829 protein-coding genes, 8 tRNA genes, 1 other RNA gene, 5 pseudogenes and 1 CRISPR repeat array (2 of these 844 only partly in view) are annotated in these 819829 nt (G+C 51.0%); of the genes and pseudogenes, 342 read left to right on the forward strand and 501 right to left on the reverse strand.

Going from position 1 to position 819829, the window contains the following annotated elements; translation table 11 throughout:
* From QUD54_RS00265 to glgB, 8 genes are all read left to right on the forward strand, one after another.
* Positions 1-487 carry the 3' portion of a glycoside hydrolase family 57 protein gene (locus QUD54_RS00265; RefSeq protein WP_286336955.1) on the forward strand. The gene continues 1532 nt to the left of window position 1, outside the view, so only the last 487 of its 2019 coding nucleotides appear in the window; its start codon lies off the left edge, out of view; it ends in the stop codon at positions 485-487.
* A 161-nt stretch (positions 488-648) separates the two neighbouring features.
* Positions 649-2691: an alpha-amylase/4-alpha-glucanotransferase domain-containing protein gene (locus QUD54_RS00270; protein ID WP_286336956.1), complete on the forward strand. Its 2043-nt coding sequence runs from the start codon at positions 649-651 to the stop codon at positions 2689-2691.
* Entirely contained in the window at positions 2684-3715 is a 1032-nt protein-coding gene (locus QUD54_RS00275; RefSeq protein WP_286336957.1) for a galactose-1-phosphate uridylyltransferase, read from the forward strand. The genes QUD54_RS00270 and QUD54_RS00275 overlap by 8 nt, the downstream gene beginning before the upstream one ends.
* On the forward strand, positions 3712-5022 hold the full coding sequence (locus tag QUD54_RS00280) for a DUF2130 domain-containing protein (protein ID WP_286336958.1): 1311 nt from the start codon (positions 3712-3714) through the stop codon (positions 5020-5022). Before QUD54_RS00275 ends, QUD54_RS00280 begins: the two co-directional genes overlap by 4 nt.
* A gap of 37 nt (positions 5023-5059) precedes the next feature.
* Positions 5060-6469 (forward strand): glycogen synthase, encoded by a 1410-nt coding sequence (locus QUD54_RS00285; RefSeq protein ID WP_286336959.1) that lies wholly within the window; start codon positions 5060-5062, stop codon positions 6467-6469.
* A complete protein-coding gene (locus QUD54_RS00290; protein WP_286336960.1) occupies positions 6466-7302 on the forward strand; it encodes an ROK family protein in 837 nt (278 codons plus the stop codon). The genes QUD54_RS00285 and QUD54_RS00290 overlap by 4 nt, the downstream gene beginning before the upstream one ends.
* A 91-nt stretch (positions 7303-7393) precedes the next feature.
* Positions 7394-8881 carry a glycogen synthase GlgA gene (gene glgA, locus QUD54_RS00295; RefSeq protein WP_286336961.1) on the forward strand — a complete coding sequence of 496 codons (1488 nt, stop codon included), beginning with the start codon at positions 7394-7396 and terminating at the stop codon, positions 8879-8881.
* Positions 8878-10806 (forward strand): 1,4-alpha-glucan branching protein GlgB, encoded by a 1929-nt coding sequence (gene glgB, locus QUD54_RS00300; RefSeq protein ID WP_286336962.1) that lies wholly within the window; start codon positions 8878-8880, stop codon positions 10804-10806. Before glgA ends, glgB begins: the two co-directional genes overlap by 4 nt.
* Here the strand turns inward: glgB and lipA are convergent.
* Both lipA and QUD54_RS00310 read right to left on the reverse strand, forming a co-directional pair.
* On the reverse strand, positions 10803-11675 hold the full coding sequence (lipA, locus tag QUD54_RS00305; RefSeq protein WP_286336963.1) for a lipoyl synthase: 873 nt from the start codon (positions 11673-11675) through the stop codon (positions 10803-10805). The genes glgB and lipA overlap by 4 nt on opposite strands.
* Entirely contained in the window at positions 11647-12438 is a 792-nt protein-coding gene (locus QUD54_RS00310) for a lipoate--protein ligase family protein (RefSeq protein WP_286336964.1), read from the reverse strand. The genes lipA and QUD54_RS00310 overlap by 29 nt, the downstream gene beginning before the upstream one ends.
* A gap of 115 nt (positions 12439-12553) precedes the next feature.
* On the opposite strand from QUD54_RS00310, the gene acsA reads away from it, so the two are divergent.
* From acsA to QUD54_RS00415, 21 genes are all read left to right on the forward strand, one after another.
* Positions 12554-14305, forward strand: a complete 1752-nt coding sequence (acsA, locus tag QUD54_RS00315) for an acetate--CoA ligase (RefSeq protein WP_286336965.1) — start codon at positions 12554-12556, stop codon at positions 14303-14305.
* Between the two features lie 179 nt (positions 14306-14484).
* Positions 14485-15459, forward strand: a complete 975-nt coding sequence (gene pdhA / locus QUD54_RS00320) for a pyruvate dehydrogenase (acetyl-transferring) E1 component subunit alpha (protein WP_286336966.1) — start codon at positions 14485-14487, stop codon at positions 15457-15459.
* Complete coding sequence (locus tag QUD54_RS00325) at positions 15456-16439, forward strand: alpha-ketoacid dehydrogenase subunit beta (protein WP_286336967.1); 984 nt, start codon at positions 15456-15458, stop codon at positions 16437-16439. The genes pdhA and QUD54_RS00325 overlap by 4 nt, the downstream gene beginning before the upstream one ends.
* Complete coding sequence (locus QUD54_RS00330) at positions 16440-17687, forward strand: dihydrolipoamide acetyltransferase family protein (protein WP_286336968.1); 1248 nt, start codon at positions 16440-16442, stop codon at positions 17685-17687.
* Positions 17684-17929 carry an acyl carrier protein gene (locus QUD54_RS00335; RefSeq protein WP_286336969.1) on the forward strand — a complete coding sequence of 82 codons (246 nt, stop codon included), beginning with the start codon at positions 17684-17686 and terminating at the stop codon, positions 17927-17929. Before QUD54_RS00330 ends, QUD54_RS00335 begins: the two co-directional genes overlap by 4 nt.
* A 16-nt stretch (positions 17930-17945) precedes the next feature.
* Complete coding sequence (locus QUD54_RS00340; RefSeq protein ID WP_286336970.1) at positions 17946-18287, forward strand: carboxymuconolactone decarboxylase family protein; 342 nt, start codon at positions 17946-17948, stop codon at positions 18285-18287.
* A 4-nt stretch (positions 18288-18291) separates the two neighbouring features.
* On the forward strand, positions 18292-19056 hold the full coding sequence (locus QUD54_RS00345; RefSeq protein ID WP_286336971.1) for a 2-oxo acid dehydrogenase subunit E2: 765 nt from the start codon (positions 18292-18294) through the stop codon (positions 19054-19056).
* 43 nt (positions 19057-19099) lie between these two features.
* Complete coding sequence (locus tag QUD54_RS00350; protein WP_286336972.1) at positions 19100-20695, forward strand: oleate hydratase; 1596 nt, start codon at positions 19100-19102, stop codon at positions 20693-20695.
* A gap of 12 nt (positions 20696-20707) precedes the next feature.
* Entirely contained in the window at positions 20708-22036 is a 1329-nt protein-coding gene (locus QUD54_RS00355) for a dihydrolipoyl dehydrogenase family protein (RefSeq protein WP_286336973.1), read from the forward strand.
* A 72-nt stretch (positions 22037-22108) separates the two neighbouring features.
* Positions 22109-23506 carry an MBL fold metallo-hydrolase RNA specificity domain-containing protein gene (locus QUD54_RS00360; RefSeq protein ID WP_286336974.1) on the forward strand — a complete coding sequence of 466 codons (1398 nt, stop codon included), beginning with the start codon at positions 22109-22111 and terminating at the stop codon, positions 23504-23506.
* 53 nt (positions 23507-23559) lie between these two features.
* Positions 23560-26256, forward strand: a complete 2697-nt coding sequence (locus QUD54_RS00365) for a plasma-membrane proton-efflux P-type ATPase (RefSeq protein WP_286336975.1) — start codon at positions 23560-23562, stop codon at positions 26254-26256.
* 79 nt (positions 26257-26335) lie between these two features.
* Positions 26336-27112 (forward strand): polyphosphate kinase 2, encoded by a 777-nt coding sequence (gene ppk2, locus QUD54_RS00370; RefSeq protein ID WP_286336976.1) that lies wholly within the window; start codon positions 26336-26338, stop codon positions 27110-27112.
* The gene (locus QUD54_RS00375) at positions 27109-28365 is read left to right on the forward strand and encodes an MgtC/SapB family protein (protein ID WP_286336977.1); all 1257 of its coding nucleotides are present in this window, start codon (positions 27109-27111) and stop codon (positions 28363-28365) included. Before ppk2 (QUD54_RS00370) ends, QUD54_RS00375 begins: the two co-directional genes overlap by 4 nt.
* Positions 28366-28375: 10 nt before the next feature.
* Positions 28376-29335: an LOG family protein gene (locus QUD54_RS00380; RefSeq protein ID WP_286336978.1), complete on the forward strand. Its 960-nt coding sequence runs from the start codon at positions 28376-28378 to the stop codon at positions 29333-29335.
* Positions 29322-29513: a hypothetical protein gene (locus QUD54_RS00385; RefSeq protein ID WP_286336979.1), complete on the forward strand. Its 192-nt coding sequence runs from the start codon at positions 29322-29324 to the stop codon at positions 29511-29513. Before QUD54_RS00380 ends, QUD54_RS00385 begins: the two co-directional genes overlap by 14 nt.
* Before the next feature lie 17 nt (positions 29514-29530).
* Positions 29531-31948: a phosphoenolpyruvate synthase gene (gene ppsA / locus QUD54_RS00390; RefSeq protein ID WP_286336980.1), complete on the forward strand. Its 2418-nt coding sequence runs from the start codon at positions 29531-29533 to the stop codon at positions 31946-31948.
* Between the two features lies 1 nt (position 31949).
* Positions 31950-32891, forward strand: coding sequence for an NAD(P)-dependent oxidoreductase (locus QUD54_RS00395; protein WP_286336981.1), 942 nt, complete (start codon positions 31950-31952; stop codon positions 32889-32891).
* Positions 32888-33793 (forward strand): beta/alpha barrel domain-containing protein, encoded by a 906-nt coding sequence (locus QUD54_RS00400; RefSeq protein ID WP_286336982.1) that lies wholly within the window; start codon positions 32888-32890, stop codon positions 33791-33793. The genes QUD54_RS00395 and QUD54_RS00400 overlap by 4 nt, the downstream gene beginning before the upstream one ends.
* Positions 33794-33796: 3 nt before the next feature.
* Positions 33797-34348 (forward strand): HdeD family acid-resistance protein, encoded by a 552-nt coding sequence (locus QUD54_RS00405; protein ID WP_286336983.1) that lies wholly within the window; start codon positions 33797-33799, stop codon positions 34346-34348.
* A gap of 189 nt (positions 34349-34537) precedes the next feature.
* Positions 34538-35035: a hypothetical protein gene (locus tag QUD54_RS00410; protein WP_286336984.1), complete on the forward strand. Its 498-nt coding sequence runs from the start codon at positions 34538-34540 to the stop codon at positions 35033-35035.
* Positions 35036-35048: 13 nt separating this feature from the next.
* Positions 35049-35747, forward strand: a complete 699-nt coding sequence (locus QUD54_RS00415) for a Crp/Fnr family transcriptional regulator (RefSeq protein ID WP_286336985.1) — start codon at positions 35049-35051, stop codon at positions 35745-35747.
* A gap of 31 nt (positions 35748-35778) precedes the next feature.
* On the opposite strand, the gene QUD54_RS00420 is transcribed toward QUD54_RS00415, so the two are convergent.
* The 5 genes from QUD54_RS00420 to QUD54_RS00440 form a co-directional block, all read right to left on the reverse strand.
* Entirely contained in the window at positions 35779-36429 is a 651-nt protein-coding gene (locus QUD54_RS00420) for a MarC family protein (protein ID WP_286336986.1), read from the reverse strand.
* Positions 36426-38282, reverse strand: coding sequence for a mechanosensitive ion channel family protein (locus QUD54_RS00425; RefSeq protein ID WP_286336987.1), 1857 nt, complete (start codon positions 38280-38282; stop codon positions 36426-36428). Before QUD54_RS00425 ends, QUD54_RS00420 begins: the two co-directional genes overlap by 4 nt.
* Positions 38279-38851, reverse strand: a complete 573-nt coding sequence (locus QUD54_RS00430) for a DedA family protein (protein ID WP_286336988.1) — start codon at positions 38849-38851, stop codon at positions 38279-38281. Before QUD54_RS00430 ends, QUD54_RS00425 begins: the two co-directional genes overlap by 4 nt.
* Positions 38852-38966: 115 nt before the next feature.
* Positions 38967-40220 (reverse strand): Nramp family divalent metal transporter, encoded by a 1254-nt coding sequence (locus QUD54_RS00435; protein WP_286336989.1) that lies wholly within the window; start codon positions 40218-40220, stop codon positions 38967-38969.
* Positions 40220-42097 carry a TIGR00341 family protein gene (locus tag QUD54_RS00440; RefSeq protein ID WP_286336990.1) on the reverse strand — a complete coding sequence of 626 codons (1878 nt, stop codon included), beginning with the start codon at positions 42095-42097 and terminating at the stop codon, positions 40220-40222. The genes QUD54_RS00435 and QUD54_RS00440 overlap by 1 nt, the downstream gene beginning before the upstream one ends.
* A 193-nt stretch (positions 42098-42290) precedes the next feature.
* Here QUD54_RS00440 and eno point away from each other — a divergent pair, with 193 nt between their 5' ends.
* From eno to QUD54_RS00455, 3 genes are all read left to right on the forward strand, one after another.
* Complete coding sequence (gene eno / locus QUD54_RS00445) at positions 42291-43568, forward strand: phosphopyruvate hydratase (RefSeq protein WP_286336991.1); 1278 nt, start codon at positions 42291-42293, stop codon at positions 43566-43568.
* Positions 43569-43723: 155 nt separating this feature from the next.
* Entirely contained in the window at positions 43724-44419 is a 696-nt protein-coding gene (locus QUD54_RS00450; protein WP_286336992.1) for a glycogen/starch/alpha-glucan phosphorylase, read from the forward strand.
* Positions 44420-44642: 223 nt separating this feature from the next.
* Complete coding sequence (locus QUD54_RS00455; protein WP_286336993.1) at positions 44643-44837, forward strand: hypothetical protein; 195 nt, start codon at positions 44643-44645, stop codon at positions 44835-44837.
* 59 nt (positions 44838-44896) lie between these two features.
* Here the strand turns inward: QUD54_RS00455 and QUD54_RS00460 are convergent, their stop codons facing one another.
* Positions 44897-45739 (reverse strand): M48 family metallopeptidase, encoded by an 843-nt coding sequence (locus QUD54_RS00460; protein WP_286336994.1) that lies wholly within the window; start codon positions 45737-45739, stop codon positions 44897-44899.
* Between the two features lie 58 nt (positions 45740-45797).
* On the opposite strand from QUD54_RS00460, the gene QUD54_RS00465 reads away from it, so the two are divergent.
* From QUD54_RS00465 to QUD54_RS00490, 6 genes are all read left to right on the forward strand, one after another.
* Positions 45798-46265: a tRNA (cytidine(34)-2'-O)-methyltransferase gene (locus QUD54_RS00465; RefSeq protein ID WP_286336995.1), complete on the forward strand. Its 468-nt coding sequence runs from the start codon at positions 45798-45800 to the stop codon at positions 46263-46265.
* Positions 46262-46417 carry a hypothetical protein gene (locus tag QUD54_RS00470; RefSeq protein WP_286336996.1) on the forward strand — a complete coding sequence of 52 codons (156 nt, stop codon included), beginning with the start codon at positions 46262-46264 and terminating at the stop codon, positions 46415-46417. Before QUD54_RS00465 ends, QUD54_RS00470 begins: the two co-directional genes overlap by 4 nt.
* A complete protein-coding gene (dtd, locus tag QUD54_RS00475) occupies positions 46414-46857 on the forward strand; it encodes a D-aminoacyl-tRNA deacylase (RefSeq protein WP_286336997.1) in 444 nt (147 codons plus the stop codon). Before QUD54_RS00470 ends, dtd begins: the two co-directional genes overlap by 4 nt.
* 81 nt (positions 46858-46938) lie before the next feature.
* Positions 46939-47457 carry an ATP/GTP-binding protein gene (locus tag QUD54_RS00480; RefSeq protein WP_286336998.1) on the forward strand — a complete coding sequence of 173 codons (519 nt, stop codon included), beginning with the start codon at positions 46939-46941 and terminating at the stop codon, positions 47455-47457.
* A 61-nt stretch (positions 47458-47518) separates the two neighbouring features.
* On the forward strand, positions 47519-49567 hold the full coding sequence (glyS, locus tag QUD54_RS00485) for a glycine--tRNA ligase subunit beta (protein ID WP_286336999.1): 2049 nt from the start codon (positions 47519-47521) through the stop codon (positions 49565-49567).
* Positions 49568-49587: 20 nt separating this feature from the next.
* Entirely contained in the window at positions 49588-50706 is a 1119-nt protein-coding gene (locus QUD54_RS00490; RefSeq protein WP_286337000.1) for an NAD(P)/FAD-dependent oxidoreductase, read from the forward strand.
* Here the strand turns inward: QUD54_RS00490 and QUD54_RS00495 are convergent.
* Both QUD54_RS00495 and QUD54_RS00500 read right to left on the reverse strand, forming a co-directional pair.
* Positions 50703-53489 carry a translocation/assembly module TamB domain-containing protein gene (locus QUD54_RS00495; RefSeq protein WP_286337001.1) on the reverse strand — a complete coding sequence of 929 codons (2787 nt, stop codon included), beginning with the start codon at positions 53487-53489 and terminating at the stop codon, positions 50703-50705. The two genes, QUD54_RS00490 and QUD54_RS00495, sit on opposite strands and share 4 nt — an antisense overlap.
* Positions 53489-55180: a BamA/TamA family outer membrane protein gene (locus QUD54_RS00500; RefSeq protein WP_286337002.1), complete on the reverse strand. Its 1692-nt coding sequence runs from the start codon at positions 55178-55180 to the stop codon at positions 53489-53491. The genes QUD54_RS00495 and QUD54_RS00500 overlap by 1 nt, the downstream gene beginning before the upstream one ends.
* Positions 55181-55221: 41 nt before the next feature.
* Here QUD54_RS00500 and QUD54_RS00505 point away from each other — a divergent pair, with 41 nt between their 5' ends.
* The 5 genes from QUD54_RS00505 to QUD54_RS00525 all read left to right on the forward strand — a co-directional run bounded on the left by QUD54_RS00505 (position 55222) and on the right by QUD54_RS00525 (position 60317).
* Positions 55222-55857 carry an HAD family hydrolase gene (locus QUD54_RS00505; protein WP_286337003.1) on the forward strand — a complete coding sequence of 212 codons (636 nt, stop codon included), beginning with the start codon at positions 55222-55224 and terminating at the stop codon, positions 55855-55857.
* Positions 55858-55929: 72 nt separating this feature from the next.
* Positions 55930-56832 carry a polyphosphate kinase 2 gene (ppk2, locus tag QUD54_RS00510; protein ID WP_286337004.1) on the forward strand — a complete coding sequence of 301 codons (903 nt, stop codon included), beginning with the start codon at positions 55930-55932 and terminating at the stop codon, positions 56830-56832.
* Positions 56833-56842: 10 nt separating this feature from the next.
* Positions 56843-58735, forward strand: a complete 1893-nt coding sequence (locus QUD54_RS00515) for a TonB-dependent receptor plug domain-containing protein (protein WP_286337005.1) — start codon at positions 56843-56845, stop codon at positions 58733-58735.
* Positions 58732-59163 (forward strand): hypothetical protein, encoded by a 432-nt coding sequence (locus QUD54_RS00520; protein ID WP_286337006.1) that lies wholly within the window; start codon positions 58732-58734, stop codon positions 59161-59163. The genes QUD54_RS00515 and QUD54_RS00520 overlap by 4 nt, the downstream gene beginning before the upstream one ends.
* Positions 59160-60317, forward strand: a complete 1158-nt coding sequence (locus QUD54_RS00525) for a diguanylate cyclase (RefSeq protein ID WP_286337007.1) — start codon at positions 59160-59162, stop codon at positions 60315-60317. Before QUD54_RS00520 ends, QUD54_RS00525 begins: the two co-directional genes overlap by 4 nt.
* Here QUD54_RS00525 and QUD54_RS00530 read toward each other — a convergent pair.
* Complete coding sequence (locus QUD54_RS00530) at positions 60298-60897, reverse strand: class I SAM-dependent DNA methyltransferase (protein ID WP_286337008.1); 600 nt, start codon at positions 60895-60897, stop codon at positions 60298-60300. The two genes, QUD54_RS00525 and QUD54_RS00530, sit on opposite strands and share 20 nt — an antisense overlap.
* A gap of 37 nt (positions 60898-60934) precedes the next feature.
* Here QUD54_RS00530 and QUD54_RS00535 point away from each other — a divergent pair, with 37 nt between their 5' ends.
* The 5 genes from QUD54_RS00535 (at position 60935) to QUD54_RS00555 (ending at position 66507) form a co-directional block, all read left to right on the forward strand.
* Complete coding sequence (locus QUD54_RS00535; RefSeq protein WP_286337009.1) at positions 60935-61525, forward strand: YigZ family protein; 591 nt, start codon at positions 60935-60937, stop codon at positions 61523-61525.
* 24 nt (positions 61526-61549) lie between these two features.
* Positions 61550-62926, forward strand: a complete 1377-nt coding sequence (locus QUD54_RS00540; RefSeq protein ID WP_286337010.1) for a phosphomannomutase/phosphoglucomutase — start codon at positions 61550-61552, stop codon at positions 62924-62926.
* 67 nt (positions 62927-62993) lie between these two features.
* Entirely contained in the window at positions 62994-63605 is a 612-nt protein-coding gene (locus QUD54_RS00545) for a M48 family metallopeptidase (protein WP_286337011.1), read from the forward strand.
* Positions 63602-65866: an SF1B family DNA helicase RecD2 gene (gene recD2, locus QUD54_RS00550; protein WP_286337012.1), complete on the forward strand. Its 2265-nt coding sequence runs from the start codon at positions 63602-63604 to the stop codon at positions 65864-65866. Before QUD54_RS00545 ends, recD2 begins: the two co-directional genes overlap by 4 nt.
* A gap of 50 nt (positions 65867-65916) precedes the next feature.
* Entirely contained in the window at positions 65917-66507 is a 591-nt protein-coding gene (locus QUD54_RS00555) for an acyl-homoserine-lactone synthase (RefSeq protein ID WP_286337013.1), read from the forward strand.
* A 53-nt stretch (positions 66508-66560) separates the two neighbouring features.
* Here QUD54_RS00555 and QUD54_RS00560 read toward each other — a convergent pair.
* A tRNA-Thr gene (locus tag QUD54_RS00560) sits at positions 66561-66637 on the reverse strand.
* A gap of 96 nt (positions 66638-66733) precedes the next feature.
* On the opposite strand from QUD54_RS00560, the gene QUD54_RS00565 reads away from it, so the two are divergent.
* Entirely contained in the window at positions 66734-67942 is a 1209-nt protein-coding gene (locus QUD54_RS00565; RefSeq protein ID WP_286337014.1) for a 2,3,4,5-tetrahydropyridine-2,6-carboxylate N-succinyltransferase, read from the forward strand.
* On the opposite strand, the gene QUD54_RS00570 is transcribed toward QUD54_RS00565, so the two are convergent.
* Complete coding sequence (locus QUD54_RS00570; protein WP_286337015.1) at positions 67943-68242, reverse strand: hypothetical protein; 300 nt, start codon at positions 68240-68242, stop codon at positions 67943-67945.
* A 30-nt stretch (positions 68243-68272) separates the two neighbouring features.
* Here QUD54_RS00570 and arsC point away from each other — a divergent pair, with 30 nt between their 5' ends.
* The 4 genes from arsC (at position 68273) to QUD54_RS00590 (ending at position 71287) form a co-directional block, all read left to right on the forward strand.
* Positions 68273-68629, forward strand: a complete 357-nt coding sequence (gene arsC, locus QUD54_RS00575) for an arsenate reductase (glutaredoxin) (RefSeq protein ID WP_286337016.1) — start codon at positions 68273-68275, stop codon at positions 68627-68629.
* Positions 68630-68636: 7 nt separating this feature from the next.
* Positions 68637-70247 carry an ABC-F family ATP-binding cassette domain-containing protein gene (locus QUD54_RS00580; protein ID WP_286337017.1) on the forward strand — a complete coding sequence of 537 codons (1611 nt, stop codon included), beginning with the start codon at positions 68637-68639 and terminating at the stop codon, positions 70245-70247.
* A complete protein-coding gene (locus QUD54_RS00585) occupies positions 70247-70582 on the forward strand; it encodes a translation initiation factor (protein ID WP_286337018.1) in 336 nt (111 codons plus the stop codon). Before QUD54_RS00580 ends, QUD54_RS00585 begins: the two co-directional genes overlap by 1 nt.
* Before the next feature lie 129 nt (positions 70583-70711).
* Complete coding sequence (locus QUD54_RS00590) at positions 70712-71287, forward strand: hypothetical protein (protein WP_286337019.1); 576 nt, start codon at positions 70712-70714, stop codon at positions 71285-71287.
* A gap of 60 nt (positions 71288-71347) precedes the next feature.
* Here the strand turns inward: QUD54_RS00590 and QUD54_RS00595 are convergent, their stop codons facing one another.
* Genes QUD54_RS00595 through QUD54_RS00605 form a run of 3 tightly spaced genes read right to left on the reverse strand, consistent with a single transcriptional unit; the run spans position 71348 to position 75333 of the window.
* Positions 71348-72655, reverse strand: a complete 1308-nt coding sequence (locus QUD54_RS00595) for a TolC family protein (RefSeq protein ID WP_286337020.1) — start codon at positions 72653-72655, stop codon at positions 71348-71350.
* Positions 72652-74214: a DHA2 family efflux MFS transporter permease subunit gene (locus QUD54_RS00600; protein ID WP_286337021.1), complete on the reverse strand. Its 1563-nt coding sequence runs from the start codon at positions 74212-74214 to the stop codon at positions 72652-72654. The genes QUD54_RS00595 and QUD54_RS00600 overlap by 4 nt, the downstream gene beginning before the upstream one ends.
* A 3-nt stretch (positions 74215-74217) precedes the next feature.
* Positions 74218-75333, reverse strand: coding sequence for an HlyD family secretion protein (locus QUD54_RS00605; RefSeq protein WP_286337022.1), 1116 nt, complete (start codon positions 75331-75333; stop codon positions 74218-74220).
* A gap of 88 nt (positions 75334-75421) precedes the next feature.
* Between QUD54_RS00605 and QUD54_RS00610 the strand changes: the two genes are divergently transcribed.
* From QUD54_RS00610 to QUD54_RS00655, 10 genes are read left to right on the forward strand one after another with little or no spacing between them, the layout of a single operon-like run.
* On the forward strand, positions 75422-76027 hold the full coding sequence (locus QUD54_RS00610; RefSeq protein WP_286337023.1) for a TetR/AcrR family transcriptional regulator: 606 nt from the start codon (positions 75422-75424) through the stop codon (positions 76025-76027).
* Positions 76024-76890 carry a patatin-like phospholipase family protein gene (locus tag QUD54_RS00615; protein ID WP_286337024.1) on the forward strand — a complete coding sequence of 289 codons (867 nt, stop codon included), beginning with the start codon at positions 76024-76026 and terminating at the stop codon, positions 76888-76890. Before QUD54_RS00610 ends, QUD54_RS00615 begins: the two co-directional genes overlap by 4 nt.
* Positions 76878-78035, forward strand: a complete 1158-nt coding sequence (locus QUD54_RS00620; RefSeq protein WP_286337025.1) for an HlyD family secretion protein — start codon at positions 76878-76880, stop codon at positions 78033-78035. Before QUD54_RS00615 ends, QUD54_RS00620 begins: the two co-directional genes overlap by 13 nt.
* Positions 78032-79195, forward strand: coding sequence for an MFS transporter (locus QUD54_RS00625; RefSeq protein ID WP_286337026.1), 1164 nt, complete (start codon positions 78032-78034; stop codon positions 79193-79195). The genes QUD54_RS00620 and QUD54_RS00625 overlap by 4 nt, the downstream gene beginning before the upstream one ends.
* Positions 79185-79823: a phosphatase PAP2 family protein gene (locus QUD54_RS00630; protein ID WP_286337027.1), complete on the forward strand. Its 639-nt coding sequence runs from the start codon at positions 79185-79187 to the stop codon at positions 79821-79823. Before QUD54_RS00625 ends, QUD54_RS00630 begins: the two co-directional genes overlap by 11 nt.
* Positions 79816-81441 carry an ATP-binding cassette domain-containing protein gene (locus QUD54_RS00635; protein WP_286337028.1) on the forward strand — a complete coding sequence of 542 codons (1626 nt, stop codon included), beginning with the start codon at positions 79816-79818 and terminating at the stop codon, positions 81439-81441. The genes QUD54_RS00630 and QUD54_RS00635 overlap by 8 nt, the downstream gene beginning before the upstream one ends.
* Complete coding sequence (locus tag QUD54_RS00640; protein ID WP_286337029.1) at positions 81438-82550, forward strand: ABC transporter permease; 1113 nt, start codon at positions 81438-81440, stop codon at positions 82548-82550. The genes QUD54_RS00635 and QUD54_RS00640 overlap by 4 nt, the downstream gene beginning before the upstream one ends.
* A complete protein-coding gene (locus QUD54_RS00645) occupies positions 82547-83629 on the forward strand; it encodes an ABC transporter permease (RefSeq protein ID WP_286337030.1) in 1083 nt (360 codons plus the stop codon). The genes QUD54_RS00640 and QUD54_RS00645 overlap by 4 nt, the downstream gene beginning before the upstream one ends.
* Positions 83626-83850 carry a hypothetical protein gene (locus QUD54_RS00650; protein WP_286337031.1) on the forward strand — a complete coding sequence of 75 codons (225 nt, stop codon included), beginning with the start codon at positions 83626-83628 and terminating at the stop codon, positions 83848-83850. The genes QUD54_RS00645 and QUD54_RS00650 overlap by 4 nt, the downstream gene beginning before the upstream one ends.
* A gap of 39 nt (positions 83851-83889) precedes the next feature.
* Positions 83890-85479, forward strand: coding sequence for a methyl-accepting chemotaxis protein (locus QUD54_RS00655; protein WP_286337032.1), 1590 nt, complete (start codon positions 83890-83892; stop codon positions 85477-85479).
* Here the strand turns inward: QUD54_RS00655 and QUD54_RS00660 are convergent.
* The 8 genes from QUD54_RS00660 to QUD54_RS00695 all read right to left on the reverse strand — a co-directional run bounded on the left by QUD54_RS00660 (position 85469) and on the right by QUD54_RS00695 (position 90690).
* Positions 85469-85645 carry a hypothetical protein gene (locus tag QUD54_RS00660; RefSeq protein WP_286337033.1) on the reverse strand — a complete coding sequence of 59 codons (177 nt, stop codon included), beginning with the start codon at positions 85643-85645 and terminating at the stop codon, positions 85469-85471. The genes QUD54_RS00655 and QUD54_RS00660 overlap by 11 nt on opposite strands.
* Complete coding sequence (locus QUD54_RS00665) at positions 85645-85866, reverse strand: (2Fe-2S)-binding protein (RefSeq protein ID WP_286337034.1); 222 nt, start codon at positions 85864-85866, stop codon at positions 85645-85647. The genes QUD54_RS00660 and QUD54_RS00665 overlap by 1 nt, the downstream gene beginning before the upstream one ends.
* Positions 85863-86399: a peptide-methionine (S)-S-oxide reductase MsrA gene (gene msrA / locus QUD54_RS00670; RefSeq protein ID WP_286337035.1), complete on the reverse strand. Its 537-nt coding sequence runs from the start codon at positions 86397-86399 to the stop codon at positions 85863-85865. The genes QUD54_RS00665 and msrA overlap by 4 nt, the downstream gene beginning before the upstream one ends.
* 350 nt (positions 86400-86749) lie before the next feature.
* Positions 86750-88210, reverse strand: a complete 1461-nt coding sequence (locus QUD54_RS00675; RefSeq protein ID WP_286337036.1) for an NAD(P)/FAD-dependent oxidoreductase — start codon at positions 88208-88210, stop codon at positions 86750-86752.
* 771 nt (positions 88211-88981) lie between these two features.
* Positions 88982-89452, reverse strand: coding sequence for a hypothetical protein (locus QUD54_RS00680; RefSeq protein WP_286337037.1), 471 nt, complete (start codon positions 89450-89452; stop codon positions 88982-88984).
* A gap of 15 nt (positions 89453-89467) precedes the next feature.
* Positions 89468-89938 carry a hypothetical protein gene (locus QUD54_RS00685; protein ID WP_286337038.1) on the reverse strand — a complete coding sequence of 157 codons (471 nt, stop codon included), beginning with the start codon at positions 89936-89938 and terminating at the stop codon, positions 89468-89470.
* Positions 89939-90527: 589 nt separating this feature from the next.
* Positions 90528-90604: transfer RNA gene (locus QUD54_RS00690), tRNA-Met, on the reverse strand.
* A gap of 11 nt (positions 90605-90615) precedes the next feature.
* Positions 90616-90690 (reverse strand) — tRNA-Gln (locus tag QUD54_RS00695).
* A 172-nt stretch (positions 90691-90862) separates the two neighbouring features.
* Between QUD54_RS00695 and QUD54_RS00700 the strand changes: the two genes are divergently transcribed.
* Positions 90863-91828, forward strand: coding sequence for a bifunctional 3,4-dihydroxy-2-butanone 4-phosphate synthase/GTP cyclohydrolase II (locus QUD54_RS00700; RefSeq protein WP_286337039.1), 966 nt, complete (start codon positions 90863-90865; stop codon positions 91826-91828).
* Positions 91828-92208: a YbgC/FadM family acyl-CoA thioesterase gene (locus tag QUD54_RS00705; protein WP_286337040.1), complete on the forward strand. Its 381-nt coding sequence runs from the start codon at positions 91828-91830 to the stop codon at positions 92206-92208. Before QUD54_RS00700 ends, QUD54_RS00705 begins: the two co-directional genes overlap by 1 nt.
* Here the strand turns inward: QUD54_RS00705 and QUD54_RS00710 are convergent.
* The 9 genes from QUD54_RS00710 to QUD54_RS00750 form a co-directional block, all read right to left on the reverse strand.
* The gene (locus QUD54_RS00710) at positions 92172-93434 is read right to left on the reverse strand and encodes a hypothetical protein (RefSeq protein ID WP_286337041.1); all 1263 of its coding nucleotides are present in this window, start codon (positions 93432-93434) and stop codon (positions 92172-92174) included. The genes QUD54_RS00705 and QUD54_RS00710 overlap by 37 nt on opposite strands.
* The gene (locus QUD54_RS00715) at positions 93422-94087 is read right to left on the reverse strand and encodes a uracil-DNA glycosylase (protein WP_286337042.1); all 666 of its coding nucleotides are present in this window, start codon (positions 94085-94087) and stop codon (positions 93422-93424) included. Before QUD54_RS00715 ends, QUD54_RS00710 begins: the two co-directional genes overlap by 13 nt.
* Positions 94088-94198: 111 nt before the next feature.
* A complete protein-coding gene (locus QUD54_RS00720; protein ID WP_286337043.1) occupies positions 94199-94579 on the reverse strand; it encodes a class II SORL domain-containing protein in 381 nt (126 codons plus the stop codon).
* Positions 94580-94721: 142 nt separating this feature from the next.
* Positions 94722-95681, reverse strand: coding sequence for a CoB--CoM heterodisulfide reductase iron-sulfur subunit B family protein (locus QUD54_RS00725; protein WP_286337044.1), 960 nt, complete (start codon positions 95679-95681; stop codon positions 94722-94724).
* Positions 95682-95692: 11 nt separating this feature from the next.
* The gene (locus tag QUD54_RS00730; RefSeq protein WP_286337045.1) at positions 95693-96676 is read right to left on the reverse strand and encodes a succinate dehydrogenase/fumarate reductase iron-sulfur subunit; all 984 of its coding nucleotides are present in this window, start codon (positions 96674-96676) and stop codon (positions 95693-95695) included.
* Positions 96677-96685: 9 nt separating this feature from the next.
* A complete protein-coding gene (gene sdhA / locus QUD54_RS00735; RefSeq protein ID WP_286337046.1) occupies positions 96686-98404 on the reverse strand; it encodes a succinate dehydrogenase flavoprotein subunit in 1719 nt (572 codons plus the stop codon).
* Positions 98405-98542: 138 nt separating this feature from the next.
* Positions 98543-99286, reverse strand: a complete 744-nt coding sequence (locus QUD54_RS00740) for a fumarate reductase iron-sulfur subunit (RefSeq protein WP_286337047.1) — start codon at positions 99284-99286, stop codon at positions 98543-98545.
* Complete coding sequence (locus QUD54_RS00745; protein WP_286337048.1) at positions 99283-101292, reverse strand: fumarate reductase flavoprotein subunit; 2010 nt, start codon at positions 101290-101292, stop codon at positions 99283-99285. Before QUD54_RS00745 ends, QUD54_RS00740 begins: the two co-directional genes overlap by 4 nt.
* Entirely contained in the window at positions 101289-101993 is a 705-nt protein-coding gene (locus QUD54_RS00750; RefSeq protein ID WP_286337049.1) for a fumarate reductase cytochrome b subunit, read from the reverse strand. The genes QUD54_RS00745 and QUD54_RS00750 overlap by 4 nt, the downstream gene beginning before the upstream one ends.
* Positions 101994-102091: 98 nt before the next feature.
* Between QUD54_RS00750 and QUD54_RS00755 the strand changes: the two genes are divergently transcribed.
* From QUD54_RS00755 to QUD54_RS00775, 5 genes are all read left to right on the forward strand, one after another.
* Positions 102092-102913, forward strand: a complete 822-nt coding sequence (locus QUD54_RS00755; RefSeq protein ID WP_286337050.1) for a thiamine-phosphate kinase — start codon at positions 102092-102094, stop codon at positions 102911-102913.
* Between the two features lie 10 nt (positions 102914-102923).
* Positions 102924-104012: a tRNA pseudouridine(13) synthase TruD gene (gene truD / locus QUD54_RS00760; protein WP_286337051.1), complete on the forward strand. Its 1089-nt coding sequence runs from the start codon at positions 102924-102926 to the stop codon at positions 104010-104012.
* A gap of 222 nt (positions 104013-104234) precedes the next feature.
* Positions 104235-104840 (forward strand): porin family protein, encoded by a 606-nt coding sequence (locus QUD54_RS00765; RefSeq protein WP_286337052.1) that lies wholly within the window; start codon positions 104235-104237, stop codon positions 104838-104840.
* Positions 104841-104855: 15 nt separating this feature from the next.
* Positions 104856-108017 (forward strand): LVIVD repeat-containing protein, encoded by a 3162-nt coding sequence (locus QUD54_RS00770; RefSeq protein ID WP_286337053.1) that lies wholly within the window; start codon positions 104856-104858, stop codon positions 108015-108017.
* A gap of 127 nt (positions 108018-108144) precedes the next feature.
* On the forward strand, positions 108145-110508 hold the full coding sequence (locus QUD54_RS00775; protein ID WP_286337054.1) for an AAA family ATPase: 2364 nt from the start codon (positions 108145-108147) through the stop codon (positions 110506-110508).
* 128 nt (positions 110509-110636) lie between these two features.
* On the opposite strand, the gene QUD54_RS00780 is transcribed toward QUD54_RS00775, so the two are convergent.
* The 4 genes from QUD54_RS00780 to QUD54_RS00795 form a co-directional block, all read right to left on the reverse strand.
* On the reverse strand, positions 110637-111533 hold the full coding sequence (locus QUD54_RS00780) for a restriction endonuclease (protein WP_286337055.1): 897 nt from the start codon (positions 111531-111533) through the stop codon (positions 110637-110639).
* A gap of 284 nt (positions 111534-111817) precedes the next feature.
* Positions 111818-112180 carry a HepT-like ribonuclease domain-containing protein gene (locus QUD54_RS00785; RefSeq protein ID WP_286337056.1) on the reverse strand — a complete coding sequence of 121 codons (363 nt, stop codon included), beginning with the start codon at positions 112178-112180 and terminating at the stop codon, positions 111818-111820.
* A complete protein-coding gene (locus tag QUD54_RS00790; protein WP_286337057.1) occupies positions 112173-112487 on the reverse strand; it encodes a nucleotidyltransferase family protein in 315 nt (104 codons plus the stop codon). The genes QUD54_RS00785 and QUD54_RS00790 overlap by 8 nt, the downstream gene beginning before the upstream one ends.
* Before the next feature lie 87 nt (positions 112488-112574).
* A complete protein-coding gene (locus tag QUD54_RS00795; protein WP_286337058.1) occupies positions 112575-112760 on the reverse strand; it encodes a hypothetical protein in 186 nt (61 codons plus the stop codon).
* A 235-nt stretch (positions 112761-112995) separates the two neighbouring features.
* Here QUD54_RS00795 and QUD54_RS00800 point away from each other — a divergent pair, with 235 nt between their 5' ends.
* Entirely contained in the window at positions 112996-113532 is a 537-nt protein-coding gene (locus QUD54_RS00800) for an iron-sulfur cluster assembly scaffold protein (RefSeq protein WP_286337059.1), read from the forward strand.
* Positions 113533-113545: 13 nt separating this feature from the next.
* Here the strand turns inward: QUD54_RS00800 and QUD54_RS00805 are convergent, their stop codons facing one another.
* Together QUD54_RS00805 and QUD54_RS00810 are read right to left on the reverse strand one after the other, a co-directional pair.
* Positions 113546-113977 (reverse strand): hypothetical protein, encoded by a 432-nt coding sequence (locus QUD54_RS00805; protein WP_286337060.1) that lies wholly within the window; start codon positions 113975-113977, stop codon positions 113546-113548.
* Positions 113974-114555: a hypothetical protein gene (locus tag QUD54_RS00810; protein ID WP_286337061.1), complete on the reverse strand. Its 582-nt coding sequence runs from the start codon at positions 114553-114555 to the stop codon at positions 113974-113976. The genes QUD54_RS00805 and QUD54_RS00810 overlap by 4 nt, the downstream gene beginning before the upstream one ends.
* Before the next feature lie 138 nt (positions 114556-114693).
* Between QUD54_RS00810 and dbpA the strand changes: the two genes are divergently transcribed.
* The 6 genes from dbpA (at position 114694) to QUD54_RS00840 (ending at position 119292) form a co-directional block, all read left to right on the forward strand.
* Entirely contained in the window at positions 114694-116079 is a 1386-nt protein-coding gene (gene dbpA / locus QUD54_RS00815; RefSeq protein WP_286337062.1) for an ATP-dependent RNA helicase DbpA, read from the forward strand.
* Positions 116079-116531 carry a YaiI/YqxD family protein gene (locus tag QUD54_RS00820; protein WP_286337063.1) on the forward strand — a complete coding sequence of 151 codons (453 nt, stop codon included), beginning with the start codon at positions 116079-116081 and terminating at the stop codon, positions 116529-116531. The genes dbpA and QUD54_RS00820 overlap by 1 nt, the downstream gene beginning before the upstream one ends.
* A 59-nt stretch (positions 116532-116590) precedes the next feature.
* Positions 116591-117250, forward strand: coding sequence for a c-type cytochrome (locus tag QUD54_RS00825; protein ID WP_286337064.1), 660 nt, complete (start codon positions 116591-116593; stop codon positions 117248-117250).
* Between the two features lie 55 nt (positions 117251-117305).
* The gene (locus tag QUD54_RS00830; protein WP_286337065.1) at positions 117306-117899 is read left to right on the forward strand and encodes a YajG family lipoprotein; all 594 of its coding nucleotides are present in this window, start codon (positions 117306-117308) and stop codon (positions 117897-117899) included.
* Positions 117900-117902: 3 nt separating this feature from the next.
* Positions 117903-118565 carry a hypothetical protein gene (locus QUD54_RS00835; protein ID WP_286337066.1) on the forward strand — a complete coding sequence of 221 codons (663 nt, stop codon included), beginning with the start codon at positions 117903-117905 and terminating at the stop codon, positions 118563-118565.
* A 67-nt stretch (positions 118566-118632) separates the two neighbouring features.
* Positions 118633-119292: a hypothetical protein gene (locus QUD54_RS00840; protein ID WP_286337067.1), complete on the forward strand. Its 660-nt coding sequence runs from the start codon at positions 118633-118635 to the stop codon at positions 119290-119292.
* Here QUD54_RS00840 and QUD54_RS00845 read toward each other — a convergent pair.
* From QUD54_RS00845 to QUD54_RS00880, 8 genes are read right to left on the reverse strand one after another with little or no spacing between them, the layout of a single operon-like run.
* Positions 119261-119899, reverse strand: coding sequence for a phosphoribosyltransferase (locus QUD54_RS00845; protein WP_286337068.1), 639 nt, complete (start codon positions 119897-119899; stop codon positions 119261-119263). The two genes, QUD54_RS00840 and QUD54_RS00845, sit on opposite strands and share 32 nt — an antisense overlap.
* Before the next feature lie 9 nt (positions 119900-119908).
* On the reverse strand, positions 119909-120586 hold the full coding sequence (locus QUD54_RS00850) for a YggS family pyridoxal phosphate-dependent enzyme (RefSeq protein ID WP_286337069.1): 678 nt from the start codon (positions 120584-120586) through the stop codon (positions 119909-119911).
* Positions 120579-121634 carry an RIP metalloprotease RseP gene (rseP, locus tag QUD54_RS00855; protein WP_286337070.1) on the reverse strand — a complete coding sequence of 352 codons (1056 nt, stop codon included), beginning with the start codon at positions 121632-121634 and terminating at the stop codon, positions 120579-120581. The genes QUD54_RS00850 and rseP overlap by 8 nt, the downstream gene beginning before the upstream one ends.
* Entirely contained in the window at positions 121634-122173 is a 540-nt protein-coding gene (gene pgsA / locus QUD54_RS00860; RefSeq protein WP_286337071.1) for a CDP-diacylglycerol--glycerol-3-phosphate 3-phosphatidyltransferase, read from the reverse strand. The genes rseP and pgsA overlap by 1 nt, the downstream gene beginning before the upstream one ends.
* Positions 122170-122955, reverse strand: coding sequence for an enoyl-ACP reductase (locus QUD54_RS00865; RefSeq protein WP_286337072.1), 786 nt, complete (start codon positions 122953-122955; stop codon positions 122170-122172). The genes pgsA and QUD54_RS00865 overlap by 4 nt, the downstream gene beginning before the upstream one ends.
* A 5-nt stretch (positions 122956-122960) precedes the next feature.
* Positions 122961-123854, reverse strand: coding sequence for a 4-hydroxy-tetrahydrodipicolinate synthase (gene dapA / locus QUD54_RS00870; RefSeq protein ID WP_286337073.1), 894 nt, complete (start codon positions 123852-123854; stop codon positions 122961-122963).
* Positions 123851-125113, reverse strand: coding sequence for a M16 family metallopeptidase (locus tag QUD54_RS00875; protein ID WP_286337074.1), 1263 nt, complete (start codon positions 125111-125113; stop codon positions 123851-123853). The genes dapA and QUD54_RS00875 overlap by 4 nt, the downstream gene beginning before the upstream one ends.
* Before the next feature lie 59 nt (positions 125114-125172).
* Positions 125173-126252, reverse strand: coding sequence for a quinone-dependent dihydroorotate dehydrogenase (locus tag QUD54_RS00880; RefSeq protein ID WP_286337075.1), 1080 nt, complete (start codon positions 126250-126252; stop codon positions 125173-125175).
* Between the two features lie 182 nt (positions 126253-126434).
* Between QUD54_RS00880 and QUD54_RS00885 the strand changes: the two genes are divergently transcribed.
* On the forward strand, positions 126435-128384 hold the full coding sequence (locus tag QUD54_RS00885) for a glycyl radical enzyme family protein (RefSeq protein WP_286337076.1): 1950 nt from the start codon (positions 126435-126437) through the stop codon (positions 128382-128384).
* A 6-nt stretch (positions 128385-128390) separates the two neighbouring features.
* Here the strand turns inward: QUD54_RS00885 and QUD54_RS00890 are convergent, their stop codons facing one another.
* The 4 genes from QUD54_RS00890 to murJ form a co-directional block, all read right to left on the reverse strand.
* Positions 128391-128939 carry a YcbK family protein gene (locus tag QUD54_RS00890; protein ID WP_286337077.1) on the reverse strand — a complete coding sequence of 183 codons (549 nt, stop codon included), beginning with the start codon at positions 128937-128939 and terminating at the stop codon, positions 128391-128393.
* A gap of 68 nt (positions 128940-129007) precedes the next feature.
* On the reverse strand, positions 129008-130258 hold the full coding sequence (locus QUD54_RS00895; RefSeq protein WP_286337078.1) for a L,D-transpeptidase family protein: 1251 nt from the start codon (positions 130256-130258) through the stop codon (positions 129008-129010).
* A gap of 5 nt (positions 130259-130263) precedes the next feature.
* Entirely contained in the window at positions 130264-131667 is a 1404-nt protein-coding gene (gene cysS / locus QUD54_RS00900; protein ID WP_286337079.1) for a cysteine--tRNA ligase, read from the reverse strand.
* Positions 131654-133063 carry a murein biosynthesis integral membrane protein MurJ gene (gene murJ / locus QUD54_RS00905; RefSeq protein ID WP_286337080.1) on the reverse strand — a complete coding sequence of 470 codons (1410 nt, stop codon included), beginning with the start codon at positions 133061-133063 and terminating at the stop codon, positions 131654-131656. The genes cysS and murJ overlap by 14 nt, the downstream gene beginning before the upstream one ends.
* 120 nt (positions 133064-133183) lie before the next feature.
* Here murJ and QUD54_RS00910 point away from each other — a divergent pair, with 120 nt between their 5' ends.
* The 10 genes from QUD54_RS00910 to QUD54_RS00955 are packed head-to-tail and all read left to right on the forward strand — an operon-like array spanning position 133184 to position 143386.
* Positions 133184-135124, forward strand: coding sequence for a flagellar assembly protein A (locus tag QUD54_RS00910; RefSeq protein WP_286337081.1), 1941 nt, complete (start codon positions 133184-133186; stop codon positions 135122-135124).
* Complete coding sequence (ruvA, locus tag QUD54_RS00915) at positions 135121-135684, forward strand: Holliday junction branch migration protein RuvA (RefSeq protein ID WP_286337082.1); 564 nt, start codon at positions 135121-135123, stop codon at positions 135682-135684. Before QUD54_RS00910 ends, ruvA begins: the two co-directional genes overlap by 4 nt.
* Before the next feature lie 11 nt (positions 135685-135695).
* A complete protein-coding gene (locus QUD54_RS00920) occupies positions 135696-136745 on the forward strand; it encodes a D-alanine--D-alanine ligase (protein ID WP_286337083.1) in 1050 nt (349 codons plus the stop codon).
* Positions 136746-136748: 3 nt separating this feature from the next.
* Positions 136749-138461, forward strand: a complete 1713-nt coding sequence (locus QUD54_RS00925) for an ABC transporter ATP-binding protein (protein WP_286337084.1) — start codon at positions 136749-136751, stop codon at positions 138459-138461.
* Complete coding sequence (locus tag QUD54_RS00930) at positions 138458-139144, forward strand: fused DSP-PTPase phosphatase/NAD kinase-like protein (RefSeq protein WP_286337085.1); 687 nt, start codon at positions 138458-138460, stop codon at positions 139142-139144. The genes QUD54_RS00925 and QUD54_RS00930 overlap by 4 nt, the downstream gene beginning before the upstream one ends.
* A 2-nt stretch (positions 139145-139146) precedes the next feature.
* Positions 139147-139872: an alpha/beta fold hydrolase gene (locus tag QUD54_RS00935; RefSeq protein ID WP_286337086.1), complete on the forward strand. Its 726-nt coding sequence runs from the start codon at positions 139147-139149 to the stop codon at positions 139870-139872.
* Positions 139859-140131, forward strand: a complete 273-nt coding sequence (locus QUD54_RS00940) for an acylphosphatase (RefSeq protein ID WP_286337087.1) — start codon at positions 139859-139861, stop codon at positions 140129-140131. The genes QUD54_RS00935 and QUD54_RS00940 overlap by 14 nt, the downstream gene beginning before the upstream one ends.
* Positions 140128-141561, forward strand: coding sequence for a Mur ligase family protein (locus tag QUD54_RS00945; protein WP_286337088.1), 1434 nt, complete (start codon positions 140128-140130; stop codon positions 141559-141561). The genes QUD54_RS00940 and QUD54_RS00945 overlap by 4 nt, the downstream gene beginning before the upstream one ends.
* Before the next feature lie 17 nt (positions 141562-141578).
* Positions 141579-142094, forward strand: coding sequence for a TRAP transporter small permease subunit (locus QUD54_RS00950; RefSeq protein WP_286337089.1), 516 nt, complete (start codon positions 141579-141581; stop codon positions 142092-142094).
* Positions 142091-143386: a TRAP transporter large permease gene (locus QUD54_RS00955; protein WP_286337090.1), complete on the forward strand. Its 1296-nt coding sequence runs from the start codon at positions 142091-142093 to the stop codon at positions 143384-143386. The genes QUD54_RS00950 and QUD54_RS00955 overlap by 4 nt, the downstream gene beginning before the upstream one ends.
* Here the strand turns inward: QUD54_RS00955 and QUD54_RS00960 are convergent.
* Complete coding sequence (locus QUD54_RS00960) at positions 143367-143573, reverse strand: hypothetical protein (RefSeq protein ID WP_286337091.1); 207 nt, start codon at positions 143571-143573, stop codon at positions 143367-143369. The genes QUD54_RS00955 and QUD54_RS00960 overlap by 20 nt on opposite strands.
* 112 nt (positions 143574-143685) lie before the next feature.
* Here QUD54_RS00960 and QUD54_RS00965 point away from each other — a divergent pair, with 112 nt between their 5' ends.
* Positions 143686-144177 carry an HIT family protein gene (locus QUD54_RS00965; RefSeq protein WP_286337092.1) on the forward strand — a complete coding sequence of 164 codons (492 nt, stop codon included), beginning with the start codon at positions 143686-143688 and terminating at the stop codon, positions 144175-144177.
* A 3-nt stretch (positions 144178-144180) separates the two neighbouring features.
* On the opposite strand, the gene QUD54_RS00970 is transcribed toward QUD54_RS00965, so the two are convergent.
* From QUD54_RS00970 to QUD54_RS00980, 3 genes are read right to left on the reverse strand one after another with little or no spacing between them, the layout of a single operon-like run.
* Entirely contained in the window at positions 144181-144450 is a 270-nt protein-coding gene (locus QUD54_RS00970; protein ID WP_286337093.1) for a tetratricopeptide repeat protein, read from the reverse strand.
* Positions 144451-144459: 9 nt separating this feature from the next.
* Positions 144460-144987 (reverse strand): hypothetical protein, encoded by a 528-nt coding sequence (locus QUD54_RS00975; RefSeq protein ID WP_286337094.1) that lies wholly within the window; start codon positions 144985-144987, stop codon positions 144460-144462.
* Positions 144987-145769, reverse strand: coding sequence for an inositol monophosphatase family protein (locus tag QUD54_RS00980; protein ID WP_286337095.1), 783 nt, complete (start codon positions 145767-145769; stop codon positions 144987-144989). The genes QUD54_RS00975 and QUD54_RS00980 overlap by 1 nt, the downstream gene beginning before the upstream one ends.
* A 58-nt stretch (positions 145770-145827) precedes the next feature.
* On the opposite strand from QUD54_RS00980, the gene QUD54_RS00985 reads away from it, so the two are divergent.
* Together QUD54_RS00985 and QUD54_RS00990 are read left to right on the forward strand one after the other, a co-directional pair.
* Positions 145828-146373, forward strand: a complete 546-nt coding sequence (locus QUD54_RS00985; RefSeq protein WP_286337096.1) for an HD domain-containing protein — start codon at positions 145828-145830, stop codon at positions 146371-146373.
* Complete coding sequence (locus QUD54_RS00990) at positions 146370-146735, forward strand: diacylglycerol kinase (protein WP_286337097.1); 366 nt, start codon at positions 146370-146372, stop codon at positions 146733-146735. Before QUD54_RS00985 ends, QUD54_RS00990 begins: the two co-directional genes overlap by 4 nt.
* On the opposite strand, the gene QUD54_RS00995 is transcribed toward QUD54_RS00990, so the two are convergent.
* From QUD54_RS00995 to QUD54_RS01050, 12 genes are read right to left on the reverse strand one after another with little or no spacing between them, the layout of a single operon-like run.
* The gene (locus tag QUD54_RS00995; protein WP_286337098.1) at positions 146723-147487 is read right to left on the reverse strand and encodes a sulfite exporter TauE/SafE family protein; all 765 of its coding nucleotides are present in this window, start codon (positions 147485-147487) and stop codon (positions 146723-146725) included. The genes QUD54_RS00990 and QUD54_RS00995 overlap by 13 nt on opposite strands.
* A gap of 48 nt (positions 147488-147535) precedes the next feature.
* Entirely contained in the window at positions 147536-149101 is a 1566-nt protein-coding gene (locus QUD54_RS01000; protein WP_286337099.1) for an endonuclease/exonuclease/phosphatase family protein, read from the reverse strand.
* 19 nt (positions 149102-149120) lie between these two features.
* Positions 149121-149879 carry a metal ABC transporter permease gene (locus QUD54_RS01005; protein ID WP_286337100.1) on the reverse strand — a complete coding sequence of 253 codons (759 nt, stop codon included), beginning with the start codon at positions 149877-149879 and terminating at the stop codon, positions 149121-149123.
* A complete protein-coding gene (locus tag QUD54_RS01010) occupies positions 149870-150751 on the reverse strand; it encodes a metal ABC transporter substrate-binding protein (RefSeq protein ID WP_286337101.1) in 882 nt (293 codons plus the stop codon). The genes QUD54_RS01005 and QUD54_RS01010 overlap by 10 nt, the downstream gene beginning before the upstream one ends.
* A gap of 8 nt (positions 150752-150759) precedes the next feature.
* Positions 150760-151983, reverse strand: coding sequence for a hypothetical protein (locus QUD54_RS01015; protein WP_286337102.1), 1224 nt, complete (start codon positions 151981-151983; stop codon positions 150760-150762).
* A 47-nt stretch (positions 151984-152030) separates the two neighbouring features.
* Complete coding sequence (locus QUD54_RS01020) at positions 152031-152306, reverse strand: hypothetical protein (protein ID WP_286337103.1); 276 nt, start codon at positions 152304-152306, stop codon at positions 152031-152033.
* 7 nt (positions 152307-152313) lie between these two features.
* On the reverse strand, positions 152314-154911 hold the full coding sequence (locus QUD54_RS01025; RefSeq protein WP_286337104.1) for a cation-translocating P-type ATPase: 2598 nt from the start codon (positions 154909-154911) through the stop codon (positions 152314-152316).
* 40 nt (positions 154912-154951) lie between these two features.
* Positions 154952-155614, reverse strand: coding sequence for a class I SAM-dependent methyltransferase (locus QUD54_RS01030; RefSeq protein ID WP_286337105.1), 663 nt, complete (start codon positions 155612-155614; stop codon positions 154952-154954).
* Complete coding sequence (locus QUD54_RS01035; protein ID WP_286337106.1) at positions 155611-156213, reverse strand: Tll0287-like domain-containing protein; 603 nt, start codon at positions 156211-156213, stop codon at positions 155611-155613. The genes QUD54_RS01030 and QUD54_RS01035 overlap by 4 nt, the downstream gene beginning before the upstream one ends.
* A 59-nt stretch (positions 156214-156272) precedes the next feature.
* Positions 156273-156767 (reverse strand): permease, encoded by a 495-nt coding sequence (locus QUD54_RS01040; RefSeq protein ID WP_286337107.1) that lies wholly within the window; start codon positions 156765-156767, stop codon positions 156273-156275.
* On the reverse strand, positions 156764-157204 hold the full coding sequence (locus QUD54_RS01045; protein WP_286337108.1) for a permease: 441 nt from the start codon (positions 157202-157204) through the stop codon (positions 156764-156766). The genes QUD54_RS01040 and QUD54_RS01045 overlap by 4 nt, the downstream gene beginning before the upstream one ends.
* Positions 157201-157908: an MBL fold metallo-hydrolase gene (locus tag QUD54_RS01050; RefSeq protein WP_286337109.1), complete on the reverse strand. Its 708-nt coding sequence runs from the start codon at positions 157906-157908 to the stop codon at positions 157201-157203. The genes QUD54_RS01045 and QUD54_RS01050 overlap by 4 nt, the downstream gene beginning before the upstream one ends.
* A gap of 198 nt (positions 157909-158106) precedes the next feature.
* Between QUD54_RS01050 and QUD54_RS01055 the strand changes: the two genes are divergently transcribed.
* Complete coding sequence (locus tag QUD54_RS01055; protein ID WP_286337110.1) at positions 158107-158406, forward strand: type II toxin-antitoxin system Phd/YefM family antitoxin; 300 nt, start codon at positions 158107-158109, stop codon at positions 158404-158406.
* The gene (locus tag QUD54_RS01060) at positions 158399-158779 is read left to right on the forward strand and encodes a type II toxin-antitoxin system PemK/MazF family toxin (protein ID WP_286337111.1); all 381 of its coding nucleotides are present in this window, start codon (positions 158399-158401) and stop codon (positions 158777-158779) included. The genes QUD54_RS01055 and QUD54_RS01060 overlap by 8 nt, the downstream gene beginning before the upstream one ends.
* 192 nt (positions 158780-158971) lie before the next feature.
* Here QUD54_RS01060 and QUD54_RS01065 read toward each other — a convergent pair whose 3' ends face one another.
* Entirely contained in the window at positions 158972-159979 is a 1008-nt protein-coding gene (locus tag QUD54_RS01065; protein ID WP_286337112.1) for a helix-turn-helix domain-containing protein, read from the reverse strand.
* Between the two features lie 181 nt (positions 159980-160160).
* Between QUD54_RS01065 and QUD54_RS01070 the strand changes: the two genes are divergently transcribed.
* The 10 genes from QUD54_RS01070 (at position 160161) to QUD54_RS01110 (ending at position 167366) form a co-directional block, all read left to right on the forward strand.
* Positions 160161-161954, forward strand: a complete 1794-nt coding sequence (locus QUD54_RS01070) for an amidohydrolase (RefSeq protein ID WP_286337113.1) — start codon at positions 160161-160163, stop codon at positions 161952-161954.
* Positions 161955-161990: 36 nt separating this feature from the next.
* Complete coding sequence (locus QUD54_RS01075) at positions 161991-163769, forward strand: amidohydrolase (protein WP_286337114.1); 1779 nt, start codon at positions 161991-161993, stop codon at positions 163767-163769.
* A gap of 13 nt (positions 163770-163782) precedes the next feature.
* Positions 163783-164580, forward strand: coding sequence for a hypothetical protein (locus QUD54_RS01080; protein WP_286337115.1), 798 nt, complete (start codon positions 163783-163785; stop codon positions 164578-164580).
* Positions 164581-164588: 8 nt separating this feature from the next.
* On the forward strand, positions 164589-164837 hold the full coding sequence (locus tag QUD54_RS01085) for a hypothetical protein (RefSeq protein WP_286337116.1): 249 nt from the start codon (positions 164589-164591) through the stop codon (positions 164835-164837).
* A gap of 20 nt (positions 164838-164857) precedes the next feature.
* A complete protein-coding gene (locus tag QUD54_RS01090; protein ID WP_286337117.1) occupies positions 164858-166105 on the forward strand; it encodes a porin in 1248 nt (415 codons plus the stop codon).
* Between the two features lie 170 nt (positions 166106-166275).
* Positions 166276-166338, forward strand: a complete 63-nt coding sequence (locus QUD54_RS01095) for a hypothetical protein (RefSeq protein WP_286338052.1) — start codon at positions 166276-166278, stop codon at positions 166336-166338.
* A 60-nt stretch (positions 166339-166398) separates the two neighbouring features.
* A complete protein-coding gene (locus tag QUD54_RS01100; RefSeq protein WP_286337118.1) occupies positions 166399-166680 on the forward strand; it encodes a type II toxin-antitoxin system RelE/ParE family toxin in 282 nt (93 codons plus the stop codon).
* A gap of 12 nt (positions 166681-166692) precedes the next feature.
* Positions 166693-166992 carry a HigA family addiction module antitoxin gene (locus QUD54_RS01105; protein WP_286337119.1) on the forward strand — a complete coding sequence of 100 codons (300 nt, stop codon included), beginning with the start codon at positions 166693-166695 and terminating at the stop codon, positions 166990-166992.
* Between the two features lie 135 nt (positions 166993-167127).
* On the forward strand, positions 167128-167280 hold the full coding sequence (locus tag QUD54_RS12000) for a Fic family protein (protein ID WP_320052011.1): 153 nt from the start codon (positions 167128-167130) through the stop codon (positions 167278-167280).
* The gene (locus QUD54_RS01110) at positions 167208-167366 is read left to right on the forward strand and encodes a hypothetical protein (RefSeq protein ID WP_286337120.1); all 159 of its coding nucleotides are present in this window, start codon (positions 167208-167210) and stop codon (positions 167364-167366) included. Before QUD54_RS12000 ends, QUD54_RS01110 begins: the two co-directional genes overlap by 73 nt.
* Positions 167367-167622: 256 nt before the next feature.
* On the opposite strand, the gene QUD54_RS01115 is transcribed toward QUD54_RS01110, so the two are convergent.
* From QUD54_RS01115 to QUD54_RS01145, 7 genes are all read right to left on the reverse strand, one after another.
* Positions 167623-168315, reverse strand: a complete 693-nt coding sequence (locus QUD54_RS01115) for a M48 family metallopeptidase (RefSeq protein ID WP_286337121.1) — start codon at positions 168313-168315, stop codon at positions 167623-167625.
* On the reverse strand, positions 168316-171258 hold the full coding sequence (locus QUD54_RS01120) for a type I restriction endonuclease subunit R (RefSeq protein WP_286337122.1): 2943 nt from the start codon (positions 171256-171258) through the stop codon (positions 168316-168318).
* Positions 171255-172160, reverse strand: coding sequence for a bacteriophage abortive infection AbiH family protein (locus QUD54_RS01125; RefSeq protein WP_286337123.1), 906 nt, complete (start codon positions 172158-172160; stop codon positions 171255-171257). The genes QUD54_RS01120 and QUD54_RS01125 overlap by 4 nt, the downstream gene beginning before the upstream one ends.
* Positions 172157-173341 carry a restriction endonuclease subunit S gene (locus QUD54_RS01130; protein ID WP_286337124.1) on the reverse strand — a complete coding sequence of 395 codons (1185 nt, stop codon included), beginning with the start codon at positions 173339-173341 and terminating at the stop codon, positions 172157-172159. Before QUD54_RS01130 ends, QUD54_RS01125 begins: the two co-directional genes overlap by 4 nt.
* Before the next feature lie 28 nt (positions 173342-173369).
* Positions 173370-174926, reverse strand: coding sequence for a type I restriction-modification system subunit M (locus QUD54_RS01135; RefSeq protein ID WP_286337125.1), 1557 nt, complete (start codon positions 174924-174926; stop codon positions 173370-173372).
* Between the two features lie 412 nt (positions 174927-175338).
* Entirely contained in the window at positions 175339-175563 is a 225-nt protein-coding gene (gene brnA / locus QUD54_RS01140; protein ID WP_286337126.1) for a type II toxin-antitoxin system BrnA family antitoxin, read from the reverse strand.
* A complete protein-coding gene (locus QUD54_RS01145; RefSeq protein ID WP_286337127.1) occupies positions 175541-175816 on the reverse strand; it encodes a BrnT family toxin in 276 nt (91 codons plus the stop codon). The genes brnA and QUD54_RS01145 overlap by 23 nt, the downstream gene beginning before the upstream one ends.
* Before the next feature lie 420 nt (positions 175817-176236).
* Here QUD54_RS01145 and hrpB point away from each other — a divergent pair, with 420 nt between their 5' ends.
* Both hrpB and katG read left to right on the forward strand, forming a co-directional pair.
* Positions 176237-178690, forward strand: coding sequence for an ATP-dependent helicase HrpB (gene hrpB, locus QUD54_RS01150; protein ID WP_286337128.1), 2454 nt, complete (start codon positions 176237-176239; stop codon positions 178688-178690).
* A 268-nt stretch (positions 178691-178958) separates the two neighbouring features.
* Positions 178959-181184: a catalase/peroxidase HPI gene (gene katG / locus QUD54_RS01155; protein ID WP_286337129.1), complete on the forward strand. Its 2226-nt coding sequence runs from the start codon at positions 178959-178961 to the stop codon at positions 181182-181184.
* A gap of 22 nt (positions 181185-181206) precedes the next feature.
* On the opposite strand, the gene QUD54_RS01160 is transcribed toward katG, so the two are convergent.
* From QUD54_RS01160 to QUD54_RS01170, 3 genes are read right to left on the reverse strand one after another with little or no spacing between them, the layout of a single operon-like run.
* Positions 181207-181902, reverse strand: coding sequence for a DUF434 domain-containing protein (locus QUD54_RS01160; protein WP_286337130.1), 696 nt, complete (start codon positions 181900-181902; stop codon positions 181207-181209).
* Positions 181903-181906: 4 nt separating this feature from the next.
* On the reverse strand, positions 181907-182545 hold the full coding sequence (locus QUD54_RS01165) for a class I SAM-dependent methyltransferase (protein WP_286337131.1): 639 nt from the start codon (positions 182543-182545) through the stop codon (positions 181907-181909).
* A 17-nt stretch (positions 182546-182562) separates the two neighbouring features.
* A complete protein-coding gene (locus QUD54_RS01170) occupies positions 182563-183180 on the reverse strand; it encodes a flavin reductase family protein (protein WP_286337132.1) in 618 nt (205 codons plus the stop codon).
* 155 nt (positions 183181-183335) lie between these two features.
* On the opposite strand from QUD54_RS01170, the gene QUD54_RS01175 reads away from it, so the two are divergent.
* From QUD54_RS01175 to QUD54_RS01220, 10 genes are all read left to right on the forward strand, one after another.
* Positions 183336-184634, forward strand: coding sequence for a ferritin-like domain-containing protein (locus tag QUD54_RS01175; protein ID WP_286337133.1), 1299 nt, complete (start codon positions 183336-183338; stop codon positions 184632-184634).
* An 84-nt stretch (positions 184635-184718) separates the two neighbouring features.
* Positions 184719-185162, forward strand: coding sequence for a heme-binding domain-containing protein (locus QUD54_RS01180; RefSeq protein ID WP_286337134.1), 444 nt, complete (start codon positions 184719-184721; stop codon positions 185160-185162).
* A gap of 164 nt (positions 185163-185326) precedes the next feature.
* Positions 185327-185830: a DUF1104 domain-containing protein gene (locus QUD54_RS01185; RefSeq protein WP_286337135.1), complete on the forward strand. Its 504-nt coding sequence runs from the start codon at positions 185327-185329 to the stop codon at positions 185828-185830.
* Positions 185831-185873: 43 nt separating this feature from the next.
* Positions 185874-187121 (forward strand): TolC family protein, encoded by a 1248-nt coding sequence (locus tag QUD54_RS01190; protein WP_286337136.1) that lies wholly within the window; start codon positions 185874-185876, stop codon positions 187119-187121.
* A 4-nt stretch (positions 187122-187125) separates the two neighbouring features.
* On the forward strand, positions 187126-188244 hold the full coding sequence (locus QUD54_RS01195) for an efflux RND transporter periplasmic adaptor subunit (RefSeq protein ID WP_286337137.1): 1119 nt from the start codon (positions 187126-187128) through the stop codon (positions 188242-188244).
* Complete coding sequence (locus QUD54_RS01200) at positions 188241-189392, forward strand: ABC transporter permease (protein ID WP_286337138.1); 1152 nt, start codon at positions 188241-188243, stop codon at positions 189390-189392. Before QUD54_RS01195 ends, QUD54_RS01200 begins: the two co-directional genes overlap by 4 nt.
* Positions 189393-189440: 48 nt before the next feature.
* A complete protein-coding gene (locus QUD54_RS01205; RefSeq protein WP_286337139.1) occupies positions 189441-190154 on the forward strand; it encodes an ABC transporter ATP-binding protein in 714 nt (237 codons plus the stop codon).
* The gene (locus QUD54_RS01210) at positions 190151-190837 is read left to right on the forward strand and encodes a response regulator transcription factor (protein WP_286337140.1); all 687 of its coding nucleotides are present in this window, start codon (positions 190151-190153) and stop codon (positions 190835-190837) included. Before QUD54_RS01205 ends, QUD54_RS01210 begins: the two co-directional genes overlap by 4 nt.
* Positions 190838-190845: 8 nt before the next feature.
* Positions 190846-192009, forward strand: a complete 1164-nt coding sequence (locus tag QUD54_RS01215; RefSeq protein WP_286337141.1) for a sensor histidine kinase — start codon at positions 190846-190848, stop codon at positions 192007-192009.
* The gene (locus QUD54_RS01220) at positions 191997-192347 is read left to right on the forward strand and encodes a hypothetical protein (protein WP_286337142.1); all 351 of its coding nucleotides are present in this window, start codon (positions 191997-191999) and stop codon (positions 192345-192347) included. Before QUD54_RS01215 ends, QUD54_RS01220 begins: the two co-directional genes overlap by 13 nt.
* Here QUD54_RS01220 and QUD54_RS01225 read toward each other — a convergent pair.
* The 5 genes from QUD54_RS01225 to QUD54_RS01245 all read right to left on the reverse strand — a co-directional run bounded on the left by QUD54_RS01225 (position 192331) and on the right by QUD54_RS01245 (position 194883).
* Positions 192331-193065, reverse strand: a complete 735-nt coding sequence (locus QUD54_RS01225; protein ID WP_286337143.1) for a sulfite exporter TauE/SafE family protein — start codon at positions 193063-193065, stop codon at positions 192331-192333. The two genes, QUD54_RS01220 and QUD54_RS01225, sit on opposite strands and share 17 nt — an antisense overlap.
* A 14-nt stretch (positions 193066-193079) precedes the next feature.
* The gene (locus QUD54_RS01230) at positions 193080-193502 is read right to left on the reverse strand and encodes a c-type cytochrome (protein WP_286337144.1); all 423 of its coding nucleotides are present in this window, start codon (positions 193500-193502) and stop codon (positions 193080-193082) included.
* Positions 193499-194212 carry a c-type cytochrome gene (locus QUD54_RS01235; protein WP_286337145.1) on the reverse strand — a complete coding sequence of 238 codons (714 nt, stop codon included), beginning with the start codon at positions 194210-194212 and terminating at the stop codon, positions 193499-193501. Before QUD54_RS01235 ends, QUD54_RS01230 begins: the two co-directional genes overlap by 4 nt.
* An 87-nt stretch (positions 194213-194299) precedes the next feature.
* Entirely contained in the window at positions 194300-194590 is a 291-nt protein-coding gene (locus tag QUD54_RS01240) for a hypothetical protein (RefSeq protein ID WP_286337146.1), read from the reverse strand.
* Complete coding sequence (locus tag QUD54_RS01245) at positions 194587-194883, reverse strand: DUF134 domain-containing protein (protein ID WP_286337147.1); 297 nt, start codon at positions 194881-194883, stop codon at positions 194587-194589. The genes QUD54_RS01240 and QUD54_RS01245 overlap by 4 nt, the downstream gene beginning before the upstream one ends.
* Positions 194884-195080: 197 nt before the next feature.
* On the opposite strand from QUD54_RS01245, the gene QUD54_RS01250 reads away from it, so the two are divergent.
* The 4 genes from QUD54_RS01250 (at position 195081) to QUD54_RS01265 (ending at position 197400) form a co-directional block, all read left to right on the forward strand.
* Positions 195081-195485: a NifB/NifX family molybdenum-iron cluster-binding protein gene (locus QUD54_RS01250; RefSeq protein WP_286337148.1), complete on the forward strand. Its 405-nt coding sequence runs from the start codon at positions 195081-195083 to the stop codon at positions 195483-195485.
* A 12-nt stretch (positions 195486-195497) separates the two neighbouring features.
* Positions 195498-196271, forward strand: coding sequence for a sulfite exporter TauE/SafE family protein (locus QUD54_RS01255; protein ID WP_286337149.1), 774 nt, complete (start codon positions 195498-195500; stop codon positions 196269-196271).
* Between the two features lie 477 nt (positions 196272-196748).
* The gene (locus tag QUD54_RS01260; RefSeq protein WP_286337150.1) at positions 196749-196880 is read left to right on the forward strand and encodes a hypothetical protein; all 132 of its coding nucleotides are present in this window, start codon (positions 196749-196751) and stop codon (positions 196878-196880) included.
* Entirely contained in the window at positions 196870-197400 is a 531-nt protein-coding gene (locus tag QUD54_RS01265) for a methyltransferase family protein (protein WP_286337151.1), read from the forward strand. Before QUD54_RS01260 ends, QUD54_RS01265 begins: the two co-directional genes overlap by 11 nt.
* Here the strand turns inward: QUD54_RS01265 and metK are convergent.
* The gene (metK, locus tag QUD54_RS01270; protein WP_286337152.1) at positions 197386-198594 is read right to left on the reverse strand and encodes a methionine adenosyltransferase; all 1209 of its coding nucleotides are present in this window, start codon (positions 198592-198594) and stop codon (positions 197386-197388) included. The genes QUD54_RS01265 and metK overlap by 15 nt on opposite strands.
* 172 nt (positions 198595-198766) lie before the next feature.
* Here metK and QUD54_RS01275 point away from each other — a divergent pair, with 172 nt between their 5' ends.
* Both QUD54_RS01275 and QUD54_RS01280 read left to right on the forward strand, forming a co-directional pair.
* Positions 198767-199087, forward strand: coding sequence for a conjugal transfer protein TraR (locus QUD54_RS01275; RefSeq protein ID WP_286337153.1), 321 nt, complete (start codon positions 198767-198769; stop codon positions 199085-199087).
* A 22-nt stretch (positions 199088-199109) separates the two neighbouring features.
* Positions 199110-199562, forward strand: a complete 453-nt coding sequence (locus QUD54_RS01280; protein WP_286337154.1) for a YbhB/YbcL family Raf kinase inhibitor-like protein — start codon at positions 199110-199112, stop codon at positions 199560-199562.
* Here QUD54_RS01280 and pdxA read toward each other — a convergent pair.
* Genes pdxA through tgt form a run of 4 tightly spaced genes read right to left on the reverse strand, consistent with a single transcriptional unit; the run spans position 199550 to position 203082 of the window.
* The gene (gene pdxA, locus QUD54_RS01285; RefSeq protein WP_286337155.1) at positions 199550-200488 is read right to left on the reverse strand and encodes a 4-hydroxythreonine-4-phosphate dehydrogenase; all 939 of its coding nucleotides are present in this window, start codon (positions 200486-200488) and stop codon (positions 199550-199552) included. The two genes, QUD54_RS01280 and pdxA, sit on opposite strands and share 13 nt — an antisense overlap.
* Positions 200485-201264: a pyridoxine 5'-phosphate synthase gene (locus QUD54_RS01290; RefSeq protein WP_286338053.1), complete on the reverse strand. Its 780-nt coding sequence runs from the start codon at positions 201262-201264 to the stop codon at positions 200485-200487. The genes pdxA and QUD54_RS01290 overlap by 4 nt, the downstream gene beginning before the upstream one ends.
* A complete protein-coding gene (locus tag QUD54_RS01295) occupies positions 201264-201920 on the reverse strand; it encodes an arylesterase (protein WP_286337156.1) in 657 nt (218 codons plus the stop codon). Before QUD54_RS01295 ends, QUD54_RS01290 begins: the two co-directional genes overlap by 1 nt.
* Before the next feature lie 43 nt (positions 201921-201963).
* A complete protein-coding gene (gene tgt, locus QUD54_RS01300; RefSeq protein ID WP_286337157.1) occupies positions 201964-203082 on the reverse strand; it encodes a tRNA guanosine(34) transglycosylase Tgt in 1119 nt (372 codons plus the stop codon).
* A 78-nt stretch (positions 203083-203160) separates the two neighbouring features.
* Here tgt and QUD54_RS01305 point away from each other — a divergent pair, with 78 nt between their 5' ends.
* The 6 genes from QUD54_RS01305 (at position 203161) to bioV (ending at position 210742) form a co-directional block, all read left to right on the forward strand.
* Entirely contained in the window at positions 203161-204576 is a 1416-nt protein-coding gene (locus QUD54_RS01305) for a COG3400 family protein (protein ID WP_286337158.1), read from the forward strand.
* An 86-nt stretch (positions 204577-204662) separates the two neighbouring features.
* On the forward strand, positions 204663-205727 hold the full coding sequence (gene aroB, locus QUD54_RS01310; RefSeq protein WP_286337159.1) for a 3-dehydroquinate synthase: 1065 nt from the start codon (positions 204663-204665) through the stop codon (positions 205725-205727).
* Complete coding sequence (locus tag QUD54_RS01315) at positions 205717-207357, forward strand: mechanosensitive ion channel domain-containing protein (RefSeq protein WP_286337160.1); 1641 nt, start codon at positions 205717-205719, stop codon at positions 207355-207357. Before aroB ends, QUD54_RS01315 begins: the two co-directional genes overlap by 11 nt.
* Complete coding sequence (gene mtaB / locus QUD54_RS01320; protein ID WP_286337161.1) at positions 207354-208601, forward strand: tRNA (N(6)-L-threonylcarbamoyladenosine(37)-C(2))-methylthiotransferase MtaB; 1248 nt, start codon at positions 207354-207356, stop codon at positions 208599-208601. The genes QUD54_RS01315 and mtaB overlap by 4 nt, the downstream gene beginning before the upstream one ends.
* Positions 208588-210237 (forward strand): ATP-dependent metallopeptidase FtsH/Yme1/Tma family protein, encoded by a 1650-nt coding sequence (locus QUD54_RS01325; RefSeq protein WP_286337162.1) that lies wholly within the window; start codon positions 208588-208590, stop codon positions 210235-210237. The genes mtaB and QUD54_RS01325 overlap by 14 nt, the downstream gene beginning before the upstream one ends.
* Positions 210224-210742, forward strand: a complete 519-nt coding sequence (gene bioV / locus QUD54_RS01330; protein ID WP_286337163.1) for a pimelyl-ACP methyl ester esterase BioV — start codon at positions 210224-210226, stop codon at positions 210740-210742. Before QUD54_RS01325 ends, bioV begins: the two co-directional genes overlap by 14 nt.
* A gap of 22 nt (positions 210743-210764) precedes the next feature.
* Here the strand turns inward: bioV and QUD54_RS01335 are convergent, their stop codons facing one another.
* Positions 210765-211253 (reverse strand): FHA domain-containing protein, encoded by a 489-nt coding sequence (locus QUD54_RS01335; protein ID WP_286337164.1) that lies wholly within the window; start codon positions 211251-211253, stop codon positions 210765-210767.
* 86 nt (positions 211254-211339) lie between these two features.
* Here QUD54_RS01335 and mog point away from each other — a divergent pair, with 86 nt between their 5' ends.
* The 10 genes from mog (at position 211340) to csx2 (ending at position 223158) form a co-directional block, all read left to right on the forward strand.
* Positions 211340-211873, forward strand: coding sequence for a molybdopterin adenylyltransferase (gene mog, locus QUD54_RS01340; RefSeq protein ID WP_286337165.1), 534 nt, complete (start codon positions 211340-211342; stop codon positions 211871-211873).
* Between the two features lie 107 nt (positions 211874-211980).
* On the forward strand, positions 211981-214773 hold the full coding sequence (locus QUD54_RS01345) for a helicase-related protein (protein WP_286337166.1): 2793 nt from the start codon (positions 211981-211983) through the stop codon (positions 214771-214773).
* A gap of 476 nt (positions 214774-215249) precedes the next feature.
* The gene (locus QUD54_RS01350; RefSeq protein WP_286337167.1) at positions 215250-215387 is read left to right on the forward strand and encodes a hypothetical protein; all 138 of its coding nucleotides are present in this window, start codon (positions 215250-215252) and stop codon (positions 215385-215387) included.
* A gap of 202 nt (positions 215388-215589) precedes the next feature.
* Entirely contained in the window at positions 215590-216429 is an 840-nt protein-coding gene (cas6, locus tag QUD54_RS01355; protein ID WP_286337168.1) for a CRISPR system precrRNA processing endoribonuclease RAMP protein Cas6, read from the forward strand.
* Positions 216426-218693, forward strand: coding sequence for a type III-A CRISPR-associated protein Cas10/Csm1 (cas10, locus tag QUD54_RS01360; RefSeq protein WP_286337169.1), 2268 nt, complete (start codon positions 216426-216428; stop codon positions 218691-218693). The genes cas6 and cas10 overlap by 4 nt, the downstream gene beginning before the upstream one ends.
* Positions 218690-219073 carry a type III-A CRISPR-associated protein Csm2 gene (gene csm2 / locus QUD54_RS01365; protein WP_286337170.1) on the forward strand — a complete coding sequence of 128 codons (384 nt, stop codon included), beginning with the start codon at positions 218690-218692 and terminating at the stop codon, positions 219071-219073. The genes cas10 and csm2 overlap by 4 nt, the downstream gene beginning before the upstream one ends.
* 28 nt (positions 219074-219101) lie before the next feature.
* Positions 219102-219737: a type III-A CRISPR-associated RAMP protein Csm3 gene (csm3, locus tag QUD54_RS01370; protein ID WP_286337171.1), complete on the forward strand. Its 636-nt coding sequence runs from the start codon at positions 219102-219104 to the stop codon at positions 219735-219737.
* 3 nt (positions 219738-219740) lie between these two features.
* Positions 219741-220625, forward strand: coding sequence for a type III-A CRISPR-associated RAMP protein Csm4 (gene csm4, locus QUD54_RS01375; protein ID WP_286337172.1), 885 nt, complete (start codon positions 219741-219743; stop codon positions 220623-220625).
* The gene (gene csm5 / locus QUD54_RS01380) at positions 220622-221923 is read left to right on the forward strand and encodes a type III-A CRISPR-associated RAMP protein Csm5 (RefSeq protein ID WP_286337173.1); all 1302 of its coding nucleotides are present in this window, start codon (positions 220622-220624) and stop codon (positions 221921-221923) included. The genes csm4 and csm5 overlap by 4 nt, the downstream gene beginning before the upstream one ends.
* On the forward strand, positions 221923-223158 hold the full coding sequence (gene csx2 / locus QUD54_RS01385; protein WP_286337174.1) for a TIGR02221 family CRISPR-associated protein: 1236 nt from the start codon (positions 221923-221925) through the stop codon (positions 223156-223158). Before csm5 ends, csx2 begins: the two co-directional genes overlap by 1 nt.
* A gap of 90 nt (positions 223159-223248) precedes the next feature.
* Here the strand turns inward: csx2 and QUD54_RS01390 are convergent, their stop codons facing one another.
* Genes QUD54_RS01390 through QUD54_RS01400 form a run of 3 tightly spaced genes read right to left on the reverse strand, consistent with a single transcriptional unit; the run spans position 223249 to position 223771 of the window.
* The gene (locus tag QUD54_RS01390; RefSeq protein ID WP_286337175.1) at positions 223249-223512 is read right to left on the reverse strand and encodes a Txe/YoeB family addiction module toxin; all 264 of its coding nucleotides are present in this window, start codon (positions 223510-223512) and stop codon (positions 223249-223251) included.
* Positions 223509-223652, reverse strand: a complete 144-nt coding sequence (locus QUD54_RS01395) for a type II toxin-antitoxin system Phd/YefM family antitoxin (protein ID WP_286337176.1) — start codon at positions 223650-223652, stop codon at positions 223509-223511. Before QUD54_RS01395 ends, QUD54_RS01390 begins: the two co-directional genes overlap by 4 nt.
* Entirely contained in the window at positions 223646-223771 is a 126-nt protein-coding gene (locus QUD54_RS01400) for a hypothetical protein (protein WP_286337177.1), read from the reverse strand. Before QUD54_RS01400 ends, QUD54_RS01395 begins: the two co-directional genes overlap by 7 nt.
* Before the next feature lie 156 nt (positions 223772-223927).
* Here QUD54_RS01400 and QUD54_RS01405 point away from each other — a divergent pair, with 156 nt between their 5' ends.
* The 7 genes from QUD54_RS01405 to QUD54_RS01435 all read left to right on the forward strand — a co-directional run bounded on the left by QUD54_RS01405 (position 223928) and on the right by QUD54_RS01435 (position 230566).
* The gene (locus tag QUD54_RS01405; protein WP_286337178.1) at positions 223928-224068 is read left to right on the forward strand and encodes a hypothetical protein; all 141 of its coding nucleotides are present in this window, start codon (positions 223928-223930) and stop codon (positions 224066-224068) included.
* Positions 224058-225953: a DNA recombination protein RmuC gene (gene rmuC / locus QUD54_RS01410; protein WP_286337179.1), complete on the forward strand. Its 1896-nt coding sequence runs from the start codon at positions 224058-224060 to the stop codon at positions 225951-225953. Before QUD54_RS01405 ends, rmuC begins: the two co-directional genes overlap by 11 nt.
* Before the next feature lie 57 nt (positions 225954-226010).
* Positions 226011-226280 (forward strand): CRISPR-associated endonuclease Cas2, encoded by a 270-nt coding sequence (gene cas2 / locus QUD54_RS01415; RefSeq protein ID WP_286337180.1) that lies wholly within the window; start codon positions 226011-226013, stop codon positions 226278-226280.
* Positions 226277-227143, forward strand: coding sequence for a CRISPR-associated endonuclease Cas1 (gene cas1, locus QUD54_RS01420; protein WP_286337181.1), 867 nt, complete (start codon positions 226277-226279; stop codon positions 227141-227143). The genes cas2 (QUD54_RS01415) and cas1 overlap by 4 nt, the downstream gene beginning before the upstream one ends.
* Positions 227140-227379, forward strand: a complete 240-nt coding sequence (locus QUD54_RS01425) for a hypothetical protein (protein ID WP_286337182.1) — start codon at positions 227140-227142, stop codon at positions 227377-227379. Before cas1 ends, QUD54_RS01425 begins: the two co-directional genes overlap by 4 nt.
* On the forward strand, positions 227376-227654 hold the full coding sequence (cas2, locus tag QUD54_RS01430; RefSeq protein WP_286337183.1) for a CRISPR-associated endonuclease Cas2: 279 nt from the start codon (positions 227376-227378) through the stop codon (positions 227652-227654). Before QUD54_RS01425 ends, cas2 (QUD54_RS01430) begins: the two co-directional genes overlap by 4 nt.
* 144 nt (positions 227655-227798) lie before the next feature.
* Positions 227799-230312: a CRISPR direct-repeat array (repeat unit 35 nt; unit sequence ATTACGATCAGACCCGATTTGAAGGGGATTGAAAC).
* A gap of 2 nt (positions 230313-230314) precedes the next feature.
* On the forward strand, positions 230315-230566 hold the full coding sequence (locus tag QUD54_RS01435; protein WP_286337184.1) for a hypothetical protein: 252 nt from the start codon (positions 230315-230317) through the stop codon (positions 230564-230566).
* Here QUD54_RS01435 and QUD54_RS01440 read toward each other — a convergent pair.
* Positions 230560-231765, reverse strand: a complete 1206-nt coding sequence (locus tag QUD54_RS01440) for an ATP-binding protein (protein ID WP_286337185.1) — start codon at positions 231763-231765, stop codon at positions 230560-230562. The two genes, QUD54_RS01435 and QUD54_RS01440, sit on opposite strands and share 7 nt — an antisense overlap.
* A gap of 258 nt (positions 231766-232023) precedes the next feature.
* Between QUD54_RS01440 and QUD54_RS01445 the strand changes: the two genes are divergently transcribed.
* Both QUD54_RS01445 and QUD54_RS01450 read left to right on the forward strand, forming a co-directional pair.
* A complete protein-coding gene (locus QUD54_RS01445) occupies positions 232024-232713 on the forward strand; it encodes a vWA domain-containing protein (protein ID WP_286337186.1) in 690 nt (229 codons plus the stop codon).
* A gap of 128 nt (positions 232714-232841) precedes the next feature.
* Entirely contained in the window at positions 232842-233195 is a 354-nt protein-coding gene (locus tag QUD54_RS01450) for a hypothetical protein (RefSeq protein ID WP_286337187.1), read from the forward strand.
* Between the two features lie 9 nt (positions 233196-233204).
* Here QUD54_RS01450 and QUD54_RS01455 read toward each other — a convergent pair whose 3' ends face one another.
* Positions 233205-234224, reverse strand: a complete 1020-nt coding sequence (locus tag QUD54_RS01455) for a helix-turn-helix transcriptional regulator (protein ID WP_286337188.1) — start codon at positions 234222-234224, stop codon at positions 233205-233207.
* A gap of 13 nt (positions 234225-234237) precedes the next feature.
* Entirely contained in the window at positions 234238-234648 is a 411-nt protein-coding gene (gene csx20, locus QUD54_RS01460; RefSeq protein WP_286337189.1) for a CRISPR-associated protein Csx20, read from the reverse strand.
* 52 nt (positions 234649-234700) lie between these two features.
* Here csx20 and QUD54_RS01465 point away from each other — a divergent pair, with 52 nt between their 5' ends.
* The 5 genes from QUD54_RS01465 (at position 234701) to QUD54_RS01485 (ending at position 239686) form a co-directional block, all read left to right on the forward strand.
* Complete coding sequence (locus QUD54_RS01465) at positions 234701-236056, forward strand: TM1812 family CRISPR-associated protein (protein WP_286337190.1); 1356 nt, start codon at positions 234701-234703, stop codon at positions 236054-236056.
* A gap of 178 nt (positions 236057-236234) precedes the next feature.
* Entirely contained in the window at positions 236235-236819 is a 585-nt protein-coding gene (locus tag QUD54_RS01470; protein WP_286337191.1) for a DarT ssDNA thymidine ADP-ribosyltransferase family protein, read from the forward strand.
* Positions 236816-237502, forward strand: a complete 687-nt coding sequence (locus QUD54_RS01475; protein WP_286337192.1) for a DarT1-associated NADAR antitoxin family protein — start codon at positions 236816-236818, stop codon at positions 237500-237502. Before QUD54_RS01470 ends, QUD54_RS01475 begins: the two co-directional genes overlap by 4 nt.
* 116 nt (positions 237503-237618) lie before the next feature.
* The gene (locus QUD54_RS01480) at positions 237619-238428 is read left to right on the forward strand and encodes a PP2C family serine/threonine-protein phosphatase (RefSeq protein ID WP_286337193.1); all 810 of its coding nucleotides are present in this window, start codon (positions 237619-237621) and stop codon (positions 238426-238428) included.
* A 1-nt stretch (position 238429) separates the two neighbouring features.
* Positions 238430-239686 (forward strand): hypothetical protein, encoded by a 1257-nt coding sequence (locus tag QUD54_RS01485; RefSeq protein ID WP_286337194.1) that lies wholly within the window; start codon positions 238430-238432, stop codon positions 239684-239686.
* Positions 239687-240090: 404 nt separating this feature from the next.
* Here the strand turns inward: QUD54_RS01485 and QUD54_RS01490 are convergent, their stop codons facing one another.
* Both QUD54_RS01490 and ppk2 (QUD54_RS01495) read right to left on the reverse strand, forming a co-directional pair.
* Positions 240091-240738, reverse strand: a complete 648-nt coding sequence (locus QUD54_RS01490) for a hypothetical protein (protein WP_286337195.1) — start codon at positions 240736-240738, stop codon at positions 240091-240093.
* An 84-nt stretch (positions 240739-240822) separates the two neighbouring features.
* A complete protein-coding gene (ppk2, locus tag QUD54_RS01495; protein WP_406600579.1) occupies positions 240823-241662 on the reverse strand; it encodes a polyphosphate kinase 2 in 840 nt (279 codons plus the stop codon).
* Positions 241663-241798: 136 nt separating this feature from the next.
* Here ppk2 (QUD54_RS01495) and QUD54_RS01500 point away from each other — a divergent pair, with 136 nt between their 5' ends.
* A complete protein-coding gene (locus QUD54_RS01500) occupies positions 241799-242014 on the forward strand; it encodes a hypothetical protein (RefSeq protein WP_286337197.1) in 216 nt (71 codons plus the stop codon).
* Positions 242015-242068: 54 nt separating this feature from the next.
* Here the strand turns inward: QUD54_RS01500 and QUD54_RS01505 are convergent, their stop codons facing one another.
* Complete coding sequence (locus QUD54_RS01505) at positions 242069-244699, reverse strand: valine--tRNA ligase (RefSeq protein ID WP_286337198.1); 2631 nt, start codon at positions 244697-244699, stop codon at positions 242069-242071.
* Between the two features lie 176 nt (positions 244700-244875).
* Between QUD54_RS01505 and QUD54_RS01510 the strand changes: the two genes are divergently transcribed.
* Entirely contained in the window at positions 244876-246933 is a 2058-nt protein-coding gene (locus QUD54_RS01510; RefSeq protein ID WP_286337199.1) for an ATP-dependent helicase, read from the forward strand.
* Positions 246934-246938: 5 nt separating this feature from the next.
* On the opposite strand, the gene QUD54_RS01515 is transcribed toward QUD54_RS01510, so the two are convergent.
* The 13 genes from QUD54_RS01515 to rplI form a co-directional block, all read right to left on the reverse strand.
* Positions 246939-248183, reverse strand: a complete 1245-nt coding sequence (locus QUD54_RS01515; protein WP_286337200.1) for a type II secretion system F family protein — start codon at positions 248181-248183, stop codon at positions 246939-246941.
* Positions 248180-249922: a GspE/PulE family protein gene (locus QUD54_RS01520; RefSeq protein ID WP_286337201.1), complete on the reverse strand. Its 1743-nt coding sequence runs from the start codon at positions 249920-249922 to the stop codon at positions 248180-248182. The genes QUD54_RS01515 and QUD54_RS01520 overlap by 4 nt, the downstream gene beginning before the upstream one ends.
* Before the next feature lie 3 nt (positions 249923-249925).
* Positions 249926-250474, reverse strand: coding sequence for a hypothetical protein (locus QUD54_RS01525; RefSeq protein WP_286337202.1), 549 nt, complete (start codon positions 250472-250474; stop codon positions 249926-249928).
* Positions 250471-251322 (reverse strand): CDC27 family protein, encoded by an 852-nt coding sequence (locus QUD54_RS01530; protein WP_286337203.1) that lies wholly within the window; start codon positions 251320-251322, stop codon positions 250471-250473. The genes QUD54_RS01525 and QUD54_RS01530 overlap by 4 nt, the downstream gene beginning before the upstream one ends.
* Positions 251315-252121: an ATP-binding protein gene (locus QUD54_RS01535; RefSeq protein ID WP_286337204.1), complete on the reverse strand. Its 807-nt coding sequence runs from the start codon at positions 252119-252121 to the stop codon at positions 251315-251317. The genes QUD54_RS01530 and QUD54_RS01535 overlap by 8 nt, the downstream gene beginning before the upstream one ends.
* A complete protein-coding gene (gene mshL, locus QUD54_RS01540; protein ID WP_286337205.1) occupies positions 252118-253674 on the reverse strand; it encodes a pilus (MSHA type) biogenesis protein MshL in 1557 nt (518 codons plus the stop codon). Before mshL ends, QUD54_RS01535 begins: the two co-directional genes overlap by 4 nt.
* Positions 253675-253683: 9 nt before the next feature.
* Positions 253684-254088, reverse strand: a complete 405-nt coding sequence (locus tag QUD54_RS01545) for a hypothetical protein (RefSeq protein WP_286337206.1) — start codon at positions 254086-254088, stop codon at positions 253684-253686.
* Positions 254088-254732, reverse strand: a complete 645-nt coding sequence (gene pilO, locus QUD54_RS01550; protein ID WP_286337207.1) for a type 4a pilus biogenesis protein PilO — start codon at positions 254730-254732, stop codon at positions 254088-254090. Before pilO ends, QUD54_RS01545 begins: the two co-directional genes overlap by 1 nt.
* A complete protein-coding gene (locus QUD54_RS01555) occupies positions 254729-256273 on the reverse strand; it encodes a hypothetical protein (protein ID WP_286337208.1) in 1545 nt (514 codons plus the stop codon). The genes pilO and QUD54_RS01555 overlap by 4 nt, the downstream gene beginning before the upstream one ends.
* A gap of 120 nt (positions 256274-256393) precedes the next feature.
* Positions 256394-257302: a GTPase Era gene (gene era / locus QUD54_RS01560; protein ID WP_286337209.1), complete on the reverse strand. Its 909-nt coding sequence runs from the start codon at positions 257300-257302 to the stop codon at positions 256394-256396.
* Positions 257280-258608, reverse strand: a complete 1329-nt coding sequence (gene hslU / locus QUD54_RS01565; RefSeq protein WP_286337210.1) for an HslU--HslV peptidase ATPase subunit — start codon at positions 258606-258608, stop codon at positions 257280-257282. Before hslU ends, era begins: the two co-directional genes overlap by 23 nt.
* Positions 258609-258613: 5 nt before the next feature.
* Positions 258614-259150: an ATP-dependent protease subunit HslV gene (gene hslV / locus QUD54_RS01570; protein WP_286337211.1), complete on the reverse strand. Its 537-nt coding sequence runs from the start codon at positions 259148-259150 to the stop codon at positions 258614-258616.
* 3 nt (positions 259151-259153) lie between these two features.
* Complete coding sequence (gene rplI, locus QUD54_RS01575; protein ID WP_286337212.1) at positions 259154-259597, reverse strand: 50S ribosomal protein L9; 444 nt, start codon at positions 259595-259597, stop codon at positions 259154-259156.
* Between the two features lie 92 nt (positions 259598-259689).
* Between rplI and QUD54_RS01580 the strand changes: the two genes are divergently transcribed.
* Positions 259690-261642 carry a M3 family metallopeptidase gene (locus tag QUD54_RS01580; RefSeq protein ID WP_286337213.1) on the forward strand — a complete coding sequence of 651 codons (1953 nt, stop codon included), beginning with the start codon at positions 259690-259692 and terminating at the stop codon, positions 261640-261642.
* Entirely contained in the window at positions 261639-261944 is a 306-nt protein-coding gene (locus tag QUD54_RS01585; RefSeq protein ID WP_286337214.1) for a hypothetical protein, read from the forward strand. Before QUD54_RS01580 ends, QUD54_RS01585 begins: the two co-directional genes overlap by 4 nt.
* Here QUD54_RS01585 and nhaA read toward each other — a convergent pair.
* From nhaA to QUD54_RS01610, 5 genes are all read right to left on the reverse strand, one after another.
* Positions 261937-263103 (reverse strand): Na+/H+ antiporter NhaA, encoded by a 1167-nt coding sequence (nhaA, locus tag QUD54_RS01590; protein ID WP_286337215.1) that lies wholly within the window; start codon positions 263101-263103, stop codon positions 261937-261939. The two genes, QUD54_RS01585 and nhaA, sit on opposite strands and share 8 nt — an antisense overlap.
* A 316-nt stretch (positions 263104-263419) precedes the next feature.
* Positions 263420-264637, reverse strand: coding sequence for an argininosuccinate synthase (locus tag QUD54_RS01595; protein WP_286337216.1), 1218 nt, complete (start codon positions 264635-264637; stop codon positions 263420-263422).
* Positions 264638-264694: 57 nt separating this feature from the next.
* Positions 264695-264958, reverse strand: coding sequence for a hypothetical protein (locus QUD54_RS01600; RefSeq protein WP_286337217.1), 264 nt, complete (start codon positions 264956-264958; stop codon positions 264695-264697).
* Positions 264955-265326 (reverse strand): flagellar export chaperone FliS, encoded by a 372-nt coding sequence (fliS, locus tag QUD54_RS01605; RefSeq protein ID WP_286337218.1) that lies wholly within the window; start codon positions 265324-265326, stop codon positions 264955-264957. The genes QUD54_RS01600 and fliS overlap by 4 nt, the downstream gene beginning before the upstream one ends.
* A gap of 46 nt (positions 265327-265372) precedes the next feature.
* Entirely contained in the window at positions 265373-265756 is a 384-nt protein-coding gene (locus QUD54_RS01610; RefSeq protein WP_286337219.1) for a FlaG family protein, read from the reverse strand.
* A gap of 175 nt (positions 265757-265931) precedes the next feature.
* Here QUD54_RS01610 and QUD54_RS01615 point away from each other — a divergent pair, with 175 nt between their 5' ends.
* From QUD54_RS01615 to QUD54_RS01650, 8 genes are all read left to right on the forward strand, one after another.
* Positions 265932-266294: a hypothetical protein gene (locus QUD54_RS01615; protein WP_286337220.1), complete on the forward strand. Its 363-nt coding sequence runs from the start codon at positions 265932-265934 to the stop codon at positions 266292-266294.
* A complete protein-coding gene (gene rsmD, locus QUD54_RS01620) occupies positions 266278-266874 on the forward strand; it encodes a 16S rRNA (guanine(966)-N(2))-methyltransferase RsmD (protein WP_286337221.1) in 597 nt (198 codons plus the stop codon). The genes QUD54_RS01615 and rsmD overlap by 17 nt, the downstream gene beginning before the upstream one ends.
* A gap of 68 nt (positions 266875-266942) precedes the next feature.
* Positions 266943-268004, forward strand: a complete 1062-nt coding sequence (locus tag QUD54_RS01625) for a flagellar basal body P-ring protein FlgI (protein ID WP_286337222.1) — start codon at positions 266943-266945, stop codon at positions 268002-268004.
* 17 nt (positions 268005-268021) lie between these two features.
* On the forward strand, positions 268022-268297 hold the full coding sequence (locus tag QUD54_RS01630) for a rod-binding protein (RefSeq protein WP_320051548.1): 276 nt from the start codon (positions 268022-268024) through the stop codon (positions 268295-268297).
* A gap of 63 nt (positions 268298-268360) precedes the next feature.
* Positions 268361-268573, forward strand: coding sequence for a flagellar biosynthesis anti-sigma factor FlgM (locus QUD54_RS01635; protein WP_286337223.1), 213 nt, complete (start codon positions 268361-268363; stop codon positions 268571-268573).
* An 11-nt stretch (positions 268574-268584) separates the two neighbouring features.
* Complete coding sequence (locus tag QUD54_RS01640) at positions 268585-269013, forward strand: hypothetical protein (protein WP_286337224.1); 429 nt, start codon at positions 268585-268587, stop codon at positions 269011-269013.
* Between the two features lie 3 nt (positions 269014-269016).
* Complete coding sequence (gene flgK, locus QUD54_RS01645) at positions 269017-270819, forward strand: flagellar hook-associated protein FlgK (protein WP_286337225.1); 1803 nt, start codon at positions 269017-269019, stop codon at positions 270817-270819.
* Positions 270820-270822: 3 nt separating this feature from the next.
* Complete coding sequence (locus tag QUD54_RS01650; protein ID WP_286337226.1) at positions 270823-271629, forward strand: ABC transporter permease; 807 nt, start codon at positions 270823-270825, stop codon at positions 271627-271629.
* Here QUD54_RS01650 and kdsB read toward each other — a convergent pair.
* On the reverse strand, positions 271623-272336 hold the full coding sequence (gene kdsB, locus QUD54_RS01655; RefSeq protein ID WP_286337227.1) for a 3-deoxy-manno-octulosonate cytidylyltransferase: 714 nt from the start codon (positions 272334-272336) through the stop codon (positions 271623-271625). The two genes, QUD54_RS01650 and kdsB, sit on opposite strands and share 7 nt — an antisense overlap.
* A 47-nt stretch (positions 272337-272383) precedes the next feature.
* On the opposite strand from kdsB, the gene QUD54_RS01660 reads away from it, so the two are divergent.
* The 4 genes from QUD54_RS01660 to trpC are packed head-to-tail and all read left to right on the forward strand — an operon-like array spanning position 272384 to position 275509.
* Complete coding sequence (locus QUD54_RS01660) at positions 272384-273076, forward strand: tRNA1(Val) (adenine(37)-N6)-methyltransferase (protein WP_286337228.1); 693 nt, start codon at positions 272384-272386, stop codon at positions 273074-273076.
* Positions 273064-273450: a YkgJ family cysteine cluster protein gene (locus QUD54_RS01665; protein ID WP_286337229.1), complete on the forward strand. Its 387-nt coding sequence runs from the start codon at positions 273064-273066 to the stop codon at positions 273448-273450. Before QUD54_RS01660 ends, QUD54_RS01665 begins: the two co-directional genes overlap by 13 nt.
* The gene (locus QUD54_RS01670; protein WP_286337230.1) at positions 273423-274721 is read left to right on the forward strand and encodes a tetratricopeptide repeat protein; all 1299 of its coding nucleotides are present in this window, start codon (positions 273423-273425) and stop codon (positions 274719-274721) included. The genes QUD54_RS01665 and QUD54_RS01670 overlap by 28 nt, the downstream gene beginning before the upstream one ends.
* Positions 274718-275509 carry an indole-3-glycerol phosphate synthase TrpC gene (trpC, locus tag QUD54_RS01675; RefSeq protein WP_286337231.1) on the forward strand — a complete coding sequence of 264 codons (792 nt, stop codon included), beginning with the start codon at positions 274718-274720 and terminating at the stop codon, positions 275507-275509. Before QUD54_RS01670 ends, trpC begins: the two co-directional genes overlap by 4 nt.
* Positions 275510-275628: 119 nt before the next feature.
* Here trpC and QUD54_RS01680 read toward each other — a convergent pair whose 3' ends face one another.
* Positions 275629-276276, reverse strand: coding sequence for a phosphoribosyltransferase (locus QUD54_RS01680; RefSeq protein ID WP_286337232.1), 648 nt, complete (start codon positions 276274-276276; stop codon positions 275629-275631).
* A 176-nt stretch (positions 276277-276452) separates the two neighbouring features.
* Positions 276453-276902, reverse strand: coding sequence for a GatB/YqeY domain-containing protein (locus QUD54_RS01685; RefSeq protein WP_286337233.1), 450 nt, complete (start codon positions 276900-276902; stop codon positions 276453-276455).
* 92 nt (positions 276903-276994) lie between these two features.
* On the opposite strand from QUD54_RS01685, the gene flgH reads away from it, so the two are divergent.
* Positions 276995-277699 (forward strand): flagellar basal body L-ring protein FlgH, encoded by a 705-nt coding sequence (flgH, locus tag QUD54_RS01690; protein ID WP_406600580.1) that lies wholly within the window; start codon positions 276995-276997, stop codon positions 277697-277699.
* Here flgH and QUD54_RS01695 read toward each other — a convergent pair.
* Positions 277696-278253: a class I SAM-dependent methyltransferase gene (locus tag QUD54_RS01695; RefSeq protein ID WP_286337234.1), complete on the reverse strand. Its 558-nt coding sequence runs from the start codon at positions 278251-278253 to the stop codon at positions 277696-277698. The two genes, flgH and QUD54_RS01695, sit on opposite strands and share 4 nt — an antisense overlap.
* Positions 278250-279815, reverse strand: coding sequence for an FIST N-terminal domain-containing protein (locus tag QUD54_RS01700; RefSeq protein WP_286337235.1), 1566 nt, complete (start codon positions 279813-279815; stop codon positions 278250-278252). Before QUD54_RS01700 ends, QUD54_RS01695 begins: the two co-directional genes overlap by 4 nt.
* Before the next feature lie 101 nt (positions 279816-279916).
* Between QUD54_RS01700 and QUD54_RS01705 the strand changes: the two genes are divergently transcribed.
* Positions 279917-280201 carry a hypothetical protein gene (locus QUD54_RS01705; RefSeq protein ID WP_286337236.1) on the forward strand — a complete coding sequence of 95 codons (285 nt, stop codon included), beginning with the start codon at positions 279917-279919 and terminating at the stop codon, positions 280199-280201.
* Positions 280202-280204: 3 nt separating this feature from the next.
* Here QUD54_RS01705 and nspC read toward each other — a convergent pair whose 3' ends face one another.
* Positions 280205-281341: a carboxynorspermidine decarboxylase gene (gene nspC, locus QUD54_RS01710; protein ID WP_286337237.1), complete on the reverse strand. Its 1137-nt coding sequence runs from the start codon at positions 281339-281341 to the stop codon at positions 280205-280207.
* Positions 281338-282537, reverse strand: a complete 1200-nt coding sequence (locus tag QUD54_RS01715) for a saccharopine dehydrogenase family protein (protein WP_286337238.1) — start codon at positions 282535-282537, stop codon at positions 281338-281340. Before QUD54_RS01715 ends, nspC begins: the two co-directional genes overlap by 4 nt.
* A gap of 98 nt (positions 282538-282635) precedes the next feature.
* On the opposite strand from QUD54_RS01715, the gene hemH reads away from it, so the two are divergent.
* Positions 282636-283577 carry a ferrochelatase gene (gene hemH / locus QUD54_RS01720; protein WP_286337239.1) on the forward strand — a complete coding sequence of 314 codons (942 nt, stop codon included), beginning with the start codon at positions 282636-282638 and terminating at the stop codon, positions 283575-283577.
* A 112-nt stretch (positions 283578-283689) separates the two neighbouring features.
* Here hemH and QUD54_RS01725 read toward each other — a convergent pair whose 3' ends face one another.
* Positions 283690-284007: a hypothetical protein gene (locus tag QUD54_RS01725; protein WP_286337240.1), complete on the reverse strand. Its 318-nt coding sequence runs from the start codon at positions 284005-284007 to the stop codon at positions 283690-283692.
* Between the two features lie 190 nt (positions 284008-284197).
* On the opposite strand from QUD54_RS01725, the gene QUD54_RS01730 reads away from it, so the two are divergent.
* From QUD54_RS01730 to QUD54_RS01755, 6 genes are all read left to right on the forward strand, one after another.
* Positions 284198-285688, forward strand: coding sequence for an ArnT family glycosyltransferase (locus tag QUD54_RS01730; protein ID WP_286337241.1), 1491 nt, complete (start codon positions 284198-284200; stop codon positions 285686-285688).
* 14 nt (positions 285689-285702) lie between these two features.
* Entirely contained in the window at positions 285703-287034 is a 1332-nt protein-coding gene (locus QUD54_RS01735; protein WP_286337242.1) for a UDP-glucose dehydrogenase family protein, read from the forward strand.
* Complete coding sequence (locus tag QUD54_RS01740) at positions 287031-288608, forward strand: ArnT family glycosyltransferase (protein ID WP_286337243.1); 1578 nt, start codon at positions 287031-287033, stop codon at positions 288606-288608. The genes QUD54_RS01735 and QUD54_RS01740 overlap by 4 nt, the downstream gene beginning before the upstream one ends.
* The gene (locus tag QUD54_RS01745; RefSeq protein ID WP_286337244.1) at positions 288608-289567 is read left to right on the forward strand and encodes a glycosyltransferase family 2 protein; all 960 of its coding nucleotides are present in this window, start codon (positions 288608-288610) and stop codon (positions 289565-289567) included. The genes QUD54_RS01740 and QUD54_RS01745 overlap by 1 nt, the downstream gene beginning before the upstream one ends.
* Positions 289568-289636: 69 nt before the next feature.
* On the forward strand, positions 289637-290506 hold the full coding sequence (locus tag QUD54_RS01750; RefSeq protein ID WP_286337245.1) for a lysylphosphatidylglycerol synthase transmembrane domain-containing protein: 870 nt from the start codon (positions 289637-289639) through the stop codon (positions 290504-290506).
* A gap of 3 nt (positions 290507-290509) precedes the next feature.
* On the forward strand, positions 290510-291574 hold the full coding sequence (locus QUD54_RS01755) for a hypothetical protein (RefSeq protein WP_286337246.1): 1065 nt from the start codon (positions 290510-290512) through the stop codon (positions 291572-291574).
* A gap of 6 nt (positions 291575-291580) precedes the next feature.
* Here the strand turns inward: QUD54_RS01755 and QUD54_RS01760 are convergent, their stop codons facing one another.
* Positions 291581-292333: an Lcl C-terminal domain-containing protein gene (locus tag QUD54_RS01760; RefSeq protein ID WP_286337247.1), complete on the reverse strand. Its 753-nt coding sequence runs from the start codon at positions 292331-292333 to the stop codon at positions 291581-291583.
* An 18-nt stretch (positions 292334-292351) separates the two neighbouring features.
* On the opposite strand from QUD54_RS01760, the gene QUD54_RS01765 reads away from it, so the two are divergent.
* Positions 292352-292804, forward strand: a complete 453-nt coding sequence (locus QUD54_RS01765; RefSeq protein ID WP_286337248.1) for an NUDIX domain-containing protein — start codon at positions 292352-292354, stop codon at positions 292802-292804.
* A 70-nt stretch (positions 292805-292874) separates the two neighbouring features.
* Positions 292875-293399: a hypothetical protein gene (locus QUD54_RS01770; RefSeq protein WP_286337249.1), complete on the forward strand. Its 525-nt coding sequence runs from the start codon at positions 292875-292877 to the stop codon at positions 293397-293399.
* Here the strand turns inward: QUD54_RS01770 and rnz are convergent.
* Positions 293396-294316 (reverse strand): ribonuclease Z, encoded by a 921-nt coding sequence (gene rnz, locus QUD54_RS01775; RefSeq protein ID WP_286337250.1) that lies wholly within the window; start codon positions 294314-294316, stop codon positions 293396-293398. The two genes, QUD54_RS01770 and rnz, sit on opposite strands and share 4 nt — an antisense overlap.
* Positions 294313-295392: a tyrosine-type recombinase/integrase gene (locus QUD54_RS01780; RefSeq protein WP_286337251.1), complete on the reverse strand. Its 1080-nt coding sequence runs from the start codon at positions 295390-295392 to the stop codon at positions 294313-294315. Before QUD54_RS01780 ends, rnz begins: the two co-directional genes overlap by 4 nt.
* 219 nt (positions 295393-295611) lie before the next feature.
* Here QUD54_RS01780 and QUD54_RS01785 point away from each other — a divergent pair, with 219 nt between their 5' ends.
* Entirely contained in the window at positions 295612-296205 is a 594-nt protein-coding gene (locus QUD54_RS01785) for a TetR/AcrR family transcriptional regulator (protein WP_286337252.1), read from the forward strand.
* A 7-nt stretch (positions 296206-296212) separates the two neighbouring features.
* On the opposite strand, the gene QUD54_RS01790 is transcribed toward QUD54_RS01785, so the two are convergent.
* The 3 genes from QUD54_RS01790 to QUD54_RS01800 all read right to left on the reverse strand — a co-directional run bounded on the left by QUD54_RS01790 (position 296213) and on the right by QUD54_RS01800 (position 299247).
* A complete protein-coding gene (locus tag QUD54_RS01790) occupies positions 296213-298105 on the reverse strand; it encodes a bifunctional diguanylate cyclase/phosphodiesterase (protein WP_286337253.1) in 1893 nt (630 codons plus the stop codon).
* A gap of 248 nt (positions 298106-298353) precedes the next feature.
* Entirely contained in the window at positions 298354-298725 is a 372-nt protein-coding gene (locus tag QUD54_RS01795; RefSeq protein WP_286337254.1) for a rhodanese-like domain-containing protein, read from the reverse strand.
* An 87-nt stretch (positions 298726-298812) separates the two neighbouring features.
* The gene (locus QUD54_RS01800; protein WP_286337255.1) at positions 298813-299247 is read right to left on the reverse strand and encodes a hypothetical protein; all 435 of its coding nucleotides are present in this window, start codon (positions 299245-299247) and stop codon (positions 298813-298815) included.
* A 92-nt stretch (positions 299248-299339) separates the two neighbouring features.
* Here QUD54_RS01800 and QUD54_RS01805 point away from each other — a divergent pair, with 92 nt between their 5' ends.
* On the forward strand, positions 299340-299762 hold the full coding sequence (locus tag QUD54_RS01805) for an NUDIX hydrolase (protein ID WP_286337256.1): 423 nt from the start codon (positions 299340-299342) through the stop codon (positions 299760-299762).
* 2 nt (positions 299763-299764) lie between these two features.
* Positions 299765-301027: a UDP-N-acetylglucosamine 1-carboxyvinyltransferase gene (gene murA, locus QUD54_RS01810; RefSeq protein WP_286337257.1), complete on the forward strand. Its 1263-nt coding sequence runs from the start codon at positions 299765-299767 to the stop codon at positions 301025-301027.
* A gap of 3 nt (positions 301028-301030) precedes the next feature.
* Here murA and QUD54_RS01815 read toward each other — a convergent pair whose 3' ends face one another.
* The 4 genes from QUD54_RS01815 to purL all read right to left on the reverse strand — a co-directional run bounded on the left by QUD54_RS01815 (position 301031) and on the right by purL (position 306295).
* Positions 301031-301405 carry a heat shock protein transcriptional repressor HspR gene (locus QUD54_RS01815; RefSeq protein WP_286337988.1) on the reverse strand — a complete coding sequence of 125 codons (375 nt, stop codon included), beginning with the start codon at positions 301403-301405 and terminating at the stop codon, positions 301031-301033.
* The gene (locus QUD54_RS01820) at positions 301405-302307 is read right to left on the reverse strand and encodes a DnaJ C-terminal domain-containing protein (protein ID WP_286337258.1); all 903 of its coding nucleotides are present in this window, start codon (positions 302305-302307) and stop codon (positions 301405-301407) included. Before QUD54_RS01820 ends, QUD54_RS01815 begins: the two co-directional genes overlap by 1 nt.
* A 173-nt stretch (positions 302308-302480) precedes the next feature.
* On the reverse strand, positions 302481-304016 hold the full coding sequence (purH, locus tag QUD54_RS01825) for a bifunctional phosphoribosylaminoimidazolecarboxamide formyltransferase/IMP cyclohydrolase (RefSeq protein WP_286337259.1): 1536 nt from the start codon (positions 304014-304016) through the stop codon (positions 302481-302483).
* Between the two features lie 68 nt (positions 304017-304084).
* Complete coding sequence (purL, locus tag QUD54_RS01830; protein ID WP_286337260.1) at positions 304085-306295, reverse strand: phosphoribosylformylglycinamidine synthase subunit PurL; 2211 nt, start codon at positions 306293-306295, stop codon at positions 304085-304087.
* A 318-nt stretch (positions 306296-306613) separates the two neighbouring features.
* On the opposite strand from purL, the gene QUD54_RS01835 reads away from it, so the two are divergent.
* Positions 306614-306832, forward strand: a complete 219-nt coding sequence (locus tag QUD54_RS01835) for a cold-shock protein (RefSeq protein WP_286337261.1) — start codon at positions 306614-306616, stop codon at positions 306830-306832.
* A 71-nt stretch (positions 306833-306903) separates the two neighbouring features.
* On the opposite strand, the gene QUD54_RS01840 is transcribed toward QUD54_RS01835, so the two are convergent.
* From QUD54_RS01840 to rpmH, 8 genes are all read right to left on the reverse strand, one after another.
* Positions 306904-307575 carry a GGDEF domain-containing protein gene (locus tag QUD54_RS01840; RefSeq protein WP_286337262.1) on the reverse strand — a complete coding sequence of 224 codons (672 nt, stop codon included), beginning with the start codon at positions 307573-307575 and terminating at the stop codon, positions 306904-306906.
* 234 nt (positions 307576-307809) lie between these two features.
* Positions 307810-309609 carry a glutamine--fructose-6-phosphate transaminase (isomerizing) gene (glmS, locus tag QUD54_RS01845; protein WP_286337263.1) on the reverse strand — a complete coding sequence of 600 codons (1800 nt, stop codon included), beginning with the start codon at positions 309607-309609 and terminating at the stop codon, positions 307810-307812.
* A gap of 11 nt (positions 309610-309620) precedes the next feature.
* Positions 309621-310964 carry a tRNA uridine-5-carboxymethylaminomethyl(34) synthesis GTPase MnmE gene (mnmE, locus tag QUD54_RS01850; protein WP_286337264.1) on the reverse strand — a complete coding sequence of 448 codons (1344 nt, stop codon included), beginning with the start codon at positions 310962-310964 and terminating at the stop codon, positions 309621-309623.
* Positions 310961-311833, reverse strand: a complete 873-nt coding sequence (locus QUD54_RS01855) for a Jag N-terminal domain-containing protein (RefSeq protein WP_286337265.1) — start codon at positions 311831-311833, stop codon at positions 310961-310963. The genes mnmE and QUD54_RS01855 overlap by 4 nt, the downstream gene beginning before the upstream one ends.
* Positions 311833-313422: a membrane protein insertase YidC gene (gene yidC, locus QUD54_RS01860; RefSeq protein ID WP_286337989.1), complete on the reverse strand. Its 1590-nt coding sequence runs from the start codon at positions 313420-313422 to the stop codon at positions 311833-311835. Before yidC ends, QUD54_RS01855 begins: the two co-directional genes overlap by 1 nt.
* 8 nt (positions 313423-313430) lie before the next feature.
* The gene (yidD, locus tag QUD54_RS01865; protein ID WP_406600581.1) at positions 313431-313766 is read right to left on the reverse strand and encodes a membrane protein insertion efficiency factor YidD; all 336 of its coding nucleotides are present in this window, start codon (positions 313764-313766) and stop codon (positions 313431-313433) included.
* The gene (rnpA, locus tag QUD54_RS01870) at positions 313766-314113 is read right to left on the reverse strand and encodes a ribonuclease P protein component (protein ID WP_320051971.1); all 348 of its coding nucleotides are present in this window, start codon (positions 314111-314113) and stop codon (positions 313766-313768) included. Before rnpA ends, yidD begins: the two co-directional genes overlap by 1 nt.
* Positions 314101-314235 carry a 50S ribosomal protein L34 gene (gene rpmH / locus QUD54_RS01875; RefSeq protein WP_092911990.1) on the reverse strand — a complete coding sequence of 45 codons (135 nt, stop codon included), beginning with the start codon at positions 314233-314235 and terminating at the stop codon, positions 314101-314103. Before rpmH ends, rnpA begins: the two co-directional genes overlap by 13 nt.
* A gap of 349 nt (positions 314236-314584) precedes the next feature.
* Here rpmH and QUD54_RS01880 point away from each other — a divergent pair, with 349 nt between their 5' ends.
* The 6 genes from QUD54_RS01880 (at position 314585) to QUD54_RS01905 (ending at position 318967) form a co-directional block, all read left to right on the forward strand.
* The gene (locus tag QUD54_RS01880) at positions 314585-315139 is read left to right on the forward strand and encodes an RNA polymerase sigma factor (protein ID WP_286337267.1); all 555 of its coding nucleotides are present in this window, start codon (positions 314585-314587) and stop codon (positions 315137-315139) included.
* Entirely contained in the window at positions 315136-315609 is a 474-nt protein-coding gene (locus tag QUD54_RS01885; RefSeq protein WP_286337268.1) for an anti-sigma factor family protein, read from the forward strand. Before QUD54_RS01880 ends, QUD54_RS01885 begins: the two co-directional genes overlap by 4 nt.
* Complete coding sequence (locus QUD54_RS01890; protein ID WP_286337269.1) at positions 315606-316085, forward strand: Spy/CpxP family protein refolding chaperone; 480 nt, start codon at positions 315606-315608, stop codon at positions 316083-316085. The genes QUD54_RS01885 and QUD54_RS01890 overlap by 4 nt, the downstream gene beginning before the upstream one ends.
* The gene (locus QUD54_RS01895; RefSeq protein ID WP_286337270.1) at positions 316075-317343 is read left to right on the forward strand and encodes a DUF1800 domain-containing protein; all 1269 of its coding nucleotides are present in this window, start codon (positions 316075-316077) and stop codon (positions 317341-317343) included. The genes QUD54_RS01890 and QUD54_RS01895 overlap by 11 nt, the downstream gene beginning before the upstream one ends.
* A 10-nt stretch (positions 317344-317353) precedes the next feature.
* Complete coding sequence (locus tag QUD54_RS01900; RefSeq protein WP_286337271.1) at positions 317354-318520, forward strand: DUF1501 domain-containing protein; 1167 nt, start codon at positions 317354-317356, stop codon at positions 318518-318520.
* A 96-nt stretch (positions 318521-318616) separates the two neighbouring features.
* Entirely contained in the window at positions 318617-318967 is a 351-nt protein-coding gene (locus QUD54_RS01905) for a hypothetical protein (protein WP_286337272.1), read from the forward strand.
* 68 nt (positions 318968-319035) lie between these two features.
* Here the strand turns inward: QUD54_RS01905 and QUD54_RS01910 are convergent, their stop codons facing one another.
* Entirely contained in the window at positions 319036-321612 is a 2577-nt protein-coding gene (locus QUD54_RS01910; protein WP_286337273.1) for an ATP-dependent Clp protease ATP-binding subunit, read from the reverse strand.
* A gap of 313 nt (positions 321613-321925) precedes the next feature.
* Between QUD54_RS01910 and QUD54_RS01915 the strand changes: the two genes are divergently transcribed.
* The 7 genes from QUD54_RS01915 to QUD54_RS01945 are packed head-to-tail and all read left to right on the forward strand — an operon-like array spanning position 321926 to position 326912.
* Positions 321926-323248: a S41 family peptidase gene (locus tag QUD54_RS01915; RefSeq protein WP_286337274.1), complete on the forward strand. Its 1323-nt coding sequence runs from the start codon at positions 321926-321928 to the stop codon at positions 323246-323248.
* Positions 323245-323964, forward strand: a complete 720-nt coding sequence (purC, locus tag QUD54_RS01920) for a phosphoribosylaminoimidazolesuccinocarboxamide synthase (RefSeq protein WP_286337275.1) — start codon at positions 323245-323247, stop codon at positions 323962-323964. Before QUD54_RS01915 ends, purC begins: the two co-directional genes overlap by 4 nt.
* The gene (purS, locus tag QUD54_RS01925) at positions 323961-324203 is read left to right on the forward strand and encodes a phosphoribosylformylglycinamidine synthase subunit PurS (protein WP_286337276.1); all 243 of its coding nucleotides are present in this window, start codon (positions 323961-323963) and stop codon (positions 324201-324203) included. Before purC ends, purS begins: the two co-directional genes overlap by 4 nt.
* Positions 324200-324871: a phosphoribosylformylglycinamidine synthase subunit PurQ gene (gene purQ, locus QUD54_RS01930; protein WP_286337277.1), complete on the forward strand. Its 672-nt coding sequence runs from the start codon at positions 324200-324202 to the stop codon at positions 324869-324871. The genes purS and purQ overlap by 4 nt, the downstream gene beginning before the upstream one ends.
* Positions 324872-326023 (forward strand): SH3 domain-containing protein, encoded by a 1152-nt coding sequence (locus QUD54_RS01935; RefSeq protein WP_286337278.1) that lies wholly within the window; start codon positions 324872-324874, stop codon positions 326021-326023.
* Positions 326001-326708 carry a lysophospholipid acyltransferase family protein gene (locus tag QUD54_RS01940; RefSeq protein WP_286337279.1) on the forward strand — a complete coding sequence of 236 codons (708 nt, stop codon included), beginning with the start codon at positions 326001-326003 and terminating at the stop codon, positions 326706-326708. The genes QUD54_RS01935 and QUD54_RS01940 overlap by 23 nt, the downstream gene beginning before the upstream one ends.
* A gap of 12 nt (positions 326709-326720) precedes the next feature.
* Positions 326721-326912 carry a YwbE family protein gene (locus QUD54_RS01945; protein ID WP_286337280.1) on the forward strand — a complete coding sequence of 64 codons (192 nt, stop codon included), beginning with the start codon at positions 326721-326723 and terminating at the stop codon, positions 326910-326912.
* A gap of 44 nt (positions 326913-326956) precedes the next feature.
* Here the strand turns inward: QUD54_RS01945 and QUD54_RS01950 are convergent, their stop codons facing one another.
* Genes QUD54_RS01950 through QUD54_RS02040 form a run of 19 tightly spaced genes read right to left on the reverse strand, consistent with a single transcriptional unit; the run spans position 326957 to position 343513 of the window.
* Positions 326957-327160, reverse strand: a complete 204-nt coding sequence (locus tag QUD54_RS01950; RefSeq protein ID WP_286337281.1) for a hypothetical protein — start codon at positions 327158-327160, stop codon at positions 326957-326959.
* A 19-nt stretch (positions 327161-327179) separates the two neighbouring features.
* The gene (locus QUD54_RS01955; protein ID WP_286337282.1) at positions 327180-327755 is read right to left on the reverse strand and encodes an ATP-binding cassette domain-containing protein; all 576 of its coding nucleotides are present in this window, start codon (positions 327753-327755) and stop codon (positions 327180-327182) included.
* A 3-nt stretch (positions 327756-327758) separates the two neighbouring features.
* Positions 327759-328991 (reverse strand): glutamate-5-semialdehyde dehydrogenase, encoded by a 1233-nt coding sequence (locus tag QUD54_RS01960; protein ID WP_286337991.1) that lies wholly within the window; start codon positions 328989-328991, stop codon positions 327759-327761.
* Positions 328991-329890 (reverse strand): NAD(P)H-dependent glycerol-3-phosphate dehydrogenase, encoded by a 900-nt coding sequence (locus tag QUD54_RS01965; protein WP_286337283.1) that lies wholly within the window; start codon positions 329888-329890, stop codon positions 328991-328993. The genes QUD54_RS01960 and QUD54_RS01965 overlap by 1 nt, the downstream gene beginning before the upstream one ends.
* Complete coding sequence (locus QUD54_RS01970) at positions 329887-330597, reverse strand: potassium channel family protein (RefSeq protein ID WP_286337284.1); 711 nt, start codon at positions 330595-330597, stop codon at positions 329887-329889. Before QUD54_RS01970 ends, QUD54_RS01965 begins: the two co-directional genes overlap by 4 nt.
* Positions 330569-332164, reverse strand: coding sequence for a potassium channel protein (locus QUD54_RS01975; RefSeq protein ID WP_286337285.1), 1596 nt, complete (start codon positions 332162-332164; stop codon positions 330569-330571). The genes QUD54_RS01970 and QUD54_RS01975 overlap by 29 nt, the downstream gene beginning before the upstream one ends.
* Positions 332161-333591, reverse strand: coding sequence for an Asp-tRNA(Asn)/Glu-tRNA(Gln) amidotransferase subunit GatB (gene gatB / locus QUD54_RS01980; protein WP_286337992.1), 1431 nt, complete (start codon positions 333589-333591; stop codon positions 332161-332163). Before gatB ends, QUD54_RS01975 begins: the two co-directional genes overlap by 4 nt.
* Positions 333592-333626: 35 nt before the next feature.
* Positions 333627-334181, reverse strand: coding sequence for a thiamine phosphate synthase (locus tag QUD54_RS01985; protein ID WP_286337286.1), 555 nt, complete (start codon positions 334179-334181; stop codon positions 333627-333629).
* On the reverse strand, positions 334159-334449 hold the full coding sequence (locus QUD54_RS01990) for a hypothetical protein (RefSeq protein WP_286337287.1): 291 nt from the start codon (positions 334447-334449) through the stop codon (positions 334159-334161). The genes QUD54_RS01985 and QUD54_RS01990 overlap by 23 nt, the downstream gene beginning before the upstream one ends.
* Before the next feature lie 16 nt (positions 334450-334465).
* The gene (locus tag QUD54_RS01995) at positions 334466-335146 is read right to left on the reverse strand and encodes a F0F1 ATP synthase subunit A (protein ID WP_286337288.1); all 681 of its coding nucleotides are present in this window, start codon (positions 335144-335146) and stop codon (positions 334466-334468) included.
* A 46-nt stretch (positions 335147-335192) separates the two neighbouring features.
* On the reverse strand, positions 335193-335978 hold the full coding sequence (locus QUD54_RS02000) for a TIGR02757 family protein (protein WP_286337289.1): 786 nt from the start codon (positions 335976-335978) through the stop codon (positions 335193-335195).
* On the reverse strand, positions 335947-337206 hold the full coding sequence (locus tag QUD54_RS02005; protein WP_286337290.1) for an RNA polymerase factor sigma-54: 1260 nt from the start codon (positions 337204-337206) through the stop codon (positions 335947-335949). The genes QUD54_RS02000 and QUD54_RS02005 overlap by 32 nt, the downstream gene beginning before the upstream one ends.
* 42 nt (positions 337207-337248) lie before the next feature.
* Positions 337249-337971 (reverse strand): LPS export ABC transporter ATP-binding protein, encoded by a 723-nt coding sequence (lptB, locus tag QUD54_RS02010; RefSeq protein WP_286337291.1) that lies wholly within the window; start codon positions 337969-337971, stop codon positions 337249-337251.
* Positions 337964-338383: a tRNA (adenosine(37)-N6)-threonylcarbamoyltransferase complex ATPase subunit type 1 TsaE gene (gene tsaE, locus QUD54_RS02015; RefSeq protein WP_286337292.1), complete on the reverse strand. Its 420-nt coding sequence runs from the start codon at positions 338381-338383 to the stop codon at positions 337964-337966. The genes lptB and tsaE overlap by 8 nt, the downstream gene beginning before the upstream one ends.
* Positions 338380-339363, reverse strand: coding sequence for an anthranilate phosphoribosyltransferase (gene trpD, locus QUD54_RS02020; protein WP_286337293.1), 984 nt, complete (start codon positions 339361-339363; stop codon positions 338380-338382). Before trpD ends, tsaE begins: the two co-directional genes overlap by 4 nt.
* Positions 339360-339608: an RNA-binding S4 domain-containing protein gene (locus QUD54_RS02025; protein WP_286337294.1), complete on the reverse strand. Its 249-nt coding sequence runs from the start codon at positions 339606-339608 to the stop codon at positions 339360-339362. Before QUD54_RS02025 ends, trpD begins: the two co-directional genes overlap by 4 nt.
* Positions 339609-339653: 45 nt before the next feature.
* Positions 339654-342308, reverse strand: coding sequence for an MlaD family protein (locus tag QUD54_RS02030; RefSeq protein WP_286337295.1), 2655 nt, complete (start codon positions 342306-342308; stop codon positions 339654-339656).
* Between the two features lie 16 nt (positions 342309-342324).
* Positions 342325-342933 (reverse strand): paraquat-inducible protein A, encoded by a 609-nt coding sequence (locus tag QUD54_RS02035; RefSeq protein ID WP_286337296.1) that lies wholly within the window; start codon positions 342931-342933, stop codon positions 342325-342327.
* Positions 342917-343513, reverse strand: a complete 597-nt coding sequence (locus QUD54_RS02040) for a paraquat-inducible protein A (RefSeq protein ID WP_286337297.1) — start codon at positions 343511-343513, stop codon at positions 342917-342919. Before QUD54_RS02040 ends, QUD54_RS02035 begins: the two co-directional genes overlap by 17 nt.
* Before the next feature lie 124 nt (positions 343514-343637).
* Here QUD54_RS02040 and QUD54_RS02045 point away from each other — a divergent pair, with 124 nt between their 5' ends.
* The 4 genes from QUD54_RS02045 (at position 343638) to QUD54_RS02060 (ending at position 347230) form a co-directional block, all read left to right on the forward strand.
* Positions 343638-344774, forward strand: coding sequence for an ABC transporter permease (locus QUD54_RS02045; RefSeq protein WP_286337298.1), 1137 nt, complete (start codon positions 343638-343640; stop codon positions 344772-344774).
* A 121-nt stretch (positions 344775-344895) separates the two neighbouring features.
* Positions 344896-345672, forward strand: a complete 777-nt coding sequence (locus QUD54_RS02050) for an ABC transporter ATP-binding protein (protein ID WP_286337299.1) — start codon at positions 344896-344898, stop codon at positions 345670-345672.
* Positions 345672-346640: an MlaD family protein gene (locus QUD54_RS02055; RefSeq protein WP_286337300.1), complete on the forward strand. Its 969-nt coding sequence runs from the start codon at positions 345672-345674 to the stop codon at positions 346638-346640. Before QUD54_RS02050 ends, QUD54_RS02055 begins: the two co-directional genes overlap by 1 nt.
* On the forward strand, positions 346637-347230 hold the full coding sequence (locus QUD54_RS02060; RefSeq protein ID WP_286337301.1) for an ABC-type transport auxiliary lipoprotein family protein: 594 nt from the start codon (positions 346637-346639) through the stop codon (positions 347228-347230). The genes QUD54_RS02055 and QUD54_RS02060 overlap by 4 nt, the downstream gene beginning before the upstream one ends.
* On the opposite strand, the gene QUD54_RS02065 is transcribed toward QUD54_RS02060, so the two are convergent.
* The 18 genes from QUD54_RS02065 to QUD54_RS02150 all read right to left on the reverse strand — a co-directional run bounded on the left by QUD54_RS02065 (position 347231) and on the right by QUD54_RS02150 (position 367715).
* A complete protein-coding gene (locus QUD54_RS02065) occupies positions 347231-349042 on the reverse strand; it encodes a menaquinone biosynthesis decarboxylase (protein WP_286337993.1) in 1812 nt (603 codons plus the stop codon).
* A gap of 9 nt (positions 349043-349051) precedes the next feature.
* Entirely contained in the window at positions 349052-350008 is a 957-nt protein-coding gene (gene hemC / locus QUD54_RS02070; RefSeq protein WP_286337302.1) for a hydroxymethylbilane synthase, read from the reverse strand.
* A gap of 3 nt (positions 350009-350011) precedes the next feature.
* Positions 350012-350854: a thioredoxin domain-containing protein gene (locus tag QUD54_RS02075; RefSeq protein ID WP_286337303.1), complete on the reverse strand. Its 843-nt coding sequence runs from the start codon at positions 350852-350854 to the stop codon at positions 350012-350014.
* Positions 350808-351239, reverse strand: a complete 432-nt coding sequence (locus QUD54_RS02080) for an FxsA family protein (protein WP_286337304.1) — start codon at positions 351237-351239, stop codon at positions 350808-350810. Before QUD54_RS02080 ends, QUD54_RS02075 begins: the two co-directional genes overlap by 47 nt.
* Positions 351236-352999 carry a proline--tRNA ligase gene (locus QUD54_RS02085; RefSeq protein WP_286337305.1) on the reverse strand — a complete coding sequence of 588 codons (1764 nt, stop codon included), beginning with the start codon at positions 352997-352999 and terminating at the stop codon, positions 351236-351238. The genes QUD54_RS02080 and QUD54_RS02085 overlap by 4 nt, the downstream gene beginning before the upstream one ends.
* Before the next feature lie 121 nt (positions 353000-353120).
* Positions 353121-354428, reverse strand: a complete 1308-nt coding sequence (gene hemA / locus QUD54_RS02090) for a glutamyl-tRNA reductase (protein WP_286337306.1) — start codon at positions 354426-354428, stop codon at positions 353121-353123.
* The gene (locus QUD54_RS02095; protein ID WP_286337307.1) at positions 354428-355324 is read right to left on the reverse strand and encodes a polyprenyl synthetase family protein; all 897 of its coding nucleotides are present in this window, start codon (positions 355322-355324) and stop codon (positions 354428-354430) included. The genes hemA and QUD54_RS02095 overlap by 1 nt, the downstream gene beginning before the upstream one ends.
* A 5-nt stretch (positions 355325-355329) precedes the next feature.
* On the reverse strand, positions 355330-355758 hold the full coding sequence (locus QUD54_RS02100; RefSeq protein WP_286337308.1) for a hypothetical protein: 429 nt from the start codon (positions 355756-355758) through the stop codon (positions 355330-355332).
* Complete coding sequence (locus tag QUD54_RS02105) at positions 355751-356032, reverse strand: DUF2018 family protein (protein ID WP_286337309.1); 282 nt, start codon at positions 356030-356032, stop codon at positions 355751-355753. Before QUD54_RS02105 ends, QUD54_RS02100 begins: the two co-directional genes overlap by 8 nt.
* A 135-nt stretch (positions 356033-356167) precedes the next feature.
* A complete protein-coding gene (locus tag QUD54_RS02110; RefSeq protein ID WP_286337310.1) occupies positions 356168-358117 on the reverse strand; it encodes a GGDEF domain-containing phosphodiesterase in 1950 nt (649 codons plus the stop codon).
* Complete coding sequence (locus QUD54_RS02115) at positions 358101-358646, reverse strand: hypothetical protein (RefSeq protein WP_286337311.1); 546 nt, start codon at positions 358644-358646, stop codon at positions 358101-358103. The genes QUD54_RS02110 and QUD54_RS02115 overlap by 17 nt, the downstream gene beginning before the upstream one ends.
* Positions 358646-360667 carry a TonB-dependent receptor plug domain-containing protein gene (locus QUD54_RS02120; RefSeq protein WP_286337312.1) on the reverse strand — a complete coding sequence of 674 codons (2022 nt, stop codon included), beginning with the start codon at positions 360665-360667 and terminating at the stop codon, positions 358646-358648. The genes QUD54_RS02115 and QUD54_RS02120 overlap by 1 nt, the downstream gene beginning before the upstream one ends.
* Positions 360664-361245: a GNAT family N-acyltransferase gene (locus QUD54_RS02125; protein WP_286337313.1), complete on the reverse strand. Its 582-nt coding sequence runs from the start codon at positions 361243-361245 to the stop codon at positions 360664-360666. The genes QUD54_RS02120 and QUD54_RS02125 overlap by 4 nt, the downstream gene beginning before the upstream one ends.
* Before the next feature lie 90 nt (positions 361246-361335).
* Positions 361336-364440, reverse strand: a complete 3105-nt coding sequence (locus QUD54_RS02130; protein WP_286337314.1) for an efflux RND transporter permease subunit — start codon at positions 364438-364440, stop codon at positions 361336-361338.
* Between the two features lie 12 nt (positions 364441-364452).
* Positions 364453-364740 carry a hypothetical protein gene (locus tag QUD54_RS02135; RefSeq protein WP_286337315.1) on the reverse strand — a complete coding sequence of 96 codons (288 nt, stop codon included), beginning with the start codon at positions 364738-364740 and terminating at the stop codon, positions 364453-364455.
* A complete protein-coding gene (gene rsmH / locus QUD54_RS02140; protein WP_286337316.1) occupies positions 364737-365672 on the reverse strand; it encodes a 16S rRNA (cytosine(1402)-N(4))-methyltransferase RsmH in 936 nt (311 codons plus the stop codon). The genes QUD54_RS02135 and rsmH overlap by 4 nt, the downstream gene beginning before the upstream one ends.
* Before the next feature lie 34 nt (positions 365673-365706).
* Positions 365707-366423, reverse strand: a complete 717-nt coding sequence (locus QUD54_RS02145; protein WP_286337317.1) for a DUF72 domain-containing protein — start codon at positions 366421-366423, stop codon at positions 365707-365709.
* On the reverse strand, positions 366420-367715 hold the full coding sequence (locus QUD54_RS02150) for an adenosylmethionine--8-amino-7-oxononanoate transaminase (protein WP_286337318.1): 1296 nt from the start codon (positions 367713-367715) through the stop codon (positions 366420-366422). The genes QUD54_RS02145 and QUD54_RS02150 overlap by 4 nt, the downstream gene beginning before the upstream one ends.
* A 185-nt stretch (positions 367716-367900) precedes the next feature.
* On the opposite strand from QUD54_RS02150, the gene QUD54_RS02155 reads away from it, so the two are divergent.
* Genes QUD54_RS02155 through ftsZ form a run of 3 tightly spaced genes read left to right on the forward strand, consistent with a single transcriptional unit; the run spans position 367901 to position 371921 of the window.
* Positions 367901-369373 (forward strand): peptidylprolyl isomerase, encoded by a 1473-nt coding sequence (locus tag QUD54_RS02155; protein ID WP_286337319.1) that lies wholly within the window; start codon positions 367901-367903, stop codon positions 369371-369373.
* Positions 369370-370737, forward strand: a complete 1368-nt coding sequence (gene ftsA / locus QUD54_RS02160) for a cell division protein FtsA (RefSeq protein WP_286337320.1) — start codon at positions 369370-369372, stop codon at positions 370735-370737. Before QUD54_RS02155 ends, ftsA begins: the two co-directional genes overlap by 4 nt.
* A 26-nt stretch (positions 370738-370763) precedes the next feature.
* A complete protein-coding gene (ftsZ, locus tag QUD54_RS02165; protein ID WP_286337321.1) occupies positions 370764-371921 on the forward strand; it encodes a cell division protein FtsZ in 1158 nt (385 codons plus the stop codon).
* Positions 371922-371997: 76 nt separating this feature from the next.
* On the opposite strand, the gene QUD54_RS02170 is transcribed toward ftsZ, so the two are convergent.
* The 4 genes from QUD54_RS02170 to QUD54_RS02185 form a co-directional block, all read right to left on the reverse strand.
* Complete coding sequence (locus QUD54_RS02170) at positions 371998-372756, reverse strand: ABC transporter ATP-binding protein (protein WP_286337322.1); 759 nt, start codon at positions 372754-372756, stop codon at positions 371998-372000.
* 19 nt (positions 372757-372775) lie between these two features.
* The gene (locus QUD54_RS02175; RefSeq protein ID WP_286337323.1) at positions 372776-373246 is read right to left on the reverse strand and encodes a DUF4149 domain-containing protein; all 471 of its coding nucleotides are present in this window, start codon (positions 373244-373246) and stop codon (positions 372776-372778) included.
* Positions 373247-373369: 123 nt separating this feature from the next.
* Complete coding sequence (gene prmC / locus QUD54_RS02180; RefSeq protein ID WP_286337324.1) at positions 373370-374194, reverse strand: peptide chain release factor N(5)-glutamine methyltransferase; 825 nt, start codon at positions 374192-374194, stop codon at positions 373370-373372.
* Positions 374191-375441, reverse strand: coding sequence for a M48 family metallopeptidase (locus tag QUD54_RS02185; protein WP_286337325.1), 1251 nt, complete (start codon positions 375439-375441; stop codon positions 374191-374193). The genes prmC and QUD54_RS02185 overlap by 4 nt, the downstream gene beginning before the upstream one ends.
* 137 nt (positions 375442-375578) lie before the next feature.
* On the opposite strand from QUD54_RS02185, the gene abc-f reads away from it, so the two are divergent.
* Both abc-f and QUD54_RS02195 read left to right on the forward strand, forming a co-directional pair.
* Positions 375579-377522 carry a ribosomal protection-like ABC-F family protein gene (gene abc-f / locus QUD54_RS02190; protein ID WP_286337326.1) on the forward strand — a complete coding sequence of 648 codons (1944 nt, stop codon included), beginning with the start codon at positions 375579-375581 and terminating at the stop codon, positions 377520-377522.
* A 28-nt stretch (positions 377523-377550) separates the two neighbouring features.
* The gene (locus QUD54_RS02195) at positions 377551-377868 is read left to right on the forward strand and encodes a thioredoxin family protein (protein ID WP_286337327.1); all 318 of its coding nucleotides are present in this window, start codon (positions 377551-377553) and stop codon (positions 377866-377868) included.
* A gap of 10 nt (positions 377869-377878) precedes the next feature.
* Here QUD54_RS02195 and QUD54_RS02200 read toward each other — a convergent pair whose 3' ends face one another.
* Positions 377879-379585, reverse strand: coding sequence for a putative bifunctional diguanylate cyclase/phosphodiesterase (locus QUD54_RS02200; RefSeq protein WP_286337328.1), 1707 nt, complete (start codon positions 379583-379585; stop codon positions 377879-377881).
* A 287-nt stretch (positions 379586-379872) separates the two neighbouring features.
* On the opposite strand from QUD54_RS02200, the gene QUD54_RS02205 reads away from it, so the two are divergent.
* The gene (locus QUD54_RS02205) at positions 379873-380313 is read left to right on the forward strand and encodes a hypothetical protein (RefSeq protein WP_286337329.1); all 441 of its coding nucleotides are present in this window, start codon (positions 379873-379875) and stop codon (positions 380311-380313) included.
* 19 nt (positions 380314-380332) lie between these two features.
* Here the strand turns inward: QUD54_RS02205 and QUD54_RS02210 are convergent, their stop codons facing one another.
* The 10 genes from QUD54_RS02210 to QUD54_RS02255 form a co-directional block, all read right to left on the reverse strand.
* Positions 380333-381550 (reverse strand): BaiN/RdsA family NAD(P)/FAD-dependent oxidoreductase, encoded by a 1218-nt coding sequence (locus tag QUD54_RS02210; RefSeq protein WP_286337330.1) that lies wholly within the window; start codon positions 381548-381550, stop codon positions 380333-380335.
* Complete coding sequence (gene thrC, locus QUD54_RS02215) at positions 381550-383016, reverse strand: threonine synthase (RefSeq protein WP_286337331.1); 1467 nt, start codon at positions 383014-383016, stop codon at positions 381550-381552. The genes QUD54_RS02210 and thrC overlap by 1 nt, the downstream gene beginning before the upstream one ends.
* Before the next feature lie 37 nt (positions 383017-383053).
* Positions 383054-384655, reverse strand: coding sequence for a Na/Pi cotransporter family protein (locus tag QUD54_RS02220; protein ID WP_286337332.1), 1602 nt, complete (start codon positions 384653-384655; stop codon positions 383054-383056).
* Positions 384656-384671: 16 nt separating this feature from the next.
* A complete protein-coding gene (gene cutA, locus QUD54_RS02225) occupies positions 384672-385007 on the reverse strand; it encodes a divalent-cation tolerance protein CutA (protein ID WP_286337333.1) in 336 nt (111 codons plus the stop codon).
* Entirely contained in the window at positions 385000-385368 is a 369-nt protein-coding gene (locus QUD54_RS02230) for a putative quinol monooxygenase (protein ID WP_286337334.1), read from the reverse strand. Before QUD54_RS02230 ends, cutA begins: the two co-directional genes overlap by 8 nt.
* 77 nt (positions 385369-385445) lie before the next feature.
* Positions 385446-386297: an acetylglutamate kinase gene (argB, locus tag QUD54_RS02235; protein ID WP_286337335.1), complete on the reverse strand. Its 852-nt coding sequence runs from the start codon at positions 386295-386297 to the stop codon at positions 385446-385448.
* 38 nt (positions 386298-386335) lie between these two features.
* Positions 386336-387451, reverse strand: a complete 1116-nt coding sequence (locus tag QUD54_RS02240) for an SLC13 family permease (RefSeq protein ID WP_286337336.1) — start codon at positions 387449-387451, stop codon at positions 386336-386338.
* 136 nt (positions 387452-387587) lie between these two features.
* Positions 387588-388520 carry a tetraacyldisaccharide 4'-kinase gene (locus QUD54_RS02245; protein ID WP_286337337.1) on the reverse strand — a complete coding sequence of 311 codons (933 nt, stop codon included), beginning with the start codon at positions 388518-388520 and terminating at the stop codon, positions 387588-387590.
* Positions 388520-389656 (reverse strand): DegT/DnrJ/EryC1/StrS family aminotransferase, encoded by a 1137-nt coding sequence (locus QUD54_RS02250; RefSeq protein WP_286337338.1) that lies wholly within the window; start codon positions 389654-389656, stop codon positions 388520-388522. Before QUD54_RS02250 ends, QUD54_RS02245 begins: the two co-directional genes overlap by 1 nt.
* A gap of 93 nt (positions 389657-389749) precedes the next feature.
* Positions 389750-390493 carry a ferritin-like domain-containing protein gene (locus QUD54_RS02255; protein ID WP_286337339.1) on the reverse strand — a complete coding sequence of 248 codons (744 nt, stop codon included), beginning with the start codon at positions 390491-390493 and terminating at the stop codon, positions 389750-389752.
* Between the two features lie 89 nt (positions 390494-390582).
* Here QUD54_RS02255 and QUD54_RS02260 point away from each other — a divergent pair, with 89 nt between their 5' ends.
* Complete coding sequence (locus tag QUD54_RS02260; RefSeq protein WP_286337340.1) at positions 390583-391176, forward strand: MBL fold metallo-hydrolase; 594 nt, start codon at positions 390583-390585, stop codon at positions 391174-391176.
* Between the two features lie 12 nt (positions 391177-391188).
* Here the strand turns inward: QUD54_RS02260 and QUD54_RS02265 are convergent, their stop codons facing one another.
* The gene (locus tag QUD54_RS02265) at positions 391189-391668 is read right to left on the reverse strand and encodes a hotdog domain-containing protein (RefSeq protein ID WP_286337341.1); all 480 of its coding nucleotides are present in this window, start codon (positions 391666-391668) and stop codon (positions 391189-391191) included.
* Between the two features lie 8 nt (positions 391669-391676).
* Entirely contained in the window at positions 391677-392582 is a 906-nt protein-coding gene (cmoB, locus tag QUD54_RS02270) for a tRNA 5-methoxyuridine(34)/uridine 5-oxyacetic acid(34) synthase CmoB (protein WP_286337342.1), read from the reverse strand.
* Positions 392583-392650: 68 nt separating this feature from the next.
* Between cmoB and QUD54_RS02275 the strand changes: the two genes are divergently transcribed.
* Complete coding sequence (locus QUD54_RS02275) at positions 392651-393553, forward strand: cation diffusion facilitator family transporter (RefSeq protein WP_286337343.1); 903 nt, start codon at positions 392651-392653, stop codon at positions 393551-393553.
* A gap of 2 nt (positions 393554-393555) precedes the next feature.
* Here QUD54_RS02275 and QUD54_RS02280 read toward each other — a convergent pair whose 3' ends face one another.
* Genes QUD54_RS02280 through QUD54_RS02290 form a run of 3 tightly spaced genes read right to left on the reverse strand, consistent with a single transcriptional unit; the run spans position 393556 to position 396032 of the window.
* Positions 393556-393858, reverse strand: a complete 303-nt coding sequence (locus QUD54_RS02280) for a hypothetical protein (RefSeq protein ID WP_286337344.1) — start codon at positions 393856-393858, stop codon at positions 393556-393558.
* 13 nt (positions 393859-393871) lie between these two features.
* On the reverse strand, positions 393872-395440 hold the full coding sequence (rny, locus tag QUD54_RS02285; RefSeq protein ID WP_286337345.1) for a ribonuclease Y: 1569 nt from the start codon (positions 395438-395440) through the stop codon (positions 393872-393874).
* Complete coding sequence (locus QUD54_RS02290; RefSeq protein WP_286337346.1) at positions 395397-396032, reverse strand: 5-formyltetrahydrofolate cyclo-ligase; 636 nt, start codon at positions 396030-396032, stop codon at positions 395397-395399. Before QUD54_RS02290 ends, rny begins: the two co-directional genes overlap by 44 nt.
* Positions 396033-396042: 10 nt before the next feature.
* Here QUD54_RS02290 and QUD54_RS02295 point away from each other — a divergent pair, with 10 nt between their 5' ends.
* The 3 genes and pseudogenes from QUD54_RS02295 to radA all read left to right on the forward strand — a co-directional run bounded on the left by QUD54_RS02295 (position 396043) and on the right by radA (position 399089).
* Complete coding sequence (locus tag QUD54_RS02295; RefSeq protein WP_286337347.1) at positions 396043-396612, forward strand: TlpA family protein disulfide reductase; 570 nt, start codon at positions 396043-396045, stop codon at positions 396610-396612.
* A 1-nt stretch (position 396613) separates the two neighbouring features.
* Positions 396614-397480: pseudogene (ftsY, locus tag QUD54_RS02300) on the forward strand (signal recognition particle-docking protein FtsY); the annotation flags it as partial.
* Between the two features lie 259 nt (positions 397481-397739).
* Positions 397740-399089 (forward strand): DNA repair protein RadA, encoded by a 1350-nt coding sequence (radA, locus tag QUD54_RS02305; protein WP_286337348.1) that lies wholly within the window; start codon positions 397740-397742, stop codon positions 399087-399089.
* Positions 399090-399105: 16 nt separating this feature from the next.
* Here the strand turns inward: radA and QUD54_RS02310 are convergent, their stop codons facing one another.
* Complete coding sequence (locus QUD54_RS02310) at positions 399106-399660, reverse strand: CDP-alcohol phosphatidyltransferase family protein (protein WP_286337349.1); 555 nt, start codon at positions 399658-399660, stop codon at positions 399106-399108.
* 72 nt (positions 399661-399732) lie between these two features.
* On the opposite strand from QUD54_RS02310, the gene QUD54_RS02315 reads away from it, so the two are divergent.
* On the forward strand, positions 399733-400011 hold the full coding sequence (locus tag QUD54_RS02315) for a hypothetical protein (protein ID WP_286337350.1): 279 nt from the start codon (positions 399733-399735) through the stop codon (positions 400009-400011).
* Positions 400012-400018: 7 nt separating this feature from the next.
* Here QUD54_RS02315 and QUD54_RS02320 read toward each other — a convergent pair whose 3' ends face one another.
* The gene (locus tag QUD54_RS02320) at positions 400019-400825 is read right to left on the reverse strand and encodes an MlaE family ABC transporter permease (protein WP_286337351.1); all 807 of its coding nucleotides are present in this window, start codon (positions 400823-400825) and stop codon (positions 400019-400021) included.
* 146 nt (positions 400826-400971) lie between these two features.
* On the opposite strand from QUD54_RS02320, the gene fliL reads away from it, so the two are divergent.
* Positions 400972-401511: a flagellar basal body-associated protein FliL gene (fliL, locus tag QUD54_RS02325; protein WP_286337352.1), complete on the forward strand. Its 540-nt coding sequence runs from the start codon at positions 400972-400974 to the stop codon at positions 401509-401511.
* On the forward strand, positions 401508-401876 hold the full coding sequence (gene acpS, locus QUD54_RS02330) for a holo-ACP synthase (RefSeq protein ID WP_286337353.1): 369 nt from the start codon (positions 401508-401510) through the stop codon (positions 401874-401876). Before fliL ends, acpS begins: the two co-directional genes overlap by 4 nt.
* Here the strand turns inward: acpS and thiS are convergent.
* The 7 genes from thiS to QUD54_RS02365 are packed head-to-tail and all read right to left on the reverse strand — an operon-like array spanning position 401853 to position 408655.
* On the reverse strand, positions 401853-402053 hold the full coding sequence (thiS, locus tag QUD54_RS02335) for a sulfur carrier protein ThiS (RefSeq protein WP_286337354.1): 201 nt from the start codon (positions 402051-402053) through the stop codon (positions 401853-401855). The two genes, acpS and thiS, sit on opposite strands and share 24 nt — an antisense overlap.
* Complete coding sequence (locus QUD54_RS02340; protein WP_286337355.1) at positions 402050-402649, reverse strand: ankyrin repeat domain-containing protein; 600 nt, start codon at positions 402647-402649, stop codon at positions 402050-402052. Before QUD54_RS02340 ends, thiS begins: the two co-directional genes overlap by 4 nt.
* A 9-nt stretch (positions 402650-402658) precedes the next feature.
* Entirely contained in the window at positions 402659-403660 is a 1002-nt protein-coding gene (locus QUD54_RS02345) for an SAM-dependent methyltransferase (protein ID WP_286337356.1), read from the reverse strand.
* A complete protein-coding gene (locus tag QUD54_RS02350) occupies positions 403644-405005 on the reverse strand; it encodes a TolC family protein (RefSeq protein ID WP_286337357.1) in 1362 nt (453 codons plus the stop codon). The genes QUD54_RS02345 and QUD54_RS02350 overlap by 17 nt, the downstream gene beginning before the upstream one ends.
* Positions 404965-406149 carry an aspartate aminotransferase family protein gene (locus QUD54_RS02355; protein ID WP_286337358.1) on the reverse strand — a complete coding sequence of 395 codons (1185 nt, stop codon included), beginning with the start codon at positions 406147-406149 and terminating at the stop codon, positions 404965-404967. Before QUD54_RS02355 ends, QUD54_RS02350 begins: the two co-directional genes overlap by 41 nt.
* Entirely contained in the window at positions 406146-407891 is a 1746-nt protein-coding gene (locus QUD54_RS02360; protein WP_286337359.1) for a molybdopterin-dependent oxidoreductase, read from the reverse strand. Before QUD54_RS02360 ends, QUD54_RS02355 begins: the two co-directional genes overlap by 4 nt.
* Positions 407888-408655: an efflux RND transporter periplasmic adaptor subunit gene (locus QUD54_RS02365; protein ID WP_286337360.1), complete on the reverse strand. Its 768-nt coding sequence runs from the start codon at positions 408653-408655 to the stop codon at positions 407888-407890. The genes QUD54_RS02360 and QUD54_RS02365 overlap by 4 nt, the downstream gene beginning before the upstream one ends.
* Positions 408656-408836: 181 nt before the next feature.
* Here QUD54_RS02365 and QUD54_RS02370 point away from each other — a divergent pair, with 181 nt between their 5' ends.
* The gene (locus tag QUD54_RS02370) at positions 408837-409373 is read left to right on the forward strand and encodes a lipid-binding SYLF domain-containing protein (protein ID WP_286337361.1); all 537 of its coding nucleotides are present in this window, start codon (positions 408837-408839) and stop codon (positions 409371-409373) included.
* 13 nt (positions 409374-409386) lie between these two features.
* Here QUD54_RS02370 and QUD54_RS02375 read toward each other — a convergent pair whose 3' ends face one another.
* From QUD54_RS02375 to mltG, 15 genes are all read right to left on the reverse strand, one after another.
* Complete coding sequence (locus QUD54_RS02375) at positions 409387-409623, reverse strand: hypothetical protein (RefSeq protein ID WP_286337362.1); 237 nt, start codon at positions 409621-409623, stop codon at positions 409387-409389.
* A gap of 3 nt (positions 409624-409626) precedes the next feature.
* The gene (locus tag QUD54_RS02380; RefSeq protein WP_286337363.1) at positions 409627-410376 is read right to left on the reverse strand and encodes a carbonic anhydrase; all 750 of its coding nucleotides are present in this window, start codon (positions 410374-410376) and stop codon (positions 409627-409629) included.
* 96 nt (positions 410377-410472) lie between these two features.
* Positions 410473-410930: RNase P RNA component class A (rnpB, locus tag QUD54_RS02385), an RNA gene on the reverse strand.
* Positions 410931-411014: 84 nt separating this feature from the next.
* Entirely contained in the window at positions 411015-411575 is a 561-nt protein-coding gene (locus QUD54_RS02390; protein ID WP_286337364.1) for a 2-oxoacid:acceptor oxidoreductase family protein, read from the reverse strand.
* A gap of 88 nt (positions 411576-411663) precedes the next feature.
* Positions 411664-412542: a 2-oxoglutarate ferredoxin oxidoreductase subunit beta gene (locus tag QUD54_RS02395; RefSeq protein WP_286337365.1), complete on the reverse strand. Its 879-nt coding sequence runs from the start codon at positions 412540-412542 to the stop codon at positions 411664-411666.
* A 13-nt stretch (positions 412543-412555) separates the two neighbouring features.
* Positions 412556-413686, reverse strand: a complete 1131-nt coding sequence (locus QUD54_RS02400) for a 2-oxoglutarate synthase subunit alpha (protein WP_286337366.1) — start codon at positions 413684-413686, stop codon at positions 412556-412558.
* Between the two features lie 9 nt (positions 413687-413695).
* Entirely contained in the window at positions 413696-414013 is a 318-nt protein-coding gene (locus tag QUD54_RS02405; protein ID WP_286337367.1) for a 4Fe-4S binding protein, read from the reverse strand.
* Positions 414010-414309 carry a heavy-metal-associated domain-containing protein gene (locus QUD54_RS02410; protein ID WP_286337368.1) on the reverse strand — a complete coding sequence of 100 codons (300 nt, stop codon included), beginning with the start codon at positions 414307-414309 and terminating at the stop codon, positions 414010-414012. Before QUD54_RS02410 ends, QUD54_RS02405 begins: the two co-directional genes overlap by 4 nt.
* Before the next feature lie 3 nt (positions 414310-414312).
* Positions 414313-415185: a succinate--CoA ligase subunit alpha gene (sucD, locus tag QUD54_RS02415; protein WP_286337369.1), complete on the reverse strand. Its 873-nt coding sequence runs from the start codon at positions 415183-415185 to the stop codon at positions 414313-414315.
* A 123-nt stretch (positions 415186-415308) separates the two neighbouring features.
* Entirely contained in the window at positions 415309-416472 is a 1164-nt protein-coding gene (gene sucC / locus QUD54_RS02420) for an ADP-forming succinate--CoA ligase subunit beta (RefSeq protein ID WP_286337370.1), read from the reverse strand.
* Positions 416473-416494: 22 nt separating this feature from the next.
* Entirely contained in the window at positions 416495-417055 is a 561-nt protein-coding gene (locus QUD54_RS02425; RefSeq protein ID WP_286337371.1) for a Fe-S-containing hydro-lyase, read from the reverse strand.
* Positions 417056-417064: 9 nt separating this feature from the next.
* Positions 417065-417916 carry a fumarate hydratase gene (locus QUD54_RS02430; protein WP_286337372.1) on the reverse strand — a complete coding sequence of 284 codons (852 nt, stop codon included), beginning with the start codon at positions 417914-417916 and terminating at the stop codon, positions 417065-417067.
* Between the two features lie 2 nt (positions 417917-417918).
* The gene (gene mdh, locus QUD54_RS02435) at positions 417919-418872 is read right to left on the reverse strand and encodes a malate dehydrogenase (RefSeq protein ID WP_286337373.1); all 954 of its coding nucleotides are present in this window, start codon (positions 418870-418872) and stop codon (positions 417919-417921) included.
* 174 nt (positions 418873-419046) lie between these two features.
* Complete coding sequence (locus QUD54_RS02440; protein ID WP_286337374.1) at positions 419047-421272, reverse strand: NADP-dependent isocitrate dehydrogenase; 2226 nt, start codon at positions 421270-421272, stop codon at positions 419047-419049.
* Positions 421273-421375: 103 nt separating this feature from the next.
* Positions 421376-422320, reverse strand: a complete 945-nt coding sequence (gene mltG / locus QUD54_RS02445; RefSeq protein WP_286337375.1) for an endolytic transglycosylase MltG — start codon at positions 422318-422320, stop codon at positions 421376-421378.
* Between the two features lies 1 nt (position 422321).
* Between mltG and QUD54_RS02450 the strand changes: the two genes are divergently transcribed.
* The gene (locus tag QUD54_RS02450) at positions 422322-424850 is read left to right on the forward strand and encodes a YhdP family protein (RefSeq protein ID WP_286337376.1); all 2529 of its coding nucleotides are present in this window, start codon (positions 422322-422324) and stop codon (positions 424848-424850) included.
* A 2-nt stretch (positions 424851-424852) separates the two neighbouring features.
* Here QUD54_RS02450 and QUD54_RS02455 read toward each other — a convergent pair whose 3' ends face one another.
* Together QUD54_RS02455 and secA are read right to left on the reverse strand one after the other, a co-directional pair.
* Positions 424853-426052, reverse strand: a complete 1200-nt coding sequence (locus QUD54_RS02455) for an ABC transporter permease (RefSeq protein ID WP_286337377.1) — start codon at positions 426050-426052, stop codon at positions 424853-424855.
* A gap of 93 nt (positions 426053-426145) precedes the next feature.
* Positions 426146-428722, reverse strand: coding sequence for a preprotein translocase subunit SecA (secA, locus tag QUD54_RS02460; protein WP_286337378.1), 2577 nt, complete (start codon positions 428720-428722; stop codon positions 426146-426148).
* A 136-nt stretch (positions 428723-428858) separates the two neighbouring features.
* On the opposite strand from secA, the gene lolA reads away from it, so the two are divergent.
* A complete protein-coding gene (gene lolA, locus QUD54_RS02465) occupies positions 428859-429383 on the forward strand; it encodes a LolA-like outer membrane lipoprotein chaperone (RefSeq protein WP_286337379.1) in 525 nt (174 codons plus the stop codon).
* Here the strand turns inward: lolA and QUD54_RS02470 are convergent.
* A complete protein-coding gene (locus QUD54_RS02470; protein WP_286337380.1) occupies positions 429364-429744 on the reverse strand; it encodes a hypothetical protein in 381 nt (126 codons plus the stop codon). The genes lolA and QUD54_RS02470 overlap by 20 nt on opposite strands.
* A gap of 50 nt (positions 429745-429794) precedes the next feature.
* Positions 429795-432368, reverse strand: a complete 2574-nt coding sequence (gene acnB, locus QUD54_RS02475; protein ID WP_286337381.1) for a bifunctional aconitate hydratase 2/2-methylisocitrate dehydratase — start codon at positions 432366-432368, stop codon at positions 429795-429797.
* 204 nt (positions 432369-432572) lie between these two features.
* On the opposite strand from acnB, the gene QUD54_RS02480 reads away from it, so the two are divergent.
* Positions 432573-434108 carry a DUF2235 domain-containing protein gene (locus QUD54_RS02480; RefSeq protein WP_286337382.1) on the forward strand — a complete coding sequence of 512 codons (1536 nt, stop codon included), beginning with the start codon at positions 432573-432575 and terminating at the stop codon, positions 434106-434108.
* Here QUD54_RS02480 and QUD54_RS02485 read toward each other — a convergent pair.
* Entirely contained in the window at positions 434105-436309 is a 2205-nt protein-coding gene (locus QUD54_RS02485) for a DNA translocase FtsK (RefSeq protein WP_286337383.1), read from the reverse strand. The two genes, QUD54_RS02480 and QUD54_RS02485, sit on opposite strands and share 4 nt — an antisense overlap.
* Positions 436310-436381: 72 nt before the next feature.
* Complete coding sequence (gene flgL, locus QUD54_RS02490) at positions 436382-438118, reverse strand: flagellar hook-associated protein FlgL (RefSeq protein ID WP_286337384.1); 1737 nt, start codon at positions 438116-438118, stop codon at positions 436382-436384.
* Between the two features lie 179 nt (positions 438119-438297).
* Between flgL and QUD54_RS02495 the strand changes: the two genes are divergently transcribed.
* The 10 genes from QUD54_RS02495 to cysE all read left to right on the forward strand — a co-directional run bounded on the left by QUD54_RS02495 (position 438298) and on the right by cysE (position 445089).
* The gene (locus QUD54_RS02495; RefSeq protein ID WP_286337385.1) at positions 438298-438573 is read left to right on the forward strand and encodes an HU family DNA-binding protein; all 276 of its coding nucleotides are present in this window, start codon (positions 438298-438300) and stop codon (positions 438571-438573) included.
* Between the two features lie 89 nt (positions 438574-438662).
* Positions 438663-438749, forward strand: a tRNA-Leu gene (locus tag QUD54_RS02500).
* Positions 438750-438773: 24 nt separating this feature from the next.
* A tRNA-Gly gene (locus tag QUD54_RS02505) sits at positions 438774-438848 on the forward strand.
* Positions 438849-439087: 239 nt separating this feature from the next.
* Positions 439088-439720, forward strand: coding sequence for a flagellar basal body P-ring formation chaperone FlgA (gene flgA / locus QUD54_RS02510; protein ID WP_286337386.1), 633 nt, complete (start codon positions 439088-439090; stop codon positions 439718-439720).
* Positions 439717-440244: a UbiX family flavin prenyltransferase gene (locus QUD54_RS02515; RefSeq protein WP_286337387.1), complete on the forward strand. Its 528-nt coding sequence runs from the start codon at positions 439717-439719 to the stop codon at positions 440242-440244. The genes flgA and QUD54_RS02515 overlap by 4 nt, the downstream gene beginning before the upstream one ends.
* Complete coding sequence (gene coaD, locus QUD54_RS02520; RefSeq protein ID WP_286337388.1) at positions 440241-440726, forward strand: pantetheine-phosphate adenylyltransferase; 486 nt, start codon at positions 440241-440243, stop codon at positions 440724-440726. The genes QUD54_RS02515 and coaD overlap by 4 nt, the downstream gene beginning before the upstream one ends.
* Positions 440727-440730: 4 nt before the next feature.
* A complete protein-coding gene (gene tmk / locus QUD54_RS02525; RefSeq protein WP_286337389.1) occupies positions 440731-441309 on the forward strand; it encodes a dTMP kinase in 579 nt (192 codons plus the stop codon).
* Between the two features lie 6 nt (positions 441310-441315).
* Complete coding sequence (gene hisS, locus QUD54_RS02530; protein ID WP_286337390.1) at positions 441316-442530, forward strand: histidine--tRNA ligase; 1215 nt, start codon at positions 441316-441318, stop codon at positions 442528-442530.
* Positions 442508-444382, forward strand: a complete 1875-nt coding sequence (gene speA / locus QUD54_RS02535) for a biosynthetic arginine decarboxylase (RefSeq protein ID WP_286337391.1) — start codon at positions 442508-442510, stop codon at positions 444380-444382. Before hisS ends, speA begins: the two co-directional genes overlap by 23 nt.
* Entirely contained in the window at positions 444379-445089 is a 711-nt protein-coding gene (gene cysE, locus QUD54_RS02540; protein ID WP_406600582.1) for a serine O-acetyltransferase, read from the forward strand. Before speA ends, cysE begins: the two co-directional genes overlap by 4 nt.
* Before the next feature lie 3 nt (positions 445090-445092).
* Here the strand turns inward: cysE and QUD54_RS02545 are convergent, their stop codons facing one another.
* A complete protein-coding gene (locus QUD54_RS02545) occupies positions 445093-445554 on the reverse strand; it encodes a nucleoside deaminase (RefSeq protein ID WP_286337393.1) in 462 nt (153 codons plus the stop codon).
* A gap of 57 nt (positions 445555-445611) precedes the next feature.
* Between QUD54_RS02545 and QUD54_RS02550 the strand changes: the two genes are divergently transcribed.
* The gene (locus QUD54_RS02550; protein WP_286337394.1) at positions 445612-446784 is read left to right on the forward strand and encodes a pyridoxal phosphate-dependent aminotransferase; all 1173 of its coding nucleotides are present in this window, start codon (positions 445612-445614) and stop codon (positions 446782-446784) included.
* 74 nt (positions 446785-446858) lie between these two features.
* Positions 446859-448106 carry an EAL and HDOD domain-containing protein gene (locus QUD54_RS02555; RefSeq protein WP_286337395.1) on the forward strand — a complete coding sequence of 416 codons (1248 nt, stop codon included), beginning with the start codon at positions 446859-446861 and terminating at the stop codon, positions 448104-448106.
* Positions 448107-448164: 58 nt separating this feature from the next.
* Here QUD54_RS02555 and metE read toward each other — a convergent pair whose 3' ends face one another.
* The 14 genes from metE to QUD54_RS02625 all read right to left on the reverse strand — a co-directional run bounded on the left by metE (position 448165) and on the right by QUD54_RS02625 (position 463861).
* On the reverse strand, positions 448165-450453 hold the full coding sequence (metE, locus tag QUD54_RS02560) for a 5-methyltetrahydropteroyltriglutamate--homocysteine S-methyltransferase (protein ID WP_286337396.1): 2289 nt from the start codon (positions 450451-450453) through the stop codon (positions 448165-448167).
* A gap of 65 nt (positions 450454-450518) precedes the next feature.
* Complete coding sequence (locus QUD54_RS02565) at positions 450519-450878, reverse strand: hypothetical protein (protein WP_286337397.1); 360 nt, start codon at positions 450876-450878, stop codon at positions 450519-450521.
* On the reverse strand, positions 450878-452773 hold the full coding sequence (locus QUD54_RS02570; protein ID WP_286337398.1) for a TonB-dependent receptor plug domain-containing protein: 1896 nt from the start codon (positions 452771-452773) through the stop codon (positions 450878-450880). Before QUD54_RS02570 ends, QUD54_RS02565 begins: the two co-directional genes overlap by 1 nt.
* Positions 452774-452821: 48 nt before the next feature.
* Positions 452822-453049, reverse strand: a complete 228-nt coding sequence (locus tag QUD54_RS02575) for a hypothetical protein (RefSeq protein WP_286337399.1) — start codon at positions 453047-453049, stop codon at positions 452822-452824.
* Between the two features lie 32 nt (positions 453050-453081).
* Positions 453082-454038 carry a UDP-3-O-(3-hydroxymyristoyl)glucosamine N-acyltransferase gene (gene lpxD / locus QUD54_RS02580; RefSeq protein WP_286337400.1) on the reverse strand — a complete coding sequence of 319 codons (957 nt, stop codon included), beginning with the start codon at positions 454036-454038 and terminating at the stop codon, positions 453082-453084.
* Complete coding sequence (gene ilvN, locus QUD54_RS02585; RefSeq protein WP_406600568.1) at positions 454035-454511, reverse strand: acetolactate synthase small subunit; 477 nt, start codon at positions 454509-454511, stop codon at positions 454035-454037. The genes lpxD and ilvN overlap by 4 nt, the downstream gene beginning before the upstream one ends.
* Complete coding sequence (locus QUD54_RS02590; protein WP_286337401.1) at positions 454511-456202, reverse strand: acetolactate synthase large subunit; 1692 nt, start codon at positions 456200-456202, stop codon at positions 454511-454513. Before QUD54_RS02590 ends, ilvN begins: the two co-directional genes overlap by 1 nt.
* Positions 456203-456251: 49 nt before the next feature.
* Positions 456252-457172, reverse strand: a complete 921-nt coding sequence (locus QUD54_RS02595; RefSeq protein WP_286337402.1) for a Ppx/GppA phosphatase family protein — start codon at positions 457170-457172, stop codon at positions 456252-456254.
* Positions 457169-459271: a WD40 repeat domain-containing protein gene (locus QUD54_RS02600; protein WP_286337403.1), complete on the reverse strand. Its 2103-nt coding sequence runs from the start codon at positions 459269-459271 to the stop codon at positions 457169-457171. The genes QUD54_RS02595 and QUD54_RS02600 overlap by 4 nt, the downstream gene beginning before the upstream one ends.
* 9 nt (positions 459272-459280) lie before the next feature.
* A complete protein-coding gene (gene ilvA / locus QUD54_RS02605; protein WP_286337404.1) occupies positions 459281-460492 on the reverse strand; it encodes a threonine ammonia-lyase in 1212 nt (403 codons plus the stop codon).
* Positions 460489-460917, reverse strand: a complete 429-nt coding sequence (locus QUD54_RS02610; RefSeq protein WP_286337405.1) for a CoA-binding protein — start codon at positions 460915-460917, stop codon at positions 460489-460491. The genes ilvA and QUD54_RS02610 overlap by 4 nt, the downstream gene beginning before the upstream one ends.
* 51 nt (positions 460918-460968) lie before the next feature.
* Positions 460969-461526 carry an archaemetzincin family Zn-dependent metalloprotease gene (locus QUD54_RS02615; RefSeq protein ID WP_286337406.1) on the reverse strand — a complete coding sequence of 186 codons (558 nt, stop codon included), beginning with the start codon at positions 461524-461526 and terminating at the stop codon, positions 460969-460971.
* Positions 461526-463625, reverse strand: a complete 2100-nt coding sequence (feoB, locus tag QUD54_RS02620) for a ferrous iron transport protein B (protein ID WP_286337407.1) — start codon at positions 463623-463625, stop codon at positions 461526-461528. Before feoB (QUD54_RS02620) ends, QUD54_RS02615 begins: the two co-directional genes overlap by 1 nt.
* Positions 463622-463861, reverse strand: a complete 240-nt coding sequence (locus QUD54_RS02625; protein ID WP_286337408.1) for a FeoA family protein — start codon at positions 463859-463861, stop codon at positions 463622-463624. The genes feoB (QUD54_RS02620) and QUD54_RS02625 overlap by 4 nt, the downstream gene beginning before the upstream one ends.
* Before the next feature lie 147 nt (positions 463862-464008).
* Here QUD54_RS02625 and QUD54_RS02630 point away from each other — a divergent pair, with 147 nt between their 5' ends.
* Positions 464009-464527, forward strand: coding sequence for a rhodanese-like domain-containing protein (locus QUD54_RS02630; protein ID WP_286337409.1), 519 nt, complete (start codon positions 464009-464011; stop codon positions 464525-464527).
* Between the two features lie 16 nt (positions 464528-464543).
* Here the strand turns inward: QUD54_RS02630 and trmA are convergent, their stop codons facing one another.
* The 4 genes from trmA to QUD54_RS02650 are packed head-to-tail and all read right to left on the reverse strand — an operon-like array spanning position 464544 to position 468001.
* Positions 464544-465656: a tRNA (uridine(54)-C5)-methyltransferase TrmA gene (gene trmA, locus QUD54_RS02635; protein WP_286337410.1), complete on the reverse strand. Its 1113-nt coding sequence runs from the start codon at positions 465654-465656 to the stop codon at positions 464544-464546.
* The gene (fliP, locus tag QUD54_RS02640; protein ID WP_286337411.1) at positions 465653-466387 is read right to left on the reverse strand and encodes a flagellar type III secretion system pore protein FliP; all 735 of its coding nucleotides are present in this window, start codon (positions 466385-466387) and stop codon (positions 465653-465655) included. Before fliP ends, trmA begins: the two co-directional genes overlap by 4 nt.
* Positions 466387-467226, reverse strand: a complete 840-nt coding sequence (locus QUD54_RS02645) for a flagellar motor protein MotB (protein WP_286337412.1) — start codon at positions 467224-467226, stop codon at positions 466387-466389. Before QUD54_RS02645 ends, fliP begins: the two co-directional genes overlap by 1 nt.
* Positions 467227-467236: 10 nt before the next feature.
* On the reverse strand, positions 467237-468001 hold the full coding sequence (locus tag QUD54_RS02650) for a motility protein A (protein ID WP_286337413.1): 765 nt from the start codon (positions 467999-468001) through the stop codon (positions 467237-467239).
* A 170-nt stretch (positions 468002-468171) separates the two neighbouring features.
* On the opposite strand from QUD54_RS02650, the gene glmU reads away from it, so the two are divergent.
* From glmU to truA, 7 genes are read left to right on the forward strand one after another with little or no spacing between them, the layout of a single operon-like run.
* On the forward strand, positions 468172-469467 hold the full coding sequence (glmU, locus tag QUD54_RS02655; RefSeq protein ID WP_286337414.1) for a bifunctional UDP-N-acetylglucosamine diphosphorylase/glucosamine-1-phosphate N-acetyltransferase GlmU: 1296 nt from the start codon (positions 468172-468174) through the stop codon (positions 469465-469467).
* Positions 469468-470733 carry a bifunctional phosphopantothenoylcysteine decarboxylase/phosphopantothenate--cysteine ligase CoaBC gene (coaBC, locus tag QUD54_RS02660; RefSeq protein WP_286337415.1) on the forward strand — a complete coding sequence of 422 codons (1266 nt, stop codon included), beginning with the start codon at positions 469468-469470 and terminating at the stop codon, positions 470731-470733.
* Positions 470730-471488 carry a hypothetical protein gene (locus QUD54_RS02665; protein ID WP_286337416.1) on the forward strand — a complete coding sequence of 253 codons (759 nt, stop codon included), beginning with the start codon at positions 470730-470732 and terminating at the stop codon, positions 471486-471488. Before coaBC ends, QUD54_RS02665 begins: the two co-directional genes overlap by 4 nt.
* Before the next feature lie 2 nt (positions 471489-471490).
* Positions 471491-472174, forward strand: coding sequence for a di-trans,poly-cis-decaprenylcistransferase (locus tag QUD54_RS02670; protein WP_286337417.1), 684 nt, complete (start codon positions 471491-471493; stop codon positions 472172-472174).
* Entirely contained in the window at positions 472174-472959 is a 786-nt protein-coding gene (locus QUD54_RS02675) for a prepilin peptidase (protein ID WP_286337418.1), read from the forward strand. Before QUD54_RS02670 ends, QUD54_RS02675 begins: the two co-directional genes overlap by 1 nt.
* Entirely contained in the window at positions 472952-473974 is a 1023-nt protein-coding gene (locus QUD54_RS02680; RefSeq protein ID WP_286337419.1) for an LptF/LptG family permease, read from the forward strand. Before QUD54_RS02675 ends, QUD54_RS02680 begins: the two co-directional genes overlap by 8 nt.
* A gap of 3 nt (positions 473975-473977) precedes the next feature.
* A complete protein-coding gene (truA, locus tag QUD54_RS02685) occupies positions 473978-474706 on the forward strand; it encodes a tRNA pseudouridine(38-40) synthase TruA (protein WP_286337420.1) in 729 nt (242 codons plus the stop codon).
* Positions 474707-474727: 21 nt separating this feature from the next.
* On the opposite strand, the gene QUD54_RS02690 is transcribed toward truA, so the two are convergent.
* Positions 474728-475258: a L,D-transpeptidase family protein gene (locus tag QUD54_RS02690; RefSeq protein WP_286337421.1), complete on the reverse strand. Its 531-nt coding sequence runs from the start codon at positions 475256-475258 to the stop codon at positions 474728-474730.
* 86 nt (positions 475259-475344) lie between these two features.
* On the opposite strand from QUD54_RS02690, the gene QUD54_RS02695 reads away from it, so the two are divergent.
* Complete coding sequence (locus tag QUD54_RS02695) at positions 475345-476727, forward strand: Na+/H+ antiporter NhaC family protein (protein WP_286337422.1); 1383 nt, start codon at positions 475345-475347, stop codon at positions 476725-476727.
* Here the strand turns inward: QUD54_RS02695 and QUD54_RS02700 are convergent.
* The 3 genes from QUD54_RS02700 to amrS are packed head-to-tail and all read right to left on the reverse strand — an operon-like array spanning position 476722 to position 479189.
* On the reverse strand, positions 476722-477372 hold the full coding sequence (locus QUD54_RS02700) for a dienelactone hydrolase family protein (protein ID WP_286337423.1): 651 nt from the start codon (positions 477370-477372) through the stop codon (positions 476722-476724). The two genes, QUD54_RS02695 and QUD54_RS02700, sit on opposite strands and share 6 nt — an antisense overlap.
* A 3-nt stretch (positions 477373-477375) precedes the next feature.
* Positions 477376-478179, reverse strand: a complete 804-nt coding sequence (gene amrB / locus QUD54_RS02705) for an AmmeMemoRadiSam system protein B (protein WP_286337424.1) — start codon at positions 478177-478179, stop codon at positions 477376-477378.
* Between the two features lie 17 nt (positions 478180-478196).
* Positions 478197-479189: an AmmeMemoRadiSam system radical SAM enzyme gene (gene amrS, locus QUD54_RS02710; RefSeq protein ID WP_286337425.1), complete on the reverse strand. Its 993-nt coding sequence runs from the start codon at positions 479187-479189 to the stop codon at positions 478197-478199.
* Between the two features lie 115 nt (positions 479190-479304).
* Between amrS and QUD54_RS02715 the strand changes: the two genes are divergently transcribed.
* Complete coding sequence (locus QUD54_RS02715) at positions 479305-480123, forward strand: SIR2 family NAD-dependent protein deacylase (RefSeq protein ID WP_286337426.1); 819 nt, start codon at positions 479305-479307, stop codon at positions 480121-480123.
* Between the two features lie 55 nt (positions 480124-480178).
* Here the strand turns inward: QUD54_RS02715 and QUD54_RS02720 are convergent, their stop codons facing one another.
* Positions 480179-481339, reverse strand: a complete 1161-nt coding sequence (locus QUD54_RS02720; protein ID WP_286337427.1) for a sensor histidine kinase — start codon at positions 481337-481339, stop codon at positions 480179-480181.
* A 95-nt stretch (positions 481340-481434) separates the two neighbouring features.
* On the opposite strand from QUD54_RS02720, the gene QUD54_RS02725 reads away from it, so the two are divergent.
* Positions 481435-482112, forward strand: coding sequence for a response regulator (locus tag QUD54_RS02725; protein WP_286337428.1), 678 nt, complete (start codon positions 481435-481437; stop codon positions 482110-482112).
* A gap of 20 nt (positions 482113-482132) precedes the next feature.
* Here the strand turns inward: QUD54_RS02725 and QUD54_RS02730 are convergent, their stop codons facing one another.
* Positions 482133-483323, reverse strand: coding sequence for an amidohydrolase family protein (locus QUD54_RS02730; RefSeq protein ID WP_286337429.1), 1191 nt, complete (start codon positions 483321-483323; stop codon positions 482133-482135).
* Between the two features lie 60 nt (positions 483324-483383).
* On the opposite strand from QUD54_RS02730, the gene QUD54_RS02735 reads away from it, so the two are divergent.
* Positions 483384-483731 (forward strand): c-type cytochrome, encoded by a 348-nt coding sequence (locus QUD54_RS02735; protein ID WP_286337430.1) that lies wholly within the window; start codon positions 483384-483386, stop codon positions 483729-483731.
* Between the two features lie 19 nt (positions 483732-483750).
* Here the strand turns inward: QUD54_RS02735 and QUD54_RS02740 are convergent, their stop codons facing one another.
* The 5 genes from QUD54_RS02740 to QUD54_RS02760 form a co-directional block, all read right to left on the reverse strand.
* Entirely contained in the window at positions 483751-484155 is a 405-nt protein-coding gene (locus QUD54_RS02740) for a thioredoxin family protein (protein ID WP_286337431.1), read from the reverse strand.
* Entirely contained in the window at positions 484152-485912 is a 1761-nt protein-coding gene (gene dsbD, locus QUD54_RS02745; RefSeq protein WP_286337432.1) for a protein-disulfide reductase DsbD, read from the reverse strand. The genes QUD54_RS02740 and dsbD overlap by 4 nt, the downstream gene beginning before the upstream one ends.
* Before the next feature lie 141 nt (positions 485913-486053).
* The gene (locus tag QUD54_RS02750; protein WP_286337433.1) at positions 486054-486395 is read right to left on the reverse strand and encodes a hypothetical protein; all 342 of its coding nucleotides are present in this window, start codon (positions 486393-486395) and stop codon (positions 486054-486056) included.
* A 1-nt stretch (position 486396) separates the two neighbouring features.
* Positions 486397-486933, reverse strand: a complete 537-nt coding sequence (locus QUD54_RS02755; protein ID WP_286337434.1) for a carboxymuconolactone decarboxylase family protein — start codon at positions 486931-486933, stop codon at positions 486397-486399.
* A 49-nt stretch (positions 486934-486982) separates the two neighbouring features.
* A complete protein-coding gene (locus QUD54_RS02760) occupies positions 486983-487588 on the reverse strand; it encodes a TetR/AcrR family transcriptional regulator (protein ID WP_286337435.1) in 606 nt (201 codons plus the stop codon).
* 157 nt (positions 487589-487745) lie between these two features.
* On the opposite strand from QUD54_RS02760, the gene QUD54_RS02765 reads away from it, so the two are divergent.
* On the forward strand, positions 487746-489674 hold the full coding sequence (locus tag QUD54_RS02765) for a thioredoxin domain-containing protein (RefSeq protein WP_286337436.1): 1929 nt from the start codon (positions 487746-487748) through the stop codon (positions 489672-489674).
* 37 nt (positions 489675-489711) lie between these two features.
* Here QUD54_RS02765 and QUD54_RS02770 read toward each other — a convergent pair whose 3' ends face one another.
* From QUD54_RS02770 to rpsO, 6 genes are all read right to left on the reverse strand, one after another.
* Positions 489712-492105, reverse strand: coding sequence for an HD domain-containing phosphohydrolase (locus QUD54_RS02770; protein ID WP_286337437.1), 2394 nt, complete (start codon positions 492103-492105; stop codon positions 489712-489714).
* Between the two features lie 99 nt (positions 492106-492204).
* Positions 492205-492795: a DNA-deoxyinosine glycosylase gene (locus QUD54_RS02775; RefSeq protein WP_286337438.1), complete on the reverse strand. Its 591-nt coding sequence runs from the start codon at positions 492793-492795 to the stop codon at positions 492205-492207.
* A complete protein-coding gene (gene dnaK, locus QUD54_RS02780; protein ID WP_286337439.1) occupies positions 492716-494608 on the reverse strand; it encodes a molecular chaperone DnaK in 1893 nt (630 codons plus the stop codon). The genes QUD54_RS02775 and dnaK overlap by 80 nt, the downstream gene beginning before the upstream one ends.
* Positions 494609-494747: 139 nt before the next feature.
* Positions 494748-495332 carry a nucleotide exchange factor GrpE gene (grpE, locus tag QUD54_RS02785; protein WP_286337440.1) on the reverse strand — a complete coding sequence of 195 codons (585 nt, stop codon included), beginning with the start codon at positions 495330-495332 and terminating at the stop codon, positions 494748-494750.
* Positions 495329-496114 (reverse strand): hypothetical protein, encoded by a 786-nt coding sequence (locus QUD54_RS02790; protein ID WP_286337441.1) that lies wholly within the window; start codon positions 496112-496114, stop codon positions 495329-495331. Before QUD54_RS02790 ends, grpE begins: the two co-directional genes overlap by 4 nt.
* Before the next feature lie 500 nt (positions 496115-496614).
* Complete coding sequence (gene rpsO, locus QUD54_RS02795; protein ID WP_286337442.1) at positions 496615-496887, reverse strand: 30S ribosomal protein S15; 273 nt, start codon at positions 496885-496887, stop codon at positions 496615-496617.
* Between the two features lie 126 nt (positions 496888-497013).
* On the opposite strand from rpsO, the gene QUD54_RS02800 reads away from it, so the two are divergent.
* The 6 genes and pseudogenes from QUD54_RS02800 (at position 497014) to QUD54_RS02825 (ending at position 502765) form a co-directional block, all read left to right on the forward strand.
* Positions 497014-497418 carry an Rrf2 family transcriptional regulator gene (locus QUD54_RS02800; protein ID WP_286337443.1) on the forward strand — a complete coding sequence of 135 codons (405 nt, stop codon included), beginning with the start codon at positions 497014-497016 and terminating at the stop codon, positions 497416-497418.
* 98 nt (positions 497419-497516) lie between these two features.
* Positions 497517-499592 carry a flagellar biosynthesis protein FlhA gene (gene flhA, locus QUD54_RS02805; RefSeq protein ID WP_406600583.1) on the forward strand — a complete coding sequence of 692 codons (2076 nt, stop codon included), beginning with the start codon at positions 497517-497519 and terminating at the stop codon, positions 499590-499592.
* Positions 499593-499717: 125 nt separating this feature from the next.
* The gene (locus tag QUD54_RS02810) at positions 499718-500776 is read left to right on the forward strand and encodes a DHH family phosphoesterase (protein WP_286337445.1); all 1059 of its coding nucleotides are present in this window, start codon (positions 499718-499720) and stop codon (positions 500774-500776) included.
* A 35-nt stretch (positions 500777-500811) separates the two neighbouring features.
* Complete coding sequence (locus QUD54_RS02815; protein ID WP_286337446.1) at positions 500812-501321, forward strand: PAS domain-containing protein; 510 nt, start codon at positions 500812-500814, stop codon at positions 501319-501321.
* Positions 501322-502027: 706 nt separating this feature from the next.
* A pseudogene (locus QUD54_RS02820) lies at positions 502028-502279 on the forward strand (methyl-accepting chemotaxis protein); the annotation flags it as partial.
* Between the two features lie 51 nt (positions 502280-502330).
* Positions 502331-502765, forward strand: a complete 435-nt coding sequence (locus QUD54_RS02825) for a CZB domain-containing protein (protein ID WP_286337995.1) — start codon at positions 502331-502333, stop codon at positions 502763-502765.
* Between the two features lie 26 nt (positions 502766-502791).
* Here QUD54_RS02825 and cmoA read toward each other — a convergent pair whose 3' ends face one another.
* The 10 genes from cmoA to QUD54_RS02875 form a co-directional block, all read right to left on the reverse strand.
* Positions 502792-503502, reverse strand: a complete 711-nt coding sequence (gene cmoA, locus QUD54_RS02830; RefSeq protein WP_286337447.1) for a carboxy-S-adenosyl-L-methionine synthase CmoA — start codon at positions 503500-503502, stop codon at positions 502792-502794.
* The gene (locus QUD54_RS02835) at positions 503489-504310 is read right to left on the reverse strand and encodes a bifunctional riboflavin kinase/FAD synthetase (protein WP_286337448.1); all 822 of its coding nucleotides are present in this window, start codon (positions 504308-504310) and stop codon (positions 503489-503491) included. Before QUD54_RS02835 ends, cmoA begins: the two co-directional genes overlap by 14 nt.
* On the reverse strand, positions 504279-504989 hold the full coding sequence (gene tlyA, locus QUD54_RS02840; RefSeq protein ID WP_286337449.1) for a 23S rRNA (cytidine-2'-O)-methyltransferase TlyA: 711 nt from the start codon (positions 504987-504989) through the stop codon (positions 504279-504281). The genes QUD54_RS02835 and tlyA overlap by 32 nt, the downstream gene beginning before the upstream one ends.
* Entirely contained in the window at positions 504979-506934 is a 1956-nt protein-coding gene (gene ligA / locus QUD54_RS02845) for an NAD-dependent DNA ligase LigA (protein ID WP_286337450.1), read from the reverse strand. Before ligA ends, tlyA begins: the two co-directional genes overlap by 11 nt.
* Entirely contained in the window at positions 506931-507557 is a 627-nt protein-coding gene (locus QUD54_RS02850) for a hypothetical protein (protein ID WP_286337451.1), read from the reverse strand. Before QUD54_RS02850 ends, ligA begins: the two co-directional genes overlap by 4 nt.
* On the reverse strand, positions 507554-508708 hold the full coding sequence (gene folP / locus QUD54_RS02855; RefSeq protein WP_286337452.1) for a dihydropteroate synthase: 1155 nt from the start codon (positions 508706-508708) through the stop codon (positions 507554-507556). Before folP ends, QUD54_RS02850 begins: the two co-directional genes overlap by 4 nt.
* On the reverse strand, positions 508705-509316 hold the full coding sequence (locus QUD54_RS02860) for a DNA polymerase III subunit delta' (protein ID WP_286337453.1): 612 nt from the start codon (positions 509314-509316) through the stop codon (positions 508705-508707). Before QUD54_RS02860 ends, folP begins: the two co-directional genes overlap by 4 nt.
* Before the next feature lies 1 nt (position 509317).
* Positions 509318-509866: a HobA family DNA replication regulator gene (locus tag QUD54_RS02865; protein ID WP_286337454.1), complete on the reverse strand. Its 549-nt coding sequence runs from the start codon at positions 509864-509866 to the stop codon at positions 509318-509320.
* A 113-nt stretch (positions 509867-509979) separates the two neighbouring features.
* Positions 509980-511185, reverse strand: a complete 1206-nt coding sequence (locus tag QUD54_RS02870; RefSeq protein WP_286337455.1) for an aspartate kinase — start codon at positions 511183-511185, stop codon at positions 509980-509982.
* Positions 511185-511670, reverse strand: a complete 486-nt coding sequence (locus QUD54_RS02875) for an RNA pyrophosphohydrolase (protein WP_286337456.1) — start codon at positions 511668-511670, stop codon at positions 511185-511187. Before QUD54_RS02875 ends, QUD54_RS02870 begins: the two co-directional genes overlap by 1 nt.
* 94 nt (positions 511671-511764) lie before the next feature.
* Between QUD54_RS02875 and hemW the strand changes: the two genes are divergently transcribed.
* From hemW to QUD54_RS02910, 7 genes are all read left to right on the forward strand, one after another.
* Positions 511765-512826, forward strand: a complete 1062-nt coding sequence (hemW, locus tag QUD54_RS02880) for a radical SAM family heme chaperone HemW (RefSeq protein WP_286337457.1) — start codon at positions 511765-511767, stop codon at positions 512824-512826.
* Positions 512827-512882: 56 nt separating this feature from the next.
* Positions 512883-513332 (forward strand): Sec-independent protein translocase protein TatB, encoded by a 450-nt coding sequence (tatB, locus tag QUD54_RS02885; protein WP_286337458.1) that lies wholly within the window; start codon positions 512883-512885, stop codon positions 513330-513332.
* The gene (tatC, locus tag QUD54_RS02890) at positions 513325-514065 is read left to right on the forward strand and encodes a twin-arginine translocase subunit TatC (protein ID WP_286337459.1); all 741 of its coding nucleotides are present in this window, start codon (positions 513325-513327) and stop codon (positions 514063-514065) included. Before tatB ends, tatC begins: the two co-directional genes overlap by 8 nt.
* The gene (gene queA / locus QUD54_RS02895; RefSeq protein ID WP_286337460.1) at positions 514049-515098 is read left to right on the forward strand and encodes a tRNA preQ1(34) S-adenosylmethionine ribosyltransferase-isomerase QueA; all 1050 of its coding nucleotides are present in this window, start codon (positions 514049-514051) and stop codon (positions 515096-515098) included. The genes tatC and queA overlap by 17 nt, the downstream gene beginning before the upstream one ends.
* A gap of 81 nt (positions 515099-515179) precedes the next feature.
* Positions 515180-515329 (forward strand): hypothetical protein, encoded by a 150-nt coding sequence (locus tag QUD54_RS02900; protein ID WP_286337461.1) that lies wholly within the window; start codon positions 515180-515182, stop codon positions 515327-515329.
* A gap of 1 nt (position 515330) precedes the next feature.
* On the forward strand, positions 515331-516119 hold the full coding sequence (locus QUD54_RS02905; RefSeq protein ID WP_286337462.1) for an exodeoxyribonuclease III: 789 nt from the start codon (positions 515331-515333) through the stop codon (positions 516117-516119).
* 52 nt (positions 516120-516171) lie between these two features.
* Positions 516172-518013 carry a sensor domain-containing diguanylate cyclase gene (locus tag QUD54_RS02910; protein ID WP_286337463.1) on the forward strand — a complete coding sequence of 614 codons (1842 nt, stop codon included), beginning with the start codon at positions 516172-516174 and terminating at the stop codon, positions 518011-518013.
* Here QUD54_RS02910 and ruvX read toward each other — a convergent pair.
* Genes ruvX through ilvC form a run of 7 tightly spaced genes read right to left on the reverse strand, consistent with a single transcriptional unit; the run spans position 518007 to position 523548 of the window.
* On the reverse strand, positions 518007-518414 hold the full coding sequence (ruvX, locus tag QUD54_RS02915; protein WP_286337464.1) for a Holliday junction resolvase RuvX: 408 nt from the start codon (positions 518412-518414) through the stop codon (positions 518007-518009). The genes QUD54_RS02910 and ruvX overlap by 7 nt on opposite strands.
* The gene (locus QUD54_RS02920; protein WP_286337465.1) at positions 518415-518732 is read right to left on the reverse strand and encodes a hypothetical protein; all 318 of its coding nucleotides are present in this window, start codon (positions 518730-518732) and stop codon (positions 518415-518417) included.
* A 3-nt stretch (positions 518733-518735) separates the two neighbouring features.
* Positions 518736-519281 carry a YbhB/YbcL family Raf kinase inhibitor-like protein gene (locus QUD54_RS02925; RefSeq protein ID WP_286337466.1) on the reverse strand — a complete coding sequence of 182 codons (546 nt, stop codon included), beginning with the start codon at positions 519279-519281 and terminating at the stop codon, positions 518736-518738.
* A gap of 42 nt (positions 519282-519323) precedes the next feature.
* Positions 519324-520094, reverse strand: coding sequence for a DNA-processing protein DprA (locus tag QUD54_RS02930; protein ID WP_286337467.1), 771 nt, complete (start codon positions 520092-520094; stop codon positions 519324-519326).
* Positions 520095-521429, reverse strand: a complete 1335-nt coding sequence (locus QUD54_RS02935; protein ID WP_286337468.1) for an SLC13 family permease — start codon at positions 521427-521429, stop codon at positions 520095-520097.
* 25 nt (positions 521430-521454) lie between these two features.
* Positions 521455-522486, reverse strand: a complete 1032-nt coding sequence (locus QUD54_RS02940; RefSeq protein WP_286337469.1) for a divergent polysaccharide deacetylase family protein — start codon at positions 522484-522486, stop codon at positions 521455-521457.
* 39 nt (positions 522487-522525) lie between these two features.
* Positions 522526-523548: a ketol-acid reductoisomerase gene (gene ilvC / locus QUD54_RS02945; protein WP_286337470.1), complete on the reverse strand. Its 1023-nt coding sequence runs from the start codon at positions 523546-523548 to the stop codon at positions 522526-522528.
* 178 nt (positions 523549-523726) lie between these two features.
* On the opposite strand from ilvC, the gene QUD54_RS02950 reads away from it, so the two are divergent.
* The 6 genes from QUD54_RS02950 (at position 523727) to rpsR (ending at position 528780) form a co-directional block, all read left to right on the forward strand.
* Positions 523727-524539 carry an HDOD domain-containing protein gene (locus QUD54_RS02950; RefSeq protein WP_286337471.1) on the forward strand — a complete coding sequence of 271 codons (813 nt, stop codon included), beginning with the start codon at positions 523727-523729 and terminating at the stop codon, positions 524537-524539.
* Positions 524536-526500, forward strand: coding sequence for a VacB/RNase II family 3'-5' exoribonuclease (locus QUD54_RS02955; protein WP_286337472.1), 1965 nt, complete (start codon positions 524536-524538; stop codon positions 526498-526500). Before QUD54_RS02950 ends, QUD54_RS02955 begins: the two co-directional genes overlap by 4 nt.
* On the forward strand, positions 526493-527473 hold the full coding sequence (holA, locus tag QUD54_RS02960; RefSeq protein ID WP_286337473.1) for a DNA polymerase III subunit delta: 981 nt from the start codon (positions 526493-526495) through the stop codon (positions 527471-527473). The genes QUD54_RS02955 and holA overlap by 8 nt, the downstream gene beginning before the upstream one ends.
* Before the next feature lie 84 nt (positions 527474-527557).
* Positions 527558-527956, forward strand: a complete 399-nt coding sequence (gene rpsF, locus QUD54_RS02965; RefSeq protein WP_286337474.1) for a 30S ribosomal protein S6 — start codon at positions 527558-527560, stop codon at positions 527954-527956.
* 19 nt (positions 527957-527975) lie between these two features.
* Positions 527976-528485 (forward strand): single-stranded DNA-binding protein, encoded by a 510-nt coding sequence (locus QUD54_RS02970; RefSeq protein ID WP_286337475.1) that lies wholly within the window; start codon positions 527976-527978, stop codon positions 528483-528485.
* A 31-nt stretch (positions 528486-528516) separates the two neighbouring features.
* Entirely contained in the window at positions 528517-528780 is a 264-nt protein-coding gene (rpsR, locus tag QUD54_RS02975; RefSeq protein WP_286337476.1) for a 30S ribosomal protein S18, read from the forward strand.
* Here rpsR and QUD54_RS02980 read toward each other — a convergent pair.
* From QUD54_RS02980 to QUD54_RS03010, 7 genes are read right to left on the reverse strand one after another with little or no spacing between them, the layout of a single operon-like run.
* Positions 528773-529321, reverse strand: a complete 549-nt coding sequence (locus QUD54_RS02980) for an endonuclease V (RefSeq protein WP_286337477.1) — start codon at positions 529319-529321, stop codon at positions 528773-528775. The two genes, rpsR and QUD54_RS02980, sit on opposite strands and share 8 nt — an antisense overlap.
* A complete protein-coding gene (locus QUD54_RS02985) occupies positions 529318-530010 on the reverse strand; it encodes a class I SAM-dependent DNA methyltransferase (protein ID WP_286337478.1) in 693 nt (230 codons plus the stop codon). The genes QUD54_RS02980 and QUD54_RS02985 overlap by 4 nt, the downstream gene beginning before the upstream one ends.
* Positions 530000-530617 (reverse strand): ATP phosphoribosyltransferase, encoded by a 618-nt coding sequence (gene hisG, locus QUD54_RS02990; RefSeq protein WP_286337479.1) that lies wholly within the window; start codon positions 530615-530617, stop codon positions 530000-530002. The genes QUD54_RS02985 and hisG overlap by 11 nt, the downstream gene beginning before the upstream one ends.
* The gene (locus QUD54_RS02995) at positions 530611-531234 is read right to left on the reverse strand and encodes a type III pantothenate kinase (RefSeq protein WP_286337480.1); all 624 of its coding nucleotides are present in this window, start codon (positions 531232-531234) and stop codon (positions 530611-530613) included. The genes hisG and QUD54_RS02995 overlap by 7 nt, the downstream gene beginning before the upstream one ends.
* Entirely contained in the window at positions 531231-531599 is a 369-nt protein-coding gene (locus tag QUD54_RS03000; RefSeq protein WP_286337481.1) for a hypothetical protein, read from the reverse strand. Before QUD54_RS03000 ends, QUD54_RS02995 begins: the two co-directional genes overlap by 4 nt.
* Complete coding sequence (locus QUD54_RS03005; protein WP_286337482.1) at positions 531568-532578, reverse strand: hypothetical protein; 1011 nt, start codon at positions 532576-532578, stop codon at positions 531568-531570. Before QUD54_RS03005 ends, QUD54_RS03000 begins: the two co-directional genes overlap by 32 nt.
* A complete protein-coding gene (locus QUD54_RS03010) occupies positions 532575-533198 on the reverse strand; it encodes a hypothetical protein (protein WP_286337483.1) in 624 nt (207 codons plus the stop codon). Before QUD54_RS03010 ends, QUD54_RS03005 begins: the two co-directional genes overlap by 4 nt.
* Positions 533199-533280: 82 nt before the next feature.
* Here QUD54_RS03010 and gatC point away from each other — a divergent pair, with 82 nt between their 5' ends.
* From gatC to QUD54_RS03075, 13 genes are all read left to right on the forward strand, one after another.
* Positions 533281-533571, forward strand: a complete 291-nt coding sequence (gene gatC / locus QUD54_RS03015) for an Asp-tRNA(Asn)/Glu-tRNA(Gln) amidotransferase subunit GatC (RefSeq protein WP_286337484.1) — start codon at positions 533281-533283, stop codon at positions 533569-533571.
* Between the two features lie 3 nt (positions 533572-533574).
* The gene (locus tag QUD54_RS03020; RefSeq protein WP_286337485.1) at positions 533575-533919 is read left to right on the forward strand and encodes an arsenate reductase family protein; all 345 of its coding nucleotides are present in this window, start codon (positions 533575-533577) and stop codon (positions 533917-533919) included.
* Entirely contained in the window at positions 533916-534989 is a 1074-nt protein-coding gene (locus tag QUD54_RS03025) for a type IV pilus twitching motility protein PilT (protein WP_286337486.1), read from the forward strand. Before QUD54_RS03020 ends, QUD54_RS03025 begins: the two co-directional genes overlap by 4 nt.
* A gap of 136 nt (positions 534990-535125) precedes the next feature.
* Positions 535126-536478 (forward strand): class II 3-deoxy-7-phosphoheptulonate synthase, encoded by a 1353-nt coding sequence (locus tag QUD54_RS03030; protein ID WP_286337487.1) that lies wholly within the window; start codon positions 535126-535128, stop codon positions 536476-536478.
* Between the two features lie 145 nt (positions 536479-536623).
* Positions 536624-537559 carry a GGDEF domain-containing protein gene (locus tag QUD54_RS03035; RefSeq protein ID WP_286337488.1) on the forward strand — a complete coding sequence of 312 codons (936 nt, stop codon included), beginning with the start codon at positions 536624-536626 and terminating at the stop codon, positions 537557-537559.
* On the forward strand, positions 537559-538164 hold the full coding sequence (locus tag QUD54_RS03040; RefSeq protein ID WP_286337489.1) for a CvpA family protein: 606 nt from the start codon (positions 537559-537561) through the stop codon (positions 538162-538164). Before QUD54_RS03035 ends, QUD54_RS03040 begins: the two co-directional genes overlap by 1 nt.
* Positions 538151-538636, forward strand: a complete 486-nt coding sequence (locus QUD54_RS03045; protein WP_286337490.1) for a Fur family transcriptional regulator — start codon at positions 538151-538153, stop codon at positions 538634-538636. The genes QUD54_RS03040 and QUD54_RS03045 overlap by 14 nt, the downstream gene beginning before the upstream one ends.
* A gap of 25 nt (positions 538637-538661) precedes the next feature.
* A complete protein-coding gene (gene lysS, locus QUD54_RS03050) occupies positions 538662-540200 on the forward strand; it encodes a lysine--tRNA ligase (RefSeq protein ID WP_286337491.1) in 1539 nt (512 codons plus the stop codon).
* Positions 540197-541444: a serine hydroxymethyltransferase gene (locus tag QUD54_RS03055; protein WP_286337492.1), complete on the forward strand. Its 1248-nt coding sequence runs from the start codon at positions 540197-540199 to the stop codon at positions 541442-541444. Before lysS ends, QUD54_RS03055 begins: the two co-directional genes overlap by 4 nt.
* 9 nt (positions 541445-541453) lie before the next feature.
* Positions 541454-541996, forward strand: coding sequence for a DUF1882 domain-containing protein (locus QUD54_RS03060; protein WP_286337493.1), 543 nt, complete (start codon positions 541454-541456; stop codon positions 541994-541996).
* A gap of 106 nt (positions 541997-542102) precedes the next feature.
* Complete coding sequence (locus QUD54_RS03065) at positions 542103-542792, forward strand: SPOR domain-containing protein (protein ID WP_286337494.1); 690 nt, start codon at positions 542103-542105, stop codon at positions 542790-542792.
* Positions 542793-542794: 2 nt separating this feature from the next.
* Positions 542795-544204, forward strand: coding sequence for an anthranilate synthase component I family protein (locus QUD54_RS03070; RefSeq protein WP_286337495.1), 1410 nt, complete (start codon positions 542795-542797; stop codon positions 544202-544204).
* A 124-nt stretch (positions 544205-544328) separates the two neighbouring features.
* Positions 544329-545123: a shikimate dehydrogenase gene (locus QUD54_RS03075; protein WP_286337496.1), complete on the forward strand. Its 795-nt coding sequence runs from the start codon at positions 544329-544331 to the stop codon at positions 545121-545123.
* Here the strand turns inward: QUD54_RS03075 and recR are convergent.
* From recR to QUD54_RS03110, 7 genes are all read right to left on the reverse strand, one after another.
* A complete protein-coding gene (gene recR / locus QUD54_RS03080; protein ID WP_286337497.1) occupies positions 545120-545689 on the reverse strand; it encodes a recombination mediator RecR in 570 nt (189 codons plus the stop codon). The genes QUD54_RS03075 and recR overlap by 4 nt on opposite strands.
* A gap of 183 nt (positions 545690-545872) precedes the next feature.
* Positions 545873-546079, reverse strand: coding sequence for a hypothetical protein (locus tag QUD54_RS03085; protein WP_286337498.1), 207 nt, complete (start codon positions 546077-546079; stop codon positions 545873-545875).
* Positions 546072-547268 carry a TolC family protein gene (locus QUD54_RS03090; RefSeq protein WP_286337499.1) on the reverse strand — a complete coding sequence of 399 codons (1197 nt, stop codon included), beginning with the start codon at positions 547266-547268 and terminating at the stop codon, positions 546072-546074. The genes QUD54_RS03085 and QUD54_RS03090 overlap by 8 nt, the downstream gene beginning before the upstream one ends.
* An 82-nt stretch (positions 547269-547350) precedes the next feature.
* A complete protein-coding gene (locus QUD54_RS03095) occupies positions 547351-547560 on the reverse strand; it encodes a hypothetical protein (protein WP_286337500.1) in 210 nt (69 codons plus the stop codon).
* Positions 547560-547880, reverse strand: a complete 321-nt coding sequence (locus QUD54_RS03100; RefSeq protein WP_286337501.1) for a PepSY domain-containing protein — start codon at positions 547878-547880, stop codon at positions 547560-547562. The genes QUD54_RS03095 and QUD54_RS03100 overlap by 1 nt, the downstream gene beginning before the upstream one ends.
* Positions 547881-547978: 98 nt before the next feature.
* Positions 547979-549343, reverse strand: a complete 1365-nt coding sequence (locus QUD54_RS03105; RefSeq protein ID WP_286337502.1) for a sensor histidine kinase — start codon at positions 549341-549343, stop codon at positions 547979-547981.
* Positions 549344-549347: 4 nt separating this feature from the next.
* The gene (locus QUD54_RS03110; RefSeq protein ID WP_286337503.1) at positions 549348-550019 is read right to left on the reverse strand and encodes a response regulator transcription factor; all 672 of its coding nucleotides are present in this window, start codon (positions 550017-550019) and stop codon (positions 549348-549350) included.
* Between the two features lie 105 nt (positions 550020-550124).
* Here QUD54_RS03110 and QUD54_RS03115 point away from each other — a divergent pair, with 105 nt between their 5' ends.
* From QUD54_RS03115 to QUD54_RS12010, 4 genes and pseudogenes are all read left to right on the forward strand, one after another.
* Positions 550125-550856: an ABC transporter ATP-binding protein gene (locus tag QUD54_RS03115; protein ID WP_286337504.1), complete on the forward strand. Its 732-nt coding sequence runs from the start codon at positions 550125-550127 to the stop codon at positions 550854-550856.
* Positions 550853-551752, forward strand: coding sequence for an efflux RND transporter periplasmic adaptor subunit (locus QUD54_RS03120; protein WP_286337505.1), 900 nt, complete (start codon positions 550853-550855; stop codon positions 551750-551752). Before QUD54_RS03115 ends, QUD54_RS03120 begins: the two co-directional genes overlap by 4 nt.
* Entirely contained in the window at positions 551753-552952 is a 1200-nt protein-coding gene (locus QUD54_RS03125) for an FtsX-like permease family protein (RefSeq protein WP_286337506.1), read from the forward strand.
* Between the two features lie 314 nt (positions 552953-553266).
* Positions 553267-553467 (forward strand): annotated as a pseudogene (locus QUD54_RS12010) (hypothetical protein); the annotation flags it as partial.
* 49 nt (positions 553468-553516) lie between these two features.
* Here QUD54_RS12010 and QUD54_RS03135 read toward each other — a convergent pair.
* Both QUD54_RS03135 and QUD54_RS03140 read right to left on the reverse strand, forming a co-directional pair.
* Positions 553517-553714, reverse strand: coding sequence for a hypothetical protein (locus QUD54_RS03135; RefSeq protein ID WP_286337508.1), 198 nt, complete (start codon positions 553712-553714; stop codon positions 553517-553519).
* A 76-nt stretch (positions 553715-553790) separates the two neighbouring features.
* Positions 553791-555491, reverse strand: coding sequence for a nitrite/sulfite reductase (locus tag QUD54_RS03140; RefSeq protein ID WP_286337509.1), 1701 nt, complete (start codon positions 555489-555491; stop codon positions 553791-553793).
* A gap of 134 nt (positions 555492-555625) precedes the next feature.
* On the opposite strand from QUD54_RS03140, the gene dnaJ reads away from it, so the two are divergent.
* Positions 555626-556756, forward strand: a complete 1131-nt coding sequence (gene dnaJ / locus QUD54_RS03145) for a molecular chaperone DnaJ (protein WP_286337510.1) — start codon at positions 555626-555628, stop codon at positions 556754-556756.
* 76 nt (positions 556757-556832) lie between these two features.
* Here the strand turns inward: dnaJ and ccsA are convergent, their stop codons facing one another.
* From ccsA to QUD54_RS03175, 6 genes are all read right to left on the reverse strand, one after another.
* The gene (gene ccsA, locus QUD54_RS03150) at positions 556833-559973 is read right to left on the reverse strand and encodes a cytochrome c biogenesis protein (RefSeq protein WP_286337511.1); all 3141 of its coding nucleotides are present in this window, start codon (positions 559971-559973) and stop codon (positions 556833-556835) included.
* A 121-nt stretch (positions 559974-560094) separates the two neighbouring features.
* On the reverse strand, positions 560095-562800 hold the full coding sequence (gene polA, locus QUD54_RS03155; protein ID WP_286337512.1) for a DNA polymerase I: 2706 nt from the start codon (positions 562798-562800) through the stop codon (positions 560095-560097).
* On the reverse strand, positions 562781-563599 hold the full coding sequence (locus QUD54_RS03160; RefSeq protein ID WP_286337513.1) for an HDOD domain-containing protein: 819 nt from the start codon (positions 563597-563599) through the stop codon (positions 562781-562783). The genes polA and QUD54_RS03160 overlap by 20 nt, the downstream gene beginning before the upstream one ends.
* A 74-nt stretch (positions 563600-563673) precedes the next feature.
* Entirely contained in the window at positions 563674-564084 is a 411-nt protein-coding gene (locus QUD54_RS03165; RefSeq protein WP_286337514.1) for a hypothetical protein, read from the reverse strand.
* Positions 564085-564238: 154 nt separating this feature from the next.
* Entirely contained in the window at positions 564239-567073 is a 2835-nt protein-coding gene (uvrA, locus tag QUD54_RS03170) for an excinuclease ABC subunit UvrA (RefSeq protein WP_406600569.1), read from the reverse strand.
* Between the two features lie 64 nt (positions 567074-567137).
* On the reverse strand, positions 567138-567881 hold the full coding sequence (locus tag QUD54_RS03175; RefSeq protein ID WP_286337516.1) for a sulfite exporter TauE/SafE family protein: 744 nt from the start codon (positions 567879-567881) through the stop codon (positions 567138-567140).
* Between the two features lie 124 nt (positions 567882-568005).
* Here QUD54_RS03175 and QUD54_RS03180 point away from each other — a divergent pair, with 124 nt between their 5' ends.
* The 3 genes from QUD54_RS03180 to QUD54_RS03190 are packed head-to-tail and all read left to right on the forward strand — an operon-like array spanning position 568006 to position 569625.
* Positions 568006-568440 (forward strand): chemotaxis protein CheX, encoded by a 435-nt coding sequence (locus QUD54_RS03180; RefSeq protein WP_286337517.1) that lies wholly within the window; start codon positions 568006-568008, stop codon positions 568438-568440.
* Positions 568433-568747, forward strand: coding sequence for a flagellar motor switch protein FliN (gene fliN, locus QUD54_RS03185; RefSeq protein WP_286337518.1), 315 nt, complete (start codon positions 568433-568435; stop codon positions 568745-568747). Before QUD54_RS03180 ends, fliN begins: the two co-directional genes overlap by 8 nt.
* Positions 568748-568749: 2 nt before the next feature.
* Positions 568750-569625 (forward strand): hypothetical protein, encoded by an 876-nt coding sequence (locus QUD54_RS03190; RefSeq protein WP_286337519.1) that lies wholly within the window; start codon positions 568750-568752, stop codon positions 569623-569625.
* Between the two features lie 33 nt (positions 569626-569658).
* Here the strand turns inward: QUD54_RS03190 and dusB are convergent, their stop codons facing one another.
* The 9 genes from dusB to gltB all read right to left on the reverse strand — a co-directional run bounded on the left by dusB (position 569659) and on the right by gltB (position 580494).
* Entirely contained in the window at positions 569659-570618 is a 960-nt protein-coding gene (gene dusB, locus QUD54_RS03195) for a tRNA dihydrouridine synthase DusB (protein WP_286337520.1), read from the reverse strand.
* Positions 570619-570625: 7 nt separating this feature from the next.
* A complete protein-coding gene (locus QUD54_RS03200; protein ID WP_286337521.1) occupies positions 570626-571642 on the reverse strand; it encodes a hypothetical protein in 1017 nt (338 codons plus the stop codon).
* Between the two features lie 24 nt (positions 571643-571666).
* A complete protein-coding gene (gene dksA / locus QUD54_RS03205) occupies positions 571667-572023 on the reverse strand; it encodes an RNA polymerase-binding protein DksA (protein WP_286337522.1) in 357 nt (118 codons plus the stop codon).
* A 68-nt stretch (positions 572024-572091) separates the two neighbouring features.
* On the reverse strand, positions 572092-572550 hold the full coding sequence (locus tag QUD54_RS03210) for a 23S rRNA (pseudouridine(1915)-N(3))-methyltransferase RlmH (protein WP_286337523.1): 459 nt from the start codon (positions 572548-572550) through the stop codon (positions 572092-572094).
* Positions 572540-573106 (reverse strand): thiamine phosphate synthase, encoded by a 567-nt coding sequence (locus QUD54_RS03215; protein WP_286337524.1) that lies wholly within the window; start codon positions 573104-573106, stop codon positions 572540-572542. Before QUD54_RS03215 ends, QUD54_RS03210 begins: the two co-directional genes overlap by 11 nt.
* Positions 573103-573951: an acetyl-CoA carboxylase, carboxyltransferase subunit beta gene (accD, locus tag QUD54_RS03220; protein WP_286337525.1), complete on the reverse strand. Its 849-nt coding sequence runs from the start codon at positions 573949-573951 to the stop codon at positions 573103-573105. The genes QUD54_RS03215 and accD overlap by 4 nt, the downstream gene beginning before the upstream one ends.
* Entirely contained in the window at positions 573948-574679 is a 732-nt protein-coding gene (locus tag QUD54_RS03225) for an inositol monophosphatase family protein (RefSeq protein WP_286337526.1), read from the reverse strand. The genes accD and QUD54_RS03225 overlap by 4 nt, the downstream gene beginning before the upstream one ends.
* Positions 574679-576064: a glutamate synthase subunit beta gene (locus QUD54_RS03230; RefSeq protein ID WP_286337527.1), complete on the reverse strand. Its 1386-nt coding sequence runs from the start codon at positions 576062-576064 to the stop codon at positions 574679-574681. Before QUD54_RS03230 ends, QUD54_RS03225 begins: the two co-directional genes overlap by 1 nt.
* A gap of 5 nt (positions 576065-576069) precedes the next feature.
* Complete coding sequence (gltB, locus tag QUD54_RS03235; protein ID WP_286337528.1) at positions 576070-580494, reverse strand: glutamate synthase large subunit; 4425 nt, start codon at positions 580492-580494, stop codon at positions 576070-576072.
* A 101-nt stretch (positions 580495-580595) separates the two neighbouring features.
* Here gltB and recO point away from each other — a divergent pair, with 101 nt between their 5' ends.
* A complete protein-coding gene (gene recO / locus QUD54_RS03240; RefSeq protein ID WP_286337529.1) occupies positions 580596-581213 on the forward strand; it encodes a recombination protein RecO in 618 nt (205 codons plus the stop codon).
* Positions 581214-581301: 88 nt separating this feature from the next.
* Here recO and QUD54_RS03245 read toward each other — a convergent pair whose 3' ends face one another.
* From QUD54_RS03245 to QUD54_RS03365, 25 genes are all read right to left on the reverse strand, one after another.
* Entirely contained in the window at positions 581302-582039 is a 738-nt protein-coding gene (locus QUD54_RS03245; protein ID WP_286337530.1) for an NYN domain-containing protein, read from the reverse strand.
* A gap of 134 nt (positions 582040-582173) precedes the next feature.
* Entirely contained in the window at positions 582174-582938 is a 765-nt protein-coding gene (locus QUD54_RS03250) for an ATP-binding protein (protein WP_286337531.1), read from the reverse strand.
* Positions 582919-583614: a 5'-methylthioadenosine/adenosylhomocysteine nucleosidase gene (locus QUD54_RS03255; protein WP_286337532.1), complete on the reverse strand. Its 696-nt coding sequence runs from the start codon at positions 583612-583614 to the stop codon at positions 582919-582921. The genes QUD54_RS03250 and QUD54_RS03255 overlap by 20 nt, the downstream gene beginning before the upstream one ends.
* The gene (gene fabD, locus QUD54_RS03260) at positions 583614-584552 is read right to left on the reverse strand and encodes an ACP S-malonyltransferase (RefSeq protein ID WP_286337533.1); all 939 of its coding nucleotides are present in this window, start codon (positions 584550-584552) and stop codon (positions 583614-583616) included. The genes QUD54_RS03255 and fabD overlap by 1 nt, the downstream gene beginning before the upstream one ends.
* Positions 584549-585370 carry a DNA-binding transcriptional response regulator gene (locus QUD54_RS03265; RefSeq protein ID WP_286337534.1) on the reverse strand — a complete coding sequence of 274 codons (822 nt, stop codon included), beginning with the start codon at positions 585368-585370 and terminating at the stop codon, positions 584549-584551. Before QUD54_RS03265 ends, fabD begins: the two co-directional genes overlap by 4 nt.
* Complete coding sequence (locus QUD54_RS03270) at positions 585294-585806, reverse strand: FKBP-type peptidyl-prolyl cis-trans isomerase (protein ID WP_286337535.1); 513 nt, start codon at positions 585804-585806, stop codon at positions 585294-585296. The genes QUD54_RS03265 and QUD54_RS03270 overlap by 77 nt, the downstream gene beginning before the upstream one ends.
* 72 nt (positions 585807-585878) lie before the next feature.
* The gene (locus QUD54_RS03275; RefSeq protein WP_286337536.1) at positions 585879-586763 is read right to left on the reverse strand and encodes a tetratricopeptide repeat protein; all 885 of its coding nucleotides are present in this window, start codon (positions 586761-586763) and stop codon (positions 585879-585881) included.
* 12 nt (positions 586764-586775) lie between these two features.
* Complete coding sequence (locus QUD54_RS03280; protein ID WP_286337537.1) at positions 586776-587345, reverse strand: OmpA family protein; 570 nt, start codon at positions 587343-587345, stop codon at positions 586776-586778.
* 104 nt (positions 587346-587449) lie between these two features.
* Positions 587450-588700 carry a Tol-Pal system protein TolB gene (gene tolB / locus QUD54_RS03285; RefSeq protein ID WP_286337538.1) on the reverse strand — a complete coding sequence of 417 codons (1251 nt, stop codon included), beginning with the start codon at positions 588698-588700 and terminating at the stop codon, positions 587450-587452.
* A 2-nt stretch (positions 588701-588702) separates the two neighbouring features.
* Positions 588703-589467: a TonB C-terminal domain-containing protein gene (locus QUD54_RS03290; RefSeq protein ID WP_286337539.1), complete on the reverse strand. Its 765-nt coding sequence runs from the start codon at positions 589465-589467 to the stop codon at positions 588703-588705.
* Positions 589460-589852 (reverse strand): biopolymer transporter ExbD, encoded by a 393-nt coding sequence (locus tag QUD54_RS03295; protein WP_286337540.1) that lies wholly within the window; start codon positions 589850-589852, stop codon positions 589460-589462. Before QUD54_RS03295 ends, QUD54_RS03290 begins: the two co-directional genes overlap by 8 nt.
* Before the next feature lies 1 nt (position 589853).
* Positions 589854-590432: a MotA/TolQ/ExbB proton channel family protein gene (locus QUD54_RS03300; protein ID WP_286337541.1), complete on the reverse strand. Its 579-nt coding sequence runs from the start codon at positions 590430-590432 to the stop codon at positions 589854-589856.
* 3 nt (positions 590433-590435) lie between these two features.
* Positions 590436-590828, reverse strand: coding sequence for an ATP synthase F1 subunit epsilon (gene atpC, locus QUD54_RS03305; RefSeq protein WP_286337542.1), 393 nt, complete (start codon positions 590826-590828; stop codon positions 590436-590438).
* Positions 590829-590876: 48 nt separating this feature from the next.
* Positions 590877-592283, reverse strand: a complete 1407-nt coding sequence (gene atpD / locus QUD54_RS03310; RefSeq protein ID WP_286337543.1) for a F0F1 ATP synthase subunit beta — start codon at positions 592281-592283, stop codon at positions 590877-590879.
* A 14-nt stretch (positions 592284-592297) separates the two neighbouring features.
* Positions 592298-593182, reverse strand: a complete 885-nt coding sequence (gene atpG / locus QUD54_RS03315; protein ID WP_286337544.1) for an ATP synthase F1 subunit gamma — start codon at positions 593180-593182, stop codon at positions 592298-592300.
* A gap of 16 nt (positions 593183-593198) precedes the next feature.
* Positions 593199-594710: a F0F1 ATP synthase subunit alpha gene (gene atpA / locus QUD54_RS03320; RefSeq protein ID WP_406600570.1), complete on the reverse strand. Its 1512-nt coding sequence runs from the start codon at positions 594708-594710 to the stop codon at positions 593199-593201.
* 21 nt (positions 594711-594731) lie between these two features.
* Positions 594732-595265, reverse strand: coding sequence for a F0F1 ATP synthase subunit delta (locus QUD54_RS03325; protein ID WP_286337545.1), 534 nt, complete (start codon positions 595263-595265; stop codon positions 594732-594734).
* A 1-nt stretch (position 595266) separates the two neighbouring features.
* Positions 595267-595788, reverse strand: coding sequence for a F0F1 ATP synthase subunit B (locus QUD54_RS03330; RefSeq protein ID WP_286337546.1), 522 nt, complete (start codon positions 595786-595788; stop codon positions 595267-595269).
* A 12-nt stretch (positions 595789-595800) separates the two neighbouring features.
* A complete protein-coding gene (locus QUD54_RS03335) occupies positions 595801-596223 on the reverse strand; it encodes a F0F1 ATP synthase subunit B family protein (protein WP_286337547.1) in 423 nt (140 codons plus the stop codon).
* A gap of 111 nt (positions 596224-596334) precedes the next feature.
* Positions 596335-597213 carry a ParB/RepB/Spo0J family partition protein gene (locus QUD54_RS03340; protein WP_286337548.1) on the reverse strand — a complete coding sequence of 293 codons (879 nt, stop codon included), beginning with the start codon at positions 597211-597213 and terminating at the stop codon, positions 596335-596337.
* Positions 597214-597221: 8 nt separating this feature from the next.
* Positions 597222-598007, reverse strand: coding sequence for a ParA family protein (locus QUD54_RS03345; RefSeq protein WP_286337549.1), 786 nt, complete (start codon positions 598005-598007; stop codon positions 597222-597224).
* Positions 598004-598639 carry a biotin--[acetyl-CoA-carboxylase] ligase gene (locus QUD54_RS03350; protein WP_286337550.1) on the reverse strand — a complete coding sequence of 212 codons (636 nt, stop codon included), beginning with the start codon at positions 598637-598639 and terminating at the stop codon, positions 598004-598006. Before QUD54_RS03350 ends, QUD54_RS03345 begins: the two co-directional genes overlap by 4 nt.
* Entirely contained in the window at positions 598620-599525 is a 906-nt protein-coding gene (gene fmt, locus QUD54_RS03355; RefSeq protein ID WP_286337551.1) for a methionyl-tRNA formyltransferase, read from the reverse strand. The genes QUD54_RS03350 and fmt overlap by 20 nt, the downstream gene beginning before the upstream one ends.
* Entirely contained in the window at positions 599522-599680 is a 159-nt protein-coding gene (locus tag QUD54_RS03360; RefSeq protein WP_286337552.1) for a hypothetical protein, read from the reverse strand. Before QUD54_RS03360 ends, fmt begins: the two co-directional genes overlap by 4 nt.
* Positions 599658-602018, reverse strand: a complete 2361-nt coding sequence (locus QUD54_RS03365; protein WP_286337553.1) for a multiheme c-type cytochrome — start codon at positions 602016-602018, stop codon at positions 599658-599660. Before QUD54_RS03365 ends, QUD54_RS03360 begins: the two co-directional genes overlap by 23 nt.
* Before the next feature lie 167 nt (positions 602019-602185).
* On the opposite strand from QUD54_RS03365, the gene QUD54_RS03370 reads away from it, so the two are divergent.
* Positions 602186-602377, forward strand: coding sequence for a hypothetical protein (locus QUD54_RS03370; protein ID WP_286337554.1), 192 nt, complete (start codon positions 602186-602188; stop codon positions 602375-602377).
* Between the two features lie 7 nt (positions 602378-602384).
* Here QUD54_RS03370 and QUD54_RS03375 read toward each other — a convergent pair whose 3' ends face one another.
* Genes QUD54_RS03375 through QUD54_RS03385 form a run of 3 tightly spaced genes read right to left on the reverse strand, consistent with a single transcriptional unit; the run spans position 602385 to position 604088 of the window.
* The gene (locus tag QUD54_RS03375) at positions 602385-602852 is read right to left on the reverse strand and encodes a tetratricopeptide repeat protein (RefSeq protein ID WP_286337555.1); all 468 of its coding nucleotides are present in this window, start codon (positions 602850-602852) and stop codon (positions 602385-602387) included.
* Positions 602853-602911: 59 nt separating this feature from the next.
* Positions 602912-603637 (reverse strand): SIR2 family NAD-dependent protein deacylase, encoded by a 726-nt coding sequence (locus tag QUD54_RS03380; RefSeq protein ID WP_286337556.1) that lies wholly within the window; start codon positions 603635-603637, stop codon positions 602912-602914.
* Positions 603638-603668: 31 nt separating this feature from the next.
* Complete coding sequence (locus QUD54_RS03385) at positions 603669-604088, reverse strand: hypothetical protein (RefSeq protein WP_286337557.1); 420 nt, start codon at positions 604086-604088, stop codon at positions 603669-603671.
* Positions 604089-604143: 55 nt separating this feature from the next.
* Between QUD54_RS03385 and QUD54_RS03390 the strand changes: the two genes are divergently transcribed.
* Entirely contained in the window at positions 604144-604302 is a 159-nt protein-coding gene (locus QUD54_RS03390) for a hypothetical protein (RefSeq protein WP_286337558.1), read from the forward strand.
* 12 nt (positions 604303-604314) lie between these two features.
* Here QUD54_RS03390 and trpB read toward each other — a convergent pair whose 3' ends face one another.
* The 13 genes from trpB to QUD54_RS03455 all read right to left on the reverse strand — a co-directional run bounded on the left by trpB (position 604315) and on the right by QUD54_RS03455 (position 615332).
* Positions 604315-605532 carry a tryptophan synthase subunit beta gene (gene trpB / locus QUD54_RS03395; protein WP_286337997.1) on the reverse strand — a complete coding sequence of 406 codons (1218 nt, stop codon included), beginning with the start codon at positions 605530-605532 and terminating at the stop codon, positions 604315-604317.
* Positions 605533-605630: 98 nt separating this feature from the next.
* Positions 605631-605840 (reverse strand): hypothetical protein, encoded by a 210-nt coding sequence (locus QUD54_RS03400; protein ID WP_286337559.1) that lies wholly within the window; start codon positions 605838-605840, stop codon positions 605631-605633.
* Positions 605841-605879: 39 nt separating this feature from the next.
* Positions 605880-606218 (reverse strand): c-type cytochrome, encoded by a 339-nt coding sequence (locus tag QUD54_RS03405; protein WP_286337560.1) that lies wholly within the window; start codon positions 606216-606218, stop codon positions 605880-605882.
* Positions 606219-606281: 63 nt separating this feature from the next.
* Positions 606282-608414, reverse strand: a complete 2133-nt coding sequence (feoB, locus tag QUD54_RS03410) for a ferrous iron transport protein B (RefSeq protein ID WP_286337561.1) — start codon at positions 608412-608414, stop codon at positions 606282-606284.
* Positions 608411-608671: a FeoA family protein gene (locus QUD54_RS03415; RefSeq protein ID WP_286337562.1), complete on the reverse strand. Its 261-nt coding sequence runs from the start codon at positions 608669-608671 to the stop codon at positions 608411-608413. Before QUD54_RS03415 ends, feoB (QUD54_RS03410) begins: the two co-directional genes overlap by 4 nt.
* Positions 608672-608743: 72 nt before the next feature.
* A complete protein-coding gene (locus QUD54_RS03420) occupies positions 608744-609787 on the reverse strand; it encodes a glutathione synthetase (RefSeq protein ID WP_286337563.1) in 1044 nt (347 codons plus the stop codon).
* Positions 609784-611691: a flavohemoglobin expression-modulating QEGLA motif protein gene (locus tag QUD54_RS03425; protein WP_286337564.1), complete on the reverse strand. Its 1908-nt coding sequence runs from the start codon at positions 611689-611691 to the stop codon at positions 609784-609786. The genes QUD54_RS03420 and QUD54_RS03425 overlap by 4 nt, the downstream gene beginning before the upstream one ends.
* Positions 611688-612533: an N-formylglutamate amidohydrolase gene (locus QUD54_RS03430; protein ID WP_286337565.1), complete on the reverse strand. Its 846-nt coding sequence runs from the start codon at positions 612531-612533 to the stop codon at positions 611688-611690. Before QUD54_RS03430 ends, QUD54_RS03425 begins: the two co-directional genes overlap by 4 nt.
* Positions 612533-612973, reverse strand: a complete 441-nt coding sequence (locus QUD54_RS03435) for an arsenate reductase ArsC (protein WP_286337566.1) — start codon at positions 612971-612973, stop codon at positions 612533-612535. Before QUD54_RS03435 ends, QUD54_RS03430 begins: the two co-directional genes overlap by 1 nt.
* Before the next feature lie 125 nt (positions 612974-613098).
* Entirely contained in the window at positions 613099-614352 is a 1254-nt protein-coding gene (locus QUD54_RS03440; RefSeq protein ID WP_286337567.1) for an arsenic transporter, read from the reverse strand.
* Between the two features lies 1 nt (position 614353).
* Positions 614354-614611, reverse strand: a complete 258-nt coding sequence (locus tag QUD54_RS03445) for a hypothetical protein (RefSeq protein WP_286337568.1) — start codon at positions 614609-614611, stop codon at positions 614354-614356.
* On the reverse strand, positions 614608-615021 hold the full coding sequence (locus tag QUD54_RS03450) for an arsenate reductase ArsC (protein ID WP_286337569.1): 414 nt from the start codon (positions 615019-615021) through the stop codon (positions 614608-614610). The genes QUD54_RS03445 and QUD54_RS03450 overlap by 4 nt, the downstream gene beginning before the upstream one ends.
* Positions 615018-615332, reverse strand: coding sequence for an ArsR/SmtB family transcription factor (locus tag QUD54_RS03455; protein WP_286337998.1), 315 nt, complete (start codon positions 615330-615332; stop codon positions 615018-615020). Before QUD54_RS03455 ends, QUD54_RS03450 begins: the two co-directional genes overlap by 4 nt.
* Positions 615333-615526: 194 nt before the next feature.
* On the opposite strand from QUD54_RS03455, the gene modD reads away from it, so the two are divergent.
* Complete coding sequence (modD, locus tag QUD54_RS03460) at positions 615527-616360, forward strand: ModD protein (RefSeq protein WP_286337999.1); 834 nt, start codon at positions 615527-615529, stop codon at positions 616358-616360.
* Here the strand turns inward: modD and QUD54_RS03465 are convergent.
* Genes QUD54_RS03465 through QUD54_RS03480 form a run of 4 tightly spaced genes read right to left on the reverse strand, consistent with a single transcriptional unit; the run spans position 616357 to position 622517 of the window.
* A complete protein-coding gene (locus QUD54_RS03465; RefSeq protein WP_286337570.1) occupies positions 616357-619488 on the reverse strand; it encodes an efflux RND transporter permease subunit in 3132 nt (1043 codons plus the stop codon). The genes modD and QUD54_RS03465 overlap by 4 nt on opposite strands.
* A 14-nt stretch (positions 619489-619502) precedes the next feature.
* Positions 619503-620597 (reverse strand): RND family efflux transporter, encoded by a 1095-nt coding sequence (locus QUD54_RS03470; protein ID WP_286337571.1) that lies wholly within the window; start codon positions 620595-620597, stop codon positions 619503-619505.
* Between the two features lie 28 nt (positions 620598-620625).
* The gene (locus tag QUD54_RS03475; RefSeq protein WP_286337572.1) at positions 620626-621897 is read right to left on the reverse strand and encodes a TolC family protein; all 1272 of its coding nucleotides are present in this window, start codon (positions 621895-621897) and stop codon (positions 620626-620628) included.
* Complete coding sequence (locus tag QUD54_RS03480; RefSeq protein WP_286337573.1) at positions 621894-622517, reverse strand: TetR/AcrR family transcriptional regulator; 624 nt, start codon at positions 622515-622517, stop codon at positions 621894-621896. The genes QUD54_RS03475 and QUD54_RS03480 overlap by 4 nt, the downstream gene beginning before the upstream one ends.
* 113 nt (positions 622518-622630) lie before the next feature.
* Here QUD54_RS03480 and QUD54_RS03485 point away from each other — a divergent pair, with 113 nt between their 5' ends.
* The 8 genes from QUD54_RS03485 (at position 622631) to QUD54_RS03520 (ending at position 629614) form a co-directional block, all read left to right on the forward strand.
* A complete protein-coding gene (locus QUD54_RS03485) occupies positions 622631-623131 on the forward strand; it encodes a hypothetical protein (protein WP_286337574.1) in 501 nt (166 codons plus the stop codon).
* Between the two features lie 69 nt (positions 623132-623200).
* Positions 623201-623707 carry a hypothetical protein gene (locus QUD54_RS03490; RefSeq protein WP_286337575.1) on the forward strand — a complete coding sequence of 169 codons (507 nt, stop codon included), beginning with the start codon at positions 623201-623203 and terminating at the stop codon, positions 623705-623707.
* Positions 623694-624404, forward strand: a complete 711-nt coding sequence (locus QUD54_RS03495; protein ID WP_286337576.1) for a sulfite exporter TauE/SafE family protein — start codon at positions 623694-623696, stop codon at positions 624402-624404. Before QUD54_RS03490 ends, QUD54_RS03495 begins: the two co-directional genes overlap by 14 nt.
* 527 nt (positions 624405-624931) lie before the next feature.
* Positions 624932-625876 carry a transporter gene (locus QUD54_RS03500; protein ID WP_286337577.1) on the forward strand — a complete coding sequence of 315 codons (945 nt, stop codon included), beginning with the start codon at positions 624932-624934 and terminating at the stop codon, positions 625874-625876.
* Positions 625877-625903: 27 nt separating this feature from the next.
* A complete protein-coding gene (locus tag QUD54_RS03505; protein ID WP_286337578.1) occupies positions 625904-626878 on the forward strand; it encodes an ABC transporter substrate-binding protein in 975 nt (324 codons plus the stop codon).
* Positions 626878-627660 carry an ABC transporter permease gene (locus QUD54_RS03510; RefSeq protein ID WP_286337579.1) on the forward strand — a complete coding sequence of 261 codons (783 nt, stop codon included), beginning with the start codon at positions 626878-626880 and terminating at the stop codon, positions 627658-627660. The genes QUD54_RS03505 and QUD54_RS03510 overlap by 1 nt, the downstream gene beginning before the upstream one ends.
* Complete coding sequence (locus QUD54_RS03515; protein WP_286337580.1) at positions 627648-628385, forward strand: ABC transporter ATP-binding protein; 738 nt, start codon at positions 627648-627650, stop codon at positions 628383-628385. Before QUD54_RS03510 ends, QUD54_RS03515 begins: the two co-directional genes overlap by 13 nt.
* Positions 628385-629614 carry an NnrS family protein gene (locus tag QUD54_RS03520; RefSeq protein ID WP_286337581.1) on the forward strand — a complete coding sequence of 410 codons (1230 nt, stop codon included), beginning with the start codon at positions 628385-628387 and terminating at the stop codon, positions 629612-629614. Before QUD54_RS03515 ends, QUD54_RS03520 begins: the two co-directional genes overlap by 1 nt.
* 228 nt (positions 629615-629842) lie before the next feature.
* On the opposite strand, the gene QUD54_RS03525 is transcribed toward QUD54_RS03520, so the two are convergent.
* The 4 genes from QUD54_RS03525 to QUD54_RS03540 form a co-directional block, all read right to left on the reverse strand.
* The gene (locus QUD54_RS03525) at positions 629843-630874 is read right to left on the reverse strand and encodes a cytochrome-c peroxidase (protein ID WP_286337582.1); all 1032 of its coding nucleotides are present in this window, start codon (positions 630872-630874) and stop codon (positions 629843-629845) included.
* Between the two features lie 70 nt (positions 630875-630944).
* The gene (locus tag QUD54_RS03530) at positions 630945-631817 is read right to left on the reverse strand and encodes a sulfurtransferase (protein ID WP_286337583.1); all 873 of its coding nucleotides are present in this window, start codon (positions 631815-631817) and stop codon (positions 630945-630947) included.
* 22 nt (positions 631818-631839) lie between these two features.
* Positions 631840-632487: a ferritin family protein gene (locus QUD54_RS03535; protein WP_286337584.1), complete on the reverse strand. Its 648-nt coding sequence runs from the start codon at positions 632485-632487 to the stop codon at positions 631840-631842.
* Entirely contained in the window at positions 632484-632999 is a 516-nt protein-coding gene (locus QUD54_RS03540) for a ferritin-like domain-containing protein (protein WP_286337585.1), read from the reverse strand. Before QUD54_RS03540 ends, QUD54_RS03535 begins: the two co-directional genes overlap by 4 nt.
* Before the next feature lie 179 nt (positions 633000-633178).
* Between QUD54_RS03540 and QUD54_RS03545 the strand changes: the two genes are divergently transcribed.
* Positions 633179-633592, forward strand: a complete 414-nt coding sequence (locus QUD54_RS03545) for a Fur family transcriptional regulator (RefSeq protein ID WP_286337586.1) — start codon at positions 633179-633181, stop codon at positions 633590-633592.
* Between the two features lie 185 nt (positions 633593-633777).
* Here the strand turns inward: QUD54_RS03545 and groL are convergent, their stop codons facing one another.
* Positions 633778-635421, reverse strand: a complete 1644-nt coding sequence (groL, locus tag QUD54_RS03550) for a chaperonin GroEL (protein WP_286337587.1) — start codon at positions 635419-635421, stop codon at positions 633778-633780.
* Positions 635422-635435: 14 nt separating this feature from the next.
* Entirely contained in the window at positions 635436-635705 is a 270-nt protein-coding gene (groES, locus tag QUD54_RS03555; RefSeq protein WP_286337588.1) for a co-chaperone GroES, read from the reverse strand.
* 210 nt (positions 635706-635915) lie between these two features.
* Here groES and QUD54_RS03560 point away from each other — a divergent pair, with 210 nt between their 5' ends.
* Together QUD54_RS03560 and QUD54_RS03565 are read left to right on the forward strand one after the other, a co-directional pair.
* Positions 635916-637418 carry a hypothetical protein gene (locus QUD54_RS03560; RefSeq protein WP_286337589.1) on the forward strand — a complete coding sequence of 501 codons (1503 nt, stop codon included), beginning with the start codon at positions 635916-635918 and terminating at the stop codon, positions 637416-637418.
* A 53-nt stretch (positions 637419-637471) separates the two neighbouring features.
* A tRNA-Met gene (locus QUD54_RS03565) sits at positions 637472-637548 on the forward strand.
* Between the two features lie 204 nt (positions 637549-637752).
* Here the strand turns inward: QUD54_RS03565 and QUD54_RS03570 are convergent.
* On the reverse strand, positions 637753-638289 hold the full coding sequence (locus QUD54_RS03570; protein WP_286337590.1) for an antirestriction protein ArdA: 537 nt from the start codon (positions 638287-638289) through the stop codon (positions 637753-637755).
* Between the two features lie 208 nt (positions 638290-638497).
* Between QUD54_RS03570 and QUD54_RS03575 the strand changes: the two are divergent.
* Positions 638498-638728 (forward strand): annotated as a pseudogene (locus QUD54_RS03575) (transposase); the annotation flags it as partial.
* A 237-nt stretch (positions 638729-638965) separates the two neighbouring features.
* Here the strand turns inward: QUD54_RS03575 and QUD54_RS03580 are convergent.
* The 19 genes and pseudogenes from QUD54_RS03580 to QUD54_RS03660 all read right to left on the reverse strand — a co-directional run bounded on the left by QUD54_RS03580 (position 638966) and on the right by QUD54_RS03660 (position 653904).
* Positions 638966-640048: a hypothetical protein gene (locus QUD54_RS03580; RefSeq protein ID WP_286337591.1), complete on the reverse strand. Its 1083-nt coding sequence runs from the start codon at positions 640046-640048 to the stop codon at positions 638966-638968.
* A gap of 258 nt (positions 640049-640306) precedes the next feature.
* Positions 640307-641158, reverse strand: a complete 852-nt coding sequence (locus QUD54_RS03585) for a hypothetical protein (RefSeq protein WP_286337592.1) — start codon at positions 641156-641158, stop codon at positions 640307-640309.
* A gap of 368 nt (positions 641159-641526) precedes the next feature.
* A complete protein-coding gene (locus QUD54_RS12015; RefSeq protein WP_406600584.1) occupies positions 641527-641778 on the reverse strand; it encodes an SOS response-associated peptidase family protein in 252 nt (83 codons plus the stop codon).
* Positions 641661-642008 (reverse strand): annotated as a pseudogene (locus QUD54_RS12020) (SOS response-associated peptidase family protein); the annotation flags it as partial. The pseudogene QUD54_RS12020 and the gene QUD54_RS12015, both read right to left, overlap by 118 nt.
* Positions 641908-642132 carry an SOS response-associated peptidase family protein gene (locus tag QUD54_RS03590; RefSeq protein ID WP_286337593.1) on the reverse strand — a complete coding sequence of 75 codons (225 nt, stop codon included), beginning with the start codon at positions 642130-642132 and terminating at the stop codon, positions 641908-641910. The gene QUD54_RS03590 and the pseudogene QUD54_RS12020, both read right to left, overlap by 101 nt.
* Before the next feature lie 676 nt (positions 642133-642808).
* Positions 642809-643711 carry an AAA family ATPase gene (locus tag QUD54_RS03595; RefSeq protein WP_286337594.1) on the reverse strand — a complete coding sequence of 301 codons (903 nt, stop codon included), beginning with the start codon at positions 643709-643711 and terminating at the stop codon, positions 642809-642811.
* Positions 643708-644193, reverse strand: a complete 486-nt coding sequence (locus tag QUD54_RS03600) for a hypothetical protein (RefSeq protein ID WP_286337595.1) — start codon at positions 644191-644193, stop codon at positions 643708-643710. The genes QUD54_RS03595 and QUD54_RS03600 overlap by 4 nt, the downstream gene beginning before the upstream one ends.
* Positions 644190-644396: a helix-turn-helix transcriptional regulator gene (locus QUD54_RS03605; RefSeq protein ID WP_286337596.1), complete on the reverse strand. Its 207-nt coding sequence runs from the start codon at positions 644394-644396 to the stop codon at positions 644190-644192. Before QUD54_RS03605 ends, QUD54_RS03600 begins: the two co-directional genes overlap by 4 nt.
* A gap of 116 nt (positions 644397-644512) precedes the next feature.
* Positions 644513-645139 carry a hypothetical protein gene (locus tag QUD54_RS03610; protein WP_286337597.1) on the reverse strand — a complete coding sequence of 209 codons (627 nt, stop codon included), beginning with the start codon at positions 645137-645139 and terminating at the stop codon, positions 644513-644515.
* Positions 645129-646259 (reverse strand): tyrosine-type recombinase/integrase, encoded by a 1131-nt coding sequence (locus QUD54_RS03615; RefSeq protein ID WP_286337598.1) that lies wholly within the window; start codon positions 646257-646259, stop codon positions 645129-645131. Before QUD54_RS03615 ends, QUD54_RS03610 begins: the two co-directional genes overlap by 11 nt.
* Before the next feature lie 333 nt (positions 646260-646592).
* Positions 646593-647699 carry a nucleotidyltransferase domain-containing protein gene (locus tag QUD54_RS03620; protein WP_286337599.1) on the reverse strand — a complete coding sequence of 369 codons (1107 nt, stop codon included), beginning with the start codon at positions 647697-647699 and terminating at the stop codon, positions 646593-646595.
* Complete coding sequence (locus QUD54_RS03625; protein ID WP_286337600.1) at positions 647692-648789, reverse strand: phosphoenolpyruvate carboxykinase (ATP); 1098 nt, start codon at positions 648787-648789, stop codon at positions 647692-647694. The genes QUD54_RS03620 and QUD54_RS03625 overlap by 8 nt, the downstream gene beginning before the upstream one ends.
* Positions 648790-648859: 70 nt before the next feature.
* Positions 648860-649168 (reverse strand): hypothetical protein, encoded by a 309-nt coding sequence (locus QUD54_RS03630; RefSeq protein WP_286337601.1) that lies wholly within the window; start codon positions 649166-649168, stop codon positions 648860-648862.
* A gap of 157 nt (positions 649169-649325) precedes the next feature.
* Positions 649326-650567 carry a hypothetical protein gene (locus QUD54_RS03635; protein WP_286337602.1) on the reverse strand — a complete coding sequence of 414 codons (1242 nt, stop codon included), beginning with the start codon at positions 650565-650567 and terminating at the stop codon, positions 649326-649328.
* Between the two features lie 195 nt (positions 650568-650762).
* The gene (gene proB / locus QUD54_RS03640; protein ID WP_286337603.1) at positions 650763-651560 is read right to left on the reverse strand and encodes a glutamate 5-kinase; all 798 of its coding nucleotides are present in this window, start codon (positions 651558-651560) and stop codon (positions 650763-650765) included.
* Positions 651561-652631 carry a GTPase ObgE gene (obgE, locus tag QUD54_RS03645; protein WP_286337604.1) on the reverse strand — a complete coding sequence of 357 codons (1071 nt, stop codon included), beginning with the start codon at positions 652629-652631 and terminating at the stop codon, positions 651561-651563.
* A 110-nt stretch (positions 652632-652741) separates the two neighbouring features.
* Positions 652742-652996, reverse strand: a complete 255-nt coding sequence (gene rpmA / locus QUD54_RS03650; protein ID WP_286337605.1) for a 50S ribosomal protein L27 — start codon at positions 652994-652996, stop codon at positions 652742-652744.
* A gap of 111 nt (positions 652997-653107) precedes the next feature.
* On the reverse strand, positions 653108-653416 hold the full coding sequence (rplU, locus tag QUD54_RS03655; RefSeq protein ID WP_286337606.1) for a 50S ribosomal protein L21: 309 nt from the start codon (positions 653414-653416) through the stop codon (positions 653108-653110).
* Positions 653417-653514: 98 nt separating this feature from the next.
* A complete protein-coding gene (locus tag QUD54_RS03660; protein ID WP_286338000.1) occupies positions 653515-653904 on the reverse strand; it encodes a RidA family protein in 390 nt (129 codons plus the stop codon).
* A gap of 78 nt (positions 653905-653982) precedes the next feature.
* On the opposite strand from QUD54_RS03660, the gene QUD54_RS03665 reads away from it, so the two are divergent.
* The gene (locus tag QUD54_RS03665) at positions 653983-655179 is read left to right on the forward strand and encodes a M20 metallopeptidase family protein (protein ID WP_286337607.1); all 1197 of its coding nucleotides are present in this window, start codon (positions 653983-653985) and stop codon (positions 655177-655179) included.
* Positions 655180-656625, forward strand: coding sequence for a GNAT family N-acetyltransferase (locus QUD54_RS03670; RefSeq protein WP_286337608.1), 1446 nt, complete (start codon positions 655180-655182; stop codon positions 656623-656625). It abuts the gene before it with no gap.
* On the opposite strand, the gene QUD54_RS03675 is transcribed toward QUD54_RS03670, so the two are convergent.
* Genes QUD54_RS03675 through QUD54_RS03700 form a run of 6 tightly spaced genes read right to left on the reverse strand, consistent with a single transcriptional unit; the run spans position 656600 to position 660258 of the window.
* Entirely contained in the window at positions 656600-657013 is a 414-nt protein-coding gene (locus QUD54_RS03675; RefSeq protein WP_286337609.1) for a thioredoxin family protein, read from the reverse strand. The two genes, QUD54_RS03670 and QUD54_RS03675, sit on opposite strands and share 26 nt — an antisense overlap.
* Positions 657014-657071: 58 nt before the next feature.
* Complete coding sequence (gene dapE / locus QUD54_RS03680) at positions 657072-658175, reverse strand: succinyl-diaminopimelate desuccinylase (protein ID WP_286337610.1); 1104 nt, start codon at positions 658173-658175, stop codon at positions 657072-657074.
* A 12-nt stretch (positions 658176-658187) separates the two neighbouring features.
* Positions 658188-658529: a hypothetical protein gene (locus tag QUD54_RS03685; protein WP_286337611.1), complete on the reverse strand. Its 342-nt coding sequence runs from the start codon at positions 658527-658529 to the stop codon at positions 658188-658190.
* 31 nt (positions 658530-658560) lie between these two features.
* Positions 658561-658947 (reverse strand): ExbD/TolR family protein, encoded by a 387-nt coding sequence (locus tag QUD54_RS03690; protein ID WP_286337612.1) that lies wholly within the window; start codon positions 658945-658947, stop codon positions 658561-658563.
* Positions 658947-659471 carry a MotA/TolQ/ExbB proton channel family protein gene (locus tag QUD54_RS03695; protein WP_286337613.1) on the reverse strand — a complete coding sequence of 175 codons (525 nt, stop codon included), beginning with the start codon at positions 659469-659471 and terminating at the stop codon, positions 658947-658949. Before QUD54_RS03695 ends, QUD54_RS03690 begins: the two co-directional genes overlap by 1 nt.
* Positions 659472-659484: 13 nt before the next feature.
* Entirely contained in the window at positions 659485-660258 is a 774-nt protein-coding gene (locus tag QUD54_RS03700) for an energy transducer TonB (RefSeq protein WP_286337614.1), read from the reverse strand.
* Between the two features lie 161 nt (positions 660259-660419).
* Between QUD54_RS03700 and QUD54_RS03705 the strand changes: the two genes are divergently transcribed.
* Together QUD54_RS03705 and QUD54_RS03710 are read left to right on the forward strand one after the other, a co-directional pair.
* Positions 660420-662438 (forward strand): EAL domain-containing protein, encoded by a 2019-nt coding sequence (locus tag QUD54_RS03705; RefSeq protein WP_286337615.1) that lies wholly within the window; start codon positions 660420-660422, stop codon positions 662436-662438.
* Positions 662439-662486: 48 nt separating this feature from the next.
* Positions 662487-663701: an NnrS family protein gene (locus QUD54_RS03710; RefSeq protein ID WP_286337616.1), complete on the forward strand. Its 1215-nt coding sequence runs from the start codon at positions 662487-662489 to the stop codon at positions 663699-663701.
* Between the two features lie 4 nt (positions 663702-663705).
* On the opposite strand, the gene QUD54_RS03715 is transcribed toward QUD54_RS03710, so the two are convergent.
* The 18 genes from QUD54_RS03715 to nosZ (QUD54_RS03800) form a co-directional block, all read right to left on the reverse strand.
* Entirely contained in the window at positions 663706-663975 is a 270-nt protein-coding gene (locus tag QUD54_RS03715; protein ID WP_286337617.1) for a hypothetical protein, read from the reverse strand.
* Between the two features lie 12 nt (positions 663976-663987).
* Positions 663988-664467, reverse strand: coding sequence for a hypothetical protein (locus QUD54_RS03720; RefSeq protein WP_286337618.1), 480 nt, complete (start codon positions 664465-664467; stop codon positions 663988-663990).
* Entirely contained in the window at positions 664464-665429 is a 966-nt protein-coding gene (locus QUD54_RS03725; protein WP_286337619.1) for a hypothetical protein, read from the reverse strand. The genes QUD54_RS03720 and QUD54_RS03725 overlap by 4 nt, the downstream gene beginning before the upstream one ends.
* On the reverse strand, positions 665426-666094 hold the full coding sequence (locus QUD54_RS03730) for an ABC transporter ATP-binding protein (protein WP_286337620.1): 669 nt from the start codon (positions 666092-666094) through the stop codon (positions 665426-665428). The genes QUD54_RS03725 and QUD54_RS03730 overlap by 4 nt, the downstream gene beginning before the upstream one ends.
* Positions 666095-666107: 13 nt before the next feature.
* Complete coding sequence (locus QUD54_RS03735) at positions 666108-667277, reverse strand: ABC transporter permease (protein ID WP_286337621.1); 1170 nt, start codon at positions 667275-667277, stop codon at positions 666108-666110.
* A complete protein-coding gene (locus QUD54_RS03740) occupies positions 667274-667561 on the reverse strand; it encodes a hypothetical protein (protein ID WP_286337622.1) in 288 nt (95 codons plus the stop codon). The genes QUD54_RS03735 and QUD54_RS03740 overlap by 4 nt, the downstream gene beginning before the upstream one ends.
* A 22-nt stretch (positions 667562-667583) precedes the next feature.
* A complete protein-coding gene (locus QUD54_RS03745; RefSeq protein ID WP_286337623.1) occupies positions 667584-668783 on the reverse strand; it encodes a nitrous oxide reductase accessory protein NosL in 1200 nt (399 codons plus the stop codon).
* A gap of 66 nt (positions 668784-668849) precedes the next feature.
* Positions 668850-669329: a nitrous oxide reductase accessory protein NosL gene (locus QUD54_RS03750; protein WP_286337624.1), complete on the reverse strand. Its 480-nt coding sequence runs from the start codon at positions 669327-669329 to the stop codon at positions 668850-668852.
* Between the two features lie 68 nt (positions 669330-669397).
* A complete protein-coding gene (locus QUD54_RS03755) occupies positions 669398-670225 on the reverse strand; it encodes an ABC transporter permease (RefSeq protein ID WP_286337625.1) in 828 nt (275 codons plus the stop codon).
* 97 nt (positions 670226-670322) lie between these two features.
* The gene (locus QUD54_RS03760; RefSeq protein WP_286337626.1) at positions 670323-670775 is read right to left on the reverse strand and encodes a nitrous oxide reductase accessory protein NosL; all 453 of its coding nucleotides are present in this window, start codon (positions 670773-670775) and stop codon (positions 670323-670325) included.
* The gene (locus QUD54_RS03765) at positions 670762-671409 is read right to left on the reverse strand and encodes an ABC transporter ATP-binding protein (protein WP_320051775.1); all 648 of its coding nucleotides are present in this window, start codon (positions 671407-671409) and stop codon (positions 670762-670764) included. Before QUD54_RS03765 ends, QUD54_RS03760 begins: the two co-directional genes overlap by 14 nt.
* Positions 671409-672320, reverse strand: coding sequence for a NapH/MauN family ferredoxin-type protein (locus QUD54_RS03770; RefSeq protein WP_286337627.1), 912 nt, complete (start codon positions 672318-672320; stop codon positions 671409-671411). Before QUD54_RS03770 ends, QUD54_RS03765 begins: the two co-directional genes overlap by 1 nt.
* 32 nt (positions 672321-672352) lie before the next feature.
* Complete coding sequence (locus QUD54_RS03775) at positions 672353-672871, reverse strand: c-type cytochrome (RefSeq protein WP_286337628.1); 519 nt, start codon at positions 672869-672871, stop codon at positions 672353-672355.
* Entirely contained in the window at positions 672868-673431 is a 564-nt protein-coding gene (locus QUD54_RS03780; protein WP_286337629.1) for a c-type cytochrome, read from the reverse strand. Before QUD54_RS03780 ends, QUD54_RS03775 begins: the two co-directional genes overlap by 4 nt.
* The gene (locus tag QUD54_RS03785) at positions 673424-674224 is read right to left on the reverse strand and encodes a 4Fe-4S dicluster domain-containing protein (protein ID WP_286337630.1); all 801 of its coding nucleotides are present in this window, start codon (positions 674222-674224) and stop codon (positions 673424-673426) included. Before QUD54_RS03785 ends, QUD54_RS03780 begins: the two co-directional genes overlap by 8 nt.
* Entirely contained in the window at positions 674221-675474 is a 1254-nt protein-coding gene (locus QUD54_RS03790; protein ID WP_320051779.1) for a nitrous oxide reductase family maturation protein NosD, read from the reverse strand. The genes QUD54_RS03785 and QUD54_RS03790 overlap by 4 nt, the downstream gene beginning before the upstream one ends.
* A 9-nt stretch (positions 675475-675483) precedes the next feature.
* Positions 675484-676272, reverse strand: a complete 789-nt coding sequence (locus QUD54_RS03795) for a cytochrome C (RefSeq protein WP_286337631.1) — start codon at positions 676270-676272, stop codon at positions 675484-675486.
* 181 nt (positions 676273-676453) lie between these two features.
* The gene (nosZ, locus tag QUD54_RS03800) at positions 676454-679057 is read right to left on the reverse strand and encodes a Sec-dependent nitrous-oxide reductase (RefSeq protein WP_286337632.1); all 2604 of its coding nucleotides are present in this window, start codon (positions 679055-679057) and stop codon (positions 676454-676456) included.
* Between the two features lie 586 nt (positions 679058-679643).
* On the opposite strand from nosZ (QUD54_RS03800), the gene QUD54_RS03805 reads away from it, so the two are divergent.
* A complete protein-coding gene (locus QUD54_RS03805) occupies positions 679644-680336 on the forward strand; it encodes a response regulator transcription factor (protein WP_286337633.1) in 693 nt (230 codons plus the stop codon).
* Here the strand turns inward: QUD54_RS03805 and QUD54_RS03810 are convergent.
* Positions 680333-681988 carry a PAS domain-containing sensor histidine kinase gene (locus QUD54_RS03810; protein WP_286337634.1) on the reverse strand — a complete coding sequence of 552 codons (1656 nt, stop codon included), beginning with the start codon at positions 681986-681988 and terminating at the stop codon, positions 680333-680335. The genes QUD54_RS03805 and QUD54_RS03810 overlap by 4 nt on opposite strands.
* A 191-nt stretch (positions 681989-682179) precedes the next feature.
* Complete coding sequence (gene nosZ, locus QUD54_RS03815) at positions 682180-684783, reverse strand: Sec-dependent nitrous-oxide reductase (protein ID WP_286337632.1); 2604 nt, start codon at positions 684781-684783, stop codon at positions 682180-682182.
* A gap of 182 nt (positions 684784-684965) precedes the next feature.
* Between nosZ (QUD54_RS03815) and QUD54_RS03820 the strand changes: the two genes are divergently transcribed.
* The gene (locus QUD54_RS03820) at positions 684966-685496 is read left to right on the forward strand and encodes a PAS domain-containing protein (protein WP_286337635.1); all 531 of its coding nucleotides are present in this window, start codon (positions 684966-684968) and stop codon (positions 685494-685496) included.
* Here QUD54_RS03820 and QUD54_RS03825 read toward each other — a convergent pair.
* From QUD54_RS03825 to QUD54_RS03835, 3 genes are read right to left on the reverse strand one after another with little or no spacing between them, the layout of a single operon-like run.
* Positions 685493-687679: an IGHMBP2 family helicase gene (locus QUD54_RS03825; RefSeq protein ID WP_286337636.1), complete on the reverse strand. Its 2187-nt coding sequence runs from the start codon at positions 687677-687679 to the stop codon at positions 685493-685495. The two genes, QUD54_RS03820 and QUD54_RS03825, sit on opposite strands and share 4 nt — an antisense overlap.
* The gene (locus tag QUD54_RS03830) at positions 687679-688563 is read right to left on the reverse strand and encodes a DUF2231 domain-containing protein (protein ID WP_286337637.1); all 885 of its coding nucleotides are present in this window, start codon (positions 688561-688563) and stop codon (positions 687679-687681) included. Before QUD54_RS03830 ends, QUD54_RS03825 begins: the two co-directional genes overlap by 1 nt.
* A 35-nt stretch (positions 688564-688598) precedes the next feature.
* On the reverse strand, positions 688599-691553 hold the full coding sequence (locus tag QUD54_RS03835; RefSeq protein ID WP_286337638.1) for a MutS-related protein: 2955 nt from the start codon (positions 691551-691553) through the stop codon (positions 688599-688601).
* Positions 691554-691664: 111 nt separating this feature from the next.
* On the opposite strand from QUD54_RS03835, the gene QUD54_RS03840 reads away from it, so the two are divergent.
* A complete protein-coding gene (locus QUD54_RS03840; RefSeq protein ID WP_286337639.1) occupies positions 691665-692381 on the forward strand; it encodes an OmpA family protein in 717 nt (238 codons plus the stop codon).
* Here QUD54_RS03840 and QUD54_RS03845 read toward each other — a convergent pair.
* The 5 genes from QUD54_RS03845 to QUD54_RS03865 are packed head-to-tail and all read right to left on the reverse strand — an operon-like array spanning position 692362 to position 696416.
* Positions 692362-694131: an FMN-binding glutamate synthase family protein gene (locus tag QUD54_RS03845; RefSeq protein ID WP_286337641.1), complete on the reverse strand. Its 1770-nt coding sequence runs from the start codon at positions 694129-694131 to the stop codon at positions 692362-692364. The two genes, QUD54_RS03840 and QUD54_RS03845, sit on opposite strands and share 20 nt — an antisense overlap.
* Before the next feature lie 23 nt (positions 694132-694154).
* Positions 694155-694598 carry an HvfX family Cu-binding RiPP maturation protein gene (locus tag QUD54_RS03850; RefSeq protein ID WP_320051787.1) on the reverse strand — a complete coding sequence of 148 codons (444 nt, stop codon included), beginning with the start codon at positions 694596-694598 and terminating at the stop codon, positions 694155-694157.
* A gap of 23 nt (positions 694599-694621) precedes the next feature.
* Entirely contained in the window at positions 694622-695299 is a 678-nt protein-coding gene (locus QUD54_RS03855; protein ID WP_286337642.1) for an HvfC/BufC family peptide modification chaperone, read from the reverse strand.
* Positions 695289-696095, reverse strand: a complete 807-nt coding sequence (locus QUD54_RS03860; protein ID WP_286337643.1) for a DUF692 domain-containing protein — start codon at positions 696093-696095, stop codon at positions 695289-695291. The genes QUD54_RS03855 and QUD54_RS03860 overlap by 11 nt, the downstream gene beginning before the upstream one ends.
* Positions 696096-696098: 3 nt before the next feature.
* Complete coding sequence (locus tag QUD54_RS03865) at positions 696099-696416, reverse strand: hypothetical protein (protein WP_286337644.1); 318 nt, start codon at positions 696414-696416, stop codon at positions 696099-696101.
* Between the two features lie 207 nt (positions 696417-696623).
* Here QUD54_RS03865 and QUD54_RS03870 point away from each other — a divergent pair, with 207 nt between their 5' ends.
* Complete coding sequence (locus QUD54_RS03870; protein ID WP_286337645.1) at positions 696624-697028, forward strand: rhodanese-like domain-containing protein; 405 nt, start codon at positions 696624-696626, stop codon at positions 697026-697028.
* 49 nt (positions 697029-697077) lie between these two features.
* Here QUD54_RS03870 and QUD54_RS03875 read toward each other — a convergent pair whose 3' ends face one another.
* The 6 genes from QUD54_RS03875 to pyrC form a co-directional block, all read right to left on the reverse strand.
* Complete coding sequence (locus QUD54_RS03875; protein WP_286337646.1) at positions 697078-697533, reverse strand: hypothetical protein; 456 nt, start codon at positions 697531-697533, stop codon at positions 697078-697080.
* Positions 697534-697558: 25 nt separating this feature from the next.
* Positions 697559-697936: a biopolymer transporter ExbD gene (locus QUD54_RS03880; RefSeq protein WP_286337647.1), complete on the reverse strand. Its 378-nt coding sequence runs from the start codon at positions 697934-697936 to the stop codon at positions 697559-697561.
* 109 nt (positions 697937-698045) lie between these two features.
* The gene (gene exbB, locus QUD54_RS03885) at positions 698046-698486 is read right to left on the reverse strand and encodes a TonB-system energizer ExbB (protein ID WP_286337648.1); all 441 of its coding nucleotides are present in this window, start codon (positions 698484-698486) and stop codon (positions 698046-698048) included.
* Between the two features lie 3 nt (positions 698487-698489).
* A complete protein-coding gene (locus QUD54_RS03890; RefSeq protein ID WP_286337649.1) occupies positions 698490-699374 on the reverse strand; it encodes a sensor histidine kinase in 885 nt (294 codons plus the stop codon).
* Positions 699328-699981 carry a response regulator transcription factor gene (locus QUD54_RS03895; protein WP_286337650.1) on the reverse strand — a complete coding sequence of 218 codons (654 nt, stop codon included), beginning with the start codon at positions 699979-699981 and terminating at the stop codon, positions 699328-699330. Before QUD54_RS03895 ends, QUD54_RS03890 begins: the two co-directional genes overlap by 47 nt.
* Positions 699971-700981, reverse strand: a complete 1011-nt coding sequence (gene pyrC / locus QUD54_RS03900; protein WP_286337651.1) for a dihydroorotase — start codon at positions 700979-700981, stop codon at positions 699971-699973. The genes QUD54_RS03895 and pyrC overlap by 11 nt, the downstream gene beginning before the upstream one ends.
* Before the next feature lie 67 nt (positions 700982-701048).
* Here pyrC and QUD54_RS03905 point away from each other — a divergent pair, with 67 nt between their 5' ends.
* Positions 701049-701687, forward strand: a complete 639-nt coding sequence (locus QUD54_RS03905; protein WP_286337652.1) for a DedA family protein — start codon at positions 701049-701051, stop codon at positions 701685-701687.
* Positions 701688-701765: 78 nt separating this feature from the next.
* On the opposite strand, the gene QUD54_RS03910 is transcribed toward QUD54_RS03905, so the two are convergent.
* From QUD54_RS03910 to QUD54_RS03925, 4 genes are all read right to left on the reverse strand, one after another.
* Positions 701766-702104, reverse strand: coding sequence for a P-II family nitrogen regulator (locus QUD54_RS03910; RefSeq protein ID WP_286337653.1), 339 nt, complete (start codon positions 702102-702104; stop codon positions 701766-701768).
* Positions 702105-702162: 58 nt separating this feature from the next.
* A complete protein-coding gene (locus QUD54_RS03915) occupies positions 702163-703341 on the reverse strand; it encodes an ammonium transporter (RefSeq protein WP_286337654.1) in 1179 nt (392 codons plus the stop codon).
* A gap of 234 nt (positions 703342-703575) precedes the next feature.
* On the reverse strand, positions 703576-703914 hold the full coding sequence (locus QUD54_RS03920) for a P-II family nitrogen regulator (RefSeq protein ID WP_286337655.1): 339 nt from the start codon (positions 703912-703914) through the stop codon (positions 703576-703578).
* A 16-nt stretch (positions 703915-703930) separates the two neighbouring features.
* Entirely contained in the window at positions 703931-705181 is a 1251-nt protein-coding gene (locus QUD54_RS03925) for an ammonium transporter (protein WP_286337656.1), read from the reverse strand.
* A 220-nt stretch (positions 705182-705401) separates the two neighbouring features.
* Here QUD54_RS03925 and gyrA point away from each other — a divergent pair, with 220 nt between their 5' ends.
* The 9 genes from gyrA to QUD54_RS03970 all read left to right on the forward strand — a co-directional run bounded on the left by gyrA (position 705402) and on the right by QUD54_RS03970 (position 713870).
* Entirely contained in the window at positions 705402-707882 is a 2481-nt protein-coding gene (gene gyrA, locus QUD54_RS03930; RefSeq protein WP_286337657.1) for a DNA gyrase subunit A, read from the forward strand.
* A 137-nt stretch (positions 707883-708019) separates the two neighbouring features.
* Entirely contained in the window at positions 708020-708550 is a 531-nt protein-coding gene (locus tag QUD54_RS03935; protein ID WP_286337658.1) for an LPP20 family lipoprotein, read from the forward strand.
* Positions 708526-708915 (forward strand): hypothetical protein, encoded by a 390-nt coding sequence (locus QUD54_RS03940; RefSeq protein WP_286337659.1) that lies wholly within the window; start codon positions 708526-708528, stop codon positions 708913-708915. The genes QUD54_RS03935 and QUD54_RS03940 overlap by 25 nt, the downstream gene beginning before the upstream one ends.
* A 14-nt stretch (positions 708916-708929) precedes the next feature.
* Positions 708930-710075: a sigma-54-dependent transcriptional regulator gene (locus QUD54_RS03945; RefSeq protein ID WP_286337660.1), complete on the forward strand. Its 1146-nt coding sequence runs from the start codon at positions 708930-708932 to the stop codon at positions 710073-710075.
* Positions 710076-710217: 142 nt separating this feature from the next.
* Positions 710218-711246: an aspartate-semialdehyde dehydrogenase gene (locus QUD54_RS03950; protein ID WP_286337661.1), complete on the forward strand. Its 1029-nt coding sequence runs from the start codon at positions 710218-710220 to the stop codon at positions 711244-711246.
* Positions 711243-711761 (forward strand): YqhA family protein, encoded by a 519-nt coding sequence (locus QUD54_RS03955; RefSeq protein WP_286337662.1) that lies wholly within the window; start codon positions 711243-711245, stop codon positions 711759-711761. Before QUD54_RS03950 ends, QUD54_RS03955 begins: the two co-directional genes overlap by 4 nt.
* Complete coding sequence (gene hemE, locus QUD54_RS03960) at positions 711761-712783, forward strand: uroporphyrinogen decarboxylase (protein WP_286337663.1); 1023 nt, start codon at positions 711761-711763, stop codon at positions 712781-712783. The genes QUD54_RS03955 and hemE overlap by 1 nt, the downstream gene beginning before the upstream one ends.
* Positions 712780-713733, forward strand: coding sequence for a radical SAM protein (locus QUD54_RS03965; RefSeq protein WP_286337664.1), 954 nt, complete (start codon positions 712780-712782; stop codon positions 713731-713733). Before hemE ends, QUD54_RS03965 begins: the two co-directional genes overlap by 4 nt.
* A 62-nt stretch (positions 713734-713795) precedes the next feature.
* Positions 713796-713870, forward strand: a tRNA-Asn gene (locus QUD54_RS03970).
* Between the two features lie 55 nt (positions 713871-713925).
* On the opposite strand, the gene QUD54_RS03975 is transcribed toward QUD54_RS03970, so the two are convergent.
* Positions 713926-714114 (reverse strand): tyrosine-type recombinase/integrase, encoded by a 189-nt coding sequence (locus QUD54_RS03975; RefSeq protein WP_286337665.1) that lies wholly within the window; start codon positions 714112-714114, stop codon positions 713926-713928.
* A gap of 364 nt (positions 714115-714478) precedes the next feature.
* Here QUD54_RS03975 and brxC point away from each other — a divergent pair, with 364 nt between their 5' ends.
* The 9 genes from brxC to brxL all read left to right on the forward strand — a co-directional run bounded on the left by brxC (position 714479) and on the right by brxL (position 728930).
* Positions 714479-717970: a BREX system P-loop protein BrxC gene (gene brxC, locus QUD54_RS03980; protein ID WP_286337666.1), complete on the forward strand. Its 3492-nt coding sequence runs from the start codon at positions 714479-714481 to the stop codon at positions 717968-717970.
* 73 nt (positions 717971-718043) lie between these two features.
* On the forward strand, positions 718044-718439 hold the full coding sequence (locus tag QUD54_RS03985) for an ORF6N domain-containing protein (protein WP_286337667.1): 396 nt from the start codon (positions 718044-718046) through the stop codon (positions 718437-718439).
* 5 nt (positions 718440-718444) lie between these two features.
* Positions 718445-719494 (forward strand): hypothetical protein, encoded by a 1050-nt coding sequence (locus QUD54_RS03990; protein WP_286337668.1) that lies wholly within the window; start codon positions 718445-718447, stop codon positions 719492-719494.
* 151 nt (positions 719495-719645) lie between these two features.
* Positions 719646-720140, forward strand: coding sequence for a hypothetical protein (locus QUD54_RS03995; RefSeq protein WP_286337669.1), 495 nt, complete (start codon positions 719646-719648; stop codon positions 720138-720140).
* Between the two features lie 12 nt (positions 720141-720152).
* The gene (gene pglX, locus QUD54_RS04000) at positions 720153-721925 is read left to right on the forward strand and encodes a BREX-1 system adenine-specific DNA-methyltransferase PglX (protein WP_286337670.1); all 1773 of its coding nucleotides are present in this window, start codon (positions 720153-720155) and stop codon (positions 721923-721925) included.
* Between the two features lie 35 nt (positions 721926-721960).
* Positions 721961-722602: an uS10 family ribosomal protein gene (locus QUD54_RS04005; protein WP_286337671.1), complete on the forward strand. Its 642-nt coding sequence runs from the start codon at positions 721961-721963 to the stop codon at positions 722600-722602.
* Between the two features lie 50 nt (positions 722603-722652).
* Positions 722653-724314, forward strand: a complete 1662-nt coding sequence (locus QUD54_RS04010; protein ID WP_286337672.1) for an Eco57I restriction-modification methylase domain-containing protein — start codon at positions 722653-722655, stop codon at positions 724312-724314.
* 99 nt (positions 724315-724413) lie between these two features.
* The gene (pglZ, locus tag QUD54_RS04015; protein ID WP_286337673.1) at positions 724414-726903 is read left to right on the forward strand and encodes a BREX-1 system phosphatase PglZ type A; all 2490 of its coding nucleotides are present in this window, start codon (positions 724414-724416) and stop codon (positions 726901-726903) included.
* Complete coding sequence (gene brxL / locus QUD54_RS04020) at positions 726903-728930, forward strand: protease Lon-related BREX system protein BrxL (protein ID WP_286337674.1); 2028 nt, start codon at positions 726903-726905, stop codon at positions 728928-728930. Before pglZ ends, brxL begins: the two co-directional genes overlap by 1 nt.
* Before the next feature lie 136 nt (positions 728931-729066).
* Here the strand turns inward: brxL and QUD54_RS04025 are convergent, their stop codons facing one another.
* The 9 genes from QUD54_RS04025 to QUD54_RS04065 form a co-directional block, all read right to left on the reverse strand.
* Complete coding sequence (locus tag QUD54_RS04025; RefSeq protein WP_286337675.1) at positions 729067-729654, reverse strand: DUF1788 domain-containing protein; 588 nt, start codon at positions 729652-729654, stop codon at positions 729067-729069.
* The gene (locus tag QUD54_RS04030) at positions 729651-730271 is read right to left on the reverse strand and encodes a DUF1819 family protein (protein ID WP_286337676.1); all 621 of its coding nucleotides are present in this window, start codon (positions 730269-730271) and stop codon (positions 729651-729653) included. The genes QUD54_RS04025 and QUD54_RS04030 overlap by 4 nt, the downstream gene beginning before the upstream one ends.
* A gap of 557 nt (positions 730272-730828) precedes the next feature.
* Positions 730829-731170 (reverse strand): hydrogenase maturation nickel metallochaperone HypA, encoded by a 342-nt coding sequence (gene hypA / locus QUD54_RS04035; protein ID WP_286337677.1) that lies wholly within the window; start codon positions 731168-731170, stop codon positions 730829-730831.
* The gene (locus tag QUD54_RS04040; protein WP_286337678.1) at positions 731163-732821 is read right to left on the reverse strand and encodes an enoyl-CoA hydratase-related protein; all 1659 of its coding nucleotides are present in this window, start codon (positions 732819-732821) and stop codon (positions 731163-731165) included. Before QUD54_RS04040 ends, hypA begins: the two co-directional genes overlap by 8 nt.
* A 4-nt stretch (positions 732822-732825) precedes the next feature.
* A complete protein-coding gene (gene hypE / locus QUD54_RS04045; RefSeq protein ID WP_286337679.1) occupies positions 732826-733821 on the reverse strand; it encodes a hydrogenase expression/formation protein HypE in 996 nt (331 codons plus the stop codon).
* A gap of 24 nt (positions 733822-733845) precedes the next feature.
* On the reverse strand, positions 733846-734988 hold the full coding sequence (gene hypD / locus QUD54_RS04050) for a hydrogenase formation protein HypD (RefSeq protein ID WP_286337680.1): 1143 nt from the start codon (positions 734986-734988) through the stop codon (positions 733846-733848).
* Positions 734985-735287, reverse strand: a complete 303-nt coding sequence (locus tag QUD54_RS04055) for a HypC/HybG/HupF family hydrogenase formation chaperone (RefSeq protein ID WP_286337681.1) — start codon at positions 735285-735287, stop codon at positions 734985-734987. Before QUD54_RS04055 ends, hypD begins: the two co-directional genes overlap by 4 nt.
* Entirely contained in the window at positions 735287-736060 is a 774-nt protein-coding gene (hypB, locus tag QUD54_RS04060) for a hydrogenase nickel incorporation protein HypB (protein WP_286337682.1), read from the reverse strand. The genes QUD54_RS04055 and hypB overlap by 1 nt, the downstream gene beginning before the upstream one ends.
* Positions 736061-736087: 27 nt before the next feature.
* Entirely contained in the window at positions 736088-736735 is a 648-nt protein-coding gene (locus QUD54_RS04065; RefSeq protein ID WP_286337683.1) for a hypothetical protein, read from the reverse strand.
* Positions 736736-736839: 104 nt separating this feature from the next.
* Between QUD54_RS04065 and QUD54_RS04070 the strand changes: the two genes are divergently transcribed.
* On the forward strand, positions 736840-737514 hold the full coding sequence (locus QUD54_RS04070) for a transposase (RefSeq protein ID WP_286337684.1): 675 nt from the start codon (positions 736840-736842) through the stop codon (positions 737512-737514).
* Positions 737515-737576: 62 nt separating this feature from the next.
* On the opposite strand, the gene hypF is transcribed toward QUD54_RS04070, so the two are convergent.
* The 9 genes from hypF to QUD54_RS04115 all read right to left on the reverse strand — a co-directional run bounded on the left by hypF (position 737577) and on the right by QUD54_RS04115 (position 749215).
* Entirely contained in the window at positions 737577-739871 is a 2295-nt protein-coding gene (hypF, locus tag QUD54_RS04075) for a carbamoyltransferase HypF (protein WP_286337685.1), read from the reverse strand.
* A complete protein-coding gene (locus QUD54_RS04080) occupies positions 739843-741771 on the reverse strand; it encodes a carbamoyltransferase HypF (protein WP_286337686.1) in 1929 nt (642 codons plus the stop codon). Before QUD54_RS04080 ends, hypF begins: the two co-directional genes overlap by 29 nt.
* A 107-nt stretch (positions 741772-741878) precedes the next feature.
* Complete coding sequence (locus QUD54_RS04085) at positions 741879-742427, reverse strand: HyaD/HybD family hydrogenase maturation endopeptidase (RefSeq protein WP_286337687.1); 549 nt, start codon at positions 742425-742427, stop codon at positions 741879-741881.
* Between the two features lie 2 nt (positions 742428-742429).
* Entirely contained in the window at positions 742430-743131 is a 702-nt protein-coding gene (locus QUD54_RS04090; RefSeq protein ID WP_286338004.1) for a cytochrome b/b6 domain-containing protein, read from the reverse strand.
* Positions 743132-743241: 110 nt separating this feature from the next.
* Complete coding sequence (locus QUD54_RS04095) at positions 743242-744972, reverse strand: nickel-dependent hydrogenase large subunit (RefSeq protein WP_406600573.1); 1731 nt, start codon at positions 744970-744972, stop codon at positions 743242-743244.
* Positions 744972-746207: a hydrogenase small subunit gene (locus tag QUD54_RS04100; RefSeq protein WP_286337689.1), complete on the reverse strand. Its 1236-nt coding sequence runs from the start codon at positions 746205-746207 to the stop codon at positions 744972-744974. Before QUD54_RS04100 ends, QUD54_RS04095 begins: the two co-directional genes overlap by 1 nt.
* A 234-nt stretch (positions 746208-746441) precedes the next feature.
* Positions 746442-747752, reverse strand: a complete 1311-nt coding sequence (locus QUD54_RS04105; RefSeq protein WP_286337690.1) for a nickel-dependent hydrogenase large subunit — start codon at positions 747750-747752, stop codon at positions 746442-746444.
* Positions 747742-748623, reverse strand: a complete 882-nt coding sequence (locus QUD54_RS04110; protein ID WP_286337691.1) for an NADH-quinone oxidoreductase subunit B family protein — start codon at positions 748621-748623, stop codon at positions 747742-747744. The genes QUD54_RS04105 and QUD54_RS04110 overlap by 11 nt, the downstream gene beginning before the upstream one ends.
* Positions 748613-749215: a TetR/AcrR family transcriptional regulator gene (locus QUD54_RS04115; RefSeq protein ID WP_286337692.1), complete on the reverse strand. Its 603-nt coding sequence runs from the start codon at positions 749213-749215 to the stop codon at positions 748613-748615. The genes QUD54_RS04110 and QUD54_RS04115 overlap by 11 nt, the downstream gene beginning before the upstream one ends.
* 124 nt (positions 749216-749339) lie before the next feature.
* Between QUD54_RS04115 and QUD54_RS04120 the strand changes: the two genes are divergently transcribed.
* The gene (locus QUD54_RS04120; protein ID WP_286337693.1) at positions 749340-749759 is read left to right on the forward strand and encodes a hypothetical protein; all 420 of its coding nucleotides are present in this window, start codon (positions 749340-749342) and stop codon (positions 749757-749759) included.
* A gap of 3 nt (positions 749760-749762) precedes the next feature.
* On the opposite strand, the gene QUD54_RS04125 is transcribed toward QUD54_RS04120, so the two are convergent.
* On the reverse strand, positions 749763-750593 hold the full coding sequence (locus tag QUD54_RS04125) for an SDR family oxidoreductase (protein ID WP_286337694.1): 831 nt from the start codon (positions 750591-750593) through the stop codon (positions 749763-749765).
* A 56-nt stretch (positions 750594-750649) separates the two neighbouring features.
* Complete coding sequence (gene pckA / locus QUD54_RS04130) at positions 750650-752230, reverse strand: phosphoenolpyruvate carboxykinase (ATP) (protein WP_286337695.1); 1581 nt, start codon at positions 752228-752230, stop codon at positions 750650-750652.
* 151 nt (positions 752231-752381) lie between these two features.
* On the opposite strand from pckA, the gene msrB reads away from it, so the two are divergent.
* Positions 752382-752777 carry a peptide-methionine (R)-S-oxide reductase MsrB gene (msrB, locus tag QUD54_RS04135; protein ID WP_286337696.1) on the forward strand — a complete coding sequence of 132 codons (396 nt, stop codon included), beginning with the start codon at positions 752382-752384 and terminating at the stop codon, positions 752775-752777.
* Positions 752778-752961: 184 nt separating this feature from the next.
* Here the strand turns inward: msrB and QUD54_RS04140 are convergent, their stop codons facing one another.
* Together QUD54_RS04140 and QUD54_RS04145 are read right to left on the reverse strand one after the other, a co-directional pair.
* Positions 752962-754911 (reverse strand): methyl-accepting chemotaxis protein, encoded by a 1950-nt coding sequence (locus QUD54_RS04140; protein ID WP_286337697.1) that lies wholly within the window; start codon positions 754909-754911, stop codon positions 752962-752964.
* A gap of 69 nt (positions 754912-754980) precedes the next feature.
* Positions 754981-755538 carry a DedA family protein gene (locus QUD54_RS04145; RefSeq protein WP_286337698.1) on the reverse strand — a complete coding sequence of 186 codons (558 nt, stop codon included), beginning with the start codon at positions 755536-755538 and terminating at the stop codon, positions 754981-754983.
* 69 nt (positions 755539-755607) lie between these two features.
* Between QUD54_RS04145 and ovoA the strand changes: the two genes are divergently transcribed.
* From ovoA to QUD54_RS04160, 3 genes are read left to right on the forward strand one after another with little or no spacing between them, the layout of a single operon-like run.
* A complete protein-coding gene (gene ovoA, locus QUD54_RS04150; RefSeq protein WP_286337699.1) occupies positions 755608-757707 on the forward strand; it encodes a 5-histidylcysteine sulfoxide synthase in 2100 nt (699 codons plus the stop codon).
* Complete coding sequence (locus tag QUD54_RS04155) at positions 757704-758870, forward strand: MalY/PatB family protein (RefSeq protein WP_286337700.1); 1167 nt, start codon at positions 757704-757706, stop codon at positions 758868-758870. Before ovoA ends, QUD54_RS04155 begins: the two co-directional genes overlap by 4 nt.
* Complete coding sequence (locus QUD54_RS04160; RefSeq protein WP_286337701.1) at positions 758863-760131, forward strand: APC family permease; 1269 nt, start codon at positions 758863-758865, stop codon at positions 760129-760131. The genes QUD54_RS04155 and QUD54_RS04160 overlap by 8 nt, the downstream gene beginning before the upstream one ends.
* Positions 760132-760135: 4 nt before the next feature.
* Here QUD54_RS04160 and QUD54_RS04165 read toward each other — a convergent pair whose 3' ends face one another.
* The 5 genes from QUD54_RS04165 to dgt form a co-directional block, all read right to left on the reverse strand.
* Entirely contained in the window at positions 760136-761347 is a 1212-nt protein-coding gene (locus QUD54_RS04165) for an APC family permease (protein WP_286337702.1), read from the reverse strand.
* Between the two features lie 14 nt (positions 761348-761361).
* Positions 761362-762279 carry a ketopantoate reductase family protein gene (locus tag QUD54_RS04170; protein ID WP_286337704.1) on the reverse strand — a complete coding sequence of 306 codons (918 nt, stop codon included), beginning with the start codon at positions 762277-762279 and terminating at the stop codon, positions 761362-761364.
* The gene (locus QUD54_RS04175) at positions 762276-762926 is read right to left on the reverse strand and encodes a carbonic anhydrase (RefSeq protein WP_286337705.1); all 651 of its coding nucleotides are present in this window, start codon (positions 762924-762926) and stop codon (positions 762276-762278) included. The genes QUD54_RS04170 and QUD54_RS04175 overlap by 4 nt, the downstream gene beginning before the upstream one ends.
* Before the next feature lie 12 nt (positions 762927-762938).
* Positions 762939-763148, reverse strand: a complete 210-nt coding sequence (locus QUD54_RS04180) for a hypothetical protein (RefSeq protein ID WP_286337706.1) — start codon at positions 763146-763148, stop codon at positions 762939-762941.
* A gap of 102 nt (positions 763149-763250) precedes the next feature.
* A complete protein-coding gene (gene dgt, locus QUD54_RS04185) occupies positions 763251-764723 on the reverse strand; it encodes a dGTPase (RefSeq protein ID WP_286337707.1) in 1473 nt (490 codons plus the stop codon).
* 42 nt (positions 764724-764765) lie between these two features.
* Between dgt and QUD54_RS04190 the strand changes: the two genes are divergently transcribed.
* Positions 764766-765689 (forward strand): esterase-like activity of phytase family protein, encoded by a 924-nt coding sequence (locus QUD54_RS04190; RefSeq protein WP_286337708.1) that lies wholly within the window; start codon positions 764766-764768, stop codon positions 765687-765689.
* An 11-nt stretch (positions 765690-765700) separates the two neighbouring features.
* On the opposite strand, the gene QUD54_RS04195 is transcribed toward QUD54_RS04190, so the two are convergent.
* The 21 genes from QUD54_RS04195 to aroQ form a co-directional block, all read right to left on the reverse strand.
* Entirely contained in the window at positions 765701-766192 is a 492-nt protein-coding gene (locus tag QUD54_RS04195; protein ID WP_286337709.1) for a DUF2062 domain-containing protein, read from the reverse strand.
* 86 nt (positions 766193-766278) lie between these two features.
* Positions 766279-767547 carry an MgtC/SapB family protein gene (locus tag QUD54_RS04200; RefSeq protein WP_286337710.1) on the reverse strand — a complete coding sequence of 423 codons (1269 nt, stop codon included), beginning with the start codon at positions 767545-767547 and terminating at the stop codon, positions 766279-766281.
* A gap of 63 nt (positions 767548-767610) precedes the next feature.
* Positions 767611-771549, reverse strand: coding sequence for an HAD-IC family P-type ATPase (locus tag QUD54_RS04205; protein ID WP_286337711.1), 3939 nt, complete (start codon positions 771547-771549; stop codon positions 767611-767613).
* Between the two features lie 58 nt (positions 771550-771607).
* Complete coding sequence (locus QUD54_RS04210; protein WP_286337712.1) at positions 771608-772282, reverse strand: gamma-glutamyl-gamma-aminobutyrate hydrolase family protein; 675 nt, start codon at positions 772280-772282, stop codon at positions 771608-771610.
* Complete coding sequence (locus QUD54_RS04215; protein ID WP_286337713.1) at positions 772264-773274, reverse strand: amidoligase family protein; 1011 nt, start codon at positions 773272-773274, stop codon at positions 772264-772266. Before QUD54_RS04215 ends, QUD54_RS04210 begins: the two co-directional genes overlap by 19 nt.
* A gap of 7 nt (positions 773275-773281) precedes the next feature.
* Positions 773282-774415: a BaiN/RdsA family NAD(P)/FAD-dependent oxidoreductase gene (locus QUD54_RS04220; protein WP_286337714.1), complete on the reverse strand. Its 1134-nt coding sequence runs from the start codon at positions 774413-774415 to the stop codon at positions 773282-773284.
* A gap of 6 nt (positions 774416-774421) precedes the next feature.
* A complete protein-coding gene (locus QUD54_RS04225) occupies positions 774422-775909 on the reverse strand; it encodes a DEAD/DEAH box helicase (RefSeq protein WP_286337715.1) in 1488 nt (495 codons plus the stop codon).
* Between the two features lie 266 nt (positions 775910-776175).
* Positions 776176-776742, reverse strand: a complete 567-nt coding sequence (locus QUD54_RS04230; RefSeq protein ID WP_286337716.1) for a ComF family protein — start codon at positions 776740-776742, stop codon at positions 776176-776178.
* Between the two features lie 83 nt (positions 776743-776825).
* Positions 776826-778619, reverse strand: a complete 1794-nt coding sequence (gene lepA, locus QUD54_RS04235) for a translation elongation factor 4 (RefSeq protein WP_286337717.1) — start codon at positions 778617-778619, stop codon at positions 776826-776828.
* Positions 778620-778627: 8 nt separating this feature from the next.
* Entirely contained in the window at positions 778628-779557 is a 930-nt protein-coding gene (locus QUD54_RS04240) for a ribose-phosphate pyrophosphokinase (protein WP_286337718.1), read from the reverse strand.
* A 131-nt stretch (positions 779558-779688) separates the two neighbouring features.
* Positions 779689-779766 (reverse strand) — tRNA-Pro (locus QUD54_RS04245).
* A 45-nt stretch (positions 779767-779811) separates the two neighbouring features.
* A complete protein-coding gene (gene mnmA / locus QUD54_RS04250; RefSeq protein WP_286337719.1) occupies positions 779812-780843 on the reverse strand; it encodes a tRNA 2-thiouridine(34) synthase MnmA in 1032 nt (343 codons plus the stop codon).
* 346 nt (positions 780844-781189) lie between these two features.
* Complete coding sequence (gene fliY, locus QUD54_RS04255) at positions 781190-782059, reverse strand: flagellar motor switch protein FliY (protein ID WP_286337720.1); 870 nt, start codon at positions 782057-782059, stop codon at positions 781190-781192.
* Complete coding sequence (fliM, locus tag QUD54_RS04260; protein WP_286337721.1) at positions 782052-783131, reverse strand: flagellar motor switch protein FliM; 1080 nt, start codon at positions 783129-783131, stop codon at positions 782052-782054. Before fliM ends, fliY begins: the two co-directional genes overlap by 8 nt.
* A 4-nt stretch (positions 783132-783135) precedes the next feature.
* Entirely contained in the window at positions 783136-783819 is a 684-nt protein-coding gene (locus tag QUD54_RS04265) for an RNA polymerase sigma factor FliA (protein WP_286337722.1), read from the reverse strand.
* Positions 783820-784146 (reverse strand): hypothetical protein, encoded by a 327-nt coding sequence (locus tag QUD54_RS04270; RefSeq protein ID WP_286337723.1) that lies wholly within the window; start codon positions 784144-784146, stop codon positions 783820-783822. It lies immediately after the preceding gene.
* A gap of 17 nt (positions 784147-784163) precedes the next feature.
* Positions 784164-785033 carry a MinD/ParA family protein gene (locus QUD54_RS04275; protein WP_286337724.1) on the reverse strand — a complete coding sequence of 290 codons (870 nt, stop codon included), beginning with the start codon at positions 785031-785033 and terminating at the stop codon, positions 784164-784166.
* A complete protein-coding gene (gene flhF, locus QUD54_RS04280; protein ID WP_286337725.1) occupies positions 785030-786355 on the reverse strand; it encodes a flagellar biosynthesis protein FlhF in 1326 nt (441 codons plus the stop codon). The genes QUD54_RS04275 and flhF overlap by 4 nt, the downstream gene beginning before the upstream one ends.
* A complete protein-coding gene (gene folK / locus QUD54_RS04285) occupies positions 786352-786837 on the reverse strand; it encodes a 2-amino-4-hydroxy-6-hydroxymethyldihydropteridine diphosphokinase (protein ID WP_286337726.1) in 486 nt (161 codons plus the stop codon). The genes flhF and folK overlap by 4 nt, the downstream gene beginning before the upstream one ends.
* Entirely contained in the window at positions 786837-787862 is a 1026-nt protein-coding gene (locus QUD54_RS04290) for an aminopeptidase P family protein (RefSeq protein WP_286337727.1), read from the reverse strand. The genes folK and QUD54_RS04290 overlap by 1 nt, the downstream gene beginning before the upstream one ends.
* Entirely contained in the window at positions 787862-788347 is a 486-nt protein-coding gene (gene aroQ, locus QUD54_RS04295) for a type II 3-dehydroquinate dehydratase (protein ID WP_286337728.1), read from the reverse strand. Before aroQ ends, QUD54_RS04290 begins: the two co-directional genes overlap by 1 nt.
* Before the next feature lie 77 nt (positions 788348-788424).
* Between aroQ and mqnF the strand changes: the two genes are divergently transcribed.
* The 3 genes from mqnF (at position 788425) to QUD54_RS04310 (ending at position 791017) form a co-directional block, all read left to right on the forward strand.
* A complete protein-coding gene (mqnF, locus tag QUD54_RS04300) occupies positions 788425-789639 on the forward strand; it encodes an aminofutalosine deaminase family hydrolase (RefSeq protein ID WP_286337729.1) in 1215 nt (404 codons plus the stop codon).
* The gene (gene sppA / locus QUD54_RS04305; RefSeq protein ID WP_286337730.1) at positions 789632-790504 is read left to right on the forward strand and encodes a signal peptide peptidase SppA; all 873 of its coding nucleotides are present in this window, start codon (positions 789632-789634) and stop codon (positions 790502-790504) included. The genes mqnF and sppA overlap by 8 nt, the downstream gene beginning before the upstream one ends.
* Positions 790505-790594: 90 nt before the next feature.
* Positions 790595-791017, forward strand: a complete 423-nt coding sequence (locus tag QUD54_RS04310) for a c-type cytochrome (RefSeq protein ID WP_286337731.1) — start codon at positions 790595-790597, stop codon at positions 791015-791017.
* A gap of 130 nt (positions 791018-791147) precedes the next feature.
* Here QUD54_RS04310 and QUD54_RS04315 read toward each other — a convergent pair whose 3' ends face one another.
* From QUD54_RS04315 to nadA, 16 genes are all read right to left on the reverse strand, one after another.
* On the reverse strand, positions 791148-791426 hold the full coding sequence (locus QUD54_RS04315) for an RNA recognition motif domain-containing protein (RefSeq protein ID WP_286337732.1): 279 nt from the start codon (positions 791424-791426) through the stop codon (positions 791148-791150).
* A gap of 179 nt (positions 791427-791605) precedes the next feature.
* Entirely contained in the window at positions 791606-792865 is a 1260-nt protein-coding gene (xseA, locus tag QUD54_RS04320; RefSeq protein WP_286337733.1) for an exodeoxyribonuclease VII large subunit, read from the reverse strand.
* A 14-nt stretch (positions 792866-792879) separates the two neighbouring features.
* The gene (gene ubiE / locus QUD54_RS04325; protein ID WP_286337734.1) at positions 792880-793596 is read right to left on the reverse strand and encodes a bifunctional demethylmenaquinone methyltransferase/2-methoxy-6-polyprenyl-1,4-benzoquinol methylase UbiE; all 717 of its coding nucleotides are present in this window, start codon (positions 793594-793596) and stop codon (positions 792880-792882) included.
* 29 nt (positions 793597-793625) lie between these two features.
* Positions 793626-794600 carry a bifunctional diaminohydroxyphosphoribosylaminopyrimidine deaminase/5-amino-6-(5-phosphoribosylamino)uracil reductase RibD gene (gene ribD, locus QUD54_RS04330; protein WP_286337735.1) on the reverse strand — a complete coding sequence of 325 codons (975 nt, stop codon included), beginning with the start codon at positions 794598-794600 and terminating at the stop codon, positions 793626-793628.
* 20 nt (positions 794601-794620) lie between these two features.
* Positions 794621-795049 (reverse strand): LSm family protein, encoded by a 429-nt coding sequence (locus QUD54_RS04335; RefSeq protein WP_286337736.1) that lies wholly within the window; start codon positions 795047-795049, stop codon positions 794621-794623.
* Positions 795046-795405, reverse strand: coding sequence for a 30S ribosome-binding factor RbfA (gene rbfA / locus QUD54_RS04340; protein WP_286337737.1), 360 nt, complete (start codon positions 795403-795405; stop codon positions 795046-795048). The genes QUD54_RS04335 and rbfA overlap by 4 nt, the downstream gene beginning before the upstream one ends.
* Entirely contained in the window at positions 795402-798107 is a 2706-nt protein-coding gene (gene infB, locus QUD54_RS04345) for a translation initiation factor IF-2 (protein WP_286337738.1), read from the reverse strand. The genes rbfA and infB overlap by 4 nt, the downstream gene beginning before the upstream one ends.
* A complete protein-coding gene (locus tag QUD54_RS12025; RefSeq protein ID WP_406600574.1) occupies positions 798100-798345 on the reverse strand; it encodes a DUF448 domain-containing protein in 246 nt (81 codons plus the stop codon). Before QUD54_RS12025 ends, infB begins: the two co-directional genes overlap by 8 nt.
* A 21-nt stretch (positions 798346-798366) precedes the next feature.
* The gene (thrB, locus tag QUD54_RS04350) at positions 798367-799248 is read right to left on the reverse strand and encodes a homoserine kinase (protein WP_286337739.1); all 882 of its coding nucleotides are present in this window, start codon (positions 799246-799248) and stop codon (positions 798367-798369) included.
* Between the two features lie 57 nt (positions 799249-799305).
* On the reverse strand, positions 799306-799794 hold the full coding sequence (locus QUD54_RS04355) for a hypothetical protein (RefSeq protein WP_286337740.1): 489 nt from the start codon (positions 799792-799794) through the stop codon (positions 799306-799308).
* Positions 799766-800650, reverse strand: a complete 885-nt coding sequence (gene lpxC / locus QUD54_RS04360; protein ID WP_286338005.1) for a UDP-3-O-acyl-N-acetylglucosamine deacetylase — start codon at positions 800648-800650, stop codon at positions 799766-799768. The genes QUD54_RS04355 and lpxC overlap by 29 nt, the downstream gene beginning before the upstream one ends.
* Positions 800651-800764: 114 nt before the next feature.
* Complete coding sequence (locus tag QUD54_RS04365; RefSeq protein WP_286337741.1) at positions 800765-802144, reverse strand: M23 family metallopeptidase; 1380 nt, start codon at positions 802142-802144, stop codon at positions 800765-800767.
* Positions 802141-803100, reverse strand: a complete 960-nt coding sequence (locus QUD54_RS04370; protein WP_286337742.1) for a DHH family phosphoesterase — start codon at positions 803098-803100, stop codon at positions 802141-802143. Before QUD54_RS04370 ends, QUD54_RS04365 begins: the two co-directional genes overlap by 4 nt.
* Before the next feature lie 24 nt (positions 803101-803124).
* Complete coding sequence (gene flhB / locus QUD54_RS04375) at positions 803125-804180, reverse strand: flagellar biosynthesis protein FlhB (RefSeq protein WP_286337743.1); 1056 nt, start codon at positions 804178-804180, stop codon at positions 803125-803127.
* Between the two features lie 149 nt (positions 804181-804329).
* Entirely contained in the window at positions 804330-805151 is an 822-nt protein-coding gene (gene nadC / locus QUD54_RS04380) for a carboxylating nicotinate-nucleotide diphosphorylase (protein WP_286337744.1), read from the reverse strand.
* A complete protein-coding gene (nadA, locus tag QUD54_RS04385) occupies positions 805148-806140 on the reverse strand; it encodes a quinolinate synthase NadA (RefSeq protein WP_286337745.1) in 993 nt (330 codons plus the stop codon). Before nadA ends, nadC begins: the two co-directional genes overlap by 4 nt.
* Positions 806141-806213: 73 nt before the next feature.
* Between nadA and plsY the strand changes: the two genes are divergently transcribed.
* From plsY to QUD54_RS04415, 6 genes are all read left to right on the forward strand, one after another.
* Positions 806214-806840, forward strand: coding sequence for a glycerol-3-phosphate 1-O-acyltransferase PlsY (plsY, locus tag QUD54_RS04390; protein WP_286337746.1), 627 nt, complete (start codon positions 806214-806216; stop codon positions 806838-806840).
* On the forward strand, positions 806837-807172 hold the full coding sequence (locus QUD54_RS04395; RefSeq protein ID WP_286337747.1) for a dihydroneopterin aldolase: 336 nt from the start codon (positions 806837-806839) through the stop codon (positions 807170-807172). Before plsY ends, QUD54_RS04395 begins: the two co-directional genes overlap by 4 nt.
* Before the next feature lie 81 nt (positions 807173-807253).
* Complete coding sequence (gene hsrA, locus QUD54_RS04400; RefSeq protein WP_286337748.1) at positions 807254-807934, forward strand: homeostatic response regulator transcription factor HsrA; 681 nt, start codon at positions 807254-807256, stop codon at positions 807932-807934.
* A 60-nt stretch (positions 807935-807994) separates the two neighbouring features.
* Positions 807995-809311 carry a sensor histidine kinase gene (locus QUD54_RS04405; protein ID WP_286337749.1) on the forward strand — a complete coding sequence of 439 codons (1317 nt, stop codon included), beginning with the start codon at positions 807995-807997 and terminating at the stop codon, positions 809309-809311.
* Between the two features lie 75 nt (positions 809312-809386).
* Entirely contained in the window at positions 809387-809638 is a 252-nt protein-coding gene (locus tag QUD54_RS04410; RefSeq protein ID WP_286337750.1) for a YfhL family 4Fe-4S dicluster ferredoxin, read from the forward strand.
* On the forward strand, positions 809638-811101 hold the full coding sequence (locus QUD54_RS04415) for a Ppx/GppA phosphatase family protein (protein WP_286337751.1): 1464 nt from the start codon (positions 809638-809640) through the stop codon (positions 811099-811101). Before QUD54_RS04410 ends, QUD54_RS04415 begins: the two co-directional genes overlap by 1 nt.
* Before the next feature lie 124 nt (positions 811102-811225).
* On the opposite strand, the gene bamA is transcribed toward QUD54_RS04415, so the two are convergent.
* Positions 811226-813442 (reverse strand): outer membrane protein assembly factor BamA, encoded by a 2217-nt coding sequence (gene bamA / locus QUD54_RS04420; RefSeq protein WP_286337752.1) that lies wholly within the window; start codon positions 813440-813442, stop codon positions 811226-811228.
* A 129-nt stretch (positions 813443-813571) separates the two neighbouring features.
* Between bamA and QUD54_RS04425 the strand changes: the two genes are divergently transcribed.
* On the forward strand, positions 813572-814399 hold the full coding sequence (locus tag QUD54_RS04425; protein ID WP_286337753.1) for a prephenate dehydrogenase: 828 nt from the start codon (positions 813572-813574) through the stop codon (positions 814397-814399).
* 54 nt (positions 814400-814453) lie between these two features.
* Here the strand turns inward: QUD54_RS04425 and QUD54_RS04430 are convergent, their stop codons facing one another.
* From QUD54_RS04430 to QUD54_RS04455, 6 genes are all read right to left on the reverse strand, one after another.
* The gene (locus tag QUD54_RS04430; RefSeq protein WP_286337754.1) at positions 814454-815905 is read right to left on the reverse strand and encodes a BatD family protein; all 1452 of its coding nucleotides are present in this window, start codon (positions 815903-815905) and stop codon (positions 814454-814456) included.
* Complete coding sequence (locus QUD54_RS04435) at positions 815889-817526, reverse strand: vWA domain-containing protein (protein WP_286337755.1); 1638 nt, start codon at positions 817524-817526, stop codon at positions 815889-815891. The genes QUD54_RS04430 and QUD54_RS04435 overlap by 17 nt, the downstream gene beginning before the upstream one ends.
* Positions 817523-818341 carry a VWA domain-containing protein gene (locus QUD54_RS04440; protein WP_286337756.1) on the reverse strand — a complete coding sequence of 273 codons (819 nt, stop codon included), beginning with the start codon at positions 818339-818341 and terminating at the stop codon, positions 817523-817525. The genes QUD54_RS04435 and QUD54_RS04440 overlap by 4 nt, the downstream gene beginning before the upstream one ends.
* Positions 818342-818411: 70 nt before the next feature.
* Positions 818412-818813, reverse strand: coding sequence for a hypothetical protein (locus tag QUD54_RS04445; RefSeq protein WP_286337757.1), 402 nt, complete (start codon positions 818811-818813; stop codon positions 818412-818414).
* On the reverse strand, positions 818810-819646 hold the full coding sequence (locus QUD54_RS04450; RefSeq protein ID WP_286337758.1) for a DUF58 domain-containing protein: 837 nt from the start codon (positions 819644-819646) through the stop codon (positions 818810-818812). The genes QUD54_RS04445 and QUD54_RS04450 overlap by 4 nt, the downstream gene beginning before the upstream one ends.
* A 9-nt stretch (positions 819647-819655) precedes the next feature.
* Positions 819656-819829, reverse strand: the 3' portion of a protein-coding gene (locus tag QUD54_RS04455; RefSeq protein WP_286337759.1) for an AAA family ATPase. Its footprint extends 774 nt past the window's final position; only the last 174 of its 948 coding nucleotides appear in the window; its start codon lies off the right edge, out of view; its stop codon occupies positions 819656-819658.

Consider the following 819829-nt stretch of genomic DNA (forward strand, 5'->3'; position numbering starts at 1 on the left):
AGACTTGCATGCACTGATGAGCGAACCGAAATTTCCGATCCATCCGACGATCGACGGCCGGATCAGCTCCTTTTTCGAATGGCTGGGCAGTGGCATGATGGATGAAGGCCGCCTCTTCTCGACAATGGACAAAGTGCGAGGCCCCATCGAAACCATCTACTGGGGCGAAAACGGCGGTGCCGTCTATCTACGTCTCGACGGCGATATGGAAAAACTGAAAAGATCGGGCGTTTTGCATATCTATATCGATGAGCTCGACACTCCGATCGACCTGGCGGCGGCAGACGCTCCTTTGCATGGCGATATCTCGTTTGCGGTGGGCGATATTGTGGAGATTGCACTCTCCAAACGGATCTTCCGCGGAATGAACAAGATTCATCTGCGTATCGAAGTGGAACTTGATGGCCAGGTCGTCCAGACGCTTCCGGGAGTGTCGGAACTGGGCATCGACCTGCAGGATGATTTTTCCGAAAACTGGTTTGTATAGGAGACTGGCATGAAGCGTTCATGAGGGTTGCCGATGTCGTTCGGGCACCATACCGCCAAGAATGGATGAAAATCTGAATGTTTCATTTACGCCGCAAGGCGAAGATTCGGTAAGAGGAGTTTTTACCGGGAAGCCTTGCTTCAGAAAAAGGAGATTTACACGTGAAAGATGAAAAGACGGCGCTGCTCTTTGGCGTCCATATGCACCAGCCGGTGGACAATTTCGACGAGGCGATCGAACGGGCGGTCGAAAGCTGCTATGCCCCTTTTTTCCGTACGATGAGAAAATATCCGGCATTCAAATTCAGCGTTCACTGCAGTGGTTGGCTTCTCGAGAAGATCCGCCGCTGTTATCCCGATGTTTTCGAAGATATGAAGAGGTTGAGCGAATGTGGATCGATCGAGTTTTTGACGGCGGGGTATTTCGAACCTATCCTCAGCGCCATCCCTTCTCGCGACCGGATCGGCCAGATCGAGAAACTCTCCCGTACGATCGAAAAAAACTTCGCCCAGACTCCTACCGGACTCTGGCTGACCGAAAGGGTGTGGGAATCGGGGCTCATTCCCGACCTCACGCGTGCAGGTGTCAGGTATGCGCTTGTCGATGACTACCATTTCATCGCGGCAGGTTTTGAAAAAGAGCAGCTTGGCGGATACTACCACAGCGAAGATAGCGGCGAGAAAATCGCACTCTTTCCGATATCCCAGGCGCTTCGCTACGCTCTGCCGTTCAAACCTGTCGAAACGGCCATCGGGGCGATCAAAGCGTGCCGGCGCGATCCGGGAGATGCCGCCATCATCTTCGACGATGCGGAAAAATTCGGTATGTGGCCGGGAACGCACCACTGGGTCTATGAAAAAGGGTGGCTCGAAGCCTTCGTCGAAGCCGTGCTGAATGACGAGGTGATCGAGACGATGCACTACAAAACCTATCTTTCGCAAAACCGTGCGAAAGGTATCGCCTACCTTCCAAATGTCTCCTATTACGAAATGGGAGAGTGGAGTCTGAAAGCCGACGACGCACTGGCGCTGGAGCGGTTCAAAACGGAGATGGGAGAGGCGCGTTTCGAAAGAGAAGGGAAAAAGTTCCTCAAAGGCGGTATCTGGAAAAATTTCTTCGTCAAGTATGAAGAGTCCAACCGCCTTCACAAACGGATGATCGAATGTTCCAAGGCAGATCTCGGCAAACCGGAATATCTCGAAAAACTCTATGCCCTGCAGACCAACGATGTCTTCTGGCACGGCGTTTTTGGCGGCCTCTACCTGCCCAACCTCCGCGACAACGCCTATCGCTACCTCATCGCGTGCGAAAACATGCGGTACGGAAAAAGGAGGGTCGTCGAAACAGCCGACATCAATATGAACGGGTATGAAGAGGTCAAGTATGTCGGAGAAAATGTCATCATGCGTTTCGACAGCAGATTCGGCGGCCAGATGGTGGAGTTCGACGACAGGAAGAGCCATTTCAATTTCCAAAACGTTTTGACCCGGCGAAAAGAGGCATACCACGAAAAGCTGTTGCAGGAGCAGGCGTCGCGAAAAGCCGAAGAGAGCGGCTCGGAAGAGGGTATCAGCACCATTCACACCGCTTCGCACGTGATCGACGAAGAGGTCAGAACGGCGCTCGTCTACGACTGGTATCTAAAAAACTCTTTCGTCGACCATATCAGTGATCATTCGCTGGATCTCGAGAGTTTCAGGCAGTGCAGCTTCCGTGAATTTTCCGATTTCGCCAATCAACCTTTCGATATGAAAGCCGACAAGAAAGGGGTGACATTTGTCCGTAGCGGTGGTATCTACGATGAGACGGCCTGTCCGGCACGTCTGCAGAAGCGGTTTGACTTCCTCCCTGACGGGACCGAATTTTCAATCGATCTCAAGAGCGACAATAGCCACATTTACGAGTATGGAATGGAGTTCAACTTCCATTTCGCAAACCTTTCGGACGTCTTTCTCAACGGTGAACGTTTCGGCCCTGGGGCGCATCACGAACTCAAGAGTTTCTCGCTTGAGGATCCCTATACCCGAAGATGCCTCATTTTTGAACTTGACCATTTCTTTACGCTTCTGGCCACACCGCTTCAGACCGTTTCCCAAAGTGAACAGGGGTTCGACCTGATGACGCAGGGTGTGAGCCTTATGGCGGTACTACCATTTTCCGGAAAGATGCGGGTGAGTGGTTCACTGAAGGTGCGCAATGTCTGAAATCCGTTACGATCTGATCCATGACGACTACACACTGATCGCACCGGAACGGCTCCATCGTCCCGACTGTTCGAAGCCGCACAATGTGCCGATGGAAACACCGAAAACCTGTCCGTTCTGCGAAGGGCACGAGGCGATGACACCGCCGGAGATCTTCGCCTTGCGCCAGAACGAACCCAATACGCCCGGATGGAAAACCCGCGTCGTTCCGAACCTCTACAAAGCGGTGCAGATCGAAGCACCCTGGAGAAGCGAAGAGGTTGGTATATTTGAAAAATGGGAAGGTTTCGGGGCACACGAAGTGATCGTCGATACCCCGCGCCATCTGCTTCGGATGGATGCATGGAGCGAAGAAGAGTTTTTCAACTGGTTCTACACGATGCGGGTTCGCCTCAACGATCTGAAAAACGATCTGCGGCTCGTCTATTTTTCGCTCTTTAAAAACCACGGCCATTACGGTGCCGCGACCCAGCCGCATCCGCATACCCAGCTTATCGCTCTGCCCGTCGTTCCAAAGCGGGAACTTCAGATGCTGCATCACGCCTACGATTTCTACCGGATGCACGGCCATTCACTTTTCGAGAGTCTTCTCGCGCAGGAGCGCAGAAGCGGCGAACGTATTGTCGTCGAAAACGACACCTTCATCGCACTCTGTCCCTATGCATCCGCTTTCGCATTCGAAGTGGCGATCTTTTCGAAAGAGCCCAGGCCCGCGCTCAGCGACCTCGACGACATGCATCTGATGGAACTTGGAAAAGTGTTGAGAAATGTTATGGAAGCCCTTTACGACCAACTGGACGATTTCGATTTCAATATCACCATCAACACACCGCCGATGCAGAAAAACAGCGTCACGGAAGATTTTTTCGATGATATTCCGAAGATGTGGCGTTTCGGTCTGCGTATCATCCCCCGCCTCTTCAGACTCGGCGGTTTCGAACTCGGAAGCGGTATGAAAATCAACCCGGTCGCACCGGAAGAGGCGGCATCGCTGCTTCGCGGAAGTCTTAAGGAGAATCGATGAGAAAGTCCATGTTTGATGATATGGGAGAGAGCATGCCGTCACAAACCACCGTCACCTGCCCCAACTGCGGCACTGAAATCGACATCAGCCAGAGCCTTTACGTCAAACTCGAACAGCAGGCGAAAGCGAAACTGCAAAAAGAGGTGGCTGAGCATCGCGCCAAATACAAACAGGCGATGGACGAACTCAAAGCCAAAGAGGAGGCCATCGAGGCGCAGGAGGCGAAGTTTCAAAAGGAGCTGGAAAAGGCGACACAAGCGCGTGTCGAAGCGAAGTTGAAAACCGAACGGCGGAAACTCGAAGTGGAGTTGAAAGCCAAGATCGCCGCCGAACAGAGTGAACAACTGGAAATGATGCGCAAAGAGCTGGCCGAAAAGTCCGAACAGGTCAAGGAACTCAACCGAAGCAAAGCGCAGATCGAAAAGCTCAAACGCGAAAAGGCAGAAGTGGAAGAGAGGGCGAAACTGGAAGCCGAAAAGGCGCTTAACGAACAGCTTGAGATCGAGCGCGAAAAGATCCAGAAGAGTTTGACAGAGCGGAGTGAATTGAAGCTGAGAGAAAAAGAGCAGCAGCTCGAGCAGCTTCGCCGCCAACTCGAAGAGGCCAAGCGCAAAGCGGAGCAGGGGAGCCAGCAGATGCAGGGCGAAGTGCAGGAGCTGGCTATCGAAGAGTGGCTGAACACACACTTTCCGTTCGATACGGTGGAAGAGATCAAGAAAGGGGCCAGAGGTGCCGATTGCCTGCAGGTCGTCAACACCCGCGAGATGCAAAACTGTGGCACCATCTACTACGAATCCAAACGCACCAAAGAGTTTCAGAAGAACTGGATCGAAAAGTTCAAAGCCGACATTCGGGAGAAGGGGGCCGACATCGGTGTACTGGTGACGGAGGTACTGCCCAAAGATATGGAGCGCATGGGGCTGGTCGATGGGGTATGGGTCTGCACGTACGAAGAGTTCAAAGCCCTCTCGTCGGTCCTGCGCGAGCAGATCGTGAGGCTGGCGCACGTGACGCAGTCTCAGGAGAACAGAAGCGACAAGATGAGTCTGCTCTACAACTACCTCACCTCCAACGAGTTCCGCATGCAGATCGAAGCGATCGTCGAAGGCTTCACCCAGATGCAAGCCGACCTCGATGCCGAAAAACGCGCCATGGCCCGTATCTGGAAACAGCGCGAAAAGCAGATTGCAAAAGTCCTCGACAACACGACTGCACTTTACGGCTCCATACGGGGCATAGCCGGCAACGCAATCGGGCATATTCAGGCACTGGAGCTTCCCTATTTCGAGAAAGAAACAGAGGAATAGCGCTTTTGAACGTATGGACAGATCGAAAGGATGGAGAATGAAATTGCTATTTGCCGCAGCGGAGATGTTTCCTTTCGCCAAGAGCGGTGGGCTGGCCGATATCGCTTATGCGCTTCCAAAGGCCTTGAGAGATGGTGCCGATGTAACGACGGTCATGCCGCTTTACGCTTTTATCGACAAAACACGCTTCGGTATCCGGCCGACAGGGGAGCATTTTGTGCTCACTTTCGGGAACGCATCCTACGATGTCGAACTTTTTTCGGCGGAGTACCGTGGGTTGAAGGTGCTCTTTGTCTATAACGAACTGCTCTGTGACCGGGAAAACCTTTATGGCCCTCCCGGAGAGGGGTATCAAGACAACGATCTACGTTTCGCGATCTTTTCCCATGCAATCCTCGAGATCGTCAAACGTTACCGTTTCGATCTTCTCCATCTCAACGACTGGCATACAGCCCTTGCCGCACTGCTGGTACACGATGCGGGGGTGCCCGTCAAGATCGTCTATACGATACACAATCTTGCCTATCAGGGAACGTTCCCTCCCGATTCGATGGTGCGGTGCGGAATCGACTCCCGCCACTTTTCGATGGAATCGCTCGAATTTTACGGGCAGGTCAACTGGATGAAGGCGGGGATCACCCATGCCGATGCGGTAACGACGGTGAGCCCCAGCTACGCCATCGAAATTCAAGAACCCGAGTTCGGCTTCGGATTGGACGGTTTTTTACGAAAACACAGGAAGAAACTGACGGGTATCCTCAACGGTATCGATACCGAGCTCTACGATCCGCAGAAAGATCCTGCCATTCCGGCGCACTTTGGCCAAAACGCTTTAAGAGGTAAGCAGCGATGCAAAAAAGGTTATCTCGAAGGGATTGATATGGATAAATATGAATGGCCGCTTTTCATCTTTATCGGACGATTGGTCGAGCAGAAGGGAGTCGATCTGATTGTCGAAACGCTGGGAGAACTGGCACAAAAGCCGCTGATATTGGCGATACTCGGAGAGGGTGAAGAGAGGTTTCACACAGCGCTGGAAACGGCGGCTGGCAAGTATGCGAACATCCATCTTCGTTTCGGCTATGACGAAGCGCTCTCGCACAGGATGTACGCCGCGGCCGACTTTCTGCTGATGCCTTCACGTTTCGAACCGTGCGGTCTCAACCAGATGATCGCGATGCGCTATGGGACCGTTCCAGTGGTCCATCGTGTGGGAGGTCTGTGCGATTCGGTCCATCCGATCGTCAGGGGAAAGCGCATATGCGGCCTGGGTGTTCCGTTCGATGCGATGCATGCCGACGCCCTTGTCGAAGCGGTTGACAAAGCGTTGGCACTCTACGGCTCCAGAGAAAAACTGAACCGGATCCGGAAATTTGATATGGGATGCGACTTTTCGATCGAGCGGTGTGCACAGAGATATCTGAGCCTTTACGAGGAGTTGGTATGAGCCGTTTGGCCATCGATGCCGGCGGGACGTGGCTGCGCTACGAACTGGTCGGAAAGGAGGAGGTGTGCGGAAAATTTCCAAGTCGTGAACGGGAACTGAGCAATTTCATCGAATCGATGATCGAAAAACATCCCGATATCGATGCGATCGCCGTTTCGTTCGCGGGACAGGTGCACGAGGGTGTCATTCTTTCGGCGCCCAATATCGAGGTCGAAGAGCCCGAGATCGAAACCTTTGTCGAAACACGCCTGGGCATACCGCTCCGTATCGAAAACGACCTCAACTGTGCCGCACTCGCCGAATCGGTCTACTGGAACGAAAAAGAGCTTGCCGCACTCTACTCCGGTACGGGATTGGGCGGCGGCATCGTTACCGGCGGCGAAATATTGCACGGATGGCGGAGCCTTGCCGGTGAGGTTGGCCATCTACCCTACAAGGAAGCCCCCTTCCGCTGCGGATGTGGGAAAAACAACTGTCTCGAACTCTACGCCTCCGGCAGTGGTATAAAAAAATGGATGGATCGTTTCGGATGCGGAGAGAACCCCGACCTACAGCGCCTCCGCCTATCGGAGAATGAAAACTGCAGAGGCATCGCCGAAACCTATACCGAAGCGCTTCTTTACGCAGCGGCGGCGATGGTGACGCTTCTCAATCCGAAAATTTTGGTTCTTGGCGGCGGTGTCGTCACACACAATCCAGATCTGGTGGATACGGTTCGCGAGCGAATCGGAAACTACGCACTTGCGGCGAGCTGCGTTGGTTTGAGGGTGGAGATGACGCACATCGAAAACGCTTCGTTGGAGGGTGCAAAGCTTCTGTTGGATACAATGTAGTGTGGTCATTGGTCACTGGTCATTGGAGTTTTGATTTGTTTTCCCAATGACAAGTGACCAGTGACCAATGACTCTATCCGAAGGATTTGATATGAACCGACCTCTGAACATTCTCTTTACCGCTTCGGAAGTGGTGCCGTTCGCCAAGACGGGCGGCTTGGCCGATGTCGCAGGTGCGCTTCCCAAAGTGTTGGCGAAGCTCGGGCATAACGTCATCGTCGTAATGCCACGTTACTACAGCATCGATAAATCGAAACTCGAACATATCGTGGGGCCGCTCGGTGTGCCGATGGGACCGATGGGCGAACTCTGGGCCGGTGTCTACAAAGATACCCTGCCGGGAAGCGATGTACCTGTCTACTTTATCGACTACGAGAAATTTTATGGCCGGTCGGGACTTTATGCCGACGAGAACGGATTCAGCTATCCCGACAACGATCTCCGTTTTATCTTTTTGAGCAAAGCGGCCTTTCAGCTTGCCAAAAAACTGGCGTTCAGACCCGACATCATCCATGCGCACGACTGGCATACGGCCGCGCAGCCCGCGCTTCTTCGTACACGCTACGCTTTCGACGAGCAATTCGAAGATGCCGCATCTGTACTGACGATCCACAATCTCCAGCATCAGGGCCACTTCTTCAAAGGGATTATGGATGTGATGGAGGTGGGTTGGGAGCACTTCAATCCCTATGAGTTTGAAGCGATGGACGGTGTCAACATGCTCAAAGGCGGAATCGCCCATGCCGATGCGGTGACGACGGTGAGCCGAAAATATGCCCATGAGATCCAGACCCCCGAATTCGGTTTTGGGCTCGACGGGCACATCCGCGCCCACAGTGACAAACTCTACGGCATCCTCAACGGAATCGATTACGACGAGTGGAGCCCCGCGATCGACCCATTCATCAAGAAGCGTTACGATATCGACGATATGTCGGGCAAGGCGCTCTGCAAAAGGGATCTTCAGGAGCGCTTCGGCCTACCGGTCTGGGATGACGTGCCTCTTATCGGCTTCGTTGGACGTTTCGCCGAACAGAAGGGCATAGGCCTCATCGCCGGGGCGATCGAGGGTTTGATGCACCTGAACATTCAGATCGTGATGCTCGGCACCGGGGAGAAGTGGGCCGAGGGATTTTTCAGCGAGATCGCCCGCCGCTACCCGGAAAAGTTTGCCTGCCATGTCGGGTATTCCAACGAACTGGCGCATATCATCGAGGCGGGAAGCGATCTTTTTCTGATGCCGTCGCTTTTCGAACCGTGTGGATTGAACCAGATCTACTCGCTGCGTTACGGTACGCTTCCGATCGTTCGTGCCACCGGAGGCCTCGACGATACGATCCACAACTACGACCCTGGAACCAAAAAGGGCAACGGCTTCAAATTTTACGATGCCACGACGGATGCTCTGTATCATACCGTCAAATGGGCGACAGATATCTGCCGCTATGAACCGGAAGCTTTCCGTCTGATGCAGAAACAGGCGATGGAGGCACGGTTCGACTGGGAAAAGTCTGCCGAGGCCTACGAGGACCTCTATTATCACTCGCTCTATGCCAAGCGGGTAAGTAACTACAAGTGAGAGAAACCATGAATCCGATCCATTACGACGTCACACGTTTCAGCGACATGGATATCTATCTTTTCAAAGAGGGCACCCATGTCAAACTCTACGACAAGATGGGTTCCCATCTTATGGAGCGCAAAGGTAGAGGAGGTGTCTACTTCGCCGTCTGGGCTCCCAATGCCGCGATGGTTAGTGTTGTCGCCGATTTCAACGGCTACGATGCGGCGGCCCATCCGTTGAAACTGAGAGAGGACGGTTCGGGCATCTGGGAAGGGTTTGTGGAGGGTGCCGAAATCGGACAGACCTACAAATACCATATCGTCTCCAAAATGGACGGCCGCACCTTCGAAAAGGCCGATCCTTATGCCAAATATGCCGAAAAGCCGCCCCATTCCGCCTCACGGATCTGGAAGATCGACGATTACCGGTGGAACGACGAGGTATGGATGGATCTACGAAAGGATCACAACGCCCACGACAAACCGATCAGTATCTATGAATTGCATCTTGGGTCGTGGCGCAGAAAGGTGGAAGAGGAAAACCGTCCACTCACCTATGTCGAGGCGGCCAACGAGCTGGCGACGTATCTGATACAGATGAATTACACCCACGTCGAGATAATGCCGATTACGGAATATCCGTTTGAAGGATCGTGGGGTTACCAGGTGACGGGCTACTTCGCCCCAACCGCCCGCTACGGCACACCGCAGGAGTTCATGCAGTTTGTCGATATCATGCATGCACACGAGATCGGGGTCATTATGGACTGGGTACCGTCGCACTTCGTGACCGACGGCCATGGGCTCATCAATTTCGACGGTACCTGCCTCTACGAGCATGAAGACCCGCGCCTTGGGTATCACCCGGAATGGAGCAGCGCCATCTTCAACTACGGAAGAAACGAGGTGCGCGCCTTTTTGATCTCGAGTGCAATGTATTGGCTCGAAAAGTACCACATCGATGGCATTCGCGTCGATGCGGTCGCGTCGATGCTCTACCTCAACTATGCCCGGAAAGATGGTGAGTGGCTTCCAAACAAGTATGGCGGTAACGAAAATCTCGATGCGATCGACTTTTTGAAACAGCTCAACGAGACGGTCTATGGGGCGTACCAGGATATCGTGATGATCGCGGAGGAGTCAACGGCATATCCGATGGTGACACGCCCTGTCTATCTTGGAGGCCTGGGGTTCGGTTTCAAATGGAACATGGGATGGATGCACGATACGCTCAAATATTTCAAGCTCGACCCGATTCACCGACAGCACCATCATCACCAGATCACCTTCAGCATGTGGTATGCCTTCGACGAAAACTTCGTGCTGCCGCTCAGCCACGACGAGGTGGTCCATATGAAAGGCTCGCTCATCAACAAGATGCCAGGCGACGAAAATCAGAAATTCGCCAACCTTCGCGCACTCTTCGCCTACATGACGGCACATCCGGGTAAAAAACTGCTCTTTATGGGTGGGGAGTTCGGCCAATGGCGTGAATGGAACTACAAGGAGAGCCTCGACTGGCATCTTCTGGAAAAACCGTGCCATCGAGGGCTTCAGAAGCTCGTCAGCGACCTCAATGGCCTCTATAGGAGCGAGCGGGCGCTTCATCTCTACGACGAGAAACATGCCGGATTCGAGTGGATCGACGCCAACGACTACCAGCACAATGTCCTCAGCTTCATCCGAAAAAGCGATATCGATGAAGAGACGATTCTGGTCGTTTGCAACTTTGCAGATACGGTCTACGAGAACTACCGTGTCGGTGTGCCCTTTTCCGGTCTTTGGAAGGAGATCTTCAACTCGCAGTACAAAACCTACGAGGGATGGGATATCACCAATCCCGAACCGATACATACGGATCCGATCGAAGCCCATGGAAGAGAGCATTCACTGAGTCTGCGCCTTCCGGCGCTTGGGGTCTCTTATTTCAAACTGATTTAATATGAAAAGGTTTGGGAGGTCTGCAGATATTCGTGCGCCATATAGCTGCTGCGGGTGTAGGGCGAACTCTTGATGTAGCGGTAGCCCATGGCCATGCCTGCCTGGCGGTAGAAGTCGAAGAGGGCGGGTTCCACAAATTCCACGACGGGTGTGTGGCGGCGGCTCGGTGCCAGATACTGGCCGATACTCAGCAGTCTACATCCCGTCTTCAGAATATCCTCCATCGTTTCCAGAACCTCCTCTTTTCTCTCCCCCAGTCCCAGCATGATCCCGCTTTTGGTGGCGATATCGGGATTTGCCGAGGAGAGATTTTTTAAAACACGCAGTGACCGTTCATAGTCGGCCCCTTTGCGAATATGGTAGAGGCGGGGGATCGTTTCGATGTTGTGCCCGACGATCTCCGCGCCGCTGCGGGCGGCCGTTTCGATCGCCTTTTCGTCTTCATGGAAGTCGGGAACGAGAATTTCGACGACGATCGTTGGGTCGAGGGTTTTGATGGCTTTTACCGTTTGGCCGAAATGGCCGGCGCCTCCGTCGGGCAGGTCGTCACGGGTGGGACTGGTGACGACGACATGCCTTAGTCCCATCTGTCCTACGGTTTCGGCCACCCGTTGCGGTTCGTCGGGATCGGGTGGAAGAGGCCTCTTTTTCGTTACGTTGCAGAAGGTGCAGCCACGGGTGCAGAGGTGGCCCAGGATCAGAAAGGTCGCCACTCTTTTCGAAAAGCACTCCGCGATATTGGGACAGAGCGCCTCCTGGCAGATCGTGTGAAGGCCGCTGCCGGCGATCATGGTTTCGACCTCTCTCATCATACTGGGAGTGATCTTTTTTTGGAGCCATTCAGGCTTTTTCTGAAGGTTCTTTTCCATCGATGTTCCATTCTGCGGTTTTGTATTTTGTTTCGAAGAGACGGTCGGCGAGATCCTCTTCCTCTCTTTGCATCGTATCTTCGAAGAGGTCGGCATCCATCGCTTTGCCGAAAGCTTCGATCAGGAGAGGCGTCAGATCTTCGTCGCACCTCACGACCCCGAGAGTTTCGAGCGATAGACTCTCTCCGAAACCGGAAGCCTCCGCGAAGAGAGTTTCGAAACGCTCTTTGTCGTACCGAAGAGGGATGGAGCCGTGCTGGAGCATGGCGGTGCGGGTGTGGCGCTGGGCATTGCCCCCGATCTTTCTCTCCCCGACGACGATGTCGTACGCCTCCCTTCCGGCGAGGCAGATCGGAGACCGGCGCTCCGGTAGCCCTTCCTGGGCGGCGAAACCGGCGGGCAGCCCCAGTTTTTCGTAAAAACGGATCAGAAACTGGCAGAGGAGGCGATAGCTCTCTTTGACACCGTGTCGCTTCGCGAAGGCCGCGGGGAGAACGATGCTGTAGGAGATGTCGCCCCCGTGGACCAGTATGCCGCCTCCCGTGATGCGCCGGACCCCCTCGACGCCGTACTTTTTCATGGAGTCGAGATCGAGAGCTTCGGCAGGTTTGGAGTAGCGCCCGAAGGTGAGAGCGGGATTCCAGCGATAGAGTCGGAAAATGGGTGCGTCGCCATGTCGGTAACTGCGCAGCAACGCTTCATCGACCGCCATGTTCCATCCGCCGAAAGACTCCTCTTCCACGATCACTCTCCATTTTTGCAACTTTAAAAATCCTTTTAATCCGAATTTTAACTTTCGTTAACCGTTTTGTATTATACTACGAAAGAGTGAATGAAAGTTGCCTCGTCGGTGAAATCGATGAGAAGGAGGAGAGACGATGGAAGAGAATTGGATAGAGAAAGATATCGAAAAGTTGCCCGTGCGGCCCAATCTGGTGGACTATGAAGAGACCTGCAGAACTTTCTCGTGGGACGAGGTAGGAAAAAAGTTCGATGGACTTCCCTCCGGCGGGCTCAACATCGCCCACGAGGCGATCGATCGCCACGCCGACGGCCCGCTGAAAGAGAAAACGGCGCTGATCTGGCACGGCAAGAGCGGCGAGAGAAAAACCTACACTTACGCCGACCTGAAAAAAAAGACCAACCGCTTCGCCAACGTCCTCAAAAAGCTCGATTTCGAAAAGGGCGAGCGGGTTTTCATCCTCTCCCCGAGGGTGCCCGAGCTCTACATCGCGGTGATGGGGATTTTGAAAAACCGCAGCGTCATGTGCCCACTCTTCGCGCAGTTCGGTCCCGAGCCGATCTTCCAGCGGATGGAGGGGGGTGATGCGAAGGGACTGATGACGACCGAGCGGCTCTACGACAAGAAGGTGGCCCAGATCGCCGACAGACTACCCGCTTTGAAATATGTCCTGTTGATCGATGCCGAGACCCACAGAGACGAGAGGGTCCTTTCGCTGCCCCGGCTGATGGAAGAGGCGTCCGAGGATTTTAAAATCGGCCCCACCGACGAGGAGGATATGGCGCTGCTGCACTTCACCAGCGGCACGACGGGAAAACCCAAAGGGGTCATCCACGTCCACAAGGCGATCTACACCCACTGGGTGACCGGCTACTACGTGCTCGACTTCCACCCCGACGATATCTTCTGGTGCACAGCCGACCCGGGATGGGTCACCGGTACCTCCTACGGCATCATCGCCCCGTGGCTGCACGGCATCACCAATATCGTCGACGAGGCGGAGTTCAATGCCGAGCGGTGGTTCAAAATCCTCCAAGACGAGAAGGTCAACGTCTGGTACACCGCCCCCACGGCGATCCGACGGCTGATGCGCCTGGATGTCGAACCGCTGAAAGCGTACGATCTGTCGAATCTGCGCCTCATCCAGAGTGTCGGTGAACCTCTCAATCCCGAAGCGGTTCGCTGGGGGATGGAAAAACTCAAACTGCCGATCCACGACAACTGGTGGCAGACGGAGACGGGCGGCATCATGATCGCCAACTACATTTCCCAGACGATCCGACCCGGCTCGATGGGGCGGCCGCTGCCGGGGATCGAGGCGGCGATCGTGCGGCGAAACGACGATGGCACCGCCACCGTCGTCACCGAACCGGGCAAAGAGGGGGATCTGGCGCTTAGGCCCGGATGGCCTTCGATGTTCAGAGGCTACCTGCACAACGAAGAGAAGTACAGAAAATCGTTCGTGGGTGGCTGGTACATCTCGGGCGATCTGGCCTACCGGGATGAAGATGGCTACTTCTGGTTCGTGGGCCGGGCCGACGACATCATCAAAACCTCGGGCCACATGGTGGGCCCCTTCGAAGTCGAAAGCGCCCTGATGGAGCATCCGGCCGTCGCGGAGGTGGGGGTCATCGGGAAACCCGATCCGGTGATCGGACAGCTGGTGAAAGCTTTCGTCTCTTTGAAAAAGGGGTACGAGCCCAGCGAAGAGCTGAAACGTGAGCTACTCGCCTTCGGGCGCAAGAAGCTGGGGGTCGCCGTTGCGCCCAAGGAGATCGAATTCATGGAGAACCTTCCCAAAACGCGCAGCGGAAAGATCATGCGGCGTCTGCTCAAGGCGATGGAGCTGGGGCTCCCCCTGGGTGACACGTCGACGCTGGAAAAGTAAAGCCGACGTTACGCAAAAACTTCGTTTTGGCTGAACGTCATCTCGAAAACGAATGTTTTCGAAACTTCAGGGGGCAGGCTCGGAACCGTAGGTGATGTGTGAAACACCACCGCAGGCAGTCCCCGCCAAAATATGAGCTTCGCTCATGATTTGCATGACATTAGTAGAAAGGATCGAAGATGAGTCTGACGATAAAAGAGGCGAAAAAGCTCTACCGCGACATGCTGCTGATCCGGCGTTTCGAGGAGAAGGCGGCGGAGCTCTACACCGAAGAGAAGATCCGCGGATTTTTGCATCTATATATCGGCGAGGAGGCGGTCGCTACGGGGATCATGGCTACACTGAAGCCCGAAGACGGCGTCGTCGCCACCTACCGCGAACACGGCCACGCCCTCGTCAAGGGGATCGAACCGCAAAAGGTGATGGCCGAACTCTACGGCAAAATCGACGGCTGCTCCCGGGGGCGGGGCGGGTCGATGCACCTTTTCGACAAGGAGAAGAACTTCTACGGCGGTTACGCCATCGTCGGCGGCGGACTGCCTCTGGCGGTGGGGATCGCCCTGGCGGACAAGCGGCTGGGCCGCGAGCGGGTGACGGTCTGCTTCTTCGGCGACGGCGCCGTGGCCGAGGGGGAGTTTCACGAATCCCTCAACCTCGCGGCGCTGTGGAATCTGCCTGTGCTTTTCGTCTGCGAAAACAACCTTTACGGGATGGGAACGCGGCTGGAGCTGGCGGAATCGGAGCCCGACATCGCCAAGAAGGCCGAAAGCTACCGGATCGAATCGCACAGAGTCGACGGGATGGATGTGCTGAAGGTTCACGAGGCGGCCCGCAAAGCCCTCTCCCATGTCCGATCCGGCAAGGGGCCCGTCTTTCTGGAGTGCCAGACCTACCGTTTCCGTGCCCACTCGATGTTCGACGCCGAGCTCTACCGGAGCAAGGAGGAGGTGGAGGAGTGGAAGAAGAAAGACCCGCTGCTGGTGTTCAGGAAACGGAGCGAGGAGCTGGAGATATGGGAGAAGATCGGTGCCGACGCGATCGAAAAAGAGGTGGAGAAGATCATCGCCGACGCCGTCGATTTCGCCGAGAAGAGCGGATGGGAGCCGGTGGATGAGCTGACGAAGTATGTCTATAGCGAGGAGGTGCCGTCATGAAAAAGGAGATCACCTACCGCGAAGCGGTGCGCATCGCGATCGATACCGCGATGGAGAAGGACGAGCGGGTCTTTCTGGCCGGCGAAGATGTGGGGCGCTACGGCGGAAGCTACGCCGTGAGCATGGGGCTGCTGGAAAAGTACGGCTCCGAGAGGATCGTCGACACCCCCCTGTGCGAATCGGGATTCACCGGCATGGGAATCGGGGCGGCGATGAACGGGATGCGTCCGATCGTCGAGATCATGACCTGCAATTTCAGCCTTCTGGCGCTCGATCAGATCGTGAACAACGCCGCCCACCTGCTGCATATGTCGGGCGGCCAGTTCAACGTGCCCCTGGTGATCCGCATGGCCACGGGCGCGGGCAAGCAGCTGGCGGCCCAGCACTCCCACTCCTTCGAGGGGTGGTACGCCCACATCCCCGGCATCAAGGTGCTGACCCCCGCGACGGTGCAGGATGCCCACGACATGGTGGGTCTGGCCCTCGACGATCCCGATCCGGTGCTGATCTTCGAAAACGCGCTGCTCTACAACCGAAAGGGGCCCTTTGACTCCGCGGCGAAGCCGCTGCCGATCGGGAAGGCGAAAGTGATGCGCGAGGGGAACAATCTGAGCATCTTCGCCTACGGCATCAACCTCTTCAAAGCCCTCGACGCCGCCGAGGAGCTGGCCAAAGAGGGGATCGAAGCGGAGGTGGTCGATCTGCGCTCGCTCAGGCCGCTGGACGACGAGACGATCGTCGCCTCGGTGGCGAAGACCCACCGGGTGCTGATCGTCGACGAAGGATGGCGCAGCGGCAGTATTTCGGCCGAAATCATGGCACGAATCAACGAAAAGGCCTTCTACGAGCTCGACGCCCCGATGGCGCGGGTCTGCACCGAAGAGGTGCCGATCCCTTATCCGAGGCACTTGGAGGAGGCGGCGATCCCCAGCGCCGAGAAGGTGGCCGCCGCGGTCCGAACTTTGATGAAGGAGGCGTAGATGATCTACAAGATGCCGAGTCTGGGCGCGGACATGGAGTCGGGGATTCTCGCCGAGTGGAAAGTCAAAGAGGGCGACCGCCTCAAAAAAGGCGACGTCATCGCCGACATCGAAACGAGCAAGGGGATCATAGAAGCCGAAATCTACGAGGACGGCACGGTCGAAAAGATCGTGGGAAAAGAGGGGACGGAGTATCCCGTCGGCACGCCGCTGGCGGTCGTGCGGACCGAAAAGGACGACGACGAAACGATCCGAAAGGAGTTGGCGGAGGTCGAAGCCGCGGCGGGCGGGGAGGCTCCGAAAGAGGAGGGGGCGGCCGAAACGGTGTTTCCCTCTTCGGAAAAAGAGGAGCAGACGGCATCCGCGCCCAAAAGCGCCGCGGAGGAGATTTTCGGGGCGATCGCCGAAACGAAGGACGAAGCGGTGCAGGAGGTCGGCCGCATCCGTGCGACGCCGCTGGCAAGAAAACGGGCCAGAGAGCTCGGGATCGATCTGAAGGAGCTCGCGAAGCGTGTGCGGGGCAAGATCAGCGCCCGCGACGTGGAAGAGGTGGCCAGACAACTCTTTAAACCGGGTGCGGCGAAACCCGACGCGATGCGGATGGCGATCGCCGCGGCGATGAGCCGCTCCAATGCCGAAATTCCTCACTACTATCTTTCGACGCCGATCGACATGACCTCTGCGCTTTCGTGGCTCAGGGATCTCAACGCGAAGCGGTCGATCAAAGATCGCATCCTCCCTGCCGCCCTGATGATCCGCGCCGTGGTCGAAGCGCTGAAAGAGGTCCCGGAGCTCAACGGATTCTGGAAAGAGGGGCCGGTGCCCAGCGAAGCGATCCATCCGGGTATCGCCATCGCAAGGCGGGAGGGAGGGCTCATCACGCCGGCGATGATCGACGCCCACAAAATGAACCTGGACGAGACGATGCAGGCGCTGAGCGACTTGATCACCCGAACCCGCGGCGGTAAGCTGACGAGTTCCCAGATGACGGAACAAACTGTCACGATCACCAATCTCGGCGATCTGGGCGTCGAAAAGGTTTTCGGCGTCATCTACCCGCCGCAGGTGGCACTGATCGGGTTTGGACGCATCATGGAGAGGCCCTGGGCGGTGGGTGACGCCATCGCCGTCAGGAAGGTGGTGGAAGCTTCGATCGCCGGCGACCATCGGGCCACCGACGGAAGAACCGGCGCTCTGTTTCTCGCCAAACTCGACAAAATATTGCAAAATCCGGAGGAACTGCTATGACGAAAGAGGAGATCAAAAAAACGATCGTCGAGGCGATTTATGAAATCGCACCTGAACACGAAGGCGAGGAGATTCCTGAAAAAGAGAATCTTCAGGAATCTCTGGAGATCGATTCCTACGATTTTCTGAACCTGCTGACGGCGCTGGCGGAGAAACTGGGTGTGGAAGTGCCGGAAGAGGATTACGGAAAGGTCGATACCCTCGAACATATGGTCGACTATTTCTCGAATCATATGAAATAATATTAAGGAGGAGAAGATGGGAACCTATACGGATAAACTGCAAGAGATCAAGGCGCTGGTGGAGCGGCTTCAGAAAGAGGCGCCCGAACAGATGGAAGCGTTTCACAAGTTCATGTTCGCCGTCGAAAAGCCGGGAGCGCTCGATACGAAGGCCAAAGAGCTGGTCAACGTGGGGCTGGCGGTGGCGGCGCAGTGCGAGTGGTGCATCTCGCTCCATGTCAAAGGCGCGCTGGATGCGGGAGCGAAGAGGGAGGAGATCATCGACGCGGCGATGCAGGCGGTGCTGATGCACGGCGGACCCGCGCTGATGTATATGATACCTGTGGAAAAAGCGCTCGACGAATTCACGGCGAAATAGTGCGATGAGCGACGCAGCAGCTTATCCGCAGAGCGAGAAGTTCACACCCGAAGCGTGGGATTTGCTTATCCGCTACCAACTCTCACCGGATCTGTTCGCAACGATCAAGAGGGTGGGGGAGGCGGATGTCCGCGACTATATTCAAAGCCACGGTGTGCCCCTTCCGAAACCTTTGACTCCCATTCGGCGGGCGATCATCGAACATGTCGTCGAAGCGGCGAAGAAACCGGTCTTTCACATCTACGACGGTATTGACGCCACGTTGATCCGGGCCTACGAGACGAAGGAGCTGACGGTCACCGTCTGGATCCTCAAACTCGTCGCCGAAGCGATGATGAAACATCCCGAGACCCGAACGACTCTTGGCGCCGACACGTTCCAGGTGTGGCCCAACGCTTCCATCGCATTGGCGATGGCCCACGGCGAAGCCCTCTATATGCCGGTCTTCAGGGATGTCGATACCAAGAGCGTCCAGCAGATCGCCGACGAGCTGGCGAATTACAAAGAGCGGGTACGCAGGGGGAGGGTGCTGGCCTCCCACCTGGTGGGTTCGACCTTCGGTATATCGAACCTGGGGATGACGGGAATCGATCGGTTTGATGCGTTGATCAACAAAAACGATACGGGCATCGCCGCCATCGGCGGCGAAACGCAGGGACGAATCAGTGTCACACTGACGATCGACCACCGCTTCATCAACGGCTGGCAGGCAGCGGAATTCATGCAGACGCTCAAAAAACTGGCGGAAGATCCGACGTTGTTCAAATGATCATACCGCTTTCGTCCGCAAGACGAAACAGAAAGGATTTTAGATGAAAGCCAAAGCTGACGAAACGACGCGTGTTTATCTGATAGGAAGCGGAATCGCGAATCTGGCGGCCGCTTTCTATCTCATCGAAGATGCAGGAGTGGACCCGCAGCGTATCACGATCTACGAACAGTGGGACATCGCTGGAGGCGCGCTGGACGGATCGGGGGATCCCGAACATGGCTATCTGATACGCGGTGGGCGGATGCACGAAAAGCACTACCACTGCTACTGGGACCTGCTTTCTCACATTCCCTCCTACGACGATCCCGACGTAACCGTCTACGAAGAGACGATAGAGTTCAACGAGCGGTATGTCTCCGACAATCATGCGAGACTTCTGAAAGAGGGAAAACGGGTCGATCTGAGAAGCTACAGGCTCAGTCTTCAGGATCAGTTCGACATGACGAAACTTCTCTTCACCCCCGAGAGCGAATTGCAGCGGCTGCGGATCGAGGATTGGTTCAGTGGGGAGTTTTTTCAGACGAACTACTGGCTGATCTTCACCAGCATGTTCGCTTTCCAGAAATGGAGCTCCTTGATGGAAGCGCGTCGCTATATGCTGCGATTCATGCATCTCATGCCCGGAATGAAGCGGTTGCAGGGGATTCTGCGGACCAAGTACAACCAGTACCACTCCGTGGTGGTTCCCCTGCAGCAGTGGCTCGGCGACAAAGGTGTACGGTTCGAATTAAAAACGAGGGTCGTCGATATCGATTTTGATCTGGGCGATGGGAAAAAACGGGCGACACATCTGCATCTGGTCACGAACGGGGAGAGCCGCACACTGGAAGTGGGAGAGAAGGATTACTGTTTCCTCATCAACGGTTCCATCGTTGACGCCCCCGACGAAGGGGATCTGAAAACCCCAGCCAGACTCAAAGGGGTGGAGGATTCTGGTTCGTGGAGTCTGTGGAAGAAGATCGCGGCCAAAGATCCCGATTTCGGAAACCCGGATGTTTTCTGCGGCGATATCGACCGCTCCAAATGGTACTCCTATACCGTGACCCTGCGTGACCGCACGTTCCATGACTATATGGAGGATTTCACGGGCAATCTCAACGGTACCGGCGGACTGATCACGCTGACCGATTCCAACTGGCTCATGTCCATCGTTATCGCCAGGCAGCCCCATTTCCCGGACCAGCCAAACGACGTCAAGGTCTTCTGGGGCTACGGGCTCTATGTGGACCGCGTCGGCAACAAGGTCAAAAAACCGATGAGTGAATGTACCGGCGAAGAGATTCTGCGGGAGCTCTGGTACCATCTGAAGATCGAGGAGATGATGGAGCCGATCATGCAGTCGGAGAGACTGGTCAACTGCATTCCGGTGGCGATGCCTTTCATCGACAGCCTCTTCATGCCGAGAGCCTTCGGCGACCGCCCCGCGGTGTTGCCGGAAGGGACGGAGAATTTCGCTTTTCTCGGGCAGTTCACGGAGGTGAAAGATGATTGCGTCTTTACCGTGGAGTATTCGGTGCGTACGGCCCAAATGGCGGTCTTTGGTCTCTTCGACTGTGGCAAGGAGCCTCTGCCGGTCTACGTGGGTGCCCACAATCCCATCGCGATGATGAAAGCGGCGGCGGCGATCGCGGAATAGGAGAGAATCGAGATGGAGTACGATTACGATATCGTTTTTTTGGGCGGCGGCCTCAACTATGCGGGTGCCGTCGTGGCCTCGAAGGCGAGGCTGAAGTGTGCACTGGTGGAGAAAAACCCGGCGCATCTTGGTGGGACATGTCTGCACAACGGCTGTATCCCTTCCAAAATGTACCTGGCGGCCGCCGATACGGTGCGGGCGTCGAAAAAAGCGCATTTCAGTGGGTCGCTTTCGCTCGATATGGCGAAACTGGACGAAGAGAAGGAAGCGCTTCTGGCGCGGGCGACGAAAGCGATCATGAAGCAGTGCGAAAATGTGGAGATCGTCGAGGGGGAGGGCGTCCTGACGGCGCCGCACACCATAGAAGCAGACGGTAAAACCGTCACGGGAAGGTATGTGATCATCGGAACCGGTTCGCGCCCTTTCATTCCGGAGGGGATCGTTTACGACAGCCATTCGGTCATCACCAGCGACGAAGTTCTCAATATGCGGGAGTTTCCGGAAAGGATCGCCATCTACGGAGATGGTGCCATCGGGTTGGAAATGGCGAGCTTTTTCGCTTCCGTCGGTGTGGAGACGGAGCTAATCTGGCGCCACGACACGCTGCTGCGAAAAGCGCACCCGAAGATTTCGGAAAACGCCATGAAACAGATGGAGGCACTCGGCGTGACGCTGCTGCCCGACCACTCCATCGAAACGGCCAAAAAGGCGAAAAAGGGCGTGCACATCCGTTTTTCCGACGGATCGGAACACCATGTACCCAAACTCCTGGTCGCCACGGGACGCCGCCCCAACGTGGAAGCGGTTCGTAACGATGCCGTCGCTGTGGACAAACGCGGCATCGTTACCGACGAACATTTCGAAACGACCTGCAAAGACCATTATGCCGTCGGAGATTGCAACGGCAAACTTCAGCTCGCCCATGCGGCGAGGGCGGAAGTGCTCTATGTCGTCAGGCAGATTCTGGGCGAAAAACCGGAGCCTCTGAATCTGAATCATGTCGTGAAGTTCATCCATACCCTCCCATGCTCCTACGCGGTCGTGGGGGAAACCCGAAGCGAACTGGAAAAACGGGGCGTGGAGTACAAAGAGAGTGTCGTACCGTTGTCGGGGCTACCGTTTCCTCACACCCACGACGGAGACCTGGGCGTCATGGTGGTCTACGCCGACGAAGATAGGTTCATCATGGGCGGAGAGGTTTTCTGCCCGGGTGCCGAAGAGATCATTGCCGTCGTTTCGATGGCTCTGGCTGGGGAGATGGACGTAAAGCTGGCCAGGCGCACCATTCTCGCCCATCCGACTTTTTCCGAATCTCTCGAAAGGGCATTCGATCGGCTATGATATGAAATGGATGGAGGTTCGTCTCGTATTTTGTCTACAACATGGAAAAATGATTTGATATAAGGATTTGAAATGGCGATTTTGCAATCGTTCGGAGCGGCCGAAGTGGTAACGGGCTCTTGTCATTTGCTCCGTATGGAGAAGGGACCGACGATTCTCGTGGATTGCGGTATGTTTCAAGGCACTGTTGAGGAGAGAAACTTCGAACCCTTCGGATTCGATCCAAAAAAGGTGGACATTCTACTAGTTACCCACGCGCACCTTGACCATGTAGGACGGATTCCGAAATTGGTGAAAGAGGGGTTCCAGGGGCGCATCGTGACACTTAAATCGACGATGGAACTCGCGGAAGTTGTGATGCTCGATAGCGCCCATCTGATGCTCGAAGAGTATGAAACTCGTTATCGCAAAGCTCAGCGACGGGGTGCGGAAGCGAGTGTACGACAACCGCTCTATACACCCGATGACGTTCAGTTGGTGTATGATCTGCCAATGGTGTTCGTGGAGTACGATAAACCGATGGAGATCGCAAAAGGTATCGTGGCTACTTTCCGAAATGCGGGGCACATTCTCGATTCGGCCACGATCGAACTGGATATCTATGAGAACGGTATGGAGAAAAAAGTCGTTTTCAGTGGCGATCTAGGCAACCATAACGATATGGTGATGCGAAATCCCGAATATGTCGAAAAAGCCGATACCCTTTTTATCGAGTCGACCTACGGTGATCGTAACCACAAAGGGATCGCAGAGAGTGTTGAAGAGTTTAAAAAAATCGTCGTCGATACACTGTTGAATCAGGGGAATGTGCTCATTCCCTCTTTCGCCATCGAAAGGACCCAGGAGATTCTCTGTCTATTGAAACGGATGTATGATGAGAAAAAGCTTCCGCAGTGCCGTATCTTTCTCGATTCTCCGATGGCCATTCGCGCTACAAGACTCTATGACGAATATCATGAGGAGTTGAGCCGGGAGTGCAACGACTATCTCAAACGCGACGGCACGATTTTCGAGTTTCCCTGGGTCGAATATACTTCCAAACCAGAAGAGTCCAAGAAGATCAACGAGATCGAGAGCGGATGCATCATCATCGCCGGAAGTGGTATGTGTACAGGCGGACGGATTCTCCACCATTTCAAACACCGTCTCTGGAACGAAAAGAACGCTCTTCTTTTTGTTGGATATCAAGCCGAAGGAACCCTGGGACGGCGCATCGTGAATGGTGAAAGACATCTTCGTATTTACCATGAAGAGGTAGTGGTACGTGCGAGTATACATACAATCAACGGATTTTCGGCTCATGCCGACCAGAGCGAGCTGATCGATTGGATGCGGAGATTCGAACGGCTAGACAAGATTTTCCTGATCCACGGCGAATACGATAAACAGAAGATTTTTAAAAGTGCGATCGCCGAAAAACTCGCCAAAAAGGCGCATATCGTCGAACCCGAAGAAAAAATATACGTGTAGGAGAGAAAATGTCACATAGACGAAGAAGATCAAACCGTCGCAAGAATTCTGCAATGGAGGAAATGGCGGCATCTTCCAAGGCAAAAGAGCAATCTACGGAAGCGGAGGCACTGCCTCCGGAATTGTCGGGGGTAGGGGGACTGAGTTCCGAAGAGGCTGCCGAACGTCTCGATAAATATGGCTACAACGAGATCGAAGAGAAGACCGAGAGCTGGTGGCATCGACTCTTCAGGCGCTTTTGGGGACCGATTCCGTGGATGATCGAGATTGCCGGTGTACTTTCAGCTTTGGTGCATCACTGGGAGGAGTTCTATATCATCCTCGCGATGCTTCTCGTCAACGCCTTCGTCGATTTTTATCAGGAGTCCAAAGCCCTCAACGCCATCGCCGTACTCAAGAAAAAGCTGGCGCGCAACGCCATCGTTTTCCGTGATGGCCGATGGCAGAAGATTCCGGCGAGGGAGGTGGTACCTGGTGATATCATCAAAGTCAAAATTGGTGATATCGTTCCCGCCGATGCCAAACTGCTGGGTGGTGGAGAATTTCTGCTCGTGGATCAGTCCGCACTTACAGGAGAGTCGCTGCCCGTTCATAAAGAGGTGGGAGACGAGCTTTATGCCAACGCCATTATCAAACAGGGGGAGATGATCGCCGAAGTGACGGCGACAGGCGTGAACACCTATTTCGGAAAGACGGTGGGGCTCGTGGCCAAGGCGGAGCGTGAGCAAAAAAGCCATTTCCAGAAGATGGTGATCAGAGTGGGAGACTTTTTGATTGCCGTGACGATTATCATGATTCTGATCATCATTTTCGTGGGTATTCATCGGCATGAAAATCCGTTGGAACTGCTGGTTTTTTCCCTGATTTTGACTGTCTCCGCGATACCCGTGGCGTTGCCCGCGGTGTTGACTGTGACGATGGCCGTGGGTGCCATGAGTCTGGCGAGAAAACAGGCGATCGTCAGTCGTCTGGCGGCCATCGAGGAGATGGCAGGAATGGATATTCTCTGCTCGGATAAAACGGGAACTCTGACCCAGAACAGGATGACGCTTGCCGATCCCTTCGTCGCCGACGGGCACGATTCGGACGAACTAATGCTTTACGCTGCTTTGGCGAGCAAGGAGGAGAATCACGATCCCATCGAAAAACCGATTTTCGAATATATCGACGTCCACGGCCTGCGTGACAAACTGGAGGGCTACAAAAAACATCTGACCAAATTTCTTCCCTTCGATCCGGTCCACAAACGGACCGAAGGGCTCTACGATGCCAACAACTGCTTTGTCGTGACCAAAGGGGCACCCCAGGTGATCATCGAACAGTGTCACGAAGATGAATTCGATAAAAAGGCGGCCTACCAGGCGGTCGACGACTTCGCCGAAAAGGGATTTCGTACCCTTGGAGTCGCTTACCGCGCCTGCGAAGAGGACTACTACCACTTCCTGGGACTCATTCCGCTCTTCGATCCTCCGAGAGAAGATTCTATGGAAGCGATCGCCGAAGCCAATGCCAAAGGCGTGAAGGTCAAAATGGTGACGGGTGACAATATCGCCGTTGCCAGATATATCGCCAGAATCCTGGGTATCGGTGAAAAGATCAAAGATATCCGAGAGCTCAAAGGTGAGTCGATCGAAGAGTATATCTATCTCTCGCAAGTGCTTACGAAGGCCTTTACCATGCAGTTTCATCCCGACGCTTCTGCGGAAGAGATCGAGAGGATCGTTAAAAAAATCATGAAACAGGTCAAGCGGGAACTCTACAATATGCCGATTCCCAAAGGAAGCGTTAAAAAACACGAAAGCGAAATCATTGCGGCCATCGAAGAGGCCGACGGGTTCGCACAGGTCTTTCCCGAAGACAAATACTTCATCGTCGACGAGCTTCAGAAAGCCGACCACATCGTGGGTATGACGGGTGATGGAGTCAACGATGCGCCCGCACTCAAAAAAGCCGACTGCGGCATTGCCGTCAGTGGTGCAACCGACGCGGCGCGGGCGGCGGCAGACATCGTTCTGATGGCACCGGGACTTCGCGTCATCGTCGATGCGATCAAGCAGGCGCGCATCACTTTCGAAAGAATGAAGAGCTACACGATTTTCCGCATTGCCGAGACGATTCGCATCATCATCTTCATGACCCTGGCAATTGTGGTGTTCAACTTCTATCCCTTGACCGCGGTTATGATTATCGTTCTGGCGCTGCTCAACGATATCCCGATTCTGGCAATCGCCTACGACAATACGAAAGTCAGGAAACAACCGGTCCGCTGGGATATGCGGGAGATGTTGGTGCTCTCTTCGTGGCTGGGTGTCGCCGGAGTCCTCAGTTCATTTTTGATATTCTATCTGGTGATGATCTATCTCAAGGCCCATCCTGAGAGTCTGGGATGGCTTCCCCATATCCCGCAATGGGTCGATTACGAAGATACGAAGGGATTCGAAGCGTTCGTCCAGTCGATCTTTTTCGCCAAGATGGTCATCGCCGGTCACGGTACCATCTACAATACCCGCATCGACGACTGGTTCTTTAAAAGACCGTGGCCGAGCTGGATCCTTTTTGGCGCCACCTTCTCGACCCGTGTGATCGGTACGATCATCGCCGTTTACGGTTTTGGACTGATGACACCGATTGGATGGGAGTGGGCGATCTTCATGTGGATCTATGCGCTGACGTGGTTCGTCTTCAACGACGTGGTCAAAGTGGCGGTGCTGCGCTACTACCGGAAGAAACTGGGCATCGACGTTATATGACGCCTCCTGCGCGGAGGCGGGTTATTAGCCATTGGTCATTAGTCATTGGAGAAAGGGTGAAAGAGAAGGAGAGAGAGCGATGAACGGGAGGAAAAAGATGGACAAGAAAACCTACAACAAAGAGCTCTATCGACTTCAGGTGGAGCTGGTGAAGTTCCAGCGCCACGTGATCGACAACGATCTCAAAGTCTGTGTCGTTTTCGAAGGGCGCGACGCCGCAGGCAAAGATGGCACGATCAAACGTTTCACCGAACACCTCAGTCCCAGAGAGGCCCGAAGCGTGGCGCTGGGCAAACCGAGCGATAGGGAGCGAAAATCTTGGTATTTCCAGCGCTTCGTTCCCCATCTGCCCAGCGGCGGAGAGATCGTCTTTTTCAACCGCAGCTGGTACAATCGCGCAGGGGTCGAGAAGGTGATGGGGTTCTGTACCAAAAAGGAGCACAAGCTCTTCATGAAAGAGGTGGGAAGTTTCGAGCAGATGCTGACCCATTCGGAGATGCTCTTTTTCAAATACTATCTCGACATCTCCAAAAATGAGCAGAAGCGGCGGCTGGAAGCCAGACGAAAGGATCCCCTCAAGCAGTGGAAACTGAGCCCCATCGACGCCCAGGCGCAGAAACTCTGGAAAGCCTACTCCAAGGCCCGTGACGAGATGTTCTCCAAGACCTCCTTCGTCTTCGCACCCTGGTATGTGGTCCACAGCGACGACAAGAAAACGGCGCGCATCAATGTCATGAAACATTTTCTTTCCCATGTCGACTATCCCGAGAAGGAAGAGAGATACCTTCTTTACGACAACGATGTCGTCTGTGAATTCGATCCCGTCTGCTACGAGAAAGGGCTGATCGCGCCATGAATCCGGATCTGGTCCACTTCATCGTCACCGTCGCCTTCAGTTTCCTGACGGGTCTGGAGGTCAAAACCTACCGTCAACGGTTCCATCCCAACAGACCCCAGGACTTTTTCGGAACCGCACGCACCTACACTTTCGTGGGGATACTGGGTTTCGTCTTCTACAAGCTCGATCCGACGCATCTGAGCGCCTATGTGGCGGTGCTTGTCGGTCTGACGCTGCTCTACGCACTCTTTTACCACCAGAAGCTGATCGATCACAGGCAGAGCATCCTGCTCTATCTCGTGATGCTTTGTGTCTACGCTTTCGGACCGCTGACTCTCACGACGCCCCTTTGGATGCCTTCGCTTCTTTTCGTTCTGATCGTTTTCATCCTCAACGCCCGCCGGGCGATACACCGCTTCGCCCTGGGGATCAACCCCTACGAATTCGAAACCCTCGGTAAGATGATACTGCTTTCGGCCGTCATCCTCCCGCTGCTTCCCGACGAGAAGATCGTCGCATTCATACCCCTTTCGCCTTTCAAGATATGGTTGGCGGTGGTGGTCATTTCAGCGATCAGCTACGGCGGCTACATCGTGCAGAAATACTTCTTTCCCCAGAAGGGGTACTTTCTGACCGCGGTCGTCGGCGGGACCTACTCCTCAACGGCGACGACGGTGGTGCTGGCCAGAAAGGCGAAGCAGGCTGGATGCCGTCCCCTCGTCGACGCCTCGATCATCGCGGCCACGGCGGTGATGTATCTGCGCCTTTTGGTGGTGGCGCTCGTGTTCAATCTGCAGATCGCCGAAACGCTGGCTCTGCCGTTCGTCGTCATGGCGATTTTGGGGTTTCTCTTCGCCGCCTTTTTTCTCAAGCGGGCTAGACAGGAGGGTGAAACGGCCGAATTCGTCGACAAAAACCCTTTGGAACTGGGGACGGCTCTCATTTTCGCCACCCTTTTCGTTATGATGATGGTTCTGACGCAGTATGTGACGAAAGAGTACGGTTCCGGCGGTTTGGAGATTTTCTCGTTCGTCGTCGGTTTCACCGACATCGATCCCTTCGTCCTCTCGCTGCTGACGGGAAAATACGACGTCACGACGCCGCAGATCGCCGCGGCCGTCATGATCGCGGCGGGAAGTAACGATCTGCTCAAAGCGGCCTACGCCCTCTGGTTCGGCGGATGGAAAAGGTGCTACCGTTCCGCCTTTTTCGTGACACTGCTCGGCGCGGGAACGATACTCTGGGCGTTTCGGCTCGAACATATCATTTAGGAGAGGAACCATGCGAAAAAAGACGAAACACAAATGGCACGAGCTGCCGTGGCAGCACCCCAAACCGAAATCGGAAGATCCCAAAGCCGAAAGATTGGTCAGAGAGCTGATGGAGTCCCCCACCTACCGATTGGCCGAGGAGGACAGGGAGTTTCTGCAAAGTCACGAGACAAGGGGTGTGCGGCTCGAACTGGATTACATGAAAGCCGAACTGATCATGACCGAACTCGACGTGCAGCATACGATCGTCGTCTTCGGAAGTGCGAGGATCAAAGAGCGCAAAACGGCGCTGGCAACATTCAAAGAGGTCGAAAAAAAATTGGTAGCCGACTCGGATAACGTCAAACTGCTGGCCCAGCTACGCGAAGCGGAGCGGATGGTGGAGATGAGTACCTACTACGACGACGCCAGAAAGTTCGGCCGTCTGGTGGGCAACAGCGGCACGGGACCCGAAGACAACCGGGTCATCCTGATGACAGGCGGCGGCCCGGGCATCATGGAGGCGGCCAATCGGGGAGCCTATGACGTGGGGGCCAAATCGATCGGGCTCAACATCAATCTCCCCCACGAGCAGTATCCCAACCCCTACATCTCGCCCGAGCTCTGTTTCCAGTTCCACTACTTCGCCATCCGCAAGCTCCACTTCATGCTCAGGGCCCAGGCGCTGGTGGCCTATCCGGGCGGCTTCGGTACCCTCGACGAACTCTTCGAAATCCTGACGCTGGTGCAGACCCGCAAGACGCCGGAGATTCCGGTGGTTCTGGTGGGAAAACGGTACTGGGAGCGCATCGTCAATTTCGAGATCCTGGCGGAGGAGGGGATGATATCCCCCGACGATCTCGAGATTTTCACGATGGTCGAAAATGCCGACGAGGCGTGGCGGCATATCATCGGATGGCATACGGACCGCCGAACCCATCTGTACCGAGTCTATACGGAAGGAGAGAAACCGCAACATGGAAAAGTGTGACAATAGAGTGATCGTTTCGGGACTGGATATCCCGTTCTGGGATCTGGTCTGGTTCATGGTGAAGTTGGCGCTGGCGTCGATTCCGGCACTTTTCATCATCTATCTCATCTTCGCGTTTCTGGGGATGATCTTCGGCGGCTTTTTCCACATGATCGCGATGCCGCCGCCGTTGCCGTAACGAAAAAAGGAGTGAAGATGTCTGCATATGTGAAATGGTTCGAAGAGATAGGGATCAAGGATGTACCGGAAGTGGGGGGCAAAAACGCCTCCCTGGGAGAGATGTACAGCAACCTCACGGAAGAGGGGGTGAGGGTACCCAACGGCTTCGCGGTCACCGCGTCGGCCTACCGCTACGTTCTGGAAACCAACGGGGCGTGGGAGAAGCTCCACGCATGGCTCGACGGGCTGGATTACGACAACGTGGAGGCACTGCAAAAAGCGGGAGCCGCATGCCGGAAGATCGTCTACGAGTGCGAGATTCCCGACGATCTGAAGCGAGAGATACTCGAAGGGTACGCGAAGCTGAGGGAGGAGTACGGGGAAGATCTCTCACTGGCGGTGCGATCCTCGGCGACGGCGGAAGACTCTCCCACCGCCTCCTTCGCGGGCCAGAACGAGACCTATCTCAATGTCCGGGACGACGAAGCGCTACTGGATGCCTACCGGCGGTGTCTGGCCAGCAACTTCACCGACAGGAGCCTCCACTACAAGCACGACAACGGTTTCGACTGGAAGAGGGTCTATCTGAGTGTGGTGGTGATGAAGATGGTGCGCTCTGACATCGGCGCCAGCGGCGTCATGTTCAGTATCGACACCGAAACCGGCTTCAAGGATGTCGTCTTCATCAACGGCGCCTACGGCCTGGGCGAGAACGTCGTGCAGGGCACCATCGACCCCGACAGCTTCTACGTCCACAAACCCACCTTCGACAAGGGCTACCGGGCCGTGCTCAAGCGGCGCCTGGGGCGAAAAGAGCTCAAAATGGTCTTCTCCGACACCCTCGGTTCGGCCAATTTGGCGGAGGAGTACACCAAAAACGTCGAAACGAGTGAAGAGGAGCGCCGGCACTTTTGCATCACCGACGGCGACGTGATGACGCTCGCCTACTACGCCATCAAGGTCGAAAACCACTACTCGAAAAAGGCGGGACACCGCAAGCCGATGGATATGGAGTGGGCAAAGGACGGCACGGACGGACATCTGTACATGGTGCAGGCGCGTCCCGAGACCGTGGCATCGCAGAAAAAGGGGACGGTGCTGGAGACCTACCGGCTCAAAGAGCGCGGCAAGGTGCTGGTCACGGGCCGGGCGGTCGGCACGAAGATCGGGCAGGGCAGGGTCCGCTACATTCCCGACGTGGAGCATCTGAGCGAATTTCGGGACGGCGAGGTGCTGGTGGCCGATACGACCAGTCCCGACTGGGAGCCGGTCATGAAGATCGCCTCGGCGGTGGTGACCAACAAAGGAGGACGCACCTGTCACGCCGCCATCGTCAGCCGTGAGCTGGGCATCCCCGCCATCGTTGGAGCCGAAGGGGCCACCGAGATCCTCGAAAACGGCATGGAGGTGACCGTCAGCTGTGCCGAGGGGGAGACGGGATATGTCTACGAGGGGATGCTCCCGTTCGAAGTGGAGGAGGTGGATTTGAGCGCGCTTCCTAAACCGAAAACCGAGATCATGATGAACCTGGGAAATCCGGACCAGGCCTTTTCGCTCGCTTCCCTGCCGGTGGAGGGTATTGGTCTGGCGCGGATGGAGTTTATCATCAACGAATACATCAAAGCCCATCCGATGGCCCTCAAGCATCCCGAAAAGGTGGACGATGCGACGCGAAAAGCGCTCGAAAGCCTGGCGTACGCCTACGAAAGCTTGACGGAGTTTTTCGTCAAAACCCTCAGTGAAGGGGTCGCCACGATTGCGGCGTCGGTCTACCCCAAACCCTGTGTCGTTCGGATGAGCGACTTCAAGACCAACGAGTACGCCACGCTGCTGGGCGGCAGGTTCTTCGAGCCCGAAGAGGACAACCCGATGATCGGATTTCGGGGTGCGGCGCGCTACGCCCATCCTGCGTACGAAGAAGGCTTCGCCCTCGAGTGTGCCGCGATGAAGCGTGCCAGAGATGTGATCGGCATGGAGAACATCGTCCTGATGATCCCATTCTGCCGCCGTGTCGACGAGGGGAAAAAGGTACTCGAGACGATGGCCAAATACGGCCTGAAAAGAGGCGAAAACGGCCTGAAGATCTACGTCATGTGCGAAATCCCCAACAACGTGATCCAGATCGACGCCTTCGCGGAGATTTTCGACGGCTTCTCCATCGGCAGCAACGATCTGACACAGTTGACGCTCGGGGTCGACAGGGACAGCCAGATCGTCGCTTTCGACTACGACGAGAGGGATCCGGGCGTGATGAAGATGATTGAACTCGCTGTCGAAGGGGCCAAGCGGAGCCATCGCCACAGCGGTATCTGCGGCCAGGCCCCCAGCGACTACCCCGAGGTGGCGGAGTTTCTGGTGAAACTGGGGATCGACAGCATGAGTCTCAATCCCGACAGTGTTCTAAAAACGATCCGCGACGTGGTGGAGCTGGAGAAACAGCTGGGAAGGATATGAAATGAAGATCGCATTTTTCGAGACGAAGCCCGAAGAGAGGGCCTTTTTTACCGAACGCCTAAAGGGCCACGAGATCCTCTTTTTCAGCGGTCCGATTCAGGAGGAGTTGACCAAGGAAGCCGATTACGAGGCCGTATCGGTCTTCGTGCATTCGAAGATCACCGACGATGTTTTGCGAAAGCTTCCGAAACTGCGCTATCTGCAGACGCGCTCCACCGGATACGACCATATCAAGTGCAACACTCTCTACAAACGGGGCATTTTGGTTTCCAACGTGGCCGGTTATGGCGGCCCTGCGGTGGCGGAATTCGCTTTTTCGCTGCTTCTCGAGGCGACCCGGCATACATGGAAAGCCCTGCGGCGGGCCAAAGAGGGAATCTTCGAATACCAGGATCTCAAGGGGATCGAACTTTTCGGCAGACGCCTCGGCATCCTGGGTCTCGGGACCATCGGGTCGAGGATGGCCCATATCGGCAAAGGGTTTGGGATGGAGATTTCGGTCTGGAGCCGCACGAGAAAACCGATCGTCGACGAACTGGGGCTCGATTTCACGTCGCTGGAGAGGGTGCTCGAAACGAGCGATGTCCTCATGATCGCCCTGCCCCTGACGCCTGCGACGAGAGAGTTGATAGACATAGAGCGGGCGAAGCTTCTCAAAGAGGATGCGATCGTGGTCAATGTCGCCCGGGGGGAGATTCTCCAAAAAGAGCTCTACACGACGCTTCCCAACGTGCTCTGTCTCGACGTCACCTCCGACCTCTCCTGCGTCGCGCGGCCCAATGTCCTCTACACGCCCCACATGGCCTACTACACCAAAGAGGCGCTGCGGCGGATCATGGAGATTTCGTGTGAGAATATCGAAGCCTACATCGCAGGCAGGTCGTTGCCCAACTGTCTGAAGCTCTCCTGTGAAAAAGAGTATGGAAAAAAGGATGCATCATGATACCTTCATGGCTTCCCGCCGACGTACCCAAAGAGCATGAAGGCCGGTTTCTGGAAAATTTCGAAAAGAGTACGGGAGGAAGTGGCCGTCTGATGCTTTTCGCCGGCGATCAGAAGGTGGAGCATCTCAACGACGATTTTTTCGGTCCCGACATCCCCGCCGAGGACAACGATCCCGAGCATCTTTTCAAGATCGCCTCGGCGGCAGATATCGGCGTTTTCGCTACCCAGTTCGGTCTGATCAGCCGGTGTGGCCGCGATTACCGTGACATCCCCTACCTGATCAAACTCAACTCAAAAACCCATCTCGTTCCCTACCGTGAAAAGGACCCCTACAGCCGACAGTGGCTAGGAGTGGAAGATGCGGTGCATCTGAGAGAGAGTGCGGGGCTGGATATCCGAGGAGTGGGCTATACAGTCTATCTGGGAGGAGCGTACGAACACGCCATGCTGCGCGAAGCGGCGCGTATCGTTCATGAAGCCCATGGGCACGGGATGCTGGCGGTGCTGTGGATCTATCCCAAAGGCCCCTACGTCAAGGACGAGCACGACGCCCATCTCATCGCCGGAGCGGCGGGCGTGGGAGCCTGCCTGGGGGCCGATTTCGTCAAACTGAAGGTTCCCTATCTCAACGGAAGATTCGATCCTTCGCTGCTGAGGGAGGCGACACAGGCGGGGGGACGCACCGGCGTACTCTGTGAAGGGGGAGAAAGAATCGACGAAACGGAGTTTCTGGCGCAGCTGCACGAGCAGATCCATATTGGAAGAAGCCGTGGCAACGGTACCGGCAGAAATATCCACCAGCATCCGCTCGAAGAGGCGATCAGGATGGCCGGTGCCATCTACGCGATCACTTGTAAAAACGCCACCGTCGAAGAGGCGGTGAAGATTCTGAAAGGATAAAACATGTGGAAAATCTGGCTCGAAATGGATCCGGAAACGAAAGAAAAGGTAGCGAAAAATGCCAAAATCGCAGGCATCGTGATGATTCTCATCGGATTGGCGGGCATCGTCTTTCCCGGTCTCATGTCGGTGGCGGTCGTCTTTTTCGTGGCGTGGATGATGCTTTTCGGCGGCCTGATGACCGGCTATTTCACCTATATGAGCGACCGTGGAGACTGGATGGGGTGGCTCAAGACCTTTGTGCTCATCGTCACCGCGTTGCTGCTGATTTTCAAGCCCCTGCCCGGTGTGGCAGCTGTGGGATTGCTGCTGGCGGTCTATTTTCTCTTCGATGCCTTCGGCAACTTTGCGCTCGCCTTCACGATGAAGCCGGCGAAGGGGTGGTGGATGTGGCTTCTCAACGGTCTCTTCTCCATCGTCCTGGCGGCGATCTTTCTCGTAGGGTGGCCTTTCAGTTCCCTCTATCTCGTCGGACTTTTCGTCGGAATCAGCCTCTTTTTCGACGGCATCGTTCTCGTAACGCTCGGAAGTTATCTGAAAAAAGGGGAAGAGTGAGCGCCCTTGAGGGATCATGAAATTTTGAAAACGGAGATATACAGCCCTCGATGCTTCGAAATTTCGGTTCCGGACCTTCGTTAAACGAAGAAAGGGCACGGGATAGGATGAAATGTCAGTCAGCTGACATTGATGGGACTCTCTCTTCGATATACTGGTCTCCTATTTTTCAGTGGATAGAGGCTTATCATGAGGGTTCCGAACGAAATTTTGGCACAGAGTATGGAGAGGTTTCAAATCTCTTTTTCTCGGCAGATGGAGATGAGAGATTCCATGGAGGGAATCTGCTATGCTTGCCTGGAAAGTCTGGACAATTCGCTGAACGTTTCCAATCCGCTCAAAAAAGGGATGCTGAACGATTTCGCCTTTTTCATCATGGATCACGTTCAGAACCGTTTTAGATACATTCTTCGGGAAAATTTTCAGAAAGCAGAGGGTTTGAAGGTCGTGGAGAACGGAGGTGCGGCGACGTTCGACCGGGAAAACGAATGGTATGGGGAGTGCTTTGGGAGGATTCTCCAAGAGATGGAGCGTTTCAACGCCGGGCATCCCCTCAAACCCCTTACGAATCAGATACTCGAAGAGTGTAGGGAGCGTTTCGCGCATTTCGAAATTTTGCGCCGCCTCTATCTCGAGCTTGTCGATATCGGGCACGACCGGGAACGTGTTGGGCGGGATAACGAATAAAGGAAGGTGGATCATGACACGGCATGAAATATGTGAAGAGTTGGAAGATACGGACCTTTTCGCAGGGCTGAAGCATTCGGAGCTGTGCGAAATCGTCTCCGAGTGCAGATTGAAGCGGTGGGAGAAATCGGAGGCAATCGACAATGACGAAGGGATTGAATATTTCAATATCGTCGTCAAAGGAAGCGTCAAGCTGATGCACACCGATCCCCATTCCGGGCGCAGTATCGTCCTCTTCCTATTGAAAAGGGGGGATGTTTTCGACATTCTGTCGCTGCTCGACGGCGAAGCGCATGTATCCAATCCTATCGCGGTGGAAACGGTCGATATCCTGCGCGCTCCCATGGCGACGGCCAGGAGGTGGCTGGAGCGCTATCCCGAATTCAACGAGCGTTTTCTTCCCTATATCGGGAAACAGATGCGCATCCTCGAAAATTTTGCCGAATCCGTAGTTTTCGACGATACGGCGACACGTCTCGCGAAGCTCATTCTCAAGCATGCCGATACGAAAAATCGTCACGATGAGGAAGAGTATCCGGTCAAAATCATCAACAACCTTTCCCATGAACTTCTCGCCGAAATGATCGGTTCGGTCCGGTCGGTCGTCACGACTCAGCTTCAGAAGTTGAAAAAGGATGAAATCATCCTGCAAAAGCGCGGATATCTAGCGGTAAAAAAACTGGAAGAATTGAAACGTCGCTACAATCTCTGAATCGAGGTTTATGGGCGAAAAGTAAATGCCCTCAACCCGCCTCCATCCAGAGCCCTTTGATGCCTCCGATGAGAAACTGCGCGGCGATGGCACCCACGACAAGCCCCATGATACGGGTGAGAATTTTCATTCCCGTCACTCCGAGAAGACGGTTGATGAACCCCGCATAGCGAAGGGAAAGATAGACGCTCACGATCGAAAGGAGTATGGAGAGAGTGACCAGTATGTAACTCCATGTGCTTCCGTACGTCTGTGCATTGGTATTGTTGAGGACGATGATCGTGGCGATGACGCCGGGTCCGAAGAGGATGGGAATGCCAAGAGGGATGACAGAGATATCCTCCTTCTCTTCCGCTTCGTCCCGCTCTTCGGGGGTGTGTCTGGCCTTGCTCGCCTGGCCGTAGGCCATATTGATCGCGATCATCATCAGAATGACACCGCCAATCACTTTGATCGAAAGGACATTGATACTGAAGAGTTTGAAAATGAGCTCGCCGGCGAAGAGCGTAACCAGTGATGCGATAAGCACGGTCAGGGTAGCCCTCCATGCGACCGGCCGAATCATAACGGGTGTGACGGGAGAGACCATCGAAATCATGATACTGGCCGCCGCAAGGGGGTTGAGTATCGTGATGAGCGCGATCGTGTCGTGAAGCAATGTCGATACGTATGTGGATATCATAGACTTTCTCCTTTTTGAATATCATCGTACCGTGGAGCGTTATCGTCATCTTCTCTATCGAGCCGAAGAGGTATCTTTTCGTCGACCGAACGGATGTGGATATCACGTTGCGGGAAGGGGATTTCGATGCCCGCCTCGTAGAGCGCGTCGTAGATGAGTATCAGAAAGCGCGATTCGGTCCTGCGCGGATAGAGGATCTCGCCACCTCTGATCCAGACAAAGAGCTGAAAATCGACGCTGCTGTCGTTCATGCCGGTCATGATGACGCGGGTATGGCGCTGGCCATCGTTGTAGATGTCGCCGAATCCGCTCTTTTTGACCGCATCCTTGATGACACCGACCACTTTGTGGACATCGGTACCGTAGGCGACACCGAAAGGGATGCGGAAGCGCCGGATCTGGTCGTTCATGGTCCAGTTGATGACACGGTTTTGAATCAGATCCTGGTTGGGGACGATAACGTCGATGTTGTCGTTGGTCGTGATCGTCGTCGAGCGCATTCTTATGTCGGAGACGTGGCCCCGCAGGTTTTCGTCGAATTCGATGTAGTCCCCGATCTTGATGCTCCTCTCGAACATCAGGATGATGCCGGAGACGAAATTGGAGACGATATTCTGAAGTCCGAAACCGATACCCACCGAGAGGGCACCGGCGACCAGAGCGATGGAAGAGAGATTGATCCCCACGACATTGAGGGCAATGAAGAAGGCGATGATGATGATCGTGTAGTAACCGAGATTGGCCAGAAGGGTCCGCGTGGAAGAGGTGAGGGTGCGGGTTTTGAAGGTGAGGCGTTTGATGCTGTTTTTATAGAATCCTCCGATTACGATGCCGATGACGAATATAAAGAGAGCCATGAAGAGTTTGAAGGCGCTGATGGGCGTTTCGTTGATGACGAAGAGCGGGGCGTTGGCCTTTTCCCAGAAGAGCGAGACGGCGTTCTTGATCTCTTCGAGGGTCGCCCCCTTGATCGTTTCGGCCCTTCCCAGAACCGTCGTTTCCATCTTGTCGAAAAGTGCGCGCATGTCGTCCTGCACCTCTTCGGGATAGGATCTTTCAATGATCTTCATGATCCGTTTCTGCAGGGCGAAGGCTTCGGTACTCTTTTTGTCGTGCAGTGCCGAGGAGAAGAGGATGAAAAGTTCGACCAGCTTTTCGTTGAGGAGGTTTCTCTTTTTGGCCTGAAGCCGATCGATCCGGCTGCCGATTCGCTTGACCGCACCGCTTTTGCCCAGCAGGTTGAGACGCTCCCTCTCTACGTCGAGCCTTTGTATCTCTTTCTCGAGTTTCTCAAGGGAAGTGTCGATCTGTCCGATTCTCTTTTTCACCGTGTCCGTATCGAAGCTGATGCGTTGCAAACCTTCCACGAAATAGGACGGTGCCTGCCCGATCGCCTCTTTGTAATGTTCGAGTTTTCGGATGTAGAGATTTTTCCCTTTGGTGTAGAAGGCGTATTGAAGCTGCAGTGTCAGTAGATTGCTTGCGTTGGATTCGCTGCTTTTCAACTGATCGGCCACCACACCGAGCCTCTCTTCCAGCGAGGCGATATCTTTTGCGGCTTCGGCTTTGGAGAGGGCCCAGTTTCCGAACCGGACGATAAGCTCCCGGTACGCCTTTTCGTTGTCGGGACGTTCGATGACGATCTTTTCGACGGGCGGATTTTTCGAAAGGTTGATGAGCTTGTAGAGCAGAGCCTCCTGCAGTGCCGTATCGTCGTTTTTTTGTTCCGTTTTTTTTAAGGTCGCCAGCAGCGATTCGTAGGTCTGTGTCGTACCACGTACGAGCGAGTCGTTGATATCCGCACCATGGAGGAAGAGTGCGAGAAAGAGGAGATATAAGAGGGTTTTTCTCATCGGTTGTCTCCGTTTTGCGAAAAGAGTATCAGTGCGAACAGCGAAACGAAAAAGAGAACCACGAAAACGTTTTTCTGCGCGAAGAGAATCAGGTCGATTGCGCCGTGGCCGAAATAGTATCCGACGGAAACGAAAGTGAACGCCCAGAGTACGATACCCAGGATGTCGAAAAAGAGAAATTTGAGAAAACTGTAACCGGACATGCCGATTGTCAGCAGAACGGGAATGTGGGTACCGTAGACAAACCGTTCGAAGACGATGACGAAAGGGCCCCATTTTTTGAGCCATTTCATGGCCATTCTCTTTTTTTCGGGATAGGCCTCCAGCCAGGCGACGGCGCGTTTTTCGAAGAGCCTTCCCGACAAAAAGAGAAGAAGATCGCCGATGGCAGCACCCGCCATTGCGACCGCGACGACCCCGGAATAGGTGAAGACCCTGTGTTCCGATGCGAGCCATCCGGCCAGCATCAGCCCGATCTCTCCCTCCAGTACGCTCCAGACGAACAGTGCCGCATAGCCGTGTGTCAGGAGAAGATGAACCGGATAGGAGAAGAGATTGAACACCATCATGCCACCCTCTTTACAAACCCGAAAAGTCGCTCGTTGGACTCGCGGTCACGTATTTGACAAATTTCGCAATCCATTGTACCACTTTGCCGCTTTCCCCACGGGGAAGTTGCTACGATCATTGCATCCATTGCCAGACCATGACGAGTGTGAGTGCCGAGGTGACCAGCAGGGCGAAGATGGAGAAGATGTTTTGAAACCGTGTGCCGGTATACTCTCCCATGATCGCCCTGTTGTTGGTGATCAGCAGGGCGATGCCGATGAGCAGGGGAATGAGCATGCCGTCGAGGATCTGGGAGTAGTAGAGGGCGTCGACGACGCTGACGCCCGGAAGCATATCTACGAGGTCCCCCACCACCAGGGCTCCCACGAAGACGATATAGAACCCCTTCGCGTCGCTGATTTTGTAGTCCATTCCCTCACGCCATCCGAACGTATCGGCGACGGCGTAGGCTGTGGAGCCGGCCAGAACCGGGATCGCAAGAAACCCCGAGACGACGACGCCAAAAGAGAAGAGGGCGAAGGCGTATTCGCCGGCTGCCGGTTTCAGGCTCAGTGCCAGGCTCTGCATGTCGGGGATGTCCGTTCCCGTACCGTAGAGCATGACCGCACCGGTGACGATCATGCAGTAGGCCAGTAGGTTGGACCAGACCATGCCCACGATCGTATCGAAACCCACTTCGTCGGCCTGGACCACACTCTTTTTCTCCTCCTTTTCTTCCGCCGCCTGCCAGAAGAGCATGTATGGGGAGATCGTGGTGCCCAGCATCCCGAGCGCCGCCATGATCCATGCGGAATGCATCTGGATGTGGGGGATGAAGGTGTTCTTCAGCACGTCGAGAAGGTGGGGTTTGGCCATCACCGCCGAGACGATGTAGACCCCCAAAATGGCGGTCAGCGAAATGAGGACCCCTTTGATGGTCCTGTACTTTCCGAACGTGATGAGATATCCGATGAACGCGGTGATGGGAATGAGAAAATAGATGGTCGGGTAACCGCTGACGATATGGAGAATGGCCGCGATGGCGTTGAGGTCTGCCCCGATGGTCAGGATATTTGCCACCGCCAGCACCAGGATCATCAGGATCGTGAGCTTTCTGGAGTAGTAGGCCGTCGTGATCTCAGGCAGGCTCTTGCCCGTGACGATGGCGATGCGCGCGACCGTGTTCTGGATGGCGATCATCATCGGCGTGGAGAGAAGCAGAAGCCACAGCTGCGAAAATCCTGTGGTCGCCCCCACGACCGTGTAGGTGACGATGCCGGCGGGATCGTCTCCCGCTCCGCCGGTAATGAGACCGGGACCGAGCTTTTTGACCCGTTCGCGGTTCTTTTCAATGTCCGCCCGTATTTTCGCTTTGAGATTCAACGTCATCAGAACATCTCCCTGTATTCCATGACGAGTTTGATCTTCTTGCCTATTTTTTTACGTAGGATATCGGCTATCTCACGTTTTTCTTCTTCGTTCAAGGTGCCCAGCGTCGTCACCGTGACGTGTATTTGCAGGCCGGTGGGACGATACTGCACTTTCGTCAGATGGATCTGAACGGGTCTGCCTCCGACAGGCAGGTTCTGATACTCCGCGACTTCACGGTAGATTCGCTGTTCAAGGATCAAAGAGCGGGTCGAGAGCCAGAGAGGCAGGATTATGAGACAGAGCATCAGGAGTTTCAGCATGAAAGCTGCGGAGATGTATTTGCGGGATGCGTAACCCATGAGATAGAAGGTCGTTCCGGCCGCGAAGAGAATGCCGATGATGTTGGTCAGATAGAGCAAAAAGGCGTTGGCGAAGATGTGCCACGATCCCCAGCCGATGCCGATACCCGAGACGCACAGCGGCGGGACCAGGGCCACGGCGATCGCCACGCCGGCCAGACTCTCCCCCACTTTGGTGTTGATGTATCCGTAAGCCGCCGCGACGCCTGCAAAGATGGCCACGGCGAGATCGAGCAGCGTCGGATGGGTGCGCAGGTCCATCTGTTCCGTCAGATGAGAGAAAGGCAGCGAACCCGCGACGAACGCGGAGGCCCCCAGCGCGATGAGCGTAGAGAGCAGAATGGTCTTCGCGCTTCTATTCAGAAGGGTTTCGTCGAAACGGATGGCGCCCATCGAGAACGCGACGATCGGAGCCATCAGAGGCGCCAGGATCATCGCACCGATGATGGTTGGCGAGGAGTTTTGAAAGAGACCCGTCGTCGCCATCAAAACACTGATGATAAGTAGAAGGAGATAGGCGTTTTTCATCCGGGCGGAGTCTCTCAGTTTCGTAAAGAGTTCAGCGAAGGCACTCTCGGCGGCGATCGGTATGAAGGGAAGGCTCTTTTTGGTGAAAAAACCTATGAGATCCTCTTCGGCGGGAAGGTTCTGGATGCGCAGGCTCTCTTTCTCCTCGCCGCTGACACACCCTTTCCAGCCCGTCACGATACGTGCTTTCGTCGGAACACTCACTATCGTGACCTCCGAAACTTCTCTTTTTACGTCATTGAACACGACAGGTATCGGCCGGCTCTCCGGTGTCGTGATTTTCAGAGATTTGGATTTGACGGTCCCGATACCCGGTGGCAGATTTTCGCCGGGATTTCGCTTTTTTCTCGTCAGCAGGAGACGGAGCCTCATCGTTTCGACGATGCTCTGGGGTGCGTAGACGATTGCGGCGACGCGTTGGCACTGGTTGTCGCTCTCCTTGAAATAGTAGGTGCGTTCCCGGGTCATCTCCGATTCGCCGGAAATCTCAAGAAGCAGTGCGGCAGTTTTGACGGTCTGTCCCTTTTGCGTCGTGATGTCGTAAGGGTGCAGCCGAAGAGAAAAGAGGCTTCCGACTCTGGACCAGAGCGGCTTTTCGTCCCGTACTTTCACCCACTCGCTCTCCCCGACGGTGATGCATCCCAAGACGGCATCGCCCTGGCAGCGAAGCATTCTCGATGTGCGGTGATTCTTTTCGTCCATGCCGAGTTCCAGCGCCTCTTCCACGCTGTCCGGTATCTCGTAAACCTTTCGCTGAAGCGGATTCGCTTCGTATGGCAACGGTACGATCGTGACATCTTTTTCCGCGATGTGGGAGAGCCATTCGACGAACTCCTCGTCACGAACGGCGACGAAAAGCATGGTGCCCTCCGAAAAAGCCGTTTTCCGTTTTTTGAAGATATGGCGTTCCGCCGGCTCTCGACAAAAGGTTTCGATCTTGGCGAGCATCTCCTCCACCCGCTCCTTCTCCATCGTATGGTCATGCAGGAACAGTATCGGACCGGACATCTCTCTCCTTTTTTTTGGGGGCGTCGATTGCCGTTGTTAACCATCTTTGTCGTATTATATAGTAATCGGAATGAAGAGCGACTGTGCCGCGTGCGAAAGGGGTGGGAGTCCGATTCCCAATAGATCGAGACCCATGCGCCTCTGTACCGATCTTTTTGTCCGAATAGACCATTTCAAATTCAAAGGAGCCGACATGGCGGAATCGATCATAGAACAAATCAGGGCGTTGGAGGTCCTTGATTCGCGGGGAAATCCGACGGTGAGGGTTTTCGTGACGCTCGAAGACGGGACGAAAGCGAGCGCCTCCGTCCCATCGGGTGCGAGTACGGGCGAACACGAAGCGGTGGAGCTGCGTGACGGCGATGCGAGCCGCTACGGCGGCAAAGGGGTACGCAAAGCGTGCGCCAACGTCAACGATATCATCGCGCCCGAGCTCGTCGGACTCGACGCCTCCGAACAGGCGATGATCGACAGGCTGATGATCGAACTGGACGCTACCGACAACAAAAGCCGGCTCGGCGCCAACGCGATACTGGGTGTTTCGATGGCGGTTGCCAAAGCGGCGGCGCAGAGCCGTTGCGACGACCTCTACCGCTATGTCGGCGGATCGGAAGCGCGGCGCATTCCGGTGCCGTGCATGAATATCCTCAACGGCGGAGAGCATGCGGACAACAGTGTCGACATTCAGGAGTTCATGGCGGTGCCTCTCGGCGCTCCCGCTTTTTCGGAAGGGCTTCGATACGTCGCCGAAACGTTCCATACACTCAAGAAGATTCTCGAAAAGCGGGGCTTGGCGACGTCGGTCGGAGACGAAGGGGGATTCGCGCCCGATCTCGGTAGTAACGAAGAGGCGATCGAACTGATCCTCGAAGCGATCGAAAAGAGTGGATACGAACCGGGTGTCGACATCGCCATCGCCCTCGACAGCGCCGCCACCTCCTTCGCTACGGATACGATCGGTCTCTACGATCTCAAATGGTCGGGTGCGGGTCGAATGCGCAGCGACGATCTGATCGAGATGGCGGAACGCTGGGTCGAAAAGTATCCGATCGTACTGTGGGAGGACCCCCTGGGCGAAGAGGATTGGGAGGGTTTCGTCAAATTCACGAAAGCCCTGGGCGAGAAGATTGAAGTGGTCGGCGACGACCTGTTCGTCACCAACACGAAATTCATTCGCAGAGGCATCGAAACCGGTGCGGCCAACGCCTCCTTGATCAAACTCAATCAGATCGGTACGGTGACGGAGACGGTCGATGCCGTGCGTCTTTGTATCGAAAACGGATGGCGCGCCTTTCTCTCGCACCGGTCAGGCGAAACCTGCGACACCTTTTTGGCCGATTTCGCCGTGGCGATGGGCAGCGGCCACCTCAAAACCGGGTCGGCATCCCGCAGCGAAAGGCTTGCCAAATACAACCGCCTCCTTGAAATCGAGGATGCGCTGGACGGCAACGCCCTCTACTACTGGAAATAGGAGACCCTCCGCCCCCTCCGTCAATATCGTTCTGCCGAGCCTCCCGAAAGAGATCGCCCTCAAGCTCTGGTGGACATGTAATCCTTCCGGGAAAAATCTCTTCCGGCGCATCAATCCCTACCTCTGGAAAGAGATCGGAGGAGGAGCTCTTTCCCGTGGCCTATTTCTGCACCGAGTTCGGTCTGCACCACACCCTTCCGATCTATTCGGGCGGGTTCGGTTTTCTGGCCGGAGACATCCTCAAAGAGACGAGCGACATGGGACTGCCGATGGTCGGCGTGGGATTCATGTATCCGCAGGGATACGTCAGGCAGGTGATCGGCAGCGACGGCTGGCAGCAGGGAGCCAACGAGACGATCGACAAAGATTGCGCGCCGATCGAACGGAACGATCCGTGGGATCGCCAGATCTCCTCCCACCTCTACACCCCCGACATGAACCAGGGGCTGAGGCAGCAGATCGTGCTGGGCATCGGAGGGTATCGGATGCTGGAGGAGATCGGAATCGAATATTCGATCCTCCATCTCAACGAAGGGCATCCCACCTGCGTCCTCTTCGAACGGGTGCGCGTTTTCATAGAAGATGGAGGCCTCTCCCTCGACGAAGCAATCGAAAAGGTGAAAAGAACCTCCATCTTCACGACCCATACCCCGCTTCAGGCCGCCACGGAGGTCTACAGCTTCAACATGATGAGCAACTATTTCGAAGATTACCGGAAACGGCTGGGTCATCGGTGGCGAGACGTCAAACGATACGACAGACGCCGGTGCGCTCTACGATACGATAGAGCGTCTGACGCCTGCCGAGATCGTCAAGGTCGAAATTCCCACAGGCGAACCGATTCTCTATGAATTCGACGAAACGCTGCATCTTCAGCGAAAAACGAACCTCGCGAGTGTCAGCTGAGAGACAGACGCAAGGTAGAGTTATAGGCTATAATGAATAATCGGCAGGGAAACCGCGACGACCGAGTGAAAGTCGTCTCCATACACCTTTCCGTGCCGAAGAAGAGATCCCCGTTTCGGCGGTTGGATGGAACAGCTCTGCTCGGAACGGAAAAAAAGGAGGAGAACGATGGAGGTTTTGGGTTACGAATGCTATGCGAATGGCACCGTCAAATCGAAGATCATGCGCTTCAAAGAGGTCAAGCGCAGAAGCAGACCGCCGGAGGAGCAGTTCTACGGATGCGAAACGATGCGCACGAGAGCTTCGAAAGCGCCGCGAACGGAAAGGAAGCAGGAGGCGGAGAGGAGATCTTTCCGTCACTGACTGGCGCCGTGACGGCGCAGGGGTTTTAAAATGGAAGGCTCTCTTTTGAGAGATCTCTCTCAATCGACTCGTTCCCCTAGTGTCGATGAGGCGGCGTAGGGCTCTCCGCTCTTCACCGGTGTGAGCCTGGAACGGTCGCACGTTTTGTAGATCTCCATGGCTCGGGGCATCAACCTTTTCAATTGCTCGATTCTTTGCTTTGTCGCCGGGTGGGTGCTGAAATAGACGATCGGCTCTTCTCCACCATTGGCTTTGGCGAACTTTTCCCAAAACTTCAGCGCTTCGCGGGGATCGTAGCAGGCTTCGGCCATCAGGATCAGGCCGATGTGGTCCGCTTCGCTCTCCTGCATTCTGGAGTAGGGAAGCATGACGCCGACTTGCGAGCCGATGCCCAGCGCCGCTTCGTAGAGTTGCTGATATTCGTTCGCACTGGAGTGTATCGCTTCGGCCGCTATAGCGGTGGCGATGCCCGTCAATTGGGCGACGCTGATACGCTCTGCGACATGGTGGGCGATGGCGTGCGCGATTTCGTGTGCCATGACCGTAGCAAGCTGCGCATCGTTGTCGATATATTTGAAAAGGCCGGTATAGACGAATACATGGCCGTTGGCGAGGCAGAAAGCGTTGGGGACCTTGTCGTTTTCGATGACGTAAAATTTCCAGTCGAGATCGAGGCCGGTCGCTTTGGCGATACGGTGTCCGACACGCTGTACCGGTTCGACGAAGCGCGGGTCGTTCGTCACTTTTTCGCTTTCGAAAATCTCCCGTTCCGCCTGAAACCCCAGTGCCATCTCCTGCTGGGGCGAGAGCATGATGAGTTGCGTTCGACCTGTGACGGGCGCTTTCGCACAGCCGGTGATAAGCAAAATCGGAATCAAAAGTGCCAAAAAAATCCGTTTCATTCTATCCAGCCTCTTTTTTGGTTACAATTTTACCACTTTATTCTGGAGCAATCGTGAAATGGTAAACATTGTACTCGTCGAACCGAAAATCGCCCCGAACACCGGAACGATCGGCCGGCTCTGCGTCAATATGGGAGCATCTTTGCATCTGATCGAGCCGCTTGGGTTCGTCATCGAAGACAAACGCCTCAAACGGGCGGGGCTCGACTACTGGCACAAGCTCGACCCGGCCATCTGGCCCTCACTCGACGCCTTTTTGCAAGCGCACGGCGACAAACGGATGTGGTTTGCGACGACAAAGACCGACCGTCCCTATTTCGAAGCCGACTTTCAGCCGGGTGATTTTCTGTTGTTCGGGAGCGAAACGACGGGATTGCCCAAAGAACTGCTCGAGGCGAACAAAGAGAAGTGTATCACGATACCCATGACGCCGGAGGGACGGAGTCTCAATATCTCTATCAGCGTCGGTATCGTCGCCTACGAAGCGGTGAGGCAAAATTTCGAAACCTTTAAAGGATTGATGTGAAAGGTATTATGGATGTCATCATGACGATCGGCTTCGTCCTCTTTATGGTCTGGATTATCAAAGGCTACCACGCCAACAAATACGAAGAGCGCTACGGCGAAAACGGAACGGAAGTGAAGAAAAAGGATGAACCGCAGCAGGGTGGGGAGTGATCGCCCTGTTGCAGCGTGTCAGCCGCTCATCCGTCACGATCGATGGAGAAAAAGTGGCGGAAATCGGACACGGTTTCAATATCCTGCTCGGTGTTTTCAAGGGCGATAGCGAAGCCGATATCGAAAAACTCGTTCCGAAAATCGTCAATCTGCGCATTTTCGCTGACGAAAACGGCAAAATGAACCGGAGTATTCTCGATATCGGTGGCGAAGCGCTGGTCGTGAGCCAGTTTACACTCGCCGGAAACGTTAAAAAGGGGCGCCGCCCCAGCTTCGATAACGCGATGCCACCAGAGGATGCGAAACGGCTCTATGAGAAGTTTTGCGAGACATTACGGGCCCACGTGCCGGTCAAAACGGGAGAGTTCGGTGCGATGATGGAGGTCGAGATCGTCAACGACGGCCCGGTCACGTTCATCGTCGACTCGAAGGCGCTGTAGATGGTGAAAGTCGTGCGGATCACTGAAACAGAGATGAAAAATGTCGATATTCCATTCACAAGAAGACCATAGGAGAAACGTATGATTCGGATCGATACACTCAATGCCTCTTCCAACGGTTTCGGCTTTGATCTGACGACGAGTTCCGGCGACAGGATTTCGCTTTCGATGTATGACAATAAAAGTGTTTCTCTGCATGCCAGTGATGGGAAGGGCGAACGCTCCTTTTCGATGAGCCTTCGGCACGAATACGGCTATCGCTTCTCCTATAAAGGCGATGGCATCGACGCGCAGGATCGAAAAGAGATCGAAGAGGCGATGAAGATCATCAAGCCGATGTTTCAGCAGTTTCTCGAAAATGTCGAGAAGAGCGACGAAATTCCGGGTTTCAAAGAGATCACCAATTTCTCCCAGATGATGCGGCAGGAGCTTCCTGCAACCGATACTCCGGATATGCAGAATATGCTCAAAGACGAAACCGTCGGTACGATGGACGACGTTCTCGCACTTTTTGAGCAGAACGAAAAACTCCTCGAGAGTACGAAACGGCTTTTCGACCGGCTATTCGAACAGATCGACGGCTTCGACTTTTACGTGTAATCGCACTTAAAGCCCCTTTTTGATAAAATCGGGTCAATTTTCCAAAGAGAATGGAGACGTTATGACCCAACCCCTTCTTATCGAAATCGGTGTGGAAGAGCTTCCCGCCGTTCCCCTTCTCAAAATACTCGATGATATCGAAAAATCGTGGGCGAAGATTCTCGAGGCCAATCGCCTGATGGCCGAGTTCGAGTTCTCCTACACGCCGCGCCGTCTCGTACTGTGGCATCCCGAGTTTTTGAAAAAGCAGCCCGACAGCGAAGATGAGATGTTCGGACCGCCGGTGCAGATCGCTTTCAAAGATGGTCAGCCGACCCGTGCGGCGGAGAGTTTCGCGCAGAAGTGTGGTGTGCCGCTCAGTGAGATCGGCCGTGGAGAAAAGGGCGGAAAAGAGGTACTTTACTACAAAAAGACCATTGTCGGAGAGCCGAGCGAGGCGCTGCTGGACGAGATGGTCAAAACCTGGATCGGTTCGATGCGCTTTGGGAAGATGATGCGCTGGGGCGATCGCAAAGAGGAGTTCATCCGCCCGGTGCGCTGGGTACTGGCGCTCTTTGGCAGCAGTGTCCCGGCCATCGAGCTCTTCGACGTCAAGAGCTCCAACACCACACGTGTGCATCGGCAGGTGACGTTCGAGCCGATTCCGGTCGATTCGCCGAAAGCCTATTTCGAAGCACTCGAAAACGGAGGTGTCGAACTCTTTCCCGACAGGCGGCGTGAGACGATTCAAGAAGGCTTCGAAACGATCGAAAAAGAGTATGGCGTCAACGTGGGACATGACGAGGAGCTGATGAATGAGATCGTCGCGATCACCGAGTATCCGACGCCGCTGCTCGGACGTTTCGACGAGAGCTTTCTAAAACTGCCACCGGAAGTGATCATGACCAGTATGAAGGAGCATCAGCGCTACTTTCCTCTCTTCAAAGAGGGGGTGCTAAACAACAGCTTCGTCGTCGTCTCCAACGCCAAAACCGATGACTTTTCGCAAGTGATCGCAGGGAACGAACGGGTCCTCAAACCGCGTTTGAGCGATGCGATGTTCTTTTATGAAAACGACCTGAAAAACGGCCTGAACCCGGAAGGGCTCAAAAGCATCGTCTTCATGGACGGCCTCGGGACGATGTATGACAAGAGTGTGCGCGAGAGTCTCATTACGACGACACTGGCGGAAGTCTATGCCGAACCGCTCGAAAAAGAGACCTCCAAAGATGTGGGTGAGCTCAAAGCGCTGGCCGAACGCGCCGCGATGCTGGCAAAAGCGGACCTTCTGACCGAAATGGTCTACGAGTTTACCGAGTTGCAGGGGATCATGGGGTACTACTACGCGAAAGCGTTGGGCGAGGACGACCTGGTCGCCGTCGCCATACGTGACCAGTATCTCCCAAGCGGCGAAGAGAGCGACCTGCCCGAAAACCTTTTTGCCGCACTTCTGGCCATCGCCTACAAGTTCGACAACCTGATGGCGCTCTTCTCGGTCGGCAAGATCCCGACCGGTTCGCGCGACCCGTTCGCCTTGCGCCGGGCAGCGGCCGGCATCATCCGCATCGTGACGCATTTCGATATTCCATTCAACATTTCTGAGATGATCGACTACTTCAAAAAAGAGTATGCGGAGTTTGACACCAAAGAGCTCGAGAAGTTTTTCGACGAACGATTCTACAAAGCACTCGACGCCAACCCGTCGATCATCACGGCGGTACTCGCCAGCGGTGAGCGTGACGTGGGCGAGATCGTCAAGAAGGTGAACGCACTCAAAAACATTACCGAAAGCGACGAGTTCAAAGAGATATTCACCACTTTCAAACGCGTTGCCAACATCAGCAAAGATATCGACCTCGAAAGCGAACTGACGGTCGATCCGGCACTTTTCGAAAAAGAGGAGGAAAAAAGACTTTACGAAGCCTTCGAGGCAATCGTCTCTAAGGAGTACGACGATTACGAAATGCAGCTCGATGCGCTCTTCTCTCTCAAGCCTCAGCTCGACCGCTTTTTCGACAATGTCATGGTCAATGCCGAGGACGAGAAACTCCGTACCAACCGAAGAAACCTTGTCGGATCGATCTACAAAGCGTTCAAAATCGTCGCAGATATCAAAGAGATAAGCATTTAACGAGAAGCAAGAAGTGAGAAGTGAGAAGTGAGAAGCGGTACGACGCTATTGTCGTTGGTGCCGGGATTGCGGGTATCAGTACCGCTTACTGGTTGAAGGAGGCTGGGCAGAAGGTTCTGCTCGTGGACAAAAAGGGATTGCTCGCCGGTGCCAGCGGTGCAGCGGGGGCTTTTCTTTCGCCGCGCCTGGGCAAAGGCGGCGACTTACAGAAAATCACCAACGAAGCCTACCTTTTCGCACTCGGCTTTTACGCCAAAGCCGTACCCGAAGGCTTCTTTCAAAAAGGGCTCGTACGAATCCCAAAAGACGAAGGGGATGCCGAAAAGTTCGCAACCTACAAAAAGCATCTCGATCTTCCCTACAGATGGTGCGAAGCCGAAGATCTACCTTTCATCGCTCCCGATTTTATGCGGTACGGGGCTTTCTGTTTCGATCACAGCGCCTTCGTCGATCCGATGACGGTGGCGAAAAAGCTGATATCGGGAATCGATACGGTATGGGGCGTCGATGCGAAGCCTGAACGAAGGGGAGGGCACTGGTATATCGGAAACTGTTCGGCAAAAAATATCGTCCTCGCTACCGGAGCCGATAAACTTCCCGTCGAGATCCCCTACATCACGATTGGCGGTCTCTGGGGCGAGCGTGTCGACGTTGAAAGTTCGGCGGAGATTCCCGTCACACTCCATCAGAAACTCTCCGTCTCCGCGAATATCGACGGCATCGTCCGTATCGGCGCCACCCATGTCCGAAACGACCCGAGAAGCGAGATCGAACGTGTCAACCGGCTCATCGTCGATGCCATCGCCCTCGTCCCCGACCTCCGGGATCAGCGGATCGTACGCATCTACGCCGGCCACCGCTCCTCCGTCAGCGACCACTTCCCGATCGTCGGTGCCGTTGCGGATACAGAGGCGGCAAAAGTACAACTCAAAACTCCGCCCAAGAGCCTCAAACCCGAATCGGATGCCATTCCGTACCTACCGGGATGCTACATCGTTGGAGGGTTCGGGGGAAGGGGGTTCGTGTTCGGCCCGCTCATGGGGCGGATGGCTGCCGAAAAGATCGTGAATGGCGCGGATGTGGATATTCGTCTCTCCTCCGACCGGTATCTGTTGCGATATCTTAGAAATCGACGTTAAGGAAATCCTCGGATATCTTTTACGTAGAGTACATTGATTCCCTGTCCCGTATCTTTGACATCGACATCGATACGAACACTTCGTGAAGCCTTGTACTGGATGATGAAACTCGAAACGGAGTCGTTCCGGTAGATGATGCGTATGCGGCGGCTGAGCCGTTTGCCCACTTCGATACCGAACCCTCCTTCGGGAGTGTTGAGGATGTTGAGCGTATCGAAGCGTATGCCTGTCGCGGAGCCGATGGCGGTTTTGAGCCCGGCACCCAGCAGCATGGTACCGATGGTGCTTTCGGACGAGCCGTTCTGTTTGAAAGATTCGTCGGCCGGCTCCCCGAAAAGAATGTAGCTCATGATATCGTTCTGGCTCATCGGAGGCTCGGATGAAAAGAGAAATACGGGATTTGAAAGAGAGTGGCTCACATAGATATGGAATTTGTTGAAGTCGACTTCATAGAGAATGTGAAGGTCGAGCCAGGGATTGATAGGATGTGCGCCAGAAAAGTAGATCTCCGACGGCTCGATGTCGAAATATTTTTCTGCGACGTTGAGAGAACCTTCCACGACCTTCACCATGCCAAGCAGAACCGCAGGTTTTTCAGCTTCCTTCCATATCGTGACATCCGGGATGAAGTAGACGTCGACCATCGGTATCCTGTAGTGGAGCGCCTTTTTCGAAAAGATATGAATATTCAGGCTCTTTTTGGTGTGGCTTGGCTCTTTGATATCCTGAATGATGACGATATCTTCATCGTTGACGGTGTACTCTTTGGGAGGCTTGTAGACGATGAGCGCATCGAGAATCCCGATTTCACCTTCGGCACTTAACGATGCCGGAGAGAGGGAAGCGGTTATCTGCAAATCCGCCGTGACATTTCCCTCCGGCCCGTTATAATGGACGCCTCTTCCTTCAAGTGCGATCGAGCCTTCACCCTTTCGGAGATCGAAGTACCCTTTCGCCATCCCTTTGTCCAGAAAAGCGAGCTTGTCGATGAAAAGCGTCAGATTTTCATCGAAGTGAAAATATGAGCTTCTGTTCTGTTCCAGACGATGGTCCATTATCGCTACGCTATAGCGGTCGATACGCACCTCTTCGCCGTCGATTCCCCCTTCCAGGAGCGAGTCGAGTCCATAGTAGAGTGTCTGGGAATCGGGTTCGACAAGATACCATGGGATCTCGGTTTTGTAGGTAAGCTGTAGACGCTCCGCAAGGGAGACACTGAAATGGCTGGTCAATTCCGCATCGATCATGACGTCGGATTTCAGATCGAACTCCTCCATCAGTTCGTGGAGCGACTCGATATGGGTGATGAAGTCGAGATTCGTCGTTCCGTCCGGCTCCACCTCCCCCTTTGCATCCAGTGTCAAAGAACCGATATTCGCCCACCCTTCGATCTTCCCTCTCTTCTCGAAAAGGGTCAGGTAGCTTTTGGTGGTCGAGATGTTGAACATCTTCTTCTCTTTCGAGAGGAAAAGGAAACTCTCGATCTCTCCAATCAGTGGGGGTGGCAGCTCCTCCCATATACCGCCACCGCTCTTTTTTGGAGTGACACTCGAGTGGACGAGCATCATATCCGGTTTCATCTCGATGAAACTTTTTGTCGTAGAGTAGTTTCCATCGAGCGCGACAACACCTTCGACAGTGGGTTCCGGTTCGAGCACGGCGGTTGCATTCGCCTCCATTCCGATGCTCTGACGAAGCAGAATCTGTGGTAGATGTTGGATGTAGGAGGGTGAATGCGGTTTTGCGACGAGATGCAGTGCATACTTTTTATAGTCGGTGCTGTAGGCATTCAGCGAAAAGGGCCCGATGTAAAAATCGGATGTAAGAGTGTCGGTGTCTCCGGCTGCATCCGCTTCGAATCGGTCGGCAGGCAATGGGTATCGCGATGAAGATATTCTCCCCTCCATTCTCGCCGCATAGGCGAGCGAGGGCGTAAAAAGAAGACTCTGGTCGATGTCGGCCGTCACGAATGAGTGTTCGAGCCGATAGTTCGATTTGGCGGTAAAGTAGTTCCCTTTAAACAGATAGTTGAAACGCAGCGTGAAATTTTGTATTGACAGGTTGGTATCTTTGAGTGCGATCTTTTCGTCGATCCTGGTTGCCGCTTCCAACCGCTGCATGGTTGCATTCAGTTTCACCGGAAAGCTTTTCGGAAAGTTTTCCAGATATGTTTCGGCAAGTTCTTCATATCTTTTCCCGGGTGAGACCGAACCTTCAGCCTTCACGGTTCCATTGTGGATCGATCCGGAAACTTCGCCGAAGGCGTAGGACGACTCTATTTTTGTGTTGAATCGTTCGATTTCTGCAGCTTCCTTGTCAAGAAGGAGGTTTTTGATCTTTAAATCGAATTCGATCGCCTCGTCTTCGGGGAGAAACGTGATACAGTGTTCGATGTCGACCTGCTCGAAAAGAATGGGAGGCAGAACGATACCGCTGTCGTTTACTCCACTTTTCGACGTTTTCTCGGGGAATCGGAGAGGGTGGATCTTGACATCGGCAAGCGTGACACTTTCGATGGCCGGCCGCGGTGAAAAGAGCGAGAAGAGGGTGTAATGGATACCCAACTGCCTGGCCGAAAAAGCTTTTTTGTAGGAAAGATCGTAAAGATCGAATCCATTAAAGAGCGACCCTTCGATCCGCCGGTATCCGATGCCGTTGGAAGTCAGTACTTTTTTTGCAATGTAATCGGTCGTCTTTGGATGGAGCGTAATGAAGAGAAAGAGTCCCGAGACGATGAGCGTCGCTTGCAGAAAGAGTGCGAAGTGGACATACAAACGACCCATCAGAAAAGTTCCCCGATATGAAAATGAATCGCGAATCGACTGAGGTCGTCGATATCGAATCCGGCATCCAGCGCGATCGGGCCAATGGGTGTTTTGTAACGTATTCCCGGGCCCACCGCTATGTAAGGCTTCCCATAATCGGGCAGGGTCGTCTGTCCGAGATAGGTGATGTCACTGAAAACCACCGTTTTGAAACTGCTGCCCATCGGGATACGAAGTTCGACCGTTCCTTCGGTGATACTGTAGGCGCCGATCGGATCGCCATAGCCGTTTTTCGGGCCCAACTGACGATAACTGTAGGCACGGTTGGAATTCATCCCGCCTGCGTAGAAACGGTAGGATGGTGGAACTTTGCCCTGAAGCACCTTGATGGCACCGTATTTGAGACGGACGGAGGATACACCCCATGGAAAAGGGCGGTGGTAGGCACCTGTGAGCAGAACTTTGTAATAGGTGGCATCCGAAAATTCCGATTTGTACGAGCCCATCCCTTCGGCTTGGAGTTTGTACCCTTTCGTCGGCTCCAGTACCGAGTCGCGTTTGTCGATCTCCCAACTTCCGAGGGGAGAGAGGATTCTCAATTTGCCGTTGGGAAAGTTTTCCGGATCGTTGCTGTCGGATGTGGTCGTATCGTCATAGATGAGGCTCTCTTGGAAAAAATGGGGGTAACGTGACTGTTTGAGGTTGATTCTTGCGAGCAGCGATCTTTCATGGTATCCGTCATAGATCTCCCGCTTCGCTCCGATGTCCGCACTGGCTCTGTTGTGGTTTGGCAAGGGCGTATCGGCACTTGCCCGAACGAAGGCTTTCACCTGGGAGTAGCGTGCTTCCAGGCCAAGTGTTTTGAGATTTCCGAAGAAGTTTCGGTGTTTGATTCCGGCTTGGAGGTTGATGCCTTCGTCACTGCTGAAGCCGGCACCTGTCGTGATATGTACGGGTTTGGGATAGACCGATACCGTAATGTTTACAGGGACCTTGTTTCCATCGTGTTTTCCATCATCGATAACGACGCGTTCGATTCCCTCGTTGGCGTAGATCTCTCTGTAGCTGCGGCGGATAACCTCTGCCGAATAAGGATCACCCTCTCTGAAATGAAGAAGCGATGCGATGATTTTCGGTTCGACGCTTTCGGGGGCGTGTATGGAGATTTTCCCGAATACGCATGGATCGTTGGGTGTGACGTCGTAGACGATATAAGCCCTGTTTTTTTCGATATCGACAAAGGCTTTCGTGTTGAGTTTTACATTGCAATATTGGTGATTGGCGTAAAATTTCTGAATTCTTTTCTTGCTTTCGATAAATTTTTCGGGATCGAAACGGTCCCCTTTTTCGAAGGGGATGAGTGTATCGATGGGTAGGGGCGAGATTGTCGATACATTCTCTACACGAATCGGTTCGTTCTCTTCGACTTCAATGACGATCCGGTTTTTGCGAATACTGCTTTTGGCTTTGGCATGATAGAAACCATGGGATTTGTAGTAATTTTCGATCAGTGTCAAAAGCGGGTTGACCTTCTTCGGCTCGAGCTTCGGCGCACTTTTCCAAAATTCGAAAAAATATGGCTTTTTCAGACCGATGACCTCATAAAGTTCACGGTCGTCGATGGTATGGTTGCCCGAAAATTTTATCGGAAGAGCCGCAGCTATCAGAAATTGAGACAAAATCAAAAAAACGATCGATAATCTGACCACCCGTTGCCCCGTTTTTGGTACCATTATAGCAAAGGAACAGCATGAAAACCGTGATTTTCGATCTCGATGGCACACTTGTCGATACCCATACCAATATCACCGCTTCGATCAATCACGTACGTAAAACGATATATGGACTGGAGCCGATGGACGCTGCGGAAGTTGCTCGTCTCATGAATCTTCCCGGCCTCAACCTCGCTTATGAATTTTACGGCGTGAAGCGATACGAGGAAGAGGCGAAAGAGCTCTTCGAATCGCACTACACCATCCAGTGCCTTCAAAATGCCGTGACCTTTGAAGGCATCGTCGAGATGCTGGAACTGCTGCTTTCGCATGAATGTGAACTTTTCGTCGCCACGAACGCTCCGAGCAGTACGTCGCGCCTGATTTTGAAAAAGAATGGTATCGACAGATGTTTCAGAGATATCGTAGGCGCCGATCGTGTAAAATATCCGAAACCGCATCCCGAGATGATTCGGATGATAAGTGAAATTTCGAAATTCGAAGAGGTGTGGATGGTAGGTGACAGTCCGAAAGATATGGTTGCTGCGGAACAGGCGGAGGTCACACCTCTTTTTGTGGAATGGGGCTATTCCAAAAGACTCTCCGAAGGACTTTTGCATATACGCACGGTTTCCGAGCCTTCCAAAATAGTGGATACTCTCTTCGCTTTTTAACGCTAAATTAATAAGCGAACCAATAATATATACAAGCACATGTACGCATTGAATATAACAGAGAGGACTGGAATGCTTTACGAAGACCTTGAAGATTTGAAGAAAAAGACGAACAGCAAAAAGTTGAAAAAAAAGATCGATGCCATACAAGAAGCGTTGAACGATTTATGTAGCAAAAGTGGCCTTTGTCTTTTGGCCAAAGGCAAAAATGTGGAAAAAGCGCTCAAAACCGTTAGATACGAAGAGGATCTTGTCAAACTTCAGGTCGAGCTCATCAAACTTCAAAACTGGGTGTTCGAAAACAAAAAGAGAGTACTCGTCATTTTCGAAGGGCGGGATGCCGCAGGGAAGGGCGGGGCGATCAAACGTTTCACCGAAAGGCTCAATCCCAGGCGTTACCGGGTCGTTGCACTGCCCAAGCCTACGGAAGTGGAAGCGGGACAGTTCTATTTCCAGCGTTACTTCGCACATCTGCCGAACCCGGGGGAAATCGTTTTTTTCGACAGAAGCTGGTACAATCGTGCCATCGTCGAGCCGGCATTCGGATTCTGTACGGAAGAGCAGTATGACAAATTCATGCAAGAGGTTCCGGAGATCGAACACGCACTGATCGATGATGGCATCATCATGATAAAGTTCTGGTTCTCCATTTCGAAAAAAGAGCAGCAGAAGCGTTTCAAGGAGAGACAACTCAACCCCCTGAAGCAGTGGAAACTGAGCCCTGTGGATATGAAAGCGCAAAAGATGTGGGACAAGATCACCTTTTACAAAGAGGAGATGTTCAGCCGTACACACACCACATTTTCGCCCTGGATCATCGTCAAGAGCAACGATAAGAAATCCGCCAGACTGGAGTCGATCCGATACGTGCTCTCCCATATTCCCTACGAAGGGAAAGAAGATGCGGGAACCACGCTTCACCCCGATCCGGAAATTGTGCAGCGCTATCACAGAAAAAGTAAACAGATTGATTAGGAATGGCTCGATGGGACGATCAATTATAGCGGCGATGAGTGCGTTACTGGCGTTGCAGACGGTTTATGCGGACGAATCGATCGATACACTTCTGAAACAGTATAGAAAAGAGGCCGATCTTTCGAAACAGACAAAGAAGGAGAGTGCCGGGTATCTTGTGGTCTATACGCGGGACGACCTGGAGCGTATGCAGGTCTATCGGTTGTCGGACCTGATAAAATCGATTCGTTTTATCCGTTACGATATCAACAATTACGGCATGACGGATCCTCTTCAACTCAACCCCTTGCTCTATTCGAGCGATATGATCAAAGTTTTCGTCAACAATCATGAAATAAGTGACGGATTTTTCGGCAGCGGATTGGCGCTTTATGGCAATATCGACATGGGGATGTTCGACCATGTCGAAATCTATACGGGAGCACCCGTACTCGATGTCACGACAGAACCCGCGGCCGCCGTCATAAAACTCTATACGAAGATTCCGGAAAGAGAAAACGGTGGCACCTTTTCGATGCGTCTCGGAGAGAGAGGAACGCAGGAACTTACACTTTCCCATGCCCAGGTTATGGATGAATGGTCCTATTTTGCCTATGCAGAGGGTGCCGTCAACAATTTCAAACATGAACAAAATATCGGATACGATATCTCCAGAGATTACAAGCAGTTCCATCTCTATGGCGATATCCATCTGAAAAATCATCGTATCGAGGTTGAGGCGCTCGATCAGAAACACGATCTCTTCACCGGACAAAGCGTTATGATCACTCCGACGGACGGGGAGTGGCAGGCACCGCTTTACCGTTTGTCCTATAGCGGAGAGTGGTGGGATGGAGTGGTGAAATCCGATTTCAGTTACATCTCTTCCGTGCTCGATTTCGACAATGAATCGGCATCGCCATTTTGGATGCAGTTACCGCTTGCCATTCCGTTTGACTCGAACGACAACCACTTTCTCTATCGTTCGCGTAACGATATGGCTACGGTAAAACTTTTTCATGACGAAGTAGTACGAAACCATACATTAAAAGGAGGTGTCGAGTATCGATACAAAGGTGTGAGTTACAACTATTTCGAAATAAACGATTACGATGTAACGCCCTCTAGCGACGCCACATACAATACCTTTTCCATCTTCTTGGAGGACCATTACAAATTGAATGGGCATGCGATGTTCGTCGGCTCTTTGAAACTCAATCGGATATTTTTCGATCAAAGACCGAATAACGACAGGCTCGATACGTGGCAGGGGCGCATCGGATACATTTCCCTTCAGGACAACTGGTCTTTCAAAGGCTTTCTGACACATACGGAAACCCCGCCGGAATATTACAATTTGCTCATACACCATGCCGAACTCGTATCCGAAAAGTACGATACCGCATCTCTCGAGGTAAAGAGAACGACCGATAGGAGTGAAGTACGTCTCCTCGGGCTCTTTACACGGGCACGGGACTCTTTCGTCATCAGAAACAGCGATACCGACAAGACGGATTTTTTCAATCTCGCATTCGATGTCATCTTCCATCTCAATGAAAATCACCGGATAGATTTCGATATCTATCTCGACCACTTCAACGAAACATCCATACGCTCTTTTAAAAACTATGTGGGCGGATATGTAAGACTCCTCGATACATTCGATCAATGGGACATTTTTAATGAAGTGATATTCAAGCAAGGAACCGATCACGTCAAGGCCGGATACGATTACAGTGCAGGTATAAAATATCATGTCGAAAAAGATTTGACATTCGCACTGAAAGGTACGAATATTTTCAACAAAGCGAAAAACAGTTATTACAGAACTTTGGATTTGACGCAGAACCCGCCGGTGGAAGGAGGTGTCATACTTCCCGTTGCAGACAGACAGATCTTCTTCACGATGGAGTGGCTCTTTTGAAAAAACTGCTCTTTATTCTGTTGGTACCATTGCTACTGCTATTCGCGGCTTCATCCGACCATGAAGTCAATGCCAGGATATGGCACCGAATCATTTTCGACCTGTCACTGCCTGAGTACCGTATCTATACCCCCGACAAGCAGTTGAGAAAAGTGTTGGAGAAAATTCCCAATATCCATTTGGAAGATCGTTGTGAGTATGCTACACTTATCATCGAAACGAGAAATGCACCAGTACCTGTTACCAAGTGCCCTTCCATTCCGAGACTGTCGAACGACTATCGTCTTTTTCTTCGTCACAAGAACGATATCGGGGCATTTTTTTGGATGAAAGGGCGACCGACGATCATTTTTTCACGCCCAAGGATCGAAGCGTTCGGGCTGAAAATCGATAAAGAGATGAATGACTATATGGAAAATATCCCATGAAAGTGACACGACAGTTCGACCTGGTATTGAATATCGGTATTTTTCTGCTATCTCTTCTTACGATTGCGATGATATATCTCTATCTACAGGTTGACAAAGTACTTCTCTCCACACGCCAGGATATGATAAACACGATCGTGGAAAGATATGTGATGGAGTTTCAAAATGCGGCACGTCTCGTGGTGGAGGAAACAGGCTCGCCGCTGTTCGAAAAGCTCTCCAGGGATCGATCGGTCAGGGAACATCTGCAAATGGATCTCTCCTATTTCAGAACGCCTGAAGTGGAACATCTGTTCGTGGTTTTCAAAGACGAACACGGCAGATACCGATATCTGCTCGATACCGAGGAGGATCCGAACGAGCAGGCTATGTTCATGCAGCGTTTCGAACCCGTATCGTCCATATGGGACGATGTTTACACCCGGAAGAAAAGTGAAGTTTACAAGCATGAGAAAGAGGGGTATCTGTGGGTCACTCTCGCCACCCCTATCATTGAAAACGGCCATGTCGTCGCCATACTCGGAAGCGACCTTTCCGCAGCGATACGCTCCGACGTGGAACAGCGTTTCGTCCAGATCAAATCGATCATGCTCGGCATCGCCATCGGTATCGCCGTTTTACTGGTTTTCGGGTATGCCCAGGTCTATTATTACTACAAAGGAAGAAAGATCAGTTTTATCGATCCTTTAACGGGTGCCTACAACAGGAAATTTCTTTATGAAGTGCTTTCGAATACGGACTATTCGAAATACAAGATTATCATGTACGATGTCGACTATTTCAAGCAGGTCAACGACACATACGGGCATGAAGTTGGAGATAGAGTCTTGCAGCATCTGACCAAACGGATACAAAAACAGTTGCGGCACGAAGACTATCTTATCCGCTTTGGAGGAGAGGAGTTCATCGTTTTTCTCAATACGCCGGACGAGTTCGAAACCATCTATGTGGCAAAGCGGCTCAAACAGTCGATCGAATCATCCCCCTTCGTCAGCGATGAAAAAATCATTCATATCACAATCTCTTTGGGAATCAATACCGATCTTTCATCCGCATCCAATCTCGACGATGCGATCGAAATCGCCGACCGGCAGCTCTATTGTGCGAAGCATGCAGGCCGAAACAGAATCTGTATCAATGGTGAAGTGGTTTGATGGCATATAGAAGAAAGATGTCGTATGTGCGGCCGCCCTCTTTGGAAACGGTGTGGACGATACGGCAGGTAGGCTGGATGAATCCCGCTTTTTCCGATAACAGCAAAAGTGTTTTTTCATCGAACCCGAAATGGTGAACACCTTCGTTCCCGTGGTCGTGAAAGCTCCCGTCTTCCGGTGCCAGATCGGCGAGCGCGATGAAGCCGCCGGGCTTTAAAAGCCCATGGAGGTGCCGGAAGAGCCCCTCTGTATTCTCGATGTGGTGCAGGGTCATCGAACTTACGATTCCGTCGAACGAAGACTCGGGCCGATAGGCCATAATGTCGATTTCGACCGTATCGACAGGGCCTTCGATTTTTCTCAGCTCTTCAAGCATGCCGGCCGACGTGTCGACTCCCGTGACCCTGCTGACATAGGGCATCAGCCGTCTCGTCAAAAGCCCAGTACCCGCTCCGATATCGAGCAGATGCATCGACTTTTCGAGGGAAGTTTGTGTTCTGATTGCATTGGAGACCGCTTCTGCAAGTGCCTGTCTTCTATCCGAAGCATCCCATGTTTTGGCCCGTTGATCGAAGCCCATCGCAGCTCCTGTAAGTTTTTGGATAAAATTCTACCATATGAAAACAGTTCAGCAATGCTTCGAAAGTGAAACAGAGGCAAAACGTTCGAAATTTTTTGCACATCTCGTACCGATCGGAAGTTTCGAAGAGATGCGTTCGCAGCTTCGGCGGAAACATCCGAAAGCGAGCCATATCGTCTGGGCCGCGAGATTCGTCAACCCACATGGGCAGATCGTCGAGGAGAGCAGTGACGATGGAGAACCGAAAGGGTGTGCGGGACGCCCGGTGCTTCATGTGATGCAGGGAAAGGAGCTTATGCAGTGTGCGGTTTTGGTCGTTCGCTATTTCGGTGGTATCAAGCTTGGGACGGGTGGTATGGCAAGAGCCTACAGTGCGGCTGCGCAGGCCGTTGCTGCCGCCGCCGAACTCAAAGTCTTTGAAAGAAGGGCGGCGATCCATTTTTTCACGGCTTTTGGCGTGATGAGGCGGTGGGAACATTTTCTCGAATCGGTCGGGGATCTGAAGGTCGATCGAACGTTCCGTTCCGACGGGACAGCGTGGTCTCTCGAGGGAGGCGAGACGGCCGTTAAAAGAGTCGAAAAGGCGTTAAAAGAGGCACGAATCGACTTTTCGGTAGAATATCACTAAATTTTTTGAAGAAAGAGAATATCAATGCAGCATATCTTTAGAGAGTATGACATTCGCGGGGTTTTCGGAGAGGATTTGACTGAACAGAGGGTCAAACTCATCGGCTATTTTCTCGGAAAGAAGATCAAAGAGCATGGTGATTATGCCGTCGTCACGTACGATGCGAGAACCCACTCTCCGCAATTGAGTGATTGGCTCGTCAGCGGCCTGAATGCAGCAAACGTTGTCGTGTTGCACGGCGGTCTCGTCCCGACGCCCGTCAACTATTTCTGTAACTTCAACAGCTTCCAGGTCGGCGGCAAGGCGGTAATGCCCGCAGGAGGCATCCAGATTACCGGATCGCACAACCCACCCGAATACAACGGTTTCAAAATCACGATCGACCAAAAACCTTTTTTCGGTGAATATATCTATGCCCTTGGGCGTGAAATCGAAAAAGCCGATATCGCGATCCCGACGGAAACCGATGCCATAAAGATTCCGGCACTCGATAGCTATGTCGACTACCTGGCGAAAGATTTTTCTTCACTCGAGGGATTCGATCCGCATATGGCCATCGACTGCGGCAACGGTGCGGCGGGTGTGGCGATCGAGCCGCTGCTCGAAAAACTGAAAATTCCTGCACAGAAGCTCTACTTCGACCCCGACGGCACCTTCCCCAACCACCACCCCGACCCGAGCGAAGAGGAAAACCTCGAAGATCTCAAAAAAGCGCTCGAAAAGGGGGCCGATTACGGTTTCGCGTTCGATGGCGACGGAGACCGCATCGCTTTTTTGAGCCAAAAGTACAACTTCAAAGGGGATGTACTGGCTCTCTTTTTCGCCAAAACGATGGAGAACCCCACCGTCATTGGAGAGGTGAAGTGCTCGCAGATCATGTATGACGAGATCAACAAGATCGGAAAGGCGATCATGTACAAAACCGGCCACTCCAATCTCAAAGTCAAACTCAAGGAGACCGGTGCCGATCTGGCGGCCGAGGTGAGCGGACACATCTTTTTCAACGACCGCTATTTCGGCTACGACGACGCGATCTATGCGATGATGCGTATTCTGGAGATGCTCAAAAACGGTTTCGATTTCGATAAGGAGTACGAAAAACTGCCAAAACTCTACAGTACCGATGAAATCAAGGTCAAAACCACCGATCAGAAGAAGTTCGCCATCATCGATGCGCTCAAAAAGATACTTGAAAAACGTTACACCGAACTGAAGATCCGCGATATCGTGACGATCGACGGTGTGCGCGTCATTTTCGAAGACGGGTGGGGCCTGGTGCGTGCGAGCAACACGACACCGATTCTGGTGACCCGTTTCGAAGCCCAAACGCCCGAAGCACTCGAGCGTATTCAAAAACTGTTGAACGAACTGATCGAAGAGGCGAAAAACACTGTCGGCTGAAACCCACTTCAGCTACCGCTGCGCCGACGGCACGGTCTTCACGTGCCGCCACCGGCGCAAACGGGGCGTGAAAAATCTCTACCTTCGTATTCGAGACGACGGTTCTGTCGGCATTACGACACCGTGGCGCTTCTCGAAAAAGGAGGCATTGGCGTTCGTCGCGCAAAAGGAGCGCTGGATTGTTGACCGGCTCACTTACAGAGGCTACCATGCACGGCAGAACCCGAAGCGTTTCGACCCTTCGAGCCATATTTGGTTTCTGGGTGTCTCCTATCCCGTAACATGCGAACCTGCAGTGAGAAACCGCATCGACTTCAAAGGCGACCGTTTCCTTTTCAAAAAGGCTGATGCGGTGAAATTCCCCGAAGCACTGGAACGTTTCTATCTGCGAAGCGCCAAAGAGATCCTCGCCGAACGGACGGCCTACTGGTCGCAAAAGATGGCACTGGTTCCAAAAGCGCTCAAGTTCCGCCGCTACAAAAGCCGCTGGGGCTGCTGCAGTGCAGACAATGTCATTACGCTCAATACGGCGTTGTTGCGCTACGAGATGCGCCTCATCGACTATGTCGTCATCCACGAACTGGCCCATATACGCCACAAACACCACCAGAAGGCATTCTGGGAACTTGTGGCACACTATGAGCCGGAATGGAAAATTTTGAGAAAAAGACTCGTATGAAATTGACGATCAGCGGAAAGATCGAACGCATTCTCTTTCAGAAAGAGAGCTTTCTGATCGCCAAGCTCGAAAGCGGCGCCAAGATCTCGGGCAACTGCCTCATCACCGACATCGACGCGCTGGAAGGGCAGGAGGTGGAGCTAAGCGGCAACTGGGAGGAGCATCCGAAGTTCGGGCCGCAGTTCGTCTTCGAAGAACTCAACATCAAAGGAAGCGAACTCTACTTCTACCTGACCAAGGTCGTCAAAGGGGTGGGTCAGAAGCTGGTCAAACGGCTCATCGCCCATTACGGCGAAGAGGAGCTGCTCCGAATTCTCGACGAAGAGCCCCAGAAACTGCTAACGTTCAAAGGGATCAAAGAGAAGAAACTTTCACAGATCACCCAAAGCTGGCAGCGATACAAAGAGATGCGCGAACTCGCGATGTTTCTGGCCCCCTACAGGATCGGTCAGTCGATCGTCGTCGAAATCTACCGGACTTTCAGCGGCAAAGAGAATCTGATCGACGCGATCCGCGAAAATCCCTACATCGTCACACAGGTCAAGGGGGTCGGCTTCAAACGTGCCGACGAAATGGCCCGCTCGATGGGAATCGACGCCCGTTCGCCTTTCAGGATCGAGGCGGCTGTCACCTATCTGATGCGTGAAATCAGCGAACAGCAGGGCAACAGTGCCGTCGAACGGAGCCATTTCGTTCAACTGCTGCAAGAAGAGCTCGACTTCGAAGACGAGGCACCGCTGGTCGAAGAGGTGATCGACCGTCTCGTCGAACGCGAAGTACTTCATCTTATCGATGGCCATTTGGCACACACCTTCTATTACCGGGCGGAAAAGGGAATATTCGATTTTCTGAATGCACGCAGAGAGAACCCGGGCGAGCCGATTTTGCCCGATATCGATCGATTCATCGAAAAAGAGGAAGAGGCGATCGGTTTCCGGCTCGGGGAGGAGCAGCGCGAAGCGGTCAGGCTTCTCAACCGCGGCACGCGGGTCATGGCGCTTGTCGGGTATGCCGGAACGGGAAAAAGCACGAGCGCGAAGATGATGCTGAAGCTCCTGGAAGAGCGTTACGGGTACGATGCCATCGTCACGACCGCCCTCAGCGGCATCGCCGCCCAACGCATCCACGATACCACCGGCTACCGCTCCGCGACGATCCAAAGCCTTCTGGTGGCCCATAAAGAGAAGGAGGCACTTCCTTACGACGTCGTGCTTCTCGATGAAGCGTCGATGGTCAACTCCCAAATTTTCTTTCAGCTTATCTCCAAACTGAAAGAGGATGCCGTTTTTCTCGTCATCGGCGACGATGGCCAGCTTCCACCGATCGGGGCGGGGAACGTCCTTTCCGATATTATAAAATATGAACTCGTGCCCGTCGTCAAACTGACCAAAATCTACCGCCAGAGCGAAGAGCAGGCGATCACCCTGATCGCCGACGCGATCCGGCGCGCAGAACTGCCCGAGTATCGAAAGCCCTACATCGATTTCAAATTCGTCGACATGAGCATTCCCGACTACTACGCCATACGCAACGGCATGAACGAAAGTGAAAAAAAGCGGCTGCGCGAAGAACACAATCTTCGAATCCTCGAATCCATCAGGCATGAAGCCGTTCCATATATTCTGGAGGCGCGCAAAAAACTCGAGACGAAAGATATCAGAGGATACCTGACCCATATCCAGGTCATCACGCCCATGCGAGCCGGCCCGCTGGGTGTCGAAAACCTGAATCTGCAATTGCAGAAACTCTTCAACCCCGATGCCAGGCACGCCGTCGAAAAGGGACTCTATACCTACAAACTCTACGACAAGGTGGTCCACATCAAAAACGAAAACATGCCCTCCTACTCCCCGGAAGGTTTTAAACGGGGCGACGACGCCGTCGACCAGCGTATCTTCAACGGGATGATCGGTCTTATCTTCAAATTCGACCCCGAAGAGGAGGAGTGTTTCGTCTTCTATCCGAACGAGCAGGTCGTCGTCCGCTACGGTTTCGACACACTTTCGGACTATCTTCAGCTCGCCTATGCCCTGACGATCCACAAGACCCAGGGGATGGAGTACGACACCATCATCATTCCGATGAGTTTCAGCCACTACGTCATGCACAACACCAAACTGCTCTACACCGCCGTGACACGGGCGAAGAAGATGTGCATCATCGTCGGCGAAGAGGCGGCGTTCAAAGGGGCGTGCCGGCGGATCGACACGACGAAACGGACCACAATACTTCAGCTATTGGCCAAAAAAGGAAAAATATAAGTTTTTTTTGAGATAATTGTTTCGAATTTATACTCAAAGAGTGAAACGAAATGTTCAAACTGGTGAAAGCAGAGGATGAAAATCTACTGGAAGAGATTTACAGACTCCGTTATCATGTCTTGTGCGAAGAGATCAAAACCCTCGACAAAAAAGATTATCCGGAAGGGTTGGAATATGACGAATATGACCGTTTCGCCGACCAGTACGCGATTTTGGACAAAGAGGGGAAAGTTGCCGGATGCCTTCGACTCGTGCACCACTCTCCTATCGGATTCCCGACATTGAATGTCATGCATATGACCGATTTTTTGCAAAAAATCGATGGCGAACGTCTCGGGGAGATCTCCCGGATTACGATTCATCCGAAATACAGAAAACTTTCATTGACAAAAAAAATCTTCAATTTGATCATCTACAATGGCTGCCCGGAAATGAAAAATCTTGGACTGGATTATGCATTGTGTGCCGTGGAGGAGCCGCTGTTCAGACTGCTCAGAATGTTCAGTATTCCTTTCGAAAAGATCGGAGAAGCACACGAATATCTTCTGCGTTACCGCTATCCGGCCCTTTTGGAGATGAAAGAGCTGGCAAAGGCCCATCCAAAGTTGTGCAGATTTAAAGAAAACGCCGCCTCTGAATAGATGGTATCGGCCTTAAAGCTTGGAGTATCGTGGATGTGTGATTCGCGTGAGAGTGGAGCTGATGGCGGGACTCGAACCCGCGACCTCTTGATTACGAATCAAGTGCTCTAGCCGGCTGAGCTACATCAGCGCTTTCAGGGTTGCAATTTTACATCAATACTATAAAAAATTCAATACAAAATCAGATTATTTTAAGTATAATCGCGTAAATTTTACAGGAGTGATCATGGCGATTGAAAAAGTTGAAACCAAAGAGGCATTTAAGAGTTTTATCGAAAGCGTGGAAGCGCAGGAGGGGTATCGCAAACCGGTGGCGTTTGGTATCTGCCGTGTCGACCGCGGACAGAAAAACCGCGACAAGATTCTTCAGGCTGTCTTTCCTCTCATCAATTGGAACGAGAACTTCGGTTCGGCGGTGGTTCTGATCGCGGCTTTGCAAGAGAGTGGTGAAACGGTCGACTTCACGACAACCGAGCAAGTTTTCGACGTATCCGACGCAGTGGTCATCAACGCATTGGCCGCTTTTTCTCCCTATCTCGCCGAGGCAAAGGGAGATGCGCATAAAAACGTTCAGGTCATCGCTACGTTGGCCGGAATCGCGGAAGCCGAATTGCTCGACGACAACTTTCGTATCGTTTTTCTGTTCGAAGATGCCGCGCCGCAGAGCGTCGAGGCGGTCTACATCAAGCTCTACGCCCTTTCGCTCGGCAAAGCGGCACTTCGCAGCGTGAATCTGAACGGCGCGTTCGGTATTCTGCAGAATGTCGCATGGTTCGGCAACGAACCCTTCGAACTCGACTGGTTGCGTGAAAACGAGATCGAATTGAAACTCAACGGTGCCTACCCCGAAATCGAGAGTGTCGACAAATTCCCGCGCTATCTGCAACACATTATCCCTGCGGACAACACGCGCATCCTCGACAGTGCGAAAGTACGCATGGGCGCGCAGCTGCATCCGGGAACGACCGTCATGCCGGGTGCGAGCTACGTCAACTTCAATGCCGGCACCACCGGTGCCGTCATGGTCGAAGGGCGAATCTCCAGTTCCGCGATCGTCGGGCCTGGTTCGGATGTCGGTGGCGGCGCGTCGATTCTCGGAGTTCTCAGCGGAACGAACGGCAACCCCGTCACGATCGGAGAAAACGTGCTTCTCGGTGCCAACAGCGTTACGGGGATACCACTGGGTGACGGCTGCATCGTCGATGCAGGTATCGCGATTCTGGAAGGGACGAAAGTGGCGATCGGCCGTTCGGAGCTCGAGAAGATCAAAGAGGTCAATCCGTTCTGGGATGTCAAGGTCGAAGATGAAAACATTCTCAAAGGAGTCGAACTCGCCGGCAAAAATGGCATCCATTTCCGCCAAAACAGTATGACCGGCCAAATCATCGCGATGCGCAGCAGAAGAGAAGTCAAACTCAACGCAGAGCTACATTAATTAATCGCAAATCCGCTTCGTCACGTACCATTTGAGTATGGCGGTGGCGGAGTGGGAAAGTTCGTGTTGGTTGAAGGGAATGTAGGCGATTTTCAGTTTACTGAGGATTATCATTCCTGCAAAGACAGCAGCCAGCCAGACAAGAAGGCCATAGAGCCAGCCGAATTCGAGCCATGCCCAGATACCAAGAAATATCGGTACGAGAGTGAATGCCGCACGTAAAAGTACGACGATCATTTGGCACTTTTTATTCAGCGGCGGCAGCAATTCGACGATCGGTTTCTCTTCTTGTTCATTCATACCAAGAACTTTATCATAAAGGATTCAACAATGGCAAACGAGGTGATCATCTGGCACAATCCGCGCTGTTCGAAGTCGCGCGAAGCACTGAAACTTCTCAAAGAAAAGGGGATCGAACCCAAAATTTACAAATATCTCGACGAGCATCCGAGCAAAGAGCAGATTGAAGAGGTTTTGAAGATGCTTGGTGTTTCGCCGCGCGACATTATGCGTACCAAAGAGGCGATCTACAAAGAGTTGGGACTGGGGGACGTAGAGGATGATGAAAAATTGATCGAAGCGATGGTGGAACATCCGCGTCTTATCGAACGTCCCATCGTCATAAAAGAGGGCAAAGCGGTTCTCGGACGGCCGCCACAAAAAGTTATTGAATTGATAAAGGAATAAAAGAGATATGCTTCATACAAAAGATTTGACCAAACGTTTCGGCGGACGGGTCCTTTTCGAAAATGTCAACATCAAACTGGATGCGGGCAAGCGTTACGGTCTTATCGGCGCCAATGGAGCCGGCAAGAGTACCTTCCTTAAAATCGTCGCAGGCGAAGAGGATGCCTCCGGCGGCGAGATCATCATTGGCAGCGGTCTGAAACTCGGTGTCCTCGGGCAGAACCAGTATGCCTTCGAAGAGTTCACGATCGCCGATGCGGTGCTTTACGGGAACAAACGCCTCTACGATGCGATCAAAGAGAAAGAGCGTCTCTATATGGAGGGCAATTTCGACGATGACAAGGTCAACGAACGACTGGGCGAGTTGGAGATGGTTTGCGTCGAAGAGGATCCGATGTACGAGTACGACGTGCGTATCAAGAAGATTCTCGAAGAGCTCGGCTTTCCGGAAGAGCAGCATACGGAACTGATGAGTTCGCTCCCGAGTGCGGACAAGTTCAAAGTGCTGTTGGCACAGGTGCTTTTTCCCAAACCCGATATTCTCTTCCTCGACGAGCCGACCAACAACCTCGACATCCATGCCATCGCATGGCTCGAAGAGCAGCTCAAGCGCCATGAAGGGACGATGATCGTCATTTCCCACGACCGCCACTTCCTCAACAGCGTCGTCACGCATATACTGGACCTCGATTTCAAGACGATCAGAGAGTTTACCGGTAACTACGACGACTGGTACATCGCCAGCAATCTGCTGCAGAAACAGCGGGAGATGGATCGTGCGAAGAAACTCAAAGAGAAAGAGCAGCTCGAAAATTTTATCAGAAGGTTCAGTGCCAACGCATCCAAGGCAAAACAGGCGACAAGCCGTCAGAAACAGTTGGACAAACTCGATCTGAGCGCTCTTCAAACCTCCGCCCGACGCGACCCGAGCATCGTTTTTCGCAAAAAGCGTGAAATCGGGAAAGAGGCGCTGGAACTTCAAAACGTCAACAAAAAATTCGACGACCATGTCGTTTTCGAAAACCTGAACCTCAAGTTCAATCCGGGCGATAAAGTGGCGCTCATCGGCCCCAACGGCGTCGGTAAGACGACGCTATGCAAAATGATCATGGACGACGACCTGAAACCGGACGGCGGCGAGATCCGTTGGGGTGCGACGGTTGAGCCGAGCTACTTCCCTCAGGATACGACCGATCGCATCAAGGGTACCGAAACTCTCTACGAGTGGCTCAGAAGCCACGACCGCGAAGCGGACATCTCAGAAATCCGTAACTGTCTGGGGCGTATGCTCTTTAGCGGTGAGGAGCAGGAGAAGAGCATAGAGAAGATCAGCGGAGGGGAGAAGCACCGCATGATGCTGAGCAAAATGATGCTGGAGCAGGGCAATTTCCTGGTCCTCGACGAACCGACCAACCACCTCGACCTCGAAGCGATCATCGCGCTCGGCGAAGCGCTCTACACTTTCGACGGCAATGTCATCTGCGTCACCCACGACCGCGAACTCATCGATGCCTTCGCCAATCGCATCATCGAGATCAAGCCGGACGGTGAGATCATCGATTTCAAAGGCAACTACGAAGAGTACGCCGAATATATCGGGGAGACGGCGACCGCCTGATGGGACGCGGAACGAAAATAGAGATCGAATTCGGCAGTTTCGGTGGCGGTTGGGAGGCCGACAACAAAGCCGGCCCGGCCCAAGCCGACAAAGAGGTATTGCCACCCGAAAAACACAGCCTCGTCTTCAGGCGCGAAAAGCGCCGCGGCAAACCCGTCACGCTCGTCGGTGAATTCTTTCTGGACAAATCGAAGCAGAAAGCCCTCCTGAAGCGCATCAAAACCAGACTCGGCAGCGGTGGCACCTTCAAAAACGGCTGGATGGAACTGCAGGGCGAAAAAACCGATCTCGTCCGCCCGCTTCTGGAAATGGAAAACTTCCGCTTCAAACGATAAACCATAACCTAGCATTATCTCATCCAGAATTTTAATTTATAATAAAATTTTATTCTTGATTTTTGTCAAGCTATTAATAATTTTCATATAGTATCATTTTTTTGAAAAGTTTTTGAAAAGGATGAAAAGATGAAAAAAAGTTTGATGGGTATGGCCGTGGCGGCACTTTTGGCATCCTCTCTTTCGGCGGAGATGAGACCGGTGGAAGCCTATAAATACATGACGGAAGTTCTCAAAGGAGAGTGGACGATGTCTCCGAAAGAGAAGCAGACAGGCACCACCGGTGCACACGAACATCCCGCGGTCAAACGCCTGCTCGGTACCGACAAGACGGGGGTTGCCTACAAAATCATCGGGCGTGGAGCCACACTGCAAGAAGACCTGCTTCCCAATACGATGAAACAGATGGTGACGATGTACTACTGTGACGACTATGTCGACTGCAACGAGCTTCAAGCGACGCACTACTGCGCCAAGCAGAACCATCCGGCGTTCGTTTTCAACGCCAAAGAGAGCACACCCACCAAGCTGGTCTTCGACTGTGATATGGAGCGCTCGGAAGTGTGCGACTCCGACGAATCACACGTCCATCACATCATCCTCGAACTCTCCAACAACAAAAACCACCTGAAGTCTTCCTATCTCGTATGGAAGGACGGCGAGTTGGCCACAAAGCACTCAATCTACCATTTCGACAGAAGATAGTCTTTAAAGATAGGGCGTTTCCGCTCTATCTTTATCGGAACCTCCAGGCAAAAAAGGGATCTATTTTCTCGTGTCGTTTGGGAGAAAAGTCTTTTCGAAGACCTGCACTCCCGCCATCAGCCAGATCGTTGCCTGCTGGGTGAATATTTGGCTCTCTATAGCCGAGGCTTTGGCACGAGCGGCGGAGAGGTCGGCAATGGCGCGGCTCAGTTCGTCGGCGCTGGCAAGCTGGTTTTCGAAGCGTCCTTTCGTGAGCTTATAATACTCCTTCTGCGCTTTGACCTCCATTTTTGCACTCAGCAGCTTCGACTGCAGGGCGGCCAGCTCCAAAAATGCGTTTTCCAGTTCGGTTTTGACACGATTTTTGTAGTCGTTCAGTGCGGTGGTCTGCGCCAGGGTTTTGTAACGGGCCGCTTCGTAACTTTTTTTGTCGGCGAAACCGTTGAAGAGGTTCCACGAAAGGGCCGCACCGACATAGCTCTGGTCGGGGTTGGTGAAGCCGTCGCCGTTCAGTTCGGGAGTGTCGCCTCTGCGCTTGAGTTCCGCCGCCAGGCCGACGGTAGGGTAGTAGCGGCTTTTGGCAAGGGTTTCGACACTTTTGTCGATCTTCAATGCGCGCTGCAGGGCTGCGATATCCTCCCGGTTCCGCAAAGCGGCAGTAAGAATCTCGTGTCTGTCGAATTTTTCTGATCTGTTTGAAGAAAATTCAACCGATTCGACGGGATGGTCGAGGAGATAAGAGAGCTGGTTGAGGAGCTGATCTTTTCGGCTTTCGGCTCCGATGATCTCGGCCTCGATGGCATAGCGTTTCGCTTCGATGTTGTAGAGGTCGGCCGGCGGAAGCATGCCGTTGTCATAGAGCCCTTTTGCCTTGTTGTAGGCATCGTCGATCGCCTTTTTCGCCTCTTTTTTGGCATTGAATACCTCTTCGGCGGCGTGTACTGCACCGAAAAGCCGCGTCGCCTGCAGATAGAGGTTGCGCTTGAGATCGAGCACTTCGAGCGTCGCTTTTTCATACTCGAACTTTGCTTTGTCGATGGATGCGGTGACGGCATAACCGGTGAAGAGAGGGTAGGAGAGTTTCAGCGATCCCGTGAAGTTTCGTTTGGTCGCCATCGGTGCGGTCAGCGACGGGTTGCCCGGTATATGAAACGTCACCGTCGGCGTATCTTTTAGCCATGCGGCGCTGAATTGCGCATCGAGAGCCGGCAGATTTTTTCCTTTCGCCGCTTCTGCCATCGACTTTGCGGCTTCCTGGAGCTGCCGGGCACTTTTGAGTGCGAGCGCGTTGTCCACATCGTGAATGATCTCCTGATAGGTTTGTGCATAGATCAGCGCAGGCAACAGCAGTAAAGAAAAGCGTCTCATTTTTTCTCCTTCGCAGGTTTTATTTTAACAAAGAGAAGCAATACGAAAACGGAACCGAGAATGCCCCAGTATCCAGCGTGCATGAATGTATTGTAAAAACCGTAGTTGTAACTCATGAAAGTCTCATAGTTAATGAAGATCGCCTTGATCTGATCCATCGAAATCCCCAGCTGTTCCTGTATCGATGTCAGATAATGCCTGAGATATTCGATATTTTGCAGCTCCTCCATCCGAAGAAAGTGGAGGTTTTTGAAGTATTCCATGTTGTTCGTCGCGAGTGCGGTACCGAAACTTCCGCCAACGAATCGGAAGTAGTCCATCAGTACGATCGCGAGCTCCCCTTTGTGCGCCGGGGCGTTTTGGAGTACCATCACCGTCACGGGAGCGAAAAAGAGGCCCATTCCGATACCGAAGGGGATCGTCAGAAGCATCGCCTGCGAAAGCGGCGTATAGTAGTTGAGCGACGGCAGAAAGGTGATGGAGGTGACGACGTAGAAGATCGAAGCGATAAAGACCGTGCGCTTCGCCCCGATCTTGTCAGACAATATACCTGCGAGTGGGGAGAAGAGGCCGATGAAGATGGCGAACGCGAAGACGGCGATACCTGCATCGAGTGTCGGCAGCATCTTGATATGTTCGTAGTAGACGGGCAGAAGGTAGAAGTATTGGTACATCGAAAAACCGAGGATGAAGAAGTAGATCATCATGCCGTTGGCGAACGCGGAGTTTTTGAAAAGCGAAAAATCGATGAGTTTGTACTTCGACCAGAGTTCGCTGAGCGCATAAAGAAGAAATCCGATGATGCTGAAAAGCAGCAACAAACCGATCAGCGAACTGTTGAACCACCCCATCTGCTGGCCGCGGCTGAGCATGATCAGCAGCGAGACTGTCGCGAACGACAAAAGCAGGAAACTGATGAAGTTGAACTTCAGTTTTTGGAAAAAACTCTCTTTCGGAAGGTAGACGATCCCCGAAATTACGAGCAACAGTCCTACGGGTACGTTGATGAAAAAGACCATCCGCCAGTTGTAGTACTCGGTCAGATAGCCGCCGATGGTTGGGCCAAGGGCAGGTGCGAAACTGACGCCCAGACCGTAGAGGCCCATCGCCAAGCCTTGCTTTTCAGGCGGGAAGTAGCTGAAGATCATGATATGGCTGGTGACCATGATGAGCGCTTCTCCGACTCCTTGGATGACGCGGAAAATGATGATCTCCTCCAGTGTCGAAGAGAGGCCGCACATCAGTGACGCCGCTGTAAAGAGTGCGATACCCGAAAGAAAAACCGCTTTCGCCCCAAAGCGTTTGATCAGATATTCGGTAATGAGCAGCGCAATGGCTGCGGCTACCATATAGCTGGTGATGATCCACTGTACGCCGTACATGTCGCTTGCCAGGGGACCGGTCAGCTTGGGAACGATCACATCCACGACGGTTGTGTCCAAAATCGCCATGAATGCGCCTGCCATGACGATGATGCTGAAGATGGCACGCTCTTTCGACGTAATCTCCCAAGGTTTTTTGCCTTCGGGTGTCGTGACGTCTCCAGCAGCCATTGCCATCACTCAATTCCTCTCGATAGCAACGGTGGCTCCCATGCCTGCGCGCAATCCCTCGATCGTATCCAGTGTGATACGTACGACGAAGCGCTGGTCGAGTTTGGTGAATTCTCCGCTGGCGATATCGCGTGGGACAAGACTGAAGGTCGAAGCGGATGTCGGGGCGATCGACTCCACTTTGCCGTGATACTCTTTACCTTTAACCGCATCCACTTTGATCGTCACATCGTTGCCCGGTTCGACGCCATGTAGTTTTTTCTCGGAAAGAAGCACTTCACAATAAAGTGTCTTCAAATCGGCAATGGCATAGACAGGAGAACCTTTTTCGACAACGTGTGGCGCGTCGAACAGCTTCTTCGCGACGATGCCGTCGAAAGGGGCATAAAGTTTTGTATAACCGATCTTGTTTTCGATGGCTTCGAGCGATTTTGTCTGGGCTTTGAGCTGTTCCACCTGCGCTTCGATCTGCTTTTCGATCTCTTTGATCCGGTGAATATCGACGATGGAGAGTTGGTAGGCCTTTTGAACTTTCGACCGGTTGGCACTCAAAACCTCATACTTTTTTTCCATCGCTTCGATCTCGTCGGCGAGTGCGTCACGGTTCGTTTTGACACTCTCGTAATCGGTCGAAGCGATAAGCTTCTGCTCCAGCATCTTTTCGAAACGTTCGACATCCTTGTCCAGTTTTTTCAGCCGGGTTTTGGCAGCTTCGATGGTGTAACGAAGAGAGGCTTTCTCTTTATTTAGTATCTCGATGTCGGTTCCTGCGATCTGGCGTCGAAGCTCGAGGCTCTTTTCCAGTCTGATTTTTTTGAGGCGCATCGCTTCGATCGACTTTTCCAGGCTTTTGATCGAGTGGATCAGTTTCTCTTTCGTCGTAATGAAATCGACAGGATCGATAAGGGCGAGAAGTTCACCTTTTCGTACCGCTTCGTTCTCGTTCTTTTTCATCTCGATCACTTTGCCTCCCACTTTGAAGCCTACCATCGAGATGTTGTCGCTTTTGATAAATGCCGCATCGCTGACGGCATTTTTCGAGCGGTAATGGAGATAATCGTATCCCATATAGGTAAAAAGGAGAATCAGGCCCAGAATGATGAAGCTACCGAGACGTTTTGACATTCCCATCCTTCAGAAGTGAATCAAATTCACAAAAATATTAACTAATTCCAGATTAAGAGTTTCTGATATAAAATCTAAATCGATATCGATGGATGGAGCAGTCGTGAAAGAGATTATCAAACAGAAAGTCCTGGAGACCAAAAAAAATCTGGTACTCGAAGAGATTTCCAAAATATTCGAGAGTGAAGGGTTCTCTTCAGTCAAAATGCAGGAGATCGCCAATAGGCTGGGAATATCGGTAGGCGCGCTCTACAAACTTTTCTCATCGAAAGAGGAGATGTACTATGCCTATATCGAATACCAGATCCATCGGTTCCATACGCTTCTGCTCCAGAAATGCTCTACATCATCGGATCCGAAAACATGTTTACAGCGTTACGTCGAGTTGAAGTTCGAAGTGTTCGCATCCAAACGCAAGGCTCTCGAAGACCCTGTTGTCGGAGACCCGCTCTTCTTCGTCAAGATGAACACCCAAAAAAACGACCCCGCCAAGCCGATCTTCGGATTTCTCGCCGATCTTTTTCAGCGGCTCGACAGCGTCGAACCACTCAAAGAGAAAAACTACATGAAACTCGCCTATCTGTTCAATGCCTTCACGATGGGATATGTCGAATACTGGATCCATTACGGTGAAAAGCTCGACGAGAATGCGGCAAGGGTACTCGAAGCGTTTCTGGAGGGGATGAAAGCATGAAAAAAATTTCACTGGTGCTCGGCAGCGGCGGCGCACGCGGATATGCCCATATCGGGGTCATCGAAGAGCTCGAAAAGCATGGATACGAAATCGTCTCGATCAGCGGCGCATCGATGGGTGCGCTGATAGGGGGGCTCTATGCCTGCGGGAAGTTGAATGCGTATAAAGCGTGGGTACTCGAACTCGACGCACTCGATGTCGCTTCGCTACTGGATATCTCTTTCTCCCGCGGCGGGATCATCGAAGGGGAGAAAGTGTTCGGCAAACTCTCCAAGATCATCGGCCGGCAGCGTATCGAGGAACTACCTTTGAAATTTACCGCGGTTGCGACCGATATCGTGAAGCAGAAGGAGGTATGGTTTCAGCAAGGCGATCTGCTCGAGGCGATTCGTGCTTCCATCGCCATTCCTTCCGTCTTCACACCGGTCAAGATGGGAAAAATGGTTCTCGTCGACGGTGGTGCCCTGAACCCACTCCCCGTCGCGCCGACCCAGTCGGACCTGACCGATCTGACGATCGCGGTCAATCTGTACGGAGAGATTCCCAAACCGAAGCTGAAAACGGAAGCGACGGAGACAGCACGTAAAAACAAGATCGAGCGGGTCGTAAAAGATCTTTTTACAAAAGCGAAAGAAGATAAAAAATTTACGATGTTCGACGTTTTGGATAAGACGTTCGATACAATGCAGGATGCCTTGACGAGATACCGCATCGGTGGATATCCCCCCGACATCATGATCGACATCTCGATGCATGTGTGCAACACCTTCGATTTCCACAAAGCGGCCGAAGTGATCGAAGCGGGTCGTTTGGCGACGAGAGAGAGACTCAAAACAGTGAAGGAGAGTCGATGGAACGGCTGAAGAAGTATTGGCTCGGGATCGTAGCGGTACTGCTGCTTGGCGTGGCAGCCGTGATGATCTACGAAAAACTGAATCCCAAACAAGTGCCTTCGAATCTGGTAGAGGGTGTCGGCCGCATCGACGGCGATCTTGTCGACCTCAATGTAAAATACCCCGGGCGGCTCGAGCAAGTAGCCGTCGAAGACGGCATGCCCATCAAAAAGGGCGATATTGTCGCCAGACTCAAAAGCTTGGAGTATGAAGCGAAGCTGGCACAGGTGACGGCACAGCTTCGGGCGAAGCAAAAGGAACTGAATGCGAAAAAGACGGAACTGAACATCGCGAAAAAGACGATTCCTCTCGCACTCAGACGGGCCGATTCGGCACGAAAAACCCGCAGAGCGCAGCTCCAAGAGCTCGAAAAGAGTATCGAAGCACAAAAAAGAGTCGTAGAGCAGGATGATCGCGACTACGAGCGAACGAAAAATCTCTATGAAAAACGACTGATCCAAAAAGAGCTTCTCGAGAAAGCGGCATTGAAAAGGGATACCGACAGAGACAGACTCGCCGCACTCGGGCATAAAAGAGAACAGCTCCGTGCCGCCATCGAAATCGCCGAAGCGGACTTTGCGGAAGCGAAGGCCGCACAGCGAAAGATCGACGCACTCGAAGAGGGGATAGAAGCGCTGAGGGAGGGGGTACAGGCGATGAAAGATGCACGCGGCGAAGTCGAAGCCGTGCTCGAGGAGATGACGATTCGCTCTCCGATCGACGGTTTTGTCGTAGAGAAGATCGCCAATGCAGGTGAAGTGCTCGGCGCCGGCATGCCTGTCGCATCGCTGATCGATCCCCACTCTCTCTATCTCAAAATCTTTGTCGATACGATTCAAAACGGCAAGATAAAAATCGGAGACAAAGCGGTCATTTTCCTCGATTCCTGGCCCGACCGGCCGATCGAAGCGAAGGTGGTACGCATCGCACAGAATGCCGAGTTCACCCCCAAAGAGGTGAGTGTACGCAGCGACCGCATTCAGCGTGTTTATGCCCTCCATCTCAAACCTTTGAAGGTCGATCCACTTCTGAAACTCGGCCTTCCCGCCATCGGAGTCGTTTCACTCGACGGCAAGGGCCTGCCAAAATCACTCCGTGAGCTGCCGCCCCTATGAAAAAGATCGATAAAAATGTGGTGATGCTCGGATGGGTCAGCTTCTTCACCGATATGGCGTCGGCGATGATCAACCCCATTCTGCCCATTTTTGTCGTCACGATTCTGCACGAAGGGATGGACAAGCTCGGTATCATCGTCGCCGTCGCCACGTTTGTCTCCTATTCGCTGCGGTTGATTTCGGGCTATATCAGCGACAGGTACGGCATCGTCAAGCCGCTTGTCGTCGGAGGGTATGCGCTTTCGGCTTTCAGCAAGCCGCTTATCGGATTGACCCACAGTTACAAAGGGGTCGCGGCACTCAAGGCATTCGAGCGTTTCGGCAAGGGGCTGCGTTCCGCCCCCAAAGACCTGATGATCGCCCACTACAGCGAAAAGAGGGCGTCGGGCCGTACGTTCGGATTCCATAAAACACTCGACATCGCCGGTGAACTCAGCGGCATACTGATTTTGCTGGGCCTTCTCTACACGCTGGGGCAGGGCGAAGCGGTCATGCGCAATATCTTCTTTGCCACACTCGTTCCCGGCGTGATCAGTCTCTTTATCGTCCTCTTTTTCGTTCGCGACATCCCAAAACCTTCCAAAAGAGAGGGCAAATCGCGTTTCAAATTCACCGCAAACGACAAAGCGGCCATCCGCTCGCTTCTGTTTTACTTCCTGTTTCTGCTCTTTGTCTTCAATGAAGCATTCTTCACGATGCAGGCAAAAGGTATCGGGATCGCGACAGTGATGATACCGCTTCTATTTGTCGTATCGACCGGTATGCAGACCCTCACAAGCTACATCTTCGGTGTATGGATCGACCGCTACGGTGTCAACCGCATTATGGCGATCGCCTATACATGCGGCGCAGCGGCACAACTGTTGCTATGGGTTCAAACCCCTCTTTTGACCTGGGTCGCCTACGGCTTCCTGGGCCTCTTTACCGTCGCTTCGCTCAATGCCAACCGGGCACTCATCGCGAAAAAAGCCGACAATCGCGGCTCTGTCTACGGTATTTTCTACGCTTCCGTAGCACTCTTCGGGGCACTCGGCGCCTACATCTGCGGAATGATATGGGAACACTTCGGTATGGATACGGCACTGATCTATGCTATGAGCGGAACCGGGGTCATGACACTTCTTTTTTTGATGATAAAAGGGTGGCGGCATGCAGAGTGAGATCCATCGCAAAAAAGTATTGCTGTTTTTGAATCTTACCGGTCTGGCGCTTTTCCTCTCCATGGCTTCCACTGCACTGCAGGGAAAAGTTCCCTCTTTCGACAAGGTGGCCGCTGCATCTTTCGCATCTTTACATACCCCTTTTCTGGATAGATTTTTCGTCGTGACAACACATCTCAACGGTATGCTCGCCGTTTTACTCGTTTCGATTGCCGTTTCCATGCTGTTGATCGGAAAGAGACGATGGAAAGCACTGAAGCTCTATCTCTTTACCATCATAACGGCAGCGATGGTTGCATCGCTGTTGAAGCTCTTCATCTGCAGAGAGCGTCCGAAAGAGGGTTTGCTGGATCTTTCGAGCTACGCATTTCCGTCATGGCACGCTACACTCTCCGCAACACTTGCATTGATCGTATACACCCTTTTCGTGTCGAAAATCAGAAATGGTGCAGCAAGGATCTTCTTTGGTCTATTTCTTCTTTTTTGGCCCATGCTCATAGGATTCTCGAGGATCTATCTGAATCTTCATTGGAGTTCCGACGTTCTTGGCGGATGGGGATTGGGGCTTTTCATCGCTACGGGCTCGGTACTTCTTTTCGACATCTCCGGAGACAATGGCGATGGCTGACCTGGATGTCAGGAACGTTACGGTCCGGCACAAAAAGGTCACGGCAATCGAGAATGCCTCCCTTTCGGCAGATCGGGGCGAAATTCTTGGATTCATCGGAGCTGACGGGGCGGGTAAGAGTTCCTTGATGCACGCCATCGCCGGTGTAGGACGGTTCGAAGGTGAGATCACATTCGAAGGGACCGTCTACCATACACCCGATGAAGCGGAACCCCTGAAGTCCATGATCGGACTGATGCCGCAGGGAATCGGCCTGGTTCTTTACAAAAACCTGACTGTCGCCGAACACCTCGAATTTTTTGCAAGAATCAGGAATATCAGAGAGGATGAGGCGCATACAAGATACAGACGGAAGCTTTTGGAAATGGCAGGCCTCGAACCGTTCAGCGAGCGGCAGGCAGGCAATCTCAGCGGCGGAATGATGCAGAAGCTTTCGCTTATATGTACGCTTCTGCACCGTCCGAAACTGCTGATTCTCGATGAACCGACTACGGGTGTCGATCCGCTCAGCCGGCTCGAGTTGTGGGAGATTCTGGAGGAGATACGTCACACGGAAGGAACCATCGCACTCGTCAGTACGGCCTATATGCAAGAAGCTGCGAAAATGGACAGGGTCTACCTTTTCGACGAGGGAAGAATCATTGCGTCCGGAACGGGTGATGCACTTATCGATACCGTACGCGACTATACCTACGAACCGGCCGCCTGCCACAATGAACGATGTATCGGAACAGGCCACTACACCTATTCTCTCGATCCCCTCGATGTTCCGAAAAAGAGACCGAATCTCGAAGCGCTCTTCTTCGTCAACGCCTTGAAGCAGGGCAGAACACTTCCGCCGATCGTAGTGAGCGAACGTGAGAGTGAAGAGCCGATTCCTCCGGTCGTGATGGAAGCGAAAGGACTCACCAAGCGGTTCGGCAGTTTCATCGCGAACGACCATATCGACATGGAGCTTCGAAGCGGAGAGATCCTGGGTCTTTTGGGCGCCAACGGTGCGGGAAAGACCACCTTTATCAAGATGCTTCTCGGCCTCTATCCGATCGATGAGGGGGAGTTGACACTTCTGGGCCGGCCGATACGCAGCGCGAAAGACCGCCGTGACCTCAAAGCGAAAATCGGGTATGTCAGCCAGCACTTTGCACTCTACAAAGATATGACGGTAAGAGAGAATCTTCTCTATTTTGCGAGTATGCACCAGATTCCGGCCGACAAGGCGATTCGCCGAATCGAACGCTATGCCGAAGAACTCGGTTTCAAATCTTTTATGGATATGCTTCCGACGGAGCTTCCACTTGGGATCAACCAGCGCTTTTCGGTGGCGGCGGCATTGCTGCACGAACCGGTCGTTCTCTTTCTGGACGAACCCACCTCGGGGGTCGACACGATCGCAAGAAGCCAATTCTGGCAGATGCTGAGGCTTCTGAAAGAGCGGTGGGGCATTGCGATCCTCATTACAACCCACTATATGAGCGAAGCGGAGTTCTGTGACCGTGTGGTACTGCTGAAACAGGGCAGGAAAGTGGCCGACGACACTGTCGAAAACCTCTACAAAACCCATCCGGAAGCGAAGAGTTTCGAAGAGATTTTCCTCCACTATTACAAGGAGAGGGAATGAACATCGGTGTCGTTAAAGCCTATATGCTCAAAGAGTTCAAAGAGCTGATCCGATCGAAAATGATCATGATGGTGTATGTCATGCCGACGATGATCATCATTCTTTTCGGATATGGCATCAGAATGGAGGTGACACATGCGAGGACGCTCATTATCGACAACGACCGGAGCAAAATATCGCACGACCTGACGGCCCGTTTCGAGCACTCCAAATATTTCGATACGACCGTTGGGTGGATGAACGAGGATGCGGCGATGAACCGCATCAAAGCGGCGAAAACGGATATCGTGATCATCATTCCCGAAAGTTTCGAAAAGCGCCTTCTCCACCGTCAGCCGACGGAGATCGCCGTCTTTATCGACGGCGCTTTTCCTGTGCGTGCGGCAACGATGGAGAACTACGTCAAAGGGGTTGTATTCAATGCCGCCACACAACTGGTACCGCAGATCCCCCGAAAGCTCATCACCATAGAGAACCGTAACCTTTTCAACCAGGCGATGCGGGACGAAAATGCAATCGTACCGGGATTGATCGGGCTCATTCTCCTCGTCGCGCCTGCCATACTTTCGGCACTGCTCATCGTCAAAGAGAAGGAGGAGGGGACCATCTTCAGCTTTTTCTCCTCACCCGTCAAAAAGAGCGAATTCATCATCGCCAAACTGGTGCCTGCACTTCTTCTTCATTCGGTTAACATCTTCATCCTGTTTCTGTGGGCGACCTGGCTTTTCGAGGTCCCGTTTCGCGGCAGTTTCACCCTCTACTGGTTCGCGAGCGAACTCTATGTGCTCATCAGCCTGGGGGTAGGTATGATGGTCTCCATCATCACCCGGACGCAGATCGTCGCAATCGTGCTGACGATCATCATTACGATCATTCCGGGGTTTCTCTACTCGGGAATGCTGATGCCGATCTCTTCGATGAGCGGTGAATCGAAGATCGAGGCACATATCTACCCTGTGATGTATTACAACCACCTCGTCTACGACACCTTTTTGATCGGGCAGGGGCTCGATTCGCCCAAAAACCAGCTTTATCTTGCAATATTGGTAGGGTATGCCCTTTTTATCACGCTTCTTGGGTCCTGGCTCATGAAAAAGGAGATACGATGATCCGTACCTTTTCGGCACTCGTAGCCAAGGAACTCATCGGTTTTTTCCGTTCCTGGGGCCTCGTGGCCGTCGTGCTCTACAGTTTCACACTCGATATCTATATCGCGGGGAAGGGGATCGAGATGCAGGCGAAAAATATCGCTGTCGGATATGTCGACCGAAGTGGCGGCGGGATGAGTCGGAAAATTCTGAGCCGTCTGCATATGCCCGAATTCCAAAAACCGATCCCTTTCCCTTCACAGGAGGCGCTGAGCCGTGCCATCTTCAATCGTGAAATCATGGTAGGGCTCATTTTCGGATCCGATTTTGAAAAAGATCTTAAAAAAAGAGGGCACGCAAAGCTCGATCTTCTTCTCGACTCGGTGGCGGCGACACAGAGTTTTCAAGCCCTTCAGTATCTACAAAACATTGTACTCGAATATGCGGACCTGCAGATGCCTGTGGTACTGAAAATTCATAAACTCTTCAATCAAAACGCGGAGACGGCATGGTTTATGGCGCTAGCCGAGATGCTTTCGGTCATCACGCTTCTGGGGGTTATCCTCACCGCAGCCGTGTTCGTGCGCGAAAAGGAGAACGGAACATGGGATATCATGCTGTTGACACCGATCGACCCGAAACTGATCATACTGGCAAAAAGTTTTTCACAAGTGCTCATCATCGTGGCAGGTGTCGTCATCGCGACAGGTATCGTTCTGTTCGGGTCATTCGACATCCCAATCAATGGCTCGATATGGTCTTTTTTCCTTCTTTCGTTTTTCTATGCTTTTACGAGTGCGGGTATCGGCCTTTTCGTGGCTGCAATTTCGAAAAACATGCTTCAGGTCGCCCAATTCTCCATTCTTATCATGATGCCGCTTATCTTTCTCAGTGGAGCATGGACACCTATTCATGCAATGGATCCCGTTTTGCAGAATCTTTCGCTCATCTCGCCCTTACGCTACTATATCGAGGGGAGTGAAAGCATTTTTTTCCGGGGTACGCCGTTTGACGGGCTCGGTAGCTATTTCGCCGGTGTCATTGGGCTTGGAAGTGTGTTATACTTTTACGGATTTCAAAAAATAGGAAAAGTGTTTTGATAACCGAAGAGAAAGTGATACTGTTGGCGCTGTTGAAAAAAGAGGAAGGTGAAAACCTTCGCGACATTCTTGCGATGCTCGAAAACAACCGTGTCTTTACGATGAAAGAGGGCAAACGGTTTGTGAAAATCCTGAAAAATGAAGGATACATCGAAGAAAACGAACTGACCCTCAAAGGCACGACTGCGGCACAGCATGCGGAAGCGGAATTTAAATTATAAAATAATATAATAATACATCAAATGGCAAAAGGATTGACGATGCCAAGAACGATCCGTGGCAAATTTACAGTAATGCTTCTTACGACGCTCATTTCTGGCTCACTGCTTCTTACTGTTTACCTCTTCAATACCTTCAACAAGGTGGTGAGTGAATCGTCCCGCGATGCAATCAATACATTGAGCGATTCCATTTTTGTCGCGATCCGTACCAGTATGAATTTCGGTGATCCCGCCATCGTCGAAGATACCCTCCATACAGTCAAAAAAATCGAAGGCATCGAAAATATCCATATCGCGAAATCGAAAGAGGTGATCGAAGCGTTCGGCCTGAAGGCTTCGTTTACCGACGATCCCAATATTCGGAAAGTGTTTGCTTCCAGAAAAATAGAAGTCCTCGAAGACGATGGAGAATCCGGCCACAGAATGCGGCTTTTGAAACCGCTGCTTGCGACGAAAGAGTGTCTCTCCTGCCATACCAATGTGAAGGAGAACGATGCTTTGGGTGTTATGGATCTGGAGGTTTCTCTCGAAAAGAGCGATGCCCAGATTCGTACGATGGAGATCGTCATCGTATCGGCTTTGATGATCGCTACGGTTGTCGCCATCGCCATGTTTCTTCTCTTTTTCAAGAAAAACGTTTTCAAACCTCTGGATATACTGAAAAAACGTGTAAAGGATATCGCAAGTGGCGAAGGCGACCTGACGAAACGCCTCCATTTTGTCAAAAATGATGAAATCGCCGATGTCGGTTACTGGGTCGATGCTTTTATCGAGAAGATGCAGAGTGCCATTGCGAACGCGAAAGAGTCGAGTCACACCAATCTGGCCATTGCCAAAGAGCTGCACACGGAATCCGAACGTGTCGATGCCCGTTCACATCAGGGCATACACATCGTCGAAAATGCCGTGAAAACCGGTGAAATGATCCAAAAAGATCTCGAAAAAAATATACAGAGTGCACAACAGAGCTCACACGATGTGAAAGAGGCAAAAACACTCGTCTCGAACATTCAGAACGAAATCACCCATCTACTGAAGCAAATCGAAGTACAGGCGGAATCGGGCATCGAAATGGCCTCGCGTCTCAGCGAACTGACAAGCAATGCCGATGCGGCCAAAAACGTTCTGCAGTCGATCTCCGAAATCGCCGATCAGACCAACCTTCTCGCACTCAATGCCGCCATCGAAGCGGCACGTGCAGGAGAACATGGGCGCGGATTCGCCGTCGTCGCGGACGAGGTGAGGAAACTGGCCGAACAGACACAAAAAAGCCTTGGGGAGATAGATGCAACGATAGGTGTCATCGTTCAAGAGATCGCACACGCGAGTGACGCGATGAATAAAAATGCCAAACAGGTCGAAGCCTTGACCGATGCAGCCGGCCATACGGATAAAAGCATTCTCGAAGCGGTAAACTTTATGGACAGGGTCGACGATGTCAGCAGAAGCGCACTGGAGACATCGAGAGAACTCGGTACCAAAGTGAATCTGATACTCGAGGAGATCAAAGAGATCAAAAACTCTTCGGAAGAGAATATCGGGAGTGTCGAAAAGATTCGCCGTCTGAGCGACCGGCTAAATCAGCTGGCCGAAGAACTAAACGAAGCGCTCGAGAGATTCAAGACGTAGAAGTACACTTCTGTGCCTTCTCCTTCGCTTTGCGTTCAATTTCCCGAAGCGCCAGACCACGCATCCATTCGGAAAAATTGACATTCTGTTCCCGACAGAATTCGCCAATCTTTTTCATCTCTTCCATTGTTACCTTTACCTCCAGATCGATCGTTTTTTCAGCCATCACAGCCTCCTTTGTTTTACAAGCGACAAAACCATCGCCAATGAATAACCATCGTTTTCATATCCTTCTTCGAGACACGCTTCGCATTTATCACCCAATGGAATATCGACTTGATCGACCAGTTCCGTGAGCGTTTCGATACTGTTGGTTTTGATCAGTTCCACGATATCTCCTACCGTTTTGTCGTTACAGTAGCAGATGACTCTATCTCTGTCGATCATGGCTTGACCCACTCCTTGAAATGGTGTTTGAATTTTTCCACTTTCGGCGCGACGACCGCCTGGCAGTAGCCATGGTAGGGGTTGTTCCTGAAGTAATCCTGGTGGTATGCCTCGGCAGGCCAGAACTTTGTCTGTGTAACGATCTCCGTAACGATCGGAGCGGAAAAATGTTTTTGCACCTCTTGCCTGCTCGCTTCGGCAATTCGCTTCTGTCCGTCATCATGATAGAAAATAGCGGAGCGGTATTGCGTACCAGTATCGGCTCCCTGTCTGTTCAGCGTCGTCGGATCGTGAATCTTCCAGAAGATATCGAGAAGCTCTCTGTAGCTAACGACATTCGGATCATACGTGATCTGCACGACTTCCGCATGTCTGGTCGATCCGGAACAGACCGCTTCATAGCTTGGATTGTCGATATGGCCACCGGTATACCCGCTTACTACATCTTCAACACCTTTGACATTTTCGAAAACTGCTTCCAGACACCAGAAGCAGCCCCCTCCAAAAGTCGCTTTTTCATAATTTTCAGACATTGTACATTCCTCTTTTGTATAGGCTGGGCTCCCAAAAAGAGCCATCAAAGTGATGATAACGGCAGTGATATTTTTCATACAATGATTGTAGTGATAAAAAGATAAAAGAGATGTTGTCCAAAGATATTAAAAAAGAACGCAAAGGCGCCGAGGCGCCTCTGGTAGATAGGTCAGTGGTGAGATTTTAGAATGAGTTTCGTCATTCTTATATTGATAACGATGAAACGTATAATCTGCCATAGAACGCAGGTTCTCAGGAACTTTACCAATCCACCTGGAATCATCGTTCCAGACTGCGGGCTATAGGGGTTGATATGTTTTACGTGTTCGTGTGCCATTTTTATCCTTTCTTATTCTGGGATGATTTTCCAGCCCGGCTTGAGCTGTGCTTTCCACATGAATGCGTAGTGGAGGAAATATTTGATCCAGTGTCCTGCGAGGCCGATCTCTCCCGTTGTATAGTCGAGATCACGTCCTACACCCGGGTATTTCTCATAATCGGGAACGACTGGATAGACCGTCATCGATACCGCTTTTCCGTTAAGCATACTGCTTCCTGCAGATGCGACGCACGCTGCACCCATTTCCGCCATACTTGCCGTATGGGTCGGTTCTTTCGCACCACTCAAGATCATGTCTTTGAGTGTTTGGGCGACCGCTTTTCCCATCATCGCCGACGGCATACCGGTTCTCGGAGGTGTCGGGTTGATCGGCGTACCGTTTGGATTTTTCATCGGTTTCGACATCAGGTGAGGGGGTGCGAACGCGATTCCCACGGCGAACATGTTTTTGTAATCCGGATTCTGCAGAGTTTTCGGCCAGTCGCTGGCTTTCCACTCTTCGTATGGCTTCGGCGTATAATCGGCATCCACCTTCATAAATCCGTTCGGTGCAAATACCTTATCGGTGATGTCGCCACCCTCTTTGTCGTAGGCTTTGAGGCCGACGCCGCCGAATGGAGGGATGAGCATGGAGAAGTCGAACTCCTGAACGTCCGTATCCCCGTCGAGGGTTTCATAATGGATCTTTCCCTCTTCGACTTTCGTAACATGTGTGCCGAGTATCCATTCCATATCGTGCTCGGCGAAGAGCGATTCGGCAAACACTTTGCTCGATGCGATGTAACCGCCACGCCTGATATGCATCCCGCCCATTCCAAAGTCACCAAGGAAGGATTCGTTGGTGAGCCAGATCAATTCCGCTTTGTCGCGTACACCAGCTGCGCGCAGTTCGTAATCGATGTTGAAGATATATTCGAACGCCGCACCCTGGCATGTACACATGCCATGCCCCGTACCGATAACGAGTGTCTGTTTCTCTCCGGCTTTCATCTTCGCGATACACTTTTGAAGCTCTTCATTCGCATGAATGGCATGGTCGGCCGTACATACTGAAACCGTGTGTCCGCCGTGCGGCCCCAGTCCTTCCGTAGCACCGAAATTGAGTTTCGGGCCTGTCGCATTGATAAGGTAATCGTAGGTTATCTCTTCCTTCTCTCCCTCTTTATCCTGTCCCGTATATTCTATCGTGACATAAGGAGATTCACTCTCCTTGCTGCCTTCCGGATGAATGGAAAGGGCTTTGGCCTGTCGATAGTCGATACCGGCTTTTTTGTAAACCGGCCCAAGATCGAAAACAACATCGTCTTTTTTCATTTTACCGACACCCACCCATATATTGGATGGAATCCAGTTCCATTTACTGTTTGGTGTAACGACGACCACTTCATGATTGCTTCCTAGCCAATCTTTCAGAAATGTAGCCGCAGTATGTCCGGATACACCGCCGCCTAAAACAACTACTCTTGCCATATTTTGTCTCCTTAAAACTGGTAGTTCATTTGATTATAATCCTTACTAATTAAATGATAACTTAAAAGCTGAAAAAAGACTCAATTTTACTTCTTAAAATGGTTTTTTTTAATAAATAATATAAATTACTGAATAGAAACTGCAAGTAAATTGATAAAGTTGATTAAAAAAAGATAGAACACACAACGGAAGCAATATCTTTGGAATTGGAATATGAAGAAAATCGTTGGAGTACAACGCTATATAGGGTATTCGGAAAGTTTCCGGAAGAGTATTTTGCAATAGTAACAATATATCAGCCGAAAGGAATAATTGAAATTGAAATAGGAGATTGTAAGATTGAACTATAATTTTGTGGTTAAATGGTTGGCGTTTTAAAAAAGTCTGAATTAATGGTTCATAAAGGATTGGTTGCGGTCAACATAAGAAAAAATGCATTGATTTAAATGAACTTAAAGAATTCTTAGAAGTTACTTTTAATCAAGATATTGACTTTAGTGATTTTGACGCTATCTTCCAAGACACCTCTGAACAAATAGTACCAATTCCAGATTAAGAGAAGGCTCTTTTTTAAGAGCTTTTCCTTTCATTAAACTAATCACCATAAATTTATTTTTAAGACATTTATTAAAAAAGGAACTAAGAACAGTTTCAATTTAGAGGGAAAAATATATTATTTTTAACTATAAACTATGTAGATTTTCCTTACTATATTTAAAATAAAAATATTATAAAATGAATGGGCAAGAAAAAGGGTTTATGCCCTCTTTCTTATATCTTCCAAAGAAACATACCAGGAATACTAGACTTGAAGTAAGAAACCTTCAAATTTAAAGCACCATTTTTAATAATAGCGTCTCGTCCGGAACCCTGAATTGCTTTAGGATTATAGTTTTTTGTTTTATAAAGGGACAAATATTTTTTCATGCTTCTACTATCATTGATAGGGAACCCCGAAAGGTTATTTGTTCCTTCATTCACAATAGCCATATATTTATAACCATTTGCTTTTCCATATCTCTTTGCAAAATCAATTGCCCTCATTGCAACAGAAACTCGCTCAGAAGGTTTCCATTTATGCAATTCAGAAGTCCTAATATTGTAAACTCTGTTTCCTTTATCAATAACCTTAAATTCACTTCCAAGATTAGAAGGAACTTTTACTCTTGTACCTGAAGCAGCACAACCTATAAAACTAATTGCAGCAAATGCAACCATTACCAACATAGTAATTTTTTTCATTTTTATATCTCCTTTTTATTTATTTCTCAAAATTGAATGGATTTGCTCAGCAGAAAGACTAGGGTGCTTATCTCCAACAAAGAATACAGCCCTCAAAGCTTTTCTTCCTTCTCCAAGATCAACACTCTTAACAAGAATATACTCTTGATCTGCATACATATCCATTACAATAGGATCAAGCAAAGCAATACCGATACCGATAGCTGCACCTGCACCTACGTACTTAAGTCCCTCACCATAGAATCCTCTGGCAAGTGCTTGAGCACCTGTACTCATTCCATTAATTGCACCAATTGTTCCATGTTCCGCAATATTTTTTGCGATCTCAGTTTGAGCTTCAGAATAGTCAGCAAGTGTTCCAAAGAAAATCTCTTTTTCTGAACCTTCAGTATAAGGAATACTCTTTGTTACAAATACCGTATAGTCAGCCATAAGTGCAGTAACAGACAGAATCATTGATACCGTTAGTATTTTTAATGTGTTCATTTTTGTTCTCCTTTTTTGATTTTTATTTGTTTGAACAACATATTGTTGAAGAATGAAATTTTATCTTTTATAAACATAAAATTTCCTTATTTTTATTGTTTTTTTTAGATATTTTAAATACAAAAAGTATTAATATAAAAATCATAAAACAATTAAACTTCAGTATAGATGATTAGTTCAAATCCAAGAAACAATAACGACGGTTTTTTTGGTGTCAGGACCTTGTTATTACAGATCTGACCCCAAATTTGAAGCTATTGCTCTTGTCATTTCTTCGAACGAAAACCATGCCAAAAATTTTGATTATTTTGCTTTATACAAAGAGGAATTTTATTATCCCATTTTTCACCGAAAAGTACTTGAGGACACTTAGAACCGTAGGATTCAAGCAAATCATATAGAAGATTTTTATATCGTCTTTGTGCTTTTTATATCGCCCAATTAAGTTTAAAGTGCAACAAAATCAAAGGAGAATAACTGACGATCGATCGAGACATCGATTTAACGTATGATCCATATACCCAGGGTACACAAAGAAAAACTTAAGTTTTTTAAAGTGCTTTGAAGTTCGAATTTTAGGGGGTTTAATTGGTTGCGGGAGAAGGATTTGAACCTCCGACCTTCGGGTTATGAGCCCGACGAGCTACCAAACTGCTCTATCCCGCGACAGAAGAAAGTGGATGGGGTGGAGGGATTCGAACCCCCGAATGACTGGACCAAAACCAGTTGCCTTACCACTTGGCGACACCCCATTCAAGGAGAGGCTATTGCCTGTTTGTGGGCAGAATTATAATGCAAAAACGCACCGTTGTCAAGAGTTTTTCGCTATAATTTTTCAAAATTTAAAAAAGAGGACGACAAGCGATGCCGATTCAACGTGTTCAACGGGCAATAGAAGATATCAAACATGGGAAAATGGTCGTAATGATAGACGATGAAGACCGGGAAAACGAAGGCGATCTGGTCTATGCCGCGACATTTTCGACACCGGAGAAAGTCAACTTTATGGCGACGGAAGCAAAGGGGCTCATCTGCGTCGCTATCTCGAAAGAGATCGCCGATAGGCTTCATCTTCAACCGATGGTACAGCACAACGACTCTCAGCATGAGACGGCATTTACCGTTTCTGTCGATGCGAAAGACGCCACGACAGGTATTTCCGCCTTTGAGAGAGACATGACCATCAAACTCCTGGCAAGTCCCATCAGTACACCCCAGGATCTGGTTCGCCCAGGACACATCTTTCCTCTCATAGCGAAAGAGGGCGGTGTTCTCGTACGCACCGGACATACGGAAGGTTCCGTCGATATCTGCAAACTGGCCGGCGTGGCTCCGAGTGCGGTCATCTGTGAAATCATGCGTGAAGATGGACAGATGGCACGACGGGACGACCTGGAGCTTTTCGCGAAAAAGCACGATCTCAATATCGTCTATATCTCCGATATCGTGGAATACCGCCTTCGCAATGAAAGGCTGGTTCACCTCGCCGAGGAGGAGGAGATCGAATTTTTCGATACGAAAGTCGAGAAGAAACTCTTTATCGATCACCAGGGGAAGAGACATTACGCCATAGTCTTTTACAGACTTCATGAAACGGAAAATGTAAAATTCCATAATATAGGCAGGGATGTCGATCTTCTTTTAAATCAACACCGTTACGGCCAGCTCATAAAATCGATCGATTATCTCAAACACAATGGAGGTGTCATCGTTTTTCTCGATGCTGAAGATGCCACGGGTGGCGATACGATGAAAGAGTATGGTATCGGTGCTCAAATCCTCTCCGAACTTGGCATCAAAAATATCAAACTGCTCGTTTCGAGCAAAGGCAAGGAGTTCGTCGGGCTCGGAGGTTTCGGTCTCGATATCGTCGAGGAGATCGAAATCTGATGGAGTTCCGTGTCTATTACGAGGATACCGATGCGGCCGGCATCGTCTACTATGCCAACTATCTGAAATTCTGCGAAAGGGCCCGCAGCGAGCTCTTCTTTTCAAACGGTCTCTCTCCTCAAAGCGAGGAGGGATACTTTGTCGTGAAGAGTATCGAGGCATCGTACGAAAAACCAGCCAAACTGGGGGACATCGTCGTTGTAAATACGCGGATGATCGAGAAAAAAGCGGTTTCGATCACTCTTTTGCAAACAGTCTCTAGAGATTCCGATACACTTTTTACAATGCGTGTACGCCTCGCTTACCTGATCCATGACAAACCGGCCAGGATTCCGGTGCAAATCTACTCACTCATCTCATCCTGGGAGTCCGGAGAGTAGAACTGCTCTTCGATTGTCTCGATCCGCTCCTCTGCGGGATAGGGAACCTCTTTGGGTACGAAACGGTAGAGTCCCGCTTCATAGAGGTAGACATTGTATTCGAGCGATCCATCCACGAACACTTCGTTCGCCAGTCTCTCTTCCGATGTCGATATGGAAAATTCATTGTCGATTCCTGCAATGGTCGCATAGTTGAGCCAATTGAATCGGATATCCTGATTGATAAGGGCGATATTCTCCGTCAAAGTCGAATCCATCGGACCGATCGAGCTTGCAAGCACCATATTTTCTCTGTCATGGTACTGTGTCAATGTCAGCAGCAGGGGAGAGTAGTTGATCTGCGTACTGAGAACCTGCTGCGGTTTGTAGTCGGCCAGGGTCAGCTGGGAAAGAAAAAGGCTGCTTTTGACGACGGGAGTGTTCAGAAAGATTGTCGACTGATTGAGGTCTTCATGTTTCAAAATAAGGTCTTTGTAATACCCACTCTGGCCAAGAACGATGGTGTCGTCGACATCGACGATATTGTAAACGGTCTGTGAAAGCATTCGTGAGATGGCGGAGTTGTCCGAAACGGTGACGGTCGTGGCATTGGATTCGACCAGATAGGAGAGTGTTTCGATCTGTCCGGTATAGTCGATTCCTCCAAAGTAGACCTTCTCATTATCACACTCAATCCTGTTTTTATGCAGCGTGGGTATAAAAATTTTCGTCAAACCGTTTTGGCTACAGAGGTAACTGGCACCTTTTTGGGTCACTGGGGCGACGACCAGATCGAATCTCTTCTCATCGATGGTATCGAGAGCGCTTTGCAACGATGTGTTCTCTTCGTCGTCGATGGCGAAAAGTTCCATTTCGAAAGGAATACCGCGATTGAGAAGATAACCGAGGGCTGTATTGGATGTGGAGTAGGCATATTTCCCAATGACTTTATAAGGCACGATGAAAGCGAGCCTGAATGCCGATGTCGTATAAATCCTGTGTGTCAGGGAAAAGAGTGTCATATAACTCTGGCGCAACGATGAAAGTTCAGGGTTTTTTGTATGTTTCGATTTTGCGATAAATGTAAATACCTTCCCATTTGCCAGCGCAGTTTCAAGCATGGCATCGTCATACGGTTCGGGATCCAGATCGATAATGACTGTCGAGGGCACCGGAATGGGAGAGAGCAGCTGGCTCTGGGCCAAAAGTACAACATACAAAAGTGTCAACGGTATCAATTTTCGCATAGCAACCTCTTGATTTTCAGAAGATCCTGATAAACTTCTTTTTTGGCAGATGGATTTCTTAAAAGATAACTGGGATGATAGGTCGGTACCAACTTGAAGCCGTCCATCTCTATCACTTCGCCCCGTACCTTCGAGATTCCGGTCTTGTCGCCAGTCAGATAGTGGTAGGCGGTCGCACCCAGTGCAACAATGATACGCGGGCTTACCAATTCGATCTGCTTCTGTAGATAGGGAAGGCAGGTGTAGGCCTCTTCAGGTGTCGGGACACGATTGTTCGGAGGACGGCATTTGACGATATTGGTGATATAAACCTCGCTCCTCGGTATTTCGATCGCATTTTCAATCATTTTCGTCAATAACTCTCCGGCTCTTCCGACAAAAGGACGCCCGGAGGTATCTTCCTGCGCACCGGGTCCCTCACCGACGAACATCAGCTCTGCATTCGGGTTGCCTTCGCCAAAGACCGTTTTCGTCCGTGTTTTGCTCAACGAACAGAGTTGACACTGTGAAACGATCTGCTCCAACGCTTTGAGGTCAGAAGGAAGGGATCTTTGTACGGATGCTCTTTTTTCCACGAGCGGTACATATTGAACCCCGAGTTGTTTAAGCTGATAAAGGCGTTTGAGCTGTAATGCGTTATAGAGGCGATTCATGGGAGATAGTTTAGGTCAAAAGGGGTTAAAAAGAGGTTAGGGCATCCGAAAATGCCCCTCTGTGCAAATTTATTAGAGAGTTACTAAGTCAAAGAAGCGGAGCTTCTTTGATTATTCTACTACGACTTTGACCGGATCGCTTTCCCACAGGCCGTGCTTGGTGCAGTAGCTCATGGCAGTCAATGTCAGGTTTTTCTGAGGAATGATATAGAAATCTACTTCGACCTGGCTCTTCTCGTTGCCAAGTGTTCCCGGTGTAAATGTCGCCTGTCCGAGCAGTGTTTCACCGTTCCAAAGCTGCACGTATGCGATGTAATGATCGAAATCATCCGGGTGAGCGTACTCTTCACCGACTTTCACTTTCACTTTGAACTTTTCACCTTTTTTGGCACTGCTTTCGCAATGAACGAACGGCGAATGGCGATCGATATAATCTTTTTTCGCTTCTCTTTCTACGGTATCGATGTCAACATATCGGTTAATCTTAGGCATGTTGGCCTCCTTTTCTTAATTTTGTTAAAGCTATTCTATCATAGTGTTGTTAAAGAAGATAAATTTTGTCTGATTTGCTGATTTGGTTAAGAAAATAGTAAGAAAAGTCACCAAGGACGGGGCAGGCCCCGCGCTCTTGTGACTATACGAAGTTGACTTCTGCGACGTTGTGCTTCAGTCCGAGCTCTTTGGGGTCGATGCCGAGTGCGAGACCGATGAGCTGAGGAAGATGGAGAACGGGCAGACTGATGTCTCGCCCCATCTCTTTGGCGACCGTATGCTGTTTGACGTCCATATTCAGATGGCAAAGCGGGCAGGGTGTGACCATCATGTCCGCATCGTTGTCGATCGCGTCGAGTAGTGCCGTCCCGGTGAGACGGTTGGCCGTTTTCGGAGACTGAAGGTCGGCATGGAAGCCGCAACATTTGTTCTTGCTTTCGTAATCGACACTTTTGCCCTGAAGCGCTTCAATGAGGCGGTCGAGTGATGTCGGATTGTAGGGGTTTTCATTGTCGTTGTATCTGGCGAGCAGTTCCGTTGTGTCGAACGCCTGCTCTCCGCCGCCTTCTCCGACATCCTTTTCGATGACTTTTGCGTTATGGACATGGTGGATATGGCTTGGGCGAATGTTGTGACATCCGTAAAATGCTGCGACGTTGAAGTCGTTGAGCGGTTTCACCACTTGCTCGGCCAGTTTGTCGAGCCCGTAATCATCGATGATTGCATAGAGAAAATGTCGGACGGAACTCGTCCCTTTATATTCCAGGCCCACTTCGGCAAGTTTTTCATTCACTTGGGATTTGAGATTTTCGTCACTGTCGAGACGCTCTTTTGTCATGACGGTATTGAGCTGACATGTGTTACATATCGTCAGCATCGGCAGTTCCTGCTTTTCTGCATAACAGATATTGCGAGCGTTGAGTACGAGAGACAAAAAATCGTCGAAATCCTGCAGGTGGCTCGCACCACAACAGCTCGCCTCGTCCAGAAGGATCAGTTCGATACCCAGCTTTTTCGCGACTGCCATCGTCGACATCAACAGTTCGGGGGTCGATTCTCGTGCCGTACATCCCGTGTAGAGTGCATATTTTAATTCTGCCATAGTCGTTCCCCTTAAAATTTAACTTTCGATGATGTTTTGATGAGTGTTTTGATCTCATCGAGATTTTTGGATTTCGGCATATTCCACGGCATGACGATTTTGCCTTTTTTGAACATGGCAATCGCTTCCGGAAGGTGTTTCATGACACCGATATTGCCTTCGGAGTATCGGACCAATTCGCCCTCGTCCAGAAGTCCATGTTTTTTGATGGAGTGTTTGAATCCAACCGCATGACGTGTCGCGACATTGTCCTGTGCCAGCCCCTCTTCGAAAAGCTGGTTGTGTAGCTTGGTGATTTTTCCGATCGGATCGACATCTTTCGGACACGCTTCGGCACACTCGAAACATTTGACACAATCCCAGATTCCCGGTCCCATCTCGCGAACGGTTTCGAGACGTTCACGTTTGGCGGTGTCACGAACATCGGCATTGAATCGGAATGCCTTGGCGAACTGTGCCGGTCCGAAAAACTCTTCATTCACTTCGACGGCCGGGCATGCATAGTAACAGTTCCCGCACTGAATGCAGTAGTCGGCCTCGAGAAGTGCTTCCGCTTCTTCCGGGGAGACACGGATCTCCGCTTCCGGATGCTCGTCGATCTCCGCTTCGAGCCAAGGCTTGACCGCTTTGTGCTTGTCCCAGAAATCTTTCTTGTCGATAATCATATCTTTGACGACACGTTTTTTGCTCTGAGGTTCCAGCAGCAACGTATCGGTGCCGAAAATCTCCACCAACTCCCAGACATTCTGTTTGCACGAAAGAACCGGTTTTCCATTCACCTTGATCGAACAGCTTCCGCAGATACCGTGACGGCAGCTTCGGCGATAGCTGAAACTTCCGTCGAATTCCCATTTGATGCGGTTGAGGATATCCAGAACCAGTTCATCCTTGCCCACTTCCATCTCATAGGTTTTGAAATAGGGCAGAAAATCGGTCTCCGCATTGAAGCGGAAAGTTTTAAAAGTCAGTTTTTTTGTAATGCGTTCAGTACTCATACCCAATCCTTAATATGTTCGCTCTTGCGGCTCAAATTTTCCGAGTGTTACATCACCGTATTCGAGGTTGATGTTCCCCCCTTCATCCATCGTTGCGAAGGTGTGTTTGAGGAAATTTTCGTCGTCGCGCGTCGGGTAGTCTTCACGGTAATGCGCACCACGGCTCTCTTTTCGTGCAATGGCACCTTCAACGATAAACGTAGCGTAATCGAGCATATGACCAAGCTCGATGGCTTCCTGCAAATCGGTGTTGAAAATTTTACTCTTGTCGTCGATACGAATGTTTTTATAGCGTTCACGAAGCTCTACAAGAATCGCCCGTTGTTTGAGCAGTGTCTCTTCTGTACGGAAAACACCTGCATTTTCGGTCATCGTCTGCTGCAGTTCGCTGCGAAGTTTCGGTACCGACTCGGTGCCGTTGTTGTTCATGCAGAACTTGATCTCCTCGAGCATGCGGTCGGCATCGGCCGCGTTCACCCCATGGCACTCGAGTCTGTCGCTTTCGAGATCTTCGATGATATGCTGTCCGACGTGGCGGCCGAAGAAGAGGGCTTCGAGCAGCGAGTTCGCACCCAGTCGGTTGGCACCATGGACGCTGACACAAGCACACTCGCCCGCCGCGTAGAAACCGCGAACGATCTCGTTCGGGTTTTTCTTGACGTGACCGTCGATGTCGACGGGAATGCCACCCATCGAGTAGTGCGCCGTCGCAGCGATATGAATCGGCTCTTTGATCATGTCCTGCCCGAGGAATGTGAGCGCGAGGTCGCGAAGTTCAGGAAGGCGCTCCATGATGATCTCTTCACCGAGATGGGTCAGGTCGATGGCGACGGCGTCTTTGTTCGGTCCGACACCGCGTCCTTCGAGGATCTCTTTGGTAATCGCACGGCTGACGACGTCACGCGGAGCGAGCTCCATCTTTTCGGGAGCGTATTTTTCCATAAAGCGTTCGCCGAGGCTGTTGTAGAGACGTCCACCTTCTCCGCGGGCCGCTTCGGAGATAAGGATACCGCTTCCGGCGAGGCCGGTCGGATGGAACTGGACGAACTCCATATCTTCGAGTGGAAGGCCGTGGCGTGCGACGATCGAGAGGCCATCACCCGTATTGGCGTGCGCGTTGGAGCTGATTTTGAAGGCGCGGGCGTAACCACCCGTAGCGAACATAACCGCTCTGGCATTGAAAATGGCCGGTTCGAGATCGCGAATATTGTAGGCGACGACACCTTTTACAAGCCCATCTTCATAGACGATATCGGCAACGTACCACTCGTCGAAAAAGGTAACGTTTTCCCGGTCGGCCTGCTCGTAAATCGTTTGCAGGAGCGTCAGGCCGGTTCGGTCTTTGGCGTAGCAGGCGCGGGGCTTGGACTGGCCTCCGAACGGCCGCTGGGCGATCGTACCATCCTCTTTGCGGCTGAATGCGGCACCGGAGTTGGCGATCCAGCGGATCGTTTCCGGGGCTTTGGAACACATCAGCTCGACCGCATCCTGGTCTGCGAGATAGTCACTTCCCTTGACGGTATCGAACATATGCAGTTCGATATCGTCGTCTTCACTCAGTGCGGCGTTGACCCCACCCTGCGCGGCACCGGAATGGCTTCGCAGCGGGTGAAGTTTGGTCAACACGGCCACTTTCTTGCCGGCACGCTGCAGTTCGCGCGCGGCGGCCAGGCCCGCAAGTCCGGCACCGACAATCACAACATCGTATTTATGTATCTGTACACTCATTGAGACGCATCCTTTTGTTAATAGCATAGGAATATAGGCCAATTATACATACTTAGTCTATAAAATAGTTTAATTCTCCGAAGGGGTTTGGCGCAGAGGTTTCAAAATGTTACGGATGGATGCAAAGCACTGCCAAACCTACTTCTTCATTCCGATCTTCACCATCTGGCGCCTCAGATAGGCGATTTTGGATTGCAACGGCAGCTTTTTGGGGCAGACATCTTCGCAACCCAGAAGCGTCATGCATCCGAATACGCCATTTTCGTCACCTACCAGTTCGTAGTAGTCGGCATCGTCGCGCTTGTCTCTCGGATCGAGGGCGTAGCGGGCGATTTTGTTCATGCCGACCGCCCCGACGAAGTTTTCGTTCATCTGGATCGTCCCGCACCCGGCGATGCAGCATCCGCACTCGATACAGCGGTCGAGTTCGTAGATCTCTTCCGCAAGCTCCGGTTCCATCGGCTTCTCGAGACGGTGGATATCCCGGATCTCATCCTCTTTGTTATGGATCCACGTTTCGAGCCGTTCGTTCATCCCACGCATCCACTTGCCGGTAAAGACCGAAAGGTCGCCGATCAGTTCGAAAACGGGTAGCGGGGCGAGATTGATCTCCTCGGGCAATTTGGAGGTTAGGGTGCTGCAGGCGAGTCCCGGTTTGCCGTTGATGATCATCCCGCAGCTTCCGCAGATGCCGGCACGGCAGACGAAGTCGAACTTGAGCGATGCATCGTAGTGTTCGCGGATATCGTTCAGAACGATAAAGAGTGTCATGCCCGGCGCCTCTTCGATCTCGAACGTTTCGATATGGGGGGTGTCGCCTTTTTGATGCGGATCGTATCGGAAAATATTGATTTTCAGTCTTCGTGGTTTTGTCTCATTCATTGTTTTGCCTTCTCATCGTCGAATCGCTCGTAGAGTCGTTCGTTGCGCCCCCTGTATTTTTCGGGCAACAGATGCTCGTAGGGCATCAAAGCGTTCTGGATTTCGAACCGGTCGGCGCCGTGTTTGAGCAGCTCGTTCCGGATCGCGTCGATTTTCGCCTGCTGAATGGCGCTCTGCCGATTTTCGATAATATTTTTCTTTCCGTATCCGCGGAAACCCGGCGGCAGCTCCATATGGGAGATTTCGATCGGCTCGTAGGTAACCGTCGGGAGGGTCCGCTCCGGGTCCGGCCACGAGGTGATCGTACGTTTGAGCCAGTTGACATCGTCACGCATCGGGTAGTCTTCCCGAGCGTGAGCACCCCGGCTTTCGGTGCGAAGCAGTGCGCCGTAGGCGACGGTGAGTGCCACTTTGATCATCTTCTGCGTCCGGTAGGCGATCACCAGTGCCGGATTGGCGGCATAGGATTTGGAACGCGAAACCGTGATATTCCTACTACGGACGAGTAGCCGCTCGAGCCGCTCGACCGCTTCTTGCAGATCGTTGCCGTTACGGAAAATACCCACCTTCTCCATCATGATGCTCTCCATCTCCCTTCGCAACACGTAGGCGTCTTCACCCCCTTCGTGTGTCAACAGTCGATGAATCTTCTCCTTTTCGGCCCGAATGAACGCTTCGACAACCGCCGTCGAGATATCGATGCTGCTCTGCGGCGAGTCGCAGAAGTCGGAAATGTATTCTGCGACGAGCATTCCGGAAACGACCGTTTCACTCACCGAGTTGCCTCCTAAACGGTTGAAGCCGTGCAGGTCCCAGCAAGCCGCTTCGCCGCAGGCGTAGAGTCCTTTCATCGTCTGCGATTCACCCGTATGTTTGGTACGGATGCCACCCATCGAATAGTGCTGGGTCGGGCGTACCGGGATCCACTCTTCGGCCGGGTCGATGCCGAGAAAGTTTTCACAGATATCTTTGACTTCCCGCAGATTCTTTTCGATGTGTTCACGCCCCAGAATCGTTATGTCGAGCCAGAGGTGGTCACCGTAGCGGGAGGGAACCCCTTTGCCTTTTCGGATATGCTCGATCATACGGCGGGAGACGACGTCGCGCGATGCAAGCTCCTTCTTTTCCGGTTCGTAGTCGGGCATAAAGCGGTAGCCGTCGACATCACGCAGCACCCCGCCGTCGCCCCGGCACCCCTCTGTCGTCAAAATGCCGACCGGTACGATCGCTGTCGGGTGAAACTGTACCGCTTCCATGTTTCCAAGCGTCGCGACGCCGCTCTCGAGTGCCAGGGCCTGTCCGGTTCCCTGGCAGATGATGGCATTGGTCGTGACGGCGTAGATGCGGCCGTATCCGCCTGTGGCGATAGTCGTCGCTTTGGCGACATAGGCGACGATCTCGCCGTCCATCAGGTTTCGTGCGACGACCCCGTAGCAGCGGCCGTCTTTGTGGATGAGCGCCATCGCCTCCATCCGTTCATGGATCATCACCCGGTCTTCGTGCGCTTTGTTGTCCATGGCGTAGAGCATACTGTGCCCGGTCCCGTCGGAAGTGTAGCAGGTACGCCACTTCTTTGTGCCGCCGAAATCTCGTGCAGTGATGAGACCGTGCGCCTCGTCCCGCTCTTCGATGAGCACTTTTTGCGCATTGATGATCGCTTCGTGTTTCCCTTTGCGTACTCTGTTCCACGGCACACCGTAATGCGTAAGCTCCCGAATCGCCTTCGGAGCCGTGTTGACGAACATCCGAACGACCTGCTGGTCCGCACCCCAGTCACTCCCTTTGACCGTATCTTCGAAGTGAATATCTTCGTTGTCGCCCCATCCCATCGCACAGTTGCCGAGCGATGCTTGCATGCCGCCTTGGGCCGCCGCCGAATGGGAACGTTTGGGCGGGACCAGCGAAAGGACGATCGTGCGGTGCCCGCGCTCCTGTACGCCCGTAGCCACGCGAAGCCCAGCCAGTCCGCCGCCGACAACCAGTACATCGGTATAGATGATCTTCATGGTTCAACCTTTACGGAGCCGTTCTTGATGTCGAGGCCGATCGAGACATAGGCCGAAAGCGATGCGAGACCGATCACGATATACAAAACGATGGAAGCCCGAAGAATCTGTTTCATCGCTTTTCTGCTTTTTCTATAGTTTCTCCCCTCGAACCATCCCCATTTGAGCGCGAGTCGGTAGAGTCCCACGAATGCGTGCAGTACGACACAGAAGAGCAGTACCAGATAGAGCGGCCACATCCAGCCCTCGACGACACGCTGGGCGGAGAGATAAGGGCCGATTTTGGAGGGGTTCGCCATCATCATATAGATATGCACGGGGGCCAGAAAGAACATCGCGAATCCCGTCATCACCTGGACCATCCATAAAGAGGTATCTTCATGCCTGAATCGCTTCATATGGTTCCGAAAAGTCCGATACTGCCGCCATGTCGACGGAATCTTTCTCACAGCCAGTGCCGCATGGACGACAAAGAGTGTAAAGATGATCGCCGCCAGTATCGTGACAATCGCCGGATGCCTCTCCCCGAACAGGTAGTAGCCTTCGAAAAAGAGTGTCATACGCTCCATCGCATCGGGCCCGAAAAGGATGGAAGCTTCAAAGAGAATATGCCCTACGATAAAGAGTGCCAGAAGAAGACCTGTGAATCCCTGGAGAAAGTCGAGATAGGCCGGTGCACGGCTACGGTGAGTTGTCAACATAAACAGTTCCTTGCAAAGAGAAAACGGAATTATCTCATAATGAAGTTTTCATTTCCTTGATATCCGATGAAATGGCGAGATTGGATATAATCGCATCCATGAACAAAGAAGACTACTTTATCGGCTGTTTTGCCGAAACTCCTTTCATCGGCGACGATGCGGCCATATTGAACGATATGTGCATCAGTCAGGACGCCTTTTTCGAAAATGTCCATTTCAAACGCGAATGGATGAGCCTCTACGAGATCGCCAGAAAAGCGATGCTCGTCAACATCTCCGACGCAATCGTGATGAACGGCAGGCCGAAATATGCGCTTCTTACGGTCGCCATTCCCAAACACTACACCCGCAAAGAGCTCAAAGAGCTCGCCCGCGGCTTTCAGGAAACGGCGGACGCTTTTGGGATCACGATCATCGGTGGCGACACGATTGCCAACATCAAGCTCGACATCTCGATTACAATCATGGCCGAATGCAGCCGACCGATTCTGCGAAGCGGCATGAAAGAGGGTGATCTTCTCGCTTACACCGGCAGACTGGGAGAGAGCCGGCGCGATCTGCAGAGGTTGCTGCGCGGCGCCTCGGTCAACCCCGGCTCGCGATTCGTCCATCCCGTTCTTCGGGACCGGTTTTTCTACAAAGCGGCGCCCTTTATCCGCAGTGCGATGGACATCTCCGACGGGCTCTTCCACGATCTGGAAAAACTGCACCGCGCCAACCGGCTGGGTTTCGACTTTTTCGTTCCCATTCCCAAACCTGTCGGATGCAGCGGTGAAGAGTTCGAAGTGCTTTTTGCCTTTGATCCGCGCCATGAAAAGAGGATCCGGCATATTGCCCGACTTACACGCACACCATTGACCGTTTTTGCCAGGGCGGTGCGAAAACCCTATCACAATCTTTGCAGACCAAACCACTTTTAGGAACCAAACGATGAAATTAGACAGACTCTATCCACTATCGCATGCACCGGTCCATTTTCATTTCAGACAGACACCGGCCGATTTCGTCGTCACCGAGATCCCGCTTTACGAATTCAGCGGTGAGGGAGAACACCTGATCCTAAGAGTCCGCAAAAAGGCGCTGACGACATGGCAGATGTTGGAGATACTCAGCAGCCATCTGGGAATTCGCGTCCGCGACTTCGGATACGCGGGACTCAAAGACAAAGATGCGATGACGATCCAGTACATCTCCGTGCACAAAAAGCACGAGGAGGCGCTGAAGAACTTCTCGCACGATCAGATCAAAATTCTCGAAACGACCTACCATAATAACAAGCTCCGGATCGGTCATCTCAAAGGAAACCGTTTCTTCATCCGTCTCAAAAAAGTGAGCCCGACCGATGCGACGAAGATCGGTTCGCTCCTTAAGTGGATTGCCGAAAACGGAATGCCCAACTATTTCGGCTGGCAGCGTTTCGGCCGAGAGGGCGACAACTACGAAACGGCGCGCGAGATCATCGAAGGAAAGCGAAAGATGCGTGACAGGAAAAAGCGCGATTTTTTGATGAGCGCCTACCAGTCACATCTTTTCAACCTATGGCTGAGCAAACGCATCGAAATTTCGCGCCTCTTCGACGGACTGAAGCCCAAAGAGCTCAAAGATGTCTTTGTCTGGAACGATGAAATCATCCAGGCCGTCCACAAAGAACCGCATTTTTTCAAACTGCTGCCCGGTGACGTGCTTCAGCATTACCCCCACGGCAAACTCTTCATTGCCGAGGAGTTGCACGAAGATGCCGGACGCTTCAAACATCGCGATGTCAGCCCGACGGGTCTTCTGAGCGGGCAGAAGGCGAAGCACGCCACGGGCCTTGCATGGGAAATCGAAAAGGAGTTCGTGGAAGAGGTTCCGGCCCAGGGCGGCCGTCGCTACGCCTGGATCTGGCCCGAAGGGATCGAGGGCCACTACAAAAAAGAGGAGTGGCACTACGAACTTCACTTCACGCTCCCCAAAGGAAGCTACGCGACCGTCATGCTCGAAATGATCGCCAACCGGGAGGTAAGGGGAAGAGGGTAATGACGAACCTGCTTCTCTTTTCCGATCGAAAAACCCTCTCCTCTCCATGATACGGAGGCTTCATCCCTGATCGTCCAGCCCATCTCCCTGTCGGTCTCGTTGAAAAAACGATAGAGGCCGTTGCACTTTCTCCCTTCCTCTTTTTTAACCAAAACCCAAAGACACAGAATGCAACAAATATGCAACATTTGGATTTTATAATGTTGAAAAAAGGAGGAATGCATGAAAAAATCGACACTTGCCTTCTCTATGCTTTGTATCTTGTCCACTGTGGCAAATGCGGGAGATGGGAATGTAGAACGGGAAGAGACGATGAGTGCACGGACCGCCCAAACGCGTCCGTTTTATGTAGGTATCGGAGTGGGGCAGGGATTCGTCTACGACGATACGACCGATGAGGAGATGAAGAGCCGTACGTTGTTGCTTCAAGCAGGCTACCAGTACAACCGTTATTTCGCTCTCGAAGGGAGATATACATACGGTTTCACCATGTCATACGACCCGGGTCGCACGAACAACAGTTCCAGCGATTACGACGGGGATTTCTGGAGCTGGGGGATCTATCTGAAACCTTCGTATCCAATCGACAGATTCAGTCTCTACGCACTACTGGGCTACGGTGGCGTCATGCTCGAGAGCCTGGAGGGTGGAGACGCTTATGAAAGCGGTTTTCAATGGGGTGTAGGCGCCGCATATTCCATCTCGGAGAATCTCTCTTTTTTCGCGGATTATGTGCGTCTTTACGACGATACCGGGTTCGACTACAGAGCGAAACTCGATGATGTGAAATCCGATACGTGGGCTGTGGGCCTTTCGTATAAATTTTGATGGTAAGGAAAGAAAATGGGACAGTTTAATTTCAAAACGCTTATAACGGTTTTTTCGGTCTCTGCAACGATATTGATCGGCGGGTGCGGCTCCACCGGCACGAAATCGGATCACCAGCTCGTGGGTGGCGACAATCCATCGGTACCAACCATGTATACGATTGGCGGAACCTCCACCAATGTAAAAGGAGATGTCGTACTTCAGAACAACGGTGGGGACGACCTCACGGTCCATGCGGGTGACAACTCTTTCACGTTCGCCACACCGATGAGGGAGGGGAGCGGTTACAATGTCACCATCCTCTCCGCTCCCACGGATCAGGACTGTACACTCTCCAACGCCAGTGGAACGGTTGCAAATTCCGATGTCACGGACATCACGCTTACCTGTGTCGACAAGAGCTATACGGTCGGTGGAACACTCGCCGGCCTCGACAGCGGCAATGATGTCGTACTGCAAAACAACGGTGGGGACAACCTCTCCCTGCACGCCGATGGCACTTTCACCTTCGCTACGGCACTCCATACGGGGGAGCGTTACAACGTCACGGTCCAGACGCAGCCTGTGGGACAGGAGTGCAGCGTCGAAAACGGCAGCGGTACGATCGTATCTTCCAACGTCACCGATATCAAAGTGACTTGTAACGACCTGACCAGTGTCGCACAGCTCGGTTATCTGGCTGGAGCCGAAGTCAAAATCTACGAAGTCGCAAGTGATGGAACGAAAACGCTCCTCTTCACCGAAACGACAAGCGAAGGGGATATTTCCACGAGCGGGCGGTTCGACGGCCATGCGGCGGATCTGGAAGATGGAAAGTGGTATCTCTACGAAGTGAGCGGCGGCAACGATATCGATGCCGACGACGACGGTTCGCTCGACACTACACCCACGATCAACCGTGGAGTCGTCCACCTCTTCGCGAAAGGGAGCGACATTCGTGAGCACGGTTATGTACGCGTTACGATGGTGTCGGACGTTCTTTATCAGAAATTCTGGCACGAAATCGCCACCAACCCCTATGCCATCGCCGAATCGGAATGGCAAGAGACTTTCGCGAAAATCATCGGCGAAGATCTCGACGGAGACGGGGCCGTCGGGTGGAGCGACGTGCTGGGTTTCGACCCCGTCTCGCACAAAAAGAAAATGCGTTACGCCTACCGATTGCGGCAGGCGGAGATCCTCGGCGAGATCCACGCCGGCAACGGGTTTTACGAAGTGGGGGGACTCTTCTCTCTGGGCAGTCTCGGGGCGATCGATATGGTCAGTGAGATCGGCAACAACCATGACATCCGGTTTGGCCGCGACGGCAGCCGACTCTATCTGACAGGGTATCAGGGAAATGAGAGGGGATTTTACATTCTCGATCTCGAACCCGATGCCTCCCACGCGGCGACCATGGCCGAAAAGGTGATCATCGACGAAGCCCGGGGGTTCGCCCTTTCATCCGACGAAAAGATCGCCTACGTAGCGGCGGGTGACGGCGGTGTCAAACGGGTGGACCTCTCCGTTTCGCCCGCTGCCGTCGGCGATTTGAACACGACCCTGGGTAACGCCCGGATCGTCGCCGTTTCTCCCGACGGAACCGCCCTCTATGTCGCCACCAAGGAGAAAATCTTCCTGCTCGACGCCGCCACGGGTGCCTCGCTGGGTTCGGCGCCTCTGGACGAAAACGTCAAGCAGCTGGTGCCGGATGCAGAGACGAAACGGCTTCTCGCCCTTTCGGGGTACGCCTCCTCCAGGCTGCAGGTCTACGACCTCTCCGATCCGGCCAATCCGGCGCGAAGTTACACGCCGCTGGGCTTGGAGACCCACCGGTTCGCCTACTGCCGCGACGGTGCCAAAGCCTACATCGCGCTGGCCGGAGTACGGGAGAGCCATGCCGCCATCGAAATTGTGGATTTGACCGACCCGGCCGATCCCCAACCCCTCGGATCGTTCGCCAGCAGCGAAATGATCGGGAGCACCCAGCCCTTCTTCAGCGGCATCGCCTTCGCACCCGGCTGCAACAGGCTCTACACCTCGGGCCCGGGGGACTACATCGCACGCAACCTGACGGCGTTCGACGTCACGGACAAAAGCGCCCCGAAGGTGTTGGCGACATACACCCGTAGGAACATTAGCTACGATCATATCGTCCTCTCGCCCGACGGAAGCCTGATCGCCGGAATCAACGACTATCACCAACCTTCCGTCGTCGCGATCGAGGATCTGAACAAAAGCCGCATTCTCGGCACCAATGTCATTAGAGGGGGGATCATCGCCCTCAAGAAGGATGAAAGCCACCTCTACCTGGCCAATTACAACAACTTTTTCGTCTACGACACAAGCCGCCGACCTGCCATCGACGGCAACGAAACGATCCTCGCGACGCTATCTTATGGCGGCGCATACCCCGGGGCCATTGCCCTTTCAGACGACGAGAGCCGTGCCTACGTCACCACCCGCGACAATGGCCTGGTGATCGTCGACCTGAACGAAACGAACCTGCATGTGGTCGCCCAGACCGGCAAGACGGCACTCGGGGGCGAAGCGAAGGCACTTGCTCTCTCCGAAGATGGCAAATATGCCTATGTTGGCACCTGGAACCACCTGCTCAAGGTCGTGAAGATCGATGACGAATCGAACGTGACGGTGGTCGGTTCGCTCGATCTGGAAAACGGCCAGTGCCTCGACATGGCTTTCGACGACACGCGAAAGATACTTCATGTGGCCTGCGCGGGCGGAGGGGTCTATGTGGTCGACCTCTCGTCACCGGCAGATCCCGTCAAACGGTCGGAGTATACCGAGGGAGCATCCAACCTCAAAAACGTGGCACTCTCGCCCGACGGCAAAACACTCTATGTAGCCTACAACCGATCCACAGACGCCCTGGTCGTACTGGATACGAGCGATCCCGACGCTCCCGCCGTCGTGGCCCGGTCTGGCACCGATTTCGAGCTCAAGCCCCAAGAGACGCTTCTCTCTCCCGACGGGCGGCGCCTCTATGTCGCCGACCAGGGCTACTACAGCGGCTACGAAGCCAAGATTGTCGATGTGGAAGATCGCGAACACCCCCGGCTGATCGGACGGCTGCCCCACACCAACCGAAGCAGCAACGGGCTCGCCCTCGGCGGCGACGGCTCGCGGCTCTACGTGGGCGGTGGAAGCGGCGTGCTGCTGCTCGACGTTCGGGAGTGAGCGCAACCTTTTCCGGTCCAGGACCGGAAAAAGGGTTACCCGTATGTTCACCTGTGGGTAGGAGAGTCTTTTTGGCTTTTTCTCATGCCGACATGCTAAAATATGGCATCAGCAACAGGTGGAAACAATGCAAAATTTCGAAACGTTCGCGAAACAAGAGATGATCGGGCAGGAGAGAGCCTTGGGGTTTCTCTCTCCTGTCGTCGAAAGGGTGGGGCGGCTTAGGCTGTTCGATGGTGTCGAAGGGCTCATCACACTGGCCGGGCCGCCGGCATGTGGCAAAAATTTCGCGGCGAAACTCATCGGACGCTACCTCCAGCGCGAGATACTCGTACTTCATATGGGAGAATACGCTTTTTCGGACGATATCGGCCGTCTTGTCGGAAAAGAGGGGGTTCTGGAAAAGTGGATCGCGGAACATCCCAACGGTGTCGTGATCTGTGAAGATATCGACAAGGCGGACCATTCGATCCAACGGACACTCGCCAGCATCGTCGCAGACGGTGCACCCGACGATGTCAGACGCTACCGGCAATCACTCTTTCTCTTCACTTTTACGCTCGGCGATCCCGCATGGTATGAAAAAAAGTTCGTCGACAGCTATTATGAAAACCCGCTTTTGAGGCAGGGGAAGTTTTTCGAAGAGATCGCCAAGGTCGCATCACACGATGAAGATGGAAACCTCATATCCCTCTTCGACGCACAGATTCTCACGGTACTGAGTGAAGGTGACCTCGCACTCTTCTATGCTCTGGATATCAAAGCACTTTGGCAGATAAGCGAGCGCATACTGCAACGGACCGTCAGCCGGCTCAATGCCGTCACCCTGACCCAAATCGAAATAAAATCGCCCGAAACTCTGGCACTCGGGCTTCTGCTCGGTTTCTCCCCCTACCTCAATGCCAAGCGTATCGCTCACAAGCTTCCCGCACTTCTTGCCGACAGACTCTTGTTAAGCTGTGAAGGTGCCGAAACGTGTCGATTCAACGTCTCGGCAAAAGCCGAAAAATGGATGCGGAGCTTTTTCGATCTCTCGTTCGATCTGAAATATTTCGTCAAATTCGAACGCCGTTTCGAACTCACATGGAAAGTGCAGAAGAGAAAGAACAGTGTCAGCGTAACGCTCGATTCGCTCCGTGAAGTCGAAACGCAAAAGCCGGACCAGAGAACCGCCTATGCCGACAGGCTCGCCATCAAGGCGTCCCATATAGGATTCAAGGATGTAGCGGGGCAGGTTAGAGTCAAAAAGGAGCTCAAGTCGATTATCGAAGTCCTTCAAAACGAAAAAGGGTTGAGACATTTTCATATCTCTCTTCCCAAAGGACTGCTCCTCTACGGCCCGGAAGGAGTTGGCAAGACGATGCTCGTCAAAGCTTTCGCGAAAGAAGCGGGGTTGCCTTATATCTATCTGCGCAACATCGATCTTTTCGACGAATTGTTGATTCAGGAAGTGTATGCCAGGGCACGTATCGCGGCACCCGTCATCGTCGTGCTCGAAGGCGTCGACACAAAAGGTGTCGTCGATGGAAACTACACCCATATCCCCACGGGTGTCCTGTGCGAGATGATCGACCATGTGCCGTCCGAGCCCGACAACTATATTTTTACCGTCGCGACAGCCAGAGAGATCGAAGAGGTCCCGGAAGACCTGACCCATCCGGGACGTATCGACCAGAGTGTCGAGGTCCCGGAACTCGATCGTGAAGCGCGTCGCTTCTTCGCGAAGAAGATACTCGAAAAACCGCATGAAGAGGGGATCGACATCGACCGTATCACCCGTTACATGACGGGAATGAACGGCTACGAGCTTGGACGCATCGCCAAAGAGGCGGCACTCGACGCCTTGAGAGCGGGCAAAGAGAAGCTGACCGAAGCCATCATCATCGACCGAATCAACACGATCAAATATGGCCACAAACTCGAAAAGAAGCGGTTTAAGAACTTCGAAGAGGACTTGAAAAAGAGTGCCTGGCACGAAGCGGCGCATGCCGTCACCTCGCTACGGCTGCTTCCCGATGTGGAGATCGAGCAGGTCACAGTGATCCCGAGAAGCGAAGCCCTCGGCTTGGTCTCCTACATGCAAGACGCCATCGAGACCAACATGAGCAAAGAGGACATCGAAGGCAACATCGCCGTTCTGCTGGCGGGACGCCTGGCGACGATCAAAAAATTCGGCAAAGAGAAGGGACTCGAAACCGGTGCCTACAACGATTTGCAAGAGGCATCGCTCTATGCTTACAGTGCCGTGGCACAGTTCGGCATGGATGAGGAGCTTTTGAATATCAGTATCGAACTACTGCTTCAAAACATCAACAACAATCTTTTTAAAGAGAAGATCGAATCACGTATCGCCCACTGGATCGAAAAGGGGACGAAGCGTGCCGAAGCGGTCATCGAAAAAGAGTGGAAAACAATCGAAAAGATCGCCAAAAAGCTGCTGAAAGAGGAGGTCATCGAAGGCAGCGAGCTGAAGGAGATGGTGAAGGGATGAGGGTGTGATTTTTATAAAGAACATTTTTTAATAAGGTGATCGGGAAAATATACAGAATTCAAAATTCAAGCCCTCATTTGACTTTGACCCCATTTGACTTCGACTCGAAACGAAGCGTGTTTTGAGCTCTACTCATTCTCAAAATAATCCGAATCGAGTTTTTTGATCTCATATATCCCGACAGTAGTTACTCCGACATTATGTTCGACCATGAGTTTCGCCAGGCGCTCGCCATCAATGAGAATTATTTTCGATTCAATACGCGAGACATATTTTATCGCTTCTTTTGTAAATGATGACGTCGTGATAAATACACCCTTTTTAGCACGCTGGCCCTGCAAAGCTCCTGCAAATTTCTGAATTTCAGGGCGGCCAACTGTACCCTCACTCCAGCGCTTTGCTTGAATATAAATGACATCCAATCCAAGCCGGTCTTCATTGATGATGCCGTCAATGCCGCCATCCCCGCTTTTCCCGAGTGCCTTTCCGGCATCTTGGCGGCTTCCTCCATATCCCATTTTTACAAGTAAATCGACAACCAAACGTTCAAAAAACGAAGGGGATGCCTCTTTGACAACATTGATCACTTCTGATTCAAGAGCTGATCGAAGCAATTTATACGCTTCTGCAAGAGAATCTTCCGGGGTTAAGTCGGAATCTTGTCCTGTAGATATTTCTATTTGGGCATCGTTTTCGCTTTTTGTCTTTTTTCGCTTTTTGAACTCAATAAACTCGGGATACTGTTCAAGGACAGATACATCTATTTTGACTGGATTTGTGCTGAGCAATTCCAGTCCTTTTGGAGTAATGGTGAAAAAGCCTCTTCTTGGCGATTCGAGCAGACCTGCTTGTTTGAGATATGAACGTGCCCAGCCAACACGATTGTTAAAAACAGGTTGACTTCCGCTAGGAAGAAGCTCGTTTCTTTCTTCAGCCGTTAAATTGAATTCATTCGCCAATTCTTCCACTGCTTGACTGAATTTGTGTTCCTTGCCGTCTGAGGCCAATTTTAGAAGTGGTAACATAATTGTTTGATAATTTGGTATAGCCACAGTTCTAAATATCCCTTTTAATCTATAGATAATTTTTTTAAATCCAATATTACTCAATAAAAACTTAAATAAGTGAGTAAGGGAGAGGGTAAAAGAGAACTATAGGGGTCAGGGGTTGAATTTCGACTTTTGAAACTTTGATATGTCGCATCGGGAGTCCAATTTTCGAATGAGTTGCTTACAGGCTCTGGCTTTCGAAGCCGAATAGGTCGATAGGGTGGGCGAATGCTTGTGAAGTATTTCCGGTTTCGGAGAAATTATCCACAAGCTTCCAACGCTTTTTTTGCCGACTTTTCGATGATCGGCAGGCGTGACGTTATGACATCCTCCACGATGTAGAGATCCACACCTTCGTAATCATGGGCGATGAAATTGCGAAGATCGTAACTGCCTTTGATATCCTGTTTGTCGAAATAGGCGAGTAGCTCGACTTCGCCGTTATGCAGGAGTTTGTCAAACTGCTCGGCGATGCTCGTGAGGTGCATCAAAATCGCTGCGCGACTTTCGGCTTCGTCTGCCAGGGCGTTTTCGATCGAACCGTGTTTTTGGATGATGGTATCGATAAAACCGATCTTTTTAAGTATCGTTTCGATCCGGTGCAGCGCTTTGGGGTCACACATCGATCAGCTCACGTTGGATGCGTTTACGTAGAGGACTTTGGCTGTCCAGGTCGAAAAGGTCGACGGGGCGATGCAGCCGTTTTTGTAGAGTGTCACGGAGGAATCGAAGCGTGTCGAAGTAGTCGTATCCGCTGAAATGTTTTCGATAGTCGGCTCTTTTGCCGAAGGCGATATCGATGTCGCTGTAGACATTTTGCCTGCCGGTGGCGTAACTGCCGAAGAGTCCTATCTTTTCGATCCCTCGGGCTGCCAGAGAGGCTTTGATCTCTGTGAGCACTTCCAAAATCTCGTTTCGTGTCGGTTTCATGGAACAATTATATCATAGGCACAAAAGTGTGGGAATGGGAGGAAGGCTAGGATTCGCAGTGGCTTGGACGAAGGGCGGGGTGGGCGGTTACCCCAGCTCTTCCACCACCTTTTCGACGAGCGCTTCCATCTTCGGCAGGAGGTCTTTGCGGAAATCTTCACTGTAGCGCGCTTTGATGATGCGGATGTCTTCGACGAACTGGTCGAACTCTTCGTCTTCGTACATTTCGGTCGTTTCGAAATGGATCTCGATCTCCTCCTGCAAATCGTCCATGATTTCTTTGAAAAAATAAAAGGGTCAGGGATTAACTTATTAACTTTTGAAATTTGTTTGAAAATTTTGAAAAAAAAGACATAGATTACCAAAATTCAGAGATGGCCACTCATTTGTCGAAGTACCTGGCCTACGGAAAGCTTTCAAAGTTATATTTCAAATATCTTCTAAAGTGAATGTAAAGAAATTCAAGGCTATTATTTCCGGTGCAAGGTTTGTTTTTAAAGGATGAGCTGTGGATTTAAAGATGAAAGAGGTCAATGACGAAATACTTAGACATTTCGCGAATCCCCGAAACTACGGGGAAATGAAGGATGCAGACGGTGTGGGGACGGGAGTCGACAACGCCACCAAAAACTATGCTACCATCTATCTGAAAATCGACAACGGTACCATTGAGAAAGCCACATATGTCGCTCACGGGTCGGAAGATACGCTCATTCTGGGCTCCGTACTGACCGAAATGATAGAAGGCGATACATTGCGAAATGCGATGGAAAGGGTCAGCGCCCTTGAGGGTGAGGTGGCGGAAGCCTATAATCAGATTGAACCACCAAAAATCGATCTCTCAAAGCCGGAGGGGGAGCAAGTATCTCCCGTTTCAACGGAATCACAGGACAGTGCCAATATCGTCTTGACCGCTTTCAGGGCCGCAGTACGTCATATGGAGCGTAAAAAAGAGGGGATTATCGAAGAGTATTTCACTATGAATATCGCCAAGCGCTGCCCATATTCAAATACGGACTGCGCTTTCGTCGCCAAAGCGCCCTGACCCTGACTTTGTATTATGCCAGGTCGTCCAAAACGGTTTTCACAAAATCGTTCATCTTCTCTTTGTACTCGTTTTCGAAAATTTCACCGTAACGGGCTTTGATGATCCTCATATCTTCGACGAACTGGTCGAACTCTTCGTCTTCGTACATCTCGGTTACTTCGAAAAATAGCTCGATCTCCTCCTGCAGGTCCTTCATGAACGCTTCGAAAAAGGAAAAGGCTTCGGGGTAGCGCCGAATGAGAAGATCGGCCTGTTCCTTCAGGGGAAGAGAGACCTCTCCGAAATAGGGATCGAGATCGATTATCTGCATAAAACCGTTTTTTTCGATCTCTTTCAAAATCGCATCGAGGGCGACGAGCGGGGAAAATTTCTCATCCTCCGGGTTTTCGGCAGCTTTTTTCAGAACTTTTTCCAGCCTCTCTCTCATTTGCGGTTCTATCACTTTTCGTCTCCTTCAAAATCTATTTTGCATCCGTAGTCGTTGTCCAAAAAAAGCTTCACTTTTCTCTCCGAGCCGTCGAACGCGCGTATCGTCACATCCGTCACCCCTTTTGCCAGAAGCTCTTTGGCTTTTGTTTTACTCAGCATTTTACCGCCGAAACGCTTAATCGAATTTTTGAAAATAGCGAAGTCGCACCCTTCCTCCCATCGGGAACAGCCAAAACAGAGCGGACTCTCCACGACGTCGGCCCCGCAGAGCGGGCATGCGCCAAGAACCTCCAGTTCGCCGCCCGCCTCGAAATCGATCCACGGACGCCATTTGCCATCGACTTTCTTGAGTTCTACATCGAAGATACGTTCCACGCCGCTGGAGGTCTTGAATATCATGCGTGCGTGACCCTTGAGAAGTTTGCGCATCTGTTTCGGGCTGATACAGTAATGACCAAGTTCCGCCAACGCATGGACCGAGACGGTAAAATCGCATCCTTCACGAAAGCCTTCGCATCCGTAAAAATCGCCCCGGTTGACAATGTCGCTGCCGCATTCGGGACACGTTCCAAGTTTTCCTGCTGCTTTCATACGAAAAATCTCCTTTCTTCACGAACGATTCCGTAAAGAAATTTCCATCATTGAAGTTTTCACCCGAGGGCGAGAACAGTGTTCGGATTTTATCTTATTTTTGGATATAATCGGCGTATATCACTTCAAAGAAATCAATTGCAATCCAACCTATCCTTTTCCACCCTCCCGCTTTCGAAAGAGATCCTGAAAAATCTCGCTTCGCTGGGCTACAGCTCCATGACACAGATACAGGCGCGGAGTCTGCCCCATATCCTTAAAAACAGGGACGTCATCGCCAAAGCCAAAACCGGCAGCGGCAAGACGGCGGCATTCGGCATCGGCCTGCTCGACAAGCTGGATGTCAAAGCGTTCCGTATCCAGGAGATCGTACTCTGCCCGACCCGTGAACTTGCAGACCAGGTGGCCAAAGAGCTTCGCCGTCTGGCACGCTTTACGCACAATGTCAAGATTCTGACACTTTGCGGAGGCATGCCCTTCGGCCCTCAACGCCGCTCCCTCGAACATGGTGCCCACATTATCGTCGGTACGCCCGGACGCATTCAGGATCATCTGGGCAAAGGGACACTGCTGCTGGACAATGTCCATACGCTCGTGCTCGACGAAGCCGACCGCATGCTCGATATGGGATTTCACGATGCGATCTTGAAGATCGTTTCCAACATACCAAAACTGCGCCAGACACTCCTTTTTTCGGCGACATTCCCAAAAAATATCGAGGCAATGAGCAAAAAAGTACAAAACGACGCTGTCACCGTCATACCCGATGAGGCGGCTTATGAAAACAAAATCGCGCAATACAGCGTTCGAACGCGAAGAGAGGACAAAACGGAGTGCGTCCTGCATCTTCTCAGCGACTACCGCCCCAAATCGGCCATGCTTTTTTGCAACACCAAGCTCGACGTTCAGGAAGTGGCCCGCACACTGCAAAATGGCGGTATTCATGCCAAAGCCCTTCACGGGGACCTCGAACAGCTCGAACGCACCGAGGTACTGGTACAGTTTTCGAACGGGAGCACGCCCGTGCTGGTCGCGACGGATGTGGCGGCGCGCGGATTGGACATCGCGAATCTCGATATGGTCATCAATTACGACCTTCCGCACGACCCGGAAGTCTATCTGCACCGTATCGGACGGACGGGACGTGCCGGAAACGAGGGTATGGCCATCAGTCTGAGGGCTCCTTACGATGAAAAAAAGCTGAAAACGATCGAGGGGTATCAGAAAAAAACGCTTGAAGAGATCGCGATGCCGGAGCGCGAAACCAAAAAAGAACCCCTACCGCTGCCGCAGATGCAGACACTCTGCATTTTCGGTGGGAAAAAAGAGAAGTTGCGGCCGGGCGACATTCTGGGGGCTTTGGCGAAAGATGCAGGGATCGAGGGGCGAAATATCGGGAAAATCGATATTTTCGACGTTTACAGCTATGTCGCCGTAGTACGCTCGGAGATCGAACGTGCAGTCAAGCACTTCGAAAACGGCAAAATCAAGGGACGGGCATTCAAAACCAAGGTGTGTGACTGATGCATATTTTCGTCGACGGCGATGCCTTTCCCAACCTTTTGAAACCTATTGTCGTACGGGCGGTAGAGCGGCTGGAGCTTCCGGTCGTGCTTGTCTCCAACAAAAAGGTGAGTCTTGGAAAATCGAAGCGGGTCACGGCACACATCGTGGAAGCGGGTGCGGACAAAGCGGATGACCTGATCGTACAGATGGCCGAACCCGGCGACCTTGTCATCACGGCCGACATTCCCCTTGCCGACCGGGTCCTTGAAAAGGGTGCCCATGCCATCGACCACAGAGGCGAACGTTACACCAAAGAGAATATCAAACAGTACCTTACCATGCGCAATCTGATGGAGGAACTTCGTGACGGCGGTGTCGTCACCGGCGGGCCTGCCGCATTCACGAAAAAAGATGTCCATGCATTCGCCAATACATTGAACGCCTTTTTTACAAAACATTTGAAAAAATGATACTTTTTACTTTGATATATATCAATTGAAATTATCGTTATTTTCATTACACTGTGGGTATGAAAAAGTTGGTTTCGACACTTCTATGCATATTTATGGCAGCTTTTCCACTTTTTGCAAAAGAGGGATTCAGCTTGGAAGACGAAAAGAGGTATCTGAAAACGCTCGAGTCCATCATGAAAAAGATCGACAAAAAACACCTTACCGAGATGGGCAGAGCGCTCTACATTCGAAAGTGCGCCTTCTGTCACGGCAAAGATGGCAGAGGCCGCAACGGATTCGCCGCCGACCTCACGCGAAGAATCTCGCAAGAGAGCGCCAAATACACAATCCAAAACGGCGGGCACAACTTCAAAAAGAGTTTTCCCGGAAGCATGCCGCCGATGGTTCCGGAACCCTCACGCGCGGAGGTCATCGCCGACTATGTAGCCAAAGGTTTTCCAAACGGACATCCCGGCAAAACGATTTTCGTCAAGGCCTACTGTGCCAGATGCCACGGTACCGATGGCCGTGGAATACGATTTCGTGCGCCGAATATCCGGCATTTCGACACATCTACCATTGCCGCCGTTTTGAGAAACGGTAAAAAAGGGGTCATCGGCAGGATGCCTGCTTACACGCACTTTTCCGCCTCCCAGGTTACGATGCTCTCTTACTTCATCATGACCCTTTCCGAGCGACCGGCTGTAAAAATCCGAAAAATAACGACGGATCGTTAGCGACGATTTAACACTGTGATGCTATCATTATGCATCAACACAAAAAGGCTCTACCATGAAAAAGCGATATTCGACTCTGCTTGTTTTGATACTCTCGCTCATGTTCGGATTGACAGGATGTGCGCAAAAACCCAAAGTGAGTATCTCTTTCGATCCGTTTACACCCAATCCCGCCGTCCTTCAAAAAAGCGGAACGATCTATCTCGCCAGAGTGACCGATGCGAGAAAAAACAAAAATGTGGTCGGGAAAATCATCCAGAGCGGCAAACCCGTCACGACGATCCTCACCGACGATTCGATCGACAGATGGTTCGCCGATGCGCTTGTCAAGGCACTCGATGTGGAAGGATGCAAAGTCGTCAGGAAGCCTGTCAACAACTCCAAAGTGGCACAGGTCAAAATCCGCATCGACGAACTCGAAGCTCTCCTTGATCGAAGCGAACTGACCAAAGAGAACCTGACGGCAACGGCGAAGGTGACGCTTTTTATCAAACAGGGCAATGTCCAAATCACCAAGCATGTCGGACTGACACAGAAAAAATGGGTTCCCCCGTTTTCGGGAGAAGGCACCGTCAAATCCTACCTCCAGGAGACACTCGAGCAGCTGGTCGAAAGCGTGCGCGAACATATCGACGAATATCGCTTTTAATCGATGCGTTTATACAGTAGACTCTTTTGGCTGGCGCTCTGGGGTATCTCTTTTGCCTACATCGAAAGTTCGGTTGTCGTCTATCTAAGAAAAATCTACTATCCCCAAGGGTTCTCTTTTCCGCTCGTTCCGATAGAGTCTCATATCCTTTCGACCGAAACGATCCGTGAAGCGATGACGCTCATCATCATGTGGGCGACTGTAACGCTGACCTTCGAACGGCTTCAAAGTAAAATTGCCGCCTACCTCATTCTTTTCGGAGTATGGGACATCTTTTACTACATTTTTTTGAAACTGCTGCTCGACTGGCCTGCCTCGGTCACGACATGGGATATACTTTTTCTCATTCCCTCACCATGGGTTGGGCCTGTTTGGGCTCCCGTCGTCGTTTCTATGGCCCTCATCTTTGCGGGAGTCGTGCTGTTGAAAAGGGCGGAAGAGAAGCGTTTCCTGCGTTTCGGCCTGAAATTTTTCATAGGAGAGCTGCTCGCCGGAGCGCTCATCATTCTCTCTTTTCTGATTCCAGGAGCCGATGTTTTGAAAGAGGGTGTCCCATCACATTTCCCCGCATCGATTTTTTGGTCCGGTTTTTCATTGGGAACAGCGATATTTCTCTATACCGTCTTTGGGGATGATCTATTTCACAAACAGAAGGCTACAACGTAGAAAGAATGGTGTATAATGCGTGCAAAATCATCATGCATACTATCGTTCAGTGAAAGGCTTTTTCCAAATGCAACATACGATCAAATATGTCGGTCCGAAACCGATCTGTTCCCAGCATGGCGTCGAATTCGACCATGCAAAAGAGGATCGATTCATCTTCATCGAAACCATCATCCAGCTCATCGAGGCACTCGACAGGGAAACGCACGAAGATGCAACGCTCCACTTCAGTATCAAATACCATACACTGGATTCCAATCTCATCATGGAGAAGGTCAGAAAGTATCATCCCGATATCGATAAACGCATCGAAAAGGAGATCGCCGAAAAAGAGAGAGAGCTCTCGGATGAGATGAAGTATGTCGAAGAAAACCCTTTCCTCTCGGAGCGAGAGAGGGAAGCGTGGATGAAAAACATCCGTATCATGCACGACTACGTCATCCAGCGTCTAATCAACAAGACCGTTTATCATACGCTTATCTCGACCCTTGCCGAAGAGCTGCTCAAAGATCGCATTCGCTACATCGTTCTTCCTATGCACGGAAATTTCCATCATGTGGCGAAAACGCTTTCCTATGCACTCGAACACAGATCCCCTCCGGTCTCGTCTCATGCGGAGATCGTCGAAACGAAAGAGGGGCTCGCTTTGCGATTCAACGTCTCCGCAGGGGTGGAAGCTTCCACCCCGTACTTTGTCATGCCCGCTCCCGTTCCCACCTCTTCATAATCTCGAGAACCTCTTCGTCGCTGACATCGTACCAGTTTTCGTATGCGTCGGCGACCGCCCGGAAATAGGGTGGAGTGGAGAGAATGACGACATCGTCGACGATCTGCTCGAGCTCTTCTTTGATGGAAGGGCTCCCTACAGGTGCCGCAACGACGATCTTGGCGGCATGTTGGTGTTTGCTGAAAGCGATGGCGGCATGCATCGTCGAACCCATCGCGATGCCGTCATCGACGAGTATGACCGTTCGTCCGGCGAGCGGAGTGATGGACCTGCCGCCACGCAGACGTACGATACGGCGGCGAATTTCCTCCTGCTGGCGGGCGATGATCGATTCGATCAAAACAGGATCGAGCATCTTGGCATAGGCAGGAATCAGGTAGAGCGATCCATCTTCGGCGAGTGCGCCGAAACCGGATTCGGGATTGTCGGGAAACGGAAGTTTGCGGGCGATGAGAATATCGAAGTCGGCATTGAGTGCTTTGGCCACTTCAAAGCCAACCTCGGTCCCACCACGGGGAATCGCAAGAACGAGAGGATGCTCCGCCTTGTAGTGCAGCAGGGCACGTGCCAGGTGCCGCCCTGCATCCTGCCTGTCTCTGAAAACCATCTTCCGCGACTACTTGAACAGAAGTGACCCGATACGGATCATATTCGAGCCGCACTCGATGGCGAGTTCGAAGTCATGGCTCATACCCATCGAACAGATCTCGGCTCCTTCACCTTTGAGTCTATCGAAGATCGCATAGGTCGTTTCGAAACTCTTTCTGATCATCGCTTCGTCCTCGACATGCGCGCCGATCGTCATCACACCACGCAGGTCGATGTTGGGACACTTCTCCTTGATCATCAGGTAGATCTCTTCCGCTTCTTCGGGCATCACACCGGCTTTTGTCTCCTCTTTGGCGCTGTTGATCTGCATCAAACACTCCATCGTGACATCCTGTTCCGCCAGACGTTTCTGCATCGCGGCCGCCAGTTCGAGCGAATCGAGCGACTGCATCATGAAAGGGTTGGCACGAATCAGATGGTTGATCTTGTTTTTCTGTAGACGGCCTATGAAATGCCACTCGATCGGCAGGTCCTCGAGCAGATCGACACGCTCCTGAAGCATCTGCACCTTGTTTTCGCCGAATGCCCGCTGCCCAAGATCGTAGAGCATACGAATCTGTGCCTCGTCGGCGTACTTGCTCACTGCGACCATTTTGACGATGTGGTGCTCACTTCGCCTGATCCGCGCCTCTTCGACTCTCCAGATAAGACGGTCGAGTCTCTCTTGCATCTGTGCTCTATCCATTTGTAATCCTTGTGATGTCGTTGTAAATGGTAAAGGCCATCAGCGTCAGCAGAAGCGCCCACCCTCCAAGCGTAAGTCTGTAGACGACCTCTTCGTTGAGCGGCCTTCGGAAAATCATCTCGTACAGCGTAAAGATGATGTGTCCTCCGTCGAGTGCCGGAATCGGAAGAAGATTCAAAACACCGAGGTTGACGGAGATGAGTGCCGTCAGTGCCAACAGTGCGACGAGGCCATGCTGACTCGCCTCCGCCGTCACTTGAACGATGGCGATGACGCCTCCCATATCTTTGGCCGGCACCACCCCTTCGATCAGTTTTTCGACACTGACGACGATCAGCTTGCTCGCTTCGACCGTCCTCTCCCATGCATACGTCAGTGCATGGAATGGGTCGTAATGAATGGTGACGATATCTCCGCTTGGAGCGATACCGACCATACGCCGTCTGACACTCTCACCGAACATATTCTTCGCCTCGAGAACGCGCGGTACGACCGTCAAAGAGAGAATGGTTCCATTTCGATCCACCAACATTCCGATCGGGCCATCCGACGCCTTGATCGTTTCGCTCAGGTCGTCCCATATTTCGATGGGATGATTGTTGATCTCGACGATTCTATCCCCTTTTTTCAAACCGACCTCGGCTGCGGGAGAGTCGGGCTGTACCATGCCTACCACGGGTTTCAGGGCATTGGCTCCAAGCAGGGCGATGGCATAGTAGAGAACGAAGGCGAGCAGAAAGTTGAAAAAGGGGCCGCCGAGCAGAATGAGGATACGCTGCCACGGCGGCTTGACGTTGTAGCTGTCGGGATCGTAGCTGATCTTTGTCGGATCGGCGTCATCCTGGCCTTTCATCTTGACATAACCGCCGAGCGGAATCGCACTCAACGCATATTCGGTACCGTTGACGACTTTGGAAAAGACCACCTTACCGAATCCGATGGAGAAGCGCTCCACATGGACCCCGAAAAAGCGAGCTGCCAGAAAGTGGCCCAGTTCGTGAAAAAAGATCAGAAAAGAAAGGACCAGAAGGGAAACGAGCATACCCATTATCTGTTCCTTGCATAGTCGCGGATATATTCGTACCCACTGTAGAGAGTAATCGCCACAGCGAGCCAGAGCAACGCCGTACCGCCTGGCCAGTCCATCGTCAAAAAGCCGATGGCGAACATCTGCGAAACCGTTTTGACCTTGCCCATCCAAGATGCCGCGACATCCCGGCCTTCACTGACGATCATCACCCGCAGGCCCGTGATGAAAAATTCACGGCTGAGAATGAGAAAGATCGCGAAAACATCGGCGCGTTCCAGCACGACAAGTCCAAGAAAGGCAGCGAGCGTAAGCATCTTGTCCGCCAACGGGTCGATGATCTTCCCGAGTGTCGTAATCTGATCGCACATGCGGGCGATATAGCCATCGAAAAAGTCGGTGACACTCGCCAGAACGAAGACCAGTGCCGCAAAATAGTCGAGCCAGCTGGTATGGATTCCCTGCAGCGGTGCCGTGTCACGATAGGCGAGCAGCCAAAGAAGCAGCGGTGCCATCAGAAGGCGTGAAAAAGCGAGGATGTTCGGAAGGTTGAGGGTCATTGAAAGCTTGTGCCTCCGTCGATGACGATGGTCTGTCCAGTCAGCCACGAACATTCGTCGGTACACAGAAACCAGCACATACCGGCGAGATCTTCCGCTTCTCCCATGCGATTCAGTGGAGAACGTGCGACGACTTCGGCCTTCACCTCTTCGTAGTTGGGGAATTTTTTCAGTGCGTCGGTATCGATCGGGCCGCCACTGACGGCGTTGACCCGGATACCCTTTTCACCGAGTTCGGCCGCGGCATATTTGACCATCGTCTCGACCGCCGCTTTGTTGCTGCCATGGCCCGCATAGTTGGGTGTGTAAACGAGGTTGCCCGTGGAGCTGAGAGAAATGATACTTCCGCCACCCACTTTTTCCATACGTTTTGCCGCCTCCTGCGCACCGACGACGAACGCCGTAACGGTTGCGGTATAGATGTTGCACAGCCCTTTGGGTTTCAGGCGCATAAAGGGTCCGAAGCCTCCGACGACGGAACGGCCGGAGATGATGGCGTTGGAGATGAAGAAATCGATCCGCGAAAAATCTTCGTCGATCTGTTTGAAAAGATCTTTGTAGGTTTCCGGTTCGAGGATATTGAGCTGATAGGGAATGGCACGAACGCCAAACTTCTCTTTGACATCCTGTGCGATCTTTTCGGCCTCTTCGGCATTGGAATTGTAGGTAAAGGCGATGTCCGCCCCCGCCTTGGCGAAACGGTAGAGAATCGCTTTACCGATGCCACGTGTCGCACCGCTGATAACGAGGGTTTTTCCCTTCATACTTTCACATTGACTCATAATGGCTATACTCCTGGAATTTCATATTGTTTGATGACCATTTCGATCTGGCGCATATGTTCGGCGGTCGGCGGGGTCAAAGGCAGACGGTACTCGAGGGTATCGATGAGTCCCGCGATATACATCGCCGCTTTGATCGGGATCGGGTTGCTCTCGACGAAAAGAACCTTGTTGATGTCGTAGAGATGGTCGCTTATCGCTTTGGCAGAGGCGAAATCGTTCTCCTGTGCCGAGTGGATCAAGTCGGCAATCATATTGGGCAGCAAATTCGAAGTGACAGAGATGCATCCGTTGCCGCCGGTCGCCATGATCGGATAATTGATCGCATCGTCACCGCTGATGACGGCGAGAAGCGGACGTTTCGCTTTGAGGTGCAGCGTACGCTCCATCGAACCGGTCGCCTCTTTGATAGCGTAGATGTTCGCCACTTCGTCGAAGAGGCGGAAGACGGTATCGGGTGCGATATCGAGCGCCGTTCTTCCCGGGACATTGTAGAGCATCACCGGAATCTCCACACTCTCTGCAATCGCCTTGTAGTGCTGAAAAATTCCTTCCTGTGTCGGCTTGTTGTAGTAAGGGCAGACCGACAGGATCGCGTCGGCACCCGCTTTTTGCGCGAACTTGGCCAGGTCGATCGCTTCGAGCGTGCTGTTGCTTCCCGCACCGGCGACCACTTTGACGTTGGTACCCTTGCAGACATCGACGGCCGTTTCGATACACGCTTTGTGCTCGTCATGGCTGAGTGTAGCGCTCTCACCGGTCGTACCCACGGGAACGACGGCATCGATGCCGTTTCCGATCTGACGTTCGATCAACTTCGCGAACTGTTCATGATCCACCTGGCCGTTTTTAAAAGGGGTTACAAGCGCCGTCATCGCGCCGATAATTATTTCACTCATTTCGTCTCACCTTTCCGTAGAATGACTGTCACAGATTTCTCCTTGTCGAGGTAGCGTTCAGCGACCTTTTCGATCATCGCGGGCTCGAGCTTTTCGATATTCTCTTCATAGTGCAGCAACGGTTCGATATCGCCGCGTGCGAGATAGCTTCCAAACAGGTCGGCGACGTTGCTGGAGTTTTCCATACTGAAAATGAAGTCCGCCCGCGTGTTGACTTTCACTTTTTTCAGTTCCTCCTCGCTGACACCCTCTTTCTTGATGCGTTCGATCTGCTTCCAGATCTCCTTTTCGACATCTTCGGCTTTGACACCGGGATTGCAGACGGCGAGGAAAAGGAAGATGCCCGGGTCTTTGAGCTCCATGTTGTAGGCGTAGAGTTGGTTGACCATCTTCTTTTTGTCGACGAGCTCTTCGATCAGGCGGCTGCTCTTTCCGTGGCTGAGCAGTTCGCTGAGTGCGGAGAGTGCCGGCTGATCCTCATGCTGAAAGTTGGGGATCGGAAAAGCGATCGCGACGATTTCGACTTCACTCTCTTTGTAGAGGACAACACGTTTTGGCCCGTCGGGGTCCGGCTCGACCTGATGCACTTTCGGAATATCGCAGCAGTTTTCGATGTTTCCGAATCGTTTTTTGGCGGCTTCGAAAACCGCTTCGGGCTCCACGTCACCGGCAACGACAATGATGGAATTCTGCGGCTGGTAGAAGGTCTTGTGAAACTCGCGGATATCCTCGATCGACCAGTTGAGGATATCGTTCATGAACCCGATTGGCGTCCAGTGGTAGGGATGGTAGATGTAGGCGTTGTTGAAAAGCCGGAAATAGAGGTAACCGACAGGATTGTTGTCGGTACGCCAACGGCGCTCTTCGGCGACCACTTTGCGTTCGGGCTGGAACTCTTCGTCTTTGAGGCTCAGGTTCGCCATCATATCGGCGAATAGAGAAAGCGATTTGTCCAGATTTTTACTCGAGCTTTTGATGAAGTAGTGGGTGTAGTCGAACCCCGTCGAAGCGTTGTCGATGCCGCCGAAACGCTTGACGATCTTGTCGAACTCGCCCGCTTTCATATTTTCGGTCGACTTGAAATTCATGTGCTCGAGCATATGGGCGATACCGCTCTTGCCCATCGTCTCGTTGCGGCTTCCGACTCTGTAGAAAATGTCGGTCGTAATGACACCGCTTTCGTTTTTCAGCGGAATGACGACCACTTCAAGGCCATTTTTCAAAGTTTTGGTGTAATAGTTGGGCAGACTGCTTGCCATCAGGGCTCCTGTTGTTAATGTGAGAAGTAGAAAGTGAAAAGCGAGACGTTTCATTATCTTCATTTTCTGTCGGCTCCGATCGCGTCTTTAATGCTGGCGAAGCCGTCTTTTTCCAGAAGTTTGAGCAGCGTACGGTTGATGTTTCCTGCCAGCTCGGGGCCTTTGAAAATGAGGCCTGTGAGAACCTGGACGAGACTGGCGCCAGCCCGGATGCGGCGATAGGCTTCATAGCCGCTGTCGATGCCGCCGACGCTGATCAGAACCGTTTTTCCGAAAAGTTCGTCCGCGACGGCGTCGAAGATCTCGAAACTCTTTTCGCGAATGACGCGTCCGCTGATGCCGCCCACCTCTTTGGGCTCTTTGACCAGCGAATAGTCGATACTGGTGTTGGTGGCGATGATACCGTCCGCACCCGCTTCGACCGCTCTGGCACAGAGTGCGACAGCCTCTTCTTTGGCCATATCGGGAGCGATCTTGAGCAGGATCGGCTTGTCGGTCAGCGATTTGCCCATATCGAACAATGCGTCGATAAAGGCTTCGTTCTGAAGGTCGCGAAGGCCGGGCGTATTGGGGGAGGAGATGTTGATGACCAGATAGTCGCATAACTCCCTGAACGCTTTGATGCCGTGCTCGTAATCTTTCAGCGCATCCTTTTCGGGTGTCACTTTGTTTTTTCCGATATTGACACCGATCGGCGTGACGTAGGGGTAACGCTTTTCGAGCTTTATCTGCATATGGTAGCTTCCCTTGTTGTTGAAGCCCATCGCGTTTTGCAGCGCCTCTTCCTGGATATGGCGCCACAGACGCGGTTTCGGGTTGCCGGGCTGCGGCTTGGGCGTGACGGTGCCGACCTCCGTAAAACCGAAACCCATCGCCGTCATCGACCGGATCAGTTCCGCATCTTTGTCGAAACCGGCGGCGAGGCCGACGGGATTGAGGAATGTCCGCCCGAAAAGTTCCTGATGGAGCCGCGCATCGTCGACGAAATTTCTCTTCACCCACGGGTTGAAAAGCTGAGGAACAGCCTCGCCGATCTGAAGCGCTCCGGTCACGAGATGATGGGCGTCTTCCGGATCGAGACGGAAAAAAAGAGGTTTAATTTTTTCATAATCCATGGTCGTAATCGTCCGTTCTATCATAAAATTGGTGTTGATTATACTAAAAAAGTGCCAAACGGAGCTTTAAGCCGAAGGAGAAGCCTCCTAACGAAAACAAATTATTGATAGATGGGCACCTCTGAAAACCATAGATTGCCCATATGCCATATCAGCAGTGGCGCGATTTTTGATACAATGAGTCGAAAGAAGTATAAGGATTTCGGATGAGAGTCACAGAACGGTTCACTCTGGATGAAACATTCAAAAAAAAGCTCTATAGCAGCAGACCGCATTTTGGCTTCAACGGTTTTGGCGAAGTGATCTACTACCGTACCTACAGCCGGAAAAAAGCGGACGGATCGCAGGAGCGGTGGGCCGATACCGTGATCCGTGTCGTCGAAGGGATCCTTTCGATCCGAAAAAACCACTACAAAGAGCAAGGCCTCGCCTGGGACGACGGGAGATGGAAGCCTTTCGCGGAACGGATGGCGGAGAGCTGTTTTTCGATGCACTGGCTTCCGCCGGGACGCGGCCTTTGGATCATGGGGACCGACTATATCTACGAGCGTGGCAGTGCGGCACTCTACAACTGCGGTGCGGTCGACACGAGCGACCTCGTCGATTCCGCCGACTGGGCGATGGATATGCTGATGAGCGGGGTAGGAGTCGGCTTCAACACGGCATGGAGCGGCGACGCTTCGATACCCGACAAAAGCGTTCCGAAATGCTACGTCATCGAAGACAGTAAAGAGGGATGGGTCAAATCGGTCCGGCTGATACTGGAGAGTTACTGCCGCAGCGGCCCCTTCTACCGCTTCGACTACTCCCACATCCGGCCTGCCGGATCGCCGATTCACGGTTTCGGCGGCACGGCATCGGGCCCGGAGCCTTTGAAAGCGCTGCATCGGCGCCTTGAAACCATCATGGATCGATACTGCAGGCACGAGATCGACAAGACGCGCTGCGTTGCCGACGTTTTCAACGCCATCGGTGTATGTGTCGTCGCAGGAAACGTACGAAGGTCCGCCGAAATCGCGTTGGGATCGCCTCATGACGAAACCTTCCTTCATCTCAAAGATTACGAACGTTTTCCCGACAGAAAGGAGATCGGATGGATGTCCAACAACTCGGTCCTGCTCGAGACACACGAAGATTTCGAAAAGCTTCCTGAAATCGCGGAACTGATCCGCCATAACGGCGAACCCGGCATTTTGAATCTGGTCAATGTCCAAAAATACGGCCGCTTCGGAAAAGAGATCCCCGACCGCGCATGGCTGACCAACCCCTGTGGCGAGATCGCCCTCGAGAGTTTCGAGCTCTGCAACCTGGCCGAAATCTTTCCTACGCGATGCCGGAACGAAGAGGATTTCAAGGCAGCTGTGGAGTTCGCAACGTTCTACGCCGTCACCGTCTCGTTGCTGCCGACGCATCGAAGCGAAACCAATGCCGTTATCGCACGCAACCGCCGGACAGGGGTGAGCATCTCCGGCATCACCGACTGGATCGAGAAGATCGGCGTGACCCGCATGACGCGTATCCTGCGCGACACCTACAAAGCCGTTAGACGAACCAACGAAAGACTCGCCAAAGCGTCGGGGATCCCCGTCTCTTTGAAAGTGACGGCGATCAAACCGTCGGGTACCATCAGCCTGCTCGCGGGGGTGAGCCCCGGAATGCACTATCCCGTCAGCCGCTACGCGATCCGCAGGCTCCGCATCGGAAACCGTTCCAAAATCACGCAGTTTCTAAAAGAGGCGGGCGTACCGAATATGCCCGATCTCTACAGCCGAAACACAACCGTCTTTGAATTTCCGATCCGTTACGACAACAGCCGGTCCGTCGAAGACGTTTCGGCGTGGGAGCAGTTTTCCCTGCTCGCCATGCTGCAGCGTGAATGGTCCGACAACATGGTCTCCTGCACGATCAGTTTCGATGAAGAGATCGAGGGAGAACAGATCGAACATATGTTGGCGATGTTCGCCCCGGTGATCAAATCGGCGTCGATGCTTCCGCGAAAAGAGAAAGAGCCCTATATGCAGATGCCGATCGAACCGATTTCGCAAGACGAATATGAAAAGAGAGTGAAAGAGATGCCGAAGATCGATTGGAGCGCTTTCGAGGGAAGCGACGGAGCGGGAGAGGGGTACTGTTCCATTCTGGCATGTAACGTATAGGAGAAATTACCAGTAGCGCACGCGGCCAGTATCGACATGGATGAAGCCCGATTTCGGGTAGTATCCGACGCCCCCGCGTTTCAGATGGCGGGCGGCAAGCCTCAGGTCGTTCAGATGCGCACCCGGAAGATTGATATCGATCGCCTTTCCCTGCATGTGAAGACTCCGTTTGGCGACGCCGTTCGTACGTCTTCGAAGTGTTTCGTTGGTTTTCGCGGAGCGGTATCCCGAGATGACATGAAAAGGTTTTCGGCAATGGTCGAACCGGCAGCTGAGATCATAAAGAAGATCGAAGAGGGCAAGGTCCATGGCATGCGTCTCTCCGGTGCGGAAATCACGCAGCAGCCGGTTGAGCGATTCGATCTCTTCGGCGATGTATCGCCCATCCGCCCAGTAGGTCGCCTTTGCCAGCTCTCCCGTGTGAATGTTGTAGAGCGTCACCTTTTTCTCGAGTTTTTTGGTTGCACCGTTAGCCAAAATGATATTTGGAAAAGCACAGAGTGCCAGTGCACCTGCACTTTTTTTCAGAAAATCCCTGCGTGTCGTTTTCTTCATCGTTTCGCTCTCAAAGTGTCGTTATTTAAAACTATTTTACCCAAAAAAGTTCCATTTCGCCACTTCGCTTAATCTCCGTTCATATATTCGACCATTCGACGGTCATACCCGTAGATATCTTTTACGAAGTGAATCTCGCCCGCTTCATCCACGAAAGCCGTCATGTAGAGGATATATATCGGCAACGGTCGTGGCAATCCGACGAGTTTCTCCTCTTTTTTCAGAAGTTCTTCGACGATCCTCTTGTAACGCCATACGCCCGTACCATTCTCGTAAAGTGCGTGAAAGAGCTCTATCGGTTTTTCTACGCGAATGCATCCCGAGCTTTTCGCCCGGTTGTCGTATCGGAAAAGATAGTCGTCCGGCGTATCGTGGATATAGACGTCGAATTCGTTGGGGAACATGAACTTGACGAATCCCAGATAGTTTTTCTCTCCCGGTTTCTGCAAAAAGATATAGGGGATATCCGCGTTATCGTAACGATGCCAGTCGATACTTCTCATATCGATCGAGTCGTTGCCGTCGGCACGCTGGGTCACGACGATACCGATACTCTCCAAATAGTCGAACCGGCCCGCTTTCAGCTTGGGAAGAATATCTTCCGCGACAATGGTTTTCGGTGCTCGCCAGTATGGGTTGAGCACCGCATAGGTCAGCGTATCCGAAATCATCGGGGTGGCCCTCTCTTTCCGTCCGACCACCGTTTTCATCGAAAGCACACACCTGTTATCACGATAGAGCGCCAGTGTAAAGGTTGGAATGTTCGCAGCGATGAAGTCATGGCTGCCAGTCGTCAGCCAGCGAAGCCGAACGATATTGATTTTGATCGTTTCGACTCTTTTTTGTACCGGGACATTCATGGCTTCGAGGGTATCGGGCCCGACGATCCCGTCGGCTTTGAGAGCGTGGCGGAGCTGAAAACGGCGCACTGCATCGGCAAGTTCCCTGTCGAAGGTTCGGTTCGCATCAAGCGAACAGTTATAGTCGCCGGTGACACAGAGGCGCGATCTTATGGCAGGGACCGCATCGTGCAGGTCGCCCGTTTTCAGGATCGGAAAATTGTCGGGAATGACGGGCCAGCCACCATCGAATGCGATATTTTCATACTTCGAAAGGGCATTTTCAAGACGCTGAAGCAGAATGTTCTCTCCATTCGAAGAGAGATTGGCTTCACGTTTGTCGATGCCGATCTGTCCAGGGTAGACGGCATATGGGTCGAGTTTTTCGTAACCTTCGCCGATCCATTTCGATCCGCTCCCGGCAAACAGGCAGATGCCACCTAAAAGAAGCAAAGAGGCAAGCGTTCGGCAAAGGGACATGCCGGCTACTCTCTCTTCTCCCAGACAGTCCCCTGCGGCGTATCCATCAGCTCGATCCCCATCTGTGCCAACTCTTCGCGAATGGCATCGGCCGTGGCGAAATCTTTCTCCTTTTTCGCCGCTTTACGCGCTTCGATAAGCCTGTTGATATGCATAATCTCCTTTTCGCTCATACCGAGCTGAAACCAGGCGTAGGCATCTTTCCCACCGATGCCGAGAAGTTTATGGAGCCATGCGATATTGGCGGCGATACACTGTTTGATGCCTCTGTTTTTTGGATCGGCATCGAGCTGTTCGTTTGCATTGGCAACCATTTCATCGACGACAGCGAGTGCTTTTGAGATATTCAGATCATCACCGAGTGCATCGAGAACCTCTTTTTGGAACGCTTTGTCGGGCGTACCGGTTTTGACGCCATAGAGCCGCTTTTTGAGGCGGTAGATCTTGTCGAGACGTTTTTTCGAGGCGAGCAGATCCTCTTCGTTGAAGTTGAAATTGGCCCGGTAGTGGGTGCTCAGAAGATAGAAGCGAAGAATCTCGCCATCGTAGACTGCAAGGGCGTCTTTGACGAAGAAACTGTTGCCAAGGCTCTTGCTCATCTTTTCTCCGGCGATCGTCACGAATCCGTTGTGCATCCAGTACTTGGCCAGCTTCTGGTGTGTCGCGCATCTGGTCTGTGCCGCTTCGTTCTCGTGATGCGGAAAGAAAAGATCGGCCCCGCCACCATGGATGTCGATGGCGTACTCTTCGTCTTTATACGCCAGATAGCGATCGATCATCGCCGAACATTCGATATGCCATCCTGGACGTCCGCGTCCGAAGGGCGAGTCGTAGCAGACATCGTTTTCCTTGCACGCTTTCCAGAGCGCGAAATCTCTCGGATGACGTTTGCCCTCCTCATGCTCGATGCGTGCTTGTGCCTCATCCTCGTCGCCGCAACGATGCGAAAGGGAGCAGTACTCGGTGTCTTTGGAGGTATCGAACCAGATGGTTCCATCTTCGCTTCGGTAGGCACATTCATTCTCGATAAGTTTCGAAATCATTTCGACGATGGCGTCCAGTGAGGTCGTGGCACGCGGAGAGATGTCGGCATCGAGGACGCCGAGCGCATGCATGTCGCGAAGGTAGTGTTCGGTATAGCGCTTCGTGATCGATTCGATCGGTTCACCCGTTTCGATCGACTTTTTGATGATCTTGTCGTCGATATCGGTAAAGTTTCTGGCAAAGGTAACACGGTAACCGAGTGCCGTCAACGTCCGGCGGAGCAGGTCGAACGCGATGGCACTGCGTGCGTGACCGAGATGGGCGTCGTCGTAGACTGTCGGGCCGCAGACATAGATGCGCACCTGTTTGTCGTGAAGCGGTTCGAAAGAGACTTTCCGCTTTTTTACCGAATCATAGATAATCATGTATCGCTACCTTCAAACCCCATGAAAGAAGTGTTGCAGCTCCGATAAAAAGAAGCGCATAAGGGGCATATTTTGATCGCATTATATCCAAAAAGATGCCGTGTCCGACCGCTTTGAGCGTCAGAGCCAGAAGCACCCATCCACTGATACTGCTCGCCAATGCGAGTCCGGGTGCGGCCATCGGAGAGATAAGCAGAAGCGAAAAGAGGATATTGACCCCCAGTGACTTGGCTGCGATTTTGGCGGCATCGCCCTGGCGATGGGTCGCATAGAGCCACAGGGAAAAGAGCTTGGCGATACCGAACGGCAGCAATCCGGCGATATACATCCGAAGCACCATCGCCGTATCTTTTGTATCCTCGGCGTTAAATGCACCACGTTCGAAGAGAAGCTCCACCATCTCTTCGGACAGGATCAGGGCGATGGCGGAAGCACCTCCCAGCATCGCGACGAGCAGCCAGAACACCCGTCTGGTCTGCGCTTTGGCATCGTCGAACCTCTCCTGCTTGAGCAGTTTGCTGATAGTCGGAAAGAGGGCCGTGGAAGCGGCGGTGGCGAAGAGTGCCAGCGGCAGCTGAAAAAGACGGTTGGCATAGAAGAGATAACTGATGGATCCGCTGACCAGAAACGACGCCAGCCATGTATCGATAAACGATGATATCTGAGCCGTGGAATTGCCCAGTACCGAGGGAAAGAAAGCACGGCTGAAACGATCGATGTCCTCTTTGACGGCATCCTTCTTCCGTTTCAGGTATTTGAACCCGCCCACGAGCAGCTTGTCGAGCCCTTTTCGACGAATCATCCACAGATGCAGCAGCAGTTGAAGCGCTCCGCCGGCCAACACGGCGAAACTGAGTGCATAGACGATCGTTTCGGGATCGTCGTGGCGAAAGAGTACGAGCGCCGTGATCATCGAAATATTGAGCAGCGTCGTGCCGAAAGCCGTCGTCGCGAAATGCTCTTTGTACTGTAGCAATGCAGAAAGAAACGTCACCAGAAAGATGAAGTCGAGATAGTAAAAATTTATGGCGACAAGCGGTGCGGCGGCACGAACCGCCTCTTTGCTGAAACCGATGGCGATCAGCCGCGTCACAATTTCGGAAAAGAGCGTCACGAACAGCGATGCGATAAGCAAAAAGAGGAAAAACCGTATCAAAATGGCGACGGCGAACACGCTTCGATGGCGCGATAGGATAAATGTCGGCATGAAACTCTGGACGAACGCACCTTCGGCAAAGATCCGTCGAAAGAGGTTGGGAAGTTTGAACGCAACGAAAAAGATATCGGAAAAGATATTGGCTCCGAGAATCGAAGCCATGAGTAGATCGCGTATAAAACCGAAAATCCGGGAGGTCAAAATACCTGCACTGGTGGTGAAAATGGAGCGAAAACGCATAAATATCGAGCCTTTGGTACGGTACATTGGAGACTTGATGAGATTTTAACGATAAATAGATTAAAATATAGTCATTTTAAAACCTGACTTACTTGTGGGTATCCAAACGAAAGTAGATGCATGGGACTTTTTGACAAAGTTTTTAAAAGCGACAAGAAAAAAAGCCGAAAAAAGGCGGAAGAGAAGAGGCCCGGATTTACGCCGGTTGTCGTAACGACCGACGATGTGGCGAAAACTCTGCAAGAGACCGCGGTCAAGCACAACATAAGTTCCAACCTTCTCGATATCCGGCTCATCGACTATCGATCCTTGATCAAAATGGATACCAAAGACAAAGATTGGATCGAAATGGAAGAGGATGACTGGGTGAAACTGAACAAACCGGAAATCCTGCTCAATCCCAATTTCGAAGTCAAACAGACCTATGAAATCGAAATATTGAGATACAAAGAAGAGCCATGGATGAGCGACCTTCTGCTCCATATGGGTTCGAACAAAGAGAGAAACAGAGTCGTCTGTACCATCAAGGCGGGCTCCATCGTCCGGTATGTAGACGAGCTCGAGAAGAAAATAAAGCTTCTGATACAAAAAAAGATGCTCCGGTCACATCTTCTCATCAACCTCTGGGACGTCGATTATAGAAACGTACTCGATGAAATCGTCGCGAAAGCCCGGGTGCAGGACCAGTATATCGTCCCTGAAGACATCACGTTCGACGTGGCGGTCTGTTATGCTTCCCAACCTTCCGTAGACGATGAACTGATTTTCCATTACAAAAAGAAGTTGGAAGTTCCGGATGAAAAAGACCGTATGGACTATTCGAAGCGCGGATTCATCCAGGCAGTCGAAAAAGGCGAAGTGATCATAGAATATATCAAACCGCAGCAAGGCAAACCGGGACGCAACTGCCAGGGCAAATACATTCCCATCGAAGAACCGAACGAGACCAACAAACCCGACTTCAAAACCAGTGAAAACATTGAAGTCGAAGAGACGGATAAACATATTCTGTATCGCGCGAAACGGGGCGGCTATGTCGTATTTCACGACAACACCTACGACATCAAAGAGGAGATGGAACTCGAAGAGGTGAGTTTCAAAAAGACCGGTTCGATCGATGCCGGCGTCGAGACCGAGGTAAAACTCCATATCAATGAGCGCGATATTATGAAAGACGCCATCGGGACAGGTGTGGAAGTGGAGGCGACGGAGGTAAGAGTCGAAGGCAATGTCGGCTCTTCCGCCGTCGTAAAAGCCGAAGAGGTCGTCATCGGGGGACAGACGCACCAGACAAGCAAAATTTTTGCCGAAACGGCAAAAGTCAACGTGCTTCGCGGTTATCTGAAGACGCAAGAGCTCGCGAAGATAACCCGTCTCGAAGGCGGTGTCGTGGAAGCGAAAACAGCGGAGGTCGCTCAGATGATCGGCGGAGAGATCAAGGCGATGCGGGTCGATGTCGGGCTTCTCGCATCCAATGCGAAGATCTTCGCAGTCAGTGAAATCGTCATCGACAAGATGGTTGGAGAGAACAACAAACTCGTTATCGATGCCTCGAAAATCGATGCCTACCATAATGAAATAGTCTCCCTCGAGGAGGAAGCGGAAGTTTTGAAAAAAGAGATCGAAAAACTCGAAGAGGATCTGGCCCGAAAAGTCGAACTGAAACAGAAAAGCGAGCCTACCATCGCCACCTTGAAACAGAAAATCCTCCAGGAGACGAAAAAAGGCATCAAACCGAAACCCGCGTTCATCGCAAAGATCAAGCAGTTCCAAAAACTCATAGAGGCGATCGAAGCGGTTCGCAAAAAGAGAGACGAGAGAAAAGGGCAGCTGCACAACATAAAACAAAAGCTTTTGACTTTCCAGGAAATGGTCGTCAACGCGAAAATCGTGAATCATGGGGAATGGAAAGATTACACCAGCGTAGAGTTCCACCTGCTCTATCCTCAGATCACGCTCGAGTACACGCCGGTACCGGGTGCCAAAAACCAGCAGATCTATCTGAGAAAGGCCGGTGAAGAGGATGGTTACGAAATCGCCGTCAAGGAGGCGGATGCATGATCGCAGGGATCACGGGAAAAGTGGAGAAAAAAGATCCCACCCATCTGCATATTTTGACCGCCGGCGGACTGATTTACGAGGTCTTCGTTTCACTTCACTGCAGTGCCGCCGTCAAAAGCGGCGAGGTAAAGCTTCATACGACCCACATCATCCGCGAAGATGCACAGCTGCTCTACGGATTCCTGGATCTGAACGAAAAACGGATGTTCGATACCCTGATCAAGATCAACGGCGTGGGACCGAAGGTGGCGATGGCGATCTGTTCCACCTTCACCCCCCGATCGTTTGCCCAAATCGTGGAAGCCAAGGATGTGGGGATGCTCAAGCGGGTTCCCGGCATCGGTCCCAAAAGCGCGAGCCGTATTCTTGTGGAGCTGGGCGGCTTTTCGCTCGAGCTGGCACAAGAGAGCAGCCCGGCGAGCCAGGCACACAACGAAGCGGCGATGGCGCTCGAGAGCCTCGGCTTCAAAAAAGAGCATATCACCAAAGTGCTGGCGCAGTGCAGCGGCGGCGATACAGAAAGCCTCATCAAAGAGGCATTGAAAAAATTGAGCAAATAGGATTTTAAAAGATGAAACCGGCCATACTCTTCGGCGGAGCGAGCTACGAACATGAGATCAGCATCGTCAGTGCGATTGCTTTGAAAAAGGTTTTGAACGTTCCCCTGACATTCATTTTTCTCGATACGGAGGGAACTTTCTATCACATTCCCGCGGAAAAGATGAAGTCGAACCACTTCAGCTCGGGGAGTTACAAAAAAGACGATACCCTGCGGCTGGTACGCGGCGGTTTTGAAAAGCAGGGCCTTTTCAAGGCCAGAGCGCTCGAAGGGTTCGACGTCGTCTTGAACCTCGTACACGGCGGGCAGGGAGAAGACGGCACGGTTGCGGCACTTTTCGACTTTTACGCCATCCCCTACATCGGACCGCGCAAAGAGGCATCGGTTCTGAGCTTCAACAAGTGGCTCACAAAACTCTATGCGCAGGGGCTCGGTATAGAGACGATCGACTTCCAACTGCTGCGTATCGACAGTGAGAGAAGAGTCGATTTTGACTATCCCGTCATCGTCAAACCGCTCAGACTCGGCAGTTCGATCGGCGTGAGTATCGTCAAATCGGCGGACGAGCTCGACTTCGCACTCGACGTGGCGTTCGAGTTCGATGACGAAGTACTTGTCGAACCCTTCATAGAAGGGATCGAAGAGTACAATGTGGCCGGTTGCAGAGCAGGTGACAAGTGGATTCTCAGCCGTATCGAAGCACCGCAAAAGAAGGAGTTTCTCGACTTCGATCAGAAATATCTCGACTTTTCGAGAACCGAAAGCGTCAGCGAAGCGAAAATCTCCGCCGAGCTGGAAGAGCGACTGAAAGAGGCCTTCAAAATCGTCTACGGCGCGCTTTTTGAAGGCGCAGTGATCCGTTGCGACTTCTTCGTCCAAGATGGACGCGTCATCCTCAATGAGATCAACCCGATCCCGGGATCGATGGCGAATTACCTCTTCGACGACTTCACGGAGGTGGTTTCATCGCTGGTGTCGCATCTGCCCAAAAGCAGAACGATCAAGCCCGACTACGCCTACATCGACAAAGTACAATCGGCCAAAGGGCCGAAAATCGGGTAATCCATGAAAAAATTTTTAGCCACCTATCTGCCTTACTATCGTGATTACAGCGGCAAGATCGCTATGGCGATCGTCGGGATGTTCCTCGCCTCCGCCGCTACTGCGGCGATCGCCTATATGGTCAAGCCGTTGATGGACAGGATATTCGTCGAACACGACGTGCAGATGCTCTACATCCTTCCCGCTTTCATCATTCTCGCATTCGTCGGAAAGGGTCTCGGAACCTTTATGCAGTCCTATGCCCTGAGCTTCATCGGGCAGGATATCATCCGCAAGCTTCGCAACCGGATGCTGAACCACATGATGCACCTGGACATGGATTTTCACTTCCGCTTTCACAGTGGCGAGTTGATCAGCCGTATCAGCAACGACATCCTCCGCGTACAGAACGCCATCTCATCCGATATCGCTATTTTGCTTCGGGAATTCGTCACGGTTGTCGCACTTTTGGCTGTCGTGATCTACCAAAGTCCCATGCTCGCGCTCTACTCGCTTATCATCATTCCCCTTGCGGTCTATCCGGTCGAAGTGATTTCGAGAAAGATCAAGAAGCTCTCCCATCAGTCGCAGGAGCAGAACTCCGATCTGCTCTCCTCGCTGTCGGAAATTTTCGCCAACTACGAGATGATCAAATCCTACAATGCTCAAGAATATGAGCTGGGAACGTTCAAAGAACGCAATCTACGCTTCTTCAAGACCAACATCAAGACCGTCAAAGTTCAGTTGATGCTGGTACCCATTCTGGAGCTCGTCGCCGCCGTCGCCATTACGGCCGTCATCATCATCGGTGGACGGGAAGTACTCATTGCCAAAACGCTGACGACCGGCGAATTCTTCTCGTTTCTGACCGCATTGTCGCTCCTGATCGATCCGCTGCGCCGCATCTCGACAGCGTACAGCCATCTACAGGACGCCGTGGCGGCCAATGAACGGATCGAACAGGTTTTACACTACAAACCGATGATCGTAAGCGGAACCAAACAGCTCGACCATGTCGATACCATCGAGTTCGAAAACGTCACGCTGCGATACGGAGATACCGTCGCACTCGAAAACATTTCGCTTCGTGCCCAAAAAGGAGAGGTGATCGGCCTCGTCGGCGACAGCGGAGGCGGCAAGAGTTCGATGGTCAACCTGATTCTGCGCTTCTACGACCCGGCCGAGGGTGTCGTCAAAATCAACGATATCGACGCGCGCGAGATCGACGTCAAGTCGCTCAGAGACCGCATCGCCATCGTCACGCAGCGTATCTACATCAGCAACGACACGATCGCCGCCAACATTGCCTACGGCGTCGAACCGGATGAAGAGAAAGTGATCGAAGCGCTGAAAAAAGCGAATCTCTGGGACTTCGTCGCTTCCCTTCCCGAGGGGATCCATACGGTGCTGAGCGAAGGAGGCACCAACCTATCCGGCGGCCAGCGGCAGCGCATCGCGATCGCACGGGCCCTCTACAAAAATCCCGACATTCTGATCCTGGACGAAGCGACCAGCGCGCTCGACAACAAGAGCGAAGCGGCCATCATCGAGACGATTTACGCACTCAAAAAGGATCTCATCGTCTTCATGATCGCCCATCGCCTCACGACAATCGAACGGGCCGACAAGATTCTGGTTTTCGAGCATGGACACATCGTCTGCCAGGGCAGCAAAGAAACGCTTTCCAAAGAGTGCGAAACATTCAAGAAACTTTACCACATAGCGAGCGATGTATGAGCAAAAAAACGCCCGTCAAGTACGAAACGCTCTGGGACAAGATCAAGGCGTGGTTCACATCGATGATCATCGAGCACAACTTCACCAACATTTTCCGCCTCAATCTCCACAAGGTGAACGACGACCTCTACCGCTCCAGCCAGCCCACGCCGTGGCAGCTCAAAAAGATCGTCAAAGAGAAGGGGATCAAATCCGTCATCAACCTACGTGGTACGCAGCCCCACAGCCCCGTTTATATGCTGGAAAAAAAGACGTGTGAAGAGATCGGTGTGAAGATGATCGATGTCGAGATCTATTCGCGGGCGATCCCCGACAGAGAGCGGCTCGAAAAACTGGCCAAAGCCTTCGAAGAGGCGGAGTATCCCGTGCTGATGCACTGCAAGGCGGGAGCCGACCGCACCGGTCTCGCCGCGACGTTCTACCTCTATTGGAAAGAAGGAATGCCGCTGGAGAAGATCGACCAGCTCAAGTTCATCCCCTATGGCCATATCAAGAGCTCCGACGCAGGGATCATCGATTACTACTTCGAAGAGTTCGCCAAATACAAGAAAAGCCACCCCGAAGCCGACATCTTCGAGTGGACCGAACAACTTCCGCGCGAAGAGATGAAGAGACGTTTCAAAGAACAGAAAGAGAGCTATCTCTCCGATTTTCTCAACAACGTCATCCTCAGAAGAGAGTAGCCATGGCCATCAAACCGATCGTTTACAAAAATGAGAGATTCAAGCTCTCCTACGACATGCTCAATCCGTCGAAAGAGAAGACACTGCTCTTTCTTCACGGCTGGGGAAGCAACAAGGAGCTGATGAAGCAGGCGTTCGGCGGCTCTTTTCCCGACTACCGCCACCTCTACCTCGATCTTCCGGGCTTTGGAAAGAGTGAGAACGAAGCGGTACTTACGACGCATGACTACGCTGCGATCGTAAGCGAATTTCTCGAAACCGTCAAGGTTCGGGCCGATGTCGCGATCGGCCACTCCTTTGGCGGGAAAGTGGCGACACTGCTGCAGCCTGAGCGCCTGATTTTACTATCGAGTGCCGGAATCGTCATGCCCAAACCGCTGAAAGTCCGCGCGAAAATCGTGCTTTTCAAGCTGCTCAAACCATTTGGCGGCGATACGCTGAGAGAGCTTTTCGTTTCGAGCGACGCCTCGGGGATGCCCAGAAACATGTACGAAACCTTCAAAAAGGTGGTCGACGAAGATTTCAGCGGTACCTTCGCCGCCTTCAGGTCGCCGGCACTGCTTTGCTGGGGGAGGGAGGACAGCGCCACACCACCGGAAGCGGGCCGAAAGATCGCGGGACTGATAGAGGGGAGCCGGCTCGAGTTTTTCGACGGCGACCACTACTTCTTTTTGCGGCAGAAAGATGCCGTCGTCAAAGCGATGGAGAAGTTTCTTGAAACGGTATAGATGTATCGTCAGCGGAAAAGTGCAAGGGGTCTGGTACAGAAAGTTCGTCTCCGAAGCGGCGCGTGCGGCCGGCTTCCGCGGCTATGTCAGAAACCTTTCCGACGGCACCGTCGAAGCGGTCGTCGATACCCCCGAAAGCGGCTTGGAGGCTTTCAAATCGATACTTAAAAAAGGATCCCCGATGTCTGATGTTCAAGAGATTGTATGTAAAGAGATTCCATTGGATGCGCCGTTTGGCGATTTTGGGGTGATACGATGATCTGGTTTCAGCTCTTCTCCCATATCCTGCTGGTTATGGCACTGGGGTGGTACCTCGCGACCAATCTCCAGTGGTACAGTTACAAGATCGAACGTGTGATCCTGCACCACACCAGGTATGTATGGCATCTCATCTATTTTCTGATTCCGCTCTTCGCCTACTACTTTACCGGCATCTATTTCTGGATCTATTTCTACTTCGCCTATCTTCCGACTCTCTGGCTCTGGCACAGAAAACTCGACAAGAAACTGGTCCTCACCGGGCGTATCAAGCGCTTTTTCGCACTCCTTGCGATGCTCACGCTCTTTCAGGACCTTCTATGTCTGGCGAAAGAGGCGTGCGAGGTTTTCGGTGTAATTTTACCGCTGACGATGGCGGTCATAGGTTCGATGATGATCGAGAAGGTGCTTTTCCACGGCTTCAAACTCCAGGCAAAACGGAAACTCGAAAGTATGCCCGATCTCATCGTAATCGGTGTGACGGCGAGCTACGGAAAGACCAGTATCAAAAACTTCATCGCCCAGATCGTCGGGCATGAGAAGAGAGTCTACGCCACACCAAGAAGCGTCAATACGCTTGGTGGCGTCATGAAAGATATCAACGACGATCTGCCCGAAGAGACGGAAGTCTACATCGTCGAGATGGGCGCGCGCGGCCCGGGCGACATCGCCGAAATCACCGAGTTCGTCCAGCCCCACTTCGCCGTCGTCGGTGTCATCGGGCCGCAGCATATCGAGTACTTCAAAACGCTCGAGCGCATCCGCAACACGAAGATGGAGATCCTTGCGAGCAAACGTCTCGAGCATGCATGGGTCCACACATCCGCCCATGTCGAACCCGACGATCGGGTCACCCTGTTTGGCGACGAAATCGAACATCTCGAAGCGACCCTCGAAGGCGTCGACTTCGACCTCGATCTGCCACAGGGAAAGGTCCATGTACACATCCCTGTTCTGGGTGCCTTCAATGCCGTCAACGTCACTGCCGCACTACATGTCGCGAACGCATTGGGAATCCCCTACGAAAAAGGGGCCGAATACGCCAAAAGCCTCGAACCGGTCGAACACCGCCTCCAGCGTATCGATGCCGGCGGCAAGATCATTCTCGACGATAGCTTCAACGGCAATGTCGACGGAATGCTTGCCTCCTTCGAGCTTGTGTCGCAGTATCCGGGGCGTAAAGTACTCGTCACGCCGGGCCTGGTCGAGAGCGACATCGAATCGAACGAGAAGATCGCAAAACGGGCCGACGAGATTTTCGACCTCGTCATCGTGACGGGAAAGATCAACCAGCCGATCTTCAAAAGATTCGTGGATGGGAAGAAACTTCATCGACTGGACGACAAGTCGAAAATGCAGGAGATGCTGGGAGCGTTGACACGGCCGGGAGACCTGATTCTTTTTGCCAACGACGCACCAAATTTCATGTAATCATCGGGAGAAGATAGATGCTGAAAATTTCTTACTGGATCGATGCACTGAGCAGATGGGCAGGGGCACTTGGGGCGTCGGCTTCGATCGCGCTGGCGCTTCTGATCGTCTACGACGCATCGATGCGCTACATCTTTCACGAAGGCTCCGTCGCGCTGCAGGAGCTGGAGTGGCATCTGTTCGACATCCTCTTTCTGCTGGGGCTCTCCTACGCGCTCAAACACGACAAGCACGTGCGGGTCGACATCCTCTATACCCGCTTTTCACCGCGTCTCAAAGAGATCGTACGAATCGTTTCGATGCTCTTTTTCGTTATACCGCTGGGGCTGCTGGTGGTCTGGTTCAGCTGGGACTTTGTGGCACAGAGCTTCGCACAGCATGAAATGAGCCCCGATCCGGGTGGACTCTGCTGCCGCTACATCATCAAATCGTTCGTCATCGCGGCGTTTGTACTGCTCGTTTTGCAGGCGGTAAGTGAATCTATCAAAGCCTTTTACCGTCTGGGAGAGTTGAAAAAGGAGAGCGGAAAATGATCGGCATGCTGATGTTTCTGACCGCGCTCGTCTTTCTGCTTTTCGGCATCCCTGTCGCATTTGCGTTCGGGGGCGTGGCGATTCTGTTCGCACTCCTTTTTCCGTGGGATGTGGGCCTGCAAGTCTTCGAACTGCTGCCGTTTCGTATCTACGGCATCATGCAGAACTTCACACTGATGGCGGTACCGCTCTTCATCTTCATGGGACTGATACTCGAAAAGTCGAAGATGGCGGAAGAGTTGCTGGAGTCGATGGGCAAGCTCTTCGGTCCCGTGCGCGGGGGACTCGCCATTTCGACGGTCCTTGTCGGGGCGATCCTGGCGGCCAGCACCGGCATTGTCGGGGCGAGTGTGGTGATGATGGGGCTCATCACGCTGCCGATCATGCTCAAACACCGTTACGATCCGAAACTTGCCTCCGGCACGATCGTCGCCAGCGGAACACTGGGGCAGATCATCCCTCCATCGGTCGTTCTGATCGTCCTGGGTGACGTGATGTACGTCAGTGTCGGCGACCTTTTCAAAGCGGCTGTCATGCCGGGGATCGTGTTGACATCGCTCTATATCCTCTATATCCTGATTTTGGCGTGGCTCAAACCCTCCGTCGCACCGGCGATGGAGCGCGAACCGATCCCCTACGCAAAGCTTCTGCTGAAGGCACTCAAGGCGATTCTGCCGCCACTGCTGCTCATCGTCGCCGTTCTGGGCTCCATCTTCGCCGGTATCGCCAGCCCCACCGAATCGGCCGCAGTGGGTGTCGTGGGTGCAATTTTTCTGAGTATTTTAAAGCGTACTTTTTCGCTCGAGACACTTCGTTACGCTTCGCTCGAGACGGTCAAGCTGAGTGCGATGATTTTCATGATCCTCATCGGTGCCACAGCCTTCAGTCTCGTCTTCAACGCTTTCGACGGCGGTGACTTCGTCCATCGATTCTTCACCGAAGAGCTCGGCAGCAAATGGACCTTCATCCTCGTCACGATGGCCGTCATCTTCGTACTCGGTTTCTTCGTCGACTTTATCGAAATCTCCTTCATCGTCGTACCGATTCTCGTGCCCATCGCCGCCAGCTTCGGAATCGATCCAGTCTGGTTCGCGATCCTCATCGCGATGAACCTTCAGGCGTCGTTCCTGACGCCACCCTTCGGTTTCGCTCTCTTCTATCTCAAAGGGGCCGCCGGGGACAAAGTGACGACGGGAGAGATCTACAAGGGTGTCGTTCCCTTCATTTTTCTGCAGATGACGGCACTGACGATCGTGATGCTATGGCCAAAAATCATCTACTGGCTGGGGTAGTTCCCGTTTCCAGTTTTTGAAATTTCTTCAACTCTTTCGCCCCTTTCTGGGGTGTATCGCAGGTTCTGTAGCATGATCGTCCTTTGCTTACATTGTTGATGACCCACGCCGTCGTCACGATCATGAAGATCACGAATCCTCCGAGAATGACCGATACGAGTGCGATATTTTTATATTCTCCAAACATGGCATCCTCCTTTTGAAGGCCTTTCTATATTATTAATCTTTCTTATTTAAAAACTGCTTTGCCGGAAAATTAGTGTATAATTTTTTATTTATGAAAGATTGGAGAAGCGAAAATGGAGCATCTCTATGCGCCCTGGCGGACGGAGTATATCAGGGGGGAGAAGATCGAGGGATGTGTCTTCTGTCATATCAGCCAACACCCCGATTTGGATGAAAAACACCATCTGCTCTTCCGGGACGAGCGCTGTTTCGTCGTAATGAACAAATACCCCTACACCCCGGGGCATTTCATGATCATCCCCCATATACATACGGAGAGGCTCGAAACACTCGATCCTCGAGTATGGCTAAGAATGAGCGAACTCACACAGCGGGGTGTGGCGATGCTCAAAGAGGGTTTTGGAGCCGAAGGCGTCAATATGGGAATGAACCTCGGAGCCGCTGCCGGTGCGGGCATCGCAGAACATATCCACTTGCATCTGGTACCGAGATTTTCACGCGATACCAACTTCATCACGACGATCGGCCATACACGTGTTTACAGCACCGACTTTCAAAAAGTGTATGAAAAACTGAAAGGGTTGGTTCCGAAATACTTCGTTTAGGCATTACGCTTTGCAGCAGCTGGTCGTATTTCCTTGGCAGCAAAGCAGCATATACTCCCCGTCCAGGCTTCCTTGACGGGAAGCCTTTTTGAACCACTGCTTCGCCGTTTCGATATCTTTTTCCACACCGAACCCTTCGTAGTACATCATTCCCAGATAGTACTGCGCCTCCGCATTTTTTCTGTGCTGTTTCAACGCGACCAGTGCCTCGTCGTACTTGTCGTTCTCGTAAAAACCGATCGCTTCTTCGAGTGTATAACTTTTCTCTTCCATCGTTTCCTCCTAAAATCCTACCGAGTAGGCTCCCCAGCCGTGCATCTTTTTGGCCGTAACGACATCGTAATCATCGAAAATATCGATGTGGTTGATCGCTACGAAGTAGCTCTCTTCCAGTTTTTTGTCTATCTCTTCTTGCATCGGAGTACCTTTTTCGACAAGTATCGCTACCGTCGCGGCGTTTTTCATGATGCGGAAAAACTTCTTGAACATCGTTTCCGGGTCCGACTCGAGAATTGCGGGGGCCAACGTGACGAAAATATTCTCATACTTCTTTGCATGTTTATTATACTGTCTTGCAGCCAGATCGAGCGGTTCCAGATGAAAACCGGGATGATCTTCACTTTGCCATTCATCGAGATCGCTCGCAACCGTCCGCAGATCGTACTCGAAGCCTTTGGCTTTCGTGAAGTCGTAGAGTGCTTTGTGAAGATCGTTGCTTCCGTCGGTCAAATGCAAAATCTGCTGATTTGGATAGTGTGTCGAAATGATCTGCATCAGCTGAGCAGTCTGTTCGCGTTTAAGTTTTTTCATTATGCCTCCTCGTAATCGGCCAGTTTTTCGACAAGTGCCTCGTGATTCCGGCCATTGGTCGCTACGATGACCGGATCGCCGAGCCGGTAGGGTTCGCCCCTGTGGTTGCTCACTTTCCCGCCGGCCTCTTCAACGAGCAAAATGCCCGCAGCGACATCCCATGGCTTGAGATTGCACTCATAGAACCCGTCGAAAATTCCGTTGGCGACGTAACTGAGATCGATCGAAGCGGCACCGAGACGGCGGATATCCTGTGTATGGGGCAGAAGATTCTCCATCGTTTCGAGTACCCAGCGAAAATCACGCCCCATCTCGACTTTCGTATAGGGAAAACCGGTAGCCAAAAGCGACTGCTGCAAGTCGGCCGTTTCCGAAACCACGATTTTTTTGCCGTTGCAAAAAGCTCCTTCTCCCCGTCCGGCACTGAAAAGTTCGTTCAAAACGGGATTGTAAACGATACCCGCAACCGGTACGCCATCTTCCCATACGCCGATCGAGATGGCACATAACGGGATTTTATGGATAAAATTGGTCGTTCCGTCGATCGGATCGATGTAGATCGCTCTGTCGGCGCGCTGATGTTCATCCGAACTCTCCTCGCCGATGATCGTAAACGCGGGCAGAGCATCCGCGATTCTCTCCTTCAGAAGATTTTCGACGGCGACATCGAACTGCGTAACCAGATCGACGGTCCCTTTGTGATGCACCTCTTTGACCGCATTGAACCCCTCTTCGAAGAGTTTTCCCGCTTCGAGCACAATCTCTATAAGTTTATTTAACAAAATATTCCCTTTTTTGGTAAACTTCCAGATCCAATTTTTTCTATACCAAAGTTTTCGAATGATACCAAATACAGATCTGTTTCACAAAGCCCTCCGTCTTGCGGCATGGGCACATTACGGCCAGATCACCAAATTCGGTGATCCCTATGTTACGCATCCGATGGCGGCTGCCTATGAGGTGGCGGCTGCCGTCATGGCGGGCGAAAAAGCGAATATCGACGTTGCGGCGATTACGGCTTTATTACACGATGTCGTCGAAAAGAGCGATGTCACCATCGGTTCGATCAAAAAAGATTTCGGAAAAACGATAGCGGACGGTGTCTTCGCGATGACCAAAAACCAGGAATTGCCGAAAGAGGAGCAGCTCAGAGATTCTCTCGTACGAATTCTCGAGCAACCCAAAGAGATCGCGATGGCCAAACTTGGCGACCGCATCAGCAGTATGCTCCCACCGCCACCCGAATGGAGTGTCGAAAAACTCGAGACCATTACCGGCAACGCCAGGATGATCTTGCAAATGTTGGGAGAAGCGAGTCCTTTTTTGCAAAAACGTCTCGAAAAAAAGATAAAATTCTATGAAACCGTTATGGAAAAGAGACAATGAGGAACCAACCGAAATACCATCTATGGAAAAATGCCGGCTACGCGGTCGAAGGCTTTTTTGAAGTCTTCAAACACGAAACTTCCTTCAAAATCGAAGTCTACCTCTCCCTTGCCGTCTGGATCGGCCTTCTTTTCGTTCCGATGCCGCTGATCGCGAAAGCGATACTGGGGCTTTCGATGCTCTTTGTCCTGATCGCCGAGTTGGCCAACAGTGCCATCGAGCGAACCGTCGACCTCGTAACCAAAGAGCAGCATACACTGGCCAAACACGCCAAAGACGCAGGTGCGACGATGGTGCTCTTTACCGTCATCTTTACGGCTATCGTCTGGATCGTTACACTCTACAGCGTCTATTTTGCATGATGCCTCGCCGCATCGTGCGGCAGAATCTTCAACTCTTCATGCAACTTTTGCATCTTCTTCTCGATCATCTCCGGATAAAAGATCATCATATACCCTTTATAACTCGTATAAAGTCCAAAAAGCATGACGATGACGGCTGCGATTTTGATAACGAGCTGTCGATAGGACGAACCTTTGATAAGCGAAGAGAAAATGCCGACCCCAAGCATCGCCGGAATCGTCGCAACGCCGAAAACGCCCATCACGATGGCACCTTTCAGTGCCGATCCGGCGACGATGGCGGCCGTTGCGAAAAAGTAGACCAGCCCACAGGGGATGAACCCGTTGAGCATCCCCATGAAATAGAAGCTGGGCAGGCTTTTGGAGTGGATGACCATTCGAAAGAGTTTGCCGAACCACGAACTCTGCGCGATGGAGGATTCGATGGAGTTGAGAAATTTGATCTTGCCGATCAACGAGAGCCCGATAAAGAGCATCAAAACGCCAACGGCGATAAAAAGCGTCCCCTTGGCCGTCATGTCGAAGCTAACCTTCTGTCCCACATAGCCGAAAATCGCGCCGATCGTCATATAGCTCGTCACACGGCCGAGCGAATAGAGTAAATGGGCGATCATCTGGTGGGTTTTGGACCATTCGGCATCCACCTTCGCCGCCGTGTAGGCCAGCACGAAGCCGCCGCACATACCGATGCAGTGGCCGAACGATCCAAGCAGTGCCACCAGAAAGATCGTACTGAGCTCAACGCTTCCCATCGTCACTCCTATGTTGTTAACTGTTTTATGATTCTATCCAATTCCCGGTTAATCGACGACAAGCTCCGGCCGGTTGCGGTAGAGAGCGACGCGTACACGTTTCAGTGTGACATTTTCACCGCTTTTGGGCCGGGCCTTCCTCTTTCGATAGTAGAGTTTGATCTTTTTGCCGTTGCCGTAGTAGAGATAGCCTCGCTTGTAGGTACCGGAAATTTCACGTACCACTTCGTTGACGTAATCGGGACGGTTCAGATCGTCGAAATCGTCGAGCAGCAGAGGTTCTACATCCGTTTTTCCGAAATCTTTCAACAGATCGAGTTTCGTCACTTCGCGCAAACCGCGGTAGTCGTAAAGTTTGCGTACGGCGACCTTGCAACGGTGCCCTTTTTTGAGCCTTCGGGTATCTTTATAGACCAGTATCGCCCGTCCGCCGGGCTCTTTGAGTATGGCGACGCCACCTTTTTTGTAGATGACGGCCGCATCGGGAATAACGGCGTTGGTCCATCCCAACGGCATCGTGTAGAGGTCGGCGATATGGACGGTTCTGGGCGCGATGTCGCCCGATCGTTCCATCGTCTCTGCTTTCTTTCGCTTTTTGAGAAAAACGAACGGTTCGGTCGTAAAGTGCGCATAGATCGGCAGATGGTCCGAGTAGCCGGCATTCAGATGCTTGCCGTGCCGTTTTTTCGCAATTTGCCAGCGGAATACCGCCCCCTTTTCGGTAAAGAGGTAGTTGGGCTTGAAGACTTTGAAGGAGCGGTCTTTGTAGTTGATCCCTTTTGTGTCGAACATCCCTGCCGGCAGGATCATATGGTCGAGCGCGCTTTTGAGGCCGTAGAAGTTGTGCGACCACCGGCGTTGCGGCGGAAGTTCCAGCCAAAGATCGTAGTGGTAGGGCCAGCCGATGTCGTACTTGCTGACCGGTTTGTCGTTTTTGATGGTTTTCAGGATGTGGTTGATGCCCGTGATGCCATCCGTGTCGTTGAGGCGGGGTGATCGTTTAATCGTACGCCACTCGTTCCAATCGCTGTTGAAGTCCCCCAACAGAATGTAGTCGGCATCTTTGGAAAGCTTCATCAGCCGCCGCATCAGTGCCTTTGCACTGACGATTCGGCGGCTCTCGGCCCCGCTGCGCGATTTCCAGTGGTTGACGAAGATCCGGACCCTTTTCCCATCGACATCGAGGAGAACTTCGAGAATGTTTCGGGTGCTCAGCGTGCCGTCCGGATCGATTTCGCGTTTTTGCAAAATCGGATATTTCGAAAGCAGAGCGGTTTTGACCGTCGTCGCCTTCTCGTCGGCGATCGCGCGGTATGCCATCGGCCAGCCGCACCGTTTCACCCCGGCCTGCAGCGCCTCGAGCGCCTCATCGCTCTCGATCTCCTGCAGCCCGATGATCTCCAGTTTCAGATCGCAGATGACACGGGCGATGTTGTCCACTTTGATCGTGAAGGCTTTTTTGTTCCATCCGTATCCCGTGTTGGGGATGTACTCGGTATACTCCGATCCGCTTTTTTGCAGATCGAAGAGATTTTCGACATTGTAGCTCGCCACCCTGAACTCTTTGGAAAAGAGGAACAGGGGAAGCAAGAGGAGGAGAATCAGCGTTTTCATGCCGCAATTGTACACCATTTCATGAAGCGACGGGCGGACGTTTCGATTTTGATAGCACGAAAACCGATGCCGCGCCGACGACACAGAAGATGATGGTATAGCCCGTCGGAAGATCGTAAAGATAGGAGATCCCAAGCGCGACGATCATCGAGACCGAGCCGAAGCCCCATGCGAAAAGCAGAGGTTCGAAACGACGCTGCACGAGCGCCGCGTACGCCGGTGCGACGAGGAGGGCGAAAACAACCAGGACACCGGCACTTTGAACGGAAGAGGTGACGGTAAGAGCCAGGGCGGTGAAGAAAAGTATTTCTTTAACGAGCCCCGATGTTTTAGGATAGAGTAAAAACATCACCGCGGCAATGGTACCATAGGCCGCCGACGCCAAAAAGAGATCTTCGGGCATCGTAAAGAGAATGTCAGCCGCACTGAGGCGGTTGAAAAGCTCCATCCCTTCGCTGCTTTGGGCGAGGATGAGCATGATCGACGAGATGCCCAGTGCGTAAAGCAGGCCGATGAAGGCTTCGATGTGGGCGACCCTTCGGCTCGATATCGCAATCACAATAGCCGCAAGCAATGCGAAAAGGAGTGTCAGCGGCGTCTGGTACATCCCGTCGAAAAACGCCACGCTGATCGCCATCCCGACCGCGGCGATCTGCCCGATCGCAAGGTCGGTGAAGATCACGCCGCGTCTGATGATTTCAAGCCCGAAAATGGCATGAATGAAGACAAGCAAAATGCCCAGCGCGAAAGCCGGCCACAATATCTCGATCAGCGACATAAACGTTTCGCGATCGTTTCATAAAAGGTCTGAAGCGTATCCGCCCCGTTCACGGCACCCACATCGTGAGGAAGGAGGACGACCTCTGCACCTGTCTTGGAGACGATAAAGCGTGCCGTTTTCCTCTCATGGTAGAGATCCTGCAAGATCTTCCCAATCCCCTCTTTTTGGATCAGACGGATCAGTTCGATCGTATGTTTCGAACTCGGAGCGATCCCGGGCAGCGGCTCGATCGTTCCGACGGAAACGATACCGTAACGCTTAAGAAGATAGTTGTAGAGTTCGTGATACTGCACCACTTTCATTCCTTTGCATCGGTGCATTTTCATATCGAAATCTTTCAAAAAATCGTTCCATCGCTCCAAGAATTTTTCGAGATTGGCTTCATAGGTACTCCGATGTGCCGGATCGATCGTTTCAAGTTTGTAGGCAACCAGTTTCGCGATGCGAACGATGTTATGCGGGTCGAGCGCATAGTGCGGATTGCCTTCCGGATGAACGTCGCCGTAAGCTCTCGAAACGGCGGCCGGCTTATCCAGCAGATCGATCACTTGCGAGGCATCGACGAAGCCGATGCTTCCCGGCTGGATTTTCGGGTTGTGTGCCCGTTTCAGCAAAGGAGGCAGCCAGCCTATTTCCAGGCCCGCCCCGTTCATGACAAGCATGTCGGCTCGGCTCAACAGAGGGATCAACGAAGGTTTCGGCACGATGAAGTGCGGGTCCATTCTGGCCGAGGCAAGCGCCTTGACACGTACGAGGTTTCCTCCGACAGCTTTGACGGTTTCGGCCAAATAGGGGTAGGTGGTGACAACGTTCACCTTTGCGGACAAGAGTGTCGTAAATGCAAAAAGTGCTATGAAGATCTTTTTCATCGTTTCTCCTAAAACGCGTGTGCGCCATGCGCACCCGCTTCGATAGTGAGGCCGAGGAGGATTTCGTGAATATCCCTGCGCTCGCCTTCGATCCATTTCGATCGGTCGTAAGTGTACTGGAGCCTCAGTTTCGAAAATTCGAACGGTTTGTACTGCATCATCACTGTATAACGATCGAGGTCGTTTGGAAGATCATCGGTATTTTCAAAGAGGGTATCGTACCGGATCCCGGCGGCCCAGTTCTGATCGTAATCGTAGATCAGTTCGCTGTAAAGCCCCGCCTGTTTTCCCGTACCATCTTTGTCTCGCCAGAGTAGCTCGTTCTGCCATGTCAGGGCGCTGTAGCTTCCGAAAAAACTTTTGAGTGTCAGGTCGGCACCGAAAATATCGGTGTGCCCGTCCGGGTTTTTTCCATGCATGAAGGTGACGCCCGCGAGGATGGAACTCGTTTCCGTTATATCGGCACTACTTTTAAGGTAACCGATCGTGAGATTGTTGGTATCGGTATTGCCGAAACTTCTTCCATTGCCTCCTTGCATCGCTTCGAAACCGGCCATCCAATAGGTCTCGGTCGGGAGGTTCCACTGTATCTGAACCCCCTCGTCACTCAAACCACCGGGACCGAAAAACGTTTCAAAGACCAGAGGAATGGATGAAAAGTTCCAGGCATGCTGATGCTTTGGATTGATTCGTCCAAATTCACTCTTGAATTTTCCCGCCTTGATGCGAAGGTTGTAGGGAAGCGCACGCGTCGTGACGAAAAGCTCGCCGATATGCAACCCCTCTTGTTCGATATGCAGTGCCGCCGCAACATCGAAATAGGGATCGACGGTCGAGCTGATCTCCAGTTCGGCATAGTTGAGGTTGAATCCGCGCTTGGGATTGAAGGGGATCTCCCCCGGATTGTCGAAAAATCCGGGAATTCGATAGTTCGCATAGGCGTCGTTTCCGATATTCCGGCCGACGGCAGCCATATTGGCTATCAGCGCGATATCCGGCAAGAACGCCTGTTGGCTGAACGAGGCCGAACCGCTTCCACTCTTCTCGATCCTGGCATCGAGCTCACGCTCCTGTGCTTTTTTATTTCTGTTTTCCAACTCATCGACGCGTTTTAGCAGTTTCTCGATCGTTTCCTGCTGTTGACGCATCTGTGATTTCAGCTGCTCCATTTCATCGCTGCCGGCAAAGAGCGCGGCTGCGGCAAAAAGAGAGCAGACAACACTTTTTTTCATAGTACTCTCCTGAATGAATGTTGATATGATTTAATATGATCGGTTTTTCAGAAGAAAAGAGGCGGTGAACGGGCCGAAAGCCTGGTCGGTTTGCTGGAGAGTTTTAACGTTTCGAAGGATGATGTAATGGGAACGAAAAGATTTTCGATCTGTGCGACATCGAATGTTTCGGGCAAATCCCCGCTCGAGATATTGGACTGAAATGTACAAATCGGGCAGTTATGATGGGTCTTTAGATCGTGGTGGTGGTGGAATGCACCCAGCAGCGTCGCAACGAGAAGAATACCGCTGAAGAATTTTTTGACTGACCCGGCCGTTTTCATGTCGCTATTATACCCGGTTGTTTCCAATCCTGTTGCGAATCCACTTTTCCGTCTCCATGACCACGATGAGTCCAAGTGCGAGCAGCAGCAGTTCATCCCACACTTTCACGGGAACCGGTTCGACCGAGAGAAGCTTCTGTGTCAGCGGAATGTGCAGCGCCGCAACGTGGACCGCCTGTGCCGCGATCACCGAAAGTATCAGCAGGGGATTTTGCAGATGGTTGATTCTGAAAACCGGCAGATGTTCGCTGCGGCTGTTGAAGACATGGACATTTTCGAAAAGGACCATCAGCATCAGTGTCAGGTTTCGTGCCGAATCGGCATCGTAACCACCGGTGTTCAAGAGGTAATAGAAGAGTCCAAAAGCCAACAAGCCCATATAAAATCCACCCACGGCGATACGGCTGATCATGACACCGTTGAAGATCGGTTCGTTGGGGCGACGGGGCGGACGCTCGAGAATGTCGGGTTCCGCCTTCTCGAGCCCCAATGCCACATCCTGGATACCGTTGGTGACGAGGTTGAGCCAGAGCAGGTGGATTGGCAGCAGCGGGACCGGCGTAGCGAAAATGAGCGAGAGCAGAACCAGAACGATTTCGGCAAATCCGGTCGATATGAGCAGGTGAACCACTTTTCGGATATTGTCGTAGGCACGGCGTCCCTCTTCGATGCCACTCACGATCGAGGGAAAGGCGTCGTCGGTGAGGATCAGGTCGGCACTCTCTTTGGCCACATCGGTCCCGGAGAGCCCCATCGCGATGCCGATATTGGCGAATTTGAGCGCGGGAGCGTCGTTGACTCCGTCGCCGGTGACCGCCACATAGTGGCCAAGCTTTTGAAATGCCTGGACGATCTGCAGCTTCTGCGCCGGCGCCACGCGTGCGAAGACGCGTTTATCCTCGATCTCTTTGGGGTCGCTTCCGTTCTCCGCCCATCGATTCAGCGCTTCGGCATCCATCACCTCTTCGGGACTCATCGCGATCTCGAGCTCCTTCGCGATATGGTAAGCGGTGGATGGGTGGTCGCCCGTCACCATCGCGACGGCGATTCCGGCTTTCTGACACCGCTTCACAGCCTCTTTGACACCCTCTCTGAGCGGATCGGCAATCGCAGCGAAACCGACCCACTCGAACCGCATCTTCTGCAGCAACGGCTCGATCTTCGGCGTATTGGCCACCGCTTTCGCGACGGCGATAATACGAAAACCGTCGGCTGCCCACTCTTCGACCGCTTCCATCAGCTCACGCTTTTGACGATGGTCCAGGTGAAGGTGGCGTAAAATCACCTCCGGCGAGCCTTTGATGACATGCAGGTAGCGCCCATCGTCCTTTATGGCGGCACCTGCCATCTTCTTCGCCGATTCGTAGGGCATCACGTCGGCTCTGGGCGCTTCGAGAAATTCGGCAAGTGCCGGATCTTTTTGCAATGCGAACATGGCGAACGCCACATCCACCTGATCGCCCTCGAGCGAGGAGGGATCTTCCGGTTTTGCCAAATGCGCCTCGTTTGCGACTAGAATGGTTTTGGCGAGTTCCCGCGAGGTTTTATCCGGCGAATCGACCACATCTTTCGGCGTCACGAAGGCTTGAATCTGAAGTCTGTTTTGCGTCAGTGTACCCGTTTTGTCGGTTGCGATCATCGTACAGGACCCCAACCCTTCGATCGCCGCCAGTTTCCGGACAATGACGTTTCGCCTGCTCATCGCGACCGCAGCCGCAGCCAGCGCCACCGTAATGGCCACCGGCAGGCCTTCGGGAACGGCAGAGACGAAGAGGGCGAGAATCAAGAAGAAGATCTGCGTGATCTCCATATGTTGGTAGAGCGCGATGAAAAAGAGAAAGACGGAAGCCACCGTCACGGCAATGGCGATATTTTTCGAAAAGAGTTCGAGCCGTTCGATCAGAGGGATCTTCGCCTCGCTCTTTTGGGCCAGCATCTCGGCAATCCGTCCAATCTGCGTCTGCAGGCCGACCGCCACGACGACCCCCATACCGCGTCCCGAGGTTACATAAGTGCCGGCAAAGAGCATATTGGCCTGGTCCGCGACGGGCAGTTCCGGGTCATCGTAAATTTTGGAAGCGTTTTTCTCCACCGCGACAGATTCTCCGGTCAGCAGCGACTCGTCGACCATCAGATCGCGGCTTTCGACAAGGCGGATATCCGCCGGCACCTTGTCGCCACTCTCGAGCATTACGATATCGCCGATCGTCAGATCTATCGCTTCGATACGCCGCACCCGGCCATCGCGCAGAACGTTGGCATACGTCTTGACGCTCGACTTCAATGCATGTGCCTTCTGCGCGGCGGAGTGCTCGAGGTAGGTTCCGATGACCGCGTTGATCGACAAAACGGCCAGAATGAACCAGGCATCGAGCGTCTCGCCGATAGCGAAACTGAGGATCGCCGCGATAAGAAGTATGAGGATGATGGGGCTTTTGAACTGCTCAAAAAAGGTGAGAAGCAGAGGTTTTGGTTTCGACTCGGGAAGGGCGTTGGGCCCGTAGTGCGCCCAACGTTTTTTGGCCTCCGCCTCGGTAAGGCCCTTGGGAGAGCTCTCTGTCAGCTCGAGACTCTTCTCGACACTCAGGGTATGAAACGCCTCCATAAACAACCTCCCTTTCGTTGGTTGAATCTATTGTAACAAATCAGGAAGGTTTGTAAGCTTTGAGCAGCCTCAGGTAGTTTTTGAAGTAAAAACGCTCTTCGAAACGATCGAAACCGAAAGGCCTCAGCATCGCTTGCGTATCGCGGTCGATGAAATCTTCCGCAAGCGGGCACTCGACCTTGCGGATGGCGTACCTGACGTACCAGGCCGCTTCGTCGACATTGAAATTGTTGTAGTCCAGAATCGCGAAACGCCCGCCGGGCTTGAGGGCTCTGACAGCGTTTTGGATGATTCGGCCGCGAAGCTCCTGGACGAATCCGTGCAGGACAAACGAGATGAAGACGACATCGTATTCATTTTCATACGGCAGCGGTCCGTCGATGCGCCGGTCGACCAGTTCGATGTTGGGGTAGGGCGCCGTGTTCTTTTTAAACTGCGCCTGCATCTCGGGACCGATCTCCAGCGCCGTAATCTTGCCGCTGTCGCCGATATGCTCGTGCATCAAAAGCGCGTTTCTACCCGTGCCGGCACCGAAATCGAGCACACATTCGCCCGGCTTCAGTCCGATATCGGCAATCGCTTTTCGGATGAATTTCGGATACCATCCAAGGGTGATGATATCCATCAGGCGGTCGTAATAGCGCGCCTCGAAGCCTTTGACTTCGACCTTGGAGTCCTCTTGTCTGAATTCTTTTTCGCTCATTTTTTGATCGTGACGACAATGGCACCGCGCAGGTCGCCCATCTTGTAGCCTGTCGCCTTGTCGGTCGGATAATTTTTCGCGATCGTCGCCTCGAGCTTCGGATCGATATTCACGCCGTGGCACTTCAGGCACACTTTTTTGCCGATCTTGAGCGGTTTGTAGTATTTATACCCATCTTTGGTCTTTTGGACAAGGTGCCGCGGCAGACGCACATGGTTTTTGTTAAGCGTCTCGAGCGCTTCGAGTACCTCTTTTTCATCGCCTTCCGCTGCATTCGCAGGGTTGCGCGGTTTGAGGGTAATACGCTTGATGCTGACATTTTTGCCCAGATCTTTGTCGACCTTCGCCGTAAGATCGGCGGCATTCATTGCACAGAAGTTCAGTGCATCGGCGGGGCCGCCTTTTTTCATATGCTGTTTGAGCTGCCCACCGAGCGTCTTGAGAAGAAGCTGGCTCGCTTCGTTACCGGTTTTGACCACCTGAGCGATTTCACCATTCCCTTTTTTTGCCTTTTTGGCGTTCGCTTTCGGTTCGCCTTGCGAAGCGAAAAGCATCGCTGAAGCCATCAATCCGATAAGAGTCAATCGTCCAAGTTTCATTCTTCTCTCCTCTTTTTTTGAGTCAATTATAATCAACTTAATTATATTCCGATTTAATTTCAATCATTACATTTCCTGCACAACCAATCGATCAGCAATCCCTGAATGACGGATGCGGCCAGAATGTAAAAGGTCAAAATGGCCGTAAAGGCGAAACCGAAATAGTCGATCATGATCGGCAGCAGGGGAATTTTGACGGAGCGTGCATAGAAAAATGCGGCGATCAGGCCGTTTTTGAGCCCATGCTGTTTGAGATCTTCGAGCATCGGGTACCATGCATACATCGGCCCATGGCTTATGATGCCCGCAGTCAGCGCGATCGCCCACCCTTTGACTCCGCTCTCCTCACCAAGATGGGATGCGATCTCTTTGGGTTTTAAAAGATAGTTGATCAAAGCCGTAAAGCCAATGACGAGCAGAAAAATCGGAAGGATTTTCACAAGCACCGCACCGCTTTTGTAGAGTGCCAGCACGGTTTTGTCCGCATTGAAAAGATAGAAGAGCAGATAGGCCACACCGACTGCGGCAAGCAGGCGCAAACCTCTGAATTTCATCCAAAAACTCCCAGCGTCCACACGGTCGCGATGGAGACAAGCAGCGTCGAAACGAACGCCAGAATGTTTCGGTACACGGTAAACCGCACGCCAAGCACCTCCGCTTCCGCCGGAAGCTGAACGACCCCCAATGTCACCCACGCCAGAATAAACGCCGTCACCGCATACATCGAGATCCCCTGTTCGAGCAGTTCGCCACCCAGAATGTAGCTGATGAGTGCCTGCCCCACGGCGATGCCGCCTGCCACCGTCCCGATGAACGTGTCTTTCACCGGATCGCCAGTAAAGAGCGACGCGAGCATCTCTTCGGTCACGAACGCCTGGAAAAGCCCCACCAGGCCGATGACCGCCAAAATCATCGGCATCATCGAAACAAGCCCCATCGATGCCTGTTTCAACGCTTTTTTAAAGGAGCGGCCACCATCTTTTCGTTTCATACTTCGATGACTCTCCCGATACCACCCTGGATATACCGCTCACCGAAACGCTCTTTGAACATTTCGATCGCCAGATCGCCGCTGCAGTGGGTCGGGCAGACGTTTTGGACACCCAGACGCTGAAGCGTTTCGATCACGGATGCGATATGCATCCTGTCGGAGTACATCAGGTGAAAACCGCCCATCAGAAGCCAAATCGATTTGCCCAGCATCTCCACCGCCCGTACCGCGATATTTTCGATACCCGGATGCGCACATCCCGTAATGACGACAAGCCCTTTGTCGGTGTCGATCACCACCGCCTGTTCTCCGATCTCACCCATCACCCCGGTCGACCAGACCGAAGGCAAAATCTTCCGCGGCTCTTTGTCGATGACCGTCACCCCCAGACTCAAACTGTTCAAATCCTGAACCAGATGTTTTGAAAGTGAACTGGGAACGAAGAGGCGCATCTGAGGATGAACTTCAAGCACCGAATCGACCCCGCCGATATGATCCCAGTGCGGATGCGAAAGCACCAATGCCTCCGCCCTCTGCAGATCGATTCCGAGACGCTCCATATTTTGCAAAAGCATGCGCCCGTTGCTGCCCGTGTCGAAAAGGAACGTCGTTTCGTCCGTTTCGACGAAACAGGAGAAACCCCAGAGTGTTGGGAAACCTTCGAGATAAGCGTAATTGTCGAATACGATCGTGAGTTTTGTCATGGTTTTTCCAAAATATTGTGATAATGCAATTATACCGTCCATAAATCAGAATACAACGTCAAACATTAAAACTATCGGCGCGATGTAATAAGGCTGCGCTATGGCCCAGCCGCTGCTTCGCTTCAATTATATTACACCCCATCTTGACGACCTCAATCAAAAAGGATAAAATGTATAAAATAGACAAAAGGCTCATTTATGAAAATAACTGCGACACAGATCAAGCAAAACAGCGCCATTTTACAAGAGGCTCTTAAAGAGGATATCGTCGTCACCCGCCACGAAAAACCCTTCGTTGTCATCGTGGGGTACGAGAAGTACCGGGAAATGGAGAGCTTGGCACAGCGCTACAAAGAGGAGAAAAAAGCCCGCTCCATGCAGTCATTGTGGCTAAACAGCGCCAAAGAGAGCGAAAAAAGCCTGAATGAAGAAGATGAGGAACTTTTCGACGACATCAACGACCAGGCCGCAAAAATATTGGACAGAAACGATGCTTGAAAGAGGCGGCATCTATCTCGTCGATTTCGGCAAACGCTACCACAGCAACCTCGGCAAACGCCGCCCCGCCGTCATACTTTCATCCCAAAGCTATCTCGATATCGTCTCTCAACTCGAATTCCCATCTATCCTTGTTCTGCCGCTGACCACCCGATGCGTCGATAATCCCGGCAACCTTCTAAGAGTCTACCTCCCACCCCGCGACCACCTGGAAAAACCGTCGGAGATTATCGTCAATTGGAGTTGCAGCGTGGATGCGAAAAACCTCGATATGAAAACCGGAAAATTGACCGTTTTGTCACGGGAAGAGCTCAAAGAGTTGGAAGAAAAGTTTGCATTGTATTGTGGTATATCCGGTGAGACACGGTCATGAAACACATCGATCAACATATTACCTACCATATCAAACGTGGTCCCCAATCATGAGCAACGTAAAGAGCGATTTATGAAGTTATCAGTTATCACCTGACCTATGATGACTTAACCCATAGGATCGTTTTACCGACCGACAATACAAAAACAATCAAACGATCGGTAAAACGATCCTACAGCTTTCATGAAGGTCTTACCCTTCAGGTGCATCATTTGGGCTGAACAGTATTTTAATGATCTGCTCGGTTAGCAATACATCTTTTATGGTCCCGCTATAGGCGATGAGATCATCTTCTTTGGCAACTTTTTTCAAACCAAAGTTAGTCGCTATTTCTACAGCATCTTCTTCGGAAACCAAGGCACCAATATGAGTGATTGTTTTTTGATTTAAAATAAGATAGGCATAAAATCGTATAAACATTAAGGCGAGGGCTTTCTCGTTCATCGCAAACAGGCTTACAGACAGATAAGAGCCATCCTCTCCATCCAATGCCAGATCCGTTGTGGATATGTCCAAATAATCCATTTGAAAAGTCATAATTTTATGATAAGCCTCGGTTTTGAGACAGATGAAAAAACAGTGCCCAAAATATTGTTTTTTATACTCGCAAACCAGGAAGAGTGAACGTGGTGATAGTGAAAATTCTTTGAGCATCTTTTCGGTATTACACATATCTGGTCCATACATATCTTCACAGATATTGATGGTTGTTGAAAAGGCTATATTCATATTGGAAGACTCATGTGCCAATGTGATAGTGAAATTTTTGTTCTCCGCTCGTTTGGTTGGGAAACTCATGACAATCTGCTTATGTTTTCCCAAAAGTTTTTTTATCTTTTTTGTTGAAAATTGCTTTTCTATGGTTGGTATGCTATCCATTTCCAAAAAAGGGAAATAATAATCAAGTTTTTCGAAAAAATATTCAAGGATTTTTACTTGTCTGGAGATGGAAGGCTTTGTAATCGCCCTTTCCCATCGACCCAATGCGTTGACATCGAGTCCTCTAAATGCCGCATCGAAATTATAGAGTTCGGATACAAGATCTTTCTGCGTGAAGTGAAGATTCTGTCGGCATAACTTCAGATATGTGCTGAAATTCAACTTTTCACTTTCATAAATTTTTGCATTTATTATACCGAATACAACGAAAAAAGTGTACGGCAAATTGAAAATATTAATTTTTGAATATGCTCTTTTCATTGATTACAGATGATTATATAATGAAAAAACAAATGACAGAAGAAAAAAATAAGTAAGAATTATGTTCTGTATTTGCGACTGTTTACAAAATGATCACAATAATCGCACTGAAGTCGTCAACAGTGTGATTTATGAAAACCGAAATGAATAACTCTAAAAATTAAATCAAAGGAGAAAGACAATGAGATCATTGAAATATAAGTTCGGCGCATTTGCGATTGCAAGCACCATGTTTGCAGGGAGTTCTGTCATGGCATCCACGGAAATCGACATGATTTATACCAATGGAAAAGTTTATACTGTCGATGCCTCGCACCCTTGGGCAGAAGCATTTGCCATCAAAGGTGATAGGTTTTACGCTGTTGGTAAAACAGAAGATATGCTGAAACTCAAAACGAAAAATACCAAAGTTGTGGATCTGAAGGGAAATTTTGTCATGCCAGGAATGGTGGAAGATCATATTCACCCCGATATGGCTGCTGAGAATATTATGAATATAAATATTCCGACTCCGGATATGACTTATGAGGCGTTTGGTGCAGAGATTACAAAATATCTCAAAGAACATCCCGATACCAAATGGATTTTTGGTGGGCCTATGAATTGGCTCAAAGACCATGAAGGAAATATCGATGGCTGGAATCTGCCGTCAAATCATACAGTACTTGACAAATGGGTCAACGACCGTCCATCTTTCTTTTGGGATTTGGGAGGGCATGCCGCTTTACTTAATAAATTTGCTATGGAAAAATATGGTATCAATAAAGACAACAAACCGCCAAAAGGTGGGTCATGGGATTATGATAAAGATGGCAATCCGACAGGTGTTATCAGGGAAGTCGCTGCAAATATGATCTGGGAAGAGTTTCTAAAAGAGAGACCATCTCCGGAGGAACAGGCAAAACGAGGTTTCCTCCCCGTATTTCACGAGTTGAACAGTTATGGATTTACCTCTATTACCGATATTTGGGCAAGACCCTGGAATGTTGAAAACTATCAAGCTCTTGAAAAAATGGACAGCTTGACTACAAGAGTCACCATCTATGTTACCGATCCTGTAGATTGGCATGGGGAGTGGATCAAAAAAATGACAGCAGACCTCATCAGTAAAGGCCCGCATAAATATTCTGACAAGATTAACCTGATAGGGATCAAATTTGTACTGGATGGCTCAGCAGGTGGACAAACCGCTGTAATGAAAGAGCCTTTTGTAGGAACTACCAACCGAGGCTTTTGGCGTAATGATCCTGAATATTACAAAAAGAAAGTGGTTGAGTATGACAAGATGGGGTATGTAGTCAGAGCACATGCAGTAGGGGATAGAGCTATCAGTACGGTTATCGATGCCATAGAGCAGACTAGAAAATACGGAAGCAAACTTCGTCACGGAATAGCACACACAGTATTTGTCGACCCTGCAGATTATGACCGTATTAAAGCCAATGATGTACTTTGTGATATGTCACCATACTTTTGGATGCCGGATCCAGCCGTTGAGACCATAAAAGCAGATGTTGGCGAGAAACGCTTGAAACTGATATTTCCTTTTCGACCGCTCTTGGATCGTGGTGTCCACCTTTCTGTCGGTTCAGATTTGACTGTATCGCCAATCAATCCCTGGAAACCGATGGAAGGTATGATCACAAGACAGTTGCCCGGAGGTGCGGGAACACCTATGAATGCAAAAGATATGGCTATCACTATAGAAGAGGCTATCTATATCTACACTATGGGTGGTGCTTATAGTGAACAAAAAGAGAAAGAGATTGGTTCAATAACCCCCGGTAAATTTGCCGACTTTATTGTGTTGGATCAAAATTTAATTGAGATTAAACCGACAGATATTCATAAAACTAAAGTACTAAGTACATTTCTGGGTGGCAGACAGGTTTACCGCGAAAGTGATGAGGTCCCTCATATTACCTATGAAGAGAGAAAGAATGCACCATTTATGGGTTCTCCGACACATCAATAGTGTAACGAAAAGAACAAGGCCTAAAGGGGTGTGATTATGCAAAAAGGTAAGGTGTCGGACGAGAGACGAAAAATCATAAAAACAGGCGCAAAAACATTTATGGTTGCTGCCGCTATGACACAATTTGGCGGACTTATGGGAACATTAGATGCTGCAATCCCTTCTTCAGAAGAGAAAGCCGATCTTATCTATATTAATGGAAAAGTCTATACTGTTGATGATAAAAAGGCATGGGCAGAAGCTTTTGCTGTCAAGAATAGAAGGTTTATTGCTGTCGGAACCAACAAAGAGATGGAAAAACTCAGAGGCAAAAAGACAAAGATGATCGATCTCAAAGATCATTTTGTGATGCCGGGGCTGATCGATGATCATATTCACCCGGATATGGGTGCCGATAACTACCTGAATGTATTTATCAAGACAACCGATAATTGGGAAACCATCATCCAAAAAATCAAAGATTACAGGAAAAACAATCCCAATAAGAAATGGATATTTGGCAGCAGTATCGATTGGCTTTTGGATGATAATGGCATCATAAAAAACTATAATCTGCCATCCAACAAAAGTATTTTGGACAAAATTGTAGATGACCGTCCTGTCGCATTGTGGGATCAAGGTGCGCATGCTATGCTCTTGAATACCAAGGCACTCGAAGCGTTGAACATTACAGAAAAAACTCCAAACCCGGCAGGAGGTATGCTGATAAAAGATAAAAGCGGCAAACTTACAGGGGTCATTCGCGAAACGGCTACAACACTGGTCATCAATGCCCTTGATAACTTCTCATTGGCAGATTGGACCAAAAAAGGGATGCAGCCATTTTTGAATGAACTCAACTCTTATGGAATCACTGCGCTCAGTGATGCCTATGTTGTTGAGAGAAATGCCCAGTCTTTTGCGAGTCTTGAAAAAACAGGTACATTAAACTTGTGGATCAATCTCTATATGGCAACACCATTAGAATTCAACAGAGAAGATAAAAAGAAGGCACAATATGACTTCATTGTCAACAGTGCAAAATATAAAACAGAGCAAATCTCTCCAGCCGGTGTAAAATACCTTTTGGATGGTGCAGCAGCCGGAAAGACAGCGGCGATGCTCAAGCCGTTTGAGGGGACTGATATTCTTGCTCCGCTTCGTTATCCCAAAGAGAAGATAGAAACAGAGATGAAAAAATTTGCAAAGATGGGGTATGCTATGAAATCCCATGCCATAGGCGACAGAGCCATCAGAATACTTCTGGATATCTATCAAGAGTTACCCAAAAGAGAGAAAGAGCTTGCGATGAACAGCATTGCCCATTCTGTTTTCCCGGACCCTTCGGATATAGCAAGATACGAGGCTACCAATACAGTCTACGAAGCATCCCCTGCCATATGGTTTCCTACCAATGCCATCCCCATCATTGAAGCAGATATTGGAAAGGAACGTCTAAGCCATGCCTGGCCAATAAAGAAAATGATAGAAAACAACACTATAGTCTCCTACGGATCAGACTGGGTCGTTTCCCAAACACCAAATCCATGGCCAGGGATCGAAGGAATGATCACACGTCAAGTGCCCGGTGGGAGCAAAGATGCTTTTGTGCCTGATGCCGCTGTCGATCTGCCAACTGCATTGAAAATAGTTACTCTCAATGGGGCGATATCTATGGGGATTTCCGACAAGACAGGCTCAATAGAAAAAAATAAATCAGCTGATTTTATCGTACTCGATAAAAATCCATTTGATATAGATACCTATCAAATTCATAATATCAAAGTGCTCTCTACTGTTTTCCGTGGTAGTGAAATTTACACTCTAAAGAGATAAAAGATCGCAGCTTATGAAAGATAAAAAGATATTATATATTTTGATTACAATTCTAACCCTCTCTGGCAATGTATATGCAGAAGAAGCCATTGATGCTTCTGATCCGACGAGAGTTTATACCTATGCTGGTGCCGGTATAAAATACACGGATTATACCAATGATGAAACTATGATAGAGATGAGAGCGATAGGAAACATCGGTCTCTCACCAAATGATATGCTTCTTTTTGAAGTTGGCTATGGCTGGCATGATGGTGATAGAGTAGAGGGAGGCAACAGTGATATGACCAATGGACGCCTTCGATGGTTTCACCTTTTTGAGATGGATTACTCTATCACAAGTGGCTACCGCGGATGGGCAACACAGGTCGACTTGCAGATAGCCGGTGCAATGAAAGGTACGGATGGGCAGAATGTACTTTCAGTCGGTGCTTTGCCTGCATTCGGCATCAACGAGTCATGGAGTTTCTTCCTTCCGATGAATGTGGTAAACAGCTGGGATAAAGAGTTCGCGAATTACAACGGGATCGGTCTCAATATCTCACCTCTGCTTGTCTATACCCCACACTGGTGGAGTGGATCTTATGTGCAAATATGGCCGGGGTATACCTATTTTGTCAGTGGCGAACTCAAAAAAGAAGGTTCGGGCAATCTCGATCTCACCACAGGCGGAACCATTACCGATACTGTCTGGTGGGCATTGACCTATCAGAAAAACTTCGATGTCAACCTCATGTCGTTTAGACGTGGGGCAGAGACAGGATTGAAGAATGATCAGAATATTTTTCTGAACTTCACTACATATTTTTAGGAGTGAATATGAAAATGATATCTTTGGCGCTATTGGTAGTGCCAACTGCATCAATGGCTTCCATGACAGGATATGCCAGCAGAGCAGTCGAAGGTGCTTTGATAGGTACCGGTACATGTGCATTTTTCAGTTCTCTATTCGGCGGTAGGAAAGATGGTGCGATAGGCGGTATATCTGGTGCGGTAATTGGCGCAAACGAAGATGAACGATCCATAAGAAGTTACTATGACTACGGAAATAGATATTACAATGGATAATCTCAAGATTTTGCAATTTTATGATGGCATTCAAGAGCTGCAAAATTGATGCCATAACAGCCAGGAGGAGCCATCGAATAATTGTCTGCCTCCTTATACTGCATCTTCAGGCAGGAGCTGCCTGTACAAAAGGGGACGCAAACGTAGATGAATGCAAAAAACAGAACTTGATATCCGGTGAAGATCCGCTGGTCAAACAACAAGATAACGTCTCTGATAATGCATCGTTCGATATGGAGTTGTACGGCAGTATCCGGATCCGTTATCGTCATGTAGTCCATGATACATCGGAATTTGAAGATAGCGGATCCCGTATCGGTTTGAACAGCTGGTATGAATTCGCCCCTTCTTCCAGGGTGTTCGCTCGCTATGAACTGGGCTTCAATTTATTGCAAGAGCTCGGATTCGATGATGTTCCCTATCATCACGATCAGGAATTCAACAGTACGCTTTTTACCCGCTTGGGCTACGTGGGTGTTCAGTTTGATAAGGATATTGTCACCTTCGGAAAAAATTGGTCTACCTACTATCAGGTAGCAGGATTTACCGACCATTTTGACTCGTTTGGAGGAGAGGCCAGCGGTGCATACAATGTTATGACAGATGGCGGCTCTTCCGGTACCGGAAGAGCCGACTCGGTACTTCAGGTACGTTTGAATTATGACCTGAAAAATTTTCTTGACCGTTTCGAAAAGCTGGAGATCAATATGCAGCTTCAACCGCCTCGACCCATTCCGGGCATGCAAGATTTCGATTACAACTATGGATTTGGAATCAGCACCATTCTCACGACATCGAATTATTTCAGCCTTGGTGTTGCCTTCAACTTTTCATCTGTCGATACAGAAGAGATACCAGCGCAAAAGCGTATCGGACTCAATGGAAATATGTCGGCTCTGCTCCTGGGAATGCGATGGTATAACGATGTCTGGTATCTCGCACTTACTCTTTCCAAAAGCAGCAATCTCCAAGCCTCGGACAATCTTGAATATTTCGATGGAAAGGGCATGGAACTGTATGCCCGGTATCGATTCTATCCCAAATTCTATTGGGTTGGCGGGATAAACTATTTGCGGCCGGACTCAGGCCAGAAACAGGCTGGAGGGTATCTGTTGAACTACTACATTGTTGGAGTGAGATACTCGATCAAAAACTTGTCAAGAATATTGTATATAGAGAGCCGTATCGATAATGGCAGGACATATAACAATGATTACAGAAGAGGCCACCAGATCACTGCCGGTGTACGATGGGATTTTGATTTTTAGAGCCGCTCTATCGCTATTTTTCAAGCATCTCTCTGCAGTCATTGAATGGTTTTTTGGCATTGCAAATCGAAAGTTATCATCTGGACTTTTTTCTTTCGGCAGATTAAAAGTAGCCTGCCCCCTATTATCGGCGTATCAAGGAGGCATCGCAAATCATGGGTATCGAACTGATGGACCATGTGATCGTCACGAAAGAGGGGTGGTTCAGTTTCGCGGAAGAGGGGGCGCTTTGATATGAGATGGGTTCCAGGTAAATCACTTGAAAAATATAACACTATATGTTATAGTATCTCATGATAAAAAGTTTTGCGGATAGAGAAACGAAAAAGTTCTTCCAGACCGGTAAAAGTCGAAAGGTCCCCGACACGATCCACAAAGCCGCATTGCGCAAACTGGATTATCTGAATGCCGCCGCTTCGCTGGATGATCTGCGCGTACCGCCGGGCAATATGCTCGAAGCACTCACCGGTGATCTGAAAGGCAAATACTCCATCCGCATCAACCAACAATATCGCATCGTCTTCGCTTTTGAAAAGGGCGATGCGTACGATGTGTCGATCATGGATTATCATTGAAAAGGAACGACTATGAACGAGTTGCAAAGAGAACCTACCCATCCGGGTGAAATCCTTCTCGAAGAGTTTCTCAAACCCTTAGGTCTAACTCAAAGTGCATTGGCCAAAGACCTGCACACCTCCTTTCGCGCCGTCAACGAACTGGTCAACGGCAAACGGGGCATCACCACCGAAATGGCCCTGAAACTGGCCCGCTATTTCGGCACCACCCCGCAGCTTTGGCTAAACCTTCAAAACAGCTACGATCTTTACCGCGTCGGCAGGAAAAAGGCCGACGAGATCGAAGCGGTCAAACGATGTGAAGTGGCGTGAAAGTTGTAGACAAGGGAGGAAAGGGGACATGGGAAAATCTATTTATGAAGTTATCAGTTATCACCTGACCCCATTATCGACCAATCCTTCGGCGGGGTCGATCTGCTCCCCTCCGTCGAACAAAAAGCCGCGCACCTGCTCTACTACATCGTCAAAGGGCACCCCTTCAGCGACGGCAACAAACGCATTGGCGCCTACCTCTTTGTGTACTCTTTTTGCACAAAAACGGTGTGCTCTACCGCGACAGTGGCGAAGCGCGTATCAACGACAACGCCTTGGCGGCACTGACGCTGCTTGTGGCCACTTCCGCACCGGCACAAAAAGAGATTATCATCCGGCTCATCATGAATATGTTGGTGGAGGGAGAGTTGTAAAAGAGAAAAATGCTACACTTTTGAAAAGGATCTGACCCATAAACATGAAATAGGATGCAAAGAGAACCGGCCCATCCCGGAGAGATCTTTTTTGGAAGAATTTCTCAAACGTCTAAGGAGAAAAGAAGAAAGGGATATTGTTGACTTTTTGCAAAACTCCTGTTTCGAAAGCCCACTTTATCCAAATACAAAGATCGATTTATGAAGTTATCAGTTATCACTTGGCCCTTGATGTAAAATCATTTCTTGCAGTTGATCACATCTTTTCAAAAATTTTGATTCTTTCGATTCTTTTCCGATAATCGGGCATACATTTTTCTACGAAACTCCAGAATTCCCGGGAATGGTTTTTATAGCGGATATGGGCAAGCTCGTGGACGACGACATACTCTATCAGGTTAACGGGTAGTTTGATTACATGATAATTGAAAGACAACCGGTCGGTGTTGGAGCAGGACCCCCACCGTTTTTGCGCTTTTCTGAAGGATACATGGGCGGGTACCACGCCCATTTTCTTCTGCCATTTCCTGACGAGCGGCACGATTTTTTCTTTGGCTTTGGTTCTGTAGAACGCCTCGATCGCATTCTCGATTGTCGAGGGGACGGCATCGAAAGGGGTTTTGACGATGAATTTGGAGTAGATAAACCGGACTTCCACCTCCCGCCTCTCTTCTTTGACGACTCTGACATAGTAGCTCTTTCCGAGATAGTACAGTCGTGAACCGGTTCGTATCTCCTTCTCTTCCGGATCCCTTCGATACGCTTTCAGATGTTTCAGAATCCAACGGGACTTTTTCAGCACCATTGCTTCGATCTCCCTCTCCGGCGTTGCGGTATGGGTCTTGACCAGTACCCCTTTCCCGTCGACCTGGATATAGGTGTGTTTCAGTGTCGGTTTGCGCTCGATTTTGTATGCGATGGTATGATCGCCGTAGATCACGCTTCCCATCTACCCCTCCACCAGTTTCTGCACGATCGCTTTGGCGAGCGCCCGTTCCGCGCCGTACTTTTTCAGTATCGGTTTGATGCGGTTGCGCATCTCCTTTTGAGCGGTGCTTTGGCGCATGACGGCGGGATTGGCGAGAAACTCGTCCAGTGCCTCGTAGACGGCGAGAGTGAGCGCCGTCGGGTCGTCGCTGGCCTTTTTGACCAGATCGTAGACGATCAGCTGGTTTTCGTTTTCCAGCCCCGCGTGACGATGGCGCGCTTTGTGCCGTTCGATGATCTCCTCCATACGGCTGAAGAGGTCGGCGACCGCCTGTTTGCGGTCGTGTTTTCGCTCCCGGAGTATCTGCTCCAGCAGCTCCGAGAGTGCCAGCGCCAGTTCGGGATGCTCTTTTTCGTTGGCTTTGATGATGGCTTTGGCTTTCTCCAGCGGCGTATGGCTCCCTTCCTTCTCCAGCTCCCTGCGGAACTCTTTGTAGTCGGAGATGTCGATGGGCTCCCGCAGCAGGTATTCGATGCCCCGGCTTCGTAGATGCTCGTCGATGATCGTCTGGAGTTTCCCGCTCTCCTCTCTGGTGATCTTTTCCCGTTCGTCCCTGACCATCAGCCTGATTTCGTTGAAAAGGGCGAAATCATCCTCGAACCGGGTGGCGAAGGGATCGGGCAGGACGATATCCATCGACTTGTTGAAATCCCGCAGAAGCTCTTTGAACCTCTCTCTGACATCCTCGGCCTGCAGATACTCCACCGCTTTGAGGATGAAGTCGTCCCGCTTTTCGCGTCGGTCGTAGCGGATTTTGGAGAAGAAGTTGACCAGCTTCGTATGGCGGTTCTCCAGCACGGTCTTTTCGCTCTCGATGTCCCGCATCACGTCGCCGGGTTCCAGATCGCCGGAGAAGATTTCCAGCGCCTCGACCAGATGCCGGGTGATACCCACATAGTCGACGATATAGCCCGCGTGTTTGCCTTTGCGTGTGCGGTTGACCCGTGCAATGGCCTGCAGCAGGTTGTGCTCTTTGAGTACCTTGTCGAGGTAGAGCACCTGCAGGATGGGCGCGTCGTAACCGGTGAGCAGCATGTCGCTGACGATGAGAAAGGCGGTGTTGTCGTACTGCTTCCTTCCCCCTCTGGTTTTGTCGCTTTCATCGCCGAAGGGAAGCTTGAAATCCTCGATGACCTGTTTGATCTTCTCTTCGGGAGTCGCCAGCTCGAAGTACTCTTTCGCGTCTTTTTTGGTATCGAAGCTCATCACCACTCTGGAAGCATAAGGGTTGAGGCCCTGTTTTTTGAGCTTTAGCAGCGCCTTCTGGTAGGCGATGGCCTGTTTGCAGTTGTGGCAGACGATCATCGCCTTGAATCCGTTGGGATGGATTTTACTGCCGTAATGCTCGACGATATGCCGAGCGATGGTGTCGACCCTCCGCTCGGCAAGCAGCACGACATCCAGCGAAGTCGATTTCTTCTTGAGATAGCCCCGTTTCTCTTCGCTCACACCTTCGAAAACCTTGCCGAAAACCTCATCCATCTGCTCCTTTTCGATGAAGAGTTTCGGCAATCCCGTTTCGTAGAGGATGGGCAAGGTGTTGCCGTCGGCGACGGACTGTTTGATGGTGTATTTGTCGATGTAGTCGCCGCCGTAGAACTCCCGCAGGGTCGATCGGCTCTCTTTGTCGATGGGCGTCCCCGTAAAGGCAATGAATTTGGCGTTGGGGAGCGACCGGCGCATATAGGCCGCCGTCAGCCCGTACTGGCTTCTGTGGGCTTCGTCGATGAGCACGAAGATATTCTCTTTCTCGCTGAGCACTTCGACCTCGGGCTCCTGCATATACTTCTTCGCTTTCGCCGCCGCTTCCGCCCGCTCCTGAAACTTGTGGATAGTGGTCATCAGAGTCTTGCCGTAGCTGTCTTTGAGCAGGGTTTTGAGATGGGAGATGGAAGCGGCCTGGATGGGGTTGGGAAAGCCCGTGCGCCGGAAGGTGGAGCTGATCTGGTTGTCCAGGTCGATGCGGTCGGTGACGACCAGGATGGTCGGGTTGTCGAAGCCGCTGTTCTGCGCCCGGAGTTTCGTGGCGAGGTAGACCATCGTGATCGATTTGCCCGACCCCTGGGTATGCCAGACGACCCCGCCCTTGTTCTCGGTTTTGAGCCGGCGGATGATTTTGTTGACGGCTCTGAGCTGCTGGTAGCGGGGGAGCTTTTTGACGGTCCTGCCCTCGGTCACCTCGTAGATGACGAAGTATTTGACGATATCGAGAAAGCGCTCTTTCTTGAAGAGGTTGTAGAGCATCAGATCCTGCGGGGTGATTTCTCTGTCGCCTATCAGCGCTCTCAGCTCGTCGTCGGGCGTTTTGTTGTACTTCGAGTAAAACGCCATCGGGCTCTCGATGGTGCCGTAGAGAGCGTTGACGCGGTTGATGGCGGCGCAGATCTGGTTGGTGTGGAAAAGTTTCGGCGAGTTCTCCTGATAGTAGAGCAGGTCCGGGATGTCCGTGATGTCCACCGTCTGGTTCTTCGCCTCGATGACCGCCAGCGGCAGGCCGTTGACAAAGAGCACGATGTCGGGGATGGAGTTGGCGCGGCTCCCTTTGAACTTCATCTGGTTGACGACGAGGAAGTCGTTGGCCTCGATGTTTTCGAAATCGATGAATTTGACGGGTATGGGATGCTCGTCGGGCGTGGGTTTGAGCGTCAGGGCGTCGGGGCGTGTGAGCAGGCGGTGGGCCTCGGCGTTTATCTCCATCAGGGAGCTTCCATGGATCGAAGTGATTTTGCGCAGGGCTTTTTGGAGGTTGTTTTCGTTCAGCCACGGGTTGAGGCGTTTGAGAGCCGCATCGAGGCGGTCGGCGAGAATGGCGTCGTGCATCTCGCCTTTGGCGTCGATATGTTCGTAGCCGAGCTTTTGGAAGAGTTCGACGGCGGGGCGTTCGGATTGAGTGTATTCGCTCATCGATTTTTCTTTCTCTTTAGTTTTGAGAGTTTGATAAGTTTGATATTGGATCTTGGAATACCTATACTTTGGAGCTGCTTTTTATGTTTTTGCTTCTCATTAGGATTATGATAACTTACAATCCATTGAGTCTTTCTCAACTTGATATGCATTACAATGGCATGAAAATATGCGATATCAACATTGGAAATTGAATGTCCAAGTACATATATCATTCGGACATCCTTTAGGTTCTTGAAAAACTTTCGATGCTTTTTAATGATTTTATCGGTCGGCTTAAATGTTCGTAAAAAATAGTCTTCAAGGATAGTGTTGCCTTCAAGAATCCTCACATCAACTTCTGAAGGCTCAAATGGGTCTTCGACATATTGATTATCTTTCGGTTTCCATCCATGTCCAAGTATGATATTTTTCGGTTGTTTTAGAGAACCGTGAATGTGTAAAATATTTTGATTTGAAATTTTGTAAGTGTTCTGTAGCGTATTGGTATAATTAAACGTGAGATATTGTGCTTTCTTCTTAAACTTGAGTGATTTTTTATGGGGAATTTTGAGTTGTTTTAGCCACGCTATGAAGTGTTGTTTAAGTGTAGTTGAGAGTTCTGATACTACTCGGTCAATCTCAAATTGATAATCGTGATGAGCGGAATCACGCCAATCATCTGCACCATACGACTTGAGAAACATACTCGCATAATCTATCAAAGAATCTACATCAATAGAAGCAAGTGCCTCTTCAAAATCTGACCAATCATCTTTAATTTGAAGATATTCCTCCACAAGGTTATACAGTGTGCTATCTGTCTGTTGAACATATTCCATAAAATTTTGATAGGATGAAGATATATGATGGTGTAGGTCAAAACCATTTCCCATGATGTAAAGAGTTTTTGTACTTTTCACACTTTTACTCTCACTTCCCCCATAAGGAGTTTTTGCATCAGTCCCTTCTTGAGCGTCTCATATCGTATCTTTCTCTCTCTAAGGGCGTCGAGTTTGTTGTCCGTGGAAGAAAGGATGGTAGCAATTTTCTGCTGCTCTTCTATAGGTGGAACTGGACACTTATACTTTGCAATAGCCTTCCCCGTTAATTGTGGTATTCCACTACTTTCTGAAAAAATTCTTATTTTATAATTGATATACTCAGTAAGGAAATGAGGGTATATTTTCTTTGTAGGGAAGAGTACTATTAATCTACCTATGGCACCATATCCACCATTTTTTGTAAATGCAGTACCCACTCCAATTCCTCTACCTACAACGGTTAAGCTCTGCCCTTCAAACTCTTTGAAGTCGTAGTATCCATATAGTCCTTGATTATCAACAGTATTGGAGAATACAGGATATATATGCGTAGCAGTTTTCTTTTTAGAAAAGTGCTCTTCTTGTAAATCTCTCCCGATTGATATGACTACAACTTCTCCAATGGTACTTACTTCCCACTCCTTCGGTATCCTCCCAATCTCACTCTCCTTGAACTCCGTATGCCCGATGCCCTCGCTCAGGAGCTTCTGCATCAGCCCCTTTTTGAGCTCTTCAGTCTTGGCTATCTGCTCGTCGATGACCTCGATCTTCTTATCGACGCTGGTGAGGATGGCGGCGATTTTTTGTTGTTCTGGGAGGGATGGAAGAGGAATGTATAAATTTTCTATCTGTCTTGAACTTATATTAGGCTGTGCCCCTCCAATAGCATTAACAAGGAGTTTTTCTATAAATCTGCTGTCGGTGACATTATAGTAAAGATATTGGCTATAGAGGCGAGAAGGATTTGTAATATCAAATTTACCCACCCGTTGATTTAAGTATAATGGCAAATGTTCTTTTTTTATTTTCCCAATTTTCCCAGTTGTTGCTCCAGACATCGCAATAACTATATCTTGTTCATTTAATAAGTATAAATTATATTTTTTATCTTCTTTTACTTTAACACAATTTGACAAATCTATATTTCCGCTGGATAATATGTTCGAGATTTTTAAGACAGGTATACCTATTTTTTGAAAGTCTTTACTTTTAAAAGCATTCCCACCCTTAAGTTTTAAGAAATCTCCTAATTTCACAACCTCCCACTCCTCAGGAATCATCCCAATCTCCGTCTGCTTATACCTCTCCCTAACCGACATAGCCCAGTTCCTTCAGGTAGCCGCCCAGCTCTTCGTCGATCGCCTTCTCTTTGACTTCAAGCTCGGCGATCTCTTGTAGCACCGTTTCGATGTCGACGATCTCTTCGGGCTCGGAAGTGTCGATGTAGCGGGCGATGTTCAGGTTGTAGTCGTTTTCGCGTATCTTCTCCATATCGACGATGCGCATGAATTTGTCGATATCGTTCAATCCGTCGTAAGCGTCGATGATCTTTTCGATATTTTCCTGAGTGAGGGTGTTCTGGTTTTTCCCCTCTTTGTATTCGTTGCTGGCGTCGATGAAGATGACCTTGTTTTTGAGGTTTTCGGCCTTGTGCTTGTTGATGACGACGATGGCGGCGGGGATGCCGGTGTTGTAAAAGAGCTTTTCGGGCAGTCCGACGATGCCTTCCACGAGGTCGTCTTCGAGGATGCCTTTGCGGATCCTGCCTTCCGCTCCGCCGCGAAAGAGAATGCCGTGGGGCAGCACCACGCCCATTCTGCCGCTTTGTTTGAGGACGGCGATCATGTGCTGCACGAAAGCCAGGTCACCGTATCCCCGGGGCGGGATGCCGTATTTGAAGCGGCCATACTCGTCGGTGACGGCATCGTTGTATCTGGGCGCGATCTCCTTGCCCTTCTCGTCGGTTTTGACATCCACTTCGGCGGGCGCCCACCACTTCTTGAGCGAAAAGGGAGGATTGGCGATGACCCGGTCGAAGGTCATCAGCTCGCCGTTTGCGGTATGCTGCGGATGGGCGAGGGTGTCGCCTTTGCGGATGTCGGCGTCGATGAAGCCGTGGACGATCATGTTGATCTTGGCGATGGCCCAGGTGCCGAGGTTCTTCTCCTGGCCGTAGAGCGAGGCGTTGACGTACCTGCCGTCGACCACTCCTCCCCGCTCTTTGATGTAGTGGGCCGACTCGATGAGCATCCCGCCAGAGCCGCAGGTGGGGTCGTAGACGCTGTCGCCCGCTTCGGGTTTGATCAGCCCGACCGCCAGCCGCACCACCTCTTTGGGCGTGTAGAATTCGCCGCCCTTTTTCCCCGCGTCGTCCGCGAACATCCGGATGAGATACTCGTAGGCGTTGCCCAGGATGTCGGGGTTCTCCAGGTCGGCGTTGGCGAGGGAGTATTTGTTGAAATGCTGCAGCAGGCGCTGAAGAAGCGTATCGGGCAGCTTCTCGCTGTCGCCGAAATGGACGGCGGTCATCACCCCTTCGAGCTGGGGGTTGTGCTCCTCGATGGCTGCGAAGGCTTTGTCGAGCGCCTGACCGATGTTTTCGGTCTTTTTGGCCAGTTCGCTCCAATAGGCCTCCCGGGGAATGAAAAACTGGTGATAATCCTCGTCCTCCAGCGCCTCTTCGAGGGTGATGTCCTCCTCATCGACGGCGGCGTGCGCCTCTTCGAAAAACTGGTCGTTGGCGCGCTTGAGAAAGAGCAGCCCGAAAATGTAGTTTTTGAAATCGCTGCTGTCGATGTGGCCCCGCATCAGGTCGGCGGAGTCCCAGAGCCAGCGTTCGAGCGTTTCGAGAGTCAGTTTCATCATCAAACCTCTTCCAAGTGGAAATAATGCATATTATAACCCTTATCCCACAAATATAAAAGAGCATTTTGGCCCAAATTTTTTTTGAAAAACGCCCATGTTATTTAGAATTTGATATCTTATGGGTTCAATTGTACCGATTTCGGCATACTCTCCCCATGCAGACACCCAAACCGAAACCATCGATACGCACCATTGCCGAAAAACTCTCGAGCCTACTTTACATGGATTCGACCAGCTGGAAAGAAAGGGGATAGGCTACTTTATACTTCACCTGACCCATTTTCGTTGCAATAGAGTCAGGATTTGCTTTTTGCATCCTGCTCCTCCCAAAACTGTAACAAAAAGCAGTCTTGATCCATTGGGCTGAAAAAAGAGGAAGATGAGGAGTGTTAAAAACGTATTACAGCAAAATTCACGCCGCTCCGAGCCTCTCGGCCAACCACATTTTGATGATCGCCTGACGGCTGACACCCAGATGTCGGGCTTCACGGTCGAGCCGATCGACCATCCATTTGGGGAAGTCGATATTGATCCGTTTGGGCTCTTCGTTGGGTTTTGTCATCTTTTCGGTATCGAACCACTCCAATATATCTTCCTGGCCTTCGTCAAAGATTTTATCGAGTTCTTTGGCTTTCATAAAGCATCCTTTCTTTTTGGCGGGATCGTCTTACCGATATGATCCGAATAGCATTATTTCGATAGGTGATTATGGCGGTATAGTGCTTCTTTTCGATACAGGCAACAATCAACCATCTAGGCTCATCAAGTGACTGCCGGGATGGTAGCTGTATCAAATCTTCATCCTCCCATAACTTCTGCGCCTCTTCGAAATTAATACCATGCTTTTGCATGTTGATTTCACTTTTTTTCGGATCGTATTCGAATCTCATATAAAAATTATATTGTTAATATACATTTTTGTCAATTTATACTGTATATTTCAATAGACCATGTGAGAAAAATAAAGATTTTGAAGCGACCTTTTCACGTCCAGAATATTCCGTGGCCCAGATAGGGGGATTGCCCAACGACTTGAGATACTGGATCAGGTAGGTCGTCTTGCCCACTTCTTTAGCACCAACGATGCCGACCAGCTTTTTATCGAGATCTCTTTCATCGAAAAAAGTAGCGTCTGTAGGCAATGGTGTTTTTGGGTGTTTTTGGCAAAGATTTTTCTTTGATACTCTTTTAATTCGTTCAAATTAAATATGGAAGTAAGAAGTTTTCCATATATTTAGACTTTCATATCGAAAAAAGATTTCCCGCTTCAAAATTTTGACACATTTGCATCGAGACGCTACCATTACACCATGCATCGATATTTACCCATCCACACCATCCTTGGCGAGCTGAAATCGGCCCTTCGTGTTCATCCCTCACTCATCTTGCAAGCCGATCCCGGGGCGGGGAAGACCACCGTCGTGCCGCTGGCGCTACTTGACGAACCGTGGTTGAAAGGCCAAAAGATCGTCATGCTCGAACCCCGCAGGCTGGCGGCGAGGGCGGCGGCGCTTCGCATGGCCGAGACGCTGGGTGAAAGGGTGGGCGAGACGGTAGGCTACCGGATGAAAGGCGAGACGAAGGTGACATCCAAAACCCGCATCGAGGTGGTGACCGAAGGGGTACTCACGCGGATGCTGCAAAGCGACCCGGAGCTACATGGCATGGGGCTGGTGATCTTCGACGAGTTTCACGAGCGCTCTTTGCAGGGCGATCTGGGGCTGGCGCTGACGCTTCAGGCGCAGGAGATATTTCGGGAGGATCTGAAGATTCTTGTGATGTCGGCGACGCTGGAAGGGGTCGATCTGGCGCGGGTGATGCCAGAGGCTCCCACCGTGCGGAGCGAGGGGCGGAGCTTTCCGGTCGAGGTGCGTTACCTGGAACCGACACAAACACCACCCACACCCAAAACCCTGCCGGATGCCGTGGTGAAAGCGGTGCTCGATGCGCTAAGGGATGAAGAGGGGAGTCTGCTGGCCTTTTTGCCGGGTGCCAGGGAGATCCGGCGGGTCGAAGAGGCGCTCAAAAGCAAAATTTCCGATCCCGGCATCCTCATCGCGCCGCTGTATGGTGCGATGGATCAAAAGGCGCAACGTCTGGCCATCGAGCCGGCACCCGAAGGCCACCGCAAAGTGGTGCTGGCCACCAATATCGCCGAAACGAGCCTCACGATCGAGGGGGTGCGCGTCGTCGTCGACGGAGGGTTCGCGCGGCGGGTGCGTTTTGATGAGCGAAGCGGCATGGACCATTACGAGACGTTGCCTGTGAGCCGAAACGCCGCCACCCAGCGCGCGGGCAGGGCGGGGCGGACGGCGCCGGGGGTCTGCTACCGTCTGTGGCACGAAAACAGAGCGCTGGTGCCCTCCTATCCGCCCGACATCCTCACCTCCGACCTGTCACCGATGCTGCTGGATCTGGCGGCGTGGGGCGCGGCGCCGGAAGATCTGGCATGGATCGACACTCCGCCCGAATATGCTGTAAAAAACGCCAAAAGCACGTTGATATCACTTAATATGATGAAGGAATCGGGTGTTTTGACGGAGCTCGGCAAGGCCGCTTTGAAACTGGGGCTCCATCCGCGGCTGGCGCATATGTTGCTTGTTGGCAAAGAGAAAGGGGCAGGGTACGAAGCGGCGCTGCTGGCGGCATCGCTGAGTGAAGGGACCCTGCGGGGCGGCCTGATAGAATCCGTCGAAGCGCTGCATCGCCGAAACGTACCCGACAGGCTCGCCAAAAACCTGCAGAACCTTTTGAACAAGATGGGTATCGCCGCCAAAAAACGGATCGACCCGAACGTGATAGGCCCGCTGGCGGGGTTGGCCTATCCGGAGCGCATCGCCAGGCGCCGTGGGCAGGGGCCCGGCTACCAGACAGTGGGCGGCAGAGGGCTCAAAGCCCGTCTGGACGATGCGCTTGCGGCCCACGAGTGGCTGGCTGCGGCTTACGTGGGCGGAGAAGGGAGCGAAGCGACGATTTTCGCCGCGGCACCGCTTGAAAAGTCGCAGATCGAGGCGTGGTTCGGCGATCGGATCGAAACCGTCGAAAAGGTGGCGTGGAACGAGAACACCGGACGGGTCGAAGCCCGCCGGCTGCGAAAGCTTGGAAACATCACCCTCTCGTCCGAACCGCTGCCGAACCCGGACGGCGGCCTCATCGCCAAAGCGCTGCTCGAGACGGTGCGAAAGAGGGGGCTGGTGATCCTGCCTTGGAGCGAAAAAGCCCGGAGACTTCGAAACCGGGCGCTGTGCGTGAATTTCACGATGCCCGGCACACTGCCCGACCCCGATGACGAAACACTGATGAGCACGCTGGAAAAGTGGCTGCTGCCGTGGCTGGAGGGCGCACAAAGCCTCAAAGAGCTGCAAAAACTCGATCTTTACGGGATATTGGCCGTGTACCTGGGATACGAAGGTGTGCAGAAACTCGACCGCCTTGCCCCCGAGCGCCTGGAAGTGCCCAGCGGCTCGAAGATCGCCGTCGACTACGGCGATCCCTCCGCTCCCGTGTTGGCGGCACGCCTGCAGGAGCTTTTCGGATGGATGGATACCCCCAGGATCTGCGAAGGGAGGGTATGGCTGACGGTGCACCTGCTCTCACCAGCCCGGCGCCCTCTGGCAGTCACGACCGATCTGAAAAGCTTTTGGACAAACGTATATCCCGAGGTGAAAAAAGAGATGCACGGACGCTACCCCAAACACTACTGGCCCGAAAACCCTTTCGAAGCGGTCGCCACCAACAGAACGAAAAAACATATAAAACGCTGAGGGAAGAGGCATCTTCCCGAGTTCCTACAAAGAAACGCACTTTCTACCATCGCTCTCCCTACTTGCTTTCTGAGGAAAATAATTTTCCTTTAAGAGTATTTCGCCATAATTGTCTATGGAAAATAATTTTCCAATAAAAAAATGATAGCCAAAAAGAGACAGGTGGCGATGCGAAGGATGGTTTTGTACGCAACGCTTCATTTCTATATTTCTATCCTCTTCCGGAATTTCGGAAGAAGAGACGAGTATACATATCAAAGGAACGACGATGAAAAAAAGAGACGACAGCTGCCCGGTATCGGAGGAGAATTTCCGACAGACGACACAGGGCGGCGATATGCTGAAAAAGTGGTGGCCCGAGCAGCTCAACCTGAAGATCCTTCAGCAAAACCCGCCTTCATTGAATCCTCTCGGCGAGACGTTCGATTATGCCGAAGCATTCTCGAAACTCGATTACGATGCGTTGAAGAGGGATCTGGCGGAGGTTATGACGAACTCTGTGGAGTGGTGGCCCGCCGACTGGGGCCACTACGGGCCGTTTTTCATCCGGATGGCGTGGCACAGTGCGGGGACCTATCGTATCATGGACGGACGGGGTGGCGGCAGTGGCGGAGCCCAGCGCTTCGCACCGCTCAACAGCTGGCCCGACAACGTCAACCTGGACAAGGCCAGGCGTCTGCTCTGGCCCGTCAAGCGAAAATATGGCAACAAGATCTCCTGGGCCGATCTGATGCTGCTTGCGGGCAACGTGGCGATGGAGTCGATGGGCTTCGCAACCTACGGATTCGGCTGCGGCCGGGAGGATGTCTGGGAACCGATGGCAGACGTCTACTGGGGCCCGGAATCCCAGTGGCTCGGTGACGAGCGGCACGGGGACGACCGCAAACTGGCCAACCCCCTGGCGGCGGTGCAGATGGGGCTGATCTACGTCAACCCCGAAGGGCCCGACGGAGAGCCCAACGTCCTGGCGGCGGCGGGGGATATCCGCGAGAGTTTCGCCCGGATGGGAATGAACGACGAAGAGACGGTGGCGCTGATCGCCGGCGGGCATACCTTTGGGAAGAACCACGGCGCGGCGGACCCCTCCAAATACCTTGGCCCCGAACCCGAAGCGGCGCCCATGGAAGAGCAGGGGCTGGGATGGAAAAACCGCTACGGCAGCGGAAAGGGAGCCGACACGATCACCAGCGGCCTGGAGGGCGCCTGGACGCCCACACCCACCCGATGGGACAACAGCTTTTTCGAGCTGCTCTTCAAGTACGACTGGAATCTGGTCAAGAGCCCGGCGGGGGCGTGGCAGTGGGAGGCGGTAAATCCGGATGGGGAGGATCTGGTCGAAGATGCCCATATCCCGGGGAAAAAGCACAAAACGGTGATGCTGACGACAGACCTGGCACTGAGGATGGATCCCGCCTACGGCCCTATCTCCCGGCGTTTCAGGGACGATCCGAAAGCTTTCGCCGACGCGTTTGCCAGAGCCTGGTTCAAGCTGCTGCACCGGGACATGGGACCCAGGAGCCGCTACCTCGGGCCCGAAGTGCCCCGGGAGGATCTGATCTGGCAAGATCCCGTTCCTCCGATCGATCATCCGCTCATCGACGCGGAAGATGTCGCCCTGCTGAAACGCCGGATTCTTCAGAGTGGCATCGCGCCATCCAGACTCGTCTATACCGCTTTCTCCAGCGCCTCGACCTACCGTCACTCCGACAAACGCGGAGGGGCCAACGGGGCGCGTATCGCTCTGGCGCCCCAAAAGGATTGGGAGGCCAACGAGCCCGACGAACTGGAAAAGGTGCTGAAGGCGCTCGAAGATATAAAAAGGGAGTTCGACGACACCCAAAATGATGGCAAAAGGGTCTCTCTGGCCGATCTCGTCGTTCTTGGCGGCACGGCGGCGGTGGAGGCGATGGCGAAGGAGGGCGGATGCGAAATCGAAGTCCGTTTCACACCGGGACGAAGCGATACGACGCAGGAGCTGACCGACGTCGACTCCTTTGGGTATCTTCGGCCTGCCGCCGACGCTTTCCGCAACTATCTCGACCCGGCGTGTGAACTGCCCGAAGAGCAGGCGCTCGTGGACAAGGCCCAACAGTTGCGGTTGAGCGTGCCGGAGATGACGGTACTTCTGGGCGGAATGCGGGCACTCGGCGCGGTCTATGGATCTTCCGGCCTCGGGGTGCTGACGGAGCGCCCCGGTGTGCTGGGCAACGACTTTTTCGTCAACCTGCTCGATATGGAGATCGAGTGGCGGGCCAAAAAAGAGGGCCGTCGAACGATCTTCGAAGGGGTCGATCGCCGAAGCGGCGAAGTGCGTTGGCGTGCCGGACGGGCCGACCTGGTTTTCGGGTCCAACTCACAGCTCAGAGCCCAGGCGGAGTTCTACGCCCAGGAGGACAACCGCGAGCGCTTCGTGCGCGATTTCGCAAGCGTCTGGAGCAAGGTGATGGAGCTTGACCGCTTCGATGGTGCGTATCGGGAAAACTTCGTGAAGTGAGGGAAAACGATGGGAGAGAGATCTACCCCAAATCGACGATTTTCGCTTCGGGAATTTTATGTGTCACGATCCATGTCGCCAGGTCGAACCATGCGACACCGCTGTCGAGAATCACCGCATCGGCGGTGACGACGACACCTTCGCACTCCTTCAGCAGCACATCGACCCGGTCGGCCGCCATGGCTCTCATGGGAACGTTCAGCCTCCACGCCGTTTCGTCGACGAGCTGCGCGATGCGCCCGCTGTTGGAGACGGGACGGTCGAAAAACCAGAGCGCCTCTTTTATGCCGAGCTCTTCGATCGATTCGGCGGCCAGTTCGACCGCTTTTTCCGTCTCTTTGCGAAAGCTGTAACTGCCGTGGACGTTGGCGATGTCGCGGATGCAGCCATCGACGCCGCGGATCAGGATGCCGCCGCCCAGGGCGGTTTCGAGGGTGATGAGGAGATTGAAGCCGTCGATGCAGACGCGTTTTCCCCGCAGTGCGTCGGGTGCGAGGGGCGGGCGGCGTTTTTCATGCCCCCACGCCGCATGGATCAGCGCATGGCGCTCTCGTCGAGTGAGCTGGTAGCGGTTGCCCACCAGCTCCGTCGCCGCTTTCTGACTGTAGCCGCGTTGTAGCAGCCAACTCAGATCGGTCACCGCCTCTTTGAGTCTGGCGAGATTCTCCTTGTCGAAGAAACGGCTGTCCTCCGGCGCCAGCCCCCGTGACTTTCTCATCCCGTCACGCCTCCTGGGGTTTTTTACAGCGTATCGCGACGAATGCCCCTTCGCCGTACCCTTCTTTCAGACCGCCTCGCATATGTGCGAGATCGGGGCCGAAAAGTGTCTGAACCGCTTCGCAATCCGTGAAACCGGCTTGTTGCAGCAGACTCATCACTTCATCGCCACTGAAAAAGTGTGCCGTTTTGTAGAAGCGGCTTTTCTCTTTGTTCTTTTGATAAAGCCGTCCCAGCGGCGTCTCTTTGTCGACGAAACCGACAATGACGAAACCGCCCGGTTTTAGTATCCGCCAAATCTCCTGCAGCGCCTTTTTGGCGTCATCGACGAAACAGATGGTCGTGACCATCAGAACGAAGTCGTAGGAGGCGTCGGGCAGCGGCATCGCTTCCGCCTGGCCCGGGATCACTTCGATGCCGCGGGTTTTGGCGATCTGTGCCATTTTCCGGGAGGGTTCGAGGCCCGTTTTAATACCGAGCGGCGCGGCGAAGCGTCCCGTACCTACACCGATCTCGATCCCTTTTTCAAACGGAGGCAGCAGTGCCTCGATCGCCTTCAGTTCTTCGGCATACACCCCGCTGTGCTCTTCGAACCAGTTGTCATAGTGGTCGGTCAGTTTTTCGAAGGGTTCGATATTCGGCATCACTGCTCCTTTGGTTTTCAGGGGATCTTGGGCGGTACGATCTCTTCACCGAGAAGGGCGTAGCTCTTGCCCACGCGTGCCACAGGTTCGAACTCGATCGTCAGTCTCTCTTTGTCGGTGATGCAGGCATCATCGACAAATTGATGCTTGATCTCGACGATCAGCGGGATCGTTTTGCTTCCTTTTAGCTCGATTTCCTGATAGAGTTCGCAGAAAAAGGCGACGGGCGAGCCCTCGACCATCGGGGGAAAACCGTCGACGAGCCGCTTCACGGGGATATCGAAACGCTCCGCTTCGCTTGCACCGTGTGCCATCTCCTTGGAGCTGAAGTGCATCCATTCGAGATGTTCCGGTTTGACCATGCAGATCGTGCATTTGCCGGTTTTACGGATATTCGCCAATGTATCTTTGGGTGTACCGTCACTTTTGTGGCCGACCGACACGATCATCGTGGGCGGATTGGACGAAAGCCCGGTAAAGTAGCTGAAGGGTGCGACGTTGACGACGCCATCATCTTCCGTCACGACCCAGGCGATGGGGCGGGGGATGATAGTCTGGCTCATCAGTTTGTAGTTCTCGATCGATTCGGTATCGGCATAATCGAAAATCATCTCGGCCTCTCTTTTTTCGACCATTATATTCCAACAGCCATCAAACCCTTCTGATTTATCCATATTTCGTTCACCTTGTATCTATAAAATTCAAATATTAACACTAACTTAACACACGGCTAACGCTGAGCTAACGATCTTTCTTTACAATGCGTTCAATGCCAAAAAGGAGGAAAACGATGAAGAAGAAAAGTTATGTTGGAATAGGGGCGTCTCTTGGAGCTTTGTTGCTGGTGGGATGCGGTGGCGGCTCTTCAGATACGGCATCGGAGCTCACCGGCTATGATCTAACGGTCGAAAGAGGGCCGGTATTGCACGCCTTCGTCATCGATAGCAGAGGAAAACAGGCGGTCGAGATAGGTAACGGCCATTATCTATTTGCCGAAAATCCAGAATATCCCGTTTCGGTGTTTGGAGGTTTTATCGACCTGAACCGTGACGGAACCGTATCGGCTGGTGATATCAACAACTCTTTGATACTGAAAGCTTCCGCAGGGAACGCTGCGACACTTGTCAACACGATCGCTCTCAGGGAGGAAATTCGATCATGGTTGAAAGAGAGTTTCGGTCTGGATGACGAGACAATCGACAGTGCGACACCTTCGACCGATAGAAGTATCGCGGCGATCAGCGACGAACTCTTCGCGTATTGCATAGAACAGCAAATCAGTGATCCTTCTGCCTTGACATTGCAGGAGTTGGAAGCACTGCGCGACCGGATTCAAAGTCGGATAGAGAGCTATCTGGATACGACGGAATCGACTGCGGACCTCGAAATCGAGCTTGTCGAAGGGCTGGATCTTCCCCTGCTTACGGAAGAAGAGAGTGCAAGCGTCGATATTGTAGCCCAAACCGGTTACGGACATACCGATCTGAAGACAATCATCGACCAACTACCGGTCTTCGATCTGAATGACGAGCAGAAGTATGCACTGGCCTACATGTGGAACGAAGAGAAGCTGGCGAAAGATATCTATCTGGCATTGAATGATTTGAACCCACACCAAACCCTCTACAATATCGCGACACGATCTGAAACGGAGCATGAAGCTGCCGTCGAGGCACTTGTGCAGAAATATGACATCAATATCACGAATCTCGAAAATTATGAAATCAACTACTCCGAAGAGGAGTTGAGAGCGCTTGCTGCCGGAGAGTTTGCCATTCCGGAGGTTCAAGAACTCTACAATGCGCTTTATGAAAAAGGAACCAAATCGCTTCAGGATGCGCTTAAAGTGGGATGTATGGTGGAAGTGACCGATGTCGCAGATCTGGACAAATATATCGAGACCGCAGATGGTGCCGAAGATCTTGTTCAAATCTTTACATACCTTCGCAGCGGCAGCTACAACCACTACTGGGCATTCGACAGCGCATTGAAAAGTCTGGGCGTAACGGATGGGTGCTGTTCTTTGGGTGAAACATACTGCAAAACGGAAGTTGAGTTTCCGATGAACAACAACGGTAGAGGCCACTGAAATTTATCACTCTTCATCTCTATCGTACCGTTCATGTTCCGTTCATGTTGAAACGCTAAAGTAAACATAGAAAGGGGGTGCGACATGGGATGGAGAAAAAAAACACTCATTTCTCTTGTGGCACTTGGATTGGCCATACAATTCGTGCCATATGGAAAAGACCATACAAATCCGGCTGTTTTAAGCGAACCCAGGTGGGATTCGCTCAAGACGCGTGAGTTATTTATGCTATCGTGTGGTGACTGCCATTCGCATGAGACAAAATGGCCATGGTACAGCAACATCGCACCGATATCCTGGATCGTGATGCATGATGTGGAAGAGGGACGTGAACACTTTAATGCCTCGATGTGGGGGCATCAAAAGAAAAACGAAGGGGATGAAGCGGCTAAAGAAGTCCGTAAAGGAGAAATGCCGCTTTGGCCCTATCTACTCATGCATCCAGAGGCCCGACTGAACGATAACGAGAAAAAGATATTGATCGAAGGGCTCGTACGGACATTCGGGGAGAAACAAGAGCACGATTAGAACCTATCTCAAAAATACCTATGGCCGAAAACTTTACACAGATGTTCATTAGACGATGCAAGAGCATCGTGGAGGAGCTTAAGTACAGAGAATGGGATCTAGTTCATATTGTGTTCATATTGGATCGATAGAGTTATCTATATCCATTCCAAAAGGAGGAAACGATGAAACGATTATTGGTATTGGCACTGGTTACAGGTGCTCTTTGGGCAACCGACTTTTCGAGTATGAGTACCGAAGAGTTGATGAATATGCGCGGAACCATTCCGGCCGAAGATCGTGCGATGTTCCAGCAGGAGATGCAAAAACGGATGCAAAGCATGACGCCGCAGGAACGGCAAACATACATGAAGAAACAAAAAGCCAGGAAGCAAGCACAGGCGCCCGGATTCACCGCGTTCGATCTCGACCGTGACGGAAGGGTCAGTCGTCAGGAATTCGAAGAGACTCGAACGAAACGGATGACCGAACGTGCCGAAGAGGGAAAAATGATGAAGCATGCGGGCGATGCTCCGGCATTTGGTGACATCGATGCAAATGGGGACGGTTATATCGACCGCAACGAATTTCAGACCCACCAACGCAATCGTATGCAGACAAAAAAACCGGGCTATGGCAATGGCATGGGACGCGGCCGGGGCATGGGAAGAGGTCGCGGCGGTTTTTAACAGTGTTCATGTTGCGTTCACCCCAAAAAGGTAGAATAGCGACATGAAAAAAATAACGATTCTACTTACCGTAGGGCTCGTCGGTCTGCATGCGGAGCTTTTGACGCTTGGCTCATGCATCGACAAAGCCCTGCAAACACATCCCGATGTCCGCGCTTTTATGCTCAAAGTCAAAGAACAACACGAAGGTGTAAAAGTGCAAAAAGGGGCATGGCGGCCACAGGTTTCGGCTTACGCCGAATATGATCCGCAACGCACCTATGTCATGCCCCAGAACGGGCAGTTCCATACGATCGATGATGACGGATGGACCGCCGGTATCTCCGTAACGCAGAAGATTTACGATTTCTCCAAAACCTCCCACACCATCGAATCTTCGAAAATAAAACATGAGATTTCTACGCTTTCATTCGAAGAGGCCAAGGCGCTGATGCGTTACCGTATCCGTATCGCCTACGCACAGCTATTGGTGCAAAAAGCGGCACTGACGGCTCGTGAAAAAGACCTCGATGCGAAAAGAGCACTCTATGAACAGGCCAAAGCGCTCGTCGAACAAGGCTTGAAAACCCGGGCTGACGAGAGCCGTTTCCTCTCCGCCGTCCGTCAGGCCGAAGATGCATTGGCAGTGGCGCGTGCGGCTTACAAGAAGGCGAAAATCTCACTCGAACAGTACATCGGCGAACCGATAGCGGAGAATACGACGTTTGAAGAGGGGATTTTGAGCGAAAAAACGGTTCCGGCCATCGTGACGGACGAGGAGACAGTGCTCGAGAACAACCTGCAGCTACAGATCGCGAAAAAGAGCGAAGATGCTTCCCGTGAACTCTACAAGTCAAAACTGGCCGAGCACTACGGATCGCTCGATGTCGTCGCGGAGGCGAGTCACTTCGATACACTCTCGCGCTACGACACCACACTGTTTGGCATCCGCTATGCCGTACCGATTTACAGCGGCGGAAGACTGAGTGCCCAGGCACAGCAGACCAAAATTTCCAAAATGATCGCCGCCGAAGAGAAGGAGTCGAAGCGGCGTGCCATCCTCGAAGAGATCAAAGCGCTTCTGGCCGATCTCGAAGAGGCCGAGAAGCGCATCGAGGCCAGACGCTCCCAGACGGTTTCGGCCGAAGAAACCAAAGTCTTGATTGAAGCGCGCTACGAAGAAGGGCTTTCGACCTATATGGAGGTACTCGACGCCGAAGCGGTCTGGCTCGACGCCAAGCTGGGGCTGCTCGATGCCTTCTACACACGTCTCAACCGACTTTATCGACTGGAGTATCTCAATGCGAAATAATTTTATGAAATGGGCCGTTATCTTTGCAGTTCTTATCGGCGGTGCCGTGATTTTTTACAACAAAGTTTATCTCCCGAAAGCGACCTATGCCTATGTAACGGCGAAAAAGGGCGATCTGAAACTGACGGTCTTCGGCATCGGTACCGTCAGCGCAAAAAACATCTACCCTGTCGGTTCCAACAGCGGCGGTAAGCTGCTGAAAGTATTCAAAGACCAGGGTGAGTGGGTTGAAAAAGGGGAAATCATCGCCACGCTTGATCCGGTCGATCTACCCGACCAGCTGGCACAGGCGGAAGCACTGCTCAAAAAAGCACGCTACGAAACCCTGGCGGCTCAAAAGGAACTTGAAGGGCTCTACGCGCAGCATGAGCTTGCGGCATTGACATTCAAACGCTACGACACGCTTTACCGAAAAGGATATGCGGCGCAGGCGGAGTACGACAAAGCACGCACAGACCTGATATCGGTCGAAGCCCAGATAGAAGCTTCCAAAGCCCGTATCGCATCGAGCAAAGCGGAGTGTGAGCGTGCACAAAAGAGTATCGATGCACTGAAACAGAAGATCGACCGCCTTGCAATCGTTTCGCCGGTCGACGGTTACATCATCAGCAAAGATGCTGAAGCGGCTCAGACTATCGCCGCGCAACAACCGGTCGTGACGATCGTCGACACCAAAAATCTCTGGGTAAAAGCCAATGTCGACGAACGTATCAGCGGCGTGATCAAAAAGGGACAAAGGGCCGATATCGTACTGCGGTCTCAGGATGGTACCCCACTGGCAGGACGCGTGGAACGCATCGAGGCCAAAAGCGACCCTGTCACCGAAGAGCGCATCGTCGACGTGGCGTTCGACAAAGTGCCGTTCCCGTTCCATATCAACGAACAGGCGGAGGTCTCTATCGAAACCGGCCGTCTGCATAATGTGGTACTCGTTCCTCTGCATCTCATCCAACGTGGCGGTGTCTGGGTCTACAATGACGGTGAAGCTCACTTCAAAAAGGTTGAAATCCTCGGTAAAAACGACAAAGAAGCGGCCGTCGATGGGCTCACTACAAATGAGAAGATCCTCGTTCCGGACAGTCATAAAAAACCGCTTTTTGACGGGGTAGACATACACATATGATCAATCTTGCCTATAAAGATATCACCCATTCGTTTGTCAAATTCATCGTCACGGCGATGGGTGTCGGAATGCTGCTTGGCATCGTGCTTATTATGATGGGGGTCTACCGTGGTATGGTAACCGATGCCCAGGTGATGCTGGATGATATCGGTGCCGATTTGTGGATCGTACAGGAAGATACGCTTGGACCCTTTGCAGAGAGCTCCCGTATCCATGAAGATCTTAAAAACACGCTGCGCGTAAATCCCGACATCGACAAAAGTGCGGCACTCGCCTTTTTGAATCTTCAAGTCAAAACCCCCGAAGGTGTGATGAGACGGGTCTACAGCGTCGGTTACGATCCGCACGGCGATATTTCTGCTATCAACCCCAAACGGCTCGTCGACGGCAGGGCGCTCGAGAAGAGCCACTACGAAATCGTCGTCTCCAAAAAGCTCGGCTTTTCATTGAATGACAAGATCAAACTGGGTCGGAACATCTACACGGTGGTCGGCATCACCGAAGGAGCCGTCTCTTCCGGCGGCGACCCCGTCATCTACGTCAGTCTGAAGGATGCGCAGGAGCTGCAGTTTCTCTACTCCAACGCACGCATCCGAAACGACCGGGCGAGGGGTATGAAGGTCGATGCCGACAACCACCTCGTCAATGCCGTCGTCGCGACGCTAAAAGGCGGAAGCGATCCTGACGATGTGGCAAAAACGATCCGCCGATGGAAACATCTGAGCGTCTATACGGCCGAGCAGCAGCGCAATATTCTGACCAAAAACGTCATCGAGACAGCAAGCAAACAGATCGGCATGTTTACCGTCATTCTCGTCGGCGTCTCGAGCATCATCATCGCCCTGATCATCTATACGATGACGCTGGAGAAGATCAAGGAAATCTCCATTATGAAACTGGTCGGACTGCCCAATTTCATGATTACGAAGATGATTATGCAAGAGACTCTAACGCTGGGTGTGCTCGCCTTTATCTTCGGCAACCTCTTCGCGCATGCCATCTGGGACAAATTCCCAAAGCGGGTCGTGCTGCAGATTCCGGATGCGTGGGCACTCTTCGGCATCATTATCGTCGCTTCGATTCTGGCGAGCCTCTTTGGGGTCTACAAAGCGATCAAAGCCGATCCACGCGCGGCGATAGGAGGGTAGTCGAGTGAATAGTGAAAAATTAAAAGTTAAAAATTATTGGATGTTCAGATGAGTGACGTAGGTATCAAAGTCGAAAACCTGACCAAAAATTTCGGATCGGGCGACAGCGAAGTCAGGGTGCTTGAAAATGCGTCGCTCGAAGTGAAGAAAGGGGAATTCGCTGCACTGGTCGCTCCCAGTGGTGCAGGCAAAACGACACTGCTGATGATGCTCGGCTGCGTCACGAAACCAACATCGGGAAAGATCTGGCTGGGTGATGAACTGGTCTGGGACGAGAACCACTGGAGTATTCCCGATACCAGGCGCATCCGTCGTGAAAAGATCGGCTTTATCTTTCAGGCCCACTACCTTATCCCTTTTTTGAATGTCATCGAGAATGTCAAGCTGATTCCGCTTACCAACGGCTGGCCCGCCGAAAAGGCGGAGAAGAAGGCGATGGAACTGCTGGATTATTTCGATGTGGCGGACAAACGTGACGCCATGCCGTCGCAGCTCTCCGGCGGCCAGAATCAGCGGGTGGCGATCGCCCGGGCACTTTCGAACGAACCGGAGATCATCCTCGCCGACGAACCGACGGCGGCTCTGGATATGCAGCGCGCCGTCAGTGTCGTCAAGATGCTGCGCGAAATCGCCCTCGAGCGGAATGTCGCCATCATCATGGTCACCCACGACGAACGGCTGCTTCCTTATTGCGATAAAATACTTTCGATAGAGAACCGGAAAGTGGTCACGACAACCCAGGATGCCAAGAAGATTATATGAAACCGAAAATATTCCTGCTTGAAGACGATATCGAATTGAACGACACGGTCGCACAATTTCTTCGCCATAACGATTTCGAAATCGTGCAAAGTTTCGATGCAGAAGATGCGAAAGTAAAAATCTTCGAAACACACTTCGATCTCTGGCTAATGGATGTGAAAGTACCGTTTCAAAGCGGTATCGGCCTCCTGAGCGAACTGCGCCGTAGCGGGAACGATACACCTGCCATTATCATCACATCGCTTCATGGTGTCGATGACGCCACACGCGGTTTCGATGCCGGATGCGACGACTATATCCGAAAACCGTTCGCGCTGAAAGAGCTGCTCGCACGTATCGAAGCGGTGATCAAACGCCGCTACAAAAGCAGCGACAATTTGATCAAGATCGATGAAAACCGTATATTCGACGCTTTGAATTTCAGACTTACAGTCGATGGAGAGAAGGTGGCTCTTAAACCGAAAGAGGCCAAACTTCTGGCTCTTTTTCTCCAAAACCCTAACAAAACAGTGACGAAAGAGGAGATTTTCGATCACCTTTGGGATTACGGTGAAACACCCAACGAAGGAAGTTTGCGTACTTTCGTCAAAGTCTTGCGTAAACATCTTGGAAAAGATCGTATCGAGACTGTCAAAGAGGTGGGTTATCGATTCAATGACCGAAATATGGGGGAGTTTCTTTGAGATACCCAATGTTTGAAAGTGAAAAAAAGAGTCTTTCCCGGTTTCTCGTCATTTATATCGTCTCCACGCTGCTTCTCATCGCCGTCGGATCGGTCATCTTTTATCGGTACTCTTTTCACCGTATCATCGACCATCAAAATGAAACCCTTAAAATCAAAACTGCGCTCATCCGATCAAAACTGCATGATCTGCACACTTCCACGGAAACGAAACTGCTCTATCCTGTCATCGAGGGGATCCATACCGCACTCTACGACGTCGATCGCAACTATCTGATCGGAGATTTCAAACCGGAAAAAATCGAATGGCATAACGATTTTTGGCAGACGGGTGACAAGCTCTACCACCGTTTCGAGATGCATCCTTACTATCTCGGTACGGCGACAGTCGTATCGGCGGCGCCGATCGATGAAGCACCGATTCATGCACTACAGACCAAAATGGCGATCGCTTTCGTTCTCGCTACGCTTTTTGTAGCACTCATCGCCAGGTGGCTGGGACGCCTCTTTCTGGCACCTGTCCATCAGTCCATGCAGCTGCTCGATCGTTTCATCAAAGATACCACCCACGAACTCAACACCCCCATCAGCACCATTTTGACCAATATCGAACTCTTCAAAAGTCTCCATCCCCAGCTGCAGAAAAGTGAAGAACTTCGGCGGATCGAGATCGCTTCGGGACGTCTGAGTCGAATCTACGACGATCTGGCCTATCTGCAACTCAACCACCAACGCCACCGGCGTATCGAACCGATCGACTTCTCCGCTCTTTTAAAAGAGCGTCTTGCCTACTTCGCACCGATGATGGAACGAAGAGGGCTGCAACTCGAAAGCGAGCTTGTGGATCATCTCGTTCGGCAAATGGATAGGGAGGATGCCGCAAAACTCATCGACAACCTTCTCTCCAATGCCGTCAAATATACACAGCCGGGCGGTAGTATTCGTGTAAAACTCGACATAAAAGAGCTGTCGATCGAAGATAGCGGTATCGGAATGGACGAGAAGGTCAAATCACGGGTAACCGACCGTTTTTTCAGAGCCGATCGGAGTGAGGGAGGGTTCGGTCTGGGACTCAATATCGTCAAAGAGATCGTCGATTTCTACGGGTTGCGACTCGACATCGAAAGTAAAAAAGGGGTGGGTACGAAAGTGAGGGTTTCATGGGAAAAGTAGTTCTGATTTTTCTGTTGGGGTTTCAATGTATCGCAGCCGAAGGCGATGCCATGAAAACGTGCGCCGGCTGCCACGAAACGACTGCACCACCTTTTTCACTCGTTTACCGCCGATACCTGATGCTCTACAGCTCCAAAGCACACATCGAAAAGCGGATGGTCGACTTTTTAACGGCACCCTCGAAGAAGAAAAGCTCGATGCCGGAGGGGATGAAAAACCGTTTCAATCCCCAAAAACATCCCTCCTACGATCCCACCGAGGCCAAAGAGGCTGTCGGCATGCTCGTTCGACAGGAAGATATCATCCCAAAGATCGTCGTTCCTAAGTCAGCAGATTGAAGGCCATTCTGGCCGCCAGAATGTAGAGAATGACGGCGATCACTCTTTTGATCTGCTGCTGCGAAAGTTTGAAGTACATCATGTAGTTGCCGATGTATCCGCCTGTCACGGCACCCAGTGCGCAAATCCCAAGCAGTGCCCAATCCATCTGAACGAAACTGGCATAACTCAGAAACGATGTGAAGGCGGAGAAGGGAACGACGAAACTGACGGTCACCGCCACCTTTTTGGGCTCGAACCCCAACAGGATCAGTACCGGCAACAGCATGTTTCCTCCGCCGACGCCCAAAAGACCTGCGATCAATCCGACAACCATTCCGAGAAATGCCATAATCCAAGGACTCTGGACATGTGCTTTTGCCTCTTTTTTGAAAAACATCATCATGGTTGCGCTGAAAAGCAGAAACATCACGAAGAGCCATTTGACCACTGTTTCGTTCGTGAAGCGTGACAACTGTGCGCCGATGGGTGCGAAAACAAGTAGCGTGGCAGCCAGTGGAAGTGCAAAGCGGATATCGAGAACTTTGCGCCTGAAGTTCATGACCGTTGAAGTGAAAGTCGTGGTAAAACCGACGAAAAGGCCCACCGCTTTGGCAAGGTTGAAAGGGATACCGAGCATATGCAGTACAGGAATCAGCGCAATGCCGGAACCCGCACCGCCCATCGCGAAGAGTGTCGAAAGAAATGCCGTTATGAAAAAGTAGAGTGCATAGTCCAAAACCGTTTTCCCATCTACCTCTGCATGCCGCGGTGCCTGAACCCTTTAGGCGGAAAGTTTCTGTAGATATAACGGGCAATCGCTTCAAGCTCTTTTTCCGTCACGTTCCCCTGTTGCGAAGGCATCAGACCGAACCGTTCGATCCCCTGCGCTTCGCAAAGCGCTTTTTCTTTGGAGGGGTGAAGGACGTAGTCGGTGATGAATTTTACAGCTTCATTTTCATCCAGACCGTGATCTTTGATATGGTGCATCACCCCCATAATCGGTGGAGCGACAAGGCTCTTTTTCATCTCCGGGGTCGGACGCCTCGTGATGTGGCACATTGCACATTTCCGCTCAAAAAGCGTTTTGGCGTCCAACGCGCTCTTTTGGGCTCCATTCGAAACCGACGCAAGTGTGACAACCCCCAGAAAAGTCATCTTTAGAAGTCGTTTCATTCTTTTTCTCCCAGTGTCAAGATCCATTCGGTGACGGCTTTGATCTCTTCATCACCCAAATCTTTGAAAGGCGGCATCGAGAGCTTGAAGTTTTTCCATTTGCCCCGGCTGCCGTTTTTGATACTCTCCATGATTTCGCCGCTTCGGTCGCTGCCGTACCGTTCGGCAATGTGTTTGAAAGAGGGGGCGAGTTTCTCTTTGTCGATGCTGTGGCAACTCAGGCAGTTTTTCTGCTCCATCACCCGTTTGTAAGGGGGAAGGGCGGCGAGCCGGGCCTGTTCCTGCATCAATTTCATGAATTTTTCTGGATCGTAGTGATCGTACATATAGGCTGCGATCGCTTCGAGCTCCTCCGGCGTCACTTTCCCTTTTTGTGACGGCATCAGGCCGTAATCTTCCAGGCTCTTCTTGTCGCAGAATGACTTGTCGGCCGATGGATCGAGCGCATAATCGACAACGAAATCGATAAATCTCTGCCGCTTTTCGGAAGGATTTTCGACTTTCATGAAGTCACGAACATGAAACGTCACCGCCATCATCGGAGGCGCTTTTTCATCCGGAAATGTTTGTGGCGGCATGTCGAGATTGTGACAGCTCGCACACTTCTGTTCTAGCAGTGCCTGACCGTCGTAGTGATGTTTCGGTTTGGAATCGCTGCACCCGACGAAGAGCAGTGCCGCACAAATGAGCAGAATAGTTTTGTAGTGCATCGGATCTCTTTTCATCAATATTCTAACGTCAGTTAAACGTGATTATACCACCTCCTCCGGGGATTGAAGGAGGCAATCGATTACGGATTACGCTTTAAGATGGCAAAATCCGGCACGCCGGCCATATCCGTAACCGCGTCCCATGCCGCGTCCACCGACGTTTCGCCCGGAACCGAAACCCTGTCCAGGTTGTACGGCTCGTTCTCTGTTTTCCAAATGTTCGTATTCGAGCGCTGCTGTTTCTCCTCTCACTCCTGCACCGAAACCGCGTCCCGTACCTCTGCTGTCCAGTCGGGCGAATCGTCCTCTGCCGCTTCCTGCGCCTCTGCCAAATCCTCCTTCGCATCCGAAACCGCGTCTTTGTCTAAATCCTCTCATTGTTCTATCTCCTTGATCATAATGATTTTGCCGTGCAAAAGTGCATCGGCAACTTTTTTTCGGGCCTCCGTGATGATACGGGAAAAGGTCGAGCGGGAGATGCCCATTTTCTGCGCCGCATCTTCTTGATAGAGGCCTTCATAATCCCCCAGGCGCAGCGCTTCCATTTCATCGTGTCCGAGTACCACACGTTCGAGAGAGTAACCACGTTTGCCACAGGGTTTGTAGCAGATGGTCTCCGGCTCGAAATCGACGCGTCTCGGTCCGCTCCTTCGTCCCCGTTTTTTCATCATCGTTGACTCCTTTATGAGAATATGCGCATATTCATTTTGAATTATATTGCACATATGTTCAATTGTCAACCCTTGACATCGCTTTGGATAGTGCGCTAATATTCGCCTATGCCATAGGCTTCGAAGGCCTAAATAGACGTTTTATAGAAGAGTTTCTACGCCATCGATTAAATAAATTAAAAGAAACAGGAGTTGCCATGAAAATCGCCGTACCGGTCCATGACGAAGGTTTACAGGTCTATACACGTGTCGGACGCGCACCCTTTTTCGCTATCTTCAACGATAGATCGTTCGAGGGTTTACGTGTCAACCTCCATGCCGCATCTGGCACACATGAAGAGGAGGGCAGTCGCGCCCATCACGGCGGCCACGGTAAAAAAAAGAGGGAACGGACGATGGAGCCCTACTCGAAAGAAGAGGTGGAACATCATCGAAAAGATTTGCACAATCTGCAGGATATCGACGTCATGTTAGTGCGTGCCGTCGGTCCCAACATGAAAGAAGCACTCGAACTAAGCGGCATCAAAGTGGTCAAAACCCGCAAAAAAGATGGGGAAAGGGCCGATGAGTTGGTGAAAAATTTCCTAGATAAAAATATTTGAAAGTAACGCATCATGAATGGAATCGACTTAGGGACCATCTTTCTGGTCGCTTTTTTGGGAAGTATCGGACACTGTATCGGCATGTGCGGTGGTTTTATCATGGCCTACAGCGCTGCCAAAATCGATCGGGAGTGGAGCAAAACGCATCAGAGTATCGCCCATCTTCTCTACAATATCGGACGGGTCGCCTCCTACATGATCATCGGAGCGATTTTCGGACTGCTTGGGAAAGTCTTCTCTTTCTCGATGGCGAGTAAAGGGGTACTTTTCCTTTTTATCGGAATTCTGATGGTTTTGATGGGACTCTCTTTGATGGGCAGACTCAAATTTATCACCTACATCGAAAGCTCCGGGGCCAACAGCAATATTTTCAGAACGATCTTCAAAATGCTGATCCACTCCAGATCACTGCCCAGTTTCTTTTTTCTCGGGATGCTCAACGGGTTCATCCCCTGCGGATTCGTCTATTTTTTCGCCGCCTTCGCCGCGGCAACAGCCTCGCCGATTTGGGGCGCGATCGTCATGCTGGTCTTCGGTCTGGCCACGGTTCCCGTACTTTTTACCCTGGGATTCTTTTCCGGTCTGATGCAGAAAATGCGCTTTCGGGAATTGGCGGTCAAAGCCGCCGGCATCCTTGTGATTCTCTATGGAATCTTTACGGGATACAAGGGCTATATACTCATCGCACATCCCGAAACGATCAAGACAAAAATGATGCATATGAAACAGGAACTGGGAGAAGAGCTCAAAGAGCGTAGAAAAGAAAAAAATCTGATGAAATTTTAACGTATCTTCCACCAGCATTCACGGCAGGGACAAGGAAGCCCCCATCCGCATGCCACTTTTTCTCCGAGTCGGAAATATCAAGGACTTTCACGCCCTCGTAACTGGCGATGTAGGAAATCTTCTCGTCTGGGGTTCTCCCCATCCTAATCGTATGCGATCAATGGAAATCATATCAATATTCTTCCTCTTCATTATCGTTGGTTTATTACAATATAAAGAAACCGTAGAATATGGAATAAATTTTTTAAATTTCTATATATGATTGATATTATTTTCTATATTCCATCGAAGAGATTTATCCCGAAAGGCAAAAGTATCTACACAGTTCCTGACAACTCTCGCTACCCTCGGCCATTTCACAAAAGGCATTCATTGGGTATAATCATACCGCCTACTATCCGTCTCTCAGTGATCTTCAAAGCTCACTGACGATCGAAAAGGTCGAAAGCGACCCGCATCACTACTAAGGAGAGAATTATGGAAGCGATTATCTGGTATGCCGTCTGGCCCGTAGTCATCTATGTTTCATGGAAATTCGTCATGCGCAACATAGACCATTCCACAAAAATGGAGCGCCTCGAAGCGCTCGAAAAGCGATATGGCGCTTAAAACCACACCCTCGGTCGTCGTCCGCATCCTGCTCTGGGCCATTATGCTCATAGGCGGGAGTGCAGGCGGTATCTGGCTCGATCTTCATCACTTCAGGGAGCTCTTTTTCAATCCTCTTTTTCACCTGCTCACCCTGATCGTCGGTCTCGTTTTGATGCGTTTCGCGTTTCGCGCCGCAGCCGCCGGCGGGAAGGAGCTGGCCAGACATGGCAAGTCGGGCAACGACGTGCCGCGCCTCGAAACCGACAGGCTCGTGACAAGCGGCATCTACGCCCACATGCGCCACCCGATGCTTTTCGGCCTCACCCTCGTGCCGCTGGCCCTGGCGTTTCTCATCGGCTCGCCGTCGTACATAATGTTCATCGCACCGCTTGAGATGCTCTTCATCGTCATCATGGTGATGACCTTCGAAGAGAGAGAGTGCCGCATGAAATTCGGCAGCGACTACGAAGCCTACGCCAAGAAGGTGCCTGCCGTCTGCTTCAAGCCCAAGTGTCTAAAAATGCTATTCAGCCGTTGAGAGAAGGGCTTTGAACCACTCCAGCATTTCGAGGCGCTCCCACGGATAGTCGTCATATCCCACCTGTCCTTTCGCCGCGATATCCGCATAGAGAAATGTCGAGGGTGAAGGTGTGTCGAGGCCGAATGTCTCGGTAATCCACTGCGGCGTAAGAGGAAACTTTTCGGCGATTTTCTCCGAAAGAACTTCATCTTTCAATTCCTCTCGGCCGGTACCGAGCGTATCGACCGTCACGCTGAGCGGTTTGGCATGGCCAATGACATAGGCGATCTCGACAATCGCCTTTCTCGCCAGCCCCGCCGCGACGATATGTTTGGCGATCCAGCGTGCGGCGTAGAGGCCCGAGCGGTCCACCTTGGTATAGTCTTTGGAGCTCTGTGAGCCTCCGCCGATCGGGGCGTATCCACCGTAGGTGTCGGCCATCGTTTTGCGTCCGGTGGTTCCGCTGTCGGCCAGAGGGCTGTGGTTGACGTAGCGGCCCGTGCCGTTGATGAAAAATTCGCACGCCTCTTCATCGAAGAGCGGATCCTCTTTCAACGTTTTCACGATCACGGAGCGCACACGCCGACGCACCGTCTCGATATCCAGATGTGCGGCATGGGGGACCGCTGCGACGATCTTGGCGATTTTGACAGGCCTGTTGGCGTCGAAATTCTCTTTCGTTTCATAATCGATCGTCACCTGCGTCTTGATATCGACACCGAAATCGTCGGGATGATTCCGTACATAATCGTAAAGAGCATCGCGCAACCTTCGGCTGTAATAGAGGGCGGCCGGAAGAAAGCTCTCCGTCTCGTCCGTCGCGAAACCGATCATCATCCCCTGATCTCCCGCACCGATCTCTCCACTCGCTTTGTCGACGCCGATACTGATATCGGGCGACTGGCGCGAAACGAGCACCTGAATCTCCGCCGTCTCCGGGTAGAGTGTCTGCGACTCGTCGAAGCCGCTCTCGGGATATCCGATTTCGCTCAGGGCATCAAGCGCGCAGAGACGGTAGAAATCTTCACTGACGGGGGCGTTCGTCTTCACCTCTCCTCCGATGATGATGTGCTTTCCGCTGATAAAGACCTCCGTCGCAACCCGTGCTTCACGATCGAGCTTGAGCAGCCGGTCGACGATCGTATCCGCGATGATATCGGCACATTTGTCCGGATGTCCGGCAGAAACCGATTCGGAAGTGTAAAGATACATGTGGCGCTCCTTCGAAATTTTCTTTTTCAAAGCGTACTCCAATCAAGCTAAAAGTGGTATAATTTTTAACTGATATCGTCACTATACGGCCTCGCAATCCTACGACGTGGGGTTGCGGAGGATAGCGCCGTATATGTGTCTGATCGATTATCAAAAAAGAGGAGTGAAATGTATGACTTATCTGAATTTGGAGTTTTTTAAAAAGAGACTGGTGGAAGAAAAAGAGCGTATTTTGAAAAATATCGGCGAGTTGAGCGACGAGCTCGCGACGATTTCGGCGGAAGACGAAATCGACGATATCGAAGATATGGCGGAACTGAAGATCGAAAACGATCGCGACAAAGAGATTTTGAAGATTTTGATGCAGGAACTCAAAGATGTCAACGACGCGTTGAAAAAGATCGAAGCCGGAAAATACGGAATCGATGAAAAAACAGGTAAACAGATCCCGCTGAACCGCTTGCTGGCAAACCCCGCAGCGAGGACAGCATAATCACCGAAAAAGAGGGTTCATCATGAAAATCACGAGTCCAGTATTCGAACACGGCGGGTTCATTCCCGCCAAATACACATGTGACGGAGCCGATATCTCCGTTCCTCTGACATTCGAGGATGTTCCAGCCGAGGCACGAAGCCTGGCGCTCATCATGGACGATCCCGATGCTCCCATGGGCATCTTCGTCCACTGGGTCATCTACGATATGCCGGCATCCCTACCGGGATTGCCCGAAGGTGTACCGAACGAGCCCAATCTGGCCGAGGGGATCCGTCAGGGTATCAACAGCTTCGGCAACATCGGCTACGGCGGTCCTTGCCCGCCAGACGGAGCCCACCGTTACATGTTCAAACTCTACGCGCTCGACACGCTTTTGAAAGCCGATGCAGGGTTGAGCAAGCACGATCTTTTGGCACGGATGAACGGACATGTCCTCGCCGGAGCCGAATTGATGGGGATCTACGAACGCTGATCGCGGCGCCGCTTCATGGCGATCGCGGCTTTGACCGCTTCGATATAGCTCTGCAGGTTCACAGAACGGCCCTGAAGATAGGCGATATCGAATGCCGTGCCATGGTCGACGGATGTTCTCACGATCGGAAGGTTCAAACTGACATTGATACTCTCGTCGAAGTAGAGCGCTTTGAGGGGTGCCAGCCCCTGATCGTGATACATCGCCACATAGTAAGTGAACGATTCGCGCATCTTCGGACTGAAGGCGATATCCGGGACGAGGGGGCCGTGGAAGAGCGGGAATCGAGAATTCGCCTCGCCGACCGCTTCGGTTATGATCTCTTCTTCATTTCCCAAAACACCGTTGTCTCCGGCGTGGGGATTGAGGCCGAGTACCCCTATTTTTTCGGCGCCTGTTTCCCGTTGAAAATCGAGCAGAAACCTTACGAGTTTCTCTTTTTCGATGCTTTTTGGCACCTCTTTTAGAGGGATATGCTCGGTAAAGAGGGCAACGTAGAGCTTTTCGCAGCCGAGCATCATGATCGCCTCTTTTTTGAAAAAGTCGCGCAGCGCATCGGTATGGCCTTTGTAGTCGATGCCGGCTTTCATCCACGCCTCTTTGTTGATAGGAAGCGTCACAACGGCATCGCATGCGCCATTTTCAACCGCCTCGACCGCTTTTTTGAATGAAGAGAAGCTGTAGGCACCCGCTTCGGCTGTCGTCATGCCCGGTCGAATGGAACACGAGGGGGAGGGGGAGGTATGATCGAACGGTTCAGGAATCTGCAGCTCCAGCTTTTCGGCCGCCTCTTTCAGAAGATCGTATCCGACAAAATAGAGGGGCCGGCATAGATGCCGGATCGTTTCATGCGCACGCAGGGCGATTTCGAGCCCGATACCGTTGGGGTCGCCAACGCTGACGGCGATACGTGGTTTCTCGTTCATCCAAGCAGTGCTTTCATCTCTCGAACCGCCGCTTCGAGTCCCGAAAAGAGGCTTCGCGCAATAATGCTCTGTCCAATGTTGAGCTCTTCGATCGCATCGATTTCGACAATCTCTTTGACGTTTTGGTAGTTGAGGCCGTGGCCCGCAGCCACTTTGAGTCCCAGGGAGCGGGCATGGTCCGCCGCTCCTTTGAGTCCTTCGAGACTCTCCGCGAGTTTGGTCTGCAGTGTATGTCGCGGAAGTTCGAGATCCTCGATGCTGTGGTGTGTATGGAGGAGGTTGGAGTGTAGCATTGCATAGATGTTGGCATAGGTTCCCGTATGCAGTTCGATCCACTCCGCACCCAACGCGTCGGCACGCGTGATCGTCTCAAGATCGGGATCGATAAAGAGTGAAACTTCTATTTCATGGGCATGGAGTTTCTCGATGGCTGCCGAAACACGATCTTCATATGACATAATATCAAGTCCGCCTTCCGTCGTTACCTCTTCACGTCTCTCCGGAACGAGCGTCGCCCGATGAGGCTTCAATCGGCAGATGATATCGATAATCTCTTCATCGGTCGAACACTCGAGATTGACGGGAAGAGCGCTCATCTGAACGATACGTTCCGCATCTTCGTCGTGGATATGCCGACGATCTTCCCGCAGGTGGATCGTAATCTGCTCACCCCCTGCACGCTTGACGATTCCGAGTGCTTCCACCGGATCCGGGTCATTGATTTTCCTTGCTTCCCTCAATACAGCTATATGGTCGATATTGACACCGAGTTTTATCATTCCAGTAACTCCCTGATCGCTTGATTCAATTTTTTAGCCACCGCTTTATAGCCTTCGCCGTTGGGATGGAGATAATCGCTTTTAAGCGTATCTTCCGCCAAAACGTCGGCAAAAAGGTCTTCGACATATGTCACGCCCGTCTGCTGTGCTACCTCTTCGTAGAAACCGGCATCGTCCATCAACAGCGCATTGATGTCGGGCATGCCTATCAGCAGCACTTTCGCACCGCTGCGCTTGATCGATTCGATCATTTTTCTGAGATTTTCCCTGATCGTCGAATACCGTTTCCCACGAAGCATATCGTTGGCGCCTTCCGACAAAATGACGATTGTGGGACGATAACGCTTCAAAACGGAGGGAAGACGTTTCAAACCTTCGGACGTCGTCTCTCCCGGGACACCGGCATTGATCACTTCCACACCCAGCATTTTGGACAACCATGCCGGATAGCTCTTCTCTCTCGAAGCCCCGGATCCGTAGGTCAAACTGTTCCCAAACGCCACGATGACAGGAGGATTTTCTTCATCGAAATAAAGAGGTATCTCCATCATCTCCTCCAACTGTTCACTCTCCACCATCTGCTGATTGTAAAAATGCAAACCCAAAAAGATCGCGATGACGACAGCGAAAAATTCGAGCTTGCTTATGTGCATCGATGAAGGCCTTGGAGATGAGATAGTGTAAGTTTATCGTAAATCATCCTCTTTTGGCATAGAAATCTCGTTTGAAATCAGCGAACTCTCCTTTGAGGATAGCCCTTCTCGCCGCTTTCACCAACTGGAGATAGTAGTGAAGATTATGCAGTGAGGCGAGCCTGAAATAGGTGAGCTCCCTGGCACGGTACAGATGGTTCAGGTAGGCACGGCTGTAACGCTTGCATGTATAGCAGCTGCATTCGGGATCGACCGGCGTATCGTCGAGCTTGAAACGTGCCGATTTGATGTTTATTTTGCCAAAAGATGTAAAGAGCGTACCGTTTCTGGCATTGCGCGTCGGCATGACACAGTCGAACATATCGATACCCCGTTCGATATTCTCTACCAGATCTTCAGGTGTTCCGACCCCCATGAGATAGCGTGGTTTATCTTTCGGCATGAAAGGTGTCGTGAACTCGACCGTGTCGTACATCGCCTGATTCGCTTCACCGACGCTGAGCCCGCCAATGGCGAAACCGTCGAAATCCATCGCGCAGAGCGCTTCTGCGGAGATTTTCCGAAATTCCGGGTCGGTTCCACCCTGAATGATGGCGAAGATGTTCTGATCGGTTCCGATCCCCCGTGACTGTTTGAAGCGATGGTAGGTGATCGACTCGTGCGCCCAACGCGTCGTCCGGTCGATCGAAAGCGCCAGGCGCTCTTTGGTCGCCGGCAGTGCCACCAGATCGTCGAGGATCATCATGATATCGCTGCCGAGATTGTACTGGATGTCGAGGACTTTGGAAGGAGTGAAATAGTGCTTGCTTCCGTCGATGTGGCTGCGAAAGAGAATCCCCTCGTCGTCGGCTTTGCTGATGTCGCTGAGGCTGAAAGCCTGAAAACCGCCGCTGTCGGTCAAAAAGCTTCGGTCATATTTCGTGAAACCATGCAGTTTGCCGAGTTTCGCCACTGTCTCGTCTCCCGGACGAAGATAGAGATGGTAAGTGTTGGCCAGTATGATCTGGGTATCGAGAATATGACACATATCTTCCGTATCGAGCGCTTTGACGACGGCACTCGTACCGACCGGCATGAAGATAGGAGTCTGAATGGTACTGTGAGCCGTTTGGATGGTACAGGCACGTGCCGCACCGTCGACGGCATCGACATTGAATTTCATATTGATTATCCTATTTCGCTATAATTGCCTACTTTATCGCTGACCTCACGTCAGTTTCTCAAAGGTAGTAGTCGGCTCATGAAAAAAATATTGATCCTTGCTGATGGAATTGTAGCAAAACATTTCCTACAGCGTATCAGCGAAACTTTTATCAGTACCAACGAATATACGATCGTCACGATCGACCGGTCGATTCTCACGGAAAAACAGCCGTCCAACTTCATCGCCTACCAATTCGACCCAACCAGTTACATCAAACTTTCGAAACTCCTCAAACGGGACTACGACGATATCTTCGTGATAATGAAAAACCGTATCGATGCGGAAGGCGCCTACCAAAACATCCGGCGCGACCGCCCCTTTGCAAGGATCACCTTTTTCAACCGATGGGATATCGAATTCAAAGATGACAACCTCATCAACATCAACGCCAACGAACTGCTCGCCAACCGCCTTTACGACTTTCTTCCCAATGTTCCGGTAATCGCTCAGAACGTGGGCCTGGGGCAGGGTGAGATCATGGAGGTGCTGGTTCCGTTCGGCAGTGCCTACGTCTACCGGCATATCGGAACGATCATTCAAAATCAGTGGCGAATCGTCGGGCTCTACCGCGGCAATCAGCTTATCCTGCCCAAACCGTCGCTGATGATCAAACCCAACGATGTCCTGCTCCTAATCGGCAAACCCTCCGTTTTGGAATCGGTCTTCAAAGCGATCAAACAGGAGCTTGGCCAGTTTCCCGCGCCGTTCGGCGAAAACATCTATCTCTATATCGATATGGAGAAGGAGAGTCCTCGCTGCATCCGCAATTGCATCGAACAGGCGACCTATCTGCATAAACGTATCAAAGGGCGCAAACTCATCATTCGTGTCAGCGGCCCTACCGATATCCGGCTGCTCGAGACGATCAAGGCTCTCGATAGTCACAATGTGGAGTGTATCGTCGACTACAGGGGGATCGACCCCTCCACACTCATCAAAGAAGATGTGGAAACCTACAATATCGGTCTTGTCGTATGCGGACGGGATATATTCGACGACAAAGATTATAAAAAGATATTCTATAGTTTGAGAAAACCCGTTTTGCAAATCAGCGATTCCCCACTGATGCATCTGAAAAAGCTGGTCGTCATCCTCTCGGAAGAGAAGAGTATGGAAGTCATATCCGCAACCGTTTTCGACGTGGCATCCCAGCTGAACCTCAACATAGAGCTTCTCGATTACGAACCGGACGGTGACTTCGAAAAAAAGAGTTTCATCCTCAACCACTACGAGAACCTCTCAAATATCTTCTCGAAGAATATGAACGTACGTCAGGAAAAACGCAATCCCATCCGAGAACTCGTACATGATGAAGCCTTCTTGCAGGTCCTCCCTTTTACTGGCAAAATTCTGCAGAACCGTTTTTTTGCCTACTTCAGTGCCGATGTGGAGAAACTCTACTTCAAACTCTCCCGAAACCCCCAGCTTTTCGTTCCGGTCGATATCGAATAGAGACGGAGAAGGGATTCTTCAAAGCACTTTTTAAGTAAATTTTAAGTAAAATTAAAGAAATTCAACAAGAGCAGGTTGCATTGCGTATGAAAGTATCCATTACCCTTCCGACACCGCCAAGCCGTGATTACGAAATCACGATCGATACGCTTCCGAAGATCACGATCGACGGGAAAGCCGCCATCGTCACCAATCCAAAAGTCGCCGGCCTTCACCTCCATAGGCTTTTGGCCGCGGTCGATGCCAAAGAACTCTATATCGTCACGATTCCCGACGGCGAAAACTACAAAACGATGGAGATGATCGAATTCATTCTCGACAGACTCTTCGACCACAGGCTCGACCGAAAATCGACGCTGATCGCATTCGGCGGCGGCGTCATTGGAGACATGACCGGTTTTGCGGCCAGCATCTTTCAGCGTGGAATCGACTTCATCCAGGTCCCAACCACGCTACTTTCGCAAGTCGATGCCAGCGTCGGAGGAAAAACCGGTATCAACAACCGCTTCGGAAAAAACCTCGTCGGCGCATTTCATCAACCGCGTGCCGTCTATATCGATACCTTCTGGCTGAAGACGCTTCCCGAACGGGAATTTGCAGCAGGCGTGGCCGAAATCGTCAAAATGGCCGTTATGTTCGACGCCGACTTTTTTCAATGGCTCGAGAGCCACGACCTGCACGAAGAAGAGAACCTGAAAGAGGCGATCCGACGCTCCGTGGAACTCAAAGCGCGGGTTGTCAACGAAGATGAAAAAGAGAAAGGTATCCGTGCCGTTCTCAACTACGGTCACACTTTTGCCCACGTTATCGAGAACTTCAGCGGTTACGGTACCTACCTGCACGGTGAAGCGGTCGCAGCGGGCATGGTCATGGCCAACGCACTGGCCATCGAATATGGACTCTTCAGTATGGAGGAGGCCGAACGCGTCAAATCGCTTCTGGAGAAATACGGTCTTCCCACCGAATATGCCATAGAAGATCCCGAATCCTTCTACGATCAATTTTTCCTCGACAAAAAGAGTCACGACAACAAGATCACCTTTATCGTACCCAAAGCGATCGGAGTATGGAAAATGCTCGTCAATCCCGAAAAAACGAGAATCATAAAAGTTCTGGAAGCTTTCAAAAAGGAAACGGCTGTTGAAAGCTAAAATTTTTCTGCTCATCCTTCTTGTCTCGCTTGCGTTTTCGCAGAGCGCAGAAGAGAACGTCAGCCTCCCTTCCAGCACCGACGCCAACAAGACGATGGCCGACCATCGCGCCCGGATCGCACGCCTTACCTTCCAGCTTGAAGCAATCGACAAAGAGCTGAATGAAGAGAGTGTCTGGCAAAAGATCTATGCCAACCATCTCACCTTTACCGGGATTGCGGCGAAGATTAATGAAATCGAGAAGAAGATAGAGCGTTACAGAAAAAAAGGAACCAGACGCTACAGAACGAAAATCATGGAACTCGAATCGAAAAAGGCACAGCTCCAGGAGCAACTCGACCTTCTGAAAGATTACGAACACAATCCGTTCAAGACATTGATCAAGCCAAAAGAGATCAAAAAGATCCCTACCGTCACGAATCCAATCGCCATCATCAACGCTTTTTCATATATCAAACAACTCAACGAGCATCTGATGCGTTTCGAACACGAAATCGACATGCTCAAAGCGTTTACCGATATGCTCGAACGCAAAATCGCGATTCTCAGGGAGTTGAGCGAACTCGAGCCCAACGACAAAACCCTTTACCGACAACTCGATCAGACGACGAGGGAGCTCGAAGATGCACGCGAAGCCCTCGATCTGCATCAAACGGCACTCATCGTCTACAAGAAAAAGGTCGACGAAATCAAACTCCGATTGACCGATCAGATCAAAGAGCAGGCGAAAAAAGCCGGAAGTATCGGGATATCGATCTTCGTCATCCTCCTTTTCGTCATCCTCTTCAAATGGCTGGTAAAGAGAACCATCACCGACAACGAACGCTTCTACATGGCGAACAAGATCATCAACTTCTCGTTCGTCTTCATCGTCATCATGATCCTGCTCTTCGCCTATATCGAAAATGTCTCCTACCTCGTCACGGTACTCGGTTTCGCCTCGGCGGGTATCGCGATCGCGATGAAAGACTGGTTCATGAGTATGCTCGGCTGGCTGGTCATCGTACTTGGCGGATCCATTCATGTCGGAGACAGAATCCGTGTCGACAAAGACGGGATGAAATATGTCGGTGACGTGCTCGACATATCGCTTCTTCGAATCACCATCCTCGAAGATATCACGCTGACCACCTATCTGCACAACCGAAGGGCAGGGCGCATCATCTTCGTGCCGAACAACTACATTTTTACCGACATGATCGCCAACTACTCCCATGCGACCCTCAAGACGGTATGGGACGGCATCGATTTCACGATCACCTTCAACTCCAACCACAAAAAAGCGCAGCATATCGCGAAAGAGACAGCGAAGAAGTATGCCAAAGGGTATACCGACATCACCAGAAAACAGCTCAACAAACTGCGATCGCGCTACAGTCTGAAAAATACCAATGTCGAACCGAGGGTCTACTCTTTTATCGAAGAAAATGGTATAAGGATAAGTGTCTGGTATCTCACGAACGCCTACGCGACGCTCACGCTGCGAAGTACCATTTCGACCGAGATACTCGACCTCATCAAAGAAGAGGAGGATATCATCATAGCTTATCCGTCACAACATATCTATATCGATCAGGCAAAAGGAAAACCGACATTGCCGGATCTCTCCGAAGGTTCCATCACCATATGAAAAAAGTCTATTTCAAAACGTTCGGATGCCGGACCAACCAGTTCGATACCCAGGTGATGATGTCGCGTCTTGGCGAATACGAACTCGCCAGGAACGAAGAGGAGGCCGATGTCATCGTCGTCAACTCCTGCACCGTCACCAACGGTGCCGACAGCGGTGTACGCGGCTACATCAACCAGGTTGGCCGTATCAACGGCGAAGCGAAAGTGCTTCTGACGGGTTGCGGGGCCCATACGAAAGGGGAGTCGCTCTTCGAAAGCGGGAAGGTCCACGGTGTCTTCGGCCACAGCGAAAAAGAAAAAATCACGAAATTTCTGGAAAAGAGTGACCGCTTCTACGAAATCGGCGATCTCGAGCATGTCGACACGACCGTGGTCGAGCAGTTCGTCGGAAAGTCCCGTGCCTTCATAAAGATTCAGGAAGGATGCGACTTTCGCTGCAGCTACTGCATCATTCCCTACGTTCGCGGCGATGCGAGAAGCCTCGACGAAACACTGATACTCGAACAGATCAGGCGCCTTGCGGCCAATGGCTTCGGCGAATTTATCCTAACAGGAACCAATGTCGGAAGCTATGGCAAAGAGCGGGGCAGTTCCATCGCGAAGCTTTTGAAGCGCATGAGCCAGATTCGCGGTGTCAGGCGGATCCGAATCGGTTCGCTCGAGCCGATACAGATTACCGATGAGTTCAAAGAACTGCTCGACGAACCGTGGATGGCGAAGCACCTGCATATCGCGTTGCAGCACACTTCCGACGAAATGCTGAAGCTGATGAACCGAAGAAACGATTTTATGAGCGACCTGAAACTCTTCGAAGAGCTTGCATCCCACGGCTATGCGCTGGGAACCGATTTTATCGTAGGACATCCCGGTGAAGGAGAGGACCAATGGCAGGAGGCGATTGAACGTGTCAAAATGCTTCCTCTGACGCATATACACGCTTTCAGCTATTCGAAACGCGACGGAACACCGAGTGCCGTCATGAAGCCACAGGTCCCCGGCAATATCGCCAAAATCCGCCACAGGGAACTCACACAGATCGTCAAAGCGAAGAATTTCGCGTTCAGACGTTCGCTGAACGAGCCGCTCGAAATCCTCATCGAAAGTAAAAAAGATGGCCGATATTTTGGCCTCGACCAATATTTCAACAAAATTTCCATAGAAAGCGGCCGCGATCTCAAAGGCGAATGGTTGTACCTCGAGAAATTCGAAGCGGCAGAGGAGATGAACCGTGGAAGTTTCTAAAAAAAACCGCATCATCCTCATCGTTTCGGCACTCCTCGTCGTCGTGATCCTCGCCGTCGCCTATCTGCGCGACCGGTCCAAAACGATCGATGCACAGACAGCCGAGAATCTCATCAGAAACAGCCTCGTCACCGATGCCGTCATCGATGGCCCTTACCTCTATTTCAAAAGCGGAGGCACGCTTTATAAAGTCCCAAAAGATGCTGTGAATCTCAAAGAGCTCTACAACACGACAGCCGTAACGATCAAAGAACCCAACCCCTACATCGTCGACCTCGTTACGATCGGCGTACTGGTACTCCTGGTCCTCTATCTGCTCAGATGGGCCAGAAAGAACCGGGAGCTCAAAGAGCAGCAGCTCAGCGAACAGATCCAGTTCGCCAACGAGCTGCAAAAACCCGCCGACATCCAGCCGATCATCTCGAATATCACCTTCGATGACGTTGCCGGTATCGACGATGTCAAGGAGGAGCTCGAGGAGATCATCGACTTTCTGAAACATCCGCAAAAATATAGGAACTTCGGCATTCGAATGCCGCGTGGCGTTCTCCTGGTAGGGCCTCCCGGTGTCGGAAAGACACTCATCGCCAAAGCGGTCGCCGGCGAAGCGGGTGTCCCTTTTTTCTATCAAAGCGGAGCCTCGTTTGTCCAGATCTATGTCGGAATGGGTGCCAAGCGGGTGCGGGAGCTCTTCAAACGGGCAAAAGCGATGGCCCCCGCCATTGTCTTCATCGACGAGATCGACGCCGTGGGAAAAGCCCGCGGCGGCATGCGCAACGACGAACGCGAAGCCACGCTCAACCAGCTGCTGACGGAGATGGACGGCTTCGAGGATAGCAGTGGTATCATCGTCATTGCCGCGACCAACAAGATCGAGATGCTCGACGACGCACTGCTGCGTCCGGGGCGCTTCGACCGGCGTGTCTTCGTTTCACTGCCGAACAAAGAGGAACGCAAATCGATTCTGAAGATCTATCTCGCCAACAAGCCCCACTACCTCGATCTCGACGAAATCGCCCAGATGACGGTCGGTTTCAGCGGTGCGGCACTCTCTTCGCTCGTCAACGAGGCGGCGATCCATGCACTCAAAAACGGAAAGAAGATCATCGAAACGGAAGACTTTCTCGCCGTCAAAGACAAAGTGCTCCTCGGGAAACGAAAGATTCTCACCTACAGTGACGAGGAGAAGAAGATTCAGGCGGCGTACCAGGCTGCCAAAGCCGTCACGGCTTACTGGCTCGACGTCGATTTCGACAAGATCGGACTGTTGAGCGACCATTTTCAAAACTCCGAAAAGGAGATCGTCTCGAAAACCGAAATTCTCAACCGCATCAAAGTCTACCTTTCCGGCGACACGATGATGCACCTGCATTTCCATGAGCATTTCACCAACGCTGCCAACGACCTCAAAGAGGCACGGCTCCTCGCACAGGACATGGTGGAACTGTATGGGATGGGAGAGCGGTTCAATGCCGACATCACCGATATCGAAAAAATCCTCGAAGATGCGAGGCTGGATGTCGACGGTTTTGTGGCGAGAATGGAGGAAGGGATCTTACGGCTGGCCGACGAAATACTGAGACGGGAAATGGTCACGAAAGAGGATGTAAAAGAGATTCTGCATGATCTTTTTTAGCGGATTTTCCCTTCGAAACGAGCAGGAGCTCTTTGTCGAGTATTTGGACAGATATCATGACAACCCCTACGTGATCGCCGGTTTCAGTTACGGTGCCATCAAAGCGCTCGAATATACACTTCAGACAGGCCGGCGCATCGACAAACTGATACTTCTCTCTCCCGCCTGGTTCAAAAACAAGAGCAGGGCATTCGTCAAAACCCAGCTGATCCACTACAAAAAAGAGCCCGACAGATACGTTGAAACCTTTTTGAAAAATGCCTCCGACCCATCCCCTCTCGGACTCGAACCATACAAAGGCCCATCGAAGATCGAAGAGCTGGAAGAGCTTTTAACGTATCCGTGGCCTGAAGAGAAACTTCAAATCGTTGTAGATAAAAAAATCGATATCGAGACCTATCTCGGCGGTCGAGACCGCATCATCGATGCAGCCGCAGCACACGACTTTTTCAAAAATTTTTCGACCAGCTATCTCTTCAAACCTTTCGGCCATCTTCTGCGATAGGCCGTTGTTTCCAATTCCCGTTTTAGAGTACCACGAAGGTATAACGGTAAGGTGATGCGGATGTTCCAAGGATAATCGTATCCCCATCTTCGAGTTCCGCACGCTCCTTTTGGGAATCGTTTCCGATGCGCTCGTCATTGACGGCCGATCCGCATTTGCTCCCCCGGTCTATCAGGTAATATCGGCCATCCTCTTCATCGATTCGAAGATGCTCTCTGGAAATTTGAAGTCTCTCACCGAAGTCAATCAGATAGATGTCGTTGCTCCTTTCGCCGATTACGCCGTGCTTATATCGCTCCTTGACGAGAATATGCCCATCCTCGTCGATCTCGACACGGGATTCGCGCCCGATACGAAATGGGAATTTCCATATGGGGATCATTTCGTCATGCCTGCTTTTGACCGGTATCGCAGCCGATGCCTCATTGGTCTGTGCCACCAGCACCGCTTTGGGAAGAAACGCCTTTCTAATTTCATCTTTCTCGATAGAGACGGTCATGATAAACTCCAATTTTTAATCAATTTTACCAAGTTGTTTCTTAGAAATAGGCTACAATGAAATTAGGGTAAAATACGCTTAAAAACGAAGGACCGAATATGGATAGGATCAAAGTGGGTGTCGTCACGGCGAGCGACCGTGCAAGCGCAGGAATCTATGAAGATATTTCGGGTGTCGCAATCATGGATACATTGAAGGAGTACCTCCAGAATGAACTGGAGTTTGTCTACCGATGTATCCCCGATGAGCGGAGCGAAATCGAAAAAGCACTCAAAGAGCTGGCTTACGACGAAGCATGCGACCTGATCGTCACGACCGGAGGGACCGGGCCCGCCCCGCGCGACGTGACGCCCGAAGCGACCGAAGCGGTCTGTCAGAAGATGATGCCGGGATTCGGCGAACTGATGCGTCAAGTGAGCCTGCAGTATGTCCCGACGGCGATACTGAGCCGGCAAACGGCTGGCATCTGCCACAAAAGCCTCATCATCAACCTGCCGGGAAAACCGAAATCGATCCGCGAGTGCCTCGACGCCGTCTTCCCTGCCGTGCCCTATTGCATCGACCTGATCGGTGGGCATTATATGGTGACGGACGAGAGTGTCATCAAAGCATTTAGACCGAAAGGAAAATGAGCAGAGAAGGTTAGAAGATGAGAAAGATCGTACGTTGCACTCTCTCCCACCTTCTCGCCTGCAAACCGGCGCGAAGTGCGGCCTAACCTTCCAACCTCCAAAAGAACATGGCGAAAAAAAAGAAAAAACTCATAAAATACAACCAGACGATTCGTAAAATCTTCGGAGGCGAAGGGTTCGACGAGGGGATCACCCGTGTCCCGCTCGATAATTTGATCGAGATGGCAATGATCCTCTCGCTCAAAGAGCAGCATTTGACCAAAGCCGATCTCGTACGCGCATTCAGGCGTTTGTGGTCCAACGGTGATACGGCCGACCGGGCACTCATCACCGAGTACCTCAAGTCTCTCGATACCACCTTCAAAGCGGACAAGACGGTTACAAGCAACGAAGCGAGGCTCGAAAAGATTGACGAGATTCTTGCCCAAATCGAGCATACACCGGGCGAGGAAGTCGCAATCAAAGAGCAGTTTGAAGAGGTCAAACTCAAAAAGATCACGCCCCAGCGCATTGCGAGGGCACTGATGAGGCTTCGCAACGCCCAAAAACGCGGAACGCTCGAAGAGAGGTTCGACGGGGCGTTCGATGATGACGGAAATTTCGTTTTTTTCCACTCCTTTGCCTTTGAAATCTTCGAAGAGCAGTTTCATAAAATTCTGCAGCTCTCCTGCCGGCCGTTCGAAGATGAAGAGATTCTGAAGCTGAGCGAGGATGCCCTCGGCAGGAAACTCGAGAAATGCAAAGAGGAAGCGATTCAGAAAAAGCGTGAAGAGATCGGCCATTTTCTGGAAATCGCATCGAAACCCAACCGCTATCTGGACAAAGAGAAGATCATCCATGCACTCAAGCGGATTCCCGAGCAGTGTGATTTCGCCTTCGTTCCCGTCCCGGAGGAATATCTTCGGGAAATTCTTTTGGAAATGTTCAAAATCTCCGATATCGAATTTCTCTCCGATGCATTGAGGCTGTTCGAAAAAAAGGAGAAGATCCTCTTCGGAAATCCGGAGTGGAAGGTCTCCTACCGATTGATGCTCGAAGTGGAAAAACGATGGATATATCAAGCGGTCTGGGAAAACGAACCACTGCCTATCGACGAAGATTTCGAGACCCGGCGTGTTGAAGTCGAAGCACAGTTCGATGCCGAACTGACAGCACTCAAAGATGCACTTCTGCACGAAGCGGAAGGGCTCGAAATGAGAGCGGAAGAGATCGAAACGATCATCGCCCATGCCGTGATCGACGCAATCGCACAAAAAGAGATTTTGGAAATCCCCTACAAGACACTCAAAACGATCAACCGCCACTTCGCCCGCCAGATCGAAGGACTCAAACTCAAAAAGCAGCGTGAAGAGCTTCTGGCGCGCACGATCCGCGACTTCAAAAACCTCTTTCCGCTTGCACGCGAAATGGACCGCAAACTTATCTTCCATCTCGGCCCCACCAACAGCGGAAAGACCTATGCCGCAATGCAGAAGCTCAAAGAAGCCGACACGGGCTACTACCTGGCCCCCCTGCGCCTTCTGGCACTCGAGGGGTATGAAACCCTCAAAAACGCGGGCCTTCAGGCCTCGCTCGTGACGGGTGAAGAGCAGCTCATCGACGAAGAGGCGGCGCATATCAGCTCGACGATCGAAATGGCCAATTTTCAGGTCGATGTCGACGTCTGCGTCATCGACGAGGTCCAGATGATCGCCGACCCCGACCGAGGGTGGGCATGGGCCAACGCCATTATCGGCATTCCAGCACATACCGTCATCATGACCGGAAGCGAAGATGCGCTCGAAGCGGTGCAGGAATTGGCGGATTGGCTGGACGAGGAACTCGAGGTGGTCCGTTTCGAGCGCAAAGCGCCACTCATTCTCAACCACCACCCCACATCGCTCAAGAAGCTCGAACCCTCCACCGCCATCGTCGCCTTTTCCAGACGCGACGTCCTTGCACTCAAGGAGCAACTGAGCGGCCGCTACGACGTTTCGGTCGTCTACGGCAATCTGAGCCCTGAAGTCCGTCGCGAAGAGGCACGCCGCTTCAGGGAAGGGGAGTCGCAGATTCTGGTCGCCACCGACGCCATCGCGATGGGACTCAACCTTCCGATTCAAACGATCCTCTTCGCACGCGACTCCAAATTCGACGGTCAGAGCCGGCGTCTTCTGACCCCTTCGGAAATCCGCCAGATCGCAGGAAGGGCAGGGCGCTACGGCTTGCACGAGGAGGGGTATGTCGGCGCATTGACAGGGCCGGTGCTAAATACGGTCACGGAGCTGATCGACGAACCCTCACCCCCCATACACGGTCCCTACCGCGTGATGGCGAACTTCGAGCATATCGACCTGATCGCCAAGATCGTCGAAACCGAAAGCCTCTCGGAGATCCTGGGCTTTTTCGTCAAACATATGCAGTTCGACGGCCCCTTTGTCGCGGCCAATATCGAAAATATGCTTGAAATCGCCAAGATGGTCGATCTCTATAATCTCGATCTCAAAACCAAATACCACCTCGCATGCGCGCCGCTCAGCATCGGATCACCCTATCTCGAAAGCGTCTTCCATCGCTACCTCATCGCACTCGAGCGGCAGGAGCCGATTCCTTTCCAGCTGCCGGATCAATTGCCGCCGGTAGCACAAACCTCCGACATGCTCTTCGAAGCGGAAGAGATGGTCAAAGAGGTATCCCTCTATCTCTGGCTCTCCTACCGTTTTCCCGAGAGTTTCGTCGACACCGAAAACGCGCTAAGAGCACGCGAAATCCTCAACGCCTTCATCGAGCGCTCCCTGCGAAAAGGGGTTTTCGCCCGGGCCTGTAAACGGTGCGGAAAACCGCTGCCGCCCAACTTCCGCTTCGGCATCTGTCAGGAGTGTTTCAGAGGAGGGCGCCAGATCCGCCGCTATGCGAAAAAGTGAGTTTCTCTTCGTTTACGCAGCGCCGGTGCGCCCATTTCGAGCCAACTTCTACTTTGGGAAGCGTGGGGAAAAACAAGAAACCGTATAACCCACATTTTCAGTAATTGATGAGTGTATGATGCAAAAAGTCATCGGAACGTTCACGTCGTAAAGCAAGCCATTTTGTTCGGTCGACAAACCCACTAATCCAGATCCTTTATCATACTTTCTTTATCGTAATCATAGAGGCACCCGACTTGAACTCCAACGAATACTCCAGGGAAAATATCAACAGGCTCCTTGTGTAAAAAATTCTGAAGAGGAAATACTTGATCGCCTCCTATCGGAAAATCGAGAAAAAAAATCCATGTAAAGGGGAACTCGATGAACGGATAAAAAACGGGGCAAAAAAATATCGATGTCTATACTGCAGGCTTCAGTGACACGTTTTGTCTTTTCGGAGCTTTATACTTCCAAAAAAGAACGAAGGAGCCAATATGAAAAAAATCCGTATCAAAAAGCGTGTCACCTGGGGTTTCAATCCAGTCTCCCGTATCGTTCCGTCGAAAAAACGGTACGACAGGAAGCGAGAGAGGCGGAAGGTGCAAAAAACGGATGAATATGCCGACGCGTAAAACGCGATATGTATCGAATATGGTATGTATCGAAATGCTGAGCATGTCACAGACGGCAAATTCATAAATCTTAACCACAATGAAAGGTTGTCAAGTATAAAGTGTATTTCAAAAAACATGATTTGTCGAAAAACGACATACATTATTGTCAAAAAATTGTCAAAAAAATGGAAAGAACGTAAAAACCATGAAAAGGGGTGAAATGCAATTAAAATGGCACAAAATCGATGTCGTGGCAGAGACGGGGTACAAACCGCCGTTTTTCGCCGGCTCCATGCTTCGGGGTGCTTTGGGTGTGGCGCTCAAGCAGGTGGTCTGCATCAATCCGGCATATCGGTGCGAAGGCTGTTTCGCAGCAGAAAAATGCGTCTATTACGACTTTTACGAAAAGAAAAACGCGTTTCATTCCTATCGCATCGTCTCGTCCCTGGGGTCGGACCGGCTGAGGTTCGGTATCTATCTTTTCGAAGAAGCTGCGGACCGTCTTCCCTACGTTCTTTCGGCGATAAAAAAGGCGTTCGAAGAGAGTGGGCTCGGTAGGGAAAAAGAGCGTGTGAAGATCGCGTCGATCCGCATCGGCAACCGTCTCGTGTACGATGGCGAATCCTTCGCCTCCCTCGCCCACATCGAGCCGAGCGGACTGGATATCGGCACGCTCTCTTCCAAAGCCCATCTGACATTCAACCTGCCGCTTCGCATGAAATCGGAAAACAGACTGGCCAGGGAGGTTTCGCTGCCGACACTCATATCGGGCATACACGCCAGGTACCGCGCCATCAAAGGACTATCTCCCCAAAAACTCGGCTATAAGATACGCGGCGAGATCACGAGCCAACGAATGCGCCATCTCGATCTCTACCGCTATTCCAACCGCCAGAGAACGCGGATGAAGCTCGGGGGCCTCATCGGCGAGATGACGCTGGAGGGCCTCGACAAACAGACGGCGGCGTATCTCAAGATCGGCGAGATCATCGGTGCGGGAAAGCAGACGGTGTTCGGGTTGGGGGATTATAGATTAAACGTTATGGAGGGAAACAGATGAGACAAGTCGACGAAATAGCGCTCGCCGGGCTTTTGCACGATATCGGAAAGTTCGGGCAGAGGGCGGAGAGTTACGCTTTGCGGGAAGATGCTTACAGAAAAAACGATTACAAATATACGCATGCCGCATATACGGCCCAGATTCTCCATGAGCTCGCATTCAACCTCGGGGAGGAGATGAGCGATACAGCGGCGATGCATCACAACCCGAACAACGATCTGCAATGGATCATCGCCGCCGCGGACAGAATGGCAAGCGGATTCGAGCGGGAAGCTTTCGACGAGTACAACGAGAACACGCCGAACGAAGATTTTCGTTCGCAGCGCCTTTGGTATCTGTTCGACGACTCGAAACGTTATAGGATAGACACTCTCAATGTCGACAATATCTTTCCCCAGGAAGGCGAGGCCCAAAAAGGCGAATACGACGCGTTATGGGGAAAGTTCGTCGACGATATGAGGGAGATCAGGGAAAAAGGGAGCGCTTCGAGCGACGCTTTTACCATAGACTACCTGCTCAAGCTCCATACGAGTTTCATTCCTTCCTCCACGACCTTCAAAACGGCGGGTTACACGCCGGTCAAGGCCAACATTCCTCTCTACGACCACAGCAGGGCCACCGCCATTTTCTCCGCCGCGCTGTACAAACTGTTGAACGACGAGAACGATCGGAATATTCTCGACTACTACCAAAACCGTCCCGCTGACATCGAACGACAGGATCTACTCTATATCAGCGGAGACTTTTTTGGTATTCAAAACTTCATATTTTCCGATCTGCCTACGGCCAAAGCCGCGAAACTGCTGCGCGCCAAATCGGCCTATATCCAGCTGTTGACCGTCGTCGTCGCGCTGAATATCGTCGAGCGTCTGGGTCTGAGCTATCAAAGTATCGTCTCGACTCATGCGGGCAAATTCGAGATATTGGGCATCCATACCCCGAAAACCATCGAAACACTCTCCGAAATCCAGAAAGAGCTGGACGACTTTTTCATAGAAAACTATTTCGGTACGACCGGTATCGGCATCAGCCATGTGCCGTGTGCTTTGGCGGACTTCATCGAAAAAGGGCGCTATCGGAACGATTTGAGAAAACGAATCGCCTCGGCGGTGGAAGAGCGAAAGTACAGAAAATTCGATCTTGCCGAAAGAGACCCCCTTCTTTCGATCGACAAAGACCTGAACAATGCGAATCTGTGCCAGCTCTGCGGCAAAAAACGGGGCGAAAAACGTACGGGAGACTATATCGCGTGCGAACAGTGCGAAGTCTTCGTGCGTATCGGCCGGGAGTTGACGACGAAAGATTATTTGACGATTTCGAAAGGCTCGGGTCAGATACCGATCTTCGGAGCCTACCATCTCAACTTTTCCGATGAACCGAAACGTTTCGACAACGCCGTGGCGATCTACGACATCTCCAACGATGAAGAGTTCCGGGGATTCGCCAAATGGGAGCTTCGATCGTATGTGAAGTTTTCCGAATATGAACAGCGCATCGAAGAATTGGGAGAGTTGGCGATGGAGAGCTGCGGCGGTGGAGATGTAGGTGTCGAAGCCCTGATGGCCCTCAAGGGTGACGTGGACAGCATGGGAAAATATATCCGAGAATCCGACGTGACGCTCTCTTTCGCACGCTACAACTTCTTCGCGCGGATGACGGACTATTTTTTCAGCCTCTATGCCTCGCATCTGATGGAGACGAAGTATCCCGACCTCTATACGGTTTTCGCGGGAGGGGACGATATTTTCGTCCTGGGTGCGTGGGACGAAACCATAGCTTTCGCGAAGAGGCTGAGAGAGGATTTCATGCGATTCGCCGATGGCAGCCCATTGACCTTTTCGGTGGGCATGGTGATGACCAAATCGAACAAGCCGGTCAATTTCATCGCCCGGTACGCCGAGCACGAATTGGAAAAAGCGAAGGAGTGTGATGGCAAAAACGCCATATCGCTTTTCGACGAAACGGTCAAATGGGAAGACTACCTCGACGATATGGGACTGCATGAAGAACTCGACAAAATCGAAGAGATCAATACGGCCTTTTTGTATCGCCTGATGGAGTTCGTGGCGATGAGCAGACTTGTGAAAGAGAAAAATTCGATCGAGGATACGATCTGGAAATCGAAATTTGCCTACACCGTGCGGCGCAATATGGAAAACATGCCACAAGAGTTGTTCGTTGCACTCGATCGGATGATCGAACAGTATCCCAAGGAGAGTAAAATGATTTTGAGCGAATACATCTACAAAAGGAGAAAACGATGAAACAGATTATTCTCGATTACAAGAAGGACCCGGAACTCTTCAACGAAACAGCAAGAGAATGGGCAACCAAAATATGCGGTCGAAACGATAAGTGTGAAGTCAAATCGACACAGCTTAGAAACTTCTACGATAAAGTTTTGGAGCTATACGATCGAAGTGAAATAAAAAAAGAGCCTTTCGAAGAAGTGCTGCCTTTCGTCAAGATGCTCAATTCCAAGGTAGAGTATGCATCGCATCGTAAAAGCGAGGGGAAACCACTCATCAACAAAGCTTTTGCGGAGATGATGGGACAATGTATTTCTCAGGTGGATTCACCCGAAAAACTGAGAGTTTTCAAACTCTTTTTCGAAGCGGTTATCGGTTTTTACAAAGGCAAGTGAAAAAATAATTTATGGAAAGGAAATCATCATGAACATCGTATCTTACAAGGGACAAATCGAAGTATTAAGCGGTCTTCACATCGGTGGCGGAGACGATACAATGAAAATCGGGGGTATCGACAACAGTGTAATCAAAAATGTCAACACCGACGAGCCATACATTCCTGGAAGCAGTTTGAAGGGCAAAATGCGCTCACTTTTGGAATGGGATCTAAAACTGGTAGGTAATGGCGACGGGGGACCGTTCAGCTCGAAATTTCTCGACAACATCCTCAATTCCGATGATAAAGAGATGGCAAAAAATCTTCTGAAACTTTTTGGCGATCCTGAACCGGAAAGTCCTTACGGCATTACTCGTATCAGCGTCGGAGACTGCCCATTGAACGAAAAATCCAAAGTTATCAAATACAGTGAGGCCAAATTCGAAAATTCGATCGACCGTAAAAAAGGCACGGCAAAAAACCCTCGCCAAACAGAACGTGTGCCTGCTGGCGTGAAATTCGACTTCGATATTCGTGTAAAAATACTCGAGGAAGATGACGAAGGGGCATTGCTGGCACTTCTTGAAAGAGGTATGCAGCTTGTAGAGCAAGACTATCTTGGCGGAAGCGGAAGCCGGGGTTATGGCCGAATAGCTTTCGTAGATGTACAAAAAGAGGCTTAAATCATGCAACTTTACAAAGCCAAAATCGATCCCGTATCGACCCTGGCTACATCACTGAGGGGAGATACCCTCTTTGGACAGATATGTTGGGCAATCCATCAGCTTTTCGGAAAAGAGAGACTCGAAAAGCTACTGGAGGATTACGACGAAAATCCATTTATGGTGGTAAGTGATGCGATGGCGGTCGGGCATTTGCCAAAACCCCATATGCCATCCTCTTTTTTGGGCGAAGATCCCGAGGAGAAAAAGTCCAACCGCAAAAAAAGATGGCTTACGCGCGAAGATCTTCTAAAGGGCAATTATAGCGCTGCTAAAAACGATGAAGAAGCCGGTTTTTTGCAATATGATATTTCGACGATGCACAACTCCCTCAACTACAAAACGTTTCGAACGGGAAAAGAAAGATTCGCTCCATTTGGCGTGATCGAAACGGTTGTGGGAGAAAGAGAAGTTTATCTTCTTTTAGACGAGAACAGAATAGGGGAAGAGGAAGCCCTACAGACTCTTGTATGGGTAGGCCATTATGGTTTCGGCAAAGATGCGTCGACGGGAAAAGGACGCTTTGAGGTGAGTGGTTTTTCATCAGTGAATTTCGATAGTAAATCGAAAATCTATATGACGCTCGCTCCCATAGTCCTGGAGGGAATCGAGAGCCACAAAATCTATTACGAGCCTTTTACCCGTTTTGGAAAGCACGGTTTTACAAGATCCAAAGGTAATGTTTTCAAAAAACCTGTTCTTATGGCCGATACAGGGTGCGTTCTTTTTTTCGATACAGACGAACCCAAAAGCTATACTGGTCGCGGGATACGAGGTGTTTCTACCCGATATACCGATACGGTTCATCAAGGATACGCTATCGTCGTTCCGATCAAGGAGGTACTATGAAACCGACGAAAAATCGCTATGCCATCAGATTGAGAACATTGAGCCCATTGCATATCGGTTCGGGAACGGATTTTATGCCCGGCAGTTACATCATTGATGGAAAAATGCTGTACGAGTTCGACACGGTAGACTTTTACCATGAGCTTAGCCCACAATTGCAACGAGCATTTTCAATGAAAGCCACGACCGCGTATACTTTAAAAAATTTTTTGGACGAGCACAAAGAGACGGTGAAAAAAGTTTCGATGCGCTCTTTGCATGTGACGAGTGAGATTGCCCGGACATATGAAAAACAGTACAACAAAGATGGCACTCCCAACAAAAACCGACTTCAAATTGCAAAAACGGCAACAACGGAGTCTATCAAAATTCCCTATGTGCCAGGAAGTTCTTTCAAGGGTGTTATCGATACTGCACTCGAAATCTTTACACCAAAAGCTGGCAATGAGGTACGGCAAAACCTCCTGGTGTCCGACCTGGTATCCATCGACGCAAAAAGTTTTTGTGGCATTGCATATCGTCGGCATAAAACTGGTGAGCGAGAAGGCAAGGGTATACCATTGATGGTGGAGGCATTGGAACCGGAAAGCGTTTTTGCTGGCGTGATAGAAAGTGATCGCCGTGGTGAAAGCGAGAAAATTTTCTCATGGAAAGAGATCGCTCAGTCACTTGAAAATTTTGCACGACAAGCCGATGAAAAAAGTTTTTTGTCTTATAAGAAGATAGCGCCAAAAGGGAGTATCGTATTTCGCATGGGACGATTTAGCGGACAGGAATTCACTGCTATCGGACTTACAAAAAAACCGGTAACTCATTCCCTGATGAAAATGAATAACGGCACATTGCTTCCTTTCGGCTGGGTTGCGCTCGAGTATATCGAGGGAAAAGAACTCGAAACTCTTATGGAAACTTATAAAGAATATGTTGAACAGAAAACGAAAAAGATTGTTGAGCGACGCTCGTCATTGGTCGACGAGCGGAAAAGACGAGAGCAAGAGGAGGAGGAGCGTAAACGAAAACTTGAAACAGAACGACAGGAAGAAGAAAAGAAAAAAGCGGCCGAAGTGGCCAGACTTGCTTCTCTCTCCCCCGTCGATCGTCTTCTCGAAGAACACGATATCCCGACACTTATCCGCATGATGCAAAACAGTGAAATCGAAGATTACGAAAAGATCAAAATCGAACTCGCTCAAAAAATCAAGAAAGAACTCAAGAAAACCCCGAAAACCTGGGAAAAGGCCAAACAAAAAGCGCTCAAGCGAAAAGAGTTTATTCAAAAAATTCTGGGAGAATACTGATGACAAAAGTTCTTATCAGTCTTCTGGGCACAGGCAAACAGGCGAAAGGGGATTTTTCGAAAAACGAATACCTGACCACCGACTATGTCGTTAAAGGAAAAACGTACCCCCAAAAGAAATTCTCTGCCGCCGCGCTGATAGAGCACTTCGGGATCGAGCGCGTCCATTTCGTAGGCACCGCCTCATCCATGTGGGATGCATTGGCGGAGAGGTTCGGTGACGACGATGAATACACTCTCGAATTGATAGAGAAAAAAGAGAAAGAGGCCATCACACAAAAGGATCTCGGAAATCTCGAAGCGATGATAGACGCCACGTTGGAGTCGTCCGGCTCACGCTGTCATATCGTGCAGGAGGGTGAAAACGACGAAGAGCTCTGGACGATCGCCGAGAAATTCATTTCGATTATGAAGTCGCTCCATCCCAGCGATGAAGTCTATCTCGATATCACCCACCTGTTCCGCTCCGTCGCCGTAATGAGTGTGGTAATGGCGGAGCTTGGGAAAGTGCTCCATGATCTGCGATTCGTCGGTATCTATTACGCGATGCTCAAACATGGAGAGCCTTCGACGATCGTTGATTTGACGCTCTTTTTCGAACTGCTCGACTGGGCGCGGGCGATTCGATCGCTCAAACACTACGGCAACGCCTACGAAATTCTCGATCTCGTAGAACGAACCGAAGAGTCCAAAGAAATCAAAAACACTTTTGCCGATTTCGCCAATGCATTGGGCATGTCGAACATGGCGGCTCTGCAAAGAAGCGTCAAGGTCCTAAAAGGCAAACTGGCACTCTTTGAACAAAGCAGCCACCGACTGGTACCATTTGTGGCGAAAGAGCTGCGAGATTTCGTCGAATACTTCCACATAGAAGACTTGGCGGTTTTTCAGTTCGAACTGGCACGTTGGTATGCCGAAAACCGAAACTATGCGATGGCCTATATCACGCTTGCGGAAGCGGCCGTGACGGCACTTTGTGAACGGGAAGGGATCGATCCGGTGGGAAAGGAAAACCGCGAAAGAGCGAAAGCTTTATTCTACGAAATGGGAGACTGGAAAACAAGCGACAAGTCGAGCCAAAAAATCGCAAAAACTTTTCACATGGTCAATGCTATTCGCAACGGCATCGCCCATAAACTTCCTCCCGAAGCGATGAAGAAAAACTCCTCTCCCAAAGACAGCGTGGCAAATATCGCAAACTATATTGATACTTTGTCGAAACTATTGAAAAAATGAACTCCGTTTCATTCCATAAAAATGTTCGTACCATAGAAAAACATACCGTCTCCGAACGACAAATGGAGGAGTTCACCACCCAAATCATTTTTACATATAATGAAACCGGCACTGCGCGACGATGAGATAATCTCCGTCAATTTTATAAACCAGCCGATGCTCGTCGGTGATGCGCCTGGAAAAGTAACCGCTCAGATTGCCTTTTAGCATTAAAGGCTTGCCGAGGCCGTTCACGTCGTCGGGATTGCGGACGATATCTTTGATGAGTGTGTTGATCCGTTTGAGCACGCGTTTGTAGGTGCACTGCCAGTAGAGATAATCCTCCCATCCGATGGAGGAGAAGGCGACGATCATTCTTCTATCAGCTCTTTGGGGTCGAATCGTCCCGTTTCGATCTCTTCGATCCATTGAAGCAGTCTCTCCCGGTTGGCGGGTGTGGAAAGCAGATAGAGCGTCTCTTTCATCGATCGGTATTCGTCGACCGATATCAGCATCGCCTTGGCGTCGTTTTTGGTGACGATGAGATACTCTTCAAAGTTTTGGTGTTTTGGTCGACATCTTCGATCAGCGATTTGAGATGGTTTCTGGCGTGAGAGTAGTTGACGGCCTGCATCTCTCTCCTTTCTGACAAGATATTGTCAACTATATCGATAGAAAAGCGGCATCATCCTCTCCTTTTACTCCTGCCTCAAAAAATCGCCAGTGATATATGACATGTTCTGTCATTTTCGAGTGTTATCATGCGACCATTCCAATCCAAAGGACCCGCATGAGAGACTTCCTCTTTGATATCTCGACCTTCACCATCTCCTGCGAATATCGCCGTCAAAACGGCGAATCCGCCATATCGAAAGATTTCCACGAAAACGGAAAGTATCAATACACCGAAGGAGCAGAGCGTGTCGCCTGAAATCATCATCGCTGCGGCGCTGTTTTCGATCGTCGTCATGGGTGCGGCGCTATGGCTGAAAAAGAGCATCTCATCCGGTACCGACGCCTCTTTGATGGAGGAGCTCAGAGAGAAACGGGAGAAATCCGCGCAGGTGCCTCTGCTGCAGGAGAGCGTACGAAAACTCGATACCGAAAAAAATGCCCTCTTGGAAAAAATAGAGGAATTGAGCAATTCACTTGCCGCGCGGGATATCGTGATTGCCAGAAAATCGGAGGAGGAGAAGAACCGTATCGCCGAAATCGGGAAGAGTCGAGAAAAGATCGCGGTACTTCGTGAAAATGTCGAGACGCTGACGAAGCGGACGGAACGCCAAAAAGAGATGCTGGCCGAACTCGAAGGTGAGAACAAACAGTGCCGGGATTCCTTGGCCCATCTGGAAAAAGCCCATGCTGCGGAAAAGGGGCTGATCGAAGAACGTCTCGCCGAATTGCGGGAAAATCTCGAGGATGCGAGTCGGCAGATACACGCGTTGGAAGCCTCGAAAGAGGTGGTTCGACAGGAGAGTCAGGAAAAATCGGAAGAGATCGCCAGGTACGAAGCCGATCTTTCGGCGATGGAAAAGAATCTCGAAGAGCTGCGCGCTCAGGTGAAAAAGGCGGAAGAAAAGATCGGCACACTGAACGCGTCGCTCGACAATCTCATCGAAGAGAACACCCGCCTCAAAGAGGAGCGCTCCTCCATGGCGGCACAGCTCGCCGCTCAGCGTGAGAACAACGAAAAACTGCAAAAAGAGTTCCAAGCCCAGAGCGAACAGCTCGAACTCAAACTCGGCGAAATCATGCAAAAACATCTCGAAGCGAAGATGAAAAGATTCGACGAAGCTTCCTTGAAATCTATCGATAGCGTTCTCAAGCCTTTCAGGGAAAACCTCGAAACATTCAGAAAACGGGTGGAGGAGTCCCAGGAGGAGAGCACGAAAAAATTTGCCGCCCTGTCACACGAAATCGAGCGTCTGGCGCAGGCGGGCATGAACATCGGCAAGGAGGCCGAAAACCTCACCAACGCGCTGAAGGGCAAAAAGCAGACCCAAGGCAGCTGGGGTGAGATGATCTTGGAGAGCGTGCTCGAATACTCCGGTCTCGTGAAAGGGGAGCATTACGATACCCAGCACAGTTACCGCGACGACGAGGGGGAACTCAAAAGGCCCGATGTCATCGTCCGACTTCCGCAAAACAGGGCGATCGTCATCGATTCGAAAGTCTCCCTCAACGACTACGATCGCTATATTCGAGCGGAGACCGACGAAGAGCGAACCGTCGCCGCCAAAAACGTCGTCAGATCCTTTCGCGGCCACATCGACAATCTCGTCTCCAAGGACTACGCGCATTATTGCAGCGGGACGCTTCAGTACGTCTTCATGTTCATCCCCATCGAAGGGGCTTTCGCTCTGGCTGTGCGGGAAGATCCGAATCTGTATGAATATGCGCTCAAAAAGCACATCGTCATGGTCAACCCCTCCACGCTCATCGTCACGCTGCGCACGATCTATCTCTACTGGCAGAGCGAGCAGTCGAGCGGACTAGCGGCGAAGATGTTCGAGGAGGCGGGAAAACTCTACGACAAAATGGCGGGATTCGTCGATACCTTCAACCGCGTCGGAAAACAGATCGACAGCGCCGCCGCCTCATTCAACAAGGCGAAATCCCAGCTGACGGACGGAAGGGGCAACGTCCTGGGGCGCATCGAACACCTGAAGCGTCTCGGGGCCAAAACCACTAAAACGATCGCAGCGACGAAAACGGAGTTTCAGTCCTACAATCCCGACGAACCAGAGGTCGAAGTCGTCGAAAAGGAAGCCCTCTGCGCATCGGCGTCGAACATCGCGGAGTCGAAACGAAAATGACAGGATTCGACACCGCGATCTTCTACAATGAAACAAATCCTAAAACAGGAGGCTCCCATGGCACGGTTTCTCGTAGCATATGACATCAAAGACGATAAACGGCGTACCAGAACTGCGAAAGTGGTCTACGCCTACGCGATGGGAGGCCAGAAAAGCGCGCTAGAAACGGTACTCGAACCCCGTGAACTCTCCCAAATCCTCCGGGAGGTCCGTCGGGAAATCGACGCGGAAGAGGACCGCGTACACCTGATAAAGGTGATGCCCAAAGCCATTCTTTTCGGCCGTGCCAAACAACTCGATTTCGAGGAGGGGGTCATTGTCATATGAAAACCGTCATCGTCGACCGCCGGGAGGTGGCACTGGAGATCAGAAAGAGCGGTATCGTCGTCGACGGCCAACACATCCCGTTTCGGTTAGTCGATCTTTTGGTGCTCTGCGGCGATATATCCTTGAGCACGAAAACGCTGATCGCCCTTTCCAGGGAACGAATTCCTCTAATCGCCGTCTCGAAGAATAATCGGGACTTTTCTCTTACACTGCCGATGGAGGCGAAAAACTCGGAACTCAGGATGCGGCAGTACGACACCGCTTCGCGCCGGCGCATCGAGTATGCCAGGTACTACCTGGAGCGCAAAATAAAGACCCATGTCGAGCATCTGGCGAGCACCGGCACGGCACTCGATTTCGCGATATGGAAATCGAAAATAGACAATGCCGAGACCGTCCCGGAGCTGCTTGGGGTGGAGGGGAGCTTTTCCAGACTCTACTTCAATCACTTTTTCAAGCTTTTGCCTTCGCATCTGCATAAAGGCAAGCGTTCCAAGCGCCCTCCGCTCGATCCGGTCAACGCCATCCTCTCCTATCTCTACACCTTCGGCTACCACCTGATCGCCTCCCGGCTCGTCATGTACGGGTTCGACGCATCGATCGGGTATCTGCACGAATCGTTTCGATCCCATTTCGCATTGGCGTCGGATATGATGGAGTGTTTCAGGGCGGATACCAACAAAAAGACGGTCGAATTGTTCGATGACGGGCTTCTTACGGCGGACGACTTTAGTAAAAAAGGGGCCGTCTATTTGCGAAGCGAAAGCAGAAAACGCTTTTGGAAAGAGATCAAACCCTTCATCGACGAACTGACGCACGATGTCGATGACGAGATCGCGCTGTTGAGAATGGCCATATCGTGAAACGCACGCTTGTCGTCAAAGAGCCCAAAGCGAAACTGATCGTCAAGGAGTCGTCGATCGAGATTTTGACTTTCTACGAGCGCCAATATGTCGGTTTCGAACAGATCAGGGCCTTTTATCTGCACCAGGATATCGATGTGGGGATCAAGGATGTTTTGACTCTATCGAAGATGTTTCCTGTCTATTTCATCGACAAACGGGGCTATATCCTCGCAAAGATCTGTAGAAAACGATGAGCACCCATACCGCCGATTACGTCATCAGCTACGACATCTCCGACAGCAAGCGCCTCGGCAGGTTGGCAAGGCGTCTCGAAAAGCTCGCCATCCGCATCCAATACTCCGTTTTTTACGCCCCGTCAGTGACACAGGATGGACTTTTCGATATAATGGAAACCATAAACGACATCATCGAACCCGAAGAGGACGACGTGAGAATCTACACGGTCGTCGATGTGGGAAAGACGCTCGGCCAGGCGATAAAACTGGACGAAGCGACGCTTTTGACATGAAAGTTTCGTTTAAGGTGATGTCCGACCGAATTTTGGGGGTTTTGAAGGTGTGTAAAGCCCGTTTTGGAACGTCAAAGAATGAATTAAGTTCACGACATTTTCGCAAAAGCCCTGAAATACGATATTTCACAACCCGATGTTGCTATTACGATCAGACCCGATTTGAAGGGGATTGAAACTTCAAGCGGTATGTTGTTGCGCCCTGTTTAATTACGATCAGACCCGATTTGAAGGGGATTGAAACAATTACTGGTTTATCATGATGGTAAACCGTGTAAGATTACGATCAGACCCGATTTGAAGGGGATTGAAACGTAATATGGAGCTTCTCGCCTTTGGCGGGCTCTACAATTACGATCAGACCCGATTTGAAGGGGATTGAAACTTAGTACAAGATTTCTATTATCGTCTCTCCAAATAGATTACGATCAGACCCGATTTGAAGGGGATTGAAACGTTACCTTTTTCCCCGAAGGTGTAATAACAACTTCTAATTACGATCAGACCCGATTTGAAGGGGATTGAAACAAAGCCCAAAGACCCTATAGGAGAGCGATAGGATTACGATCAGACCCGATTTGAAGGGGATTGAAACCGACATCAGCAGTTTTCTCGACAGCCCCAAGAGATTACGATCAGACCCGATTTGAAGGGGATTGAAACTTAGTTTCATACGCCCTAACAGCTCGATACGATTACGATCAGACCCGATTTGAAGGGGATTGAAACGTTGATAATCGTACGGCAGCGTGACAGATGAACCGTATTACGATCAGACCCGATTTGAAGGGGATTGAAACCTACAACGTGGAGTTGGTTTCTATGTCGGTCAAGTATTACGATCAGACCCGATTTGAAGGGGATTGAAACTTATATTACCATTATCATCAGCCCACAAATCCCATTACGATCAGACCCGATTTGAAGGGGATTGAAACAAATTACATCCAACTTTTTTTCGCCATATGAATGATTACGATCAGACCCGATTTGAAGGGGATTGAAACTCCTTAGAATGGTATATCATCATCGAAGTCACTTATTACGATCAGACCCGATTTGAAGGGGATTGAAACACACATACAAAATTCTTTCTTATTGATTTGAAATTACGATCAGACCCGATTTGAAGGGGATTGAAACAGGAAACGGGGTATGACTTTTCGGTAGAAATAGGATTACGATCAGACCCGATTTGAAGGGGATTGAAACCCATGTAATCGCTTCCATGTTCAAAATGATATTACGATCAGACCCGATTTGAAGGGGATTGAAACGTTATAACTACGATTATGAAGTCAATCATTTTTATTACGATCAGACCCGATTTGAAGGGGATTGAAACTTATTTCTATAAGCTTCTTTGAATCGGTTGAATTACGATCAGACCCGATTTGAAGGGGATTGAAACTGAGAGTCCACCAATGCTATGGTTCGTTTATAGATTACGATCAGACCCGATTTGAAGGGGATTGAAACTTACAACGATATTATTCGTCTCTTCATGGTAGTATATTACGATCAGACCCGATTTGAAGGGGATTGAAACTTCTTTTCAGCTATGTTTTTTATCTCATATGCTTTATTACGATCAGACCCGATTTGAAGGGGATTGAAACTGCGTGTGACGTGCGGTTGTGTTAGCTGTAACTTCCATTACGATCAGACCCGATTTGAAGGGGATTGAAACGCTCGTACCTCTGTCTTTTTCATTGTGCTTCCCTATTACGATCAGACCCGATTTGAAGGGGATTGAAACGGTATATCCGCTTCGGTCTATCATACTCACTTAAATTACGATCAGACCCGATTTGAAGGGGATTGAAACTTTCATCTGAGCCCCTTGAAGTGAAATGTGAATTACGATCAGACCCGATTTGAAGGGGATTGAAACAAATTACCCGCTACCATAGCAAGGTTATTGATTACGATCAGACCCGATTTGAAGGGGATTGAAACTTACGTATTACGTTACGGCATTTACGTTGAGATTTAAATTACGATCAGACCCGATTTGAAGGGGATTGAAACCCGATAGTTATTTCGGCTATAACTACGATTATGAATTACGATCAGACCCGATTTGAAGGGGATTGAAACATAGTTAAAGCCTGAATGTATTACGTAGGAAGAGAATTACGATCAGACCCGATTTGAAGGGGATTGAAACCGATAGACTGAAGCTTGTTAAGTACATCAAGGGCATTACGATCAGACCCGATTTGAAGGGGATTGAAACGAATACATTCTTCCTCGTTTATCGAATTTCCAGACAAAGATTACGATCAGACCCGATTTGAAGGGGATTGAAACGGTTCTTCATACCCCTGTGGCATGAGATTGTCAATTACGATCAGACCCGATTTGAAGGGGATTGAAACCCCGTTGAATTTATGATTACGTATCACGTTACGATTACGATCAGACCCGATTTGAAGGGGATTGAAACCGACATACGTTCGATATCGTCACGCTCCTCATACATTACGATCAGACCCGATTTGAAGGGGATTGAAACTTTCATCTGAATCCCTTTGAAGTGAAATGTGATTGTTATTACGATCAGACCCGATTTGAAGGGGATTGAAACCTTTAGGGCTTGTACGCGTAATTAGAACCTCGAATTACGATCAGACCCGATTTGAAGGGGATTGGTAAAGATGTGGCAAGAGAAATCCGGGCGTCTCCGATGTTCGCTTCGCTCACATATCCGGATCGCCGTGCGGAGCTACGAAAGCCGAGCAGTTGGCTTTCGCTTCACGCTACTCTTCGAAAATCCCGAGCCCAGACTTCCTGCCACATTGATGCCGGATGTGAATGGTTCGATGATAGGAAAGCCGACTGGACGTGCCGATGAAATGCTGCAGAGAATCAAATCGCAGAAAAACACACAGATCGTGACGAATCAATAGAGAAAACCGAAAAGCCAAAGAGGCAGCCGGTTGCCGAAACCGATCTCGATGTCGTCGGATACAACATAACTCTTTTCGATGCCTTTGATCTGATCGAACCCTTTGTTTTTCCCGCCTATTTCGAAAGTGTATCGCTCATCCACGACAAAATCCCCCCGATCGGCATAGTCGATTCGATGCCTTTTGTAGAGCATGCTGATGAAAAAGGTCTCTTTGAGGGTACCGATACTGCTTTCCAGGCACAACGCGCCAAAGAGGTTGGTGTTGTTGAGATAGAGTTTGTCGGGCTTTCTCAGGTTTTTGAACCGTTTCGCGATCGAAGTGATGTGATGGAGCAGTTCGGCCCGGCTCAGGTAGTCGATATATTTATAGAGGGTCGGTTTTGTGATTCCGACGCTTTTTGCAAGCTTCTCGATCGATATCTCCAGCGGTTCGGCGCTGCAGATGACAAGCAGCAGTTTTTTCAGCGATGCGATTTTCGCGGCGTCTATGGTCGTGACGTTGACCAGGTCGGTATAGAGGATCGTATCGATATTTTCACTCAGTCGATCGAGATACTTTTTCTCGTCTTCGAAATAGTAGGGGTAGACGCCGACGGTGAGAAATTTCCTGAAATACTTCAAGACTTTTCTCTGTTCAAGCCGATCGATAATTCGATGAGCGACATTCTGATGATTTGACAAAATCTCTTCGATGCCATAGCTATCCAAGCGCACACCAAGTTCGAGCTCCAGAAACTCCCTCAAAGAGAGAATCGGAAGATGGTACATCGAATATCGCCGGCTGAAATCGGCGTTGGTGATCTCCACAGCACTGCTGCCGCTGAAGTAGAGTTTGATATCCAGAAAATCGTAGATCAGTTTGATCTGGGTCTGGAAATCTTTGATTTTATGAATTTCGTCAATAACGATCGCTTTGCCACCATACTTGGCGAACGCCTCCACGAAATCGAAAAGCGGTATTTCGTAAAACATAGGGTGGTCGCAGGTGATGTAGAGTTTTTCGTCCTCTTCATACTCCAGCATCCGCAACACCTGGAGCAAAAGTGTGGTCTTGCCCACCCCGCGGCTGCCGTAGAGTCCCGTGATTTTCGCCTTCGACGTGGCAATGTCGTCGTAGAGGAATCTTTTGTATTCAGGAAGATCCTGGCTGAGTTTGAGGCGATAGAGTCCGATCGCGGTTTTTAGAGCATTTTCCATTTTACTGCTTTTTGATAATTTAGTTAATTTCATTTTACTATAATTCAATAAAAGATGTCTTAAATCCCTCTATGCCGCATGGTTGGCCAGCATGTTCGAAAAAGCTCTTCACACGCTGCGCACTTTTCAATACATGGGGGCCCCAAAATCTCATTCTCTGAACAATGGGAAAAGGGTACGTCAATTCGTCTCACAATTTGACATGAATTGACCCCAGTACCCTTTACAATGTGATCATCTTTCCCGAAAGGAGCCCACATGTCCACACGATACGACCAGAGCCTCGACGACTTCGTCCTCTCGCAGGAGGAGCTTTTCGAGAACCCCGATCCTAGGCTGCCCGTAGCGCTGGTGCTGGATGTAAGCGGGTCGATGATGGGCGCGCCGATCGCCGAGCTGCAAAAAGGGGTGGAGACTTTCTTCGAAGCGATACTCTGCGACGAGGTGGCACGGAGCAGTGCCGAAATCGCCATTGTCACATTCGGAGGCACGGTTTCCGCACCGCTCGATTTCCGCTCGATCGAGAACCAGAAGATTCCCCTTCTCAAGGCGGGCGGCATGACGCCGATGGGCCAGGCGGTCGAGACGGCACTCGATCTGCTGGAGGCGCGCAAAGAGGAGTACCGTAACGCCGGGGTGGACTACTACCAGCCATGGATGGTGCTGATGACCGATGGTGTGCCGACCGACGACATATCCGGTGCCGAAAACCGTATAGTCGAACTGGTCGAAGGGCGGCATCTGACGGTTTTTCCCATCGCAATCGGCGATGCCGATACGGAAGAGCTGTCGAGACTGGGAGGCGGGCGCAGGCCACTGCGGCTGCAGGGGCTGAAGTTCGGCGAGTTTTTCGCATGGTTGAGCCGATCGGTGGCGAAAGTGTCGCAGTCCATTCCGGGCGAGCGCGTGCAGCTTCCCGAAGGGCTGGAGACATGGGCGCAACTGTGACTATGATCTTGATCGAGAGGAGGCGGGGCGGTCCGTATATGCAATGCCCGCTTTCTCGAGAGACGCTCCGATACGAAAACGACTGCATTCACGGGATTCGCCGAACCGAAGATTCGCGGAGTTGAGCCATGAACACCGACAGACCGGGCTGGGCCGAAGAGATTTTAAGAAAAATCGAATCCATTGAACGGCGGATGGAAGAGCGAAAGTGTTCACCATGGGATTTTTACGACTTCATCAACGCATTTCGAAAAAAGATGTATCCCGATCCCGACAACGATCGCTATCCGGAAATCATCGTCAAAAAGCGGCGTATCGGCGTGACTTTTCAGGGCTTGCTCTACAACAAGGAGACGAGCGACATTTTAAGCAGAGCGGACGCTTTCGAGACTTACAAAGAGCTTTACAGACGCTTCAAAAAGTACGAAGCGATGCGAAAACCTTCTCGCGAAAAACCGGACGCCTCTCCCCGAAACGAGTAAATACGCCCCTCACGCAAGACGCTTCAGCCCTTCTTCCAAATCTTTTTTCAGGGCCTCGCGCAGACTTTCAGGTTCACGTATCGTCAGATCGGGCATCCACCGTTTGACGAAAGGGAGTATCTCCATCGGCTGGGTGTACTCGAGGGTGAACTCCACGCTCCCGTCGGGAAGCTTTCCGACGAACCTCTGCGTCGGAAAGAAAGGTTTCATCCCCTCGTCGAAATAGAAGGCGACCCTGGGCGACGCGACGATCACGGCCCGCTCGAACGGACCGAAAAGCGTCATGGGATTTTGGACTTTCTTGAAAAAGTCCTCGTACTTTTCCAATACCTGCCGACGGTATCCGACCTTTTTTTTGTTCGCATATTGTATGTCCTCGATGAAAGCCAGGCGCAGAAAACGGAACGACCCGTCGTTCATTTCGCAGGCAAGGTACCAGTTGTCGCTCATGTGGAAGAGCTTGAGGCACTTGATATCTTCGAGTGTTTCGGAACGGCCGCCCTTTTTGTAGACGACGGTTCGATACTCCCGGTTTTTCACCGCATTTTTGAGCCTGGAAAAGATATCTTTCAGGTGCACGTCGTCCAGATTCTCGAAAGGGGAGCCGACGAAACGGAACACCCTTTCCTGGTCTTTGAGAATCGACTCCATGTGCCGTCTGCTCTCTTTGGCGTACCCTTTGAGCAGGGATGGGTCGTTTTCGTGCACCAGCTGCAAAAGCCAGGAAAGATCGTCGGAGGATTCGATGAAGAAACGGAAGATTTCGGAAACATCTCTCTCCCTGTCGGCGACGCGATAGACGGTAACCCGGCGTCCGCCACGGTCGACTTTTTTCTTTTCGGTCACGACGATATGGGAATATTTGGGATATATCTCTTCCTCCAAATAGCGCCGGAGCGTTCTCTCGTCCACTCCCAGCTCTTCCTGAATTCTGACGTTTTGCGGATAAAGCTCTTCTCCCCGTGCCAGTTTGTCCATCAAAGCATAGAGATTTTCGACCTTTTTTTGGACGGCGTTGCTCTTTCCCACGATCTGCTCCTTTTTATTCGATGGTTTCGTACACTCTGAAGCGAACATGTTCGAAAACGCGCGTCGTCGTGACGCGGTCGCCCTCGACCTTTTCGATCGCGCGCCTTTTCGTCGTCGCGTAGACGGGAACGAGCCCCCGGGAAGAGGCCCATCGCGCCATCGCGCAGGTGGCACCGAAGTCGCCCTGAACGAACAGAATGTCGCCGGGCATCCCCTCTTCAAGGATACGGGTGCGCAAAGGCATGAGAAGATTTCGTATCGATTCCGTTTCCGGCGGGATCCGCGACCATGTCTCGTCGACGATATTTACGAATCGCGTTACGCCCCATCGCTTTCTGGCTTCGGTCTTCTGTATTTCCGTAATCGGGTGGGAAATGAGGATGAACATGGTTCTTGTCGAGTTGTCGTCATTCAGCTGTTTCATGGCACAATAGTATAGTACAACTTTGACAAATCCTGACAAAAAGGCTTCAACAATGACTATCGTGACGTTTTTGGGAATGATCGGGGTCAAACAAAACGGGGAAGGGGAGATGGCCATACCGGAAACGTTCAAGGCGGCTTCCTACCGCTTTTCACCGGCATTGACCCATGCGCTTGGTGCATCCGGGGAGCCGATGTCGTATGCCAATATGCTACCTCTTTTGTTGGAGCGTTTCCCCAAGGCGCGGGTGATCGCAGTGGGGACCGAAACTTCCCATGCCGCGCAGGCGCATCTTTTGGTGAAAAAATATCCGCATCTGGCCGAGAGGCGCTACGACAAAGTGGTACTCGAAGACGCTCACGACTATCATGCCATTTTCAGAAAAATGGGAGATGTGTTGGAGGAGGACGAAGCGCTCGTCGTCGACATAAGCCACAGTTTTCGCCATCTTCCCTCATTGATGATGGTCGACATGGTCATCGAAAATGTGAAAAACCCCGGACGCATCCGTCACATTCTCTTCGCCAAGGAGCTCGAACCAGGCAAACGTTACGTCATCGTCGACTTACGCGAATACCTGACGCTGGCCAATGTCTCCTACGCCTTGGCGAGTTTCACGAAAAACTATACGGTCGCCATCTCCGTGCGGACGGTCGAAGAGGTGTATCAGGCGCTTCTGAACGAACTCTCCGTTTTTAGCGAGCATATGCTTGCCAACTCGTTCGAAGCCCTTTTGCGTGACGGTGAAAAATATTCGGTAACTCGTAGAATACTCGAAACACTCGAACTCGTAAAGCGGCACGAACGGACCAAGGACCTGATCCACCCGCTCGTACCCTATCTCGAGAAAATTTCGGCACACATGAAGGAGATCCTCTCCCATGCCAGCGACCCCGCCGACGAGAGATTGTATTTTTTCGCCAATCTGATGTTCGACAAAGGCTACCTGCTTAACGCCCTGACGCTGCTCGACGAGGCGGCTGCCGCCTACTGTGTCGAAGGATTTCGAAAAAAACCCGCCGTAAAAGAGAGTCTCGAAACCTTCGAGCGGGCCATAGAAAACAGAGACAACGAAAAGATCTACAACCGCTATGAGCTGACCAGCATGGCCAAGAACATCGTCAAGCTGGGGAGAAATTTCAAAAAGTACTACAATGGAAAACTCGCATCCGACGCGAAGATTGCCGAAACTTTCATCGATCGTGCACGATCGTATGTCAACGAACACTATTGGCGCATGAAATCCCTCAGAGATTTCCTCTACGACTGCGACACGACCCGCAACAACCTCGCCCACGCCAACAGCGACAAACGCCTGGACGAAGTGAAAAAGGATATTCGAGATCTCCTCACCCGTTATGAAAAGGTGTGCCAGGTCGAAGATCCGCTGGGGCGATATTCGACCTGATCCATTTTGGAGATGGGGATATTTTCAAACCCCAAACCTTTCCCCTCAACTCTCACAATGCGGCAACAACGAGCGTATCGGTGTCGAAACACCCGGTAAGCCACCAAAAACCCATTCCTGATTGACATGTTTTGACATTATCATGATTTAAACTTGCACCATCTCAACCAAAGGAGCGATGGTGCGAAGAACAACCAACAGAAGCATGATGCATGCGGGCCGTATTTCGCCGTGCAAACCTTCCGACTTGCTCCGTCGCTACGACATCGACCGCCTCTACCATTTTACGCATGTCGGCAACCTCCCTTCCATTCTACGGTCCGGAGGCCTGCTTTCGCATGCGAAACTCGAAAACCGATCGGTCGATGTACGATACGCGTCGGACACCCTTTCGCGCAATCTGGACAGGGCAAAAAACCTGGACGATTACGTGAGGCTCAGTTTCGTCACGAACCTGCCCATGTATTGGAAATCGGTCTATCGGCACGGAGAGGGGACTTTCGTTTGGCTCGAAATCGATGCGAACGTCATCGACCGGCCGCAAACACTCGTTTCTACCCTCAACGCCACGGACAATTTTGCGCTGATCGGCGAAGCGTGCGATATCGTTTCCAAGATTCCCTTGGGGCTGCTGGCCAAAGACATAGGGCTGGCCGATCTGAACGACCATCAAAAAAGGGTCGTTCAGGCGGAAGTGCTCGTCAAAGAGTTCGTACCATTGGAGATGATCATGAATTTCGATGCCGTTACAGGAGGAAAATGATGGCCAGACGCCCCCTATTTATCGCGACGAAAGATCCCGACATGCCGGTGAAAGTCGTGGATGTCGAGTTTGAATGGTTCGCTGGGATGAACGTGAAGCGAAAGCGCCTCTGTATCGCATCGCTTCACGAGGCAGCGGCGCAGCTGTACGGAGTTCCGAACGGGCGGATTCTGGAGATTTCCAGCAAATCGGAAAATCATCTGGGCGCGGCGATGAGCGCTTTCAACCTCTCCGTCGATGCCGGAAACGGCGCAAGCGTCAGCGTGGAGTCGATTTTTCAGGGCAGTAAAGTTTTCGAACGCGGCGGTCCCTATACCGAGATATACGGCATGAGCGCCAGGCAGGCGAAAAAATATGAAAAGCTCTACGACTCCGGAAACCTTCTATATTTTCTTCGAAAAGGAGAACGGTGGGATCTCGAGCCCAGAACAGCCTTTTACGACTGGGTCTATCTGAACGCCCTGGTACGAAATCCAAAGCTCGCCGAGGCAGTAATGGCGTACGAAGCGTTCACCGATATCGAATTCAACCCGAAAAAATCGATCAACTGCCAGGCCGCATCTGCGGCGCTGTTCGTTTCACTTGTGAGTCTCGGGGTGATCGTAGAGGCGCTGTCGGGAAAGGAATCCTTTCTCGAAATGACGAGGGGGCACGCTCCGAGAGAGAAGGGGCGGTTGCTTTGATGCTTGTGTCGAGGGACACATCCTTTTGTCACAGTGACAGGCGAACGGAACGAAAATGACACGAACTGACCGTTAAATCCTCTACAATGAAAGAAATCCAACCGCAAGGAGCCGCCATGAGCAAGCGCCGCGACCAGAATACCTCCGAGCGCATAATCGCAAAAAAATGCGAGGATACGGGCGAGGCCGCAACCATGATCAGTGCCGCCAGAGTGCGGGGACGGAGCCATACGAAATGCGACGACCGATTTTTCTGGCGCAGATCCGGAGGATGGCATGTCGTCGCGTTGGCCGATGGCGCAGGTTCGTGCATGCTCTCTTCAGAGGGTGCGAAAATCGTCACCGAAAAGGCGTGCCGTATCCTTCCTTCGATGCTGGGAAATCCCGGAAATCTTGACGGTTTACAGGTTTCGCAAAGTCTGTCGGCCCTACCTGTGAGATTGCGTCTTGCCGTGGCGATGCGCTATCTGCCAGCCCTTGATATCGTCGATATAGGCGATTTCGCTTCGACGCTGTTGGTGTGTGCCCATCATGTCGCTTCCGGGTATTGGGTGATCGCGCATATCGGCGACGGCGTGATCGCCGCGACCGACGGGACGGGAAAGGTGCGAACGCTGACACATCCGGACAATGGGGAGTTCGCCAACACTACCCGCTTCTATACCGACGCCGATGCGCACAGTACCATGCGTGTCCTCGTGAAAAAAGATATCCACGGTGTGATATTAATGAGCGATGGGGTATCCCATTCGCTCTATCGCAAAAGCGACGGTGCGGTCTCTTCTTCGGTCGCCGGTTTTTTCGCATGCCAAAGGATATTTGGCGAAAAGGCGTGTTCGACGGTGTTGCGCCGCAGTATCGAGCGGGCGATCGCCATGAAGAGCGACGACGACTGCTCGATCGTGATTTTCCAACGAAAGGATTGACATGGGATTTTTCGCGAGCCTGTTCGAAGAGAGCGTATCCGACTTGCGGGCCGGTGCGGAATGCGACGCAAGTGTGGCGCCTGAAAAACTCGTCTCGGCGTCTGTTCGGTATTACACCCAAAGGTCAAAAACGCCCGTCGAGCTGGAAAAGAAGCTTGGCGAAGGCGGAGAGGGCAGCGTCTATGCGGTCGAAGACCACCCAAAAGTCGTCGCGAAAATCTACGCTCCCAGCCAGCGGACCGATGCCCGTTTGAAAAAGCTCGAGAGAATCCTGTCGAAGAGAATTACGATCGAGGAGATCAAACAGTGCCATATCGCCATGCCGCTCGAGATTCTCGTGGACAAAGAGGGTGGGTTCGTCGGGTACCTGATGCCCAAAGTCGATGGGATCGCCCTGAAAAACGCCTATTTCTCGAGGCAGCGTATCGAACGCCGTTTTCCGGATGCAAATCGGTTGACGCTGGTGATCTTCTGCATCCACTTCCTCCGCCAGGCAGAGTTTCTTCATAGTAGAGGGATGCTGATAGGCGATGTCAATCCGCTCAACATCATGGTCGACCCGGCCCGTCCGAAAAAAGGATGGCTCGTGGACACCGACTCGTTCCAGGTCGACGAACTCCCCTGTCCGGTCGGTACCGATATCTTTACGCCTCCTTCACTGCAAAACCGTGATTTCAAAACGACACTGCGCTCAAGAGAGGACGAATATTTTTCCATCGCCATCATGATCTTCATGATTTTGATGCTTGGAAAGCATCCTTATTCGCGCAAGGGAGGAGGGAATCCATCGGATAATATAAAAAAGCACCTCTTTCCCTACCGTTCCATGGGAAGGCTAGACGATGTACCGGCCGGTATTTGGGGATTTGTCTGGAGCCATTTTCCAAGAAGGCTGAAAGAGACGTTCGAACGGGTGTTCAGGGACGAGGAACGAATCGATCTGCAGGAGTGGCGCTCCATATTGATCCAATACGCCAGTTTTATCGAGATGGGTTATTTTACACAAGAGATCGTACCCCTTTCGTTTCGTTCCAGGGATGCCGAGCCGGTACGATGCAGGGATTGCGGACGAAGCTTTCTGATCGACAGAGGATTTCTAAAAAAATTGACTATCCAAGGGAAAGCACCTGTATGCTCTTTATGCCGACAGAAAATACAGGCGACGATAATGACCCGAAAAAACGGCAAAAAAGTTTCGGATGCTGTCAAACAGGCACGATTCAATGCGAAATCGACACACTACAAGGAAATACGCTAAAAGCCTTAAAATAAGGGATATTTAATAACCAAAAAATACTAATTACGACAAAATCCGATTTCAAAAGGATTAAATTCGCAAATTTCAATTTGCTCTACAATAGCCATCAAAAAAACCGCATAATATAATTACGTTTTAATATGAAGAATTTCGAAGTGAACAGAATATACGATAGTCAGGTAATTGCCACCATCCCACGTAAAGTCTCAGGGGACGGAAGGTGGTCTGCCCTTATGGAAGAGAAGAATTCGACTTCATTAAAATCGAAGCTTCGGTTGAGGAGATCGCGTGCCACTTTCACAGACCGAGAGGTATGTCCCTGGCCGTCAAAGTGACGGTCTTGTTACGGCAAAACGGGGGAGACTCTCACACTTGAATCCCAAATCTTTGTCCGCTACGATCGGTTAGAGGAGTTTGAAAAACCTAAGCGCCTCTTCTTCGTCCTCTTCGAGATCTTCGAGATCGATCTCGCCGCTTTCGATCCGTTGTTTCAGCGTCTCTTTGATGAAATCGAACGCTTTGGCTCTCGCATCTTCGAGACTATCGACATAGGTGCAGCCGTTGAAGTGGTAGGGGTTTTCGTTTTCGATGCAGACGACCGTACCGTCGACGCTCTTTTCCAAAAACTCCGCCACTTCACGGTAGTTGATACCGAACTCACAGCTGTACCAGATAAGATCGTCGAGTTTGTCGTCGGTAAACTCGGTGATGCCGTCGCTCGTGGTATCCTGGTAGAGGTAGAAGGGTTCGTTCGCCATCAGCACCTCCTGCCAGGCACGTCCGGCATAGATGGATATTTTGTCACCTTCATCCTTCACTTCGTAGTTGTCACCTAGGATCTTGGCCAGCGGCGTCGGCTTCGTCAACCCCGAACCCACAAGCGACTTCGGCTTTCCGACAAAGATGTAAGGCTGTATCGGCAGACTCTCCTTTTCACCTTCGACAATTTTTCCGTCAAGGGTGATAGCCATCGGCTTTTGGGCGTTGATCGCATTCAAAAAAGTGGGTTTCTCGGTCTCGATTTTGTAGTTTAAAAGGTTGTAGAATTTCATACATTGACTCCGTTTTTTCGCATCATCATATCAACCCTTTCGACCATCTTGCCTAACGTTTCATCTTTAGTTTTTCGTTTTAACTTAACCGATGAATTTACCGCTTCGCAAACGCTGCGCTTCCATCAGTTCGATCTCTCTGGCCCCGGAAACGACGATATTGCTGTCGGGAACGTAGTCGAGCATCTCGTCACGCCCTTCGTAGTGGATGGAGTTGAGGATGACACGCATCACGTTGAGGCGGGCGAGGTGTTTGTTGTCGGAACGGATGATGGTCCAGGGTGCGATGGTCGTATGGGTATGCTTGAGCATCTCATACTTCATATTGGTAAAGTCGTCCCAACGCTCCTGCGCCTGCAGGTCGACTTCACTCAGTTTCCACTGGCGAAGAGGATCGGTTTTGCGGCGCTCGAAGCGGCGGCGCTGCTCCTCTTTGGTAACGCTGAAGTAGAGTTTGATGAGAATGATGCCGTTTCGAACGAGCGCTTTTTCAAAGCTCGGTGTATCTTCGATGAAGGTGTGGTACTCTTCGGGCGTGCAGAAACCGAAAACCGGCTCGACCATGGCGCGGTTGTACCAGCTGCGGTCGAAGAGAACGATCTCGCCGCCGCGGGGAAACTGTTCGACATAGCGCTGAAAGTACCACTGGGTGCGCTGCTCTTCGGTCGGCTTACCGAGCGCCACGACGCGATAGTGCTTTTCGTTCATGTAGCGTGTGACACGGCGGATCGTTCCCCCTTTTCCTGCAGCATCGCGTCCTTCGAAGAGGATGATCATCTTCAGCTTGTTGATCTCGAGATGTTTTTGCAGTTTGATCAGCTCCGCCTGATAGGGTTTGAGCTCTTCGGCTTCCAGAAATTTCCGAATCGCTTTCTTCTTTTTCAGCAAGACCGGCAGGGGATCGGAATTGCTGCAGACTTCGATATCTCCAAGCGTTTTCAACTCTACGAGGCTCTTCTCTTCTTTGCCCAAGATCACATCCTTCTTCTTTTTTTTATTGTATCATTTTACCACTCAATGAGAGGTGAGATGATGGATACAATAAAAAGAGGGGAAAAAAGTGAATATTAAAGCGTGTCTGAACGATTATATAAAAGAGCTGGAAGCTGAAGCCATGAAGATCATCGGCAATCCAAGTACCGATAAACGGACCAAAAACCTGGCGATGAAACCGCTCACAAGCAAGAAACAGATCATTCGAAACACGATCGATGCGCTCGATCTGGTCGACCGGGTACATCAAGAGGAGATGGATAAAGCGAAAACCGGAAAGTGAGAAGTAGGGGAGTGAGAAGTTTCCGGATGGGCTTGCACCCATCCTCTATCCATTCTAAATCTGTGTAAGCTGAAGCAATTCGGCCTCGACTTTTTTAAGTTTTCCCTGTGCCTCTTCGAGCGCCTTTTTGTTCTCTTCGACGACGTGCGCCGGTGCATTTGCAACGAACTTCTCGTTATTGAGCATGCTCGAGAGTTTGACCACCTCTTTTGTCAGCTTCGCCTGCTGCTTTTCGAGGCGTTCGAGAATCGGCTTCAGATCGATGCCCGTCAGCGGCAGGTAGACCTCCATATGGTCGCTTACATCGGTGATGGCGTTTTCCACTTTGTTTTCGACAAATTCCACATTTTCCGTTTTTGCCAACAGTTTGATGAAAGGAGATGCCAGTTCGGCATCCATCGGGGTGTCGGGCTTGATGTAAGCGATCTCGATCTTTTTGCCCGGCATATCGACCGTCGCTTTGGCACGGCGGATCGAGACAATCGCTTCGGTAATGAGCGAAAATTCGTTCTCGATCGACTCGTCGCGCGGCAGGCCGGCGGGATAGGGCTGCACCATGATGGAACCGTCGTTTTCGATGGTAGTCCCCGAAAGCTGATGCCACAGATATTCGGTGATGAACGGCATAAAGGGGTGCAGCAGTTTCATCGCCTCTTTGAAGATGGCACCAAGCTCGGCGACACTCTCCTTGCTCGCTTTGCTCAGCTCGATGCCCCAGTCGCAGAACTCACCCCAGAGGAAGCGGTATAGCGTCGTCGCCGCATCGTTGAAGCGGTACTGGTCGATGAAGCTGCGCGTCTCTTCAGCGGCCAGCGCGAAGCGTGAGAGCATGTAGCGGCCCAGCGGCGTTTTGACCTCGATATTTTCGAGGTTGTCGAAGGTTTCGACATTCATCTGCAGGTACTTCGCCGCATTGTAGAGCTTGTTGGTGAAGTTGCGGCTCAGCTCCAGTTTGTCGTTGCTGAGTTTGATATCGCGCCCCTGCACGGCCAGTACCGCAAGCGTGAAGCGCAGCGCGTCGGCGCTATACTGCTCGATCGTGTCGAGCGGGTCGATGACGTTGCCGCGCGATTTGGACATTTTGTTGCCGTGCTCGTCGCGCACGAGGGCATGGAGGTAGATGTCTCTAAACGGAAGTTCGCCCATGAAGTGTTCACCCATCATGATCATACGTGCGACCCAGAAGAAGAGGATGTCGAATCCCGTAATCAGCAGGTCGTTGGGGTAGAAACTTTTCAGGTCGCCTTCGAACCATTTGACGTTCTTGAGAGCTTCGCCGTTGCCCCATCCGAGCGTCGAGAAAGGCCAGAGTGCCGAGCTGAACCAGGTATCGAGGACATCCGGATCCTGCTTGATGTGGGTACTGCCGCATTTTGGGCACTTATCGGGGTTCTCTTCGTGGGTCGCCCATTCGTGGCCGCAGTCGTCGCAATAGAAAACAGGGATGCGGTGGCCCCACCAGAGCTGGCGGCTGATACACCAGTCGCGCAGATCGTTCATCCAAGCGTTGTAGCTGTTGATCCAGTGCGATGGGAAGAATTTCGCTTCGCCGGCATTGACTTTCTCGATGGCACGCGTGGCGATCTCTTTTTTGACAAACCACTGCTTGGAGATGTAGGGTTCGACGACATTGTGGCAGCGGTAGCAGTGGCCGACCTGGTGGGTGTGCTCTTCAATCTTCTCGATAAATCCCTCTTCGTCCAGACGTGCAACGATCTTCTCGCGTGCATCGAGACGCTCGTGTCCTTCGAATTCGCCGGCGAATTTGTTCAAAATCCCCTTTTCGTCGAAGACTGTGATGAAGTCGAGGTTGTGGCGCTTGCCCACTTCGTAGTCGTTGGGGTCGTGGGCCGGGGTGACCTTGACCACACCGGTACCGAACTCCATATCGACATGCTCGTCGGCGATGACGGAAATCTCACGGTCGATCAGCGGCAGGCGCACTTTCTTGCCGATGAGATGCTTGTAGCGTTCGTCATCGGGGTGGACCATGACGGCGGTATCGCCGAAATAGGTCTCCGGACGCGTCGTCGCAACGACGACGTACCCCTCTTCATCCGCGAGCGGATAGCGGATGTGGTAGAGCTTGCCGTTGTGCTCTTCATACTCCACTTCGATGTCGCTGAGTGCACCGTCATGGGTACACCAGTTGACCATGTAGTTGCCCTTGACGATAAGGCCTTCATCGTAGAGCTGCACGAAAGCTTTCTTGACGGCGTTTTTAAGCCCCTCGTCCATCGTGAAGCGTTCGCGGCTCCAGGCCGGGGAGACGCCGAGTTTTCGCATCTGGTGGACGATCATTCCGCCGCTGTGCTCTTTCCACTTCCAGACACGCTCCAGAAACGCTTCGCGCCCCAGCTCCTCTTTGGTCTTGCCTTCTGCAAGCAGCTGCTTTTCGACGACATTCTGCGTCGCGATGCCGGCATGGTCGGTCCCCGGTTGCCAGAGGGTTTTGAAACCGTCCATCCGCTTGTAGCGAACCATGATGTCCTGTAGCGTAAAAGTCAACGCATGGCCGATATGCAGGCTTCCGGTGACGTTCGGCGGGGGCATCATGATGCAAAAGTTTTTGCCCTCCTTTTGAATGGCTTCGTTGCCGTCCGGTTCGAAATAGCCGCGTTCTTCCCAGATTTTGTAAAATTTCTCTTCGAATTCGTGGGGGTTGTACCCTTTTTTCTCGCTCATCGATTGACCTCAAGTTTTCAAAATTAATCGCGATTATATCGAAGAAGGGGTAAGATTCTGGTTAAAATCGAGAGATATGGAATCCGTATGAAAATGAAGCGACTTTACTACACGATATTCAACATAGACGTCAATTTATTCAAAGTTCAAAATTCAAAATTCAAAATTATCCTGTAATGCCGTTATCGCGTCTCAATCCCGAACAGCTTCAGGCGGCCAAAGCGCCGTTTGGCCACAACCTCATCATCGCTTCCGCCGGTACCGGTAAAACGTCAACGATCGTCGGACGTATCGGCTACCTGCTCTCACAAGGCGTAAACCCGGAAGAGATTTTGCTGCTGACATTCACCAACAAAGCGGCGGCGGAAATGGTTGAGCGGGTGGCCGGGTACTTCAGCCGAGACGTTGCCAAACGAATCGAAGCGGGGACATTTCATGCGGTCAGCTATCGCTGGCTCAAGAAATTGAAGCGTCCCATCATCCTCAAGCAGCCGGGTGAGCTGAAGACCCTTTTTCGCAGCATCTACGAAAAACGTCAGTTTCACCATATCGGTGCCGAGGCACAGCCGCTTTCGGCCAACTTTCTGCACGATGTATACTCACTCTATCAAAACGCGACGCTGGAAGATTTTTCTGAGTGGCTTCCAAAGCGGCACGAAGGGCAGGAGCCTTTCATCGACATCTATCTCGACATCGTCCGGGAGTTCGAAGAGACCAAAAAGGAGTTTGGATTCGTCAACTTCAACGACTTGCTGATTTTGATGCGCGATGAGGCGAAACGGACGAAACTTCCTTTCAAAGAGGTGTTGATCGACGAGTATCAGGATACCAACGAGCTGCAGGGCTCGTTGATCGACGCGATGGATCCCCCTTCGCTCTTTTGCGTGGGCGACTACGACCAAAGTATCTACGCTTTCAACGGCGCCAACATCCATATCATCGGAAGTTTTACCAAAAAATTCCTCGACGCGCGGGTTTTTACACTGACCAAAAACTACCGTTCCACCGCCCCTATCCTCTCGCTTGCCAACCGGGTCATCGAGTACAATGAACGCATCTACCCCAAACAGCTCGAAGTCGTACGGCAGGGAAGCAGACAGATGCCAAAACTCCTTATTTTCGACAACCTGCTGCAGCAGTACGAGACGATCGCACAGATGATCCGCCGAAGCACAACGCCGCACCCTCAGATCGCCGTTATCTTCCGCAACAACGCCTCGGCCGACGGGATCGAAGCAATGCTCAGAGAACAGAATATCCCTTGCAAGCGAAAAGGAGGACGCAGCTTCTTCGACGCCAAAGAGGTCAAAGCCGCACTCGATATCGCGACGCTGATGGCGAACCCCAAAGATATGATGGCTTTCATCCACATCTTCGAGTATGCCAAGGGAATCGGCAGCGCTACGGCGAAAGAGCTCTTCGAGGGTCTGGTGGCACTGGGGGAGGGGAGTATGCTTCAAGGGATCTTCCGCCCAAAAGCGATGACCAACCCTTTCAAGGCGCGTACCACCAACTATCAATTGGGGCTTTTCGACCATCCGACGCAGATCGGTTCGGTTTCGCGTTTTGCACATCTTGGGTTCGACGAGCAGTTCATAGCGCATCCCATTTTGAAGCATCCGGCACTGAATTCCGACGGCGTCCGTTTCATTCACGACTTCTTCAAACTGGCCGCATCACTGAAACAGAAGAAGCAGCCGCAGGCGATCGTCCGCTCGATCCTATCGTCCACTACCTACGGTTATATCATCGAGCAGCTGGCGATCAAGCGTGCTACACTTAAAAACGGCGAGGTCGACGAATTGAAAAAAGAGGAGGCGATGGAGAGGATCAAGCGCAAAGGGGTGCTTCTAATACAGCTTGCCAGCGCTTACAACACGCTCGAAAAGTTCATCAACGCAATGGTGCTGGGTGGCGGGGAGCTGAGCGAAGGGGAGGGAGTCAACCTACTGACGGTGCATGCGAGCAAGGGGCTGGAGTTCGACGAGGTCTATGTCATCGACCTGATGGACGGCCGCTTTCCAAATCGGAAGCTCGCCAGCCAGGCAGGCCTCATAGAGGAGGAGAGACGCCTCTTTTACGTGGCCGTCACTCGGGCGAAAAATCTTCTCTATCTTTCCTATGCGAAGTATGACAGTTTTAAAGATATCACCTTCTTTCCATCACAGTTTCTCTATGAAGCCGCTCTTTTGAAAAAAGACCAGACTTACGAAAAACTCAAAACGCTCTGCTAACCGGCTTAATGCGCCTTGACGGCACGTGCCATATCCCACATCGGCAGGAAGATTCCAAGTGCAAGCAGCAGAACCAGTCCGGCGATAATCGCCAGCATAATCGGTTCGATATAAGAGGACATATTGTCCAGAATGTAGTTGAAGCGCATGCGGTAATAGTCGGTGACTTTGCGCATCATACTGTCGAGCTGTCCGCTGCTCTCGCCGGCAGAGATCATCTGGATGATCATATTTTCGAAAACTCCCGTATCTTTGAAAGCTTCGGTTAGACTGACACCCCTTGATACTGAGACCTTAACCGCTTCAAGCTTCTCTTTCAACACGGCGTTATCGATCATACTCGTAGCGGTATCGAGCGCGTCGGCGATCGGGATTCCCGCATGTACCAGTTCGGTAAAGACGATCGAAAAACGGTTGAGTGTCGCGAAAAAGATAATATCTTTGATCAAATAGGTCTTCAGCATGAGCTTGTCGGCTTTGTACTTGAAGTTTTCGTTGTTCCTATACAGATATAGAATGAGCATGATGAAAAAGACCAGTCCGACCAAGACAATCAGACCGTAATTGCTCATGACATGTTCGATGCCCAGCAGGATCTTGGTCGGAAGCGGAAGTTCTGCATGAAATTTTTCAAAAATCGCTTTGAACTTGGGGACGACCACCATGATGAGGATGGTAAATGCGATCGCCATCGCGCCCATCGTAATCATCGGATAGCGCATCGCTTTTTTGAATTTCTGGACATTTTCCTGAATCTCTTCGAGAATGTCGGCCAGGCTTGCAAGAGCGTCGGCCATGTTACCGGTCTGCTCACCCAGTTCGATCATGGCGAGTGTAATTCCTCCGACATCGTATCTGTATCGTTTGAATGTCTCCGAAAGGCTCAGTCCGGAGTTGATGTTTTCAGATGCCTGCGTCAGAATCTCTTTGAGCTTCGCGTCGTTTGTCGCACCGGCAATTTCATTGAGCGCATCGTGGACGGAAATGCCGGCATTGGTCATGACAGCCAGCTGGCGAATCGCGGCGATGAGATTTTTCGGCTGTACCTTTTTGTTGGCGACGGTCGTCCTGAATTGCGAGAAGAACTCTTTGATGGTCGCGTCGATCGGAGCGGAGATCTCTTTGATGCGGATAAGCGTTCCCTGATAATCTTTCTTTGCCTTGCTGATCGCATCGGCCCTGTCGTTGGCCTTGAGAATGATATTTCGCCGGTTCCCCCGCACCAATAGTGTAACTTGATAATATTTCATGATAACCTCGCAACTCTGAGTACTTCTTCGATTGTCGTCTTGCCTTCAATCGCCTTGTTGACACCATCCTGGATCATCGTGACAAAACCCTGCTTGAACGCTTCCTGGGTCAGCTCGGCTTTGGATGCTTCCCTTGCGATCATGCTCGTAAGCGTTTCGTTGACACGAAGTACCTCGCTGATCATTTCACGGCCTCTGTAACCGGTACCCTGACACTCCTTGCAGCCCGTTCCTTTGTAAAACTGGTATGTCTCGGGAATATATTCATGCAATTCGTTAATGATATGATCGGGAATTTCAACCGCTTTTTTACAGTAGGGGCAGATTTTTCTTACCAGACGCTGCGCTTCGATCGCGATCAACGAACCGCTGATAAGATAGGGCTCGATCCCCATATCGGCCATACGGGTTATCGCACTGATCGCATCGTTTGTATGCAGTGTCGAAAGGACGAGGTGCCCTGTCAGCGCTGCCTGGACCGCGATGCGAAGTGTCTCCTGGTCACGAATCTCACCGATCATGATGATATCCGGATCCTGACGCAAAATCGATCGCAACGCACTGGCGAATGTGAGCCCGACTTTGGCGTTGACCTGTACCTGTTGTACCAGGTTCATCTGGTATTCGACCGGATCCTCGACGGTGATCAGTTTTTTGTCGACACTTTTGAGGTTGTTGAGTGCACCATAGAGTGTCGTGGTTTTACCGCTTCCCGTCGGTCCCGTAACGAGCACGATACCGTAAGGAACCTTCAAGGCATCGTTGAATATATTGAAATTATGTGAACTCATACCCGCATCTTCGAGCCGGATCATCACTTTCGATTTGTCCAAAATACGCATGACGATCGATTCACCGTTCATGATCGGAAGCGTCGAAACACGAAAATCGAACTCCCTGCTCATAATGGTTGCCGAAAAACGGCCGTCTTGAGGCTTCCGCCTCTCCGCTATATCGAGGTTGGAGAGAAGTTTGAGACGTGAAGAGAGTGGTGGATAGATATCTTTATCGAAACGGAAACTTTCGGTGAGCATCCCGTCGATACGGCTTCGTACAATACAACTGTTTTCGGTCGGTTCGATATGAATGTCGCTCGCACGGGCGATGATCGCGGATTTGAGAATCACTTCGATAAGCTTCAAAATCGCAGAGGACTCGCTCGCTTCCGTGGCAGATGCGCTTTCGGAAATCTCTTCTCTGATCTCGTTGATAAGACCTTTGATACTCTCCGACATCTCGAGACGATTGAGATGATAGTCGATCTGGCTCGGCCGTGCAATCGCTGCGACAACCGGTTTCTTCGGAAAAACCCGCTGAATCGTCTCCTGGGCGCTGAAGTCGAAAGGATCTTTGAAAACGACGATGACATTCAGATCGGACTCTTTAATCGGAAGGGCGCCGATCTTTTCGAGTTTCTGCATCGGAAGCTTCGAAATGAGACGCAGGTCGATATCGACTTCGTCGAGGTTCACATACTCCATCTTCATCAATTCGGCAAGATGCTTGAGAACCATATCGATATTGATGGCGCTGCCTTCTTGTTCAAGCATCTCGAGCGTAAGGTTGCCTTTTCTCACTTCATCCGCAATCAGCCGATATGCCTGGTTGGGTTGAACGATTTTATGGTCGATCAGAGCTTTGAGTGTGATCTTTTTCTCTTTTTTGCTTCGCAGCAGATCCGCGATCTGCTCTTTCGTCACCAGACCCGACGCGATCAATAATTCGATTATCTTGCCCATACGTCACCAATACCTGTGAATTTTGATAATATTGCCGTCCAGCCTCTCTTCTACAACCATTTTATGTACTTTGCCGTTCGATTCCACATAGAGAACGTACAGCATTCCCGACTCCTGTTCGGGTGTCAGATAATATTTGTCGTCGATTTTTCTGTATGCTTTTTTCACATAAAGATCGAAAACTTTCGAAAGGATATAATCGGTTTTCGGAAGCTTCAGATCGGATATATCGACATGGTCGAGCAGTGCATGATAAAGGAGTTTCTTCTGAAGAAGAATCGTCGCGAAATAACTCGCGTTCGCACGCTCCGTTTTCGTCGCACGCAAACCGGTCAGCGGTACGGCGAGCCTGTCGATATAGTCCGCCTTGAGACAGGAAAAACCATAAAGCATCAAAAACTTCGAATTCTTTTTATGCTTTCCGAACATTCGAAGACCCAGTTGACACGCTTTTTTGTACTGTTTCTGGGCATAGAAGCCGTAAAGTCTTTCAAGATCGGCTCCCTGGAGCGAAACGATTGCAAAAATGGAAAGAATCAGCAATTTTTTCATAAGCTGTGCTCCAGTGAATGCAGGTAGGACTTCACTTTCCGGGAAGAGTATTGATTCAGGTAGATACGAAGTGCATTGATCGCATCCTCTTTTTTGCCCAACTTCACTTTCGCCCTCGCATACAACAGCCAGCTCTCTTCGTTCGAAGGCTCCAGCGAGTTGGCCATGATACTCCATTTGACCGCTTCATTGTAATTTTTCTTCTTGTAGAAGCTTTGTGCGATATAGGTGGCCAGTTTTGGATCTCTTTTTACATTGAAACGCTTGATCAGATAGTCCAGTGTATTGTTGGAGGTCTTCGTCTGAATAGAGAGTGACGATTTGGCTATGGAAGTTCCCGATATCGGTGCCGTGTTCTGCAGCTTTACAACCGTTTTCGGCTCCCGTTTTTCGAGATTGGAGGAGGGGTGGATCGTCTCTTCTTTCACAGGCCTTGCGTAACGGCGCTTTTTTGGTTCATCCCAATCCGCATCACGTGAGAAGGAAGACAAAAATGCCGTATCCGGATTGAGCAGAACAGCTCTTTTCTCTTTTCGTTCTTCTCTTTGAGCGCTTGCAGTGGAGCGCTCAGCCACGGAAGGAAGTTGTGTTGTTACAGGAAGCGTTGAAGCGGGAGGCTTCCGGAGAACCTCTTTTTTGTCGACAAGCGGCCGTTCCAACGACTTTCCGCCCCTCGTATCACGAGAGGCCGTCGAACTCTTTTTCATGCCTTCCATGCCTGAAACCGCAGGCCATGCCAAAAACAGGCCGTACGATATCGCGGCTGCCAACCCGAGAATCGCCCAGGGCCTCAAGCGTTTGATTTTGTAGACGCGCCACTCTTTTTCGAGCTTTTCGATCTCAAGCATGAATATACCCCAACTTCAATGCACCCATCTCGATGAATTTTTTCTTGATATGCCTACCTGAGATTTTGGAAGGCTTGTTGCTCTCGTAATAATCATAGATCTCGAAGAGAGTGAACATCAGTTTGTTGATCTCCCTATAGTTACCGCCGGTGAAACGGTGAATCAATTTTACATTGCTTTTATTGAACATATTCGCTATTTCAAAATAGTTCTGCTGAACCAATTTTTTCTGAATATACATACCGGTATCGTGAATCGTACCGTTTTTAAGTTCGATCGTCTCCCAGATACGTGATTGAAAATGCTCTTTGGCGATGAGATCTTCTTTTTCCGTTTTGTGGAGCGAAACGACGAATTTGATCGTTCTGGTGTCGGAGATGAGCCGGATTTTTTCCAGCATGGAAGGGGAATAGAGCTGCGCTTCGTCCAAAAGAACCGTGATATGCCGCTGATCTCTCATCGCATTGCATATATCGATAAATCGGTTGTAGGTGAGATTTTCCGGAACCGTCTGGTTGGGAACCAGGAAACTGTAGAGGGTACGGATGAATTCATCCTCGTTCTGGATCGGCGTTGCGATAAGATGGACGTTCTGATCCGATTTCGCATCATGGTATATCTTGTTGATCAAAACACTCTTGCCGGTGCCCGGTTTGCCATAAAGGAGGATCATTTTAAGAGGCTTGGCGATACTTTCCTGAAGCTTGTTGTAAAAGAGTATCGACGTGTCGAGGCCGATGTATTGACTCACCTCGATCCTGTCGATGAAAATCTTCTGGAGTTCTCTGTATTTGCTCATCGCATACGGGTCATGTTGCTATCTGAAAGACGGTCGTACCCGAGGTCTTTTAACGTCATGGAGTTTTTCGCTTTTACCAGATGCGGAGTGACGATGATAACCAGTTCGATCTTCTCGTCCGTCAACTCGTCATACTTGAATGCGTATCCAAGAATCGGTATATCCCCAAGCAGCGGGACTTTATGTGTCGAATTGTTGACGCGATCGGTAATCAAACCGCCCAGAATGACATGGGAGCCGTCTTTGACGGTAACGACAGAAGCCATTTGACGGCGCTCGAGGTCAGGCGGCATCGTTCGGTTTTCGTTCTCGTTGGTGACAGGATTGATCGTATCGCTTACGGAAGGGTTGATCTTCAACGTTATCGTACCGTCCGCAGCGATTTCGGGCGTGATATCGAGAAGAATACCGGCAAAAACGGAATCGATGATTTCGTTTTGAGCGACGGTACTGCCTCCTGTATTGCTCGTTGTCGTACTGTTCTTGATTTTGTAGAAATACTGTTTTCCAACAGTGATCATCGCTGCCTGGTTGTTGAGTGTCAGGACTTTCGGATTGGAAACGGAGTGCACATCACCCTGTGATTGCAGAAATTTAATGATGGTACCGATCTGTGCATTCATGACGATATCGGTGAAAGTAGCGATTTTACCAGGTACGAATTTACTGATATAGGGGGTGTCGCCCGCTCCCGGAAACGTTATTTCTCCAACGTTTTCATTGGCTTGAAGGCGTTCACCGCTTATCGTGAAATTCTGAAGATTGTAAAGTTGTCGCCAGTCGATACCGGTCTCTTTGCCCTTACTCAGTACGACGGCATACATCTTCACATCGATGAGGACCTGTTTGTGAAGCCGTTCTATAAGGTTGTCGAGATATCCTTCGACACGGTCGAGCTGCTTTTTGGTTCCCGTGATCGTCACGAGCCCGGACTCTTTGTCGATGACCGGGTCTCCCGCTTTGTATTCATCTTCAGGGCGGTTGAGAATATCGCGGATCTGCTCTTGCAATTTTGCCCAAAAGACAAATTTGTCGTTGGAGGTGACATCGATTCCGCTTTCCGACTCCCCCGAACTCATGTTGCTTGTTGAAACCGTACCGCTTCCGCTCGTTGTCGTCTGCTGCTGATTGGCGACACCGCTGGCGAGCATGACACGGGTTTTGCTGCTGCTTTCGCGATCGGTGCTGATATAGTCGACATGGTAGGTTTTCGTCAGCAAATAGGAGATTTTGAGGATATTCCCATCGAGTGAATAGTTGAGATTGTGTTCATTCAGAGCGACCTGTAACACTTCCGGCAGTGTGACATCTTTGAGCGAGAAGCGGTTTAAGCGTGTGCGTAGCCGTTTTGCCGCCTCTTTGTCTTTGACGATAAGCGTCAGATCGCACTGCTCCGCGAGTTGGTCGATAAGTTCGGATATGCGGGTTCCCTGATTCGCTTTGATATTGAAAAGGTTGTCTTCACACGCTGCCTGCAGGCTGGATGTCAGGCCAAACGAAGCAGTGACAACCGCTGCAAGAAGTGATAGTTTTATTTTTTTCATACATTTCATTCCCGATCCTTACTTCACTAATAATTTTATTTTTTTGCTTTTCTGCCGCTTCAGAAAGACACGCGTACGCTCGCCGTTTCGAGTAAGCAGTACATAATTTTTCCCTACCTTGCTGACGGTAAAACCATTGACTTTGGAATTCAAAGAGTACCATCTTCGATTGATCTTCACATGGTTGTTTACGATTGCCGTCAAGACAAATCTGTAACGTCTTTTCTTCGAACGGTTTCCATGCAGTGCTTTCGCGTATTTTCCATTCGGATAGATGAACGGGTCTTTCGCATTCACAATCTCTTTATCGGTGAGTCCGACACGTTCTTGCTTGATATCGTTGACAAGCTTGTCGATATCGTTGATCGTTATTTCAGCATGAAGTATTGTCGCTGCGAAGAGGGCGATACCCACACTTTTCATCAATAGTTGATTCCCCATACCGATACCTTAAAGTTTGCTTTTATATTTTCGTCACTTTCCAGTTGTATATTGTAAATATCGACAACCAGCTCACTTTCTTCAATCTCGTTCATAAACCTGATCATGTTTCTATAGTTGCCTTCACAATCGACACCGATTTCGAGCACATGTCCGAAACTGTCTTCGTTGTTCACGAATTTATTGGAGATAAGCGAGATATCGATATTGTTTTTCTTGGCTTTCAACGCAATCGAGTCGAGAAACTTCGCCCAGTTTTTTTCGTTGAAGAGCAGCTCCGAAAGTGTCTGGATCTGGTAATCGGAGTATTCGTTGATCTCTTTGAGATCGCTGTAACGGATTTTCAGTTTCGCAATCTCATTTTGAAGTTTTTTGATTCGGTACCGCTGATCACCGTTGACTGTGACCGAAGAGAGGTAACTCTTTTCGCCACGGATTTTTTTCTCCAGCTTTTTCTGCTGTTTCAAATCTTTCTTCAGCTGTTTCTCGGTAATCGGAATGAGATAGGAGTACGATATCAAACCAAAGACGGCAACAACCGCCAAGACCATAAGATAAAATTCACTCTCTTTTTTCTCTTCGAAGTAATTGTCCAGCTTTTCAAGCAGATCTTCCAATATTTTCATAATACAGTCACCTTTAAGTCACCATGATAGATACCGCTCTTCTCATCTTTGTAGATCTTGTCGATATCGGTATGGATCTTTCTTTCATATTTGTCGGTCAAATACTTGATGAATTGTGTAATCTTTTTTTCACTTCTTGAAAAGAGAGAAAGGGTAAAGGTATTGTCTTCATCGAAAACCTTGGTTACCTTGACATCGAATTTGCTCATATCGTTGCCGAAACTGACAATGGTTTTGGCTTTCATCGGATAGTTTACTTTCTTGTCGTAGATCGCGGCCAAAATCTTTTTCTTCGTCTCGAAGAGGTCATTTTCATCTTTGATTTTTGAGAGGATCTCGCTTTTCTGTTTTTTCAATGTTCCTATCTCTTTTTTGATGGAGCTTACGAGTGTATTGAGGCGTTTCTCCTCTTTTTTGAGTTTGTCATTGGTTATTTTCACATAGGTGTCGTAGGTGTAGTTGTAGACAGGAAGCGAAAGCGCCAAAACGACTGTCGCGGCAGTCGTGATGATGAATTGTCCGCTTCTTCGTGCGACAAATGGGGGAGGGCGGAAAAAGAGTGTGAAGTTGGGACTCTCTTCTCCCTCGATATCCTTGATCGCTTCGAGCACACCGAGGTAATGGAACTGGTCGACGTACCACTCTCCCTTTTCCATCTCGTAATCGAAATCGAAATCACTCGATTCGATCCCCAGATAGGTATGTGCATATTCGTTCAATCCCAGGACCGGCCCCGTTTCGGAACCGGTGTAGAACATGTCGATCTTCTCGATTTCAAATGCCCGTTTCGCATAGATGAGAATATCGTTGACATAGAGGAATATCTCGCTGAAAAGCTTCATCAAATGATCTTGATAGTCGAAATTCGAAGTTTTCAGCCCCTCGTTCTGAAGCATATCGTAGAATGCTTCCTCGTCGACTCGTTCACCGTGCAGTTCGCAGAAGCGTTCGTAAATGTTTTCAAATGAATATTTCAGAGATTTCGAGTAGAGATACTCTCCATCCCTGAAAAGGGCGAGAAAAGCGTCCTCTTTTTGAAAATAGAGATATCCGTGAACGCCGTAAGATTCGAGGATGTTCCGTTCGTAGATATTTTGTATCAGATAGGGTTTCGGATAGATATAATCGATATATTTAACCTGTTGCCTGATGGGGTCGAAAACATCCTGGACAACCTCGGGTTCCGCGACGAAGACATGAAAAGAGCGCATCTTTTCGGTTTTCTGGCCCGGGATCTCGATATATCGGATAATATATTCAACGGCTTGGTCGAGACCGAGGTCATCGTAGGCTTTCAGTTCGATCGCATCCTGAAGATCCTCAGGCGGAATATTCACACTGATTTCGATAATGGACGAGATGAAGTCTTTGGAATCGAGTGTCGATATGACAAAATTTCTTTTGTCATACTGCAATTTGTCAATCTTTTGCAATGCATTGTTTACAAACTGATAGTAGACATTCTGGTATGCATTGATCGAAACTATTTTCTGAAAACCTATGTTTTCATTCTCCAATGTTTCCCTTGATGCTTTAAACATAAACAAAGCCTCTTATTACTTTTTATTTTGTAAATCGACCAACGACGATTCTAACCTAGTAAAACTTAAACATAAGTTCAAATTTAACAAGTTCTGGTTCAAATTGCCGTCGTACGGTACTTAGTCGAAATCGTAGCCCAACTCGGAAAGCATCTTTTTGTTCTTCGACCAGCCGCTTTTGACCGAAACAAAAAGTTCGAGATAGATCTTCTTTCCTGAAAACTGTTCCATTTTCAGGCGGGCATCTCTTCCGATTCGTTTGATCGTCGATCCGCCTTTTCCGACCAGAATCATCTTTTGACTCTTTTTCTCGGCCACGATCGTCGCCTGGACACGATCAAGGCCGGGCCGCTCGTCGATCTTTTCAATGATCACGTCGGTTTCGTATGGAATCTCGTCACTCAGATTGTCGAAAATCGATTCCCGAATCATCTCTTTATAGATCTCCCGGATATTCGTCGTCGTCATCAACTCCGAATCGTACAACCATGGAGAGCAGGGCAGATCTTTCACGATCTCGTCCAACAGCTGATCCTTTCCGATCCCTTTCGTTACCGAAACGGGAATCAACGCCTCGAATCGATCCTGAAACGCCTGGTATTGCGCAATCTTCGAGAGCAGTGCTTCGTTACTCAACTCGTCGATTTTCGTGAGGACGACGATATGGGGACGCCTGCCTGCATTGAGTTCCAGAAACTTTTTGTAATGGTCGAGCCTGTCATTCGCAGGTGCAAGAAAAAGTACGAGATCACAGTCACCGATCGCCTTGATCGCTTCCGAGAGCATGAACTGGTTGAGTAGACGCTCTTTTTCATGGATTCCCGGTGTATCGACGAAGATGATCTGCGCATTTTCATGCATCACGATAATGTTCATACGCTTTCTTGTCGCCTGGGCTTTCTTGCTCACCATCGCGAGTTTTTCGCCGACAAGCCAGTTGAGAAGCGTACTCTTTCCGGCATTCGGACGACCGACAACGGCTACGAAACCCGCTTTCGTCGGGCAATTAGAGGATATATCGGGCGACATCTTCATCCTCTACGATCGTATCGAGCTTACCATGAACATAATCGGCAGTAATCGTAAATGTTTTACCTCTGTACTCATCCGCATCGTAACTGATATCTTCAAGTACCTTCTCGATGACGGTATGCAAGCGCCTTGCTCCGATATCTTCGGTACGTTCGTTCGCCTGGAAACTGAGCTTGGCAATGGCACGAAGCGCATCCTCTTCAAAGAGAAGCTCCATCCCCTCGACACCCAGAAGCGCCTGGTACTGTTTGATCAATGAATTTTTCGGTTTCGTCAGAATTTCGTAGAGAGCCTCTTCAGTCAGACTGTCCAATTCCACGCGAAGGGGGAAACGTCCCTGAAGTTCGGGGATCAAATCGCTTGGCTTGCTGACGTGAAACGCACCGGCGGCGATGAAAAGGATATGATCCGTATCGACCGGCCCATACTTCGTATTGACGGTGCTTCCCTCCACGATCGGCAGGAGATCGCGCTGTACGCCCTCTTTGCTCGGGTCCTGCCGGCCGCTGTTTTGGCTTGAGACGGCGATCTTGTCGATCTCGTCGAGAAAGATAATGCCGCCTTCTTGTGCCCGACGCAGGGCTTCTTGCTTGATCTGCTCGTCATCGAGCAGACGTTCGCTCGCGGCCTGACGCAAAATGTTTCTCGCCTCTTTCACCGTAACCTCTTTTTTGTTCTCACGGCCGAGCGAACCGAAAACTTTGGCCAGGGATTCTTGTACCTTGCTCATCTCCGGGGGAAGATTGCTGTCACCCATCTCGATCTTCGGTGCCGGCATCTCCACTTCGATCTTCAGCTTGTCGAGCTCGCCTTTTTTCAGCTTCTCGCGCATACGTTCGAAACTCTTCGCATACTCCTGCTGCTTCGCTTCCGTCGCCCCTTTGGGAAGTGGCGGCAGCAGTTTCTCGATTATCATCTTTTCGACATAGTCATCGATCTCACCCGCTTTGAGCTCTTTTTGTTCCTGTGTCACGAGGCTCACCGAAGTCGCGACCAGATCGCGAATCATCGACTCCACGTCACGTCCGACGAAGCCGACTTCGGTATATTTGCTCGCTTCCACTTTGACGAAGGGATAACCCATCATCTTCGCGAGACGGCGTGCAATCTCCGTTTTGCCCACGCCGGTCGAACCGATCATCAGAATGTTTTTCGGCATAATCTCATCCTGAATCTCCTGTGGCAACCGCATACGCCTGAAGCGGTTGCGCAGTGCGACGGCAATCGTTTTTTTGGCATTGTGTTGACCAATGACGTAATTGTCGAGATATTCGACGATCTCTTTGGGTGTCATACTTTCCATTCGACTCATTTTTTAAGTTCCAGTGTTTTGATATTGTGGTTAGTGTAGATACAGAGGTCCGCGGCGATATGAAGGCTCTCTTCGACCAGTCTCTTGGGGTCCATATCGGCATGTTTGGCCAGCGCACGCGCCGCGGAAATGGCGAAATTCCCCCCGCTTCCGATGGCGGCGATTTTTCCGTCTTCGGGCTCCACGACGTCACCGTTGCCGCTGAGGATGAAAATATGCTCGTTGTTGAGAACGATCATCATCGCTTCCAATCGTCTTAAAACCTTGTCTTTCCTCCACGCTTTGGAGAATTCGATAACCGCTTTGAGCAGATCCCCCTTGCGGCTTTGCAGAAACCCTTCGAACATATCGAAAAGGTTGAAGGCGTCAGCCGTGCTTCCGGCGAAGCCCGCCAGTACCTGTCCGTTGTGGAGCGTTCGGATTTTCGTGGCATTGCCTTTGAGCACGGCGTTGCCGAACGTCACCTGTCCGTCACCACCGATAACGGCATAGTCGTCCGATTTGTAAGCCAGTATGGTAGTCGCTTCGAACATCCGTTACTCTCCGACCACTTCGAACTTCAGCTTCGCATGGATGCCGTGGCCCAGTTTGACGTCCGCTTCATAGACGCCTGTCGCTTTGATGGCGCCATCGAGATGAATGAGCTTCTTGTCGATTTCGATACCTTCTGCCTTGAGGGCGTCGGCCACATCGTGGTTCGTGATGGCACCGAAGAGCGATCCGTTGGCGCCAAGCTTTTTCGCAATGACGAGTGTGATGTTTTCGAGCTTTTTCTTCAATGCTTCGAGGCGTGCGATCTCGGCCGCTTCCTCTTCAGCTTTGCGTTTCTGATCTGCCTGCCACTCGGCGACCACATCGTCGGTCGCGACTTTGGCGAACCCCTTGGCGACCAGAAAATTTTTGCCGTAACCGTCTTTCACCTCTTTGATTTCACCCGCTTTTCCGAGCCCTTTGACATCTTTGATAAGTAAAACTTTCATAAAATATTCTCCTTCGTTCAATTTATGGTGATTATATCGAAAATAGCGTAAATTGGGCTATAATTCCAAAAAAACCGTGAATGGACTGTAAGATGTTTGTACCCTTTACTTCGCCTGATTTCGACAAATTTCCCGACGCACTCAAAGCGCTGCTCGAAGAGAACGAATCGTCGATAAAATCACTGCTTCAGGAAAAAAAGAGAGATTACCGCTCGTTCGTACGCCCCTATATGGAGACGTTCGAAAAAGTCGATCTTTTCTTTACGCCGCTTGCGCACCTCAACAGCGTCGAAAATTCGAAAAGAACACAACAGGCATACGAAGCTTCGCTTCCGCTGCTTTCGCACTATCACACAAAACTCTCCCAAAACCGGGAACTTTTCGAAGCCTTCTCCCAGATAACGGGCGAAGATCGTGCCCAGCAGGAAGTGGTTCGCCAGGAGCTTCGCGACTTCAGACTCTCCGGCGTGGATCTGCCCGAGAAAAAGAAGAAGCGTCTTGAAACGATCGATCTTAGACTGAGCGAGCTCAACAACCACTTTTCGCAAAACCTGCTCGATGCCACCAATGCCTACGAGCTGATCATCGAGGATCCAAAAGATGTCGAAGGAGTGCCCGAAAGCGATTTGGAGCTGGCCAAAACCGAAAAAGAGGGCAAAACGGTTTGGAAGTTCACCCTGCAGATTCCCAGCTACATGGCCTACATGACCTACGGCCCCAACCGTAGCCTACGTGAAGAGCTCTACAGAGCCTACGTAACGCGTGCACCAAAGAACCAGGCCATCATCGACGAAATCCTCCGGTTGCGGGACGAAAAAGCGAAAATCCTCGGTTTCGACCACTTCAGCGAACTCTCGCTGGCCACCAAAATGGCGCCGAAGGATGAGGCCGTTATCGGCTTTTTGAACGAATTGGCCGATGCGGCATTGCCGCATGCCGAAAAAGAGGTCGAAAAACTTCAGGCACTCGCAAAAGAGGATGGCATCGAAGAGCTCGAGAGCTACGATGTCGCCTACTACAGCGAAAAACTGAAAAAACGCGATCTCGATTTCGACGACGAGATGACACGCCCATATTTCGAGCAGGGCAGGGTACTTCAGGGCCTTCTGGACTTCGTGAGCGAACTCTTCGGCATCTCTTTCGAACCCGTGGATGTACCCGTCTGGAACGAAAAAGTCAAAGTTTTCGACCTGCAGGAGAGGGGTGAAACATTCGCCCGCATCTACTTCGATCTGGAGGCGAGAAAGAACAAGCGCGGCGGGGCATGGATGAATGACTGGCAAACGCATCACGAGGATGAAAAGGGAGCAGAACATCCCGCATCGGCTTTTGTGGTCTGTAACTTTCAGCCATCGACACAGGCAACACCCTCACTGCTTCGGCACGACGACGTGGTGACACTTTTTCATGAAATGGGACATGCCATCCACCATCTTTTCAGCAAAGTCAAAGAGCGTTTCGTCAGCGGTATCCACGGTGTGGAGTGGGACGCAGTGGAGTTTCCCTCTCAGTTTCTCGAGAACTTCGCATACGAACGCAGCGTACTTGAGCGGTTTGCACGGCATCACGAAACCGGCAGGCCGATGCCGGAGACATTGATGCGGAAAATCAAACAGAGCAAAAATTTCCTGGCCGCCATGGGGATACTGCGCCAGATCGAATTTGCACTCTTCGATTTCATGCTTCACCAAAAGCTCTATCAAGGAGATGAAATCCAGGCACTGCTCGACACACTCAGAGCGCGTCTGGCGCTCATCAAACCGCCGAGCTACAACCGTTTCCAGTGGGGATTCGCCCATATCTTCGCCGGCGGATACGCAGCGGGCTACTACAGCTACAAATGGGCGGAAGTTCTGAGTGCCGACGCCTTCTTCGCCTGCTTCGATAGCGGCAGGATCAGAACCGACAGGATGGACGGTTATAAACACTACATTCTCGAGCGCGGTGCCAGCGAACCGATGCAGGAACTCTACCGTGAATGGCTGGGGCGCGGCCCCGACCCCAAAGCGCTGATGAAACTCTACGATCTGGTCGATGCACGATGAGTGATTTGGAATTTTGGGGCTACGTTCTGGTGATCGGTTCGATTCTAACCTATATCTGCTGGGGGTTCGTCTTCGCCATTCAGGGCCTTCTGCTTCTGCACGGCCGGCCCGAAGCGGTGGCGTGGCTCAGAAAACGTTATCGTATCAGAGGTTTTATGCGTGAGTTGGTGGCATTCGCACCGATGCTCTTCATCTTTCACTTTCTGCTCGAAGTGATACCGAAATTTATAGGACTCGACGATGCCGTCATCAAGTTCAGTATCTCCGATCTGATCGAACGTGCCGAAGATGCTCTCAGTTAGAATGCCTCGAAACGAAGCGGAAGAACAGGTACCCAGCCAAACCTGAGAAAAGGGAGCCGATCAGAATGCCCATCCGTTCATCCACTTGTTGCAGGCATCCTTCTCCGCTACACTCGAACGCCAGCGAACCGATGAAAAGACTCATCGTAAAGCCGATACCTCCAAGCATCGCCGCACCATAGATGTGGCGCCATGCGACCCCTTCCGGCAGGGAACCGAGTTTCAAAGCCACCGCAAGGTAACTGAAAAGGAAGATTCCGATCTGCTTTCCGAAAAAGAGCCCAAATGCGATTCCCAGCGTGATGGAGTCGGTAAAATCGCTCACCTTCACGCCGGAAAAATCGATGCCTGTATTGACAAACGCGAAAAGAGGCAAGATGATATGGTTGACCGGCCTGTAAAGCGAATGTTCCAAATGATAAAAACTCGCTTTGTTGTTTCTGATCGGAATGAAGAGTCCAAGCATGACACCGGCGAGGGTGGCATGCACTCCCGATTTGAGCAGGGCGGTCCAAAGGACGATTCCGACGAGAATATACATGGTATTGTTGACGACACCGTAACGATTCATCGAAAAAAGAAGTGCAAGCATCGCCGCCGCAATCCCAAGGGCGAGCATCGAGAGTTGTGATGTATAAAAAAAAGCGATAATGACGATCGCACCGAGATCGTCGATAATGGCAAGGGTCAAAAGAAAGAGTTTGAGCCCTACAGGAACGCGTTTCCCCAAAAGAGAGAGAATCCCCAACGCAAATGCGATATCTGTCGCAGCGGGGATTGCCCACCCTTTCATCGCGGCCGGATCGGACCAGTTGAAGAGGGCGTAGATGAGCGCAGGCGCTGCCATTCCGCCAACGGCCGCAAAAGCCGGAAGTGCGATTTTACCCGGCTTGCCAAGCTCGCCTTCGAACATTTCACGCTTTATTTCGAGCCCCACCATGAAAAAGAAGAGTGCCATCAAGCCGTCGTTGATCCATAGAAGAAGCGGTTTTGCGATCGTCAATTCCCCAAAGCTGATGACAACCGGAATCTCCGTGAAAAGTTCATAATAAGATTTGAGTGGAGAGTTGGCTGCCGTCATTGCGATCAAGGTCGCCAACATCAGCAAAATACCGGTCGAAGACTCTTTTTTGAAAAAATTGAAGAGGGTATCTTTCATTCTGCACCGAACCTTTTCACAATCTTTTCGAAAAGTTTAGCACAGATTCGACACTCGTTCATCCTTCATCACGGTTTTGAAGACTTTTTTGGTAAAGAAGCGAAATGAATACGACGACGGCGACGACGAAAAAAACGGAGAAAATTTCCCAAAGCATATCAGACAGATTCATCGACCACCCCGGAAATTGGATGCGGTCCGCTCAGGGCCGCTGTTTTGAAGGAAAGCTTTTCATCGCTTTTTGGCAAGCCGGGCTTCCCGGATGCGCGAGCGCATGCCGTTTCGCCCGTACCGCTCGCACAGTGGGATACGCGTGTCACTGTTTTTTCCGAGCGTGCCCCTCGATAATGAAACGGAGCGCATTGAGGCGGATGAACCCTTCTGCATCTTTCTGGTTATAGACGGTATCCTCTTCAAAAGTACAGAACTCCGGATTGAAGAGCGAATTGGGTGATTGTCGTCCCACAACGGTTACATTGCCTTTGTAGAGCTTCAAACGTACGTCGCCGTTGACATTGCCCTGCGTACTGTCGATCGCGGCCTGCAACATTTCCCGCTCCGGTGCGAACCAGAAGCCATTGTAGATGAGTTTCGCATAACGCGGCATCAACTCATCTTTGAGATGTGCCTCTTCGCGGTCGAGTGTGATCGATTCGATGGCACGGTGTGCTTTGAGCATGATCGTCCCACCCGGTGTCTCGTAGCAACCTCGGCTCTTCATGCCAACATAGCGGTTTTCGACGATGTCAAGACGTCCGATGCCATGCTTCTTCCCATATTCGTTGAGCTGCGTCAACATTTCCGCCGGTGTCAACGTTTTTCCGTCGATCGCGACCGGATCTCCGTTTTTGTAGGTGATCGTAATATACTCGGGGGTATCGGGAGCGTTTTCCGGACTCACCGTCCATCGCCACATATCCTCCTCGGGTTCGTTCATCGGATCTTCGAGAATTCCGCCTTCATAAGAGATATGAAGCAGATTCGCATCCATCGAATAGGGTGACTTTTTTCCGTGCTTTTCGATCGGAATACCGTGGGTTTCGGCAAACTTCAAAAGCTTTTCGCGACTGTTGAGATCCCACTCTCTCCAGGGGGCGATAATCGTGATATCCGGGTTGAGCGCCAGGTATCCCAGTTCGAAACGCACCTGGTCGTTCCCTTTGCCGGTCGCACCGTGGCTGACGGCGTCGGCACCGGTCAATTTGGCGATTTCGATCTGGCGTTTCGCGATCAGCGGGCGTGCGATCGACGTTCCCAGGAGGTATTCCCCTTCATAGATCGCATTGGCGCGAAACATCGGAAAAACATAGTCGCGAACGAACTCTTCACGCAAATCCTCGATGAAGATATTTTCCGGTTTTATGCCGAGTTTAAGCGCTTTTTCCCGTGCCGGTTCGACCTCTTCACCCTGTCCGATATCGGCTGTAAACGTGACAACTTCGCAGTTGTACTCATCCTGAAGCCATTTGAGGATAATACTGGTATCGAGTCCGCCGGAGTAGGCGAGAACGACTTTTTTGACCTCTTTTTTCATACGTTTTTACCTCTGAGAGAAATTTGGGTTGATTTTATCCAAAAAGAGTTGAAAAGATTATGAGTGAACGTCCAGTTTTTTTTCGGAAAAGGTCTCTTCCGAGTTAGTCAGAAATTTTTTTGCGGTTCGGACTTTTTTCATCTCGTCCAGAAGCTGCTTTTTTTTTATTTCGAAAAGTTGTTTCGCTTCCGCTATCAAAGCGAGTGCCGACTCCATTTCATCGAGATGTTCAAATTTCGGCATCTTCTCGAGCAAAGAGACGAGCTCTCGCTCATTCTCTTCGATCAGAGCGATTTTGAACGCCTCATGCCAACGAATCATTTTCCGGTGACTTCACGCCACGCTTCGAGCAATTCACGCGTCACATGCAAAACGATATCGATTTTTTCCGTACTGTTTTCCAAATTGCTCTCATTCAAAAATTTGATCTGCTGGTTATACAGCCCCTCCAGATAGATTGCGACCTCACCCCCTTTTTTGGCGTCCAGAGAGTTGATGAGCTCGATAAAGACGGCAACCGCACGGTTGGTCCAGTAGACGCGTTTTTCGATATCACCGAGTTCGATCGATTTTTTGGCCAGAGAGCAGAAACGAATAATGCCCTCATATAACATTTCGATCAGCTTTTCAGGAGACTCAATCTGAATATTGTTTTGTGTATATGTGCTATATGCAGCAGCTGCAGTCATTTCAAATCCTTTTTCATCTATTTTTTGCATCCTTGCAAAAAGTTTTTTAACCTTTTTTGTCGAAAATCATCCCGACAAGCTCACGCATTTTGGCCGCCAGGCGCATCGCCTCTTCCGAAGGGATTTTGCGTATCTCCTGATCCGTACTTGTGTCGATGACCGAAACGTACATCTCTTCGACTTTGTCGTTGAAACCGAATCGTATACTGGTATTGAGCGGATTCATCTCTTTGTTGAGCTGGTCGGTGATCTCCTGCAGCTGCTTTTTCAATTTTTGCGTATCGGCTTTCCGTTCGCTCTGTTGCACCTCTTCCCGTGCCATCTGCTGAGACGATTTTTGTGTCTGCGACACCGTTTTATGAGCGTTCCCGACGCCATGAGACGTTGTCGGCTGCGGCTGTTGGGAGCGCATAGTATTAAATATTTCCATCGTTGAATCCTTCAAATGATGCTCTGTAGAAGTATCGGATGCATTCAAAATTTGTTTAGGGCATTTCGATTATAATGTCGTATCTACTGGCGGCGGGGCATTCCCCGCCACAGGGCGAAGTGTCAGTGAAAGGAATTTTTGCTGACGCTTGTTTTGGAAAAAAGGAGAGTTTCAGGTGAAAATAGCCTTGCAGTGCCACTCCATACTGATCGAAAAAAGTTTGAGAAAATTTCTCAAAAATTTTCTCGTCCCCGAACATCAGGCACAAATCATAGTTTCCGACCATCCCGTACACACCAAACTCCCTGTTCTGCGTATCGGGCTCGATGCCGATGCGGACCTGAAAAAACCTTTTTCAAGATCACAACTCATGATCAGATTGGAAGAGAAGCTTCACAATTATCGAAACAAAGAAGCGCTTCGGGCTTTCACGATCGAAGAGGATCCCTCCCTTGAGGAGAAGATCGAAGTGGCCACACGCAGTTTCGTACAGGAACTGACATCCCTTATCAAAGAGCATTATGAAAAGAGACGATAAAACATTGACGACGAAGATTATCGGAGGGAAATACCGTGGAAAGAAAATTTCTCTGCCCGCAAAGACGGTTACGAGAAGTTCGAAAGCCCGTCTCAAAGAGTCGCTTTTCAACACCCTGCAATTCGATCTGATCGACCGTAACTTTATCGAGATGTTCGGCGGCAGTGGATCTGTAGGGCTGGAAGCGATTAGCAGAGGTGCCAAACGGGCATGGTTTGTCGAGTTGGACCGTGATGCGGTGAAAACCCTTCGCAACAACTGTGAAAGTATCGACAAAGAACGGTGTGATATCCGTTTCGGCGATGCCTTTGAGATAGTGCCAACCATTTTGTATGACCTCGAAAGAAGCGGCGAAAAAACGTATCTCTATATCGACCCGCCTTTTTCGATACGAGAAGGGCATGAAGATATCTACAGCAAAGTCATCGAGTTGATGAGATCGATCGACCCAAAAGTCATCCATATGATCATCGTTGAGCATATGACGAAAGTACCGTTTCCCGAGACAGTCGGTGCTTTTGAAAAAGTGAAATTCAAGAAATTCGGGAAAAGCTCACTCAGTTACTACTCGCCAAAATAGTGGAACGCTATTTGCTTTGTTGACGATAACCGATCTAACCGGTTACAAAACAGAGCGAAAGGTTTCCATTGAGACGAACGCTATTTTTTCTGCTACTGCTTTTTCCACTGCTTGGTCATGCCGTCAAGATCAAAGAGATCAGCAATATCATTGGCGTACGGGACAACCAGCTTATCGGATATGGACTTATCGTAGGCCTCAACAAAACCGGTGACGGTACCACCTCCAAATTCACCCTTCAGACAATCGCCAACATGCTTCAGAGCATGAATGTCAAACTCGATCCGAAAGACATCAAATCGAAAAACGTCGCAGCCGTCATGGTAACGGCGACACTTCCACCTTTTGCGAGACAGGGAGACAAAATCGATGTCGTCGTCTCGTCAATCGGCGATGCCAAATCGATCGAAGGGGGTACACTGCTGATGACACCTCTCAAAGGTGTCGACGGACGGATCTATGCGTTGGCACAGGGATCGGTGACGATAGGCGGCCGCAACGGCAGAGGGACAGGAACGCTCAACCACGCCACGGCCGGGCGTATACCTGCCGGTGCACTTGTGGAACAGGAAGTGGCGTTCGACCTCTATTCACAGAGACAGGCGACACTGAGCCTCAAAGAAGCCAATTTCAAAAATGCCGTCGCCATTCAAAACATTCTCAACCGGTTTTACAAAGAGCATGTCGCCATAGCCGTCGATGCCAGAACCATTCGTCTAAAAAAACCGCAGCGAATGAGCATGATCGAATTCCTCGCGACAGTCGGCGACCTCTCTATCGACTATAGTAACAGGCAGCGTATCGTCATCGACGAACGTACCGGAACGATCGTATCCGGTGTCGATATCGAAGTCGAACCGGTCATGATCACACATGGAGACATTACGATACAGATTGAAGAACAGCGTACTCTCCCATCTTTGAAAAAAGGGAGCAATGGCGTCAATATCGGAAACGATCTGCAGCTCCAACCGGACAACAACAAGATCGTGACAAAAAATGGAGCGACGACAGTCGCAAATATCGCACGCTCCCTGAAGAAGCTGGGTGCTTCTCCAAAAGATATCATCTCCATCCTGGAAGCGATGAAAAACGCCGGTGCCATCCACGCCGACCTACAGATCATATAAAATAAGGAGGAGGAACGATGAATCAACTTCATATCAACGAATATCAACGACCTCTCCCCAATACCGGAGGGAGTGAAAAAGCGGTGCTGAAGGAGCAGACGGACGCTTTTGAAGCGATCGTTCTCAAAATGCTTCTGGACAAAGCGATGCAGACGGATGACCATCTGCTACCCAAAGACCCGGGCAGAGATATCTACAGATCGATGATGAACGACGAAAGAAGCAAACAGCTCAGTGGCAACTTTGGATACAGCGAGCTTTTGTTTAATTATCTAGTAGAAAAAAATTCTTAACAAAGACGAAATTTTGCCGATAGTATAATTAAGAAGATTCTATCAACGGCAAAAGGATGCAGAATGATACGAAATATCGGTTCCCAGAACAGTGGAACGATCATTAACAACGATACGCAAAAAAATGATGTGCAGAACGCAAAAAACATCGAAAAACAGGCGCTTGAGCAGCAAAACCGCGTCGACGGACTGAAAAAGCAGATCGAAAACGGAGAATACTCCATCGATCTGGATGCCACGGCAACCAGAATGGCACAGGAGCTCAAGCCCGAATAAAAAGGGAAATCATGCTGAAACACTACCTGGACAAGGCACTGGAAGATCTCGATACCTTGATCAATCTGACACAGATGGATATTGACGATATCAAGGCGGCAAGACACGACGAGATGTTCGACCGCATCAAAACGAAGGAGCATACGCTTCTGACGTTCGAAAACAGAAAATCCTTGATCGACAACGAGATCACCAATATCGTCAAAACGAATCCGGATAGTGAGTTGGAAGAGCTGCTTGGAGAAGATATTCGCCGGCAGCTCGAAGAACTTCGCACGAAACTCGAAGAGCTGCAGGAGATCAATCGCTATTATGCACGCTTCGTCATAACCGTCGGAGAGTTCTACAATGCGCTCTATGAAGAGATGCTTCCGATAGAGAAAGATGGATACACCGGCAAAAATGCCAAGGCAGCTTCACTTATCGAAGTAAGGGCATAAACGATGGCCTCCATCTTCAACGCTCTCAATATCGGCTACAGCGGCCTTAAAACTTCACAAATCGCGATCGATACGACCGGCCACAATATCGCCAATGCACAAAACCCCGACTACACGCGCCAGCGTGTGGTCATCGAACCGAACACACCGCTCAATACAACTCCCGGCGATATCGGCCTGGGTGCGAAAATCACGGAAATCGTCCGGGTTCACGATGAATTCGTCTACAAACGCCTCAAAAACTCGTCTACCAGCAATGAGTACAATCAACTGCGCCAGGAGACAATGGACGAAATATCCAGCTATTTTCCGGAAATCGACAAAAACGGCATCTATAACGGTATGCAGGATTACTTCGATGCCTGGAACGATTTTTCCAAAAACACCGACGACAGTGCATTGAAAACCAATCTCGCGCAGCAGACGAGAACCTTTACCGCCACCATCCGCGATACACGGGCACAGATCGCCTCGGTCCAGACTAGGCTGGACGACCAGCTAAAAACCTCCATCGATGAAATCAACAGACTCGGAAAACAGATCGCGGAACTCAATGTCCGCATCAACACGGACGAAGCCGGAGGGGACAATGCCAACGATCTGCGTGACCAGCGGGACAAACTCGAGCTGGCACTGAGCAAACTGGTCGACATCGCCGTTTCGAAAGGTGAAATGAAGCCGGACATGACGACAGACAGGCATCTCATCGAATCTGGAGGCGAATATCACCTGAGCATCGGGGGCTCCTCCTTCGTGGATGGGAACACGTTTCACCCTCTGGTCCTCGACAGGCCCGAAGGCAGCGGATTCAGCGACGTCTACTACCAACGGCAGGATTATGTCAAATTCGATATCACCGACTATATTCATGGTGGAAAAGTCGGAGCCATACTTTCGCTTCGGGATGGCGACATTCAGCAAATTCTGGATGAACTCGACAGCTTTGCATCGAGTCTGATTTTCAATACAAACAACCTCTATGCCGCACACGCGACGACCCAGATGAGCGGCAGTACCGAAATTGCACCGAATCAGACCATTCCGGAATCGGAACTCCCGATCGAAGAAGGGTCCTTTTTCGTCAAAATATACGATATCGACGGCAATGAAGTCGCAAAAAGAGAGATCGTTCTCACCCCGGAGATGACCTACGGGGAGATCGCCGCACGGATCGAAGATGCGGATATCGACGACAATGGAGACAATCTGAAGGGCAACGATGTCGACAATTATCTCACGGCATCGGCCGACGGAACATTTCAAATCTCCATGGACTCCACCAAAGCCAGAGAGGGGTATACCTTTGCGATCGAGGAGGCCGATCCGGAAAATCCGACGCTCTTTGCAGGCGTATTGGGGCTCGAACGTTTTTTTGACGGCAGTGATGCAAAAAATATCACGCTCAACAAATCGCTCGACGGCAATCCGACCAGGATAGGAGGAAACGCTGCGCCGATTTCCGGAGACAACCGTATGGCCAACAGTATGATCGAACTGCAGTATAAAAAGATCGACTTTTACAAACCTGCAGATTCAAACACCCATTTCGCGAAAGAGACACTAAGCGGATTTTTCAGAATGAGTGTCACAAACGTTGCGAATACGACTGCGGCGGTCCATTCGGCCGCCGAGACATCCCAGTCACTTCTCAACGCTGTCGTCAACGAATTCGACAGTATCAGCAAAGTCGATCTCGACGAAGAGCTGACCAATCTCATGAAGTATCAGACCGGCTATGGCGCAAGTGCGAAAGTCATTACGACCATCGATCAGATGATTCAGACACTGCTGGGAATCAAACAGTAGACGATGCGATGCCCTTGTATCAGCCTGGGACTGCTTGTCGCCCTTTTTCTGTTCTCTTTTATGGGACCGCTACTCTACACCGTCAGTCCCTTTGACCTGCACCCTGAAACACTTCTTCTTCCCCCGTCGGCCGAGCATCCGTTAGGAACGGATCGCCTGGGCCGCGATCTGCTCGCACGTTTGATGCAAGGGGGTAGAGTCTCTTTGATTATCGGTATAGGAAGTGCTCTCATCGCTTCGATGCTCGGACTGATCATCGGCATCACAGCGGGGTTTTTCAGAGGGGCGGTCGACAAAAGTTTCGTCATACTTGTCGACCTCTTTTTGACGTTTCCGACATTCTTTCTGCTACTGGCGCTCGTCAGCTATGTCGAAGCGTCGGTCTGGGTTCTCATTTTCGTTATTTCGGTAACAGGATGGATGACAATGGCGAGAATGATCCGGGCAGAAAGTTTTTCCATTGGAGAAAAACCCTTTATCAAGATTCTCAAAATCGCCCGGATACCTGCGACCAAAATCATTCTTAAATATTTCGCCCCTCTGCTGGCCCCTATCTTTTTCGTCAGTTTCACTTTCGGTGTGGGAGGTGCGATTTTGAGTGAGAGTGCACTCAGCTTCCTCGGTCTCGGTATTACGCCTCCGCAGATGAGCTGGGGGAGTCTGATAAGTGAAGGGAAAGAGGTGATGGAGATTGCATGGTGGATCAGTTTCTTTCCGGGCCTGATGATCTTTCTTGTCACTTTCTCGCTGATGCAGATTTCGGATTATCTGCAAAGCAGGACGAATCAAAAAGAGGTGATCGGTCAGTAACGACCGAGCGCACGCTCCAGATCTTCTTTTGTATCGATGCCGAAACTCTTCGTTTCCACTTCCGTCATCGCGATCGCATAGCCGTGCGAAAGTGCACGCAACTGTTCCAGCTTTTCGATATGTTCAAGCGGGGCGTGCGGCAGACTGCAAAAACGTCCGAGCATCTTTCTCGTATAGCCATAAAGACCCAGATGCCCTTTATATCCGTCAAATCCACCATCTCTGTCGTAGGGAATGATGCTTCTTGAAAAGTAGAGGGCGAATCCACTCTCATCCGTCACCACTTTGACGAGATTCGGATCGATCGCATCCTCTTTTGCGATCGCTTTGTAAACGGAGCAGATCATAACGCGGCTGTCGTTTTGGTAGGCGTGGACCAGCTTTTTCAGTTTTTCGACAACATCCGCTTCGATGAAAGGTTCATCTCCCTGCACGTTGATGACGATTTCACTCTCGTCAAGTCCCAAACGAGCCGCCGCTTCGTTGATGCGATCCGTACCGCTTTGATGTTCGCTGCTCGTCATGACCGCTTTGACACCGTGCGCTTTACACACTTCGAGAACCTCTTCCGCATCGGTTGCCACCGCGACATCGTCGACCGATGCGACTGCACGAGCCGTGGCCACAACCATAGGAACACCACCTATCTCCGCCAATACTTTCTTCGGAAAACGTGTCGAGCCCAAACGTGCAGGGATAATAATCATCGGTCCAACCTTTTTTGCTATAATTTTATCAAAAAAAGGCGCTACATTTGCTTTTCTACCAACCGCAGGACGGCTACTGTTTCAACAGCGACTCCATTTTTCTCTATGATTTCGCCGCATCTTTTTCGCCCAAAGGAAGAGTGCTCGACGTAGGGAGCGGTGTCGGAGTCATCGGCCTGCTGTTAGCACGTGACTTTCCCATCGAACTCACGATGATAGAGAAGCAGGAGAAGATGGCTTCACTTGCGGAAAAAAATCTTGAAACCAACAAGATTACAGCCAACCTTCTCCGAAGCGATTTTCTCGAATACCAAGGAGGCGAACCTTTCGACTTCATCGTCTCCAATCCCCCTTTTTACCATGGAGATGTCGTCCAGAGCCGGAACAGCCATATCAATGCCTGCCGTTATAACACGCACCTTCCGATCGAACCTTTTTTCAAAAAGGTGGCTTCGCTGTTACTGCCTCGGGGACACTTCATCTTCTGCTACGATGCATCGCAGCTCCCCGAACTTCTGGTGACGCTCGAAAAAGTCGCCCTTCGGGCCGAGGATATTCGCTTCGTTCATCCGAAAGCCGACCGTCCCGCCAAGCTGGTGATGATCCATGCGAGAAGAGGTTCGAGATCCAAAAGCAGGGTTCTGCCGCCTTTTATCGTCTTCGAGGGGGATCGCTACATGCCGGAAGCGCAGGAGATTTTCAAAAGAGCGGGGACACATACGATAAAATGTCAGATTTGATTGAAAAAGAGGGCTTCGGTTACGCTTTCGACCCGAAAGCGTGTGAAACATGTGCAGGCAACTGCTGTATAGGCGAAAGCGGCCATATCTGGGTACCGGTCCAGAAGATTCCCGAGATGGCGGCCTTTTTAAAAATGGGCAGCGACGAATTCATTAAGCGCTACTTGGAAAAAGTAGGGTATCGTTTCAGTATCAAAGAAAAGGTGGTTGTCGAAGGTGAGTACGACTGCATTTTCTACGACCGGGAAAAACGGCGCTGTACCATCTATCCTGTCCGCCCCCTGCAGTGCAGGACTTTTCCGTTTTGGGACTATTTTAAAGAAAACGAAGAGGAATTGAAAAAAGAATGTCCAGGTATCTGTCCACACTCCTGATTGCACTGTTTCTGTTGACCGGATGTTCCTCAAAAACGGTGAATCCTCCGGCAGAGGAGGGCAATCCAAAAAGCCATGTCAAACCATTCGAATATGAGTATGACTACATCATCCATGCCCTTTACTACAAAGACCACGGCAAATATGCCAACGCCTATGTTCTGTTTGAAGAGCTTTACAAAAAGACCGAAAATCTCGAATACAAAATCGAAGCGCTCAAACTGCTCATCGGCATGCAGCAATACGAAGAGGCGTACAGACAACTCACCACCCTGCTGAAGAGATACCCGAAGAATGCCGAACTCTACCGCCTCCTCGCAGTGACGGACCTGAAGCTGAAAAAAGTCGACGAAGCACTCGAAAGTGCGAAAAAAGCCCTTGCACTCGAACCGGACAATATTCAGGATATCGATCTGGTCGCATCGATCTATCTTCTAAACGGCGCATTTCAAAAAGCCTACGATACCTATAACAGCTACTATATCCGTCACCACGATGACGAGAGTGTCGTCAAAATGGCATCCATCCTGTACCATAAACTCAAGAATCCCCAAAAAACGATCCAGCTGCTGGAAACACACAGCAAGATGATCGGATGTGGCGAGCGGGTATGCGTTTTTCTGGCTGAACTATACCGGCGAAACAACGACCTGGAGAGTCTTGCATCGGTCTATGCACGTCTCTACGACTCGACGGGAGCGACGGAATATGCCCAGAAAGCGGCGGAAATCTACGCCTATCAGAAACAGTTCGGCAAAGCTGTGAAGCTGTTGGAATCTTCCGGTGCCGACGACAATCTTCTTCTGGCAATCTACAAACAGACAAAAACGTTCGACAAGGCCGCGAAACTGGCAAAACGCCTCTACGACGAGACGCTCGACCCGGTGTGGCTGGCGGAGTACGGAATCCTGCTCTACGAAGCCGCCCCAAAGAAAGATGATCCGAAACTCTTGGCGAAAGTGATTCGAAATCTTTCGAAAGCGTTCAAAGAGGGTGTGAGCGATCCACTCTATTACAACTATCTGGGCTATCTGCTCATCGATCATGACATCGATGTCCAGTGGGGGATAGAACTCGTGAAAAAAGCGCTGAAACTCGAACCTGACTCCGCTTTCTATATAGACTCGCTGGCATGGGGGCACTACAAGCTCGGTGAGTGCAAAAAAGCGTATAGCGAAATGGAAAAGGTCATAAAGAAACTCGGTCTCGAAGATGAAGAGATCAAGAGCCACTGGAACAAAATTCAAAAATGCAGGAGTAGAAAAAAGTGATTCTCGATGAAATAATCGCCCGTACAAAAGTCGATCTGGAACGTAAAAAAAAGGAGTTTCCGCTCGAATGGCTCGGACGTTCGCTTGCCTACAACCCTTTTCCACCAAGAGATGTCCATAAAGTATTGAAGTCGACGAAAGAAAATCCCTATCGCATTATCGCCGAAATCAAAAAAGCGAGCCCATCGAAAGGGGTGATCCGCGAAGATTTCGACCCGCTGACGATCGCCAAAGCGTATGAAGAGGGCGGAGCGGATGCGCTCTCGATATTGACCGAACCCCACTACTTCAAAGGGGATATCGAATACCTGACACAGATCCGCCGCTACGTCCCGATGCCGCTTCTGCGGAAAGATTTTATCATCGACAAATATCAACTCGTCGAAGCACTCGTCTACGGTGCCGACTTCGTCCTGCTCATCGCGAAAGCGCTCACGCGCAAACAGCTAAAAGAGCTACTCGAATATACGTGGCATCTGGGCATGGAGGCTTTGGTGGAGATACACGACAAAAAGGACCTCATCAAAGCGATCTTTGCCGGCGCCAATATTATCGGCATCAATCACCGCAACCTCGAAACTTTCGAAATGGATATGAGCCTCAGCGAACGGCTTATTCCCCTCATTCCCAATAGCAAGATCATCGTTGCCGAAAGCGGCATCTATGAACATGAGCAGGTCAAACACCTTCACGACGTTGGAGCTGACGCTTTTTTGGTGGGTGAACACTTTATGCGCCAGGACGATATCGCCAGTGCATTGAAAAAGCTCAAGGGCGAAACGGTATAGAGGGTTTCACCCGAAAGTATCTTCACTCTTCATGAACGAGTCCGCGAAGAAATCTCCTCTTGCTCGGGGACCTTTCTTCGGGTGAAGCATTCGAAACTATCATCTTTAGTCGAAAACGATCATGAATGCCTCGCCTTTTCCAGCAATTCGATCACCTCTTCATCGCTCGTCTGGTCGAACCGTTCGTAGTGTGCACCGACAGCCCAGAAAGGCTCTGGTGTCTGCAGAACGACAACACGGTCCGCCAGGCGCTCCATCTCCGGAAGCGTATCCGACGGTGCCACGGGAACGGCTACGACGATGGAAGCCGGGTTTTGCTCTCTTATCGCCGCCAGCGCGGCTTTCATCGTATACCCCGTTGCGATGCCGTCGTCGATCAGTATGACGGTTTTTCCGGCAAGATTTTCAAGCGGATTCTGAGAACCCCGATAACGCTGCTGCCTTCGATGCAGCTCTTCACGCTCTTTCGCGACGACTTCGTCCAGATACGACTTTCCGATACCGAGCCGGTAGACCGCATCTTCGTTCAAAACGACACGCTCCGGTTCTCCCTCGACCAATGCCCCTATCGCGAACTCCTCATTGAACGGCGCGCCAAGTTTCCGTACGATGATGACATCGAGCGGCGCATGGAGCCGTTTTGCCACTTCATACGCCACCGGCACGCCACCGCGGGGAAGTGCCAGAACGATCGGGTTTTCAAACGGCCCTATCGTTTCGAGTGCATCGGCCAGCTTTTGTCCGGCCTCTATTCTGTCTTTAAACATACTATTCCTTTCAATGAATAATCTTCACTTAAGATATAGCATATTTTAAGAAAAATTTCAACTATTTGGAGAGCGGTTTGCACGGTCATGGTTCGGACGCGCGAGCCCATTTTTGAATGCGCTTGGCGCCGAAAGTAGTTCAGTGGTCTTACGCACCATACAGTGCGCAGAGTCGATTATCTGTTCAAGAGCTCTTTGGCGATCTGGTTGATCACTTTGCCTTCGGCACGGCTTCCGATTTTCGCTTTCGCGGCACTCATCACTTTTCCCATATCTTTCATCCCTTCCGCACCCGTTTCGGCAATGATCTCTTTTAGAATCTCACGGACTTCATCCTCGCTCATCGGTTCAGGGAGGTAGCTTCGCAGAATCTCCAGCTCCTTTTCATTCTGTTCGACGAGATCTTCGCGTCCACCCTCCCGAAACTGTTCTATCGCATCGTTGCGCTGCTTGATCTGCTTGACGATAATCGCTTCGATATCGGCATCGGTCAACTCTTTGCGTTCATCCACTTCGATCTGTTTGATCGCACTCATCACAAAACGGATGACACCCCGTTTGAAGCTGTCTTTCTCTTTCATCGCCGTTTTGAGATCGGCCTGCAGTCTCTCTTTCAGTTGACTCATGGAGCTATCCTTTTGGTTGGAACAGTTTTTGCTATGACTGTTGGTAAATTGGTCCTGAATTATACCAAAAACGAGGAAGTAGAATGCGAAAAGTGGAGAGTTTGGCGATATTGTCGCTTTTAATGCTCTATAACGGATGCAGTACCCACCAAACAGACGCAAAAATCGACTTTCAACCGCCGAAATATGTAGAACAGACACCCCCTTTGGAGCCCAGAAGCGCACTATACAACCCGGGAAGTCTCTTCGGAAGAGGAGACAGCCCCGTCTTCTCCGATAAAAAAGCGATGAATGTCAACGATATCGTCACTGTCGTCATAAACGAAAACATACTCTCCTCTTCCAGCGGTACAAAAAAACTTTCAAAAACGACAGGAGACAAACTCGGCGGAGGCGTTGTGACAGCCGGTGGAGGCGGTTTGCTCGCAAATGTGGCGAACCAGGCGAACAAGCTGACGAATATCGGGATGCAAATCGACTCTTCGACAAGCTTCAACGGAACGGGAACACATCAACGTACCGAAAAATTCACAACAACCGTATCGGCCCGAATCATCAAAATTTTGGATAACGGCAACTACTTCATCGACGGAAGACGGGAGATGCTGCTCGACGGCCAAAAACAGATACTTCACATAAGCGGTGTCATACGTCCGAACGACATCACCCAAACCAACCAGATCGACTCGAAATATATTGCAGATGCGAAGATTCTCTACGAAACGCAGGGCGATATCAAAGAGTCGACGGAGAGAAACTGGGGAACCAAGGCGGTTGAATCGATCTGGCCTTTCTAATGTAGTTTTTGTGCGGCCATGGAAGCCATCAGCGCCTTCTGCCCATTCGGTTTGCGGATATACGACTCTTTGTATTCGATGATATAGAGGGAGCAGAAAACATGCAGAAGTTCGTTCTTCTCCAGCAAAAAAAAGGGATTCCCCGGCGCTCCCTCGTTGGCATCGTCCTGGACAAACGTCTCAAAAAGCAGTAATCCCCCCGGTTTCAGATGTGTCAGCATCAGAGGGTAGAGGTTTCGGTTGAGATAGTTGAAACAGAGAATCGCATCGTATCTCTTTTTCAGACCGCATGCCTCTTCCAAATCCATTTCGATGGCACTGACTCCCGGAATTTTTTCCAAAGCCTCCAGTGCCAGATCACTCCATTCGATCGCGTCCACATGACAGCCCTGCGCGGCAAGGGGTTTTGCATGCCGCCCCATCCCGGCAGCGATATCCAAAACCTCTCCTCTGCCGATCCGCTCCAGATACGCGAGCAAAAGAGGGCTCGGTTTTTGTGCAGGAGGAGCACTTTTGTATTTATCGTTCCACTTTATCTTGTCTTCGATCATCATCCATCCTTCTGTACGATCGCCATCGCTCCACAAACTCTTCCCTCGCTCACGATTCCTACCGTACTGATGCGAAGGGTTATATCTTCCCCTGCCAATGGATCGAAAAGACGCCCCACCTTTATGAGTTTTTCACTCTTCAAACCATCCTGAAAAAGTGAGACGATCCATCTATCCAACAGAGTGAGATCACGGCTGCCGCCAAGTTTGAGCTCGATACCGAGCAGCCTCTCCGCCATGGCATTGCAGTGCTGAAGCTGCAAATCTTCGTCATAGAGGAGAATGCCGTAGGGGACTTCATTCATCAAGACCCGTAACGCTTCTTCCTTGACCTGCATCTGTTCAAGCATCTGAGAGGTCAGGTGTGCCAAACCTTTACGAAGAAGTGTCTCCTCTTCAAGAATCGGCAGTTGGCACGGCATGCATCGCTCAGTCATTCCATCTTCGAACTTCTCACTCTCTTTTTCCCCAAAAGCGACGACGACCATAGCCTGGTTCAGCAGCCTGTAGCGGCTCTCTTTGCCGATGATCTCCCCATATCCGCAAACACCTATCACTTCCGCCTCTTTGCAGAAATGCTCGATCTGCCGGCGCAACAGGTTGCCCGTCACTCTTCGGCGGGCCGAATCCGCAAAAACCTGAATCGTTTCGATCTTCGAATCCGATGGAAATTCTGGCAAGCAACAGGAGGAGAGCGCCAACTGATCGGAATCGAGATATCCAAAACGGCACAAAGAACCCTCCGGCACGTCACCCGTATAGCGTATCGAGCCATCTTCGTACAAAGCGGTGGCCTGTCTCGCCGAGTATTCCGATCCCTCTTCGACGACCAGTGAAATATCGGTGCCCGAGCGGGGAAGCCGGCGCACGAACTCTTCTCCGAGGTAGTTTCGATAAAGTGTTGCTGCGGGGATTCCCTCGATCCTCTCGACCACATTTCCCGAAGCCTTTGTCACCCTCATTTTCGGCCCCACCATCTCCAACTCTTCGAAAAGCTCTATCGCCACTTCCAGCTCCTTTCCGCTAAAAGCGACAGCGACGGCACCGCTTCTCAATATCCGATCGTCGTGCAGCACGAAAGTTTCGAAAAACTTTCCGTTGTCGGCAGCGATCAGGCCGCAAAAGGGAAGATCGCGAGATTCGCGAGAGAAGCCTCGTGAAAGTGTGTCGGCATTGAACTTCAACCCATCCGTATAGAGCAGAAGAAATTTCGTATCGCGCCTCGCCACTTTTTTCGCCAAAAGTTCACCTGCCTGGCATGCGGTCTCCTCCGATATGTTTTCTATGGCGAAAGAGGTGATTTTGCTCTTTTGGAACGTGGTGATCGTAATGAGTGTCTTATAGGTCGAAACCGCTTCGTTTTTTATCTCTCCATCGGTGGTGACACCCACCACAACGGCTTTTGGAAAAAAGATTTTTATCTCCCGCAACACTTTCTCCAGCATCGTTTCAGATATTTGGCCGCTGAAGAGCTGAATAAAGAGAGATTTGGCACTGTTTATCTCATCTGTCGGTAAAAGGTGAAAGGTCAAAGCCGATTCGTAATAGATGGAGTATGTTTGCATAAGACCCTTTTAATATCCGAACCCGCTGGACGGGTAGAATGTGTATCAAATTACCTTATAATCGGTATTTAAAGCAATTTGGTTTAGTATAACAGACCAAAGTGGAGGAAAATGTGACGCTGAAGATACAAAACGAAACAATCGAACTCGAAAAGGTGAGTCAACTCTATCCAGCTGCCATCATCAGATATGCCGACGGAACCGTCACACCGATCTCTCTGGAGTGGTTCGACGAAATGGCGAACAGCGATGTCGATCTACTGCACTATGCCATCTGTGTCCATTATAAGGACAAAGAGAAAAAACCTTCGATATTTCCCTACGAAACCCGGGAAAAACTGGAAGAGGGGATCGGAGAAATCGCCAGGCAGGTCAATCCGGCCTGACCATCACGACAATCTGTTTTTGAAATCCTCATAGCCGAACGTCCGAACGATCTTCAATTCGTCCTCTTTCGTCCAAATCGCGATGGATGGATGCTGCACGCCGTTGAATGTCGTGCTTTTGACCATCGTGTAGTGGATCTGGTCTTCGAAGATGACCTTGTCGCCGATTTTGAGCAGTTCGTCGAAGCTGTAGTCGCCCATGATATCACCGGCCAGGCAGGTGTTGCCGCCCAAACGGTAGGTGTAGGGCTTTTCTCCCGCCTCGCCTGCGCCGCGCACTTCGGCCCGATAGGGCATCGCCAGCGTGTCAGGCATGTGTGCTTCGGCCGAAACGTCAAGGATGGCGATATCCATACCGTTGTGGACAATATCGAGCACCGAAGCGACCAGCGGCCCCGTCTGCCACCCGACAGCTTCGCCGGGTTCCAAATAAACCGTTACATCGTTATGGCGTGTTTTGAAACCGCGAATCACTTCGATGAGGCGGTCGACGTCGTAATCTTTACGGGTGATGTGATGGCCGCCGCCAAAGTTGATCCATTTCATCTTGGGGATATAGTCGCCGAATCTCTCTTCGAACACCGCCAATACCCCTTCGAGAGCATCGACATTCTGTTCGCAGAGCGCATGGAAATGCAGGCCGTCGAGATCCTCCAGAATCGCCGGGTCGAAGTTGGCAATCGTCGTTCCCAGGCGACTGTAGAGCCCACAGGGGTTGTAGAGGTCGACGGGGGCGGAGGAGAACTCCGGGTTGACGCGGATACCGCAGGAGATGTCGGGATTTGCCGCTTTGGCCTTTTTCAAAAACCTTCGCACCTGCTGCGGCGAGTTGAAGACGAGGTGGTCGCTGACTCTTGCAATCTCCTCGATCTCTTCTTCTTTGAAAGCAGGGGAGTAGGTGTGTACCTCTTTGTTCATCTCCTCACGTCCGAGTTTCGCTTCATGCAGGCCGCTGGCGCTGGTACCGCAGAGATATTTCCCGACCAGATCGAAGGTACTCCACATCGCAAAGCCTTTGAGAGCGAGCAATATCTTCGCACCGCTCTCTTTCTGAACACGGTCGAGGATCTTGAGATTTCTCTCAAGAAGCACCTCTTCACAAACGTAACAGGGAGTTGGAACTGTGCTGAAGTCGATCACTTTCCGGGATCCATCTCGATGACATGCCAAGGAAGGCCCTGCCTATTCAGTTCGTCCATGAAAGGGTCGGGATCCATCTGCTCCATATTGATCGTACCGGGTTTCATCCAAACACCTTCACACATCAGTTTCGCCCCGATCATCGCCGGTACGCCGGTCGTATAACTCACACACTGGGCGCAGACCTCTTTGTATGCCTCCTGGTGGTCGCAGATGTTGTAGATGTAAATTTTGCGTTTCTTGCCATCTTTGACCCCCTCGCAGACGACGCCGATGTTGGTTTTGCCTTTCGTACGGGGGCCGAGAGTGGCAGGATCGGGCAGCAACGCTTTGACGACATGCAATGGAATCACTTTGCAGCCGTCCACTTCGATAGGATCGATGCGGGTAAGACCGATATTGTCAAGAACTTTGAGGTGCATGAGGTAACTTTCGCCAAAGGTCATAAAGAAGCGAATGCGTTTAAGCCCCTTGATATTCCTGACCAGCGACTCTTCCTCTTCGTGATAGAGAAGATAACTCTCTTTTGGACCGATTTCGGGGTAGTCCCAGACCATCTTGATCTCCATCGGCTCCGTTTCGATCCACTGGCCATTCTCCCAGTAACGCCCCTTGGAGTTGACTTCGCGGATGTTGATCTCGGGGTTAAAGTTGGTGGCGAAGGGATAGCCGTGGTCGCCCGCGTTACAGTCGAGAATGTCGATGGTGTGGATTTCGTCGAAGTAGTGTTTCTGGGCGTAGGCGCAGAATACGTTGGTCACACCCGGATCGAACCCGCTGCCAAGAAGCGCCATCAGGCCATGGGCTTTGAAATCGGGATCTTTGGCCCACTGCTCCTTGTACTCGAACTTCGCCGTGTCGGGGTGCTCATAGTTGGCCGTGTCGAGGTAGTGGACATCCGTCAGCAGACAGGCATCCATAATGGTGAGGTCCTGGTAGGGGAGGGCGACATTGATGACGACATAGGGTTTTACCTCTTTTATAAGCTGCACGAGGGCTTCGACGTCGTCGGCGTCGACCTGCGCCACATCGATCTCCTTGCCCTCTTTCTCTCTGATCTCGTCGCGGATCTGCTCACACTTGCTCAATGTTCGGCTGGCAAGCGTTATATGCTCGAAGATATCGCTGTTTTTCGCACACTTGTGGGCCACCACGCGCCCGACGCCGCCGGCACCGATAATCAACACTCTGCTCATGAAAATCCTTTTGTGTGGAGGTAAAAATAGATTGACATCATTATAGCATTTAGACTACTATACACGATTGAAAATGGCGATAAAAAAGGGAAGAACGGGTGAAAAAAGCAGTCATATTAATGAATATGGGTGGGGCCTCCAATCAGGCTGAGATCGAAGTGTTTATGAAAAATATGTTCAACGACCGACGCATCATCGGAGCACCGCCCTTTGTCCGCAAAAATCTCGCCGACTACATCACTGCCACACGCTTGGGAGAGGTCAAAGAGAATTACGAGAAGATCGGCGGCGGATCGCCACTCCTTGCCATCACCGAACGCCTGAAAGAGAAGTTACAGGCCCGCATCGACGATGCGAAGGTAGAGATCATCATGCGGTATACACCTCCGTTCGCACAGGATATTCTGAGACGTCTTAAAGCAGAAGGAGTCGAAAAGCTCTACCTTATCCCGATGTACCCGCAGTTTTCGACCACCACGACAGCATCGTCGATCGAAGATATCCGTACTGCGGCGAAAAAGATCGGCTACCACCCTACGATGGTAAGTACACTTCACTATTACGATTTCGAACCCTACCTCGAGAGTGTGGAAGAGAAAATCATCGAAACACTCGGGGGCGAAGATCCGAAGTCGCTCAACCTCGTCTTTTCGGCCCATGGCCTGCCGGTACGTGTCATCAAACGTGGTGATCCGTATAAAAAGCAGGTGGAAGCCGAAGTGAAAAAACATGTGGAGAGGCTGCGCGAAAAGGGGATCGTCTTCAACCAGGTACATCTGGCCTATCAGTCGAAAGTGGGGCCGCTCAAATGGCTGACACCGTCACTCGAGAGAATGCTTGAAGAGATCAAGAACAAAAGGGTGCTGATCTATCCGATTTCGTTTACGATCGACAACTCCGAAACGCTGTTCGAACTCGATATCGAGTATAAAGAGGTGGCGGATAAACTGAAGTTTGAAACATACAAGGTGTGTCGCTGCCCGAATGACTCGGAAACGTTTGTCCGAGCGCTTGAGCTGCTATATCGTCGAATGGTATAGGAATCGGTGCAGCACGGTCTGGCTGCATGCAAACCTAACAGTGAGAAGAAGAGAGTGTTGGCGTAGCCGAATGGGCTCCATTCATTTGGTGGTTTGGTAGCGCTTGGGCACCTCAACCTGCGGAGAGTTCAAGATATTCGGTCGCAACCCGCTGCAGATAATCACAGAGTACGTGGCGTTTGTGTTCGAGTACGGGAATCTCTTTGATCTCATCCTCTTTTTCATGATAGAGTTCGATTCCCCGTTCTATCATTTCCGTGAGAAGTTCATCCGAGACCTCATCGGACGTCATATGCATATCATCGAGCAGACATTTCACGACACCCATACCTACGATTTTCGTATAAGGATGATTGCGTATCATCGTTCTGAGGCGCGGATATTTCGTGCCGATGATCTTGACGACTCTTGCATTGAGTTCATGCATCATTAACGTTTTCCTCCTTTCATTTCAATTCAATGGTATCTATTTTTCATTCTACCCGATTCCGGTTACGGTTCAATAACAAAGTAGAGAGTGGAAGTGCAGAAGAGTTTATATTTTATCTAAATTAAACTAATAGATCAAGCCCTGATTTTTTTGCTAAAATAGCATCATCATTTAACGCTTCAGGACCATAATGCCAAAAACAGCACGCTACGATACACTTTCAAACCTTCTCATTCTGCTTTTTCTTTTGACGGCCTACCGAATCTTCATGCTGACACAGGCCGCGTCGAGTATCGATCTTTACGCCGATGAAGCCTACTATTGGGGGTGGGCGCAGCATTTCGACTTCGGGTACTACTCCAAACCGCCGATGGTGGCATGGCTCATCATGCTCGCCACCTCCATCTGCGGTGACGGCTTCGTCTGTATCAAGATCGCATCGCCCATCGTCTACATCTTTACCACGCTAAACATCTACTTCCTCGCCAAAGAGCTTTTCGACGAGAAAGTGGCTTTTTACAGTGCCGTCGCTTTCATCACGCTGCCAGCGGTCTGGCTCTCGTCTCTCATCATCTCAACCGACGTGCCGTTTCTCTTCTTCTGGTCGTTGGGTATGCTCTTTTTCGTCAAAGCCCTCAAGAGCGACAGCTGGCGCGACTGGCTCGTCACCGCCTTGGCGGGAGGCGGAGGACTGCTCAGCAAATATACGATGATCATCTTCGTCGTTTCGGCCTTCGCATACCTCGTCACCTCGAAAACCCACCGGCACCATCTGAAAAATCCTAAACTTTATGTGACGATGGGATTGGCGGCACTCATCTATCTACCCAACCTCTACTGGAACTATACCCACGAGTTCGTCAGTTTCAAACATACCGAAGACAATGCCCACCTCGAAGGAGAACTTTTCCATCCCGGGCGGATGTTCGAGTTTCTCGGCGCACAGTTCGGCGTTTTCGGCCCCATACTTTTTGGGTGGCTCCTTGCCCTTCTGCCGCGCTACAAAACGCTGAAACAGAACGAAAGCTATACGCTGCTATGGTGGTTCGTCCTCCCGTTTTTCGCCCTGATTCTCACGATAAGCCTCCTTTCGCGTGCCCATGCCAACTGGTCGGCGCCGATGTATGTCGCTTCGACGCTCCTCGTCGTTTCGTGGCTGGTACTGCATGGCCGAAAGCGCTGGCTCGCCGCCGCTATCGGCATCAACGTGCTGTTGGGCGTGGTTTTTTACCACTACCACGACATCACCGAAACGCTGCAGATCGAACTGACACGAAAAACCGACCCTTACAAGCGGGTACGGGGCTGGAAAGAGCTCGGCAGAGAAGTCGAAGCCATACTGAAAGAGCATCCGGAGGCGAAACTTCTCTCCGACGACCGCAAAACGATGGCGGAGCTCATCTACTATATCCATCCGCATCCGTTCGATGCCGTCAAATGGAACCCGAAACATACGCTTCTGGACCATTATGAACTTACAACGTCGCTTCAAAAACAGCTGGGGGAAGAGTTCGTCTATGTCACGGACCGCGAAGAGATTTCAGACGTGAAAAAAGCGTTCGAAGAGGTCGAAAAGATCAAGACAATCGTGATTCCGCTCTATAAAGATTATAAAATGGTCTATCATGTATACTATCTGAAACATTTCAAAGGCTACTCACCAGCCGGCACATCAAAGTAGAGGGTATACAAACTATGAAATTGAGTATGGTAGGAACGGGCTACGTAGGCCTCGTCACGGGCACCTGCTTCGCCGAGATGGGCAACAGCGTCATCTGCGTCGATATCGATGAAAACAAAATCGAAAACCTCAAAAACGGAATCATCCCTATTTATGAACCGGGCCTCGAGGCGATGGTCAAAGAGAACCACGCCAAAGGCACACTCACGTTCACGACCGACATCAAAGAGGCGCTGGAGGCAACCGACGTCATATTCATCGCCGTCGGCACCCCGCAGGGCGAAGACGGCAGTGCCGATCTGCAGTATGTTTTGAAAGTGGCGGAAGAGATCGGAAAGCATATGACGCATGAGATGATCGTCGTCGACAAGTCGACCGTTCCCGTAGGAACCGCCGACAAGGTCAAAGAGACGATCCAAAAAGAGCTCGATAAACGAGGGGTCAACATCCCTTTTCATGTCATCAGCAACCCCGAGTTCCTGAAAGAGGGTTCGGCCATCGAAGATTTCATGAAACCGGACCGCGTCGTCATCGGGGCCGAGAGCGAGAAGGCGATGGAGGTGATGAAAGATCTCTACGCCCCCTTCACCCACAACCACGAACGTTTCATCGCGATGGATGTGCGCAGTGCCGAAATGACCAAATATACCGCCAACGCCATTCTCGCCACCAAGATCAGCTTCATGAACGAGATCGCCAACATCTGCGAGCGTGTGGGTGCGGACGTCAACAAGGTACGCATCGGGATCGGAAGCGACAGCCGCATCGGCTACAGCTTCATCTACCCCGGCTGCGGCTACGGCGGAAGCTGCTTCCCCAAAGATGTGCAGGCACTCAACAAGATCGCACAGGATGCGGGTTACGAACCCCGCATCATCCAGGCGGTCGAAGCGGTCAACAAAGACCAGAAAAAGGTCCTGGCCGACAAGGTGGTCAAACGATTCGGCGAAGACCTCACGGGCAAGAGATTCGCCATATGGGGGCTTAGTTTCAAACCCGAAACCGACGACATGCGCGAAGCGAGCTCCATCACGATCATCGACGAACTGACGAAACGGGGGGCGAAGATACGCGCCTACGACCCCAAAGCGATGGAGGAGGCGAAGCGCCACTACCTCAAAGACAACCCGAATGTCGAATACACCAAGAGCAAATACGACGCCCTCGACGGAGCCGACGCGATGCTGCTGGTGACGGAGTGGAAAGAGTTCAGAAGCCCCGATTTCGACGAGATGAAACAGCGTCTCGGGCAGCCGATCATCTTCGACGGGCGCAATCAGTACAATATGGAGAAGTTAAAGAAAAAAGGGTTCGAGTATCATCAGATCGGGGTGCCGGAAGTTTGAACCGTATAACCGCCGCCGATTTCGACAGAAACCTGGAACGTTACGGACATTTCGCGCTCGCCATCGTTGTCTATCTCAGCTTTTTTTTCAATCTCGGAAGCGTTCCCCTTTTCGATCTCGACGAAGGGGCTTTCAGCGAAGCGACACGGGAGATGCTGGCTTCGGGCAACTACATCACCACATATCTCGGCGGTGAACTCCGTTTCGACAAGCCTATCCTGATCTACTGGTTGCAAGCAGCCAGTGTCAAGCTTTTTGGACTGAACGAATTTGCCCTCCGCCTGCCGTCAGCCCTTGCCGCTACGGCCTGGACCCTGCTGCTCTACGCCTTTTCCAAGCATCTTTACGGGCGAAAAACCGCACTTCTCAGTGCCGTTTTCATGGCTTCGGCACTCCAAATCAGCGTCATCGCCAAAGCGGCCATCGCCGATTCCCTTTTGAATCTTTGGATCGCGGGAAGTATGTTCGCCATTTTCCTCTACATCCAGAATCGCGAAAAAAAGTGGCTATACCTCACCTTTGCGGCGATCGCTCTGGGTGTTCTGACCAAAGGTCCGGTCGCGGTCATGGTTCCGTTCGTCGTCACGTTTCTCTACTTCGCGATCAAGCGCGATCTGCTCTTTTGGGCCAAATCGGTTTTCAATCCGGTCGGTATCCTGATCTTTCTGCTGATCGCCGGGCCGTGGTACTGGCTGGAGTACCGGGAGCAGGGGATGAAATTTATCGAAGGTTTTTTCCTCAAACACAACCTGTCGCGTTTCGAAAACTCTTTCGAGGGGCACAGCGGCTCGCTTCTTTACTATATCCCGGTTCTTCTCGTCGGCACGATGCCCCATACCGGTATCCTGCTCGTCGCTTTTGCTCAAATCAAAACCTGGTTCAGGGATGAGCGCATCCTCTTTCTGACGCTCTGGTTTGGCTTTGTCTTCATCTTTTTCTCCTTTTCCGGAACGAAGCTTCCGCACTATGTCATCTACGGCTATACACCGCTATTCATCCTGATGGCGCTGGGGTTTGAAAAGGTTCGCTCGTCTCTTTGGATCGTCCTTCCGCTTGGAATTTTGATGACGGTTCTTCTCTTCTTGCCGGAGATTGCGCAGGCATTGTTGCCGACGATCAAAGATGAATTCGCCAAAGCTTTGATCCTCGAGGGAAAGGGGCTCTTCGGTTGGCGTTACAAGATGGAGATCGCCATACTTTTCATGGCGTTGCTGATCGTATGGAAGATGCGCTACGGAAACTTCACCAAGGCGGTTCTCACCTCCGCCATCTCGCTTCTTCTCGTGAACGGAACGATTCTTCCCACCTATGCCGCACTTGCCCAGCAGCCTGTCAAAGAGGCAGCGCAATTTGCCAAAAAACATCATCTTGATGTCGTGATGTGGGGCATCAATATGCCCAGTTTTATGGTATACTCCGAGAAAATCGTCCCCAGACGCGCCCCCAAAGCGGGTGAACTCGTATTGACGAAAGTAACGAAACTACAAGAGCTCGAGAGCTATCAGCCCATCTTTAAAAAGTACGGCATCGTCATCGTACGTGCCGGCAAACCAAAAAGAGATAAAGGAATTTGATGAAACTTTCGGTTGTCATTCCCGTGATGAACGAAGAGGATAACATTGCACCGCTTTTCGATGCGGTCAGAAAAGCCCTCATAGGCATCGACTACGAGCTGATTATGGTCGACGACGGCTCCACGGACCGCACGGTCGAACGGATGAAAGAGCTGGCCGACGAACGCACCAAAATCATCGTCTTCAACCGCAATTTCGGCCAGACAACGGCAATGGCAGCGGGCATCGAAGAGGCGCAGGGCGACCTCATCGCCACACTCGACGGCGATCTGCAGAATGACCCGGCCGATATACCTATGATGATCGCCAAACTTGAAACAGGAGGCTGGGATCTGGTCGCCGGACGCCGTGCCAAGCGTAAAGACGGTATGTTTCTACGCAAGATCCCCAGCAAGATCGCCAACGCCATCATCCGAAAAACAACCGGCGTCTACCTGCACGATTATGGTTGCACGCTCAAAGTCTTCAAACGCGATGTCGCAAAAAACCTCGGCCTCTATGGAGAGCTGCACCGTTTTATCCCGGTACTGGCCAAGATGTACGGTGCAAAGATCACCGAAGTCGATGTCCGCCACCATCCACGCATTCACGGGGAGAGCAAATACGGTATCGGCCGCACTTTCCGCGTCATCAGCGATCTGCTGCTGATGCTTTTCATGCAGAAGTACCGCACAAAACCGATGCATCTGTTCGGCACACTCGGTGTGCCGATGCTCAGCATCGGTCTTTTGATTGACGCCTATATGTTTGTTCTCAAACTTTTTGGCGAAAGCATCGGCCAGCGTCCTCTGCTGACACTCGGTGTTTTGCTCACACTCGGCGGTATCCAGCTCATCACGACCGGTTTTGTCGCGGAGCTGATCATGCGAACCTATTTCGAGTCGCAGAACAAAAAACCCTACACGATCAAAGAGATCTACGTCGGCAAAGCGAACACCGAGGACACCTCCTCTTCTTGAGAGGAGTCTCGCCCTCGGTGAGAGGAATCCCTTCACGGAGTCGTTCGTGAAGAGAGGGAATATCCCATTATGAAAAAGTTCAAACTTCTTCTCAAAATTTCTCTGACCATCGCGGCACTCTGGTTCGTGCTGCGAAAGGTCGATATCGGCCAACTCAAATTTTCACTGCAAAGTGCCGACGCTTTCTGGCTCTTCGCGGCCTTCATCCTCTTCAACCTCTCCAAAATCGCCAGTGCTTTCCGGCTCAATATCTACTTCGAAGCGGCCGGCCTGAAACTGTCACAGGGCTACAACCTCATCCTCTACTACGTCGGGATGTTCTACAACCTCTTTCTGCCGGGCGGTATCGGCGGTGACGGCTACAAAATCTACCTGCTTAACCGTCACTACAAACATGGGGTCAAACCACTTTTCCAGGCGGTCCTGCTCGACAGGCTGAGCGGCCTCGCGGCATTGGCGTTCTACGCCTCTCTGCTCTTCGCTTTCAGTGACTATGCGAATCTTCTGGGTTCATGGACGGCATGGATATCGCTCGGTCTGGCCGTTACCGTTTTTCCCATCGCTTATATCGCGACAAAATGGCTCTTTGGCATTTTTTTGAAGGTTTTCAACACCACGATGCTCTGGGGGCTGGGTGTCCAGCTGCTGCAGCTTCTATGCGCCTGGGCCATTGTAAAGAGCCTCGCGATCGACCATGCCATGCTGGAGTATTTGACGCTCTTCCTCGTTTCGAGCGTCGTCGCCGTCCTGCCGCTCACCATCGGCGGGGTAGGGGTACGGGAGCTCACATTTCTCTATGGCCTCGGATATATCGGTGAAGAACCGAGCCTCGGCGTCACCTTCTCCTTTCTCTTTTTCATGATAACGGCACTCTCATCGTTGATGGGTCTCTTTCTGCTCAATCGGGTGACACAAACTCCAAACAAAGAGGTCCCGTAAACTATGCACGCACTACAGTTCATCGCCCTGGACGAAGCCGCTTTACAAGCCATCGAAATGGCGAATCTGAGCAAGCACACGAAAGTTGTCGCACCGACACCCGAACGTACCATGAAAACAGCCGACACCGGCCGGCTTCCCGTCTTCGTCGTCTCCTCGCTGGACGATCGGATGGAAAAAGCCATCCGCTCTTTTCAGGGCCGAGGCCTCCTGCTCTTTCCCGAACCGGAGCGCACGGGACCGATGACGGAAAACGTTTTGAAAAGCGGCCTCGTTCCGATACCGGTGAAACTGGAGTCGCTGGCGACACTCTCCTTTTCTCACGCCGTCAAAAGTGTCGAAACGCTCTTCCTGGAAGCGACGCCAGAAGATTTTATGCTGGGAGCCGAAGATCATTTCGACGTTCTAAAACCCCATACCTTCAATCGATTCTATCATGCAGAAGGCAGACATCTACGCGAAGCGGTCCTGCGCATGGCACACAGAGCGAGAACGCTTCGCCGGATCGAGGGTATCGCCTACACGCTCCAACTGCCGGCCGATACGCCGCTCTTTGCACTCGACGAGGCGCTCGACGTACTGGAGATTGCCGTACCCCCCGAAACACCCCTGCTGTTCGCCATACGGTTCGATAAGGATACCGCGTCTCACGTCAAGATCAGCGCCTGTATCGGTAGTCAGACACACATGACATCCGACATCCAGACACGAATCGATGCGCAGCCGACTTATCTTGGCAAAACCGCCGTCGTCGTGGAGAGTTTTGCCGCCAACGAAATCGATGAAAAACTTCTCGAAGCTCTCTGCCGCGACAACGGCATCGAGCCGGAAGATGCCGACAGGCTTTACGACATCCTCTACCTTCGCACCGACGAGACAGCCTCTTTGATGCGGCATCTTCGCGAGAGCCGAAACACCGAAGAGCGCATCGACGCCATCGCCAAAGCACTGACCGACGGATTTATCGACGTAAAGATTCTGGAGGAACTGGCCATACTCTACCGGCTTCCGCCCGATGAGATCATCGCACGGGCCAATGGGTTGAAACCCGCCGGAAGCCCATCGTAAAGTTGTTCATTCCATATCTTCGACACACCGGAAATAGCTCCTATGCTCCTGTTCGCTCGTCGCGACGGAGCCGACGCTGAAACCCACCACATAGGCTTCGTTATCACCGAATTCGTCGTCACTCCAATAGTACTTCAAATGCATCGGTCCGAAAATCGACTTGTTGACGGCCGGTTTGACATAGTTGTAGTTGACGATGGCATAGAGCTCGTCGAGGGTGGGAAGACGCATCTTCCTCTCTTCGCAATAGGCCTGTGCTCCTTCGAAGGGAAGCTTGAGGTTACGTCTGGTTTTCTTCTCTATCGATTCCCAGATAATCCCATTGCGGCGATCCACCACCCGTCCGTCGGGAAGTTTTTCGAAACCCTCGTCCGACTGCATCACCTTTGCCTGGTTCGTACAGATGAGATGCGCTTTGACCCATTTTGGCGTCGGCGTAATGTCTCCGTCCTGCAGATAGAAGGCAAAGGCCGGAATATCCTTGTTGTTGACGAAATACTCGTTTTCATGCCGGATCATCTTCACGATCCGTGCCTCACCCAACGTGTTGCCGCTCCAGTAGCGCTTATCTTTTCCAAATTTTTCCGTCTCTCCACGAAGCGGAAAAAGTTCCCATATCTCCGGTACACGCCATCCATTGCCGAGTTTCTGCCCGCACACATTGCGTGCCTGGAAATAGTCGTAGGTTCCATCTACTTCCCTGAACTCGCCGGCAAAGAGCAATAGTGCCGACACCATCGTTATCAAGACAGATCGCATTGCAGTATAATCCTTTATATGAAACTGAGTGCAGGTATTTTACCATTTAAACAAGATCCCGACGGAATAAAAGTCTACCTCGTCCATATGGGCGGCCCTTTCTGGAAAAAGAAGAAGCGGTCGTGGAGTATCGTCAAAGGGGAAGTGGAAGAGGGAGAAGATCTTCTGCAGGCGGCAACACGGGAGTTTTTCGAAGAGACAGGGCAGAGGATCGATGGAGATTTTTTTCCGCTTGGCGACGTCAAGAGCTCGAACAAACGAATTCATGCCTGGGCTGTGGAGGTGGAGCCTTCGACCGAGATACGATCCAATACATTCGAGCTTGAATGGCCACCGAAGTCGGGGAGGGTGATGCAGTTCCCGGAAGTGGACAGGGCGGCATGGTTCGGCCTCGAAGAAGCGAAAGAGGTGATTGTCGCTTCCCAGATTCCATTTCTCGAGCGGTTGGCTGAGCTTCTTCGAAAAAACTAACGCGACTGCAAAAGTATTTTACAGCTTGCATTTGACTATAATGCACGAAAATTTACAGAAGGAAATGTGTATGAAAATCAAACTGTTGGCGGCACTCTTCGCCTCGGCGCTTCTCATGAGCGGCTGTAACAACAAAGTGGAAGAGAAACCTCTTATCGAGGTGAAAGAGGGGAGAGTCGCACCTGCAATCGAAGTGGGAAAACCGTTCGAGTCGGGAACGTTGAAGGATCAGTTCGGGAAAGAGGGCAGTGTTACACCCGATACCGAAAAAGTGATTATCGTATTCGGTAAGGCGACAGGCCATCTGGTCAAAGAGTACCTCAATACCAAACCCAACGATTTCCTGGCGAAAGAACATGTCGTCTTCATCGCGGATGTAAGCGGTATGCCTTCGATGATCCTCAAATATGTCGCACTTCCGGACCTGCAGAAGCACAAATACCCGATCTATCTGATTCTCGATGAAAAAATTTCCGAGAAGTTCAGGAACGAAAAATATAAAGATTACATTATGGTGGTAGACCTCGACCACGCTATCGTCGAAAAGGTGGATTTCGTCACGAGCGACAAAGACCTCGAAAACGCCATAGACTAAATCTCTATCTGCATAAAATCATACGCCACTTCGACGTTACCGTCGAAATGGCGCTTCGCTTCCTCCACCAACTCCGAAACTCTTCCTTTTTTATCGTATCTTGGGCTGATATGATTTAATATGAGCCATTCCACCCCCATTTTCTGTGCCGCTTCGGCCAACTGCTTCGCCGTGGTGTGTTTGAATTTTCTGGGCAGATGGTCGAAATCGTACTGTGTGTAGGTCGCTTCATGGATCATGAGGTCGTACGGCGCGAAAGGTGAAAATAGAAGGGGGTCGTCGTTGTCCCCACCGATGGCGATGCGTCTGCCCTTTTTCGGCACACCGACAAGATCTCTGCCGTCGATCGAACGCCCGTCGGGCAGCTTCACCGTTTCGCCCCTTTTCAGTTTCGAATAGAGTGGCCCTTCCGGAATCCCGAGAGCCTTGGCCTTTTCGATATCGAACCGTCCGGGCGTATCGTCGAAAATGACGACAAAGCCATACGATGTGATTGAATGAGAGAGCTCGACGACAACGATACGCATTCCCTCGAAACGCATTGTCGTATCTTTCGAAATCTCGAAGATTTTCAGATCGAAGGGAAGGTTGAGCTGTGAAAATTTCATGACCGTTTCGAGCATCTCCTTGATGCCGGGCGGGCCGTAGATCTCCAGCGGCATTTCGGCTCTTTGCATCCCTTTGGATGCCAAAAGCCCGCAGAGCCCGTAGACATGGTCACCGTGTAGATGCGTGATGAAGATACGGGAGAGGTTGTAGGCACTGAGACTCGTTTTGAGAAGCTGATGCTGTGTCCCTTCACCGCAATCGAAAAGCATCCAGGCTTTGGAGTTTTCAGGCTGAAGGGCGAGGGCGGAGACATTTCTGTTTCGTGTCGGGACGCCGGCCGAGGTTCCCAGAAATATGATCTTGTTCATTTGCTGCCCCCTCCTGCGATATCGTCCATGACGCTAGCCGCCTCTTTGAGCCGTTCCTTGTCGAAATGGGTATAGATTCGCGACGTATCGAGACTGGCGTGTCCCAGCGCCTCCTGCACCAATACGAGGTCTCTCTTTTTAAGGTAGAGCATCGTTGCGAAAGTGTGGCGCAGCATGTGGGCACCGTTCTTCTCTTTCCGTATACCTGCTTGCATCAATATCTTCTCAACGATGCGGCTGACATAGGCCTGGGTGAGGGGAGTACCCTTTTTGTTGCAGAAGAGCCAATCGCTTTCGCATTGGCGCAGTTGCATCCATTCGGATAGATATTCATTAATATGAGAAGCTTTGATCATGACGACACGCGCCTTGTTCCCCTTGCCGGTGATGCGGATGAGATAGATGTCGCCTTCGGGAATCAGATCTTTGGTTTTGAGCTGGAGCGCTTCGCCGACGCGGATGCCGGTAAAGAGGATCAGTTTGATCAAAAGACGGTTTCTGGCCGCCACGGCCGTCTGAAAGGGATGGGTTTCGATCGCTTCGAGAAAGCGTTCGACTTCGGCTTCTTGCATGTAAGAGGGGAGTTTGGTACCGCTTTTACCGGACAAACCGCCCCAGTTTTTCAGCTCGATACCGTAATGGTGAGCTTTCGAGTCCATATCGCCGTTTTGTTTGTCGATATAGCCGAAAAAGTTGATCATCGCGATACGGTAGTTCTTTTTGGTCGCATCCGAAAGAGTCGCGGTCGCCGAAGCCAGAAAGTCGCTGATGAGCTCTTCGTCGATCTCTTTCATCGAAGCGAGCCCGAGATCGGTCAGATAGATGTAAAGTTTTTCCAGAGGCTTGTAGTAGGTATTGATGCCGATCAGCCCTGCATTTCGCGCCTCTTTGGCAAGACGTGAGAGTGTCTCTATACCATCGACACCGGTACGCAGCTGCGCGATGATACGCGCGAGCATTTGCGGGTCGTTGACCTGGCGGTTGGAGAGCGAATTGAGCTTGGAGTGCATGTAGCGGCCCATCCAGAAAAGCAGTGTTTTGTCGAAGCGGTTTTCGAAATCGAGCGGGTATCGCATAGTCAGAATCCTGTGTCATGGAAATAGATTCAAAAGTATTGAAAACTATAATTTTCAAACTATATTTTATCGCCATCATCTTTAAAATCAGCTTCACAACCTGCATGATCAAATGTTCACTTGGCGATTAATATATTATTAACGATTGTTCATCTATAATAGCGTCGTCAAAGAACAGTCGTTCATCCACCAAAAACCAATATATGGGGATTTCACAGAATGCCGAAACAGAAAAACACAAAGCAGAAAATCATCGATGCGGCGATCGAATTGATCGCTAAGCAGGGGTACAGAGGTGCATCGGTGCGAAAAATCGCCGCTGCCGTAGGAATTAGAGAAAGTGCCATTTACAACCATTTCAGAAACAAAGAAGAGATACTCAAACAGATCATTTCAGAGATTTTCGTCACCCCTTTCGAGTTCAAAGACCTGGAAGAGAAAGCGAAAAAAGGAAAGTCGTTTCTGCATCAGTTCGTTGTAGCCTATAAACTGATATCGTTCGACAAAAAGAAAGAGAAACTCTTCAGAGTGTTGATGATCGAGCTTTTTCAAAACAAGGGGTTGAGGGAAAGTTTTCTGCAGGAGTTTCACCAAAAGGATATTCAGCAGCTATCCAAGGCACTCTTTATCATGATGCAGGAGGGGTTGATACGTTCAGGAGACCCGATGTTCATGGCGCAGGAGTTTCTCGCTCCCCTCTTCTACATCAGGCTCCAGGTGTCGCTGCTACGCATCGATTCCAAATCGACGGCACCCATTGCGACACAGTTTGAAAAACATGCCGATTTTTTCTGGGAGAGTGTAGCGCTTTGAGCCAGCGTTACGCGAACATGACGTAGCGAATCGATGCCGACATCAGATGGGGTATCTCCTCTTTGCTGACACCGGTGATGATCAGCTGGATATCAAGGCTGGCAAGAAGTGTAAGCAAAGCGTTCTGTGAAGCGGTATCCAGGTCAAGATAGAGAGATGTATGCATTTTGATATATGCCGGAGCCGTATATTTCAAATAGCTGTAATCTCCGTTTTCAGCGCTGAAATGGTTGATTCCGAAACGAATTCCGCTTCGCCGGAGAGCAGCGGATATACGCTCCACGACAATCGGATCGAGAGAGAGCAGATCGTACTCCGATATTTCGACAAACAGACGTCCGCGAATATTTTTCGAAATCTCTTTCACCGACTTTTCGAAATGAAAAAACTTATCGCTCTCCTCCAGCATGTCCGCGATCAGCTCGAAAGAGATCGTTTGCTGCGAAAAATGGTGCTGTTTCATATATTCGATCTCGAAATTCATAAGATCGTACTCCATACCCAGCTCTATGACAACGGGCACATAATCACCATATTTCAATATTTTCGATTCGTATGCAATGTTGAACGAGAGTGTATATGAGACCTCTTTGTTCGTTTTTAGGTCGACGATCGGATCGAAATGGGGCTGGAGCCGTCCCTCTTTCAGTGATTTACTGATGATCTGGCGCCACTGCATCTTTCCCGCCACAACGGCAGGCCTGTCACTGCCATCGAAAGCGACGATACGGTTCTCATGATAGAGTGACGCTTGCGAAAGTGCTGCATCCGCACAGCTCAACAACTCGCTCACATGTGATTTTCGCACATATTCGCATATTCCGATACTCAGATAAAGAACTTCTCTCAAACCACTTCTGTCACTCAAAACCAGAAAATCTTTAATGATATTTTCCGCCAGGTCTTTTGCCGTAATCGCATTGTAAACCGGCAGTACCAATCCAAACTCTGTACCGTTGATACGGCATATGATGGGTTCATGGACCATTTCACACGATTTTTGCAAGATCGATGTGAATCGCATAAAAATATCGTCCACTCTCTTGTGCCCTACTCTTTTATTGGCATACGGAATCCCGTTGATTCGAATCAAAACCAGTACACCACGCGACCGGCTGTCGTTTGCCAGCAGGTATTCAGGCAGTTTAACCTGAAAATAGCGCCGGTTGAAAAGGCCGGTAAGATAGTCGTAATAGAGTGTATCCTGACATTTTTTCATCGCTTCGGAACTTCTTTCATAGAGCTCTTTGACCCGTTTCACCATCGAATTCATCGTGATAACCACATTTTTCAGCTCCGGAGAAGTTGGAAGCTCTTTTTGGATTATAAAACGGTTATGGCTGATTCCCTCAGCCTGATTTCGGATATTTTCCAAAGAACGTAACAGAATACCGAGAACGAAATGAAGAATCACGAGCCCCAAAACGCCGAAAAAGATGAAAAGATAGAGTGTATATTTGAAAAGTTCGAAGAGCTGTGTATATGCGTCTGCTTTGTCCGCCCGTACGAGAACGACACCGAAGGATCTATTCTTCCCATCTACAAAGTTTTCGGCAATCATTGTATGAATGCCGACAAAATCGGCGAACCAGAAAGGTACATTACCGATATCCGGTTCTTTCGTTTTGCGATAGACAGGAAGTCTCTCCATACTTTCAAACTCTATCAGCGAATAAGCCCCACTCTCGAAAAGCGTATCGATGATCTCCCGAACTTTCTCTTTCTCTCCATTGACCGCTCCGATGGAAAGACTCAACGCAAAAGCCGTATTTTTCGCTTGAACGTTGAGCTGTTCTTCGATATAACTTTTCGTTTTGAAAAAATTGATACCCAATACACCACCGAGAAGCAACAAGAGAAGCACGGAGACATAAATTCCGATTTGCTTATAGAGTGTCAAATTAAAACCTTGTATCTATAGGATACATTCTCCTTCGAAGGCTGTGCCAAGCAAAGTTTCAAGAGATACCCTATTTGTGGATTTCAACAATTGTATATAAAATTTGATTATCTAAATCTTAAGGAAAGTGTGCCGACAGACGCGTATTCATCGGTATCACATTGAAGATTTACATTGGAAGTATAAAAGCCAACCTGCCGGCATCTCTTCGGATGCAACTCATTGCCGGCAGGAAATTACATGGAATTTCAGTTATCAGGTGTATAGGGGACCAGTTCGAAACCGATGGTGTTGAGGTAAAAGACACCGCCATCGAGATTCACGGCATTGTAGCCATTCTGACGGAGAAAGTTCGTGACCATGCGGGTACGGCTTCCCGTACGGCAGATAAGCCCTACCAGCGTCTCTTTGTCCGCAATTTCATGATACGCTTCGAGAAATTTGTCTACATCGTAATTTCCGAAATCGTCGAAAAACGTAATACATTTCGCGCCAGGAACTATTCCGGTCTGCCGCCACTCCATCTCGGTACGGATATCGATAATCTTCATCGTTCCGTTTTCCAGCATCTCTTTGGTCGGACGGATGTGGACCGCCTTGCTGATCTCTTCGGGCGTCATACTATTTCCTTTTGCGAATTTTTGCGCAATTTTATCATCAATCTTCTCAAATGTATTAAACAAACGAAACTATTTCTTCAATTTAAGCTATGTTTCGTCTCGGTCGAAATTTTTTAGAAGGGTACGATAGCGGTCGACACCCATGAAGCTCTTTTCAAGACGCCATCTCAGAATAAATTCGACAATCTGGTCTTTCAACACTTCATCGAGATTCTCCACCCTGCCGAAATAGCCGAGACTTATGTTTTTTGCCCGCTTTTTTCCATCCTCCTCTATATAGGTTATCGCGATGATCTGGGCATATTTCCCCTCCGATATTTTGCCGATCGTTTTCTGATTCAGCGAAATCCCGGAAAGATTGATCGCTTTGAAATCGAAAAGTTCTTTGAAATCCATGACTTTTCCGGAGAGTTTGAGCTGAGCGAAGAGCTCTTTCAGACGCTTGAGATTCTTTTTGCGTTCGATCTCGTAGGATGAAATTTCATTTGCCAGTGCCTTGAGCCGGTCGATTTTACTACTCATTTCCTGCTCCATATTAAAAAATATTACCCTATTCTATCGACTTTTTATGGTAAAATCAACACTTCATTAAGTAGTTGGAATCAAGGAAACATATGTCCATCAAGACACCCTATCTCGCCACCGACAGCATTATCGAATGTTTCGACCGAAAAGGCGATTTTCAGGGGATCGTTCTGATCGAAAGAAAAAACCGTCCACACGGGATCGCCCTGCCCGGCGGATTCGTCGAAGTCGGAGAGAGTGTCGAACATGCCTGTATCCGAGAGATGAAGGAAGAGACCGGGCTCGATATCGAATTGAGGTATCTGCTGGGTGTCTACTCCGATCCGAAGAGGGACCCGCGCTTTCATACGGCTTCGGTCGTTTTCGTCAGCCATGCCGAAGGCATTCCCGTCGGCGGCGACGATGCCAAAACGGCAAAACTTTTTCATCTTTCGGCCATTCCATGGGAACGGCTGGTTTTCGACCACGAAAAAATATTGAAAGATTATCTCCACCACAAGGAAACCTGCTGATCATGGATTACCTATCGATTTCCGGCCCCTCACGTCTAAGTGGGACCGTTACGATCTCCGGTGCCAAAAACGCCGCTCTCCCTCTCATTGCAGCCACCCTTCTATGCAACGAACCCTGTACCATCGACAACATTCCCGACGTCGCCGACATTCGTACCCTCTTGAAACTGCTCGGCAAACTCGGAAGCGAATTCGTTTTCGAAGAACATACTCTGAGTATCGACAACGAAGAGATCACCAACACCACCGCGACTTACGACATCGTCAAGACCATGCGTGCGTCTATCCTGGTTCTCGGCCCGCTTCTGGCACGTTTCGGGCGATGCGAGGTGAGCCTGCCCGGCGGCTGCGCCATCGGGCAGCGTCCGATCGACCTGCACCTCAAAGCACTCGAACAGATGGGTGCACTCATCGAAATCAAAAACGGTTACGTCGTTGCTACCGCCCCGGAAGGGCTTCGCGGAGCGCGTATCATTTTCGACAAAGTGACCGTAACCGGCAGTGAAAATATCATTATGGCGGCTGCCCTGGCAAAGGGAAAAACGGAACTCATCAATGTGGCGAAAGAGCCCGAAGTGGTTCAGCTGTGCGAAGTCCTGCGTGATGCGGGGCTACAGATCGAAGGAATCGGTACCGACGAGCTGACGATACACGGAACCGACAGAGAACCACTCTGTTTCCAACCCTTTTCGATCATTCCCGACCGTATCGAAGCCGGCACCTATCTTTGTGCCGCAGCCATCACCTACAGCTCTATCAGACTCGAAAATGTCCGGGCCGACCATCTTGACGCCGTAACGGCCAAACTCCATGAAGCGGGATGCCGTATCGAAAACGATACAAAAACCATGACGATCTATCCGGCTGCCAGGCTCAAAGCGTTCGAGATCTCCACGACGGAGTACCCAGGATTTCCCACCGATATGCAGGCCCAGTTCATGGCACTTGCGACCCAGGCCGAAGGGGTGAGCATCATCGAAGAGAGGCTGTTCGAAAACCGTTTTATGCATGTGAGCGAACTTCAGCGGCTGGGTGCCAGTATCCACCTCAAAGGCAATACCGCAACCCTCAACGGCCCGATCCAGCTTCTCGGTGCAGATGTAATGGCGACCGATTTGCGGGCGAGCAGCGCACTCGTTCTGGGTGGCCTGGCGGCAAGCGGCGTTACGAACGTCCACCGCATTTATCATCTAGACCGTGGATACGAACGCTTACATGAGAAACTGAAAGGTCTCGGTGTCGACCTTGAAAGATTGAAGGAGTAGTTTCTACTCCTCTTCGAAGATGATGATTTCGTAGTTGTTTTTGGCGATAATGGCACGATGACTCGGAATGACCGTATCGTTGTTGGCTTTCTCGAGCTCTTCTCTCAACGAGTCGATCTCTTTTTGCATCGCATCGATCTTCTCTTTGAGCTGCATGATGATATCCACACCCGCAAGGTTGACACCCAATTCGCGCGTCAGACGTAAAATCAGTTTGATACGATCGATATCGCGCTGTGAGTAGAGACGCATACGCCCCTGTGTCCGTGAAGGCTCGATAAGCCCTTCCCTCTCATACTGCCTGAGTGTCTGGGGATGGATATTCAACACCTTCGCCACTACACTGATCAAATAGACCGGTTCATCATAACTGTGCATCATTCACCTCCCGGAAGTTTCTCTTCCATCATTTTAGCAAGTTCGGGGTCGAGATCCTCGACTTTCGGCAAGACAATGTTGGCAATCAAGTAGAGATCGCCTTTCACTTTCGTCTTGCGATTCATGACACCCAGCCCTTTGACACGGAATTTCTGACCGTTTTTGGTGTTTTTCGGAACTTTGAGCGTGATCTCTTTCTCCAATGTAGGAACCTTGATTTTTCCACCGAACATTGCTGTTTTCAACGGAATATCGATCGTTTTATAGAGGTCGTCCCCTCGTCTCTCGTATTCAGGGCTCGGCGCCACTTCGATTTTCAGAAGCAGATCGCCACGCTGTCCATTGTAACTCTTGCCTTTTCCGCGGATACGCAAGGTCTCCCCGGTTTTGACACCGGCGGGAATGCGGATATCGAAATTTTCACCATTGACGGAGATGCTGTGGGTTCCTCCGAGTGCCGCGACATTGAACGGTATCGTGATCTTCGCATGGATATCCAAATCGGGCGTACCCATGCCACCCATGTCGAATCCGCCGAATCCGCCACCGCTGAATCCACCGAATCCCCCGCGTGCGGAACCGCCGCCGAATCCGCCGAACCCTCCGCCGAATATGTTGCGGAGAATCTCGTCGAGGTCGACATTGGCACCCTGTCCCTGCGCGAAATCATGGAAGTTCTGACCGCCGAATATCTGATCGCCGAACTGGTCGTACTGTTTCTTCTTCTCAGGATCGCTCAGAACTTCATACGCAGCATTGATCTCTTTGAACTTCTCTTCCGCTTCAGGGTCTTTGTTGATATCGGGATGGTATTTTCTCGCTAATTTCCGATAGGCACGTTTGATTTCGTCGGCGCTTGCGTTTTCGCTAACACCCAATGTTTCATAGAGGCTTTTACTCATGCCCACTCCTTCCAACTAACCAATTTTGCATAATTATATCACAATAGTTTAGTCAAAGTCAATCAACTTTGATCATAAAAACATAATCATACCTACTCTCTTTTTCATTCGGTTTTGGACAAATTGGAGTGAGTGGCACGGTGCGGAATCTCCGCACCGGGAAGTAGAGAGGTTTAGTGAAGAAAGTGGCGTACGCCGGTAAAGTAGAGTGCGATGTCGTGTTCGTCGGCCGCTGCGATCACCTCGTCGTCACGGATCGAACCGCCCGGCTCGATAATGGCTTTGATGCCCGCGGCCGCCGCCGCATCGATCGAGTCGCGGAACGGGAAGAACGCTTCGCTCGCCATCGCCGCACCCGTGACGTCGAGACCCATCTCTTCCGCCTTTTTAAGTGCACATCGCGCGGCATCCACTCGGCTCGTCATCCCCATCCCGACGGCGACCATTGCACTGTTTTTGACGTAGACGACGCAGTTTGACTTGGTCAGAGCCGCCACTTTGTAGGCGATTTCCAGGTCTTTCATCTCCTGCTCGCTCGCCTGTCGTTTTGACTTGCACTCGGCTTTTTCGATCTCTTCCTCTTTCACTTTGTCGGCATCCTGGTAGACAAAACCGCCGGAAATGTGTTTGAAGTCGTACGCGTCATCGCTGACGATCAGCTTGTCGCTGCCGTACTCGAAGAGTTTGATACGCTTCTTGGAAGCGAACACCTCCTGGGCCTCCGGTGTAATTTGCCCGGCGATGATCACTTCGAGGAAGATCTCGTTCATCTTCTGAGCCAATGCTTTGTCGACGACACCGTTGACAGCCACGACACCGCCGAAAGCCGATACCGGGTCACACTTGAGCGCATCGACGTAAGCATCGATCAGGTTGTCGCGGATCGCGAAGCCGCATGGGTTTCCGTGCTTGACGATACAGACGGCGTTTTCATCCCCGAATGCCGCTGCGATCTTCACTGCACCGCTGATATCGGTAAGGTTGTTGAAGCTCGCTTCACCTTTGAGGGTTTTGAAGTTTTTGCTGAAAAAGTCGTCGAACTCGTAGAGCGCACCTTTCTGATGCGGGTTTTCGCCATAACGGGTGTTGAAAACTTTGTTTCCGACGATAAACTGTTTTTCTCCGAAACCTTCGTTGAAGCGCTTATTCATATAGTTGGCGATCATACTGTCATACGCCGCCGTATGTTCGAACGCCTTGATCATGAGGCCACGGCGCATCTGAAGCGTATTCTGACCGTTTTTGAGCGCTTCAAGCACCGGCACGTAGTCGTTCGGATCGGTCACGATGATAACGTCGTTGAAATTCTTCGCCGCACTGCGCACCATCGCGGGCCCGCCGATATCGATATTTTCGATGATTTCATCGAAATCGTCGGTACGCTCGATCGTCGCCTTGAAAGGGTAGAGATTCACGCAAACCAGGTCGATTCCGACAATCCCATGCGCTTTCGCCGTCTCGACATGCTCTTCAAGATCGCGCCGATGCAAAATACCTCCGTGAACATACGGATTCAGCGTCTTGACACGCCCGTCAAACATCTCCGGAAACTTCGTCACTTCGCTGATATCGATCGCCTTGACGCCGTTCTCTTTGAGAACCTTCAGCGTACCGCCGGTCGAAACGATCTCGAAGCCGAGCGCTTCCAGCCCTTTGGCAAACTCCACCACACCTGTTTTGTCACTTACACTCACCAACGCTCGTGCCATTGTCCAGTCCTTCTTCTTTATTGTTGCATTCTCATGAAAACGGCCCGGGTGGGCCTACGACGTAAAGGTCAGATATCCTGTTCGATAATTCGCTTGAACGTATTGAAGTAGAGATCGTTCAGCTTCTCCATCGACATTTCGACGTCGTTGAGTTTCACTTTGTCGCCGCCGACCGATCCGATCGCCTCGCACTTCAATCCCCGTTCTTTCGCCATTTCAGCCACAGCGTCGACATTCTCCGACGCCACTTCGAGCACTGCACGTGCGAAGCTCTCGCTGAAAATGTTGATATCTTCACCAAGATCGGCTTTGACATCGGCCCCCATACCGCCGACTGCCGCCATTTTCGCGATTGCGATGGCCAAACCGCCGACATTGAGATCTTTCGCCGCTTTCAGCAACCCTTTTTTGTTCGCTTCGATCACGAGATCCCAAAGTGCCAGCTCTTTATCGTAATCGATCTGCGGCAGCGTACCGCCCGTGACTTTGAAGAGCTCTTTGAGATAGAGACTGCCACCGAACTCTCTGCGTGTTTCGCCGATAAGCAGGAGTTTGTCACCCTCTTCCTGAAAAGATGAAGGCAGCACATTGTGCTGGGAATCATTGACGCCGACCATGCCGATCGTCGGGGTCGGGAAGACGCTGACGCCGTTGGTTTCATTGTATAAAGAGACGTTGCCGCCCGTCACCGGCGTATTCAGTTTCGCACACGCCTCCTTGATCCCTTCGCATCCCTGCGCGAACTGCCACATCACCTCCGGGTTTTCCGGATTGCCGTAGTTGAGACAGTCGGTAATCGCCAGCGGACGTGCACCGCTCATCGCAACGTTTCGGCCCGACTCGATCACCGCCGCCGCCGCACCCCCTTTGGGGTCGATGTAGCAGTAGCGCGGATTACAGTCGGAACTCATCGCGATCGCACGGCCGTTCTCCTTGACGCGGATCACCGATGCATCGAGTTTTCCGCCGTTTTTGATCGTGTTGGTCTGCACCATCGAGTCGTACTGCTCGTAAACCCATGCTTTGTCGACAACTTCGATCGATTTGACCAGCGATTCGAACGCCTCCTGGTTGGAGGGGAGTTCATATTTGTCAATATCAATATCTTTGATCTCATCCAGATATTTCGGGCGTGCCGTCGGGCGGTCGAGTACCGGCGCCTCCTCGCTGACCGGATCGACCGGCACTTCAGCCACCTTCTTCCCGTGCCAGTAGAGCTCCATCAATCCCGTATCGGTCACCTCGCCGATCACCGCACAATCGAGCTCCCACTTTTCGAAAATTTCGATGATTTTATCTTCCGTCCCTTTGCGCGCACAGATCAGCATCCGCTCCTGCGACTCGCTCAGCATCAGATCGTACGGTGTCATCCCCTCTTCGCGCATCGGCACTTTGTCCAGATCCATCCGCATACCGCTGCCGCTTCGCCCCGCCATCTCGAACGAGCTGGAGGTCAAACCTGCCGCACCCATATCCTGGATACCCACGACATAGTCGGTCTTGAAAAGTTCCAGACACGCCTCGAGCAGCAGTTTTTCGGTAAAAGGGTCACCGACCTGTACCGTCGGACGAAGCGATTTGGACTCTTCGGTGAAGCTGTCGGAACTCATCACCGCGCCCCCCAGGCCGTCGCGGCCGGTTTTGGAACCGACATAGATAACCGGGTTGCCGACACCTTCGGCTTTGCCGTAGAAGATTTCGTCCGCTTTCGCGATACCCAACGTAAAGGCGTTGACGAGAATATTGCCGTTGTAGCTGTCGTCGAAGAACGTTTCGCCGCCGACGGTCGGAACACCCATACAGTTGCCGTACCCGCCGATACCTGCGACGACGCCGCGCACGAGGTGGCGCTGATAGGCTGCCGACTGGTCATCACCGCGGACACGTCCGAAACGAAGGGCATTGAGGTTCGCCACCGGGCGCGCACCCATCGTGAAAACATCGCGCAAAATACCGCCGACACCCGTTGCCGCCCCCTGATAGGGCTCGATGAAACTCGGATGGTTGTGACTCTCCATCTTGAAAACCGCCGCATAACCGTCACCAATATCGATAACACCGGCATTCTCGCCCGGCCCCTGAATTATCCACGGCGCCTCGGTCGGGAAGCCGCGCAGATATTTCTTGCTCGACTTGTAACTGCAGTGCTCGCTCCACATTGCACTGAAAATACCAATTTCTACGATATTCGGAAGCCGCCCCAATATCTTTTTAATATGTTCGAAATCCTCTTCGGAAAGTTTGTGTGCCTTCAAAATCTCGGCGATATCCTGTTGCATACGGGTACCCTTGCATTAAAATCTCAAAATTGGGGATATTATAATAAAAGAGTGCTTGGTATGAGTTAAAATGAAAAGTTTATGAAAGAGGCTTCGCTGTTTGGTTCGGGAGTTCTTTTCAGATTTCGAGGAGCAATCGAAGAAAATTTTCCAAAAGCTTGCTTTCCTCATCGTATTCAGCTATACTTCTTTCCAGAAAGATGATTTAGATTCTCGTCTTTGTGTGTGATCGTTCTACCTCGACCCTTCGAATTAGAGTTCTAACCCGCAAGATAGCTTCCAAACACTTTTCAAATTTCAATACAAAAAGGTATCGCCATGGCAGATATTATCAACGGAACCGTCAAATGGTTCAACAGCGAAAAAGGTTACGGATTCATCCAGCCTGAAGATGGTGGGAAAGATGTATTCGTACACTTCCGTCAAGTCAACAACACAGGTTTCGGCCGCGTCGAACTCAACGAAGGTCAAAAAGTAACTTTCTCCATCGGACAGGGTGAAAAAGGTCCTCAAGCAGAGAACGTCACTCCGCTTTAATTCCTGAACAGGGCGGTTTTTCGCCCTGCTTTATCTCCTGCTACCCTACTTTCTTTTATCAACTCGAACCATCATTCTTTCAGTTTGTCCAACTCTCCGGTTTTGACTATCACGCCGTTATGATCGGCAATCGCATAGACGACACCTCGATTTTTCGCACTGTCCAAGGCATTCTCGGCGATCGTCAGCATCGTGTTAAGATAGATGTGGACACCATGCATCGTCACACCCCCACAATGTATATCGTAAGCAAGTGGTTTACCGTTGATTTGGCATGAAGAATCTTCGATGCATCTGCGAATGTGAGAGATGATATTGGGAAGATCCTTTTCGGCACAGTCGCTCAAGAGAATGAAAAAGCCGGAGCCACCGAAACGCCCGACTATATCGCTCTCCCTTACGCATGACGTGATACTTTTGTAAAGATGCTCCAAAACGGTATTTCCGATCGCAAAACTTTTTCGAACATTGATCTTCTCCAGAGCATCGATATCCACGACAAGAAGGCTCATCGGCCATTTTCTTCTTCTGGCCTGCTTGATCTGAATATTCGACATCTTGACGAAAAAGGCATAATTGTAGGCACCGGTGACATCATCTAGCCGCATACTCTCGTGCAGGGCTTTTTTTAGCTGCTCATTTTCTTCTCTATATGCTTTGAGCTGTTTGAACTGTTTGAGATAAAATAGTAAAAACGCGGAAATTGTCAATACAAGGAGAATGGTCGTTAAGGCTATTGACACCAGTTTTTTTTCCTCTCCTGGGCATAATCGATTCTGTTTCTGTTTAAAACATTATACTTTCAAAAGCTATGGAATGCAATGGTTTTGAAGGCCAAAAAGAAGAAAAAGTCGCCGTGGAAAACAGAGAAAATTTTCTTCTGTTTTCCAAAGACGGATCATGGATTTTATACAACATAAACCGGTTTATTTAGATATACGCACCACCGAAGGCGTTCCAATTCTTTTTTGGAACGCCTATTCGACCGTTACACTTTTGGCAAGGTTTCTCGGCATATCGACATCGTTGCCGAGACGTATAGATATCTCCATGGCAAGTAGCTGTTCGACGACCATCATCTCGAAAAATTCCAGCATCGGATGTTTGTGCGGATGGGTCAGTATGAAGTCATCCGCCAATTCGAACATTTCAGGAGAAATGGAGAGAATCGTCGAATCGCGGGCACTCAGCTCCTCGACATTGCTTTTTGTCTTTTCATAAAGCAGAGTTTTTGGCATCAGCGCGATTGTAAAGAGTTCGGCGTCGGCCAACGCGATGGGGCCATGTTTCATCTCACCGGCAGGATAGCCCTCCGCATGCAGATAGCTGATCTCTTTGAGTTTGAGTGCACCTTCGAGTGCAAGAGGGAAGAAGATATCGCGTCCGATAAAAAAGAATCCGTGCCCGTGAAGGTAGCGTTTGGAGAGGCGTTTGCACTTTTCATGCACATCCAAGGCTTTTTGAAGTACTTTGGGAACATAACTCATAAACCTGAGTTCCTCTTTGACGGTATGGTTGTCGAGTGTCGCACGTTTTTTCGCAAAAAATATGGAGAGCATCCAAAGTACCATCACCTGCGTTGCAAACGCTTTGGTACTCGCGACCCCCTTTTCGATACCTGCCCGCGTCAGAATCGTCGCATCGGCCAAACGTACGATGGAGGAGTTGTCGACATTACAGATTGCAAGCGTCTTGAGCCCCGCTTTTTTTGCCATTTTGAGCGCTTCGAGGGTATCGGCCGTTTCACCACTTTGGCTTATGACGATAAACAGGGTATCGGAGGTCAGAAGCGGCTCTTTGTAACGAAACTCGCTTGCGATCTCGACATTGACGGGCATTTTGGCCTGACGTTCGAAAAGATAGCTCGATGTGAGAGCGGCATGGTAACTGGTACCACAAGCACAGAGTTTGATGCGCGAAATACCTTCGAGAAACGTTTTTCCAAGTTCTTCGAAAACGATGTCGTCATCGAGGACCCTGCCGATCATCGTATCGCCCATCACCTGATACTGCTCGTAAATCTCTTTCTCCATAAAAAAGCGATAGCCCCCTTTTTGCGCCGTCAGTTTATCGCCGGAGAGGGAAACGAACTGTAAAGCATCGGGCTCGGAATGGATGAGGTCGGGGGTCGCATACCCAATCGTGCCATCTTCCATGTAGGCGACCTCTTCCGCTTCTCCGATAAGCGGTGCGTCCGAAGATGCGAAAAAGACCTCACCCTGACGGTTTCTGCCGATTATCATCGGAGAACCTTTACGGGCAAAAAATATCGTATCCGGAGCTTTTTGAGTGATCAGCAAAACGGCATAAGCACCATCGAGTTGATCGATCGTCGCTTTGAAAGCGGAAAAAAGATCGCTGTGACGCTCGATCTCCTTTTCGAAAAGATGAACGATCACCTCCGTATCGGTCTGGCTCAAAAAGGTTACACCGTCGGCTTCTAGCATCGCTTTGATTTCCCGATAATTTTCGATGATACCGTTGTGAACGACATAGCTGTACTCGCCCATGTGAGGGTGTGCATTGAGTTCCGTCGGTTTGCCGTGTGTCGCCCAGCGTGTATGGCCTATCCCGACCCCCGGTCCTTCCGTCTCGAAATTTTTCGTTTTTTCATCGAGGTTGCTCAATTTTCCGACAGCTTTAAACGACTGAATCTTTCCGTTTTGCATAACGGCGATACCCGCCGAATCGTACCCGCGGTATTCAAGTTCACGCAAACCTTCGATCAGCTGGCGCTTGATCTCTCTTTTACCGATATAACCGACAATTCCACACATAAACTATATCCTTATTTTCCCAAACAGAATTCGCCAAACATTTTATCCATAATATCATTAAAATCCACTGGTTTCGATATGGAGCTGATGGCGGAAATCGCTTCGGTGAGGTGGAAGGTGAAGATTTCAAGTTCCCCCGTAAGCAGCGGTGTTTTAGCCTCAGCAACCGCTTCTTTCGCACGTTTGACCGCTTCGATCTGACGTGAGGAGATCAGAAGAAGTTCGTCTCCCTGAGCCATCCGGGAGAGTCTTTTTTCGAGTGCAGAGACAATCTGTTCGCCTTTGTTCTCCCGGCTCAGGCGCAGAGGCTTGAAAGGTTCGATCTTTTCGGTATCAAGCATTTGTGGCAGATCGGTCTTGTTGAGTGCCACGATCATCTCCTTCTCATTCATGTACCGCTCGATCAGAAGCAGAATCTTCTCATCCTCCTCGTCCCAGGGCCGGCTCGCATCGAACATTGCAATGACGATGTCGCTCTGTTCAATCGCAGCGACAGAGCGTTCGATACCGATCTTTTCGATGGCATCGGCCGATTCGCGAATCCCCGCCGTATCGACGATACGGACCAGATGGCTTCCTATGCGTATCTGTTCTTCGATCGTATCGCGTGTCGTACCCGCGATTTCGCTGACGATGGCGCGCTCATAGTTGAGCAACGCGTTGAGAAGAGAACTCTTGCCAACGTTCGGCTTGCCGATGATCGCCACTTTGAAACCTTCGATCAAACCTCGTCTACGTTCACTCGAACTGACAATGCGTTCGATTTCACGCTCGATCTCTTCGAGTTGATGGGCCATATTTTCGAGCATGTCTTCGGGAAGATCCTCTTCGGCATAGTCGATCGTCACTTCGGCAAATGCGACGGCACGTAGCAGTTTTTCCCTCATGTCGTCCACAAATTTTTTAAGTTCCCCTTTCATTTGACGCGCCAGGATTTTCGCAGCATCCTCGCTTTTCGCCTCGATCAGTTTGGCGATCGCTTCCGCTTCGGTGAGGTCGATGCGTCCGCCAAGAAAGGCACGGCGTGTAAATTCACCCGGTTCCGCTAGCCTTGCGCCATAATCCAGGACCGTTTCCAGAATCTTTTCTGCCACAATCGTACCGCCATGACACTGAAATTCGACAATCTCTTCCGTCGTGAAACTGTTGGGGGCTTTGAACCAGATGAGAATCGCTTCGTCGATCAGTTCGTCGTTTGTGTCGTATAGAGTACACAGGTGGGCATGTCGGGGGATAAAAGAGGTTTTTTTCGTAATTTTTTCGGCAATGGCGAGTGCCTCATCGCCGCTGACGCGGACGATGGCGACCGATCCCACCCCGGTGGCGGTGGCAACGGCCGCTATGGTATCGCTCATCTGCGCTCCATAAACTCGTTGATAATGATATAGCGGCCGCCTTCACGGTTGGTGCGGACGGCGACATATTTGTCCGGAAAAAACTCCCGCAGCCGTTTCAACGCAATCTGCACGAGTATACCGTCGAGAACTTTGGTCTGTCCACGTCCCTCGTTTTCCACCCGCTCGACGATCGGCTGCAGATAATTCTCGATCATCACCTCCTGGTTTTTCAGGAACTCGGCGATCTCGAGACGCAATTTATAGCCGTATTTGCCGTGAATCCAATTGTAGAGAAGATAAGCAAGCGCTTTGTAACGGTACCCCTCCTTCCCGATCAACAATGCGGCATCGGCACCGTTGAACTCGATCAGAAGAGTCTCCTCGTCGTAAGCGCTGACACGAATCGGTTCGATATCGAAACAGGCGGATGCGAAGAGTCCGTTGATTTCGTGTTCGACTTCAACGGCCACCGTATGAATATCGGGGGATTCGGTATAGAAATTATCGAAAATCTCATCCTCTTTTTGAAGAGACCTTTCTTCGGGTTTGGACTCACCGGAGGAAGCGATCTGGCTTTCAGCAGGTTGTATCGTTTCTTCCATAACGGATTCCGAGGGCTCTTCCACTTTCGAAAGCGCTCCAACCTCTTCCCTGTTTTCCTCTGCTTCCACTTTCGAAAGCTCTGCCGAAGATTCGAGAATGTCAGATTTTTCCTGAACTTCTTTTGAGCATGCCGCGACGATGATCGCCGATTTGCGCCCAAATCCGAGAAAACCTTTCGAAGGATTCTGGACAATCTGGATATCCAGCTCCGTAATCGAGCAGGAGAATGCTTTGGCCGCTTCGGCATACGCCTCTTCAAGTGTCGGAGCTTCGAACTTTTTCATCACTCCGCCTTTTTATGCTTTTCCAACATTCTGTTGATAAGTAGCTGTTGTGCGACGGAGAAGATGTTATTGGTGAGCCAGTAAAGTACCAGACCGGCAGGGAACGTGACAAAGAAGAAGGTAAAGATAACAGGAAGCCATTTAAATATCTTCTCCTGCATCGGATCGGTAAAGTTGTTCGGCGTAACACGCTGATGCAACCACATCGATGCACCCATCAAAATAGGCAGTACATAATAAGGATCCATGACCGAAAGATCGTCGATCCACAAAATCCACGGCGCTCCCTTGAGTTCGATCGCATTCAGAAGAACGCGATAAATCGCGAAGAAAACAGGAATCTGCAAAATCATCGGCAGACATCCGCCAAGCGGATTCGCCTTGTGCTTCTTGTAAAGTTCCATCATATGGGCGTTCATTTTCTGCGGGTCGCCCTTGTACTTCTTCTGAATCTCTTTGATCTTGGGCGCCAGCTCTTTAAGGCGGTGCATCGAAACCATCCCTTTGTAGGTCAGAGGATAGAGCAAGATACGGATGAGAACCGTCAGTGCGACAATCGTCCAGCCCCAGTTGGGAATAAAGCTGTGCAGCCACATCAAAACTTTGAACATCGGTGCCGCGATAAAGGTGAACCAGCCAAACTCGATAATCTTGGTCAACTCCGGATGAATCGCCTGCAAAATCTTGAACTCTTTCGGCCCGATATAGCCGTGCATTGTAAACTGGTTTCCCTCTCCTTTGACGAAGAGGATCGGGTTCTCTTCGGCATCTTTGTTGATGACGACATCCATCCCTTTTTCGAAATCGTAAAAAGCGGTTGCATAGTAGCGGTCGAATGCGACGGCGATACGCGCTTTTCTGAACGATTCAGTCCCTTTGGCATCTCCGTCATCGATGATCGTCAGCGTCCCGTCCGCCTCTTCCACCATAACACCGTGCACGGTATAGTTATCGATACGAAGGTCCGGACGTACGCCTGGGGAAATGAAGTAAGGTTTCGGTTCACTCATCTTGATTTCGACATCGTAATGGTGGTCCGGATAGATCGTAACCCGTTTTTCGACAATCAAACCGTCAAGATTTTGTCTGAAAAGTATTACACCGGGGCCATCGGTACCGATATCGAGTTTCGATACCGACACACTGTAAGGCGTCTTGAAGGCGAGTTCGTTGAGTGCAGGATCACTGAATCGGATCTCGAGCGGTTTGGGAATGCGCGGAGAGTTGAAAAGTTTAAGCTCTTCACCCTCTTCCGTTCTGTACTGCCTATCTTTGAGATACATTTGAGAAATACGTCCGAGCCCGTCGAACTCGATCCTAGCGTTCGATGTCTCGACTGTCGCGATGACATCCGCCAATGCCGTCTCCACTGGCTGTGTACGCTCTACGGGTTTGGTCGATACTTCACTTCCGGCAGCGGCCCCAGCGGGTTGGAGCTCACGCTGTTTCGCTCTATCCTGGACCGCAGTCTGGACTGTTATGTTTTTATCTGCTATATGCTGCGGTTTGGGCATGAAAAAGTAGTCATACCCGATAAAAACGAGCAGCGAGAGCACGGTTGCGATGACAACACGTGTCTGTGTATTCATATTCTCTATCACGATTGGCCTTTCGAAAAAATATTTTTAATCACTCTGCATCCATTGGACTCGGGCACATACCAAAACGTGATGTTCGGAAGTTTTTTACCCTTCTGGATGGCAGTAAAATGGTTACATGAGATTTTCGGATAGTCGATACCGCCGTCAAAAAGCTGGTTGCATCGGAGTATCCTGAGTGTGGAGGAAAAAAGTGCTTTGAAAATGTTTGGATTGGTTTGAATCTGCCATTTGGCATACTCGGAGCAGGTCGGGTAGTATCGGCAGCTTCCAAATCCCAAAAGTGTCAAATACTTCTGGTAAAACTTCAAAGATCCCGATAGTACCTCTCTGATCATCTCATAGCCTCATTGCCAATATCCAATCGTTTGATCGCCCGTCTGAACGCTTTTTCAAGCTCGCTGAAAGGAACGTCGAGTATCGGTGGCTTCGCCACCAGGACATACTCGCCATCTTTCAGCATCGGGGCCATCCTCAAAAAAAGTGCCCGAAGCCGACGTTTGGCCCGGGCCCGCTTGACGGCATTGCCGATCTTTTTACTGGCGACAAAGCCGACACTGCATCCCCTCTTAGGTACCGCAAAAAGCACAAACGCCTTGTCATGCCAGCGCTTGTTCGATTTGTAAACCCTGTTGAAGTCGGCGGTACGCTTGAGAGAATCGAAGTGAATTAAACCGCCAATCGCTTACGACCTTTGGCACGGCGTGCATTGATGATCTTGCGTCCGTTTTTGGTCTTCATGCGTGTTCGGAAACCGTGTGTACGCTTACGCGGAGTGTTATGTGGCTGATAGGTTCGTTTCATCTATCTGTCCTTTACCTGTTTAGATTTAAGCCCGATATTTTAATTAAAATTCGCTTAATAGGAGATTAGGGGGTTCTTGTAACGAAGAACGTTTTTTGCACTTCAACAGGAGTCGATATGTAAACGGACTCGGTTGTCACCCTGCCTTTGAAAGAGATGGCCCAGTCTCGATGACATACCACCGTTCTATGCCCTGTCGGTTTTACACTTTTCTGTTTCTATACCATGATGAGCCTCTTCTCTCCTGCATCCGGTTACCAGGATCCAGCGACTACATTTTAACGGCCGGGGGATGTTTTGGAACAATAGCATCGTATAATAGCATAGACGAATAGAAGGTAAAGGCTATATGGAAATCGTGGATTCACAAATTCTTGACCGGCTCATCGATGGCGACAAAAAGTGCTGGAACCGGTTTGTCGTAGAGTCGGCATCGCTGATCAGAGCCATGGTATACAAAACGATGTCTGCCTATACCACCGTGAATCCATCGGAGGTCGATGATGCCGTGCAAAACGTCTATTTCAGACTTTTGAAAGATGATTGCAGGTTGCTCAAAAGCTACGACAGAGAGAAGGCATCGCTTTCAACCTGGCTCGGGCTCATCAGCCGAAGCGTGACGATCGATCTGATTCGAAAAAGAAGAAACCATCTTTCGCTCGACGAAGATCTGGCATCACCGCAACAGCATGCAATTCCCACCGATGGCACCATCGATTTGCCCAAAGGGTTGCTTTCCGAAAGACAGGAGCTGATACTGCGCATGCTCTTCGACAAAGAGATGGGGCCGGATGAAGTCGCGGATGTTTTAGGCGTAGAGATTCAAACCGTCCGTAGCGCGAAACACAAGGCAATCGAAAAACTGAGAAGATATTACGAGGCCACACATAAGGAAAAATCATGAATGAAAAAGCTCTCTGGGAAGCATTCAAAAACGACAAAAACGCCGTTTTGCAACAATGCCCCGACATCAACGACCTGGCCGCCTATATCGACAATCGGCTGAGCGACGATGAAAAGAAGAAGATGGAAGAGCACCTCAACAACTGTCCGAAGTGTCTGGAGAGTGTGCTTGCCATAAAGCAGTTGCAATACGACATCCCCGCGCATCTGGAAGATATTTCCAAAGCACAGGCTCTTTTGGTTGCAAAATCTACCGCCAATGAACCTACAAAAAGGTTCCCCGCTTCATGGATGGCCGCATCGGTGGTTTTCGTTCTGCTTTCGTTCGGCGGCTATGTCGCGGGAAAAGGCACCTATATGGCAACGGATGAGACACTGCAGGCTTTTTTGGAAAACGACTTGCAACCCATCGCTTCGGTTATGGGTGAAACTACGATACCTGACTTTTTCGAATTGGGAGAGATACAATGAAAACGAAACTGCTTTTGATCCTTTTGGCGGCTTCACTGGGGTTCAATATTTTTTTCACCATCGGCTATTTCAGTGCCAAAAAGCATCTTGGCAAGGCAAAAACGTTTGAAGCGCGGGTTGCCCTGGCAGCCGAAAAACTCTCTCTCGATGAACGACAGAAAAATCAGCTCTTTTCGATCATTAAAACATCGCGCGAAAAAATACAGCAGCTGAAACGGGATCAGAAAAAAACCGTACAGCTCTTCAAGTCGGAATTCGAAAAGTCGTCCCCCGATATCGAGAGACTCAAAAAGGCAATGCGTAAGATCGAGAACGAGCGAAAGCGGGTGCGAAGCGAAATCGCCGCACAATGGAAAACGTTCTTCGAATCACTCTCGGACAAACAGCGAAAGAGAGTCATGAACATGCTTGCCAGACATCCGGAACTCAGAAAAAGACTTCTGATACCCTCCATGGGAACAGACCGTGCGATTTGACGAAGCAAGACATCTGCTCAGCCGTACATCGTTCGGCATCCGTCCAGAAGATCTGACAACGATGCAAACTTTTTCATACGAAGAGGGGGTGGAAAGTCTACTCGACAAACATTATGATGCAACAGCGGTCGAAGCTCCGCAATGGATTGGTGAACCACTTTTAAAAAGACGCATCAAAGATCTTTCCCCGACAGAGCGTGCCGCACTCAGACAAAAACAGAGGAAGAAAGGCATCGAACTCAAAATCTGGTGGTATGAACGCATGGTAACGGCGGAAGACCAGCTCAGGGAGTGGATGACACGTTTCTGGCACGGTCATTTCACATCCGAACTCAAAAAGGTCAAATGGCCCATTTTGATGTATCGCCAGAACGTCCTCTTTCGAAAACATGCTCTTGGAAATTTCGCCACGCTGCTGCATGCCGTAGCCAAAGACGGCGCGATGATCATCTACCTCGATACGATCCGCAATAAAAAAGGGCATCCCAACGAAAATTTCGGCAGAGAGCTTCTGGAACTTTTCACGCTCGGAGAGGGGCACTACAGCGAATCGGACATCAAAAACGCAGCCCGCGCTTTTAGCGGATGGAGCCTGAAACGCAGCAGCGGCGCATTCCGTTTTGTCGGGAAGAACCACGACGATGGAATAAAATATTTTTTGGGTCAGACGGGTCGTTTTGGCGGTGAAGAGATTATCGACATCATCCTCAAGCAGTACCAAACGGCCCGTTTTGTCTCGGGAAAGCTTTTCAAAGCCCTGGTCGGGAAAGAACCCGATCCGCTAACGGAAAAAGAGATCGCCGGCATCTTTTACGACAGCGGCTATGCCATCAAACCTCTGCTTCGTGCCATTCTTCTTTCCGATGCATTCAGAAACCCGAAAAACCGCGGCATGATGATCAAGTCTCCTGCGGAATTGATCGCCGGGACGATGCGTGCTTTCAATCTCTCGCCAAAAACCCCAAAAAGAGTGGCAAGACTCGGGAAGATGCTCGGAGAGGACCTCTTCGATCCGCCCGGCGTCAAAGGCTATTTCGAAGGCGAAGCGTGGATCACAACCGCTTCGCTTCTGATGCGGATCAATCTGATGCATAACGCTGCCCGCCGGATACGAGACAAACTCCCTGCCGGGTACGAAAATGGCAATCGGCTCAAAGGGCTGCTTCTTCCGACAAATCCAGCAAAACCGTTTCCCTCCGGATCTGCCGAAAGTATCCTGGCGGCATGTCTGACGGACCCGGCCTACCAGCTCAAATAGGAGTAAAAAAATGGATCGGAGAGATTTCATCAAACTGGGCACCACCGCCGCTTCTGCACTCTTTTTCAATTCTGCTCTGTTTGCCGACGTGAAGAGAGACAACGAAAAAATTCTCATTCTTTTGGAACTCAAAGGCGGAAACGACGGTCTGAATACAATCGTACCGACAGGCAGCGAATATACGATCTATCGGAACGTACGTCCGACACTCGCGCTGGATCGTACCGATATCCTTCCGCTCGACGCCAAATCGGGCATGCACCCATCGTTGCAGTCGCTCTATCCGTTGTGGAAATCGAAAACCATGGCCATTGTGCAAGGTGTCGGATACCCGGATCCGAACCGTTCGCATTTCAAATCGATCGCCATCTACAACACCGCCACTTCGGACAACCACACCCACAGAGGATGGATCGACCGAATATTCGAACCTATCAGACCGGATGAAGCCATTTTTGCACGAGGAATCGCAATGGGAAACCGTGAACTCGGCCCACTATACGGAAAGAGGGTTCGGGCCGTCACGATGGACTCTCCCAAACGCTATTTAAAGCAGGCCCAAATCGTGGAGGCCATAGAAAAACGGACATCTCATCCTATGCTCTCCCACATCATCGATATCGAAAACGAGATCGCAACCACTTCAAAAGCGCTTGAAAGCAGACTCCACGGGCACTGCAGCACGTTGACCGGTTTTCCCAAAACGAAACTCGGCCGCGATTTCAAACATATCGCACAACTGATCGCCTGCGGTGTCCGGACACCGGTCTATAAAGTGACGCACGATGGATTCGACACCCACGTCAACCAAAAAGAGAAACACGGCCGACGGCTGAAGGAGTTTGCCGATGCCGTCGCATCGTTTGAAAATACGATGAAAACAATCGGTCGATGGAACGATGTCGTCGTCATGACCTACTCGGAATTCGGCCGTAGAGTTGCCGAAAACGGCGGCCGTGGAACGGACCATGGCACGGCATCTGTGCAGTTCGTTTTCGGCGGCAGCGTCAGGGGTGGATTCTACGGCAGAGAGCCCTCGCTCGAAAGACTCGACAAAAACGGCGATCTGATCTACACCACCGATTTCCGATCACTCTACAAAAACGTTGCGCTCCACTGCTTCGGCAAAACCCCCGATTTTCTCGCTTCCTACCCTTTTCTAAATATTTTTTCATGAATTTTTCCAACCGGGGGATGTTTTCCATCTCCCGTACGTATAAAGAGTAAGAACCCATCGAAGATGGGATCTATCCAACACCCAAAGGAGAAAAAAATGAAAACGACAAAACTTATGGCAGCGACCCTGGCGATCGGCGCATTGCTCTGTGCACCCTCTTTGATGGCAAAAGAGGGCAAGGTTCATGGCAAAGGAAGGGTTCATGGCAGCGGTGCCATTCACGGAACCGGCGTAGCCCATGGCAAAGGTGCGTTCAAAGGAAGCGGTACCGCCCACGGAAGCGGTGTTGTCATCTATCGCGGAAAAGATGGGAAGATTCATCATAAACGAGGAACCGGTACCGTTTCGGGCAAAGGCATCGTCATCGGTAAAGGTACCGTCGCAGGAAAAGGCAAAGGTATCGGCAAAGGATGGGCAGCGGGAAAAGGCGGAGCCAAAGGCTTCTGACCCTTCTATCAGCGATTTTAGCGAAAGAAGAAGCAAGCCGGGAAATTCCCGGCTTCACTTTGTAGGTTTTACGAATTGATCTTGACAAGGATCTCGTTGTTCTGTGCATCGAAGACGACACTGTCACCCTCTTTGACTTTGTCTTCGAGGATGAGCTCGGCGAGTCTGTCTTCGACAAGTTCATAGAGCGCACGTTTGAGCGGGCGTGCGCCGTAGACCGGATCGAAGCCGGCCTGGGCGATGAGCGATTTGGCGCTGTCGGTGAGCGCAACTTTGATGTCGCGCTCTTTGAGTTTTTCCTGGATATTTCTGAAGAGAATATCCACGATCTTCGTAATCGCCGCCTGATCGAGCGGGTTGAAGATGACCATGTCGTCCAGTCGGTTCAGGAACTCGGGCTTGAAGTACATCTTCAGCTCGTCCTTGACCGCCTTTTCGCGATCTTCCGGATCTTTGAACTCCATGATCTTGTCGCTCGCGATGTTGGACGTGAGGATGATGATGGTGTTTCTGAAATCCACCGTCACACCTTTGTTGTCCGTCAGTCGACCGTCGTCCAGCACCTGCAACAAGACGTTGAAGACATCCGGATGCGCCTTCTCGATCTCGTCGAAAAGAATGACGCTGTACGGTTTGCGGCGCACCGCTTCGGTCAGCTGTCCGCCCTCTTCGTATCCGACGTATCCCGGAGGCGCACCGACAAGGCGGCTCACCGCGTGTTTCTCCATGTATTCGCTCATGTCGATACGGATGAGCGATTTCTCGGTATCGAAGAGGAACTTCGCCAATGTTTTGGCGGTCTGGGTCTTACCGACACCGGTCGGTCCGAGGAAGAGGAAACTTCCGATCGGCCTGTTCTGTTCGCTAAGGCCCGCTTTGTTACGCTTGATGGCACGTGCGACCGCTTTGATCGCCGCTTCCTGTCCGACGACATCCTGTGCAAGAACCTCTTCGACATGCAGGATCTTCTCTTTTTCGCTCTGCAGCATCTTGGTCACAGGGATCTGCGTCCAGCGGCTGACGATCTTGGCGATCGCCTCTTCGTCGACACTGTTTTTAAGCAGTGTGCCCTCTTCCTGCATTCGCGCCCACTGCTCGTTGAGCTGTTTCAACTGCTCTTCGAGCTGTGGAATCTTGCCGTATTCGATCTCGGCGGCTTTGTTGTAGTCGCCGTTTCGTTTGGCCATCTCCGCTTCGTTTCGAAGCTTGTCGATATCGACCTTGATCTGCGCGATCTCGTTGAAGACCTTCTTCTCGGTCTCGAATTGCGCTTCGAGCTTGCGGCGCTTCTCTTCGAGGTCGGCCAGCTCTTTTTCTATCTCTCCCAGACGCGCTTCGTTTTTCTTGGACTCTTCCATCATCAGCGCCTCTTTTTCGACCTGCAGCTGGCTGATCTCGCGTTTGACGCGGGCAAGCTCGGTCGGCTCGCTCTCGATCTGCATCTTCAGCTCCGCCGCTGCCTCGTCGATCAGGTCGATCGCCTTGTCCGGAAGGTAGCGGTCGGTGATGTAGCGGGCCGAGAGCTTCGCCGCCGCGACAAGCGCGCTGTCGAGAATCGTGACGTTGTGGTGCGCCTCGAGGCGCTCACGCAACCCGCGCAGAATCTGCAGCGCCTGGTTGATGCTCGGTTCGTTGACATGGACCGGCTGGAATCGTCGCTGCAGCGCCGCGTCTTTTTCGAAATACTTGCGGTACTCTTTGAGCGTCGTCGCACCGATCGTGTGCAATTCGCCGCGCGCCAGGGCGGGCTTGAGCATGTTCGCGGCATCCATACTTCCTTCAGACGCACCCGCACCGACGATGGTGTGGATCTCGTCGATGAAGAGGATGACGTCGCCACTGTTTTTCACCTCTTCGATAACCGCCTTGAGTCGGTCTTCGAACTCACCGCGGTATTTCGCACCCGCGATCAGCGCACTCATATCGAGCGCGATAACACGCTTGTTCTGGAGGCTCAGCGGCACCTCTTTGTTGACGATGCGCTGTGCCAGTCCTTCGACGATGGCGGTTTTACCGACACCCGGTTCACCGAGTAGAATCGGGTTGTTCTTGGTCTTGCGGATCAAGATCTGCATGACACGCTCGATCTCTTCGTCACGCCCGATCACCGGGTCGAGCTCGCCGTCGATCGCCTTTTTGTTCAGGTCGATACCGTATTTCTCGAGCGCTTCGAGCGTCTCGTCAGCCGTCTGGCTCTCGATTTTCTTGCCTCCACGGATCGCCTCGAAGGTCTTTTTGAGTTCCATCATGTCGACATATTTGCCGAGGACCTCTTTGATCTGCGGATGGTCGAGGTTGGCGAGCAGCCAGGTATCGACCGCAAGGTATTGGTCGCCCTGCTTCGCCATCAAACCTTCGGCTTTTTGCAGGCTCTCCTGCAGTGCGCGGGAAATTTTGATGCTCTCTTTCGTGACGGTCGAAACCTTCGGCAGCTTGTCCGCCACACTCTTGGCTTCGAGCTCGATCGGAGCCTTGTCGATCCCCATCCGGTTGAACGCCTGGTTCAGGACACTTCCACTGTTGGTCAGCAGTGACCAGACCAGATGGACCGGCTCGACCTCCGGGTTTTTGTTGTGCAGCGCGAGGCTCACACCCGATTCGATCGTCTCGGTCATCTGGTGGGTCAGTTTTTCAAAAATGCTCATTCGCAACTCCTTAAGTTTAATCTGTATGAACAAAGATGGTTTCAATCTTTACGCTAATCATAGCGAAACTTTAAAACTTGTTCTGCAACCTAAGTCACATTTCAGTTTTCAACGATCTTCATTCATCAAAAGTGTATGCATTATATCAACTTTAGTGTATTGATGTCAAGGTTGTTTATTGAAATATATAAATGTTTCTAAACTACACAATACAATCTATTGAAATGACGAGCTTTTTTTATTTATCCCTCTTTCAGTGTCAAATCACTATAATATCTCCCACATATTTTATAGATTGCAACGGATCAAACAGATGAAGAAAAAAAGAGGTTTTATCGCAGCGGGATTTCTCTCGACGGCAGCGGCGCTGACACTCATTGCGTCTCCCAACCTGTTCGCCAAAGGCGACGCCAACACCACTGTATCGAAACTCGAAGCGCTCACCAAATTTACGCGGGTCATCGGTACCGTCGAAAAGTACTATGTCGACGACCTCACCATCAACGAAATCATCAACAAGGCGATCAAAGGGCTCATGGCCAATCTCGATGCCCACTCCTCTTTCCTCGATGCCAAAAGTTTCAAAGAGATGAAGATCCAGACCAGTGGCGAATTCGGCGGCCTCGGAGTCACGGTCGGCATGCGTGACGGCGCACTCACTGTCATCGCACCGCTCGAAGGGACACCGGCATACAAAGCCGGGCTCAAAGCGGGTGACATCATTCTCAAAATCAACGATAAATCGACGCTCAACATGACCTTGGACGAAGCGGTTTCGTTGATGCGTGGCAAACCGAAAACAAAAATCACACTGACAATCGTCCGCAAAAACGAGCCGAAACCGATCGTCGTGACGATTATCCGCGACATAATCAAGATCCAATCCGTCTATACCAAGAAGGTCGGCAACGACATTCTCTACGTGCGCATCGTCTCCTTCGACAAAAAAGTGGTGAAGGACATCAAGAAAGCACTCGCGGACAACCCCAGTGCGAAAGGGCTCATCCTCGACCTGCGCAACAACCCCGGCGGTCTGCTCGACCAGGCTGTCGGTACGGTCGATCTCTTTGTCGACAAAGGCGTCATCGTTTCGCAGAAAGGGCGTGTCAAAGATGAAAACGAAATCTTTAAAGCACATGAAAAAGGGACCTACAGAAAGATTCCGATGGTCGTACTCGTCAATGGCGGGAGTGCCAGTGCCAGTGAAATCGTAAGCGGATCGTTACAGGATCACCGCCGCGCTGTCGTCATCGGTGAAAAGACCTTTGGTAAAGGCAGCGTTCAGATCATCATGCCGATCAACAAAACCGAAGCACTCCGTTTGACGATCGCACGCTATTATCTGCCCAGCGGCCGGACCATTCAGGCGGTTGGTGTAACACCCGACATCCTCGTACCATTCGGCAAAGTGACGGTCGAAGAGAATGCATTCTCGATCAAAGAGGCGGAACTCAAAAAACACCTCGAGAGCGAACTGGAAAAGATCGAGACGAAAGGTACCGATAGAACGAAAACGAAAAAATTGACACCGAAAAAAGAGAGAGTGATTACGAAAGAGGACCTTTACAACGACAACCAGCTCAAAGAGGGTGTGGACATTCTCAGAGCACTCATCATTACACAGGAGAAGAAATGACCAAGAAAGAACTGCTTTACGAAGGCAAAGCGAAGCGTCTCTATACGACTGATGATCCGGAACTGTTGATTGCGGAGTTCAAGGACGACCTGACCGCGTTCAACGGAGAAAAGCACGATCAAGAAGCCGGCAAAGGTGCATTGAACAACAAAATAAGCACCGAACTTTTCAAACTGCTTGAAAGCGCTGGCATCCCGACCCATTTCGTCGATATGCCCGACGAAAATCACATGCTGGTCAAAAAAGTCGACATCATCCTGATCGAAGTCGTCGTCCGCAATATCGCCACCGGCAGCCTCACCAAACGTCTGGGGATCGAGGACGGTACGAAACTTCCGTTCACACTCGTCGAGTTTTATTACAAGCGTGACGACCTCGGCGACCCGCTCATCAACGACGAGCACTGCATCATCCTCGACCTGGTAAAAAACGAAGGCGACCTCGAAGAGCTCAAACGCCTCGGACGCGAGATCAATACGATCCTCAAAGCGTTTTTTGCCAAAAAAGGGCTCAATCTCGTCGACTTCAAAGTGGAATTCGGCTACGACAGTGAAGGCAAAATCATCCTCGCCGATGAGATCAGCCCCGACAGCTGCCGTTTCTGGGATATGGAGACCAACGAAAAACTGGACAAAGACCGTTTCCGCCAGGGACTCGGAAGTGTCAAAGTCGCCTATGAAGAAGTCCTTAAACGCATACTTGGAGAGAACAAATGAAAGCAATCGTCAATGTCTACTTGAAAGAAGGGGTCCTCGATCCGCAAGGAAAAGCGGTTCACCACGCACTCGGGGCACTCGGGTTCGAAGATGTAGAGAATGTCCGTGTCGGCAAACAGATCGTCCTGGATATCAAAGCCGACTCGATGAAAGCGGCGGAGAAAGAGGTCGAAAAGATGTGTGAAACACTGCTTGCCAATACCGTCATCGAAGACTACAGCATCGAGATCGTGCAATGAACGTGACGGTTCTGCAGTTCCCCGGTACCAACTGCGAGTTCGATACGAAGTACGCTTTCGAGCACCTTGAACAGCGGGTGACCATCGTATGGCACGAAGAGGAGATGATTCCTGCCAATACGGACCTCGTCGTCGTACCCGGCGGTTTCAGTTACGGCGATTACCTGCGCAGCGGTGCCATTGCACGTTTCAGTCCCATCATGAAGGCGGTCAAATCCTACGCGGACAACGGCGGCTATGTGCTCGGCATCTGCAACGGTTTCCAGATTCTGCTCGAAAGTCATCTCCTGCCGGGCGCGATGAAGCGCAATGAAAACCTCCACTTCATTTCGAAACATCAGTACCTCAAAGTGGAAAACAACGACAACCGTTTCCTTCGAAAGTGTGAAGTGGGCGAGCGGCTCAACATTCCCATCGCGCATGCTGAAGGCAACTACTTCATCGAAGAGGATGGTCTCAAAGCCCTCTACGACAATGGTCAGGTCCTTTTGACCTATTGTGACAGGGAAGGGAATCCGGAAAATCCGAACGGTTCGGTCGCGAATATCGCCGGTATCTGCAACAAAGAGAAGAACGTTTTCGGGCTGATGCCCCACCCCGAACGCGCGATGGAGACGATTTTGGGCTCTGCAGACGGTATCAGAATGCTCGAAGGGTTTCTGAGCTAAGTGTTACGCTTTATCGTTTTATCACTCCTTCTTCTCGGTTCGGTCCTTTTTGCCGAACCTTCCGTCTTCCCCGACTCGGAGCCTGACGACACCTCGTTTTTCATGCAGATGGAAGGGGGGAATTCCACTGACAGCGTCGAGGAGATAACGGAAGAAGAATCTACAGAAAACTTGATCTATCTCGGTTTCGAAAAGCTTCCGAAGAAGCTCTATGTGGGAGAGATATTCCCTGTCACGCTGAAAGTCACCTCGCTTGTCAAAGACCGTCTCTATACTGTTACACTTGAAGATGGCAAAGATGTCATCCTGATCCAGGAACCCGAACTTATCGAACCCAAAGCGATCAACCATCTCACCTTCTATTTCAAAGCGACCGGTACCTCCCTCAAACTTCCGGATTTCGTCGTAAGCTACGAAGACGATCCAGAAAGAGTTTACCGTATTGAAGGGAATAAGATCCGGGCTGTCCGGCTCAATCCTCCCCGGGATTTTTGCGGTGTACTGGCACAAAAGTTTTCTCTCGTCAACTATCAGGCATCGACCTATACAAAAGAGAGTAATATCCTCGCCCTTCAGCTCTCCGTTGCCTACGGCAACTATGACGATTTTCATCTGCCACGCTCCGCCAATCAGGGAATCGACTCATACAGCGGCGATCTGAACGACACCACACTCTTTTATTACGCTGTCTATCCCACCGAAGTCGAACAGGTCGAGTTCAGTTACTTCAATCTTTCCAAAAACAGATATGAAAAGTTCCAGGTACCCATTATCGTCAAACGCAGCAGTGTGAGTACCCAAAGCAATCTCGACCCGCAGGAGAGTGAATTTACCAAATTCAAAATAGCTGCGACCGCCATGCTGATCTTTATCTGGCTCATTTTGTGGATGACGAGAAAGGGGTGGGTCTATCCGATCCTGATTCTTCTTGCGGCTGCATACCTACTCACCTATCTCATACCGCTCAAAAGCGTATGCATACGGCCCGATACGACACTCTACCTGCTTCCTACCCCACAAAGTACACCGTTTATGCAGCTTTACGAACAGACCACGGCGAAAGAGATGAACAAAAACGGCGGATATACCAAAGTCCGACTGCCGAACAACACAATAGGATGGGTTAAAAATGAAGATCTTTGCACGTATTAGATTCTACTATTCCGCCTTGGTTATCTCGCTGATTGTGAGTGTGATGATAAAACTTCTCTACCTCTTTCCAAAATATAAAAGCCAAATCCTCCATTACGGCAACAAAACCATGCTTGCATTGATGTTCGCCAAAGTCGAGACGGTCGGTAAGCCGGACGAACGGGCACAGCTCTATCTCATCAACCACCAGGGCATCGTAGACATCATCACACTTGAAGCAATACTGAACAAAAATCTCAACTGGGTGGCCAAAAAAGAGCTTTTTGAAGTGCCATGGTTCGGTCTTCTTCTCAAAAACGCGGAGATGATCGCCGTCGACCGCGAAGATAAGCGAGGCCTCATCAAGCTGATGAAGGATATCAAACATTCGATCGAGGATCTGCACCGGCCCGTCGCCATCTTTCCTGAAGGTACACGCGCCAAAGGACAGAAACTGCTCCCATTCAAAGAGGGAGCGAAGTTCGTCGCCGAAAAGTTCGGCCTGATCGTCCAGCCGGTGGTGATCGTCGGCAGCAAACGCGTTGTCAACGAACATGAGAAGACGTCGATCGGCGGAGATCTCAAAGTGATTTTCCTTCCCTCCATCGATGTCAAAAACGCACCGGAAAACTGGTACGACAAACTGCGTGAAGATATGCAGAGGAGAATCGACCAGGAACTCGAAACTCACACGATCAGCCGATAAAGGAGAAACGGAATGGACGGGAAAATCAGGAAGAATATACGCAGCGGTATGACGGTGGCCATTGTTTTGAAAGAGGACCAGAAGAGCGGTAGGCTCACAGATGGTGTCGTACGCGACATACTGACAAAATCACCCAACCATCCCCACGGCATCAAGGTACGTCTCACCACTGGAGAGGTCGGCCGTGTCAAAAAAATCTACTAGTACCCGGAGACGGTGCAAATCGTGCACCTCTATCCTCATGGTGATCAACTGGATTTGTTCTCAGCTTCCATTGCATCTATTTCGGCACGGCAGGTTTTGATTTTCAATTTGATCTTCTCCATCTCCTCTTGTACGAACCCGGCATCGTAGTCGTTGTCGCACCACTCGAGTTCCTCTTTTTTCTTTCGGTATTTCACTTTTAGCTTCTCGATCATCGTTTCCAGCTCTTCCAACGTCGGTTTATCCATACAGAGGCTCCTTCTCTTCTTATAGTTCTACGACTCTGTCGCTGCACCATTTCGCAAGATCGCGGTCGTGCGTAATCATCAGGATACCTACCCGGTCCAGGGTTTCAAGCAGCAATCTCATGACATCGAGCTGAATGAGATTGTCGAGTGCCGATGTGGGTTCATCGGCAAGCAGAAGGCGGGGCTTCATCAAGAGTGCGCGCAGAATGGAAGCGCGCTGCAGCTGGCCGCCGGAGAGCTCATGCGGTCTCTTCTCGAGCAGTTCACGTGCAAAACCCATCTGCTCGCAAAGCTCATTCATCCCTTCCAAAGGGGCGACATCCGCTATCTGATTTTCAATGGTGTAGGTCGGATGAAACGAGCTGTAAGGGTCCTGGAAGACTTGTGAAAAAGGAGCTTTCTCGATCACGCCCGCCATCGGCTTGAGATTGCCTGCGATCAGTTCGAACAGTGTGCTCTTCCCGCTGCCGCTTGGACCGAGAATCGTAACGATCTCACCCGCATACAGTGTCAGTGAAAAATTTCGATACAGCAACTTCTCTTCGCTATAACCGAATGTCAGATCCTCGATCTTCAAGACAACCTCTTTGGCCATGATTTAGCGGATCTGCCCTTCCCCGTAAACTTTGTACTTGTAGGTCGTCAGATCGTTGATGCCCATCGGCCCGCGGGCGTGGAGTTTGTTGGTGCTGATGCCCACCTCGGCACCGAATCCAAAGGCCCCGCCGTCGGTAAAGCGGGTCGAGGCGTTGACATAGACACATGCCGCATCGACTTCGTTCAGAAACTTTTCGGCCGCCCGATGATTGTTTGTCAAAATCGCTTCGGAGTGGCCCGATCCGTAGCGACGGATATGGGCGATCGCTTCGTCGACATCTTTGACCACTTTGATAGAGAGGGTATTGGCAAGGTATTCGGTATCGAAATCCTCTTCCGTGGCTGCATCGACGTCGATGATCTTTTGCGTCGCATCATCTCCGAGAAGCTTTGTCGACTCGGCATCGAACGCCGCTTTGAGTTTTGGAAGCATCTCTTTGGCGATCGCTTCGTCGACGATCAGCGTCTCCATCGCGTTACAGACACCAGGGCGCTGACATTTGGCGTTTATCGCAATTTTGATCGCCTCGTCGAAGTCGGCATCTTTATGGATATAGGTGTGGCAGAGACCCTTGTCGTGTTTGACCACCGGTACTGTCGCGTTGTCGTTGACGAAGCGTATCAGCGCCTCACCGCCACGCGGTATGATGAGATCGACATACTTGTCCATTTTGATCAGCTTCGCCACCCCTTCGCGGCTACCGTCGGGAAGAAGGCTGATGAGTGCTTTTGGAAGGCCCTCCGCTTCGAGAGCCTTTTGAATCACTTTCGCTATCGCTTCATTGCTCTGCTGCGCCTCTTTACCGCCTTTGAGAATCGCGACATTGCCGCTTTTGAAACAGAGTGCCGCCGCATCGCTCGTAACGTTGGGGCGGGACTCGTAGATGATTCCGATGACACCGATCGGGATAGAGACTTTTTCGATGCGCAGACCGTTGTCGGTCACCCATCCCTCCAGTATGCGTCCCACCGGCTCTTTAAGAGCCGCAATTTCACGTACCGCCTGTGCCATCGCTTCGATACGGCTCTCATCGAGGTAGAGGCGATCCATCAAGGCAGAAGAGAGGTTATTGCGCTCTCCCTCTTCCATGTCGAACTTGTTATGTTCGATGATAAGTGCGCTGTTTTCTACGAGCGCATCTGCAATTTTGTTCAATACCCGGTTTTTCACCTCTCCGCTGAGCGTTGCCAGCGTCGATGCGGCGGCCTTGGCCTCTTTCAGGTAATTCTCCATCATCTCCTCCTGTTGTTTAATAGATCTTTCAGACTCTCCATAGGGTCCTTGCCCTCCAAAATAGCGTAGACTTCATTCGCGATGGGCAGATAGATATCGTTTGTCTTTGCAATGGTATGAAGCGCTTTCGCCGTACCCACCCCTTCGGCCACTTCACCGAGCTCTTCCAGAATTTCGTCGAGTGTTTTTCCCTCCGCAAGGCCCAGGCCGACACGAAAGTTTCGGGAGAGTTTACTGCTTGCCGTCAAAAAGAGGTCTCCCGCACCGCTGAGTGACAAAAAGGTCTCCTCGTTGGCACCGAATTCGCGTCCAAATCGCGCCATCTCGACAAGCCCTCGGGCGATAAGGCTCGCACGCGCGTTTTCACCAAGTTTCAAACCATCGCAAATTCCGCCGGCAATCGCAATGACATTTTTGTAGGCACCGCCTATTTCGGCACCGATGACGTCGGTGCTCACATAGGTTTTGATGAAGTCGGGGAAAGCTTCGCTCCATGCCGTGGCCGCCAGCCGGTTATGGCTATTCAGGACAAGTGCCGTAGGCAGGCCTTCCATCACTTCCTTGGCGAATGACGGTCCGCTGAGATAGGTCAGATGGGTACGTGGTACGAATGCTTCATAAATTTCATTCAAAAAGGCTCCTGTTTCGGCCTCGATCCCTTTTGCGGCGACCAGGATGTTATGGTCTCCCATACCGTAATGTTTCCCAAGCCATTCGCGGACGGCCTGCGCGGGAATGGCCATGACGATATTTTCTATCTCCATCGCAGCATCGAGTGATACAAAACCTGGAATATCCCGTTCGGTTCTGGAGGTGATGACGACCTCGCATTTCTGACGCAGTGCATACGCAAGCGCCTGTCCCCACTTTCCAGCACCGATTACAGCGATTTTTTTCATTTTCTCTCCGTCAGCATGGTGTAAAACTTTTCAAGTGCCGTACTCTCGCCAAGCAGAACCAGGATATCTCCGGCATCGAATTTGTGGTTGATGCCCCGTGAAACGAAGATAAAATCTTCTCCAAGCTCTTTGTCCGTTATCCCGATCAAAATCAGGCCATACTCCCTGAAATCGATCTCATATACATACTTGCTTTCCAGAAACGAGTTCGGCGGTATTTCGATCTCTTCGATACTGATGCCGTTGTCGACATAGATGATCTCATCAAGCACGCGTGTCACCGCCGGGCGGGTGATGATATCCACGATCCTGTTGGCGCTCGACTCATAAAGATCGATCACTTTGTCCGCACCGATAAATTTCAATTTCCGTGTATTCTCGGCCGATGTCGAAACGGAGATGATCGTCGAATCGGTCGAAATACTTTTGAGTGAAAGAACCAGAAATATATTGAGCGACATGTCGTCCATGGAACAGAAGAGTATCTTTCCGTTGAGGCCGAGCTCTTCGAGCGCTGTATCGTCGGTCATATCGATATGAAAAGAGGTGACGACACCATCCTCCTTCGCCCTCTCTATCGCCTCCTCACGGCTGTCCGCAACGATGATGTTGGAAAAGTTGGCCGAAAGCATCTCATAGACTCTGTGCCCGAGCTTGCCGTATCCGAAAAGGATGATTTCACGCGTTTCTTGATTTGAACCTAACACTTTGTTCCAACCTTCCCTTGAAATCCGCGATGCTTACACTGTAACCCATCACGACAAGTATATCACCTGCCTTGAGTATTGTCTCTTCAGCCGGATTGAAGATAATGTAATGGCTCTTTCTGTCACTGCTTTCCAACCGTTTCAATACGGCCAGAAGGACCAGCCTGTTGGAGGAAAAATCGAAATCGCCGACTGTCGCACCATCGAGAAACGAACCCAGTTTAATCTCCACTTCATCGATGCGTGCCGTCCTTTTTTGGGTCAGAATCGCCTGTAACGCTTCGAAAGCGACCGGCTGGCCGATGTAGACAGCACCGAGGAGGCCCGCAATCTCTTCGGGCATGATCAGATGATTGGCACCTGCTAGTTTCAACTTTTTGGCGACACTCTTGTCACTGCAACGCGAAATAATCTCCACATCCTTGCAAAGGCTCCGGGCATTGATCGTGATAAAGACGTTGATAATGTCGTCGTGTGTGACACATATGACAGATTTTACATTGTCGCAAAGCTTCAGTTTCAGCAGCGTAGCGCTTTTCGTCGCATCGGCCCGCAGAACGTTGAAGCCGTCGAGCTCCGCTTTCTCCACTTTTGCGGGATCGAGCTCGATTACCAGAAAGTTTTCTCCTGCCTCCTGCAGCTTTTTCGAGACCAGCTGCCCGATCTTACCGTACCCGCACACGAGGTTGAGATTTCTTTTTTTCATGATCTGGTTCATGACGCGCGTCTCTTTGATTTCGGGAAGCTTTTCGCTGAATGCGGAAACGATGATCGATGTTAAAAATGAAATGGCCCCGATACCGGTAAGAATTATCAGCATCGAGACGGCGCGCCCTTCGGTCGTCACGGGTGCTATGTCACCGTAACCGACGGTCGTAATCGTGACGAGTGCCCAATAGACGGCATCGAAAAGACCTTCGATGTGGGGGTTGATTCCGTTGCCTTCGAAGACGTAGATCATCACCGATGCGATCAGTGTAAAAAAGGCAAGCAGCGTCACAAGGGTATAGAGTTCGACCCTTTTGCTGCGGAGAATATCGAAAAACTGCAGAAGGCTTTTGCTGTAACGGAGCATCTTGAAAGCCCTGAAAAGGACAAAGACGCGAAGCACCCTGATTTCACGGTAACTCGGCAAAATGGCGACCAGATCGATAAGTGCCGGGACCGAAATGATGTAGGCCCATTTCTGCGCTGCGATCTCTTTAAAAACTTTGGAGAGTTTGAACGGCTTTTCGAAAAACTCCGACTCCTCGTACTCTGCGATAATCACTTTGTGCATGTCGTCATGCACCCATAGCCGCAAAAGATATTCGACGATGAAGATGCTCGTAACGATATAGAGGTCGTAATAGTCAAGCCATGCCGCCACATGCTCACGCACGTCGATTACCAGAATGGTAACGCTCGAAAGAATAATAGCGACCATAAAAAGATCGAAATATTTTTTGTAGGGATAGTCGTCGTTGTTCAGCAGATCGTTGAAAAAACGTTTGATCCGCTGATAGCGCGGCGCACTCTCCAGGAAATAGGAGAACGCGACGAGGTATTTGATCAGAAGTCGTTTCAAGAGTTCAGACGCTCTTTTAACAGTTGATTGACTTTGGCGGGATTCGCGGAGCCTTTCGAAGCCTTCATCACCTGTCCGACGAAGAAGCCGAAGAGTTTCTCTTTACCGCTTCTGTACTCATCGACTTTCTCCTGATTGTTCGCTAGCACTTCGTCGATGAGCGCGAGGATGGCACCGTCGTCGCTCACCTGCTTCAGCCCAAGTTTTTCGATCGCGTCGTCGACATCGGCACCAGGGTGTTCGAAGAGATAGTCGAGAACCTCTTTTCCAGCCTTTCCGCTGATCGTACTCTCTTCGATACGTTTGACGATCATGGCGAGCTGTTTGGCGGTGACAGGAGAGGTCTCGAGCGTCATACCGCCTTTGAGACGTCCTTGCAATTCGATCGTCAGCCACTTCGCCGCCTCTTTGGGATTGGCGCCTGCGTCGATCATCTCTTCGAAGAAACGCGCCATCTCCACTTCGGAGGTAATGACAACGGCATCGTACTCGCGAATACCGAAATCTTTGACATAACGTGCACGTTTGGCATCGGGCATCTCGGGGATATGCTTCGCCTCTTCGATCATCTCTTCATCGAGAATGACCGGCAGAAGGTCGGGTTCAGGAAAGTAGCGATAATCGGCACTGTCCTCTTTACCGCGCATCGAGCGGGTTTCTCCTTTGACAGTGTCGAAAAGCCTGGTCTCTTGCCATACCTCTTCGTCGTATACACCGTCTTCCCAAGCCTCGATCTGACGCTCCACTTCATAACCGATTGCTTGATGGATGAACCGGAAGCTGTTCATATTCTTGATCTCGACACGGGTGTAGAGCTTTTCATCCCCTTTGGGGCGGATCGAGACGTTGACGTCACAGCGGAACGATCCCTCCTGCATATTCGCATCACTGATGCCGAGGTAGCGCACAATCGCATGCAGTTTCTTGAGGTAGCGTACCGCCTCGTCGGCGCTTCTCATATCGGGTTCGCTGACGATCTCTAGCAGCGGCGTACCGGCACGATTGAGATCGACCAGCGAATGGTCTCCTTCATGGGTATTTTTCCCGGCATCCTCTTCGAGATGGGCCCGGGTAATACCGATACGCTTCTGACTCCCGTCGTCGAAGTCGATCATCAAATGGCCGTTTTCGACGATCGGTATCTCGAACTGGCTGATCTGATATCCCTTCGGAAGGTCGGGGTAGAAGTAGTTTTTGCGGTTGAATACCGACTTCCTGTGAACCGTCGCGTCCACGGCGTTGCCAAACATCATCGCCTTCTTGACAGCCTCTTTGTTCAAAACCGGAAGCGCACCGGGCAGGCCGAGACAGACCGGGCATGTATGCGTATTCTGCCGATCGGCAAAACTGGTGGCGCAGTTACAGAAAATTTTCGTTTTGGTGTTGAGCTGGACATGCACTTCCAACCCGATGATCACTTCGAACATATTGGACATATTGGGGAGTTCCTTGAAAAATATTTTTATTCTACAAAATAGCGTATCGACGCAAAACCGTCAGCTCCGGCACCTTCGACGGCCCCTATCTGTTCATCGGTCACGATGCCGCCAAGTGCGAAGAGTTTGATAGATATTTTATCTTTAATTTCTTTTAACTTCTCTAAACCTTTCGGTTCCCCTTTGCCGGGCGTGGGGAATATGGGGCTGAATGTCACTGCATCGGCACCCTCTTGCTCTGCTTCGACCGCTTCATCGAGTGTATGGGTACTGACGATCGTCCAGAGTCCGAGCGACTTCGCGTGGGAAATCCTGCCGAAGGCATTGGAGGGAAGATGGATCCCATCCGCCCCCAGCGATGCCGCCAGGCATTCGTCGGAATGAAGCAAAAATTTCGTTTCGGGAAAGTGCGGTTTGAGCGAGAGAAAACTTCTGGCCAATGTTTCATAATCGGATGTCTGTTTGTCTCTCAAAACCACCATATCGATAGCGTGGAAGCGTAAAATCCGTTCGAGGAACCGACTGAAAAAAAGAGGATCCGAACTGTAATAGCTCGGATCAGTGATCGCGTAGCGCAGCATCGTCGAAAGACTCCAGCGAGACTTTGATCGATTCGAGGATCTTTGTCTGGCGCCTGAGTTCTCTCATCTTTTCAAACTGCAAGGCTGCGACTTCCAGCAAAACGACAAAGAGGAGGCCGAAAAGAGAACCGACAAGGGCGGCCATCAGTGCGATGACGATACCGAAAGGAAAAAAGGACCAGAAAAGAAAAGCGGCGCCGAGCAGGACAAGAGCCCAGGCGGCACCGAGAAGAAAGCTGATAATCGTTTCAGCGAGTGTCTGTCTCAAAAAGCGCTCCGTAGGTTTACAGCGCTTCCTCTTCCAGCAATACGGCTCCTGCGAGATAGACGTAGGTCAAAATCATAAAGATGAATGCCTGCAGAATCGCGGAAAATGTCAGAAGCAAAAATGCGGGAAGAGGCACGATCCACGGTGCAAGCATCAGAAGAACCCACAAAAAGAGGTCATCACCCTTGATGTTACCGAAGAGTCGGAATGAAAGCGAGATGATACGCGAAATATGAGAGACGATCTCGATAGGGAACATGAGTGGAGCCAGCCACTTGACCGGTCCCATAAAGTGGGCGAAATAATGTACGACACCATGTCGGCGAATACCTTCGAAGTTGTAGTAGATAAAGACAATGAGCGCCAGTGTCAGCGTCATGTTGATGTTGCCGGTCGGAGACTCGAAACCGGGAATGATACCCAGTACATTCGCGATGAAGACGATAATACCGATCGTCGCGACAAGCGGAAGATACTTTTTCGCATTCGTTTCACCGATGACGTCTCGTCCCATGGCAATGATACCCTGAAGATAAGCCTCCATGATATTCTGTGTTCCCGTCGGAACGAGCTTCAACGATTTTGTGGCCATTTTCGCAAGCAGAAGTGCCAGAATGGCTGTCAGAAGTACATGTGTCGTGAAGATGAACCCATGTGAGTGGTTGAGGGCTCCAAAAAAGGTAAATACACCTTCCATTCGTCTTCCTTTGATATAAATTTGTGCGATTTTAGCATAAGGTCCATTAATCGGGCTTTAATACTCCTCTTATAACTCTGTTTTTTTCCTGTCCCAACCGGTAGAGTGCGAAATCGTACTTCACAGGATCTTCCGGACAAAATCTCTTGAGTGCCTGCGTCAACTCCACCGCCGCTTTCCAGTCATAGGTTTTCCGTTTCAACAGTCCGAGCGAACGGCCCACCTGAAACGTATGGGTATCGAGAGGAATGACGAGATCGGCTTTCGACACTTCGGTCCACAACCCCAGATCGAGCGTATCCTTTCGGACCAGCCATCGAAGAAACATCATCCAGCGTTTGTAGGGACTTGTCGGCTTGCCGTTTTTCGGAATCGAGCCAACGAGAAAACGGTAGCCCCTGCTCTCGTATCGATTCAACATGCCGAAACGTTCGATCAATGAAAAAATACCATCGAGTACCTTCCGCTCTTTCTCATACCCTTTTAAAAAAGTCTCTTTCATTTCGCCCTGCCCCAGCCGGCTCAGCATCAAAAAGACCTGAATAACATCTTCCGTGGATTGAAAGCGGTAGTAACGGTTCGAAAGTTGTTTCCGTATCGTGGCTTCGTCACTGTCAAGAAGCGAAAAGTCGAGCGAGCGGAGAAACTTGACGATATTTTGCGCATTCCCGTACCCAAAAAGTGCGCAGAGCAGAATGGCCCGCGCATCTTCCAGCCCGCATGCCACCTGCAGGGGATCGGCGGCACCGCCGATCAGCTCGGCCGGATCGTTGCGCTTCGCCGCTTCGCTTTCGAGCCGATCACGCAAGCCGATAGAAACGTTTTCGTTCACTCGATCCTCCGATTTGCATCTGTTTACGGTACTTCGTAACGGTCCGTCTCACCATCTTGACGCCAAATTTCGCCTCGATCATCTCGAGCAGTTTCTGATCGCTCAGCGGCTTGTTTCGATCTTCGCTCGCAATCGCTTCGGTAATGAACCGTTTGATCGAGGCGTTGCTCACCTCCTCGTCGATGCCGGCAGTGAAAAAACTCTTCATCGGAAAGATACCACGGTCACACATAAGGTATTTGTTGGCGATGGCACGGGAGATCGTGGAAGGATTGTGGTCGAACTCTTCGGCGATATCTTTGAGTTTCATCGGACGAATGTCGCCGCCGTGGAAAAAATCGTACTGAAATTCGACGATCATCAGCCCTATTTTGTAGAGTGTGGCCTTGCGCATCTGCAGTGCATCGATAAGATCGCGTGCCTCTTTGATCTTTTTGCGTACGAAAGCGTGGTCACATCCATCCTCTTCGATATGGATATCGGGATAAAAGGCATCGTTGATCGCGACGTCGATCCCCTCCGACGTCGTCGTGATGACGAGATCCGGAATAATGGGAACGGAAGCTTCGAGCGTCTCGATGGCCGGCGGATTTTTGAATGTGCGGATCACCTTCAGCGCCGCTTCATAGTCGTTATGGCCCCGAAAGCGGCCAATGTTCTCGAAATCCTCCAGCATCTGTTCCACAAGCGAATAAATCGGCTCTTCAACCCCACTCTGACGCAGCTGAAAAAGCATCGCTTCGGGTGCGTTCAGCGCACCGACTCCCGGCGGATCGAGATAGGCAAAACGGTGTCGAATCTTTTCAACCTGCGACGATGAGATTCCGAACCTCTCGGCAATCGCTTCGATCTCACCTTCGAAGTACCCCTCCGAACCGATCTCTTCGATGAGCGCATAAGCGACCGATTCGCTGAGCGGCGTAGGGAAAAGGGGTGCGTTGATCTGTTCGTAAAGAAGTTCATAAATCGATTTTCGATGCACAGTCAGTGCTTCGATCGCTTCACTGCTCGAGGAACGGTCGCCATGGTAAAGGACCTTTTTGGTAAAAATGGCGGAGAACTGCGACTCGAATCCGGAGCGGACTTCCATATAGGGATTCTCTTTTTCATACGCTTTGAGCTCTTCTTCGAGCTCTTCGAGGCCTGCCTGCAATATAGGGAGCCAACTGCGCAGAGTGTTTGAAAGTTTTGTCTTGGTCTGAACACTCTGGCTCTGACGGAGTCTCACGTTACCCTTCTCTCCTGGTGATTTCGTTCATTTCAAATGGCATCATAAGGTAAAGTGTTCTCCCAGATAGTGCTTGATGACATCCGGGTTGGAAGCGATCTCTCCGGCACTCCCCTTCGCCATCAGTTCACCCGATCGCATGACATAGGCTCGGTGGCAGATCCCCAGCGTCTCACGGACGTTGTGGTCGGTGATGAGGACGCCGATGTCGAGCTCCAGTAGCTGACGGATGACGTTTTGTATATCGATGACCGCGATGGGGTCGACCCCTGCAAAGGGTTCGTCGAGCAGCAGAAATTTCGGTTTGCTCACCAGTGCACGTGCGATCTCGGCACGCCGCCGCTCCCCGCCGCTGAGGCGGATCCCCTTGCGATGACGGATCGGCTCGATATTGAAGAGTTCCAGCAGATTCTCGATCCGTTTGTAGGCGCTCTTTTTATTCAGTTTCGCCGCTTCCGCCGCGATCAGCAGGTTCTCCTCGACCGTCAAGTCCTTGAAAATACTCGACTCCTGCGGAAGGTAACCGATACCCAGACGCGAACGCACATGCAGCGGATCGCGCGTCACATCCATATCGTCGATATAGACGTTGCCGTCGGTGACACCGATGAGCCCGCAAATCATATAAAAGGTCGTCGTCTTGCCCGCTCCATTGGGCCCCAGAAGCCCTACGACCTCTTTGGTGTTGAGTTCCAGAGAAACACCTTTGACAATCGGTGTTTTTTTGATCGTTTTGACCAGATTTTCGGCGCGAAGACTATGCATCGGTTTCAACCTTGTATAGGCGAGATCCCTCTTTGGGGGTAATTTCGATAACGGCGACATTGAAACCGTGGGAGCGCAGCAGTTTCTCCAGTGCCTCATCGCCCCACTCCACAAGGTGCCATCCCGGCGCTTCGAGACTCTCGAGTAGCCCCATCGCCAGAAACTTCTCGTTCGGGCACTGATAGAGATCGTAGTGAGCGATGCCGTTGTCGTAAACCTGCTGAATCGAGAAAGTGGGCGAGGTAACCCTGCTCGAGCACCCTTTCGCCTCGGCAAGGGCTTTTGTCAATGTCGTCTTTCCGGATGCCAGATCTCCACGCAAAAAGATGACGGCATCTTCCGGGAGCATCGCTTCGATCTGCGCTGCCGCTTCGTCGAGATTTTCGAGTGATGCTTCGATGATTTTCGTCATAATGCGTTGGAAACCTCCACGATTTTTTTCAGCGCCGCTTCGGCACGTCCCGAGTCGATCGTCTCTTCGGCGATCTGCAAGCCATCCTGAAAATCGCGTGCTTTGCCGTCCACGATCAATGCGGCCGCCGCATTGACAAGGACGATATCGCGTTTCGGCCCCCTCTCTTCTCCCGAAAGAATCGATGCGGTGATTTTTGCATTTTCGGCCGCATCACCCCCTCGGATCGCCTCCATCGGTGCCCGCTCGATCCCGAAGTCCAGCGGATCGATCTCCATCTTTTTCAAATCTCCCGCCTCCAGCATCTCGGCGACACTCCTGTCGCTGACGGAGATCTCGTCGAGGCCATCGCGGCTGCTGACGACCATCGCCCGTTCGGTTCCGAGTTTCTTGAGCGCTTCCGCCATTTTTGAAACGAATGAGGGGTCGAAGACACCGATCAGCTGTTTTCTGACATCTGCCGGATTGCTGAGCGGTCCCAGGATGTTGAAGATGGTACGATGCGGAATCGATTTGCGGATTGGCATGACGAACTTCATCGCCGGATGATGATGAATGGCGAAGATGAAGGTGAAACCGCACGCTTCGAGCATCTTGACCTGCTGTTCTGGCGAGAGATCCAAACGGATTCCCAGATGCTCCAGCATGTCGGCACTTCCCGACTTGCTGGTGATGGAACGATTGCCGTGCTTGGCCACATAACACCCCGCTCCCGCAAGCAGCAGCGAAACGGTCGAGGAGATATTGAAACTGCCGCTTTTGTCGCCACCTGTCCCGCAGTTGTCGATCAGCTTCTCGCGAAGATCTTCGGGCACCGGAAGTTTGATCGCATGCGAGCGCATCACCTCCGCCGCCGCCGCGATCTCATCGGCACTCTCGCCCCGCTCGGCCATTTCAACCAGGAGCCTTCTCGCCTCCTCTTCCGCCATTTCGCCGCGAAAAAGATGTTCGAAGGCTACTTTTGTCTCCTCGTATGTCATGCGATCTCCTCCACATACTCATCCTTCGCGCTTTTTGGGATGGTTTTCGTTGTCGGGATTTTGAGTACCCTGTACTCTTTCGTGCCTTTGAGGTAGCGTATTTCGATCACGTCGCCCACTTTGACCTCTTTGCTCGGCTTCGCCTGGACACCGTTGATAAAAACGACACCGCTTTTGACCATATCCTGCGCGATGGTTCTGCGTTTGACGAGGTTGACGCTACTCAAATATTTATCGATTCTCAAAAGCTCTCCAAATTTTCTTTTTATTTTATCGACTCGATGATTAAATTAAAGTTTCGGCCGCCATCTCATCCACTCTTTTTCCGCTTCGTTGTAAAGTTTGAAACGCGCACCCTCTTCGACAACCTCATCCGGTGCATCCGGTACGGCCATACCGATACCGCCCTGAATCATCGTCGCGAGTGTCTCCGTCTGCACTTTTACGCCCAGAAGGCTCACTTCCATGCCCAGTGCTCCCGCCATATAGAAGCGGGCATTCTTTCGAACCAAATGGGCATAACGGGGAGCGATATAGCAGCCGACAGAGACATGGGTCGCATCGTCACTCAGGGCAAAGCTCTCGACTTCGCCGATCTCCACCTGACGGTAGAGTACCGGCGATCCTCTCTTCAGACTGCTTTTCCTGTCTGCGATCAGTTCGATGCGAAGGCCATCTTCTCCATAGGTTCGCGGCGGCGGAGTTTCCGAAAGGACGAAAGCGTCGCTTCGTGCCATTTCCCGTCCCGGCAGCAGAGCGATCGCAGGCCCCATGACAACGGCTGAAGGGTTTTGAACCCCACCGACACCCAATTCGAAATTCCGGAGCCAGAAAATCGTATCGCTGTGCAGAAGATGATTCGATCGTTTCTCGATCAAAACGGTGGCCTTGACCATATTCCCTTCCAGAAGCACCTTCTCGACCCTGCCAATCCTTATATTCTTGTACAACAAGGGGCTCCCTTTTTTTATTTCACCGCCATCCCTCATCCAGAGCACGAAACGATCGTACTTCCTCGCGATCTCTTGCTCCTCATCGTAAATGTCGAAACAGTGCCCCGCATCGACGGCAGAAGCATTCGGATCGGGTGTTTCAAAGCTCAGACCACCCCGTATCATACTCTCGAGCGTTCCCGTTTCGATCTTGATATCGGGAAACGCCATCTCGAAAGAGAGGCCACTGACATTTTGGAACCGCGTGGAGGCGTTGATCTTCCCTGCAAACGCTCTGTCGATATAGAGCTTGACATCGATCATGTCTTTTTCCGGAAGATAGTCGTACGCGACCACCTCTCCCGCTTTGAGTTTTCTATATAGAACCGGTGCACCTTCGTTCAGTGCATCCAACTCTTTCATCAGAACATGGAAAAAGGTGCCTCCCGATACGAGGTAACGCGCCTTTTCATACGCTGCGAAATCTTCGTAGAGCACGAAACTGCTCTTGCTTCCACCGCTCACGCCTACGGGGGTTTCGAGTACGATGCCTCCTTTTACCATAGTTTCGAACGATCCACTGTCGAAACGGATGCGGTGCATCGAAACATCGAGCTCGACCCCGCTTCGCACATAGAACATCGAAGAGTCGTTGACAAAATCGGCATATTTCGGTGCGATGACGGCATCGATCTCGACACGCTCGCTCTTTTTTCCGAATCGAACCGACTCGATTTTGCCAATTGCGATATTGCGATAGAAGACCGTCGTCCCCGCTCTGACAGATTCTGCCCGTTTGGCCAGGAGCCGGATGTGCCTGCCTTTCAACGGCATCGGTTCATCGTGCAGAATGAAGCGGGAAGCGACAGGTGCACCTATCTTTGCGGTATCGAATGTAATATAGGGGCCGCTGGCGATGGCACTCAGCCCTTTGATCCCGTCGAAACCGATCTTTGGACGGACGATTCTGAACCATGCCGCCTCGTTGGCCAGAAGTCGGAACGATTGGTCGAGCCTGATCGTAAAAAGCGTCTTCTCTTTTTGGGCATCGTATCGTACATCGAGAATTTCACCCACTTCGAACCCTCGGTAGTAGATATGCGAGAGTTCCGGATCGATATTGTAGGCTTCATCGGCCGTGAGCGTGATGAGATCTTCCTCCATTCTCGAAGCAAGCCGTGAGTCGTAGAGCCTGAAAGATGCCTCGGAGGTGGCGGGTTTCGCTTTGTCGGGCGAACTGAACGCGATGCCGCCCGCGAGCAAAGAGGCGATCGAGTCGAAACGGACCTTCACGCCCGAAAGGGAAGCTTTGACATCGATGCCGCTCACCTTCCAGAAACGGCTCTTCTGTTTGACCAGGCTTCTATACTGATCTTCGATAAAGAGGGTATAAACCACATCGCCGCCAACCAGCCGTTTGTCGATGACTTTGCCGACGACAAAATGGTTGAAAAGAACCGGTGCGTTGATACTGACACTCCCTTTTTCGGCTCTCAATGTCAGATAGAACCCCTTGTCGTATCGTTTCGGAGGATATTTCGTATCACCTTCGAAACGATAGGCTTTCGGCAATCTCAAAATCTTCTCTTTGCTTACGGCCGCGGGATAAAGGTCGACATAGACACCGCTTATGATCGTATCCAGCCCAGAAATTTCGGTCATGGAAACATGGGGCTCGACTTTTATGAAATGTGTTCCCTTGCGTGCGACCAAGGCGACCGCATCCGGATCGACCGTTATCGTCACGTCCACTTTGAAAAGATCGTTCCTATCGACCGTGACACCGGAAACACGGCCTATTTTGATCCCTTTGTAAAGAAGCGGGGTCTTGTCGACTTCCAGACCGTTGCCATTTTCGAAGACCACGACGACATCGGTACCCATTTCGGCATAGTGCTTGTAGATCAGCCATGCCGTCATGCCGAGTGCCACAAGAGGAATCAGCCATACCAGCCAGAGGGTTCCCCTCCCCTTTTGAACCGCATGGGGAATCTCGTGTTTCGTATCGTTCATCGATGCGCCCTCACTTTCATGTTTGATTTTGCGTATCGAACATCAGACGTGTGTCGAAACTCTCCGTCGCCAGCATCGTCATGATGACGACCATCGCAAACGCGATTGCCGCCGGTCCGGTGACGATGGTCGCCAACCCTTTGAACTGCACCAGCCCGACCATCAGTGCTACCACGAAGATATCGAGCATCGACCATTTTCCGATAAAGTGTATGACCCGGTAGAGCCTGAGGCCAAAACGTGCCCGTTCGTGCCATTTGAAATGTACGATCAGCAGAAGATAGATCAGGACCGTCACCTTGAATACAGGGACGAAGACACTCGCGACGAAAATCACCAGTGCGATCCCGTAAGAGCCGCTTTGAAAAAAGTAGATGATTCCATCCATGATCGTAGCCGGATCTTTTCCGACAAACGAAATGACGATCATCATCGGCAACAGATTCGCCGGAACGAGAAAAATCATCGAAGCGATGGAAAAACTCCAGCTCAATGCGATGGCATGCGGCCTTCGCTGATGCAGAGCACTGCCGCACCGTCCACATGTTCTACAAGAGAGCGGATGGAGCTTTCGGCAATGCAGACAGAGAACCTTTCCGGCTTCGATATCAGTCAGCCAGCGCATCGTCATCCCATATATCGTCGGGATTGAACCAGACGGTCGTAATGTAGAACGTGATGAAGAAGAAGACAAAGATGAAAAGTCCGAACCCGACATGAAGCGTCGCCATCTTGTGAAGCTTTACGATCGCCACGATGATACTGATCAGATATACCTCAACCATGCCCCACCTTCTTGCTGTCTCGTAAATCCTGTAATAGAGTGCCACTCTTTGTGGCTTGTAGCCCATTTTCAGTGGAACGAGAATCATGAGAAGCAGGGCCATCATCCCCATCGGTATCGCAAAAGCCGTGAGCATGGTAAAGATGGCGATCATCGTATAGCCGTCTTGGTAGAGTTGCCAAAGAACTTCGACCAGTGTGGCGGAAGATTCTACCCCCATGATGTTGAGCGACAAGATAGGCAGGAATGTGAGAGGAATGGCCAGCAACAGCGTCGTGAAAGCCATTACGATGATATGGGAGAAGGGTTGCCCTCGCCTGTGAAGGAGCATTTTACAGCGAGGACAGTGGTAATGTGAAAAATCGAGACGTTGTGGAATATCGATGACAATACCACACTCCGGACATGCCGTCTTTTTCATTCGTGATCGACCAATCTTATTGAAGTTGGATAAATTATACTCCATATCAATGAATTTCAACAAATTTCCTCATTTAGAGCGTTTCAAAAACAGCTCTAATCCAATCTTCGGTAGAATACTTTTTATGAGAGATGAAACATACGTTCGTATCAAAATGGAGAGAAATCGGGCTATACTCTTTTTTTCGGGCCGCTGGCAAATCGATTTTCTCGACAGAATCGAAGCTCAGCTCCATCGACTGGAACCGAAACTCGAAGGAGTGGAGTCGATCGTCCTGGACCTTGGCGGCATCGAATCGATCGATACGGGTTCCATGGTTTTTTTCATCTCGGCCCGGGAACGGTTGAAGCGCGGAAGGAAGCTCTTCGTTCGTCATGTCCCTGCGGAGTTTTGCAGGATGTTCCGGCTCGTTAAACGTTTTACGCACCCCGTCGCTCTCCCGTATGTACGCCCTTATGAAAAAGTGCTCAACCTCATTGCGGACATCGGCAAATCGAGTGCCGATATGTTGCAGGATTTTCTGCTCTTTCTCAATTTTCTCGGACAATCGACGGTCGCGGCATTCCACATGACGATGCATCCTTCCACTTTTCGGTTCAAAGAGACGGCAACCAATATCTACAAAGCCGGCACCACCGCCCTGCCCATCATCGCCCTCAGCATTTTTCTCGTCGGTATCGTCATCGCCTTCCAAAGCGCGGTTCAGTTACAGAAATACGGGGCCAATATCTTTATCGTCGAGATGATCGGTATCTCGATTCCGAGGGAACTCGCGCCGCTCATTACCGCCATCATCGTTGCAGGGCGCAGCGGCTCCTCTTACACGGCACAGATCGGTGTCATGAAAATCACCGAAGAGATCGATGCGATGAAGACGATGGGTTTCGAAATTTTCCGTTTTGTCGTGCTTCCGCGGATGATCGCGATGATGATCGCCCTGCCGCTTCTTATCTTTTTCGCCGATATCGTCGGTATCTACGGCGGCCTTCTCGTCGCGAAGGTCCAGCTCGACATCACGCCTGCACAGTTTCTCGAACGTCTCCATGAAGAGGTGGATGTCCGACACTATCTCGTCGGCCTCTTCAAAGGGCCCTTCTTCGCTTTCATCATCGCGGCTATCGGGTGTTTCAGAGGGTTCCAGGTCTCAGGCAACACAGAGAGTATCGGCCGCTACACGACGATCAGCGTCGTCAATTCCATCTTCCTCGTCATCGCGATGGATGCCATCTTTTCGGTCATCTTTACGGAGCTCGACATATGACGCTTCTATGTCGCAAAAAAAATCTGTCGATAAAGGCCATAATGGTTTCTCTCGCCAAAGTCGAAGCTTCAGTGAAAGGGATCTCTTTTGGAACTTCAACTCGAGGGGGAGGAGTGATGTCATGAAACGTGAAATCATCGTTATGCGCGGTATCGAAACACGTTTCGGCACCAAAGTGGTGCACGAGGATGTCAATCTGACGATTTACGAGGGAGAGATCTACGGCCTTCTGGGAGGAAGCGGCTCGGGCAAAACGACCCTTCTTCGCGAAATGATCATGCTTCTACGCCCTTCCAAAGGATTCGTGAAGGTCCTCGGATACGATCTGTCCCGGATCACGCGCGCAGAAGCGCAAAAGCTGCGCAGCGAATGGGGTGTCCTTTTCCAGTTCGGCGCACTCTTCACATCGCTTACGGTGGCCGAAAACATCGCGGTCTGGCTCAGAGAGTACACCGATCTTTCCGAGGATACGATCCGAAAGATCATCCTTTCGAAACTCGACATGGTAGGCCTTTCACCGGATGTCGGAAAACTCTATCCCAGTGAATTGAGCGGTGGTATGATCAAACGTGCCGCCTTGGCACGTGCCCTGGTGATGGACCCCAAGCTTCTCTTTCTCGATGAGCCCACATCGGGCCTCGATCCGGTCAGTGCCGAAGCTTTCGACGACCTCGTGACCGATTTGAGAGAACTGCTCGGTCTTACCATCGTCATGGTCACCCACGATATCGATACGATTTTCAATGTGGTCGACCGTATGGCGATCCTCGGTGACAGACATGTGGTCGCCGAAGGCTCCCTGAAAGAGATCCTGCAAACCGATCACCCTTTCATTCGCCAGTTTTTCGGTGGAAACCGTGCAAAAGCGCGTATCAAAGTTATGGAGATGGAGGCATAATGGAAAGCAAAACCAACTATATCGCTGTAGGTCTCTTCATACTTCTTCTCGGGGCTGGCGCCATCGCCTTCGCTCTCTGGATGGGAAACTACAACAGCAAAAAAGAGTTTGTCTACTACTATACATACATGAAAGAGTCGGTTGCAGGCCTGCCGCCTGATGGCTCGGTCAAATATATGGGGGTCGATATCGGGAAAGTCAAAGAGATTCATGTCGATCCCAAAGATCCGACGCGCATTCGGCTGCTCCTGCGGATTCCAAAAGATTTTCCGATCCGGGAAGGGATGTACACAACACTCAAATTCACGGGAATTACTGGTATCGCCTACATCGAAATCATTGGAGGGGAGAAAGGCGCACCCATCATCAAAGCCAAAAGAGGAGAGATACCCGTCATCCCATCGAAACCGTCGACCCTGGCACAGCTTGGAACATCCGTGACCGACATCGCCGAGCAGATTACCAAGGCGCTCGACAGACTCAGCCGGGCCTTCAGCGAGGAGAATATGCATCACATCAACAACACCCTCACCAACATCGACACCTCTTCGGAAACACTCACACATATTCTGAGCCCCTCCAACGCTAAAAAGATCGAGAAGCTGCTCGCCAATCTCGAAAATGCATCCGAAAAGATCGGCAAGCTCTACGAAACGGTCGATCTGATCCGTTCGACGACGAAAGGGCTCGGAGAAGAAGGCAATGCGACACTGCTTGCGATCCGGGAGAGTGCCGAATCGTTCAAATCGCTCAACCTGACGCTGAAGCGACGGCTCGAGGAGGGAGATCTCAATGTCCGGCATCTGCTGCAGCAGACACTTGCACAGAGCAATGCACTGATGCGTGCGACACAATCGTTGATCTACCAGCTGCAAGAAGATGCGGAAGCGTTGAAAAACAGTCCCAGAGACCTCTTTTTCAAAGAGGCCGAACCGCTGCTCGGACCGGGCGAAAAGGAGATAAGATGAAGTGGAGTATCGTTCTTGCCTCACTGCTGCTGCTTGGCGGATGTTCCATCAAAAGGGTTCCTTCCCCTATGACCTATACACTGAATCAGGAGACGCCTGCTCTCACGAGATTACGGCTCGAAAACCCCAGATTCGATACGATTCGGCTGGCATTCAACCATTCGACCAAACTATCCGAAAGTTCGACACTCTATTATCGAAAAGCGGGTTATTTGCATCAACCGTACGCCTACAGCCGATGGTACGACAGTGTCGATTCGATGCTCGAAAACAAACTTCTTTATGCGTTGCGTCAAAGCAATATAGCCAGAACCGTCCTGCCTGCCGCAACCCATGCGGATACGGAGATGGTTCTGGAGATCTCTCTTATCAATTTCGTTCACGATTTTTCCAAAGGCACACCATCCAAAGGCGTCGTCCGAATGATCGCCACATTGATTGAAAACAGAAACGGGAAAACAGTCGCTTCCGAAACGTTCGAAGCGGCCGTACCAGCCCTCTCCGAAGATGCCAAAGGGGGTGTCGCCGCACTCAACCGTGCGACGGACGAAGTGGTTGTTTCTCTTATAATGTGGCTCGAAGCAGACTGATCAGAGATAGAATTTTTTGACAAAAGCATCATCGATGTCGATGATACCCCGTGCCTTTAGATCTTCCAAAACTTTCGGATCGCAAAATACGTCGCCGGGCCACTCTCTGGTGTAGCCGTCACGTTCATTTTTGTTGGTCGCATCGAGCATGATGACCGGTTCTTTACGGACATCACGCAGGGCATCGATATTGTTGGCAACCCGCCAGACGAGCATATAGGGGTTGTCGATATCGTTGCACGCTGCATCGACGACGACGACAAGCTTGAGATGGGTATGAAGCGCTTTGAGATCGTCGAAAAGTTCCTGAACGCTGCGCTCTTTTTCATATGCAACGACACAGACGGGGGTTTTCGTATGGACGAAGTACTGTTTCACCCCTCTCACGTTTTTGTCTATCGTCTGCATGGCATTCAGCAGTTTCGCATCGTCGATCGGCTCTTTCACACCGTCCGCCACCTCGCCGCCTGTGCAATCGAGGCCAAGTTTTCCGCCCACAAGTGTCTCGGGGCTGGAATGGTCGAGCGCATCGACGATCCCTTCCGTGATCAACATGTTCTTCGCATCGACGCGATTGAGAATGTGCTCGGTGATCTTCTCGTATTCGGTCAGGTTCGGCGCATCTTTTCCGACGAAGATGGCATGCTTTACGAAACTCATCTGCCCTACGCCCCAAAAAGCATGCATGAACTGTTTCGCATGTCCTTTGTAATGCGTCTCCATCTTCGCCAGGATCAGGTTGTGGAAGACTCCGTTTTCGGGCATATGATAGTCGATGAGATCGGGGGCCGTGGTTTTGAGCAGCGGCAGGAAGATACGTTCCGTTCCCCATCCCATATATTTATCCTCGAGAGGAGGTTTACCGACAACGGTCGCCTGATAGACTGGATTCTCCTTCATCGTGATCGCCGTCACTTCCATCACGGGGTACGGCTCTTTGAGCGTATAGTAGCCGGTATGGTCACCGAACGGCCCTTCGATCTCCAGTTTGTTCGGATCGACGACACCCTCGATCACGATATCGGCATCCTCCGGGATCCAGATATCGTTGGTGATCGATTTGACCAGCCGCGCCGGTTCGTTGCGGACAAAGCCGTATAGAAGCATCTCGAAGATGCCGTAAGGCAGTGGTGCCTGTCCGCACCAGATGTAGAGCGGGTCACCGCCGATCGCGACGGAAACGGGCATCATCTTGCCGGCATCCCTGTACTGGTCGAAAAAGTGGCTGGCATCTTTGTGGATCTGCCAGTGCATCCCGAGACGGTTTTTGTCGTACTGCTGCAAGCGGTACATTCCCAAATTCTGCATTTTGCCGTCGATCGATCGTGTATAGACCTGCCCCATCGTGATGAACGGTCCCCCGTCTTCACTCCATGTCTTGAGGATCGGAAGTTCATCCAGATCGACTTGTGACGCGGTTTTGATGATCTGCTGGCAGAGCCCTTTTTGCTTTTGACGCTTCGGAAAGACATTTTTCAGGGCAAAGAGTTTCGGTACGAGCGAAAGCTTCTCCATCAGCCCCTGCGGCGGCTTCATATGCATCAGCGCTTCGATCTCTTCGGCAATCTCATCGGGATGGCGTCCGAAAATCTTCTCCGTCACTTCGAAGTCGGCGAACATATTCATCACCACAGGCATCTCGTATTCGATCCCTTTTTCACGATTGACCGGTTTTTTGAAAAGCAGCACCTTGGAATCGCGCTTTTTCACTTCGACATACGCCACGTGCGCCATTTCGAGATTGACATCGCAGGGCTCCTCGATGACCCGAAGGTCCCCATCCTTTTCCAACCGTTCCAACCATTCCTGCATTGTCGCCATTTAAAACCTTTCGCACCGCTCCTCTTTGAACGCCATCGATTCGGCACGGGCCAAAAGCTCTTTTGCACCCTGGGCAACCATATCGTCCGCGAGTTCCCTACCGAGATTTTCGGCCTTCTCTTTCGGTGCTTCGATCCGCTCCTGCAGGATTTCGGTTCCGTCCGGCAATCCCACCATCGCACGCACCAGCACACGCTCTTCATAGACCTTCGCATTGACGGCGATCGGCACCTGGCAGCTCCCCTCCAGACGAGCCACGAAATCGCGTTCGATCTTTGCGGCCAAAGCGGAATCCGGATCGTTGAGCGTTTCGGCGATCTTCGCGACCTCCGGGTCGTCGACGATCTCGATACCGAGCGACGCCTGCCCGGATGGCGGGATCATCACCTCGTCGCTGATCGGATCGTGAAACGGCACACTCTCGAGCAGTCCAAGGCGTTTCATTCCGACGTATGCCAGAATGATCGCGTCATACTCGCCGTCGGCCAATTTGCGTAGACGCGTATTGACATTGCCACGCAGATTTTTGATCGTCAGGTCCGGACGGATGGCACGCAGCTGCATCTGTCGGCGAAGGCTTGTCGTACCGACGACGGCACCTTCGGGTAGCGCTTCGATATTTTCATATTTATGGGAAAGGAAAACGTCACGAATGTCGTCACGCTTCGTGATGGCTGCCAGCCGAAGCCCTTCGGGCAGTTCCGTCGGGACATCTTTGAGACTGTGTACCGCCAGATGGGCGTCACCGGCGAGCATCACCTCTTCTATCTCTTTGGTGAAGAGCCCCTTGCCGCCGATAAGTGCGAGCGGTTTGTCCAAAATTTTGTCACCCGTTGCGGTTATTACCGAAAACTCGATGGTCATATCCGGAAAACGCTTTTCGAGTTCTCCTTTGACATATTCCGCCTGCCACATCGCAAGCTGACTTCCGCGGGTCGCTATGATCAGTTTATCCATGTTCTATTTCTTTTCGATGAATTTTTTGTATTTCTCACGGGTAATATCTTTTTTACCGTCGACGAAGATGGTCGGCGTACCGGTAACGAGAAGTTTTCGTGCCGTTATACGGTCTTTCCCGAGCTTTTTATCGATCCACGGCTGATGAATCTGTTTCGGCGACAATCTATAACCCGTCTTTTCCGCCACGATTTCCAATATTTTCTCTTCATCTTCGATATGGGGATCGATATCGATCCGATACATCTTGTCGATGATTTCGTTTTTCCCATCTTTTTGGGCCACTTCCATCACACGGACCAGCGTAGCGGATGCGGGATGAATCGCCTGAAGAGGCAAGTGGTAGTAATAAAGTGCCATCCGTTCGGGATTCTCCTTGACCGCTTTTAGAAGTTCGGGCACATACATTCGACAGAAAGGACAAAGCGGATCGGAAAAGAGAATCAGTTTGTGAGGTGCATCGGGGCTGCCGTAAAGCAGATGGGATGGGTCGTAGATATCCTTCGGTAGTTTCGGCTGTATCATGGAGCGCACATCCCGTCCCGTTTTTCGGTCGACCAGTTCGGATGTGATCAGGTTTTTGCTCACGAAAAGAATATCTTCGAAATGAATACGCCGCGTCTCTTTGCCCCGCGTCAGATTGATATCGAGCCCGATCACGTAGGCCGACCACCCTTTGATACCGGGGATAGGGAGTTTCTCCTCCACCGTCGCACTGTTGATTTTCACCTGCGGATTTCTGCTCAGTTTCTTTTTGACATAATCGATCACATCACTCTCGCCGCCGGCAAATACCAGACTACTTGCGATCATCATGATGCTCAATGATTTCAACATCGATGACATCACACTCTCCTTCTTCTTGAAATGGTTTGGTTTGGACATTGCTCTTCATTCTCTCTTTTTTGACAAGTTTGGCCGCGAGCAGGTTGGTAAAGACCCCGAACTGCAGAAGGATGCCGATAATATCGGTCAAAAAACCGGGAACGATTAGAAGCAGCGCTCCGATAAGCGCAGCCATATTCTGTTTCTGAAAAGTTTCGGGACCGATATCGCCTTCCGCCATCGCCCGCATATTTTCGAAAAAAGTATAACGGAAGTTGGTTAACAGAAGCAAACCGGCAACGGCGCTGCCGATCACTTCTACAAAAGTCCAGAAAGGGCCGAGGGCCGAAGATATCTCGACCGAAACGAAAATTTCGAGAAAAAGGTAGACGAGGAAATAGATCATTTCACTTTTTCCGCGATTTTCCCGACGACATGGTCGAGCGCAACAACCTCTTTTTGCAACGACGTACGCTCGATCAGTTCCACCTGGCCATCGGAGAGCTTTTTCCCGACCACGACGGCATAGGGAAAGCCGATCAGTTCGAAATCTTTCATCTTGAAACCAAAGCGTTCGGCCCGGTCGTCGAGAAGCACGTCGATACCCTTTTCCTTCAACGCTTTATAGATCTTTTCGCCCGCTTCTCTTTGTGCATCGTCCTTGACGTTTCCGACGACGACCACCACCTCGAACGGTGCGACGGAGAGAGGCCAGATCGACCCTTTTTCGTCGTGGTGCTGTTCGATGACAGCCGCGAGAAGCCGGCTGACGCCGATACCGTATGTCCCCATCACAAAGGGTCTGCTCTTGCCGTTTTGGTCAAGAAACTCCGCTTTGAGAGGTTCGGAGTAGCGGGTCCCGAGCTGGAAGATATGCCCCACTTCGATCCCTTTCGTATAGGTGAGCCTGCCGCCACACTTCGTACACACATCACCCTCCTGTGTCTGCGCGAGATCGGCGAACTTAAGCTCTTTCAGCACACCGAGATCGGCACCCACGATATGGTAATCTTTTTCATTTGCACCGCAAATCATGTTTTTGGCACCTTCGAGTCCTGTGTCGAAAACCATCGTCAGGTTCGGATGGGCGCGCTCTTCGTGAAACGGCGGAGCGCCTTCGACCACGCCTGCGTTGCGTATCAGCTCGATCGGCCCCATGAATCCGGGTACCAGGCCGGCCGCTTCGAGCTCCTCTTCCGTCACGTCGGCAAGTTCGTTCGCACCGACACTGTTCGCGGCCTTGACCTCCTGCAGTTCGTCGCTTCCGCGCAGGAAGAAGAGGACGATTTCACTTTTCCCCTCGTCGTAGAGCGCTTTTTTCGCGACCGTTTTGACCAGGTAGTAGGGGTCGACATAGAAAAACTTGGCGAGATCCTCGATCGTTTTGACATCCGGCGTATGGAAACGGTTCAGATCGGCTTCAGGTGCCTCGGCCGGCGCTGTGGGTTGTTTGCGCTTCGCCGCTTCGATATTGGCCGCATAGTCACACCCTTCGCAGACGACGATCGTATCTTCTCCGCTGTCGGCAAGAACCATGAACTCTTTGCTTCCCTCGCCCCCTATGGCACCGCTGTCGGCTTCGACGACACGGAAGTCGAGTCCCATCCGGGTGAAGATTTTCCGATAGGTCGCTTCCATCAGCTCGAACTCACGCACCATGTCCTCTCTGTCGGCATGGAAACTGTAGCCATCCTTCATGATGAATTCGCGTCCACGCATCAGCCCGAAGCGTGGCCTCGCCTCGTCGCGGAATTTGAGATTGATCTGATAGAGATTCATCGGAAGCTGCTTGTAACTGTTGATAAACTGTTTCGCCAGCTCCACCATCATCTCTTCATGGGTCGGACCGAGAACGAATTCGTTGCCTTTCCGGTCTTCGAAACGCAAAAGCTCCGAACCATATTTCTCATAACGTCCGCTCCTCTTCCAAAGCTCCGCAGGGGTGACGAACCCGAGCTGCACCTCCTGGCATCCGACATTGTCGAGCTCCTCTTTGATGATAGCACGTACCTTGTCGAGCACTTTTTTCCCAAGAGGAAGAAAGTCGTAAATGCCGCTGGCCACCTGATAGATGAAACCACCGCGTACCAGATAGATGTGGCTCGGCAAAACCGCATCTTTGGGCGCCTCTTTGAGTGTCGGGATCAAGAGTTTGGAAAACCTCATCGTACATCGTCCTTCGCATTGATTGAAACGCTCCGAAGGCAAAGCCTACGAAGCTGCGTTAACACTGCGTTCGCTTCAGCAGCGGGCTCACGCGCAGCCAAGCCGCACTTCTTTGTTTCGCTCATCGTACATCGTCCTTCATAATAAATTCACACTTGTATTTGTCCATCATCTTCACGTCGGTTTCGGTTTTGAAGATATACTTCATCGCTTCGATAATCGTATCGGCGCGCGGCTGTTCCGCCACTTCGCGAAGCTGCTTGGTAGGGGTATGCAGAAATTTGTTGAACGCGTTATGCACGAGCTTCTCGACATTTTTCTGCGTCTGAGGCGGGATGAACCCCTTCTTCACCGCCCGCTCAATCTCCGCCATCGCCGCTCTTTTTGCCTGTTCACGGATATCTTTGATCAAGGGGTCGATCATCAGCGACTGCAGCCATTTGAAAAACTCCATCGTGAAGCGGCCGACGATCTCGTAGGCTTTCCGTGCATGCTCCTGACGCAAAGCGAGGTTGTTGTTGACCGTCTCCTGCAAATCGTCGACGGCGTAAATATGGACGCGGCTGTCGCTGATGACGTCGATATCCCGTGGAACGGCCAGATCGAACCAGTGGCGCTCGAACGTCGTCTCCTCGACCATTTCGTCGGTGATGATGGGCTCCGTGGCCGCCGTCGCGGTAAAGAGAAGACGGTATCGGTTTACAAACTCCGTCAGTGCCTCGAACGGTTCCACATCGATCCTGCCGCCGACCTCTTCGGCGATCTTTTTCGCTTTTTCAGCCGTCCGGTTGAAGAGGATGACATTGCAGCCATTCGCGACGAGATGCTTCGTAACGATTTCGCTCATCTCCCCCGCGCCGACGACGAGACCCGTAAAACCTCCGAGATTGCCCCCCATGACATGCTTTGCCTGAGCCACGGCTGCCCCCGCGACAGAGACCGGGCTTTTGGAGATATCGGTGGAGTTTCGCACTTCGGCCGCGCACTTGAAAGCGAAATGGATAAGACGCGAAAGTTTCTGGGCACAAAAACCGTTTTCATAGGCGAACCGGAACGCATCTTTGAGCTGCCCCGCGATCTGCGTTTCACCAACGACCAGACTGTCGAGCGACGCGGCGACGGCGAAGACGTGGTGAACCGCCCCCTCGTCCTCGTAGACATCCGCACGCCCCTCGAGCTCCTCCACACTCAAACCGCTGTGGCGATGGAGCGTCATGAAAATCGAACCGAGTGCCATCGAGGGATTGGAGGTACTGACGATAAACTCCACACGATTGCAGGTCGACAGAAGGATCGCTTCGTTCACCCCATGGGTCTGAAGCACCTCTTCGAGCGCTCTTTTTTTCGCCTCCTCGTCGGAAAAAGCGAGTTTTTCGCGTACAACGATATCGGTGTTCTTGTGCGAGAAACTGACCACGAGATACTGCATCAGAAATCCCTCTCGATCATCGCTTCGACGATCTCGGCGAGCGCCTCTTCGTTTTCACCGCGCATCAGTGCAACGGCCTCTTCACCAAGCTCTCTGGCATGAAAATAGGCCTTTCTCAACGCACCCGTCTCCTCCATCATCGTGCGGATCCAGTTTTTCCGCTCTTCATCGAGCGTTCTGCCATGAAACGAAACGAGCTTCTCTTTGCCCGTCTCGTCGAGCGCTTCGTAGAGGTAGATATACGGCAGTGTCGTTTTCCCCTCTTCCAGATCGTGCATCGCCGGTTTTCCCAGCTGTTCGGAACTTTGTGTAATGTCGAGGATATCGTCGATGATCTGAAAAGCGATACCGAGATTGCGGCCGTAAACGGCATAGATCTTCTCGTCTTTTCCAGCCAGAAGCGCCGCGGATGCCGCCGTCGCTTCGATGAGTGCCGCCGTCTTTTGATAGATCATCCGCATATAGGCGTCGAGATCTGGGTTGAACCTGTCGGAGAGCCTTACATCCATCAATTCGCCGATACTCAATTGCGTGACGGCCCCCGCCACGATTTTGGCGATTTTTTCGTCGAAACCGACAAGCTCTTCGAACCCTTTGGAGTAGAGAATATCCCCCATCATTACCGCCTGCTTGCTCCCCTCGGTAGCATTGAGCGATGCGACACCCCGGCGCGTCTGTGCATCGTCGATCACATCGTCGTGCAGAAGGCTTGCCGCATGGATCATTTCGATCACCGCTGCGAGTCTGACCGCTTCGGGGACTGCATGTGCAACTTTCAATACAAGCTTCGCCCGCAGACGCTTGCCGTGCGGAAGCGATGCAAAAAGTTTGACGATCTCTTCGTTTTCAAGTTCTCCGATAAAGCGGCGCATCTGCCGTTCGACCTGTTCAAGCATTGCCTCTATTTCCCTCGCTCATACAAAATTTCACTCTTGCCGTAACTCTTGATCAAAAGATCGAAATAGGCCTCTTTTCTCTTTGCGTCGTACGCTTTGAATACCAAAAGCGCATAGGGGTTCTCCCCCTCCTTCGGCGACGCATCGTTCGGCTTTGAAAAAAGATCGATCCTGAAGCTGTCGAGCCGATATTTCGCGTACAAAAGCGGCTGGAAACGGCGGGAATCGTAAGCCACGTGCATCACGAGGCCCCCGTTTTGGTAAAGGGTCCAGCGAAAAGCGAGCGTATGCTCCTTCTCTTCCTCATAGACCGCAACCTTCTGGATCTGGTCTTTTTTCAAAACGAACGTTTCGAAATGGTCCCACCCTTCCTTCGTGCCCCCGAAGAGGAGCAAAGGAGAGAGCAGAAGTATCGAAAAGAGCGTTCTATTCATTCTGTGTCAGAATGTTCGCCGTCAATTCGATATATTTACTTGTTTTACACTCATCCAGTTCGGCCGACTGCGAAAAGGTACGTGTCTGGATCTCGCGTTCCATCGCCTCTTCGCCCATCTGCTCTTCGAGCATCATCTCCAAAAGACACATCCGCTCCACCATACGGTCGAGTTCGAGTTCTACCAGATTGCGGTTGGCATTGTAGACAATATCGAAAAACTTCTTTTTCGGCGAACCACCTGAAAAAATATCCTCTTCATCTTCAAACAACATCGTCGTTTCCCCCTATATACAGAATTCAGAATTAAAAATGCCTATTATACCACCGTTTTCTTAGAACTGACGTTACACTGCCATCCGTCAAACGAGAACGCATTGGATGCCATCTTTGAACGGAGAAAAAGTGAGTCACTTGGCGCCGCCACCCTTTTCAATCTCTTCCAGGGGCTTCGGCTCGTCGATATAATATCCCTGGATAATGTCGACACCAAGACGCTCCACCGTCTCGTAGATCATCTCGTTGCTGATGAACTCGGCCACGGTTTTGACCCCGAGTTTTTTCGCGAACAAGACGATCGTTTCGACGACGACCTGTATATTCTTGTCGGTATGAATATTTTTGATGAGCGAACCGTCGATCTTGATATAGTCCACTTTCAGTTTTACCAGATAGGCGAAATTGGAGTATCCCGTACCGAAATCGTCGATGGCGATTTGACACCCCATCTCTTTCATCGCCTCTACAAACGTCTCAACTTCGGGATAAAGCTCGATATTTTCACTCTCCAGAAGTTCGAAAACGATGCGGTTGGTTACATGATAGTGTTCGATTCTCTCTTTGATAAACGCCACCGTCTCTTCGTTCAGGATATCTTCGACGGAGAGGTTGATCGAAAAAGTCACATCCTTTTTATCGGCGAAGAAGGCGCAACTCTCTTCGACGATCCGCCGCGTCATCGCCGGGTAGTGATGGGTCTTTTGCGCAAGTGAAAGAAAAAACGAAGGCGGAACGACCGTGCCGTCCTCCGTGACGAGGCGCATCAACATCTCATACCCTTTGATCCTCTTTTTTCCGAGATCGTAGAGCGGCTGCGCATAGGGGTGGATACGCCCCTCGGCCAATGCTCTTTTAATCTCGCTCACCCAGTGGATATTCTCGCGGAAATTCTTCTCCATATTCCACTCCGAAGAGAAGATCATCAACGGTTTCCGCGCTTTTTTCGCCATTTTGTAGGCCATGTCCGCCTGTACGATCGTGGGAGGAAACTCTATCGTCGCCCCGATCGTGACGCGCAGGTCGATCAGTGTATCTTCGTAGAAGTATCTCTCCATTTCGATCGAATCCCTGACCTCTTTGATGAACTGCATCGCATCGCCGGCCGTGAACGCCTCTTTTTTAAGGACGACATACTCATCCGCCGATGTACGATAGACTTTGTCGAAATCCAGCTTCTCCAATTTCCGGGCGAACTGTTTCAAAACCTGGTCCCCCGCATCGTTACCGTAAAGATCGTTGATCTCCGTGAAATCGTCAATATTCACGATCGCCAGCAGTGCGGTATCGACCTGCAAAAGATCGTCCATCAGCGCCTTGCGGTTGGGAAGATCCGTCAGTGCATCGGTATAGAGCTGTTTCCAGAGCTCCGCCGTTTTCTCCTCGACTTTTTCATAGAGGATCTGGTTCATATTCCTCTGAAGATCCGTATAGGCACGGATATTCTTCTGCATCTTTTCGATCGCTTTTTCGATCTGCCTTATCTCACGTTCCCGGCTCTTCTCCCTAAAGACAACCGGATGTTTCACGTCGTAATTCGCCAGCGACGTGGCAAGCTTTTTAAGCGGTTTGAGACGTTTTCTGATCAGATAGACGAGCCCGAAATACATAAGCGCGAGCAGGGAGAGAAAAAGAAGAAGCATGCGGGTCAGTTCACGGGACATCTGCTGATAATGGAGGCTCGAATAGTAGAGTTCGAGCATCGCCATTCTCTCTTTGCCGTCCGGAGCGAAAACGGGGACCTCGACACGGAAAATCTCTCCGCTGGCATTCTCCTCTTCCGTTTTCACCGAATGGATCACTTTTCCGTTTCGTTTGAGAAAAACCGAGACGATATCTTTTTGCGTCATGATCTGATTCAGCGTCTCTTCGAGCCTGTCCTCCATTCCGAGATAAAGGTTCAAGCCGATCTGAGGGGCGAACATCTTCGCGATCAGCTCCGCTTTCTCTTTCTCGATGTCGAACAGAATCTTTTTACCGATATTTCCAAGGACAAAAAAGATGGAAAGGAGGGCGATGATGCCTCCGACCACGACATAGAGTGTGAGTGTCGATGTCAGCGATCTGTCAATTCGTTTGAACATCCATGAACCTTGCAATACTGTAGAGTGTCGAACTGAATCTCGGCCCTTTTTTCAGTGCGTCGCGATTGAGATAGATGACGGTGGAACGCTCGATCGTCAGGGCCAGAAGCGCCCCCGATTCCAAGTCGTTGAAATCATAGACAAAAACGGGGATTTTTTTCGAACTCCCTATCTCGACCGCATGTTTGAGTGATGTATCGTCCGCTTTCAGGAGATAGAGCGCATCGGTTCTATCCAGACGATCCAACGCTTCGTAAGAGGCCATTCTCACGACAAAACGGTACTCACCGATTCTGTGGTCGTGATAATGCTCTATCTTCCGAACGATTTTACGTGCCACAGCTTCATCTTCAGGCATATAGACGATGGTCAGAACCAAAGGCTTCTCTTTCTCTTTATTGTGAAGAAGCCCTTCTTGCAACATCAGAAGTTTTGGATAGATCCTGCTTTGGGCATCGATCAATAGGTCGTTGTAATCGTATCCCCACAGCGTCTGGATGAGAAGCAGGATAAACATAGAACGCCGCATCAAAAGCCCTTCGTCAAAGTGACAATGATTTTGCGACCTTCTTGAATAAAATCTTCATCGTAATTATAGGGAGGGGAAGGATACTTCACGGTCGCATCGAAAAGATTCTTCACAGACAACCGGAGTGTGAGATCGTTGGCATGAGCGTACCCGAATGTCATGTCGAGCGTCGCATAGGAATCAAGCTTCTCTCTGTAGTCGTACGTCGTGCGCTCCTTGCTGCCCACATATTTTCCAATCAGCGAAAAGTCGAAGGATTTATCGAACTGATGGATGTAATACCCTTTTGCCATATGCCTGGCACTATCGGACAGTGGATGGGATCCATTCTCTTTACCGTAAACGTAGGAGTAGTTGGCGTAAAGCGTATCGTGGAGTCCCAACGGTGCTCTGAACTCGAATTCGAACCCGTAAATATTGGTTTCGGAGCTGTTTAGATATATGTTGTCGTCATTGACATTGTCGATTTGATCACTGTTTTGCAGATAGAAAAGATTCAGTTGCAAAAAAGCGTCGACGCTGAATTTATGGATATAGGCGAGTTCGAAGGCGTTCACCACTTCCGGGTCGAGGTCGGGGTTTCCGATGCGGGCATGGTTGTTGATGGTGAAAAGTTCCTGCCAGGAAGGGGAGCGGCTCGAACGGCTGTAGATCGCTTTGTAGATATTTTTTCCATCCTGCTGATAGACAGCTGAAACCCGGGGATTGATCTCTGTCGAGATATCGGAAACTTTTTCGATGTTCAGACCGATCTGAAAAGACAAGGCATCGTCGTACTGGATCCTGTCCTGAAAGAAGAGGCGATAGGTATGCTGGCTCGAATTTGGTTCGATAAATGGTCGCGATTCCGAATAGTCGACAATCCCCGTTCCCGTCGATCTGTCTGTCGTTTTCGTGACGACTTTGTAGATCTCCGAATAATCGACATAGTACCCCATATTCAACCGGTGCCCCTCCAGCCCATCATATTCGGCATAAGCGGTTTGATAGAATTTTCTTATTTTCGCGACATGCTCTCCATAGAAACCGTTCTCGTATTCTATGCCGCCGGCGACGAAACCGGGAGGAATCAGTCTCGAAGAACTTTTGAATGCACTATCTTTCCAACCTGCTTTGACAAAAGCCCGCCACTCGTCCCAAAAGGGGTGATAGGAGATTTCGGCATAAGACAGAGGGAATTTGGCATGGTCATCTTTCGGCGGAAGCGCACCGTTGATCCCATAGGCACTGCCGCGCTCGTTGTAAAGCGTTCGGGCACGCAGTGTCACATCTTCGTAGTCGAGCTGTATGCCCAGTGAATAGTTTCTCATCCATAGTGGTGCCTCCCCGCGTTTGGAGAGTGCGGCATTGAGAGGGTCATGGGAGAGTGCATCGGGGCCTGCGGGAAGCATTTTGTCATCTTTTTGATAATAAAAATCGGTAAATAGATTGAACGATTCGCCTTTGTACGCTTTTGTAAATCCACCCATCACGTAGCCATAACCGCCGGCTTTCGCAACCACTCTGTCGGATGACGTTTCATCGTCGGTGGAATGCTCGGCATAGGTGATGACACGTATCGACCCGGCATAGGCGTTGTAACCGTCGCTGACGCTTCCCGGGCCGCGTGTCACTTCGATCCGCTTGATCATCTCGATCGGCATCGAAAGAAACGAACCGTAACTGTCGAAAAGTATATCGTTGACTTCGACACCGTCGACGAAAAGTTTGCTCTGGCCATAGGCATAAGGGTTGGATCCTCTGAAAACCGCGCGCTTGTTGTCCAAGTTGTCGGTGGCCATGTCGACACCCGGAACCAACTCCAGCGCTTCCTGAAGATTTGAAACACCGATTTTTTCGAGATCTTTGCCTGAAAACACCGTCACGATATAGGGCTGATACGACTCGTTCATTTTGACCGATTCGGCAAGCATCCCGACTCTCTTCATATCCTTTATGAGTTCCTGTGCCAAACCAGGAAGATCTTCGGAAGCCAAAAGCGGAAAACCCGCTAGAAGTACGGAAAGTATCACCCTTTTCACAATGTTGCCATCCCTTCACAAAGATCTCTGTTCGCTTCTCTCAACTGATCGGTCGACAGGAGTACGGGAAAGCGTTCTTTGCCGGCATAAAAAGCACTTTCCCCGATTATTTCATAGGGGAATCTATAGCGCTGCAGAAGGCGATAGAAGCGATCCTCCAACGACCCCATCGTATATTTCAGCCCAAGCTCCTTCATTTTATGACATAACATGATTTTAAACCTGGTAAAAATTTCCCTGCTCGCTTTCAAATTTCGACAATCGGGGCGAATGAATATACGTGAAATCTCTCCGAGATTCTGCGGATCGAGATCGAACGGGCTCAAATCGACATCCAGTGCATTCTGTGTAGGGTATCCGACGGGAGAGTGGTGGATAAGCCGAACGCACGAAGCAACCGCTCCTTTTTCGTCGAATGCAGCGAAATGGACGGCATAGGGGTCATATTCATCATTTTCGATCCCTTCAGGATAATCGTCCTTTTTATAGACGTTCAACTCTTCGCACGCGATGAAATATCTGAAACGGTATATTTTTTCCAAAAGTTTTTCATCGTGTACTTCAACAAACTGAAACATTCTCCCCTCTTCCGATTTATTTGATTTATTATCCCAAAAAACAGCTTAGTTTCGTTCATTTAAATCGACAAATAAACAATATTTTTTAACTTATGTGGACTTGACTCGATAAAGTATGGAAAACATGACCGGAACATAATAGAGATTCAGTATCGTCGCCCAGATCAGGCCGAAACCGAGCGTCACCGCCATCGGCTGAAGAATCAAGGCCTGGCCGGAAGCGAAAAACATCAGCGATGAAAGGCCCAGAACCGTCGTCAACGACGTTAGAAGAATCGGACGAAGCCGAAGTTTTGCACGCTCCAGAAGTTCATCGAGATTTCGCGTATGTTTGATGAAATCGATCATGATCAACCCATCGTTGACGACAACGCCTGAAAGCCCCACGATTCCGATGAGACTCGGCATCGTCAGGTTGATTCCCATCACCATATGCCCGACCAGTACCCCGAGAATGGAGAGCGGAATGGTCGAAAGGGTAATGAGTGGCAGTGTCACCGAATCGAACATCCAGACCAGTGCTACGAAAATCAGGAAAATCGCGATGATCGCCGACTGGATGATCTCCCGCTTGACGGTTCTGTTCTCTTTCTCTTCGCCTTTGATATCGACGGATATCCCCTCTTTTTCGAGCGCTCCAAAAACCGGCGCGAGCCGATCCATCACTTCGCCTGAAGTGATCAACTTTTTGTTCAAAGAGGCGTAAACCGTACTGACGCGTCTGCCGTCGACCTTGAAAATTTTCGCGAAACTCTTTCTGCGTTCGATCTCGACGATATCGGCCAGTTTCACCCACACCGGTTTCCCGGGAACCTGAAGTTCGAACCGTTCGAACCGCTCCAGACTCTCTTTGTCGATATCCTGCAACCTTATACGCACAAGCCCCTCGTCGTTGAACATCTTGCCGTACTCCCCTTCGAGGAAAAAGGGCTGCAGCGCCTGTGTCAGCGCCCCTTCCGTGAACCCGAGCCGCTGGCCGTAACGGTTGATGCGCAATTTCAGCTCGTCTTCCCCCGGCTTGGCGTCATCGGTGATATTTTCGACCCCTTCGATCTTTGCAAGTGCGGCTTCGACCTCTTTTAGTGCATTCGTCACCTTCTCTTGCGGACCGCCCAACGAGAGCTCGATATCGCTCTTGACGATTCCCGCCTGCGGAACGATGACATTGAGCTCTTTGAAAAGCGGCCCGTAGGCATCGCGTTTCCTCCTCAACGGTTCGACAAGTTTCTGGATCTGTGCCGCCACCTCCTGCGCCGAGCGGCGACGCATCATGTCACTGTCGTCATACTCCGGACTCAAATAGGGATTGAGATATTTGTCGAAGAAGTTTTGTGGAACCGGTTCGTGGAGATTGACGAAAACATGAAAGAGGTTGTCGGCGTGTTCGCCTTTGTTGTTGCTGTCGAGCTTGAGACCTATCACCGCCGTGATCGACGAGACATCCTCTTTGGAAAGGTTCTCGAACAGTACCTTTTCGAGCCGGGAAACAATCTTTTCGTTGTCTTCCAGGTCATTGTTGATATCGACTTCACCGTTGACATAGATCTGCGTCGTATCGAACTCCGGAAAGAGCTGAAAACGGCTCTGTTTCGCCAATATCCACGTCGCGAACACGATTGCACCGACCATCAGGGGGAGCGTAACATATTTGTGACGGATCAGCGGCCGGAGGATGGTTCGGTAAATTCGGTAGTTATTCTCCCAGAAGCGCTGCGTAAACCCCATCTCTTTGGTAGGTTTGAGCATATCTTTCGCATGCAGAGGAAGAAAATAGAACGCCTCGAAAAGCGAACTGAGCAGCAGAATCGTGATCATCACCGGCAGTACCTTGATGAACTCCCCCAGTTTGCCACTGAGCATCAGAAGCGGCAGGAAAGCGAAGACCGTCGTCATCGTCGCCGTCAATACGGCCGGAAACATCTCCACCGATCCTTTGATCGCAGCCTTTTTAGGCTCCATTCCCTCCTCGATATAGCGGTAGATGTTCTCCGCCACGACGATCGCTTCGTCCACCAGCATCCCCAGCGCGATCAACGCGCCGAGCAACGTCAGCATATTGAGGCTGTACCCCAGAATCTCCGAGGCCACGAGCCCGATCATGAAACTGACCGGAATACCGATCGCCACGACGAGTGCGATACGGGCATTGACGAAGAGCAGCATCGACAGAAAGACGAGCCCCAGCCCGAAGATGATGTTCGAAACGACGGTATTGAGACGGTTTTTGATCCAAACCGAGGTATCGGTATAGACATCGAACGTAAATTCGGGATACCTCTCCTCGTACGCTCGCAGAAGCCGTCGTATCTCTTTGGAGAGGGCGATCGCATTCCCCTCTTCCGATTTACTTACCGAAATGGAGACATTCTTGATCCCGTTGAAGTGAGAAATCTCCGTCGGCTCACTCAGCTGAAATTTCACCTCGGCGATATCTTTGAGTAAGATCGTTTTCCCGTCGATATGCAGCAATGTCTCTTCGAGTGCTTTGGCCTCTTTCTCCCCGTTGATCGTGCTGATAAAGAGATGGTTACCCCGCTGTTTGACGGCACCGATCGGAAAGATCGAAGCGATCTGCGAAAGTGTATTGACGACAGAACGCTTCGACAGGCCCAGCGCATCCACCTTTTCACTGTCGATAAAGATGTCGAGCTCGTCGTCGGCATCGCCGTAGATGACGATATCGCTCAGATCTTTGAAATTGGACAAATCGCTCTTGATCGCATCGGCGACTCTAAGAAGCTCTTTTTTCGGCTTTTGTGCCGCCACGGCGATGATGACGAGCGGAAAGTTCCGCTTGGCGATCTTCGCGATCGGCTCATCCATATCGGAAGGGAGGTCGCGCCGGATATTGGAGAGGATATCTTTGGCATCGTTTAGCGTCAGGTCGGGATCGTTCCCGGGCTTGATGTCGGCACCGATCGAAAAAGAGCCGTTTTTTATAACCGACTCGATCGTATCGATTTCACTCAGGTTTTTCAGGCCGTCTTCGATCGTGTGGACCGCCATCTTGTCCAGTAGGTCGGCGCTCGCCCCCGTATAGTGTCCCGTGATCGTCACCCGGTCGAGATTGCCCGGCGGAAAGATCTCTTTGGGAATGTTGATGTAGGCGAAAATGGAGAGGACAAAGAGAAAGATCAGGAAAATGTGGTTGAGAATCGGCTTTTCGATCGCGAATCGTATAAATTTTTCAATCATGGGTCAGAAACTTTAAAAGAGGGTATCGAGAATCTGGTTTTTCACCTTCAGCCCTTCGACTTTTCGGCTGAGAAGTTTGTTCTCTTCAAGAAGCGCCCCGTACTCCGTCTCGAGACGGTCGATGGCACGGCTTTGATAGTAGATCGAATTTCTCAAATAGATCTTCGGCAGTAAAAGGAGGAGTGCGATGAAAATAGAGATGATGACCAAGAGTAAAAACTGCCAGTCCGCCGTGCCGTCGTAAACGGTCTCGTCTATACTATCGGCAAGCTGCTGTTTCTCTTTAATCCTTTCACTCACGACATCTCTCCGAAAAATTGAAAACAGCGCAGTTTCGCACTTCTGCTTCTGGGATTTTCCCTGACTTCATCGGCTGAAGCGACAAAAGGCTTTCGGCTGAGCGCTCTGCCCAGGGCATGGTCGTTACCACACGTGCATCGAAACGCTTCCGGCGGACAGATGCAAGAGGTGCTCCACGCTTTGAAACGCTGTTTGACGAGCCTGTCTTCGAGCGAATGAAAAGTGATGAGCCCGACGACGGCCCCACGGGGCGGTTGCGCCTCCAGCGCATCCAAAAGCCTGACGATTTCGCCAAGTTCGTCGTTCACTTCGATGCGGATCGCCTGAAAGAGTGCCGTTGCGGGATTGTTTTTTCCCCGTTTCGGAATGACGCGTCCTAAAATCTCCGAGAGTTCGATACCGCTTTCGATCGGCTTTTTCGCCCGTGCATCGACGATGGCTTTCGCCGCCTTGCGCCAGGCCCTTTCCTCCCCAAACTCCCTGAAAATGCGCTCCAACTCATGCTGAGGATAGGTGTTGACCACATCGTATGCATTCAACTCCCCTTCCGGATTCATCCGCATATCGAGGTTTTCGGAGAGAAAACTGAATCCCCGCTCCTTTTTGTCCAGCTGCAGCGACGAGACGCCGAAGTCCGCGAGAATTCCGCAAACCGGAAGGTTCAACAACTGCGGCAGCAGGTCGGAAAATCTCCCCCGCCGCGCTTCGAACCGCTCTGCGAACCGTGCCAGACGCTTCGAGGCGAATGCGATCGCCTCGGGGTCCTGATCTATTCCGATCAGGCGGATATCGGGGAACTTTTTCAAAATCGCCTCGCTGTGGCCCCCGTATCCAAGCGTACAGTCGATGAAAACACCCTCTTTCGGCATCGCCTCGAAACAGTCGAGAACTTCATGCAAAAGTACGGGAATATGTGGGGTTTTTTCGTTCATTTCACCTCGGAGTTTTTGATGAATTATATCCTATTTAGAGCATCTGTTTGAGCGTCTTGGCATTCTGTACCGCAAACCCGCCGAAGTCGTTGTTAAAATAGACGAAAATATCTTTCAGCGTGCGTGAAGCCTCTTTCAGCCTCTCGGCCCACATCGACAACGTCGCATCGTCGTAGCTGCCCCCGTATCGCCCAGTCGGGCCGTGAAAACGGATATAGCCGAAATCGGCTGTCATCTCGAAGGGGGTCTCTCTCTTTCCGAAATCGTTGATACAGAGTGCCACGTTGTAGCTTTTTAGCAGATTGAAAACATCGTCCGTCAGCCAGCTTGCGTGACGAAACTCGACGGTATAGCGGTATCCGGAAGGCAGAATCTCAAGAAAATCCCGCAGCAGCGGAAGATCGAGATGCAAGGAAGGAGGCAGCTGAAAGAGGATCGAAGCGAGTTTGGGTTTGAGCGGTTTGACGAGATGAAGATAGCGGTAGAGCTCCTCTTTGACATCCGAAAGCTTTCGGTAATGGGTGATCCCGCGGTAGGCTTTCAGAGAAAAAAGAAACGCTTCCGGCGACATCTGCGCCCAATGCTCGGTTGTTTTGAGGCGCGGAAGATGGTAGAACGTGCTGTTGAGCTCAACCGTATCGAAATGCTTCATGTAAAACTCGAAAAAATGGCTCTTCGCAAGGCTCTCGGGATAGAAAAGACCACGCCAGTGTTCATAGTAGAACCCTGACGTTCCGACATGGATACTCATAGCGATTTCACCGCGTCATATGTTGTCTGGATCATATGGCGCATTTCTTCATATGAAATAATATAAGGAGGCATGAAGTAGAGCACGTTGCCCAGAGGACGAACGAATACGCCATGCTTCAGGCAATAATCGAAAATTTTCAGGTTGACCCGCTCCTGCGGTGGATACCCTTTCAGCTCCACGGCCGCGATCATGCCGGTCTGACGTACCTCTTCGACGTTGTCGAGTGCTTCAAACGGCTTCAGAAACTCCGCCATCCACTGCGCTTTCTCACGGTTTTGCCCGATCACGTTTTCGTTTTCGAAAATATCCAACACGGCGTTTGCACAGGCGCATCCGAGCGGATTGCCCGTATAGCTATGCGAATGGAGAAAGGCTTTGTACTCGAGATAATCACAATAGAAAGCGCCGTAGATCTCGTCGGACGTGAGTACGACGGCAAGCGGCATATAACCACCGGTCAACCCTTTCGACAGGCACATGAAATCGGGCGTTATTCCGGCCTGCTCACAGGCGAACATCGTACCGGTCCGGCCGAAACCGACGGCGATCTCGTCGGCGATAAAATGGATGCCATGACGTTCACAGAGCGTCTTTGCCAGCCGAAGATAAACGGGATGGTACATATGCATGTTTCCGGCACACTGCACCAGCGGTTCGAGGATCATCGCAGAAATCTCGCTCCCTCTCTCACGCAGAAGCGTTTCGAGCGCATCCGCCGCTTTGTGTGCAGCCGCTTCGCTCCTGTCTTCGGGTACCGGGGTCTGGATGGAACGGATCAGAATGGGTTCGTACGTCTTTTTGTAGAGTTCCACGTCTCCGACCGAAAGTGCTCCGATCGTCTCGCCATGGTAACTGTTGCTTAACGAGAGAAACAGTGGACGCGTCTCGCCGTTGTTGAGATGGGCGTGATAACTCATTTTCAACGCCACTTCGACCGCACTCGAACCGTTGTCGGCGAAAAAGAGTCTGTTCAGCGTACCCGGCGCGATTGCACAGAGCCTTTCGGCAAGCCTCACGGCTGGTTCATGGGTGAACCCTGCCAAAAGTACATGCTCAAGTGTCCGGGCCTGTTCGGACAGTTTTCCGGAAATGTATGGGTTGGCATGCCCGAAAAGATTGACCCACCAGCTGCTGATGCCGTCGATGTATCGATTCCCTTCGAAATCTTCGAGCCACACGCCTTGGGCTGATTTAACGGGAACGACGGGAAGGGTCTCGTGATCTTTCATCTGTGTGCATGGGTGCCAGATATGTGCCAGGTCCCGTGCCGTCATCTCACTGTTTTTCATTCTCTTTCCTTATAAAATTGTCAATAGATGTCAACTTTTCTGACACTTTGTAAATAATCGTGAAAATATCGGTAAATTCGGCTCTAACGCACCAAATTTAAACCGGAATTAATTTCGAATTCAATAAAATCATTAAAGCAATTATAGCGCATCTGCATGCGTAACTCTCTTTAGCAAGGCCTTTCATGATCAGCTGGATGCAAAAACACAGAAAATATCTTGTCATAACGATTTGGATCAGCACCATCGCATTCGTAGGTGCCGGTTTCGTCGGATGGGGAACCTACCAGTACGGCGGCAAGAGCAACAATGTCGCGAAAGTCGGCGACGTACCTGTCACGATGCAGGAGTTTCAGACGGCCTATGGGAATGTCTATCAACAGTACAACCAGGCGATGGGTGGCAAACTCGACGAAGCAACGGCCAAAAAGATGGGACTTCAGAAGCAGGTTCTTCAATCGCTCATCTATCAGGCGCTGCTCAAGAATTTCGCCAAAGAGCACAATATCGTCGTCAGCGACGAAGAGGTACAGCAGGCGATTCTCAATATCCCGGCTTTTCAGAAAAACGGCAGATTCGACAAATCGACCTATATCGCCGTTCTGCAAAGCATGCGCATGAAACCCAAGACTTTCGAGGCAAACCTCAAAAACGAAATTTTGCTGAACAAGACGCTTTCGCTCCTCAATCCCGGCATGGCACCGCTGGAGCTCGAAGCATTCGGATCCGCCATCTTCATGGCGGACAGATTGCGCTACAAAGTCTTCAGCGCCGAAGAGATCCAGGTCAGTTTCAGTGACGATGAATTGAAGCGCTACTGGGAAGAGCACAAGTCGGACTATATGACACCCAAACGTTACAAACTGGCAATTCTTTGGATTACTCCTTCGACTGAGCTTCCCGAAGAGCCTGCGATCGAAAGTTTCTACAAGGAGCACCGTACCGACTTCACCGACAGTGAAGGAAAGATACTCCCACTTGAAAAAGTGCGTGAAGAGGTTGTAGAGAAACTCCGCCTCAAAACTTCTAAGAAAGCTGCGCAGCTGGCGTATATCGACCTGAAAAAGGGTAAAAAAGCGGCAGAAGAGGAGAAAACGGTCGATGCCGGCGACACGATTTTTCCTGCCGAGGTATGGGAAGAGATCGAAGGGGCGCTACCTGGCACCGTCTTGAAACCCAAAATCGTAGGAGGGCGTTACGCCGTCATCAAAGTCATCGAAACGATTCTTCCACAACCCAAATCTTTCGAAAAGGCCTACGACGATGTCAAAGTGGACTATCTGTCAAAAAAACGGTTGGAACTTTTGCAAAAGATGGCGGAAAAAGCGAGTGCACAGCTTGATGATGCGCAACTTTCCGACTATGTGACGCGTGACAGTGTTGACAAGCTTCCACCGCTTACAAAGGAGGAGGCTGCGGCATTCCTTCAGAAGCTCTTCTCGACAAACAGACCAAATGGAGCGATACTGCTTGACAACAAAGCTGTCAGTTACTCAATAGTGGAACAGAAGTTGCTTAATTCTGACAAGCTGGAACAGCATAAAACGTTCATCGAAGAGAATGCGAAAAAGATGAAGTCGAATCTGCTGCAAAGCAACCTGATCGATCGCCTGCAGCAGAAATATACGATTGAAATATATCTAAAGGAAACCGAGTGAGCAGACCACTCCTTGCCATTGACATCGGATCGAGCAAAATCAGTGTCGTTATCGCGGAACAGAAAAACGATACGATTCATGTCATAGGTTCGGGTGTCGCGAAATCTCAGGGCGTTCGCAAAGGTACCATCACCAACATCGAGCTCACATCCCGTTCGATCCGTCAGGCACTCGGCGACGCCAAACGGGTCGCCGGCACCGTCGCCTCGAAAGCGATCATCTCCATCTCGGGCGCCTATACACGTTCGATCAACAGTTCCGGGATCGTCAACATCCCGCAACAGGAGATCGGGATCAAAGAGATCAACCGTGTCATGCAGACGGCACTCTACAACGCCAACATTCCCAACGAGTACGAGGTGCTGCATGTTCTTCCCTACAACTTCAAAGTGGACGAGCAGGAGTTCATAGAAGACCCGTTCGGGATGAATGCAAGCCGCCTCGAGGTTGACACCCACATTATCACGACACAGAAATCGAACCTGAGCAATCTCAAAAAATCGGTCAAGTCAGCGGGAATCGATATCGAAAATGTTGTCCTTTCGGGTTACGCCTCTGCGATCTCCGTGCTCAACGAAGATGAAAAAGAGCTCGGTGTCTGTGTTATCGATATGGGCGGCTCCACCTGCGAAATGGTGATACACTCTGGAAACTCGATCCGATTCAACTCTTTTCTGGCCGTCGGTTCGAACCACATCACCAACGACCTTTCGATGGCGCTGCATACACCGCTCAATGTCGCCGAAAAGATAAAGCTCGAATATGGGTCGTTGAAAACGCCATCCAACGAGCTGATCGAGATCCCCGTCATCGGAGACGAGAACGAAAACCACGAAATCTCTCTTGAAATAGTCTACAACGTCATTCAGGCACGCGTGCAGGAGACACTGATGATTCTGGCCAAAGAGCTGGAAAAGAGCAATCTGAAAGAGCAGATCGGTGCTGGGATCGTGCTGACAGGTGGCATGACCAAACTCGAAGGAATCAGGGAATTGGCAATGGCGATCTTCGACAATATGCCGGTGCGTATCGCCAGGCCACGCCACGTAGAAGGCGATTTCGAACCGCTCGACGATCCGGCTTTCGCAACGGTTATGGGCCTTTTGGAGTACGGAGCCGGTGCCTATACACAGTATGAAATCGACTCGAACCGGAAAATGCTTCATAAAAAAGAACCTGTTACATCCGACGAGGGAGATATGCACGACATTTCGCTGACCTCGAAGGATAAAGAGCCCCTCGACCAGAACCTGAAAAACGGCGATATCAAGCAGACGCTGGCCCAGGTCGCCCAGGAAGAGAACAGAGAGAGCATAGGACAAAAGATAAAGAAACTGTGGCACTGGATGACACAGATATTTTAAAAATTATTTCGTGAGAGGAGTGAAGAGTGAGCAACAGATTTTCAATTGAAGAGTCCCCTACCATTACCGGTGCAAAAATCAAAGCCATCGGTGTCGGAGGTGGCGGCGGAAACATGATCAACCATATGATTCATCAGGGAATCGGCGGAATCGATCTTATCGTCGCGAATACCGATGCACAGGCACTCGAAACCTCCAAAGCGCCCTACAAAATACAGCTTGGAGAAAAATTGACGAAAGGTCTCGGCGCCGGGATGAAGCCGGAGATCGGCCAGGAGTCGGCACTCGAGAGTTTCGAAACGATCAAAGAGGTACTTTCGGGTGCCGATATCGTCTTTGTCTCTTCCGGGCTCGGCGGGGGTACCGGTACCGGTGCAGCCCCCATTATCGCTCAGGCGGCCAAAGAGGCGGGAGCATTGACGGTGGCCGTCGTGACCAAACCATTTCGTTTTGAAGGCCGAAAGCGGATGAAACTGGCGGAAAGCGGCCTCGAACAGCTGAAAAAAGAGAGCGATTCCATCATTGTCATCCCCAATGAGAAGCTTCTGAGCATCGTCGACAAAAACCTCGGCATCAAAGAGAGCTTCAAAATGGTCGACAACATTCTCGCCCGTGCCGTCAGCGGCATCAGCAACGTCATTCTCTCACGTGGCGAACACGATATCAACCTCGACTTCGCCGATGTCAATACCGTCATGAGCCATCGCGGCCTGGCACTGATGGGTGTAGGAGAAGCGACCGGGCCGAGCGCAGCATACGAAGCGATCAAGAATGCGATCGAATCTCCGCTGCTCGACAACATGGACATCAAAGGGGCGATGGGCGTCCTCGTCCACTTCCATATCCATCCGGACTATCCTATCCTCGAGATCAGCGAAGCGATGGGGATCGTCGAAGACAATGCGGATGAAGACGCTCATGTCATCTTCGGTACCACAACCGACGAGAACATGTCACCGGATGAAGTGAAGATCACGATCGTCGCGACTGGCTTCGAAAGTGCTGAAAATTTCCAGAACGATGAAGAGAAGAAAGAGACGAAAAAACAACAGATCACACTGATGCAGCCGGAAAACAGCGAGCCCTCCATTCCCGCCAGCACGCCCCGCGTCAAAGTCGTCGGCGGGTACGACAATGAAGAGATCCTCGATATCCCGACCTGGATGCGAAACCAGATGGATTAAAGCCAGGCGGCTCACTCTCTCACACTGCGACCAACTCCACTTTGGTGGTGGAGCTGATCGTGGCTAAACCGCCCTCTCACCTCTCCTGAAACTGAATGGGACCTTCACTTTTACCATCCAGAAACTGTCTTACATAGGGGTTCGTCGTATGTTTGAAATGTTCGGCATCCCCCGTTTCGATAATCTTCCCGTCATAAAGCATCGCAAACCAGTCGCCCGCTTTGAAACTCTCTTTTATATCGTGTGAAATCAAAATGGATGTAACGCCGAGCGTCTTTTTAAGATGGACGATCATCTGGGAAATGAGGTCACTTGTAATAGGGTCGAGCCCGCTTGTCGGTTCATCATAGAGAATAATTTCCGGATTGAGTGCGATGGTGCGTGCCAGACCGACACGTTTGCGCATTCCACCGCTCAGTTCGTCGGGGAAGAGTTCGAGAACCTCTTTGGGTTTGAGTGCAACCATCTCCAGGCGCTCGATGACCCGTTCTCGTATCTCCTCTTCGCTCATATCGGTATGCTCGCGAAGCGGAAAGGCGACATTCTCGTAAACATTCATGCTGTCAAAGAGTGCCCCGCTTTGAAAGAGGAATCCGACTTTCTTCCGGATACGGCGAATCTGCTCCTCGTCGGCATGGCTTATCTCCTCGCCTTCGATCCATATCTCACCCTCGTCAGGCTTCAAAAGCCCTACGATATGTTTGATAATCGTCGACTTTCCTCCACCGGAAAGTCCGAGTATCACCGTCGTTTTCCCCTTCGGGATGGTCAAGTCGACCCCTTTGAGAACCTCTTTGGGACCGAACCGTTTCTTCAAACCTTTGATCTCGATCATTCTATGTCACACCTTCGTGTCAGACGATCTTTCTGTAAAGATACCGCCCCAGTAATAGCGCCAATGCTACCACAAAGATCTTGAAATCCCACTCAGACATCATATGGGCTTTCTGGAAAAGTTCGTTCTCCAGGATCGATTCCCCCTGCTTTTGGAACTCGACGATCTGAGGCGTATAGTAGAAGGTAAACATAAAACCTGTCCAGACTGTGACGAAAGCACTGTAGAATGTGATCTGATCGCGGTAAAAACGCAAAAAGTGATACCCCTCCACAACGAGAATCGCGATACAGGTGGCATTGACGAGCCAGTTGCTCTTCAGGAATATCTTCGTCATGATGATCCCCTCCTGATAATGGGTGAGAACGCCACCTCCGAGAAGATCATCGGCATGAAAAATGACGGGAGCCGCAAAAACTCCGGCGCAGAGCCCCACCCCGAGCGTCATTCCCAGAAGCATCAGATAGGGAATCCAAAGTTTTTTCGGCATGGATAGCTCGATAGATGATTTCGGCGGCTGTTGTCTCTGACCTGGTTGCATAACTACTCCATTTTTTGTAAAAAGTTTATATCAGTCCATCATACGTATAGAAAGCGAAGCGTTTTGGGGACACTACTCGCCACTCATACGCACGTAGAATCCACGATCGAGTCCGGCGAGATCCCGGTAAAACTTCGGTTCCGGCAGGTGCTGTTCTGCACAGAACTCTACGATAGGATGACGTTGATCGTACCCCATTTCACAAACGAGATGCGGCACGTTTCGCGTTTTCGCCGTCAAGATGATACGTTGTAGCAGCTCGTCACCGCAGACTCCGCCAATCAACGCATTTTCCGGTTCATAGCGAAGTGAATGGGGAAGCATATACCTTTCGCCGATATAGGGCGGATTGGAGACGATCATCTCCGGCACCGTCTCGATGCCCTCGAGCAGATCGGCCTGCCGCAGTTCGATACGATCTTCCAGCCCGTAACGAACCACATTCTTCCTGGCATAGGCGAGCGCTTTTTCGGAGATATCGGTCGCGACGATCCGAAGCTCCGGAAACATTTTTGCCAGCATAATACTCACGGCACCGCTTCCGACACCGATTTCACAGATATTCGTCAAACGATACTTCCCGACGATCTTCGCCGCCATATCGACCAGCAGTTCCGTTTCCGGACGTGCGATCAACACGCCCGGCCCCACTTCGAGCTGCAGGTCATAAAAAGAGACTCTGCCCGTGATATATTCGATCGGTTCGCTTTTGCACCGGCGCTCGACCAGCGCGAAGTAACCCTTCGGGTCTTCCATCTTCCGGTCACTGTGCATATGAAGCCACACACGCTCTCTGCCCAGATGCTCCGACATCAATATTTCGGCTTCGAGCCTCGGTCTATCTGCAACGGAAGCAAGCGTTACAGCGCCTTCACGCAGCGCCTCCTCGATTGTCATACGCTGCACTCGCCTTTGAGCGCTTCATCCTCTTTTTCGTCATAGACACTTTTGTCGCCCAACGCCTTGAGCCGTTCGATCACCGGAGGATGGGAGTGGTAGAAAAAGATCGTCAGTTTGTGCGCTTTCGGGAAACTCTTGTTCTCGTCGACCAGTTTTTTCAGTGCGGAGACGAGATCGCCGCTGTTGCCGTGGATCTGCGTAGCGTACCTGTCCGCCTCATACTCGTTGTGCCGGCTCACAAAACTCATGATCGGCATAAAGATAAACATAAATACAGAAATCAGCAGCATAAAGAGTACCATGATCATCGCAGGGGTCTCTCTGACACCCAGTTCCATAAAGAGGCTTGTTGGCATATGGCCGAAAATATAAAATCCCACAAAAAGAATGCCGCCGAGCATCGCGATGTTTTTGTATATATCGTGATGCTTAAAATGGCCCAGTTCATGTCCCAACACCGCCAACAGCTCGTTGTCGTTCAGCTTGTCGAGAAGGGTATCGAAAAGAACGACCCGTTTGCTCTTTCCAAGCCCCCCGAAATAGGCGTTGAGCCTGGCGTCACGCTTGCTGGCATCGACGACATAGACCCCTTCGCTCTCGAATCCGCTCTTTTCAAGCAGTTGTCTGATCTTCTCGTTCAGCTCCTCGTCTTCGAGCGGTGTAAACTTGTTGAAAATCGGTGCGATGACCGTCGGGTAGAGAAGGTTCAACAAAACGATAACGGCAAAGACCAGAAGGAAGCTGAAGAACCACCACATCGGTACGTTTATAATGATCCATGCGATGGCGGCACTGAGCAGTGACGCAAAAACGAGTGTCAGGAGACTGCCTTTCATCTGGTCCTTTATAAAGAGTTCCGGCGAGGAGTGGTTGAACTTGAACCGTTCGTCGATAACGAAAGTTTTATAGATCGAAAACGGAAGCTCCACGATGTAGTTGACGATCAGAAACAGGTCGACCGCGATGACGGCCTGCAAAATGGGGTCCATGTTCCATGTCATCGTATCGAGCCAGCGGATACCCCATGAAAGCCAGAAAACGAAAAGAGCGTACTCCACCAACGTTTCCACGATCTTGAGACGCTCGTTGGAGATAAGATAGCGCGCCGACTTGATCCAGCTGCTCGGCTTCATCAGTACGGGCGGCATATCTTTCGCCCTCGCGACATAACCGATCTGCATCACACTTATATAGACTTTGATCAATACATACAAAAAGAAAATTATGGAGAGTGCTTCGACCATACGAGAGTCCTTCATTTACTGCCTGTAGAGTCTGTCAGGGTCAGTGAATTATTCAAATTAGGTGGATTATAGCCAAGATAGGTTAAAATCCAATTCCTAAATATCAATCTAAATAGAGTATGTAAGAAAAGGAACCTATGGCGCTAGTAGACCTCCTCGACGTCGACAAACAGTTCGAATCGCAAATCATTTTCGAAGGGATCAATTTCCATATCGATGCCTATGAACGCATCGTGATCGTCGGCCGTAACGGCAGCGGCAAATCGACACTGATGAAGATCGTCAGCGGCGAAATAGAACCGGACGCCGGGAAACGGATTGTAAGACAGGGTATCAAGATCGAAATGCTCGAGCAGCAGCCGGTCTTCGATGCGGGCCTGACCGTACGCGACGCCATCGAACGGGAGCTCACAGAGATTCAGGAAGCCAAAAGCAGATACGAAGATATCTCCGCCCGGCTGGCCGAAGATTTCGAGAACAGGACACTGCTCGAAGAGCATGCGAAACTGACGGCGTTTCTCGACTTTCACAATGCATGGAACCTCGACGACAAAATAGAGCGGATTCTCAAAGAGTTCGACCTCAAAGCTTATGAGGAGCGCCCCGTCAATCTGCTTAGCGGAGGCGAACAGCGGCGTGTGGCGCTTGCGTCACTGCTCCTGAAAAAGCCCGATATCCTCCTGCTGGACGAACCGACCAACCACCTCGATGTCTACATGGTCGAATTTCTCGAAGAGCTGCTGCTCAAAGAGAAGTTCACACTTCTACTCATCTCGCACGATCGTTACTTCATCGACCGTATCGCCACCCGCACCGTCGAGATCGACGACCACAAACTGCGCAGTTTCAAGGGGGGATACGAGAGCTATCTTCAGCAAAAAGAGGCACTGCTCCACGCGATGCACAAAGAGCACGAGACGCTGCTGAAGCTGCTCAAGTCGGAAGAGGAGTGGCTACGCCGCGGTGTGAAAGCGCGTCTCAAACGCAACGAAGGGCGGAAGAAACGGGTGCTCGAGATGCGTGAACAGGCGAAGAAAAACCCTTCTGTCATCCGCAAGATCAAACTCGAACTCGAACGGGAAAAACACCATTTCAACAGAGAGGAGAGCGTCAGCCGAAAAAAGGTTCTCTTCGAGATCGAACATCTCGAAAAACGCCTCGGCGACAAACTGCTGATCCACAACTTCTCCAACCGCATCCTCCAAAAAGACCGCATCGCCGTCGTCGGAAAGAACGGAAGCGGAAAATCGACGCTTCTAAAACTTCTTCTTGGACGCGAAAAACCGGATGCCGGTGTCATTAAACGGGGCGATTTCACGATCGGCTACTTCGACCAGCACCGTGAAATGCTCGACGACGACAAAAACCTCATCGAAACCTTCTGCCCCTTCGGCGGAGACCGTGTCGATGTGCAGGGAAAGAACATGCACGTCTACGGCTATCTCAAAAACTTCCTCTTCCCCAAAGAGTATCTCGACAAGAAAATCGGGGTCCTTAGCGGCGGGGAGAAGAACCGTGTCGCACTGGCACTTCTATTTACCAAAAAAGTGGACTGCCTCATCCTCGACGAACCGACCAACGACCTCGATATCCCGACCATCAATATCCTCGAAGAGTACCTTCTCAATTTCCCGGGCGCACTCATCTTCGTCAGCCACGACCGCTACTTCGTCGACAAGATCGCCAAGAAACTTTTCATCTTCAAAGGACACGGTATCGTCGAAGAGAGCTACCAGCCCTACTCCGAATTCCTCGCCATCGAAAAGGAGCTGAACAGCCTCGCACAGTTCGAGCATGAGATCGAGATGGAAAAAGAGAAACCGAAAGCCGAGCCGGTGAAGAAGAGAAAAAAGAAACTCAGCTACAACGAACAGCGTGAACTGGAATCGTTGCCCGAAGAGATCGACGCGCTCGAAAACCGTATCGCTGAGCTGAACGAATGCCTCGCCAACCCCGACTGCTACCAGGAAAAAGGTATTCAGAACCTAACGGATGAGCTGGACGGGCTGGAGATCGAATACAATCTAAAGGCGGACAGGTATCTGGAACTTTTGGAGTTGCAGGAGGAGTTGGAAGGGTGATGTTGTATTTTGCAAAAAGGAAAGTTCGATGAATTTAGAAACGGTCGAAAATTTGATCCACCACGAGCCGGGTGTGTTGCTCTACTTCTGGGGCGAACACTGCAACGTCTGCCACGCCCTGCAGCCCAAGCTCTTCGAGGCGTTCGACCAGAACTTTCCGAAAATCGAAAAGATCGCCATCGACGTGGGCGAGCACGCCGACATCGCGGCCCATTTCGGTGTTTTTTCGATCCCGACAGCCATCGTTTTTCTCGGTGGCAAGGAGTTCGCGAGGGTAAGCCGGAACGTCAGTATTCCCGCACTGGTAGAACGGATAGAGCGCCCATATTCCATCCTTCTTTCATGAAAATTTCAACTCAATGGGAATTTCGGATCCATCTCTTTTCGAACGTTTCGACAGGAAGCGGTTTCGAAAAGTAGAAACCCTGGACAGCGTCACACCCTACCGATCGCAGAAGCCGTACCTGCGCTTCCGTCTCGACCCCTTCCGCAACGATCTCCAGGCCCAGCGTATGCCCCATGGCGATGATCGTCTCGACGATCGCCTTGTCGTTGGGATTTTTCGTAATATCCTGTACGAAACTTCTGTCGATCTTCAGCTTGTCCACTTCCAGCATCTTCAGGTGACTCAGCGAAGAGTATCCCGTCCCGAAATCGTCGATCGAAAGTTTGAAGCCAAGTGACTTGAGGGCTTTGATCAGCAGATGGGCGTGCCTCTCGTCTTCTATCAGAATATCTTCCGTCAGCTCCAGCTCTATGAGGCGGCAAAGTTCGCCATATCGGCGATGCAGCGACTCCATATCGGCAAGGAACCGCTGGTGATGGAAGAGTGCGCTCGATACATTGACGGAGAGGATGGAGGAGAAACCGTACGCCTTTTTCCACCCCTCCAACAGCTCGAAAACACTCTCGATGATGAACGAATCGATTTTGTACAAAATTCCGAGCTCTCTTGCCAAAGGGAGAAAGCGGTCCGGAGCCATCATCCCCTTTTTGGTATGTTTCCAGCGTACCAGTGTTTCCACGCCACAGAGATTTCCGCTCTCTAAATCGATCTGGGGTTGCAGATAGGCTGTCAACTCCCGTTTCTCTATCGCTTTGAAAAGTTCGTTCTCCATCTGGATGTTGTCGAGCATGATATCGCTGTTGTGGGCGAAAAAAGCGAACCGGTTCTTTCCACTTCTCTTGGCTTCGTAAAGTGCTATGTCGGCGGCTTTCTGAAGCGTATCGATATCTTTTCCATGTTCCGGGAAAAGCGAAACGCCTATACTGAAAGAGATATGCAGGAAAATACCTTCGATATCGAAGGAGTCGGTCACCGATTTTTGAATACGTCCTATCAAGGTTCCTATCTCTGCGGTATCGAAATAGTCTTCGACGATGATGGCGAACTCATCCCCTCCGATACGGGCGAAGAGGTCTGTTTTGCGAAGGACGCCCTCGACACGGTTCGCGATCATATCGAGGAGCCTGTCACCGGCTTTGTGCCCCAGGGAATCGTTGATGCGTTTGAAGTTGTCGATATCGAAAAGGATGAGTGCAACTTTGTGGTTGCGGCGCTCTCCCAGTGCGACAGCTCGCTTGAACTCATCGAGGAAAACACGACGGTTATAGAGCCCCGTCAGAGGATCGTAGTTCGCGAGCTTCTCCAGCTGCCGTTTGGCGAGAACCGTTTCGGTCTCGTCTATCAACGTACCGATGATGGCCCTGTCGCCACCATAATAAAAAGCGCTACCATAAACCTTGATATATTTGACCTCACCTTTTTTTGTCAATCCACGAAAAGAGTACTCGACACTGTCTTCGTGCCCCTCGATCCGTTTTCTGATGTTTTCGGATGCGATGCCCCTGTCATCCGGATGTGTCAGATCGAGATTGCTCTTTCCAATGAGTTCCGGCCTTTCGTAACCGAATATTTCGGCAAGCCGCTCGTTGACATAGCTGAACGTGCCGTTTTGGATGATGTAGATGCCCACGACGGCATGCTCTACGAGAGCGCGGAACTTTTCGTCCGAATCGAGCAGGCCGTCGGCGATGGAGCGGTGAATCACGATCTTTTCCATAAACTCTTTCTGTTGTACTTTATTTGAAAAACAATAAACCTATATCGTCGCTTCCATAAAAAATGTTATACCGAATTGAAAAAAACGGTCGACCATACCTCTACCGAATCTCCTCGCAAATAGTCAAAAATAAGATTAATCTATATTTATAAGGGTATTCAAAAGATAATAGGAATAAACTATTCTTATCTTTAGAGCACTTCTGAAAATCCTGCAAGGCTATGGAGCGACGAAGAAGACACCATCTTTTCAGGATTTTCAGAAGTGCTCTTTAAAAAGGATCTCTTATGAAAAAAATAGTCTTGGCACTCGGTCTCGGATTAGCAGTGTTGGTTGCCGGTCAGGCTCAAAAACCTTTGGCCCCCGAACAGAAGGCTCTGAAAAATACGATGCAGACCATGTCAAAAGGGCTGATGCGTATCCAAAAAGCGATACTCTACAACGACAAACAGGAGCTTTTGGCTGGCGTAAGAATGCTGAAGACCGTACAGCCCGGTTTCCTGACAGAGCATGGCGAAGCCCTCAAAAAGTATATGCCGGAGAACCCGAAATTCGCTGTAAGCCTTGCAAAAAAGAGCGAACAAAATATCGAACGCTACGTGCGGATGATGCGAAGCGATATCTTTTCCAAACACGACTACAGCAAAATCTCTGCAGGCTACACGCACATCATGCAAGAGTGCGTCGGATGCCATCAGAAACTACGGCAATGGAAGTGGGAACGATAGTTTCGTTCTCTACTGCCTCTCATCGCATGACTCCCCGCCCGGCCAGATAACCGCTGGCCCAGGCGAAGTGGAGGTTATACCCTCCCCGCTTTCCGACGATGTCGAGCACCTCTCCGGCAAAATAGAGCCCCGGAACCCGCTTCGACGCCATCGTTTTCGGATCGACCTCCGCCGTATCGACACCCCCTCCGGCAACTTCGGCATGTCTGTACCCATGTGTTTCGGTCACGTCGAAACGCCAGTCGAGAATTCTCGTCGCGATACTCCTGATACACTTCGCCCCCGCGTCGGCTGCCGGCATCCTCCCTTCCAATTTCAAAGATGCCAGCAATGCCGCTGCCGTCTTGTGGGGCAAAACACTTTCCAAAAGAGCTTCCAGGGTCAAAAACGGTACCCGTTTCGCCAACCGCTGCAGATAGGAGATCAGGCGCTGGCGATCGAATGCCGGCAGAAGATTGAGCCCCACGCTCACGCGATGCCCTTGCAACAGCGCCGGCGATGCGAAGGATGAGATATCGAGCACGGCGAACCCGGAGATGCCGTAGCGGGTAAAGAGCAGGTCACCCCCGACCGCCACCTCTCTTTTCCCATCGACATAGAGTGTCACTTCCGCATCCCGCTTCACGCCGCTCATCCGTTCATGCCATTTTCCCGACAGATGGAGTCCTACCAGAGATGGATAGGCGGGAACGATCGTGTGGCCGAACGATTCGGCAATCTGCCAGCCGCTCATACTGCCCCCAAGCTGCGGGGCCGCAGGCGATCCGGTACAAACAAGAACTCTGTCGTACTCCTCCTTGCCTATATCGGAAAAAATCAGAAATTTCCCCGAAATCCGTTCTACCGACGTGACGGTACGCTGTGTCAGCATATTGACACCCAAGTGAGCGGCGTAACGCCTCAAAGCCAACTGAACCGACCGTGCTTCGTTGCTCAACGGATAGACCCTTCCGTCGGGTTTTATATCGAGCGGAAGCCCGATCGACTCGCAGAAGCGTTCGAAAGCTCCAAAGTCGAACTGTTTGAGTGCAAAGTCGACAAACGAAGGGTGTTTCCCGAAATAGTCTTTCGAAGATAGTGAGGTATTGGAGATATTGCATCGGCCGTTGCCAGAAGCAAGAATCTTTTTGCCGACATCACGATTCTGCTCGTACAGATCGACACTCGTTCCTGCTTCGGCAGCGGTCACGGCCGCCATGAGACCGGCGGCACCGCCGCCGACGATTGCAACACGCATCAGATAAACTTGAGAATCTCTTCCTCGATCTGCTCTTTGTCGATGACCGTGTCGTGGATGATCGGCTTTTCGAAGAGTTCCGAGATCATCTTCGGAACCGGTACGTTGTAATGTTCGCTCACCCACTGCAGTGCATCGAGGTCACGCTTGGCTTTATGGCCGAGCGCTTCACAGACGGTTGGGCTGAACTTCGTCCACTCCGCCGTCGAGTAGATGATGGTCTTGAGGCTCTTTCTGCGCAGGTTTTCGTACGCTTTCAAACAGGTCGCCGTATGCGGGTCCATGATGTACCCTTTCTTCGCATAGGAAGCGATCACCGCCTTGCCCTCTTCATCGCTGCAGAAATCCGCATCGAAATCTTCGCGAAGCATCTCCAACTCTTCCGGACTCAGGATATATTTGCCCTTTTCGTTCAGATCGTCCATCAGCTGTTTTGTCCGCTCCGGCCCGAATTTGTCGAAAAGGACACGTTCGACATTGGAAGATTTGAGAATGTCCATCGCCGGAGAAGTGGTCTGGACGAGTGACTTGCAGGTCAGATCGTACTCTCCTTTGGTGATCAAATCGGTCAATATGTTGTTGATATTGGAAGAGATCAGAATCTTTTCGATCGGCAATCCCATCTTTTTGGCATAGTAGCCACCCAAAGCGTTGCCGAAGTTGCCGCTCGGTACGACCAGATAGACCGCCTCGCCCATCGAGACCTCACTGCGATTCACGAGCTGTAGATAGCTGTGAATGTGGTAGATGACCTGAAAGATGATACGTCCGAAGTTAACCGAATTGGCCGCCGAGAGCTGGGTGTGACTCTCCCGCAGTTTGGCCTTGAAACTTTCGCTTGCAAGAAGGTTTTTCAGTGCCGTCTGGGCATCGTCGAAGTTGCCGTGGATTCCGATAACCTTCTCGTTCTTGGCCTCTTCGGTCACCATCTGCAGACGCTGGACATCGCTCGTTCCACCGTCGGGGTAGAGACACGCCACCTTTACGCTCGGTGCATCCTTGAATGTCTCCAGCGTCGCAGGACCCGTATCTCCGCTGGTCGCCGCCATGATAAGGTACTTTTCGCCGCGTTTTTCGGCCAGTTTGGAAAGGATGTAGCCAAATGGCTGCAGCGCCATATCCTTAAAAGCACGCGTAGGGCCGTGCCAAAGCTCGCTGACGAAGGCATCCTCTTCGATTTTTACGAGAGGTACGGGATCTTCGGGGTCGTCGAATGCATCGTAGCGATCGAGCGCCGCATTCAGATCCGCTTCGTCGATATCGACATCGAACTTTTCGAAAAGTGCCTTGCAAAGATCCTTGTAATGGCTCTGCGTATGGGCATCGAGAAAGTCGAAATCGAGTGACGGCAGTTTTTTTGGGACATAGAGTCCGCCGAAACTCGCACTCGGGCTCAAAATCGCCTGACTGAAAGTCACCTCCGAAGGCTTGCTCCCGTCGTTGCCACGTGTCTCTATAAAGGTCATTGAATATCCTGAATTTTTGATGAAAGTATACCATTTTTCACCGCTTCTTCTCGCTTTTCTCTTTACCTTCGCTCTTTTGGTAGTGGTAGAGCATTCTCTCCAAGTGGAAAGCGATACGCTCGAGCCAGTTCAGCTGGTCGAGATGGCGGCCTCCTTCATCGGTGCCGATCGTTTTCCCTGCAATGGCAGCGATAATTTCAGGACGAAGCACTTCCACCTGCCGGGTCAGAACTTCAAGCATTTCGGATGCTGTCCGATAGGCATCCGCCCATTCATGGCGGCGGATGTCGGCTTCGATTCGGGAAATCTTTTCCCGCAACGCTTCTCTAAGTCTGTCGATGGCGTACTCTCCCGAGCGTATAAAATCGGTATCGGGTTCGCAAAGCTCGAAAAGCGTCTCGAGATGGTCGAGCGTATGGATGAGTTCAAGAAGAGAGATCCATGCCGGATGCTCCTGCTTTTCGAGATGCAGATCGTCGATATAGTCGTACATCGCCTCGATGGCGAGATCGATCTCGGAGAGTTTGCGTACGGAAGGGCTCAAACGGGGATCCAGCCGAATCTTCAAACAGTGAAGAAGCTGGGAAATCTCGTCCGCCATCGTCTCTTTCAATGCATCGAGTGCCAGAGCCGGCTGCTTCAGCAGCCCCTTGTCGAGTCTACGCAGGTAGACCGGAAGCCGTTCCGGAATCAGACGTTCCATCAAACGGGCGAAATGGCGAGTAAAGGGAAGGATGGCGGCGACGCCAACGACATTGAAAAACGTATGAAACGCGACCAGTGCGATTTCGGCATCGTTTTCGACAAATCCTGGCGCCAGCCCATTGGCGATACGGATGTATGGCGTCAACAGCAGCAGTGCCAGCAAACCCGTAAAAACGTTGTAGATCAGATGAGAAAAGCCTGTCCTGCGAGCCTGGACCGAACTTCCTATCGAAGCGATGACTGCCGTGACCGCCGTGGCGACATCCATCCCGATCACCAGTACCGCCGCCTGTTCGAACGAAACGAGCCCCGTATAGAGCGCCGTCAGCGTGGCGGCGACACCGGCACTCGACGACTGGGTAACGAGTGTGAAGAGGATACCGAGGCCGAGTAGTTTCAGGCGGCCGGACCAGCTATCTCCCGGAAGATCGGTGAAATTCAGGATATCCTGAAAGCCGCTCATCCCCTCCTGTATGAAAACCAGCCCGACGAATATGAGTCCGAAACCGGCTATCGCATAACCGGCACGGGCCATCTTTCTGCGTCCAAAAAGGTTCATCAACGTACCGACCAGGATCAACGGCATGACAAGAATCGAAAGATGAAGCTTGAAACCGAAGAGGGCGACGATCCATCCCGTGATCGTCGTACCGACGTTCGCGCCGAAAACGATGCCGAGCGCCTGGGGAAATTCCATGAGGCCCGCCGCGACAAACCCCACGGCCGCAACCGTCGTGGCGCTCGAAGATTGTAAAATGGCCGTGCTCAGTGCGCCTGTAATCGCACCACTTAGCGGACTTTTCGTAAAACGAACCAAAAGGGCGTGAATCATCCCACCGGCGAGAGACTTCAGCCCATCGGTCATGATGATCATGCCCAGAAGGAAGATCCCCAGGCCACCTCCCATTTTCAGCAGGCCGATCAGGATCTGCATGGAATCCATTACGATGTCACTTCTTCCTCGACTGTTTTTTCAGAAGACTCTCCATCCAATCCAGATAGTCGGAACTTCCCTCCTCTATTTCGATCGAAACGATCTCCGGTACTTCGTAACTATGAACCTTTCTGACCGCTTTCTCCAGATCTTTCAGAAGAGATTTTTTGCTCTTTATGATCAAAAGCACCTCGTTGGAGATTTCGACCTTCCCTTCCCACCCATACACGGAACGGATCTTCGGAACGATGTTCACACAGGCAGCCAACGCCTTTTTCACCAGATGGATCGCAATCTTTTCCGCTTCGCTTTTGGAAGAGGCGGTCACCAGTACCATCCGGTATTTACTCATACTTCGCTCCCACCACCGGCGCGTCGTAATCTTCCGGTTCATCGCTATAGACACAGACATCGTGGGCTTCCACAAGACCGTTTTCATCGAGGCATTGGGTCTGGAAAAACTCCCGAATCGCGTTGCGGTTGCAATGCGCCTCGAACGCCGTCCGATCGGCCCAGATCTCGTTGAAAACGATCGAAAAGTCGTCACTGCAACCCGCGCAGGGATTTTCGATGCGTCTCGTCACGATATACTGAAGGCAGCCATCCTCTCGCAACGTATCGGGCTCAAGGGCTTTGAGCACCTCGAAGAGTTCTCTCTCTTTTCCCGTTTTCGCCCGAAACCGTGCGATGCAGTAGATCTTTTTCGACATCATGACTCCTTTAAAAACTACCCACTACTCACTACCCACTACCCACTAAGCCTGCAAAGCGGGCGTATCATTCTCTACTTTCAGTGGACGATCTGCGTACCGATCCCTTCGCTCGTGAAGATCTCGAGAAGAATCGAATGCTCGATACGTCCATCGATGATGTGCGCTTTCTGAACGCCGCCGTTGATCGCTTCGAGACACGCATCGACCTTGGGTACCATCCCGCCACTGATGACGCCTTCGTTTTTGAGCAGATTGATCTTTTCGGTCCCAAGTGTCCCGATAAGTTTCCCCTCGCTATCCAAAACGCCCGGAGTATCGGTCAAAAAGACCACTTTGCTCGCTTTCAGCGCCACGGCGACCTTGCTCGCCGCCAGATCGGCGTTGATGTTGAAACCTGGTTCGCCCGGGTCTTTGCTGGCCGCGATCGGTGCGATGACGGGGATGAAATCTTCGTTCATAAGGTTCTGCACCACTTCGGCATGGATCTCTTCGATGACACCCGTATAACCCCATTTGCTGCGATCTTTCGCACGCGCCTGGATAAAATGGGCATCTTTACCGCTGATGCCGATCGCTTTGGAGCCCTGATCGTTGAGCGAAGAGACGATCTCTTTGTTCACCTCGCCGCTGAGCACCATCTCGACGATGCGCATCGCCTCCTTCGTTGTCACCCGCTGCCCCTCGACAAACGCTGTCTCGATCCCGAGATCGGCCAAAAGCTGCGTAATCTTCGGTCCGCCTCCATGCACGATGACCGGACGGATGCCCACGAGGTGCATCAGCACGATATCCTGGGCGAACTTCTCTTTCAGCGCCGGCGACGTCTGTGCCGCACCGCCATACTTGATAACGATGGTCTGTCCCGCAAATTTCTTGATGAACGGTAGTGTATCGAGCAGTGTCTGAACGACTTGCATTTTCTTTTGCATCGGTATTCTCCAAATGGATCGTAGTGGATTGGAGTATATCAGGTCTGAAATAAAAAAACGATGAGTCTCTCAAAATCACCATAGAGATAGTCGTAACAGACAAAATGGATGAGAAAGCCGACGAAGAACGCTACATAGCCTGCAACGACGAATTTTTTCGCAAAAATCCCGACACGCTGCCTGTCGCCATAGGCGACGTAGAGTTTGTAGGTGATGAGATTCGCCAGGGCCGCGACGAGGCTTCCGAATCCACCGACATTCGTCCCCCATAGAAGTGCTTCCCATTCTCCCGTGAATCTGTTCAAAAGCAGAGTCGTCGGCACATTGCTGATGAATTGGCTCATCGACGCCGAAAGGATGAAAATGTGTCCCGGATGGTGGATCATCCCACCGATCATCTCCTTGATATTGGCCGTGAGCCCCAAAAACGCCAGAAAGGTTAGAAGCAGTCCATAGTCCACCTTCAAGCTGCGACGGTCGAAAAAAAGGACGAAAACGAGGGCCAGTACCGCCGTCCCCACTGGCAAAAGCCGCAGAACGCACAATACGACGATTCCCAGCAGCACCAGATAGCTCAGTGCCATCGGTTTTTCGACCGGCCGTTTCTTGCGTCGGAACGAAGTCTCCTTCGTCGCTTTCATGAAAAAGGAGACGACCAGGAAAAAGAGCAACATTCCGATGGAAAAGGGGGCGATCGTTTCGATGAACCTCAGGGTATCTACATCGTAGAAAGAGTAGATGAAAAGATTCTGCGGTGTTCCAAAAGGCGTCAGGGCGGCACCCACATGGGCGGTGAGCGCCACGAGAATGGCGAGGTTCTCCCTCTGGCGAACATTGAGAGAGAGAACGATCGGCAGCATCGTCACGAGGCTCACGTCGATCGTCACGACCATCGAGAGCAGAAACGTGATGATCACGAGTTTCGCCGGCAACAGCGCACCCCGTTCGAGAACCGTCGCGGTTTTGAGGAGGAGATTGCTGTTTTCGATGCCCTTGACCACGACGAAGAGTGCGAAGAGTAGAAAAATGGGCTCCACATCTTTGGGCGTATAGAGTGGAAAAGCACCACGATAGAAAGAGGTGGCCACCACCCCGACCAACGAGGCGAGCAGAAGCCACTCTCTGACGATGAAATCCTGTAACACCCGTCTCACGCTTTCACCTCTCTCGCTACGAGACATTTACCGCTTTTTTCGCCTCGTCACATACCTATATCTTATTCTCTCCATCCTGTTCATACATCGTCACGTTCCCATATTAAATCAATATAACTTATTATTTTATTAAATTTTACTGATCATAGTGCCGGCCGGACAAAACGGCTCGTTGTATTTGGAGAAGATATCGTTCGTCGATATCCAGTTTCAGTTTCAAAAGTGCCATATCGAATCCGAATTTTTCCAGTTTCACGGCATCTTTTTCGGTCGTGAGAATCTTTTCGACACCATGCTTTTTCATTGCCTCTTCGATCGCTTTGGCATCGAACCAGGCGTGGTCGGGAAGAATCAGGCGGCCTTTGACGAGACTCTTCGGCAAGAAAGGCTCGAGTCGATGTGGATTGGCGATGGCGGTCACGAGCAGCATCGGCTCGCTGCACCCTTCGCAAGTGACGACACGCTCGAAATCTTTTCCCTCGACCAGTACGAGGTCGGCGAACTTTCTCTCCGAAGGGAATTCACGAAACGGACCGGAAGGAAGCGGAAGGGGGTTGGGTATGTTCGCGGGATAAAGAAGTATTTCGAATTTTTCGATCGCAACTTTGCTGAAACCATCGTCAAGAAAAACTATCTTCGCACCCATCGTTTTGGCTTTTTCGACCGCTTCGATGCGATCTTCAGCGACGATGACGGTAGCCTTTGGAAGCGAGCGGGCAAGAAGCATCGCTTCATCGCCACTCGTTTCGATGTCGGCTTGGATCTTTCCCCACTCGCTCACGACGACAAGGCCGCGGCTTTTTCGTCCATAACCTCGCAGGATGACTGCCGGTTTTTCAAAATGTATGGCAAGCGCAATGGCCATAGGGGTTTTACCGCTGCCGCCAACGAGCAGATTGCCGATGCTGACGATGGGGATCCCGAAGTTTTTGCGTTTTGCCACCCTTCGGCGTATCCACATGGCAGAAGCGTAGAGGAGAGAGAACGGAAGCAATACAAACGCTACCGACCAGTGATACCACTTGGGCCGGTAGAAAAGATTTTCGAAAAAAGCGACGAAGCGGTGCATCAAATGTGTTCGGCGGCGACCTCTTTGACCATGTTACAGACATATTCGACGTCACTGTCGCTCATGTTGTGGTAGATCGGCAACGAAAGAACCTGCTGGTAGGTCTGGAGTGCCTGCTGGAAGTCGTTGACCCGCAGGCTGTATTTCTGTTTGTAGTAGCTCATCAGGTGAAGCGGAATGTAGTGCAGCCCGGTATGGATGCCACGCTCTTTGAGTGCGCGTGCGAAGCCGTCACGGTTCCGGTCGATGCGAATGATATAGAGCTGATAGATATGATCGCGCTTTTTGACGGGCAGCGTTACATGATTCACCCCTGCAAGCCGCTCGTCATACATCTTCGCGATCTCAAGACGCCGTGCGATCATCTTGTCCACGCGATTGTACTGGGCCAGTGCATAGGCTGCGTCGAGAACGCTGATGTCGTACTTACAGCCGATGTCGACGACATCGTACATATATTCGAGGTTGCCGTAACGGTCCCATCCACTCGACTGGATAGCATGGTTGCGCAACAGTACGGAACGCTCATAAAGGGTATCGTCTTCACACAGAAGCATTCCGGCATTGGCGACGGAGTGTTTCATATGGGGTGAAAAACTGAAACAGGTGATATCCGCACCCGTAGCACCGATCGGATCACCTTTGTAGGTGCCGCCAAGCGCGTCACTGGCATCTTCGACGATCTTGATGTTGAAACGGTTCGCGATATCGTAGAGCCGCTCGAGATCGGTCGGCTGGCCGCCGACATGGTTGATGATGGCACCTTTGAGTTTTTTCGACTTGTTCTCTTCGAGTATTTTTTCGAAAGCGTCCAAATCGATATTGAAATCTTCACTGTCGATATCGACGAATATCGGCTCGGCGTCGAAGTGACGCACCACTTCCGGAACGGAAGGAAAAGAGTTGACGGAGCAGATTATCTTGTCGCCGCGTTTGAGATCCATTGCACACATCGCCAAATGAAGTGCCGATGTTCCGCTGTTGGCCGAAACGGCATAGGTCGCTCCAGTCTTTTTCATGAACGCTTTTTCGAGATCTTCGATCTTCGAAGCACCTTGGAGATCAAGTACCTCTTCAATCTGCTGACGTTCTGCGTTGCTGATGTCCGGTTTGAAAAAAGGAATCTCACGTGCCATACAAAATGCTCCTGTGAAAATATATTGTGTTCATAATACTGATATTAGTATTAATCGCAGCTTTTATATATAGTTGAGCATTGTAAGGTCGACTTATTCACATTTTTTCGCACCCATTCGTTTCAGTTCGTCACATGCGAAACCGGCTGCGCGGCGCGCTTCGACATTGAGCTGAAAGTTCCGTTTCTCCATACCCGGATAGAAGCGCTCGATGATTTCGAAATAGACCCCGGGATCGAGATCGCGCTTGTCGCAGACATACCGGAACCATCTGTCCCCTTTGGTCACATGGTCGATCTCTTCCTCGAGAATAATCCCGAGCGCCTCCGATATCGCTTCGAGCATCGGTGTAGAGGGGTAGCTTTTCAGCTTCTGAATGATTTTCGGGTTCGCATCGAGGCCGTTGGCCTCCAGGTAGCGCGGTACCACGGCCATACGCTCCAGAATATCCCCTCCACTCTTTCGCCCTGCATCGAACAGCGAGGTATGGACCGGGTAGTCGCCGTAGCGAACCCCGATGCGCCGCATCAAAGCGTCGAGCATCCGAAAGTGTCGAACCTCGTCGTGTGCCACTTCGATCCAATCGGCATAGTACCCATGCGGCATATTTCGGAAACGGTAGGCCGAGTCGAGCGCCAGATCGATCGCACTGTACTCGATGTGTGCCACCGCATGCAGAAGCACACCCTGCCCCTCTTCGGTATCGAAATGTTTTCGTTTGGGTACGTCACGTGGACGGACAATCGTGACGATCTGTGCATAGGAGGGTCTTTCAGGACGCTCCACCGGCGAATCGTGATCGAACGTCAGCCTGTTTTGGCGTAAATTTGTGTACAATTGCTCAACCAGTTCCCCCTTTTTTGAGGGGTCACTTTCACACATAGCGCGTAAAGTTTCATCGAAAAATTCCATAAAGGGATTATACCATGCAGATACAGATGCAACCCATGGGCCCCTACCAGACCAACTGTTATATCGTCACGGTCGACGGGAAAGATTTTATCGTCGATCCGGGAGTCGATGCCACCGAATGGGTTTTGAAACATGTCAAAAACCCTGTCGCCATTCTCAACACCCACGGGCACTTCGACCATGTCTGGAGCAATCAGGAGATCAAAGAGAAGCTGGATATCCCGATTTTCTGCCCCGAAGGAGATCTTTTCATGCTGGAAAACGATCCCTTCGGCCAGGGGACGCCACCAAGCCATGCCGATGTCGCGGTCAAACCGGACGAAACTGTGAACATCGAACAGACTCCGATCAAATTCCAACACTTTCCCGGCCATACCCCAGGATGCAGCGCCCTCGAGATCGGCGACAACTGGTTTTGCGGAGATTTCCTTTTCAAAGGCTCCATCGGGCGCGTCGACTTCCCCTATTCAGACCCGAAAGCGATGAAGAGGAGTCTCGAAAAGGCGTTGGCCCATCCAAAAAACGCCACCCTCTATCCCGGCCACGGTCCAAGCACGACACTCGAAGCCGAAAAGCGGAACATTCCCTACTGGCTGCGGATGATCTGATACCGACCCCAGCTACTCCTCTTCCTCTTTGAGGAGTTTGAGTTTGAGGACATGGCGTTCGAGTACCACCGCCATAAACTCTCCTTCGAAGACTTTGATATCTTCGAAATAACCCACCACATGGATCTTTCTCTTTCTTGCCTCTTTATAGAGCTCTTTCGCATCGAAAACCACTTTGTCTCCCACCTTCACCGGTGAGAGAAAACGACACTCACTGCTGACCAGTACGACGTTGGGGTCGTTCACCGCAGCCATGGCGGCAAAATCGGCCGCGGCGAAAGTAAACCCTCCATGAACCAGGCCCATCTCGTCGACGACCATATCCCGCGTCGTTTCGAGCTCCACTTTCGCATATCCGTCATCCAGTTCCACCAAGACACCGCAAAGCGACTGATTGATACGCTGATGCGTTTTGAGTTCCACTTTCTCTCGCTCCGTTCCCGAATGTTCCGTCTGCAACGTATCTTCGTTTTCTCTCTCTTCTTCTGCCATCTTCTCCCCTATTTTCTGTAACATCTTACATAGACGCGTCTGGGTGCAGGATACCCTTCAATCGTCAAATCCGGGTTATCCGGATCGAGAAACTCTTCGAGGCTCTGCCCCTCCATCCACTCCGTTTTTCTCTGCTCTTCGGGTTCCGTCTTGACGATATCGAGTACTTCGAAACGCTCGAAGCCCGCCTTTTTACACCAATTTTCCAATGCGGGAACGGTCGGGACGAAGTGGACATTCGAAATTTTCGAATAGGTCGACTCCGGTACCAGGCACACGGGTTCCTCTCCTTCGATCATGAAGGTGTCGAGTATCAGCTCGCCACCCTTTTTGAGACTCCGTTTCAAAGATTTCAATGCCACGATCGGATCGCTCCTGTGATAAAGCACGCCAAGACAGAAGAGTGTATCGAACATATCGGCGAAACCCGCCATATGTTCAATGCCAAGCATCTCATAGCGCAGTCTGTCGCTTCGAACATATCGGTTGATCAGATCGAACTGGGATCGAAAAATCGGGGAAGGATCGACCCCCAGAACCAGTTTCGGGGAAAATTCGAGCATCCGAAACATATAGTAACCGTTGTTGCATCCGACGTCAGCGACCATTTTACCTTCGAGGTCCATATAAGGCCGCAGCAGATTGTACTTTCTGAAACTCTGCCACTCGCTGTCGATACGAATGCCAAAGAGATCGAAAGGGCCTTTCCGCCATGGCATCATCTTCTTCGCCACCTCGTAAATCACAGATCGCTGTTCCGGCGTAACCGAGTCCGATCGCAACCTGATCCAGTCCCCAAGTTCGACCTCGGCATCCTTTATTTGTGGAAGATCCTTCATCGCATCCCTGATCGGTGCGACATTCTTCCACCTCAGCCACGATTCACGTTCTTTGATGATTTCTTCGATTTTCATAAAGAGGATTATAGTTTAAATAAGATAAAATTCGGAAATCTTCGAAATTCTTTCTCTGGAGAAAATCAATGACATTGCAAAAGAGAGCGACCATCGTCAGTTCCTCGGTAGCCGTTACACTCGTCGTCATAAAACTGATCGTCGGAATCGTTAGCGGCTCGGTGGCCGTTCTTGCATCGGCTATCGACTCGGGTCTCGACCTTGCCGTCTCGCTGTTCAATCTATTTGCCGTCACGAACGCGGAAAAACCGGCGGATGAAAAGTTCAACTACGGCCGGGGGAAGATCGAAGCGATCGCCGCGGTCATCGAAGGTGTCATCATCACCCTTTCGGGATTTTTCATCTTCTATCAAGCGATCCAGAAGATTATGCATGCCGAGCCGGTCACCCATCTGGACATTTCAATCGGTGTTATGGTCGTCTCGCTCGTGATGACCGGTGCGTTGGTCATGTTCTTGAACCATGTGGCTCGCGTCACACAGAATATGGTCATTAAATCCGACGCGCTCCACTACAAAACGGACCTACTCAGCAACGGCGCCATTCTCGTCTCTCTCGTCGTCATCTACTTTACCGACTTCTACTTGATCGATGCCATCCTCGGTATTCTCATCGCCATCTATATCGTCTATTCGGCATTCGAACTGATTCAAGAAGGTGTCCTGGTGCTGCTGGATGTCTCGTTGGACGATGAGATCGTAGAAAAAATCAAAGAGGTGATCGAATCGGAACCGGGCGTCAACGACTACCACTGGCTTAGAACCCGAAAGGCGGGCAACGACTACTTTGTCGATGTCCACCTGGTCTTCACACCGGAGATGTCACTCCTCGAAGCGCACCGCATCGGCGACAGTGTCGAAGCCAAAATCAAGGAGATCGACCCGAAAGCCGACTGGCTTATCAATATCCATCTCGATCCCTACGACGACTCCGACGTCAACCTGGAAGAGAGTAAGAAGTTTGCGGGATAGGGCTACTGCTCACACTTATCGATGCCGAGCTTTTTGAGTACAATCTCAAAAAAGTCACCGCCGTCTTTGTCGTAATCGTCGTTGAACTCGATATAGAAAGCATCGGGACAGCTATCTTTCGTACAGCGGTTTTCAAAGACGACCGGATCGGCACCCGTCTCTCTTTTCGCCTCTTCGATCGCTTCGAGAATTTCATCTTTCAATTCCGGATGCTCTTTGAATACAAGCTGAAGCCCTTCATACCGCTCTTCACGTCTGAAGTAGGCTTTGATCTGGCCGCAACGATTTTCACTTTTTTTAGACATGTTAAAACAACTCCTATCTGGCGTAATTTATTGCACGGGTTTCACGGATAACGTTGACTTTGATCTCTCCCGGGTATTGTACACTCTTTTCGATCTCTTCGGAAATCTCTTTGCTCAGAAGTATCGCTTCGTCGTCGTTGATCAAAGTGGCGTTGACGATGACTCGCACCTCCCGTCCAGCGTTGATCGCATAGGCGTGGTGAACACCCGGTTTGGATGTGGCGATCTCCTCGATCGCTTTGACCCGTTTCAGGAAGCTCTCGAGAACTTCGCGCCGTGCACCCGGCCGAGCCGCAGAGAGCGTATCCGCGGCACAGACGGCGGCACACTCGATGGTCTCGGGTTCTTCATGGCCATGGTGGGCATAGATCGCATTGATGACGACTGGATGCTCTTTGTAACGGCGACACACCTCGGCTCCCAAATCGACATGGCTGCCCGCATACTCATGCGTCAACGCTTTGCCGATATCGTGCAGAATGCCGGCACGCTTGGCAAGGACCTCGTCACCGCCCATCTCGGCAGTCATAATACCTGCGAGATGCGCCACTTCGAGTGAATGGCCAAGTGCATTCTGCCCATAGCTTGCACGATAGCGCAGGCGTCCGATGAGTTTCATCAGCTCCGGATGCATTGGTGAAAGTCCGAGGTCTATCACGATTTGCTCACCCTCTTCCAGCACCTTTTGTTCGAACTCTTCGGTCACCTTCTCGTAGATCTCTTCGATGCGTGCCGGCTGAATACGGCCATCTTCGATAAGAAGTTCGATCGTACGCGTCGCGATGGCACGCCGGTAGAGGTTGAAACTGCTGAGAATGATCGCACCCGGTGTATCATCGATAATGATATCGACACCAAGCAGCATCTCGAGCGTTTTGATGTTTCGCCCCTCTTTCCCGATGATGCGCCCTTTGAGTTCGTCATCCGGAAGATGGACAACGTTGATGAGGCGCTCCGCGGCGAACTCACCCGCATAGCGTGTCGTCGCCTGTGCCAGAATATAGTTGGCCTTACGTTTCGCTTCGGTTTTCGCCTCCGTCTCGTATCTGCGGACAATATGGGCGATCTCGCCACGCGCATCCTCCTCCGCATGTTTGAGCACAAGCTCTCTCGCTTCCGCCTCCGTCAAACCCGAAGCACGCTCCAGGACCTTTACAGCCTCCCTGCGTTTGGCCTCATACTCATCTTTAAGCATCTCCAGCTGCTGCTGTGCCATTTTGATCGCAGCTTTTTCCGCCCTGACCGCTTCCCGCTCTTCAGCGACCTGTTCAAGCTCCTCTTCAAGCTTTTTCGCCAGTTGTTCTTCACGTTTTTCGAGCTGTGAAAGCCGATTGTTGAACTCGCTGTTGAGGCGCGCAAGTTCCTCTTCGTATTTCTGTTTCGCCGCGAGTTCCGCTTCCGTAACCCGCAGTTTCGCATTCTGCAGAACGACTTCCGCTTCATGCTCGATCGCTTTGGCCTTCGCTTTGGCCTGTTCGACATAGATATCGTATTTCGAAGCGTCGATTTTTTTGGTAATAAAAAATGCTGCAACACCGCTAACCGTGGCTGCCGCACCTCCTATGATAAGCTCTGTTAACATACTGTTTCCCTCGGACAATAATATCTTCGGGGGTTACATAGATATCGGCTTCGATATCGTAATCATCGGTGATGTGTCGTTTCGTATAACATTTCGCAAGCTGAACGAAAACCGTCAAAGGTTTCGTTTTCAGTGATGCAAAAAATCTGTCGTACATACCTTTTCCAAATCCTATGCGGCGGAGTCTTCCGTCAACCCCCACAACCGGAACGACCGCCATATCTATTTTTGACAGATGAAAGTGTGAATTCATTGGTTCATGGATACCGAAACGCTTTTTACGCAGCGGTAATCTATATTGTACCAATTTAAAACTTTTTCCTTCCATAAACGGCACATAAATTTTCATGCCCTTTCGAAAACGCCTGAAAAACGGTCTTACGTCAACTTCATGCCCCATCGGAAGATAGAGAAGAACCGACTTTGGATTATTCTTTTTAATAATATTTTCAAGACGTTTCAAAACGATCCTGTTCCGATACAGCCTACCACTTTTCTCTATCTTTTTCAAACGTTCGATACAGATTTCCCGAAAAATTTTCTTGTCCATTTTTAAGCCCCAATATCCTATAATAACCGCTATTTTAACCAAAAGGTATTTTATGAACTTGAAACATCTGACTTCGATCACTTTGATATTTATCGCCCTGTTTATGGCCGGCTGCGGGGAAAAAGAGAAAAAGGAGCAAACCGGTACACAGATAGAGGCTAAAGAGTCTCCGGTCTCTTTCACCCTGAAAGAGGATAATCGGACGATAAGCGCGAAGCTGGAGGATGGGGGATTCCTCTTCAGCGTCGAAGAACCTGTCGTCATGCTCGATTTTTTCGCCACTTGGTGCCCGCCATGCCGTGCCGAAATCCCACATCTGGCGAATCTGCAGAAAAAATATGCCGGTAAACTGAAAATTATCGGTGTTCTCGTCGAGAGCAAACACCCGGCTGAGCTGAAGCGGTTTGTCGAAGGACATGGTATCAACTACTTCGTCTCCAATGCCCCCGACAACATGTTGATCGCCGCCACCACCGCGGACATGCTCCACCAGCCCAAAAATTTCTCCATTCCCATGATGGTACTGTTCGTCAACGGCAAATATTTCCGCCACTACATCGGAATGGTCCCCGAAGAGATGCTTGAAAGCGACATCAAAGAGGCGCTCAAGGAGGTGAAATAGGATGTTCGGTTTTTTAAAAAAGGGGCTGAAAAAGACGGTTGAGGCGATTCAGTCCACGACCCCCGTCAAGCGCGAAAAAATCGGCCGCGACGAGCTCGAAGACCTGCTGCTCGAGGCCGATGTCAGCTACGATCTCGTCGAGAAGATCGTCGAATCGCTTCCCGAAACGGTCAAACGCATTCAGCTCTATAACACGCTCATCTCTCTTTTCATGTACAGTGCCGAAAAGATCGAACCGCACGGGGAAAAACCCTTCGTCGAACTGATCGTCGGTGTCAACGGTGCCGGAAAAACCACCACGATCGCCAAACTCGCCCAGCGATATAAAAGCGAAGGAAAAACCGTACTTCTCGGAGCCGCGGACACGTTCAGGGCCGCAGCGATCGAACAGCTCAAAACCTGGGCCGAAAAGATCGACGTTCCCATCGTCTACACCAAACAGGGGCACGACCCCTCCGCCGTCGCATACGATGCCATCAACTCCGCCAAAGCGAAACAGATCGACCATGTCATCATAGACACGGCAGGACGCCTGCATACCCAGACCAATCTGGCCGAAGAGCTCAAAAAGATCGTCCGCGTCTGTGGCAAGGCGATGGAGGGGGCTCCGCACCGAAAAATCCTGATCCTCGACGGTACGCAGGGCAACAGTGCCATCAACCAGGCCAAGGCGTTCAAGGAGATGATCGACATCGACGGTATCATCATCACCAAGCTCGACGGCACAGCCAAAGGAGGGGCACTCTTCAGTATCGCCGAAGAGCTGAAACTGCCCATCTATTATGTCGGTGTGGGCGAAAAAGCCGAAGACCTGATCCCTTTCGATCCCAAAGAGTTCGTCAACACGATTCTTGATGCCATCTTCATCGAAGAGGAGGAGAATGCCGTCCCATCCTCAGGAAAAACGCACCATGTCGATCTTCACAGCCTCACCGAAGCGCAGCGCGCCAGGCTCGAAGCGCTGCTCGACAAAGACGGGTACAACCTGCTCTCCAAACACTTCGTCAGCGAGCGAAGCAGTGGCGAAACCTACCGGCTCGGTATCAACGAAAATAGCGACCGCATCGAAGTGCTGAGGCCCGACGGTACTGTTCTGAAAGCCTACAAAGCGGAAGATCTCGAATCGAATGGCTAAAAAGAAACAGTCGATCTACGAGTGCCAGGCGTGCGGTATGCAGAGTGCCAGGTGGATGGGCAAATGTCCCAGCTGCGGCGCATGGGAGAGCTTCATCGAACTCTCCGCCGAACAGCAGAAGGTACTGAACGAAATCTCCAAAACGACGGCCGCACCCTCCAAAGCGCATCCGATTACCCAGATTCAGGAGGAGGAGGTTTCACGCTTCACGAGCGGTGACAGCGAACTCGACCTGGTACTCGGCGGCGGTATCGTCCCGGGATCGCTGGTGCTCATCGGCGGAAGCCCCGGGATCGGAAAGTCTACGTTGCTGCTCAAAATCGGCGGCAACCTTGCCCAACAGAGAAAAAAAGTGCTCTATGTCAGCGGCGAGGAATCGGGCGGGCAAATCAAGATGCGGGCCAACCGACTCGGCGCCAACCATGACGACCTCTATCTTCTGAGTGAAATCCGTCTCGAAGCGGTGATGGCCGAAGTCGCCGCAGCCGGCTACGACCTCATCATCATCGACTCCATCCAGACCCTCTACTCCGAAGCGGTCCCATCCGCACCCGGAAGCGTCACCCAGGTGCGCACCATCACTTTCGACCTGATGCGCCTGGCCAAAGAGAAGCAGATACCGATCTTCATCATCGGCCACATCACCAAAGAGGGGTCCATCGCCGGACCTCGCGTACTGGAACATATGGTCGATACAGTGCTCTATTTCGAAGGAGATTCCAGCAAAGAGATACGAATGCTGCGCGCGTTCAAAAACCGTTTCGGAAGCACCAGTGAAGTGGGAATCTTCGAAATGACACAAGAGGGGCTGGTGAGTGCCAAGAACATCGCCTCCAAATTCTTCAGCCGCGGCAAACCGCAGGCCGGGAGTGCCGTCACCGTCATCATGGAAGGAACCCGGCCGCTCGTCATCGAGGTACAGGCGCTCGTCGCCGACAGCGGCTACGGCAACCCCAAACGCTCCACGACCGGTTATGACGCCAGCCGCCTGACGATGCTTCTGGCACTGCTCGAGAAGAAACTCGAACTCCCTTTCAACCAGTACGACGTCTTCGTCAATATCGCCGGCGGTATCAAGATCAACGAACCCGCTGCCGACCTGGCTATCATCGCCGCCATCATCAGCAGCTTCAGAAACCGTCCATTGAGCGACGAGAGCGTTTTTATCGGCGAAGTGAGCCTCATCGGCGACATCCGCGAGGTCTTCCACCTCGAACAACGCCTCAGGGAAGCCAACACCCTCGGCTTCACCAAAGCCATCGTACCCAACAAACCGGCGTTCGAAACACCGATAAAATGCTACATCGCAGAAGAGGTCGCCAAAGTCGTAGAGTGGATGTAAGAGTCTCTACTTCAAATCAGGGATGCGGTACTCTCAACGTCGAGTTGAGAAGCCAACCGATGACGACCATGAACAATATAACCATTTGGCCGGGTAGAACGCCATAGGTGTAGCCGAGGTAGACGAGCCAGAGCAAGATGGCGCCCAGCGGTGTGGGTACGCCGACAAAAAACTTTCCGACTTCACCCGCTTCGGCATCGATATTGAACTGGATGAGACGCCTCAATCCGCTGATGACATAGTAAACGGTTGCAACCACGCCGATATTGAACCAAAATCCATCCAAATGCGTATATACGGCCTGAAAAATCAAAAAAACCGGAACCAATACAAAGGAGAGAAAATCGGCGAACGAATCGAGCTGTATGCCGAATTCGTTGGAAAGGTTGAATTTTCGTGCAATCTTACCGTCGAAAATGTCGAAAGCGCCACCGATCCAAGCAAAGACGATGGCATAGAAAAAGTTGTTCTGAGTGATGAAATAGGTCGCGACAAGACCGCATGTGATGTTGACCATTGTAAAGAGGTTGGCGAGATTGAAATGTGATTTTGGATTGAGAAGCGGATTCATCAGATTCCTTTTGATATAATCGGTCCCATATTTTACAAACATACAACTTTAAATTACGAAAGAAAGCTTCAAATGTCCGATATTCTTGACTCCATCACCGCCATCCACTCTCATGAAGAGCGGTATGAAAAACTCGAACTGTTCTACAAAGACGAGAATGAAAAACAGAAAATTTTGGACACCGTCGATCAGCTCTCATGGCGCCCCGAGTGCCAGATAGAGATATGCAGCGTCGAAGAGGGCGACGGCCGGGGGTTTGTCTCGATCGAGTTTCACGACGACTACGACAAAGAGGCGGGAGCCTTTTTCGATACACTTATACACAGGCTCGGCATCGACCGCTGTGAGTAAGATGCCTTTACCAGTCCAGCAGCAAAAAGAGCGACGATAGAAAATAGTTGGCGGCGAAGATCGTCACCGCCGAATAGACGACGGCGGACGTCGTCGCCTGCCCCACACCCCGTGCCCCACCTCTTGCGATATAACCCAGATAAGTTCCGATAGAGCTGATCAAAAATCCGAAAACGAACGCTTTCAACACACCCGTACCGATATCTGCGAAGACGAGATACTGCTGAATAGTGTTCTGATATGCCACCGGATTGACCCCCAGCGCCTCGGTGGAGATTAGATAGGCGCTGATATTTCCTACGAAATCGAATGTAATGACCAGTAAAGGCAGCGAGAGCGTCGTCGCGAGAATTCTGGGAATGATCAGGTACTTTTTCGAATCGACCGCAAGCGTTTCGATCGCGTCGATCTGTTCGGTCACCCGCATGGTGCCGAGTTCCGCAGCCATCGCACTGATCGCGCGCGAAATGAGCATCAGCGCGGCGAAGACCGGACCCAGCTCTCTTGAAATCGAGACGAAAATCGTGTAGCCCATGAAGTTCTCGGCACTGAAGCGGTGAAAACCGTGGTAGAGCTGGATCGCTTCTACCATTCCGGTAAAGAGCGCCGTCAGCAAAATGACACCCAGCGTCCCGATTCCTATACTCTCCATCTGCTGGAAAAACTCCCGTAGACGATAGGGCCGCTTGAAATAGAGAGGGATCAACCCAACCTGAAACTCGATAAAACGTCCGAAGTCGGCCATTCTGTTATAAAGATGAAGGACAGGCCTGCCGACCCATGCAAAAAAAATCTCTATCCAACTTATCGCCATTTAAAAATCTTTCGTTTTTTACCGCTATTTTATCCAAAAGGGAACCAATGGACGCTGAATCACGCATTTGCCGGGTATAATACTTAACTTCGATATCAAAAAGACGATACTACTTCAAGAAATGCGTAGAAAAAAAGGAGAACAATATGGCCGAAGAAGAGAAAGAAGAGTCCCAGGAGAGCGAAGGCTCGGAAACGCAGAAAAAAGGCGGCAGCAACATCGTCTTGATTCTTATCGTCGTTCTTCTGGTACTGGTTCTTGCCATAGGCGGTGTCGTGGCCTATCTGATGCTGTCGGGAGACGATGAAACCATCGACGATACGACCATCAAGCAGGAGAAGATCGAGAAGAAACGATCCAGACGAAACAATGAGGAGATGGGAGTCGGCCCGATGTATCCTCTCGACAAATTCACCGTCAACCTCATGAGCGAAAACGGCCGAAGGTATCTGGTGGTCAAAATGAATATGGAAGAGGACAGCGAAGAGTTGACACCGGAGCTCGATAAAAAGACACCCCTCATTCGCGATATCGTCATCTCCATACTTTCATCCAAAACGGTCGAGGAGATCACAACGGCAAAGGGAAAAGAGAAGCTGAAAGAGGAGATCCTCAATCAGATCAACAAGCATCTCGAGGATGGTGAAATACGCCACGTCTATTTCACGGAGTTCGTCATTCAATGATCGGTGTCGACATCGTAGTCATCGATCGCATCGAATCGTCATTGCAAAAGCACGGTGAGAAGTTTTTACGGCGCTATCTGCTCGAAGAGGAGATCTCACTCGTGAAGAGAGCCGAGACTGCTGCGGGATTCTGGGCGGCCAAAGAGGCGATCGCCAAAGCGCTTGGTACGGGTATCGGTTCGGAACTCGGCTTTCATGACATCAAAATAGAAAAAGATGAAAAAGGTGCACCCTTTTTCAGACTCCCTTCCGATCTCGTAAAACGTTACAAGATCGTTTCGACATCACTCTCCATCGCCCACGATGGCGGTTTTGCGATCGCGGTCGCGGCGATCGAGTCGTCACCCACCGCCGACAAAATGTAACAGTTCGATTTTATCCCCCTCCTTCGGGGCGAACGAAGGCCAATTATCTTTTTTGACGACCTCCATATTGACGGCGGCAGCCATCACTTTATCGGCGATGCCGAGTTTTTCGATAATTTCGGCAAGTGTCGTGCCCTCTTCGAACTGTTTCTCTTCTCCGTTGACTATGATTTTCATTTCATCTCCCCCTCTTTTGTCGTGTTCAACTCATCCGCATACTTCCCACACTCCCCATGCGTATAGGAGAGCAGATGATGGGCCATGGAAAAATTCCCCTTGACATAGGCCAGTTCACAGGCATTGATCCCGTTGGCATTTAAAAGATCCGGATCCGCACCGTGGTCGAGCAGAAAATCTACGATAGAAAAATCGTTGGTGTATGCCGCCTGCTGGAGCGGTGTGATGCCGGCATTGTTGGGAAGGTTGACATCGGCATCGTGCATGACGAGTGCCCTGACGATCTTCAACCGCCGCTGGCTTATCGCATACAGCAGCGGGGTGTATCCGTTGTTGTCCTGAATATCCACATCGGCACCGTTCTCGAGCAGATAGTCGACCATTTTCAGGTTCCGCGTTTTCACTGCGATGTGAAGCGGCGAAATTCCCGCTTTCGACTGGCAGTCGATGTCACAATCCTCTTTTGCCACAAGCCGTTCCGTGGAACCCATATCACTCTTGAAAACGGCTTCGTGCAGCGGCTTCCATCCGTTCGATTCATCGGCGACGAGCAAAGACGACAAAATTAATGTGGCGATAATTATTATTCTTTTCATGGCTCTATTTTAGCCGATATTCTTGTGAAATTCAACCAGTTTGAACCGCTCTCCCATCATCGCAGGATCGATTAAGGTTTTTATCTTGTTCAATTCACGAAGGTAGAGGGTCTGGCTGCCAAGCTTGGCGAGCTGTTCAAGCAAATCGGGAAGGCCATACTCCGTCAGCGCTCTAAGCTGGGTTTTGTAGGCATGGGTCATGAAACCGGCCGCTTCGAAAGCGTCTATGACATGTGCGAAGTTGACGTCGTAGGTTATATCGCTCTTCCCGAACAGCGCTTTGAGATCGAGCCCCTCTTCGAAAAGCGGGAAGACCTCATGCCCTTTGTAGATACGAATCGAAAAGTCGTTACGCACCTCTTTTTCACCATAATCGAAAGAGACGAAAACGATCTTTTCGGCCCCCCCGAAAAGTGAAGCCGCAAACGATTCATAGCCGCGGGCCACCTCCCCTTTCGTCTGGCCGTATCGTTCGGCAAGTGCGATGACCTGGCCATCATCCCCTTCGAAATGGATCGTATGTGTATCGTCTACCAGCGCTGTTTTCCCTTTATAAACGAGGTCACAGGGGAATGCGTCGAAAATCTCGTTGGCCACGACGAATGCCTCTTTGGCTCCAATGATGCTTGCATCGCAATAGTGCAAAAGCTCGACAGCATCGCCGAAACGGGTTTCAAAGTAGTCCAGCTGAACCTTTCGAAGGGAAAGGAATCGCTCGACAATGCCGAATTTCATCGTCTCGAGTAGTTCAGGTGCCTCCTGCGCGATCCACTCGATCATGTCGCCCAAAAGATAGCCCTGATGCGCACCGATCTCGACCAGATGAAGGTCTGGAGCAAGTTTGCCTGCCTTGACGAGCGAAATCATATAGTGGGCGATCGTCGCACCGAAAAATCGGCTTGTACTGACGGCCGTGTAGAAGTCCCCCTCTTTCCCGATCGCTTTGAAGGTGGCATAGTACCCTTCGGGCCCGTAAAGCCACTCGTTCATATACTCACTGAACGGCTTCATAGCTCTTCTCGTAAAGGTCAAGCAAGACCAGTTGTTTGTCGAGATCGAAAATTTTCTGATCGAGTTGGCGGATCATCCTGGAGTTTTCCATCGTCTGAAGGTCATACACCGTCATCTCCCCCGCATCGACCTGCTCTTTTGTACTCTCGACGAGTGAGGCATAGAGTTTTTCATCATCTTTTGCAAGGCCGATCATACGATCGATCACATCGAGACGTTTGAGTGCCGCGACATAGCTGTTGTCGGCTTCACGTCTCTTGTCCGAAAAACTGATCTTCGCGCGCAGATAATCGGCACGGGTGGACTGGATGGTATGGTAGGAAGTGACATCCAGCGGAATCGAGATTCTGAATCCATAGGAGTAGTATGGATCGAGGGCGTTGGGAAGCGAACCTCCGAATACCGACGTGTTTTCATAGGGTTTGACATAGTTTCCCTGCACGGATAGGGTCAGCATATATCGTGTCCATGTCATCGTATTGAAGTAATCTTTCTGGACAATCTCCTCTCTCACGCGTGCCAGATCGATATTGTTTTTCAGAAATGTCTCTTTATCCATCAGGCTGAAACGGGGAAGTTTGACTCTCTCGGGATCGAGATCGCTCAGGTTCTTGAACGTCATCTGCAGCTGTGCTCTACTATCTTGCAGCGTATAGAGCGTCATCGTATCCTGATTCTTTTTCAAAATCGCCTGATCCAGAAAACCGCTGTCGAGATCGCCGCTCAGAAACCGCTCTTTTTTCCGCTCGATATCGATACGGTCATTCTCGATCAGAAGTTTCTGCTTTTCGATCTGATAAGCGTTTTTTTTGAAATTGAACAGCGTCGCCACGACCTGCTTGATCAGTGTGCGTCTCTCCGCTTCGATGCTCAGGTCACCCACTTTTCGCGTCGCTCTTGCATACTTTACGGCATACCATATGCCTCCGCTTTTAAAAATGGGCTGGTCGACGCCGACCGAGAGTGACCGGTTGGTCTGAATACGATCGAACTGATCGGAGCGGCTATAGCCGTAGCTGACAGTGATCGGATTGATCCAGCTGTATTCGAGCTGTCCGCTGTCCGCACTGTTTTTTTCACGCTTCAGCTGAAGTGTCTTCTGCTTCAGGGTTGAAAGAAGCGCATCTGCCTCACCTGCATAAAGGAGTGAAGCAGTGAAGAGCGCTACAACCACTTTCGATGGTTTGAGAATCACTTCAAACAAGCGCGTCTCCACCCCATGTGCGCCTGCCGGTGAGGAGAATGGCGCATTGGTGCCATCCAAGTGGCTTCTTCGCTGGTTCAACATATATTTGGCCAGTAGGCTACAGCTTTGCCAGCGCAGATTCGAACCGTTCAAAGCCAAGTTCCATCTCCTCTTTTGTAATTGTCAGAACGGGCAGGAAGCGGACGGTATTTTTTCCGGCTTTCAGTACGACGACACGTGCATCGAATGCCGCCTTGATAATATCGCCGGCATCTTTGCCCTCTTTGACACGCAAACCGCGCATAAAACCGACCCCCACCTCTTTGTCGAAAAGCTCCGGATGTTTCGCCGCGACCCTTTTGAGCCTCTCTTCGAACAGTATCAGCATATGGTCGAGTTCACCGCTGTTTTTGTGCCCTTCCAGAATCTCGAGCACCTCGAGCGCTGCGCGGGTCGAGAGAAAGTTGCCGCCGAATGTACTGCCGTGGTCGCCCGCTTTGAGAATGCCTTTGTGTGTCGTCATGATCGCACCGATCGGTACGCCACCGCCAAGCCCTTTTGCCAGCGTAACGATATCGGGAGTTATTCCGTAGAGGTTGGAAGCCAGCACCTCGCCGGTACGGTAGATACCCGTCTGGACTTCATCGACGACGAGCAGGATATCGCGCTTTTTCAGTGTTTCAGCCAGTTTCTGCACCTCCGCTTTCTCCATTGGCTGAACACCACCTTCCCCCTGAACGAGTTCAATCATCACCGCGACGGTGTGATCGTCGATCAGATCGTAAATATGTTCGATATTTCGGGCATAGACGAATCCATCCGGAAAAGGGCCGAAGTAGGTATGCATCGCCTCCTGTCCCGTCGCCTTGAGTGCAGTGATGGTACGGCCGTGGAAAGAGTGCTCGAGCGTGATGATCTTGTAGCGCTTGACCTCCCCTTCCACTTCGCCGTAGCGCCGTGCGATTTTGATGGCCCCTTCGTTCGCTTCGGCCCCACTGTTGGCGAAAAATGTCTGCACATCGTAGCCGCTCAGTTCCGCGAGACGTTTCGCCAGCCTCGCCTGCGGCTCTATAAGGTAAAGGTTCGAGGTATGGATGAGTTTTTGTGCCTGATCGCAGATCGCCTTTGCCAAACGAGGATTGCCGTGTCCGACGCTGCAGACGGCGATACCGCTGCCAAAATCGACATAGTCTTTCCCCTCGGCATCGTAGAGCATCGAGTTTTCGCCCCTTACGAAGTGTACGTAATTTCTCGCATAGGTCGGCAGAACGTAGGTTTGATCCATCTCTTTCAAATTCATCATACTCTCTCCAATGTTATTTTCACTTCCTGATAGCAGGCGCTTTTGCCCATCAGACTCTTTGTCGGCGGGGTCAAGTAGTTGACGCCGGGAGTCCCGGCATAGATCAGCACCGAATCGCTTCGAATATCTTCGCTCACCCTGACAGGCAGCTCCACTTCTCCATGTTCCGAGAGAATGCGTACTTTTTCATCCTCTTTGAATCCATGCGAAGGGTGGAGCCATACATGGCTTTCGCGTCTGAATTGACTGTTCAGAGAATGGGGACTTTTTGGCGTCAGCAGCCAAAGGCCATCCTCTTCGTCGTCGAAATCGTCCTCGAACTCTTCGAGAAACTCGAAGTTGCCGCTGTCGGTGTCAAATTCCTCTTCATAAGGATGCTTATCGTACGCAGGCGACTTGAGCAGATCACCCTCTTCGATACACTGATCGAGCATCGATCGAATGTAAAAGCGCTCCTCTTTCAATCCCTCGAAGCCGAAACTCTCAAACAGAAATTTCGTCAGCTCGTATTCGCTGATGCCGTACTCCGCCGCTTTGATCTTCGGCATCGGCTGAACGTAGGGATGCGCATAACTGAGACGAAGATCCTCTTTCTCCAAAAAATCTTTTGCAGGCAGGACAATACGAGCCCGGGAACTCGTCTCGTTTTCATACAATCCGAAATAGATCAGATTTTCGACCCGTGCCATCTCCTCCTCGACCTTTTTCAGCCCCGGCATCTGCGCCATCGGATTGGCACCCTGCACCAATACCGTCTTGAACCGTCCGAAAGGGACGATGGGTTTTGCAACTTTCTTGGGCGAAACGTCAAAAGGTGATTCGAAACCGGCCATCGAATCGGAAAGAAAACTCACGCCGCATCCCGGTTTTCCGAAAAATCCAAGAACCGCAGCCAAACCGTCGATCGCATGCAGTACCTGATCGCCGATCGAGTATTTCTGCACACCGGTTCCGACAAGGAAAACGCACTTTTTGTTCTGCATCTGATAGAGCAAATCACCCAAATCGTCAAGGGCGATGTCGCACTTTTCCAAAGAGACACGGACCCGGAAGGTACGTAGGAAATCGTAATACCACTCCGCATCCTCGCATCGCTCTTCCATAAAGCGCTTGTCTTCCATATCCTCCATAAACATGAAACGCGAAAGCAGCACGGCGAGATAGAAATCGCTTCGTGGCCGGATCTGAAGATAGAGATCCGCCATTTTGGCTACCTTTGTCTTAACCGGATCGATGACGATCAGTGTTTTGTTTTTCAGAAGTTCCATCATATGCGGATCGGTTACCGAGACATTGCGTCCCCATACGATAATCGCATCGGCCTGCTCGATCGATTCGGGGGGCAATGCCAGTGAAACACCGCGCCCCGCTTCGATACCGGCCTGTCCCGCACCGTCACAGAGCGACCCTTCGGTCGTCCATCCACCGTAGGCCGCCGTGAAGTGTTCGGTAACAGACTGCATAAAACCGACATTGCCGCTACCGCGGTAGAGCAGAAAATCCTCTCCCGCCTCTCTGATCGCCTCGGCAACGGCTTCAAGCGCCTCTTCCATCGAAACCTCTTTACCGTCGATCCTTGGTGCAGTGATACGCCGAGCTTCTTTGATATGGCGATTCAGATGAGGACAGAGTGCACCACGTGTGAAAGGGTGTTGTGGCAATCCTGTCATTTTCAGACTTTCCGGATCCACCACCACCGCACAGGCATCGTAACAGTCGAGCGGACAGGCTGTGATTTTCATTTGATCTCCACTTTGATGAGTTTCGAAAAGAGTTTGCCGGGATGATCGAGGACAATCTCGGCACGATAGGCGGAGATATGCACATCGTCGGCCACCCGGATTATTTTGTCGAATGTAAGTTTTGTCGGTTTTCCATCCAGATAGATCCTCTTTTTTTGTACATCGGCAGCTTCGTCGGCATCGAGATAGAGTACGAGGCGCCCCTTGGAAAGATCCATCGCTTTGAGAAGAAGCGCACCGGGATTGACGAAATCGCCTTCTCGGACCGCCACTTTATAGATGTAAAGCCCCTTGGCCCGGACCGCTTTTTTTTCGATTCTGTCATCGAGCATCACCAGTTGATACTCGGTGTCGGCTATCTGTTTCTTCAGGGTTGCCATCTTCTCCTTCAGTGTCAGTATCTGATTTTTCGATGCCATCATCGTACTATAGATGCGGTCTTTTTCCGTTTTGGACTTGGTTTTGAGATCTTTGGTACGCAGATAGTAGTCGTAGTCTTTCTGATAGACCGCTTTTTGGTTCTCGAGCATCTCTTCGGTCAGCAGAAGGGTTTCTTTGAAAACATTCAGCGAAAGCGTCAGCGCTTTCCTTTGTGCTCTGTCAACACGGTCGTCGATTTGCACAATCACGTCGCCGCGGCCGTATGTCCCCTCGCTCGACTCGAGCGCTTTCAATATCTGTCCCGATGCCGCCGCTTTAATGACATATGTCTCAACCGGTTCGAGTTTGGCATAGTGAATCTGTGCCGCCAACAGTAAAGGCAAAAAAAGTAGGAAAAAGTTTCGCATCGTCACCCGTTTTTTGGTTTGATTTTACAACGAATCACTTAAGAACGTGCTTTCAATCGTAAAGAGATCTCTGATTAAAAGTCGTTTAAGTTGTGCAAAGAGAGTTTATACCCTTCTGTGATATAATTTTTCAAAATTTTAGAGGGAGACTTTCCATATGAAAAAACTACTATTTTGGCTCATATTACTGCTTGCTTTCAATGGTGAAACAGCATTTGCCGAATCGAAAGAGGTACTTGACGTCCAGATAAAAGAGACGATAAAAACTTTCGATAAAGAGGTGAACGGAGGGAGCGAATTTTTGAAAAAAGCCAAAGGCTACCTGGTTTTTCCGAATGTCTACAAGGCAGGTTTTGGTATCGGTGGCGAATATGGAGAAGGTGGACTTGTCATCGATGGCGAAATCGTCGGCTATTACAGTACCGCCGCGGCATCGCTCGGCTTCCAGCTCGGTGCACAGAAAAAATCGATCATTATCGTATTTTTGACACAAAAAGCACTGGATGATTTCAGAAAGAGCGAAGGATGGAAAATCGGTGTAGACGGATCGGTCGCCATTGCGAAATGGGGTGTCGGTGAGGATATCAACAGTATCGAATTCAATGAACCGGTGGTAGGCTTCGTTTTCGGGAACAAAGGTTTGATGTACAACCTGACGCTCGAAGGCTCGAAAATAACAAAAATCAAAAAATAGTTTCACCTTTCGATCAGCGCTGAAAACCTGTTTCACACCGAGTGCAGAACCAGTTCGGTGCATCGACACTTCTGCTGCTACCGCCTATTTTCAATTCACCGTTTCTCTCTTTTTCAAGAAGCGATTCCGTAATCTCGTGACTGTAACGGATAGGAATGACACGTTTATTGGTTCGGCAGTTTTTGCAGCGCGGACGAAAGGGAGTCCGCCGCATCTGCTTTCTGGAAGGAATAGCGAAAGGGTCGCCCATCGGTTATTTCAAAATGACACGTGCATTGATCGGTTGAACCGGACGGTTGTTCGCGTGATGCATGATTTTCGCAAACTTCTGCACTTGTGCTTTCGAAATCGTGACAGGTTGTTTGATGACGAGCCATCGTACACCTTCCGAGCAAGGAGGCGTCGTCAACGAACCGTTGAACCGATAATAGGCTTTGTCTTTTGGCAAGAGCTGCATGATTTCATCAGCACTCAAAGAGCAGTGTTTCTTTTCTCCCACTCTTTCTGGCAGCTTCGACCAAATCCTTTTCAAAACGGGATTTTCGGCCCCATAACTGAACATCAATGCGACAACTGCAAGATTGCCATGCTCGTCGGCATGGACGAAATGTGCTTCGAGAGGAAACGATTTCCCATCGATGCGGTTTTCACTGGGCGTGTGAAAGTGAAACTGTTTCAATTCAAATTTTATACCATCGAGCAAAATATAACTTCCATGGTTGATATCGACTTGCTCGGTATGGCCATTGTCGACAACATCGAGTGCAGCTGATCTATAATTGAATACAATATCCGGTAAATCTGTTTCAAAAGATTTCTCGACTACGATATCGATTGGAGACTGGTTCCTGCCTATCATACATATTTTGAAATCGTCAGATAGTTCACCCCAATATTCTGGACCACCATGGCCACTGTATCCCCAATGGATGGTATGCGATTCGGACATTGCGAATGTCGTGACAATAATACTTCCCAATAGAAGTGACATCATCTTTTTCATTTGAATCCTTTAAAATGATATAATAGAATATTGTAAAGCAATTATTATTAAACAAGCATTATTTATTCAATTTTACAGATGATAGAGATTAACGGAGAGAAAGGCACGGCGTAAGCCGGGTTATGTCAAGGATGCTTATTTATCTACGCTTCATGTTACCATGAAGCTCGAGCGAAGAGCGAAGATTGTGAAGCTTGTACCATGCTCTTCTTGCTGCGGGTTGGGTTTACATAGCCGCCAGGATTGCTCAAGGCGCTGGTGGGCTCTTACCCCACCGTTTCACCCTTACCATCCGAATAATACACCAAAGGAGCGAAGTCCCTTCGGCTGCGTTGACACCGTGTCCGCTTCGGCAGCGGGCCCGTGGCGCTGGCGCCACTTCGCCGAATGAATCCGGCGGGAGAAAAAAACTCCGTGTCAAACTCTCGAATGGCGGTTTACTTTCTGTTGCACTGTCCCTCACCTTACGGTGGCCGTCCGTTAGACGGAACCCTGCTTCACTGCAGCCCGGACTTTCCTCTTGGCAAAAGCCAAGCAAGCATCTGCCGTACCTTGATCGTATTATAACATATTTTTAAAATTTTCTTATGGGAAAGAAGAGAAGCCGGCCAAAAGCCGGCGAAGTGTATAAACCTGTATTATTTTGTGTGGTTAGCCATCGCTTCGAGTGCGTATTTCTCACCAAGCTCGAATGCTTTGCGGTTGAGCTCGACAAAACGCGGCGGTACCTTGCTGATCATCGTTTCATAAACGAGATCGCGGTCGACACATTTTGTGATCGTCACAGTGATCGCAAGTGCGACGACAGATTGTGTAACGACGTTTCCTACCTCTTCTTTCGCAATCGTGATGAGCGGAATCTCATAGATATCCCACTTTTTACGATCTTCATCCGTCGGAGTTACAAGATTGGGTTCGATGACGACCGGAGCGCCCGGGCGTACGCCGTCTTTGAACTGATTGTAACTAACTTGTGCGGTTGAAAGCATATAATCGATCTCTCCCTCGTTTGCATAGGGATAGAGAATCGGTTCATCCGAAAGAAGAATGTCGACTTTCGTCGGGCCGCCACGGACCTGGGATGTGTAAGTCGCTGCTTTGACACCGTAACCGCCATCTTTAATTTTAGCGGCTGCAAGAATTTCTCCGGCAAGCAGAACACCCTGCCCGCCGACACCTGTAAAACGTAACTGAATCATTGACATAGTTTAGTCCTTTGCCTAATTGATACCGGCTCTTTGTCCGGCCACTATGTATTTGAAGCCGGGGTGATCCCGGCGACTAAGGTTATTTACCGACTTTTCCAACTGTAGCATCTGCTATTTCGGGATGCAGTTTGGTAACGGTCGTCTTGTTTTGAGCCGCTTCGATAATCATGTCGTAAGCATCGCAATATTCAATCTGCGAATCGTCATGATGAAGAATACCTGTCGGGAACAATCCTTCACGTTCCTCTTCGCTCATCGCATCATACTTCTTTTTGCCGACCGTGATGCTATCGATCCAGTCGAGGTTGGCAAGGGCAGATTGCATCTTGTTTTTACGGCCCAGGTTGATATGACAGTTGCTGAAAACATCGAAGAAACTGAAACCTCTGTGTTGGAACCCTTTGACAAACATCTTCTCGAGTTTTTTCGGATCATTGACGGACTCTCTTGCGATAAACGTTGCGCCGGCCCCCTCGGCCAATCGGCATGCATCGAACGTCGGGTCGATATTGTCATACTGCATCGTTACCGCCCACATACCTTTCGGAGTTGTCGGAGAGACCTGAGAGTTGGTCAGGCCGTAGATGAAGTTGTTGATGAGAATGAAGTTCAGATCGATGTTACGTCGGCAACCATGGATCGTGTGGTTACCACCGATCGCCAGGCCATCGCCGTCTCCGGCAACAACGATGACGTGTTTGTCCGGATTTGCCAGCTTGATTCCCGTAGCATACGCGATGGTACGTCCGTGGGTCGTATGGACGGTATTACAGTCGATGTACGAGCTGAAACGTCCTGAACATCCGATTCCCGATACGACACAGACATCGTCCATGTCCCATCCACACTTTTCGATGGCACGGATAACCGCTTTGAGGATTACACCGTCACCGCATCCCCAACACCAGAGTGTCGGCATCTTGTCGGTTCGTAGATACTGATCGTAATTAAATGCCATATTGTCCCCCTACTTAAAAGCTTTCTTTGATTTTTTCGATGATCTCAGCCGGTGAAATCGGGCGTCCATTCGCTTTGTTGAGTTTGACGAATGGTTTCTTCATAACACGCTCGACTTCTGTTGCATATTGACCCATGTTGAGTTCCGGAACAAGAATCTTGTCGAATTTTTCGGCAAGCTCTTTCATTCTTTTTTCCGGGCTCGGCCAGATAGTGATCGGTCGGAACATACCGACTTTGATTCCTTCTGAACGCATACGTTTGATAGCTTCCTCGGCAGCCAGAGCGACTGAACCATAGCAAAAAATCATAATCTCCGCATCGTCGAGCATGTACTCTTCGTAGCTTTCGATCTCATCTTCGTGCGCTTCGATTTTTCTAAATAGACGCTCGATCAGATCCTGGCACATTTTGGCATCTTCCGTCGGGAAGCCTGTCGGTCCGTGGTGAAGACCGGTGATGTGGTAATGGTACCCTTTAAAGAACGGGTTGAGTACCGCAGGTTCGTCCGGTCCGACACCGTATGGTTTGTAATCTTTCGGATCGCCGGTAAACTCTTTACGTTTGACAATGCCCGCCTTGACCTCTTCTACATCCGGAAGAACCGCTTTACCGTGCATATGGCCGATCGTTTCGTCAAGAAGCACCATAACGGTCGTCATAAAACGCTCCGCCGTGTTGAAGGCTCGGACCGTTTCGGTGTAGCATTCATCGAGATTTTTCGGTGCAAATGCGATCATTTTCACGTCACCATGAGTCGGATTCCGCGCTTGGAGAACATCGCCCTGTTGAACACGAGTAGGAAGACCTGTGGAAGGACCGCCTCGCATAACGTTGGTAATTACCATCGGCGTTTCGGTAATAAACGCAAGCCCGATCTGCTCCGCTTTGAGACTGATACCAGGCCCCGATGTATTGGTCATCGCTTTTTTACCGCTCATCGAAGCACCAAGTGCAACGCAGATACCGGCAATTTCATCTTCCATCTGGATGAATTTGCCGCCATTTCGGGGAAGAAGAACACTCAATTCGTGTGCGACTTCACTTGAAGGGGTAATCGGATAGCCACCGAAAAATTCACATCCTGCATCGATCGCTGCCAGTGCAGCCAATTGGTTTCCGCTTGAAATTACTTCTCTTGCCATTCTCTCTCCTTATGCGCTCAGCGTCATATAGTTGTTTTTCTTGATCGCTTCCGCTCTCTCTTTTGCCGCATCTGTCAGTTTGGCGAACTTGTACTCGCTTCTGTCTGCCACATAAATCGCAAAATCGGGACAATCAAGTTCACAGTCGTTGCATCCGATGCAAAGTTCCGGTGCTTCGACGCTGATCATCGCGCCCAAAATGGAATGTGGGTCCGGTCTCATCGCGAGTACTCCTGCAGGGCATCGTGCCACACAGATATCACATGCTTTACAGCGGCTTGTATCGACCCATACCGGAGTGTTTTCCGGTGCTTTCATCAGACTCATCTCTTCTCCTTCGTTGGATTGAATTTTCCTATGGCGCACGAGACAAAACTTTTACCCTTCATCACGGCACCTTCAATGCTCGATATTTCATCGTCGATTAGAGGATAACCCAGCTTTCTTAAGGTCGAAATAAAAAACTCCTCATCCGACTCGCCCTTTATCTCGACTGTTACCTTTCGTGGCACTACACTGAGATCAACCTCGACGCTGTTACCAAAATGCTCAAAAAGTGCCTTTACGATCGTATTCACGCACCCTTCACAGCGGATATTGGCAACATCATAAGTTTTTTTCATAATTTATTTGCCCATGACCTCTTTGACCGCTTTACCTATATCTGCCGGAGATACGACGACTTTGACACCGGCTGCTTCGAGAGCCGCCATCTTTTCGGCCGCTGTGCCGCTTCCACCGGAGATAATCGCACCAGCATGCCCCATACGTTTACCCTTGGGTGCCGTTTGCCCAGCGATAAACGCGACAACCGGTTTGCTGATGTGTTCTTTGATAAACTCGGCCGCCTGAATCTCGAGATCTCCTCCGATCTCTCCAATCATAACGATCGCTTCGGTTTCCGGATCGGCTTCGAACATCGGAAGCAGCTGCTTGTAGCTCAGCCCGATGATCGGGTCGCCGCCGATACCCACGGCCGTTGTAATACCGAGACCCTCTTTGACGACTTGGTTGGACGCTTCGTAAGTCAAAGTCCCTGATTTGGAAATAAGACCGACAGGGCCTTTTTTGAAAATGAATCCCGGCATGATACCGATTTTGCACTCTTCCGCGGTGATGATACCCGGACAGTTCGGCCCGATTGTACTCATACCCTTCTTGGTCGCATACGCTTTGGCGAACATCATATCTTTGACCGGTGCGCCTTCCGTGATAATGACGGCGAGTTCAATGCCGGCATCGGCTGCTTCCATGACCGCATCGGCGACGAAAGCCGGCGGAACGAAGATCATGGAAACGGTTGCACCTGTCGTTTCGACAGCCTCTTTGACCGTATTGAAGACAGGCTGACCTAGATGCTCCTGACCTCCCTTGCCCGGCGTCACGCCGCCGACGATTTTCGTACCGTAATCGATGCACTGGGAAGCGTGGAAGGTACCCTCTTTACCGGTAAATCCCTGGACGATGACTTTTGTATCTTTGTTGACCAGAATACTCATAAATAAAATTCTCCTTTCTTTTCATTCGGTAACCCGACTTTTTGGATGCAAATATGCATACCAAAAACTCGTAAAAAGCTACGTATGTGAAACAGTTCACTTTCGACTGACGCTTTTTACCCTTTACTTTGCAGCTTCGACGGCTTTTTTCGCACCGTCCGCAAGATCTTCGGCTGCAATGATGTTTTTGATACCGGCATTTTTCAAAATCTCCGCTGCCTCTTCGGCATTGGTTCCGTCGAGTCGGACAATGACGGGAACGTTGACATCGGTGATTTTCGTCGCTTCGAGAATACCGTTGGCGACACGGTCACAACGTACGATCCCGCCGAAGATATTGACGAAGATCGCCCTGACATTCGGGTCTTTGAGAATAATTTCGAAACCTTTGGCTACCGTTTCGGGATTCGCCCCGCCACCCACGTCGAGGAAGTTGGCTGGCTCGCCGCCTTCGTGCTTGATAATATCCATTGTCGCCATCGCGAGCCCCGCACCGTTGACCATACATCCGACATTTCCGTCGAGTTTGATGTAACTGAGGCCGTGCTGTTTCGCTTCGACTTCGGTCGGCTCCTCTTCACTGAGGTCACGCATTTCATGAATGTCCGGATGGCGCCCGAGTGCATTGTCGTCGAAGCCCATCTTCGCGTCGAGTGCGATGAATTTTCCCTCACCCGTTTTGATCAGAGGGTTGATCTCGATCATCTCGGCATCTTTGTCCATGTAGACATTGTAGAGTGCCTGTGCGAACTTGATGAACGGCCCGATCTCTTCTTTCGCGAGGCCCAGGCCAAATGCCAGTTTTCGTCCGTGGAATCCCTGGAATCCGATGGCCGGGTCGATCTGGACTTTAACGATTTTCTCGGGCGACTTCGCAGCAACCTCTTCGATTTCCATTCCACCTTCGGTCGATGCCATCATGACCGGCATCTCCGCGGCACGGTCGAGGACCATACCGAGATAGAATTCGGCTTTGATGTCCGCACCCTCTTCGATATAGACCTTCTGAACCAATTTTCCTTCCGGCCCCGTCTGATGTGTCACAAGCGTCATACCGAGAATTTCGTCGGCCCAGTGGCGTACTTCATCCAGCGATTTCGCAAGCTTGACGCCACCGCCAAGCCCGCGTCCTCCGGCATGAATCTGCGCTTTTACGACCCAGAGATTTCCTCCAAGGTTTTTTGCGGCTTCTACCGCTTCATCGACAGTAAATGCCACCTGTCCTCGCGGAACGGGAACACCGTACTGACGAAAAATCTCTTTCGCTTGATATTCATGAATATTCATATCTCAACCCTTTCTATAAGATTTAGTCTTTTACTTCATACTGTTTCCGACCCTCTTCGTAAAGGTCGTTACCATATGCATCGTTGATTACCGTAACCGGGAAATTCTCCACTTTGAGCATACGGATCGCTTCGGGACCGAGCTCTTCGTATGCAATCACTTTCGCATCCTTGATCAATTTTCCAAGAAGTGCACCCGCACCGCCTGTCGCACCGAAATAGACGGCTTTGTACTCTTTGCAGGCATCTTTGACTTCCTGGTTGCGCTTCCCTTTTCCGATCATCCCTTTAAGGCCGTATTTGATAAGGGTGGGCGAGTAGCTATCCATCCGATAACTCGTGGTCGGTCCTGCACTTCCAATCGGATCGCCGGGTTTTGGCGGAGTTGGACCGACAAAATAGATAACAGCTCCCTGAAGTGGAAACGGCAGTTCCTCTTTATTTTCGATCAAATCGACAAGACGTTTGTGTGCGGCGTCTCTTGCCGTAAAAAGTGTACCTGAAAGATAGACGATATCCCCTGCTTTGAGGTTCATGATGTCTTCGTCCGTAAGGGGTGTCGTAAGATAGTGTACTTGACTCATTATCAATCCTTAAAGCGTAACATGGCTGTGTCTACTGCTGTGGCACTGTACATTGACACTCACCGGCAGACTCGCGATATGGCATGGGTTTTTTTCAACATGCACGGCGAGAACCGTTTCCGTACCACCCATACCCATCGCACCGATCCCAAGTTTGTTCAACTCGTAAAGCAACTCTTTTTCAAACTCTGCCACCTCGGGATCCGGATGCGGTTTTCCCGCTTCTCTGAAGAGTGCGAATTTACTTGAAATCGCCGCCTTTTCGAAGGTTCCTCCAATACCGACACCGACAATGATCGGGGGACATGGATTAGGTCCCGCTTCGGAAATAACGCTTTTGACAAAATCGATGACACCTTCCCGCCCCTGCGCCGGTGCCAATACACGGGCACGACTGACGTTCTCGCTTCCTCCGCCTTTGGCGGCATATTCGATTTCGATCGTATCACCCTCGACCAGGTCGATATGAATAACTGCAGGGAGGTTGTAGCCTATTTTGTCTTTCAGGTTCTCACGGGTGAAGCAGTCACAGGTCGAAGCACGGAGATACCCTTCGACATACCCCTGCTCGGTCCCTTCGTTGATAGCATCTTTCAAAAGTCCACCGGTTATCTTTACATCCTGCCCGATCTTGACGAAATAGACGGCAAGGCCGGTGTCCTGACAGAGCGGTCTTTTCTCTTCGCGTGCGATTTCGGCATTTTCGAGCAACTGTTCCAGCACTTTTTTCGCTACCGGACTCTTCTCTTTTTCATGCGCTTCTTTCAGCTTTTTAAGAGCATCTTCCGGCAGGTTCGTCGCTGTGTGGATAACCATGTTTTTGACGGCTTTTACAATATCTTCATAGGCAATCTCTCTCATGATCACTCCTCGAAAAAGTTGTTTTCGTTGAGAGTATCGATCAGTTTTTGAACGGACTCGACAGATTTTCTGAACATTTTGCGTTCACATGCATTGAGAGAAACGTTGATGATATCCTCGGCACCGTTTGCACCGATGCTGACCGGAACTCCGCTGACGACATCGCTGTAGCCGTACTCTCCGTCGAGATAGACGGCACACGGATAGATCTGTTTTGTATCTTTCAAAATCGCTTCGACCATGATCGTCGCGGATTTAGCAGGTGCATAATAGGCGGAACCTGTTTTTAGATAACTGACGATCTCCGCACCTCCATGTTTCGTTCTTTCGACGATTTCATCGATCTCTTCGTCTGTCAAAAGATCGTTAAGCGGAACACCTGCAACTGTAGAGTACCGTGGAAGCGGAACCATGTCATCACCATGCCCTCCCATGACAGATGCGCGGATTTGGCCCGCTCCATAGCCAAGTTTTTCCTGAATGAAGTAGGCCATTCGCGAACTGTCGAGGATACCGGCCATCCCAAGTACACGATTTCTCTCGAAACCGCTCTCCTTGAGTGCAACGTAGGTCATCGCATCCAACGGATTGGAGACCATGATGATAATGGCGTTTGGCGAATAGTTTTTGATATCACGAACGACTTCGCGTGTAATCAATGCATTTTTCAAAAGCAGGTCGTCACGGCTCATTCCCGGAAGGCGTGGGCTTCCTGCGGTCACGACGACAACATCGCAGTCGCTGAGCTGTTCAGGCTCTTCGGCCACGGAAACGATAGTATGGCTTCTTGCCGCAGCGGCCGCTTGACTCATATCCAGTGCTTTGCCCTTCGCGATATCGATTTTGTTATCTCGAAGTATGATTTCATGGCAAGATCCATTCATGGCAAGAATAAACGCGGCCGTCGAACCAACATTCCCAGCTCCAACGATTCCGACTCGTTTTCCTTTTCCCATTGGCAATCCTTTTTTTTAAATTTTTCCAGCCTGCCGATTTGGTGAGACTATAGAAGAGAATATACAAGTATAAAGTATATGTGAAGATAAACGAATAAAACTTCAAAGATTCAAAATTTTACCCACCTATCTTGTTTAGTTTTCCCACACCCTAAGGGTGCGGAAAAACGAATATTATGCGATGGAATCGATAATTTTGTTGAGAGTTTCGCTCGGGCGCATCGCTTTTTCGGCTTTGGCGTCATCCATATGATAGTACCCGCCGATATCCTGCGGTTTGCCTTCGGAAGCGAGAAGTTCGGAGACGATCTTCTCTTCGTTCGCTTTGAGCTGCTCGGCTACCGGTGCGAAGTGTGCCGCCAGGTGTGGTACTTTGTCCTGTTTGGCCAGCTCTTCGGCCCAGTATATCGCAAGATAGAAGTGGCTTCCACGGTTGTCGAGCTGACCCACTTTTCGAGACGGAGATTTTCCGTTACTGAGTAGTGTACTGACAGCGTTTCCAAGTGTTTCGGAAAGTACCGCGGCCATTTCGTTGTCGTACTTGCGCGACAGATGCGCAAGAGACTCGGCAAGTGCAAGGAATTCACCCAGTGAATCCCATCGCAGATGCCCCTCTTTAAGGAACTGTTGAACGTGTTTCGGTGCCGATCCACCCGCACCTGTTTCAAAGAGTCCGCCACCAGCGAGCAGAGGAACGATCGAAAGCATCTTCGCAGAGGTTCCGAGTTCGAGAATCGGGAAAAGATCTGTGAGATAATCACGAAATACGTTTCCGGTGACGGAAATCGTATCTTTGCCTTCACGGATTCGTTTGAGCGAGTAACGCATCGCATCGACCGGTTTCATAATCTCGATGGTTAGACCTTCGGTGTCGTGATCCTGGAGGTAGACTTTAACTTTTTTGATCAGTTCCGCATCGTGCGCACGGTCTTCGTCCAGCCAGAAAATCGCCGGAGATCCGCTGAGGCGTGCACGCTCGACCGCAAGGCGTACCCAGTCTTTGATCGGAAGATCTTTGGTCTGGCAGGCTCTCCAGATATCATCTTTTTCGACAACGTTTTCGGTCAGAACATTGCCTTCTGCGTCGACAACACGGATAACGCCGTTGCCCGGAGCCGTGAATGTTTTGTCGTGAGAACCGTACTCTTCCGCTTTCTGTGCCATCAGACCGACGTTGGATACGCTACCCATCGTCGTAACGTCGAATTTTCCGTTGGCTTTACAATCTTCGATAACTTCCTGATAAGCTTGTGCATAACAGCGATCCGGGATCATCGCGTTGGTATCGTACGTCAGACCGTCCGGCCCCCACATTTTCCCGCCGATACGGATCATCGCAGGCATGGAAGCATCGATGATAATGTCGTTTGGAACATGGAGGTTGGTAATACCGTTGTCGCTGTCGACCATCGCGAGCGGAGGATTTTTCTCGTAAACCGCTTCGATGTCTTTTTTAATCTCTTCCTGCTTCTCGGCAGGCAGTTTTGACATTTTTGCATAAACATCGCCAAGACCGTTGCGTACGTCGACACCAATCTCTTTGAATGTTTCACCATGTTTGTCGAAGACATCTTTGTAGTAGACAGTCACTGCATCACCGAACATGACCGGGTCTGAAACTTTCATCATCGTCGCTTTGAGGTGCAGTGAAAGCAGTACGCCTTCCTCTTTCGCCTTTTCCATCTGCTCTGCATAGAAATCGCGCAGCAGTTTACGGCTCATACGGGAAGAGTCGATCACTTCGCCGGCTTGAAGAGGCAGCTCCTCTTTGAGAACCTGTACATTGCCCTCGGAGTCGACGAATTCGATGCGTGCAACTGTCTCTTTTTCGACCGTGGCGGACTTTTCCGTACCATAAAAGTCGCCGTCTTCCATCCAGGAGACATGTGTTTTGGAGTCGCTGCTCCATTCGCCCATACTGTGCGGATTTTTGCGGGCAAACTCTTTAACCGCTTTGGCGGCGCGTCGGTCGGAGTTACCCTCGCGAAGAACCGGGTTGACAGCGGATCCAAGACATTTGGCATAGCGTGCTTTAATCTCTTCCTCTTCCGGAGTTTTCGCCTCTTCCGGGAAATCCGGCAAATCGAAGCCATGCTCCTGAAGCTCTTTGATCGCCGCTTTAAGCTGAGGAATAGATGCAGAAATATTCGGAAGTTTGATGATGTTCGCTTCCGGTTTTTTCACAAGTTCGCCGAGAGCAGCGAGGTTGTCCGGAATGCGCTGATCTTCACGCAATCTCTCGGGAAATTGAGAAATGATACGGCCTGCAAGTGAAATGTCACACTGCTCGACATCGACACCTGCCGATTTCAAAAAGTTCTTGACGATAGGAAAGAGCGAATAGGTCGCCAGAGCCGGCGCCTCATCGATCTTTGTCCAGATAATCTTTTGTTCTGCCATGAAGTTCTCCTGTGTTGATGGTTTTGATAATTAAATCATAACACCTGGAGAATTATTTTCTTCCTAAAGCTGTTCCATCCATTCGTCAAAACATTAAAGTGTTTCATTTGTTAACACTTTTTATCGCTCTGAGATGGGAACTGTAACGCTTCGTAAAGATATGCCTGCCGTTTTTGCCTTTGACAAAATATAGATAATCGGTACCGGCAGGTTTTATGGCGGCCCTCAATGCAGCGAGCGAGACACTGCCAACCGGATATGGTGGCAAACCACGGTATTTATAAGTATTGAAATGTGTCATATCGCCCATAATCCGACGTTTGGTGACTTTGGTATGAGAATACTTCCCATAGTTGAGCGTTCCATCCATCTGAAGAGGCATCTTTTTTCTCAAACGGTTGTAGATAACGGCGGAGACGAGCGGCATCTCCTTTTCATCGGCTGCCTCTTTTTGAATAATCGATGCAATCGTTACATATCGAAACCATTTTTTTTGATTGTAAATACCGAAAAATTTCTTCGCCAGAGTCTCGTGCCGTTTAAGTGAGCGATTCACCAGATAATAGATCAGATGCTCCTCACTGATGCCGATGGGAATATAATAGGTATCCGGCCAGATAACGCCATCTGGATAGGGAGCATACTTTCGATAGGCGGCATCGAGTTTTCTTTTATCGAGATGGAGCTTAGTCGAAAGCTCTGCAAGAAAAAGTTCCCGCGTCTCTCCGGGAATCAGTGTTATTTCTGTCATCGCCGCTTTTGCATGCGTAATTTTATAGAGAAGGTCGGCTTTGCTCAGGTGTTCCGTTCCAATATCGATCCACCCCTGCTGAGGGTATCCGAAAAACCGCAGGAGATACCGGTCGAGCCCGTTAAGGTCGAGCCCGTTTCGATGCAGATATGATATAATCGTTGCACCCGAGCCGGATGGAAGATAGAGAACCCGGCTGCTCCTAACCGGCTGAACAAGATAAAAACCGAGCGATAAAATGATAATAACAACGGCAAAAATTGTCCACTCCGCAATTTTAAAGATTTTACTTCTCATTGTGCTGTTGTCAATCACTCTCTTTTTCACCCTTACACACGGTATTACACTCCACAAAATCAGCCTGCCAGGCCTCGAAATTAATGAATTCTACATTAAACTCGATAAAAAACTCATCATTACAATCAATAAAATAAAAATCGAAAAATCGAAAAAATCATCCGGGGCCATACAGGAAATCGATAAAATTGCACAATGGCTCCAGTATCTTCCCCACTATTTCCATCAGGTTCAGATCGATGATCTGGCAGTCGGGAAACAGCATCTTCACCTACTCTATCTGAATGATATCTTTTATGTCGATACCGATATGCTGCAACTCGCATCCAAAATAACCTACCTGCCGGCAGAAAAGAGGATCGCTGCAAATGTCCATAAACTCTATATCAAAGCACCGAAACTTTCGCTTGCCGGAAATTTCATATACGATATACCGGAAAAAAGATGGAAGGGAGATGGAAAATACCATGCATTCGATATCGACGGCCGCTTTTCCCTCTCTCATATCAACAACGTCATACGATTCGAACTCGACTCCAAACCGGCAGCGTCCATCAAAGCACTGATCGACTATATTGCGCCTCCTGAGCCGATCAAAGTCTGGATCTATCCAAAGATTCCTGCAAAACGCTACATACTCCACTATCTGAAGGGAGAGATCACCCTGGAAAAAGATGGCTCCGTCGCTTTTGATCCGAAAAGATTGAAGGCTTCGGCAACGGCATATGATGCCAAAATATATTTTCATGCCGATGTACCTCCCGTCTCCACCAGACAGATCGATATTACGCTGAAAAACGACGTTCTCGCTTTCAAGTTGTACGACCCCCTCTACGAAGGGAAAAAACTAAATGGCAGCTACGTCAAAATTCGCGATCTCACAAACCGCCACGCCGAACTCGATGCCCATATCGTCGTCAAAGACAGAATCGACACATCCATCAAAACCATACTTTCCGCCTACGGTATCCAACTTCCCTTCGTTCAGACCGAGGGTAAAACCGATGCCGTGGTTGACCTGACTGTACAGTTGGTAACAGGCAAAGTGACACGGTATAGAGGGGTTTACAAGGCGAAATATGCCAAACTTCTCTTCGACAACGTCATTCCCCTTCCCGTCGAAAACCTGCATGTCATCTCACGTGACTCGACGATAACGATCAATCCCTGCCATGTAACGCTCGATCCCTATCTGGATGCGACACTGAGTGGAACGATCGATCTACGTGAGAAAAACGGAACCTTCACACCACTTATACACCGTCTACAATATCGGTACGCGACCCTCCCACTGCTTAAGATGAAAAACCGGCGTGTTCCCGTCACGATGCATTTCGACAAGAAGATCACCTTTGCACTTCCGGATCTCGAACTTTCCATTTCCTATATCCCCGGCGGAAGTGTCAAGATAACGGCATCGGATCTCAAACATCTAAAGCCCTATTTTCAAGGACCGCTTGTTTCGATAGAAGATGGCAGCTTCGAGGCGGCATTCTCTTCAAAAACATTCGAGACAAATGGTACGCTTGAATACGCCAACGATATTCTATCGTCCAAAGGCAGACCTATCGAAAAATTTGTCTTCGAAGCACATAGAAGCCCGGGCCAGATGACGCTTAGAATCAATCGAAATATTTTCATTACGGCCCAGCAGCAGAGGACATTTCTGAATATAAAAGCGGTGGATATCCATATCGCGAAACTGCTGGAAAAAATAGAACCTTATCTTTCCGACGATTCGAACGTCAGCCAAAAAGGCGAAAGCCATATGCTTCATATCGAAGGGCATGAGAGTACGCTCTTTTACAAATCTTTGAAGCTTCCGTGCAAGTTTTACAATGCACAGATAAAGCGCGGCCCTTTTTCCATCAAATTCGTCTCGAAACATGAAACGGGAGAGATTCGGGGTATTATCGAAAATGGCCATATCGATATCGGGGGAAAACATCTTCCCGACTACGTTATGCGGGGCCTGACGACGCTCGAACATCTTTACGGTGGCTATTTCGACTTCAACGCGATCGGAAAAATCGACGATTTCAACGGTACGATTCTCATGCAGGACACTCTCTGGGCGAAAAGTGCCGTTTATAACAACATGCTGGCAATGCTCAACACCATCCCCGCCGTTTTGACATTGAAGAACCCCGGCTTCAGTAAAAAAGGGTTCAAAATCAAACGGGGCGCCCTTCAATACCATTTCAAAAGCCCCATTCTCTTTTTCGACAATATTCTCCTACAAGGAGACAGTGCCCAAATTACAGGGAGAGGAAAAGTCGATTTCGAGTCTGACACCATCGCCATGAAGATGCAGATCCATTTTCTGGAGAGTCTCACCAATGTACTCAGCAAAATACCCGTCGCGGGTTACCTCATTTTCGGTAACGATGGCACGATAGCGATCACGCTCAATATCGACGGACCACTGCAGAACCCGAAGGTCCGGACAGAGACGGCGAAAGATATCATGAAAGCACCGCTCAATATTCTCGAACGGACCCTGACGCTACCCTTCAAACTTTTCCGCTGACGCTATTCGTTTCTGAGTACTTTCAGCGAATCGATTTGAGATGCTTTCTTCGCAGGATAGAAAGACGAAAGGAGTGTAATGATGAAAGCACCGACGATGATGCTGACGAAATCACTCCAGTCAAGATCGAGTGGAAGGCGGCTCGTGCCGTAGACATCTTCCGGAAGCGAGATGATGTCGAAATGTTTCAGAAGCTCCATACCGCCAAGCCCGAGCAGCGTTCCCACGACGACCCCTCCCACTCCTATTATCAGCCCGAGCCTGAAAAAGATCTGCAGGATCTCTTTTTTTGAGGCACCGAGTGAAAGCAGCAGGGCGACTTCGTTTCGGCGGTTCATCACCGTCATAAGAAGGGAGCTGACGATATTGAGCGAAGCGATGAGAATAATCAGCATCAGTACGATGAAAAGTGCACGTTTCTCCATCTGCATCGCTGCGAAAAAATTGCCGTTTTGCTGCCACCAACCAACAATGCCGACAGTCGAAGGAAGTTCCGAACGGATCAGGCCGATGTCATGCATCGGATTTTCGGATACGATATGTATACCGTCATATTGGCCGGGCTGACGTTTGAGGATCTTTTCCAAACTCCTGAAAGAGGTGTAGTAATAACTCTCATCATACGCATTGAGCCCCGAACGGAAAAGGCCTTCGACACGAAATCGTTTTGCAAGCGGCATCATGGAGAGTCCGGCGGGCTCCATCTTGGAAAAGAGGAACATGATTTTATCTCCGATATCGATGTTGAGCTCCCGTGCCAGAGGTTTTCCGATGATGACGCCATATTTGCCGAAAGATTTATTATACGCTTTTGCGAAAACTTCGTTCACCTCTTTCTCGCGTTCGGGATCGATACCGAACATCAGACCACCCTTGAGTGTCCCACCGTTTCGAACAAGTACCTGAGACTGCATATAGGGGCTGAATTTGAGATCGATGAATTTGTTCTCCAGTGTTTCGAGCAACTCGTCATCTATGGCACCCCGGACCTTGGGATAGATCGTCAAAGGATAGTTCATGACGAAAAGTCGCTTTTCAAACTCTTTTTCCATCCCGTTCATAATCGCCATCGCGATAATCAGAACCGTAACACCGATGGCAATACCGAGAAATGCAAGGATCGCAGAGAGAAAGATAAAGGGGTGTTCACGATCGAAGCGCAGATAGCGCCTGACCATCGTATTTACGAATTTCCGGTTCAACTACAAATGTCTCCTTTCTTCACGAACGAGTCCGCAAAGAAATTCCTCTCACTGAAGCTTCGCCTTTGGCGAGGTATTCTCTCGTAAATCTATTCATTGCCCGGCAAGCACGCCGCGTTTAGGACCGCTTTTTCCGCAGCATTGTTTGTATTTTTTGCCGCTTCCGCACGGGCAAGGATCGTTGCGAGCCGGCTTCTTCTTTGTCAGCGGTGCAAGATCTTCTTCTTTGTTTGTCGAGAAGTTTTCGAGCTCCGCTTCCATCTGACGGCGCATCTTCTCGATCGCCTCCTGCTCCTTCTCCAGTTCCTCTTCACTTTTGAAACGGATCAGATAGAGCGTCTTGAGTGTTTCGCGTTTGATCGATTCGACCAGTTCGGTAAAGAGGTTGTAACTCTCTTTTTTGTACTCGACGAGCGGATCTTTTTGGTTATAGCCGCGAAGGCCGATACCGGTTTTGAGGATATCCATCTGATAAAGATGTTCGCGCCACGCATTGTCGAGCACCTGCAGATAGAGAATGCGCTCGATCTCGTTGCGCTGTTCGGGATGAAGTGCACCCATCTTCGCCTCGTAGCGCTCTTTGAGCTGTCCAAGAAGATACTCGAAGAGTTCATGGTAATCCTTCTGCACCAACTCTTCGGCTTCGAACGCCTCACCCAGCTCTTCAAGCAGTTTCAGGCGTAGCTTTTCAAGATCGAAATCTTCCTGCGGCGCACCGTCGAAGATGCCGCACTCCATCATCAATGCCTGCAGATACTCCTCGCGGATTGCATCGATCTTGCCGGCAATATCATACTCGGGATTGAGAAGTTCATGACGGAAACGGTAGATGATCTTTCGCTGTTCGTTGGCCACATCGTCATACTCGAGCAGATGCTTACGCGACTCGAAGTGAAGGTTTTCGACCTTTTTCTGGGCTTTTTCTACCGCACGTGTCACCATCTTCGATTCGATATACTCGCCCTCTTCGACCCCCATACGCTCCATGATCGTCTTGATGCGTTCGCTGCCGAAAATACGCAGTAGATGATCCTCCAGGCTCAGATAGAACCGGCTCTCGCCCGGATCTCCCTGTCGGCCGGAGCGGCCGCGCAGCTGGTTGTCGATGCGGCGGCTTTCGTGCCGCTCGGTTCCGATGATATAAAGACCCCCAAGCGCCCGGACTTCATCGTCTATTTTGATGTCGACCCCGCGGCCCGCCATGTTGGTCGCAATCGTTACAGCGCCTTTCTTGCCGGCGTCTTTGATGATCTCCGCTTCGTGCTCATGATTTTTCGCATTCAGAACGTTATGCGGAATCTTCTCTTTTTTGAGCAGTGCGTGCAGTGCTTCCGACTTCTCGATCGAAGCAGTCCCGACCAGTATTGGCTGCCCTTTTTTGTTACGCTCTTTGATGTCACGTATCACCGCGTCGAATTTTTCTCGCTCGGTCTTGTAGATCAGGTCGGGCTGGTCCTTTCGGATAACCGGAACATTGGTCGGAATGGAGATGACGTCGAGATTGTATATCTCGGCAAATTCCGTCGCTTCGGTCTGCGCCGTACCTGTCATACCCGCAAGCTTTTCGTACATACGGAAGTAGTTCTGGAACGTGATATCGGCAAGCGTCTGCGACTCCTCCTTGATCTCGACACCCTCCTTCGCTTCGAGTGCCTGATGAAGCCCTTCGCTGAAACGCCGCCCCTCGCTCAGACGCCCCGTAAACTCGTCGACGATAACGATTTCACCGTCTTTGACGACATAGTCGACATCCCGTTCAAAAAGGTGGTGTGCTTTGAGTGCCTGGTCAAGATGGTGCGCAAGAACGGCATTCTCCATCGCATAGAGGTTGTCGACACCGAAAAGTTTCTCCGCCTTTTCAATCCCCTTTTCCGTCACCAGAATGACTCGGTTCTTTTCGTCGACGGTGAAATCTTCGTCCCGGACCATCTGACATGCCACTTTGTCGGCACGCGTATAGTTCTCGAGTTTGCTGCTGGTCGGCCCAGAGATGATAAGCGGTGTTCTCGCTTCGTCGATCAAGATAGAGTCGACTTCGTCGACGATGGCGTAGTAGTGGTCGCGCTGCACCATCTCGTCGAGCGAATATTTCATATTGTCGCGAAGATAGTCGAAACCGAATTCATTGTTGGTCCCGTAGGTAATATCGGCATCGTATTGCGCCTTGCGGGAAGCATCGTCGGGAATGTCGGCTGTAATCGTACCCACCGTGTACCCGAGAAATTCATAAATCTTCCCCATCTCGGTGGCATCACGTTTGGCAAGATAGTCGTTGACCGTAACGACATGCACACCGCGCCCCAGCATGGCATTGAGGACAACCGGAAGTGTCGCGACGAGCGTCTTTCCTTCACCTGTTTTCATTTCCGCAATTTTATTATCATGCAACACCATCCCACCGATCAGCTGAACATCGAAATGGCGCATGCCGAGCGTACGTTTGGATGCTTCACGCGTAATGGCGAAAGAGTCGAAAAGCACATCGTCCAGCGTCGCTTCACCGTTTTGAACCATCTGTTTGAGTGAATCGAAGGCGGTTTTCAACTCTTCGTCGCTCATCTTCTCATATTTTGGTTCCAGCACATTGATCTTTGCAACCTTTTTCTGATACTTTTTCAGCTCTCTGTCGTTGGCTGTTCCGACAATGGCACGAAAAACCGATTTAATCATATTCTATCAACCTTTTTGTGATCCTGATAACGGATAGAACGTACCATAATACTTTAATGAAACGTACTATCCGCTATATCTGTTTTAAGCGAATGATTTTATCACACTTTTACAAAGCTTTCTATAAAATCGATCTATGAAAAAAACAGCCCTGTACATACTTTTTACATCTTCCCTCTTCGCATCGCTTTCCATTCCAGGTCAGATTCGAGCTTCATTTCATCAGACGGTCGTCAACTCCGAAAACAACCAGACACTCGACTACCGCGGTTTGGTCTGGATGAGACTTCCAAACGAGGCCAAATGGATATACAAAGAACCGGTTGAAAAGATTATCTGTCTGACCCAAAATCGGGCATGGATTATCGAGCCTGAGCTCGAGCAGGCAACACTTTTTCAACTGGAGAAAGCGATTCCTTTGCTTAAGATTCTGAAAAAAGCCAAAAAAAGTGGCCCAAACAGATACAATGCGGAATATGAAGGGGTCGAATACAGAATCGTCACCAATAACAAGGGGCAATTGAAGCAGATCGAGTATACGGATGAAATGGGAAACCGTGTCACCCTCGCTTTCGAAAATGTCGAAACCGAACCGTTCGACGATTCGTTTCTAAAGTGTACGATTCCAGAGGAGTACGATCTTATCGACGGGCGTTATTGAGAATTTGCCTGATCTTTTCCAATGTACATGTTTCGATCTTGATATTTTGAAGATAAACAAAATCGACTTCAATGCCGTACTTTTTGTCGGCAAGATCGATAATCATCTTTTTAAACTGCTCTTTTCCCGAAGAGGTCACCAAAGTTTCCGCCCAAAAACTTCCAACAGCCGTCTGAACCACATCCATCAGCTGAATTTCGTTTTCTTCGATATCGCGTCCCTGTAGGACCAAAGAGATCTCGACATTGACCGGTGTACGCTCTTTTTTTAGAAGAAGTGTGGTTTCGATATGGTCGAAAGAGAGCATTCCAGCAAAAAGAGAGAGATTCAGAAGAAAAATGGCAAGTATGCTTTTAGGCATGGAGGCTCCAATGGAGAAGGACCGGGCTGCAAGCCCGGTCTGTAAAGATCTTAGCTGACCATATATTCGAGAGTTTCTTTATCGACGAGGTGGAAGTTGAGATATTTATAGACATCCTCCTCTTTGCCGGCAATTGCCTTGGGAACGATATCGAGATACTCTTCTTTGGTCGGGATTTTGCCCAAAAGTGCGCAGACCGCTGCAAGTTCGGCACTTCCGAGATAGACCTGTGCGCCTTTTCCCAGGCGGTTGTCGAAGTTTCGTGTCGATGTCGAAAAGACGATCGCATTGTCGTGAACACGTGCCTGGTTACCCATGCAGAGTGAACATCCGGGGATTTCGGTGCGTGCACCCGCCTGGCCATAGATGGCGTAGTATCCCTCTTCGATGAGTTCCTTCTCATCCATTTTCGTGGGCGGTACGACCCACAGGCGTGTCGGAACCTGCCCTTTGCCCTTGAGCACCTCGCCCAAAGCGCGGAAGACGCCGATGTTGGTCATACAAGAGCCCACGAAGACTTCATCGATCTTTTTCGGACGTTTGGGATCCGCCAACACTTCGCTCAGAGTAGCTACATCGTCGGGATCGTTGGGGCAAGCGACAATCGGCTCTTTGATTTCGTTCAAATCTATCTCGATGACCGCGGCGTACTCCGCGTTCTCGTCCGCTTCCATCAGAGTCGGATTTTCGAGCCATTTTTTCATGTTGTCGATTCGACGCTGTATCGTACGCTTGTCTTCGTATCCATTGTCGATCATCGCTTCGAGCAGCTTGATGTTCGAATTGATGTACTCGATAACCGGCTCTTTGTCGAGTTTGACGGTACATGCCGCCGCACTTCGTTCCGCGGAAGCGTCGGAGAGTTCGAACGCCTGCTCACACTTGAGGAACGGAAGCCCTTCTATCTCGAGAACGCGGCCGGCGAAGATGTTTTTCTTCCCTTTCTTCTCGACGGTCAGAAGTCCTTCTTTGATCGCATAATAGGGAATCGCGTTGACGAGGTCACGCAGCGTGATACCGGGCTGCAACTCCCCTTTGAAACGAACCAGAACCGACTCCGGCATATTCAGAGGCATCGTACCGGTAACCGCCGCGAACGCGACGAGGCCGGAACCCGCCGGGAAGCTGATGCCGATAGGAAAACGAGTGTGACTGTCGCCACCCGTCCCGACTGTATCGGGTAGGACCATGCGGTTGAGCCAGCTATGGATAATACCGTCACCCGGGCGAAGAATCACGCCGCCGCGGCTCGTCCAGAAAGGGGGAAGCGTATGCTGAAGCTTGACGTCCGCCGGTTTCGGATAGGCTGCCGTATGACAGAACGACTGCATGACGAGGTCGGCACCGAAACTCAGTGCCGCAAGCTCTTTGATTTCGTCGCGCGTCATCGGGCCCGTCGTATCCTGACTGCCCACTGTGGAGACTTCGGGCTCGACATACATCCCCGGACGAACCCCTTCCATACCACACGCTTTTCCAACCATTTTCTGTGCGAGCGTATAGCCCACACCCTCTTTGCCTTCCGGCTGTTCCGGGCGTGCGAAGATATTCTCTTCGCCCATGCCGAGCGCTTCGCGCGCTTTGCGTGTCAGATTGCGGCCGATGATGAGCGGAATCCGTCCACCGGCGCGGTATTCGTCCGGAAGCGTGTTGGGCTTGAGTTTGAATTCGCTGACCACTTCACCGTCTTTGAGAATTTTGCCTTCGTATGGCTTGATGGTGATGACATCGCCCGTTTCGAGCTTGTCGACCGGTGCTTCGATCGGAAGCGCTCCGGAGTCTTCCGCCGTGTTGAAGAAGATCGGTGCGATGATACTCCCGATAATGACACCGCCGGTACGCTTGTTCGGAACGCCCGGAATATCTTCGCCAAGGTGCCACTGAACGGAGTTGATACCCGATTTACGTGAAGAACCCGTACCGACGACGTCACCGACATAGGCGACCGGATGGCCCTTCTCTTTCAGTTTTTTGATCGTTCCGATAGGGTCTTCCATCTTCGCGACGAGCATACTGTTGGCGTGAAGCGGGATATCGCTTCGCGTGAAGGCTTCACTGGCCGGAGAGAGGTCGTCTGTGTTGGTTTCGCCGGGAACTTTGAAGACCGTGACGGTAATCTCTTCCGGAAGTTCGGGACGGTTCAGGAACCACTCGGCGTTCGCCCAGCTTTCGAGAACCTCTTTGGCATATTTGTTGCCGTTGTCGGCGAGCTCTTTGACATCGTTGAACGCGTCGTAGACCAGCATCGTATGCTTCAGCTGGTTGGCCGCTTCCTGTGCGATTTCGGCATCTTCGTGAGAGAGTGCGTCGACCAGGGGTTTGACGTTGAAACCGCCCAGCATCATGCCGAGCATTTTGACGGCACGGAGTGGAGAGATGGCCGCCGTCTTCGCATGGCCCTGGACGATATCGTTCAAGAAAGCCGCTTTGACGTAGGCAGCATCGTCGACGCCCGGCGGTACCCTGTTTTCAAGAAGGTCCAGAAGCTTCTCCTCTTCGACGATCGGAATCTCCTTGAGCAGTTCGATTACCTGCGCCGTCTGCTCTGCAGTGAGCGGAAGCGGAGGAACACCCAGCGCTTCGCGCTCTTTGACATGCTTTTCATAATCGGCCATAAAACCCATTATTTCTCCTTCGTATGGTTTGGTTTCAGTCATTTTATCAAAGAGTCGTAATTTTTTTTATACCATGTAACTTTATGTAACACATAATTTTTCGAATGTGTTGAATGGTAACGCCTAACGAATCTCGTGACCATATAAAATCCAAAATTAACTCTATTTGTTCAAAGCAAACATATGTTAGGCTTGAAGCAAAAAGGAAAAAGCATGAGAAACCTTGTCGTCTGTGCCGATGGCACATGGAATACACCCGAACAAAAAGAGCATGACATTCCGGTACCCACAAATGTCGTCAGAATCTTCAATTCCATAGCCAAAAGCGACAAAAACGGTATCGAACAACTGCGCTACTATCACCCCGGTGTCGGAACCGATGGCACGTGGTGGGAGAAAATGGCCGGTGGTGCGGTCGGTGTGGGACTCGGAAAAAACATCAAAAGTGCCTACAAATGGCTCTGTGTCCATTACGAACCGGGGGACAGAATTTTTCTCTTCGGATTCAGCCGAGGTGCCTACACGGTAAGAAGCCTTGCAGGCATGATCGCCGCATGCGGGCTGCTCGACCTGACGGATCTTCCGGATGAAACGTTGTGGGAACGGGTGCAAAAAGCATACGAAGAAGGCTACAGAAAAAGGAAGAAGCGTTCGGAGTGGTCCTCCGGATGGAACTTCCACAAGAATGAAAAAGAGAAAAAAGCCATTCCCATCCATTTTCTGGGAGTTTGGGATACGGTAGGAGCACTCGGTATTCCCAACAACATGGCCATTCTCAATCTGCTCGATTCGGTCAAAAAATACAATTTCCACGATACGAAACTCGGCGCCCATGTTCTGCACGGCCGCCACGCCGTCGCGATCGACGAACAACGCGCCAGCTTCTCGCCGACTTGCTGGAACAATATATCGGAACACAACGATGCCAAAGAGTTGTGGTTCCCGGGGGTACACGCCAATGTCGGAGGTGGATATGTCGATACGGGTCTTTCGGATATCGCCCTCCAGTGGATGATAGAAGAGGCGCGAGAAGCGGGCATCAATTTCAAAAAAGAGATGGTGAAACAGATCAAACCCGACATTCACGGAATTCTCTACGATTCACAGACGGGGATTTTCAAGCATATGCGCTCCATGCCAAGAAGCATGCCGCCCATCGTTCCCAAAAGTCTCAAAAAGAGCCTTCACCCTTCCGCGATCGCTCGACAATCCAACCCTCCAATCGATCAGACCGGTTACCATGAAACACGGTTTTTGAAAAAGGGAGAAAGTATCGAAATCCCTGTTTACGCCCTCGATCCATGGAACGAAACCGGTATCTATCTCGAGGCGAAGATAACGTACAAATTCGAGGCCTCGGGACAATGGATGGACCGAAATATAAAATGCGGGCCGGAAGGAGCCGATGACGGCCATTTTTATATCGAAGAGATTTTCCATATGGCAGGAACGTTATGGGGAAAGATCGAAGAACTCTATAAAAAGGTGACCAAAAACGAAGCGGCCGACTTTATCGGAAGCAGACGGGAAGAGAAGATCCCATGGTTCGCACTTGTGGGATCGATCGCCAACGGCGGCAATCCGAAAAAAGACGGGACACTGGGACGGCACGAAACTTTTAAAATCGGCAAAAAGTGCAAACATACGCCGAAAAAAGGAGGCTACCTCTTCACCTACGCCAACGATGCCTGGAACTTTTACGGCAACAACAGAGGAAGCGTGCGCTTAAAAATAACCTGTCTCGGCTAGCCGCCGATAATCTCCCTGTTCCCCTTGGCGTTCGGGGCGGAGATGATGCCCATACTCTCGAGCTGCTCGACGATACGGGCTGCCCGGTTGTACCCTATCTGAAGTCGGCGCTGAAGATAACTGATACTCGTCTTTTTGTCATTCAGTACGATCTGCTTCGCCTCTTCGAAAAGCGGGTCGATATCGTCTACGGTACCACTGCTTCCTCCCATACCTCCTTCGGTATCGCTCTCCTGCAGGAAATGCTCGTCATACTCGACAGGACGTTGTGCCTTGAGATACTCGACGATCTTCTCTATCTCCTCTTCGCTGCTCCAGGGTGCATGGAGCCGAATAAGCCCCCCTCCGCCAGGAGGCGTGAAGAGCATGTCGCCGCGCCCGAGCAGCGATTCGGCCCCCAGTGAATCGAGAATCACTTTCGAATCGATCTTCTGCCCGACTTTGTAGCTGATACGCGACGGAAGGTTGGCTTTGATGAGCCCCGTGACGACATCGACACTCGGACGCTGTGTCGCGACGATAAGATGGATACCACTTGCTCGCGCCATTTGAGCAAGCCTTGCGATCGAAAACTCGACATCTTTTCCACCTGTCATCATCAAATCGGCCAATTCGTCGATCACGACGACGATATATGGCAGTTGTTCGCGCTTCTCTTTTTTTGCTTTTTCATTGTAGGTCTCGATGTTTTTGGTGCGTGTTTGACTCATCATCTGATAACGCCGTTCCATCTCTCCAACCATATTCGAAAGAGCGGTAATCGCTTTTTTCGGCTGGGTGATGACAGGCGTCAGCAGATGGGGAATGTCGTTGTAAACCGAAAATTCGAGCATTTTCGGATCGATCATCATAAGGCGCAACTGGTCGGGAGAGTTTCTGTAAAGAAGACTCAGAATCATCGCGTTGATCCCGACACTCTTTCCGCTGCCGGTGGTCCCCGCAATGAGAAGGTGGGGAAGTTTCTTCAAATCCGTCACAAAAGGTTTTCCGACGATATCCTTGCCAAGGGCGATTGTCAATGGCGATTTCGATTTTTTAAAGATGCTGTCTTCAAGAATCTCCCGCAGATAGATCGTCTCGACCTCTTTGTTCGGAATCTCGATGCCCACCACATCTTTCCCGGGTACTGGCGCCTGAATGCGGATCGTCTGGGCACGCAGTGCCATCGCCAGGTCATCTTGAAGGTTCAGAATCTTGGAAACTTTTACATGGGCTGCAGGTTTGAACTCGAATGTTGTGACCACCGGCCCCGCATAGGTACGGACCACATCCCCTTCGATCTTGAATTTCGCCAATTTTTCCAGAAGATCGCTGATTTTTGCGTCGATTTCCGCTTCATTGACTTCACGGGTGCGCCTGGGCGGTTTTTGGAGAAAATCGAGTTTCGGGAGCTTGAAGTTTTTCGGTTTCTCCTGCTCTCCGATATCGATTTGAGCCAACAGTTTTTTATTCTCTTCGATCTCCTGAACAATCTCGATGGGAGCGTGTTCCGTTCTGGACGGGGCAGTTTGCGGTTGTGAAGTTTTCTCTTCGTTGTCCGCTTCCTTCAGTTCCGTATCCGAAAGGGAACGGCCATCCTGCGACAAACTTTCCCGTTCGGGCACGATACCCTCCGGCTCCCTTTCCATTCTCCCGGACGCATGCCCTTCGTCTTCACTTTTTTCTTTCTCTGGTGCAGAACGGTTTCGTGAAGGTTTGGCGATTTCGACGGCAGGGGCCGAATCATCATCCTGTATCATGGCCTTGATATCCGAAATTCTCCAGTGAATCTTCTCACCCCAAAGAATGACCCCTGAGAGTGTCACCGTCATAAGCCAGAAAAGCCAAACGCCTGCATCTCCGATAAACGGATGCAAGAATCCAACGATACTTCCTCCGATCCAACCATCCATAGGGGAGTTGACCAAAAGTGCCTGCAGAATGAGCAAAGAGAAAAGAAACAGAAGCCATGCCGAAAAACTCTCGATTTCGAAATCTTCGAATCGCTTCAATCTGTAGAGGCGATAAAGCGGATAGAGCATGAAGATAAAATCGACATACCCGAGATAACCAAAAAGCTTCAGATTATGCGTACCGATATAAGTACCGAGTGAGCCGACCATCCCGCTTTGCGGCAGGAATGTCGCGATGGCCCCGTAAATGAAGAAGATTGCGATTGTCAGTAAAAAAGCCGTTTTAAAAATGGTCGTTTCCTTCTGCATAGAGAATATTGTGCAACTCTGCGAATTTAAGAGAGTGATTATATCCCATCCTCCAATTCCTATGCAAGACAGTTAAAGATAATTAACCAGTGAAATATTCTGGATTTTGGCGATCGATGCCAACATCGCCTGGAAATTGAGACTGAGTTGGTTCAGTTTCATCGTCGCTTCGCCGATATCGGTATCGAGAACTTCCGAACGTAGTGTCTGTATATTGATTTTGAGTGTTTCGCTCCGTTCGACGGAATATTTGAGACTGTTGGACATCGCCCCGATCTTGGTGTGCTCTTTGCTCACATGTTCCATCACATGATCGATACGCGCCAATGCATTTTCTATGCCGGGATTTCTGGGATTGATTAGATTCTCCCCATCCGGATACAACAAGCCGTTTTCGACCGCTTCGATCGCCTCGTCAAGTGCAGCGAAAAGATCGTGTTTGGGGTCGTCGATCGTCAAGGCGTCATTGGTATTGAAAAGCAGATCCGGAGGTGTCGAATCGGAATAGAGAGCGAACGCCGTGACAGTATCGCTTCCGTTGAGATTTTCGACTACGATTCTGCCTTGATCATCCAGCACCGCTCTTGCATCCGGACTGTTGATCGTTGCATCGATCGTATCGAGCAAATTCTGAATCGTCGTCGTATCGTGGATATCGATCGTGGTTGGAGTGCCATTGAGTTCGAGGGTCACCGACTTTCCCTCCAGGGAGGTCGCGGTTGAAAGATCCGCCAAAAGCGTATTGGTTTTCGCATACTCACCTTTTTTTGCATCCGTTCCGTTGGTTGCATCCTGCACGAGCGTAAGCGGCATATTCGCACGAAATCTTGAAGTGTCTATCTTTGCAAAAAGGGCTCGATCATAGACATCGGCCCCTACATTTTCACTTTTGATAAATTCGATCCTCTTTGTGGGGTTCGAAGGATCGGTGTTGCTTCGCGCAAACAGATGAAAATCGAGCAGGCTGCTTCCTTGGAACTTGTCTGTAACATTGATATAGCCGTTTACCAGTCCGACATTCACCAAATCGCTGCCATATTCATTGGCAACGGCATCCATGATATCTTTAACGGTTTTCTGCGAAGAGAGTGTGACGGTGTCGGAAAAAACCGCCCCGTCACTTTTGCGCCCATGGATGATAAAATCATAATCGTCCGTGTTGCCTGTCAACGCTTCGATCGTAGTATCCAATGTCACCGGTTCTTGTGAATCAAACCGTGCCAAAGGAATATTTGTCGTGACTTTTCTGCTGACATTGCCATCTTCTCCCAGAAAAAGCTCCTCTCCCGGAATATTATAGGGAACTTCAACTTCGGCACCCACCACCGCTTTGATAGAGTCTCCATTGCCGTAATAGTTTCCCTTTTCATCGAGCGGCTTGACATCGAGCGCACTGCCTGAAAAGAGATAGCGTCCATTGATCGAACTGTTTCCCAGATTGACCAAATGCTCCTTCAGAGATTTCAGCTCGTTGCTGATGGCATAGTAGTTACTGTCGGCATTGGAACTGTTGGCGGCCTGAATCAGCAATGTTTTGAAACGTGTCAAAGCATCGGTAAACTGAAACATGACACTGTCGGTGTTGTTGGCGAAATTCTGCGCATCGGTCGCGACATCGACAGCCTGTGTCAGCGTATGCTCTTCATAATCGAGTCTCAACGTATCGGTAAAGACCGACGGATCTTCATAGCCATACTTTATCTTCATCCCCGAAGAGATCTGCTGGTTGAGTCTGTTGAGCTGCTCTTTGATATTCTGCTGGTCTGAAACAAATGTATTGAAAAAATTGTTCTGGGTAATACGCATCATGACCTTTCCATGTTATTCAAAACTGTACCATACATTGCAAGCAAATTGAGTTCCTCTTTAAATTATTGTAAACAATATCGGTAATAGCGGGATTTCGTTAAGTTTTTTTATAACTTTTCTTGCATTTTGAAATAAAACATAGTACAATGAACACGTAAATCTCATATAAGGATAGCTCTATGAAAAAAGCTGAATTTGTACAAGCAGTCGCCGAAAAAGCGGGATTGTCCAAAAAAGATACCGAAGCGGTACTCAACGCTGCACTCGAAACTATCACGGAAGCGCTTGCAGAAGGTAAAAGTGTGAGTTTCATCGGATTCGGTACATTTACGACCGCCGAGCGTGCGGCACGCAAAGCGAAAGTCCCGGGTACAGACCGCATCGTGGAAGTTCCTGCAACACGCGCTGTCAAATTCAAAGTCGGCAAGCAACTCAAAGAGGCTGTCGCAAAATAGCTTCAGAATCGAGATGCCGATTATTTTTTAATCGGCATTTAAGCTCTGTCTCACTAAAATTCCGCCAGTGATACAAAAAGGTGCCAGAAGCCGGGGTGGTGAAACTGGTAGACACGCCAGACTCAAAATCTGGTGGGCATTAGCCCGTGCCGGTTCGAGTCCGGCCCTCGGTACCATTCTGTTATCTGCAACATTTCGAAGCGGGAGTAGCTCAGTGGTAGAGCACAACCTTGCCAAGGTTGGGGTCGCGGGTTCGACCCCCGTCTCCCGCTCCATTCTCTTTTTTTCTTTTTTCCTATTTTTCGTTATCCCTCTTCATTCAGAAACACCAAAGCTTGAAAAACATTATCTCATACACTCAAACTGTATCACGCTTCAGGCGCTCGGAATCGGCGACGACCCCGGATGTCTCATCGAACTACCGAAAACACGCTACAAATGGCGTGTTCCCGCCTTCAAACTCAAAGCTGCCCTCGCAGAAAAAGGGATCGACGATATCGAAATCACTTCGAGTATGATCACATTCGAACGGCATCTTGGAAAAAGCTATCCAGCGCTTCAGAAAATCGTTGAAAAACGCTATCTTGACGCCTATCCCACCCTTCGAATCCACTCGCTCATCATCAAACCCACAAGTATGAAAATCGACGATTTCACACTCTCTCCTTCCTGCGACATCTCTCTTCCGAAACGGGCATTGCGAAAGAAAAAAGGAACCTTCGTCGTCAAATGCGGAAAATCCCGCCACTTTTTCCAATATAGTCTTGACGGCGTAATCGGTGTCTATAAAGCCAATCATCAAATAAAAAAAGATAAAATAATCGATTCATCGGATGTGACTGTGACGCAGGTGCCTTTTGAAAAGTTCTACGCTCCGCCTGTTACCCATATCGGTACGGGTGAGATGATCGCCAGACAGCATATTCCCAAAGGGAAAGTGATTATCGAGTCGATGGTTGCGGAAGTTCCGGCCGTTTTCAAACATCAGCGCGTACGCTGTTTCTACAAAGAGGGGGCGGTGCGTATCGAATTCGAGGGAACTGCCATGCAAAACGGCTCAATCGGAGAGACGATCTTGATCAAGAAATCGGACGGCAAAGCGCTTCGCGGCAAAGTGATAGAGAAAAAAACTGTGGAGATTCAATGAGAGTGGTGACAGCCATAACCGGTGCCAGCAGTGTGCAGATCGGACTGAAAATGATCGAAAAGTTTCCCTCCGATGTCACGCCCTATCTCATCATCTCCGACAATGCTGAAGAGGTGATCAAGCACGAATCGGTCCGGTTCTACCGCAACAGCGACATCGCCGCACCGATCGCTTCAGGATCTTTTCCGAGCGAGGCGATGATCATAGCCCCCTGCAGCATGAACACTCTCGCCAAGATCGCCTGCGGTATCGCCGACAATCTCGTCACCCGTACGGCGGCCGTGATGATCAAAGAGAACCGTCCGCTTCTTCTAGCACCCCGCGAAATACCGCTGAGTGCCATCGCACTGGAGAATATGTTGAAGCTTTCACGCCTTGGGGTCATCATCGCCCCGCCGATCATGGGGTACTACAGCGACCACGAAACGGTCGACGAGATGGAAAACTTCATCATCGGCAAATGGTTCGACCTGCTGGGCATCAACCACAATCTCTACAAACGCTGGAAAATCGAGGAAGCATGAAACGCGTTATTTACCCCGGGACTTTCGACCCCATAACCAACGGCCATATGGATATCATCATCCGTGCGACGCACCTTTTCGACGAAATCATCGTCGCCGTCGCCAAATCGAGTGAAAAAGGTCCGATGTTTTCACACGCTCAGCGCATCGCGATGGCGAAAGCGGCCTGCAAGTCGCTCGACAACGTCAAGGTGGAAGGGTTTTCGAACCTACTGGTCGACTTCTGCCGCCAGATGGAATCCACTATCATCATTCGCGGCCTGCGTGCCGTAAGCGATTTCGAGTATGAACTCCAGATGGGATACGCAAACGCATCGCTCGCGCCGGAGATCGAAACGGTCTATCTGATGCCGAGTCTCGAGAACGCCTTCATCAGTTCGTCGGTCGTCCGCTCCATCCTGAAACACGACGCTTCCTGTGCCCATCTGCTCCCACCGCAGGTCAACGCGATAATCGAAACGTCGATCAAATGCAAAGAGTAGTTCCATGTATATAGCCTTCGAGGGAATCGACACCGTCGGGAAAAGCACCCAGATCGAACGTCTTGCGAAACACTTTCCCGACGTGCTCGTCACCAGAGAACCAGGTGGAACCGAACTCGGGAAAAAGATCCGGACGATTCTGCTGGAAGAGGGAAACATCTCGGCCAGGAGCGAAATCCTTCTCTTCCTCGCCGACAGGGCCGAACATACCGAAACGCTCATCCGTCCCAATCTTGAGCGAATGATCTTCAGCGACCGATCGTTTCTTTCCGGTATCGCCTACGCCCATGTCCACGAGGGAGTCGCCGTCGACATCCTTCTGCAGCTCAACCGGTTCGCCACCGACAACCTCTTTCCGGACCGCATCATCCTCTTCACGATCGATGAAGGGAGCCTCCGGAGCCGCCTCGGCGGCAAAACGGGCGATGCCATCGAAATGCGTGGAATCCGCTACATGATGGAGGTACAAAAAACGATGGAAGAGCTCGTCGACCTTCTCGGTATCGAGTATATTCTCGTCGACGCCACGGCCCCTGTGGACACCATCACCCGACAACTTATCGACTATATCAATCAAGGATAGCCAGACATGATTCAAGCGCTTCGCGGAATGAAAGATATCTTACCTTCGGATAATGAACGGTTCATTTACATTATCGAAACGGCGAGCCGTATCGCCAAGCGGTATGGATACGACTACATCGAGACGCCGCTGTTGGAAGAGACGTCGCTTTTCAAAAGAAGCGTCGGTGAGAGCAGCGACATCGTCGGAAAAGAGATGTACCAGTTCATCGACAAAGGCGGGCATGACGTCTGCTTGCGCCCAGAAGGGACGGCCGGCGTCGTCCGCGCCTTCATCCAGAACAAACTGGACAAAAAAGGGGGCATCCACCGTTTCTACTACCACGGCCCGATGTTCCGCTACGAACGGCCCCAAAAAGGGAGACTGCGAGAATTTCACCAGTTCGGCTGCGAAAGTTTCGGCGAACCGAGTGTCTTTGAGGATTTCACGATGATCTTGATGATCAAAGATATCTTCGACACTCTCGGCATCGGTTATACGATCAAGATCAACTCCCTCGGCTGCCCCGAGTGTATGCCGGGCTACAGGGAAAAACTGATCGAACATCTACACGATATCCGAGACGGTCTGTGCGAAGACTGCCAGCGGCGAATCGAGACCAATCCGATCCGTGTGCTCGACTGCAAAGTCGACAGCTGCCAGGCCCTTTTGAAAGTGTCGCCGGTCATCGTAGAGAACCTCTGCGAATCGTGCGACAGCGACTTCAACACGCTGATCGGGCTGATGAAATCGCACAAACTCCCCTTCGAGCTCGACCCCAAACTGGTCCGCGGACTCGACTACTATACGCGAACCGCATTCGAGTTTGTCAGCAGCGAAATCGGTGCACAGAGCGCCATCGCCGGCGGCGGCCGCTATAATCGTCTCGTCGAATTCCTGGGTGGCAAGCCGACACCGGCCGTCGGCTTCGCACTGGGAATCGAGCGCATCATGGAGCTCGTCGAAATGCCGGAAAAAGGTCGCCAAGGCCTCTATCTCGGCTTCATGGAACCCGAAGCGATCGGAACCATCCTCGAACTGGCACACAGAAAACGCCAAAGCGAAACGGTCCATACCGAGTACGGCAAAAAGTCGCTTAAAGCGCATCTCAAAGCTGCCGATAGACTTGGTGCGAAACGGATTGGCATCATCGGAGAGGATGAAATGAAAGCGGGTGAAATATGGATCAAAGACCTCGAAACGAAAGAGGAGAAACGTATTGCCATCGACCAATTTGACTGATCCCAGACGCAGCTACGGCATCCACCTATGGGGTGAAGAGAATTTCATCGTCGAAGAGGGTGTGATCAAGGTGAACCATGGCCGAAAACCCTCTTTGGTCGAGCTGACCAGAACGATGCGCGAAGAGGGATACAAAGGTCCTCTCTTTTTCCGGTTCCCCCACCTTGCCGCCCAGAATGTACGAATGCTCTTCGACCATTTCGAGCGGGCCAAGCGCGAGTTCGCCTACCAAGGAAAATTCAAAGCGGTGTTTCCACTGAAGGTCAACCAGTTTCCGGGATTTGTCATACCGCTGATGGAGGCAACTTCGGATCTTGAGTACGGTCTCGAAGCAGGCAGCAAGGCCGAGCTGATTCTCGCGATGACCTACACCAATCTCGGAAAACCGATCACCGTCAACGGCTTCAAGGACCGGGAGATGATCAGTATAGGTTTTCTCGCCGCCAAGATGGGCCATAACATCACCCTTACGATCGAAGGAATCAACGAGCTCGAACTGATTATCAAAGAGGCCAAACGGCTTGGATCTCCAATGCCGAAAATCGGCCTTCGTATCCGACTCCATACGGGAGGTATCGGCATCTGGGCCAAAAGTGGCGGATACGGCTCTAAATTCGGCCTCACCTCCACCGAACTGCTCGAAGCGATGGAGTTGCTCAAAAAGCACGGGCTGACCGAACGTCTCTCGATGATCCATTTCCATATCGGATCACAGATGAATCATATCTCTCCGCTTAAAAAAGCGATTCGCGAGGCGGGCAACATCTATGCGGAACTCAGAAAGATGGGAGCGGACAATCTCCATGCCATCAATATCGGTGGAGGGCTTGCCGTCGAGTACAGCCAACAGGAGGGGCGGTCATCCAGAAACTATACCATCGAAGAGTTCACCAACGACGTCGTCTTTCTACTCAAAGAGATCGCCGATGCCAAAGGGGTACGGGAACCGACAATCTTTACCGAATCGGGACGCTACGTCGCCGCCAATCATGCCGTACTCGTCGCTCCGGTACTGGAACTCTTCAGCCAGGAGTACAGTGAGAAAACGCTGCATCTGAAAGAGAAGAACCCCCCTTTGGTCCAGGAGCTTTACGACCTCTACCGCTCCATTTCGACGAAAAACGCACGGGAGTATCTCCATGACGCACTCGACCATATGGAATCTCTGCTCACGCTATTCGATCTGGGCTACATCGACCTGACCGATCGTGCCAACACCGAGACACTTGTCCACCTCATCATCAAAAAGGCGCTGGGGCTTTTGCGCAGCAAACCCTCCCAGGAGATCAAAGCGATCCTCGACCGGGTGCAGGAGCGCTACCTCGTCAACTTCTCGCTCTTCCAGTCGCTTCCTGACTACTGGGGGCTCGGTCAGAACTTCCCCGTCATGCCTCTCGACCGGCTCGACCAGGCACCGACACGCTCCGCCAGTCTTTGGGACATCACCTGCGACAGTGACGGCGAGATCGCTTTCAATATCGACAATCCCCTCTACCTCCATGACGTCGATGTCGAAACAGAGGAGTATTTTCTCGGCTTTTTCAAAGTGGGCGCTTACCAGGAAATTCTCGGTATGCGCCATAACCTCTTCACCCACCCGACCGAAGCGACGATCATTTTCGATGCGGAAGGCGACTATACGATCGAAAATATCATCGAAGCGCAGAATATTCTCGATGTGCTTGACGATATCGACTATGATACCCGGGAGATAGAGCGTCGTATCCGTCAGATGATTGAAGAGGCGGAAGCACTCGATGACGATGAACGAAAAGAGATACTTGGAGAACTTTACCTATACTTAAGTGAAAATGGTTATCTTAGAACCATCAACTTTTCGGAAGGAGCATAACGGTGCCTTCTCTCTTTCGACTCATCATCGAAGATATCAACAGCGTCTACCAGCGTGATCCGGCAATACACTCCCGTGTCGAGATTATGTTCAACTATCCGGGTGTTTGGGCGATCGCGAATTACCGCATCGCAAACTGGTTGCACAAAAAAGGAATGCGCCTGATCGCACGGATCTGGATGGGAATCTCCCAGCTCTTTACCAATATCGACATCCACCCGGCCGCGACGATCGGAAGGCGCGTCTTTATCGACCACGGTATCGGTGTCGTGGTCGGTGAAACGACGATTGTCGGTGACGATGTCACGATCTATCAGGGTGTCACGCTCGGTGGTGTTTCACTTGATCCCGGGAAACGCCATCCGACGATCGAAAGTGGTGTCGTAATCGGTGCGGGCGCCAAAGTTCTCGGGAACATCACAATCGGTTACAACAGTAAAATCGGTGCCAACTCGGTCGTCGTCAAATCTGTTCCACCCGAATCGACCGCCATCGGCATTCCCGCCCGAGTCGTAACCAAAGGACGTGATAAAAGTCCGCTCAGCCACAACAAACTGCCCGATATCGACAAGGAACTCTTCGAATATCTCCTCAAACGTGTCGCCGTTATCGAACATATTCTCGCTCCCGAACACAAAGAACTTCTCGAAGAGGATAAAAAACTCGACGAAATCTACGAAGCTTTTTTGAAATCGATGAAACAATAGCTTCTAATAGAGCACTTTATCTGGGTTCTCGTACCATCGCTTGAAAAGCCTTTGACACGTCGCATCAGGACGATGTTCAAAAAGCACCGGATCGCTTCGTTTGCCGAGTATAATCTCGGTAATGAACGCATCGTCAAACCCGATCGCCGCCGCGTCCGCTTTCGTATTGCAATAGACCACCTTTTCGATATGAGCCCAATGGATTGCAGCAAAACACATGGGACACGGCTCACCCGTAACGAAAAGCACACACCCTTCGAGATGGAAAGCGTTCAATATTCGTGACGCCCGGCGAATGGCAATGATCTCCGCATGTGCCGTCGGATCGTTGGTTTTGACCACTTCGTTATGGCCTTTTGCCACCACCTCGCCATCTTTTACAATGACGGCACCGAACGGCCCGCCCTCACCCGCTTCGATCCCTCTTTTGGCCTCTTCGATCGCCATTTTCATAAATTTATCCATCACTTATTATAGCAATTAAACCAAAATTGGATAAAATGAAAAGAAAAAAGGTAATGCATGCTCTCTGACAGAATACAAGTCCTCTCCGAATCTTTGACGATGGCGATAACGGCATTGGCCCAGCAGCTTAAACGCGAAGGGAAAGATGTCTTGGGATTTTCTGCCGGTGAACCCGATTTCGATACTCCACAGGTTATCAAGGATGCGGCAATCAAAGCGATCGAGGAGGGCTTTACAAAATATACCGCCGTCGACGGTATCCCCGAACTCAAAGAGGCGATCATAGAAAAACTGAAACGTGACAACGGCCTCGAGTATGGTATGGACCAGGTCATCGCGAGCAATGGAGCGAAGCAATCGCTCTTCAACCTTTTCCAAGCGACGATCAACCCGGGAGACGAGGTGATCATTCCCGCCCCTTACTGGGTCACCTATCCGGAACTCGTCAAATACAGTGGCGGAATTCCTGTCGTTATCGAAACGAGTGACGAAACCGCATTCAAAATCACTCCCAAGCAGCTCAAAACGGCGATCACACCCAAAACGAAGATGCTGATCCTCACATCTCCGTCGAACCCGACCGGTGCCGTCTACACCAAAGAGGAGCTGGAATCGATTGCCGAAGTACTCAAAGGGACCGATATCCTGGTCGCCAGTGACGAAATGTACGAAAAACTTGTCTACGGCGATACGAAATTCGTCGCCACCGCGTCGATCAGCGACGACATGTTCAACCGTACGGTGACCATCAACGGACTGAGTAAATCGGTCGCGATGACAGGATGGCGTTTCGGCTACTGCGCCGCTGCGGACAAAACGCTTGTCAAAGCGATGAAAAAACTCCAGAGCCAAAGTACATCCAATATCAATTCTATCACCCAGATCGCTGCCATCAAAGGACTTGACGGAAGTGCCGATGCCGATATCGAGATGATGAGACAGGCGTTCGAGGCACGTTGTGAAGAAGCAACACGGCTCTTCAACGCGATCGAAGGCCTCTCCGTCGTCCAACCGAAAGGGGCTTTCTATCTTTTCGTCAATCACAAAGCGGTCGAACCGGACTCCATGAAATTTGCAAAAGCGATGTTGGAAAATGCGGGCATCGCCGTCGTACCAGGAGCGGGTTTCGGCAGTGAAGGCTATTTCCGCTTCAGTTTCGCAACCGATATCGAAACGATCCGGAAAGGAATCGACCGTATCAAAGCGTTTGTGGAATCATACGAAAGTTGATGCCAAAGAACGGAACAGGAAGGGCTCTTCCCTGCCTGAACCGGGTATATGTGTAACAACAAAAGAGAGAAAAAATGGATTCATTCTATATAGCGAGACAACCGGTCATAGACCGTAAAAACAGAATTTTTGCCTATGAAATTCTGTTTCGCGGCAACAGACCGGAAGATGATGTAGACCAGGGAACCGTGATGAGCGCGACCACCATCAACAACCTGATCAATGTGATCGGTGTCGAAAACGTCATCGGACTCAATTACGGCATCATCAAAATAACACCACTCTTTTTGGAAAGAACGCTGATAGAGGCACTTCCAAAAGAGCATCTCATTTTTGCCGTTTTCGAAGAAGACCTTCGCGACCCCGCTTTTTTGGAAAGTCTGAAAAAATATAAAAAGCTCGGATACACGTTCGCTCTCAATGATCTGCACAATCCCCAGACGCTGGAAGAACCTTATCTTCTGGAACTTTTCTCCTATATCAAACTCGACCATGAAGCACTCGATGAAGATCGCATCAAAACGATTATCGGAAATGCGCACAAACATGGTATCAAAACGATATGCTCAAAAATCGGAACACGAAAAGATCAACAGAAACTGGCGTCGTTCGGTAGTGACTATTTTCAGGGATTCTTTTTCAGCGAACCCGAAATCATGGAGGAGTATCCTATCCGTGCAGAGACCGGTTCCATCCTGCTGCTTTGGAACCTTATCCGCAACGATGCTTCAACCGACGAACTCGTCGAAGCGTTCGAGCGCGAGCACACGATTACACTGCAGCTTTTGCGATTCATCAACTCACCCTTCTTTTCTCTTCGACAGACCGTTACCTCCGTCAGACATCTCATAACGCTGCTTGGACGCAACCAGCTCTCCCAGTGGCTGCTTGTCATGCTCTTCGCCAAAGAGAGCCAGAAAGAGAACGGCAACCACCCGCTAGTCCTGATGGTGATCAACCGTACCGAACTCATGACAGGCCTCCTGAAACTCATTCATCCAGATGCCGAAAAATCAAAACTGGAGACTGCCTATCTCGTGGGAATGCTCTCCTTGATCCACCTCATCTTCCATCGGCCGCCACGTGAAATCCTTCACCATCTGCATGTCTCCAAGGAGATCGAAGAGGCACTCTTCGAAGGCAAAAACGTTTATGGAGAACTCCTCAATATGGTACGTGTCATCGAAAACAACGATATTACGAAATTGGACAGACTCGTCAAAAAACACAATCTCTCACCCAAAGCGATCAACCAGCTTTCCATCGAAGCGATGAAAAAGGTCAACGCTTTCGACGAAGCGCTGAGAACGATGACGAAGTAGAGAAATTCTCTCTCCATCATGCACGCGGACAAACCGCGCGCAACGTGCTGCTCTTTCTTTAAATCGATGTACGCACATTTCTGGTCGCCGTGACCATATTTTGCAGGCTTGGTTTTACCTCTTCCCAGCGGCGTGTTTTCAAACCGCAGTCAGGATTGATCCAGAGCTGTCGGGCGGGAAGCACTTCGAGCAGTGAGTGAATCTGCTTCTCGATCTCTTCAACACTTGGAACACGCGGTGAATGGATGTCATAAACACCTGGCCCTACCTCTTTCTTGTAGCCGTGCTCTTTGAAGACTTTGAGCAGGATGTTGCCGCTTCGTGCCGTCTCGATCGAGATAACGTCGGCATCCATCGCTTCGATCGTGTCGATAATATCGTTGAAGTCGCTGTAGCACATGTGGGTATGGATCTGTGTGTCGATCTCGGCAACGTTGGTGCTGATCCAGAAGCTCTCGAGCGCGAACTTCTCATAGGCCGGGCGATTGATGTGTCGCAGCGGGTATCCCTCTTTAAATGCCGCTTCATCGACCTGGATCATCTTGATGCCCGCTTTTTGCAGGTCGTCGACTTCGTCACGAATGGCCAATGCGATCTGGTAACAGGTTTCAGCACGCGGCTGGTCGTCACGTACGAAAGACCAGTTGAGGATCGTCACCGGACCTGTCAACATCCCTTTCATCGGACGATCGGTCAGGCTCTGCGCGAAAGTGCTCCAGAACACCGTTATCGGCTCCGGGCGGCTGACATCACCGTAAATGATCGGCGGTTTGACACAGCGGCTTCCGTAGCTTTGGACCCATCCGTTTTGGCTGAACGCCACACCTTTGAGCTGTTCTCCGAAATATTCGACCATGTCGTTACGTTCGAACTCACCGTGAACCAGAATGTCGAGACCGATACTCTCCTGAAACTCGACGCACTCCTTGATAAACCCTTTCATCTTCTCAACATAGGTTGCTTCATCGATGGCGCTATTTTTAAAGTCACGGCGCACGGAACGAACTTCCGGCGTTTGAGGGAAACTTCCGATCGTCGTGGTCGCAAGCGGCGGATAGTTGAATGTTTCATGCTGCACCTTGATGCGCTCTTCATACGCCACACGCTGTTTTTTCAATTCGTCGATGGGTTTCATACGGCTTTGAACCGCTTCGTCATGGATCATTGACGAACTCTTGCGGCTGGCATTCGCTTCGCGGTTTTGCGCGAACTTCAGTGCTTCATCGCTATTCAGTGCCTCGGCACCTTCGAAGAAGAGTTTCGTAATGAGATGCAACTCATCCAATTTTTCAACACCGTATGCCAGCCAGGATTTGATCTGTGCATCCAGTTTTTCTTCGTACTTGAGCGTGTAAGGCACATGCAGAAGCGAGCAAGAGGTCGAAACGACAATCCGCTCTTTTGAAACGGTTTGAGCGATTTCATTCAAGAAAGCGACCTTCTTCTCGATATCGCTGATCCAGATGTTTCTTCCGTCAACGACACCGGCAATCAATCTCTTGCCGCTTTCAGCGATTTGATCCAGAACTTCAAAGTTGTCTGTGCCATGCACGAAATCGAGTCCAATCCCTTTGATCGGCGTCTGCAGCAGCTGCGCCACCGCCTCTTTGGCGTGGTCGAAATAGGTCACGACATAGAGTTCGAGATTGTCGGCTGCGTTCGCAAGTTTTATATAGGCATCTTTAACCAGAAGTAGAAGTTCAGTCGCTTTGTCGGTTACGAGGATCGGTTCGTCGATCTGAATCCTCATATGATCGTCAAGTTTCGCTAGCTCTTCGAAAAGTGCGGTATACGCCGGAAGAATTTCGTTATAAAGCCCGATTGCATCCAGGTCGTTACTATCGACACGTTTGGCATTTCCAAGGAACGTCAACGGTCCGATAATATTGATCTTCGGTGTGAAACCTTCCACCTTGGCTGCCTGAAATTCGGAAATGATTTTGGAGATATCGATACTGTAGTCCATACCACTGCGAAGCTCCGGTACGATGTAGTGGTAGTTGGTGTTGAACCACTTCGTCATCTCCATCGCCGTATGCTCTTTGTCACCACGGGCCATCGCAAAATAGCGTGCCGTTTTGTCACCGATATCTTTGAAACGGTCCGGTGTTAGGCCAAGCATCTCGATCATATCGAGTGTCTGGTCATAAAGAGAAAAATCGTTGATACCGATCGCTTCAATTCCGGCAACTTTTTGATAGTTCCAGTGGCGACTTTTCAGCATGTCGGAAACTTCGATCACTTCGTCGAAAGATGTTTCGCCTTTCCAATATTTTTCGAGTACTTTTTTGAGCTCTCGCTGCTCGCCGATACGCGCAAATCCTGTTACCCAGTTTTTTACAGACATAGTTATCCCTTTGATAAATTCATTCTTTTAACATTGGATTTTCCCACAGAGAAAATCCCCAATGACTAATGACCAATAACAAATGACAAAGGGTATGGAGGAGCCAGTCCCGTTTTCGTTTTGCGGCAGCGGCAAAGTCTGCGCCCAAACAGATTGCTAAGATGCAGAAGAAGCCAGGCAAGACGCCTGAAATAACAGTTGCAGTGACAGGGTTTTGAGCGGTCCTGTTTGACCGTTTCGGTGCACAAACAGGAGGATGACACTTCGGGCGGGTCGTCCTCCTGCATATCATTCAAAACGTTGTAGACTACGGCAGCGGAGACAAAGGCATTCTCTCTTGCATGCAACTTCACCGTACTGTTCAGCGCCTGAATCGCCGCAAGGGTAAAGTAGCGTCCTTTAAATCCGCGTGCCGTTCTCATCATCAATATTTCGCGCTGATACCTACATAGATAGATCGGCCGGCCGTACCGTAACCGTCAACTTCCTGGTAGAAGCGGTCGAAGAGATTGCGCACTTCGATTTCACCCGTAAAGCCCTTGGCGAAGTTGTGGCGAAGTGCAACATTCGTCACGTTGTACTTACCGGTCTGAACCGGATTGAATGCACTGTCATAGCGTTCACCGACATAATACCCATTTATATCAATAGAATGCGCATCGGTCGGATACCACGTCAATGCATAACTGAACGAATCTTTTGCACGTCGATAGAGATCGTTGCCCTCGTTGTCTTCGGCTTTGAGCAGATGGGTATATCCGAGATTGACAGAAAGCAGATCGAAAAACCCTTGCGAATAGTTCGCCTCGATTCCCTCGAATTTAGACGTGCCATCCGCGTTGAAATAGTACCCTGTGTAAGTACTATAATCGTAATAAAAGTCGATCAGATCCTCCACCGATTGGCGGAAATAACAGATTTTTATCCCTTTGTAACCGATACTCAGATCATATCCTCTACTCTTTTCGGGCTTTAGGTTTCGGTTGCCATAAAAACTGTAGAGCTGATAGAGTGACGGAGCGTTGTACCCCGTTCCATAGTTACCACTTATGTACAAATCGGTGCTTATATACTGCTTCAATCCTATTTTATATGTCAGTTTGTTGTCGAAAGCACTGTAGTTATCGTAGCGCACGGTTTCCGACAGAATGGTTTCGCTGTCGAAGAAACGGTTGTAATTGGTAGCAAAAAGGTATCGATTGTCATACTTCTTTCCAAGATCGATGCCTGCCGAATCACCTTGATGGAATTTTTGATATCCGATGCCACCTTGCACGAAGTCATCTTTCGTATAATCGAACCGATCGCTCAGTCCAAACTCTTTCGTATGCCCGCTATAACCACCATACTGACTGCGGTTGAATGTCGAAACATTGTAAAATATCCTAGCCTTGTTTCGCTCGTCCGTGCGTTGGTAATTGATATTGAAATAGCGGTTTTTTATGTCGTTGACATACGATGTGGGCCCGTATCCGAAGGGATCGTCCAGATCTTCCGCATCCACACCGCCGGCTGCATCGAAATGGACCGTCGCATTCAAAATCGTCGCCGATGCTTCGAGGCGGTCGTGTGACGAAAGATCGTAACCCGTTTTCAGGCTGTACGTCGTATTTTTGTAAGGATCCTCTTCCCAACCCAAGTCATCTCCGCGCTTTCCATAATCGGGAGAACTTCTGCCCGGTTCTGCAGCGGAAAAACCGTCCGTATCAAAATGGTCGAGTGAAAAGAAAAAATCAAATGCCCCGATTTTGTTTCCAAATGCAAGACTCAGCTGTTTGGTATTGTACGCACCACCCTTCAAGGCGAATGAAATCGTCTTTTTCTTGGGATATTTGGTGATGATATTGATCACACCCGCACTGGCATCCGCACCCCATATACCGCTTTGGGATCCCTTGATCACTTCGATACGTTCGACATTGTCGAGAAGATAGTGTTCAAACTGCGCACCATTGAGTCCGGTGACATCGTTGGCGCGTATGCCATCGATCAAAACGAGCGTGTTGTTGGAGTTCATTCCTCGAAGATAAAGGGAAGTGGGTTGGCCAAAGCCGCCGTTGGAAGTGAAAGAGATCCCAGGAACCGATGCGAGCGCATCTTTGAGCGTTTGATAGCCACGCTCCTGAATTTCGTCTGCGGTAATGACCGTTACATCTTCGGTAACGTCATCTTCCTCTTGTTCCGTATTCGCGGCAGATACGATAATTTTCTCAAGCTGAATCGCCTGGGTATTTTGCGCATGCAGGTGTACGCAACTGACTGTCGCGGCGATGGCAGCAAGAGAAAAGTATCTGCCTTTGAAACCTTTGGCAAATTTCATTGCGGTCCTTTTGATGATTTTAAAACCGCAATTGTACCAAAAGTGCGGTTAGAACTCTTTTTTGGCTTCCTGAAGCGCTTCGATCACTTCATCGAGATTGTCGAGAGGAATGTGAACCTTCCAGTCCGGCTCTTCACTCGTTTTCGAAAGCCAAATTCCGAGACTGATGACCGGCGAACTCTTTTCGCCATACGGCTCTTTGACTGTCGCGACCGTTATTGCACCGTCTTTTGTACTCGCCAGCGGAATCTCTTTGATTAGTCTTGCTTCTTTCACCCTCTTCTCCTTGGATTTGATGATTTATTGTATCACGTTTTTTTTTCGAGAAGTCTTGAAAGCGTGGCATTGAGTTTGAGCCACTTTTTATGCTCCATCAGAGGGAAACCGGCATAGACTTTTCCGCCGGCTATCGACTTGGTCACACCCCCTCTTGCGGCGATCGTGGCAAAGGGGCCGATCTCCAGATGGCCCGCTGTACCGCTTTGACCTCCCATCACGACGTTCCGTCCCAGCTTCGTCGAACCGGAAAGTCCTACCTGGCCCGTAATGAGACAATATTCGCCGATTTCGCAGTTGTGCGCTACATGCACAAGGTTGTCGATCTTCGTACCCTCTTTGATCAAGGTCGATTCGAGCGCCCCCCTGTCGATGGCACAGTTGGCACCGATTTCCACATCGTCTTCGATCACGACATTGCCGAGCTGATAGAGTTTGACATGTTTGCCCGCTTTGGTGTGGGCGAAGCCGTATCCGTCGCTTCCTATGACGGTTCCGGCATGAACGATACATCGCTTTCCGATTTTGCACTGATGATAGATCGTCACATTGGGATAGATCAGCGTATCGTCACCGATTTCCACATCGTCACCGACATAGGCACCAGGCATGATCGTCACACGGTCGCCGATAACGACATCTTTTCCGAATGCCACATTTTCCCCGATGATGCACGCTTCTCCGATTTTCGGCTCGGCACCCTCCTCTTTCATCGGCTTCGGCGCAAAAAAACGGCTCGCCATCGCCAACTTGAGATAGGGTTCTTCATCGATCAGTGCAATGGTGCCTTCCGGTACTTTCGAAGCATGCTTGGAAGAGATCAGGACGGCTGCTGCATTGGTGGTTGCAAGGTCTTTGAGATACTTTGGGTTGTCGAGAAAGCTGATCTGCGAGGGCGTCGCACCGCTTAACGTTCCGATACCGGAAATTTCACGATCCTCACCCGAAAACTCTATTTCGAGTTCACGGGCAAGCTCGCTCAGTCTCATTCACGCTCCATCGCAACGACGCCGCCTCTGACGATCTCTACGGGATGAAACCGCTGCGCCGCTTCGATAAAGTGTTTGACACGCTTGGGTTCGTCGGCGATCATCGTGATGATGTGCTGGCTGCTGACATTCACGATGCCGCCGTTATAGGCTTCGCAAAGCGCCTGAATGTTTGCCAGCGACTCGTTGATCGGAAACTTCATCAGCACCATCTCTTTTTCGACCATCTCTTCGTGCTCGATCACTTTGAAGGTGGGAATCAGCTTGTGAAGCTGCTTGATAATCTGTTCGATGACCCGGACATTCCCCTTCGTCTCGATCGTCAGCCGCGACATATTGCTGTCGGGAATCGGCGCGACGGTCAACGCTTCGATGTTGTAGCCGCGGGCGGCGAAAAGACCTGTGATGCGGGCGAGGACACTGTGCTCGTTTTGAACGATTACGGAAATTACTCTTCTTTCGACTTTCATCATCAATCCTTATATTCCAGCATCATATTGTAAAGCGTTCCGCCGCTCGGAACCATCGGAAGTACGTTTTCGTCACGATCGACGATAACATCGATCATCGCTACGACGCCTTTGTCTACCGCATCTTTCAACGCCTCGTCGAACTCCTCTTTCGTTTCGACGCGGTAGCCGATACCGCCGCAAGCTTCGGCCAGACGGACGAAGTCGGGCTGGAAACTGAGATCGGTCTCGGCATAACGCTTGTCGTAGAAGAAAGTTTGCCACTGGCGCACCATCCCCAGATAGTGGTTGTTCAGGATAATGTTGATGACCGGCAGACGGCTCTCAACCGCCGTGACAAGCTCCTGGATATTCATCAAAATCGAGCCGTCGCCCGTGAAATTGACACTGATCATATCGGGTCGTGCACGCTTGACACCCATCGCCGCCGGAAAACCGAATCCCATCGTTCCCAGCCCTCCGCTCGTGATGAACTGGCGAGGGAAACTAAAAGGATAGAACTGTGCCGTCCACATCTGATGCTGGCCGACATCGGTAGAGATGACCGCTTTGTCGCCAAGAAGCTGCCCAACACGCTCGATCACCCACTGTGGTTTCAGTACCTTGTCGCTGTCTTCATAGGTCAACGGATGAATCTCGTTGTAACGCTTCAAAATCTCCCGCCACGCCTGATACTTGTCCGGATCGACGCACTCTTTGACCTTTGGAATCATCACGTCGAGTACCTCTTTGAGGTCGCCGACGATCGGGTAGTCGACATCGACAAGCTTGCCGATACTGCTCGGGTCGATATCGACATGGATAATCTTCGCATGCTTCCCGAACTCGCTCAGCTTACCGGTAACACGGTCGTCAAAACGCGGCCCGAGGGCGATCATCAGGTCCGCTTCGCTCATCGCCATATTGGCCTGGTAACTGCCGTGCATCCCGACCATACCCAGCAGAAGCGGATCGTCATGATCCAAAACGCCGCGTGCCATCAGGGTTTCGACAGCCGGAATCTGCGTCGCCGCGACAAACTCTCGCACCAGGTCGGCACTGCCGGAGTGAATGATGCCGCCACCCAGATAGAAGACCGGGCGCTTGGCATTGCAGATCGCTTCCGCCGCCTTTTTGATCTGTCGGACATTGCCTTTGGTTGTCGGTTTGTAGGTCGGTATCTCGACATGGGTCGGATACTCGAACTTCGCCAGTTCCGCCGTGACATCTTTGGGAATATCGACATGAACCGGTCCCGGACGTCCGCTGTTGGCGAGATAGAACGCCTCTTTCAGAATGTGTGGAAGCTCCTTGGCGCTTCGTACGAGATAGTTGTGTTTCGTACAAGAGCGGCTGATACCCGTCGCATCGATCTCCTGAAACGCATCGGTTCCGATCAGCGTGATCGGGACCTGACCGCTGATGACGACAAGGGGAATGGAATCCATATAGGCCGTTGCGAGGCCCGTCACCGCATTGGTGAACCCGGGGCCGCTGGTGACGAATGCCACACCGACCTTGCCGGTTGCCCTGGCGTAGCCTTCCGCTGCATGGACTGCCGCCTGCTCATGGCGTGTCAATATGTGTTTGAAGTCGTTTTGTTTGTAGAGTTCGTCGTAGACGTTCATGATGGCGCCGCCGGGGTAGCCGAATACCGTATCGACCCCCTCAAGCTTCATCGCTTCGATCACCATCTGTGCACCGGTCATCTCCATGGCCGTATCTCCTAAGCTTAGAAATTTGCCGATTATATCTTAAAATATGTTAATCAAATATTTCGTGGATGTTTAATTGCCTGCATTCAGCGATCGCGACGCCCTCGCGCAATCCGTCGTCGATGACAACCGCTTCATCGAAACCGAGAATTTCGTAAAGGTGGTCGAAAATCAGAATGCCGGCGGCGATCAGATCTTCCCTGCCGACGCCGACGAGCATCTGCCGCGCTTTCTCGTCCAAAGCGAGCAGTCTGCAAAGCTGGGTCTTCAACTCTTCGCGCAGAAGCCTGGCCCCGTTGATTCTCTTCGGATCGTAGGTGGCGTAGTCCATGCCTAGTTTCATCGCAGCGACCGTCGTCGGGGTACCTGCGGTCGGTACGAAACGTTTCGGGTGGTAGCCCGAAGCTTTCGCACGGGCGGCATGTTCAGCCATCGGTTCCATCAGCGCAGGCAGTGCGGCTTCTATCGCTTCGAGAGAGTCGTATGCCTGTGCCACAGTCACGATACCGACGGGAAAACTCTCGATCGAAACCTTCCCTGCCTGATAAAAGACGATCTCCGTCGAACCCCCACCGATATCGACCATAACGAAGGCGTCACTCTCAAAACCACTCTTTTCGAGTCTGCTTTTGACGGCGAGAAGCGTATATTTCGCCTCCTCTTCGCCCGAAATGACACGAAACGAGATACCGGTGCGTCGGGCGATAGCGGCAATGACATCATCGGCATTGGAGGCTTTGCGTATCGCTTCGGTCGTCACGGCTACCACCTTTTGCGAAAAATCGAGTCTCATCTTCGCCTCTTCTGCCGCCGAGACGATTCTCTCGAGAGCCGCATCTGAAATTTCTCCCGTTTCGTGAAGCCGATCGGCCGTTTTGACGATCTTTTCGTACATCCTGACAGGCTCGAGAGTCTCACACGCCATCTCCACCGCCCGGAATGTATTGGAACCGAGATCGATCGCGATCATACGATACTTTCAGGCAGGTTTTTCGGGTTGATCGTACCGACGTCCTTCGGTTCCACAGCACTCTCGAACATCTCTTTGAGGCCATGTTCCGCCAGCCACGATGCCATTTCATCATCCATTCCGAACAGGTCGATATATCGGTTGATTGCTTCCTCGAGTGCGGTATCGGAAGAGCGCGCCAATGCGTCGATTTTCTCGATGTACGCCTGTTTGAAAAGCGCGATGATTTTGAAGCGTTTCTGAGGGAAATTCATAAAAGGCTGAAAAAGCTTTTTCAATGCACCTGCATCCCCTTTAGAGGCACTTACTTCGGCACGCTCGACCACTTTCCGCCATGCCTCTTCTAGATTTCTGACGATCTTCGTCTCCTCCAGACAAGGGTGCTGCTCCAGCATGCGGTAGATCGCTTCATAATTCTTCTCCGCAAAATAACGCATGGCGGATGCATAGAGATTGGCCTGCTCCTGCAGCTTGACGGCGAGTTCCTTGTAACCTGGAAACTCCATTAGTCTCGAAGCAAGACGCGCCGTTTCGGCATAGTTTCCCGCTTCGAGTTCCATCTGGGCCTTTTGGATAATCGCATCGGCAAGCTTCTCGATCTTCTTGTACTCTTCAAGCTCCATGATGGCAGGATGACGTTTTGCGAGTTCCATTGCGGCCTTGTAATCTTTTTTCGCGACAAGCTTCATAAAGAGTTTATAAATCTCTTTTTCATTCAAAAGGGCCTGAATCAGCACACTTTTACTGGAAATGCCGCGAAAAGGCTTGACGAGTTCACGAACCTTCTCCTCTCCGCCGTTTTGAAGGATGATCTTTTTCGCCATGGAAAAGATCTTTTCCCACTCTTTCTCCATCATCGCATAATAGCGGCTCTGTTTGAGCATCGGGTGTTGTGCCGCCAGTGAGTAGGCAAGCGGATATTTTCTGTTCAGAACGGCTGTTTTGAATCGCTCGAACGCACCATAATCGTTGATGAGCTGCTGCATGAGAAGCCGTTTCGAACTCTCCACGGCAAACGGTTCGAGCACCTTTTTCGCCGCTTCTTTCTCTCCCTTTTCCAAAAGACGCACCGCCTCTTCGAATGCTTCCTCCCACAAAGCTTCGAGCTTGACGTAGGCATCGCTGTAACGCAAAAGCGGATTCTCTTCCGCCAGCCTGTAGGCATCGGCAAGATCGGCACTTTCGATAGCCTCTTCCATCATGCCGCTCTCTTTGAGCGGTGCATTGAAAGTCACTTCCCCTGTCTCGAGGCCTACGACAAGGTGGTTGCCGCCTTCGACATAGCAGAGTTTTCTAACCGGTTTCATATAGTGAAGATAGCGCAATGCCACCAGCTCGTAACTGTTCAGATCGTAAAGGGAGACGATACCGCTTCTATCTGCGGCGAAAAGGAATCGGTCGTCAGGTGTTGTGACAAGTGAGGTGACACCATCGAACATCTTTTTGAGGCGTTTCAGAACTTTCGATTCGAAATAGTCCCATACGACGATTTCGCCCTCTTTATCCGCAGCGACAAGACGGTGCCGGTCTATGAATCGCAGCACCGTTATGGCACTGTTGTGGCCGATGAGCCTGAACCACTGCGAAAGCGAGGAGATATTGGTGACCAGTATGCGTTTGTCAAAGCTCCCCGTCGCGATCCACTGACCGTTAGGACTGAAATCGATGGCGGTAACGAAGTCGGCATGATGGGGGAGCGACGCTACCATCCGCCCTGTCGAAAGGCTCCACAGAAACGTTTTGCCATCCTGCCCGCCTGTTGCCAGGTAGTTGTTTTTGTCATCGATTTTGAGGCTCTCCACGGCTCCTTCATGGCGTTTGAACCGGTACAGAAGCTGCTTTTTCATTCCATTGAATACCGCGACACCCTCTTTGTTGACGGTAAACGCAACATATTTTCCGTCAGCGGAGATATCAGCCCCCTGCAAGAGCTTCTCACTCTGGGGAAGCGAAGTTTTGAACCCGTCTTGCAATCTAATGGGATCGAGGCTGAAAAAACGGACCGTGTTCCCACTGTCGACAATCGCCACACGATGGCCGTTCAGTGCTTTGATCGCCGTTACAGGGTATTGGAACTGCAGTCGTTTTTCAATAATCATGCAGCCTCTTTAATGTTCCTCTTCAAATCGGAAACCGTGTTCGAGAAGCGCTTTTTTGATCTCTTCCTGATGCGTTTTGCCTTTGGTCTCGAGCCCTATCGAGACATAGGCGTCACCGAATTTCAGGTCGAGCGAAGTGCGGTCATACCCGATGTGGACAATATTCGCCTGAGCATCTTTCAAAATTTCGGTCAGATGCATCAGGCTGCCCGGCTTGTCCACGAGCGTGACGACAAGTTTCATCTTTCTGTAAGATTTCAAGAGCCCTTTTTCGATAATGACCGAAAGCATCGTGACATCGATATTGCCGCCGCTGAGAATCGAGACGACCTTGGCACCTTTAGGCAGACCGAGTTTGTCGTGAATGAGAGCAGCGACCCCGACAGCACCGGCCCCTTCGACGACGAGCTTCTGCTTTTCGAGGAGGTACAAAATGGCGTTGGCGATCTCCTCGTCGTCGACAAGCAGCATATCGTCGACATAACGGAGGATATATTCCAGCGTCGTCGGCGACGTATCGCGTACGGCGATTCCGTCGGCGATGGTCCGGACGCTTGTCGTATCGATCGGCTTTTTGGCATCGAACGAGAGTTTCATCGCAGGGGCACCCGCAGCTGCCACGCCAATCACCTTTGTCGCGGGCGAAATCGCCTTGACCGCCACCGCGATTCCGCTGATAAGCCCGCCGCCGCCGACGGGGACCAGAATGGCATCGGGCCTTTCGCACTTGTCGAAAATCTCCAAAGCGATCGTCCCCTGACCCGCAATCACCTGTTCATCGGCGAAAGGATGCACGAATACGCGCCCCTTCTCTTTCGCGAACTTCACCGCATAGGCATAGGCTTCGTCGTAATTGCTCCCCGAAAGCACCACTTCGGCACCGTACGATTTGACGCCGTCCACTTTCGTCAACGGCGTCGTTTCGGGCATCACGATCGTGGCGGGAATACCGAACTGTTTCGCCGCCAGCGCAACACCTTGTGCATGGTTGCCGGCACTCGCGGCCACCACCCCTTTCTTGCGCTCTTCATCGCCCAAAGAGGCGATTTTGTTGAAAGCTCCGCGAATCTTGAACGAGCCGGTCGTCTGAAGATTCTCTTTTTTGAGATAGACTTCGTAACCACTCGCTTCGGAGAGTTTCGGAGCATAGGAAAAGGGTGTCTTTACGGCGACTTTGAGCACGCGTTCGTGTGCCGCCTTGATATCCTCGAGCCGAATCATGCGAAGTTTCTGTGATCGACCATCGCACAGCGGCTCTGCACCACTTTCATACCCGCTTTTTTGGCCGCTTCGGCCGCTTCGTTGTTGACGATGCCGGCTTGCAGCCAGACCACCTTCACATCTCCGCGACGTTTGCACGCCTCGACGATAGGAGCGACCGCCGCCGGTTTTCTGAAGATGTCGACCATATCGACGTTTCCTGGAATCTCCGCCAACGAACGGTAGACCTTCTCTCCCAGAATTTCATCCTCTTTCGGGTAGACAGGAATGATTTTGTAACCCACACTCTGCAGATATTTGGCCACGCGGTGGCTGTCTTTCAAAGGATCGGGAGAAAGGCCGATCACGGCGATCGTTTTAACTTCCGTAAAAATCTCTCTAATCTCATCGGGATTTGCATTGATGGTTGGAAATTCGCACTCCATGGCATACCTTTTTCAATATTTTTATTCGAGGGAAGTATAGCAAAAGAGGACTTAGCTTTCAGTGTGACAGGATGCGAGCGAGATATCGACTTTCCGGCGACAGTTTGGGCAAAAGCGGTACCCTTTGTTGTCGGTATCGGCGAGCGAGTTGGAAAAGTGCATGACACAGTGCGGATCGGGACAGTGTTCGAGCCCGAGTGTATGGCCGATTTCGTGAACCGATTCGGTGACGATTCGGCGGAACAGTAGCCGTTTATCTTCCGCCATATCGTAAAAACGATTGGAAAGCCTTGCGGTCGAGATGACAGCACAGTGGTAAAAAGCCGATGCAAGACCGAAAACGAAATTGAGTCGGTCTTCGTAGATATCCGCTTCGGTTATTCCAAGAACGATCTGCATCGGGTTCTCTTTTCGCAGACACGCCGTACGAAGAAGGTCGAAGGCCCGATATTGCGCTCTATTCATGTCGTAACTTTCCAAAGAAAGCGGCTCGGGTGAAGACCAGAAACTCTCCAGGGAAAAGATCTCGGTCAGTTTCCGTCTCAATGCTTCCGCATAAAACCGTTCTCCTTCGAAAAACGGGACAAGCAGAATCGAGCAAGCACGCATCAGTACCCCATCAGGTCCAGAAAATTGTAGACGCTGAATGCCGCCAGCCATGCCAGGACGTTCGGATAGACGAGGTAGAACCCTCGCCATGCCCACTGCGGTACTTCGGCCCAGAATGTACTCATCGCCGCAATGCACGGCGAATAGATCATGATGATCACGATAAGGGCGATCGCCGCTTTGAAGGAGACATTTTCCCGAAGTCTCTGGATCAAAGTATTGCTGCGTTCGTCGGCATCCCCCACCGCATAAAGCGTCGCCAGTGTCGAAACGACGACCTCTTTGGCCGCGAGGCCAGCCACGACGGCCACCGACATACGCCAGTCGAATCCGATCGGTGCGAAGATCGGTTCGATCGTCTTTCCAATCTCTCCAAGGTAACTCGCCTCGAGTTCTTTGGAGACCATTTCGTTCAGAAGTTCCTCTTTTTTGCTTTTATCCTGTACCGCCTCTATCTTCTGCGTATAACTCTGTTCTATCGCCGTATCGTGCGGATAGGAGCTGAGAAACCAGATGATCATGGAAGCCCCCGCGATGAAGGTGCCCGCTTTCTTCAAGAAAAGCTTCGCTTTGATCCAAAGCTCCATGCCCAGCGCCTTCATCGAAGGGAAACGGTAAGGCGGCATCTCCATAACGAAGGGCTCGGGCTCTCCCTTGAAAAGGACCGTACGCAGAATCTTCGCGACGATCAACCCCAGTATCGCACCGCTGATGTAGATAATGAAAAGAATGTTCCCGGCATGCGAAGCCGGGAAAAAAGCACCGATGAGAAGGACATAGACCGGGAGCCGTGCCGAACAGCTCATGAAGCCGAGTACCAGCATCGTGATGATGCGGTCCGTCGGATTCTTGAGGGTTCGTGCCGCCATATAGGCGGGAACGGTACACCCGAAACCGCTGACCAGCGGAATGAACGCCTTTCCCTGAAGGCCGAACTTTTTCATGAACCCATCGAGCAAAAAAGCGGTTCGTGCCATATAGCCGGTCTGTTCCAGCAGGTTGATCCCCATAAAGAGGATCAGAATATTGGGAAGAAACATGATGATCGACCCGACAGCCGGTATCACCCCGTCGGCAAGCACCGACTGGATCGCCCCTTCAGGCAACACCGCTTTGACGAGATTGGAGATTTCGGTAAACGCCGCATCGATCCAGTCCATCGGGATCGAACCGATCTCGAAGGTGAGCTGGAAAAGAAGCCACATGAAGAAAAGAAAGATCGGCAAGCCGAAAATCGGATGGATCAGAAGTTTATCGAGGCGGTCGGTCAGCGTGACTTTTTTCGGTGGGCTTTTAAGCGCTTCCATCACAAGCGCTTTCGAGAGGGCATACCGCTCATCACTCAAAATATCGCTCGTACTCTCCTCATCGAACTCGAGCTCCAGTTCCCGGTAGATTTTTCCGAGCAGTTCGTGAAGTTCGATGAAAATCGGAAGGTCGTGAATGATTTTATAGATATCCTCATCGCGATCGAGAAGACGTATGGCGATGAAACGCGCATAGTCTGCATCTTTGAAATGGGGGGACTTATGAAGGATTTTGACGATCTTTTCGATCTGCTCTTCGATCCGCTCGTCATAGTAGAGCTTGTTTTTCGGCTTCGGCTCTTCATAGGTTGCGATGACCTGGTCGATAATCTGATCGACCCCTCGCTGCTCCTTCGCCGATGTCAAAATGACGGGAATACCGAGCAGCTCTTCGAGTTTCTCTTTATCGACCTTTCCACCCTGCTTTTCAACTTCATCGATCATGTTGACGACCAAAATCATCTTCTTCTGCATATCCATCAGCTGCATCGTGAAGATGAGATTTCGCGAGAGGGTATTGGCATCGACGACGTTGACGATCAGGTCGTAATCCTCTTCGAAGAGAAATTTTTTGGCCACATGCTCTTCCGGGGTGTAGGCGTTCAGCGAATAGATGCCGGGCAGGTCGACGATCTCGATCTCATACCCCTCTTTTTCGATGAAAACCTCTTTCTTTTCGACTGTGACCCCCGAAAAGTTTCCGACATGCAGGCGCGCACCTGTCATCGAGTTGATGATGGAAGATTTTCCGACATTGGGCTGGCCGGCCAACGCTACTTTGATCGTTTTCACTGCTTACATTCCTTCGGTTCGATATAGACCGAGGCGGCCTCCTCTTCGCGCAGAGCGATCTTCGTTCCGTCGCTTTCGACTTCCCATGTCTGCTTGGCGAGGGTATGGTCGAGCACTTTCAATTCACTCCCTTTCGCAAGCCCCAGTGAGAAGAGCCGCCCTTTGATAGGCTCCTTGGCTCTGATGCGGACAATCGTCCCTTCGCATCCTATCGGACATTCGGTTATCGGTTTCATCCTCTTATCCTGCTTCCGTCAATTTTTTGCCAAATTATAGAGCAAAAGCATTTCAAAGTCAATTGTGTTGATAATCATTTTCAATCTTCCGAAAAATGGTTCTACGGCGGTTATGGTACAATTGCCCAAATTTTCCGAGGAGAACGCATGAAAAAAAGACTTTTTTTTCTTCTTTTCCTGATTTCTGCAACCTTGCTTTTCGCAGAAGATATGGAGTATCAAGACGATGTCGATGCGAAAGAGGCCATTGAACTGATCCAAAAAGAGGGAGCCGTCGTCATCGATGTACGCGACCCGGTCGAATTTCTCTATGCCGGACATGCAGTCGGCTCCATCAACATTCCCGTCTTTTTCGTACGTATCGATCTTCCGCCGCTCGATACACGTCTCAAAGTCGCAGAAGTCGAGACGAAAAAGAAGAAAGCGGTCCATGTCAAAAAGACCTACCGTCCAATGATGGATGAGAACAGGAAGTTTGTCGAAGAGGTCATAAAACTGACCAAAGGCAATACCGAGAAACCGCTGATCATCCTCTGCAGAAGCGGTGAACGCTCCGTTTATGCCGCCAACAAACTAGCAAAAAACGGCTTTGAAAATGTCTACAACCTCGAAGGCGGATTCGTTTTCGACTGGAAAGCGGAAGGTCTTCCGGCCGGCGGGGAATAGTCCGAATCGGAAAAGATCACATCTTCGTCAGCACCACTCCGGCTTCCATATGCGATGTGTAGGGAAACTGGTCGAAGAGTGCCGCATCCTCTACACGGTGTGTTCTGCACAACTCTTCGAGATCGCGGGCGAGCGTCTGGGGATTGCATGAAATGTAGACGATCGTATCGAATTTCGCGATCAGCTTTCTGGTTCCCTCGTCAAGCCCGGCTCTCGGCGGATCGACGAGCATCGTACCGATATCGAACGCGTCGAGATCGACCTCTTTTAAACGAGTGAAGGTCCGTTTCCCCTCCAAAGCCTCGGTAAACTCTTCGCTGCTCATCCGAACGAACGTGATATTCTCCACCCCGTTGAGCCTGCAGTTTTCCAGCGCGGCGTGAATCGAGCGTTTGGAGATTTCGGTCGCGATCACGTGCGCAAAAAGTGTCGAAAGCGGAATCGTGAAGTTGCCCGCCCCGGCATAGAGCTCGCAAAAATCTCCTCTACCATACCTTCGTGCCTGTGCCATCGCCCATCCGATCATCTTTTCGTTGACCTTCGGATTGGGCTGAGTAAAACTCTGTTCATAATGGCGGTATCGGTAAGTTTTTCCCTCGATACAGAGCGTTTCGGTCACAAACTCTTCACTCAGCACAATTTTCTGTTTGCGGCTTCGTCCTATGATTTTGGCCGAAAGCTCCTCTTCCAGATACCTCGCCTTTTCGATCCACGCCTCATCGAGCTTTCGATGATAGAGCATCGTCACGAGAACTTCATCGGTCGTCGTGGAGAGAAACTCCACCCCGAAAAGCCGGTTTTCAAGCGTCTCATCGCCATTGACGAGGTCGAGCAGCCGCCACATCCTCTTTTCGATCGGTTTCGCCACCATCGGGCACTCACCGAGTGTGACGAACGACTTTTTGTCAAGATGGCGCATCGCATAGTGGCAGCCCTCTTCATCATGGTATATCTTATACTCCGCACGTGCACGATAATGGGCATCTTCGGAAGCGAAAGGCGTCGTTTCACCGCGATAAAAGGGCTCCAGAAGTTTTGCAAGCTCCTCTTTTTTCTTTTTCAGCTGATCCTCGTAAGGCATCGTGTAGAGCGAACAGCTTCCACACGCACCGAAATGTTTACACGTCATTTGAAACTCTCCACAAGATTTCCCACCAAAAGGTGCCATCCGTCGACCAGAACGAATATGAGGATTTTGAACGGCAATGAAATCATGACCGGTGGCAGCATCATCATACCCATACTCATCAACACCGAACTGACGACCATATCGATGACGAGAAAGGGCAAAAAGATCAAAAAGCCTATCTCGAATGCCGTTTTGAGCTCACTGATCATAAAAGCCGGCAGCAGTACCGGCAGCGTCACATCGGCTTCGGTCTGCGGGTTGGGCAGATGCCGGATACGGTAAAAAAGGGCGAGGTCGGATTCACGCGTATTGCGAAGCATAAAGCTTTTGAACGGTTTGACCGTTTCGTCAAACGCCACTTCATATCCGATCTTTTTGTCCATATAGGGTTTGATCCCTTTTTCATACGCCTCTTTGCCCATCGGCTCCATAATGAAGAGCGTCAACACAAGTGCCAAAGAGACCAGCAACTGTGTCGGTGGTGTCTGCTGCGTTCCAAGGGCCTGCCGAAGGAAGGCGAAGACGACGATCAGCCGTATGAAACTCGTCATAACGAGTATCAGCGACGGTGCAAGGACCAGCAGTGTCAGAACGATGACGATATTCAGGGTATTGACCAGATCTTTCGGTTCGGCGGGCGCACTCAGCGAAAGGTTCACTGTCGGAATATCCAGGGCGGCCAATGCCGGTATCGCCAGGAGAAGCGGAATCAGTAGAAAAAGTTTTCGCATCACTGTCCGGCTGCCGGAAGATTGCTATCGAGAATGCTTTTTCTCGTCTTCCCTTCGGCCTCCGGCTCGTTGGAGAAGAAGTAGAGGTCGACGCGACGGTTCTTGGCCCGCCCTTCCGGTGTCGCATTGGTCGCAATCGGTTTGAACTCCGCATTGCCGCAAGCCGAAAGCCGCTTGGGGCCCACACCGTCTTTTATCAGCTCTTTGACGACCGAGACGGCACGAGCGGCCGAGAGCTCCCAGTTGTCACGATAGGGACTGTTGGGGCCGGGAGGGATGTTGTCGGTATGGCCGCGTACATTGACCTGCACCGTGTTGGGCAGTTTGTCGATAATCATCGCGATGCGTTTGAGAAACAGCAGTGCATCCATATTGTCTATCTTCGCCTCACCCGGCTTGAAAAGCAGTTCGGCAGGCAAACGGAGGAGGAATCCCTTTTCGGACTCCTCCATCGTCACAGGCGTGGCCCCCTGGCTCATCGCGATTTCGTTGATCTCGTTTTTCAAAGAGAGCATCTGCATCCACATTTTGCTAATCTGTTCCGCCATCTGAGACTGTGCCTGCTGCGACGTCTGAATCTCGGTCGGCGACGTAGCGGCTGCACCGCCGCCCGTTCCACTCTCCATACGCCGCTCTTCGAGTTCGGAGCGTTCGCCCCCTTCGAGAACACTGAGTGCCCCTGCAAGCGATCCGATCGCCTCTTCGAGTTTTTTCGCGTCCATCGTCGACATCGACAACAGCAATACGAAGAAGCACAACAGTAGGCTCATCAAGTCTCCAAATGCCGCCAGCCATCCCGGCATACATTTCGGGCACTCAGGGCACTTCTTTTTCGCCATTTACTTCGGCCTACTCAAACTGGCTCACCCGTTCGTTCGGCGGCAGGAAGGACAAAAGTTTCGCTTCGAGCGTTCGAGGGTTGTCTCCCGCCTGAATCGACATGATCCCTTCGAGGATAATCGTCTTGACAAGGTTTTCATCGGCATCACGGATATTGAGGATATTGGCGATCGGCGTACCGAAGATGTTTCCGATCATCGCACCGTACATCGTCGTCAAAAGCGCAACCGCCATCGAAGGACCGATGGCGCTCGGGTCCGACATATTCAGAAGCATCGCGACCAGGCCGATCAGTGTACCGATCATCCCCATCGCACCGGCAAGTCCCGCCCACTGGTCGAAAATCGCGGCATTGGCCTTGTGGCGTTCACTGGTCTGCTCCATCTCGATTTCGAGAAGCTCCCGGATGGTATCCGGTTCGTTGCCGTCGACCGCCATCGAAAGCCCTTTTTTCAGAAAGTCGTTCTCTTCGTTGTTGGCTGCCGCTTCCAGTGACAAAATACCGTCACGCCGTGCCTGTGTGGAGTACTCGACAAGCTTTTTGATCAGTTCGGGAACATTTTCCTGCGGCGGTTTGATGGCGATCATGAAGATTTTGACGAAATTCTTCATCTGCTCCATCTTGAACGCCACGAGCAACGCCCCGATCGAGCCGCCGATAACGATCAAAACGGAGGGAATATCGATATACGCACCGATACCGACCCCCATGGCCATCGCACCAAACAGCAGGCCAAGAATCAACACCAAACCGATGACACTACCTAAGTCCATCGACACTCCTGCATTTTTTGAAAATAAAATTTCTTCGCTATTTCACGAAATTAACATCGGCAATTTGAAAATAAAGATAAACGATCATCAATGTAACGCCAAAATTTGGAACATTTTAATCTTAATTGCGTTAAAATCACCTAAAATACACCCTTCAGAGGAATCGACCCATGTCTTTATCTGTCATCATTCTCGCTGCCGGACAGGGCACACGAATGAAATCGAAACTCCCAAAAGTCCTGCATCCCATAAGCGGCCTTCCGATGCTTCACTATACCGTCAAAGCCGCCCAGGTCATCAGTGACGACGTCACGCTTGTGCTCTACCATCAGGCAGAGCGCATCAAAGAGGAGATCGACGCATCTTTCGACAACATCAAATTCAAAATACAAGATCATGCGAACTACCCCGGTACCGGCGGTGCCGTCATGAATATCGAAACGCTCCACGATCGCATCCTCGTCCTCAACGGCGACATGCCCCTCGTTACCCAGGAGGCACTCGAACCGCTTATCCGCTGCGATGCCGATATCGTCATGAGTGTCTTCGATCTCGAGGACCCTTCCGGTTACGGCCGTGTCGTCGTCGAAAACGGTGAAGTACAGGGAATCGTGGAGGAGAAAGATTGTACCGAAGAGCAAAAACGCATCAAAACGGTCAATGCCGGCGTCTATATCTTCAAAAAAGAGGTACTCGACCGCTATTTGCCACTTCTTTCCAACGACAATGCGCAGGCGGAATACTACTTGACCGACATTATCAAGATGGCCCACGACGAAGGGCTGCATATCAAGCCGGTATGGGTCGAAGAGGAGGCATTCAAAGGCGTCAACAGCCGATACGACCTCGCCCATGCCGAAGAAATCATGCAAAACAGGATCAAGGAGAAGTGGATGCGTGCCGGTGTCACGATGCATCTGCCTTCGACGATCTACATCGATTCTCGGGCCGTTTTCCACGGCGACTGCACGCTCGACAACGGCGTGACGATTCACGGTGAGACGGTCATCACCGAGAGTCATATAAAATCGCACAGCGTCATCGAGGATGCCGACATCAGACACTCGAGCTGCGGCCCAATGGCGAGGGTACGCCCCGGCAGCATTCTGGAGGAGACCCACATCGGCAACTTCGTCGAAGTCAAAAAATCACACCTCAAAGGAGTCAAAGCCGGCCATCTAAGCTACCTCGGAGACGCCGAAATCGACGAAGGGACCAATGTGGGTGCAGGAACCATCACCTGCAATTACGACGGTGTGAGAAAGTACAAGACCAAAATCGGGAAGAATGTCTTCATCGGCTCCGACACCCAGCTCGTCGCACCGGTGACGATCGAAGACAATGTCATGATCGCCGCCGGAACGACGGTCACGAAAGATGTTAACGAGGGGGCACTCGCCATCTCCCGCACACCACAGAAGATCGTCGAACACTTCTTCCACCGCTTCTTCAAAACAGGGAAATAGATGATTGAGCAAATCAGACTCGACGGCAAGAAGGTTCTCATCGGTGTCACCGGCAGCATCGCCGCTTACAAGGCGTGTGAACTGGTACGGCTCTACGTCAAAGCGGGGGCACAGGTGCGCGTCGTCATGACCGAAGCGGCAAAACGGTTCGTCTCACCGCTGACCTTCGAAGCGCTGAGCTCCGATACCGTCTTGCACGAGAAGACCGAAACATGGAGCGGCGGCCTGAACCATATCGACATCGGCGAGTGGGCCGACCTTTTCGTCATCGCCCCTGCGACCGCAAACACGATCAACAAACTCGGCAACGGCATCGCCGACAACCTGCTGCTCCAGACCGCCCTCGCCTTTGGGAAAACGATGCTGCTCTGTCCGGCCGCCAACACCCGGATGATCGAAAACCCTGTCACCACCGCAAGTATGAAGCTGCTCAAACTTCACCGTATCGAAGTGGTCGAACCGCAGACGAAACTACTGGCATGCAACACGGTCGGGAACGGAGCGATGGCCGAACCCGAAACGATCTTCGCGACGTCGCTGAAACATCTTTTCGAAGAGGAGTATTGGAAAAACCGCCGTGTCGTCGTCACCGGCGGCGGAACGATCGAGAAGATCGACGATGTCCGCTACCTCTCCAACTTCTCCTCCGGAAAGATGGCCGAAGCATTGGTGACGGCGCTATATGCAAGAGGGGCCGATGTCTGCTACGTTACGACACGTGCACCGCAGAGTATTCCGCCTGTGCATGTCATCAAGGTCGAAAGTGCCGAAGAGATGCTGGCATTTACGAAAGATGCGCTGCGCGTCGCGAAAAAGGGTGTGCTTACCAAACCGTCGTTCCACTCCGAAACAGGCCGGCCCGAGCTGATCCAGAAGACGCCGTGGCTCTTCATGGCGGCCGCGGTGAGCGACTATCGTCCTGCCTATCCCCAAAGCGGCAAGCTGAAAAAAGATTCACTGGGTGAAACGTGGAGACTCGAGCTCGTCAAAAACCCGGACATTCTTGCAACCCTCGACAAAACCGGCATCAAAACGGTCGCCTTCAAAGCGGAGATGAATGCCGAAACGGCACTTGAAAACGCACAAAAGGCATTGAGAGAGAAAGGAGTCGACGCCGTCGCGCTCAACATCCTCGAAAACAGCCGCAGCTTCGGAAGCGATACCAACACCGTGACACTTGTCACCGAAGAGAGAATCGTCGAAATCCCGCAGGCTGCAAAGATCGATATCGCCATGACGATGCTGGAGAACCTCAAAACACTATGATCTACGGCCTCACGCCCGTTCAGGCGGCCCAGAAAATAGTGGGGAATCTTGCCAAAATCGAAGTCAACGCCCTCCTGCAGCTCGGTATCGAAGTCCTGAAAAGGCAGAACGACGGTACGTTCCTCATCAAAATGGGACAACACACCTTCACGACCAAAAGCGAAACGGCGCTCGAACCGGGTCGGGAGTATTGGGTCGAAATGCAGCAGAGCAAAGAGGGCATCGTCCATCTCAAACGGCCGATGCCCAAACCGCTGCTTTTCAAAGCAGTGAACCATACGGCATTCGAACCCGGATTCCTCGAACGGTTAGCCCGGGAAGAAGATCCCGCATCCGCCCTGAAAGAGCAGTTGCTTCAAGCCCTCGCGGCTGCTCCGAGCAAAGAGCAGTTCCAGACGCTCACACAGCTGCTTCTTTCGCTTCATCAGGGCATTCTCTCCATTCCTCTTCGCAAAAGCGGGAAAAAGATGCTCCTGCAGATGCGCAAGCGTGGACAAAACGGGAGTTTAAACCAAAAAAGTGTAGAATTTTATGCAGCGATGAACAATATCGGTCCGCTGAGTGGAACCATTGTTCAAAGAGGTCATCAAAAGGACCTTAGACTCGAACTTCACTATCCAAAAAGCGTTCGGCTTCTGAAAGAGCGAAGTGCCTTTTTGAAAGGATTCGAAAACGTCGATATCGGGCTCGCACCGGCACCCGTGAAGCCTTTTTGGGAAACAGAGCAGCCGGGCCTCCTGGATATCAAAGGATAATTATGAGCAATATCGCCAGACATATCGCCATCATTATGGACGGTAACGGCCGCTGGGCAAGCGAACGCGGGCTCAAGCGGGTCAAAGGGCATGAACGCGGTGCCGAAACCGTCAGAACCATCACGACCTACGCCTCCAACCATCCCGAAATCGAGGTGCTCACCCTCTACGCATTCAGCACCGAAAACTGGAAACGTCCCAAGATGGAGGTGGAGTTTCTCATGCGCCTTCTAAACAACTACCTCAAAAACGAACTGCCCACCTACATCAAACACCAGATCCGTTTCGAGACGATCGGCGATCTCTCACGCTTCTCTCCGACATTGCAAATGCAGATCGCCAAGATGAAAGAGGAGACCAGACATTTCAAAAAACTTACCCAGGTGCTGGCACTCAACTACGGTTCCCAGGATGAGATCGCAAGAGCCGCGAAAGAGCTGTGCGAAGCGGAAAAAGAGATCACGGTCGAATCGCTGGAGAGTGCGATCGAAAGTTCAAAGTCCGGGCCGGTCGACATTCTCATCCGAACAGGGGGTGAACAGCGCCTCTCCAACTTTCTACTCTGGCAGTCGGCCTATGCCGAACTCTTTTTTACCCAGACCCTCTGGCCCGACTTCGCTCCCGAAGAGCTGGAGACGATCATCGAAAACTTCAAGAAGCGCCACAGGCGCTTCGGGGGCATCTGATGGAGCTTCTCTTCGCCCTCTTTCTCGGACTTGCCATCGGGTCGTTTCTGAATGTCCTGATCGTCCGTATCCCCAAAGGGGAGAACATCGCCTTTCCTCCATCCCACTGTCCGAAATGCGACAATGCACTTAAATGGTGGCACAACATCCCTCTGCTTTCGTGGATATTCCTGCAGGGAAAGTGTGCCTACTGCAAAAGCCCCATCAGCAGACTCTATCCGGTCGTCGAACTGTTGACGGGCCTGGTTTTCATGACACTGGCGATGAAACTTGGAGTTGGCGTGGAGTGGTTCGTCACAGGGCTCATCTTCTCTCTTCTGCTCGCCCTTTCCATCATCGACTTCAAATATTACGCCGTGCCCGATTCACTCAATTTCACGGCACTGGCACTGGCGCTGCTAATGCCCATCTTCACCTTCGGAGGGGATTGGATGACGGATGGCGTAAAAGATTTTTCGCTCTATCAGGATGCCCTGCTGGAGAGCTTTAAAAACGCCGCCATCATGGGAAGCTCTTTTTTTCTGCTCGGACTCGCCGTGAAATTTCTGATCAAAAAAGATGCCCTCGGCGAAGCCGACATCATCATCGCCGCGACGATGGGTGCGCTGCTGGGGTTTCCACTCGTTCTCATCGCCATCTACGTTTCGGCGTTGCTGGCGATCGTACCGGCACTCTTCGCCCGCGGGCATATGGTGCCGTTCGTTCCCTTCCTGGCACTTGGCACATGGATCGTTTATATCTTTTCCGATACATTTTTGAAATGGTGGAATATGCTCTATGCCTAAGACCTCGTCCTATCTTTTAAGAAGCTTCAGCGGACTCTTTTTCTCGATCTTTCTGCCGATCATCGTCATCGGATCGCTCATTCTCTTCGTACGGATCGCGAAACTGACCGAAGTGACACAGATGAGTGCGGGCGAGATGCTTCTGATGTACGGCTATTCGATGCCGACCATTCTCTTTTATACGCTGCCTGTCACCTTTTTCGCCGCTCTCGTTTTGACACTTGCCAAACTCTCCAACGAGTTCGAGAATGTCGTCCTCTTTTCCTTTGGCATCTCTCCCCACAGACTGGTACGCTTTTTCTATCCGGTCGTCGCGCTCATCGTGGCACTGCTTCTAATGCTCTCTTTGGCACTGATCCCGATCACGAAACAGTTGACGAAATCGTTCATCAGCTACAAAAGTATGCATGCCGTTTTGAATATCGAAGCGAGTCAGTTCGGACAGAAGTTCGGCGACTGGCTCGTCTTTCTGGAATCGAAAGAGAAAAGGAGCAATACGCTTCACAATATCGTACTTTACAACGCCTCGAATCCGTTGGAAGAGCAGATACTTATCGCGAAAACGGGAAGTTTCTTCAACGAAAACGGCACGCTCGGCCTGATGCTCAATAACGGCCAGGCCTACCGCATCAAAAACGATACGGTCGATCAGGTCAACTATAGCGTGATGAAAATTTACGATACTCACGAGTACAAACCCTTCAGCTACCAGAATCTCAAAGAGTACTGGTTGCTCGCATTCAAGGACAGAAAACGGCTCAAAGATCTGGTGATCTTTATCGCCATCAGCTTCTTTCCACTGGTCACCCTCTATTACGCCTTCGCCTACGGCGTCATCCATCCAAGATATCAGAAAAACTATGGATACCTTACGATTCTTCTGGCAACGGCACTCTACTACGGCATCGTTTCCGCCATCGCGAAGAATTCGGTAACCGGTGCGTTCGGCTTCGCCCTGCTCTTCATGCTGACAGGGGTCATCCTTTTCTACATACGGGTTCAAAAGAGGTTCTAAAAGATGCGGGTTAAAGCGGTCATCGCCTATGACGGGGCGGCTTTCTACGGATTTCAGGCACAAACGACGACACCCAAGACTGTCTCCGGCGCGCTGAGCAGAGCGGCTGCTAAACTCGGTATCCACGCCCCCATTGTCGGAAGCGGCCGAACCGACCGGGGGGTCCATGCGACCGGACAGGTAATCCACTTCGACCTACCTTCTCACTGGCACAACGACTTGGGAAAACTCAAAACCTTCTACAACCGCCTTTTGTCCCCCCATATCCAGATCAAAACCATCACCCCCGTCGACGATACGTTTCATGCCCGGTTCGATGCCAAACGGCGTATCTACCGCTATCTCTTCAAGTCGACACCGCCGACACCGTTTGAGAATCTCTATGCCTGCCACCTGCACCACAGCGATCCTGAAAAACTTCGTATCGCCCTCGAACGCTTTGAAGGTACCCACGACTTTTACTATTTTCATAAAAAAGGGAGCGATCCTGGATCGACCGTCCGAACCATCATTCGTACCGATGTCAAAGCCTTTCGCCGCTACATCGTGCTCTATATCGAAGCCAACGGCTTTCTGCGCTCGCAGGTCAGAATGATCGTCGGCGCGGCCACAGCCGTCATGCATGGCACGTTGACACTCGAGCAGATCGATGAACAGTTGGCGAAAAAAGCGATCCATACCACGATGTTGGCCCCTCCGCAGGGACTCTACCTGGCACGGGTCATCTACTAAACCAACGCAAGCCTACGATCTTCAATCCGAAACAAGGATAAATGGAACCTGTTTCGGATCGAGCCATTGGACCAACTCGACCATCCGATCGCGCTTCATCGCCACACAGCCGGCCGTCGGTTTGTCACCGCTGGCGATATGCAGAAAAATGCATGACCCCCTGCCGGGTCGGCGCGCTTGGTTATAGCCGACCGTCACCACCACTTCGTAAAGCGCATCGTCTCGTCTCATCCACTCGAAACTCCGATAATCTTTTTTGACATTCGATGCCTCGACAATGCGGTTGTAGTACCTCGAACGGCTGTCATCCACGCAGATCGTATCATTCGTCGAAAGGAAAAAAGGCATGGCGGTTTGAATATCGTGGTAACCGTAGACATCCTCGAGCCCGTAATATCCGGCAGGGGTTTTTCCATCCCCTTCTCTCTCTTTGCCGATGCCGTTGCGCCCTATTGAAACAGGCCAAGCATCTCCGACTCGATGCCACACGCCATGCACTTTTTCAAAGCGTGCCAACCGTGCGTGGTACCCTCTGACATCAAACACTTTCACCAACTGCTTCGTTTCGGAAGGAAGCGCTTCGAAATCATCCTTTCCAAAACCAAAAACTGCTAAAATACTCCACACAAGGAGTATCATTGCAGGAAAGTTACGGCGTCTATTCACTTTTGCCTCCGCTCATTGCGATCGTTCTGGCCATTATATCAAGAAACGTCATCGTCTCGCTCCTCATCGGTGTGGTGAGCGGCTACTTCATCATGGAACAGAGCATCGTCGGGGCGCTACTCGAAAGTTCGAAAGGGATCGTGTCGCTTTTCGAAAAGGGGTGGGTCGTCAAGACACTCGTTTTCGCCATCTTCGTCGGATCCATCATAGAACTGATCCAGCGAAGCGGCGGCGTCGACGGCTTCGTCCACTTTCTGCAAAAAAAGAAAAAGCTCGTCACCAACAAGAAAGAGGCGGAGCTGCTCGCTTTTTTCATCGGCCTGGCCATCTTTATCGAATCCTCGATCACTTCACTCATCGCCGGCGCCGTCAGCCGGCCCCTGACCGACAAGAACGGCACATCACGCGAAAAACTGGCCTACATCTGCGACTCAACCGCCGCACCGGTCTGTACGATGTTCCCTCTCAACGCATGGGGCGCTTTGCTGCTGGGGCTCATCGGATCGCAAGTGGAAGCGGGAGTCATCACCGGCGAGCCGATCCGATTGCTCGGGAGTGCGCTGGTTTTCAACTTCTACGCACTTTTTTCGATTCTGCTGGTGCTCTATACGATTCTCGCCGGTATCGATTTTCCGGCTTATACGAAAGTGGAAACGCCTCATTTGGAGTTTTCCGAAAAAGAGGGTGACATCTTCGCGCTGATCGTACCGATCGCCTCTTTGCTGATTCTCGTTTTCGTTTTCCTTTTTATCACGGGAGGCGGCGACATGCTGAAAGGAGATGGCTCCACCTCGGTCTTTGCCGCCGTACTGGGGTCCATCGTCATTTCATCGCTCTACTATCTTGTCAAAAAGAGCATGCCGGCCGAAGAGATTCTTCCCGCCATCTGGCGCGGTGCAAAAACGATGGTCCCGATCGCGGCGATTCTGATCTTCGCATTCGCCATCGGCGATGTTACGGTAAAGATGGGCACAGGCATCTATATGGCCCATTTTGCCAATGCCATTCTCCATCCGGCACTTCTGCCGGCCGGCATTTTCCTGCTTTCAGCCATCATCGCCTTTTCGACCGGTACGAGCTGGGGAACCTTCTCCATCATGATGCCGATCGCCATCACAATCGCCACGAACACGGCTACCGGTACCGAAACCCTCTTGCCGCTCGTCATCGCAGCCGTCATCTCGGGCGGCGTCTTCGGCGACCACGCTTCACCCATTTCGGATACCACCATCATCTCGGCGATGGCGGCCGGATGCGACCTCATCGCCCATGTCAAGACCCAGCTGCCCTGGGCGCTGCTGGCGGCATTTTTGTCGATTCTCTTCTTTCTTCTTTTCGGCTATCTGGCACTATAGGTGATCGACGAACCACTCTTTCGCCAGTTCGGCGACCGTTTCGAGCGTTCCGGGCTCTTCGAACAGATGGGTCGCACCCGGAACGATCTTCATCGCTTTTTCGCACCGCAGTGCGTCGTAAGCCGCTTCGTTGAGCTCGATAACGCCGAAATCGTTGCCCCCGACGATCAGCAGTGTCGGTGCCGTGACACGTTCGAGCACATCGGCCGCGAGGTCCGGCCGCCCCCCACGCGAAACGATCGCTCCGATTGGCCGTTTCGCAAGAACACTCGCTTTCAGTGCCGAAGCTGAACCGGTGCTGGCACCGAAATATCCCACTTTCATCTCCTTCAGAAGCGGTTGTGACCCAACCCATTCGGTCGCCAACAACAGCCGCGATGCAAGAAGATCGATGTCGAAAACGTTACGACGGTCCATCGCCTCCTCTTCCATCAACAGATCGAACAGAAGCGTCGCGATACCCGCTTCATGCAGTACACTCGCTACATAGTTGTTGCGCCGGCTCAAGCGGCTGCTCCCGCTTCCATGTGCGAAGATGACGATCGAAGTCGCCTCTTCCGGAATGGCCAACAGCCCGGGCAGAACCACCTCTTCGGAGGCGATAACCACGCCCGCTTGCAGGGCCATGAATCGATCGACCGTCATGGTTTATCCTTTCAAAAATGCCGCACTCATGTAACCCACCACCTGTGACGTGTCGCCGCTGGCGTCCGCACTGGTGCGATAGTCGAGCAACATTGGCTCGAGCCCAAGGTTACGCGCCGCGATCAATATCGCTTCGACACCGATTTTTCCACACGCTTCACACCCTCGATGCAATCCTGCCGGATCGAGCTTGCTCACCGCATCGAGACAGATACTGTCGAGCCGTTTCGCCTTCTCGATATCGTAGTAGTGGCTAAGGTCCGTACTGATGACGACACCCGTCTGTGGATCGCTCAAAAGCCACTCGATGACGGGGGCGAGGTTTGTCGGGTTTTCATCGCCATAGACCAGTTCGACGACGCGTGCATCGGGCAGATAGGTCTTGATGAATGGCATCTGCACTTCGGTACTGTGCTCGTGGTGTGCCTCTGGAACGAAACCGAGACCGAACTTCTGAATCAATTCTGTCGCCAGGTTCCTGTCGATCGGCAGATCGCCCAACGGTGTCTCGAATAGATCGTATTCACTGACACTGGTGCCCTGCAGGTAGACCCGATGGCTCGGCCCGATCACGACAACACGTTTGACACCACTGTTGCCCAACAGCCGGTGGGCGATGTTGGCCGTAAAGCCCGAATAGACATACCCTGCGTGCGGTACGATCACCGCCTGCGTCGCCGTCTGCAAAAGCTTCGGATCGCGAACGCTCTCCTCCAGCACCTTGTTGAAATGGTCGATCATCATTTTGATCTCTTCGGGTGATGCCGGGTAAAACTGTCCAGCCACCGCCGCTTCTCTGATTCGCATTTTATTTTCCTCCTTCGTCATTTCCAGATTCCCTCGATCGCCCGGTTACACTTCGGACAGTGCCCGTCGATCAGTCTGTTCACCGTTACATTATACCCCGTCCGGTCGATCAACAGTTCGCCGCAGTCGGGACAGTGTGTATCGCCATGCACGGGAACGTTACCGAGATAGACATAGTGAAGTCCCGCCTTCTTCGCGATCGATTTGGCCCGCATCAACGTGTCGACACCGGTCCATTTGTGGTCTTGCATCTTGTAATCGGGATGAAACGCGCTCAAGTGCCAAGGTACATGGCGCCCAAGGTCGTTCGCGATGAACTCGGCCATCTCGGTCAAGTCTTCGTCACTGTCGTTTTCTCCCTCTATCAGCAGTGTCGTCACCTCGACCCAGATCCCCCCGTCCACCATCATGCGAAGGGTATCCTTGACCGCTTCGAGACCGCCTTTGAGCACTTTTTTGTAGTACCCTTCGTCCCAGCTTTTGAGGTCGATGTTCGCCGCATCGAGCCAACTCGGCATATCTTTGACGATCTCCGGACTCTCGAAGCCGTTGCTGACGAAAATGTTCTTCAGCCCACGCGCTTTGGCGATCACGCCGATATCTTTGGCATACGGATAGAAGATGGTCGGCTCGTTGTAGGTATAGGCGATCGACTTCGCACCGTACTCTTCGGCCAGATCGACCATTTTTTCCGGACTGACATAGACCTCTTCGTTGACCTTCGTCTCCTGCGAAATCTGCCAATTTTGACAGAAGGGACACTTGAAGTTACACCCTACGGTGCCGAACGAAAGCGCCGTCGTGCCCGGCAGCATATGGTAGATCGGTTTCTTCTCGACCGGATCGACGTTGAGTGCGCTCGGATGGCCGTAGACCAGCGTCTTCAGCTCACCGCCGACGTTTTTGTTGACCCCGCAGATACCGACCTGCCCCTCTTTCATCTTGCAATAGTGCCGACAGAGCAGACAAACGATTCGGTTCTTTTCAGGTTCGGTTTTGTAATATCGCATTTTAGCCTCCTTTTATGAGGCAACTTTATGATCATAGCCTCAATCTGTAGCTATTTTAACTTTTTTTAAGCTTTTTGTCAAGAAATTTTTAAGGTTCAAAAACTAAAATGGCGTTATGACAAACACGACCGAAGCAGTGAAAAAAATAGTTCGAGATGCAGATGCCATCCTCGTCACGGCCGGGGCGGGAATGGGCGTCGATTCTGGCCTGCCGGATTTCAGAGGAAACGAAGGGTTTTGGAATGCCTACCCCGTCGCCAAAAAACTGGGGCTCGGTTTTGTCGAACTCGCCAATCCGCAGTGGTTCGAATCCGACCCCGCGCTCGCCTGGGCTTTCTATGGACATCGCCTTCACCTCTATCGCGATACCTTTCCACACGCAGGCTTCTCATTGCTGCTCGATCTGGCGAAAAAGAAAGAGGAGTATTTCGTTTTCACCTCCAATGTCGACGGCCAATTTCAAAAAGCGGGTTTCGATGAAGAGAAGATCGTCGAATGCCACGGGAGTATCCACCACCTTCAGTGCACACAGTGCAATGCCGGTATCTGGCGGGCAGACAACGTGACGCTCGATATCGATATGGAAAATTTCAAAGCGGCCGACTGGCCCCATTGCTTTCAATGTGGAGCCACGGCACGCCCCAACATCCTGATGTTCGGCGACTGGGGATGGGACGGAAGTCGCACACAAGGCCAGGAAGAGCGGTTCGACGACTTTTTGAAACGCATCATCGTCAAAAAACTGAAACTCGTCATCATTGAAATCGGGGCCGGTACCGCCGTTCCGACGGTTCGGCTGACCGGCGAGGAAATCGCCCGGAAACTCGATGGGAGACTCATCCGCATCAATCCCCGCGAATCCGGGATCGATCCCCCTTTTGGCTATGGCTTGCCGGCAGGTGGGCTGGAAGGGATTCGAGCACTCCTCACATAGTTGTCACGAAGGCGGCAAGGTGGCGTCGATCGTCGCCGTTTCCATTCGAAAAAGTTTACGCACATTTGAAAGTAATGTCGAAAAGAAGCACATGATCTTCGGTGCGTACTTCGAGTGACCCATCCATTTCTTCGGCGGAGAGGCGGACCAGTGTCATCCCGAGGCCACTGCCTTTTTTCAAAGATCGCAAATCCACCTTTTCTTGCCCTACCTGCCGATAAAAAAGTTGGCAGCGGCCCTCTTTCTCGACAAGCGTTATTTCGACTTCCGGTTGGCCACTCTGCACCCCATGGGCATGTTTCAATGTATTTGTATAGAGTTCATTCAATATCATACCGAGCTTGAGCATTGTCTCCAGAGGAAGAGAAATCCCGTCCGCACGGATTTTCGTACTTATGGTTCGTCCGTACGATTTCTGGATAAGATCGATCAGATTTTCGATATAGCCAGCCGCCTCGACACTTTCAAGATCCGCCGCTTTGTAGAGCGCTTCGTGCACCATCGCCATCGTTTGGATACGTAACTTGTTCTTCGTCAGGATCTCCTCGATAGAATCGGCCCGTCCCCTTCGCAGACGGAGTATCTGCAATCCGAGCATCGAAGCGATCTTGTTGAGATTGTTTTTGATGCGATGATGGATCTCTTTGATCAAAAGTTCTTTCTGCTTGTTGGCGTGTTCGAGTCTTTTATAGGTCACTTCCGTGGAGATGTGGTACAAAAAAGCGATAAGGATGACAACCAACGTCGTCGAAACCATATTCATGAGCGGTACAAGATGAAAAACGGGATTGTCGGCATTCTCGTTATAGTTGTAAAGCGCAAACGCGATCCAGAAAACGTAGTGCCCGAGCGTAAGCCAGAGCGCTGTACGCAAAGTGAAAAAGAAGAAAAATCCAAAGATCGAAAAGAAGGGATAGATTGTCACGAAATCGTAAAAATGGCCACCGAACATCGCGGAAACACTTTCGAACTCGATCAAAATCAGAAAAAGCAGAGCAAAAAGAGGTGTATTGTACGAGTAACGGTATAAAGTGAGCAACAGTGCCATAATAACGGCCAGGGAGAGTTTGGTGTAAAAGATATCGGCATAGCCGACATAAAGCGCCACCACTGCAAAAATGGCAAACAGCACGATCGTCGCGACAAAAAGCCCTGTCAGCATGATCATCTTATGATCTCTGCTTTCAAGAATGGTTTTAATGAGATTTTCAATCATGAAATATATTATAGCGTTCGAATGTTGCAAAATCGTTGCAACGTTCATAGCGCCTCGTAAGCATCGTTGAAAATAATGAATGTTAGAATAATTTCATGAAAAAGAAAAGCATTTTTATCGTGGAAGACGATCTCGTATCCGCCCAGTATCTCAAAGAGGTTCTGGAAGTCGAAGGCTTCGATGTGGTCGGTATCGCCGACAGTGGGGAGGCTGCGATTTCACATCTCAAAGGGTGTCGAGCGGATATCGTTTTGATGGATATCATTCTGAAAGGATCGATGACCGGATCGGAAGCTGCTCTTTTCCTCAAACAGATGTATCCGGAGTGTAAAATCATTTTTCTGACCGCCTATGCCGATCAGGAGATGATCGACTACGCCGTCGATGCCAAGGCGTTTGCCTACCTGATGAAACCCTATCGGGAAAAAGAGATCATCGCCACGATCAAAACGGCATTGGCGAGAGAGAGCGAAGAGACAACAGAGCACTCGCTGACCATTCCTCTCAAAAACGGTTTTTCGTTCAACAAAGAGAAGCATCGACTCGAAAAGGATGGCAAAGAGATTCCACTCTCGGAAAAAAAACTGAAACTCATCGAAATTCTGGCGGCCAACAAGAACAGCATCGTCTCAAACGAGCAACTGAGCATGCATATCTGGAGCGAACCGAAAAGCAACAGCACACTTCGCTCACTCATCAACCGCTTCCGTACCGCCGTCGGCGACGATATCATTACCAATGTCAATGGTGTCGGATACGCCGTTATCTCCTGAACTTCATGAAATCGCCGAAATCATAACACGATGCGTTCTACATCGCCGTAAAGGCTCTTCCCTTCATACGGTGAATTTTCGAAACGCCCACAGCACTCTTTATCCGGATCGAAAAGAATCAGGTCGGCATCGTATCCCACTGCTATTTTCCCTTTGTAACGATCGATCCCAACCGTCTCGGCCGGCCTGCAAGCCGTAAGTTTCGAGAGTTCCGGCAAGTCGATCATTCCCTCTTTCACCAGGAACGTATAGCAAAGCGGCAAGAAAGCGTTCAATCCGTCGATACCGTACTCCGCTTCCGAAAACACGGCATCTTTCGCACTGCCCGATACCGGCGTATGAAGTGCCGTCAGCATCGAGACGACACCGGATTTGAGGCGCTCGATCATCGCTCGGCGTGAAACCTCATCCCTAAGCGGAGGCCATATTTTTCCTGCGGTATTGTAGTTGTCGCAGAGAGTATCGGTCAAAAGAAGATGATGAAGCGGTACCTGCGCATGCAGATGAGGATTGGCACTGCAAATCTCCAATGTCTGCGGTGTCGAAGCGGCCAGAATCACGACATCGACACCGTAATAGGATGCCAGTTCGCCGATACGGGCCACCTGTGACGATTCGGCAACGGCCGGCACGCCCCCAAGGCCGAGCCGGCTCGAAACTTCACCCTCATGCATGACACCGTCACCCTGAAGCGCCGGATCGTTGGCATGGCAGAAGAGCTTGATCCCATGCATCACGGCATATTCCATCAGACGGCGGATAAGATTTCCATCGATACTGCTGTCAAACTCGATCCCGACCGCTCCCTCTTTAAGCAAAATCGACGCATCGCTCAATTTTTCCTCATCCGTGACACCCGAAAGGAGCGTCAGAATCTTCGTATCACGGCAGAGTTCCGCCTGCGACTTGGCGAATTCCAGCGTAATTTCATTGTCGATGCGCGGCGTACAGAGTGAAGAGATCACGACGGTTCCAAATCCGTTGACGTAGGCATTGGCCGAGAGTTTTTCGAGCGTTCCGCCCCGCAATCTACCATCCATGACGCCGACACCGATATCGATCATCGCCGGCATCAGATAGCGGCCGCCGGCATCCAAAGATTCACCGCCTAAAAGGCCCTCTCCCATCTGCGCAATCTTTCCATTCTCTATCCGGACATCGATCGCTTCGACCCTTTCGGGGGTTACGACCTTCGCATTTGTAATGACCATGTCATTCCTTCAAGCTATTTTGATAAAATTATAGGATATACGAGTTGAAAGAGAGGGAAAATGGGAAAGTTTCTATGGTTTTTTCTGCCGTTTGCACTTCTGGCACAGAGCGAAGGCGAAACGATCTATATGACAAAGGGATGCTACGGCTGCCACGGCGTCAAGGGTGAGGGGATCGGAAACTACCCGAAACTGGCCGGCAAACCTGAAGCTTTTCTCATCGACAGACTCCACAAACTCAAAGAGGGGATCGGCCACACAAGCAAACGTGACATCATGATTCCCTTCGCCAAAGCGCTCAGTGAAAAAGAGATCCGATCAGTCAGCGGCTATCTCGGCCGAATCGATCCCTCCCGCGATCGGAAAGAAGATGTGGCAGACGAATATCTTGGGGGATTCGGTTCCTGATGCTTTTCTTTAGACACCTCTAAAGAGCCCCTCTAAACTTCTTCAGCTCCTCTTTCATCCGCTCCAAAAAAGCATCCGCTTTTGCGGCACCGACGATGGGACGCGACCTCTTTTTTCCATTTTCATCCACGATGTAAAAGGTCGGAGTACCGTAAGGTTTGAGATAATCCGGCAACGGATCGGACTTCAGGTCGAGTTCGACGGGTACAAAGTTCTCGTTTAGAAAATCGGCGACTTCTGGCTTCGTGAAGACCTGGCTTTTCATGAACATACAGTAGTTGCAATTTTCCTGGCTTATCATGACGAAAACCGGTTTGCCGCTCTCTTTCGACTCCATCAAAGCGTCCTGATAATCCATCGCCCACTCGACTTCCCCAAAAAGAGCCACGATGGCCAAAAGAAGTGTCAAAAGTATCTTTTTCATCCCTTTTTCCCCTCAACGATCGCTACAAACTCATCCGGAGATTTATAGCCGGAGATCCGTTTCGATTTTATCTCTTCTCCTTTTTCGAAAAAGAGAATGGCTGGCGGGCCGAAAACACCGAAATGTTTCATCAGCTTTTTCTGTTCGGGCGAATTTTGTGTGACATCGACCTGATAGAGATTGTACCCACGCAATGCCCCGATCACACGCGGATCTTTGAAGGTACTCTCTTCGAGCTCCTTGCAGCTGACGCACCAATCCGCTCTGAAATCGACCATCACGGGTTTGTCACCCGATTCGATTTTGGCAAGGAGATCATCCAGTGACGATACGGGTTGAAACGGCAGGGAACGTTCGGAAACCGAAGTTCCTGAGGAGCGTTCTTTGACGACTTTCAGCGGATCGATCGGGCTGGAGGCACCTGTAAAGGTGCCGAAAAGAAGAAAGAGCCCGTAGACCAACATGAGAAATCCGAGCCCTTTGAAGAGTGCGTTCCAGCTTCGCTTCTCCCCGAGCGGCTCGAGTGCACCCATATAGATGGCACTGACGATAAAGAGTGCGGCCCAAAGTCCCATCACTATCGTATCGGGGAGGATTCTTGAAAGCATCCAGATCGCCACACCGAGCATGACGACACCGAAGACTTTGCTCACCGCCATCATCCAGCCACCGGGTTTTGGCATAAACTTACCTGCACCCGTCCCGATCAACAGCAGTGGCAAGCCCATACCCAGACTCATGACGAAAAGTGCAGCGCCGCCCAGCAGCGCATCTCCCGTCTGCCCGATATAGATGAGCGCACCGGCAAGCGGCGGTGCGACACAGGGGCCCACGATAAGCGCCGAAAGGAATCCCATGACGGCGACTCCGGCAAGGCCACCCTTTTTACCCGCTTCATCGCTCGTTCTGCTCAGCTTGCTCTGAATCGTTGCCGGCAGCTGAAGTTCGTAAAAGCCGAACATCGAAAAGGCAAGTGCGACGAACAAAAGCGCAAAGATGGAAATGACCCAGGGATTCTGAAGTGCCGCCTGGATGTTGGCACCGAAAAGCCCAGCAAGTACACCCGCAATCGTATAGGTCAGCGCCATCGAAAGCACATAGATCAAAGAGAGTGCAAATCCACGTTTCGCCGTCATCCCTTCACCCTGAGCCACGATGATGGACGAAAGAATCGGAATCATCGGAAAGACACACGGCGTAAGTGCCAACAGCAGGCCAAATCCGAAAAAAGTAAACAGTACGATGCCGAAACTTTTGGTTTTGAGCGTCGAAGCGATCGACTCCTCTTCGGAAAGCCCACCACCTTCGTTGGATGTCGAATGTTGGATGTCGGACGTCGCATTGGATTGTGCCGATGCGACGGTTTGGAGCGAGAAGGGGTAGCGTTTGGTGACCGGTGGATAACAAACACCCCTATCCGAACATCCCTGATACTCGAGGATGAATGTCACCTCTTTGCTTTTCGGATCTTTCAAAACGAGCGGGATCGTCACTTCAAACTGTTTGGCATAGACCTCATCGCCGAACTCATCCTTTTCGGACGGCGGGAGCGTGTAGCTGCCGAGCGCGGCCTTGTTGGACGGTTCGACCGAAAATTTGAGCGCATTTTTCGTTAAATGAATATGGTCCGCGATCTCGATTTTGACATGAAAGGCATCCTCCTTCATCGTGACGGAGGGTTTGAACGCCTCATCCACACTCAGGAATTCAGCAAAAAGGCTCAGCGCAAAGAAGAGCAACACGATACTTTTTTTCATCAACATCCTCTCCAATCGAAATTATCCTATTAAACCATACTTTATGTAACAAAAGTGTAAATTTATCGCCGTACACCCGCATATCAACGCTATTTTCGGTGCACCGCCCCCAACGAAACCCGAAGAGAGCGTCGGATGGATCTACCCGCAGTTCATCCCGTCGCAGCTTCGAACGACACCCATGTCGCTTCCGTTGTTGCGCAGAAACTTTCCGAGTGTCTCGAAATTCCGCTTGAAATAGCCGGAATCGATCACTTTTTTGGCTTCCGCATCGACCTCATGAACCTTTTTGAGCTTGGCGGCACGATATTCGAACATCTCTTCCCACTCGTCGCTCGTCAGCATCGCGGCACCCTTGAAACCGGAACCGTGGCACTGTTTACAGAGCTTTTTATACGTCACCATTCCCTTTGCCGAGTAGGCATGGAGCCCAAGCGCCCCCACCATACAGCATATCATCGTCATCAGAAATTTTTTCATCATTTCATCCCTTCTCTCCCAGTCCAAATACGTTCGACAACGTATTGATATAGTTGAAGTAGCCGGTTATGGCTACCGCCTCGATGATCTCCGTATCGGTGTATCCTTGTGCTTTGATCGCATCGATATCCGCTTTGGTCATTTTATAGTTCTCCTTTTTCGAGGCGCGGATACAAAAACGCAGCAGCTCCTTTTCACTCTCCGGCACATCCATCGTGTCGATACCTTGAAGAACTTTTTCGACCTGCTCTTCCGTCATTCCAAGCATTTTAGCGATGTTTTTATGTACATCGATACACATCTTGCAACCATTCTCCTTGGAGATGAGCAACGCGATCGCCTCTTTCGTGCGGTAAGGAAGTTCCGTCTCTTTCAACAGATAGTTCTGCACCATCTCATCCGTCGCGAAGTAGATATCTTTTCGCACCGCCAGAAGCTTGAAAATCTCTCCGAGTGTTCCCGTCTTCTCCAGAATCGGTCGCGCACGCTCCTGAATTTCCGGATCCATCTCTTCGAATTCCGGTAGGTCGATATAGGCCATCGTTTCTCCTTTTTTTATTATAAAGATTGTTTGTGGAACGGTTGTGCAATCAGCACGTCGAAAGCTCCGCTTTCGCCATTTCGCTCAGGTAGGGCGAAAAGAGCCCGAGAATGCGGCCCGTCACCATTCGAACCTCCACTTCACCGACATCATTGCCCAGACTCATCAGATAGGGTGTCCAAAACTGACTGTAGAGCATGATCGTATCGGCCAGCTGTTCGATGGCATCATCATACGGCAACAGCAAGTACCCATTTTCCCGTAGATGCTCGACCAGTGTCAGAAGCTTCGCATGCTGCATCCTGTTGTCCCGTGCCACCGCTTCGAAAAGCTCCGGGTCGCGTTGCATCAGGAAAATGAGCTCACGTCGAAAAAAGCGGTATTCCCACCAGACATCCGCCACGAAAGTACAATAGCGCTTCATCTCGCACATCGACTCGGGCAGCGCTTTGGCTTCGAAGCCGATCTTCTCTGTCATCTCACGATAAAGCGCACGGATGATCGCCTCTTTGTTGCGAAAATGGTAATAGAGGTTTCCCGGACTGATGCCAGCCGCTTTGGCGATATGATTGGTCGTCGCACGCTGTGTATCTTCTTCATTAAAGAGCTTCAGCGCCGCTTCCAGAACCTTCTCCCACGTATCTTTGCGTTCCATCTCTTCCCTTTAGTGCAATTGCTCTACGATTCTATAATAATCTTTTTTTATTTGTCAAGAGTAATTGCTCTAATTTTAATCGAACCGATTACTTTGCCAAACATGAAACTTTTTATAAAATAGTCGCTACCATCCTGGTAAAACCCACAAAGGTAACATGATGCCCAACCGACTCGACCATGAAGACTCCCCCTATCTGCAGCAACACGCCAACAACCCCGTAGACTGGTACCCATGGTGCGACGAAGCCTTCGAAAAAGCCAAACGCGAAAACAAGCCGATCTTCCTCTCCATAGGATACAGCAGCTGTCACTGGTGCCACGTGATGGAGCACGAAGTTTTCGAAAACGAAAAAATCGCCGACTACCTCAACCGCCACTTTGTCTCGATCAAGGTCGATCGCGAAGAGCGGCCCGACATCGACAAGCACTTCCAGGCCGTGCATCAGTTGCTCAATCAGCGCCCCGGCGGATGGCCCGCATCGATTTTTCTGACCCCTGACCTCAAACCCTTTTTCGCCGGCACCTACATTCCCCCCGAACGCAAATACAACATGATGGGCTTTTTGGAGCTGATCACGGTAATACACGAAAAGTGGAGCGAAGCGCCGGAGAGCATCGTCAAAAACGCAGACGAGATCCAGCGCTACCTCGAGCCCAAAGAGGGTCCCATCAAAGCGACGAAACTCGACCTCTCCCTTATCGACAGGACAATCGAACAGGCGAACGACAGCTTCGACCCCGTCTGGGGCGGCTTCTCCAAGGCCCCGAAGTTCCCGCATACCTCGACGATCGACCTGCTCTTCGACCTCCATCGGCTGAGCGGCAAAAACGAACCGCTCGAAATGGCGACGCACACCCTGAAAAACATGGCAAAAGGGGGCATCTACGACCTGGTCGACGGCGGTTTCTGCCGCTACAGCACCGACGATATGTGGCTGGTGCCGCACTTCGAAAAGATGACCTACGACAACGGACTTCTGTGCGAAAGCTACCTGCGCGCCTACCAAACCACAAAGGATCCTTTCTATCTGAATATGGCCGAAGACATCATCGATTTCATGAAAGAGAAGATGATGGAAAACAGCCTCTTCTACTCCGCCAGCGACGCGGATACGGAAGGAGAAGAGGGAAAATATTTCATCTACACGTATGACGAAATAGTGCATGCGCTGAGAGAGAACGGCTTCGACGAGCCGGAAGCCATGGCAATCTGCAAAGCACTCTCGATTACGCCGCAGGGAAACTTCGAAGGCAAGAATATCATCCGAAACGAGAGACTTGCCGACTACCCGTGGTGGCCGAAAGTGCGACGCATCCTGCGAATCCTGCGTGCGCCCCGCACCTACCCCTTCATCGACAAAAAGGTGATCACCTCATGGAACGCGATGATGATCAAATCGCTCTTCATCGCCGCCGACATCGACGACCGACACCTGGGCGATGCCATAGGCAGCATGAACGCACTGCTGGAACTGATGCAAAAAGGCGATACCCTCTACCACAGCGTCCTGATCCATAAAACCCCGACGATCGAAGCCTTTCTGGAAGATTACGCCTACCTCTGCGACGCCCTGCTGCAGGCCTACCACACGACACTCGACGAAACATGGCTGCTCAAAGCTCAAAAACTGGCCGAGCATGCAGTCGACCGCTTTTACGAAAACGGCGAATGGTACTTCAGCCGCAACGAGTTCCCGACCGTCGCCGATATCTCCGACACCAGCTACCCCAGCAGCGCCGCGGTAATGACGAAGGTACTGCTCACCCTTGGCAGCCTGCTCGAACCCCGCTACCGTGAGATCGCCTTCAAAACGATGGAATACAACTCCATCAAGATCGTCAAATACCCGCTCTGGCACGCCACCTTCGTGACGGCCGCGCTGCGTTATATCAAGGAAGATATCGTCGTAAAATCGCTACCCAACCGCCTTATGGATGCCAAAACGGCGCTGCAGGATATCTCCTACCCCTACATCCTTTTGAAACCGGAGATAGAACCCGACTATATGGTCTGCAACCAGCATAGCTGCTTTGCCAACTGCAAAAGTATGGAAGAGTTGAAAGAGGCGTTGAAGAGATTTTGATCGATAGAAGGAGGCCATAGAGTCGATACCGCGTTTTTCAGAGCGAACGCACGAAACTGTAAAGCCTCTTGGAATCGTACTCCCTGACATACCCTCCGTCGATCAACGCTATGTCGATTCCCGTATTTTCCAGAAGCTCCCTCTTCAGGCTCTCCGGCAAATCGGAGGGTAGAGGTTTCGATGTCAGAATGATGAAGTCGTCTCCTTGGATACGGAATATTTTCCTATCTTTAAGCGATGATTTGAGTCTGTCGGCGATTGTTTTCAGCAGAGTGTTCCCTTCGCTCCAGCTTTTTTCACGGTTGTACTGGGTAAATGCCTTGAGTGTCAATGCGTAGATTTTCGTCTTTTTTGGAACGAGTGTGCTCGAAAGAAGAATGGTAAATTCGAGATAGTTTTGATTGAAAAGATCGGTAAGAGGATCTTTGAAAAAGTAGGCGAAGCGTGCCTCCTCGAGTTGTGTGGAGGGAAGCTGGGAAATCTCTTCATGGATCTTTGTATCTTTGAGGATATCGACAGCGATCCGGCAAAGCTCGGGGTCAAACCATGTCCCGGCGAGTTTTTCAAGCTCTTCCAATGCCTCCTCTTTGCTTTTTTTGGGTTTGTAGATGCGGTTCGTCGTCATCGCGTCGAACGTATCGGCGATACTGAGAATCTGTGCCAGACGCGGGATCTCCCCTCCTTTGAGCCCCTCCGGGTACCCACTGCCATCATACCGTTCGTGATGGTACCTGATGATCTGCGCCTCCTCTTTGAAGAAAGCGAGCCGAGACAAAATTTTGTACCCTGTCTCCGGATGCTGTTTGATGATTTCAAACTCTACGGATGTCAAAGGACCCGGTTTGAGCAAAATCGAGTCGGGGGTCTCTATCTTCCCAATATCGTGTACTTTGGAGGCCTCAAGAAGCTGCTTTGTCTCCTCTTCGCTGCAGCCGCACGCTCGGGCGATCAAAACGGCATACTCTCCGACCCTGTTTGAGTGGCCCGCCGTGTAAGGGTCTCTGGCTTCGATCACATCGTTCAGCACCAAAACCGTCTGTTCGAAGTTTTCTATCCTCTCATGAAGCAGCCTTTCTCTCTCCTCATGCAGTCTCTGAGCATGCAGCATCATCCCCACGTCGCCCGCCATCTCTTCAAGAAGTTGCTGTTCTTTGTCGGAAAAACCCGCAGGATTGCTGGTATACACGGTAATGACACCGACCGGTTCGCCCTGCAAATGGTAGCGGATCGGCGTAGCCATACAGTAGGTAAATCCCGCCCGGCGGGCTCTATCTCTCCAGGGTCTGAAGTTCGGATCGTTCTGGGTATCCTGGATGACCGTCCTGTTTTGCAGGTAGGATTGGCCCGAAGGCCCTTTCGCAAAATCGGACGAGGGATCGGTCGTCGTGAAAAATGTCTCGTCCAGATAGCCGCTCGAATCATTCGAGTGGTATTTCAGATAGAGGGCATGCCCGCTCTTTTGGGCACACCCGATCCATACAAGCGAATAGAAGCGGTTTTCGACCAGTTCATCGCACACTTTCTGCAATTTTGCATCGATGGATAACGGCTCGATAAGAACCTGATTGACCTCTTTGACCGTATTGACGACCCGCCGAAGGTATTCGCTCTGCAACAAATGATTTTCGGCCTCCTCTTTCGCAATCTTGTATGCCTCTGTCTTTCGTCTCACTTCACGCCTGAAAAGCCAAATCGCCGTGATGGATGCAAGCAGCAGAACCAGCAAAGCGACGATGATTTTGAAAACGTAGGGGGAAATTTGCTGCAGTGAACCTCGCGCCAGATAGCTGTTCACGACAGTATGATAGACGGTGTTTTGGTCCTGTTTCAGCCGGTGCAGATGGTTTTGTAACGTCTTCGCGAGAAGGGGGTTGTTTTTCGCAATGGCATAGGTGGCGCCGATGGGGTTGAAATAAAGCGAGGAGGATCGGACGTCGGAATAGTTTTTGCCAAGCCGCAAAAAGAGAAAACGGTTCGCGATGCCGACATCGGCCTCTCTGTTTTGCAAAGCCCTGAACACCTTTTCGTAGGAGTGGAAATATTTCGTCCGGTACGATATACCGAACCGCCGCATTAGCCGCATGAAAGCGCTCGCATGTACGTCGTCCTTGAGCATCGCGACACATTTGTCGGAAAGAGAGAGAAAGGTGTCTGGGACGAAATCGGATGTGCCGTAGACAACACCCCAGTTCGAGATGACGATTTCATTGGGAAAAATGGCATATTTTTCACGCTCTTTCGTCTTGACGACGGGACCGAGCAGATCGATTTTCTCTTCGGAAAGAAGTTTCAAACATCCGTCGAATTCACATGGAACGTAGCTGACGCTCCACCCTTCTTCTTCAGCAACGGATTGGAGCAGATCGACAAATATCCCTTTTGGATGGTCCGCCGTTCCAAAAGAGAGTGGAGGATTTTGATAGAGCCCCATTCGCAGATTTTGTGATGACTTCTCCTGGGCTGGAAGCGGAAACAACACCGCATTCATCATCAAAAAAACGCATAATCGAAGCAGATGTTTCATAATGAATTATACCACATCGAACATCTTCCGCCACACTCGCAACTTCTCTTCAAAGGGCATCGCGGCATAGGCTGGCGATGGAGAGGGAAGCAGATATTGCGGCAATGGATTGTCAGGGAAAAAGCGCTTGAAAAGTGTCTGCGCCTTCCGTCCCGTGAAAAAAATCATTTTGATATTGGGATAGTCACGCAAAAGCATGTCGATATCGTTGGGTTTGCACGCTTTGAGATTGCTATCGGCAGAATTGGTTCGTTCACACCCTTTGATGACATCCCACAACGCGATGTGGTTCTTTTTTAAAAGTTTAAGACGCGCCTCGGTCGTATCCGCAGGCATACCGTAAATTTTTGAAAGGATGGGCCAAAACTGGTTCCTCGGATGGGCATAATAAAAGTTGTTTTCGAATGATTTGAGGCTTGGGAACGATCCGAGTATGAGGATTTTGGAGTTTTCGTCGACAATAGGGTCGAACGGATGGGAGGCGGGCGATGGACCCGCCTCTTTCAAAGGTGTCGTATTATTCGACTTCGGCATCGATGACGTCGTCGTCTCCGCCTTTTTTCGCACCACCTTCAGCGCCGCCTGCAGCCTGCTCACCGCCCTGCTCTTTCTTGTACATCGCTTCGGCGAGTTTGTGGCTCACTTCGGTCAGCGCTTTGACCTTCTCTTCGATCTGCTCTTTGGTCGCATTTTCATCTTTGAGCGTCTCTTTGAGCGCGTCGAGTGCAGCCTGAACTTTCTCTTTTTCACCCGCTTCAAGACCATCGCCTACTTCGCCCAGGCTCTTTTCGGTCTGATAGACCAGTGCGTCTGCCTGGTTTTTGGTCTCGATCAGCTCTTTGCGCTTACGGTCTTCCTCTTTGTGCGCTTCGGCGTCGCGAACCATCTTTTCGATCTCCTCTTCGCTGAGCCCTGAAGATCCTGTGATCTTGATCTCCTGAGACTTGCCGGTCGCTTTGTCTTTCGCACTAACCGTCAAAATACCGTTCGCGTCGATATCGAAAGTCACCTCGATTTGAGGAACACCGCGCGGAGCCGGCGGAATGCCTGTCAGCTCGAACTGTCCGAGCGACTTGTTATCCTTGGCCATTTCGCGCTCACCCTGTACGACATGGATCGTAACGGCCGGCTGATTGTCTTCGGCTGTCGAGAAGACCTGAGACTTCTTCACAGGAATGGTCGTACCCTTCTCGATGATCTTGGTGGTCACGCCGCCGAGTGTCTCGATCCCGAGGCTGAGCGGTGTGACGTCGAGCAGGAGTACATCTTTGACGTCACCTTTGAGGATTCCGCCCTGAATCGCCGCACCGATCGCAACGACTTCGTCAGGGTTGACCGATTTGTTCAACTCTTTTCCGAAGAAGTTTTTGACCTTCTCCTGAACCAGCGGAATACGTGTCGATCCACCGACCATGACGATCTCTTTGATCTCGTTTTTGGTCAGGCCTGCGTCTTTGAGAACCTCTTCGATTTTTGTGATCGTCTCATCGATCAGATCCATAATGAGACTCTCGAACTTCGCACGTGTGACCTTCATCACAAGGTGCTTCGGCCCGCTTGCATCCGCCGTGATGAACGGCAGGTTGATTTCAGTTTCTTGCGCAGTCGAAAGCTCTTTTTTGGCATTTTCAGCCGCCTCTTTCAAACGCTGAAGCGCCATGACGTCGGCTTTGAGATCAATGCCGTTCTCTTTCTTGAACTCATCGGCAACATAATCGATGAGTCGGTTGTCGAAGTCGTCACCACCGAGGAATGCGTCACCGCCGGTCGCGAGTACTTCGACGACATTGTCACCGGTCTCGAGGACAGTGACGTCAAACGTACCGCCACCGAGGTCGTAAACGCAGATCTTCTCCGCTTCTTTTTTGTCCAGACCATACGCCAGTGCCGCAGCGGTCGGCTCGTTGATGATACGAAGGACGTTCAGTCCTGCGATCGTACCCGCCTCTTTGGTCGCTTTACGCTGCGCGTCGTTGAAGTAGGCCGGTACAGTAATGACCGCTTCGGTCACCTCTTCACCCAGATAAGCTTCCGCATCCTCTTTCAGCTTCATCAAGATTTTCGCAGAGATTTCTTGCGGCGTATAGGTTTTGCCATCGACTTCGATCGCACATGCGCCGTTTTTGTCGACAACATGGTATGGCAGGCGTTTCTTCGCTTCCGCCGCCTTCTCTTCGTTACACATCAATCCCATAATACGTTTGACGGAATAGATGGTCCGCTCGGGATTGGTCACCATCTGGCGTTTCGCCGGGTCACCGACGAGAATCTCGCCCTTGTCGGTAAACGCGACGACGGACGGCGTCGTATTTTTCCCCTCTTTGTTGGCGATGATCTTTCCTTCACCGCCTTCGTATACTGCCATCGCAGAGTTGGTTGTTCCCAGGTCGATTCCTAGCACTTTTCCCATTTACATCTCCTTCTATTTGATTGAAACACTATCCACGCCAGGCTCGAAGTGCCTTGACTTTCAAGTGCTTTATTTATTTCTTTGAGTCTATTATACTCAACTTTAAATCACTCTTCTGCAACCTAAGTCGCAAAACCCTCTATTTCGCCACGCTCACCATCGCAGGCCGCAGCAACCTATCTTTATACATGTACCCTTTTTGCAGTACCTGGACGATCTGACCACTTTTATGCTTGTCGCTTTCCACCTGCATTACCGCATCGTGGAAGTTGGGATCAAACCCTTCAACGATATCCACAACTTTGATATGGTGTTTTTCAAACGTCTTGACAAACTGATCGAGTGTCAGCTGCACCCCTTCACGCAATTTCGCAAGATGTTCGTCGCCACCCTCATCGGGTGTCGGGATAGATGCAAGTGCAAGTTCCAGCGAATCCATCACCGGAAGCAGATCGCGTGCGAACTGCTCCTGGGCATAGGCGACACTTTTCTCTTTCTCGCGTTCCATTCTCTTTTTAATATTTTCGAACTCAGCGTGCATGCGAAGATATTTGTCTTCACACGCCTGAAGCTCCTCTTTGCACTTTTTCAGTTCACTCTCCTCTTCCGAAATTTCGGATGGATTCTCTCCTTCCTCACCCGAAACTTCTTCCTTCTCTTTCATCTCTTCTTGCTCTTCCAGTTTTATCTCATCTTCTCTTCTTCGCTCATTCCCTGCCATCATGCCTCCTTGAATATCTTGGTAAAATCGTGGTCGATCGCACCGATGCAAAGCATTTTCGTCGGACGATTCTCGATGACCGCTTCGGTTTTCAGCGCCATGAAGCCCTTGGGTAGCAACGGATCGAAGTGCAGCCCCGCCGACAGCTCTTCCACCGCATCACCTTCCAGGAAATGGCGCATATATCGCTTGCCCCAGGCACTTTCACGTCCTGCGACCCGAATGATCGCTTCCGGATTGATCGCCGTGATCTCTTCATCGTTTTTTGCCCGCATCTTATGATAGAGTGACATCATGCCTACATCTCTCGCAATCTGCTTGACCTCATCGAGTTCATACCCGATCAGATCGTTTAAAAACGTCTCCACCTGATTTTGGTACCGAATGACATATTCATCCGCATCGAATACCAGAATCAGGTATCGTTCGCCGACACGTTCGACGATACGGAGTCTGTTCTCTTTCAACGGTTTGAGCAGTACGAACAACTCTTCATCTTCGCTGATACGTGCCAATTCATCCATTGCATGACAGATCACTTCCAAATCGCGCAGATGCTTGCGCCAATACATTTTCATGGTCTGTTCGGTCGGAATCCTGCCGCTGCTTTTGTGCAGCTGTGCCAGCTCCCCGCGTTCGACCATTTTGTTGAAATAGTAACGGATCGTCGCCGGTGCGATCTCGAACGGAAGTTTCTCTTTCAACATGGCCGAACCGATCGGTTCGTGTGTCTTCAGAAAGGTTCTGACTACCGTTTCGAGTATCTCTTCATATTTCTTTTTCATTTCAACATCTTAGCACTTATTTTCTGAAATGCCAAGAGGATTATACAACATTGAGTGTATAGTTGTCAAGTATATTCAACTGAATTACATAAGTACTTCACTGCTTTCAATACATATCATACACTTTCCGCTCGTTCCAGTCTCCCACTGTATCCGGATTTTTCGGATCTTGATTTCGGCTTTGATGGACACATGTATTACACTACAGCGTTTTTATCGATAGGAAACGATGGGAGGGTTTTTCTCTTTACGAAAAGAGTGGTAGATGGGAAATTCAGTGTACGCCATTTTCCCATTCGATGGATATCGGCAGTATGATACGAGACCACGATCATTGAAAAATATCATATCACACGCGATGTCCGATAGAACAATGCCGAGATTTATGTAGATTTATGTTTAAAAATTCGTAAAGAGTTTTTCTGGGGATGAAGAAAAGACGGGGAGTGAACGACGACAACCAAAAGACGATCGTCTATTGGTTGTCGTCTATTGGCTAACTATTTGTCTCGAATGCCGAGTGCGGAAATCAGCTTCGTATAACTTTCGTAATTCTTTCTTTTCAGATAGCGAAGAAGTCGTTTGCGCTGTCCGACGAGTTTCAAAAGTCCAAGACGTGAAGAGTGGTCTTTTTTGTTCTCTTTGAGGTGGTCCGTCAGATATTTGATGCGCTCTGTCAAAAGTGCGACCTGTACTTCCGGAGAACCTGTATCGCCCTCACCGCGTCCGAATTGTTTGATGATTTCAAGCTTTTTAGCCGAATCCAAAGCCATTGCTGACCTCCTGATTGGTTTGATTTTCTTCTATGGTTTTCATAAAAGATTCGCAATTATACTTAAAAAAGCAAAGATTTACATTAAATAGATTAAAATGAGGCTCATATATACATAGGGGGGACTATGTTATTAACAAGAGCAAGCGAATATGCACTGTTGTCACTGGCGCTTATCGGCGAAAGCGGTGAGCCAAAAGATGTCGACACCCTTTCAAAACAGCTCGATATATCGAAAAGTTTTCTGGCGAAGATTTTGCAAAATCTTGCCAAAAGAGGTATCCTGATCTCGTATAAAGGTGCCAAAGGCGGCTTCGCACTCAACAAAAGATTCGACGAAATCTCCATTATGGAGGTCATCGAAGCGGCCGAAGGGAAATCGCCCTCGGTTTTCGAGTGTTCACCCGCCCGGGAGTGCTGTCCGAGTGACCGTGCCGGCTCATGCATCATCTGGCCCTTTTTGAACCGTCTTCAAAACAAGATCGACGGTTTCTTGGAAAACCTGACGCTCAAAGACATTCTGGACACATGAGGCTCTGTTAATTGGCAAAAGCGACACGCTCACGACTCTTCAAACGTGCCATACCGTTTCTAAATACCATCGCAAGTGCCAAAGATTTGACGATCGTCATGATGATCGTCGCCATCATGGGGATCATCATCGTCCCGCTGCCGAGCCCGGTTCTCGATTTTTTCCTGACGGTCTCCATCGCACTCTCGGTGCTGATGATCCTCATCTCCGTTTTCATCGAAAAACCGACCGACTTCACGACCTTTCCGACGATGATCCTACTCATCACGCTCTACCGCCTCTCGCTCAACATCGCGACGACACGTATGATCCTCTCCAAAGGGCACGAAGGGCCCGATGCGGTCAGCGACATCATCACGAGTTTCGGCGATTTCGTCGTCGGGGGCAACTACGTCATCGGAATCATCGTCTTTTCGATCATCGTCATCATCAACTTCATCGTCGTCACCAAAGGTGCGACACGCGTCGCGGAAGTGGCCGCACGCTTCACCCTCGATGCGATGCCGGGAAAACAGATGGCGATAGACGCCGATCTCAATGCCGGACTCATCGACGAAAACGAAGCCAAAAAACGGCGTGCCGAGATTTTACAGGAAGCGAGTTTCTACGGGGCGATGGACGGTTCGAGCAAATTCGTCAAGGGTGACGCCGTCGCCGGAATCATCATCACCATCATCAATATCATCGGCGGGTTTCTCATCGGGATGTTCCAGCACGACATGGCGCTCGCCGACGCCGCACAGACCTTCACGCTCCTCACCATCGGCGACGGTCTCGTATCGCAGATCCCTGCTCTCATTCTCTCCACCGCCACTGGTATCATCATCACCCGTGCCAGCAAGGATGAGGAGAAGAACTTCGCCGAAGGGGCGATCAACCAGCTGATCAAAGAGTTCAAAACCCTCTTTATCGTAGGGTTCATCCTCCTGATGTTCGCCCTGGTTCCGGGACTTCCGACTCTGCCGCTCACATTTGTCGGTCTGCTTTTCCTGGGATTGGGATACCTCATCCGCAAACAGGGAATCGAAGAGTCTCTTCTCTCTGTGGCGGGTGAAATTCCGCCGACAGAAGGGGAAGAGACAGAAAACGTTCCAGGCGCTAGAAAAATACCCACCAAAGAGGAGGAGGAAGCGGCGCTCGAAGATATCCTCAAAGTGGAGATGCTCGAACTCGACCTCGGCTATCAGCTCATCAAACTGGCCGATACCAGTCGCGGAGGCGACCTTCTCGAACGTATCCGAAGCATGCGCCGAAAAATCGCAGCCGATTTCGGTTTTCTGATGCCGCAGGTACGTATACGCGACAATCTCCAGCTGCCACCCAACGTCTACCGCATTCTGCTCAAAGGGGTCGAGATCGGCAGCGGTGAAGTCTACGCCGACAAATTTCTGGCGATGAACAGCGGCATGGCGACCGAAGAGATCGAAGGTATCCACACCAAAGAGCCCGCTTTCGGACTCGACGCCATTTGGATCGATGCGGATAAAAAAGAGGAAGCGATCATCAAAGGGTACACCGTCATCGATCCGGCCACCGTCATCTCCACACATATGAGCGAACTGGTCAAGAAACACGCCGAAGAGCTGTTGACGCGCCAGGAAGTACAGGCGCTTCTCGAGAAGGTCAAAAAAGATTATCCTGTCGTTGTCGACGACGCGCTGAAAGTCGCTACGCTCGGTCTCATCCAACGGGTCCTCAAACAGCTGCTGCACGAACAGGTGCCGATCAGGGATATGGTGACCATTTTGGAGACGATCGCCGATGTCGCCGAGTATACAAAAAATGTCGACATTATCGTAGAACAGGTCCGTGCCCGCCTGTCGAGAGTCATCACGAGCCTCTACAAAGATCAAGATGGTACGATAAAGCTGCTGACACTCAACGCCCCGACCGAGCAGAAGCTTCTCGACCATCTCAAAGAGAGCGAAGGGGGGCGCCAGCTGCTGCTCAATGTCGGTCAAATCAACAAGGTTGTCGAAACCCTTAGCGAAGAGGCGCAGAAGGTACTCCAAAAGGGTATCGCACCTGTCATCCTCATCGTCGACCCGATGCTCAGAAAACCGCTCGCCGAAATCTTCGAACGCTTCGGCCTCGAGATCGTCGTTCTCAGCCACGCCGAAATCGACCCGAACGCGACGTTCGAAGTTCTCGGAAGCGTGGAGATCGATATTTAGTGATGAGCAGTGAACAGTTTTTGTGAATCGATGCCTGAGGCATCGAACAATTATGACAGATAAAATGGAGCGATGCGACCTCCTGAACTTCTCATTGCTCATTAAAATATTAAAAGGATACCATTTTGAAAAGACCCGATTCCGTCTACCATCTCTCACACACCGACCTCGACGGCTACGCATGCCAGTTTCTCACCGCACACTGTTTCGAAAACGTCAAGTTTCAAAACAGCAACTATGGCGACGAGATCACCAAGCGTCTCAAAATTTTCTTCGATCAGATGCTTCTCGATCCGGCCAAGACGATCTTGCTGCTCATCACCGACTTGAATCTGACGGTGCAGCAGTGTGAATTTATCGAAAAACAGATCGACAAACTTCAAAACTTCAAAAGCGGCATGACCCTGCAGGTTCAGCTGCTCGACCATCACGGCAGCGGAAAAGATGCGGCCGAAAAGTATGCATGGTACTATCTCGACACTACCCGAAGCGCTACGAAGATCACTTACGACTGGCTCGTCGAAACGATGAAGTGCGAGGCCGTCAAACCCTACAAAGATCTTGTCGACGCGATAAACGCGATCGACATCTGGCTCACGGAGGAAGAGGGGTTCGAGTTCGGCAAAGTGTTGATGGGCGCCATCGCCTCGTCTCGGGAAGTGGGACGGGCCCTCTTCGACGACAAGGACCGCGAACACAAGTTTCACCTGATCAAATCGGCCCATGAAATCATCGATGAAGAGAACGCCCACATCAGACTCGACAACGAGATGCACGCCATCAAGAAAGCCTTTTTCGCCCGCAACCGGGACGACAATACCCTCGACAACCTCGTTGCAGACTACCTGACCGATCTGCTCACGGCGAAAAAAGAGGAGCTCAAGATACGCTACAAAGACAAAACGGGCGTTTTGACTTTCGGCATTCCCAACATCTCCGTCATCGGCAACGCTTTTCTGGTCGCAAATCCGGATATCGACTTCATCCTAAACATTTCCCCGAATGGGTCGATAAGTTTACGAAGCAACAACAAAGCCGACGTCAGCGAAATCGCGGCGACGCTTGCCGGTGGCGGCGGGCATCCCAACGCGAGCGGCGGACGCATAGGCAATTTTAAAGAGGCTTACAGTTATACGGATGTAAAATCGTTCGTCGAATCGTTGATCGACGAAAAAACGAAATAGCCACTGCCCTTAAACCAAACAGAACAGGAGTCATTATGAGAAGGCCTGCCCCGACGGGAACGGAAAGGTTTTTAAAAGAAGAAGATTTTATCGTCTCGAAAACCGACCTTAAAGGCCGTATCACTTACGGCAACAAAATGTTTATCAAAATTTCGGGCTACGCGGAGAGTGAACTGCTCGGAGCGCCCCACTCGATTCTACGCCATCCGGATATGCCGAAAATCGTCTTCAAGCTTCTTTGGGAGCGTATACAGAACAAGCAGGAGATCTTCGCCTATGTCAAAAATCTCTGCAAAGACGGCGGTTTCTACTGGGTCATCGCCAACGTGACCGCGACGATCGCACCCGACGGATCGATCCGCGACTACCATTCGGTAAGAAGAAAACCGAGCGACAAAGCGATGGAGGTGATACCGCAGCTCTATTCCAAACTGCTTGCGGCCGAAAGAAGCGGTGGCGTGGAAGCCTCCGGGCGTATACTCAACGACATTTTGAATGAAAAAGGAGTCACCTATGACGAGTTTGTCCTCGGCCTTCAGCAATAGGCAAAGCCTCGTTTTCCTGATCGCGGCATTGGGTGCCGCTGCCTACCTGCTGGCTACGGGCGGCTACATCGCCGGCGGCATCGTTCTCTTTCTCGCGATTATCGGCCTCTTCGTCCCTGCGGGTGGTGAAACGGCGTGCGAAAAGATCTTCAACGACCCACTCATCCGCCAGGTGCGCGACGTGCTCATCAAAGCGGGTCGCGGCGAACTCTCCGAGCGTATCACGCACATTCCCGAAGAGCATGTCCTCCAGGGAGTCGCATGGGGTATCAACGACATGCTCGACCAGACCGAGCAGATGATGCGTGACATCCGCGCCTCCATCGACGCCGCCAACGAAGGGAAATCTTTCCGTATCATTCCCCAACAGGGCTACAAGGGCGACTTCAAAGCCGCCGTACCGGAACTCAACCAGGCCATCGCCTCGATCGCCGACTCCTACAAGACCAAAATGCGTGGCGAACTGGCCAAAATGTTCGAAAAAACGACCGGCGGTGTCGGTGCTGGCTTGAAAATCATCCAGGAAGATATCAACCGAAATTCGAACATCATCGAAAAGATCGCGGAAAACACGGAGACGACGGCACAGGATGCCATCGAAAGCGAGCGGACCGTCAATGCGATCATCAGCAACCTCGACCAGCTTATCCAGCTCATCTCCCATACCAACGAAGCGATCGTTTCGCTCAACGAGCGAACCAACGAGATCTCCGCCGTCGTCAACCTCATCAAAGATATCGCCGACCAGACGAACCTTCTCGCCCTCAATGCCGCAATAGAAGCCGCACGGGCAGGCGAACACGGCAGGGGGTTCGCCGTCGTTGCGGACGAGGTGAGAAAACTCGCCGAACGAACCCAGAAGGCGACACAGGAGATCGCCATTACGATCCAGACACTCCAGCAGGAGGCCAACGACATTCAGGGCAACTCGGAAGAGATCACGGAAATCGCCACCAATTCGCAAGAAGATGTCAACCGCTTCGAAGAGACGTTGCGACGTTTCGCACAAATGGCTGATCTCTCGGCGAAACAGGCGAAATATATCCACAACTCCCTCTTCGGAACACTCGCGAAAGTCGATCACATCATCTTCAAATCGCTCGCCTATACGACGGTCCTGAACGAAGATGCCGAAAAAGCGCAACTCTTCAGCGACCATCGCCACTGCCGTTTCGGCGAGTGGTACTACGAAGGCAAAGGGAAAGAGCTTTTCGGCCACACCAAAGCTTTCAAAGCGATCGAAACCCCGCATGCCACGGTTCACGAAATGGTTCTCAAGACGATTCCCTGCGCGGAGACGAAAACCTGCCTGACACCCGCCAGACGGCCGATGGTCGTAGAAAACTTTTCGAAAATGGAAGAGGCGAGCAACAGACTCTTTTCTCTTATCAGAGAGATGGTCGAAGAAGCCAATCCCGACGCCAAACTCGAAACCGTACGCTGATTTTTCAGCGGACGGCAGATATATCGCTACCTGAATGCCGCCATCGTCACGAAATTCCCCCACTGAAAGATCGTATCGACCGTTTTGAAGCCGCACGCTTTCATCATCGCACCGTTCTCTTCGATCGTATAGGGGATCAGAACATTTTCGAGCGCTTCTCGCTTGCGCATGATCTCCGTCTCGCTGTACCCCTGCCCTTTTTTGTAATCGTAATAGATATCGATGATCTGCTTGTTCAGCCACTTGCTCTGCATCAAAACTTTCTCGCTGCAGATAAAGAGACCTCCATCTTTCAAGGATTGGTAGATTTTGGCTACGACACTGTTTCGAACGAGGGGACGAATGAACTGAAGGGTATAATTGGCGATAACGATATCGGAACCACCGAAATCGTAACGCATCAGGTCGGCACAAACGAACGATACCGGCACTTCCAGTGCCTGAGCCTTTTTCTGCGCCAGCTCCACCATCGCCGGGGCATTGTCGACACCGATGAATTCCGCCTCGACTTCGCACCGGCTGGCGAGTTCGATCAACAGAGCACCCGTCGAAGACCCCAGGTCGACGATACGCATCCCCGGTTTGATGCGCCGCAGCAGAAGTGCGACGATCAGCTCGAGGTTGTGCCGGTAAAAGGGGACCGAACGCTCTATCATGTCGTCGAAAACCGCCGCCACCCTTTCATCGAACTCGAACTGTTTCTCGATCGGAACTTCGAAAAGTCTATCTTTTTTCACGGATTGCCTCGATATCTTTTTCGATCTGTCGTTTCAAGGCTGCAAGGGTATCGAACTTTCTGTTTTCCCGCAGACGGTGAAACCATTTGATGGAGATTTTCTCTTTCACTTCACCGATTTCGTGATCGATCAGGTGCGTCTCGAGAGCGAACGATCCATCCGTCGTTTCACGATGGCCGACAAATGTCACGGAAGGGTAGCACGTCGAACCGATGCAGGTCTGCGTTTCGTATACGCCTGCTTTCGGGAGCAAAAACCTGCTGGTTTCGAGGTTGATCGTAGGTACCAGTTTCTCTTTTCCGATCCCCTGTCCGGCAACTGCCTCGCCCCATATTTCATACGGGTGGCCGAGCATGGCGTTGGCGGTTTCGATTTCACCCTTTTCGATATGGAGGCGGATAAAACGCGAATGCACCGGGGCTTCCTTCAGCTTCACCTCCGGCACGGCGATCACTTCCCCGTCAAAAAGCCTCTCGAGCATTGCCACATTTCCGCTCCGTCCCGCACCGAAAAGAAAATCCTCCCCGACGACGATGCGGCGAAGTGACGGAAAATCGAACCGGAGTTTTTCGAGAAAAACCTCCGGACTCATATCGCGGATTCGGTCGAAATCGTAGAAAAAAACCGGCAGATCCGTAAAGCGGGCCCGATAGATATGCGGTGTCAGTGTCGCGCGGTAGTGTTCGATGACGACGATGCCGCCCTCTGTTCCGGCCTGTTCGAAAAGAGCCTGATGTCCCAGATGCATCCCGTCGAAATTACCGATGGCGACCGCCTCAACGGTTGATGAAACAGTAAAACCACTCATGGTTCCCCTCCTTACCAGGCAGCGACGAGACCTCTTTGACCATCAGCCGCCACCCGAGCTCGCCCGTAGCGCGTTCGAATCTACGCTGTGCCTCGCGAATTGCCTTTTCGTCGGTCACGACGCCGTGGCGGTCCCGCTTCGTCTCACGGCCTACTTCGAACTGCGGTTTGAAAAGAACGAGAATCACACCCGCCGCGAGCCGGTCGATATCGTTCAGGATGTTGTGCAGGCTGATAAAGGAGACGTCGCATGTCACCAAATCGAACGGCTCGGCTCCCTTGAAACCGCGAATGTCGGTCGACTCGACACTGACGACCCTCGGATCGTTTCTCAGGCTTTCATGCAGCTGTGACGTTCCGACATCGAGCGCCGTCACGCTCGAAGCCCCGCGCTCGAGCAGTATCTGCGTAAATCCACCCGTACTCGCACCGATATCGAGGCACCGTTTTCCTTCGACGGCAATGGGATGAATGTCCAAAAATCCCTTCAGTTTGCGTGCCGCACGGCTGACAAAGCGTGTCTCTCCGTAAATTTCGATTTCGGCATTCTCTTTCGGTTTGAATGAGGGTTTCTCGACCACTTTCCCATCGACGGCGACACACCCCTCTCGGATCAGCTCCTGTGCCTTGGTACGGCTGCCGACGAGCCCACGCTCTACCAAAAGCGTATCAAGCCTCACCTACCAGCTCCCACATCTCATCTTCGCTCATGAGCTTTACACCGAGCTGTTTCGCTTTATCGTACTTGCTCCCCGGATCTTCGCCATAGATGACGATGTCGGTTTTTTTGGAGACCGTGTTGGTCACCTTGGCCCCCAAATGTTCGAGCATCGCCTTGATCTCGCCACGCGACTTTTTCATCGTCCCGGTAAGAACCACCGTCTTTTTGGTGAACGGTGATTCGACAATCTCCTCTTTCTCCGGTGCTTTGGGGCGTATGATATTCAAAAGCCGTCCCACTTTGTCACGGTTGACCCGCATGAACTCGAGATAACTCTCTGCCATCTCCTCACCGAATCCTTCGATCGCCAACAGCTGCTCTTTGGTCAGCTCCATGAAGTCGAGTCCGTAGGCCTGGCAGATCTTCTTGCTCGCCACTTCGCCGATATGTTCGATCCCGAGACCGTTGATGAAGCGCCAGCACTGCGCCCCTTTGGACTTTTCGATCGCATCCAGAAGATTCTTCGCTCTCTTCTCTTTGAATCCTTCGAGTTTCAGCAGATCCTCCATCTTGAGATGGTAGATATCCTCGAGCTCTTTGACGAGCCCTGCCTCGTAAAGCTGTTCGACGATCTTCTCGCCAAGGCCGTCGATGTTCATGCACTGTTTTGAGGAAAAATAGATGATGGAGTTGACCACCCGCGCCGGGCAGTTGATGTTTTGGCACTTGATGAGCTTGCCCTCGTCGAGCAGTTCGCTGCCGCAGACCGGGCAATGCGTCGGACGCTCGATTTTCTTCTCTTTGCCCGTCCGGTACTGCGTCAGCACCTTGATGATCTTTGGAATCACGTCGCCGCTTCGTATCAGTGTCACCATGTCCCCAATACGAACATCCATCTTCTCGATATAGTCGAAGTTGTTGAGGGTCGCACGCTCGACGACGACCCCTTCAACCTCCACAGGCTCGAGTACCGCCACCGGCGTGATAACCCCAGTGCGTCCAACCTGCAGCACGACATCCTTGATACGCGTCTGCTTCTCGACAGCCGGAAATTTGTAGGCAACCATCCAGCGCGGGTACTTGACCGTATAGCCGAGTGCCTTCTGCGCGGCGATACGGTCAATTTTGACGACCATACCGTCGAGCATCACATCGAAGCCGTCACGCATCGTTTTAAGCTCGTCGTAGATCGCCTCGATCTCCTCGACCGTTGTGCAGACTCGGCGGATCGGCGGCTTTCTGAAGCCGAGGTTGTAGATGTAGTCCATCACTTCGCTCAAGAATTCATAGGAGAGGTTGTGCACCCCAACACCCCAGGGTTGAAAGATGAGATTACGCTTGGCCGTGATACGCGGATCGAGTTGCCGCAGGCTTCCGGCTGCGGCATTTCGCGGGTTGGCGAAAAGCGCTTCACCTTTGCTCTGCCGCTCCCTGTTGATCCGCTCGAACTCCTGCTTCGTCATCAGCACCTCGCCACGGATTTCGATGAGATCCTTATGGTCGATCTCCAGACGGATCGACTGGATGGTCCGGGCGTTGTTGGTGACATCTTCGCCCTCCACACCGTCGCCACGGGTGATCGCCTGCTTCAAAAGGCCGTTTTCATAGATCAGGTTGAGGCTCGCCCCGTCGAATTTGGGCTCGACATAATAGCGCTCACCGGGGAAGTTCTTCTGAATGCGTGCCATCCACGCCTCGAACTCCTTGGCGTCGAAGACATCTTCCATGCTCCACATGCGGCTCAGGTGCTTCGCTTTTTTAAACCCTTCCTTCAACGGTGCGCCGACACGCTGTGTAGGAGAGGTCGGGTCGATATCTTCGGGATGCTCTTTTTCATACTGTTCGACTTCGCGGTAGAGCTTGTCGTAAACTTCGTCGGTGACCAGCGGATTGTCTTCGACATAGTAGGCATAGGCCCACTTCTTCAATGTCTCGACCGCTTTTTTGTACTCTTCTCTTGTCATATCTTCTCACCCTCTTGCGGTTCGGGAAGTCGAGGGGATGGCGTCATCCGCTTCTGCATCTGTTCGATCGATTTTTGAAGCCTCCGCTGGAGCTCTTCGATCGTCTCTTCGAACGTTTTTTCGAACTCCATAAGATTTTTTTGAAGCTCTTTTTGAAGCGTTTCGTAATGTTCGAGCCCTTTGTCGATCGCCTTTTCCAACATGATGGAGGTACAGACGGCGACACCTTTGTGCAGAGCGTCTTCGTAGTTTTCCATCGTCACGATTTCGTCGACGAGCCATCGGCCCTCGATCTTGAGCAGTTCCGTATCCATGGTCGTGTTGCACTCTTTGGACGCCACACTTTCGACCGGAAGCGTGAAAACGAGCGTTGTCGGCACGAATGCCCGCCCATTGACGATCCGTGCCTCTCTTGTCACGACCCGTTTGAGTTTGACCTTTCCCAATGCTCGTTCTTCGATTTTTCCGCGAACCGTATAGGCCTTCGCAGCCTGCAGATCGTCATGGACGATCGCACCCCAGAAATGCTGCGCCACGCTGTGGGGAGGCATCTCTTTCGGTTTTGCGGCACATCCGCCGAGCAAAAACAGCGCCGCTGCAACCAAAGCCGTCAATTTTTTCATAGTATCTCTCCCTCTTCGATCGCTTCGAAAACCCGTATCGCCTGGCGGTGCTCCTTTACATCGTGGCACCGCACGATCGACGCCCCCCGCCGGATCGATTCCAGGTGAATCGCCAGTGTTCCGGGCAAACGCTCTTCCACCGGGGCCGGATCGATTTTGTGAATCATCGATTTGCGGCTCGCACCGATCAGCACTTCACATCCAAAGTGCGTAAAGTGCTTCATATGTTTGAGCAGCATCAGGTTGTGTTCGAGCGTTTTGCCGAAGCCGATCCCCACATCGAGGATGATCTCTTCGCGCCCCAGACCGATCTTCTCCGCCCGTTCGATCCGCTCCATAAAGAAACGGTCGACATCGAGAACGACATGATCGTAGTGCGGATTCTTCTGCATCGTCTGCGGCGTGCCCTGCATATGCATGACGATATACGCCGCACCATACGACTTTGCCAGTACACCGAGACGCTCGTCCCGCAATCCGGTGATGTCGTTGACGATGGAAAAACCGTTTTCCAGCGCGTAGGCGACCACTTCGGGCGTGTAGGAGTCGATGCTGAAACGGGCACGCTCGAACAGCTTTTCACGTCGGATCGTATCGACAATCGGGACGAGACGCTTCAGCTCCTCATCCGCACCGACAGGCTCGCTTCCAGGACGCGAGGAGACGCCCCCTACATCGATGATGTCGGCACCCTCTTCGATCATCTTCCATATCGCTTCGACCGCCGTACGCTCTTTGTAGCGGCTACCAGGGTAGAAGCTGTCGTCATTGGCATTGACGACCCCCATAATTTTGGTCATGTGCCGCGATTCGTGCAGAAAACTTTCGAGTTCTTTCGCCAACTTTTTGAGACCGAACGGCTGCGCCTTCTCTTTGCGGACAAGATACCCGAGCTGCCGGGGCGTTCCCATCAAAACGGCATCGTAATGTGTTTGGCTGCAGGTGACGACACCTGTGGGAACCGCAAGTTCCGCACCCAATGCCAGGGCATCCTGCTTCAGGATGTTCGCGGCACCGACAGGCATATCTTTGATGACAAAAAGCAGTGTCTCCATCTTTTTGGACATGATCGCCACTCCGCTCTTGTCGCATTCGAGCTGCTTCAAAAGCTTCTTTTTCTCCAAAGGCGTGTCGATTCTGTAAATCTTCACCGTTTTCTCTCCAACAGTTTCAGAGCCAGACGTGTCAGGACGAAGTTGGGCGGAGACCCCATATCCAAAAGGCGCAGACTCTGGGCGAACGTTTCGAGCATCGCATCGTCCAGGCGGTAGCGGCCGCTGTTCATCGCCTCTTTGCCCAGTGCTTCCGCAAGCATGGCACCCTTTTTCGCGTCGATTCGACGGTTGGACTGCAAAAATGCGAAGAGTCTCGCCAGATCGAGCCGCTCGAGATCGAGTCCGATCTCGACGCTCTCTTTCGCGCTGCCCCTATCGTCGATCGGAAGACGGGAGCGGATCGTCGTCAGAAGGCCGGACTTGGTCGGTGTCATCAGAATGAAATGGATTTTGGAGGGAGGTTCCTCGAGGATTTTGAGCAGTTTGTTCTGCGCGATCGGCGTGAACCGTTTCGCACTCAATACAATAACCTTCTCCCTGTCACTTGTCAGATAGGCCTTTTCCACCGCCTCTTTCGCATGTTCGACGAGAAAGTCCTCCGTATCGATGCGATGAAAAATGGCGTCGTCAAACTCTTTTTTGAGTGTTTCGAAGGTTTCGTCGAAGCGGTCGGTCAGAATGATTTTGGAGCTTAAAAGCGCCATCTCATCCACCCAGATCGACTTCGGCGAACAGTGCCGCGCTCAGCGTCTTGTCGAAGAGCCGAAAAAGCTGCAGAAGCTTGATGTCGATCAGTTCGTCATGGGAACGAAGCGTAAAGCTGTTGGTTACCTCTTCGTCCATCACCCAAAGAAGCGACTCGTCGTTTCGGAGCGCGATGCGGGCTTTCGGGTGGTCCGCCGTGCCGATATACCAGAAAAAAAAGCCTTGGGGATAGCTGAGGCTCAGCATATCGAAAAGCAGGTCGATATCCTGGTCATTCTTGATCGTGTCGGCAAACGGGTAGAGCGCGTCGAACGAGAAAAAAGGAAGCAGCGGACGGTTCACCCCCGGGCGGTTGACGCGGCGAACGATGTACTCTTCGAACCAGCGGTTCTGCCCATCGGTGATGATGATGACGCTCTGCCCTTCGAGAATTTTGGCGATGGCGTTACCGACGATCGGCGACCATTCGTAGCGCCGCTCCTCGAGCCAGCTCATCATCGTATCGTCGCTGCGGATCGCCTCGAGCGTCCAGGATAGCAGATCTTTCAAAAGAGACCTTTTGAAAGATCTGCAAGATGGATGATGAATGATGGATGGTGAATCGAATCATCGACCCCTCTTCGGTCCCAATGACCTTGCATTCTTCTCACCCTCCAACCTTCCTACTTGTCGAGTTCATACGCTTCATGCAATGCGCGGACCGCCAGTTCGGCGTACTTCTCGTCGATGACCATCGAGACTTTGATCTCGCTGGTACTGATCATTTCGATATTGATGTTCTCTTTCGCCATCGTACTGAAGGCTTTGGCTGCGACGCCGCTGTGGCTCTTCATACCGACGCCGACGATCGAGACTTTGGCGACATCCTCTTTGTATTCGATCTCGCCGATGCTCTCCTTGAAGCGTTCCATGACGGTTTTGACGCGCTCGATTTCACTCTGCGGAACCGTGAAATCGATCTCTGTCTTGCCGTCGGCGCCAATTGTCTGGACGATCATGTCGACGTTGATCGACTCGTCGGCGAGGGCATTGAAAATTTCAGAAGCGATACCGGGACGGTCTTCGACCCCTTTGAGGCTGACGCGTGACTGGTTTTTGTCGAGTGCGATACCGCTTACGAGTGGTTTTTCCATAATATTCTCTTCCTTTGTGATCAATGTTCCGGGATTGTCGTTGAAACTGCTTCGGGTCACGAGGTTGACCCCCATCTTCTTGGCCAGCTCGACGGAGCGGTTCTGAAGCACTTTGGCACCGAGCGACGCCAGCTCCAGCATCTCGTCGTAGCTGATCATATCCATCTTCTTCGCTTTGGGTTCGATGCGCGGATCGGTCGTATAGACACCGTCGACATCGGTGTAGATCTCACACAGGTCCGCCCCCATCGCGCCGGCGATCGCCACGGCCGTCAGGTCGCTGCCGCCACGGCCGAGCGTCGTGACGCGGCCGTCGGGATTGATCCCCTGAAATCCTGCGACGACAACGATCTTTCCGGCTTTGACGGCATCTCCCATCGGTATGGGGTCGATGTGGTCGATACGTGCAGATGTATGTCTCTTGTCGGTAAATATACCCGCTTGACGGCCTGTCATCGCCGTCGCGGGATACCCCATCTCGTTGAGCGCGATGCTCAGCAGTGCGCTCGTGACGCGTTCTCCGGAACTGAGCAGCAGGTCCATCGCCTCGCGCTCCGGTGTTTTCGAAAAGTAGTGGGCATACTCGATCAGTTTGTTGGTCTCGCCACTCATCGCCGAGACGACGACGATCACGTCGTGTCCCTCGTCCCTGGTCTTCGCGACGCGTTTCGCGACATTGGCGATACGATCAAGATCACCGACGCTGGTTCCGCCGAACTTTTGTACGATTAGCATTACAGGTAACCCTTCTTTCTGAAATAGTCAAGCACCCGTTTGTAGACCGGACGCTTAAAGTAGGTGATATAGTCGAAAATTTTGTTGTACGGCACAAACGTATAGTGGGAAAATTCCGGCTCCTCCGTATCGAGGTTGATCTTCGCCCCCGGTTTGAGTCGAACCAGAAAATATTTCTGCCGCTGACCGTCGAACGGATACATCTTTTTCGCGATCATCTCCGGAAAGTCGTAGCTCACCCATTCCGGAAATTCGGTAATGATCTCCACATCGTTGGTGCCTATCTCCTCTTTGAGCTCACGGAAGAGCGCCTCTTTCGGGCTCTCTCCCTTGTCGATACCCCCCTGCGGAAACTGCCACGCATCCTTTACATCGCTGCGTGACGCGATAAAAAACTCAACCTTTTCGGGATATTTGGACGAGAGAATGATCGCGGCGACATTGGGCCGGTATGTTTTTGTCTTCTTTTCGGTTTGATCATTCATAAATTTTTCTTTTGTTTGCGTAACCGTATTTTTCGGCACGTTATTTTTTGGTATGATTGTAATAAAAAGTCGATTAAGGACTACTGAGAATTCGATGCAGCACACTCTTTTATATATTCATATTCCCTTTTGTGACAGCAAATGCCACTACTGCAGTTTCAACTCCTACGTCGACAAGTTCGAGTTGAAAGAGGCTTACATGAAGGCACTTCACCGCCAGCTTCGTCACGACCTGGAACACTACGCCGTTTCGCCGAATTCGATAGAAACGGTTTTTATCGGGGGCGGAACCCCTTCTACCATGCCGCCCGAACTCTACGAGCCTATCTTCGAAACCCTCGAGCCTTTTTTGCAGGCGGAGGCTGAAATCACCTCCGAAGCCAATCCCAACAGTGCGTCCGAGATGTGGCTGGGCGGCATGAAAAGTCTCGGTGTCAACCGCATGAGCTTCGGCGTGCAGAGCTTCTTCGACGATAAGCTGAAACTACTCGGTCGTGCCCATAAAACGGGCGAAGCGGTCGCAGCGGTGGAGCGTGCCGATGCCCTCGGTTACACCCGTCTCTCCATCGATCTTATCTATGCGACGATACTCGATACGCCGGAGCGTATCGAAACCGAACTCGAGCGGGCATTCGCCCTGCCGATCGAGCATCTCAGCGCCTATGAACTGACGATCGAGGAGGGAACCCCCTTTCAGCACCGGCCCGAAGTGCGAAAAGAGTCGATCGAGCAAGCCAAGACGATTCGACGGCAGATCGAACGGAGGGGATGGAAGCAGTACGAAATCTCGAACTTCGGTACCCCCTGCCGCCACAATCTCGGATACTGGGAGTACAAACCTTACCTGGGCATCGGCAGCGGTGCAGTGGGTCGCATCGGTAACGAACGGCTCTATCCGCACAGAATATTGGAACACTATATCGAAGCACCCTTTTTTAAAGAGACGGAAACGCTTGCACCGGACGAGATGGTGGAAGAGAAGATATTTCTTGGTCTTCGAAGTGTCATCGGCATCGACGAATCGATTCTTGGCGAAAGGATGAAGGAGAGGGCGCGTCTTCTAAGAGATGAAGGAAAACTAACCTATCGCGACGGCAGATACTACAATCCCGATTTCCTTCTCAGCGACGAAGTCTCTCTCTTTATCATCAGCTAATCACTTTTTTGATAGACTTTGAACCAAAAATTTATGTGTAACGAAAAGGACATGCGATGTTCGGCATGGGACTGAGTGAAATATTTTTTATCGTTGTTATCGCCATCCTCTTTCTGGGGCCGGACAAACTGCCGGATGCCATGGTGCAAATCGCCAAGTTTTTCAGAAGCATCAAACGCACCGTCAACGATGCGAAGAGTTCGCTGGAAGAAGAACTCAAAGTGAGTGAACTCAAAGAAGAGGCCTTCAAATATAAAAAACAGCTGGATGAAGCAACACAGCAGCTCGAACGTGTCACGACGGCCGATCTGACAAGCCTCGACGATCTGACCGAAACGGTCGAAGAAGTCAAAAAATCGGAGGAGAAACTCGAAGCGGAAGCAAAAGAGGTCAAAGAGAAAATCGAACCAAAACGCGAAGTGGTCACCTTCCCGAAAAAACAAAAAGAAGAGCAGGCATCGCTTCATCCGGTAGATGAAGCCCTGCAAAAGGATCCCAATGTTTGACGAACTCAAACCGCATATTGCAGAACTGAGAAAACGGCTGGCCTATTCTATCGGTGCGCTGATCGTCTGTTTTTTCATCGCTTTCTACTTCTACGAACCGATTCTGGAGTGGATGACGAAACCTTTGAAGCAGGTGCTTCCGGAAACCTCGATGATGATCGCCACGGGCGTACCGGAAGTCTTTTTCACTGCGGTAAAAGTCTCTCTTTTCACCGGATTCCTGATGGCGCTGCCCTTCATTCTTTACCAATTCTGGCTCTTCATCGCACCGGGGCTCTACGAACATGAGAAAAAATATATCTGGCCATTCGTTTTCTTCGCTTCAGGCATGTTCTTCATGGGTGCTGCTTTCGCCTACTATGTCGTCGTCCCCTACGGTTTCGCCTTTCTCGTAAACTTCGCCGAGCAGATCGTCACCGTCGCGCCGAAAATCAACGAATATGTCGGCTTTTTCACGAAGATCATGATCGGCTTCGGTATCGCGTTCGAACTTCCCGTCCTCACCTTTTTCCTTGCATTGCTGGGGCTTGTAGACGACCAGACACTCAAAAGTTTCTTCAAGTACGCCATTATCCTCATTTTCGTACTGGCTGCCCTTTTGACACCCCCGGATGTCGTCACACAGCTGCTTATGGCGATTCCGCTCATTATCCTCTACGGCGTCTCGATCCTGATCGCAAGAATCGTCAACCCCTACAGACCGCCTGAGGAAGAGGATGAAGAGATTGCCTGAAAACGGCACACCCGACACATTGAAGACCGATAGTTACGACTATCGGCTTCCGCCGGAGCTGATCGCGACCGAACCGGCCAGTCCCAAAGACAGTTCCCGCCTGATGGTCATCGACCGTGCAGCGGGAACCGTTACGCACACCGTTTTCAGCGAAATTCTCTCCCACATCCCCAAAGGGTGCGCCATCGTCTACAACGACACGAAAGTGATCAAAGCGCGTCTTTTCGGCCGCAAAGAGAGTGGAGGAAAGATCGAACTGCTCATCAACAGACAGCTCGACGCCGTCCGATACAGCGTCCTGATACGTGGCAAAGTGAAACCGGGGACGAAACTGGTTTTCGACGAACGGCTCAGAGCGGAAGTACTCGAGCGCTGCCAAGACGGCAGCCGAATCGTCCACTTCACGGATGAGAGCGGCGGCATTCTCACCTTCGAGGCCCTTTTGCACCATCTCGAACGTCTCGGCCACGTCCCGCTTCCCCCCTACATGCAAAGAGAAGAAAGAGAAGAGGATGCCGAACTCTATCAGCCCGTTTTCGCAAAACATGAAGGGGCCGTCGCCGCCCCCACGGCGTCGCTCCATTTTACTGAGCCCCTCTTCGCAGCGATGAAAGAGAGGTTCGATACCTCTGCCATCACACTCCATGTGGGTGCCGGTACCTTCAAACCGGTCGAAGCCGACATCATCACGGAACATCCGATGCATAGCGAAATCTACGAGATTCCGCCACAGACACGGGAACTCATCGACTCCGAACGAAAAATTCTTGCGCTAGGCACGACCGTCACCCGAACGGTCGAATACTACGTACGGACAAAAAAACCTTTCGGAGAGTGCAACCTCTTTTTGCATCCCGGCAACCCGCCGCGACGCATCGACCACCTGTTGACGAACTTTCACCTTCCGAAATCGACCCTCATTATGCTCGTCGCATCTTTTCTGGGTCTCGAAATGACGATGAAAGTGTATAATATCGCTATCGAAGAGCGTTACCGTTTCTACAGTTACGGTGATGCGATGCTGATTATATGAGAGTGGGCAGAAACCGCTTCGCGGTTCAATAATACGCAAAGCGGCACACTGCCCACTACCCACTCTCCGAAGGAGTCATACATGCCGACAGAATTCTGGTGGAAAATTACCGCGATCACCTTCATTGCGGTGGGACTTATCGCCACGCTCGTATGGGAGTTGCGCAGACCCAAGCAGGACCCCAACGACAACCCCGATACCAAACGTATGAACGATATGCTGAAAGATTGAGATGTCTGTTTCCATATGTTCGTTCAACGTCAACTCGATCCGTTCCCGTGTCGACCTCATCAAGCGCTGGCTGACGGAAAAAAGAAGCGTCGATATCCTCTGCTTCCAGGAGATCAAATGCGAAGCGGAACAGTTTCCTTCCGAAACTTTCGAGCAGATGGGATACCAATGTGCCATCAACGGCCAAAAGAGGCTCAACGGTGTCGCGATCTGCTCCAAACTGCCGATGAAAGATGTCAAAACAGAATTCGGCATCGACCTGTTCGATCGCGAAAAGCGCCTCATCCAGGCGCTCATCGGCGATACGCTCGTTCTCAACTGCTACGTTCCAAGAGGGGGGCTGGAAGGGGAAGAGCGGCATACCTACAAGATGGCTTTTTTCGATGCACTCACCGATTATTGCGAAACATTGCTCGAAAAATACGAAAAGGTGATAGTACTGGGTGATTTCAATGTCGCACTCACGGAACTGGATGTCTATGACGCCGAGGTTTTCGAAGGGGCCATCGGATTTCTTTCCAGCGAAAAAGAGAAATTGAACACACTGCTCTCAACGGCTCTTCACGACTGTTTCAGGAAACTGCATCCCGAAGAGAAGAGTTTTACATGGTGGGACTACCGAAGTGCAGGAATATGGCGTGACGAGGGGATGCGCATCGACTACATCCTCGCAAACGAACCGCTTTGCGCACAACTCGATTCGATCGAGGTCGACCTTTGGACACGTCGCCGCCGTTCTCCCACGCCAAGCGACCATGCACCGCTTGTCGCCGAATTTAAAATGCTCTGAAGTTCACTTCGCCGGTGATCGGAGATAGAAGAATCCATACAAAAGGAAAACCGTGGATACCAAGCGCAAACTCTTTCTCTTCACGTCGCTGCTGCTGATCCTCTTTTCGGTCGCTATCATGATCAATGCCGCCCTCAACTTCCGCAACTACGCCTACAAGAGTTCGATCGAGAAAGCGAAATTGACGGCGGAGATCGTCCGCGACGGCCTCACCGCACACATGGTCAACGGAATCATGGAAAAGAGGCGCGTTTTCCTCGACTCGATCGCCCGTACAAAGAATATCAAAAAACTCTGGATCGTCCGTTCCGAAAACGTCTCGAAACAGTATGGAAAAGGCCTCGAAAACGAAATGCCGCGAGACAATCTGGACAAAAGGGTCCTCGAGACAGGCCAAGCCGTCGAGAGGCTCAGCGAAAGTACGGCCGAAGCGCTTCTTCGCGTTACCATCCCCTACACCGCCTCCGCCTACAGCGACCCCAACTGCCTCGAATGCCACAATGTAAAAGAGAGGGATGTCCTCGGCGCGATCAGTCTGGAGTTCGACATCAGCGACATTCGGCGCGACGGTATCTTCACGCTGCTCAAAATCGCGGCGATCACGTTCGTTTTCATCGTTCTGGCACTCTTCGCCGTCAAAATCATCCTGCGCCCCTATCTCGCCTTTTTCGAAATGCTTCAGGAGTCACTGAAACGGGCGAGGTTGGGAGATTTCAGCCGGAAGGTCGAAGCGAACGTGGCGAGCCGGGACATCCGTGCCGTCGCCGATCTCTACAATCTCTTGATCGAAAAGTTCCAAAACACGATCGGCACGATCGAACATAAACTCGCCATCCTCCTGAAGAATCCGGTCGTCGACTCCGCCGATCCGCTCGAAAACGCTTCTCGAACGATCGATTTGCTTTCAAAAATCCACCGTTTCAAACTGACGATCGAACATGACGTCTCGCTTCCGGAAATCTACGACCGCATCGCGAACGTCGTCCGGGAGATCATGCAAACGGACCATTTCGTCATCTTCAGTGTCGAGTCGAAAGAGAATAGACGCGACATCCTATATACGACTGAACCGAAACCTCCGTGCTCGGAAGTTTCAATGGAACTCGCAACGGAGTGTCGGGCCTACCGGACGGGCAACAGTGTCAATTCCGACCAGTTCCCCGATTTGTGCCCCCACTATCACGGCTCCTTCGCCTTCTACTACTGTATGCCCTTCTCGATCACCGAAAACTACTCTCTAATCATCATGCTCCTGGAAAATGACGCCGCCCGAAGCGCCCGCTTCCAAAAAAGCGCGCTCACACTGCAAAACTATCTCGAAAATGCCAAACCGGTCATCGAAAGCAGGCTGTTAATGCAAAAGCTCCACGAGAAATCGATGCACGACGGTCTGACGGGAGTCTACAACCGGAAGTTTCTCGAGGAGTTCATCGACAAGGTCAACCAGCAGGCCGATCGCCACGCCACCCGATATGCGGTATTGATGCTGGATATCGACTTCTTCAAGAAAGTCAACGACACCTACGGACACGATGTGGGCGACCAGTTCATCAAGCTTCTTGCCGATACGATCGTACGCTCCGTCAGAAGTTCCGACATCGTCGCCCGGTACGGTGGCGAAGAGTTCGTCGTCCTTCTTCACGAAAGTACGCCGGAGGGAGCGGAAAAAGTGGCCGAAACGATCCGGAAGCGGTTCGAAGAGCAGAGCCTGTTGGTCCAAGGAACCCACGTAAGCAAAACCGTATCGATCGGCCTGAGTCTCTTTCCCGAAGTGGCGAAAACCCTCCGAGAAGCGATCAAATACGCCGATGTCGCCCTCTACCGGGCAAAAGAGGAGGGACGCAACCGTGTCGTCGTCTTCACGCCCGAGATGTTCGATAGCGAGAGTTACTGAGGGGCGCTCCGTGAGAGGTAGCGTTCGAGGATGAGCTGGGCCGCGATGGAATCGAGCCGGCCGTCGTGGCGCTGCCGCATCACCCCTTTCATCATCTCCGCCGCTTCCGCGCTGCTGTATGCTTCGTCCACAAATTCGATCGCGCCAGTAAAGTTCAAAAGCGAGACAAAGTGATGGATTCTCCGCTCCATCTCCTCTTCGCTGCCACCCCCTTTCGGCAAACCGACCACGAGCCGGTCGATCTTCCACGATTCGAGGAAAGCGTCCACATCCCGCGCCGCCTGATCACGGTTTTTGCGGAGAATAGGGGTTTGCGGCAGCACAGTCTTCCCATCCAGTGCGATCGCCGTACCGATACGCTTGAGGCCCACATCGATGGCCGCGACTCTTTCACGCTCCACCTACGCCTCCTTGAAAAACCATGCGACGAAAAAGAAGGCGGCGATCGTGGCGGCCGGTGAAAGAAGAAGCCACAGGTTGAACCTTCGGTAAAGAAGATAGATCGCCACACCGTACCAGCAAAGCAGCGTCAACGCGATATGCACGACCATGATGGGCTTGTAGACCAGCATCGTCCGCGTAAATGCCGTAAAGAACGAAGCTCCGAAAATCAGAACGAGACCGATCGCGGTCGTTTCGATGCGACGATCGGTCAGATAGACGCGATAAAGGAGCGCTCCATAGAAAAGCAGCACGAGGGCCGCCGCCACATAGAGCATCCTCTACCGTCCGTAGTAGGCGACGAACGACGCTTTCGCCAGGGCATGTTTTTCGAGCGTCGATTCCACCATCGCTGGAGGCGTATCGAATGGAAGCCGAATGCTTTCCACATCGAGTGCGTAGACGGTGAAAACATATCGGTGGGGGCGGTCTCCGACTGGCGGACAGGCTCCGCCGTATCCGACGGTTCCGAAATCGTTCACACTCTGGACCGTCCCTTTGGGAAGCGAACCTCTTTTCGGATCACCCGCTCCTTTGGGCAGGCGATGGACATCGGAAGGGATATTGAAAACGATCCAGTGCCACCAACCGCTTCCCATCGGAGCATCCGGATCGTAGAGCGTCACGGCGAAACTCTTCGTTCCCTTCGGCTCGCCATGCCATCGCAGTAAGGGAGAGATGTTCCCGCCGTTGCATCCGAAACCGTCGTAGAGCTGTTCGACGGAGAGCTCTCCCGAAACATCGGGACTTTCGAGGGTGAATCCCTCCGCCATCAGCAGTGCTTGGATCCCCACGATGGCCAAAATCAGTTTTATGAGATTTTTCAACGCTTTTCTCCTTTTTCTTCCGGTCTCGGCCCAAGCGGTGTATCAACGGAGCACGAGACGTCCGTCGCATACGGCGACCACCCCTTCGAGCTCCGCTTCGAAGACTCTTTGTCCGAATCGTTTCAACGCCTCTTCGTAACTCGGCGAGGTCCGGCAGAAAGCCATGAACTCATCCTCCTCCGAAGAGCCTCTTTCTCCGAACATGTCAGTGAACGACTCGATATCGAAAATTGCTTCCGCCCTCCCCTCTTTGAGAAGATCGTTGCTCCCCTCACTCTCTCCGAGCCGGTGGGGAAAGACATAGATCGGCTTCCCCATCGCTTTGGCGAACTCGACGCTACGCATCGTTCCGCTCTTTCTGTCGGCCTGCGCCACGACCAGTACCTCTCCCAACGCCACGACCATTTCGTTACGAACTACGAAACTCCAGGGAGCCGCCTTGAAACCGGGTTCGAACCGACTCAATACGAGGCCTTTACGCTCGATCTCTTCGATCAAAGAAGCGTTGACGGCAGGATAGCGGATATCGAGCCCACTGCCCATCACCGCGATCGTTCTTTCACTGCCAGCACCTCGGTGGGCAAGGGCGTCGACGCCCATCGCCGCACCGCTGACCACCACGACGCCGCGACGGCTCAAAGAAGCCGCAAGCTGCATCACCATGCGCTTTGTATAGCTGTTGGGTCTTCGCGTACCGACGATCGAAACCTTCCGAGCCTCCAACAAGCCGGTATTGCCAATGCAATAGAGTGTTTCGGGATACCGCTTCATCGCTTCGAGCGCTTCGATACGAAAATCGATCCGTTCTATCATCTAAAGAACCCACTGCCATAGGAAATAGGCGGTAACGGAAACGATGGCGACACCGGCGAGATCGATAAAAAAGCCGATCGTCGCCATCGTCTTGACTTCGATGACCCGCGAACTCATGACGATCGCGTTGGGCGGTGTCGCGATGGGAAGCATAAAGGCGTAACTCGCCGCGATGGTCGTTACCATGAGAATCAGCAGCGTTTCCGGACTCTGGATACCGTAAAGCTGGGCCATGACCGGCAGGGCGATCGAGGTCAACGCCGTATTGCTCGTGATTTCGGTAGAAAAGCTGATAACCAGGGCGATAACCGCCAGCATCGACCAAAGCGGCAACATATGGACAAACTGCAGTTTCATGGCAATCGCTTCGGCAAGGTGGGTCGAACCGAACGCTGCGGCGATACTGAAACCCGCTCCGAAAAGAAAGATGATCTCATAGGGAATCGAACGGCTGTCCTCCCACTCCAGCAGATCGATCCCGGGCAGAAAAAGAATGAGCCCCGCTGCGAGCAGCAATCCTTTTTCATTCAACCCGAGTCCGGGGTACCACGGTTTGATCGGTGTATTGAGGATCAGAACGATCGAGAGAATCGCAAGAATCCACAGAAGCTTCTTCTGTGCTTTCGTAAAAGGCTCGATCGTCTCGACGAGCCGTCCGATGGGCTCATCCTTGAGGCCGATGCTTAAAAACCACGGCATCAGAAGCAGCATCGACACTACAACCGGTGCCGTCATCGCCATCCATCCCGTGAATGTCGGTGCCTGCAATCCTATTGTATCGAGGTATCCGAGCAGAAGAAGGTTAGGAGGTGTGCCGATAGGTGTCAGAATGCCCCCGATGCTCGCACCGTAGGCGATCGCCAGGAGAATGCGCACCTTCAACCGTGCGTTGTTGCTGATAAAGAGGCCGATCGGCAGGAGCATCAACGTAATCGTCGTATTCGAAAGTATCGAACTCAAAGCGGCGGAGACGATCGCCATGGCATAGATGATGCCCCGTGCCGTATGGGGAAAAAGATGAAGCAGCCGGTTGGAGAGCTGCACATGGAGGTTGGACTTTTGCATCGCGATGGCGAGCATGAAACCGCCGAGAAAGAGAAAGATAATCGATTTGGCGTAGTTGGGCGTCACACTGCCGAGATCGATGATTCCAAAAGCCGGGAAAAGCAGAATCGGAAGGAGCGAAACCACACCGAGCGGCAAGGCGTTGTTGGTCCACATCACCACCAGAAGAGTGACGATACCGAGTAGCTGCGTCTGCTGAAGCGAAAAAAAAGGCGATACCGCAAAAGCCGTGATCAGAGCCATAAGAAGTGCCGTGACGATTTTTTTCATCGACAACTCCCGTTTTTTCTTTATACTACCGAATTTTTCTGTAAAGTTCGTCGATATAGACCACATCGACCCCTTTCAGAATCGATCCGGAGCCGGCAAGCGCTTTGAGCGTAACGGCATGGGGGTGGCCGATCGCGATGGCATAACCGTGTGACCTGGCGATACGTACCGCTTTTTTGAGCTGACCGCGGATATAATCGATATCGGGCCTGTTGTCGAGAAAGATATCGCGTGCGACATAGGGGTCTTTGTACTGCTTGCAAATTTTCGGCACGACGGTCTTTGGCGTGGTACGGCTGTCGATGAATACGAACCCGTATCGTTTCGCAATCGGATAGAAACGCTGCATCGAAGCCATATCGGAGGTGAATCTGCTTCCGGTGTGGTTGTTGATGAAGTGGGCGTTGGAAAACCAGCGGCGGAGCTTTCGGAGACGAAGTTCGATCTCCTCGCTGCTGCTTGCCGTCGTGAGCGTCTCATCTTCCGGACGGTTGTAATTCATCGCTTCCATCGGCAGGTGGATCATGTAGTGGTCGAGTTTTGAAGCGATCCTCGACGTATCCGGATGCCGCTTCGAAGGAGGAAAGAGCGAAGGTGTGATATGCCACGGCAATGCGCGGATCGCCCGGACTTGTGAAGCGAATGCGACGTCGTCGATAATGATCGCGAGTTTCGGACGCTTCAGTTCGACCTCTTCTTTCGCAGCCGGCTTGCCTCTCTTCTCGCTTCCGCCCGCCTGAAGATAATCTTTTATTTCCGAGAGTTCTTCACTTTTTGCGGCTTTGGTTTTCGGTTCGGCACGTACCGTACGGAGCTTTTTCCGAAGAGCCTGCAGATCTTCACGATAGTGCGCCACTTCACTTTTGCAGGCTTTGGCGGCACTCTCTTTCCCCGTTTCATAACCGATCCATCCGGCGATACCCATGAGAATGGAGACGATCAAAAAACCGGTCAGTCCAATAAGAAGGTAGGTGATGAAATGGTTGGATTGAGCGCTTTTTTTGCGTTTGGCAGAAGGGGATTTTCTTCGTTTCGTAGGCTGTTTACGTTTTGTCATCGCTGATACTTCCGCACCCGAAAGTGCGGAAATGATACCTTAGTTGGTTTCCTGGTCGACGATTTTGTTGGCTTTGATCCACGGCATCATCGCACGCAGACGGCGGCCCGTCACTTCGACCGGATGGTTGTGAAGGTTTTTGCGCTCGGCGTTCATGCGCGGATACCCCGCCTGGCCTTCGAGGATGAAGTCTTTGGCGAATTTTCCGTTTTGAATCTCTTTGAGAATCTCTTTCATCGCTTTGCGGCTCTCGTCGTTGATAACGCGCGGTCCGCTCACCATGTCGCCGTACTCTGCCGTATTGGAGATGGAGTAGCGCATATCTTCGATACCGCCTTCGAAAATCAGGTCGACGATCAATTTCATCTCATGCAGGCACTCGAAGTACGCCATCTCTTCCGGGTAGCCGGCATCTACGAGTGTCTCGAAACCTGCCTGGATCAGTGCGCTTACGCCGCCGCAAAGAACCGCCTGCTCACCGAAGAGGTCGGTTTCGGTCTCGTCTTTGAATGTCGTTTCGATGATACCGGTACGGCCGCCGCCGATAGCCGATGCATAGGAGAGTGCGAGTGCTTTGGTGTTGCCGCTCGGGTCCTGCTCGACCGCGATGAGATCGGGAATGCCGCCGCCTTTGACGAACTCGCTTCGAACCGTATGGCCCGGAGCCTTGGGCGCGACCATCATGACATTGATGTCGCTCGCGGGCTGGATACGCCCGTAGTGGATGTTGAATCCGTGGCCGAAAGCGATCGTAGCGCCGCTTTTGAGGTTGGGAGCGATCTCGTTGGCGTAGATCTCCGCCTGATTTTCATCCGGCAGCAAGATCATGACGACGTCGGCATCTTTGACAGCATCGGCGACTTCCATCACTTTGAAGCCTTTCGCCTCCGCTTTTTTCCAGCTGCTGCCGTTTTTGCGAAGACCGACAACCACTTCGACACCGCTGTCACGAAGATTTTCCGCGTGCGCATGCCCCTGGCTTCCGAAACCGATCATCGCCACTTTCTTGGATTGTATAATCGAGATATCGCAATCTTTGTCGTAATAGACATTCAATGCCATATTGTGTCCTTTTGAGAAAATTTTGGTGATTATATTGAAATGGTGCTTTGAACCATATAAATTTTTTCTTTCGTACAAATGTGCAAACTCTCTTTTTCCGAAAGAGCGTGGAGAGGTCGGCTTTTAAGTATCCATTATGTACAATATTTGCAAATCATTCCACTGCCGGAGATCCTACATGGTTGAAAAGATCATAAAAAAAATCAAATCCCTTCCTCCTCTGCCCGAGAGTGTCGTCAAGGTACGCGAAATCTGCGACGACCCGGAAAAAAGCATCAAAGAGCTCGTTCCCATTATCAAAGAAGATCCGATGTTCACAGCCGATATTCTCAAAGCCGCCAATTCACCACTGTATGGATTCAGCCGGCAAATCACCTCGATCGACCAGGCGATCGCACTTTTCGGAATGGGCACGATTCAGGGATTCGCCATTTCATACGCCATTAGAAACAGTGTCTCGATCGATCTCGCTCCCTATGGTGTCGACCAGAGCCACTTGATGAAAGTCTCCTCGATGCAAAACGCCCTGACGCTCGCATGGGGGAAACCCATGGTGCAGGCCCATCAGCAGGAGATGATGACAATCTCTCTTCTCATGGAACTCGGCAAAGTGATCGCTTCGATCGTACTTTCCGAGGATGGCAGCTCCGAAGCTTTCCGAAAAGCGCTCCAGTCAGCAGAAACAGCGGAAGAGATCGCAAATGTCGAGAAAGAGTTTCTCAGCATCACGAGCGAATGGATCGCGGCACTGATGTTCAAGCATTGGCAGTTCAGCGAAATCATGATCGAAATGATGCGCCATCTTCAAAACCCTGCGGAAGCGAATGAATCGATTCGAAAACAGACGGAAATCCTCCATGTCATAAAAGAAGCCGTTCCCTTTTTGCACCCCTTTTGCGAGACATGTCTTCAAAGTGCATACGAAAAGGCGGACCGCTTCGGTCTTGAAAGCCAAAACCTGCAGGAAGCCGTCGAGAAGATCGAAAAATGAGAGCCTTTCTCACCCGTATCGCCAAAGGCGCCTACAGAACCGACATCGAGAAAGAGTATCTTCCGCTGCTCGAGGAGCTGATTCGCGAGCACATCGTCAAAGAGTCCGACGGCATGGTGAAGCTCGACGCCAAATACCGCGCCGGCACACTCGATGTACTCTCTTCCGGGACCGCTTTTCTGGAACTCATCGGAGCCAAAGGTAAAGACCTTCTGATCGAACCGAAAAACCTCCATGGCGCGAAGAACGGCGATTATGTCATCGTCCGCCGGCTCTTCGCGAAAGCGGGCCGCCCTTCGGCCAAAGTGGTCAAAGTGGTACAGCCCGCATTCGTCTACGCGATCGGCTATATCAAACGCACCGAATCGGGGCTGGAAGCTTTCGATGTCAAAACCGATCTGCCGATGGAGCTCAAAAGCCCGACCGACCAGCTCGATGAACACACTGTCTTCCAGGTCGACAACCGTACCTCGCAGATTACGCAGATTCTGGGCAGCCTGACAGATCCGAAAGTGGACGAAAAGATTTCGCTCGCCCTCTTCAACAAACAAGAGCTCTTCAGCAAAGAGGCGGAGATAGAGGCGCACAGCTGGGGCGACAGGGTCGACGCTTCGCTCTATCCCGATCGAACCGACCTGCGCCACCTGCCTTTCTGCACGATCGACCCCGTCGACGCCAAAGATTTCGATGACGCGATCTACTGGGATGAAAAGAGCCACACCCTCTATGTCGCCATCGCGGATGTCAGCAGTTACGTCACACCCGACTGTGCCATCGACAAAGAGGCGAGAAGCCGGGGATTTTCTATCTATTTCCCCCACAAATCGATCCCGATGCTTCCGCGTACGCTGAGTGAAAACATATGTTCGCTAAAACCCGACGTCGACCGCCTCGCCTACGTCTGCCGCCTCGAACTCGACGCCGAGACGCTCGAAGTGAAAAAACACCACTTTTTCGAAGCGATTATCCGCTCCAGGCGGCGCTACAACTACGACGAGATCGACGCCTACCTGCAAAGCGGGCTCGAAAGCGCACCCGAAAGTGACAAAGAGACCCTCTCCTTTATCTTTCCGCTCAAAACGGTGACCGACCGGCTCCGGGCCGAGCGGCTCAAAAAGGGGTACGATTTTCTCTCCACCGAAGTGCGGATGGTGCTGGACGAAAACCACAATCTCGTCTCGACGCGTCTCGAGGCTTCCACCCCATCCCACGGCCTGATCGAAGATTGTATGCTTTTGGCCAACAAAGCCGCCGCCGAACATTTCGACTACGGAATTTTCCGTATCCATGAACCGGTGACGCCCGAGCGGATCGAAAAGCTGGTCGACGAGCTCGGCAAAATCGGCATCTACGTCGAAGAGAGTGAAAAGGATTTCCATGCACTCGTTTTGGCGCTTCAGAAAGAGGCGCGCGCCAAAGGGGTCGAACCCTACGTCGACCAGCTCATTATCCAGGCCCAGAAGAAGGCGAGTTACAGCGCCGAAAACGTCGGCCACTTCGGATTGGGATTCGAGCGTTACACCCACTTCACTTCGCCGATCCGGCGCTACTCCGACCTGACACTCCACCGCCTGCTCAAAGCGCTCTTTTCGAACGACGAGAAAAAAAAGGAGTACATTCTACGCAACATCGAGCCGCTCTGCATCAAAATCAGCGAGCTCGAGCGGGAAGCGACGCGGGTCGAGTGGGATTTCATGGCGCGAAAATACGCCCGCTGGGCCGAAGCGCACAAAGATGCCACACTGCATGCCGTCGTCATCGAAGCGGGGCAGATACCGGCAGCGACGACCGACCGCGACATTCTCGGCATGCGTATCTTCTGTGACAAGAGCGATCTTATGCTTTTCGACCGCATCGAAGCGAAGGTGAACATCGTCCACATGGCGCAGGCGAAAATCTTCGTTCTGGTCGAATCGGCGAAACACCTTCTGGAAGAACAGACGCAGGAAGAGAATGTATAAAAGAGAGTTCGACCAGCTGCTTTCAAGCGGTGACATGCCGAAATCGGTGATGCTTTACGGAGACAATGACTACTACATCGACACTACCGCCGAGCGGCTCATCGCCATGAGCGGCGGACGGGAATCAATGCTGAAGCTCTACTACGACGAATACGACTTCGTGAATGCGAAGAACTATCTGGGGCAGAGTTCACTCTTTGGCGACATCAACCTGCTTTATGTCAAAAGCGACAAAAAGATCCCGAAAAAAGAGCTGACACAGCTTGTCGACCTGGCCTTTCGCAACCAAAACAACTTTTTCATCTACGCCTATACCGGCAGCGACTTCAAAACGATGACCTCCGCCTTTTCGAAAAAGATGAATGCCGAACATGTCCGTTTTTTCCCGCCAAGCCTGGGCGAAGCCGTCGCCGTCGTCCAACAACAGGCCCGGCAGCTCGGTCTTCAGATGGACCGTTACGCCATGGAACACCTTCTGGTCGCACTCAACCTCAATCTCTCGATGGCTGTCAACGAACTGCAGAAGCTGGCGATTCTGGAGGGTCCCATCGGCGCAAAAGAGATCGACGAACACATCTTCTCCTTGGCACCCATGGCGATGGAGACGTTCCTATTCTCCCTCTTTTCGAGAAAACCGCTGACCGAGGTGATCAGCCAGATGCACCAGCTTGGCGAAGACGAGTTCGCGGTCCTTCGTGCCATCCAGTATTTCGTCAGCCAGCTCTTTTTGTACCACACCTACATCAAACTCCACGGCGCACCCGACGCGAAGGCGATTCTGGGGTACAACCCACCCAGGCAACTCGTGGAGCAGCATGCACGACTCGCCGTCAAGATCCCACTACATCTTTTCGAGAAGATCTTCGACACACTGGCGGAAGGGGAACTCGCCATCAAGGCCGCAGGTGGTTTGAGTCAGAAAGAGACCATTTTGTTCGGAATCTTAATAAAAATTAAATCTTTCTTAGGGTAAAATCGCGATGCTCTTTGCTCTTTCTTCTTGCAACCAGGCAAGAGGAGAAAACCAAGAGGGCTAATACCACAAGGAGAACACCTAATGACACGACATTACGAGACACTCTTCGTCGTCAAGCCGACGCTGACCGAAGAAGAGATCAAAGCACAAATCGACAACGTCAAGTCGATTCTGGAGAAAAACGGTGCCGAAATCGCGGCTACATTCGACTGGGGCATGCGCAAGCTCGCCTACGAAATCGAAAAAAATCCGCGTGGATACTACTATGTGATCTACTATACCGCTCCGAGCGCACTTATCAAAGAACTTGAAAGAAACTTCCGTTACAACGAAGATATCATTCGCTATATGAATGTCAAATACGAAAACAAAAAAGAGATCAATGCATGGCAGAACCTCGTCAACAAAGCGGGCGCTGCAAGTGCGAAAAAAGAGGAAGCTGCTGCAAAAGCGGCGGAAACCGCAGGCGAGTCTGCATAACACTATTTAAGGCCATTCGATGTTCAACAAGGTAATCCTGATCGGAAATCTGACACGTGATGTGGAGCTGCGCTACCTGCCAAGCGGCCAGGCGCTCGCAAAATGCGGTATCGCCACCAACCGCCGTTTCAAAGACGCCAGCGGCATGCAAAAAGATGAGACGATGTTCATCGACTTCACCGTGTGGGGCCGGTCGGCGGAGGTTGCCAACCAGTACCTCAAAAAAGGAAGCCGCGTTCTTCTTGAAGGGCGTTTGACGCTCGAACAATGGACCGATCAGAGCGGACAGAAGCGAAGCCGCCACTCCATCACCGTCGAGAACCTGAAAATGCTCGACCGAAAAGGCGACAACGAAGGATACGGCCAGCAGCCACCAGCACAAGGCGGGTACAGCGAACCGACGGCACCGAGCTACAATCAGCAACAGCCGAGCCACTCCGCACCTGCACAGCCACAACAGCCGACTCAGCAGCAACCCGTTCAGGAACTGCCCAGCATCGACATCGATGAAGACGATATACCATTTTAATTAAAGACGATACCAGAAAAGGAAAAACACTATGGCAGAAAGAAGAAAATATTCAAAACGTTACTGCAAATATTGCGAAGCGAAAGTCGAGTTCATCGACTACAAAGATGTCAACAGCATCAAAGCCTCACTCTCCGAGCGCTATAAAATCATGCCGCGCCGTTTGACAGGCAACTGCAAACGCCACCAGGAGATGGTTGAAAAAGCGATCAAACGTGCCCGTGCCGCGGCACTCGTACCGTACGTCGTCGACCACAAGCGCGTCATCCCGAACCCGTTCGAAGAGATCAAGTAACCTGGTTGCCGCCTTTTTCCGGCGGCAACGACTTCCCCTCCCCGCATTCATACCTGCTCAATCTATCGACATATCTCAATATATCCGGAATCCTATAGGGTCCATGCATCTTCCCGATCGCCTCTTTTGCCTCTTCGATTTCGATGCCGGCTGCGGTGATGTACAATGGACGTCTGCTTCCGCCCCGGTAGAGTTCATGGAGTGAAGAGATCTTTCCAAACCTGCTTTTGGCTACGCCTATGACCGGTACTCTCTGCTCGAAATATTCGTAAAGCGCGTACCCGAAGCCCGCCCTTCCGTTTTCATCGAGCGTAACGTAGCCGTCTACGATGAGAAGTTCGGGTTCAAGACGGTATCTTTCGATGAGATGTACGACCGCAGGCAGCTCGCGTCTGTAAAACTCTCCCGGAATATAGTTGCAAGCTATATCGGAACGATCCGTATACTCGATGCGCGGGGAACGCGCTTCGAACGACGAAAACCCCACTGCCGCGGAGAAGGCTTCGCCTCCCCTGTAACAGACATCCAATGCGAAGATCACGGAGTCTTTCTGAAAACCAAAATCTCTTTGTCCGCTTCGTCGCCATACATCTGCAACGGATAACTCTGGATCAGTTCGAGGCCGCTCATCCCGGCAATCGTATCAGGCGTATGGTAGTATTGAACAATCGTATCGGTTTCGCGCAGAAAACAACCGTTTCGAGATTTTTCAAAATAGTCTATTCTCGTTTTCAGAAGTCCCCCTTCGAATACGGAATCGAGTGAGAGATGATACGCGTCGTCCGACCTGACGAGCGATCCCTGCGCCACCTCTTCGAAACCGTAGAGGGTATTGATATCGGCGACAAATATACCGCCTGGCTTCAGCACATTGCCGACACACGCCATGAAACGCTTCAGCTCCCCTTCCGGAAGGTAGTTCAGCACATCGAAAATCGCCGTGGCGGCATCGAAACTCTCTTTAACGTCACACACATCGAGCGCCTCGGCATCGATACCGAGAGCCCTTGCCTGCTCCACCATTCTCTCGCTCAAATCGACACCAAGCGCCTTTTCGAGGCCAAGCTCGCTTTGCGCTTTTTTTAAAAATTTCCCGCTTCCGCATCCGATATCGATGAGTGTATCGGGCTGCCAGCTTTTCAACAGACCGATATAGAAGTCATACAGTGCCTCGACCGCCTCTTCAAAGCCCAGAAGCGGCTCTATTTTCGCGTAAAGCTCAAGCCCCACACACAACCTTTTCCATCTGCGTATAGAGATCCATTATTTCGCTTTTTTTTGCGAGGAAGCTGTGTTTGTTGGCGATCAGATGCGCACTCGATTCCATAATCGTCTCGGCTACCTTCAAGCCGTTCTCCTTCATCGTCGTTCCTGTCTCAACAATATCGACAATCGCATCGGCCAGACCGACGAGCGGTGCAAGCTCGATGGATCCATAGAGTTTGATCACCTCGACGCCCATCGCTTTTTTACTGAAGTAGTTGCGGGTGATGTTGACCATTTTGGATGCCACTTTCATCTGTGGTTTGCTCCAATCCAGCTCATCTTCGTTTCTGATACCCACGGCCACTTTGCATCTTCCGATACCGAGATCGAGAAGACGCACGACATCGAGCCCCTGCTCTTCTATCACATCGAGCCCGACAACGCCGATATCGGCCGCCTGGTGGGCCACATAGGTCGGTACATCCTGGTTTCGTACGAGCAGGAATCGAAACGCTCCCATCTCCAGGATAAGTTTGCGTGACTCGAATTTGAACGCATTTCCGAAAATCGTCTCGAAAATATCAAGCGTCTCCTCGGCAATCCGCCCTTTCGGCAGTGCAATGGTCAACATTCTTCTTCCTTTAGCATCAGTTTCATTCCTTTAAATATAACGGTCTCGTCGATCTCCGCCTCCGGTAGAAGGGGGGCGACGATCGGTGCATCACCACCCGTTACGACGATACGCTTTCCTTTGGCAAACCGCTCTGTCACTCTTTTTATCGGTGCCAGAATCGCGAAGCTGATCGCATCACGCGTCTTCATCGGAAGCTTTTCCAAGTCGACGTGCGGATTGAGATCGAACATCAGTTTCGGTGAAACCGCACGGTAGGCATCGAGCATGGCACGGATCCCCGGCCATATCCAGCCACCCAGATGGCGGCCCTCTTCCATCACATCGACGGTGACGGCACTTCCCGCATCGATGACCACTCCGTCCCATATGCCGAGGCACGCCGCCTCCCGATCGACTCCAAGCCCACGATACTGCGTATTCAGCAGATGCCGGCCGGAAAGATCGATCCATCGGGGTGCCGAAGCTTCGATCGTCCTTCTGACTTCGTCGTTGACGCAGATAAAAAAGAGCGCTTTCTCTTTATATCTCTCTATTCCCTCCGCGTGGGAAAGATGGAATATCTTTCCATTGTCGAAAAAGTGCATCCGGCTGTTGCCGACGTCACATAGTGTCATACGGCAATGACCTTCCACCCTTCCGACTCGAGCAGTGCCTTCGCTTTGGAACATAGCGGTGCCCGTATCAAAACGATGTTCTGCAAAATTTTATAACCATAATGGTTTTCGATCCTGCTCTTGAGGTCGAACCACTCGCGCACCTCTTTTTGCAATACCCTGCTCTTTTTGTCGACCACAAAGACGAGAACATACCTGTTTTTCAGATCGATACCGTGATAGACCTCCATCCGTTTGCGGCTTCCTATCGTCTTCAGAGCAAACGGCTCGAACCGTTTGAAAAGATACCCTCTCGCCTGTAACGGCTCCAGAACCGATTTCATCGTCATGCCGCTACTGGTGAAGTTTGAAATAGTACTTCTCATAGTAGAGTGTATCCTTTGTCGCGAAAAACCAGTCGTCGATCTCGTCGGGAATCTCGAAGACATTTTCCGATGCAAGGACGGGATCGGTTGCGATGATATACCCCTGCTTTTCGATCAGATAGATAAACTCGCCGTAGATCGCGCCGACGAAGTGCGCGAATGGAAATTTTCTGCTCTGCAGAATTTTCAGATCGGTATCGCAGTGATAGATCGTCCCCTCTTTCGAGAGGATATAGATACCGTCTTCCAGGAAAAGCACGTGGCTTATCTCCAGTGTCTGGGCATCCATCAGTTTGGGGCTGACGGAAATGATGCGATGCGGTGTCGCGGCAACGAGTCGGTTCCCGATAACGTCGAGAAAAATGATGTTGTTGAACTCCTCCCCTTTGCCGACGACGATTTCACGCACTTTCGCGCCATTGTTTTTGTTCAGGATCACCAGTTTTCCGTCGAGTGTCGGAATCAGCACGAGCTGCTCGAGCATCATCGGCGATGCGATGCGTATGTCGGCCGTCAGAGCGGGATCGGACCCATACTTCACGATTGTCTTTTTCGCTTTGTAGTCATAGATTCCGTAACTGTTCCCTTCGATCAAAAAGGCGATGGCATCGGTTCCCGGAATGAAAAGCGCCGCGAGAAGCCGCCGGGGAAGATCGATCGTGTCGCTGCTGTTTGTCTCCGTATTGAAAATGATATTGGGCTTGCAGTCTCCGGCTGCGGCGACAAGGGGCCCCGACTGAGCGATGTAGCGATACCCCTTCGGCAGATGGTAGGACAAGAGCCCCTCTTCGGTAATAACCTGTCCGTTTGCGAGGGTCGCGGAATCGTAGCCGATCTCAACGATTTTGGCCGGCAGTTCGCCGTCGTAGTTGACGACCCCTTCGATCGTTTCGGGTTCGAAGTAGTTTTTTTCGCTGCATCCGGTGCCAAGAAGTGCAAAAAGGAGAAGCAGAAAGGAGAAAACGGACGATCGGATCATCTGGACCCTTCTTTTTTGCCCGACGCGGCGATGCCGTAGTGGTTCAGCATCCGTGCAGCGGCTTTGAGCGGAGAGCTGTCGGCGATCATCGCCAGCCTCTCTTTGGCCTGCGAAACTTCACCCGCCTTCATCAGAAGATAAGCCTCATCGAATATCGCAAAATCTTTCAAGAGTGCCTCGCTCTGCATCCGATAGTTCTTGATCGTTTCCGCACTCTTTTTCCAGACACCCAGATGATAGCGGGCCAAATCGGAAACAACCTCATCTTTGCTTTCCGCCAGCGTCTCGAGTGTGCTCACATCACCCGCCTGCGTCGCATGCTGGAGCAATACCAGCCGGGCCAATGGCGGGTTCTCCTTTTTCAGCGTCTCCAGCGCCCCTTTGTCCGAAGGATTTTTCTGCAGCTGTAAAAAAGCCGCATTGGCGCGCAGAAGCTGTTGCTCTTTCAGATATCCCATCACGCCATACCCAATACCGCCAACCACGACGAGAACCGCAACGGCCAGAATGGCCAACCTGTTACGCTTGTAAAAACGCTCCACTTTGATCAATCCCGAAAGAAGCTTCTCATCCTGCGTCAGCTCCTCTTTCGCAAACTCCACCTGCTCTTTGATACTCACGTGCACTCCTGAAAACTACGCTTAAAATTTAGTGTGATATCATATCAAAACTAAAGTTAAAAAAAGTGAAGGATGCCGAAACATGAAATTTGATGATGCGATGCTGCAACGCCTGGAGAAACTTTCGATGCTCAAAATCGAAGAGGAAAAACGCGAAGAGATGATCGGGGAACTCGAAAAGATCGTCGGTTTCGTGGAGGTTTTGGGCGAACTCGACACCGAAGGGCTCGACCCCTCCTTCAGTACCCTCGAAGGCGGCACCCCGATGCGCGAAGATACTCCCGACGAAGACCCTGAAATCCGAAGAATCATCCTCGAAAACGCACCCAAAACCAAAGACGACTACTTTGTCGTACCGAACATTATCGAATAGACCATGATCAGACTCTACGGTATCAAAACCTGCGACTCCGTCCGCAAAGCGGTCAAATTTCTCAAAGCCCGTAACATCGATTTCGAAATGGTCGATTTTAGGAACACACCCGTCGGATGCGACACGATCGACCGTTGGCTGGAGCGGGTTCCCGTGGCGAAGCTTTTCAATACACGCGGAACCACCTACCGGACGCTGAATCTCAAATCGCTCGCGCTCGACGATGCAGCCAAACGCGCATGGCTCTGCAAGGAGAACATGCTTATCAAACGCCCGGTCGTCGAAACCGACGATGGCGAAGTGATCGTGGGCTATGACGAAAACCGCTACAAGGAAATTTTTAGATGAGCAATGTCGCAATCGATATCAGAAAACTTTTGAAAAATGTCGTCGCCTACAAAGCGAGCGACCTCCACCTCGTCAGCCGAAGCGAACCACAGATCCGCATCGACGGACGTCTCGTACCTCTCAATCTTCCGAAACTCGACGGTGAAGCGATCGAAGAGATGTGCTACTCGATCATTACCGAAAAACAGAAAAAAGCGTTCGAAGAGCACAAAGAGCTCGATTTCGCGATACAGATCCCCGAAGTCGGCCGTTTTCGTGCCAACTATTACCGCACGATGGGCGACGTCGCCGCGGCGTTTCGTGTCATTCCCACACATATTCCCAGCATCGACGACCTCGAGGCACCGCAGATCTACAAAAAGCTGATCCAGCGCGAAAAAGGCCTCATTCTCGTCACGGGACCTACGGGAAGCGGTAAATCGACGACACTCGCCGCGATGCTGAATGAAATCAACATGACCGAGCGAAAACACATCATCACGATCGAAGACCCGATCGAATTCGTCCATGAAAACAACCAATCGCTCTTTTCACACCGGAACATCGGGACCGATACCGACTCCTTCGCGCAGGCGCTGAAATACTCGCTTCGTGAAGACCCCGATGTCATCCTGATCGGAGAGATGCGGGATAAAGAGACGATCGCGGCGGCGTTGACGGCAGCGGAAACCGGTCACCTCGTCTTCGGAACACTCCACACCAACTCCGCGGCCCAGACGGTCAACCGTATCATCGACGTCTTCAGTGGCGACGAACAGCCGCAGGTACGGGCACAGCTCTCCACGTCGCTCGTCGCCGTCATCGCCCAGGCGCTCCTGCCGAAAATCGGCGGAGGACGAATCGCCGTACCGGAGATTCTCATCACCAACCCGGCGATCGCCAACCTTATCCGGGAAGACAAGGTTCATCAGATCTACAGCCAGATGCAGCTTGGCCAGGGCGAAAGCGGGATGCAGACACAGACGCAGGTCATGGTCAAACTCGTCAAAAACCATATGATCGAAAAAAGCGAGGCCCTTCGTTTCTCTACCCGTCCCGACGAACTGCTCAAGGCGCTGCAGCACGCCTGATATCCGCTTCTCGATGCACCGTTTGATTCACAAACGGCGCGTTTTTCATCATCTTCCACGTTCCTGACGTTGCCTTTTTCCACTCTCTCACACGATTTATGGTATTATTGCGCCAAATTTTTGAAGGATAGACGAGATGAGCAGATGGAGCAAATCGAGCTGGCGAGATTTTCCGATCAAACAGCAGCCACACTACAAAGACCCCGAAGCGGTCAGACAGGTCGAGCAGGAACTTGAAAAGTTTCCTCCGCTGATCTTTGCGGAAGAGGCCCGCAGTCTGCAGGAGAAACTCGGCGATGTCAGCAAAGGGGAGGCGTTCTTGCTGCAAGGTGGCGACTGTGCCGAAAGTTTCAACGCCTTCAATGCCGATACGATCAAAAACCTTTTCAAAGTGATGATGCAGATGGCTGTGGTCATGACCTATTCGAGCGGAAAACCGGTCGTGAAAGTCGGCCGTATCGCTGGACAGTTCGCCAAACCGCGCAGCTCCGACGTCGAATCGAAAGGCGATGTCGAACTGCCGAGCTACCGCGGCGACATCGTCAACGATGCCGACTTCGTTCCCGAAGCCCGCGAACCGAAGCCTGAAAAACTTGTCAAAGCCTACTACCAGTCCGCTGCCACACTCAACCTTCTTCGTGCATTCTCCCGTGGAGGAATGGCGGACCTGACCAAGGTACACAACTGGAATCTCGATTTCGTCAAGGACAAGGCACTCGGACAACGCTACGAAGAGCTGGCGGAGAAGATCACACAGGCGATGGATTTCATCAAAGCGTGTGGCATTACTCCCCAAAATACACCGCAGCTTCATGAAACGGTGCTCTATACCTCCCATGAAGCGCTTCTGCTCAATTACGAAGAGGCTCTGACACGCGTCGACTCGCTGACAGGCGACTGGTACGACTGCTCCGCGCATATGCTCTGGATTGGTGACAGAACGCGCAATCTCGATGGCGCGCATATCGAATTTTTCCGAGGCATCAACAATCCCGTCGGCGTCAAAGTCGGCCCCACGATGAACGAGGACGAACTGATCGCGCTGATCGACAAGCTCAATCCGCAGAACGTTCCCGGCCGTCTGACGCTTATCGTTCGTATGGGTGCAGACAAAATTGGAGAACTCTTTCCTCCACTGCTCAGGCGCGTCAAAGCGGAAGGAAAACAGGTTGTCTGGAGCTGTGACCCGATGCATGGCAATACGTTCAAAACCGAAAGCGGTTTCAAGACACGCGAGTTCAACAACATTCTTTCGGAAGTGAAACAGTTCTTCCAGATCCACAAAGCCGAAGGAACCGTTGCCGGCGGCATCCACCTCGAAATGACGGGCGAAGATGTCACGGAATGCACGGGAAGTCAGAGTTGCAACATCACCGTCGATGCACTCGGAAATCGCTACCACACCCAGTGCGATCCGAGGCTCAATGCGAATCAGGCGCTGGAGATGGCATTCATGATCTCCGAATTCTTCAAGGATCTCAAGAAATAGGTTCGAACAACGGGGAAGAGAAATCTTTCCCGTTTCCACTTCTCCTCTCCTCTTTGTATTATCTATTTTGATAATATTCGCTGTATGTTCTATAACTTTCAGCTTTTTTGTTTTATAATCAGCAAACCATACACTGGAGAATTTTATGCCATCGATAGAAAATATCACCGACGTGGTAAAAAAAAGCTATGAAGAGATCGAAAAATCTATCGCTGAAAAAAAGAGAAGCGGTGCCAACACGACCGATGTGGTCTATGATATCGTCGATATTTTTTTCAGGCACCTGAAACAGTCCGGATTCTCCATGGACCTGGATGCCTATCTGGAAAAGGAGATGGAAAAAAAATCCAAAAAGTGTATCGATTTGGCACAAAAAAGTATCCACTCTTTTAAAGAATCGAACAACAATCTCCAGGAAATTACCGAGGCACACACGATCGAGATCGAGCGGATCGTCGATGAATCGAACGAAATCGATGTCGGGACATTCAAAAAGCGTTTCGACTCGTTTCAGCACGATCTTCTCGAAGAGTTGAGCCGTGCCAATGCCGTGATCAAATCACTCGAAAACGAAATCGAAGATCTGCAGAGACAGTCCAACATCGATCCTCTGACCAAACTCAACAACCGAAAAGCGCTCGAGATCGACGGCAAGGAACTTCTCAAGCATTCCAGTGAGCGAAATCTGAACATCGTCGCGCTGATGATCGATGCCGACGATTTCAAAAAGGTCAATGACACATTCGGCCACATCGCCGGCGACAAAGTTCTGATACTGCTTTCGAAACTTTTCAAATCTTCCATCCGCGAATCTGACAAAGCCTACCGGTACGGGGGCGAAGAGTTTCTGATTCTCTTCAACAGGGCGACCAAAGAGGAGGCCAAAAAAATCGCTGAGCGAATCATGAAAGCGGTCCGCACGAATAAACTGATCTATAAAAATCAGATTATAAAAATCACCCTGAGCATGGGCATGACAGAACACCAAAGAGGCGATACGCTCGAAAGTATGATCGAACGGGCCGACGCGGCGGTCTATCAGGCCAAACAGGAGGGAAAAGACAGGTTGGTGGTACGCTGATGGAAATGAACTGGTTCGACATCGTTACGGCTTCTTTGATTCTACTCATAGGAATCAAAGGTATTTTCAACGGACTGATCAAAGAGTTGGCCGGTCTTGTCGGCATCGTACTGGGCGTATGGGTCGCATCGACATACGCTTCCGACTTCGGACAATGGATCGGAAAGAGCTTTTTGCCGCTCGACTCCCAGTCAGCTCTGGCCATGATCGGGTTTCTGGCGCTTTTGACACTGATTTGGCTTGCATGTATCGTTGCAGGCGTCCTTGTCTCCAAACTCGTTTCGCTTTCTGGACTCGGTATCATCGACAAACTTCTTGGCCTCCTTTTCGCATCGGCCAAAGTTTTCATCATCCTCTCCGTCATCGTCTTTGCGCTTTCCAACATCGAGATCGTCAAAAAAAATACGGAAAAATTCACGGCCAAAAGCCTACTCCACCCCCTCTTCGTCAAAACGGGCGAATTCATTGTACATATCGATACGGATGATCTTCTCGAAAAAGCCGATGGGGTGAAAAAGCGCTCCGAAGAGGCGGTGAAAAAAGGAGAGAAAATCGTTTCGCAAAGGAGCGGCAACGCGACAAGGGAAGCAGATGAAACAAGATAAAAACGTCGAGACATCCCCTCTGATATCGTATGAAACACTGCTGACGCAGTTCAAGCAGCTTTTGCGTTCGGAAGGCCAAAAGTTCACGAAACAGCGCGAGGTGATACTCCATACGCTCTACAACCACAGCGGCCATTTCACGCCAGAAGAGCTCTACCGCCTCATCAAGCAGGAAAATCCGGAACTCAGTACCGGTATCGCGACCATCTACCGCACCCTTTCGCTCCTTGAAAGAGCCGGCATCGTTACCTCGATCTCTTTCGGAACCCAGGGCAAAAAGTACGAACTCGGCGTCAAAGCGCACCACGACCATATTATCTGCACAAAATGTGGTAAAATTCTGGAATTTTTCGACGAGGCGATCGAAAAGAAGCAGGAGCGAATCGCCAAAGAGTTCGGCTTCGAAATGGAAGACCACTCCCTGAAAATTTTCGGTATCTGCCCCGAATGCCAGAAAAAAACCGACAAATAAACCATACAGAAAAGGAAATACGAGATTGATATTTGACAATCAGTATCAGCAGCAGCGTATCGAAAAAGCGCAAACGCTGCGGGAAATGGGCATCAACCCCTACCAAAACCGCGTCGTCAAAGAGTGCACCAACAAAGAGTTCCTCGAAAAGTACGCCTACCTCAAAGAGAGCGAAGAGAAAGAGGCACTGAACGAGAGCTGCACCGTCACCGGACGCATCAAATTCCTCCGTCTGATGGGCAAGGCCGCCTTCGCGAAGATCGAGGACGAGAGTGGTGTACTGCAGATCTACTTCAGCCGAGACGACCTGGGGGACGAATGGTTCAAAACGGTCAAAAAGATGATCGAAGTGGGCGACATCGTCGCCGCAACGGGCTACCCCTTCATTACGCGTACAGGAGAGCTGACGATGCATGTCAAGCGGCTCGAACTGGTCACCAAAGCGATCACCCCTCTGCCGGAGAAGTTCCACGGCCTGCAGGATATCGAGTTACGCTACCGCCAGCGCTACCTCGACATGATCATGAACCCGGACGTGAAGCAGACATTCCTGATGCGCTCCAAAATCGTCAGCCTGATCCGCCGTTTCTTCGAAGATCACGGCTTTTTGGAAGTGGAAACCCCGATGATGCATCCGATCCCGGGGGGTGCCAACGCACGCCCCTTCGTGACGCACCACAACGCTCTCGGCGTCGACCGATATCTTCGTATCGCACCGGAGCTCTACCTCAAACGTCTCATCGTCGGTGGCTTCGAAGCGGTCTTCGAAATCAACCGGAACTTCCGCAACGAAGGGATGGATGCGACCCATAACCCGGAATTCACGATGATCGAGTTCTACTGGGCCTACCACCGCTACGAAGATCTGATGGAACTGACCGAAAAACTCTTCGAATACCTCTTCAAAGAGCTCGGCCTGCCGACCAAACTTCCATACGGTGAAGTCGAGATCGACTTCTCGACGCCATTCAAGCGCATCGCCTACAAAGAGGCTCTCGTCGAAATCGGCAACGTTCCGGAAGAGATTCTCGAAGATCGCGAAGCGATGCGCAGCTTCCTCGAAGAGAAGGGAATCGAAGTGGAAGAGCATTTGACGAAAGGGCAGCTCTGGGGCGAACTGTTCGACGCTTTCGTCGAAGAGAAGCTGATCGACCCGACATTCGTCACCCACTTCCCGATCGACATCAGCCCGCTTGCACGGCGAAGCGACGACAATCCGGAAATCGCGGATCGTTTCGAGCTCTTCATCGCCGGCAAGGAGATCGCCAACGGCTTCAGCGAGCTCAACGACCCGCTCGACCAGTACGAGCGTTTCAAAGCACAAGCCGCACAAAAGGAGAGCGACGACGAAGCGATGCATATGGACGAAGACTACGTCAAAGCACTCGGCTACGGCATGCCGCCGACAGCGGGAGAAGGGATCGGCATCGACCGTCTGGTGATGCTTCTGACAAATCAGCACACGATTCGCGACGTCATTCTCTTCCCGGCGATGCGTCCGCAAAAATCCCAATCTGAATCCCAAGAGAAGAAATCTGAAGAAAAGAGAGAGGACAACAAATGACCATTTTGCAGCGAAACGACCCGATCGTCTACGAAATCATCGAAAACGAGCTCAAGCGCCAGACCGACCATCTCGAGATGATCGCCAGCGAGAACTTCACCTTTCCGGAAGTGATGGAGGCTCAGGGCAGCGTCTTTACCAACAAGTACGCCGAAGGGTACCCCTACAAGCGCTACTACGGCGGATGCGAATATGCCGATGCTGTGGAGCAGCTCGCGATCGACCGTGCCAAACTTCTGTTCGGATGCGAATACGCCAACGTCCAGCCCCACTCCGGAAGCCAGGCCAACGGCGGCGTCTACGCAGCACTTCTGAAAGCCGGCGACAAGATTCTGGGAATGGACCTCAGCCACGGCGGGCACCTCACCCATGGCGCGAAAGTGAGCTTTTCAGGCAAAAACTACCAGAGCTTCACCTATGGCGTCGAAATGGACGGCCGCATCGACTACGACCGCGTCGCGGATATCGCGCAGATCGTCAAACCCAAGCTGATCATCTGCGGAGCGAGCGCCTACGCCCGTGAGATCGACTTCGCGAAATTCCGGGAAATCGCCGACGGCGTGGGTGCACTTCTAATGGCTGACGTCGCCCATATCGCGGGGCTCGTCGTTGCCGGCGAACATCCGCACCCGTTCCCGTACTGCGACGTCGTCACGACGACGACCCACAAGACGCTTCGCGGGCCGCGCGGCGGCCTCATCATGACCAACAACGAAGATCTCGCCAAAAAGATCAACAGTGCCATCTTCCCGGGCATCCAGGGCGGGCCTCTCGTCCATGTCATCGCGGCCAAAGCGGTCGGTTTCGGCAAAAACCTCACCGATGAGTGGAAAATGTACGCACGGCAGGTCAAAGCCAACGCCAAGATTCTGGCCGACGTTCTGATGGCACGCGGGTACGACGTCGTCAGCGGAGGCACCGACAACCACCTCGTGCTCGTCTCGTTCCTCGACAAGGATTTCAGCGGAAAAGATGCCGACGCCGCCCTCGGACGCGCAGGCATCACCGTCAACAAAAACACGGTACCCGGCGAGACGCGCAGCCCGTTTGTGACCAGCGGTATTCGCATCGGTTCTCCGGCACTCACCGCACGCGGCATGAAAGAGGCGGAGTTCGAAATCATCGCCAACGCGATCTGCGACGTACTCGACGATATCGGGAACGAAGAGAAACAGGCAAAGATCAAAGAGGAGATGACCCAACTGGCGCATCGCTTCGTCATCTACGACCGTCCTACCTATTAAAGGATAAAAATGTACAACGTCGATACGCAGCTCATCAAATTTGTCACGGATCACTACTATATCCAGCGGCCCAACATCGTGAACAAGATCATCCATAACGGGCGGACTTTCTACAACAAATTCGAGCGTATCGACGAGCCTTTGACACGCCAAGTGATGAACGACCACGCCGATGGAAAAATCGTCGTTGCGCACGACCTCATCAATCGCTTCGACAAAGTCGAAAATATCGTTTTCGACTACAACGGGCGCAATCCGGAACGATTCTGGCACAGAGCGCAGCTTCTACTGCGAGAGGAGGGGTTTATCAACTTCACGGCGTATGAGACCAAGACAACGGGCCATCTTCACCTCTATGTCCACAAAGGGCATACCACTTTGCAGGAAGCGTATCAGCTCGGACGTCTCCTCTCTATGAAGCTCGCAACAAAACTCCCGAAAGAGTGGCGTATGTTTCCGACCTCCGAACTTCCCAGAGAATACAACATCCTGATACTCCCGTACAGACTTTATGCGAAAGAGAGAGGCGCCTCCTGGTCGAAGCATATGTAATGGTTCCGTCGGTGGGTTCTGCGATACACCTTTCGATGGGACGGCCCCGATTTGAAGGTTTGCTATAATGCCTAAATATTATAAATATCCGAAAGGAGTACCACCGATGGAAGAGAAACAAGATGACCTCGATCTAATCATAAAGACAAAAAAACCTTCGGGGTTGAAGAAACTGCTGCTCGCAGCTGCCATTCTTCTGCTTGTACTGATCTTTATCATCCTTGTCACAAAAAGCCTGATTCAGAGTGACAACAAAACACAATCTTCTGTCATACTCCCTCCCGAGCCTGTCGCACACTCGCAAAGCCCTTCCAAAGAGCCTCTTTTCGAGCAGGTTCCCATCGAAGAGGAAGCTTCCGGTGAAAAGAAGATCGAACAGGTGATCGACAAACTCAAAAAGAGTGCGCCGGCACCGCAAAAAAGAGCGGTGGAGAGAGAACCTGTCACCGAAACCACACCTGCGAAAAGATCGGTCGAACCGACGAAGAAAGCGGAACGGGAAAAGGCGGCCGTATCTCCTGCGCCAAAACCGCTCCAGCCAAAACCGAAACCCGTAGCGACAGGAAGCTACTTCATTCAAGTCGGTGCCTTTTTCCGTTATCCTCCCAACAAAAAATTTCTCGATTCTATCGAAAAGGCGGGACTCCATTACGTTATCGCCGAAGGGATGAAGAACGGAAAACCCTACAAAAAGGTGATGGTGGGCCCCTACCCGACCAGAGCAGCGGCACAAAAAGATCTTGACCGTGTCAAAAAACATATCAACCAAAACGCCTATATCACAAAAAAGAGATAGAGATGGTTTTTGTCAAAAAGATACTCTTCGACCAGTTCGCACCGCCGGCGCTTTACGCTAAAATCAGAGAACACTTCAACAACGATGTCACGATGCTCTTCGAGAGTGTCGGAGGGAACGATGAAGGAAATTTCAGCTTCATCTTCATCGGTGCGAAAGAGCGGCTGATCTATAAAGAGAATACGACGACCTATATCGACGAGATCGGTAATCGCCACACGCCGGAAACCGACCCCTTCTCCTTTCTGAAATCCTACTATGCCAATATCGATCAGGATGCCTACAAAACGAAACGCCTGGAGACCGGCCTCGGTTTTCTCGACGGCTTCATCGGCTATATCGGCTACGACATGGTGAAAGTCTTCGAACCGGTGCTCAAACCCTACATGGATGCACTCGAAGACCGCGACGGCATCCCCGACTTCGACATGATCCGGCCGAAACTCGTTCTCGCATTTTCGCACAAAACCAGCGAACTGAGTCTCATTACATCGGATGAATCGACCTTTAAGACTTTCGATGCACTGATCGAACTGATCGAATCGCCCTACGAATATATGACGATGAAACCGATCGAGAAAAGCGAAGGAGGCGAGTTCGCCTTCGACGAAGCGAAATTTCACAAAATGGTCGACGACTCGAAAGAGATGATCCGAAGCGGCGACGTTTTTCAGATATTGATGTCCAACCGCTATGTGGAGAGAGCGAAAGTCGATCCTTTCAGTTTCTACCGGATTCTTCGTTCCAAAAACCCCTCCCCCTACCTCTTTCTTCTGGAATTCGAAGATTTCTCCATCGCCGGAAGTTCTCCGGAAGTGATGGTGCGGCTGACGGACGGAAACATTCTTCTGCGCCCCATCGCCGGAACGAGAAAGCGCGGAAAAACCATCGACCGCGACAAGGAGATGGAAGAGGAGATGCTAAGCGACCCGAAAGAGCGTGCCGAGCACATCATGCTCGTCGATCTCGGGCGAAACGACGTCGGACGCGTCGCCAAAGCGGGAACGGTCAAAGTCACGGCACTGATGCGTGTGGAACGCTATTCCCATGTCATGCACATGGTCAGCGACGTCGAAGCGAAGCTGGACGATGGCAAAGATATGTTCGACCTCTTCGCCGCCACCTTTACCGCCGGAACGATGACGGGAGCTCCGAAGATCCGCGCGATGGAGCTGATCGCCGAATTTGAAGGAATCAAGCGGGGCTTTTACAGCGGAAGCGTCGGGTACTTCGGCTTCGACGGCAACATGGACAGCTCCATCACGATCCGGACGGCCCTGGTAAAACCGGAGGAAATCGTCCTGCAAGCAGGTGCCGGCGTCGTCGCAGACAGCAAACCGGAACTCGAATATCTCGAAGTGAAAAACAAACTGGCGGCGCTGCGCAGTACGCTGGACGATCTACGCGCATAACGCGAGTGTTGAGTGTTGAGAAAGCTGGCTTGAGCCAGCTTCAAACAAAACAAAAAGTGGCAAAGCCACATCCTCAACTTTTCACTTTTAGTTTTTAACTTTTCACTAAAAAAACGGAGTTTTCATGAAGTCACTTTTCGCACTCTTCGGCAATCCCGTCCACCACTCCAAATCGCCGCTGATGCACAACCTGGCGTTTCAAAAACTGGGATACGACGGCTGCTATACACGGTGGCTTCTAAAAGAGGGTGCCAGGCTGCGGGAAACTTTTCTCGCGCTCGACCTCAAAGGGGCCAACATCACGGTCCCCCATAAAGAGGCAGCCTTCGAAGCGGCCGATATCGTCGAAGATTTCGCCGCCGAAGTCCGCGCCGTCAATACCCTCGTCCTGAAAGAGGGCAAACTTTACGGCTACAACACCGACGCCCCCGGCTTCTACCGCGCCCTTCAAAAACTCGGAGAGGTCAAAACCGCTCTCATCATGGGTGCCGGCGGCACGGCACGTGCCCTCTCCCTCTACCTGCGAAGTCAAGGCATCGACGTCGAGGTCGTCAACCGTTCGGCAGGCCGGCTTGAGTGGTTCAAAGCGGAGGGGTTTGTCTGCCACACCTGGGAGGGGTTCGACGCGACACCCAAAGATGTCGTCATCAACACCACCTCCGCCGGCCTCGAAGACAATAGCCTTCCAATGCCCAAAGCGCTGCTCGACGCCGCTCTCGCACAGGCCAAATACGCCGTCGACGTCATCTACGGCAAAGAGACGCCGTTTCTCGAAGAGGCGAAAAGACTGAATCTTCCCCATTTCGACGGTTCGGAGATGCTCCTGCAGCAAGGCATCATCGCATTCGACTACTTCACCGACCACCGCTACACACTCGACGAGATCGAAAAGGCGATGCGGCCGTTTTTGAATCTCTAAACCTTCACCCGGTCCTGCAGGGCACGTGACAGCGAAAGCATATCGATGTTTTCGAGGCTCACTCCGGTCGGTACGCCCTGTGCGATCTTCGTAAAGACCAGATCGTAATCTTTGAGCTTCTCTTCGATGAAAAGAATCATCGCATCGGTGGCGATACTCGGCGTAAAGGCGAAGATCACCTCTTCTACCCCCTCTTCGATGCGGTCGGTCAGCTTCCCGCCATCGAGATGCTCCACCGATGCGATGACGAAGTAGGTGCCGTCGTAATCTCCACCCGCTTCGATCTGCAGAATATCCTTCGCGTGCTCGACGATGCAGAGTTTGGAGTGGTCGCGCGTAATGTCCGCACAGACGGGACAGAGCTCGTCTTCGCTCATGGCACCGCACCGTTCGCACTGCTGAATGTCTTGTACCGCCTTCTCGATCGCATGGGCGATCTTCATCGCGCCGAAGTGGTCGTCCATCACCATATGGTAGGCCATTCGCTGTGCCGATTTCTTCCCGATGGAAGGCAGCGCCTCCAGGGCGTCGACAAGGTTTTCGAAACTCTCTATCTTGTTTTTCATACCCGCGATTTTACCCTAAAAACGGCTGATTTCCCAGTCGTGTCTCTCCATCTTTTCTTTTTGAAAACCTTTCCCCTCTCCACTCGAAAATCCAAGGGACTCTTGATTTCTCCACGACCCAGTTCACGAACGACATTGGGTATAGATCATCGTCGTTTCGAGGTTTTTGTGCCCGAGCAGTTCTTAAATATGTTCCATAGTCGCCTCGACTACCCCGCTTGCATGTGTTTCTATGGGAATGTCGGCGGCTTTTGGTTTGACAACACTCACTTTGACGTGACGCTGTGCTTTGGGCACCTGCAATGTTTTGGCGACCGTATCTTCATCCTCCTCAAAAAAAGCAAAAAGCATACTGTAGAGCAGGAGTATCAAGAGAATGGATCTATTCATAGATTGCTCCCGAGCTAAGCATGTTGAGAATCAAGATATTTTTTTGTTTCATTATGGCTACCTCGATACTTTTCTCCCGGAGGGCAAGATATGATTGAAATGCCTGAAGATAACTATTGAAATCGGTATAGTGCTTGAGGTATGCCGTTTTGATGCTTTTAAGCGTGGACTTGGCCTGACGAAGGGCAGGTTCTAGTATCTTGGCCTGTTTTTCAGCACTGCGGATCGATCCAAGATAGTTCAGATAATGTTCTGAAACTTCTATTTTTGCGGCTATGGCCTGGCTTTTGCTTCGAATGGCGTGGACTCTTGCCGCTTCCGCTTTTTTGCCAATACCAGCATCCAACGAAATATGCACACCCGCAAAAACCGAATAGTTGTCACCATTAGCTGTTGGATCGCTGTTTTGCTGATATGCAGTACCTACAATCGCCTCCGGCAGCCAACTCTTTTGGATCGCTTCGGCCTCTTTTTGTGCCAATTCACTTTCTACATATTTGAGACGAAGTGAAGTTGCATGAAGCAAAAAGCCATTCATGTCCGCTTGCAATCTCTCAACTTTCAGTGAGGGTATTGTCCGTTTTGGCACATAGAGTTTCAGGCGTGCACCCATTGTTTCCAGCATCGTCTGCTCGTCAATAATCTTGGCGTGAAAAAGAGACAATGTGTTGGCAAACCGTTCGCTTTCGATCTTTGGCATGGCACCGGCATTGACCGCCTTTTTGAGTTGTTTTAAAACAGACTCCTGCTCATGGTATAGCTTGCGATGCAGCTGCAGCACTTCGCGTGTACGGTGCCATGAAGCGATCATTTCGATCAGGGAAAGAAAAAGCTGTCTTTTTTGGCTCTCAAGCAGATAACGGTTCTGCTTGGCTTGTAGACGAATTTTTTCAATTGCAATGCCACTTTTGTTGAAAATATCGATGGTGTCGCTCAGAGAAATGTCAGTGGTGTTAAACCGTTTTGGGAGCAAATCGGCCTTGGTGTCCGTATAGAAGGCATCTACCGAAAACGAGGTGAAGCGGTTGATCTTCTTGGCAGATATTCCTAGCTGCTGTTGTTGCTCGATCATCTGAAGTTGACGGTCCATCTGCAGCCGTTTTTGCGCTGCTTTGATGTAGTCCAGAACAGCATTAGACGCCATGAGTATCGCTGAAAATGTTGCCAAAAGCATAAGCTGCCTAATCATGCCGCCTCCACATCATCGATGAGTGAATCGGAGCCCGCCCAAGGAATCATAGAAAACCATCTTCTCAACGATAAATACTTCATTATTGCGATTCCAGGCGCTCTTCTTCCTCTTCTTGCATACGCAAAATGAAACGTGGACTCTGCCAAAGCTCCCCTTCATGAGCTTCTTCTTGCCGGTGGTTTTCTTTTTTTGCAGCTTGGGAAGGAGGGATATCCGCGGTTGATGAACAGCCGGCAATGCAAAAGAGCAGGAAAGAGGCTATGTAGAAAAAGGGTACTCTTGAGGACATCAATCCTCCTCTTCCATTTCAAGAATCTTTCCCGTTATCGGATCGATCAGGAGTTTCTTTTCTCGGCCGTCGGGTGTAAGGATTTCGATTTTATAAACCAGGTAATCATCCTCTTCATCCAATTTGGCTTTTATGACCTGGCCGGGTGCTTTTGTTTTCGCCGTTTTTATGGCCTGAATCATCGAGATCCGTACCTTTTTAATGACAGATTTTTCGGATTTGAAAAATGGAATTTTGATACTGCCATGCAGTTCATCGCAAAATGCACCATTCGCACCGAGAGTAGCAAGAATTACCACCATGGAAAGTTTTGTTTTCACTGTCGCTCCTCTTGTTTGGGATTTACAGTGATTCTAAGAGATCAAAATGATGGAGAAATGAAAAGAGTATGAAAGATTTTTAATTATTTGTACAGGATTTATTGAGAAAAACGAATAACGAATTCACTTCCCTCTTCGCCACTTGTTACGTAGATGTTCCCATTATGCAGCTGTGCTATCCAACGGGCAATTGAAAGCCCCAGTCCAGAGCCGGATGTTGTAGTTTCCCATTTCTTTTCAATCCGATAGAAAGGTTCAAAAATTTTCTCCTTCAAGTTTTCGGGTATTCCCGGGCCCTGGTCTACGATCTTGAGCTCGACACCCTTTCTTGTTTTTTGAAGTACAACCTTGATCACACTGCCGTCAGGAGAAAATTTGACAGCGTTATCCAGGAGGTTGACAATGGCTCGGCGCAACAGCGTGGGCTCTGCATCGACGGTCACCTTGTCGCATCGTAATTCGAATTCGATGTTTTTGGCTACCGCCGAAGGTCGCATCTGATCGATGGCTTCACCCACCAATTTGTCTAGCGAAACCAACCTGAACCGCTTTTTCAATGCCCTGGTGTCTGACTTGCTCAGCAGCAGCATCGTCTCGATTATCGACTGAAGCTTGTCGGTCTCTTCCAGCACGCTGTGCAACACTTCGGCGTACTCCTTTGAGCTGCGTTCACGTATCAGTGCCACGTCGATTTCACCGCGAATGATCGTAAGGGGCGTTTTGAGCTCATGGGAGACGCTGGCATTGAAACGCCGTGCCTGGTTGAATGCATTTTCGAGTCGATCCAGCATCGTGTTGAACGTGTAGGCCAGTTCGAAAAACTCATCTTTTTCTTTTGGAAGTTCTATCCGCTTGGAGAGATTGCTCTGGGAAATGGTTGCTGCCGTTTCTGTTATGTTGCGCATTGGGGAGAGAACACGTTCGATGGCTCTGTATCCCAAGTAGAGTGCGACCAGAAAGATGACAAATCCAAAAAATACCAGTAATGCAGTAAAAGTTTCGAGTGTATCATCGATTTTATTGATTGGTACAGCCACTTTGATCAGATAATCGATTCCATTTTTTTGCGCACGGTAGACAAGCAGACCCGATTCGTCTTCTTTGCTTACGAAGGGGATCTCTTCAATATAAAATCCAGGATCCGAATGCCCAAATCGGTGGTCCTGCATATTTTTCGTGAATAGTATTCGTTCGGGCTTGCCTGCTGTAAAGCGATAAACTTCTATAGAAACGGGGGAGAGAGGAAACTCCTCTTTCGGATCGATCACAGAACTTTTTTGTTGCGGATGGGCGAGTTCGTCATTTTTCAGATCCAGGGCAATACTTTCCAGCGAACTGTGCAAAGAGTTTTCAAAACTCAGGTTAAGTCCCGTATAAAAGAGTATGCCCAGAAACAGGAGCACCACTCCCAGCAAAACCGCATACCCTTTCAGAAGCCTTCCCGAAGCACTTTGGGCACGCATCTTCTTATCTGTCCTTGATTTTATAGCCCGATCCTCGAACCGTCTCGATCAATTTTTCCTCGAAAGGTTTGTCGATTTTGTTGCGCAGATGATAGATAGTGACATTGACCACATTACTTTCGATACGCTCCTGTGTGCCCCAGATGTTATCGAGTATCGTGGTATGAGTGACCACGTGCCCCTTGCGGCGCAACAGCAGCTCCAGCAATTCGAACTCTTTGATCCCCAGCTCGATCACCTGGTCCCCCCGTCGGACTTCACGTTTCAAGGGGTCCAGTACCAGATCGCCCGTCTGAAGTAGATTGGATCCCCCATAACCGTTGCGCCGATGCAATGCCCGCAGACGGGCAACCAGTTCGCTGAACGCAAAAGGTTTCCCAAGGTAATCATCGGCACCACTTTGCAGGCCTTCCACACGATCTTCCACCTCCGAACGTGCCGTCAGCATCAACACAGGAGATATATTGCCATCCCTGCGCATTCGCTCAACAACCTCGGGACCGCTGATACCAGGCAGCATCCAGTCGACCACCACGACATCGTAGTGATTGACCTGAGCCATATAAAGTCCCTCTTCGCCGTCTGCAGCCCGTTCGACTCGCATTCTCTCTTCCTTGAGGCCGCGTTCTATGAATGAGGCGATCTTTTCGTCATCTTCGATCAGTAAGATTTTCATAAGAACTATTGTAGCGTACCACCATGACAATATGATAAAGTGGAGATGAAAATTTTTTCATCTCTTTTTCATAGATATCTCATTTATGTCCGAGATAATCGCATTATGATTACTGGAAAAGATGCCAGTGTTGCAGGCTTTGCCGTCCACTGCAGGAATATCACGAAAACATATGGTAAGGGTAGTGCAAAAGTCCATGCATTGAGAGGGGTCGACCTGGACATCAGAAAAGGTGAAATGATGATAATCGCAGGGCCTTCCGGATGCGGAAAGACGACATTCGTCTCCATCATTTCCACATTATTGGAGCCAGACAGCGGCACCTGCAGAGTGTTTGGACGGGACGTATTTCACTTTTCCAAAGAACAGAAAATCCTTTACCGGCGGCAAACGATCGGTTTTGTTTTCCAGGCTTTCAATCTGCTTCCCGCATTGACCGCACAGGAAAATGCGGCCCTTCCACTGCTCATCAAAGGTGTGGAACGGAAAAAAGCGATGAGATTGGCGGCCGAAACGTTGAGAGATGTAGGCTTGAGTGTCCGCCACAATGCTCTGCCATCGCAGATGAGTGGTGGAGAAAAACAACGCGTTGCCGTCGCCAGAGCGCTGATCCATAATCCTCGACTTGTCGTATGTGACGAACCGACAAGCAACCTCGACCATGTAACCGGACAGAAAATCATGGAACTCCTGCAGGGTTTGGCCCGGACGCACGGCACTACACTGCTTGTCGTGACGCACGATAACCGAATATACAACTATGCGGACCGGATCGCCCACATGGATGATGGAAGAATCATGGATATTGAAATAATCAAAAGCAGAGATTTTTCATGAAGCGTCTTTATCTGATTGTCGCAATCGCTATGTTGGGACTGGTATTCACCGGATTGCTTGTCTATAAAGATTCCGCCCCTTTGCGCGGTCGAAGCAAGCCTATCCCGACCTGGCATCCACCCTTTGCTTCGTTTGTGGCTGGGACCGGTATCGTTGAAGCATCTTCTACCAATATTTCTGTCGGTTCGCCAGTATCGGGTATCGTGGAAAAGCTCTATGTCAAACCAGGCAGTTTGGTGAGGCGTGGAGAACCACTTTTTAAACTTGATGATAGAAAATTAAGAGCAAAACTTCCTCTTCTGGAATCCGAGGTAACCGCGGCCAAAAGTGAAATGAAAAAATATCGTGATATTTTTGAAATCGATGAAAAACTCTATCGAGAGGCCCCGGGTACTATCAGCCAAAAAGATTATGAAATCTCACGAAACAACTATCGTCACGCCATGGATCTTTGGAAAAAGGCAAAGGCAAATTTGAAGGTATTAAAAGATGAGATTGCTCTTTATACAGTCATGTCGCCCATTAAAGGGAGAGTGCTTCAGTGCAGAATGCGGGAGGGAACCTACATGCAAGCCTCTGGCGGTATTCCGCCGCTACTGATACTAGGAAGCCGTGATCTTCATCTACGCGTTGAAGTCGATGAGTATGAGGCATGGCGCATCAAAGCAAAGGCCAAAGCCGTAGCCTTTGTTCGTGGCCATCCGGACATGAAACTTACGCTGAAATACCTCTACACTGAACCATTAATAGTTCCCAAGTCCATTATTCAGGAAAGGCCGACGGAGCGGACAGACACACGGGTTTTGCAGGTCATCTATCGTTTCGAACATCCGGATTTTCCCATCTACCCGGGTCAAACGCTGGACGTATTTATCGAAACGGCAGGGAATAGCTGAATGTTTCGGATTGCGATTCAGATGCTTTTGGCGGATAGAGCCAAGTTTTACGGATTGCTTTTTGGCATCTCTTTTACCGCATTTCTGGTCAGTTTTGCCCTGTCATACTTTGCGGGCTTCATGACTCGCGGGTTTGCGCTGATCTCCGAAAATCCTACCGCAAATGTCTGGGTGATGGATCCTGCCGTCCGTTCTACGGAGATGACGATCAATCTGAGCGATTCCACACTGGATCGCGTCAAGAGTGTTGCCGGCGTCAATTATGCTGTCCCGCTGGCAATCAAGGATGCGGAAGTCCGTTTTCCAAACGGTCATTTCCAGCGCTTTCAGTTTATCGGGGTTGACGATGCAACTTTGGTCGGGGTGCCCAAATTTTTGGATAACACACCCGTTTCGTTGCTGCACATACCCGATGCGGTTTCCGTCGATCCGGGAGGCACGGAAGGCAAATTGCTTACGCCGCGGTTTAAAAAGGATCAATGGCCGTATGACGGTGTCCACCTGGGAGTGCCTATGCGCCCTCTGCAACCGAGGGATGAGCTGCTTGTTAACGATCATCGGATTGTTGTCACCGGCCTGTCAAAAACGATTCCTCGTTTTCCTCCCAGGCCGCTTTTGTATACAACGCTTTCAAACCTCAAACTAATTTTCCCGGGTGAAAGCCGTATCATAACTTTTATTCTCGTCTCAGTATCCAAAGATCTCCCTCCCCGAGTGTTGGCCAGGCGAATTGAAAAGGAAACGGGGCTGCGTGCCCGAAGCAGTGAGGATTTCAAAATCGATACACTCCGGTGGTATTTGGTGAATTCGGAAGATGTGGGAGACATGACGGCCATGTTGATTTTGGCTATGGTGGTGGGTTTCGGTGTCACAGGTATCATGCTCTACATGTTTACAATTGAAAATATCCGGCAATATGCAGTGCTGACCGCTCTTGGCACTTCGGATGAAACACTCCTGGAAATGGTGTTTGTCCAGGCAGCAGTTGTGGCCTTGCTGGGTGCTGCGATAGGGATAGGTGCTTGTGCGTTTACCGATATGGCGATGAAACTGGCAGGAATCGATTATCCATTTCGTCTAATGTTGTGGGCGCCCATCATTGGAGTTTTAGGTGTCTTGACTGTCAGCTTCACTGCGGCAATCCTGAGTATCCGGCCCGTATTGAAACTGGACCCGGGTATCGTGTTTTCTGGCAGATAATGTATGTTGAAAATTTGAAACACAGTTTTGTAAGAGAGAAAAACTCATCATGTTTTTGGACGAAAGCGTATAGATCGTTGTGGTGTCGACACAATAGAGAGCAGATTAGATTTATTGATTTCGACAACCAGGTCAAAGTGCAAATTTCGAAAAGATCAAAACTCAAAAGTTGGCTGGATGGTTTGTTTTTTTCCTTTGCTTTTTTGCGAATTCACCGGGGCTGTGGAATGAATATTTTCATGACCTTTGAGCATATTGTTTTTACACTTCTCCTCTAGCGTGGGGGCGTAAATCCATTCAACGAAAGCACCGGTTTGTACTTTTTCCAACTTCTGACATCTAATTGGCAAAAGGCGGCAAAGAAAGGTGCGCATCTGGCTCTCTTCCCCGAAGTATTCGTTCCCGGCTATCCCGACTGGATCTGGCATCTCTCCCCCGGTAAGATCGCATTTCAGCAGGAACTTTATGCAAGATTGCTGGAACAATCCGTGATCGTAGGCAGTCCGCAAACAGACCGCCTTTGCAAAGCCGCCAAAGATGCCGGGATCTATGTAGTGATAGGCATCAACGAAAAAATGCGGACACGGGCGGCGGAAGTATCCACGATACGTTGCTCTTCATCGATTCCGATGGGCGCCTGTTCGGCCGGCACCAAAAGCTCATCCCAACCGCACCGGAGCGGACGATATGGCGACACTTCTCGCCGAGATCGACCTGCACAAACTTCGTGCCACCAAGTGGAACCTCGATGTCACAGGACATTATGCCCGCCCGGACGCAGTTGAACTGGTTGTACATCGCAACGTTTCAACAAAACCCGAGAGAAAGTGAGCTCATATCAGATTTTGAAACAACTGCGCTCCAAGTAGATGATCGCTTCCCTGAAGGGAAAGGCTTCCTGGCATTGTAGGTATTCGACGATGCTTCGGTCGTGTGCCGTACCCGATGCCAGAAGGCGGCCGATAAAATAGCTTTTTTCATCCTCGTGTTCCATACCTTCCGGAAGCAGGAGGTCGTTCTCTTTCAGCACATGACGGCGGTAGTGGTTCAGCAGTAGCCAGAAGGCGAGTGCGGGTTCGCTGTAGCGGTTCAGGATCTCTTTCGAGAAATCCTCGAAGTCCCTGTAGCCGCTTTGGGCGAAGAGGTCGGCGATCAGGTCGATCATCGCGTTCAGGTGGCGCATCGGAACCGAATAGAGTATGAGCCGTGCCGCTCTTTTACCGTGAGTGTACTCCGAACCGAGGTAGAGGCGCACGCCACGCTCCACCTCTTCGGCGAAAAGCTTGGTCCGGATGCCGACGAGGCCGATATCGCTGAAAGCGTGGCGGGCGCACCCTTTCAGGCACCCGCTGAAGCCGAGAGAGATACCGAGCCTTCGGCACTTTTCCAGAGCGAGCGTGTCACTCTCTTTTTTTGTATCCATCAGAGAGTAGACGCAGTATTTCGAACCGGCACAGGCGACGATACCGCCATAGCGCTCCGTACTCTTCGCAAACGCCACCTTTTCCGGCAAACCGGGAATGTAGAAATTCTGGTCACAGCCTATACGAAGTTCTTTCACCCCGTACGTTCCACACAGATGCAGTATCTCGTCGAACTGATCGAAAGAGAGCTCACCGAAACGGGTCGTGTACCGGTGGGCGAAGGTCCCGTTTTTCAGCGCCGTACGCGTTTCTAACGGGGCTTTTTCAATAAGCAATTCTCCGGCCGACGGCAGCGTTTTGCCAAGACGTTCGGCGATCTTCGCCCTCAACCCGTCGATGCCGACGGCTTCGATCATATGAAACAACCGCGCTTTCGAGCGGCTCGCCCTGGGGCCCTCCTCCCGGTAGACCTCCGCCACCGCCCTAAAAAGTACCGGCACTTGTGAAGCTTCGGCGAAAATATCGAGTGAGCGTGCCGTTTCCGAGTTTTTACCGCCCGCGTAGAGGTTGAACCCTACTCTGCCATCTTTTCTCGCCAACGCGAAATAGAGGTCGTTCCCGAAAAAGGAGGTGCGCTGCTTTTTCGTACCGCTGATCGCGACGTTGAATTTCCGGGGAATCATCCCCACGTAGTCGGGATTTTTCAAAAAGTATCGCTGCATGGCGAGCACGAGGTCGTAGACCTCCACGAGATTCGCCGCCTCCAGCCCATCGAGAGGGTCGGTGACGATGTTTCGGAAATTGTCGCTGTAGGTCTGCCACGATGTGAGGCCGAAGCTCTCGATCCGGTGCGACATCCGCAGAGCCGACGGAAAGTCGAGACCGTGTACCTCCAGCTGCGCCCGCGAGGTCACGATGATCTTTCCGCCGGCAGTGCAAGCCAGGTCCCGCACACCTTTCAGGGCCGCCGTGGCGATTCGTCCCGCCGGAATGCGGATACGGAGGGTGAAAGTCTCCGGTGCCAGTTTGTGGTTGTAGATACCGAAATTCTTCAGATAGAAGCGATCGGCTTCATCCAGCGCTTCCGCATGGATGAACGGAAGTTTTTCAAAAAAGTCGGCCGGCTTCATCTGTCGTTTCAGTTTTTCGATTTTGTTGATTTTCTGTTCTTTCATATTCTCTCCGATTATACTTCACCTAAACCGCCATCTGGCTGAAAAGATTTTTAATTTACTCCAAATTATGTTAAAATCGCGCGCATAAAACAGATACTTCCACATCTTCATTTCAGAAATATCAGGAGAATTTTTTGGCTGAACTGGATTACTACGAAATACTCGAAATCGAACGCACATCGTCGCAGGACGAGATAAAGAAAGCTTACCGAAAAATGGCACTCAAATACCATCCGGACCGCAATCCGGACGACAAAGAGGCCGAAGAGAAGTTCAAACTCGTCAACGAAGCCTACCAAGTTCTCAGCGACGAAGAGAAACGCGCCGTCTACGACCGTTACGGCAAAGCCGGACTCGAAGGCCAGGGGTTCCACGGCTTCGAAGGACAGAGCTACGAAGATATCATGGACGACCTGAGCGCCATCTTCGAATCGGTCTTCGGCGGCGGGTTTACCGGCCGCCGCGCCTCACGAGGCTCGGGAGAGAAGTACAACCTCGACCTCTCGGCCCAAATGGAGATCAGTTTCAAAGAGGCCGTCTTCGGTGCAAAAAAAGAGCTCCGATACCGCTATAAAAAGCCATGCGAACCCTGCAAAGGAACCGGAGCCAAAGATGGTGCCGTCAGCACCTGCGAATACTGCAACGGGCAGGGCCAGGTCTATATGCGACAGGGTTTCATGACCTTCGCACAAACCTGCCCGCAGTGCCACGGCAGCGGCCAGAGCATCAAGGAGAAGTGCCCAAAATGCGCCGGACGCGGCTACGAAGAGGTCGAAACGACGATCACCGTCGAAATTCCCGAGGGGGTCGACGACGGCAACCGCCTTCGCGTACCCCATGCCGGCAACGTGAGCGCCGACGGCCGCCGCGGCGACCTCTACATCACGTTCTACGTCGAAGAGGATGAACACTTCATCCGCCATGGCGACGACATCTACCTCGAAGTGCCGGTCTTCTTTACCCAGGCGGTACTGGGCGAAACGATCGAAATCCCGACACTTCGGGGCAAAAAAGAGCTCAAACTCCCTCAGGGCGCCAAGGACAAGCAGCAGTTCATCTTCCGCGGCGAAGGTGTGAGAAACGTCCACAGCGGCCAGCTTGGCAACCTGATCGCGCAAATTACAATCGTCTATCCGAAATCTCTGAACGAGAAGCAAAAAGAGCTTCTCAAAGAGCTGCAAGAGAGTTTCGGCATCGAGTCAAAGCCCCATGAGAGTATCTTCGAGTCGGCTTTCGAGAAAATCAAGGGATGGTTTAAAAAGTAGATTTTTTTCCATTCCGCCTGGGATGGAAGCTTCATTCTCATCGGACCGGAACCCACTCCTCCGGTCCTTCACGATTCTATTTGTTCGCTTTGTTCAGCGGCAGCAGTTCACGTTTTCGGTACGCCAGCACGATCGTAACGACCACCACACCAATCACATAATAGACAAACGTCGGGATCGGCACCGGGTCGCCTTTGGCGTAAGAGTGCATTCCCGAGAGATAGTAGTTGACGCCGAAGTAGGTCATGACGACAGAGCTGAATGCCAGCAAAGATGCGACATTGAAAGCGAAGACGCCGCGCATCGACTTGACGAAGCGGATATGGATAACGACGGCGTAGACAAGAATCGTCACGAGGGCCCATGTCTCTTTCGGATCCCATCCCCAGTAGCGCCCCCAGCTTTCGTTCGCCCAGACCCCACCCAGGAAGTTACCGACCGTCAGCAAGGCGAGGCCGAAGATAAGGCTCATTTCGTTGATATGGGTCAGTTCACGAATCGAGTATTCGATGTCGGCACGGTTTTCGCCGTGCTTGATGATATAGAGCCAGAGCGTAATGAAAGCCAGAAGGGCACCAAGGCCCAAAAAGCCGTAACTGGCGGTAATCAGCGATACATGGATCATCAGCCAGTAGGATTTGAGCACAGGCACGAGGTTGGTGATCTCCGGGTCGAGCCAGTTCAGATGTGCGACAAAAAGGATGAGACCGGAAAGGATTCCCGTCGCAGCCAACGTAATCGGTGACTTTTTGGAGAAGATAAACCCGGCCAGCAGTGTCGCCCATGCGATGTAGAGCATCGACTCATATCCGTTGCTCCATGGGGCATGGCCGGAGATATACCATCGCAGTCCCAATCCGAACGTATGCACGAAAAATCCGAAAATCAGCAGCGCCATCGCAATGCGCACCGGCCATTTGAGGTTGAATTTCGGCTTGATGATGTGGTAGATCGAAAGCATCAGAAGTATGAAGCCGATACCGAGATAAAGAGGTATGAGCTTCTGGAACGGCTTGTTTTTGTTCATCCAGAGTTCCGCTTCGATCCGTCCTTCCGTGGGGATTATCGCCGCACCGTAAAACTGCTGATACTGTTTGATCACCTCGAGTGCTTTGTCCGCTTTCTTCCAGTCGCCGTCCTTCAATGCGCTGTCGATATTGCTGAAATAGCTCGCCAGAATCGCCTGAACGAACTGGCCACTCTTCTCGTCGAAGTGCTTGATCGCATCGAGCGGAGCGTACCAACGGCCTGTCTTGTCTTTGGGGTTTGGAAAAATTCTCAAAAGCGATCCGGTAAAAGTCATATACATGACATTGACCCGCTCATCCACTTTCAGGATCTCCTTGTCGAGCGTACTACGCTCTGCCGGCCGCTTACGCGTGATCTCTTCAACCATTTTCCCGAGCTTGTAACTCTCCTTTTTCGAAAAATCGAAAAAATCATCGAATGCGGCATATTTGGCTTTCGAATCGATACCGAGAATCTTGTTAATCCCCGGAAGCGAAATCTTGACCATAGGAACTTTCTGCCACTGTTCCGGGCGGATAATCATTCCCAGGAATATCTGGTCCGCATCCAGACCGAAACGCTCCTCTTTGCGCGTCACCTTGCGCAGCACTTCACGCGCCAGTGTATCGATCGGTTCGATACGTCCCCCATTGTCCTGTACGAGCAAGCCGCCGAATTGCTCGGCGTGCGCTTTTTGAATAACCGGAAGATTGTACTTCTGGGCGGTTTCATCGGCATGCATCGGTGTCGGAAGCATCCATCCAAAGGCAAACACCGCGAAAAGCGGGGCACATTTTCTGGCAAGTTTCTGAAGGTCGCGAGCCCGGCGCATAAGCGTCTGGAATCGGCTCGAATAGGTGAGCATCGAACCGAACATACCGATTGCGAGCATCAGATAGCCAAGATAGGTCGGCCAGGTGCCGGGATCGTGATTGACGGACAAGATGGTTCCTTTTTCGTCCATGTCGTAAGAGGACTGGAAAAATCGATAACCGCGATAGTCGAGGACATGGTTCATATAGATTCTAAACGGCATCTCGACCTTTTTTTCCGGATCGACGACAACCACTTCGCTCGCATACGAGGAGGGGCTCATCGAACCGGGATAGCGTTCGAGCTGAAAATCGACCAGTTTGAGGGAAAAAGGGAGTTTGATGATTCTGGAACCGTAACTGACGGCGATATCCCATCCATCGAGCGAAACGTGCACCTCTTCTCCCGGTTGGCCTTTGCTGCCGTAAACGGTCACGATTTTTGAATCTTTGCCGAGCTTCAGTTTCAACTCCACCGCATCGAGCGAACTGCGCATCATCGGAGCGCCCGCCTTGGCTTCACTGCTGGCGATAATCACTTTTGCGTGCGGAAGCGCCTCTTTGATGACAAAATTGACACCGGAACCGCTGTAGAGATGGCGGGTCTGCAGTTCATGTTCTCCCTGGCTCACCATGCCGGAACTTCGGTCACTCATCTTCAGATACTGCAGTGCGAAGGGGAGTTTGGCTTTGAGTTCTCCCTTTTCCATTCGAATTTCGATAACGGGCTTGTCGCTCTGAACAGCCGCTTCGAAGGCGATGACGAACGCCGGAGTCTCATAGCTCTCTCCCGCCTTGAGTATCACCTGCTGCGGCTTCTCTCCCGATGCGATCATCATGGAAATGACCGGGCCGCCCTTCTCGTCCACGACAATCTTTTCAGCCGCGTTGGGAATGTATCGCAGCACTTCGAGCGTCAATGTCTCTTTGTCGAGCCGTATATCCTGAAGCATCCGGTTGCTTCCGATTTTCGAAAAGAGTACCGGTTTGGCGTAAACGAGGTGTTTTCCCTCTTTGGCCGCATCGATCTGGAGGTAGGTCCGGTCACTTATGATTTCGTTGCTTGCCGCACCTTCACGGATATGCATAATCCCTTCGAAACCGAAATAGCGGGTAATTCCGGCACCGACCAGTATGACGATGAAGGCGGCATGAAAGAGAAAGACAAGGCGTTTGCCGGGTCGCCACATACGGTAGCGGACGATATTGGAGACAAGGTTGACCGTGAGCAGAAGCAGAAGAAACTCGAACCATCGGGCGTTATAAACCAGTGCTTTGGCCGTTTGGGTTCCATAATCGTTTTCGATGAAGGTAGCGGTGCCGATCGAAAAGGCGAATATCAGCATCATTACGATGGCGCTATGCATCGAGAGAATGTAATCAGAGAGTTTTTTCATAAGCGGACTCCGGCATTTGGACACCCTTCAAAGCGTGGGATATCCATTAATAATGCCGTTATAGTAGCGTAATTGAAGAGGTTGTCGGGTAAAGTGTGTATTTAAACTGTCGAAACAAGTTTCACTTCAGCTCACTCCAACGGTACCCGATGTTGATACTCGTTTTCAAGGGCACATCGAGGGTTACCGTCTCCTCCATCATTTTGGAAAATCTGCCGGCCAACGCTTCCGCATCATCCGATTTTATCTCGAAAATTAATTCATCATGAATCTGGAGCAGAATCGCGGCATCGAGCGATTCCTCTTTGATTACCCGATGGATATTCAGCATTGCCATTTTGATCAGGTCGGCTGTACTCCCCTGAAAAACGGTATTTCCCGCTTCGCGAAGATAGGCGGCCAGCTGCATGGCGTTTGCATGTTCGAAATCGAAATATCGCCGGCGTCCCAGAAGGGTTTCGACATACCCCTGCTCCTTCGCCTTCGCTTCGATCGATTCGAGATATGCCTTGACGGTCGGGAACGACGCGAAGTAGTTTTCGATGATCGCTTTGGCCTCCTTGGTGGAAATACCCAGCGTCTGGGCCAGTTTGCGGCTTCCCATTCCATAGAGCAGGCCGAAGTTGACCGTTTTGGCGATATTTCGCTTCGCTTGCGCCTCTTCTGCCCCGAAAAGTTTGACCGCCGTCTCCATATGGATATCTTTGTTCTGCCGAAACGCTTCCGTCAAGACCGGGTCACCGGAAAAGTGCGCCAGAAAACGGAGTTCGATCTGCGAATAGTCGATGCCTGCCAGCAGATACCCCTCACTGGCGACAAACCCCTCGCGAATGCGCCTGCCCTCTTCCGTCTTCACCGGAATGTTCTGAAGATTCGGATTTTTGCTGCTCAGACGCCCGGTCGCCGTACCCGTCTGGATGAACGAAGTGTAGATCCGGTGTTTCGGATCTTTCCGTCCCAGTTTCAACAGCGGATCGATGTAGGTGCTCATCAGTTTGTGAAGTTCGCGATAGTCGAGAATTTTCTCGATGATCGGGTGTTCCCCTTTGAGCGTATCAAGGACCTTCTCGTTGGTGCTGTAACCGCCGGATTTGGTCTTTTTCCCGCCCGGAAGCCCAAGATGGGCGAAGAGAATCTCTCCCAGCTGTTTGGGAGAGTTGATGTTGAACTCGCGGCCCGCCAGAAGGTAGATCTGTGACGTCAGGCTCCCGAGACGCTCGGATATCTCCTCTTTCAGTTCTTCGAACCTTGCGATGTCGATCGCGATGCCGTGCCGCTCCATGCAGATGAGAAGGTTGACGAAGGGATACTCCACTTTGTGCGCCTCTTCGATCAGATGTTCCGCTCCCTGGAGTCGAAGCATTTCGGTCAGTTTGAAGTAGAGCCTGTAACTCATCCAGGCATCTTCAGCTGCATATTCCGTCGCCGACTCGATCGGAACGGTGCTGAAGTTCTCTCCCTTTTTAACCGTATCTTTGAATGCGACCATGTCGTGGTCGAAATAACGCAGCGCCAGACGATCGAGTCCGACGGCACCTTCCGGATCGACAAGCCACGCCAGCAGCATCGTGTCGGCGAACGGCTCCACTTCATCGAATCCGAAAACCTGATACACAAGTCCCAGGTCGAACTTCATATTGTGGCCGAAAAAACGCTTTTTCAGGAGGATTTCGAACGCTCTTTTCGCATCGCTCAGTGCGATCTGCCGACCGACGCCGAGATAATTGTGTGCGATCGGAACGTAGTAGGCTTTCGATTCGTCGAAACAGAAGCTGAAGCCGACCAGTGCGGCGCTTTTGGTGTCGAGCGCATCCGTTTCGGTATCGATCGCCACGGGAGTTTCGTCGTCGATCCCCTCCAGAATTTCGAAAAGCTTCCCGGCATCGTCGATCAAAACGGCCTCGAAGCTCTGCCTTTCCCTCTTCACCGGTGCCGAAGTTTCCCCCGTCTCTTTCCCGAGACGCCGCAGAATATTGCGAAGTTCATACCGCTTTAGTTCATCCCTGATCTTGAGCAGCGGATCGCTCGGTGGCATTCTGAACGCAGTCAGATCGCAGTTATCGAAAATGTCGTCCCGAAGCGTCACCAGCTCCCTGCTGCGGTAGGCGTCCGCTTTGTGCTCGATCAGAAGATTTCTGATCCGATCCGGCTTCACCTCATCGATATGGTCGTAGATCCCGTCGAGCGTGCCAAACTGCGTCAGCAGCTTGACGGCTGTTTTCGGACCGATCCCCGGTACACCCGGTACATTGTCCGAACTGTCCCCGATCAGCGCCTGGTAATCGGTGAACTGTTTCGGATGGATTCCATATTTCTGCACACAGGCATCTTCGTCGATCTCCACTTTTTTTATCGGGTCGAAGAGAACGACACGCCCGTCGTCGATGAGCTGGTAGAGATCTTTGTCGTGGCTTACGATGCGCACTCTGATCCCCTGTTCTTTGGCACACTTGACCATCGAAGCGATAACGTCATCCGCTTCGTAACCTTCCAGGCTCAGTTTGCTCAGCCCCATTTTCTCGATCCACTCGATCGCCACGGGAAGCTGCTGTTTCAGCTCAGGCGGCGCTTCGGGACGCTGCGCTTTGTAGTTCGGGTCGATCTTTTGACGGAAACTGGGGCCCGGTGCATCGAGCGCGAAAAGCAGATAGTCGGTCGGGTACTCTTTTTCGAGATTGTGGATCAGATTTGCGAAACCGGTCAACAGGCCGGTGGGAAAACCTTCGGAGTTTTTGAGTGGAGGAAGGGCGTAGAAGCTTCTGAAAAAGAAGCCAAAGGTATCGATAACGGTCAGTGTCTTCATACGGCTATCGGTTCCACCATTCATTCAAGTCGTTCAGTATGGAAGCGAGTTCCGCTTCGGGCAATCCCGCCTTGAGCGCCAGGTTCAAAGCCCGCTTTCGGCTTTTCTCACCCAGCGGATCCCGTACATTGACAGCTTCCGATGCGATCCGCAATACCCACGTGTCCTCTTTCGCATCCCCATCGGCCTGGTTCGGCATATCGGACCACCGGATAAGATCGGAGAAGTACGGATCGAAATCCCAATGCAGAAGCATCGCCGCACTCACTTCGGCAGTCGTCGCATCGATATAGTTTCTTTCGATTTCGCGAATATCCCAACCCGCTTCCAGTTCGGCCTTGAATGGGGCATCTTCCCCTTCTCTGAGCAATTCGTCGGAAATGACGATCTTCCCGATCTCCTGCAAAAGCGCCAGGAGTCTGATACGTTCCGCTTTGGAAGGATTGATCCGGGTCATCCATCGTTCCGCCAGCATGCTTTGGAACTGCGAAATTTTCGCAAACGTTTCGCTGCTCATACCATAGGGGTCGAGATTGGTACGCAGCATATTCCGTACCGAAAGGTTGATGACGAGATCTTTGACGCTCCGCATGCCCAGAAGAGAGACCGCCTGTTCTACACTGGTGATCTCTTTGCGTAGGCCGTAAAACGCAGAATTGAGAAGTTTCAACAGATCGGCGACGACCATCGGATCTTTTTCGACGATCGTGGCGATCTTTTTACTGCTTACATTGGGATCGAGATAGGCCTTTTCGATCTCCACAACCGTCTGGGGAAGCGGAGGAAGCGAACTTATCCGTTGAACCAATTGAGAATTCATCATAGATCTGCCTTAAAAAATTGGGATGTTTTTGGAAGTGGTTCAGTATAACAAATCGGAGTTTAAACGCCTCCCCCTCAGGAGCCGAATTTGACACTTTCCGAACGTGAGCGGCGCTTGGCCTTCTTTTTGGCCTGTTCACGGTTGAAGGAGAAAATGGCATAGATCGCCCAGGCAAGAAACATCGAAGCGAGTACTTCGTAACCGATCGCCCACATCATGAAAAACCCGATCACGTCGCCTTTTGCGATCACGGTGAAAAGATCGCTCAAACTCCCCTTCGCCGTAATTGCAAGCATGACGATCGTCCCGGTGACATAGGGTGCGAAGGTAAAATAGATTGCGGCTTTGATATAGGCGTATTTCGGATCACCGCCGACAAGATCGGCAACCGTGAGCTGTTGATGCAGAAAATCTCCGTGATTTTCATACATCAGCTCTTTGTATTTGGGCATCGATTTGTAAAATTTCGTTCTTTTTGCAGCCATAACTTTCACTTTCGTAAGGGTTGACCGGCCCGGAACCCGAAAATTTTAAATTCTGTATTGTCTTGTTATTGTAGCATAAACAACCAAGATGCCATTGAAACTGTCGCCCGAAAACCATGCTTTGAGGAAAAAACCTCGCCGCTCCAGTGAATTTTCACGATCGCTTCGTCGAGCCGGCTCGAAGCCCAAGCTCCTTGGCGAGAAACTCTCCGGTATAACTACCGCTTTTTTTATGGTTTTTCGCAACCTCTTCCGGTGTTCCGGTTGCAACGATCCGACCCCCTTTGTTCCCCCCTTCTGGTCCCATATCGATGATATAGTCGGCATTTTTGACCATATCGAGGTTATGTTCGATCACCAGCACACTGTTGCCGAGATCGGTCAAATGGTGCAGCACCTTCGTCAGGCGGTCGACATCGGCGAAGTGCAGCCCCGTCGTCGGTTCGTCGAGAATGTAGAGGGTATTGCCCGTATCGCGGCGGCTTAGCTCTTTGGCGAGCTTGATGCGCTGTGCCTCTCCGCCCGAGAGCGTTACAGCGTTTTGCCCCAGCGTGATGTAGCCGAGCCCGACATCCTGCAGCGTCTTGAGCTTGGTGAAGATCTTCGGGATATGCTCGAAAAAATGAAGCGCCTCGTCGACGCTCATCGCCAGCACGTCGGCGATGTTTTTTCCCTTGTAGGTGATCTCCAGCGTCTGAGGATTGTAGCGCTTGCCCTTGCAGGCGTCGCATTTGACCATGATGTCGGGCAGAAAGTGCATCTCGATCTTGATCTCCCCTTCCCCCTGGCACTTCTCACAGCGCCCCCCTTTGACATTGAAGCTGAAACGTCCCGGCTTGTAGCCGCGGATCTGGGCCTCTTTGGTCTTGACGAAGAGCTGACGGATCTCATCCATCACACCGGTATAGGTGGCGGGATTGGAGCGTGGCGTACGGCCAATGGGACTCTGGTCGAGGTAGATCACCTTGTCGAGGTTCTCGAGCCCCACAATCTCCACCCCATCGACTTTGTGCACCTTCTTGGCACGGTTGAGAATCTCTTTGGCCGTCGGCAGGAGTGTCTGCAGAATCAAAGAGCTCTTCCCGCTGCCGCTGACACCCGTGATACAGACGAAGTTGCGCAACGGAATCGACGCCTTGAGGTTTTCGATATTGTTGATCGTTACGTTTTTGATCTCGAGCCACTCCTTCTGGGGCCTGCGGTGGAAATATTCGATCTTCTTGCGCCCGGTCAGGTACTGTGCCGTCAGCGTATCGGCTTTTCGCAGCGCTTCGAGCGTCCCGGCGAAGATGATCTCCCCACCGAATTTTCCGGCACCAGGCCCGATGTCGACGATGAAGTCGGCCGCTTCGATCGTCTCCTTGTCATGCTCGACGACGATAACGCTGTTGCCCTTCTGCTGTAACGACTTGAGCGTACGGATGAGCTTCTGGGTGTCGCGCTCGTGTAGCCCGATACTCGGTTCGTCCAGCACATACATCACCCCCGTCAGTCCACTTCCGATCTGGCTTGCGATGCGAATACGCTGCGCCTCGCCGCCGCTGATGGTCCTGGCATCCCGTCCGAGCGTCAGATACCCGAGCCCGACGTCGTAAAGAAAGAAGAGGCGTTCTTGAATCTCTTTGAGAATCGGTGCGGCGATCATCCGCTGCTGCTCGCTCAGGTCGGCGAAACTCGCTTCTTCGTGGAAAAAGTCGTAACACGCTTCAATCGGCATGTCGATGATCTCCGCGATCGTCTTGCCACCGACACGAACGGCCAGCGATTCCGGCTTCAAACGGTGGCCGCCACAGCTGTCACACACCTTCTCGGTCATATAGTCGCCAAACTCCTTGTCGTCTTTGAGCATGTCGTAGGAGATTTTGACGATGCCGGGCCAGACCCGCTCGAGACGGTGGCGTTTCCAGGTGAACTTCACTTTGTCCGGCGTGCCGTAGAGAATCTGCTTCTGCTGATGCGGCTCGAGCTCCTCGTAAGGGGTGTCGATGTCGATCCCGACCGTTTCGCAGAAGGCTTTGAGAAACCCGAAATAGTATCCCTTGTTGAAACCGTAGAGCGTCTTGACGGCTCCTTCGCCGATGCTCAGATGCGGATCTATCACACGGCTCAGGTCGAGTGTATAGCGAAGCCCCAGGCCGTCACAGGTCGGACAGGCTCCCTTGGGGGAGTTGAACGAAAAGCTCAGGGGCTCGAGGGGATCGAAACTCACTTTGCAGTGAAAACATGCCAGATGCTCACTGTAGTGAATCAGTGGCGGCGTATCCATCTCCTCGTGGTTGAGCACTTCGATCTCGACTTCGCCGTAGCTCTCGTTCAGCGCTTTTTCTATGTCCTGTGCGATCCGCTCTTTGGACCCCTCCTTGACGGCCACGCGGTCGATCACCGCTTTGATCGTATGTTTTTTGGTTTTGGAAAGTTCCACATCCTCGTCCAGTCGAACCATCACACCGTCGATGTGGGCACGCACGTATCCCTTGTGGCGAAGCGACTCGACGAGATCGGCGAAAGTTCCCTTCTTTTCGCGCACCAGCGGTGCCATGATCACCAGCTTCGCCCCTTCGGGGAGTTTCAGTACCTGGTCGATAATGTCGCTTGCGCTCATCTGCGAAATGGGACGGCCGCATAGATGGCAGTACTGCTTGCCCACACGGGCGAAAAGAAGACGCAGGTAGTCGTAGATTTCGGTGATGGTTCCCACCGTCGAGCGCGGGTTTTTGGAGGTGGTCTTCTGATCGATCGCAATAGCGGGTGTCAGCCCCTCTATCTTGTCGACGTCCGGCTTGCCGACTCGGTCCAGAAACTGTCTCGCGTACGACGAAAGCGACTCGATGTAGCGACGCTGCCCTTCGGCATAGAGGGTATCGAACGCCAGCGTACTCTTTCCGCTGCCGCTGAGGCCTGTAAAGACGACCAGTTTGTTTTTCGGTATCTCAAGATTGATTGATTTGAGGTTGTTCTCCCTCGCCCCGAAAATTTTTATCTTATCCAATGGCGCATGCTCCTGCATTCATTTTTGCGTACGGTATACCATAAGTTTCGTTTAAGGTCAAGGCTCAAAGCCCAAGAAGTTTCTTCATCATCAGTACGAGGATGATCACATAGAGAACGATCAGCGCGTTCTTGTGCTTCTTGTTTCCGGTCTTTCCGGCCAGCCAGATCCCCGCCTGCACACCGAAAAGAGATGCGACACCGATCAAAAAGCCGTGCCAGTAGTCGATCTGTCCGGCGATGGAGAGGCTGATGAAACCGGAGACCGACGAAAAAACGACGAAAAAGAGGCCTGCAGAGACCGCCTTTTTCAGCGGATAGTGTAAAAACCCCACCAGTATCGGCGTCAGAAGGATCGATCCGCCGATTCCCATCGAGATGGCGAAAAGTCCTATCACGGCACCGACACTCACGAGAATGGAAGGCGAGAGATCGTGCCCGGCTTCGACATCGACATGTGCCGGCGCTTTGAAGAAACGGTAGAGCGCAAAGCCCACGACACCGACGAAAGCGACCTCGAGCACGATTTCGGGAACCGTCTTGACGAGCCATCCGCTTCCGAGCGCTCCTGCAAAACCGCCGAGCCCAAGGACGAGCCCCTCTTTGAGATTGAGATGTCCCTTTTTGTGGTTGAGCCAGGAGCCATAAAGTGAGCTGAAGACCATCTGCATCACCGAAATTCCGATGGCGGTTTTGATGTCGAACCCAAGCATGATGAGTGCCGGTACGAGCATCGTACCTCCGCCAATACCGAAAAATCCGGACATTCCCCCGATGACAACGCCTACAATGACAAGCAAAATCTCCATGTGCACCCTCTGGAAAAAGTCGCCTATTATACTGAAATCGGCTTGAATCGGCTTATACCATTAATGCGTAATTTAAAATTTTTATCCTATAATCAATAGATTTCCTGCGATTATAAACTGACGAATGAAAAGGGCACGCTTGAACGAACTATTGCAAACTGCGATGATGGAAGTTTTCAGCCAAACCTTCGGACTCGAGCTTCAGCCTTGCGAAGCTCCACCGGCGGAAGATGGTTATACGGCAGAAATACCGTTCAGTGACGGAAGAGAGAGCTTTTCGGCCGCTGTCTGGGTTCAGAAGCCCATCCTGAGAAGATTGGCGAATCTGTTGCTGTTCGAGGAGGATCCCGATGAAGAGACACTTCGGGACCTCACATCGGAGCTGGCAAATTTCATTGTGGGCCATGCGAAGATGGCCGCCAGTGACAAAAACCTTCCATATTCGATCGAGACACCCAGATTTTCGGGCATAAAACCATTGGAACAGTCAGATCGTACGCTGCTGTACGAATTCGAAAATCAATGCGTTGCGCTGCAGATAAAGGGTCTGAATGGGTGAAGCGGAAAAAAATGGAAAAGAGGAGAAAGAGATCAAGCTCTTCGATTTCGAACGGCTTCTCGATATCGAGGTGGAGATCACATCCTATCTTGGGGAGACGGAACTGACATTGAACGATATTCTCCACCTCAACGTCGGATCGGTCATCGATCTTCAGAAGCCTGCGGGAGAGAGTGTCGAAACCTATGTCAACGGAAGGATTATCGGAAAAGGGGAAGTGATGGTATACGAACAGAACCTGGCGATCCGAATCAACGAAATTCTCGATGCGGATGCCGTTATCTATTACCTTTCGAAAGAGAAGTGACCATGCGGATCTTTTTACTGATCATTCTTCTCATCCACTCCGCCGTCGGTGCTCTTTTGCTGAACGAAAACCTCTACGAGCGTAACAACCGTATCGATCTCATGCTTTCGTTCGATACCCCTTTCTCGGGTACTATAAAGAAAAAAAGAGAATCGGACGGAACGATCGATATCCTTCTAAACGGAATCGAGGTTCAAAAACCGTTTCGGGAAAATGTTCAAAACAGTTTCGTCGAATCGATCGCACTCATCAAATCGGGCCCGCATACGGCACTGATAAAGATCGTTCCTCTGCAGAAGCCTCTTCAAGTCGAGGCATCCAAAACGATCGACGGATTCGGCCTGAGGCTTCGCATAACACCCACAGCCGAATCGTCGAAAAGTCTCTCCGCTTTGCCGGCCGCAGCGATATCGGATAGGCCCAAAACGGCAAAACCGCTCAACACACTTCAATCTTCACAGACACTTCCCGGTTGGCGATACTGGAGTGTTTTGGCCATTCTTTTGCTTCTGCTAATCGTTTTGTGGATCGTCAAAAAACGCAGCACCGGCACACTTTCGGGAAAGAGCGGCTGGCTGATGCCCAAAGCCGGGCTGCCTGGAAATCTGCCCGAAGAGGCGGTCGTTCGCTATCAAAAAGTACTGGACCCCCACAACAGGCTCCTTCTGCTCGAATTCGGCGGCAAACAGTATCTGATGGTCGTCGGCAACAGTAACCTGCTTCTCGATACGTTTGTCGAGGGTAAGATCGAAGATGCCGATACATTTTCTCAGATGTTCGAAGCCAACAAAAAACAGCTCGATAACTTTTTGAAAGAGAACCATCCCGATGCCTACGAAGCGTTCAAAGCCAACGCAAGCAAAGAGGAACACCTCTAAACGACGGATGGATGGTGGTGCATCTGCGTACCGTCAGTGAATCAGGAGATTTGATGGGTTGAAGAAAGTTTCGACCAGTTCCCGCATTTCGCTTGGCTCCGAAATGCGGTTGACTTTGTCTCTGAACTCCGAAGCGCCTTTGTAGCCCGCTTTGGAGTAAGTGTGCAGGTGTTTGCGGAACAGTACGGCACCGTAGTCTCCGTAAAATTTTATCATCTGGTCGAAATGTTCGAGGATGATCTTGCGCTTCAGCCCTGGATCGATCTCTTTTTCGCCATGTTTGAGCTGATAGAATATCCAAGGATTCCCAACGGCTCCACGGCCGATCATCACACCATCGGCTCCGGTGAACTCCAGAACCCACTGCGCCTTTGCATAACTCGTGATATCGCCATTGGCGATAACGGGAATCGAAACCGCCTCTTTGATCTGCCGGATCGCGTCGTAATCGACCTCGCTTTTGAATTTTCCTGCACGTGTCCGCCCATGCACGGCGATGAAATCGGCACCGCTTGCCTCACACACTTTGGCGATTTCGACCGGCCGTTTCTCCTGAAAACCGATTCGTATCTTGACACTCGTAAGCGGCTTGTTCGAAGTCTCCTTGATCGTCCGGATGATATTCCCCATCTTCTCCAAGTCCTGCAGCAGAGAACTTCCCGACCCATGTGAAACGATCTTGGGGACCGGGCAACCGCAGTTGAGATCGACGATATCGATCCCGTCAATGGTGTTGAGAATCTCGACAGCCCCTTTGACAATCGACTCCTCCGCTCCAGCGATCTGAACCGAATAGGGTCTCTCGAGGGGACTCTTTTCGATCATCTTGAGACTCTTTTTGCTGTTGTGCACCAATGCGTTCGAACTGATCATTTCGCTGACGGTCAGATCGGCACCGAACCTTTTGACCACACTGCGAAACGGAAGGTCGGTCAACCCCGCCAACGGAGCCAGAACGTAGAGAGGCTTTGAAAAATCCAGAAGAGGTTTCATCCTATCCTTAACACTGTTGCAGAAGCAAGTCGATCGGATAGTGCTTGCCCGCCCTGCGCAGATCCAGAAAGGCTTTAAAATCCAGATACTCCCCGCGCTGCGTATCTTCGAGCAGTTCGTTCGCCTTGTCGAGCATTTCGAATTCGATCAATGTAAAGATGTAGGCTTTGAATACTTTTTCATCCTGTGCCACAAGCTTTTCGAATAGAGCCAGAAGTTCGTGCGGCGTATAGAGTTTGCTGAGTTTGCGAGAAATCAGCAGATAATCGCAATCTGTAGGATTGTTCCGTGTCAACAGTTTTTCAATCATATTGAGCGAAATACGCTCTTTCTCTTCCCGAGCCTCCATCGTATCGAGCAGATGCATCAGGACACCCATATCGACAAACTGCGCATACTTCTCGAGCTGCTGCTCATTCGCCTTTTCGACAAAAAGGCGGATCGCTTCATGGACGACTTTTGGATCGTAAGATTCCGATTTGCGAAGAATCTCTTCGGCCCGCTCCGGCTCATGCTTGAGAAAGTTGAGCCAGTTCTGGATGACATACGGATTGGACTTTTCGAGTCCCATCTTTTTGAGGTCCACGAATTCTCCATGCTTGATCGCGATAATCAGATCGATCGCATCGCGGATATGCTCATTGCATCTTTTTTTATCCACTTTTGTAAAATCGTCGCATCCCGTATCAAGAACGACTCCGATTTTCCGGATCTCTTTGTCGGTATAATTGTGCTTCTTGGGAGATTTGAGAATATCCCAGTAGAGCGCATCGGCGAGTTTGTGGATATCACGGGCGATACGTTTTTTGCTCAGATAACCCTTGAATCCGTAATAGAGCATATGGAAAAATGATGCCAGATAGAGAAGAATCATCGGTATGACGATCCATACCGCAATCGGCAGCGAGACGTTCACACCCAGCAACTCGAGGCTGTAGGTACCCGGTGAGACCACTTTGTAGACATAGATGCCCACTGCGGCAATCAAAAAGATAGAAGCCAGCGTGTAACGTTTCAGATGCATGATTATTCTCCTTCTTATCCTCGCTTATGCAGGACTTTTTTCCGCGATTTGCCTGCATGTGATGCAGTACTTCGCAAAAGGCTTGACCTTGAGTCTCTGCATACCGATCGGCTCCTCGCACATTTCACAGACGCCGAAGGTGCCGTGCTGGATTTTTGCCAACGCCTCGTCGATCTCTTCCAGCTCTCTTTGCTGTGCCGAAAGAATCTCCTCGTTGATCATGTTATCCGTCGATACCGAAGCGAAATCGCCTTCATCCATCACGTCGTGATTGCGATGAAGTTCGTCCAGCTCTTTCGAACTTCCGCTGATATTTTTCAGTATCTGAGCCCGGCGCTCTTCAAGCATATGCTTGAAGTACCTGATATCGTTCTCCCTCAAACCCTACTCCTTGATAAAAATTAATGAATTCTATCGAAATTGCCTTAAATTTTTCATTTATACCGCTTTTATTTATGGTAGGGATGATTGTGATTGATCGTCAAGGCCCGATAGATCTGCTCGAAAAGTACCACTTTGGCGATCTTATGACTCATCGTCAGCTTGGATAGACTGACGACTTTATCGCATTTTTGCAGGAACTCCCTGCCATGCCCGTAAGCTCCACCGATAAAAAAAGTCGCTTCGGACTTGTCGGCGATCAGTCCGGCGAACTCTTCGCTTGGCATCTCTTTTGCCGAAGGGTCCAGGGCGATCGTATAGCCGCGTTCCATCCATGGAGAAAAAAGCTCCGCATAGAGTTTCCGGGCAGGATCTTTTCCGCTCTCCTGCGCTCTTGTGACTTTTGCATTGAAGAGATCGTTTTCGGTCACGACAGCGTAACGTTTCGACATTTTTATAAAATGGTCACAAAGTTCCGAATAACAGTCCCGCTCGGGTTTTGCGATCGCGACGACATTAATCTTCATAAAGCGCACTCCCGACCACCAGCCATGTGACATTGGGAAGATAGTCGTCAAGCCGTACACCGCCGATGGCGGCGACCGGATGGCGTGAAGAGGCGGCCATTTCCGAAATCTTTTCGCATCCGAGAACGTTGGCGTCGCTTTTGGTGGAGGTGGTGCGGCATGCGCCAAGCCCGATATAGTCGAGCTCGAGTCGATTGGCGGTTGCAATCTCCTCTTCGTTATGGGTCGAAAGGCCGATCCATCGGTTTTGGCCGAGGATCTCTCTCAATGTTGCGACCGCCTCTTTCGGGTTGGCGCCATAACGCCGTAGATCTTCCTGTCCAATATGCACACCTTCGCACAAATAGGCCAGTTCGGGATGATCGTTGACGATCAATCTTCCGTCAAAAAGAGAGGCGATGGTGCGCAGCCGTTTCTCGATCGATCCGATATCGCCCGACTTGTTACGATACTGAATGATATCGGCTCCTGCTGCAATCGCACGCCGAACAAAACGTTCGACGCTCCAACCGTGCGCCTGCAACGAACTTTCATCCAAAAGCGCGTAAACTCTCACGCACCTTCTTTATTGAAGAGTTTGAGCAGATTTCCAACCGTCTCTTTCAGAATGCGCCGGGGAACCACTTTGTCGATGAGCCCGTGTTCGAGAAGAAATTCGGAACGCTGGAATCCTTCCGGAAGATCGGCACCGATCGTCTGTTTGATGACACGCTGTCCCGCAAAACCGATCAGAGCATCGGGTTCAGCGATGATGACATCACCGAGCATGGCGAATGATGCCGAGACACCACCCATCGTAGGATCGGTCAAAATCGAGATAAAGGGAAGTTTCGCATCGTCGAGCTTCGCCAGCGCAGCACTCGTTTTCGCCATCTGCATCAGCGAATAGGTACTCTCCTGCATTCTCGCCCCACCGCTTGCACTCACGATAACGACACCACACTTTTTTTCAAGCGCACGATTGACGGCACGGACGATCTTCTCTCCCTCGACGGAACCGAGGCTGCCGCCCATAAAGGCAAAATCGAAAACGACAAGTTCGGCCGGTTCATTCTCGATTCTGCATGAACCGCTTACCACGGAAGAGGTGCGGCCCGTCTTCTTTTTCGCATCTTCGAGACGTTTTTTATAACTCTTTTTATCGACAAATTTCAGAGGATCGACCGGCTCGAGCTCTGCATCGTGCTCGATAAAGCTATCCTCGTCTGCCAGGAGTTTGATTCGCTGGTCCGCCGAAAGGCGCATATGATAACCGCATTTTGGGCAGACATAATGGTTCGCTTCGATCTCTTTGTAGTACATCAGTGCATGACATTTGGGACATTTGATCCAGTGGGCCGGTGCTTCGGTCGGTTTGGGGTGTTCTCTGCGTATACTTTTGAAAATATTGCCAAAATTCATTGTGATTCCTTATTGCCGTAGGCCAGTCGCTGGAGACTTGAGGCCGTTTCAGGATTTTTTGCAATGATCAGAAGTTCATCTTCTTCGATTATATCCAATCCTTCGCACATCCAAAGCGCTGCGGCGAAGTCGTAGCGGCGCCTTGAACCTGCGAAGATGACAAAATCGACATAGTGGGCATAGGCAAGCGAAAGCGCTACGGCACCAGGCGATCTGAATTTTCGTTTCTGCCAAAGAAGTGCCAGTGCCAACTCCGGATTGGCGTATGCCCTTTCGAAGATGCCGATCGTCGCATCTCTTCTGGTCTCGACGGGAAGATATCCCGGCCGACCCACTTTCCCATGCATCAAAACATTTTCCGTCTTGAAAAAAAGATCGCCGTTGGCAAGGTTTACGACAACCGCCTCTTCGACCTTCCCTTCTCTTTCGAGTGCAATGGAAGATCCGAAATAGGGAAGTCCGGAGATCGCATTTTCGCTTCCGTCGATCGGATCGAGAATGACCGTCGCTTCGCCGGAACCCACAACCCCGCACTCCTCCGAATCTATTTTGCCGAATTTCGACAACCTTTCGATATAGAGATTTTCGGCGAGTGTGTCGATTCCTGCCGTTTTGTCGCCCCCTGCACCGATCGTACCGTATTCGGCGTACTCTGTACGCCAGCCGCCCTGCAACAGATCGGAAAGTTCCTTCGCCGCATCGATGGCTGCACGTACAAAATCGGTCATCAATCCCCGATCAGCCGCTTGATCATCGCCTTTGCCGCTTCACGGCCGTCGTACACCGCCGTAACGACCAGATCGGCTCCGCGCCGGCAGTCACCGCCGGCATAGACCCCTTTTGTCGTCGTTTCGAAATTCTCGTCGATAAGAATCCCTCCCCACTCGTTGGTTTCGATGCCGTTGGCCGAAAGGAATTCGAACGGAACCGGATCGAAGCCCAAAGCGAAGATCACGACATCGGCATCGACACGGAATTCACTTCCCTCGATCACCTTGAGACGCTGGCGTCCGCTTTCATCGGGCTCTCCGAGTGCCGTCTTGAGCATCTCTATACCGATCACTTCTCCGTCGTCGTTGACAAGCACCTGTTTCGGAGCAGCGTTGAAGACAAACTCGACCCCCTCCTCTTTTGCATTGGTATACTCTTTGCGTGATCCGGGCATATTTCTCGCATCACGTCGATAGAGACAAGTGACGTTTTTGGCACCTTCGCGAAGAGATGTTCGGACACAGTCCATCGCTGTATCGCCCCCTCCGATAACGACAACACGTTTGTCTTTCACTTCAATGCTTTTATCATACGGATCACCAAACTGTTTCTTCTGAACATTGACCAGAAGATCCATCGCCATCAGGCACCCTTTGGCACTTTCGTTCGGTATTCCGGGACGACGCTGTTTCGTAGCTCCGACACCGATAAAGACGGCATCGAAATTGTTTGCCAACTCGTCGAACGGTTTGTTTTTTCCGATCTCCACGCCATAGTAGATTTTCAAGCCTGCCTCTTCCATCCACTTGACACGGCGGAAAAGGACATTCTTGTCGAGTTTAAACCCGGGGATTCCATAGGTCAAAAGGCCTCCGGGGCGATCTGAGCGTTCGAAAACCTCGACATCGATTCCGGCACGCAGCAGGTAGGTCGCAGCCGAAAGGCCTGCCGGTCCCGCACCGATGACAGCGACCTTCTTACCCACCTTCTTTTCGGCAAATCTCGGTTTCATTCCCGCTTTGAAACCCTCTTCGTTGATGAAGGTTTCGATCGGCCCGATCGTAATCGCTCCGTAGCCGTCGTTGAGGGTACAGTCTCCCTCGCAAAGACGGTCATGCGGACAGATGCGTCCCATGATTTCCGGGAACGGCGAAGGCTCGTTCGAGAGATTGAACGCCAGTTCGAGATCTTTTTCCGCCACCGCTTTGAGCCACTGCGGAATGTAGTTGTGAAGCGGGCACTTGTTGTGGCAGTACGGGTCCCCGCACTGAATACAGCGTTCGGACTGGCCGGAAGCTTCGTTCGGGTTATAGACTTCGTAGATCTCGCGGAAATCCTTGATCCGCTCGACCACGTTGCGTTTTTTCGGGTCGATTCGTTCGACAAATATAAAATTCTGCATCTCTCTTACTCCCCCTCGTCCAGATTCAAAGGTACTTTGCGCAGCTCTTTCGGACGGACCATCCAGAAATTGCGGATCTCCATGCGGAAGCTGTCTAGTATGCGCTTCGCTTTCACGCTGCCCGTTTCATTGTAGTACTCTTTCAGAAGCCGCTTCAGATAGTGTCGTGCCTCATCGGTATCGTCGGTATCGATACGGTGTGCTTCGACCAGTTCCTGGTTGACGTTTTCGACAAACGTATGTTCTGTATCGTAAACGAAAGCCAAGCCGCCCGTCATACCTGCACCGAAGTTGACACCGGTACGTCCCAGAATGACGACAACCCCACCTGTCATATATTCACACGCGTGGTCGCCGGTCCCTTCGACGACGGCCAGTGCCCCTGAGTTACGGACACCGAAGCGCTCCCCTACGTTTCCAGCGACGAAGAGTTTTCCGCCTGTCGCCCCGTAGAGGCAGGTATTTCCCGCAGCCGAGTAGAGTTCACCCTGGTTCAACGGTGCAATGACGATCTTACCGCCGTTCATTCCTTTGCCGACATAGTCGTTTGCAACACCATCGATACGCAGCGTCACACCATTGATCAGGAAGGCACCGAACGATTGTCCGGCAATCCCCTTGAGCTGGATATGAATCGTATCGTCCGGCAGGCCCGTATCGCCGTAGTATTTGGCAATCTCACCGCTGATACGTGCACCGAAACTTCGGTTCAGGTTACAGATATTGCGCTTGATCACTATCTTGTTCTGCGGATTCTGGATCGCAGGCGACGCCTCTTTGAGAACCTCTTTTTCGAATTCGTTGGTATCGAACGGAACATTCGATTCGACCTGGCAGGTATCCGGGCCGTCGAGACGCATCAGAATCGAACTGAAGTCGAACTTCTTCGCGAAATCGTCTTCGATCAGACTCAAAAGGTCGCTTCGCCCGACCAGCTCTTCGAGCGTTTCGTATCCGAGCTGTGCCATGATCTCACGGACATCTTCGGCCACCAGCGTAAAGTAGTTCACCAGGCGCTCCACATTGCCTTCGAAATGTTCGCGCAGCATCGGCTCTTGCGTCGCGATCCCCACGGAACATCGGTTCAGGTGGCAGATACGCAACATCTTACATCCGACCATCGCCAATGCCCCGGTTCCAAAGGCGTAGCTCTCGGCACCAAGAAGTGCGGCTTTGACAATATCCATTCCCGTTTTCAGGCCACCGTCGGTCTGAAGATGGACATTCTGGCGCAGATGGTTGGCTTTCAGCGCGTTGTGCGCTTCGCTCAGGCCGATCTCCCACGGGTTACCGGCGAACTTGATCGATCCAAGCGCCGCGGCACCCGTACCGCCGTCACCGCCGGAGATGATGATCTTGTCGGCATACGCTTTCGCGACACCTGCCGCAATCGTTCCGACACCTGCCGTCGAAACCAGTTTGACGGTGATCGTCGCTTCCGGGTTGACCTGCTTGAGGTCGAAGATGAGCTGTGCGAGGTCTTCGATCGAGTAGATGTCGTGATGCGGCGGCGGGGAGATGAGCGTCACGCCCGGCATCGTATGGCGAAGGCGCGCGATGAGTGCCGTGACTTTATGGCCCGGAAGCTGTCCACCCTCGCCCGGTTTCGCACCCTGCGCCACTTTGATCTGGATCTCTTCGGCACTTCGCAGGTACGCCGGCGTCACACCGAAGCGCCCCGACGCGACCTGTTTGATCTTTGAGTTTTTGATGGTTCCGAAGCGGCTAGCATCTTCACCACCCTCGCCGCTGTTGGACTGCGCACCGATACGGTTCATCGCCTCAGCGATACTCTCATGCGCTTCCGGTGAAATCGACCCCAGACTCATCGCGGCACTCGCGAATCGTTTGAAGATCGCTTCGACCGGTTCGACCTTGTCGATACTGATCGGTTTCCGGTCACTCTTCAGTTCGAAAAAGTCGCGGATCATCTTCTTGTCACGATTTTCTATAATGTTTTTGAGCACCTTGAAATCTTCGCGTTTTCCGGTAATGGAGGCCTGACGGATCTGCATGATCGTGTTCGGTGCGAAATCGTGATACTCCTGGCCGTCGACATATTTATAGAATCCGCCGACATTGAGCGGAAAGAGTTTGCGAATATGCTCATGCTCGAACGCGTCTTTATGGTACTTCTCGATGCGTGCCTCGATATCGCTGTATCCAAGGCCCGGAACCAGTGCATGGGAGTTTCTGAAACAGTCTTCAACGATATCTGTCGAAAGTCCGAGAACGTCAAAGAGTGCGGAGTTTCGGTACGATGCGACGGTCGAAATACCCATCTTCGACATAATTTTCAAAATACCCCCGCCCAGTGCCGCATGGATCTTTTTGAACTCGTTGCGCATTTCGTAGTCGCTGAGCGCTTTCTTGCCCAATAGACGGTAGACGGTCGCATAGAGCATGTAGGGATAGATTGCAGAGGCACCATAGGCGAGCAGACACGCCGTGGAGTGGGAGTCGATCACTTCACCCGTCACGGCGACGATACTCACGAGATGGCGGACACCGGCATCCAGAAGCGCGTAGTTGAGTCGTCCGACCGCCATCGCCATCGGAATCGTCTTGCGCTTCTCATCGACATGCTCGTCGTCGAGTATGACAATGCGTACGCCGTCGTTCTTGACATCTTCGATGATATCGTAGACCAGGTCTTCGAGACTACCTTTCAGGTTCTCTTCGAAAGCGGTGCTGTAGGTTCGGTTTTTGTAGTAGGGTTTGAAACGTGGATGTTTCTCGTCACCGAAACTCTTGAGCACTTCGAGCTTTTCGAAGGTCAAAATCGGGGAGGTGGTTTTGAGACGCTGCGCATGATCGGGATCTTCGTCGAGAATGTTGTGAATCTCGCCGAAACCCGTATTGATACTCATCACCACCTTCTCGCGGATCGGGTCGATCGGCGGGTTGGTCACCTGTGCGAATTTCTGTTTGAAAAAATCGGTAAAGCTGCGCTGTACTTTCGAAAAAGCCGCCAGCGGCGTGTCGTCTCCCATCGATCCGGTAGGCTCTTTGCCATCTTTGATCATCGGTTCGATGATCTGGTCGATCACTTCCTGGGTGATGTTGAAGTAGCGCTGTTTTTCGACCATCTGGTCGAGATTGTAGCGTTCGAGATTGTCGAACGGTTTTTCGACATACTCCTGCAGATAGACCATCTGTTCGTTGAGCCATTCTGCATAGGGTTGTGAACTTTTGAGATATTCGTTGATCTCTTCGTTCTTGAGAATCGTGCCGTATTTGAGATCCAAGCCGATCATCTCACCAGACTGCAGCCGGCCGCGTTCGATCACATTCTCGTCTTCGAGGTCGACGACACCGTATTCGCTCGAAATGATGAGGCGGCGGTCTTTCGTGACGATATATTTGGCCGGGCGAAGGCCGTTTCGATCGAGAACACATCCGATATAGCGCCCGTCGGTGAAACTGACCGCCGCAGGACCGTCCCACGCTTCGAAGCAGGTACTCATATACTCATAGAAAGCACGAAGGTTCGCGTCCATATGTGGCGCGTTCTGCCACGGTGCGGGGATGACGGCACGGACCGCTTTGAAGATATCCATCCCGTTGACACGCAAAAACTCGAAAAAGTTGTCGAGGCTGGCACTGTCACTCGAACCCTTCTGGAGCAGCGGCATAAGACGCCTGATCTCTTCATCGCTGAAGACTTCCGATTTGATCGATTCACATTTGGCTTCGACATTGAAACGGTTCGCTTCGACCGAGTTGATCTCACCGTTGTGGGCAATCATCCGGAAAGGCTGTGCCAGCTTCCACTGAGGAAGCGTGTTGGTCGAAAAGCGCTGATGGAAAAGCGAAAAACTGATCTCGAAATCGGGATCGTTCAGATCGGGATAGAACGCTTTGATATGCGTCGGCATCACCAACCCTTTGTAGCTGATGACCCTGTTTGAGAAGCTTGGAATGTAGAAATCTTCATCTTCACGCAACGCGTTTTCCGTTTCGCGGCGTGTCAGGTAGACCAGCGCTTCAAACCGTTTCGTCGCCATCAGCGAGTTGGGCGCGACGAAGATCTGCGTAATCGAAGGCAGCGTCTCGAGGGCGAGCTTTCCCAGTGCATCCGTGTTGATGGGCACGTCACGTGTAAAGAGGATGCGCAGATCGTTTTTCGCGCACATCTCTTCGAATGTTTTGATATTTTCGGTATTTTTGTAGAAAATCTGGGCCACAGCATACTGCGAAGGCAGGATATGGCCCGCCTCTTTGGCCACTTTTGCCATAAACTTTTCAGGCATCGAAAGCAGCAATCCGCTTCCGTCGCCGCTCTTTCCGTCCGCCGCGATCGCACCACGGTGCATCATGCGCTCGAGTGCATGAATCGCATCTTCCAAAAGTGCGTGGCTGGGACGATTGTCGATATTGGCAATCAGGCCGAATCCACAGTTGTCTTTAAAGCCTCTTAATAGATCCATTCCAAACCCTTTGTCGTTATGAGTTCTTTGGTACAATACTCCAAAATTAAGCGATTTTACAAAAAAAGTGGTTACAACTACCTGAAGGGCGGTGTTTCAAGGTGCAAGGGTACATTTTAAACGTCAAAAAAGCGAAGAACGAGGATACGATCGTCTCCATCCTGACACCCGAAAAACTGAAAACTCTCTACAGATTTTACGGCGCAAGGCATCCCATCGTCACCACCGGCTACAAGATCGACTTTGAAGTCGAACAAGACTCGCTGCAATTCATGCCAAGACTCAGAAACGTCATCCATCTCGGTTTTCAATGGCTCAAGGAGAGTGAACGGCTTCAGGTGTGGCAACACTTCATCGCACTACTCTACGAACACTTGCGCGACGTCGAACTTCCGGGCCCTTTCTATTTCGGCCTGCTCGAACACTATGCCGCCATCTGGCATCTGCAAAACCCCAAGCGCAGTGCCGTCGAGGCATATCTCTCCATTTTGGAACATGAAGGACGCCTGCACGATCCCGACCTTTGCTTCGCCTGCGGCCGTCCACTCAACGATGAGATTTCACTGATCCGTTCCTTTCTGCCAGCCCACCCCAATTGCGTCATCGCCAGAAGCTATCCTCGTACGACGATTCAAACACTCATGGCGACGCAAAAGACGATTCTTCTCGACGACAAGGAAGTGGAGGGACTCTGGCTGACGCTTCTGGAAGGAATGTAGAAGATGATGGATAGAATCCAAGCATACTTCTTGTAGCAGTCTCGAGCCGTTTCGTCCAAACCCGGTTCTCGATCATCCCAAAGGTCAATTATCTTCTCTTCCGATTCCTCACGTAGATCGCTTTGGCGCCGCGGTGGGTCACCTGCTCTTCGATATCAAAAAGTCCCGTCGCCTTGACCAGTTCGCCCAGCTTTTTGTAGCCGTAGTTGCGCGGATCGAACTCGGGGGACTGTTTGGCGATGATGTTGCCCATCGCTCCCAGATGCGCCCAGCCACTCTCGTCACTGGCGGCATCCACCGCATCGCGCAGCAGTCGGATCAGCTTACGGTCACGTTTGAGTTCCGCAGCGGAAAGCTTTTTGATCGGTGTCGTCTCCTCATCGCTCTCCTCGGCTCTCAATACTTCAGTATAGATGAATTTGTCACAGGCCGAGACAAAGGGGACCGGTGTCTTTTTCTCACCGAATCCGTAAACGAGCAGGCCGGACTCACGAATCCTAGCCGCGAGTTTCGTGAAGTCGCTGTCGCTGCTGACGATACAGAAGCCGTCGAAATTTCCGGTATAGAGAAGATCCATCGCATCGATGATCATCGCGCTGTCGGTGGCGTTCTTTCCCGTCGTATAGCCAAACTGCTGGATCGGCTGGATCGAGTGGGTCAAAAGCACCTCTTTCCACCCCTTTAGCTGTGGTAGTGTCCAGTCGCCATAGATTCGTTTGACGCTGGCCGTACCGTACTTCGCGATCTCTGCCAGCAACGAATCGATGATCGAAGGCTGTGCATTGTCCGCATCGATCAATACGGCGAGTTTGTCTGTTTTTTCCATCGGTTTACCTTTTTTAGTCGCAAATCGTAAGTAGGGCGCCATCGCAGCACCTCAAGTCACCAGACTTTGCAAAAAAGCTATTTGAAACTTGCAATTCGAGGGCTAGGCCCGTTCTTGAGGAGCAAAGCTCCACTCTATCTGTCGAGATAATTTTCATCCATAAAGGAACTTGGCTGCAAATGGCAGAAAGCCGCTTTGAATCGTTTGAAAAGGTCGGGAAACTTCTCCTCCCACTCTTCGAGCATTATTTTCGTACTCTCTCTGGCGTGCGGCATCTTTACTTTCATCGCCATCGCCGGGCACGCTTCATCACCGATCGTTGCAATACCGTTCTCTTCCGCGAACGCCGCCGTCTGACGTTCTCTGACCCAGAGCAGTGGGCGGATGACGTGAAACCCTTTGGAAGTTTTGTAGATCGGTGCCATCGACCGGAGCGTTCCGTTGTAAAGCATGTTCATGAAAAAACTCTCGGCGGCATCGTCGAGATGGTGCCCCAGTGCCACTTTGTTGTAACCGCCCTCCTGGGCCTTGGTATAGAGCGCACCGCGCCGCATCCGCGAAAAGTAGCTGCAAAAGGAGCTGTTTTCCCTAATCGTACCCTGTGCCACTTCGAAAATATTCGTTTCATAAATCTCGTGCGGTATGCCATACGCTTCACAATGCTTTTTGAGCGCCTCGTACGATTCGCCGGGCATGCCGTAGTCGACCGTCACCGCCTTGAATTCGAAATCGAATGGTGCGTGACGCTGCATGTGCTTGAGCAGATGAATCAGCGTGATCGAGTCTTTCCCGCCGCTGAGACCCACAAGAAGCCTGTCACCCTCTTCGATGAGCCGGTATTTCGCGTTCATCTGCCCGGCGGCACGCAGTATCTTTTTACTAAGCTTGATCGAGTTCATCGAGTATCATAAAGATGAAGTCGGCACTTTTGACTGCAGAGCTCTGCAAGAAAGCGTCGAAGTCGAATCCTGCATCCATATCGGCGGCGTCGCTGATAGCTCGCAACACGAAGAAAGGGACACCCAGGGCATCGCAGACAACGGCCACGGAGGCTCCTTCCATCTCCAGCGCATCCGCATTGAAGGTTTGACCGATCCATGCTTTACGCTCGGCATCCGCGACGAACTGATCACCCGTGGCAATGATGCCGCGCTTTAGTTTCACACCCTGTTTATACGCAACGGACGCTGCGATCTCGAGCAGTCTTGGATCGGCTTCGACATACACCTTTCCTTCCGGGACATATCCGTACGGATGCCCGAATGCAGTGATGTCCAGATCATGCTGGCACAGTTTCGTGGCCGCGACGAGATCACCAATATGCAACGCCGGGCTGATTGCGCCCGCGACTCCGGAGAAGAGCATCTTCTGCACGCCAAATTTCTCGATCATTGTCGCAGCCGTGAGTGCCGAAAAAACTTTTCCGATTTTGCTGTATGCTACGACGAGATCCAATGAGCCATAGAACGCCGTATAGTAGACATTGTCTGCAACCTCATGCTTCTTCACATTCTCGAGACGCTTCAGAATCGGATCGATCTCTTCGGGCATCGCCCCCATAACTCCGACGACCATCAATCCTCACCCAACAATGTGTCGAGGGTCGTATTCAGCGAATTGTAGTCACTGACGACCAGTGTCGTTTTTTTGCTCGAACGACGGTTTAACCCCTTGAGCACGGCCCCATGGCCAAATTCGATATAGCGGTCGACCAGATCGTCGTTGCCCTGGATGGACTGTTTGTAGAGCACCGGTGAAACGAGCTGTTTACCGAGCAGGTCGAGGGCCTCGGCTTTGGTATTGTAGGCTTTGGCGGTAACGTTGGAGATAACCGGCGCTGAAAATGTGTCGCTCAAAACCTTGTCGAGGGCCTCGGTCAGCGGCTCGACGGCGGACTCGAGCAGGGGGCAGTGGCTTGCCACTGACATATTTAGCAGCATGACACGGCGTGCTTTGGCTGCTTTGAGCGCCTCTTCCAGGCTCTGGAGATCACTTTTGATCCCGGCAATGACGATCTGTCCGTCCGCATTGTAGTTGGCCGGCCAAACTTTTTTACCGGCTTCTCTTGCATCGTGGCAGATCGCTTCGACATCCTCGTCGGCAACACCCAGTACCACCATCATCCCGGCATCGATCCCTTCACACGCTTTTTGCATCAGATCGCCGCGAAGATGGACCAATTTGACCGCTTCAAGCCAGTCGAGCGCATCGACGGCGGCGAGTGCGGAAAACTCTCCAAGCGAGTGACCGAGCGCAAAGGCCGGTACATCGGAAATCTTCTCTTTGAAAAGTCTGTATGCCATCATCGAAACGAGTAGAATCGCGGGCTGGGTATATTTTGTCTGCTCGAGAAGATCGTTGGGCTCGAAGAGCAGATGTGCCATGTCGAGTTTCAATGCATCCCCTGCGGCTTCGAGCATTTGGGCCGCCATCGGGGAATGTTCGACAAATGATTTACCCATACCGGCTGCCTGTGAACCCTGGCCCGGAAATAGAAATGCAGTCTTTGTCATAGATATTCCTTCCATTCATTGATTTTTTTTCTGAGAGTGTTTCGGTTCAGTCCGAACACTTGTGACATCTTGAGCTGACTTTTGAATCGTTTGGTTCCCGCTTTGATCAACGGAACTTCATAGAGATAGAGATACCGCCGATAGATCTCCTCCCCTTCGTCAAGGTGGCACGTGATATACGCTTCCATCAAGTCCAATATCTCGTCTTTTCCGATTTTCGATGCCAGGTATTGGAGAAACACCGATTTTCGCAGTGAATAGGCGTTCCCACTAATATCGAGTTTCTCGTGATCCAGTTCGAATTCGCTCTCTTCATCTTCGCCAAAAAGATGAAGCGCTTCCATTTTGAACTTTTCGGCAAGGGGAATGATGTCTTCCGGTCGCTCTTTAAGAGGCGGCAATGTGATCCGGACACTGAAAAAAGAGGTGTACTCGCCCAGATTGATCGTTTCGTCGGCAATGGCGATAATCTGGGTACCATGTTTTTTCAGTGTTTGAAAAAACTTTGGATAGAGATCGATCTTGCCGATATCGTCCACGATAAGCTGAGGGCTGTTTTCGATAAATGTGTAGAGTTCCGCGTCGTCGCCGTGCACACAGGGCACGTCGGGCATCATCAAAGATGCGAGAGTATGGCGTCCTGTGCCATGTTCACCGCTGATGAGTGTATTGAACTTGAGGGTTTTGAGTAGGTTTGCAGACTTCAAAGCCTCCTTGAGAGGCTTTGAAGAAGCTATGAAATTAATGGCAGCCACATCCTGTGCCACACCCGCCGCTTTCTTGACCAGGCTGTTCGACCTGACCACTGAGCGACTCATTGACAGTCGGTTCGCGTACTTCGGATACAGTTACGCTAAAGAGAAGGTCTTTTCCGGCAAGTGGATGGTTGAAGTCGATAACGACTTCGTTCTCATCGAAGCTTTTGACGGTAACCTGTACGGTTTGTCCATCTTCACTCTGTCCGTAGAGTGTCATGCCCTCCTGGAGGTCGATACCTGCGAACTGCTCGCGTGGCATTGTCTGAACCGCTTCCGGATTGTACTCACCGTACGCTTCTGCCGCCGGAACGAGGATGTCAGCGTTTTCACCAGCACTCATTCCCTTCATCTGGTTCTCCAGGCCGGGAATGATCTGCTGTTTACCTGTAATGAATGAGAGTGGTGCCTGACCCACGTTGGAGTCAACAACCTCTCCTGTTTTTGCATCTTTCACTTCATAGTTAAATGAAACGACGTTATTGTCTTCGATTGTCATCAATAATTCTCCTTGAAAAAGTAGGTGATTTTATCACACCGAATATTTATATTTTCTTAAGTTTTTTGAATATTATCTAAGTTTTGCCAGATTTTTTTTGGCGATTGTGGCCGATTTGCTTTTTGGATAGAGTTGAATAAGAGATTCATAAAACTGACTAGCCTGCTTTTTATCGCCGATACGTTCGAGAGAAATGGCCGTGTGCAGCAAAAGTGTCGGCATGAAACTACTTTTGTCGTAAAGCGATGCGCTCTTTTTGTAATAGGCGATCGCATCTTTGTATCGTCCTTCTCTGTATGCAATTTCACCGAGATAGTAGTTCGATGTCGCCGGTTTGTAGTGGTTTTTGATCAGGTGTGCGAAATAGATTTTCGCATCGCTGTACTGTTTTTTCCGAAAAAGCTTTTTCGCCTCCGAAAAGATCTTCGCATTCGACTTGCCGCTCAAATCACCCTTTTTCAGGAATGTCTCATAGGCATGTTTGAACTCCAGAAATGCCGTCTCGAGTTGATTGAATCTCTCTTTGTCGACATACTTTTCATTGATCGAATCGATAAGGCTTCCAAGTTCCTGCAGGACCGTACGAAGTTGTTCGAAATTCTCCTCCTGCGTTTTGGCGAGAGCATCGGTTCTAAGGTGCAGATCGTCGACACTGCGGTTGAGATCGTCGAGGCGCTTGAGGGCTCTGTCGTAGCTGCGTATTTTTCCGTTGAGTCCTTCAATAATACTCTGAAGGCCATCGATCCGTTCACGGTTTTCCTGAACGATCTGTTGCTGTTTCAAAAAACTCTTTTGCAGCGCTTCGATCGCGCGCTTGTTTTTGAGAATATGCTGTTCTTCTTCACTGAGGCCGTAAGGATTGGCACTGTCGAGGTTTCCGGCACCGAAAGCAGAAGGCTCCGGGGTGCCGGCCACGGCACCCAGAGCGATCAGGAGAGAGAGTGAGAGTTTTCTCATCAATTAAGTCAATTAAGGAAGCAGTTCGAATTCTACTCGGCGGTTTTTGGCCCAACACTCTTTGGTATGTTCGGTACAGACAGGATTGCTCTCTCCGTAACTGACCATTACCATGCGGCTGCTGTCGATTCCCTTGAGGGAAAGTGCATCACGGACGGTTTTGGCCCGCCTGAGGCCGAGTGCGTAGTTGTACTCGTCCGTCCCCCACTCATCGCAGTTTCCTTCGATTTTAACCGTCAAATCTTTCGCGGCATCGGAAGCGAAGAGTTTTGCATCTTCGTCAACGCGAGGCTCCTGATCCGGTCGGATGTTGTATTTGTCGAAATCGAAATAGATCTTTTTTGCGCTCGCTTCTATCTCTCTGATTTTCGCCATACGCTCATCTTCCGGGAGAGTCGTGATATCACTTATCTCTTCCCCTCCAACGACTGCGCTTACACCGCTATCAGCCTCGGTGACAGCAGGGGTTGTTTCCTGTGTCATCGTCTCCTGTTTAGTCATATCGACTTCAGGCTCTTTCTGAGAACATCCGCTCATAAGCAGTGCTGCAGCGACCGCTGCAATCATCAAACTCTTTTTCATCGATTCGTCTCCTTGAAATTTTGCTTAATCTTACCACTCTTTTTCTTACTTTCGCGTTAAATATCTGTTTTGTTTATACTTGTTGGCAGGCGGAAACCAAGCTATTACCAATCGATCGATTGTATGCGCCGTCCTTTGAGAGGAAACAAAAATCCCTCATTATAATCCAGGCGTATGATTCCAAGTGCACTCTGCGCCGCATAGTGTTTGATATACATAACACTCTCTCCGTCGTAAGAAAATTTCGGAAACTGGTTGACACCGCTTGCGGTAAGCCGTCGTATGTAATCGGTCTGTGTCGAAATAAGATAGAGGTTGAATGTATTGGCACTGAAAGCATTGTCGGTTTCACGGCTGCTGTAGACGATATATTTTCCATACGCATTGCAGGCATTGTTGTTTTTTCCGTGAAAAACCATCTGTTCGACTGCCCTGCTTCCAATTTTCGAGGAGAAAATGTTGGGATATCCCAAACGATCGGAGATAAACACGATGCGCTTTTCACCATCGATGTACTGCGCCGAGACATCGATCCCGGAGTAGAATGTCAGTCGCTGTTTTGTCCCGGTCACGGTATTGTATTCAAAAATATCCGGCTGCCCTTCGGGTGCCATCGTCAGAAGTAGCCGCTTTCCGTCCCGACTCACATCGGAGCATACCAGCATGCCGTCGGAAGTCGCGACTTTACGCTGCTGGCCGGTATAGATATTGTAGTAATAGAGGGTCGGGCGTCTACCGAGTTTGGTATAGTATATCCCTTTCTGTTTTCTGTCCGCCCACTTGGGAAAGATGTTGAGCCCGCCGCTTATCACCTTTTTTCGATACGTCAGCGTATAGTCGGCGATGACGATATCGGCATGTTTCGGTTTTGTATATTCGGCAAACACCACATAACGTTTCATCCATCCAATCGTCGGCATCTGCAAAAAATCATTGTAATCGATCACCGCCTGATGGATCAGGAATGGGTATCTCGCACGGTTGGCTACGCGATAACTTCTTTCATAAATCGTACTTCCCGAGGGAAGTTCGAACGCCTTGACATCCAGATACAGTGCCTGCCCGTCACCCTCTTTGAAACGGTAGCGAAGAAGATAATCATAGGATTTGAGCATCGGGTCGACAAGTGCTTCGTAATCGCTTTTTCGATAGGTGTCGTCGACTTTGAAATGGGCCGATACTTTCAAATCCCCCATCACCAGCCGGAAAAATTTCTGTTTGACAAGATCGTTTCCGAATGTCGATGCATCCTGAATAGCGATCGATGGTCGGCTGTCTGCGCTTTTGACTATTTCGAGTGTGGCATCTGATGCATAAAGAAACAGGCCTATGGTCATTAGTAGAATGATTCGCACATCTACTCCTTCGCTTTGAATTCAACATCGATGACAAGATTTCTTTTCCGTTTGTGTGGCGGAAACCTCTTTGCCTTGATCTGTTCGAGATATTCTATCAGGCTATGATTGAAAGCTTGATTATCCGAAGGATAAACGATACGGTAAGCAAACGACCCATCCGGGGCGATATCGAGTCTGACCGTCGCATGAGATCCGGCGAACACCGCTTCCGGATGCCATGATGCGTAAAGCATTTCATAGAGTTTCGACATGTAGGCATCCACTTCTCCCTGGCCTGAGCTTTTTGAAGAGATATTGATGGTGGGCTTGCTGAGATTGATGTCTCTGACCAGCTGCTCTGCACGCGGCCGTTCTGTTTCTCTCTTGTCGGAAGATGCCTTGTATTTTATTTTTGGAGCATTCGCCAGCCTCGCGGCTGGCGACGTATCGGAAGGCGCTTTGACCTTGACGTTTTTAAACAACGACGCGATCGCTTTGGGGCGTGACGGTTTTGAAGTTTTCAAGGATGCGGAACTCTTTTTTCTAACAGCCGGCATTTTTTGTTTTTGTTGCTGCTTTTGGGAGCGTTTGGCAAAAGATTTCGTTTTGGGTCTGGAAAGAGGTGTCTGAAGCACCGAAACTTCGATCGATTGCGACGGTTTGGGGACATACCGTTTGGATTTCTTGTAATCGTTGAAAAACAGGAGCAGCAGCAGGATTAAAAGAAAATAGAATCCGAAAGCGGCAATGCCGCCGAGAAAAAAATATCTGCGATCTCTATCCATTTGTTACCAGAGAAACTTTTGAAAAACCTGCCTCTTTTACGGTTTTGAGCAGAAACATGACATCTTTGTACGGCAGTCTTTCGTCGGCACGTATATAGACTGGAATTTTTTTGTCTAACGATTGCGTTTTCAACAAGAAGCGGTCCGGGAAAGCGAGTTTTTCGTACTTCTCTTTCTGAAAGTAGATGATGCCTTTTTTGTCCATACGAATTTCGAGCGATTTCACCTTTTCGAACGTCTTTGTGCGCGAACCCTGCGGCAGCGTAATGTTCTCTTCATAAATGATCGTCGGTGCCGTGACCATCAATATCGCCATAAGAACCAGCATGATATCGACAAGTGGAGTGATATTCAGATCCGGATTCTCATCCCACTGGTATCTCATATCACTGTTTCTTCAGACTCTGTGCCAAAAGAAGATCCACCTGCATCGCGATGACCGTCGAGAGTTCATACGCTTTTCTTTTGAGAAGCAGATGAAAAGTATAGGCAAAGATGGCTACGAAAATACCGGCAGCGGTCGCGACAAGTGCTTCGCTGATGGCAGGAGCGACTACACTGAGCGTAGCACTCTTTTGCGTACCGAGTCCCGCAAACGCCTCAAGAATCGAGATAACCGTACCGAAGAGCCCGATGAAAGGAGAAGTACTTGCAATCAGCGAGAGAAGTGTCAACCCTTTGGTCGCCTCTTTCGTGGCGGCAAATTGACACATTTCAAGCATATTTGCATTTGGAGAAAGCGTTTTTTTCATACAGCTTTTAAGGATAGATTTGGGAGAAACGGATGCAGCGCCCATGTGCATCTGTTCCATGGAATCGGTCTCTTTTGAGAGCCATCGGGCAAGCGTCAGATAACGGTAAACGAAAGCCCAGAGTGTGAGTAGAAGGTAGAAAGAGAGCAGGCCCAAGACACCAATGGTGATGGGGCTGCTTCGGTCAAGGTAACCGACGACGATGTCGATCATTCTTTAAAATCTTGTTTTTGCCGCAGCATCCACTTTCGCCTCGACGTTGGCAATGGCAAAATCGGAGTTGCTGGCTTTTTTGACAAGCTCTTTCGCTTCGGCGATAGCCTTCGCGATTTCGCTCTCCGTTTCACCGATGATCGGCACCGCTCCCTCTACAACCACAAGCGTTTTCTCTTCATCGACCTTGACATAACCGGAATCGATGACGATCGACTCTTTCGAACCATCGCTCTTTTCGATTTCGATCACGCCTGCTTCGAGAAGTGAAACAAGAGAAGCGTGTTCCGGCAAAACACCGAACTCGCCTTCTGCGCCGGGAAAAGTCGCAGATTTCACTTCACCTGAAAATATCGGCCCATGAGGTGTGACGATTTCTAATTTCATAGTATCCATAATTATCCTTTAGTTAGGATAGCGGCATTCTCGACAAGGTTATCCTTGTCAAGATGCTTTGGCTTTAAGTTTTTCAGCTTTCTCAATCGCCTCATCCATGCTGCCGACCATGTAGAATGCAGCTTCCGGGAGATCGTCGTATTCACCGTCCAACAGGCCTTTGAAGCCTTTGATTGTCTCTTCCAGCGTGACATACTTACCGGGAGCGCCGGTAAAGACTTCCGCAACAAAGAATGGCTGAGAAAGGAATCGTTCGATTTTACGTGCACGTTCGACCGTCTTCTTATCCTCTTCGGAAAGTTCGTCCATACCGAGAATCGCGATGATATCCTGAAGGTCTTTATATTTTTGAAGGACTGTCTGTACGCCACGTGCTACATTGTAGTGCTCTTCGCCGATAATCGCTGGGTCGAGCATTCGGCTGGAAGAGTCGAGTGGGTCGACGGCCGGATAGATCCCCTTTTCCGCAATTTTACGGTTGAGAACCGTCGTTGCATCGAGGTGGGCGAAGACCGATGCCGGCGCCGGGTCGGTAAGGTCGTCGGCCGGAACATAGACAGCCTGTACAGATGTAATGGAACCCTTCGTCGTCGACGTAATACGCTCCTGAAGCGCACCCATCTCACGTGCGAGTGTCGGCTGATAACCAACCGCTGAAGGGATACGTCCAAGAAGTGCGGACATTTCAGAACCTGCCTGTGCATATCGGAAGATGTTGTCGATAAACATGAGTACGTCGAGGCCGAGTTCGTCACGGAAGTATTCCGCCATCGTAAGGCCTGTCAGCGCGATACGGTTACGTGCTCCTGGAGGCTCACTCATCTGTCCGTAGCAAAGGGCGACTTTGTCCAGAACGTTCGACTCTTTCATTTCGTTGTAGAGGTCGTTACCTTCACGTGTACGTTCACCGACACCTGCAAAGACGGAGTAACCGCTGTGCTTGAATGCGACGTTATGGATGAGTTCCATGATGATGACGGTTTTACCGACTCCGGCACCACCGAAGAGGCCGACTTTACCACCTTTAGCGTAGGGGGCAAGAAGGTCGACGACTTTGATACCCGTTTCGAAGATCTCGGTTTTCGTGCTCTGATCTTCGAATGGCGGCGGATCACGGTGAATGCTCCAGTGATTTTTCGCTTTGAGTTCTTCACCTTCGTCGATCGTTTCACCGATTACGTTGAAGATACGTCCGAGAACCTCTTCTCCAACGGGTACTTTGATCGCATCGCCAGTCGCTTTGACTTCCATACCGCGTACCAAACCTTCACTCATATCCATCGCGATCGTACGGACACGGTTGTCACCGATATGACTGGCGACTTCAAGAACCAGTCTCTGCTTATTCCCTTCGAGTTCGTAATTTACTTCAAGTGCTTCGTTGATCGCCGGCAGATAGTCTTCAAAATCGACATCTACAACCGGCCCGATGACCTGTGCAATTTTACCTGTCATTCCTTCTCCTTCTTTTATTTCAATGCTTCCACACCGCTGATGATTTCAATCAGTTCGGTAGTAATAGATTCCTGACGTGCTTTGTTGTATTGAACCGTAAGCTCGTTGACGCGTTCCGATGCGTTTTTCGTCGCATTGTCCATTGCCTGCATGCGGGCACTGTGCTCGGCAGCGAGCGAATCGAGCAAACCGTAATACATACTGTATTCGACATACTTTTTCAAAAGTGCGTTGAGCAGCTCTTCATGGCCCTCGGGCTCATATTCGATGCTGGACTTCAACTCGCGTTCTTCGATCGTAGAGATATCGACGGGGAGCAGCTGAAGGACTCTTTGTTCCTGCGTAAGCATGTTCTTGAATCCGTTGTAGATCAAAACGACACGGTCTGTCTTCCCGATTGCGAAATCCTGGAGAGAGACATCGATGAACTCTGCAGCTTTTTTATAGTCCGGAGATGCGCTCAATCCGATCACTTCATCTACCATCTCGATCCCGTTGTACTTCAGGAAATCGATCGCCTTCCGTCCTACAACGCGCAGACGTACAGCAACTCTTTGGTCTTTGTATTCACGAATCAATTTCAGTGTTGTCTTCAAAGTCGTGACATTGAAGCCACCGCACAATCCCTTATCGGCGGTTACACAGATAATATCGACCGTCTTGACAGGCAAGTCGGCCTGCACAAAACGGCTGTCGCTTCCGCCTACTTTGTTCTGATTGATTTCGTATGCGATTTCGCTGACGAGCTCATCGAGTTTCTGAGCGTAAACGCGTGAACGTTTCGCCAGCTCTTCGGCCCTTTTCAGCTTCGCCTGCGAAACAAGCTTCATTGCACGCGTGGTTTTCTGTGTTCCCTTTACGCTGCTTATCTGAAGCTTAATCTCTTTCAAATTTGCCATCGTTGATCCTTAATCCTTAGGCACTGAATGAAGTTTTGAAATCTTCCAGCGCTTTCTTCATCAACTCTTCTACTTCATCGTCGATTTTCTTTTTCTCGCGAATCTGCTTAAGAACTTCCGGATGATTCGCTTCGACGAACGGATAGAGTTCCGCTTCGAATTTTGTGACGGCACTGACATCGATATCATCGAGATACCCATTCGCACCCGCATAGATGATAAGAACCTGTTTTTCAATAGGAAGCGGTGAATAAGGAGGCTGCTTCAGAATCTCGACCATACGTGCACCACGCTCGAGCTGCGCACGTGTCGCTTCGTCGAGATCACTGGCAAACTGTGCAAACGCTTCCAGTTCACGATACTGTGCAAGGTCGAGGCGAAGTGTTCCGGAAACCTGCTTCGTCGCCTTGATCTGAGCGGCACCACCGACACGTGAAACGGAAATACCGACGTTGATCGCGGGGCGAATACCACTGTTGAAGAGGTTTGTTTCAAGGAAAATCTGACCGTCAGTGATGGAAATGACGTTTGTCGGAATGTATGCAGAAACGTCACCCGCTTGCGTTTCGATGATCGGAAGTGCAGTCAGAGAACCCGCACCGAGCTCGTCGCTCAGTTTCGCAGCACGCTCGAGCAGACGTGAGTGGAGATAGAAAACGTCACCAGGGAACGCTTCACGGCCAGGAGGGCGGCGAAGAATCAGAGACATTTCACGGTAGGCGACCGCATGCTTGCTCAGGTCATCATAGATGATGAGGCCATGCTGTCCATTGTCTCGGAAGTACTCTCCCATCGTAACCCCGGTATACGGTGCGAGGAACTGCAGTGCAGCAGATTCGGATGCACCCGCATTGACGACGATGGTGTAATCCATCGCACCATGCTCTTCGAGTTTGCGAACGATGGAAGCGACTGTCGACTGTTTCTGTCCGACTGCGACATAGATACAGGTTACACCCTGACCTTTTTGATTGATGATGGCATCGATCGCGACGGTCGTTTTACCCGTCTGACGGTCACCGATGATCAACTCCCGCTGTCCGCGTCCGATCGGAACCAATGCATCGATCGCTTTGATACCGGTTTGAAGTGGTTCATGGACAGATTTACGTGCCATGATTCCAGGAGCTTTCTCTTCGACAAAGCGGTACTCTTTCGCTTCGATCGGCCCTTTGCCGTCGATCGGCTCACCCAGAGCGTTTACGACGCGTCCGACAAGTTCAGGCCCGACAGGAACTTTTAGAAGCTGTCCCAGACGTTTGACACTCATTCCCTCTCGTACGCCGAGGCCTTTTCCGAGAATAACGACACCGACACTCGCCTCTTCGAGGTTGAGGACGATACCGCGCTCACCGTTTTCGAATTCGACCATTTCACCGGCCATGACATTGTTCAGGCCGAAGACCTGTGCAATTCCGTCAGCAATACTGACAACTTTCCCTGTTTCATCGATATCGACGCTCAATTCAAAGTTTTCGATTCGCTCTTTGATGATCGAGCTGATTTCATCTGCTTGAAGTTTAGACACTACCGATCTCCTTTCTATGTTTTACAATGCTTTTAAAATATGGTTGATCATATCGGATGCGACTCTCTCTTTCGAGAAGCTCGCTTCGATGCCGAGATCTTCAACCACCACTTTGATGCCGTCACGTTCGCTTTTGACCGGATGCAGGATCACTGTTGCATCGACATACTTGCTGAGCGAGTTTTCGAGTGCTTTGAGCTGTTTCTCGTCGAGAGCTTTTTTACTCTCCACAAAGCCTTCATAACGGTTTTCGCGGCGCTGGATCTCTTTTTGAAGAAGTTCCACGATCGTCGGGATCAGACCGAATCGGTTATGGATTCCCAACGTCTTGACGAAATTGAGAAGTCTTTTGTCCGCTTTCTTCCCGAGAAGCGCCAACACCAACTCCTCTTTTTCACTTTTCTTTACTTCCGGCGAAATGATCGCATCGGAAAATGCTTTCTCTTCAAATGCCTTCGCGACACCGCCAAGTGCTTTTTCGGCTTCGGCGATCTTCTTCTCACCGAGTGCTTCGATAAGGGCTTTGACATAACGTTTTGCTACAAGCTGATCCATCTTATGCCACCTTTTTCATGATGAGATTGACGAACTTCTTCTCATCCATGCCGATCGCATCGCCTTTGAAGAGTTCGGAAAGAACCTCGGCAACCGTTTTACGAACCATCTGTCGTTTTTCGACTTCCATCTTTTCCTGCTGAAGTTTCTCCAGGTTGTCCAGTTCCAGATGAAGCTGTTCATCGAGCTTTTTCGCCAGCAGCTGAGACTCTTTTTTGGCGGATTCGATAATCTCATCCGCTGTCTGCTGTGCGGCCTCGTATGCGGCACGTGCATCTTCTTTCGCCTTTTTGGTCGCTTTCAGACGATTCTGTACCTCTTCGAGTTTCGATGCGATTTCGCCGCTTCGTCCCGTAAAAAAGTTCTTGATCGGTTCTGCGACGAAATAGTAGATGATCGCAGCGAAGATGATGAAGTTGACCAGTCTCGGAACGAAATCCGTTCCTCCGCCCGTGGCTTCATGACCGGATGCAAAGACAACTGCAGGAAGAAAAAATGCAGCCATCAAAACCAATTTTCGCACATTTTCTCCTTTTTATATTTGACTGAATTTGGCTTTCAAAGACTCTTTGAAAAGCGGCATTTGTGAAAGAAGTTCGCTTTTGAGCTGCTCCTCTTCTTTCTTCAGCTCATCAAGAAATCCCTGATATGCCTTCTCCAGCTCCTCTTTTTTCGCTTCGATTTTGCTCGTTGCGAGTAGCTTGGACTCTTCGATCGTTTTGGCCCGTAATGCGGCGGCTTCGCTTTTCGCTTCCGCAATTATCGCTTCCGTCTTCGCTTTCAGCTCATCGATTTCCGAGCTGTCTGCGCTGACATTTTCCAGATCTTTACGAATACTCTTGTCACGTTCGTCCATAAAAGCCAAAAGTGGCCGATAGAGCCAACTGTTAAGCAGCATCAACAGTACGAGAAAGACGACTGCGACAAGAAGCATCAGGGACAGACTTATATCCAGCATGCACGCGCTCCTTTCTAAAAATTGGGCAATGTTATCATATTTATCCAAAATTCAAAATTAAGGATACTCTAAAACCCTGTATGGTTCAGGGCTTTGAAGTGGCCTTAAGCACTATAAATTCGAGGAAAACCGTTTGATGAAATCCTTCAGTTCGTTTTCGTCGCTGAATCTTATCTCGACTTTTTGCTGTTTTATGTTCACTTTGTAGGGGATGTGTTCCTTGATCAGATCGGCATAGGCGCTCAAATCAAGCCCGGACGTTTTTTTCGCATGGGGTTTTTTCTTCTCGACAGACTTCATGCCTGCTACAAGCTGCTCCGTTTCACGTACGCTCAGTTTCTGTCCTACGATGGTATCGCATACGACTTTCTGATCCTTTTCGTCGAGCCCTACGATAACTTTGGCATGCCCCTGGGATATGATAGATTTTGAGAGTTTCTCGAGGACATACCCGCTCAACTGCAAAAGCCGCATCGTATTGGCAATCTGGGTTCTGCTTTTGTGGATGATTTTGGAAAGTTCGTCCTGGGTAATGCCATACTCGTCGATCAGTTCTTTGTATGATTTGGCCAATTCCACGGGATTGAGAGATTCACGCTGTATATTTTCGATAAGCGCCAGTTCTCTAAAGCGTGTACGGTCGATATCGGCGACAATCGCACGGATCGTCTCGAGTCCGGCGAGCTTGCTGGCACGAACACGGCGTTCACCTGCAATCAGAACGTACTCTCCGTTCTGTTCGATCACGACGACTGGCTGTAGAAGCCCATGCCGCTTGATCGACTCGGAAAGTTCTCTGATGGAAGATTCGTCGAAATGGGTCCTCGGCTGATAGGGATTGGGAACGATATCGCTCAGCGGCAGTTCGACGATTTGTTCCGCAGCACTCTTTTCATCACTCTTGAACTCATTTTCATACGCCTCGGCGACTTCGCCCAAAATGGCTCCGAGACCCCGTCCCAATGATTTGCTCTTTCCTTTTTTTCCCATTCTCAGCCTTAGCTCGCCAAGATTGCCTGTGCCAGATGCTGGTAGGCCTGCGAGCCGGTCGATTTCACATCGTACAGTATGACCGGCTTGCCGAAACTCGGACTCTCAGCCAGTTTGACATTTCGTGGAATGACGATGAATTCGTCATCGTTCGACTTGAAAAGCTTGTTTTTGAAATGCTGTGTCAAATCGGCAAATACCTGTTTGGAGAGGTTGTTTTGCCCGCTGTACATTGTCGGAAGGAAACCTTTGATCTTCAGTTTCGGGTTAATCGTCTTTTTGATCAGACGAATGGTGTTCAAAAGCTGGGCGAGCCCTTCCAACGCAAAGAATTCGCACTGAATCGGAATAATGACCGAATGGGCCGCACTGAGCGCATTGATCGTGATAGGCCCAAGTGCAGGGGGTGAATCGATGATGATGTAGTCATACTCTTTTTTCACCTCATCGATCTTCCGTTTCAGAATGAGTTCGCGCCCTTTTCGCGTCTCACTGTCGTAAAACTCTTTTTCCACACCGACCAGGCCGATATTGGAAGGGACGAGATGAAGCGTCGGCAGGGTCGTTTTCAATATCGTGTCCGAAATTTTTTTGGCACCGATCAGGACATGGTAAATGTTGTATTCGTAATCGTTTCGGTGGAACCCGAGACTGGTCGTGGCATTGGCCTGAGGATCCGCATCGATCAGGAGAACCTTTTTTTCAGCCACGGCAAGTGACGCCGCCAGATTGACAGCTGTCGTCGTCTTTCCAACACCGCCTTTTTGGTTGGCTATCGTGATAATTTCGCTCATCGTAAACTTACTACCCTTCTGTTTCCTATCATCAACGAACCGTCTTCATTCAAAACGGCATCCGTCAAATCCAATGTTTCATTCCCGACATGAGTATAAAAGTGTTTGCTCTTTTCAAATTCTAAACTAAAGTTGCTAAAAATCTGCTTCCATGACGGAGAAGTTTCCACGCTCCGCAAAAACGTTTCCAAAAGTTCCAAAGGCGTGATATCGAGATCCAAAGTCCCGAAATCAAGGGGTGCATCGACAATATTCACTCCAATGCCCGCAATCACGGCATCTCCTTTTTTTGCTGTGATGCAGCCCCCTATTTTACGCCCATTGAGGTACAAATCGTTGGGCCATTTGACCCAGGCGCCAGAACCCAGTTTTTCTACCGTTTTTTTCATCAGGAAAGCGAAATAGATGGATGTGGCGCTGATGGGGAGGTCATCCGGCAGCATCGTTTGAGGCATCGCCACGGAAGCGAAAAAATTGCCTTTTTTACCGATCCATCTGTTATCCCTGCTTCCGATACCTTCCGTTTGCATCTGGGCAATCACGGCACATGGAAGGTCGACACGATTCTCCTTTACCTTCTCGATCAGCCAGGCCTGCGTCGACGGGAGCGTTTCAAATGAATAGATCGTCAATCTTCAGCCTCTTGCCCCGGATATAACTCAACGCATCCATCGCTTTTTTCGAAGAAGGTTGGACCATTTTGATCTTCAGTGCACCACTTTTACACGCCACGACGACTCCATCATCGTCGATCGCAAGAATTTTTCCGGCTTCGCCTTCGCCTTCCATCAACGCGAGATCGAGAAGTTTCAAACCGTTTTCGAGATAGATGCCCGGCCATCCTTCAAATGCGCGAAAACGGTTGTAGATCGTCTCGGCCGGCAAATCGAATGTCACCAATCCATCGCGTCTGGCGATTTTTTTACAGTAGGTCGCATCGGCATCACACTGAGGCAAAGATCGTATCGACCGATACTTTTTTACCGTCTTCAGTGTCAGGTCGGCTGCCATTTCGGCCAGACGCATGAAAAGTTCGTTCTTGCGGTCGTTCAGACCGATAGGCGTAACGTTCCACGCAAGCATCGGGCCGCTGTCGAGCCCCTCCTCCATCAGCATCGCCGTCACACCCGTCACACGGTCGCCGTTCAGAAGCGCCTGCTGTATCGGACTCGCGCCACGGTATTTCGGAAGCAGCGAGGCATGCAGATTGATGCAGGGTGCAATCTCTAGTATCGCTTTGGGAAGCAGCTGCCCGTACGCCGCGACGACGATGAAGTCCGGTTTCTCGCGTTCGATCCGCCCTGCGATTCCATCCTCTTTCAGGGAGTACGGCTGATAACAGGCGACGCCCGCCGCCTCCGCCGTAACCTTCACCGGCGGCGGTGTCAACACCTTTTTACGTCCAACAGGTTTATCCGGCTGGGTGTAGACCGAAGTGACGGTGATTTCCTTCTCGGCAAGCAGCCGCTTTAAAATCGTATCGGCATACTCCGGCGTTCCCATAAAAACGATATTCATAGTTTTCTCGCTCCCTCCGCCTGCATCATCTTCTCGAACGATTCGGCCTCTTCCTTCGCTTTGCGTCTCTTTTCCTCCTCCGCCTTTCGCCTCTTTTCGGCTTCACTCATTTCGCTTTTGATCGATTTCAGTTTATTCAGAACATTTTCGTCCACGTCGTATCCTCCATATGATGTAAAGTAGTACCAATCCACCAAAAATTCCACCCAACACCTGTACCCAGGCGCCGATGCGCATCGTCTTGTTCAAGATATCTCGATGCATCCCGTTGTCGATGCTCACACCAGCCGTCTCCGCGACATGATGCATCAGCGAAACCGCGAGATCCTTATCCGGTATCGTTTTGTGGCAGCTCATACATACACCGCGTCGGTCGAGTTTGGCACGCTGTGCATTGTCCAGCGGGCCGGCGAGGTTCCAATGGTTGTCGATTGTCTGTAGCCATGTACCGTTTTCATCGACGAAGCGGCTCCAGTCGACATTGAAGTTCTCGATCTTCGGTTTCTGTACCGTATAGCGCGAAGGGATGACTCTGCCGTCGGCCGTTTTGAGATCGACGATAAAATCTTCGCCCATATTGCCCCACACTTTGCCGCCCTGAATCCCGTAGCCCATCGCGGCGGGGTTGGCATGGCAGCTTTCGCACGCCCTAGCCTCTTTCTGGACCGTATGCGAATGGACCGATGCCATAACGATACCCGGCAGTCTCTTTTCGCTTTCGGGGTGTTTATAGTCGGGCATCATGAAGACATGGTTTTTCAGCAGCGCTTTGCCCGATTTGCCGATGACGGTGACGACCACCTGGCATCCCGGCATTGCCGGCGACACGCGCCCTTCCCCGTTTTGTACCAGCGGTGGATTTTCCCAGCGCAGGTAGCTGCGGGTCTCCGTCACATTACCCGGAACCAGATGTTCTTTGAGCGTCCCGCGCATCGTCGCCGTCGCCCCGTGAAGATCATGGTCGTGTGCCGCCGCGAGCCAGTCGACCTCTTTATGGTTTTGGCTGTAGTCGATCTTCACATGGCATCCGTAACACTGCGGCGCCCACGTATCGTGGCAGGTGTAACACTCCATCCTGTCGTTGTGTTTGGTGATCTGGTCCATCGCGACAAGCCCTTTTTGGGAGATTTTTCCCTCTTCTTTAAGCTTTTTGAGCGGTTTGAGCCGGATATCTTTTCCGCTGGCCAGATGGACGATGACGTCGGTGCCATCCTTGACCACATTCTTGTAGGGATTGCCCCGGGCGGTCAGCAAATACCCCTCTTGGGGCGCGAAGGTCGTCCCCTTTTTCAGATAGTCCGCCAGCCTCTTCGTCACACCGCGTTGTTTGCCCGAAGCGGGTTTGGTATCGAACTCGTCGCTGTAACCGAGCGGCAGCTCCCACGGATACTTTTTCGTCGTTCCGTGGCAATCCTGGCACTCGATCTCGACAGGCCCCAGCGTCGCACCGGCTAAAAAACCATCGCCGTGCAAATCGCGCGTCGTGTGGCAATCCTGACAAAGCATCCCTTTGCGCATATGCACGTCCGATTTGAGATGTAGATAGTGTTTGGTATGGAGTTTGGGCTGGCCGTTCCCTTCCTCGTCGAAGCCCGGTTTATAGGCGGTCTCCATCAACCCTTCATAACTTACGCCGATCCGTTTCCCTCGGTTATGGCAGGTGGAACAGGTCTCGACCGGCACACCCGTATAGCTTACGCCATGGACGCTCACCTTCGCATTTCGCGACGACTGGATCTGATGCACCAGCATATGGCCCGGCTCCTCTTTCGGAATCGTCGGGTCGTTTCCTTCATAAAAGCCGTCGTTGCTGTAGGGGATGTGGCACGAAGAGCAGCCGATCCCGCGGAAATCACCGCGCTTCTGCCGCCCTTTGGAGCCGGTATGGCAGCGCAGACACTCCTGCCGAAGGTAGGTGTAGGCCGCCAGCTTCGGATTTTTCTCCACCTCTTCGGGAGTCGGTGCCGGCGGAATCTCTTTCATTTCGGCCGGGAAGACCTGCGGGTTGAGATCATGAAGCTTCTGCATATATTTCTTGTAGGCCACCGTTCCCAAACGTGCATGCGGATCGGAGGGGTTTTTGGTATCGTAATTCCCCTGATTGTGTTCATACCCTTCCAGTCCACCGAAACTGTAGAGCGTCCCGTGAATTTTTCCCTGCTCCGTCATCATCAGGCTGTTCATCTGTGCCTCGACCTGCTCTTTGTGGCACATGCCGCAGCTGTTTTGGTTGATCCACGGGCTTCCCGGATCGGGATAGAACGCTTTGGGGCCCTCGTGCTCCATAAAATAGGCAAGTGTCCCGCTGTGGGCCGCTTCTTTCGTATCAGCCTCCGGATTTCCGCCATGACAGACAACGCAGTTGTTTCCCTTCACCCCTGCCTTTTCGGCTTTTTTGGCGATCGCTTCGGCCATTTTCGTGTGGGGGTCGCGAATATCTTCGATTCCCTTGTGGCACTCGATACAGCTCTTTCCATAAGCAGCGATCATCATAACTATAATTAATACAAAATATCTGATCACGAGGGCTCCTTTCAGAATGAAGAATGGTAACATACCGGGGATGAGAGGCCGCTAAAAAACAGGATCCGAAGCCCTCAAAGAGAATTACACACGGATTGCACACAAACGGAGTATAATAGATTTAAAAGGAGGTTATCATGTGTATGTCCCATGCTCCAGCCAAAGCACACCAGCCCGGCGGTTGGAAGAAGAAAGAGAAAGCGGCGAAAAAGCATACGCCGTTCGATGAAAGCCTGATGAAACCCGACCCGGATTTTGTCGACGAGCGGATCGAAAAACGAGAAAAACCGAAAGGCTTCCTCGACAGGCTCGCGAATATATTCGACTAAAACCCGATTACGCTTTCCAGAGTTCGTAGCGGCTCCAGATGTCGTGTGCCTCTTCACCCGCACCGGCATCGATAGCCGATTTGATCAGATCGGCCGCCATTTCGCGCGTACCGCCCGCTTCCCCTTTGGCATAGATCTCTCCAAGTGTGATACGCGCAGCGATATCGCCCGCATCACTGGCCATCTTCAGATATTTTGCAGCTTTTTCAAAATTTTCCGGTACACCCACGGCATTGGCATAGGCGAATCCGATGGCCGATTGTGCCGGTACGATCCCGCCATCGGCCGCTTTCTCGTACCACTTCGCCGCCTCCTTGAAACTGCGTTCGGCACCCTGGCCGTTATAGTGGAGCACACCCAGTGCATATTGACACTTCGGATTCTCCTCATCTTTCATGAACCACGCATATGCCTCTTCGAATCTCTGTTGCGCATACGCGTTCATTCCGGCATTGTAACAGTCGATCTCTTCCATCAACACTCCTCTTTTTTACCTGAATTGTATCGGACGAGACTTTCGAACGATTGAAAAGGTCACTTTAAAAACCGTGCGATCCTCTCCTCCAACTCTGCAGCCGCTTCACCCGCCTTTTTTCGAATATACGTTTCGAAATATTCGTCGATATAACGCTCATGCGACCCGAACATCGTCACATACATCTCCCGGTTGGGATTGACGAGGATGGAGTTGGCGAACTCGGTAGCGATGGAGACGATGTCGATCACCTGGCCGCTGGTACCGATGGCGACAAAGAGATCACTCTCGTCGATCGCCTTTTGAATGAAGCGGTAGGCAGGGGCCGGCTCGCCGAACATTACGACATTGTGACGCACGTTTCGGCCGCCACACGAGGGGCAGCTCTCGTCCTCTCTCTGGGCACGGAAGCCGATATCCCAGACATGGCCGCACGCTTCACACCGCAGATCGCGCAACGTTCCGTGCAGATGGATGACGTTTTCGCATCCGGCACGCTCCAAAAGATCGTCGACATTCTGGGTCAGATTCCAAATTTGTCCCGGAAAACGCTTCTCGAGCCTGGCAAGGGCGAAATGCGCGGGGTTGGGTTTTTTGTCAGCCAGATCCTTACGACGGTCGTTGTAAAACTGTGTCACGAGCTTCCGGTCTTCCTCCCATCCCTGTACGGAGCAGACTTTCATCACGTCATACTCCTCCCACAGGCCGTCATTGTCGCGAAAAGTCCTTATGCCGCTTTCGGCACTCAGCCCCGCCCCGCTTAGAATCATCGCTTTCTTCATCATTTTCTACCTGCGCACCCATCTCTTGAACACATTACACCGCCCACATTATTTGAGAAAGGATGATAATGATGACGACCAGCGTAAAAGGAAAGTAGTGGCTTTTGAAAAGCCACGGGTCGATTTTGAAAATCTTCTGGTTGAAACCGCGAATACCGAGCCACAACCCCAAAAATGCCTTGATCAGCAGTACCATCTGCATATGGTTCAATCCATCCTCTCCGACATGGCCGAATACGTGTGGAAACATGTAGATGCCGGTACCGACGACGACAAAGAGCGCATACGGCACGACCTTGCGTACATGTGCCATGATCGCCTCTCGGCACTTCGCGCCATCTTCGGCCGGAAGGGATTTTTGCATCTTCTGCAAAAAGAGAATGTCGACAAACAGAAAACCGCCGTAAACGAAAGCGGCCAGGAGGTGAACGGTATGTATCAAAGTGAACATCATAATACTAATTCCTTATGAAAAGTTGCTATAATTGCGCAAAAACTTGGAGGTTATTATGCCAAAAGTACCTGAAGATGTCGGATGCCGAAACGAAGAGTGTGTCAAAAAAGATGAGTGCAAACGCCAGGAGATCGCGAAAAACGGGACAGCCCGCGAAGTCAGAAGTTTCGGCGGAACCCCTGAAAAAGGGTGCGGCAAGTTTATCCAGAAATAATACCGGAAGCCGCTACGCCTCCGGTCTCCACTCCCTCACGCCAAACGTATCCACCACATAGTCGATATCTTTGTCGCCCCGCCCCGAAAGATTGACCAAAATCGCATCGTGCGGCACATCTTTGGCCAGTTTCATCGCATAGGCGATCGCGTGCGAACTTTCCAGTGCAGGAATGATCCCTTCGTACTGGCTGATCGCATAGAAAGCATCGACCGTCTCCTCGTCCGTCGCACTACGGACATGGACGCGGCCGATATCGTGCAAGTAGGCGTGTTCGGGGCCGACCCCCGGATAGTCCAGCCCGCTGGCGATCGAGTGGACCGGCGCCGGATCCCCCGCCTCGGTCTGCAGAAGAATCGATTTGAAGCCGTGAAGAACACCCTCTTTGCCATACTCCAGCGTCGCCGCATGGTCGCCGAGGCGCGTCCCTTTGCCCAGTGGCTCGACGGCGTAGAGTTCGACCGGATCGTCGATGAAACCGCTGAAAATCCCCATCGCATTGGAGCCGCCGCCGACACAGGCGACGACATGGTCGGGAAGCTCGCCCGTCATCTCTTCGAACTGCTCACGCGCCTCGAGGCCGACAACACTCTGAAAGTCGCGTACCATCAGAGGAAACGGATGCGGTCCGACCACCGAACCGATGGCGTACATCGCCGTATCGAGCTGGCCGAGATAGGCTTCGAACGCCGAATCGACCGCCTCTTTCAGCGTTCGCAATCCATGGGTCGCCGGAACGACCTTGGCTCCAAGGATTTTCATCCGTACGACATTCGGGTGCTCTTTTTCGATGTCGACCTCTCCCATATGGATCTCGCACTCGAGTCCGAAATAGGCACACGCCGTCGCCAGCGCCACGCCATGCTGCCCCGCACCGGTTTCGGCAATGAGCTTGGTTTTTCCCATGCTCTTCGCTAGCAGCGCTTCTGCCATGCAGTGGTTGAGTTTGTGCGCGCCGGTATGGTTCAGATCTTCACGCTTGAAGTAGAGCTGCGCCCCGCCGATCGCGTCGCTGAGGCGCTTGGCATGGTAGACGGGTGTCGGACGTCCCTGATAATGTTTCCGGATACGGCGAAGTTCGGAGAGAAACTCATGCGATTTGCGCAGTTTCAAATAGGCTTCGGTAATGCGTTCGAACTCTTCGACAAGCTGCGGCGGCAGAAAGGCACCGCCATATTCGCCGAAATAACCTTTTTCGTCGGGCTGGGTTTTAAGATAGGCATGCTTCATCATAGACTCCTGAAAAAAGTATTGCCCAGTTTATAACGAAGTGGTTTAAGGGTTTGTTAGACACGAAGCGGATTTTGCCGCTCCGATGAAGAGAGCGGTTAGATCAGACCGAGTTCGGCGAAGACCGGTTTGAGTTCGGCAAATTTTTCGATAAGTGCTTCGATAAGCGTTCCGAAGGCTTTGTCCTCTTCGTACCACTCTTCGATGTGTGCCAATGCATTACTCTTCTGTTCTTCCGTCAGCTTGTCGGAATTTCGAATCGCCTCTTTGAGAGATTCGAGTTTTTCGTGATCTTTATGATGCGGCATAAATACTCCTTTTTCTTTTAATCATAACGCTTTTTAGGTTCAACTTCCCTTTTTCACCATCCACTTTTTAAACGGCTGCAGCGAATCGATGAAGTCCGCGACATCGTCCATTTCGTCTCCAGTCAGCGGCAGTGTCGGCATCGCGTTGGCATTGTAGCCGAATTTTCTGTACTGTCGGTCCGGACTCTCGATATAATCCACGATTTCCTCTTTTGTGCGTGTATAGGAGACGAGGTTGAAATCCCTGCCGAGCCCGCCGGTCATGCGAATACTGTGGCACTGTGCACAATTGGCTTCATACACCTTTTTCCCCCGTTCGATATCGGCGGACAAAAGTGTGGCATAAAGTATTGTCATTGCAAAAACGATCTGTTTCATAGGTGACTCCGAATCTTTTTCCGGAATCATATTTAAATCGGACAAATTTTGTCTTGATTAGAATCAAGTCAAAAAGATGCTCCCAACTTGGTAGATCAAGACGCTGGCACCGTACGCTAGAAGCGGTAGAAAAAGAATCTCGAAAAGTGCCGGTTTCCATCCGAACTCCTCTTTGATCGCGGCGATGGTCGAGACGCACGGAATGTAGAGCAGAACGAAGACCATGTAGCTATAGGCAGCCAAGGGCCCGTCGAACTGGCTTTTCAGCCGGGCCTGAAGTGTACCGGGTGCAGGCATATCCTCCCCACTGTCGCCGCCAAGAAAAAAGAGGCTTCCAACCGATGCGATCAGTGCATCTTTCAGTGCCGCCGCCTGCCGTTTCGTATCTTCCCACAGATCACGAGGAGGTGGTTCCCTCCGGACCGACTCGACCCCGTAGATCGTTCCCAGCGATCCGATTACCACCTCTTTGGCGAGCGTTCCGGGAATCAGTGCCGCCACCGGCTCCCAGTGCCCACCGAAACCTGCCGGCTCGAAAAGCGGTGTGACGATTTTGGCCCCTTTGGCGAGATAGGAGTCGTGAATATCCGCATCCGGCGGAAGATGGATGACGCCCCACAAAATGATGGACGCGGCGACGATGACGGTCCCCGCACGCACGATGAAATCTTTCAACCTCGGCCACATCAATACCCAAATCGCCCTGAACGTCGGCATATGGTAGGCAGGAAGCTCCAGAAAGAAGGGCTTCTCTCCGCTTTTTGGCAGTATCCGGTTCGCGACCCAGGCGATAAGAAGTGCGATGACGACACCGAGAATATAGAGGGAGATGATGATCTCCGCCCGGTTCTCTTCGAAAAAGAGTGCCGTGAAGAGGACATAGATCGGCAGTCTCGCGCTGCAGCTCATCAGAGGAATCGTCAAAACGGTAATGATACGCTCCCTAAGACTCGTCATCGTGCGGGTGGCGTAGATCGCTGGAACGTTGCAGCCGAATCCCATGATCATCGCGATGAAGGCATTGCCCTTGATCCCAAGCGAGCGAGCGAGCCGATCGAGAAGAAAACTGACACGCGCCATGTAGCCGCTCTCCTCCAGAAGCGCCATGAAAAAGTAGAGAAAAAAGAGCAGCGGAAGAAACGAGAGTACCAGCCCGACGCCGTTGACGACGCCGTCGACGAGCAGCGAATCGAACCAGGGGGGCAGATGGACACCCAAAAGCGCGTGCAGATGGGGCACAGTGTAGGACTCGAAAAAATCTCCCGTCCACTCCACCAGCGGCGCACTGGCATCGAAGGTGATTCTGAAAAGAAGATAGAGGATCACGAAGAGAATCGGGAACGAATAGAACCTGTGCAGAACCACCGCGTCGATACGTTCGCTGAGTACGGCCCTGTCGACCACGGGCTTTGTCAAAACCTCTTCGAGGATTCTGTCGATCACTTCGTAACGGGAACGGGTGATGATCGTTCTGATCGGAAGGTTCATATGACACTCCAGCCGTTCTCTCGCACCTTCTGCGAAACGGAGAATCTCTTCGGCACACGCTTTTTGTGCCAATTCGACGGCGAAGGCATCGTTTTCGATCAGTTTGATGGCGAAGAGCCGTTTCGGATAGGGAAACACTCCGGCCTGTTCGATTTTTCGCATCAAAAACGCGACCTCTTTTTCGATATGCTCCTGGAGAGGCTGAATCCGGGGCCTTCTCCCCTCTCTGATCGTTTCGACCGCCCGTGCGATCACCTCTTTGGCCCCCAGGCCGGCCGAGGCGACGGTGGGCACGGCGTAGGTCCCCAAAATCTCCTCCAGCCGTTTCAGATCGAGCGTATAGCCATGCCGCGTGAAGTCGTCGAACATATTGAGTGCGAGAACCATCGGTTTTTGCATATCGATCAGTTCGAGCGTGAGATAGAGGTTTCTGCGAAGATTGGTCGTCTCGATGACATCGACAATCCCGTCCGGCGACTCGTACGCGAGCACGTTTCGGGTGATCTTCTCTTCCAGGGAATAGGGGCTCAGCGTGTAGGCACCCGGCAGATCGACGAGCGAAACGGATTCACCTTCGTATCGGAATGTCGCCTCTTTTTTCTCGACCGTCACGCCGGGCCAGTTACCGACCTCCAGGTCGCTTCCGGCGATAGCGTTGATCAAGGCCGTTTTTCCCGTATTCGGATTGCCCACGAATGCGATTCTCACACGCTTCCCTTCCCTTCCTCTCTATGTATCCGAGAAATCGGTTCCACATCGATCTTTCGGGCATCCTCTTCGCGTAAAGCGATCTTTTCATTCCCGAAACGCAACTCCAGCGGGTCGCCGAGCGGTGCCCTGCGCAGAAGCTGCACCGTCTCGCCACAGAGCAGCCCAAGCTCCATCAGCCGGTCTTTTAGTTCACCAAGGTCGCCGATCGCTTTGACGATCGCCTTCTGTCCGGGTTGGAGATCCGCCAATCTCATCGTTTACCACCTTGCCGTACGTGAATGGAAGCGAAAACGACCGGGACTTTCCACAGAGCCACTCAAAGAGTTCTACAGTGTGTTCATTTCAATATTGTCGAAATTTCGACGGTAGTATTGCATATAGAGAACCTTCTTTTCGAGCGCTTCTATGACCGTCTGGCTAAAATCCACATCTTTGAAAAGATGGGCGTGATGCAGCCCTCCGGGACTGAATACATTGATCTCGAGTAGCTTGTCGCCAACGATGTCGAGCCCCACCAGAAACATGCCGTCCTGGACAAGTTTCGGACGGACGATCTCCGCGATCCTCAACATTTCATCGGTCACCTCCACCGCTGCCGCCCGCCCACCGGCATGGATATTCGACCGGATATCCTTTTCGGCGGGAATTCTCCTGAAAGCGCAATAGCGTCCATTCGACTGCAAAGGGGCCCCGTTCATCAGAAACAAGCGTACATCACCGTTGAGGGCTTCCGGCAGAAACGCTTCGGCGATGGCATACCCGTCGCGAAAGACGGCATCGGCCATCTGGTGAAGGTTGGCCGCATCGGTAGGTTGCACGAAAAAGACATTGCGCCCTGCCGAACCCATCAGCGGTTTGATAATGATGTTGCGGTCGTGCGCTTCGTAAAAACGCTCGATCTCGGACACATTTCTTGCGATCACCTTTTCGACACGTACCTCTTTCGGAAAATGTTGAAAATACATCTTGTTGATCGCTTTTGAAAGCCCGTCCGGATCGTTGAGAACGATCACACCATGCCGCAGTGCAGTGCGTCCGAAGACGATCGCCGCATGCTGGGCCCATGAGGATTGAATATCCTGGGCCGGATCGTTGCGAAGCATCAAAATATCGAGATCATCTACCGTGATCCGTTTCTGTATTGCATCATCCGCACAGAGCGCCCCGTAATAACTCTTCTGATCCGAATAGTTTCCGGTTTCGACACTTCTGGCATGGGCATGAACCATCTCATCACAGTTGTAGACGAAATCACCCACACCCATCAGCCAGACTTCATGGCCCATCTTCGTCGCCGTCAATGCCAGCTGGATCGTGGAGCTAGGCAAGGGCTCGTGAAGAAGGTCGTTAATGACAAATCCGATTTTCATATGTATCCTTTTTCGATCAAATCCAGAATACTCAGTCTCTTATTCCGTATCTCTTCAAGTCTCGCTTTTGCGGACTTTTCGTCAAGCCAGCGCGGCCAGAGCGGCGGTTTTTTCAAAATCTCTCTCCACTGTAGCTCTTCGATCAGAGGGATGTGTTCGGCCGCGATCTTCCCGACAAACAGAGGCTCCAACGCACCGCCATCGTGCAGATAGTCGAACAGTCCGACCAACCCGCGCAGATAGACCGCATCTTTCGTCAGCCCGCCCCCTCTGAAGACACGTGTCGTGATCGTGAAGGCGCTCTTCTCGCCAAATCGGTAGCGTTCATGCAGCTGCCGAAACGTCTCCTCGAAAGAGCTTCCTTCACAAAGCATATGCACGGCGACCACCCGTGCCGCCAGAATTCTTAGGCGCGCTTTGCTGATACCTCCGCTGAGATATTCGGAGAGAACGGCAATCCCCTCCTGCATCTCGTCATAACCGCTGAGCCCCGTATGGAGCTGTTTGAAAGGCTGAGCGAGGCCGTTCGTGTAGGTCAGGATATGGGTGCCGATCTCGTGATGAAGCAGTGCTTCGACTCTCTTTTTGGGAAAATGTGCCCATTTGGAGATGAAGAAGTCTCCACCGGAGACCATCGCACCGGAGACGATATCTTCACGAATCTGCACAGAAGAACGCATCGACGGATAGAACGTTTTGTAGTATGCGATCTCGTCATTCGCATACTCGGCAAACGTTTCGGCATCCACGGTATCTGTTTCGGCATCGGCTTCGAGATTCCGCTGTTCATGGGGAAGATGTTCGAGCATCGTTTCCGCTGTTTCAAGCAGCGCGCTTTCGACCTTTCCGTAGGCGGGAATGCTTCCATAGAGAAAATTCGGTGTGTCGCGGTCTGAAAGCATCGTCAATTTACGATCGAGCTCTTCACGCTTCTGGCAGAAAAGCTCCATCAGTGTCGGATCTTCGATCTTTCCGATGGGAATGTCGTAGAGCGCACGTTTCATCTGCGGAATGTCGAAGGGCCTGGGCCGGTAGAGGAAATGGGGCGTTCCCGTATATCCTTTCGCTTTGAAGCTCTCCCATGCCTCCTCCGTATTGACAGGGGTGACCTGCAGAAGAAAGTCGAACGCATCGTCGATTTCGGCCAAGGCGTTGTCCACATCCCAAACGACTTTCGTGACAAGCCGCCGTCCCATCATTGCATAGTGGGTGGGACAGCTACCGGTCAATGCCACGGAAAAGCGGTAAAAGGCGTTTTTAAGCGCTTTCGCAACCCCCTTTCGGATTCCTTCGAGTTCGATAGGATAGAGTGTCTCGCCCGTCTCGTCCTGATAGGCGGGTGCGACGCCGAGTCCGAGGAGATAGGTATTGCAGCGTTGCAATACATCTTTTTCCAAAAGCGGAGGAAGCGCTGCGGGGGCGACGCTTTCACAACGCGCAATCTGCACATGGGCGCGAAGCCGGTGAAGCGTGACCCTTTTCAGCCAGTTCCGAAGTGTTTCGACGGTGGAAAGGAGTTCCTCCGGCTGATCCGAACAAATCCTGAACGCCGGTGACCGCTTCGTTTTTGTTTCATCGCAAAAGGCTTCGTACGGCAGCGTCCAGAGCTCGACGATCAAAAAATGTCCAAAGATTTTCGACATGGTTTCGGCAACGGCTTCGAGCAAGGAGGTGACATTCTCGCCTCCCAAAACCGTCAGATAGGAAGCCTCGCCATAGACGAGACGTTCGGTACCCACATCCGCCTTCTCTTTCGGCTTTCGGTAGACGCAAAGAAATGGAAGCTGCCGGTCGATATGAATTCGACCGCCGCCGGGAAGTTTTTTTCTGACAGCCCGATTGGCCTGAAGATCCGCCGTTACACTCTCGATGAAATCTTGACCGATTTCCGCCGGTCCGTTCATAGCTTCACCCCCATCTTTTTCAATGAGGACTCGATACCCGGCATGGCGGACTTCAGAAGGGTATGGATTTTTTCGACCTGCAGAAGATCGATATGCCCGCTCCACTCATCCATGAAAATTTTTTTGATTTCGATCGAAAGTACACATCCCGACTCTTTGAAATTGCGGTGAATCCATTCGGCCATATAGCCTCCCTGGAACTTGACGTTTTCACGCACATCCAGCGTTCGGCCGAAATAGTCGAACCTCTGCAAATCGCTCATAAACGTTTCGATGAGCGGTTCCCAGAGCGTCCGGTCTGAAAGCGTTGCGGTTCCGACATTGATATCGGGATTCATCCGCGGATCTTCCGGTGGGGCATCGGGCCCCTTCCGCCGATGGTTGTAGCTGTGCAGATCCAGAACGACGAAAAATCCATGTCTCTCTTTCAGCTCCGACAAAAATTCGTAAAGCTCTTCGTAAAAGAGATCGTAGAGCCCCAATGCATGCGCGATCATCTTGTCGTTCGGCAGGCACTTCCACACATCGAGCCCCCATGCATCCTCGGGCTTCAGATAGACCGCCTTCTCCCGGGGCCTGTTCAGATCGACAAGAAAACGGGAAGCCGAAACCGTCAGGCGGTTGTCCGCGATCGACGTCATACGATAGGTACACGGATCCTCCTCACGAAGCCGCGTCGCTTCGTCGATCGCGATAAATGCGGCGACTTCTTCCGATAAATCGTGCCCGTCATGAATCGCGGCCGCGACGATCGGGCCTTCTGCCCGGCATATCGTCCACTGCCGCCGGCTCATCGAAAATTTCCGGGCAATCGACTCCGGATCGCAAATCGGCTTATCCATCACTCCTCCTCACAAAGTTCCTCCTCGATTCGAGGCAGAAGAAGTCGTTTGAGTTGGTGGATCGTCCGCTCGTACGCTTCGAAAGGCTTTCCGTCGGGATCCTCGAAACCGATATGGATCACCTTTCTCGCACCTGGTAAGACTGGACACGCCTCTTTGAGGTTGTCGCATACAGTTACCACCAGGTCGAAATCGCTACGCTTCAAATCATCCAGACTCTTCGACCACAAATGCTCGGTTTCGATTCCGTCTTCCGCCAACACCTGTATCGTTTCGTGATCGATACTCCCTTTCGGAACGATACCGGCACTCTCGGCATGCAGGTTACACGAACGTTTCAGATGGTGGTTGACCAGTGCCTCGGCCATAATGGAGCGGGCCGCATTGCCCATATCCAATATCAAAATTCTCTTCATCGATTCACTTCTTTTTTTCTTCATATCATACACTGATAAAGTTTTAAAAAAGATTTTTATGGTGAAATCGAAGAGTTTTCGTCATAAAGTCATACAGAGTAACGGGGAGAGGAAGCGATCGGCACCGATAGAGGAGAGAAAGGATCGCCTCATATCAGTCCCAAAAGTGCTACGAGGAGTACCGGTGGCGTCACGACAAGCCCGACCTTCATATAGTCGCCCCATCCTATCTTCACACCTTTTTTGGCCAGCACATGCAGCCAAAGCAGCGTCGCGAGCGACCCGATCGGCGTCATCTTGGGTCCGAGGTTGCAGCCAAGGATGTTGGCGTAGGCCAAAAAGGTGTCACCCGTCTTCTCGATCGCGATATCCATTACCATGATCGTCGGCATGTTGTTCATGACGGAACTCAAAAGCGCCGACAAAAAGCCCGTCCCGATTATATAGGTTTCATGCCCGTACGTTTTGAATAGTAGCAGCCATTCGGCGATCCGATCGGTCAGGCCCGCGTTTTTAAGCCCGAAAACGACGACATAGAGGCCGATGCTGAACCAGACGACCTGCCAGGGCGCCGTTTTGATCGTCATGATCGGTTTGGTCGCTTTGAATCGCGCAGCGATCCAGAGGAAAAGGAGTGCACCGCCGAGTGCGAAGAACGAAACCGGCACATGATAGAGATCGCCGATGAAGTAGCCTAGCAAAAGCAGCCCCAGAAACCACCAGCTCACCTTGAACATCACCTGGTTTTTGATGACGCTCGAGGCTTCCGGAAGCGTGTCGATATCGACACGCGTGGGAATCGACTTCCTGAAAAAGAGCCAAAGCACGACGATCGACGCTGCGATCGACAAGAGGTTGGGCAGAAACATCGCTTTGAGATATTCCCAGAAACCGATACCGAAATAGTCGGCTGTGACGATGTTGGTGAGGTTGGAGATCACGAGCGGATTGGAAGCACTGTCACCAATGAAACCACCCGCCAGCAGAAAGGCGAAGATCGCTTTGGGGTCCATCTGCAGATACCGCATTTTCGCCAGCAGAATCGGCGTGAGAATCAGTGCCGCGCCGTCGTTCGCGAAAAAAGCAGCCACCAATGCTCCCAGTAGCAGGATGTTGACGAACATCAGATGCCCACTGCCGCGGCTGAGTCTGGCCATCTTCACCGCCGCCCATTCGAAAAAGCCGATCTCGTCGAGTACCATCGAAAGCAGAATGATTCCGATGAATGCCAGCGTCGCATCCCATACGATGGAAGTGACCGTGACGACATCGCCGACCGTAACGACACCGAGTAAAAGTGCGACGACGGCACCGGCTACCGCACTCGTTCCGATCTGCAGGCCACGGGGCTGCCAAATGACAAGTACAAGTGTGACGATAAAAATCGAAACAGCCGGCAGCATGTTACGGGTTCAATACTTTGGAGCGTGCCAGTGCCGCTTCGATCTCCTCTTTGGCGATATCGCCGGTGAGCTCCAGCTCGACGGCACCGTCTTCACCCCTGACTTCCATGTTCCGGATCTTCTTCTTCGTCGCATCGCTCATACATTCGCACTGTCCCGTCGCACAGTTTTCGACCATTTTGACGATATTTTCCTTTTTCACTTCGCCCGTAAAGGCGATTTTGACACCCTTTTGTGTCCTGTTCACAATCTTGTTCATCCGTTTAATTCCTTTTCAATGATTGGCAATAGTTGCTGTTTGATCAGATTCTTCGTTTCGACAAACGCATCGTAGGGTTTGCCGTCGGGGTCTTCGAAACCGACATGAATCGTTTTGACGCCCCCGGGAAACACCGGGCAACTCTCTTTGGCGTTGTCGCATACCGTCACGACCAGGTCGAAAGGCCCCGCTTTCATCGCCTCGTCGATCGTTTTGGACCGGTAACGATCGTCCCACGCGCCCTCTTCTTCGAGCACCTTTTTTGCGTTCGGGTTGACCCGTCCACTGGGATCGCTCCCGGCACTGCAGGCTTGAACCCCTTTGAATCCGAGGTATCGGTTCACCAGCGCTTCGCCGATGATCGAACGGCAGCTGTTGCCGGTACACAAAATCAACACCTTTTTCATCATGAACACGCTCCGGAAATTTTTTTCAATTCGGGAAGGTCGATCGGCAACGTTCGAATCTCTTCGAGTGTCTCCTGCCTGAACCTGTCGATCGGCGATCGGATCGCATAGTATGTCCATCGCCCGCACCGATCCGCTTTCAGGAAACCGGCATCTTTGAGAATCTTCAAATGGCGTGACAGTCGCGACTGGATCATCCCGAACGACGCCTCGAGATCACAGACACACAACGGCCCATGCATGTCGATGAACTTCAGGAGTTTCACGCGCGTCTCGTCATAGAGTGCACCGACGCTCTTTAAAAAATCTTCTATCGCTTCCATTCTCCCTCCAAGTCAGAGACAGATCATAGCGGAAATAGAGTTACATATCAAGATATCTTGATATGTAACTTTTTAAACTTTTTTCTTTCGATCTTCCGATATACTACGGCCTGATAAGATATTTCCTCCTGCAATGGACAATGAAAAAGCCTACTATATCCAGGGGTGTTTGAAGAGTGAAAACGATGTTTTTCAAAGAGAGTGAGATAGAATTTTTTATCGAGGAAGATCTGCCCTATTTCGATCTGACAACCGATGCACTCGGCATCTCGAAAGAGGAGGGTCGGATCGACTTCATTGCCAGAGAGAAGAGTATCGTCTCCTGCAGCGAAGAGGCGGCAAGGATTTTGGAGAAGCTCGGTGCTTCAGTGATCGATACGATCCCATCCGGCTCGGAAGCCGATCCCAACAGCGTAATTCTCCGTGCCGAAGGGAGTGCAGAAAGCCTTCACAAAGCGTGGAAAGTGTGCCAGAATCTCCTCGAGTACGCCGGAGGCATCGCGACCTATACACGAAACATGCATGCTCTGGCGTGGCCGATTCCGATCTTTGTGACACGCAAATCGCAGCCCGGATTCAAGAAAATCGCGATGAAATCGGTTCTCAACGGCGGCGGCCATCCTCATCGCCTCGGCCTTTCGGAAACCTTTCTACTCTTTCGAAACCACAGGGCTTTTCTGGAAGACGATAAACTTTTGGACCGTATCGAAGCGCTGCAGAAAGCGGCGATGCTCGAAAAAACGATGGCGGTGGAAACCGATGCGCTCGACGATGCCATACAATTCGCCGAACGTGGCATTCGACTCTTTCAACTCGAAAAATTCCCTCCCGCCCTACTTGCAGAGACGGTAAAAACGCTGAAAAAAAGATACCCCGACATCCGCCTGCTTGCAACGGGTGGCATACGACTCGAAAATGTCGAAGCATACGCCAAAACGGGCGTGGACGGGCTCATTACGACAGCTCCCTACTACTATGCTGCACCCGCCGATATAGGAGTGAGAATCGAAAAAATCTAGCAAATCCTCTTTTCGATACCCTCCCCGGTCGAATCATTGAATTGCGTTTTAACCGAATCGATCTTTTTATTGTTCGGATCGGTCGCGTAGGCGAACATCGGCACATAGACCAGTGTAAGCAACGTTCCAATCAGCAAACCACCAATGGCGACATCGGCAAGCGGACTGAGACGCTCCAGCCCCACCGCCTGTTCGAGTGCGATCGGGATCATCCCGGCGATCGTTCCGAACGCCGTCATCATCACCGGACGGAAACGGACACGGACGCTCTGAGCGGCGGCTTTGAACGGTGTCTCCCCCTCCGCTTCGTATGTTTTGTAAAAATCGATCAGTAGAACCGCATTTTTTATGATGATACCGAAAAGCAAAAGTATGCCTACCATACTCGGCATACAGCTCGGCTTGTCGAAAAGCAGCATCCCCCATGCGCCGCCGATCATCGAGAGCGGCAGTACGACGATCATGACAAGTGCCAGTCGCACCGACTGGTAGATCGCAACAAGCGTCATCAGCAGTATGACGACCCCAAGTGCGATCGCCTTGACCATACGTTCAAAACTGTCGTTCAGCTGGACGATATCCCCCTCCTGCGTCACGACGAAACCTCTCGTATCGAGATCTTGCAGGACTTTATCCGCATCTTCCGTAAGATGGGTCACCGGACGTTTGGCCCGGTATGCCCCTACATCGATACTGTAGAGCATCTTGTCCCGCTCGATTTTCGCCGGCGTGAGACGGTAGTGAACACGTGCGATCTGTTCAAGTGGAATTTCGCCGAATTTCGTCGTGATCGGAAGCAGACGGATCGTCTGGATATCGGTGGCGAATTTGCCTTTCAGATAGAGGCGTACCATCTGGGTGTTCATCGAGGCGAAGCCGGCGGCCAGCGAGACGATCTCCCCCTTCAGCGGCATCTGCATCGCGATCTGCCAGGGGGTCAATCCGTAACCGAGCGCTCTGTTCGTATCGATTTCGACGGCTATTTCGGCAAAATTGTTGTCCCAGCTCTGTGAGAGCGACGTCAAACCTCTGATCTCCTTCATCGCGGCGAGCACCTCTTTCGCCTTGTCGGGCAGCCCCTCCCAATCCGCACTTTTGATGCGCACATCGAGCGGGGCTTTGATGGTCGACAATGCCGTGGCACCGAAATCGAAAACATCGTTACGGGTCACACCTTCCAGGTGTGAAAGTTTGTCGCGGATGATCTCTTCCAACTCCCAGATCGACGCTTTACGCGCGAATCGGTTGACCGTGTTGATCGTGATCGTCGCTTCCGCCGGCAGGTTTCCGCTGCCCAGGCTGAGCACGCCTGGCTCGGTACCGAAAGCGACCGAGCTCATGCGCACCCAGTTCTGGTCGTGCAGCCACGACAAGAAGGGTTCGAGACGCTTTTCGCCCGTGTCGACCGTATCGTTGGTGCTGAAAGCGACCTGAACCTTGATAATCCCGGTGTCCATCGGCGGCATCACATCCTTGCCGATAAGCGGCAAAATATTTTTGACACTCAACACCAGTATCGCCAGCACGGCAACGGTCAGCACGATACGCCGCAACACCCCCGACCCGCCATTGGAGAATTTCAGTATACCGATATAGGGGGCGACAAGCCGTCCGATCGTATTCTGATAGAACCATTCGAACCATTTCTCGATCTTTGTCTTCCGTGTCCCGTTTCTATAGAGCCAGGCCGAAAGTTTCGGAATGAAGGTGATAGAAAGGAAGTAACTCACCAGCAGTGCGATGATCAGCGTCTCGATGAGCGGCCGGAAAATGTGTTGCGGAAAATCACCGACGAACATTAGGGGGAAGATGATGGCGATGGTCGCGACGGTTCCTGCAAAAACCGGCATAAGTACCTCTTTGGTTCCCTTCCTGATCGCCGTCTGCAGATCTTCATGCTTCTCGTTCAAATGCCGTTCTATGTTCTCGAGAACGACGACCGCATCGTCGACCAACATACCGAGTGCCAGAATGATGCCCGTGTACACGACGATATTCAGTTCTCCTCCCATAAGCCATATGACGGCCATTGTCGCAAAAAAGACCATCGGGATCGAAAGGCCCGCCGCGATGATCGCCCGGAAGTTTCCCAAAAAGATCATGATGACAAGCAATGTAAAGATGATGGCATCCCGAAGCGCTTCGAGCATATTCGTATTGGCTGTTTCGATCAGATCCCTCTGGGTGTCCGCGATCTGAAAATCGATATTCGGATAACGCTGCTGCAGCTTCTTCATTTCGGCCCGTGCCGTATCGGAAACGGCGAGCACCGACCCACCGGGAGAGCGCTGGATACTCAACGCGATGGCCTGCTTGCCGTTGCCCATGTAACCGCACATCCGTTTTCTGTAGCTCCAGCGCACATCGGCAATCTTCCCCAGCATGACATTGGGAAGAATATGGAGCTGTTTCAGTCTGCTCACCTCATCCTTTTCGCCATAGTATGTCAACGTATAAAAACCATTTTCCCCTTTCATGAAACCCAGCGGCATATCTCTGTTGAGTTCGCCGAGCACTTTCGCGAGCCGGTCGAAACTCACACCGTACTTCTTGGCTTTGAAGGGGTCGACATCGATACGGATGCTGCTCTCGAAACCACCGAATACTTCAACGTTGCCGATGGCCGGGTTGCCCAGAAGATAAGGTTTGATAAAGCTGTCGGCAACCTTCCGTATTTCCGCCAAAGAGATCTGGTCGTTTTTTGGCGTAAGAGAGACGACATCCACAGGTAATGTGAAATCACCTGCCGTGTAGATTGTCGGATTGGCGCTCGAGGGAAGTTTTCCGCGGGCGACGGAAAGGGCGTTCGCCACATCGACGGCCGCCGATTCAAGCCCCTTTTCATACTCGAACTCCGCCTTGACGATAGAGAAATTGGCGACATTGACGGAGCTGACATCACGCACCAACCCCAAACGCGAAATCTCCTCCTCGATCGGTTTCGAGACCGTATTGGCAGCCACCTGTGCCGTGGCACCCGGAACCTGGGTAATGACGATGACCTGGGGACGGTTGGCATCCGGAAAAAGATTTTTAGGCAGCGTCACAAGCCCCACGATCCCCATAAAGAAAAACGCGGCGATGATGCTGTAGAGCAGATAGGGCCTTTTATAAAAAAAATCGAACATTGTTTAACCTTCCCCTACTTCTTCACGACAACGGCGATACCCGTAAGCAGTTTCAACAGGAGATCGGGTTTGGCGACAACAACAGGTTTGCCCACGATACCCTCCTCTGCTACGACAATCCCCTGTTCGCCCTCCGCTACGATTTTCGTATCATGCGCTACGGCATGGCCATGCTCGACCGTGAGGACCAGATGCTTTCCGTTTTTGTTCAGCAACGCATCGACCGGAAGCATCACCCCCCGCCCCTTGTAGACTACGATGTCGACATCTCTCTTCTCTCCCGTTTGAAGGCCGCTGTTGAGCGGCAGACTCCGGTACTCTTTCAAGCCGTTGTAGGTATGGTTCAAAGGGTAAAGCCTGTAGGTTTTGCCGTTGTAGATCATCTGTTCGGCCGGCAGATTGTCGGGAAGGCGCACCATCAGATAGTCTCCTGCCTTTGCGGAAATTTCGAGAAGGGGTTTGCCCGGCATCGCCAGATCGCCGGGATTGACGAAGGCTTTGCCGACCGTACCGCTGACAGGTGCTTCGATAACGGCATAATCGATCAGGTTGGCCACCTCTTTGGCACTGGAGACCAGTAGCTCCATCTTCGCCTTCACCCCTGCAATCGCCGCTTTTGCCGCAGCGATCTTGCTGACTTCGGCATCGAACTCTTCCTGCGACGCCCCCTGGACTTCCAACAGCTTGCGGGTACGTTCATGCACGGTTTCCAGGTTTGCAAGCGACGTTTTCCGTGCCGCCATCTCCTCTTTTGCCGCAATCATCTGGGCTTTGATGCCCTGAAGTTTCGCAAACAGATCTGTCGTATCGAGTTTGGCGACCACCTCCCCTTTTTTCACATGGGCACCGGCCTTGTCGATCATGACGACACGTGCAGAGAGTTTGGAAGCGACCACCGTATCGTTCTCGTTTTGCACCACGGCGATAAAAGGCAGCGTGAGTGTCACCTCCTCCATCTTCGGCGTAACGCTCGAAACCACTACGGCATACTCTTTTGCCGGCGGTATCATCGCCTCTTCCGCCTTTTTGTGCTTCACCGCACGTACCGCCAACATAACGATCATCGCAACCACAACGATTCCGGCAACTATCTTTACATTTTTTTTCATTTTCTACACTCCCATCCTTGTAACCTGATTACCGAACGATCTCGGAGAGATCCTGGCCATAAATCACCGCCAACTGTGCCAGTGCCTGCCAATGGTTCGCTTCCGCTTCATAAAGCCTGCTCTGTGCATCGAGCAGCGCCTCTTCATAACGCAGGTACTCCTCTTCGCTCATCCGTCCCGTCTCATACGCCACTTTGGCATAGGCCAGCAGCTTCTCCCGGTTTCCTATACTCTTTTTCGCCAGTTCTGCGGAGCGTTCATAAAGACGCAGCGACCGATGCAGCGCTTTGGCCCTGGCTTCGAACTCCTGCGCCGTTTTCGACAGACGAAACCGCGCTTTGCGAAGATCGATCTTTGCCTGCTGAATGGCGGTGTAATCGCTCTTTTCAAACAGTGGCATAGAGATGCCGACCATATAGTTTCCGTATCCACGGTGGACGTCCTCACCGGTAAAGACATCGTGCTGTGCATAGTTCTCGCTCCACATGGCACTGGCCGTCACTTTCGGATAGAGTACGTCATAGGCCGCCTGCACATCATGTCTGCCGGCTTCGACTTCATACTGCAGAGGCTTGAGGACAAAGAGTTCTCCTCGCCTTACGGAACCGGTTTTTTTCAATGGCACCGGGCCATCCAAAGCGAGTCCCGTCAGCGACTCGATCACACTTTCGATCTCCGCCTCCTCGATTTCGGCACTGTTCATCGCCGTATCGATCCGGTTGATCGACTCCTCCATCTTCTCCAGAGCGATACCGGCCGCCCTTCCGCTTTCGACTTTTATCTTTGTATCTTCATATATTTTCCGTATCGATTTTTTACGCGCATCCAACGCCTTTTTGAGTGCAGTGAGATAGCGCCACTTCGCATCGCTTCCAAGAATTATCGCCTCGTTTTGCAGCCTGCCCAGCCGCTTTCTGGCTTTCGCACTCCCCGCCATCGCCATCGCTTTGTCATGCAGACTGAAAAGCTCCTTGACAAAGATCGGAACGTTTACCTTCCCCCCGATACGCTCGATCGTCTGTGCAAACGGAATCGGCTCACGATCGGCGGTCAGCCGGTTAATCTCCGTCGGTGGTACCGGGCGCAGATTCGTCGCCGAATTGTAGTGTTCGTAACTTGCAAAAAGCGTAGCACTCGGATAAAGCTTCTCCTTCACTCGCTGTGCCGTCAGTTCGGCATACTCGGCCTGCATCGCATCGAGCCTGGTCTGCGGCTGTCTCTTAAGCGCGTCGAACAACTCCCCGATCGTCGCCGCCTGCAGACTCATTGCCACCGCGACGCATAGAACCAGACGTTTCATGACTTCTCCTCTTTTTTGATCGCTTTGAGAATCTTCTGGGCAAGAATTCTGGAGAGATCTTCGAGATCGGGCTCCGGGATCACTCTAAAATCGCCTCGCACGTGCGACGTCACCCGCTTTCGAAGGTTTTCGGTGGTCTGGTGCATAATGAGTGTCGAAACGATCATCATCTGAACCACCATCGGGTTCTCCATCTCGAAAACTCCCCCCTCAATCCCTTCGTTGAGTATCGCCGTCACGATCCCCAGGGTACGCGCGAGTTCGGCTGCTACGGAATCGGGCATATGGCTTCCGTTGTCGGCAAACGCGTGTGCCAAAATCGCGGCGAAGCAGCTGTTTCGTTTCAAAAATGCACCGAACGTTTCGATGTAACGCGCCAGCTGGCTTTCACTCGTCATCTCTTCCGACACAGCGGACTCCAATGCATCCGCCAGCCTGCCCAGCCGCTGCAAAAGCACCGCCTCGTAGAGCGCCGCTTTGTCTTTGAAATGGTAGTATATGGCCGGTTTGGTCACACCGACCTCCGCCGCAATCTCCTCCAGCGAAGCCGCGCCGAAACCGTACAGGGAAAAGTGTTTCGCCGCGACATCGAGGATCTTCTCTTTTTTGCTCTCCCGCACAACTTCTCCTTACTTATCGTTAAGTAAGTATAACCAACTATCCTTAAACCATTCACAATACGTTTATTGATCTATGCTAAGATACTCACGACAATCATCCCAAGGAGAAAGACATGATTAAAAAATCCCTTCCGTTTCTGGCAGCTGTTTCTCTCATCTTCACAACAGTCCAGGCGCAGCCAAACAAACCACAGATGCAGCAGCAAAAACAGATGCAGGGCAAAAAAAAGTCCAAAAGCAACAAAGCGATCTTCCTGATCCAACGCGGCCTTCCCCACTACACGATGATCCTGATGAAACTGTGGGACAACCCAAAACTTGCCCTGACTCCCGAGCAGAAAACAAAGTTCGAAATCGTTCGAAACAGAACGATTCAGGGCATCATGGAGCTCAAGCCGCAGATTCAGCAGCTTGGAAAAAAGATCGTCCAAGCGGCAAGAAACGGTACGGAACCAAAAACACTCTATGCCGATATCGACAGATTGGCCAAATTGAAAGCGGCGGCGACCAAAGTACATCTGAACTGTATCTATGAAACACAGCGTATTCTGACACCGGAACAGATCGCTTTCATCGACAACTTTCTCAAACAAAAACGTAAAAAACGTCAGTAAAAAACTCCCCCCATCCTCTTCGGAGGGGGATTAACCCCTGCTTAACACTCCTTCGATACCATTACAGGTATGAAAAAGGCACTTATCGTTATCGGATTCATCCTTCTTGTCGTCGCCCTCTTTCTCTCATTGGCCGACAAGCCGCACCCCAAAATCGTTTTGACAGGCAATACCGGGCACGAGCCGATCGACTTCACTCCCAAAGCCTACCAGTGCAGTGCCTGCAAAATGCCGATCGAGGGTAAAAAATATGCCGGTGAAGTCGTCGCTCCCGATGGCAAAACGTGGTTTTTCGACGATGTCGGATGCCTCGGTGCATGGATCGCCGACCAGAGATTCAAAGCCAAAGCCGTCATCTGGGTCTTTACGATCGATTCAAAACGGTGGCTGGATGGAAGAGTGGCGTGGTATTCGGTTTTCGAGAGCACGCCGATGGGGTACGGCTTTGGAGCTTATGAAAAAAAAGGGGAGGGAATGATCGACTTCGACACGATGGTAGAGCGGATGGTGAGGGGAGAGAACCTGACCAACCGTGATTATGCACAAAAACTGACGAAGCAGCATGGAAGCGATTAATTTTCTCTCGATCGCCACGATCGCCTTCCTCGGATCGTTCGGCCATTGTGTCGGCATGTGCGGCGGTATCGTCCTCGCCTATACGGGCGCAAAGGTCGATCCGAAATGGAACCGGACACATCAGGCGACGGCCCATCTGCTCTATTCGCTCGGACGCATCACTACCTACACCGTCATGGGCGCGCTTTTCGGTTATCTAGGAAGCGTCGCAACCTTCAGCGGCTACACCGTCGCTGCACTCTTTCTCTTCGCGGGTTTCGTGATGATCCTCACCGGCCTCTCCATCATGGGCAAACTGAAATTTCTGACCATCATCGAACACTCCATCATGAAAAGCGGATGGTACCAAAAGAGTTTCCGCGCCCTGATGGGCAACCGAACCCTCTTCAGCTTCTACCTTCTCGGCATGATCAACGGCCTGCTGCCGTGCGGTTTCGTCTACTTCTTCGCCGTCACCGCCGCCAGCACGATGAGCCCCTTCTGGGGTGCTATCGTCATGCTGGTCTTTGGCCTCAGCACCATCCCGGCACTTTTTAGCCTCGGCTTTTTCACCGGCCTGATGCAAAAAGGAAAACTGCGAAAAACGATGATCACGATCGCCTCGATCGCCGTCATCATCTATGGCCTCTTTATGGTTTACGATGCGACGAAGTTTATTTTGCATCCAGAGAGAAGTTTATTGCACTGTTGTGATTGAGGTTCTCTTTTTATTCCCCTGAGGTGCGTTAAGAATCGGGTGATCATTCATTTTCGAAACGATAAAAAATGATGGGCTTACGATATCAATACAAAAGCCAAATATCAATATAGAATCTTCCTTTTTGAATCCATTTCAAGATTATCGATGGCCTAAATGGGTTCTCAACATCTTTTATCTTTTTGGTCGTTTTTTATTTCGCCACCAACTTCAAAGGTTCGACCGTTCACTAAGAAATCTCCGCTTTTAGAGAGAAGGGCATGTTCATTTAAGAGTGCCGGTTGATTTGAAAAATAGCTGACGATCTGATTGACAAAGAATGTCTCTCTTTCATTTTCTGCTTTTGTTCATACGCGATTGCACGTATTAGATTTGGATTGGCGCAGGGCCAGCTGATAAATTTGTGTAAAAAGCGGGTTTTTCCCACTCCTGTTATGAACTTGATATTTATTATCATTTTTATAATTACTTAAGAAATTCTCCGCTACACTTCCTTATTGAAAATGATTATTATTCAAGGAACAGTTTTGCGAAAAATATTCTTGACCTCATTTTGCTGTTGTATGGCGATGCATGCACAGGTGATACCTGGTATCAATTCCAAAGCGGGAGCGATGGTCGTACCGGAAGGGAAAGTGGTGATAGGTCTCAAGCGTATCTATTTCAAAAGAGAGAGTATGTTTGACGGCACCGATGAAGTGACGAATCGGGAAAATCTCGATGCCAAAGCCAGTGTCACGCTGCTTGTGCTGCGCTACGGTGTTGCGAAAAATACTGATATCAGGGTCATGATCCCCTACAAGCAGATCGAAGCGACGGCCAAACTGGGACCAAACGATGTTGCCATCGACAACAGCGGTGTCGGGGATATCGTCGTGATGGGGAAATATGTCTTGCGGGATATGGCTGCATACGGATATCAGGTCGCTGTCGAAGCGGGCGTGAAACTGCCTACCGGATCGACTGACAGCGATTTCAAAAAAGCACCTTCTTTCGCACAGGGTGTGCACACACCGATGCCTACCCAGATGGGAACAGGTGCTGCAGAGTACAAGGCGGGGATCGGATATTCGCAGATGATCGATTCGACCTGGAGAGTCGATGCCCATACGATGTACACCTACCGTCCCAAAGCCGAGCACGATTATGACTTCGGTGACGAGTGGACAGTGGATCTTGGAACGACAAAAGCGCTGAGCGACAAGTTCAATATCGGAATAGAGTACAACTTTAAATACAACTCCAAAACAGATATGGGGAACGATACCAACCCTATGCTGCGTTCAAAGCTTCCGTTCAAAGCTTTCAGCGGAAATGCGGGATATATCACGCCGCAGATCGAGTATCTGCCTTTTGGCAAACCGAAAATCCACGTCGGAGTCGGTGTATCGTTCCTTGCGCATTACAATCTCAAAGAGTATCAACCGTTGGAAAAGAGCAGAGTGGTGGCCCGTGTGGGGTACCTTTTTTAATTTAAAATGAAAAACGAGGGGAAAAATATGTTGAAAAAAATTGTTATGTTGGGGGCACTGCTGATCGCTACAGCGACTTTCGCTGCCCAGAAACTGGAAAAAATCGTTATTGCCGGTCCTGCGGCGAATGTCTCACATCCGATCTTTCACATGATCGAAACGGGTGCACTCAAAGATGTCGCAAAAAAAGTGGAGTTTCGACTCTGGAACAATCCCGACCAGCTGCGGGCGATGATTATCAACAAAGAGGTCGATTTTGTCGCGATACCTACCAATGTAGGTGCCATTTTGTACAACAAAAAACAGCCCATTCAGCTGCTCAATGTCTCTGTCTGGGGAATTTTGCAGATTCTGGTCAGGGACAGAAGCATCGATACGCTCGAAAAGCTCAGAGGCAAATCACTCGTCGTGCCCTGGAGAGGAGATATGCCTGACATCGTACTGCGCTCTATCATGAAGGAAAAGGGGATCAGTAAAAAAGAGATCAAACTCATCTATGTCTCCAATCCGATGGATGCCGCACAGCAGCTTATCATGAGACGACAGGACAATGCCCTGTTGCCGGAACCCGCTACATCAATGGTGCTCCGAAAGACCAAATCTTTCCCTGTCAGCATCGTCGCACCTGAACTCTACCGCGGTATCGATCTGCAAAAAGAGTGGGGAGCAGCTTTTGGTACGGAATCCAAAATCGCACAGGCAGGTATGGCGGTTGTCGGCGATATACGTCAGAACAAAGCGGTCATTGAAGCCTTTGAAAAAGCATACAAAGAGGCGATGGCATGGTACAAAGCACACCCCAAAGAAGCAGGTGAAATGGTTGTCAAACAGATCAAGATGTTTACCCCTGAAGCGGTAGCGGACTCCATCGCGCATGTCCAGCTGGATGTTGTGCCGGCAAAAGAGGCGCGTAAAGATATCGAATTTTTCTTTACCCAGATGAAAAATGACAGTCCGAAAATCATCGGCGGTGCATTGCCGGATGAAGGATTTTACTACTGATGGATGCGGTCAGAAAGATTCTCAGGGATTTTCCCGCCTTTTTATGGAGCGGATGGGGAGCGATTGCCTCCATCTTCCTCTTTATCGCGGTATGGGATGTGGGCAACCAGTTTTACGGAGATATGATTCTTCCTTCTCCGATGGATAGTTTCAAAACGGTAGCAGATCTTTTCCAAGATGAAGAGTTTCTCGAAAATCTCTTCATCACCGTCGACCGTGTGGTGGTCGGGTTTGGCATCTCTATGCTGGTGGGAACGGTACTGGGACTTCTGGCGGGCTTTTTTGTCACCGCGTCGATGACCAGCCGTCCCATCATCACCATTTTGATGGGTATGCCGCCGATTGCGTGGATCGTTCTGGCGATGATCTGGTTCGGTATGGGCGATGCGACGGTGGAGTTTACCGTTTTTGTCGCTTCGATGCCGATTGTCTTTATCGGCGCACTTCAGGGTACGCGCACACTCGAAGACAAATTTGAAGAGATGGCGGATACTTTCAAAGTTCCCTTCATGATGAAGTTTACCGATATCTATCTGCCCCATATATTCTCTTATATTTTTCCCGCCTGGGTGAGTGCACTGGGAATGGCGTGGAAAATCGTCGTCATGGCAGAACTGCTGGCGACGAGTGACGGTATCGGTGCGGCACTTGCCCTCTCCAGAAGTCAGCTCGATACCCAGACTGCGCTGGCTCTGGTTGTGATCATGATCGGGCTTTTGATGCTGGTAGAGTATATCTTTCTGGAGCCGATCAAACAGGAGGTCGAAAAATGGCGAGACTAAAAGTAGAACATCTGACCTTTTCGTTTGGATATAAAACGATTCTGGAAGATATCGGTTTTGAATTGCAGGAAGGTGAAGTGCTCTCCGTCGTGGGACCCAGCGGCGGTGGGAAAACGACACTGCTGCGCCTGTGTGCCGGACTTCTGGATCGGCAGGAGGGTTTGATCGAGAACAGCTTTGAAACACAGTCCATCGCTTTTCAGGATCCCCGTCTGCTGCCGTGGAAAAATGTCATAGACAATATCGCTTTCGGACTCAAAGCCTTGGGAGTTCCCAAAAGCGAACAGCTCCAGCGTGCAAGAGAGATCGCACTGCGCTTCGATCTGGAAGAGGATGATTTCGACAAATTTCCCAAGGAACTCAGCGGCGGAATGAGTCAGCGGGTCTCTTTTGCCAGAGCACTCGTGACGAAACCGGATCTGCTCTTTCTGGACGAGCCTTTTTCGGCACTCGATATCGGACTCAAACGGGAACTCCAGAACCATGTCATCGAACTGATCGGAAAGAAGGAGATCACCATCTTTTTCATCACGCATGACATCATGGAAGCGATCCGTCTGAGCGACAAGATATTGCTGCTTGAACCCGATCCGGGCAGAATCGTCAAAACATTTACGTTTGATCGCCCGCAGAGCCAGAGGGACGACGCCTATGTCTATCATGAGACAGCAAAACTTCTGAGCGATCCCTACATCATCGAGACATTTGAACTGGAGTTAAAATAATGGCAGCTACCAAACATTACGAATCCTATCCTGAGGGGAATATTCCAATCTTTTTGGCTTACGGATTTCGCCCCGCATTTTTACTGATGGCACCCTATATGATCCTTTCGATCCTTTTGTGGGCGCTTTATTATAACGGTACCATTACACTCGGTTTTATCTCTGACGGCTTGAGCTGGCATATCTACGAGATGCTTTTTGGTGTCGGTTTTCTGGGAATGGCGGCGTTTATCTTTACCGGTGCTCCTGAACTCTATCCGGGGACGGTACCTATTGTCGGCAAAACACTTGCCGCTATTTTCGGACTCTGGATGATAGGGCGCGTGACATTCTGGATGATGGGCACTATCGGTGTCTATCCGACTGCCATCGTCAATATTCTGCTGTTTGCATGGCTTACCCTGCTGGTGATCAAACCGATTTTTAAAGATCCTGCCAAACGGCATGTCAGTATCGCCTATGCTTTCGTAGCGGTACAGGCAGCGCAGATATGGTTTTTCCTCAGCGTCGCAGGTATCGCAAAGACAGCACCTCTGGAAGTTTTGAAAGTATCACTTGGTGTTTTTCTGGTATTGATTATACTGGCGATTCGCCGTGTCAATATCGAAGCGGTGAGTGAGATACTGGAGCTGGAGGGGAATGAAGAGGCATTTTTCGCCCGCCCGCCGGCATACAATCTGACTATCTTCATGATCACACTCTTTACGACACTTCAGTTTTTCTTTCCAGAAAACAGAGCACTGGGCTGGATCGCTCTGGGTACGGCTGCCGCCAGTCTGGCGATACTCAACGATTTCATCAACTACGATGAAACCAATATCCTTTTTGAAAAGCTAATCGTCTCGCTCGAACTGCTGCCCATACTGATCGCCATAGGATACGGACTCATCGGGTACAACTATCTCAGCGGTCTGCACTATTTCGACGGCGATCTACTGCATGTGCTCACCACCGGCGCCTGGACACTCTCGTTCTATCTGGTGATGATCGTCATCACCATCGTCCATACGGGAAGAGACATCGCCAAAGAGCGTAACGGCTGGATCTGTCTGAGTGTCGCTCTGATCGTACTGGCGACGATCCTTCGCATCGCCGTCGCCTTCTATCCAGAGCAGGCATCGACCCTTTACCTACTTTCGGCTCTGATTTGGAGTGCACCATTCCTGATCTACATAATCCGCTATTCCGAATGGCTGCTTTCACCGCGAGTGGATGGATTGCCGGGATAACACAGCATACTGACATTCCAGGCAAACCACTCAAACGTGATACGAAATACCAAAAGAAAAATTTGGCAATCTAATTCTGACACTTTTATGTATTGTCGGTACCATGATGAAAAGTAGGCTTTTCAGCGTCGACTACTTATACCCATATGAAGCCTATGTATCATGTGAGCAAAGAAGGTCAAAAAAGTAAAATGGAAAAACAGAGCTCCGCCAAAGCGGAGCTTCGAGTTAGTTCAGGTCAGGTTTTGGTGTTTTGTCGGTACTTGCAGGAAGTTCGGGATAACGGACATACGGTTTCTTGCCGGTCAGCGCACCGAAGAACGCTTTGATCTTGTCGGCCTCTTTGTCGCTGATCTTCACGCCAAGCTGGGTTTCACCCATGATTTTGATCGCCTCTTCGATATCCCAGACCGCACCGTTGTGGAAGTAGGGGCGTGTTTCGAGAATGTTGCGCAGTGTCGGCGTCTTGACCATTCCGTTTTTGTCACCTTTGAAGTCGCCGACATTGGCATACTTGTACTTGCCGACGGCAGGGAACGGCTGCATGCTTCCACCGAGCCCGACGCCGTTATGACAGCTCGCACACCCTTTGTCGATAAAGATCTTCAGCCCCTCTTTCTCTTTCTTGGTGAGCGCTTTGTCACATCCGTTCAGAAACTCGTCGAAGCGTGAAGGGGTGACGAGTGTGCGCTCGAAAACGGCGATAACGTCCGCGACATCTTTGAAGCTCGGTTTGAACTTCGGATCGTTATAGGCTTGTTTGAACGCTTTGACATACGCGGGCATGGAGTTCACGACCTTTTCGACATGCTCTTTCGTCGCCGCCATTTCAGGCGTCGCCTGGATCGGCCCCTGTGCCTGATCTTCGAGATCCGGGCTTCGTCCATCCCAGAACTGTTTTTCCATAAAGACCGCATTGTAGACGGTTGGAGAGTTCAGGTGGTGCGGATTTCCTCTCCATTTGTGGCCTGTCGCCACATCGACACCATCGACGCCGCCGGTCGCAAGGTTATGGCATGTGTTACAACTGATGAGGCCGCTTTTGCTCAGCCGTGGATCGAAATAGAGTTTTTTGCCCAATTCGATTTTTTCGTCCGTCACCGGATTTTTCGGATTGTCGATGAGTTTATAAAGCTCTGTCTTGTTTTCCGGGATCGGCTTGAGTCCCGCCTGTTTCGCTTTCTCGATCAAAGCGTCGGACGCGACGGCACTGAGACCGAATGCTGCAACGACACTCAATGTAATAGTCAATTTTTTCATATTCCTGCTCCTTCAAATTTTTTTAGAATAATACCATTAAAAGATAAATTTTTTCCTTAAATAAACTTCTTTACTCCCACCGATATTTCGTCATCGGTGTATCGTCACGGTTCGCCCACTCCTTCATCGAAGCGTCGTAAAGTTTCGCTTTGGTGAATCCGAGCAGTCGATGGAGCACGAAATAGTTCATCGATGTCTCAAGGCCACCCGTGCAGTAGGTGACGATCTCTTTTTCCGGGTCGAGACCCATCCCGTCAACCAGCATCGCTTCGATCGTGGCGGCCGGCTTCATCGTCCCATCGTCGTTGAAGCTGTATTTCCAGAAATAGCTGCTTGCACCGCTGACATGGCCGGCACGTTTCAATGCGGGCTGCTTTCTGGCACCGAAGTAGAAAACGGCCGGGCGGGCATCGAGCATCCGAACTTTTCCGATACGTGCTTCGACCCCCTTCAGGTCCACCGCCATTTTCGGATGGAACGAAGCTTCGAAATCTCCTGGCTCGACGGCCGGTATCGCTTTGGAGAGCTTTCCACCCGCTTTTCGCCATGCCTTCAGGCCACCGTCGAGCATCGCCGTATTTTTAAACCCGTAGAGCTCCATCGCCCATATCACATAAGAGGGCTTGAGCATATCCTTACTGTTGCTGTGGTGCGAGTAGACGACCACTCTGCTCTCCTTGCCGATGCCCAGACGGCGCATCAGTGTCTCGATCTCCTCCATGGAGCGGACGAGGGCGAATTTTCCATTCACTTTCCGCCATTTTCCGATGCCGCTCTGCACGGCACCCGGAATATGCCCCTTTACATAAAGTTTTTTCGAAGAGAGATCGACGATAACGAGATCTTTGTCATTCAAATGGGCTTTCAGCCACTCGGCATTCACCAGTGGCTCCATCGCGAAAAGCGAAAGCGAAACCGCAACGAGCATTAAAATTTTTATCATCTATTTTCCTTTTGTTTCGACATCAGCACAAATGTTCACGCTTGAAATACTCCTGCGGTGCTTTGCAGAGTGGACAGGCTTTGGGTGCTCTCTTGCCGCGATGGACATGGCCGCACACTTCGCAGACCCAATACTCCTCATCGCCACTTTCGAAAAATCCCTCCTCTTCGAGGCACTTTTTGAGTTCCGAATATTCGCGTTCATGCTCCACTTCGACTTTGCCGATCGCTTTGAGAAGCCTCGCGATCGAGTTGTATCCCTCCTCTTCGGCTATTTTCGCAAAATTCGGATACATCTGTGTATGTTCGTAATGCTCACCCTCCATCGCGATATCGAGGTTTTTGAGTGTTTCGTAGATCTCGATACCGTAGAGCAGCTGGTTGTAGGCTTTGAATTCCGCCTTGGCATGATACTTTTCGTTCAACGCCGCTTCCTTGAAGTGCTCGGCGATACGGTGCCACCCCTCTTCATACGCCATCTCGGCGAAAAACTCATACTTGTTTCGCGCCATCGATTCACCGGCGAAGGCTTTCATCAGATTGACCGCTGTCAGATTCTCGGTCGTGCATACCATCTCTTCACCGCAGCAGACCAGCGTACCGCCACCCACTCTCTGGACTTCGACTTCGTTGCCACACTTCTCACACCTGTATGTTTCGTACTGTCTCATGAAATTGAACCTTTGATCTGGTCGATAAACTCCGTAATATCCTCGTGCAATGCCACGAGATCCTCTTCATGTTCCACTTCATCGGCAAGAATCTGGCTGACGATGTCGTAGGTCACGATATCTTTTCCCTGCGTCATCTCCGCGAGCTGACTGTAGACGCCGATGGCACACTGCTCTCCCTTGATCGCGTCTTCGAGAATATTCAACACATTGAACTCCGTCGGTGCGTCGTAACCGCAGTTCGTCTTTTCGAACCACTCTTTCGGATGTAGAATCGGTGTGCCACCCAACTGGATGATCCGATCCGCTACCATACCGGCATGGCGAAGCTCGTCCGCCGCATGCTGATCCAGTTCGGCAATCGCCGCATCTTTCATGATCCCTTTGACGACCTTGCTCTCTATGTAGTACTGATAATAGGCCAGCCACTCGTCCGCATACGCCCGGTTGAGTAGATTGATCACTTCACCGATCTCCAAACCCTTGATGATCGAATTTCCTCGAGTCGCCATAATTTCTCCTTTTCTATGGAAAATATTTTTCCTTTGATAATTATTGTATAATTTTCCTTAAAAGAAAATAATTTTCCTTAAAAAGGATATCTCTTTATTGTATTATTCGAATAGTTGATGTATAAACTTATAAAAACAAAAACTTCGGTAAAATGCCGAAATTTATAGAGGGAGATTTTATGAAAGGGACCGCGGAACTGCTCAAAGAGCATGAACTGAAAGTGACGCCACAGCGGTTGAAGATCATATCGATGCTCGAAAAACATGGGCATATCAATATCGAAGATCTTTATCAGGAGATGCTTAAAGAGTTTCCAAGCGTATCGCTTGCGACAATTTACAAGAATATCAATCAGATGATCGAAAACGGCCTTATCCAGGAGGTCAAACTGCCACAAGCCAAATCGGTCTACGAGCTCATCAAGGATCCGCATCTGCATATGGTATGCGATAGATGCCATAAAGTCGAAGACATCGTCATCGGCGTTGAAAAAATCATAGAAGAGGCTGAAAATTTAAGCGGCTATAAAATCGAAGAGAGCTTCATAACTCTGCGCGGAATCTGTCCTGAGTGTCAGGCCAAATCCCGATAGTACACTCCATTAGGCATTCCATTCGCATCTTCACCATTTATCCAAAACCCTATGTGCCGAATTGCATTATGGTCGGTTCGGTTCATTGATTCGACAGGGCCGAAGAAGAAGGGGTTTGTGTAGTAAATAAAAAAAGGCAAGCGGGAGCATCCCGCTTGCCTTTTCATGGTGGAAATGGGCGTCGATTACATCATGCCGCCCATACCTCCCATACCACCCATATCCGGCATTGCCGGAGCGGCGGCAGCTTTCTCCTCTTTGACTTCGCTGACGGTCGCTTCGGTTGTCAGCAGAAGGCTCGCAACGCTTGTCGCGTTCTGGAGTGCGACACGCTCGACTTTGACCGGGTCGATAATACCCGCTTCGAGCATGTTCACATACTCACCGGTTGCCGCGTTGAAACCGACATTTTCGTCTTCGGCACACTGTACGTTGTTCGCGACAACGCCTGCATCGAAGCCGGCATTCTCCGCAATCTGCTTGAGCGGAGCGTTGACAGCGCGCAAGATGATGGCCGCACCGATCGCTTCGTCGCCCTCGAGATTGAGCTCGACCTTGCTTGCAGCGCGGATCAGTGCCGCACCGCCACCGATAACGATACCCTCTTCCACAGCCGCTTTGGTCGCGGAGAGTGCGTCGTCGACGCGGTCTTTCTTCTCTTTCATCTCTGTTTCCGTCGCAGCACCGACTTTGATGACCGCGACACCTCCGCTAAGCTTCGCGAGACGCTCCTGCAGTTTCTCGCGATCGTAATCGCTTGTCGTATTCTCGATCTGAATTTTGATCTCTTTGATGCGCGCTTCGACTGCCGTTTTGTCACCCTTACCATCGACGATCGTCGTATTGTCTTTATCGATAACCACGCGGCCCGCCTGTCCGAGATCCGCAACGGTTGCACTCTCGAGTGTACGTCCGACCTCTTCACTGATAACGGTACCGCCGGTCAGTGCCGCAATGTCTTGCAGCATCGCTTTACGTCGATCACCGAATCCCGGTGCTTTGACCGCCGCGATGTTGAGGATACCGCGCAGTTTGTTGACGACCAGTGTCGCAAGCGCTTCACCCTCGACATCTTCCGCGATGATGAGCAGTGGGCGGCCGCTTTGCTGGATGCCTTCGAGCACCGGAAGGATATCTTTGAGGTTCGTGATCTTCTTGTCGGTCAGAAGAATGTACGGATTTTCGAGAACGGACTCCATCTTCTCGGCATCGGTGATGAAGTATGGGCTCAAATATCCGCGGTCGAACTGCATACCCTCGACCACTTCGAGTTCGTCGATGATACCCTTGGCCTCTTCGACGGTGATGACGCCGTCTTTGCCGACTTTTTCCATCGCTTCGGCGATCAGGTTACCGATCGTCTCGTCGGAGTTTGCGGAGATCGTCGCAACCTGTGCGATCTCTTTTTTGTCTTTGACCTCTTTGGCGATCTTCTTCAGCTCTTCGATAATCGCGTTGGAGGCTTTGTCCATACCGCGTTTCACTTCGATTGGGTTGGCACCGGCCGTGATGTTGCGCAGGCCCTCTTTGAAGATGCTGTATGCAAGAACGGTTGCAGTGGTCGTACCGTCACCCGCTTCGTCGGCTGTTTTGCTCGCAACCTCTTTGACAAGCTGCGCGCCCATGTTTTCGATAGTGTTTTTGAGCTCGATCTCACGTGCGACGCTCACGCCGTCTTTGGTAATGCTCGGTGCACCGAAACTCTTTTGAATGAGTACGTTGCGTCCGCGCGGCCCCATCGTCACTTTGACCGCATCGGCCAGTTTTTTCACGCCTTCGAACAGTTCGTTGCGTGCCGCATCTGAAAAATGAATCTCTTTAGCTGCCATCTTTCACCCTCCTCTTATTTCAAAATTCCGAGAATGTCGTCGCTGTTGAGAATAAGCAACTCTTTTCCGTCAATGGTAATCTCTGTTCCGCTGTATTTGCCGAACACGACTTTGTCACCCACTTTGATGTGGCCTTCCTCTTCTACTTCCGGTCCAATCGCCAGAACTTCAGCCTCCTGGGGCTTCTCTTTGGCGTTATCGGGAATGATAATGCCGGATGCAGTTTTTTGTGGTTCATCAACACGCTCTACCAAAACTCGGTTCGCAAGTGGTTGGAAACTCATTGACGCTCCTTTCGTGATGTGGATTTTAGCAATTACTTTTTATAAGTGCCGAAATTTTAACCCAAAATTTTTTCTTTGTCAAGATATACATCGAATTATTTAGCTATATCGATGCACATTCTTTAGTCTTTTTGACTAAATGTTTAAACTACAATCCTCTATTCATGGCGCTCATGATATAATGTGCGAAATATTGTATACGAGGAAACGATGATGAAAATATTTGTGTCGATGCTTTTTCTGCTCCTTCTACTATTTGGAGCGGCTTACGGCTTACTCTTTACCACTCCCGGGAACAACTTCCTTCAGCCGCTTCTTGAAAAAAAAATAGCTGCACAGGTACCATTGCCGACCAGGTTGGAGACATTTCTTCTTCGCCCGGATCGTTTCGAGTTTGCTCTCAAAATCGGAGACGATACGATCATTTCCACCAAAGGTACGATGAATCTGCTGTCACAACACGTCGATGCGACTTACGACGTCGAAATCCAGGAACTTTCAAATCTTCAAAAACTCATCGGAACCAAATTCAATGGGCCGTTCAGGACACACGGGAGCGTCAAAGGCGACAAAGAGCGGATGCAGATCGATGGCGAGAGCGATATCGCCGAAAGCGAGACGGCATATCACCTGACACTCAAAGCGTTCAAACCCGGGGATCTGAAAGCCGATGTCGAACATCTTCATATCGAGAGGCTTCTGCATATGCTCGATCAACCCGATTACGCCCAGGGAATCGTGAATATCAAAGCCGATATACCCAGTCTGGATATGGAAAATCTCGATGGAAAGGTGCTGACGACCATCAGAAAGGGACTTCTTCACCCTCTTCCGATCGAGCGGGATTTCAACCTGAGCATCCCGTCCAATTTTACCTTCAAGGGTGACATAGCGACAGACCTTGAACATACCAAAGCCGTTTCCGATCTATGGTTTGTCACATCGGTTGCGAATCTGAGCGCGAAGAGACTCGCTTACGATATCAAAGAAGGAGCGCTCTCCACCGACTATACCTTGAATGTACCCGACCTCGACAAGCTCCACTTCATCACCAATCAGCACATGAAAGGCGATATAAAAATCACCGGCGATGTCGAAACCTCCAAAAACCTGGTCCAAGCCACAGCGCACTCCGACACATTGGGCGGCGCTTTCGATGCCCTTTATAAAAACGGAATCGCCAATGTCCAGATCAAAAACATCCAAACCGTTGCATTGACCGACATGCTACTCTATCCGCATATTTTCGATTCCCGTGCCAATGCGAAACTGACCTTCGATACGCTGAAACAGATAGGAACCCTCCATGCCGAGCTTCTTAACGGACAGATCCTTCCCAATAAAATGAGTTTCCTTCTTCAACAACTGGCGAATTTCGACATTACGAAAGAGGTGTATGAACGTACCATCATCGATACAAAAATCGACAAGAAAATATTGCGGTCGGACCTCTATATGAAAAGCCGTCTGACGGAAATAAGTTCGAAAGATGGAAAGATCGATCTTGAAAATCAAACCATCGATACGACGCTCGACATCAAAATTCGAAAAATGATGCTGCCTGTAACGCTCGAGGGGCCACTGATGAAACCGAACATCAAAATAGATAAAAATGCTCTCTTGAAATCGAAGGCAAAAGAGGAGATCGAAAAGAAACTTCCTGAGAGCATCAAAAACTCTCCGGCGGGCGATTTGATAAAAAGCTTCTTTTGACTCTTGACAAATCCTCTGGGTTAGGATAAAATACCGCTCCACAAACAGAGGTTGGCTGGGTAGCTCAGCTGGCTAGAGCGCTGGTCTCATAAGCCGGAGGTCGGGAGTTCAAGTCTCCCCCCCGCCACCATACTTCAAGTCCTAAATTCAGTGATTTCAATCCTATTCTTTCAACTCTGATTTCGTTTAAGTTTTCTCTAGGTGACACTTTGGGTGACACTTTCAAGATTTTCTACTGATTTTCTTTCGGACAAGCAATGCAGAGTCCACGCAGTGGAAAGTATTGATTCAACAAACGCAGTGCGTTAGTCTTCTCCACTCTTCCACGTTCTGTTCAATAGTGGTACTCGTAGATGTCACCGTCATATTCGCGGTAGCATCCTTCGTACTCCAGATCTCTTGCAATACCCTCGTAATCGATATGATTGGCGATAAGTGCTGGGATATTATCAAGGTTATAGCTTTCCTGGATCAGGTTATAAGCGACATCCTCCATCTCCTGACCTTCGTGGATGATTACTTCATCGGAACTGGCGATAGCGTCGTCAATATCGAGTGATATACCTTGATCCAGGAGAAACCGAACTGCTTTGAGCTGATATGGCTGGAGTTCGGAGAGTTTTTGAACTTGATCGTTCAGTTCGAAGAGGTTTGCGTACTCTTCCACGTCAAGCACCTGCTCTTCTTCCCATTCGTAGTCTGTTATGAAATACTCCTCGTGATCTTCCGTCTTACAAACGGTTTCACCCTCGTTCAGCACTTCTGAAATCGTATGTGAGAGCTCAAAAGAGGTCAGTGGCAGTTCGATCCATTTCCCACCCCAATGTCCTTCGTTGTACGCCTGCAAGTCTGTAAGATAGACTTTTAACATGATTACCTCCTGTGATTTGGATTCATCACTAGAAAGGAACCAGATAGGAGAGATGTCAGTGGCGGTGTTCGGGGTACTATACTCCAAGGGTGTGGAAAGAGGTGTAAAGAATCCTTTGGGTGTGAATACCCCGGGGCATTCCGAAAGTATCGGGACTGTGAGTTAATACTGAGGTCGTAAGTCTGTGAAGATTTTTTGAAAAAAGTTTCGGAAGATCATCTATACAACCAACATCATCGAATCGGTCCACCGGCAATCAGGAAACTGAACAAAAACCAAGGGAGCCTTTTCGAATGAAAATAGCCTGCTGAAACTGCTTTATATGGGCATCTAGAATGCCAAGAAGAAGTGGTCCAAGCCCATCGCCAACTGGAATCTGACACTGTCCCAGCTGGCCATCATCTACGAAGGCAGGCTTGACGGGGTATTGGAGCTTTGATATGATTTCGGTCTACTGGATCCTGACACAAAATTCTGAACAGCCTCGCAGTATTCACAACCTCTTTACAAACCATCTCGCCTTCTCTGTTGTCTTTTCTTTCGTCTCATGGATGCCGGGCCATAATTGATGGTCGACGGTGAGTTCGATGAAGAGCCTGAAGTCGTCTATAACGAAATTCTTCCGAAACTAGGCGTAGCTATTCTCCCTAATTGCTTTCGTCAACTGATACAGACATCACCCATTAGGACCATACGGGGAATCTTTAGGTAATAGATACCACGGTGTTGGCGTTACGGGGTACTGAACTACAATCTTCATGTCCTTGTAACAATATATGCCTTTTCCTGTCTCGTGGGTACTCCCTCCAAGAAAAGTGGCGGTCCAGCCCCGCGCGATATAAAAGATTTTTCTTACTTTGTAACTCCCTTTGTTTTCTCGAAATTCGTTCAATGCTTTTTCAACAAAGGGGAGCCCAGTCGCGATCTGCAGTTTTTCCACAATGATCGATGCGTCGAGATTGACAAAATCGAAGTCGTACGCACTCAGTTTTTTGTAGACATTGGGCAGTAGATCCCGCTCCATGGGAGAGTCCCAGTGTTTGCACTGCACAAGATCCAGGGTGCGGTTTTTGGGCGAAATGTAGACCAGGTCGACCCCTTTGTCTTCAAAGCCCCTGATTTGACCATTGTAAATGACAAGTCCGCCGTTTTTTTCGTGGTGGAGCCCAATGAACAGTTCGTAATTTTTCCCCTTCTCAAGCGGATGGGGTGCGGCGGCGATTTGGGGATCGGCGGCCACTTTGAGGCCGTGGACGATTTCTGCGAAAATAACAATCGGCATTTGTATTATGGCAACGAGGATTTCCAGCAAGGATTTATCGTCCGGTTTTTTTCTTGGGGGCGGCAGGCAGGGTAGCCCCTGGCTCCAAAAATCATCCGTCTCGAGCAGACGGGCTATCCGGAACTCGAGCTGCTCCGCCTTTAGCCGAAACAGAATCTCCATCGTGTCCGTGTCGTCATCTTTCATCCTGGCGTATAGTGCCGCTATTTTTTTCGCATCCCTGTTGCCATAATGGACCGTCAGTTGCTGTTCGATATCGTCGAGGACCGCATCCATGTCTCGGCCACTCTTTTCTGACCCACGGACAGCGGATCGGCGAAGGAAGTCTATGCGTTTTTGGGTTCGGTACCGAAGCCAGCCCAGGCCAAGATCCTCGTTTTTTGCGGCGGCGTCCGTCCCGTGCCACCGAAGGAGTGCCTCGAGGGTACGTTCAAACTCATTAACCTGTTTCGCGAGAAGATTCAAAATATGCTCCATAGTTTAATTTTTAGTCTAAAAAGCGGATGGAGTCTGAGTACGGCCGTATCCCTCAATGTTTCGTCAAGCCAGAGCCGTGCATCTTCCAGTTTCAGTATGACGGGTATCCGATCGTGGATGGGTTTCTATCAGGGAGTATTCGAATTTTTATGTTATACGGAAAAGTTCATGAAAATTCAGCAGGAGTGACATAAAAATTCTAACACTCCCATGATACTAATACAACTTATACAATTTTATGAAACAACGTGCTTAAACCTAAAAAGGGGGTAGATTATTTTCTTGCATTATTTTGTCTGACCATAGGTATAATTCTTGCATATTTCTTAATTCATCTTGATCATTTTTTACAAAACCTTGTTCGATTGCTGTTTTTTTATTTTTTAGCCACGATTTTAATAAACTATTTAAATATGGAATATTTTCTGTTTCTATTTCTCCATCACTACCTACAAGTTCGCCTATTTTGTGACCAAGCCATATTGAATATTCATTGGCTGATTCTCCATCCCCATTATCAGCTGCTAGTGACATCCAGTCGAGAATACTTGCATCATCAACTTCTACACCTTCCTCTTTCATTACCATTAATGAATACCACATTGCTATTTGAGCATATACATTACCATTATCAGCGATTTCAGACAATTCTTTTAACGAATATTTCATGATTAAATTTTTTATTTGTTCATCACGGGAATATTCTTCTTTCTGGTATTTCCCAAGTTTATACATTTTCATTACAAAATCTATTACTTCCCGACGAAAACTTCCAGCCAAGTGTTTATCATGCAGCAAAGCAATACTATATTTATTCATTATATTTTGTGCTTTCTCTGCAGATGCAGACATTTCTCTATTTATAGAACCTCTAAATTCTTCTATATGAATACCACTTTGTATAGCAAACAAGGATGAGTCTTTATCACCACGTGATGCAGCATCTAATTCGGCCAAAATAAATTCCAATGCAATGTTTTTATTTCCACCTAAATGTTTAGTTAATACTAATGCTGCTTCCTCAGCTGCTTTATGAAATCCAACTTCTTTAATTAATTCAGTAAGGGGATTATCAGAAGTCTTTTTTTTACCAAAATTAAAAAATCCCATTATAATATCCTTTTTTATTTATATGTGCCATCCGGCGTCAAATTGGATGATAATCCACCTGTATATGAACCACTTGGTGGAATAGTCACATTATTGTCACTAACATAATGACCATCTGTAGTTAAGGTCAATCTTCCATCCCAACCCTGTTACAGTATAAGTTGATATATACAAGATAGCAGTTATTATATTCCTAAATCCTTTTTTTCATTTTTTCATTGAATGTTTTTTTACAAAGATATGAATACTAACATTATTGTCTTAAATTAATATCAACAAATATATTATTGTTTAAAGGCAGTATACATCGCTTACCATTATATTGCGAGCCATTGTATAAAAATATAACTGGCCAATCTTCCAGATAATCATCTTCGATAGGTTTCATTAGCGGTCTCAAAACAAAAGAATCTCTCACTGTCTCGACTAACCACAGTCAAACGTCTTCTGGCTTTATAATAAGCGGCATTCGATCGTGGATGGGTTTTATAATCTCGTATCGTACAGCTTTTAATGATCTCATCGTCTTCATGCCACTCGTCCCAAATACCGGCAAGCAATAGATAGGATTTCTCCCTGGCTCTGAAGTACCAGGGCTGTTTCGTTTTGGAGCCGGGGATCTTCTGCCATTTTCGTAGAAGCCGTTGACGGGAATCAGACAGCGACGATATTTGAAGGATGAGGCATAGGCGGGTCTCCTGGCCACATCTTCGGCCCTGGCGTTAATCATTGAGTATTTGGTGTTTTTCTCATTTACCCAATGTGGGATAAGCCCCCCAGTGCATGGGGTAGAGAATGCCGTGTTCATTATGCTCGTACCAGACTGGCAAATCTGTGGATGGCGGAACATTGTACCCCAGGGTATCGTAAACGATATGGTCTTCGACATTGCCCTCGTAATATTTTCTGACGTCTTCTTTGACTGATTCGAGATCGTACATATCCACTCTGCCGCACATCGGTCGTATCTCCAAAGTTGATTGTCATAGTACAGCGCGAGACGAATTAGTCTTTAGACTCCCTTTAGTCGAAATCCACGGCAATTCATAGTTTAGCATTTAGGTTCTGGAATTTTGGATGAGTAGGAAAATCTGTGTGAAACTCCCGTGGGTCAGGCATTCAAAAAATTTGGAGTGGAATGATAGGCTTTAGGGTCTCTTTAGATTCGGCCAATATGCCAATAATTTAGGTTTGGCCAAAAAGCACTGCACTTCGATACTCACGACTTCCATGCCGCATCTGCATCGAGCAGGCTAGTCACTCCGTGACTGGCGCCTTCTCGACGTAGCTGCTCCACTTCAGCCGTTTCGTATCTAGACAGTACTTTTCAGCCAAACATAGCGGGTTATACCGTCCGAACAAAATGAATGAGGATGAGACGATGAGCAGTAAGTGACGCCCGTCAGGAGCACGGAGTGCCCAAGGGCGAACGTCTGCGAAGAGTCGAAGAGTCGTGAATGAAGTGAGAGGCGGTATAGCTCAATTATAATAGTAATAGGGGGCTATTTGTTGTGAATCTTGTGCAACCACCGATATATTAGGAATCTATAAATAGAATTCTATAAAATATTCAGATTATTCATTATTCAGTTGCACAAGATTCCCAGGTATCCGCCATCCATGCAAGATTCCCAATAGTATCACTACTAGTCAACTGGCTTCTTTCAAATTTTCATCTTTTTTCAATGTCCAGTTCCTTTTTCTACCATCCCCTCCCTTTTCCCAGAAGGTGTTTATGTATCGGTTTAAAATGTCATTTGTTCGTCGTCGTGATATTTTTTGTGATTCCATATATTTGTGTATCTGCGTGGTCATTCTTGGTTCAGTCAGATAGCCTTTAATCATGTTTATAATCGGTTTGTCTTTTGCCAACTGAGCAGGGTCATCATATTTTTCTGGCTCAATATCGTATGTTAATGTGGAGATTTTATAACTTCTTTTCTCGATGTATCCACGCTTCTTTTCTGGCTCCATTGTAACGACAATATTTCCTACATCATCTGAAAATCCAGTCAAATACAGCAATGTATCCGACTGTGCTTTGATGACCGAACTCCCAAAAAACTGTTTTTTGGGGTTTTCTGAATTACTGTCACCTTTATTGGTGTGATGGAGAACAACAACACCATTGCCGTTATTTGTGATCCGCCTGAGGAGTTGATAGAAACTTTGTACATCAACATTATTATTAGGGTCTACAAAATGTGAGAGTGTATCGACAATGATTAATTTGCCTGACACTCCAGATGTTAGAATTTCATTTAGAATGTCTTTTAAATCATCCATCGAAGCTCCCATGCTGGTAGCGTAAATGTCACATTTTTTTAAGATCTGATCGGGAAATGTATCTATCGGATTTTCGGCATCCAGATAGATGGCATTAATCAACCGTGCCAATGCCATCGACAACGTAGTTTTGCCCTGATTGGGATCGGCATAAACGGTTGTTAGCCGATTCATCGCAATAGTGCCTTCAAGAATATATATCTGCTCCTGAGCCTCTTCTATTGCTGCAGGTGTTATTTTAAATTTATCATATTTTAAGAGACTCATGACGCTCTCCTTAACTCATCAAGGATACAAGCAACCTGCTTTAATAAATTTTCAGCAATATCTATTTTTTCATTTATTGATGGCATTGAAGATGGATATTGTGGTACAATATTCATTATTAAACTTTTTAAATTAGTCAAATATGAAGTCGTTCCCGCGGCTTCATTTTGTAGCTCTTCCTTCGTTCGTCTCTTGCGCCTTTTGACGCCTTTGACAAACAAAGTCTTATTATCTTTTGTACGACTTGAATAGCCGAAAGAAAGTGCCATATTAAGAATAGCTTTGCGTGTTCGCAGCGGGAATAATTCCATTGCCTGTTCTACATCATAGCCATTCTTAATAGCCTCGAAAAGTAGGTTCTTCTCCTCTTGGCTCCACCGCGAGTTATGTTTTCTCGGTGACTCTATAGGCCTCAAAGACATAACAAACTTTGCCGAAGAGTTAAATGGCGTACTGTTTGTTAGATGCATAGGCGTTCTCATGCCACCCTCCCTTGTACCTGGTGCTCTTCCAGCCATTTGTCGATGGCAAATCTATCGTATCGGATATATTTGCCACCGATCTTACTAAAAGGAATGTTTGAGCCACTGGTGGCCATCCTCATTTTGGACTGAGACGATTTACTAAAACCGTACTCGGCTTCTAGTTCTGCTGGACTGAGCCAGCGTTTCTGGGGAAGTTGCATTTCTGCTCCTTTATTCAAAATAGATCGATAGTTCTTCAGAACTCATCGATCGCTACTGGAAGTATACGGTTCTAGATGTATCGTGGTAAGGGGTGAAAAAAAGTTTTTTTACCCCCCTACAAGGAGGCTAGTACTGATCTATATTGCGGTATGAGTTGAAGATATTTTTCAGGTTTTATCCATTCAGAAACGAAGCTGATATCGGACTTTATGGTTTTCTTACTGGACCTCGTTGGATCCAAACTATAAACTGTTTGGCCCATAATCTTGATAGCATCATAATGTTTGAAAGTAGTACCATCCATCAAACGCTGTAGTTTTCCTCCTCTACTTTCAATTAGCTGGTTAATTCGTCTATATGCCTCCAATTCATTTTCCTTTCTAAAGAAGGGTTTTTTAGAATTTGGGTGCACCAAAAACTTATCACCACGATATTCATTGATTTTTTCCAATGTATTGGGATCTTCTACTGTCCCTTCTCCATATGGGGAGAAGGGGTGATGCACAATATGCGTCAGATGTTCATAATCCAGATACAGTTCTCGTAGACTTAGAATCTCTATTTCTTGACCATCTCTAAAATCAATTGATTTTGAATAGATCCCATAGGATGAAAGTTCCTCTGCAATACTTTGGTCTAGAGATAACCCTAACAACTCAATAACTCTGGGATTTCTGATTGCAAATTCGTAGGCAAGTTGATTGAAGTCATTTGGAGTATATTCAGATTTTTTACTTGCCATCTTCGTCTCTCCCGGTAATTTTTCCAATCATCTCATTGGCCACATGAGACGCTTTCGTATGATTGGCCGACAGATAGAAGTTATTGACCGTATCAAGGTTTGTATGCCCAAGGGATGCGCTGAGGATCGTTGTCGCCGTTCCAGCCTCTCCCATAGCTGAGACAAGAATATGCCTGAAATAGTGCATCGTAAGTTCTGGAATTTCTGCCAGCTGTTTGATCTTCGCCAACTGTTTTTTAGGTGGATAGAGCTCCTTGCCTGTGACTGGGGACTTGAAGATAATTCCGTCTCTGTTACCGTCAAACTGTGAAAGGGCTTCAGCGATCGGAGTTGGCAGCTCATACGTCTGGTTCCGCTTGATCTTATTATTTTTAGCCCGAATAGTATAAGTTCGGTTTAGAAAATTGACATCTTCCCATCGGAGCGTTCGTATTTCATTCCATCGCCTGCCGTACAATGCAAACAGAAACAAAGCCCTATAAAAGGGATCGCTGTCGTATGTGTTCATAATGGTCTGATAAAGCATGGAGAGCTTGGTTGTGGCGTCTTCCACTATCTTTTTCTGTCGATTTTGTTTGGGTGCTTTGATGTTTGGAATGTCGTCGATAACTTTGTTATCGTGGGCGTATTGCATGATGGGTTTGAGAATTTGAAGCAATACTTTCCTGATTGTTCTCGGGCTGCACCCATTGGCCGATTGTTTTGAGAGGCCTTTGGTTTCCATACTGCGGCGCAGGGCATCGAAATCGACCTGGCGGATATCTTTCAGACGTTTTTTGCCAATACCATCCTTGCAGTAGAGGTTATAGACGTATCGACGCTCTTCGGTCCACTTGGAAGCTTCGCAGGCTTGATTGAAGTAGATATCTGCCACATCGTTCAGCCTGCTGTTCTCGTTAAAATTGACACTGGCATTGGAAGCTTTTTCTTTCTGGGTTATGAACTCTGTCTTTGCCCTTGATGTTCTGGTTCGTTTATCCCACTCTTTGTTGGTATAGTCGATGATCCCACGTTTTGATTTTCCGTTAACCTTGAAACGGTATAAAAATCGTTTATACGATGCATCGGCCTTTAACCCTGGTTCGATCGTATTGACGAACTCTTTGGTATCTATGGCCATGATTTTTGCTCCTGTGGCTTGGGTGACACCCTAGGTGACACCTTTGTATGAATAGATAGTACATGAAAAAGAATTAGTAGGAATTGAAGATTCCCTAAATCACAGGCTTATAGTGCACTGAATTCATTTAAAGAAGGGTGGTCTTTTGGTCTCATAAGCCGGAGGTCGGGAGTTCAAGTCTCCCCCCCGCCACCATCATTGCTTCCAATCCCCAAATGCAAATATCGAACTTCTACCATTATTTTTACACATATGAAACGTAGCGTGAAAACTTATTGTTTCATAGATTTACGAAATTCTCCCTGGATCGGTTGTCATCTCGCCCATTCAAAACTATCGCAGTAGATGTTTTTTACCATGATAGGAAAAATATTTTATCAAAGCGAAAGGGTATTGCACTCTCGATTGCAAGCCGTAAAATTGCTGAAGTGCACTGTAAGAGTAAATCTCTTTGAAATCTGTATACGCCGTATAGAGTTTATGGATTTTTGTCTCCGGGATCAATGTGGACTCCCATAAACATTTTTTGTAAAAGAGCCAACCTCTCAACGCGTTCGTTGGAATGGGAGTTTCAAGCATAAAAAGTTTTTCAGCCAAATAGAGGAAATCTTCGAGAATCTTTTCATGGTGATATTTTTCGGCCAGGCTGTAGAGTAGGTTCCAGTCGATTTCCTCCCCGTAGGAAGAGGCCAAAACGGAAAAGTCGTAGACGTTTTTCAAGGCGAGTTTCCAACGCTGATGACTCTTGTCGACAACTGCCGAATGGAGGAAAGTGTGATACAGATGCCATGTCGGCTTGAGTACGTTCGAATCCTTCAAAAGTCGGTTTCGGCTCCTTTGCGACGTCACTTCGTCATAAGGAATATACTCGATTTTTTGATCGAATATAACTCGAAAATGAGGTTCGACTGCAGCGGGAAACCCCTTTTTGTTGATACGAGGTGTGTGATGATGCCATCGACCCAGATCACGGCCGAATTCGATGTATCCCCTCTTCTTCAACAGCGCCAAGCCCTCCTGGAACACTTCCGGATGCATCATGATATCGATATCGGTCATCGTCCGAATACCGGGGGCGGGATAGAGTTTTTCGCTGATGACGGCTGCACCCTTCAGCAATAACGGTTTGATGCCTGCTGGGGCAAGAATTTTCTGGATATCCTCCAACTGGCCGAGTATCCCCTCGTTACGTTCTGCGTTGTTTCTGTAAACCTCTTTCAAAAAACCTTCGAGCAGCGGGTCGTCGATGAGATCGAACAATTTTTTAGACTCCAATGCATGATAGAGGGCTGGAGTCAAAAAGTTACCGTTGGCGACACCTACCAGCTTGACCCAGTCTATATCCCCTTCGGATATCTCTTTTTCGAATTTCTCTTTCTCGGCGTCAGATCCGAGAGAAAGAAGCTTGCACAGCTGTATGATCTCCTTGCGATTATCCACTGCACAGATCCTTTATTCTTCCCACAGCCTCTTCTAAAGAACCATAGCTCAGGCTGTATGCGGGGCGGGAAAGCAGATGGGACAATATCGACTCGAAATTTTCTTCGCTCAACGGTTTTTCCAGTTGATACCCGGCATCTTTAATACGTTTCAGCGTCTCACAAGAACTCAGACGTTCGAGTTTACATTCCGAATTTTTTTCGTATTTGGGAAAAATGACCATCGACACGGTATCGTTTTCCTTCGCCAGATTCTCCGGCGGCAGAAACTTCACCTTCTGCCCATCGAAGCGCAGAAATGCCTGCTGTTTTTCCAATTTCGGAAACCGTTCATTCAATACGCTCCAACTCCCCTCTTTGATATTCATACAAAAAGGGATGGGTTTCAACTTTCCATCATATCCCAGCAGGGCTATTTCATCGGAATAGAGATCGAACCCTTCACTGACGAGTGCGGCCGTCAAGGTTGTCTTTCCCGATCCACTGAGAGCAGGAAAGACGAGCGAGTGACGCCCATATTTGACGGCACCTGCATGCATCGCCATGAGATAAGGTTTCGACTGGTAGTATGCGATAATCATGTTTTCTTGCAAAAGCAATGGCAAAGACTCTTCACGGACCGGCGCGGCGATTCGCTCGCCATTGAACAGAATCTGCCAATAATTCCCTTCGCTCATCTTGATGAAATCGATATTGATAGCTTTGTCGGTTCGGGAGTGGCGAGACAAATGCTCGACCAATGGATAGATTTTTCGCTTCAAGGATTCTTTTGGGAACTCGATGAAGAATGTCAAAGGAACGGTGGAAAATTTTTCTCTCTTTTTTTCATCATCTTTATAGATGCCTATGTTTAGTGGGGGTTCATAAACTTCTTTTCCCAACTCTTCGTTGCAAAGAAGAAATTTCGAAAAAGAGGTCAAAATGGCTTTCGGAACCGTCGGAATTTTTGAATAGATCTCATCGACGGAATTCTCTTTGAGAAGCTCGTCTATTTGCAGGAGCAAAGCGGCCGATTCGGATTCAAATCCGTATACACGGCCACTTTTTTTATGGTAGAGTATCAGCGACTCGTTATCCAAATATCCACTCAAACATTCCGTATTGAGAGGACACTTTAAAAACTGCTTCAACTCTTTGTAATCTGTCAGATTCCACTGCTTATCAAAGCAGATTTCTAAACCAGTCGTAAAGCGGGTTGCTAGGAGTGACTGTATAGTGGTCGTTCGCTCCAGGCCCTTCCACATAGATATTCTGGTCGTCTTTCAACGTATAGGTAATAGTATGGTTGTTGTGCCAAGTACATGTACCTGTTGATGACGCCTGCGCTTTCGAAGCACCTGCACCCAACAGCAGATACATCCCCAACGGGGCTGTTGCGGCATATTTGCCGAACTTTTTCATAAATTCGCGTTTCGCTTCGTCTACGTCCACCTCTTCGCATGTTGCAGAGGTTTCAACTTTTTCCGTCATCTTTCATCCTTTCTAGATGGTCTATAACCATTATTAGACCATATTTACAATTATAATTTTCTTAATAATTAACGATTAATTAACGAAAATGAATAATATTTCAACCAAATCCATCATTGGGGCTATATTTCATACAAACTGCTTTTTTAGCCATTGTTCAATATCGGACAAAGTCCCCCATCGGCACATACGTTCCCGGCAATTGCAATGTTCGTGAAACCCAAAGATAATCGAGGTCGATTTCATAAAATTTCGCGTCACAGTTGGCGACACTGTAAAAATAGCGGCCCGTTTCATCGAAACTGCACGTGTGTGCCTGGGCATTTTTCCCTGCATTTCGCTCTTCTGCCGTCAAAGGCATCGCGACATCGATGTTTTTGACAACGACGGGGCTTTGCGGGTTGGAGACGTCGACGACGGTGACGTAGGTCGCTTTATGATTGGTGACGATGGCCATGCGCTTTCGAATGGAAAAAGTGATGTGCCCGGCACCTTCTCCCGCCTGAAAAGTCGAAACCTGCTTCATGCTCTCCTTGTCGACGACATAGACCTTCCCGCTATAGGTAGGGAAAAAGATATACTTGTCACCATAAAATCTCGCGTGATGCGCTCCACCATCTTCATGGGCCGCGTGAAATATCTCTTCGACATTTATAACATTGTTTCCGTCGACAGTGAGTTTCATGATACCGGCGGCCGGAATTGTAGCGTCGTTGGGATCTGCCGGGCCTTCGAGGACGACATAGTATGTTCCATTTCCGGATGCGTCGACATCCACCGGCCTGTACAACACATGATGTGCAGTCGTCTCCGTTTGAATTTCATAAAGAGGCACTTCGTTCTCTTTGTCATAGAGAGAGATTTTTCTGTTTACACGATCCAATAGTAAAAAGCGTTTCCCGTCCGCCAGCCAAAACGGGTGTCCCGTATTGTTTCCTCCTCCGAAGTAGTGGGCCGTATCGACGTTTTGACCGGTTTCATTTCCGAAGTAACGTTTCACCCTATGGTCGGTTTTGCCTATCGTAACCGCCATCGGTTCGGTTTTGCCGGAAACGAGCACCAGATCTATATTCGGAAGGGTCGCTGTCGAACGGGGATGAAATTTCAAGGGAATCACTTTTACCACGCGGTCTCGCCTGAAATCGACCACGGCGATCGAATCACTCTTTCGGGTAAGGGCGAACGCTTCGCGGTCGGAATCGCACTCTACTCCATATGGCCCGTCTGCAGGCGCAACGTCCATCACGGACTCGAGTTTCATACTTTTCGTATCTATGTCGAAAACTTTCGTAGATTCATAATCTCCATACAATGCATGCAGTGTAGGACCTTCATCGTTACATCCACTCAGCAATACCATAGCCAGCATCATCGTGCCAAACGAAGTGAGATATTTCATGTATTATCCTTTCGGCCAAATCTCTCGGAGGGGAGAAGTACTTCCTCCTATCAAGGATATCGTCACATTATATGAAATAATAAGTCCCAAAAGGGGTTGGTTCAAATTCGTTAACAAAAAACTTAAACGAGTCTGTCGTCGAGAAGGTGTAATGTGGAGGGAAAGAGAAAGAGGCGAAACAGAAAACAGATCAGCCTATGCCGTCTCCACTCCCTCCTCCGCTTCATCGAAACGCTTCAAAAACAGTGTTCCTCCCCGATGCACTTCATCGATCAAAAATGCATAGGCATCCTTTAGTTCGAATCCACTCGCAAGAAACATTTTTCGGCCACGTTTCAGCAAAAAGTCCGCCGCTTTGAGCTTCGTCACGATTCCACCCGTAGCGAAACTTCCATGGGGTGTACACTCCGCTTCCAACGACTCTTTCGGTATCTCCCGAACCACTTTGAGCGGTTTGGCATCTTCATACTTACGAGGGTCTTTATCGTAATAGCTGTCGATATCCGAAAGGATCACCAGAAGTTCCGCATCGAAATAGTGCGCCACATGTGCGGAAAGCTGATCATTGTCGCCAAAAACGAGCTCTTCGGTCGCCGTCACGTCATTTTCGTTAATGATCGGTACGATGCCCTGTTCCAGCAACGTCTCCACCGCGCATTTGGCATGATAGGTCCGCTTTCTGGAGTCGAAGTCGTCTGCCGTCAGAAGGATCTGCGAAACGACGACATCGTGCTTTCCGAACTTCTTCTGATACATCGAGATCAGTTTCGGCTGGCCGATCGAAGCGAGAGCCTGACGATTGGCCACAATCTTCTTGTCGAGTTTGCAGAGCGTATAGCCAGCGGCAACGGCCCCGGAACTGACGAGGATAACTTCTATCCCTTTTTCCCTGACTTTGACAATCAGATCGACCAGAGCTGCCATCCGTTCTCTGACAACCCTGTTCTGTTCCGTGAGTACGGCACTGCCCACTTTGATGACGATGCGCTTCATCTATTTGCCCATCACGTCTGCAAGCGCGAAGATCAGTGGTTGGATATTGATATTGGCCACCGAAGATATCGGTATGACAAAGAGCGGATTTCTCCCTTCTTCGTTTCGATATCCCAGATAATTCTCATCGATGCCGTATTGTCCGAGCCCATCGTTGGCCTTCAGTCCCAATGCCTCGAGAAGCTCGCCCATCTTTTCGTTCGCCTCTTCAGGTGTCATCGCATCGATACGCGTCAATGCAATGGCGTAGGGGCGTTTGGCCAGCTCTTCGCTGTAACGCTCGAGTTCATTCTTGAGGGCTTCATACTGCTGTGCCACGTCACGATAGTTCGCCGCATCGATCATGTACAGAAGCGTCTTGGTCCGTTCGATATGCTTCAAAAACTCGATACCCAGGCCTTTTCCGTCGCTTGCCCCTTCGATGATACCGGGAATATCGGCCATGACGAATGCGCGGTAGTCGTCGATCGCGACAACGCCCAGTTTCGGTGTCAAAGTCGTAAACTCGTAATTGGCCACTTCCGGATGGGCGTTCGAGACGGTCGAGATGAGCGTCGACTTGCCGACATTCGGGAAACCGACAAGGCCCACATCGGCAATCAGCTTCAGTTCGAGCCGCACATCTTTTTCCTCCCCCGGTTTTCCGGGCTGTGCATAGGTGGGACGCTGGTTGGTGGAGGACTTGAAATGGACATTGCCCAGGCCGCCCTTGCCACCTTCGAGAAACTTCACCTTCTCGCCATCTTCCGTCAGGTCGAGAAGCAGTTCACCCGTCTCTTGGTCGATGACCTGCGTGCCGGGCGGGACTTTGACATAGAGCGATTCGCCCGTTTTTCCCGCACACTTTCTCGGCATGCCGGGCCGCCCGTTTTTGGCTTTCAGGTGCGTTTTTCCCTTGAAATGGGAGAGTGTATCGGTGTTTTTGTCCACGACGAACCAAACATCGCCGCCGCGTCCGCCATCGCCACCGTCGGGACCGCCCTTGTTTACAAATTTTTCACGTCTGAACGATGAACACCCCTGCCCACCTTTTCCGGAACTGAGTTTCAGTTCTACACTGTCTACAAACATATACTATTGCCTTAAAGTTTTTTGATATAAAATATCAAATTTTTATCGATTTGTCAAAAAGAGTTGGGAAGAAAAACGGCACCGTATGGATGCCGTCAAAAATGAGAAGATTATGCGGGGTAGACAGAAACTTTTTTGCGATGCTTGTCTTTACGCTCATACTTGACGACACCGTCGATGAGTGCGTAAAGCGTATGATCTTTGCCCATACCGACATTGTTGCCCGGATGGATTTTCGTGCCACGCTGGCGATAGATGATATTGCCTGCGATGACTTCCTGTCCACCGATTTTCTTGACGCCTAATCTGCGACCCGCTGAATCGCGGTTATTCTGGGTTGAACCCTGACCTTTCTTGTGAGCCATATTTATCTCCTTTTTTTACGGTAATCGAACAAAGTACGCTTACCTAGCGCTAACGCTGTCTCCGCTTCGGCAGCGGTCCCGCCACGCTAGCGTGGCTTTGCTCCCTAAGAGTTATGCGATTTTCGTAATGCGTACGCGAGTGAAATCTCGGCGGAAGCCACGCTTGAGCTTGCTATCTTTACGACGTCGTTTTTTGTAGATGACAATCTTTCTTTCACGACCCTCGTTGATCACTTCCGCTTCGACAACAGCGCCATCGACGAACGGTGTACCGATTTTGAGGTCTCCGTCGTTGTCGACAGCCAATACCTCTTTGATTTCAACTTTGGCTTTCGGCTCGAGGCCCATATGATCGAGGCAGAGGATGTCGCCTTCGCTGACCTTGTACTGCTTGCCGCCATGCTTGATAATTGCTGTCATGCCGTTTCCTTCTGTTTGTTTGTCAAGTATGCCAAACGATTTTAGTGGCGAATTATACCCATAGTATATTTAAGAATAGTTTAATAGGCACAGCTATTTCAGTCGGGAATCGGTGCTTCGACCAAAGCGATACACTCGATCTCGACCAGGGCGTTTTTGGGCAACGTTTTGACCGCAACGGTGCTGCGCGCGGGCTTATGAGCGTCGAACCATTTTTCGTATACGGTATTGACAGCGGCGAAATCATCCATATCCGCCAGGAAAATCGTCGTTTTGACGACATTTTGCAGACTGCTGCCCGCCGCTTCGAGAACCGCTTTGAGGTTTTTCATCACCTGTGCCGTCTGAAGTTCGATATCGTTTTGGACCATCACGCCATTGGGAGTCAAAGCGATCTGTCCGGATGTGAAGACAAAATCACCCACTTTCATCGCCTGTGAATAAGGGCCGATCGCCTGTGGTGCATCGCCTGTTTGGATTGTTTTCATCATATTCATGCCTTTCGTTTTTGAGGATTATTATACATTAAGATGAGGGGTACTATTATTAAAAACAAGGAGGCTTTCATGAAACTCGAAGAAGCGATACGAAAAGAGATAGACGGCATATTCGACCAAATTATAAAGATTCGTCACGACATTCACCAAAATCCTGAACTTTCAGGAGAGGAACAGCAGACACGTCTACTCATTCGAGCCATCCTCGAAGCGGAAGGCATTCCTTTCAAAACTTTCGAAAAGCATTACGGTGTCGTTGCGGATATCATCAAAGACCCGGCACTTCCCACAGTTGCCATTCGAGGCGATATGGATGCCCTGCCCATGCCGGAAAACAGTGCCAAACCCTACGCTTCCAGAAAAGAGGGGATCATGCATGCATGTGGACACGATGCCCATACGGCGATCGCGCTCGGATGTGCCCTCGTGCTGAACCGCTTCAAAGAGCGTCTGCCGGGCAATGTCCGTATCATCTTCCAACCTTCGGAAGAGGTACTCGAAGGTGGAAGCAACCAGATGATAGAAGATGGTGCACTCGATGGGGTCGCCGCCATCTTCGGCCTGCATGCCTACCCCTACCTGAGAACCGGTCAAATCGGCTACAAATATGGCGTCATGATGGCTTCCGCCGACACGTTCAGTTTCGACATTTACGGCAAAACCGCCCACGGCGCGCGTCCGCACGAGGGAATCGACGCAGTGCTTGTGACAGCCATGGCGATCAACTCGCTCAACCATATCGTCAGCCGGCGTATCGACCCGCTGCATCCGGCCGTTATCTCGATGGGAAAGATCGAAGGGGGCAAGGCGCCCAATATCATCTGCGACTTCGTCACGGTTGCCGGAACGGTTCGGACCGTCAATGAATCGGTTCGCAAAAAGATCCCGGAGATGATGGAGACGACGATCAAGGGAATCTGCGAGGCGATGGATGCGAAGTATCACTTCAGGTATGAATTCGGCCCACCGGAACTGACCAACAACGATCATATGGTCGATATCGTCAAAGCCGCTGCCGAAGAGGTCGTCGGGCAAGAGGGGCTTGTGGATCTCGTCGATCCCGTCATGGGCGGCGAAGATTTTTCACGCTATCTTCAGATCGTGCCGGGAGCCTTTTTCCGCCTCGGAATCTGCAACGAAGCCAAAGGCACCTGTGTACCGCAACACAACACCCGTTTCGACGTCGACGACGACTCTCTCGCGATCGGCATAAAAATTTTGTCGCTCAGCGCCGTCAAAGCCCTCGATGAAATGAGGAAAAAGTAGATGAGGCATCTTGTCTCGCTCGCCATTCCCAACGACAAACGCTATATTCCTCTGACTCTCAACCTCATCAAAGAGGCTGCACAGCTGGCACAGATCGGTCAAAAAGATACGATTGAAATCATCGATGCGAGCAGAGAACTCCTCTACAACGCCGTTTTACATGCCTATCCGAAACATATGAACGGGCCGATCGACATCGAGATCCATTTTCTGTCGCATGGCATCGAGATCACCATTCACGATATGGGGCTTCCTTTCGATTTCGACCGCTATATGGCTTCTGAAAACGAAGGAGGGCTCAAAAGAATTCGGCATTATGTCGACGAACTCCGCTTTGTCAATCTTGGAAAAAAAGGAAAGTCGTTTACAGTTTTCAAATCACATCCGATCGACTTCGAAGAGATGGTTTTCCGGCCCTACTCCGATCTCGAAGACGAGTCTCCCGCTTCGTTGAAGCCTGCCTCGATACAGATCCGCGATTTTGAGCCGGGAGACGAGGAAGCGATCAGCCGGCTCATTTACAACAACTATACCTACAGTTATTACAAGTCGCTCTTCTATTATCCCAAACGGATCCGTGAGCTCAACGAAAAGGGTGAAATCGCCTCCATCGTGGCCCAGACCAAAGAGGGTAAAATCGTCGGGCACTTCGCGTTGGTCAGAATATCCGACTCCAACATCGCGGAAATCGGCGTCGCAGTCGTTCATCCGGAGTACAAAGGCAAGGGTATCATGAACGCGATGCTCGGGCGCATCCAGCAGCGTGCGAAAGAGATGGGTCTCGATGCGATTTTCGGAGAGGCACTGATGCTGCATCCTTTTAGCCAGCGGGCAAATCTGCATCATGGCTTCGGTGAAAGCGCCCTTCTGCTCGGCATCGTCCCCAACACCGTCTCCCTGACCGATCCAAACGCCGTCAGAACCCAAAAGCGTGCTGCCGTACTTGTCGGCTACAAAATTCTGAACAAGACGGAGACTCGGGCCATTTTCGTACCCAAAGCGTACAAAAATCTCGTCGAGACGATCTATGCGAACAATCATCTGAAAATTACGACGCCCGAAGTGAAAAAGAGACCTCCGCTCAATCTTATCGGGTATGAGTTGAGTGACTATACACAGACCGGCACCCTGATTATCGACAGAATCTGCAGCGACTTCACCCATACCTTGCGCCATTACCTCCATCTTCTCTACAAAAAGCATGTCGACATGATCTACGCCGATATCAACCTGATGCAGTGCAATCGAGTCGATGAAGCGGTAAAGATTTTAAAAGAGGAGGGGTTTGTCTTCAGCGGTATACTTTTTTTCAGAAAAGGGAGTGATGACTACCTGCGGCTTCAAATGCCGAACAGCGATAATGTGGAGATGCGGCAGATCGTCTGCCACTCGGATTTCTGCCATCGACTGCTCGATGTCATCACTGCCGAGTTCGACGCGTTTTGAGCCGGCGTATCGCCATCGTCAAATCACTCATATAGTCATCCGGTTCCCAATAGCCCGCAACCGGTTTCATAAGCATCTTTTCGTTCGATGTCAAAAAAAATGTTGTCGGGACCATCGGAGATTTGATGAAATCGGGAAAATCCAGGTTTTCCCGGTAGACGATAACCGGCACAAAATGATTATTGATATAAGTAACTACTTCGGGGTTTTGCAGTGTTCTGTTCTCCAGTTTTCGACACCAGCGGCAGGTATGTGACACCAACAGAACGAGCATCGGCTTGCCCATTCTTTTCGCTTCCACCTTGGCTGCATCGTAATTTGGCTGCCAATTCACTTCCGCCATCAGAAATCCGGCAAGTGTCAAAAAGAGTATCAACAATTTCTTCATTCATTCCCCTCTATGATTTTTTCTTATTTTAAAGAATGTTTGTGGAATGTTTGTGGAGTTAAAATGATTTAATTACTTCATCGAAGACCCGCTTAAGCCCCTCTACCTCTTCGGGAGTCGTTCGCTCGTTGGGTGCGTGGATCGTATCGTTTTTGACACCGAATTCGACGACATCGACGCCGAATTCGGCCAAAAACCGTGCATCGCTCGTACCTCCGGCGGTAGAGTATTTCGTATCGATACCCGTTTCATCTTTGATCGCAGCGGTTATCGCTTTGACGATTTTGGAAGCCTTGTCCGTCATAAAAGGCGCAGCCGACTGATTCAACGTAAGAATGTAGTTCATGTCCTTGAAATAGCGGTCGACGAAACTCTCGATATCGGTTTTGGATGTTTTGGTGTTGTTGCGGACGTTGAACATCATCTTCAGTTTCCCGGGTGTGACGTTCGTCACCTCCATACCGGCACGAATGTCGGTGATGACGAATTTGCTCGGGGCAAAAAACTCATCCCCTTCGTCCAGGTCGACGCCGGCGATATACGGAAGCACCTGCGCCACCTTATGGATCGGATTGACCGCCTTTTCCGGATAGGCCGCATGCCCCTGTTTTCCGATCTTTTCGATAATCCCGTTGATCGAACCGCGCCGGCCGATCTTGATCGCATCGCCAAATACCTCTTCACAGGTCGGTTCGGCGACAATCGCGTAGTCGGGCAGAAAGTTTTTCTCTTCGAGATATTTCAGCACCTCGATCGTTCCATGCTTCGCATCACCCTCCTCGTCACTCGTCAAAAGCAGCGACAAAGTTCCGTTGAAATGTTCGGCTTCACGACACGCCTGTACGAACGCCGCCACACCGCTTTTCATATCCTGAGCACCGCGGGCATAGATGAAACCATTTTCGAACTTCGGTACAAACGGATCGCTCCCCCACCCGTCACCCGGCGGGACGACATCGATATGGCCTGCAAAACAAAGATGCGGACCTTCTCCAAATTTTTTGTAAAGAAAAAGGTTCTTGACATTGACCCTGTTGATCCACTCCGCCTCGAAGCCATCGAGATAGTCCCGAATGAATGTCAGCGCCCCCTCGTCGTTCGGTGTCACGGAAGGGTAGGAGAGAAGTTTGACGAAGAGTTCTATCGTATCGAGTTTATGCACTGCAGAACCTTCTCAATATTCAGGGTTTTCATAAAAGATATAGGGCGTGAAGTTGCTGATTTCGAAATAGAGCTTCTTCTCTCCTTCGTCTCTTTTGAAGTTGAAGTTTTTATCGAGATAGCCATAGCCGTAACGGTATTGGCGCGGCGTACCGTCATCCGTTCCCTTTGCCGTGGAAAGCTTGTCGATCTTGATGAAACGCATCACGAGCTTCCCTCCTTCATAAATATCGAGAACACCGTCGGTGCCGGTCCAGTTCTGCATCGCCCGCCCCAGTTTGTTCTGCGTCTCCTGGGTACATCCCCCCAGCCATATGAGTGTCGTAAACAGCAAAAGCGTTGTCACTCTCTTCATGTTCCCCTCCTCTTTTTGATCGATTGTAGCATTACTGCGCAGCTTTTTCAACCAGTGCCAGATTGTTGAGCCCATGCTTTTTCAAAAGATCGAAAAGTTTGATAATCTGTTCATACTCAACCTTTTTGTCGATCCGTACAATGACCGGTAGGCTCTTCTCTTCGATCCGGGAGAGTTCTTCATCCAGTTTTTTGAAATCCACCGTATGGTCGTTGAATGCCAGCGAGTCTCTGTTCATCTCTATGATCGCCTCTTTTTTCTTGACCATTTTACCCCCCTCTTTACCTTCCGGAAGATTCAGAAGAAGTGCCAGTTCGTCTTTTTTGAAAACCGAAGTGACCAGAAAAAATATCAGTAACAAAAATACGACATCGACAAGCGGTGTCATATCGAGGGTAAGGGACTCTCTTCGTCTCATCACTTCGATCCGTAAAAGTGGAAAAGAAGTTCCGCTTCGAGATTCGCTTCGATCCTGTCCAGATAGGCGATCAGGTAGTTGTAACCGATCGTATGGATAATCGCGACGATCAATCCCCCCACCGTCGTCACAAGTGCCATCGAGATACCCTTCGCGAAACTCGAGGGATCGCCCATTCCGACTTTTGCGATCGCTTCAAAGGCCATCAGAACACCGATGACCGTTCCAAGCAATCCGAAAAGTGTCGCTGTCGTCGCAACGATCTTGATTGTCGGCATCCCTTTTTCAAGCCTTTTCAGGCGGCTCTGCAACAACTCTTTGATAACGAGCAAAACAGTCTCGTTCTCTCCCGATCCTATCGCCGAAAACTCTTCGACAATCGCATGCGCGTGTACTTTTATCTTTCCATTGTAGAGCCAGTACTGTATCGCTTTGGTGACCATTATGGCGACGCCCAGGGTATTCATGGCGATAAGAACCTCCATGATGACACCACCCGATTCGATATACTCCATCAGACTCATGACATTTCCTGTTTTATTTCAATCGATAGTTGATCGGCACGGTGAGTATCAGCCGCTCTTCATCAAAAACTTTCGGTAGCGGACCGAATGTTCCAATTTCGTTCACCGTTTTGAGTGCCGCACGGTTGAGTCTTCGATATTTCGAAGCCCGAACCACTTTGGCGCAGCAAACACTGCCGTCTCTTTGAATGACAAATTGTACCTCAACCTCACCGGTTTGTCGAAGTTTTTTCGCAATCCTCGGATAATATTTCTTTCTCTCGATCATCTGTCGCACCTTTTTGAGATATTCGGCCTTTTGTCGTTCAAGCTTTTCCAGATCGAGCTTCTGTGCCGATACGGACGGCTTTTTCGCCATAGGGGTAGGCGAAGGAGCGGAAACGGGTGCTTCATGTTTTTCTATTGTCGGTTCGAAACTCTTGTCGACTTTTTTTGCGACACTCTTGCGGACTTCATCGGCCGGCTTCGGAAGAGGTTTGACTTCGGGTTTCGGTTTGGGCCGTGGTTTCGGCTTCGGCTTCGGCTTCGGCTTTGGTTTTGGTTTGACCTTCTCGGGTTTGGCAAGAGGCTTCGGACGCCGCTGTTGTGGTACCGGTTTCAATGTCGGCTTCGGTTTGCAGACCTCTTTTTCCGATGCAATCCGCAAACGTACAGCACGCTCTTTTACCACAGGTTTTTGTGAAGCGGGCTCGAGATGAACATAGAGCAGAATCAACGCTTCGGCAACGACGACGGTAATCAAAATGGAAAAGAAGAGATAGCGCCCTACATATTTTTCGTCAAACACCGTACCTGCCTTTGATCTCGACCCCCATTGCTTCGGTTGAAACAGTGATTATATACAAAAGAGGTTAGGCAAAAATTAAAATAGACTTTAAAATGAATATTATCGCACTTTAAGTGCAATCTCTATAAAATAAATACACTTTTAATTATAATGGTAAATAGATGACAAAAAATATTTCTGCAAGATTCTTAATCATCTTTCTCTCTTTTTTTATCTCCGGAGCGTTTCTTATCGACTCCATTTTGCGCTCGATGGAGCTCAATCGACATGTCGAGAGATACAACGAACAAATCCTCGAGCCTCTTTTCAAATTGGGCCTTCTACTGAGCGAGCTCCACCACGATGCGATGCGAACGCTCATACCAATCACAAAAGAGGCTTTGAAAGTCGAACGGCGGTTACCGTACAACCATGAAGAGATATCGAAACAGTTTACATCGCTTTTGAGTAACGATATCGCTTTTTTGGATCGAAAAACGTATGAAGCGCAGATTCTTTCACTGAAGAACGAGTGGAAGGTGTTCGAGAAAAAGCATGAAAAGCTGCTGAAGAGTCTGAAAAAGAGGGACAAGAGATTGGAACACCTCTATTCGGACTATCTTTTCACCTATACCAATTTCCAAGCGAACCTCGACGCATTGAAAAAATATCTCGACAGTCACTTCAACGATTTTATCGAAAATGAGAAAAAGAGCATTACAAACACCTTTTACCTCGCTGCTGTACTCGCCGTTTCGACCCTTGTTTTACTCTTTTTTCTACTGCAGGAAGTCAACACCATCAACAGAAAACTGAAAAAGTACCTGGAAGAGCGTGAAGATTTTCAAAAACGGCTTGCCGAAGCGAACAGAGCGTTGACGGACTATTCCGAAAAACTCGAAGACGAAGTCAAACGACGTACCGAAGAGGCATTGGACCATCTGATGAAAAATCCTCTCACGAAATTTCCCAACCGTTTGAGTTTCATCAAAAAACTCGGGGAGTTCCCCACTGCATCCATCGCACTTTTCAACATCGACCATTTCCGCTCCTACAACGATCTTTTCGGTGCCAAAGTGGGAGACAGGATCATTCAGGAGTATGCAGCCTACCTTCGTCAAACCATTCCTTATCTGTATGAAATCTATCATCTGCAGGGTGACGAGTTCGCGATTGTGGAACCCAATAAAAAGACTTCAGGAACGTTCCAGGCAATGATGAAACAGGTGGCACAGCTTGTCAGAGAGTTTCATTACACCGACAGCAACGGAAACTTCGTTCTGCAAGTTTCGATGGGTGTGGCCATCGACGAGGAACAAGCACTCAACAAAGCGGATATGGCGCTTCGCCAGGCCAAAAGTTCCAATGAAAGTCTCGTATTTTACAGCGAAGCCCTGATCGGCACCCACCACTATCTGGAAAACATCACGATGACGAAAGTTTTGAGCAGTGCCATCAAACAAAAGCGCATCGTCCCCTATTTTCAGGCCATTGCGGAGACATCCAGCGGCAAAATCGTCAAATACGAGGTTCTGGCACGACTTATCGATGAAGAGGGAAATGTGATTCCACCGGGTCAATTCATGCAGCTGGCGAAACAGATCAAACTTTACGAGAAGATTACAAAAAGCATCTTTGAAAAAGCGATGGATGCCATAGAAAAATATGGTTTGCATCTCAATGTCAATCTCTCCGCAGACGATATCCACCATCTTCCAATAAGGGATTATATCATCGATCGCCTGGCCATGTCACAATACAGCGATCATCTGACACTCGAACTGCTGGAATCGGAGGAGACGAAAAACTATGAAGATGTCCGTGCATTCATTCAGCGTGTCAAACAGTATGGCGTAAAGATCGCCATCGACGATTTCGGATCGGGATACTCCAACTTTGCGAAGATCCTGAAACTTCGGATCGACTATCTCAAAATCGACGGTTCGTTCATCAGCAAAATCGATACCGACCCCGATTCGAAAGAGTTTGTCGAAATTATCCAAAAACTTGCCAAGACCTATGACATTGAAACGGTTGCCGAATATGTCTCGAGCGAATCGATCTATCGGGAAGTACGCGCGATCGGCATCGACTTCGCCCAGGGTTATCATATTTCCAAACCCAAACCCCTTGAAGAGATTTTAATCGACAATACGCGCCATACACCGCTATCCGTCGGTTTTAAAAGAGATACCGGTTAGATAGTTTGCAATCTGCTACAATTACATTTTAAATTTCAAGGAATCATCGTGCGTACTTTTCAACCCGAAAAATCGGAACATTCAACTTTTACATATTTTCTCTCTCAGCCTCATCAGCCATTTTTTCTCATGGGAATCGTCTGGGCCATCGTCACGATGCTGCCGTTTATGCTCGGTTTCAAAGGCATTCTCCCGCTAGGGCTGGGCCCGACCGTTTTTCATGCCTATACGATGCTCTTTATCGTCTTCAGCCATTTTTTTCATGGCTTTCTGCTTACGACGTTTCCCCGTTTTTGTATGACACAGCCTGTACCTTACGCTATTTACACTCGACTCTTCCTCCTTTATGAGGCTGGTGCGCTGCTCTTTATTCTCGGTGCCCTCTTCTTTGCACCACTTGCAATTATCGGAGTTTTGACGCTCTTTGCAGGCCACCTCTTCGCAATAAGCAATTTCCGACTCATCTACCAAGCTGGCGGTTCACCGGAAAAGTCCGATCCCTTTTGGCTGCTTGTCGCACACGCGTCCGGCCTTGCCGCCCATCTGATTTTCGTTGTTGGAATCATCTACGATACCTTCGATATCCACTTCGGCTGGCAGCCTCTCGCCGTCGGCATCGGCATCTATCTCTACCTGATTTTTCTGACGTTTACCGTCGCACAGCGGATGATCCCCTTTTTCAGCCATGTCATAGCAGACAAACCGCAGCGATTCGTCCCCATCGTCTACTCGATGCTGGCGATCAAAGCCGCATCGTTCGCCTTCGGATTGAACGCACTCGACATTGTCGTGACATTGGTTTTGGCGGGCTACCTGCTCAAAGAGTTTCTAAGCTGGAAACTGCCTGTTTTCAGTTCTCCGGCAATTTTGTGGGTGCTGCATCTGGGACTCTTCTGGCTTCCGGCGGGACTTTTGATCGATGCGGTGAGCAGATTGGCGGAACTCTGGTTTCAGACGTCGTTCCTTTTTGCAGGGATGCACCTCGTCGCGATCGGGTTTGTCACCACAATTCTGATCGGTTTCGGTACGCGCGTGACACTGGGGCACTCCGGACAGGTTCCACATGCTGACAAGATATCGGTGGGGCTCTTTTGGCTAACAGAAGCGGTGGTTTTGGTGAGGTTTCTCTACTCTTTGGGTATGGGTCTCGGGCTCGATCTCTTCTGGCTTTTCGATCTTGCCGCAACACTTTGGACGGTTCTTTTCATTGCCTGGGGCATCAAATTCGGCCCCGTTTTGTTCAGGGGTAAAACAGAGGGGTAAAAGTTTACCCTTCTGCCACACCTGTCTCATCCTGATACTTCTGCATCAAACCGCGTATCTCGAGGACATAGACATCCATGATCGTTTTGTCGACCGTCGGGTCGACACTCCATGCTACCTGCATGCCGGGACCGTAGTCGCGCCCCATCTCTTCGATCTTTTCCATATATTCGTCCAGATTGTCACACACGACCGTCTCTCCGGTTGCCGTTTCGGTTAGTTCGATATACCATCCGCCCAGCGGCTTTGCTTTGATGACCGATTGAAACTCCATTCGTTGACTCCTTTAATATCCTAGTAATTTTTTTCTGATTTTCGGGTCTTTGAGCGTCAGACCACGCAGCACACGCAGTCGCATCTCCTCGAAAGGTATGCGATCCTTCGCCGGTTTTTCGTAGGCACCGAAGCCATACCCCATCGGCGTCGGATCGGTTTGTGAATAGTGCGCTTTCGTCGCATCGATCCAGCGGTGCATGTCTCTGCTGTAGACCCAGAGTCTGACGTGTGAGGGGTCGACATGGTGCGCCTCCATCCAGAGCACCATGCAGCCAGGATCGTCAAAGACGACCACCTCCCCGTTTTTTCGTACCAGTTCGGCACTGTCGATCATCGATTTGAGATCCATATGGCACTGCGGACAGGTAACGCTGCCGGGTTTGAAATCGACGGGTTTGCCATTTTCGCTTCTGATACCGACATTTCCGCCTTTGTCACCGCAGCCGCCCAGAATGAAAAGCGACAAAAGAAACAGACCGATCCATCTCATAGCCAGACTCCGTTTTTCAGATAGAAACTTATCGGGTAGTATGATACAACAAAGAGGTATAAAGTGTCCAAAACTATCGACCGATTCAGCCATCCGCGTACCGTACCATAGCCCAACTTTTCCGCGATCCATGCGGCGATGCCGTAAAAGGTTCCACCAAAGAGAAAGGTATAGAGGAAATAGCCGACATAATGGTAGTCGCTCTGCAAAAGGCAGAAGGGGCAGTGGTGGTGCGGCATTTCGTAGACGTAGGTCGAGAAGAAGGCGATGAGAGAGACGATCGCGACAGGAATGAAAAGAAGGTTGAAAAGCGCCGTCCAGAAAGCGCGTTTAAAAAGCCATGCCACTGCGATCAATACGAAATTTCCATAGAACAGCCCGAGAATGAGCGGAGTCGGAAGCGTGATGAACGCCGATACTGCCGAACTTTTGGCCGCCGAAAAGAGCGTTCCGCAGCAGCTGACGATGACGTGGGGATTGATACCTCCCATGTGAAGCGCCTCCAGCACGACTTCGAGGGTAAAGAACGGAAAGATCAGGATGAAAAACCAGAATTTCATCTTCGTAAAGGGGTAGTCCGGTTTTTTCATGTCGATGCGATGCAGAACGATCCAGAATCCGAAAAGGTAGAGGTCGAGAATCTTGACGACAAAAAGCGGCAGGCCGTAGACGGTGGCGTTGGTCACCCCGGCCGCACACATGGCGCCGGGCAGGATGTTGGAAAGGTTGTCGAGCGTATAGATGAAATAGAGAAAGAGCGGCAGTTTGAGGTAGAAGATATACTCGATGATCGTCGCAACCAGATAGGCCCGTTTTTCGAGTGCGTACTGCAGCGGCGTCGTGGCGTTTCGGTCCCACTTTCGGACGATCTGTACCGAAATGGCAAGCGCAATGAGCGCAAAAAGAAACAAAATGCCATCGAGCAGTAAAATGGCGATGACATCGGGGCTCAAAAGGTTCACACGACCCTTCCGTTATGAAGTGTGATCTCTCTGTCGGTGATCGGCAGATCGAAAAAGAGCGGGTCGTGCGTCGCGATGAGAATGGTCTTCCCCTCTTCCTTGATACGCTTCACATACTCCAAAAACCGCTCTGCCAGTTTCGCATCTAGATTCGCCGTCGGCTCGTCGGCGAGAATGATAGGTGGATCGTTCACGAGCGCTCTGGCGATCGCCACCCGCTGCTGCTCCCCGCCCGAAAGATTTTTTGCCAAGTCATCCCGCTTGTGCGCGATCGAAAACTCTTCCATCACCCGCTCCGCCTTCGCTTCGAGCTCCTTTTCGCTCAGCTTTTCGGGAATCAGCGGTGTCACGATATTGTCGAACACCGAAAGCGTCGGAATGAGATTGAACTTCTGAAAGATGAAGCCGATCTTTTCGCGCCGAAAGAGCGAAGCGAAATCGTCGGGAAGTTTCGACACCCGCGTCTCCTCCACGATCACCTCCCCCGAGGTCGGTTTCTGCAGCGCCGCGATGAGCGAAAGCACCGTACTCTTCCCGCTCCCGCTGGGCCCTTTCAAAATGACGAGCTCGTTCTCCCCCACTTCGAAGGAGACATCCCGCAGTGCCGTCATCTCGTTGGGCCTACCCTGATTAAAAACCTTCGTTACATTTTTGACTTCAATCATTCATAATCCATCATCATCGTATGACCTCATCCGCCTCAAGTGTCGCCGCCTTCCATGAAGGAATCAGCGTCGCGGCGATATAAACCGGGACCGTCGTGAAAAAGATCAGCGCCAGCGTCCCACCGTCGAGCGCAAAGGGCAGATCGAAGGGAGGCTTGAGCACCGAATAGCCCATAAACAGATCCCGCATCAACGGCGCGCCGAGGCCGAAGACGTAGCCAAGCGCCAGCGTCACGGCCAGAAAATAGGCACCCACGGAGATGACGGCAGCCTCGAAAAACTTGACATTCAGGATGTCGCCAATCTTCCAGCCCAGCGCTTTGAGGATGCCGATTTCGCGTTTCTCCTCACTGCTGAGTCCGCTCGCTTTGTCGTAGATAATGATGAAAAAGGTGAAGATGGCGATGATGAAGAGTGCCAGGAAGATGCCGCTTTTGTAGTCGAAGACGTTCTGGTAGCTGATGCGCAGATCCTCTTTGGTGATGACGCGGGTATCGGGATAGTGTTCACCGATCTTTTTGGCGATCGTCGCCACCTCTTCGGGGTTGGCCACATGAACGACGATATCGGTCGCCGCGCCTTCTTCCATTCCGAAAATATCCCGAACCAGAGAGCTCTCCATCACGATGATATCGTTGCTCTCGAGCGTCGTCGCCGGCTTGAAGACACCTCCGACCGTCACCTTCGTCAACTCCCCGTCGGGCTTGACGAAATAGAAGTAGTCGTTGAAAAAGTTCCGTTTCAGCGTTTCGTAAACCCCCTGGCCCACGATCATCGTATCCTCTTCGACCAGCCCCTCCGCATAGGTGTCGGCTACCATATCGAGCTCTTTTTTATACTGTTTTCCAAACGCTTCGACTCCGACGATACTGAAATTGACTCCGGCTTTCGGAAAATAGTAATAACCCCAGACCCTGGGTATCGCGTCGCTCACGCCGAATATCCGGGCAATGGTTTCGCTTCTGTCGGCTTCGATGTCGGTCTGCTTACCGGCTACGACGCGCTGTACCGTAATATCGGGCAACGCTTCGAGTGTCGTGAACATCTCGACTTTGAGCGAATGGGTGATCATGAAGATCGATGCGAGAATGAAGATCATCAGCGCGAAAATAACGAAAATGAAAAGGTTCTTGCTTCCTCGCCGCATCAAAGAGCTGAGTGCGAATGCAAATAGATTTTTCATTGGCCGACGATCCTCGATGGTACCAGTTTTTCGATATGGGAAGGTGCATAGGTGAACGATGCTGGAAAATAGTCCAGAAGCTCGGGCCCCTCATTGAACGGAGAGTAGAGATCGGAGAGGGAACGAAAACGGATAAACCTCGCTTCCGTCGCGACACTGAGATCCGGAAGCTGTACCATTGCGACAAACGCATTTTTTGTAGCGACAGTCGCTTTCGACACACTCTTTTCCGCTTCGAAATAGAGCATCTCTCCCACCATCACAGACAGGAGCAGTGCACTCATAACCGAAAAGTGTCCGATACGCCTATTCATCCAGTTTGTAGACGAGCTCTTTCGTGATTTCATCGAAACGGAGAATTTTCCTACCGTGATGGTCTCTCATGAAGTTCTCCGCCGCCGCTTTCGTTTTGAAAGGGATCAATTCGTTCCCCATCGGCCCATAGACATCACTGCCGACGACATACCACGCCGCTTTCGCCCAGACCGGCTTGAGTGTATAGTAGTCACGCACGACAATCTTTTTGATATGCTTTTTGATATCCCCGTAATCGCCCCATTTCTCGGGTTCGAAGTAAAACTTCATCAAATCTTTGACACCGTCGAACGCCAGATGTGCCAGTTTTCCATTCTTTTCGTAATAGATAAACGCGGCCCATTTGGGATGTTTGTAGACGAACATACCGCAAACCGGGCATTTTTCCTGCTTGCTCAGGTCGGGTCCTGCAGCCGGCTGTGCCGCACCCATTTTGCCTTTGCAGCCCGGCATACGGCCTCTATTCATGTCACAGCGGCACCCTTTCATCATATCGTCGGCATGGCCGCCTTTGACATCCCAAAGATAGAGCGCCACCGCCTGCAGCTGCTTCTCCTTCATCGGTTTGCAGAGCTTTTCACTTCTAATCGCCGCTTTGAGATCGTTGATGTGTGCAAATTTGGAAACATCGATCGGCTGACACATTTTTTTGTAGATCCTCTCACCCATCGGATACATTTTGGTCTGCTTCTTCCTGGCGATCATCATCGAATCTTTCGCCAACGCCTTTTGCGCCATCTTGAAAGCCGCATCGAAATCTACGATCTTCCCACCATACTTTTTCTGGAACTTTTCGGCATCTTCGAGCTTTGCGAAAGCGATTTTGCTCGTCATGCTCATCGTCCCTTTGATTTTCGAACCCACCACATAACGGGCCCGTTTCGCATCGATCAACTCTCCGGTTTTTGCATCGACGACGAGAATCTTTTCAACATTCTCTTTTATATTGGGCCAGTCGGCGGCAAGACAGCGTATGGAACAGTACTGTTTTTTCGTGCCGTCTTTCAAAACGGCCGCGTGGGAAGTTTTGTAGAACATCTTCAGATTCATGCCACACACCGGACACCACATTTTCTGCGGCCCTGACTGAATCAACTGCGGTTTGCCCTCCGCCATCTTGCTGAAACCCGCGGCCGATGCCATCGCCGTCAGCGAAAGCACCGTTACGATCAGCACTACAAATCTTTTCATCTCTTCAACTCCATTTCATTGTATTCATGGAAAATCTTACCCAACCGATGTTAATATCGCGTTAAGTCACATATCGAGATAGCGGATCAGCCCGTATCCTTTGTTGCCCATTTCATCGAAATCCATAATCCGAGTTCCGCCGTATCTTTTGACGAAGAGTTCGGCTTTCGTTCTGGATGAAAAAGGAATCAGGTCATCCCCATGGGGGCCTGTGAGGCGGCTTCCGAAAACGAACCATGCCTTTTCTATGGGAACCCTTTCACCACCGAGATAGTCTTTGACGTACATCTTGTCGACTTCGGTCCGATCTTTCACCCCATACTCCGGATACTTTTCAGGGTGGTAATAGAAATTCATCATCGCCTTGACGCAGCAAAAACGGATATGTTTTCCGTTTTTGAGAATCATCTCGGTTTCGAACTTCGGGAATTTGTCGATCATCAGCTGATAGACCGGATCACGCTCGTTCGGTTTGTCGCCCCAGGCACTATCGGCCGCAAACATAACCGACGTGATCAGCAACAGTGCCAAAAATATTCGTCTCATTCAACCTCCTCTTTCTTCACTCATTCAAAATTTGAGGGACATTGCCCCGCACTCGCGCCTTACACCTTCTACAGCAGGTCTCTTTTCCTGAACGAAACGTACCCGAGCAATGCAAATATCGCACCCAGGACAATCGGATAGAGAATCGCATAGACCATCAGGAATGTATGGCCCAGTGTATCGAGAAGATAGTATGCGACGGGCCCGATCACAGTCAGCTCCGGATCGAAAAGCGCGATCGCCCCGATACGGAACGCTTCCAGAGGATTGAGCATCGCGATTGTGATAATCACGCCGTCAGGCACTCTGTTTTGCATCATGAGCCCGATCAGCGCGACATCGATAAAGGCGAGCAGAAGAATCCAGACGGTAAACGACAGCCCGAGTGCGACATCGTGGGACTTGACGAGTGTCGAGATAAAAAAGGCGATCCCCAGAAACACCGTACAGATCGAAAAAATGAGTCCGGAATAGAGAAACACCATCGCCCATGGCAGTGCGCCTCCCTTGGTAAGCCCCCACGCCACGCCGATAAAGAGTGCGATGATGACCGGAAGAAAGACCGTCATGAAACGGCCGAGGATCTTGCCCCAATAGTAGGCTTTTAGCGAGATCGGAAACGAAAGCATATATTCGAGTACATTGCTCTCACGGTCGGCCGATATCGATTTTACCGTGGTGATCAGGATGAAAATCGGCAAAATGATCACCGTCACCTGCATAAAAACGAGAAGCAAGCGGCTGAGTCCCGTAAACCCCATCACCACGGCATCGGTAATGCCGCTGATGAAAAAGAGCCCCATCAGTCCGCCGAATACGAAGGCATAGACATAGAACCACTTCGCCCGCAGGCTCTCTTTGATATCCAGGTAGGCTATCAATCCAATATTTTTCATCGATTAAATATCTCCTCTCTTTGTGAACACGTCCCCAAAGAAATTCCTTTCACTGAAGCTTCGTCGTCGACGAGAGAAACGATCGACGATTGCTTCATTATCGTCCTATCTTGATGACACGCCGTTTGACCTCATCGAAGTCGATCACTTCGCCGCTTCCGGCATCCTCTTTGTTTTTATAGGCGGTAAACCCATACCCCATCGGTGTGATTTTGTCGGTCGAGTACCATGCTTTTCTCGCATCGATCCACGCTCCCGTCTTGGCATCCTTGACCCAGATGATCGCCTGATCGCCCCAGGGCAGATGCTCCTCTTCGAACCACAAAATCGCACATCCGATATCGTCGAACTTATAGTGTCTGTGTGTTTTCGGATCGACCACATCGACGGCGTATTTGCGCTCGCTGATCGCCATTTTGCACCGCTCGCACATATCACGGTCCCAGTGCACCTTTTCGGGTTGACGCCAATCTTTTTTCTCACACCCTCCGAACGTCGTCACCAGCCATGTGCCGATCAAGAGTGCGAAAAGCGCTTTAAATCGGTTCATCTTCCATGACCTTTCCAAGATCCATGTAGACTTTTCTGTTCGCCAATCCCTCGATCTCCTCCACGCGATGGGTAATGAAAATGGTGGAATGGTCGTAATCGATCGAAGAGAGAAGCCGGTAAAAGTGGTCTCTCGCTTTGGGATCGAGGTTGGCCGTCGGTTCGTCGAATACGAGAAGCCGGCTCTTTTTCGCCAGTGCGATCGCGATGAGAAGTTTCTGCTTCATGCCGCCGGAGAGTTTGAAAAAGGGTTTTGCCATATGTTTTTCGACATCCAGTTCCATCGCATCGGCCTGCGAAACGATCTCCTCCTTTGCCGTGCCGGTGCTTCGCTCGACATAGGTCAGAAGTTCCGAAATATTCAGCTTTACCGGTGGCGGAAGCTGAGGAATGAAGCTGATATGTCTCAACACGTCCACCCGTGCGACAATCGGGTCATACCCCTCGACACGAATCGATCCGCTGTCGACATGGTAGAATCCGAGAATCGAACGGACGAGTGTCGTTTTCCCGGCACCGTTGGGGCCCATCATCGCGACCTTGTCGCCGAGCCGTATCTGCAAAGAGACATCATCGAGCACTTTGGCACCCATGAACTTTTTTGTAACGTTGCGTACTTCGACGATGTTTTTCATCAGACCAAATCTTTCAATCGGAATGTAAAGTTGTAGGCATCGGTATGACAAACGTCGAAACAGCGGGCACAAAGCGTACAGTCACCATTGACGACAATCTGCTTCGTGACACCCTTCTCCTTCCGCTCCTTGTCATATTTCGGCTTGATGAATTCTATCACATGATTTTCGAAACAGGCGTTCAAACAAGCGCCGCAGTGGTCGCACTTGTCCATATCCCACTGCACTTTCGTCGCGCTGATCCATCCAAGAAGGTTGTAGGTCGTTCCTACAGGACAGATGTAGCGGCACCACATACGTCGTGAGTAGAAGATTTCGAAAAGCAGGATCACGAGAACCCAGACGATCGCCAGGCTCCACCCATAGACGATAAAGCGGCTCAAAATCCCGATCGGGTTGACCACTTCGAAGATCAAAAAACCGTCGATAAACGTCACCACGATGATGACGGCCCAGAACGCGAAACGGATGCGTGGGTCCCAGTTCCGCTCTTTGATCATCTTTTTCGTCACCAGCTTTTGATGGATATGTTCACCGATTTCGCTGAGGATGCCGTATGGGCATGCCCATGCACAGAACGACTTGCCCCCGACCAGCAGGTAAAAAACGGCGATCGTGACCGAACCGATAATCATATTGGTGTGGATCACGTGCGTCGCCGCCCAGGTTTCGATGGCTGTAAAGAGATCGATCAGGTGGAACCCCAAAAGCCTCGAACCGTTCATCGTCCCTTCGAGCAGCTGCACGTCGACATGATACGATATAAAAAACGCGATATTGATGACGATGACGCTCATCCAACGCCAAAAACGCCAGGTTGGACGAACGCTACCCGTTTTCGTCCTGTAATAGAAGGTGGACAAAAATGGGGCACGGATGATATCGCGAATACTACTGTTATATCTATCCATTCTCTATCCTTTTGTTAATGGAACGGTTCACGCTACTCGGCAGCCGCTTTCAGTTTCTCTTCGAACGTCGCGATCTCTTCACTCAACGCTTTCAAATCGGCATCCGACATTTTGGCGAGAAGCCCATACATGACATAGTTTTTGCGCACGCCGCTCTTGAAATCGGTCAACGCTTTGTAAAGATCGGCTTCACTCTTTCCGATAAGGCTCGGCCCGATGGCGCCTTCACCGTTGACCCCGTGGCAGGATGAACATTTCTGCTTGTAGAGCGGACTCACTTTGAACGCCATCGCACTTCCCGCACGCTCTCTGAGCGCCTTGAGTTTCTTGGCGACTTCGTCTTCCTCTTTCTTCATCTGCTCTTCCACGCTCGACTCTTCGATCTGTTGGATCGGCTGTGTCGTCTTCTGCACAGGCACTTCCTGCTTCGACTTCTCGATAATTTCCTGTATCTGCCTGAAGCGTTCCGCTTTCTGATCGAGCTGATACATGAAAACCATAGCCCAAAGTGCGAGCAGTGTCGCAATCGCCGCGATAATATGTCGAATCATTGTCTACCCTTTCTCATTTCCTGGATTTGTTTGTTGAATATCGCGATCTCGTCCGCGATACTTTTGAGTTTCGCATCGTCGAGCTGATCGACCAGCTGCTTCATCAGAACGTTCTTTTTTTCACCCGATTTGAACGCCAAGAGTCTTTTGTAGATGAAATCTCCGTCTTTGTCCAACAGCGAAGGACCGATGACACCGTTGGCGTAATCGTCGTGACAGGGTGAACATTTGACGATGAAGTCGCGGCTCAGTTTGTTGATCATCATCTCGATCTGCACACGCTCGTACGGGGAGCGGATATTGAGATAGGCATCGAGTGTCGTACGCCGTTTCTCCTCTTCCGATGCGTTTTTCTCTTTGTTGTAGGAGTAGTAGAACTGTCCCGTATTCTCTTTCGACTCCTGCTGAACGTCACTTTTTTTGACGGCTCCGGCCGTCACTTTGATCTGTGGTGCACTCCGTTGTGACTGCGATTTCGACTCTTCGCTCTTCTTCTCGCCGCAGCCGGCCAGACCGGCTATCAACACGGCACTCAGCGCCACCATTGTAAACTTATGCATTTTCTACCTTTCCCCCATATATGTCGGCGTATGTTTTACGCGGAATGATCTTGATAACGTCAACCGGGCAGAGCTCCACACAAGCACCGCAGCCGTTACACGCTTCACGGATTTCAGGGAGCATTCCGCCCCCTTTGGCATCGACCATGCCGATGGCCAGTGTATGATCCGGATGGAACGGACACAAATCGGCACAGATCGTACACACCTCTTCCCCCCGATGCTTTTCGAGCTTCTGCAGCAGCGCTTTTTGCAACTCCACCTTCTCCGGGTCGTTCGGATCGATCGTGACTTTGTGGGTTCGACGCTCCTCTTGCGTAATGACTTTGGTATGCTCGTAGATTCTATCGATCGCACTGTCCGGCACCGGCTTCCCGATCTTAGCAAGACATCCGTCCGGGTCGTGGACGACGGCGATGCCCATATGGATGAATTCGATGCTGTCGTGCTCGTGGTCGAGCGCGCCGCTCGGGCAGGCAAGAATGCACGGAAAGGCTTCGCAAAGATAACATCCGCGGTCTCTGGGTTCGATATAGGCCATTCCGACACCCGCTTTGCCGTCGATATCTTCGAGTTTAATCGAGTCGTAGGGGCAGACCTGTAGACACTGGCCGCATTTGATACATAGGCCGACATACTCCTCTTCGGGCACCGCACCCGGCGGCCGCAGTCTCGGCTCGGCCGCTTTCAGATAGGGCCCACCTAGAATACCTCCAGCAGCGACAAGACCAAGTACCCCGAGTCCCGACATCTGCTGTATAAATTTGCGTCGTTTTTTCTCTTCAGGTGTCATTGAACAACCCCCTTTTCCAAATCTTTTTCATACATGACCGGATGTGCGTCTTTGAGCAGCATCACCGGTTGAGAAATCGGTGCCAGTCTGGCGAGAAAATTCATGATCGAGATAATTGGAGATGCGTAGAAAAATTTGATGTTCGGATTCAAAAGCCATATTTTATCCGCATAGTAGAAGAGATTGTATGGCGTATCTCCTATGCCGTCGTTGTCTTTATCGAATCCTTCATAGTCATCCCAATAGTTTCTATCCCAAAAATTCTTGACCGAATGGAGCGTCACCTTGTCGTCGTCGACGACATGTTCGATATTACCCTTGAATATATTTCCGACGATATTGTTGGAGATACTCAACGAGTGAAAATGGATTCCCTCCGAATTGTAGAGAATCTTGTTGCCCTCGATCGTATTGTTCTGATCGGGCTGAAAAGGGGAACGGTCGATATAAATGCCCCTCGCACAGTAGATCAGGGTATTGTCTTTCAAGGTAAAGTTGCTGGCATCCTTGAGCCCGATGCCAAGCCCCGTCGTACCCAAAGAGCTCTTAACCACATTGCCGATGGCGATGGTATCCTGCGAATACATGAAAAAGATGCCGACCGAGTTGTGCTCATAGGTATTGTAGAGCACTTCGTTTTTCCCCGCATACATGAAATGGAGCGAATAGCGGCCATACTCTCCGAAGTTATGGGCGATGACGTTGCCGTGCGAATACCAGACGACAAAATCGCGCGACTGGGTTACATGGTTATAGCTCAAATTGTTGTCGTTGCTGTACCAGACACGAATGGCATCGCCCCGAAGACCGAGCGTAAAGGGTTTCGACCGGATCCAGTTGCGCGTTATCCGCGAACGGTGCACCTGCTCCATATCGATACCGAAGAGGCAGTCGTCAATTTTACAGTTGTCGACCGTGACATGCTCCGCCTCTTTGATGGAAACACCGGCATCGACCCTTTCGTGTTCTTCCCCACTGTGCAGAATCGTCAGGTTTTTCAATGTCACGTAGGAGCTCCTGATCGTGACAACCGTTCCATTTCCATCGCCAACGATTTTGGCTTTTTGGTCAACTCCATCGATGATCAACGGTTTGTCGATGACGATGTTTCCATGGTACTCGCCGGCCGGAAGCTCCAGTTTGGAGCCCGATTCGGCACGGTCGATGGCTTGCTGCAGAAGATTCTCCTGCAAACTGTTCGAAGCCATCAGTCCCATTATGGATACCATCATCAACACCGCACGTTTCACCCGCTCTCCTTACACTTCCTGTGCCGCGAGCTTGCGAGCTTTACGTTTGGAAATGATCGCCAGCAGGCTCAATGCACTGATGGCGAGCAGCAGCCAGAATCCGGTCGTTGGATAGGAGTGGGTCGTAAACTGCGCCACCTTACCGTCTCCAAAAACCGTCGGCATGAACGGCTTGATCTTGAAAGCCCCCCATGCATGCATATGGTGGCCGAACCAGTAGAGCCAGTAGGCATAGAACCCCAGGAAGATCACGGGCAACGTCACCGGAATCAGCATCAAAAGGTCGAGGATTTTTGCATCGTAGAGCATATAATAGACCATCAGAAGCGCCACCAATACCAGTGCATAGGGTGCAAAAGCCCGCAGATACGGTGCACCGCGCTCCATCGGATCCATTCCGATATAGTGGTTGATCGTATTCATTTCGTGGACGTCACCGCTGAAGCCGTCGAAATGGTAGTAGACCGGAATCCCTTCAGGAAAGGACTCTTTCGGATAGTTCGGTGCTTCGAGCGCGACATACCAGATCGGTGCCGTCACGACCGAAAGCTCCGCATCCTCTTCGATCATCTTTTTCAGATCCCCTACCGCCTCTTTGGGGGTCGTCGTACTGACGTACTGCCCTTTCTGGTAGTAGTTCCACACTTTATAGGAGATTTCCGGAATCTGATCCGCTTTCCCGGCACGTACAAGCTCCACGACATCGTGTGTAAATACTGCCGGAATGACAAACCAATACATCAAAATACCAAAGGCGATCAGTGTAAAAATTCTGGCCTTCGTCAGTGAACTCTTCATGGCTCGGTTCCTTTCATTGCTAGATTGGAATTGATTATACACAAAAACGACCATATAATTATTTGATTCAAGTCAAATTATAGTAGCAAGTCATATAATCAATAATTTTGACGAATAATTATATGGTTATTCGGTCAGTTGCTGTTGCAGGACCCGGGAAAGTTCCCGGATCCTGAGAGAATTAGAACAGATTGGCGTTTTCGTCAACCCATTTGAAGTACTCGATGATATCTTTGATTTCCTCGTCGCTCATGCCCTGGTTCGGCATACGCAGATTGAAATAGTTGATCATCGACTGGATGTATGGATCATTGTATTTATGTTCCGGATTTTTGATGAATTCGGCAACCCATTTCTCACCATTTTCATGGCGCTGGAGAACACCCGTCAAATCCGGTCCGGAAGAGACTTTACCGATGACGTGGCATCCGCCGCATCCGCCTTCGTTGAAGGCGACTTCACCGCGTTTGGCCGCTTCACTCATCGGTGTCGCGACTTTACGGATCAACAGATCTCGTGCACGGATACCGACATCCGCCGTTTTGACCATATACTGCCAGATCATGTTTTCGAACAGAATCGCTTTTTCCAGATCGCCTTTTTTGAAATATTCATCGGCTTTCTTCTTCTGCTCCGGAATCTTGCCGTACTGATCGAGCGCATCTTCCACCAGTTGCTTGACGACCGGATATTTCTCGTAATGGTTCTCTTTGAGAAACTTCACGACACTCTGGATGACTTTGTCGGTCGCGGCGTTGGTCGCGACGATTTTGTCGTATTCCGCTTTGAGCTGTTCGGGCGACATTTTCGCCATTTTCAGTTTCTGGGCGGAGACATATTTCTTGCTCGGGTCTTTGACCAACAGGTATCCCATCATCTCGAGGTGAAGGGCCGAACAGAACTCGGTACAGTAGTAGGGGAAGACACCTTCGCGGTCCGCTTTGAACGTGAGAGCGACCGTTTTACCCGGTTCGAGCGACGCATGGACGTTGTACTGGTCGACGGTAAATCCGTGTGTTTCGTCTTCGGCACGCTCGAGGTTGGTCAGGTAGAACGTGACGGTATCGCCGAGGTTGACGGTGACGTGCTCCGGATTGATGTGGGAGCGGACAACGGTACCGTAGACATAGACATGGTTCCCTTTGCGTACGATTTTCTCCTGTCCCGCAAGCGTTTTACCTTTATGGATCTTTCCGGTAAACGGATTGGTACCCATTTTGTAGCGGACATGTGGATGCAGTTTGCTCGCACGGATCGCGACGGCCTGGTGCGGCTCACCGAGAGGAATCGGCATATCGTACAGAAGTTGCATCTTCTTGCCGCGGATGTCGATCAGCTGGTGGTTCTGCGGATGCAGCGGCCCGATATTGTTGAATCGGTCGATCGCCAGTTTGTTCAGTGCGATGATGTACTCGCCCTGAGGATCTTCGGTTTTACCCTCCATACCGCAGAGGTGGCCGATGTTGTAGTTGACGTTGACGCGGTCTTCGACTTTACAGGTCAGATAGTTCCATTTGACGACCTGGCTGTCGACGTAGAGTGACGTATAGATCTCGCCATCCGTTTTCCACTTCGATCCATACTGGTTGTGGAGTGGCCCGAGGCCCAGTTCCGCCTGGCAGTGTGCCGCTTTCTTCATATCGATGATCGGAATACCATACGGGTCTTTACCGACGAAATCTTTATGATCGATCGCCTTTTTGATCTTGTCCCAACTGTAGACCGTCGCATGGGTATCGAGTTTACCGCAGACGACGATATATTTGCCGTCCGGGCTCACATCGACGCCGTGCGGAGATTTCGGTTCGGGAACCAGGAAGAGCGCGTTGTTCTTGACGGCGACATCGATCGGCACAACTTTATGGCCGTTGATGATCTTGACGTTTTTCGGATTTTCGGCCAATTTCGCCAGTTTCTTCCAGTTGTAGACATGAAGGTAGTCGGTATCGTTACGGCTACATCCCGCTTCGAACGGAGGAAGGCCCTTTTCGATACCGCCGGTATACATTTCGGAGTTGAAGGAGTTGGTGAAGCCCCAGCCGTAGCTCGCCTCTTTACCCGCATCGCTCAAATCCTGCATATAGGGCGGCATCTCGATCGTGAACGACTTTTCCGGAAGAATCTTTCCATGTTTGTGATCAAACTTCCAGACCGTCACACCGCCGCGATAGGTCTCTTTGTACTCTTCCATCGGGTGGTAGTTGTTGTCCAGCGGTGCACCGTACTGGCACGCTTCGAGAATGTACTCGCTATTGGGCGTGAAGAAAGCCCCGCCGTGGTCCGATTTGAAGACCGGGTTGACGACGATCTGCTTCGTCACGAAGTCGGCGAGATCGATGACAGCGATACGCGGATTGGCTTTGTCGTTGATGACGAGCCATTTTCCGTCATATTTTCCGTCGGTTTCGGAAATCGCCGGGTGGTGCGTATCGCCCCACGTGATCTGCTTCCCTCGAATCTTCCCTTGTGCGAGAACCTTTTTCGTATCGTCGTCGTATCCCCACCCCTGCCATGGTTCCGGGGTAAACACACCGATATATTTGAGAATCCTCATGGACGGTACGCCATATACCATGATCTGCCCCGACTGTCCGCCCGAACTGAATACGATATATTTGTCACGTCCGCCGCTTGGCGTATATGTCTTGGCTGCCGCCAGCAGATCCTGCTGCGTCAGTCCCCGCTCTTTCATCACTTTTTCAAGCTCTGAACTCGCGGAGGCCATCGACACACCCACCATCGTTCCGATCGCTACCATCGATAGCTTCTTGACAATCGAACTCATACTGCCTCCTTCTTGAAATATTCTCAACCAAACCACTACAATAAGGTCATGTTCATTGAAAACCCATCGTTTTTGCGAAAGCTGGCTCAAAACAGTTTTCTATTTTTCATGTATAAAGTAGCTGATCTGCAAGATAGCGAGGAGGGGGTAGTATCTTGGATATTGTCATGTGAGGCTTGTCATCTATTGTCACTTGTTGGCGTGCCATCCGTGTCGCAGAGACTACTCTGCTCGATTCACGTCTTACCATACTGTCAAGATACACTATGTCGGAGGGGATGTTCCTGTTTTGCAACAGCCTTGTAAAAACGATGGGTTTTCAATGAACACGACCTTATCGTTTTTAGATCGATTTGGTCGTTTGAACCTTCTTTCAAAACACTCAGACGACTAAACCGACAATTCCAAACTCGATCCATTTTTTCAAAATGGATCCTTGTTAATTCTATGTTAAATACCGACATCACTATTGTACTCCAGTGTCGGTTTCTTTTGAGTCGCTGCTAAAAAAAATCATTAAAAGCGACTCAAAAGAAACTTTTTATCTTGAAAAGTATTCTCTTTTTTTATGATAAAATTGCATCTTATGAAAAATGAAAGTGAACTTGTTCTTAAAAACAGCTCTATTTTACTCGCGGAAGACGATGAAGGATTGAGAGAAATCTTTAAAAAAATCCTTCTTCTTTATGTAGATACCGTTTATGAAGCGAGTAATGGCATGGATGCCTATGAGCTGTACCTGAAACATCGTCCCGACATTATCATTACCGATATAAAAATGCCAAAACTGAATGGCCTCGAATTCATAAAGAGGCTGAGGGAAAAAGACAAAAAAACGCCGGTTATCGTAACGAGTGCCTATGCCAATCAGGAATTGCTGCTTGAATCCATCAAACTCTCTTTGGTCGAATATCTGATAAAACCGATAAAAGAGAGTGATCTCACCAAAGTCCTCACGGACTGTTCCCGAATTATATCCGCGAATGTTCAGACAAATATTCTGATAGAATTGAAAAACGGTTGTCTCTACGACTATAAAAACAAAAATATATCGATAAACGAGAAACAGATCAAATTGACGGCAAAGGAGATAGAGTTTTTCGAGCTTTTGATCGAGCACAGAGGCTCTTTGGTAACGAAACAGACCATAGAAGACAAACTCTATATGTATGATGAAGTCCCTCCTTCCGCCCTTAAAAACCTGGTTTTCAAACTTCGAAAGAAACTGGATTGCGACATCATAAAAACTGTCGGCAAGTTGGGATATATGATCGATTAATCCGGGAGTACCTTCGTCTTTGGAAGGATGATGGTGAACATCGCGCCTTCATCGATGTTACGGGCAGTGATGCATCCTTTGAATTTCTCTTCTATGATCAATCTCGACATATAAAGTCCTATCCCTGTCGAGGGAACCGTTTTTTTGCTTTTGAACGGTTCGAAAATCTCTTCGATCGGTTTGACGATAATTCCTCCAGCGTTATCGGCTATCGTCAATTCCACCTCTTCATCGGAGCGCTCTTTCAATACTATCTTTATTACAGGATTTTGAATCTCTCTCTGTTTTATAACATCGATCATATTTTGCAGAATCGAGAGTACCACCTGGGCCAGACTGTTGATGCTTCCGTAAACGGTTGCACCGCTTCGAAAATCTTTTACCAGTTCGATTTGATTGAGTTTGAATAACGATTCGAGCAGCTTGAGCGCCTGAGCGATCGATTTTTCCGGATGGAATATTTCACGCTTCGATTTTTTATAAAAATCCTCAAAACTTGAAATCGTTTCAGACATAAACGCTATGATCTCTTCGTTTTTGCTTATCTCCTTTTTAAGTTCATCATCTTTCAGTTTTTTTCTTATATACATACAGTTGAAATTCAATTGCGCCAAAGGCTGTCGCCACTGATGGGCAATGATGGCGATCATTTCACCCAAAGCTGCAAATTTCGCTTGTTGCTGTACGATGGTATCCTTGAGTTTCTCTTTGCTGATATCCTGAATGTTCGCCACGATAGAGACATTTTCTTTATCGCTGGTTTTACCGAAATAGATTCTTATAGGGAATACCTTGTTATCTTTCCTCAAACCTTCAAGCTCGAGCACTTCGCCTCTATGTTTCAATTTTCCGCTTTTCATAAAATTGCTCAAGCCAAGGTCATGCAACCTGCGATATTTTTTGGGAATGATCTTTTTAAGAGAATCTTCTCCGATCATCTCTTCTTTTGTATATCCGAATATTTTTTCCGCCATCTTGTTATAGGTTTGCACCTTGCGGTCTTTGTCCAATGCGATAATCGCATTGGCACTCGATTCGATAATCATATTTGAATAATCTTTTTCCGCGGTCAACTCTTTCGTTTTTTTGTTGATGCTTCTGTTGGCAGGCATAAAAATGAAAATAGCTTCGAAAAAGAGCGTTATCAATGTCAAAACGAATATGAAGAATTCGACTTTTTTCAGTTTTTTGGTTTTGATTTCCGCCTCTTTTTGATAGATCGATACCGCCCGATCCAGATCATAAAGAAGGCTCTGCGAATGTTTGAGAACATAATTCAAACTTCTGCCGTCATGATTTTCATAAAAACGTTTTGCATGAAAAAGATACTCTTTGACTCTTTTATCCAAATGAACCGGTTCTTCGAAATAGAGTTTTTTCAATTCGTCCGACATTTTGCTTGAAACGAGCAATCTATGCGAATGCTCCATAAGTTTAATATTTTCAAAGAGGTATTTCGTTTTGTAGTAAATTGAAAACAACGCAATTTTTTGGGAGAGCATTCTTTGCCTACCACTTATATTGATCATTTTACCATCGTCGACCTGACTCTCGATCATATGATTGAGATTGAAATAGGCCAAAGTCGACAACAATGCGATGATCCCGAGTGCCAGGACATATCTTTTGGTAAAACTCAATGCGGTAAGCATTAAAATTATTCCTCTGAATATAAAAAATAGTGATCGTCTACATTCGATTATCGCATAAAGCGTATAAATGTGTACTTTTATGCAAAAGCAATCACCTTATGCTGCTTTATAAAGACGATTGAAAGGGATTTACGTTTAAGGCTGTATATCTTGTAGATAGGGCCCGGGGGAATCCCCGGATCCTGAGAGAATTAGAACAGATTGGCGTTTTCGTCAACCCATTTGAAGTACTCGATGATATCTTTGATTTCCTCGTCGCTCATGCCCTGGTTCGGCATACGCAGATTGAAATAGTTGATCATCGACTGGATGTATGGATCATTGTATTTATGTTCCGGATTTTTGATGAATTCGGCAACCCATTTCTCACCATTTTCATGGCGCTGGAGAACACCCGTCAAATCCGGTCCGGAAGAGACTTTACCGATGACGTGGCATCCGCCGCATCCGCCTTCGTTGAAGGCGACTTCACCGCGTTTGGCCGCTTCACTCATCGGTGTCGCGACTTTACGGATCAACAGATCTCGTGCACGGATACCGACATCCGCCGTTTTGACCATATACTGCCAGATCATGTTTTCGAACAGAATCGCTTTTTCCAGATCGCCTTTTTTGAAATATTCATCGGCTTTCTTCTTCTGCTCCGGAATCTTGCCGTACTGATCGAGCGCATCTTCCACCAGTTGCTTGACGACCGGATATTTCTCGTAATGGTTCTCTTTGAGAAACTTCACGACACTCTGGATGACTTTGTCGGTCGCGGCGTTGGTCGCGACGATTTTGTCGTATTCCGCTTTGAGCTGTTCGGGCGACATTTTCGCCATTTTCAGTTTCTGGGCGGAGACATATTTCTTGCTCGGGTCTTTGACCAACAGGTATCCCATCATCTCGAGGTGAAGGGCCGAACAGAACTCGGTACAGTAGTAGGGGAAGACACCTTCGCGGTCCGCTTTGAACGTGAGAGCGACCGTTTTACCCGGTTCGAGCGACGCATGGACGTTGTACTGGTCGACGGTAAATCCGTGTGTTTCGTCTTCGGCACGCTCGAGGTTGGTCAGGTAGAACGTGACGGTATCGCCGAGGTTGACGGTGACGTGCTCCGGATTGATGTGGGAGCGGACAACGGTACCGTAGACATAGACATGGTTCCCTTTGCGTACGATTTTCTCCTGTCCCGCAAGCGTTTTACCTTTATGGATCTTTCCGGTAAACGGATTGGTACCCATTTTGTAGCGGACATGTGGATGCAGTTTGCTCGCACGGATCGCGACGGCCTGGTGCGGCTCACCGAGAGGAATCGGCATATCGTACAGAAGTTGCATCTTCTTGCCGCGGATGTCGATCAGCTGGTGGTTCTGCGGATGCAGCGGCCCGATATTGTTGAATCGGTCGATCGCCAGTTTGTTCAGTGCGATGATGTACTCGCCCTGAGGATCTTCGGTTTTACCCTCCATACCGCAGAGGTGGCCGATGTTGTAGTTGACGTTGACGCGGTCTTCGACTTTACAGGTCAGATAGTTCCATTTGACGACCTGGCTGTCGACGTAGAGTGACGTATAGATCTCGCCATCCGTTTTCCACTTCGATCCATACTGGTTGTGGAGTGGCCCGAGGCCCAGTTCCGCCTGGCAGTGTGCCGCTTTCTTCATATCGATGATCGGAATACCATACGGGTCTTTACCGACGAAATCTTTATGATCGATCGCCTTTTTGATCTTGTCCCAACTGTAGACCGTCGCATGGGTATCGAGTTTACCGCAGACGACGATATATTTGCCGTCCGGGCTCACATCGACGCCGTGCGGAGATTTCGGTTCGGGAACCAGGAAGAGCGCGTTGTTCTTGACGGCGACATCGATCGGCACAACTTTATGGCCGTTGATGATCTTGACGTTTTTCGGATTTTCGGCCAATTTCGCCAGTTTCTTCCAGTTGTAGACATGAAGGTAGTCGGTATCGTTACGGCTACATCCCGCTTCGAACGGAGGAAGGCCCTTTTCGATACCGCCGGTATACATTTCGGAGTTGAAGGAGTTGGTGAAGCCCCAGCCGTAGCTCGCCTCTTTACCCGCATCGCTCAAATCCTGCATATAGGGCGGCATCTCGATCGTGAACGACTTTTCCGGAAGAATCTTTCCATGTTTGTGATCAAACTTCCAGACCGTCACACCGCCGCGATAGGTCTCTTTGTACTCTTCCATCGGGTGGTAGTTGTTGTCCAGCGGTGCACCGTACTGGCACGCTTCGAGAATGTACTCGCTATTGGGCGTGAAGAAAGCCCCGCCGTGGTCCGATTTGAAGACCGGGTTGACGACGATCTGCTTCGTCACGAAGTCGGCGAGATCGATGACAGCGATACGCGGATTGGCTTTGTCGTTGATGACGAGCCATTTTCCGTCATATTTTCCGTCGGTTTCGGAAATCGCCGGGTGGTGCGTATCGCCCCACGTGATCTGCTTCCCTCGAATCTTCCCTTGTGCGAGAACCTTTTTCGTATCGTCGTCGTATCCCCACCCCTGCCATGGTTCCGGGGTAAACACACCGATATATTTGAGAATCCTCATGGACGGTACGCCATATACCATGATCTGCCCCGACTGTCCGCCCGAACTGAATACGATATATTTGTCACGTCCGCCGCTTGGCGTATATGTCTTGGCTGCCGCCAGCAGATCCTGCTGCGTCAGTCCCCGCTCTTTCATCACTTTTTCAAGCTCTGAACTCGCGGAGGCCATCGACACACCCACCATCGTTCCGATCGCTACCATCGATAGCTTCTTGACGATCGAACTCATACTGCCTCCTTCTTAAATTTTCCTGAGATAACAGGCTGAATTCCCTATTTAAATAGAAAATTCAAACTGCATGTTAAAATAATAGTTAATTCTTTGTTAATTTTTCTTGACTTATGTCAATAATTTATCGCCATGTTTATAGTATAAATAATTTAAACTAATCTTTTGAGAAGGATCCGAATATGCAACACGAACGACCGCAACCCCGGAATGAAGAGATTCAACTCGACAATACCAAATATATCGAAAGCGAGACCGATACGAAAGGAATCATTACCGGCTGCAACGACTACTTTGCCGAAATATCAGGTTATACAAAAGAGGAGCTTATCGGACAGCCGCACAACATCGTCCGCCATCCGGATATGCCGAAAATCGCCTTCAAACTGCTCTGGGACCGCATCAAGCAAGGGAAAAATATCACGGCCGTCATAAAGAACCTGGCCAAAGACGGCCGATACTACTGGGTCTTCACCCATTTCGAGATCATCCGTGACATCAACACGAAAGAGATCACCGGCTACAAAGCCTACAGAAAAGCGGTATCGAAACATATCAAAGAGCTTCTCGACCCTCTTTACAAAAAATTGACGGAAATCGAAAAAGAGGGCGGCATGGAAGCGAGTGAAAAGGCATTGAACGAATTTTTACGCCAAGGCGGAGAAGATGTCACCTTCGACAATCTGATGGAGGAGATCTACAGGTTCTATTAATCGTTAAAAAGGCGTATCGATGCGCCTTTTTGGGTCTTCAGCCAATCGAACAGCCGATCGAACGGATCGTGGGCTTCGAGGGTCGGTCTATTGCCGATCATAATGAGTTTCGTTTTGGCGCGTGTCATCGCGACATTGAGGCGGCGTCTATCTTTGACGAAGCCTATCTCCTTTGCGATGTTCGCACGGACAAATGAGATGACGATTGCCTCTTTCTCACGTCCTTGAAATCCATCGACACTCTTGACTTCCACCTTCAATCCTTCCGTTTCGAGCATCTGACGAATTCTTTTGACCTGTGCCAGATAGGGTGTGATAATACCGATCTCATCTGCCTCGACGCCCCCTTCAAGCAACGCTTTGACCGCATTCATCACCCATTCGGCCTCGACGGGGTTTTCATACGAGGTCGCACGCGGCTGCAAAACTTCATCGGCATCGAGATCCACGGTATCAGCAAAAAGGAGTGGAACGTCGGGGGCGAACATCTCTGCAAGCAACCTGCTCTCCGGTACCTCTTCCAGTCTCAATTTTCTATGGGCTACGCTCTCGTCCGCTTTCAGCTTTCCTGCGTACATAAGCAGGTTCGGAAACTCCATGATCTTCTCGTTCATCCGGTACTGCACTTCGAGCATAGTCTGCGGCGTATCGCTGCGCTCCATCAACCGCTCGAAGAGAGAGTGTTTGAGAATGTCGAGATTACTGATCACCGTCGGAGGGAGCTGTTTATGGTCTCCGGCGAGAACCACCTTTTTCGCCCGCATCATCGGTAGCAGTGTCGAAGGCTCCATCTGCTGACTCGCTTCGTCGATGACGGCGACATCGAACGTGAAGCCTTCGAGCATTTCGGCACCGATCATCCCGTTCGTCGAGAGAACGACATCGGCACCGCCGATAATATCGCGGATAATGGAGGTTTCGAGTTCGCGGATGGCAGCGTAAAAACGCTCGACCTTCTCATCCTCTTTGATCCACTGTGCCATCGACTGGATCGTTTTCACATCGACGCCACGGTACGCTCTTCCGGTCGCGGCCAATGTCTTGACACGCTCTTTCGACATTCCCCGCAGGCGTGCCTGCGTCGGCTTGCTGTACCGGTTACGTACTTCGACCAGTTTCTGGGCATCTTCGAGCATCGCTTTGACTTTCTGTGTCCGTGGGTCGGCCTCGATACGCGAAAAGAGTGCATACTTCTCGAGCTTCTCGCCGACACGGGCCGGATGGCCGATACGCACGAGATCGATGCCCTCTTTTTCCGCCAGTTTTTCGAGCATGTTGTCGACCGCCACGTTCGAATCCGCCGCTGCGAGCACCTTTTTCCCGGCTTTGACGAACTGTACGACCGCTTCGACGACCGCCGTCGTCTTTCCGGTCCCGGGTGGTCCGTGAATGAGTGCGATCTCTTTGGCGCCAAGCGCCTTTGCGACAGCGACATGCTGTTTCTCGTTCAATCGCTCGTTCTGCGAATCGAAAGAGACGATTTTCGCCGGTTTTGCAACTGCCAGTCCCAGCACGATATCGCGAAGCTGCGAAAAGGGAGACTCGATGTGGCGTATTCTCTCCAGATTGTTTTCCATCCGCTTGAATGTCACGTCGTTGACGAAAAGATCGAGTCTGACACCCTCCTTCACCCATGGCGGCGGTTTCTGCGAAAATGCAACCTCCACGAAGTTTTTCGCCACATGCATCACCGTGGCCGTGAGATCGCTCTTGAGAGGATCACCCCGGCTGATCAGCACGATATCTCCACTGCCGATCTCCGTTTCGATGATCCGGTCACGGCTGAAACGGTAGAGATAGAGATCGAACTTCCGCCCCACACTCCGTCCCCTGAGCCCCAGAATCGCCCGTCCGTAGACTTCTCGCTCTTTCCCGCTTATGGAGCGAATCTCCCTGATCTGCGCATCCATCTCCGCACGCCGCTCGACATCGATCAGCCCCTTGTACTCTTCGATATAGGCATGGATCGTTTTGATGCGATGCTCGAGTTCTCGGCTCGGTATCATGACTTTGGGAAGTTTGAAGTAGCTCTTCTTCGTAGGGATGTAGAGAACCCAACCGTCACCCTCGTAAATGCGGGCGATATTGGCGGGTTTGATTTTATGGCGCCGAAGTTCCCGAGAGCGCCGCCTCTCGTCCAAAGAGGCGGGAAGGATAAAAGGAAGTGGCCGCTTGGACGCCATCAGTGGGTCGGAATATGGACCGGTGTCGTATTTTCCGATTCGCTCTCATGGCTCGGTGCAGCTTCCTCTGCCGGGGCGCTTTCGTGCTCTGCAGGAGCCGTTTCGTGACTTTCTTGGGCGGGGGCGGATTCTTCATGCGTCTGTGCCGGTGCACTCTCGTGTTCCGATGCGGCAGGCGTTTCATGAGTACTCTCTTGCTCCGGCGCCGCTTCGTGTTCAGGCTCAGAAGAACTCTCTTCAGACGCGGGCGCCGCGTTTTCAACTTCTGCCGGAGCGGCCTCCTGTGATTCTGCCGGTGCGGCGGCACCCTCTTCCTTCGCGGCGCACTCCTCTTTCACTTTTTTCAATTCCGCTTTCAGGTCGTCCAGATCGTACTGCATATCATCGAGTTTGTTCTGTACTTCGGTCACGGCTTTGACGTTCACACCGTACTCGTAAACCAATTCACCGCCATCTTTGCCCTGCTTGAACATGACACCGATAAAAACGACCAGAAAAACGAGGAAAAAGTCACGCGCCCAGCTCTTTTTGACGAGCATCGCCAATGCTTTGAGAAGAAAAAGGATCAGCGTCCCGTAAACGAGATAGGTACCGAGCAGTTTGTGAAACTTCAACTCCTCTTTCGCTTCCGGCGTGAGCAGCGCAAAGGCTTCCGAACCGTCCGCTTTACCTGCAAAAAAGGCACCGATATAGACGATTATCAGCAATGTAAGCAAAAAGAGCGATGTGATGCTCACAGCCGGTTTTTTCGCTTTGATGTTGACCAGTTCGATCAACAGTACGATAATAGGGATCGCGATCGCGAAATGGACGAAGATCGGGTGGACCAACAGAGGCACTTCAAACGGAAGCTGTACCGGGATATCGATGGCAGGCAGACTCATGGGATCTCCTTAATATTTTGGATTAGTAGCAAAGATTATACATCATTTTCACTGTAGCGCAACTGTAACCCGGCATCGGTCATCACAAATCCCTGAATAATCACTCTCCCTTCGTGAACCATCTTGTGATGCTTCTTACATAAAGGAATCAGATTGTAGCGATGGTTTTGATGAAAATGGCCGATGCGCCCCGCTTCATCCGCTTCCGCTTGTGGGGCGATATGGTGGACCTCATCGACCGGTGCACCGCAAAGCGCACAGCTGCTCAGATAGAGCTCTTTGTTGTAGCGGCTGCGCTTCTTCTTTTTCAGCCGCTTCAATCCCCTCCCCTCATCGCCAAGCAATTCACGAATCTCGTAGGCGGTCTCGATGAAGCTCTTGTCCATATGAAGCGACTTCGCAAACTCCAGCCCATAGAGTGTGCTTCCCACGCCTGGCATCAGTTTCCTGTTGTAGACGAGAGCGTCTTTCGCTTCGTCATATTCAACCCCGAGATGTAAAAAGACAATCCCCCTCAGCTCGGTTACGGTTTTCAGTTCGGTCAGTTTGTGTAGATGCGTCGCGACGATAAAGAGCGTATCGAGCTGATAGAGCCGTTTCACCGCACTCGCCACGATCGCCAGAGCCGATTCCGTTTCGGTTCCGTGGCTGATCTCGTCACCCAGCACCAGTGACCCGCGACCGGCACGGTTGAAAATATTTTTGAGCTCCATCATTTCGATCGCGAAGGTGCTGAGCCCTTTGTAAAGGTTGTCTTTGCTGACGATGCGGGTAAAGAGCTTGTCGAAAAGGTGGAAGCGCATCGAAGCCGCCGGGACAAAGAAGCCCGCCTGCGCCATGATAACCGCCATACCGACACTCTTCATCAACGAACTCTTGCCGCTGGAGTTGATGCCATAGAGCAGGACCCCTTTGACGGGCTGACCGTCGCTCGACTGCAGCGTGACGTGGTCGTGTTCGAGCGTTTCGGGCAGATCGCCCATCAGCAGGTCATTCGGGATGTAGATACCGTTCTCTTCGCGCGATTCGATCAGCGGATGGCGAAGCCCGACAAACTCCAGCGTCTGCTCCTTTTCCGATTGTCGGCCGAGAATTTCAGGCCGGGCATAGTTGTACTGCTGCGCCGCCCGAGCCGTCGCGATCGCCACATCGAAACGTCCGACAAATGCGATAATCTGCTCCAGCAGCTGCGCATAACGCTTTTCGAGCAGTTCCAGCGACTCGACATAACTCTGTTTTATCAACGCCACGATACGTGCCTGGTTGGCCATTATCACCTTCGAGATGTCGTCGATCAGCTTCGACGTGATCTTGACGCTGTTTTTGAGCTTTTTGTAGTTGAAGTCACGCAGAAAGTAGTGGTTGCCCTCCAGCAGCAAAAAACTCTCCATCAGATCCTTCTCGATCATCCCGAAACGGGTACGGGTGACATTCAGGAAGTACCCTTCGCTCTCGAGCCACCCGATGCCGACATACTCCGTATCGTTCTTTTCGCCCCGTTCGAAAAAATTTTCGATATGCAGCCGCACCGCTTCCAGTTTGTCGAGCTCTTTTCTGTTCTCCTCGACAATCTGGTCGACAAAGAGATTGATGCCGGGCTGAAAGATGTTGCTCTCGATCTGGTCGCGGCGATATTTTCCGCACTCTTCCAGCACGAAGGTCTTCTCCAGCTCCCGTGCGAAACTCTCGATCTGCACCCGCAGATCCTCTTCGACTTCGACACCCACACCTTTGGCTTCCCATACCAGCTGTTCGAGGGCTTTGAGCGAATCGTGCAAGTAGACGATCTCGAACGGATGGAGCTTGCCGAGCTTGATGCGCCGCAGAATGCGCTCGAGGTCGTATACCTCTTTGAGGGTGTTGGAGAAGTTCTGGGTATGCTCCGTCACCTTCTCGGCCAGATCGTAGCGGCGTCTCAGCTCCTTTTCGTCGCAGATCGGGTTCAAAAGCCGCTCTTTGAAGAGGCGCTTGCCGATGGCGGTGGAGGTGAGGTCGATGAGTTTGAGAAGCGTCATCTCGTCCGGGTCACGGCTGATGACGTTGAGCTGCTCGAGCGCATTGTTACCCAGATAGACGAAATGCTGCCCACCCAGGAAAACGGGACGGTTCATCTTCTCGATCAGCGCCGCGTCATGCTCGATGATGAAATCGATCAGCAGTGAGAGCGACTCCGAGGCGTAGGGGTACCGCTCGAGATCGAGATACTCGATGGGGCTCAGAAACGAGCGGATGCCGTAGACGTTGGCGAAGAGTTCGTTCTGGTAGGCGATCTTGTGGCGCGTCTTTCCGACCGTATAGCTGATGTGCCCCTCGATCTCCAGATAACGGACGATCCATTCCGAATCGATCGACGCGTCGTTGAGCGTGAGCAGCAATTCGGAAGTGTTGTAGCTCTGCAGCTGGTTGAAAATCTCGTCGAGCGCATAGGTTTTGTCCTCACGCGTTCCGTGGACTTCGTTGAGCCACGTTTTGCCGGTGCTGACGTCAATGGCGCTGTAGCCGCAGGAGTAGATCCCTTTGTTGATGTCGACGATAAGCGAAACGATGTAGTTTTCGCTTGGCTCGACCAGGTAGTCGAAGTTGGTTCCGGGTGAAAGGATGTTGGCGATGTAGCGCTTGACGTTCGGCGGTGCCCCCTTCTGACGCACCAGAACGATCGTATATTTTTTGCTCTGTACGAGTCGTGAGAGATAGCGGTCGAGCGAGACGGCCGGCACACCCGCCATCATGGGGTTGGCGACGGAATTTTCAAGAATCGTTTTGTTTTTGCGCGTCAGCTGGATATTGAGCAGTTCGGCGATCTCTTTTGCTTTACCGACTTTCAGCTCGTCATTGTTGACTTCATAGACTTCGAAAAAGGTGCCAATCTCCATTAACACGACCGTATCGGAGCCGTATTTGGCTTCGAAAATCTTCTGAAGTTCAAAATAGATATCGGTCAAAAGCCGCTTTTTGTCGTTTAAAAGCTCGTTGATCGCCTCAATATGCACCCGTTTTTACCTTCAATTAATATGGAACGATTATATCGCATAGCGACTTTTATTTACGTTTGATTCACAAAAAAGGGCTATAATCTTTAAAACCAAAAGCAGGAGCAATCCATGAAGTTTCCAACCCAAGCGGTTTCGTTTTCGCTGGCTGCACTTTTGATCTTCGGCGGATGTGCGGCCAAAAACGGCGAAGCGCCGAACGATGCCGAGCACACCAAAGAGGGCGTTCTGATAGGCACCCTCGTCGGAGCGGCACTCGGTGCGGTGACAAGCAAACATCATAAGGGGAAAAACGTGGCGATCGGCGCCGCGATCGGTGCCGCGGCCGGCGGAGCGATCGGCTACAGTCTCGACAAACAGGCCCAGGAGGTCGCCGACTCGATGGATACCGACGTAAGCGCCAACGAAAAAGAGGCCGCCAAACATCGAGACATCATCGTCACTAAGCACGACAACTATGTCAAGATCACCTTCAAAAGCAAAATGATGTTCGAAACCGATGCGGCCGATCCGACACCGGAAGCGAGAGAGAAGATCGCACGCCTTGTGGATGTTTTGAAAAAATATCCGAATACCATCGTTCAGGTCGTAGGCCATACCGACAGCCGCGGATCGTACGACTACAACCTCAAGCTGTCACAAAAACGCGCTTTCAATGTCGCCAATATGCTCAAAAACCTTGGTGTCACCAACCAGATATACGCCAGAGGTTGTTCTTTCAGCAAGCCGCTGATGCCAAATGACTCTCCCGAAAACATGGCGATCAACCGCCGTGTCGAGATCTACCTCTATCCGAGCGAGGATAAAGTTATCGACGCCTGCCGCTGAGATGCAGGCGTGACCTGAAGTAATCCTCGATATCGTCATAGATGTATCCGTCCGGATCTTTATAAAAAAGATCGGATCTTTCGACCTCGTCGATCGAATGCTTGCCCATAACCGCCAAAAGGCCGACAACCCCGTCGACAAGCCTTTCGTGATAACGGGCGATATGGCGTGACTTCTGCTCGACCAGAAACGACGCACGCCTGCGCCTATCCTGTGTCGCCAACCCCACCGGGCAGTGGCGGCCGCCCGCTCCGCTGCACTCCCTGGCACGGATACACCCCGCACTCATCATAAACCCTCTGGCGATTCCTACAAGATCGGCACCAAGCGCCTTGAGCACGACGACGTCATCCGGTGTCAGCACCTTTTCACTGCCGATCAGCTTGACCTTCTCCCTGACCCCGGCATCACGCAGCGCTCTGTCGGCGATATGGATCGCCTCCTGGATCGGCAGCCCCACCCGCATCATCGTCTCGAGCGGTGCCGCTCCGCTGCCGCCGTCGCCGCCGTCGATCGTCAGGAAATCGGGATAGGCCTGCGAGCCCGATTCGACCCTCACCCGAATCTCCTCTACGATCGGATCGATACCCTCCCGCGACGAGATGACGAGCTTGATCCCCGCCGGCTTGCCGGAGAGTGTTTTGAGTTTCCCGAGAAAATCGAAAAGGGCAGCGACCGAATCGTAATAAGGAAAACGGTCGGGACTGAAGAGATCTTCGTGCGGCTCGACACCGCGGTAGTAAGCGATCGCGTCGGTCACCTTCACAGCCAGCAGTTTCCCGCCCGTCTGCTTGGCCCCCTGGGCGAGCTTGATTTCACTCATCCTGCAAAAGCGCATCACTTTCTCGTAACGCACTTCGTCGAACTCCCCCTTCCCATCGCGGACCCCGTAGAGCCCGCTGCCGATCTGAAAGACGATATCCGGAAGGTCCTCCAGTACCGTTTCCGGAAAATCGGAGAGCGGACGGCTCCAGTCGACTCTGAAACAGGCCATATGCTTTCTGTCGAAAAGAAAGGTCTCGGCCTCCTTTTTCGGAAGAACGAGGGCACGGTAGAGATCGACCGCGGCCACGTCGTTGAAAAAGAAGCCAAAGAGGTAGTAGAGACTCTTTGCGAACCACGTCCCTTCGTAATACTCGAACCACTTCTGGCCACGGGGATCGCATCGATGCGTATAGAAGAAATTGGTCGTCAGGCTCCCCTCTCCCGTATTGATGGGGAATCCGCCCAGATACGCCCCTTTCGCGAAGGCGCGTGTCGCTTCCGGCGAGATCGCACCGTCACTCATCGCGCTTCGTCCGATGATGGAGCGTGATCGAAACGGCGTTTCGCACACCTCTCCGAACGTCACCCAAAAACGGCGGTCCACCTCCTCTTCGTTCAAGACGCGCGAAGCGTTTTTCAACCCGAAAATTCCGGTCGCTATCGGCTGGCCGGGCGAGAACGAGGCAAGCAGGGCACGCCCTTCAGCCGCGTCGTAGACCCACTTCACCTTATCGAACGATTCGTAGAATTTCTCGTCACCGAAATATTGGCGCATCGGATCGCGGATCAGGTAGAAGAAGTAGCGCAACCGTCCGATCAGCGGATAGTTGATCAGCAGCTGGTTCTCCCGCTGCACGAAACGATCGTAGATCAGCACCAGCAGCGCGACGATCATCGCGACGATCGCGGCGACTTTGAGCAGAAACATCAGAAGCGGAAAGCTGAATACATCGGCCCGCCGGGTAAATTCGAGGAACTCTTCCATGTTCTATCGATCAGAAGAGACGCTTACGCGTCCTCTTTGAAGATCATACGGTCGAGACTGAAACGCCCCGGACCGTGCGCCACAAGCGCGAAAAGCATGATCATATAATAGAGCGGTATCTCGAAACCGTTCTCGCCTGCGGAGAAGCCATGCGGCAGATGCACTGTGAAGATCGCCACCATCATCACGACGATCAGTGGCACCGAGATGAGGCGTGTCAGGAATCCCAGTGTCAGCAAAACGACACCTGTCAGCTCCGTCGTCGCCGCCATATATGCATTGAGTGTCGGAAACGGCATGCCCATCGAGCCGAACCATTCAGACACGGCCGAGATGTCGCTCCACTTCATCATCGCCGGTTCGTAAAACCCGTAAGCGAGAATCAGACGAAGAAAAAGGAGCGAAACACTTTTAAAATAACCCGCCGCTCTTGAAAATTCGATATATGCCTCTTTAAGTGCCATCATGGCCTCCTTCGCTGTGGGTACCGCTATTTCGGCACCAAAACTCCAAATTTCAGGAGTCGTTTGAGTCCTTTCGCAAGAACCGCTTCGGCATCTTCGACACAGAGTCCATAGGTTTTGGACAACTGCTTTACAATCTTCCCGAGCGGCCGCTTGCCGTCGCAGCGTTCAAGAAGATCACCCATGAAAGGTGTCAACGCCATCCATGCCACACCGCCCAAAGGGGTCTGGTATATGGCCACCCTGTAGCTGCCTTCTGGTTTGAAACGCCCGTACATGACGGGGTATTTCAGCTCTTCGATACGGGCACATCGGCCCAATCGATAGCGTTTCGAAAAATCGACCTTTCGGGCGCGGGGCTTTTTGCAGGGCACCATCGTCAGCGCTATCAGCGTCCACTCGAACCGGAGCAGATCCTTCAGCCACTTTCGTTTTTTCATTTTCGAAACCGCAAAGCGGCGAAACGCTTTGGGCATCTTCCACATAAAGGGGGACTCCGGCCCGCTGGCGATGAAGGCTTTGACCAGTTTTTCCCACTTTTTTTCACTCAGCTGTGCCCGAAAGAGCGGATAAGCCGCGCGGAGCGTTTCGTCGAACCGGTAGAAGATCAGCTTTTCGTAAATATCTCCATTGGTGTACGCATCCGTTTGTGCCGACCGTACCGACTTGAAGAAACGCTCCTGAATCTCTCTTTCACGCCGCATGGTGGATCTCCCGCATCCTCTCGAACTCTTTCATCAACGTCTCCAGCGGTGGAACGTTATTGTCGCGCTCGAGCATCACCGGGAGCCTTTTTTTCGCCATCACATACGCCATCAGATCCCACACCTCCTCTTTGACCGGCATCCCGTGCGTATCGATAAAAAGATCGTCCCGATATTCGAGATGCCCCGCGATGTGGCAGTAGGCCACACGCTCCAGATCGATCGCATCGATGAAAGCTTTCGCGTCGAAACGGTGGTTGAAACCGTTGACGAAAACATTGTTGATGTCCAGAAGCAGCTTCGCTCCGCTACGCTCCAAAATCGCGCCGATGAACGCCGTCTCGTCCATTGTCGACTCAAGCACCGTGTAGTAGGTGGGATTTTCGATGATGAGCGGGCGCTCGAGAATCTCTTCGATACGGGCGATCTTTTCCGTGACCGCATCGGCCATCGTCTCCGTCATCGGAAGCGGCAGAAGTTCGTAACTTTGAACACCGTCGAGCGACGTGAAGCTCAAATGCTCCGAATAGTGTTCGATGCCGTAGCGCTCCAGAAATTTTTTGAGCCGTCCAAGATGGATAAGATCGAGACTGCCGACATCGCCGAGTGAAAGGGACAATCCGTGGGCGACGACGGGAAACGCTTCGCATATTCGCTCGAAACGTTTCGCCTCTTTCCGGTTCAGGTGCATCATATTTTCAGGCACCACCTCAAGAAAGTCGATACGCTTCGCGTACGAGGGTATCTCGTCGATGAAATCGTCCCGAAGCCCCAGTCCGCATCCTTCGACCATCATCGTCTACTTCATGCTCCCGCCGCATTTTCCGGCGCCGCACTTGCCCTTCATCTTTTTCTTCTCCTCCTTCATTTCACCGCCACACTTCCCTTTGCCTTTTTCTCTCATCTCCTCTCTCGTTTTTGCACCGCATTTCCCTTTCATCTCCGACTTCATTTCACCTCCGCATTTTCCTTTGCCTTTCTCTTTCATCTTCTCTTTCATTTTCGATCCGCATTTCCCGGATCCGCAGCCATTCATACCGGCGACTGCAACGGTCGTCCCCGCAGCCATCGCCCCCAAAATCACTGTCATCGCTTTGCGTCGGTTCATCTTTGCCATCTTCGTTCCTTTTTTATTGAGATAATGTATTGTATTTACCAATTGTGCAAGGAGTGTGTAGGTTCACGATTTCGAGATTCGGTAATGGGACCGATTCGACGGTCGCGGAAAACAGAAAAACGGAAACAGGTTTTTTAACACACAATTTAGGTTAACTTCATTATAATTAATATCTATAGAAACAATAACTTTGAAAAAGGAGAGAATATGTCAACACTGGATCAAAACATCGTCGAAAGAGTCGAAGCGGCGATCGCGCTCGACAAAGAGAAACCGGGACTCGGAAATGTCGATATGGAAAAAGGGATGGAGCTGATACGTGAAGTGGGCGCTGTTTTGCTGGATGTTCGTCCGCCGGCCAAAGTGAGTGGCGAAAACGCCGAAGAGGCCGATATTCCGGATGCCTACTACACCCCTTATACGGAATTTACGACCTATCTCGACATTCTGCCGAAAGACAAAACGACACCGATCCTCGTAGCATGCCTCAAAGGCTGGTTTGCCAACCGGGTAATGGGGTACCTCGAAGCCCTGGGCTACGAAAATGTCTATGTCCTCGGCGCCAACATCGAAGATATGATCGCCGCGCACAAAGCACACGTACAGAAGTAGTTTTCGGCCGCGCCAAACGCGGCCTGTCCGAAGCGAAAGAAAAAAGAACCTATTCCGTCAATGACGAAAAATCGGCCGAACCATAAATCTTTCGAAGCACTCCGATATCTTCCTTTACATAATCTCCGTTTTTGACACGCTCCAAAAAGTAGGAAATATAACGTTTCGCCCCACGTGAATCACCGAGAACCGCCGATGCCAAAGCGGCATACTCGGCAGCGAAATCGTGTCCATGCTTCAAAGCGTTTTTGGCCGAAGCCAGCGCCTTTTTGGGTTCTCCAGCAAGCAGAAAATACCATGCCGCCTTGGCACGTGCCCCATCGATATCGACACTCTCGGCATACGCTTTGCAGTAGTGCTGTTTCGTCAGATCACCCTGACGCTTGACATAATAGTCACATTGTAGCATGAGTTTTCCGACACTGCATCCTTTGCACTCCGCAGCTTCCACATTCAGTATTGTCCCTGAAACGAAGAGTGCCGCAATTAAAAAGAATTTTCTCATCTCTTTCTCCTGAAGTTTTTGCCGATCACTGCTTCGTTTCGATGCTGACTTTCTCGAAGCCGTTCGATTTAAGCAGATCGATCACTTTTACGAAGTTTTGAAACTGACTTTTGGCATCGCTGCGAATCAAAAGTGCATCTTTTTTGGGATCGAGTGAAAGAATCTTTTTCCGAAACGCTTCGAAATCCATTTTCCTCTCCTCGAAATAGAAGTTGCCGTTTTTGTCGATTACGATGTTTTTCATCTTTTCGATCGGGGCATTCCGACCGCTCGCCTCGGGAAGATCGACCGGGATGGTCCCCTTGCTCACGAACGAAGCACTGGTGAGTACGATAACCAGCAAAACCAGCATAATGTCGATAAACGGAAGGACGTTGATCTGGTCGAACTTTCGGATCTTCACGACATCCCTTTCTCGGGGTATTGAGATTCGCTTCGCGAATCGGCATCGGAGATTGGATGTTGGAAATGGATGTCACAATTTTCCATTTTCCATTTTCCATTTTCCATTTTCAGATCTCCCCACGCCGTTTCATCATCTCCCATTGTGCCACCAGGATCTCCGCTCTGCGGCCAAGGAGATTGTAGAACCAGACGACGGGTATCGCCACCAGAATGCCTCCAGCCGTCGTTTTGAGCGCCAACGCAAGACCGACCATGATCTCCTTCGTCTCCACCAATCCACTCTGGCCGATCGTCACGAAAGTCACCATGATCCCCACGACGGTCCCGAGCAATCCGATAAAGGGAGCGTTGGCACCGATCGATGCGATCATCGTCAGATTTTCGCCCAATACGATCTCCAGTTCCTCTTTCTCTTCGAAGCTACGCAGATCGACATGCCGGTAGTAAAAGTAGCGCTCCAGGATCAGCCAGAGTGCGATCACACTCATAAATCCGAGCACCCCGATAAAACCGTAGTCGACGATATCGGCTATCTGGGAAGTGTTCATTCTCTATTCTCCTGTGGTTACAGCCCCGAAGTCAAGACGAAAAGTGGTCCCTTCGCCCACTTTGGAGCTTATTTTGATTTCGATACCGTGTTCGTCGCAAAATGTCTTGACGATATGCAGGCCGATGCCATACCCCGATGCATTCAGGTCGCTCTGATAGTAGCGGTCGAAAATGTGAAACAGCGCCGTCTCATCCATTCCGATACCGGAATCCTCTATGACGAGCCACCCTTTTTCATACGAAATCTTCACCGATCCCCCGGGCCTGTTGTATTTGATGGCATTGGAGATCAGATTGTCGACGGCTTTCTGGCATCCGCGTCTGTCGGCGACGATCGGCACCGAACGGTTGTCGTATTGTATCGAAATATCACCTTTTATATCGTCGACCTTTGCGATGCTTCCGGCGACAATATCAGCAAGATCGAACCGTTCCCGCTCTACGGAACCGATCTCTTTTTTGATGAAGTAGTCGAGATCTTCGTAAAGTTCTCCCAGGTTTTCTCCCGCTTTTTCAATCCGTTCGAGCCGTGTCAGCTTTTTTGGGTCCGTCTCTTTGCGTTTGAGCATCGAGACGTTGGCGAAAATGGTCGAAAGAGGGATGTTGAGTTCGTGCAGCGTATCTTTGAGCAGTTTGTCGAGAAGGTCGTTCGTAATGAAGAGCGGTTCGAGCGCCACTTTCGAAAGGATATAGCCAAAGAGGATCGAAAGAGGAAGAAGCATGATCGTGACGACCAGAAAGTTCTTGTCGCTGTAGCCGAAGTTTTCAAAAACGACCCACATCAAAGCTGCCATCGCCACGAACGTGACAACATAGAAGAGAAGGACTTTTGCGATCTGCTTACGCTTCAAAACAGTAACCGATACCTCGAATATTGGTGATCGCATCTTTACCGAAAAGCTGTTTGAGTTTGTTGATGTAAACCCTCAACGCCCCCGTTCCGGGATTCTCTTCACCGTAGATCTCCTGTAGTATCTCTTCGGTACTCACGACTTCACCGCGGTTGCGCAGCAACAGCCCCAGAAGTTCGGCCAGCTTTTTGGGAAGCGCGACCGGCTCCGCATCCTTGTAGAGCACCAGTCTCTCCATATCGAACAGATACTCCCCGACCTGGACTTTTTGCGATCTTCGATGCCGTCTCAGCTGCGCTTCGATACGCAAAAGAAGTTCATCGAGATCGATCGGCTTTTTCATATAATCGTCCGCACCACTGTGAAATCCGGTGGCGAGCGCCTCTTTGTCTCTTGCGGAAGTGATAAAGATGGCGGGGGTCTTGTCACCGCTCTCTCTCAACTGCTTCAAAAGATCGAAACCGTTCATATCCGGCACGTTCACATCGAGCAGATAGAGGTCGAAGTCGTCGCCATAAACGGCATCGATGGCCGATTTCGCCTCGGGAAAATGGACAACTTCATACCCCTCGCCCTCCAGAAAATCGACAAGCGTTTCGCCAAAGAGCCTGTCGTCTTCGAGTAGAAGAACTCTAGCCGGCACTCACGACCCTCCAGGCGAGACTCTGCCCCGCGAACATCGGGACGACGCTCCCTTCGTAGATCTCCGGGACCAGATAGGGTGTTTTTTCGAGAACCACCTTTTTGGCCGGCGGCGTGATGCCGTAGATGCGCTGTGCATTGTCGCTCACAAATGCCTGCAGATTCTCCAACGCACCATGCCTGTCGAAAAGCTGAGCCAGTCCCTGCAACGCGATGGGAGCAGTAAAGACACCTGCGGCACATCCCGGCGCCTCTTTTTTATCGCGCGGATGCGGTGCGGAGTCGGAACCGAACATCACTTTCGGATGGGCACCGAGTGCGACGTTGAGCAATGCACTTCGGTCTTCCGGGCGTTTGGCGATCGGCTTGCAAAACAGATGTGGCTGCAGCAATCCGCCCGCCACATCGTCGAGCGTGATGTAGAGATGGTGAAGCGTGATCGTAGCAAAAAGGTTGTCGTAGCGGTCCAGCGCCGCCACCGCCTCTTTGGTCGTAATATGTTCCATCACGATCTTGAGATCGGGAAAGTTTTGCGCCAGCATTTCGTAAATCGGAATGAATTCCGCTTCACGGTCCATGACGAAACCGCCCGTTTCACCATGTACGCAGAGTGGAATGCCAAGATCGCTCATGACACCCAGTACCGGTGAAAGCTCTTCGAGATCGAAACCGCTCACACCGCCCTCGGAGTTGGTCGTGATACCGGCTGGATAGAGTTTGATCGCCAAGATCTCATCTTTGACCGACTCCAGGAACTCCGGTCTGTAATCGGAACGGAAAAAGAGCGTCATATAAGGGGTGAAGCAGTGGTCTCCCTGCGCCCTGCAGATGCGGTTTCTGTAGTCGCACACCGCCTCTTTCGTCGTCACGGGCGGTACGAGATTCGGCATCACCAGCCCTCCCGCGAAAGTTTCGGCACTCAAAGGCGCCACAATATCCAGCATATCCATGTCACGCAGATGAAGGTGCATGTCGAGCGGGGAATCGATCGATATAACCATGAGAAAAGCCTTTTTTTTACTTTTTGATTGTATTATACCGCTATCACGTTATCAGGATGTTAAATCGATGCACGAAATCGTCAACTGGATTGTAGAGACCGTCGGTGCCATGGGGTATCTCGGCATTTTCATCATGATGTTTCTGGAGAGCTCCTTTTTCCCTTTTCCAAGCGAAGTCGCAATGATTCCTGCCGGTTACCTGGCGAGCAAAGGGGAAATGAACATTGTCGCCGCCTTCATTGCAGGAGCCGGCGGTTCGCTGGCCGGTGCACTTTTCAACTATGCACTCGGACATCGCCTTGGGCGCCCTTTCCTCATCAAGTACGCAAAATACCTTTTTTTGAAACCCGAATCCGTCGAGAAGACCGAGGCCTTTTTTGAAAAGTACGGGCCGGCGAGCACGCTCTTCGGGCGACTTGTGCCAGGTATCCGCCAATACATCTCGCTGCCTGCGGGAATCGGGAAAATGCCGCTGCTGAGCTTCAGTATCTACACGTTTCTGGGTGCAGGCATATGGAGTGCGGTACTGCTGGCACTCGGCTATGTCTTCGGCGAACACGAAGAACAGATCGAAGAGGTGCTGCACTATATTCTAGGCGCTATTTTCATACTGATCGTAGGTGTCTTTTACTATTATCGGAAGAAGAATAAAAAGATCGAAGAGAAATTCATAGAAGAGCTGGAGAAAAATAGCGGTAGAGAGTGAAACCGCTTCGCGTCGAAAATCGTCCGCGAATCGGTTCACCGTCGTTACCGGCTTTTTACTTTTCGTTTTTCACCAAAATCAAATCGCCTCTTCATCCTCTTCGCCGGTGCGGATTCGTACGACCTTTTCGATATCGGTGATGAAGATCTTGCCGTCGCCGATCTTGCCCGTGCGTGCCGCATTGACGATCTTCTCGACAACGGTTTCGACATCCTCCGCCTTGACCACCACTTCGACCTTGATTTTCGGAATGAAGTCGACGACATACTCGGCTCCGCGGTAAAGCTCCGTATGGCCCGCCTGACGGCCGTAACCTTTCACTTCGCTAACCGTCATACCCGTAATTCCGGCTTCCGCCAACGCATCTTTGACCTCTTCGATTTTGAAAGGCTTGATTATCGCTTCGATTTTTTTCATGAATTCTCCTGATTTAAAGTTCCAAATGACCGATGGGCCGAGGAGTATACCCTCGACGTTAAAATGCCCGTTTGAACTCCGGATAGGACTCGACACCGCATTCGCTGACATCCATCCCTTCCATCTGTTCGTCGTCACTCGCCCTGAAGCGGACGATTTTGTCGATGGCGTATATGGCGATATATGATACCACAAAGGCGAAAACACCGACAACGACGACCCCTTTGACCTGCGCTGCAAAAGAGACATCCTCCGCAAAAATTCCAACGGCGATCGTTCCCCAGATACCGTTTACCAGATGCACCGAAAGCGCACCGACCGGATCGTCCAGGCGAAATCTGTCGAAGAGGGGGACGGCGAAGACGACAAGCGCGCCGCCGATAAGGCCAATCAGAATCGGTGTATAGATATCGAAAAGGTCGGCCCCGGCAGTGATGGCGACCAGGCCGCCGAGCGCACCGTTGAGAATCATCGTAATATCGAACTTTTTATACTGAATATAGACGATTACCGCTGCGACAATGGCACCGGCCAGCCCCGCCGTGTTGGTGTTCATGATCGTCAGAGCCACGGCATCGGCACTCTCTTTGGATGAGATCGAGCCGACCGAACCGCCGTTGAACCCGAACCAGCCTATCCAGAGTACCATCGCACCCAGTGTCACCAGCGGAATGTTCGAGGCGGGGATGACGCGGATCTGATCGCCAACATAACGCCCTTTACGCGGTCCGATAATCATGATCGCGGCCAAAAGGGCCCAGGCCCCGGTGGAGTGGATGACCGTCGATCCCGCAAGATCGTGCATCGAACTGATATCGAGGAGTGTGCCTTCGAGCATGTTGGCACCCCATGTCCAGTTGACGACGAGCGGATAGATCACCGCCGCCATCAAAACGGTAAAGATCATCAAAGGGATGATGCGCGTTCGTTCGCTCACGCCCCCGCTCATGATGTTGACCGTTTTTCCTACGAACGCCATCTGAAACAAAAATGCCGCCCACTTGCTGACACTGTCGTTCTCCCACGTACCGAATGCCAATTGGTACCCAATAAGCAAAAATGCCATCGACGCCACGGCATAGATCATCGTGTTGACCGTCAAAACGGCACTGACGTTTTTGGTTCGTACGATTCCCGCCTCGAGCATCGCGAAACCCGGAACCATGAAGATGATGAGGGTCATCGCGAAGAGGAGGAAAAAGGTATCGAGAATATAGGAAAGGTCACCTGCATTCATCACATCTCCTTTTGAAGTTTTTCAATCATAATTATAAAGAACTTCAAATGAATAGATAGGGTCCATGGTTGTGTAAATTTTAGGCATAAAATTGATATCGAAGGTGTCAGTAAAGATTTTTTTGATTAAAAAGTAGACAAATGGAAAATGTAGCAGGTTCCCGGTCTACCCGGGAACGAGATCCATCGAATCGGTCCGCGAAGCGGCAGACCGACATTTTCGTGTTCACTCCAATCAGAGCGCCTCTTCGTCCTCTTCACCCGTACGGATACGGATCGTTTTATCGATATTGCTGACGAAGATCTTCCCATCGCCGATTTTTCCCGTGCGGGCCGCTTCGGTAATCTTTTCGACAACCATATCGGTATCGTTCTCGCTCACGACCACTTCGATCTTCACTTTCGGAAGGAAATCGACGACATACTCGGCACCGCGATAGAGTTCGCTGTGCCCCTGTTGACGGCCGTAACCTTTCACTTCGGTTACGGTCATCCCGGTAATGCCCGCTTCCGCGAGGGCGTCTTTGACATCTTCGAGTTTGAAGGGCTTGATAACTGCTTCGATCTTTTTCATATACTAGACTCCTATCTTAGAGGTTCAGGGCGCGCTCGCCATGGGTAGACTCGTCGAGTCCCATCGTTTCGGTCTCTTCGTCGACACGCCCGCCACCTGTCACCGCTGCCGCGATAAAATAGACGATCGCCGTGACGATACCGCTGTAGACGATCGTTAGACCGACCGCTACAAGCTGGCTGACAAGCTGGCTTCCGAGGCTGTAATCTTCAGGCATCGCATAGTCGGCGATAAAGATCGCCGTTGCGATGGAACCCCAGATACCGACCAGACCGTGAACCCAGAAGGCATCCAGCGAATCGTCGACTTTGAACATCTTCTTGATCTTGGAAACCGCGAGGAATCCGAGGAATCCTCCGATCAGACCGATGATGATCGCACCACCGACACCCGCAGTACCCGAAGCTGGCGTAATCGCGACCAGGCCCGCAACGGCTCCCGAAGCACCGCCCACCAGTGTCGGTTTCTTGAAGACCAGCCACTCGCCTGCAAGCCATCCGATGACACCGAGAGATGCCGCAACGTTGGTGACGAGGAAAGCGGAAGCAGCCGTACCGTCCGCCGCGACTTCGGAGCCCGCATTGAACCCGAACCAACCGAACCATAGCAGCATCGCACCAAGTACGACGAGAATCGGTGAAAAAGGCTTGATGGCCGCTTTTTCATAATCTTTACGGCGTCCAAGAAGCATCGCGACAACGAAACCGGCGACACCAGCGTTGATGTGAACGACCGTACCACCCGCAAAGTCGATTTCTCCGAAGTTCAGCGTTTCACCGCCACCCCATGCCCAGTGGGTGATCGGTGCGTAAACCGCGACGATCCAGAGTGCCGCGAAGACGACGAAAGTGGAAAATTTGACGCGCTCGATCATCGAACCGCTCGCGATCGCCACGGTAATCGCGGCGAATGTCCCCTGGAACGCGACAAACAGAAGCTCAGGAATCGTTCCACTGAGTGCATCGGATCCGATGCCGGCGAGCATCACTTTGCCCGTACCGATAATATCTCCATCGCCAAACGCGATCGAATAGCCGATCACGACCCATACAAGTGTACCGATGGCATACGCCGCAAGGCTCATACCCATCGTGTTGAGCACGTTTTTGCTGCGTGTCAAACCACCGTAAAAGAGTGCCAGGCCCGCCGGGGTCATCAGCATGACAAATGCCGTAGCGACAAGCATCCAGGCCGTATCGCCGCTGTTGAGTTCGTCTGCGAACGCCAATGCCGGAAGCATCGGCAGTGCAAGCAACCATTTCTTCATGAAATCTCCTTGTTGATTTATTTTCCATCGTTAGCGATTACGTGGAAAAACGACAAATGAAGTATATAAATTTTTAATCATCGATGATAGAGGGAAATTGATTAATTTTTAATCAACACGATGGAAGATGTCATATTCAAGCTTTCCTCCTTTACCTATATATTAAGAATGTTTTGGATAAAATCATTCAAATTTATTTCTTCAAAGCAAAAGGTTTTGAATGTCCGATCTGTTTAAAGAGAACGAAGATATCCAGGAAATTTCCATCGAGGAGAGCATCAAAGGAAGCTATCTCGACTACTCGATGAGCGTCATTATCGGCAGGGCCCTGCCAGACGCCCGCGACGGCCTCAAGCCGGTCCACCGCCGAATCCTCTTCGCGATGCACGAACTTGGCGTCACGTCGCGCGCAGCGTATAAAAAGAGTGCCCGTATCGTCGGTGACGTCATCGGTAAGTACCACCCGCACGGCGATACTGCCGTCTACGATGCGCTGGTGCGTATGGCGCAGGATTTTTCCATGCGCATTCCCCTCGTCGACGGACAGGGAAACTTCGGCTCGATCGATGGAGACAACCCGGCCGCGATGCGTTACACCGAAGCACGCATGACACGCCTCGCCGAAGAGCTTCTGCGCGACATCGAAAAAGACACGGTCGATTTCATCCCCAACTACGACGATACGATGAGCGAACCAGACGTCCTGCCGAGCCGTGTGCCGAACCTCCTGCTCAACGGATCCAACGGAATCGCCGTCGGTATGGCGACCAACATTCCGCCGCACCGTCTCGACGAGCTGATCGACGCTTTGCTGGTACTCATCGACAACCCTGCCGCGGAGCTCGAAGAGCTGCTCGAGCATATCAAAGGGCCCGACTTCCCGACAGGCGGCATCATCTTCGGCCGCAAGGGGATCATGGACGCCTACAAAACGGGCCGCGGGCGCATCAAGGTACGCGCAAAAACCCATATCGAAAAGAAGGGCAACCGCGAAGTGATCGTCATCGACGAACTGCCCTACCAGGTCAACAAAAGCAAGCTCATCGAAAATATCGCGCAACTCGCCAAGGATAAAGCGATCGAGGGAATCAGCGAAGTGCGCGACGAGAGCGACCGCGAGGGGATCCGCGTCGTCATCGAGCTCAAGAAAGATACGATGAGCGAAATCATCCTCAACAACCTCTTCAAATCGACGCAGATGCAGACGACGTTCGGCATCATTCTGCTCGCCATCCAGAACAAGGAGCCGAAAGTCTTCACGCTGATGGAGCTGCTCAAACTCTTCATCCAGCACCGCAAGACAATCATCATTCGAAGAACCATCTTCGAACTCGAAAAAGCGAAAGCACGCGCCCATATCCTGGAGGGCCTGCGTATCGCGCTCGACAACATCGACGAAATCGTCGCGCTCATCCGCGCTTCCAAAGACGCCAACGAAGCGCGCGAAGGATTGATGGAGCGCTTCAGCCTCAGCGAAAAGCAGGCACAGGCGATCCTCGATATGCGTCTGCACCGCCTCACCGGACTCGAGCGCGACAAGATCGAGAAAGAGTACCAGGAGCTGATGGCGGAGATCGAAAGACTCAGCAACATTCTTAAATCTGAAGATCTCCTCAGCCAAATCATCAAAGAAGAGCTCCTCGAGATCAAAGAGCACTTCTCGACGCCGCGTCAGACCGAAATCGTCGACGACTACGAAGATATCGACATCGAAGACCTGATCCCCAACGAGCCGATGGTCGTGACGATCACCCACCGGGGCTACATCAAGCGCGTACCGGTCAAACAGTACGAGAAGCAGCACCGCGGCGGCAAAGGGAAAACCGCCGTCACGACGCACGATGACGACTTCATCGAAAGTTTCTTCATCTCCAATACGCACGATACGCTGATGTTCATCACCGACCGGGGCCAGCTCTACTGGCTCAAAGTCTACAAGATTCCCGAAGGCTCGCGTACGGCGAAAGGCAAGGCGGTCGTCAACCTTATCCAGCTTCAGCCGGAAGAGAACATCATGGCCATCATACCGACAACCGATTTCGACGAAAACAAATCGCTCGCCTTCTTCACGCAAAACGGGATCGTCAAACGTACGAACCTGAGCGAATTCAAAAATATCCGCTCCGTCGGGGTGCGTGCCATTACGCTCGACGAAGACGATGAGCTCGTCACGGCGAAAATTGTCCTGCCCGAAACCCAATGGCTCTTCGTCCTGACCAAAAAAGGAATGTGCATCCGCTTCCCGGTCACCGATGCCAGGGAGATCGGCCGAACCGCACGCGGCGTTACGGCGATCCGCTTCAAAATCGAAGGAGACCACGTCGTGGGAGCCACCACGATTCGCGACGAAGAGCAGGAGCTCTTGACCGTCGCCGAAAAAGGGATCGGCAAACGAACCGAAGCGGGACAATACCGCCTCCAAAGCCGAGGTGGCAAAGGCGTGGTCGCGATGAAACTGACACCGAAGACCGGCGATGCCGTCGGTGTCGTCATCGTCGACGAGAACAAAGACCTGATGGTCCTGACCCAGAAAGGAAAAATGATCCGCGTCGACATGCAAAGCATCCGAAAAGCGGGCCGTAACACCAGTGGCGTCAAAATCGTCGCCCTCGAAGCGGGAGACAAAGTCAACTCCATCGCCAGCTGCCCGAAAGAGGAAGCCGATGAAGAGATTCTGGAACAGCCGGCAGAGGAGCAGTAAAAGCTTTTGAAAATCAGGCGCCAAGGGCACAGCGATACGTCCAGGCGATGCATCGAAGGAGCTTCGCTTCATCGCTCTTGCAACATTTTGGGAACGGTTCTTGCTTGAACCTATGAAACTATTTTAGGAGTACCTCTATGAAACGATGGTCACTGTTTGCCCTTCTGCTCGCATCCGTTACCCTTTTGGCGGAAAGCTGCCCTACGCCAAAAGTCGAAAAGCGTACCGATGTAAAATCGGCCGAAGAGAGTTCCAAACCTCCTGTGGTCGTTCAGGCACCGAAAGTGAAGAAAATCGAACCGATGAAAACACCCCGGAACCTCGACGCATGCACACTCTCTGCACAAAACACCGTTCACTTCCAAGTCGTAGGGCAAGGTGTCGCTCCCGTCAATACCGTCTCTCCTGCACAGGCGATGGCTTTGGCGAAGCGTGCCGCAATCGCCGACGCCTACCGACAGCTCGGCGAAAAAATCTGTGGCGTCCGTGTCGAAGGACGTGACTTGATCCGTAACATGATGATCAGCCGATCCACCGTCCGCACACAGATCGATGCGATGATCCGAAACGCCAGAATACTCGATACGAAATTCAAAGACGGACTTTGCGAAGTCGAAATGGAAGTGACGATGAACGGAAAAGAGTGGTACGCCCGACTCGCACGCTGATCGCACTCCTCTTCTCCTCGGCGCTTCTGGCCGGGGACTACTACCTCTCCTACCGACTTCGCACGAAAGATTTCACTATTGTCGACGAACATCTCTCTATCAGCCGTGCCATGGCCCCTTTTCGGAAAAAGAGTTTTACCATCTGCAGCTTCGAAAGCGAAACGAACTCCTTTCAAGCCTGGTCGAAGAAGAACGAAACACTACTGCTCGAATGTCTCTTTCGCCACGGTGTTTTGCTCAAATCGCAGGAGCGCTACACCGATCTGGCACGAACACGCGAGTCGATCGAACTTATACTGCCTCCCACCCCTTTGCAAGTCGATTTTAACGATGGTTTGGTTATCATAAAGAAAATTCAACCATAAACAGGTAACTGCCGATGAAAATCGCCATCGTCGAAGACGATATCAATATGCGAAAATCTCTCGAAATCGCCCTTGGCGATTACGACGAGTTCGAAGTCAAAACCTTCCGAAACGCGAAAGAAGCACTCAAAAAGATAGACGAGAGCTACGACCTCGTCATCTCCGACATCAATATGCCGGGCATGGACGGCATCGAATTCGTCGAAAAACTGGAGGGGCGTTTCGACGTCATCATCATCACCGGAAACGCCACACTCGGGCGTGCCATCGAGTCGATACGGCTCGGAGTCAGCGACTTTTTGACCAAACCGTTCGAAGTCGAAACACTCGTCGAAGCGATACGGCGAAGCCAGAAGGTCAGGTCACGCATTCCAAAAGCCAAAACGAACGAAGAGCCATCGGACAGCTCCATTTTTTACGGCAACTCCGAAGCGCTCCAAAAAAGCCTCCACCTGGCCTACAAAGCGGCCAGAAGCGACGCTGCGATCCTGCTGCTGGGAGAAAGTGGCGTCGGAAAGGAGCTCTTTGCGAAAACGATTCACGAGCACTCTCCCAGACGCGAGAAACCTTTCGTCGCCGTCAATATGGCGGCGATTCCGGAAAACCTGATCGAAAGCGAACTTTTCGGATTCGAAAAGGGTGCCTTCACCGATGCGATCGAGGCGAAGATCGGCAAGTTCGAAGCGGCGCACGGCGGCACGCTTTTTCTGGACGAGATCGCCGAAATGCCCTACCACCTTCAGGCCAAACTGCTCCGCGCCCTGCAGGAGAAGATCATCCACAGGCTCGGATCGACCCGAGGGATTCCCGTCGATGTCCGTATCGTCGCAGCCACCAACGCCGACATCAAAACGAAAATGCAAAAACAAGAGTTCAGAGAGGATCTCTATTACCGTATCGCGACGATCCCCATCGTCATTCCGCCGCTGCGGGAACGGGCCGACGAGATCATTCCGATTGCGGAACGGAGCCTGGAGGATGTAATTGCCAAGTATGGCTTCACGCCGAAAAGTTTCAGTGAAGATGCGAAAAACAGGATGATGGCATACAACTGGCCCGGCAACATTCGGGAACTGATCGCCGTCGTCGAACGGGCCGCCATCCTCTCCGATGGCGAACTCATCACCGAAGAGGATCTCTTTCTCGATGCACGCATCTGAACCTCTTCGCTGCACCCGCCCCGTTTCCGCCCCGACTCGTAACAAAATCGTCGCTGTTGCCGCATACGGGGGTTTTCGAGATGGGTTCTAATCCCTTTTTCGCTATAATCGCGTAATTTCCATAAAATCAGAGGTAGAAACCATGCGTAAATTCAATGTAGCTGTCGTAGGCGCCACCGGCGCCGTGGGTGAGGAGATGCTCCGCGTCATGGAAGAGGCCGACTTTCCCGTCGCGAAGCTCGTTCCGCTCGCAAGCGCCAGAAGCGCCGGCGGGACGGTCGAATACAAAGGCGAAGAGGTTACGGTCAAGGAGCTGACCGAAACCATCTTCGAAGAGGAAGAGATCGACATCGCGCTTTTCAGTGCCGGCGGTTCGGTTTCCGCCGAATACGCCCCCTTCGCCGTCGAAGCGGGTGCCGTCGTCATCGACAACACCAGCCACTTCCGCATGGATCCGGCGGTTCCGCTGGTCGTTCCCGAGGTCAACCCGGAAGATATCGCCAAATGGCGTGAAAAAGGGATCATCGCCAACCCCAATTGCTCGACCATCCAGATGGTCCAGGCACTCAAACCGCTTCAGGATGCCTACGGCATCGAGCGTATCGACGTCAGCACCTATCAGGCGACGTCGGGTGCCGGAAAAAGCGCGATGGAGGAGCTCGTCAAACAGATGCAGGCCTTTTTCACCTTCAAACTGGAAGAGAGCCCGAAAGAGCGCTTTCCCCATCAGATAGCCCTCAACGTCATCCCGCAAATCGACGTCTTCCTCGACAACGGTTTCACGAAAGAGGAGATGAAGATGGTCAACGAGACCAATAAAATCATGCATGAGCGTATCGAAGTCGCGGCGACCTGCGTACGCGTTCCGACACTGCGCGGCCATGCCGAGAGCGTCACCGTCACCTGCAAACGCGACGTCGATGCCGATGCGGCACGCGAAGTGATCGCCAAAGGTGAAAACATCGTCGTCATGGACGATCCGCAAAACAGCGTCTATCCGATGCCGGTGCTCTGCGTCGAAAAGAACGAAACCTTCGTCGGACGTATCCGCAGCGACATCTACCGCCCCAATGTCCTGCATATGTTCGTCGTCGCGGACAACCTTCGCGTGGGTGCGGCGACCAATGCCGTCAGAATCGCCCTCAAATGGATCGAAATGGAGACGGAATGAAATTTTTGGAAAAGCTCTTCGAAACGACCCTCTGGAACGGACGGCTTTTCGTTCTTCTTGCCGTCATTTTCAGTATGCTCGGCGCGATCGCCCTTTTCGTCGTGGCGAGTACGGATATCTGGGGCATCGTCGTCAAAACGTTCCAAATCTATTTCAGCCACGCACACCCCGAGCACTTCCATGAAGAGCTGGTCGGCGTCATCATCGGCGCCGTCGACCTCTATCTGATGGCGATCGTCATGCTGATCTTCAGTTTCGGCGTCTACGAGCTCTTCATCTCCGAAATCGATCCGGCGAAAGATGTCCACAGCGGTTCGAAGATTCTCGAGATCCATACCCTCGACGAACTGAAAGACAAGCTCGCCAAAGTGATCGTCATGGTCCTCGTGGTCAGCTTCTTCAAAAAAGCGCTCTACACCCATTACTCGTCCCCGTTGGAGATGCTCTACTTCGCAGGAGCGATTCTGGCACTCTCCCTGGGGCTCTATTTCCTACACAAAGGCGGTAACCACTGATGATTTTCACCGATGCATGTTTTCGTAAACCGACCCCCTACACCCCTGTCTGGATGATGCGCCAGGCGGGCCGATACCTTCCCGAATATATGGCAGTCCGCGAGAAAGCGGGCGACTTTCTGAATCTCTGTAAAAACCCGGAGATGGCGGCGGAAGTGACGCTGCAGCCTGTCGACATCATCGGTGTCGACGCCGCGATTTTGTTCAGCGATATCCTGGTCATTCCTCTGGAGATGGGAATGCACTTGACCTTCGAAAAGGGAGAAGGGCCCGTTTTCAGCGATCCGATCCGTACGATGGAGGACCTGAAGCGCCTCCAGCCCAACGCCCACGAACGTCTCGGCTACGTCTACGATACGATTAAAATCGTCCGGGAGCGTCTTGCCGAGGACAAAGCGCTCATCGGCTTTACAGGTGCTCCCTGGACACTCATCACCTATATGATCGAAGGACGCGGCACAAAAACCTACAACATCGTAAAAAAACTGATCTACACCCAGCCCGAACTGGTACATGCCCTGCTTCGCGAAGTGACCGAAGTCGTCAAACTCTACCTCGAAAAGCAGATCGAAGCGGGCGTCGACGTCGTACAGATTTTCGACAGCTGGGCGGCGGCGCTGGAGAAGCCGAAATATTTCGAGTTCAGCTGGAACTATATGAAAGAGATCGCCGCACACATCAAAGGCAAGTATCCGCATATCCCTATCATCATGTTCCCCAAAGGGATCGGTGCCTACCTCGACGATATCGACGGGGATTTCGATGTTTTCGGCGTCGACTGGGGCACACCGATGGCACTGGCGAAAGAGAAGCTCGGAGAGCGCTACGTCCTGCAGGGCAACATGGAACCCTGCCGCCTCTACTCCAAAGAGGCGACGAAAGAGTGTGTCACGTCGCTTTATGAACTGATGCGAAACGAAGGCCATATCTTCAATCTGGGCCACGGCATCCTGCCCGACGTACCGGTCGAAAACGCCAAATATTTCGTCGACCTCGTCCATGAGGTTACCCGAAAGAAGTGAAACCGGCGAAATATAGAACGATCTTCGGGCCGATCCCCTCGAGACGCTTCGGCACTTCGCTGGGGATCGACCTGAGCCCCGGGAAAAAACAGTGCAACTACGACTGCCTCTACTGTGAACTGGCCGCTTCGAAACCTGTCGACAGGATCGAAAACCCTCCATCTGTCGATGAAATCGTCACGGAGCTTACGTCGGCACTCGAAGAGCATCCCGATATCGACGTCATTACGATCACCGCCAACGGAGAACCGACCCTTTACCCGTTTCTCGATGAACTGGTCGATCGCATCGATGCCATCAAAAACGGTTACAAAACACTCATCCTGACCAACGCTTCGACGATCCACCGGCCCGAGATCCAGCGAACACTCGCCAAGCTCGACACGGTCAAACTTTCGCTCGACTGTGTCACGCCGGAATGTTTCAAAAAACTCGATCGCCCCGTCGAATCGGTCGACCTACAGGCGATCGTCGAAGGGATCCGAAATTTTCGTACCATCTACAACGGCGAAATGGTCCTCGAGATCCTGATGGTCAAAGGCATCAATACCGCCGACAGGGAGATCGAAGCCTTCAATCGCATCCTGCCGACACTTGGAGCCGACCGCATCGACATCGGTACCGTCGATCGCCCTCCGGCCTATCCCATCGAACCGCTCAGCTACGCGGAACTTCATCGAATCGCCCAAAAATTCGATCCGAGCCTGCCCATCCACATCGCCAGCCGCCACAAGGCGAAAGAGGCGAAGGGAAGCTTCAGCGACGAAGAGATCGTCTCGACACTCCAAAAGCGCCCCCTGACGATGGAGGACATCGAGACCCTCTTCGACGAAGAGAGCCTGAAACGTTTCCAAAGACTTCTCGCCGCAAAAAAGATCGAAACCAAAAAAGTCGGAGCAGTTACATTTTACGGTACGGATTTTTCAAAACAAAAAGTGAAAAACTCTTGACAAAGCAAAGGTTTTAGACTATAATTTCCGCCGTGATTGACCCAATCACAACCCTCAAATGTTCCGGATTAGCTCAGCGGTAGAGTAGGTGGCTGTTAACCACTTGGTCGCTGGTTCGAATCCAGCATCCGGAGCCATTCTTTCTGAGTCCCCTATTTTCGGTACTTCCAACAAAATATTTTTACAAGTGTGTCAAGCTGTATCCATTAAAAATATTGCCCTCTCTTTTTCTTCTCTCTTTCGATACTTCGCATACATTTTCAATGTCATTGATGGATCAGTATGCCCAAGCATATTTGCTACCCACAAGACATCTTCTCCATGCTCAATCATTAAAGTCGCAAAAGTGTGACACATTTGGTAAATAGTGCGATATTTCATGCCAGATTTTTTCAAAAGCTTTTTCCAATGTGTATTTGGTGCTCTCTTGATATCATAGATTCATTCCTTTTTTTACTGAGAAAGATAGCTCTGAGCCAATCACGTCCGCTGATGCTGCTGGATCAGATAAGGTATAAGCGGAACGATGATATCAATAGGGCGTAAAATCTCAATCATTTGGATATCATTTTAGATATGTAAATGTTGGCACAAAAGGATTTTTTGAAAAATGTCGACATAGATGCAAAAGAATGGTTTAATATGAATTAAATACTATATTTCATTTCTTGTCATAAAATCGTTAGAAAGATGAAAATAAAGTTATAATCTGTACAGATTTAATAAGAAGTTCAAGGACTGTGTCGTGATTAAAACGCTCTTCAAAAAAGATATCTACCGCAATATCGAAGGGGTCATCAAAGCCGACAATCTCTCGCCCGAAGCCATTGAGCAGGAGGTGGAGGAGTATGTCGTCACCAAAGAGCTCGACCGTAAGCTCGACATGTTTTTCCAGGAGTACGCCGGAAGTATCGGACGGCCCACGCAGAATGTGGGTGTCTGGATTTCGGGCTTTTTCGGGTCGGGTAAGTCGCACCTGCTCAAGATTCTCTCCTACATCCTCGCCAACCGCAGGCTGCACGAAAGAAAAGTGGGTGAGATCTTTATGGAGAAGATCGACGACTTCGAGCTCAAAAGCAACATCGAAAAGGCCATCTCCATCCCCTGCGACACGATCCTTTTCAACATCGACCAGAAAGCCGACGCCAGTGCGGGCGCGCGGGAGAAACAGCTGCTCGAAGTCTTTATGAAAGTCTTCAACGAACACCGTGGCTACTACGCGAAGTTCGGCTATCTCGCCAAATTCGAGAGCGATCTGGACAAACAGGGGCTTTTCGAGGCGTTCAAAGAGAAGTTCATGGCGTATGCCGGCATCAGTTGGGAGGATGGGCGCGAGACCATCTTTCTCGAAGCCGACAACTTCGCCAAAGCCCTCTCGGCGGTCAAGAACATCAGCGTCGAAAACGCCGAGGAGCTCATCGACCAGTACGAAAAGAACTACGCGCTCTCCATCGAAGATTTTGCCAACGAGGTCAAAGCCTACATCGACACCAAACCGGCAAACTACCGCCTTCTTTTCATGGTGGACGAAATAGGCCAGTACATCGGCGACAACACCGACCTCATGCTCAACCTCCAGACCATCGTCGAAACGCTCGCCACAAAATGCGAAGGGCAGGCGTGGGTCATGGTGACGAGCCAGGAGGAGATCGAGGCGCTGGTGGGTGACCGGAGTATGCGGGTGGCCAACGACTTCTCGAAGATTCTTGGGCGCTTCGCCGTCAAGATCAACCTCTCCAGCGCCAACGCCAACGAGGTCATCCAAAAACGTCTGCTTCAAAAGAGCGACGCCGCCCAGAGCGATCTTACGGCGCTCTACGCCAAGATCGAGAACCACCTCCGCTCCAAGATCCGCTTCACCGCAGGTTCGGCCCAGTACAAAGGCTACGAGAGCCCGCAGCATTTCGCCGCCGTCTACCCATTCGTCCCTTATCAGTTCGACCTGCTCAAAAGCGCCCTGCGCGGCCTTTCGCGCAACAGCGCCTTCCAGGGGCGCCACCAGTCAGTGGGGGAGCGTTCGATGCTGGGGGTCTTCCAGCTCGTCGTGCAGTCGGTGGCCGATGCCGAACTGGGGACGCTGGTCACCTTCGACCGCTTCTACGACGGTTTGCAGACGACCATCAAGGGGGAGATTCAAAGCGACATCAACCGCGCCAGCGAGAATCTTGACGACCCTTTCGCCCTGCAGGTGCTCAAAACCCTCTTCATGGTCAAGTATGTCAAGGAGTTCACATCCAATGTCGACAACGTCACGACCCTGCTCATCGACCGGTTCGACACCGACCTCAGAACCCTGCGCCAAAGGGTACAGACAGCGCTCAATACCCTCGAAGACCAGATCTACATCCAGAAAGTCGGGGATGTCTACGAGTTTCTCACCGACAGCGAAAAAGATATGGAAAACGAAATCAAGGCGACCGAAGTGGAGGAGCGTCAACTCACCAAAGAGCTTTACGAATGGATCTACGACGAGATCATCGGCAAAGCCAAGGTACGCGACCCTCGAAGCGGGTGGGACTACCCCTTCGCCCGCAAAATGGATGACCACATCCTCAAAGGGCACGAAGAGGAGCTGGGGCTCAACATCCTCACACCGCTCTATAGCGGCGATCTGAGTGACGAGCGCCTGGTGGCGAAGTCCATCGCCGACAGCGATGTCATCCTCTACCTCGGCGACGACACCACCCTGCGCAAAGACCTGGAGCTCTTCCTCAAGACCAAAATCTACATTCCCAAAAAACACTCCGCATCGCTGAGCGCCACGGAACAGGCGCTGCTGGCCGTCAAAGCGGAGCAGAACAACAAGCGCCGCACCCAGATCATCGAGCGGCTGAGGGAGATGATGGCGGAGGGCCGCCTCTTTTTCAACGGCAAAGAGCTCGACATCCCCGGCAGTGAGCCGAGAAACCGCGTCGAAAAAGCGCTGCTTGGGGCGATGGAGACGCTCTTTCCGAGCCTTTCGATGCTGGGCCGCGTCTACAAAGAAGAAGATGTCAAAAATATCATCTACAGCGCCGACGACCTCTATGGCGGCGGTGAAGAGACGATGAGCGAGGCGGAAAAGGAGATGCTGAGCTTCATCACCCGCCAGAAACGGCAGTTCAAAAGCCCGAGTGTCGCCGCGCTGATCGATGAGTTCGGCAAGCGTCCCTACGGCTGGTACCGGGCGGCGGTATGCGGCATACTCGCCTCGCTCTATGCCCGCCAGAAGATCGAACTGCGCGACAACGCGCCGCTGGACAAAGCGGGCGCCGTCGCAGCCCTGACCAAGACCAACCGTTTCGCCTCGACCCTCGTGGAACCGGTCAAAGAGGTGGATGTCCGTAAAATCTCGGACGTTCGCGACCTTTTCAAAGAGCTCATCCCCTCTCTTTCACTGCCTACCCAGCCCCGCGACATCTACGAAGCCGCCCACCGTGCGCTGAATGAACTGGAAACCGAACTGCATGGCTACCGCCAGCGCTACGCCGACTACCCTTTCGCCAAAGAGCTGGGCGATGCCATCGCCGCGGTGCACCGTGCCGCGCAGCTGAGCGCCGACGCTTTTTTCGACAAGATCCTCGAGATGGAAGACGACCTCCTGGATGCCAAAGAAGAGATCATCGACCCCATCGTCACCGAGTTTCTCAAAACCGACCGTTTCGCCATCTACGAGCAGATCCGACGCTTCGTGGAAGTGGAGCGGGACAACTTGCTGGAACTGGCCGATTTGAGGGTCAACGACCTGCTCGCCATCGCCGCCGACGAGCAGCCCTACCGCGGAAACAAGCTGGTCACCGCCCGCCAATCCTTCGAAGAGGTCAAAGCCAGACTTGGTGAGAAACTCGAAAGCGTGCGCAGCGAAGCCCTGCAAAAAGTGGACGAGACCATCGCCCGCGTCCAAAGCGCCGAAGGGTTCGACCGACTCACCCAAAAAAGCGGCGTCGAGCAGAAGCACGAAGTGCTCGCACCCCTGCTGGCGCTCAAAAGCTTCATCGAGCAAAGCGGCAGCATCCTCGCCATCCGCCAGAAAGTCTCGGAGCTCGAAACCCTCTATCTCGAAGCGCTCGACCGCATCGACGAGTTTCTCGCCCAGGAGAGCGGCAAAGCGCAAACACCCGTTCGGCGCATCGCCATTCGCGAGCTGATGCCCCGTGCGGGGCGGCTTAAAAGCCGTGAAGAGGTAGAGGTGTATCTTGCGGCGCTTGAGAAGGCGTTGCTCGAGGCGGTGGATGAGGGGAAAGAGATTGTGGTGTAGGCATGATCGCTATGAAATGCGTTTCATAAAATTATGAAATATATTGAAGAATAGATATTGGGAGTTTGGGTCGATGCATGAGTTGATCGTCAGTGAAGAGAGTATTCAAAATCGTATTTTTACCATAAGAGGCCAGCAGGTGATGCTCGACAGTGACCTTGCGCTTTTATATAATGTTGAAACCAAACAGTTGAACAAGGCAGTCAGCCGAAACCTCAAGCGTTTCCCCGAGCATTTCAGATTTCAACTGACACAAGAGGAGTTTGACAACTTGAGGTACCAAAATGGAACCTCAAGCCAAAATAGCAAGCGACATGGGGGTAGGCGCTATCTTCCCTATGCATTCACAGAGCAGGGCGTTTCAATGCTCAGTGCCGTACGGTTTAAAATCTGTAAAGAGATGGAGGCGTATCTCGAAGTATTGGGGAAAGAGTTCTTAAGACGATGGATGAGGGGAAAGAGGTTGTAGTATAAATGAAAAATTTTAGTATATATTTTACAAAAATATTCAAAGAATGGATTATTTATTTAGGTTTTATTCCTGCTTTATATGATTTATTAAATACATATTTGAAATTTAATTATCAATTCCCGAAATACATAATAATTGGTTTCCCTGTAGTTGCTTTTATATACGCGAGTTATCAAATTTATTTAAAAGAATATTTGCTTAGAAAAACTTTGGAAAAAAAGTTGGATGGACCGACAAATTATGAAGTTAAAGCAATATTGACGCCAATTGACTTTCAAGAAGAAAAACTAACAAAAATAGTTGATACTACAAAAGTAGATGCACAGAAGCGATTGGAAACAATTCCTTCTCAAATGGCCAGATCCTATGATTTAAATATTCAGAATATATTATCTTCTTTTGAAACAAACAAAACTATTGAGCAGTACAACAGGGAATTGAAAGACTATGAGAAAAATCTGGTAGAAATCATCAATAATACGGAAAATTGTAAAAAAGAAATAATGGAACATGTCAAAGAATATAAAGAAAAATTTTATAAAATTAAATTTTTTATAAAAAATATTGGGGTTATTTCGGATTCAGAAATTAAAATTGAAATTCGATGTTGTAATGATAATAAGGTTTTTGAAGAAAATGACATTTTTAATTATGATATGAATTTATATAGCCTTATACCAAATTTACCAAAAGAACCAGAGAAACCAAAAAAAATAATTAATGATTTAATTAATTCTACCTCACTTAATGCCTCATTTAATTCTTTTATGACTCAAAGGGATCTACATTCAATACTACCCCAAATTACAGTTCCAAACGCATTTAGAAAAGGATTGGAAATCACAGAAAAGTATTGTTTTGCTGCTTTAAGAAACTTACATGTGGGTGATGAAGCAGATATTTTTGATAAAAATCTTATATTGTTAAAAGAGGGTGAAATAAAATTTGAAGTAACTGTAAAGTCAAAAGAATCTAAAAAAGTACTGCATCCTAAAGTGATTGTTGAATTTGGTTCAGAAAAAGCACTATTGTTTAATTATAAGGAAAATTAACATGTCCACCTACATCTGCCTGACTATAAAAAATAGCGAGGAAAAAGAGTGAGGTTTTTTGGTCCGAAAAACAGATGTGAGATTTTTATTCTCTCGTTCCAGAGCTCCAGCTTGGGAAAATATGCAGAAATGAAAAACATTAGGTCGATAAATGAATGAAGCAAAATGGATAATGAATAAATATTCCTATCAAGAATTGAAAAGTACAAAAATACAAAGTATTTTATATTTTGGATTGATATGGAGTATTTTTGAAGATGAAGTGTGTAGAAACAATGCAAAAATATCTGATAGCCGTATTTTGGCATTAAAGCTAATGGAAAATATCACTCTGTCCGTTAAAAGAAAAATAAGTCTTATATGGAACTATTTTTACGAAAGATATACGTATGAAAACGGTGATATAAAAGAAATTTTTATAAATTTTAAATTTAATTCAAATGATGACAAAGAATTTGTGACTTATGCTTTGCAAAAAAGAAAAAATGCGTCATATGAAGAAAAAACAGAGGCTTTATTAAGAATTATTTTTAGACTTCGCAACAACTTACTTCATGGTGAAAAAGATGTATCAAAACTATATGAACAAAACAATAATTTTAAATACGCAAACAAATTTTTGATGCTTATGGTAGATAAAAAATAAGGATAAACTAAAATGCCAACCTATATCCGCCTGACCGACTACAAAAGTAGCGAAGAGAAAGAGCGGGGTTTTTTCGACCCTGCCAACCGATATGAAGCGAAGCAGGAGGATTTCGAGAAGATTCCGGGGAGTCCTATTGCTTACTGGTTAAGCGAAAATATAATTAGTATCTTTGAAAATGCAAAACCATTTTCTGATTTTGTTGATTCTCGTGTAGGTCTTGATACAGGAGATAACGAATATTTTGTTAGATATTGGTTTGAAGTGTGTTTTGATAAAACTTCTTTTGATAGCGTATCGATTGATGATTTTTATAGTAAGGATAAAAAATGGGTTGGACACACAAAAGGTGGTGATTTTAGAAGATGGTACGGAAATTTAGAGAGTGTGTTGGCTTTTGATAAAGTAAATTATGAGTTACTGTTGGAATCTGGAAACCATCTGCCTAATAGGCAGTTTTATTTTACGGAGGGATTTAACTGGTCAAGAGTCAGTTCAGGAAAGTTTGCTGTCAGATACATCCCAAATGGATATGTTTTTAATTCAGGATGTCCAACTGCATTTGCAAGTAAAAATGCCATAAGATATTATCTGTCATTGATGAATTCAAAGCTTATAGATAATTTTATTAAAATATTGAATCCAACAATAAACTTTCAATCAGGAACAATATCTAAAGTTCCTATAATGTTTCCAAAAAATAATGATAGGAAGGAATTTATAAACCAACTCACCCAACAAAATATCGATATCTCCAAAGAAGAGTGGGACAGCCGCGAAACCTCGTGGGACTTTCGTATCAACGAGTTGATACGAATGAAAAACGAAGTCTTAAAAGCGGAGAGTTGTAAGTTGGAGGATGCCTACAACGCCTACTGCGAGTACTGGAGAGAGAAGTTTTTTCAGCTACATACCAATGAAGAAGAACTCAACCGCCTCTTTATCGACATTTACGGTCTTCAGGACGAACTCACCCCCGAAGTCCCGCTGGAGGACATCACTATCCTCAAAAACGAAGCCAAGATCATCGACGGCGAGCTGATCTTTCAAAAAGATGAAATCGTCAAGCAGCTGGTCAGCTACGCCGTGGGGGTGATGTTTGACCGTTACAGCCTCGATCATGTGGGGCTGCACATCGCCGATATGGGGGTGAGCCTCGAGGAGGCGAATGCGAAGTTCGACATTTCTCATCCCACCTTCGAAGCGGATGACGACAACATCATCCCTGTGCTCGAAGACGACTACTTCGACGACGACATCGTGGGGCGTTTTCACGCCTTTTTGAAAGCGGCGTTTGGCGAGGAGTACCTGGAAGAGAACATCCGCTTCGTCGAAGAGGCACTGGGCAAGAGCCTGCGCAGATATTTCGTCAAAGACTTTTACGAAGATCACATCAAACGCTACAAAAAGCGTCCCATCTACTGGATGGTCAGCTCGCCCAAGCACGCCTTCAACGCGCTCTTTTACATGCATCGCTACCGCCCCGACATCTTCGCCCGCATCCAGACGGGCTACCTGCACGAGTACATGGCGAAACTCGAAGCGAAACTCGCCGACGCCCGGCGTGTCGCGCTCGACGAGAGCAGCAGCGCCCGCGACAAAAAAGCGGCGCAAAAGGAGATCACCCGCATCGAAAAAGCGCTCAAAGAGCTGCGGGCGTTCGACAATGATGCCCTCTCGCACTACGCCGCCCAAAGCATCGAAATAGACCTCGACGACGGGGTCAAGGTGAACTACTGCCGCTTCAAAGAAATCTTGTGGCCCATCAAAAGCCTGTGCAAATGATAGCGCTGTTTTGAAAGAGAAGGAGAAGCTTTAAAGTGTCAAATCGAACCTTTCCGACTTTTTGTAATCAGTGCGGCAAGCTCATTAATATGGTTGAAATGTTTGGCGTATGGAAAGCTTATGAATTTGGAAACGGTGGGCCGCATTTTTGTCAAAATTCAAACAATGCCGGTTGGTCTATTTGGAAACTGGGGCATAAATTTACCTGTACGATGGACTGCTGGTGGTGCGGGAAAAGAGTTTTTTTCCACACAAATGGCAATGGGGATGCTGTATTGCTTGAAAAGTTGGGATCTCCCTGGGTGGTCCATCCGTGTTGGGAGAAACATAAAAAAGAGCAAGACCGAATGATAAAAAATTTGGAGTCAGATCTCAAAAAAGCGGGTTACGATGGTAAAAAAAAGAAATTTAATTTGGTCAAATCTAAAGCATCGGACGTCACTATTAAATTCAAAAGCAACGATGTCAGAATACTGGACAGATATCTCGAAAAGTTTTGTAAATGCCTGGTTCGTCAGAATATCTCTTTCAGAGGTCCCCACCTTTACCCTGCAAAACAGAAAGGTGATATAAGAACATATCGTCGCATTATCAAAATTCCCTCTTTTGAAAATTTAATGAATCTTGAATGTTTCCGAATGGATGTACCCGGAAACATAGAGATGAGTATCGAGTAATGTAATGTATGGCGTTGTAATATCGGTTAAAAAATAATGAAGGACAAAGAATGAACAAATCGGCACTCAAACGCTTCGCCGTGGAGCTGCGCCGGGAGCTGATGGGCGAGGTGCTGGGGCGCATCGACTATCTGATGGGCTTCGACGAAGCGTCGTTGCCGGCGAAATACCGGGGGCAGACGAAAGAGCTGGCGGCGCTCGAAAAGGCGATAGAGCGGCAGGGCAAAGAGGAGGTGGTGGAACAGATGGCGTACCTCTGGGCCAACCGCCTCATCGCCTTGCGGTACATGGATGCGGCGGGTATCAACCAGCCGATGGCCGTCTCGCCCAAAGCGGGAGAGACCCAGCCCGAAATCTTCGCAGAAGCGAAGGCGGGGAACATCGATGAAAACCTACCGTTGGATCGAGAGAAGTTCTATGCGCTGCTCGACGGCAAGATAGCCGCCGACGATCCGCAGAACGAAGCGTATGCCATGCTTTTTCTGGCTGTTTGCCACCACTATCACGAGCTGATGCCCTTCATGTTCGAAGAAGCCGAGGACTACACCGAACTGCTGATGCCCTCCGACCTGCTCTCATCCGCGTCGGTGCGGGCCAAAGTTGTGGAGGCGATGGGGGAAGAGGATTGTAAAGATGTGGAGATCATCGGGTGGATCTACCAGTTTTACAACGCCGAAAAAAAAGACGAAGTCTTCGCCGCGCTCAAAAAGAACCGCAAGGTCACGCCCCAAAATATCCCCGCCGCCACCCAGCTCTTTACGCCCCACTGGATCGTCAAATACCTGGTGGAAAACTCCCTGGGGCGGCTGTGGCTGCGCAACCGGCCAGACTCGAAGCTCAAAGATAGGATGCGCTACTTTATCGAGCAGGAGGAGAGCGAACATTTCATCCGCATCGACTCTCCCGAAAAGATCCGCCTCATCGACCCGTGCTGCGGGTCGGGGCATATGCTTACCTACGCCTTCGACCTGCTCGCGGCCATTTACGAAGAGGAGGGGTACCGCCCTTCGGAGATCCCGGCGCTCATTTTGGAGCGCAACCTCTACGGCTGTGATATCGACAAACGGGCGGCGTCGCTGGCGGCATTCGCGTTGACGATGAAGGCCAGAGAGTACCACCGCCGTTTTTTCCGGAAAAAGGTGAGGCCCAACATCATCGAGCTGCAGGATTTCGGCAGCGAACTCTTCGCCGACATCAAGAATGTCGGATCCCTGCTGACCATCGACAAGGAAGCCGAGGAGTTCGACGAAGGGGTCTTCGGCACTTCCAGCCCCGAGTACAGGCTGCAAAAAGAGATGCTCGCCTCCCGCTACCATGTTTGCGTGACCAACCCGCCCTATATGGGCAGCAAAGGGATGAACAAGGAGCTTGGCGATTTCGTGAAAAAGCACTACCCCGATTCCAAAGCCGACCTTTTCGCCGCCTTTATCGAGCGGTGTCTGGAATTTACGGAAGAAAATGGTTATACAGCTTTAATTACGATGCAAAGTTGGATGTTTTTAAGTAGTTATGAAAAATTGCGGACCAAATTATTAAAAAAATACACAATAAAAACAATGGCTCATTTAGACAATATGGTAATGGGTATAGCCTTTGGAACATCCGCAACCATTTGGCAGAAAACAAAACCAACAAAAGATTCAACTGGTGTATATTTCAAAATTTCTCTTTCAGACTTGGATGAAAATAGAGAAATCAAGGGGTTGTGGTAAAAGTAGTGGCGTTTGTCCTGCAAAAATGAGTCTTTTCAAAAAGACCGAAACAAGGGATAAACGGTCTCTCATAGACGATCGAAGAAACGAAGGTAAAGCATGAACAAAATCGGAGAATCGCTTGAAAAGCTGTTTGAAAAGCATCGGCTCGTCTTCTGGTATGATGCAGAAGGCTCGATGCGCGAGAGGTATGAGGAGCTGGAACTCGAAGAGGTCGAAAAAATCGAGCTCGACGGCAATCCGTTCGGCTTGAAATACAAGGTTTTAAGAGTCGATCCGGGACGCAGGTTTCTCGTCTACAGTGCAAAGCCCAGGCCGGCCGATGAAGCGAACTGGCTGCTCGATCTGGAGCTTTCCCACCACATCTTTCATGCCGACAGAGCGTCACTGCTGGTGCAGGAGCTGGGGCTTGCACTGCCTCTCAAACCGCTCATCGAGCGGCACGCCGACTTTTTCAACGCCGCCAAACGGGTCGAAAAACTGCGCCGGTTTGTGAGTGAGGGAAGCGACGAAGAGAGCCTGATGCTGGGCATGTGTGCCGTGGTGCTGGGGTGTGAGGCGGCCTGGGATGCGGTGCTGCAAACGATCTTTGCCCAGATGGCCATGCAGAAGGATGCAAAGCTCGAACAGCTACAGAAGTACGGCCTGACACAGTGGATTTACCGGCAGGCCGGGCAATATTACGGCTACGAAAGCGAGTCGCCGACGCTCAAGGAGCTGCTGGTGCAGATGCTTCTAAGCCACTTCTTTACGAAAGTCGATCCCGACAAAAGGCCCCTGGGGCGCGAAGCGGCGCTTTTTGTGAGCCGATGGATGGACAGCAGCAGAAATCGTGAGCACTTCGTCACTCTCTCCAGGGAGGTGGCTTACGAGATTGGCGTAGAGGGGGTGCTGGCACCCTACGATGCGCAGCGGCTGCTCGAGAGCGATACGTTCGAAGCGATCGATCGGCGGATCCTTTTGACGCTCAAAGCGATGCTGATGCAGGACGCCTGCCCATGCGAGGAGGTGCTCGAGACGGTACGCCTGCGGCGCACACTCTTTTGGTACGAAGATTTCAAAAACCTTTACGAAGCGATGGAACATGCGGCATCGCTGATGTCGCTTCGTCTGGCGTTTCAGCCTACCGTCTCAACGCTTGAGAGCGGGTTTGAAAGCTATACGGGCGAGTGGTACCGGATCGATTTTCATTACCGGAAGTTTGTCTATCACTTCCGGCATGCCGAGCATCCGGAGGTTCTCAAAAAACTTTCGCCTTTCGTCGAAGGGCGCTATGTCACTTTTCTGCGCGAGCTCGGGGATGCCTGGCAGAGTGCCGTGGATGCGATGGAGAGCTGGCGGATCGGCGGGGTGACGATGCAGCGCGAGTTTTACGACAGATTCGTCGCGCCGGCCGTTTCGGACGATCAAAAGAAGGTCTATGTCATCATCTCCGATGCGCTGCGCTACGAAGCGGGCGTGGAGCTGGCCCAGAGGCTGGCGGCACACAACCGCCTGGAGGTGGAGAGTTCGGCCATGGCCGCCGCGTTGCCGAGCTATACGCAACTGGGCATCGCATCGCTTTTGCCCCATGAGACGCTCAGCTTCGACGCCAAAGACGCGACGGTCTATGTGGATCATCAAAGCAGTGCGGGAACGAAAAACCGGGACAGGATTCTCAAAGCCCGTTTCGAAAAGTCGGTCTATCTGAATGCCGAGGAGTTTCTGGCGATGGGACGCGACGAAGGGCGGGCGTTTGTGAAGAACTATCGCGTCTTTTACATCTATCACAACGACATCGATGCAGCAGGCGACAAAGCGGCCAGCGAATCGAACGTTTTCGATGCCGTGGAGATGGCCTTTTTAAAGATCGAAAAGCTCGTCAAACAGGTTTTCAACTTCAACGGTACGCATGTGCTGATCACCGCCGATCACGGGTTTTTATACCACGAGGCCGACGTGGAAGATCCTGACCAGTGCGAAATGCCGAAGGGTGGCGAAGTGTACAAGAGCAACCGCCGCTTCATCATCGGCAAAGATCTTCCCAACGTGCGGTGCGCCGTAAAATTTGGAGCAAAGCAGCTGGGCATCGACGACGAGGCGGAGGTGTCGCTGCCGCGCTCTATCAACAAGTTTCGTGTGCAGGGTGCCGGGAACCGCTTCGTTCACGGCGGAATGAGCTTACAGGAGGTCGTAGTGCCGCTGATTCGGTGCAGCAAACGGCGCAAGGATGACGAGCGGACCGTCGAGGTGAATCTCATCAAAAGTTTCAGCCGCATCACCGCCAACCAGATCGGTGTCTCTCTGATACAGCGTGAGAGTGTCGATGCCAAATGCAAGCCCAGAATACTGAAGATGGCATTTTACGCCAAAGACGGAACGCTGCTGAGCGACGTTCAAAAGGGGATTTTCGACAAAAAGGCTCAGGATTTGCGCAATCTTGAGCAGAAGTTTTCTTTCCATTTCAACGCGAAAGCGGGTGAATACAATGGCCAAACGGTCTATTTGAGGATGATGGAGGCGGTCGAGGGCACTTCGATGGAGCGGCTCTACAAAGAGGAGCCCTATGAGATGCTGATATCATTTACCAACGATTTCGAGGAGTTTTGATGGCGGCGCTGAACGAGAAGGCGAACCGATACTTTCCAGGCAAAGTTGTTCGCAAAGATTTGACCAAGATGATCAAAGAGGGGGCCAACGTCCCGGTCTATGTGCTGGAATACCTGCTGGGTATGTACTGCGCGACGGACGACGAAGAGCAGATACGCGAAGGGGTGCAGAAGGTCAAGGAGATTTTGTCGAAAAACTATGTGCGGCCCGATGAAGCGGAACTGATCAAGGCGCGCATCAAAGAGCGTGGACGCTACAAGGTCATCGACAAACTGACCGTCAAACTCAATGAAAAACTGGACCGTTACGAAGCGGAATTCAGCAATCTGGGGCTTAAAGGCATCGCCATCGGCGAGGGGTATGTCAAGCGGTTCGAAAAGCTGCTGGCGGGGGGCATCTGGTGTATCGTGACGATCGACTACTATTTCGACGAAAATGCCCTCAAGGATTCTCCTTTTATCATCGAGAGTCTCAAACCGATCCAGATGCCGAATATGGATATGGAAGCGTTCAAAGAGGCGAGAAAGGGGTTCGAACTCTCCGAGTGGATGGATCTGCTGATACGAAGTACGGGGATGGAGCCGACCAATCTGGATGAAAGTGTCAAATGGCATCTCGTCGAAAGATTGGTGCCGTTTGTAGAGAACAACTACAATGTCTGCGAACTGGGGCCCAGAGGAACGGGAAAAAGCTATGTCTACAAAGAGCTTTCGCCCAACTCCATTCTGATCTCTGGCGGCCAGACGACCGTGGCGAACCTTTTTTACAATATGGCACGCCGGACGGTCGGCCTGGTGGGTATGTGGGACGTGGTGGCGTTCGATGAAGTGGCGGGCATCCGCTTCAAAGACAAAGACGGCATCCAGATCATGAAAGACTACATGGAGAGCGGATCGTTCGCGCGGGGCAAAGAGCAGATCCAGGCGAAAGCGTCGATGGTTTTCGTGGGCAATATCGACGGTTCTATCGAAAACATCGTGCGCACCTCCCATCTGCTGAGCCCTTTTCCCAAAGAGATGATCGACACCGCCTTTTTCGACCGTTTTCACTACTACATTCCGGGTTGGGAAGTGCCGAAGATGCGGCCCGAGTTCTTTACCAACGAGTACGGTTTCATTACCGACTATATGGCCGAGTGGATGCGCGAACTGCAGAAAGAGAATTTCTCCGACGCCATCGAACGGTGGTTTCGTTTTGGCAAAGATCTGAACCAGCGGGATGTCAAAGCGGTCAAAAAGACGGTCAGTGGACTGCTGAAGCTTCTCTTTCCCGATGGAAGTTTTGCGAAAGAGGATGTGGAGACGGTGCTTCGGTACGCGATGGTCGGGCGGCGGCGCATCAAGGAGCAGCTCAAGAAGATCGGGGGGATGGAGTTTTACGATGTGCATTTCTCGTACATCGACCTCGAAAACGGTGAAGAGAGGTTCGTCACCGTGCCCGAAAGCGGCGGCAACGCGCTGATCCCCGAAGGCGAGCTGCCCCCGGGAACCCTCTATGCCGTGGCTTCGAGCGAAGTGAGCGGGCACAAGGGGCTATTTCGCATCGATCTACAGAAGATGGCGGGAAGCGGTAAGGTGACCCATACGGGATTTGGCAGTGGCAAGACGATCAAGGACGAGATCAAAGAGGCGATCAACTACGCGCAGGCGAATCTGCACAGGGTTTCGGCGGGTGCGAAGTTCAAAGAGCACGATTTCCATATCAAGGCAACCGATCTCAACGGCATCGAGAATGTCCGAGGACTGGAACTGGCCATCTTTCTCTCCATCGCCTCCGGCGTGATCGAGAGGCCGCTGCTGCCGCAGATGACGGTACTTGGATCGATGAGTATCGGAGGGTCGATCATCGGTACGGACAATCTGGGGGATGCGCTTCAGGTGGCGTCGGATGCCGGCGCGAAACGGGTATTGATCCCCGCGGCGGATATGGCGCAGATCGCCCAGGTACCCGCCGATCTGATGGCGAAATTTCAGCTGCTCATCTACAACGACCCCGTGGATGCCGTGTTCAAGGCAACGGGTGTTTGACTGAGATGACACAAAATGTCGAATTTGTGTCATCTCATCTCGAAAGTGAAAGCTTTCGAAGCTTTAGGGGGGTGCAGGGGACTTTAGTCCCTGCCGAATCATGGGCTACGCTCATGATTCGCGTACCATCAGGTGTTTAAAATTCGGTCGTATCGAGGCTGAAAGCGCGATAATAGTTGTCGTCCTTGAATCGGCCGAAGAGCTCGAGCGATCGTCCCGTGTAGGTGCCGGGGTAGAACATCAGCGTCGGGATATGTTTGACGGCGTTTTGGAGGTTGTTCAAAATCACATGGGAACGTAGGTAAGGATACACTTCGCCAATACCTGTGAGAAAGAGTATCTTCGCGTCAGGGTTTTCGGCAACCTTTCGCTGAATATGCGGTATGACGCTTTTTTGAATGTCCAACACGCCCAGCAGGGTTTTCTCCATTTTGTCCGGCCCGAGGCTCTTCTCTTTTTCGAGGAGTCTTTCTAAAATGTTTCGTTCCTGCAGGATCTCTATAACAATATCGTAAAGATTGACTTCGACGACTTCTATCGACTTTTCATACAGACGGTGCTTCAACCTTTCGATTTCACTATACACTTCGTTTTGCTGTTCGATGGGATAAGAGCTGATGAAAAACGGCACCTCCCCGCCCAATGCTTTCATCTGTAAAAAAGCCTCCGTTGTGACCTTTTCATAGATTTTGTCGAATTTTTTTACGATATTTTCACGTCTCATTGTCTCTCTTTGCACATAATGGCTATATCACTCTCCGAATAGAGAAAAGCGGCAAGCCATTTGGGGTTGTCCCGGCATACACAGGATACGAAATCTTTCGAAAGATAGGGGCGTACAATCTGTCTATTTGTTGTCCCTTCGATCAGTCCAACGCCTTTTAGCATATTGAAAATCACCTGTTTCGCTTTATGGATCGTGCTTTCGCTTTTTTGTGCCAGATCGGGTGAGATATTTTTTTTGGACTCTATGAAATTGTTCCAGTCACTCTCCAGAAGAACGGGATCGAAATTCAAATATTTATTTCTCAGTACTTCGATACAAAATTCATAGAGTAACGCATAAGTTTTTATGGCACTCAAGAATGCAAAAGCTTTGATCTCTTTATTTTCGGCCAAACGCATCAACTCTTCATCGTTCAATGCCGTACACCGCTTTTTGAATTCCTGCAATTTCCTTTTAAGCGTCGCTTTCGTCATTTTTTGCAATATATTTCTTTCGATGATCTCTTTTTCGGCGGCATTCCAATCTTTTCCACATTCGAGATAAGTCTGAGCCACCATCTGCATTTCATACGGCATTAAACCGACAGCGGTAAAGGAGAGTTGGTACTTTTTCATAAGCAATAAATTTTCTTTCTTAAAATATCATCGTTTTAAAAGTTATATTTTACACTACTATTACATCCTTTACTCTCATGAACAAGCAGTTGGATGCATCATTCAGAAATAAACGCCTGTAGAATCGGAACTTTACCGGTCTCCACATTGCATATCAAGTGCTTCCAGCCGGCAATGAAAATATTATTTTAAATTCCTTTTCTTTCGCTTGGAGAAATTGTAATTATATAATGGCTTTCGGACCATTACACAGTCGTTATGGAAAGATCGGAGAAGTGAAAATGACGAACCTATCCCCAAAATTCCAGAGGGATACATTTTCAGCGACTTTTCATGTTTTTGTAATACTCAAGGAGTCGTCGTGCATCCCTTGTTTTCGCATTTTCGTAGGCATATATCGTATAGAGTGGAATCCAGCATCCGGAGCAATTCTTCAATTTTACCCTTTCTTATCGATACACTCATACGAAGTTTCACAAAATCTTGAATCAATCGTCGCTATAAAAGTAGCCTGTCCCTATTTTCCTAATCAAAACATTATATCGCTTTCACGCTTGCTACTCCATCTCCAGTCGCATCAGCAGCATATCTTCCCCATCGAGTATCCTGACCAAATTACCGCCACACTTAGGGCAGGCATAGTCGTGTTCGCTCAAAACGAACTCCTCTTCACACTCGCTGCAATAGATCACGACGGGTTGTATTTGCATGACGAAATCGGCCGTTTCGCAGATTGTCTTCTCTTTGAACGTATTGAAAGCGGTCTCGAGCAGATGCGGTTCCACACCGCTGAGCACACCGATCTTCACCTCGATGCGGGTGATCTTCTTTGCGTCGTTGGCTTTGGCGTGCTCCTCGCACTGGTTCAGCAGTGCCTGGACGATGGAATACTCATGCATGCGCTATCCTTTTGGGGTACTTTAATCGTTCAGGAGTTCTCCTCGGACAGAGCTTGTAGACAAACTCTCGCCTCAACATATGAAAGGGGCTGTCAGACTCCCAGAACTCCGGATACATTCTCTCCAACTCTGCCTCCTTGCAGGCGTCTATAACATCCTCCTCTGCCTCCAGACGGTCACGCTTGGCATCGAGTAGGTCGTAATAGCGATCTTCCTCTTCTATCAACGCTTTACAAAAGCGCTGGAGCCTCTCATCGTAGCCGGCATCGGGAAAGAGCTCATCGACCATTCCGATCGTTTTGGCTTGCGCGGCGCCGATGGGAAGTGCCTCTTCCAGCAGCGATTGCGCTCGCTCCTTCCCCACACGACGCGGCAGGGTATAGGTGTGATATTCGCTCCCGCTTAAGCCGAGTGTCTTGTAGTGGGGGTTGAACACCACCCCCTCGCGCGCGACGACGATGTCGCATGCAAGCCCCAGAAAAACGCCGCCGGCACCGGCGTTTCGGCCAAATGACGCTACGGTCGGAATCTCATCGCAAAAGAGAATCGAACGAATCAGGTTGTTCATCGCATTGATGTTGCTCCAACCATCCTCTCCCTGTTTTTGGCTCTCTTCAAGAATATTGAGGTGGATACCGTTGCTGAAAAAATCCTCACCACCCATCAGCACAAGCAGGTCACACGTATCTTTCAGGTACTCTACCGCGTATTTCAGGCGGATACACTGTTCGCTGCTCATCGCACCGTTGTGGAAATTGAAATAAAGGTAGGCGACACGATCGTCCCGATCGACACCGATTTCGTAAAACGTCTCATAGCTGCGGTCGAAAATGAGCGGCAGCCGGTGCTCTCTGACCCCCCTTAGGCGCGACTTGAGCACATAAGTCGCCGGAAGTTTGAAACGTCCCGGCTCTTTGAGATGGCTCACCCAGACCGCCCCATCGATCGTTCCCAGACAGATCGCCCCATCGCGCTTGGCGAGCAAAGCTTTCGGTTCTCCACGCAGTTTCTCCTCACGGTGTGCGCCGTATAGGTAGCACGGTACCCCCAGAATCTCATCCAATACCCCGGGATGGCTGTCGCTGAGATAGATTTTTTCGACAATTTTTTCGGTCGTGTCGCTTTTCCAATCGATTTTACGATCCGCCTGTGTAAACGCTCGATGCAGCGGGTTGAGTATTTGCGGTATGCACCGCTCTTTTTCGACCGCTTCAAAAAGCGGCTCCAGCATCTCTACCGCGCTTCGCACCACCTCCCGGCGGTAGAGCGATGCTTTGTAGGTCGGCCGAACGGAAAATTCGGCCTCGGAGTAAATGTCACCCCCGTCATAGTGTTCGTTCGCTTTCAGCCAGACACTTCCCCACCGCTTTTCGTGATGCAGCAAAGCATACTCCAGCGCATTGGGTCCACGGTCACCCCGCGGCCCGGGGTGAAAGACGAATGTCGGGTATCGTTCATAGATGGCCGGCGGCAGATAGCGCTTGAGAAAGGGGCAGAGCAGGAGATCCGGGCCGAATGCTTCGATCTCTTCTATCATCTGCGCCTCGTCGAGCGCGAAGGCGACGGCCACTGTGTCGCCACGCTCCAGAAGCGACGTATAGACCGCCTGCGTCAAAGAGTTGAAAGTCGTACAAAGAAGGAGTATCTTCATCGGATCAACAGATTCTCGGCAGCAGTTCGCCCGTGGGAAGATCCATAAACCGCTTCGTCCCCCATGCACTGCGCAAAATCACCTTTTGCAGATAACTATCGGTTACCTCACCGATCTGTACCGCCGCTTCGTTGCCGGGAAAGCTTCGCAAAATCTCCACGACTTTTTCGGCCTCTTCGGGCCTGACGGCCAGCAAAAAGGTCCCTTCGTTAGCCAGTGCCGTGGGTTCGAAGCCCAGCAGCTCGCAGATACCCGCCACCGTTTCGCTTACGGGGATTTCGCCTTCGTCCACCTCGATGCAGACGCCGCTCGCCTCGGCCCACTCGTTCAGCACCGCCGCCACACCGCCACGGGTAGCGTCCCGCATGGCGTGGGGGACGACGCCGGTTTCTATCACCTTCTCCACCATCGGCCAAAGCGATGCGCAGTCGCTGGTGATGGCACTTTCGAGCTCGATCCCCTCACGCGCCGCGAAAATAGCCGCCCCGTGCCGACCGATGTCGCGGCTGACGACGATAACGTCGCCTTTCTGCACATTCGAGGCGCTGATTCCTGGTACCGTCACCTCCCCGAGGCCCGTCGTCGTGATGAAGATCTGATCCACCGATCCTTTGGGCACCACCTTCGTATCGCCCGCCACCACTTTGGCACCGTTTTCGAGCAGCTCCTTTTTGATGGAGCGGACGATCTTTTCGAGTTTTCGGGTCTCGAACCCCTCCTCCAGCACGACCGAAAGGGTCAGATAACAGGGCCTCGCCGCCATCATCGCCAGATCGTTGCAGGTGCCGCAGACCGAAAGCTTCCCGATATCGCCACCGGCGAAGAAGATAGGGCTGACGGTAAAGCTGTCGGTGGTCATGGCAAGCGTCCCATCCTCCACCACCGCCGCATCCTCCGCCTTTTGCAGTATGTCGTTTTTCAAATGCCGGAAAAAGAGTTCCGAAATGAGCTGCCGGTTCTCTTCGCCCCCGTTGCCCTGTGCCAAGGTAATGGTTTTCATCTCTTTATGCTCCTTGGCGGTGCATTACATTACACCGCCATATTTGTAGTACGCTGCGCACGCTCCTTCGCTGCTCACCATGCAGCTGCCAAGCGGCGAGCTCGGTTTGCATGCGGTACTGAAAACCTGACACTCGGTCGGTTTTGCCATACCGCGCAAAATATCGCCACAGATGCAGAGTTTGTGGTCTTCGATCTCCTCTTTGGGCAGGATGTCGGCATAGCGTTTCTCGGCATCGAACTTGGCATATTCATCACGCAGTTTCAGAGCGCTGTCGGGGATGTTGCCGAGCCCGCGCCATTTGAAGAGGCCTCGCTTTTCGAAATATTTGTTTATCATCGCCTGTGCTTTGAGATTGCCCTCGTAGGTAACGCTGCGCCTGTACTGAACCTCCAGTTCGCAACGCTTTTCGGAAAACTGTTTCACCAGCATCAGTACCCCTTCCATCACATCGACCGGCTCGAAGCCACTCACAACTACGGGACGATGGTAGGCGCGTGGGAAAGGCTCGTAGATCTTCGCCCCTGCAATCACGCTGACATGGCTCGGGCCAATAAAAGCGTCAATACGGTTGTTGTAGCTGTCCACATGCACATCACGGCTGTCGATGAGCTCTTTCATCACCTCCGGGACCGTAACGTGATTGATGTGAAAGAGAAGATTTTTCAACCCACGCTCGATCGCCTGATCCATTAGCGCCGCAGTCATCGGCGTCGTCGTCTCGAAACCAATGGCAAAGAAGATCACCGTTTTGTCCGGATTTTCAACGGCAATTTTCAGCGCATCGAGCGGTGAATAGACGAAGCGCACATCTGCACCCTTGCTGCGGGCGTCCTGTAGGCTTCCTTTGCTGCCGGGTACTTTGATCATATCACCAAGCGTGACTAGAATGACGTCGGGCTGCTGTGCAAGGATGTAAGCGTGGTCGATCCTTTCCTTGGGCATAATGCAGACCGGGCAGCCGGGGCCGTGAATGAACTCGATGGATTCGGGTAAAAGCTGCTTGAGGCCGTACTTCATGATTGTATGGGTATGGCCACCGCATACCTCCATCACATTGATCGGACGTTCCAGTTTCTTCGCCTCTTCACCGATAAGTTTCGCCAACGCCTTGATTGTCGCCGGATCACGAAATTTGTCGTAGAGATCTTTTAGCTGCAAACTCATGTGACACCACCGTTCGGACAATTGTCACTCTCTTTCACCATCGACTCCTGCACTTCCTGCCGCTGTTCTTCGTCCATCTTTTCGAGTATCTCTTGGTAGACTTTGATGCTCTCGAGCGCATCCTCTTCGTCGATGATATTCATTGCATACCCGATGTGGATAAGCACATAGTCGCCCTCTTCTACCTCATCGGCGATGAAATCGATGCCGACTTTTCGTTTAACGCCCATCGTATCAACGATCGCCGTCACTTCATCCTTGTTCACCTCGACAACTTTGCTCGGAATCGACAAACACATCAGCGCATCTCCATCTTGAATTTGATCCAGTCGGCAACCCGTTTGATGCTCTCAGGGTCTTTCGTATTGACCTCTAACACATCGACACCGGGGTTGATCTTTCTCGCCGCTTTTTTGGCATTGTCGACGCTGAAATCGAAATACGGCAGCAGGTCGGTTTTTGTGATGAGCACCAGATCGGCCTGGCGGAACATCACCGGATACTTCTCAATCTTGTCTTCTCCCTCGGGCACCGAGACCAGCACCACGTTCAGGTGCGCCCCAACATCGTAGCTCGCCGGGCAGACGAGGTTGCCAACATTTTCGATGAAGCAGACGTCGATAGCTTCCAGCGGCATATCGTGCAGTCCCTTGTGCACCATAAACGCATCCAAATGGCACGCGCTTCCGGTCTGAATCTGATAGGCCGGGATCCCCTTGGCCTTGATACGGTCGGCGTCGCGGTTGGTCTCAAGATCGCCTTCGATCACGCCGAACTTGAAGGGCCCGATGTCGGCTAGATGTTCCAGTAGTGTCGTCTTGCCGCTGCCGGGTGAACTCATCAGATTGATCGCCAGTACGTTATGGCTGTCGAAGTGGGCCCGGTTGTGCGCCGCTTCGTGGTCGTTCTTGTCCAAAATTTTGCTGATCACTTCGATCGTCTTTTTATCGTTCAGCTGCGGATTGTGATGCAGCGTCTCATGTGCCGCCTGATGGGTATGGGAATGGTCGTGATGATGGTCTTCGTGTTCATGTACATGGTCAGTAATGGAACAGCCGCAATCTTTACACATAATAGTTTCTCCTATATGATAATTTTTTTAAAAAAGTATCTGTGAACCCACAAGCAGTGAAACGGCCCCGGCCGTCGCAAATGCAGTACGCACATTTCGGCGGCTTGTCAGAAGATTGTCGTTGATAAGGGCGATGAAGTAACCAAAGCCCATAAAAACGAGCATGACCCCGAGCGTAAAGCTCAAAACCATCCAGAGATTCACCTCGTTGTGGGCGATGGCACTGAGTGTCACCAGCATCCCGCGGACTCCGCCAATCCCCATCAAAGCACCGATGGAGAGAGCCGAAACGCTCCTTTTTTGAAAATCTTCATCTCTGTGGTCGTGGGACCTGCCAAACCAGATGTGAATATGCTCTTTGCCTTCGTGTATATGTTTTCCGATATTGATGCTATCCGTAGCCGCCATAAAAAGAAGATAGGCCCCGATCGCCAAAATCACGCTCGAAGAGATCATATCGCCATACGCCAGAATATCCGCAGAAAGCTCGACACGTTGTAAAAGCTTCGCGAATACGAAAAGCGAAAGACCGTGCCCTATCGCGAAAGCGAATGTGATAAAGAGTGTTTTCCGCCGTCCCTTCCCGATCGAAAAGTCGGCGATCGCCGTCAGATGGTCAGGTCCGAAGGCGTGCAAAATACCATACCAGAAAATCAGCGAAAGACTCAGCTCCACGGCAAATCCTTAATGAATGGTCATTCAGTTTAGATTTAATTATACAGTGTTATCATGAGAGGAAGTTTAAAAGTCCAAATCCTTATATAAAAACAGGACCGATCATGCAAATACGAAGTTGCATCTACTGTAACGACCGACTCTATCTGCTCGGTGACGGTATGGTCAAATGCAGTGTGTGCAAACGAAAATACAGCCCAAAAAAATTCGCACGCCATATGTCTCTTATCGAAGCGTTTCGCGACGATTTTACAACCAAAGAGGCTGCCGATAAACTAGGTCTCAATTACATCACGGCCAAGCGGGTTTATGAGACTTTGCGAAAGCGGCTCGTCTCTTTTCTGGAAGAGGAGTATGCCGGGCACCGTGAAGAGATCGTCGAGTACGACGAATATCTCTATCTCGATCATACCAAGCGAAAAGATAAAAAATATATTTTCGATGCACACAATTTTCTCACATTCGATTACGGCGGCAGAGTCTACAATATCCTGATGCCCTCGCTCGAGCGCTACAAAAACGGATTTCTCGCCGACGGGCTCGACGAACTCTATTACACAGAGTTTTCCAAGTTTCTGAAAATCCACCGTATCGCCAAACTAAGAAGCATCGACAACACGATCGTCAGATTTTGGGAATATTTCGACGAATTCATGAAAAAGTACAATGGCGTTCGGAGAGAAAATTTCATCTATTACCTCAAAGAGGCGGAGTTCAAATTCAATTACGGTACAAACGAGCAGATCGAAATACTCAAAAAACTTTACTTTCAAATATAATACTAGATGAAAGCGAAATATATCGAAAGAGCGCGGTCCTGGGTTCTCACGTGGAGCGACCCCTATTTCTCTTCCCTATGGAATGCATACCATGCCTGCCCTAAAGCGATCGAAGCATCGTTGACTGGAATTTTTTCGGGTATTAAAATCTCCCTTTCTTCCTCTTCGAAAGCTTCTAAAACCATATTGTAAAGGGTTCTATTTTGAAATACACCGCCTGTAAAAATCAAAGGCAACGACACATACTGTCGCGCAATCTGCACAATGCAATCACACAATGCCCTCATAAAGTATGCCGGTGCATCGGGAGTGCTTGCCAACGCCAACTCTTCGATCATCGGAGCGAAGTCGATCACACCATTCTTCACCGGTAGGCCATAAACGTTCTTTTTAACATCCGACACCCTGGCTTCGAGTAGTAGGCCACTCTCCCCTTCATAGCTAATGTGTTGACAAATGCCGGCAAGACTTGCAACTGCATCGAACAGCCGTCCTACCGAAGTGGTCAGCGGGGCATTGATACCCTTTTGCCAAGCCTGGTGGAGCAGTTTTATTTCAGAGGGTTTGAATGATTCGACAGTGGGGTTTTTCAACGCAAGAACTTCATCGAGTGGAAAGAGCTCGAAGAGCAGTGACAGCGCGACCCTGCGCGGCTCGCGAACAGCCTTCTCACCACCGAGAAGCCTGAATGGACGAAGCGAAGCTACGCGTTCGAAGCCGTGAACATCCGCTTTGAGTACCTCTCCGCCCCATATCGTGCCGTCGTCGCCGTACCCGGTACCATCCCAACTGAAAGCCAACACCGTGTCGGTGATGCTATGCTCGGCCATCACGGCCAAGGTATGGGCATAATGATGCTGCACTTCCACTATCGTCAATCGTTCATCGTTCATTGCTGCCTCGCTTGCCCACTTCGTAGTCGAATAGAGGGGATGTTTGTCATGAACGATGGTATCGGGAACGAAACCGTAAAAATTTGTGAAGGTTTCGACGGTGCGTTCGAAGTACTCCATAGCCTCGATACCGTTCAAGTCACCAATGTGGGGCGAAAGGATTATCTTATCCTCAAACGCCAGAGCAATCGTGTTTTTCTGGTTGGCACCGACGGCAAGAATCTTTTTGCCCGTACGTTTTTCAAGCGGCAAGGTCATCGGCGCCACCCCGCGAGCGATACGCAGCCATTGCGGCCGTCCGGCGATAACCTGTACGACTGAATCATCGCAGGCGTTGACGATATCACGGTCGTGGTCGAGAACCGCGTCGACAACGTGGCCAAGTTTTCGGATCAGTTCCTGCACATCTGTAATGATCGGTTCGTCGCCAAGGTTGGCGCTGGTAGCGACCAACGGGATGTCGAGATCGTCGAAAAGGAGCAGATGTAGCGGCGTATACGGCAGCATGATGCCGATGCGGTCAATGGCCGGCGCGACGGCGTCGCTCAAGTGAGGAGTGGGAAGTGAGGAGGGGGAAGTTTTTTCCATCAGAACGATGGGGCGTTCTTTACTTGTCAAAAGCCGCTCTTCCATTTCATCCACTCGGGCCAGTTTTTTGGCCGTTTCCACGTCTTTGACCATTATGGCGAAAGGTTTACTCGGGCGCCGTTTCCGCTCCCGCAGCCTTTGCACCGCTTCGTCATTCGTCGCATCGCATATCAGGTGAAACCCGCCCAACCCTTTGACTGCGACGGTCTTCCCCTCTTTGAGAAGCTGTGCAACCGCCCCAATCGACTCTTCACTTCCAGCTTCCCACTTCTCTCTCCTGTGCAAGAGGCGCAGGCTCGGTCCGCACTCAAAACAGCTGATCGGTTGGGCGTGATAACGTCGATCGAGTGGATTTTCATACTCTTTTTTGCATGTCGGACACATCACGAACTTCGCCATCGAGGTATTGGGACGGTCGTAGGGGATGGTTTTTGTGATCGTATAGCGGGGGCCACAATCGGTGCAGTTGATGAAAGGGTAACGATAGCGCCGGTTTCCGGGATCGCGCATTTCCGATACGCAGTTTTCACAGACGGAGATATCGGGGCTTACGGCAGCGGTTTTGAAAGCGGCTGCATCCGATTCCACAATCGAAAACCCCTCAATCCCCTCGACATCGCACCATCTGCTTTCGATAGTGTCAATACGGGCAAGCGGCGGTGTTTCGGACTTTAGCCGGCGGCAAAAAAGCTCGATCGTCTCTTTTTTGCCTTCAATATGGATGGTGACGCCATCGCTTTCGTTTCGAATGTCACCGCACAGGTCCAATTCGGTGGCGAGTTTGTGGACAAACGGCCTGAAGCCGACACCCTGCACGATGCCCCCTATCTTCAGTAGCAGATGTTGCTTAGAGTCCGAGCGCGCCAAAGACGGCATTCTCCTTTCCGACAGGAAAGAGGCGGTTCATCAGAACCTCTTCATTTGCGAAGTTTCTTTGAATACGGCTAAACAGTGATTGATGGCCAAATGTCCTGCCGCACAGCACGATATGCTCCGCCTTGGCTCGCCGTTTCAGCTCCATCGCCACTTCGGTAACATAATCACCGAACGATTCGAAGATCGAATAGGCCAGAAGAGCCGTCGGGACTTCCGCCATCGTGTAACTCATGATGCTCGCAAGAAAGGCGAAAGGATCGAAGCGGTTGTCGGAGACTCTCGTATCGATCTGGAGACCTCCTTTTCCGACAAAGGTGAGCGCAGCCTTTCCTACAGCATCGAATCCTGGATCTTCAAATCCCATAATGACTGCCGCCGCTTCAAAAAGAAGCCCAGGCCCTTCTCTTGAAAAGAGACGTTCCGCCCGATCGGGGTATTTCGTCTCGAAGTTTACGACAAGCCTGTCGGAGCCTTCCCGAAGCGTCACGATCTTCTCTCGAAGCTCTTCGGGGCGGAACTCGAGTGAAGGAACCGCGATGATCGGCTTCTTGCCATTATGATACAAAAAGAGCAGCAGATCTTCAAAATAGACACCAACCGCTTTTTTGTCGGTTTTTCGGTGTTCCAGCAGAACGGAGATCACCGAGGCGGAAGCCTGATCGAACCGTACCGTACGCGAGTGTTCGGATGCGAAGGGCTCATTCTCGAGAACGAAAAGTTCCGCAGCTTCCGCACTCTCGATCCGCTCCATTCTCTCAAGCAGCACTCCTTTCTCGAAGGGTACTGCAGCCAGACCGTGTGCGACAGCGACGCGGGCTGTATGTCGTTCGAACCATACCGGAAACGAAACGCGTTCCCCTTCGACGATAAACTTCGAATCTTTGTTGATAAAATAGCGCATATCGCGCTGTGCATCGACCTGCAGATCGTAATCGATTACATAATCGGCCGGTGCATCGCTGCCGCACTCGACATACCCGACACAGCCAAATCCCAACGCGATCAGCTCTTTCGCCAGCAGAACCGTGAAGCCGTCGTCGGGATATTTGATCGTCGCGACACGGCCGTAGAAAGACCAAAGCGTCTCGTCGCTCACCGTCACGTCAAGCAGTGGACGCTCGATCGACAAAAGGGCATGAATCTCATCTTTGATGACGGCACAAAATTCCTCGATCCGGCCGGCATCGAGTAGCATCAGCCGTTTGCCATGAAAATCGTTTTCGCTTTTTGCATCGAAAAAGAGTCGATCGCCCATCAGCGTCTTGATGCGGACCGTTTTGCCGTCTCTTATCGCCTTTGCCGCCACTTCGAACATCGTTTTGAAACTTCCGGAATCGTTGGCATAGCGCTCTTTGATGCGATCGGTCATCTTTACAGGAACGCCGCAGTTGTGGCAGCTGATGAGTGCATAATCTTTTCTGAACGGGTTGGAGCGCATCTCCGCTTCGCACGCTTCACACGGTACGAAAAAACGCATCTGCGTAGTTTTTCGCTCAAACGGATACCCCTCGGCCAAACCATACTGCGCCCCGCAGCAGTTGCAGCTGGTGAAAGGGTAGTAGTAGCGCCGTGAAGAGGGATCGAAAATCTCTTTCATACACGTCGGGCAAAGTGCCACCGCATGTGGTACCGACGGACGTTCGCATTTGCGAATCTTCGGAACGGGCATCGCTTCGATACGGTGCTCCGAAGCACCCATAAACAAAGATGCCGGCAGCAGATCACCAAGCTGATTCAGAAAATCGGCAAGTTTCGGTTCCTTTTCATCCGCGATCAGCGCGATTTTCTCGTCCGTTTCGACCAGTGTGATATCGAGACCGTTTCGCTCCGCCAACGCTTCGATATAGCGTGGAATGTAGCGGTGCGCAGCGATATATCCGAGTTCAAAAATGAATGCCAATGGATACCCCTTTTAAAAGCGTATAGGCTGCAGGCCTGAATTTCAGGAGGTTTGCCGGTAATTATATAACAGGAGTGGTAATGGTACGGGCACTCTCGGCCTGCAGCCTATACGCTCGCCATCGTTGGAGAGTTATAGGCCCGAACGATCGCATCGAGCGATTTCGTCTTCGCTTTTTGAATCGCACGGATACCGGAATTTTCAAGTTCTTTCAGCGTAGCGCGGATGAGACCGTCGAACGACTCTTTCAAGGTTGGTGTCATATCGATATCGACACTCTCGATATCTTCGGGAACGATACCGATGACACTCACTTCTGCCATTTTATCGAGCATCGAGCAGATTTCGAGCATCTCGACAACTTCGACTTCGTGTGCCGTCTGGCGGTAACTACCGAGTCCCATCAGGGCATCGGCAGGCAGGTTGTAGACTGAACCTGCATCATCTTCGATGGAGACGGTGTCGAGAATCACGACTTTGTCATAGCTTTGGTAGTAGGTCATCAGTTTGAACCCCAGTGTGCCGCCATCGACAATATCGACGGCCGGGGAGAAGTCATAGTTCTCCTCCAGATATTTGGCAGCATAGATGCCGACCCCTTCATCCTTGAAGAGGATGTTTCCAACACCAATGACAACCGTCGTATTCTCCTGCATTCTCACTCCTCTTTTTTAAATTTCGATCCGCCAAAGACGATCGCCATATCGCCTTCCTGCCAGTAGATGGTACGCCAAACCTGGTAGTAGATATGGAACATAACCCACGCGACGATCCACCACATCGTATAGTGGTGTGAGATACGCACATCCATCAGTGTACCGCCGGTCACAGGAATCGTCCAGTCGGTCACGAGGTGAAGCATCGCAGGCCACCAGTTACCGATGGAACTCAGCCCTGACTCGAGCCCATGTACATAAAGCTGCAGACCCGTCAAAAGCATCCAGGCCAGCAACAGGTGCATGATTGTGAAGTAGACGATATTAAAACTGTCGTTGTGGCTCGAATCGAAATTTTTTCGGCGATTGAGCGTCAACAGGTTCAATAGCACTTCAACGAACTCTTTGATATTTTTCCCTGTAGGAATCAACTTCTTATACGGCTTTTCGAACCGGCTGAAAAAGTAGAGATAGGCGATGACGATCGACGTAACGTCCAGAATGATCGCACAGATGAAGTGAACCCATCGATTCCACGCCATCACATATTTGTCGACCGCCGGATCGGCGATAAAGGTCTGATAATAAGGGTGTGCAATGTAAAGCCCCGTAATGACCGCCGCCAGAATCGAGAACGCATTGATCCAGTGGATGGTCCGCCCCGTGACGGTCATCCTTTTGACTTTTTTATATCCAGATTTCATCATTTTAAATCTCCTTTCTTTGAGAACAAGTCCCCAAAGAAATTCCTCTCACTCAAGCTACGCCTTCGGCGAGAGAAACTCTCATAAGATGAGTGTTTCATGCGACCTCCTTAGATAGAGCAGCTTGTATCGACCTTGTAGACGCCAAGCTCTTTGCCTTTGGTATCGACGATATGCACAGCACACGCGATACAGGGGTCGAAACTGTGAACAGTTCGAAGAATCTCGAGCGGCTGCTCTGGATCGGCCACTTTGATACCGATGAGGCTCGCTTCGTACGCACCCTTCCGCTCTTTGTAGTCACGCGGTGCCGCATTCCATGTGGACGGAACGACCGCCTGATAATTGACCACTTTGCCATTTTCGATGCGCACCCAGTGTCCGAGTGCACCGCGCGGTGCTTCCTCGAGGCCGTACCCTTTGGCGTTTTCGCTCACTTTGTCGAAGTCGAATTCAGTCCAGGTCGAAAGATCGCCGGCAGCGGCGTTTCTCGCCAGCTCATCCGTCCACTCGACCATGATGTCCGCCATCATCTCCGTCTCGATCGCGCGCGCCGCCGTACGCCCGACCGTCGAGAAGAGAACTTTCGTCGGCAGGTTGCCGTTTTTCAGGAAGCGCGTAACATATTCGCCGATACGCTTGTCACCGCGGGCCACACCGACCACCATACGCGCCAACGGTCCTACTTCGACACGGTTGTCGTCGTAGATCGGAGATTTGATCCAGCTGTATTTATGTTTCGTATCGAGATAGGCGATACCGTTCTCTTTTTTACCGAATCCTGTATACTCCGGATCGGTCACACCGTCAAACGGATGAAGCGGTTTGTCCCCTTTGTACCATGCATGGGTGACGTCTTCGGCAATCTTTTCGGGGTCGAAATCGATCACCTTGCTCAGGTCGCCGTCCAGTACGATCCCGCTCGGGAAAAGCATCGCACCCTTGTACATCGGATTGTCGTCGAGTCGGAATCCACCATAGGCCATATAGTTCTTCAATCCGCCTCCAGTACCGTCGAGCGCCTCGTCCGCATACATCGTACCAGCCATGTAGACATCCGGAAGATAGGCCTGCTTGATAAACTTCCTGAACTTCATCAGCAGATCTTTGAAAAGTGCGATACGTGCCGGGTTCTGGATATCCTGTACACAGGTCACACCACCGACAACGATGCTCTGCGGATGCGGGTTCTTTCCGCCAAAGATCGCCATCATCTTCGCCGCATCACGCTGCAGATCGAGTGCCTGCAGGTAGTGGGTGACACCGATGAGGTTCTGCTCGGGCGTCAATTTGTAGTGTTTGTTGCCCCAGTAACCGTTACCGAAGATGCCGAGGCGTCCCTGCTTGACAAACTTTGCCACACGCTCCTGTACCTGTGCAAATTCACTTTCACTATCGGTCCAGGGATATTCCCCTGCCACATTGGCCCACTTGCGCGCTTCTACAGCCGTCTTCTTCGGATCGGCCTCGAGCGCGGAGGTGATATCGACCCAGTCGAGTGCATGTAGATGGTAGAAGTGGACTACATGGTCGTGCAGGTAAAGCGCCCCTTGGATCAGATTGCGCACCAAACGCACGTTTTTTGGAATCGTCACACCGAATGCATGCTCGACCGCTTCGATACTTCGCTGATAGTGCGTACCGGTACAGACACCGCAGATACGCATCGCCAAAAGACCACAGTCGCGTGGATCGCGCCCTTTGAGGATCGTCTCGATCCCGCGGAACATCGTCGATGAACTGTAGGCATCCACGATGGTATTGTTATCGTCGATCACCGCCTCGATTCGGAGGTGTCCCTCGATTCGGGTAATCGGGTCAACTACGATATGCTTGCTCATCACTTCTCTCCCTCATCAGATTTCTTTCCTGCCAATGCGCTGGCTGCGGCGTGGATACCGATACCCACGGCGGTTGCGGTCAAGACGCCCAGACCAAACTCGTCGACGGTCTTCTCGACACCGCCCGTGGGCGCTTTGATGTTGGCGTCGGCCATCGGGCGTTCATAGGCATATTTATCCCAAAAGTCGGGCTCGGAACAGCCAATACATCCGCGTCCGACCCCGATCGGCCAGTTGACTCCTTCGTTGTAGCGTACGATGGAGCAGTTGTTGAACGTCATCGGACCTTTACATCCCATTTTGTAGAGACAGAAGTTGTTTTTCGCTCCCTCGTCGCCCCACTCTTCGACAAACTCGCCGGCATCGAAGTGTGCACGGCGCTCGCAGTTGTCGTGAATACGGTAGCCGAAAGCGAACTTCGGTCGCAACAAAGAGTCGAGCTCCGGAATCTGGCCTGTCAGAACATAGTGGAGAATGACGCCCACCATGTTGGCCGGGTTGGCCGGACAGGCAGGAATGTTGATGATCGGTTTGCCTTTGACGATATCCATGACACCTTTCGCACCTGTCGGGTTGGGTGCAGCCGCAGGCACCCCACCGAATGTGGCACAACTGCCGACGGCCACGATGGCCGCTGCATCTTTCGACAGACGCGTGAGATGCTCTTCGAATGTCTCGCCACTCGGCCCGATCGTTCCGTAAAAACCGTTCATCGCCGTGGGAATGGAACCTTCGACAAAGAGCAGATATTTGCCTTTGAAAGTCTCGACCGCATCGTGCAGCTGCGCCTCGGCCTGATGGCCCGCCGCCGCCATCAATGTCTCCTGGAACTCGAGGCTGATGATCTCGAGAATGATCTCGTCCACTTTCGGCCCGTCGCTTCGAATAAAAGCTTCGGAGTTGCCGGCACAATCTTGAAGTTCGATCCAGATGACCGGTACGCGGTTCATCACTTCCGCCGCTTCCGCGACGAGCGGTTCGAAGAAACTCGGCAACATCAGCATCGCCGTGGTGGCACTCACCCATTTCATGAAATCACGGCGGTCGACACCCTCTTCGGAGAGAAGATCCTGAAGTTCCAGTTTATTCCCGAACGGTTCGAGCGTTTTAAGCGCTTCGATCCGTTTTTTGCATTGGGCATAGAGTCTTTGATAGTAGACATCACCTTTGTTCGTTTCGACCCGCGAACTCTTTGCGGTAAAGAGTTTTTTCACCGCCTCTCTTTTGTCCGTCATATATCACCTCCGAGTGAATAATCATTCACTATGATAAGGAAGAATAACTTAAATTGATATTAACAGGATGAAATCCGGATTAAAAAATTTGAGTCTTATATACTTTTGGGACCAATCCGAAGATGGAAGATGGAAGATGGAAGATGGAAGATGGAAGATGGAAGATGGAAGATGGAACGATAGTGACGCCATCCAAGGCTGTCAAGGGTTTTCAGCGCCGAAAATCGTTTTTAACTACTGTGTCGTACAGACGGAGCAGACGTCGAAGCTTCTGAAAACGACTTCGGCAGCGGTTTCATCGGGCAGGCCGACCATCGCTTTTTGCGCGACACCTGGATCTTCGGGCGTTCCGTTGGCCAGATTCCACTGCGTCGGCGTAACGATGCAGTAGCGTAAAATCTTTCCGCGCCGAAGGCGGAGCGAGTGTATCAGCGATCCGCGTGCCGCCTCGACCGTGCCACGCCCCTGCACCGCTTCGATGTCGGAGAGTTTGACGGGAGGTTCGATGTAGGAGGGTTCGTTCAGGTCGATCACACCGATCGACTCTCTGCACCGCTGCAGCAACGCGGCGATTTCAACGACGCGGGCGGCGATACGTGTCATCGACGCATCCTTGTACTTTCTGTGCATCTGACGGATCAACGGCTGCTTCGCCACCATCGCGCGGGCCAGTGGGCCCGCTTCGTATAGGTCGCTTTTGTAACGTACCGGTTTGGCATGGTTGGTGTATCCCTGGGGCGAAGTTGGCTGCCCTTCCTCGACCATTTCGAGGTCGACCGACGCCAAACGTGTCTTCAACGCCTTGCCGGAAGGCCCAAGCAGATGCTCGGAGAGGACGATGAAACGATCGTGGCTCTGCCCGAACCGCTCCCATCCCGCTCTCTGGAAATGGCGCAAAAGCGCGGGCAGGTCACCCTCGCACTCGAAAAGTTCGCCAACCTGAGACATCTGCGTAACGGTTTCGAGCGGTGCATGAAGAAGTGTCGATTCGAAAATTTCACAAAGACGCGAAATCAGCGACTCCACCTGCATCAGTTCCAAATGTGTCGGATCACACATCACCCCACCCGGCAGGGCATAGGATGTATGCGGCCACTGCCCCGCAAAATGGGCGATCGCCTTGGCACACAGCGAAGCGGCCCGGTGAACCGCCAAAAGAGATGCATCACGATTCGTTTCGAAACCGGGAACCGAAGGAAGCAGTGTGAGATAGAACCACTTGAAATGGTTCTGCACCATCTCGAGCGCCAACGTCAAGGCCCGGATCGTCTCCGCTTTGGACGAAATCTGCACTCTATATCCGGCGTTGTCGTAACACGACTCGAGTGCTCGGACTGTCGCCATCAGATGGGCATGGCCGCAGATGCCGCAGACCCGTGGCGTGATCGCCAGGGCATCGAGCGCCTCTTTGCGCTCCAGAATCTTCTCCATACCGCGAAAGTGGGGAAATACGATCTCGGCAAACCGTATGGAGCCGTCACCCTCACGTTCGAACAACAGTGTCGCCTCCCCCTCGATCCTCTCGATCAGCCTCTCAATCTTCATCCAGTTTCCTCTTCTGTAGACGCGGTATCTTGAAGGCTTTCGCCATTCCCGCCAGTGTCAGATAGGCACGTTTCGGCACATCCAGCGGCAGCCTGGCCGGAATCGACATCAGCGTTTTGGTCTCGAAGAGCCCGCTTGAAGGAAAATCCGGTTCCGTACACCCGATGCAGGGCATGCCGGCACGTGTTTTGGAGCTCACTTCATTCCAGAGGATCTTGTTGCAGCTTCCGTGTGTGAAGGGCCCCTGGCACCCCTGTTCGTAAAAGAGGCACCCCTCTTTTCGGCCAAACGACTCGGCATCGATCTTCCATTCGAAATACTCGTTTCGCAGACACCCTTCGTGGACGGTATAGGCGTAAAGTTCGAGCGGGCGAAGAAGTTTGTCCCGCCGGATTTCACGTCCGCTTCGAAACATCCGAAGCGTATAGGCCAGCCACTGCGGATGGAGCGGGCATCCGGGCAGATTGACGGTTTTATGGGCGAACTTTTCGAATACCCCTTCTTCCTTGTCACCTCGAAACACCATCCCCCCAATTGCCTCGGGATCGTACTGCCTGAAGATACCGCCAAACGCCGCGCAGTTACCGGCACATACGATATGCTCCGCTTTTGCGCCATAATGTTCGATCAACTCGAAAACTTCGACGCCTGCGCGTTTGAAGCCGGTTCGGCGAACAGCACCCTCGACGATGAGAATATCGACATCGAGACGTTTCGAAGCGACATCTTCCAAGGAGACGCTCGTCGGAAAAAGTGGATGATGCACGAAGTCGAACTGTTCGCACAGCAATCCGAAATCGGTTGCGTTGAGAAACGAGTGGCTGTTGCCGTTGCAGGTAATTCCCTGAAGCCACAGAACTTTAGGCCGCATCGCTCTTGAGGGCACGGTAGATATTCTCGGCGATCTCTTCCACATAGCTCTCGATAGCCCGTGGAAGCATCTTCTCTCCATTTAGAAACGCCATACCACCGAGATAGCCCATAAAAAGTCCGAAAGCGCTGAAGAAATCCTGGTTTCTCAAATCCCCTTTGCGAACACCCTCTTCGAAAAAGATCATGATCTCGGTTACAAACGGCGCGACACAGATCATCCCTTCGCATCCGTCGGTGAAGACTTCGCGATTGGCGAGATAGACACGGAGAAAATACTCGATCAGCTGTGGCTGTTCGACACAGAGGTTGAAATAGATCTTCACGATTTCGAGAATCTTCTCTCTCGTCGATACCTGTGTATTGTTGATGAGATGAATTTTTTCACCGAGCAGCGCCGATACATACCGAATGATCTCCTGCGCGAGCTCTTCTTTGGAAGAAAAATAGTTATAGAGGTTTCCTACACTCATATCCATCTTTTTTGCGATATCAGGAATCGTTGTCGTGTAGAATCCATTTTTGGAGAAAAGCTCGAGCGCGGTCAGCATAATCTCGATTTTTCTCTTCTCTTTTTTACTCAATTTATCCATAAATGTAATTTTATCCAACTTTTCATCCAAATAGGCGCTTGTCGCAAAAAGAAGCGAAAAAGGCTGAATAAAACGGTTCAATCAGTGGTATAATACAAAAAAAGTGATCGAAGAAGGATAGTGTGTGACCGAAGAACTTGAAAAGATCGAAGAGATTTATTGCGAAAAGCGTGAAAAGATACGAAACTATTTGATCGAACTGCTCAAAGAGCATGAAAAAGACGACTATTCGCTCGAAGGCCTCAAAAAAGTGGTCAAGGAGACACCTCATCTGATGGTCGCCTACGTGGTGAACGACGACTGCATTCAAGAATCTCCCAATATCTACAAAGACCATATAAACAACGAGAAAAAGGGTTTGAACCGCCGCTCTTTCCTCCGATACATTACGACGAAACGCGACAAATATTTCCTGAGCGATCCTTATTACAATGAAACATCCGGAAAAATCTACGTACTTCTTTATGAAGAGCACGAAAACAAAATGCTCTTTTTCAACTTCGATATCAAAGCGGTGCTCGAAGAGCTGGGGCTCTGGTATTAAGCCTCACTCCACCTTACGCAACATCCAATCCATCATCGAATCGGGTAGGATTTTTTTCAGCCAGTAAAAAAGGTGGGTGGGAAAAGTTACCCGGTATCTTCTTTTGGGTGACGGGCTTTCAAGCGCATGCAGCAATGCCTGGGCAACAGCTTCCGGGCCAAGCGTAAACGGCGCATCTTCACTGCTTCGCAACTGTTTCAGCTTCTTTTCATACAGGTTCGACAACCGGCTCTCTTCTATGTCGATGTTTTCAAGAAATTTTTTCAACGCATTGGCTCTGAAGCGGCTTCGAATCGGTCCGGGCTCTATGATACTCACATGCACACCCGTCCCCTCGAGCTCGAGCCTCAGTGTATCGCTGAGCCCTTCGAGTGCGAATTTGCTGGCGTTATAGGCTCCTCGGTAACGCATCGCCGCAAATCCCAGAACGGAAGAGTTTTGAACGATTCGTCCCTCTTTCGCTTTTATCATCATCGGGAGCAGTTTGACCGTCAATTCATGTGTCCCGAAGAGGTTTGTCTCGAATTGTCTGCGCAGTACCTCCCGGCTGAGATCTTCCACCGCGCCGGGCTGGCCGTATGCTGCGTTGTTGAAAACCGCATAGAGTTTTCCGTCCGTCAAAGCGTGTAAACGCTCTACGGCACGATCGATCGAATCCGATCGGTCAAGGTCGAGCTGCAACGCTTCGAAACCCTCTTCTTTCAAACGCTCGACATCCTTCTCTTTTCTGGCAGCCGCAATCACACGATAGCCGGCACCAAGAAGCGCATGGGCACAGTGATGGCCGATACCGCTCGAACAACCGGTAATCAAAACACTCTTGCTGGAATTCATGAATTATTTAAATTTAACAGAGGAACTTCCGCCTCGAAAGAGGCGGAAAGCGGAGATTAAAGCTGTGGACCTGCAGCGGAAAAGTTGAACTCGCTGCTGGCGTCGTCGTAGCGATGGAAATTGTTCTGAAACATCGATGCCAGTTTTTTAAGGCTATCCATATAGGCCTCTTTGTCTTCCCATGTATTGATAGGGTTGAGTACCTGCGTATTGACACCTTCGAGCGTCTTGGGAATCTGAAGGTTGAAAATCGGAAGCGTTTCGAATTCACTCGCATTGATCGCCCCGCTGAGAATCGCGTTGATACATCCGCGTGTATCTTTGATGCTCATACGGTGCCCTATTCCGTACGGTCCGCCTGTCCAGCCCGTATTGACGAGATAGACATTGACGCCGTGTTCATCGATCTTTTCACCCAGCAATTTTGCATAAACGGTTGGATGCAGCGGCAGGAACGCTTCTCCGAAACAGGCGCTGAAAGTCGCGACCGGCTCGGTGATGCCGCGCTCGGTACCGGCCACTTTGGCGGTGTAGCCGCTGAGGAAGTAGTACATCGCCTGCTCTTTGGTCAGCTTGCTGACCGGAGGCAAGACACCGAACGCGTCGGCGGAGAGAAAGATGATGTTTTTCGGATGGCCGCCCATCAAAGTGCATTCATGGTTCTCGATATGCTCGATCGGATAGCTGACACGGGTATTTTCCGTTTTGCTCCCATCGGTATAATCCACATTGCCCTCTTCGTCTACGACCACGTTTTCGAGCAGCGCCCCTTTTCTGATGGCACCGTAAATCTCCGGTTCACTCTCGGCGTCGAGATTGATCACTTTGGCATAGCAACCCCCTTCGAAGTTGAAGACGCCGTTTTCGTCCCAGCCATGCTCATCGTCGCCGATCAGGCGTCGGTTCGGATCGGTCGAAAGTGTCGTTTTTCCCGTGCCGCTGAGACCGAAAAAGAGAGCGACATCGTCATCCTTCCCGATATTGGCCGAACAGTGCATCGAAAGCTTGCCTTCCAGAGGCAGCCAGTAATTCATCATCGTGAAGATACCCTTTTTAATCTCTCCACCATACCATGTCCCTCCGATGATCGCGACATTCTCTTCGATGTTGAAAACGACGAAGACTTCGGAGTTTAGGCCATGCTCTTTCCATTTTTTGTTGGTGACCTGACAGGCGTTGTAAAGCGTAAAATCCGGTAGAAAGTTTTCCAACTCTTCTTCACTCGGACGAATGAACATATTCTTGACGAAATGAGCCTGCCATGCGATTTCGCTGATTACACGGATCGAACGGCGGCTGCTCGGACTGGCGCCGACATAGGCGTCGGTAATATAAAGATCTTTTCCCGAAAGCTGTTTTTTTGTGATTTCGAAAAGTTCGTCGAAGATCTCTTTGGAGATCGGTTGGTTGATATCGCCCCAGGCGATATATTTTTCACTCGGCGGCTGCTTGACGAAATATTTGTCCTTCGGGCTTCGACCGGTAAAAATGCCCGTATCGACGGTCGTCGCCCCGCTTTTTGTCAATTTCGCCTCTTTCCGCTCAAGTGTATGGCGGATAACTTCATCGTAGTCAAGGTTGTAGTAAACCTTACCGATATTTTCAAGTCCCAGTTGGTCGAGTCCCTTAGGTGTCATAGTACCTTTTCCAATGTTGGTATGTTTTTATAGTGTAATTTTACTCTTTCTTTCTTTGATGAAACAAAAATTACGGCACTATTACGAAAAAACTTTCTTTTTTTGTGGATTTTATGAAAAAATAACGGAAACAGAGTGAGGAACGGACGCCATGGAAAAAATCATGAAATCGGACGAAAGATGGAAAGCGGAACTGACACCGTTTCAATACGAGGTTTGCCGGCTAAAAGGGACGGAACCGGCATTTACAGGGGAATACTACAACCACAAAGGTGACGGAGTCTACCACTGTGTCTGCTGCGACGCTCCTCTTTTCGACTCCAAAGACAAATACGATTCGGGAAGCGGATGGCCCAGTTTTACACGTCCGATCACACCCGATACCGTTGAAGAACAAGAAGACAGAAGCTACGGGATGTTACGCACGGAAGTGACCTGTGCCCGATGTGACGCCCACCTTGGCCACGTGTTTCCCGACGGCCCGCCCCCGACGGGACTGCGCTACTGCATCAATTCGGTCTGTCTGAAATTCGAACCGAGGGGGTGAGGAGCGGGAAGTGAGGAGTGAGGAGTGGAAAGGTAAGCGGAAATTTTGATGCAAACCGTTTTTAACGTAATCTTCCATCTTCCATCTTCCATCTTCCATCTTCCATCTTCCATCTTCCATCTTCCATCTTCCATCTTCCATCTTCCATCTTCCATCTTCCATCTTCCATCTTCCATCTTCCACACTACACCTTGAACTTGTCCATCTCGTTTTTGAGCGATTCGGTCACTTCCTGTAACTCTTTCGATATCGCTTCGAGTTTGCACGCCAACTCTTCCGTGGTTTTCGCTTCCTGGCTCAATCCTTCGTTTTTCTCTACAAGATCGCTCAGATCGTGATCGATCTGGCGGGTCTCCTTCTCCGCCTTTTGCGAAAGATCGATCGTCTCTTCGATCCACGCCATCGTCCTATCGGTCTCCTGAACGACCTTCTCCGTCGTTTCGGTCACCAGCTCCGCATTCTGGGCCATCGAATCGATCTCGTCTCTCGCCTGGCTGACACCTTGGACGATGACGGAAACCGCAGCGTCGATCTCCGTCAACGACTTCTGTGTACGCTCCGCGAGTTTACGTACCTCATCGGCGACGACGGCGAATCCGCGCCCATGTTCACCGGCCCGTGCCGCTTCGATAGCGGCATTGAGCGCCAACAGGTTGGTCTGGTCCGCAATCTCCTTGATGATGGCGATGACATCCTTGATCTGATTGGTCTGGTCCGCCAAAGAGGTCACGTTCTGCGCAACTTCTTTCGCACCACCCGCATCCTCGACGATTTTCGACGCCATCTGCCTCAGCGTCTTTTGCATGTGATCGAGTGTCCTATAGGTTTGTTCCACATCTTTGGAAGTTTCGGCGACCGATGCACCCGCGACTCGAAGATCGTTTTTGATCCCGTCCGCCAATACTTTCGTTTCGTGCACCAGACGATTCTGCGCTTCGACGGTTCTCATAATTTCGTCGGAGCCGGCTTCGATCGTCTCCGTCACCTGGACCGCCCGCTCCATGGATAGTTTCATGGAGTGGATGATCTTCTGCACTTTTTCGATAAAAGCGTTGATGGATCGGGCCATTTCGCCGATTTCGTCGTTCGTCCGCACATCGATGCGCCGCGTCAGGTCACCTTCGCCATGTGCAAGATCCCCTATTCGTCGATTCAACTCTCCGATCGGCTTCACTACCGTCTTGGAGATGACCACGATCAAGATGGCAAGCATGACGAAATCGACGAGCAGCATGATGACGAGCTGAACGATCAAGGCATTGGAGGTATGTTCGATGACACTTTCGATCTCTTCGAGCGGCTTTCCAACCAGCGCATAGCCTACCTCTTCGCCACTGAAATCTTTGATCGGCAAAGAGACAACGAAGTAGTTCGGGCTTTTGAAAACGGGCTCGAGTTTTTTCAAACCCGCCAGATCGGCAACGAACTTCCCGTCGAACGCATCCTTTTTCGTCACGACCGCGTACCTTCCCATCAAGGTTTCCCGGGTCTTCAAAAACGTCGCGATGTCGGAAAAGCGCTTGTCCATGACCGTTACGATGTCGATGCCATCTTTTTTCGCGGTTTTCGAAATAGAGTTGAGCCCCTGGATAAACTCCACGCTTCCAAGATATCGATGCGCTTCGATCACCGGTGCCACACCCCTCAGCACCAAGCCCGCTCGTCCGACTTCGATGGCTACGAGAGGTACCTCGTTCTCTTTGACCGATACGATGGTTTTCCTGAAACCGCTCAGGTCGTCCCCATACTTTTCCGGTTTCCAAAGCCTGAGGAACGAGTGTAGGTCGGCGGTATGGACATGGATCTTGATATTTTTGAAATCGGTGTATTTCTTGAATTCGTCATCGATCTTCGACAACCCTGTGATAGCGAGAGTTCTGTTGTTCTCTTTCAGTGCTTCGATGACGTAGAGGTTGTTGGCAAGATTGATGGCGTTGGTCAGGCCCACCTGCTTCTTCGCTTCGTATTTTTGCATAAAATAGGTCGAAAGCGCTCTCTTCTCTTTCGCCAAGACATCTTTTCGTATATTCTGGATGGAGTGATAGGAGTTGACCACGATGATCCCGGTCGCGACGAGTATCGAAAGAATCAACGGTATATGGATCTTCTGGCCGATTTTAAGATTTTTGAACATTTTCATCCCCATTTCATTTCATCAGAAATCGGCATCGCTCCGGAAAAAGTTAACGCATTCTCCTCTCGTTCATTTGCGAACCGCTCTTGTGATCAGAAAAGCTATGGAAACGATAATCGCTCCGCCGATCAACGGCAGCACCCATGGATTCTCCTTCGCCCTATCCAGCATCGAAAGAACCGTTTTCCCTCCAAGGTACGAAACCGAACCGATTGTCACGGCCCAGACCGCCGCCGCCAAAAAGTTGAGTATCCCGAATTTCACCGCATCGTACCGTGTCAACCCGATAGCGATAGGCACAAGTGTTTTGACGCCATAGATGTACTTCTGCAAAAAGATGACCCATGTGCCGTATTTTTTCATCAAAAGATGCGAATAGGCGAGTTTTCTTCGGTGTTTTTTCAAATACTCCAGCATCTGGTGTCTGTTCGCCCGCGTAAAGAGCAGCAGCGCCTGGTCGCCGATGAAGTTGCCGATAAACGCGACGGCGATGCTCGTGGCGAGATCGATCTTGCCCATCGATGCAAGCACCCCGGCCGCAGCGAGTGCGAAAAATCCGCCCCCCAGTGAGTAGAAAAAGAGGATGATATATCCATAGGTCGTCAAATTGTTGAGAATCTCTTCCAAGTCAGGCCTTTTTAGCCGTGATTTTATCCTGTTTGGTTAAAATAGGCAAAAAACGGGAGAGAGCGTTCTATGATTCCGACTATGCGACCGCCTTCACTCTACGGAAACGACCCCGAAACGAAACGGGAAGAGATACGCCGTTATTTCCATGCGGCGTTCGATACGTTCGAATCGCTTTTCACTCTGCTCAGAAACGACGATGTTTTCTATCATCGGCCCGAACCGCTTCGCCACCCGCACATCTTCTACTTCGGCCACACCGCCGTCTTTTTCGTCAACAAACTGCTTTTGGCGAAGATGATCGACGAACGGATCGACCCGAAACTGGAGTCGGTCTTCGCCGTCGGCGTCGACGAAATGAGCTGGGACGATCTGAACGAGGCGCACTACGACTGGCCGAGCGTCGACGCGACGCGCGCCTACCGCGACAAAGTCCGAGAACTCGTCGACCGTCTCATCTCGAGTCTGCCCCTCGAGTTGCCGATCACATGGGAATCGCCGTGGTGGGTCATTCTAATGGGGATCGAGCACGAGCGCATTCACATTGAAACCTCGTCGGTCTTGATCCGTCAGACCGACATCTCACTGGTGCAGCCACGTTCCGATTGGCCCCGCTGCAGGATAAGCGGCGACGCACCTGACAACACGCTGCTCCCCGTTCCCGGCAAAAAGGTGGTCATCGGCAAAGCGAAAAACGACGACTTCTACGGATGGGACAACGAATACGGCCACCACGAAGCCGATATCCCCGACTTCAAAGCCTCCAAATATCTCGTTACCAACGCCGAATACATGCCGTTCGTCGAAGCGGGCGGCTACGAAAACGACGAATGGTGGGAAGAGGAGGGGCTGGCATGGCGCAACTTCAAAAAGGCGAAACACCCCCTCTTCTGGATTCCTGCCGAAAAGGGCTACCGCTACCGTGCGCTTGCCGAAATCATCGAGATGCCGATGGATTGGCCCGTCGACGTCAACTACCATGAAGCGAAAGCGTTTTGCAACTGGCTCGGCGAAAAGAGGGGCAAAAAGCTGCGCCTGCCGACCGAAGACGAATGGTATCGCCTCTATGCGCGATGCAATGTACCCGACGTACCTGAATGGGGCGAAAAAGCGCCCGCCAACATCAACCTCGAGCACTACGCCTCCGCCTGCCCCGTCACGGAGTTTCGTCATGGCGACTTCTTCGATGCCGTCGGAAACGTCTGGCAGTGGACCGAAACCCCCATCTACCCCTTCGAGGGTTTCGAAGTGCATCCGGTCTACGACGACTTCACGACACCGACTTTCGACACTCGCCACAACCTCATCAAAGGAGGTTCGTTCGTCAGTACCGGCAACGAAACACTGAAAAGCGCCCGCTACGCTTTCCGCCGCCACTTCTACCAACATGCGGGGTTCCGTTACGTCGAGAGCGACTACCAAGAGCGTGTCGGATCGGCATCCTACGAGTCCGATACGCAGGTGAGCCAATACTGCGAGTTCGGCTGGGGCCGCGAATATTTCGGCATTTCCAACTATCCCGAAACCTGCGCGAAAATCTGTATCGAAACGAGTGTAGGCAAGCCGCGCAAACGGGCACTGGACATCGGCTGCGCGATCGGACGCAGCACTTTCGAACTGGCAACCGCTTTCGAAAAGGTAACGGGGCTCGACTTCTCCGCCCGTTTCATCGGCATGGCCGAAAAAATGCGAAACGCGGGACGCATCCGCTATCAGATACCGACCGAAGGGGAGCTGGTCGAGTATATGGAAGCGGTGCTGCCGGAACGTTTGGCGAACGTTGCCGATCGCGTCGATTTCTGGCAAGCGGACGCGTGCAACCTCAAGCCCATCTTCACCGGCTACGACCTCGTCTTCGCCGGCAACCTCATCGACCGCCTCTACGACCCGGCAAAGTTTCTGCGCGACATCACGGAACGCATCAACGGCGGCGGCATCCTGGTGCTCACCTCCCCCTACACCTGGCTCGAGGCATACACCCCGAAAGCCAAATGGCTCGGGGGCTTCAAGAGAGACGGCGAACCGGTCACGACACTCGAGGGGCTCGAGGCGCACCTCGAACCCGCTTTCCGCCTCGTCGAGACGCGCGACGTCGAATTCGTCATCCGGGAAACAGCCCGAAAGTTCCAGCACTCGGTGGCGCAGATGAGTATCTGGGAGAAGCAGTGAACTTCGACCGTATCATCGACCGTGCAGGCACCTACAGCGTCAAATACGACGAACGCGAAGCGAAGTTCGGCACCGACGACCTCCTCCCGCTCTGGGTCGCCGACATGGACCTCCCTTCGCCGGAATGTGTCGTGCAGGCACTCCAGCGGCGTGCAGGACATCCGATTTACGGGTACACGGTCTACCCCGATCGCTTTTTCGAAGCGATCGTGCGCTGGATGCGGCAGCGGCATGGCTGGAAGATCCAACGGGAGACGATCATCCCGATACCCGGTGTCGTGCCCGCCCTCGACTTTCTCGTCACAGCCCTCACCGAACCGGACGACGCCATTTTGATTCAGCCGCCCGTCTACCACCCCTTTTTCCGTCTGGCGAAAAACCACGGCAGACGTTCGCTCGAAAACCGGCTCCGCTTCGAAAACGGCCGCTACGAAATCGATTTCGACGACTTCAGAAAAAAGGCGAAAGAGGCGAAACTCTTCATCCTCTGCTCGCCCCACAATCCGGTAGGCCGCGTCTGGCGCCACGAAGAGCTCGAAACGATGGTACACATCTGTCTCGAAGAGAAGTGCCTCATCGTAAGCGACGAGATCCATGCCGATATCGTCTACGCAGGAAACCGCCACATTCCCACCGCTTCTCTTTCGCCTGAAGTCGCCGACATCACGATTACACTGAACGCCCCCTCCAAAACCTTCAACATTGCAGGGCTGAACACCGCCTACGCGATCATCTCGAACGACTCGCTCCGACGCCGTTTCGAAACCGAACTGCGCCGTTACGACCTGACCATGGGAAACCTCTTTGGCGTCGAAGCGCTGATGGCAGCGTATGAAGGGGGTGAAACGTGGCTCGAAGCGCTGCTGGCCTACCTTCAGGGCAACATCGACTTCGTCACCGGCTTTTTGGCACGTGAAATGCCCGCCATTCGGCCCATCTCACCCGAAGCGACCTACTTGATGTGGCTCGATTGCCAAGCGTTGGGGATGGATGACGAGAGACTCGAGAAATTTTTTGTCGAAAAGGCGAAACTGGGCCTCAACACAGGTCTCAGTTTCGGAAGCGGCGGCAGCGGCTTCATGCGCCTCAATATCGGATGCCCGCGTCCGATACTCGAAGAGGCGATGGGGCGGCTGAAAGAAGCGGAGTACGAAGATGCATGACAAACTCGGCCTCAAGGAGCTCATCGCCATCGGTATCGGAAGTATGATCGGCGGCGGAATCTTTTCGGTCATGGGGCTCGCCAACGCCATCGCCGGACACGCCACCGTTTTCGTCTTCGTGATGGGCGGTATCATCGCGATGTTCGCAGGCTACAACTATGCCAGGCTGGCCGTCACCTATCGGCAGGATGGCGCCAGTTACACCTACCTTCGGCACGCCTTCGCGAACAAACCGATGATCGCGGCCTTCGTCGGATGGAGCGTCATCATCGGTTACATCGGGACATTGGCGCTTTACGCCTACACATTCGGCGCCTACGGCTCCGCGATGTTGGGATATGCCGACAACGTTCCCATCCGGATACTTCTGGCGTTTCTCATCCTATCGATCTTTCTTTTCATCAATCTGCAGGGAGTCCGCGAAACGGGCGAAAGCGAAGATGTCATCGTCTTTTTCAAGGTGGCGATTATGATGACCCTCGGCATCGTCGGGCTCTTCTATATCGAACCCGCCCATTTCAGGCCCCTTTTCGACAAAGGGTTCTCCTCTATCCTGCTCAGCGGTGCACTCGTTTTCGTCGCGTTCGAAGGGTTCCAACTAATCACCAACACCGTCGTCGAGACCGAGGATCCCGAACGCAACACACCGCTGTCGATCTACCTTTCGATTCTCATCGTCACGCTCATCTACATCACGCTGGCCATCTCCGTCATGGGCGTTCTGACACATGAAGAGATTCAGGCCTCCAAAGAGTACGCGATCGCCGAAGCGCTCAAGCCGATCTTCGGGGAGTGGGGATTCGTTCTCGCATCCATCGCCGCGCTCCTGGCCACCGGCAGTGCGATCAACGGCACACTTTTCGGTGCGAGCCGGATGCTCGCCGACATCGCCCACGACGGCATTTTTCCATCGATCCTTGCACGAAGAAACCACAAGATGATCCCCTACTACGCGCTGCTTCTGATGTTCATCCTCGCCGCACTCTTCGTACTTTTCGGAGAACTCGAAAGTATCGTCGCCTTTTCCAGCATCACCTTCTTGCTCGTCTCGCTGGCTGTCGGCGTGGCAAACTTCATACTTCGGCGAAAAACGGGCTCCAACATCTTCATCGTCACCGCATCCATTCTCCTGATGAGCGGAACGATCGGGCTCATGCTCTACCACCTCTACCATGAAAATCCAAAGACGCTGATCGATATCGGAATGATCTATCTATTGATCGCGCTGCTCTTTTTCATCTTCCGCATGACCAAGAGATGATCCGCTATCCTTCCGCGGGGATACCGAAAATCACGACCGAAAGAGCGATCGACGCGACAAGCGTATAGCCGAAAAATTTCGCCATGCGCCCAGGGATATCGTCGTGTTTGAACGCCGTCATCGCAGCCACCATACTCTGAAGCGCATAGTAGAGCGCAAACGCCCGGGATGCATAGGTGATGATTTCGAAAACGTTGGAGGTCCAGATGATGAGAAGGCCCCCTGCCGCGATGACCATATAGCCGACCCCCTGGGTGATCCGCTTTTCGCTCAACTCTTCCAGAAGACCGCTTCCTCCCTGTGCATCCGCCACTGCCGCATCGAACTGGGCGATCAGCGCCAGTGAGACGAGCAGAATCGGCAGAATCGTCGCGATCTGGACCGAAAGGTTGATGATGGCCGTATCTTGGCCGCTCTGAGGGAGGGGGTAGTTGAAGTAGTAGAGCATCAGCGCAATATAGAGCACATAGATAGCGCCCGAAACCCACTGGGCGTAGCGCATGGTGCGAATGCGAAGCTCCGGCGGAAACTTTTCGCCCAGATAGCGCGACGTTTCGAATCCCTGAACGACGATGAGCATTCCCAGCACCATACGAAACTCATGGAGCCCGGGGGTGTCGCCGCCGGGTGGCAGATGCCAGATGCCATCCTCCCATGCGACATAATTGCCGTAGGCGAGCCCCGCCAGCAGACCGGCGATGATACCGAGTTTCAGCGCTTCGAATTTGTCCAGAAAGTTGAAACCCCGGTGATGGCCGTAGAAGGCGATGAAGAGTATGACGGCTGTCGTGACGGTGCGGGCGAGCGTCTCGTCGACCATGCCAGCACCGCGAAGGAGAAAGTCGCCAAAGAGTGTGAGGTAGTAGGTGACCGACACGATATAGGCGAATGCGAGCGCCCACTCCGAAAAACGTTCGAACGTCAACGCCACGGCGTGAAGCGTACCGGCTGCCAGCTTCGGTTCGACATAGCGGATGTTGAAACGGATGGCGGAACCGATCGCATAGGCTACGAGGACCAGCGATGCCATAGCGAAGACCGCCAGCCGCCCGACACTCATCTGCAGGATCGGCGCGATGACCAAAAAACCGCTCCCGATAATCGAAGCGAGTGGAATCGCCATGGCCGTCCACCATCCACTTTTTTCGACCGGCTTGGAAAAAAGAAGGGTCGTGATCAGAAGCGTGACGGCGATGACGACGATATTTCCAGTCATTTCGACTCCCTCCATCACACCGAAGAAGGCGAACCCTCTTTTTTCAGTGCTTCATAGCACTTTTTCATGAGAGGTACATCGATGCCGTGAACGTTGGCTTTTTCCACGATATACCCACTCAGCTGCTCGAGCTCCGTCTCTCCGCCCGCTTCGAAGTCGAGCCACATCGAAGTGGGCGAATCGTAGGGCACCTTTGCAACCTGTTCGATCACCCGTGCGATGTTGCTTTCGTCCAGTATCGCGCCTTCGGCACGCCCCACGGCCAGAATCTCGTGCAGTATCGCATCGAGTTCGTCGCGGTGCTCCTCGACGATCGCTCCCATCGGTTTGCCGTAGCAGCTCGTCAGCGTCGCCAGTGCGGCGATCAGCAGATACTTTTTCCAGACATCGGTCGTCACGGTATCGCTCACTTTCGTCCTGATACCCGCCCGTTTCAATGTGCGCCCCAGACGCTCGACCGCTTCGGGAATTTTCCCGTCGACTCCGATGACCACATAGGCCCCTTTCCCTTTGACCGCAACGACACCGGGAGATCGGATATGCGAAACGATGTAGATCGCTCCGTTGGCGACCGGATTGTCGGGGAAAAGCCGCTTCAACGTTTCGGCATTGCCGACACCGTTTCCAAGCGGCACCAGCAGCGTCTTCGCATTCACGACTGGACGCACCGATTCGGCGGCGTTTTCGAGGTCGTACCCCTTGGTACAGAAGAGCACGGCATCCATCGTCGTCGCGAAATCGGCCGGATCGTCGGAAAGGGAACGGGGTTTGCTGCAAATCCGCTCGCCGTTCAATTCGACACAGATCCCCTTTTCGCGGATCGCCGCCAGATGTTTTCCGCGTGCGACAAGAAAAACCTCTTCCCCTGCACGTACCAGCATCGCCGCCAGAAATCCACCGACACCACCCGCTCCGACAATGGCGATCTTCACTGACCGCTTCCTTTCACCAGCGGGCGGAAGGTGTGGTCGTCGGGATCGTAATACTCCACCTCCCCGCTGTCGAGACGGTAATACCATCCATGCAGGTAGAGTCTCCCTTCGGCCACTCTTTCTCTGACATTGGGATAGGTCAGAAGATTTTGCAGCTGAAAGATCACCGAAAACTTCTCCGTCGCCTCCAGAAGTTCCGCACGATCTCCGGTCGGAACGCTCTTGAGCGCCAGCGTTTTGGCCGGCTCGCCCAGTTCGAGCCACTTGATCGTGTGGATCATATCCTCCTCGTGGCCGCTGTGATCTTCGTAAAGCGCCTTGCACGCTCCGCAATCGCTGTGCCCACAGACGATGACCTCCCCCACTTCCAAATGTTTCACTGCATACTCTATCCCCGCCGCCGTCGAATGGAAGTCGTTGTCGGGCTTGAAGGGCGGCACGAAGTTGCCTACGTTTCGAACGACAAAAAGGTCGCCCGGCCCCGTCGAGGTGATGAGATTCGGAAGCACACGCGAATCACTGCATCCGATAAAGAGCGCTTTGGGGTTCTGCCCCTTTTCTACAAGCTCCAGAAAATCCTCTTCATGCTTTTTGAAATGGATCGTTTTAAAAGCTTCGACCCCTTTTTCCCAGTGTTCCGGTTTCATACAGCACCTCTCTCAGTAGTTGTCGTACTTACCGGCTTCGACTTCCTCTTTCAGCCTGTCGATCGCCTCTTCCATCGCCGTGATGATGAGCCGTGCCGACTCACGGTCGTCGTTTTCAGGAATATCCCAGTCGAATATCTTCATATTGGCCTTGAAGATCGCCCGGATTTCGGTTTCGATCTCACCCTTCATCTTCTCGAACTCTTTATGCTGTGCATCCATCCATTTTTCCTTCCACTCGTTTTTTTTTCGATTATATCACTCGCATCTACACTTTCTTCTTTAACCGTTCCACTTATGCATATGTCACCCGGAAATGTCGTATCAAAGAGAGATGGCCGATAGCTCCTGAAACTCTTTGAGTGCGAAATCGTCGGTCATCCCGCTGATGTAGTCGAGCAGCAGGCGCATCCGGTAGTACCACTCCAATATCCTTCGACACTTCCCGTCCATAGAGGCATCGATCGACTCGACACTCTTTTGATAGGCGACGATATGCTTTTGGGGCAGACGCCGGAAGAGTTTCTGTGCCAGAAGCGTATCGACTTTTTCGTCGTTGCAGAGTTTTTCGAGCGCCTCGGCGGGAATTTCGAGGATCGGCCGGTAGAGGTTCAGCAATCCCATCAAAATCGCGTGCCCCTTAAGCTCCAGCGTCTCCACTTCGCGGTGTTGATAGATGTGGCGAATCGAGATGTTTCGCAACACATCCACCGCGATACCGTAAGGCGAAGTCGGATCGAGCTCGAGCAACGCATGGTTGAACCTGCCATCGAAGACCGCCTGGTGGTTGTCGAGATAGTTTTGCGCCACATGCTCCACCAGTCCGCGCGTCAACTCTGCGCGCATCAGCGTCAGAAAGAGGTTGAAGCGGTAAGGCTTGTCGTCCTTTTGCGCCTTTTTGTAAAGCCTTTCGACCACATCTTCGAACCACCGCTCGTCGCTGCCGACCATTTCGTTCATACGCCTGGACTCTTCCAAAATGAGCCGATAGACCTCGTCCAGACTCAAAATTCCCTTGTCCACGGCATCTTCGAGATCGGCTGTCAGGTAGGAGATATCGTCCGCCGCCTCCATGATGTAGGTAATGGGAAAACGGGCGCCAGGTGCCATCGAGAGAGCTTTCGTCATCTCCTCGACAAATCCCTTCTCGGCATAGTAGAATCCTGGCTTCTTTTTCAGGTAGGAGAGTTCATCGCTTCTTGGCGGCTTCGCTTCGAATGCGCCCCGCGTATATTTGAGCACGGCAGCCGTCTGGCTATAGGAGAGATTGAGCCTCTGCAGCTTCTCGACCATCCGGATCGCCTGAGCGTTGCCGTCGAAGCTGGCGAGGTCGTCGAGCAGCATCTGCCTGAACGCTCGGCTCTCCTCGGCCGGCCCCAGAACTCTGTCGACGATCCCGGGCGCTTCGGTCGCCACCCACGTGTTGATCGCCTCTTCGGCAAAATGGCCGAAAGGCGGGTTGCCGATATCGTGCAGCAGGGCAGCCATCTCCGCGACGGAGACGAAGGCGTGCTCGAGCCCCGCGAGCCCACACGCTTCCAACCCGCCACGCTCCCGCAACTTTTTCAAAACCGTTCTGGCGATGAAACGGCTCGTCTGCTGCACCTCCAGAGAATGGGTCAGCCGACTTCGTACCGCCGCGTTGAGTTCCAGTGCGAAGACCTGTGTACGTTTCTGAAGGCGCCGAAACGCCGGCGAGGTCATGATACGTCCACGGTCGCTTTCGAACGAATCTTCGATATCGTCGATCGGGTAGAGTTTCCTGTCGGTGGTCAGCTTTTTACGATAATCGATCATAGTGTCATTATACCAATCGCAACTTTGAGGTATACTCAATCTATGAAAATCATCCTATTCCTGTCCATTCTTTTCGGATCGCTCCATGCCGACATGGAAAAATACGACCTCTCACCCGCTTCGGCGAAGCGGATGGTCGAAATCCTGGATGCGAAAGCGATCCGTTTTTCTCCCAAAAACGGCATACCGTTCACAGGCGTTTCCGACCTCGCCTACGATTCCGAAACGAAAACCCTTTACGCCATCAGTGACGAAGGGTATCTCTACGTCATGAAACTGCGTATCGGCAACGGAAAAATCGAGCACGTCGCACTCTTGAAGCGCCATCGCCTGAAAGACGAATCAGGCCGGCCACTTCATGGCAAAAAGTGGCGTGATGCGGAGGGGCTGGCCCTTACGCCCAAAGGGCTTGCCGTAAGCTTCGAACGCAAACCGAGAATCGTTTTGTACACTCCTCGGGGAGGGTATATGGAAAAAGTGAAAATTTCAAAAATTTTGCAAAAAAAGTCACACTACCGGGGTAAAAACAGCATGCTCGAAGGGGTGGCCCGGCATCCAGTCTACGGCATCGTCACGGCACCGGAACGTCCACTCGAAAAGCAAGATGCCGCCTTTCACACGATCTATGCGAAAATGCGCAGATGGCGCTTCCCCGCCACCGCGGCGCTCACCGCGATCGAAGTGATGCCAAACGGTGATTTTCTGGTGCTAGAGCGCAGTTACGACTGGCTGACGCGAAGAAGACGCACCATTTTGAGCCGGGTACACAGCCGTAGCTGCGAGCAGAAGGTATGTCGCACAGAACGCCTCGCCGACCTCGACAGCGAGCAGGGGTGGCATCTGGACAATTTCGAAGGTCTGACACACGTCGAAGCCAACCGATACCTGATGATCAGCGACGACAACGGCAATCCGTTTCAAAAAACGGTACTGGTTCTTTTTGAAATTTTCCCTAAATCCGACTGAAATTCGCTCGGCTACCGCTTGGCTTTTTTCGTTTTCCGCTCTTTGTGTACCGAGTGGATCCATAGCCAGTTGACACCGTAATAGACGGTGACGGAAACGACCACGGAGTAAAAGAGGGTTCCGGCATAGAGGGGTATAAAGATTTCATCCAGGTTCTCTTTAAACCACTCCAGCGTCATCTGGACATCGTGCAGCGGCTCCATACCGAACAGCCACGTTCCCGTCAGATACTCCATATAATACATCGGCGGCATCGTCAAAGGGTTGGAGAGCCAAACCATCGAGATGGCGATGGGAATGTTGAAGCGAACGAAAGGTGAAACCGCCAATACGGCGAGCATTTGAAACGGCATCGGAATGAACGCTATGAAGATCCCCACCAACAGCGCTTTGGTCACCGATTTTCTGTTGACGGAGAGATACTCCCGTGGAATTTTGTACTTTTCGATGAACGCATCGATTTTTTTGTTGCGTTTTTTCTGTTTGAATACTTTTCTGACCATCTACGATACCGGCATCTTCCCGACTGCTGTGCGTTCCATCTTTCTCTCCTCTCTCTTCTAAATTATAGAATTTTTGTCAACCGGTATCAAGGGATCCACATTTCACCGATAAAAAGTCCCGCCCCCATGACGCCCAATGTCAAAACGAAAAACTGTGTCATCCTCCAGCCCAGTTTAACCCCTCCGAGCCAGTAGACGATACCCAGTTTCACGAGGGAATTGACGACGGACGCGATAACGATGCCGTTCATCGACGCGATCGTTTCGAGCCTCTCTTCTTTGGCCATCTGACTCAGCGAAAGTGTGATGGCATCCACATCGGTGATCCCTGAAAAGAGAGACACCACATAGACTCCGACATTCCCGTACCGTGTCTGCACGAATGCGATGGCTCCGTAAACGATACCGAAGAGTATGCCGAATTTGATCGCTTCGCTCAACTGCAGCGGATTTTTGGTGATCGCGGGGGCTTCGAACGTGATCTCCGCAGCCTTGGAGTGAATGTAGAGCCAGTAGCTGAAAGCCAAACCACTCAGAGCCGCCCCCATGTAAGCGGGCGTCAGACGCCAAGCCAACTCGGGATGGATAACGAACGCTTCGAAAAGGACACGGAAATACATGAAGGTCGAAGCGACCGCGATGCCTCCGGCATAATTGTTGATGAGCGTATACTGGTGCCGGAACATCCGTGAGAGCGAGATCGATACGGCCGTCGAAGAGATGAGCCCTCCCGCCGCACCGGTCAAGAAGACGCCATGTTTTTGTCCCAAGACTTTTATCGCCACATAACCGATGAACGAGATGCCTGCGATGATGACGGCCATGAGCCAGGTTTTGTAGGGATTGAAGAGATGATAGGGTCCGACCATTTCGTCCGGCAGCACCGGAAGTACGATGAAGCTCATCGCCAGGAGCAAAGTCACGGCGTGAATGTCGGTTGGGCTGATATGGGTTTCGAACTGCTGTAGCCTCGGTTTGATTTCGAGCAGAACGATGATGACGACTCCGATGAAGATGGCGTAGTTTTCCAGATGATACCACACCATCACTCCGAGAAAAAACGTGACCAATGCGGCGATCTGTGTCGTCATACCCCATTTGTTCTGCTGTTTCACTTTCATGATGTAAGAGATCGCGACCATCGATGCGAAAACGAGGGTCGATGCGAGTACGAAACCATGAACGTACTTTTCGATCCAGCCGGAGAGGAACCCTCCCAACGCGATAAGTGCGAAAGTACGGCTTCCGGCGAAAGCCTGTTCCCCTTTGTAGAGATAGGTCATCGTACGCTGCATCCCGATCATGAATCCGAGTACCAGTACGATAAAAAGCGATTTCAGTATCGCATAATCCACATCACTCTCCTTCGATCGAAGAAACGAACTTCCTTTGGTATGACGCAATCGCCGTATTCCGTCTCAACTTCTCTTTTTCAGAACCCACCACTCGAACGCTTTGTACAATTCTACCACGACAAAGATCGGAAGTGCCACTTCGAAGATGAGAAGCCAATCCTCCCATCGCAGCGGTACCGTATGCAGAGCGTTTTGCAAAAACGGTACATAGACGGCAGCCACCTGCGCACCGACCGTCAACATCCACGCACCGAGCACCCACGGATTCGTAAAAAAACCGATGACCGGTATCGGGGCATGCAGACTTCGGTAGTTGAAGACATTCATCTTTTCGAGAACGATGATGCCGGTAAAGGCGACTGTCTGCGCCAGTGCCACCGCTTCATGCTCCGGAAGGCCGGATGTGAGATAATGGTGGAAAAGCCAAAGTGAACCACCACCGATATAGCCACCAAGCAAAATGATCATCAAAATCCCGCGAAGCTCCAGAAACGGGGCGTTGACCGAATGGGGTGGCCGCTCCATGATCCCTTTTTCCGCCGGTTCGAGCCCGAGTGCCACAGCCGTCAATCCGTCTGTGACGAGGTTCATCCACAAAATCTGTACCGGCAGCAGAATCAGCGGCCCTCCCAACAGGATGTTGACGAATATCGCGATCACCTCGCCTGTATTGGAAGAGAGAAGATAGGTAACGAATTTTTTGATGTTGTCATACTGTCGTCGACCCTCCTTGACGGCTCCCACGATCGAGGCGAAATTGTCATCCAACAAAATCATGTCGGCGGCTCCTTTGGCGACATCCGTTCCCCGCCGTCCCATGGCGATTCCGATGTCGGCTTGTTTGAGCGCCGGCGCATCGTTGACGCCATCCCCCGTCATCGCCGTAACCAGTCCCTCTCGCTGAAGGACTTTGACGATACGTAATTTGTCCTGGGGCGTGGTTCTGGCAAAGATGACACCCTCTTTGAGCGCCCTGCTCAGTTCTTCGTCCTCCATGCCGGCAAGTTCACTGCCGGTCACTGCCCGCGTCGCATCGAGTCCTACCTCCTTGGCGATCGCCAGTGCCGTCAACGGTGCGTCACCGGTGATCATGACGACACGGATACCGGCTCTTTGTGCCGTACGAATCGCTTCGGGCACCTCCGGGCGCGGCGGGTCGATAATACCAACGACCCCCAACAGCGTCAAATCCTTTTCCACATCTTCGGGATCCAACTTCGTCTCGGGCGGCAACACCCGCTTGGCCATGGCGAGCGTCCGCAATCCACGTTTGGCCAGCTCGACATAGCCCTCTTCGAAAGCTTTTCGCATATGTGTATCGAGCGGCTTCCTGTCGTTGCCGTCGAAATAGTGCGATGCACGCGCCAACAACACTTCGGGTGCCCCTTTGACATAAGCGACTTTCTGCCCTTTTTCCTCCACAATGACCGTCATCCGCTTACGTTCGGAATTGAACGAAAATTCACTGACGATTTTCGGCTCCCCGGGAACCAGCCAAGCTTTGTACGCCGCAACGATCAAAGAGGCTTCCGTCGGTTCTCCGGCGATTTTCCATCCATCTTTTTCTTTGCGTAAAGAAGCGTGGTTGCAGAGCAGCCCGGTTTTCAGAAGCAGCAACAGGTCTTTCCGCCCTTTGTAATTGACCCGTTCGCCATGCGTTTCGAAATGCCCGGCAGGATCGTACCCGCTTCCGGTCACGTCGATCTCTCCATTGAACAGCCAGATCTTTTTGACCGTCATCTGGTTCTGTGTCAGAGTTCCCGTTTTGTCGGTACAGATGACATTGGCGCTTCCGAGATTTTCGGCCGCCTGAAGACGCCGAAGCAGTGCATGCCGGCGCACCATCGCCTTGACACCGAGCGCCAGCGTGATCGTCACGACGGCGGGAAGCCCTTCCGGTACGACGGCCACGGCAAGTGAAACGCCTGTGAGAAACATCTCCATCAGATCCTTGCCGAAAAGGTACCCTACGATCGCCACGAGTGCCGAAATGGCGACGGAGAGAATGCCGAGTTTCTTGCCTAGAAGCGCCAATCTCTTCTGAAGCGGTGTCTGTGCCTGCTTCACTTCACTGGTCAGTTTCGCAATCTTGCCGAACTCCGTATTCATTCCCGTTGCAACGACGATCCCTTTTGCGTAGCCGTTCGTAACGTTCGTGCCCATCCATGCCATGCTCCGCCGTTCGGCCAGTGGCGCCGCCTTCAGCACCGCTTTGACCGCTTTGGTTACGGAAACAGATTCGCCAGTGAGTGCCGATTCGTCGATTTTGAGATTGACCACCTCGATCAGTCGAAGATCGGCGGGAACCCGGTCGCCGATTTCGAGCAGTACGATATCGCCCGGTACCAGCATGGCCGCGTCGATTTCCGCCTCTTTGCCGTCACGAAGCACCTTGCATCGGGGCGAAAGCATCTTCTGCAACGCTTCGATCGCCTTTTCGGCTTTGAACTCCTGTACGAATCCCAAAATACCGTTGAGAATCACGATCGCCAGAATCGTAACGGCATCGCCCATCTCCCCGATCGCAAACGCGATCGCCGCCGCCGCCAGGAGAATAAGGATCAGTACATCGGTAAACTGCCGCAACAGAATTTTGTACCATCTCTCTTGCCGAGCCGCTTCGATTCGGTTGGGGCCGAATGTCTCGAGGCGCCTCTTCGCTTCGTCGACGGACAAACCATTTTTGGGATCGGTTCGAAGCAGTTGAAGGAGCGCATCGACCGGTTCCGCATGCCAGGCGACGGGAGCTTCGGCGATCGGTTCGGTTTCCGATGTAACGGGAGGGGCGATCTCTCCCACCAACACAGGACGCCACCTCGCGACAAGCATGGAGAATGTCAGCGGCACGATAATCGTCGAAACCGAGGAGGCCGCTACAAGTGCCGTGAAGAGTTCGATATCGATCAACTGTGCATCGAGCAGAAGTTTAGCGACGATGATCTCCGTCGTCAATCGGGCATTGAGGCCGATACCGATCGTCCATGCCTCTTTGACAGTGAGCTTCTTCATCGGCACCATCAAAAAAATACCGACGATTTTACCTACGAAGGCCGCCAAAAAGAGCAAAATCGCCAATTCAGGCGCATCGATCAGCCCTTTCAGATCGACACTTATTCCGACCCAAAGAAAAAAAACGATGCCGAAAAATCCGTAACCAATAGCCCGTATCGCACGGGTCGCACGTTCCCCCGCCACCCCCGCATCGTCAAAGACGGGATGCATCAGTATCCCCGCCACGATGGCGCCAACTACCAGGCCGAGATCGGCATATTCGGCAAACCCGCCAAAGATGAAAAGCGTAATGATCATCAGCATAATCAGATTGGAGACTTTGATCCGGGTCCAGTGTGAAAGCGGTATCAGAACATAACGGCGGGCGAACCAGGCCACAATGGTGAAAATCGCGATATTAAGTGCGATATCGACGATCTCCTTCGTATCGTTCGTAATCACACCCGTTTTTGTGCCAATCCAGACCGACACAAAAGCGACCAGAAAAACTTCGATGACATCGTCTAGCACACCGGCTCCAACAATATAGTTGCCCACTTTGGTCCGGATAAGATCGAACTCGTCGAGAATCGGAACGATGACCGCCTCGGCAGTCGGCATACGGGTAATTCCGATGACGAATGCCAATAACCACCCATATCCGAGCCAAAGCATAACGCCGACCCCCATCATAAACGGGACAACGGTGTTGAGCAGCGTCGCGAGAACGATGTCGCCGCTTTGGCTACGCATCTCCTTCATATCGATCTGCAGGCCAATGAAAAAGAGGAGAAAAAGGACGCCCAGATCCGCCAAAACGGTAAAAATATCGCCATTTAAGCCCGTCGTCAGAATCTCTCCAATCGCAGTATAGTGAAGCCCCATTGCAACGAAAAGCGCCGCGAGAATCCCAGGAATTTTCAGGCGTTCGAAAAAACCGGCAAGAAAATAGGTAAGGCCGAATAGAAGAGAGAGCAGTAACAAAAATTCACCCAACACTTGATCATTCATAGCCGGTCCTACACTTTTATCACTTTTTCTATTTTACTCCCAACTCTCTTAAAAGCTCTCAAGACCCTGAAACGGCTGTGGCAAACGCGCCAAATATCTTCCGGCTGTGCCACGCATAGGGCATGAACTCAGGATGCCATTGCAATCCCAATACAAACCTTCCCTCTCGCTGTTCGATCGCCTGAACGATACCATTACGATCATACGCGGCCACGTGAAGCCCTTCTCCGATCCTGTCGACGGCCTGATGGTGAAGGGCGTTCACTTTCAGTACCGGAACACCGACAATCTGATGAAGGCGCGATACCCGTTCGATCGTTACCTCCCGCAGCGGCAAAGGTGTTCTTGGATGTGGATGTTCGAGCGGAAGATCTTCGATGTGAGGATGCAGTGTTCCATGATGAAAAAGGTTGATAAGCTGCATACCCCGGCAGATACCCATCACGGGAAGGTTTTCCTGTTGTGCTCTTTCCAGGAGAAAAAGTTCCATCTCATCGCGTTTGGGATCGCTTTTCACGATGGATGGGTGCTCGTATCCTCCGTACGTGGAGGGATCGATGTCGATACCTCCCGTTATCAATACGCCGTCCATTCGTATACCGGGGTCCCATGAGTGAGGATGAAAGAAACGGGCTTTCAGCCCATACAGCGCCAGCAGAAAACGGCTCATATACCATGCCGTCCGACTCCCCCGTTGGGAGCCTGTAACGATGACTACCCTTTTTCGACCCACGCCTTCACCTCCTTCAGCCATTGATCTTTTTGAAAAAAGTGAAACGGTGAATCGAGATACTCGAGAAATCGGTCACCGAGCCTTTTCATCGCCACCTCGTCACTCGCCAGCCTCTCGACAAGCACCCAGCTGTTCCATGCGTCACAGGTACACCATGCAGCTTCATCGACACGGGAGTTCGGCAATCGGTAGTGATAGGTCGGGCGTGCCGATATCTTTTCTCCCTCCATCTTCTCCATGACCCGGTCGATGTCGATCCATGCCAGCAGCGGCAGCAGATCGAGGGCCCGGTTTCGGGTCGGGTTGTACGCCAGATAATCGTCGATAAGCTGCGGCATTGTCGGGTCGTAAGCGGAATCGAGTACCCGTTCGATATACCCTTTGTCGAACGGATCGATGTAAGGTGTCAGACGCCGCGTCATATCGGGCTTGATCGTTTCGACAAGATAATCGTAAAGCAGAAAAAAGGCTCGAAGCGTCTTGAGTATCTCATCCACCGTGATCCGCGCCGCTTCGGGATTGATATGAAATCCGAATGCATAGAGAGGATCGGCTTTCGTCCCCATCGCGCCGTAACACCGCAGTGCCTCTTTGACCGTTTCGATCACATCGATTCTGTCCAGTGGAAGAGGTGAAGTCGAAACTTCGTACGGAACGACCGTCTCACTCAAATCCGCGATGAACCGCTCGATCGCTTCGATGGTATCTTTTTCGAGTGCCTGATCGAGCCCGATATGGTGGAGCCAATGCTCGAGTCCCGACTCCACGAGAAACTGAAAATCGAGAACGAGTGTAAAAGTTCCATACTCGGTATCCCGGATTTTGTAGTGGTAGGGGTTGATGACATCGACTCTGCCGCCCACTGTCTTCAAGATGACAGCGGCACTCTTTGTCAGCGTCAATCCCGCATACTCGAGTTCGAAACCGACACTTCTGAGCTCTCCCTGGGCATTGGTCCGCATCGGCGGCTGTAAAAATCTCTCAAGCATCATAATTAAATTATACACTTTTTGCGGCGACGACGGCTGAAGAGAAAGCCCATTGAAAGTTGTAGCCTCCCAGCCGTCCGGTTACATCGACAACCTCGCCCGCGAAATAGAGCCCGTCCACCAGACGGCTCTGCATCGTCTCCGGATCGATTTCATCCGTCGCTACCCCTCCTTTGGTCACCTCCGCTTTGGCATAGCCGAAGGTACCGGCCGGTGCGAATGCATAGGACTTTAAAAGAGAGAGGCGCTGTTTCTGCCCTTCCCTCATCGAACGGTACGGAATATTCGGCAGTGCAAGCGCACTGAAAAAGGCTTTGACAAACCTTTTTGGAAGCGGGATCTGCGAAGCGGCCGTTTTGGCAGAAGAGCCAAAAAGAGATTTGAATCTTCGCCCCGGAAGAAAATCGACGGTGATTTTTCCCTGGTTCCAGTAAAGCGAAGCATCGAGCAACACAGGGCCACTGACACCCCTGTGAGCGAAGAGAATATCGCCTTCGAGCAGGCGCCGCCCAACCTGAACGGTCACGGAAAGCGAAAGGCCGCTGAGCTCTTTCATCCATACCTGTTCGGGTTGAAGCGTCAGCCCGACAAGGGCGGGGCGCAGCGGTACGATTCCGTGCCCGAACGATTCGGCAATTTCGTAACCGATACCGGTCGCTCCGACGCTCGAATAACTCAACCCCCCGGTGGCGATCAACAGCTTTTTGGCGTAAACCTCTCCTTTGGAAGTTTCGACGACGAAAAGTTCTCCCGGTTTTTGGGCTCCAAAGATCTCCGTTTCGTACGATATTTCTACCGATGGCGCTGCTCGAAGCAGCAGGTCCGTCAACGCTTGTGCACGATCGGGACAGAAGTACTGGCACTCTTTCCGCACGACGGGTTCGAGACCATGATGACGCAAAAAAGCGATCAGCGCTTCGTTGTCGAATCGGTTGAGAACCTTTTCAACGAATTTTGGATCGCCTAGATAATAAGAGGATGAGAGATTTTGGTTGGTGATATTGCAGCGTCCGCCGCCCGAGATTGCGATCTTGGCGCCCGGACGGGAATTGTGTTCGAGAATGAGCACCTTTCGCGAGCGTTGGTGGGCGGCAGCCATCAGGCCCGCCGCACCGGCTCCCAGGATAATCAGATCATACGGCAACACGGTTTAGTAGCGACGGCCGCCACCGCTTCTTCGGCGATTTCCGCCGCCACCGCCGCTGCGGCGTTTGCGGTTGCCGCCTTTTTTCGATTTCTCGCCGACACCGCTCATCGCCATCAGACGCTCGACCTCATCCTGACTCAGCCCGATGCCACTTCCCTGCCGAGACAAAATACCCTTGTCGAGAATCATGGAGATCAGTTTATAGGCAACTTTTTGGGGTGCCATCTCGTTCTCGAGCACTTCGTATATCTTCACCGCTTCCTGGTTGATATCCTGTTCACGAACGGCGTCGAGAAAGCGCTCGGCGACGTTTTCCGCAGATTCACCGCCTTCGTCGACGAAGCCGTACTCCATCTTCGTACCGACCTTCTGCCGGATACGCTCGAGCTCTTTGAACTCCAAAGGGGTCACCAGCGTGATCGCCGTCCCCTTCTTGCCCGCGCGTCCCGTACGGCCGATGCGGTGAACGTAGCTCTCCGGATCGAACGGAATGTGATAGTTGAAAACGTGACTGACGTTCTCGATGTTGAGCCCGCGCGCCGCGACGTCGGTCGCGACCAGGATGTCGATATCTCGCCCGCGGAACCCTTTGATCACCTCCATGCGCTCACGCATCTCCATGTCGCCGTGAAGGCCTCTGGCGTTGACGCCCTGTGCCTGCAGAAGCTCCGCCACCCGGTCGACTTCGCGTTTCATGCGACAGAAGACGATCGCCTTTTCGGGCTCCTCTTTATCCAGAAGTCTCACGATCGCATCGTCACGGTCTTTCTCTTCGATGACGTAGTAGAGCTGGCGGATATCCTTGTTGGTCGTCTCTTTCTTGGTAACGGATACGAATTTCGGCTCATGCAGGATGTGGCGTGCCAGGTCTTTGATGGGTTCGGGCATCGTCGCGGAGAAAAGCAGGGTTTGACGCTGCTGCGGAAGATAACTGAAGATCTCTTTGATGTCGTCCAGAAAGCCCATGTCCAGCATTTCATCGGCCTCGTCCAGAACGACGATGGAGGGGTTGAAATCTTCGAGTTTTCCGCTGCTGAGCATATCCAGAAGGCGGCCAGGCGTCGCGACGACCACCTGTGCCCCACGACTGATCAGGTCGAGCTGCCGGCGATAACTTTGTCCGCCGTAGACGCTGACGGTGCGAATCCCCGCGAAACGCCCGAGGCTGAAAAGTTCGTCACTCACCTGTGTCGCCAGTTCGCGCGTCGGGGTAATGACCAACATATCGACACCGTTGCGCCATTCGATATTGTTGAGCGCCGGCAGACCGAACGCCGCCGTCTTGCCCGTACCCGTATGCGCCTGTCCGACGACATCGTGGCCTTCGAGAATCAAAGGTATGACCTTCTCCTGAATCGGGCTCGGCACTTTGAATCCCATACGGTCGATCGCACGCATGATCGGCTGTTTGAATCCGAAATCGGAAAAACTCATCGTGGATTGCTCCGGCTGCTCTTCTTGTGTCTGTTGTTCGATTGTCTCTTGTTCCATGTTTATGGTTCTCTTTGTATTGAAGTATAGCTTCGACCAACGGTATAGGCATACTTTCACACCGGTAGATTGTAGCAAGGCAAAAGAATGCGTTTTTTATTGATCAAAGTCTATTTACCGACGGCACGCACATCATGCTCCCTAGCTTTGTGCCCTCGGTGCCCATCTGGTAAACATACTCGAAATGAAGTATATTTGTAGTCGACGGGAAGGACTGACCATATCGGTCAGGTGTTAGGATGGCGCATTATACCATAATTCAAGATTCAAGCCCGATCGACATCCGCCAAAACGAATGCACCGAGAAGATCGACGCCATGTTGCAACAACCGGCCATGCGCTTCCTTCAGCGTCAGCCCCGTGGTAATGATGTCATCGACCAGTACAGCGTCGATATTCGTTGGACCTGTATAGCGGAAATCTCTCGGGTTTTGAACTCTGAATGCAAGCGGCTGACCCGAATAGGAGAGACGGTTTTGGGCATGAAGACGGCCAAAAAGAGGACGATAGCCGTACCGTTTCAATCCTTTGGCCAGTATCGCCGTGTGGCTGTAACCGCCGGACGGATCGTCGTCCACGGGAATCGCGAAGGTCGTTCTTTTGGTTTGCGACAAGGCTTTGAACGCCTCTTTGGCGAGTATACGGTAGATGAACCAGCCGTGCGGCAGGTGCTTTGTCAGAAGAAAGGGCTCGATCTCGTCATAGGCGTAAAAGCTGATAACCTCGAGGCCCGTTTCGAGTTTTCGGATGCGCGGTTCGGGTTTCAGATAGTGTTCGCGGCAGACGCTGCAGAGGAGGGAGAAAGAGAGACGGCGGCAGCTCAGGCAGCGCATTATCGAGTGTTGAGCATTGAGTTTTGAGTACTGAGAACAAATACCTTCCGCTTTCTCAACACTCAGCCCTCAACACTCGATTCTCAGTCTATTTTGAGGACGGCAAGGAAGGCATCCTGCGGCAGCTGCACCTTGCCGATCGCCTTCATCCGCTTTTTACCCTCTTTCTGTTTCTCGAGAAGTTTACGTTTCCGGGTGATGTCGCCACCGTAACATTTGGCGGTGACGTTTTTGCCCATCGACTTGACCGTCTCACGGGCGATGACCTTGTTGCCCACACTGGCCTGCACCGCCACTTCGAAGAGCTGGCGAGGGATCAGCTCTTTCATCGTCTTGACCAGTTCTCGGCCTCTGGATTGTGCCTTTTCGCGCGGAACGATGATACTGAGTGCATCGACCACATCTCCGGCGACACGCACATCCAGTTTCACGAGGTCGCCTTCGCGGTAATCGATCGGTTCGTAGTCGAAACTGGCGTACCCTTTCGTCGCGCTTTTAAGCTTGTCGTAGAAATCGACGACGATCTCGTTCATCGGCACGGCATAGACCAACATGACACGATCTTCGTTCAGGTACTCCATCTTCTCCTGGACCCCGCGGCGGTCGGCCATCATCGTGATGATGTTGCCAAGAAACTCTTTGGGCGTGATGATCGTCGCACGGACGTAGGGTTCGTAGATCTTTTCGATCTTGCTGGTGTCGGGCATTTCGCTGGGGTTTTGCACCTCCACTTCGGTCCCGTCGGTCAGCTCGACCTTGTAGACGACCGTCGGCGCCGTCGCGATCAGGTCGAGGCCGAATTCGCGCTCGAGCCGCTCTTTGACCACCTCCATATGGAGCATACCCAAAAAGCCGACTCGGAAGCCGAAACCGAGCGCCACGGAGCTCTCCGGCTCGTAGCTGATAGAAGCGTCGTTGAGCTTCAGTTTGTCCAGCGCGTCACGCAGCTCTTCGAACTTGTCCGTGTCGATCGGGTAGAGGCCGGCGAAAACGAAGGGCCTGACCTCCTTGAATCCGCCTACGGGCTCCTTGGTCGGATGTTTGGCATCGGTGATCGTATCGCCCACGGCGACGTCGCTGACATTTTTGAGGCCCAGCACGACGATTCCGACTTCACCCGTCTTGATCTCGTTCGTCTTGGTCGGCTTGAGCGGATGGGGATAGGTGAGGCCCAGCACCTGGTGCTTCTTGCCTGTCCCCATGATGAGTACTTCCTGTCCCTTTTTGATCGAGCCATCGAAGACGCGTACGAGCGCGAGCGCACCGAGATAGTTGTCGAACCAGCTGTCGTAAATGATCGCTTTGGTCGGTGCCTCTTCATCACCCTGCGGCGCAGGAACACGGTCGACGATCGCATCGAGCAGTTCACGAATCCCCTCCCCCGTCTTGGCGCTGGCATAGATCGCTCCGCTGCAATCGAGCCCGATCGTCTGTTCGATCTCTTCGACAACACGGTCGGGGTCCGCCGCGGGGAGGTCGATCTTGTTGATGACGGGAATGATCTCCAGATCATTTTCAAGCGCGATGTAGACGTTCGCGATGGTTTGCGCCTCCACGCCCTGTGATGCGTCGACAACCAGCAGCGCCCCTTCGCTCGAAGCGAGCGATTTGCTCACTTCATAACTGAAATCGACGTGGCCGGGGGTATCGATCAGGTTCAAAATATAGGGTTGGCCATCCTTGACGTAGGTCAGACGAACGCTCTGCGCTTTGATCGTGATACCACGCTCCTGCTCGATATCCATCGTGTCCATCATTTGCGTGCCGAGCTCCCGCTCGGTGACGGCCCCACACTCCTGGATAATCCGGTCGGCCAATGTACTCTTGCCATGGTCGATGTGGGCGATAATGGAGAAGTTACGGATATTTTTCTGCACAGAAAACCTTATGAAAAGAGCGAATTAACGCTCTCGTTGTGATAGACACGGCGGATCACTTCGGCAAAGACCGGTGCGGCGGGCAGTACGGTGATCTTGTCGCAAGCCTCTTTGAGCGGCAGCGTATCGGAGACGATCAATTCGTCGAGTTCGCCTTCACGGATGCGCTCGTATGCCGGCCCGCTGAGTACCGGATGGGTACAGCAGGCGATAACGCTTTTGGCGCCATGCTCTTTGAGCGCCGCGGCACTTTTGACGATGGTGCCGGCCGTGTCGATCATATCGTCGACCAGAACCACATTTTTACCTGCCACGTCACCGATGATGTTCATGACTTCCGACACGTTCGCCTTCTCGCGGCGTTTGTCGACGATCGCCATATCGACGCCGAGGCGGCTGGCGAAATAGCGTGCCCGTGCAACGCCACCGATATCGGGGCTCGCCACGATAAGATCGTCGAGATTTTTCGATTTGATGTGGTTGATGAAAAGAATTGCACCGTAAAGGTTGTCGACCGGAATGTCGAAAAAGCCCTGGATCTGTCCGGCATGCAGATCCATCGTGATCACACGGTCGATGCCGGCCGTCTCGATCAGGTTGGCGACCAGCTTCGCCGTGATCGGCACGCGCGGTGCGGCTTTTCTGTCCTGCCTGGCATAACCGAAATAGGGAACGACGGCATTGATCGATTTGGCCGAACTGCGGCGAAGCGCATCGGTCATGATCAGCAGTTCCATCAGATTGTCGTTCGAGGGCGCTCCCGTGGACTGGATGATGAAGACATCGCGGCCCCGAACGCTTTCACTGATCTGACAACCGATCTCGCCATCGCTGAAACGGCTGATATTGGCACCGCTCAGCGGTGCGTCAAGATATTTGCTGATCTCCGCAGCAAACGACTCCGAAGCGGTCCCCGCAAAAATTTTGTATCCGCGCATCTGCAACCTTTTACTGTTTTATTGGCGCGATTATACCCAATGATGCCTCTTAGAGAGTTAAAAATTAAAAGTTAAAGGTTGGATTTTTTTGGGAAGTTTAAAATGGAATTTCATGCGTTGAAAAATGTTAATGGTCGGGGTGAGAGGATTCGAACCTCCGACCTCCTCGTCCCGAACGAGGCGCGCTAACCAGGCTGCGCTACACCCCGCGCAATGCAGGGTGGAATTTTACCCTGCCTTTCCTTAAATTCACATCATTCCGCAGTGGTAATCCAGCCGCCGCCCAAAAGTCTATCATCTTCATAAAACACGGCAGCCTGCCCGGAAGCGACGCCAAAAACGGGTTCGGAAAGTTTGACAAGCGCTTTACCATCCTCTTTTACCTCGACATGGCACGGCACCCTTTTTGTCCGGTAACGAACCTTTACGTCACACGCGAACTCTCTCCGGCCATCCATGAGGTTCACCCCTTCTATCTCGATTTGCCGGACTTCGAGTGCGCTGTGCGGGGTAACGACGATCTGATTCGTTTCCGGCAGGATCTCTTTGACATAGTGTGGTTCGTGTGCACCTTTGACAAAAAATCCTCGCCGTTTTCCTATCGTGTAGTGCATAAAACCTTTATGGTGTCCGATCACATTGCCCTCGGTATCCAGCACCTCACCGGGCATATCCACGGGGATGTGTTTTTTCAAAACGTCGATATAGGTCGTTTCGACGAAACAGATTTCGCTCGACTCCTTCTGGGTCGCGAAACTCTCCAGCGCCTCGATCTTCGCCGCATAAGCTTTGACATCCTCTTTTCTCCACTCACCGAGTGGAAACAGAAGCCGGGGAATGATCTTTTTGTCGATGTCGAAAAGGAAATAGCTCTGGTCTTTCGTCTCATCCAGGGCTTCGAGGATATAGGTGCCGTCATGACGCACATAGTGTCCCGTTGCAAGATAATCCGCTCCGATTTCATCGGCATACTCGATCATCTTTCCAAACTTGATCTGCCGGTTGCATTTGGCACAGGGATTGGGTGTCAAGCCCTGCCGATAACTTTCGACAAATGGTTTGTAGACCGCTTCTTCGAAATCTTTCGAAAGATCGAGCATTTTCGCTTCGATACCGAGATACGCCGCAACATGCAAAACGCGTCTGAAATTCTCTTCATGATAACCCGGCTTTTCATGAAGCTTCATATAGACACCCTCGACCTCGTAGCCGGCATCGAGAAGCAGTTTCGCCGTGACGGTCGAATCGACGCCGCCACTCATTCCGACAAGTACTTTTTTCTTCATTTCGTTCACCGTTTTCATCGGATGTAGTCCATCCTGGGATATTCCAATACCGGTCCCGGCTATGCATTATCACTTCAAAACAAAAGAGAAGCCATTGGCTGCAAGAGAGAACCTCGCAGGTATAGCCAAAATCACGTCAAAAAGGTTCAGTGAAATCAGATGACGGCTTTTGACCCGAGGGGCGAATGGCTTTGCACCCTATTGTGGCACCAGCGTACATTGGAAGCTGTCCGTAGCGCTTACGACACGCTTTCTTGTCTTATGAAGCAAACCATTCGTTTAAAGTGACGATGTTTGGCTGGGAGAAATTTGGTATAAGTAAATATACTATCTATTTTTCAAAAAATCAAGACTTGAGTGTTTCTAGACGATCCCGTTTGGAACCGATATGGGTAATCTGAACACCGAAATTTCCGTCAACGATCACTACTTCGCCGTAAGCGATAACCTTGTCGTCGACAAGAATTTCGAGAGGATCGTTCGCCAGCTGATCGAGTTCGATCACCGATCCGATATCCATCGAAAGGACGTCTTTAAGAAGCATCTTTTTGCTTCCGATGCGTACACGAAGCGGCAGCTTGACATCGAGAATCAGGCCGATATTTTTCATCTCCGACTGATCGACGGGAACCGTTTCGGACGTTTCGGAAGCGGGCACAGCCGGTGTGGCCGGCGCCGCGGAGGCAGATGGCCGAGAGGCATCCTCTTTATCGACCAGCGGCATGAGATTCTCATCCAGCAGCGTCATAAAAATGCCATTGATGACACCCAAAGAGAAGTTGTAGGCCAACAGCGTCGCATACTCGCTGATGTCGATATCCTCCCCTTCCTCGTAAAATTTGATCTCTGTCACTTCAAAGGAGAGCTCAGGAAACTCTTTTTGCGCCTTCATCGCCGTCGCAAGGGCCCCGAAAATATTGGAGACGATCTCTTTGACCGCATCCAGGTCATCACTGTCCATCGTCGGTTTGCTCTCGCCTTCACCACCGAGCATCATGTCCGAAAGCGCCGTACCGAGCATCGGAGAGATCGCTATGGCCATCTTGCCGTTCAACTCACCCGTGACACGAATGGTTACCAAAGACATTGGCGCGATGACATTCGGAATATCCGTTACCGGCTCTTTCTCTTTGAATTTCACATCGGGGCGCTGCCCCGTCAAACCTTCGATGGTTGCGGCCGTCTCGCGTGCCAGCAGTTCGATCCAATCAGCCATTGACGACCTCCTCGTTCTCGTTCAGTGTATTGGCCAGACGCATCCGACGTTCCTGTTCGATCTCCTGCAGAATCTTTTTGACCTCATCTTTTTCATCGACGATCAATTCGGTCACCTCGAGGGATTTTCTGAAGCGCCGCAGTCCAATTTTGCCGATAAAACGATCCTTGCCGTCGGCATTGATCACCGCCGTGTCGTCAGCCGGGCGGTCGAGCCGGATAATGTCGCCCTGTTTGAGGCCGAGAAGTTCGCTCAGACTCAACTCAGCATCACCCAAAAAGGCGTTGACCGTCACTTTCGCTCCGCCGACGAGTGCCTTGAGTTCCTTGTTTCGACTCTTTTTCGCACTTGTTTCCGTCAGCATGAAGTCTCGGCTTCCGAGTTTGTTCAAAATCGATTCGAGCGTGATGACAGGATAACAGATATTCATCATTCCGCTTGAATGGCCAATGACGATCTCCATGACCACCATCACGACGATCTCGTTTTGCGCGACGATCTGAATGACGTTGGGGCTCGACTCTTTGGATTCTATATTGGGATAGAGGTCGATCACCGGTCCCCACGCCTCCTTGAGGGTTCCCATGATAATACGCAGAATGGAGTCCATCAGATTGAGTTCGATATCGGTGAACTCCCGTGTCGTCTCATACGGTTCGCCGGTTCCGCCAAGCAACCGGTCGACCATCGGAAAGGCGATGGAGGGGTTGATCTCCAGAATGCCGCTGCCATCGAGCGGTTTCATCGAAAAGACGTTGAAACTGGTGGGGCTCGGCAAGCTCATCAAAAATTCGCCGTAGGTCATCTGGTCGACCGAATGAAGCTGAATTTCGACGATCGATCGCATCACAGACGAGATTTGGGAAGCAAGCGACCTGGCCATCTTGTCGTGAATCCCGCGAAAGGCCCTCAGCTGCTCCTTGCTGACACGGTTGGGGCGCTTGAAGTCATAGAGCGTGATCTGCCGCTGGTCGAAAACCTCCTCTTCGCTCTCGAGCGCTTCGGGAGTTCCTTCATCTTCGACCGCTTCGAGCAGCGCATCGATCTCTTCCTGGCTCAGTATATCTGCCATCTTCCTACCCTATGCTATCTCTGATTTTCGTTATGACACGCTTGTGCACCTGGGAGATCCTCGAGGGTGTGATATCGAGAATCTCCGAAATCTCTTTGTAGGTCAATTCTTCGAAATAGTACATCTGCATAATGAGCTGATCGCGCCTCGGCATCGTCTCGAGAATCTCCTTGATCTTCTCGATCAGCTCCTCCTGTTCGATCTGTGAAAAGGTATCTTTCTGGTCACTCTCGAGCTGGTCGTCAAGGGGAAGAACATTGTAGATCGCGGCGACACGGCGCGCCTCTTTGATCTTCTGTTCATCCTCATGCAAAACAGCGGCGATATAACTGTTTTCCGGTTCCACACCGTGCTCGTCCATATACTGCGCGATAATTTCGTCGATCATCTTGATCAATTTCCGGTTGGCGCGGCTGACAATGTCGAGCGAACGGAGATAATCGAGCATCGCCCCGTAGACACGTGTTTTTCCATATCCCCAGAAGGAGTCGTTCTGGTTCTTGTCATAGCGTCTTGCAAGTTTGATCAATTCTTCGGCTCCGATACTGACGAGGTCGTCGAACTCGACGGACCGGGGCAAGCGCTCTTTGAGACGGTAGGCCATCGCCTTGACAGCCGGCAGATATCGAACGGCGAGCTCATCCTGATAGTGGCGAATCTGGTCGTGATAACCTTTGTTCATCAGCATTCAGCTCCCCTTCTGCGCATCTGCCGTTCCGTCGTTTTTGGAGATATAGGCATAGTTGGCATCCACTTCCGCTTCACGATGGAGAAGCTGATTGTAGAAATAATCGAGCTTCTGGTCAAACGCCTCTTTCTCGAAAGGAACTTTTCCAGACTCCATGAAACGCACGAAGAGTGCGATACTCACATGTGCCATCATATAGAAAAAGAGTGTCGAGAAAACCACGACAGAGAGGATGTCGAACGGATCGTTCTGGCTGAAAAAACCGATCATCAACCCGATAAAAAATCCGAACACCAACCAAAAAGCGATAAAATTGTTCTCCCGCATTCCATCCCCGTTCAAGATCAAAATTGCCCCAGCAGCTTTTTGAAAAAGATACCGATGCCACTCTCCTTTTGACCTTCAAGCATTTTGTGTTCCTTTTTATCGCCAAGTGCTTTGGCGATTGCCTCGATATCTCCGGCTGGTGCGATATTGGAGAGCTCTTTGCAGACCAGAACCCTCTGTTTGACACTGCGGGCGACATAAGGATCGCTGCGAACGGATCCCAAAAGTTTCAGCTCCAGATGATCTCCGATATTCCCAAGTGCCACCTTTTTGATCGTATCGAATATCTTCAGCCCCTCTTTCGCACTTTTGACCTGATTGATAATCATCAAAATATCGTTTTTGATTCTGCTGACGACCTTGACCATAGCATAGGCATCCGTAATGGCCGCAGGATCCGGTATCGTTACGACGACGACGTCATCGGCAGCCTTGAGAAACATTTGTATCGTATCGCCGATACCGGCACCCGTATCGATAATCAGAAAATCGAGGTTTTCAAGCATTTGTGCTTCATCGATAAAACGGCTGACGATCGTCGCATCGGAAAATTTCAATATTTCGTCACCACTTTCGCCTGGAATCAGCCAGAGATTCTCTTCGAGAGGAAGAATGATCTCTTCGAACGTGGCCTCGGCCTTGAGAACGTGAAGTATGTTTTTTTCAGCCCGTACATTGAACATGACATCGAGATTCGCCAGGCCGATATCGGCATCCATTATCCCGACTTTGAAACCTTTTCTTGCCAGGACATAAGCGATATTGGCACTCAGAGTGCTTTTGCCGACACCCCCTTTCCCGCTCGTTATCGCCACAACGCGGGTCGCACCGGCCGGACGTTGCTGCGCATCCATCAGTGCTTCGAGTTTGCTTGCCTGCGTACTCATTTATCACCTCTTTTCGCTTCGCCTTCCATCAAGCACTGGACCAGATAGTCACTGTCGGCGCACATCAGATCATCCGGGACCTCCTGCCCGATAGAGAGATAACTGACCGGTTTTTCGGTTTCGTAGACGAGTGAAAAGATATTTCCAAAACCACGCGTCTCATCGAGTTTGGTGAAGATCAGCGTATCGATCCCGAGTGGAGAGAAGTTGCGATAGATCGTACGCAGATCCTCCAACTTCGTCGGCGCACCCATGACAAGGTTGACATCGATACCGACGTCGGTGTGCGAGGAGAGAAACTGCTGGAGCTTGTCGATCTTCTCCTTGTCGTATTGGCTGCTGCCGACCGTATCGATCAGGATGATATCCATATGTTGCAGTGTCTGAAGCGCCGTGATGAACTCCGGCGGATCGACGACCGCTTCGATCCCGATACGCATCATCTTCGCATACTGCATCAGCTGCTCCACCGCCCCGATACGGTAGGTATCGAGCGTAATGATGCCGACTTTGTATTTCTTTTCCATCATGTAGGCGTAGCGGGCTGCCAGTTTCGCCAGCGTCGTCGTCTTCCCAACCCCCGTCGGCCCAACCAGCATCATGACCTTCTTCTGCGGCGGTATAAGTTCACGCTCGAGACGCACAGGAACCATCTTTCGCAACAGCGTCTGGAAATAGCGGCGAACCGTTTTGCTCGAAGCGCGCATCTGCAGCGGCATATGTTCCAGTGTCAGCCGCATGATCTCGTCCAGGTGATGGGAATCCATCCCGCTCGTTTTCGCGATGCGGTAAATCTCGGCGAACTCCGGGGGAATCGTACCCGAACCAGCCGGTCTCTTCTCCTCCCAGACCATGTTCTGTATCAGTTTGACTTTGTCCGCAAGTTTGAGAAGCTCGCTCTTGATATCCTTGAGCTCTTCGATCTCTTTGTTTCCGCCCGAGACAGAAGCATGCTCCTCTTCGACTTCCACCTTCACTCTCGGCCTGCTCTGCGGCTGCGGCCTGGAGACATTGGCGATTTCGGAAATCTGGCGCGCAGCTTCGGAGATATTGACAAGAACCTCTTCAGGATCATCCAGCATGCGTGCATCGCGTGTCGTCTTTTTACGCGGGTGGCTCTTTTCCCTCCGCTTTCGGGAGGAAACCTCGTTATCCGGCACCGTATCTTCGATTGCCACGACGACTTCATACAACGCGGGCTGCGTGAGGCTCTTTTTGCGTATCTGCTTGGTGCTGACGACAAGGGCATCTTCTCCGCACTCCTGCTGCGCCGCTTTCAGCGCCTGTGCAGGTGTAGGTGCCGTGAACGTCATCAATTTCATACTTTACCGTCCTTCAAAAATCGGAGCGGAATCATCACTGAATCGCGCTCGTGAAACTTCGGATGCGGCACTTCGAGCCGCATCGTTTTCAAACGCATATCATCGTAAAAGATTATATCCAAATCGAGTGTCCTCGGAGCGTTCTTGAACGTTCTTCTTCTACCGAAGCGCTTCTCCACCCAAAGCAGATAGCGTATGAGTGCCAGCGGATCCAGGTTTGTTTCAACCAGCATGACGGCATTGAGAAAATCGGGCTGATCCAAAAAACCGAACGGAGGATTCTTCAACAGCGGCGACGTCTTCAACACGCGTACGCGGCCGTTTCGCTGCCAATAGGCAACGACTCTCCCAAACCGTGCCGCGACATCGCCGACGTTTCCACCGATTCCAATGACCGCCCGATGGGCCATGCCATGCGATCTGAAAACGACGGGGAAATATTTCGCCTCGATGAGCGAAAGCCTCTCGTCACGCAGTTCCATCACAATATTTCAGCCCTGCCTGAACGCATCAACACCATATCCTCGATCCGGATGCCGAACTCCCCGGGGATGTAGATGCCCGGTTCGATCGTGAAGACCATGCCGTCTTCGACGATCGTCTTGCCGCGTGCAGAGATGTAGGGCATCTCATGAATGTCGAGACCTACGCCGTGGCCTGTGGAGTGGACGAAGTATTCGGCCATGCCTCCTTTTTCAATCACTTCACGCGCCAGACGGTCGATCTGCGCACCGGTCATGCCGCTGCGGGCCTTCTCGATCGCCATGTCGTGTGCCTTTCGGACCAAATCGTACGCCTTCTGTATCTTTTGCGATGCGAACTTCTGATCATCCCCAAAAGTCATACCCTCTTTCACATGGACCGTCCGTGTTCGGTCCGAACAGTAACGCCTGTATTTCAGCCCCGCATCGACCAGCAGCAGATCCCCTTCTTTGAGCACCACATCGGTCGGAAGCGCATGCGGTTTGGCAGCATTGGCGTTGATGGCCACGATCGGATCGAAACTGAGGTCGTATTCGCCGTAGTGGCTCAACGCCGCTTTGGCTTCGAAATGGAGACGCTTTTCCCGCCTTTCACATCCGGAAAGGTTGAGATAGTTCGCGAAAGCGTCGAATCCTTCGCGACCCAGCTCGGCCGCCTTTTTCAAAAGTGCGATCTCTTCCTCGCTCTTGACGATGCGTTTTTGATGCGAAAAATCGGGTTGAGGTGCGAAATGGGTATGGGGAAGCTTTCGTTTAAGCCCCTCGAGCCCCTGTACGGTCCAATCTTTCGGATCAAAAACGAGCCGCATGACACGATGGCTGCGAAGCAGCGAACGCGTCGCTTTGAGCAGGTCGCTCGCTTCGATGACCTCGGCGTTTCGAACCTGCTCTTTCGCTTCGACAGTGTAGCGGCTGTCGGTAATGAGCCACTTTTCGCTTCCCAGAGAAAGGAAAACCGCATTGTCGCTGCTGTAGCCGCACTCGTAGTAGATCGCGTTTTCGTCTCTGAGAATGTAGTTCATCATTACGCCTGCTGTCCCTCGGCCTGCTTTTGCTGCATCTCTTTCATCGCCTTGATTTCGTTGAGAATCTGTAGCATCGCGACCATCGCGAGATGGTAGCTGAAGGGGCCAAAGCCACTGATCTGTCCGGCGCATACCGGAGCGATCAGACTCTTGTGGCGAAACTCTTCGCGCGCGTGGATGTTGGAAATGTGCACTTCGATGGCAGGAAGCGCCACGGCCGCCAGCGCATCGCGAATCGCGATCGAGGTGTGGGTATAGGCTGCCGGGTTGATGATGATGCCGTCCGCATCGCCCAGACACTCCTGAATCTTGTCGACCAGTTCCCCTTCGAGGTTGCTCTGGAAAAACTCGATATCCACACCGTTTTGCTGCGCGAACCCACGCATCTGCTCATGTATCTGCTCCAGTTTCATCGGTCCGTAGACATTCTGTTCGCGAACCCCAAGCATATTGAGATTGGGGCCTTGGATCACCATGATTTTCATTCTTTTTCCTTGGTTTAAAATTTTATGAGATATTTTACCTATCTTTGCCATAATCTTCACTAAAAATGGAATACCTCATGAAAATCGTAGCAGCGAAATGGCTATTCGACGGTGAAACGGTTCAAAGCGACCGCGCCGTCGCCTTCGATGAAAAAATTGTCGCACTCGGTGCGCCGGAGGAGTTGAAAGCGGAGTATCCGAACGCGAAGTTTTTCGAACTCGACAGCCGCACCGTCTTGATGCCCGGACTCGTCAACCCCCATGTACACCTCGAATTCGGCGCCAATACGACCCATCTGAAGTTCGGCGATTTCATGCAATGGCTCGAGAGCGTCATCGCCCATCGCGACGAACTGACCGAAGCGTGCAAAGCGGGCTGCTACAAACGCCAGATCGATGCGATGCTTGCAAGCGGGACAACCACCTTCGGAGCCGTCAGCAGTTACGGGAAGGAGATGCGCGCCTGCAAGGCGGCACCTCAGCGTGTTGTCTTTTTCAACGAGGCGATCGGTTCGCAGCCCGCCGCCGTCGATGCGCTCTATGCCGATTTTGAGCTGCGGCTCGAAGAGAGTCGGACGATGGCTTCGGAACGGTTCATCCCGGCCGTCGCCATCCATGCCCCCTACTCGGTACACCCGGTTCTGATCAAAAAGATTTTGAAAAATTACGGCGACCTGCCGCTGTCGGCCCACTTTATGGAGTCACCTGCCGAAAAAGCGTGGCTTGAAAGAGGAGAAGGGCCCTTCAAACCCTTTTTCGAAAACTTTCTCAAGCAGACTGCACCGCTCTGTTTTCCCGAAGAGTTCCTGCAGCTTCTGAAAGGAAAACGTGCCCTCTTGACACATGCCGTCCATGCCGACGAGAAACAGCTTCGAATGATCGCCGAAGATGGCCACACGATCACCCACTGTCCTCGCTCCAACCGGCTTCTCGGATGTGGACGGATGAAACTGGAAAAGGTGGAAGAACTACAGATACCCTGGCTGCTCGGAACGGACGGCCTCAGTTCCAACACATCTCTGAGCCTCTGGGACGAAATGCGCGCAGCCGTCATGATGCATTGCAATGCCGAACTGGAGAACATTTCACTCGAACTTCTCAAAGCGGTGACATCGAGAGCTGCAGACGCACTGGATCTTCCGGTCGGGCGCTTGGAAAGAGGGCGTTGGGCGGATCTTATCGTCGCACCGCTCCCCGACGATCCAGAATCTCCCGGCCAGCTTCCCCTGCAGCTGATTCTTCACACAAAGCGTGTCGAACATCTCTATATCCAAGGAGAAAAACATGTCTGATTTTTTCAAAAAACTCTTCGCTCCCATTACCGCTACGCTCGACTTCATTCAAAAATACTTCAAATCGCTCCTTTTTCTGCTCATTCTACTGCTGATTCTGGCTCCCGCGGGAACGGAGTCGGTCAAACCGCCGAATCTTGCTTCCGTCAACCTGTTCGGACCGATCCTGAGTGCCGACAAAATCGTCAAAGAGCTTGAAGAGCTCTCCGAAGAGAAGAGCATCAAGGGGGTTCTTCTGCTTGTCGACTCTCCGGGCGGCGCCGTCGCCCCCTCCGTAGAAATCTCACTGGCCGTCAAACGCCTCAAAGAGAAAAAACCGGTCGTAGCCTACGCCGCGGGAACGATGGCCAGTGGAAGCTACTACGCTTCGATATGGGCCGATAAAATCGTCGCCAATCCCGCCGCCACGATCGGATCGATCGGCGTGATTATGGAGGGGATGAATATCCGCGGACTGCTCGACAAGGTCGGGGTGAAACCCCAGGTCGTCAAAGCGGGCCGATACAAGGAGGCGGGAACACCTTTCAGAAAGTGGACGCCGGAAGAGCGCAAAGAGATAGAGACCCACGTTCTGGATATCTACCAAATGTTCGTCGACGACGTCGCCAAAGCCCGCCGGCTTGACCCGAAACATCCCGAAAGATTTGCCGATGCCAAAATCTTCATCGCCCGAAAGGCGAAAGAGATCGGACTGATCGATCAGATCGGCTCGATCAAGGAAGCGAAAGAGCTGACAAAAACGTTGAGCGGCGTCGAGGAGGCCCATTGGAAAGAGAAGAGCAAGTGGGAACAGTATATAGAAAACCTTGCCGAAGAATCGACGAAAACATTTGTCAATCAGTTGAAAGGATGGGCAATCAACTAAACTTCCACTCCTCTGCCGAACATAGAAATATAAAGAGGAAATTTATATGAAAAAAATTATGATGTAATATCTTCCAACAAGGAGTGACCAATGAAAAGAATCGGATTGGTGACAACCGTTTTGGCTTCCGTAGCGGCAATGACTTTGAGTGCATCGGGAGATATCAAGGATGCGGCGAGCCTCTATAAAGAGCGCTGTGCCAACTGTCATGGAGTGAAAGCGAACGGTGTACCGAAGATCAAGGTTTCCCCGGGCATCGAACCGCATGAAGCCGATGCAAAAGGTATCGCCTCCGAAGAGAAACTTGATATCTACGGACCTCCTCTCAACCATTACACCAAAGATGAACTTCTGAAAAAACTGTTTTATCTGAGACATGACGATTTTGACAGCGGTTCCTCTCACTCGATCATGAGAAAGAACCTTAAAGAGATCGAAAAACGTGAAGGGGCGATATCCGACGAACAGATGGCAGACTATATCTACAATACATTCGGTCGGAATGCCAAATAAACGAAATTTCAAAAATTCGTTATCGGGTTTCACTCCCGTTTTCGTGTAATGTAAAATGTAATCAGGATATATTGTTTAAAAGCAAAAGAGGAAAAGAGAGCGAAGCGGCACGCGCCGCTTCGCCAGTAGATTAAAATCGGTTAAAATCGCCTCGCGGCTGGCGCGGTTCGCGGGGTCGTGCTTCATTGACACGAAGGCTGCGTCCACCGACATCTTTGCCGTTGAGCGCTTCGATCGCTTCGTTCGCTGCATTGTCGTCAGGCATTTCGACAAAGCCGAAACCTTTCGATCGTCCGGTCTCTCTATCGTTGATAATACGTGCGCTGCTAACTTCGCCATATGCTTCGAAAACTTCTCTCAGTTCACCATCATCCATTCTGTAAGACAGGTTGCCAACGTAGATATTCATTCTACTTCTCCAAATAAAAAACTCTTCCATCCATAAAAATTTAAAAATTTTTATAAAACGGATGAAACACTATACCATAAAGTCGATTACAGGAATAACACAAGTGAAGCTTTGGCCGGAAGTCCGGGGAAATGGATGGAAGTGTTACGAAACCAACCATCTAAAATCGATGCAGCGAATCAGCTTTCATTGGAACGAATCGATTCTATTCTCGCTTCAGCGACGAATTTTCCATCTTCGAGCCTGACACGGTCACCCTCCCTTATACTTTCCAATGTTGTGACGCGGCTATCTTTGACAAGCTGTACGAAACCGGGACGCAGTTTATGGCGGGGGTCAAGTGATATGAGCTGCGCTTCGAGAGATTGGAGCTGCTGCCCTTTTTTCTGAAACAATTGCGTTTTGGCATACTCAAGCTGTATTCCAAGAGGCCGTAGCGACTCCTCTTTTTGTTGTAAAACCCTACGCATCTGTCTATGCATCTGCACTGCAAGCTGTCGGATATCCTGTAGCTGTATCGTGATCTTCTTGCTGATGGCATGCTGTTCCAGCTGGCGTTGGGCACTCTGGAGCGACTGGGTTTTCAACAAGAGGATCTGATGCATCCGGCGCTCCATCCGCTCCATCATCTCGTCGAGGGCGTAGAGCATTTCGATTTTGTCGGGCAGTATCTGCTCCATCGCCGCACTTGGCGTTGGGGCACGCATATCCGCCACAAAATCGCTGATGAGCGTATCGACCTCGTGACCGACAGCGGAGACAACCGGTGTTTTACATGCCGCGATAGCACGGGCAACAGCCTCTTCATTGAAAGCCCACAGGTCCTCGAGACTTCCGCCGCCCCGGCCAACGATTATGACATCGGCGCCCAGCGTGTCGGCATAGGCGATATGGGAGGCGATCTCTTGCGCCGCTTCGGCTCCCTGCACCAGCGTATCGACAAGGGTGATCTTCACCAACGGCCACCGCTTCGACGCGACCCGGATCATATCCTGAATCGCCGCACCGGTTTTGGAAGTAACGACGACGATATGACGAATCGTTCGGGGAATCGCTTTTTTACGTTCGGAAGAGAAAAGCCCCTCGTCGGCCAGCCGTTTCTTGAGCTGCTCGTAGGCGACGGAAAGCGCACCGGCCCCGTAGGGTTCAGCCGTCTGTACCATCATCTGGTAGTTTCCACGCGGGACGTAGACGGTGATCGCACCACCGAGAACGACATGCTGTCCCGCTTCGAGACGGAAACGGAGGTTGCGGGCATTGGAGCGGAACATCACGCATGAAAGAGCGCTTCGGTCATCTTTGATCGTGAAGTAGATGTGGCCGCTCGTATGGTAGGTCACCTGCGAAATCTCTCCCTCGACGCGTATTTGGATAAATGTCGACTCGAGCAGTGACTTGATCTGCTCATTGAGACGGGAGACGGTGATCGGATGGGTCATCGTGCTCGAATCACCTATTTTTTGGCGATGAGAAGGGTCGAGATGCCCATCGAAAAGGATTCGGTATATTGCATTGTGAACCCGGCGTTTTCGAGCTCTTTTTTGAGCATGTCGGTCGTCAAAAACCCTTCGATGGAATCGGGCAGGTAGCGGTAGGCTTCGTAGTTTCGGCTCACCAATCCGCCAAGACGTGGAAGAATGCTGTGCATGTAGAAATCGACGATCTTGCCCTTGAGGCCGCGCTCTTCGCGCTTGGTAAATTCGAGGATGACCACCATTCCACCCGGTTTGAGCACACGGTAGAACTCGTCGATCGCCTCCTGGCGGTCCACGACATTGCGTATACCGTAGCTGATGGAGAGGATGTCGGCCGTATTCTCTTCAATCGGCATATCCTGTGCCTTGGCGACAACGAATTCGGCATAGTCGACCTTCTCTTTCGCCACTTCCAGCATCCCTTCCGACGGATCGACACCGATAAAGCGTTGAAACGTCGCCCCGGCCGCAGCCCCACGATCTCTCCACCACTGCAGCATGTCACCCGTCCCGCACGCCACGTCGAGCACCGTGAGCCCCTCGCTTCGATCGAGCAATTCGAATGTCTTGTCACACCCTTTTTTTCGCCACGACTTGTCGATTCCCATACTCAAGACTCTGTTGGTCACGTCGTAAGTCGACGCGATCTCGTCGAACATCGAAACGATTTTTTCCTGCTTCTGATTTTTATCCATAAAACGCTACCTTCTCTTTTCGATGGGTTCTATTTTCTCTTCAACCACATCATCGCATCGTCTCCACTCCGTCTGTGATGCAGCATCTCGAAATTTTTCCCGCCATTATAACAGGTTCCATCTTTAAGGAAAGGGGCGACAAAAAGCACCATCCAGTCGATCTCGTTTCGAAGCGCGCGAAGGGTGCCTTCACCCCCTTCGATCATGATCAGGCCCCGGTCCGGAAGATTCGGTGCGAATGCGACCGCTCTGCCTGCCACTTCAAAAAGAGGAATCTTTCGGTCGATCGAACCGGGATGTTTCGTAAAGATCGTCACGTCGGGGGCTTTGCCGCCGACGAGGCGGCTGTCGAGCGTGGGACGATCGACGCGCACCGTATTCCCGCCGATTACGAGCGTATCGATCTTCGTACGCACCCGATGGACCCAGCGTCTGGAGGCTTCGCAGCTTATGACGCCGCCGTCGATCACACCATTGAGTGTCTGTGCCAGTTTGAAAAAGACGAATCGTCCTGTCTGCCATTTCACGAACGGCTCGATCAACGCTTCGCACGCCGCCCGTTCGATCCCTTCAAGCACTTCGATACCCGCTTCGGCGAGTCGTTTCGATCCGCCGGCGGCATGGGGATTGGGATCCATCGCACCGATGACGACCCGCTTGAATCCAAGTGCCGCAATCAGGTCGGCACATGCAGGTGTTTTCCCCGTATGGCTGCACGGCTCGAGCGTCACATAGATCGTCGCATCGCGAAAAAGATCTTTGGCACGCAGAGGAAGTTCGGTATGGAGCCGATGGGCATCGTCGCATCGGGCAAATTCGGTGTCGCCGCTAAGGGCAATATAGGCATCACGGATCGTGAGGACTTCGGCATGTGCTTTGCCGGCCTCCCTGTGGGCGTTGACGGCAAGCAACTCTCCGCAAGGGCCGACAACGGCGGCACCGACGGCGGGATTGGGATAGGTTAGAAGTTGGTAGTTCCACGCCTCGGCCAGTGCGAGGCGCATAAAAAACGCGTGGCCGGGCGCTACCATTCAAAGTAGGTGCGGGCTTTTCGAATCTCGTTCAGTGGAAAGCGCTCTTCACCCTGTGAAGTTTCGAGAACGACTTCACCATTCTCGAAACCGAGCAGTTTCCCTTTGACTTTCTCTCCGGAACTCAGCTTCAGGTAGATCTTTTCACCGACGGAATTTTCGAAGTGTTCCGGCCTTTTCAGTGTTCGCTCCACACCGGGCGAACTCACTTCCAGATAGTACTGTCCGCTGACCGGTGGGTAGACGTCGAGCATTGGCGAAAGATCACGGCTGATATCGGCGCAAAGATCGAGATCCACACCCCCATCTTTGAGAATGTAGACTCGGTAGACGGTATGGCCGTCCTCATTGACGATCTCCGTATCGTAGAGTTTCGCACCGTGCGACTCGACAACCTTTTTAACCTCTTCTTCGACACTCATTTGTTCAACTCTTTCTCTATTTGTGCAAAAAGCTCATCCATTCGTTTGACGCGGTCGAGCTCTTTGTCGAATTTGAAATGAAACTTTGGCGATTTGAACCACCCTTCCGCTTTGAGGCAGTAGGCTTCAAGCCCTTTCGAAACTTTTCTCAATTGCTTGAGAATCTGCTGCTGTTCCGCTTCATCGATTCCCGTGGGATCGAGATAGACATCCGCATCGCTTCTTCCCTTGCTGCAGATCACTTCCGTCACGGTTAGACCGCGCAGACGCTCATCCCCAAGTTGCGACAACGCCTCGGGAATCAGCTCGCGCAGGATCGAATCGGCACGTTTGCGCTTGATCTCTTCGGGAGTCATAGCGTCGCTTTCTCCTCTTTCTCTTCATAGGCTTCGATTACGTCACCGACCTTGATGTCGTTGAAGTTCTCCAACATCAGGCCGCACTCATACCCTTTCCCGACCTCTTTGGCATCCTCTTTGAAACGTTTCAAAGAACTGATGCGCGTATCGTAGATGACAACACCGTCACGGATAAGTCGTGCTTTGGCATTTCGCTTGATGACCCCGTCGGTAACGATACATCCGGCAATCGTTCCAACCTTCGCGACACTGAACGTTTCGCGCACTTCGGCCTGCCCGATACCCTCTTCACTGATGACCGGGCTCATAAGGCCGCTCAGCAGCGCTTTGACGTCGTCGATCAGATCATAAATGATCGAATAGGTCTTGATCTCGACACCCAACTGCTTCGCTTTCTGCTTGATCGCCGCCGTCGGTCGAACGTTGAAGCCGAGAATCACCGCGTTTTCATCGGCATTGGCCAGCGCGACGTCACTTTCGGTGATCCCGCCCACACCGGAATGGATAATATTGATCTTGACCTCTTCATTCTTCAGCTTCTCGAGACTTCCCTTGATCGCTTCGAGCGATCCCTGAACATCGGCTTTGACAATGACCGGAAGGGATTTGATCTTGCCCTCGGCAATCAGGTTCCCAAGCTCGTCAAGCGTCACTTTGGTGCTCTTGCTGAGCTCTTTCTGGCGCAGATACTCTGCACGTTTCTGTGCCAATTCGCGCACCTGCTTGTCGCTGTCCATCGCGACCATGATCTCTCCTGCATCCGGCACTTCGTTGAGTCCGACAACGACCCCAGGATCGCTTGGACCGAGTTCTTTGATCTGCTTACCCAGATCGTTCAGGATGGTTCGTACACGCCCGAATGTCCTTCCGCAGATCACATGGTCCCCCACGTGCAGCGTACCGTTTTTGACGATAACGGTCGCAACCGGCCCACGCCCTTTTTCGAGTGAGCTTTCGATAACAACCGCTTTGGCATTCCGTTTGGGGTTGGCTTTGAGCTCCATGATCTCCGCCTGAAGCAGAATCGTCTCCAAAAGGTCGTCGATCCCCTGTCCCGTTTTGGCAGAGACTTCGACAAACTCATACTCGCCGCCCCAGTCGACCGGCATATATCCGAGTTCGGCAAGCTGCGACTTGACCATGTCCGGGTTTGCGTCCGGTTTGTCGATCTTGTTGATCGCGATGACCATAGGTACTTCGGCCGCTTTGGCATGGTTGAGCGCTTCGATCGTTTGCGGTTTTACACCGTCGTCGGCAGCGACGACGATAATGACGATATCGGTCGCCTGCGCACCACGGGCACGCATTTCGGTAAAGGCTTCGTGACCCGGGGTATCGATAAACGTAATTTTTTTGCCATCTTTTTCAACTTGATAGGCACCCACGTGCTGAGTGATACCGCCTGCTTCGCGTTCGGCCACTTTTGTCTCGCGAATCTTGTCCAGAAGCGATGTCTTACCGTGGTCGACGTGCCCCATGATCGTAATGACAGGGGGGCGCTCTTCGAGATATTCGTCAGGAATCGCATCATACGCCGCGACATAGTCGAGCTCGTCGAGCGGATTGATCGTTTCAACCTCGACACCGAACTCATCCGCCAAAATCTCTATCTCATCTTTTTCGAGGAAATCGTTTTTGGTCACCATTTTGCCGAGACCGAAAAGGATTTTGATGACCTCACCGGTCGAATGCCCCACTTTTTCGGCAAACTCATAGACCCGGCAATCTTCCGGAATTTTGACGACCGTTGGAGTCGCTTCCGTTTTTTCCATACGGCGTTGTCGTTTTTTTGGTGTTGTTCTACTCACGCTTCGTTTTCCTCTGCTTTGCGGTCCCCGTCGTCCAATCGGCTGTTTCGGCCGCGGCTGTTCCGGCTTGAGTGTCGTTGGAGATTTCGGTTCTTCCATGCTTCGGAGCTCTTCACTGAAATCGGGCAGAACCACTTCTTCCGTCGCATAATCGACACTGATACCGCCGATATCGCGATCCTCAAGTAGACTCAATTTTACACCGCTCTCTTTCGAACCCGGCGCCGGCGCCGCTTTTTTCGCCTTTTTCTTCGCTCTTTTTGCGGCGATCGATTCGTCTACAGCGGCGATAACCCGGTTCTCTTTTCCGATTTCGCTCTTTTTGATTGTCGGTGTTTCCGTAACCGGCTCAACCTTTGGACGCTTCTTTTTGACAATAAAGATACCACGGCGGCGCTTGACAGAAGCCTGTCCAAGCGTCTCTTTCTTTTCACTCTCTTTCACCGGTCTCTCTTCAGGTTTCGGCTCGGGCTTCGTTTCCGTTTCCGGTTCGGCCTTCTCTTCGGCTTTTTCTTCCGGCATCTTTTCGGCAGCGACCTTCGTTTCCGGCTGCTTCTCTTCTTTTTCGACGGCTCTCTTCTCTTTTGGGGCTTCGGCCTTGGCCTCTTCCGCTTTTTCCGGTTCAGTCTTCGATACCTTTTCCGCTGTCGGTTTTTCTACGGCCTGTTCTACGGCCTCTTTCTCTTTCTCGGGCGCCGGAGATTTTTTGGGAGCGGCTGACGCCGGAAGTGTTCCGGTCATCACATAGTTCACAATATTCTGCGCATCTTCCGGAGAAACCCCGCTCGAAGCTGTTTTGACATCCAGTCCCATCTCTCGGGCTTTTTCCACAACTTCTTTGCTTTTAATCCCCAGTTCATCCGCTATTTCATGGATTCTTACTTTACCCATTCGCTACCATCTCCTTAATATGTTCGCCCAATTCGATCGTTAGATATGTTTTGTTGTTGCACTGCTTTGCGAGCCGTTTGGCAAGCTTTTTATCATGGATACAGCTGTGACAGAGATAAAAACTCCTGCCATACCCTTGAAATGGTTGTATCTGATTGTTTTGACACTGAAGCCGTATAAGCTGAGCCTGCAAGTAGCGGCCGCGGCAATGGATGCACATTCTAACCGGATCGGACATAATCGTGCAATTATACCAAAATTAATCTCTAAACAGAACCCCGTCGTTGTCGAAGTCATAAATCGCACAACGGAACGAAGGAAAACGGGCTTTGAATTTTTCAAGTAGCGGCTGGGCATCCTCTTTATAGGTCATGTTGAAAAAGGTCGATCCGCTACCTGAAAGCGTACTCATCAACACATTGTTTTCAATGGCGAGTTTCTGCACGTCGAAAAGCTCCGGGAGGTTTTTCATGCGTGCCACCTGATGAAATCTGTCCCGTGCCGCGATGCGCAGCATCTCCCACGACTCGTTGAAAAAGCAAGCGGTCAGCAGGGAGGAGTGGCTGAGATTGTAGATGGCATCCTCTTTGCGATAGCTCTTTGGAAGCGTTGTGCGCGAATGAGCCGTCGAAATCGGCTTGTCCGGAATGACCACCACCGCTTTGAGGTAGCCGGGAATCCGCTTTTTCTGGCTGTAGACTTTACGATTTTCAACGACGGCGACATTGAATCCGCCCATTACGGCCGGCGTGATATTGTCAGGGTGGTGTTCGTAATGCAGCGCCAAGTTGAGAAGTTTGCGTTTGGTGATATTGACGCCTGCCGCACTGTAGGCGGATGCGATGGCACTGACGATGACGGCCGAAGAGCTTCCCAAACCTCGTGAAAGCGGAATCTGGTTGTAAAACTTGAACCTGAAAATTCCGCGCTTTCCCGTGAGGTGACGATAGTGATCGTTGAAGATATTGATAAAGAGGTTGTTTCCTTTGAGACGCGGATTGTTCGCACCCTCCCCTTTGATCGAGACACTGAAAAATTTTGAGGGCTGGATATGTACACGGTTGCGAAGCGACAACGAGAGTCCCAGTGTATCGAACCCTGGTCCTAAGTTGGCACTGGTGGCAGGTACACTGATGATCACACGCCTCTCCTGAAAAAAGTTGAAGTATTTTAGTCTATCTTTGCTTAGAAGCCGATATCAAACGGCTGGAAGAATATAGAGAGGTTCGTTCTCCTGTGAAAAAAGCGTTCGATCGAGACGCAGGGGCAGGGAAAAAGAGCCAGAGACACCATCACACCTCCGATCGATGACGATTTCACCATCGCTCTTCACAAAATAGCTTCTGCCGATTGCTTTGATAGGTCGATTTTCATTGAAAGCGAAAGCGTCCGAGGCATAAAGAGGGATATCCAGCGCGATCGAAAAGGTTTTCGCCATGACGTATGTCACTTTGATCGCCATAAAACTTCCGGGCCCTCTGGCATAGTAGAGGGCTTTGAGGTTGTAACGGTAGCGGACGTCATGAAGTATCGCAGGCAAAGCGCTTGAGGTTTTCTCCCGCCGTTCATACCTCTGCACCAGGTGCCCGTCGACATAAAGGCCCACCAGCAGCGGCGATGTGACTCCGATGATCAGAAGTTCGGCATCCGGTATCGTATCAGGCGAAGCTTCTGGCAAATTCGGCACTCTCTTCCACTTGAAGCGTCACAATTTCGTAGGCACTCTCATCTGCAAGCAGTGCGACAGTCAGCTGATGGTTGAGCCCATGGCTTCCTGCAAACGCCTCATATGCACCGAGAATCGGCCGGCCAAGCAGTTTCATGTCTCCCATCGCATCGAGAATTTTATGACGTACAAACTCATCTTCGAAACGTAGCCCTTCGGGATTGAGTACTTTCGTATCGTCAAGGACGATCGCATTTTCAAGACTTCCGCCCAGGGCCAGGTTCTTGCTTCGCAAATACTGTACCTCTTTCAGAAAACCAAACGTCCTCGCACGGGAAATCTCCTGAACAAACGCACTTTTCGAGAAGATAAATCGTCGGTGCTGCTCAGCGATGACAGGATGTTCGAACCGGATCAGAAAATCGAAACTCGCTGTTTCGGACGGTTTGAGAGAGACGTACTTTTCGCCTGAACGTACCGTTACGGCTTTTCTGATCCGAAGAATCTCTTTGCCCGCATTTTGTTCCGCCATTCCCGCTTCATCGAGCATCATGCAGAAACTCGCGGCGCTTCCATCCATGATCGGCATCTCGGCATCGTCAAGGATGACACGCATATTGTCGATACCGTAGGCATAAACGGCTGATAGAAAATGCTCGATCGTTGAAACGTTCGCGCCATCTTTCCCTATCACCGTCGCCATCTGTGTATCGACGACATACTCCGGCCGAAGCGGTATCGAGACGCCGAGATCTTCTCTGTAAAAGACGATTCCGCTTCCCGCTTCAAGCGGCTCGAGACGCAAATGAACCGGTTTCCCTTTGTGCAGACCGATTCCGACGCTCTCGACCGGTTTGGCAATCGTTCGCTGTTTTATCATACCTTCATCCTCATCTTCCCATCCCAAAATGGGAGTTTCACTCCAAAAACAATACTTGCATTTTAACTCATATTACCACATCGACCATTAAACATACGTTCGGTATTAAAATTAATTATTCTCTTTGCGTTCGATCATTTTCCGTGCCGTATCAAAAACATTTGTGATGTTATCTTTTATCCAATGGGCATCCATCCACTCCACCGGGCGAACTTCGACCCCCTGCACAAGAACTCCGAAATGCAGATGGTCGCCGAGCGCGAGGCCAGTTTTTCCGGTTTTTCCGATCACTTCGTTTTTCGCAACGGTATCGCCTTCCGTCACATAGAGTGTCGAACAGTGTCCATAGAGCGTATAGAGTCCGAGGCCGTGATCGATCAGTGGCATATTTCCATAGATGCCGTTGTACCCTGCGAAAACCACCCGTCCCGGGTTGGAGGAGCGCACTTCGGCCATTTTGACACTCGCAAGATCGAGCCCGAGATGGTACGACTCGCTGACGCGTTTGCCTTTATAGTAGTAGAAACGATGGTCGCCGAAACTCGCTACTTTTTTGCCATTTTTTAGAGGGTAGAAAGGTTTCACGCTCCATCGGCGTATCAACTGGTCCGAAACATTCGAGCTCAACTTGTGAATCAACGCTTCATTCTTCGACCGAATATCTTCGTTTATGATTTTGAATCGCTCCACCGGATCCGAAATATTGGCTGTCTCATCGAACTGGCTCGAAAGATCAGCGATTTTTCCATTTAAAAAACGGTCTTTGAGTGTAATATTGGAGCGGCGGTATCGATAATTTTTCAAATAGAGAGGAATATGGGACTTTGTAACATTCTCCGCCATATCCGTCGCTTCAACCCATGCTCTGAATCTTTTTTCCGTCACAGGCCAGGCGATCAAAGCCGCATAATACCCCGGTTTGTAAAAGGGTTCCGCCCTGAAGGTTTTTCCGAAACTGGTATGCACGGCGACCTCTTTGAGATGCTCGTCTTTGGCACTGAAAACAACCAGTGCACTTCCGCCCTGTGTAATCTTGTATGAATTGGCAAGCACATAGGCAGAAGGGCGAAGCGCATCGATGGTAATCGCGACGCTTTTCGAAGCATGGTTTCCTTTGAAGAGGTTCCAGCGGCTCGCATCGGTCGTCTCGATCTTCATCACGGCACTCTTTGCACGCCTGTCCCATCCGGCTCGCGGTAATGTCACCGAAACAGTGACCTCTTTGCGTGGCGTTTCCAGTTCCGTCTGGACAACCGTAAAATCGCTCTTCCCGTCATTCAGTACGACCGTGTAACTCCGTATGCCGCTGTCATCTTTAAGCTGTACCGAAATCGGCTTTTTCAGATTCCAGTAGAGTGTATCGGGTACATCTATCTGCGGTGCGTTTCTCTCGAACATGGGAGAGTTTGCAAGATAGACGACACCGCCTATGACTGCTAAAAAGACGACGATAAGCAAAGTCGTACCGATATTGTTCTTCTTTCTTCTCATAATTTCATTTCCCCTTCTATCATCTTCAATAATTTTTCTATAAGCACATCACGTTCCATGCCCCTGACAATAAAACCTGCGGCGCGGATATGACCGCCGCCGCCAAAACGTTTGGCTATCGCGCTTACATCGACATTCGTCTTTGAACGTAGAGAGACTTTCAGCGTTCCATCCGACTCCTCGCGGACCAAAAAACCCACCTCAACCGTGGCGAGCGACCTGGCGTAATTGACCATATCATCCGTTTCGTTGACAGTGGCTCCCGAGGCACGCAACATTTGTTGTGTCACATCGAGTCCGGCCACACGACCCTGCAGATAGAGTGTCAGCGTCTCCAGAACTTTGGGCAGCAGCCGAAGTTTGCTCAGCGGCTGATTCTCTCTGAACATTCTGGCTGTCCATTCGGCATCGGCACCCAGACGAAGCAGTGCCTTGGCAAAATCGAAAACCCTCTCGCAAACACCTTCATATCCGAAAAAGCCGGTATCGCTGAGAAGTGCCGCATAAAAGTTGATCGCCGCGTTTTTCGGTATCTCCCAGCCAGATGCCGTCACCAGCCTGAAAGCGGTTTCGGACGCACTGGCGAAATGAGGTTCCACCAGATTGATATCGCCATACCCGGTATTGCTGCGATGGTGGTCGATATTGATCAGTTTCGCACTCTCCGGGCGTTCCACCCCCAAACGATCGAAGCTGCCGCAATCGACGCTGATCATGAGATCGACGTCAGGACGCAGCTGTTTTTTGATCTTTTCAAAACCCGGCAGAAACGAAAGTATCTGCGGAAGCGGATCGCTCATATTGACAATATCGACACGTTTGCCAAGCCCCTTCAATATCCACCAAAGCCCCAATCCCGTACCAAGTGCATCGGCATCGGGATTGAGATGCCCGATTATCGCGATATGGCGCGCCTCTTCGACGGCTCTTTTCGCTTTCATATACGCTGTTTCCATGGCGGAATTTTATCCTAACTCTTCTCAAAGCGCCCTTTTGCTTTTATAAACGAAGGCCAACACTTCCGCAACCGCCTGATAGAACTGTTCCGGAATCTCCCGGTCCACCTCGACATTTTTGTACAACTCCCGTGCCAATGGCGGATTCTCGACAATCTGTACATGATTTTCTCTCGCGATCTCCTTGATTTTCAAAGCGATCAAATCGGCACCTTTGGCCACAACTTTCGGTGCATGGGCTTCCCCCTCTTTATACTTGAGTGCGACGGCGAAATGGGTCGGGTTCGTAATGACCACATCGGCATTGGGGACTTCGGCCAGCATCCGTTTGCGTGCCATCTCCATCTGGATCTGACGAATTTTCGCCTTGATCTCCGGATTTCCGTCGAGCTGTTTCATCTCATCCTTGATCTCCTGCTTCGACATCCGGAGTCCTTTGAAATAGTTGTAGCGTACAAAAAGAAGATCGATCAGTGCCAAAACCATCAAAAGCACAAGCATCACAGCCGCAAGCATCATCGCACGATCAGCAAGCCACGAGATCTGATGTGCCAGCGGGGCATGAGAAACAGAAACGAGCTCTTTGATGAACCCCAGAAAAACGGTGAATGCAACACCGAAAACCGCAGCCACTTTCAAGGTGATTTTGATGCTTTCCAACAGCTTTTTAAGCGAGAAGAGATTTTTCGCCCCTTTGATCGGGTCGATCTTCGTCAGATCGGGTACAAGCGGTTTGGTCGTGAAGACAAACCCGAACTGCGCCCATGCCGCGAGCATTCCGGCAACGGCCACCGGAAGTGCGAGCGGAAGGACCATGATCAGAACCTGAACAACCGTATGGAGTGTGATTTCAAGCAGAAGAGCGGGGGTGAGTTCGACACCGACAAAGTTGATGTAGTAACGGTAGAGTGTCTCGAGGCGATCGAAGATCCAGCCCGTCAGGGCGACAAAGGCGATAACGGCTACAAGAAGGGTGATGAAGCCCGAAGTGTCCATACTCTTGGGAACATTTCCCTCTTTTTTGGCGTCTTCGATCTTCTTGGGGGTCGGTTCTTCGGTCTTCTCTAAATCATCTGCCATCTACTTATCACACGTTTCCATATTGATTGCAACCGTTACGCTATCGAAATCTGAGCGCAATCTGGTTTCGCGTGGGCCCGCTACCGAAGCAACCACAGCGGTAGATAGCCCAAAAAGCTTCGCTTCTTTGGCGTATCGTCCGAAAATCGTCAGGTGACGATTTTCATAGAGAGGTCGATCCACCGCGACTGATGGATGATACTGCCGGAGCTGATCGCATCGACACCGGTGAGTGCCACCTCCCGGATATTCTCGAGGGTGATGTTACCGCTCGCTTCAAGCAGCACACCGGGATAGTTTTCATTCCGATAAAGAACGACCTCCCGAATCTGTGCTATCTGCATATTGTCGCACATCACGATATCGGCACCGACATCCATCGCTTTGGCGGCGGCATCGACACTTTCGCACTCGATCTCGATCTTCGTCGTAAACGGGATTTTACGCCGTGCACGTTCTATGAACGCTTCCAGGTCGTCAATGAGACTCAAATGGGTATCTTTGAGCATCAGTGCATCGTCAAGCCCCATACGGTGGTTGACCGCACCGCCCACACGCACCGCATATTTTTCGAAGTTGCGCAGCATCGGACGCGTCTTTCGTGTATCGAGCAGCAGCACATTCGTCCCTTCGAGCGCCTTGATATAAGGTTGTACCTGCGTAGCGATAGAACTGGCATGCAGCAGCATGTTCAAAAGGGTACGCTCCGCCGCCAACAGATCGGCAGCATCGCCCATCACTTTGAGAATGACATCACCCCATCCAAACGCTTCGCCGTCGCGTTTATGCCAGTAGAGCTCCAGGTTGCAAAACTGTGCCAGCGCTTCGAGATAGGGTTCACCCGCCACGATTCCTTCGCTTTTGGCGATAACCTGAGCCGTCGCTTCTTTCTTCGGTGCGACCCTCCCGAACAGATCACCCCGTCCGATATCTTCGAGCAGAACCTCTTTCACAAACTCCTGGATAATCATAATTCAAACATTCTTTCCAGAGCGACTTTCGCCCATTTTCTGGTCTTTTCATCCACCTGGATCTCGTTGACGACTTCACCCTTTTCAATCTCTTTGAGGGTTCTGTAGACATCTTCGAGCGTCGTCTCGTTCATCGTGGGGCATTCCGGCTTGGTCGAAGAGAGGACATAGATGTTCTTGTCGCGCATCCGATGGACAAGGTTGTACTCGGTACCGACCGCCACCTTCTGCTCTTCGGGAAGTTCGTTGACATATTTGATGAGCTGGCTTGTCGAACCGCAGAAATCGCTCACCGCCACGACAGCCGGATCGCACTCCGGATGGACGGCAATCTTGATACCCGGATAGCGTTTGCGGTAGAACTTCACGTCATCGACCGTAAAGAGCTGATGCACGGAGCAAAATCCGTCGTAGCAGATGATGTCGGCTTCGTTTGGGTCTTTTCCGTCACCGATGACGCACGACTTGAGCCCCATCATGTTGGCCACGTTCTGCCCCAGGCACCGGTCGGGAATGAAGAGGATCTTTTTGCCGCTCGCAAGCCCCTTTTCGATAATCTTGTAGGCGTTGGAGCTGGTGCAGACCATACCGCCCATTTCACCCACTTTGGCCTTCACTTCGGCACTCGAATTGATGTAAGTGATCGGCAGGATATCTTCCTTTTTAATCCCCGCTTTTTCCATAAATTCGACCGATTCGTCATAGTAAGTGCTGTCGATCATCCGCGCCATCGCGCAGCAAGCGATTTTTGGCATCGCCACCCGCTTTTCGGGAGCGATGACTTTAACACTCTGCCCCATAAAGCCGACGCCGCAGAAAACGACCCACTCTTTGTCGTCCGCTTTGCAACGGCGGGCGAGTTCGAGGCTGTCGCCGGTAATATCTGCCAGTTCGAAAACTTCGTCGCGCTGATAGTAGTGCGCTACGAGCGTGACAGGCAGTTTCTCTTTGAGTTCAAGAATCTTCTCTTTCAGTTCATTGTGTTCCAAAATCAATCCTTAATAGCGGTATAACCATTTTTTCTCTATAATTGACTCTAATTTTACCATAAAGAGACCGTTCATGGAATTTCTGACCAACCCAAATATTATATTCTATCTTGCAGCCTACCTTGTCGGCGGCATTCCTTTCGGCCTTATTCTGGCCAAAATGTTTGCCGGCGTCGATATCAAGCAAAGTGGCAGTCAGAGTATCGGCGCCACCAATGTCCTTCGTGTCGTCAAACAGAAAAATCCCGCCCTGGCCAAAAAACTGGCGATCGCCACCGTGCTCCTTGACGCATTCAAAGGTATCGCGGTCCTCTTGGTCGCCAAACTGGCAGGGATGCCCGATGCAACGCTTTGGGCGATCGCGGTACTCGCGGTCGCCGGTCACTGTTTCAGCCCCTACCTGATGTTCGAAGGGGGCAAAGGTGTCGCTACCGGCGTCGGCGTACTCGCCTTTATGATGCCCGATGTTACAGCCATCGCGCTAGTCGTGTGGTTCGTTCTCGGCAAAACGCTGCGTATCTCGTCTCTTGCATCGCTTGGTGCGCTGGCCGCTTTTATCGTTGCGAGTTACATTCTCTATCCGGACGTTCCAAACATTCACTCTCACGCCCCGATCTGGATCATCGCCATTGTTGTCGTCTATAAACATACTCCGAATATTGTCAGGCTGCTGAGTGGACGGGAGAAGCGCGTCGCATGACGATCTCCATCCGTTCCCTTCATTTTCAGGCGATCATGGGGCTTCTCGATTTCGAGCGTACATCGCCCCAGTGTATCGAAGTCGATTGCGAAATTGCTTACGGCTATCAAAAAGAGGAAAGAAGATTTCTCGATTACGCCGAAGTGGCTTCTTTGATCGAGTCAACGATCAAACAGGAAAAATTTCTTCTTGTCGAAGATGCTCTCGAAACGCTTTTTGGGCTCCTGAAAGCCAAATTCCCCCAAATCGAAACGATAAATATTACAATATGCAAACCCGACATACTCCCTAATTGTCGGGTCTGCGTCACCGATTTTCGCTCCTATCTTTAAATTTTTTTGAAAAATAGTTTAAAACAATCTAAAAATATGCTATAATCCCGCTTAAATTTTTCACCCTAAGGACTGCTGACTATGCGCATACTGATCGTAGAAGATGAAACCACGGTAAACAAAACCCTCTCCGAAGGACTTAACGAGTTCAACTACCAGACCGACTCGGCGGAAAACTTCAAAGACGGAGACTACTATCTCGATATCCGCAACTATGACCTGATTTTGGCAGACTGGATGCTTCCGGATGGCAACGGCCTCGAACTGATCCAAAAAGCCAAAGCGAACAACCCGAAAACCGCCGTCATCATCCTTTCGGCACGCGACGACAAAGAGAGTGAAATCGAAGCACTCGAGGCGGGCGCGGACGACTACATCAAAAAACCGTTCGACTTCGACATCCTCATCGCCCGCATCAAGGCACGCCTGCGATTCGGCGGAAGCAACGTCATCGAAATCGACGATCTGAGCATCAATCCCCAGGAAGAGAAGGTCGTTTACAAAGGAAAAGAGATCGAACTCAAAGGAAAGCCGTTCGAGGTTTTGACCCACCTTGCACGCCACCGCGACGAAATCGTCTCCAAAGAGCAACTGCTCGATGCGATCTGGGAAGAGCCTGAACTGGTAACCCCGAACGTCATCGAGGTTGCGATCAACCAGATCCGCCAGAAAATGGACAAACCTCTGGGTATCCAGACGATCGAAACGGTTCGACGGCGCGGCTACCGTTTCTGCTACCCTCAAAAGAACAGCGAAGACTAAATCAATGGAAGGGAGAGAGTTTCTCCCTTCGCCACCATACCGCTTCAACAAAGGCACCTTATGGCCGATAACCGCAGCATCCGAAACCAGTTTCTAACCCAGCTTATCATCGCATCCTCCATCCTTCTTATCATCTTTTCAACCATGCTCTATGCCTATATCAAACAGTCGATCTATGACGAGCTTTCGCAACAACTGGTCAAACAGGCGCGTTACATTGTCCAAACTTTTCCGGATTATGCAGAGGGAGAGAAGATCGATGCCAAAAACCTAAAAAACGCATTACAGATAACGGCGAAGGTGATTCCGCCCCCGCACCGCTTCTACAGCTCCATCGAATGGAGGGAACGCGAAACAAACGGCCACTACTTCATCGACCTCATCTATCCGTACAATTTCAAATCGCAGACCTATCTGCTTGTCAGTAAAGATATCACCAATATCGCCCGAATGCTTAAAAAGATCCTCCGTTCCATTATCATTATCAACCTCATCAGCCTCATTCTGATCGTTTTGTATGCATTCGGCCTCTCCGCAATGCTTTTGATGCCGATTACACGGCTCACGAAAAAGCTTTCGTCGCTCAACGAAAATTTTCTCACCACCATCGACACCAAAACATTGCCCGAGGAGTTTGTACCGCTTGGCGAATCTATCAACCGGCTCATCAACCGTATCCAAACCTTCGTCAAGTACCAAAAAGAGCTCTTCATCGGTGCAGCCCACGAGCTTAAAACCCCACTCAATGTGATGAAACTGAAAAACGATGTCACCCTTATCAAAAAACGAGAGCCTGAAAAGTATATCGAAGCGCTACAGCTGTCGAACAAGACGATCCAAGAGATGAATCAAATGATCAGTTCGATCCTTGAAATCGGACGCCAGGAGGGAGCACATTTCGAACTTCCGCAGACTGTGGACATCATCGACTTCATCCGAAAGAAAGGAGAGGATTTCGCGCTGCTCGCAAATTCCGAAAACAAAACGGTAACACTCGATCTCGAACCGCAAAACCTCGTCGGATGCATTCAGACAACTCTGTTGAACCAGATATTGCAGAATTTCCTTCAAAACGCCATCAAATTCAGCCCCAAAGGCAAAACGATTCTCTTGCGAACCCGCCAGATCGACGACAACAAAATAAAACTCGAAGTTATCGACGAAGGTCCGGGAATCGATGAGAGTATCGATCTCTTCGCACCGTTTAAACGCGTAGGCAATGCCCCGGGTGCAGGCCTGGGCCTCTTTCTTGCCAAATCGGCAGCCGATGCAATGGGTGCACAGATTTCACTGAAAAACCGTACTGATGGCCAAAGCGGAACGGTGGCCACACTTATCTTCGCCACAACACCACAGTGCGAACTACCGAATCACTAGATCTTCTTTGTTTAAGGTATGGTTAAGGTTACATAGGTTATAAATCTCGGAAATTTAATTCGGAAGGTTTACTATATGGCATTGATGATTACCGATGAATGTATCGCATGCGATGCATGCCGCGACGAATGCCCCAACGGAGCGATCGAAGAGGGAGACCCCATCTACATCATCGATCCGGACCGATGCACCGAGTGTGTGGGTCACTACGATGAACCGGCATGTATCGCCGTGTGTCCGGTCGATTGTATCGTTCCGGATCCGGACAATGTTGAAAGTGTCGAGGAGCTGAAGTTCAAGTTTGAACATCTGCAAAAAGAGCTGTAATGGCCAAACGCACCGCCATCATCGATATCGGATCCAATTCCGCCAGAATGGTGGTGTTTGAAAGAACGAGTCGTTACGGCTTCTATCTTCTCAACGAGACCCGCAGCCGCGTTCGCATCAGCGAAGGTGCCTACGAAAAAGGTGGGGAACTCCAACCTGAAGCGATGGAGCGTGCATTTTCCGCTCTTGCCCAGTTTCTCGATATCGCAAAAAGCTACAAAACCAGAAAAATCCTCTGTGTCGCCACTTCCGCTGTCAGAGACGCATCCAACAAAAAACTCTTTTTACAGCGTGTCGAACGGGAACTCGGACTTCGTATCAAAATTGTCGATGGGGAAAAAGAGGCATGGCTCGGCGGTATCGCCGCCGTCAATCTCTTGCCTGTCAAAGATGCGATCACCATCGACATCGGCGGTGGATCAACCGATATGGCGCTCATTCGTAACAGGTGTGTCATCGAAACATTTTCGCTCGATATCGGGACCGTCCGGCTCAAAGAGCTCTTTTTCGACAAAAAACGGCCGATAGAGGAGGCAAAAGAGTTTATTGACACAGCGCTCGCCTCGTTGCCAAAATGTTTCCATTCGGATCTTGCAGTGGGCATTGGCGGTACGATACGTGCGATGGCCAAAGCGATCATGCAGCGCAACGATCACTCGATCGACAAAATACACGCTTTCACGTTCTCCGTGGAAGAAGAAAGCAAATTTATCAGAAAAGTGGCCCATGCATCGGTCATGAAACTCTCCAAATACGGGATCAAAAAAGATCGTCTCGACACAATCCGCCCGGGTGCGCTCATCTTTTTGAGTGTTCTTGAAAAGATCGGTGCGAAAGAGGTGATGACGAGCGGTGTGGGTGTTCGAGAGGGTCTCTTTCTGAGCGACCTTCTTCGTAACAGCAACCACCTCTTCCCCGCAAATTTCAACCCGAGTGTCCGGAGCCTACAGGATAGATTCTGCGTGGATACGAAACTGGCCACACACATCGCTGCAACGGCAAGAAAACTCTTTTTTGCCCTCAAAGATCCATTCGATCTGCCCGATACGGCACTCAGATACCTTGAAATTGCGGCAAAGCTTTCCCAAATCGGTATCCGCCTCGATTTTTACGCTTATCACAAGCACAGTGCCTATATGATCATGAACGATCTTGATTTCGGTTTCACTCACGAAGAGATGATTCTTGTCGCCACATTGATACGTTTCAACAAACGACGTCTTCCCAAAGAGAGTTTCACAAAGCCGCACAAAAGACTTCTGCCCGACGGCAATACACTCTCATGGCTAAGCTATATCGTCTCGCTGGCGCAAACCATCCATATCAGCCGTGCACGTGAACAGATCGATGCCGACTACCGTAACGGCGTGCTTACAATAAACGCTCCGTTCGACACCTACCTGGCCAAAGAACGTGTCAAAGAGCTTGAAAAACCGGCACCGATCGCTGTGGAATTTGTTTGAGTTAAGAGTTAAGAGTTAAGAGTTAAGAGTTAAGAGTTAAGAGTTAAGAACGGTGGCTCGCTACCGGAAATTTGTCAAGCTTTTTTGAAAAAAATTCTTACGAGCGACGGCTTATGCCGTCGTGTCAAAACTGCGTTCCCATCGTAAATTCGAAGCTGGAAGTCTGATCTCCCTCTTTTTCCATCAGCGGCCTTGCGAAGATGAGGCTTATGGGCCCCATCGGAGAGAACCATTCGATCACGGCACCTGTACCGGCACGCTTCTCTTCCGTAAAGGAATCCTCACCGATCATACCGTAGTCGAAGAAGAAGGCCAGTCGCATTTTGGCGGCTTCGACAAGAGGGATACTCGCTTCAACAGAGTTTGAAAAGGTATATTTTCCTCCCAGAAGGTAGCCATTGTCATCCTTTGCCGAAATAGAGCCGGATTGATAACCTCTGACGGTACGGATACCACCCATGAAGAATTTTTCATTGATCGGAAGTTTTTCATCCCACGGAATCGCACCGAGACGTGCCTTGTATCGCAAGATCAGATCATAATTGAGATAGTCGTCCATTCCATGGAATATGGAAAAATTCATATAGTTTTTGTTGTACTTCGCATCCCCGCCGATTCCGGCATACTCCGCACTGATACCGAAAATCATTCCGTGGCGCGGCAAATAGTAGTCATCCGTATTGTTGAAACGCAGACTCGGCGTGATGGCACTGGTGGCGAATGTCGTATCGTTGTAAAGGTCGTAATCCGGGTAATCGGTGTTCATTCCCGTCAATTGTGTATCGAAATATTGGTACATCAAACCGGCATGCCAATAGCGTGCGATCTGACGTCCGACAGTCACCGATCCCCCTTTTCTTTTTTCAGTGTAGTCGTAGGACTCGTATTCGGAGTTATAAATATTGAAACCGGTGCTGTAGTCACTGTCGAAGATACGGGGATTGGTGATATTGAAGTTGAAATTGCTGCGGTACCTTGAGAAATCGACACTCAATCCCATCGAAAGCCCGCTTCCGAAAACGTTCCTGTCATTGATCGAGGCATTGATAATGAAACCGTCGTAACTGCCGTAACCGCCGCCAAGCATAATATTTCCGGTCTGTGTCTCTTTGACGTTGACGACCAGGTCCATTTTATCTTCACTGACACGTCGCTCGTCGATAATGACATTTTCGAAATACCCGGTTCGCATCAGTGCGGCTTTCGAATCTTTCAAATCGGTCAGGTTGTAGGTATCGCCAGGAGCGAGAAAGACTTCACGCCTCACAACTCTGTCGAGTGTTCGTGTGTTGCCCGCAATGATCACGTCACGAATGTAGACTTTCTTTCCGGGAAAAATTTTGTATTGCACAATCGCCGTATGCGCTTGCTCATCCTTTTTAAAATCTGGTATGACACGAACATAGGCATAGCCGAGGTTGGCGATCTTCTCTTTGATATTCTCCATATCCTTGCGCAGGTCGTCTATGTTGAAAACTTCCCCCGGATCGACCCTCAGATCCTCTTTTAAAAGATCGACATCGATGACCGGGTCGAGTAGATCTATCTCGACATCTTTGACACGGTAGACCGAACCCTCTTCGATTTTGAAATCGAGAATGGCACGGTACTGATTGAAATCGACACGCAATAGCGGATTTTCGACTTTGGCGTCGAGATAACCATGTCTCATATAGAAATCCCGAATACGCGGCGCTTCATATTTGAGCTGATCGATCTTCACTTTTCCGTCATTGAGGCCCCACATCCACCCCATAAACTCCCGTTCACGGTTGGCCATGACACTTTCGATTTCGCTTTGATCGAAATGTTCGGCACCGCAAAGGTTGAGTTTCTTGATAATGATATTCTCACCCTTGTTGATCAGAAATTCCACTTTGACACTGCCATTTTCAAGCGGTGTCACTTCCGTCTCGACCACGGTATCGAAATAGCCTTCGGCCTCGATCATACCGCGCAGCGCCGCTTCCGCCTTCTCGATCTTCCCTTCGTCGTAGATATCACCCTTTTTGAGTCCCAACTGAGACAGCAGCTCCTCTTTTTTGTTTTCACCATATCCCACAAAAGAGATCTGGGAGATCACAGGCTTCTCTTTGAAATGAAACGTCAAAACACCGCGCTCTTCCGTCACCCAGATATCCTTGAAATACCCTTGTGCGAAGAGCCTTTTGATCGCTTCGTCGACTTTTTCGATATCGATCGGTTCACCGGGATGGATACCGATGATCTCTTTGGCAATATCGGAAGAGAGATGGATCAGGCCATCGAACTTGATCGCTTTGATCTGCTGGGCACTCGCAAGCACTGCCATCAGCAGAATGGCCGATACAATACGTTTCATTCATATCCTCTATTTATGTTTCGCGTGAACTTTTATAAAAAGGTTTCAAGTCTATCATTTTTTCAATTAAACTCCATTAAACTCGCGCTGCGATACAATTGCACATCTTTTTTCAAAGGACACTTTATCATGGTTGCTGGAATTGTCGGATTGGGGCTTATGGGTGGATCGATGGGCCTGGCACTCAAAGGAGTACCGCAGGTGAGCAAAGTAATCGGGTACGATCACAACCCCAACCATTGTGAAGAGGCACTCAAGCATCATCTGATCGACGAAGTTGTCACATGGGATGCATTGAAAAAAAGCGATGTCATTTTCCTAGCGATCCCGGTTGAAGGCATCATCAAAGCGCTGCAGAAACTCACCGACGTCCCTCCCGGCTGTACCATTATCGACCTCGGCAGCACAAAAGCGAAAATCGTGGAAAACATTCCGCCGCAGATTCGAAAAAACGTCGTCGCCGCCCATCCTATGACCGGTACTGAAAAGTTCGGCCCCTCCGCAGCACTCGCCAATCTCTACCGTGACAAAATCGTCGTACTCTGCAACCTCGAAGAGAGCGGAGAACTTCAGAGCGTCACCGCAAAAGCGCTTTTCGAAGCGATCGGCATGAAAATCGTGACGATGGACGCGAAAGAGCACGACCGCCACGCCGCCTATATCAGCCACCTCCCTCACGCCATCAGCTATGCCCTGGCCAACGCGGTCATGGCGCAGGAAGACGCCAAAAACATTCTTATTCTCGCTGCCGGAGGATTCAGGGACATGAGCCGTCTGGCGAAAAGCTCACCTATCATGTGGGAAGAGATTTTCAAACAGAACCGGGAAAATCTGCTCGAAGCGATGGACCACTTCGAAGAGGAGCTGAAGCGCTGCAGAAGCCTCATCAACGAGGAGAATTGGAAAGGGTTGTACACCTGGATGGAAGAGGCACAGAAACTGCACGACATTCTTTGACGTACCTATATCTAATATCTCAAAAATCCCTGTATGCGGCAACAGAGACGGGTTCTAACGACTTCTCTTCAGCTCCTCCATCAACTTTTCGAACACTTTCTTCTCGATCTTCGTCGATTTCCCTTCGAAAATGGCCGCATAAAGATTTTCCGCCATTTGAGCCGCCTCTTTCGACTTCGAAATATAGGGCATCAACCGCTGCAGCATCTTCGCTTCGCCATCGACATCACAGAACCGTTTTTTCCCATCCCGTCCGCGTCTCTCTCTCCATCGCGATATCAGATACATCGCAGCCATTCCGACAAAAAAGGCGATAAGCGAACTTCCGTAAAGCCATACCATCATATTTCTCTTTTCCTTGGTGGGTTTTGACGCATCCTTGATTTCATCCGTACGTTTCTTCGACAAAGCGTCACCTCTCACTTCGATCCGAATCGGATCGCTTTCGAGTCTCTCGATCTTCTCTCTTTTCGGATCGAAATAGCGTAGAGAAAAGGGTGGAATCACGAATGGTCTGTCGGCGATCAGAACGTAACGTTTTTCCCATGTTCCGCTGTAGATACCGTGACTGTAGCGCTGCTCGATCTTCGGTGCATCGCTGTAGACCGTAACCCCATCGATACGAAGCGGAGGCAGGTCGAAATCTTCGATATTCCCCTCCGCTTCGACCCGTATGGAGAGACGTACGGGTTTTCCGGCATCGACACGTCTGGGTTCCGCATCGACATGAAGCCTGAAGTCGCCGACCAGTTTCAGGTCATCCGGAAGCGGTTTGACATCGAGCGTAAGAGGAGAGGAGGTCACAGTGATCCATTTTGGCTGCCTGACGATGAAGCCGAAAGCATCGCGCATCTTTTTTGCGATCGCAACCTTAACGACTGCAGGACCGATCGTCAATGAACCCGGTTTCTGCGGAAAAAAGAGATACCGGATTTCATGAACGAGATAGTTCCCTTCGCTGTAGCGTTTCTCCCTACCCACCCGTTTGACCCAGAAATTCTCATATTTGATCGGAACGAAGTCGACATTCATGACCGGAATATCGCGCTTCTCTTTGAAACGGACCGTCACCTGGACCACCTGGCCGACATAGGCCTCTTTCCTATCGCTCTGTAGAGCGATGAGAAAATCGTCCGAACGACGGCTGCTGTTTGACTCGACCTGGATAAAAATCGGTGAGGTTTCCATCTGCTTACCGTCGACGACAACACGAAAAGAGGGAATCGTCACACTCTTTTTCGGAGTGAACGCGTAGAGTTTGATCCATTTCACGACACTGCGGTTATCTTCAAAGCGCTCGAGACGCTGGCTCCCCTCCGCCGTGACATCGTATTCACCGATCTTATCGATCCGAGGAAACAGAACCTCTTCACCTTCGGCTTCGATCGCCAGTTCGACCGATTCACCCGCGATGACCGGATTCTCGTCGACACTGGCCGTCACGCCTGCGCCGAATGACAAAATCGAAAGAAGCAGCCAGGCAACCAATTTACCATGGATTGACATGATCGACCTCCTCGGGTGGTGTCAGCGGATAAAGTTTCGCCTTCAGCGGCTGTTTTCGAATCAACTGCATCCACTTCTTCTCTTCCGCTTCACTCATTTTGCGAGTTTTGGCATTTTGTCTCTGCGAACCGGGCCGATCGCTCTGTTCTTTCGATGCAGCGGGTTTGGAGGCACTCTCTTTTTGATTTTTCTTTTTCCCTTTTCCTTTTCCCGATGCACCTTTTTTCTTTTTCTTCTGCTCCCGAAGTGCTTTCAGAACAAGTTCCAGATTGGCTTTCGCATCGACATCTTTCCCCATTTTCAAAACTTTTCGATAAAGTTCGGCCGCCTTTTCCAGTTCACCCAGTCGCACATAACAGTTGGCCATGTTGTAAAGCTTCGCTTTCTCGATGGCGGTATCGGAGGTGACGACCTTCTCATAGGCATCCAGCGCCATTTTGTAGCGGCCGCTTTTATAGTAACTGTTGCCAAGATCGAACCATACTTCGCTTTTGGGTGACTTCAAGGAGAGCTTTTCGAACACTTCGACACTCTCTTTGTAATGCCCCTCCCTGTAAGCCTTCGCACCCTGTTCGATCAGTCTGAAATCCAGAAGACCCGCCTCGGCTTTCGGCACTGCGCAAAACATGCCTGAAAAAAGGAGCAAAACCGCCGCATGGCTGCCGCGTCCGACGGAATAGAGTCCAAAAGGCAGAACAAGAAGTGCCAGTGCCAACGGATAGTAAAAGAGTTGAATCCGGTGGTGTACCACTTTTTCATACTGTTGCCCGGAGTCTGCAAGTTCTTTCAGAAAATTTTCGATCTGCTTCTCATCCTCCTGCGAAAGTGTCGCTTCGATATAACGTCCACCGCTTTTTTGTGCGACGTCCCGAAGCTTTGTATTTGCGCGGCTTATGAAAATCTTCTCGTCGGCCCCTTTGGCCGTTTCACGGTCACTCATCGCTACCGGAGCCCCCTGCCTCGTGGCGACCATCCAGACGATGAGACGTATCTTCTCTTTTTTCAGGCGTTCGGAGAGTGATGCCGTATCCACATCGTCACCACCGTCGGTAACGAGAAGTATCGTCTTCTGCTCACTCTTTTTCAGAAGTTTCTCACCGCCACGGATGGCAGCCAAAAGCGCTGTCCCCTCTACAGTGACCGATTTCGGATCGAGACGGTCGAGCAGAAAAACCAGGGCGTCCCGATCTGTCGTTAGTGGCGCAACGATAAATGAAGCGGACGTAAATCCAACCATACCCACACGTCCTGCCGGAAGCGTGGGAAGTATCTCCCTGATCTTCTGTTTGGCGAAAGTCAAACGGTTTGGGAAAAAATCCCGAGCCCTCATCGAACGTGAAAGATCGAGCGCGATCACGAGATCGACCCCTTTCGTTTTGACCCGCTCTGCCCCCTGCTCTATGACCGGTTGCGCCAATGCAAGCGACATAAAGAGAAAGGCGATAAAGAGCAATGTATTGTGCCCTGCTCTACCGAGCGCATCTCCGCTGATTCTCAGCCGTTCGAGTGCCTCCGGTTTGAAAATCCGTTCGAGCACATCTTTGTTGGTCGAGATCAGGTAGATCAAAACCGCCGCCGGGATCAACATCAAATAGATGAACTCCGGGTAGAGAAATCTCATATTTCGCTCCGGTTCAGCAAAAAGAGATAGGCCAGCAACGACATCGCCGCGATAAACAGAGGATAGCTGTAGAGATAGGTCGTATCGATGACAGGGGCCTGCTCGACTTCGGAAGGCTCCAATTTGTCGATCGTTTCATAGACCTCCTCCAGCATCTTTGGATCGGCGGCCGAAAAGAACTTTCCGCCGGTCGATTCCGCAAGCGCTTTGAGCGTTACAGGATCGTAATCGTGCGATCGGCCCACGCCGATCGTATAGAGTCTGATGCCATACTGCTGAAGAAGCTTTTGGGCCGCCTGCAGCGGAATCTTTCCCGCAGTGTTGCGTCCATCGGTCAGAAGCACGGCCACTTTCGTCTTCGCTTCGGAATTCTTCAACAGATTCGCCGCCATTGCCACCGCATCGTAGATTGCGGTCCGTTCTCCCGCCATCCCGACCTCGAGGTGGGGCACCATCGCCTTCAGAATATCATGGTCGAATGTCACAGGTGATGCGATATAGGCAAATTCGCCGAAAACGATCAACCCGAGGCGATCATGCTTACGTTTGGCGATGAAGTTTTCGAGAATCTTTTTGAGCGTATCGAACTTGTTCTGGCTCTGAACGATCGAAAACCCCTCATCCATCGAACGACTCGCATCGATGACAAGCACCATATCGCGTCCCATGGCATGTGTGGGCGTGAAGGTTTTGGTCATGACCGGCGAGGCGAGCGCTGCGATGAGTCCGCTCCAAGCCATCCATTTGAAAGCCTGCATCAGCGAGCTGTTTTTTGCAACCTTCGCGATTCGGTCGATATGCGGAAAATAGAGCAAATCGAGCCGTAGCGGACATTTTCTCTCACAAAACAGGAAAAACGGAACGAAAAGGAAAACCCATGGATACTCAAAGTGCATCGTGCGACATCTCGATAAAGAGTTTCATGAAACGTTTCGTCTCTTCGTCAAGCGGTGGAACCTTTTTCCTGTATTTGTAACGTTCAAGACGCGGAAGAAGTTGTTCCAGAATCTCCTGACGGCGTTTGTCTTCCGCCAGAAGCCGGCCATATTTCGTCATGACATAGGCCGCTTTTTTGGGATTTCCATAATCGATCGAATCGAGCTGCCTCAGCCAGCCGATCCGAGGATCGATACGGCGATGCTTCTGCCACCACTTCCATACAAAGATCAAAATGGCAGACAACACCAGCACGCCGACACCGGCAAACCCGACAAAGAGATAAAAAGAGACATCGGGAATGGGAAGAAGTGGCTTGATATCCCGAATCGGCAACTGTTCCGGATTCACATCCGGCCTCCGAAAAGTTTGACCAGTCTGCCGAAAGGCTCCTCATCCGTATAGATTTTTACAAATCGGATTCGGTGTTTATGCAAGTGCTTATAGAGCTTCTTGTCGCTCGCAATGATCTGCTCGCGATATTTCACGACACTTCGCTCTCCAAAATTAGTTTGCAGTGTCGCACCGGTTTCCGGGTCGACGAGGTGTACCTGCCCAAGCGACATAGGATGTTCTTCGAAACGATCCCGCACAATGACAGCGATGACTTCATGTCGGCGACTGAGCAGCGCGAAATCGACAGGTGCCAGGAAATCACCGATCACAAAAAGAATACTTCGACGTTTGATACGCCGAAAAAGCTGGACGATGCCCTCTTTGTAATCGGCCTGTTTTCCAAGTATCGAGGCACCGTCGATCCGTTCGACGAAGCGATTGACACCGAAAAGCCTTTTGGTCGGCCGCTCCACCGCCTCGACATTTCGCGAAACAACCGCACCGGTAAAAAGATCGCCGTTTTTGACGGCCGAGTAGCCGAGAATCGCGGCAATTTCGGCGACAAGCTCCTGTTTGATACGGTGCGTTCCGAAATAGAGGCTTCCTCCCATCATACATGCCGCAACGACACTCAACTCCCTCTCCTCGTGAAACAGCTTGACATAGGGCTTTTGAAGTTTTGCCGTAATCGTCCAGTCGATCTTTCGAATATCGTCTCCGATCTGATATTCCCGCAGTTCGCTGAAGTCGTACCCTTCCCCATGAAAAAGCGAGGGATTGTTCCCGATCATTTCGGAAAAGACCTGCCGTCTCGTCTTGATCAGGAGTGTTTTGAGCCTTTTATTCACAAAAAAACCTTATGGAATCGCGACGGTTTCAAGAACTTTTTCTATAACGACATCGGAGCTTATCTCTTCGGCTTCGGCTTCGTAACTCATGATGATTCGGTGACGCAATACCTCTTTGGCGACATAAGCGATATCGACCGGTGATACGAAATCCTTTCCACGAAGATAAGCTTGTGCGCGGCT

The sequence above is a fragment of the Hydrogenimonas cancrithermarum genome, assembly GCF_030296055.1.
GTDB lineage: Bacteria > Campylobacterota > Campylobacteria > Campylobacterales > Hydrogenimonadaceae > Hydrogenimonas > Hydrogenimonas cancrithermarum.

Excerpts from the sequence above, each read along its gene's own strand:
- QUD54_RS00875 (WP_286337074.1), bottom strand. The coding sequence starts at position 125,113 with ATGGCAAGCAGTCTGCCCAACTATTACACCAAAACTTTGAAAAATGGC.
- QUD54_RS02480 (WP_286337382.1), top strand. The coding sequence starts at position 432,573 with ATGAGAAACCTTGTCGTCTGTGCCGATGGCACATGGAATACACCCGAA.
- fliL (WP_286337352.1), top strand. The coding sequence starts at position 400,972 with ATGGCCGAAGAAGAGAAAGAAGAGTCCCAGGAGAGCGAAGGCTCGGAA.
- QUD54_RS04315 (WP_286337732.1), bottom strand. The coding sequence starts at position 791,426 with ATGAATATCTACGTTGGCAACCTGTCTTACAGAATGGATGATGGTGAA.
- QUD54_RS01200 (WP_286337138.1), top strand. The coding sequence starts at position 188,241 with ATGATCAATCTTGCCTATAAAGATATCACCCATTCGTTTGTCAAATTC.
- QUD54_RS01580 (WP_286337213.1), top strand. The coding sequence starts at position 259,690 with ATGTTTGTACCCTTTACTTCGCCTGATTTCGACAAATTTCCCGACGCA.
- QUD54_RS01180 (WP_286337134.1), top strand. The coding sequence starts at position 184,719 with ATGGGATGGAGAAAAAAAACACTCATTTCTCTTGTGGCACTTGGATTG.
- QUD54_RS02905 (WP_286337462.1), top strand. The coding sequence starts at position 515,331 with ATGTCTGTTTCCATATGTTCGTTCAACGTCAACTCGATCCGTTCCCGT.
- QUD54_RS00720 (WP_286337043.1), bottom strand. The coding sequence starts at position 94,579 with ATGCCTAAGATTAACCGATATGTTGACATCGATACCGTAGAAAGAGAA.
- QUD54_RS03515 (WP_286337580.1), top strand. The coding sequence starts at position 627,648 with ATGGCGAGACTAAAAGTAGAACATCTGACCTTTTCGTTTGGATATAAA.
- QUD54_RS00890 (WP_286337077.1), bottom strand. The coding sequence starts at position 128,939 with ATGAAGAAAACGACACGCAGGGATTTTCTGAAAAAAAGTGCAGGTGCA.
- atpD (WP_286337543.1), bottom strand. The coding sequence starts at position 592,283 with ATGACAGGTAAAATTGCACAGGTCATCGGGCCGGTTGTAGATGTCGAT.
- QUD54_RS03975 (WP_286337665.1), bottom strand. The coding sequence starts at position 714,114 with ATGAAATATCGCACTATTTACCAAATGTGTCACACTTTTGCGACTTTA.
- QUD54_RS02280 (WP_286337344.1), bottom strand. The coding sequence starts at position 393,858 with ATGTCTAAAAAAAGTGAAAATCGTTGCGGCCAGATCAAAGCCTACTTC.
- QUD54_RS00465 (WP_286336995.1), top strand. The coding sequence starts at position 45,798 with ATGGTAAACATTGTACTCGTCGAACCGAAAATCGCCCCGAACACCGGA.
- QUD54_RS01820 (WP_286337258.1), bottom strand. The coding sequence starts at position 302,307 with ATGAGTAAAAGCCTCTATGAAACATTGGGTGTTAGCGAAAACGCAAGC.
- QUD54_RS02440 (WP_286337374.1), bottom strand. The coding sequence starts at position 421,272 with ATGGCAGAACAAAAGATTATCTGGACAAAGATCGATGAGGCGCCGGCT.
- QUD54_RS01780 (WP_286337251.1), bottom strand. The coding sequence starts at position 295,392 with ATGCGATACCCGCTCGATTTCGAAAACCGCTTCGACAAAACACTGCTT.
- QUD54_RS02550 (WP_286337394.1), top strand. The coding sequence starts at position 445,612 with ATGCTCTCTGACAGAATACAAGTCCTCTCCGAATCTTTGACGATGGCG.
- QUD54_RS03070 (WP_286337495.1), top strand. The coding sequence starts at position 542,795 with ATGGTTTTTGTCAAAAAGATACTCTTCGACCAGTTCGCACCGCCGGCG.
- era (WP_286337209.1), bottom strand. The coding sequence starts at position 257,302 with ATGTCGCCCGATATATCCTCTAATTGCCCGACGAAAGCGGGTTTCGTA.
- QUD54_RS04070 (WP_286337684.1), top strand. The coding sequence starts at position 736,840 with ATGCAAATACGAAGTTGCATCTACTGTAACGACCGACTCTATCTGCTC.
- QUD54_RS02360 (WP_286337359.1), bottom strand. The coding sequence starts at position 407,891 with ATGAAAATCACAGCCTGTCCGCTCGACTGTTACGATGCCTGTGCGGTG.
- fliS (WP_286337218.1), bottom strand. The coding sequence starts at position 265,326 with ATGACTGCAGCTGCTGCATATAGCACATATACACAAAACAATATTCAG.
- QUD54_RS01505 (WP_286337198.1), bottom strand. The coding sequence starts at position 244,699 with ATGAGCGAGAAAAAAGGGTACAACCCCCACGAATTCGAAGAGAAATTT.
- QUD54_RS03510 (WP_286337579.1), top strand. The coding sequence starts at position 626,878 with ATGGATGCGGTCAGAAAGATTCTCAGGGATTTTCCCGCCTTTTTATGG.
- QUD54_RS03370 (WP_286337554.1), top strand. The coding sequence starts at position 602,186 with ATGTGTATGTCCCATGCTCCAGCCAAAGCACACCAGCCCGGCGGTTGG.
- QUD54_RS01165 (WP_286337131.1), bottom strand. The coding sequence starts at position 182,545 with ATGCCGAATATCGAACCCTTCGAAAAACTGACCGACCACTATGACAAC.
- hemE (WP_286337663.1), top strand. The coding sequence starts at position 711,761 with ATGATTTTCACCGATGCATGTTTTCGTAAACCGACCCCCTACACCCCT.
- QUD54_RS03805 (WP_286337633.1), top strand. The coding sequence starts at position 679,644 with ATGAAAAATGAAAGTGAACTTGTTCTTAAAAACAGCTCTATTTTACTC.
- mog (WP_286337165.1), top strand. The coding sequence starts at position 211,340 with ATGGATAGGATCAAAGTGGGTGTCGTCACGGCGAGCGACCGTGCAAGC.
- QUD54_RS03385 (WP_286337557.1), bottom strand. The coding sequence starts at position 604,088 with ATGATGTTCACTTTGATACATACCGTTCACCTCCTGGCCGCTTTCGTT.
- pglX (WP_286337670.1), top strand. The coding sequence starts at position 720,153 with ATGCCAACCTATATCCGCCTGACCGACTACAAAAGTAGCGAAGAGAAA.
- QUD54_RS03570 (WP_286337590.1), bottom strand. The coding sequence starts at position 638,289 with ATGTTAAAAGTCTATCTTACAGACTTGCAGGCGTACAACGAAGGACAT.
- QUD54_RS02740 (WP_286337431.1), bottom strand. The coding sequence starts at position 484,155 with ATGAAAAAGATACTTTTGACACTTCTTTTGGCCATCGTGGCTCTTTTT.
- QUD54_RS03780 (WP_286337629.1), bottom strand. The coding sequence starts at position 673,431 with ATGCATAAGTTTACAATGGTGGCGCTGAGTGCCGTGTTGATAGCCGGT.
- QUD54_RS03735 (WP_286337621.1), bottom strand. The coding sequence starts at position 667,277 with ATGAAAAATCTATTTGCATTCGCACTCAGCTCTTTGATGCGGCGAGGA.
- ccsA (WP_286337511.1), bottom strand. The coding sequence starts at position 559,973 with ATGAAAAAACTCTCTGATTACATTCTCTCGATGCATAGCGCCATCGTA.
- QUD54_RS01070 (WP_286337113.1), top strand. The coding sequence starts at position 160,161 with ATGAGATCATTGAAATATAAGTTCGGCGCATTTGCGATTGCAAGCACC.
- QUD54_RS00935 (WP_286337086.1), top strand. The coding sequence starts at position 139,147 with ATGGCCATCAAACCGATCGTTTACAAAAATGAGAGATTCAAGCTCTCC.
- QUD54_RS02680 (WP_286337419.1), top strand. The coding sequence starts at position 472,952 with ATGCCTAAGACCTCGTCCTATCTTTTAAGAAGCTTCAGCGGACTCTTT.
- QUD54_RS02380 (WP_286337363.1), bottom strand. The coding sequence starts at position 410,376 with ATGAAAAAGATGATGTCACTTCTATTGGGAAGTATTATTGTCACGACA.
- msrA (WP_286337035.1), bottom strand. The coding sequence starts at position 86,399 with ATGTCTGAAAATTATGAAAAAGCGACTTTTGGAGGGGGCTGCTTCTGG.
- acsA (WP_286336965.1), top strand. The coding sequence starts at position 12,554 with ATGGAAGAGAATTGGATAGAGAAAGATATCGAAAAGTTGCCCGTGCGG.
- QUD54_RS01400 (WP_286337177.1), bottom strand. The coding sequence starts at position 223,771 with ATGCAGGCCGTCAACTACTCTCACGCCAGAAACCATCTCAAATCGCTG.
- QUD54_RS03265 (WP_286337534.1), bottom strand. The coding sequence starts at position 585,370 with ATGAGTCGCTCAGTGGTCAGGTCGAACAGCCTGGTCAAGAAAGCGGCG.
- QUD54_RS04095 (WP_406600573.1), bottom strand. The coding sequence starts at position 744,972 with ATGAGCAAGCATATCGTAGTTGACCCGATTACCCGAATCGAGGGACAC.
- QUD54_RS00995 (WP_286337098.1), bottom strand. The coding sequence starts at position 147,487 with ATGGGAAGCGTTGAGCTCAGTACGATCTTTCTGGTGGCACTGCTTGGA.
- QUD54_RS01715 (WP_286337238.1), bottom strand. The coding sequence starts at position 282,537 with ATGAGCAGAGTGTTGATTATCGGTGCCGGCGGCGTCGGGCGCGTGGTG.
- ilvA (WP_286337404.1), bottom strand. The coding sequence starts at position 460,492 with ATGATTCGGCTCGAGGATATCAAGGCGGCACACGAACGCGTGCTCAAA.
- QUD54_RS01395 (WP_286337176.1), bottom strand. The coding sequence starts at position 223,652 with ATGCTGATATCGGTCGACGAATACCGATCGATGAAAGAGACGCTCTAT.
- QUD54_RS01760 (WP_286337247.1), bottom strand. The coding sequence starts at position 292,333 with ATGCGATCTGTCTTGATAACGATGGTGTCGGCACTATTGCTCTTTGCC.
- flgL (WP_286337384.1), bottom strand. The coding sequence starts at position 438,118 with ATGATGCGTATTACCCAGAACAATTTTTTCAATACATTTGTTTCAGAC.
- QUD54_RS04310 (WP_286337731.1), top strand. The coding sequence starts at position 790,595 with ATGAAAAGAATCGGATTGGTGACAACCGTTTTGGCTTCCGTAGCGGCA.
- QUD54_RS02110 (WP_286337310.1), bottom strand. The coding sequence starts at position 358,117 with ATGTTCAAACGAATTGACAGATCGCTGACATCGACACTCACACTCTAT.
- mnmA (WP_286337719.1), bottom strand. The coding sequence starts at position 780,843 with ATGAAGAAAAAAGTACTTGTCGGAATGAGTGGCGGCGTCGATTCGACC.
- QUD54_RS03000 (WP_286337481.1), bottom strand. The coding sequence starts at position 531,599 with ATGAGAAGTACTATTTCAAACTTCACCAGTAGCGGCATGACGATGAAA.
- QUD54_RS00325 (WP_286336967.1), top strand. The coding sequence starts at position 15,456 with ATGAAAAAGGAGATCACCTACCGCGAAGCGGTGCGCATCGCGATCGAT.
- QUD54_RS03040 (WP_286337489.1), top strand. The coding sequence starts at position 537,559 with ATGGAAATGAACTGGTTCGACATCGTTACGGCTTCTTTGATTCTACTC.
- QUD54_RS03535 (WP_286337584.1), bottom strand. The coding sequence starts at position 632,487 with ATGAGACAGTACGAAACATACAGGTGTGAGAAGTGTGGCAACGAAGTC.
- QUD54_RS00895 (WP_286337078.1), bottom strand. The coding sequence starts at position 130,258 with ATGTCCCTTTGCCGAACGCTTGCCTCTTTGCTTCTTTTAGGTGGCATC.
- QUD54_RS02200 (WP_286337328.1), bottom strand. The coding sequence starts at position 379,585 with ATGGAAAAGATCGTGATTCACCGCTCCATCGCCGACGGCCTGCTCGAT.
- QUD54_RS01075 (WP_286337114.1), top strand. The coding sequence starts at position 161,991 with ATGCAAAAAGGTAAGGTGTCGGACGAGAGACGAAAAATCATAAAAACA.
- QUD54_RS03505 (WP_286337578.1), top strand. The coding sequence starts at position 625,904 with ATGTTGAAAAAAATTGTTATGTTGGGGGCACTGCTGATCGCTACAGCG.
- QUD54_RS00770 (WP_286337053.1), top strand. The coding sequence starts at position 104,856 with ATGGGACAGTTTAATTTCAAAACGCTTATAACGGTTTTTTCGGTCTCT.
- QUD54_RS00415 (WP_286336985.1), top strand. The coding sequence starts at position 35,049 with ATGACACGGCATGAAATATGTGAAGAGTTGGAAGATACGGACCTTTTC.
- QUD54_RS01250 (WP_286337148.1), top strand. The coding sequence starts at position 195,081 with ATGAAAATCGCCGTACCGGTCCATGACGAAGGTTTACAGGTCTATACA.
- lpxD (WP_286337400.1), bottom strand. The coding sequence starts at position 454,038 with ATGAGACTGAGCGAGCTTGCCCGTGAACTCGAAATAGAGTTTTCGGGT.
- QUD54_RS00745 (WP_286337048.1), bottom strand. The coding sequence starts at position 101,292 with ATGAAGATCATCTATACCGATGTACTGGTTGTCGGCGGCGGACTGGCT.
- flgA (WP_286337386.1), top strand. The coding sequence starts at position 439,088 with ATGATCACATTCGAACGGCATCTTGGAAAAAGCTATCCAGCGCTTCAG.
- QUD54_RS03675 (WP_286337609.1), bottom strand. The coding sequence starts at position 657,013 with ATGAAGAAATTGTTGATACTCTTTTTGACACTTGCCGGATTTCTGATG.
- QUD54_RS04405 (WP_286337749.1), top strand. The coding sequence starts at position 807,995 with ATGGCCGATAACCGCAGCATCCGAAACCAGTTTCTAACCCAGCTTATC.
- QUD54_RS03690 (WP_286337612.1), bottom strand. The coding sequence starts at position 658,947 with ATGAGACGAAGAGAGTCCCTTACCCTCGATATGACACCGCTTGTCGAT.
- QUD54_RS01610 (WP_286337219.1), bottom strand. The coding sequence starts at position 265,756 with ATGGAAATATTTAATACTATGCGCTCCCAACAGCCGCAGCCGACAACG.
- QUD54_RS02930 (WP_286337467.1), bottom strand. The coding sequence starts at position 520,094 with ATGATAGAACGGATCGATTTTCGTATCGAAGCGCTCGAAGCGATGAAG.
- QUD54_RS03630 (WP_286337601.1), bottom strand. The coding sequence starts at position 649,168 with ATGACGGAAAAAGTTGAAACCTCTGCAACATGCGAAGAGGTGGACGTA.
- QUD54_RS01510 (WP_286337199.1), top strand. The coding sequence starts at position 244,876 with ATGCCGTTATCGCGTCTCAATCCCGAACAGCTTCAGGCGGCCAAAGCG.
- QUD54_RS03890 (WP_286337649.1), bottom strand. The coding sequence starts at position 699,374 with ATGCGATCACCAATATTCGAGGTATCGGTTACTGTTTTGAAGCGTAAG.
- QUD54_RS03665 (WP_286337607.1), top strand. The coding sequence starts at position 653,983 with ATGAAACTCGAAGAAGCGATACGAAAAGAGATAGACGGCATATTCGAC.
- QUD54_RS03440 (WP_286337567.1), bottom strand. The coding sequence starts at position 614,352 with ATGCTGCCGGCTGTTTCGATTTTTATCGTCACACTTGTACTTGTCATT.
- QUD54_RS02735 (WP_286337430.1), top strand. The coding sequence starts at position 483,384 with ATGGGAAAGTTTCTATGGTTTTTTCTGCCGTTTGCACTTCTGGCACAG.
- QUD54_RS01220 (WP_286337142.1), top strand. The coding sequence starts at position 191,997 with ATGGGAAAAGTAGTTCTGATTTTTCTGTTGGGGTTTCAATGTATCGCA.
- hsrA (WP_286337748.1), top strand. The coding sequence starts at position 807,254 with ATGCGCATACTGATCGTAGAAGATGAAACCACGGTAAACAAAACCCTC.
- QUD54_RS04425 (WP_286337753.1), top strand. The coding sequence starts at position 813,572 with ATGGTTGCTGGAATTGTCGGATTGGGGCTTATGGGTGGATCGATGGGC.
- QUD54_RS04415 (WP_286337751.1), top strand. The coding sequence starts at position 809,638 with ATGGCCAAACGCACCGCCATCATCGATATCGGATCCAATTCCGCCAGA.
- QUD54_RS00335 (WP_286336969.1), top strand. The coding sequence starts at position 17,684 with ATGACGAAAGAGGAGATCAAAAAAACGATCGTCGAGGCGATTTATGAA.
- tatC (WP_286337459.1), top strand. The coding sequence starts at position 513,325 with ATGTTTGACGAACTCAAACCGCATATTGCAGAACTGAGAAAACGGCTG.
- QUD54_RS02770 (WP_286337437.1), bottom strand. The coding sequence starts at position 492,105 with ATGGGGCTCTATCAAAATCCTCCACTCTCTTTTGGAACGGCGGACCAT.
- QUD54_RS00665 (WP_286337034.1), bottom strand. The coding sequence starts at position 85,866 with ATGATCGACAGAGATAGAGTCATCTGCTACTGTAACGACAAAACGGTA.
- QUD54_RS00635 (WP_286337028.1), top strand. The coding sequence starts at position 79,816 with ATGGCTGACCTGGATGTCAGGAACGTTACGGTCCGGCACAAAAAGGTC.
- aroQ (WP_286337728.1), bottom strand. The coding sequence starts at position 788,347 with ATGAAAATCATGGTGATCCAAGGCCCCAATCTCAATATGCTTGGGGTT.
- QUD54_RS03120 (WP_286337505.1), top strand. The coding sequence starts at position 550,853 with ATGAAGCGTCTTTATCTGATTGTCGCAATCGCTATGTTGGGACTGGTA.
- QUD54_RS00920 (WP_286337083.1), top strand. The coding sequence starts at position 135,696 with ATGAAACCGGCCATACTCTTCGGCGGAGCGAGCTACGAACATGAGATC.
- QUD54_RS02195 (WP_286337327.1), top strand. The coding sequence starts at position 377,551 with ATGAATTTAGAAACGGTCGAAAATTTGATCCACCACGAGCCGGGTGTG.
- QUD54_RS01545 (WP_286337206.1), bottom strand. The coding sequence starts at position 254,088 with ATGAAAAGTGTGGGTATCGCCCTCTTCGCAGCGACAATACTTCATGCT.
- QUD54_RS01805 (WP_286337256.1), top strand. The coding sequence starts at position 299,340 with ATGTCCATCAAGACACCCTATCTCGCCACCGACAGCATTATCGAATGT.
- QUD54_RS03750 (WP_286337624.1), bottom strand. The coding sequence starts at position 669,329 with ATGAGACGAATATTTTTGGCACTGTTGCTGATCACGTCGGTTATGTTT.
- katG (WP_286337129.1), top strand. The coding sequence starts at position 178,959 with ATGAAAAAAAGAGACGACAGCTGCCCGGTATCGGAGGAGAATTTCCGA.
- QUD54_RS01055 (WP_286337110.1), top strand. The coding sequence starts at position 158,107 with ATGAAAATAACTGCGACACAGATCAAGCAAAACAGCGCCATTTTACAA.
- rseP (WP_286337070.1), bottom strand. The coding sequence starts at position 121,634 with ATGGGTATGCTCGTTTCCCTTCTGGTCCTTTCTTTTCTGATCTTTTTT.
- purQ (WP_286337277.1), top strand. The coding sequence starts at position 324,200 with ATGAACGTGACGGTTCTGCAGTTCCCCGGTACCAACTGCGAGTTCGAT.
- QUD54_RS02100 (WP_286337308.1), bottom strand. The coding sequence starts at position 355,758 with ATGAATAGAACGCTCTTTTCGATACTTCTGCTCTCTCCTTTGCTCCTC.
- QUD54_RS01485 (WP_286337194.1), top strand. The coding sequence starts at position 238,430 with ATGGGATTTTTCGCGAGCCTGTTCGAAGAGAGCGTATCCGACTTGCGG.
- QUD54_RS02955 (WP_286337472.1), top strand. The coding sequence starts at position 524,536 with ATGAGAGCCTTTCTCACCCGTATCGCCAAAGGCGCCTACAGAACCGAC.
- QUD54_RS00285 (WP_286336959.1), top strand. The coding sequence starts at position 5,060 with ATGAAATTGCTATTTGCCGCAGCGGAGATGTTTCCTTTCGCCAAGAGC.
- QUD54_RS03720 (WP_286337618.1), bottom strand. The coding sequence starts at position 664,467 with ATGAGATGGATCGGTCTGTTTCTTTTGTCGCTTTTCATTCTGGGCGGC.
- QUD54_RS02700 (WP_286337423.1), bottom strand. The coding sequence starts at position 477,372 with ATGACGGTCGATCGATTCATGGCCCTGCAAGCGGGCGTGGTTATCGCC.
- QUD54_RS03915 (WP_286337654.1), bottom strand. The coding sequence starts at position 703,341 with ATGAATGCAGGTGACCTTTCCTATATTCTCGATACCTTTTTCCTCCTC.
- QUD54_RS02920 (WP_286337465.1), bottom strand. The coding sequence starts at position 518,732 with ATGCTCTATGTGGCGGCGGCCCTCGTGCTGCTTTTCTATGGAGCGCTC.
- QUD54_RS04370 (WP_286337742.1), bottom strand. The coding sequence starts at position 803,100 with ATGGAAACAGCGTATATGAAAGCGAAAAGAGCCGTCGAAGAGGCGCGC.
- acnB (WP_286337381.1), bottom strand. The coding sequence starts at position 432,368 with ATGGGTTTTATGGCCGATTATGAAAAGCATGTCAAAGAGCGCGAAGCG.
- QUD54_RS04215 (WP_286337713.1), bottom strand. The coding sequence starts at position 773,274 with ATGATGCTTGAGAGATTTTTACAGCCGCCGATGCGGACCAATGCCCAG.
- QUD54_RS02950 (WP_286337471.1), top strand. The coding sequence starts at position 523,727 with ATGGTTGAAAAGATCATAAAAAAAATCAAATCCCTTCCTCCTCTGCCC.
- QUD54_RS02185 (WP_286337325.1), bottom strand. The coding sequence starts at position 375,441 with ATGGTCGAAGCACTCTCCATAATTTTCTTTTTGTATGTATTGATCAAA.
- QUD54_RS04140 (WP_286337697.1), bottom strand. The coding sequence starts at position 754,911 with ATGTTCAAAAATCTTAAAATCGGCCAGAAGATCCATATACCGTTGATT.
- QUD54_RS03850 (WP_320051787.1), bottom strand. The coding sequence starts at position 694,598 with ATGATGGCACTTAAAGAGGCATATATCGAATTTTCAAGAGCGGCGGGT.
- pglZ (WP_286337673.1), top strand. The coding sequence starts at position 724,414 with ATGAACAAAATCGGAGAATCGCTTGAAAAGCTGTTTGAAAAGCATCGG.
- QUD54_RS02665 (WP_286337416.1), top strand. The coding sequence starts at position 470,730 with ATGATCTACGGCCTCACGCCCGTTCAGGCGGCCCAGAAAATAGTGGGG.
- QUD54_RS03855 (WP_286337642.1), bottom strand. The coding sequence starts at position 695,299 with ATGCGGCGTGAAAGAGAGATTCAGGAGCGTTTCTTCAAGTCGGTACGG.
- QUD54_RS04395 (WP_286337747.1), top strand. The coding sequence starts at position 806,837 with ATGACGATCTCCATCCGTTCCCTTCATTTTCAGGCGATCATGGGGCTT.
- ubiE (WP_286337734.1), bottom strand. The coding sequence starts at position 793,596 with ATGGATAAAAATCAGAAGCAGGAAAAAATCGTTTCGATGTTCGACGAG.
- QUD54_RS01535 (WP_286337204.1), bottom strand. The coding sequence starts at position 252,121 with ATGAGCAAATACAGAGAACTCCAGAAGATTTTCATCGACAGGATCGAG.
- QUD54_RS03525 (WP_286337582.1), bottom strand. The coding sequence starts at position 630,874 with ATGAAAAAATTGACTATTACATTGAGTGTCGTTGCAGCATTCGGTCTC.
- QUD54_RS00355 (WP_286336973.1), top strand. The coding sequence starts at position 20,708 with ATGGAGTACGATTACGATATCGTTTTTTTGGGCGGCGGCCTCAACTAT.
- QUD54_RS02940 (WP_286337469.1), bottom strand. The coding sequence starts at position 522,486 with ATGACAAAACGTAAACAGCCTACGAAACGAAGAAAATCCCCTTCTGCC.
- purL (WP_286337260.1), bottom strand. The coding sequence starts at position 306,295 with ATGCAACAGGATATCGCCGAGATTTTGAAGGCACACAAACTTTCCGAA.
- QUD54_RS02065 (WP_286337993.1), bottom strand. The coding sequence starts at position 349,042 with ATGCAGGAATGGTTGGAACGGTTGGAAAAGGATGGGGACCTTCGGGTC.
- QUD54_RS02250 (WP_286337338.1), bottom strand. The coding sequence starts at position 389,656 with ATGGCACGTGAGATTCCTTTTTTCAAACCGGACATCAGCAACGCAGAA.
- QUD54_RS01650 (WP_286337226.1), top strand. The coding sequence starts at position 270,823 with ATGCGATGCCCTTGTATCAGCCTGGGACTGCTTGTCGCCCTTTTTCTG.
- prmC (WP_286337324.1), bottom strand. The coding sequence starts at position 374,194 with ATGACAATCGAGGAGGCGCTGCGTGAAGGCGCTGTAACGCTTGCTTCC.
- QUD54_RS00280 (WP_286336958.1), top strand. The coding sequence starts at position 3,712 with ATGAGAAAGTCCATGTTTGATGATATGGGAGAGAGCATGCCGTCACAA.
- QUD54_RS00620 (WP_286337025.1), top strand. The coding sequence starts at position 76,878 with ATGGAACGGCTGAAGAAGTATTGGCTCGGGATCGTAGCGGTACTGCTG.
- plsY (WP_286337746.1), top strand. The coding sequence starts at position 806,214 with ATGGAATTTCTGACCAACCCAAATATTATATTCTATCTTGCAGCCTAC.
- QUD54_RS02355 (WP_286337358.1), bottom strand. The coding sequence starts at position 406,149 with ATGATGAATTTGAAAGAGATGGATCAAACCTACGTTCTGCCGACCTAT.
- QUD54_RS01685 (WP_286337233.1), bottom strand. The coding sequence starts at position 276,902 with ATGAGTCAACTGAAAGAGAGACTGCAGGCCGATCTCAAAACGGCGATG.
- recD2 (WP_286337012.1), top strand. The coding sequence starts at position 63,602 with ATGAAATTGACGATCAGCGGAAAGATCGAACGCATTCTCTTTCAGAAA.
- rplI (WP_286337212.1), bottom strand. The coding sequence starts at position 259,597 with ATGAAAGTTTTACTTATCAAAGATGTCAAAGGGCTCGGAAAAGCGGGT.
- QUD54_RS02145 (WP_286337317.1), bottom strand. The coding sequence starts at position 366,423 with ATGAGTATCCATGTCGGAACGTCAGGGTTCTACTATGAACACTGGCGT.
- QUD54_RS01900 (WP_286337271.1), top strand. The coding sequence starts at position 317,354 with ATGGATCGGAGAGATTTCATCAAACTGGGCACCACCGCCGCTTCTGCA.
- QUD54_RS04290 (WP_286337727.1), bottom strand. The coding sequence starts at position 787,862 with ATGATGAACTACATTCTCAGAGACGAAAACGCGATCTACTACGAGTGC.
- QUD54_RS01530 (WP_286337203.1), bottom strand. The coding sequence starts at position 251,322 with ATGCTTGAGATCGAAAAGCTCGAAAAAGAGTGGCGCGTCTACAAAATC.
- pilO (WP_286337207.1), bottom strand. The coding sequence starts at position 254,732 with ATGAAAATATTGGAAGATCTGCTTGAAAAGCTGGACAATTACTTCGAA.
- QUD54_RS00600 (WP_286337021.1), bottom strand. The coding sequence starts at position 74,214 with ATGGCAATGGCTGCTGGAGACGTCACGACACCCGAAGGCAAAAAACCT.
- QUD54_RS04430 (WP_286337754.1), bottom strand. The coding sequence starts at position 815,905 with ATGTCAATCCATGGTAAATTGGTTGCCTGGCTGCTTCTTTCGATTTTG.
- metK (WP_286337152.1), bottom strand. The coding sequence starts at position 198,594 with ATGTATCTTTACACTTCCGAATCGGTTTCTGCCGGACATCCGGACAAA.
- QUD54_RS00625 (WP_286337026.1), top strand. The coding sequence starts at position 78,032 with ATGAAAAAGATCGATAAAAATGTGGTGATGCTCGGATGGGTCAGCTTC.
- QUD54_RS03770 (WP_286337627.1), bottom strand. The coding sequence starts at position 672,320 with ATGGATAGATATAACAGTAGTATTCGCGATATCATCCGTGCCCCATTT.
- QUD54_RS01770 (WP_286337249.1), top strand. The coding sequence starts at position 292,875 with ATGAAAATCAAACTGTTGGCGGCACTCTTCGCCTCGGCGCTTCTCATG.
- trpB (WP_286337997.1), bottom strand. The coding sequence starts at position 605,532 with ATGAAGCATGCCTATCTTAAAACCCAGCCCGACGAAAAAGGTTATTTC.
- QUD54_RS04100 (WP_286337689.1), bottom strand. The coding sequence starts at position 746,207 with ATGACGGACAAAAGAGAGGCGGTGAAAAAACTCTTTACCGCAAAGAGT.
- QUD54_RS03615 (WP_286337598.1), bottom strand. The coding sequence starts at position 646,259 with ATGGCCATAGATACCAAAGAGTTCGTCAATACGATCGAACCAGGGTTA.
- folK (WP_286337726.1), bottom strand. The coding sequence starts at position 786,837 with ATGGAACTGCGTGACGAGAGGCTTTCGCTCATCGAGGCGAAATATTTC.
- csx2 (WP_286337174.1), top strand. The coding sequence starts at position 221,923 with ATGACAAAAGTTCTTATCAGTCTTCTGGGCACAGGCAAACAGGCGAAA.
- QUD54_RS04165 (WP_286337702.1), bottom strand. The coding sequence starts at position 761,347 with ATGACTGGAAATATCGTCGTCATCGCCGTCACGCTTCTGATCACGACC.
- QUD54_RS00910 (WP_286337081.1), top strand. The coding sequence starts at position 133,184 with ATGGGACTTTTTGACAAAGTTTTTAAAAGCGACAAGAAAAAAAGCCGA.
- QUD54_RS02400 (WP_286337366.1), bottom strand. The coding sequence starts at position 413,686 with ATGGCAAGAGAAGTAATTTCAAGCGGAAACCAATTGGCTGCACTGGCA.
- QUD54_RS01085 (WP_286337116.1), top strand. The coding sequence starts at position 164,589 with ATGAAAATGATATCTTTGGCGCTATTGGTAGTGCCAACTGCATCAATG.
- cas2 (WP_286337183.1), top strand. The coding sequence starts at position 227,376 with ATGAGCACCCATACCGCCGATTACGTCATCAGCTACGACATCTCCGAC.
- QUD54_RS03090 (WP_286337499.1), bottom strand. The coding sequence starts at position 547,268 with ATGATTAGGCAGCTTATGCTTTTGGCAACATTTTCAGCGATACTCATG.
- QUD54_RS01600 (WP_286337217.1), bottom strand. The coding sequence starts at position 264,958 with ATGATTCGTTGGCATGAGGCGTTCAAAATCGCTCTGATCGAAGAGAAT.
- QUD54_RS04335 (WP_286337736.1), bottom strand. The coding sequence starts at position 795,049 with ATGAGTGTCGAAGAAGAGGTTAAAAAGGTTGTCGAGTCGCACGGTGCG.
- QUD54_RS00700 (WP_286337039.1), top strand. The coding sequence starts at position 90,863 with ATGATAGACGATGAAGACCGGGAAAACGAAGGCGATCTGGTCTATGCC.
- QUD54_RS03415 (WP_286337562.1), bottom strand. The coding sequence starts at position 608,671 with ATGAGATTGGCGGATCTCCAACCCGGACAGAAGGCGATCGTCAAAGCG.
- QUD54_RS00340 (WP_286336970.1), top strand. The coding sequence starts at position 17,946 with ATGGGAACCTATACGGATAAACTGCAAGAGATCAAGGCGCTGGTGGAG.
- QUD54_RS04205 (WP_286337711.1), bottom strand. The coding sequence starts at position 771,549 with ATGAATGATCAAGTGTTGGGTGAATTTTTGTTACTGCTCTCTCTTCTA.
- QUD54_RS03540 (WP_286337585.1), bottom strand. The coding sequence starts at position 632,999 with ATGGCGACTCGAGGAAATTCGATCATCAAGGGTTTGGAGATCGGTGAA.
- QUD54_RS00830 (WP_286337065.1), top strand. The coding sequence starts at position 117,306 with ATGAAAAAGCGATATTCGACTCTGCTTGTTTTGATACTCTCGCTCATG.
- QUD54_RS02425 (WP_286337371.1), bottom strand. The coding sequence starts at position 417,055 with ATGAGTCAAGTACACTATCTTACGACACCCCTTACGGACGAAGACATC.
- QUD54_RS02150 (WP_286337318.1), bottom strand. The coding sequence starts at position 367,715 with ATGAAAAACAGTGAGATGACGGCACGGGACCTGGCACATATCTGGCAC.
- obgE (WP_286337604.1), bottom strand. The coding sequence starts at position 652,631 with ATGTTTGTAGACAGTGTAGAACTGAAACTCAGTTCCGGAAAAGGTGGG.
- QUD54_RS01195 (WP_286337137.1), top strand. The coding sequence starts at position 187,126 with ATGAAATGGGCCGTTATCTTTGCAGTTCTTATCGGCGGTGCCGTGATT.
- QUD54_RS03175 (WP_286337516.1), bottom strand. The coding sequence starts at position 567,881 with ATGGAGATTTTGCTTGTCATTGTAGGCGTTGTCATCGGGGGAATGTCC.
- QUD54_RS03115 (WP_286337504.1), top strand. The coding sequence starts at position 550,125 with ATGATTACTGGAAAAGATGCCAGTGTTGCAGGCTTTGCCGTCCACTGC.
- QUD54_RS01745 (WP_286337244.1), top strand. The coding sequence starts at position 288,608 with ATGAAACTTTCGGTTGTCATTCCCGTGATGAACGAAGAGGATAACATT.
- QUD54_RS00495 (WP_286337001.1), bottom strand. The coding sequence starts at position 53,489 with ATGGGTCGTTTGTATGTCCACTTCGCACTCTTTCTGCAAGCGACGCTC.
- QUD54_RS03520 (WP_286337581.1), top strand. The coding sequence starts at position 628,385 with ATGGCAGCTACCAAACATTACGAATCCTATCCTGAGGGGAATATTCCA.
- cysS (WP_286337079.1), bottom strand. The coding sequence starts at position 131,667 with ATGATTATCTATGATTCGGTAAAAAAGCGGAAAGTCTCTTTCGAACCG.
- QUD54_RS01235 (WP_286337145.1), bottom strand. The coding sequence starts at position 194,212 with ATGCACTACAAAACTATTCTGCTCATTTGTGCGGCACTGCTCTTCGTC.
- QUD54_RS03935 (WP_286337658.1), top strand. The coding sequence starts at position 708,020 with ATGAAACGATGGTCACTGTTTGCCCTTCTGCTCGCATCCGTTACCCTT.
- QUD54_RS03910 (WP_286337653.1), bottom strand. The coding sequence starts at position 702,104 with ATGAAAAAAATCGAAGCGATAATCAAGCCTTTCAAAATCGAAGAGGTC.
- glmS (WP_286337263.1), bottom strand. The coding sequence starts at position 309,609 with ATGTGTGGAATTGTCGGTTATATCGGTAAAAGAGAGATCAAGCGCCAG.
- QUD54_RS02790 (WP_286337441.1), bottom strand. The coding sequence starts at position 496,114 with ATGAAAAAGAAATATGAAGAGATACTCGAAACGGTAGTCAGAACCTTT.
- QUD54_RS00350 (WP_286336972.1), top strand. The coding sequence starts at position 19,100 with ATGAAAGCCAAAGCTGACGAAACGACGCGTGTTTATCTGATAGGAAGC.
- QUD54_RS01210 (WP_286337140.1), top strand. The coding sequence starts at position 190,151 with ATGAAACCGAAAATATTCCTGCTTGAAGACGATATCGAATTGAACGAC.
- QUD54_RS04010 (WP_286337672.1), top strand. The coding sequence starts at position 722,653 with ATGAACAAATCGGCACTCAAACGCTTCGCCGTGGAGCTGCGCCGGGAG.
- QUD54_RS01585 (WP_286337214.1), top strand. The coding sequence starts at position 261,639 with ATGAGTGATTTGGAATTTTGGGGCTACGTTCTGGTGATCGGTTCGATT.
- QUD54_RS02080 (WP_286337304.1), bottom strand. The coding sequence starts at position 351,239 with ATGATCTATTTCCTCGTCTACCTTTTTCTCGAAATTTTCGTTTCGGTC.
- arsC (WP_286337016.1), top strand. The coding sequence starts at position 68,273 with ATGGCAAACGAGGTGATCATCTGGCACAATCCGCGCTGTTCGAAGTCG.
- nhaA (WP_286337215.1), bottom strand. The coding sequence starts at position 263,103 with ATGAAAGATACCCTCTTCAATTTTTTCAAAAAAGAGTCTTCGACCGGT.
- secA (WP_286337378.1), bottom strand. The coding sequence starts at position 428,722 with ATGATTAAATCGGTTTTTCGTGCCATTGTCGGAACAGCCAACGACAGA.
- QUD54_RS01080 (WP_286337115.1), top strand. The coding sequence starts at position 163,783 with ATGAAAGATAAAAAGATATTATATATTTTGATTACAATTCTAACCCTC.
- purH (WP_286337259.1), bottom strand. The coding sequence starts at position 304,016 with ATGGCACGAGCGTTGGTGAGTGTAAGTGACAAAACAGGTGTGGTGGAG.
- QUD54_RS01950 (WP_286337281.1), bottom strand. The coding sequence starts at position 327,160 with ATGGATAAACCGACGTTGGAAGAGCTGGAAACGATGATCGAGAAGCTA.
- QUD54_RS02720 (WP_286337427.1), bottom strand. The coding sequence starts at position 481,339 with ATGATTGAAAATCTCATTAAAACCATTCTTGAAAGCAGAGATCATAAG.
- QUD54_RS01440 (WP_286337185.1), bottom strand. The coding sequence starts at position 231,765 with ATGGAAAATGCTCTAAAAACCGCGATCGGACTCTATCGCCTCAAACTC.
- QUD54_RS03335 (WP_286337547.1), bottom strand. The coding sequence starts at position 596,223 with ATGCTGGATATAAGTCTGTCCCTGATGCTTCTTGTCGCAGTCGTCTTT.
- QUD54_RS00425 (WP_286336987.1), bottom strand. The coding sequence starts at position 38,282 with ATGAGAAAAACCCTCTTATATCTCCTCTTTCTCGCACTCTTCCTCCAT.
- radA (WP_286337348.1), top strand. The coding sequence starts at position 397,740 with ATGGCTAAAAAGAAACAGTCGATCTACGAGTGCCAGGCGTGCGGTATG.
- QUD54_RS02275 (WP_286337343.1), top strand. The coding sequence starts at position 392,651 with ATGACATTGCAAAAGAGAGCGACCATCGTCAGTTCCTCGGTAGCCGTT.
- ribD (WP_286337735.1), bottom strand. The coding sequence starts at position 794,600 with ATGCGCCTCGCACTGGCCGAGGCGTGGAACTACCAACTTCTAACCTAT.
- QUD54_RS02050 (WP_286337299.1), top strand. The coding sequence starts at position 344,896 with ATGAAACGTGAAATCATCGTTATGCGCGGTATCGAAACACGTTTCGGC.
- QUD54_RS01050 (WP_286337109.1), bottom strand. The coding sequence starts at position 157,908 with ATGACAAAACTCACGATCGTATTCGACAATTACGCTTATCTCGAAGGT.
- QUD54_RS03035 (WP_286337488.1), top strand. The coding sequence starts at position 536,624 with ATGCCATCGATAGAAAATATCACCGACGTGGTAAAAAAAAGCTATGAA.
- QUD54_RS01700 (WP_286337235.1), bottom strand. The coding sequence starts at position 279,815 with ATGCAAACATACTCCATCTATTACGAATCGGCTTTGACCTTTCACCTT.
- atpG (WP_286337544.1), bottom strand. The coding sequence starts at position 593,182 with ATGGCAAATTTGAAAGAGATTAAGCTTCAGATAAGCAGCGTAAAGGGA.
- QUD54_RS03225 (WP_286337526.1), bottom strand. The coding sequence starts at position 574,679 with ATGACCGATTTTGTACGTGCAGCCATCGATGCGGCGAAGGAACTTTCC.
- QUD54_RS03810 (WP_286337634.1), bottom strand. The coding sequence starts at position 681,988 with ATGCTTACCGCATTGAGTTTTACCAAAAGATATGTCCTGGCACTCGGG.
- QUD54_RS03255 (WP_286337532.1), bottom strand. The coding sequence starts at position 583,614 with ATGGTCGTCGGAGTTATGGGGGCGATGCCCGAAGAGATCGATCCGATT.
- QUD54_RS01635 (WP_286337223.1), top strand. The coding sequence starts at position 268,361 with ATGATACGAAATATCGGTTCCCAGAACAGTGGAACGATCATTAACAAC.
- QUD54_RS01815 (WP_286337988.1), bottom strand. The coding sequence starts at position 301,405 with ATGCACAGTTATGATGAACCGGTCTATTTGATCAGTGTAGTGGCGAAG.
- QUD54_RS01045 (WP_286337108.1), bottom strand. The coding sequence starts at position 157,204 with ATGAAACGAAAAGATGGTGGCCGCTCCTTTAAAAAAGCGTTGAAACAG.
- QUD54_RS00790 (WP_286337057.1), bottom strand. The coding sequence starts at position 112,487 with ATGAAACCGACACGAAACGAGATTTTGGAAGTGCTCACAGAGATCAAA.
- QUD54_RS01855 (WP_286337265.1), bottom strand. The coding sequence starts at position 311,833 with ATGAAAAAGTTCGAAGCTCCGACACTTGAAGAGGCGTATGCCGAAGCG.
- QUD54_RS01905 (WP_286337272.1), top strand. The coding sequence starts at position 318,617 with ATGAAAACGACAAAACTTATGGCAGCGACCCTGGCGATCGGCGCATTG.
- QUD54_RS02765 (WP_286337436.1), top strand. The coding sequence starts at position 487,746 with ATGATGCCCAACCGACTCGACCATGAAGACTCCCCCTATCTGCAGCAA.
- QUD54_RS01230 (WP_286337144.1), bottom strand. The coding sequence starts at position 193,502 with ATGAAACGACTTCTAAAGATGACTTTTCTGGGGGTTGTCACACTTGCG.
- QUD54_RS02390 (WP_286337364.1), bottom strand. The coding sequence starts at position 411,575 with ATGATTCAGTTACGTTTTACAGGTGTCGGCGGGCAGGGTGTTCTGCTT.
- dapA (WP_286337073.1), bottom strand. The coding sequence starts at position 123,854 with ATGAGTGAAATAATTATCGGCGCGATGACGGCGCTTGTAACCCCTTTT.
- QUD54_RS03110 (WP_286337503.1), bottom strand. The coding sequence starts at position 550,019 with ATGAAAATCTTACTGATCGAAGATGACGAAAAGATCGCCTCATTCATA.
- QUD54_RS04240 (WP_286337718.1), bottom strand. The coding sequence starts at position 779,557 with ATGCGCGGATACAAAATTTTTGCGGGGACCGCTTCGGAGTCGTTTGCT.
- QUD54_RS00420 (WP_286336986.1), bottom strand. The coding sequence starts at position 36,429 with ATGATATCCACATACGTATCGACATTGCTTCACGACACGATCGCGCTC.
- trmA (WP_286337410.1), bottom strand. The coding sequence starts at position 465,656 with ATGACGTGTAAACATTTCGGTGCGTGTGGAAGCTGTTCGCTCTACACG.
- QUD54_RS03230 (WP_286337527.1), bottom strand. The coding sequence starts at position 576,064 with ATGCAGAATTTTATATTTGTCGAACGAATCGACCCGAAAAAACGCAAC.
- QUD54_RS03785 (WP_286337630.1), bottom strand. The coding sequence starts at position 674,224 with ATGACACCTGAAGAGAAAAAACGACGCAAATTTATACAGCAGATGTCG.
- QUD54_RS04085 (WP_286337687.1), bottom strand. The coding sequence starts at position 742,427 with ATGCAGGAGAATACGACGGTTGTCATTGGTGTTGGAAACATCCTCTTC.
- QUD54_RS02645 (WP_286337412.1), bottom strand. The coding sequence starts at position 467,226 with ATGGCGAAAAAGAAGTGCCCTGAGTGCCCGAAATGTATGCCGGGATGG.
- hisS (WP_286337390.1), top strand. The coding sequence starts at position 441,316 with ATGATTCAAGCGCTTCGCGGAATGAAAGATATCTTACCTTCGGATAAT.
- QUD54_RS02470 (WP_286337380.1), bottom strand. The coding sequence starts at position 429,744 with ATGCCTAAAAGCATACTTGCCATTTTTCTTCTGAATCTCTCTCTTTTT.
- QUD54_RS03430 (WP_286337565.1), bottom strand. The coding sequence starts at position 612,533 with ATGGATAAGCCGATTTGCGATCCGGAGTCGATTGCCCGGAAATTTTCG.
- QUD54_RS04175 (WP_286337705.1), bottom strand. The coding sequence starts at position 762,926 with ATGAAACCGGAACACTGGGAAAAAGGGGTCGAAGCTTTTAAAACGATC.
- QUD54_RS01145 (WP_286337127.1), bottom strand. The coding sequence starts at position 175,816 with ATGAGATTCGAATACGATCCGAAAAAAAGTGAAATCAACATGCAAAAG.
- QUD54_RS00680 (WP_286337037.1), bottom strand. The coding sequence starts at position 89,452 with ATGAAAAAAATTACTATGTTGGTAATGGTTGCATTTGCTGCAATTAGT.
- QUD54_RS04105 (WP_286337690.1), bottom strand. The coding sequence starts at position 747,752 with ATGAAGATTGAGAGGCTGATCGAGAGGATCGAGGGGGAGGCGACACTG.
- gyrA (WP_286337657.1), top strand. The coding sequence starts at position 705,402 with ATGTCCGATCTGTTTAAAGAGAACGAAGATATCCAGGAAATTTCCATC.
- QUD54_RS02155 (WP_286337319.1), top strand. The coding sequence starts at position 367,901 with ATGATCAGCTGGATGCAAAAACACAGAAAATATCTTGTCATAACGATT.
- QUD54_RS01880 (WP_286337267.1), top strand. The coding sequence starts at position 314,585 with ATGGAAATCGTGGATTCACAAATTCTTGACCGGCTCATCGATGGCGAC.
- QUD54_RS01470 (WP_286337191.1), top strand. The coding sequence starts at position 236,235 with ATGGTGCGAAGAACAACCAACAGAAGCATGATGCATGCGGGCCGTATT.
- hisG (WP_286337479.1), bottom strand. The coding sequence starts at position 530,617 with ATGTTGACCATTGCACTGCCGAAAGGGCGGATTGCCGAGGAGACGCTT.
- brnA (WP_286337126.1), bottom strand. The coding sequence starts at position 175,563 with ATGAAAGCCAAAGAACTCGATAAAATCTTTGACGAAGGCCAGGAAGAT.
- QUD54_RS01185 (WP_286337135.1), top strand. The coding sequence starts at position 185,327 with ATGAAACGATTATTGGTATTGGCACTGGTTACAGGTGCTCTTTGGGCA.
- QUD54_RS04195 (WP_286337709.1), bottom strand. The coding sequence starts at position 766,192 with ATGGTCAGAAAAGTATTCAAACAGAAAAAACGCAACAAAAAAATCGAT.
- QUD54_RS00675 (WP_286337036.1), bottom strand. The coding sequence starts at position 88,210 with ATGGCAAGAGTAGTTGTTTTAGGCGGCGGTGTATCCGGACATACTGCG.
- atpC (WP_286337542.1), bottom strand. The coding sequence starts at position 590,828 with ATGGATACTATGAAATTAGAAATCGTCACACCTCATGGGCCGATATTT.
- QUD54_RS03660 (WP_286338000.1), bottom strand. The coding sequence starts at position 653,904 with ATGAAAACAATCCAAACAGGCGATGCACCACAGGCGATCGGCCCTTAT.
- QUD54_RS03580 (WP_286337591.1), bottom strand. The coding sequence starts at position 640,048 with ATGGAGCATATTTTGAATCTTCTCGCGAAACAGGTTAATGAGTTTGAA.
- QUD54_RS03845 (WP_286337641.1), bottom strand. The coding sequence starts at position 694,131 with ATGGAAGAGTTCCTCGAATTTACCCGGCGGGCCGATGTATTCAGCTTT.
- QUD54_RS04410 (WP_286337750.1), top strand. The coding sequence starts at position 809,387 with ATGGCATTGATGATTACCGATGAATGTATCGCATGCGATGCATGCCGC.
- QUD54_RS03095 (WP_286337500.1), bottom strand. The coding sequence starts at position 547,560 with ATGTCCTCAAGAGTACCCTTTTTCTACATAGCCTCTTTCCTGCTCTTT.
- fabD (WP_286337533.1), bottom strand. The coding sequence starts at position 584,552 with ATGACAAAGACTGCATTTCTATTTCCGGGCCAGGGTTCACAGGCAGCC.
- QUD54_RS01945 (WP_286337280.1), top strand. The coding sequence starts at position 326,721 with ATGGACGGGAAAATCAGGAAGAATATACGCAGCGGTATGACGGTGGCC.
- QUD54_RS02730 (WP_286337429.1), bottom strand. The coding sequence starts at position 483,323 with ATGGTCATTACAAATGCGAAGGTCGTAACCCCCGAAAGGGTCGAAGCG.
- QUD54_RS00985 (WP_286337096.1), top strand. The coding sequence starts at position 145,828 with ATGATACCAAATACAGATCTGTTTCACAAAGCCCTCCGTCTTGCGGCA.
- nosZ (WP_286337632.1), bottom strand. The coding sequence starts at position 684,783 with ATGAGTTCGATCGTCAAGAAGCTATCGATGGTAGCGATCGGAACGATG.
- rpsF (WP_286337474.1), top strand. The coding sequence starts at position 527,558 with ATGACACGACATTACGAGACACTCTTCGTCGTCAAGCCGACGCTGACC.
- QUD54_RS00965 (WP_286337092.1), top strand. The coding sequence starts at position 143,686 with ATGGAGCATCTCTATGCGCCCTGGCGGACGGAGTATATCAGGGGGGAG.
- QUD54_RS03610 (WP_286337597.1), bottom strand. The coding sequence starts at position 645,139 with ATGGCAAGTAAAAAATCTGAATATACTCCAAATGACTTCAATCAACTT.
- QUD54_RS00590 (WP_286337019.1), top strand. The coding sequence starts at position 70,712 with ATGAAAAAAAGTTTGATGGGTATGGCCGTGGCGGCACTTTTGGCATCC.
- QUD54_RS02295 (WP_286337347.1), top strand. The coding sequence starts at position 396,043 with ATGAACTTGAAACATCTGACTTCGATCACTTTGATATTTATCGCCCTG.
- purC (WP_286337275.1), top strand. The coding sequence starts at position 323,245 with ATGACCAAGAAAGAACTGCTTTACGAAGGCAAAGCGAAGCGTCTCTAT.
- rpmA (WP_286337605.1), bottom strand. The coding sequence starts at position 652,996 with ATGGCTCACAAGAAAGGTCAGGGTTCAACCCAGAATAACCGCGATTCA.
- QUD54_RS00715 (WP_286337042.1), bottom strand. The coding sequence starts at position 94,087 with ATGAATCGCCTCTATAACGCATTACAGCTCAAACGCCTTTATCAGCTT.
- hypE (WP_286337679.1), bottom strand. The coding sequence starts at position 733,821 with ATGAAAACCATTACCTTGGCACAGGGCAACGGGGGCGAAGAGAACCGG.
- QUD54_RS03600 (WP_286337595.1), bottom strand. The coding sequence starts at position 644,193 with ATGAGAACGCCTATGCATCTAACAAACAGTACGCCATTTAACTCTTCG.
- QUD54_RS02860 (WP_286337453.1), bottom strand. The coding sequence starts at position 509,316 with ATGGCGCTTTTAAGCTCCAAAATCATTCTGACCGACCGCTTCGACGAA.
- QUD54_RS03210 (WP_286337523.1), bottom strand. The coding sequence starts at position 572,550 with ATGAAGATTAATGTCGTCGCGATCGCAAAACCCGAGCGGGACTGTTAT.
- gatC (WP_286337484.1), top strand. The coding sequence starts at position 533,281 with ATGAAATTTGATGATGCGATGCTGCAACGCCTGGAGAAACTTTCGATG.
- QUD54_RS01520 (WP_286337201.1), bottom strand. The coding sequence starts at position 249,922 with ATGGGCAAGATAATCGAATTATTGATCGCGTCGGGTCTGGTGACGAAA.
- QUD54_RS00780 (WP_286337055.1), bottom strand. The coding sequence starts at position 111,533 with ATGTTACCACTTCTAAAATTGGCCTCAGACGGCAAGGAACACAAATTC.
- QUD54_RS03995 (WP_286337669.1), top strand. The coding sequence starts at position 719,646 with ATGAATGAAGCAAAATGGATAATGAATAAATATTCCTATCAAGAATTG.
- QUD54_RS03695 (WP_286337613.1), bottom strand. The coding sequence starts at position 659,471 with ATGAGTCTGATGGAGTATATCGAATCGGGTGGTGTCATCATGGAGGTT.
- QUD54_RS01755 (WP_286337246.1), top strand. The coding sequence starts at position 290,510 with ATGCACGCACTACAGTTCATCGCCCTGGACGAAGCCGCTTTACAAGCC.
- QUD54_RS02650 (WP_286337413.1), bottom strand. The coding sequence starts at position 468,001 with ATGGACTTAGGTAGTGTCATCGGTTTGGTGTTGATTCTTGGCCTGCTG.
- rsmD (WP_286337221.1), top strand. The coding sequence starts at position 266,278 with ATGAAAAGAGACGATAAAACATTGACGACGAAGATTATCGGAGGGAAA.
- QUD54_RS03530 (WP_286337583.1), bottom strand. The coding sequence starts at position 631,817 with ATGATAAAAATTTTAATGCTCGTTGCGGTTTCGCTTTCGCTTTTCGCG.
- QUD54_RS03200 (WP_286337521.1), bottom strand. The coding sequence starts at position 571,642 with ATGCATCTGAAACGTTACACGCTGGCTTCTATCTTTTTGATTGCCGCA.
- rpsR (WP_286337476.1), top strand. The coding sequence starts at position 528,517 with ATGGCAGAAAGAAGAAAATATTCAAAACGTTACTGCAAATATTGCGAA.
- QUD54_RS03490 (WP_286337575.1), top strand. The coding sequence starts at position 623,201 with ATGAAAAAGGCACTTATCGTTATCGGATTCATCCTTCTTGTCGTCGCC.
- QUD54_RS01465 (WP_286337190.1), top strand. The coding sequence starts at position 234,701 with ATGACTATCGTGACGTTTTTGGGAATGATCGGGGTCAAACAAAACGGG.
- hypD (WP_286337680.1), bottom strand. The coding sequence starts at position 734,988 with ATGAGTTTGCAGCTAAAAGATCTCTACGACAAATTTCGTGATCCGGCG.
- QUD54_RS02565 (WP_286337397.1), bottom strand. The coding sequence starts at position 450,878 with ATGATGAGAACGGCACGCGGATTTAAAGGACGCTACTTTACCCTTGCG.
- sucC (WP_286337370.1), bottom strand. The coding sequence starts at position 416,472 with ATGAATATTCATGAATATCAAGCGAAAGAGATTTTTCGTCAGTACGGT.
- purS (WP_286337276.1), top strand. The coding sequence starts at position 323,961 with ATGAAAGCAATCGTCAATGTCTACTTGAAAGAAGGGGTCCTCGATCCG.
- QUD54_RS01490 (WP_286337195.1), bottom strand. The coding sequence starts at position 240,738 with ATGAAATTCTACAACCTTTTAAACTACAAAATCGAGACCGAGAAACCC.
- rplU (WP_286337606.1), bottom strand. The coding sequence starts at position 653,416 with ATGACAGCAATTATCAAGCATGGCGGCAAGCAGTACAAGGTCAGCGAA.
- recR (WP_286337497.1), bottom strand. The coding sequence starts at position 545,689 with ATGAAAAACAAGATAGAGAGTTTCGAAAACCTTGTCGACGCCCTGGAG.
- QUD54_RS03560 (WP_286337589.1), top strand. The coding sequence starts at position 635,916 with ATGATGAAAATATTTGTGTCGATGCTTTTTCTGCTCCTTCTACTATTT.
- QUD54_RS03945 (WP_286337660.1), top strand. The coding sequence starts at position 708,930 with ATGAAAATCGCCATCGTCGAAGACGATATCAATATGCGAAAATCTCTC.
- QUD54_RS02055 (WP_286337300.1), top strand. The coding sequence starts at position 345,672 with ATGGAAAGCAAAACCAACTATATCGCTGTAGGTCTCTTCATACTTCTT.
- QUD54_RS03020 (WP_286337485.1), top strand. The coding sequence starts at position 533,575 with ATGATCAGACTCTACGGTATCAAAACCTGCGACTCCGTCCGCAAAGCG.
- QUD54_RS03635 (WP_286337602.1), bottom strand. The coding sequence starts at position 650,567 with ATGAAATATCTCACTTCGTTTGGCACGATGATGCTGGCTATGGTATTG.
- QUD54_RS02760 (WP_286337435.1), bottom strand. The coding sequence starts at position 487,588 with ATGGAACGCAAAGATACGTGGGAGAAGGTTCTGGAAGCGGCGCTGAAG.
- QUD54_RS01435 (WP_286337184.1), top strand. The coding sequence starts at position 230,315 with ATGTGGCAAGAGAAATCCGGGCGTCTCCGATGTTCGCTTCGCTCACAT.
- QUD54_RS02205 (WP_286337329.1), top strand. The coding sequence starts at position 379,873 with ATGAAAAAAATAGTCTTGGCACTCGGTCTCGGATTAGCAGTGTTGGTT.
- QUD54_RS02750 (WP_286337433.1), bottom strand. The coding sequence starts at position 486,395 with ATGATGAAAAAATTTCTGATGACGATGATATGCTGTATGGTGGGGGCG.
- QUD54_RS02085 (WP_286337305.1), bottom strand. The coding sequence starts at position 352,999 with ATGAGGTTTTCCAAACTCTTGATCCCGACACTCAAAGAGGCGCCCAAA.
- QUD54_RS02340 (WP_286337355.1), bottom strand. The coding sequence starts at position 402,649 with ATGAAAAGAATAATAATTATCGCCACATTAATTTTGTCGTCTTTGCTC.
- grpE (WP_286337440.1), bottom strand. The coding sequence starts at position 495,332 with ATGATGGCAGGGAATGAGCGAAGAAGAGAAGATGAGATAAAACTGGAA.
- QUD54_RS03190 (WP_286337519.1), top strand. The coding sequence starts at position 568,750 with ATGCGGATCTTTTTACTGATCATTCTTCTCATCCACTCCGCCGTCGGT.
- QUD54_RS01040 (WP_286337107.1), bottom strand. The coding sequence starts at position 156,767 with ATGAAATTCAGAGGTTTGCGCCTGCTTGCCGCAGTCGGTGTGGCCTAT.
- QUD54_RS00640 (WP_286337029.1), top strand. The coding sequence starts at position 81,438 with ATGAACATCGGTGTCGTTAAAGCCTATATGCTCAAAGAGTTCAAAGAG.
- QUD54_RS00405 (WP_286336983.1), top strand. The coding sequence starts at position 33,797 with ATGTGGAAAATCTGGCTCGAAATGGATCCGGAAACGAAAGAAAAGGTA.
- thrC (WP_286337331.1), bottom strand. The coding sequence starts at position 383,016 with ATGACCTTTATAGAGACACGTGGCAACGACGGGAGCAAGCCTTCGGAG.
- fmt (WP_286337551.1), bottom strand. The coding sequence starts at position 599,525 with ATGAATATCGTTTTTATGGGAACGCCGGAGTATGCCGATACGATTTTA.
- QUD54_RS02040 (WP_286337297.1), bottom strand. The coding sequence starts at position 343,513 with ATGAAAAAGACGGCATGTCCGGAGTGTGGTATTGTCATCGATATTCCA.
- QUD54_RS02870 (WP_286337455.1), bottom strand. The coding sequence starts at position 511,185 with ATGCTAATCGTACAAAAGTTCGGCGGAACCAGCGTCGGTGATCTTGAT.
- QUD54_RS01295 (WP_286337156.1), bottom strand. The coding sequence starts at position 201,920 with ATGCACATAAGCAAGCTCGAATTTTTCGCTGTCGTCATCGCGATCTTT.
- QUD54_RS03085 (WP_286337498.1), bottom strand. The coding sequence starts at position 546,079 with ATGAATAGATCCATTCTCTTGATACTCCTGCTCTACAGTATGCTTTTT.
- rpmH (WP_092911990.1), bottom strand. The coding sequence starts at position 314,235 with ATGAAACGAACCTATCAGCCACATAACACTCCGCGTAAGCGTACACAC.
- QUD54_RS00275 (WP_286336957.1), top strand. The coding sequence starts at position 2,684 with ATGTCTGAAATCCGTTACGATCTGATCCATGACGACTACACACTGATC.
- QUD54_RS01725 (WP_286337240.1), bottom strand. The coding sequence starts at position 284,007 with ATGATGCATGAACTCAATGCAAGAGTCGTCAAGATCATCGGCACGAAA.
- QUD54_RS04040 (WP_286337678.1), bottom strand. The coding sequence starts at position 732,821 with ATGAAGATACTCCTTCTTTGTACGACTTTCAACTCTTTGACGCAGGCG.
- QUD54_RS02610 (WP_286337405.1), bottom strand. The coding sequence starts at position 460,917 with ATGGAGTGCGAATTTCCAACCATCAATGCAAATCCCGATGAGATTAGA.
- pdxA (WP_286337155.1), bottom strand. The coding sequence starts at position 200,488 with ATGAACGAGAAACCACGTATCGCCGTCAGCGTTGGCGACCCCAACGGT.
- QUD54_RS01525 (WP_286337202.1), bottom strand. The coding sequence starts at position 250,474 with ATGAAAAAATTGCTGATTCTTTCCATTTTTGCAATCGTTTCGCTCCAG.
- bamA (WP_286337752.1), bottom strand. The coding sequence starts at position 813,442 with ATGAAACGTATTGTATCGGCCATTCTGCTGATGGCAGTGCTTGCGAGT.
- QUD54_RS02835 (WP_286337448.1), bottom strand. The coding sequence starts at position 504,310 with ATGAGTGGTTTTACTGTTTCATCAACCGTTGAGGCGGTCGCCATCGGT.
- QUD54_RS03390 (WP_286337558.1), top strand. The coding sequence starts at position 604,144 with ATGCCAAAAGTACCTGAAGATGTCGGATGCCGAAACGAAGAGTGTGTC.
- QUD54_RS00385 (WP_286336979.1), top strand. The coding sequence starts at position 29,322 with ATGGAAAAGTGTGACAATAGAGTGATCGTTTCGGGACTGGATATCCCG.
- QUD54_RS01035 (WP_286337106.1), bottom strand. The coding sequence starts at position 156,213 with ATGAAACTTGGACGATTGACTCTTATCGGATTGATGGCTTCAGCGATG.
- QUD54_RS03730 (WP_286337620.1), bottom strand. The coding sequence starts at position 666,094 with ATGATTGAAGTCAAAAATGTAACGAAGGTTTTTAATCAGGGTAGGCCC.
- QUD54_RS01890 (WP_286337269.1), top strand. The coding sequence starts at position 315,606 with ATGAAAACGAAACTGCTTTTGATCCTTTTGGCGGCTTCACTGGGGTTC.
- QUD54_RS00820 (WP_286337063.1), top strand. The coding sequence starts at position 116,079 with ATGCATATTTTCGTCGACGGCGATGCCTTTCCCAACCTTTTGAAACCT.
- proB (WP_286337603.1), bottom strand. The coding sequence starts at position 651,560 with ATGAAGCGCATCGTCATCAAAGTGGGCAGTGCCGTACTCACGGAACAG.
- QUD54_RS04090 (WP_286338004.1), bottom strand. The coding sequence starts at position 743,131 with ATGAAATCTGGATATAAAAAAGTCAAAAGGATGACCGTCACGGGGCGG.
- QUD54_RS01405 (WP_286337178.1), top strand. The coding sequence starts at position 223,928 with ATGAGAGACTTCCTCTTTGATATCTCGACCTTCACCATCTCCTGCGAA.
- QUD54_RS00505 (WP_286337003.1), top strand. The coding sequence starts at position 55,222 with ATGAAAACCGTGATTTTCGATCTCGATGGCACACTTGTCGATACCCAT.
- glgA (WP_286336961.1), top strand. The coding sequence starts at position 7,394 with ATGAACCGACCTCTGAACATTCTCTTTACCGCTTCGGAAGTGGTGCCG.
- QUD54_RS00945 (WP_286337088.1), top strand. The coding sequence starts at position 140,128 with ATGATCTGGTTTCAGCTCTTCTCCCATATCCTGCTGGTTATGGCACTG.
- QUD54_RS02045 (WP_286337298.1), top strand. The coding sequence starts at position 343,638 with ATGAGAGATGAAACATACGTTCGTATCAAAATGGAGAGAAATCGGGCT.
- sdhA (WP_286337046.1), bottom strand. The coding sequence starts at position 98,404 with ATGAGTGTACAGATACATAAATACGATGTTGTGATTGTCGGTGCCGGA.
- QUD54_RS04025 (WP_286337675.1), bottom strand. The coding sequence starts at position 729,654 with ATGAGACGTGAAAATATCGTAAAAAAATTCGACAAAATCTATGAAAAG.
- QUD54_RS02220 (WP_286337332.1), bottom strand. The coding sequence starts at position 384,655 with ATGCAGATCCTGATCGGCCTGCTGAAAATGGGAGGTGGCCTGGGGATC.
- QUD54_RS02970 (WP_286337475.1), top strand. The coding sequence starts at position 527,976 with ATGTTCAACAAGGTAATCCTGATCGGAAATCTGACACGTGATGTGGAG.
- pckA (WP_286337695.1), bottom strand. The coding sequence starts at position 752,230 with ATGACACCTAAGGGACTCGACCAACTGGGACTTGAAAATATCGGTAAG.
- QUD54_RS00565 (WP_286337014.1), top strand. The coding sequence starts at position 66,734 with ATGGCGATTGAAAAAGTTGAAACCAAAGAGGCATTTAAGAGTTTTATC.
- tmk (WP_286337389.1), top strand. The coding sequence starts at position 440,731 with ATGTATATAGCCTTCGAGGGAATCGACACCGTCGGGAAAAGCACCCAG.
- QUD54_RS03705 (WP_286337615.1), top strand. The coding sequence starts at position 660,420 with ATGACAAAAAATATTTCTGCAAGATTCTTAATCATCTTTCTCTCTTTT.
- pdhA (WP_286336966.1), top strand. The coding sequence starts at position 14,485 with ATGAGTCTGACGATAAAAGAGGCGAAAAAGCTCTACCGCGACATGCTG.
- QUD54_RS00430 (WP_286336988.1), bottom strand. The coding sequence starts at position 38,851 with ATGATGGTGTTCAATCTCTTCTCCTATCCGGTTCATCTTCTCCTGACA.
- QUD54_RS03065 (WP_286337494.1), top strand. The coding sequence starts at position 542,103 with ATGGAAGAGAAACAAGATGACCTCGATCTAATCATAAAGACAAAAAAA.
- QUD54_RS01275 (WP_286337153.1), top strand. The coding sequence starts at position 198,767 with ATGACTTATCTGAATTTGGAGTTTTTTAAAAAGAGACTGGTGGAAGAA.
- mtaB (WP_286337161.1), top strand. The coding sequence starts at position 207,354 with ATGAAAAAAGTCTATTTCAAAACGTTCGGATGCCGGACCAACCAGTTC.
- QUD54_RS00535 (WP_286337009.1), top strand. The coding sequence starts at position 60,935 with ATGAAAACAGTTCAGCAATGCTTCGAAAGTGAAACAGAGGCAAAACGT.
- trpD (WP_286337293.1), bottom strand. The coding sequence starts at position 339,363 with ATGACATACGAGGAGACAAAAGTAGCCTTCGAACATCTTTTTCGCGGC.
- QUD54_RS01555 (WP_286337208.1), bottom strand. The coding sequence starts at position 256,273 with ATGTTTAAAGCATCAAGGGAAACATTGGAGAATGAAAACATAGGTTTT.
- QUD54_RS00925 (WP_286337084.1), top strand. The coding sequence starts at position 136,749 with ATGAAAAAATTTTTAGCCACCTATCTGCCTTACTATCGTGATTACAGC.
- QUD54_RS02630 (WP_286337409.1), top strand. The coding sequence starts at position 464,009 with ATGAAAAAAAGACTTTTTTTTCTTCTTTTCCTGATTTCTGCAACCTTG.
- QUD54_RS01730 (WP_286337241.1), top strand. The coding sequence starts at position 284,198 with ATGCCAAAAACAGCACGCTACGATACACTTTCAAACCTTCTCATTCTG.
- ppk2 (WP_286337004.1), top strand. The coding sequence starts at position 55,930 with ATGCTTTACGAAGACCTTGAAGATTTGAAGAAAAAGACGAACAGCAAA.
- QUD54_RS03925 (WP_286337656.1), bottom strand. The coding sequence starts at position 705,181 with ATGAAGAAATGGTTGCTTGCACTGCCGATGCTTCCGGCATTGGCGTTC.
- QUD54_RS02130 (WP_286337314.1), bottom strand. The coding sequence starts at position 364,440 with ATGATTGAAAAATTTATACGATTCGCGATCGAAAAGCCGATTCTCAAC.
- QUD54_RS02600 (WP_286337403.1), bottom strand. The coding sequence starts at position 459,271 with ATGATTATTGAAAAACGACTGCAGTTCCAATACCCTGTAACGGCGATC.
- QUD54_RS03545 (WP_286337586.1), top strand. The coding sequence starts at position 633,179 with ATGAAAGGGACCGCGGAACTGCTCAAAGAGCATGAACTGAAAGTGACG.
- QUD54_RS03280 (WP_286337537.1), bottom strand. The coding sequence starts at position 587,345 with ATGAAAAAGAGTTTGATGATTGCAGCGGTCGCTGCAGCACTGCTTATG.
- polA (WP_286337512.1), bottom strand. The coding sequence starts at position 562,800 with ATGAATGGTGGAACCGATAGCCGTATGAAGACACTGACCGTTATCGAT.
- cutA (WP_286337333.1), bottom strand. The coding sequence starts at position 385,007 with ATGAGTAAATACCGGATGGTACTGGTGACCGCCTCTTCCAAAAGCGAA.
- QUD54_RS00850 (WP_286337069.1), bottom strand. The coding sequence starts at position 120,586 with ATGGATAGAGCACAGATGCAAGAGAGACTCGACCGTCTTATCTGGAGA.
- gatB (WP_286337992.1), bottom strand. The coding sequence starts at position 333,591 with ATGTTCGAAGTGATCATCGGGTTGGAAGTGCATGTCCAGCTCAACACC.
- QUD54_RS03270 (WP_286337535.1), bottom strand. The coding sequence starts at position 585,806 with ATGACAATCGAAGACAATAACGTCGTTTCATTTAACTATGAAGTGAAA.
- QUD54_RS00515 (WP_286337005.1), top strand. The coding sequence starts at position 56,843 with ATGGGACGATCAATTATAGCGGCGATGAGTGCGTTACTGGCGTTGCAG.
- QUD54_RS01175 (WP_286337133.1), top strand. The coding sequence starts at position 183,336 with ATGAAGAAGAAAAGTTATGTTGGAATAGGGGCGTCTCTTGGAGCTTTG.
- mnmE (WP_286337264.1), bottom strand. The coding sequence starts at position 310,964 with ATGAGCGATACCATAGCGGCCGTTGCCACCGCCACCGGGGTGGGATCG.
- metE (WP_286337396.1), bottom strand. The coding sequence starts at position 450,453 with ATGTCTGTAAAAAACTGGGTAACAGGATTTGCGCGTATCGGCGAGCAG.
- QUD54_RS03300 (WP_286337541.1), bottom strand. The coding sequence starts at position 590,432 with ATGATCGACATCGTCGTCGGTTACCTTGACCGAAGCAGCCCCATCACC.
- QUD54_RS00525 (WP_286337007.1), top strand. The coding sequence starts at position 59,160 with ATGAAAGTGACACGACAGTTCGACCTGGTATTGAATATCGGTATTTTT.
- QUD54_RS01015 (WP_286337102.1), bottom strand. The coding sequence starts at position 151,983 with ATGAAAAAAAGTGTTGTCTGCTCTCTTTTTGCCGCAGCCGCGCTCTTT.
- QUD54_RS01115 (WP_286337121.1), bottom strand. The coding sequence starts at position 168,315 with ATGGGAAGCGTGATCTACGGCGATCATACCATCGCATACAAAATCGAG.
- QUD54_RS03275 (WP_286337536.1), bottom strand. The coding sequence starts at position 586,763 with ATGAGAAAACTCTCACTCTCTCTCCTGATCGCTCTGGGTGCCGTGGCC.
- QUD54_RS03715 (WP_286337617.1), bottom strand. The coding sequence starts at position 663,975 with ATGGAGTTTCAATCGGTCATCAAAGCAAAGCCGCTGGGCGGATGGTAT.
- rny (WP_286337345.1), bottom strand. The coding sequence starts at position 395,440 with ATGTTAACAGAGCTTATCATAGGAGGTGCGGCAGCCACGGTTAGCGGT.
- QUD54_RS00845 (WP_286337068.1), bottom strand. The coding sequence starts at position 119,899 with ATGGTTTTCAGAGACAGGCAGGATGCAGGGCGGCACCTGGCACGTGCC.
- QUD54_RS01515 (WP_286337200.1), bottom strand. The coding sequence starts at position 248,183 with ATGAAATATTATCAAGTTACACTATTGGTGCGGGGGAACCGGCGAAAT.
- csm3 (WP_286337171.1), top strand. The coding sequence starts at position 219,102 with ATGAACATCGTATCTTACAAGGGACAAATCGAAGTATTAAGCGGTCTT.
- QUD54_RS03135 (WP_286337508.1), bottom strand. The coding sequence starts at position 553,714 with ATGTCCTGTGACATCGAGGTTCCACTTGGTGGCACGAAGTTTGTGCAG.
- QUD54_RS02715 (WP_286337426.1), top strand. The coding sequence starts at position 479,305 with ATGACAAACACGACCGAAGCAGTGAAAAAAATAGTTCGAGATGCAGAT.
- QUD54_RS02725 (WP_286337428.1), top strand. The coding sequence starts at position 481,435 with ATGAAAAAGAAAAGCATTTTTATCGTGGAAGACGATCTCGTATCCGCC.
- QUD54_RS00840 (WP_286337067.1), top strand. The coding sequence starts at position 118,633 with ATGCAACATACGATCAAATATGTCGGTCCGAAACCGATCTGTTCCCAG.
- QUD54_RS01885 (WP_286337268.1), top strand. The coding sequence starts at position 315,136 with ATGAATGAAAAAGCTCTCTGGGAAGCATTCAAAAACGACAAAAACGCC.
- glmU (WP_286337414.1), top strand. The coding sequence starts at position 468,172 with ATGTCTTTATCTGTCATCATTCTCGCTGCCGGACAGGGCACACGAATG.
- QUD54_RS00835 (WP_286337066.1), top strand. The coding sequence starts at position 117,903 with ATGCGTTTATACAGTAGACTCTTTTGGCTGGCGCTCTGGGGTATCTCT.
- sucD (WP_286337369.1), bottom strand. The coding sequence starts at position 415,185 with ATGAGTATTCTGGTCAACAAAGATACAAAAGTCATCGTCCAGGGATTT.
- QUD54_RS03775 (WP_286337628.1), bottom strand. The coding sequence starts at position 672,871 with ATGATTCGACATATTATCGCGGCGATTGCGACACTGCTCGCACTTTGG.
- QUD54_RS00605 (WP_286337022.1), bottom strand. The coding sequence starts at position 75,333 with ATGTCAAAACGTCTCGGTAGCTTCATCATTCTGGGCCTGATTCTCCTT.
- QUD54_RS02555 (WP_286337395.1), top strand. The coding sequence starts at position 446,859 with ATGGATTCATTCTATATAGCGAGACAACCGGTCATAGACCGTAAAAAC.
- cas1 (WP_286337181.1), top strand. The coding sequence starts at position 226,277 with ATGAAAACCGTCATCGTCGACCGCCGGGAGGTGGCACTGGAGATCAGA.
- QUD54_RS03420 (WP_286337563.1), bottom strand. The coding sequence starts at position 609,787 with ATGAAAATCGGATTTGTCATTAACGACCTTCTTCACGAGCCCTTGCCT.
- QUD54_RS00950 (WP_286337089.1), top strand. The coding sequence starts at position 141,579 with ATGCTGAAAATTTCTTACTGGATCGATGCACTGAGCAGATGGGCAGGG.
- QUD54_RS00360 (WP_286336974.1), top strand. The coding sequence starts at position 22,109 with ATGGCGATTTTGCAATCGTTCGGAGCGGCCGAAGTGGTAACGGGCTCT.
- QUD54_RS01640 (WP_286337224.1), top strand. The coding sequence starts at position 268,585 with ATGCTGAAACACTACCTGGACAAGGCACTGGAAGATCTCGATACCTTG.
- QUD54_RS00990 (WP_286337097.1), top strand. The coding sequence starts at position 146,370 with ATGAGGAACCAACCGAAATACCATCTATGGAAAAATGCCGGCTACGCG.
- QUD54_RS04160 (WP_286337701.1), top strand. The coding sequence starts at position 758,863 with ATGCATGACAAACTCGGCCTCAAGGAGCTCATCGCCATCGGTATCGGA.
- ilvC (WP_286337470.1), bottom strand. The coding sequence starts at position 523,548 with ATGGCATTGAATGTCTATTACGACAAAGATTGCGATATCTCGATTATA.
- accD (WP_286337525.1), bottom strand. The coding sequence starts at position 573,951 with ATGAATTTTGGCAATATTTTCAAAAGTATACGCAGAGAACACCCCAAA.
- brxL (WP_286337674.1), top strand. The coding sequence starts at position 726,903 with ATGGCGGCGCTGAACGAGAAGGCGAACCGATACTTTCCAGGCAAAGTT.
- QUD54_RS01785 (WP_286337252.1), top strand. The coding sequence starts at position 295,612 with ATGCCGAAACAGAAAAACACAAAGCAGAAAATCATCGATGCGGCGATC.
- QUD54_RS02245 (WP_286337337.1), bottom strand. The coding sequence starts at position 388,520 with ATGCACCGCTTCGTCGCTTTTTTCGAAAATCTTTTCTACCGGCCCAAG.
- QUD54_RS00885 (WP_286337076.1), top strand. The coding sequence starts at position 126,435 with ATGAGAGTCACAGAACGGTTCACTCTGGATGAAACATTCAAAAAAAAG.
- abc-f (WP_286337326.1), top strand. The coding sequence starts at position 375,579 with ATGGCGCTAGTAGACCTCCTCGACGTCGACAAACAGTTCGAATCGCAA.
- murA (WP_286337257.1), top strand. The coding sequence starts at position 299,765 with ATGGATTACCTATCGATTTCCGGCCCCTCACGTCTAAGTGGGACCGTT.
- nosZ (WP_286337632.1), bottom strand. The coding sequence starts at position 679,057 with ATGAGTTCGATTGTCAAGAAGCTATCGATGGTAGCGATCGGAACGATG.
- lptB (WP_286337291.1), bottom strand. The coding sequence starts at position 337,971 with ATGCATAGTCTTCGCGCCGAAAATCTGGTCAAAACGATCAAAAAAACA.
- QUD54_RS01000 (WP_286337099.1), bottom strand. The coding sequence starts at position 149,101 with ATGAAAACGCTGATTCTCCTCCTCTTGCTTCCCCTGTTCCTCTTTTCC.
- nadC (WP_286337744.1), bottom strand. The coding sequence starts at position 805,151 with ATGATTATCCAGGAGTTTGTGAAAGAGGTTCTGCTCGAAGATATCGGA.
- QUD54_RS03865 (WP_286337644.1), bottom strand. The coding sequence starts at position 696,416 with ATGGCAAAGATGAACCGACGCAAAGCGATGACAGTGATTTTGGGGGCG.
- ruvA (WP_286337082.1), top strand. The coding sequence starts at position 135,121 with ATGATCGCAGGGATCACGGGAAAAGTGGAGAAAAAAGATCCCACCCAT.
- csm2 (WP_286337170.1), top strand. The coding sequence starts at position 218,690 with ATGAAACAGATTATTCTCGATTACAAGAAGGACCCGGAACTCTTCAAC.
- QUD54_RS02595 (WP_286337402.1), bottom strand. The coding sequence starts at position 457,172 with ATGATCGCGATCGATCTCGGTTCCAATACATTCCGGGCGGTGGAGATG.
- QUD54_RS03075 (WP_286337496.1), top strand. The coding sequence starts at position 544,329 with ATGAAGTCACTTTTCGCACTCTTCGGCAATCCCGTCCACCACTCCAAA.
- QUD54_RS03860 (WP_286337643.1), bottom strand. The coding sequence starts at position 696,095 with ATGATGGTCGAAGGATGCGGACTGGGGCTTCGGGACGATTTCATCGAC.
- QUD54_RS04275 (WP_286337724.1), bottom strand. The coding sequence starts at position 785,033 with ATGAGTACGCAGGCAAGCAAACTCGAAGCACTGATGGATGCGCAGCAA.
- QUD54_RS03470 (WP_286337571.1), bottom strand. The coding sequence starts at position 620,597 with ATGAAAAAAAATGTAAAGATAGTTGCCGGAATCGTTGTGGTTGCGATG.
- QUD54_RS02815 (WP_286337446.1), top strand. The coding sequence starts at position 500,812 with ATGAGAAGGCCTGCCCCGACGGGAACGGAAAGGTTTTTAAAAGAAGAA.
- QUD54_RS01100 (WP_286337118.1), top strand. The coding sequence starts at position 166,399 with ATGATAAAAAGTTTTGCGGATAGAGAAACGAAAAAGTTCTTCCAGACC.
- QUD54_RS02515 (WP_286337387.1), top strand. The coding sequence starts at position 439,717 with ATGAGAGTGGTGACAGCCATAACCGGTGCCAGCAGTGTGCAGATCGGA.
- QUD54_RS00400 (WP_286336982.1), top strand. The coding sequence starts at position 32,888 with ATGATACCTTCATGGCTTCCCGCCGACGTACCCAAAGAGCATGAAGGC.
- QUD54_RS01995 (WP_286337288.1), bottom strand. The coding sequence starts at position 335,146 with ATGGAAGGTGTATTTACCTTTTTTGGAGCCCTCAACCACTCACATGGG.
- QUD54_RS02670 (WP_286337417.1), top strand. The coding sequence starts at position 471,491 with ATGAGCAATATCGCCAGACATATCGCCATCATTATGGACGGTAACGGC.
- QUD54_RS02675 (WP_286337418.1), top strand. The coding sequence starts at position 472,174 with ATGGAGCTTCTCTTCGCCCTCTTTCTCGGACTTGCCATCGGGTCGTTT.
- QUD54_RS01735 (WP_286337242.1), top strand. The coding sequence starts at position 285,703 with ATGAAATTGAGTATGGTAGGAACGGGCTACGTAGGCCTCGTCACGGGC.
- QUD54_RS00345 (WP_286336971.1), top strand. The coding sequence starts at position 18,292 with ATGAGCGACGCAGCAGCTTATCCGCAGAGCGAGAAGTTCACACCCGAA.
- QUD54_RS03325 (WP_286337545.1), bottom strand. The coding sequence starts at position 595,265 with ATGGATCAGCTTGTAGCAAAACGTTATGTCAAAGCCCTTATCGAAGCA.
- QUD54_RS01215 (WP_286337141.1), top strand. The coding sequence starts at position 190,846 with ATGTTTGAAAGTGAAAAAAAGAGTCTTTCCCGGTTTCTCGTCATTTAT.
- holA (WP_286337473.1), top strand. The coding sequence starts at position 526,493 with ATGTATAAAAGAGAGTTCGACCAGCTGCTTTCAAGCGGTGACATGCCG.
- QUD54_RS01390 (WP_286337175.1), bottom strand. The coding sequence starts at position 223,512 with ATGATCGTCGCCTTCTCCTCCATCGGATGGGAGGATTATCTCTACTGG.
- QUD54_RS00705 (WP_286337040.1), top strand. The coding sequence starts at position 91,828 with ATGGAGTTCCGTGTCTATTACGAGGATACCGATGCGGCCGGCATCGTC.
- QUD54_RS03140 (WP_286337509.1), bottom strand. The coding sequence starts at position 555,491 with ATGAAAGAACAGAAAATCAACAAAATCGAAAAACTGAAACGACAGATG.
- QUD54_RS03365 (WP_286337553.1), bottom strand. The coding sequence starts at position 602,018 with ATGATGATCGCTGCTTATGGAAAGAGCTGTATCGAGTGCCACAAGGGA.
- msrB (WP_286337696.1), top strand. The coding sequence starts at position 752,382 with ATGGAAAAAATCATGAAATCGGACGAAAGATGGAAAGCGGAACTGACA.
- queA (WP_286337460.1), top strand. The coding sequence starts at position 514,049 with ATGAAGAGATTGCCTGAAAACGGCACACCCGACACATTGAAGACCGAT.
- QUD54_RS03685 (WP_286337611.1), bottom strand. The coding sequence starts at position 658,529 with ATGAAGAGAGTGACAACGCTTTTGCTGTTTACGACACTCATATGGCTG.
- fliN (WP_286337518.1), top strand. The coding sequence starts at position 568,433 with ATGGGTGAAGCGGAAAAAAATGGAAAAGAGGAGAAAGAGATCAAGCTC.
- QUD54_RS01910 (WP_286337273.1), bottom strand. The coding sequence starts at position 321,612 with ATGAGCATTTTTGAAAAACTGACCCACCAGATGACCGAGACGATCGAA.
- QUD54_RS02590 (WP_286337401.1), bottom strand. The coding sequence starts at position 456,202 with ATGGAGATGACCGGTGCACAGATGGTGATCGAAGCGATGAAGCTTGAG.
- QUD54_RS04265 (WP_286337722.1), bottom strand. The coding sequence starts at position 783,819 with ATGCTGATGAACAAAGGTTATCACGACCAGATTCGCCACTATCAGGAT.
- tsaE (WP_286337292.1), bottom strand. The coding sequence starts at position 338,383 with ATGACGAAAATCATCGAAGCATCACTCGAAAATCTCGACGAAGCGGCA.
- QUD54_RS01170 (WP_286337132.1), bottom strand. The coding sequence starts at position 183,180 with ATGGTCGAAAAAAGAGAGGCCGAGATGATTTTCGATTATGCCGATACC.
- QUD54_RS00655 (WP_286337032.1), top strand. The coding sequence starts at position 83,890 with ATGCCAAGAACGATCCGTGGCAAATTTACAGTAATGCTTCTTACGACG.
- QUD54_RS00740 (WP_286337047.1), bottom strand. The coding sequence starts at position 99,286 with ATGAATGAGACAAAACCACGAAGACTGAAAATCAATATTTTCCGATAC.
- QUD54_RS03105 (WP_286337502.1), bottom strand. The coding sequence starts at position 549,343 with ATGCGTGCCCAAAGTGCTTCGGGAAGGCTTCTGAAAGGGTATGCGGTT.
- QUD54_RS04125 (WP_286337694.1), bottom strand. The coding sequence starts at position 750,593 with ATGAATTCCAGCAAGAGTGTTTTGATTACCGGTTGTTCGAGCGGTATC.
- QUD54_RS00365 (WP_286336975.1), top strand. The coding sequence starts at position 23,560 with ATGGAGGAAATGGCGGCATCTTCCAAGGCAAAAGAGCAATCTACGGAA.
- QUD54_RS00410 (WP_286336984.1), top strand. The coding sequence starts at position 34,538 with ATGAGGGTTCCGAACGAAATTTTGGCACAGAGTATGGAGAGGTTTCAA.
- QUD54_RS00810 (WP_286337061.1), bottom strand. The coding sequence starts at position 114,555 with ATGAAAGCAGCAGGAAAACTTGGAACGTGTCCCGAATGCGGCAGCGAC.
- hemA (WP_286337306.1), bottom strand. The coding sequence starts at position 354,428 with ATGCAGTATCTCGTGGTCAGTTTCTCGCACAAGAACACCGATATCGTT.
- QUD54_RS02125 (WP_286337313.1), bottom strand. The coding sequence starts at position 361,245 with ATGTTTCAGTTTGTTGAAGTACACGATGAAAAACTTTTGGAAAAAATA.
- QUD54_RS01060 (WP_286337111.1), top strand. The coding sequence starts at position 158,399 with ATGCTTGAAAGAGGCGGCATCTATCTCGTCGATTTCGGCAAACGCTAC.
- QUD54_RS03950 (WP_286337661.1), top strand. The coding sequence starts at position 710,218 with ATGCGTAAATTCAATGTAGCTGTCGTAGGCGCCACCGGCGCCGTGGGT.
- QUD54_RS02370 (WP_286337361.1), top strand. The coding sequence starts at position 408,837 with ATGAAAAAACTACTATTTTGGCTCATATTACTGCTTGCTTTCAATGGT.
- QUD54_RS00555 (WP_286337013.1), top strand. The coding sequence starts at position 65,917 with ATGTTCAAACTGGTGAAAGCAGAGGATGAAAATCTACTGGAAGAGATT.
- QUD54_RS02265 (WP_286337341.1), bottom strand. The coding sequence starts at position 391,668 with ATGGCAGAAGAAGAGAGAGAAAACGAAGATACGTTGCAGACGGAACAT.
- QUD54_RS00375 (WP_286336977.1), top strand. The coding sequence starts at position 27,109 with ATGAATCCGGATCTGGTCCACTTCATCGTCACCGTCGCCTTCAGTTTC.
- tgt (WP_286337157.1), bottom strand. The coding sequence starts at position 203,082 with ATGAAATTCAATGTCGATGCCGTCGACGGTGCGGCACGTGCCTGTACC.
- QUD54_RS01665 (WP_286337229.1), top strand. The coding sequence starts at position 273,064 with ATGTCAGATTTGATTGAAAAAGAGGGCTTCGGTTACGCTTTCGACCCG.
- QUD54_RS02060 (WP_286337301.1), top strand. The coding sequence starts at position 346,637 with ATGAAGTGGAGTATCGTTCTTGCCTCACTGCTGCTGCTTGGCGGATGT.
- QUD54_RS00825 (WP_286337064.1), top strand. The coding sequence starts at position 116,591 with ATGAAAAAGTTGGTTTCGACACTTCTATGCATATTTATGGCAGCTTTT.
- ovoA (WP_286337699.1), top strand. The coding sequence starts at position 755,608 with ATGATTCCGACTATGCGACCGCCTTCACTCTACGGAAACGACCCCGAA.
- flhF (WP_286337725.1), bottom strand. The coding sequence starts at position 786,355 with ATGAAATTGATGACGTTCACGGCACCTACACCTGCACAGGCGCTGAAA.
- thiS (WP_286337354.1), bottom strand. The coding sequence starts at position 402,053 with ATGAAAATCATAGTCAACGGAGAAGAGAAACAGTTCGAAGAGGGCACG.
- ppsA (WP_286336980.1), top strand. The coding sequence starts at position 29,531 with ATGTCTGCATATGTGAAATGGTTCGAAGAGATAGGGATCAAGGATGTA.
- QUD54_RS01670 (WP_286337230.1), top strand. The coding sequence starts at position 273,423 with ATGTCCAGGTATCTGTCCACACTCCTGATTGCACTGTTTCTGTTGACC.
- QUD54_RS03875 (WP_286337646.1), bottom strand. The coding sequence starts at position 697,533 with ATGAGAAAATTCTTTTTAATTGCGGCACTCTTCGTTTCAGGGACAATA.
- QUD54_RS01345 (WP_286337166.1), top strand. The coding sequence starts at position 211,981 with ATGGCGAAAAAAAAGAAAAAACTCATAAAATACAACCAGACGATTCGT.
- QUD54_RS04115 (WP_286337692.1), bottom strand. The coding sequence starts at position 749,215 with ATGGATAAATTGAGTAAAAAAGAGAAGAGAAAAATCGAGATTATGCTG.
- eno (WP_286336991.1), top strand. The coding sequence starts at position 42,291 with ATGGCGGAATCGATCATAGAACAAATCAGGGCGTTGGAGGTCCTTGAT.
- QUD54_RS04110 (WP_286337691.1), bottom strand. The coding sequence starts at position 748,623 with ATGCGGCCTAAAGTTCTGTGGCTTCAGGGAATTACCTGCAACGGCAAC.
- flhB (WP_286337743.1), bottom strand. The coding sequence starts at position 804,180 with ATGGCAGATGATTTAGAGAAGACCGAAGAACCGACCCCCAAGAAGATC.
- QUD54_RS00630 (WP_286337027.1), top strand. The coding sequence starts at position 79,185 with ATGCAGAGTGAGATCCATCGCAAAAAAGTATTGCTGTTTTTGAATCTT.
- lipA (WP_286336963.1), bottom strand. The coding sequence starts at position 11,675 with ATGGAAAAGAACCTTCAGAAAAAGCCTGAATGGCTCCAAAAAAAGATC.
- QUD54_RS03760 (WP_286337626.1), bottom strand. The coding sequence starts at position 670,775 with ATGAACCGATTTAAAGCGCTTTTCGCACTCTTGATCGGCACATGGCTG.
- QUD54_RS01750 (WP_286337245.1), top strand. The coding sequence starts at position 289,637 with ATGAAAAAGTTCAAACTTCTTCTCAAAATTTCTCTGACCATCGCGGCA.
- QUD54_RS02430 (WP_286337372.1), bottom strand. The coding sequence starts at position 417,916 with ATGAGAGAGATTGCCTATGAAGATATTGTAAAAGCCGTCAAAAACATG.
- rnz (WP_286337250.1), bottom strand. The coding sequence starts at position 294,316 with ATGAACAAGATCATATTTCTGGGAACCTCGGCCGGCGTCCCGACACGA.
- QUD54_RS00435 (WP_286336989.1), bottom strand. The coding sequence starts at position 40,220 with ATGACGTTGAATCTCAAAGCGAAAATACGGGCGGACATTGAAAAGAAC.
- QUD54_RS03030 (WP_286337487.1), top strand. The coding sequence starts at position 535,126 with ATGAGCAGATGGAGCAAATCGAGCTGGCGAGATTTTCCGATCAAACAG.
- QUD54_RS04230 (WP_286337716.1), bottom strand. The coding sequence starts at position 776,742 with ATGCGCTGCCTGAGCTGCCGCCGTCTCTCTTTCTCCCTCCTCTGCAGC.
- dnaK (WP_286337439.1), bottom strand. The coding sequence starts at position 494,608 with ATGGGAAAAGTGCTAGGAATCGACCTGGGAACAACCAACTCTGCGATG.
- QUD54_RS03795 (WP_286337631.1), bottom strand. The coding sequence starts at position 676,272 with ATGAAGAGTTCACTGACGAAGGCCAGAATTTTTACACTGATCGCCTTT.
- amrS (WP_286337425.1), bottom strand. The coding sequence starts at position 479,189 with ATGCGATATTACAAAACCGAACCTGAAAAGAACCGAATCGTTTGTCTG.
- csx20 (WP_286337189.1), bottom strand. The coding sequence starts at position 234,648 with ATGAAACAGCTGAATGACGACAACTCGACAAGAACCATGTTCATCCTC.
- QUD54_RS00710 (WP_286337041.1), bottom strand. The coding sequence starts at position 93,434 with ATGCGAAAATTGATACCGTTGACACTTTTGTATGTTGTACTTTTGGCC.
- QUD54_RS03025 (WP_286337486.1), top strand. The coding sequence starts at position 533,916 with ATGAGCAATGTCGCAATCGATATCAGAAAACTTTTGAAAAATGTCGTC.
- QUD54_RS00725 (WP_286337044.1), bottom strand. The coding sequence starts at position 95,681 with ATGGCAGAATTAAAATATGCACTCTACACGGGATGTACGGCACGAGAA.
- flgK (WP_286337225.1), top strand. The coding sequence starts at position 269,017 with ATGGCCTCCATCTTCAACGCTCTCAATATCGGCTACAGCGGCCTTAAA.
- QUD54_RS02170 (WP_286337322.1), bottom strand. The coding sequence starts at position 372,756 with ATGATCGAGATCAAAGGTTTGAAGAAACGGTTCGGTCCCAAAGAGGTT.
- QUD54_RS03125 (WP_286337506.1), top strand. The coding sequence starts at position 551,753 with ATGTTTCGGATTGCGATTCAGATGCTTTTGGCGGATAGAGCCAAGTTT.
- QUD54_RS01915 (WP_286337274.1), top strand. The coding sequence starts at position 321,926 with ATGAAGAAAAAAAGAGGTTTTATCGCAGCGGGATTTCTCTCGACGGCA.
- QUD54_RS03045 (WP_286337490.1), top strand. The coding sequence starts at position 538,151 with ATGAAACAAGATAAAAACGTCGAGACATCCCCTCTGATATCGTATGAA.
- cas2 (WP_286337180.1), top strand. The coding sequence starts at position 226,011 with ATGGCACGGTTTCTCGTAGCATATGACATCAAAGACGATAAACGGCGT.
- QUD54_RS02320 (WP_286337351.1), bottom strand. The coding sequence starts at position 400,825 with ATGGCGATAAGTTGGATAGAGATTTTTTTTGCATGGGTCGGCAGGCCT.
- QUD54_RS03745 (WP_286337623.1), bottom strand. The coding sequence starts at position 668,783 with ATGAAAAGATTTGTAGTGCTGATCGTAACGGTGCTTTCGCTGACGGCG.
- QUD54_RS02345 (WP_286337356.1), bottom strand. The coding sequence starts at position 403,660 with ATGAAGCCGTTCAGTGAGTATATGAACGAGTGGCTTTACGGGCCCGAA.
- QUD54_RS03990 (WP_286337668.1), top strand. The coding sequence starts at position 718,445 with ATGAAAAATTTTAGTATATATTTTACAAAAATATTCAAAGAATGGATT.
- QUD54_RS02315 (WP_286337350.1), top strand. The coding sequence starts at position 399,733 with ATGTCCGATATTCTTGACTCCATCACCGCCATCCACTCTCATGAAGAG.
- QUD54_RS02850 (WP_286337451.1), bottom strand. The coding sequence starts at position 507,557 with ATGAAAAAATTGACGGCTTTGGTTGCAGCGGCGCTGTTTTTGCTCGGC.
- QUD54_RS00645 (WP_286337030.1), top strand. The coding sequence starts at position 82,547 with ATGATCCGTACCTTTTCGGCACTCGTAGCCAAGGAACTCATCGGTTTT.
- QUD54_RS03905 (WP_286337652.1), top strand. The coding sequence starts at position 701,049 with ATGCACGAAATCGTCAACTGGATTGTAGAGACCGTCGGTGCCATGGGG.
- QUD54_RS02875 (WP_286337456.1), bottom strand. The coding sequence starts at position 511,670 with ATGAATGATCAAACCGAAAAGAAGACAAAAACATACCGGCCCAATGTC.
- ligA (WP_286337450.1), bottom strand. The coding sequence starts at position 506,934 with ATGACAAGAGAAGAGTACAAAAAAGCGGTCGAGACATTGAAGAAGTGG.
- QUD54_RS00570 (WP_286337015.1), bottom strand. The coding sequence starts at position 68,242 with ATGAATGAACAAGAAGAGAAACCGATCGTCGAATTGCTGCCGCCGCTG.
- hemW (WP_286337457.1), top strand. The coding sequence starts at position 511,765 with ATGCAGCACACTCTTTTATATATTCATATTCCCTTTTGTGACAGCAAA.
- QUD54_RS00955 (WP_286337090.1), top strand. The coding sequence starts at position 142,091 with ATGATCGGCATGCTGATGTTTCTGACCGCGCTCGTCTTTCTGCTTTTC.
- QUD54_RS00395 (WP_286336981.1), top strand. The coding sequence starts at position 31,950 with ATGAAGATCGCATTTTTCGAGACGAAGCCCGAAGAGAGGGCCTTTTTT.
- QUD54_RS12025 (WP_406600574.1), bottom strand. The coding sequence starts at position 798,345 with ATGTCCGATCCGGTTAGAATGTGCATCCATTGCCGCGGCCGCTACTTG.
- mshL (WP_286337205.1), bottom strand. The coding sequence starts at position 253,674 with ATGAAATGTATGAAAAAAATAAAACTATCACTTCTTGCAGCGGTTGTC.
- QUD54_RS01205 (WP_286337139.1), top strand. The coding sequence starts at position 189,441 with ATGAGTGACGTAGGTATCAAAGTCGAAAACCTGACCAAAAATTTCGGA.
- QUD54_RS01475 (WP_286337192.1), top strand. The coding sequence starts at position 236,816 with ATGATGGCCAGACGCCCCCTATTTATCGCGACGAAAGATCCCGACATG.
- QUD54_RS03295 (WP_286337540.1), bottom strand. The coding sequence starts at position 589,852 with ATGAGATACCAGTGGGATGAGAATCCGGATCTGAATATCACTCCACTT.
- QUD54_RS02210 (WP_286337330.1), bottom strand. The coding sequence starts at position 381,550 with ATGCGTGTTGCAATCGTCGGCGGCGGTGCCGCCGGTCTCATGGCGGCC.
- modD (WP_286337999.1), top strand. The coding sequence starts at position 615,527 with ATGTTTTTCAAAGAGAGTGAGATAGAATTTTTTATCGAGGAAGATCTG.
- QUD54_RS02755 (WP_286337434.1), bottom strand. The coding sequence starts at position 486,933 with ATGGCCTATATCGACCTACCGGAATTCGAAGAGATGGATCCGGAAATT.
- QUD54_RS01680 (WP_286337232.1), bottom strand. The coding sequence starts at position 276,276 with ATGTTTAAAGACAGAATAGAGGCCGGACAAAAGCTGGCCGATGCACTC.
- QUD54_RS04030 (WP_286337676.1), bottom strand. The coding sequence starts at position 730,271 with ATGAAAAAGTACCAACTCTCCTTTACCGCTGTCGGTTTAATGCCGTAT.
- fliM (WP_286337721.1), bottom strand. The coding sequence starts at position 783,131 with ATGGCAGATATACTGAGCCAGGAAGAGATCGATGCGCTGCTCGAAGCG.
- QUD54_RS01835 (WP_286337261.1), top strand. The coding sequence starts at position 306,614 with ATGGCAGATATTATCAACGGAACCGTCAAATGGTTCAACAGCGAAAAA.
- QUD54_RS03955 (WP_286337662.1), top strand. The coding sequence starts at position 711,243 with ATGAAATTTTTGGAAAAGCTCTTCGAAACGACCCTCTGGAACGGACGG.
- QUD54_RS03920 (WP_286337655.1), bottom strand. The coding sequence starts at position 703,914 with ATGAAAAAGATCGAAGCAGTTATCAAGCCCTTCAAACTCGAAGATGTC.
- QUD54_RS03245 (WP_286337530.1), bottom strand. The coding sequence starts at position 582,039 with ATGGAAAAAACAGACAAACTCGCCGTATTGATCGATGCGGACAATGCA.
- flhA (WP_406600583.1), top strand. The coding sequence starts at position 497,517 with ATGATGATCGTCGCCATCATGGGGATCATCATCGTCCCGCTGCCGAGC.
- QUD54_RS02570 (WP_286337398.1), bottom strand. The coding sequence starts at position 452,773 with ATGAAATTTGCCAAAGGTTTCAAAGGCAGATACTTTTCTCTTGCTGCC.
- QUD54_RS02495 (WP_286337385.1), top strand. The coding sequence starts at position 438,298 with ATGAAAAAAGCTGAATTTGTACAAGCAGTCGCCGAAAAAGCGGGATTG.
- QUD54_RS01135 (WP_286337125.1), bottom strand. The coding sequence starts at position 174,926 with ATGATGAAACTGACTCTCGAAACGCTCGAACGCTGGCTCTGGGACTCC.
- QUD54_RS03250 (WP_286337531.1), bottom strand. The coding sequence starts at position 582,938 with ATGAACTCGATCAAGCTTAGTAAAAAGATACTGCGTGCCGCCGGGCAG.
- QUD54_RS03830 (WP_286337637.1), bottom strand. The coding sequence starts at position 688,563 with ATGAGTCTGCCTGCCATCGATATCCCGGTACAGCTTCCGTTTGAAGTG.
- QUD54_RS00970 (WP_286337093.1), bottom strand. The coding sequence starts at position 144,450 with ATGGAAGAGAAAAGTTATACACTCGAAGAAGCGATCGGTTTTTACGAG.
- QUD54_RS00580 (WP_286337017.1), top strand. The coding sequence starts at position 68,637 with ATGCTTCATACAAAAGATTTGACCAAACGTTTCGGCGGACGGGTCCTT.
- rsmH (WP_286337316.1), bottom strand. The coding sequence starts at position 365,672 with ATGAACGAAAAAACCCCACATATTCCCGTACTTTTGCATGAAGTTCTC.
- cas6 (WP_286337168.1), top strand. The coding sequence starts at position 215,590 with ATGCAATTAAAATGGCACAAAATCGATGTCGTGGCAGAGACGGGGTAC.
- QUD54_RS02545 (WP_286337393.1), bottom strand. The coding sequence starts at position 445,554 with ATGGATAAATTTATGAAAATGGCGATCGAAGAGGCCAAAAGAGGGATC.
- QUD54_RS00615 (WP_286337024.1), top strand. The coding sequence starts at position 76,024 with ATGAAAAAAATTTCACTGGTGCTCGGCAGCGGCGGCGCACGCGGATAT.
- QUD54_RS01255 (WP_286337149.1), top strand. The coding sequence starts at position 195,498 with ATGAATGGAATCGACTTAGGGACCATCTTTCTGGTCGCTTTTTTGGGA.
- rbfA (WP_286337737.1), bottom strand. The coding sequence starts at position 795,405 with ATGACTCCCGAAGAGATCAAGCGCAAACGTGCCGATTCGATCCTGCGC.
- sppA (WP_286337730.1), top strand. The coding sequence starts at position 789,632 with ATGTCTGATTTTTTCAAAAAACTCTTCGCTCCCATTACCGCTACGCTC.
- QUD54_RS00660 (WP_286337033.1), bottom strand. The coding sequence starts at position 85,645 with ATGGCTGAAAAAACGATCGATCTGGAGGTAAAGGTAACAATGGAAGAG.
- QUD54_RS01030 (WP_286337105.1), bottom strand. The coding sequence starts at position 155,614 with ATGAGCGAAAAAGAATTCAGACAAGAGGACTCCAAGGTCGAAGTCAAA.
- QUD54_RS03840 (WP_286337639.1), top strand. The coding sequence starts at position 691,665 with ATGAAGTTTCCAACCCAAGCGGTTTCGTTTTCGCTGGCTGCACTTTTG.
- csm5 (WP_286337173.1), top strand. The coding sequence starts at position 220,622 with ATGAAACCGACGAAAAATCGCTATGCCATCAGATTGAGAACATTGAGC.
- QUD54_RS01765 (WP_286337248.1), top strand. The coding sequence starts at position 292,352 with ATGAAACTGAGTGCAGGTATTTTACCATTTAAACAAGATCCCGACGGA.
- QUD54_RS03475 (WP_286337572.1), bottom strand. The coding sequence starts at position 621,897 with ATGAAACGTCTGGTTCTATGCGTCGCGGTGGCAATGAGTCTGCAGGCG.
- QUD54_RS03435 (WP_286337566.1), bottom strand. The coding sequence starts at position 612,973 with ATGAAGAAAAAAAGAAGTGAATCGATGAAGAGAATTTTGATATTGGAT.
- QUD54_RS03060 (WP_286337493.1), top strand. The coding sequence starts at position 541,454 with ATGTACAACGTCGATACGCAGCTCATCAAATTTGTCACGGATCACTAC.
- QUD54_RS00865 (WP_286337072.1), bottom strand. The coding sequence starts at position 122,955 with ATGAGTCAATGTGAAAGTATGAAGGGAAAAACCCTCGTTATCAGCGGT.
- QUD54_RS03670 (WP_286337608.1), top strand. The coding sequence starts at position 655,180 with ATGAGGCATCTTGTCTCGCTCGCCATTCCCAACGACAAACGCTATATT.
- QUD54_RS01795 (WP_286337254.1), bottom strand. The coding sequence starts at position 298,725 with ATGACGCCCGAAGAGATCAGCAAGGCGGTCCACATCCGTCCGACCAAA.
- QUD54_RS01445 (WP_286337186.1), top strand. The coding sequence starts at position 232,024 with ATGTCCACACGATACGACCAGAGCCTCGACGACTTCGTCCTCTCGCAG.
- QUD54_RS02935 (WP_286337468.1), bottom strand. The coding sequence starts at position 521,429 with ATGAAAAAAATCGTCACGGCACTTCTTATGGCTCTGATCACGGCTTTT.
- xseA (WP_286337733.1), bottom strand. The coding sequence starts at position 792,865 with ATGACCCATCCGATCACCGTCTCCCGTCTCAATGAGCAGATCAAGTCA.
- QUD54_RS02230 (WP_286337334.1), bottom strand. The coding sequence starts at position 385,368 with ATGATGTCGAAAAAGATCTACTGCATCGCACGGTTTCGGGCGAAAACG.
- QUD54_RS01985 (WP_286337286.1), bottom strand. The coding sequence starts at position 334,181 with ATGCTGCGCTACGCGATCACTGATCCGAGCTATTACAGTTCGGATCCT.
- hrpB (WP_286337128.1), top strand. The coding sequence starts at position 176,237 with ATGCATCGATATTTACCCATCCACACCATCCTTGGCGAGCTGAAATCG.
- QUD54_RS00530 (WP_286337008.1), bottom strand. The coding sequence starts at position 60,897 with ATGGGCTTCGATCAACGGGCCAAAACATGGGATGCTTCGGATAGAAGA.
- QUD54_RS03290 (WP_286337539.1), bottom strand. The coding sequence starts at position 589,467 with ATGGATAGAGATCGCAGATATTTTTTTCTCGGCGGCATTGCCGCTTTC.
- QUD54_RS03375 (WP_286337555.1), bottom strand. The coding sequence starts at position 602,852 with ATGGAAGAGATCGACTGTTACAATGCCGGAATGAACGCGTATGCGCAA.
- QUD54_RS01090 (WP_286337117.1), top strand. The coding sequence starts at position 164,858 with ATGATGGCATTCAAGAGCTGCAAAATTGATGCCATAACAGCCAGGAGG.
- QUD54_RS02615 (WP_286337406.1), bottom strand. The coding sequence starts at position 461,526 with ATGCGTGCTTGCTCGATTCTGCTTGTCCCGTTTTTCGAAGGAGAACGG.
- pgsA (WP_286337071.1), bottom strand. The coding sequence starts at position 122,173 with ATGACCCTCAACCTTCCGAACATCCTCGCTTTTTCACGCCTTCTGATG.
- hslV (WP_286337211.1), bottom strand. The coding sequence starts at position 259,150 with ATGTTCGAAGCGACTACCATACTGGCTTACAAATCGGACGACTATGCC.
- truA (WP_286337420.1), top strand. The coding sequence starts at position 473,978 with ATGCGGGTTAAAGCGGTCATCGCCTATGACGGGGCGGCTTTCTACGGA.
- QUD54_RS02625 (WP_286337408.1), bottom strand. The coding sequence starts at position 463,861 with ATGAAACCGATAACCGAATGTCCGATAGGATGCGAAGGGACGATTGTC.
- QUD54_RS00480 (WP_286336998.1), top strand. The coding sequence starts at position 46,939 with ATGATTCGGATCGATACACTCAATGCCTCTTCCAACGGTTTCGGCTTT.
- QUD54_RS01940 (WP_286337279.1), top strand. The coding sequence starts at position 326,001 with ATGAAGATCTTTGCACGTATTAGATTCTACTATTCCGCCTTGGTTATC.
- groES (WP_286337588.1), bottom strand. The coding sequence starts at position 635,705 with ATGAGTTTCCAACCACTTGCGAACCGAGTTTTGGTAGAGCGTGTTGAT.
- glyS (WP_286336999.1), top strand. The coding sequence starts at position 47,519 with ATGACCCAACCCCTTCTTATCGAAATCGGTGTGGAAGAGCTTCCCGCC.
- hypB (WP_286337682.1), bottom strand. The coding sequence starts at position 736,060 with ATGTGTAAAGATTGCGGCTGTTCCATTACTGACCATGTACATGAACAC.
- QUD54_RS01695 (WP_286337234.1), bottom strand. The coding sequence starts at position 278,253 with ATGATGATCGAAGACAAGATAAAGTGGAACGATAAATACAAAAGTGCT.
- dgt (WP_286337707.1), bottom strand. The coding sequence starts at position 764,723 with ATGATCGATTATCGTAAAAAGCTGACCACCGACAGGAAACTCTACCCG.
- coaBC (WP_286337415.1), top strand. The coding sequence starts at position 469,468 with ATGATTGAGCAAATCAGACTCGACGGCAAGAAGGTTCTCATCGGTGTC.
- hemC (WP_286337302.1), bottom strand. The coding sequence starts at position 350,008 with ATGGATAAACTGATCATAGCGACCCGCGGAAGTCAGCTTGCGATGTGG.
- QUD54_RS02035 (WP_286337296.1), bottom strand. The coding sequence starts at position 342,933 with ATGCGCTGGCTGACTGATATCGAAGCCGGAAAGGTTCTCTGTCTGCAT.
- hypA (WP_286337677.1), bottom strand. The coding sequence starts at position 731,170 with ATGCATGAGTATTCCATCGTCCAGGCACTGCTGAACCAGTGCGAGGAG.
- QUD54_RS03595 (WP_286337594.1), bottom strand. The coding sequence starts at position 643,711 with ATGAGTCTCTTAAAATATGATAAATTTAAAATAACACCTGCAGCAATA.
- mltG (WP_286337375.1), bottom strand. The coding sequence starts at position 422,320 with ATGAGAAGTAAAATCTTTAAAATTGCGGAGTGGACAATTTTTGCCGTT.
- QUD54_RS03380 (WP_286337556.1), bottom strand. The coding sequence starts at position 603,637 with ATGATGAAGAAAGCGATGATTCTAAGCGGGGCGGGGCTGAGTGCCGAA.
- QUD54_RS03450 (WP_286337569.1), bottom strand. The coding sequence starts at position 615,021 with ATGATGAAAAAGGTGTTGATTTTGTGTACCGGCAACAGCTGCCGTTCG.
- QUD54_RS03165 (WP_286337514.1), bottom strand. The coding sequence starts at position 564,084 with ATGGCTGCAAAAAGAACGAAATTTTACAAATCGATGCCCAAATACAAA.
- lolA (WP_286337379.1), top strand. The coding sequence starts at position 428,859 with ATGAAAAAAACAGCCCTGTACATACTTTTTACATCTTCCCTCTTCGCA.
- QUD54_RS00730 (WP_286337045.1), bottom strand. The coding sequence starts at position 96,676 with ATGAGTACTGAACGCATTACAAAAAAACTGACTTTTAAAACTTTCCGC.
- QUD54_RS03825 (WP_286337636.1), bottom strand. The coding sequence starts at position 687,679 with ATGGCGTCCAAGCGGCCACTTCCTTTTATCCTTCCCGCCTCTTTGGAC.
- QUD54_RS00765 (WP_286337052.1), top strand. The coding sequence starts at position 104,235 with ATGAAAAAATCGACACTTGCCTTCTCTATGCTTTGTATCTTGTCCACT.
- QUD54_RS01450 (WP_286337187.1), top strand. The coding sequence starts at position 232,842 with ATGAACACCGACAGACCGGGCTGGGCCGAAGAGATTTTAAGAAAAATC.
- QUD54_RS01020 (WP_286337103.1), bottom strand. The coding sequence starts at position 152,306 with ATGAAAACGGCCGGGTCAGTCAAAAAATTCTTCAGCGGTATTCTTCTC.
- hypF (WP_286337685.1), bottom strand. The coding sequence starts at position 739,871 with ATGCCGTCTTTGGCGCGCTCGGACTCTAAGCAACATCTGCTACTGAAG.
- QUD54_RS01130 (WP_286337124.1), bottom strand. The coding sequence starts at position 173,341 with ATGATTCCTGAGGAGTGGGAGGTTGTGAAATTAGGAGATTTCTTAAAA.
- QUD54_RS01260 (WP_286337150.1), top strand. The coding sequence starts at position 196,749 with ATGGAAGCGATTATCTGGTATGCCGTCTGGCCCGTAGTCATCTATGTT.
- QUD54_RS01265 (WP_286337151.1), top strand. The coding sequence starts at position 196,870 with ATGGCGCTTAAAACCACACCCTCGGTCGTCGTCCGCATCCTGCTCTGG.
- QUD54_RS03180 (WP_286337517.1), top strand. The coding sequence starts at position 568,006 with ATGAAAAGGGCACGCTTGAACGAACTATTGCAAACTGCGATGATGGAA.
- QUD54_RS02395 (WP_286337365.1), bottom strand. The coding sequence starts at position 412,542 with ATGGCATTTAATTACGATCAGTATCTACGAACCGACAAGATGCCGACA.
- QUD54_RS00685 (WP_286337038.1), bottom strand. The coding sequence starts at position 89,938 with ATGAACACATTAAAAATACTAACGGTATCAATGATTCTGTCTGTTACT.
- QUD54_RS03585 (WP_286337592.1), bottom strand. The coding sequence starts at position 641,158 with ATGGGATTTTTTAATTTTGGTAAAAAAAAGACTTCTGATAATCCCCTT.
- QUD54_RS04225 (WP_286337715.1), bottom strand. The coding sequence starts at position 775,909 with ATGGAACAAGAGACAATCGAACAACAGACACAAGAAGAGCAGCCGGAG.
- QUD54_RS03765 (WP_320051775.1), bottom strand. The coding sequence starts at position 671,409 with ATGAAAAACATCGTCGAAGTACGCAACGTTACAAAAAAGTTCATGGGT.
- QUD54_RS00880 (WP_286337075.1), bottom strand. The coding sequence starts at position 126,252 with ATGATAGAACGGACGATTACGACCATGGATTATGAAAAAATTAAACCT.
- QUD54_RS03755 (WP_286337625.1), bottom strand. The coding sequence starts at position 670,225 with ATGAAAAATATTGGATTGATAGCCTACCTGGATATCAAAGAGAGCCTG.
- QUD54_RS01280 (WP_286337154.1), top strand. The coding sequence starts at position 199,110 with ATGAAAATCACGAGTCCAGTATTCGAACACGGCGGGTTCATTCCCGCC.
- QUD54_RS01955 (WP_286337282.1), bottom strand. The coding sequence starts at position 327,755 with ATGGCCAAAGAGGTTGTCTTGAAGATCGAGGATCTGACATTCGGTTAT.
- QUD54_RS00795 (WP_286337058.1), bottom strand. The coding sequence starts at position 112,760 with ATGGACGATTTGCAGGAGGAGATCGAGATCCATTTCGAAACGACCGAA.
- QUD54_RS02800 (WP_286337443.1), top strand. The coding sequence starts at position 497,014 with ATGTTATTAACAAGAGCAAGCGAATATGCACTGTTGTCACTGGCGCTT.
- murJ (WP_286337080.1), bottom strand. The coding sequence starts at position 133,063 with ATGCGTTTTCGCTCCATTTTCACCACCAGTGCAGGTATTTTGACCTCC.
- ilvN (WP_406600568.1), bottom strand. The coding sequence starts at position 454,511 with ATGATGAAAGTCGAAAGAAGAGTAATTTCCGTAATCGTTCAAAACGAG.
- QUD54_RS03160 (WP_286337513.1), bottom strand. The coding sequence starts at position 563,599 with ATGATGAATTCTCAATTGGTTCAACGGATAAGTTCGCTTCCTCCGCTT.
- QUD54_RS00330 (WP_286336968.1), top strand. The coding sequence starts at position 16,440 with ATGATCTACAAGATGCCGAGTCTGGGCGCGGACATGGAGTCGGGGATT.
- QUD54_RS03445 (WP_286337568.1), bottom strand. The coding sequence starts at position 614,611 with ATGAACAAGATTGTGAACAGGACACAAAAGGGTGTCAAAATCGCCTTT.
- aroB (WP_286337159.1), top strand. The coding sequence starts at position 204,663 with ATGAAAGTATCCATTACCCTTCCGACACCGCCAAGCCGTGATTACGAA.
- QUD54_RS01160 (WP_286337130.1), bottom strand. The coding sequence starts at position 181,902 with ATGAGAAAGTCACGGGGGCTGGCGCCGGAGGACAGCCGTTTCTTCGAC.
- QUD54_RS02900 (WP_286337461.1), top strand. The coding sequence starts at position 515,180 with ATGCCGACAGAATTCTGGTGGAAAATTACCGCGATCACCTTCATTGCG.
- QUD54_RS00585 (WP_286337018.1), top strand. The coding sequence starts at position 70,247 with ATGGGACGCGGAACGAAAATAGAGATCGAATTCGGCAGTTTCGGTGGC.
- QUD54_RS01010 (WP_286337101.1), bottom strand. The coding sequence starts at position 150,751 with ATGAAAAAGATCTTCATAGCACTTTTTGCATTTACGACACTCTTGTCC.
- mdh (WP_286337373.1), bottom strand. The coding sequence starts at position 418,872 with ATGGGAAAAGGAAAACGAGTCGGAATCGTTGGAGCTGGGAATGTTGGT.
- hslU (WP_286337210.1), bottom strand. The coding sequence starts at position 258,608 with ATGGAAAGTATGACACCCAAAGAGATCGTCGAATATCTCGACAATTAC.
- infB (WP_286337738.1), bottom strand. The coding sequence starts at position 798,107 with ATGGGTAAAGTAAGAATCCATGAAATAGCGGATGAACTGGGGATTAAA.
- QUD54_RS01245 (WP_286337147.1), bottom strand. The coding sequence starts at position 194,883 with ATGATGAAAAAACGGGGACGAAGGAGCGGACCGAGACGCGTCGATTTC.
- QUD54_RS02825 (WP_286337995.1), top strand. The coding sequence starts at position 502,331 with ATGGCTGATCTCTCGGCGAAACAGGCGAAATATATCCACAACTCCCTC.
- QUD54_RS02485 (WP_286337383.1), bottom strand. The coding sequence starts at position 436,309 with ATGCAGAAGGAAACGACCATTTTTAAAACGGCTTTTTTACTGACAATC.
- QUD54_RS04365 (WP_286337741.1), bottom strand. The coding sequence starts at position 802,144 with ATGAGAAGAAAGAAGAACAATATCGGTACGACTTTGCTTATCGTCGTC.
- QUD54_RS01965 (WP_286337283.1), bottom strand. The coding sequence starts at position 329,890 with ATGAAAAAAATCGCTGTAATCGGTGCTGGAAAGTGGGGACAGGCGCTT.
- QUD54_RS00610 (WP_286337023.1), top strand. The coding sequence starts at position 75,422 with ATGGATGGAGCAGTCGTGAAAGAGATTATCAAACAGAAAGTCCTGGAG.
- QUD54_RS02410 (WP_286337368.1), bottom strand. The coding sequence starts at position 414,309 with ATGAAAAAAACTTATGATGTTGCCAATATCCGCTGTGAAGGGTGCGTG.
- yidC (WP_286337989.1), bottom strand. The coding sequence starts at position 313,422 with ATGAATACACAGACACGTGTTGTCATCGCAACCGTGCTCTCGCTGCTC.
- QUD54_RS00290 (WP_286336960.1), top strand. The coding sequence starts at position 6,466 with ATGAGCCGTTTGGCCATCGATGCCGGCGGGACGTGGCTGCGCTACGAA.
- QUD54_RS03425 (WP_286337564.1), bottom strand. The coding sequence starts at position 611,691 with ATGAACGGACCGGCGGAAATCGGTCAAGATTTCATCGAGAGTGTAACG.
- QUD54_RS03405 (WP_286337560.1), bottom strand. The coding sequence starts at position 606,218 with ATGAAACAGATCGTTTTTGCAATGACAATACTTTATGCCACACTTTTG.
- QUD54_RS01630 (WP_320051548.1), top strand. The coding sequence starts at position 268,022 with ATGAATCAACTTCATATCAACGAATATCAACGACCTCTCCCCAATACC.
- truD (WP_286337051.1), top strand. The coding sequence starts at position 102,924 with ATGAAATTAGACAGACTCTATCCACTATCGCATGCACCGGTCCATTTT.
- QUD54_RS03340 (WP_286337548.1), bottom strand. The coding sequence starts at position 597,213 with ATGGGAAAAAAAGGAAAGAGCAAATCATTGGGACGGGGTCTCGGAGCC.
- QUD54_RS00785 (WP_286337056.1), bottom strand. The coding sequence starts at position 112,180 with ATGTGTGACCCCAAAGCGCTGCACCGGATCGAAACGATACTTAAAAAG.
- QUD54_RS03400 (WP_286337559.1), bottom strand. The coding sequence starts at position 605,840 with ATGCCGCATCATAAAGATCACGAAAAACTCGAATCTCTCAAAGAGGCG.
- QUD54_RS01480 (WP_286337193.1), top strand. The coding sequence starts at position 237,619 with ATGAGCAAGCGCCGCGACCAGAATACCTCCGAGCGCATAATCGCAAAA.
- QUD54_RS03605 (WP_286337596.1), bottom strand. The coding sequence starts at position 644,396 with ATGCAACTTCCCCAGAAACGCTGGCTCAGTCCAGCAGAACTAGAAGCC.
- fliP (WP_286337411.1), bottom strand. The coding sequence starts at position 466,387 with ATGCGAAAACTTTTTCTACTGATTCCGCTTCTCCTGGCGATACCGGCA.
- groL (WP_286337587.1), bottom strand. The coding sequence starts at position 635,421 with ATGGCAGCTAAAGAGATTCATTTTTCAGATGCGGCACGCAACGAACTG.
- QUD54_RS00460 (WP_286336994.1), bottom strand. The coding sequence starts at position 45,739 with ATGAAACGGATTTTTTTGGCACTTTTGATTCCGATTTTGCTTATCACC.
- QUD54_RS02260 (WP_286337340.1), top strand. The coding sequence starts at position 390,583 with ATGCAGATACAGATGCAACCCATGGGCCCCTACCAGACCAACTGTTAT.
- QUD54_RS03345 (WP_286337549.1), bottom strand. The coding sequence starts at position 598,007 with ATGAGCGAAATTATCACGATAGCCAACCAAAAAGGCGGTGTTGGAAAG.
- QUD54_RS00975 (WP_286337094.1), bottom strand. The coding sequence starts at position 144,987 with ATGAAAAAACTTAAACGCGAACAGACTGCTCAGCTGATGCAGATCATT.
- QUD54_RS02995 (WP_286337480.1), bottom strand. The coding sequence starts at position 531,234 with ATGACACTATGTGACGTCGGCAACAGCCGGATGCACTTTTTCGACAAT.
- QUD54_RS01065 (WP_286337112.1), bottom strand. The coding sequence starts at position 159,979 with ATGAAAAGAGCATATTCAAAAATTAATATTTTCAATTTGCCGTACACT.
- QUD54_RS01595 (WP_286337216.1), bottom strand. The coding sequence starts at position 264,637 with ATGAAAAAAGAGGTCAAAAAAGTCGTTCTCGCCTACTCCGGCGGACTC.
- QUD54_RS00775 (WP_286337054.1), top strand. The coding sequence starts at position 108,145 with ATGCAAAATTTCGAAACGTTCGCGAAACAAGAGATGATCGGGCAGGAG.
- QUD54_RS02030 (WP_286337295.1), bottom strand. The coding sequence starts at position 342,308 with ATGAACGATACGAAACACGAGATTCCCCATGCGGTTCAAAAGGGGAGG.
- cas10 (WP_286337169.1), top strand. The coding sequence starts at position 216,426 with ATGAGACAAGTCGACGAAATAGCGCTCGCCGGGCTTTTGCACGATATC.
- QUD54_RS02375 (WP_286337362.1), bottom strand. The coding sequence starts at position 409,623 with ATGGGCGACCCTTTCGCTATTCCTTCCAGAAAGCAGATGCGGCGGACT.
- amrB (WP_286337424.1), bottom strand. The coding sequence starts at position 478,179 with ATGCGAATCAGAGAAGCGGCGGTGGCTGGACAGTTTTACCCGGCATCA.
- QUD54_RS01005 (WP_286337100.1), bottom strand. The coding sequence starts at position 149,879 with ATGTCGCTGATCGAGATATTGTGGCCGGCTTTCGCGCTGGGCATTTTG.
- cmoB (WP_286337342.1), bottom strand. The coding sequence starts at position 392,582 with ATGAAAATCGAAGAAATCATCAAAGAACGTGAATCGTGGCTGAGGTGG.
- fliY (WP_286337720.1), bottom strand. The coding sequence starts at position 782,059 with ATGGCTGATTGGATCGAACTGCTGGCACGCGAGACGGCCGCAACCATC.
- QUD54_RS02405 (WP_286337367.1), bottom strand. The coding sequence starts at position 414,013 with ATGAGTCTGATGAAAGCACCGGAAAACACTCCGGTATGGGTCGATACA.
- QUD54_RS03495 (WP_286337576.1), top strand. The coding sequence starts at position 623,694 with ATGGAAGCGATTAATTTTCTCTCGATCGCCACGATCGCCTTCCTCGGA.
- QUD54_RS03485 (WP_286337574.1), top strand. The coding sequence starts at position 622,631 with ATGATTAAAAAATCCCTTCCGTTTCTGGCAGCTGTTTCTCTCATCTTC.
- QUD54_RS04435 (WP_286337755.1), bottom strand. The coding sequence starts at position 817,526 with ATGAGATTTCTCTACCCGGAGTTCATCTATTTGATGTTGATCCCGGCG.
- bioV (WP_286337163.1), top strand. The coding sequence starts at position 210,224 with ATGATCTTTTTTAGCGGATTTTCCCTTCGAAACGAGCAGGAGCTCTTT.
- gltB (WP_286337528.1), bottom strand. The coding sequence starts at position 580,494 with ATGGATCTATTAAGAGGCTTTAAAGACAACTGTGGATTCGGCCTGATT.
- QUD54_RS03870 (WP_286337645.1), top strand. The coding sequence starts at position 696,624 with ATGTCAACACTGGATCAAAACATCGTCGAAAGAGTCGAAGCGGCGATC.
- QUD54_RS00930 (WP_286337085.1), top strand. The coding sequence starts at position 138,458 with ATGAGCAAAAAAACGCCCGTCAAGTACGAAACGCTCTGGGACAAGATC.
- QUD54_RS00595 (WP_286337020.1), bottom strand. The coding sequence starts at position 72,655 with ATGAGACGCTTTTCTTTACTGCTGTTGCCTGCGCTGATCTATGCACAA.
- QUD54_RS03985 (WP_286337667.1), top strand. The coding sequence starts at position 718,044 with ATGCATGAGTTGATCGTCAGTGAAGAGAGTATTCAAAATCGTATTTTT.
- QUD54_RS01350 (WP_286337167.1), top strand. The coding sequence starts at position 215,250 with ATGAAAAAAATCCGTATCAAAAAGCGTGTCACCTGGGGTTTCAATCCA.
- QUD54_RS02075 (WP_286337303.1), bottom strand. The coding sequence starts at position 350,854 with ATGTCATCGATGTTGAAATCATTGAGCATCATGATGATCGCAAGTAGT.
- argB (WP_286337335.1), bottom strand. The coding sequence starts at position 386,297 with ATGCAAAAGAAAATGCAAGTCGTTCAGACACTGCTCGATACACTACCG.
- QUD54_RS03740 (WP_286337622.1), bottom strand. The coding sequence starts at position 667,561 with ATGAGTGCACTGCTCCTGTCTGTGATGGTGGGAGAGATGCTCTATTTC.
- QUD54_RS02115 (WP_286337311.1), bottom strand. The coding sequence starts at position 358,646 with ATGCGGCGTTCTATGTTTATCCTGCTTCTCATCCAGACGCTGTGGGGA.
- QUD54_RS04055 (WP_286337681.1), bottom strand. The coding sequence starts at position 735,287 with ATGTGTTTGTCGATTCCGAGCAAAGTTGTCGAGGTGAACAAGGATGAA.
- QUD54_RS00380 (WP_286336978.1), top strand. The coding sequence starts at position 28,376 with ATGCGAAAAAAGACGAAACACAAATGGCACGAGCTGCCGTGGCAGCAC.
- QUD54_RS00750 (WP_286337049.1), bottom strand. The coding sequence starts at position 101,993 with ATGTTGACAACTCACCGTAGCCGTGCACCGGCCTATCTCGACTTTCTC.
- QUD54_RS04180 (WP_286337706.1), bottom strand. The coding sequence starts at position 763,148 with ATGGATGCACAGCATAAAGAGTTCGAGAAGATGAAGGGTGAGATCGAA.
- QUD54_RS00440 (WP_286336990.1), bottom strand. The coding sequence starts at position 42,097 with ATGTCCGGTCCGATACTGTTCCTGCATGACCATACGATGGAGAAGGAG.
- QUD54_RS04270 (WP_286337723.1), bottom strand. The coding sequence starts at position 784,146 with ATGCGGGAGAACAATTTTATCGCTTTTTGGTTGGTGTTCGGATTTTTT.
- QUD54_RS03055 (WP_286337492.1), top strand. The coding sequence starts at position 540,197 with ATGACCATTTTGCAGCGAAACGACCCGATCGTCTACGAAATCATCGAA.
- QUD54_RS01960 (WP_286337991.1), bottom strand. The coding sequence starts at position 328,991 with ATGGAGAATTACCTGAAAGAGGCCAAGGCCGCCGCATCGACGCTGGCA.
- QUD54_RS00540 (WP_286337010.1), top strand. The coding sequence starts at position 61,550 with ATGCAGCATATCTTTAGAGAGTATGACATTCGCGGGGTTTTCGGAGAG.
- acpS (WP_286337353.1), top strand. The coding sequence starts at position 401,508 with ATGATCGGTGTCGACATCGTAGTCATCGATCGCATCGAATCGTCATTG.
- QUD54_RS02105 (WP_286337309.1), bottom strand. The coding sequence starts at position 356,032 with ATGTTGTTTGAAGATGAAGAGGATATTTTTTCAGGTGGTTCGCCGAAA.
- QUD54_RS01105 (WP_286337119.1), top strand. The coding sequence starts at position 166,693 with ATGAACGAGTTGCAAAGAGAACCTACCCATCCGGGTGAAATCCTTCTC.
- QUD54_RS03005 (WP_286337482.1), bottom strand. The coding sequence starts at position 532,578 with ATGATCCGATCGTCCGTTTTCTCCTTTCTGCTTCTCCTTTTTGCACTT.
- QUD54_RS00960 (WP_286337091.1), bottom strand. The coding sequence starts at position 143,573 with ATGTTTGGAGAATATAAAAATATCGCACTCGTATCGGTCATTCTCGGA.
- pyrC (WP_286337651.1), bottom strand. The coding sequence starts at position 700,981 with ATGGTTATATCGATCGATTCCCCGCTCGACATGCACCTTCATCTGCGT.
- dsbD (WP_286337432.1), bottom strand. The coding sequence starts at position 485,912 with ATGAAAAAAAGTATCGTGTTGCTCTTCTTTGCGCTGAGCCTTTTTGCT.
- QUD54_RS02310 (WP_286337349.1), bottom strand. The coding sequence starts at position 399,660 with ATGAATCCGCTTCTCAATCCAAAATCACATTTCAATCTCGCCAACCTC.
- ppk2 (WP_286336976.1), top strand. The coding sequence starts at position 26,336 with ATGAACGGGAGGAAAAAGATGGACAAGAAAACCTACAACAAAGAGCTC.
- QUD54_RS03465 (WP_286337570.1), bottom strand. The coding sequence starts at position 619,488 with ATGTTCGATTTTTTTTATAAAAGGCCCTATCTGCTCTACAGCATCATC.
- kdsB (WP_286337227.1), bottom strand. The coding sequence starts at position 272,336 with ATGATTATTATCCCTGCACGTTTGGGCTCGACACGTTTTCCGAAGAAA.
- QUD54_RS02095 (WP_286337307.1), bottom strand. The coding sequence starts at position 355,324 with ATGCTTGAACAGGTCGAACGGCAGATGCGCCGCTTTATCGGAGAACTT.
- QUD54_RS01190 (WP_286337136.1), top strand. The coding sequence starts at position 185,874 with ATGAAAAAAATAACGATTCTACTTACCGTAGGGCTCGTCGGTCTGCAT.
- coaD (WP_286337388.1), top strand. The coding sequence starts at position 440,241 with ATGAAACGCGTTATTTACCCCGGGACTTTCGACCCCATAACCAACGGC.
- tatB (WP_286337458.1), top strand. The coding sequence starts at position 512,883 with ATGTTCGGCATGGGACTGAGTGAAATATTTTTTATCGTTGTTATCGCC.
- QUD54_RS01240 (WP_286337146.1), bottom strand. The coding sequence starts at position 194,590 with ATGAGAGGATTTAGACAAAGACGCGGTTTCGGATGCGAAGGAGGATTT.
- mqnF (WP_286337729.1), top strand. The coding sequence starts at position 788,425 with ATGAAAATCGTAGCAGCGAAATGGCTATTCGACGGTGAAACGGTTCAA.
- QUD54_RS01305 (WP_286337158.1), top strand. The coding sequence starts at position 203,161 with ATGAAAAAAATATTGATCCTTGCTGATGGAATTGTAGCAAAACATTTC.
- QUD54_RS00455 (WP_286336993.1), top strand. The coding sequence starts at position 44,643 with ATGGAGGTTTTGGGTTACGAATGCTATGCGAATGGCACCGTCAAATCG.
- QUD54_RS00755 (WP_286337050.1), top strand. The coding sequence starts at position 102,092 with ATGAACAAAGAAGACTACTTTATCGGCTGTTTTGCCGAAACTCCTTTC.
- QUD54_RS01120 (WP_286337122.1), bottom strand. The coding sequence starts at position 171,258 with ATGAGCGAATACACTCAATCCGAACGCCCCGCCGTCGAACTCTTCCAA.
- rpsO (WP_286337442.1), bottom strand. The coding sequence starts at position 496,887 with ATGGCTTTGGATTCGGCTAAAAAGCTTGAAATCATCAAACAATTCGGA.
- QUD54_RS01800 (WP_286337255.1), bottom strand. The coding sequence starts at position 299,247 with ATGAGTAGTAAAATCGACCGGCTCAAGGCACTGGCAAATGAAATTTCA.
- csm4 (WP_286337172.1), top strand. The coding sequence starts at position 219,741 with ATGCAACTTTACAAAGCCAAAATCGATCCCGTATCGACCCTGGCTACA.
- exbB (WP_286337648.1), bottom strand. The coding sequence starts at position 698,486 with ATGAACACTTCCCAGATAGCCGATATCGTCGACTACGGTTTTATCGGG.
- QUD54_RS02175 (WP_286337323.1), bottom strand. The coding sequence starts at position 373,246 with ATGCCGAAAAAACTTTGGATTCCCTATCTGATGCTTCTGGGAATGACG.
- QUD54_RS01025 (WP_286337104.1), bottom strand. The coding sequence starts at position 154,911 with ATGGAGGCGTTTCATACCCTGAGTGTCGAGAAGAGTCTCGAGCTGACA.
- QUD54_RS03820 (WP_286337635.1), top strand. The coding sequence starts at position 684,966 with ATGCAACACGAACGACCGCAACCCCGGAATGAAGAGATTCAACTCGAC.
- QUD54_RS04190 (WP_286337708.1), top strand. The coding sequence starts at position 764,766 with ATGAAAATCATCCTATTCCTGTCCATTCTTTTCGGATCGCTCCATGCC.
- dusB (WP_286337520.1), bottom strand. The coding sequence starts at position 570,618 with ATGAAACCTCTTCTGGATTTTTCAAAGCCTCTCTACGTTCTGGCTCCG.